This is a genomic window from Actinocorallia populi, assembly GCF_002995495.1.
Taxonomy (GTDB): Bacteria; Actinomycetota; Actinomycetes; order Streptosporangiales; family Streptosporangiaceae; genus Actinocorallia; species Actinocorallia populi.
Window position 1 is genome coordinate 620,168 of record NZ_PVZV01000002.1, and the last position, 680,955, is coordinate 1,301,122.

At 72.2% G+C, this 680,955-nt stretch carries 663 protein-coding genes, 2 tRNA genes, 1 pseudogene and 4 riboswitches; of the genes and pseudogenes, 420 read left to right on the forward strand and 246 right to left on the reverse strand.

What is annotated here, in order from left to right:
* Positions 1-52: 52 nt before the first annotated feature.
* The 6 genes from C2865_RS09850 to C2865_RS09875 all read left to right on the forward strand — a co-directional run bounded on the left by C2865_RS09850 (position 53) and on the right by C2865_RS09875 (position 7,014).
* A complete protein-coding gene (locus C2865_RS09850; protein ID WP_106398050.1) occupies positions 53-1,489 on the forward strand; it encodes an aminobutyraldehyde dehydrogenase in 1,437 nt (478 codons plus the stop codon).
* 81 nt (positions 1,490-1,570) lie between these two features.
* Positions 1,571-2,668, forward strand: a complete 1,098-nt coding sequence (locus C2865_RS09855; RefSeq protein ID WP_106398051.1) for an ABC transporter ATP-binding protein — start codon at positions 1,571-1,573, stop codon at positions 2,666-2,668.
* 4 nt (positions 2,669-2,672) lie between these two features.
* Positions 2,673-3,881 (forward strand): ABC transporter substrate-binding protein, encoded by a 1,209-nt coding sequence (locus tag C2865_RS09860; RefSeq protein ID WP_106398052.1) that lies wholly within the window; start codon positions 2,673-2,675, stop codon positions 3,879-3,881.
* Entirely contained in the window at positions 3,881-4,735 is an 855-nt protein-coding gene (locus tag C2865_RS09865) for an ABC transporter permease (protein WP_232835484.1), read from the forward strand. Before C2865_RS09860 ends, C2865_RS09865 begins: the two co-directional genes overlap by 1 nt.
* Positions 4,732-5,514, forward strand: a complete 783-nt coding sequence (locus C2865_RS09870) for an ABC transporter permease (RefSeq protein ID WP_106398053.1) — start codon at positions 4,732-4,734, stop codon at positions 5,512-5,514. The genes C2865_RS09865 and C2865_RS09870 overlap by 4 nt, the downstream gene beginning before the upstream one ends.
* Positions 5,515-5,604: 90 nt before the next feature.
* Entirely contained in the window at positions 5,605-7,014 is a 1,410-nt protein-coding gene (locus C2865_RS09875; protein ID WP_106398054.1) for an NAD(P)/FAD-dependent oxidoreductase, read from the forward strand.
* A 46-nt stretch (positions 7,015-7,060) separates the two neighbouring features.
* Here the strand turns inward: C2865_RS09875 and C2865_RS09880 are convergent, their stop codons facing one another.
* From C2865_RS09880 to C2865_RS09890, 3 genes are read right to left on the reverse strand one after another with little or no spacing between them, the layout of a single operon-like run.
* A complete protein-coding gene (locus C2865_RS09880) occupies positions 7,061-8,341 on the reverse strand; it encodes a hypothetical protein (RefSeq protein WP_106398055.1) in 1,281 nt (426 codons plus the stop codon).
* Positions 8,341-8,772: a cupredoxin domain-containing protein gene (locus C2865_RS09885; RefSeq protein WP_106398056.1), complete on the reverse strand. Its 432-nt coding sequence runs from the start codon at positions 8,770-8,772 to the stop codon at positions 8,341-8,343. Before C2865_RS09885 ends, C2865_RS09880 begins: the two co-directional genes overlap by 1 nt.
* A 60-nt stretch (positions 8,773-8,832) precedes the next feature.
* Positions 8,833-9,363, reverse strand: coding sequence for a PH domain-containing protein (locus C2865_RS09890; protein WP_332873346.1), 531 nt, complete (start codon positions 9,361-9,363; stop codon positions 8,833-8,835).
* A gap of 108 nt (positions 9,364-9,471) precedes the next feature.
* Between C2865_RS09890 and C2865_RS09895 the strand changes: the two genes are divergently transcribed.
* The 4 genes from C2865_RS09895 to C2865_RS09910 all read left to right on the forward strand — a co-directional run bounded on the left by C2865_RS09895 (position 9,472) and on the right by C2865_RS09910 (position 13,119).
* Positions 9,472-9,924: a winged helix-turn-helix domain-containing protein gene (locus C2865_RS09895; protein WP_106398057.1), complete on the forward strand. Its 453-nt coding sequence runs from the start codon at positions 9,472-9,474 to the stop codon at positions 9,922-9,924.
* A gap of 114 nt (positions 9,925-10,038) precedes the next feature.
* The gene (locus tag C2865_RS09900; RefSeq protein WP_106398058.1) at positions 10,039-12,342 is read left to right on the forward strand and encodes a sensor histidine kinase; all 2,304 of its coding nucleotides are present in this window, start codon (positions 10,039-10,041) and stop codon (positions 12,340-12,342) included.
* On the forward strand, positions 12,339-12,758 hold the full coding sequence (locus C2865_RS09905; RefSeq protein WP_106398059.1) for a roadblock/LC7 domain-containing protein: 420 nt from the start codon (positions 12,339-12,341) through the stop codon (positions 12,756-12,758). The genes C2865_RS09900 and C2865_RS09905 overlap by 4 nt, the downstream gene beginning before the upstream one ends.
* Positions 12,745-13,119: a DUF742 domain-containing protein gene (locus C2865_RS09910; protein ID WP_106398060.1), complete on the forward strand. Its 375-nt coding sequence runs from the start codon at positions 12,745-12,747 to the stop codon at positions 13,117-13,119. The genes C2865_RS09905 and C2865_RS09910 overlap by 14 nt, the downstream gene beginning before the upstream one ends.
* 24 nt (positions 13,120-13,143) lie before the next feature.
* On the opposite strand, the gene C2865_RS09915 is transcribed toward C2865_RS09910, so the two are convergent.
* The gene (locus tag C2865_RS09915) at positions 13,144-14,169 is read right to left on the reverse strand and encodes a polyprenyl synthetase family protein (protein ID WP_198653127.1); all 1,026 of its coding nucleotides are present in this window, start codon (positions 14,167-14,169) and stop codon (positions 13,144-13,146) included.
* Positions 14,170-14,503: 334 nt separating this feature from the next.
* On the opposite strand from C2865_RS09915, the gene C2865_RS09920 reads away from it, so the two are divergent.
* The 7 genes from C2865_RS09920 (at position 14,504) to C2865_RS09945 (ending at position 22,091) form a co-directional block, all read left to right on the forward strand.
* A complete protein-coding gene (locus C2865_RS09920) occupies positions 14,504-15,862 on the forward strand; it encodes a cytochrome P450 (protein ID WP_332873347.1) in 1,359 nt (452 codons plus the stop codon).
* A gap of 24 nt (positions 15,863-15,886) precedes the next feature.
* Positions 15,887-16,723: a terpene synthase family protein gene (locus tag C2865_RS39070; protein WP_157963646.1), complete on the forward strand. Its 837-nt coding sequence runs from the start codon at positions 15,887-15,889 to the stop codon at positions 16,721-16,723.
* Positions 16,720-18,207, forward strand: coding sequence for a prenyltransferase/squalene oxidase repeat-containing protein (locus C2865_RS09925; RefSeq protein WP_198653128.1), 1,488 nt, complete (start codon positions 16,720-16,722; stop codon positions 18,205-18,207). Before C2865_RS39070 ends, C2865_RS09925 begins: the two co-directional genes overlap by 4 nt.
* A gap of 243 nt (positions 18,208-18,450) precedes the next feature.
* Entirely contained in the window at positions 18,451-20,727 is a 2,277-nt protein-coding gene (locus C2865_RS09930) for a nitrate- and nitrite sensing domain-containing protein (protein ID WP_232835485.1), read from the forward strand.
* Positions 20,727-21,134: a roadblock/LC7 domain-containing protein gene (locus tag C2865_RS09935; RefSeq protein WP_198653129.1), complete on the forward strand. Its 408-nt coding sequence runs from the start codon at positions 20,727-20,729 to the stop codon at positions 21,132-21,134. Before C2865_RS09930 ends, C2865_RS09935 begins: the two co-directional genes overlap by 1 nt.
* Entirely contained in the window at positions 21,131-21,520 is a 390-nt protein-coding gene (locus C2865_RS09940) for a DUF742 domain-containing protein (RefSeq protein ID WP_232835486.1), read from the forward strand. Before C2865_RS09935 ends, C2865_RS09940 begins: the two co-directional genes overlap by 4 nt.
* Complete coding sequence (locus tag C2865_RS09945) at positions 21,501-22,091, forward strand: GTP-binding protein (RefSeq protein ID WP_106398065.1); 591 nt, start codon at positions 21,501-21,503, stop codon at positions 22,089-22,091. Before C2865_RS09940 ends, C2865_RS09945 begins: the two co-directional genes overlap by 20 nt.
* Before the next feature lie 6 nt (positions 22,092-22,097).
* Here the strand turns inward: C2865_RS09945 and C2865_RS09950 are convergent, their stop codons facing one another.
* The 7 genes from C2865_RS09950 to C2865_RS09980 all read right to left on the reverse strand — a co-directional run bounded on the left by C2865_RS09950 (position 22,098) and on the right by C2865_RS09980 (position 30,954).
* The gene (locus C2865_RS09950; RefSeq protein WP_232835488.1) at positions 22,098-22,925 is read right to left on the reverse strand and encodes a glutamate ABC transporter substrate-binding protein; all 828 of its coding nucleotides are present in this window, start codon (positions 22,923-22,925) and stop codon (positions 22,098-22,100) included.
* Entirely contained in the window at positions 22,922-24,298 is a 1,377-nt protein-coding gene (locus C2865_RS09955) for a hypothetical protein (RefSeq protein WP_232835489.1), read from the reverse strand. The genes C2865_RS09950 and C2865_RS09955 overlap by 4 nt, the downstream gene beginning before the upstream one ends.
* Positions 24,295-25,515: an FHA domain-containing protein gene (locus C2865_RS40640; protein WP_232835490.1), complete on the reverse strand. Its 1,221-nt coding sequence runs from the start codon at positions 25,513-25,515 to the stop codon at positions 24,295-24,297. The genes C2865_RS09955 and C2865_RS40640 overlap by 4 nt, the downstream gene beginning before the upstream one ends.
* Entirely contained in the window at positions 25,512-26,438 is a 927-nt protein-coding gene (locus C2865_RS09965) for a protein phosphatase 2C domain-containing protein (protein WP_106398066.1), read from the reverse strand. Before C2865_RS09965 ends, C2865_RS40640 begins: the two co-directional genes overlap by 4 nt.
* Positions 26,439-26,468: 30 nt before the next feature.
* Entirely contained in the window at positions 26,469-28,670 is a 2,202-nt protein-coding gene (locus C2865_RS09970; RefSeq protein ID WP_106398067.1) for a serine/threonine-protein kinase, read from the reverse strand.
* Positions 28,671-28,765: 95 nt separating this feature from the next.
* Positions 28,766-29,710 (reverse strand): alpha/beta hydrolase, encoded by a 945-nt coding sequence (locus C2865_RS09975; protein WP_232835491.1) that lies wholly within the window; start codon positions 29,708-29,710, stop codon positions 28,766-28,768.
* Between the two features lie 101 nt (positions 29,711-29,811).
* On the reverse strand, positions 29,812-30,954 hold the full coding sequence (locus tag C2865_RS09980; RefSeq protein ID WP_106398068.1) for a GDSL-type esterase/lipase family protein: 1,143 nt from the start codon (positions 30,952-30,954) through the stop codon (positions 29,812-29,814).
* Positions 30,955-31,067: 113 nt separating this feature from the next.
* Between C2865_RS09980 and C2865_RS09985 the strand changes: the two genes are divergently transcribed.
* Entirely contained in the window at positions 31,068-32,276 is a 1,209-nt protein-coding gene (locus C2865_RS09985; protein WP_106398069.1) for an alpha/beta hydrolase family protein, read from the forward strand.
* Positions 32,277-32,292: 16 nt separating this feature from the next.
* On the opposite strand, the gene C2865_RS09990 is transcribed toward C2865_RS09985, so the two are convergent.
* Positions 32,293-33,594: a cryptochrome/photolyase family protein gene (locus C2865_RS09990; RefSeq protein ID WP_106398070.1), complete on the reverse strand. Its 1,302-nt coding sequence runs from the start codon at positions 33,592-33,594 to the stop codon at positions 32,293-32,295.
* 108 nt (positions 33,595-33,702) lie between these two features.
* Positions 33,703-34,170 carry a hypothetical protein gene (locus C2865_RS09995; RefSeq protein WP_106398071.1) on the reverse strand — a complete coding sequence of 156 codons (468 nt, stop codon included), beginning with the start codon at positions 34,168-34,170 and terminating at the stop codon, positions 33,703-33,705.
* 144 nt (positions 34,171-34,314) lie between these two features.
* On the opposite strand from C2865_RS09995, the gene C2865_RS10000 reads away from it, so the two are divergent.
* Entirely contained in the window at positions 34,315-34,638 is a 324-nt protein-coding gene (locus tag C2865_RS10000) for a putative quinol monooxygenase (protein ID WP_106398072.1), read from the forward strand.
* A gap of 65 nt (positions 34,639-34,703) precedes the next feature.
* The gene (locus C2865_RS10005) at positions 34,704-35,609 is read left to right on the forward strand and encodes an SDR family oxidoreductase (protein WP_106398073.1); all 906 of its coding nucleotides are present in this window, start codon (positions 34,704-34,706) and stop codon (positions 35,607-35,609) included.
* Here the strand turns inward: C2865_RS10005 and C2865_RS10010 are convergent.
* Both C2865_RS10010 and C2865_RS10015 read right to left on the reverse strand, forming a co-directional pair.
* Entirely contained in the window at positions 35,600-36,556 is a 957-nt protein-coding gene (locus C2865_RS10010) for a helix-turn-helix transcriptional regulator (RefSeq protein WP_106398074.1), read from the reverse strand. The genes C2865_RS10005 and C2865_RS10010 overlap by 10 nt on opposite strands.
* Positions 36,557-36,605: 49 nt before the next feature.
* Positions 36,606-37,202, reverse strand: a complete 597-nt coding sequence (locus tag C2865_RS10015) for a hypothetical protein (RefSeq protein ID WP_106398075.1) — start codon at positions 37,200-37,202, stop codon at positions 36,606-36,608.
* A 189-nt stretch (positions 37,203-37,391) separates the two neighbouring features.
* Between C2865_RS10015 and C2865_RS10020 the strand changes: the two genes are divergently transcribed.
* From C2865_RS10020 to C2865_RS10045, 6 genes are all read left to right on the forward strand, one after another.
* Positions 37,392-37,808 carry an SRPBCC family protein gene (locus tag C2865_RS10020; RefSeq protein ID WP_106398076.1) on the forward strand — a complete coding sequence of 139 codons (417 nt, stop codon included), beginning with the start codon at positions 37,392-37,394 and terminating at the stop codon, positions 37,806-37,808.
* A 279-nt stretch (positions 37,809-38,087) separates the two neighbouring features.
* Positions 38,088-38,645 carry a helix-turn-helix domain-containing protein gene (locus C2865_RS10025; RefSeq protein WP_198653130.1) on the forward strand — a complete coding sequence of 186 codons (558 nt, stop codon included), beginning with the start codon at positions 38,088-38,090 and terminating at the stop codon, positions 38,643-38,645.
* Entirely contained in the window at positions 38,642-39,553 is a 912-nt protein-coding gene (locus tag C2865_RS10030; RefSeq protein ID WP_106398077.1) for a M23 family metallopeptidase, read from the forward strand. Before C2865_RS10025 ends, C2865_RS10030 begins: the two co-directional genes overlap by 4 nt.
* A gap of 183 nt (positions 39,554-39,736) precedes the next feature.
* The gene (locus C2865_RS10035; protein ID WP_198653131.1) at positions 39,737-40,276 is read left to right on the forward strand and encodes an ATP-binding protein; all 540 of its coding nucleotides are present in this window, start codon (positions 39,737-39,739) and stop codon (positions 40,274-40,276) included.
* Positions 40,277-40,552: 276 nt separating this feature from the next.
* Entirely contained in the window at positions 40,553-40,843 is a 291-nt protein-coding gene (locus tag C2865_RS10040; RefSeq protein WP_198653133.1) for a hypothetical protein, read from the forward strand.
* A 122-nt stretch (positions 40,844-40,965) separates the two neighbouring features.
* Positions 40,966-41,736 (forward strand): MBL fold metallo-hydrolase, encoded by a 771-nt coding sequence (locus C2865_RS10045; protein WP_106398078.1) that lies wholly within the window; start codon positions 40,966-40,968, stop codon positions 41,734-41,736.
* Positions 41,737-41,917: 181 nt separating this feature from the next.
* Here the strand turns inward: C2865_RS10045 and C2865_RS10050 are convergent, their stop codons facing one another.
* Together C2865_RS10050 and C2865_RS10055 are read right to left on the reverse strand one after the other, a co-directional pair.
* Positions 41,918-42,361: a nuclear transport factor 2 family protein gene (locus C2865_RS10050; protein WP_106398079.1), complete on the reverse strand. Its 444-nt coding sequence runs from the start codon at positions 42,359-42,361 to the stop codon at positions 41,918-41,920.
* A gap of 31 nt (positions 42,362-42,392) precedes the next feature.
* Positions 42,393-43,277, reverse strand: coding sequence for an alpha/beta hydrolase (locus C2865_RS10055; protein WP_106398080.1), 885 nt, complete (start codon positions 43,275-43,277; stop codon positions 42,393-42,395).
* A 114-nt stretch (positions 43,278-43,391) separates the two neighbouring features.
* On the opposite strand from C2865_RS10055, the gene C2865_RS10060 reads away from it, so the two are divergent.
* The gene (locus C2865_RS10060; RefSeq protein WP_198653134.1) at positions 43,392-44,018 is read left to right on the forward strand and encodes a TetR/AcrR family transcriptional regulator; all 627 of its coding nucleotides are present in this window, start codon (positions 43,392-43,394) and stop codon (positions 44,016-44,018) included.
* On the opposite strand, the gene C2865_RS10065 is transcribed toward C2865_RS10060, so the two are convergent.
* The 5 genes from C2865_RS10065 to C2865_RS41810 form a co-directional block, all read right to left on the reverse strand.
* Positions 43,975-44,916, reverse strand: a complete 942-nt coding sequence (locus C2865_RS10065; protein WP_106398082.1) for a DUF6924 domain-containing protein — start codon at positions 44,914-44,916, stop codon at positions 43,975-43,977. The two genes, C2865_RS10060 and C2865_RS10065, sit on opposite strands and share 44 nt — an antisense overlap.
* Before the next feature lie 107 nt (positions 44,917-45,023).
* Entirely contained in the window at positions 45,024-45,425 is a 402-nt protein-coding gene (locus C2865_RS10070) for an NUDIX hydrolase (protein WP_106398083.1), read from the reverse strand.
* 35 nt (positions 45,426-45,460) lie between these two features.
* Positions 45,461-45,658, reverse strand: coding sequence for a DUF397 domain-containing protein (locus tag C2865_RS10075; protein WP_106398084.1), 198 nt, complete (start codon positions 45,656-45,658; stop codon positions 45,461-45,463).
* Positions 45,659-45,674: 16 nt separating this feature from the next.
* Complete coding sequence (locus tag C2865_RS41805; protein WP_408608313.1) at positions 45,675-46,220, reverse strand: DUF5753 domain-containing protein; 546 nt, start codon at positions 46,218-46,220, stop codon at positions 45,675-45,677.
* Positions 46,115-46,546, reverse strand: a complete 432-nt coding sequence (locus C2865_RS41810) for a helix-turn-helix domain-containing protein (RefSeq protein ID WP_106398086.1) — start codon at positions 46,544-46,546, stop codon at positions 46,115-46,117. Before C2865_RS41810 ends, C2865_RS41805 begins: the two co-directional genes overlap by 106 nt.
* 164 nt (positions 46,547-46,710) lie before the next feature.
* Here C2865_RS41810 and C2865_RS10090 point away from each other — a divergent pair, with 164 nt between their 5' ends.
* Entirely contained in the window at positions 46,711-47,130 is a 420-nt protein-coding gene (locus C2865_RS10090; RefSeq protein WP_106398087.1) for an ATP-binding protein, read from the forward strand.
* A 3-nt stretch (positions 47,131-47,133) separates the two neighbouring features.
* Here C2865_RS10090 and C2865_RS10095 read toward each other — a convergent pair whose 3' ends face one another.
* The 3 genes from C2865_RS10095 to C2865_RS10105 form a co-directional block, all read right to left on the reverse strand.
* Positions 47,134-48,624 (reverse strand): CoA-acylating methylmalonate-semialdehyde dehydrogenase, encoded by a 1,491-nt coding sequence (locus C2865_RS10095; protein WP_106398088.1) that lies wholly within the window; start codon positions 48,622-48,624, stop codon positions 47,134-47,136.
* A complete protein-coding gene (locus tag C2865_RS10100; protein WP_106398089.1) occupies positions 48,621-49,907 on the reverse strand; it encodes an aspartate aminotransferase family protein in 1,287 nt (428 codons plus the stop codon). The genes C2865_RS10095 and C2865_RS10100 overlap by 4 nt, the downstream gene beginning before the upstream one ends.
* A 68-nt stretch (positions 49,908-49,975) precedes the next feature.
* Positions 49,976-50,209: a 4a-hydroxytetrahydrobiopterin dehydratase gene (locus C2865_RS10105; RefSeq protein WP_106398090.1), complete on the reverse strand. Its 234-nt coding sequence runs from the start codon at positions 50,207-50,209 to the stop codon at positions 49,976-49,978.
* Positions 50,210-50,296: 87 nt separating this feature from the next.
* Between C2865_RS10105 and C2865_RS10110 the strand changes: the two genes are divergently transcribed.
* Positions 50,297-51,901, forward strand: a complete 1,605-nt coding sequence (locus C2865_RS10110) for a PucR family transcriptional regulator (RefSeq protein ID WP_106398091.1) — start codon at positions 50,297-50,299, stop codon at positions 51,899-51,901.
* Positions 51,902-51,992: 91 nt separating this feature from the next.
* On the opposite strand, the gene C2865_RS10115 is transcribed toward C2865_RS10110, so the two are convergent.
* Positions 51,993-53,312, reverse strand: coding sequence for a CoA transferase (locus C2865_RS10115; RefSeq protein ID WP_106398092.1), 1,320 nt, complete (start codon positions 53,310-53,312; stop codon positions 51,993-51,995).
* Between the two features lie 291 nt (positions 53,313-53,603).
* On the opposite strand from C2865_RS10115, the gene C2865_RS10120 reads away from it, so the two are divergent.
* Both C2865_RS10120 and C2865_RS10125 read left to right on the forward strand, forming a co-directional pair.
* On the forward strand, positions 53,604-53,891 hold the full coding sequence (locus tag C2865_RS10120) for a hypothetical protein (protein ID WP_106398093.1): 288 nt from the start codon (positions 53,604-53,606) through the stop codon (positions 53,889-53,891).
* A 156-nt stretch (positions 53,892-54,047) separates the two neighbouring features.
* On the forward strand, positions 54,048-55,202 hold the full coding sequence (locus C2865_RS10125) for an extracellular solute-binding protein (RefSeq protein ID WP_106398094.1): 1,155 nt from the start codon (positions 54,048-54,050) through the stop codon (positions 55,200-55,202).
* Between the two features lie 196 nt (positions 55,203-55,398).
* On the opposite strand, the gene C2865_RS39320 is transcribed toward C2865_RS10125, so the two are convergent.
* Positions 55,399-55,542, reverse strand: a complete 144-nt coding sequence (locus C2865_RS39320) for a hypothetical protein (protein WP_157963649.1) — start codon at positions 55,540-55,542, stop codon at positions 55,399-55,401.
* 120 nt (positions 55,543-55,662) lie between these two features.
* Entirely contained in the window at positions 55,663-56,994 is a 1,332-nt protein-coding gene (gene gabT, locus C2865_RS10130) for a 4-aminobutyrate--2-oxoglutarate transaminase (protein WP_106398095.1), read from the reverse strand.
* Positions 56,995-57,074: 80 nt separating this feature from the next.
* On the opposite strand from gabT, the gene C2865_RS10135 reads away from it, so the two are divergent.
* Positions 57,075-58,451 carry a PucR family transcriptional regulator gene (locus tag C2865_RS10135; RefSeq protein WP_106398096.1) on the forward strand — a complete coding sequence of 459 codons (1,377 nt, stop codon included), beginning with the start codon at positions 57,075-57,077 and terminating at the stop codon, positions 58,449-58,451.
* A gap of 142 nt (positions 58,452-58,593) precedes the next feature.
* Here the strand turns inward: C2865_RS10135 and C2865_RS10140 are convergent, their stop codons facing one another.
* The 3 genes from C2865_RS10140 to dxr form a co-directional block, all read right to left on the reverse strand.
* Positions 58,594-59,436, reverse strand: a complete 843-nt coding sequence (locus tag C2865_RS10140; RefSeq protein WP_106398668.1) for a GNAT family N-acetyltransferase — start codon at positions 59,434-59,436, stop codon at positions 58,594-58,596.
* 138 nt (positions 59,437-59,574) lie between these two features.
* Positions 59,575-60,750 carry a flavodoxin-dependent (E)-4-hydroxy-3-methylbut-2-enyl-diphosphate synthase gene (gene ispG, locus C2865_RS10145; protein WP_106398097.1) on the reverse strand — a complete coding sequence of 392 codons (1,176 nt, stop codon included), beginning with the start codon at positions 60,748-60,750 and terminating at the stop codon, positions 59,575-59,577.
* A gap of 4 nt (positions 60,751-60,754) precedes the next feature.
* Positions 60,755-61,972: a 1-deoxy-D-xylulose-5-phosphate reductoisomerase gene (dxr, locus tag C2865_RS10150; RefSeq protein WP_106398098.1), complete on the reverse strand. Its 1,218-nt coding sequence runs from the start codon at positions 61,970-61,972 to the stop codon at positions 60,755-60,757.
* Between the two features lie 81 nt (positions 61,973-62,053).
* Between dxr and C2865_RS10155 the strand changes: the two genes are divergently transcribed.
* Positions 62,054-62,962: a trypsin-like serine peptidase gene (locus C2865_RS10155; RefSeq protein ID WP_106398099.1), complete on the forward strand. Its 909-nt coding sequence runs from the start codon at positions 62,054-62,056 to the stop codon at positions 62,960-62,962.
* Here C2865_RS10155 and C2865_RS10160 read toward each other — a convergent pair.
* The 4 genes from C2865_RS10160 to C2865_RS10175 form a co-directional block, all read right to left on the reverse strand.
* Positions 62,959-64,377, reverse strand: coding sequence for an aldehyde dehydrogenase family protein (locus C2865_RS10160; RefSeq protein ID WP_106398100.1), 1,419 nt, complete (start codon positions 64,375-64,377; stop codon positions 62,959-62,961). The genes C2865_RS10155 and C2865_RS10160 overlap by 4 nt on opposite strands.
* Before the next feature lie 100 nt (positions 64,378-64,477).
* Complete coding sequence (locus C2865_RS10165; RefSeq protein ID WP_106398101.1) at positions 64,478-64,999, reverse strand: DUF3995 domain-containing protein; 522 nt, start codon at positions 64,997-64,999, stop codon at positions 64,478-64,480.
* The gene (locus tag C2865_RS10170) at positions 64,986-65,438 is read right to left on the reverse strand and encodes a hypothetical protein (RefSeq protein ID WP_106398102.1); all 453 of its coding nucleotides are present in this window, start codon (positions 65,436-65,438) and stop codon (positions 64,986-64,988) included. Before C2865_RS10170 ends, C2865_RS10165 begins: the two co-directional genes overlap by 14 nt.
* A 337-nt stretch (positions 65,439-65,775) precedes the next feature.
* Positions 65,776-66,390, reverse strand: a complete 615-nt coding sequence (locus C2865_RS10175) for a TetR/AcrR family transcriptional regulator (protein WP_106398103.1) — start codon at positions 66,388-66,390, stop codon at positions 65,776-65,778.
* A gap of 138 nt (positions 66,391-66,528) precedes the next feature.
* Between C2865_RS10175 and C2865_RS10180 the strand changes: the two genes are divergently transcribed.
* Positions 66,529-67,440, forward strand: a complete 912-nt coding sequence (locus C2865_RS10180) for a TIGR03620 family F420-dependent LLM class oxidoreductase (RefSeq protein WP_232835492.1) — start codon at positions 66,529-66,531, stop codon at positions 67,438-67,440.
* Between the two features lie 60 nt (positions 67,441-67,500).
* On the opposite strand, the gene C2865_RS10185 is transcribed toward C2865_RS10180, so the two are convergent.
* Both C2865_RS10185 and C2865_RS10190 read right to left on the reverse strand, forming a co-directional pair.
* Positions 67,501-68,169: an HAD family hydrolase gene (locus C2865_RS10185; protein WP_106398105.1), complete on the reverse strand. Its 669-nt coding sequence runs from the start codon at positions 68,167-68,169 to the stop codon at positions 67,501-67,503.
* Between the two features lie 132 nt (positions 68,170-68,301).
* Entirely contained in the window at positions 68,302-73,758 is a 5,457-nt protein-coding gene (locus tag C2865_RS10190; protein WP_106398106.1) for an ATP-binding protein, read from the reverse strand.
* A gap of 344 nt (positions 73,759-74,102) precedes the next feature.
* Here C2865_RS10190 and C2865_RS10195 point away from each other — a divergent pair, with 344 nt between their 5' ends.
* From C2865_RS10195 to C2865_RS10215, 5 genes are all read left to right on the forward strand, one after another.
* Positions 74,103-74,285, forward strand: coding sequence for a hypothetical protein (locus C2865_RS10195; RefSeq protein WP_106398107.1), 183 nt, complete (start codon positions 74,103-74,105; stop codon positions 74,283-74,285).
* 74 nt (positions 74,286-74,359) lie between these two features.
* Positions 74,360-74,992: a sigma-70 family RNA polymerase sigma factor gene (locus tag C2865_RS10200; protein ID WP_198653141.1), complete on the forward strand. Its 633-nt coding sequence runs from the start codon at positions 74,360-74,362 to the stop codon at positions 74,990-74,992.
* A complete protein-coding gene (locus tag C2865_RS10205) occupies positions 74,976-76,064 on the forward strand; it encodes a hypothetical protein (protein ID WP_106398109.1) in 1,089 nt (362 codons plus the stop codon). The genes C2865_RS10200 and C2865_RS10205 overlap by 17 nt, the downstream gene beginning before the upstream one ends.
* Entirely contained in the window at positions 76,061-77,053 is a 993-nt protein-coding gene (locus C2865_RS10210; RefSeq protein ID WP_106398669.1) for an ABC transporter ATP-binding protein, read from the forward strand. Before C2865_RS10205 ends, C2865_RS10210 begins: the two co-directional genes overlap by 4 nt.
* The gene (locus tag C2865_RS10215; protein WP_106398110.1) at positions 77,050-77,898 is read left to right on the forward strand and encodes an ABC transporter permease subunit; all 849 of its coding nucleotides are present in this window, start codon (positions 77,050-77,052) and stop codon (positions 77,896-77,898) included. Before C2865_RS10210 ends, C2865_RS10215 begins: the two co-directional genes overlap by 4 nt.
* 43 nt (positions 77,899-77,941) lie before the next feature.
* Here the strand turns inward: C2865_RS10215 and C2865_RS10220 are convergent, their stop codons facing one another.
* The 5 genes from C2865_RS10220 to C2865_RS10240 all read right to left on the reverse strand — a co-directional run bounded on the left by C2865_RS10220 (position 77,942) and on the right by C2865_RS10240 (position 81,692).
* Complete coding sequence (locus C2865_RS10220; RefSeq protein WP_106398111.1) at positions 77,942-78,769, reverse strand: SDR family oxidoreductase; 828 nt, start codon at positions 78,767-78,769, stop codon at positions 77,942-77,944.
* A gap of 25 nt (positions 78,770-78,794) precedes the next feature.
* Entirely contained in the window at positions 78,795-79,217 is a 423-nt protein-coding gene (locus C2865_RS10225; protein WP_232835493.1) for a DUF3037 domain-containing protein, read from the reverse strand.
* Positions 79,214-79,960 (reverse strand): HipA family kinase, encoded by a 747-nt coding sequence (locus tag C2865_RS10230; protein WP_106398112.1) that lies wholly within the window; start codon positions 79,958-79,960, stop codon positions 79,214-79,216. Before C2865_RS10230 ends, C2865_RS10225 begins: the two co-directional genes overlap by 4 nt.
* 16 nt (positions 79,961-79,976) lie before the next feature.
* A complete protein-coding gene (locus C2865_RS10235; RefSeq protein WP_106398113.1) occupies positions 79,977-80,429 on the reverse strand; it encodes a hypothetical protein in 453 nt (150 codons plus the stop codon).
* A gap of 231 nt (positions 80,430-80,660) precedes the next feature.
* Positions 80,661-81,692: a hypothetical protein gene (locus tag C2865_RS10240; protein ID WP_106398114.1), complete on the reverse strand. Its 1,032-nt coding sequence runs from the start codon at positions 81,690-81,692 to the stop codon at positions 80,661-80,663.
* A gap of 90 nt (positions 81,693-81,782) precedes the next feature.
* Between C2865_RS10240 and C2865_RS10245 the strand changes: the two genes are divergently transcribed.
* Complete coding sequence (locus C2865_RS10245) at positions 81,783-82,661, forward strand: TIGR03619 family F420-dependent LLM class oxidoreductase (RefSeq protein ID WP_106398115.1); 879 nt, start codon at positions 81,783-81,785, stop codon at positions 82,659-82,661.
* Here the strand turns inward: C2865_RS10245 and C2865_RS10250 are convergent.
* Entirely contained in the window at positions 82,648-83,280 is a 633-nt protein-coding gene (locus C2865_RS10250) for a PaaI family thioesterase (RefSeq protein ID WP_106398116.1), read from the reverse strand. The two genes, C2865_RS10245 and C2865_RS10250, sit on opposite strands and share 14 nt — an antisense overlap.
* Positions 83,281-83,440: 160 nt before the next feature.
* Between C2865_RS10250 and C2865_RS10255 the strand changes: the two genes are divergently transcribed.
* The gene (locus C2865_RS10255; RefSeq protein ID WP_106398117.1) at positions 83,441-83,908 is read left to right on the forward strand and encodes a CBS domain-containing protein; all 468 of its coding nucleotides are present in this window, start codon (positions 83,441-83,443) and stop codon (positions 83,906-83,908) included.
* Between the two features lie 58 nt (positions 83,909-83,966).
* Here the strand turns inward: C2865_RS10255 and C2865_RS10260 are convergent, their stop codons facing one another.
* Positions 83,967-84,542, reverse strand: a complete 576-nt coding sequence (locus C2865_RS10260) for a TetR/AcrR family transcriptional regulator (RefSeq protein ID WP_106398671.1) — start codon at positions 84,540-84,542, stop codon at positions 83,967-83,969.
* Between the two features lie 69 nt (positions 84,543-84,611).
* Between C2865_RS10260 and C2865_RS10265 the strand changes: the two genes are divergently transcribed.
* Positions 84,612-86,009, forward strand: a complete 1,398-nt coding sequence (locus tag C2865_RS10265; RefSeq protein ID WP_198653143.1) for an amidase — start codon at positions 84,612-84,614, stop codon at positions 86,007-86,009.
* Here the strand turns inward: C2865_RS10265 and C2865_RS10270 are convergent.
* Positions 85,945-86,664, reverse strand: a complete 720-nt coding sequence (locus tag C2865_RS10270) for an endonuclease V (protein ID WP_106398118.1) — start codon at positions 86,662-86,664, stop codon at positions 85,945-85,947. The two genes, C2865_RS10265 and C2865_RS10270, sit on opposite strands and share 65 nt — an antisense overlap.
* Positions 86,665-86,751: 87 nt before the next feature.
* Between C2865_RS10270 and C2865_RS10275 the strand changes: the two genes are divergently transcribed.
* On the forward strand, positions 86,752-87,075 hold the full coding sequence (locus C2865_RS10275; protein ID WP_106398119.1) for an SCO4225 family membrane protein: 324 nt from the start codon (positions 86,752-86,754) through the stop codon (positions 87,073-87,075).
* On the opposite strand, the gene C2865_RS10280 is transcribed toward C2865_RS10275, so the two are convergent.
* Positions 87,015-87,776, reverse strand: a complete 762-nt coding sequence (locus C2865_RS10280; protein ID WP_106398120.1) for a glucose 1-dehydrogenase — start codon at positions 87,774-87,776, stop codon at positions 87,015-87,017. The genes C2865_RS10275 and C2865_RS10280 overlap by 61 nt on opposite strands.
* Positions 87,777-88,084: 308 nt before the next feature.
* The gene (locus C2865_RS10285; RefSeq protein ID WP_106398121.1) at positions 88,085-89,254 is read right to left on the reverse strand and encodes a serine hydrolase domain-containing protein; all 1,170 of its coding nucleotides are present in this window, start codon (positions 89,252-89,254) and stop codon (positions 88,085-88,087) included.
* Between the two features lie 275 nt (positions 89,255-89,529).
* On the opposite strand from C2865_RS10285, the gene C2865_RS10290 reads away from it, so the two are divergent.
* The 12 genes from C2865_RS10290 (at position 89,530) to C2865_RS10345 (ending at position 99,954) form a co-directional block, all read left to right on the forward strand.
* Positions 89,530-90,120, forward strand: a complete 591-nt coding sequence (locus tag C2865_RS10290; protein WP_106398122.1) for a hypothetical protein — start codon at positions 89,530-89,532, stop codon at positions 90,118-90,120.
* Between the two features lie 80 nt (positions 90,121-90,200).
* Positions 90,201-90,800: a hypothetical protein gene (locus tag C2865_RS10295; protein ID WP_106398123.1), complete on the forward strand. Its 600-nt coding sequence runs from the start codon at positions 90,201-90,203 to the stop codon at positions 90,798-90,800.
* A 102-nt stretch (positions 90,801-90,902) separates the two neighbouring features.
* On the forward strand, positions 90,903-91,478 hold the full coding sequence (locus C2865_RS10300) for a hypothetical protein (RefSeq protein WP_106398124.1): 576 nt from the start codon (positions 90,903-90,905) through the stop codon (positions 91,476-91,478).
* Between the two features lie 148 nt (positions 91,479-91,626).
* Entirely contained in the window at positions 91,627-92,196 is a 570-nt protein-coding gene (locus tag C2865_RS10305; RefSeq protein ID WP_157963650.1) for a hypothetical protein, read from the forward strand.
* Between the two features lie 21 nt (positions 92,197-92,217).
* Complete coding sequence (locus C2865_RS10310) at positions 92,218-92,511, forward strand: Dabb family protein (protein WP_106398126.1); 294 nt, start codon at positions 92,218-92,220, stop codon at positions 92,509-92,511.
* A gap of 89 nt (positions 92,512-92,600) precedes the next feature.
* Entirely contained in the window at positions 92,601-93,254 is a 654-nt protein-coding gene (locus C2865_RS10315) for a TetR/AcrR family transcriptional regulator (RefSeq protein ID WP_106398127.1), read from the forward strand.
* 446 nt (positions 93,255-93,700) lie between these two features.
* Positions 93,701-94,996, forward strand: a complete 1,296-nt coding sequence (locus C2865_RS10320; RefSeq protein ID WP_106398128.1) for an ABC transporter substrate-binding protein — start codon at positions 93,701-93,703, stop codon at positions 94,994-94,996.
* Positions 94,997-95,059: 63 nt separating this feature from the next.
* Positions 95,060-96,007: a carbohydrate ABC transporter permease gene (locus tag C2865_RS10325; protein WP_106398129.1), complete on the forward strand. Its 948-nt coding sequence runs from the start codon at positions 95,060-95,062 to the stop codon at positions 96,005-96,007.
* On the forward strand, positions 96,004-96,825 hold the full coding sequence (locus C2865_RS10330; protein WP_232835494.1) for a carbohydrate ABC transporter permease: 822 nt from the start codon (positions 96,004-96,006) through the stop codon (positions 96,823-96,825). Before C2865_RS10325 ends, C2865_RS10330 begins: the two co-directional genes overlap by 4 nt.
* Positions 96,822-98,201, forward strand: coding sequence for a GH1 family beta-glucosidase (locus tag C2865_RS10335; RefSeq protein WP_106398130.1), 1,380 nt, complete (start codon positions 96,822-96,824; stop codon positions 98,199-98,201). The genes C2865_RS10330 and C2865_RS10335 overlap by 4 nt, the downstream gene beginning before the upstream one ends.
* Entirely contained in the window at positions 98,198-99,193 is a 996-nt protein-coding gene (locus tag C2865_RS10340; protein WP_106398131.1) for a LacI family DNA-binding transcriptional regulator, read from the forward strand. Before C2865_RS10335 ends, C2865_RS10340 begins: the two co-directional genes overlap by 4 nt.
* 77 nt (positions 99,194-99,270) lie before the next feature.
* Positions 99,271-99,954, forward strand: coding sequence for a helix-turn-helix transcriptional regulator (locus tag C2865_RS10345; RefSeq protein WP_106398132.1), 684 nt, complete (start codon positions 99,271-99,273; stop codon positions 99,952-99,954).
* Here C2865_RS10345 and C2865_RS10350 read toward each other — a convergent pair.
* From C2865_RS10350 to C2865_RS10360, 3 genes are all read right to left on the reverse strand, one after another.
* Entirely contained in the window at positions 99,938-100,327 is a 390-nt protein-coding gene (locus C2865_RS10350; RefSeq protein ID WP_106398133.1) for a VOC family protein, read from the reverse strand. The two genes, C2865_RS10345 and C2865_RS10350, sit on opposite strands and share 17 nt — an antisense overlap.
* 176 nt (positions 100,328-100,503) lie before the next feature.
* Positions 100,504-101,550, reverse strand: coding sequence for a hypothetical protein (locus C2865_RS10355; protein WP_106398134.1), 1,047 nt, complete (start codon positions 101,548-101,550; stop codon positions 100,504-100,506).
* A gap of 77 nt (positions 101,551-101,627) precedes the next feature.
* Positions 101,628-102,158: an NUDIX domain-containing protein gene (locus C2865_RS10360; RefSeq protein WP_232835495.1), complete on the reverse strand. Its 531-nt coding sequence runs from the start codon at positions 102,156-102,158 to the stop codon at positions 101,628-101,630.
* Positions 102,159-102,193: 35 nt separating this feature from the next.
* Between C2865_RS10360 and C2865_RS10365 the strand changes: the two genes are divergently transcribed.
* Entirely contained in the window at positions 102,194-102,874 is a 681-nt protein-coding gene (locus C2865_RS10365; protein WP_106398136.1) for a peptidyl-tRNA hydrolase, read from the forward strand.
* Here C2865_RS10365 and C2865_RS10370 read toward each other — a convergent pair.
* Positions 102,843-103,829: a hypothetical protein gene (locus C2865_RS10370; RefSeq protein WP_106398137.1), complete on the reverse strand. Its 987-nt coding sequence runs from the start codon at positions 103,827-103,829 to the stop codon at positions 102,843-102,845. The genes C2865_RS10365 and C2865_RS10370 overlap by 32 nt on opposite strands.
* Before the next feature lie 184 nt (positions 103,830-104,013).
* Between C2865_RS10370 and C2865_RS10375 the strand changes: the two genes are divergently transcribed.
* The 3 genes from C2865_RS10375 (at position 104,014) to C2865_RS10385 (ending at position 107,128) form a co-directional block, all read left to right on the forward strand.
* On the forward strand, positions 104,014-104,325 hold the full coding sequence (locus tag C2865_RS10375) for a hypothetical protein (protein ID WP_232835496.1): 312 nt from the start codon (positions 104,014-104,016) through the stop codon (positions 104,323-104,325).
* 187 nt (positions 104,326-104,512) lie between these two features.
* Entirely contained in the window at positions 104,513-106,078 is a 1,566-nt protein-coding gene (locus C2865_RS10380; RefSeq protein ID WP_232835497.1) for a hypothetical protein, read from the forward strand.
* 9 nt (positions 106,079-106,087) lie between these two features.
* Positions 106,088-107,128: a TRM11 family SAM-dependent methyltransferase gene (locus tag C2865_RS10385; protein WP_232835498.1), complete on the forward strand. Its 1,041-nt coding sequence runs from the start codon at positions 106,088-106,090 to the stop codon at positions 107,126-107,128.
* A gap of 6 nt (positions 107,129-107,134) precedes the next feature.
* Here C2865_RS10385 and C2865_RS10390 read toward each other — a convergent pair whose 3' ends face one another.
* Together C2865_RS10390 and C2865_RS10395 are read right to left on the reverse strand one after the other, a co-directional pair.
* On the reverse strand, positions 107,135-107,569 hold the full coding sequence (locus tag C2865_RS10390; protein ID WP_106398138.1) for a ferritin-like domain-containing protein: 435 nt from the start codon (positions 107,567-107,569) through the stop codon (positions 107,135-107,137).
* Positions 107,566-108,048: a hypothetical protein gene (locus tag C2865_RS10395; RefSeq protein WP_232835499.1), complete on the reverse strand. Its 483-nt coding sequence runs from the start codon at positions 108,046-108,048 to the stop codon at positions 107,566-107,568. The genes C2865_RS10390 and C2865_RS10395 overlap by 4 nt, the downstream gene beginning before the upstream one ends.
* Before the next feature lie 181 nt (positions 108,049-108,229).
* Between C2865_RS10395 and rimP the strand changes: the two genes are divergently transcribed.
* The 14 genes from rimP to C2865_RS10465 all read left to right on the forward strand — a co-directional run bounded on the left by rimP (position 108,230) and on the right by C2865_RS10465 (position 122,635).
* Positions 108,230-108,751 (forward strand): ribosome maturation factor RimP, encoded by a 522-nt coding sequence (rimP, locus tag C2865_RS10400; protein WP_106398140.1) that lies wholly within the window; start codon positions 108,230-108,232, stop codon positions 108,749-108,751.
* Positions 108,741-109,769, forward strand: a complete 1,029-nt coding sequence (gene nusA, locus C2865_RS10405) for a transcription termination factor NusA (RefSeq protein WP_106398141.1) — start codon at positions 108,741-108,743, stop codon at positions 109,767-109,769. The genes rimP and nusA overlap by 11 nt, the downstream gene beginning before the upstream one ends.
* Positions 109,770-109,803: 34 nt before the next feature.
* Positions 109,804-110,043: a YlxR family protein gene (locus tag C2865_RS10410; protein ID WP_106398142.1), complete on the forward strand. Its 240-nt coding sequence runs from the start codon at positions 109,804-109,806 to the stop codon at positions 110,041-110,043.
* Positions 110,044-110,156: 113 nt separating this feature from the next.
* Positions 110,157-113,183 (forward strand): translation initiation factor IF-2, encoded by a 3,027-nt coding sequence (infB, locus tag C2865_RS10415; protein WP_106398143.1) that lies wholly within the window; start codon positions 110,157-110,159, stop codon positions 113,181-113,183.
* Positions 113,184-113,208: 25 nt separating this feature from the next.
* Positions 113,209-113,550, forward strand: a complete 342-nt coding sequence (locus C2865_RS10420) for a DUF503 domain-containing protein (RefSeq protein WP_269802705.1) — start codon at positions 113,209-113,211, stop codon at positions 113,548-113,550.
* A gap of 2 nt (positions 113,551-113,552) precedes the next feature.
* Positions 113,553-114,014 carry a 30S ribosome-binding factor RbfA gene (gene rbfA, locus C2865_RS10425; protein WP_106398145.1) on the forward strand — a complete coding sequence of 154 codons (462 nt, stop codon included), beginning with the start codon at positions 113,553-113,555 and terminating at the stop codon, positions 114,012-114,014.
* On the forward strand, positions 114,011-114,886 hold the full coding sequence (gene truB, locus C2865_RS10430; protein WP_232835501.1) for a tRNA pseudouridine(55) synthase TruB: 876 nt from the start codon (positions 114,011-114,013) through the stop codon (positions 114,884-114,886). Before rbfA ends, truB begins: the two co-directional genes overlap by 4 nt.
* Before the next feature lie 89 nt (positions 114,887-114,975).
* Positions 114,976-115,641 carry a PAQR family membrane homeostasis protein TrhA gene (trhA, locus tag C2865_RS10435; protein WP_106398147.1) on the forward strand — a complete coding sequence of 222 codons (666 nt, stop codon included), beginning with the start codon at positions 114,976-114,978 and terminating at the stop codon, positions 115,639-115,641.
* Positions 115,642-115,787: 146 nt separating this feature from the next.
* Positions 115,788-116,729, forward strand: a complete 942-nt coding sequence (locus tag C2865_RS10440) for a bifunctional riboflavin kinase/FAD synthetase (protein ID WP_106398148.1) — start codon at positions 115,788-115,790, stop codon at positions 116,727-116,729.
* Positions 116,730-116,897: 168 nt separating this feature from the next.
* The gene (rpsO, locus tag C2865_RS10445) at positions 116,898-117,167 is read left to right on the forward strand and encodes a 30S ribosomal protein S15 (protein ID WP_106398149.1); all 270 of its coding nucleotides are present in this window, start codon (positions 116,898-116,900) and stop codon (positions 117,165-117,167) included.
* Positions 117,168-117,397: 230 nt separating this feature from the next.
* Positions 117,398-119,719 carry a polyribonucleotide nucleotidyltransferase gene (locus tag C2865_RS10450; protein WP_106398677.1) on the forward strand — a complete coding sequence of 774 codons (2,322 nt, stop codon included), beginning with the start codon at positions 117,398-117,400 and terminating at the stop codon, positions 119,717-119,719.
* Positions 119,720-119,819: 100 nt separating this feature from the next.
* Positions 119,820-121,160: a M16 family metallopeptidase gene (locus C2865_RS10455; protein ID WP_106398678.1), complete on the forward strand. Its 1,341-nt coding sequence runs from the start codon at positions 119,820-119,822 to the stop codon at positions 121,158-121,160.
* A gap of 156 nt (positions 121,161-121,316) precedes the next feature.
* A complete protein-coding gene (gene dapB, locus C2865_RS10460; protein WP_106398150.1) occupies positions 121,317-122,057 on the forward strand; it encodes a 4-hydroxy-tetrahydrodipicolinate reductase in 741 nt (246 codons plus the stop codon).
* Entirely contained in the window at positions 122,054-122,635 is a 582-nt protein-coding gene (locus C2865_RS10465) for a transglutaminase-like domain-containing protein (RefSeq protein WP_106398151.1), read from the forward strand. Before dapB ends, C2865_RS10465 begins: the two co-directional genes overlap by 4 nt.
* Before the next feature lie 20 nt (positions 122,636-122,655).
* Here C2865_RS10465 and modA read toward each other — a convergent pair whose 3' ends face one another.
* Positions 122,656-123,381 (reverse strand): molybdate ABC transporter substrate-binding protein, encoded by a 726-nt coding sequence (gene modA / locus C2865_RS10470; RefSeq protein ID WP_232835502.1) that lies wholly within the window; start codon positions 123,379-123,381, stop codon positions 122,656-122,658.
* 76 nt (positions 123,382-123,457) lie between these two features.
* On the opposite strand from modA, the gene C2865_RS10475 reads away from it, so the two are divergent.
* Entirely contained in the window at positions 123,458-124,117 is a 660-nt protein-coding gene (locus C2865_RS10475; RefSeq protein ID WP_106398153.1) for a uracil-DNA glycosylase, read from the forward strand.
* A gap of 42 nt (positions 124,118-124,159) precedes the next feature.
* On the opposite strand, the gene C2865_RS10480 is transcribed toward C2865_RS10475, so the two are convergent.
* The 5 genes from C2865_RS10480 to C2865_RS10500 form a co-directional block, all read right to left on the reverse strand.
* Positions 124,160-125,848 (reverse strand): ribonuclease J, encoded by a 1,689-nt coding sequence (locus tag C2865_RS10480; RefSeq protein ID WP_106398154.1) that lies wholly within the window; start codon positions 125,846-125,848, stop codon positions 124,160-124,162.
* A gap of 19 nt (positions 125,849-125,867) precedes the next feature.
* Positions 125,868-126,785, reverse strand: a complete 918-nt coding sequence (dapA, locus tag C2865_RS10485) for a 4-hydroxy-tetrahydrodipicolinate synthase (protein WP_106398155.1) — start codon at positions 126,783-126,785, stop codon at positions 125,868-125,870.
* Positions 126,786-126,975: 190 nt separating this feature from the next.
* Positions 126,976-127,149 (reverse strand): hypothetical protein, encoded by a 174-nt coding sequence (locus tag C2865_RS10490; protein WP_157963651.1) that lies wholly within the window; start codon positions 127,147-127,149, stop codon positions 126,976-126,978.
* Between the two features lie 157 nt (positions 127,150-127,306).
* Entirely contained in the window at positions 127,307-127,837 is a 531-nt protein-coding gene (locus C2865_RS10495; RefSeq protein WP_106398157.1) for a GNAT family N-acetyltransferase, read from the reverse strand.
* Between the two features lie 19 nt (positions 127,838-127,856).
* A complete protein-coding gene (locus C2865_RS10500; RefSeq protein ID WP_106398158.1) occupies positions 127,857-129,272 on the reverse strand; it encodes an aminotransferase-like domain-containing protein in 1,416 nt (471 codons plus the stop codon).
* Between C2865_RS10500 and C2865_RS10505 the strand changes: the two genes are divergently transcribed.
* From C2865_RS10505 to C2865_RS10555, 11 genes are all read left to right on the forward strand, one after another.
* On the forward strand, positions 129,271-130,197 hold the full coding sequence (locus C2865_RS10505; RefSeq protein ID WP_106398159.1) for a DMT family transporter: 927 nt from the start codon (positions 129,271-129,273) through the stop codon (positions 130,195-130,197). The two genes, C2865_RS10500 and C2865_RS10505, sit on opposite strands and share 2 nt — an antisense overlap.
* Positions 130,198-130,280: 83 nt before the next feature.
* The gene (locus C2865_RS10510) at positions 130,281-131,855 is read left to right on the forward strand and encodes an MFS transporter (RefSeq protein WP_106398160.1); all 1,575 of its coding nucleotides are present in this window, start codon (positions 130,281-130,283) and stop codon (positions 131,853-131,855) included.
* Positions 131,852-132,709, forward strand: coding sequence for a 1,4-dihydroxy-2-naphthoate polyprenyltransferase (locus tag C2865_RS10515; RefSeq protein ID WP_106398161.1), 858 nt, complete (start codon positions 131,852-131,854; stop codon positions 132,707-132,709). The genes C2865_RS10510 and C2865_RS10515 overlap by 4 nt, the downstream gene beginning before the upstream one ends.
* A 59-nt stretch (positions 132,710-132,768) precedes the next feature.
* Positions 132,769-133,461, forward strand: coding sequence for a Crp/Fnr family transcriptional regulator (locus tag C2865_RS10520; protein ID WP_106398162.1), 693 nt, complete (start codon positions 132,769-132,771; stop codon positions 133,459-133,461).
* An 80-nt stretch (positions 133,462-133,541) separates the two neighbouring features.
* Positions 133,542-136,121 (forward strand): FtsK/SpoIIIE family DNA translocase, encoded by a 2,580-nt coding sequence (locus C2865_RS10525; RefSeq protein WP_106398163.1) that lies wholly within the window; start codon positions 133,542-133,544, stop codon positions 136,119-136,121.
* Between the two features lie 81 nt (positions 136,122-136,202).
* Complete coding sequence (locus tag C2865_RS10530; protein ID WP_106398679.1) at positions 136,203-136,982, forward strand: helix-turn-helix domain-containing protein; 780 nt, start codon at positions 136,203-136,205, stop codon at positions 136,980-136,982.
* A 58-nt stretch (positions 136,983-137,040) separates the two neighbouring features.
* Entirely contained in the window at positions 137,041-138,456 is a 1,416-nt protein-coding gene (rimO, locus tag C2865_RS10535; RefSeq protein ID WP_106398164.1) for a 30S ribosomal protein S12 methylthiotransferase RimO, read from the forward strand.
* Entirely contained in the window at positions 138,453-139,010 is a 558-nt protein-coding gene (gene pgsA / locus C2865_RS10540) for a CDP-diacylglycerol--glycerol-3-phosphate 3-phosphatidyltransferase (RefSeq protein ID WP_198653147.1), read from the forward strand. The genes rimO and pgsA overlap by 4 nt, the downstream gene beginning before the upstream one ends.
* A gap of 5 nt (positions 139,011-139,015) precedes the next feature.
* On the forward strand, positions 139,016-140,293 hold the full coding sequence (locus tag C2865_RS10545) for a CinA family nicotinamide mononucleotide deamidase-related protein (protein ID WP_106398165.1): 1,278 nt from the start codon (positions 139,016-139,018) through the stop codon (positions 140,291-140,293).
* 113 nt (positions 140,294-140,406) lie between these two features.
* Positions 140,407-140,775, forward strand: coding sequence for a helix-turn-helix domain-containing protein (locus C2865_RS10550; protein ID WP_106398681.1), 369 nt, complete (start codon positions 140,407-140,409; stop codon positions 140,773-140,775).
* A 112-nt stretch (positions 140,776-140,887) separates the two neighbouring features.
* Positions 140,888-141,352 (forward strand): Dps family protein, encoded by a 465-nt coding sequence (locus C2865_RS10555; protein WP_106398166.1) that lies wholly within the window; start codon positions 140,888-140,890, stop codon positions 141,350-141,352.
* 137 nt (positions 141,353-141,489) lie between these two features.
* Here the strand turns inward: C2865_RS10555 and C2865_RS10560 are convergent, their stop codons facing one another.
* Positions 141,490-141,972, reverse strand: a complete 483-nt coding sequence (locus tag C2865_RS10560; protein ID WP_106398167.1) for an RrF2 family transcriptional regulator — start codon at positions 141,970-141,972, stop codon at positions 141,490-141,492.
* A gap of 196 nt (positions 141,973-142,168) precedes the next feature.
* On the opposite strand from C2865_RS10560, the gene C2865_RS10565 reads away from it, so the two are divergent.
* Entirely contained in the window at positions 142,169-143,359 is a 1,191-nt protein-coding gene (locus C2865_RS10565; protein WP_106398168.1) for an ROK family transcriptional regulator, read from the forward strand.
* A 441-nt stretch (positions 143,360-143,800) separates the two neighbouring features.
* Here C2865_RS10565 and C2865_RS41380 read toward each other — a convergent pair whose 3' ends face one another.
* The 4 genes from C2865_RS41380 to recA form a co-directional block, all read right to left on the reverse strand.
* Positions 143,801-143,932, reverse strand: a complete 132-nt coding sequence (locus C2865_RS41380; RefSeq protein WP_269802706.1) for a hypothetical protein — start codon at positions 143,930-143,932, stop codon at positions 143,801-143,803.
* Between the two features lie 159 nt (positions 143,933-144,091).
* Positions 144,092-149,362: an Lhr family helicase gene (locus C2865_RS40645; protein WP_106398169.1), complete on the reverse strand. Its 5,271-nt coding sequence runs from the start codon at positions 149,360-149,362 to the stop codon at positions 144,092-144,094.
* A 365-nt stretch (positions 149,363-149,727) separates the two neighbouring features.
* The gene (locus tag C2865_RS10575; RefSeq protein ID WP_198653149.1) at positions 149,728-150,309 is read right to left on the reverse strand and encodes a regulatory protein RecX; all 582 of its coding nucleotides are present in this window, start codon (positions 150,307-150,309) and stop codon (positions 149,728-149,730) included.
* A 458-nt stretch (positions 150,310-150,767) separates the two neighbouring features.
* A complete protein-coding gene (recA, locus tag C2865_RS10580) occupies positions 150,768-151,898 on the reverse strand; it encodes a recombinase RecA (protein WP_106398170.1) in 1,131 nt (376 codons plus the stop codon).
* 230 nt (positions 151,899-152,128) lie between these two features.
* Here recA and C2865_RS10585 point away from each other — a divergent pair, with 230 nt between their 5' ends.
* From C2865_RS10585 to C2865_RS10600, 4 genes are all read left to right on the forward strand, one after another.
* Complete coding sequence (locus tag C2865_RS10585; RefSeq protein ID WP_106398171.1) at positions 152,129-152,992, forward strand: ATP-grasp domain-containing protein; 864 nt, start codon at positions 152,129-152,131, stop codon at positions 152,990-152,992.
* 149 nt (positions 152,993-153,141) lie between these two features.
* Positions 153,142-153,435, forward strand: coding sequence for a hypothetical protein (locus tag C2865_RS10590; protein WP_106398172.1), 294 nt, complete (start codon positions 153,142-153,144; stop codon positions 153,433-153,435).
* A 3-nt stretch (positions 153,436-153,438) separates the two neighbouring features.
* Positions 153,439-154,575, forward strand: a complete 1,137-nt coding sequence (locus tag C2865_RS10595) for a glutathionylspermidine synthase family protein (RefSeq protein ID WP_106398173.1) — start codon at positions 153,439-153,441, stop codon at positions 154,573-154,575.
* A gap of 25 nt (positions 154,576-154,600) precedes the next feature.
* Positions 154,601-155,050: a DUF350 domain-containing protein gene (locus C2865_RS10600; protein ID WP_106398174.1), complete on the forward strand. Its 450-nt coding sequence runs from the start codon at positions 154,601-154,603 to the stop codon at positions 155,048-155,050.
* On the opposite strand, the gene C2865_RS10605 is transcribed toward C2865_RS10600, so the two are convergent.
* Positions 155,043-155,237, reverse strand: a complete 195-nt coding sequence (locus C2865_RS10605) for a DUF3046 domain-containing protein (protein WP_106398175.1) — start codon at positions 155,235-155,237, stop codon at positions 155,043-155,045. The two genes, C2865_RS10600 and C2865_RS10605, sit on opposite strands and share 8 nt — an antisense overlap.
* Positions 155,238-155,378: 141 nt before the next feature.
* Between C2865_RS10605 and rny the strand changes: the two genes are divergently transcribed.
* Entirely contained in the window at positions 155,379-156,929 is a 1,551-nt protein-coding gene (rny, locus tag C2865_RS10610) for a ribonuclease Y (RefSeq protein ID WP_106398176.1), read from the forward strand.
* 7 nt (positions 156,930-156,936) lie between these two features.
* Here rny and C2865_RS10615 read toward each other — a convergent pair whose 3' ends face one another.
* The 5 genes from C2865_RS10615 to C2865_RS10635 form a co-directional block, all read right to left on the reverse strand.
* On the reverse strand, positions 156,937-158,919 hold the full coding sequence (locus C2865_RS10615) for a S9 family peptidase (RefSeq protein WP_106398177.1): 1,983 nt from the start codon (positions 158,917-158,919) through the stop codon (positions 156,937-156,939).
* A gap of 71 nt (positions 158,920-158,990) precedes the next feature.
* Positions 158,991-159,860 (reverse strand): amino acid ABC transporter permease, encoded by an 870-nt coding sequence (locus C2865_RS10620; RefSeq protein WP_106398178.1) that lies wholly within the window; start codon positions 159,858-159,860, stop codon positions 158,991-158,993.
* The gene (locus C2865_RS10625) at positions 159,857-160,528 is read right to left on the reverse strand and encodes an amino acid ABC transporter permease (RefSeq protein ID WP_106398179.1); all 672 of its coding nucleotides are present in this window, start codon (positions 160,526-160,528) and stop codon (positions 159,857-159,859) included. Before C2865_RS10625 ends, C2865_RS10620 begins: the two co-directional genes overlap by 4 nt.
* Positions 160,529-160,569: 41 nt before the next feature.
* Positions 160,570-161,424 (reverse strand): glutamate ABC transporter substrate-binding protein, encoded by an 855-nt coding sequence (locus tag C2865_RS10630; RefSeq protein ID WP_106398180.1) that lies wholly within the window; start codon positions 161,422-161,424, stop codon positions 160,570-160,572.
* 27 nt (positions 161,425-161,451) lie between these two features.
* Complete coding sequence (locus C2865_RS10635) at positions 161,452-162,201, reverse strand: amino acid ABC transporter ATP-binding protein (protein WP_106398181.1); 750 nt, start codon at positions 162,199-162,201, stop codon at positions 161,452-161,454.
* Positions 162,202-162,383: 182 nt separating this feature from the next.
* Here C2865_RS10635 and miaB point away from each other — a divergent pair, with 182 nt between their 5' ends.
* Positions 162,384-163,880 carry a tRNA (N6-isopentenyl adenosine(37)-C2)-methylthiotransferase MiaB gene (gene miaB / locus C2865_RS10640; protein WP_106398182.1) on the forward strand — a complete coding sequence of 499 codons (1,497 nt, stop codon included), beginning with the start codon at positions 162,384-162,386 and terminating at the stop codon, positions 163,878-163,880.
* Positions 163,881-163,890: 10 nt separating this feature from the next.
* Positions 163,891-164,559, forward strand: a complete 669-nt coding sequence (locus tag C2865_RS10645) for a class III extradiol dioxygenase subunit B-like domain-containing protein (protein WP_106398183.1) — start codon at positions 163,891-163,893, stop codon at positions 164,557-164,559.
* A 15-nt stretch (positions 164,560-164,574) separates the two neighbouring features.
* Here the strand turns inward: C2865_RS10645 and C2865_RS10650 are convergent, their stop codons facing one another.
* Entirely contained in the window at positions 164,575-164,772 is a 198-nt protein-coding gene (locus C2865_RS10650; protein WP_106398184.1) for an antitoxin, read from the reverse strand.
* A gap of 117 nt (positions 164,773-164,889) precedes the next feature.
* Here C2865_RS10650 and miaA point away from each other — a divergent pair, with 117 nt between their 5' ends.
* The 6 genes from miaA (at position 164,890) to C2865_RS10680 (ending at position 171,753) form a co-directional block, all read left to right on the forward strand.
* On the forward strand, positions 164,890-165,804 hold the full coding sequence (gene miaA, locus C2865_RS10655) for a tRNA (adenosine(37)-N6)-dimethylallyltransferase MiaA (RefSeq protein ID WP_106398683.1): 915 nt from the start codon (positions 164,890-164,892) through the stop codon (positions 165,802-165,804).
* Between the two features lie 52 nt (positions 165,805-165,856).
* Complete coding sequence (locus C2865_RS10660; RefSeq protein ID WP_232835504.1) at positions 165,857-166,612, forward strand: SCO6745 family protein; 756 nt, start codon at positions 165,857-165,859, stop codon at positions 166,610-166,612.
* Between the two features lie 278 nt (positions 166,613-166,890).
* Positions 166,891-167,859, forward strand: a complete 969-nt coding sequence (locus C2865_RS10665; RefSeq protein ID WP_232835505.1) for an ABC transporter permease — start codon at positions 166,891-166,893, stop codon at positions 167,857-167,859.
* Positions 167,856-168,752 (forward strand): ABC transporter permease, encoded by an 897-nt coding sequence (locus C2865_RS10670; RefSeq protein ID WP_106398186.1) that lies wholly within the window; start codon positions 167,856-167,858, stop codon positions 168,750-168,752. Before C2865_RS10665 ends, C2865_RS10670 begins: the two co-directional genes overlap by 4 nt.
* Positions 168,749-170,146, forward strand: coding sequence for an ABC transporter ATP-binding protein (locus C2865_RS10675; protein WP_198653151.1), 1,398 nt, complete (start codon positions 168,749-168,751; stop codon positions 170,144-170,146). Before C2865_RS10670 ends, C2865_RS10675 begins: the two co-directional genes overlap by 4 nt.
* A complete protein-coding gene (locus C2865_RS10680; protein ID WP_106398188.1) occupies positions 170,143-171,753 on the forward strand; it encodes an ABC transporter family substrate-binding protein in 1,611 nt (536 codons plus the stop codon). The genes C2865_RS10675 and C2865_RS10680 overlap by 4 nt, the downstream gene beginning before the upstream one ends.
* On the opposite strand, the gene C2865_RS10685 is transcribed toward C2865_RS10680, so the two are convergent.
* From C2865_RS10685 to aceB, 5 genes are all read right to left on the reverse strand, one after another.
* A complete protein-coding gene (locus C2865_RS10685) occupies positions 171,732-172,364 on the reverse strand; it encodes a hypothetical protein (RefSeq protein ID WP_106398189.1) in 633 nt (210 codons plus the stop codon). The two genes, C2865_RS10680 and C2865_RS10685, sit on opposite strands and share 22 nt — an antisense overlap.
* A gap of 94 nt (positions 172,365-172,458) precedes the next feature.
* Entirely contained in the window at positions 172,459-173,754 is a 1,296-nt protein-coding gene (locus C2865_RS10690; protein ID WP_232835506.1) for a (Fe-S)-binding protein, read from the reverse strand.
* A 1-nt stretch (position 173,755) separates the two neighbouring features.
* Complete coding sequence (locus C2865_RS10695) at positions 173,756-174,874, reverse strand: FAD-binding oxidoreductase (protein WP_106398191.1); 1,119 nt, start codon at positions 174,872-174,874, stop codon at positions 173,756-173,758.
* Entirely contained in the window at positions 174,874-176,298 is a 1,425-nt protein-coding gene (locus tag C2865_RS10700; RefSeq protein ID WP_106398192.1) for an FAD-linked oxidase C-terminal domain-containing protein, read from the reverse strand. The genes C2865_RS10695 and C2865_RS10700 overlap by 1 nt, the downstream gene beginning before the upstream one ends.
* A gap of 19 nt (positions 176,299-176,317) precedes the next feature.
* Positions 176,318-177,913, reverse strand: coding sequence for a malate synthase A (aceB, locus tag C2865_RS10705; RefSeq protein ID WP_106398193.1), 1,596 nt, complete (start codon positions 177,911-177,913; stop codon positions 176,318-176,320).
* A 183-nt stretch (positions 177,914-178,096) separates the two neighbouring features.
* On the opposite strand from aceB, the gene hflX reads away from it, so the two are divergent.
* From hflX to C2865_RS10750, 7 genes are all read left to right on the forward strand, one after another.
* On the forward strand, positions 178,097-179,512 hold the full coding sequence (hflX, locus tag C2865_RS10710; RefSeq protein ID WP_106398194.1) for a GTPase HflX: 1,416 nt from the start codon (positions 178,097-178,099) through the stop codon (positions 179,510-179,512).
* Positions 179,513-179,795: 283 nt separating this feature from the next.
* The gene (hutI, locus tag C2865_RS10715; RefSeq protein WP_106398195.1) at positions 179,796-181,007 is read left to right on the forward strand and encodes an imidazolonepropionase; all 1,212 of its coding nucleotides are present in this window, start codon (positions 179,796-179,798) and stop codon (positions 181,005-181,007) included.
* Positions 181,008-181,262: 255 nt separating this feature from the next.
* A complete protein-coding gene (locus C2865_RS10720; protein ID WP_106398196.1) occupies positions 181,263-182,099 on the forward strand; it encodes a DegV family protein in 837 nt (278 codons plus the stop codon).
* 690 nt (positions 182,100-182,789) lie between these two features.
* Positions 182,790-183,437 (forward strand): ComEA family DNA-binding protein, encoded by a 648-nt coding sequence (locus tag C2865_RS40650; protein WP_232835507.1) that lies wholly within the window; start codon positions 182,790-182,792, stop codon positions 183,435-183,437.
* Between the two features lie 658 nt (positions 183,438-184,095).
* The gene (locus C2865_RS10740; RefSeq protein WP_157963652.1) at positions 184,096-186,273 is read left to right on the forward strand and encodes a ComEC/Rec2 family competence protein; all 2,178 of its coding nucleotides are present in this window, start codon (positions 184,096-184,098) and stop codon (positions 186,271-186,273) included.
* A 106-nt stretch (positions 186,274-186,379) separates the two neighbouring features.
* Positions 186,380-187,327, forward strand: coding sequence for a DNA polymerase III subunit delta (gene holA, locus C2865_RS10745; RefSeq protein ID WP_232835508.1), 948 nt, complete (start codon positions 186,380-186,382; stop codon positions 187,325-187,327).
* Between the two features lie 750 nt (positions 187,328-188,077).
* The gene (locus C2865_RS10750) at positions 188,078-188,455 is read left to right on the forward strand and encodes a hypothetical protein (RefSeq protein ID WP_232835509.1); all 378 of its coding nucleotides are present in this window, start codon (positions 188,078-188,080) and stop codon (positions 188,453-188,455) included.
* Between the two features lie 607 nt (positions 188,456-189,062).
* Here C2865_RS10750 and C2865_RS10755 read toward each other — a convergent pair.
* On the reverse strand, positions 189,063-189,611 hold the full coding sequence (locus C2865_RS10755; protein ID WP_106398201.1) for an RNA 2'-phosphotransferase: 549 nt from the start codon (positions 189,609-189,611) through the stop codon (positions 189,063-189,065).
* A 137-nt stretch (positions 189,612-189,748) separates the two neighbouring features.
* Positions 189,749-190,015, reverse strand: coding sequence for a 30S ribosomal protein S20 (gene rpsT / locus C2865_RS10760; protein ID WP_106398202.1), 267 nt, complete (start codon positions 190,013-190,015; stop codon positions 189,749-189,751).
* Positions 190,016-190,222: 207 nt separating this feature from the next.
* On the opposite strand from rpsT, the gene lepA reads away from it, so the two are divergent.
* The 5 genes from lepA (at position 190,223) to hemW (ending at position 195,095) form a co-directional block, all read left to right on the forward strand.
* Complete coding sequence (lepA, locus tag C2865_RS10765; protein ID WP_408608306.1) at positions 190,223-192,049, forward strand: translation elongation factor 4; 1,827 nt, start codon at positions 190,223-190,225, stop codon at positions 192,047-192,049.
* Between the two features lie 118 nt (positions 192,050-192,167).
* Positions 192,168-192,638 carry a DUF4870 domain-containing protein gene (locus tag C2865_RS10770; protein ID WP_106398204.1) on the forward strand — a complete coding sequence of 157 codons (471 nt, stop codon included), beginning with the start codon at positions 192,168-192,170 and terminating at the stop codon, positions 192,636-192,638.
* 60 nt (positions 192,639-192,698) lie between these two features.
* Positions 192,699-193,016 carry a cupin domain-containing protein gene (locus tag C2865_RS10775; RefSeq protein ID WP_106398205.1) on the forward strand — a complete coding sequence of 106 codons (318 nt, stop codon included), beginning with the start codon at positions 192,699-192,701 and terminating at the stop codon, positions 193,014-193,016.
* A 77-nt stretch (positions 193,017-193,093) separates the two neighbouring features.
* A complete protein-coding gene (locus C2865_RS10780) occupies positions 193,094-193,858 on the forward strand; it encodes a Uma2 family endonuclease (protein WP_157963653.1) in 765 nt (254 codons plus the stop codon).
* A gap of 40 nt (positions 193,859-193,898) precedes the next feature.
* On the forward strand, positions 193,899-195,095 hold the full coding sequence (gene hemW / locus C2865_RS10785; RefSeq protein WP_106398207.1) for a radical SAM family heme chaperone HemW: 1,197 nt from the start codon (positions 193,899-193,901) through the stop codon (positions 195,093-195,095).
* On the opposite strand, the gene C2865_RS10790 is transcribed toward hemW, so the two are convergent.
* Genes C2865_RS10790 through C2865_RS10800 form a run of 3 tightly spaced genes read right to left on the reverse strand, consistent with a single transcriptional unit; the run spans position 195,088 to position 197,076 of the window.
* Positions 195,088-195,501, reverse strand: a complete 414-nt coding sequence (locus C2865_RS10790; RefSeq protein WP_157963654.1) for a DUF4870 domain-containing protein — start codon at positions 195,499-195,501, stop codon at positions 195,088-195,090. The genes hemW and C2865_RS10790 overlap by 8 nt on opposite strands.
* Before the next feature lie 5 nt (positions 195,502-195,506).
* Positions 195,507-196,325, reverse strand: coding sequence for a DUF3097 domain-containing protein (locus C2865_RS10795; RefSeq protein ID WP_106398687.1), 819 nt, complete (start codon positions 196,323-196,325; stop codon positions 195,507-195,509).
* 10 nt (positions 196,326-196,335) lie between these two features.
* Positions 196,336-197,076 carry an MBL fold metallo-hydrolase gene (locus C2865_RS10800; protein ID WP_198653153.1) on the reverse strand — a complete coding sequence of 247 codons (741 nt, stop codon included), beginning with the start codon at positions 197,074-197,076 and terminating at the stop codon, positions 196,336-196,338.
* Between the two features lie 144 nt (positions 197,077-197,220).
* Here C2865_RS10800 and hrcA point away from each other — a divergent pair, with 144 nt between their 5' ends.
* From hrcA to C2865_RS10815, 3 genes are all read left to right on the forward strand, one after another.
* Positions 197,221-198,234, forward strand: a complete 1,014-nt coding sequence (gene hrcA, locus C2865_RS10805) for a heat-inducible transcriptional repressor HrcA (protein ID WP_106398210.1) — start codon at positions 197,221-197,223, stop codon at positions 198,232-198,234.
* Positions 198,228-199,358, forward strand: coding sequence for a molecular chaperone DnaJ (dnaJ, locus tag C2865_RS10810; RefSeq protein WP_106398688.1), 1,131 nt, complete (start codon positions 198,228-198,230; stop codon positions 199,356-199,358). Before hrcA ends, dnaJ begins: the two co-directional genes overlap by 7 nt.
* A gap of 233 nt (positions 199,359-199,591) precedes the next feature.
* Positions 199,592-200,329, forward strand: coding sequence for a 16S rRNA (uracil(1498)-N(3))-methyltransferase (locus C2865_RS10815; RefSeq protein WP_106398211.1), 738 nt, complete (start codon positions 199,592-199,594; stop codon positions 200,327-200,329).
* Between the two features lie 43 nt (positions 200,330-200,372).
* On the opposite strand, the gene C2865_RS10820 is transcribed toward C2865_RS10815, so the two are convergent.
* The gene (locus tag C2865_RS10820) at positions 200,373-201,155 is read right to left on the reverse strand and encodes a hypothetical protein (RefSeq protein ID WP_106398212.1); all 783 of its coding nucleotides are present in this window, start codon (positions 201,153-201,155) and stop codon (positions 200,373-200,375) included.
* Positions 201,152-201,652 (reverse strand): SigE family RNA polymerase sigma factor, encoded by a 501-nt coding sequence (locus C2865_RS10825; protein ID WP_232835571.1) that lies wholly within the window; start codon positions 201,650-201,652, stop codon positions 201,152-201,154. The genes C2865_RS10820 and C2865_RS10825 overlap by 4 nt, the downstream gene beginning before the upstream one ends.
* Before the next feature lie 313 nt (positions 201,653-201,965).
* On the opposite strand from C2865_RS10825, the gene C2865_RS10830 reads away from it, so the two are divergent.
* From C2865_RS10830 to C2865_RS40655, 7 genes are all read left to right on the forward strand, one after another.
* Positions 201,966-202,304, forward strand: coding sequence for a histidine triad nucleotide-binding protein (locus C2865_RS10830; RefSeq protein ID WP_106398214.1), 339 nt, complete (start codon positions 201,966-201,968; stop codon positions 202,302-202,304).
* 100 nt (positions 202,305-202,404) lie between these two features.
* Positions 202,405-203,427 carry a PhoH family protein gene (locus tag C2865_RS10835; RefSeq protein ID WP_106398215.1) on the forward strand — a complete coding sequence of 341 codons (1,023 nt, stop codon included), beginning with the start codon at positions 202,405-202,407 and terminating at the stop codon, positions 203,425-203,427.
* Positions 203,424-203,891, forward strand: coding sequence for an rRNA maturation RNase YbeY (ybeY, locus tag C2865_RS10840; RefSeq protein ID WP_106398216.1), 468 nt, complete (start codon positions 203,424-203,426; stop codon positions 203,889-203,891). Before C2865_RS10835 ends, ybeY begins: the two co-directional genes overlap by 4 nt.
* A 17-nt stretch (positions 203,892-203,908) precedes the next feature.
* On the forward strand, positions 203,909-205,156 hold the full coding sequence (locus C2865_RS10845) for a hemolysin family protein (protein ID WP_106398217.1): 1,248 nt from the start codon (positions 203,909-203,911) through the stop codon (positions 205,154-205,156).
* A gap of 72 nt (positions 205,157-205,228) precedes the next feature.
* On the forward strand, positions 205,229-205,900 hold the full coding sequence (locus tag C2865_RS10850; RefSeq protein WP_106398218.1) for a hypothetical protein: 672 nt from the start codon (positions 205,229-205,231) through the stop codon (positions 205,898-205,900).
* Positions 205,897-206,211 carry a cytidine/deoxycytidylate deaminase family protein gene (locus C2865_RS10855; protein ID WP_106398219.1) on the forward strand — a complete coding sequence of 105 codons (315 nt, stop codon included), beginning with the start codon at positions 205,897-205,899 and terminating at the stop codon, positions 206,209-206,211. Before C2865_RS10850 ends, C2865_RS10855 begins: the two co-directional genes overlap by 4 nt.
* Before the next feature lie 78 nt (positions 206,212-206,289).
* A complete protein-coding gene (locus C2865_RS40655; RefSeq protein ID WP_232835510.1) occupies positions 206,290-207,363 on the forward strand; it encodes a GTPase Era in 1,074 nt (357 codons plus the stop codon).
* Positions 207,364-207,366: 3 nt separating this feature from the next.
* Here the strand turns inward: C2865_RS40655 and C2865_RS10865 are convergent, their stop codons facing one another.
* Both C2865_RS10865 and C2865_RS10870 read right to left on the reverse strand, forming a co-directional pair.
* Positions 207,367-208,839, reverse strand: coding sequence for a glycosyltransferase family 39 protein (locus tag C2865_RS10865; RefSeq protein WP_106398220.1), 1,473 nt, complete (start codon positions 208,837-208,839; stop codon positions 207,367-207,369).
* A gap of 24 nt (positions 208,840-208,863) precedes the next feature.
* Positions 208,864-209,403, reverse strand: coding sequence for a hypothetical protein (locus C2865_RS10870; RefSeq protein WP_157963655.1), 540 nt, complete (start codon positions 209,401-209,403; stop codon positions 208,864-208,866).
* Between the two features lie 154 nt (positions 209,404-209,557).
* On the opposite strand from C2865_RS10870, the gene C2865_RS10875 reads away from it, so the two are divergent.
* From C2865_RS10875 to urtE, 7 genes are all read left to right on the forward strand, one after another.
* Positions 209,558-210,130, forward strand: a complete 573-nt coding sequence (locus tag C2865_RS10875; RefSeq protein ID WP_157963656.1) for a zinc-ribbon domain-containing protein — start codon at positions 209,558-209,560, stop codon at positions 210,128-210,130.
* Positions 210,127-210,822, forward strand: coding sequence for a dimethylarginine dimethylaminohydrolase family protein (locus C2865_RS10880; protein WP_106398223.1), 696 nt, complete (start codon positions 210,127-210,129; stop codon positions 210,820-210,822). Before C2865_RS10875 ends, C2865_RS10880 begins: the two co-directional genes overlap by 4 nt.
* Before the next feature lie 216 nt (positions 210,823-211,038).
* Positions 211,039-212,232: an urea ABC transporter substrate-binding protein gene (urtA, locus tag C2865_RS10885; RefSeq protein ID WP_106398224.1), complete on the forward strand. Its 1,194-nt coding sequence runs from the start codon at positions 211,039-211,041 to the stop codon at positions 212,230-212,232.
* Between the two features lie 79 nt (positions 212,233-212,311).
* Entirely contained in the window at positions 212,312-213,181 is an 870-nt protein-coding gene (urtB, locus tag C2865_RS10890) for an urea ABC transporter permease subunit UrtB (RefSeq protein ID WP_106398225.1), read from the forward strand.
* Positions 213,178-214,299 carry an urea ABC transporter permease subunit UrtC gene (gene urtC / locus C2865_RS10895; protein WP_106398226.1) on the forward strand — a complete coding sequence of 374 codons (1,122 nt, stop codon included), beginning with the start codon at positions 213,178-213,180 and terminating at the stop codon, positions 214,297-214,299. Before urtB ends, urtC begins: the two co-directional genes overlap by 4 nt.
* Complete coding sequence (urtD, locus tag C2865_RS10900) at positions 214,296-215,075, forward strand: urea ABC transporter ATP-binding protein UrtD (protein ID WP_106398227.1); 780 nt, start codon at positions 214,296-214,298, stop codon at positions 215,073-215,075. The genes urtC and urtD overlap by 4 nt, the downstream gene beginning before the upstream one ends.
* The gene (gene urtE, locus C2865_RS10905; RefSeq protein WP_106398228.1) at positions 215,075-215,767 is read left to right on the forward strand and encodes an urea ABC transporter ATP-binding subunit UrtE; all 693 of its coding nucleotides are present in this window, start codon (positions 215,075-215,077) and stop codon (positions 215,765-215,767) included. Before urtD ends, urtE begins: the two co-directional genes overlap by 1 nt.
* 58 nt (positions 215,768-215,825) lie before the next feature.
* Here the strand turns inward: urtE and C2865_RS10910 are convergent, their stop codons facing one another.
* Complete coding sequence (locus C2865_RS10910; RefSeq protein ID WP_106398229.1) at positions 215,826-216,872, reverse strand: alpha/beta hydrolase; 1,047 nt, start codon at positions 216,870-216,872, stop codon at positions 215,826-215,828.
* A 696-nt stretch (positions 216,873-217,568) separates the two neighbouring features.
* On the opposite strand from C2865_RS10910, the gene C2865_RS10915 reads away from it, so the two are divergent.
* The 11 genes from C2865_RS10915 to C2865_RS10965 all read left to right on the forward strand — a co-directional run bounded on the left by C2865_RS10915 (position 217,569) and on the right by C2865_RS10965 (position 234,206).
* Positions 217,569-219,323, forward strand: a complete 1,755-nt coding sequence (locus tag C2865_RS10915; RefSeq protein WP_232835512.1) for a glycosyltransferase family 2 protein — start codon at positions 217,569-217,571, stop codon at positions 219,321-219,323.
* Positions 219,323-220,495, forward strand: a complete 1,173-nt coding sequence (locus C2865_RS10920; RefSeq protein WP_106398230.1) for a glycoside hydrolase family 26 protein — start codon at positions 219,323-219,325, stop codon at positions 220,493-220,495. Before C2865_RS10915 ends, C2865_RS10920 begins: the two co-directional genes overlap by 1 nt.
* Entirely contained in the window at positions 220,485-222,065 is a 1,581-nt protein-coding gene (locus tag C2865_RS10925; RefSeq protein ID WP_106398231.1) for a glycosyltransferase family 39 protein, read from the forward strand. The genes C2865_RS10920 and C2865_RS10925 overlap by 11 nt, the downstream gene beginning before the upstream one ends.
* A 33-nt stretch (positions 222,066-222,098) precedes the next feature.
* Positions 222,099-223,412, forward strand: coding sequence for a glycosyl hydrolase (locus C2865_RS10930; RefSeq protein ID WP_106398232.1), 1,314 nt, complete (start codon positions 222,099-222,101; stop codon positions 223,410-223,412).
* Between the two features lie 25 nt (positions 223,413-223,437).
* On the forward strand, positions 223,438-224,184 hold the full coding sequence (locus tag C2865_RS10935) for a polyprenol monophosphomannose synthase (RefSeq protein WP_106398233.1): 747 nt from the start codon (positions 223,438-223,440) through the stop codon (positions 224,182-224,184).
* A 71-nt stretch (positions 224,185-224,255) separates the two neighbouring features.
* A complete protein-coding gene (locus C2865_RS10940; RefSeq protein WP_157963657.1) occupies positions 224,256-225,263 on the forward strand; it encodes a glycoside hydrolase family 26 protein in 1,008 nt (335 codons plus the stop codon).
* Positions 225,264-225,284: 21 nt separating this feature from the next.
* Positions 225,285-226,409, forward strand: coding sequence for a mannose-6-phosphate isomerase, class I (gene manA / locus C2865_RS10945; RefSeq protein WP_106398235.1), 1,125 nt, complete (start codon positions 225,285-225,287; stop codon positions 226,407-226,409).
* Positions 226,410-226,898: 489 nt separating this feature from the next.
* Positions 226,899-227,390, forward strand: coding sequence for a hypothetical protein (locus C2865_RS10950; protein WP_106398236.1), 492 nt, complete (start codon positions 226,899-226,901; stop codon positions 227,388-227,390).
* Positions 227,391-227,414: 24 nt separating this feature from the next.
* On the forward strand, positions 227,415-229,625 hold the full coding sequence (locus C2865_RS10955) for a galactose oxidase early set domain-containing protein (RefSeq protein ID WP_106398237.1): 2,211 nt from the start codon (positions 227,415-227,417) through the stop codon (positions 229,623-229,625).
* 189 nt (positions 229,626-229,814) lie between these two features.
* Positions 229,815-231,980: a galactose oxidase early set domain-containing protein gene (locus C2865_RS10960; RefSeq protein WP_157963658.1), complete on the forward strand. Its 2,166-nt coding sequence runs from the start codon at positions 229,815-229,817 to the stop codon at positions 231,978-231,980.
* A gap of 57 nt (positions 231,981-232,037) precedes the next feature.
* Entirely contained in the window at positions 232,038-234,206 is a 2,169-nt protein-coding gene (locus tag C2865_RS10965; protein ID WP_157963659.1) for a galactose oxidase early set domain-containing protein, read from the forward strand.
* 4 nt (positions 234,207-234,210) lie between these two features.
* Here C2865_RS10965 and C2865_RS10970 read toward each other — a convergent pair whose 3' ends face one another.
* Positions 234,211-235,146: a GH12 family glycosyl hydrolase domain-containing protein gene (locus C2865_RS10970; protein WP_157963660.1), complete on the reverse strand. Its 936-nt coding sequence runs from the start codon at positions 235,144-235,146 to the stop codon at positions 234,211-234,213.
* A 248-nt stretch (positions 235,147-235,394) separates the two neighbouring features.
* Here C2865_RS10970 and leuA point away from each other — a divergent pair, with 248 nt between their 5' ends.
* On the forward strand, positions 235,395-237,089 hold the full coding sequence (gene leuA / locus C2865_RS10975) for a 2-isopropylmalate synthase (RefSeq protein ID WP_106398241.1): 1,695 nt from the start codon (positions 235,395-235,397) through the stop codon (positions 237,087-237,089).
* Positions 237,090-237,156: 67 nt separating this feature from the next.
* Here the strand turns inward: leuA and C2865_RS10980 are convergent, their stop codons facing one another.
* Both C2865_RS10980 and C2865_RS10985 read right to left on the reverse strand, forming a co-directional pair.
* The gene (locus tag C2865_RS10980) at positions 237,157-238,092 is read right to left on the reverse strand and encodes a decaprenyl-phosphate phosphoribosyltransferase (RefSeq protein ID WP_106398242.1); all 936 of its coding nucleotides are present in this window, start codon (positions 238,090-238,092) and stop codon (positions 237,157-237,159) included.
* A 22-nt stretch (positions 238,093-238,114) separates the two neighbouring features.
* A complete protein-coding gene (locus tag C2865_RS10985) occupies positions 238,115-240,130 on the reverse strand; it encodes a hypothetical protein (RefSeq protein ID WP_106398243.1) in 2,016 nt (671 codons plus the stop codon).
* A 131-nt stretch (positions 240,131-240,261) separates the two neighbouring features.
* Here C2865_RS10985 and C2865_RS10990 point away from each other — a divergent pair, with 131 nt between their 5' ends.
* A complete protein-coding gene (locus C2865_RS10990; protein ID WP_157963661.1) occupies positions 240,262-240,696 on the forward strand; it encodes a GtrA family protein in 435 nt (144 codons plus the stop codon).
* Positions 240,697-240,784: 88 nt separating this feature from the next.
* Here C2865_RS10990 and C2865_RS10995 read toward each other — a convergent pair whose 3' ends face one another.
* The gene (locus tag C2865_RS10995; RefSeq protein WP_106398245.1) at positions 240,785-241,042 is read right to left on the reverse strand and encodes a protealysin inhibitor emfourin; all 258 of its coding nucleotides are present in this window, start codon (positions 241,040-241,042) and stop codon (positions 240,785-240,787) included.
* Complete coding sequence (locus C2865_RS11000; RefSeq protein WP_232835513.1) at positions 241,039-242,076, reverse strand: M4 family metallopeptidase; 1,038 nt, start codon at positions 242,074-242,076, stop codon at positions 241,039-241,041. Before C2865_RS11000 ends, C2865_RS10995 begins: the two co-directional genes overlap by 4 nt.
* A 90-nt stretch (positions 242,077-242,166) precedes the next feature.
* On the opposite strand from C2865_RS11000, the gene recO reads away from it, so the two are divergent.
* The 3 genes from recO (at position 242,167) to C2865_RS11015 (ending at position 244,475) form a co-directional block, all read left to right on the forward strand.
* The gene (gene recO, locus C2865_RS11005) at positions 242,167-242,961 is read left to right on the forward strand and encodes a DNA repair protein RecO (protein WP_198653155.1); all 795 of its coding nucleotides are present in this window, start codon (positions 242,167-242,169) and stop codon (positions 242,959-242,961) included.
* Positions 242,900-243,682 (forward strand): isoprenyl transferase, encoded by a 783-nt coding sequence (locus C2865_RS11010; protein ID WP_232835514.1) that lies wholly within the window; start codon positions 242,900-242,902, stop codon positions 243,680-243,682. The genes recO and C2865_RS11010 overlap by 62 nt, the downstream gene beginning before the upstream one ends.
* A 67-nt stretch (positions 243,683-243,749) precedes the next feature.
* On the forward strand, positions 243,750-244,475 hold the full coding sequence (locus C2865_RS11015; protein ID WP_106398248.1) for a proline-rich domain-containing protein: 726 nt from the start codon (positions 243,750-243,752) through the stop codon (positions 244,473-244,475).
* Between the two features lie 97 nt (positions 244,476-244,572).
* Here C2865_RS11015 and C2865_RS11020 read toward each other — a convergent pair whose 3' ends face one another.
* The gene (locus C2865_RS11020) at positions 244,573-244,998 is read right to left on the reverse strand and encodes an OsmC family protein (RefSeq protein WP_106398249.1); all 426 of its coding nucleotides are present in this window, start codon (positions 244,996-244,998) and stop codon (positions 244,573-244,575) included.
* A 318-nt stretch (positions 244,999-245,316) separates the two neighbouring features.
* Here C2865_RS11020 and C2865_RS11025 point away from each other — a divergent pair, with 318 nt between their 5' ends.
* Entirely contained in the window at positions 245,317-245,943 is a 627-nt protein-coding gene (locus tag C2865_RS11025) for an RlpA-like double-psi beta-barrel domain-containing protein (protein ID WP_106398250.1), read from the forward strand.
* A 112-nt stretch (positions 245,944-246,055) separates the two neighbouring features.
* On the opposite strand, the gene C2865_RS11030 is transcribed toward C2865_RS11025, so the two are convergent.
* Positions 246,056-247,444, reverse strand: a complete 1,389-nt coding sequence (locus tag C2865_RS11030) for a glycine--tRNA ligase (protein WP_106398251.1) — start codon at positions 247,442-247,444, stop codon at positions 246,056-246,058.
* Between the two features lie 250 nt (positions 247,445-247,694).
* Here C2865_RS11030 and C2865_RS11035 point away from each other — a divergent pair, with 250 nt between their 5' ends.
* The 4 genes from C2865_RS11035 to C2865_RS11050 all read left to right on the forward strand — a co-directional run bounded on the left by C2865_RS11035 (position 247,695) and on the right by C2865_RS11050 (position 252,849).
* Positions 247,695-248,291 (forward strand): TetR/AcrR family transcriptional regulator, encoded by a 597-nt coding sequence (locus tag C2865_RS11035; protein ID WP_198653157.1) that lies wholly within the window; start codon positions 247,695-247,697, stop codon positions 248,289-248,291.
* A gap of 244 nt (positions 248,292-248,535) precedes the next feature.
* Positions 248,536-249,348 carry an SDR family NAD(P)-dependent oxidoreductase gene (locus C2865_RS11040; protein ID WP_106398253.1) on the forward strand — a complete coding sequence of 271 codons (813 nt, stop codon included), beginning with the start codon at positions 248,536-248,538 and terminating at the stop codon, positions 249,346-249,348.
* A 14-nt stretch (positions 249,349-249,362) separates the two neighbouring features.
* Positions 249,363-250,580, forward strand: coding sequence for a serine hydrolase domain-containing protein (locus tag C2865_RS11045; protein WP_106398254.1), 1,218 nt, complete (start codon positions 249,363-249,365; stop codon positions 250,578-250,580).
* A 16-nt stretch (positions 250,581-250,596) separates the two neighbouring features.
* The gene (locus C2865_RS11050) at positions 250,597-252,849 is read left to right on the forward strand and encodes a cytochrome P450 (protein WP_106398255.1); all 2,253 of its coding nucleotides are present in this window, start codon (positions 250,597-250,599) and stop codon (positions 252,847-252,849) included.
* A gap of 48 nt (positions 252,850-252,897) precedes the next feature.
* On the opposite strand, the gene C2865_RS11055 is transcribed toward C2865_RS11050, so the two are convergent.
* On the reverse strand, positions 252,898-253,725 hold the full coding sequence (locus C2865_RS11055; protein WP_106398256.1) for a DUF1906 domain-containing protein: 828 nt from the start codon (positions 253,723-253,725) through the stop codon (positions 252,898-252,900).
* Between the two features lie 73 nt (positions 253,726-253,798).
* Complete coding sequence (locus C2865_RS11060) at positions 253,799-254,086, reverse strand: antibiotic biosynthesis monooxygenase family protein (RefSeq protein WP_106398257.1); 288 nt, start codon at positions 254,084-254,086, stop codon at positions 253,799-253,801.
* Between the two features lie 89 nt (positions 254,087-254,175).
* Between C2865_RS11060 and C2865_RS11065 the strand changes: the two genes are divergently transcribed.
* From C2865_RS11065 to C2865_RS11080, 4 genes are read left to right on the forward strand one after another with little or no spacing between them, the layout of a single operon-like run.
* Entirely contained in the window at positions 254,176-255,132 is a 957-nt protein-coding gene (locus tag C2865_RS11065) for a metal ABC transporter substrate-binding protein (protein ID WP_106398258.1), read from the forward strand.
* A gap of 6 nt (positions 255,133-255,138) precedes the next feature.
* Entirely contained in the window at positions 255,139-255,927 is a 789-nt protein-coding gene (locus C2865_RS11070) for a metal ABC transporter ATP-binding protein (RefSeq protein ID WP_106398259.1), read from the forward strand.
* Positions 255,928-255,949: 22 nt separating this feature from the next.
* The gene (locus C2865_RS11075) at positions 255,950-256,813 is read left to right on the forward strand and encodes a metal ABC transporter permease (protein ID WP_106398692.1); all 864 of its coding nucleotides are present in this window, start codon (positions 255,950-255,952) and stop codon (positions 256,811-256,813) included.
* Positions 256,810-257,193, forward strand: a complete 384-nt coding sequence (locus C2865_RS11080) for a Fur family transcriptional regulator (protein ID WP_106398260.1) — start codon at positions 256,810-256,812, stop codon at positions 257,191-257,193. Before C2865_RS11075 ends, C2865_RS11080 begins: the two co-directional genes overlap by 4 nt.
* Before the next feature lie 111 nt (positions 257,194-257,304).
* On the opposite strand, the gene C2865_RS11085 is transcribed toward C2865_RS11080, so the two are convergent.
* The 3 genes from C2865_RS11085 to C2865_RS11095 all read right to left on the reverse strand — a co-directional run bounded on the left by C2865_RS11085 (position 257,305) and on the right by C2865_RS11095 (position 261,030).
* The gene (locus C2865_RS11085) at positions 257,305-257,931 is read right to left on the reverse strand and encodes a hypothetical protein (RefSeq protein WP_106398261.1); all 627 of its coding nucleotides are present in this window, start codon (positions 257,929-257,931) and stop codon (positions 257,305-257,307) included.
* Between the two features lie 370 nt (positions 257,932-258,301).
* Positions 258,302-258,925, reverse strand: a complete 624-nt coding sequence (locus C2865_RS11090; protein WP_106398262.1) for a hypothetical protein — start codon at positions 258,923-258,925, stop codon at positions 258,302-258,304.
* Between the two features lie 206 nt (positions 258,926-259,131).
* Entirely contained in the window at positions 259,132-261,030 is a 1,899-nt protein-coding gene (locus tag C2865_RS11095) for a glycoside hydrolase family 15 protein (protein WP_232835516.1), read from the reverse strand.
* A 216-nt stretch (positions 261,031-261,246) separates the two neighbouring features.
* Between C2865_RS11095 and ppdK the strand changes: the two genes are divergently transcribed.
* From ppdK to C2865_RS11115, 4 genes are all read left to right on the forward strand, one after another.
* Positions 261,247-263,916, forward strand: a complete 2,670-nt coding sequence (gene ppdK / locus C2865_RS11100) for a pyruvate, phosphate dikinase (RefSeq protein ID WP_106398264.1) — start codon at positions 261,247-261,249, stop codon at positions 263,914-263,916.
* Between the two features lie 110 nt (positions 263,917-264,026).
* Positions 264,027-264,719 (forward strand): YdcF family protein, encoded by a 693-nt coding sequence (locus C2865_RS11105; RefSeq protein WP_106398693.1) that lies wholly within the window; start codon positions 264,027-264,029, stop codon positions 264,717-264,719.
* A 40-nt stretch (positions 264,720-264,759) separates the two neighbouring features.
* The gene (locus C2865_RS11110; protein ID WP_106398265.1) at positions 264,760-265,971 is read left to right on the forward strand and encodes a deoxyguanosinetriphosphate triphosphohydrolase; all 1,212 of its coding nucleotides are present in this window, start codon (positions 264,760-264,762) and stop codon (positions 265,969-265,971) included.
* 75 nt (positions 265,972-266,046) lie between these two features.
* Positions 266,047-267,291, forward strand: coding sequence for an NAD(P)/FAD-dependent oxidoreductase (locus C2865_RS11115; protein WP_106398266.1), 1,245 nt, complete (start codon positions 266,047-266,049; stop codon positions 267,289-267,291).
* Here the strand turns inward: C2865_RS11115 and C2865_RS11120 are convergent.
* From C2865_RS11120 to C2865_RS11155, 8 genes are all read right to left on the reverse strand, one after another.
* Positions 267,278-267,988, reverse strand: a complete 711-nt coding sequence (locus C2865_RS11120) for an urease accessory protein UreD (protein WP_106398267.1) — start codon at positions 267,986-267,988, stop codon at positions 267,278-267,280. The two genes, C2865_RS11115 and C2865_RS11120, sit on opposite strands and share 14 nt — an antisense overlap.
* A 60-nt stretch (positions 267,989-268,048) precedes the next feature.
* Entirely contained in the window at positions 268,049-268,708 is a 660-nt protein-coding gene (gene ureG, locus C2865_RS11125; protein ID WP_106398268.1) for an urease accessory protein UreG, read from the reverse strand.
* Between the two features lie 24 nt (positions 268,709-268,732).
* Entirely contained in the window at positions 268,733-269,416 is a 684-nt protein-coding gene (locus tag C2865_RS11130) for an urease accessory protein UreF (protein ID WP_198653159.1), read from the reverse strand.
* Positions 269,416-271,125: an urease subunit alpha gene (locus C2865_RS11135; protein ID WP_106398270.1), complete on the reverse strand. Its 1,710-nt coding sequence runs from the start codon at positions 271,123-271,125 to the stop codon at positions 269,416-269,418. The genes C2865_RS11130 and C2865_RS11135 overlap by 1 nt, the downstream gene beginning before the upstream one ends.
* Complete coding sequence (locus C2865_RS11140; protein WP_106398271.1) at positions 271,118-271,447, reverse strand: urease subunit beta; 330 nt, start codon at positions 271,445-271,447, stop codon at positions 271,118-271,120. Before C2865_RS11140 ends, C2865_RS11135 begins: the two co-directional genes overlap by 8 nt.
* Positions 271,444-271,746, reverse strand: coding sequence for an urease subunit gamma (locus C2865_RS11145; RefSeq protein ID WP_106398272.1), 303 nt, complete (start codon positions 271,744-271,746; stop codon positions 271,444-271,446). The genes C2865_RS11140 and C2865_RS11145 overlap by 4 nt, the downstream gene beginning before the upstream one ends.
* 96 nt (positions 271,747-271,842) lie before the next feature.
* Positions 271,843-272,991: an FAD-dependent monooxygenase gene (locus tag C2865_RS11150; protein WP_106398273.1), complete on the reverse strand. Its 1,149-nt coding sequence runs from the start codon at positions 272,989-272,991 to the stop codon at positions 271,843-271,845.
* Positions 272,979-273,611 carry a TetR/AcrR family transcriptional regulator gene (locus C2865_RS11155; RefSeq protein WP_106398274.1) on the reverse strand — a complete coding sequence of 211 codons (633 nt, stop codon included), beginning with the start codon at positions 273,609-273,611 and terminating at the stop codon, positions 272,979-272,981. Before C2865_RS11155 ends, C2865_RS11150 begins: the two co-directional genes overlap by 13 nt.
* Before the next feature lie 144 nt (positions 273,612-273,755).
* Here C2865_RS11155 and C2865_RS11160 point away from each other — a divergent pair, with 144 nt between their 5' ends.
* The 4 genes from C2865_RS11160 (at position 273,756) to C2865_RS11175 (ending at position 278,318) form a co-directional block, all read left to right on the forward strand.
* Positions 273,756-274,769, forward strand: coding sequence for a phosphatase PAP2 family protein (locus C2865_RS11160; protein WP_106398275.1), 1,014 nt, complete (start codon positions 273,756-273,758; stop codon positions 274,767-274,769).
* A gap of 10 nt (positions 274,770-274,779) precedes the next feature.
* A complete protein-coding gene (dnaG, locus tag C2865_RS11165) occupies positions 274,780-276,627 on the forward strand; it encodes a DNA primase (protein ID WP_106398276.1) in 1,848 nt (615 codons plus the stop codon).
* A 73-nt stretch (positions 276,628-276,700) separates the two neighbouring features.
* The gene (gene rpoD / locus C2865_RS11170) at positions 276,701-277,849 is read left to right on the forward strand and encodes an RNA polymerase sigma factor RpoD (RefSeq protein WP_106398277.1); all 1,149 of its coding nucleotides are present in this window, start codon (positions 276,701-276,703) and stop codon (positions 277,847-277,849) included.
* A gap of 88 nt (positions 277,850-277,937) precedes the next feature.
* Positions 277,938-278,318 (forward strand): YbjQ family protein, encoded by a 381-nt coding sequence (locus C2865_RS11175; RefSeq protein WP_106398278.1) that lies wholly within the window; start codon positions 277,938-277,940, stop codon positions 278,316-278,318.
* Positions 278,319-278,324: 6 nt separating this feature from the next.
* Here C2865_RS11175 and C2865_RS11180 read toward each other — a convergent pair whose 3' ends face one another.
* Positions 278,325-279,578 carry a coiled-coil domain-containing protein gene (locus C2865_RS11180; RefSeq protein ID WP_106398279.1) on the reverse strand — a complete coding sequence of 418 codons (1,254 nt, stop codon included), beginning with the start codon at positions 279,576-279,578 and terminating at the stop codon, positions 278,325-278,327.
* 195 nt (positions 279,579-279,773) lie between these two features.
* On the opposite strand from C2865_RS11180, the gene C2865_RS11185 reads away from it, so the two are divergent.
* From C2865_RS11185 to C2865_RS11210, 7 genes are all read left to right on the forward strand, one after another.
* Positions 279,774-280,349, forward strand: coding sequence for a TerD family protein (locus C2865_RS11185; RefSeq protein WP_106398280.1), 576 nt, complete (start codon positions 279,774-279,776; stop codon positions 280,347-280,349).
* 34 nt (positions 280,350-280,383) lie between these two features.
* Complete coding sequence (locus C2865_RS11190; RefSeq protein ID WP_106398281.1) at positions 280,384-280,962, forward strand: TerD family protein; 579 nt, start codon at positions 280,384-280,386, stop codon at positions 280,960-280,962.
* Positions 280,963-281,026: 64 nt separating this feature from the next.
* A complete protein-coding gene (locus C2865_RS11195; protein WP_106398282.1) occupies positions 281,027-282,136 on the forward strand; it encodes a DUF475 domain-containing protein in 1,110 nt (369 codons plus the stop codon).
* Between the two features lie 221 nt (positions 282,137-282,357).
* The gene (locus tag C2865_RS11200) at positions 282,358-283,533 is read left to right on the forward strand and encodes an HpcH/HpaI aldolase/citrate lyase family protein (protein WP_106398283.1); all 1,176 of its coding nucleotides are present in this window, start codon (positions 282,358-282,360) and stop codon (positions 283,531-283,533) included.
* A complete protein-coding gene (locus C2865_RS39955; protein ID WP_198653166.1) occupies positions 283,530-284,888 on the forward strand; it encodes a phosphoribosyltransferase family protein in 1,359 nt (452 codons plus the stop codon). Before C2865_RS11200 ends, C2865_RS39955 begins: the two co-directional genes overlap by 4 nt.
* A complete protein-coding gene (locus C2865_RS39960; protein ID WP_198653168.1) occupies positions 284,885-285,973 on the forward strand; it encodes a cysteine protease StiP family protein in 1,089 nt (362 codons plus the stop codon). Before C2865_RS39955 ends, C2865_RS39960 begins: the two co-directional genes overlap by 4 nt.
* A complete protein-coding gene (locus C2865_RS11210; RefSeq protein ID WP_106398284.1) occupies positions 285,970-286,818 on the forward strand; it encodes an HAD family hydrolase in 849 nt (282 codons plus the stop codon). The genes C2865_RS39960 and C2865_RS11210 overlap by 4 nt, the downstream gene beginning before the upstream one ends.
* A 7-nt stretch (positions 286,819-286,825) precedes the next feature.
* Here C2865_RS11210 and C2865_RS11215 read toward each other — a convergent pair whose 3' ends face one another.
* Together C2865_RS11215 and C2865_RS11220 are read right to left on the reverse strand one after the other, a co-directional pair.
* Entirely contained in the window at positions 286,826-287,317 is a 492-nt protein-coding gene (locus tag C2865_RS11215; protein ID WP_106398285.1) for a hypothetical protein, read from the reverse strand.
* A 256-nt stretch (positions 287,318-287,573) separates the two neighbouring features.
* A tRNA-Asn gene (locus tag C2865_RS11220) sits at positions 287,574-287,646 on the reverse strand.
* A gap of 132 nt (positions 287,647-287,778) precedes the next feature.
* On the opposite strand from C2865_RS11220, the gene C2865_RS11225 reads away from it, so the two are divergent.
* The 8 genes from C2865_RS11225 (at position 287,779) to C2865_RS11260 (ending at position 294,080) form a co-directional block, all read left to right on the forward strand.
* A complete protein-coding gene (locus tag C2865_RS11225) occupies positions 287,779-288,048 on the forward strand; it encodes a YtxH domain-containing protein (RefSeq protein ID WP_106398286.1) in 270 nt (89 codons plus the stop codon).
* A gap of 44 nt (positions 288,049-288,092) precedes the next feature.
* Positions 288,093-289,424 (forward strand): MGH1-like glycoside hydrolase domain-containing protein, encoded by a 1,332-nt coding sequence (locus C2865_RS11230; protein WP_106398287.1) that lies wholly within the window; start codon positions 288,093-288,095, stop codon positions 289,422-289,424.
* A gap of 31 nt (positions 289,425-289,455) precedes the next feature.
* On the forward strand, positions 289,456-289,794 hold the full coding sequence (locus C2865_RS11235; protein WP_106398288.1) for a GntR family transcriptional regulator: 339 nt from the start codon (positions 289,456-289,458) through the stop codon (positions 289,792-289,794).
* Positions 289,791-290,666 (forward strand): DUF1648 domain-containing protein, encoded by an 876-nt coding sequence (locus C2865_RS11240; RefSeq protein ID WP_106398289.1) that lies wholly within the window; start codon positions 289,791-289,793, stop codon positions 290,664-290,666. The genes C2865_RS11235 and C2865_RS11240 overlap by 4 nt, the downstream gene beginning before the upstream one ends.
* 87 nt (positions 290,667-290,753) lie before the next feature.
* A complete protein-coding gene (locus C2865_RS11245) occupies positions 290,754-291,560 on the forward strand; it encodes an SAM hydrolase/SAM-dependent halogenase family protein (RefSeq protein ID WP_106398290.1) in 807 nt (268 codons plus the stop codon).
* A gap of 65 nt (positions 291,561-291,625) precedes the next feature.
* Complete coding sequence (locus C2865_RS11250; protein WP_198653170.1) at positions 291,626-292,486, forward strand: ABC transporter substrate-binding protein; 861 nt, start codon at positions 291,626-291,628, stop codon at positions 292,484-292,486.
* Complete coding sequence (locus C2865_RS11255; protein ID WP_106398292.1) at positions 292,483-293,346, forward strand: amino acid ABC transporter permease; 864 nt, start codon at positions 292,483-292,485, stop codon at positions 293,344-293,346. Before C2865_RS11250 ends, C2865_RS11255 begins: the two co-directional genes overlap by 4 nt.
* Complete coding sequence (locus C2865_RS11260; RefSeq protein WP_106398293.1) at positions 293,346-294,080, forward strand: amino acid ABC transporter ATP-binding protein; 735 nt, start codon at positions 293,346-293,348, stop codon at positions 294,078-294,080. The genes C2865_RS11255 and C2865_RS11260 overlap by 1 nt, the downstream gene beginning before the upstream one ends.
* Before the next feature lie 3 nt (positions 294,081-294,083).
* Here the strand turns inward: C2865_RS11260 and C2865_RS11265 are convergent, their stop codons facing one another.
* From C2865_RS11265 to C2865_RS11285, 5 genes are all read right to left on the reverse strand, one after another.
* Entirely contained in the window at positions 294,084-295,484 is a 1,401-nt protein-coding gene (locus C2865_RS11265; protein WP_106398294.1) for a WS/DGAT/MGAT family O-acyltransferase, read from the reverse strand.
* Positions 295,485-295,609: 125 nt separating this feature from the next.
* Positions 295,610-297,118 carry an MFS transporter gene (locus C2865_RS11270; RefSeq protein WP_332873350.1) on the reverse strand — a complete coding sequence of 503 codons (1,509 nt, stop codon included), beginning with the start codon at positions 297,116-297,118 and terminating at the stop codon, positions 295,610-295,612.
* Entirely contained in the window at positions 297,115-297,774 is a 660-nt protein-coding gene (locus C2865_RS11275; RefSeq protein WP_106398295.1) for an LppX_LprAFG lipoprotein, read from the reverse strand. Before C2865_RS11275 ends, C2865_RS11270 begins: the two co-directional genes overlap by 4 nt.
* 109 nt (positions 297,775-297,883) lie before the next feature.
* Positions 297,884-298,414 (reverse strand): DUF6968 family protein, encoded by a 531-nt coding sequence (locus tag C2865_RS11280; protein WP_157963662.1) that lies wholly within the window; start codon positions 298,412-298,414, stop codon positions 297,884-297,886.
* 205 nt (positions 298,415-298,619) lie between these two features.
* A tRNA-Ile gene (locus C2865_RS11285) sits at positions 298,620-298,693 on the reverse strand.
* Positions 298,694-298,764: 71 nt separating this feature from the next.
* Here C2865_RS11285 and C2865_RS11290 point away from each other — a divergent pair.
* Together C2865_RS11290 and C2865_RS11295 are read left to right on the forward strand one after the other, a co-directional pair.
* Positions 298,765-299,856: a carboxylate-amine ligase gene (locus C2865_RS11290; protein ID WP_232835517.1), complete on the forward strand. Its 1,092-nt coding sequence runs from the start codon at positions 298,765-298,767 to the stop codon at positions 299,854-299,856.
* A gap of 60 nt (positions 299,857-299,916) precedes the next feature.
* Complete coding sequence (locus C2865_RS11295) at positions 299,917-301,080, forward strand: M20 metallopeptidase family protein (protein ID WP_106398297.1); 1,164 nt, start codon at positions 299,917-299,919, stop codon at positions 301,078-301,080.
* A 128-nt stretch (positions 301,081-301,208) separates the two neighbouring features.
* Here C2865_RS11295 and C2865_RS41385 read toward each other — a convergent pair whose 3' ends face one another.
* Positions 301,209-301,337, reverse strand: a complete 129-nt coding sequence (locus tag C2865_RS41385) for a hypothetical protein (protein ID WP_269802707.1) — start codon at positions 301,335-301,337, stop codon at positions 301,209-301,211.
* A gap of 202 nt (positions 301,338-301,539) precedes the next feature.
* The gene (locus tag C2865_RS11300) at positions 301,540-302,748 is read right to left on the reverse strand and encodes a S8 family serine peptidase (RefSeq protein WP_106398298.1); all 1,209 of its coding nucleotides are present in this window, start codon (positions 302,746-302,748) and stop codon (positions 301,540-301,542) included.
* Positions 302,749-303,171: 423 nt separating this feature from the next.
* Between C2865_RS11300 and C2865_RS11305 the strand changes: the two genes are divergently transcribed.
* Complete coding sequence (locus tag C2865_RS11305) at positions 303,172-304,077, forward strand: helix-turn-helix domain-containing protein (protein WP_106398299.1); 906 nt, start codon at positions 303,172-303,174, stop codon at positions 304,075-304,077.
* A gap of 24 nt (positions 304,078-304,101) precedes the next feature.
* On the opposite strand, the gene C2865_RS11310 is transcribed toward C2865_RS11305, so the two are convergent.
* Positions 304,102-304,869 (reverse strand): neutral zinc metallopeptidase, encoded by a 768-nt coding sequence (locus C2865_RS11310; RefSeq protein WP_106398300.1) that lies wholly within the window; start codon positions 304,867-304,869, stop codon positions 304,102-304,104.
* Positions 304,870-304,966: 97 nt separating this feature from the next.
* Positions 304,967-306,073 (reverse strand): ROK family transcriptional regulator, encoded by a 1,107-nt coding sequence (locus C2865_RS11315; protein WP_106398301.1) that lies wholly within the window; start codon positions 306,071-306,073, stop codon positions 304,967-304,969.
* Between the two features lie 106 nt (positions 306,074-306,179).
* On the opposite strand from C2865_RS11315, the gene xylA reads away from it, so the two are divergent.
* Both xylA and xylB read left to right on the forward strand, forming a co-directional pair.
* Complete coding sequence (xylA, locus tag C2865_RS11320) at positions 306,180-307,325, forward strand: xylose isomerase (protein WP_106398302.1); 1,146 nt, start codon at positions 306,180-306,182, stop codon at positions 307,323-307,325.
* Entirely contained in the window at positions 307,322-308,698 is a 1,377-nt protein-coding gene (gene xylB, locus C2865_RS11325) for a xylulokinase (RefSeq protein ID WP_106398303.1), read from the forward strand. Before xylA ends, xylB begins: the two co-directional genes overlap by 4 nt.
* On the opposite strand, the gene C2865_RS11330 is transcribed toward xylB, so the two are convergent.
* The 4 genes from C2865_RS11330 to C2865_RS11345 are packed head-to-tail and all read right to left on the reverse strand — an operon-like array spanning position 308,650 to position 312,741.
* Entirely contained in the window at positions 308,650-309,984 is a 1,335-nt protein-coding gene (locus C2865_RS11330; RefSeq protein WP_198653171.1) for an adenylosuccinate synthetase, read from the reverse strand. The two genes, xylB and C2865_RS11330, sit on opposite strands and share 49 nt — an antisense overlap.
* Positions 309,981-310,946, reverse strand: a complete 966-nt coding sequence (locus tag C2865_RS11335; protein WP_106398304.1) for a hypothetical protein — start codon at positions 310,944-310,946, stop codon at positions 309,981-309,983. The genes C2865_RS11330 and C2865_RS11335 overlap by 4 nt, the downstream gene beginning before the upstream one ends.
* A gap of 26 nt (positions 310,947-310,972) precedes the next feature.
* On the reverse strand, positions 310,973-311,938 hold the full coding sequence (locus C2865_RS11340) for a serine/threonine-protein kinase (RefSeq protein ID WP_106398305.1): 966 nt from the start codon (positions 311,936-311,938) through the stop codon (positions 310,973-310,975).
* Between the two features lie 8 nt (positions 311,939-311,946).
* Complete coding sequence (locus tag C2865_RS11345) at positions 311,947-312,741, reverse strand: NUDIX hydrolase (protein WP_106398306.1); 795 nt, start codon at positions 312,739-312,741, stop codon at positions 311,947-311,949.
* 138 nt (positions 312,742-312,879) lie between these two features.
* Here C2865_RS11345 and cutA point away from each other — a divergent pair, with 138 nt between their 5' ends.
* A complete protein-coding gene (cutA, locus tag C2865_RS11350; RefSeq protein ID WP_106398307.1) occupies positions 312,880-313,239 on the forward strand; it encodes a divalent-cation tolerance protein CutA in 360 nt (119 codons plus the stop codon).
* Positions 313,240-313,308: 69 nt separating this feature from the next.
* Positions 313,309-314,151 (forward strand): oxygenase MpaB family protein, encoded by an 843-nt coding sequence (locus C2865_RS11355; RefSeq protein ID WP_106398308.1) that lies wholly within the window; start codon positions 313,309-313,311, stop codon positions 314,149-314,151.
* Here the strand turns inward: C2865_RS11355 and C2865_RS11360 are convergent.
* Positions 314,135-314,419, reverse strand: a complete 285-nt coding sequence (locus C2865_RS11360; protein WP_106398309.1) for a metal-sensitive transcriptional regulator — start codon at positions 314,417-314,419, stop codon at positions 314,135-314,137. The two genes, C2865_RS11355 and C2865_RS11360, sit on opposite strands and share 17 nt — an antisense overlap.
* 112 nt (positions 314,420-314,531) lie before the next feature.
* Between C2865_RS11360 and C2865_RS11365 the strand changes: the two genes are divergently transcribed.
* Positions 314,532-314,732: a heavy-metal-associated domain-containing protein gene (locus C2865_RS11365; protein ID WP_106398310.1), complete on the forward strand. Its 201-nt coding sequence runs from the start codon at positions 314,532-314,534 to the stop codon at positions 314,730-314,732.
* An 11-nt stretch (positions 314,733-314,743) separates the two neighbouring features.
* On the opposite strand, the gene C2865_RS11370 is transcribed toward C2865_RS11365, so the two are convergent.
* The 5 genes from C2865_RS11370 to C2865_RS11390 form a co-directional block, all read right to left on the reverse strand.
* Positions 314,744-315,331: a histidine phosphatase family protein gene (locus tag C2865_RS11370; RefSeq protein WP_106398697.1), complete on the reverse strand. Its 588-nt coding sequence runs from the start codon at positions 315,329-315,331 to the stop codon at positions 314,744-314,746.
* A gap of 10 nt (positions 315,332-315,341) precedes the next feature.
* Positions 315,342-316,472, reverse strand: coding sequence for an alanine dehydrogenase (gene ald, locus C2865_RS11375; protein WP_106398311.1), 1,131 nt, complete (start codon positions 316,470-316,472; stop codon positions 315,342-315,344).
* A gap of 166 nt (positions 316,473-316,638) precedes the next feature.
* Positions 316,639-317,766, reverse strand: a complete 1,128-nt coding sequence (locus C2865_RS11380) for a glycerate kinase (protein ID WP_232835518.1) — start codon at positions 317,764-317,766, stop codon at positions 316,639-316,641.
* 146 nt (positions 317,767-317,912) lie between these two features.
* Complete coding sequence (locus C2865_RS11385) at positions 317,913-319,304, reverse strand: NCS2 family permease (RefSeq protein WP_106398313.1); 1,392 nt, start codon at positions 319,302-319,304, stop codon at positions 317,913-317,915.
* Positions 319,305-319,356: 52 nt separating this feature from the next.
* Positions 319,357-319,659, reverse strand: a complete 303-nt coding sequence (locus C2865_RS11390) for a hydroxyisourate hydrolase (RefSeq protein ID WP_106398698.1) — start codon at positions 319,657-319,659, stop codon at positions 319,357-319,359.
* Positions 319,660-319,716: 57 nt separating this feature from the next.
* On the opposite strand from C2865_RS11390, the gene C2865_RS11395 reads away from it, so the two are divergent.
* On the forward strand, positions 319,717-321,243 hold the full coding sequence (locus C2865_RS11395) for a PucR family transcriptional regulator (protein ID WP_106398314.1): 1,527 nt from the start codon (positions 319,717-319,719) through the stop codon (positions 321,241-321,243).
* A gap of 172 nt (positions 321,244-321,415) precedes the next feature.
* Positions 321,416-322,711 (forward strand): helix-turn-helix domain-containing protein, encoded by a 1,296-nt coding sequence (locus C2865_RS11400; protein WP_232835519.1) that lies wholly within the window; start codon positions 321,416-321,418, stop codon positions 322,709-322,711.
* 104 nt (positions 322,712-322,815) lie between these two features.
* Here C2865_RS11400 and C2865_RS11405 read toward each other — a convergent pair whose 3' ends face one another.
* Positions 322,816-323,349, reverse strand: coding sequence for a GtrA family protein (locus C2865_RS11405; RefSeq protein ID WP_106398316.1), 534 nt, complete (start codon positions 323,347-323,349; stop codon positions 322,816-322,818).
* Positions 323,350-323,524: 175 nt separating this feature from the next.
* Between C2865_RS11405 and C2865_RS11410 the strand changes: the two genes are divergently transcribed.
* Together C2865_RS11410 and C2865_RS11415 are read left to right on the forward strand one after the other, a co-directional pair.
* Positions 323,525-324,763 carry a sensor histidine kinase gene (locus C2865_RS11410; protein WP_232835520.1) on the forward strand — a complete coding sequence of 413 codons (1,239 nt, stop codon included), beginning with the start codon at positions 323,525-323,527 and terminating at the stop codon, positions 324,761-324,763.
* On the forward strand, positions 324,760-325,407 hold the full coding sequence (locus C2865_RS11415; protein WP_106398317.1) for a response regulator: 648 nt from the start codon (positions 324,760-324,762) through the stop codon (positions 325,405-325,407). Before C2865_RS11410 ends, C2865_RS11415 begins: the two co-directional genes overlap by 4 nt.
* Here the strand turns inward: C2865_RS11415 and C2865_RS11420 are convergent.
* From C2865_RS11420 to map, 6 genes are all read right to left on the reverse strand, one after another.
* The gene (locus C2865_RS11420; RefSeq protein ID WP_232835521.1) at positions 325,404-327,401 is read right to left on the reverse strand and encodes a bifunctional copper resistance protein CopD/cytochrome c oxidase assembly protein; all 1,998 of its coding nucleotides are present in this window, start codon (positions 327,399-327,401) and stop codon (positions 325,404-325,406) included. The two genes, C2865_RS11415 and C2865_RS11420, sit on opposite strands and share 4 nt — an antisense overlap.
* Positions 327,402-327,409: 8 nt before the next feature.
* Positions 327,410-327,955 (reverse strand): copper resistance CopC family protein, encoded by a 546-nt coding sequence (locus tag C2865_RS11425; RefSeq protein WP_157963663.1) that lies wholly within the window; start codon positions 327,953-327,955, stop codon positions 327,410-327,412.
* 82 nt (positions 327,956-328,037) lie between these two features.
* The gene (locus C2865_RS11430) at positions 328,038-329,276 is read right to left on the reverse strand and encodes a DUF5685 family protein (protein WP_332873360.1); all 1,239 of its coding nucleotides are present in this window, start codon (positions 329,274-329,276) and stop codon (positions 328,038-328,040) included.
* A gap of 78 nt (positions 329,277-329,354) precedes the next feature.
* Positions 329,355-330,407 carry a S1C family serine protease gene (locus tag C2865_RS11435; RefSeq protein WP_106398321.1) on the reverse strand — a complete coding sequence of 351 codons (1,053 nt, stop codon included), beginning with the start codon at positions 330,405-330,407 and terminating at the stop codon, positions 329,355-329,357.
* Between the two features lie 281 nt (positions 330,408-330,688).
* On the reverse strand, positions 330,689-331,408 hold the full coding sequence (locus C2865_RS11440) for a metal-dependent hydrolase (RefSeq protein WP_198653172.1): 720 nt from the start codon (positions 331,406-331,408) through the stop codon (positions 330,689-330,691).
* Positions 331,409-331,547: 139 nt separating this feature from the next.
* Positions 331,548-332,399, reverse strand: a complete 852-nt coding sequence (gene map / locus C2865_RS11445; protein ID WP_106398322.1) for a type I methionyl aminopeptidase — start codon at positions 332,397-332,399, stop codon at positions 331,548-331,550.
* A 56-nt stretch (positions 332,400-332,455) separates the two neighbouring features.
* Between map and C2865_RS39965 the strand changes: the two genes are divergently transcribed.
* Entirely contained in the window at positions 332,456-332,626 is a 171-nt protein-coding gene (locus C2865_RS39965; protein WP_198653173.1) for a hypothetical protein, read from the forward strand.
* Here the strand turns inward: C2865_RS39965 and C2865_RS11450 are convergent.
* The gene (locus C2865_RS11450; protein ID WP_106398323.1) at positions 332,614-333,180 is read right to left on the reverse strand and encodes a hypothetical protein; all 567 of its coding nucleotides are present in this window, start codon (positions 333,178-333,180) and stop codon (positions 332,614-332,616) included. The two genes, C2865_RS39965 and C2865_RS11450, sit on opposite strands and share 13 nt — an antisense overlap.
* A gap of 97 nt (positions 333,181-333,277) precedes the next feature.
* Here C2865_RS11450 and npdG point away from each other — a divergent pair, with 97 nt between their 5' ends.
* On the forward strand, positions 333,278-333,949 hold the full coding sequence (gene npdG, locus C2865_RS11455; RefSeq protein ID WP_106398324.1) for an NADPH-dependent F420 reductase: 672 nt from the start codon (positions 333,278-333,280) through the stop codon (positions 333,947-333,949).
* Positions 333,950-334,023: 74 nt separating this feature from the next.
* Here the strand turns inward: npdG and panB are convergent, their stop codons facing one another.
* Positions 334,024-334,866, reverse strand: coding sequence for a 3-methyl-2-oxobutanoate hydroxymethyltransferase (gene panB, locus C2865_RS11460; RefSeq protein ID WP_106398325.1), 843 nt, complete (start codon positions 334,864-334,866; stop codon positions 334,024-334,026).
* Positions 334,867-335,145: 279 nt separating this feature from the next.
* Here panB and C2865_RS11465 point away from each other — a divergent pair, with 279 nt between their 5' ends.
* The gene (locus tag C2865_RS11465) at positions 335,146-337,269 is read left to right on the forward strand and encodes an ATP-binding SpoIIE family protein phosphatase (RefSeq protein ID WP_232835523.1); all 2,124 of its coding nucleotides are present in this window, start codon (positions 335,146-335,148) and stop codon (positions 337,267-337,269) included.
* A 7-nt stretch (positions 337,270-337,276) separates the two neighbouring features.
* On the opposite strand, the gene C2865_RS11470 is transcribed toward C2865_RS11465, so the two are convergent.
* From C2865_RS11470 to glnA (C2865_RS11480), 3 genes are all read right to left on the reverse strand, one after another.
* Entirely contained in the window at positions 337,277-337,996 is a 720-nt protein-coding gene (locus C2865_RS11470; protein WP_106398327.1) for an RDD family protein, read from the reverse strand.
* A gap of 74 nt (positions 337,997-338,070) precedes the next feature.
* Positions 338,071-339,849, reverse strand: a complete 1,779-nt coding sequence (locus tag C2865_RS11475; protein WP_106398328.1) for an NAD+ synthase — start codon at positions 339,847-339,849, stop codon at positions 338,071-338,073.
* A 77-nt stretch (positions 339,850-339,926) separates the two neighbouring features.
* Positions 339,927-341,288, reverse strand: a complete 1,362-nt coding sequence (glnA, locus tag C2865_RS11480; protein WP_106398329.1) for a type I glutamate--ammonia ligase — start codon at positions 341,286-341,288, stop codon at positions 339,927-339,929.
* 192 nt (positions 341,289-341,480) lie between these two features.
* On the opposite strand from glnA (C2865_RS11480), the gene C2865_RS11485 reads away from it, so the two are divergent.
* From C2865_RS11485 to C2865_RS11495, 3 genes are all read left to right on the forward strand, one after another.
* Positions 341,481-342,218, forward strand: coding sequence for an arginase family protein (locus C2865_RS11485; protein WP_106398330.1), 738 nt, complete (start codon positions 341,481-341,483; stop codon positions 342,216-342,218).
* A 46-nt stretch (positions 342,219-342,264) separates the two neighbouring features.
* Complete coding sequence (locus C2865_RS11490) at positions 342,265-343,293, forward strand: terpene synthase family protein (RefSeq protein WP_106398331.1); 1,029 nt, start codon at positions 342,265-342,267, stop codon at positions 343,291-343,293.
* Positions 343,294-343,367: 74 nt separating this feature from the next.
* Positions 343,368-346,346, forward strand: a complete 2,979-nt coding sequence (locus C2865_RS11495) for a bifunctional [glutamine synthetase] adenylyltransferase/[glutamine synthetase]-adenylyl-L-tyrosine phosphorylase (RefSeq protein ID WP_106398332.1) — start codon at positions 343,368-343,370, stop codon at positions 346,344-346,346.
* Positions 346,347-346,388: 42 nt separating this feature from the next.
* Here C2865_RS11495 and C2865_RS11500 read toward each other — a convergent pair whose 3' ends face one another.
* Positions 346,389-347,612 carry a cytochrome P450 gene (locus C2865_RS11500; protein ID WP_232835524.1) on the reverse strand — a complete coding sequence of 408 codons (1,224 nt, stop codon included), beginning with the start codon at positions 347,610-347,612 and terminating at the stop codon, positions 346,389-346,391.
* A 50-nt stretch (positions 347,613-347,662) separates the two neighbouring features.
* Between C2865_RS11500 and C2865_RS11505 the strand changes: the two genes are divergently transcribed.
* Entirely contained in the window at positions 347,663-348,478 is an 816-nt protein-coding gene (locus C2865_RS11505; RefSeq protein ID WP_106398334.1) for an SAM-dependent methyltransferase, read from the forward strand.
* A 19-nt stretch (positions 348,479-348,497) separates the two neighbouring features.
* On the opposite strand, the gene C2865_RS11510 is transcribed toward C2865_RS11505, so the two are convergent.
* Positions 348,498-349,304 (reverse strand): phosphatase PAP2 family protein, encoded by an 807-nt coding sequence (locus C2865_RS11510; RefSeq protein WP_232835525.1) that lies wholly within the window; start codon positions 349,302-349,304, stop codon positions 348,498-348,500.
* A gap of 212 nt (positions 349,305-349,516) precedes the next feature.
* Between C2865_RS11510 and C2865_RS11515 the strand changes: the two genes are divergently transcribed.
* Positions 349,517-350,248 (forward strand): Type 1 glutamine amidotransferase-like domain-containing protein, encoded by a 732-nt coding sequence (locus C2865_RS11515; RefSeq protein WP_106398335.1) that lies wholly within the window; start codon positions 349,517-349,519, stop codon positions 350,246-350,248.
* 10 nt (positions 350,249-350,258) lie between these two features.
* Positions 350,259-350,927: a lipoyl(octanoyl) transferase LipB gene (gene lipB / locus C2865_RS11520; protein ID WP_106398336.1), complete on the forward strand. Its 669-nt coding sequence runs from the start codon at positions 350,259-350,261 to the stop codon at positions 350,925-350,927.
* Positions 350,928-350,931: 4 nt separating this feature from the next.
* On the opposite strand, the gene C2865_RS11525 is transcribed toward lipB, so the two are convergent.
* Together C2865_RS11525 and C2865_RS11530 are read right to left on the reverse strand one after the other, a co-directional pair.
* Positions 350,932-351,435 (reverse strand): DUF1877 family protein, encoded by a 504-nt coding sequence (locus C2865_RS11525; RefSeq protein ID WP_232835526.1) that lies wholly within the window; start codon positions 351,433-351,435, stop codon positions 350,932-350,934.
* Between the two features lie 129 nt (positions 351,436-351,564).
* The gene (locus C2865_RS11530; protein ID WP_106398338.1) at positions 351,565-351,888 is read right to left on the reverse strand and encodes a YbjQ family protein; all 324 of its coding nucleotides are present in this window, start codon (positions 351,886-351,888) and stop codon (positions 351,565-351,567) included.
* Positions 351,889-351,943: 55 nt separating this feature from the next.
* On the opposite strand from C2865_RS11530, the gene lipA reads away from it, so the two are divergent.
* Positions 351,944-352,876 carry a lipoyl synthase gene (lipA, locus tag C2865_RS11535; RefSeq protein WP_232835527.1) on the forward strand — a complete coding sequence of 311 codons (933 nt, stop codon included), beginning with the start codon at positions 351,944-351,946 and terminating at the stop codon, positions 352,874-352,876.
* A gap of 10 nt (positions 352,877-352,886) precedes the next feature.
* Positions 352,887-353,564 (forward strand): DUF4191 domain-containing protein, encoded by a 678-nt coding sequence (locus C2865_RS11540; protein WP_332873351.1) that lies wholly within the window; start codon positions 352,887-352,889, stop codon positions 353,562-353,564.
* A gap of 58 nt (positions 353,565-353,622) precedes the next feature.
* Here C2865_RS11540 and C2865_RS11545 read toward each other — a convergent pair whose 3' ends face one another.
* Positions 353,623-354,099 carry an RDD family protein gene (locus C2865_RS11545; protein ID WP_106398341.1) on the reverse strand — a complete coding sequence of 159 codons (477 nt, stop codon included), beginning with the start codon at positions 354,097-354,099 and terminating at the stop codon, positions 353,623-353,625.
* Between the two features lie 162 nt (positions 354,100-354,261).
* Here C2865_RS11545 and glnA (C2865_RS11550) point away from each other — a divergent pair, with 162 nt between their 5' ends.
* A complete protein-coding gene (gene glnA / locus C2865_RS11550) occupies positions 354,262-355,686 on the forward strand; it encodes a type I glutamate--ammonia ligase (RefSeq protein WP_106398342.1) in 1,425 nt (474 codons plus the stop codon).
* Between the two features lie 63 nt (positions 355,687-355,749).
* Here the strand turns inward: glnA (C2865_RS11550) and C2865_RS11555 are convergent, their stop codons facing one another.
* The gene (locus tag C2865_RS11555; protein ID WP_157963664.1) at positions 355,750-356,805 is read right to left on the reverse strand and encodes an NHL repeat-containing protein; all 1,056 of its coding nucleotides are present in this window, start codon (positions 356,803-356,805) and stop codon (positions 355,750-355,752) included.
* Between the two features lie 120 nt (positions 356,806-356,925).
* Complete coding sequence (locus tag C2865_RS11560) at positions 356,926-357,522, reverse strand: TetR/AcrR family transcriptional regulator (RefSeq protein ID WP_106398344.1); 597 nt, start codon at positions 357,520-357,522, stop codon at positions 356,926-356,928.
* 105 nt (positions 357,523-357,627) lie between these two features.
* Between C2865_RS11560 and C2865_RS11565 the strand changes: the two genes are divergently transcribed.
* Positions 357,628-359,166: an acyl-CoA synthetase gene (locus C2865_RS11565; protein ID WP_106398345.1), complete on the forward strand. Its 1,539-nt coding sequence runs from the start codon at positions 357,628-357,630 to the stop codon at positions 359,164-359,166.
* 62 nt (positions 359,167-359,228) lie between these two features.
* Here the strand turns inward: C2865_RS11565 and C2865_RS11570 are convergent, their stop codons facing one another.
* The 6 genes from C2865_RS11570 to C2865_RS11595 all read right to left on the reverse strand — a co-directional run bounded on the left by C2865_RS11570 (position 359,229) and on the right by C2865_RS11595 (position 366,417).
* Positions 359,229-360,122 (reverse strand): TIGR01777 family oxidoreductase, encoded by an 894-nt coding sequence (locus C2865_RS11570; RefSeq protein ID WP_106398346.1) that lies wholly within the window; start codon positions 360,120-360,122, stop codon positions 359,229-359,231.
* A gap of 26 nt (positions 360,123-360,148) precedes the next feature.
* On the reverse strand, positions 360,149-361,570 hold the full coding sequence (gene sucB / locus C2865_RS11575) for a 2-oxoglutarate dehydrogenase, E2 component, dihydrolipoamide succinyltransferase (RefSeq protein WP_106398347.1): 1,422 nt from the start codon (positions 361,568-361,570) through the stop codon (positions 360,149-360,151).
* A 36-nt stretch (positions 361,571-361,606) separates the two neighbouring features.
* Positions 361,607-363,001 carry a dihydrolipoyl dehydrogenase gene (gene lpdA / locus C2865_RS11580; RefSeq protein WP_106398348.1) on the reverse strand — a complete coding sequence of 465 codons (1,395 nt, stop codon included), beginning with the start codon at positions 362,999-363,001 and terminating at the stop codon, positions 361,607-361,609.
* Positions 363,002-363,108: 107 nt separating this feature from the next.
* Complete coding sequence (locus tag C2865_RS11585) at positions 363,109-364,578, reverse strand: leucyl aminopeptidase (protein ID WP_106398349.1); 1,470 nt, start codon at positions 364,576-364,578, stop codon at positions 363,109-363,111.
* A 109-nt stretch (positions 364,579-364,687) separates the two neighbouring features.
* The gene (locus tag C2865_RS11590; protein WP_232835529.1) at positions 364,688-365,452 is read right to left on the reverse strand and encodes an adenosylcobinamide-GDP ribazoletransferase; all 765 of its coding nucleotides are present in this window, start codon (positions 365,450-365,452) and stop codon (positions 364,688-364,690) included.
* A 17-nt stretch (positions 365,453-365,469) separates the two neighbouring features.
* On the reverse strand, positions 365,470-366,417 hold the full coding sequence (locus C2865_RS11595) for a bifunctional adenosylcobinamide kinase/adenosylcobinamide-phosphate guanylyltransferase (protein WP_106398703.1): 948 nt from the start codon (positions 366,415-366,417) through the stop codon (positions 365,470-365,472).
* A 99-nt stretch (positions 366,418-366,516) separates the two neighbouring features.
* Here C2865_RS11595 and C2865_RS11600 point away from each other — a divergent pair, with 99 nt between their 5' ends.
* Complete coding sequence (locus tag C2865_RS11600) at positions 366,517-366,738, forward strand: hypothetical protein (RefSeq protein ID WP_106398350.1); 222 nt, start codon at positions 366,517-366,519, stop codon at positions 366,736-366,738.
* A gap of 37 nt (positions 366,739-366,775) precedes the next feature.
* Here C2865_RS11600 and C2865_RS11605 read toward each other — a convergent pair whose 3' ends face one another.
* Together C2865_RS11605 and C2865_RS11610 are read right to left on the reverse strand one after the other, a co-directional pair.
* Positions 366,776-367,777 carry an aldo/keto reductase family protein gene (locus C2865_RS11605; RefSeq protein ID WP_106398351.1) on the reverse strand — a complete coding sequence of 334 codons (1,002 nt, stop codon included), beginning with the start codon at positions 367,775-367,777 and terminating at the stop codon, positions 366,776-366,778.
* Between the two features lie 39 nt (positions 367,778-367,816).
* Positions 367,817-368,413: a DUF3043 domain-containing protein gene (locus tag C2865_RS11610; RefSeq protein WP_232835530.1), complete on the reverse strand. Its 597-nt coding sequence runs from the start codon at positions 368,411-368,413 to the stop codon at positions 367,817-367,819.
* A 136-nt stretch (positions 368,414-368,549) separates the two neighbouring features.
* On the opposite strand from C2865_RS11610, the gene C2865_RS11615 reads away from it, so the two are divergent.
* Positions 368,550-369,350 (forward strand): PspA/IM30 family protein, encoded by an 801-nt coding sequence (locus tag C2865_RS11615; protein WP_198653174.1) that lies wholly within the window; start codon positions 368,550-368,552, stop codon positions 369,348-369,350.
* A 126-nt stretch (positions 369,351-369,476) separates the two neighbouring features.
* On the opposite strand, the gene nadA is transcribed toward C2865_RS11615, so the two are convergent.
* On the reverse strand, positions 369,477-370,628 hold the full coding sequence (nadA, locus tag C2865_RS11620; protein WP_106398353.1) for a quinolinate synthase NadA: 1,152 nt from the start codon (positions 370,626-370,628) through the stop codon (positions 369,477-369,479).
* A 222-nt stretch (positions 370,629-370,850) separates the two neighbouring features.
* On the opposite strand from nadA, the gene erpA reads away from it, so the two are divergent.
* Positions 370,851-371,195: an iron-sulfur cluster insertion protein ErpA gene (erpA, locus tag C2865_RS11625; protein WP_106398354.1), complete on the forward strand. Its 345-nt coding sequence runs from the start codon at positions 370,851-370,853 to the stop codon at positions 371,193-371,195.
* An 86-nt stretch (positions 371,196-371,281) separates the two neighbouring features.
* Complete coding sequence (locus C2865_RS11630) at positions 371,282-372,244, forward strand: carbohydrate kinase family protein (RefSeq protein ID WP_106398355.1); 963 nt, start codon at positions 371,282-371,284, stop codon at positions 372,242-372,244.
* 30 nt (positions 372,245-372,274) lie between these two features.
* Here the strand turns inward: C2865_RS11630 and C2865_RS40660 are convergent, their stop codons facing one another.
* Positions 372,275-372,589 (reverse strand): sulfurtransferase TusA family protein, encoded by a 315-nt coding sequence (locus C2865_RS40660; protein ID WP_106398356.1) that lies wholly within the window; start codon positions 372,587-372,589, stop codon positions 372,275-372,277.
* 32 nt (positions 372,590-372,621) lie between these two features.
* Positions 372,622-373,752 (reverse strand): cysteine desulfurase family protein, encoded by a 1,131-nt coding sequence (locus tag C2865_RS11640; protein ID WP_106398357.1) that lies wholly within the window; start codon positions 373,750-373,752, stop codon positions 372,622-372,624.
* Positions 373,753-373,919: 167 nt separating this feature from the next.
* Between C2865_RS11640 and ctaC the strand changes: the two genes are divergently transcribed.
* The 4 genes from ctaC to C2865_RS11660 all read left to right on the forward strand — a co-directional run bounded on the left by ctaC (position 373,920) and on the right by C2865_RS11660 (position 378,318).
* Positions 373,920-374,726 carry an aa3-type cytochrome oxidase subunit II gene (gene ctaC / locus C2865_RS11645; RefSeq protein WP_198653175.1) on the forward strand — a complete coding sequence of 269 codons (807 nt, stop codon included), beginning with the start codon at positions 373,920-373,922 and terminating at the stop codon, positions 374,724-374,726.
* 77 nt (positions 374,727-374,803) lie between these two features.
* Positions 374,804-376,420 carry an aa3-type cytochrome oxidase subunit I gene (gene ctaD, locus C2865_RS11650; protein ID WP_106398705.1) on the forward strand — a complete coding sequence of 539 codons (1,617 nt, stop codon included), beginning with the start codon at positions 374,804-374,806 and terminating at the stop codon, positions 376,418-376,420.
* Positions 376,421-376,424: 4 nt separating this feature from the next.
* Positions 376,425-376,838, forward strand: a complete 414-nt coding sequence (locus tag C2865_RS11655; RefSeq protein WP_106398358.1) for a cytochrome c oxidase subunit 4 — start codon at positions 376,425-376,427, stop codon at positions 376,836-376,838.
* A 226-nt stretch (positions 376,839-377,064) separates the two neighbouring features.
* Positions 377,065-378,318 (forward strand): L,D-transpeptidase, encoded by a 1,254-nt coding sequence (locus C2865_RS11660; RefSeq protein ID WP_198653183.1) that lies wholly within the window; start codon positions 377,065-377,067, stop codon positions 378,316-378,318.
* Here C2865_RS11660 and trpD read toward each other — a convergent pair.
* Both trpD and C2865_RS11670 read right to left on the reverse strand, forming a co-directional pair.
* On the reverse strand, positions 378,305-379,360 hold the full coding sequence (trpD, locus tag C2865_RS11665) for an anthranilate phosphoribosyltransferase (RefSeq protein WP_106398360.1): 1,056 nt from the start codon (positions 379,358-379,360) through the stop codon (positions 378,305-378,307). The two genes, C2865_RS11660 and trpD, sit on opposite strands and share 14 nt — an antisense overlap.
* 24 nt (positions 379,361-379,384) lie before the next feature.
* On the reverse strand, positions 379,385-379,822 hold the full coding sequence (locus C2865_RS11670; RefSeq protein WP_106398361.1) for a PleD family two-component system response regulator: 438 nt from the start codon (positions 379,820-379,822) through the stop codon (positions 379,385-379,387).
* Between the two features lie 232 nt (positions 379,823-380,054).
* On the opposite strand from C2865_RS11670, the gene ctaE reads away from it, so the two are divergent.
* Genes ctaE through qcrB form a run of 4 tightly spaced genes read left to right on the forward strand, consistent with a single transcriptional unit; the run spans position 380,055 to position 384,267 of the window.
* Positions 380,055-380,690, forward strand: coding sequence for an aa3-type cytochrome oxidase subunit III (gene ctaE, locus C2865_RS11675; RefSeq protein WP_106398362.1), 636 nt, complete (start codon positions 380,055-380,057; stop codon positions 380,688-380,690).
* A gap of 12 nt (positions 380,691-380,702) precedes the next feature.
* Positions 380,703-381,530: a cytochrome bc1 complex diheme cytochrome c subunit gene (qcrC, locus tag C2865_RS11680; protein ID WP_232835531.1), complete on the forward strand. Its 828-nt coding sequence runs from the start codon at positions 380,703-380,705 to the stop codon at positions 381,528-381,530.
* A complete protein-coding gene (gene qcrA / locus C2865_RS11685; protein ID WP_106398364.1) occupies positions 381,527-382,627 on the forward strand; it encodes a cytochrome bc1 complex Rieske iron-sulfur subunit in 1,101 nt (366 codons plus the stop codon). Before qcrC ends, qcrA begins: the two co-directional genes overlap by 4 nt.
* Positions 382,628-382,629: 2 nt before the next feature.
* Positions 382,630-384,267: a cytochrome bc1 complex cytochrome b subunit gene (gene qcrB / locus C2865_RS11690; protein WP_106398365.1), complete on the forward strand. Its 1,638-nt coding sequence runs from the start codon at positions 382,630-382,632 to the stop codon at positions 384,265-384,267.
* A 93-nt stretch (positions 384,268-384,360) separates the two neighbouring features.
* On the opposite strand, the gene C2865_RS11695 is transcribed toward qcrB, so the two are convergent.
* From C2865_RS11695 to C2865_RS11705, 3 genes are read right to left on the reverse strand one after another with little or no spacing between them, the layout of a single operon-like run.
* The gene (locus C2865_RS11695; protein ID WP_106398366.1) at positions 384,361-384,645 is read right to left on the reverse strand and encodes an Lrp/AsnC family transcriptional regulator; all 285 of its coding nucleotides are present in this window, start codon (positions 384,643-384,645) and stop codon (positions 384,361-384,363) included.
* A gap of 42 nt (positions 384,646-384,687) precedes the next feature.
* Positions 384,688-385,440, reverse strand: a complete 753-nt coding sequence (locus C2865_RS11700; RefSeq protein WP_198653278.1) for a rhomboid family intramembrane serine protease — start codon at positions 385,438-385,440, stop codon at positions 384,688-384,690.
* The gene (locus C2865_RS11705) at positions 385,427-387,166 is read right to left on the reverse strand and encodes a DEDD exonuclease domain-containing protein (protein WP_106398707.1); all 1,740 of its coding nucleotides are present in this window, start codon (positions 387,164-387,166) and stop codon (positions 385,427-385,429) included. The genes C2865_RS11700 and C2865_RS11705 overlap by 14 nt, the downstream gene beginning before the upstream one ends.
* A gap of 101 nt (positions 387,167-387,267) precedes the next feature.
* Between C2865_RS11705 and C2865_RS41390 the strand changes: the two genes are divergently transcribed.
* From C2865_RS41390 to C2865_RS11735, 6 genes are all read left to right on the forward strand, one after another.
* Complete coding sequence (locus tag C2865_RS41390) at positions 387,268-388,536, forward strand: NYN domain-containing protein (RefSeq protein WP_269802708.1); 1,269 nt, start codon at positions 387,268-387,270, stop codon at positions 388,534-388,536.
* A gap of 146 nt (positions 388,537-388,682) precedes the next feature.
* Positions 388,683-389,672, forward strand: a complete 990-nt coding sequence (locus C2865_RS11715) for a C40 family peptidase (protein WP_232835532.1) — start codon at positions 388,683-388,685, stop codon at positions 389,670-389,672.
* A 425-nt stretch (positions 389,673-390,097) separates the two neighbouring features.
* Positions 390,098-390,293, forward strand: a riboswitch (cyclic di-AMP (ydaO/yuaA leader).
* Between the two features lie 142 nt (positions 390,294-390,435).
* Positions 390,436-390,858: a C40 family peptidase gene (locus tag C2865_RS11720; RefSeq protein WP_232835533.1), complete on the forward strand. Its 423-nt coding sequence runs from the start codon at positions 390,436-390,438 to the stop codon at positions 390,856-390,858.
* Between the two features lie 73 nt (positions 390,859-390,931).
* Positions 390,932-391,079: riboswitch (cyclic di-AMP (ydaO/yuaA leader) on the forward strand.
* Positions 391,080-391,091: 12 nt separating this feature from the next.
* Complete coding sequence (locus C2865_RS11725; RefSeq protein ID WP_106398369.1) at positions 391,092-391,865, forward strand: CHAP domain-containing protein; 774 nt, start codon at positions 391,092-391,094, stop codon at positions 391,863-391,865.
* 86 nt (positions 391,866-391,951) lie between these two features.
* Positions 391,952-393,166: a gluzincin family metallopeptidase gene (locus C2865_RS11730; RefSeq protein WP_106398370.1), complete on the forward strand. Its 1,215-nt coding sequence runs from the start codon at positions 391,952-391,954 to the stop codon at positions 393,164-393,166.
* A gap of 85 nt (positions 393,167-393,251) precedes the next feature.
* On the forward strand, positions 393,252-394,397 hold the full coding sequence (locus C2865_RS11735; protein WP_106398710.1) for a glycosyltransferase family 4 protein: 1,146 nt from the start codon (positions 393,252-393,254) through the stop codon (positions 394,395-394,397).
* A 70-nt stretch (positions 394,398-394,467) separates the two neighbouring features.
* Here the strand turns inward: C2865_RS11735 and C2865_RS39325 are convergent, their stop codons facing one another.
* Both C2865_RS39325 and C2865_RS11740 read right to left on the reverse strand, forming a co-directional pair.
* Complete coding sequence (locus C2865_RS39325; RefSeq protein WP_157963665.1) at positions 394,468-394,629, reverse strand: hypothetical protein; 162 nt, start codon at positions 394,627-394,629, stop codon at positions 394,468-394,470.
* 135 nt (positions 394,630-394,764) lie between these two features.
* Positions 394,765-396,540 (reverse strand): AMP-dependent synthetase/ligase, encoded by a 1,776-nt coding sequence (locus C2865_RS11740; RefSeq protein WP_106398371.1) that lies wholly within the window; start codon positions 396,538-396,540, stop codon positions 394,765-394,767.
* 153 nt (positions 396,541-396,693) lie between these two features.
* Here C2865_RS11740 and C2865_RS11745 point away from each other — a divergent pair, with 153 nt between their 5' ends.
* The 6 genes from C2865_RS11745 (at position 396,694) to C2865_RS11770 (ending at position 400,689) form a co-directional block, all read left to right on the forward strand.
* Positions 396,694-397,467 carry a metallophosphoesterase family protein gene (locus C2865_RS11745; protein ID WP_106398372.1) on the forward strand — a complete coding sequence of 258 codons (774 nt, stop codon included), beginning with the start codon at positions 396,694-396,696 and terminating at the stop codon, positions 397,465-397,467.
* A 33-nt stretch (positions 397,468-397,500) separates the two neighbouring features.
* Positions 397,501-397,935 carry an SRPBCC family protein gene (locus C2865_RS11750; protein WP_106398373.1) on the forward strand — a complete coding sequence of 145 codons (435 nt, stop codon included), beginning with the start codon at positions 397,501-397,503 and terminating at the stop codon, positions 397,933-397,935.
* A gap of 80 nt (positions 397,936-398,015) precedes the next feature.
* A complete protein-coding gene (locus C2865_RS11755; protein ID WP_106398374.1) occupies positions 398,016-398,387 on the forward strand; it encodes a DUF5304 family protein in 372 nt (123 codons plus the stop codon).
* Positions 398,388-398,437: 50 nt separating this feature from the next.
* Positions 398,438-399,382, forward strand: coding sequence for an ROK family glucokinase (locus C2865_RS11760; RefSeq protein ID WP_106398375.1), 945 nt, complete (start codon positions 398,438-398,440; stop codon positions 399,380-399,382).
* A 64-nt stretch (positions 399,383-399,446) separates the two neighbouring features.
* Complete coding sequence (locus tag C2865_RS11765; RefSeq protein WP_106398711.1) at positions 399,447-400,127, forward strand: endonuclease/exonuclease/phosphatase family protein; 681 nt, start codon at positions 399,447-399,449, stop codon at positions 400,125-400,127.
* A gap of 145 nt (positions 400,128-400,272) precedes the next feature.
* Positions 400,273-400,689, forward strand: coding sequence for a hypothetical protein (locus tag C2865_RS11770; protein WP_106398376.1), 417 nt, complete (start codon positions 400,273-400,275; stop codon positions 400,687-400,689).
* A gap of 27 nt (positions 400,690-400,716) precedes the next feature.
* On the opposite strand, the gene C2865_RS11775 is transcribed toward C2865_RS11770, so the two are convergent.
* Entirely contained in the window at positions 400,717-401,421 is a 705-nt protein-coding gene (locus C2865_RS11775; RefSeq protein ID WP_106398377.1) for a hypothetical protein, read from the reverse strand.
* Positions 401,422-401,593: 172 nt separating this feature from the next.
* Here C2865_RS11775 and C2865_RS11780 point away from each other — a divergent pair, with 172 nt between their 5' ends.
* From C2865_RS11780 to thiI, 8 genes are all read left to right on the forward strand, one after another.
* Positions 401,594-402,313: a lysophospholipid acyltransferase family protein gene (locus C2865_RS11780; protein ID WP_106398378.1), complete on the forward strand. Its 720-nt coding sequence runs from the start codon at positions 401,594-401,596 to the stop codon at positions 402,311-402,313.
* Complete coding sequence (gene macS, locus C2865_RS11785) at positions 402,310-403,428, forward strand: MacS family sensor histidine kinase (RefSeq protein WP_198653187.1); 1,119 nt, start codon at positions 402,310-402,312, stop codon at positions 403,426-403,428. Before C2865_RS11780 ends, macS begins: the two co-directional genes overlap by 4 nt.
* A gap of 78 nt (positions 403,429-403,506) precedes the next feature.
* Positions 403,507-404,157 (forward strand): response regulator, encoded by a 651-nt coding sequence (locus C2865_RS11790; RefSeq protein WP_106398712.1) that lies wholly within the window; start codon positions 403,507-403,509, stop codon positions 404,155-404,157.
* A gap of 84 nt (positions 404,158-404,241) precedes the next feature.
* Positions 404,242-405,126: a TIGR04222 domain-containing membrane protein gene (locus tag C2865_RS39330; protein ID WP_198653189.1), complete on the forward strand. Its 885-nt coding sequence runs from the start codon at positions 404,242-404,244 to the stop codon at positions 405,124-405,126.
* On the forward strand, positions 405,123-405,941 hold the full coding sequence (locus C2865_RS11800; protein WP_106398714.1) for an MbnB/TglH/ChrH family RiPP precursor modification enzyme: 819 nt from the start codon (positions 405,123-405,125) through the stop codon (positions 405,939-405,941). Before C2865_RS39330 ends, C2865_RS11800 begins: the two co-directional genes overlap by 4 nt.
* Positions 405,938-406,498 carry an SCO6045 C-terminal-like domain-containing protein gene (locus C2865_RS11805; RefSeq protein WP_198653191.1) on the forward strand — a complete coding sequence of 187 codons (561 nt, stop codon included), beginning with the start codon at positions 405,938-405,940 and terminating at the stop codon, positions 406,496-406,498. The genes C2865_RS11800 and C2865_RS11805 overlap by 4 nt, the downstream gene beginning before the upstream one ends.
* A 48-nt stretch (positions 406,499-406,546) precedes the next feature.
* Positions 406,547-407,572 carry a 6-phosphofructokinase gene (locus C2865_RS11810; protein ID WP_106398379.1) on the forward strand — a complete coding sequence of 342 codons (1,026 nt, stop codon included), beginning with the start codon at positions 406,547-406,549 and terminating at the stop codon, positions 407,570-407,572.
* 88 nt (positions 407,573-407,660) lie between these two features.
* On the forward strand, positions 407,661-408,872 hold the full coding sequence (gene thiI / locus C2865_RS11815; RefSeq protein ID WP_106398380.1) for a tRNA uracil 4-sulfurtransferase ThiI: 1,212 nt from the start codon (positions 407,661-407,663) through the stop codon (positions 408,870-408,872).
* A gap of 13 nt (positions 408,873-408,885) precedes the next feature.
* Here the strand turns inward: thiI and C2865_RS11820 are convergent, their stop codons facing one another.
* Entirely contained in the window at positions 408,886-409,854 is a 969-nt protein-coding gene (locus tag C2865_RS11820; RefSeq protein ID WP_157963667.1) for a DUF5954 family protein, read from the reverse strand.
* Between the two features lie 186 nt (positions 409,855-410,040).
* Positions 410,041-411,081, reverse strand: coding sequence for a 3-deoxy-7-phosphoheptulonate synthase (aroF, locus tag C2865_RS11825; protein WP_106398382.1), 1,041 nt, complete (start codon positions 411,079-411,081; stop codon positions 410,041-410,043).
* A gap of 275 nt (positions 411,082-411,356) precedes the next feature.
* Here aroF and C2865_RS11830 point away from each other — a divergent pair, with 275 nt between their 5' ends.
* Both C2865_RS11830 and C2865_RS11835 read left to right on the forward strand, forming a co-directional pair.
* A complete protein-coding gene (locus C2865_RS11830) occupies positions 411,357-411,938 on the forward strand; it encodes a sulfite oxidase-like oxidoreductase (RefSeq protein ID WP_106398716.1) in 582 nt (193 codons plus the stop codon).
* Positions 411,939-412,017: 79 nt separating this feature from the next.
* Positions 412,018-412,860, forward strand: a complete 843-nt coding sequence (locus C2865_RS11835) for a LytR/AlgR family response regulator transcription factor (RefSeq protein ID WP_106398383.1) — start codon at positions 412,018-412,020, stop codon at positions 412,858-412,860.
* A gap of 502 nt (positions 412,861-413,362) precedes the next feature.
* Here C2865_RS11835 and C2865_RS11840 read toward each other — a convergent pair.
* The 5 genes from C2865_RS11840 to thiO all read right to left on the reverse strand — a co-directional run bounded on the left by C2865_RS11840 (position 413,363) and on the right by thiO (position 418,508).
* Positions 413,363-414,208, reverse strand: coding sequence for a deoxyribonuclease IV (locus C2865_RS11840; protein ID WP_106398384.1), 846 nt, complete (start codon positions 414,206-414,208; stop codon positions 413,363-413,365).
* A 34-nt stretch (positions 414,209-414,242) separates the two neighbouring features.
* The gene (gene pknB, locus C2865_RS11845; protein WP_106398385.1) at positions 414,243-416,279 is read right to left on the reverse strand and encodes a Stk1 family PASTA domain-containing Ser/Thr kinase; all 2,037 of its coding nucleotides are present in this window, start codon (positions 416,277-416,279) and stop codon (positions 414,243-414,245) included.
* Positions 416,280-416,405: 126 nt separating this feature from the next.
* Positions 416,406-417,206: a thiazole synthase gene (locus C2865_RS11850; RefSeq protein ID WP_269802709.1), complete on the reverse strand. Its 801-nt coding sequence runs from the start codon at positions 417,204-417,206 to the stop codon at positions 416,406-416,408.
* Position 417,207: 1 nt separating this feature from the next.
* A complete protein-coding gene (gene thiS, locus C2865_RS11855; protein ID WP_106398386.1) occupies positions 417,208-417,408 on the reverse strand; it encodes a sulfur carrier protein ThiS in 201 nt (66 codons plus the stop codon).
* Entirely contained in the window at positions 417,405-418,508 is a 1,104-nt protein-coding gene (thiO, locus tag C2865_RS11860; RefSeq protein ID WP_198653201.1) for a glycine oxidase ThiO, read from the reverse strand. The genes thiS and thiO overlap by 4 nt, the downstream gene beginning before the upstream one ends.
* Positions 418,499-418,604, reverse strand: a riboswitch (TPP riboswitch). (Overlaps the previous gene by 10 nt.)
* 116 nt (positions 418,605-418,720) lie before the next feature.
* Between thiO and C2865_RS11865 the strand changes: the two genes are divergently transcribed.
* The 5 genes from C2865_RS11865 (at position 418,721) to C2865_RS11880 (ending at position 422,144) form a co-directional block, all read left to right on the forward strand.
* Positions 418,721-419,902 carry an NAD(P)/FAD-dependent oxidoreductase gene (locus tag C2865_RS11865; RefSeq protein ID WP_106398387.1) on the forward strand — a complete coding sequence of 394 codons (1,182 nt, stop codon included), beginning with the start codon at positions 418,721-418,723 and terminating at the stop codon, positions 419,900-419,902.
* Positions 419,903-419,929: 27 nt separating this feature from the next.
* On the forward strand, positions 419,930-420,307 hold the full coding sequence (locus C2865_RS11870) for an Rv2175c family DNA-binding protein (RefSeq protein ID WP_157963668.1): 378 nt from the start codon (positions 419,930-419,932) through the stop codon (positions 420,305-420,307).
* Positions 420,307-420,969, forward strand: a complete 663-nt coding sequence (gene thiE / locus C2865_RS11875) for a thiamine phosphate synthase (RefSeq protein ID WP_106398388.1) — start codon at positions 420,307-420,309, stop codon at positions 420,967-420,969. Before C2865_RS11870 ends, thiE begins: the two co-directional genes overlap by 1 nt.
* Positions 420,970-420,977: 8 nt before the next feature.
* Positions 420,978-421,124 carry a hypothetical protein gene (locus C2865_RS39335; protein WP_157963669.1) on the forward strand — a complete coding sequence of 49 codons (147 nt, stop codon included), beginning with the start codon at positions 420,978-420,980 and terminating at the stop codon, positions 421,122-421,124.
* Between the two features lie 78 nt (positions 421,125-421,202).
* Positions 421,203-422,144: a serine/threonine-protein kinase gene (locus C2865_RS11880; protein WP_232835534.1), complete on the forward strand. Its 942-nt coding sequence runs from the start codon at positions 421,203-421,205 to the stop codon at positions 422,142-422,144.
* Positions 422,145-422,148: 4 nt separating this feature from the next.
* On the opposite strand, the gene C2865_RS11885 is transcribed toward C2865_RS11880, so the two are convergent.
* Together C2865_RS11885 and C2865_RS11890 are read right to left on the reverse strand one after the other, a co-directional pair.
* On the reverse strand, positions 422,149-422,622 hold the full coding sequence (locus C2865_RS11885; protein ID WP_106398390.1) for a GNAT family N-acetyltransferase: 474 nt from the start codon (positions 422,620-422,622) through the stop codon (positions 422,149-422,151).
* 9 nt (positions 422,623-422,631) lie between these two features.
* Positions 422,632-423,321 carry an alpha/beta fold hydrolase gene (locus C2865_RS11890; protein ID WP_106398391.1) on the reverse strand — a complete coding sequence of 230 codons (690 nt, stop codon included), beginning with the start codon at positions 423,319-423,321 and terminating at the stop codon, positions 422,632-422,634.
* Positions 423,322-423,424: 103 nt separating this feature from the next.
* Here C2865_RS11890 and C2865_RS11895 point away from each other — a divergent pair, with 103 nt between their 5' ends.
* Positions 423,425-424,396, forward strand: a complete 972-nt coding sequence (locus tag C2865_RS11895) for a helix-turn-helix transcriptional regulator (protein ID WP_106398392.1) — start codon at positions 423,425-423,427, stop codon at positions 424,394-424,396.
* On the opposite strand, the gene C2865_RS11900 is transcribed toward C2865_RS11895, so the two are convergent.
* Both C2865_RS11900 and C2865_RS11905 read right to left on the reverse strand, forming a co-directional pair.
* The gene (locus C2865_RS11900; protein ID WP_106398393.1) at positions 424,362-425,249 is read right to left on the reverse strand and encodes a HEAT repeat domain-containing protein; all 888 of its coding nucleotides are present in this window, start codon (positions 425,247-425,249) and stop codon (positions 424,362-424,364) included. The genes C2865_RS11895 and C2865_RS11900 overlap by 35 nt on opposite strands.
* Before the next feature lie 115 nt (positions 425,250-425,364).
* Entirely contained in the window at positions 425,365-426,558 is a 1,194-nt protein-coding gene (locus C2865_RS11905; RefSeq protein ID WP_106398394.1) for a lipid-transfer protein, read from the reverse strand.
* 144 nt (positions 426,559-426,702) lie between these two features.
* Between C2865_RS11905 and C2865_RS11910 the strand changes: the two genes are divergently transcribed.
* Positions 426,703-428,427, forward strand: a complete 1,725-nt coding sequence (locus C2865_RS11910; RefSeq protein WP_106398395.1) for a protein kinase domain-containing protein — start codon at positions 426,703-426,705, stop codon at positions 428,425-428,427.
* A 6-nt stretch (positions 428,428-428,433) separates the two neighbouring features.
* Here C2865_RS11910 and C2865_RS11915 read toward each other — a convergent pair whose 3' ends face one another.
* Positions 428,434-429,486: a polyprenyl synthetase family protein gene (locus tag C2865_RS11915; RefSeq protein ID WP_106398396.1), complete on the reverse strand. Its 1,053-nt coding sequence runs from the start codon at positions 429,484-429,486 to the stop codon at positions 428,434-428,436.
* Between the two features lie 107 nt (positions 429,487-429,593).
* On the opposite strand from C2865_RS11915, the gene metF reads away from it, so the two are divergent.
* The gene (metF, locus tag C2865_RS11920; protein ID WP_106398397.1) at positions 429,594-430,499 is read left to right on the forward strand and encodes a methylenetetrahydrofolate reductase [NAD(P)H]; all 906 of its coding nucleotides are present in this window, start codon (positions 429,594-429,596) and stop codon (positions 430,497-430,499) included.
* A 53-nt stretch (positions 430,500-430,552) separates the two neighbouring features.
* Here the strand turns inward: metF and C2865_RS11925 are convergent, their stop codons facing one another.
* From C2865_RS11925 to C2865_RS11945, 4 genes are all read right to left on the reverse strand, one after another.
* Entirely contained in the window at positions 430,553-431,152 is a 600-nt protein-coding gene (locus C2865_RS11925) for a GNAT family N-acetyltransferase (protein ID WP_232835535.1), read from the reverse strand.
* 369 nt (positions 431,153-431,521) lie between these two features.
* Entirely contained in the window at positions 431,522-432,496 is a 975-nt protein-coding gene (locus tag C2865_RS11935) for a hypothetical protein (RefSeq protein ID WP_106398399.1), read from the reverse strand.
* A gap of 160 nt (positions 432,497-432,656) precedes the next feature.
* Complete coding sequence (locus C2865_RS11940) at positions 432,657-433,004, reverse strand: ArsC/Spx/MgsR family protein (protein WP_106398400.1); 348 nt, start codon at positions 433,002-433,004, stop codon at positions 432,657-432,659.
* Positions 433,005-433,099: 95 nt separating this feature from the next.
* Positions 433,100-433,402, reverse strand: coding sequence for a helix-turn-helix domain-containing protein (locus tag C2865_RS11945; RefSeq protein ID WP_106398401.1), 303 nt, complete (start codon positions 433,400-433,402; stop codon positions 433,100-433,102).
* Positions 433,403-433,670: 268 nt separating this feature from the next.
* Between C2865_RS11945 and C2865_RS11950 the strand changes: the two genes are divergently transcribed.
* From C2865_RS11950 to C2865_RS11960, 3 genes are all read left to right on the forward strand, one after another.
* Complete coding sequence (locus C2865_RS11950; RefSeq protein WP_198653203.1) at positions 433,671-434,483, forward strand: GNAT family N-acetyltransferase; 813 nt, start codon at positions 433,671-433,673, stop codon at positions 434,481-434,483.
* A gap of 247 nt (positions 434,484-434,730) precedes the next feature.
* Positions 434,731-434,982, forward strand: a complete 252-nt coding sequence (locus C2865_RS11955; RefSeq protein ID WP_106398402.1) for a type II toxin-antitoxin system prevent-host-death family antitoxin — start codon at positions 434,731-434,733, stop codon at positions 434,980-434,982.
* Positions 434,979-435,230 carry a type II toxin-antitoxin system RelE family toxin gene (locus C2865_RS11960; RefSeq protein ID WP_106398403.1) on the forward strand — a complete coding sequence of 84 codons (252 nt, stop codon included), beginning with the start codon at positions 434,979-434,981 and terminating at the stop codon, positions 435,228-435,230. The genes C2865_RS11955 and C2865_RS11960 overlap by 4 nt, the downstream gene beginning before the upstream one ends.
* 357 nt (positions 435,231-435,587) lie before the next feature.
* Here C2865_RS11960 and C2865_RS11965 read toward each other — a convergent pair whose 3' ends face one another.
* The 3 genes from C2865_RS11965 to C2865_RS11975 form a co-directional block, all read right to left on the reverse strand.
* On the reverse strand, positions 435,588-436,499 hold the full coding sequence (locus C2865_RS11965; RefSeq protein ID WP_106398404.1) for an NsdA family TPR-like regulatory protein: 912 nt from the start codon (positions 436,497-436,499) through the stop codon (positions 435,588-435,590).
* A 421-nt stretch (positions 436,500-436,920) separates the two neighbouring features.
* The gene (locus C2865_RS11970; RefSeq protein ID WP_106398405.1) at positions 436,921-437,691 is read right to left on the reverse strand and encodes an alpha-ketoglutarate-dependent dioxygenase AlkB; all 771 of its coding nucleotides are present in this window, start codon (positions 437,689-437,691) and stop codon (positions 436,921-436,923) included.
* The gene (locus C2865_RS11975) at positions 437,675-438,988 is read right to left on the reverse strand and encodes a hypothetical protein (protein WP_232835536.1); all 1,314 of its coding nucleotides are present in this window, start codon (positions 438,986-438,988) and stop codon (positions 437,675-437,677) included. Before C2865_RS11975 ends, C2865_RS11970 begins: the two co-directional genes overlap by 17 nt.
* A 117-nt stretch (positions 438,989-439,105) precedes the next feature.
* Between C2865_RS11975 and C2865_RS11980 the strand changes: the two genes are divergently transcribed.
* The gene (locus tag C2865_RS11980) at positions 439,106-439,645 is read left to right on the forward strand and encodes an AAA family ATPase (RefSeq protein WP_106398407.1); all 540 of its coding nucleotides are present in this window, start codon (positions 439,106-439,108) and stop codon (positions 439,643-439,645) included.
* A 112-nt stretch (positions 439,646-439,757) separates the two neighbouring features.
* On the opposite strand, the gene C2865_RS11985 is transcribed toward C2865_RS11980, so the two are convergent.
* Positions 439,758-440,624, reverse strand: coding sequence for an MBL fold metallo-hydrolase (locus C2865_RS11985; protein WP_106398408.1), 867 nt, complete (start codon positions 440,622-440,624; stop codon positions 439,758-439,760).
* A gap of 47 nt (positions 440,625-440,671) precedes the next feature.
* Between C2865_RS11985 and C2865_RS11990 the strand changes: the two genes are divergently transcribed.
* Positions 440,672-441,064, forward strand: a complete 393-nt coding sequence (locus C2865_RS11990; protein ID WP_198653205.1) for a MerR family transcriptional regulator — start codon at positions 440,672-440,674, stop codon at positions 441,062-441,064.
* A gap of 172 nt (positions 441,065-441,236) precedes the next feature.
* On the opposite strand, the gene C2865_RS11995 is transcribed toward C2865_RS11990, so the two are convergent.
* From C2865_RS11995 to C2865_RS12015, 5 genes are all read right to left on the reverse strand, one after another.
* The gene (locus C2865_RS11995) at positions 441,237-441,800 is read right to left on the reverse strand and encodes a histidine phosphatase family protein (protein WP_106398409.1); all 564 of its coding nucleotides are present in this window, start codon (positions 441,798-441,800) and stop codon (positions 441,237-441,239) included.
* Between the two features lie 56 nt (positions 441,801-441,856).
* Complete coding sequence (locus C2865_RS12000; protein WP_232835537.1) at positions 441,857-443,257, reverse strand: PEP/pyruvate-binding domain-containing protein; 1,401 nt, start codon at positions 443,255-443,257, stop codon at positions 441,857-441,859.
* 11 nt (positions 443,258-443,268) lie between these two features.
* The gene (locus C2865_RS12005) at positions 443,269-443,895 is read right to left on the reverse strand and encodes a transcriptional regulator (protein WP_106398411.1); all 627 of its coding nucleotides are present in this window, start codon (positions 443,893-443,895) and stop codon (positions 443,269-443,271) included.
* Between the two features lie 193 nt (positions 443,896-444,088).
* Entirely contained in the window at positions 444,089-444,886 is a 798-nt protein-coding gene (locus C2865_RS12010) for an ABC transporter permease (protein WP_106398412.1), read from the reverse strand.
* Positions 444,883-445,839 (reverse strand): ATP-binding cassette domain-containing protein, encoded by a 957-nt coding sequence (locus C2865_RS12015; RefSeq protein WP_106398413.1) that lies wholly within the window; start codon positions 445,837-445,839, stop codon positions 444,883-444,885. Before C2865_RS12015 ends, C2865_RS12010 begins: the two co-directional genes overlap by 4 nt.
* Before the next feature lie 88 nt (positions 445,840-445,927).
* Between C2865_RS12015 and C2865_RS12020 the strand changes: the two genes are divergently transcribed.
* Positions 445,928-447,025: a TetR/AcrR family transcriptional regulator gene (locus C2865_RS12020; RefSeq protein ID WP_106398414.1), complete on the forward strand. Its 1,098-nt coding sequence runs from the start codon at positions 445,928-445,930 to the stop codon at positions 447,023-447,025.
* Between the two features lie 126 nt (positions 447,026-447,151).
* Positions 447,152-447,628: a phosphotransferase gene (locus tag C2865_RS12025; protein WP_106398415.1), complete on the forward strand. Its 477-nt coding sequence runs from the start codon at positions 447,152-447,154 to the stop codon at positions 447,626-447,628.
* 19 nt (positions 447,629-447,647) lie between these two features.
* On the opposite strand, the gene C2865_RS12030 is transcribed toward C2865_RS12025, so the two are convergent.
* Positions 447,648-448,358 (reverse strand): SDR family oxidoreductase, encoded by a 711-nt coding sequence (locus C2865_RS12030; RefSeq protein WP_106398416.1) that lies wholly within the window; start codon positions 448,356-448,358, stop codon positions 447,648-447,650.
* A 108-nt stretch (positions 448,359-448,466) separates the two neighbouring features.
* Between C2865_RS12030 and C2865_RS12035 the strand changes: the two genes are divergently transcribed.
* Both C2865_RS12035 and C2865_RS12040 read left to right on the forward strand, forming a co-directional pair.
* Positions 448,467-448,856: a MerR family transcriptional regulator gene (locus tag C2865_RS12035; RefSeq protein WP_106398417.1), complete on the forward strand. Its 390-nt coding sequence runs from the start codon at positions 448,467-448,469 to the stop codon at positions 448,854-448,856.
* A gap of 239 nt (positions 448,857-449,095) precedes the next feature.
* Positions 449,096-449,590 (forward strand): DUF3995 domain-containing protein, encoded by a 495-nt coding sequence (locus C2865_RS12040; RefSeq protein ID WP_157963670.1) that lies wholly within the window; start codon positions 449,096-449,098, stop codon positions 449,588-449,590.
* A gap of 430 nt (positions 449,591-450,020) precedes the next feature.
* On the opposite strand, the gene C2865_RS12045 is transcribed toward C2865_RS12040, so the two are convergent.
* Entirely contained in the window at positions 450,021-450,467 is a 447-nt protein-coding gene (locus C2865_RS12045; RefSeq protein ID WP_198653207.1) for a GNAT family N-acetyltransferase, read from the reverse strand.
* Positions 450,468-450,631: 164 nt separating this feature from the next.
* On the reverse strand, positions 450,632-451,873 hold the full coding sequence (locus C2865_RS12050; RefSeq protein ID WP_198653209.1) for an NAD(P)/FAD-dependent oxidoreductase: 1,242 nt from the start codon (positions 451,871-451,873) through the stop codon (positions 450,632-450,634).
* A gap of 240 nt (positions 451,874-452,113) precedes the next feature.
* On the opposite strand from C2865_RS12050, the gene C2865_RS12055 reads away from it, so the two are divergent.
* A complete protein-coding gene (locus C2865_RS12055; RefSeq protein ID WP_106398420.1) occupies positions 452,114-452,743 on the forward strand; it encodes a TetR/AcrR family transcriptional regulator in 630 nt (209 codons plus the stop codon).
* Between the two features lie 61 nt (positions 452,744-452,804).
* Here C2865_RS12055 and C2865_RS12060 read toward each other — a convergent pair whose 3' ends face one another.
* The 5 genes from C2865_RS12060 to C2865_RS12080 all read right to left on the reverse strand — a co-directional run bounded on the left by C2865_RS12060 (position 452,805) and on the right by C2865_RS12080 (position 457,696).
* Positions 452,805-453,131 carry a DMT family transporter gene (locus C2865_RS12060; protein ID WP_106398421.1) on the reverse strand — a complete coding sequence of 109 codons (327 nt, stop codon included), beginning with the start codon at positions 453,129-453,131 and terminating at the stop codon, positions 452,805-452,807.
* A complete protein-coding gene (locus C2865_RS12065) occupies positions 453,128-453,478 on the reverse strand; it encodes a DMT family transporter (RefSeq protein ID WP_106398422.1) in 351 nt (116 codons plus the stop codon). The genes C2865_RS12060 and C2865_RS12065 overlap by 4 nt, the downstream gene beginning before the upstream one ends.
* Positions 453,478-454,023, reverse strand: coding sequence for a TetR/AcrR family transcriptional regulator (locus C2865_RS12070; RefSeq protein ID WP_106398423.1), 546 nt, complete (start codon positions 454,021-454,023; stop codon positions 453,478-453,480). The genes C2865_RS12065 and C2865_RS12070 overlap by 1 nt, the downstream gene beginning before the upstream one ends.
* A 65-nt stretch (positions 454,024-454,088) precedes the next feature.
* Positions 454,089-456,515, reverse strand: coding sequence for a DUF6042 family protein (locus tag C2865_RS12075; RefSeq protein WP_157963671.1), 2,427 nt, complete (start codon positions 456,513-456,515; stop codon positions 454,089-454,091).
* 104 nt (positions 456,516-456,619) lie between these two features.
* Complete coding sequence (locus tag C2865_RS12080; RefSeq protein ID WP_332873352.1) at positions 456,620-457,696, reverse strand: saccharopine dehydrogenase family protein; 1,077 nt, start codon at positions 457,694-457,696, stop codon at positions 456,620-456,622.
* 71 nt (positions 457,697-457,767) lie between these two features.
* Between C2865_RS12080 and C2865_RS12085 the strand changes: the two genes are divergently transcribed.
* The gene (locus C2865_RS12085; RefSeq protein ID WP_106398425.1) at positions 457,768-458,715 is read left to right on the forward strand and encodes a helix-turn-helix domain-containing protein; all 948 of its coding nucleotides are present in this window, start codon (positions 457,768-457,770) and stop codon (positions 458,713-458,715) included.
* Between the two features lie 89 nt (positions 458,716-458,804).
* On the opposite strand, the gene C2865_RS12090 is transcribed toward C2865_RS12085, so the two are convergent.
* Positions 458,805-460,013: an RNA polymerase sigma factor gene (locus C2865_RS12090; protein ID WP_106398426.1), complete on the reverse strand. Its 1,209-nt coding sequence runs from the start codon at positions 460,011-460,013 to the stop codon at positions 458,805-458,807.
* Positions 460,010-460,381, reverse strand: coding sequence for a YciI family protein (locus C2865_RS12095; protein WP_106398427.1), 372 nt, complete (start codon positions 460,379-460,381; stop codon positions 460,010-460,012). Before C2865_RS12095 ends, C2865_RS12090 begins: the two co-directional genes overlap by 4 nt.
* Before the next feature lie 179 nt (positions 460,382-460,560).
* Here C2865_RS12095 and C2865_RS12100 point away from each other — a divergent pair, with 179 nt between their 5' ends.
* A complete protein-coding gene (locus C2865_RS12100; RefSeq protein WP_106398428.1) occupies positions 460,561-462,075 on the forward strand; it encodes an MFS transporter in 1,515 nt (504 codons plus the stop codon).
* A 22-nt stretch (positions 462,076-462,097) separates the two neighbouring features.
* Here the strand turns inward: C2865_RS12100 and C2865_RS12105 are convergent.
* The 3 genes and pseudogenes from C2865_RS12105 to C2865_RS12115 form a co-directional block, all read right to left on the reverse strand.
* Positions 462,098-462,655 (reverse strand): annotated as a pseudogene (locus C2865_RS12105) (DUF998 domain-containing protein); the annotation flags it as partial.
* 142 nt (positions 462,656-462,797) lie between these two features.
* Positions 462,798-463,241 carry a hypothetical protein gene (locus C2865_RS12110; RefSeq protein ID WP_157963672.1) on the reverse strand — a complete coding sequence of 148 codons (444 nt, stop codon included), beginning with the start codon at positions 463,239-463,241 and terminating at the stop codon, positions 462,798-462,800.
* 56 nt (positions 463,242-463,297) lie between these two features.
* Positions 463,298-464,218: a LysR family transcriptional regulator gene (locus tag C2865_RS12115; RefSeq protein ID WP_106398430.1), complete on the reverse strand. Its 921-nt coding sequence runs from the start codon at positions 464,216-464,218 to the stop codon at positions 463,298-463,300.
* Between the two features lie 89 nt (positions 464,219-464,307).
* Here C2865_RS12115 and C2865_RS12120 point away from each other — a divergent pair, with 89 nt between their 5' ends.
* Both C2865_RS12120 and C2865_RS12125 read left to right on the forward strand, forming a co-directional pair.
* Positions 464,308-465,231: a zinc-binding dehydrogenase gene (locus C2865_RS12120; protein WP_106398431.1), complete on the forward strand. Its 924-nt coding sequence runs from the start codon at positions 464,308-464,310 to the stop codon at positions 465,229-465,231.
* The gene (locus C2865_RS12125; RefSeq protein ID WP_106398432.1) at positions 465,228-466,211 is read left to right on the forward strand and encodes an alpha/beta hydrolase family protein; all 984 of its coding nucleotides are present in this window, start codon (positions 465,228-465,230) and stop codon (positions 466,209-466,211) included. The genes C2865_RS12120 and C2865_RS12125 overlap by 4 nt, the downstream gene beginning before the upstream one ends.
* Positions 466,212-466,390: 179 nt before the next feature.
* Here the strand turns inward: C2865_RS12125 and C2865_RS12130 are convergent, their stop codons facing one another.
* Positions 466,391-467,275, reverse strand: a complete 885-nt coding sequence (locus C2865_RS12130; protein ID WP_106398433.1) for an NsdA family TPR-like regulatory protein — start codon at positions 467,273-467,275, stop codon at positions 466,391-466,393.
* Positions 467,276-467,738: 463 nt separating this feature from the next.
* Between C2865_RS12130 and C2865_RS12135 the strand changes: the two genes are divergently transcribed.
* From C2865_RS12135 to C2865_RS12145, 3 genes are all read left to right on the forward strand, one after another.
* Positions 467,739-468,140 carry an ATP-binding protein gene (locus C2865_RS12135; protein ID WP_157963673.1) on the forward strand — a complete coding sequence of 134 codons (402 nt, stop codon included), beginning with the start codon at positions 467,739-467,741 and terminating at the stop codon, positions 468,138-468,140.
* Between the two features lie 380 nt (positions 468,141-468,520).
* Positions 468,521-469,954: a sulfatase family protein gene (locus C2865_RS12140; RefSeq protein WP_198653213.1), complete on the forward strand. Its 1,434-nt coding sequence runs from the start codon at positions 468,521-468,523 to the stop codon at positions 469,952-469,954.
* 142 nt (positions 469,955-470,096) lie between these two features.
* Positions 470,097-470,786, forward strand: a complete 690-nt coding sequence (locus C2865_RS12145; protein ID WP_106398726.1) for a peptidoglycan recognition protein family protein — start codon at positions 470,097-470,099, stop codon at positions 470,784-470,786.
* Between the two features lie 387 nt (positions 470,787-471,173).
* Here the strand turns inward: C2865_RS12145 and C2865_RS12150 are convergent, their stop codons facing one another.
* The gene (locus tag C2865_RS12150; protein ID WP_232835538.1) at positions 471,174-471,638 is read right to left on the reverse strand and encodes a YbaK/EbsC family protein; all 465 of its coding nucleotides are present in this window, start codon (positions 471,636-471,638) and stop codon (positions 471,174-471,176) included.
* A gap of 48 nt (positions 471,639-471,686) precedes the next feature.
* On the opposite strand from C2865_RS12150, the gene C2865_RS12155 reads away from it, so the two are divergent.
* The 3 genes from C2865_RS12155 to C2865_RS12165 all read left to right on the forward strand — a co-directional run bounded on the left by C2865_RS12155 (position 471,687) and on the right by C2865_RS12165 (position 473,350).
* Entirely contained in the window at positions 471,687-471,962 is a 276-nt protein-coding gene (locus C2865_RS12155) for a hypothetical protein (RefSeq protein WP_106398436.1), read from the forward strand.
* 1 nt (position 471,963) lies between these two features.
* Positions 471,964-472,581, forward strand: a complete 618-nt coding sequence (locus tag C2865_RS12160; protein WP_106398437.1) for a lysoplasmalogenase — start codon at positions 471,964-471,966, stop codon at positions 472,579-472,581.
* A 328-nt stretch (positions 472,582-472,909) separates the two neighbouring features.
* Positions 472,910-473,350 carry an SAV_6107 family HEPN domain-containing protein gene (locus tag C2865_RS12165; RefSeq protein WP_106398438.1) on the forward strand — a complete coding sequence of 147 codons (441 nt, stop codon included), beginning with the start codon at positions 472,910-472,912 and terminating at the stop codon, positions 473,348-473,350.
* Between the two features lie 113 nt (positions 473,351-473,463).
* On the opposite strand, the gene C2865_RS12170 is transcribed toward C2865_RS12165, so the two are convergent.
* Complete coding sequence (locus C2865_RS12170) at positions 473,464-474,138, reverse strand: response regulator (RefSeq protein WP_106398439.1); 675 nt, start codon at positions 474,136-474,138, stop codon at positions 473,464-473,466.
* Complete coding sequence (locus tag C2865_RS12175; RefSeq protein ID WP_106398440.1) at positions 474,135-475,247, reverse strand: sensor histidine kinase; 1,113 nt, start codon at positions 475,245-475,247, stop codon at positions 474,135-474,137. Before C2865_RS12175 ends, C2865_RS12170 begins: the two co-directional genes overlap by 4 nt.
* Before the next feature lie 179 nt (positions 475,248-475,426).
* On the opposite strand from C2865_RS12175, the gene C2865_RS12180 reads away from it, so the two are divergent.
* From C2865_RS12180 to C2865_RS12190, 3 genes are all read left to right on the forward strand, one after another.
* Positions 475,427-476,062, forward strand: a complete 636-nt coding sequence (locus C2865_RS12180) for a hypothetical protein (protein ID WP_106398441.1) — start codon at positions 475,427-475,429, stop codon at positions 476,060-476,062.
* A complete protein-coding gene (locus C2865_RS12185) occupies positions 476,055-476,600 on the forward strand; it encodes a hypothetical protein (RefSeq protein WP_232835539.1) in 546 nt (181 codons plus the stop codon). Before C2865_RS12180 ends, C2865_RS12185 begins: the two co-directional genes overlap by 8 nt.
* Before the next feature lie 183 nt (positions 476,601-476,783).
* Entirely contained in the window at positions 476,784-478,199 is a 1,416-nt protein-coding gene (locus C2865_RS12190) for an MFS transporter (protein WP_106398442.1), read from the forward strand.
* Between the two features lie 85 nt (positions 478,200-478,284).
* Here C2865_RS12190 and bldD read toward each other — a convergent pair whose 3' ends face one another.
* Positions 478,285-478,779, reverse strand: coding sequence for a transcriptional regulator BldD (bldD, locus tag C2865_RS12195; protein ID WP_106398443.1), 495 nt, complete (start codon positions 478,777-478,779; stop codon positions 478,285-478,287).
* 364 nt (positions 478,780-479,143) lie between these two features.
* Between bldD and pyrR the strand changes: the two genes are divergently transcribed.
* The 27 genes from pyrR to C2865_RS12335 all read left to right on the forward strand — a co-directional run bounded on the left by pyrR (position 479,144) and on the right by C2865_RS12335 (position 508,747).
* Positions 479,144-479,731 (forward strand): bifunctional pyr operon transcriptional regulator/uracil phosphoribosyltransferase PyrR, encoded by a 588-nt coding sequence (gene pyrR / locus C2865_RS12200; RefSeq protein ID WP_198653215.1) that lies wholly within the window; start codon positions 479,144-479,146, stop codon positions 479,729-479,731.
* A complete protein-coding gene (locus C2865_RS12205) occupies positions 479,728-480,663 on the forward strand; it encodes an aspartate carbamoyltransferase catalytic subunit (RefSeq protein WP_106398445.1) in 936 nt (311 codons plus the stop codon). The genes pyrR and C2865_RS12205 overlap by 4 nt, the downstream gene beginning before the upstream one ends.
* Positions 480,664-480,689: 26 nt before the next feature.
* On the forward strand, positions 480,690-481,994 hold the full coding sequence (locus C2865_RS12210; RefSeq protein WP_106398446.1) for a dihydroorotase: 1,305 nt from the start codon (positions 480,690-480,692) through the stop codon (positions 481,992-481,994).
* The gene (carA, locus tag C2865_RS12215; protein ID WP_106398447.1) at positions 481,991-483,121 is read left to right on the forward strand and encodes a glutamine-hydrolyzing carbamoyl-phosphate synthase small subunit; all 1,131 of its coding nucleotides are present in this window, start codon (positions 481,991-481,993) and stop codon (positions 483,119-483,121) included. The genes C2865_RS12210 and carA overlap by 4 nt, the downstream gene beginning before the upstream one ends.
* Entirely contained in the window at positions 483,121-486,432 is a 3,312-nt protein-coding gene (gene carB, locus C2865_RS12220; protein WP_106398448.1) for a carbamoyl-phosphate synthase large subunit, read from the forward strand. The genes carA and carB overlap by 1 nt, the downstream gene beginning before the upstream one ends.
* A 26-nt stretch (positions 486,433-486,458) precedes the next feature.
* Positions 486,459-487,349, forward strand: coding sequence for an iron-sulfur cluster-binding protein (locus C2865_RS12225; protein WP_106398449.1), 891 nt, complete (start codon positions 486,459-486,461; stop codon positions 487,347-487,349).
* A gap of 43 nt (positions 487,350-487,392) precedes the next feature.
* Positions 487,393-488,388, forward strand: a complete 996-nt coding sequence (locus C2865_RS12230) for a dihydroorotate dehydrogenase (protein WP_106398450.1) — start codon at positions 487,393-487,395, stop codon at positions 488,386-488,388.
* Positions 488,385-489,077: an orotidine-5'-phosphate decarboxylase gene (gene pyrF / locus C2865_RS12235; RefSeq protein ID WP_106398451.1), complete on the forward strand. Its 693-nt coding sequence runs from the start codon at positions 488,385-488,387 to the stop codon at positions 489,075-489,077. The genes C2865_RS12230 and pyrF overlap by 4 nt, the downstream gene beginning before the upstream one ends.
* A 185-nt stretch (positions 489,078-489,262) precedes the next feature.
* A complete protein-coding gene (mihF, locus tag C2865_RS12240) occupies positions 489,263-489,586 on the forward strand; it encodes an integration host factor, actinobacterial type (protein ID WP_106398728.1) in 324 nt (107 codons plus the stop codon).
* A gap of 79 nt (positions 489,587-489,665) precedes the next feature.
* Positions 489,666-490,271: a guanylate kinase gene (gene gmk / locus C2865_RS12245; protein WP_106398452.1), complete on the forward strand. Its 606-nt coding sequence runs from the start codon at positions 489,666-489,668 to the stop codon at positions 490,269-490,271.
* A gap of 28 nt (positions 490,272-490,299) precedes the next feature.
* Positions 490,300-490,572, forward strand: coding sequence for a DNA-directed RNA polymerase subunit omega (gene rpoZ / locus C2865_RS12250; RefSeq protein ID WP_106398453.1), 273 nt, complete (start codon positions 490,300-490,302; stop codon positions 490,570-490,572).
* Between the two features lie 11 nt (positions 490,573-490,583).
* On the forward strand, positions 490,584-491,786 hold the full coding sequence (coaBC, locus tag C2865_RS12255) for a bifunctional phosphopantothenoylcysteine decarboxylase/phosphopantothenate--cysteine ligase CoaBC (protein ID WP_106398454.1): 1,203 nt from the start codon (positions 490,584-490,586) through the stop codon (positions 491,784-491,786).
* A 187-nt stretch (positions 491,787-491,973) separates the two neighbouring features.
* Positions 491,974-493,167 (forward strand): methionine adenosyltransferase, encoded by a 1,194-nt coding sequence (metK, locus tag C2865_RS12260; RefSeq protein ID WP_106398455.1) that lies wholly within the window; start codon positions 491,974-491,976, stop codon positions 493,165-493,167.
* A gap of 296 nt (positions 493,168-493,463) precedes the next feature.
* On the forward strand, positions 493,464-495,797 hold the full coding sequence (locus C2865_RS39340; protein ID WP_157963674.1) for a primosomal protein N': 2,334 nt from the start codon (positions 493,464-493,466) through the stop codon (positions 495,795-495,797).
* A 142-nt stretch (positions 495,798-495,939) separates the two neighbouring features.
* Positions 495,940-497,673, forward strand: a complete 1,734-nt coding sequence (locus C2865_RS12275; protein WP_157963675.1) for a hypothetical protein — start codon at positions 495,940-495,942, stop codon at positions 497,671-497,673.
* A gap of 128 nt (positions 497,674-497,801) precedes the next feature.
* Positions 497,802-498,347 carry a peptide deformylase gene (def, locus tag C2865_RS12280; protein ID WP_106398459.1) on the forward strand — a complete coding sequence of 182 codons (546 nt, stop codon included), beginning with the start codon at positions 497,802-497,804 and terminating at the stop codon, positions 498,345-498,347.
* A gap of 1 nt (position 498,348) precedes the next feature.
* A complete protein-coding gene (gene fmt, locus C2865_RS12285; RefSeq protein ID WP_106398460.1) occupies positions 498,349-499,275 on the forward strand; it encodes a methionyl-tRNA formyltransferase in 927 nt (308 codons plus the stop codon).
* 176 nt (positions 499,276-499,451) lie between these two features.
* Positions 499,452-500,870, forward strand: coding sequence for an RsmB/NOP family class I SAM-dependent RNA methyltransferase (locus C2865_RS12290; RefSeq protein ID WP_106398461.1), 1,419 nt, complete (start codon positions 499,452-499,454; stop codon positions 500,868-500,870).
* A gap of 46 nt (positions 500,871-500,916) precedes the next feature.
* Complete coding sequence (locus tag C2865_RS41395) at positions 500,917-501,873, forward strand: phosphatase PAP2 family protein (RefSeq protein WP_106398462.1); 957 nt, start codon at positions 500,917-500,919, stop codon at positions 501,871-501,873.
* 12 nt (positions 501,874-501,885) lie between these two features.
* Positions 501,886-502,581, forward strand: coding sequence for a ribulose-phosphate 3-epimerase (gene rpe / locus C2865_RS12300; protein ID WP_106398463.1), 696 nt, complete (start codon positions 501,886-501,888; stop codon positions 502,579-502,581).
* A gap of 116 nt (positions 502,582-502,697) precedes the next feature.
* Positions 502,698-502,828, forward strand: a riboswitch (FMN riboswitch).
* Positions 502,829-502,906: 78 nt separating this feature from the next.
* Complete coding sequence (locus tag C2865_RS12305) at positions 502,907-503,500, forward strand: riboflavin synthase (RefSeq protein ID WP_106398464.1); 594 nt, start codon at positions 502,907-502,909, stop codon at positions 503,498-503,500.
* Positions 503,497-504,705: a bifunctional 3,4-dihydroxy-2-butanone-4-phosphate synthase/GTP cyclohydrolase II gene (locus tag C2865_RS12310; protein ID WP_106398465.1), complete on the forward strand. Its 1,209-nt coding sequence runs from the start codon at positions 503,497-503,499 to the stop codon at positions 504,703-504,705. Before C2865_RS12305 ends, C2865_RS12310 begins: the two co-directional genes overlap by 4 nt.
* Complete coding sequence (ribH, locus tag C2865_RS12315) at positions 504,705-505,184, forward strand: 6,7-dimethyl-8-ribityllumazine synthase (RefSeq protein WP_106398466.1); 480 nt, start codon at positions 504,705-504,707, stop codon at positions 505,182-505,184. Before C2865_RS12310 ends, ribH begins: the two co-directional genes overlap by 1 nt.
* Before the next feature lie 222 nt (positions 505,185-505,406).
* Positions 505,407-506,282 (forward strand): ATP phosphoribosyltransferase, encoded by an 876-nt coding sequence (gene hisG / locus C2865_RS12320; protein WP_106398467.1) that lies wholly within the window; start codon positions 505,407-505,409, stop codon positions 506,280-506,282.
* 11 nt (positions 506,283-506,293) lie between these two features.
* Positions 506,294-506,725: a PH domain-containing protein gene (locus C2865_RS12325; protein WP_106398468.1), complete on the forward strand. Its 432-nt coding sequence runs from the start codon at positions 506,294-506,296 to the stop codon at positions 506,723-506,725.
* 60 nt (positions 506,726-506,785) lie between these two features.
* Positions 506,786-508,462 carry a sodium:solute symporter family protein gene (locus tag C2865_RS12330; protein ID WP_106398469.1) on the forward strand — a complete coding sequence of 559 codons (1,677 nt, stop codon included), beginning with the start codon at positions 506,786-506,788 and terminating at the stop codon, positions 508,460-508,462.
* Between the two features lie 9 nt (positions 508,463-508,471).
* A complete protein-coding gene (locus tag C2865_RS12335; RefSeq protein ID WP_106398470.1) occupies positions 508,472-508,747 on the forward strand; it encodes a hypothetical protein in 276 nt (91 codons plus the stop codon).
* A gap of 9 nt (positions 508,748-508,756) precedes the next feature.
* Here the strand turns inward: C2865_RS12335 and C2865_RS12340 are convergent, their stop codons facing one another.
* The 4 genes from C2865_RS12340 to C2865_RS12355 form a co-directional block, all read right to left on the reverse strand.
* On the reverse strand, positions 508,757-509,326 hold the full coding sequence (locus tag C2865_RS12340; RefSeq protein ID WP_106398471.1) for a TetR/AcrR family transcriptional regulator: 570 nt from the start codon (positions 509,324-509,326) through the stop codon (positions 508,757-508,759).
* 5 nt (positions 509,327-509,331) lie between these two features.
* A complete protein-coding gene (locus tag C2865_RS12345) occupies positions 509,332-510,885 on the reverse strand; it encodes an MFS transporter (protein ID WP_106398472.1) in 1,554 nt (517 codons plus the stop codon).
* A 338-nt stretch (positions 510,886-511,223) separates the two neighbouring features.
* The gene (locus C2865_RS12350; protein WP_232835540.1) at positions 511,224-512,315 is read right to left on the reverse strand and encodes a sulfite oxidase; all 1,092 of its coding nucleotides are present in this window, start codon (positions 512,313-512,315) and stop codon (positions 511,224-511,226) included.
* Positions 512,316-512,358: 43 nt separating this feature from the next.
* Entirely contained in the window at positions 512,359-512,760 is a 402-nt protein-coding gene (locus C2865_RS12355; protein ID WP_106398473.1) for an NTP transferase domain-containing protein, read from the reverse strand.
* A 135-nt stretch (positions 512,761-512,895) separates the two neighbouring features.
* On the opposite strand from C2865_RS12355, the gene C2865_RS12360 reads away from it, so the two are divergent.
* Positions 512,896-513,696 carry a polysaccharide deacetylase family protein gene (locus C2865_RS12360; RefSeq protein ID WP_232835541.1) on the forward strand — a complete coding sequence of 267 codons (801 nt, stop codon included), beginning with the start codon at positions 512,896-512,898 and terminating at the stop codon, positions 513,694-513,696.
* A gap of 1 nt (position 513,697) precedes the next feature.
* On the opposite strand, the gene C2865_RS12365 is transcribed toward C2865_RS12360, so the two are convergent.
* Positions 513,698-515,368, reverse strand: coding sequence for a PucR family transcriptional regulator (locus tag C2865_RS12365; protein ID WP_106398474.1), 1,671 nt, complete (start codon positions 515,366-515,368; stop codon positions 513,698-513,700).
* A gap of 121 nt (positions 515,369-515,489) precedes the next feature.
* Here C2865_RS12365 and C2865_RS12370 point away from each other — a divergent pair, with 121 nt between their 5' ends.
* From C2865_RS12370 to C2865_RS12385, 4 genes are all read left to right on the forward strand, one after another.
* Positions 515,490-516,428 carry an oxamate carbamoyltransferase subunit AllH family protein gene (locus tag C2865_RS12370; RefSeq protein ID WP_232835542.1) on the forward strand — a complete coding sequence of 313 codons (939 nt, stop codon included), beginning with the start codon at positions 515,490-515,492 and terminating at the stop codon, positions 516,426-516,428.
* The gene (locus tag C2865_RS12375; RefSeq protein WP_106398475.1) at positions 516,425-516,967 is read left to right on the forward strand and encodes a hypothetical protein; all 543 of its coding nucleotides are present in this window, start codon (positions 516,425-516,427) and stop codon (positions 516,965-516,967) included. The genes C2865_RS12370 and C2865_RS12375 overlap by 4 nt, the downstream gene beginning before the upstream one ends.
* A gap of 80 nt (positions 516,968-517,047) precedes the next feature.
* Positions 517,048-517,950, forward strand: coding sequence for an aldose 1-epimerase family protein (locus C2865_RS12380; protein ID WP_106398476.1), 903 nt, complete (start codon positions 517,048-517,050; stop codon positions 517,948-517,950).
* The gene (locus C2865_RS12385) at positions 517,947-519,116 is read left to right on the forward strand and encodes a DUF6986 family protein (protein WP_106398477.1); all 1,170 of its coding nucleotides are present in this window, start codon (positions 517,947-517,949) and stop codon (positions 519,114-519,116) included. Before C2865_RS12380 ends, C2865_RS12385 begins: the two co-directional genes overlap by 4 nt.
* A gap of 65 nt (positions 519,117-519,181) precedes the next feature.
* Here C2865_RS12385 and C2865_RS12390 read toward each other — a convergent pair whose 3' ends face one another.
* Positions 519,182-519,553 (reverse strand): FKBP-type peptidyl-prolyl cis-trans isomerase, encoded by a 372-nt coding sequence (locus C2865_RS12390; RefSeq protein ID WP_106398478.1) that lies wholly within the window; start codon positions 519,551-519,553, stop codon positions 519,182-519,184.
* A 167-nt stretch (positions 519,554-519,720) separates the two neighbouring features.
* Between C2865_RS12390 and C2865_RS12395 the strand changes: the two genes are divergently transcribed.
* Positions 519,721-520,152 (forward strand): hypothetical protein, encoded by a 432-nt coding sequence (locus tag C2865_RS12395; protein WP_157963676.1) that lies wholly within the window; start codon positions 519,721-519,723, stop codon positions 520,150-520,152.
* A 70-nt stretch (positions 520,153-520,222) separates the two neighbouring features.
* Positions 520,223-520,861, forward strand: a complete 639-nt coding sequence (locus tag C2865_RS12400; protein WP_106398480.1) for a hypothetical protein — start codon at positions 520,223-520,225, stop codon at positions 520,859-520,861.
* A gap of 654 nt (positions 520,862-521,515) precedes the next feature.
* On the opposite strand, the gene C2865_RS12405 is transcribed toward C2865_RS12400, so the two are convergent.
* Both C2865_RS12405 and C2865_RS12410 read right to left on the reverse strand, forming a co-directional pair.
* Entirely contained in the window at positions 521,516-522,340 is an 825-nt protein-coding gene (locus tag C2865_RS12405) for an ABC transporter permease (protein WP_106398481.1), read from the reverse strand.
* Positions 522,340-523,260: an ABC transporter ATP-binding protein gene (locus C2865_RS12410; protein ID WP_106398482.1), complete on the reverse strand. Its 921-nt coding sequence runs from the start codon at positions 523,258-523,260 to the stop codon at positions 522,340-522,342. The genes C2865_RS12405 and C2865_RS12410 overlap by 1 nt, the downstream gene beginning before the upstream one ends.
* A gap of 94 nt (positions 523,261-523,354) precedes the next feature.
* On the opposite strand from C2865_RS12410, the gene C2865_RS12415 reads away from it, so the two are divergent.
* Positions 523,355-523,993: a DsbA family oxidoreductase gene (locus C2865_RS12415; RefSeq protein ID WP_157963677.1), complete on the forward strand. Its 639-nt coding sequence runs from the start codon at positions 523,355-523,357 to the stop codon at positions 523,991-523,993.
* Here C2865_RS12415 and C2865_RS12420 read toward each other — a convergent pair.
* Positions 523,928-524,479: a uridine kinase family protein gene (locus tag C2865_RS12420; RefSeq protein WP_157963678.1), complete on the reverse strand. Its 552-nt coding sequence runs from the start codon at positions 524,477-524,479 to the stop codon at positions 523,928-523,930. The two genes, C2865_RS12415 and C2865_RS12420, sit on opposite strands and share 66 nt — an antisense overlap.
* Before the next feature lie 68 nt (positions 524,480-524,547).
* Here C2865_RS12420 and C2865_RS12425 point away from each other — a divergent pair, with 68 nt between their 5' ends.
* Together C2865_RS12425 and C2865_RS12430 are read left to right on the forward strand one after the other, a co-directional pair.
* Positions 524,548-525,918: an acyl-CoA synthetase gene (locus C2865_RS12425; protein WP_106398485.1), complete on the forward strand. Its 1,371-nt coding sequence runs from the start codon at positions 524,548-524,550 to the stop codon at positions 525,916-525,918.
* 65 nt (positions 525,919-525,983) lie between these two features.
* Positions 525,984-527,429 carry a carboxyl transferase domain-containing protein gene (locus tag C2865_RS12430; protein WP_106398486.1) on the forward strand — a complete coding sequence of 482 codons (1,446 nt, stop codon included), beginning with the start codon at positions 525,984-525,986 and terminating at the stop codon, positions 527,427-527,429.
* A 22-nt stretch (positions 527,430-527,451) separates the two neighbouring features.
* On the opposite strand, the gene C2865_RS12435 is transcribed toward C2865_RS12430, so the two are convergent.
* A complete protein-coding gene (locus C2865_RS12435; RefSeq protein WP_106398487.1) occupies positions 527,452-528,234 on the reverse strand; it encodes a carbon-nitrogen hydrolase family protein in 783 nt (260 codons plus the stop codon).
* 60 nt (positions 528,235-528,294) lie between these two features.
* On the opposite strand from C2865_RS12435, the gene C2865_RS12440 reads away from it, so the two are divergent.
* From C2865_RS12440 to aroQ, 7 genes are all read left to right on the forward strand, one after another.
* Positions 528,295-529,458 (forward strand): pyridoxal phosphate-dependent aminotransferase, encoded by a 1,164-nt coding sequence (locus C2865_RS12440; protein WP_106398488.1) that lies wholly within the window; start codon positions 528,295-528,297, stop codon positions 529,456-529,458.
* A 20-nt stretch (positions 529,459-529,478) separates the two neighbouring features.
* Positions 529,479-530,168 (forward strand): SseB family protein, encoded by a 690-nt coding sequence (locus C2865_RS12445; RefSeq protein ID WP_106398489.1) that lies wholly within the window; start codon positions 529,479-529,481, stop codon positions 530,166-530,168.
* Positions 530,169-530,178: 10 nt separating this feature from the next.
* A complete protein-coding gene (locus C2865_RS12450; RefSeq protein WP_106398490.1) occupies positions 530,179-530,748 on the forward strand; it encodes a prepilin peptidase in 570 nt (189 codons plus the stop codon).
* Positions 530,749-530,820: 72 nt separating this feature from the next.
* Complete coding sequence (aroC, locus tag C2865_RS12455; RefSeq protein WP_106398491.1) at positions 530,821-532,002, forward strand: chorismate synthase; 1,182 nt, start codon at positions 530,821-530,823, stop codon at positions 532,000-532,002.
* Complete coding sequence (locus C2865_RS12460) at positions 531,999-532,505, forward strand: shikimate kinase (RefSeq protein ID WP_232835543.1); 507 nt, start codon at positions 531,999-532,001, stop codon at positions 532,503-532,505. The genes aroC and C2865_RS12460 overlap by 4 nt, the downstream gene beginning before the upstream one ends.
* Positions 532,505-533,584, forward strand: a complete 1,080-nt coding sequence (gene aroB, locus C2865_RS12465; protein ID WP_106398493.1) for a 3-dehydroquinate synthase — start codon at positions 532,505-532,507, stop codon at positions 533,582-533,584. Before C2865_RS12460 ends, aroB begins: the two co-directional genes overlap by 1 nt.
* Before the next feature lie 14 nt (positions 533,585-533,598).
* Complete coding sequence (gene aroQ / locus C2865_RS12470; protein WP_106398732.1) at positions 533,599-534,030, forward strand: type II 3-dehydroquinate dehydratase; 432 nt, start codon at positions 533,599-533,601, stop codon at positions 534,028-534,030.
* Between the two features lie 21 nt (positions 534,031-534,051).
* On the opposite strand, the gene C2865_RS12475 is transcribed toward aroQ, so the two are convergent.
* Together C2865_RS12475 and C2865_RS12480 are read right to left on the reverse strand one after the other, a co-directional pair.
* Entirely contained in the window at positions 534,052-534,906 is an 855-nt protein-coding gene (locus C2865_RS12475; protein WP_106398494.1) for an ABC transporter permease, read from the reverse strand.
* Positions 534,903-535,814, reverse strand: a complete 912-nt coding sequence (locus C2865_RS12480) for an ABC transporter ATP-binding protein (protein ID WP_106398495.1) — start codon at positions 535,812-535,814, stop codon at positions 534,903-534,905. The genes C2865_RS12475 and C2865_RS12480 overlap by 4 nt, the downstream gene beginning before the upstream one ends.
* Positions 535,815-535,938: 124 nt before the next feature.
* Here C2865_RS12480 and C2865_RS12485 point away from each other — a divergent pair, with 124 nt between their 5' ends.
* Together C2865_RS12485 and C2865_RS12490 are read left to right on the forward strand one after the other, a co-directional pair.
* Positions 535,939-537,093: a sensor histidine kinase gene (locus C2865_RS12485; RefSeq protein ID WP_106398496.1), complete on the forward strand. Its 1,155-nt coding sequence runs from the start codon at positions 535,939-535,941 to the stop codon at positions 537,091-537,093.
* Complete coding sequence (locus C2865_RS12490; RefSeq protein WP_106398497.1) at positions 537,090-537,761, forward strand: response regulator; 672 nt, start codon at positions 537,090-537,092, stop codon at positions 537,759-537,761. The genes C2865_RS12485 and C2865_RS12490 overlap by 4 nt, the downstream gene beginning before the upstream one ends.
* Positions 537,762-537,776: 15 nt before the next feature.
* Here the strand turns inward: C2865_RS12490 and C2865_RS12495 are convergent, their stop codons facing one another.
* A complete protein-coding gene (locus tag C2865_RS12495; protein ID WP_232835544.1) occupies positions 537,777-538,349 on the reverse strand; it encodes a TetR/AcrR family transcriptional regulator in 573 nt (190 codons plus the stop codon).
* Positions 538,350-538,466: 117 nt separating this feature from the next.
* On the opposite strand from C2865_RS12495, the gene C2865_RS12500 reads away from it, so the two are divergent.
* The 8 genes from C2865_RS12500 (at position 538,467) to C2865_RS12535 (ending at position 545,124) form a co-directional block, all read left to right on the forward strand.
* Entirely contained in the window at positions 538,467-539,336 is an 870-nt protein-coding gene (locus C2865_RS12500; protein WP_106398499.1) for an aldo/keto reductase, read from the forward strand.
* Positions 539,337-539,365: 29 nt separating this feature from the next.
* Complete coding sequence (locus tag C2865_RS12505; protein WP_106398500.1) at positions 539,366-540,037, forward strand: enoyl-CoA hydratase-related protein; 672 nt, start codon at positions 539,366-539,368, stop codon at positions 540,035-540,037.
* 70 nt (positions 540,038-540,107) lie between these two features.
* Positions 540,108-541,157, forward strand: a complete 1,050-nt coding sequence (locus tag C2865_RS12510) for an LLM class F420-dependent oxidoreductase (RefSeq protein ID WP_106398501.1) — start codon at positions 540,108-540,110, stop codon at positions 541,155-541,157.
* A gap of 270 nt (positions 541,158-541,427) precedes the next feature.
* Positions 541,428-541,988 (forward strand): elongation factor P, encoded by a 561-nt coding sequence (gene efp, locus C2865_RS12515; RefSeq protein ID WP_106398502.1) that lies wholly within the window; start codon positions 541,428-541,430, stop codon positions 541,986-541,988.
* A complete protein-coding gene (gene nusB / locus C2865_RS12520; protein WP_106398503.1) occupies positions 541,988-542,404 on the forward strand; it encodes a transcription antitermination factor NusB in 417 nt (138 codons plus the stop codon). Before efp ends, nusB begins: the two co-directional genes overlap by 1 nt.
* A gap of 127 nt (positions 542,405-542,531) precedes the next feature.
* The gene (locus tag C2865_RS12525; RefSeq protein WP_106398504.1) at positions 542,532-543,272 is read left to right on the forward strand and encodes a class I SAM-dependent methyltransferase; all 741 of its coding nucleotides are present in this window, start codon (positions 542,532-542,534) and stop codon (positions 543,270-543,272) included.
* Entirely contained in the window at positions 543,272-544,576 is a 1,305-nt protein-coding gene (locus C2865_RS12530) for a DNA polymerase IV (protein WP_106398505.1), read from the forward strand. Before C2865_RS12525 ends, C2865_RS12530 begins: the two co-directional genes overlap by 1 nt.
* 137 nt (positions 544,577-544,713) lie before the next feature.
* Positions 544,714-545,124: a DUF3040 domain-containing protein gene (locus C2865_RS12535; RefSeq protein WP_106398733.1), complete on the forward strand. Its 411-nt coding sequence runs from the start codon at positions 544,714-544,716 to the stop codon at positions 545,122-545,124.
* A 97-nt stretch (positions 545,125-545,221) separates the two neighbouring features.
* On the opposite strand, the gene C2865_RS12540 is transcribed toward C2865_RS12535, so the two are convergent.
* Genes C2865_RS12540 through C2865_RS12550 form a run of 3 tightly spaced genes read right to left on the reverse strand, consistent with a single transcriptional unit; the run spans position 545,222 to position 549,774 of the window.
* On the reverse strand, positions 545,222-547,546 hold the full coding sequence (locus C2865_RS12540; protein WP_106398506.1) for a transglutaminase TgpA family protein: 2,325 nt from the start codon (positions 547,544-547,546) through the stop codon (positions 545,222-545,224).
* 18 nt (positions 547,547-547,564) lie between these two features.
* Entirely contained in the window at positions 547,565-548,800 is a 1,236-nt protein-coding gene (locus C2865_RS12545) for a DUF58 domain-containing protein (protein ID WP_232835545.1), read from the reverse strand.
* 2 nt (positions 548,801-548,802) lie between these two features.
* Positions 548,803-549,774 (reverse strand): AAA family ATPase, encoded by a 972-nt coding sequence (locus C2865_RS12550; protein ID WP_232835575.1) that lies wholly within the window; start codon positions 549,772-549,774, stop codon positions 548,803-548,805.
* A 420-nt stretch (positions 549,775-550,194) separates the two neighbouring features.
* On the opposite strand from C2865_RS12550, the gene mraZ reads away from it, so the two are divergent.
* The 18 genes from mraZ (at position 550,195) to C2865_RS12640 (ending at position 570,868) form a co-directional block, all read left to right on the forward strand.
* Entirely contained in the window at positions 550,195-550,626 is a 432-nt protein-coding gene (gene mraZ / locus C2865_RS12555; protein ID WP_106398507.1) for a division/cell wall cluster transcriptional repressor MraZ, read from the forward strand.
* Between the two features lie 183 nt (positions 550,627-550,809).
* Entirely contained in the window at positions 550,810-551,763 is a 954-nt protein-coding gene (rsmH, locus tag C2865_RS12560) for a 16S rRNA (cytosine(1402)-N(4))-methyltransferase RsmH (RefSeq protein WP_106398508.1), read from the forward strand.
* A complete protein-coding gene (locus C2865_RS39970; protein WP_198653217.1) occupies positions 551,760-552,569 on the forward strand; it encodes a cell division protein FtsL in 810 nt (269 codons plus the stop codon). Before rsmH ends, C2865_RS39970 begins: the two co-directional genes overlap by 4 nt.
* A gap of 242 nt (positions 552,570-552,811) precedes the next feature.
* Entirely contained in the window at positions 552,812-554,536 is a 1,725-nt protein-coding gene (locus C2865_RS12570) for a peptidoglycan D,D-transpeptidase FtsI family protein (RefSeq protein ID WP_456297945.1), read from the forward strand.
* A 66-nt stretch (positions 554,537-554,602) separates the two neighbouring features.
* Complete coding sequence (locus C2865_RS12575) at positions 554,603-556,102, forward strand: UDP-N-acetylmuramoyl-L-alanyl-D-glutamate--2,6-diaminopimelate ligase (protein WP_106398510.1); 1,500 nt, start codon at positions 554,603-554,605, stop codon at positions 556,100-556,102.
* Positions 556,099-557,520 carry a UDP-N-acetylmuramoyl-tripeptide--D-alanyl-D-alanine ligase gene (locus C2865_RS12580; RefSeq protein WP_106398511.1) on the forward strand — a complete coding sequence of 474 codons (1,422 nt, stop codon included), beginning with the start codon at positions 556,099-556,101 and terminating at the stop codon, positions 557,518-557,520. The genes C2865_RS12575 and C2865_RS12580 overlap by 4 nt, the downstream gene beginning before the upstream one ends.
* The gene (mraY, locus tag C2865_RS12585) at positions 557,517-558,590 is read left to right on the forward strand and encodes a phospho-N-acetylmuramoyl-pentapeptide-transferase (RefSeq protein ID WP_106398512.1); all 1,074 of its coding nucleotides are present in this window, start codon (positions 557,517-557,519) and stop codon (positions 558,588-558,590) included. Before C2865_RS12580 ends, mraY begins: the two co-directional genes overlap by 4 nt.
* Positions 558,590-560,011, forward strand: a complete 1,422-nt coding sequence (murD, locus tag C2865_RS12590) for a UDP-N-acetylmuramoyl-L-alanine--D-glutamate ligase (protein ID WP_106398513.1) — start codon at positions 558,590-558,592, stop codon at positions 560,009-560,011. Before mraY ends, murD begins: the two co-directional genes overlap by 1 nt.
* Positions 560,008-561,273: a putative lipid II flippase FtsW gene (gene ftsW / locus C2865_RS12595; protein ID WP_106398514.1), complete on the forward strand. Its 1,266-nt coding sequence runs from the start codon at positions 560,008-560,010 to the stop codon at positions 561,271-561,273. The genes murD and ftsW overlap by 4 nt, the downstream gene beginning before the upstream one ends.
* Positions 561,274-561,322: 49 nt before the next feature.
* Positions 561,323-562,423 (forward strand): undecaprenyldiphospho-muramoylpentapeptide beta-N-acetylglucosaminyltransferase, encoded by a 1,101-nt coding sequence (gene murG / locus C2865_RS12600; RefSeq protein ID WP_106398515.1) that lies wholly within the window; start codon positions 561,323-561,325, stop codon positions 562,421-562,423.
* On the forward strand, positions 562,420-563,808 hold the full coding sequence (gene murC / locus C2865_RS12605) for a UDP-N-acetylmuramate--L-alanine ligase (protein ID WP_106398516.1): 1,389 nt from the start codon (positions 562,420-562,422) through the stop codon (positions 563,806-563,808). Before murG ends, murC begins: the two co-directional genes overlap by 4 nt.
* 66 nt (positions 563,809-563,874) lie before the next feature.
* The gene (locus C2865_RS12610) at positions 563,875-564,627 is read left to right on the forward strand and encodes a cell division protein FtsQ/DivIB (protein WP_106398517.1); all 753 of its coding nucleotides are present in this window, start codon (positions 563,875-563,877) and stop codon (positions 564,625-564,627) included.
* Positions 564,628-564,819: 192 nt separating this feature from the next.
* Positions 564,820-566,109 carry a cell division protein FtsZ gene (gene ftsZ / locus C2865_RS12615; RefSeq protein WP_106398518.1) on the forward strand — a complete coding sequence of 430 codons (1,290 nt, stop codon included), beginning with the start codon at positions 564,820-564,822 and terminating at the stop codon, positions 566,107-566,109.
* Between the two features lie 2 nt (positions 566,110-566,111).
* Positions 566,112-566,813, forward strand: coding sequence for a YggS family pyridoxal phosphate-dependent enzyme (locus C2865_RS12620; RefSeq protein ID WP_106398519.1), 702 nt, complete (start codon positions 566,112-566,114; stop codon positions 566,811-566,813).
* A gap of 83 nt (positions 566,814-566,896) precedes the next feature.
* On the forward strand, positions 566,897-567,400 hold the full coding sequence (locus C2865_RS12625; RefSeq protein ID WP_106398520.1) for a cell division protein SepF: 504 nt from the start codon (positions 566,897-566,899) through the stop codon (positions 567,398-567,400).
* A gap of 21 nt (positions 567,401-567,421) precedes the next feature.
* The gene (locus C2865_RS12630; protein ID WP_106398736.1) at positions 567,422-567,727 is read left to right on the forward strand and encodes a YggT family protein; all 306 of its coding nucleotides are present in this window, start codon (positions 567,422-567,424) and stop codon (positions 567,725-567,727) included.
* A gap of 73 nt (positions 567,728-567,800) precedes the next feature.
* Positions 567,801-568,679: a DivIVA domain-containing protein gene (locus C2865_RS12635; protein WP_106398521.1), complete on the forward strand. Its 879-nt coding sequence runs from the start codon at positions 567,801-567,803 to the stop codon at positions 568,677-568,679.
* A 791-nt stretch (positions 568,680-569,470) separates the two neighbouring features.
* Entirely contained in the window at positions 569,471-570,868 is a 1,398-nt protein-coding gene (locus tag C2865_RS12640; RefSeq protein ID WP_106398522.1) for a hypothetical protein, read from the forward strand.
* Positions 570,869-570,952: 84 nt separating this feature from the next.
* On the opposite strand, the gene C2865_RS12645 is transcribed toward C2865_RS12640, so the two are convergent.
* Both C2865_RS12645 and ileS read right to left on the reverse strand, forming a co-directional pair.
* Positions 570,953-571,591, reverse strand: a complete 639-nt coding sequence (locus C2865_RS12645) for a DUF1707 SHOCT-like domain-containing protein (RefSeq protein ID WP_106398523.1) — start codon at positions 571,589-571,591, stop codon at positions 570,953-570,955.
* 129 nt (positions 571,592-571,720) lie between these two features.
* On the reverse strand, positions 571,721-574,876 hold the full coding sequence (gene ileS / locus C2865_RS12650; RefSeq protein ID WP_106398524.1) for an isoleucine--tRNA ligase: 3,156 nt from the start codon (positions 574,874-574,876) through the stop codon (positions 571,721-571,723).
* A gap of 275 nt (positions 574,877-575,151) precedes the next feature.
* Here ileS and C2865_RS12655 point away from each other — a divergent pair, with 275 nt between their 5' ends.
* The 4 genes from C2865_RS12655 to C2865_RS12670 all read left to right on the forward strand — a co-directional run bounded on the left by C2865_RS12655 (position 575,152) and on the right by C2865_RS12670 (position 577,501).
* On the forward strand, positions 575,152-575,424 hold the full coding sequence (locus tag C2865_RS12655; protein ID WP_198653219.1) for a DUF167 domain-containing protein: 273 nt from the start codon (positions 575,152-575,154) through the stop codon (positions 575,422-575,424).
* Between the two features lie 120 nt (positions 575,425-575,544).
* The gene (locus C2865_RS12660; protein ID WP_232835546.1) at positions 575,545-576,003 is read left to right on the forward strand and encodes a TraR/DksA family transcriptional regulator; all 459 of its coding nucleotides are present in this window, start codon (positions 575,545-575,547) and stop codon (positions 576,001-576,003) included.
* Entirely contained in the window at positions 575,976-576,575 is a 600-nt protein-coding gene (gene lspA / locus C2865_RS12665; RefSeq protein ID WP_232835547.1) for a signal peptidase II, read from the forward strand. The genes C2865_RS12660 and lspA overlap by 28 nt, the downstream gene beginning before the upstream one ends.
* Positions 576,572-577,501 (forward strand): RluA family pseudouridine synthase, encoded by a 930-nt coding sequence (locus tag C2865_RS12670; protein ID WP_106398526.1) that lies wholly within the window; start codon positions 576,572-576,574, stop codon positions 577,499-577,501. Before lspA ends, C2865_RS12670 begins: the two co-directional genes overlap by 4 nt.
* An 8-nt stretch (positions 577,502-577,509) precedes the next feature.
* Here C2865_RS12670 and C2865_RS12675 read toward each other — a convergent pair whose 3' ends face one another.
* Entirely contained in the window at positions 577,510-578,028 is a 519-nt protein-coding gene (locus tag C2865_RS12675; RefSeq protein WP_157963679.1) for a DUF1269 domain-containing protein, read from the reverse strand.
* A gap of 109 nt (positions 578,029-578,137) precedes the next feature.
* On the opposite strand from C2865_RS12675, the gene ybaK reads away from it, so the two are divergent.
* Positions 578,138-578,641, forward strand: coding sequence for a Cys-tRNA(Pro) deacylase (gene ybaK, locus C2865_RS12680; RefSeq protein ID WP_106398528.1), 504 nt, complete (start codon positions 578,138-578,140; stop codon positions 578,639-578,641).
* Here ybaK and C2865_RS39345 read toward each other — a convergent pair.
* Positions 578,525-579,121, reverse strand: coding sequence for a hypothetical protein (locus C2865_RS39345; RefSeq protein WP_157963680.1), 597 nt, complete (start codon positions 579,119-579,121; stop codon positions 578,525-578,527). The two genes, ybaK and C2865_RS39345, sit on opposite strands and share 117 nt — an antisense overlap.
* A gap of 113 nt (positions 579,122-579,234) precedes the next feature.
* Here C2865_RS39345 and C2865_RS12685 point away from each other — a divergent pair, with 113 nt between their 5' ends.
* The 11 genes from C2865_RS12685 (at position 579,235) to hisF (ending at position 587,355) form a co-directional block, all read left to right on the forward strand.
* A complete protein-coding gene (locus C2865_RS12685; RefSeq protein ID WP_106398529.1) occupies positions 579,235-579,924 on the forward strand; it encodes a DUF6882 domain-containing protein in 690 nt (229 codons plus the stop codon).
* A 99-nt stretch (positions 579,925-580,023) separates the two neighbouring features.
* Entirely contained in the window at positions 580,024-581,331 is a 1,308-nt protein-coding gene (gene hisD, locus C2865_RS12690) for a histidinol dehydrogenase (protein WP_106398530.1), read from the forward strand.
* Positions 581,328-582,413 carry a histidinol-phosphate transaminase gene (locus C2865_RS12695; RefSeq protein ID WP_106398531.1) on the forward strand — a complete coding sequence of 362 codons (1,086 nt, stop codon included), beginning with the start codon at positions 581,328-581,330 and terminating at the stop codon, positions 582,411-582,413. The genes hisD and C2865_RS12695 overlap by 4 nt, the downstream gene beginning before the upstream one ends.
* Entirely contained in the window at positions 582,410-583,003 is a 594-nt protein-coding gene (gene hisB, locus C2865_RS12700; protein WP_106398532.1) for an imidazoleglycerol-phosphate dehydratase HisB, read from the forward strand. Before C2865_RS12695 ends, hisB begins: the two co-directional genes overlap by 4 nt.
* Positions 583,003-583,233 (forward strand): hypothetical protein, encoded by a 231-nt coding sequence (locus C2865_RS12705; RefSeq protein ID WP_106398533.1) that lies wholly within the window; start codon positions 583,003-583,005, stop codon positions 583,231-583,233. The genes hisB and C2865_RS12705 overlap by 1 nt, the downstream gene beginning before the upstream one ends.
* Positions 583,233-583,859 carry an imidazole glycerol phosphate synthase subunit HisH gene (gene hisH / locus C2865_RS12710; protein WP_106398534.1) on the forward strand — a complete coding sequence of 209 codons (627 nt, stop codon included), beginning with the start codon at positions 583,233-583,235 and terminating at the stop codon, positions 583,857-583,859. Before C2865_RS12705 ends, hisH begins: the two co-directional genes overlap by 1 nt.
* A 288-nt stretch (positions 583,860-584,147) precedes the next feature.
* On the forward strand, positions 584,148-584,468 hold the full coding sequence (locus C2865_RS39350) for a hypothetical protein (RefSeq protein WP_157963681.1): 321 nt from the start codon (positions 584,148-584,150) through the stop codon (positions 584,466-584,468).
* Between the two features lie 83 nt (positions 584,469-584,551).
* Entirely contained in the window at positions 584,552-585,391 is an 840-nt protein-coding gene (locus C2865_RS12720; RefSeq protein WP_106398535.1) for an oxygenase MpaB family protein, read from the forward strand.
* A gap of 97 nt (positions 585,392-585,488) precedes the next feature.
* Positions 585,489-586,208 carry a bifunctional 1-(5-phosphoribosyl)-5-((5-phosphoribosylamino)methylideneamino)imidazole-4-carboxamide isomerase/phosphoribosylanthranilate isomerase PriA gene (gene priA / locus C2865_RS12725; protein ID WP_106398536.1) on the forward strand — a complete coding sequence of 240 codons (720 nt, stop codon included), beginning with the start codon at positions 585,489-585,491 and terminating at the stop codon, positions 586,206-586,208.
* Entirely contained in the window at positions 586,205-586,597 is a 393-nt protein-coding gene (locus C2865_RS12730; protein WP_106398537.1) for a RidA family protein, read from the forward strand. The genes priA and C2865_RS12730 overlap by 4 nt, the downstream gene beginning before the upstream one ends.
* Positions 586,594-587,355 (forward strand): imidazole glycerol phosphate synthase subunit HisF, encoded by a 762-nt coding sequence (gene hisF, locus C2865_RS12735; protein ID WP_106398538.1) that lies wholly within the window; start codon positions 586,594-586,596, stop codon positions 587,353-587,355. The genes C2865_RS12730 and hisF overlap by 4 nt, the downstream gene beginning before the upstream one ends.
* A gap of 81 nt (positions 587,356-587,436) precedes the next feature.
* On the opposite strand, the gene C2865_RS12740 is transcribed toward hisF, so the two are convergent.
* Together C2865_RS12740 and C2865_RS12745 are read right to left on the reverse strand one after the other, a co-directional pair.
* Entirely contained in the window at positions 587,437-587,775 is a 339-nt protein-coding gene (locus tag C2865_RS12740) for a hypothetical protein (RefSeq protein ID WP_106398539.1), read from the reverse strand.
* Between the two features lie 134 nt (positions 587,776-587,909).
* On the reverse strand, positions 587,910-589,151 hold the full coding sequence (locus C2865_RS12745) for a hypothetical protein (protein ID WP_232835548.1): 1,242 nt from the start codon (positions 589,149-589,151) through the stop codon (positions 587,910-587,912).
* 80 nt (positions 589,152-589,231) lie between these two features.
* Here C2865_RS12745 and C2865_RS12750 point away from each other — a divergent pair, with 80 nt between their 5' ends.
* From C2865_RS12750 to C2865_RS12840, 19 genes are all read left to right on the forward strand, one after another.
* Positions 589,232-591,109 carry an ABC transporter ATP-binding protein gene (locus C2865_RS12750; protein WP_198653221.1) on the forward strand — a complete coding sequence of 626 codons (1,878 nt, stop codon included), beginning with the start codon at positions 589,232-589,234 and terminating at the stop codon, positions 591,107-591,109.
* A complete protein-coding gene (locus tag C2865_RS12755; protein ID WP_106398541.1) occupies positions 591,106-592,887 on the forward strand; it encodes an ABC transporter ATP-binding protein in 1,782 nt (593 codons plus the stop codon). Before C2865_RS12750 ends, C2865_RS12755 begins: the two co-directional genes overlap by 4 nt.
* A 412-nt stretch (positions 592,888-593,299) precedes the next feature.
* Positions 593,300-593,506 carry a cold-shock protein gene (locus tag C2865_RS12760; RefSeq protein ID WP_106398542.1) on the forward strand — a complete coding sequence of 69 codons (207 nt, stop codon included), beginning with the start codon at positions 593,300-593,302 and terminating at the stop codon, positions 593,504-593,506.
* Positions 593,507-593,612: 106 nt separating this feature from the next.
* A complete protein-coding gene (gene hisI, locus C2865_RS12765; RefSeq protein WP_106398543.1) occupies positions 593,613-594,014 on the forward strand; it encodes a phosphoribosyl-AMP cyclohydrolase in 402 nt (133 codons plus the stop codon).
* Complete coding sequence (locus tag C2865_RS12770; protein ID WP_106398544.1) at positions 594,011-594,628, forward strand: Trp biosynthesis-associated membrane protein; 618 nt, start codon at positions 594,011-594,013, stop codon at positions 594,626-594,628. The genes hisI and C2865_RS12770 overlap by 4 nt, the downstream gene beginning before the upstream one ends.
* A gap of 160 nt (positions 594,629-594,788) precedes the next feature.
* Complete coding sequence (locus C2865_RS41400; RefSeq protein WP_269802710.1) at positions 594,789-595,316, forward strand: response regulator transcription factor; 528 nt, start codon at positions 594,789-594,791, stop codon at positions 595,314-595,316.
* Between the two features lie 45 nt (positions 595,317-595,361).
* Complete coding sequence (locus tag C2865_RS12780) at positions 595,362-595,787, forward strand: DUF2752 domain-containing protein (protein WP_232835550.1); 426 nt, start codon at positions 595,362-595,364, stop codon at positions 595,785-595,787.
* 79 nt (positions 595,788-595,866) lie between these two features.
* Entirely contained in the window at positions 595,867-596,673 is an 807-nt protein-coding gene (gene trpC / locus C2865_RS12785) for an indole-3-glycerol phosphate synthase TrpC (protein WP_106398547.1), read from the forward strand.
* Positions 596,674-596,772: 99 nt separating this feature from the next.
* The gene (gene trpB, locus C2865_RS12790; protein ID WP_106398548.1) at positions 596,773-597,987 is read left to right on the forward strand and encodes a tryptophan synthase subunit beta; all 1,215 of its coding nucleotides are present in this window, start codon (positions 596,773-596,775) and stop codon (positions 597,985-597,987) included.
* On the forward strand, positions 597,984-598,781 hold the full coding sequence (trpA, locus tag C2865_RS12795; RefSeq protein WP_106398549.1) for a tryptophan synthase subunit alpha: 798 nt from the start codon (positions 597,984-597,986) through the stop codon (positions 598,779-598,781). The genes trpB and trpA overlap by 4 nt, the downstream gene beginning before the upstream one ends.
* Before the next feature lie 159 nt (positions 598,782-598,940).
* A complete protein-coding gene (locus tag C2865_RS12800) occupies positions 598,941-599,489 on the forward strand; it encodes a DoxX family protein (RefSeq protein ID WP_157963682.1) in 549 nt (182 codons plus the stop codon).
* Between the two features lie 28 nt (positions 599,490-599,517).
* Positions 599,518-600,264 (forward strand): DsbA family protein, encoded by a 747-nt coding sequence (locus C2865_RS12805; RefSeq protein ID WP_106398551.1) that lies wholly within the window; start codon positions 599,518-599,520, stop codon positions 600,262-600,264.
* Positions 600,265-600,384: 120 nt separating this feature from the next.
* Entirely contained in the window at positions 600,385-601,839 is a 1,455-nt protein-coding gene (lgt, locus tag C2865_RS12810) for a prolipoprotein diacylglyceryl transferase (protein WP_106398552.1), read from the forward strand.
* The gene (locus C2865_RS12815) at positions 601,836-602,558 is read left to right on the forward strand and encodes a VIT1/CCC1 transporter family protein (RefSeq protein ID WP_232835551.1); all 723 of its coding nucleotides are present in this window, start codon (positions 601,836-601,838) and stop codon (positions 602,556-602,558) included. Before lgt ends, C2865_RS12815 begins: the two co-directional genes overlap by 4 nt.
* 42 nt (positions 602,559-602,600) lie before the next feature.
* Positions 602,601-603,374 (forward strand): hypothetical protein, encoded by a 774-nt coding sequence (locus C2865_RS12820; RefSeq protein ID WP_157963683.1) that lies wholly within the window; start codon positions 602,601-602,603, stop codon positions 603,372-603,374.
* The gene (locus tag C2865_RS12825) at positions 603,371-604,171 is read left to right on the forward strand and encodes a hypothetical protein (protein WP_106398554.1); all 801 of its coding nucleotides are present in this window, start codon (positions 603,371-603,373) and stop codon (positions 604,169-604,171) included. Before C2865_RS12820 ends, C2865_RS12825 begins: the two co-directional genes overlap by 4 nt.
* Positions 604,172-604,515: 344 nt before the next feature.
* Positions 604,516-609,087 (forward strand): glutamate synthase large subunit, encoded by a 4,572-nt coding sequence (gene gltB, locus C2865_RS12830; protein ID WP_106398555.1) that lies wholly within the window; start codon positions 604,516-604,518, stop codon positions 609,085-609,087.
* Between the two features lie 11 nt (positions 609,088-609,098).
* Positions 609,099-610,565, forward strand: coding sequence for a glutamate synthase subunit beta (locus C2865_RS12835; protein WP_106398556.1), 1,467 nt, complete (start codon positions 609,099-609,101; stop codon positions 610,563-610,565).
* Between the two features lie 310 nt (positions 610,566-610,875).
* The gene (locus C2865_RS12840; RefSeq protein WP_106398557.1) at positions 610,876-611,682 is read left to right on the forward strand and encodes a PhzF family phenazine biosynthesis protein; all 807 of its coding nucleotides are present in this window, start codon (positions 610,876-610,878) and stop codon (positions 611,680-611,682) included.
* 18 nt (positions 611,683-611,700) lie between these two features.
* Here C2865_RS12840 and C2865_RS12845 read toward each other — a convergent pair whose 3' ends face one another.
* Positions 611,701-613,182, reverse strand: a complete 1,482-nt coding sequence (locus C2865_RS12845) for an aminopeptidase P family protein (RefSeq protein ID WP_106398558.1) — start codon at positions 613,180-613,182, stop codon at positions 611,701-611,703.
* A 77-nt stretch (positions 613,183-613,259) separates the two neighbouring features.
* Between C2865_RS12845 and C2865_RS12850 the strand changes: the two genes are divergently transcribed.
* The 9 genes from C2865_RS12850 (at position 613,260) to coaE (ending at position 623,637) form a co-directional block, all read left to right on the forward strand.
* The gene (locus C2865_RS12850; RefSeq protein ID WP_106398559.1) at positions 613,260-613,832 is read left to right on the forward strand and encodes a GNAT family N-acetyltransferase; all 573 of its coding nucleotides are present in this window, start codon (positions 613,260-613,262) and stop codon (positions 613,830-613,832) included.
* Positions 613,833-614,080: 248 nt separating this feature from the next.
* Positions 614,081-615,481: an apolipoprotein N-acyltransferase gene (lnt, locus tag C2865_RS12855; RefSeq protein ID WP_157963684.1), complete on the forward strand. Its 1,401-nt coding sequence runs from the start codon at positions 614,081-614,083 to the stop codon at positions 615,479-615,481.
* A gap of 51 nt (positions 615,482-615,532) precedes the next feature.
* Positions 615,533-616,252, forward strand: a complete 720-nt coding sequence (locus tag C2865_RS12860; RefSeq protein WP_106398561.1) for a response regulator transcription factor — start codon at positions 615,533-615,535, stop codon at positions 616,250-616,252.
* Entirely contained in the window at positions 616,249-617,667 is a 1,419-nt protein-coding gene (locus C2865_RS12865) for a sensor histidine kinase (RefSeq protein ID WP_106398562.1), read from the forward strand. Before C2865_RS12860 ends, C2865_RS12865 begins: the two co-directional genes overlap by 4 nt.
* A gap of 93 nt (positions 617,668-617,760) precedes the next feature.
* Positions 617,761-618,885: a polysaccharide deacetylase family protein gene (locus C2865_RS12870; RefSeq protein ID WP_106398563.1), complete on the forward strand. Its 1,125-nt coding sequence runs from the start codon at positions 617,761-617,763 to the stop codon at positions 618,883-618,885.
* 227 nt (positions 618,886-619,112) lie between these two features.
* Positions 619,113-620,579, forward strand: a complete 1,467-nt coding sequence (gene rpsA, locus C2865_RS12875) for a 30S ribosomal protein S1 (protein WP_106398564.1) — start codon at positions 619,113-619,115, stop codon at positions 620,577-620,579.
* A gap of 66 nt (positions 620,580-620,645) precedes the next feature.
* Positions 620,646-622,532 (forward strand): endonuclease/exonuclease/phosphatase family protein, encoded by a 1,887-nt coding sequence (locus C2865_RS12880; protein WP_106398565.1) that lies wholly within the window; start codon positions 620,646-620,648, stop codon positions 622,530-622,532.
* Entirely contained in the window at positions 622,532-622,993 is a 462-nt protein-coding gene (locus tag C2865_RS12885; RefSeq protein ID WP_106398566.1) for a GNAT family N-acetyltransferase, read from the forward strand. The genes C2865_RS12880 and C2865_RS12885 overlap by 1 nt, the downstream gene beginning before the upstream one ends.
* A gap of 41 nt (positions 622,994-623,034) precedes the next feature.
* Positions 623,035-623,637 carry a dephospho-CoA kinase gene (coaE, locus tag C2865_RS12890; protein WP_232835552.1) on the forward strand — a complete coding sequence of 201 codons (603 nt, stop codon included), beginning with the start codon at positions 623,035-623,037 and terminating at the stop codon, positions 623,635-623,637.
* A 32-nt stretch (positions 623,638-623,669) separates the two neighbouring features.
* Here coaE and C2865_RS12895 read toward each other — a convergent pair whose 3' ends face one another.
* Entirely contained in the window at positions 623,670-624,497 is an 828-nt protein-coding gene (locus C2865_RS12895) for a glycerophosphodiester phosphodiesterase (RefSeq protein ID WP_232835553.1), read from the reverse strand.
* 150 nt (positions 624,498-624,647) lie between these two features.
* Positions 624,648-630,308 carry a TIR domain-containing protein gene (locus C2865_RS12900; RefSeq protein ID WP_232835554.1) on the reverse strand — a complete coding sequence of 1,887 codons (5,661 nt, stop codon included), beginning with the start codon at positions 630,306-630,308 and terminating at the stop codon, positions 624,648-624,650.
* A gap of 118 nt (positions 630,309-630,426) precedes the next feature.
* Here C2865_RS12900 and C2865_RS12905 point away from each other — a divergent pair, with 118 nt between their 5' ends.
* A complete protein-coding gene (locus tag C2865_RS12905; protein ID WP_232835555.1) occupies positions 630,427-631,602 on the forward strand; it encodes an ArsB/NhaD family transporter in 1,176 nt (391 codons plus the stop codon).
* On the opposite strand, the gene C2865_RS12910 is transcribed toward C2865_RS12905, so the two are convergent.
* From C2865_RS12910 to C2865_RS12920, 3 genes are read right to left on the reverse strand one after another with little or no spacing between them, the layout of a single operon-like run.
* Positions 631,595-632,410, reverse strand: coding sequence for an inositol monophosphatase family protein (locus C2865_RS12910; RefSeq protein ID WP_106398569.1), 816 nt, complete (start codon positions 632,408-632,410; stop codon positions 631,595-631,597). The two genes, C2865_RS12905 and C2865_RS12910, sit on opposite strands and share 8 nt — an antisense overlap.
* On the reverse strand, positions 632,410-633,054 hold the full coding sequence (locus C2865_RS12915; protein WP_106398570.1) for a hypothetical protein: 645 nt from the start codon (positions 633,052-633,054) through the stop codon (positions 632,410-632,412). Before C2865_RS12915 ends, C2865_RS12910 begins: the two co-directional genes overlap by 1 nt.
* Before the next feature lie 4 nt (positions 633,055-633,058).
* Entirely contained in the window at positions 633,059-634,081 is a 1,023-nt protein-coding gene (locus C2865_RS12920) for a hypothetical protein (protein ID WP_106398571.1), read from the reverse strand.
* A gap of 238 nt (positions 634,082-634,319) precedes the next feature.
* Between C2865_RS12920 and C2865_RS12925 the strand changes: the two genes are divergently transcribed.
* The 3 genes from C2865_RS12925 (at position 634,320) to uvrB (ending at position 638,273) form a co-directional block, all read left to right on the forward strand.
* A complete protein-coding gene (locus C2865_RS12925) occupies positions 634,320-634,994 on the forward strand; it encodes a DUF4352 domain-containing protein (RefSeq protein WP_106398572.1) in 675 nt (224 codons plus the stop codon).
* Between the two features lie 34 nt (positions 634,995-635,028).
* On the forward strand, positions 635,029-636,003 hold the full coding sequence (locus C2865_RS12930; protein ID WP_198653232.1) for a DUF2382 domain-containing protein: 975 nt from the start codon (positions 635,029-635,031) through the stop codon (positions 636,001-636,003).
* Between the two features lie 137 nt (positions 636,004-636,140).
* On the forward strand, positions 636,141-638,273 hold the full coding sequence (gene uvrB / locus C2865_RS12935; RefSeq protein WP_408608311.1) for an excinuclease ABC subunit UvrB: 2,133 nt from the start codon (positions 636,141-636,143) through the stop codon (positions 638,271-638,273).
* A 413-nt stretch (positions 638,274-638,686) separates the two neighbouring features.
* On the opposite strand, the gene C2865_RS12940 is transcribed toward uvrB, so the two are convergent.
* Together C2865_RS12940 and C2865_RS12945 are read right to left on the reverse strand one after the other, a co-directional pair.
* Positions 638,687-639,289, reverse strand: coding sequence for a DUF4126 domain-containing protein (locus tag C2865_RS12940; RefSeq protein ID WP_106398575.1), 603 nt, complete (start codon positions 639,287-639,289; stop codon positions 638,687-638,689).
* A 425-nt stretch (positions 639,290-639,714) separates the two neighbouring features.
* Complete coding sequence (locus tag C2865_RS12945) at positions 639,715-640,287, reverse strand: TetR-like C-terminal domain-containing protein (protein WP_157963685.1); 573 nt, start codon at positions 640,285-640,287, stop codon at positions 639,715-639,717.
* 289 nt (positions 640,288-640,576) lie between these two features.
* On the opposite strand from C2865_RS12945, the gene C2865_RS12950 reads away from it, so the two are divergent.
* A complete protein-coding gene (locus C2865_RS12950) occupies positions 640,577-641,611 on the forward strand; it encodes an SGNH/GDSL hydrolase family protein (RefSeq protein ID WP_106398577.1) in 1,035 nt (344 codons plus the stop codon).
* Between the two features lie 4 nt (positions 641,612-641,615).
* Here C2865_RS12950 and C2865_RS12955 read toward each other — a convergent pair whose 3' ends face one another.
* The 3 genes from C2865_RS12955 to C2865_RS12965 form a co-directional block, all read right to left on the reverse strand.
* The gene (locus C2865_RS12955) at positions 641,616-642,752 is read right to left on the reverse strand and encodes an NAD(P)H-dependent flavin oxidoreductase (protein ID WP_106398578.1); all 1,137 of its coding nucleotides are present in this window, start codon (positions 642,750-642,752) and stop codon (positions 641,616-641,618) included.
* A gap of 107 nt (positions 642,753-642,859) precedes the next feature.
* Positions 642,860-643,228 (reverse strand): Zn-ribbon domain-containing OB-fold protein, encoded by a 369-nt coding sequence (locus C2865_RS12960; protein WP_232835556.1) that lies wholly within the window; start codon positions 643,226-643,228, stop codon positions 642,860-642,862.
* A gap of 5 nt (positions 643,229-643,233) precedes the next feature.
* Positions 643,234-644,412, reverse strand: coding sequence for a thiolase family protein (locus C2865_RS12965; RefSeq protein WP_198653234.1), 1,179 nt, complete (start codon positions 644,410-644,412; stop codon positions 643,234-643,236).
* A gap of 262 nt (positions 644,413-644,674) precedes the next feature.
* Here C2865_RS12965 and C2865_RS12970 point away from each other — a divergent pair, with 262 nt between their 5' ends.
* Positions 644,675-644,878 carry a cold-shock protein gene (locus C2865_RS12970; protein WP_106398580.1) on the forward strand — a complete coding sequence of 68 codons (204 nt, stop codon included), beginning with the start codon at positions 644,675-644,677 and terminating at the stop codon, positions 644,876-644,878.
* Positions 644,879-644,961: 83 nt separating this feature from the next.
* Here the strand turns inward: C2865_RS12970 and C2865_RS12975 are convergent, their stop codons facing one another.
* Both C2865_RS12975 and pip read right to left on the reverse strand, forming a co-directional pair.
* Positions 644,962-646,122 (reverse strand): alkaline phosphatase PhoX, encoded by a 1,161-nt coding sequence (locus tag C2865_RS12975; protein WP_106398581.1) that lies wholly within the window; start codon positions 646,120-646,122, stop codon positions 644,962-644,964.
* 136 nt (positions 646,123-646,258) lie between these two features.
* Positions 646,259-647,221, reverse strand: a complete 963-nt coding sequence (gene pip / locus C2865_RS12980; RefSeq protein WP_106398744.1) for a prolyl aminopeptidase — start codon at positions 647,219-647,221, stop codon at positions 646,259-646,261.
* 140 nt (positions 647,222-647,361) lie between these two features.
* Between pip and C2865_RS12985 the strand changes: the two genes are divergently transcribed.
* The 20 genes from C2865_RS12985 to pheT all read left to right on the forward strand — a co-directional run bounded on the left by C2865_RS12985 (position 647,362) and on the right by pheT (position 667,091).
* Positions 647,362-648,564 carry a coiled-coil domain-containing protein gene (locus C2865_RS12985; protein ID WP_157963686.1) on the forward strand — a complete coding sequence of 401 codons (1,203 nt, stop codon included), beginning with the start codon at positions 647,362-647,364 and terminating at the stop codon, positions 648,562-648,564.
* A 138-nt stretch (positions 648,565-648,702) separates the two neighbouring features.
* A complete protein-coding gene (locus tag C2865_RS12990) occupies positions 648,703-650,352 on the forward strand; it encodes a CTP synthase (RefSeq protein WP_269802711.1) in 1,650 nt (549 codons plus the stop codon).
* Positions 650,353-650,387: 35 nt separating this feature from the next.
* A complete protein-coding gene (locus C2865_RS12995) occupies positions 650,388-651,002 on the forward strand; it encodes an NUDIX domain-containing protein (protein WP_232835557.1) in 615 nt (204 codons plus the stop codon).
* Between the two features lie 12 nt (positions 651,003-651,014).
* Entirely contained in the window at positions 651,015-651,932 is a 918-nt protein-coding gene (xerD, locus tag C2865_RS13000; protein WP_106398583.1) for a site-specific tyrosine recombinase XerD, read from the forward strand.
* A 96-nt stretch (positions 651,933-652,028) separates the two neighbouring features.
* Positions 652,029-652,934 (forward strand): ParA family protein, encoded by a 906-nt coding sequence (locus C2865_RS13005; protein ID WP_106398584.1) that lies wholly within the window; start codon positions 652,029-652,031, stop codon positions 652,932-652,934.
* Positions 652,935-653,028: 94 nt separating this feature from the next.
* The gene (locus tag C2865_RS13010) at positions 653,029-653,889 is read left to right on the forward strand and encodes a segregation and condensation protein A (protein ID WP_106398585.1); all 861 of its coding nucleotides are present in this window, start codon (positions 653,029-653,031) and stop codon (positions 653,887-653,889) included.
* Positions 653,882-654,433, forward strand: coding sequence for an SMC-Scp complex subunit ScpB (scpB, locus tag C2865_RS13015; RefSeq protein ID WP_106398586.1), 552 nt, complete (start codon positions 653,882-653,884; stop codon positions 654,431-654,433). Before C2865_RS13010 ends, scpB begins: the two co-directional genes overlap by 8 nt.
* Positions 654,430-655,182 carry a pseudouridine synthase gene (locus tag C2865_RS13020; RefSeq protein WP_106398587.1) on the forward strand — a complete coding sequence of 251 codons (753 nt, stop codon included), beginning with the start codon at positions 654,430-654,432 and terminating at the stop codon, positions 655,180-655,182. The genes scpB and C2865_RS13020 overlap by 4 nt, the downstream gene beginning before the upstream one ends.
* A gap of 17 nt (positions 655,183-655,199) precedes the next feature.
* Positions 655,200-655,562: a chorismate mutase gene (aroH, locus tag C2865_RS13025; RefSeq protein ID WP_106398588.1), complete on the forward strand. Its 363-nt coding sequence runs from the start codon at positions 655,200-655,202 to the stop codon at positions 655,560-655,562.
* A gap of 29 nt (positions 655,563-655,591) precedes the next feature.
* Positions 655,592-656,698: a prephenate dehydrogenase gene (locus tag C2865_RS13030; protein ID WP_232835558.1), complete on the forward strand. Its 1,107-nt coding sequence runs from the start codon at positions 655,592-655,594 to the stop codon at positions 656,696-656,698.
* A 14-nt stretch (positions 656,699-656,712) separates the two neighbouring features.
* Entirely contained in the window at positions 656,713-657,381 is a 669-nt protein-coding gene (gene cmk / locus C2865_RS13035; RefSeq protein WP_106398589.1) for a (d)CMP kinase, read from the forward strand.
* 42 nt (positions 657,382-657,423) lie between these two features.
* Positions 657,424-658,875: a ribosome biogenesis GTPase Der gene (gene der, locus C2865_RS13040; RefSeq protein WP_106398590.1), complete on the forward strand. Its 1,452-nt coding sequence runs from the start codon at positions 657,424-657,426 to the stop codon at positions 658,873-658,875.
* Positions 658,876-659,233: 358 nt separating this feature from the next.
* Positions 659,234-659,890, forward strand: a complete 657-nt coding sequence (infC, locus tag C2865_RS13045) for a translation initiation factor IF-3 (RefSeq protein WP_269802715.1) — start codon at positions 659,234-659,236, stop codon at positions 659,888-659,890.
* Between the two features lie 128 nt (positions 659,891-660,018).
* A complete protein-coding gene (gene rpmI, locus C2865_RS13050) occupies positions 660,019-660,213 on the forward strand; it encodes a 50S ribosomal protein L35 (protein WP_106398591.1) in 195 nt (64 codons plus the stop codon).
* A 74-nt stretch (positions 660,214-660,287) separates the two neighbouring features.
* Positions 660,288-660,662, forward strand: coding sequence for a 50S ribosomal protein L20 (rplT, locus tag C2865_RS13055; RefSeq protein WP_106398592.1), 375 nt, complete (start codon positions 660,288-660,290; stop codon positions 660,660-660,662).
* Positions 660,663-660,673: 11 nt separating this feature from the next.
* A complete protein-coding gene (locus C2865_RS13060) occupies positions 660,674-661,492 on the forward strand; it encodes a TrmH family RNA methyltransferase (RefSeq protein ID WP_106398593.1) in 819 nt (272 codons plus the stop codon).
* Positions 661,493-661,662: 170 nt separating this feature from the next.
* Positions 661,663-662,094, forward strand: coding sequence for an STAS domain-containing protein (locus C2865_RS13065; RefSeq protein ID WP_157963687.1), 432 nt, complete (start codon positions 661,663-661,665; stop codon positions 662,092-662,094).
* A gap of 116 nt (positions 662,095-662,210) precedes the next feature.
* Positions 662,211-663,302: a sensor histidine kinase gene (locus C2865_RS13070; protein ID WP_106398595.1), complete on the forward strand. Its 1,092-nt coding sequence runs from the start codon at positions 662,211-662,213 to the stop codon at positions 663,300-663,302.
* 229 nt (positions 663,303-663,531) lie between these two features.
* Complete coding sequence (gene pheS / locus C2865_RS13075) at positions 663,532-664,641, forward strand: phenylalanine--tRNA ligase subunit alpha (RefSeq protein ID WP_106398596.1); 1,110 nt, start codon at positions 663,532-663,534, stop codon at positions 664,639-664,641.
* Complete coding sequence (pheT, locus tag C2865_RS13080; RefSeq protein ID WP_106398597.1) at positions 664,641-667,091, forward strand: phenylalanine--tRNA ligase subunit beta; 2,451 nt, start codon at positions 664,641-664,643, stop codon at positions 667,089-667,091. The genes pheS and pheT overlap by 1 nt, the downstream gene beginning before the upstream one ends.
* 76 nt (positions 667,092-667,167) lie before the next feature.
* On the opposite strand, the gene C2865_RS13085 is transcribed toward pheT, so the two are convergent.
* On the reverse strand, positions 667,168-668,340 hold the full coding sequence (locus C2865_RS13085; protein ID WP_106398598.1) for a hypothetical protein: 1,173 nt from the start codon (positions 668,338-668,340) through the stop codon (positions 667,168-667,170).
* Positions 668,327-668,881 (reverse strand): SigE family RNA polymerase sigma factor, encoded by a 555-nt coding sequence (locus tag C2865_RS13090; protein ID WP_232835560.1) that lies wholly within the window; start codon positions 668,879-668,881, stop codon positions 668,327-668,329. Before C2865_RS13090 ends, C2865_RS13085 begins: the two co-directional genes overlap by 14 nt.
* A gap of 130 nt (positions 668,882-669,011) precedes the next feature.
* Here C2865_RS13090 and argC point away from each other — a divergent pair, with 130 nt between their 5' ends.
* The 12 genes from argC to tyrS all read left to right on the forward strand — a co-directional run bounded on the left by argC (position 669,012) and on the right by tyrS (position 680,433).
* Positions 669,012-670,040: an N-acetyl-gamma-glutamyl-phosphate reductase gene (argC, locus tag C2865_RS13095; protein WP_106398600.1), complete on the forward strand. Its 1,029-nt coding sequence runs from the start codon at positions 669,012-669,014 to the stop codon at positions 670,038-670,040.
* 32 nt (positions 670,041-670,072) lie between these two features.
* Positions 670,073-671,227, forward strand: coding sequence for a bifunctional glutamate N-acetyltransferase/amino-acid acetyltransferase ArgJ (gene argJ / locus C2865_RS13100; protein WP_106398601.1), 1,155 nt, complete (start codon positions 670,073-670,075; stop codon positions 671,225-671,227).
* Between the two features lie 14 nt (positions 671,228-671,241).
* Positions 671,242-672,099 (forward strand): acetylglutamate kinase, encoded by an 858-nt coding sequence (gene argB / locus C2865_RS13105; protein WP_106398749.1) that lies wholly within the window; start codon positions 671,242-671,244, stop codon positions 672,097-672,099.
* A complete protein-coding gene (locus tag C2865_RS13110) occupies positions 672,096-673,268 on the forward strand; it encodes an acetylornithine transaminase (RefSeq protein ID WP_106398602.1) in 1,173 nt (390 codons plus the stop codon). Before argB ends, C2865_RS13110 begins: the two co-directional genes overlap by 4 nt.
* Complete coding sequence (gene argF, locus C2865_RS13115; protein WP_106398603.1) at positions 673,265-674,176, forward strand: ornithine carbamoyltransferase; 912 nt, start codon at positions 673,265-673,267, stop codon at positions 674,174-674,176. The genes C2865_RS13110 and argF overlap by 4 nt, the downstream gene beginning before the upstream one ends.
* Before the next feature lie 7 nt (positions 674,177-674,183).
* Complete coding sequence (locus C2865_RS13120; RefSeq protein ID WP_106398604.1) at positions 674,184-674,726, forward strand: arginine repressor; 543 nt, start codon at positions 674,184-674,186, stop codon at positions 674,724-674,726.
* A 33-nt stretch (positions 674,727-674,759) separates the two neighbouring features.
* Positions 674,760-675,962 carry an argininosuccinate synthase gene (locus C2865_RS13125; RefSeq protein WP_106398605.1) on the forward strand — a complete coding sequence of 401 codons (1,203 nt, stop codon included), beginning with the start codon at positions 674,760-674,762 and terminating at the stop codon, positions 675,960-675,962.
* 103 nt (positions 675,963-676,065) lie between these two features.
* A complete protein-coding gene (argH, locus tag C2865_RS13130) occupies positions 676,066-677,478 on the forward strand; it encodes an argininosuccinate lyase (RefSeq protein ID WP_106398606.1) in 1,413 nt (470 codons plus the stop codon).
* A gap of 71 nt (positions 677,479-677,549) precedes the next feature.
* The gene (locus C2865_RS13135) at positions 677,550-677,915 is read left to right on the forward strand and encodes an Mth938-like domain-containing protein (protein ID WP_106398607.1); all 366 of its coding nucleotides are present in this window, start codon (positions 677,550-677,552) and stop codon (positions 677,913-677,915) included.
* Positions 677,916-678,037: 122 nt separating this feature from the next.
* Positions 678,038-678,409, forward strand: a complete 372-nt coding sequence (locus tag C2865_RS13140) for a ClpX C4-type zinc finger protein (protein ID WP_232835561.1) — start codon at positions 678,038-678,040, stop codon at positions 678,407-678,409.
* Positions 678,410-678,412: 3 nt separating this feature from the next.
* Positions 678,413-679,060: a DNA-3-methyladenine glycosylase gene (locus C2865_RS13145; protein WP_106398609.1), complete on the forward strand. Its 648-nt coding sequence runs from the start codon at positions 678,413-678,415 to the stop codon at positions 679,058-679,060.
* 110 nt (positions 679,061-679,170) lie between these two features.
* The gene (gene tyrS / locus C2865_RS13150; RefSeq protein WP_106398610.1) at positions 679,171-680,433 is read left to right on the forward strand and encodes a tyrosine--tRNA ligase; all 1,263 of its coding nucleotides are present in this window, start codon (positions 679,171-679,173) and stop codon (positions 680,431-680,433) included.
* The last annotated feature ends 522 nt before the right edge of the window (positions 680,434-680,955 follow it).

Here is a 680,955-nt window from a genome sequence, read left to right on the forward strand (position 1 = left end):
GGGTTATGCTCTGCAACAGTCAGGTCGACACGGAACACGGCGGAGGTCGAGGATGACCGGCAAGGAACTCTTGCGCAACTTCGTGAACGGGAAGTACGTCGACGCCAGGGACGGAGGGGTCTCCGACGTCGTGGACCCCAGTACCGCAGAGGTCTACGCGCAGGCGCCGGTGTCGGGCGCGGCGGACGTCGAGGCGGCCTGCGCGGCGGCGGCCGAGGCCTTCGAGGGGTGGCGGGACGCCACGCCCAAGGACCGCAGCCTGGCCCTGCTGAGGTTCGCCGACGCGATCGAGGCGCGCGGCGAGGAGCTCGTCGCGGCCGAGTGCCGCAACACCGGCAAGCCGCTGCAGCTCACCAGGGAGGAGGAGCTGCCTCCCATGGTGGACAACATCCGCTTCTTCGCAGGGGCCGCCCGCATCCTGGAGGGCAGGTCCACCGGCGAGTACCTGGCCGACCACACCTCCTCGGTCCGCCGCGAGCCGATCGGGGTCTGCGCCCAGGTCACGCCGTGGAACTACCCGATGATGATGGCGGTGTGGAAGTTCGCCCCCGCGCTGGCGGCGGGCAACACCGTGGTGCTCAAGCCGTCGGACACCACCCCGGTCACCACGCTGATGCTGGCCGAGATCGCCGCGGAGTTCCTGCCGCCCGGCGTGTTCAACGTCGTCACCGGCGACCGCGACACGGGCCGCGCGCTGGTGGAGCACCCGGTCCCGCAGATGGTGTCGATCACCGGCTCGGTGCGGGCGGGCAGGGAGGTCGCAACCTCGGCCGCCCGCGACCTGAAGAAGGTGCACCTGGAGCTAGGCGGCAAGGCGCCGGTGGTGGTGTTCGACGACGCAGACATCGCCGCCGCGGCCGAGGGCATCGCGGGCGCCGGCCTGTTCAACGCGGGCCAGGACTGCACCGCGGCCACCCGCGTCCTGGTGCACGAGCGCATCGCCGCGGACTTCACCGCCGCGCTGGCCGAGGCCGCCGCAGGGCTGAAGACCGCGGGCCCGGACGACCCGGACGCCTACTACGGCCCGGTCAACAACGCGGACCAGCTCGCCCGCGTCCAGGGCTTCCTGGACCGGGTGCCCGGCCACGCCACGGTCGAGACCGGCGGCTCCCGGGTGGGGGAGAAGGGCTACTTCTTCGCCCCGACCGTCATCTCGGGCGTGCGCCAGGACGACGAGCACGTCCAGGAGGAGATCTTCGGCCCGGTCATGACCGTGCAGCCGTTCTCCGACGAGGACCTCGCGGTGCGCTGGGCCAACGGCGTCAAGTACGGTCTTTCGGCGTCGGTCTGGACGAAGGACCACGGCAGGGCGATGCGGATGACCCGGCGGCTGGACTTCGGAGCGGTGTGGGTCAATACCCACATACCCTTTGTGTCCGAAATGCCGCATGGCGGCTTCAAGCACTCGGGATACGGCAAAGACCTGTCGATGTACGGTTTCGAGGATTACACCCGGATCAAGCACGTCATGCACTACCTGGGCGCCTGACGCCCGCAGCTCCACCGGCCCGGTGGGACGGCCCCCGACCGCCCCGCCGGGCTCCGCGCAACCCCCGAAGGACACAAGTCAATGACGGATACCCCCGCCATCGAGCTCGCCGGCGTCGTGAAGGAGTTCACGTCGCACGGCGAGACCGTCCAAGCCGTCAAAGGCGTCGACCTGAGCATCGGCGAAGGGGAGTTCTTCTCCCTTCTAGGGCCCTCCGGGTGCGGCAAGACCACGACCATGCGGATGGTCGCGGGCTTCGACGAACCCACGTCGGGCCGGATCCTCCTGCACGGGCAGGACGTGGTGGGCGTGCCGCCGAACAGGCGGGACGTGAACATGGTGTTCCAGTCCTACGCGCTGTTCCCGCACCTGAGCGTGGCGGAGAACGTCGCCTTCGGGCTCCGGCGCAGGAAGAAGGCCGACAAGCGGGAGATCACCCGCAGGGTCGGGGAGATGCTCGAGGTCGTCGGCCTCACCGGGCGGGAGAGGCGCCGGCCGTCCGAGCTGTCGGGCGGCCAGCAGCAGCGGGTGGCGCTGGCACGGGCACTGGTCAACGACCCCCGCGCCCTGCTGCTGGACGAGCCGCTGGCGGCCCTGGACCTCAAGCTGCGCCAGAGCATGCAGGTCGAGCTCAAGCGCATCCAGCGCGAGGTCGGCATCACCTTCGTGTTCGTCACCCACGACCAGGGCGAGGCACTGACCCTGTCGGACCGGATCGCCGTCATGAACGACGGCCGGGTGGAGCAGCTGGGCACCCCGCGGGAGGTCTACGAGCGGCCCGGCACCCGGTTCGTGGCGGGGTTCATCGGGACCTCCAACCTCCTGTCCGGGGCGGTCACCGAGCGGTCCGGGGAGCACGCGGTCATCGCCCTGGGGCCCGAGGAGCGGATCGTCGTCCCCGCCGGGGCCGCCGCCGGCCGGGAGCTGGAGGTGACGGTCCGGCCGGAGAAGATCGACCTGGGCGTCGAGCGGCCACCGGGACCGGGCAGCGTGCTGCGGGGCACGGTCACCGAGGTGATCTACCTGGGGACGGCCACCAACTACAACGTCCGCACCTCGACCGGTGCGGACGTCGTCGTGTTCGTCCAGAACGCGAACAACGCCAATGACATCGCCGTACGGGGGGACAGCGTGTGGCTGTCGTGGGAACCGCGGCACTCTTACGCGATTGGAGCCTGACCGAATGAAGCACGACCCCCTCCTCGGGCGCGGCCTGACCCACCGCCGCGACTTCCTGCGCCTGATGGGCCTGGGCGGCCTCGGGCTGGCGGCCGCGGCCTGCGGCGTCGGCGGCCAGGGCGGGCAGGAGAACGTCACCGGCTCCGAGGTCGAGGAGTTCTGGGCGGGCAGGTCCGAGACGGGCGAGCTGAGCTGGGCCAGCTGGGTCGGCTACATCGAGGACGACCGGGCCACCCTGGAGAACTTCACCGAGGCCACCGGCATCCGGGTGGAGTACAAGGAGGTCATCAACGAGACCTCGGAGTGGTTCGGGAAGATCAACGAGCCGCTGCGCGCCGGGCAGTCCATCGGCTTCGACCTCATGGTGATGACCAACGGCATCCAGCTGGAGCAGTGCCGCCAGCTGGGCTACCTGGCCCCGCTGGACCACTCCCGGCTGCCGAACTTCGCCGCCCATGTGGGCGAGCCGTTCAAGGACCCCGCCTTCGACCCGGGCAACACCTTTACGGTCCCCTACATGTCGGGCATCACGGGCATCGCGTACAACACCAAGTACGTCAAGGAGCCCATCACCAGCTGGTCCGACCTGCTGAACCCGAAGTACAAGGGCAAGATCGGCATGATGGGCGACAGCCAGGAGCTGGGCAGCGCAGGGCTGTTCCTCATCGGCGTCGACCCGGAGAAGTCCACGCCCGCGGACTGGGAGAAGGCCGCCGCCAAGCTGCGCGAGCAGCGCCCGCTGGTGCGCAAGTACTACTACCAGGACTACATCGAGGCCGTCACCAAGGGCGACGTGTGGGTGACGATGGCCTGGTCCGGCGACGCCTACAGCCTGGCCGGACCCGAGGTCGAGTTCGTGATCCCCGAGGAGGGCGGCACGATCTGGACCGACAACCTGTGCATCCCCAGGACCGCCGAGAACCCGGTGTCCGCGCTGAAGATGATCGACTACCTGTGCGACCCGGCGGTCAACGCGCCGCTGACGGAGTTCATCACCTACATCACGCCCGTCCCCGGCACCAAGGACGTCCTGAGGCGCAAGGCAGACGCCGCCACCGGTGAGGCGAAGGAGGAGCTGGAGGAGTTCCTGAGCAGCCCGCTGGTCTACCCCGGTGAGGCGGACCTGGCCAAGCTGCGCCGCTACCGGACCCTCGACCAGGCGGAGAAGGAGCAGTACCAGAAGATCTTCACGCCGATCGTGCAGGGCTCGTAGTGCGCAGCAGGCTCACCCCCTACCTCATGGTCCTGCCCGGCGGGTTGTGGCTGCTGGCGTTCTTCGCCGTTCCGCTGGTGCTGATGGTGTCGTTCTCCCTGATGACAGGGAACATCATCGAGGGCTTCGAGCAGGTGTTCCGCTGGCAGAACTACACCGAAGGGCTGGAGCTGTACGGCGACAAGTTCGTCCGGTCGCTCTGGTACGGCCTGCTGGCGACCACCGCCTGCCTGCTGCTGGCCTACCCGGCCGCGGCCTGGATCGCGTTCCGCGCGGGCAGCCGCAAGTCGGTGTACCTGCTGCTGTTGCTGCTGCCGTTCTTCGTGTCGTTCATCCTGCGGACGGTGTCCTGGAAGTTCGTGCTCGCCGACAACGGGATCGTGCTCGGCACGCTGAAGGGATGGGGGGTGCTGCCGGACGGCTTCCACGTCCTGGGCACCACCTTCGCGGTGATCGCAGGCCTGACGTACAACTTCCTGCCGTTCATGGTGCTGCCCATCTACGTGGCGCTGGAGCGCCTCGACCCCCGGGTGGTCGAGGCGGCGCAGGACCTCTACGCCTCCCGGACGCAGACGTTCCTGCGGGTGGTCCTGCCGCTGTCGCTGCCGGGGGTGTTCGCCGGGGTGGTCATGACGTTCGTGCCGGTCTCCGCCGACTACGTCAACGCCGACGTGCTGGGCGGCCCGGACAACGTGATGATCGGCAACGTCATCTGGACGGAGTACTTCGTCAACAACGACTACCCGACGGCCTCGGCGCTGTCGTTCACGATGATGGCGATCCTGCTCGCAGGCATCTTCCTGTACGCCAGGGCTCTGGGCACCGAGGACGTGCTCGAGGCGGCGAAGCGATGAGCGCGCGGCGCGGCAGGGGCCTGCAGGTCTACACCTGGATCCTGGTCGGCTGGCTGGTCCTGCCGATCGCGGTGATGATCCTGTTCGGCTTCAACGACACGACCACCAGGCAGAACTTCGTCTGGGAGGGCTTCACGCTCAAGTGGTACGCCCGCCTGTTCGAGAAGCCCGACCTCACCCAGGCGCTGGTCAACTCGCTGTTCATCGCGGTGCTGAGCACCGCCGTCACCACGGTCCTGGGCACGCTGATCGGCCTGGCGCTGGGCCGCTACCGCTTCCGGGGCAAGGGTCTGTCGAACGTCGTGCTGTTCGCCGCGATCTCCTCTCCGGAGCTGGTGATGGGCGCGTCGCTGCTGTCGATGTTCGTCACCCTGAACGTCCCGCGCGGCATCGGGACCGTGGTGGCCGCGCACGTGATGTTCTCCATCGCGTTCGTGGCGGTGACGGTGCGGGCCAGGGCGGCGGGCCTCGATCCGGCCCTGGAGGAGGCGGCCGCCGACCTCGGCGCGACGCGCTGGGAGACCTTCCGCCTGGTCACCCTGCCGATGATCATGCCGGGGGTGCTCGCCGGCGCGCTGCTGGCCTTCGCCCTGTCCATCGACGACTTCGTCATCACCAACTTCACCAGCGGGACCACCGTGACGTTCCCGCTGTGGGTGTGGGGGTCCACCCGCACCGGAACCCCGCCCCAGGTCAACGTGATGGGCACGTTGATCTTCGCCATCGGCGTCCTGATCGCGATCGTCAACGTGGTCGCAGCACGCCGCAGGAAGACCTGACACGTGGCCCTAGTCCCGTCCGGGGAAGGATCCGTCGCAACCGTGGCACGGACCCCGGGCGGGGCCCAGGGGACACAGAAGAAGGAAATAGTGAACGCGCTCAAGGCTCTCGCCGAGGCGGAGCCGACACCGTTCTGGCTGCAAGATCCGGCTCGTCCCGAGCCCTGTCCCTCGCTGGTGGAGACGACCGCCTGCGACCTGGCCGTCATCGGGGGCGGCTACACCGGTCTGTGGACCGCGCTGCTGGCCAAGGAACGCGACCCGGCACTGGACGTGGTGCTGGTCGACGCGGACCTAGCGGGGGAGGCGGCCTCCGGCCGCAACGGCGGCTTCTGCGCCGCCTCCCTCACCCACGGTCTGTGGAACGGGATGGAACGCTGGCCGCGCCAGATCAGGACGCTGGAGCGGCTCGGCAAGGAGAACCTGGCGGGGATCGCCGCCACCGTCGCGCAGTACGGAATCGACTGCGACTTCGAGTTCACCGGCGAGCTGAAGGTCGCCACCGAGCGGTGGCAGCTGCCCGAACTGGCGCGGGAGGGCCGGTACGGCACCGCGTTGGGCCACGACATGCGGCTGCTCGACCGGGACGAGATGCGCGCGGAGGTGGACTCGCCCACCTACCTGGGCGGGCTCTGGGACGTGGAGGGTGCCGCCATGCTCCACCCGGCCCGGCTCGCGTGGGGCCTGCGGGAGGCCTGCGCCGCGCTGGGCGTCCGGATCTACGAGCGCACCCCCGTCACCTCGATGGAGAGCGAGCGCCTGGGGGTCCTCCTGCGGACACCCTACGGTCGCATCAAGGCACGCAAGGTCGCGCTGGGCACCGGGGCCTTCCCGCCGCTTCTTAAGCGGCTCAAGCACTACCTGGTACCCGTCTACGACTACGCCCTCATGACCGAGCCCCTGTCGCAGGCCCAGCTGGACGAACTGGGCTGGCGCAACAGGCAGGGCCTGTCGGACGCGGCCAACCAGTTCCACTACTACCGGCTGACGGCCGACAACCGCATCCTGTGGGGCGGCTACGACGCGATCTACCACTTCCGCAACGGGATCCGCGCGGAGCTGGAGTCCCGCCCGGAGACGTTCGCGCGCCTGTCGAGGCACTTCTTCACCACCTATCCGCAGCTCGAAGGCGTGTCCTTCACCCACAGCTGGGGCGGGGTGATCGACACCTGCAGCAGGTTCTGCGCCTTCTACGGAAAGGCGATGGGCGGCCGGCTCGCCTACGCCGTCGGCTACACCGGGCTGGGCGTGGGCGCCGCCCGGTTCGGCGCCCAGGTCATGCTCGACCACCTGGGGGTGGGGCCGGTGACCCGGGAGCAGGCCGAGCGGCTGCGGCTGGAGATGGTGACCGGCAGGCCGCTGCCTTTCCCGCCCGAGCCGCTGCGCTTCGGGGCGATCCAGCTGACCCGCTGGTCCATCGCACGGGCCGACGCCAACCAGGGCAGGCGCAACCTGTGGTTGCGCACCCTGGACCGGTTCGGGCTGGGTTTCGACAGCTGAGACGGGAGACGGGCGCCGGGCGGGGGCCGCCCGGCGCCGTCCGGTCTCAGGTGGCGAACAGCAGGGCCAAGCCGCCGACGGTGAAGAAGACCATCAGCAGCAGCAGGGGAAGCTGCCCGGTCAGGGCCCGGTTCCTGGGCAGCAGCTCGACGGCGCGGTCGTGCGCGGCGAACACGCCCAGGACGTGCCCGATCACCACGGCTCCGGCCCGGATGACGGCCTGGGCGGTGTCGCCGAGGAGTTCGTAGTCGATCACCCAGTCGCGGGTGCCGAGGTAGTCGGCCTGGGTGACGAACGGGTCGGTCCACAACTTCATCGCCTGCTGGCCGCCGAAGACCAGGAGCGTGAAGTAGTGCGCTACCAGGTACCCGATCGCGATGGGGATCAGCGACGGCGCCAGCGCGCCCGGGGCGTCCGGGCCGATCATCCGGGTGCACAGCCAGTAGGTGAGCGCCACCAGCGCCACCAGCGCGGCCAGCCCCAGCGTGCCCATCAGCACGCGCGGCAGCGGACCCGACTGCACCTGCCCGGCCCACCAGGGGGAGCGGGAGAACCCGTCGTAGGCGGTGGAGCCGAGCATCACGCACACGACCGCGACCAGTCCCGGCGCGGCCTTCAGACCGGCCAGCCCGTCGAACGGGTTGCGCAGCACCAGGCGGCCGTCGGGGCGGCGGCCCAGCGGCGCGAGCCGGCCGATGAGCCCGGAGTAGACCTCGAACGGGTCGCCCTTGTCGAAGAACTCCGCGCCGAAGACCAGCGAGCCGACGGTCATGACGACCGCGTACACCGCGAACCAGGTGAGCAGCGCCCACCCCTCCTCGCGGTCGGGCGGGATGAGCTCCAGCCAGGTGAAGGCGAACAGGCCGACGGCGGCGGGCCAGTAGCCCAGCCAGGGCGGCAGCTGCGCCAGCGGCCTGCCCCCGCTGATCAGGGAGAGGCCCGCGTGCACGGCCCGCAGCGGGTTCAGCAGCTTCCAGACCGGGCCGAACAGCAGCGACAGCGGCACCAGGCCGACCCAGAACAGGACGTAGACCGTCCAGGGGGCGGGGTTGGCCGCGCCCCCCGCGCCGAACAGCGCGGCGGCGGCGGTCAGGACGGCCAGGACCACGCCGGCCAGCCGCAGGACGAACCGGGTGGCCGCCGCGTCGGCGAAGGACTGCAGCCCGGCGGGGACGGGCCGCCCCCTCCCGCCGTCGAAGCGGGAGTCGCGCCACAGCACGCCCACCGCCATGAAGGAGACCAGCACGGCCAGCGCCGCCCCGGCCAGCAGGAACGACAGGGGGATCGGCAGGTCCTGGCGGCCGCCGATCCCGTGGGCGAGGACCATCAGGAGACCTCGAGGTTGAACAGCAGCAGCCCGGAGTCGTGGGTCTCCACCTCGAACCGGCCGCTCTGGTCGGCGGTGAACTCGATCACCGCGGTCTCGCCGGCCTTCAGGTCGGCGGTGTTGTCGTAGCCGTGGACATGGAGTTCGTCGGGCTTGTCACTGGTGACCTCGATGCGGACCCTGTCACCCTTGGTGATCTTGTGGGTGGACGGGCGGGGCGCGACCTTGTTCCCGTTGACGTCCACCTTGATCAGCGTCCCGTCGAAGGCGGGCTCGCTCGGGGTCCCGGGGGCCGCGGCGGTCTCGGACGCCGTCGCCGACGGGGCGGCCGAGGACGGGGCCGACGGGGCGGCCTCCTTCTCCTCGCCGCCGCAGGCTGCGGCGAACAGGGACAACGCGACGACGGGGACGAGGGCGCGGGCGCGGAACACGGGGGACTCCTGAGCTCGGGGGAGGCTGACCCCGGCCAGTCTAGGGACCCCCGGAGGCGGTCAGTCGTCGATGCTCTCGGCGGAGAAGATCGCGGAGGAGACCTCGTAGTAGAGCTGCTCGGGGTAGGGCATGAAGGTCACCTCCCGGAACGCCTGGTCGTCTCCGGCGCTCTCCATGATGAAGGTGCCGTAGTCCAGGATCTCGCCGAGCACGGTGCGCTCCATCTTGATGTCGGTGACCTTGCCGCGCGGGATCATGCCGACGCGGCGGGCGACGAGCCCGCGGATGTACATCAGGCGGAGGTCGGTGACGATGAAGAACTCCACCGTCCAGGTGAGCAGTTTCCACAGCAGCCGGCCCAGTACGAGGAGCCAGGCGATCCAGATGACGGCGGCCGCGGCGCCGCCGCCGAGCCAGCCGGTGAGGGCGCCGGCGACGATGAGGCCGCCGAGCGTCTCGCAGAAGTAGCGCAGCAGCACGGCCGGATGGCGGCGCACCGCGATGACGTTGCCTTCGTTCGCCATGAGGTACTTGCGGAACACGCGGGCCCTGGTTCGTTCCCGGATGACCATCGCCTGGTTGAAGCGCACGCCTTTCAGCATCGCACACGAGCGGCCCGCCGCCCCCGTCCCGCGGCGCCGGGTTCGGCCGCGCATTAAATCTATAAACTCGACCAACTAGGTGGGTAATATGGCGTCATGGATTCCACCACATTCGCCGCCAAGGTCGAGGGCCTCGCCCCGGGCGAGGGGCGGCTGCTCGGCGTCGTCCCCATGGAAGGCACCCGCACCGCGCTGGTCGTCGTCGGTCATCTCGTGGACCTGGACACCGGGAACGGGGCGCCCCCGCTGCCGCTGCCGCCGCACGACGGCGACGGCCTGTCCGTCGACCCGGTGGCCCGCGCCGTGCGGGCGGACGGGCGCGCGGTCCCGCTCACCTACCAGGAGTTCGAACTGCTGGCCCACCTGACGGCCAGTCCTGGCCGGGTCCACTCCAGGGGCCAGCTCCTGCGCGCCGTGTGGGGGCACACCGACGCGGGTTCGCTGCGGACGGTGGATGTGCACATCCACCGGCTTCGGAGCAAGCTGGGAGGATACCGCCAGAGGATCGTCACAGTCCGGCGGTTGGGTTACATGTACACCAAACGTTGACTTCTGCTGACGGGTTTGTTGAGTTTGAGGCAGGTTGACCTGCGATGCGCCTGAAGTGCAACATGAGCTTTCCGAACGACGGGTGACGGCTATAACAGGATTGCGCAGGTTGCCATGGCTCTGCTCAAGCCCCGGATGCGCAGCATCCGGGCCCGGATCGCCCTGCTGCTGATCATCCCGCTGCTCTCGCTCGTGGGCCTGTGGGGTTTCGCGCTCTCCCTCACCTTCCCCGACGCCCGGGGCAAGTTCCGGATCGACACCGCGTACGAGGGTATCGGCCTGTCCGCGGCGTCCCTGATGGGGACACTGCAGTACGAGCGGAAGCTGAGCGCCGTCCACGTCGCGAGCGAGCAGGGCACCGACGGCCAGCTCTACCAGCAGCTCGTCATGGTGCGCGGCGAGGTGGACAAGCACCTGAACTCCTACCGCGAGAAGGCGCTCACCGAGGAGATGCGCGACGCGGTCGGCGAGCGGACCTCGAGGCTCATCGACGACTTCAGCACCCGGCTCGACGGCCTCACCGAGCTGCGCGGGAACGTCGACAACCGGAAGATCGACGCCGCCGCGGTCGCCGCCGCCTACACCCAGTCGATCGGCGCCTCGCTCGGCGTCTTCGAATCGCTGGTCCTGGCCGACGACGTCGAGCTCTACCGCAAGAGCGACGCGCTCATCTCCTACACCTACGCCCGCGAGTTCGTCATGCAGGAGGACACCATGGTCAGCGCCGCCCTCGCGGGCGACGGACGGCTGACCAAGGACCAGTTCCGGACCTTCGCCATCCTCGTGGCCGGGCAGCAGCAGATGACCCGGATGTCGCGGGAGAACCTGGGGGCGGAGGTGGCGCCCCTCATGGCCGAGGTCGTCAACTCCCCCCACTACGCGACCCTCGGCCAGCTGGAGAGGGCGGTCCAGGGGGCGGCCGACGGCGACTCCGGACGGCTGCCCGCCTCGCTCGCGCAGCAGTGGCCGGGCACGGTCGAGCAGCTCCTCAAGCTGTGGGAGACCAACGTCAACAAGGCCGGCGCGATCCTCAAGGGCGACGCCGAGCCGATCGGCGACCGGGTCATCTGGCGGCTGTCCGTCGCGGCCGGCGCCGGGCTCCTGGCGGTCGCCGTGTCCATCGCGCTGTCCGTGACGCTCGTCCGCGGCCTCACCAGGGAGATCGGGCAGCTGCAGAACGCCGCGCGGGAGCTGGCCGAGCAGCGGCTGCCCTGGGTCGTCGGCAGGCTGCGGCGCGGCGAGACCGTCGACGTGGCCAGGGAGGTGCCGCCGCTGGACATCGGCGCCCGCACCACCGAGGTCGCCCGGGTGGCCGACGCGTTCAACCGGGTGCAGAACACCGCCATGCAGACCGCGGTCGGCGAGGCGCACCTGCGCAAGGGCATCAGCCGCGTCTTCCTCAACCTGGCCTGGCGCAGCCAGTCGCTGCTGCACCGGCAGCTGCGCATGCTGGACGCGCTGGAGCGCAAGGCGCCCGACCCCGACACCCTCAACGACCTGTTCCAGCTCGACCACCTCACCACCCGCATGCGGCGGCACGCCGAGGGCCTCATCATCCTGTCGGGCTCCGCGCCCGGCCGCTCCTGGAGCAAGCCGGTGCACATGTCGGACGTGCTGCGCGGCGCGGTCGCCGAGGTCGAGGACTACACGCGGGTCGAGGCGGTGTCGGCCTCCCCGGTGGCGCTCACCGGAGCCGCCGTCACCGACGTCATCCACCTGCTGGCCGAGCTCATCGAGAACGCCACCGCCTACTCCCCGCCGCCCACCGAGGTGCTGGTGCACGGCGAGGTCGTGGGCAACGGGTTCGCCGTGGAGATCGTCGACCGCGGCGTGGGCCTCACCCCGGCGGAGTTCGCCGAGCTCAACGAGCGCCTGGCCAAGGCGCCCGAGTTCGACCTGGCCGACACCGACCGGCTCGGCCTGTTCGTGGTCTCGCGGCTGGCGGCACGGCACGGCATCAAGGTGACGCTGCAGCCGTCGGCGTACGGAGGGGTCAGCGCGGTCGTGGTGATGCCGCACTCGCTGATCGTGCCGGAGTCGGCGATCGGGGACGAGCAGCCCTCGATCGAGGCGCGCCGCCCCACGTCGACGCCGGCGGAATCCGGTCCCTGGCCGGTGCCGCCGCCCTCTCCCGCCGCGCCCCCGAAGCGGTCCCCCGCCCCCGTCCCCACGAGCCTCGCCCCGGCGGGCACGGCGTCGAGCGTCGTCCCGCCGCGCGAGGAAGGCGGGCTGCCCCGGCGCGTCAGGCAGAACAGCCTGGCCCCGCAGCTGCGCCAAGGCCCCTTGTCGGCGCCTCCGGCCGAGCACCCCGAGCCGGACGATCGCGACCCCGAGATCAGCCGTGACCTGTTCAGTTCGCTGCAGGCGGGCTGGCAGCGGGCCCGGAACGAGAACGACGAGGACGGATACGGATCATGAGCAACACCCGTGCGGCAACCGAACTGAGCTGGCTGCTGGACGACCTGGTCAACCGGGTCGGCGAAGTGCGCAAGGCCATCGTCCTGTCCCGGGACGGGCTGGTGATGGGCAGCTCCCAGGCGGTGAGCCGGGAGGAGGGCGACCACCTGGCGGCCCTGGCCTCCGGGCTGCACAGCCTGGCCGGGGGGACCCGGGTGCACTTCGGCGAGGGCGAGGTCCGGCAGACGATCGTCGAGCTGGACACCGGCCTGTTCTTCGTGGCCGCGGCCGGCAGCGGGAGCTGCCTGGCGGTGCTGAGCGAGGCCGGCGCGAACGCGGGACTGGTCGCATACGAGATGTCGATGCTGGTCAAGCGGGTGCGCAGGCTGCTCTCGGCGGCGCCGAGGCAGCCGGGAGCCGGCGATGGGCAGATTTGACGAGCGCTGGGTCGATGACGAGGCGGGACCGATAGTCCGGTCCTACGCGGTGGTCCGGGGCCGTACCCGGCCCCGGGGCATCGCGCTCGATCTGGTGACGCTGCTGTGCGCGACCGGGAGGGAGCCGCCGCACGACAGGCGGCTCTCCCGGGAGGAGTCGCACCTGCTGGCCCTGTGCTGGCAGCCGGCGGCGGTCGCGGACCTGGCGTCGGACCTCGACCTGCCGCTGGGCGTGGTGAAGGTGCTCGCCGGAGAGCTCTGCCATCTGGACCTGCTGGAGGTGCGCAAGCCCGGCCGCCGCATGGTGCAGGCCGACCAGGCGCTCCTCCAGCGGGTCCTGGAGGACCTCAAGGCGCTCTGAGGCCCTCCGTCCCTTTCGGACGCGCTAGACGCGCCGCGCGACCACGTACCGGGCCAGTGCCGCCAGATCGTCGCGGCGGGGCCCGCCGATCTCCTCGATGATCGCCAGCGCCGCCGCCGTCTCCCGCTCGGCCGTCTGCTCGGCGTACGCCCTGCCCCCGGCCCGTTCGATCAGCAGTGCCGCCCTGAGCGCCTCGTCCTCCTTCGCCGGACGCGCCTCCAGCAGCCGCACCAGCTCCTCGTCCCCCGACCGCAGCGCCGCGACGACCGGCAGGCTCTTCTTCCCCCGGCGCAGGTCGTTGTGGACGGCCTTGCCGGTGACCTCGGGCTCGCCCCAGATGCCCAGCAGATCGTCCACCGCCTGGAACGCCAGCCCCAGATGGCGGCCCATCCGGTCCATCCTCTCCGCGCCCTCGCGGTCGCCGCCGCCCAGCAGCCACCCGACCGACGCCGCGCATCCCAGCAGCGACCCGGTCTTGCCGACGGCCATCGCGCGGTACTCCTCCACGGTCACCGCGCCGGGACCGCTCCAGGGCCGGCCCTCGAAATCGGTGTCGGCCGCCTGCCCGTTGACGAGCTCCACCAGCACGGACGTCAGCCGGAGCAACGCGGCGGTGTTGCCGCTTTGGGCGAGGGTGTCCAGAGCCAGGGCCAGCAGCCCGTCCCCGGCCAGGACCGCGGGCCCGATGCCGTAGGCCTTCCACGCGGTCTGCCGGTGCCGACGCAGCTCGTCGCCGTCCATGATGTCGTCGTGCACCAGCGAGAAGGCGTGGACGAACTCCACGGCCGCCGCGCCCGGTGCGGCGTCCTCGGCGCGACCGCCGGCGGAGGCGGCCGCCAGTCCGGCCAGCGCGGGCCGGACGCCCTTGCCCCCGGTGCCCGTCCGGGGGCGGCCGCCGTCCGTCGGCCAGCCGAGGGTGAATCCGGAGATCAGCCGGGGAACGGGATGCAGCCGCTCCACGGCCTCCTGCATGGCCGGACGCATCCACCGCCTCGTCTCGTCCAGCGTCCCCGTGACCCCGTCCGGCGGGGCGAGCGCACTCGGCATCATCGGCAGCCCTTTCCACTACAACAGATCTTCGCGTCAACTCTGGCAAAGAAATACCGCGGGGTAGGCCATTCATGTTTCATTCGCGTAAGCATCCTCCGATGACCGGCCGATCACGGAGGGTTATTTCGAGAAAGGTTTGTCGCAGATAGTTATGCGTTTATTACCCAGCGTATCCATGTGCCATGCGTCACAATGGCTTGTCTGTTGTGTCGGCTTCGTACACTCTTGATCTGTAAAGTGGATCATGGAAGACTTGCAAGTTGTCGGATTTGTCTGATCTGATCCAGGTTCGGGTGTTCCCTGGATGAAACTGGTGAGAAGAGGCGTCGGACCGATGGCCCTGAGTACTCCCGCGAGGTCGGCTGTAAAGGCGCGCAGTCTGCCTATTTACCGAGACATTCCGAGCCTTCTTCGAGACCCGTTGAACTCATTCGCGGAATGGGGCCGCCAGGCGGACGGCGAGATCGTCCGCCTTGACGCAAAGGTCTGCAGGCCGTATCTGATCACCGCGCCGGACCATGTCCAGCACATCCTGCGGGGCAACCAGGCCAACTACGCCCGCGGCGGCATCTTCTACTCTCCGCTGAAGGACCTGTTCGGTGACGGCATCCTCGGCGCGGACGACGGCCAGACCTGGGTCCACAGCCGCCGGATCATGCAGCCGATGTTCACGGCGCGGCACATCAAGCTCATCCAGTCGCGGATCGCGGGCTTCGTCAAAGAGGGGCTGGACGCGCTGGAGGAGCCGGCCCGCACGGGCACCCCGGTGGACGTCGAGGACCTGATGGCCTCCATCGTGACCAAGGCCGTCGTCGGCCTCATCTTCGGCCAGCGGATCGGTCGCGAGCAGGCGGACGAACTGACCGCGGCGACCAACACCCTCATCCCGTCCATGATCCCCCGGGTGGTCACCCCGTTCCTGCCCGAATGGGTCCCCCGGCCCAAGGACCGCGTGTTCGCCGAGGCCATCAGGGTCTTCGACAAGCACATGTACGAGGTGGCGGCGGCCGAGCCGCAGGAGGGCGACGACGACCTGCTCACCCTGTTCCTGGGAGCCCCCGGCCCGGACGGCGGCCCGCCCTCGCCCAAGTGGCTGCGTGACAACTTCTCCGGGGTCTACGGCGCGGCGAGCGAGAGCACGGTCTCGGCGATGGTCTGGCTGATGCCGATCCTGGCCCGGCACCCGGAGGTCTACGCGAAGCTGACCGCCGAGATCGACGAGGTCATCGGGGCCGACGAGATGAGCCCCGAGCACCTTCCCCGCCTGGTCTACACCAAGCAGGTCATCGACGAGCTCCTGCGCTACATGCCGGTGGGCTGGCTGTTCAGCCGGGTCGCGGTGGACGAGGACGTGATCGACGGGGTGCGCATCCCCCGGGGCGCCGACATCCTGATCAGCCCGTTCATCAGCCACCGGAGCGAGAAGTACTGGGACCGGCCCCTGGAGTTCGACCCCGAGCGGTTCGCCCCGGGCGCGCCGGCCCCGAACCGGTACTCCTACTTCCCCTTCGGGGCCGGCGGCCACCTGTGCATCGGCAACCACCTCTTCGCGACGGAGGCGCTGCTGCTGCTGGCGGGGCTGTTCAGCAGGTTCCGCCTGGTGAACGTGACGCCGACCGAACCCACGCGGGTGGTGGGGGCCACCATCAAGCCGCTGGAGAAGGTCGAGATGGTCGTGCGGCCCGCCCGCTGAGCCCGAACGACACGAGGACATGTGGTGAACGACCTGCTCAACGCCCGGAGCTGCGGAGCGGCGGCGGCCGTCGGAGGCCAGTCGCAACGCCGGATGCGCGCCTGGGCGCAGAAGTACCCCGGCCTCTACGACAAGCCGGAGTTCGACCCGGCGCTGTTCGGCACGCTGGCCCAGGCGGCTGCCTTCAGCGGCCCCTGGTACGACGCCGACCAGCTCACCGCGGCCAACAAGACCTGCCTGTGGGCGTTCGGGCTGGACTGGCTCGTGGACTACCAGGCGCAGAGCGAGGAGGAGGTCGGCGCGCTGCTGGCCCGGGTGGCCTCGGTGGCCGACGGGGCGGAGCCGGAGGACGAGCTCACCGCCTTCCTCGCCGAACTCCGCGACGACCTTCCGCCGGATCCCGCCCTGCGCACGATCTGGCGGGAGGAGCTCCAGGACATGCTCGACGGGATGGCGCTGGAGTGGCGCTGGAAGAGCCGCGGGCCGCGCCCCTCCCTCGAGGAGTACCTGGACAACGCCGACAACCTCGGATTCGCCTTCGTCTTCTTCGCGCACTGGATCGCCAACGGCGCGTCCGGTGAGCCCGCGGAGGTCCGCAAGGCCAGCCGGGCCGTCCAGCAGGTGATCCGGCTGCTCAACGATCTGGGCACCTACGAGCGCGACCTGCAGTGGGGCGACCTCAACGCGCTGCTGCTGGGGGTGGACCGGCCGGCCGTCGAGCGGAAGGTCGCCGAGCTGTCCGCGGAGGCGGTGCGGCTGCTGGAGCCGCTCCCGCCGGAGCACGGCGGCTACATGCGCCGGCAGATGGAGTTCTGCAGCGGTTTCTACGGTGTCACCGACTACTGGGGTGTCGAATTTTGATCCGCGATGTCGACCGCCGGGCCCAGGAACTGGTGGACGGGCTGCTCGCCGAGCCCTGGGGCCAGGTCTCGCCGTCGGTATACGAGACCGGGCGGCTGGTGGCCTTCACCCCCTGGCTGGCCGGGCACGCCGAACGGGTCGCCTTCCTGCTGCGCACGCAGCGGCCCGACGGAGGCTGGGGACCGGACGGTGAACCGGGCTACCTCCTGGTGCCCTCGCTCAGCGCGATCGACGCGCTGCTGGCCGAGGGATCGGCCGAGGCGGCGGCCGCCGCCCACCGCGGCCTGGACCGGATGCGCCCGCTGCTGGCCGCGCCGCCGCAGCTCCCGGACACCCCGGCGATCGAACTGATATCGGCCTCGCTGATCCGTTCGATCGACTCCCGTCTGCCCGGGGCGCTGCCGGCGCCCGCGGCGCTCGACGACGGCACCCTGGACCTGGTCATGGCCGCCGCGAAGCAGGGCGGGCCGCTGCCGCAGAAGATGTGGCACGCGCTCGAGATCATCGGTCCCGCCGCGGCCGGGCTGCCCGGGGTCCCGGTGGAGAACATGGGCGGGGTGGGCGCGGCGCCCGCCGCGACCGCCGCCTGGCTGGGCGGGACGGAGCCCCCGCCGTCCGATCCCTCCCGGCGCTTCCTGGAGACCGCCGCCCGCCAGCACGGCGGTCCGGTGGCCTGCGGACTGCCGATCACCGTCTTCGAACGGTCCTGGGTGCTGACCCTGCTGAGCAGGGCGGGGCTGGCCTTCGACCCCCACCCGGAGCTGCTGCTGAGCCTGTCCGCGCCGCTGGGCCCGGACGGCGTGGCCACCGGTCCCGGACTGCCCCCGGACGCCGACACCACCTCCGCGGTCCTCTACGCCCTGACGCTGCTGGGCAGGCGCGTGGCGCCCGACCCGCTCACCGGGTACGAGACGGAGACCAACTTCCGCACGTGGCCCGGTGGCGAGCAGGGGCGTTCGGTGACCACCAACGCCCACGTGCTGGAGGTGTTCGGCCAGCACGCGCGGCTGGAGCCCGGTGCCGGGCACGAGGCCACCGCGGCCAAGGTCGCGGCCTGGCTGCGGGAGGTGCAGCGGGCCGACGGCTCCTGGACGGACCGCTGGCACGCCTCGCCCTACTACGCGACGATGGCGACGGCCCTGGCCCTGGCGGAGTTCGGGGGCGAGGAGTCGGCGGACTCGGTCCGTGCGGCCCTGCGCTGGGTGCGCGACACCCAGCGCCCTGACGGCTCCTGGGGCGTGTGGGGCGGAACCGCGGAGGAGAGCGCCTACGCCCTGCACGTCCTGCTGCTCGCCGGCGATCCGGAGGACGCGGTCGAGCAGGTGCGGGCGGGAGCCGGCTTCCTGGCGGGCGCCGCGGACGACGAGCCGCCGGCGCTCTGGCACGACAAGGACCTGTACCTCCCCGTCGCGATCGTCCGGGCCGCTGTGCTGGCCGCCTCCCACCTCGCTCAGGTGCAGCTCGGCGGCACACTGGTCACTTAGGATTATCCTTATACTCCGGAACGCATTGTTTTTGCGGAGGCTGGGGAGATGTAGGAATCTTGCCGGTATTTTGGTGGGTTGTTCGCTAGGTTGCTATCGTTCTCCCGTCTGTTGACGGCGGTTCTGCCAGAGATGTCCGGAACCGCTTGATACGGCACTGTTAACGGCACGTTGCTAGAGTTCAACGGCCTTCTTGTCTATTGATGCGATGGAGCGGCTGTAATGCGCCTCCGCAATTCCAGTGTGCGGACCAAAATCACGGCCCTGCTGCTCTCGCTGACCGCGTTGTGGGTTTTCGCCGCCTGGGTCACGCTCCGCGAGGGTGTGAACCTCCTATGGGTCAACCAGCTCGACAAGGGGATCGCCCAGCCGGGAGACGTCCTCATCGTCGACCTCCAGAAGGAGCGCCTGCTGTCCATGGTGCTCGCCGGCGACCGGACGCAGGCGAACGCCGACGCCCTGCGCGACCAGCGGACGAGCACCGACCGCAAGAGGGCGGCCTACCTGCGGGACGCCCGTTCGACCATGACGAAGCTGGCCGCGGACGACGCCCTGGAGGAGCTGCTCGCGCAGTCCTTCACGGCGCTCGAGGACCTGGACAAGGCCCGCGCCTGGTTCGACGCCCCCGACGGCAGGTCGCCCGACTGGGCCCGTTCGCTCTACACCGAGGCGATCGGCTCGATGGGCCTGGTGTACGAGGGCCTGGCGACCCTCGACGACGACGACTTCGCCGCCAGGACCCGGACCCTGGTCGAGCTCAACCAGTACAACGAGCTGTTCTCCCAGGAGGACGCGCTGGTCTCCGGAGTGCTGGTCGCAGGGCGCTTCACCAACGCCTCCTACGCCGACTTCCACCGGTTGCTCGGCGTCCAGCGCCACGCGAGGGCCGAAGTGCTCGAGAGGCTCGCCGAGTTCGCCCCGGAAACGGTCGAGAGGCACGAGAAGAGCGAGTCCCTGGCCACGGTGACGGCCCTGGAGGACCGCCTGCTGGCGATGATGGGCAACAACCATCGCAAGCCCATCCAGACGGTCTCCTTCGCCGCTTGGAACAACGCCACCACCGCCTGGCTGGCGGAGTCGCAGGACATCACGTGGGACGCCGGCGACCAGCTCGTCGAGGCCGCCACCCCGATCGCGACGGGAGTCATCATCCGGCTGGCGCTGGCCGGCGGTCTGGGCTTCCTCTCCGTCGTCGCCTCGGTGATCCTGTCCGTCACCACCGCCCGCCACCTGGTGCGGCAGCTGGAACGCTTGAAGGACGCCGCGCACGAGCTGTCGGACGTGCGGCTGCCGAACGTCGTGGAGCGGCTCGGCCACGGCGAGCAGGTGGACGTCGAGGCCGAGGCGCCGCCGCTGGAGTTCGGCGACGACGACATCGGCAAGGTGGGCCAGGCGTTCAACGCGGTGCAGAAGACCGCGATCCGCACCGCGGTCGAGCAGGCCGAGCTGCGGCGCGGCATCCGCGACATCCTGCTGAGCCTCGCGCGGCGCTCCCAGGCGCTGGTGCACCGGCAGCTGACGCTGCTGGACCAGATGGAGCGCCGGGAGATCGACACCGAGGAGCTGGAGGACCTGTTCCGGCTCGACCACCTGGCGACCCGGATGCGGCGCAACGCCGAGAACCTCATCATCCTCTCCGGCGCGACCCCGGCCCGCGGCTGGCGCCGGCCCGTCCCCATGGTCGACGTGGTCCGCTCGGCCGTCGCCGAGGTCGAGGACTACACCCGGGTGACCGTCATGCCGATCGACGAGGTCCACCTCGTCGGCCGTGCCGTCGCCGACATCGCCCACCTCCTGGCGGAGCTGATCGAGAACGCGGTGTCGTTCTCGCCGCCGTACACCTACGCGCAGATCTCCGGCCACATGGTGGCCTCCGGCTACGCCCTGGAGATCGAGGACCGCGGCCTGGGCATGTCGGACGAGAACCTCGCCGCCATCAACAGGAAGATCGCCGACCCGCCGGAGTTCAACCTCTCCAGCTCGGTGCAGCTCGGCCTCTACGTGGTCGGCAAGCTCGCCGAGCGGTACGGCGTGCAGGTGACGCTCAAGCGTTCGCCCTACAAGGGAACGACCGCGGTGGTCATCATCCCGCGGGAACTGCTGGAGGAAGGAGAGTCCGGCGCGCCGTCGCAGCAGTCTCTGACGGTCGTCGGGGCGACCATGCCGGAAGTCACCGACTCGACGGACCCCCGGAGCGGGGAGCGCTTCACGCCCGTCCTGGTCCCGTCACCACCCGAAGAAACGCCGACCGCCCCGGCCTCCGCGCCGCTGCCGGTGCGGGAGAACCCGTCCACGGCCGGACCGGCCTCCGAGGAGACCGAGCTCACGCCCTCGGGCCTGCCGGTCCGCGTTCCCCAGGCCAGCCTCGCCCCGCCGCTGCGGGACGAGCCGGTCGGCGAGGACGAGCCGGCCGGTGAGGATCCCGGCCGTTCGCCCGAGGAGATCCGCAGGATCGTGGGAGCCTTCCAGAGCGGCACCCTGCGCGGCAGGGCAGCCTCCGTCGAGAGTGAGACCGAGTGATGCAGAAGACAGGAGCAGGCGCCGACCTGGCGTGGTTGCTCGATGACCTGGTCAAGCGGGTCAACGAGGCGGAACACGCGATCGTGCTGTCCGCGGACGGTCTGCTGATGGCGCAGTCGCAGGGCATCGGCAGGGACGACGCCGAGCACCTCTCGGCGGTCGCCGCGGGCATCCAGAGCCTCGCCAAGGGCGCGGGCGAGCGGTTCGGCGGCGGCGCCGTCCGCCAGACCATCATCGAGATGCGGTCGGCCTTCCTGCTGGTCACCGTCGCCGGGCAGGGCGCCTGCCTGGCGGTGCTCAGCAGCGAGGACGCCGACGTCGGCCTCATCGCCTACGAGATGGCCATGATGGTCACCAAGCTGGGCCACCATCTCTCCACCCCGGCACGGGTGACGGAGTCGGCGTGACCTACCCGCCTCAGGAACCTGAGAACGAGCGCTGGCTGGACGAGAGCGCCGGCCCGTTGGTCAGGCCGTACGTGATGACGAGCGGCCGGCTCCAGCCGGTCCGCGGCGAGTTCGACCTGATCACCCTGGTGGAGGCGACGGGCCCGGCTCCGTCGGTGGCGATCGGCCTGGGCCCCGAGCACCTGGCGATCATCCGCCTCTGCCAGACGCTGATGTCGGTGGCCGAGATCACCGCGCATCTGGACCTGCCGACCGGCACGGTGCGGGTGCTGCTGGGAGACCTGCTCGACAAGGGCCTCGTCACCGTCCAGGAACCCCAACCGGAGATCGACATGCAGGACCTCAGGATGTACCAGGCGGTGATCGATGGCCTCCGCGCCCTCTAGCGCCGCCGGGACGCGCCGCCGGATGCCCACCGCGATCAAGATCCTGGTGGCGGGCGGGTTCGGCGCGGGCAAGACGACCCTGGTCGGGGCGGTCTCGGAGACCGAGCCGCTGCGCACCGAGGAGGTGCTCACCGACCGGGGGGTGGGCGTCGACGACATCGAGGGCGTGGAGACCAAGCGGACCACCACGGTGGCGATGGACTTCGGCCGGATCACCTTCGGCGACGAGTTCGTCCTCTACCTGTTCGGCACCCCCGGCCAGGAGCGCTTCTGGTTCATGTGGGACGAGGTGGCGCTCGGCGCGCTCGGCGCGGTGGTGCTGGCCGACACCCGGCGGCTGGCCGACTGCTTCCCGGCGATCGACTACTTCGAGCGCCGCGGCACCCCGTTCATCGTGGCGGTCAACTGCTTCGAGGGGGCGCAGCGGTACGAGGCGGACGAGGTCAAGCAGGCGCTGCAGATCGGTCCGGGCATCCCGGTGCTGCTGTGCGACGCCCGCAGGAAGGAGTCCTCCAAGGAGGTGCTCATCACCCTGGTGCAGCACGCCATGAAGATGAGGGCGGCCCGCTAGGGCCGATCAGCCGCAGCCCTCGAACTGCGGGACGGTGGTGGTGGTCTTCAGCCCGGTCGGCCCGAACCACTTGGCGAGCAGCCGCGCCGCCGTCCCGTCCTGGTACATCCGGGTGACGGCGCGGTTGACCGCCTCGCACCCGCTGACGTCGTCCTTGCGCAGGCCGATGCCGTACTTCTCGTCGGTGAACCTGGCGTTGACCATCCGGAAGGCGCCGGGCCGCCGCAGGGCGAAGCCCGCCAGGATCAGGTCGTCGGTGGTGACGGCGTCGAGCCCGCCGTCGAGGAGGAGCTGGACGCACTCGCCGTACGTCGCCGCGTCGACGAGTTCGGCCTCGATGCCCAGCTCCTCCACGACCCGCTTCCAGGAGTTGGAGCCCTCGCTCTTGCACAGTTTGCGGCCCGCCAGGTCCCGCGGGCCGAGGATGTCCCTTTCGCCCCCGCGGACCATGATGTCCTGGTGGGCGACGTAGTAGGGCCCGGCGAAGTTGACCAGGGTCTTGCGCAGCGGGGTGATGGAGTAGCTGGCCACCACCAGGTCGACCTTCCGCCCGATCAGGAACTCCTCGCGCTGCCCGGAGGTGAGCCCGACGAACTCCACGCGCTCGGCGCCGAGACGCTCGGCGACGTAGGAGGCGACGTCCACGTCGAAGCCCAGGAAGGAGCCGTGGGACCGCAACCCGATGCCCGGCTGGTCGTACTTCACCCCGATCCGGAGCACCTTCCTGCCCTCCACCCCCGGGGAGCGGTCGGCGCCGCACGCGACGGCCAGGGACAGCAGGAGGACGGTGGCCAGGAGGAGGGACAGGAGGCGTCCGGGCATGCTGGTGGTCAACGGTACTCCGCGAGTCTGGGCCACACGCCCAGGACGATGAGCGCGGCCAGGACGATCCCCGCCGCGGGCAGGCCCCGGTTCCAGCCGTCGAGGGCGGCGGCGCCGGCCGCGACCTCCCGTTCGAAGTCGGCGTTGCGGTGCGCGACGAGCCGGCTCAGCTCCTGGTCGTAGGCGGTGAAGGTCTCGGTCATCAGGCCGGTGCGCAGGGCGATGGCCTCCCGCTCGTCGCCGCGGCGCACCAGGCCGCGCATCCGCTCGTCCTGCTCCTGGAAGGCCCGGTAGCGGATGAGCACCTCGGACCCCTGCGGGACGCCGCCGAGGAACCCCAGCTCGGGCGGGGCCTCGGCGAGCCGCCGGTAGTAGTCGGCGAGGTTGCCGGACTCCCGGTAGGCGATGGCCTGGGAGGTGTCGAAGTAGACCTGGGCGTAGGTGTCGGCGCGCCGCGGGTCGAGCAGGAAGCGGGTCTGGTCGGCGGCGGCGGTGTTGCTGATCGCGCGGGCGCGGGTGAAGGCGAGGGTGGGGTCGAAGCCCTCCTCCTTGGCCATGCGCAGGTGCGAGGAGGTGCTGCCCAGCACGAGCAGCGCCCAGCCCCCCAGCACCAGCGTGAGCGCGGTGGCCGCGGCCAGCGCCGGGCTGAGCAGGCGCCGGAACCGGTAGGCGAGGTAGACCTGGAGCCCGGCCAGCACCGCCAGCAGCACCAGCGCGGTGACGCCGACGGCGACGCGGGAGCGCAGGACGTGCGAGCGCTCGTCGACGTAGGCGCGCCGCACGACGCTGGCGTTCTCCAGGGTGAGGTTGTAGGCCTTGGGCAGGATGTCCTGGCGCATCAGGTCGGTGGCCCGCCGGTAGACCCCCAGCACGTTCTGCGGCGGCGGCCCGGCCGGATGCCCGGACTGGTCGTTGAGGAGGAGGGCGCGGGAGGCGAGCTGCTCGTACCTGCCGAGGCCGTTCAGCACATCCCGGACGGTGCGGCGGCTCGCCCGGTCCGTCCCGGCGATCTCGTAGGCCTGCAGCAGCGCCCGGTGGGCCTCGCCCCGCCTGGCCCGGTACCGCTCCTGGGCGCGGTCGCGGCCGGCGCCGAGGTCGTGCTCGGCGCCGATGAGCAGCAGCCCGGCGAGCTGGGCGTCCATGTCGCTGAGCGCGAAGTACAGGTGGCCGGTGTGCACCACCTGCGGCCCGGCGTCCTCGCCGACCAGCCGCAGGCCCTGGCGGGCGTCCTCCAGGCCGGTGGAGACCGCCGCGACCAGGGCGATGACGGCCAGCAGCGCCGCGGCGGCCCAGCCGCGCAGGTGGCCGGGCACCGTCCGGGGCAGCGCGGAGCGCCCGGCCGTCCGCCGGAGCGCCCGGAGCGCCCCGGCCACCTTGCTGATCACGACAGGGACTCTCTGCGCAGCTCGAGGGTGGTCCAGGCGCCGACGTGGATGCGGTCGCCCTCGTGGAGCGGGATCTCGGCGCCCACGGCGACCGGGGCGCTGCCGGCGTTCAGCCGGGTGCCGTTGGCCGAGCCGGGGTCGACCAGGCACCAGCGGCCGTCGCGGGAGATCAGGACGGCGTGGGTGCGCGAGACCGCGGGGTCGCGGGTGGGCACGGCCAGGTCGATGTCGGGGACGGTGCCGCGCAGCGTGCTGCGCCGCCCCAGCAGCACGCGGCCGCCGGTGAGGGGGCTGCTGAGCCCCGGCCTGCCCTGCGGGGCCGGCAGCCGGCCCGCGTCGGGTCCGCTCTCGGCCAGGATCCGCCGGTGGTACTCCGGATCGGTGCTGATCACCACGTACCAGCGGGAGCGGAAGTCCTCCGGAGCCGCGGGCCTGGGGCCGGGCACGCCGGTGGCGAAGTCGTGGCCGCAGCCCTCGCAGAAGCGGCCTTCGCCCGGCAGCGCGCACTCGGGGCAGGGCCCGGAGCGCGCGGGGGAGGACGCGGGCACGGGAGGCGGGGCGGGGGCCGCGCCGCGGCGCAGCCGGAAGGTGCAGGTGGTCTCGTCGCCCTCGATGACGCGGCTGAGCATCGTGGCCAGCGGGACGTTGCCCTGGGCGCGGGCGAGCTGGACGGCGCTCTCCAGCTCGGCGGCGGCGGTGCCGGCGTCCCCGGCCTGCTGGGCGGCCAGGCCCGCCTGGATGCGCGCGGCCAGTTCGCTCTGCCCGGTGTAGTGGGCGACGCGGGCGTCGATCCGGGTGCACCGGGTGCGGTCGTCGGTCCACTCGGCGAACACGTCGGCGGCGCCCAGCGCCTCCCCGCCGAGCAGGACCGTGAGCCGTGCCGCGCGCATCCGCTGGCCGACGTCCTGGACGGGCACCCGCAGGCGCAGGTGGTACTCGCGGGTCTCGCGGCGGCCCCAGCGGCCGGTGGAGTGGTCGAAGGAGCGCGGGGCGTCCTCGACGGCGCGCGCGGAGAGGTCCTCCTCGGCCGGCAGGACTTGCTTGAGGGAGCGCAGGACGACCCCGCGCGGCACCGCGACCCGCAGGCGCACGTCCTCGGCGGGCTCGAAGGGGTCGCCCGTCCCGGTGACGGAGATGATCGCGTGGAGGTCCGTCCCGCCGTCGGGCAGGTAGCGGTTCTGGTCCACGGACACGGTGAACGGGGTCCTGATGGTCATAGTTCGAGTCCGTCCCCTTCGACCGGGATGATCGCGACGGTGATGTTGTCGTGGCCGCCGCCCGACAGCGCGGTGCGCACCAGCTCGCGGGCGACCGACAGCGGGGTGCGCCGGCCGCGGCGCCCGGTGAGCGGCCCGGAGACCGGGTCGGCCAGCGGGTCGGCCAGCGCGGCGGCCAGCGCCAGCGGCGAGGCCATGTAGTTCCACAGCCCGTCGGTGCACACCACCAGCACACCGGGGACCTCGGGCGCGTAGACCCGCACGTGCACGTCGATCTCGCGGGCGTCCGCGCCCATCCAGCCGACCAGCATGTGGGCCCTGCGGTCGGCGTAGGCCTCCTCCCGGCTCATCATGCCGTGCGCGATGACGTGCTCGGCCCAGGAGTCGTCCTCGGTGAGCAGCTCGTCACCGGTGGCGCCGATCCAGTAGGCGCGGCTGTCCCCGATCCAGCCGATGGTGATGACGGGGCGGCCGTCCAGCTCGCCGGTGACCGCCGAGACGTAGGTGCAGGCGGGCGCCGAGGAGGGGTCGGCGGCCAGGCCCGCCACGGCCTTGGCGGCGGCCAGCGCGGCGGTGCGGGTGGCGTCGCGCGGGTCGGCGCCGGCCTCCAGCTCCCGGGTCAGGACGGAGATGCCGGTCTCCACCGCGGTGCCGGAGGCCTCCTCGGGCCGGGGGGAGGCCGAGACGCCGTCGGAGAGCACCGCGGCCAGGCCGCCGGGGATCGGGGACAGCGCCATGCCGTCCTGGTTGGTGCTGTGCCGCAGCCCCCGGTCGCTCACCGCGGCGGCGTCGTCGCCCAGGTCGATCTCCCGGTGGTGGACCGTCTCGGCCGCCGGCCGCGCCGCAGGGCTCAGCCGGTGGCCGCAGGCCTCGCAGAACAGGTCGCCGGCGAAGACCGGGGCGGAGCAGGAGGGGCAGGGCATCGGAGTCCGTTCGCTTCGGGGGTTGGAACGTCAGAACAGGGTTCTGGGACGGATGGCGTTGGCCAGGGTGACCAGGGCGTGGCGCTCGCCGGGATCGTCGGCGAGCCGGGCCAGGGTGCGGTAGGCGCGTTCGAGACCGCGGCGGAGCTCCTCCTCGTCGAGCGGGACGCCCAGGACCCGGGCGTCGGACGTACGGCCGGCCAGCACCCAGTCCAGCGCCGAGCGCAGGACCTCGACGGACAGCCGGGCGTGGCGTTCGGCGTCGAGGCCCAGTCGGCTGAGACGTCTGCTGGCATCAATCAGTTCACGTTCAGACAGATCCCCAGGTTCCCGGCCGACGGCGATCGCGTGGACCGCGGCGACGCGGGCGCCGGGGAAGTGGCTGGAGGACGGCGGGACGGAGTCGAGCGCGGCGATGGCGCCGGCCCGGTCCCCGGCCGCCAGGCGCACCCGGGACAGGCCGAAGGCGGCGCTCACGTACGTCTGGTCGGTGCGCCACACGGTCTGGTAGTGGTGCTCGGCGTCGGGCAGGCGGCCGAGCAGCTCGTGGCAGAAGCCGAGGGCGAGCTTGGGCGCGGCCTCGCCGGGGGCGAGGTCGTACAGGTCGTCGAACCGGTGGCGCGCCTCGCGCAGCTCCCCGGCGCCCAGCGCGGACACCGCCCGGTACCACTCGGCCCGCCAGTCCTCGCGTATCCCGGCCAGGACGCGGCGGGCCGCCGCGTGGTCGTCGAGCTCCAGGTGGGCCAGCGCCCGGTGCAGCCGCACGTCGGGGGAGTCGGCGGGGGCGGAGGCCAGCGCGGTGAGCAGGGCGTGCGGGTCGCCGACGGTCAGCGACGCCAGGAACCCGGCCGAGGCGTCCGAGGCGCGGGGCTGCGGGATGGGCAGTGCCAGCAGGGCGTCCCGGGGGGTGAGCCGTTCGGTGGGGACGCGCCGGCCGGGCCCGAACAGCGCCGAGGGCGCGGGGCGCGGCCTGCCGTCCTGCGCGGAGAGCACCTCGCGCAGCACCCCGGTGAGCTGCTCGGCCATCTCCTGGGCGTCCTGGAAGCGGGCGTAGGGGTCGCGGGCGGTGGCGCGGCGCAGGAACCGGTCGTAGGACTCGTGCTCGCGCAGCACCGGGACCTGCTCGCGGGGCGGCAGGCTCGCCACGTACTTGCCGGTGTGGCCGTGGAAGGGGAAGCTGAGCACGGCCAGGGCGCGGCCGACGGTGTACAGGTCGGAGGCGACGGAGGGGCCCATCCCGCCGATCTCGGGCGCCTGGTAGCCGACCGTCCCGTAGATCGCGGACTCGGTGTCGTCCATGCGCCGCACGCCGCCGAGGTCGATGAGCTTGAGCTGCTCCTCGGACTGGATGGCGTTGTCGGGCTTGAAGTCGCAGTACAGCAGGCCCAGGCCGTGCAGGTAGCCCATGGCCCGCAGTACCTCCAGGGCGTAGGCGATGGCCTGGCCGAGCGGCAGGGCGGCGTCCTGGCCGTGCTCGCGCCGGTGCTCGGCCAGGACGTCCTTGAGCGGATGGCCGCCGACGTACTCCATGACGATGTAGCCGTGGTTGCGCAGGGTGCGCGGGTCGGGGTGCTGGACGAAGTTGTAGATCCGCACGATGTTGGGGTGCTCGACCTCGGCCAGGAAGGCCTTCTCGGCGGCGGCGACCGCGCCCGCCTCGGGGTCCTCGCTGTCCAGCAGGCCCTTGAGCACCACCCAGCGGTCGCTGACGTTGCGGTCGCGGGCCAGGTAGATCCAGCCGAGGCCGCCGTGGGTCAGGCAGCCGAGCACCTCGTACTGGCCGCCGACGAGGTCGCCGGGGCGCAGCTTGGGCAGGAAGGAGTAGGCCGAGCCGCAGCGGGAGCAGAAGCCCTCGGGCCGGCCGGGCCGGCCGTCGCGGCCGCGCCCGACCGCCTCGCCGCAGCGGCAGTACCGTTTGCGCTCGGCGACGACCGGGTCGGCCAGCACGGCCTGCGCGGGGTCCTTGTAGGGCACGGGCGGCACCTCGACCAGGCCCGCGCCGAGCAGGCCGCGCCGCGACCTGCCGCCGGACGAGGCGCCGGTGCTGCGGGCGGTGGTGCTCCAGGCGGCGGGGCGCTGGGAGCCGGTGCGCGGGAGGCCGGGGTCGGGGTGGGTGAAGCCGTCGGGCGCCGCCGGAGCCAGCCCGCACTCCAGGCAGTAGCCGTCGGCCACGGTACCGCTGCAACCGGGCCGCGTGCAGTTAAGACGCCCCACCTTGTCCTGGCTCTCCATAATTCGCCCTGAGGCATATAGGTATCAGCCAGTTTGGTGTTGAGGCCACCCCCGGGTGCCGGTTCGTGCCGGATGGGAACGCGGAGAAGCCCTGCTCAGGCCTTCAGTGCCCGGATGATCATGGGCCAGGAGCGGCGCAGGCCGCGCCGGAAGTAAGGCCAGGTGTGGGTGCCCCTGGGGTAGAGGTCGGCGGTGACCGGGATCTTCAGCCGGCGCAGCCTGGCCACCAGTGGCCGTGTCGTGTAGAGGCAGAAGGCCTCGGCCGGATCGGCGGCGTGGGCGGTCTCGGGGTCCAGCGGCCCCTTCACCCCGTTGCGGGCGCAGGAGACGTAGAGCCGCGTGCCGCGGAGCCGGTGCGCCTGGGTGAGCGGGTCGTGCTCCTCCCAGACGTCCCGGTTGAGCTGCGGCTGCCCCCACATGAGGAACTTCTCGGCGCCCGAGCCGGGGATGCCGGTCAGCAGCACCTCGGGGGCGCCGGGCAGCAGGGTGGCGCCGTAGCCGCTGAAGCTGCCGGTGAACGCGAACATGCCGGGGTGCCGGGCGGAGTAGATCAGCGCCCCGTAGCCCCCGGCCGACAATCCCGCGACCGCCTGCCGCCGGGACGCGCCGTACCGGCTCATCAGGATGCCGCGCAGCTCCTCCAGGTGGAAGGTCTCCCACTGCGGGCCGACCATCCAGTCGGTGTAGCCGCCCCCGGAGCCTCCCTCGGGCATGACGACCATCATCCGGTGCGCGGCGCTCATCCGCACGATCTCGGACTCGCGCGTCCAGGCCCGGTAGTCGTCGTTGCCGCCGTGCAGGAGCCACAGGAGCGGCCACCTCCGCCTGCGGTTCCACCCCCTGGGCAGGATGACGCGCGCCTTCATGTTCCGCCGCATCGCGGGCGAGGCGATCGTCAGGTCGCGGACCCGGGGGCCCAGCCTCCGCTCGGCGACGACCCTGGCCGCGGCCCCGGCGGGGGCCGCGGCGAGCAGGACGCCGCCGGCTGCGGCGGAGACCGTCGCTGCCCGCAGGAGATCACGTCGCTGCAGCACCGGCACCACACTCCTCGAGAGGTCTCTCTGGTGGGGACCGGCAGGACCCTAACGCCCTGGGATTCATTGCGAAATGCGAAATTTGTCGAATTTCTGGCGGCGGCTTGTCAGCGGTCGAGCAGGAACGCCTCCAGGTCGACGGCGTGGGCCATGGCGCGGGCACCGGCGTCGTTGGGGTGCAGGCCGTCGCCGCAGTGCAGGTCCGGGTGGAAGCGCGAGGGGTCCCGCGGGTCGCGCACGGCCGCGTCCACGTCCAGGCAGGCGCGGTACTCGGAGGTGGTGCGGATCCAGTCGTTGACGGCCGCGCGGACCCGGTCGCCCTCCCGGCAGTGGTAGCCGGGGAAGGCCGCCCCCGCGTACGGCGGCAGGGTCGCGCCGATCGGCACCACGCCGGCCTCCCGGGCCAGGCGGGCCAGGGTGGTCAGACCCGAGATCAGGTCGTCGGCGCGGCAGAGGGGGCGGCCGGCCGCCGCCGACAGGCCCAGGTCGTTGATCCCCAGGGCGATGATCACGTGGGTGAGTCCGGGCACGGCCAGCACGTCCGGCTGGAAGCGCAGCAGCCCGGCGGGCCCGAACCCGTTGCACAGCAGGCGGTTGCCGCCGATGCCGAGGTTGAGGACGGGCAGGCCGAGGCGGCGGGACAGGTGGTCGGGGTAGCGCTGGTGGGCGTCGGGCGTGGTGCCCGAGCCGTCGGTGAGGGAGTCGCCGAACGCGGCCACGAGCGGCTCGCCGGGGGAGCGTTCCCGGCGGAGGTCCACCCCCTTGATCCAGTGGAGGGAGGTGATCTCCTCGGCGGGCCGGGCCCGCAGGTCGGCGGCGGTGTTCCCGGCGGTGACGTAGCCGGTCTGCAGGGCCTCGGGGTGGTGGGTGGCGGACCCGCCGTCCTCTACTATGTAAAGGCTGACGGCGAGCTCGGCGTCGTCGGGGACGGCGAGTTCGGTGAGGTCGCTGACCACCTCCGTCCCCGCCACGATCTCCACCGTCTTGGAGCCGCCGAAGGTCAGCCTCGCCTGCTCGTCCGCCACCCGGCCGCCGCCCAGGTGGCGGCCCACCCGGGCCTCGCCGACGCGCAGCGGGCCGTCGCCGAACTGGTTGCTCAGCCACACCCGCAGCCGCGGGCCGCCCCGGTGCAGGTGGACGACCTGCCGCACGGTGCGCCCGGCGAAACCGCCGGGCGGTCCGGTGAAGCTCAGACCGCCGTAGGGGCTGACCATCGCGGCCCGGTGCGCGGCCACCCACTGCACGCCCATCGTCGGTGCTCCCTTCTCTCGAGCGGCGTTTCGATCGCCGTCCACGCCTAGCGGATGATTGTTCGGCCGGGGGGTATTTGCTTGGGGGTGTTTCGACCGGGTACGCATGGAATATGCGCCTTTTCGAGGACCGGCTGTTCCAGAGGTTCGCCGACCGCGCGCTGATGACCATGACGGGCGGTGGCGCCGAGTACGGCGAATGCGCCCTCGCCGCCTCCCGGATCACCGAGGGGGACGCCGACAGCTGGCACCGGGAGTGGACGGCCACCGCCGACATGGTCGCCGAATGGGGCGGGCGCAGCGACGAGAAGGGGCATGCCGTCAGCGCGGCCGAGGCCTACCACCGGGCTTCCACCTACTACCGGGTCGCCAACTTCCCGCTCTTCGGGTACCCGGTGGACCTGCGCCTGACCGAGACCTTCCGCAAGGAGTGCGAGGCCTTCGAGCGCATGGCCGCGCTGCGGCGGCTGCGGCCCACCGAGGTCGACTACGAGGGCGTCGAGTTGCACGGATACCTCTGCCTCGCGGCCAAGGACGAGGTCCGCCCCACCGTGATCGCGGTCAATGGTTATGACTCCAATCTCCACGAAATGTACTGGTCCCACGCGATCCCGGCGTTGAAACGCGGATACCACTGCCTGCTGATGGACGGGCCGGGCCAGGGGCGCACCCTCATCGAGCACGGACTGACCCTGCGGCCCGACTGGGAGCACGTGCTGGGGCCGATCATCAAGCGGCTCCTGACCTACCCGGAGGTCGACCCCGAGCGGCTGGCCGTCATGGGCTGGAGCCTCGGCGGCTACTTCGCCGCCCGCGGCGCCGCGGGCGACCCGAGGGTGAAGGCGCTGGTCGTCGACCCCGGCCAGTGGGACCAGCTCGAACTGCTGCGCGAGGCCATGTCCATCCCCGCCGAGCTCAAGGAGGCGCTGCCCGACCTCGACCCGGACGTCCTGGCGCCCTACCTGGAGGAGGCGCTGGCCGACCGGATCCACCACTGGGAGCTGGTCCAGCGCGGCCAGTGGATCCACGGCGCGGGCTCGCCCGCCGAGTACCTGCTGGACCTGGCCCGCTACAACATCTCCGAGGTCGTCGACGACATCGCCTGCCCCACCTTCGTCGCCACCACCGAGTCCGACCTCCTCTCGGCCCGCGCCGGCACCTTCTTCGCCCGGCTCCGCTGCCCCAAGACCCTCAAGGCCTTCACCCGCGCCGAGGGCGCGGCCGGCCACTGCGAGCTGTGGAACCGCTCCCGCTTCACCCAGCAGGCCTTCGACTGGCTCTCCGAGACCCTCCGCCACCCGGTGGAACCCCCTCTCTTCTGACCGGACGCCGCGGGGCTCAGGGGCCGGGGTCCAGCAGGGGCGGCGGGTAGTCCAGGGTGCGGCGCAGCTCCGGCGGGGCCTGCCACGGCCGGTGGACCGCGGCGCCCTCCAGGGCCCGCAGCTCCGGCAGCCAGCGCCGCACGTAGGCGCCGTCGGGGTCGAACCGGGCGGCCTGGCGCAGCGGGCTGAGGGTGCGGGGACGCGGGTCGTTGCCCGTTCCGGCCAGCCGCTGCCAGTTCGCGGCGTTGTTGGGGATGTCGCCGTCGGCCAGCCAGCGGCGGAAGTGCCGGTAGCCGTGCCGCCAGTCGAGGTGCAGGGTGCGGGTGAGGAACGACGCGGTGATCATGCGGGCGCGGTTGTGCATGAAGCCCTCGTGGTGCAGCTGGCGCAGGGCCGCGTCGACGACGGGCACGCCGGTGGCGGCGTTCTCCCAGGCCTGCAGGGCGTGGGGGTCGTCGTGGACGGTGCGGGGGCGGGGCCGGTAGTCGCGCCAGGCGAGGTCGGGGAAGGCGGCGGCGACCTGGTAGTGGAAGTCGCGCCAGGCCAGCTGGCGGGTGAAGGCCTCGTCGTCGGCGGTGCGCTGGAGGACCTCCCTGGGCGAGAGGGTGCCGAAGCGCAGGTGGGCGCTGAGCCGCGAGGTGCCGTCGTGGGCGAGGATGTCGCGTTCGCTCGCGTAGTCGTGCAGCCCGTGGGCGATCCATTCCCGCAGGCGGCGGCGTCCCTGCTCCTCCCCGCCGGGCATCAGGGCGGGGGAGGCGCTCGCGGCGGGCTCGGGGAGGAGGCCGGGGTCGAGTCCTTCGGGGAGCGTGATCCGCGCGGGCGGCGGCAGGACGGGGCGCAGAGGCGCGGCGCTCCAGGCCCGCCAGTAGGGGGTGAAGACCTGGTAGTGGTCACCTTTGGCGGGGGTGAGGCGGCCGGGCGGGACGATGGTGAGGCCGGGCGTGGCGGTGACGTGCAGGGGCAGGCGGCGGAGGGCGTCCAGGCGGCGCCGTGCGTGGGCGGAGTGGTCTTCGGCCAGGTGGAGGGAGCGGGCTCCGGTGCGGGCGGCCAGTTCGGCGACGGCGGCGGCGGGGTCGCCGCGGCGGACGAGGAGGTCGCCTCCCGCGGCGCGCAGGCTGCGGCGCAGGTCGGTCAGGCTGTCGGCGAGGAAGCGCAGCCGGTTGGGCACCGCCATCGGCCCGGCCAGGATCGCCTCGTCGTAGACGAACAGCGGCACGACGTGTTCGGCGCTCTCCTGGGCGGCGTGCAGAGCGGGGTTGTCGTGGACGCGCAGGTCGCGGGTGAACAGCACGATCGCGGTGCCGGCGCCTGCGTTCATGGACTCGTCCCCCTTCCGGTCCGAAACTAGCCGTCCGGTGTCGCAGAGGGCGCCCTTCTGGGCCGTTCCTTGACCGGAGCGCGGGCAGAACCGGAGGCCTGAGGTCGCTCAGCGGGCGTTCTCCGGCGCGGCCGCCGAGGAGCCCTTCAGGCGCCGGTACGCGAACGTGAACCGCAGGATCCCCACGGTGAGGGCGGTCAGGAACGGGGTGAGGGTGAAACCGTTTCCCACCTCGTAGCCGACCCCTTCGCCCCGGACTCCGCTGGTCGCCCACATGAGGCCCCAGGGCAGATCGAACCGCGACGGGACGCCGCCGACCGTCGACAGCACGCCCGCGGCGATCCCGGCCGCGACCTGGACGGCCCCCGTGGCGACCAGCGCCGCCACCGCCCAGGAGGACGCGTTGCGGGCGGAGGGCCGGGAACGCGACCAGCGGAAGAACAGGATCACCGCGAGGGAGGCCAGCGGCCACACGACCGAGTGCCAGCTCCACGGGGAGTCCGTCACCACGGGCAGCCACACGATGGCCAGCGGCAGGAGCACCCACCAGTCGACATCGGCCGCGAAACGCCGCACGCGCTCTCCTCATTGAAAAAGACATTCAGGCCGCAACCTGTCATATCAGGCTTAGGTATCCGGAAGGTTGCGAGAAGCGGTACGGCGCCGTGGAGGCGGCCGGTGCGCCCGTCACCTGCGGTTCCGCGCCCGTAGGCTGTACGTATGATCTTCATCGTCGTGAAATTCCCCGTGAAGCCCGAGCACGCGGACGCCTGGCCGTCGCACGTCGAGGCGTTCACCCGGGCCACCCGCGCGGAGCCCGGCAACCTCTGGTTCGAGTGGTCGCGCAGCGTCGAGGACCCCGACACCTACGTACTGGTCGAGGCGTTCCAGGACGACGCGGGCGCGGCCCACGTGAACTCCGACCACTTCCGCGCGGCCATGGAGACGATGCGCCCCCTCGTCCAGCGGGCGCCCGAGATCGTCAGCACCACGATCGAGGGCGCGGACGGCTGGAGCAGGATGGGCGAGCTCGGCCTCGACTGACCGCCGCGGAATCCCGTCGCGAAAGGCTGACACTCCCTGGCAGGTTTTCCGGTGAGGGTAGAACCATGAGTGAACAGATCATCGCATTGGTGGCGGGAGCCACCCGGGGCGCGGGACGCGGCGTGGCCGTCGCGCTGGGGGAGATCGGCGCGACCGTCTACGTGACCGGCCGGAGCGGCGGCGGCAGGCGGTCGGAGATGGACCGGCCCGAGACGGTCGAGGAGACCGCCGAGCTCGTCACCGCGGCGGGCGGACGCGGCATCCCGGTCGTGGTGGACCATCTGGAACGCGAGCAGGTCCGGGCGCTGGTCGAGCGGATCGACGCCGAACAGGGGCGGCTCGACGTCCTGGTGAACGACATCTGGGGCGGCGAACTGCTGACCGACTGGGACGCCAAGATGTGGGAGCACTCCCTGGACGACGGGATGCGCATCCTGCGGCTGGCGGTCGACACCCACATCATCACCAGCCACTACGCCCTGCCGCTGCTCGTCAGGAACCCCGGCGGGCTGGTGGTGGAGATGACGGACGGGACGACGGAGTACAACACCGGCCACTACCGCATCTCCCTGTTCTACGACCTGGCGAAGGTGTCGGTGAACCGGCTCGGCTTCGCCCAGGGCGAGGAGCTGGCGCCGCTCGGGGCGACCGCGGTGTCGCTGACCCCCGGCTGGCTGCGGTCGGAGCTCATGCTGGATCACTTCGGCGTCACCGAGGAGACCTGGCGCGACGCGCTGGCGAAAGAACCCCACTTCGCCATCTCCGAGACCCCGCTGTTCGTGGGACGCGCGGTGGCCGCGCTCGCGACCGACCCCGAGCGGTCCCGGTGGAACGGGCAGTCGCTGTCCAGCGGGCAGCTCGCACAGGTCTACGGTTTCACCGACGTGGACGGCAGCCGCCCCGACGCGTGGCGGTACATCGTGGAGGTCCAGGACGCGGGCAAGCCCGCGGACGTCACCGGCTACCGCTGATACAGCGCCGCCAGCCGTTCGGCCGAGTCCTTCAGGCGGGCGCGGAGCTCGGGGGGCTCCAGCACCTCGGCCTCCGGTCCGAGCCGGAGCAGCTGGTCGAAGGCGACATCCAGGTTCTCGACGGGCAGGACGGTGACGACCCACCCCTGCCCGTCGGGCTCCCCGGCCGCCGCGCGGGCCCGCTCCACGGCGGGCGGCTCGGCCACGCGGCGCAGCGACCGCATCGCGTCGGGGCCGAGCCGGACGGTGATCTCGTCCCGGAACATGGACGCCACGAACCGTGCCGACGACTCCGCCCACATCCCGGCCAGGTCGAACGACTCGTCCCGCGTGAACACGGCGCCCGTCTCCCGCAGGGAGGTGATCCTGTTCACCCGGTAGGTCCGGAACCGCTCCCGCACGGTCGCCACCAGGTACCAGACGCCGCCTTTGAGAACGAGCCCGTAGGGCCGCACCGTCCTGGCGTTCTCGCGGTAGACGATCTCGATCTCACGGTCCGCCCAGACGGCACGGGCCAGCTCGATGAGCAGCGGCGGCGGCTCGGCATCGGTCCACCAGCCGGGAATGTCCAGATGGAACCTCCGGCTCGTCCGCCCCGGAGCCTCCCGCAGCGGCTCGGGCAGCGCGGCGAGCAGCTTCAACCGCGTCGAGGCCACCACGTCGGCCAGCCCCATCTGGTCGGCCGGCCCGTCCAGTCCCGCCAGGAACAACGCCTCCGCCTCGTCCTTCGTGATCCCCGTCAACCGCGTACGGAACCCGCCGACCAGCCGATACCCACCATGACGCCCCTGGTCGGCATAAACCGGAATCCCCGCCTCGGCCAGCGCCAGCATGTCCCGGTACACCGTCCGCTCGGACACCTCCAGCTCCCCGGCCAGCTCGGCGGCGGTCATCGACCCGCGCGACTGGAGCAGCAACACCACGGAGATCAGACGGGCGGCACGCACACCCCCAACCTAAACCGAGCGCGATGCGCCGCGATCACGCCTCGGACCATCACGAAGGGCCGTGCCTGCGGCTCGGTCGCCGCCGCATCCCGGCGTAGAACAGCGCGGTGGCGGTAACGGCGAGCAGGCCGCAGACGGCTCCCGGGCCGACGACGTCGACACCGTGGTCGTCCGTGGCGGAGATCCACGGATCAAGGGCGCCGAGCGGGTCCTCGAGCAGGACCGCCCGCTGCCCGGCCTCGAACTGGCCGCGGCAGTTCTGCGTGCGGTCCAGGCTCCGGGCCGCGCCTGAGGCGTCGGCGACCCGGCAGGAGAAGTCCGCGCTCTCGGTGCGCGGGATCTCCCGGACCTCGACCACCAGGACCTCGGTCCGCTCGCCGAAGGCCGCGGCGTAGGTCTCGTGCAGGACGGGACCCGAGAAGATCATGAGGCACAGGGCGGCGGTGCCCGCGACGGCCGCGGCTCCCGCCCGGTTCCAGGCGATGCCGGCCACGGTGGCCGCGGTGGCGGTGGCGAGCATCCCGATGAAGAGGCCTCCCGCGTACCAGAGGCACAGGCCGACGACCGCGCCCATCAGGCAGGCCGCCGGGATCAGCACGGCCCACAACAGGGAGCTCGACGTGCGCGGGGGAACGGTGGCCGTCACATGGACCCTCCTTCGGGGGGTGATCTTAGGCGCGAGGCCGCCCGGGAGCGGCCCGCGGGGTGCCGGTGTCACGATCCGGCCAGGTTCGCCTCTCCGGAATATGGTCACGATCCTTGACTATCAAGAATCGTGACTATAGATTGGTCTCAGTCGAACAGCCCCCCGGGGCCCTTCTCAAGGAGAGTCGTCATGGCCGGTGTCAACGGTTTCGAGTACGCCATCACCCGCACCCTGAACGTCCCGGTCGAGCAGGTCTGGAAGGCCTGGACCGTCGCGGAGGACTACGGCAAGTGGGCCAGCGCCGAGGAGGTCGTCATGGACGTGCGCCCCGGCGGCGAGTGGAGCTCGGTGATGGTCATCCCCGGCGGCGTCCGCGTCCCGCTGGGCGGGGGCTACACCGAGGTGGTGGAGGGCGAGCGCCTGGTCATGGGCATGAACGTGCCCGGCCGCGACGAGCCCGTGCTGATGCGCCTGGACCTGGCCGCCGACGGCGAGGGCACCAGGGTGACCCTGTCCCAGACCCTCGACACCGCCGCCGAGCGCGACGATGCCGAGCAGGGCAGCAACATGCTCCTCGACGGCCTGGCCGCCTTCCTCGCCGCCTGAGCGGGCCGTCCTCGGCGCTTCGGTGAAGCCCGTGCCGACCGATGCGCGCGGGTGAGCCCGCATTGTGCAGGTGGCCGCCCTCGTCGGCGGCCACCTGCACGGATGGGGTGCGGGTAGTGAGCCGAGGGGCGGCGGGGAGGCCGGGCGACGCCCGCCGCGAGATTCCGGAGCGCATCCGGACCGATCTGGAGGCGCCGGTTCGCGGCTTCTCGCGGCCTGTCTCGTGATCACGGGTGCGGGGCGCTTGTCAACGATATCGAAATTACGTAATCTCGTACCGTGGCAGAAGAAGAGGGTTGGGACAGCGGTGGCGGGCCGACGGTCGAGGAGCGCCTGAGCGCGGTCGAGGAGGCGCTCGCGGGGCTGCTCGCCGCGCAGAAGCGGCGCGGGCGCGTGAACGTGCCGGAGCCGGGGGCGGAGGGCGCCGTTCCAGCGGACCTCTTCTGGGCCCTGGAAGGGCTGCGCGAGCGCGAGCCCGCCCCGGGCGCGGTGATGATCGTCGGTGATGTGACGCTGCCCGACGGCCGCACGGCCGGTTGGCAGCTCGGCGCGGGCACCGACGACCTCCTCGCCGACGAGTGGGAGGCTCTGGCGGACGTGTTCGCCGCGCTCGGCCATCCGGTGCGGCTGCGTCTGCTGCGGGAGGTGCTGCGCGGGCGCGGCACGGCCCGTGAGCTGGCCGAGCTCGAGGGAATGGGCACGACCGGGCAGGTCTACCACCACCTGCGCCAGCTCGTGACGGCCGGCTGGCTGCGCGTGCGCGACGGCGGCCACCACGAGGTGCCCGCCGAACGGGTGGTGCCGCTGCTGACGGCGATCGTGGGAGGGCGGCGATGAGCGGCGCGGGCCCGGCCAAGGGAAGGAAACGCCGCTGGGTGGCCCGCTGGAGCGACGTGTACATCAAGGTCTTCCTCGCGGGGGTCACGGCGCTCCTGCTGCTGGACCTCCCCGGCTGGTGGTACTGGGTCTTCCTCGGCGTGCTCGCCCTGGCATACGTACGCCCGCCCTGGGACCGCGCACGCGAGCCCGTGACGGTGGCCGCCCCCGTGTCCGGAACATGGCTGGCGCTCAACAGCCCCGGCTCGAAGGTCCCCGCGCACGGCACCCGCGGCTGCGGCCAGACGTACGCCATCGACGTCCTGATCCCGTCGAACGTCACGGCGGCGGGCGGCGACCACCCCAGACCCCGCTTCGGCTGGGGCATACCGGACGCCCCCGAGAGCTTCCCGGCCTTCGGAGCGCCGATCCACGCCGTCGCCGACGGCAGGGTGGTCGCGGCGACCGACCGGCAACGCGACCACCGCGCCCGCAACACCTGGTCCGGCTTCCTGTACATGCTGCTCGAAGGCGTCGTGCGCCAGGCCGGCGGCTGGCGTCTCATCTTCGGCAACCTCGTGGTCCTCGACCACGGCGACGGCGTGTACTCGGCCTACGCCCACCTCCGGCGCGGCTCGCTGCGCGTACGGCCGGGCGACCGCGTCCAGGCCGGGCGGGTACTCGGCGAGGTCGGCAACACCGGCAACACGTCCGAGCCGCACCTGCACTTCCAGCTCATGGACCGCCCCCGCCCGCAGGAGGCCGCAGGCGTCCCCTTCCGCTGGAAGGGCGCCACGGTGCGAGAAGACGCCGTCGCGCCCCGCTACGGCCTCCCGAAACCCGGCGAAGGCGAACCGGGCCTCCCCGCGAACGCCCAGGTCTTCGAGTCACAACCGGACTCACGCCGAACACCCGAGTCCGCGGTGTGAGCTGGCCGGCACGACGGGCCGCCGGTCACCGCTGCGCCACCGCCGTTCCACCTCGCCGAGGGACGGCGTCGGCCGGACCAGCGACCCGGCGAAGCCCGCCGACATCGCCGATGGCGGCCACGGCCGGACACGCCGACCGTGGCCGCCACATGTTCACGAGAGCCGTCTGCCAGGATCTCCAGTGTGGTGAATGTGACGGTCGTCCTGATCTGCGGTCCCGCGGGAGTGGGAAAGTCCTCGACCGCCTACGAGGTGTCGCGGCGGCTCGCACAGGCCGACATCGCACACGCCCTGATCGACACCGACGAACTGGACCGCGTACACCCCTGGCCGCCGCCGGGACTGGGCACCGCCGAGCTCTCCCGGCGCAACCTCCAGGCGTTGTGGACCAATTACGAGGCCCTCGGACACACCCGGCTGATCCTCACCGGAGTCTTCGTCGACCTCTCCGGTCCGCTCGACTGGATCCGCCAGGCCATTCCCAGGGCGAGAATCGTCTTCGTCCGGCTCATGGCCGACGCCTCCACCCTCCAGGCCCGCGTCCACAGACGCGAGATCGGAACGGGAGCGCAGGAACAGTGGCAGCGGACGCTGGCGCAGCTCGACGAGATCGCCGGCAGGACATCCGAGCTCGAAACACTGAGAATCGACACGAGCGGCAGGACCGTCGGCGACATCGCCGCCGAGATCGTCGAACACTGGCACACATACTGGGCTCTTTGAGCGCGCCTGTCACGGATCCGGCTCCAGACCCGTGCCACGAGTGCTGTGTTCGCCTCGGATGTCCTCGCCCGGTGGAGAGCAAGTCTCGGGTAGCTGGGGATGAAGTCTTTCCAGGCCGGGTGTAGGCGGGGTCTATCTGGGCAGATGGCTAGATCATGGACCAGAACACCACAAACGGCATACTGCCCGTTCGCACCGATCTCCCGCCACCACGCCATGGCGGCCCGTACCGCAGGAACCGGCCCGGGGCCGGGGGACGACGAGGGAGGAGAGGCCATGACCGACACGGGACGTGAAGGGCAGGAGCAGGGCAGGCACGAAGAGGGCAGGGGAGCCCAGGGGGAGGAGCGCCAGGGCAAGAGCCGGATCGTCCCGGAGGGCGACCCGGCCGACCGCGGGCCCGGCGCGCACTCGGGCCTGGAGGAGCGGCCCCGCCCCCGCGTGATCCCCGGTACCGGGAGCGCCGCCGAGGGGTACGCCGCCGAGGCTCCCGGCCCGGAGGGCGGCACCCGTCAGGGAGATCCCCTGAAGGGCAGGGAGACGGACGAGGAGGATCCGCCCCGCTAGGGGGAGTCCTCCGCCCCTGTGCCCGCGGCCCGGACCCCGAGGTCCGGGCCTTCCCGTGCCCGGCCCTTCCCCAAGGCGGGCCTTCGGGAGGAGACGCGGACCACGTCTCCTAAGGTTTCCGGATGACCAGTGACCTTCTCCGTCTCACCGTCCTGGGCAGCGCGACCCCCTACGCGAGCGTGGACAACCCCTGTTCCGGCTACCTGGTGTCCGGCGGGGACACCCGCGTGTGGGTGGACGCGGGCAGCGGGACGCTGGCCCGACTGCAACGGCATGTCCGGTTGGACGAGCTGGACGCGATCTGGATCTCGCACCTGCACGCCGATCACAGTGCGGACCTGCTCACCGCCTACTACGCCGCGCTCTACGCCGACATCCGGCTCACCGCGCCGATCCCCCTGTACGGTCCGCCGGGCATCGCCGACCGCCTCGCCCACTTCCTCACCAACACCGCCACCCGCAGCCCGATCGAATCGGCCTTCGCCGTCGGGGAACTCCACGACGGGCACCGGGCGCGGGCGGGCGCGCTCACGCTGACCAGCCGGTCGGTGCGGCACGGCATGCCCGCCTTCGCCCTGCGCGTCGAGACCGAGGACCGGTCGCTGGTGTACTCCGGGGACACGGCTCCCTGCCCCGCGCTGACGGACCTGGCCGACGGATGCGACGTGCTGCTGTGCGAGGCCGAGAGCGACCGGGCCCCGGCCGCGGAGGAGCAGGTCCACCACACTCCGGAGGACGCCGGCGACACCGCCCGCTCAGCCGGGGCGAAACGGCTGATCGTCACCCACGTCGGACCTTTCCTCACCCCCCGGCAGGCGGTGTCCCGTGCCTCGACCCGTTTCGACGGCCCCATCGACTACGCCGCCCCCGGCACCACCTTCCCGGTGGAGTGACGCCCTGCGTCTTCGGAGCCCACGAGGAGGCGTCCCCACGCGGAACGCTCCCGGGCCGTCCGGGCGAGCGGCGTCACCGGAGACGGGACCGGCTCGGCGCGGGGCATGGACGCCGCGGCCGGGGACGGCTCGAACGCGGAGCCGGGAGCGTCCGCGATCGAGCCGGCCGCGTGGAACGGCGTCAGGCGCGGGCGGCGGCGAGGGCGGGGAGGTTCTGGTTGCCGTCGGCCCAGGTGGCGGTCATGACGACGCCGGTGATCCGCCATCCGGCGGCGGTGCGGACGAGGTCGAAGCGGTAGTCGCCGCCGAGCGTCCACAGCGGGGAGCCGTGCGGATCGGCCAGGCGGTGGGTCGCCTGGAAGGCGGCGGTGCAGACGGCGCGGTCGCCGTCGACGTCGACGAGATGGTTGGTGATCAGGTGCTGGGTGGCGTCGAATCCGCCGAGCGCGCCCGACCAGGCGTCGGCGATCTGGCGCGGGGTCAGCACGGCGGGCTCACCGCCGTGGAGGCTGGTGTAGTCGAGGGTGACCTTGTCGGCGAACACGGCCTCGAGGCGGTCCCACTCGCGGTGGTCGGCGTGCCACGCCATGCGCGTGCAGGTCTCGATGATCTCCAGGGCGGACATGGAAGCCCCTTTCGTCGGTGGGAACGGGCGGTCAGAAGGCGGCGGCGAAGTGGGCCGCCACGGTGTCGGCGGCGAAGGTGACCTGGGGCTCCTGGTCGTAGAAGTCGAACTGGTCGCCGTCCGTCCAGACGAAGTCCCGGGGCCCGGCCAGCGCGTCGTGGAAACGGCGGGCTCCGTCGGGGATGGCGGCGTCCTCGCTGTGCACGAGCACGGTCGGGACGGTGATCCGGGGCGCCAGGGCGATGGAGTCGAAGGTCAGCCACTCCTGCCAGGCCATGACGGCGAACCGGTTGGGCCACGCGGGGATGCCGCCGCGGGCGGGATTGAGGTAGAAGTCGACGTCCATGGGCAGGGCGGCGCGCGGGTCGCTGCCGCTGACCATCGGCACGTACTCGACCTCTCCCGTCTCGCGGTACCTGGCGTGTGCCTTCTCCGCGTCGGCGATCTTGGCGGCGACGCCCTCGTCTCCGCCGTAGTTCTCCGCGCAGAGTCTCGCGTCGTGCAGCCAGGGCGCCACCAGCGCCAGGGCGCGGACGCGGGGGTCGTCGGCGGCGTTGGCGCTCATGTACATCGCGGCCGCGCACACCCCCAGCGCTCCGAGCCGAGCACCGTCCACGGACGGGTGCTCCGCCAGGAACGTCACGGCGTCGCGGATGTCGCGGATCTTCAGCTCCGGCGACTCGACGTCCCGGGGCTCGCCGCCGGACTCGCCGAAACCGGTGAAGTCGAACGACAGCGCGGCGTATCCGCGGTCGGCGAGGCGTTCGGCGTACCGGTCGGCCATCAGCTCCTTGACGCTGGTCCAGGTCCCGGCGACCACGATGCCGGGCGCCGGCGCGTCACCGTCGGGCAGGAAGAGATTGCCGGTCAGGGCCGCGTCCGCGCCGGGGAAGGAGACCTTATGCAGAGATGTCACTGTCCATTTCCTCACAACGGGCCGGCCGCGAGGAGGGCGGCCAGAGCAACTGAAATATACAGTTCAGTACATATGTACGCAACGGTACAGTTCATTTCGCCGTATGCTGAAGGCGTGAGTGCGGGACGGGTGCCCACGGGCGAGCGGGCGGAGCGGAAGCGCGCCGCCATCATCGCGGCCGCCCGGCAGGCGTTCCTGCGGGACGGGTTCGAGGCGGGTATGGACGCCATCGCCGCCGAGGCGGGCGTCTCGAAGGTGACCGTCTATAACCACTTCGCACGCAAGGAGGACCTCTTCACGGCCGTGATCGGGGACGCCCTCAGGAGCGCCCTGGGCGAGTCGCTGGCCTACGCCGAGGAGTGCCTGCGGCGCGACGACGACATCCGCGACGTCTTCATCGCGACCGCCCGTGCCTGGGTGCAGGGCATGACCAGGCCGGAGGTCCTCAGGCTGCGCGCGCTCGTCACCTACGAACGGCGCCGCTTCCCCGACCTCGGCCGCGCCTGGCAGGAGAACGGCCCCGGCCACTTCACCCCGATCTTCGCGGAGGCCCTGCAGCGCCGGATCGATCTGGGCGTCCTGAACATCCCGGACATCGACCTGGCGATCATCCAGTTCTACTCGCTGGTCCTCTACCCCCACCTCGTCCACTCCACCTACGGCACCCCCATCGACGAGCAGACCACCGACCGCCTCATCACCGGCGGCGTGGCGATGTTCCTCGACCACTACCGAGCCTGAGGTCCGACGCCTCGGGCGCGCCGCCGGACTCCGCCTCACGGTTCCGGCCCCCGTGGCGCCCTACGCGAGTGCGGACGCCCCGCGTTCCGACCCCCTGGTGCCCGGCGGGAGAACCCGGTTGCGGGCAATGGAACACCGGCCCGGTTGCAGCGGTCCGCCCGTCTTCGCCCGGCCGGTCGAGTCCGCGGGCGGGTCGCCGGTGTACTCCGACGACACGGTGCCCCGACCCGGCTTGGTGCGGGGCATGGACGACCTGGATCTCGACGAGGACGCCGGCCGTGAAGCGCATCGGGCGGCCCGGCTCGTCGCGCAGGTCGAGGCCGAGGAGTTCGTGGCCCCTGGTGGTCAGGGCGCGGGTGTCCGCGATGACCAGCATCTCCGGCGGGAAGCCGCCGGGCAGGCGGCCCATCGGTTCTCGGGAGGTCAGTCCGGAGAACTCCGGATCGTCGATGATCTCGACGTTGGCACTTGATCCGTACCATTCGCGCTGGATGGCCGTCATGAGCGATGCCCAGCCGTCGGGGGCGGTGAAATCGGTGCGGACCAGTTTGATCGATGTGCCGCCGGGGAGCGGTTCGCCCTGGGCCCGTACCTCGACTCGCACGGCTTCCGACCGGCACGCGGCGTATCGCTGCTCGTCCCTCTGCTCGTAGCGGGCGCTCCACTCGCCTGTTTCGAGGGCGAGGGCGCCGACGCTGAACCGCCCGTCGGCGTCGATCGTGCCAGCGGTCCGGTATCCGGGGCCTTCGCCGGCGTCGAACTCGACCCGCACCATCCCGGGCCCGGCCGCGGAGCCTTCGGCCACCACCCGTCCGCTGATCGTCAGGACGTCGCCGCGCCGCGCCGCGCCCGGCGCCGCCGCGAACTCATCGAAACCCGTGGGGACTGCTTCGGCCATGGCGGCACGCTATTCCCCGGGTCCGACAGGACCGCGTCCACCGACCGGCTTCCAGAGGAGTCCGGCGATGAGGCCGCCTCGATGCCGTCGGGATCCGGCGGTACCGGTCAGTGGAGCAGGCCGGCTCGGTGGAGGTGGTCGAAGATGACCTGGTTGACGGGGGAGACGCGGGAGCGGTCGGCGTGGGTGAGCCAGACGACCTCGGCGATCTCGTTGCAGGGTGTGGGGGTTCCGCGGTGGTCTGCGGTGTAGCAGGTCATCCGGACGGTGACGCCGTCGGGGCGGCCGTGGGCCTGGGCCTGGAAGGTGCCCAGGAGGGCGGCGGTGGCGGGGTCGATCGTGACGGCGAGCTCCTCGTCGATCTCCCGGACGAGGGTGTCGAGGTCGCTCTCGCCGGGTTCGCGTTTGCCGCCCGGGAGGTAGTAGGCGTCCTTGCCGTGTGAGCGGGCGCCGAGGACTTTGCCCTGCTCCAGGTGGATCCAAGCGATCTTGTCGACGACGTTGTGCATGCTCGCACTCTATGAGCCGCCCGGGACCGCCGTGCTCAGGGGCCCTGGAGGGCCTGGAGCAGGGAGCGGAAAGCCGTGGGGGACAGGCGGAGCGCGGGACCGTCGGGGTGCTTGGAGTCGCGGACGGCGATGGCGGGCTGGATGGCGGCCAGCTCGACGCAGTTGCTGGTGGGGTCCGAGCCGGAGCGGGAGCTCTTGCGCCAAAGGAGGGCCGGTGGGGCGGGAGAGGGCATGGTCGGTCTCCTCGGCTCAGTAGCTGGATGCCGTCGTCTGGATGAGGTCTCGTGAATCGGCTTCCGGAAGCGCTGCCGAAGCCAGGTGCGTGAATGCCAGGTTATATGCGTTGACGTCGGTTTCATCGTGGATGCAATGGGCTCGGATGAGGTCCACATAGACGAGGCGGACGTCGCCCATCTGAGGGAGGTCGAACATGAGAAAGGAGCTGGCGGTCGCCGCGTGAGCGCCTCTGCTGAAGGGGAGCACCTGAAGCTTGACGTGCTCCAAATCGCAGATGGCGAGCAGCCGGGTGAGCTGAGCGCGCATGGTCTCGTCGTTCCCCACTCTGTTGTGGAGGGCGGCTTCGGACATGAGGGCGTGGACCGGGGTGGGGGCCGGAGGGCAGAGCACCAGTTGCCGGTTCAGCCGGACCTGCACGGCTCTGCGAAAGGCCGCTGTGCCGAGCGGGGGCGTCAACGTCCGGAACAGGGCTTCGATGTAACCACGGGTCTGGAACAGGCCGGGGACGACCATCTGCTCGTAGGTGTAGATCTTTCCGGCGCTGGCTTCGAAGCTGATGGTCTCGAAAGAACTCTGTCCGTCTTTGTATTTCTCCCACCAGCCTGACTCGGCTTCACGGCAGAGCTGAAGAGGCGGGACCGGTGGAGGGGGTCGTCGATGCCGTAGAGCGTCAGAAGGGCCATCAGGTCGCGTTCGGGAAGGTGGACCTGGCCGTTCTCGATGCGGCTCAGGGAGGCGAGGGAGCGTTTCACCTTCCGCGCGGCGGTGGCGATCGTGAGGTTCTGCTCCCTGCGGATGGCGCGGAGCTCCACGCCCAGCCGCCGGGCACGTTCGTTCTGCGGGGTTTCTGCCATCGAGCGCTCCCTGTGATCGCGTGGCTCCATTGTGCTGCCGCCCGTCCAGGGCGGCGGCGGAAATCAGCGGGAGCGGAAATTTCCAGAAGGGATATCCGGCGACGGGTCCGCAGGTGAGGACGGCGGCGCCGTCCCGTCGCCATTCTGGCGGGAGCCGCTCGGGGGGAGCCGAAGCGGGGAAGCCGGGAGGCGTGATGGGGGCGTTGGCCGTGCTGGGGATCGTGGAGTTCGAGGGTGGGGAATGGGCGGTGACGGCGGCTCGGCGGTATGCGCGAGGGCTGCTCGAACAGGAGGGCATCGAGGACTGGGAGGCGTCGCTCGTCGTCACCGAGCTGGCGGCCAATGCCGTCGCGCATGGCGGCGAGGGCGGTTTCGGCCTGGCGGTCTCGGTGGGCGAGGACGTCGTGCGGATCGAGGTGGGCGACTCGGGGCCGGGGCGGGGGCTGCGGGTCAGGGAAGCGGGAGAGGACGACGAGGAGGGGAGAGGCCTGCTGCTCGTCGACGGCCTCTCGCGAAGGTGGGGAGCGGTGTGCCGGGAGACGGGCACGACGGTGTGGGTGGAGCTGGAAAGGAGACCGGCCTCCCCCGCGGCGGCGGAGGAGGCCGGACGGTGACGGTCAGCCGTTGGTCGGGAAGCCCAGGTTCACGCCGCCGTGGGACGGGTCGAGCCAGCGCGAGGTGACCGCCTTGGTGCGGGTGTAGAAGTGCACGCCCTCGATGCCGTGGGCGTGGCTGTCGCCGAAGAGGCTGGCCTTCCAGCCGCCGAAGCTGTAGTACGCCATCGGCACGGGGATCGGCACGTTGATGCCGACCATCCCCACCTCCACCTCGTTCTGGAAGCGGCGGGCGGCGCCGCCGTCGTTGGTGAAGACGGCGGTGCCGTTCCCGTACGGGTTGGCGTCGAGCAGGGCCATGGCCTCGTCGAACGTCCCCACCCGGACGACCGACAGGACGGGGCCGAAGATCTCGTCCCGGTAGCAGTCCATGTCGGGCGTGACATCGTCGATGATCGTGGGGCGCAGCCAGAAGCCGCCACCCGACGGCAGCCCTTCGCGGCCGTCCACGATCAGGGTCGCGCCCTGCTCCACCGACGACGTCAGGTACGAGGCGACCTTGTCGCGGTGCTCGCGGGTCACCAGCGGCCCCATCTCCGAGGCGGGGTCGTCGCCGGGACCCGTCACGAGCCGCGACACCCGCTCCTTGATCTTCTCCAGGAGGGCGTCCGCGACGGGCTCGACGGCGACCAGCACCGAGATGGCCATGCACCGCTCGCCCGCCGAGCCGAACCCGGCGTTGACGGCGGCGTCCGCGGCCAGGTCCAGATCGGCGTCCGGCAGCACCACCATGTGGTTCTTCGCCCCGCCGAGCGCCTGCACGCGCTTCCCGTTGCGCGCGGCCGTCTCGTAGATGTACCGCGCGATCGGAGTGGACCCGACGAACGACACCGCCTTGACGTCCCGGTGCTCCAGCAGCGCGTCCACCGCGACCTTGTCGCCGTGCACGACGTTGAACACCCCGTCCGGCAGCCCCGCCTCGGCCCACAGCTCGGCGATCTTCAGGGAGGCGGACGGGTCCTTCTCCGACGGCTTGAGCACGAACGTGTTCCCGCAGGCGATCGCGACGGGGAACATCCACATCGGCACCATCGCCGGGAAGTTGAACGGCGTGATGCCCGCGACCACGCCCAGCGGCTGGAGGATCGAATACGCGTCCACCTTCGTGGAGACGTTCTCCGAGAAGCCGCCCTTGAGCAGGTGCGGGATGCCGCAGGCGAACTCCACGACCTCCAGCCCCCGCGCCACCTCGCCGGCCGCGTCGGAGACGACCTTCCCGTGCTCGGCCGAGATCAGCCGCGCGATCTCCTGCGCGTCCCGGACGAGCAGCTCCCGGAACCTGAAGAGCACCTGCGCCCGCTTCGACAACGAGGCGTCCCGCCACGCGGGGAACGCCGCCTTCGCTGCCGCGACCGCCTCGTCGACGTCCGCGGTGGAGGCGAAGTCCACCGTCCCCGAGACGGCGCCCGTCGCGGGGTTGTAGATGTCGCCCTGACGCGAAGCCGCGCCCGTCCAGGGCTTGCCGTTGATCCAGTGCGTCACGTGCTCGGTCATGATGCGATCGCTTCCAGGGAGTCGACGAGGATCTGCAGGCCTTCGGCGGCCTCTTCCGAAGTGAGGGTCAGCGGCGGGGCCATGCGCACGACGTTGCCATAGAGCCCGCCCTTGCCGGCCAGGAGCCCCCGACGCCTGGTCTCCTCCATCATGCGGGCGGCCAGCGAAGGAGACGGAGCCCCCGTCTCGGGGTCCACCAGTTCGAGCGCGAACATCAGCCCCTTGCCGCGCACGTCCCCGACGAACGGGAAGCGGGACGCGGCCTCGCGCAGCCCGGAAATGAGGAACGAGCCCTGCGCCGCGGCGTTGGCCTGCAGATCATGCGAGAGCACGTAGTCCAGCGTGGCGTTGGCGGCGGCCATGGAGACCGGGTTGCCGCCGAAGGTCGACAGGCCGACGGCGTGGGGGGCGTCCATGAGGTCGCCGCGCGCGACGACGCCGCCGACGGCGAACCCGTTGCCGAGGCCCTTGGCGAACGTCATCGCGTCGGGTGTCACACCGTGGTTCCGGATGCCGAAGAAGCTCTGCCCGGTGCGTCCCCAACCCGTCTGGACCTCGTCGGAGATGAACAGGATGCCGTGCTCGTCCAGGACCTCCTTGTACGCGGCGAACAGGCCGTCGGGAGCCATGGTGAAGCCGCCGACGCCCTGGATCGGCTCGGCGATCAGGGCGGCGACGTCGCCGCCGGTGGCGGTGGCGAGCGTGTGGCGCAGGTCCTCGACGCAGACCCTGATGTAGTCGGCGTCCGACAGGCCCGCGAACTGCGGGAGGTGCTTGTCGGCGCCGTGCAGGAACACCGTGTTGAACGGGGTCAGCCCGTTGTTCTTCCAGGCGCGGTTGGACGTGACCGCCGTCGCGCCGAACGACTTGCCGTGGTAGCTCTGCCGCATCGCCAGGACCTGGTTGCTGCGCCGCTCGTACGTCGCCAGCAGCAGCGCCGCCTCGTTGGCCTCGGTGCCGGAGTTGGTGAAGAACACCTTGGCGTCCGGGATGCCCGACAGCCGGGCTATCTTCTCCGCCAGTTCGACCTGCCCGCGCAGCAGGTAGACCGTCGAGGTGTGCACGACGCCGGTGGCGAGCTGCCGTTCGACGGCCTCGCGCACCTCGGCCACGTCGTAGCCGATCATGTTGGTGAGGATGCCGGCGAAGAAGTCGAGGTAGGAGTCGCCCGCGCCGTCGAAGACCCGGTTGCCCTTGCCCCCGGTGATCTCGACGGGCTGTTCGTAGTAGAGCGCCATCCACCGCGGCATGACGGCCCGGTGACGGGTGAGAAGTTCCGACATGTACTCACACTTTCCGGGTCGGCGGACGGCGGGACAGGGGCAGAGTGTCGGGGAAGGGCGGCGTCTTCTTACAGACCGTCCACGGCCTCGGCCAGCCGGAAGTCCTTGTCGGTGAGCCCGCCGGAGGTGTGCGTGGACAGGGTCAGGGTGACCTTGTTCCAGCGGATCGCGATGTCCGGGTGGTGGCCCTGCTCCTCGGCGATCTGCGCGACGCGGTTGACGAAGGCCATGGCCCCGGCGAAGTCCGAGAAGACGAACTCCCGGACGAGGGCGTGACCGGTGTTCTCCCATTCCTGTCCCATGCCGGACTGCCTACCCACGGGGACGGGTTTGACAACCTGTTAACATCACTCGCCCAGTCTTTAACACAGTGTCATAGAATGTCGTAGGTGCTGCCTACCTTGGCCGAAGTGCTGGAGCTGGAACCGGTGCGCCGCGGACTGCCCCGCGTGGTGGCCGGCGCCGACCGCCTGGACTCCCCGGTCCGCTGGGTGCACGTCGCGGAGATCTCCGACATCGCCCCGCTGCTGCGCGGCGGGGAGCTGGTGCTGACCACCGGGATCGCCTTCCCCGAGGAGGCGTCCCGGCTGCGCGGGTACGCCGCCGCCCTCGCGGGGGTGGGCGTCAGCGGCCTCATGGTCGAGCTGGGCCGCCGCTACACCGGCGAACTCCCCGGCTCCCTGGTCCGGGCCGCGGAGGGGCTGGGCCTGCCGCTGGTCGTGCTGCGCCGCGAGATCCCCTTCGTGGACGTGACCGAGGCCGTGCACGCCCGCATCCTGGACGCCCAGCTCGCCGAGCTGCGCGCGTCCGAACGGCTGCACGAGATCTTCACCCAGCTCAGCGTGGAGGGCGCCGCCCCCGCCGAGGTGGTGCGCCAGGTCGCCCGGCTCGCCGGGCGTCCCGCCGTCCTGGAGAACCTCGCCCACCAGGTGCTGGCCGCGGACCCGGCGGACGACGAGCCGGCGCGCCTGCTCGGCTCCTGGGAGAGCCGTTCGCGCGCGGTGCGCCCGGACGGGCGGACCGGCTACGACGGGACGTCCGGCTGGCTGGTGACGACGGTCGGCGCCCGGGGCGAGGACTGGGGCCGCCTGATCATCCCGCTGGACGTCCCGCCGACCCCGCGCGAGACCGTCCTGATCGAACGGGCCGCCACGACGCTGGCGCTGGGCCGCCTGCTGGACCGGCACGAGGCCTCGCTGGAGCGCCAGGCCCACGGGACGCTGATCAGCGGCATCCTCGCCGGCGCCCACTCCGACCCGCAGGAGGCCGCGGCGCGCGCCCGCGCCCTGGGCGTGCGACTGTCCGGGCGCAGGCTGCTCGGCGTGGTGGTGCGCGCGTCCGGCGCGCAGGAGCCGTCCGCGGAGCTGGCCGAGGCCGTCGCCGCCGCGGCCCGCGAAGCCGGCCTGTCCGCACTGGTCGGCCTGCTGGACGAGGGCTCCCCGCAGGCGCGGGTGGGGGTGCTGGCCTCGCTGCCGCACCGCGCGGACGTCGAGCGCGCGCTCACCGACATGGCCCGGCGCCTGCGCGCCTCGGCCGGCTCACCCGCCCCCGTGATGGCGGCGGGCTCCGTCGTGGACTCGCTGCGGGACGTGCGCCGCTCCTTCCTGGAGGCCGAGCAGGTCGCCGACGTGGCAGCCCACGGCCGGGACGACCGGCTCTTCCACCGCCTGCCCGACCTGCGGCTGCACGGTCTGCTGCACCTGCTGCGCGACGACGCCCGCCTCCAGACGTTCGTGGAGCGCGAGCTCGGCCCGCTCCTGGAGCACGACGCCCGCAGCGGAGGCGACCTCGTCCGCGTGCTGACGGTCTACCTGGACCGCGGCCGCAACAAGGCGGCGGCCGCCCAGCACGCCCACCTCTCCCGTCCCGCCCTGTACGAGCGGCTGCACCGGATCGAGCGCGTCCTGGGCGTGGACCTGGACGACGCCGAAATGTGCACCTCGCTGCACGTCGCCCTGATGGCCCTGCGTTCGGTACGCCGCGAACACCGCTGAAAACGTGTTTTGAATGGTTTCATTTACCGGGAATGTCAAATTGCAGAGCCCCGGTCTGCCTTTGACGTCAGGTTTTCTCACCGTGAAAACGTCATAGCCAGACAGGCGGGGAAGAACCGTCCAGCGGCGGAGGCGAATCCCACCGGGGGGCCTGCCCGGAGACCCGCCCCGGCGGCAGGACGAAGGTGAGCACCCCGTGCGGGGTGTCGACGGCGGCGATCCTGTCGTCGGGAGGCGGGGTGGCGGCGGCGGGCTCCCGCCGCCCCAGGGAGTCCAGCCAGCGTGCCGTGCCCGCCAGGGACGACCGGGCGTGCCAGGAGCCGCCGGTCGTGGCGCGGTGGACGAGCCCCGCGATCGCGGCGAACGCCGCGAGGTAGCCGGTGGCGTGGTCGAGCGCCTGCGCGGGCAGCGGGACCGGGCGGTCCTCGCCCGCGTACGCCAGGCCCGTGGCCAGCTGCACCAGGCTGTCGAAGCCGCGCCGCTCGTACCAGGGGCTGCCCGGCTCGTACGCCGAGACGTCCACGCTCACCAGCGACGGGTTCAGCTCGCGCAGCCGCTCGGGCCCGAACCCGAGGGCGGCCAGCGCCCCCGGCCGGTAGCCCTGCACCAGGACGTCGGCGGTGGCGACGAGTTCGCGCAGGCAGGCGCGGCCGTGCTCGGTGCGCAGGTCCAGATGGCAGGAACGTTTCCCGAAGCCCATGTCCAGGACCAGGCCGGGCACCTCCGGCACGTGCGCGGCGCCGATCCGCAGCACGTCGGCGCCGTAAGCGGCCAGCATGCGGGTGGCGACGGGGCCGGCGATGACGCGCGTGAGGTCGAGGACCCGCACGCCTTCCAGCGGCCGGGCGGCGGCACCACTCCGCACGACGGGCCCGTCGGAGAGGCGTTCCAGCCCGACCAGCGGCCCGTGCGGGAAGGCGGCCCACTCGTCCCGGGGCCGCAGCGCCGCGGCCGCGCCGCCTTCGGCGAGCACCGACTCCTCGACCTCCAGGGAGGTGCGCTCCAGGCAGGCCGCCGTCACCGCGTCGCGGTCGGGCGCCCCGCCGAGCGCGCGGACCGCCGCGGCGCGGTGGGCGGGGAAGTTGCAGTGCAGCCGCACCCAGCCGTCGCGGGTGCGGTAGTCGCCGGAGAGGTCGGCCCACAACTCCAGCTCGTTGCCGGCGATCTTGAACAGGCGCTCGGAGAGAAAGGCCAGCTCGGCGTGGCCGAGGTCGAGTTCGACGCGGGCGCGCGGCCCGCCCCGCAGCTCCCAGTAGACCGCCGCGGCCCCGCTCGCCGCGCCGATGCTCGCGGCGGCCAGGGTGTCCACCCGGAAGGCGGAGGAAAGAAGACCGGACTTGCCGCGAATCTCCAACGGGACCGGAGGAATTCCCGCCGCCTCGTGCAGCGACAGGACACTCTGCTTCACCACGGTTTCACTCAACATCAACCGCGGCGTCCCGTCGATATGACGTGCGCCACGGCGGGAGGCCCTGCGGGACCGCCGGGGCGGCGGGGGCGCGACAAGAAGATCGCATGGGCGGCGGGCGCGCGGCGCCGCTGACGAATCCCGGTGGAGAACGGTCCCAGGGGAAGGGTTTTGTATCCGTTATTTTCCTGTTACCGGTTTTCGTCGGCATACAAGGAATTGGGAATATTTCTACATGACTTGACCCGAATTGTTTCACTGGACACACTCGGAATGACCCGAAGGGGGTGCGACATGGCGCCGGAAGACCACTCCACCGAGTTGTCCTTCCTCGCCGGCCGCTATCCCCACTGGACCATCTGGTACGGCTCCGCGACCCGCAGCTGGTGGGCGCTGCCCCCCAGGGAGCGCGACATCGGCGACTTCGTCGAGGCGGCCGACCTGCCCAGGCTCATCGCACACATCGAGGAGATCCAATCCGAACCCCCGGCGTACCGGGACCCGTCGAGCATCCTCCGGCTCGGCGCGCCCCCGGTCCGGCGGGTGCCGCTGGCGGCATGGCCGGGTGACCCTGCAAGGTGACCCGCTGTTCCCCGGCCCGGCCCCATCCGCCCGCGGCATGAGACCCCGGAAAGCGAACAGGCGCGACATTCACCCTCCATCACGTTCCTCCGTGAGAATGCCCCGCCAGGCAACCCCCGCCGCTTTCCGGGGTCTTCATCAGTAAGCTGCCCGTTCATGAGGCGACTTCGGGCGATGCTGGCGGTCTGTACAGCCCTGTGCACGGGCCTGGTCCTGTCGGCGTGCAGCACGCAGGAGACGCCCGGCGGCAGCGCCGAACCCCTGCGGACGGCCGGCGCCCCCGAGGGCGCCCTGCACCTGCTGACCCTGCCCGGCTACGCCGAGGAGGGCTTCGAGGACCGGGGCGTGGACTGGGTGGCCCCGTTCGAGGAGCGCTCCGGATGCCAGGTGACGGTCCGCACCGCCGCCACCGCCAAGGAGATCCACGACCGCATGTCCGGCGGCTTCTACGACGGCGCGCTGGTGCCGTCCGAGGCGTTCGGCAGGCTCGTCGACGGCGGGCGGCTCGCCCCGGTGAACACCAGGCTGCTCGACTCCTACAAGTCCCTCGACGCGCGGCTGCGCGACCTGGTCGAGCGCGGGGACCAGACGTACGGGGTGCCGGCCGCCTGGGGCGCGGACCTGCTGCTGTTCGAGACGGGCAAGGCGCAGCCGGCCTCCTGGGGCGCGGTGTTCGATCCGCGGGAGAGCAAGCCGCACCACAAGCGCATCGTCTGGCGGGACAGCCCGCACACCATCGCGTCGGCCGCGCTCTACCTCAAGCACCGCAAGCGCTCGCTGAAGATCCGGGACCCCTACGAGCTGACCGTCGAGCAGCTGGAGGCCGTCGCCGAACTGCTGCGGGAGCAGCGCCCGAACGTGCTGCGGGTGACCGAGGACGCCACCCAGGCGGTCGAGGCGTTCTCCGTCGGCGACGCCGTGGTCGGCATGGGCGGCGCGTACGAGCTGGACGTGCTGGCCCGGGGCGGCAGGCCCATCGCCGTGGCCGCGCCCAAGGAGGGCGTCACCGGCTGGTACACCGCCTGGACGGTCGCCTCCCGCGCCCGCAACCCCAACTGCATGTACCAGTGGCTGAACTGGGTGGGCACCCCCGAGGTGCAGAAGCAGATCGCCGAGTGGCGCGGGGTCGCCCCGGCCGACAGCCGTGCCTGCGGGCTGCTGCGGGCGGGTTTCTGCACCGCCCACCACGTGGGCGACCGCGCCTACATCGACCGGCTGGTGTTCGCCCGCACCCCGGACGCCGGGTGCGAGAAGGACCCCGAATGCGCCGGCTGGTCGGACTGGACCGAGGCCTGGTCCTCGCTCGGCTGATCCATCGGGGCCCGGTGCCGCGGTTCCCGCGCGGTGTGTCCGGACATGACGAAAGCGGGCCCGACCGCCCCCAGTCAGGCCCGCCTCGCGGACGCGTGAGCGGGCGATCGCCCTTGTCGCGTCCTTTCATGGGAGCGGGGTCCCCGGGCCAACCCCCCGAAAGCCCGGGGCCCCGCTGTATCCAGTGAGGTTCTACTCACCACCTCGGAACCGTGAACGGCCCCCGAAGGGAGAACGGCAGGGCGGGTACGCCGACCATGGCGTGCACGAACACCCCTGAGCCGCCCGACATGCGGGCGAGAGCGCCGGCGCCGGGGACCAGTGGGATCTTTCGGCTCATTGCTCACCTCCCAGATGCTCGGTGGACCGTTCCTCGGTTCTCTTCCTTTGTATGCCCTGTTGTCTGAGTAGGGGGAAACGTCGGGCTCAAACCCTGGCAAAGTCGCCGAGCCGCCCTTAACTACTGAAACGCCTCTTCCAGAAGGTCCAGCCCCTCCAGCAACAGGTGTTCAGGAATCACCAGCGGCGGAAGGAAGCGCAGGACGTTGCCGTAGGTGCCCGCGGTGAGCACCAGCAGGCCCCGCTCGTGGCAGGCCCGCGCCAGCGCCGCGGCGGCCCCCGGATCGGGCGTCTTCGTCCCCGGCACGACCAGCTCGATCGCGGTCATCGCGCCGCGCCCCCGCACGTCGCCGATCTGCGGGAGGCGTTCGGCCATCGCCCGCAGCCGGGGCAGCATGACCTCGCCGATCCGCCGGGCCCGCCCGGCGAGGTCCTCGGCCTCCATCGCCTCGAAGACCGCCAGCGCCGCCTCGCAGGCGAGCGGGTTGCCGCCGTAGGTGCCGCCGAGCCCCCCGCCGTGCACCGCGTCCATCAGCTCGGCCCGGCCGGTGACGGCGGCCAGCGGCAGGCCGCCCGCGATGCCCTTGGCGGTGGTGATGAGGTCGGGGACGATCCCCTCGTGCTCGCTGGCGAACAGGTGCCCGGTACGTCCGAAGCCCGTCTGGATCTCGTCGGCGATGAAGACGATGCCGTTGGCCCTGGCGAACGCCTCGATCGCCGGCAGGAAGCCGGGGGACGGCTCGATGAAGCCGCCCTCGCCGAGGATCGGCTCGACCAGGACCGCCGCCACGTTGTGCACGCCGATCTGGGTGGTGATCCGGTCGATCGCCTGCGCGGCGGTGGCCGGGCCGTCCAGCTCGGACCGGAAAGGGTAGGCCATCGGCATCCGGTACACCTCGGGGGCGTACGGGCCGAACCCCTCCTTGTAGGGCATGTTCTTGCTGGTCAGCGTCATCGTCAGCAGCGTGCGCCCGTGGTAGCCGTGGTCGAAGACCACGACGGCGGGGCGGCGGGTGGCGTACCGGGCGATCTTCACCGCGTTCTCGACGGCCTCCGCGCCGGAGTTCACCAGGATCGTGCGCTTCTCGTGGTCGCCGGGCGTCAGCTCGTTCAGCCTCTCGCACACTGCGACGTACGACTCGTAGGGCGTGACCATGAAGCAGGTGTGGGTGAAGGCCGCCACCTGCTCCCGGACCCGGCGCACGACCTCCGGATGGGCGTTGCCCACGCCGGTCACCGCGATGCCGGAGCCGAAGTCGATCAGGCTGTTGCCGTCGGCGTCGAGGATGACCCCGCCGCCCGCCGCGACGGTGTAGACCGGCAGGGTCGAGCCGACCCCGGGGGCCACCGCCGCCTTCCGGCGCTCCTGGAGCTCCCGGGAGCGGGGCCCGGGGATCTCGGTGACGATCTTGCGTTGCTGCGGCAGGGACGGGCCGCCGTTCGAGCTGCTCATACCCCGACGATAGGACGGGCGGCCGCGCCTGAGACGCTGACATCCTGGACAACCCGCGGCTTCCGATTGGACACAGTGTCATGTTCCCGACCCTCGCCTCGGTGGTGGCACTGCCCCGGCTCGGCCTGCGGCCGCGCACGACCGCGGCGCTGGACGTCCCGGTCCGCTGGGTGGCGGTGAGCGAGCTGCCCGACCCCACGCCCTTCCTGGAGGGCGGCGAGCTGGTGCTGACGACCGGCATGCGGCTGGCCGTGCCCGGGGAGTGCGCGCGCTACGTCGCCCGGCTGACGGAGCGCGGGGTGGCCGGGCTGGGCTTCGGGGTGGGGCTCGGCCACGCCGAGGTGCCGCCCGAGCTGGTCGAGGCCGCCGAGGAGCAGGGGCTGCCGCTGCTGGAGGTGCCCCGGCCCACCCCGTTCGTGGCGATCGGCGAGGCGGTCTCCCGGAAGCTGGCCGCCGCCCAGTACGAGGACGTCACCCGCGGCTTCCAGGCCCAGCGGGAACTGGTCAGGGCGGCGCTGCGCGGCTCCGAGGCGCTGGTCTCCCGGCTGGCCAGGGAGCTTCAGGGCTGGGCGCTGCTGCTCGGCCCCGACGGCGAGCCGCGGCACGCGGTGCCCGAGCCGGAGGCGGGGCGGCGGCTGGCGGAGGTCGTCGCCGAGCTGCCCAGGCTGCGGGGCGGCGCGGCCAGCCTGGCGCTGCCCGGCCCGATCGTGGTCCAGCAGATCGGCCTGGGACGGCCCCGCGGCTACCTGGCCGTGGGGGCGGCGCGGCCTCTGACGCCCTACGCGCACACCATCGTGGGCGCCGCGGTCTCCCTGCTCACCCTCGGTTCCGAGGCGCCGCGCGGAGACGCCCGGCTGCGGGCGGCGCTGGGCGGGCTGCTGCTGGGCCGGGAGGTGGCCGAACCGCCGTACCCGCTGCGGGTCCTGCTGTGCGGGGCCGGGGCGGCCCGGGCGCTGGAGAACGACCCGCTGTGGGAACGCTGCCTGGCGGTGCCGCAACCCGACGGCTGCGTGCTGATCGTCTCCGACCCGCTGGTCGACCAGGTCATCGCCCTGGTGGAACCGTACGGGCCGGTGGGCGTGGGGGACCCGGCGCGGCTCGCGGACGTCCCGCGCTCGCTGGCCGAGGCCGAACGGGCCCGCCCGGCCTCGGGGGTCCGCCGGTACGCCGAACTGCCCGTGCGGGGCCTGCTCGGGCTGCTGGACCGGCCGGACGCCGTGGAGATGGCCGAACGGCTGCTCGCCCCGCTGGACGGGACGCTGCGCGACTCGCTGCGGGCCTACCTGGAGGCCGGCGGCCAGGGCGACCCGGCGGCACGCGCCCTGGGCGTGCACCGGCACACCCTGCGCCACCGGACGCGCAAGATCTCCCAGCTCCTCGACCGCGACCTGGAGGACGCCGGAACCCGCGCGGAACTCTGGATCGCCCTGACACTCACCCGGAACGCCCCCTTCTGAGACCCGCCGCCGAACCCGCCCGGCACCCGTCCGCAGGACCACGCCGTCCCCGCAGACCCGCCGCCGGGGCGGCTTCGGGTGGCGCCGGTTCGAAGGGGCGCCGTTTTCGAGGGCCGCCGCCGGGCGGTTCCGGGGGCGCCGGTCAGAACAGGACGCTCATGAACTGGTCGATCTCGGTGAAGCCGACGCGGCGGTAGGCGGCGCGGGCGCGGACGTTGAAGTCGTTGACGTACAGGGAGACGGCTGGCGCGACGTCGCGCAGCGACATCTGGACGACGGAGGCCATGCCGAACTCCGACAGGCCGCGGCCGCGGGCCTCCGGGTGCACCCAGACGCCCTGGATCTGGCAGGCGTGCGGGGTGACCGCGCCGATCTCGGCCTTGAAGAGCACCCGGCCGCCCTCGATGCGGGCGAAGGAGCGGCCCGCCCTGATCAGCTCCGCCACCCGCGCCCGGTACAGCACGCCGCCGTCGCCGGCGTTGGGGGAGACCCCGACCTCCTCGGTGAACATCGCCACGCAGGCGGGGTAGACGACGTCGAAGTCCTCCATGCGGACCCGGCGCACGTACGGGTCGGCGGGGAAGTCGCTCGGCCGGGACGTGGCCATCACCGGCTGCAGCGCCCGGACCGCGCGGGCCGGGCCCCAGTAGGGCTCCAGCAGCCCCCACAGCTCGCGGACGGCGTGCACGGGCCCCACGATGGAGCTGCACCGGCGGCCCTGGACGCGGGCGCGGTCGGCGAAGGCGCGCAGGGCGTCGGGCCCGGCCCGGACCGGGATCAGGTTGGCGCCGGCGTAGCACAGCGACTCCAGGCGGCCGTCCCGCCAGTAGCCCCACATCTGCGCGCCGAGCCTGCCGGGCTCCAGCCCCGCCTGGTGCACGCGGGCGCTGACGAAGACGTTGCTGAGCGGCTCGGCGTCGAGTATCGCCAAGACCTCGTCCCGGTACCGGTCGTCCAGGACCCGTACCGGGAGCGACCCCAGCATGCGCATGGATCCGTCCATCCCCTCGCGATCCCCCGCATGCCCGCCGGTGGCCGCCGACGGGCGCAGCAGGGCCGTCCACTCCCCGACAAGCCTATTGCGAAGCAAGGGCGGACAGGGATGCCAGGGGTGGCCGAGGAGTCAGGGGGCGGTGACGACCTGGACGCCCGGACCGCCGTCGTCGTCGAGGTCGACCTCGACGCCCATCTCCTCGGCGATGCGCAGGGCCTCCTCGATGAGGGTCTCCACGATCTGGTCCTCGGGGACGGTCTTGATGACCTCGCCCTTGACGAAGATCTGGCCCTTGCCGTTGCCGGAGGCCACGCCCAGGTCGGCCTCGCGGGCCTCGCCGGGGCCGTTGACGACGCAGCCCATGACGGCCACCCGCAGCGGGACGGGGAAGCCCTGCAGGCCCGCGGTGACCCGCTCGGCCAGCGTGTAGACGTCCACCTGGGCCCGGCCGCAGGACGGGCAGGAGACGATCTCCAGGCCGCGCTCGCGCAGGCCGAGGGACTCCAGGATCTGGGAGCCGACCTTGATCTCCTCCACCGGCGGGGCCGACAGGGAGACGCGGATGGTGTCGCCGATGCCCTGGGACAGCAGCGCGCCGAAGGCGACCGCCGACTTGATGGTGCCCTGGAAGGCGGGTCCGGCCTCGGTGACGCCCAGGTGCAGCGGGTAGTCGCAGCGGGCGGCCAGCTGCCGGTAGGCCTCGATCATCACGACCGGGTCGTTGTGCTTGACCGAGATCTTGATGTCCTGGAAGCCGTGCTCCTCGAACAGCGAGCACTCCCACAGCGCGGACTCCACCAGCGCCTCGGGCGTGGCCTTGCCGTACTTCTCCAGCAGGCGCTTGTCCAGGGAGCCGGCGTTGACGCCGATGCGGATCGGGACCCCGGCGCCGGCGGCGGCCTTGGCGATCTCGCCGATCTTGTCGTCGAACTTCTTGATGTTGCCCGGGTTGACCCGTACGGCCGCGCAGCCCGCGTCGATGGCGGCGAACACGTACTTGGGCTGGAAGTGGATGTCGGCGATCACCGGGATCGGTGACTTCCTGGCGATCTGCGGCAGCGCGTCCGCGTCGTCCTGCGAGGGGCAGGCGACGCGGACGATCTGGCAGCCCGCGGCCGTCAGCTCCGCGATCTGCTGCAGCGTGGAGTTCACGTCGGAGGTGAGCGTCGTGGTCATGGACTGCACGGACACGGGGGCGTCGCCGCCCACCGGCACGGAGCCCACCATGATCTGACGCGACTTGCGACGGGGGGCGAGCTGGGGAGCCTGGGGACGGATCTTCGGCAGACCGAGTTCGACGCTCATGTTCCTATTGTGTCAGTCGTTGCCGGGTGCTCTCCCGTGCCCACTGATCAGCCGCGAGCACGTCTTCAAGCGTCGGCGTCCGGATTGTCTGGTGTGTCGAGACGACATCGGCCACAGTATCCACAATGGCGGGAAATGTAATGGTGCCGGAGAGGAAAGCTTCAACGCACTCTTCGTTAGCGGCGTTATAAACCGCGGGTGCGGTGCCGCCCCGCTCGCCCACCTCCCGGGCGAGCTGCACGGCCGGGAACGCCTCGTCGTCCAGCGGGAACAGCTCCCACGTGTGCGCCTTCGTCCAGTCGATGCCGTAGTCGGCGCGCTCGACCCGCTCCGGCCAGGTCAGGCCCAGCGCGATCGGCAGCCGCATGTCCGGCGGGCTCGCCTGCGCCAGCGTGGAGCCGTCCACGAACTCCACCATCGAGTGGATCACCGACTGCGGGTGCACCATCACCGCGATGCGGTCGAAGGGGATGTCGAACAGCAGGTGCGCCTCGATGACCTCCAGGCCCTTGTTCACCAGCGTCGCGGAGTTCACCGTGATCACCGGGCCCATGTCCCAGGTCGGGTGGTTCAGCGCGTCCGCGACGGTGACCTCCGCCAGTTCGGCGCGCGAGCGGCCGCGGAACGGGCCGCCGCTGGCCGTCAGCACCAGCCGCCGCACCTCCGCGTGCGTTCCGCCCACCAGGCACTGGGCCAGTGCCGAGTGCTCGGAGTCCACCGGGACGATCTGGCCCGGCTTGGCCTTGGCCTTCACCAGCGGGCCGCCGACGATCAGCGACTCCTTGTTGGCCAGCGCCAGGGTGCGCCCCGCGTCGAGGGCGGCCAGCGTCGAGGCCAGGCCGAGCGCGCCCGTCACGCCGTTCAGCACCACGTCGCAAGGGTGCGCGGCGACCTCGGCCACCGCCTCGGGACCGGCGAGGATCTTGGGGATGCGGAACTCACCCCTGGCGTAGCCGCGCTTGCTCGCCTCGGCGTAGAAGGCGAGCTGGAGGTCCTGCGCGGCGGTCGCCTTGGCGACGGCCACCACGTCCGGCTGGAACTCCAGGGCCTGCTTCGCCAGCAGGTCGACCCGGCCGCCGCCCGCGGCCAGCGCGCGGACGCGGAAGCGCCGCGGGTTGCGGGCGACCATGTCCAGGGCCTGGGTACCGATCGAGCCCGTAGAACCGAGCACGACGATCTCTGTTGCGTCTGTCACCACCGCGGCTTCTGTCACGGCGCCCATTGTGTCCGGGGCACGCCGGGGAGATGCAAGTTCACCAAAAGTAGCCACGACATCACTTCGTGTGATGCAGACTTCTGCACCATGGTCACGGACAGCTGGATCGCACGCCTTCTGGCGGGCCTGGTCGGACTCTCCCCGGTGGCGCTCACCGGGGCGAGCGTCCAGCCTCCCGCGGACATGGTCGTCTTCCGGGACCTGCCCGCCGGGCAGATCCAGCAGCAGCGGGTGCTGCGCTACTGGACGGCCGACCGCAGGGCCTCCGCGCGGCAGGTGCCCGCGCGCGGCCGGGTCGCGCGTGCCCTCCCGGACGCCGCCAGCGCCGGCGCGCTGTGGCCCGGCTCGGCGCTGGGCACCGTCGGGCGGGTGTTCTTCAGCATGGACGGGCAGGACTTCCTGTGCTCGGCGGCCACCGTCCGCAGCAGCAACCGCGACCTCGTCGTCACCTCCGGGCACTGCGCCAAGAACGGCAGCGGCGCGTGGGCCGAGAACTGGGTGTTCGTCCCGGCCTACCAGGACGGCGGAGGCCCGCACGGCGGCTTCACCGCCCGCCGCATGTTCGTCCCCGACCAGTGGTCGACCGGCGCGGACGACGGCTACGACGTCGCGATGGTCGTGCTCGCCCCCTCCGGCGGCAGGCATGTGGCCGACGTCGTGGGGTTCAACGAGATCGCCTTCGGGCGGCCGCGCGGCGAGCAGGTGTTCACCTTCGGCTACCCGTCGTACGACAAGTACGACGGGCGGCGGCTGGCGTACTGCAGCGGCCGCCCGTCCGACGACCCGTACGGCGAGACCAAGGCGCAGGGCCTGCGGTGCGACCTCACCCAGGGCTCCAGCGGAGGCCCCTGGATGAACGGCTTCGACCCCCGCACGGGAACCGGCACGATCGTCTCGGTCAGCAGCTTCAAGTACGCCGACGAGGAACGCGTCATGTACGGCCCCTACTTCGGCGACGCCGTCCGCCGCCTCTACACCCGCGCCGAGAAGGGCTAGAGCGGCAGGCCGGTCAGGACCATCGCCTTCTCGTAGGTGAAGTCGGCCATGGTGCTGGCGACGCCCTCGCGGCCGACGCCGGAGTCCTTCACGCCGCCGTAGGGCATCTGGTCGGCGCGGTAGGAGGGGACGTCCCCGATGATCACGCCGCCGACCTCGAGGTCGCGCTGGGCCTGGAACGCGGTGTCGAGGCTGCGGGTGAAAACGCCCGCCTGCAGGCCGTACCGGGAGCCGTTGACCTTCGCGAAGGCCTCGTCGACGTCGGCGACCCGCTCGACGAACAGGACCGGCCCGAACACCTCCTCGCAGGCGATCTCGGAGTCCGGCGCGACCCCGGTCAGCACCGTGGGCGCGTACGCGGCGCCGTCCCGCGTCCCGCCGGCCAGCACCCTGCCGCCGGACGCAGCGACCCAGCTCTCGACGCGCCGGGCGGCCTCCTCGCTGATCATCGGGCCGACCTGCGTCTCGTCCTTCCACGGGTCGCCCGTGACGAGGCCCTCGACCGCCGCGACCACCTTGGGCAGCAGCGCGTCGTAGGCGTCGCCCACGGCGTAGACGCGCTGCACCGCGATGCAGGACTGCCCCGCCTGGTAGTTGGAGAACAGCGCGATCCGCTGCGCCGCCCAGTCGAGGTCGGCGTCCGGGCAGACGACGGCGGCCGCGTTCCCGCCGAGCTCCAGCACCACGTGCTTGCGCGGCGCGGAGTCCTTGATCGACCACCCGACGGGCCCCGACCCGGTGAAGGAGACGATCGGCAGCCGCTCGTCCCGCACGAGCGCCGACGCCCGCTCGTTCGGCACGGGAAGGACGGAGAACATGCCCTCGGGGAGGCCGGTCTCGGCCAGCAGCTCCCCGAGCACCAGCGCCGACAGCGGCGTGGCGGGCGCCGGCTTCACGACGACCGGCGCCCCCACCGCGATCGCCGGGGCCACCTTGTGCGCCGTCAGGTTCAGCGGGAAGTTGAACGGCGTGATCGCCAGTACCGCCCCGTAGGGCGCCCGGGCGGTGTAGGCCATCCGCCCGGCCCCGCCCGGATCGGTGTCGAGCCGCTGCACCTGCCCGCTCCACCGCCGCGTCTCCTCGGCCGCGAACCGGAACACCGAGACGGCCCGCCCCACCTCGGCCCGAGCCCACAGCAGCGGCTTCCCGTTCTCCCCGGTGATCAGCCGCGCCAGCTCCTCCTTGCGCTCCTCGAGCCGCCGGGACACGTGCGCCAACGCCTCCGCCCGCACGTGCAGAGGCAGCCGGGCCGCCTCCTTCCGCACCGCGTACGCCGCGGCGATCGCCTCTTCGACCTGCTCCTCGGACGGCACGGAGACGACCCCCACCTCCCGCCCGTCATAGGGATGGGTCACGCTCATCTGCTCGCCACCGGTGGTGGCCTTCCCGGCCACCCAGAAAGGAGTCACGTCCATACCCACCACGCTAACCCCGCGGCCCCTCATCGCCCCCTGGACAGTGTGGAAAACCCTCCCGCCACTGTGTCCAGTCCGTTCGCCGAACGTGAAGCGCCGTTCATCGAGACTCCATGGCCGGGTCGCGCCGGCCCAGCCGCCACCCGGTCACCGTCCAGCAGACGCCCCAGACCAGGAAGAACGGCGACCACAGCAGAAGGTCCCAGCGCGCCAGCATGAACGCGAGTCCGGCGTGCCCGGCCGGAGCGTCGCGGGCTCCGGCCAGCAGCAGCGAGTCGCCGATCAGGCCGGTCTCCGGGGTCCCGACCGCCCGGACGATCATGAAGACGCCCAGCGTCCAGGCGATCACGCGCAGCGGCCTGCGGGGCAGGCGCGCGCCCCAGGGACGCACGGCGGCCAGCGCGACGAGGACGCCCGCGGCCGCGGCCCCGGCCAGCAGCCAGTGGCTCGCCACGAACAGGGGATGGCGGTCGAGCAGCATCTCGCGCAGGTGCGGGGGCAGCGGGTCCTTGTCGGCCAGCGCGCCGGCCCCCAGCGCCTGGGCGAGCTTCATCGACCCGTACGCCGCGGCGCACACCGCGGCCCCGTAGGCGCCCGCCCGCGCCCGGTCAGCCCGCGGCACGTCTCGTCGCCACCGCGTAGGACCGGACCGTCTCCAGGAGCAGCCCGATCACCAGGAGGCCGAGGATCCCGTGGTACCACCGCCAGCCCACGCCGATGCCGACGAACCCGTCCACGACCATGATCCCCGCACCGCCTCCGACGGCCGCCAGCATCCCGGCCAGCACGAGCAGCATCAACGTCCTCGGCACCCTGCGCCCCGCCGCCGTGACCGCGGCCAGGACGACGCACGCGCCCAGCACGCCGGACGCGCACGCGAGCCACTGCGCGGCGGCCGCGTCCAGGAAGTAGTTCTCGCTCTCGGCCGCCGACACCGGCGGCCCGCCCGGAAACCCGAGCCGGGCCTGCAGCGCGAAAGCGGCCTTCCCCACGGCATAACCGAGGAACAGAACCGCCAACGCGTATGCGGGCCACCTTCGTTCGCGAACGGAATCGACCATGATGGCGATCGTAGGAATTGTGGGGCACAATTTCCTCCCCACCGGGAGGGAAACGTCTCCGCTGCGGGGAGGAGGCGCCGCTCACCTGCTCAGGTGAGGAGGAGCGCGGCTTACAGAACGAATCCGCTTGTCCAGGAGGCGGAAATTCCGTTTTCCCCCTCCCCGGCGGCCTCCTGGTCACCGGCCAGGACAAGAACGGCAACATCCGCGCCTTCACCACCTCGACTGACCCGCCCGCGCAGAAGCCGGCCCGTTCACCCGGGAACCGCGGGAAAAAAAGAAACCCTCCCTGCGACGGGCAGGGCGTCCTGCGCCTGCCGGGGCGGACGCGGGCGCCTCAGGGCGGGGGTTCCGCCGACGGCTCCCGGTCGGGGCGGGTGCGTACGGCGTCCAGGACGAGGGCGAGCAGCCGGTCGGGCTGGGTGGGATCGGTGTGGTGCTCTCCGGTGGACAGGGCGATGCCGACTGCGAGCCGGATCAGGTCGTCCGCTGAGACGTCCGGGCGTGCCGTGCCCGCCTGCTGGGCACGGGAGAGGACGTTCTCGGCGGCCTCCTGGATGGCTTTGTGGCAGTCGAAGCCCGGGTCGAGGGACGTGGTGAGGAGGGATCCGGTCAGGCCGTGGTCGCCGCGCGCGTGTGCCAGGAACGCGCGGAGCCAGGTGGCGAGTGCTTCGTCGGGGGAAGAGGTGGTGGAGAGGCCGTCGGCCTGGGCGCGCAGTCGGTCGATGCGGTCGGCGAGTACTGCGGCCTGGAGGGCCTGGCGGGTGGGGAAGTGGCGGTAGAGGGTGCCGGGGCCCACGCCGGCGCGGCGGGCGATCTCGTTGAGGGAGGCGTCGGGGCCCTCTTCGGCGAAGGTCTCGCGGGCGGCTGCGAGGAGGCGTTCACGGTTGCGGCGTGCGTCGGCGCGTCGCTGGGGCCCTGGTACCGGGGGTGTCCGGCCGTCGGCTGTCACCTTTCCATCCTCCGGCCAAGGGGGCCGGGTAGCCAAACGGAGAGGTTCTCCGTATTATTCCGGCGGTAAGCGGAGAGGTTCTCCGGAAGTGACGGGAGGCTTGTGATGGCGCGGGAGAAGTCAGGGAAGCCGGGGCGCGTGGGGATCTGGACCTTCGCGTTCGACGGGTGGCCGGCGGCGCGTGTCCGTGAGGCGGCCGCCGAGCTCGAGGAACTGGGCTACGGGGCGATCTGGTTCGGGGAGGCGTTCGGCCGCGACACCGTCGGCCAGGCCTGGCTGCTGCTGGGCGCGACGCGGCGGATCACCGTCGCGGCGGGCATCGCCAACATCGCCTTCCGGAATCCGATCGCGATGGCGACCGCCGAACGGGCGCTGGGCGAGGCGTTCCCCGGCCGCTACCTGCTCGGCCTCGGCGGGCACCGGGTCGACGACCGGCCCATGCAGGTCGACGGCTACGCCGTGCCGGTCATGGGCCGTCCGGTGGCGACCATGCGCGCCTACCTGGACGCCATGGACGCGGTGCCCGCCCACGGGCCCGTTCCCGACCCCGCGCCCCGCCGGGTGCTGGCGGCGCTCGGGCCGAGGATGCTGGAGCTGGCGGCGGAGCGGACGTGGGGCGCCCATCCCTACTTTGTCCCGGTCGAGCACACCGCGCGGGCCAGGCGGATCATGGGTCCCGGGGCCTTCCTCGGCGTGGAGCAGGCGGTCGTCCTGGACGGCGACCCCGACCGGGCGCGCCGGACCGCGCGCGCCCACGTCGCGGGCTACACGGACCTGGCTCCGCACCAGCGCGCCAATCTGGAACGGCTCGGCTTCGGCGAGGACGACTTCTTCGGCGGTCCCGGTGGCGGGCCGAGCGACCGGCTCGTGGACGCCATCGTCGTCCGCGGAGACCTCGAGGCGATCGACGAGCGAGTCCGGGAGCACTTCGATGCGGGCGCCGACCACGTCTGCCTCCAGGCCCTGACCGCAGATCCGGCCGCCTCACCGCTAGCGCAGTGGCGCGAACTGGCTCCGCTGGCCGCCGACCACTCCGGGAAGTCCCGGTGACGGCTCGGGGCGGGTCAGGGCTGTCGATGCCGAACGTTCGCGGCGGCTCCCCGGGCCCGTTCACCGGGTGTTGAGGGCGGTGTCCAGGCGGGCCAGGAGGTCGGCGGGGCCGTCGTAGACGGCGATGGCACCGGCGTCCTTCAGCTCGTCGCGGCCGATGCCGCCGCTGAGGACCGCCAGGCAGGGGACACCGGCCCTCGCGGCGGCCTGGACGTCCCAGACGGTGTCGCCGACGAACAGGGCCTGCTCCGGGGGCACCTCGGCCTTCTCCAGGGCCACCTGGACGAGGTCGGGGGCGGGCTTGGCGTGCTCGACGTCGCCGCTGAAGGTCGAGGCGTCGATGGCGTCGTCGGCGTCCAGGGCCCGCAGGAGGTGGGTGAACTCGGCCTCGTCGGCGGAACTGGCCAGCACCACGCGCAGGCCGCGGCTCTTGCAGGCCCGCAGCAGGTCGGCGGCGCCCTCCAACGGCTGGAGGCGCGACCAGTACGTCGCGTAGAGCGCGGTGTGGGAGGCCTTGATGACGGCGTCCCGGTCCCTGTCGCGGTCACCGGGGAGCAGGGAGTTCACCAGAAGCGACGAGCCCATGCCGATCGAGCGGTGGATCGCCGCCGTCGGCACGTCGTGCCCGGCCTGCCGGAAGGCCTGCCACCACGTCACCGCGTGCAGGTAGTTGCTGTCGACCAGGGTCCCGTCGACATCGAACAGCAGGGCGCGCGGCGTCTCTCTCATTGTGTCGCCCTGCCCCCTGGCCGGTCACCGGACCCACCGGAGAAGGTGAAGAACACGTCGGCCGGGCGGAGCCCGGGAACGGACGAGGCCCGGCGGCACCCCGTAGGGATGCCGCCGGGCCTCGTCGCGGGATCAGCCCAGGCGGGACTCGATGGCCTCGATGATGCGGGGGCGCATCTCCGCGGCACTGATGACGGCGTCGACGGAGCCGACCTCGACGGCGCGGCGGATGTCGTGAATGCCGTCGAACTCCGCGGCCACCTCGCCGATCTTCTCCGCGCGGACCGACGTGCGGAGCTCGTTGAGTTCCGCGAGCAGCGTGGCGCGCTCGGGGCCGGAGGCGGCCGCCAGCCGGGCCTCCAGCTCCCGCACGCGCGGGTCGGAGGCGGTGCGGGCGCCCACGTCACCGGAGAACACCACTGCGGCGGCGGGAGCGCCGCCGAGCACCGAGGCGAACGAGCCCTCCAGCGCCAGCACGGTCATGTTCGGGTTCAGCGCCTTGGAGAACACCACGAACGCGCCGCCGTGGTACCGCGAGATCACGCAGAACACGATGGGGCCGCGGAAGTTCACGATCGCGCGGCCGATCTCGGCGCCGTACTCCAGCTGCAGGCCGCGCATCGACTCCGGCGAGCCGTCGAAGCCCGACAGGTTCGCCAGCACCACCAGCGGCCGGTTGCCGCTGGCCGCGTTGATCGCCCGCGCCGCCTTCTTCGACGAGCGCGGGAACAGCGTGCCCGCGGTGTAGGCGTCCGGGCCGTCGGTGGGCGGGAAGCCGCGCCGCTGCACCGACTTCGACTCGATGCCCAGCAGGCACACCGGGATGCCGCCCAGGTGCACGTCCTGCACCACCGCGGTCTCGGCGTCGGCCATGCCCGCCCAGCGCTCCAGCACCGGGTGGTCCTGGTCGGACAGCGCCCGCATCACGGTCCGGATGTCGAACGGCTTCTTGCGGTCCGGGTTGGCCGCGGCGGAGAAGATCTCGCCGACGGTGGCGAAGTCGCTGCCCTCCACCGCGTGCGGGAAGCCGGAGACGTCGCGGTCGGCGGGGTCGGTGGTCGGAGCCCGGCGCGGCGCCTCCTCGCCCGGCGCGATGTAGGAGTGGGCGTAGTGCGACATCAGCACGTCCCGCGCGGCGGCCAGGTCGGGCGCCCAGTACTGCGCCTGCCCGTTCGGGCCCATCACCCGGTCGTAGCCGCCGATGCCGAAGTTGTCCTCGGCCGACACGCCGCCGGAGAAGTCGAGCGACTGCTTGCCGGTGAGCACCATCGCCGAGTCCGGCGTCATCACCAGGATGCCCTTGGTGTGCATGAGCATCGTCGCCTCGGCGTTCCAGTACGGCTGCGCGCCGACGTTGATGCCCGCGACCACGACGTTGATCTCGCCGCCGTCCTGGGTGAACTCCACGATCCGCTTGAGCGCCGCGGCCACCCAGTCCATGTTCTCGGTGCCCGACTCCATGGAGATGCGGGCGCCGGAGGACAGCGCGTACCACTCCAGCGGCACCCGCATGCGCTCGGCGAGGTCCAGCGCCGCGATCACGCGGCGGCACTCCGGCTCCGACAGCGCGCCGAGCGACTTCGTCGGGTCGCCGAGCAGCACGACCCGGGTGACGCCCTGCGGGTGCAGGGCGGTCGGCGTGGAGACCACGCCCGCGACGATCGCCGCGGAGTTCCTCCCCTTGGGCCGGTCGACCGGCACCAGCGCGTGGGCGTCGTCGAGGTCGTACTCGGTGAAGTCGCCGAGCAGGCCGGTCAGCTCGTACGGGTAGACCGTGTTGCGCCCGGCGGCGCGCAGCACCTTCAGCCGGTAGGCGTCGAGCGGCTCGACCGGCTCGGTCGGCGGCTCGCCGAAGGTCAGCTCGACGCCGCCGGCGGCGTCGAAGGCGATCCGCATGGAGATCTTGTCGAGCTCGCCGGTCCGCGGGTCGCGCTCCCGCGCGATGAACAGGATCTCCTCCACGCCGGCGCCCGCGGTCCGCGGCAGGATGCGCTCGGCGAGCATCTCCAGCTCCGCGCGGGACAGGTCGCTCGGCGGCCAGACGTAGACCACGACGCGGTTGGTGTTGAAGCGCGTCTTGGACGGCCGCCGCGACTGCGCGCGGCGGATCGAGTCGAGGCAGGCGGCGACGGTGTACTCGGCGGTCGGCAGGGACAGCAGCCTGCTGTCCTGCTCGCGCAGCGCGGTCAGGTCCCGCACCTGCGCGAACGCGACGAGGCGGTCGTCCGACGGGTTCTCGCGCGCCACGCCCCGGAAGAGGTAGACCTCCTCGTCCAGCGACGGCAGGCGGGTGAGGTCGAACCCGCGCAGCCGCTCCAGCTGCATCCGCTGCGCGATGTGGGGGTGCAGGCCGCGGATCAGCCGCTCCTCGGCCATGCCGGAGGCCGACGGGCGGAACGTGAAGTGGTGGTGCATCACCGCGCCGTGGCTGCCCGCGACGGTCGCGGTGAGCCTGCGGACCTGCTCGGGCAGCGGGTGGGCGCTGACGACCTCCTGCAGCGCGGACGCCATCGCGTCGAAGTCCTCCGGCTGCCCCTCCCAGGAGAGGTAGATGTCGGCGTCGACGGCGTCCCCGCCGCCCGCCAGCTCCGCGAGGCCGCGCAGCGCGCCGCCCAGCGCCTCGAAGCGCACCGCGGCGGAGACCAGGTGCGAGCCCTCGCGCTCGGCGACCGTGAACGCGCAGCCCGCGGCCTCGCGGGTGCGGACGCCGGTGAGGCCCTTGTTGCCGTAGTAGCGGCGGGTCAGCACCTCCAGCATCACGGCGTTGTCGCGGTCGTGCCGGACGAGCCGCTGGCCGAGCAGCCGCACCAGCGGCTCGGTGCTGCGCACCATCTCGGCGATGCGCTCGGCGCGGTCCGGCGAGTCCGGGTTCGCGTCCAGGTGGCGCAGGTGCCTGCGGACGTCGGCGTAGACGCGGGCGCGGTTGCGGCGCAGCAGCGGCTGGCCGAACCAGGTGAACAGCACCCCGCGCGCGAGGTCGGCGATCGCGGGGAAGCGGACCTGCGTCGCGGCCACCAGCCGCTCCAGCGCGAGACCGGCGGGCTCGTGCAGCAGCGCGTCCGGCGTCGGCTCCTGCAGCCACGCGCGCAGCAGCGCCGTGACGACCGCGGCGTCGGCGGACGCGCGCTGCTGGGCGAGGAAGATCCGGAACACCGCGGCCTCGAGCTCGGGCGAACGCTCCAGGTCGGTGACGCCGTAGTGCCCGAGGGCCTTGGCGAGCCTGGCCTGGAACGCCTCCGGCAGCCCGGCCCGCTCGACGTCGAGGCTCTGCAGGTAGGTGTGGAAGTACTCGCGGGCGCTGTGCAGGTGGCCGCTGGCGCCGTCCTCGTCCGTCGGCCGGTTGCGGCTCAGCTCGGCGAGGTCGGCGAACACCCCGACGAGTTCGAGCTCTCCGGCCAGCGTCCGGTGGCCGTCCTCGGCGGACGCCCGCCGCGCGGCGAGGTAGCCGTCGAGGACCCGGCGCTCGTCGTGCGGGTCGACGTCGAAGCCCAGCAGCAGGCTGCGCAGGTTCTCCCGGCCGCGCGTGGCGCGCTCCGCCGCCGGGACCGTCGCGGGCTCGGCGGGCAGGTCCAGTTCGACGGCCCCGGCGGACGAGGCGGCCTCGGCCTCGTCGCCGTCGGCGAGCGGCTCCAGCCGCAGCAGCGGCGCGCCGGTCTCCACCTGGCTGCCCACGGACACGGCGCATTCCTTCAGCCGCGCCTTGAACGGCGCCCGCAGCACCGTCTCCATCTTCATGCTCTCCAGCACCAGCACCGGCGCGCCCGCCTCGACCTCGGCGCCGACCTCCAGCGGGGTGGCGACGACCAGCGCGGGCGCGGGGGAGCGCACGACGCCGCCCTCGTCGCGGCTGACCCGGTGCGTCACGCCGTCCACCTCGACCAGGTGGACCGGGCCGTGCGTGCCGGTGAGCAGGCGGTACCGGGCGCCGTTGACGGAGATCCGCCCGGTGTGCCGGTCGAAGCGCTCCAGCTCGACGTCGGCGGTGCGCACGTCCTCGCCGGCCTCGACACCGACGCGGAAGCGGTGCGGGCCGACCCGCGCGACGCGCACGCGGTAGCCCGCGCCGCGCAGCTTGAGGTCCAGCGGCCGGCCGCTCTCGTGCTGCACCTGCGGGCGCCCGCCGGACGCGGTGGACAGCAGCCGCTGCCGCTCGGCCTGCTCCTCCTCCTCGTAGGCCTCGATGGCGGCGGCGGCCAGCGCGACGGCGGAGTGCCGGTGCGCGACGAGCCCGCCCTCGTCGCGGACGCGGTCGATCCAGCCGGTGTCGGCGCTGGCGTCGATGACCTCGGGCCGGTCGAGCAGGTCGAGCACGAAGCTCTTGTTCGTGGTGCCGCCCTCGATGACCACGGTGGTCTCGGCCATCGCGCGGCGCAGCCTGGCCAGCGCCTCGTCGCGGTCGCGGCCGTAGGCGATGATCTTCGCGATCATCGAGTCGAAGTCGGCGGGGATCGTGTCGCCCTCGCCGACGCCGGTGTCCACGCGGATGCCGGGGCCCGCGGGCAGGTCCAGCCGGGCGATGCGGCCGGGGGAGGGGGCGAAGTCGCGGTCGGGGTCCTCGGCGTTCAGCCGCGCCTCGACGGCGTGCCCGCGCTCGGCCGGCGGCGCGCCCTCGAGCCGGCCGCCGGACGCCACGTGCAGCTGCGCCTTGACCAGGTCGAACCCGGTGGTCGCCTCGGTGATCGGGTGCTCGACCTGCAGGCGGGTGTTGACCTCCAGGAACGCGAACAGCCGCTCACCCGGGTGGTAGAGGAACTCCACGGTCGCCGCGCCGCGGTAGCCGACCGCGACGGCCAGCCGCTCGGCCGACGTCTTGAGCTCGGCGGTCTGCGCGGCGTCGAGCACCGGCGACGCGGACTCCTCGATGACCTTCTGGTTGCGCCGCTGCACCGAGCAGTCGCGGACGCCGAGCGCCCACGCGGTCTCGCCGTCGGCGATCACCTGGACCTCGACGTGCCGGGCTCCGGTGACCAGGCGCTCCAGGAACACCACGCCGCTGCCGAACGCCCGCGCGGCCTCCTGGCTGGTGCGCTCGTAGGCGTCGGCGAGCTCGGCCTCGTTCGTGACCACGCGGATGCCGCGCCCGCCGCCGCCCGCGGTCGCCTTGAGCATCAGCGGGTAGCCGATGTCGGCGGCCGCCGCGATGGCCGCGTCCAGGGTCTCGACCGCGCCGCGGCTCCACGGCGCGACCGGCACGCCGACCTCCTCGGCGATCAGCTTCGCGCCGATCTTGTCGCCGAGCCTGCGCATGGCCTCCGGGCTCGGCCCGACGAAGGCGACGCCGATCTCCTCGCACAGCTCCGCGAACGCCGGATCCTCGGCGACGAAGCCCCAGCCGACCCACGCGGCGTCGGCGCCGGTCGCGACCAGCGCGCGCTCCAGCGCCTTCAGGTCGAGGTAGGGGCGCGCGGACGCGGGCCCGAGGTCGTAGGCCAGGTCCGCCTCGCGGACGAAGGCTGCCGTGCGGTCGACGTCGGTGTGCAGGGCGACGGTCTCGATCCGTGTCCCGGTCTCCGCGGCAATGTCCCGTACGGCATGGATGAGCCGCATGGCGGCTTCACCACGGTTGACGATGGCAATGCGACTGAACACGCGAACGAGCCCTTCTGCAGACCAACGAGGTACGCCGGGGCACGATCTCCCCGGCAGTGTTCACCTTCCCGCCTCAGGCCCGGCGGCGCCATGTCGGAGACAGCGCACGCTACGCGGCTCCAGTTGTAGAAAACGTCCAAAGCGTCTTTCAGTCGCGTCCGGCCGAGGGCCCGCGGGAACGGGTCGGGGGAGCGCTTCGCGGCGGTGCGTTTGTGGGATTGAGCAGGTCGTTCTCGCCGCCGGGCTCCGGCGCGGGACGCATGCGCGCCCCGGAAGGCGCACGGCGGGCCCGCCTGGTCCGGCCACGGGGCTTTCCCGGTGGAGCAAAGGGATATGTAGGGGATATGAGTGACGGGATGGTCAGAGGGGTGGTGGCGGCGCTCTTCTGGGCGTCGATGGTCTCGCTGTTCGTGGGGATCTTCCGGTGGGAGGAACCGGATGTCCTTGCCTGGTTCATCGGATTCGGCGTGCTGCTCGGGGCGGCCTACGCGGTGCGGTACTGGGGGCGGAGGCAGGGCGGGGGGTAGGGGCCCCGGCCGGAGCGTTCCGGCGGCGGTTGTCACATCCGGGGCTCCGGCGGTGCTCTGAAGGTGTGGAAGATGTGGAGCTCGTAGGACGCGGCGGGACCGCGCCGACAGCCGTCGCGCCGGCGGGGCCGCTCCCCGGCGGCCGCCGCCGTCCGGGCGGGCGAGCCGAACGGAAGGACGCCGTGGCCGTGCCGACTCCTTCAGGCCGAAGGGCCGTCCGGCCCGACCTCGAACAGGTGTTCCGGGCCGCCTACCCGCGGGTCGTCGCGGTCGCGGCCCGGGTGCTCGGGTCCCGGGACGAGGCCGAGGACGTGGCACAGGAGGTGTTCCTGGCGTTCGGGCGCTCCTCGGTGCCGGCGGGGGAGGCGGCGGGATGGTTGTCCGTCGCCGCGGCGCACACCGCGCTGAACCACCTCCGCTCCGGCCGCCGCCGCGCCTTCCGGGAGGAGGCCGCCGACGGCGGCGACCCCGTCTCCCCGGACGTCGCCGACGCGGTCGTCACCCGCGACGAGCGCCGCCTCGTGCGGGCGGCGCTGGCGCGGCTGCCCCGCAGGCAGGCCGTCGCCCTGGTCCTGCGGCACAGCGGCCTGAGCTACGCCGAGGTGGCGGCCGCCCTCGGCCTGTCCCCCGGCAGCGTGGGCACCACCGTGCGACGCGCCGAGTCCGCCCTACGCAAGGAGTTGAACCGTCATGCGTCATCCGACTGACGGCACGCTGCGCCGGCTCCTGGACGAGCCGTCCGGCGTCGCCGACGCCGATCGTGAGCACATCGCGGGGTGCCGGGCGTGCTCGTCCGGGCTGGCGGCGGTCCGGGAGGACGCGGAGGCCGCCGGGGCGGCGCTGCGCTTCGAGGTCGCCGCCGACGTCGAGGAAGGGTGGCGCCGCCTGTCCCGCGAGGTCGGCGCCGGCGAGCCGCTCCGTCCGGCCGCGACCGGACGCGGTCCCCGGTGGCGCGCGGTGCTGCGCCGCCCGGTGGTCGCCGTCGCCGGTGCCGTCGCGCTCCTGACCGGAGTCGGCGCCGCGGCCGCCGCGGACTGGCTGCAGGTCTTCCGCGCCGAGAAGGTCGCCCCGGTCGTGATCAGCCAGGCCGACCTGCTGCGGCTGCCCGACCTGTCCGCCTACGGCGAGGCCGAGGTGAGGAAGGAGGCGAACCGGCGCAGGGTCGCCGGCGCCGACGCCGCGCGGGAGATCACCGGACTGCCCGTCCCCCGGGTGGGCGAACTGCCCCGCGGCGTGACGGGGGAACCGGAGTTCCAGGTCGGCGACCAGGTGAGCGCGACGTTCACCTTCTCGGTGCGCAAGGCGGCGAAGACCGCCGCGGCGGCCGGGCTGCCGCTGCCGCCACCGCCCCCGGGCCTCGACGGCAGCCGGTTCCGGTTGACCGCCGGTCCCGGCCTCGCCGCGGTCTGGACGGAGGCGCGCGGCGTGCCGGCCCTGATGGTGGCCCGCGTGGTCGCGCCCCGCGCCTACTCCTCGGGCGTCCCGTTCGGGACCGCCCGCGACTACCTGCTCTCCCTGCCCGGCCTGCCGGAGTCCGTCGCGTCGCAACTGCGCGGCTTCTCCGGCGACGGGACGACGCTGCCCCTGGTCGTGAAGGCCTGGAAGCAGAAGAGCTCCGCCACCGACGTCAACGGGGTGCCCGCCACGGTGCTCACCACGCGGGACGGCGTGATGGCGGGGGTGCTCTGGGTGGACGGCGGCGTCGTCACCGGGGTGGTCGGCTCGCTGAGCGCCGACGAGGTGCTGTCGGTGGCCCGCGGACTGAGGTGGGAGCGGTGACCGGCCCCGCCTCCCGGCACGTCACCGGCGACGCGGAGCACCACACCGCCGGGCTTGCCCCCTCCCCGGCGGTGTGGTGCTCGGGCCTGCGCAAGAGCTACCGGCGGCGGACCGCGGTCGACGGCGTCTCCCTCACCGTCGGGCGCGGCGAGGTGATGGGCCTGCTCGGCCCCAACGGAGCCGGCAAGACCAGCGTCATCAAGATGCTGCTCGGCCTCGTCCGGCCCGACGCCGGGGAGGTGCTGCTGCTCGGGCGGCCCGCACGCGATCCGCGGTCCCGGGCCCGCGTCGGCTACCTGCCCGAGCTCTTCCGGTACCAGCCGTGGCTCACCGCCGCCGAGGTGCTGGCCCTGCACGTCCGGCTCTCGGGCGCCGAGGTGCCGGAGGGGGAGCGGCGCGAGTGCCTGGCGTCCGTCAGCCTCGCCGACCGCGCAGGCGACCGGGTGGGCGGCTTCTCCAAGGGCATGCAGCAGCGCCTCGGGCTGGCCGTCGCGCTGGTGGCGCGCCCAGAACTGGTCGTCCTCGACGAGCCGACGAGCGCCCTGGACCCGATCGGCCGGGCCGACGTCCGCGACCTGCTGCTGTCCCTCAGGGCCCGCGGGGTCGCCGTCCTGCTCAACTCGCACCTCATCGGCGAGGTCGAGCGGGTCTGCGACCGGGTCGTCATCCTCGACAAGGGCAGGGTCGCGGCGTCCGGCACCCTCCCGGAACTGCTCGGCCGGCGCGAACTGCGGCTGCGGCTCGACGGGGTGGGCGAACGGGCGGAGGCCCGGCTGGCCGCCGCCGGCCGGCTCACCCGCAGCGGCGACACGTTCACCGTCACGCTCCCCCCGGACCATGACACCGGCGACGTTCCGGGCCTCGTGGCGGACCTGGTCGGCCTCGGGGTGCGCGTCCACGCCGTCGAACCCGTGCGGATCAGCCTCGAGGAACGGCTGCTGGACATCCTCCGCACCGGTCCCGCCAGCCCCGTCGAGGAGCGCCCATGACCGTCCGCACCGTCCTCACCGTCGCCGTCCTGACCCTCCAGGAGGCCGCGCGCCGCCGGGTGCTGCGCTCGCTCGCCGTGCTGACGGTCCTGCTGCTCGCGCTCAGCGCCTGGGGGTTCTCCCGGATCGACTCGGAGTTCGGCGGGCTCACCAGCGGGGAGGCGAGGCTGGCGGCCGCCATGGTCCTCAACCTGGTGATGTTCGGCATGAGCCTCATCGCCGCGCTCGGCACGGCGTTCCTCGCCGGACCCACCCTGGCGGGCGAGGCCGAGTCGGGGATCGTGCTGGCGGTCCTGGCCCGCCCGGTCCGCCGCTCGGCGGTGCTGCTGGGCAAGTGGCTGGGCCTGGTGGCCTTCGGCGGCGGCTTCGTGACCGCGGCCGGGCTCGCCCAGTTCCTCATCGTCCGGACCACGTCGGGCTACTGGCCGCCGGAACCGGTGACCGGCCTGGCGCTGCTCGCCGCGCAGACCACGGTGCTGCTCACCCTGGGACTCCTGCTGTCCACCGCCATCTCCCCGATGGCGTCGGGCGTCGTCGCGGTCGGCCTCTTCGGCGCCACCTGGATCGCGGGCGTGGTCGGCGTGGTCGGCGAGGCGCTCGGCAACGGCGGCGTGGCGCGGGTCGGCACCGTCTCCAGGGTGCTGCTGCCGAGCGACGGCCTGTGGCGCGGAGCCATGAACGCCTTCCAGGACCCGACACTGCCCGCGCAGTTCGGCGCCGCGTTCGAGGGCCACCCGTTCCTGAGCGAGTCGATGCCCACCACCGCCTACCTGGCCTGGACCGCCCTGTGGGTCGCCCTCGTCCTCGGCCTGGCGGCGGTCTCCTTCCAGCACCGCGACCTGTGAGCCGGGCGGCGGGCCGGTCCGGCCCGCCGCCCGGACGGTCCGCTCATCCGAGCGAGTTGAGGAACTGCTGGAGGCTGGTGGCGGGGTAGCCGGTGGCGCGCTGGACGGTGGGGCTGACGATGTCCATCTCGCCGGTGGCGATGGCCTCGTAGGACGTGACCCAGCCGGCCACCTCCCAGTCGGGGGCGCCGTAGCGGGCCCGGGAGGCGTAGGCCTCCTCCACCGTCTCGGGGACGTACCCGACGCCCATCATCTCGGCCGTCTGCGCCATGGTGAGGGGCTGCGGGCCCGTCACGTCGTACCGGCGGCCCCGGTGCAGCGCCGCGTGCGGCAGGATCGCGGCGGCGACGGCCGCGACGTCGGTGCGCGCGACCCAGGCGCAGCGGCCGTTCCCGGCCGGGCCGCGGATCGCGCCGTCCTGCACGAGATGGGGCAGCACGTCCTGGTAGAGGCTGGGCCGCAGGAAGGTGAAGTCCAGCCCGGAGGCCTTGACGTACTCCTCGGTGGCCCAGTGGTCGCGCGCGAACGTGAACGTGGCGTGCTCGGCCGCCGACAGGAACGACAGGTACACCAGGTGGCGCACGCCCGCCGCCACCGCGGCGTCCACGGCGGAGCGGTGCTCGGCCACCCGGTCCGCGGACTCCCTGGCCGACACCAGGAGGACGGCGTCCAGCCCGTCGAACGCCTCGCGCATGCCCTCGGTGTCGGCGTATCCCCCGGTGACGGGGGCCACCCGGGCGTCGGGCAGTTCGGGCGCGCGGGAGGCGTCGCGGACGATCAGGCGGGGGGCGTGGCCCTCCTTGACCAGGAGGCGGACCGTCTCCGCGCCCACCGAACCGGTCGCACCGGTGACGCCGATGTTCTTGGTCATGTCTCCTCCTCGTGGGGGGCGGACCTCACGTCCGGACCAGCCTCTCGAAGAGGCGCGTGAGGGTCTCGTCGGGATCGCCGGTGAGGCCGGGATGCACGGGGCCGGCCTGGACGATCGTGCTGCGCGGCGCGGTGAGCCAGCGGAACCGCCGCCCGAGCGATTCTCCACCGGCGTGGTCGTCGCCCGCGCAGTGGGCGGCGATTCCGTTCAGCGCCCGGCGCAGCTGCTCCAGGTTCATTCCCGGTGAGAACGAGCGCAACCTGCTTTCGTCCGCCGAGATGCGAACCCGCAGGTAGTCACGCTTGCGGCAGAAGACGACCACGCCGACATTGAGTGATTCGCCGCGTTCGAGATCGGGGATGAGGCGCAGCAGCGCGTACTCGTAGAGGTCCAGTTCAGGGTGTTCCACAGGTTCTGCCATATAGGGGGAGGGTTCGACCTGGTTCACTGCAGCCAGCTCCTCGGGGCGGCGGCGCGGGCGAGCAGCTGGGTCACGTACGCCTCGCGGACGTCCCGCGCCGAGGCGAAACCCGGCTCGCCCTCGAGCCAGCGCTCGGGCACCAGCGCGGTGATCCCGCGCAGCAGCTCCTCGGTGATGCGGGGCAGCAGCTCGGCCTCGGCGCCCCGGAGGTCCTTGGCGTAGGGCTTGAAGACGTGGTCGTCCACGTCGTAGGGCCGGTGCACCAGCTTGGCGGCGCTGGCCCAGGCGTGGTGGAAGTACAGGCTCGCCCCGTGGTCGATGAGCCAGACGTCCCCGTGCCAGACCAGCATGTTGGGGTTGCGCCAGCTGCGGTCGACGTTGCCGATGAAGGCGTCGAACCACAACACGCGGCTGGCGAAGCCGGCGTCCGGCGTCCAGCCGAGCGGGTCGTAGCCGAGCGAGCCGGGCAGGAAGTCCACGCCCAGGTTCCAGCCGGGGCTGGCGTCGAGGAGGTCCTGCACCTCCTCGTCCGGTTCGTGCCTGGCCATCACCGGATCGAAGTCCAGGACGACCTGGTCGGGGGTGCGGAAGCCGAGCTCCCGCGCCAGGGCGCCGGCGAGGATCTCGGCGACCAGGGCCTTGCGCCCCTGACCGGCTCCGGTGAACTTGGCGACGTAGGTGCCCAGGTCGGCGGCCTCCACCAGGCCGGGCAGGGAGCCGCCTTCACGCAGTGGCAGGACGTACCGGGTGGCTTTGACTACAGGCAACACGCGCCCAGGCTATCCGTCAGGGGTGGTAGACCTGGTAAGCGAGGGTGATCTTTCCCCGCCCGTCGAAGCGCAGCCCCCACTGCGGGTTCATCTTCGGCTTGTCCACGGCCTTGCGCAGTCCCTTCAGACCGGTCTTACGCATGGCGATCCGACCCTGGGAGTCGGTGTGGAAGACGCAGATCGTCGCCTTCTTGGCGAAGGCACGCGTCCGCTTCTTCCCATAGGGCTTGTAGTAGCCGTCGTTGTACTCGGCCTTCTTGTACTTGGCCCAGCGCCCCGCGAGCGCGCCGTACGGCCGCTTCGCCGACACGGGACGCACGCCGCCGGGCTGGACGTCGATGACCTTCTGGAACTTCGGGGCCTTGACCTTCACGGAGCAGATCGTGCCCGCGGCCTCCGCGGGGGCGGACACGACCAGGGGGGCGAGCAGAACGGCCGAGGCGGCCAGAGGGATATGCATCTTCTTCATGGTTATCTACATCCTTTCCGGACCAAACTGTCAGGTCGTTCTCAACTGGTAAGCGAGGATGATCTTCCCCTTTTTGCTGGAGCGCAGACCCCGTTCGCGGCTCGGACGTCCGCGTCCTCGCCGAGCGCAGGGACCGCCGGGGTGCGGACGGGCACCCCGTCCGACGCACGGCCGGACGGGGTGGTTCGGTAAAGATCGTTTTCCCGGTGGCGGGTTCCGCCGGGCGCCCCCTCAGCCCCCGGGGGCGAGGTTGCGCACGATGGACTGCACCGTCACGCCGTTGTGGGTGGTGGTGAACCGGAACGGGGTGACCACGGCCACCTGCTTGAAGCCGATGTAGAACGGCGCCGCCGTCTGGCCTTCGGGGACGGTGACCCGGCCGCCGCCGGCGAGTTCGAGCAGGCCCGGCTGGTCGGACGTCACCTGCAGGGTGAGGCCGCCCTTGGGCGCGGGCAGGTTGATGTCGATGTGCGCCTCCAGCGTCCGGGCCTTGGAGGAGTCGACGAACTCGTCGAAGTGCAGGGTGAACTTCGTCGGCACGTGGACGACCTCGGCCTGGCCGGGGGTGAGGACGATGCCCCGGGCGAGGGTCTGCCCGTACCTGGCGGCGATCTTGATCTCCGTGTCGGCGGCGACGCCCTGGGTCAGGATCGCGAAGTGGGCGGCCTTGCGGCCCGCCGGGATCTTCACCTGGCCCTTGACCTGGGCCTTGGCGTTGCCGCTGGCCAGTGTGACGCGCACGCCCCCGGCGGGGGCCGCCTTGTTCAGCGCGACGGTGCCCCCGGTGGCGGTGCCGCCCTGGACGGCGTAGTCGTCGAGGGCGAGCCGGGTGAGGTAGTGGCGAGGGGTGAGCGTCAGCCTGCGCTTGACGACCTCGCCGCCCAGCCCGGCGGCGACCACGCCGGTGCCGACCCGGGCGATGCGGGCGGTCCTGATGGGGAAGCGCACGAGCTTCTTGCCCGCCGGGACCTTCACCGACTTCGGGACCTTGATGTATCGGGGGCTCTTGGCGGCGAGCCGCACCTTCACGCCGCCCATGGGCGCGGCGGAGGTGAGGGTGACGGTGCCGTGGGCCTTCTTTCCGCCGATCATCTTGCGCTTGGTGAGTTTCAGCCCGGCGAGCTCGGGCGCGGCCCTGAGATGGGCGATGTTCTGGATGGTGGCGGGGGCTCCGTCGATGCGGGTGATCGCGTGACCACCGGCGAGGGCGAGGGAGAGGGCGGCTGCGCCGCCGATGAGGGCTCGTTTGAGCTGGGGGGCCAACGGAAGGGCCTTCCGGACAAAGGGGGGTCGATGGTGCGGCCGTATGATTTCGGCTCGCCGGAACGGCGTCAAGATCGTTGGGAGGGCCTCATGCGGCTGGGGATCACGATGTTCGCCACCGACAGGACGGTGGCGGTGCACGAGCTGGCGGTCGCGGCGGAGGAGCGGGGCTTCTCCTCGCTCTACCTGCCCGAGCACACGCACATCCCGGTGTCGCGCCGGACGCCCGGACCGGCGACCAAGGAGGCGTCGGGGACGGGGGACGGGCGCCTGACGGGGACGTCGGGGGACACGACGCTGCCGGAGGAGTACGCGCGGACGCTGGACCCCCTGGTGGTGCTGGCGGCCGCGGCGGCGGTGACGAGCACGATCACGCTGGGGACGGGCGTCCTTCTGCCGGCCCAGCGCGAGCCGCTGGTGACGGCCAAGGCCGTGGCGTCGCTCCAGCATGTGGCGCGGGGCCGGTTCGCGCTGGGCGTGGGGTTCGGCTGGAACGTGGAGGAGGGCGCCGACCACGGGGTCGTGTGGCCGGAGCGGCGCGAGCGGGCGCGCGAGCACATCCTGGCCATGCGCGCGTTGTGGCGGGACGAGGTGGCCTCGTTCGACGGGGAGCACGTGGCGTTCGAGCCGAGCTGGGCGTGGCCCAAGGCGGAGGTGCCGGTGCTGCTCGGCGGGGCGGGCGGACCGAGGCTCTTCGAGGCGATCGCCGAGTACGGAGACGGCTGGCTGCCGATCGGCGGGGCGGGCATCCGCGAGGCGCGGCCCCGGCTGGAGGCGGCCTGCGAAAAGGCGGGACGGGACCCCTCGACGCTGTCCGTCATCCCGTTCGGCACCCTGCCCACCCACGCCAAACTGGAGTACTACCAAGCCCTGGGCATCGAAGAGGTCGTCCTGCGGGTGCGGGGCGGCACCCGGGACGAGGTGCTGCCCGTCCTGGACTCCTACCGGGAGTTCCTCACAGGGGCATGACGAACATCGCGGTGGCCTCGATCGTGGGCTTGCCGGCGGAGTTGAGGATCCGGCCGGCGGCGTGGGCCCTGCGGCCCTCCACGCGGTCGATCCGCGCCTCGGCGACGAGCGGCTCGCCGAGCATGGTGGGTCGGCGGTAGAGCAGTTCCAGGGAGGCGGTCAGGCCGGGGGTGCCGTTGCTGTCGGCGGCCATGCCGAGCAGCTGGTCCAGGATCATGGCGCTGACGCCGCCGTGGACCATGCCGGGAGGTCCCTCGTAGACGGAGTTGAGGGTGAACTCCGAGCGCACCGAGCCGTCCGGGAGGAACCGCACGTCGCAGGGCGGGGCGATGGGGTTGAGCGCGCCGTTGACGGGTCCGGCCAGCTGCCGCATGATGCCGCCGCCCTCGACGTCGACGACGGGCGGCGCGGTGCGGCGGACCGCGCCGAGCCGGGCGGTCAGCGCCTCCACCTGCGCGGTGACCTCGGCGAGCTCCTCCTCGGGCAGGTCGGTCAGGACGGCCGCCTCGTTCAGCTCCCGCACCCGGGCCGCGAGCCGCGACAGGTACTCGATCCGCCGCTCGCTCACCGGCTCGCGCGGCTGGACGGTGAAGATCGGGTGGGTACGGGTACCCGACATCGGCGCTCCTGGGATCTCCGGTGGTTTTAGAACATCATTCTAAAACCATGCGCCGCTACTTTTCGGACAAGGGTGGGGTTTGGGTGATTTGTGTGTTTTTGTAAAGATTCTCGGGGGTAGTGCTCTCCCTGCGTGTCACGACTGTTCTCGGGGGGAGACCATGACGACGAAGATGCAGGACCACGTCCGCGACCTGATGAGCACGGAGAGCTGCTGCACCATCCCGGCGCACGAGACGCTGGACCGGGCGGCCCAGCTCATGCGCGAGGAGGGGGTCGGCGCACTGCCGATCATCGGCTCGGACCAGCGGTTCGAGGGCATCATCACCGACCGCGACATCGTCGTGAAGTGCATCGCGGCAGGGCACGACCCGTCCCGGGTGACCGCGGGGGACCTCTCCTCCGGGCTGTACTCGGTCTCGCCGGACACCACCGTCCAGGAGGCGCTGGACGTGATGGAGAAGCACCAGGTCAAGCGCCTGCCGGTCATCAAGGACAACCGCATGGTCGGCATGATCAGCGAGGCAGACCTGGCGCGGAACCTGCCCGACGCCCAGCTCGCCGAGTTCGTCCATCGCGTCTACGCGCGGGCGGGCGGCAAGCGCGGGGCCGGCGGCGGGCCCGAATAGGAGCGGCGGCGAGGGCCGCGGGCCGGGTGCCCGCGGCCTTCCGCCTGTCCGGAAGGCCTCAGGCGGGCCGCGCGGCCTCGGCGAGGACGCCGGCGAGGACGGTGCGCAGGGCCTCGGCCGTGCCGGTGGCCGCGGAGTCGCCGGTGGCGAGACGGCGCACGGCCAGGCCGTACAGGAGGGTGACGACCGTGGGGGCGTGGCGTTCGGGCTCGGGGACGCCCAGTGCGGTGAGGATCGACGTCGCCAGGCGGTCGTAGGCGGCCAGGGAGCGCTCGGCCGCGGGCCGCAGCGCGGGGTCGCGGGCCGCCTGCAGGTGGAGTTCGAGGTTGGCTATCTGCTCGGGCTCGTTGGTGAAGGCGACGATGGCGCGCTCGGCCTCGTCGGCGGCCTGCCCGGGGGAGCGGACGTCGTCGGCCAGGGCGAGCGCGGTCCGGGTGATGCGGTCGAGCTCGCGGTCGACGAAGCGGTCGAGGCACTCGCGCAGCAGGTCCGTCTGCGAGCCGAAGTGGTAGGTCAGGGTGCCCAGGGAGACCCCGGCCGCGGCGGCGACGGCGCGGTTGCTGAGACCGCCGACGCCGCGCTCGCCGATGAGCCGCAGGGCGGCGTCGAGGATGCGCTCGCGTGCTTCGTTCATGAGGACCCGTCTTCCCAAGGAGGAGGTCTCCAGCCTATCGTTCGTTCGAACGAACGAGAGAGGGAGACGGTGGGCGGACTCGCGTACAAGGGACTGGCGGAGCAGGCGGAGCTGGCGGCGGCGGGGAAGGTGAGCGCCAAGGAGCTGGTCGAGGCCTCGCTCGCCCGGATCGACGAGGTGGACGGGAGGGTGGGCGCCTTCCGGGTCGTGCGGTACGAGGCGGCCCGCGCCGAGGCGGCCGAGGCCGACCGGCGGCTGGCGGCGGGGGAGCGGCTGCCGCTGCTGGGCGTGCCCGTCGCGGTCAAGGACGACACCGACGTGCGCGGCGAGACGACGCCGTTCGCGGTGCGGGGCGACCACGCGCCGGCGGCGCGGGACGCCGAGCAGGTGCGCAGGCTGCGCGAGGCCGGCGCGATCATCGTCGGCAAGACGCGCACGTGCGAGATCGGCCTGTGGCCGTTCAGCGAGTCGCCCGGCTACGGCGCCGCGCGCAACCCCTGGAAGCTCGGCTTCACCCCCGGCGGCTCGTCCGGCGGCTCGTCCGCGGCGGTCGCGGCGGGCATGGTCCCGGCGGCCGTCGGCTCCGACGGCGCCGGCTCCATCCGCATCCCCGCCGCCTGGACCAACCTCGTCGGCATCAAGCCCCAGCGCGGCCGCGTCTCGGGATACCCGCACACCGACCCGTTCAACGGACTGACGGTCTGGGGCCCGCTGGCCCGCACGGTCGAGGACGCCGCGCTGCTGCTGGACGTCCTCACCGGCAGCCACCCGCAGGACGTCCACCGGCTCGACCCGCCGCGCACCCCGTTCGCCGAGGCGGCCCGGCGGGACCCCGGAAGGCTGCGCGTCGCCGTCTCGTTCAAGACCGCCCTCGGCGTCCCCGGCAGGATCGATCCCGAGATCCGCCGGGCGGTCGAGCGCATGGCGCGGCTGCTCACCGACCTCGGCCACAAGGTGTTCCCCGCCGACCCCGACTACGGGCCCGTCGCGCTCGGCCTCGTCCCGCGCGGCACGTCGGGCGTCGCCGACTGGCTCGATTCCATCCCGGGCGCGCGGCCCGAGGCGCGCACCGAGGTGGAGGCGCGGATCGGCCGGACCGTGGGACGGCGGCTGCTGCCCCTGGCGCGGCGCATGGACCCCTACCTGCGCCGCCGCGCCGGATCCGTCTTCCGGTACGCCGACGTGGTGCTCACCCCGACCACCGCGCAGCATCCGTCGAAGGTCGGCGCGTTCGACGGCGCGGGCTACCAGCGGACGCAGTCGGGCGTCGCCGCGCTGTGCCCGCTGGCCTGGCCGTGGAACGTCCTGGGCTGGCCGGGCATGAGCGTGCCCGCGGGGTTCGGCCGCGACGGCCTGCCGATCGGCGCGCAGCTCCTGGGCCACGACGGCGAGGAGGCCGGGCTCATCTCCCTGGCGGCGCAGCTGCAGGAGGCGGAGCGCTGGCAGGACCGCTTCCCGGCGCTCTGAGCGCCTCGCGCGACAGGCGGTCGGCCTGCCGCGTCGTCTCGGGCAGCCGGTAGGACGGGCTGAGCGCCAGGACGTGGCGGGTCGCCGCCTCGAGGTCGGTGCGGTGGCCCACCGAGACGTAGACGGGCTTGACGCCCGTCTGCGTCCGCACGGTGCGCCCGACGACCTCGCCCTCGTGGACGAGGTCGGTGAAGGCGCCGCGCTCTCGTCCCGGCTCCACGTGCTCACCGACGAGGAACGTCTTGCCGACGCCCATCGCGGGCAGCCCGGTGAGCAGCCCCAGGTGGCAGGCGAGCCCGAACCTGCGGAAGTGGGCGCGCCCGTGGCCGTCGCAGACGAGCAGGTCCGGCACGGTGTCCAGCCTCCGCAGCGCCGACAGCAGGGCCGGCAGCTCCCGGAAGGCGAACAGCCCGGGGACGTAGGGGAAGGACGGCCGCTCGACGGCGACGGCGGTCTCGACGGGCCGCAGCGTCGCGGCGTCCAGGACGACGACCGCCGCGGCCACCCGGTCGTCGGCGTAGGCGACGTCGAGGCCCGCGACGGTGCGGACCGCGGCGGGCCCCGGCTCCTGCCGGACCAGCCCGCGCAGCCGCTCCTGCAGGGCCTGGGCCTCCTGCTCGGAGGAGGGCCAGGGGTGCAGGTCCTTGATGTCCATGGGAGGGAGGGTAACCGAGTACTCGGATCACGAAATCTGAGTACTTTGACGGATGCCGCAGGGGCGCCCGGCTGGTTGCCTCGGACCATGGTCAAGCTCGCCACACCCGCCGCGCTCCTGTACGCGGCGCTGATCCTCGGCCTGGCCCACCGGCTGCACCAGGCGCCCGGCGCGGACCCCGGCCTGGAGGGCATCTGGCTGCTGCTCGCGAGCCTCCCGGCCGGGCTCCTGCCATTGATGCTCCCGCTTCCGGAGAGCCGCGACGTCTTCCTGCTCGCCATGACCTCGGCCGGCCTGTTCCAGGCGCTGCTGGTCTGGCTGGCAGGGAGGGTCTTCGACAGCCCGCTGCTTCAGAAGCCAGGCCCGGTGATCATGCCGCCGTCGACCAGGATCTCGCTGCCCGAGCAGTAGGACGAGTCGTCGCTCGCCAGGAAGACCATCAGACCCGACACCTCGTGCGTCTTGCCCAGCCGCCCCAGCGGCAGCGCCTTCATGAAGGCGTCGGCGCTGTCCGCGCTGCGCTCGACGACCTCGGGGTCCAGGGACATCGCGGTGAAGATCCCGCCCGGGTGGACGCTGTTGACGCGGATGCCGTACGGGCCGAGTTCGCGCGCCGCGGACTTGGTGACGCCGCGGATGCCGAACTTCCCGGCGCTGTAGGCGGAGAACCCGGCGGCCGAGACGAAGCCCTCGGTCGAGCTGACGTTGATGATGGAGCCGCCGCCCGCCGCCTTCATGGCCGGGATGACCGACTTGATGCCCAGCCACTGGCCGGTCAGGTTGACGTTGACGGTGGCCTGGAACTCGGCCACCTCCATGTCCTCGATGTTCTTCACGCGGATGACGCCCGCGTTGTTGACCAGCACGTCCAGCCTGCCGAAGGAGTCCACGGCCAGCCGCACCGCGGCCTGCCAGTCCTCGGGCCGCGTCACGTCCATCCGGACGAACAACGCCTCGCCGTCGAACTCGCCGGCCAGCTTCGCGCCCTCCTCCTCCAGCAGGTCGCCGAAGACGACCCGCGCCCCCTCGGCGACGAACCGCCGGACGTGGGCCTTGCCCATGCCGCGTGCGCCGCCGGTGATGAGGGCGACCTTCCCGTCAAGCTGACCCATGAGCTGCTCCCAGTGACCGTTGGTGGCCGTCGGCCGACCGCCCCTCGGGGGAGGGGCGCGCGAGAGGTGCGCCGGATGTCACCTTCCGGACAGGCATCCGGAGGGCGCGGGCGCGCGTCCTCTCCACTGAACGGGAGGCGTGACCGGCGCGGTTCGCCTCCCCCTCCACGAGGGCCGCGCGGCCGTCGTCCCGCTGGTTTTCGAAGCCGTCCAGCGGGGAGCGGCCGCGCGGCTCGCGTCTTCGGCTCCCGGCGTCCATCGCCGCCCAAACTAACGTGCGCTTGGTTGGTGGGACAAGGGCGCGGGGGTCAGGCCGCGGCCGCGTAGGCCGCCTTGACCAGTTCGTAGGAGCGCCGGTCCCCGGCCATGCCGCCGCCCATCTGGTTGGGGATGAAAGCCACGGCCAGCCCCTTCTCCGGGTCGCCGAGCCCGATGCCGCCGCCCGCCCCCGTGTGGCCGAACGCGGTGCTCCTGCCCGCGGAGGGCGTCATGAACGTCATGGCGGGACGCATGAAGCCGAGCCCGAAGGCGCTCTCCACGAGCAGGACCTTGTCCGCGCCGCGCACCCGTTCCCGGACGCCCTCCGCCAGCGTCTCCTTCCGCAGGATCCGCCCGCCGATCAGCGCGTCGTAGAAGGCGGCCAGGTCGCGGGCGGTGGCGACCATGCCCGCCGCGGGCCAGCCGCCCCGCAGCACGACCGGCTTGTTGTAGGAGGCGGACGGGTTGTGCAGGGCGCGGTTGAGCAGGGACTCCGGATCGAGGTAGGCCTCGGCCAGGCGGGTCAGGAGGTCGGCCCCCGAGTGCTCGCCGGCCTGCGGGTCGGCGGCCCCGGCCGGGGGGCGGCCCGTCGCGGAGAGCCTCGCGGCCCTGGCCATGACCTCCGGCGGGGTGCCGATCCACAGCCCGGGGGTGAACTCGCGCCGGACGAACTCCCCGACCGGCATCCCCGCCGTGCGCCGCACGATCTCCCCGGCCAGCCAGCCGTAGGTGAGCGCGTGGTAGCCGTGCCCGTCGTCCGGCGCCCACTCCGGCGCCTGGCCCGCCAGCAGGCCGGCCATCGCGGCGGGGTCGGCCGCCTCCTCGGCGCTGACCGGCCGGTCGAAGGCGGGCAGCCCCGCCCGGTGGGTGAGCAGGTGCTCGCCGGTGACGCCCTCCTTGCCGTGCGCGCCGAACTCCGGCCACCAGTCGGTCACCGGGCGGTCCAGCGCCACCTCGCCGCGTTCGGCCAGCAGCAGCGCGGCGGCGGCGGTCACGGCCTTGGTGCACGAGAAGGCCAGGCAGGGGGTGTCGTGCTCCCAGGCGCGGCCGGTCCGCGCGTCGGCGATCCCGCCCCACAGGTCGACGACCGGCCGCCCGCCGGCGAACACCGCGACGCTCGCGCCGAGGTTGCGGCCCTGGGCGAACTGCGCCTCGAAGGCCTCGCGGACGCCGCGGAACGCCGGATCGCAGTGCCCCTGCACTACCTGGTCAGATCCCATCATTCCTCCACAAAGCACCAGAAACCCATAGGAAAGATCGGTCACATCATGGCAGCCGCCGGACTCCCGGAGGGCTCCGGGGAGGGGATGGTCCATCAATGATGTGCATGGATGGTAATGGTGGTGCTATTTCCCTTGCATCCGCAATTTTCGTTATTAATGGGAATAGATCCGGGCGGTGACGGCGGGGATACCTTAAAAACAACTGGAGATTCCACCCGGCTCTGCAGCCTTTCCTTGTAATTTGGTCGACCAATCAACCCAGGAGGTCGACAGTGTTCGTCAATTACGCCCGTTTCACGGTGGCCGCGGTCCTGACCGCGGGAGCGGTCGCCGCCCTTCCCGGTTCCGCCGCCGCCGCACCCGGCAGAGGCTCCTGCCTGATGGGGAACTGGACGCTGACCAAGTACGTGATGACCATGAAGGGCAAGGACGTCTCACTCCACACCACCGGCGGCCAGGGCACCCGGCTGCGCGTGGGCAAGAACGGCGCCGTCTACGACTTCAACCGCTCCAAGCCGGCCATCACCAAGGGCACCCGCTCCGGCGAGGAGGTCGGGCTGTGGTCCAGCTACCGGGGCAGGCTGTCGCTGAAGTCGAAGTTCCGGGGCGCGCGCTCGGGCGTGCTGACCACCAGGCCCGGCAGCGCGCGCGGCGACGCCAACGGACTGCTCGGCCAGCTCAAGCCGGAGAAGAAGCTGCTCGCCAAGTACAGCATCGTGGAGACCTACCGCCGCGGGGAATGGGTGGCGCTCATCCCGCACCGCGCGGACTTCCGCTGCAACGGGCGCACCCTGCTGCTGCAGGCCAAGAAGCGCGACTTCTTCGGCACCAGCACGGTGAAGATCGAGTACCGGCGCGCCTGACCGGTCCGGGGCGGCGGCGGCACCCGCCGCCGCCCCGCCCTCTTGTACTTTTGTCGATCATCCCTGCACGGAGGTCGACCTTGTTCGCTGCATCCCCCCGCACGTCGTCCGCCGCTCTGGCACCCGTCGCCCTCGCGGCCGCGCTGGCCGCCGCGGTCCTCGCGCTCCCCGCCTCCGCCTCCGCCGCGGCCAAGCCCTGCCTGCTCGGCAAGTGGAAGCTCACCAAGTACACCCTCGACGCCAAGGGGCCCGGGTTGAGCACCAAGGCCCGGGGCGGCCAGGGCATCGGCCTGACGGTCGCGAAGAAGTCCGTGACCTACGACTTCAACGGTTCCAGGCCGCTCGCCGTCAAGGGCATCTCGGACGGTGAGAAGTACGACATGAAGACGACCTACAGCAAGCGCCTGATGCTGGAGTCCACCCTGAAGGGAGCCAGGAAGGGCTCCCTCGCGCTCAAGCCCAAGAGCGCCAAGGGCGGCGCCAGGGCCGCCATCTCCAGGAACGGCGCCTTCGTCATGAGCTACAGCCTCGTGCAGAACGTGTACCGAGAGGGAAGCTGGGAGCCCGTCGCCCCGCTCCGCAGCTCCTACACGTGCAATGCCAAGACCGTCACGTTCCGGACCACGAGCACGGACGACAGCGGCACCGGCACGATCGTGACGACCTACCGGCGCCGCTGAGATCGGGCGCTCCGCGCGCCCGGCGGGGACAGGACAACGGTCCCGTCCCTGTTCGTTCCGCTTCCTGTACTTTTGTCGATCATTCCGGTATGGAGGTCGACTTTGTTCGCAGTATCCACCCGGGCGGCGCTGGCCGCCGCCCTGGCGGCCGGCGCCGCCCTCGCCCTTCCCGCGGCGGCCTCGGCGGCGCCCGCGAAGCCCTGCGCCGTGGGCAAGTGGAAGCTCGCCCAGTACAAGATGGGCCAGCGGGACGAGGGGTACACGGCCAGCGCCAAGGGCGGTGAGGGCATCCGGCTGACGGTCGCCAAGAAGTCCGTCCGCTACGACTTCAACGGCTCCAAGAGGGTCGTCACCAAGGGCAGCGTCGCGGGCGACGCCTACGACCTGGTGAGCGTCTACCGCGGGACCCTCAAGGCGAAGTCCGTCCTGACGGGCGGCAGGAAGGGCTCCCTGTCCCTCAAGGCGCGGAGCGCCACCGGCGACGCCAAGGTGAGCGACACCAACATGGGGGTTCCGCTGGGCTCCTACAGCCTCGTCAAGAACTACCGCAAGGCCGAGACGGATCCGCTCGTCCCGGTCTACGCCGACTTCACCTGCACCGCCAAGACCCTCAAGCTCACGATGGAGGCCGACGGCGCCGGCACCATCGACGTGGCGCTGGTCTACCGGCGCGTCTGATCCTCCCGGCGGGGGTCGGGCGGGGGCGCGGACGCCGCCACCCGCGCCCCCGCCGGGCGGCACGCTGGAATTCTCCTGAAATCCGATGTTCCTTCACGGATGGCGGATACGTTTGACGATCATCCGCCGCTCCACGGAGGAGGTCGACTTGCCCGCCACCCCGGCCCGCCTGCTGCCGGCCGCCGCGCTGGCCGCGGGAGCCGTTCTGGCCCTGTCCGCCCCGGCCTCGGCCAAGGCCTGCGTCACCGACGACTGGAAACTCACCCGGTACCGGATGGCGGCCGCCGGCCAGGACGTCCGGATCAGCGCCAAGGGGGGCGAGGGCACCCGCCTCTCTATCACGAAGAAGACGCTCTCCTACGATTTCACCAAGGCCCGGGAGGTCGTCGCCGAGGGAAATGACAACGGCGACGAATACACCCTGACCAGCGTCTACAAGAAGAAGCTCCACTTCAAGTCGTCCCTGAAGGGCGGTAGGAAGGGAACCTTGTCGATCAAACGCGGGTCGGCGACCGGCGACGCCACCGTGAAATCCCTTTTCAACACGATCTCGTTGCGCACGGTCAAGCTCGCCAGGCACTACCGCAACGGCAACGTGGACCCGCTCGTCCCCGCCCGCCCCGCCTTCGCCTGCTCGGGCAGGACCCTGAAGCTCACCGCCGTCCTGTCCGACCCCGCGGCCCCCGCCACCGTCACCGCGACCTACCGCCGCATCTGACCCGCGTCCTAGGCTGGATGCATGATCAGACACGTGGTGATGTTCACCTGGAAGCCCGAGGCCACCCAGGAGCAGAAGGCGGCGGTGCCGGCGGGCCTGGCGGAGCTGCCGGACCGGATTCCGCAGATCAGGCGCTACGAGTACGGGGCGGGCATCAATCCGGGGAACCAGGACTTCGTGCTGGTGGCGGACTTCGCCGACCATGACGACTTCGTCACATACCGCGACCACCCCGCGCACCGGGAGTTCATCGACAGGTGCGTCACGCCGATCGCCGCGAGCCTGGCCAGAGTGCAGTACCGGCTGCCCGGTTAATCGTTTGTAACAAGCGCTTGCTCATAATTTGACGAGATGACAACCTGGGTGACTGAGCAAGCGGTTGGGCGGGGGCGCATAATAAAGGGGTGACTACCACGACGAACAGCGGACGGGCCAGGGCCCGCGAGGGCGGCCGACGCCGCGCCAGGGGCGCCTCGGGCCCGGCTTCCGAACGCCGCGACCATCTGGTCAGGCTGGCGGCGGAACTGTTCGCCAAGAAGGGGTTCCAGGCCACCACCGTCCGCGAGATCGCCGACGAGGCCGGAATCCTGTCCGGCAGCCTCTACCACCACTTCGACTCCAAGGAGTCGATCGTGGACGAGATCCTGTCGAACTTCTTCACCGAACTGATGGCCGCCAACCGCGCGGCGATCGAGGAGGACGGCGGCCCCGAGAAGGTGCTCGCCGCCCTGGTGCGCATCGCCTTCGGCACCCTGGAGCCGCACCGCGCGGCCATCACGGTGCTGCAGAACGACTGGAACTACCTCAAGGGCCTCGAGCGCTTCGACTACCTCTTCAAGGCCGAGGAGGACGTCGAGGAGATGTGGGTCACGGCCATCCGGAACGGCCAGACCGCCGGCCTCTTCCGGGCCGACCTGCATCCCCGGCTCACCTACCGGATGATCCGCGACACGATCTGGGTCGCCGTCCGCTGGTTCCACACCGACGGCGGCTTCGACGCCGAGACGCTGACCGACCACTACGTCGGCGTCCTGCTCGACGGCATCCACATCCACTAGGGGCCCGCGCACGCCGACGCGTGCCGGAGCACCCTCCTCGCCGACCGGCCCGGGTACCGTGCCGGTCGGCGAGGCATGCCCGCCGTTCTTTTTCGTCCGGGGTGTCGTGCCCCGGTTTGCCGCGTTCCAACTCCGGCGTTCCGACGCTGCCGGACGGGAGGGGGCGCGATCCCTCCCGCCCGGCAGCGGGTCCGGAGCCGGGAGCCCGGATGGGGGGAGTGCTCCCGGCGGCATGTCAGGAAAGCTAACCCGAAAAACTTTCACACGCAAGCGCTTGCTTGGTCTCTTTTCCGTAGAGCTTTCCGCAGAAGTTCATGTAACGGTTGTGTTTCGGGGGCTTGACGGGCCGGTACGCCCGGGGCTGTGATGCGTGGGAGCGCTCCCACACCCCCCGAGGACTCGACGAAGAGTCCGCTTCTCCCCACCCCGTCCTGGGAGGAACGACCATGAAGTTCACCCGCCGATCCACTGCGATCGCGGCCGTCCTGGCCGGCGTGCTCGCCGCCGGTTCCGCCTGCTCGTCCGACGACTCCGCCGACTCCGGGAAGATCACCCTGACCGTCGACACCTTCGGCAGCTTCGGCTACGAGGAGCTCTTCGAGCAGTACGAGAAGGACAACCCCGGCATCACGATCGAGCACCGCAACGAGAAGGAGCACGAGAAGGTCTACGTGCCCAACCTCCTGAAGTACCTGGAGACCGGCAGCGGCGCCGGCGACGTCGTCGCGCTCGAGGAGGGCGTGCTGACCAACCTGCGCGGCCAGTCCGACAAGTTCGCCGACCTCAACCAGTACGGCGGCGCCGAGCTCAAGGACGACTTCCTGCCGTGGAAGTGGAGCCTCGGCCAGAGCCTGGACGGCAAGTCGCTGATGGCGCTGGGCACCGACGTCGGCGGCCTGGCCATGTGCTACCGCACCGACCTGTTCGAGAAGGCGGGCCTGCCCACCGACCGCGAGGAGGTCGGGCAGCTGTGGCCGACGTGGCAGGCCTACGTCGACACCGGCAAGAAGTTCCAGGAGAAGGTCCCGGACACCAAGTTCGTGGACGGCCTGACCACGCTCTTCAACGCCGTCCTGTCCCAGGAGGCCCCGAAGAACGGCAACGTCACCTACTTCGACGCCTCCGAGAAGTACATCGCGGACACCAACCCGGCGGTGAAGTCGGCGTTCGACTTCGTCGCGGGCCTGGACCAGGACCAGCTGTCGGCGGGCCTGAAGAGCTTCACCCCGCAGTGGCAGACCGGCTTCAAGAAGGACTCCTTCGCCACCATGGCCTGCCCGGCCTGGATGCTCGGCGTGATCAAGGAGAACTCCGGTGACACCTACGACGACAAGTGGGACGTCGCGGCGGTGCCCGGCGGCGGCGGCAACTGGGGCGGCTCGTTCCTGGCCGTGCCCAAGCAGTCCGAGCACCCGAAGGAAGCGGCCGACCTGGCCAAGTTCCTGACCAGCGCCAAGTCGCAGATCACCGCGTTCAAGGCGGTCAACGCGCTGCCGACCTCCCCCGAGGCGCTGGCCGACCCGCAGGTCAAGGACGCCAAGAACGACTACTTCAACGACGCCCCGGTCGGCGAGATCTTCGCCACCACCGCGACGTCGCTGCAGCCGGTCCAGCTCGGCGTGAAGAACGTCGACGTGCGCACCGTGTTCGAGGACATCCTGGTCGCGCTCGGCCAGGACAAGCTCGACGCCGGTGAGGCGTGGCAGAAGGCCATCGAGGACGGCCGGGACAAGGCCGAATAGACGACTCCGCGAGGCGGCGCCGCAGCGGCGGCGCCGCCCCCGCCCTCGAAAGGCTCAAGTCCCATGCTCGACGTGCGCAAGCGCTCCGCCGCTTCTCCCGCGCCGCCGGCCGAGAAGGCGCCCAGGTCCCGGTGGTCGACCTGGTTCGACCTCAAGGCCGTCCCCTACCTGCTGGTCTCCCCGTATTTCATCCTCTTCTCCATCTTCGGCCTGTTCCCGCTGGGCTTCACCGTCTGGGTGTCCCTGCACGACTGGGAGCTGGCCGGCGACCGCAAGTGGATCGGCCTGGAGAACTACACCGAGCTCCTCCAGGACGGCGAGTTCTGGAACTCGGTCCTCAACACGGTCGGCATGTTCGTCCTGGCGACCATCCCGCAGCTCATCCTCGCGCTGATGCTGGCCAACGCCCTCAACAAGCGCATGCGCCTCCGCCTGCTCTACCGGCTGGGCGTCCTCGTCCCGATGGTCACCTCGGTCGTCGCGGTGGCCGTCGTCTTCGGCCAGCTGTTCGCCCGCGACTACGGCTTCGTCAACTGGCTGCTGCGCACCGACGGCCTGGACTGGACGGCCGACAAGTGGAGCTCCTGGACGGCCATCTCCGTCATGGTCGACTGGCGCTGGACCGGCTACAACGCCCTCATCTACCTGGCCGCCATGCAGGCCATCCCGCGCGACCTCTACGAGGCCGCCTCGATCGACGGCGCCTCCGCGCGCCGCCAGTTCTGGCAGATCACCATCCCCATGCTCAAGCCCGCGATCGTCTTCACCACGATCACCTCCACCATCGGCGGCCTGTCGCTGTTCACCGAGCCGGTGATGTTCGCCCAGGGCGACGTCGGAGGCGGCTCGCTCGGCCAGTTCCAGACCGTCGCCATGTACATGTACGAGAGCGCGTTCCGGCACTTCGAGTACGGATACGCCTCGGCGGTCGCCTGGATGCTGTTCATGATGATCCTGCTGGTGTGCTTCTTCAGCTTCGTGTTCACCCGGCGGATCGGGGGCGACAAGTGAAGGCCAACGTGCTCACCCGCGCGACGCTCGTCGTGACGCTGATCCTGTCGGCGTTCCCGATCTACTGGATGTTCGTCGTCGCGACGCGGTCCAACGACGTCGTCGGCATGATCCCGCCGCCGATGCTGCCGGGCGGCAACCTCGGCGCCAACCTGGAGCGGCTGTTCGCCACCGAGGACGCCAACTTCGTCCAGGGCATGATCAACTCCGCGATCGTCGCCACGACCGTGACGCTGTCGGTCGTCATCCTCAGCAGCCTCGCCGGCTTCGCCTTCGCCAAGCTGCGGTTCCGCGGCCGCGACGGGCTGCTGCTGACCGTCCTGATCACCATGATGGTGCCGCTCCAGCAGATGGGCATCATCCCGCTCTACATGATGATGGTGAAGTTCGGCTGGGTCGGCGAGCTCAAGGCCGTCATCATGCCGTTCCTGGTGAACGCCTTCGGGGTGTTCCTGATGCGCCAGTACGCCATCCAGGCGGTGCCCGACGAGCTCATCGAGGCCGCGCGCGTCGACGGATGCTCCACGCTGCGCATCTACTGGAGCGTCGTGCTGCCGGCGATGCGCCCGGCCGTCGCGGTGCTGGCGCTGTTCACCTTCATGCAGACCTGGAACGAGTTCATCTGGCCGATGGCCGTGCTGACGCAGTCCAACCCGACCGTCCAGCTGTCCATCTCCGCGCTGAACAGCGCGTACTTCCAGGACTACACGCTCGTGTTCACCGGAACGGCGCTGGCGACGGTCCCGCTGATCGCCATCTTCGTTCTCTTCGGCCGCCAGATCATCGGCGGCATCATGGAAGGAGCCGTGAAGGCATGACCACTCGGGGGTTTCCGGAGGACTTCACCTGGGGGACCGCCACGTCGGGCTACCAGATCGAGGGCTCCGTCACGGCCGACGGGCGCGGCACGTCCATCTGGGACACCTTCGCCCACACGCCGGGCAGGGTGATGAACGGCGAGCACGGCGACGTCGCCAACGACCACTACAACCGCTACGCCGAGGACGTGGCGCTCATGTCCTCGCTGGGCTACGGCGCCTACCGCTTCTCGATCTCCTGGCCGCGGGTCATGCCCGACGGCGGCGGCGAGGTCAACCAGCGCGGACTGGACTTCTACCGCAGGCTGGCAGACAGCCTCCTCGAGGCGGGCATCACCCCGTACGCCACCCTCTACCACTGGGACCTGCCGCAGAAGCTGCAGGACGCCGGAGGCTGGCCCGCCCGCGACACCGCCTACCGGTTCGCCGACTACGCGGCGGCCGTCCACGAGGCGCTCGGCGACCGCGTCAAGCACTGGTTCACCGTGAACGAGCCGTGGTGCGCGGCCTTCCTCGGCTACGCCTCCGGCGACCACGCGCCGGGCCTGCGCTCGCCGGAGCTGTCGGTCCGCGCCGCCCACCACCTGCTGCTCGCGCACGGCCTGGCCGCGCCCGTCCTGCGCGGCGGCGGCGGGATGGCCGGAGCCGCGCCGAACCTGTACGCGGTCTCGCCGGCGAGCGACGACGAGCTCGACCTGGACGCCGCACGCCGCATCGACGGGCTGCAGAACCGCTTCTTCCTGGACGCGCTGCTGCGCGGCACCTACCCGGCCGACGTCCTGCAGGACCTCGCGCCGTTCGGGTTCGAGGAGGTGATCCAGGCCGGGGACATGGAGCTGATCGGAGGCCCGCTCGACTTCCTCGGCGTCAACTACTACTCCCGCCACACCGTCAGCGCGAACAGCGACGGCGGCATGGTCGCCACGTCCCCGTTCGCCTCGGACTCGCCCTGGCCCGGCGCCTCGCACGTGTCGTTCGTGCACGGCGGGCGCCCCGTGACGGACATGGGCTGGGAGGTCGACCCCGGCGGCCTGCACGAGATCCTCACCTGGGTCGCCAAGGAGTACCCGCCCGTGCCGCTCTACATCACCGAGAACGGCGCGGCGTACGTCGACACCATGGTGGACGGCGAGGTCGACGACCCCGAGCGCATCGCCTACATCGAGGCACACCTGGCCGCCTGCCGCGACGCGATCGCCGACGGCGTGCCGCTGAAGGGCTATTTCGCCTGGTCCCTGATGGACAACTTCGAGTGGGGCTGGGGCTACGGCAAGCGCTTCGGCCTCGTCCACGTCGACTACGAGACCCAGAGGCGCACGCCCAAGAGCAGCGCCCGCTGGTACGGCCGGGTGGCACGGCAAAATGGTCTGCCGTGACTGAACAGCGTCCGACCCTCGAGGCGGTGGCCGCGCGCGCAGGAGTGGGGCGCGGCACCGTCTCCCGGGTCATCAACGGCTCACCCAAGGTCAGCGAGCACTCCCGCGAGGCGGTGCTCAGGGCGATCGAGGAACTGGGGTACGTCCCCAACCCCGCGGCCAGGACGCTGGTGACCAGGCGGACCGACACCGTCGCGCTGGTCGTCTCCGAGTCGGAGGAACGGGTCTGGGGCGAGCCGTTCTTCGCCGGGATCATCCGCGGCATCAGCGCGGGCCTGTCGGAGACCGGCCTGCAGCTGCTGCTGGCGATGGCCCAGACCCCGGCCGAGCACGAGCGGCTGGAGCACTACCTGACCGGCCACCACGTGGACGGGGCGCTGCTGCTGTCGCTGCACGGCGACGACCCGCTGCCCCGGCGGCTGGAGGAGCGCGGCCTGCCGACGGTGACGGCCGGCTCGCCGCTCGGCCGCACCCCGGTGGCCTGCGTGGACGCCGACAACAGGGGCGGCGCGCGGCAGGCCGTCCAGCACCTGGTCGACCGGGGGCGGCGGCGGATCGCGGCGATCGCCGGACCGCAGGACATGCAGGTGGGCGTGGACCGCCTGCGCGGCTACCGCGAGCTCAACCCGGGCCCCGACCTGGTCGCCCCCGGCGACTTCTCCGAGGAGAGCGGCGCGGCCGCCATGCGCGACCTGCTGGAGCGCGACCCGGAGCTCGACGCGGTGTACGCCGCCTCGGACCCGATGGCGATCGGCGCGATGCGCGTCCTGCGCGCGTCGGGCCGCACCGTCCCCGGCGACGTGGCGGTGGTCGGCTTCGACGACTCGCAGATGGCCCGCCACACCGAACCGCCGCTCACCACGGTGCACCAGCCGGTGGAGGAGATGGGCAGGGCGATGGCCGAGCTGCTGGTCGCCCGCATCCAGGGCCGGGAACCGGAGTCCCCGGTGATCATCCTGGACACCCGGCTGGTGGTCCGCGAGTCCAGCTGACCGCGACGGCCGCAGGGGCGCGTTCGGACGGGTGGCCGGTGGTCCGCGAGCCCGGCTGACCGGGGCAGACTGCAGAGGTGTACACCGAACGTGCGGCGCCGGAGGCCCGCGGAACGCTCTGGCGCAACCGGCTGCCGTCGGGCCCCTACCGGGTGCTGCCCGACGGCTGCCTCGACCTGATCTGGACGGGCGGCGAGGTGATCGTCGCCGGACCGGACACCGGCCCCCGGCAGGGAAGCGGGGCGGGGCAGATCTACATCGGGCTGCGGCTGGCCTCCGGTACGGGCCCGAGCGTCCTGGGCGTTCCGGCGCGGGAGTTCACCGACCGGCAGGTCCCCCTGTCGGACGTGTGGGGCGGGGCGCGGGCCCGCGAGCTGGCCGAGCGGCTCGCCGGAGCGAACGCCCCCGGCCGCGTGCTGGCGGACGCGGCCGCCGCGCGGCTGGCCGAAGCGGGACCGGCGGATCCGGTGGTCGGCGCGGCGCTGGCCGGGCTCGACGCGGGGGAGCCGGTGAGTCTGACCGCCGTGCGGGCGGGACTGAGCGAGCGGCAGCTGCACCGGCGCTGCCTGGACGCCTTCGGCTACGGGCTGAAGACCCTGGCCCGCATCCGGCGCATGACCCGGGCGGTCTCCCTGATCGAGGCGGGGACGCCGCAGGCCGAGGCGGCCTTCCGGGCGGGGTACGCCGACCAGGCCCATCTCGCCCGCGAGGTGAAGGCGCTGACCGGCGTCCCGCCCTCGGCGTTCAGGCCGACGGGCTGAACAGGTCGACGGCGTTGCCGTCGGGGTCGTGGAGCACGGCGTAGCGCTGCCCCCAGGGGGCGTCCCACGGCTCCAGGCCCCCGTGTCCGGCGGCGGCCATACGCGCGTACACCGCGTCCACCTCGGCCGGGCCGTCGCACAGGAACGCGAGAGAGACACGGGCCGACCCGCTCGGGGCGGTCCAGTCCGGGTGGAAGCTCCTGATCACGTCCACCCGGTCCCAGGCGAGGCGGAGCCCGCCGGGCAGGGCCGTCTCCACGTGCGGGGCGGCGTCGGCCTCCGCCGGTATGTCCAGGCCCAGGGCACGGTAGAAGGCCAGCGAGGCGGCCATGTCGGCGACCACGAGGCCGATGAGATCGAGTTGCGGCTTCATGCCGCAACGTTAGACCGCCGCAGCCCCGGGGGTCTTGAACGAAACAGACACCGGGAGCCGCGGTTCCGGGCGGGTCACTCCGTCTCGCGACTCAGCGGGGCCTTGCGGCGCGTCAGAGATGATCCGCACCGGCCGGTGAGCGTTCAGGGCGCTGGGCTCAAAGGCCCATCCGGTCCTCACCCGCGCGGCGGGAGCGTGTCACGGGCGGCCTCGGCCGCCTCGTCGAGCCGGTGCCGCAGGCTCGCCAGCAGCTCGTCGCTCTGCGCGGCGAGGCGCTCGATGGCCGGGATCGCCAGCTCGTCCCGCACGGTGTCGGCGAGCAGCTCGTCGTACTCCCGGTCGCGGCCGGCCAGCTCCTCCAGGACGCGGCAGGCGCGGTGGGCGGCGTCGGCCTCCAGCGTGCTGCGGGCGTAGCGCTCCAGCGCCTCGACCCTGCGGGTGACGGCTTCGACCGATATCCGCAGCTTCTCGCGCTGCGTCTCCTGCAGTTCGAGAAGCTCGGACGCGGCGGCCAGGCGCAGCGCTTCGGCGTCGCGGCGCAACCGGGAGTGGCGGGCCAGCACCTGGGCGATCTCCCACTCCTGGCGGGGCAGCTCCACCTCCGCGTCGATGCCCTCCAGCACGCCGTCGCGCACCACCTGGGCGCCGCGCACCTGCTCGACGGCGCGCTGGACGCGCACCAGCAGCGCCGCGGCCTCGGCGTCGAAGTCCTCGGGCACCAGGTAGCGGTCGGCGCGGTCGTCCAGCGCGCGGGCGCGGCGCACGTCGTCCAGCAGCCGCCGCGAACCGAAGGCCGCCACCGCCAGAGGCAGGGCCAGCCAGGGCCAGAAGCCGCCCAGCGGCAGGATCGCCGCGGTGCCCGCGCAGACCGCCGCGGCCGGTGCGATCCGCAGCAGCGGGCCGCGCCGGGCCACCACCGAGTCCAGCTCGGTGCGCAGCGTCGGGTCCGCCACCGGGCGCGGCGTGCCGGGCGCCTCGCCCGTGGCCGCCACCAGCGTCCAGGAGGACGGCACGTGCGTCTCGAACGCGAAGTCACCGGGGGCGATGTCCACCTCCGCCGGGCCCGGGTCCAGCGGCCAGGCGCCCACCGGACGGGCGCCCGCCTCGCCCTGGAACAGCACCCACCAGCCGCCCCGCCCGTCGTCGCAGCGGTACCTGCCGGGAGGCATGTCGATGCCGACGAAGTACGTCCCCGTGCCGGGGATCGTTCGCGTGAGAGTCACAGCCCGCTCCGCTCCGGTCGCGCCACCGGTTCCGACCGTTGGCCTACCCGGTGGGCACGGGGAATATCACGGACGATTCAGAGCTTCTCGCCGGAGAGCAGGAACATGCCGTACGCGGCGATCGTGACGGAGTCGAAGACCCTTCCCGCACGGACCAGCTTCTCGAACTCCCCGCGCGAGAACCAGCGCTGCTCCATCCCCTGCTCGGTGTGCTCGCGGGCCAGCGGACCCCGGGACAGGCCGGTGGCCAGGAAGACGTCGCACTCCTGGCTGGTCAGTCCCGGGGCGATGGCCACCCGCCCCAGCGGCACGAGCGAGGCGGCGCGCAGCCCCGTCTCCTCGGCCAGCTCCGCGCGGGCCAGCTCCTCGCCGGGCGGGCCGTCGCCGGGCCAGGTGCCCTGCACGAACTCCCACGACCGGCGGCGCAGCGGGTACCGGTACTGCTCGATGAGGTGGAAGCCGCCGTCCTCGTACGGGATGACGCAGGCGGCCGTGGGCTTGTCCACCACCGAGTACAGCCCCGGTGAGCCGTCCGGGTGCGTGATCTCGTCCTCCCGCAGGCTCATCCACTGGTTGCGGTAGACCTCCCGCGACGAAACCGGCTGCACCGCGTCCTCCCCGTTCTGGCCTAGCCTTTTCATCCATGATCGAGCATCCGCCCATCGTGCACGACGACCCTGTGGACGAGGCGCCCTGGGCGCTGCAGCTGGCCGTCCGGGTCGAGAAGTCCGAGCCGCCCGCGCACGAGGCGGCCTGCGCGGCCGCGGCCTGCGCCGTCGTGCGGCTGCTGGCCGATCCGCGCTTCGCCGAGGAGGTGCGGCGCTGGGAGGACGGGCGGATCCGCAAGGTCGTGCGGCGGGCCAGGGGAGCGCGCTGGAAGGACGCCCAGGGGCTGCCCGGCGTCACCGTCTCCTGGCGGGGGGCCGAGGCCCGCGCGTTCGCGCCGGGACCGGTGACCGAGGTGCCCGCGGCCGTCGCCAGGCTCCAGGTGGCGGGCACCGATCTGGAGCACGGCGAGATGGCCGCGCCCGAGGGGACGTACGCGGCGGTCGTGCTCAACCCCGAGGCGGGGATGAGCACCGGCAAGGCCGCCGCCCAGTCCGGGCACGCCGCGCACCTGCTCTACCGTTCGCTCGGAGCGGCCGAACGCGAGGCCTGGCTGGAGAACGGCGCGCCGGTGCACCTGGCGGACGTGCCGTGGCGCGAGGCCGTCGCGCGCGCGGCGGTGCGCATCCGCGACGCGGGGTACACCGAGGTCGCGCCCGGCACGATGACCGCGGTGGCCTGGCTGGTCACCGGCCGCCCGGACGCTGCCAGCGGTTGAGCGTGTTGAGCGCGATCTCCTGGGTGCGCGACAGGCCCGCGGGCGGCGGGCCGCCCTGCTGCGGCGCTCCCGCGGGGGCGGGGGCGCCGGGCGCCGCCGGGGGAGCCTGCTGCCCCGGCGCTCCGGGGGCCTGCGCCCGGGTGGCGCGCACCTTGGTGCTGAGCGCGTAGGACAGGAACAGCAGGAAGCCGAAGACCAGCGTGTAGACGGCGTGCTCGGCCAGCGTGAGGAACTCGCCCTTGACGATGTCGAGAACGCACAGCACGGCGAAACCGGCCACCCAGGCCAGCAGGGCGGGCAGGAACCACAGGTCCCGCCTGCGCACGAGCCCCGCCGCGGTGACGGCCAGCAGCAGCGCCTCCGCGCACTTGACGGCGATGAGGACCGGCGTGGCGAGCCCGTCGCCGAAGTAGACGGCGGCCTCCAGCTTGCGGTTGCCGAAGCCCAGCAGGCCGGTGGCGAGGTTGGTCAGCCCGTACAGCACCAGGAAGACGCCGATGGCGTAGTGCTGCCGGTGCCAGGCGCCGCCCGCCGGCGCGGAGGGCGCGGGCGGCGGAGCGTACCCCTGGGGCGGGAAACCCTGCTGCGGGTGGGCCTGCGGCTGCGGGTGGCCCTGCGGGGCCTGGAACGGCTGCTGAGGGGGCTGGGGCGGCTGCTGCGGCGCGGCGGGGACCGGGGCGACGGGGACGTCGCGCTGCTCGCTCCCTGCGGGCGGGTCCTCGCGCTGCGGCATCGGCACGGGCCGTGTGCGGTCCAGCATCGTCTCCTCGCCCCCGGAGGGCGCGGGGTCGCGCACGGTCTGCGCGAAGTCGATGGCGGGCGGACGCTGCTCGGGATAGGCGGCGCCCAGGGGCGGCGTCACGTCGGACCCGTCCTGCCCGCCCTCCGCTCCCTCGGGCGAAGGCTGACCCGGCAGGGCGAAGTCCCGCCGGGTGGTGTACGGGTCCTGCGACATCGTCCATACCTCTCATCGTCGGCTAGCGGAAAATCTATCCCGATTGCCAAGGGACGGCATTGCGATCTAGTCCATAAGGGCAGTCGTCGAACTAGATCCGGTGCTGCCCCTTGCGGGGGCCGGGACGGGCGGGAAGTGTGAATCCCGTCGGGCCACGCGAACCCTGCGAAAGTGAGCAACGGGAATGCCTGACGACACGGGGACGACCGCGCCCCTGCAGTCCATGCAGACGCGGATCGATTATCTGGAACGGCTCGGCGACGAACTCGTCGGGCGCGGTCTGAGGGTGAGGCTGACCATGCCGCTCGGCACGGCGCCCTGCCTGCACGTGATGAATCCGGAAGCGTCGGCTCTGACGGAGAACATCCTCGCGGAGCGCGGTGTGGACGGCTGGTGGTTCTGGTGGTCGTGGGCCGAGCGCATCTCGGCGGCCGACGACGTCTCCACCGCCGCGGACAGGGTCGCGCAAGTACTCGCGGCGAGTCCCGTCACGTGAAGTGAGAGGCGGTGTTCCACGAGCGCGGAACGCGCGGAGTGGTGGAACACCGCGTTTCAACGGCCCTTCTCGGCCCCTCCCCGCCGACCCCTTGCAACCAAGCGATCGCTTGTTAGATTGGCAGCACCGTGCGCGCCCCGTGGGGCGGACGGTGCAGCCGATCGTGTTCGGGGGGAGGGAGGACGGGATGATGAGACCGACCCGGAGGAAGATCTGGACGGGGGGCGTCGCCGCCGTGCTGGCGCTGTGCTCGCCGACCGCCGCGGCGCAGGCCGCGGGACCGGTGCCCGGCGGGCCGGGCGGGGACAAGGTGCCCGCCTACGTGGGCGCTCCGGCGGTGCCCCGCCCCATCGCGGGCGACCCGGTCCCGGCCAACCCCCACATGGCCGCGCCCGGCCACGCGGCCATGCACGCGGACAGCTACGCCTCCGACACCTACCCCTTCCTCGGCCCCCTGGGCCGGGACCCGCAGGTGCTCTCCGACGCCAAGGCCTACGGCCTGCCGGGCCTGTGCTCCACGGTCAACCACGCGAGGAGCACCGGGCTGCTCGTGGCCCAGTGCACCAGGGCGAGCACGTTCACGCTGCGCCTGATCGACCCCGTGACCCTCGAGGACCTGGCCGTCCACGAACTGCCGCCCCGGCCCTCCACCGTCACGGCGGTGACCGGACTGGACTTCGACAAGATCATGTCGGACACCTCCGGAGGCGCGTACTTCTACCTCGACTCCCAGGACCGCGCGGTCCTCGCCGACTCCGCCTTCCACGTCCGCCGCTTCGCGCACGTGAAGAAGAACGGCAGGTGGAGCTTCCAGGTCACCGACGACTGGGACCTCGGCGCGCACGTCCCGCACTCCTGCCCGACCTGGCGCAAGCCCAAGCCGCAGGGGGAGTGCGACCCGATCACCTCGGTGCAGCCCGACTGGAAGGGCCTCATCTGGTGGGTCACCCGCCAGGGCCGCATCGGCACCCTCGACCCGGACACCGGACGGGTCGAGGTGATCAGGCTCGACGGCGAGGAGATCCAGAACTCCTTCGCGGCCAGCCGGGACGGCGTCTCCATCGTCAGCAACCACGCCCTCTACCAGCTCAAGGCCGACGCGCGGGGCCGGCCGGAGATCCTCTGGCGCAGGACCTACGACCGCGGGACCGGCCGCAAGTCCGGCCAGCTCGACCAGGGATCCGGCACCACCCCGACCTTCCTGGACGGCGAGTACGTGGCCATCACCGACAACGCCGAGCCCCGCATGAACGTGCAGGTCCACCGGGCGGACGACGGCGGGCTCGTCTGCAGGGTCCCGGTGTTCGAGGACGGCGCCTCGGCCACCGACAACTCGCTGATCGGCTTCGGGCGCAGCCTCGTGGTGGAGAACAACTCCGGCTACGCCAACTTCCTCAAGCTGCCCGCCGGCGGCTCCTCCGTGGGCGGGATGAGCCGGGTGGACGTCACGGAGGACGGCTGCCGGACGGTCTGGACGAGCAAGGAGCGCAGCCCCTCCACCGTCGCCAAGGCCAGCGTCGCGGCCGGCCTCGTCTACGCCTACACCAAGGAGCCGCGCGAGGACCGCGTCGACGCGTGGTACCTGACGGCGATCGACTTCCACACGGGGCGGACCGTCTACAAGGTCCTGACCGGTACCGGCAAGTACTTCGACAACAACTGGGCGCCGATCAACCTCGGCCCCGACGGGACCGCCTACATCGGCGTGGTCGGCGGGCTCGTGGCCGTCCGGGACGGGAGCCGGACTCCTTAGAATTCTCCGGTGAACACGCAGCGTTTCGGGATCCTCATCCGGCCGTCCGCCAACCGGGTGTACGCCGAGTCGTCGGTCGCCCTCATGGAGGCGGAGCTGGAGGTCCTCGACCGGGCCGTCCTGGGCGGCAGGGTGAGGGACGTGGCGAGCCGGACCATCGGCGGCGTCCCCTACCTGACGTTCTCCGCCGACGACCTGTCCGCGCGCGACGTCGCCTTCCTCTCGAACCTGTCCTCCCTCTACGCGCTGTTCCGCCTGGGGGAGGGCACGGCCCTGCACCCGGTGGAGCTGAGCCCGCTGGACAGGCTCGACGACGACCTGCTCACCATCCAGAAGTACGCGGGGAAGACCAACGAGTACTTCACCAAGCTGCTGCTGAACGTCACCCTGTGGTCCTCGGACTCCGGGCCGCACATGACCGACCGCAGGCTGCGGGTCCTGGACCCCATGTGCGGCCGGGGCACGACCCTCAACCAGGCGATGATGTACGGCTACGACGCCGACGGCGTGGACATCGACGGCAAGGACTTCGATGCCTACGCGGGCTTCCTGCGCACCTGGCTGAAGCGCAAGCGGCTCAAGCACACCGCGGAGACCTCGCCCGTCCGGCGGGACCGCAGGCTCGTGGGCCGCAGGTTCGACGTCTCCTACGGCCTGTCGAAGGAGGAGTACAAGGCCGGCGACAGGCGCAGGCTCGCCGTCATCAACGCCGACACCCTCCGGGCCGCGGACTTCTTCGCCGCGGAGTCCTTCGACGTGATCGTCACCGACGCCCCCTACGGCGTCCAGCACGGCGCCCGCACCCGCGAGGCGCTGACCCGCAGCCCGCTGGAGCTGCTCACCGGCGCCCTGCCGGGCTGGGTGCGGCTGCTGCGGCAGGGAGGGGCCGTCGGCATCTCCTGGAACACCTTCGTCACCGGCAGGGAGGAGGCGGTGAAGGCACTGGCCTCGGCCGGCCTCGAACCCCTCGACGAGGGGCCGTACCTGAAGTTCCGGCACCGCGTCGACCAGGCGATCGTCCGCGACGTGATCGTCGCGCGCAAGCCCTGAGCCGGCTCAGGGGCCCGCGCCGGGGCCGGGGGTGCGCCGCCCCTCCGGCAGGCCGGGGAAGGGGCTGGGCGGGCTGGTGCGCGCCCAGCGCACCCGGCGTGTCATCGCCTCCTGCATGGCGCGGGCGGCGAACTCGCGCAGCGCCGGGTCCGCGGCCCCGGCCAGGCCCAGGTAGGCCTCGAGCAGCGCCTCCTCCAGACCGACCGCGAGCTGGGCGGGAGCGCCGTCGGGCAGCCGGTAGGAGGCCTCGGCGGCCACCGGTTCGCCGTCCCGCCCGCGGATGAGCGAGACGACCCGGTCGCGGCGGGTGCGGTGGGCCTGCCACAGGGCCGTGCTCTGCTGCCGCGCCGTGCCGCTCTGGCGGGCCCCGGCCAGCCCGTAGCCGTAGACCGCCCGGTGCTCGGCGGCCAGGACCGTCTGCAGGAGATCCAGATCGCTCATGCCATCCCCAGCGCGGTGGCGTGGCCCGCCTCGCAGGCGCCGATGCTGGCCAGCAGCTGCGCCAGCCCGGCGGGCGCGGCGGCCATGTCCGCGATCCGGGCGGCGGCCGCGGCCTTCTCGGCGGCGCGCACCGCCGGCACCGCCTCCGCGGCGCTCGACGGCGGGGTGAAGGCGGTGCCCGAGACCGCCGGGGTGGCGGTGGCGCCGCCGGTGCCCGGGACGTAGTGGCGGCGCAGGACCGCCAGATGCTCCCGATGGTCGCGCAAAGCGTCGGTGAACGCGCTGGACAGACCGGAGTAGGCGGTGGTGACCTGCTCGTAGAGGGAGATCAGGCGCTCCTCGTCCGCGATCGCGCCGAGCAGGACGGCCACCTCGGGTCCGGGCGTGAGGTCCCGCGGGGCGGGCTCCGCACAGCCCGCCAGGCAGACGAGCCCGGCCGCACCGCCCAGCACGGCGCGGCGGGAGACGGGGACGGGCAAGCGGACTCCTTCGAAAGATCGCTCTGAAGGCGGCGAACAGCATCCCACACAGGGGGTCGGAGTGCGCGAATACACACCCTGGGGTCGGGCTGTCGATAGTCTTGTCTGGTCAGAGCGTAGGTATAGCGCCCGAAAGAGCCAATAGGGAGGTCCCGTGAGTGCGGCAGCGCGAGATGGAAGCGTGCGGGGGGACCGCCAGAGGGCCTCGCTGGTCGAGCTGCTGACGCCGGTGATCGAGGCGTCCGGCTACGATCTGGAGGACATCGCCGTCTCACAGGCGGGCAGGCGTCGGGTGGTCCGAGTGGTCGTCGACGCCGACGGCGGCGTCGATCTGGACGCCATCGCGGTGATCAGCCGCGCGGTCTCGGCGGCGCTCGACGAGACGGACGTCCTGGGCGGCAGCCCGTATGTGCTCGAGGTCACCTCACCGGGCGTGGACCGCCCGCTCACCCAGCCGCGCCACTGGCGCAGGGCGGTGGGGCGGCTGGTGAAGTTCACCACCGCGGAGGGCGTCGAGGTGCAGGGGCGGGTGCTCGGCGCGGACGAGGAAGAGATCCGGCTGGACGTGGCGGGCGGGGAGCGGGCCTATCCGCTGCCGGCCGCGGGTCCGGGCCGGGTGCAGGTGGAGTTCCGCCGGATCGAGGCAGAGGACCTGCTCCACGACGAAGAGGAAGGTGGGGACGGGGAGCCTCATGGACATTGACATCAACGTTTTGCGTAGCCTCGAACGGGAGAAGGACATCTCCTTCGAGGTCGTGGTCAGGGCGATCGAGGACGCCCTGCTGATCGCCTACCACCGCACCGAGGGCGCCGCGCCGAAGGCCCGGGTGGAGCTGGACAGGGCGAACGGCCATGTGACGGTGTGGGCCACCGAGACCGCCGAGGAGGGCGAGGAGGGCGAGGGCGCCGTCGCCCGCGAGTACGACGACACACCGGAGGACTTCAGCCGGATCGCGGCGACCACCGCCAAGCAGGTCATCCTGCAGAAGCTGCGGGACGCCGAGGACGAGCTGACCTTCGGCGAGTACGCCGGGCGCGAGGGCGACATCGTCGCCGGCGTGATCCAGCAGGGCAAGGACCCGCGCAACGTCCAGGTCGACCTGGGCAGGCTCGAGGCGGTGCTGCCGCCGCAGGAGCAGGTCCCGACCGAGTCCTACGACCACGGCGAGCGGATCAAGGCCTACGTGGTCCAGGTCCGCAAGGGCCACCGCGGCCCGTCGGTGATGCTCAGCCGCACCCACCCGAACCTGGTGCGCAAGCTGTTCGCGCTGGAGGTCCCGGAGATCGCCGACGGCACCGTCGAGATCGCCGCGGTCGCCCGCGAGGCCGGCCACCGCACCAAGATCGCGGTGCGGTCGCGCAAGCCCGGGGTGAACGCCAAGGGCGCCTGCATCGGCCCGCTGGGCAGCCGGGTGCGCAACGTCATGACCGAGTTGCACGGCGAGAAGATCGACATCGTCGACTGGTCGGAGGACCCGGCGGCGTTCGTCGGGAATGCCCTGTCGCCGGCGCGGGTTAACAGTGTCGAGGTCGTCGACGCGGAGCAGCGGGTGGCGCGGGTGATCGTCCCGGACTACCAGCTCTCGCTGGCGATCGGCAAAGAAGGGCAGAACGCCCGCCTCGCCGCTCGCCTCACCGGTTGGCGGATCGACATCCGTCCGGACACCCCCTCGGGGCCGGGGGACGGGACCGCCGACCCCGCCGAGGCTTCGGCGGGGTAGACTGGTGGGTGGTGGCCACTCGGCCCCGCAGCGCATGTGCGTGGGCTGCCGGGTCCGTGCGGCCCGAGCTGACTTGTTGCGCGTCGTGGCGGTGGAGGGCGCGCTCCTCCCCGATCCCGACAAGCGGCTTCCGGGGCGTGGTGCCTGGTTGCACCACGATCTCGGATGTCTGGAGCAGGCGATTCGCCGTCGGGCCTTCTCCCGGGCCTTGCGCTTGGGAGCTATGCCCGATACTTCTGGTCTGCTGCGGTATCTGCGAGGCAGCATCGAATGAGTAAGAGATCTAGTCGGAAGCAGGTCGAGATTGCTATGAGCGCTCGATGAGCAGTACGCGATGACTGGTTAGCGACGGCCCGGAGACACGCCCCGGGCCAGATTGGGAGTGCAGTGGCCAAGGTCCGGGTGTACGAACTCGCCAAGGAGTTCGGTGTCGAGAGCAAGGTCGTCATGGCCAAGCTCCAGGAGATGGGCGAGTTCGTCCGGTCGGCGTCCTCGACCATCGAGGCGCCCGTAGTACGTCGACTCACCGAAGCGTTCGGTAAGTCTCCCGCAGGGGGCCCCAAGGGCGGCCCCCGTCCCGCAGCGCCGCGTCCCGGCCCCCGGCCGGGCCCCGCGGCCCCGAAGCCGGGCCCCGCTCAGGCGGCGGCCCCCAGGCCGGGCCCGCGGCCCGGTCCCGCGGCGCCCAAGCCGGGCCCGCGTCCGCCGGTGCCCGAGGTCCCCGCCGCGGCGGCTCCGCAGGCGCCCCAGGCGCCGCGGCCCCCGCAGGCCCCGCCGGCCCCGCCGGCCGCCCCGCGCCCGCCGGTTCCCCCGGCGCCGCAGCAGGCTCCGCCGACTCCCGGCGCCGGCTCCGGCCCCCGGCCGGGTCCGCGGCCGACCCCGGGTCCCAAGCCCGGTCCGCGTCCGGCCCAGGGCCAGGGCCAGGGCCAGCGTTCCGGTGGCGGCGGTCGTCCGGGCGGTCCGCGTCCGGGCAACAACCCCTTCAGCTCCACCAACACCGGCATGGGCGCGCCCAAGCCCGGCCCGCGTCCCGGCCCTCGTCCGGGACCCGGCGCGCAGGGCGGCGGCGGCGAGCGTCCGGGCGGTCCGCGCCCCTCGGCGCCGCGTCCGGCCGGAGCCCGTCCGGGCCCCGGCGGCGGTGACCGTCCCGGCGGTCCGCGTCCGGCCTCGCCCGGCGGCATGCCGCCGCGTCCCGGCGGCCCGCGTCCCAGCCCGATGAACATGCCCTCCCGTCCCCCGCAGGGCACCGGCCGTCCCGGCGGTCCCGGCGGCGGTGGCGGCGGCCCGCGTCCCGGTGGCGGTGGCGGCGGCGGCCGTCCCGGCGGCGGCGGCGGTGGCGGCGGCTTCGCCCGTCCCGGCGGCGGCGGTGGCCGTCCCGGCGGCGGTGGCGGCTTCGCCCGTCCCGGCGGCGGTGGCCCCGGTGGCGGCGGTGGCGGTCGTCCCGGCGGCTTCGCCGGCCGTCCGGGTCCCGGCGGCCGTGGCCGCGGTGGCACGGCGGGCGCCTTCGGGCGTCCCGGCGGGCGTCCGGCCCGCGGCCGCAAGTCCAAGAAGCAGCGGCGTCAAGAGTTCGACAACATGCAGGCGCCGGCGATCGGCGGCGTCAACGCCCCGCGCGGCAACGGCAAGGTCATCCGGCTCGCCCAGGGCGCGTCGCTGACCGACTTCGCCGAGAAGATCGGCGCCAACCCGGCGTCGCTCGTGGCGATCATGATGCACCTCGGCGAGATGGTGACCGCCACCCAGTCGGTCACCGAGGAGTCGCTGCAGCTGCTCGGCGCGGAGCTGGACTTCAACGTCCAGGTCGTCAGCCCCGAGGACGAGGACCGCGAGCTGCTGGAGTCCTTCGACCTGGAGTTCGGCGAGGACGAGGGCGGCGAGGACCTGCTGGTCGCGCGGCCCCCGGTCGTCACCGTCATGGGTCACGTCGACCACGGTAAGACCAAGCTGCTGGACGCCATCCGCAACGCCAACGTGGTCGCGGGCGAGGCCGGCGGCATCACCCAGCACATCGGCGCCTACCAGGTGACGACGGAGGTCGACGGCGCGGAGCGCAAGATCACCTTCATCGACACCCCCGGTCACGAGGCCTTCTCGGCCATGCGTGCCCGCGGTGCCGACACCACCGACCTGGTGGTGCTGGTCGTGGCCGCCGACGACGGCGTCAAGCCGCAGACCACCGAGGCGATCGACCACGCGACGGCGGCCGGCGTGCCGATCGTCGTGGCGGTCAACAAGATCGACAAGGAGGGTGCGGACCCGACCAAGGTGCGCGCCCAGCTCACCGAGTACGGGCTGGTGGCCGAGGAGTTCGGCGGCCAGACCATGTTCGTCGACGTCTCGGCCAAGCAGGGCCTGAACATCGACGGGCTGCTCGAGGCGATCGTGCTGTCCGCCGACGCCGAGCTCGACCTGCGGGCCAACCCCGACCAGGACGCCCAGGGCGTCGCGATCGAGGCGCACCTGGACAAGGGCCGCGGTCCCGTGGCCACGGTCCTGGTGCAGCGCGGCACGCTGCGGGTCGGCGACTCCATCGTCGCCGGCGGCGCGCACGGCCGCGTGCGGGCCATGCTCGACGAGAACGGCGAGAACGTGCAGGAGGCCGCGCCCTCCCGCCCGGTCCTCGTGCTCGGCCTGACCGCGGTGCCCGGCGCCGGCGACAGCTTCCTGGTCGTCGAGGACGACCGGATGGCGCGCCAGATCGCCGACAAGCGGGCGGCGCGCAAGCGCAACGCCGAGCTGCTCAAGAGCCGTCCCAAGCACTCCCTGGAGGACCTCTTCAAGGAGCTGGAGAAGGGCGAGCGCCAGGAGCTGCTGCTCATCCTCAAGGGCGACGTCTCCGGTTCGGTGGAGGCCCTGGAGGACTCGCTGCTCAAGATCGACGTGGGCGACGAGGTCAACCTGCGGATCATCCGCCGCGGCGTCGGCGCGATCACGCAGAACGACGTCAACCTCGCGGTGGCGTCCGAGGGCGCGGTCATCATCGGCTTCAACGTCCGTCCCGAGCGCAACGCGCAGGAGATGGCGGACCGCGAGGGCGTGGACATCCGCTACTACTCGGTCATCTACCAGGCGATCGAAGAGGTCGAGGCGGCCCTCAAGGGCATGCTCAAGCCCGAGTTCGAAGAGGCGCAGCTGGGCACCGCCCAGGTCCGCGCGGTCTTCAAGGTGCCGAAGATCGGCAACATCGCCGGTTGCATGGTCCAGTCCGGCACGGTCAACCGCAACAGCAAGGCGCGGCTGGTCCGGCAGGGCGTGGTGGTCGCCGACAACCTCACCGTCTCCTCGCTCCGCCGGGAGAAGGACGACGTCACCGAGGTCCGCGAGGGCTTCGAGTGCGGTATCGGCATCGGTTACCAGGACGTGAAGCTGGACGACATCATCGAGACCTTCGAGATGCGCGAGAAGCCGCGCGCCTAGAAGGCAGGCCAAGGGGCGCTCCGGAATGCGATTCCGGGGCGCCCCTGTTTTGAGTACAGGGAGGTGGCCCTTGTTCGTGGGAGCGTTGACCCTTGACCTGATGCTGGGTGACGTGCATTCCCTGAAGGAGAAGCGGGGGGTCGTGCGGCCCATCATCGCGGAGGTGCTCAGACGCTTCCCCGCGGTCGCGGTCGCCGAGACGGGCGGCCACGACCTCTACCGCAGGGCGGAGATCGGCGTCGCCGTGGTCTCCGCGTCCGCGGGAAACTGCCAGGAGGTCCTGGAGAAGTGCGAGCGGCTGGTGGCCGGTCGCCCGGAGATCGAACTGCTGTCGGCACGGCAGCGGATCTATGACGACGAGGAGTAGCCATGGTGGATGCGGCGCGGGCGCGCAAGCTCGCCGACCGGATTCAGCAGATCGTGGCGGAGATGCTGGAGCGGCGGATCAAGGATCCCCGGCTGGGGTTCGTGACGATCACGGACGCCAAGATCACCAACGATCTTCGGGACGCCACCGTGTTCTACACGGTGTACGGCACGGACGAGGAGAGGGCGGGGACCGCCGCGGCGCTGGAGAGCGCCAAGGGCGTCATCCGCTCGGAGGTCGGCCGCAAGACCGGCGTCCGGCACACCCCGTCCCTGGTCTTCGAGCTGGACGGCGTCATGGAGAACGCCCACCACATCGAGGAGCTGCTGGCCAAGGCCAAGGAGCAGGACGCCGAGGTGGCGGCCAAGGCGGTGGGCGCCCGGCACGCCGGTGACGCCAATCCCTACAAGGCCGAGAGCGACGAGGACGAAGAGGACGAAGAGAGCGACGAGGACGAGTCGTGAGTCCGGTGTCCGGTCTGGTGATCGTCGACAAGCCCGCCGGGTGGACGTCCCACGACGTCGTGGCCCGGATGCGCCGCCTGGCGGGCACCCGCAGGGTCGGCCACGCCGGCACCCTCGACCCGATGGCCACCGGGGTGCTGGTGGTCGGGGTGGAGAAGGCGACGCGGCTGCTGGGGCATCTGGCGCTGACCACCAAGGTCTACGACGGCGTGATCCGGCTGGGCGAGACCACCAGCACCGACGACGCCGAGGGGGAGCCCACCGGGGCGACCCCGGCCGGGCACCTGGCGGACGAGCGGGTCGCCGCGGCGGTCGAGGCGTTCACCGGTGAGATCATGCAGGTCCCGCCCCAGGTCAGCGCGATCAAGGTGAACGGGGAGCGTGCCTACAAGCGGGCGCGCCAGGGCGAGGAGGTCGCCCTGAAGGCCAGGCCGGTGACCGTCCACGGCTTCGACGTGCGGGGGGTGCGCCGGTCCGGTGGGGTCGTCGACGTGGACGTCTCGGTGACGTGCTCGTCGGGCACCTACATCCGCTCGCTCGCCCGCGACCTGGGCGAGGCGCTGGGCGTGGGCGGCCACCTGACCGCGCTGCGCCGCACCGCGGTGGGCCCCTACGGGCTGGCGCAGGCGCGCACCCTGGAGCAGCTGGCCGAGGAGTGCACGATCCTGCCCATGGCCGAGGCGGTGTCCGCGGCCTTCCCGCGCCGCGACGTCACCGAGGAGGAGGCGCGTCTGGTGGCCCACGGCGGCCGGTTGCGCGCCCTGGGCATCGGCGGCGGCCCGATCGGGGTGTTCGGCCCGGACGGCACGCTGCTCTCGCTGGTGGAGGAGCAGAAGGGGCAGGCGAGGCCGCTCGCGGTGTTCGTCCCCTGAAGGGGGATCGGGGGTGAATATCATCACGTTCCGGCAGCAACCTACGATACCGTAACCTACGGATACGTAGGTCTTGGTGTGGAGGAAGTATGGTCTCGACGCTGGAACGTGTCATCGAAACGCCCCTGAAGCCGCGCCTGCGCGGTTGGCTGCACCTGGGTGCCTTCCCCGCCGCGCTGATCGGCGGGCTGGTCCTGGTGACCTTCGGGCCGACCCTGCAGGCGCGGGCCGGCGCGGCGGTGTACGCCGTCACCTCGGGGCTGCTGTTCGGGATCTCGGCGACCTACCACCGCAACCAGTTCGGGCCCAAGGGCACCGCGGCGATGCGGCGGTTCGACCACGCGAACATCTTCCTGATCATCGCCGGCACGTACACGCCGTTCGCGCTGCTGGCGCTGGAGGGCGCCGCCCGGACCGTCATCCTCACCGCAGTCTGGGCGGGCGCCCTGGCCGGCGTGGTCTTCAAGACCTGCTGGCTGTCCTCGCCCCGCTGGCTGTCGACCGCCTGCTACATCGGCCTGGGCTGGATGGCGGTGCTGGCGCTGCCCCAGTTCTTCACCGGGGCCGGAGTGCTCGCCACCTCCCTGATCATCGCGGGCGGGGCGCTCTACAGCGCGGGCGGCGTGGTCTACGCCATGAAGCGGCCCGACCCCTCGCCCCGGTGGTTCGGTTTCCACGAGGTGTTCCACGCGTTCACGCTGGCGGCCTACGTGTGCCAGTACATCGCGGTCTCGCTGGTGGTCTACCGCGCCTGAGGGGCGCGGCCCGCTGTGCCTCCTGCTGTTACCGACCAGTAGAGTCAGTGCAACGGGGGGTGCGGCGTGCGCGCTCCCTTCCCGGGCATGGCAGTCTTGTGCAGAACGGGACGATGGACGGGCCCACGGAGTTAGGGAGCGGGCAGGTGCGGCGTTGGTACGGCCTTGATGAGGTGCCCCGGGACTGGGGCAGGTCGGTCGTCACCATCGGGGTGTTCGACGGGGTGCACCGCGGCCACCAGAGGGTCATCGGCCGGGCCGCCGAGCTCGCCGCCGAACTGGGACTCCCCTGCGTGGTGATCACTTTCGACCCGCACCCGGACGAGGTGGTGCGGCCGGGCAGCCACCCGCCGCTGCTGTCGTCGGGCGCGCGCCGGCCCGAACTGCTGGCCGAGGTGGGCGCGGACGCCATCATGGTGCTGCCCTTCACCCTGGAGCTGTCCCGGATGGGCCCGGACGAGTTCGTCCAGTCCGTCCTGGTGGACCGGCTGCACGCCGCCCGGGTGATCGTGGGGGAGGACTTCCGCTTCGGCCACCGCGCCAAGGGCGACGTCGCCCTCCTGCGCGAGCTGGGCGAGAAGTACGACTTCACCGCCGAGGGCGTGCCGCTGGTGGCCGACGGCGACACGATCTCCTCCACCGCGATCCGGGCCAGGCTGGCCGAGGGCGCGGTCGAGGAGGCCGCGCGCCTGCTGGGCCGCCCGCACCGGGTCGAGGGCGTCGTGGTGCGCGGGCACCAGCGCGGCAGGGCGCTGGGCTTCCCCACCGCCAACGTGGAGTCGCTGCCGGGCACGGCCATCCCCGCCGACGGCGTCTACGCGGGCCACCTGGTCTGCGACTCCGAGCGCTACCCCGGCTCCCGCTGGCCCGCCGCGATCTCCGTGGGCACCAACCCCACCTTCGAGGGCGTCACCCGCACGGTCGAGGCCTACGCGCTGGGCCGGGACGACCTCGACCTGTACGGCGAGCACGTCGCCGTCGACTTCGTCGGCAGGATCCGGGGCATGGTCAAGTTCGACTCCATCGACGACCTCATCGCCGAGATGCGGCGCGATGTGGAGCGCGCGCACGAGATGACGCGGGTCTAGAATCGCCGTGATACGGTAAGTAGTCATCGGGATTTTCGTCCCGGTGCGCTGCCCGCTGCTCCCTCATGGTGGCGGGCATGTGCCGGGGTCCGCAGGGATCCGGCACGTTTCACAGAACGCACTCTGCGGCTGCGGCTGCGGGTGTCGAGCATAAATCGAAGGAGTCACGTGTCCCTGGACACCGCCGTCAAGAACCAGATCATCGCCGAGTATGCGACCACTGAGGGTGACACCGGATCCCCGGAAGTCCAGGTCGCGCTGCTGACCCGGCGGATCAACGATCTGACCGAGCACCTCAAGTCGCACAAGCACGACCACCACAGCCGCCGCGGCCTGCTCCTGCTGGTCGGCCGCCGCCGCCGGCTGCTGAAGTACCTGCAGAACAAGGACATCAGCCGCTACCGCCGGCTGATCGAGCGCCTCGGTCTGCGCCGCTAGCCGATGCACGGGGGAGTGATCCATGCCGAGGATCACTCCCCTCGCCGCATCACGGAAAAAATCAAGCCCGCGAACGCCTCCTCAGGCCTTCGAGGGCCGGTCCTCGGTAGTGGCCACCGGATCACGGCGATCCGCGGGCTTCGATCGAAGACCGGCAGGGATCTCGAGCGAGAGATGCGGGAGCGGGGAACTACGGAACCTGGAGGTTTCCCGTGTCCGATGCCATTCGCATCGACGGAGCGCACAGCTCCGAAGCCGTCATCGACAACGGCCCGTTCGGCGTCCGCAAGGTCCGGTTCGAGACCGGCCGCCTCGCCCGCCAGGCCGCCGGATCGGCCGTGGTCTACCTGGACGACGACACCATGATCCTGTCGGCGACCACCGCGTCCAAGCGGCCCAAGGAGAACCTGGACTTCTTCCCGCTGACGGTCGACGTCGAGGAGCGGATGTACGCCGCGGGCCGCATCCCCGGCTCGTTCTTCCGCCGCGAGGGCCGCCCGTCCGAGGACGCGGTCCTGACCTGCCGGCTCATCGACCGTCCGCTGCGCCCGTCCTTCGTCAAGGGCCTGCGCAACGAGATCCAGGTCGTGGTGACGGTCATGTCGCTGAACCCCGACCACCTGTACGACGTGGCGGCCATCAACGCCGCCTCCATGTCCACCCAGCTCGCGGGCCTGCCGTTCTCCGGCCCGATCGGCGGCGTGCGCGTCGCCCTGATCGACGGCCAGTGGGTGGCCTTCCCCACCCACACCGAGCTGGAGCGCGCGACCTTCGACATGGTCGTGGCGGGTCGCACGCTGCCCGACGGCGATGTCGCGATCATGATGGTGGAGGCCGAGTCCACCACCGGCACGCTCGGCCTGGTGGCCGAGGGCGCCGTCGGCCCGACCGAGGAGAGCGTCGCCCAGGGCCTGGACGCCGCCAAGCCGTTCATCAAGGAGCTGTGCCGCGCCCAGTCCGAGCTGGCCCGCGTCGCGGCCAAGGAGACGGCCGACTACCCGGTCTTCCTGGACTACGAGGACGACGCGCTGGAGGCCGTGACCGCCGCGGCCGCCGAGGAGCTGGCCCAGGCGCTGACCATCGCCGGCAAGCAGGAGCGCGAGGAGCGCCTCTCCCAGATCCAGACCGAGACCGCCGACAAGCTCGCCGAGCGGTTCGAGGGCCGGGAGAAGGAGATCCCCGCGGCCCTGCGCGCGCTCACCAAGAAGCTCATCCGCGAGCGGATCACCCGCGACGGGGTGCGCATCGACGGCCGCGGCGTCAAGGACATCCGCCAGCTGTCGGCCGAGGCCCACGTGGTCCCGCGCGTGCACGGCTCGGCGCTGTTCGAGCGCGGCGAGACCCAGATCCTGGGCATCACCACGCTGAACATGCTCCGCATGGAGCAGACGATCGACACGCTCAACCCCGAGCGCACCAAGCGCTACATGCACAACTACAACTTCCCGCCCTACTCGGTCGGTGAGACCGGCCGGGTCGGCTCGCCCAAGCGCCGCGAGATCGGCCACGGCGCGCTGGCCGAGCGGGCGCTGCTGCCGGTGCTGCCCACCCGCGAGGAGTTCCCCTACGCCATCCGCCAGGTGTCGGAGGCGCTGGGCTCCAACGGCTCGACCTCGATGGGCTCGGTCTGCGCGTCCACGATGTCGCTGCTGGACGCGGGCGTGCCGCTGAAGGCGCCGGTCGCGGGCATCGCGATGGGCCTCATCCACGAGGGCGGCGAGTACGTCACCCTCACCGACATCCTCGGCGCCGAGGACGCGTTCGGCGACATGGACTTCAAGGTCGCCGGCACCAAGGAGCTCATCACCGCGCTCCAGCTCGACACCAAGCTCGACGGCATCCCCGCCGAGGTGCTGGCCGCCGCGCTGCGCCAGGCCCGCGGGGCCCGGCTGGCGATCCTGGACGTCATGCAGGACGCCATCGAGGGCGCCGGCGAGATGAGCGAGTACGCGCCGCGGATCATCACCATCAAGGTCCCGGTCGACAAGATCGGCGAGGTCATCGGCCCGAAGGGCAAGATGATCAACTCGATCCAGGCGGACACCGGTGCCGAGATCACGATCGAGGACGACGGCACGATCTACGTCGGCGCCACCAACGGCCCCTCCGCCGAGGCCGCGCGCCAGGCGATCAACTCGATCGCCAACCCGCACATGCCGGAGATCGGCGAGCGCTACCTGGGCACCGTGGTCAAGACCACGACCTTCGGCGCGTTCGTCTCCCTCATGCCGGGCAAGGACGGCCTGCTGCACGTCTCGCAGCTGCGCAAGCTCCACGGCGGGGTGCGGATCGAGAACGTCGAGGACTTCATCAAGGTCGGCGAGAAGATCCAGGTCGAGGTGACCGAGATCGACCAGCGCGGCAAGCTCTCGCTGGTGCCGGTCGAGGTCATCGAGAAGGAGGCCGCCGCCGGCGCCGAGGGCGGCGACGGCGAGGCCCCCGCGGGCGAGGGCGCGCAGGGCGACGACTCGCGCGCCGACCGGCCGCGCCGCACCCGGACCCGGCGCCCGGCCGCCGACCGCGGGGACCGCGGCGGGGACCGCAACTCCTGAGCGTCCGGCCGGCCGGACGCGCCCCGCGAGGGCGCGTCCGGCCGGCCGTCACCTCAGCACGCCGACCGCGACGAGACGTGAAGAGAGAGATCCAGTGACCATGTCGGGAGCGCCCGCGATCGCCGCGGCGGAGCAGGAACCGGGGAGCACCGTGGTGCTCCATCCGGGGATCGACGGAGCGGGGACCGTACGGCGCACCGTGCTGCCGGGCGGGTTGCGGGTGGTCACCGAGACCATGCCGACGGTGCGCTCGGTCGCCTTCGGGATCTGGGCCGGGATCGGCTCGCGGGACGAGGACCTGGCCGACGCGGGCGCCACCCACTACCTGGAGCACCTGCTGTTCAAGGGCACGCCCCGGCGCAGCGCCCTGGACATCTCGGCGGCGATGGACGCCGTGGGCGGCGACCTCAACGCCTTCACGGCCAAGGAGTACACCTGCTACTACGCGCGGGTGCTCGACGCCGACCTGCCGCTGGCGGTGGACGTCGTCTCCGACATGGTCACCTCCTCGCTGATCGAGGAGGCCGACGTGGAGGCCGAGCGCGGGGTCATCCTGGAGGAGATCTCGATGCGGGACGACGACCCGTCCGATCTCATCCACGACGAGTTCGCGATCGCGATGTACGGGGACGCGCCGCTGGGCCGCCCGATCCTGGGCACCGTCGACACCATCAACGCGCTGCGCCGCGACGGCATCGCCCGCTACTACCACGCGCACTACCGCCCGCCGAACCTGGTGGTGGCGGTGGCGGGCAACGTCGACCACCACCGGGTCGTGGAGCTGGTGGGCCGGGCGTTCGAGGGGCATCTGAGCGGTGCGGAGCGCCCCGCCCGGCCGCGGGTCGGCGGGGAACCCACGCCCGCGCTGGGCGGCGGCGCCCGGGTGATCGCCGACGACACCGAGCAGGCCCACCTGGTGCTGGGCGTGCCGGCGCTGGCCCGCCACGACGACCGCCGGTTCGCGCTGGGCGTGTTCAACGCGGCGTTCGGCGGCGGCATGTCCTCCCGGCTGTTCCAGGAGATCCGGGAGAAGCGCGGCCTGGCCTACTCGGTGTACAGCTACACCTCCCAGCACTGCGACACCGGCTCGTTCGGCCTGTACGCGGGCTGCCAGCCCGCCAAGGTCGACGAGGTGCTCGAGATCTGCCGCCAGGAGTTCGCCAAGGCCGCCGCGCGGGGGCTGAGCGCCGAGGAGCTCGAGCGGGGCAAGGGCCAGCTGCGCGGCTCGACCGTGCTGGGCCTGGAGGACACCGGTTCGCGGATGAGCCGGATCGGCAAGAGCGAGCTGGTGTACGACTCGCTGCTGTCGGTGGACGAGGTGCTGGCCAGGATCGACGCGGTGGGCCTGGACGAGGTCAACGCCCTGGCGCGGGAGCTGCTGGAGCAGCGGCCGACGCTGACGGTCATCGGCCCGTTCGAGGGCCGGGAGTTCACCGTCTGAGCGCGCCGCGGGCGCGCGGGGGAACGTGAAGAGGACCGGGTCGGCGCGTGACCCGGTCCTCTTCGTAGTGTGCCCTGTCCAGGGGGGTTGTGTGAAGAAGTCTCACGTTTTTCTTCCGCGATAGGCTTCTCCGGCGTAGACGTCGGGAGGATTGTTGTGATCAAGGTCGGAGTGCTGGGCGGGCGGGGCCGGATGGGCGCGGAGGTCTGCCGGGCCGTCGAGGACGCCGCGGACATGGAGCTCGTCGCCGTGGTCGACCAGGGCGACCCCCTGGACGCGCTGAAGCAGGCGTCGGTCGTGGTGGACTTCACCCACCCGGGGGTGGTGATGGACAACCTCCGCTTCCTCGTCGGGCACGGGATCCACGCCGTCGTCGGCACGAGCGGCTTCGACCCCGAGCGGGTCGGGCGGGTGCGGGCGCTGCAGCGCGAGACCCCGGGCGCCAAGGTGCTGATCGCGCCCAACTTCGGCGTCGGCGCGGTGCTGATGATGCACTTCGCGCAGAAGGCCGCACCGTTCTTCGAGTCCGTCGAGATCGTCGAGCTGCACCACCCGAACAAGGCGGACGCGCCCAGCGGCACCGCCTACCGGACGGCCGAGCTGATCGCGCAGGCCCGGCGAGAGGCCGGGGTGCCGGCCTCCCCTGACGCCACCGTCAGCGAGCTGGACGGGGCGCGCGGCGCGGCCGTCGAGGACGTGCGGATCCACTCGGTGCGCCTGTCCGGGCTCATCGCCCACCAGGAGGTGCTGCTGGGCGGGCACGGCGAGACCTTCACCATCCGGCACGACTCGATGAACCGCGAGTCCTTCATGCCCGGCGTCCTGCTGGGCGTGCGCAAGGTGGCGGACCTGCCCGAGGACCTGGTGCTCGGTCTCGAACCCCTGCTGGGCCTGTGATCTTCGTAGGGGAGCCCTGGGACTTCCTGGGAGCCTCCGAGGCCGTCGACTTCGACCACCCGGCGATCCAGGAGCTCAGCTCCCGCTTCCCCGACGGTGACCTCGCCTACGCGCAGGCGGCGTTCGACTTCGTCCGCGACGAGATCACCCACTCGACGGACGCGAACGACCCGCGCACGCCGTGGCGGGCCTCGGAGGTCCTGGAGCAGGGCACCGGCCTGTGCTACGCCAAGAGCATCCTGTACGTGGCGCTGCTGCGCCTGGCGGGCGTCCGGGCGGGGTTGTGCTACCAGAGGCTGACGGACGGGCAGGGCGGGTTCGTCCTGCACGGGCTGGTCGCCGTCGAGGTGGGCGAGGACCGCTGGGTCCGGCTCGACCCGCGCGGCGACAGGCCGGGCCTGCGCACCTGGTTCTCCGCGGAGGAGGACGTCCTGGCCTACCACGCCGATCCGGAGCAGGGCGAGATCGACTACCCGGAGGTCTACGCGCAGCCCCCCGAGAAGATCCTGAGGGCGCTGCGGGAGGCCGAGGACTGCCAGACCCTGTGCGCGGGCGGGCTGCCCTCCGAGCTGCCCTGAGGGCCGTCCGGGCCGCGGGCTCAGGGCGACTGGAAGCCGTACTTGTTGAACAGGCTGGTGGCCTCGGCGGAGGCCAGCCAGTCCACGAACGCCGTGGCGTCCTCCAGGCGGGGCGACTCGCTGACGGCGGCGGCCGGGTACACGACGCCGACGTTCTGCGCGGCGGGGATGGCCACGCTGCTGGCGGCCGCCCCCGCCGACTTCATGTCGGTGATGTAGACCAGCCCGGCGTCGGCCTGGCCGCTGCGCACCAGGCCCAGCACGGCGCGGGCGCTGCCCTCCTCCGACCGGGGCTTGACGCTCACCCCCGCCCGGCTCAGCACCTCCTGGGAGTAGCGGCCCAGCGGTCCGGTGGAGGGGCCGAAGACCACCTTCATCCGCCGGTCGGCCAGCCGGGCCAGGCCCCGCACGCGCAGCGGGTTGCCGGGGGCGACGGCGATGGTCAGGGAGTTGCGCGCCACGGTCCTGGCGGGCTCCAGGTCCTCGTCGGGGGACCGCAGCGAGGCGGTGTCCGCGGTGATGACCACGTCGCCCTCGTCGAGCTCGCCGGTGAGGATCTGGGAGCCGTCCAGCCGCAACCGGAACCGCAGGTGCGGGTGGGACTGCCGGTAGACGGCGGTGAGGTCGGACATGACCTCGGTGAGCGAGGAGTCCGCCAGGACCCGCAGGGTGACCGGCCCGTCGCCGCCGTTCGCGCAGCCGGCCGCGAGGGGGACGATCAGGAGGGCGGCAGCCAGAACACGCATGATCGACACCATAGCCGGGTCAAGCGGCGTCCATGATTCCGCCGGAAGTGTCGGCGCCGGTCGTTAGGGTGGGCGCATGGATTTGACCGAGCAGCTTCCCCCCGACTGGCGCGCCGCCCTGGACCTCGACCCCCTGGCGACGGCGGCGCTCGGCTCCTTCGTGGCCGAGGAGTACGAGAACCAGACGGTCTACCCGCCCCGGGAGGACCTCTTCGCCGCCTTCCACCGCACGCCGTACGCCGACGCGCGGGTGCTCATCCTCGGGCAGGACCCCTACCACGGTCCGGGGCAGGCGCACGGGATGAGCTTCAGCGTCCGGGAGGGCGTCAAGATCCCGCCGTCGCTGCGCAACATCTACAAGGAGCTCGCCGCGGACCTGGGCGTGACGCCCCCCGCGAGCGGCGATCTGAGCCGCTGGGCCGATCAGGGCGTGCTGCTGCTCAACGCGGTGCTGACGGTGCGGGCGGGCGAGGCGGGCTCGCACGCCAAGAAGGGCTGGGAGCAGTTCACCGACGCGGCGATCCGGGCGCTGAACGCCAAGGAGGAGCGCGTCGTCTTCGTGCTGTGGGGCGCCTACGCCCGCAAGAAGGCGGCGCTGGTCACCGCGCCGCAGCACGTGGTCCACGAGTCGGCGCACCCCAGCCCGCTGAGCGCGCGCTCGTTCTTCGGGACCAGGCCGTTCGGCGCCGTCAACAAGGCGCTGGCCGACGCGGGCCTGCCCGAGATCGACTGGTAGAGGCGTCCGCGCGGCGCCCGGCGGGGCCGGGCGCCGCGGGGTTCAGGCCTCGATGACCACCGGGATGATCATCGGCCGTCGGCGGTAGCTGTCGGCCACCCACTTGCCCAGGGTGCGGCGCATGCGCTGGCGCAGCTGGTGCGGGTCGGCGATGCCGTCGGCGGCGGCCTCGGTGAGCGTGGCGTTGATCCGGCCGATGACCTCGTTGAAGTCCTCGTCGCCGATGCCCGCGCCGCGGGCGTGGATCTCCGGCCCGGCCAGGACCTTGCCCGTGGTGGAGTCGACGACCACGACGACCGAGACGAAGCCCTCCTCGCCCAGGATGCGCCGGTCCTTCAGGGAGGCCTCGGTGATCTCCCCGACGCTGGAGCCGTCCACGTAGACGTACCCGGCGGGGACCGAGCCGGCGATCTGGGCGTGCCCGTCGATGAGGTCGACCACCACGCCGTCCTCGGCGATGACGATGTTCTCGTCGGGGACCCCGGTCAGCGACGCCAGCTTGGCGTGCGCCCTCAGATGCCGCCACTCGCCGTGCACCGGCATGAAGTTCGACGGCTTGGTGAGGTTGAGCAGCATGAGCAGCTCACCGGCCGAGGAGTGGCCCGACACGTGCACCAGGGCGTTGCCCTTGTGCACCACCCGGGCGCCCCAGCGGGTCAGCCCGTTGATCACCCGGTACACCGAGTTCTCGTTGCCGGGGATCAGCGAGGAGGCCAGCATCACCGTGTCCCGCTCGGTGATGCGGATCTGGTGGTGGTCGCGGTTGGCCATCCGCGACAGCGCCGACATCGGCTCGCCCTGGGAGCCGGTGCAGACCAGCACCACCCGCTCCGGCGGCAGCTCGTCCAGGGACCTGGGATCGACCAGCAGGCCGTCCGGCACGTCGAGGTAGCCGAGCTCCTTGGCCACGCCCATGTTGCGCACCATCGAGCGGCCCACGAAGGCGACCTTGCGGCCCGCCTTGACGGCGGCGTCCAGCACCTGCTGCACCCGGTGGATGTGCGAGGCGAAGCACGCCACGATGATCCGCTCCTGGGCGTTGCGGAAGACGTCGTCCACCGCGGCGGAGATGTTGCGCTCGCTGGTGACGAACCCCGGCACCTCGGCGTTGGTGGAGTCCGACATCAGCAGGTCGATGCCCTCGGCGCCCAGCCGGGCGAAGCCCGGCAGGTCGGTCAGCCGGCCGTCCAGCGGGAGCTGGTCCATCTTGAAGTCGCCGGTGTGCACCACCAGCCCCGCGGGCGTGCGGATCGCCACGGCCATCGCGTCCGGGATGGAGTGGTTGACCGCGAGGAACTCGCAGTCGAACGGCCCGAACGAGCGCCGCTCGCCGTCGGAGACCATCTGCAGCACCGGTTTGATCCGGTGCTCCGACAGCTTGGCCTCGATCAGCGCCAGCGTCAGCCGGGAACCGGCCAGCGGGATGTCCCCGCGCTCGCGCAGCAGGTACGGGACCGCGCCGATGTGGTCCTCGTGCCCGTGGGTGAGGATGATCGCCTCGACGTCGTCGAGGCGGTCACGGATGTACTCGAAGTCCGGCAGGATGAGGTCGACGCCGGGTTGCTCCTCCTCGGGGAAGAGCACTCCGCAGTCGACGATCAGCAGCCGTCCCTCGTACTCGAACACGGCCATGTTGCGGCCGATCTCGCCGAGCCCGCCCAGCGCGACGATGCGCAGGCCGCCCGAAGGCAGCGCCGGAGGCGGGCCCAGCTCGGGATGCGGGTGGCTCATAGGGCACCCTCGGTACGAATCACTCAGTGGCCTCCACTTTGATACCCCCCGTGATCAAGTCTTCGCGCAGTTGCGCCGCGAACTCCGGCGTTGCGTCCACCAGCGGGGCTCGCACGGTGCCGCCGGGCCGCCCCAGCAGGTTCAGCGCCGCCTTGGTCGCGATGACCCCCTGGGTCCTGGTCATGATCGCGGTGACGACGGGGAGCAGCCGGCGGTGTACGGCCAGCGCTCCGGTGACGTCACCGGACCTATAGAGGTCAATCATCTCATGGAGGTCGGACCCGGCGACGTGCCCCACCACGCTGACGAACCCGGCGGCGCCCTGGGAGAGCCAGGCGAGGTTGAGCACGTCGTCGCCGGAGTAGAACACCAGGCCGGTGGCGGCCATCACCCGGGAGGCGGCGAACAGGTCGCCCTTGGCGTCCTTGACCGCGACGATCCGGGGGTGTTCGGCCAGGCGCAGCAGGGTGTCGGTCTCGATCGGGATGCCCGCGCGGCCGGGGATGTCGTAGAGCATCACGGGCAGGGCGGTGGCGTCGGCGATCGCCGTCATGTGGCGGTAGACGCCCTCCTGCGGAGGCTTGTTGTAGTAGGGGCAGACGGTCAGCAGACCGTGCGCCCCCGCCCGCTCGGCCATCAGGGCCAGCTCGATGCTGTGCCTGGTGTCGTTGCTGCCGGCGCCGAACACGACGGACGCGCGGTCGCCCACGGCCTCGACGACGGCGCGCAGGACGCGCTCCTTCTCACCGTCGGTGGTGGTGGGGGACTCGCCGGTGGTGCCGTTGATCACCAGGCCGTCGTGGCGCTGCTCGTCCACCAGGTGGGCGGCCAGACGCGCCGCTCCGTCGTAGTCGACGGAGCCGTCGGCGAGCATGGGGGTGACCATCGCGGTGAGCAACCGGCCGAACGGCGCGTCGGATGTAGTGCTGGGTGCCATGCACCGAACCGTACCCGTCCATGGGCATTCCACGGGTGCCGGAGGGCGTGTCCCGCCCCGATCGGGGGCAGGGAGCCGAGACGCCATTCCGATCCGCGCTCGGGGGTACGGGGATCGAAATGGCGTCATTCCGTCATCGCGACCGGCGAATCCCGTGTTACGCGGTTTCTGGGTTTCTTCGCCCGAGCGGTCAGGAGAGGGGCTCGGCCAGCTCGGCCAGCCTGGCCCGCAGCTCCGCCAGATGCGGGGTGCGCACCAGCTCGTTGCCCCGCACGGCCCACCAGTGGCCGGATCCGCCCCGGCCGATGCGCCAGCCGGAGAACTCCGCGTGCAGGTCGGCCAGCGTCCGCCGTGCGTTCTCCATCTTCATTCGTCCTCTCTGCGCACCACAACCGGGGTCCCCTGATGCTCACCGCTTCGGGGGCGGTTCGGCAATCCCCTTCCCACCTGCGGAGACGGGAAAAAGGGAACGTGACAAAGCGGGTGGCCGAACGGAGTGATTCTGCTTACCTCCCGACTTCTCAGACCAGCGAGGTGTGCATGCGGACCATCTCCACCGGCCGTTCCAGCGCCAGGGTGCGCCGCGCGCCGTCGGGCTCCCACCCGGCCGGCTCCAGGAAGGAGCGCAGCGCGGTGTCCTGGCTGAAGACCCAGGTGACGGCCGTGCTGAAGGAGTGCTCGCGCAGCAGGTCGACCACCGCGGCCAGCAGCCGGCTGCCGTGGCCCTCGCGGGCGCGGGCCGGGTCGACGGCCAGGGTGACCAGCTCGGCGTCCGCCGCGGGGTCGAGGTCGGGGTCGGAGGCGGGCGCGAACGCGGCGAACCCGGTGACGAGGCCGTCGGCCACCGCGACCAGGAGCCGGTGGCGGGGGGAGGGCGGGGCGGTGACGGCCTCGGTCCAGCGCTCCCGCCAGGGCTCGGCCGACGCGGTCATCTCGGCCAGCGTCTCCGCGGGCATGAAGGGCCGGTAGGCGGCCTTCCAGGCCAGGACCTGGATCTCGGCCACCGCCGCCGTGTCGCTGAGGGTGGCGTCTCTGACGCCGACATCCGCCATGGGCGGCAACGCTACCCCCTCAGGAGGCGTCCCAGGACGGCAGGGACCGCAGGGCGCGCGCCAGCCTGCGCACCCCCTCGGCGAGGTCCTCGGCGGTCGGCGTGGCGTTGTAGCTCAGGCGCAGGCGCGGCGCGGGCGGCTCGGCCGGGTAGTAGGGCCGCCCGGCGCCGACGGTCACCCCGTGGGCGCGGGCGGCGTCGGCGAGCGCGACGTCGTCGGTGCCGCGGGGGAGCCCGACCCACATGTGCATGCCGCCCCCGGGCAGGGTGTCGGGCACGGCCTCCGGCAGGTGGACGGCCAGGGCCAGCGCCAGGGCGTCCCTGCGGGCGCGCAGCTCGGCGGAGACGGCACGCAGGTGCCGGGGCCAGGCCGGGGAGGTCACCAGCTCCAGCGCGGTCTCCTGGAGCGGCCTGGCCGGGTAGTACGAGTCCACCAGCTGGCAGGCGCGCAGCCGTTCGCCCACGGGCCCCCGCGCGGTGATCCCGGCGATCCGCAGGGACGGGACGGTGGCCTTGGTGAGGGAGGCCAGGTGCACCACGGTGCCGTGCGCGTCGTCGGCCGCCAGCGGGGGCGGCGGGGCGGCCAGGGCGAGGTGCCGGGCGAAGTCGTCCTCGATGACGAAGGCGCCGGCGGCCCGCGCGGCCGCCAGGACCGGGGCGCGGCGTCCGGGGGCCAGCACGGTGCCGGTGGGGTTGTGGAAGGTCGGCTGGCAGTAGAAGGCGCGGGCGCCGGTGCGGGCGAAGGCCTCGGCGAGCAGGTCGGGCCGCACCCCGTGCCGGTCCATGGGCACCGGCACCGGGCGCAGTCCGGCGGCCCGCGCCGCGGTGATCGCGCCCTGGTAGGTGGGGGACTCCACCAGCAGCGGCTCGCCGGGCCGCAGGACGGCGCGCAGCGTGATCGACAGGGCGGCCTGCCCGCCGCCGGCGACCAGCACGTCCGACGGCTCGGCTCCGACCGGCGCGGCGAACCAGGCGCGCAGCTCCGGCAGCCCGGCCAGCGGCGGCGCCTGCCAGGCGTAGGGACGGCGTGCTGCGCGGGCGCTGGCGGCGGCCAGCGCCCGCAGCGGCTGCAGAGCCAGGGGCAGGTAGCCGCCGGACAGCGCTATCGCGTCGGCCGGGGGCGGGGTGAGCAGGGCGGCCAGGGTCTCGGTGCCGCCCGGGCCCTCGCCGAGCGCCACCGACTGCCAGCTGAAGTCCGCGGGGCGGGCGGGGGCGCGGCGCGCGGCGTGCTCGCTGACGAAGGTGCCGCTGCCGGGGCGGGTGACCACCACGCCCTCGGCGGTGAGCAGAGCCAGGGCACGGGAAACGGTGACGGGACTGACGCGGTAGCGCTCGGTCAGCGCCCGGCTGGACGGCAAGCGCTCACCTGGCGAAAGACGCTGGGCATCGGCCCTGAGTCGCTGGGCGAGCAAGGCGATACTGCTATCCTTGTTCATGAGAGATAACGATAGCGCTACTGGAAACCGGCGAATAGCGCTCCTCCTCGCCTTTCTGGGCACCCTGGTGTTCTCCTTCACCCTCCCGGCCACCGTGCTGGCCCTGCGCGGCCTGGACCCGATGCTCATCGGAGTCGGCAGGGCCGCGCTGGCCGCGGTCCCGGCGGCGGGCGCGCTGCTGTGGGCCCGCGCCGCCCCGCCGCGGAACTGGAGGGCGTCGCTGATCGTCGGCCTGGGCGTCGTCGTCGCCTTCCCGGTGCTCTCGACCCTCGCCCTCTCCCACGGCTCGAGCGCCTCGCACTGCGCGGTGGTCATCGGGCTGCTGCCCGCCATGACCGCGATCATGGCGACGCTCCGCGCGGGGGAGCGGCCGTCCCGCGCCTTCTGGACGGCGGCGGGCAGCGGCGCCGCGTGCGTCACGCTGTTCACGCTCGTGCAGGGCGGGGGCGGCCTCACCACCGCCGACCTGCTGCTGCTGGGCGGCCTGGTGCTGTGCGGGCTCGGTTACGCCGAGGGCGGCCGCACGGCCAGGGAGATGCCGGCCTGGCAGGTGATCTGCTGGGCCCTGGTGCTGTACACGCCGCTGACCGTCCCGGTCACGGCCTGGCTGCTGGTCGACACGCAGCCGTCCTGGACCGCGGAGAGCCTCGCCGGGTTCGGGTACGTGTCGTTCTTCTCGATGTTCCTGGGCTTCTTCGCCTGGTACGCGGGCCTGGCCGGGGCCGGGATCGCCCGTGGCGGGCAGGTCCAGCTCGTCCAGCCGCTGCTCACCCTCGGCTGGTCCGCCCTCTTCCTGGGCGAGCACCTGGACGCGGTGACCGGGCTGGCCGCGCTGGCCGTCCTGGGGTGCGTGGCCTGGACCCAGCGGGCCCGCGGGGCGGGGGAACCGGAGCCGGCGCCGCGGGGGGAGCCGGCCCCCGCCTGAGGCAGGGGGGCGTGCCGACGCTGGAAGGAGCGGGTTTAGGCTTGCCGACGGTCCTCCCTCCCCTTTTCGTTCCCAGGATGCCTATGACTGCGCCCGTGACGGCCGACGCCCCGGCGGAACCGGCCGCCGAGCCGGGCCGGAGGCGGTGGCTCGGGCTGGCCGTGGTCAGCCTCGCGGTGTCGTTGATCATCGTGGACGCCACCATCGTCAGCGTCCTGCTGCCCGGCATGGTGGACGAGCTGGGGCTGCGTGCCACCCAGGCGGAGTGGGTCACCTCGATCTACTCGCTGGTGTTCGCGGCCCTGCTGATCTCGTTCGGGCGGCTGGCCGACCGGTTCGGCCGGCGCCGGATGCTCCTGCTGGGCACCGGATTGTTCGTGGTGGCCAGCATGGGCGCCGCCCTGGCCGCCGGGAGCGGCTCGCTGATCGCGGCGAGGGCGCTGCAGGGCGTCGGCGCCGCGATGATCATGCCCGCCACCCTCTCCACGGTCAACGCGCTGTTCCACGGCAGGGACAGGGCCGTGGCCTTCGGCGTCTGGGGCTCCATGATCGGCGGCATGGCCGCGGTCGGCCCGCTGCTGGGCGGCTGGCTGGCCACCTGGCAGGGGTGGCGCTGGGCGTTCCTGATCAACCTGCCACTGGGCGTGCTGCTGATCGCGGGCGCGCGCCGCTACGTCGCGGAGACCAGGGAGCCCGGCGAGGAGCGCGGCGGCCTGGACTGGGCCGGCGGCGCGCTGTCGGCGCTCGGCCTGGGCGCGCTGGTCTTCGCACTGATCGAGGGCCAGGCCTACGGCTGGTGGAGCCCCGCCGGGGACTTCGCAGGCTGGCCGGTCTCGGCGGGCCTGCGCCTGTCCCCGGTGCCGCTGGTGCTCGCCGCCGGAGTGCTGCTGCTGGCCGCCCTGGTGGTGGTGGAGCGCCGCAGGGCCCGCGCAGGCCTGTCGGTGATGCTCGATTTCGGATTGTTCCGCATCGCCAGCTTCCGGCGCGGCAGCCTCGCCGCCTCGCTCATCAGCGTCGGCGAACTGGGCCTGCTGTTCGTGCTGCCGCTGTTCCTGCAGGGCGCGCACGGGGACTCCCCGCTGCAGATCTGCGTGGCGATCCTCCCGCTGGCCCTCGGCTCGTTCCTCTCCGGCGGGCTGGCCTCCCGGCTGTCGCCGCGGATCGGCGCGCACCGGGTCGTGCAGTACGGCATGGCCGCCGAGGTCGCCGCCGTCCTGGCGATCGGCCTGACCGTGCACGCGAGCACGACCGGGTTCGCGCTGGCACCCTGGATGCTCCTGTACGGGCTGGGCCTCGGCCTGACCTCGGCGCAGCTGACCAGCGTGTCCCTGTCGGAGGTGCCGCAGGCCAGCGCGGGCCAGGCGTCCGGCACCCAGTCCACCGCCCGCCAGGTCGGCAGCGCCCTGGGCATCGCGCTGATCGGGACGGTCTTCGCGACCAGTCTCGGCCACGTCATGCGGGAACGTTCCGGGGACGAGGCCGCCGCCCGGGAGCTGCAGCACAGCATCGGATCTGCGGTGGCGGACCTCGACCCGTCCCTGACGGCCGCCGCGGTGGAGAGCCTCGCGGTGGCGACCGGCCGCGCCGCCCTGGTGACCGCCGCTATCCTCGCGGTCGGATTGATCATGACCCTCCGCCTGCGCAAAAGAGAGATATGAAGCTTTGGATCGCCGGGGCGCGGCCCCGGACGCTGCCCGCCGCCGTCGTGCCCGTCGCCGTGGGGACCGGGCTGGCCGTGGGCGAGGGGCACCCGGTCTGGTGGCGGGCGGGGCTGGCGCTGTTCGTGGCGCTGATCCTGCAGGTCGGGGTGAACTACGCCAACGACTACAGCGACGGGGTCAAGGGCACCGACGCCGACCGGGTCGGGCCGATGCGGCTGGTGGGCTCGGGCGCCAAGCAGCCCCGGCAGGTGCTGGCCGCGGCGCTGGCCTGCTTCGCGCTGGCCGGCGCGGCAGGCCTGGTGCTGGCGGCCGCCACCACCTGGTGGCTCCTGCTGATCGGGGCCGCCGCGATCGCCGCGGCCTGGGGCTACACCGGCGGCTCGCGCCCGTACGGCTACCGGGCGCTGGGCGAGCTGTCGGTCTTCGTGTTCTTCGGGCTCGTGGCGGTGCTCGGCACGGTCTACGTCCAGCTCGAGAGGCTGCCCTGGACGGCCTGGGCGGCCGCCGTCCCGGTCGGGCTGCTGGCCTGCGCGATGCTGGTCGTCAACAACATCCGCGACCTGGACACCGACGCGATGACCGGCAAGCGCACCCTGGCGGTGGTGCTGGGCGACGTGCTCTCGCGGGTGCTCTACACCCTGTGCCTGGCGATCCCGTTCACCCTCGTGCTCGGGCTGGCCGTCGGCCGGCCGTGGGCGCTGCTGGCGCTGCTGGCCGCGCCGCTGTCGATCCGCCCGTCCCGGCGGGTGCTGGAAGGCGCGCATGGACCCGGCCTGATCGAGGTGCTGGGGGAGACGGGACGGCTGCAACTGGCCTTCGGCGCGCTGCTGACGGTCGGATTGGCCCTTTAGAAAATTTCAGTTTTGCGGATAATTGGATCCCCGCCGTTCTTTCCCTCGTCTGAAGGAATATGACCCCCGCCTCGAAGGGCCCGCGCGAAACCTTCTGGAGCAGCCTCGACCCCGCCGCCCGTGAGACCCTGGCGCGCGGCGGCCGCAGCCGCCGCTACCGCAAGGGCGACCACCTGTGCCTGCAGGGGGAGCCCCCGGAGCAGGTGCTCATCCTGGAGCGGGGCTGGACCAAGATCTGCGTCGGCGACAGCGAGGGCAGGGAGCGGGTGATCGCCGTACGCGGCCCCGGCGAGCTGCTGGGGGAGACCGGCCTGATCACCGACTCGCCCCGGACGGCCACCGTCACCGCCCTGCACCAGCTGTCCGCCCTGGTGGTGCCGCGCCAGCGGTTCCGCGCCTTCCTCAACGACAACCCCGACGCCTGGCCGAAGGTCTACCAGACCCTCAGCCGCCGGCTGGCCCAGTCCGACGAGCGCATCCTGTCGCTGGGCAGCCACGTGGGGGCCGGTCGCCTCGCGTTGTTCCTGCTGCGGCTGGCCGAGCAGAGCGGCCTGCCCGACCCCGAGGGCGGGATCGCGCTGCCGCCGCTGTCGCAGACCGAGCTGGGCAGCTGCGTGGACGTCTCCCGCGAGACGGTCGCGCGGGCCATGCGCGCCTGGCGGGAGCAGGACCTCATCCGCAACAGCTGGCGGCGGACCGTGCTGCTGGACCCCGAGGGGCTGCGCCGGCACGCGAAGCACTTCATGATCTAGCTGAAACCCTGATATCCCGGACGACACGCCCGTCCGTTTTGTTCTTGGTTGCTCTTGTGCCTCGGGTTACGCTCGACGGCATGGCCTCACGTGCGTCCGGAGGTACCCGGAACTCCTCGCGTGGCGGGGCTTCCAAGCGTCCCTCCAAAGGCTCCGCGCAGCGTCGTCCCGCCCCGAGGAAACCCGCCCCCGCCCGCAGGCGGCCGCCCGCGCGGCGGTCCGGGCCCGATCCGATCAGCACGATGTTCCTGGGGTTCTTCCGGATGTTCGGCGGGCTGTGGATGCTCTTCGCCCGCGGCGTCGGATCGGTGTTCCGCGCCTACGGCGACGGCGCGCGCGACCTGGACGAGGAGCACCGCCGCGACGGTCTCGGCCTGACCCTGCTCGGCGTGGCGATCGTGCTGGCCTCGGTGCTGTGGTGGACGCCGAACGGCTGGTTCACCCGGGCGCTGGAGATGGTGGTGCGCGGCGGGCTCGGCAGGTTCGCCATGGTGCTGCCGATCTGCCTGGTGCTCCTGGCCTGGGGCGTGCTGCGCTACCCCGAGCGCCACGACGACACCGGCCGGATCGCGATCGGCTCCAGTGCGCTGTTCCTGGGCATCGCGGGGATCGTGCACATCGCGCTGGGCACGCCCTCCCCGCGCTCGGAGATGGCCCTGGTGCGGGACGCGGGCGGGGTGCTGGGCTGGCTGGTCTCCGCCCCGCTGGAGATCATCCTCTCGGCGTGGGTGGCGGTGCCGCTGCTGCTGCTCGTGGCGTTCTTCGGGCTGCTCGTGGTGACCAAGACGCCGGTGCACCGCATCCCGGACCGGTGCCAGGAGCTGCTGCACCTGACGATGCTCAAGGAGCGGCCCGAGACCGGCGAGCCCGAGGGGTCCGCCGAAGGCGGCAAGAGCGACAAGGCTGACAAGGGCGACAAGCCGAAGAAGAAAAAGAAGCAGCGCCCCGCCCCGGCCGAACCCGGCGAGGAGGAGTTCTCCGTCGGGGAGCACACCCGGCCCTACGACACCCCGGTGGTCGAGCCCCCCGAGCGCACCCGCGAACTCGCCGACGACCTCTTCGGCGAGCCCGCGCCGCCCGTCCTGGAGGACGCGGAGGCGGCGGCCGCGGCCGCCCCGACCGAACCCGACGTCCCGGCCGTTCCCGACCCCACCCCCGCGCCGCGCCGTGCCGAGCAGCTGCCGCTGGAGTCCGGCGACGGGGTCTACGAGCTGCCCGCCCCCGGGCTGCTGCGGCCCGGCTCGGCCCTCAAACCGCGCACCAAGGCCAACGACACGGTCGTCGACGCGCTCACCGGGGTGCTGGAGCAGTTCGACGTGGACGCCCAGGTGACCGGGTTCACCCGGGGGCCGACGATCACCCGCTACGAGATCGAGCTGGGTCCGGCGGTCAAGGTCGAGAAGGTCATCGCGCTGTCCAAGAACATCTCGTACGCGGTCAAGAGCCAGGATGTGCGGATCATCTCCCCGATCCCGGGCAAGTCCGCGATCGGGGTGGAGATCCCCAACACCGACAAGGACCTGGTGTCGCTGGGGGACGTGCTGCGCTCCCAGGTGGCCCAGACCGACGGGCATCCGATGCTGGTGGGATTGGGCAAGGACGTCGAGGGCCGCACGGTGGTGGCGAACCTGGCGAAGATGCCGCACATCCTCATCGCGGGTGCCACGGGCGCGGGCAAGTCGACGTGCATCAACGGCCTGATCACCTCGATCCTCATGCGGGCCACGCCGGATGAGGTGCGGTTGATCCTGGTCGACCCCAAGCGGGTGGAGCTGTCGTCGTACGCGGGCATCCCGCATCTGATCACGCCGATCATCACCAATCCGAAGAAGGCGGCCGAGGCGCTGGGCTGGGTCGTCGGCGAGATGGACCGCCGTTACGACGATCTGGCGGCGTCGGGGTTCCGGCACATCGACGACTTCAACAAGGCGGTCCGTGCGGGCAAGGTCACCGCTCCGCCGGGCAGCGAGCGCGTCTACACGCCGTATCCGTACCTGCTGGTGATCGTGGACGAGCTGGCCGACCTGATGATGGTCGCCCCGCGCGACGTGGAGGACCACGTCGTGCGGATCACGCAGCTGGCCCGTGCCGCGGGCATCCATCTGGTGCTGGCCACGCAGCGGCCGTCGGTGGACGTCGTCACGGGCCTCATCAAGGCGAACGTGCCCTCGCGGCTGGCGTTCGCGACCTCGTCGCTGGCCGACAGCCGGGTGATCCTCGACCAGCCCGGTGCCGAGAAGCTGGTCGGGCAGGGCGACGCGCTGTTCCTGCCGATGGGCGCCTCCAAGCCGATGCGGCTGCAGAACGCCTACGTCTCCGAGAAGGAGATCGCGGGGATCGTCGACCACTGCAAGACGCAGATGGAGGCGCGGTACACCGAGGAGGTCCAGGGCGAGGCCGCGCCGCGCAAGGAGGTCGACGAGGAGATCGGCGACGACCTCGAACTGCTGATGCAGGCGATCGAACTGGTCGTCTCCACCCAGTTCGGGTCGACCTCGATGCTGCAGCGCAAACTCAGGGTCGGTTTCGCCAAGGCGGGACGTTTGATGGACCTGATGGAGAGCAGGAACATCGTGGGTCCCTCCGAGGGCTCGAAGGCCCGGGACGTCCTGGTCAAGCCGGAAGACCTGCCAGAGGTCCTGGGCGCGCTCAATTCGTGATCAACTCATCGGCGTTGCGTATCGCCGGAGAAGAACCCGTTTTCTAGACTTGGCTCCAACGATATGGCGGCGGAGGCTTTCATGAGCATTGGTGAGACCCTGGCGCAGGCGCGCCGCGAGTCAGGACTCACCACGAAGCAGGTCAGCGAGCGCACCCGCATCCGCGAGACGGTGATCCGACGGATCGAGCAGGACGACTACTCGCTGTGCGGCGGCAACTTCTACGCGCGCGGCCACATCCGCAGCATCGCCAAGATGCTCGGCGTCGACTCCGACCCGTTGATACGCGAGTATGACGAGAATCATGGCGGCGCGCCCGGGGCGCTGGCCGTCGCCACGGCCTTCGAGCCCGAGCAGCCCCTGCGGTTCCGGGAGCGGCGCACCCCGAACTGGAGCGCGGCGATGGCCGGCACGCTCGTCCTGGTGCTGATCTACGGCGTCTTCCAGGTCTTCAGCGGCGAGGACGAGCGCAAGCCCGCCCCGGCGGCGCGCACCCCGGCGATCACGGCCGCGCCCGCCACCGCGACCGCCACGCCCGGCCACGGCGACGCCCACGCCCTGGGCCAGAACCCCCAGCAGCCGCCCGCCCAGGCCATCGGCGCGGACGAGGTCGTGGTGGCGGTCCGCGCCACCGAGCAGAGCTGGGTCAACGTCCGCGACGCCGCGGGCAAGGTGTTGTTCAGCGCGATGGTCCCCAAGGGCCAGCAGCGCGAGTGGCGGGCCGCCAAGCGCATGCGGGTGCTGATCGGCAACGCCGCCGGCGTGGTGCTCACCGTCAACGGCAAGGAGCTCGGGGTGCCCGGCGAGGACGGCCAGGTACTGCGCCTGACGTTCGTTCCGGGCAGCAGCGAGCCGGTCTGAGCCGATCTTCCGGGCGGCCGGGTCCTGGGCTGGGCCCGGCTCCCACTACCGTTAGACCATGCCCGAGTCCCGTACCGTGTCCCTGGTCACTCTCGGTTGCGCGCGCAACGAGACAGACTCAGAAGAGCTCGCCGCCAGGTTGGAGGCGTCCGGCTGGAAGCTGCAGGACGGCTCCGAAGGCGCCGACGTCGTCCTCGTCAACACCTGCGGGTTCATCGAGGCCGCGAAGAAGGACTCGATCGACACCCTGCTCGCCGCGCACGACACCGGCGCCAAGGTGGTGGCCGCCGGGTGCATGGCCGAACGGTACGGCGCCGAGCTGGCCGAGGCCCTGCCCGAGGCGGACTCGGTGCTCGGGTTCGACGACTACGGCCGGATCGGCGAGCGGCTGGACGACGTCCTGGCCGGGCGCGCGCACTCCGCGCACAAGCCCAGGGACCGCCGCACGCTGCTGCCGATCACCCCCGTGGACCGCTCCGCCGGGCACGTCCACGTGCCGGGCCACGGCATCCAGGACCTGCCCGAGGGCCTGGCGCCCGCCTCCGGGCCCCAGGTGCTGCGCAAGCGCCTGGGCGGCGGCCCCGTGGCGCCGCTGAAACTGGCGTCCGGCTGCGACCGGCGCTGCTCCTTCTGCGCGATCCCCGCCTTCCGCGGCTCCTACGTCTCCCGCAGGCCCGAGGACGTGCTGGCCGAGGCCGAGTGGCTGGCCCGGCACGACGTGCGCGAGATCGTCCTGGTCAGCGAGAACTCCACCTCCTACGGCAAGGACCTGGGCGACCTGCGCCTGCTGGAGAAGCTGCTGCCGCAGCTGGCCGAGGTCATGGACGTGGTGCGGGTCAGCTACCTGCAGCCGGCCGAGCTGCGCCCGTCCCTCATCGAGACCATCGCCGGCACCCCCGGTGTCACGCCCTACTTCGACCTGTCCTTCCAGCACGCCAGCGGGCCGGTGCTGCGCCGGATGCGCCGCTTCGGCGACCCGGCGCGCTTCCTCGACCTGCTGGAGCGCATCCGGACGCTGGCCCCCGAGGCGGGCGTGCGCTCGAACTTCATCGTCGGCTTCCCCGGCGAGACCGAGGGGCAGCTGGCCGAGCTCACCGGCTTCCTGGAGGCCGCCCGGCTGGACGCGATCGGCGTCTTCGGCTACTCCGACGAGGACGGCACCGAGGCGGCGGACCTGGACGGCAAGGTCGACCAGGACGAGGTGGACCGGCGGCTGGCCGAGGTCTCCGAGCTGGCCGAGGAGCTCACCGCCCAGCGCGCCGAGGAGCGCGTCGGCACCGCGATGACCGTCCTGGTGGAGCGGGAGCTGGAGCCCGGCCTCTGGGAGGGCCGCGGCTTCCACCAGGCGCCCGAGGTCGACGGCTGCACCCTCGTGCGCGGGGCGGGCCTTGCGGCGGGCGCGCTGGTCGAGGCCGAGATCGTCGAGAGCGAGGGCGTCGACCTGGTCGGCGAGGCGACGGGGCCGGCTCGGTGACAGCCGAGCAGGCACGGCAGGCGTCGAACCTCAACCCCGCCAACGTGCTGACGGTGCTGCGCATCGCGCTCGTCCCGCCCTTCTTCCTCATCCTCGTGCTGGGGGAGGGGGACGGCTGGCGGCTGACGGCGCTGCTGCTGTTCGTGGTGGCGGCCTTCACCGACCTGGCCGACGGGCGGATCGCGCGCAGCCGCGCCGAGGTCACCACCTTCGGCAAGATCGTCGACCCGATCGCCGACAAGCTGCTCACCGGGGCGGCGCTGGTCGGGTTGTCGCTGAACGGCGAGCTCACCTGGTGGGCCACCGTGGTCATCCTGCTGCGGGAGATCCCGGTGACCGTGCACCGGCTGGTGCTGCTGCGCCGCAACGTGGTGGTGGCGGCCGAGCGGCTGGGCAAGTACAAGGCGGCCCTGCAGATGCTGGCGATCTTCGTCTACCTGCTGCCGGTCCGCCTCGACCCGCTCAACGGGATCCTCATGGGCGCCGCGGTGGCGGCGACCATCGTCTCGGGCGCGGAGTACCTGAACGGACGGCGCCGGGCGGCACTAGGCTGAGAGCCGTGCGAGCCGAACTACTGACCGTCGGGGACGAGATCCTCATCGGCGACATCGTCAACGGCAACGCGGCATGGCTGGGCAGGGAGCTGACCGCCGCGGGCGTGGAGGTGGGCCGCAGCACCGTCGTGGGCGACACGCTGGAGGCGATCACCGGCGCCCTCACGGCCGCGCTGGCCGCCGCGGACGTGGTGATCGTCACCGGGGGGCTCGGCCCGACCTCCGACGACCGCACCAGGGACGCCCTGGCCGCCCTGGCCCAAGTGCCGCTGGTGCGCGACGAGACGCTGGCCGGGCTGATCCGCGACCGTGTCGAGCGCAGCGGCCTGCGGCTGCGGCCGATGTCGTTGCGGATGGCCGACGTCCCCGAGGGCGCGACCATGCTGCCCAACCCCGCGGGGACGGCGCCCGGGCTGCGGATGGAGCTGCCGGGCGGGACGGTCTACGCGCTGCCGGGCGTGCCGAGCGAGATGCAGGCGATCATGGCGGTGTCGGTGCTGCCGGAGCTGGCCGACGGCGACGCGGCCCCGGCCGTCCTGACGCTGCGCACGGCCGGGGTCTGGGAGACGGTGCTGGCGACCAGGCTGGCCCCGGTGGAGGCGCTGGAGGAGGTCTCGCTGGCCTTCCTCCCCTCGCCCTCGGAGGTCGCGGTGCGCCTCACCGCGGACACCTCCTCGGCGCTGGACAAGGCGGTGCTCATGGCCAGGGAGCTGCTGGGCACCGTCATGTACGGGACGGGCGAGCAGTCGCTGGCGTCGGTGGTGCACGAGCTGCTGGCGGCGCGCGAGCGCACCGTCGCGGTGGCCGAGAGCCTCACCGGAGGGCTGCTGGGAGCCGAACTGACGTACGTGCCGGGCTCCTCGGAGACCTTCGCGGGCGGGGTGACCGCCTACGAGACACGGTTGAAGCACGAGCTTCTCGGGGTCTCAGCGAGTCTCCTGGAGGAGCGGGGCGCGGTCGACCCGCAAGTCGCCGTCCAGATGGCCGAGGGCGCCAGGGAGCGCCTGGGGGCCTTCTACGGGTTGGGCGTCACCGGGGTGGCCGGACCGGGTTCCCAGGATGGAAAGCCGGTCGGAACTGTACATATCGGCATTTCTGGGCCGGAAGGAAGCAGGTCCTTCACCCCGGTCCTGCCGCTGCCCCCGGACCTCACCCAGGCACGCGCCAATATCCGGCGCATGACCGTTGTACAGGCCTTGGACCTGCTACGACACGAGATTTTGGGGGTTGCAATGGTCCGCCAATGGGAAGAGGATCAAGAAGATCGGGAAGGTTTGACCTGATTGCAGCGTTACGTTCGCAGCGAACACGATTTCCCGGCTCTGCCAAGCCCACGGTGGAGACGGGTACGGTGGGAACAGGTCAGATGGTCCGCACGATGGGGAGGGAGCGAGCGATGGTCCTGCTTCGCCAGCTGCTGGGGGACGTTCTGCGGCAGCTCCGGCTGCGCCAGGGTCGCACCCTCCGTGAGGTGTCCGCCGCGGCCAGGGTGTCGCTGGGATACCTTTCAGAGGTGGAACGAGGGCAGAAGGAAGCGTCTTCCGAGCTGCTCGCGGCGATCTGCAAGGCGCTGGGTGTGCCGTTGTCCCATGTACTACGAGAAGTCTCCGATCTGCTGGCGCTCGCCGAACTGCAGGCCGAGCCGGTCATGGCCGGCGCTCCGCAGCGTGAGCGCATCTCCGAGACCATCCCGGCCTCACCGGTACCCGACTCGCCCGAAGCGATCGCCGGTGACGCCTTCCGGGGGGACATGGTCGCGGCGTGACCCTTTCCACAACCCGTACAGGGTTGGGAGGGGATGAGATGGGTTATCCCATTTGTTACAGAGAAGTGACGCGAGAGCCGCCGAACTGAGATGTGACACGGGAGGATCCGCCATGGCCGTTGTGAAGAGCCCGCTCACCGATGAGGTCCGCACTGTCGTCGGACAGGCCCTGCAGGGCTCCCTGGTCGACCTGATCGATCTGTCCCTGACCGCCAAGCAGGCGCACTGGAACGTGACAGGCCGTACGTTCAAGAGCGTCCACGAGCAGTTGGACGAGCTCACCACCACGGTCCGCGCCGCCTCGGACTCGGTCGCCGAGCGCGCCGTGATGATCGGCGTCAACCCGGACGGCCGGGTGCAGACCGTCGCGCACGAGACCTCGCTGCCGACCCTGGAGCCCGGCTGGCTGCCGGAGGACAAGGTGATCCACGCCATCGTGGACGCCCTGGCCGGCACGATCGCCCGCTTCCGCGAGCGCATCGACGCCGTCGAGGCCGATCAGGTCACCCAGGACCTGCTGATCTCGATCACCGCGCAGCTGGAGGAGCACCACTGGATGTTCTCCGTCCAGCGCTGACTCCTCGGCCAGAGGTCCGCACCGCACCCGGAGAGATCCGGCTTCCGCGCCCCGCACACCGGGGCGCGGCTTTTTCATGTACCGGCCCGTGAAAGGCCCGCCCGCGTCCCGGACGGCGCCGTCCGGGACACCGGGGCTCAGGCGAAGAAGACCGGCTTGGTCCACGCCTTGGGGTCCTCGGTGAGCTGCTGCACCGACTCGGGCAGCTCGCCGCGGGCGATGTGCGAGAGGGTGACCAGCTCCAGGATGGCGCGCTCGCTGGCGCGCAGCGCGATCCAGACCTCCTGCAGGGAGCGGGCCGCGCCGGCGTAGCCGACGTCCTCGGGGCGCTCGCCACGGACGCCCAGCAGCGGGCCGTCGATGGCCCTGATGATGTCGGCGAGCGAGATCTCGTCGGCGGAGCGGGCCAGCCAGTAGCCCCCGTCGGGGCCCCGCTGGCTGCGGATGATCCCCGACCGGCGCAGCTGGCCGAGGATGTTCTCCAGGAACTTCGGTGGGATCTGCTGGGCTTCGGCGAGCTGCACCGCCGTCACCGGGTGCCCCCCCGTGGAAGCCTCGGCGGCGGAGGCGAGCTCGGCGGCCGCACGCAGCGCGTAATCAACCCTGGCAGACAGACGCATGCTGTAAGTATCCCTCTCCCCGGGGACCGCTTTCACCACCACCCCGATAGGACGTCCCGGTTAAGTCGACCCGCTGGCCTTTGTACCGGTCCATGGCCGATCCCGGCCGGAGACCCGGCACTTTTCCCGTGACGCGGATCTCCCGGCGCGGGGAGTGGCCGCCCCGGCGCCCCCGGACCCCCTAGAGTGCCGGAACATGGCGAGACGTCCGGGCACCCCCCGCCTGCTGCGCGAACTCAACGACAAGGCGGCTCTGGAGCTGCTGATCGACGAAGGGCCCCTGACGCGGGCGCAGATCGGGGCGCGCACGGGGCTGTCCAAGGTGACGGCCTCCCAGCTGCTGGCCCGGCTGGAGCAGCGCGGCCTGGTGGAGATGGTCGGCGAGCGGGCCGGAGGGCGCGGGCCCAACGCCGCGGTCTACGGCGTGGTGCCCGCCAGCGCCTACGTCGCCGGGCTCGAGATGGGGCCGCAGGAGGTGATCGCGGGGGTCGCCGACATCACGGGAACGGTCGGCGCGCGGATCACCGTGGCGTTCTCCGAGTCCGACGACCCCGTCGAAGTGATCCGCAAGGCGGTGGCCGGGGCGTGCCGCGCGGCGAAGGCGGCGCGGCTGCGGACCCTGGTGATCGGCACCCCCGGGCTGGTGGACCCCCGCACCGGTGACGTGCGCTTCGCGTTCGACCTCTCCTCGTGGCACGAAGGCGCGGCCGCGCGGCTGAGCCGCGACCTCGACACCCGGGTGGTCATCGAGAACGACGTGAACCTGGTGGCCGTCGCCGAGCACGCCCACGGGGCCGCCCGCGACGCGGGGGACTTCGCCCTCCTGTGGATCGACCGCGGCATCGGGCTGGCCATCATGATCGACGGGCGCCTGCACCGCGGCGTCTCCGGCGGCGCCGGCGAACTCGGCTACCTCCCCGTGCCCGGCGTACCCCTGCCCGGCACCGTCACCGAGTCCCGCGCCCACGGCGCCCCCACCCTGGCGGGAGGCTTCGGCGCCCTGGCCGGCGCCGATGCGCTCGGAGACCTGGCGAGCTCCCACGGCTACGCGGGCCTCCCGCTGGAGGAGGCCGTACGCCGGGCGTCCGCCGACCCCGCCGCGCCCGGCGCCTCGCCCTTCCTGGACGCCCTGGCCGCCCGCCTGGCCCTGGGCGCCGCCGCCGTCACCACCGTCCTGGACCCCGGCCTGATCGTCCTGTCCGGCTCCCTCGGCACCGCCGGCGGCCCCGCCCTGGCCGAACGCGTCGAACGCTCCGTGGCCCGCCTGTGCCCCACCCGCCCCCGCCTCATCCCCGGAGCCCTCACCACCGACCCCGTCCTCCAGGGCGCCCTCCACACCGCCCTCACCCTGACCAGGGAAGAGGTCTTCTCCAGCACCACGGACTGACCCCCGCGGCCGCGAGACCCACGGTCAGCGGACCCGGCAACGCGGGGTCTTGCGCGCAGCCGTCGGCACCGCCGTCCGGCCTCGCCTCCCGGGAAACCATGGCGAGCGGGCCCGGCAACGCGGGTCCTTGCATGCAGCCGTCGGCACCGCGGACGGCCTCGCAGCCCGGGAAACCACGTAGAGCGGACCCGGTAGTGCAGATCTTTGTGTGTGGCAGTCGGCGTCGCGGACGGCCTCGCCGCCTGCGGGGCTTCAGGTTCTGCGGGTGGGGCGGTGAGGGTCTTCGCGTGAGGATGCGGGTTCGCGGATCGACGCCCGCGGTCGCGTGGAAGGTCTGCGGCGCGGGGCGGTCGAAGGTCCTCGTGCGGGGTGGGGACGCGTTCCGGGATGGGTTTCGCGGCCGGAGGCGGTGTGCTCGGGCCCCGGTGTGCGGGGCCCGGCTCAGCTCTCGGAGGCCTCGTCCTTCGTGGCGGGCGAACGGCGGGGATCGGTCTGGGCGCGGTCACGCAGGGTCTGGCTGATCACCAGGCGCTTGCGTCGCTGGGCGATGGCCCAACGGGCGGTCGAGGTCATGGGCGGCTCCCGGTCGACGGGCGGTTCATCAGAACCAACCCCGTGATGGCCTCCACTGTTCCACGTGCCGGCGGGGAACTCATCGCCCGCGAGAACGATCCCGCCGGGACGCCCTCCGCCCTGGGGACGACCACCCTGCGGAGGAGCCGTGCCCCGGCCTCAACGCCGCAGCCGCACCCCCCGGGGCGTCGGGTGGAAACCGGCCTCCTCCAGGAGGCGGCCCAGGGGCGAGCCCGTGACCGGCTCGCCGTCGGCGCGTTCCACGGTGACCTGGTCGAGCACGCCCTCCCGCACGGCGCGCACCAGTGCCCGCGTCCCGGCTCGCCAGCCGTCCTCGTTCCAGGTCAGCAGGGTCCTGCCTCCGCGTTCGGCGTAGAACGTCAGCGCGCCGTCCACCAGGACCACGAACGCCCCCGCCTTCCGACCGGGCCGGTGCCCGCCCCGGCCCTCCGGCCAGCCGAGTGCCGCCCCGTACGGGTTGGCCGGATCCTCCGCGGCCAGCACGACTCCCGCTTCCTCTCCTTCCGGAGAGGCCCGCAGGGAGCGCAGCAGGTCGACGGCCTCGGGCAGCGCGAACTGCGCGGCTCCCAGCCCCGCGACGAAATACCCGCGCCGGCAGTGCCCGCCCTCCTCCTGAGCCCGCAGCACCGGATAGAGCCCGGCGAACCCGCCCGGCACCCGCTCGGCCGCGACGGCCCCGCGGAGGACGATCCCGTACCGCTGCAGAAGCACCTCGCTCAGCGCGTGCGCCCGTCGCGTGGGGTCGTCGTCCGGTGCGGGGACCAGCCACCACCGTCCCGCCGCCGCAGGCGGAACGGTCCGCACGGGCAGGACCGGCCGCCCCCTGCGCACCACCCGGGCCCGGGGCGCCGGACGCCCCGTCCCGGCAGCCGCCCGCACCGGGCCCAACGTGTCATTGGTCACCCGGCCGGCCCACACGAGCTCCCACAACGCTTCCAGGAGCTCCCGGTCCGCCGGTCCGGCGCCGCCCGCCGGCGGGACGGCCGCCACGGGAGCAGGAGCGGCAGATCCCAGGACGGAACGGACGCGTTCGGCGAGGGCGGGGAAGAAGAGGGCGGACCCGTCGGAGAGAACGGACAGGAGTGCCTGGTGGAGGGGGGCACGAGGGCCCGGCGGGAGCTCGGCGGCCGGGGGAATGAGCAGGGACGCGGTGTCGGCGGGATGGAGGGAGACGCGTCCGCCACCGTTGGGAAGGGCGCCGCGACCCACCCAGAGGACCTCGCCGGAGGCGGTCAGCTCGTCCAGAAGGGCGGGCGCATAACCGGGGACGCGGGACGGGAGGATGAGGCTCTCCAGCGCCGAGACCGGCAGGGGGACGCCCTGGAGGCGCTCGACGGCCTCGTAGAGGGCGTCGGAGCCCCCGCGAAGGGCCCCGACCCCCTGCCAGCGGGGAAGGAGCCGGGCGAGCGCCTCCGGCGGGGAGGGCTCGACCTCGGCGCGAAGCCGGGCCAGGGAACGCCGCCGGAGCAGGCGAAGCACCTCAGAATCCACCCATTCCGGACCGGTACGTCCCGGTGTGAACTCGCCCTCGATGACGGACGGAAGCCGCGCCAGGACCTCCCGCACCACGGCGGCGCCCAGCCCGAGCCGGACCGCGGCGTCCGCCGTGGTGAAAGGCCCGTGCGTACGGGCGTACCGGGAGAGGAGGTCCCCCAGGGGATCGTCGCCGCCACCCGTCAGAAAGGGCTCGGGAACCCCCGAAGGCAACGAGACCCCCAGCGCGTCCCGAATCCGGGCGGCGTCCTCGACCGCGGCCCAGCGCTCGACCTCCCCCACCCGAACCCGGATCACCCGCCGCTCGTCCTCCAAAGCCGCCAACCACTCACCGACCGCGGATTCCCCCCGGAAAACCGCACCTCGCGGCAACACCACCCGCGCGCCGCCCGAATCCGCCCCCACCGGGCCGGTGCCCGCCCTGATCGGGCTGGTGTCTGCCCTGATCGGGCTGGTGTCTGCCTCGGTTGGGCTGGTGTCTGCCCCGACCGGGCTGGTGTCTGCCTTGGTTGGGCTGGTGTCCGCCTCGGTTGGGCTGGTGTCTGCCCCGACCGGGCTGGTGTCTGCCTTGGTTGGGCTGGTGTCCGCCTCGGTCGGACTGGCATCCGCCTCGGTCAGGCCGGTGTCCGCCTTGATCGGGCTGTTGTTCGGTCCGTTTTCCGGGGGGTCCGGTCTTCCGGTCGTTGAGGGCGGGACGGGAGGCGTTCGGTCGTGGTCCGTGCTCGACGGGTGTGTCGGCTGTGCGGTGTCCGGGGCCGGTTCGGCCTGGGGGGAGGCCGGGGCGAGGGTGCGGGCCTGGATCTCCGGCCGGGTCAGGGGGCCGAGGGCGCGGAGGAGGTCGGTCAGGGTGTCGGGATCGGTGGCGCGGCGGGAGGGGGTGAGGCGCTGGAGGTCGGCTTCGGTGCGGGCCAGGACGTCGGGGTCCAGGAGCTCGCGCAGGTCGCTGTGGCCGAGGAGCTCGGCGAGGAGGGACGGGTCCAGGGTGAGGGCCTGGGCCCTGCGTTCGGCGAGGGGGGAGTCGCCCTCGTACATGAAGGCAGCGACGTAGCGGAGCAGGAGCGACCGGGCGTAGGGGGAGGCGGTGGGTGTCTCCACCTCGGCGACGTGGACGGCGCCGGTGGACATGTCGCGCATCAGGGAGACGAGGCCGGGCACGTCGAAGACGTCCTGGAGGCACTCGCGGACCGTTTCCAGGACGATCGGGAAGTTCGGGTACTTCGCGGCGACGCTCAGCAGCTGGGAGGCGCGCTGGCGCTGCTGCCACAGCGGCATCCGGCGGCCCGGACGGTGCCGCGGGAGCAGCAGGGAGCGGGCCGCGCACTCGCGGAACCGGGAGGCGAACAGCGCGGACGAGCCGAGCTCGGCGACGACGAGCCGCTCGATCTCCTCCGGGTCGAACACGCACAGCTCCGCCGAGGGCGGGAGGCCGTCGGTGTCGGGAACGCGCAGGACGATCCCGTCGTCGGCGTGCATGGCCTGGGCGTCGAGGCCGAAACGCGCCCGCAGCCGCGCCGCGATCACCAGGGCCCAGGGCGCGTGGACGGGTGCTCCGTAGGGGGAGTGGACGACGAGCCGCCAGTCGCCCAGCTCGTCGCGGAAACGTTCGACGACCAGGGTGCGGTCGTCGGGGACGCGGCCCGTGGCCGCCCGCTGCCCGGCCAGATGGGAGAGCAGGCCGTCCGCGGCGTTCGCGTCGAGCCCGGCCGCCGCCGCGCGCTCCAGCGCCCGCTCGTCGTCGAGCGCGCCGAGCTCGCGGACGAAGGCGCCCAGGGCGCGGCCCAGCTCGGCGGGGCGCCCGGGGGAGTCGCCGTGCCAGAACGGCAGCCTGCCCGCCCGCCCCGCCGCGGGGGAGACCAGCACCCGGTCGGAGGTGATCTCCTCGATCCGCCACGAGCTGGCGCCGAGCACGAACACGTCGCCGACCCGGGACTCGTAGACCATCTCCTCGTCCAGCTCGCCGACCCGCGAGGAGTGCTCCCCGGCCAGGAAGATCCCGAACAGGCCGCGGTCGGGGATCGTCCCGCCGCTGATCACGGCGAGCCGCTGTGCGCCCCGGCGCGCCCGCAACATCCCGTTCCGGCGGTCCCACACCAGCCGGGGCCGCAACTCCCCGAACTCCTCGCCCGGATAGCGGCCCGCCAGCATGTCGAGCGTCGCCTCGTAGAGGGAGCGGGGCAGGTCCGCGAACGGCGCGGCCCGCCGGACCACCCGCTCCAGCTCGTCGACGTGCCACTCGTCCATCGCCGTCATGGCGATGATCTGCTGCGCCAGCACGTCCAGGGGGTTGCGCGGGTACCGCAGCGCCTCGATCAGCCCCGCCCGCATCCGCTCGGCCACCACCGCGGCCTGCACGAGATCGCCCTGGTGCGTGGGGAAGACCACGCCGCGGGACACCGCGCCCACCTGGTGCCCGGCCCGCCCCACCCGCTGCAGCCCGCTCGCCACCGACGGCGGCGACTCCACCTGGACCACCAGGTCGATCGCCCCCATGTCGATCCCCAGCTCCAGGCTGGACGTCGCCACCACCGCCGGCAGCCGCCCCTCCTTGAGCGCCCCCTCGATCTCCGCCCGCTCCTCCTTCGACACCGACCCGTGGTGCGCCCGGACCACCACCCCGCCCTCGCCCGCCCTCGACAGGATCGGCGTCCGGTCCCCGGGCGACCGCCCGGTCTCGGGCCGCTTCTCTCCTGGGGCGGGTCTGTGGTGCGGCCGGGCTGCTTTTCCGTCCTGGGCGGGGCTCGGCGTCTGATTTTCGGGCGGCCGCCTGGTCTCGGGCCGCTTCTCTCCTGGGGCGGGTCTGGGGTGCGCTTGGGCTGCTTTTCCGTCTTGGGCTGGGGCTGGTGTCTGGTCTTGGGAAGGCCGCCCGGTCTCGGGCTGCTTCTCCTCCGATGCGGGCTCGGGCGGGACCCGGAGGGCGGCCCAGTCGGCGGCCAGGTCGGGCGGGAGGGGGCGGGAGGAGCCGGACTGGCCCATGAGGAGGGCGGGGGCGGGGGCGTCGGGGAGGGGGCCGTGGAGGTGTTCGGCGGCGAGTTCGTTGAGGCGGGTGCAGAGGCGTTCGGCGAGGCGGCGGCTGTTGGCGAAGACGAGGGTGGAGCGGTGGGAGGCGATGAGGGCCAGGACGCCCTCCTCGACGTGGGGCCACAGGGAGCGGCGGCGCGGGTCGGGGGTGTCGGGGAGGTCCGCCGCCGGGTCCGGGACGGGGACGGTGACGCGCAGGTCGAAGGTCTTGGCCGCGGGGGGCTGCACGACGGTGACGGGGGAGGCGCCGCCGAGGAACGCGGCGACCTCGTCCAGGGGGCGGACGGTGGCGGACAGGCCGACGCGCCGGGCGGGTGCGGGCAGCAGGGCGTCGAGGCGCTCCAGGGACAGGGCCAGATGGGCGCCGCGTTTGGTGGCGGCGACGGCGTGGACCTCGTCGACGATCACCGTCTCGACGCCGCGGAGCGACTCCCTGGCCCGGGACGTCAGCATGAGGAAGAGCGACTCGGGAGTGGTGATCAGGATGTCGGGCGGCCGGACGGCCAGCCGCCGCCGCTCGGCGGCGGGGGTGTCGCCGGAGCGCACGCCGACCTGGATCTCCGGTTCCGGCAGGCCCAGCCGGCGGGAGGCCGCGCGGATGCCGGCCAAGGGCGCGCGGAGATTGCGCTCGACGTCCACGGCCAGCGCCTTCAGCGGCGAGACGTACAGGACGCGGCAGCGGCGCTCCGGCTCGGCGGGCGGTGCGGCGGCCAGCCTGTCCAGCGACCACAGGAACGCCGCGAGCGTCTTGCCCGAGCCGGTGGGAGCCACCACCAGCGTGTGCTCTCCCCGTGCGATCGCCTGCCACGCGCCCGCCTGAGCGGCCGTCGGCTCTCCGAACGTCCCGCCGAACCACTCCCGCGTCGCCGCTGAGAACTCTTCCATCACCCTTCCCATGGTGCCTCTCCCCACCGACAGAACCTCCACCTGTCCCATGGGGTCGGGCAGCCGGGGCGGATCCGCCCCCGGCGAAGAAGGCATGGTGAAGAGGCCACAGGCTCCGCAGGCCCCGGTAAGCCGAAGGCGCGCGGCGGCACCGCCAACGGGTCGTCGAAGAGATCACCGTGACATCACGGCGTGCTTTTCGCGGCCTGGTAGAGCTCCGCTTGCCGAGGCGGCCACCGTGGCACGGCATGCCGCAGGCTTCGGCGGGCCGGAGGCGCATGCGGGGGGGCCGCCGAAGGCCGGAGGGCATCGTCAACGAGGCGATTGTCGATGAGGCCGCGTCAGCAGGAGTCCGCCGGCGTCCGGGCGGAGGCGGGTCAGTCGTCGGAGAAGTCGGGTTCGTCGGTGTCGGCGGAGGCGTCGGCCAGGACGTCCTTGACGACGCGGTACGCCAGGCCGGGGGAGTAGCCCTTGCGGGCGAGCATGCCGACGAGGCGGCGGACGCGCTTTTCGTGGTCGAGGGAGCGCATCGTGTGGAGCTTGCGGGACACCAGGTCGCGGGCGGCCTCCTCGAGGTCCTCGGGCTGGAGCTCGGCGACCGCTTCCTTGATCGTCTCGTCGGCGACGCCGCGGCGGCGCAGCTCGGCCGAGAGCGCGCGCGGCGCCAGGCCCTTGCCGGTGTGGCGGGAGCGCACCCAGGCCTGCGCGAAGGCCTCGTCGTCGATCAGGCCGACCTCGGTGAAGCGTCCCAGCACCTGCTCGGAGACCTCGTCGGGGATGTCCTTGCGGGCCAGCGCCTCGGCGAGCTGCGCCCGGGTCTTGGGCGAGAGCGCCAGCAGCCGCAGGCAGACCTCCCGTGCTGCGGCCTCGGGGTCGGCGGGCGGCCGCGGGGCGGTACCCTCCCCGCCCTCCCCGGCGCCTTCCGCCCTCCGTGCACGACTACGCGGACGACCGGCCATATGAGTCTCCTCTTCTCCTGCGAACCGCTCGGACACTGCGGAAACTCGAGTACTCCGGAAAACGGCCTCCCCACGGACGGCCACGGCCGCGGGACGGCCAGGCCCACCGGCGGGGCCACGCGGTTCCGGCCGCACGGCGGTCATGATCGCCTCGGCGACGGTCTCCCGCCGGGCGGTGGGGAACACCGGCGGGCCCGCATGCCGAACCAGGGGACCGGGAACAGCCCACCGTTCGGCTCCGCCGAACCGGGAGCGGCTGACCGCGGCCTCTCGGGCCGGGACGGCAGACCACCAGGCTCCGCTGAACCGGTGACGGCCGACGGCTCTCGTTCTCGCCGGGCATGCCTCGCCGTCCGGCTCCGCTGAGCCGGGAGCGGCTGACCGTCCGACCCTCGGGCCGGGGGCGGGCGCGGGGGCGCCCGCCCCGGAGGCGTCGGTCACCGGGCGGTGCCGAGGCCTCAGTCGCCGGGCTTGGGGGCCGAGGCGGTGCGGGTGCGCCGGGCGGCCGGAGCCGGGGCCGCCGCGGCGGCGGCGGGCTCGGCCGCCGAGGGCGGGCCCGCGGGAGCCGCGGCGGGCTCGGCCGGGGCGTCGACGCGGGGGCCGATGCCGAGCTTCTCCTTGATCTTCTTCTCGATCTCGTCGGAGGTCTCGGGGTGGTTGCGCAGGTAGTTGCGCGCGTTCTCCTTGCCCTGGCCGAGCTGGTCGCCCTCGTAGGTGTACCAGGCGCCGGACTTGCGGACGAAGCCGTGCTCGACGCCGAGGTCGATCAGGCCGCCCTCGCGGCTGATGCCGACGCCGTACAGCAGGTCGAAGTCGGCGACCTTGAAGGGCGGGGCCATCTTGTTCTTCACGACCTTGACGCGGACCCGGTTGCCCACGGCCTCGGTGCCGTCCTTGAGGGTCTCGATGCGGCGCACGTCGAGGCGGACGGAGGAGTAGAACTTCAGCGCCCGGCCGCCGGTGGTGGTCTCGGGAGAGCCGAACATGACGCCGACCTTCTCCCGCAGCTGGTTGATGAAGATCGCCGTGGTCTTGGTCTGGTTGATCGCGCCGGTCAGCTTGCGCAGCGCCTGCGACATCAGGCGGGCCTGCAGGCCGACGTGGCTGTCGCCCATGTCGCCCTCGATCTCGGCGCGGGGCACCAGCGCCGCCACCGAGTCGATGACCACCAGGTCGACCGCGCCGGAGCGGATCAGCATGTCGGTGATCTCCAGCGCCTGCTCGCCGGTGTCGGGCTGGGAGACCAGCAGGGCCTTGGTGTCCACGCCGAGCTTCTCGGCGTAGTCGGGGTCGAGCGCGTGCTCGGCGTCGACGAAGGCGGCGATGCCGCCCATCCGCTGGATGCTGGCGACCGCGTGCAGCGCCACGGTCGTCTTACCGGAGGACTCCGGCCCGTAGACCTCCACGACCCGGCCGCGGGGCAACCCGCCGATGCCGAGTGCGATGTCGAGGGAGATGGCCCCGGTGGGGATCACCTCCATGGGCGCGCGCACCTCGTCGCCGAGGCGCATGATCGAGCCCTTGCCGAACTGGCGTTCGATCTGGGCGAGGGCGGTCTCGAGCGCCTTCTCGCGGTCGTTAGCTGCCATGGTCTGCCCCTGTCGGGTCGTCGTGTTCTTTTTCGGATTCGCCATCTCGGGACCGAAGCTACGCGAGCCCACTGACAAAAAAGCGGCCCTCGTGACACCGCCACTCTACCGAACATAAATTCGATCGGGGCCGGGCTCGCCGAGCCGTCCGGAACCGGCGGGGGAATCAGGCTGCGCGGTAAGGACCCGGCGACGTACCCTTGCGCTCAGGCGATCAAGCGGGGGCCGGCATGACCCTGACCGTTCTGTTCTGCGCCGATCCCCTCGACCCTCGGCGCGTGGATCCGCACTTCGCCCGTGAGGCGGAGACCGTCCGGGCCACGGGCGGCGCTCTGGCGCTGCTCGACCACGACCTGCTGCGGCGCGGCGAGGCGGCCGAGGCGGTCCGCCGCGTCCCGCGCGGCGTGGGCGGCCTGTGGTACCGCGGCTGGATGGTGACGGCCGCGGAGTACCACGCGATGGCCAAGGCGCTGGCCGACCGGGGCGGCCACCTCATGACCCCGCCGGACGGCTACCGCCGCGCCCACGAGCTCCCCGGCTGGTACGAGACCTTCGCCGGCGTCACCCCGCCGAGCGTCTGGCTGCCGCTGGTGCCGGGCGAGACGCCCCCGCCGCGGCTGCTGGCCGAGGCGGTGCGGGAGCTGGGCCCGGGTCCCGGGGTGGTCAAGGACTACGTGAAGTCCCGCAAGCACGAGTGGGACGAGGCCTGCTACGTGCCCGACCTGGCCGACGCCGAGCGCCTGCACCGCACCGTCGAGCGCATGGTGGAGCTGCAGGGCGAGTTCCTCGCGGGCGGCGTGGTCGTGCGCCGCTTCGAGGACTACGAGACCGCCGAGGCGCGCGTCTGGTGGATCGACGGCGAGCCCGTCCTCATCGGCCCCCATCCCGACACCCCGGACGCCGACTGCCTGCCCGTCCTCGACCAGATCCGGCCCGCGGTCCGCGCCCTGGGGTGCCGCTTCGTCACCACCGACCTGGCCCGCCTGCGGGACGGCGGGTGGCGGGTGGTCGAGGTGGGGGACGGCCAGGTGAGCGAGCTGCCGGCCGGCGCCGACGTGGGCGACCTCTACTTTCACCTGCCCGATCCCGCCTGAGAGGGAACCGAACGGAGCCCGCGGGGGTCTCAGAGCGGTGTATCGCTGTTCACGGACGGTCGGTACCCCTACAATGCGTGCGCATCGTTTCAACGGAGGGACCCCCCATGCCCCGACGTCGTATGAGTTCCCGAGCGGTCAAGGTAGGCATGCTCGGCACCCTGTCGATGTCCCTCGCCGCCTGCGGCGGCAACTCCTACACCGCGGACTGCGTGGACGGCTACAGCTACAGCGGCGGCCAGTACAAGGCCGTGAGCGACCGAGACTGCGACTCGGGCGGCAACGGCGGACGCTACTTCTGGTACTACGGGGGCACCGCCACCGGCACCGGTTACATCTACAACGGCACCACGCTCAAGCCGCGCAAGGGCGAGATCAAGACGAAGTCGGGGCGCGTGCTGCAGCGCGGCGGGTTCGGCAGCGGTTCCAGCAGCGGCGGCTGACCGGTGCGAAGAGAGAGGTCCCGGCCGCGCGACGGCTGGGCGTCGACGATCGAGTCGCAGGGGCTGGCCTACCACCGCACGGCCCATCCGGAGAACCTGACCCGTCCCTACTGGGACGAGTCCGTGCACTACGTGCTGGAGATGGACGAGGTCCTCCATCTGGAGGAGGTGGTCGAGGAGCTGCACCGCATGTGCCTCCAGGCCGCGGAGCACGTGGTGAGGACGGGGCGCTACGAGGTGCTCGGCATCGACGAGCGCCTGGTCCCGCTGATCGAGGAGTCCTGGCGGCGCCGAGACCCGCACGTGTACGGCCGCTTCGACCTGCGCTACGACGGCCTGGGCCCGGCCAAGCTGCTGGAGTACAACGCCGACACCCCCACGTCCCTGGTGGAGAGCTCCATCATCCAGTGGTACTGGAAGGAGGACGTCTTCCCCGAGGACGACCAGTGGAACTCCATCCACGAGCGCCTGGTCGAGCGCTGGAAGGAGCTGCCGCTGCGGGAGGGCCCCGTCCACTTCGCCTGGACCGAGGCGGACCTGTCGGGCGAGGAGGTCATGACGGTCTCGTACCTGCTGGAGACGGCCGAGCAGGCGGGCCGCGCGTGCGTCCCCGTCACGATGGAGTCCATCGGCTGGGACGGCGAGGACTACCGCGACCTCGAAGGCGAGCAGATCAAGACGCTCTGCAAGCTCTACCCGTGGGAGTGGATCGTCGGCGAGCCGTTCGGCGCCTTCGTCGACGAGGCCGACTGGATCGAGCCGATGTGGAAGATGCTCCTGTCCAACAAGGGGCTGCTGGTCCTGCTCTGGGAGCTCTTCCCCGGCCACCCCAACCTGCTGCCGGCCTACCTGAACACCCCCGGCGACCTGACCTCCCACATCAAGAAGCCCCTGCTGGGCCGTGAGGGCGCGAGCATGTCCATCACCGCGCCCGGCCTCAGCCAGGAGACCGGCGGCCGGTACGGCGCCGAGGGCTTCGTCTTCCAGGAGTTCGTGCCGCTGCCGGAGTTCGACGGCCAGCACCCCGTCCTGGGCGCCTGGATGGTCGCGGACGAGTCCGCGGGCCTGGGCATCCGGGAGACGTCGGGCCTCATCACAGACGACACGTCCTCGTTCATCCCGCACCGGATCCCCCGGTAGAGACATCCCTTCCTAAGGAGCCCCCATGCCTCTCGCTCTCGACAGCGCCTTCGGCGAGGTCCTGGGAGACAACGTCGTCGCCATCCTCGCCTACGCGGGCGTCGGCCTCATCCTGTTCGTGCTCGGCTTCTACGCCGTGGACCTGGCCACCCCGGGCCGCCTGGTGTCGGTGATCCGGCACGACCGCAACCCGAACGCCACGCTGCTGGCCGCGGCGGGCATGGCCGCGGTGGGCGTGATCGTGTCGGCGTCCATCTACGCCACGGACGCCGCGCTGACCGAGGGCCTGATCGCCACCGCCGTCTACGGGGTGGTGGGCATCGTCGCGCAGATCGTGGCGATGATCGTCTTCAACCTGCTCATCGGGCTGAAGATCAAGGACCTGTGCCACGAGGAGCACCTGCAGCCGGGCACCTGGATGCTGGCGGTCACCTACGTGATGATCGGCCTGGTGACCGCGCTGGCCGTCATCTGAGCCGCTCGGGCACGTCGAACGCCGCGCAGACCGCCTTCCAGACGGACCTGGTGTCGGCCCCGTCGGCGAACGCCTGCTCGACGGTGCGGCCGCCGAGCTCGGCGATCACCTGATCCTTGGCGATGCTCTCGGCGTAGCCCTCGCCGAAATGCTGGTTCATCCTGGTCCAGAAAGCCGTCAACCTCACCGGCCCAGTGTGCCAGCCGCCGGGTGGGGCGGGGACACTTTGCTTTACGGATGGCCTTCGTGTGGTACATCCAGATGGCAAAGTCTTTACTTGCTCGTTAATCCCGGGCGGCTGACAGGGCCGTAAGGAGGGGGCTGCGCCATGGTGAGCGTCGTATTGGGGGCGGCGCTGCTCGTCAGCCTGGTCCTGCTGGCCGTGCTGGTGGCGCGCCGCCCCGCGCTCGGGAAGGCGGCCGAGGCCGAGCTGCGGAGCCTGCGCGAGCAGGCGCTGCGCGAGGGCGAGGAGGCCGCCGCGCGGTTGCGCGAGGAGGCGCGCGACCAGGCGGCGGAAGCCCGCGAACAGGTCGAGGAGCAGGCCCGCGCGTTCCGTGAGGAGACGCGGGAGCGGCTGGAGGACCTCGAACGCCGGGCGCGCCGACTCGCCGAGCGGGAGCGGCGGCTGGACCAGGAGGCCGAGCGGCTGGAGGAGCGGCGGTCCGGGCTGGACGAGCGGTCCGCCGCGCTGGACGCCCGCGAGGCCGTCCTGGGCGACGCCGAGCGGGAGCACGGCCGGGCCCTGGAACGGGTGGCGGGGCTGACCGCCGAGCAGGCCAGGGGCGAGCTGGTCGCGCAGATCCGCGACCAGGCCAAGCGCGAGGCGGCGCTGACCGTCCGGGAGCTGGAGAGCCGGGCCCGCGAGGAGGGCGAGGCACGCGCCCGCAAGATCGTCACGATGGCTGTGCAGCGGGTGGCCAGCGAGCAGACGACCGAGTCGGTCGTCTCGGTGCTGCACCTGCCGCACGAGGAGATGAAGGGCCGGATCATCGGCCGCGAGGGCCGCAACATCCGCACCTTCGAGTCGGTCACCGGGGTCAACCTCATCATCGACGACACGCCCGAGGCGGTGCTGCTCAGCTGCTTCGACCCGGTGCGCCGCGAGGTCGCCCGGCTCACCCTGGAGCAGCTCGTCCTGGACGGGCGCATCCACCCGCACCGCATCGAGGAGGTCTACGAGCACAGCCTCGCCGAGGTGGAGACCCTGTGCGTCAGGGCGGGCGAGGACGCGCTGGTGGAGGTGGGCATCACCGAGATGCACCCCGAGCTGATCGCCCTGCTGGGCAGGCTGCGCTACCGCACCTCCTACGGGCAGAACGTGCTCAAGCACCTGGTGGAGTCGGCGCACCTGGCCGGGCTCATGGCCGCCGAGCTCAGGCTCCCGGTGGACATCGCCAAACGCGGAACGCTCCTGCACGACATCGGCAAGGCGCTCACCCACGAGGTGGAGGGCAGCCACGCCCTGGTGGGCGCCGAGGTGGCGCGCCGCCACGGCGAGCACGAGGACGTCGTCCACGCCATCGAGGCCCACCACAACGAGGTCGAAGTACGCACCGTGGAGGCCGTCCTGACCCAGGCCGCCGACGCGATCTCCGGGGGGCGGCCCGGCGCGCGCCGCGAGTCGCTGGAGGCCTACGTCCAGCGCCTCGAGCAGCTGGAGCGCATCGCCAAGGACACCCACGAGGGCGTCGAGAAGGTCTTCGCCATGCAGGCGGGGCGGGAGATCCGGGTCATGGTCAAGCCCGGCGCGGTGGACGACATCCAGGCGCAGGTCATCGCCCGCGACATCGCCAAGCAGGTCGAGGACGAGCTGACCTATCCCGGGCAGATCCGCGTCACGGTGGTCCGGGAGTCCCGGGCCACCGAGTACGCGCGCTGAACCGCGCTCAGACCGCCGGAGGCGCCTCGCCCTCGCTCAGCTTCAGCGCGGGCACGCCCTGCGGGGAGAACCCGAGGGTCTGCCCGTAGAAGGACAGCTCGGCCTCCAGGCAGGCCTGCACGGTCTCGGCCCGCCGGAACCCGTGCGACTCGCCCTGGAAGGTGAGGTAGGCGTGCGGGACCTTGTTGTCGGCCAGCGCCCTGGCGAACCGCTCGGACTGCGCCGGGGGCACCACCGGGTCCTCCAGGCCCTGCAGCAGCAGCACGGGGCAGGAGGTGCGGTCGGCGCGGTGCAGCGGCGACCGCTCCTCGTAGGCGCGCTCGTAGCCGGGGACCGGGCCGATCAGGCCGAACGGGTAACGGGACTCGAAGTCGTGGGTCTCCTTCAGCAGCATCATCGCGTCGCTGACGCCGTAGTAGGACGTGCCCGCCTTGAAGACGTCGCCGGAGGTGACGGCGGCCAGGGCGGTCCACCCGCCGGCGCTGGCCCCGCGGACGGCGAGCCGGTCGGGGTGCGCCCGGCCGGTCCTGACCAGTTCGGCGGCGACCGCGGTGGCGTCCTCGACGTCCACCACGCCCCACTGGCGGCGCAGCCGCTCGCGGTAGGCGCGGCCGTAGCCGGTGGAGCCGCCGTAGTCGACCTCCACGACGCCGATGCCGCGGCTGGTGAAGTAGGCGCGCTCCAGGCTGAACGTGCCCATGGCGCGTCCGGTGGGACCGCCGTGGACGAACACCACGTACGGCGGCAGCTCGTCCTGGGGGCCGAGCGCGGCCGGGTTGGCGGGCTCGAAGACGTAGGCGTGCACCGGCCGTCCGAACTGGCCCTCGAACCGCTCGACGCGCGGCGCGGGCAGGTACGCCTCGTCGGGCGTCCGCTCGAGTTCGCGGCGCAGCACCGCCACCCGGCCCTGGGAGACCTTCACCACGGACGCGGGCAGCGTTGGGGAGGATCCGATGCCCACGAACGTGGAGCCGTCCGCCGACAGGCACATCTGCCAGTCGGTGTAGGGCAGGTCCAGCGGCTCCAGTTCGAGCGTGTCGGGGTCGTACAGGCTGAGCCGCTGCGCGCCCTGGCCGTGCATGACCACGAGCCGCCCGTCGCCCATCAGCGCGTACGGCATGCCGCCCAGCTGCCACAGCGGGCCCGCGAACTCCTCCTCGGCCGGGTAGAGCGCCTGCGGGGACTCCCCGTACAGGCCGACCTGGTAGATGTTCCACCAGCCGGGCCAGTCCGAGGCGACGTACAGGCTGCGGTCGTCGGCCCACAGGGGCGCCAGCACCGACTCGGACATGCCCCCCTTGACCGTGCGGGGGGAGACGACCTTGCCGTCCTGGATCACCCCGACGCGCAGCTCGGTGCCGTCCCACGGCATGCGCGGGTGGTTCCACTGCACCCACGCCAGATGGCCGCCGGACGGCGAGGGCGTCGGGGAGGCGTAGAAGTCGTTGCCGGTGACCAGCTCGTTGATCGCACCCGGGTCGTTGGCCGCCCGCCCGTCCAGGGGGATCCCCACGATGGCGCGCCGCACCCCCGGCGTGCCCGACGCCTCCCCCTCGGCGGCGGGCGCGGCCACATGACCCTCGCAGACGCACCAGACCTCGGAACCGTCCGGGGAGAGCACGAAGTCGGCGTACCGCAGCCCCCCGGGGATCGCCGGCTCGGGCGTCAGCGGGCGGGGGCGCGCGTCGCGCGGCACCAGCAGGTACAGCCGCTGGTCGGCGTAGTTGGTGAAGACGAGCCCGCGCGACGTCGGCAGATAGGACTTGCCGCCGTACTCGTGCACCCGGCTGCGGGCGTTCCAGGGCGAGGGGAGGATCTCGCGCCCGTTGAGAACGACCGTGGTCCGGCCCCCTTCGTCCGGCCGCGTCTCCTGCCACCAGACGTCGTCGCCCTGCGCGGTCGGGAAGCTCAGTCTCAGCCGGTTGCGGGCGACGTCGGCGGCGGAGATGGGGGAAGGCCAGGAACCGTAGGGGGCAACGCGAGCGGTCATACCGGAATCGTCCCGCATGACGAGGCCGATTGGAGCCAAGAACGGACACTTGAGCTCTGAAAGTAACAAGGTCAGGCGCCGAGCGGGGGCACTCCGACGACCGGGTCGGCCTTCATCGGAGTGGCGGCGCTCCGGCGGCTGCGCCGGCCCCGTCCTTCGAGCCAGGTGGCGAACCATCCCAGCACCAGGTTGAGGGCGATGTAGACGGCCGCCACGACGATCGCCGCGGGGATGATGTTGCCGTAGTTGGCCGGGACGACGCGGAAACCCGCGTTCAGCAGGTCCTCGTAGGCGATGATGTAGCCCAGCGCGGTGTCCTTGAGCAGCACGATCATCTGGCTGACGATCGCGGGGAGCATCGCGGTGACGGCCTGCGGCAGCAGGATCAGCCGCATGACGCCGCCCTTGCGCAGGCCCAGCGCGTACGCGGCCTCGGACTGCCCGCGCGCGACCGAGTGGACGCCGGAGCGGAACACCTCGGCCAGGACCGAGCCGTTGTAGAGGGTGAGGCCGATCACCACCGCCCAGAAGGCGGGCATGACGTAGCCGAAGATCGCGAACGCCCCGGCCTGGGCGAAGAAGATCATGATCAGGACGGGGACGGACCGGAAGAACTCCACGATCCCGCCGGACGGGAGCCGCAGCCACCAGTGGTCCGACAGCCGCCCGAGGCCGAAGACCACCCCGAACAGCAGGGCCAGCACCGCCGAGACGGCGGCGGCCGACAGGGTGCCCCACAGGCCCGGCAGGATCAGCCCCGTCCACACCTCGGGGTCCAGGAAGGGCTTCCACAGCTCGGCGTCCCACTGGCCGGCCGCCGAGAAGCGCGCCCAGACGAACCAGGCGGCCAGCAGCGCCGCCAGCAGGCCGACCAGGGTCAGCACGTTGTGGCGCAGCCTGGCCCGCGGGCCGGGCGCGTCGAACAGCACTCCCGTGCTCATCGGCGCACCGCCAGCCGCCGGGCCAGCCAGCCGGTGAGGTAGCCGACCGGAAGGGTGAGGATCATGTAGCCCGCGGCGAACCCGAGGAACACCATGACGACCGTTCCGGCACTTTCGTAGAGCATGTCCTTCATGACGAACGCAGCTTCCGCGTAACCGGCGACGATGACGACGGTGGTGTTCTTGATCAGGGCGATGAGCACGCTGCCCAGCGGGGCGATGACCGCGCGGAAGGCCTGCGGCAGGATCACCATCCGCATCGACTGGGCGAACGTCAGCCCGATGGCGCGGGAGGCCTCGGCCTGGCCCATCGGCACGGTGTTGACGCCCGCGCGCAGCGTCTCGCAGACGAAGGTCGACGTGTAGGCGGTCAGCCCGAGGACGGCCAGCCAGTAGCCGTTGAAGGCAGGGTCCTCGACGTCGAAGTTCAGCTGCAGGGTGTTGCTGATGCCCAGCGCGCAGAACAGCAGCACCAGGGTGAGCGGGGTGTTGCGCAGGATGGTGACGTAGAGCGTCCCCATCCCGCGCAGCACCGGGACCGGCGAGACCCGCAGCGCGACCAGCAGGGTGCCCAGCAACAGGGAGAGCACGGCGCTCATCGCGGCCAGCCTGATCGTCGACCAGAAACCGGCGATGATGGCGTCGAAGTTCTCGATCAGCGCTGACATCGTCCTCTATCCCGCGGTTCTCGTTCCCTGGGCGCCGTACGTCAGGCGCAGCCCTCGAAGGCGGGCGCCTCGGTGGGCAGCTGCAGGCCCTGCGTCTGGCCGAACCACTTCTTCAGCAGCTGGGCGGCGGTGCCGTCCTTGTACATCTCGGCGATGGCGTCGTTGACCGCCTCGCAGCTCGCGGTGTCGCCCTTCTTCATGCCGACGCCGTACTTCTCGTCGGTGAAGGGGGTGCCGAGGATCTTGTAGTCGCTGGGGTTCTGGGCGGCGAAGCCCGCCAGGATCAGGTCGTCGGTGGTCACGGCGTCGAGCGTCCCGCCCTTGAGCTTGGCCACGCACTCGCTGTAGGAGCCGGCCGGGACGAGCTTGGCCTTGATGCCCTGGCCGTCGGGGGCGGGGTCGGTGATGCGCTTGTAGGAGTTGGAGCCGGACGCCTGGCAGATCAGCTTGTCCTTGAGGTCCTCGACCTTGGTGACGGAGCTCTCGTCGCTGCGGACCATGATGTCCTGGTGGGCCACGATGTAGGGGCCGGCGAAGGTCACCTTCTCCTTGCGCTCGTCCAGGATCGAGTAGGTGGCGACGACGAAGTCGACCTGGCCCTGCTGGATGAACGGCTCGCGGTTGGCGGAGATGGTCTCCTTCCAGGTGATGCCGCTCTCGGGGACGCCCAGCTTCTCGGCGATGTAGCGGGCGACGTCGACGTCGAAGCCCTCCATGGTGCCGTCGGGCTTCTTGACACCCAGCCCCGGCTGGTCGATCTTCACGCCGACCGTCAGCTTCTTGTCGTTCTTCGCCTTGTCCACAAGGCTGTCGGAACCACCTGCGTCACCGCCGCAGGCGGTCAGCGCGGTGGAGCCCAGAGCGAGGGCGGCCAGGGCCAGGACGATACGGCGCATGGGGGGTGGATCCTTTCGTGGGTCCTCTTAATGCCTCAGGATCTTGGAGAGGAAGTCACGGGCCCGCTCGGTGCGGGGCTCGGTGAAGAACTCCTCGGGGGTGCTCTCTTCGACGATCTGGCCGTCGGCCATGAAGACCACGCGGCGGGCGGCGCTGCGGGCGAAGCCCATCTCGTGGGTGACGACGATCATGGTCATGCCCTCGCGGGCCAGGTCGGTCATGACCTCCAGCACCTCGGCGACCATCTCGGGGTCCAGCGCGGAGGTGGGCTCGTCGAAGAGCATGAGCTTGGGCCGCATCGCCAGCGCCCGCGCGATGGCGGCGCGCTGCTGCTGGCCGCCCGACAGCTGGGCGGGGTACTTGCCGGCCTGCGAGGCGATGCCGACGCGCTCCAGCAGCGCCATGGCCTCCTGCTCCGCCTGCGCCTTGGGGACCTTGCGCACCTTGACCGGGCCGAGGGTGACGTTCTGCAGGATCGTCTTGTGCGCGAAGAGGTTGAAGGACTGGAAGACCATGCCGACCTCGGAGCGCAGCCGGGCCAGGGCCCTGCCCTCCTGGGGCAGGGGCAGCCCGTCGAGGGTGATCTTCCCGGAGTCGATGGTCTCCAGGCGGTTGATCGTCCGGCAGAGGGTGGACTTGCCGCCCCCCGACGGGCCGATCACCACGACCACCTCGCCGCGGCCCACCGCGAGGTCGATGTCCTTGAGCACGTGCAGATCGCCGAAGTACTTGTTGACGTTCTCCAGCACCACGAGCGGCTCGCCGCTGTACTTCATAACCCAGGACGCTACGTGGCGGATACGGATCACGGGAAGGTATCGCCGATATCTATCTGATCACGGGAATGTCATCGCGCGAGGTCTCGCAATTTTGTAGGGGCTTTCGCGCTTTTTGGTGTTCTGTCACCGGCTCTCGCGGGGCCTGCGGGGCGGGCGCGCACGGGTACGCTGGGAGCGCCATGAACGTCATGAATCCCGCTCCCTCCGCCGAGGCGCCTCGCACCTACGAGATCCGCACGTACGGCTGCCAGATGAACGTCCACGACTCCGAGCGCCTGGCCGGGCTGCTGGAGTCAGCCGGGTACGTCAAGGCGGACGAAGAGCCCGACGTCATCGTCTTCAACACCTGCGCGGTGCGGGAGAACGCCGACAACCGGCTGTACGGCAACCTCGGCCACCTGCGCAGGCAGGCCGAGAACGGCCTGCAGATCGCGGTGGGCGGCTGCCTGGCCCAGAAGGACCGCGACACGATCGTCAAGCGGGCGCCCTGGGTGGACGTGGTGTTCGGCACCCACAACATCGGCGCGCTGCCGGTGCTGCTGGAGCGGGCGCGCGTCCGGCAGGAGGCGCAGGTCGAGATCGAGGAGTCCCTGTCGGTCTTCCCCTCGACGCTGCCGACCCGCCGCGAGTCCCCCTACGCCGCCTGGGTGTCGGTCTCGGTCGGCTGCAACAACACCTGCACGTTCTGCATCGTGCCCTCCCTGCGCGGCAAGGAGAAGGACCGCCGGCCCGGCGAGATCCTCGCCGAGGTCGAGGCGCTGGTCGCCGAAGGCGTGCTCGAGGTGACGCTGCTGGGCCAGAACGTCAACGCCTACGGCTCGGAGTTCGGCGACAAGGCGGCGTTCGCCAAGCTGCTGCGCGCCTGCGGCGGGATCGACGGCCTGGAGCGGGTGCGCTTCACCTCCCCGCACCCCAAGGACTTCACCGACGACGTGATCGCGGCGATGGCCGAGACCCCCAACGTCATGCCCTCGCTGCACATGCCGCTGCAGTCCGGCTCGGACGCGGTGCTGCGCGCGATGCGCCGCTCCTACCGCCAGGAGCGCTACCTGGGCATCATCGAGCGGGTCCGGGCGTCGATCCCGGACGCGGCGATCACCACCGACATCATCGTGGGCTTCCCCGGCGAGACCGAGGAGGACTTCGAGCAGACCCTGCACGTGGTGCGCGAGGCGCGGTTCTCCTCGGCGTTCACCTTCCAGTACTCCAAGCGCCCCGGCACCCCGGCGGCGACCATGGCGGACCAGGTGCCCAAGGAGGTCGTCCAGGCCCGCTACGAGCGGCTGGTCGAGCTGCAGGAGCAGATCTCCTGGGACGAGAACAAGAAGCAGGTCGGCCGCACCCTGGAGCTGCTGGTGGCCGAGGGCGAGGGCAGCAAGGACGGCGCCACGCGGCGCCTGTCCGGGCGCGCCCCCGACAACCGGCTGGTGCACTTCCAGCGCCCCGAGCAGGAGGTGCGCCCCGGCGACCTGGTGACGGTCGAGGTCACCTACGCCGCCCCGCACCACCTGCTGGCCGACGCGCCCGTGCGGTCCGTCCGGCGCACCCGGGCCGGGGACGCCTGGCAGGCCCGCCAGGAGGCGCCGCAGCAGGGCGGCGCGGTCTCGCTGGGCATGCCGAAGATCGGCGCTCCGGCGCCCGCTCCGGCTGCCTCCGGCTGCTCCACCTGCCCGTGAGGGGGCGCGCGTGCTGATCGGCGCCGCGGTGTGCCCGCACCCGCCCCTGCTCGTGCCCGAGCTGGCCGGAGCGGCCGCGGACGAGCTGGCGGGGCTGCGCGAGGCCTGCCGCCGGGCGATCGCGCCGCTGCTGGCGGCGGACGAGCTCGTGGTGGTGGGCGGCGGCCCCGAGACGCGCGCCTTCGGCCCGTCGGCGGCGGGCACGTTCCGCCCCTACGGCCTCGACCTCCAGGTGGGTCCCGGCGAGCCGGTGCTGCCGCTGTCCCTGACGGTGGGGCGCTGGCTGCTGGGCGGGGCGCGGGCCGCACGCTTCCAGGAGGTGGCGTTCGACGCCGCGCCCGCCGACTGCCTGGAGCTGGGCCGCGAGCTGGCACGGGACGACGTGGCGCTGCTGGTCATGGGCGACGGCTCGGCCTGCCGGGACGAGAAGGCCCCCGGCTACCTGGACGAGCGGGCCGGCCCCTACGACCGCGAGGTGGCGCGGGCCCTGGAACACGCCGACGCCGCCGCGCTCGGCCGGCTCGACCCCGTGGCGTCGGGGGAGCTGATGGCGGCCGGGCGGGCGGCGTGGCAGGTCCTGGCCGGCGCGGCGCAGGCCGGGTCCGGCCGGCTGCGCGGCGAGCTGCTGGCCGACGAGGCCCCCTACGGCGTCGGCTACTTCGTGGCGGCCTGGACGTAGCCGGCCGGACGGGCGCTACCTGGGCGGCTGCTGGCCCTGCCGCCGGGCCTGCTGGGCCGCGGCCTCCTTGGCCCGCCGCTGCGCCTCGTCCACCTGGCCCCGGTACTTGTTCCCCGTCCGGCGGTCGATCATGTCGCCCGCCTTGTCGATGGCGGGGCCCGCCTTGTCGCCGTGCTTGCCCAGCAGGTCCATGAACTTCTGGACGATGCTCATCCTCGTTCCCCCGATACTGGTTCGGGCGGCGCCGTCCGTTGGCGTCCGCCGATCTCACCTGTACCTACCCACGAACCTGCCACCACCCCTATCTGCGGAAACCGATAATTCGTGAACGTGATCTCTGTCGTCGGACCCACCGCGGCGGGCAAGTCGGACCTGGCCGTCGATCTGGCGCTGCGCCTGGGCGGTGAGGCGGTCAACACCGACTCCATGCAGCTCTACCGGGGCATGGACATCGGCACCGCCAAGCTGACCGTCGCCGAACGGCGCGGGGTGCCCCACCACCTGCTGGACGTCTGGGACGTCACCGAGCCCGCCAGCGTCGCCGAGTACCAGCGGGCGGCGCACGGGGCGGTCGCGCAGATCCGGTCCAGGGGCCGGGTGCCCGTCCTGGTCGGCGGGTCGGGGCTCTACGTGCGCGCGGCGCTGGACGACCTGGAGTTCCCCGGCACGGACCCGGAGATCAGGGCCCGGCTCGAGGCCGAACTGGCCGAGCGGGGTCCGAGTGAGTTGTTCGCCCGGCTGCGGGAGGCCGACCCGCAGGCGGCACGGGCGATCCTGCCGAGCAACGGGCGGCGGATCGTGCGGGCCCTGGAGGTCATGGAGCTGACCGGGCGGCCCTTCACCGCCAGCCTGCCCCAGCACCGCTACCGGGACCCCGAGACGGTGCAGCTGGGCCTGCTGGTGCCCCGTCCCGAGCTCGACGAGCGCATCGCGCTGCGGGTCGACCGCATGTGGGAGGCGGGGTTCGTCGCGGAGGTCGAGGCGCTGGAGAAGGCCGGCCTGCGCGAGGGCCGCACCGCCTCGGCCGCGCTCGGCTACGCCCAGGTGCTGCGCTTCCTGGCGGGCGAGTGGAGCCAGGAGCAGGCCAGGGAGGAGACGGTCAGGGCGACCCGGCGGTTCGCCCGGCGCCAGGAGTCGTGGTTCCGCCGCGACCCGCGCATCCACTGGCTGCCCTACGACGCGCCCGACCTGCTGGAGCGCGCGCTGGAGCTGTGCGCGGGCGGCACCGGGGTTTCCTCGATCTGACGTTTGTCATAGCCTGCTTTTCGAATCGTATTCGGTTTGGAGAGGAGGGGTCGTGACGCGACCCGCGACGACGGCCTGGAGCGTCAAAGGCCACATCCAGGAGCTCGGCGGAGCGTTCATGTTCTCCCGGGAGGCCAGGGCCTTCGGGGAGGGCACGGGGGTTCCGGGCTTCATCGGCCCGTACATGAAGGGCCGCTGCGGCGTGCTCGGCGACGTCGACGCCGACGTGGTGACCTCGGCGGTGGGCTTCTTCCACCCGCAGGCGGTCCGGGAGGCCTGGGAGTCGGTCGAGATGCCCGCCGCCCAGGCCGCGGAGGGCTACCTGCACGCCTGCCACGAGTTCGGCCGGCGCAAGCTCGCCTCCTTCGACGGGTCCGAGCGGCTGTCCGAGCTGCTGCTGGCCGTCGTGCGCCACGGGGACGCCACCGGAGCGCCCCTGTTCGCCGGATGGCGGGCCATGCCGCTCGCCGACGACGCGCGCGCCCTGGTCATGCAGCTCGTGCACACCCTGCGGGAGTTCCGCGGCGGGCTGCACTTCCTGGCGGTCCGGGCCGCCGGGCTGGCTCCGGTGCAGGCCGTCCTGATCGGCGGTTCGCCCATGTTCGGGGCCCGTGACCAGGCCCTGCTCTACGGGTGGCCGGAGTCGGAGCTGGCCGAGGTCACCGACGAGCAGCGGGACCGCTGGCAGGAGGCCGAGCTGGTCACCGACCGGCTCGCCCAGCAGGCGTTCTCCGTGCTCGACAAGGCCGAGAGCGAGGAGCTCGCGGCACTCATGGCGAAGGCGCACGCGGCGGCGCTCTCCCGGTGAAGGGGCGGGCGTCCGGAGATGTCCCCCGGGGGAGACCCGCCGAAGTCGGGACCGCTGTCCCTTAGCGGCGGGATCTTCGGACCCGTAATTTCTCCTGTGTAAGGGGGTACGCACGCCACCGGGTCGGGAGCCCCGGAACGAGCGGCGGACCAGAAGGGCCGGCGGTCATACTCTTGGCGGGGGACGACCGACCGGCCCTTCGTCTTCCCTTCATCCATACCGGGACGGGCGAACGCACCGAGCCGCATCGCGCATCGTGATATCTCACTTGCTCTCTGTTGTCCGCGACGGGAGCGGTGATGCTCGTCCTGCTCGTCCGCCGCTGCTCGTCCGCACTGGTGCTGGCGGCGCTGGCGGCCAGCCTCGGCTACCTGCTGGCCGGAGCGGCTCTGGACCCGCGCGCCCGGCTGGAGGCGGCGCGGCCCCGGCCCCCGCAGCCGGCGATCGAGGCCGAGCTGACCGCGCTGAACCTCAACGACCGCACCCCGCTGCACGTCCGCTACCTCACCTGGGCCTCCGGAGCGGTGCGCGGCGACTTCGGACGCACCCTGCACGGCACCCCCGTCAGCGACGAACTGCCCCGGAGGCTTGGGACGAGCCTGCTCCTGCTGCTGCCCGGCGCGGTCCTGGGCGCGGCCCTCGGAGTGCTGCTCGGCGCCCTGTCGGTGCTGCATCCGGGGCCGGACAAGGCGCTGACGGTGCTGTCCCACGTCCTGCTGGCCACGCCCGTCTTCGTGCTCGCGGTCCTGCTGCAACTGGGAGCACAGCACGCCAACGCCGCGATGGGCGGCCACTTCTTCCAATGGGTCGGCGAGGGCACGGACCTCACCTCCCGGTTGCGGCACCTGGTCCTGCCGACCGCGACGGTGGCACTGCTCCAGGCGGCCCTCTACAGCCGCTACCAGCGGGCGCTGATGCGCGACGTCCTGGAGGCCGAGCACGTCAGGGCGGCGCGCGCCCGCGGCCTCCGGCGGCACCACGCCCTCCTCAAGCACGGCCTGCGCACCGCTCTCGTGCCCACCAGCACCTTCTTCGCCTACGACCTGGGCCTGCTGCTGCTCGGTGCGGCCTTCGTCGAGCAGGCCTACGGCAGGCACGGGATGGGTGCCTGGCTGCTGGACTCGCTGCGCGAGGCCGACCCCCACCCGGTCGCCGCCTGCGTCGCGGTGGCGGCGCTGCTCGTGCCCACCGCCACCGTCCTGGCCGGGGCCGCACACCGCCTCCTTCTCCCAGGGAGCCGTACATGACGGGCCTCACGCACTCTCTGCAGCCGAGTCCCCGCCGCCTCCGCCGTCTGCTGCGGCCCCGGCCGACCCGCCCTTCGGAGGGCGGGCCGCTGCGGCGGCTGGTCCGCGACAGGGCCGCGTTCTGCGGCGGCGTGCTGCTCGCGGTGCTGGTGTCGCTGGCGCTGGCCGGAGCCCTCGGCAGGGACTGGCGCGCCCTGGACCTGAGCGCCCTGCGCGAACCGCCGTCGGCACGGCACTGGTTCGGCACCACCGGCACCGGCCGCGACATGTTCGCCCTCAGCCTGCGGGGCATGCGCCGCTCGCTGGCGGTCGGCCTGTCCGCCGGACTGCTGGCCACCGCGATCGCCGCCCTCGTGGGCGCCTTCGCCGGCCTGGTCGGCGGGCCGGCCGACCGGCTGCTCATGGGCACCGCAGACCTCCTGCTGGTGCTGCCGGGCGTGCTGCTGGTGGCCGTCCTGGCACCCGAGGGGGCCTCATGGGGCACGGTCGTGCTGCTGCTGGCGGCCTTCCTGTGGCCGTTGACCGCGCGGACCGTGCGGGCCCAGACCCGCGCCCTCGCCGAACGCGAGTTCGTCCTTGCCGCCTTCTATACGGGCGCGTCCCGCCGCCGCGTCGTGCTGCGCCACCTGCTGCCCAACCTGGCGGGGCTGCTGAGCGCGGACGCGGCCGTGAACGTCGGCGTGGCGATCATGGGCGAGAGCGGCCTGGCCTTCCTCGGCTTCGGCGTGCGCCCGCCGGACGTGTCCCTGGGCATCCTCATCGCCGACGGCACCTCCGCGGCCACCGTCTACCCCTGGTTGTTCCTTCCTCCCGCCGTGCTGCTGACCCTGATCGTGCTGGCCGTCAACCTCCTGGGCGACGGCCTGCACCGCGCGATGGACGCCGACCGGTGACCGGCCTGCGGGTGCGCGGCCTGAACGTGGCCTTCGGCGGACGCCGGGTCCTGCGCGGGGTGTCCTTCGACGTGGAGCCGGGCGAGACCGTCGCGCTGACGGGGGCCTCGGGCGCCGGCAAGTCCGCGACGGCCCTGGCGCTCCTGGGCCTGCTGCCCCGCGGCGCCCGCGCCGAAGGCGAGATCAGGCTCCGTGGCCGCCCTCTGACGGGCCTGCGCGAACGCGACTGGTCCCGGATCAGGGGCCGCGACATCGCGATGGTCTTCCAGGACCCCCTGGCCGCGTTGAGTCCCGCGTTCACCGTGGGCGCGCAGGTCACCGAGGCGGTGCGGGCGCACGGGGCCCGCAGGGGCTCCCGGGAGCGCGCAGCGCGGCTCCTGGAGTCCGTCGGGATCCCGCACGGGCGCCACCGCGCCTATCCCGGCGAGCTGTCGGGGGGAATGCGCCAACGCGTCCTCATCGCGATGGCGATGGCCCACCGCCCCGCGGTCCTGGTCGCCGACGAGCCCACGGCCTCCCTCGACCCCCGTACCCGTGACCAGGTCCTCGACCTCCTCCAGGAACTGTGCGCGGAGAACGGGACGGGTCTTCTGCTGATCTCCCACGACCTCGAGGCGGTCCGCCGGAGGGCCACGCGGGTGCTGACCCTGCACGAGGGCCGGCTGACCGGCGCTCCGCCGCTCGGGACGCGACCGCGGCGGAAGGGCGCGTCCCAGGAGGAGGCGCGGGTGCGGGAGGCGGTGCTGACAGTGCGGGGATTGGGGTGCCTGCGAGGCGGAAGCCGGGTGCTGGACGGAGTGGAGCTGGTGGTCGGGGCGGGCGAGATCGTCGGGCTGACGGGTACCTCGGGGGCGGGGAAGACCACGCTGCTGCGGGAGGTGCTGCGGCTGGAGCGGCCGCAGGAGGGCCGGATCGAGGTCTGCGGGCAGGACGTGGCGGGACTGTCGCGGGCGGGCCGACGGGAGTCGAGGCGGCTGGTCCAGCCGGTGTTCCAGGACCCGTGGGCGTCGCTGGACCCGTGCATGACGGTGGGACGGATCGTGGCGGAACCGCTGCGGGTGCACGGGCTGCCGGTGAAGGGCCGGGTGGAGGAGCTGCTGGCGGAGGTGGAACTGCCCGCGGAAATGGCGAGACGGTACCCGCGGGCGCTCTCCGGCGGCCAGCGCCAGCGAGTGGCGATCGCCAGGGCGCTGGCCTGCTCGCCCCGGCTGCTGCTGGCCGACGAGCCGGTGTCGGCGCTGGACGCGCGGGCCAAGGCGGGGATCGCGGCGCTGCTGGCCGGGCTGCGGGAGAGGACGGGGCTGGCCTGCCTGCTGGTCTCCCACGACGAGGACGTGCTGGCGGAGCTGGCCGACCGGATCCTCGTCCTGCGGGACGGACGGGTCCGGCCGTGAGGACGCACGCCTGGAAGGCCGTCCTCGCCGTGTTCCCGCTGGCGGCCGGGGCCTGCGCCGCTCCGCAGCCGCGCATCCCGAGCGGGCCGCCGGCCCTGGCGGACCTGCGCCTGACGCCCCGCGAGCACGTCCGGGACGGGGGAGTGCTGCGCTGGCCGCTGCCGTCGTTCCCGGGGCAGTGGAACTTCAACCAGGTGAACGGGATGGACGGGGTCTCCGAGCTGGTGCTGCGGGGGCTGATGCCGTTCACCATGGTCTCCGACGAGCGGGGCGAGGTGCGCCCGCACCCGGACTACCTGCTGAGCGCGCGGGTCCTGGAGGGACCGGGCCAGGTCGTCCGCTACCGGGTGAACCCGCGGGCCCGCTGGTCCGACGGCAGGCCGCTGGGCTACCGCGACTTCGCAGCGCAGGCCAGGGCCCTGTCGGGACGGGACGGGCGGTTTCGGGCCGCGACCGACACGGGGTACCGGCAGATCGCCTCGGTGCGCAGAGGACGGAGCGACACCGAGGTCCTGGTGGCGTTCCGCGAGCCGTTCGCCGACTGGAAGGCGTTGTTCAGCCCGCTGTACCCGGCGGAGACGAACAGCGATCCGGAGTCGTTCAACGAGGGGTGGCGCGGGCGGATCCCGGTCACTGCGGGGCCGTTCAAGGTGGGCGCGCTGGACGAGGCGGGGCAGACCGTCACGCTGGTGCGGGACCCGGCGTGGTGGGGCGGCCAGGCGAAGCTGGACGAGATCCGCTTCCGCGCGCTGGCTCCCGCGGCGCGGGCGGGCGCCTTCGCCAACCGCGAGCTCGACCTCCTGGAGGCGGGCGACGACCCGGGCGCCTACCGGCGCGGCGCGGCGCTGCCCTGGGCCGAGGTGCGGCGCGCGGCGGGCCCGGACTGGCGCCACCTGACGCTGAACGCGCGGCGCGGCCCGCTGGCCGACCCGTCCGTCCGGCGGGCCCTGCTGCTGGCACTGGACCGCGGGCTGCTGGCCAGGGCCGCGCTGGAGCAGCTCGACAGCCCGGTCGAGACGCTGGGCAGCCACTTCCTGACCCTGGGGCGCTCCGGCTACCGCGACCTGGCGCCCGCGCCCGACCTCGGCTCGGCGCGGGCGCTGCTGGCAGGGGCGGAGCCCGCGCTGGAGTACGTGGTCCCCGCGGGCAACCCCGCCCACCGGGAGGAGGCCGAGCTGGTCCAGGCGATGCTCGCGCGGGCCGGCTTCCGGGTGAGCCTGCGGTCGGTGCCGCAGAACGAGCTGATCAGCGGCCACGTGCTGCGCGGGGACTTCGACCTGGTGTCGTTCTCCTGGCTGGGCACGCCCTTCCCGGTGGCGGACATGGCGTCGGTCTTCGTCCGCGGCGGCGGGCAGAACTTCACCGGGGCGGGCAGCGCGCGGCTGGACGGGCTGCTGGCGCGGGCGGCGCGGGAGCTGGACGCCGAGCGCGGGGCCGTGCTCGTGGGCAGGGCCGACGAGCTGCTGTGGGAGCAGGCGGCGGTGATCCCGCTCTACCAGCGGCCCCAGCTGGTGGTGCTCGACCGCGACCTCGTCAACGTGGGCGCCAGGGGGCTGCGGCACCTGCGGTACGAGGACATCGGGCGTTACGGCAGGGGGAGCGGCTGAGCGATCCGGTTCGTGACGAAGCGGACGTCCCAGATGTAGAGCCTGATGGCGTCGGGCCGGGCGCTCTGCGCGACGGGCTGCTCGGTGCTCACGCGGACGATGAAGGACGCCCCGGCGGGCATGTACTGGTCGACCCCGTCGGGCGAGGGCTGCGCGTCGCCGACGACGCCCACGATCTGCGACTCGGTGGGCGGGTTGCACATGCCCTCGGAGACACCCGCCTGAGGGGCGCACCTGTCGGTGCCCGCGTCGGCCGCGGGCAGGTAGAGCTGGGCGGGCGCCTCGAACGGGGCGGTCCGGCCGCTGTCGTTGGTGACCAGGTACTCGGCGTAGGCGCGGCCGGAGTCCAGGCCGGTCCGGATCGCGCCCATGGAGTAGTCGAAGTCCTCGGTGCTGGTGAACTTCAGCTGCGTCCCGGTCCGGGGGACCTTCGCCGCGGCGGGGACGTCGCGGCCCGCGGCGCCCTCCTCCTCCCCGCCCGGACGGACGAGGAACACCACCACGCCGATGGCGATCACGGCCACGACGGCGGCCAGGATCGCGGGAAGGGCCTTCCCGGAGTTCTTCTTCCTTCTGGACCTGCCGGAGGTCGCGCGGTGCGTGCCTGACAACGGTGTTCCCCAGGGTCGGTGCGGATCGTCGGGGCAGCATATTGGAACAATCGGGGATAAAACACCCCAGGGTGGTGGGAGGGGGCACAGGCCATCAGCGGGAGGGGCCGGGGCCGCCTTCTCCGGACACGCCCAGAACACCCGGGCCCAGGCCGCGCAGCGAGGCGTCGAGGACCTGCGCGGGATGCGCCACCGCCGGCTCGTGACCCCGGCGGCGCAGCGCCGTGGCGATCTGCAGGGTGCAGCCCGGATTGGCCGCCACCAGCAGGCTCGCGCCCGTCGCGGCGACGTTCGCGGCCTTGCGGTCGCCGAGCTCGCCGGCCGCCTCCGGCTGGAACAGGTTGTAGGTGCCGGCCGAACCGCAGCAGACGTCCGGATCGGCGATCTCACGCAGCTCCAGGCCGGGGATGCCCGCCAGCAGGGAGCGCGGCTGCGCCCGCACGCCCTGGCCGTGGGCGAGGTGGCAGGCGTCGTGGTAGGCGGCGGTGAGCTCCAGCGGATGCCGTTCGGCGCGCGGGCCGAGCGCGGCGAGGAACTCGCTGAAGTCCTTCGTCTTGGCGCTGAGCGCCTCGGCACGGCCCGCCCACTCCGGTTCGTCGGCCAGCAGCGCGGCGTAGTCCTTCATCGCCGAACCGCAGCCCGCGGAGTTCACGACGACGGCGTCCGCCGACTCGAAGGCGACGATGGTCGCGCGGGCGAACGCCTTGGCCTCCTCGGCACGCCCCGAGTGCAGGGACAGCGCGCCGCAGCACCCCTGCCCCTTGGGGATGAGGACGTCGCAGCCCTCCAGCGCCAGCACGCGTGCGGTCGCGGAGTTGACCTGCGGGAAGAACTCGCGCTGGACGCAGCCGGTGAGCATGCCGACGGTCGCGCGCCGCCCGCCGCGCGCCGGGACGCGCTCAGGCAGCCGGTAGGCGCGGCCCAGCGGGGGAGTGAGGCGCTCCATCGCCGCCAGGGAGGGGCTGAGCCGCTCCAGGACGGGTCGGAGGAGCCTGCTCAGACCGCTCCCTTGGTAGAGCCGCAGCGGGCCGCGCAGGGCGCGCAGGCGGGCCGGATAGGGGAAGAGTGCGAAGACGGTCTCACGGAGCGCCTGCTCGGCGCGGGTCCGCGGGTGGACGCGCTCGACCTCCTCGCGGGTGGACTCGATGAGCTTGTCGTACTGCACTCCCGACGGGCAGGACGTCACGCAGGCAAGGCAGCCCAGGCACGCGTCGAAGTGCCCGGCCATCTCGGGTGTCAGCGGAGTCCCGTCGTGGTGCTGCTGCATGAGGTGGATACGGCCGCGCGGAGAGTCCATCTCCTCGCCCCACAACACGTACGTGGGGCACGTCGGGAGGCAGAAACCGCAATGGACGCAGTCTCCGAGCAGCTTGCCGAGGTCGTCGCCCACTTCAGATACCTCCGATGAAGCGACCGGGGGAGAGCCGGTGGTCCGGATCGAACTGGTCCTTCACCCTGCGCATGAGCGACAGGGCGGGCGTGGGGCCCCAGAGGTCGAGCGTCTCGTGCAGCTCCAGGGGCGCGTGGCGGACGACGGTGGGCAGGTGCTCGCGCAGCTTGGCGACCACGCGGGGTGCGGCCTCGGCGGAGGTCCCGAGGAACCAGACGCCGGAGCCTGCAGAACCGCGCAGCCACGCGTCCCGGACCGTCAGGAGGCCGGTGAGGTCCGTGGGCTTGCCCTGGACCTCCAGCAGCACGTCGCCGTCGGGGTAGCGGCCCCACCACGCGGGCGGCGCCCCGGCGGCCGTGGCACCCGCGCCGAGCAGCGCCACGGCCTCCTCTGCGCGGGATCGCGCCGCCGTCCCCTCGAACAGCGCGGCCACCGTGCCGTCGCCGTCCACCTCGATCGCGCTGGGGACGAGATGACTGTGCAGAAGCGCGCGTACGCGGCGTGCGGGATCGCGGCCATCCGTCGCGACGTACATCTGCTGCTCGGGGAGAGGATGCAGCCGGAAGGACGCCTTGACGATGAGTCCCAGCGTGCCGAACGAGCCGGTGTAGAGCTTGCCGAGGTCGTACCCGGCGACGTTCTTCACGACCTTGCCGCCGGACTTCACGATGGTGCCGTCCGCGCGGACCACCGTGATGCCGATGAGGAGGTCGCGCGCCGTGCCGTACAGGAGCCGCCGGGGGCCCGCGGCAGCCGTCGCGACCAGGCCGCCGACGGTGGAGGGGAACGGCGAGTCCAGCGCGAGCTGCTGGCCCGTCGTGCGCAGGACGTCCTGGAGAGACCGCACGGGCAGGCCCGCCTCGACCGTCACGACGAGGTCGCCGGCGGCGTGCTCGACCACCCTGTCGAGCTTGCGGGTGTCGATGACGACGTCGCAGGCGCGCGGCGCGGCGCCCCAATGGACGCGGGTGCCGTTGCCGCGCGGGACGACCGTCAGGCCCTCCTCGTGCGCGACCCGCATGACGGCCGCGGCCTCCGCGACCGTCGACGGCTCGACCACGTACCTGGGGCGGACGCCCAGGACGGCGTCCTCGTCGGTGACCGGGCGGGAGTCGAACATCAGAACAGCTCTCCGTCGGGGGAGCCCTTGCGGACGCGCGGGATCTCGCCGCACAGGCGGGGGGTGGGGAAGACCTTGCCGGGGTTGCACAGATTCGGCGGGTCGAACGCGCAGCGGACCATCTGCATGGTGTCGAGGTCGGCCTCGGTGAACATGCGGGGCAGGTACCGCGCCTTGTCCACGCCGACGCCGTGCTCGCCCGTGATGGAGCCGCCGTGCGCGATGCACAGGTCGAGGATCGCGCCCGAGACCAGCTCGGCGCGCTCGCCCGCGCCCTCCTCGGCGTCGTCGAACAGCACGAGCGGGTGGAGGTTGCCGTCCCCGGCGTGGAAGACGTTGGCGACGCGGACGCCCGACTCGCGGGACAGGCGGTCGATGTCGGCCAGGACCTCCGGCAGGGCCGTGCGGGGGATGACGCCGTCCTGGACGATGTAGGCGGGGGAGATGCGGCCGACGGCGGCGAACGCCGACCTGCGGCCCTTCCAGATGAGGGCGCGGTCGGCGTCGTCGCGGGCCACGCGCTGCTCGAACGCGCCCGCCTCCTCGCACAGCAGCCGCACCCGGGCGAACTGCGAGGCGACCTCGGTCTCGGGGCCGTCGAGCTCGACGATGAGCACCGCCGCGGCGTCCGCCGGGTAGCCGCAGGCCACCGCCGCCTCGGCCGCCTCGATCGCCAGGGCGTCCATCATCTCGACCGCGGCCGGGACGATGCCCGCGCCGATGATCGCGCTGACCGCGGCGCCCGCCGTCTCCACCGAGGGGAACGCGGCCAGCAGCGTCTCCACGGCCTGGGGGATCCGGGTGAGCCGTACCGTGATCTTCGTGGTGATGCCGAGGGTGCCCTCGGCGCCGATGAACGCGCCCAGCAGGTCGTAGCCCGGCCCGTCGCCCAGGGTGGTGATCTCGCCCTCGGGGGTGACGATCTCGCAGGCCAGCACGTGGTTGGCGGTGAACCCGTACTTCAGGCAGTGCGCGCCGCCGGAGTTCTCCGCGACGTTCCCGCCGATGGAGCAGATCTGCTGGCTCGACGGGTCGGGCGCGTAGTAGTAGCCGTGCGGGCGCACCGCCTTGCTGACGTCCAGGTTGATGACGCCCGGCTCCACCACGGCCCGCTGGTTGTCCGGGTCGACCTCCAGGATGCGGCGCATCCGCGAGGTGACGACCAGGACGCCGTCGGTACGCGGCAGGGCACCGCCGGACAGGCCGGTGCCGCTGCCGCGCGCGACGTAGGGAACGCCCGCCTCCACGCACTCGCGCACGACGAAGGCGACCTCCTCCGCCGACCCGGGCAGTACCACCAGGCCGGGGGAGGCCCGGTGGTACGTCAGCCCGTCGCACTCGTACGTGCGCAGTCGGACGGGATCATCGATGACGGATTCCGGCCCCAGCCGGTCGCGGAAACGCTCGGCCAGCCTCCGGAGCATCGGCTCTCCCTTCTCGGCACTACGGGAAGCGGACGTAGGCCGGGGTGGTGAGGAACTCGCTGTACTCGTCGGCGAGGGTGACCTCCTTGAAGAGGGCCACCGCCTCGTTGTACCGCTCGGAATTGTAGGCGTCGCCCATCTCCTCCTGGATCTTGGCCAGCTCCTCGTCGAGCAGCGTGCCGACCAGCTCCCGGGTGATGACGGTGCCGTCGGGCAGCTTGACGCCGTTGTAGATCCACTGCCAGACCTGCGAGCGGGAGATCTCGGCGGTCGCCGCGTCCTCCATCAGGTTGTGGATCGCCACCGCGCCCGAGCCGTTCAGCCACGCGGCCAGGTAGCGCAGCGCCACGTCGATGTTGTTGCGCAGGCCCGCCTCGGTGATCTCGCCCGGGGTCTTGTCGACCGACAGCAGGTCGGCGGCCGAGACCCGGACCTCCTCGCGCAGGCGGTCGCGCTGGTTGGGCTTGTCGCCCAGCACGCCGTCGAAGATCTCGCGGCAGACCGGGACCAGGTCGGGGTGGGCGACCCAGGAGCCGTCGAAGCCGTCGCCGGCCTCGCGGGTCTTGTCCGCGCGGACCTTCTCGAACGCGACGCGGTTGACGTCCTCGTCCTTGCGGGACGGGATGAACGCGGCCATGCCGCCGATGGCGTGCGCGCCGCGCTTGTGGCAGGTGCGCACGAGCAGCTCGGTGTAGGCGCGCATGAACGGCGCGGTCATCGTGATGGCGTTGCGCTCGGGCAGGAGGAACTTCTCGCCGCGGGAACGGAACTTCTTGATGACCGAGAACAGGTAGTCCCAGCGGCCGGCGTTCAGGCCCGCGGAGTGGTCGCGCAGCTCGTAGAGGATCTCCTCCATCTCGAACGCGGCCGGGATCGTCTCGATCAGGACGGTGGCGCGGATGGTGCCGCGCGGGATCTCCAGGGCGTCCTGGGCGAAGTTGAAGACGTCGTTCCAGAGGCGTGCCTCCAGGTGCGACTCCATCTTCGGCAGGTAGAAGTACGGGCCCTTGCCCTTGGCCAGCTGGCGGCGGGCGCTGTGGAAGAAGTACATGCCGAAGTCGAACAGCGACCCCGACATCACCTTGCCGTCGACGGTGACGTGCTTCTCGTCCATGTGCCAGCCGCGGGGGCGCACGACGATGGTGGCGAGCTCCTCGTCGGGCTTGAGGGCGTAGGTCTTGCCGCTCTTGGCGTCGGTGAAGTCGATCGTGCGGTCGAGGGCGTCGCGCAGGCTGAGCTGGCCCTCGATCATGTTGTCCCACAGGGGGGTGTTGGCGTCCTCGAGGTCGGCCAGCCACACCTTGGCCCCGGAGTTCAGGGCGTTGATCGTCATCTTCCGGTCGGTGGGGCCGGTGATCTCGACCCGGCGGTCCTCCAGGCCGGGGGCGGGCTCGGCGACACGCCAGGTGTCGTCGGCGCGGACGCCCGCGGTCTCCGGGAGGAAGTCCAGGGTGCCGCCCTGGTCGATCGCCTCCTGGCGCTCGGCGCGCCTGGCCAGCAGCTCCAGGCGGCGCTCGCCGAACTCGCGCTGCAGGGAGCCGACGAACTGCAGGGCCTCGGGGGTGAGGATCTCGTCGAAGCGCTCGTTGGTGGGTCCGGTGACCTCAACGCCCATGATCGGGACCTTCCTTTTTCACCAGGTGAAAACTTACTTCTGAGTAATGAAAAGACTAGCTCTTCCAGGAGGCGTGCTCCAAAGCGGGGGTGGGGAAACCCAGGTGAACTTTCCGGGCCGCGCGTGGCAGGCTGGAAGCGGAAGAACCCGCAGCTGTCCGGTGTTGGTACAGCCAGGAGGAACATGACTGAGTTCGATTCGCGCCCGTTCGACGACCACGAGACCACCGGGGAGTACGACCTCGCCGACCGGCACGCCCTGCGGCGGGTGGGCGGCCTGTCCACCGAGCTGCGGGACATCACCGAGGTCGAGTACCGCGCCCTGCGGCTGGAACGGGTCGTGCTGGTGGGCGTCTGGACCGAGGGCACGCTCGAGCAGGCCGAGAACTCGCTGCGCGAGCTGGCCCTGCTGGCCGAGACGGCCGGCTCCGAGGTGCTCGAGGGCCTGATCCAGCGGCGTGCCAAGGCCGACCCGGCCACCTACATCGGCTCGGGCAAGGCCGAGGAGCTGGCGGACACGGTGCTGGCCACCGGCGCCGACACCGTCATCGCCGACGGCGAGCTCGCGCCCTCGCAGCTGCGCACGCTCGAGGAGATCTGCAAGGTCAAGGTCATCGACCGCACCGCGCTGATCCTCGACATCTTCGCCCAGCACGCCAAGTCCCGCGAGGGCAAGGCCCAGGTCGAGCTGGCCCAGCTGGAGTACCTGCTGCCCCGCCTGCGCGGCTGGGGCGGCAACCTGTCCCGGCAGGTCGGCGGCCGGGCGGCCGGCGGCGTGGGCATCGGCGGCCGCGGCCCCGGTGAGACCAAGATCGAGCTGGACCGGCGGCGCATCCGCACCCGGATGGCCAAGCTGCGCCGCGAGATCGCCGAGATGTCCAAGTCGCGGGTGACCAAGCGCGCCACGCGCCGCGCCCGGCAGGTGCCGTCGGTGGCGATCGCCGGCTACACCAACGCCGGCAAGTCCTCGCTGCTCAACCGGCTGACCGGGGCGGGGGTGCTGGTGGAGAACGCGCTGTTCGCCACCCTGGACCCGACCGTGCGCAAGGCGGCCACGCCCTCGGGCAGGCCGTTCACGCTGACCGACACCGTGGGGTTCGTCCGGCACCTGCCGCACCAGCTCGTCGAGGCGTTCCGCTCCTCCCTGGAGGAGGTCGCCGAGGCCGACCTGATCCTGCACGTGGTGGACGGCTCCGACCCCGAGCCGGAGGCGCAGATCGCCGCGGTCCGCCAGGTGATCGCCGAGGTGGAGGCCGCGGACGTCCCCGAGCTGATCGTGATCAACAAGGCCGACGCGGCCGACCCCATGGTCGTCTCCCGGCTGCGGCGCGCGCACCCGCGCAGCGTCGTGGTCTCGGCGCGCACCGGCGCGGGCCTCACCGAGCTGATGGAGCAGGTCGAGGCGGAGCTGCCGGAGTTCGACCGCCGGGTGCACGTGCTGGTGCCCTACGCGCAGGCGGCGCTGGCCGCCCGCGTGCACGCCGAGGGCGAGGTGCTCAAGACCGAGCACCGCGACGAGGGCACCGAACTCCTCGCCCGGGTGCCGATGGCGCTCGCGGTGGAGCTGGAGGGCTTCGAAGTGGCTCCATCGGGTCACTAAAGGGCTACATGTAGCGCGTTCGGGCCCCGTCGCGGGCCCGTTCGCCCTATGGTCGTGAGGAACTTTCCCGGACCGTGCCACGTTTGTTGTCAAGAGGTTGTATGGCGGGCCTGACGTGCACTACCGTGACGAAACCGATATCTCCGGTCTCGTCGCTCCCGGTGCTCAGCCGAGCACCGGTCGGTAACCCGCCACCCGGCATCCAGTCGGACGGCACGAACGAGAGCAGGTGGCTCTTGACGTCCGGTCGATCCCTCTCAGCGGACGGTTCGGTGACCCAGCCATGACGGTGCGCCTGCTGACGAACATCGGACGGCTCTGGACGGGCACCGATGTCTGCAGCAATGCCGCGATCCTCATCCACAAGGACCGCATCGTGTGGGCCGGACAGGCATCCGACCTCCCCTCCAGCGTGCCGGGCGTCATCGACGACATCGTCGACGTCGACCACGTGGAGAACCTCGGCGGCGGACTCGTCACCCCCGGGCTCATCGACGCCCACTCCCACCCCGTCTACGCCGGCAACCGCTGGGCCGAACTGGCGATGCGCACCAGCGGGGCCAGCCCGCAGGAGATCGCCTCGGCGGGCGGCGGCGTCGGCTCCACCGTCACCGTCACCCGCGGCACCGACCCCTGGACGCTGTGCAACAGCGTGCGCGAGCGGCTGCGCTCGTGGGTGCTGTCGGGCACCACCACCGTCGAGGCCAAGACCGGCTTCCACCTCACCAGGGACGGCGAGCTCGCCGACATCCGCATGCTGCGCTCGCTGGAGAACGAGCCCGCCATGCCGCGCATCCACGCCACCCTCCTGGCCGCCAACGTGCTGCCTCCGGAGTACTTCGGCCGCCGCCGCGACTACGTGGAGGCCGTCCGGCAGTGGACGGCCGACGCCGCCGCGGCCGGCGCCGACAGCGTCGACGTCTACTGCGACGAGGGGCACTTCACCGCCGACGAGGCGCGCATCATGCTCCACACGGGCCGCCAGGTCGGTCTGAAACCGCGCATCCACGCCTGCATGTCCGACCGCAGCGGAGCCGCCCAGGTCGCCGCCGAGACCGGCTGCGCCTCGGCCGACCTGCTCACCGAGGCCTCCGACGAGGACATCAAGGCGCTCGCGCACGCCGGCGTCACCGCCACCGTCTGCCCCGGCAGCGCCCTGCGCGGCGGCCGCAAGCCGCCGGTGCGGGCCATGCTCGACCGCGGCGTCACCGTCGCCCTCGGCACCGACCACAACCCCGGCGAGTGCGGCATCACCTCCATGCCGCTGGTCGTCGGCCTGGCCGTCGCGATGTTCGGCATGAGCGTCACCGAGGCCCTGCGCGCCGCCACCATCGGCGGCGCCGCCGCCCTGCGCGTCTCCGACCGAGGCACCCTCTCCCGCGGCATGTACGCCGACATCGTCCTGTGGGACGCCGACCACGAGGGCGCCTTCGCCTGGGCGTACGGGCTGCGCGCCCTGCGCGTCTGGCGCGGCGGCACCCCCGTCCAGGCCTGAACCCCGCCGCAGGGCCCGTCCATGCGGGTCTTCGTCCCGCCGTTCCCGGGACGTTCGTCATGTCCTGGAGCCGTGTTCGTCCGGGCGTTCCGTTGCGTTCCCACGGGCTCGGCGCGCAGTTCCCGCGGACGTGCGGGCAGGTCCCCGCGAGCACGGCGTCTCATGCTTCGGATTCATTGCGGAGGACCGGAATCGGCAGCGCCTCGGTCACGTTGACGTGACGAGGGGTTAACGCTTTCTGGGTACGGTGCGGGCATGGGTGTTGCGATAGTCACGGATTCTTCCGCTCATCTGCCTCCCGAGCTGATCACGCGGCACGACCTGGAGGTGGTCCCGCTCCAGGTGATCATCGGGGGCGCCGCCTACGACGACGGTTTCGTCACCACGGACGACCTGGCGGAGGCCATGCGCGCATGGCAGCCGGTGTCCACCTCCCGCCCCTCGCCGGAACGTTTCGCCCAGGCCTATAAGGCGGCGGCCGGCACCGGAGCGACCTCCATCGTCTCCGTCCACCTGTCGGGCACGATGTCCGGCAGCCTGGAATGCGCGCACATCGCCGCGGAGGAGGCGTCCGTCCCCGTCCGGGTCGTCGACAGCCGCACCATCGGCATGGCACTCGGCTTCGCCGCCGTCTCCGGCGCGCTGGCCGCCGCGGAGGGCGCCTCGCTGGACGAGGTCGAGGCCGTCACCCGCCGCCGCGCCGAGCAGAGCAGCACGCTCTTCTACGTCGACACCCTGGAGTACCTGCGGCGCGGAGGCCGCATCGGGGCCGCCGCGGGCTTCCTCGGCACGGCTCTGCGCGTCAAGCCGCTGCTCCACCTCTCCGAGGGCCGGATCGCCCCCCTGGAGAAGGTCCGCACCTCCTCACGCGCCCTCTCCCGCATGGAGGAACTCGTCCTGGCCCGCGCCGGTGACGCGGAGGTCGACATCGCCGTGCAGCACGTCGCCGCCGGCGCCCGCGCCGAGAGCATGGCCAACCGCCTCCGCGACAAGATCCCCAACCTGCGCACCCTCCACGTCACCGAGGTCGGCCCCGTCATCGGCGCCCACGTCGGCCCCGGCACGCTCGGTGTGGCGGTAAGTCCTCTCTGAGCCGCTTCGGCGGCGTTCGCGGCTGCGGACGGCCGCTCGTCCTGCGGCTCGGCCGGCCGGTGCCGTGTTCTCACCTGGCCATCCACAGAATCGTGTTCGGTGATTTTCCGGATGCGGAGGGTGTCTAGCGTCGGGGTCATGAGCAGACGTGCCGACACCGGGGAACACCGGTTTCCCGCGCCGAGCCCCTCCGGCGCACACCCGGACGACCCTCCTGCCGCGTTTTTACGAGCGGGTCCGCAACCGCCCAGGTCCTTCCGATCCCGTCCGGAGGAGACGCGTTCCGTCGTCTGGGAGGAAGACGCCGCGTCGCGGAACCTCCCGTCGGAAGGTGCTCCGTGGGGCGACGGTGAGCCGTGGCAGCTTTCGTCAGGGGTTTCTCCATTGAACGCGGAAGGGGAGCGGAGCCTTTCGGGGGAGAGGCCGCCGTGGGACGACGGACGACGCCTGCCCGCTTCGGCGCCGTTCGGCGATGAACGGCGCCGCCTGCTGGAAGAAGGCCTGGGCGGTGGGGAACCGGTGGCCGGACGTCCACCCGTGTCCGGGGAGGTGCGTTCCGCTCACCGAGGCGGGGAGCCCCTGCCACGGCGCCTCTCGCCGGAAGGGGTGCCGTGGGAGGAGGAGCGTCGCCGATCGCCCCTCTCGGCGCGGGGGGCTTCTTCCCTTCGGGCGCGGGGCGGCATCGGGGGCGTGCTGGAGCGCTGGGATCCCGGCATCACCGGAGGACGGGCGCTGGCCGTCGTCGCGGTCCTCGCCGCGTTGGCCTCCGGGGTCCTGCTGTGGGCGAGCCGCCCCGAACCCCAGCCCGTCCCCCTGGCCTCCACGCCACCCGAGCCGGCGTCCGCCACGACCCTGCAGGCACACCCCGTGGCGGCGCCCACCACCACACCGTCGGCAGACCCGCTGGTGGTCCATGTCACCGGCGACGTCCGGACGCCCGGCATCGTGACCCTCCCGGCGGGATCCCGCGTCGCCGACGCGCTCAACGCCGCGGGAGGCCTGCGCAAGAACGGCAAGGTCGGCGCCGTCAACCTGGCCCGCAAGCTCACCGACGGCGAACAGGTCATCGTGGGCTCCGAGGCGCCCGTCCTCCCGCCGGCCCTCTCCGCCCCCGGCGCCTCCGCCCCGGCGGCCCCCACCGCCCCCGTGGACCTCAACACCGCGACCCTCGACCAACTCCAGCAGCTCCCCGGAGTGGGCCCCGTCCTGGCCCAGCGCATCCTCGACCACCGCGCCGAACACGGCTCCTTCCGCACCGTCGACCAGCTCCAGGACGTCACCGGCATAGGCGAACGCCGCTTCGCCGACCTGAAGGACAAAGTCCATGTCACCGGATGACCCGCCGCCCCCGCCCGTCGACCTCCGCCTGGTCGCCCCCGCCCTGGCCGTCTGGTCGGCGGCCTTCCTCCTCCTGCCCGCCCCACCCGTCCTCGCCTACGTGGCAGCCGCCCTCTGCGGACTCCCCGGCCTGCTCCTGCTCATCCGGCCGCCGACCACCCGCCGCTCCCCGGGAGAAGGGACACCGCTCCCACACCACCCCGAGGCCACCCCCGTCCCCGGCACACCGGACAGCGCCCAGAACACGGACACGGAACAGCAGCCCCGCCATACGGCACAGCAGAACCGCCCTTTCCCCCACCTCGCGAACCGCCCGGAAGGAGCACATCACGGCGCCCCGGCGAAAGGAACGGCCCGCACGACGTCCGGTGCTGCGCAGGAACAGCCGCCGCAGCGGCCTGGCTGCGCGAAAGAGCAGAGCACCCGCTCCACCCGCAGTGGTCGTGGTGGGTTGGGGGCGGCGACTTGTGCGTCGTCGGGCGGTGAGCAGGAGCGCTCGGGACGTTGGCTTGGTCGCGTAGGTGAGCGGGGCGTGCGGCTTGTGCGCGGTCGTGGTGGGTCGGGGGCGGTGGATTGCGCGTCGGGTGGTGGGCAGGGGTGTTCGGGGTGTGGGCCGGGGGGAGCGGGTCGGCGGATCGGAGTGCGGGGGAGAGGCGGGGTGGGGCGAGGGCTGGTGGGGGTCGTGCTGGTTCTGGGGGCGGCTTCGGCGGTGGGCACGGGGCTGCGGGTGGAGTCGGTGCGGGGAGGGGCGGTGCGGGCGGCGGCGGAGCGGGGGGCGAGCACGGTGGTGGAGGTCGTGGTGAAGTCCGAGGGGAGGGTGACGGGCAAGGGGGTGGTGGTGGTCGAGGGGCGGGCGGTCTGGGCAGGGGTCGGCGGCGGGGTGCGGGTGCGGACACCGGTGGTGGTGCTGGCGCGGCAGGGGAAGTGGCGGGAGGCGGAGAGCGGGCAGCGGATCCGGACGCGGGGAAGGCTGGCGGTGCCCGAGCGGGGGGAGCTGCTGGGGGCGGTGGTGCTGGCGCGCGGTGACCCCGAGGTGGTCCAAGAGGCCGGGTCCGCCCAGCGCGCGGCGACGCAAGTACGTGACGCGCTGCGAGAGGCGGTGCGGGGTCTGGAACCGGGCGCGCGGGGGGTCGTGCCCGCCATGGTGCTGGGCGACACCGCGGGGATCGACGCGGAGCTGAAAGAGGAGTTCGTACGGGCGGGGCTGGTGCACTGCCTGGTCGTCAGCGGGGCGAACTTCTCGATCCTGGTCGTGGTGGTGCTGTGGACGGGACGCAGGGCGGGGCTGGGCAACCGCGCGGGAGCGGTGCTCGCCGGGGGAGTGGTGCTGGGCTTCGTCCTCGTGGTGGGGATGGAACCCAGCGTGCTGCGCGCGACCGTCATGGGCCTCATCGGGTTGGCGGCCGTCTGCACGGGCCGGGAACGCCAGGGAGTGCCCGCACTGGCGGCGGCGGTCATCGTGCTGGTCCTGGCCGACCCAGGACTGGCCCGCTCCTACGGGTTCGCCCTGTCGGTGACGGCCACCTCAGGGCTGCTGCTCCTGGCCCCCCGCTGGCGGGACCGGCTGGCGGGCGCGGGCCTGTCCCGCCGGCTGGCCGAGGCGACGGCCGTCCCCCTCGCGGCGCAGGCCGCCGTCGGCCCGATCCTGGTCCTGCTGGCGGGCACGGTCAGCCTCGTCGCCGTCCCCGCCAACGTGCTGGCCGCCCCCGCCATCGCCGTCGCGACGGTCTGCGGCTTCCTCACGGCGGCCGTCGCCCCGTTCTTCCCCGACCTCGCGACCCTGACAGTCCGCCCCGCCGGCTGGGCCGCGGGCTGGGTCATCACGGTCGCCCGCGCTTTCGCCGCGGTCCCGCACGGCACGATCCCCTGGCATCAGGGCCTGCTCGGCGCCCTCCTCCTGACCGCCCTCACCGCCGCCCTGGCCGTGGCCGTCCGCAACCGCTCCTTCCGCAGGCTCACCGCCGCGGCCCTCGCCGGTCTGGCGCTGGCCGCCGTCACCTTCCGCTTCACCGCCCCCTCCTGGCCTCCCCGCGACTGGCGTCTCGTCGCCTGCGACGTGGGGCAGGGCGACGCCCTGGTCCTCCACGCGGCCCCCGGCCAGGCCGTCGTCGTCGACGCGGGACCCGACCCCGTTCTGGTCGACCGCTGCCTCTCCCGCCTGTCCGTCCGCGCCGTCCCCCTCCTGTTCATCACCCACCCCCACGCCGACCACCTGGCAGGCCTCCCCGGCATCACCCGGAACCGCACCCTCTCCACCCTCGTCCACACCCCGCTCACTCCCGCCGATCCCCAGCTCCGCGCCCTTCACGCCGCAGGCCTCCGCCCCGCCGCCCGGTTCCCGGCACCCGAGGCGGTCCGGCGATCGGGGAAGGGCCGGGTGCGGGTGACGGGAGCGGCGGCCGGGGAGAGGCTGCGGGCGGGAGAAGTGGAGATCGAGGTGCTGGCGCCGCGGAGCGGGCGGGAGGTACTGGAAGGAGCGGGGGGAACGGAGGTCAACAACGTGAGCCTGGTGCTGGTGGCCCGGTGGGACGGGCTGACCGTGCTGCTGGGAGGCGACCTGGAGGAGGAGGGGCAGCGGGCGTTGCGAGGCCTGGTGCCCCAGGTGGACGTGCTGAAGGTCCCCCACCACGGGAGCGCGCGCCAGGAGCCGGCCTTCCTCACCGAGGGCCGACCGCGGGCGGCCCTGATCTCCGTGGGCCGGGACAACGACTACGGCCACCCCTCGGAGCGGCTCCTGGGAATGCTGCGCGGAATCCGCGTCTACCGAACGGACCGGCACGGAGACATCGCGGTGACCGCCCCGAGCGGCGGACTCGAAATCGTCACCCGCTCCTGAACACGCCCCCGGGCCGCAGGGACGGCGGACGGGGGGAAGGCGGGAGGAAGGTGAAGGCGGGAGGAAGACGGGTGGGGCGGGGGAGCGGGCGTGCCATGCTGGGGGGGTGGATGTGGTGACGTTGGTGGTGGGGGACGAGGAGCTGCTGGCCGAGCGGGCGGTGGCGGAGGTCGTGCAGGAGGCGCGGCGGGGCGACCCCGGCACCGAGGTGGTCGATCTGACACCTTCGACGCTGGAGCCGGGGCGGCTGGTGGAACTGACCTCGCCCTCGTTGTTCGGCGGCGGAAAGGTGCTGGTGCTGCGGGGGGCGCAGGACCTCGGAAAGGACCTGGCCGCCGAGGTCACCGCGTACGTGAAGAACCCGGCGGACGACATCGTGTTCGTCCTGGTGCACGCCGGGGGCGTCAAGGGGAAGGCGCTGCTGGAGGCGTGGACCAAGGCGGGAGCGCGGAAGATCGCCTGCCCGAAGATCACCAAGCCGGGGGAGCGGCTGGACTTCCTGCGCGCGGAGATCCGGCGGCTCGGCGGCACGATCAGCGCGGGCGCCGCCCAGCAGCTCCTGGACGCCGTCGGCAACGACCTGCGGGAGCTGGCGGCGGCCTGCAGCCAGCTGGTCGCCGACACCGGCGGGAAGATCAACGACGCGGCCGTCGCCCGCTACCACCGGGGCAGGGCGGACGTCAGCGGTTTCACCGTCGCGGACCTGGCCGTGGAGGGCAGGCTCGGCGAGGCGCTGGAGCAGCTGCGCTGGGCCCTGGCCACCGGCGTCGCCGCCGTGCTCATCAACAGCGCCCTGGCCCAGGGCATCCGCGGCCTGGCCAAGGTCAGCGGCGCCCGCGGCAAGAGCTTCGCCCTGGCCAAGGAACTCGGCATGCCTCCCTGGAAGATCGAGCGCCTCCAGAAGCAGATCCGCGGCTGGACCCCCGACGGCATCGCCCGCGCCCTCATCGTCGTCGCCGAGACCGACCAGGCCGTCAAGGGCGGCGCCGCCGACGCCTCCTACGCCCTGGAGAAGGCGATCAAGGAGATCGTCGCCGCCCGAACCCCCCGCTGACCGTTCGTCCGTCTCGCCGTCGCGGCATGCCCTGACCCGCCTGCCGCGCCGAACTCCTCAAGGCGAAGACGACCGCGCCGGAGGACCCGCGTTCCACCGACTCCCGCGCCCGGAGAGCCACGGCCCCGAATGCCGCTTCCGCCAGGGGATCCGGGGCGCTCTCACCAACCGTCTGAAGGCCCGCCCGTCACAAGCATCCGGCTCCGGACAGCCTGTTCCCGAATGTTGTTTTCGCCGGGGTTCCGCGGTATCCCGTCAGCTGCTGAAGGCTTGTCCGTCGCGGAGGTCCGGCTTCAGGCGACCTTCCCCGACTGCCGCTTTCGCTCAAAAATCCGCGGTATCGCCACCGGCTGTGTGGAGATCCGTTCGGTGCGGAGGTCCGGCTTCGGGCGGTCTGTTCCCGCACCATCGGAGTGATGGCACGGGGCGTCGGACCGTCCGGGGCCGGCAGGGCGGACCAGGGCGTGCGGGAACTCACTCTGCTCGGGCGGATCCACGGATGTGGTTCGCGCGTCCGAGGGGTGTGGAAGCGGGGCCCGTCCGTCCAGGATCGGTGGGGCAGGCGCGCTGATCACGGCGTCACTCCTGGACGGTGCCGGGGAGCGGTTGGGGGAACGGGTTGCGGGTGGGGGAGTTGGTGGAGAGGGTAGGGGCATGGCAGAGGCGAGACTTGGTGTTGACCTGGGACGTGTGGTGGTAGGGGCCAACCGGAACGCCCAAGGGAGGGTTTTTCTGGATGATCCGCGGCAGATGCCGCTGATCGAGGGGGCGTTCGAGGTGCTGCCCCGGCTGGTGGAACGTTTCGGCGGGCGGGCCTGGGTGATCTCGCGGGTGAGCGAGGAGGGGGAGCCGCTGTCGCTGGCGTGGCTGGAACACCACGATTTCTACGGCAAGACGGGGATCTCGCGGGCGAACGTGCGGTACTGCAGGAAGCGGGAGGACAAGGCGATCCACTGCGCGGAGCTGGGGATCACGCACATGATCGACGACCGGATGGACGTGCACCGGGCGATCCGGGAACTGGTGCCCTACCGGTATTTGTTCGGACCTCAGGAGGAGGAGGCCCCGGACTGGGTGATCCCCACTCCCACCTGGATCGATGTGGAGCGCGCCATCGGTCTGCCCTGACACCTCGCTCGACCGGAGCCGCACAGAGGCTCCCCCGCCGAGGCACGCGTCCGGCTCCACCACCGAGGCCGCAGGGGAGATCGTCGCCCGGTAGCCGGTAGCCGGTAGCCGGTCGTTGGTCGTTGGTCGTTGGTCGTTGGTCGTTGGTCGCTTCGGCCGGTCAGGCGTGCGACGCCGCCTCGAATGCCGCGTCCGCGCCGACCCGCTTCAAATGTCCTGCCGGTACCTCTTCTCTTCGGCTGCCCTGTTCCTGCGGTCGTCGGACATCCTGCTTCCGCGGTCGTCGGCGTTCCGCTCCCGCGGTCGCCGGATGCCCCGCTCCTGCGGTTGCCGGTGTGTTCCGCTCCTGTGGTTGCCGGACGTCCTGCTCTTGCGGTTGCCGGGTGTTCCGCTCCCGCGGTTGCCGGACGTCCTGCTCTTGCGGTTGCCGGGTGTTCCGCTCCTGCGGTTGCCGGGTGTTCCGCTCTTGCGGGGCCGGATGTCCTGCTCTTGCGGTCGCCGGGTGCCCCGCTCCTGTGGTCGTGGGGTGGTCTGTTCGCGAGGCCGGTGGTTCGGGACGTCGTCGATCGGGCTCGGGCGGGTGTCGTCCGTGGTCTCGAAGCGGGGTTCAGGCGGGGAAGGCCAGGTAGGCGGGCGGGACGGCGGGGGCGAGCCAGACGCCGTTCGCGGTGACGCGGAAGGCGTGGCCGGCGGCGGCCATGGCGGCGGCGTCGACGGTGAGGACGACGGGGACGCCGCGGCGGGAGCCGACCTTGCGGGCGGTCTCGAGGTCGGGGGAGAGGTGGACGTCGTGGCGAGTCATGGGGCGCAGGCCCTCACGGCGGATGAGGGGGAGGAAACGGGCGACGGTCCCGTGGTAGAGGACGGGAGGGGGCGCGGTCACCGGGAGGTCCAGGTCGACCTCGACGGTGTGGCCCTGGTTGGCGCGCAGGCGCAGGCCGTCCTCGGAGAAGGCGAAGCGCCGCTTGTCGTTGGTCTCGACGACCTCGTGGAGCTCCTCGAGGGTGAGGGGGAGGCCACGCGCGCGGCAGGCGGCGAGGAGGGCGGCGACGTCGGTCCAGCCGGCGGGGTCGAGGACGATGCCGAGCCGCTCCGGCTCGTGGCGGAGATGCCGGGAGAGGTACCTCGAGACCTTCACCCGTCTTTTCTGGTCCATGGGGCGGATCGTAGGAGGGGCGGCCGGAGAAGGCCAGGAGATAAAAGAAGCCGCGACGTCCATGACGTCGCGGCTTCTTTTCGTTCTCGCGGCGGGCCCTTGCCGGAGGACCGGTGGCGGGCCTGGCGCCGGAAGGACTACTTGCCGAGGGCGGCGGCCTGCTTGGCGATCGCGGACTTGCGGTTCGCGGCCTGGTTCTTGTGGATGACGCCCTTGCTGACGGCCTTGTCCAGCTTGCGGCTGGCGTGACGCAGTGCCTCGTTGGTCTTGTCGGCGTCACCGCCGGCGGCCGCCTCGCGGAACTTGCGGATGGCGGACTTGAGCTCGGTCTTGACCGCCTTGTTGCGCAGGCGCGCCTTCTCGTTCTGCTTGTTCCGCTTGATCTGGGACTTGATGTTCGCCACTGAAGGAAGCCTCAATTGAAGTCAACGTTACGGATGGGGCGCGGAGATCCGGCAGCCGGTCGGATCTGCGGGCACGGAGACACACGCGCCCACACGCAAGGAAGCAGACTACCAAGGACGGGCGCCTACCCCCAACCCGGACCAGAGCATCGACCGGGTCATGGGACCATGGTAGATGGAAGTCCTCCACGTCAACCTAGGATCCGCGTGCCGCCCGTACCGAACCACACCGATCCCGCGGTGATCCGCAACTTCTGCATCATCGCGCACATCGACCACGGCAAGTCCACCCTGGCCGACCGCATGCTGCAGCTGACCGGGGTCGTCGACGACCGCTCCATGCGCGCCCAGTACCTGGACAGGATGGACATCGAGCGCGAGCGCGGCATCACCATCAAGTCTCAGGCCGTCCGCCTGCCCTGGAAAGACCATGTGCTCAACATGATCGACACCCCGGGCCACGTGGACTTCTCCTACGAGGTCTCCCGCTCGCTGGCCGCCTGCGAGGGCGCGATCCTGCTGGTGGACGCCGCCCAGGGCATCGAGGCGCAGACGCTGGCCAACCTGTACATGGCGATGGAGGCCGACCTCCACATCATCCCGGTCCTCAACAAGATCGACCTGCCGGCGGCCCAGCCGGAGAAGGTCGCCGAGGAGATCTCCGGGCTGATCGGCTGCGACCCGTCGGACGTGCTGCGCGTCTCGGGCAAGACGGGCGTGGGCGTGTCCGAGCTGCTCGACAAGATCGTCGCGGAGGTCCCGGCCCCGGTGGGCGACGCGGACGCCCCCGCCCGCGCGCTGATCTTCGACTCGGTCTACGACACCTACCGCGGCGTGGTCACCTACGTCCGGGTCGTCGACGGCCGCATCACGCGCCGCGAGAAGTCCCTCATGATGTCGACGGGCTCGGCCCACGACACCCTCGAGGTCGGGGTGATCTCCCCCGAGCCGATCTCGACCGAGGGCCTGGGCGTCGGCGAGGTGGGCTACCTGATCTCCGGCGTGAAGGACGTGCGCCAGGCCCGGGTCGGCGACACCGTCACCATGGCGTCCCGGCCGTCGCCCGAGGCGCTCGGCGGGTACGACAACCCCAAGCCGATGGTCTACTCGGGCCTCTACCCGATCGACGGCGACGACTACCCGCTGCTGCGCGACGCCCTGGACAAGCTGCGGCTGAACGACGCCGCGCTGGTGTACGAGCCGGAGACGTCGCTGGCGCTGGGCTTCGGCTACCGCTGCGGGTTCCTCGGCCTGCTCCACATGGAGATCGTCCGGGAGCGGCTGGAGCGCGAGTTCAACCTGGCGCTGATCTCCACCGCCCCGAGCGTCATCTACCGGGTGGAGATGGAGAACGGCCAGGAGCACATCGTCACCAACCCCAGCGAGTACCCCGCGGACGGCAAGATCGCCCGGGTGTACGAGCCGGTGGTCCGGGCCACGGTGCTCACCCCGTCGGAGTTCATCGGCACGATCATGGAGCTGTGCCAGGGCCGCCGCGGCGTGCTGCACGGCATGGACTACCTGTCCGAGGACCGGGTGGAGATCAAGTACACCCTGCCCCTGGGCGAGATCATCTTCGACTTCTTCGACCAGCTGAAGTCCCGCACCCGCGGTTACGCCAGCCTCGACTACGAGCCCTCGGGCGAGCAGGAGTCCAAGCTCGTCAAGGTCGACATCCTGCTGCAGGGCGAGTCGGTGGACGCCTTCAGCCAGATCGTGCACGCCGACAAGGCGCGCGAGTACGGCCTGATGATGACCACCAAGCTCAAGGAGCTCATCCCCCGGCAGCAGTACGAGGTGCCGATCCAGGCCGCGATCGGCGCCCGGGTCATCGCCCGCGAGAACATCCGCGCCATCCGCAAGGACGTCCTGGCCAAGTGCTACGGCGGCGACATCTCGCGCAAGCGCAAGCTCCTGGAGAAGCAGAAGGAGGGCAAGAAGAAGATGAAGACCATCGGGCGCGTGGACGTGCCCCAGGAGGCCTTCGTCGCCGCCCTCTCCACCGGCTCCTCCGCCGACAAGCCGAAGAAGTAGCGCCTTAGCCTGCTCGCCCGCGCTCGCGGGCGAGCAGGGCTGGGAACCTTCCGGGTGGGGGCGGCGTCAGAGCGGGGAAGGAGAGCCCCCGCCAGCATGACGAAAGACGAGTCCAGGCATGTCGGACCCCTACGGAAACCCCTACGGCCATCAGCAGCCCTACGGGCAGCAGCCCTATGGACACCAGCCGCCCTACGGGCAGCAGCAGCCGCCCTTCGCCCCGCCGCAGGCCTTCGTGCAGACCGGCCCGCCGGTGGCTCCGGGCGACGAGCGGACCTACGCGATGGCCGCGCACCTCGGGCAGCTGATCCTGGGCGTCTTCGCGCCGCTGCTCACCTACCTGCTCTACAAGGACCGGTCGCAGTACATCCGCTGGCACTCGGCCCAGGGGATCAACTTCGCGATCACCGGCTTCGTCTACATGATGGCGGGGCTGTTCCTGTCCGTGATCACCTTCGGGATCGGCCTCCTGCTGTTCCTGCCGCTGGCGGCCCTGGAGATCATCTTCCTGATCCTGGCCGGGGTGGCGGCGAGCCGCGGCGAGTGGTACCGCTATCCGCAGTGGCTGGCCCTTCCGATGGTGAGCTGAAACACCGGCCAGGGGCGCTCGGGGAGGATTCCGGTCCGCCCGTCCGGGAATCTGTAGATCATGACGGATCTCAGAACACTCGCCGAGCGCCATCTGACCCAGGCGAAGGCTGACAAGAACGGGCGGAGCGCCCACCTGTTCCTGCACGAAGGGCCGCTGCGGCAGACCGTGATCGCGTTGACCGCCGGATCCCGCCTGGACGAGCACAACTCCCCGCACGCCGCGAGCCTTCAGGTGATCTCGGGCCGGATCGTCCTCACCTCCGCGATGGGCGACACCGAGCTGGGCGAGGGCGAGCTGGCGCCGATCCCGCACGAGCGGCACGGCCTGAACGCGCTCACCGACTCGGTCGTGCTGCTCACCACCGTCAAGGGCTGACCTCTGTAATCAGATCGAGTCTTCACGGTGTCATGAAAAGCCGGTGACCGCATGTTCTGTGGTGGAAACTGAGCGTCGTGGGTCACACACTCTTGCACCAGATCCTCGTGGCGGATCTCCTGGCACCGCTGATGATCGCCGAGTACGGCGACATGAGGACCAGAACGTCCGCCGTCGCCAGGCTGGGCGACGGCACCTGGATCCACGCCGACCTCATGGTCTACTGCGAGGCGCAGGACCGCGAGGGGTTCGTGGAGGGCGCCCCGCTCCTGGTCGTGGAGGTGGCCTCGGACGCCTCCCGTGCCCGGGACCTGGGCGCCAAACGGGAGCTGTACGCCGGGCACGGGGTGCCCTGCTACTGGGTCGTCGACCCGACCCCCGACGGGGTGCGCGTGCACGTCCACGCGCTGCGCGAGGGCCGGCTGCTCGAGCAGGCGGCGGTGGGCATGGGCGAGTCGGTGCGGCTCACCGAACCATTCAAGATCGACATCCGGCCGGACCGCCTCTTCAGCGGGCTCCCCCCGTGGCGCGGCCCGGTCGAGGGAGCGTACATGGCGCACGAGAACGGCCCGAACCTGCCGGGACCGCAGGAGGTCTTCGAGATCGACTCCTTCACCCGGCGCTGGCCGACCGGCGCGGAGAAGGTGGAGCTGGAGAACGGCAGCCCCGTCTTCTACGGCCGCTGGGACGAGCGGGACGTGGAGATCGCCCAGCGCACCTACCCGGGCCGGGTGGTCCGGCTGGACCAGAAGCCCGGCACTCCCGGCACGCTACGGGTCCTGCCCGCCGTCTCGGCGAAGCAGACGGCACCGCAGAGGCTCGTGGACTACGACCACGTCTGAGCCGTTCGGGGAGGTCCGCGGCGCCTGTAACACTGGAGGCATGCCGTCGATCCTCCCCGAAGGGGACCCCATGCCCGCCGACGGGCGGCTGCCCGAAGCGTCCCTGGAGGGATTCGGCGACCGCCCCTTCGGGTTCTACGTCCACGTCCCGTTCTGCGTGACGCGGTGCGGCTACTGCGATTTCAACACCTACACGGCCACGGAACTCGGCCCCGGAGCGTCCCGCGACTCCTACGCCGACACGGTGATCTCCGAGATCCGTCTTGCCCGGAGGGTCCTGGGAGAGGCCGAGGCACCCGTCCAGACGGTGTTCGTCGGCGGCGGCACCCCGACCCTGTTGCCGCCGGAGGACCTCGGACGCGTCCTACAGGCGATCCGCGACGAGTTCGGCATCGTCGAAGGCGCCGAGGTGACCACCGAGGCCAACCCGGAGACCGTCACCTCCGCCTCCCTCACGGGCCTTCTGGAAGCCGGATTCACCCGGATCTCCTACGGGATGCAGAGCGCCAAGGACCACGTCCTGAAAGCGCTGGACCGCACGCACACCCCCGCACGGGTCCCGCTGGTGGTCGCCCAGGCCAGGGAAGCCGGATTCCGGCACGTCAACCTCGACCTGATCTACGGTGCCCCGGGCGAGAGCGACGACGACTGGCGCGAGTCCGTCGAGCAGGCGCTGGCCGCGGGTCCCGACCACATCTCCGCCTACGCCCTGATCGTCGAGGAGGGTACGAAGCTCGCCGCCCGGGTCGCCCGCGGCGAGCTCGCCGAGCCCGACGACGACGCCATGGCCGACCGCTACCTCATCGCCGACGAGCTCTTCGAGAAGGCCGGGCTGAGCTGGTACGAACTGTCCAACTGGGCGCTGCCCGGCGGGGAGTGCCGCCACAACCTGCTCTACTGGCAGGGAGCCGACTGGTGGGGCGCCGGACCGGGCGCGCACGCCCATGTCGGCGGCACCCGCTGGTGGAACGTCAAGCACCCCGCCGCCTACGCGCAGCGGCTGGCGCAGGGGATCACCCCCGCGCACGCCCGCGAGGTGCTCGACGACGACACCCGGCGGCTGGAGCGCGTCCTGCTGGAGCTGCGGCTGCGCACCGGCTGCCCGCTGGAGCTGCTGGACGGCCGGGCGGTCCGCGAGCAGGAGGAGCGCGGCCTGCTGGTCCGCCGGGACGGCAGGGCCGTGCTCACCCTGGAGGGCAGGCTGCTCGCGGACGCCGTCGTCCGCGACCTCACTTGATGATCGGCCACACCAGGAGGACGGGCAGCCGGTGCCAGTCGCCCCGGTTGACCTTGGTGGCGCTGAAGACCACCAGGCACATCGCCAGTGTCACCCATCCGGCGCCGATCCACAGGAAGAAGTCGGCCCACTGGTAGAGGAAGACCGAGACACCGAAGACGATCCCGGTGGTGAGGGCGAGGTTGAGCGCCTGGCGGCCGTGGTGGCGGGCGTAGGCCGACCGGTTCTTCTTGCTCAGGTAGACGTACAGCGGCGGGAGCGCCCACAACAGGAACTGGCCGATGTAGGCGGTGAGCGCCCACTGGCGCTCGTCCGGGGTGGTGGGGCCGCCGTGCGAGCCGGCGGCGTACCCGTCCGGGAGGCGGACGGTGGGAGTGGGACGCGGTTGGCGGGGGTGGCGAGGCAAGGCGGTCACTCCTTGGCGGTGACGAAGTCAATCAGTTCTTCGACGCGCCCGAGCAGCTCCGGTTCCAGATCGGCATAAGAACGGACGGCGCCCAGGATTCTCCTCCATGCTGCACCGGTGTCGCCGGGCCAGCCAAGGCGGGCGCAGACCCCTTCCTTCCAGTCGAAGCCCTTGGGGACCTCCGGCCAGGCGCGGATGCCCAGCGCGCGGGGCTTCACCGCCTGCCAGACGTCGATGAAGGGGTGCCCGCACACCAGCACGTGCGGGCTGGTGATCCGCGCGGCGATCCGCGACTCCTTGGAGCCGGGCACGAGGTGGTCGACCAGGACGCCGAGCCTGCGCCCGGGACCCGGCTCGAACTCCTCGACGATCAGCGGCAGCTCGTCGACGCCCTCCAGGTACTCCACGGCCACGCCCTCGACCCGCAGGTCGTGCCCCCAGATCTTCTCGACGAGCTCGGCGTCGTGCACGCCCTCGACGTAGATCCGGCTCTCCAGCGCCACCCGGGCCCGGTGGTCGCGCACGTAGACCGACCCGGACGCGCTGATCGCCGGGCCCGTCCGCCGCGGCCCCGGCCGCACGAGGGTGACGGGCCTGCCGTCGAGCAGGAATCCCGCCACCGCCAGCGGGAAGACCCGGCGCTTGCCGAACCTGTCCTCCAGGGTGACCTCGTCCTTGCCGCAGGCCACGACCGCGCCGCAGAAGCCGCTGTCGGGGTCCTCCACGACCAGGTCGCGTTCGGCCGGGATCTCGGGGATCTGGCCCTTGCGGGGCAGGCGCCAGTTCCCGGCGAGTATGTCTTCGCCATAGTCCTTGCTGCGCACGCCCAAGACCCTAACCCGAGGCGGCCAGCTGGAGGTGCCCGCGACGTACCGCGTGCAGCAGAAGGGTCGGATCGTAGGGCCACGTCCCGTCGGCCAGCGCCTTCAACGGGTCGAGGCCGGCGTCGTAGGTCTCCCGGATGCCGTGCGCGACCGCCGCGACCGCGTCCCGCTGGCGTTCGGCGAACTCCGCGCCGACGGGGGAGCCGTGGCCGGGGACGAGGAGTCCGGGGCCCAGCTCCAGCAGCCGGGTCAGGGTGATCGGCCAGTCCAGGGGGAAGCTGTCGGAGCCGTAGCAGGGCGGCCCCGACTCCTCCACCAGGTCGCCGGCGAAGACCAGGCCGCAGTCGGGCACCCGCACGACCAGGTCGTGGCCGGTGTGGCCGCGGCCGAGGTGGTGCAGCTCCACGACCCGGTCGCCGAGGTCGATCAGCGCGGTGCCGCCGACCAGCCGGGTCGGGGCGGTCACCGGGGTGCCCCCGACCCGGGCCGCCCAGTCGGGGTCGTCCTCGGCCATGGTGCGCCAGGCCTCGTGCTCCAGGTATCCCGGCAGATCGGGATGGCCCCAGAACGGGCCGTCGAAGGCGGCGTTGCCGAAGCAGTGGTCGAAGTGGCCGTGGGTGTTGACGATCGCGAGGGGCTCCTCGCAGCCCAGCTCACGCAGCTGTTCCCGCAGCTCAAGACCCTCGGGGACCGAGGCCCGGGTGTCGATCAGCACCGCGCCCCGGCGTCCGGTGACCACACCCACGTTCACGTCGAATCCGCCGTACCTCCGACGGAAACACCGGTCCGCCAGTTCTTCCCAGGACATGTCCAGACTCTCGCACATCGACTTCGCCCGCCGGGACCGTACACTTGGCACTCATAGACTGGGAGTGCCAAGCAGGAGGTGAGCGCGTTGCTGGACGATCGCAAGCTGGCCATCCTTCGCGCCATCGTCGAGGACTACGTCTCCACCAACGAGCCGGTGGGCTCCAAGGCACTGGCCGAACGCCACGCCCTGGGCGTCTCACCGGCCACTGTGCGCAACGACATGGCCGTCCTGGAGGAGCAGGGGTACATCACCCAGCCCCACACCAGCGCCGGCCGCATCCCCACGGACAAGGGCTACCGGCTGTTCGTCGACAGGCTTTCGACGATCAAGCCGCTGTCGGCGGCGGAGCGCCGGGCCATCGAGACCTTCCTGGGCGGCGCCTACGACCTGGACGAGGTGGTCTCGCGCACGGTCCGGCTGCTGGCGCAGCTGACCAGGCAGGTCGCCGTGGTGCAGTACCCGTCGCTGATCCGCTCCTCGGTCCGGCACATCGAGCTGGTCCCGGTGGCGGCGGGGCGGCTGCTGCTCATCCTGATCACCGACACCGGGCGGGTCGAGCAGCGGCTCGTGGAGACCTCCGGCGAGCTCGCCGAGGACTCCGTGGCGCAGTTGCGGGCGCTGCTGAACGCGTGCCTGGACGGGCGCTCGTTCGGCGAGGTCCCGCTGGCCGTGGCCGACCTGCCCGACCGGGTGCCCGCCGAGGACCGGCCGGTGGCCGTGGCGGTGCTGTCGGTCCTGCTGGAGACCCTGGTCGAACGGAACGAAGAGAAGATCGTCTTCGCGGGCGCGGCCAACCTCGCGCTCGGCGGCTTCTCGCAGGGCCTCCGGGACGTGCTGGAGGCACTGGAAGAACAGGTGGTGCTGATGCGCCTGCTCGGGGAGGCCGGGGACCCGGCTACCCTGACGGTGCGGATCGGCGCCGAGAACCAGCTCGAGGGGCTGCATTCCGCGTCCGTGGTCGCCGCGGGCTACGGCATGGACGGGCAGGCACTGGCCCGGCTCGGGGTTCTCGGACCCACCCGAATGGACTACCCAGGAACGATGGGAGCGGTACGCGCTGTGGCACGTTACGTCGGTCAGATTCTGGCGGGATCGTAGTGCGCGACTACTACGCCACCCTCGGGGTGAGCCGCAACGCCACCCCGGACGAGATCAAGAAGGCATACCGCCGGCTCGCCCGTGAACTCCACCCGGACGTCAATCCCGACGCCGAGAGCCAGGAGAAGTTCAAGGAGGTCACGCAGGCCTACGAGGTGCTGTCGGACCCCAAGAAACGGGAGATGCACGACCTGGGCGCCGACCCGTTCGGCTCCTCGATGGGCGGCGGGGGCGCCGGCTTCGGGGCGGGCTTCCCGTTCAGCGACATCATGGACACCCTCTTCGGGACGGCCAGCGCCCGCGGGCCGCGTTCGCGCGCCCGCCGGGGCCGCAACGCCACCCTGCGGGTCGAGCTGGACCTGGCGGAGACGGCGTTCGGCACCACCCGCGAGCTGACCATCGACACCGCGACGGTCTGCGGGGCCTGCACCGGCTCGGGGGCCGCCGCGGGCAGCCACCCCGACACGTGCGAGATGTGCCACGGCCGGGGCGAGATCCAGCAGGTCCAGCGGAGCTTCCTCGGCCAGGTCATGACGTCCCGGCCGTGCCCCCAGTGCGGCGGCTACGGCAGCGTGATCCGCAACCCCTGCCCGGAGTGCGCGGGCGACGGGCGGGTGCGCACCCAGCGCACGATCAAGGTCAAGATCCCCGCGGGCGTCGAGCACGGCACCCACATCCAGCTCGCCGGCGAGGGCGAGGTCGGCCCCGGCGGGGGCCCGCCCGGCGACCTCTTCCTGGAGATCGTCGAACGCCCCCACGCGATCTTCGAGCGGGAGGGCGACGACCTGCACTGCACCGTGCAGATCCCGATGACCGCGGCCGCCCTGGGCACCTCGGTCGTCATCGAGACCCTCGACGGCCCCGAGGACGTCGACATCCGGCCCGGCACCCAGTCCGGCCAGGTGATCCCCCTGTACGGCAGGGGCGCCCAGCACCTCAACGCCAGCGGCCGGGGCGACCTGATGATCCACGTCAACGTCGAGACCCCGGCCAAGCTCGACCCCGCCCAGGAGGAGCTCCTGCGCGAGCTGGCCCGCCTGCGCGGCGAGGAGCGCCCCCCCGGCAAGTTCGCCCCGGGCCAGCAGGGCTTCTTCTCCCGCCTCCGGGACGCCTTCAACGGCTGAAGAGCCGAGGTCGCCGACGCCTACCACGACGGCTACCACGACCCCTGACAGGGCCGCCCGCTCCCGCGGGCGGCCCTGTTCCGTTTCGGCTCCCGCCGCGCCGCTCGCAGGAGCTGCTGGTGCCGACCGCGACGGACAGCGGGGCAAAAGGCTCCACGGGCTCTCCGAACGGGGTGACCGGGGGTTTTCCCCAGGGGACCGGGCGAAGGAGCGGCGGCTGGGAGGATGGAGGGGTGAGTGCTCCGGTTTTCGTGGTGGACAGAGATGTGCTGGCGGGCGCGGGCGGCAGGGTGGTGCTGGAGGGCGCCGAAGGGCGGCACGCGGCGACGGTGCAGCGGCTCCGGGTGGGGGAGGAGGTCGTGCTCACCGACGGCGAGGGGGGCCGGGGGCTGTGCTCGGTGGTGTCGGCCGGGCGTGACCGGCTGGAGCTGGAGGTGCTCGAGCGCCGGGACGAGCCGCCGCCCTCGCCGCGGATCACGGTGGTGCAGGCGCTGCCCAAGGGGGAGCGGGGGGAGCTGGCCGTGGAGGTGATGACCGAGGCCGGGGTGGACGGGATCGTGCCGTGGTCGGCGAGCCGGTCGATCACGCAGTGGCGGCCCGAGCGGCGGGAGAAGGCGCTCGGGCGGTGGCGCAACGCGGCACGGGAGGCGGCCAAGCAGTCCCGCCGCAGCCGCTTCCCGGTGGTGGCCGACCTGGCCGCCACGGCGCGGGTGGCGGAGCTGCTGGAGCGCGCGGAGCTGGCGCTGGTCCTGCACGAGGAGGCCGCCGAGCCGCTCAGCGCCGTCCCCGTCGAAGGAGTCGGCGAGATCGTGCTGGTGGTGGGGCCCGAGGGCGGCGTCAGCCCCGAGGAGCTGGAGGTCTTCACCCGCGCGGGCGCCCGGCCCGTGCTCCTGGGCCCGACGGTCCTGCGCACCTCCACCGCAGGCGTCGCCGCGGCCTCGGTCCTGATGGCCCGCACCGGCCGCTGGTGACCCCGGGGCCCGGAGGCCGGGCCAGGGGTGCCCTGATCCTCGGTCAGTTCGGCGGCGGGACGGTGGTGCTCGGGGTGGGGAGCGTGGGGAGGCCGCCGGTGGGGCCGGGCGGGACGGCGGGGGAGGCGGGGGCGCTCGAGGGCGTCGGGGTGGGGGACGGGCGGGCGCCGCGGTCGGCGGGCGGGGTGGGCTCGGCGGCGGCCGAGGGGGCTGCGGGCGGCGCGGTGGACGGGGCGGCGGTCCCGGGGCAGTCGGGGGCCGCGGCGCCCTCGGAGAAGGCGGTCGTGGGGGACGGGTCGGGCGTGGCCGTGGCCGGAGGCGTGGGCGGCGCGGTCGAGGCGGTCGGGGTGGCCGAAGGCGGGGCGGACGGCGTGGGGGTGCCGCCGGTGGGGGTGCCGCGGCCGGGGGAGGGCGGTGCGGGAGCCCGGCCGGAAGAGGTGCCGGGCGGGCACTCGGGGGAGGCCGGGACGGCGGGACGGCTGCCGGGAGCCGCTGAGGAGCCGGTGGGTGGGGTCGTGGCCGGGGTGGACGGGGCGGACTTGGGCAGGGGTTCCCCGCCGGTCTCGCGGGGGCTGCCGACCGAGGTGATGCGGTCGATGGCCGCGGGGGAGGCGGTCACGGCCACGGCGGCCATGGTGACCGCGGCGGCGCCCGCCAGCAGCGGGCCCTTCCAGCCGCCGGTGAACCGCGACCACAGGCCCGGGCGGCGCGCCGCGGCGGTGCGCTCCCTGATGCGCTGCAGCCCGTCGGGCGCGGGCACGACCTGTTCGGCCTCCGCGTGCAGGGCCCCGCGGAGGCGGTCGGCGTGGAAGTCGCCGGGGGTCAAGATTGCTGCTCCAGGACGTTGCGGAGCGCGGCCATCCCGCGCGCCGTGTGGCTCTTCACCGCGCCGCGGCTGATGCCCATGGCGTCGGCGATCTGCGCTTCGGACAGGTCGGCGTAGTAACGCAGCACCAGCGCCTCCCGCTGCCGGGTGGGCAGGGTGTGCAAAGCCTTGATCACGGCGGCCCGCTCCAGCTCGATGATGGCGCCGGTCTCGGCGCTCTGCACGTCCGGCAGCCCCTTGGGCGCGTACTTCTCCACCACCGCGCGGTGCCGCAGCACCGAACGGGCGCGGTTGACCACGGACTGGCGCAGGTACGAGAGCGCCTTGTCGGGGTCGCGCAGCCGGCGGAAGGCGCCGTGCATGGCCACGAAGGCGTCCTGCACGACCTCCTCGGCGGTCGCCTGGTCGCGGACGAGCAGCGTCGCCAGCCGGACCAGGGGGCGGTACTGGCTGCCGTACAGCTCCGTCACCGCCCGGTCGGCGTCCCACGCCGCCATCGCGGACGGCGCCACCAGGAGGGTCTCGGTCACGTCGTTGGGACGTGCGCCTTCGTCCTCCGGTTTACCCCACCGCATCTGATCGTCCAGCCCCGGTCACTCCTCCACCCCCCTCCGGGCGGTCGGGGGACCGCCGGGAGCGGGGCGACCCCGTCGCGAAAGAACCGGGCGCAACCCCCTCGCGCCGACGGGCAGGGGGGTTCACGCCGCCAGGCCACCATAACCAGAGCGGGCCCCGCCGCGCGTGCGAGTGCGGCATCGGAGGGCTCCAAGATCTCGATAGCATGCCCCTGAAGACTCGGACGGAGGCGACGTGGACTGTCTGTTCTGCAAGATCATTGCCGGTGAGGTCCCCGCGGAGGTGGTCAGGGAGGGCGAGCGCACGCTGGCCTTCCGCGACATCAACCCGCAGGCCCCGGTGCACGTCCTGGTGGTCCCCAAGGACCACCACGAGAATTTCGCGGCGCTGTCGGCCGATCCGGAGGCGCTGGCGGAGCTGGCGGCCGAGGCGGGGCGGGTGGCCGAGGACGAGGGGGTCGCCGGCACGGGGTACCGGGTGATCTTCAATACCGGCGCGGGCGCCGGCCAGACGGTCTTCCACGTGCACGCCCACGTCCTGGGCGGCCGCGGTCTCAACTGGCCGCCCGGCTGAAAAAGGGGTCGGCGATCATGCACCGCCCTCGGTACCATGGGCCTCAGGGAACAAAGGATCCGCAGATCAGAGGGGCTCAGTGGCCGTTTCAGGCCGGCAGATGACCGAATCACAGAATTCCACCCAGAACGGTGCGCGCTCCCAGATCAAGATCGTGGTGCCCGACGAGCAGTCGATGGTGGCGCTGCTCGGGTCCCGCGACGAGCTGCTGGCCGTGATCGAGCGGGCCTTCAACAGCGACATCCACGTCCGCGGCAACGAGATCACCGTCACCGGCGGCTCCGAGCCGGAACTGGTGGCCAAGCTCTTCGGCGAGATGGTGACCCTGCTGCGCAGGGGCGCGACGCTGACCCCCGAGTCGGTGGAGCGCAGCGTGTCGATGCTGCGGGCCTCCGCCCGGCCCGCGGAGGTCCTCAGCCACGACATCCTCTCCTCCCGCGGCCGCACGATCCGCCCCAAGACCGTCAACCAGAAGCGCTACGTCGACGCGATCGACCAGCACACGGTCGTCTTCGGCATCGGCCCCGCCGGCACCGGCAAGACCTACCTGGCGATGGCCAAGGCCGTGAAGGCGCTGCAGGAGAAGAAGGTCAACCGGATCATCCTCACCCGCCCGGCGGTCGAGGCCGGCGAGCGGCTGGGCTTCCTGCCCGGCACGCTCTACGAGAAGATCGACCCGTACCTGCGCCCGCTGTACGACGCCCTGCACGACATGGTCGACCCGGGCTCGATCCCGCAGCTGATGCAGGCCGGGACGATCGAGGTGGCCCCGCTGGCCTACATGCGCGGCCGGACGCTGAACGACTCCTTCATCATCCTGGACGAGGCGCAGAACACGTCGCCCGAGCAGATGAAGATGTTCCTCACCCGGCTGGGCTTCGCCTCCAAGATCGTGGTCACCGGCGACGTGACGCAGGTGGACCTCCCGTCGGGCTCGCGCAGCGGCCTGGCGGTCGTCCAGGACATCCTGAAGGACGTCGACGACATCTACTTCTGCCGGCTGAGCAGCACCGACGTGGTGCGCCACCGGCTGGTCACCGACATCGTCGACGCCTACGAGCGCTACGACGCCGACCAACCCGCCGACCAGCGCCCCGCGCGGCGCGAACGGGGGCGAAGATGAGCATCGAGGTCCTCAACGAGTCCGGCGCCCCCGCCGACGAGGAGACCCTGGTCCGGGTGGCCCGGCACGTGCTGGACGGCATGCAGATCCACCCGCTGGCGGAGCTGTCGCTGCTGCTGGTGGACGAGGAGGCGATGCGGGAGCTCAACCTCAAGTGGATGGGCGAGGACAAGCCGACGGACGTGCTGGCCTTCCCGATGGACGAGCTGCGCCCCGGCCACCTGTCGGGCGGCTCGGAGGACGGCGAGGCCGATCCGGGCCTGCTGGGCGACGTGGTGCTGTGCCCGGCGGTGGCCGAGCGCCAGGCACGCCAGGCCGGCCACGGCACGCAGGACGAGCTGGAGCTGCTGTGCACCCACGGCATCCTGCACCTGCTGGGCTATGACCACGCCGAGCCGGAAGAGCACGCCGAGATGTTCGGCCTGCAGGCCAGGCTGCTGGAGAGCTGGCGGGAGTCGCGCTGAGCACCACCCAGCTGTGGATGATCGGGACCTCGGTCGCGCTGGTCGTCCTGGCCGGCCTGTTCGCCGGCATGGAGACCGCGCTGACCCGGGTGTCCCGGGTCCGGGTCGCCGAGCTGGACTCCCCCCGCCTGTCGGAGGTGGTGGCCGACCCGGCCCGCTACGTCAACCTGCTCCTGCTGCTGCGCACCTCGTGCGAGCTGGCCGCCACGGTGATCGTGGCGGACCTGTGCATCGGCTGGCTGGACGAGACGTGGCGCGCCTACGTCACCGCCGCGGTGATCATGATCCTGGCCAGCTACATCGTGGTGGGGGTCGGCCCGCGCACCCTGGCCATCCAGCACGCGGGCCGGGTGGCGCTGGTCGGCGCGCTGGTCATGCACCCGCTGGTGCGGGTGCTGGGCCCGCTGCCGCGGGTGCTGATCCTGCTGGGCAACGCCCTGACGCCCGGCAAGGGCTTTCGCGAGGGCCCGTTCGCCACCGAGGCCGAGCTGCGCGACCTGGTCGACCTGGCCGAGCAGCGCAGGCTGATCGAGCCGGACGAGCGGGAGATGATCCACTCGGTGTTCGAGCTGGGCGACACCCTGGTCCGCGAGGTCATGGTGCCGCGCACCGACATCGTGTTCATCGAGCGCGACAAGACCTTGCGCCAGTGCCTGTCGCTGTCGTTGCGCTCGGGGTTCTCCCGCATCCCGGTGACGGGCGAGAACGAGGACGACGTGGTGGGCGTGGCCTACCTCAAGGACGTCGTGCGGCGGCTGCACGAGACCCCGGCGCAGGAGACGGCGCGGGTCGGCGAGCTGATGCGCCCGGCGACGTACGTGCCGGACTCCAAGCCGATCGACGACCTGCTGCGCGAGATGCAGGCACGGCAGATCCACGTGGCGATCGTGATCGACGAGTACGGCGGGACGGCGGGACTGGTCACCATCGAGGACATCCTCGAGGAGATCGTCGGGGAGATCACCGACGAGTACGACAACGAGCTGCCCCGGGTGGAGACGCTGCCCGACGGCGGGCTGCGGGTCACCGCCCGGATGGGCGTGGAGGAGCTCGCCGAGCTGTGCGACGTGGAGATCGACGTCGAGGACGTGGAGACCGTCGGCGGGCTGCTGGCGCACGCGCTGGGCCGGGTGGCGATCGCCGGCTCCACCGCCGAGGTGGCGGGGCTGCGGCTGACGGCCGAGAGCCTGGCAGGGCGGCGCAACCGCATCGGCACCGTCCTGGTCGAGCGGCTGCCGCACCGGGAGTCTTCCGGCGCGGAGTGACGAGCCGCAGGATTGACGCGCCTCCTCCCGGGAACGATCTTCTTCGCCATCGGGAGGATTCGGGGGATTCCCATGAGGCGCATCGTTCGCGGAGCCCTGTTCGCCGCCGCGGCGGCCACGGCCGCCGCAGGGGCCGTGGCCGCCGGGTGCGGGCGGGACGCGCCGGAGAGGGCGGAGTTCCCGGCCGGGCTGGCCGCCGCCGTCCTCACGTCGCAGGACGTGCCGGGAGACCACCTGCCCGCCCAGGCCCAGCCGGCCTTCCGCGGGGTGCTCGCGCACGACCCGCCCTGCCGGAGGCTGCTGGCCCTGGCGGACGGGCACGGCCTGCGCGACGTGCCCCGCAGGGGGACGGCCTTCTACCGGCTCGATCCCGGGGTGACGCTCACCCAGCAGGTCTTCGACGCCGGTTCGAAACGGGCAGGGCTGACGCTGGAGGCGGCCCGCCGGGCGGCGGCCGGATGCACCGTGCTGCGCGCCAAGGTGGGCGGCGTCCAGCTGAACCTCCCCCGGACCCCGCTGAAGGCGCCGGGCCTGCCTCCCGCCGACACCCTGGCGGTGCGCTTCGCCGCGCAGGCCGGCTCCGGCCGCGAGCTGAGCTACGAGCTGATCATGCACCGCAACGGCGACGCGTTCCTGACCGTGGCCCAGCCCGGCGTCGTCGGGCCGGGCGCCCCGAGCGCGGCGGCCGCGGCGGCGGCCCGGGCAGCGGCCAGGCTGCCCGGAGCCTCTAAGCTGAACCCGTGAATCCCGAGGACGACAAGCTCATCAAGCTGGCCCGGTCCTCCCGCGCCCGCAACGGCGCCCCGGAGGGCGCCGCGGTGCGGGACGAGACCGGCCGCACCTACACCGCCACCACGGTGGCGCTGCCCCACCTGGACCTGACCGCGCTGCAGGTCGCCGTCGCGATGGCGGTGGCCAGCGGCGCCGAGGGCCTGGAGGCCGCGGTGGTCGTCACCGCCGGGGAACTGCCGGACATCGCCGCCGTCCGCGACCTGGGCCCCGCGGCCCCGGTCCTGGTGGCGGGCGCCGACGGAGTGGTGCACACCACCCTGTGACGGTCCGGACGCCGGGCCCGCACCGGGGTCCGGCGCACGGCGGTCGGGTCAGGTCCGCGGGTACGGGAGAATCGGAAGGTGACCACGCCAGAGTTCAGATCCGGATTCGCCTGTTTCGTCGGACGGCCCAACGTCGGCAAGTCCACCCTGATGAACGCTCTGGTGGGCACCAAGGTGGCCATCACCAGCAACCGGCCGCAGACCACGCGGCGGGCGATCCGCGGCATCGTGCACCGGCCGTCCGCGCAGCTGGTGATCGTCGACACGCCGGGCCTGCACCGGCCGCGCACCCTGCTGGGGGAGCGGCTGGACAGCCTGGTCCGCGGCACCCTCACCGAGGTCGACGTGATCGGGTTCTGCGTCCCGGCCGACGAGAAGGTCGGCGACGGCGACCGCTACATCGCGCGGGAGCTGGCCCAGGTGAAGGGCACGCCGGTCGTCGCGATCGTCACCAAGGCCGACAAGGTGGGCCCGCAGCAGCTGGCCGAGCAGCTCATGGCCGTGGACGCGCTGGGCGACTGGGCGGACATCGTGCCGGTCTCGGCGGTCGGCGGTCTCGGCGCGCAGACCGGCCAGGGCCGCGGCGGCCAGGCGGGCGGGCCGAGGCGGGGGCAGGCCGAGCAGGGCAGGGGCTCCGGCCGCACCCCGGAGAGGCCGGACCGGCCCGCGGGAGCCGGGCGGGGACCGGCCGAACCGGCACCCGGAGCCGCGGGGACCGGCTCGTACCAGCTCGACGTGGTCGCCGACCTGCTGGTCGGCCACCTTCCCGAGGGCCCGCCGCTGTACCCCGAGGGCGACCTCACCGACGAGCCGGAGCAGATCCTGGTCGCCGAGTTCGTCCGCGAGGCGGCCCTGGAGGGCGTGGAGCAGGAGGTGCCCCACTCCATCGCGGTGGTCGTCGACGAGATGGGCCTGCGGCCCGGCCGCGAGGACCTCACCGACATCTACGCCCATGTGTTCGTCGAGCGGCCCAGCCAGAAGGCGATCCTCATCGGCCGCAAGGGCGCGCGGCTGCGCGAGGTCGGCACCCGCGCCCGCCGGCAGATCGAGGCGATGCTGGGCACCCGCGTCTACCTCAACCTGCAGGTCAGCGTGGCCAAGGACTGGCAGCGCAACCCCAAGCAGCTGCGGCGGCTCGGCTTCTACGACTGAGGCTCAGCCCGCCAGGTCGGACTGCGCCGCCCGCTTGGGCAGCACGTCCACCGGCCCCCCGGCGCTCGGGGCGCGCCGGTAGAGCAGGACCCTGCCCCCCTTGTAGCGCCAGTCGCGGGCCTCCTCGAAGCCCGCCTCCCGCAGGACGCGCCGCTTGGCCCCGGCCGTCCAGTCGGAGCCGGGCAGGAACGGGACGCGGTTGGCCAGCAGCCAGACCCGGTCGGTCCCGGCCAGCGCCTCGGCGTACCCGGCGCGGGAGACCTCCCTGCCCTTGAGGTCGCCGGCGGCGACCGGGGTGGCGCGGCGCATGACGTCGTCCAGGCCCCGGTAGGCCGAGGGGTAGACCGACAGGGCGGGCCGCATGCGCACGTCGGTGAACAGGATGGCGTCGCCGGGCCGCTTGTGCTCGGCGACGATCTCGGCCAGGGCGCGCAGGTCGTCGACCCGCCCGTCCTGGCGGCGCTGGTCCAGGTGGACCGGGACGGTCGCCGCCGCGGCGGCCACGACCAGCGGCACCGCCAGCTTCCAGGAGAGGGTCTCCAGCCCGGCGGCGACGAGCAGCGCGGCGGCCGGGACGCAGTAGAGCAGGTACCGCTGCACGTAGTAGGGGCTGCCCACGAGGGAGACCCCGACCAGCAGCACCGGGGGCAGCACGAGCCAGGGCAGCGCGACCCGCAGCAGGGGCGAGGCGGGCCGGTACCGCCACAGGGCCAGGGCCAGCAGCAGGACGGCGGGGGCCAGCAGGAAGGGGCCCCAGCCCAGCGCCTGGGCCAGCCGCACCATGCCCTTGGCGGTGACCGGCTCGATCCAGCTGACCTGGTAGCGCTGGGTCTGGGCGAAGACCACCAGCGCCAGCAGCGGGACGAGCGCCGCGCCCGCGGCCGCGGCCCAGGCGCGCAGGGCGTCCCGGCGGGCGATCACGTGGGCGGGCAGGAGGAGCAGCGCGAACAGGTGGGTGTAGCCCAGCAGCACCACCGACACCGCGTACCAGGCCCAGCCCCTGCGGTCCTCGGCCCGCACCAGCAGCCAGGTGGCGAGCACGGCCAGCGCGGCGACCATGGCGTACTGCCGCGCCTCCTGGGCGTAGCGGCTGAGGAAGGGGGAGACGGCGACCAGCAGCCCGGCGGTGATCCCGAGCCGGGTGGTGGCGAGCCGCCGCCCGAGCGCGGTGGTGAGCCCGGCCGCCGCGGCGGCGGCCAGCGCCGAGGGCAGCCGCAGGGTGAGCTCGGAGACGCCGAACACCGTGGTGACCGGCCACATGAGCAGGTAGTAGAAGCCGTGGACGGCGTCGATCTCGCCGAGGACCCGCAGCAGCTGGGGCACGGTGCGCCCGGTCAGGTCGGCGGTGACCGCCTCGTCCCGCCAGAAGGAGGGCGCGGTCAGCCCCCAGCAGGCGACGGCGAGGGCCACCAGGGCGGTGAGCGCGGGCGGGCCGAGGCGGGAGCGGAACGCGGAGAGCGTGGGGTTCGTGAGCATGGGGAATCGGGGAAAGGGTAGCCGCTATACCTTTCGCAACAGATGTCCGGCACCGCAGGCCAGCAGCACCACCGAGCCGCCCAGGGCAAGGAACCAGCCGGCGGCCAGCCCGCCCCGGATGTCCAGCACGGCCTGGGCCAGCTGGGCGATGAGGTCGCTCTGCACCTGGTCCTGGTAGGACTGCACCTCCCGGACGAAGAGCAGGCAGGCGGCCGCGCCCAGGACGCCGGGGGCCAGCGCGGCCAGCCCGAGGGGCTTGCGGCCGGTGGCCAGGGCGGCCAGCGCCAGCGCGAGGCCGATCACCCCGGCGGCCAGGGCCAGGTAGCCAGGAGCGCTGCTCGTCTCGGGCAGCTCGTCCATGGCCGTCCAGCTCCGCGACTGGGCGGGGATCAGCAGGAACGCCTTCTGGGAGACCCAGACCCACGGCAGGAAGGGCGCGACGGCCACCGCGGCCGAGGCCAGGAGGCTCACCGCCGCCAGCACGCGGCGGGCCGGGGTGGCGGAAGCAGGGGCGGTGCGCGGATACCCTTGCTCGCCGGAACCCGGCGTGTATGGCGGAGTCATGGGTTGAAGGGTAGAAGGTCGCGTTTGCCCCCGCTAGCGTCTTCTCTCCATACCGTCCCCACGGACCCCGGGAGGTCGGTATGTTGACTTTTCAACCCTTCGGAAGGGGAAGCCGGTGTTTCTGGTCTTCGGTCTGACGGTCTGCTTCCGTACGATGGGCGAGGGCACTTTCCACTGCCCGTCCTGCGGCGGGGACCGCCGGTACCGGCGCCGCCGCGGCAAGCGCTGGGTGACCCTCTTCTTCCTGCCCGTCGTACCCCTCAAGGGTCTCGGCGAAGCGGTCGAATGCCGCTCCTGCCGCACCCGGTTCAACGTCTCGGTGCTGCGCCAGCCCACCGCCGCCGCCATGGCCGCGGCGCTGCCCGCCGCCATGCGCGCCGCCTGCTGCCTGGTGCTGCGGTCCGGCGACCCCGCCGGCGTCCCGGCCAGGATCCGCTCCGTGGACGCCGTGCGCGGCTACGGCGAGGAGGCCTACACCAGCGACGAGCTGGCCGAGGACCTGCAGCTGCCGGAGGCCTTCCACCGCGAGGAGATCGCGCGGGCCGGCGCCCACCTGGCCGTCGAGGCCAAGGAGTGGTTCCTCACCCAGGTGGTCCGGGTGGCCCTGGCCGACGGCCCGCTGAGCGAGGAGGAGCGCCGGGAGCTGCGCCGGGTGGCCGGGTCCCTGGGCATGAGCGCCGCCCACGCGCTGGGCGTGATCCTGGTGGCCGAGGGCGCGACGCGATGAGGACCGCCCTGGTCCGGGAACCCGGACCGAGGCGGGCCCGCGTCCAGCACGGGGCCTATGTCGACGCCCTGGCCGAGGCGGGTTTCGCGATCCGCCGGCTGGAGCCCGCCGGCGACCGCCCCGACACGGTGTTCGTCGAGGACACCGCCGTGGTGTGCGGGGACCGGGCGGTCCTAGCCAGCCCCGGCGAGCCCGGACGCGCCGCCGAGGTGTCCGGCACCGCCGAGGCGCTCGGGGAGCTGGGCCTGGAGGTCCTCACCCTGGACGGCGCGTGCGTCATGGAGGGCGGCGACGTCCTGCAGACGGCCGACGCCCTCTACATGGGGCGGTCAGCCCGCACGGACGACGAGGCGCTGTGCCTGCTGCCGCCGCTGCTGCCCGCCCGCCGCGTGGTCGTGGTCAAGGTGCTGGGCGCCCCGCACCTGCGGTCGGCGATGGCCGTGCTGCCGGACGGCTCGCTGCTGGGCGTCCCCGACCTCATCGACACCTCCGGCCTCCCCGGGCTGCGCGTGGCGCCCGAGCCGTCCGGCGCCGGGATGGTGGCGCTGGGCGGGGACCACCTCCTCCTGGCCGCCAGCGCCCCCCGCACCGCGGCGCTGCTGCGCGCGGACGGCTGGCGCGTCACGGCCGTCGACATCAGCGAGTTCGAGGCCCTCGACGGCACGGTGAACCGCCTCTCCCTCATCGTCTGAGCCGGCCGGCCCCCGCGTTCCGCCCGCCCGCGCCGCCGTCGGGCGCAAGCCGGCGCATGGCGGGTTCACCGTTTGTTCACACGGTGGTACTTCGGTAATGCGCAATTAACACGCGAACGTCTCCCCGGAAATAAGGTTCCCGCATTTTGTTGGACGACCAACGAAGCGGGGACCTTCGCGAGGAGAAGCAAGTTGCGTATTTCCCACTGGCGGAAAATGGCCGTCATGGCCACCGCCGCGGCACTGGTGCTCACCGCCTGCGGTGAGGGCGAGCAGGCCGAAAGCACCGCCGGCGGCGACACCATCAAGGTGGGCATCCTCCACTCGCTGAGCGGCACCATGGCCATCAGCGAGGTCACCGTCAAGAATTCCGAGCTCATGGCGATCGAGGAGATCAACGCCGCGGGAGGGCTGCTCGGCAAGAAGATCGAACCGGTGGTGGAGGACGGCGCCTCGGACTGGCCGACCTTCGCCGAGAAGGCGCGCAAGCTCATCAAGAGGGACGAGGTCGCCACCGTGTTCGGCGGCTGGACCTCGGCCAGCCGCAAGGCCATGCTCCCGGTCTTCGAGGCCGAGAAGGCGCTGCTGTGGTACCCGGTGCAGTACGAGGGGCTGGAGTCCTCGCCCTACATCTACTACACCGGCGCCACCACCAACCAGCAGATCATCCCCGGCCTGGACTACCTGAAGGACCAGGGCAAGAAGAAGATCTTCCTGGTCGGCAGCGACTACGTCTTCCCGCGCACCGCCAACAAGATCATCAAGGCCTACGCCGCGGCCAACGGCATGGAGGTGGTCGGCGAGGAGTACACCCCGCTCGGCCACACCGAGTACGGGACGCTGGTCAACAAGGTCATGTCGGCCGGGCCCGACGCGGTCTTCAACACCCTGAACGGCGACAGCAACGTCGCCTTCTTCAAGCAGTTCAAGGCCGCCGGCGGAACGGCGGAGAAACTGCCTGTCCTCTCGGTGAGCATCGCCGAGGAGGAAGTGGGCGGCATCGGCGTCGAGAACGTCGCGGGCCACCCGGTGGCGTGGAACTACTACCAGACCACCGACACCCCGGAGAACAAGGCCTTCGTCGAGGCGTACAAGGCCAAGTACGGCGCGGACAAGGTGACCTCCGACCCGATGGAGGCCGGTTACAACGCCGTCCACCTGTGGGCGGAGTCGGTGAAGAAGGCAGGGACCACCGAGGTCGAGGCGGTCAAGAAGGCGTCCGCCGGGGTCGAGCTGAAGCTGCCCGAGGGCCTGGTCACCATCGACGGCGAGAACCAGCACGTCCACAAGACCGCCCGGATCGGCGTGATCCAGCCCGACGGCCTGATCAAGGAGGTGTGGAGCTCCGAGGAGCCGATCAAGCCGGACCCCTACCTCAAGTCCTACCCCTGGGCCCAGGGCCTGTCCTGACGCCACCGGCGTCGCGGCCTGCGGCCGCCCCGCGCACGGGCGCGGGGCGGCCCCCCGCACGGCAAAGAAAGGAGGGGAGATGCTCGACCAACTGCCCGTCGGGCTCAGCATCGCGGGCGCGCTGCTGCTCATCGCGCTGGGCCTGACCTTCACCTTCGGCCAGATGGGCGTGATCAACATGGCCCACGGCGAGTTCATCATGGCCGGGGCCTACACCGCCTACCTGCTGCAGGACCTCGCCGCCGGCCAGGCGGTCCTGCTGGCCCTGCCGGTGGCCTTCGGCGTGGCCGGGCTCATGGGCCTGGTCCTGGAACGGCTGGCCATCCGCCGGTTCTACGGACGGCCGCTGGACACCCTGCTGCTCACCTGGGGCGTGAGCCTGGTGCTGCAGCAGCTCGCCCGCGACCTGTTCGGCGCGCCCAACGTCAACGTGACGGCGCCGGGATGGCTCGACGGCCGGCTCGAGCTCGCCGGGATGACCATCCCCTACACCCGCCTGTTCATCATGGCCCTGGCCGTCGCCTGCGTGGCCGCGATCTGGGGCTACATGAACCGCTCCAGGCAGGGCCGCCGGATGCGCGCGGTCATGCAGAACCGGGAGCTGGCCGCCTGCTCGGGGGTGGTCACCGAACGGGTGGACCAGCTCACCTTCTTCATCGGCTCCGGCCTGGCCGGCGTCGCGGGCGTCGCGCTGACCCTCATCGGCCCGATCGGTCCGACGCTGGGCACTAACTACATCGTCGACGCCTTCCTGGTCGTCGTCGCGGGCGGCCTCGGCCGGCTGCGCGGCGCCGTGCTGGCCGCGCTGGCGCTGGGCCTGCTCAACTCCTTCGTGGAGTTCTGGACCGACGCCAGCTTCGCCAAGGTCGTGGTGTTCGCCGCGATCGTGGCCTTCCTGCAGTTCCGTCCGCAGGGCATGTTCGTCCTGCGCTCCCGGGCGCTGACATGAGCGCCCTGACGCGGGGCAGGGCCCTGCTGACCGGAAGGTACCGCGGCCACGTGCTGTTCGCCTCGGTCGCGCTGCTGCTGCTCGCGATCGCCCCGGCCGCCCTCGACCCGTTCCGCCTCGGCCTGCTGGCCAAGTACCTGTGCTTCGCGATAGCCGCGCTGGGCATCGGGCTGGCCTGGGGCCAGGGCGGCATGATGACCCTCGGGCAGGGCGTGTTCTTCGGGCTCGGCGGCTACTCCATGGGCATGTACCTCAAGCTGAACGACGCCGGGGCCGAGGGCCTGCCGGACTTCATGGTCTGGAGCGGCGTCGAGGAGCTGCCCGCGCTGTGGGAGCCGTTCCGCAGCCCGTTCTTCGCGCTGGCCATGGTGGTGGTGCTGCCGGTCGCGGTCGCCTCGGTGCTGGGCCTGCTGGTCTTCCGCCAGCGGGTGCGCGGCGCCTACTTCGCCATCCTCAGCCAGGCGCTGGCCGCCGCGTTCGTGATCTGGCTGGTCGGCCAGCAGGGCCTCACCGGCGGCACCAACGGGCTGACCAACTTCTACGACGTGTTCGGCATGGACCCCGAGGACGAGAGCGCCCAGCGCGCCTTCTACTTCACGGTCGTGGCGGTGCTGGGCGCGCTTTACCTGCTCGCCCGCCAGCTGGTGCGCAGCCGTTTCGGCCGGCTGCTGGTGGCCATCCGGGACGGCGAGGACCGGGTGCGCTTCCTCGGCTACAACCCCGCCACGGTCAAGACGGTCACCTTCGCGGTGTCGGCGGCCATGGCGGGCATCGCCGGGGCGCTGTACGTGCCGGTCGTCGGGATCATCTCGCCCGCGCTGCTGGGCGTGGTGCCCTCGATCGAGCTGCTCGTCGCGGTGGCCATCGGCGGGCGCTTCTCGCTGGCCGGGGCGGTCCTCGGCGGCGTCCTGATGAACTGGGCGCACACCTCCCTGTCGGAGAACTGGCCCGAGGGCTGGACCTACCTGCAGGGCGGGCTGTTCATCCTGGTGATCATGCTGGCGCCCAAGGGCATCGCCGGCCTGGCGCGCCAGGCCGGCGACCTGCTGGCCCGGCGGCGCTCCGCCGGCGCGCCCGCCGCGCCGCCGGCCCCGGTCAAAGAGGAGGTCGCGGTATGAGCGGGCACCCCGAAGGACGGGCGGAGCAGGGGGGCGGCCTGCTGGAGATCAGGGACCTGATGGTCGTCTTCGACGGCTTCAAGGCGATCGACGGGGTGGACCTGACCGTGGGGGAGGGGGAGCTGCGCTTCCTCATCGGCCCCAACGGCGCGGGCAAGACCACGCTGATCGACGTGATCACCGGCCTGACCCGGCCGACGTCGGGGACGGTGACCTTCGCGGGCGCCTCGCTGGCCGGCCGCAAGGAGCACCAGATCGTCCGGCTGGGCATCGGCCGCACGTTCCAGACCTCGGTGGTGTTCGAGGAGCTGTCGGTCCTGGAGAACCTGGACCTGGCCGCCAGCTTCCGCCGCCCCCTGCCGAGCCTGCTGCGCCGCCGCAGGGGCGTCGCCGCCGAGGTGGCGGCCGCGCTGGAGACGATCGGCCTGCAGGACCTGGCGGACCGTCCGGCGGGGATCCTCTCGCACGGCCAGCGCCAGTGGCTGGAGATCGGCATGCTCATCGCCCAGGGGCCCCGGCTGCTCCTGCTGGACGAGCCGGTGGCGGGCATGAGCAAGGACGAGCGGGAGCGCACCGGCGAGCTCCTCACCGAGATCGCCCGGGACCACACCGTGATCGTCATCGAGCACGACATGGAGTTCCTGCGCCGCTACGCCTCGACCGTCACCGTCCTGCACGAGGGCTCGGTCCTGGTGGAGGGCGACGTCGCGGCGGTCCAGGCCGACCCGAGGGTCCAGGAGGTCTACCTGGGCCGCAAGAAGGAGGAGGCCGCCTGATGCTGAAGGTGAGCGGGCTCGAGGCGGCCTACGGCCGCGCCAGGGTGCTCTTCGGCGTGGACCTCGAGGTCGGCGCCGGGCAGCTGATGTGCGTGATGGGCCGCAACGGGGTCGGCAAGACCACCCTGCTGAACACGATCATGGGGGTGCTCGGCGCGGGCGCCGGCACCGTGGAGTTCGAGGGGCGGGACGTCACCCGGCTGAGGACCTACGAGCGGGTCAAGCTGGGCATGGGCTACGTCCCCCAGGGCCACGAGACCTTCCCGCAGCTCACGGTCGCCGAGAACCTCCAGGTCACCCTGGAGGCCTCCGGCCACCGGGACAGGGCGGCGGTGGACGAGGCGCTGGAGGCCTTCCCGCGGCTGGTGCCGCTGCTCAAGCGGCGGGCGGGGTTCCTGTCCGGCGGCCAGCAGCAGCAGCTCGCGATCGCCAGGGCGCTGGTGACGCGGCCGAAGATGCTGATCCTGGACGAGCCGACCGAGGGCATCCAGCCCAACATCGTGCTGGAGATCGAGGAGGCGATCGAGCGCCTGCACGGCACAGGGCTGGCGATCCTCCTGGTGGAGCAGTACCTGGAGCTGGCGCTGCGCCTGGCCGACCGGTTCGTCATCCTCGAGGGCGGGCACGTGGTGCACGCGGGCGAGGCGGGGGACCTGCGCGACGAGAAGGTGAGCCGCATGCTGGCCGTGTGAGCCGCCGGAAGGCGAAGGGGCGGCACCGGCCGGGCCGGTGCCGCCCCTCGCGCGCCGTTCAGTACGCGCGGGCCTTCAGCGACTTCATGATCAGCGGCCAGGCCAGCTTGTACTCGCGGTTCCAGTAGGCCCAGTTGTGCATGCCGTCGCCGTACAGGTGGGCGGTCACCGGGATCTTCATCGCCCGGAGCCGGTCGACCATCGACCGGGAGGTGACGCCGCAGATCTGCTCGCCGACGCCGCCGACCACCTGGTACTGCAGCGCCCCCGCCACGTTGCCCTGCTGCTCGAGCACGTCCGCGAACTTGGCGTCCAGCGGCCCGGCCTTGCCCGTGGTGCCGGAGGAGATGTACAGGCCGGTGCCGCGCAGGTTGCCCGCCAGGTAGTACGGGTCGTGCATCAGCCAGTTGTCGCGGTTGCGGACCGGGTCGCCCCACTTGATCTCGGGGCTGGTCTCGACGCTGGAGGTCATGTCGGCCAGGGCCATCAGCGTGGAGACGCCGGGCTTGGTCATGTGCAGGATGCCGCTGTAGGAGGCCGCGTAGCGGAAGAGGCCGCGGTGGCGCGCGGCGTAGGTGATCGCGCCCTGGCCGCCGGAGGAGATGCCCATGACCGCGCGGGACTTGCCGGCGCGGTAGTTGCGCTCCATCAGCTGGACGACCTCCTGGGTGTGGAAGGTCTCCCACTTGGGCGGGCCGCCCTTGCCGCCGTTGTACCAGTCGGTGAACCCCGCGCTGACGCCGCCTTCGGGCATGACCACGATCACGTCCCACTTGGCCGCGAGGTCGCGGATGTCGGTCATGACGTCCCAGCCCTGGTAGTCGCCCTCGCCTCCGCCGCCGTAGACGTAGAGGGTCGGCCAGGTGCGCCCGGCGTTCTTGCTCCAGCCGCGGGGCAGCAGGATGCGCGCCTTGGGCTGCATGAACGGGATGGACGGGGTGTTGATGGTGATGTCCAGAGTGCGCTCGCGCACCATCTGTTCGCCCACCACCGCGGCGCCGCCGTCTGCGGGGGCGGCGGCGGAGGCCGATCCGGGGCGCAGCACGGTGACCAGGCTGGAGAGGGCGACGGTCGAGATCGCGCCACGTCGGGTGATTGCATGCACGAGGCTGTCCCCTTGGACCTGTCTTTTTGGACACGATGATGGATAGCAGAACCTAGCGGAACATCCGTCTTTGGCGCTACTTGTCTCACTCTGTGTAACTTGGTGAAGCTGTGACCTCTGCCGACTCGCGACAAGTAGTTGACGCGAGTTGACACATCCACTTGTCTTCAACAATGGGACGCGGAAGATCAAACAACGGGGGGAGCAGTTGCTTTTCAATGGTGCGCGGCCATTCCTCTGACAGGGCCGCGGACCCCGTCACCAGGGCGCAGACAGACCCATGACCGTTGGATTCACCACGAGGTCGAAAAGTTCGGAGGTGTTAGAGTGATCGCCGTCACGTACCCCCGGGAGGGGGGTTGACGCACCGTAACGGACCTTCCATCTCTATCCACTTAGAGCCCTATCAATCGCGCCGAAAGTAACTTCTGGGCAACGTGGGTCATATAGGGTCTAGACCGTTTCGTGCGGCGTGTGCCGCTTTTCGTGTTCGTGGAGAGGCGCTCTGTGACCGACATGTCGACATCATCGTCGACCTCGCCGGGTGGGCCGGACTACGAGTGGCTCACTGACGGTGCCCCGCAGGCTGCCCAGCCCCAGGCCGTGACCCGGCAGATGCGTCCGCCTGTACCGCCAGCCGTCCCCCGGCAGGGAAGACCCGTTGCCCCGCCCCCGCCCCAGCCCCAGCCCCAACCGATGGCCGCCCAGCGGCCCGCCCGGCCCCCGGCGCAGCCGCCGGCCGGGATGCGGGTGGGCCAGGCGCCCCGGCCCCGGACCCCGGGTCCCCGGCCGCCGCGCCGCCCCGTGCCTCCGGGCCCCGTGGGCGGCGACACGCTGCGCACCATGGAGGACCTGCCGCCGATGCCGCGGCGGCCCCAGCCGCGCGGCCGCCGGCTCCGGCCGGTCCCCCCGATCCCCGACCCGTCCCCGCTGCTGCCGCAGCCGCCGAACGACGAGGAGAAGTACTCCTACGTCGCCCGGCACCTGTGGGTCATGAACGTCGGTTCGCTGGTCAGCTTCATCTTCCTGGCGATCACCGCGGTCAAGTTCGTCTCGATCAGCGCGCTGTGGCTCGCCGCACCGTTCCTGTTCTTCACGGTGCTCAACTACGTGCTGTCGCTGCGGATCGACCTGTTCAGCAAGAACTTCGACCTCAAGCACCACAAGAAGATCGTCGACAACTGGAAGCCGGACGTCTACCCCAGCGTCGACGTCTTCCTGCCGGTCTGCGGCGAGCCGATCGAGGTGATCCACAACACGTGGACCGCCGTGCGCAGGGTCGTCGAGCACTACCCCGGCAAGGTCGTCCCCTACGTCCTGGACGACGGGGCCAGCCCCGAGCTGGCGGCGATGGCCGCCGACTTCGGGTTCCGCTACGGCTCGCGGCCCAACCAGGGCTGGTACAAGAAGGCCGGCAACCTGCAGTTCGGCTTCCACAGCTCCGACGGCGACTTCATCCTGCTGCTGGACGCCGACTTCGCGCCCCGGCACGACATCCTCGACGAGGTCCTGCCGGTCATGTACGACGAGCCGGACGTCGGCATCGTGCAGACCCCGCAGTTCTTCCGGGTCCTGGACCACCAGACCTGGGTGGAGCGCGGCGCGGGCGCCTCGCAGGAGCTCTTCTACCGTTCGGTCCAGGTGTCGCGGCAGCGCCGCAACGGCTCGATCTGCGTCGGCAGCTGCGCGGTGTACCGCCGCGCCGCCCTGAACGACAACAACGGCACCACGCTCATCGAGCACTCCGAGGACATCCACACCGGCTACGACCTCCAGGTCCTGGGCTGGGGCACCAAGTACGTGCCGATCGCGCTGTCGGCGGGCGTCTGCCCGGACAACCCCGGCGCGTTCCACAACCAGCAGTACCGCTGGTGCATGGGCTCCTTCTCGCTGCTGGGCGCGAAGAAGTTCTGGAAGGCCCCGCTGCCGGTCTCGACGAAGATCTCGTTCTCCGCGGGCATGCTGTACTACCTGCACACCGCGCTGTTCACCTTCGTCGCGCCGATCCTGCCGATCATGATGCTGATCGGCGCCCCGGACCTGATGAACCTCAAGCACATGGTGTGGCTGCTGCCCAGCCTCATCTACGCGACGATCATCTTCCCGGCCTGGCACCGCGCGCCGTTCCGGCTCGAGGCCTGGGCCGTGGGCATGATGCAGGGCTGGGCCCACGTGTTCGCCCTGTGGGACATGGTCCGCGGCCGCGAGATGGGCTGGAAGCCGTCCGGCTCCAGCGGCGTCAAGAAGAACAAGATGCGCCGCGTCATCATCGCCTACGCCGTCTGGAGCGGCGGGTGCTCCATCATCTGGGTCGGCCTGTCCTGCTGGCGCATGGCTACCATGTATCCCCCGGACGTGGCCATGGCACTGAGCACCGCGCTGTTCTACGCGGTCGTGGTGGGCCGGGTGCTCGTGGAGCCCCGTGAATTCCTGAAAGCGGACGAAGACTGATGACTCTCTCTCGCGGCCTGCGGGTCGCCGCTTTCACGCTGGCCGGCGCCCTCGCGCTGGCCGCGTGCGGCGACCCCGCACTGGACCGGGACGCCTACCACGCGGCCGAGAAGGTCGGGGAACTCAAGGCGGTCGACCCGGTCGACATCCGGAAGCTGATCCATCCGGAGAACGAGTACCTCGGCCTCGCCTACGACAACACGATCGACTCGGGCATCGAGCGGATGAACGAGTTCGGCGAGAAGGTCGGCAAGCCGCACAACCTCCTGAAGTACTTCGAGGAGGTCGGCTCGGACTTCAAGGAGAAGGAGAACAAGCGCGTCTGGGAGGCCGGAGCGCTGCCCTTCGCCGACGTCGAGCCGATGGAGGGGACCCTCAAGGACTACATCGACGGCAAGTACGACGACGACATCAGGTCGTACGCCATCGAGGTCAAGGAGTCCAACATCCCGCTGGCCTACTCCTGGGGCCACGAGATGAACGGCTGGTGGTACCCGTGGGGCTTCTGCAGCAGGGGCGGCACGCACATCAACGCGGGCAAGCCCAACGAGAAGCCCAGGGACGAAGAGGACATCGGCATCGCCTGCCAGGGCGAGTCCAAGGAGAACACCGCCGAGGACTTCGCCGCCGCCTGGCGGCACATCCACGACATCTTCACCGAGGTCGGCGCGGGCAACGTGATCTGGGTGTGGAGCCCGAACACGGCCCAGAGCCCGGGCATGCCGGCCATGAAGGACTTCTACCCGGGTGACGAGTACGTCGACTGGATCGGCATCAGCGGCTACATGAACGAGCCGAACCCCCCGACCAAGAAGGACTCCAAGATCTTCCAGAACGTCTTCGGGGATCTTCTGAGAGACCTCAGGAGCTTCACCAAGAAGCCGGTCGTCATCGCTGAGACGGGTTCCACCGCCACCCTGCGCAAGGCGGACGACGTGGTGAACCTCTTCGCCGGGATCCTCTTCGAGAAGAAGACCCTGCCCTTCCTGAGGAAGGGCGACATCGTGGGGTTCGTCTGGTTCGACGTCAAGAAGGAAGAGTTCGGGGAAGTCGTAGATTTCCGGGTCGAGTCACAGCCTGCCGCACTCAAGAAGTACAAGCAGATACTCCAGACCCCGAAGTACGGTAACCACCTCGGCTTTGACCCTAAGCAGCTGATCGATGACAACTGAGACGAGTTTCGACATACGCCCGGACCGGGGCCGTCCCCAGCCGCCGCGGAGGCAGAAGCAGCAGGAGGAGCCCAACAAGTACCGGTCGAACGTCCGCGCGGCCCCCTACCACATCCCCACGGCCCCCCCGATCGCGTGGGCGCCGGGCAACAGCGCGCGCCGCGCCTGGCTGAGCCGGTTCGTCCTGATGGGCCTGCTGCTCCTGCAGGGGCTGCTGTCGTTCCGGCTGACCAACTCCGCCTCCCCGGGCGAGCTGCAGACCCTCCCGGACTTCCGCACCGGTGAGTTCTTCACCGGCTCGGGCCTGTACCCGGCGGTCGCGGACGTCATGTACGGCGCGCTCGGCCTGGGCGGCGTGCGGTTCCTCAGCATGATCTTCATGGTCTGCGCCACCGGGCTGCTGTACTCCTGGAGCACCCGCCTGTTCAACGAGCGGGTGGGCCTGAGCGCCGCGGGCGCCTTCAGCGTCGCCGCGCCGACCCTGGTGCTGGGCGCGCTGGCCACCGAGGACGCATTGTCCCTCCTGCTGCTGGCCGGCGCCGTCTGGCTGGTGGTGCTCAGCCGCAGCGGCCCGCTCTGGCCGGCGATCGCCGCCGGGCCGGTGGCGCTGCTGGCCGTGGTCGTCAAGTACGCGGCGCTGTTCTACCTGCCGTCGGTCCTGCTGCTGGTGGTGCTGGTGTCGTTGCGCCACACCTCGGTCGCGCAGGCGATGGTGCGGGCCGCGTCGCTGGGCGTCGCCTTCCTGATCTCGGCCGTCTACTACATGGTGGCCACCTCGGGCCTGACGACGCCGGAGACGCCGGAGCTGACGGAGCTGTTCCGCGGCTGGTTCAACTGGCTCGGCCTGTTCCTGGCCTTCGGGATCTTCGGCATGGTCATGTACGTGCGCAGGGCCCGCATGGGCGAGGTCCCGAACGGCGCGAGCCCCGACCCCAGCCCGGTGTGGCGCCTGCTGCTGTGCACGGCGTTCCTGCTGCCGGCGCTGCTGTCGCCGCTCCTGCTCATGGCGACCCCGGTCTCCGGCACGTTGTGGCGGCCCGGCCTGGCCTTCGGCGCGCTGCTGGCCGCCGCGATCGTCGGCGTCGGCCTGGTGCGCATGATCGGCGCGCACTTCCGCTTCCCGCAGATCGGCATCATGGCGGCGGTCGCGCTGCTCGCCCTGGGCATGGCCCAGTCGGAGTACGAGTACAAGCTGTGGCCCGACTACGAGAACATCGCCAAGGTGCTGGACGGCGAGGTGGCGGACAAGGGCAGCTACCTGGCCTCCGACCCCCGCACCTTCAGCTTCCACATGGAGAACTACGAGTCGTCCCAGTGGACGGCCATCGCCGACAAACCCATGAACGGCGCCACCGGCCTGGAGGCGGCGCTGCGGAAGGGGACATACGACCTGGTCGTCATCGAGACCCCCACCCGCTCCGACGAGGAGCAGGCGGTGCTCGACCAGCTCGCGAAGGAAGGCCGGTACCGCATGCTGACCGGCGTCCCCTTCCAGCTCGGCTGGGACATCCACACCCACCAGATCTGGATCAAGAATCTGGCGCCCGTGACGTCCAAGCCGGGCCAGTAACTGCTATACCCCCCACCTGGAGCATTCGCTGACATGAAGCCCATCAGACCCCTCATAGCCCTGGCGCTCCCCGCGGTCCTGGCCGCCGGATGCGCGTCGGGCGGCGCCCCCCAGGCCGCCCCCGAGAAGAAGGCCCCGATCGTCATCGACACGGAGGCCAGCGGCCGGGACGTCTACACCGAAGAAGTCCCCCCCGAGCCGATGGCCGTCCAGGCCGAGCCCGCCGGTCCCGAGGCGGAGCCCCCCGCGTCCGAGCCGGTCACCGGCCCGGCGGGCCAGATGGAGGACGACACCACCTCCTCGCGCACCGCCCGCCCCGCCGCCCCGGTCGGCACCAGCGGCGGCAAGGTCGTCTACAACATGAAGCCGCCGAAGAACTTCAAGCGCTACAACGCCCCCGGCGCCTACAACGTCAACAAGCTGATCTACCCCCGGCGGGAGATCTTCGGCGTCTTCACCGACCAGGCGCGCAACCAGATCGCGGACCGCAGGGCGCTGGGCCGCAAGGTCGGCATGCAGCCGAACATGATCAAGAGCTTCTACAACTGGGGCAACGGCTTCGACCCCAACTGGGCGCAGCAGATCTGGGCGCAGGGCGCGATCCCGCAGTACGAGCTCGAGATGACCGACCCCAACGCGGCGACCATCGCCCAGGTGGCGGGGGGCGAGCACGACGAGTTCATCCGCGCCCTGGCCCAGGGCATCCGCCAGGCCAACGTGCCGGTCGTCTTCAGCCCGTGGCACGAGATGAACGGCGACTGGTACGCCTGGGGCTACTGCGGGACGAGGTCCAAGCCGGAGTCCAACGCCTGCCAGGTGAAGAACAAGCCGAGCGACTTCCGGGCCGCCTGGCGCCGCATGCACGACATCTTCAAGGCCGAGGGCGCCACGAACGCCATCTGGCTCTGGCAGACCAACCAGGTCGGCGCCCGGCCGCAGGTGGGCCTGAAGCAGTTCTACCCCGGCAACTCCTACGTGGACTGGCTCGGCACGGTGGGCTACTACTACGGCGAGAAGGGCTGGTACCGCACCTTCAACGAGGTCTTCATGCCGACCATCCGCGCGCTCAAGAAGATCTCCAACAAGCCGATCTTCATTCCCGAGATGGGCATGGACAACTACAACCGTCCCAAGGACATCTACAACTTCCTCTACAACGTGGCGAAGCGTTCGGACGTCATCGGCTTCCTGTGGTTCAGCTACAACAAGCCGACGGAGATAGACTTCCGCATCGACCGGAACGCCGCGTCGACCCGCGCCTTCAAGAAGTACATCCACAAGGCGGCCTTCGGCTTCCACCCCAGGACGCCGCAGAAGATGAAGTACAACGCCAGGACCCACAAGTAACTCTCGCCAGGTGAGGAGGGCAGGCATGAGCGCCCCCGAACCGCTCGGACGCGTGGTCGTGGTGATCCCGACCTACAACGAGCGGCTCAACCTCCCGCTGATCGTGCAGCGGGTCAGGGCGGCGACGCCCGATGCCGACGTGCTGGTCGTCGACGACAACAGCCCGGACGGCACCGGGGACCTGGCCGACTCACTGGCGGCCGAGGACGGGCAGGTGCACGTGCTGCACCGCACGGCCAAGGACGGGCTGGGCGCGGCGTACATCGCCGGGTTCCGCTGGGCCCTGGACCGCGGTTATGACGTCATCGTGGAGATGGACGCCGACGGCTCTCACCGGCCCGAGGAACTGTCCCTGCTCCTGGCGGCGCTGCGTGACGCGGACCTGGCCATCGGTTCGCGGTGGGTGCGCGGCGGCAAGGTGCACAACTGGCCGATGTCCCGCGAGGTGCTCTCTCGCGGCGGCAACACCTACGCCAGGCTCATGCTCGGCATCCCCCTGCACGACGCCACCGCTGGCTATCGTGCGTTCCGCAGCACCGCGCTGGAGAAGATCGGTCTCGACGAGGTCGACTCCCGCGGGTACTGCTTCCAGATCGACATGGCGTTGCGGGCCGTCCGTGCCGGCCTGCACGTCGTGGAGGTCCCGATCAACTTCGTCGAGCGCGAGCTCGGCGTCAGCAAGATGAACGGCAACATCGTGGCCGAGGCGATGTGGCGGGTGACCCGATGGGGCGTCCGCGGCAGGCTCGGCGCGAAGGACCCCCGCTCCTAGGGGCAGCGGCCCCGGATCCCCCCACCAGACCCCCGCCCCCGACCAGCCCACCCGATCGGCCTGGAGGCCTGATGAAGTTCCGGTATCTCGCGGCAACGGCGTTGCCGCTCGCGCTCGTCACCGGGTGCTCGTCGAGTGAGGGCCCGGTGAGCGCCCCCGCCACGACGCCCGCCGCGCAGGCCACGGAAGCGCACCCGCCGGGAAGGACCGGCGGGCAGGACACCGAGACGGCCCGCGCGCCCAAGCGCGACTACCTCGGCATCTATGTCGAGGGCAAGTACAAGAACAAGCCGGGCCCGCAGGCGAACCTCTTCAAGAAGAGGGTGGGGCGCAAGCCGAACATCGCCAAGTTCTTCCACGCCTGGCCCTCGGGCTTCCCGGCGGACTGGGCGAAGGCGGCGTGGAAGGCCGGCGCGCTGCCGCAGCTGGAGATCGAGCCGCACGGCGTCGGCACGATCGAGGCGATCGCCGACGGCGAGAGCGACGACGTCATCCGCACCTACGCCCAGCAGGTCAAGGCCGCCGGGGTCCCGATCTCGATCAGCTTCGCGCACGAGATGAACGGCTACTGGTACGACTGGGGCACCAAGAACACCAAGCCCGCGACGTTCGTGAAGGCGTGGCGCCACATGCACGACCTCTTCGAGGAGGAGGGCGCCACCGACGTCAAGTGGCTGTGGACGCCGAACGTCGTCTACCCGATGCCGAAGGTCAAGCTCAAGCAGTACTACCCGGGCAACGCCTACGTCGACTGGGTGGGCGTGATCGGCTACTACCGCAAGAACCAGAAGACCCCGACCTTCAAGTGGATCTTCGAGCCGACGATCAAGCAGATCAAGAAGTTCTCCAAGAAGCCGATCCTCATCGCCGAGACGGGCGTCCAGACGGGTCCGGGCCGTGACAAGAAGATCACGGAACTGGTCAAGACGGTCGCTAAGCGTAAGGACATCATCGGTCTCATCTGGTTCAACATGGACAAGAGGAAGACCGAGAAGGCGGATTACCGTCTGGAAGCCAACAAGTCGTCGCTGAAGACGTTCCGCTCCCTCGTCACCAAGTACTCTTTCGGTCGCTCCTGACGATCGAGAGAGAATGACCACATGACCGAGCTGCTGCGGCTGGACAACCCGATACGGACCTACGACTGGGGTTCTCGCGACGTCCTGGCGGGGCTGCTCGGCAGGCCGGCGCCCAGCGCCGGTCCGGAGGCCGAACTGTGGATCGGCGCGCACCCCGGCGATCCGTCCCGGATCGCCGGGGAGGGCTCGCTGCTGGAGCGCATCGACCGTGACCCGCTCCGGATGCTCGGTCCCGGAGTCGACCGCCTGCCCTTCCTGCTGAAGGTGCTGGCGGTCGACGCCCCGCTGTCCCTGCAGGTGCACCCGGACGGCGGGCAGGCGGCCGAGGGGTTCGCGCGGGAGGAGTCGTGCGGGCTCCCCGCGGGCGACCCCAAGCGCTGCTACCACGACGACTGGCCGAAGCCGGAGCTCGTCTACGCGGTCACCGACTTCGAGGCGCTGTGCGGGTTCCGCCCGGTCGCGGCGGCGGCCGAGGGGCTGCGCGCGCTGGGCGGCCCCCGGCTGGCCGAGGTGGCGCGGGTGGCGGAGTCCGGCGGCCCGCGCGAGGCGCTGGAGCTGTTGTCGAACTGGCCCGCGCACGACCGCGCCGACCTCGTCGGCGAGGTGCTCGCGGGCGGCGGCTGGATGGAGCTGCTGGCCCGCCGCTATCCCCAGGACCCCGGCGTGGTCACCGCGCTGCTGCTCAACCGGGTCGTGCTGCGGCCCGGCCAGGCGCTGTTCGCCAGGCCCCGCACCATCCACGCCTACCTGCGGGGCACGGGCGTGGAGATCATGGCCAGTTCCGACAACGTGCTGCGCGGCGGCCTGACCCCCAAGCACATCGACCTGCCCGAGCTGCTCACCGTCACCGACTTCACCCCGGGCCTGCCGGAACTGGTCTCCCCGGTGCCGATGGCCGGGGGAGAGGACCTCTACCCGGCGCCGGTCACCCAGTTCCAGCTGACCCGGTTGCGGCCCGCTCCGGCGGTGGAGGCGGCCGAGCCGGGGCCGGGAGCGCTGCTGTGCCTGGAGGGCGAGCTGACGGTGGAGCGCGGCGCGTGCCGCGAGCGGCTGCGCAGCGGCGAGGCGCTCTTCATCCCGCACCAGGGCGGTCCGCTGCGGGTCACCGGGAACGGTCTGGGTTTCCGCGCGGCGGTGCCCTGCTGATCGCCTCAGCGGCCTGACGAGGGATTTGACGAATTCGTGTCCTCGCCGTGATCTGTTGCATTCGGGACACGTTCTACAGCCTGTCGTTGAGCCGCTGGTAACATCCGTTTCATTGATAAATCCGGCACCAGGGTCTTCCCGGGTGCGGCTCTTGCGCCGAACGCCTACGTATCCCACGTAGTGCTCAGGATGGTGACTGGCGTCACATTCTGGGGTCGGATCATAATATTTGCCCGTTCACGACAACCTTGGGCCCACTTCGCGCATCTAAGCGGCGTGGCGCTTTTTGGTTCTGAAGGGCATGGAGCGTCGTTTGGGATCCACGGCAGATCGAAGGGGGTAGCCGGCTGTGTTCTCCGGTGTCGGCGAGCAGCAGGTCAGCGTGCTGACCGGTCCGAAGGTCGAGCCGTGGGCCGGTACATGCCCTTCGTCGTCCGCTAGGCGCGGATGCCGTCCGCTGCCGCCCCGTTCCATGTCGGGTGATGAGTTTTGACACGCAACAAGATCATCGCGTTCGTCGCCGCGGGAGTCCTGGCCGTGGCCGCCATCGTCGGCGGCGTCGTCCTGTTCCGCGGCGGAGGCGATGACGACAAGTCCGCCGACGCCAAGAAGACGGTGAAGGTCGAGGAGGTGCCGGCCGAGAGGCTCCCGGGGGAGACCGAGACCGCCGAACCCGAGCCGCTCGCCCCCGAGGTCGACATGACGACCCCTGCCGCGCAGCCCTCCTCCTCTTCCTCCTCCGCGCCTTCGCCCGGCGTCGACGACGCCACCGACACCCTCGCGGTGCCCGAGAACGTCGACGGATGCGATCACGCCTACGGCGCCACCATATGCGTTCCCTGGTCCTTCCCCTCCGCGGTCGACACGCAGAAGGAGAAGTGCGCCTGGCTCAAGCAGCGCGGCTTCGACCACCTGCCCGTCCCCGGCCGCGACCGGCACGGATTGGACCCGGACAAAAACAAGATGGCTTGCGACAACTGAACGTTTGGTTGGGGGTTTCCACCAATGAAGTTCCAGCGCTCCAAGGCCGCAGCGGTACTGTGCGCCTCCGTTATGGGAGCGACCGTCCTTCCGGGTCTGGCCTCGTCGGCCATGGCCGCGCCGACCGGGAAGGTGCAGAACCCGGGTTTCGAGAAGGCCAAGGGAGGTTTCCCCTCCTGTTGGACCCGTTTCACCACCGGTAACAACGCCGGCACCATCGACCCGGTGAACGACGGCCGCAGCAAGCGCGGCGTCGCGGTGAACGTGACCCAGTACGCCAGCGGTGCCAAGGCCGTGGTGCAGACGGCGGGCTGCGCGCTCAAGGTGCAGCAGGGCCGCCGCTACGACCTCGAGCTGTCCTACAAGAGCACCTCCGGCAAGGTCGCCGTGATGCTCTTCCGGCAGAAGGCCAACGGCAAGTGGGTGAAGTGGAAGTACATGCCCTACCTGCCGGCCTCCAGGAAGTTCCGCCTGGCGGTGGCGCGCACCCCGGCCGTGCCCAAGGGCACCAAGGCCGTGCGGTTCGCCATGGGGCTGGCCGACGTCGGCCGCCTGGTGACCGACAACTACAAGTTCAAGGCGGCCAGCGGCAAGGCCCGCTGCGTGGGTTCGGAGTGCACCAAGGGCCACTGGGTCGTGAACGACTTCGGCAACGGGGGCGTGCGCGCGATCCACAGCGTGATGCTGCACAACGGCAAGGTCCTGCTCATCGCGGGCTCCGGCAACGGCAACAACCGCTTCAACCGCGGTGAGTTCGTGACCTGGCTGTACAACCCGAAGAACAACAAGTTCAAGAGCATCCCGACGCCGTACGACATGTTCTGCGCCGGCCACGTGCAGCTCCCCGACGGCCGGGTGCTCGTCATGAGCGGCACCGAGGAGTACGCGCAGTACAACGCCGCCGGCCAGGAGACGCTGGGCTGGATCGGGTCGAAGAAGTCCTACATCTTCAACCCCAAGACCGAGCAGTACCAGCCGGCCAACGACCTCATCGACGGCCACTGGTACCCGTCGGCGACGGCGCTGGGCAACGGCGACGTCTACTCCGTCGGCGGCTACGCGGCCGAGCGCACCGCGCAGGGCGGCAACAAGATCTCGCTGGTGGCCGAGCGCTTCTCCTGGAGGCAGGGGCGCTGGCTGAACGCCAACGAGGTCGCCCAGCCGAACATCAACTGGGCCACCTACCCGTCGCTGATCCTCACCGGCGGCGGCCAGCTGTTCTACAACGGCAGCAGCGTCTTCGGCCACCCGGTGTACGGCAACGGCGACCTGCGCGGTCCCGGCTTCCTCAACCCCAACACCGGGGCCTGGCGCGCGCTCGGGAACAACGGCGGGCTGCGCAAGCCCAAGTCGCGTGACATGTCGGCCTCCCTGCTGCTGCCCCCGGCGCAGGACCAGCGGGTCATGGTCATCGGCGGCAAGAACTTCTCGGGCGACCCCAACGACCCCGAGGCCGGCCAGAACGCCATCCGCGACACCGACGTCATCGACCTGAAGCGCAAGCTGAAGGCCCGCTTCCAGCCGGGTCCGAACCTCAACCAGGGTCCGGTGAACGTCGGCGGCATGGAGCCCGCCAACCAGCAGTTCGTGCCGCAGCAGGGCAACTCCGGCAAGACGTACGTGTCGGCGGTGATCCTGCCCGACGGCACCGTCTTCGAGACCGGCGGTTCGCAGACCGCGCGCTTCGAGCACGTGCACGAGGCGTCGATCCTCAACCCGCGCAACAAGAAGCCGTCCCAGATGAAGTGGAAGAAGGTCGCGGCCGACCCGGTGTCGCGCACCTACCACAGCACGGCGGTCCTGCTGGACGACGGCCGGGTCCTGACGGCCGGCAGCAACCCCGGCAACCTGGGCGCGGACGGTGACAGCTACTACGACACCCGCATCTCCATCTACTACCCGCCGTACATGTACAAGGACAACGCCGGCCGGCCGAAGATCACCGCGCTGCCCAAGCGGGGCGGCAAGAAGCTGGGCTGGAGCTACGGCTCCAAGCCGGTGATCAAGGCCGACAGCAGGGTGGTCCGAGCCTCCCTGATCCGCCCGGTCGCGGTGACCCACTCCTCCGACCCCAACCAGCGGTCGGTGGACCTGCCGGTCAGGTCGCTGGGCGGCGGCCGGTACCAGCTGGGCGTGACCAAGAACCCCAACATGGCGCCCCCCGGCTGGTACATGCTCAACATCGTGGACGGCTCCGGCATCCCCTCCGCCTCGAAGTGGATTCACCTCGGCTGAAACACGGCAAAACGGTCATTAATTGACCTACTGCGCCATTCATGCATTAAGCATGAATGGCGCTTTTTTTATTCCGCATGCAAGGTCGGAGTCCGGTTCTCTGGCGGTAATGAGTTTTAGCCCGCATGGTTGGGATCAGTAGTTAAACAAGGTCGCTTGCGATGACTGACCGTGTTGGGAGAGTAGGCGATGAAATTCCGACGCTCCAGGACATCCGTCGTGCTGGGCGCGTCCCTGCTGGGGACGGCGATCCTGCCGGGGTCGGCCGACCCGGCCCTGTCCGAACCCGCGGCGCGCGTCCAGAACCCCGGCTTCGAACGGCTCTCCGGCGGGTTCCCCGCGTGCTGGACCCGGCTGGCCGCCGGGGGCGCCAAGGGCCGGGTGCGGGCGGTGGACCGGCGGGGCGGGCGCGCGGTGGAGGTGAAGGTCACCCGGCACGTCCGCGGGGTCCTGGCCGCCGTCCAGAAACCGGACTGCGCCGTCAAGGTGCGACCGGGCGGGCGCTACGACCTGGGACTGTCCTACCGGAGCACCTCGGGAAAGGTCCGGGTCGTGCTGCTGCGCCGGAAGGGCGACCGGTGGGTGCGCTGGCACTCCTTCCCCCTCCTGCCGGGTTCGAAGAAGGACAGGGCGGCGTCCCTGCGCACGCCCGTCGTGCCGGAGGGCATCCGGGAGGTCCGGGTCGGGATCGGCCTGGAGGGCAGGGGGACGCTGGTCACCGACGACCACGGGATGCGGCCGGCCCGGGGGAGGGCCCGCTGCACCGGCCCCGAGTGCGCCAAGGGCCACTGGACCGTGCACGGCTTCGGCGACGGGGGCGTGCGCGCGATCCACAGCGTGCTGCTGCACAGCGGCAAGGTCCTGCTCATCGCCGGTTCCGGCAACAGCTCCAAACGCTTCAAGAAAGGCCGGTTCGTCACGAAGGTCTACGACCCGGGGAACAACACGTTCAAGAGCGTCCCGACGCCGTACGACATGTTCTGCGCCGGCCACGTGCAGCTGCCGGACGGCCGGGTGCTCGTGGTCAGCGGCACCGCCGCGTACGCCAGGAACGAGGAGGGGCGGACGGCCACCGGCTGGACCGGGTCGCGCAAGTCCTACGTCTTCGATCCGCGGACCGAGCGCTACACCAGGGTCAACGACCTGAACGACGGCCACTGGTACCCGTCGGCGACGGCGCTGGCCAACGGCGACGTCTATGCCGCGGGAGGCTACGCGGCGACCCTCACCGAGAACGGCGCCAACCGGGTCTCGACGGTCGCCGAACGCTTCTCGTGGCGGGAGGGCCGCTGGCTGGACGAGGCCGAGATCGCCCAGCCCGGCATCAACTGGGCCACCTACCCGTCCCTGATCCTCGCGGGCAACGGCCATCTCTTCTACAGCGGCACCAGCGTCTTCGGCCACCCGCTGAACGCCGACGGCTCGCTGCGCGGTCCGGGCTTCCTCGATCCGGACACCGGCGGCTGGCTTCCGCTGGCGGACGACGGGGGACTGCGGCAGCCCGAGGCGCGCGACATGTCGGCCAGCCTGCTGCTGCCCCCGGCGCAGGACCAGCGGGTCATGGTCGCCGGCGGCAAGGACTTCTCCGCCACCGGCAAGTACGCGATCCGCCGGACCGACGTCATCGACCTGAAGAAGGGAGCGGACGCCCGGTACGAGGCGGGCCCGGACCTGCCGCGCGGCCGGGTCAACATGGGCGGGGTGAAGGAGGGCATGCAGCGTTTCAGGCCGCAGCCCGCCAAGGCAGGCAAGACGTACGTGTCGGCGGTGATCCTGCCCGACGGCACCGTCCTGGAGACCGGAGGCTCCCAGCGGGTGCGCCTGGAGCACGTCCACGAGGCCTCGATCCTCGACCCCGAGGGCAAGGCGCCCTCCCGCATGAAGTGGAGACCGGTCGCCGCGGACCCGGTGTCGCGGACCTACCACAACACCGCCGTCCTGCTCCCGGACGGCCGGGTGCTGGCCGCGGGCAGCAACCCCGGCAACGCGGGCCCGGACGGCGAGAGCTACTTCGACACCCGCATCTCGATCTACCACCCGCCGTACCTGTACAAGGAGGGCGGCGCGCGGCCGCGGATCACCGCGGTGCCCAAGGGCTGGTCCTACGGCTCCCGACCGGTCATCACCACCGACACCGCGATCACCGGGGCGGCACTGGTGCGTCCGGTCGCGGTGACCCACTCCTCCGACCCCAACCAGCGGCTGGTCCGGCTGCCGGTGAGCCCGCTGGGCGGCGGCAGGTACCGCCTTCAGATGGACAGGCGCCCGGCCATGGCGCCGCCCGGCTGGTACATGCTGTTCGTCACCACGAAGAGCGGCGTTCCCTCACCCGCGCAGTGGGTGCACCTGAATTGAGATCAAACGGTTATCTGGGGTGTCCGACTTGTTTTTCGGATGAGGTATCCATGCCGCATGACGTTTTTGTTCCCCCGTTCCCGGGCGACCGCCGTCCTGTGCGCGTCCGTCGTCGGCGTGACGGTCGTGCCCGGCCTGGCGTCGTCGGCCATGGCCGCGCCGACCGGCAAGGTGCAGAACCCGGGTTTTGAGAAGGTCTCGGGAGGTTTTCCCTCCTGCTGGACCCGTTTCACCACGGGGAAGAACACCGGGACCGTCAAGGTGGTGAACGACGGGAGGGGCGGCAGGCGCGCCGTCTCGGTCAACGTCACCCAGCGGAACAGCGGCTCCAAGGCGGTCGTGCAGACGGCGGGGTGCGCGCTCAAGGTGCAGCCGGGCCGCCGCTACGACCTCGAGCTGTCCTACAAGAGCACCTCCGGCAAGGCCGCGGTGACGCTCTTCCGGCAGAAGGCCAACGGCAAGTGGGTGAAGTGGCATGCCCAGCCGTACCTGCCGGCCTCCAAGAAGTACCGCCTCGCGGTGGCGCGCACCCCGATCGTGCCCAAGGGCACCAAGGCCGTGCGGTTCGCGATGGTCCTGGAGGACGTCGGCACGCTGGTGACCGACAACTACAAGTTCAAGGCGGCCAGCGGCAAGGCCCGCTGCGTGGGCTCGGAGTGCACCAAGGGCCACTGGGTCGTGAACGACTTCGGCAACGGGGGCGTGCGCGCGATCCACAGCGTGATGCTGCACAACGGCAAGGTCCTGCTCATCGCGGGCTCGGGCAACGGTGACAAGCGCTTCGGCCGCGGCGAGTTCCGGACGTGGCTGTACAACCCGAAGAACAACACCTTCAGGAACATCCCGACGCCGTACGACATGTTCTGCGCCGGGCACGTGCAGCTCCCCGACGGCAGGGTGCTGGTGGTCAGCGGCACCGAGGAGTACGCGCAGTACGCCGGGGGCCAGGAGACGATGGGCTGGATCGGGTCGAAGAAGTCCTACATCTTCGATCCCCGGACCAACCGCTACGTCAAGGCCAACGACCTCATCGACGGCCACTGGTACCCGTCGGCGACGGCGCTGGGCAACGGCGACGTCTACTCCGTCGGCGGCTACGCGGCCCAGCGCAACGCGCAGGGCGGGAACCTCATCTCGCCGGTCGCCGAGCGCTACTCCTGGAGGCAGGGGCGCTGGCTGAACGCCAACGAGGTCGCCCAGCCGAACATCAACTGGGCCACCTACCCGTCGCTGGTCCTCGCCCAGGACGGACGCCTGTTCTACAACGGCAGCAGCGTCTTCGGCCACCCGGTGTACGCGAACGGAGACCTGCGCGGTCCCGGCTTCCTCGACCCCGGCACCGGCGCCTGGGGCGCGCTGCCGAACAACGGCGGGCTGCGCAGGCCCGAGGCCCGCGACATGTCGGCGGGCCTGCTGCTGCCCCCGGCGCAGGACCAGCGGGTCATGGTCATCGGCGGCAAGAACTTCACCACCGGCGAGTACGCGCTCCGCTACACCGACGTCATCAACCTCAAGCAGGCGAACCCGCGCTTCCAGGCGGGCCCGAACCTGCCGAACGGCCAGGTCAACGCGGGCCCGGTCCAGGCGCCGCAGTTCGCCCCGCAGCCCGCCCAGGCGGGCAAGACGTACGTGTCGGCGGTCATCCTGGCCGACGGCACCGTCTTCGAGACCGGCGGCTCCCAGATGGCCCGGACGGAGCACGTGCACGAGGCGTCGATCCTCGACCCGAAGAACAAGACGGCGGCCCAGATGAGGTGGAAGCCGGTCGCCGCCGACCCGGTGTCGCGCACCTACCACAACACCGCCGTCCTGCTGGACGACGGCAGGGTCCTGGCCGCGGGCAGCAACCCCGACTACCCCGCCGCCGACGGGGACAGCTACTTCGACACCCGCATCTCGATCTACCACCCGCCGTACCTGTACAAGGAGGGCGGCGCGCGGCCGCGGATCACCGCGGTGCCCAAGGGCTGGTCCTACGGCTCCCGGCCGGTCATCACCACCGACGCGAAGATCACCAGGGCGTCCCTGCTCCGCCCGGTCGCGGTGACCCACTCCTCCGACCCCAACCAGCGCCTGGTCAACGTGCCGGTGAAGGCGCTGGGCGGCGGCAGGTACCGCCTCCAGATGGACAAGCGCCCGAACATGGCGCCCCCCGGCTGGTACATGCTCTCGGTCACCACCGGGTCGGGCGTCCCCTCGCCCGCCCAGTGGGTCCACGTGGGCTGAGGCGCTAGGGCCGGGCGGCGCGCCGCCGCCACCACCAGGCGGCCGCGCCGATCCCGACGAGGACGGGCAGGCCCAGCAGCAGGAAGCGGATCGGCCCGGCGGACTCCTCCTCCTCGCGCGGCGCGGCGGTGGGCGCGGGCTCGGAGGCCGACGGCGCCGGCGCGGCCGGGCCGACGTCCAGGGCGAACTCGTTGGTGCGCAGGCCCGTGCCGTTGCGGGTCACCTCGAAGCCGGCCTGCACCCTGCACAGGTAGGCCTCCCGGCTCTGGAACCCGCGGGCGACGGCGTCGTCGGCGAACGGCTTGAGGGCGAAGTCCTCGATCCGGTTCGTCGACTCGCGCATGTCGTAGATGAGGCCGACCTGGCCGGTGGGCCCGGTGAACCGGTACAGGTCGTAGACCCGGTCGCCCACCGTGACGCCGTCGGCGACCTTCCACTCGGGGGACGGGTCGATGCCCGGGCTGGTCAGCCAGATCATGATCTCCAGGGCCCCGCCGTTGGCGACGATGTGGGGCGTGGTGGAGCGGCAGGCCGCCTGGTCGGGGTGGTACCAGATGTCGTAGGAGGCGTTGTAGTCGCCTTCGGCCGGGGTGATGTCCCAGGTGGTGCGGATGTCCTGCGGCGCGTCCACGCGCAGCGGCAGCCGCTCCTCGGCGATGGACGTGCCGATGTTGGGGTAGGCGCCGGGCGGCGCGCCGTTCTGCAGCGTGCTCCAGTCCAGGGTGCTGCGGCTGACCGTCCAGGAGGTGCCCTCGCCGAAGGTGACGCAGATCTCACCGTGGGAGTTCCACCTGTTGGCCTGGACCGCGTAGCCGCCCTCGACGAATCCGGGCTCGCCGGTGTTGCAGCGCTCCTCGAGCGCCCGCGCCTGCGCGCCCGGCACCGTCACCAGCGACGAGAGCAGCGCGGCTCCGGTCAGTACCCCCAGCAGGCTCTTCAATGCGTCTTTCCTCTCCCCGAAAGCCCCCATAGAAGCACATCTCACCTGCGGAAGACGGGTGGATCACAGCTTCCGCGTTTCGTTAACGCACGAGGAATCTGCTACGTTTCCACCATGCTGTATGGCCTGCTCCTCCTTAGCGGCCGCGACGAGGCCTAAAAGGCCGGCTTCCTCGTCGCGGTGCTGAGTGTCGCCTGTCGGCCGCGAGCCGGACCACTCACACAGGAATCCAGGAGCAGGGGAATCCCATGAACGACCAGAATCCCAGCGGCATGCCCTTCGGCAGGTACCAGCCCTTCCAGCCGGTCAGGCTGAGCGACCGTACCTGGCCCGACAAGGTGATCACCCAGGCGCCGCGCTGGTGCGCGGTGGACCTGCGCGACGGCAACCAGGCCCTGATCGACCCGATGGACGGCCCGCGCAAGCTGAAGATGTTCGAGCTGCTGGTGCGGATGGGCTACAAGGAGATCGAGGTCGGCTTCCCGGCGGCCAGCCAGACCGACTTCGACTTCGTCCGCCAGATCATCGACGAGGGCCGGATCCCCGACGACGTGGTGATCCAGGTGCTGACCCAGGCGCGGCCCGAGCTGATCCAGCGCACCTTCGAGGCGCTGGAGGGGTCGAAGCAGGCGATCGTCCACCTGTACAACTCCACCTCCACGCTGCAGCGCCGGGTGGTCTTCGGCCAGGACAGGGACGGCATCACCGCCATCGCGGTCGAGGGCGCCGAGCTGTGCAGGAAGCTGGCCGCCGAGACCGACACCGAGATCTTCTTCGAGTACTCGCCGGAGTCGTTCACCGGCACCGAGCTGGAGTACGCGGTCGAGGTCTGCAACGCCGTCAACGAGGTGTGGCGGCCCACCCCCGAGCGCAAGGTGATCATCAACCTGCCGGCCACGGTGGAGATGGCGACCCCGAACATCTACGCCGACCAGATCGAGTGGATGAACCGGCACCTGGAGCACCGCGACTCCATCGTCCTGTCGCTGCACCCGCACAACGACCGGGGCACCGCGGTGGCCGCCGCCGAGCTGGGCTACCTGGCCGGCGCCGACCGCATCGAGGGCTGCCTGTTCGGCAACGGCGAGCGCACCGGCAACGTCTGCCTGGTCACCCTGGGCCTGAACCTGTTCACGCAGGGCGTCGACCCGCAGATCGACTTCTCCGACATCGACGAGATCCGCCGCACCGTCGAGTACTGCAACCAGCTGCCGGTGCACGAGCGCCACCCCTACGGCGGCGACCTGGTCTACACCGCCTTCTCCGGCTCCCACCAGGACGCCATCAAGAAGGGCTTCGACCATTTGGAGCGCGACGCCGCCGCGGCGGGCGTGCCGGTCGGGGAGTTCACCTGGCAGGTGCCCTACCTGCCGATCGACCCCAAGGACGTGGGCCGCACCTACGAGGCGGTCATCCGGGTCAACAGCCAGTCCGGCAAGGGCGGCGTGGCCTACATCATGAAGACCGAGCACTCCCTGGACCTGCCGCGCAAGCTGCAGATCGACTTCTCGCGGGTGGTGCAGGAGCGCACCGACGGCGAGGGCGGCGAGGTCACCGCCGAGGAGATGTGGCGGATCTTCGAGCGGGAGTACCTGTCGGGCGGCCCGCGCATCGGGCTGCTGGCCCACCGCACCTCCTCGCGGGTCGACGAGAAGGACCTCATCAACTGCGACGTCCGCGTCGACGGTGAGATCCGGGAGATCCAGGGCATCGGCAACGGGCCGATCAGCGCCTTCGTGGACGCGCTGGCCCCGGTGGGCGTCGAGGTCAAGGTGCTGGACTACCACGAGCACGCGATGAGCTCCGGCGGCGACGCCAAGGCCGCCGCCTACGTCGAGTGCCAGGTCGAGGGAAAGACCCTGTGGGGCGCCGGGGTGGACGCCAACATCGTCACCGCGTCCCTGAAGGCCGTGCTGTCCGCGGTGAACCGCGCCGCGAGGTAGGGCCCGGGACGCGAAGGCCCCCGCAGGCGATGATCTCGCCGTCGGGGGCCTTCGCGCGTCCGGGGCCTCAGCCCAGGAGTGAGATGCCGTAGGAGACGCCCCACAGGGCGCCGAGGGAGAGGATCACCCGGTCGCCCAGCAGGACGTCCTCGGGCGCGCCGCCCTCGCCGCGGTCGACCACCAGCGCGTACCGCAGGACGGCCAGGGTCATCGGCACGATGGAGATCATCCGCCATGCGGCGGTGTCGGGGTCGTCGGACTCCAGCGCCCACAGGCAGTACGACAGGGTCATCAGGGCCGCGGCGCCCTGCCAGACGAAGCGCAGGTAGCTCTCGCTGTACTCGCTGAGCAGCTTGCGGGTGTGCTGGGCCTGGTCGCCCAGCGCGGCCAGTTCGGAGGAGCGCTTGGCGGCGACCACGAACAGCGAGCCGAAGCCGACGGTGATGAGGAACCACTGGGAGGGCGCGACCTGGGTGGCCGCGCCGCCCGCGATGCCGCGCAGCAGGAAGCCGGAGGCCACGACCGCGATGTCCATCACCGCCACGTGCTTGAGGTGCACGCAGTAGAGGACCTGGACCACCGAGTAGACCAGCAGCACCAGCGCGGTCGAGCCGTTCAGCAGGAGCAGCGCCAGCAGGGGCGGCACGAGGGAGAGCCCGATGCCCAGCCCGTAGGCGGCCTTGAGGGGGACGACACCGGCCGCGATCGGGCGGTTGCACTTGACGGGGTGGGCCCGGTCGGCCTTGACGTCCAGGGCGTCGTTGAGGAAGTAGATGCCCGAGGCGGCCATGCTGAAGAGCACGAAGACCAGCAGGGTCCGGCCCGCCACGTCGAGTTCGAAGATACGGCCGCCGGCCACGGGGGCGGCGACCACGAGGACGTTCTTGGCCCACTGTTTGGGGCGCGCGGTGCGCAGCAGCCCCTGCCCGAGGGAGGGGCGGCGGGGGAGCGGGGGAGGGGGGAGCGGCCGGTCGGTCTGTCCTATCAGGGGGAGGTGGCCCACAACGGGATCCTTTTCTGTGGGTTCAGCGCCGGGTATCTGGATTGAGGCGGTACAGCCGGCCAAGGGGGGGCGCGCCGTACCGGGGAGCGATGCCCCCCAGAGGGGTGACAAAGGTGAAGAAGGGGCTGTCGTCGATCTCCTCACGGACGTCGTCCCATACCTGGGAGCGATCGAGCAGGACGTATTCGGCCTTCTGGTCGTGCAGCCGCCCGACGAGATGCGGGATGTCGCGGGGCGGTTCGACGACCACCAGGTTGCGTTCGAGGCGGGGCCCGCGCAGCGGCATGATCAGGCTCTGCACGTTGCCTTCGGCCAGGGCGATGACGCTGCCGTCCGGCAGCTGCTCCAGGGCGCGGAACTCCGTCCACGGCCAGACCCGGGAGAACCGGTCGGGGGCCATGCTCAGCGACAGCAGCCGGTTCAGCGGCGTCCCGCCGTGCTCGGCCACCATCGCCTCGTCCGCGGCCTCCCCGCTGTTGATGGGGACGTACACGTGGCCGAGGACCGCGGCCATGATCGTGCAGGCGGCCAGGGCGAACTGGAGGCCCCCGTCACAGGCGCGGGCGAGACCGCTGCGCGCCCGGCTGAGCCTGCTCATCAGCAGGACGCAGAAGGCCAGCAGGCAGCCGTAGCCGAGCAGCACGTACCGGCCCCACCAGGGAGCGGGGCTGGGACCGAAGGAGACGGCCACGCCCAGCAGGAGCAGCATCCCCGCCCCGGCCCCCAGGCGGTGCCGGAAGAGTTTCAGCCACAGCAGGATGCCCAGCACGGAGAAGGGCAGGACGAAGACGAGCCAGAGCGTGCCCAGGCCGCCCAGCCGGATGTCGTAGATGGGGGTGCTGAAATCGGTGAACGGGCTGCTCCACGAGGCCCACAACTGCTCCGGCAGGGTCATGGCGCGGATCTCGGCGGGGACGTTCGTGCCCATGACGAGCTCCTGGACGGTCCCGCGCCCCTCGAAGCCGATCATCGTGATGGGGTAGAAGGGGTTGTCGTAGTTCAGCCAGGTCCGCAGGTACCAGTAGGCGCCGACGGCCACGACCGGCAGCACCAGGGCGGGGGCCGAGCGCACGAACGGCGCGAACCCCAGGCGGTGGCGCCTGGCCACGTACCCCACGACGACCACGGCGGCCACGCCCACCGCGCCCAGGACCGCCAGGTTGCTGCTCTTGGACCCGGCGGCGGCGCCCAGGGCGGTGCCCAGCACCAGCATCTTGCGGGTCACCACCGGTCCCGGCCGGGCCGACAGGCGGGCCGCGCCGGGCAGCACCGCCAGGACGTACAGGGCGGCCAGGCCGAACGCCGCGCTCTGCACGTCCACGTAGTAGGTGTGGGCCTGGGCGAAGACGGCGGGCGTGAGCAGGAAGGCGAGCCCGGCCAGGACCGCGAAGCCGCGCCGGGCGCCCAGCCGCCGGGCGAGCCCGGCGATCGCGACGGCGGCCAGCGGGTAGCCGGCCAGCAGGAAGGGCACGCCGTAGTCGGCCGACTTGAGGAAGACCATCGGCCAGCCGGCCAGCGACTCCACGCCCATCGGGTAGGTGTCGGACCAGATGATCTCCCTGGAGCGGTCCACCGCTCCGGTCTGCGCCCACTGCGCGGGCGCGACCAGGTGGTACATCAGGCCGTCCCAGTCGGTGGGCGGCAGCCGTACGCCCAGCCAGCCCCGCAGCGCGTAGACGGTGAGCGCGACCAGGCCGAGGACGGCGGCCAGGGGATGGCCGGCCCAGCCGCGCAGGGAGCGGCGGGTCCAGACCTTCAGGCGCCTGCCGAAGACACCGGGATGGCGGCGCAGCTCGACGGAGGCGCACAGCAGGCCCACGCCCGCCAGCACGCCGGCGCCGCAGGCGAGCGGGATCGGCTGGTAGTAGCGCAGCAGCGCGCCGACCACGATGGTCAGCAGCATGATCCCGGCCAGGGCGAAGGTCAGGAAGGTGACCAGGGTCTCGGCCGGGCGGACCGGTCGGGCCCATACGGTGAGACCGAATGCGCCGATCAGGACGAGTGAAGTCGCCGTGACCAGCAGCAATGCCTCCGCCATGCCTCAGATTCCTGTGAGATTTCGGTATACGTCGCGCAATAGTTTGCTATATGGGACAGGAGGGTATCTGATGCGAGCAGGTCCTGAGGTGTATTGCCGGTGTATGAGAGTTTTGCTCTAGCATCGTGCGGGTGCGTCGTTACCGGAAGTTGATCGGTGAGCTGGCCCGATTCGGCAGTGTCGGAGTGTTGTGCGTGGCGGTCAACGTCGCCTTGTACAACCTGCTGCGCTACGGTCTGGAGATCGAGTCACTGACCTCGAATGCCCTGGCCATGATCGTCTCCACCAGTGTGGGTTATGTAGCTAACCGTTACTGGACATTTCGCGAGAGCGACGAGACCGGGATGGCCCGGGAGTACGTTCTTTTCTTCGTTCTCAACGGCGTCGGCTTCGTGATAACCGAGGCCGTGCTGTGGCTGGCCCACCTGATGGGGTTCGACGGCAAGTGGACGTCGAACGGCGCGCTGCTGCTGGGCATCGGCCTGGCGACGATATTCCGCTACTGGGGGTACAAGCGCTGGGTCTTTCGGGAGCGTCACACCGAAGAGCCCGTGAAGGTGGGGTGAACCCGCCGGCCGGGGGCCGGGAGCACGACGTCCCGGGGAGTGCTCCCCGGGACGCGGCAGGCGCCGCCCGGTCCCGGGCGGCCTTCTCTCAACTCCGGAACAGATGGCCGACGAGCTCGCGCAGCGGCTCGGTCAGCTGGGACTCCCCGACGGTCACCGTCCGGCCGTCGAGGTCGATCTCGTAGACGAAGCGGTCGCCGCCCCCGCGCCGCTCGCGCCGGGGCGGGAGCGAGTCCAGGTCGCTCCGGGAGACCAGGGCCTCCAGCGCCGGGTCCTCGGCGGTGTCGGCCTCCGCCCGCCGCTCGACCCCGGCGAACCCGCCCGACCGCACCACGCTCACCCTCATGCGCTGAGGCCTACCCCGGCCCAGGCCGCCCGTACCGCCTGCTGCTCGGTGCTCGCCTCGCCGTAGCGGGCGCCCGCGAGCTTGGCGGTGGCCGCCGCGAAACCGCTGAAGTCCGTGTCGGGATAGATCAGCCCGCTGGTGAGCGTGTCGTACCAGATCTGCCCGGCGCGCTCCCAGGAGCGCCCGCCCAGCCCGACGGCCAGCAGGTGGAACGCCTTGTTGGGGATGCCGGAGTTGATGTGGACGCCCCCGTTGTCCCGGTGGGTGCGCACGTAGTCGTCCATGTGGCCGGGCTGCGGGTCCTTGCCGAGCTCCGGGTCGTCGTAGGCGGTGCCGGGCTCCTTCATGGAGCGCAGTGCCACCCCCCGGACGTCCGGCCCGAACAGTCCCTCGCCGATCAGCCAGTCGGCCTCCTCGGCGCTCTGGCCCAGGTGGAACTGCTTGACCATCGCCCCGACGACGTCGGACACCGACTCGTTGAGCGCGCCGGACTGGCCGTAGTAGGCGAGGTCGGCGGTGTGCTGGGTGACGCCGTGGGCCAGTTCGTGGGCGGTGACGTCCAGCGGCCCGGTGAAGGACAGGAACAGCCGCCCGTCCCCGTCGCCGTAGACCATCTGCTCGCCGTTCCAGAAGGCGTTGTCGTAGGCGACCCCGTAGTGGACGGTGGAGACCATCTCCATCCCGTCGTTGTCGATCGAGTTGTGGTCGTAGACGTCCTCCAGGAAGCGGAACGTCACGCCCAGCCAGTCGTAGGCCTCGTCGGCGGCCGCGTCTCCGGTGGGGCCGTCGCCCTCGCCGCGGACGGTCGTGCCGGGCAGCTCCTCGCGCCGCCCGGCGTCCTTGACCACGCGCCGCGGCTCGTCGCGCCGGCCGTTCCCCGACCGCTGCGCGGGCACCAGCTCCCGCTCCGCGCGGTTGGAGGCGTCCAGGGTGAGCGTGCGGATGGCCCGGGCGCGCGTCCGCGGGTCGGCGGTGCGCTCCACGACCCGCTGGAGCAGGTGCGGAGGAACGATCGTGCATCTCATGGCGCTCATCGTGTCACTCTCGGTATCGGAGTTGTAGTACCTCGGCGCCAGGGTTCTCCGACCGCCGTCGCACGCCGGGGCATGCGGGACAATGGGGGGGTGACGGTCTACCGCGACGAGGGCATCGTGCTGCGCACCCAGAAGCTGGGTGAGGCGGACCGGATCATCACCGTGCTCACCCGGCGCACCGGGAAGATCCGGGCGGTCGCCAAGGGCGTCCGCAAGACCAGGTCGAAGTTCGGCGCCCGGCTGGAGCCGTTCACCCACGTGGACCTGCAGCTGTACGAACGCCGCTCGCTCGACATGATCACCCAGGCCGAGACGCTGCGCCCGTACGGCGAGCCGCTGGTGGCCGACTACCCGCGCTACACCGCGGGGGTGGCCATGCTGGAGGCCGCCGAGAAGCTCGTCGGCGAGGAGCGGGAGCCGTCGTTGCGGCAGTTCCTGCTGCTGGTCGGGGGCCTGCGCACCCTCTGCGAGCGGACCCACGAGCCGCGGCTGGTGCTGGACGCCTTCATGTTGCGCTCGTTGTCGGTGGCGGGCTGGGCGCCCGCGCTGGACGAGTGCGCCCGCTGCGGAGGGCGGGCCGGCATCCGCGGCTTCGCCGTCGCGGCGGGCGGCGCGATCTGCCTGGCCTGCCGGGTGCCGGGCTCGGCCACCCCCGCCCCCGAGACGTTCACGCTGATGCTGGCGCTGCTGCGCGGCGAGTGGGACGTCGCGGACGCCAGCCAGGACCGCAACCGTGTGGAGTGCAGCGGCCTGGTGGCCGCCTACCTGCAGTGGCATCTCGAGCACGGGATCCGCTCACTGCGCCATGTCGAGAGGAGCAAGAGTGAAGTTCCGCCCACCGGAGCCGCACCCCAGCGGGGCCAGGCCGCCGGAACTGCCCCGTGAGCTGATCCCCCGGCACGTCGCCATGGTCATGGACGGCAACGGGCGCTGGGCCAAGGAGCGCGGCCTGCCGCGCACCGAGGGGCACAAGAGGGGGGAGTTCTCGCTCTTCGACGTGATCGAGGGCGCGGTCGAGCTCGGCATCCCCTACCTGTCGGCGTACGCGTTCTCCACCGAGAACTGGCGGCGCTCGCCCGAGGAGGTGCGCTTCCTCATGGGCTTCAACCGTGACGTGATCCGGCGGCGCCGCGACCAGATGCACGAGATGGGCGTCCGCGTGGTGTGGGCGGGCCGCAAGCCGCGGCTGTGGCGCTCGGTGATCAAGGAGCTGGAGGACGCCGAGAAGCTGACCGCCCGCAACGACGTGCTGACCCTGCAGTTCTGCGTCAACTACGGCGGCCGCGCCGAACTGGCGGACGCGATGGCCGGCATCGCGCGGGACGTCAAGGCCGGGAAGGTGAACCCGGAGAAGATCACCGAGAAGACGATCGCCAAGTACCTCTACCAGCCGCAGGTGCCCGACGTCGACCTCTTCCTGCGCCCGTCGGGGGAGCAGCGCACGTCCAACTTCCTGCTGTGGCAGTCGGCCTACGCCGAGATGGTGTTCCAGGACACCCTCTGGCCGGACTTCGACCGCCGCCACCTGTGGCACGCCTGCGAGGTCTACGCCAGCCGCGACCGCCGCTACGGCGGCGCCATCCCCAACCCGGTACCGATCATCTAAGGGAAGAGCCCGGTTTGGCGGGGTACTGAGTGGGAAGTGTCATGAGTCCCTTGTAGGGTGCGGCTTCATGAGCTACCCCCCGCAGTACGGCCCCCAGGGGCAACCGCCCTACCAGCCGGGCCCCCCGCCGGCTCCGGGATACCCTCCGGGCCAGGGATACCCGCCGGCGCAGGGGTACCCGCAGACCCCGCCGCCGTTCCACGGGGCCCCGCCGCAGCAGCCGGGCGGGGTCTTCGCCCCGCCGCCGCCGGCTCCCAGGAAGAACAAGGGGCCGCTGGCCGGGTGCCTCGGCGCGGTCGTGGTGGTGGCGGTCGTCCTGGGCATCAGGGTCGTCGGCAACCTCGCGGAGGAGGGCATCGAGTCGATCGACAGCCCCGACCGGACCACCAACGGCGAGATCGCCGACCCGGGGAACATGGACCCGCTGAAGCTGCAGGTCGGTGACTGCTATCACAACGCGATCTCCAGCGTGGACACCACCGAGACGGTCCGCAGCATCGACGCGATCCCCTGCACCGAGCGCCACAACGCCCAGGTGATCAGCGAGACCACGATGAGCAGCAGCACCTACCCGGTGGCCTCGCAGTTCCTCGACAAGTGCAGCGACCAGGCCAAGCTCTGGGCCGGCCGCTACGACGGGGCCTTCAAGAGGCTGCAGCAGAAAGACCCGGACTTCACGGTGTCGGCGTTCTTCCCGCTGTCCGCGGGATGGAGCAGCACCGGCCCCAACCGGATCACCTGCAGCCTGGTCAGCTCGACCGGTGATCTGGGCCAGAAGCTGCCGACCCTCTGACGCGTTTTGAACGTAAAAGCCGCCTCCGGCCGGAGGCGGCTTTTTTCTTTACCTTTCTGACGACTCCTGTCATGGCGCTGTCATCGAGTGATCTCCGTCAGGCCAGTGAGGCGTCGAGAGTGATCTTCACACCCTTCAGCGCCTGGCTCACCGGGCAGCCCTCCTTGGCGTTGCGGGCGGCCTCGGCGAACTGCTCGGCGCTCATCCCCGGCACCGACCCCTCGACGGTCAGGTGGATGCCGGTGATGCCCTCGCCGGGCTGGAACGTCACGTCGGCGCGGGTGTCCAGGCGGGACGGCGGGCTGCCGGCCTGGGCCAGGCCGTTGGAGAGCGCCATGGAGAAGCAGGTGGAGTGGGCCGCGGCGATGAGCTCCTCGGGGCTGGTGCGCCCGTCGGGGGACTCGGCCCGCGAGGGCCAGGTGACCTCGAACGTGCCCAGCTTCGAGGACTCCAGGGAGACGGTGCCCTGCCCGCCGAAGAGCGGGCCCTCCCAGTGCGCGGCGGCGGTACGGGTAGTTGCCATGACCTGATCTTACGTCGCTTTTCAGTCTTTACCATCGGCTGGATCGCCTATCACGTAAGGGTTACAGGCCTCCTTGCATACCGGCCGTGACCCTCCGTTTGGGGCGTTCTTGACACTTATGGTTAACTGGGGGCAATCCAGGCAACGGGAAGGCAATGCCAGCCTCTTCCCCGCCTCCAAGGAAGCGATTCGAGATCGCTTAGGCACCGCGTCGTCGCCCTGCGAGCACGACCACCTCGAGTGCCGGTCCCGACGGCGTCCCAGCGCGAAGCGCGAAGCCGTGCAGGGGCGTCCTGTCCACCGAGCAAAGGAACCGCGTTGCAGAAGCGTGCCCTCACCCTGTCCCTGGCCGGCGCCACCGCCCTGGCCGCCCTGTCCACCGGCGTCGTCGCCAACTCCGGCGAGATCACCTCGGCGTCCAACACCGTCGCCGCCCCCCGGCAGAGCGCCCCCTCCTCCGCCGCCACCACGCAGGCCGCCACGGCCGAGCGCAAGGCCGACACCGCGCAGGCCGAGGAGACCAAGAAGGAAGCGGCCGAGAAGAAGGCCAAGGCCCTGTACTCCGGCACCACCACCGCGTCCTACTTCTGGGACGACGGCTCGGGCATCAACGGCGACACCGGCGCCCCCGCGGGCGGCAAGCCCATGCAGAAGGGCCTGTTCGCCTCCCCGTCCTGGCCGCTGCACACCAAGGTGAAGGTCACCTACAACGGCCGCTCCGTCACCGGCTTCGTCGGCGACCGCGGTCCGGGTGAGCCCTCCCACCGCGGTGTCATGCTCGACCTCGACACCTACACGTTCCGGTACCTGTACGACGGCAAGAAGCCCAAGACCAAGTACACCGCCGGCGTCCCCGCCGGCCACCTCAAGGGCGTGAAGTACGAGGTCATCGAGTGGGGCAAGGGCGCGGGCAAGAAGGGCGCCCCGCGGCCCTTCGGCAGCTGACCCCGGCTGGCCTCAAAGACCCCCGAGACCAGGGACACATCAGGGACATGGGAGAAGCCCCGGCGAGAGCCGGGGCTTCTCCCATGTCCCGAAGTCGCGGAGGTCCCTCGGGTCAGCAGCCGATGAGCTGGGCGGCGAGGAAGGACTCCACCCGGTCCAGGGCGATGCGCTCCTGCTTCATGCTGTCGCGCTCGCGGACGGTGACCGCCTGGTCCTCCAGGGTGTCGAAGTCGACGGTGATGCAGAACGGGGTGCCGATCTCGTCCTGGCGGCGGTAGCGGCGGCCGATCGCGCCGGCGTCGTCGAACTCCACGTTCCAGTGCCGGCGCAGGGCCGAGGCCAGGTCGCGGGCCTTGGGGGAGAGGTCGGCGTTGCGGGACAGCGGCAGCACCGCGACCTTGACCGGCGCCAGGCGCGGGTCGAGGCGCAGGCTGTAGCGGGTCTCCATCTGGCCCTTGGCGTTGGGCGCCTGGTCCTCGGTGTAGGCGTCCATGAGGAAGGTCAGCATGGCGCGGTCGACACCGGCCGCGGGCTCGATCACGTACGGCGTGTAGCGCTCGCCGGTGGCCTGGTCGAAGAAGTTGAGCTCCTTGCCCGAGGCCTTGGAGTGGGCGTTCAGGTCGAAGTCGGTGCGGTTGGCGATGCCCTCCAGCTCACCCCACTCCGAACCCTGGAAGCCGAACCGGTACTCGATGTCGACGGTCCGCTTGGAGTAGTGGCTGAGCTTGTCCTTGGCGTGCTCGTAGAAGCGCAGGTTCTCCTCGCGGATGCCCAGGTCCCGGTACCAGGCCATGCGGGTGTCGATCCAGTACTGGTGCCACTCCTCGTCGGTGCCCGGCTGGACGAAGAACTCCATCTCCATCTGCTCGAACTCGCGGGTCCGGAAGATGAAGTTGCCGGGCGTGATCTCGTTGCGGAACGACTTGCCGATCTGGCCGATGCCGAACGGGATCTTGCGGCGGGCCGCCTGCTCCACGTTCTTGTAGTTGATGAAGATGCCCTGGGCGGTCTCCGGCCGCAGGTAGGCCAGGCCGGAGGCGTCCTCGATCGGGCCGAGGTAGGTCTTGAGCAGGCCGCTGAACTGCCTGGGCTCGGTGAACGCGCCCTTGGTGCCGCAGTTCACGCACGTGAGGTCGGCCAGGCCGTTCGCCGGCGGGCGGCCGTGCTTCTCCTCGTACGCCTCTTCGAGGTGGTCGGCGCGGTAGCGCTTGTGGCAGTTCTGGCACTCGGTCAGCGGGTCGGTGAAGGTCTCGACGTGGCCGCTGGCCTCCCACACCTCGCGGTTGAGGATGACGCAGGAGTCGAGGCCGACGACGTCCTCCCGGCCCTGGACCATGGCCTTCCACCACTGGCGCTTGACGTTGTTCTTCAGCTCGATGCCCAGCGGGCCGTAGTCCCAGGAGGCGCGCAGTCCGCCGTAGATCTCGCTCGAAGGGAAGACGATGCCTCTCTTCTGGGAGAGCGAGACGATCTTTTCCATCACATCGGAACGGCGGGCCATGAGTATGTCTCCAGCAGGAACCCCGGTAATTGACGCTTGTGAGTCTAGGCCCTGTCCCGAAGTCCGGGGGCCCGGGGAAGCAGACCCTCCAGGCCGTGTGTCGCCGGAGATTGCCGGAGACTGGAGAAGACTTGGGCGACCCCGGGTGTTCGGCCTGTCGCATCTGGTGACATGTGGGCTCTCGCGGGCCCCGATAAGGTGGCCGGACATCGGCTGGAAGGGCCTCCTGGTGTCGGAGAAGACTGCTCCCGTGTCGCGCGCCGAACAGAAGCGGCGCACGCGCGCCGCGCTGATCTATGCCGCGCGCGGGCTGTTCGTCGCGCAGGGCTACCCGGCGACGACGGCGGACGCCATCGCGCGTGCGGCCAAGGTCTCCCGGGCCACGTTCTACCTGCACTTCCGGTCCAAGGCCGAGATCGTCGTCGAGCTCATGCGCGGCGTGGAGCCGGAGATCGTCGGCGCGTACGCGCGGCTGGCCGGCATCGAGCCCGGCCCCGCGGCCGCCGAGGAGTGGCTGCGCGAGCAGGCCGCCATGTGGCGGCGGTACCGCATGGAGTTCATCTCCATGGAGCAGGCGCTCGCGAGCGAGGAGGCCGTCGCGGACGAGTGGTTCGCCCTCTACGACCGGCTGGTCGGCGCGATGGCGGCCGTCGTCGACCGCCTCGTGGCGCAGGGCCTCCCGGCCGAGCGCGCGCGGGCGAGGCTCGTCGCGCTGGTGATGACGGTCGAGCGCTCGTTCTATTTCGGAGTCCTGCGCGACCGTCCGGGCTTCTTCGAGGCGATCGTGCCCGAACTCGCCGACGCCCTCGCCCACGCCCTGCGGGGCGACGTGGACTACCCGGCCTGAGACGCCGGCCCTGCCGCGACCGATCGACTGGACGCCCGTCCAGTGAATTTCCTTGCTTGAGCCGCTGCCGTGCGGCGGTCTTGTCTGCGTTCCCCCAGGTAGAGCACGCTCCCTTGACCTTCGATCTCTCCGTGGCGTGCCCTCTCGTGTCCGTTAAGTGAACTTTCACTAGACACCCGTCAAGCGAATATGAGACGCTGCTTACACCCCGGTGGTCGCGCCGGGGAGGTTGCGAGGAGGAGCGATGAAGTTCGCTGATCACGTCGTTTTCGTCACCGGAGCGGCGTCTGGCATGGGTCTCGCCGTGGCCCGTGCGTTCCACGGGGAAGGCGCCGCCGTGTACGGCGCGGACATCTCCGCCGAGGCGCTGGAGGCCGCGTTCGAGGGCATGGAGCGCGCCGTTCCGCTCGCCTTCGACATCGCCGACAGCGGCGCCGTCGGCGAGGCCTTCGCCCGGGTGGAGGCCGACCACGGCCGGCTGGGCACGCTCGTCAACGCGGCAGGCGTCAACGCCCCGAACCGGGCCGCCCTCGAGGCGCTCAACGAGGAGAACTACAAGGGGTTCCTCGCGATGAAGCAGGGGCGCCGCCACGATCCCGAGTTCATCGAGCACGTCACCGACGACGACTTCGACCGCGTCATGAAGATCAATCTCTACGGCACGTTCTTCACCATGCGGGCCGCCGTACCGCTGCTGAAGAGGAACGGGGGCGGCGCCGTCGTCAACTTCTCCTCGGCCGCGGCGCTGATGGGCGTGGCGATGCCGCCCTACTACCCGGCCTCCAAGGCCGCCGTGCTCGGCCTCACCCGCGAGGGCGCCGTCGAGCTGGCCCCGTTCGGCATCCGCGTCAACGCGCTCGCCCCGGGAGCCATCGACACCCCGCTCTTCCGCCAGAGCGACGACGAGTTCATCGACTTCCTCGTCGGCCTCCAGCCGATCCGCCGCACCGCCACGCCGGAGGAGATCGCCAAGACGGTCCTGTTCCTCGCCGGCGAGGAGGGCTCGTACTACACCGGCCAGACGATCTCGCCCTCGGGCGGGCTCGTGATGCAGTGAGAGGCACGACGACCATGACCCCCGACACCACCGCCGTCCCCGTCGCGCAGGCCGCCGCCCCCGACGTCGTCTCCCGCCCGGACGTCGACCGCTGCGCCCTCGAACGGCTCGCCGCCGAGATCAGGAGGGACATCGCCGCCGGCGCCTACGACGGCGTCCACATGATCCTCGCCCGCGGCGGCGACGTCGTCGCGGACACCGTGCTCGGCTGGCACGAGCGCGCCACCGGCCGCGAGCTCGGGACGGACGCGGTGTTCCGCGTGCTCTCCCTCACCAAGGCGTTCACCAACGCGATGGCGCTGCGCGCGATCGGCGAGGGCAGGCTGGCCCTGTCCACACGCGTCGTGGACCTGATCCCGGAGTTCCTGGGGACCGACCCGTTCCACATGCTCCGCAAGGACCGGATCAGCCTCGTCCACCTGCTCACCCACCGCTCCGGCATGCCGCCGACGCCCAACCCGGGGCTGGGGCCCGAGCGCTTCGGCGTCCTGGCGGACGTGATCCGGGCGCTGTCGGAGGTGGACGTGCTGTTCGAGCCGGGCGAGAACCTCAACTACGCGCCGGCGATCAACCACGCGCTCATGGGCGAGATGGTGCGCCGCGCCTACGGCGCGGCGTCGTTCCGCGACCTGGCCCGCGAGCTGGTCTTCGACCCGCTGGGCATGGACGAGACCTCGTTCGGCCTGCCGGCGGGGCTGCGCGACCGGGCCGTGCCGCTCAAGGCGTACCTGCCCGAAGGCGGTTTCCTGCAGCCCGGCGACATCGAGTGCCTCAACGAGCACATCACCGAGGACGCCGAGATGCCGTGGGTGGGCTCCGTCTCCACCGCCCGCGACGTCCTCACGTTCGCCGAGATGATCCGCCGCCGCGGCCTCCACGACGGGCGGTGGGTGCTGGCTCCGGCGGTCGTCGACCAGGCCACGACCCCGCAGACCGGCGACATGCCGAACGACCTGTACGCCCAGATGGCCGTCGCCCGCGGCTGGGAGATCCCCCGCGGCAACTTCGGGCTCGGGTTCTCGCTGTCCGGCACGGGCACCGCGCCCGGCTTCTTCGGCCCGTTCACGTCGCCGCGCACGCACGGCAACTACGGCGCCGGATCGTCGCTGTTCTGGGTCGACCCGGAACGCGACCTCACCTTCGTGTTCCTGTCCGCCGGAGTGATGGAGGAGAGCGAGAACGTCGCCCGCTTCCAGAAGCTCTCGACCATGGCCGTGGCCGCGGCCCTGTGAGAATCCGGAGTCGACGATGACCGAGACCCCGACGCGCCCGGCGGAGGCCGGCCGCTGCCCCGTCGCGCACGGCTTCGACGCCATGAGCGACGACTACTACCGCGACCCGTCCCTGCACTTCGCCAAGGTGCGCGAGGAGCATCCGGTGTTCTGGTACCCGTGGCTCAACGCGTGGATCGTCACCCGGCGCGAGGACGTGCTGCGCGTGCTGGGGGACTGGAGGGAGTTCTCCTCTTCCGGCAACACCGCGACGATCGAGGTCCCCGAGAAGCACCGCGACGTCGTCCCGCAGGGCCTGATGTCGGAGATGATCGTGGGCACGGATCCCGACCTGCACACGGTCCACCGCAACGCGGCACTGCGCGGGTTCACCAGGGACCGCATGGAGGCGCTGCGCCCGCAGATCGAGGAGCGAGCCCACCGCATCCTCGACAAGATCGAGGACCGGGGCTCCGCCGACCTCATGGAGGAGTACTGCCTCGAGCTGACCACCCAGACCCTGCTGGCCCATCTGGGCCTGGGTTGGGAGCACGACGCCATGATGCGCAGGCTGCGCGGCGACATGGGCCGCGTGCTCTCCTCCGCGCAGGAGCAGATGCCGCAGGAGATCTTCGATGAGGTGTGGGAGCGGTTCGCGGCGTCCTTCGCCCGGCTGCAGGCCGTGGTCGCCGAGCGCCGCGAGAACCCCGGCGACGACTTCATCAGCGACATGGCGACGCAGAAGACCGAGGACGGCGCTTATGTCCTGACCATCCCGCAGGTGGCGCTGCACGTCTGCGAGTTCGCTCTCGCCGGCGCCGACACCACCGCGCAGGCGATGGCGAACGCCGTGCTGTTCCTCGACACCAGGCGCGAGTACATCGAGGAGGCGCTCGAGGACCCGGCGCTGTGGGCGAACGTCTTCGAGGAGACCATCCGCCGCCGCCCGTCGTCGCCCTTCGCCTCCCGCAAGGCGACGCGCGACATGGAGATCTCCGGTGTGAAGATCTCCCGGGGCGACATGATCTGGGTCTCGCTCGCGAGCGCGAACACCGACCCCGCCCACGTCGAGCGTCCTTTCGAGTTCGACATCCACCGCGAGGACCCGGCCGGGCACCTGGCCTTCACCGCGGGCCGGCACACCTGCCTCGGCCAGGAGCTCGCCCGTGTGCAGGGCGCGACCGGGCTGCGGGTGCTCTTCGAGCGGCTGCCCTCCCTGCGCCCCGCCGGCGAGGTCCCGCTCGACTTCGCCAGGATGGCGCTGCTGCCGGTGCGCCTGTCCCTGCCCGTGGTCTGGGACGTCGCCGACGTCGAGCGCCAGAAGAGGCGCGTCAAGCGCGAGATGGACCTCGTGCTGGTCGCCAGGGAGGAGGCCGCCGAAGGCGTCGTCGCGCTGCGCTTCGCCCACCCCGACGGCGACGCCCTGCCGGACTGGGAGCCCGGCGCGCACGTCGACGTCCGCGTGCCGGTGGGCGGCGGCGTCCTGGTGCGGCAGTACTCCCTGTCCTCGTCGCCGTCGCGGCCGGACGAGTGGCGGCTGGGCGTGCTGCGCGAGACCGGCGGGCGCGGCGGCTCGCAGGCGATCCACGACACGTTCGAGGTCGGCGCGCGGGTCCGCCTGGGCTGGCCCCGCAACAACTTCAGGCTCGTGCCCTCCCCGCGGTACGTCTTCGTCGCGGGCGGCATCGGGATCACCCCGATCCTCCCGATGATCGAGAAGGCCGAGGCCGAGGGCGCCGAGTGGGAGCTGCACTACGGCGGCCGCACCCGCGCGTCGATGGCGTTCCTCGACGAGCTGGCGCAGTACGGCGACAGGGTGAGGCCGGTCCCGCAGGACGAGTTCGGCCATCCGGACCTGCCGGGTGTCTTCGCCGAGGTCCGGACCGGCGCGCTCGTCTACGCGTGCGGTCCGGAGCCGCTGCTGCGGGCGGTCGAGGACGCTTTGGCGCACTGGCCGGAGGGCACGCTGCACACCGAGCGGTTCGCGCCCAGAAAGGTGGTGCGCGAGGAGCCGGACGAGGCGTTCCAGGTGGAGTTCGCCCGGTCGGGCGTCCAGGCCGAGGTGCCGGCGGGCAGGTCGATCCTCCAGGTCGCGGAGGAGAACGGCGTCACCGCGCTGTCCTCCTGCAAGGAGGGGACGTGCGGCACCTGCGAGACGCGGATCCTGGCCGGGTCGGCCGACCACCGCGACTCGATCCTCACCCCCGCGGAGCAGGCCGCCGACGGCACGATGATGATCTGCGTGTCGCGCGCGGCCAAGGGCTGCACGCGTCTGGTCCTGGAGGCCTGAGCCGGAGCCCGGGAGCCGTCGCGGCGGCTCCCGGGCGAGCGCGGGGGCTCAGTAGACGGGGCCGTCGACGATGTTGCTGTCGACCTTCATGCGGACCCCGCCGTGCTCCTCGAAGTGGCCTCCGCGGTACTGCTTGATCCGCTGGTGGTCGTACCAGAGGTCGTCGGGCACGTGCCGGTCGCCGTACGGCTCGGGCTCGCCGTCCCAGCGGGCGTACCAGACGGCGTACGGGCGGGTGATCCCCTCGGCCTCCGCCAGGTCGCGGATGCCGCTGGCGGCGCTGCTGTAGACGCCGGGCAGGTAGCCGAGCTCGTCCAGATGGATCGACCAGGCGTCCAGGAAGGCCAGGACCGCGTCGCGGCAGGAGAGGTCGCGGCTGCGGTAGGCCTCCATGTCGTAGTAGATCGGCTGCCCCTCGGGGATGCCGAGCCGCTGCGCGTCCGCCACCGCCCGCTCGGCCTCCTCCAGGCCGCGCTCGAAGGCGTGCCGGCCGGTGAACCGGTGGCGGAAGCGGGTGCAGGGCGCCTGCGGGCCCACGTAGGTGGGGATCAGCCGGTAGCCCATCCGCCGCGTCGACACCACCCATTCGCGGGTCAGGTGCGGCTGGGCGCAGCCGCGGGCGGCGCCGCCGATGTAGATGTTGGCGATCGAGTAGGCGTTCCGCCAGGCCCGCATGGCGCGCAGGGACGGGGCGGCGCAGGTGTCGAAGCCGTGTCCGGAGGCCCAGACCTGCTGGTGGCCGCGCGGCGGTGAGACGGCGCGCTCGGCGGGGTCGGCGGGGTCGGGTCCCGCGGGGAGGGACACCGCGCCGGCCGAGGCGCAGGGCAGGATGATCGCGAGGCTGAGCAGTCCGAGGGCGAGGAAGGCTCGGGGCATCGACGTCCTTTCCGGTGATCGGTGAGGCGTTGATCACCACGCCGGTGCCGGGGCAAACGGCCCATGGAAAGCTTTACCCCGGCTTGACCACTTCGTAGGCGCCCGGCTCGTCGACGGCCAGGGCGGACAGGGGGATGAAAGCCATGCGGACCTCGTAAGCGCCCAGGGCGCGGCGGTAGTAGCCCGCACCGTCCCATTCGGTGACCAGCGCCCAGAGTTCGGGATCGTCGACACAGCGCCCGATCCTCCCGTAACGGAAGCCGGGCGAGGCCTCCAGCGCGGTGAGGACGGGGGCGAGCTCGGCCTGGAACTGCTCGGCAGGGGAGCCTTCGGGGACGCGGTAGCGGGTAATGGCGATCACAGGGCCATCCTGGCAGGTGCGCGTGGTGCGGCCGTCCGGATGATCTCATCGGTTTTGACAATCATTTTCATTTTAGCCATCATCGAAGTATGAAGAGAAGCGTCCTGATTTCTAGTGCTTTGTCCGTAGTGATGCTGGCCACCGCGGCCTGCGGGAACGGCGGCTCCTCCTCCGGTGCGGACGGGAAGACGGAGATCACGGCCTCCTTCTATCCGGTCGCCTGGCTGGCCGAGCGGGTCGGCGGCGCGAACGCCGAGGTCGCCGTGCTCACCAAGCCGGGCACCGAGCCGCACGACCTGGAGCTGTCGCCCCGGCAGGTGGCCGAGATCACCGAGACCGACCTCGCCGTGTACGTCAAGGGCCTCCAGCCCGCCGTGGACGACGCCGTCGCCCAGCACGCCGCAGACCGCTCCCTGGACGTGTCCTCGCTGGTGGAGCTGATCCCCGCCGACGAGCACGCCCACGCCGACGAGCACGCCCACGAGGGGGAGGGCGAGCACGCCGAGGAGGCGCACGAGCACGAGGGCGAGCACGATCCGCACCTGTGGCTCGACCCCTCCCGGATGGCCGCCGCGGCGACCGGTCTCGGCGAGCGGCTGGCCGAGGCCGACCCCGCCCACGCCGCGGACTACCGCGCGAACGCCCAGAAGGTCGCCGGAGAGCTCGGCGCGCTGGACGGGGAGTTCGAGGACGGCCTGGCCCGCTGCGAGCAGAAGACCATCGTGACCTCGCACGCGGCGTTCTCCTACCTGGCCGACCGGTACGGGCTCGAGCAGGTGGCCATCGCCGGGATCGACCCCGACTCCGAGCCCTCGCCCCGGCGCATGGCCGAGCTGAGCGACCGGATCAAGGAGCTCGGCGTCACCACCGTGTTCACCGAGACGCTGGTGAGCCCCCGGCTCGCGCAGACGCTGGCCGACGGGGCGGGCGTGAAGACCGCGGTCCTGGACCCCCTGGAGGGTGTGAAGGAGGGGTCGGGTGATGACTACCTGTCGGTTCAGCGCCGCAACCTGGCGGCACTGAAGGACGCGCTGGTCTGTTCCTGAGTGACAATGGAAACCATGATGGATGCCGTTTTCGAGCTGCAAGACGGGCATGTCAGGCTGGACGGCAGGGAGATCCTGCACGGGATCGACCTGCGGATCTGCCCCGGCGAGGTCGTCGCGCTGATGGGACCCAACGGGTCGGGCAAGTCCACCCTGGTGCGGGCCCTGCTGGGGCTGGTGCCCCTGGCCTCGGGGCGGCGGTCCGTCTTCGGCTCCGCCCGGTTCCGCGACTGGGCCAGGATCGGTTACGTGCCGCAGCGGCTGAGCGTCGGCGGGGGGGTGCCCGCGACGGTCCGGGAGATCGTCTCCTCCGGGCGGATCGCCCGCCAGTCCCGCCTGCGGCCCGCCTCTCGGGCCGACCGCGCCGCCGTCGGGCGGGCCATGGCCGCGCTGGGCGTCGACCACCTGGCCGGGCAGAGCGTCTCGCGGCTGTCGGGCGGCCAGCAGCAGCGGGTGCTCATCGCCCGCGCCCTGGCCGGCGAGCCCGACGTGCTCGTCATGGACGAGCCGCTGGCCGGCGTGGACGCCGAGAACCAGCGGGCGCTGGCCGACACGCTGTCCCTGCTGGTCGGGCAGGGCCACACGATCGTGCTGGTCCTGCACGAGCTCGGGCCGCTCGAGCCGCTGATCACCCACAGCGTGGTGCTGGAGCACGGCAGGATCGTGCACCGGGGCGCGCCGCCCGAGCCCTCGGGCGAGTGCGCCCTGCCCGGCCACGACCACGTCCACCCGCACGCCGAACCCGAGCCCGTCTCGTTGTGGCGGGCCCTGGTGGGCAAGACGGGAAGGCACTGAACCCTTGCTCGCCTACGACTTCATGCAGCGGGCGCTGCTGGCGGCGCTGCTCATCGGCCTGGCCGCCCCGGCCGTCGGCACCTTCATCGTGCAGCGGCGGCTGGCCCTGCTGGGCGACGGCATCGGCCACATCGCGCTGACCGGCGTCGCGCTCGGCCTGGTCACCAGCACCTCGCCGCTGCTGGGCGCGATCGTCGTCTCGGTGCTCGGCGCGATCTGCATCGAGCTGCTGCGCACCCGCGGCCGCACCGGCGGGGACGTGGCGCTGGCGCTGCTGTTCTACGGGGGGCTGGCCGGCGGGGTGCTGGTCACCAACTTCGCGCCCGGCGGCAGCACCTCCAGCCTCCTGTCCTACCTGTTCGGCTCGATCAGCAGCGTCTCCGAGCAGGACCTGCTGGTCATCGCCCTGCTCGTGGCGGCGGTGCTGGGCGTCCTGGTGCTGCTGCGCCGCGAGCTGTTCGTCCTGTGCCAGGACGAGGAGGTCGCGCGGGCCGCGGGGCTGCGGACCGGCCTGCTGAGCATGATGCTGGCCGTCATCGCCGCGCTCACCATCGTGGTGGCGATGCGGGTCGTGGGGCTGCTGCTGGTCAGCGCGCTCATGGTGGTGCCGGTCGCGGCGGCCCAGCAGCTGACCCGGGGCTTTCGGGCGACGGCGTTGCTGGCCATGCTCTTCGGCATGCTCGCCGCGGTCGGCGGCCTGGCCGGGTCGTACCAGTTCAGCGTGGGGGAGGTGAACATCTCCCCGGGGCCCGCGATCGTCATGGTGGCGTTGGCGATCTTCGTCCTGTCCGCCGCCGGCGGGTTCCTGGTCCGGCGCCGCCACGCTCCGTCCCTCGCGGGCCCTGTAATGTCTGGGGGCGGACCCGTGAGTGAGGAGACGTCATGACGACCGCCAGACGCGAGGCGGTACGCCGAGCCCTGGCCTCCGGCGAGGGCTTCCGCAGCGCCCAGGACATCTACGCGGTGCTGCGCGCGGAGGGCTCGAAGATCGGCCTGACCACGGTGTACCGGGCTCTTCAGGCGATGTCGGAGACCGGCGAGGTGGACGTGCTGCGCACCGCCGAGGGCGAGGCGGTCTACCGCGCCTGCACCACCGAGGATCACCACCACCACCTGGTCTGCCGCTCCTGCGGCCGGACCGTCGAGGTGGAGGGCCCGGCGGTGGAGAGGTGGGCGGACGCCGTCGGCGCCGAGCACGGCTTCACCGACATGACCCACACCGTGGAGGTCTTCGGCACCTGCCCCGACTGCGCCGCCCGCTCCTGACCGGAGGCGGGCCGGCGGGCGTCGGCTAGCCTGGAACGCGGCAGGCCTGCTTCCGCCCAGCTCCAATGGGCGGAAGCAGGCCTGCCTCATACCTCGGGACCGCCGGTCGGCCTAGGGGTAGGTGCCGGTGACGTAGAGGGACTCGTCGCTCGCGGTCGTGAGCGCGAAGACGCCCTGGGTGATGGAGGCGCTGCTCGGGCAGAGGAAGATGCCCGAGGTCTTGTTGACCGTGATGCCTGCCATGTTGACCTGGGCCTGGCCGTTGGACGGGACCGGGCGGTTGGCGTTGGACCCGTTGAACCCGTTCGCCACGACGTTGCCGCCGTAGGTGCACTGCACGCCGAAGACGGTCGCCCGCACCGTGAAGCCGTTGAGGGCGACGGTGCCGTCCCTGCCGCCCGCGACGGGCGCGTAGGTGACGCTCCCGGCCCAGGGCATGTTCAGGAAGGTGATGGACGACGCGGTGCCCGAGCAGCCTCCGATGCTGGCCGAGGTGATGCTCAGCGGGTTGCCGTCGGAGTCGATGGTGCCGTTCAGGCTCGCGGAGGTGCAGGTCGTGGTGCCGCCGCCGTTGACCACCAGGTTCTGGATGAGGGTGGCCTTGGCGCTGCCGCTGTAGAGGGTGTTGCCGGCCACCTTGCGGATCTCGGTGGTGCCCGCGTGGGCGGGGGCGCCTACCGCGGTGAGCGCGAGGGCCGCGGCTCCCGTGAGTGCCGCCAGTTGTCGGATACGCGACATTGACATCTCCTTTGTCTGGTTGCAATGCCACCGTGAAGGTAAGCAGACGCCGATGGTGCGTCAATATCCGACTGATTCATGAAATGGCCGCTTTGTGACATGCGTCACCTGGTTGTCATCCCCTGATAAAAACGGCGAGTAAAATACGCGGCCGTCTGAGTGCCGGGGGAAGGCGCGTTCTGTCGCGCTGAGTGGCCGGTTTGTGACATGCAACACTGCTCGGCCTGGTGAAAGGTGCTTCGATGGGCCCGGCGAGGTGGGGTGAAGATCAGTCTCTCGTCTACGCTGAAAACGGCGGGCCCGTCTCCGCCCATGTCGGGTGGGCGGAGACGGGCCCGCGTCTCGGGACCGGTTCACGGCCCCGCGGGGATCAGGGGCCGGCGGTGATCAGGTTGCCGCTGCCGTCGGTCAGCTCCAGGACGCCGGAGACCGAGGCGCTGCCCGGGCAGAAGAAGTTGCTGCCGGAGTTGATCTTGTTCACGGTCACGTTGGTCGCCTTGGCCTGGGCGTGGGTGCTCGAGGCGACGGGGCGGTTCGGGTTGGCGCCGTTGTAGGCGTCGCCGGTCAGGGCACCGCCGTAGATGCAGGTGATGCCGCCGAGGACGTTCACGACCGCCTTCACCCGGAATCCGGCCATGGTGACGGTGCCCTCGCGGTCGCGGATGCCGTCGTTGGTGTAGACGACGTTGCCGCCGGACCACGGCAGGTTCTCCGGGGTGACCGTCGCGCTGACGGAGCCGCTGCAGGCGCCGATGCTCGCCGAGGTGACCGACAGGCCGGTGCCGTCGGTGTTGAGGGTGCCGGACATCGTCCCGCTGGGGCAGCTGGCCGTGGTGGGCGAGCCGAGGAGGGTGACCGTCACGGTCAGCGGCTCCAGGATCGTGGCGCGGAAGGTGGTGCTGCTCACCGTGGTCGCGGACGCCGGAACGGCCAGCGCCATCGCGGCCACCGTCGTGAGGCCGGTGAGAGCGGCGAGGCGTTTGAGGACGGACATGCGAGGTCCCTTCGCTGTGGGGGTGTCACAGCGAAAGTAAGTGGTTACTTTAAAGCCGTCAATATGGACTTGTAAGTAGTGATTTGTCCGGAATGAGACACCCGTAAGGTGTTTTGCATCACATGGTGCCGGACATGAACAAGGGCCATGGCACCGCGCAAACGGTGCCATGGCCCCGGTCGTGCCGGCCCGGCCGGGCCGGCGGATCAGGCGAAGGGGAACAGGCGCTGGCCGCGCTCGATCCCGATGACCTGCATCACGGCGTTGATGAGCGCCAGATGGGTGAAGGCCTGGGGGAAGTTGCCCAGGTGGCGGCCGGTGTGCGCGTCGATCTCCTCGGCGTACAGCTGCAGCTGCGAGGCGTACGACAGCAGCTTGTGGCAGAGGGTCTTGGCGCGTTCGGTCTCGCCGATGGTCACCAGCGCCGACACCAGCCAGAACGAGCAGATCGTGAAGGTCCCCTCCTCCGAGGCGAACCCGTCGTCGGTCTCCTCCGCCCGGTAGCGCAGCACCAGGTCGTCCTCGGTGAGCTCCTCGGCGATCGCCAGGACCGTCTCGCGGACCCGCTTGTCCTCGGCCGGCAGGAACCCCAGGATCGGGATCAGCAGGACCGAGGCGTCCAGGGACTTGGAGCCGTAGTGGGCGGTGAACACGCCACGCTCGTCCACGGCGTTGGCCAGCACGTCGTCGCGGATCTCGTCGGCCGCGGCCTGCCAGCGCTCGGCGCGGGCCGCCTCGTCGGCGCCGCGCAGCCGGGCCAGCCGGGCGCCGCGGTCGGCGGCCACCCAGCAGAAGACCTTGGAGGAGGTGAAGTGCTGGGGAGCGCCGCGGACCTCCCACATGCCGCAGTCCGGCTCGCGCCAGTGCAGCAGCGCCTCCTCGACCTGGGTCACCACGATCTTCCACAGCCGGTCGTCCAGCCTGTCGCGCTTGCGCACGAACAGGTAGATCGAGCTGATGATCGCGCCCCAGACGTCGTGCTGGGCCTGGGTGTAGGCGCCGTTGCCGATCCGGACGGGTTTGGCGTTGTCGTACCCGCTCAGATGGTCCAGCGTGGACTCCGGCAGCTCCGACCTCCCGTCGATCCCGTACATGATCTGGAGCCTGCCGTCGGACTCCTCGGCCACGTCGGTGATGAAGTGGAAGAAGTCGTTGGCCTCCCAGTCGTAGCCGAGGGTGTAGAACGCCCACAGCGTCATCGTGGAGTCGCGGATCCAGGTGTAGCGGTAGTCCCAGTTGCGGTCCCCGCCGGGGGCCTCGGGCAGCGAGGTCGTCGCCGCCGCGGCCACCGCGCCGGTGTTGGCGTAGGTCAGGCCCTTGAGGGTGAGGGCGCTGCGCTGCAGGTAGGAGCGCCACGGGTGGTCGGGGAAGTCGCCCCGGTCCAGCCAGTGCTGCCAGTGGTGGATGGTCCAGCGCAGGCGCTTCTGGGCCTCCTTGAGGTTCTGCGGGGCGCCGTGGGAGCTCCACGACAACGCCACGAACCGGGACTCGCCCTCCTTGAGGAGGGTGCGGGCGGTGGCCAGCGAGCCCTCGAAGCCGACGTTCATGTCGCTGGTCAGGTGCAGGTCGAGGTCGTGCCCCGCCCCGGTGGCCAGCGCCTCGTGGTAGCCCTGCCCGGTGTACTGCCACTGGGCGGGGAGCTTGCCGTAGTCGAACACCGGCATGCAGTCCATGCGCACCTGGACGTTCCCGTTGACGCACTTGACCATCCGCAGCAGGACGTGGTCGGCGTCGTAGTCGGTGGGCGCGCGCCGGTAGGAGCGGGACCGTTCCGTTTCATGGTGCCAGGGCCCCATGAGCAGGGCGTCCGTCACCACCAGCCAGCCGCCCCTGGTCCACCAGGTGGTCTCCATCACCATCGTCCCGGGGATGTAGCGCTGCGCCGCCGGCACCTCGACCCCCGCCGGACCGATCCGGAAGTAGCCGGCGTCACGGTCCAGGATCGAGCCGAAGACGCTCGGCGAGTCCATCGAGGGCAGGCACAGCCACTCCACGTTGCCGTTCGGCGCCATCAGCGCCGTGGTCTCGCAGTCCGACAGGAACCCGAAGTCCGCGATCGGAGAGAACGGTTCACTGCCAGGCCCCAGGGCCCCACGACGTCGCACGGCCTCACCCCCCTCATACCTTGCTTCCCCGGTTTTCACGGGCTAGCACGCTCCAATCCACTGTGAAAAGAACGCAAAGTTATCGGAACAAGACTATTGGAATAGACCACGGAACCCGCCCTGACCAGCGAGTTTGCTCTCTGGTTGAATGGGGCGACGGGGCCTGAACTGGGCAACGGGTACAGTCCACGCCCAAAGGGTGGAAGGGAGCTGGCCGTGCCGAAGTTCGTTTACGACTTCACAGAGGGCAACAAAGACCTCAAAGATCTGCTGGGCGGAAAAGGTGCGAATCTTTCCGAGATGACAAATTTGGGACTTCCGGTACCTCCGGGGTTCACCATCACCACGCAGGCGTGCCGGCACTACCTGACCGAGGGGGCGGTCCCGGCAGGTCTGGCCGAGGAGATCACCGAGCACCTGACCGCGCTCGAGAGCACCATGGGCAAGCGGCTCGGCCAGGCGGACGATCCGCTTCTGGTCAGCGTACGTTCCGGTGCCAAATTCTCCATGCCGGGAATGATGGACACCGTGTTGAACATCGGGCTGAACGACGAGTCCGTGGCGGGCCTCGCCGCGCAGGCCGGCAACGAGCGCTTCGCCTGGGACTCCTACCGGCGCCTGATCCAGATGTTCGGCAAGACCGTCCTCGGCGTGGACGGCGAGCTGTTCGAGGAGGCGCTGGAGGAGCTCAAGCACGCCAAGGGCACCACGGACGACCTGGACCTGGGCGCGGACGACTTCCAGAAGCTGGTCGGCACCTTCAAGGGCATCGTGCGCGAGCGAGCGGGCCGGGAGTTCCCGACCGACCCGCGCGAGCAGATGGACCTGGCGATCAAGGCGGTGTTCGACTCCTGGAACTCCGACCGTGCCGTCCTCTACCGCCGCCAGGAGCGCATCCCCGCCGAGCTGGGCACCGCGGTGAACGTCTGCTCCATGGTCTTCGGCAACCTGGGCATGGACTCGGGCACCGGCGTGGCCTTCACCCGCGACCCCGCCAGCGGCCAGCAGGGCGTCTACGGCGACTACCTGCAGAACGCCCAGGGCGAGGACGTGGTGGCCGGCATCCGCAACACGGTGCCGCTGGCCGACCTCGAGCGGATCAACAAGCCGGTCTACGACCAGCTGCTCGAGATCATGGAGACGCTGGAGAACCACTACCTCGACCTGTGCGACATCGAGTTCACGGTCGAGCGCGGCAAGCTGTGGATGCTGCAGACCCGGGTGGGCAAGCGCACCGCCGCCGCGGCGTTCCGCATCGCCTGCCAGCTGGCCGACCAGGGCCTGATCGACCTCGACGAGGCGATCCACCGGGTCAACGGCGACCAGCTCGCCCAGCTGATGTTCCCGCGCTTCGACGCCGGAGCCGCCAAGACGAAGATCGCCAAGGGCATGAACGCCTCGCCCGGCGCCGCCGTGGGCAGGGCCGTCTTCTCCTCCGAGGCGGCGGTCGAGGCCGCGGCCCGCGGCGAGAGGACCATCCTGGTGCGCCGGGAGACCAACCCCGACGACCTCACCGGCATGATCGCCGCCGAGGGCATCCTCACCTCGCGCGGCGGCAAGACCTCGCACGCGGCCGTCGTGGCCCGCGGCATGGGCAAGACCTGCGTCTGCGGCGCCGAGGACCTCGACGTCGACGTCAAGGCCCGCCGCATGAAGGCGGGGGAGGTGGTCGTCGAGGAGGGCGACGTGATCTCCATCGACGGCACGACCGGCGACGTCTACCTGGGCGAGGTGCCCGTCAGCCCCTCCCCGGTGGTGCGCTACTTCGAGGGCGAGCTCGCCCCCGCCGACGGCGACGAGCTCGTCCAGTCGGTGCACCGGCTGATGACGCACGCCGACACCGCGGCGCGCCTCGCGGTGCGCGCCAACGCCGACACCCCCGAGGACGCCGCGCGGGCACGCCGCTTCGGCGCCACGGGCATCGGCCTGTGCCGCACTGAGCACATGTTCCTCGGCGACCGGCGGCAGCTGGTGGAGGACCTGATCCTGGCCACCTCCGACGCCGGGCGCGAGGCGGCGCTGGAGGCGCTCGCCCCGCTGCAGAAGGAGGACTTCCACGGCATCCTCCAGGCCATGGACGGGCAGCCCGTCACGATCCGGCTGATCGACCCGCCGCTGCACGAGTTCCTCCCGGATCTGACGGAGCTTTCGGTCAAGGTGGCCCTCGCCGGGGCCGACGCGTCCGACAAGGATCGCAGGCTGCTGGAGGCGGTCCACCGCCTTCACGAACAGAACCCTATGCTCGGTCTGCGTGGGGTGAGGCTGGGTCTGGTGATTCCCGGCCTGTTCGCGATGCAGGTTCGGGCCATCGCGGAGGCGGCGGCCCAGCGGCTGTCCGAGGGGGGTGACCCCCGTCCTGAGATCATGATCCCCCTCGTGGGCTCCATTCAGGAACTCGAACACGCCAGGGAAGAGGCCGAAGAGGTGCTCGCGTCGGTGGGCGGCGAGGTGAAGGCGCTGATCGGCACCATGATCGAGCTGCCGCGGGCGGCGCTGACCGCCGGCCAGATCGCCGAGGGCGCGGAGTTCTTCTCCTTCGGCACCAACGACCTCACCCAGACCACGTGGGGCTTCTCCCGCGACGACGTCGAGGCCTCGTTCTTCAGCCGCTACCTGGAGCTGGGCGTCTTCGGCGTCTCCCCGTTCGAGACGCTGGACCGCGAGGGCGTGGGCCGCCTGGTGCGCATCGCCGTCGAGGAGGGCCGCAGGACCCGTCCGGACCTCAAGCTCGGCGTCTGCGGCGAGCACGGCGGCGACCCCGAGTCGGTGCACTTCTTCCACGAGGTGGGCCTGGACTACGTGTCCTGCTCGCCGTTCCGGGTACCCGTGGCCCGGCTGGAGGCGGGCCGAGCGGCGGTGGAGACCGACGGCAGCGACAGCCGCTGATCCGTCCCCGAACGGGATCCGGCCCGGCGCGCGCCACATCGCGCGTCGGGCCGAACCCGCTGATCTCCCGGCTCGTCTGACCTATCGTGAGTGCCACGATGGTGACGGACATGGATGAGCCACAGATCCAGGACGAAAACGGGGACGAGGGGGCAGGGCGCCGGGCGGCCGGGAAACGCGGGCGACGGCTGCCGCGCCCGCTGGTGTGGACCGGGCGGCTGCTGTTCGTGGTGGTCGCGGTGTGCGTGCTCACCCCGCTGGTCGTGGGCTGGCGGGTCTGGTACGAGGCCCGGCAGGACGAGCGCCCGAAGTCGGACGCGATCATCGTGCTGGGCGCCGCGCAGTACGACGGGCGGCCCTCGCCCTACTTCGAGGCGCGGCTGCGGCACGCCTACACGCTCTACCGGGAGGGCGTCGCCCCGAAGATCGTCACGGTGGGCGGCAAGCAGGCGGGCGACCGGGTCACCGAGGCCGCCGCGGGCCGCGACTTCCTGGTCCGGCTGGGGGCGCCGGCGGCGGACGTCGTGGCGGTGGAGACCGGCCGGGACACCCTGCAGAGCATGATCGCGGTCGGCGGGGTCTACCGGGACCGCGGCTGGGGGAGCGGGGTCGTGGTCACCGACCCGTGGCACAGCCTGCGGTCGAACAAGATGGCCGGGGACAACGGGATCGACGCGGTCTCCTCGCCCACCCGCAGCGGCCCCAGCGTGCAGACGCGGGACACCCAGCTCCACTCGATAGTCCGCGAGACGGGCGGGTATCTCTACTACGTGTTGCTCGGCCGCAGCCGACACACCATGTGAAAGTCACGAACGCCTCACCTGGGAGTCCTATCCTCTGGAGATGAACGGCTACTCCTCACAGGACATCGAACGCTGGGCGGACGAGCCGCCCAAGCGGCGTGACCGGACGGCGTTCGAGCGGGACCGCGCCCGGGTGCTGCACAGCGCGGCCCTGCGGCGGCTCTCGTCCAAGACCCAGGTCGGCGACCCCGGCCAGAACGACTTCCAGCGCACCCGGCTGACCCACTCCCTGGAGTGCGGCCAGGTCGGCCGGGAACTGGGCAAGTCCCTGGGCTGCGACCCGGACCTGGTGGAGACCGCCTGCCTGGCGCACGACCTGGGCCACCCCCCGTTCGGGCACAACGGCGAGAAGGCGCTGGACCTCTTCGCCACCGCGTGCGGCGGGTTCGAGGGCAACGCGCAGAGCCTGCGGCTGCTCACCCGCCTGGAGCACAAGTCCTTCGCCGCCGACGGGCGCAGCGTCGGGCTCAACCTCACCCGGGCGGCGCTGGACGCCACCATGAAGTACCCCTGGCGCAAGCGCGACAACCCCGCCAAGTACGGCGTCTACGACGACGACCTCGAGGTGGCGCTGTGGGTCAGGCGGGACGCCCCCGAGGGCCGCGCCTGCTTCGAGGCCCAGGTCATGGACTGGTCGGACGACGTGGCCTACTCCGTGCACGACCTGGAGGACGCCCTGGTCACCGGCACGGTCGACCTGGGCATGCTGGCCGACCCGGCGCTGCGCCGCGACGTGTGCGAGGTGGCGGCCAAGCTGTACGGCCCCGCCGACCTGGCCGAGCTGGAGGAGCGCTTCGAGGTATTGCTGGCCCAGCCGTTCTGGCCGCGGATGATCGACAACACCGCCAGCAGCTACGCGGCGCTGAAGAACCTCACCAGCTGGCTGATCGGCCGGTTCTGCCTGGGCGCCGAGGAGGCCACCAGGGACGCCTACGGGCCGGGCCCGCTGACCCGGTACACCGCCGACCTGATCGTCCCCGGCCAGGTGCGCCAGGAGGTGGCGCTGCTCAAGGCGATCACCGCGCACTACGTGTGGGTCAGCTACGAGCACAACCGGGCCCGCCAGCGCGAGGTGATCGCCGAGCTGGCCGAGGCGATCGCGGCGGGCGCGCCCGGGACGCTGGACCCCCTGTTCCGCTGGGCCTACGCCGACGCCGCCGACGACTCCGCCCGCCTGCGCGTCGTGGTCGACCAGGTCGCCTCCCTCACCGACACCAGCGCCCTGGCCTGGCACTCCCTGCTGGCGGCCTGATCCGGCGGCGATTGGACACCCCGCCCGCCGGGTCATAAGAAGGAGGGAGGAGGCGCACGGACGGGGGAGGTCCTTATGCCCGCGCTCGAATCCCATGTGATCGTCGGCGCCGGCGCGGCCGGCGCGAAGGCCGCGGAGACGCTGCGGGAGGAGGGCTTCACCGGCAGCGTCCTGCTGGTCGGCGAGGAGCCCGGTCCCCCCTACGCGCGGCCGCCGCTGAGCAAGGAGGTGCTGCTGGGCCGGGCGGATCCGGAGTCGGCACGCCTGCACGAGGAGTCCTGGTACCGCGACCGCGACATCACCCTGATGATCGACACGGCCGCCACCGCGCTGGACCGCCGCGAGCACAGGGTGGGCCTGTCCGACGGCAGCCGGCTGCGCTACGACAGGCTGCTGCTGGCCACGGGCTCCTCGCCCCGCAGGACGCGGGTGCCCGGCACGGGCCTGGCCGGCGTGCACACCCTGCGGACCATCGACGACGCCCGCGCCCTGCACGGCCTGCTGAGCCGGGGGGACCGGCGGGTGGTCGTGGTGGGGGCGGGCTGGATCGGCCTCGAGGCCGCCGCCGCGGCCCGCCGGTACGGCAACCGCGTCGCCGTCGTGGAGGCCGAGGCGACCCCGCTGTACGGGACGCTCGGCCCCGAGGCGGGGAGGATCTTCGCCGATCTGCACCGTGGCAAGGGCGTGGAGTGCCTCTTCGAGGACGGCCTGTTCGCGATCAGGGGCGAGGGGGGCGAGGGAGAGGTCGGCCACGTCGTCACCTCGCGCGGCGCCGAGCTGCCCGCGGACCTGGTGGTCCTGGCCGTCGGCGGCGCCCCGCGGGACGGCCTCGCCCGCGCCGCGGGCCTGCGGACCGACGACGGCGTGGTGGTCGACTCGGCGCTGCGCACCGAGGACCCGGACGTGTTCGCCGCCGGGGACGTGGCCCGCTTCTACCACCCGCTGTACCGCCGCCACCTGCGCGTCGAGCACTGGGCCAACGCGATCGACGGCGGGGCGGCCGCCGCGCGCTCGATGCTCGGCCGGGACGTCGTCCACGACCGGCTGCCGTACCGCTTCACCCACCAGTACGAGCAGGCCATGGAGTTCTCCGGCCGTGCCGAGCCCGGCTCCTACGACCGGGTCCTGGTCAGAGGCGACATCTCCGCAGGCTCCTACCTGGTCTTCTGGCTGTCGGCCGGCCGGCTCACCGCGGCCCTGAGCGTCAACACCCCGGGCGCCACCGGCACCCTCCAGTCCCTCATCCGCTCCGGCGTCCCGGTGGACCCGGACGCCCTGACCGAACCGCGCCGCCCCCTGGCCCAGCTCATCCCGAGCTGACCGGCTCCAGCGCCTCCTCGGCGCGCAGCAGCAGCCGCCGCAACGCCGCTGAGTCGGGGGCGGCGGCGTTGGCGAGGGTGCCGCCGGAGGCCAGGGGGAGGAGTGCCAGGCCCGGTTCGGCGCGGGTGACGGAGGGGCCCGTGCGGATGAGGGAGCCGACGGCCTTGGCGGTGCCCAGGACGGCCCGGCTTCGGGAGGCGGGGTCGGCGCGGAGTTCGTGGCGCAGGACGGGGAGGCCCGCTCGGGTGATGTCGACGCGGCCGGTGTGGAGGCCGGGTTCCTCGTCATGGCGGCCCAGGACCAGCTCTTCCCGCCAGCGCAGGGTGCCGGACGGGCCCAGGGCCACGCGGGCGAGGGCGCGGTGGCGGCAGCCGCGGACGGCGACGGTCGGTTCGGGGGCGAAGTCCAGGTGGCCGTCGACCTCGGCGGTGACGGTGTAGGTGGACTCGCCGTCGCCGGGCATCGCCAGGGTCGTCGCCGCGGAGCGGATCGTCAGGCAGGCGCCCTCGGCGACCCGGATGTCCAGGTGGAGGCGGTCACCGCCCAGGGGGCCGGCGGCCGCGCCCACCAGGTAGACCCCGTCGGGGGTCTCGCGCAGGGCCAGGGGGCCGTCGGAGCGCAGGCGGGTGAGGCGGGTGCGGCCGTGCGGGCCGGGCTCTGCCGTGACGGCGGCGTGGGCTGTGTAGCCGCGTCCCATCGGCGCTCTCCTCGGGTGGGAAGCGCGTGCGGCACCGTGGCCGGTGCCGCACGCGGCGGGTCAGTGGTGCAGGAACGCGTGGACGGAGGTGCGGACCCAGTCGGCGATCTTCGGCACGTCCGGCTCCTCGCGGATCGAGCTGAAGATCACCGGGCGCCCCTCGCGCACCTTCGCCGAGTCGCGGTCCATGACGCCCAGGTCCGCGCCGACGAGCGGGGCCAGGTCGGTCTTGTTGATGACGAGCAGGTCGCTGGCGGTGACGCCGGGACCGCCCTTGCGCGGCACCTTGTCGCCGCCGGACACGTCCAGCACGAAGATCTGGAGGTCGACCAGGCCCTGGCTGAACGTCGCGGTGAGGTTGTCGCCGCCGCTCTCCACGATGACCAGCTCCAGGTTCCCGTGCCGCTCCTCCAGGTCCTCCACGGCGTCGAGGTTGGCCGAGATGTCGTCGCGGATCGCGGTGTGCGGGCAGCAGCCGGTGCGCACCGCCATGATCCGCTCGTCGTCGAGCACCGCGTTGCGGCGCAGGAAGTCGGCGTCCTCGGTGGTGTAGATGTCGTTGGTGACGACGGCGAGGTCCAGCTCGTCCTTCAGCACCTTGCACAGGGCGGCCGTCAGCGCGGTCTTGCCGCTGCCGACCGGCCCGCCGATGCCCAGCCGCATCGGCCGTCCGGGCTTCGGCGCGGCGTGGTGCCGGTCCGGACCGTGGTATCCGCCCATCGTTGTGATCTCCCTCTTTCGTGTTCAAGACTCGAACAGCCGCAGGTCGGCCCGCAGGTGCTCCTCCGCCCACAGGTCCAGCGCGGGCGCCGAGACCGCGGGCAGCTCCGCCCAGTCCTTCTCCGCGTGCGCGGCCGCCTCCCGCGCGACCTCGTCCACGTCCCCCGCCAGTTCCGCCAGGGCCCGCTGCACGGCCATCGGGTCGAGGCCGAGCAGCCGCACCGCCGCCGACGCCGGGCCGGTCACCGCGCCGTAGGCCGCGACGGACGCCGCGTCGAGCGGCGCGCACCCGATCGCGTGCGCGGCGGCGCCGAGCACCAGCGGGTGGTGCGGGGCGCGCGGAGCGCCGGCCGGGACGGGCACCCGCAGCCCGTCCAGCACCGGGTGGGGCCAGGTCGCGCGCGCCGCCCGCAGCAGGGACTTGCCCTGCGCGCGGGAGGCCGTGCGCTGCGCGGGCGACGGCGTGCGCGCGTCGGCCTCGGCGTCCAGTCCGGACCAGTCCGCACCGCCGGGGGCGTGCGCGCAGGCGGCGGCGGCCAGCGCGGACGCCACCAGCCCCGCGGTGTGCAGCCTGCCGTGCAGGAAGTCCGCCAGGTCCGCGACCGACGCCACGGCCCCCGCGGTGACGGCGGGCTCCAGGCCGCCCGAGTGGGCATGGCCCCCGGCGGGCAGCCGGGAGTCCGCCAGCATCAGCAGGTGCGCGCGCATCAGAACAGGAAGTACCGCTGGGCCATGGGCAGCCGCTCGGCCGGAGCCGGCTCGATCACCTCGCCGTCGATCCGGACGGTGAAGCTGTCCGGGTCGACCTCGATGCGCGGCAGCGCGTCATTGAGCGGCATGTCGGCCTTGCCGGTCGCGCGCGTGCTCTTCACCGGCACGAGCCGGCGCCGCACGTCGATCTTCGCCGCCAGGCCGTCCTCGATCGCCGCCTCCGACACGAAGTGCACCGACGTCGCCGCGGCGGCGGTCGGGGACGCGCCGAACATGGGGCGCGGCAGCACCGGCTGCGGGGTGGGGATCGAGGCGTTGGCGTCGCCCATCTGGGCCCAGGCGATCATCCCGCCCTTGAGCACGACGCAGGGCCGCACCCCGAAGAAGCGCGGGTCCCACAGCACCAGGTCGGCGAGCTTGCCGGTCTCGACCGAGCCGACCTCGCCGTCCAGGCCGTGCGCGATCGCCGGATTGATCGTGTACTTGGCGACGTAGCGGCGGGCCCGGAGGTTGTCGGCGGGGCCCTCCAGCGCGCCGCGCCGGGCCTTCATGACGTGCGCGGTCTGCCAGGTGCGCAGGACGGTCTCGCCGATGCGGCCCATCGCCTGGGAGTCCGAGCCGATGATCGAGATGGCGCCCAGGTCGTGCAGGACGTCCTCGGCGGCCATCGTCGTCGGCCTGATCCGGGACTCGGCGAACGCCAGGTCCTCGGGCACCGCCGGGCTGAGGTGGTGGCAGACCATCAGCATGTCGAGGTGCTCGTCGAGGGTGTTGACGGTGTGCGGCCGGGTCGGGTTGGTCGACGAGGGCAGCACGTTGGGGTGCGCGGCCACGGTGATGATGTCGGGCGCGTGCCCGCCGCCCGCGCCCTCGGTGTGGTAGGCGTGGATGGAGCGCCCGGCGACCGCGCCGAGCGTCGACTCGACGTACCCGGCCTCGTTGAGGGTGTCGGAGTGCAGCGCGGCCTGCACGCCCGAGGCGTCGCAGACCCGCAGGCAGGCGTCGATCGCCGCGGGTGTGGTGCCCCAGTCCTCGTGCAGTTTGAAGCCGGACGCCCCGGCCTCGAGCTGCTCCCACAGGGCGGCCTCGGAGACGGTGTTGCCCTTGCCGAGCAGCGCGACGTTCACCGGCCAGGCGTCCAGCGACTCCAGCATCCGGTGCAGGTACCAGGCGCCGGTGACGGTGGTGGCCTTGGTGCCCTCGGCCGGGCCGGTGCCGCCGCCGATGAGCGTGGTGACGCCCGCGCCGAGTGCCTCCTCGATGAGCTGCGGGCAGATGAAGTGCACGTGGGAGTCGACCGCCCCCGCGGTGAGGATCTTCCCGTTCCCCGCCAGGATCTCGGTGGACGGCCCGATCACCAGGTCCGGATGCACTCCGTCCATGATGTCGGGGTTGCCGGCCTTGCCGAGGGCGACGATCCGCCCGTCCCGCACCCCGACGTCGGCCTTGACGATCCCCCAGTGGTCGAGGACCACCACACCGGTGATCACCAGGTCCGGCGCGCCCTCGGCGCGGGTGGCGCGGGCCTGCCCCATCGACTCGCGGATCACCTTGCCGCCGCCGAAGACCGCCTCGTCCCCGGCTCCCGCGCCGCGCGCCAGGTCCTCGGTGACCTCGATGAACAGGTCGGTGTCGGCCAGCCGGACGCGGTCCCCGGCCGTCGGCCCGTACAGCGCGGCGTAGCGCCCGCGCGAGATCTCAGCCATCGAGCCCTCCTTCGAGGCGCAGCCCGGGTACGACCCGCGCCCCCGCCAGCCGTACGAGCCCGACGTCCCGCACCATGCCGGGCTCGAACCGCACGGCGGTCCCCGCCGGCACGTCCAGCCGGTACCCCCGCGCCGCCGCCCGGTCGAAGTTCAGTGCCGGGTTGGCCTGCGCGAAGTGGTAGTGCGACCCGACCTGCACGGGCCGGTCCCCGGTGTTCTCGACGGCCAGCGTCAGCCGCTCCCGTCCCGGGTTCAGCTCGACCGCCCCCTCGCCCACGACGATCTGCCCCGGTGCGAACCCGTCCGCGCTCCCCCCGTTCACGGGATCGGCCTGTGGACGGTGACGAGCTTGGTGCCGTCCGGGAACGTGGCCTCGATCTGCACCGAGTCGAGCAGCTCCGGAACGCCCTCCATGACGTCCTCGCGACCCAGCACGCCCCGTCCGGACTCCATGAGCTCCACGACGCTCCGCCCGTCCCGCGCTCCTTCCAGCACGTGCACCGCGATCAGCGCGGTCGCTTCGGGGTGGTTGAGCAGCAGCCCCCGCGCCCGGCGCTCCCGCGCCACCTGCGCGGCCACATGAATGAGCAGGCGTTCCTGCTCGTGAGGAGAGATCAGCACGACGCGACGCTAACCCCACTTACCGCCGATTAATTCGTTTGATTTGCCGATTTAACTGCGAATTAACGGGTGTGGTGAGGGGCGGGGTCCGCGGGTTCAGTCCGGGTCGGCGGCTTCGAAGGGGAGGGCGTCCGCCAGGGTCAGGCCGGGGCGGACGAGGTTCCTCAGGGCGCGGGCGGCGGCGGAGGGAGGGGCGAGGCGCAGGGCGGTGTCGCGGAGCCGGGGGAGGGGGGAGCGGTGCCAGTGGGCGACGCGGCCTATGCGGCGGGAGGCCAGCTGGACGTTGCGGACGCGGGCGTGGCGGGCGCCGCGGTAGCGGTCGGCGGCGCCGTCCGCGCCGGGGCGCAGCGCGAGGGCCAGGGCCACGGCGTCTTCGACGGCCATGGCGGCGCCCTGGCCCTGGTTGGGGGTCATGGCGTGGGCGGCGTCGCCGAGGAGCAGGATCCGGCCACGGCCCCAGAGGGGGCGGTCGAGCTCGGACAGGTCGTGGTGCAGGGGCGGGGCGTCGGCCAGGACGGACAGGAGCGCGCCGGGGACGCCGCCGAAGCCGGCGAAAGCCGCGCGGAAGCCCCGGGGCCAGGAGGGGGCGGGGGCGCGGGGCGGGGCGGCCAGGACGAGGAAGTAGTACGTGCGGCCGCCCGTCAGGGGGACCACGCCGACGCGGGCGCGGCCGCCCCACGCCTCGATCGCGGTGTCTCCGCAGTCGAAGGCGGTGACGCCGCGCCAGCACGTCGTGCCGCTGTAGCGCAGCGGTGCGGGGCCGTAGAGGGCCTCTCGCGTCGCGGAGCGCAGGCCGTCCGCGCCGACGACCACGTCGAAACGCTCGGGGCCCTGTCCCCAGTCCGCGATGGCGCCGTTCTGGCGCTCCTCCACGGTTCGCAGGGGGTGGCCGAGGACGGTCGCGACGTTCGAGGGGAGTGCTCGGACGAGGGCCTGGTGCAGGTCGGCTCGGGCGAAGGAGCGGGTCGGCCCGAAGTCCTCCTCCATCGTCGCCAGGTCGAGGACCGTCAGGGGGGCGCCTGCGGCGGTGCGCACCTCGTTGCGGGCGAGCCGAAGGCCCAGGCCGTCGAGTTCGACGCCGAGAGAGGCCAGGATGCGAAGGGCGTTGGGCGCCAGCACGATGCCCGCGCCGGCCGCCTCGAACCCGGGTGAGCGCTCCACGAGCGTGACCGTGTGCCCGGCTCGTCCCAGTGCGGTCGCGGCGGTGAGGCCGCCGATCCCCGCTCCTGCGATCAGGATGTCCATCGGCTGCGGTCTCCTTCCGCGCCCAGCAGGCGCGTCAACGACGAGCGCAGCGTCCGCAGCTGCGCCGGACGGTCGAGGCGGCCGCTCAGCCCGGCCACGAGCACCCCGAAGTAGAGCGAGAAGAACCCCAGGAACGCCTCCTCGGGGTCGAGGTCGGCGATCTCGCCCGCGGCCCGCCCCTCGGCGAGCCGCCGGACGACCCACTCCTGGAAGGCGCGCAGCCGTTCGGCCGCGGGCCCGCCCGGGGCGTGCTGGAACAGCGACCCGGCCAGGACCTGCCGGGAGAGCTCGGGATCGGCGCCGTAGGCGTCGTACAGCGCCGCGCTCACCTCGACCAGCCGCTCGACCGCTCCGGCCCCTGCGCCGCCGGGGGGCGGGGCGTCCGCGCCGGGGATCACCCCGGCCCGCACGAGCGCCTTCTCGACCGTCTCGTCGACGAGGGTCTCGGCCAGCGCGCCCATGGTCGGGAAGTGCACGAACACCGTCCCCACCGCCACCCCGGCCTCCGCCGCCACGTCCCGCGCGGTCGCGGCGGGAAGGCCCCTGTCCCGGATCACCGTCCGGGCGGCCTCGAGCAGCGCCGTCCGGGTGCGTCGTTTGCTCTCCTCGCGCTTGTTCATATTCACTGAGCATACTCACTGAGCATGTTCAGTCAAACAAGGGCTTCCGGGGTGTTTGTGAGTAGATTGTTACTTTGTGTGACTTGCTGGTTTCGCAGGGGAATATAACGAGCTATGGGACCTTTCCCCACTAACATCGCCCGGATGTGGTTGCGCAGTTCCCTCGGCGGGCTCTCCCGGGTCACCGCCGTCCGGATCGTCGCCGTGCTCGTCCTGTGCGCGGTGGCCATCTCCCGCCATCCGACCTGGCCGCCCGACACGCTGTGGCTGGTGGCCCTGCTGGTGGCGGGGGTCGGGTCGAGGGCGTTCCTGCGGTACCTGGCGCCGTTCCTGGTGCTGTTCCTGCTCTACTTCGTGCTGAGCGGGCTGGCGGACGATCTCAACCCCACCGTCCACTACATGCCGATGGCGCGCTTCGACATGTGGATGACGGGCGGAGAGGAGCTGCCGACGCAGTGGCTGCAGCGCCACATGTGGGACGGGGAGCTGCGCTGGTACGACTTCTACTTCTACCTGCTCTACACCGCGCACTTCGTGATGCCGCTGGTCGTCGCGCTGCTGGTGTGGAAACGGCGGCCGCAGCTGTACTGGGTCTTCGTCGGGGCGATCATGGGCCTGTCCTTCGCGGCCTTCGTCACCTACGTCGCCTTCCCCGCCGCCCCGCCGTGGATGTCGTCGGACTACCAGTACATCCCGCGGATCCACCGGGTCTCCCACGACATCTGGCAGGCCGTGGGGATCGCCGACCCCGACACCCTCTACAGCAGGCTCTCCCCCAACCTCGTCGCCGCCGTGCCGTCCCTGCACGCCTCCTACCCGCTGGTGATCCTGATCTTCCTGGCCAGGACGTTCGGGTGGCGGCGCGTCTGGTGGGCGGCGGTCTACCCCGTCTCCCTGTGGATCGGGATCGTCTACATGGGCGAGCACTACGTCTTCGACATCCTGGCGGGCGTCGTCTACACGCTGGCCTCCTGCGCGCTGGCCTTCTGGACGGCCTCCCTGGTGCGCCGGCGCCGCGAGAGGGCGCGGGCCGAGGAGACGCTGGCCGAGGCCGCCGAGGTGGTGGACGCGCCCCTGGACGCCCCCGGGGAGGCCGTCCCGGCGGACGTGCCCGCCGGGGAGGCGGTCGCGACCGAAGGGGCCGTCGGCGGTCGTTAGACTCGCGAGCATGGCAGGCCGCATCCGACAGGAAGACATCGCGTTGGTGCGGGAGAGGTCGCAGATCGACTCCGTGATCGGCGACCACCTCCAGCTCGTCAGTGCCGGAGGCGGCAACCTCAAGGGGCTGTGCCCCTTCCACGACGAGAAGACCCCCTCGTTCAACGTGACGCCCAGCCGCGGCCTCTACTTCTGCCACGGCTGCGGGGTGGGCGGCGACGTCATCAAGTTCGTCCAGGAGATCGAGCACCTGAGCTTCGCCGAGGCCGTGGAGCGGCTGGCGGCCAAGGCCGGGATCCAGCTGCGGTACGAGGAGGGCGGGTACGTCCCGCGCAAGGAGACCGGGCAGCGGGCGCGGCTGGTCGAGGCGCACCGGGAGGCGGCGGAGTTCTACGCCGCCCAGCTGGGCACGCCGCAGGCCGAACCCGGCCGCAGGTTCCTCATGGAGCGCGGCTTCCGGGCCGCCGACGCGGCGCACTTCGGCATCGGCTACGCCCCCAACGAGTGGGAGGCGCTGGTACGGCACCTGCGCTCCCGCGGCTTCACCGACCGCGAGCTGGTCGAGGGCGGCCTGTGCGTCGAGGGGCGGCGCGGGCCGCGCGACAGGTTCCGGGGCAGGCTGGTCTGGCCCATCCGTGACGTCTCGGGCGACGTGATCGGGTTCGGCGCACGCAAACTGCTCGACTCGGACGACGGCCCCAAGTACCTCAACACCCCCGAGACGCCGATCTACCACAAGAGCTCCGTCCTCTACGGGCTCGACCTGGCCAAGCGGGAGATCGGCCGGGCGAAGAAGGCGGTGATCGTCGAGGGGTACACCGACGTCATGGCCTGCCATCTGGCGGGGGAGACCACCGCCATCGCCACCTGCGGCACCGCCTTCGGCGACGAGCACATCAAGGCGCTGCGCCGGATGCTCATGGACCAGGACGAGGGCCGCGGCGAGGTGATCTTCACCTTCGACGGCGACGCGGCCGGGCAGAAGGCCGCGCTGCGCGCCTTCGCGGCCGACCACAAGTTCGGCGGCCAGACGTTCGTCGCCGTCCAGCCCGACGGGCTCGACCCGTGCGACCTGCGGATCAAGCACGGCGACGCGGCCGTGCGCGACCTGGTGGCCTCCCGGGTGCCGTTGTTCGAGTTCGCCATCCGCAGCCGGATCGAGAGCTTCGACCTCGACCACGTCGAGGGGCAGATGCGGGCGCTCGACGCGGTCGCGCCGATCATCGCGGGCATCAGGGACGCCGGGATCCGCAAGCGGTACGCGGTCAACCTCGACCGGTGGCTCGGGATCATGGACGAGCGGCTGGTGCTGCGCCGTGTCAACGAGCACATGAAGGGCGGCGGCGGCCCCGCGCCCCGGGCGGCCCGCCCCCGGGCCGACCCGAACGACCCGTCCGCCGAGCTCGAGCGCGAGCTGCTGAAGATGGCGCTGCAGCGCCCGGCCTCGCTCGGCCCGGTCTACGACACGCTGCCCGCCGACGCGTTCTCGGCGCCCGAGCACCGGGCCGTGCACGAGGTGATCCTGGCCGGCGGCGGGGTGTCGGGGGCCGGCGCGCCGCTGGAGTGGTCGGCGCGGCTGCGGGAACTGGCGCCGAGCGAGGAGGTCAGGTCGCTGCTGACCCGCTTCGGGGTGGAGTCGCCCAAGGCCGGGGCGGTTTCGGACGACGCTTATTCCCAGGCACTTCTCGCCCGTTTCATGGAACTGCAGCTCACAAGGCGGATCACCGCGCTGAAGTCCAAACTCGGGAGGCTGAATCCGGTCTCCGAGGCTGAGGAGTACAACCGCCTTTTCGGTGACCTGGTGGCACTTGAGCAGCGCAGACGGCATCTCCGGGACCAGGGGGTATCGGAGTTGTGACCGCGCGTCAGTGAATTAGGGCCTGCTATTTCAGTGTGTTCTGAAGCACACTGTCCATGTGGGCCCTTTGGTAATGATGCCGAGCGAGGCACCGTCGGCCGAGCAGATGGCCGACCTCGTCGCACGTGGAAGGGAACGCGGAGGCGTCACCGTCGACGACGTCGCCGCCGCCCTTGACCGTTCTGAACTGCCGGCCGACGCGCTGGAGCGCGTCGCCCGCATCCTCGCCGAGCAGGGGGTGGAGGTCCTCGAGTCGCGCGCCGACGTCGAGGAGGTCCAGCGGGCGGGGGAAGGGGACTCCGGCAGGAGGGCGGCCGCCACCAGCGACCTGGTCCGGATCTATCTGCGCGAGATCGGCCGTGTCCCGCTGCTGACGGCGGAAGACGAAGTAGAACTCGCCAAGTCCATCGAGGCGGGCCTGTTCGCGGAGGAGAAGGTGGCCGGCGCCGCCGTTCTCGCCGTTCCCGAACGGCTCGACCTCCAGCAGCTCGCCCGCGACGGGGCGCGCGCCAAACAGCGCCTGATCGAGGCCAACCTGCGGCTGGTGGTGTCCATCGCCAAACGCTACGTGGGCCGCGGGATGCTCTTCCTGGACCTCATCCAGGAGGGAAATCTCGGGCTGATCCGGGCGGTCGAGAAATTCGACTACACGAAGGGGTACAAGTTCTCCACCTACGCCACCTGGTGGATCCGGCAGGCGATCACCCGTGCGATCGCCGACCAGGCGCGGACCATCCGCATCCCGGTGCACATGGTGGAGACCATCAACAAGCTGATCAGGGTGCAGCGCCAGCTGCACCAGGACCTCGGGCGCGAGCCGCTGCCCGAGGAGATCGGGCTGGAGATGGGGCTGAGCGCCGACCGGGTCGTGGAGATCCAGCGGATCGCCCAGGAGCCGGTGTCGCTGCAGTCGCCGATCGGCGAGGAGGACTCCGACCTCGGCGACTTCATCGAGGACGCCGACGCGGTCGTGCCGATCGAGGCGGCGGCGTTCATCCTGCTCCAGGACCAGCTCGAGGACATCCTGTCCACCCTGTCCGAGCGCGAGCAGCGCATCATCCAGCTGCGCTTCGGGCTGGCCGACGGACACCCCCGGACGCTCGAGGAGGTCGGCCGGGAGTTCGGCGTCACCCGCGAGCGCATCCGCCAGATCGAGTCCAAGACCCTCGCCAAGCTCCGCCACCCGTCCCGCGCGCAGATGTTGCGCGAGTACCTGGACTGACGCGCCTGTCCGCAGTCGGTCCCGTGCCCCGGTCCGCCCCGGCGGGCGTTCGCGCCCACCGGGGCGGAACGTCGTCTACGGTGGCTTCATGCTGATCGTAACTACCGACACCATTCCGGGGTATGAGGTCCGGTACGTCCGTGGCGCAGTGTCCGGAGCGGGGATCGCGCACGGCGGGCTCAGTGGAGCGCGTCGGGAGGCGATCGAACGGCTCAAGGCCGACGCCGAGCGGTACGGCTGCAACGCCGTGCTGGGCATGCGCTTCGCCAACTGCGCGATCGGGGACGGCTCGTTCGAGGTCTACGCCTACGGCACCGCGGTGCTGGTGGAGCAGGCCACGGGGGGCGCCGGCCGCGACCACCAGGTGGCGCAGTCCGCGCCCCCGCCGGTCACCCCGCCGCCCTCCACCCCCGCGGGGGGCATGCCGATGGTCGGCCGGAACCTCACCGTGCAGGTCCCCGGCCGCTGACCCTCCTCAGCGGGAGCGCTCCTCGCGGATGATCTCGACCACGTCGCGGGCGCCGGTGGAGATCGCGCGCAGCTCCCGCAGATAGCCCCAGTAGTCCGGATGCGGCCCCTGGAGCAGGCCAGGGGCCCGTTCCAGGCGCTCGGCCAGCGCGTCCAGGGCCCGGGCGTGCCGGGGATCGGGCCCTCCCGGCGCGGCCACGGCCAGGCGCTGGGCGTCCCGGACGGTGAAGCGGGCCTGCTCCAGCGGCCGGTCCGGGTCGCGTTCGGCCTCCGCCAGCTCCTCCACCCGGCCGGTGACCGCGCGGGCGCGGCGCTCGGCGTCCTTGAGCTCGGTACGGGCCGCGGCCAGGCTCCGGGCGACGTCCCGCCACTCCTGCCCCGCGGCGGCGCGCTCGGTCTCGGCGATCCGCTCGAGCGCGCGCTCGAGCGCCTGGGAGATGGCGTTCGGGGCGCCCTGGAGGTCCTGCCAGCAGGCGGCCGAGTAGCGGCGCCGCAGGACGCTCATCGCCTCGTCGACGCGTTCGCGCCTGCCCGCGGCCATCTGCACCCGCGTCCGCACGCTGGCCAGGTCGTTGCGGGTCTTCTGCACCGCCACGGCCAGGTTCCGGGCCTCCTCGGCCAGCGCCGAGGCGCGGGCCGCCACCTCCTCGGCGCGGGCCGTCGCCCCCTGGAGGCCCAGCCCGCCCAGGCCGGGCGCGGTCAGCTCGGCCAGGAGGGCCTGGAGAGCGGCCAGGTCGGCGGCGACCTCCTCGGTGCGCATCCCCGCGCCCTCCGCCGCCGAGACGGCCTCCTGGGCCGTCTGGAAGGCCTCCCGGGCCGCCCTCAGCCGGGGCGCGAGACGCTCCAGCCCGCCTTCCAGCCGGGCCAGCTCGGAGTCGACCGCCGCGGTGGCGCCGTCCAGCTCGGAGGCGGACCGCTTCAGCGCGGCGGTGGCCGCGGCCAGTGCCGCGCGGGCCACCGCGTAGTCGGCGGACGAGCGGTCCTCGGAGTCCAGGTCGTGGGAGTCGACCGCGGTGATGTAGTCCAAGGCGGCGGTGTTCGCCCCGGCGTCGGCCCGCCCGGCCCGCGGCCGCAGCCGGCCGGCGGCCCCGCGGTCCAGGTCCTCCAGCAGCGACAGCCGCCCGGCGAGGTGCTTCTGCGCCTGGTCCATCTCGTAGAAGGCCTGCGCGGCCTCGGCCTTGGCGGCGAGGGCGGCGGCGCGGGACTCGGCCGCGCGCTGGTCCCCGCGGCCGCGGCGGCGGGAATCACCGGATCGGTACACCGGACCTCCTCCACAACCGTTCTGCCCTGGTTCACAGCCAATCACTTCACGGCGTGCAGGCAAATCTGGCATGACCTTGGGTGATCAGGTGGAACCGATAGCATCGCTCGCACGTCTGTCAGGGCGAATCGTGTCGTGCGGTCCCCCGTGGGGCATGGTTCTCCGAACGATCCCTACACATTTCTGGAGGCAAGGATGCCGGTCAGTCTGAGCAAGGGCGGCAACGTCTCGCTGAGCAAGGAGGCCCCGGGCCTGACGTCCGTGATCGTCGGTCTGGGCTGGGACGTCCGCACGACCACCGGCACGGACTTCGACCTCGACGCCTCGGCCATCGTGGTGGACGCGGCCGGCAAGGTGCTCTCCGACGGCCACTTCGTGTTCTTCAACAACCTCAAGACGCCGGACGGCGCGGTCGAGCACACCGGTGACAACCTCACCGGCGCGGGCGAGGGCGACGACGAGCAGGTCAAGGTCGACCTGGTGGGCCTGCCGCCGAACGCCGAGCGCATCGTCTTCCCCGTCTCGATCTACGACGGCGCCAACCGCGGCCAGAGCTTCGGCCAGGTGCGCAACGCGTTCATCCGCGTGCTGAACGCGGCCGGCGGCACGGAGATCGCCCGGTACGACCTCACCGAGGACGCCTCCACCGAGACCGCCATGATCTTCGGCGAGCTCTACCGGAACGGCGCGGAGTGGAAGTTCCGCGCGGTCGGCCAGGGATACGCCTCGGGCCTGCAGGGCATCGCGCAGGACTTCGGCGTCAGCGTCTGACACCACTGCACACAGCGGACCGAGAGGGAGAGTCATGGGCGTCAGCCTGTCCAAGGGCGGGAACGTCTCACTGAGCAAGGCAGCCCCCAACCTGACCGCGGTCACCGTCGGTCTGGGCTGGGACGTCCGGGTCACCACCGGCTCGGACTTCGACCTCGACGCTTCGGCGCTGCTGCTGGGCGCCGACGGCAAGGTACTCTCTGACCAGCACTTCGTCTTCTTCAACAACCTCACCAGCCCGGACGGGACCGTCGAGCACACCGGCGACAACCTCACCGGTGAGGGGGAGGGCGACGACGAGGCGATCAACGTCGATCTCGCCGGGATGGACCCGCGCGTGGACCGCGTGGTCTTCCCCGTGTCCATCTACGACGCGGTGAACCGCGGTCAGGCCTTCGGCCAGGTGCGCAACGCGTTCATCCGGGTGCTGAACCGGGCCGACGGCTCGGAACTCGCCCGGTACGACCTCACCGAGGACGCCTCCACCGAGACCGCGATGGTCTTCGGCGAGCTCTATCGCTACAACTCGGAGTGGAAGTTCCGGGCCATCGGCCAGGGCTACGCCTCGGGACTGCACGGAATAGCCCAGGATTTCGGGGTCAACGTCGGCTGACGCCCCCTGACGGGGTCCGCCGGCGCGTCCACGCGCCGGCGGACCCGAGGACACTGAAGACATCATGATTTTGCGCACGTTCGGCTGGTCGTTCGCCGTCACCATCGCGGGCCTCGTGGCCGCGTTCTTCTATGGATCGACCCAGGCCTTCCTCCTGGTGGCCGTCCTGGCCGTCCTGGAGATCTCCCTCTCCTTCGACAACGCCGTGGTCAACGCCAAGGTGCTGGAGCGGATGAGCCCGTTCTGGCAGAAGATCTTCCTCACGGTCGGCATCGCGATCGCGGTGTTCGGCATGCGGCTGGTCTTCCCGGTGGTGATCGTCGCGGTCACCGCCAACATGGGACCGATCGAAGCGATCAACATGGCGCTCAACGACAACGAGCGCTACAAGGAGAGCATGGAGTACGCCTACCCCATGATCGCGGGGTTCGGCGGAATGTTCCTGCTGATGCTGTTCCTCGACTGGATCTTCGAGGAGCGCTCGGCGCACTGGCTGCCGTGGCTGGAGCGCCCGCTGGCGCGCATCGGCAAGCTCGACCAGCTCTCCGTGGTGATCGCCGGCGGCACGCTCGCCGCCGCGGCCACCTGGCTGGCCGACGACGCCCACCGCACCAACGTGCTGATCTCGGGTCTGCTGGGCATGGTCGTCTACCTCCTGGTCAACGGGCTGGGCCAGCTGTTCGACAAGACCGACGAGATCGACGAGCAGGTGGACAACCTGTCCGGCGACCAGGTCCAGCGGGGCCCGAGCGGGCTGGTCGTGGCCACCGGCAAGGCGGCGTTCTTCCTCTTCCTCTACCTGGAGGTCCTGGACGCCTCGTTCTCCTTCGACGGCGTGATCGGCGCGTTCGCGATCAGCACCGACCCGGTCATCATCGCGATCGGCCTGGGCATCGGCGCCATGTACATCCGGTCGATCACCGTCTTCCTGGTCCGCCAGGGAACCCTGCAGGAGTACCGCTTCCTGGAGCACGGCGCGCACTGGGCCATCGGCGCGCTGGCGACCTGCATGGTGATCAGCATCGGCCACCACGTGCCGGAGTGGATCACCGGCGGGCTGGGCGCGGGCCTGATCATCGCCGCCCTCATCAGCTCGATCGTCCGCAAGAAGCCGCAGGAGGAGCGGGAAGAGGAGGAGCCCGGAGAGCTGAAGTCGGAGTCCAGCCGGGTCTGACCCGGTCCCTCCTGCGGACGCGCCGGAACGTGCGCGGGCCCCGGCCGGATCCGGCCGGGGCCCTCCCTTTTCCGGACACCTGTTTTTCACGCCGTACCAACAGAGTTTTCGGACGGTTAATAACCGTCTGGGTAGAATTTCGGTTGTCAACCCGCGAAGGCGGAACTGCGACTGTGGTCTCTACGTTGTGCGGCCAGAGCGAACGGAAAGGCAGCCGAGCCGTGCGTCACTTCGATCACATCGACGCCGCGCGCCGCGCGGAACTGTTCCACCGACAGCCCCGCGAGTTCGGCAGGGAGTCGGATCCGGACGTGCTGGCGGTGGCGCTCGGCGCGACCCTATACAGTCCCGCCACCCGCGAGACGCTCGCCGACGATGTCGTCGGGCGCGCCGTGCGGGGGGTGCGCAGCATGGTCCTCTGCCTGGAGGACGCCATCTCCGACGAGGACGTGGCGCGGGCGGAGGACAACCTCGTCGCCCAGTTGCGCCGGATCGATCCGGCGCGGGCGCCGCTATTGTTCGTCCGGGTCCGCGAACCCGACCAGATCACCCGCCTGGTCCGGCGGCTCGGCCCCGTCACCGCCCTGCTCAGCGGGTTCGTCCTGCCCAAGTTCGAGGCGGTCGGCGGCAAACGCTACCTGGACGTGCTGGCCGAGGCCGCCGAGCTGAGCGGCGTGCGGCTGCTGGGCATGCCGGTGATCGAGACCCGCGACGCGCTGCACCGGGAGAGCCGCAGGACAGTCCTGCACGAGATCGCGGTGCTGCTGGCCCAGCACCGGGAGAAGATCCTGGCCGTCCGGCTGGGCGGCACCGACCTGTGCGCCGCCTACGGGCTGCGCCGCCCCCGCGAGCTGACGATCTACGACATCAAGCTGGTGGCCGGGCTGATCTCCGACGTCGTCAACGTCTTCGGCCGCGCCGACGAGACGGGGCACGTGGTCACCGGGCCGGTCTGGGAGTACTTCTCGGCCGGCGAACGCATGTTCAAGCCGCAGCTGAGGTCCTCGCCCTTCGACGAGCAGGACGCCGCCGCGCTGCGCCGCAGGCTGCTCACCGCCGACCTCGACGGGCTGATCCGCGAGGTCACCCTGGACAAGGCCAACGGGCTGACCGGCAAGACCGTGATCCACCCCAGCCACGTGGGCGCCGTGCACGCCCTGTCGGTGGTCACGCACGAGGAGTACAGCGACGCCACCGACATCCTCGGCGTGGCGGGAGGCGGCGCGATGGCCTCCAGCTACGCCAACAAGATGAACGAGGCCAAGCCGCACCGGGCCTGGGCCGAGCGGCTGCTGCGCCGTGCCGAGGTGTTCGGGGTGGCCGCCCCGGACGTCGGTTTCGTGGACCTGCTGGAGGCGACCGTGGGAGCAGAGACGATGAATCCGGTGGGCCGGTGACGGCGCCCTGGCCCGGTGAGTGGGTCACGTCCCGGCTGGGCCTCGCGCTGGCCGACGGGCACTCCGAGGTGGGGCTCACCCTGCCCGGACTGGTCGGGCTGGCCGTCCGCCGCAACCCCCGCCGGGCGCACCTGCTGGTCTCCACCGTCCTGGGCAAGCACGTCCCCACCGATCCGCGCCTGGTCCACGGCAGCGCGCTGCTGCTGGGCAGGCTGGTCGCCGACGCCCTGCAGCCGGGTCCGGCCGGGCCGGGGGAGAAGGCCGGGGCGTTCGCCGAGGCGGCGCTGCGCGGCGAGCCCGGCGCGGCGGCCGGGCTGCGCGACCTCGTGACGGCGCACCGGCGCGTGCTGGGCGCCGTGGTCGTGGGATACGCCGAGACCGCGACGGCGCTGGGCCACGGCGTCGCCGACGGCCTGGGGGAGGCGGTGTACCTGCACTCCACCCGGCGCCCGGTGGCGGAGGTGACGCCCTACGGCGGCTTCGAGGAGGAGCACAGCCACGCCACGAGCCATCTGCTGCTGCCGGTGCCCGCCGGGCTCCTGGAGTCCGACGGGCCGCTGGTGCTGGTGGACGACGAGCTCTCGACCGGCAAGACGGTGCGCAACACGCTGCGGGCGCTGCACGCGGTGAGATCACGGCGGCACTACGTGGTGGCGACGCTGACGGACCTGCGCGACGAGGCCGACCGCGCCGCGATGGCGGGGCTCGAACGGGAGCTCGACGCCCGCGTGGACGTCGTGGCGCTGGTCACAGGCCGGGTCGGGCTGCCCCCGGGCGTCCTGGAGGCGGGGCAGGAGCTCGTCGCCCGGGTCGAGCGGGAGATGGCCCGCGCGGACGCCCCTGAGCGCGTGCCGGGCGGCCTGCGGCGGGTGCCGCTGGGCTGGCCCGCGGGGGTGCCCGACGGCGGCCGCCACGGCTTCCTGCCCGAGCACCGCGCCCAGCTGGAGAAGGAGCTTCCGGGAATGGCCGCCCGCCTGGCGGCGGCGCTGCCCGGCGAGGCCCGCAGGGTGCTCGTCCTGGGCTTCGAGGAACTGATGTACGCCCCGCTGCGGCTCGCCGAAGCCCTCGCCGACCTGCTGGAGGACACCGACGTGCGGTACTCGACGACGACCCGCTCGCCCGTGCTCACCGTCGACGACCCCGCCTACGCCATTCGGAACAGGCTGGTCTTCCCCGCGCACGACGATCCCGCGGACGGGCCGGGGGAGCGCTACGCCTACAACGTCGACCAGGGCTTCGACGCGGTCGTCGTGGTGGTGGACGAGGCCGGGGACACCCCCGCGCTGGAGCACGGCCTGCTGCGCGGGGTGCGGAGGCTGGGCGCCGAGGCGCTGGTGGCGGTGGTGCCGTCGTGAGCGCGCACCCGCTGCGGGGACCGGGTTTCGGCAGCTACCGGCCCGAGGACGTCGCCTGGCTGCTGACCGACCTGTCGGACGTGGAGCTGGAGGCGCCGACCGAGGAGCGCGAGGAGGCGATCCAGTCGGGCGCGGCGCACTACGCCGAGTCCCTGCCGATCGAGTACCAGCCCTCGCCCGAGTACCAGATGCTCTTCCACACCGCGCTGGAGGACTCCGCCGCGCGGATCGCCCAGGCCGTCGCGATGATCACCGAGCGGATCCTGGCGGAGCGCGGCCCGGACGCGGTGCTGGTCTCGCTGGCCCGCGCCGGCACGCCGGTCGGCGTCCTGGCCCGGCGGTGGGCCGCCCACGCCCACGGGCTCGACCTGCCGCACTACGCGGTGAGCATCGTGCGGGGGCGCGGCATCGACGCCGTCGCGATGGACTACCTGGCGCGCCACCACGACCCGCGGAACGTGATGTTCGTCGACGGCTGGACGGGCAAGGGCGCCATCACCCGCGAGCTGTCCGCGGCCGTGGCGGCCCTGCCCGGCGGCTTCTCCCCGGAACTGGCCGTGCTCGCCGACCCGGGGCGGTGCGTGCGGATCCACGGGACGCGCGAGGACTTCCTCATCCCGTCGGCGTGCCTGAACTCCACGGTGTCCGGGCTGATCAGCCGGACGGTCCTCAACCGCGATCTCATCGGCCCGGCGGACTTCCACGGCGCGAAGTTCTACAAGGACCTGGCCTACTCCGACGTCTCCCATCTCTTCCTCGACACGGTGTGCGCGTACTTCCCGTCCGTGGAGGTGCCCGAGAGCCCGTCCGTGGAGGAGCCCGACTGGTCCGGCTGGGAGGCCGTGAGCCGGATCAGCGAGGAGTACGGGATCGGCGACGTGAACCTCGTCAAACCCGGCGTGGGGGAGACCACCAGGGTGCTGTTGCGGCGCGTCCCCTGGCGCGTCCTGGCCCGCGCGGACGCCCGCGACGACCTCGCGCACGTCCGCATGCTGGCCGCGGAGCGCGGCGTGCCCGTGGAGGAAGTGGACGGCGACCTGCCCTACGCGTGCGTGGGGCTCATCAAGCCCAGAGGAGCCTCGTGACCGTCGTGGCCTGTGTGGACCTGGACCGCACGCTCATCTACTCCGCCGGCGCCCTGGCGCTGACGGGGCCCGACGCGGAGCTGCCGCGGCTGCTGTGCGTCGAGCTGTACCAGGCCCGCCCGCTGTCGTTCGTCACCTCGGCCGCCGCGACGAGCCTGGAGCTCCTCGCGCGGACGGCGGTGCTCGTCCCGACCACGACCCGCACGCCCGAGCAGTACGCACGGGTGCGCCTGCCCGGCCCCCCGCCGTCCCACGCGATCTGCGCGAACGGCGGATTCCTGCTCGTCGACGGCGAGGAGGACACCTCCTGGTCGGCGTCCGTGCGCAAGAAGACCGCCGGGTGCGCGCCCGTCGTCGAGGTGCTCGACCACGTGCAGGCCCGCAGCGGAGACTTCACCCTGAGCGTGCGGACGGCCTCGGACATGTTCGTCTACACGGTCGTGGAACGCGACCGCCTGCCCGACGGCTGGGTGGAGGAACTGGCGGCCTGGTGCGCCGCGCGCGGCTGGAAGGTCTCGCTGCAGGGCCGCAAGGTCTACTGCCTGCCCGTCCCGCTCACCAAGTCGGCCGCGGCGGCGGAGATCGCCCACCGGACGGGCGCCTCCCACCTGCTGGCGGCCGGCGACTCCCTGCTGGACGCCGAGCTCATCGAGGCGGCGGACGCCGCGATCCGCCCGGCGCACGGCGAGCTCCACGAGCGGTCCCACACCGGGACGGCCGTCACCGCGGGGCCCGGCGTCCTGGCCGGCGAGGAGATCGTCTCCTGGCTCCTGGCCCGCGCCCTGGCCCCGTCCTTCATCCCCGAGACGGGCGCCTGGCGGGTCCGCCCCGGGCCGCCCGCCTGAGGCCCCGCTAGAGCCCGACCTGCCGCCGCACGGCCTGCAGCAGCTGTTCGGCCTTGGCCCGCACCCCCGGGTCGTCGGAGTCGACGCCGGAGTCGAAGACCATCGCCCACATCAGCTCCTCCCGGGCGGGGGAGGGCCGCTCGTGCGTGGGGCGCCGCCCCACGATCCGCACCCCGCCGTCCCCCAGGTCGAAGTGCCGGCTGACCACCACGGTCGACGTCACCCGCTCCTGCACCACCTCGGGCACCGACCCGGCCTCCACCAGCCGCACCTGGTACTCGGCGTCGTCCCCCCACACGTGCAGCCGGTCCCCTTGCCAGGAGGCCCGCAGCACCCTCTCCCAGGGCACCCGGGTGAACCCCCCGCCCCCGTCCGGCACGTGCAGGGCGTGCCCGGTGGCCACCACCACCGATCCCCCGCGCGTACCCGCGTGCGCGAGCACCTTCTCACCACGCTCCAACCGGAGCAGTTCACGTACGGGACGAGGCAGGCGCGACATGCCCCCAACCTACCGCCAGGTGATCACGCCCACCACGAATTCCCCCAGCCGCCCCCGAACCGGCCTCCAAGCGCCCCTCTCCCGCCCCATCCGCCCCTGGATTCCCGGGCGTCCCCGCCGTGAGATGGGCCACTGCCCGCCGGCCCCCGATCGCCGGGAGCCCGAACCTCCACGAGGAATTCCCGAACACCCCGGAAAACGCCTCAGGCCCTGTTCCCGAAATTCGGGAACAGGGCCTGAGCTGCGTTTTCGTCGGCTCCCGCGATTGGACTCGAACCAATAACCTGCCGGTTAACAGCCGGCTGCTCTGCCAATTGAGCTACGCGGGATCGCTTCCGGCGGGGGCCTCGGTCCCTGCCAGCGCGTCTACATTAGCGCATCTTGGCGGGTGCTCGTGCATCGTTAACGGCTGGGCGGGTACGGGGGGATGGTGGAGACGACTGAAAGGGAGTGATCTCCGGATGAAGCAGTTGATGTTCCTCACCGGTGCGGCCGTCGGGTACGTGCTGGGGTCGCGCGCCGGGCGCGAGCGGTACGAGCAGATCAAGAAGACGGCGCAGGACGTGTGGGCGCACCCGTCGGTGCAGTCGGCCGCGGAGAGCGTGCGCGAGCAGGCGACGATGGCGGCGAGCAGCGGCGCCCAGAAGGCCGGGGCCGTCGCCGGTTCCGCGAAGCAGAAGGTCAACGACCGGCTGCACCGGGACCGGGAAGAGGAAGTGCTGATCACCTGATCGGAAGACTGGTCAGAACACGATCGCGGGGTCAGGCTGGGGTGATGAGCCCGCGACTGACCGGAGACGAGTCCGCGCTCTGGCGGGCGGCCATTCGGGTGCTGGACGCCAACTGGACGGGGACCGCGACGACGCCGTCGCCCGGTCTGTACCCGCACCAGTGGAGCTGGGACTCGGCCTTCACCTGCATCGGGCTGGCCCGGTGCCGTCCCGAGCGGGCCGAACGGGAGCTGGCCGCGCTGCTGGAGGCCCAGTGGGCCGACGGGATGGTCCCGCACATCGTGTTCAACGCCGACCTCGTCCGGAAGGGCTATTTCCCCGGCCCCGAGTTGTGGCTCAGCCGCGACAGGCCGCAGGCCCCCCGGCCGGTCGAGACGTCGGCGATCACGCAGCCTCCGCTGCACGCCTTCACGGCGCTGCGGATGCACGCCGCCGCCTCCGACGGCGCGCGCAGCCGCGACTTCCTGTGCTGGGCCTACCCCCGGCTGGTGGCCCAGCACAGGTACCTCGCCCGCGTCCGCGACGCCGGCGGCGAGGGCCTGGCCGCGATCTGCCACCCCTGGGAGTCGGGGCTGGACAACAGCCCCACCTGGGACCGGCCGCTCGCGGCGGCCCAGCCGCCCCCCACCGCCTACGCGCGCCTTGCCGCCCCGCGCTCCCAGCCCGCGGGCGTCGACCACGAGCGCTACGTCTGGCTCGTCACCGCCTACCGGGACTCCGGGTACGACGAGGGCTACCTGCGGCACGAGCACCCGTTCCTGGTCGAGGACCCGCTGTTCAACACGGTCTACCTGGCCTCCACCCACGCGCTGGCCGAGATCGCCGCGCTGGTGGGCGCCGATCCCGTCCCGCACCGGGAGGACGCCCAACGCATCCACACGGCGCTGATCCGCCGCCTGTGGGACGACGAGCAGCGCTGCTTCCATCCGCTGGACCTCAGGTCGGGCAGGCGGATCAGGATCGCCACGATCGCCTCCCTGGTCCCGCTGCTCGATCCGGAGCTGCCCGCGCCGATGGCGCGCCGGCTGGCCGACCTGCTGCTGTCCGCGCGCTTCGCCGGGGCGGCGGGCTACCCGGTGCCGACCTGCGACCTGCAGGCCTCGGCCTTCGACCGCGCCGCCTACTGGCGCGGCCCCACCTGGGCCAACACCAACTGGTTGTTGTGGGCGGGAGCCCTGCAGCAGGGCTTCGACGCGATCGCCGACCTGCTCTACGGCGGGACGCTCCGTCTGGCCCGCCAGTCGGGGTTCCGGGAGTTCTTCGACCCGTTCGACGGCTCGGGCCGCGGCAGCCACGACTACAGCTGGACGGCCGCGCTGCTGCTGGACCTGATGGCCGCGCGCCGCATGCTCCCCGAGGACGGCCCCGGCGTGTGATGACGCCAATGGTGCTAGTACCATTAGCACCATGTTGCTGAGTCTGGAAGCGGACGACCCGCGCCCCCTGCACGAACAGGTGGCCGGGGCGCTGCGCCGCGCCATCGCGGACGGGAGCGCCCCCGAACGGCTGCCCACCGCCCGCGATCTGGCGGCGGCCTTCCACGTCAACTCCAACACCGTGCTGCGCGCCCTGCGCGAGCTGCGCGACGAGGGGCTGCTGGAGTTCCGGCGCGGCCGCGGCATCCGGGTGATCCCCGGGGCGGGCCGCAGAGGCGAGCTCATCGACCGAATACGAGAACTGATCCGCGACGCCGAGAGGGCGGGGCACACCCGCGCGGACCTGATAGCGATGATCGAGGCGATGTGAAGAGATTTCTGGCGTGGAGCGTTCCGACGGCGCTGGTCCTGGCCCTCCTGCCCGCCGTGTGGTGGGGGCGCCTGCCGGACCCGATGGCCTCGCACTGGAACGCCGCCGGCGAGCCCGACGGCTCCCTGCCCAGGGCGGTGATGCTGGCGCTGCCGTTCGCGGTCTGGCTCGTCGGGGCCGCGGCCGCCCGGCACCATCCGCCGATCGCCGCGGGCACGGGCGTCCTGGCGGTGGTGTTGCAGGGCATGGGCGTCTGGGCGAACCTCGACCGGGCGGACTGGCAGGACGCCCGGTCCCTGGCCTGGTGGACGGCGGCGCTGGCGCTGGTGCTGCCGCTGCTGGCCGGCTGGCTGGCCCTGAGGCTCTCCCCGCGGCGGGACGGCCTGCCCGCCGGTCCGGTCGAGACCCTGGACCTGCCCCCCGGCGAGCACGCGGTGTGGGTCTCGCGCTGCACCAACCCGCTGCTGCTCGCCCTGAGCTCCCTGTCCCTCGTCGTGGGCGCGGCCATGCTGCTGACCGGCGGTCCGGGCGGGGCGGCCGCCCCGGTCCTGCTGGTCATCGGCGTCGCCGGAGCGCTGGTCGGCACCGTCCGGGTGCAGGTGAGCGAGCGCGGCGTGGCCGTCGCCTACGGCCCCTGGTCGTTCCCGGTCTGGCGCAAGGCGCTGCAGGCGATCGCCGCGGCCAGGACCGAGGACCTGAAGCCCATGCAGGTCGGCGGCTGGGGCCTGCGCGGGCTGCCGCCGCGCACCACGCTGATGCTGCGCGGCGGGGAGTGCCTGGTGCTGGAGTACCCCGGCGGCGGCAGGTTCGCCATCAGCGTGGACGACGCCGCGCGGGGCGCGGCGCTCATCAACACCCTGAAGAACCGCTGAAACGACGGTCGCGGAAGGGTTCTGACCAGGGATTTGGTAGCGTTGCCGGATCGATCTCCCCGTCTCCGCCGATCTGAAGGCCCTTCCGTGACACCGCCCCCCGGTACGCATCCCTACCTCAGCATCACCACCGACTTCGGCGCCGCCTACACCGGCATCTGCGCCGGGGTCGTCGCCCGTATCGCGCCGTCCGCCCGCGTGCAGGTGCTCAGCGACGAGGTGGGCAAGTACGCGGTCGTCGAGGGCGCGCTGCTGCTGGAGCAGGCGCTGCCCCACCTGCCGGTCGGGGTCCACCTGGCCGTGGTGGACCCTGGCGTCGGCACCCCCCGGCACCCGATCGCCGTGCGCACCGGGAGGGGGGACTTCCTCGTCGGTCCGGACAACGGGCTGCTCGCCCCCGCCGCCGAGGCCCTCGGGGGAGTGGCCGAGGCGCGGATCCTGGACAACCCGGAGCTGCGGCTGCCCGCCCTCTCCAGCACCTTCCACGGCCGCGACCTCTTCGCCCCCGCCGCCGCCCACCTGGCCAACGGCGTCCCCCTCGGCGAGTTCGGCCCGGCGCTGCGGCCGAGCCCCCTGGAGATCCCGGAACCGGTCCTGGGGGAGGGCGAGCTGGGCGCGACCGTGCTGTACGCCGACGACTTCGGCAGCCTGGTCCTCGGCGCGTCACCGCGGGACCTGGCCGCCGCCTTCGGCCGGCTGGAGTACGGCGCGGAGCTGGAGTTCGCCGGGGTCCGGGTGCGCTGGGCGGCGACGTTCGGCGCGGTCCCCGAGGGCGAGCCCCTGGTGTTCGCCGACTCCTCCGGCCGGCTGGCCCTGGGCGTCAACCTGGGTTCGGCGGCGGCGCGGTTCGGGCTGGCCGCGGGCCGGACCGTGACCCTGCGCGCCATCCGATGAAGTTAGACTTTTTCCCTGTTTCCCCCCTGTTTTACGTGAAAGCAAAAGAAAGGCCGGAGGTCGTCTTGCTGCGCCGTCTCCTCGTCCTGCCCGCCGTGGCCGCCGTCCTGGCCGCCTCGGCCTGCGCTCCGGCGGACAACACCGACACCGAGGCCGCTCCGTCCGCGTCCGCCGCGAACTGCGCCAAGGACAAGCTCCCGGTGAAGACCGCGGGCAAGCTGACCATCGCCACCGACACCCCCGCCTTCGAGCCGTGGTTCAAGGGCGACGACCCGGGCAACGGCGAGGGCTTCGAGGGCGCGGTGGCCTACGCCGTCGCCGAGCGGCTCGGTTTCGCCGAGGATGAGGTCGTCTGGACGAAGGTCGGCTTCGAGCAGTCCTACGCCCCCGGCGACAAGGACTTCGACTTCGACATCAACCAGATCTCCATCACCCCCGAGCGCCAGAAGGCCGTGACCTTCTCCGACGGCTACTACACCGTGGCCCAGGGCGTGGTCACCCTGGGTGACGGGAAGTTCGCCGGGGCCACCACCAAGGAGCAGCTGAAGGACGCCAAGATCGGCGTGCAGGTCGGCACCACCTCGCTGACCGCGGTGCAGGAGCAGCTCCGGCCGGCGACCCAGCCGAGCGTCTTCAACACCCAGATCGACGTGGTCAACGCGCTGAAGAACGGGCAGGTGGACGCCGTCGTCGTCGACCTGCCCACCGCCTTCTACGTGACCGCCGCCCAGATCGAGGGCTCCAAGATCGTCGGTCAGCTCGCCGCCTCCGGCGAGGACGAGCAGTTCGGCCTGCTGCTGGAGAAGGGCAACCCCCTCGTCACCTGCCTGAACCAGGCGATCGGCGAGCTGAAGTCCGGCGGGAAGCTGCAGCAGATCACCGACCAGTGGCTGTCGGACGCGGCCGGGGCCCCCGTCCTGAAGTGAAGTCCTCATCCGAGACGGGCTGGGTCAAGAGCGAACGCCAGCTGGCCAGGGAGGCCCGGCGCCGCCGCAGGGCGGTGACCTCCGGCGTGGTCGCCGGGGTGTCCACCGCGGTGGTGCTGGGCCTGCTGGCGGTCGGGCTGACCGCCTCGCCCGGCTGGCCCAGGGTGCGGGAGACCTTCTTCTCCTGGCCGCACTTCACCGAGGCGTTCCCCGACGTGCTGGCGGGGTTCTGGACGAACGTCAAGATCTTCCTCATCGCCGAGCCGGTCATCCTGGCGGTCGGCCTCGCGGTGGCACTGGTCCGCGGCGTGAAGACCCCGGCGTTCTTCCCGCTGCGGGCGCTGGCCGTGCTCTACACCGACGTCTTCCGCGGCATCCCGACGATCCTGCTGGTCTTCCTGGTCGGGTTCGGCGTCCCCGCGCTCAACCTGCAGGGGGTGCCCGACGACCCGATGGTCCTGGGCGTCTTCGCCCTGATCCTGTCCTACGGCGCCTACGTCGCCGAGGTGTTCCGCTCGGGCATCGACTCGATCCACCCCAGCCAGCGCGCGGCGGCCCGTTCGCTCGGCCTCTCCCAGATGCAGTCGCTGCGCCACGTGGTGCTGCCGCAGGCCGTGCGCCGGGTCGTCCCGCCGCTGCTGAACGACTTCGCGTCCCTGCAGAAGGACACCGCGCTGGTCTCCGTGCTCGGCGTCGTCGAGGCGCTGCGGCAGGCGCAGATCCACTCCTCCAAGACCTTCAACTACACGCCCTACCTCGCGGCCGCCCTGCTGTTCGTGCTGCTGACCGTGCCGATGGCGCGGTTCACCGACTGGCTGGCCGCACGGGCCGAAAGCCGCCGCGCTCCCGGAGGCCGCTGATGCCGCTGCTGCAGATCGAAGGCCTGTGGAAGAGCTACCGGGGCCGTCCCGTCCTGCGCGGGGTGGACCTGGAGGTGGACCCGCACGAGGTGGTCTGCCTCATCGGGGGGTCCGGCTCCGGCAAGTCCACGCTGCTGCGCTGCGTGAACCTCCTGGAGACGGTCGACGACGGGGCGGTCTTCCTGGACGGCCTGGAACTCACCGCCGTGGACGCCGACGAGGACGCCGTCCGCCGGAAGGTCGGCATGGTGTTCCAGCAGTTCAACCTCTTCCCGCACATGACGGTCCTGCAGAACGTCGTCCTGGCCCCCGTCAAGGTGCACGGGAAGGACCGGAGGCAGGCGCGGGCGGAGGCGCTGGAACTGCTGGGCCGCTTCGGGTTGGCCGACAAGGCGGGGGAGTACCCCGACCGGCTGTCGGGCGGCCAGCAGCAGCGGGTGGCGATCGTCCGGGCGCTGGCCGTCCGCCCCCAGGTGCTGCTGCTGGACGAGGTCACCTCGGCGCTCGACCCCGAACTCGTCGGGGAGGTGCTCGACATCGTCCGGGAGCTCAAGGAGCAGGGCATGACGATGATCCTGGCCACCCACGAGATGTCCTTCGCCCGCGACATCGCCGACACCGTGTGCTTCCTGGACGGGGGAGTGCTGCTGGAGCGCGGCTCGCCGGAGCAGGTCTTCACCGATCCGAGGGAGCCGCGCACCCGCGAGTTCCTGGCCAGGACGCAGAGGCGCTGAGCGTCATCTCCCCGCGCGCACCGGCCGCGGCCGCTTGCGGGTGTGGAGCAGTTCGTCGAACCCGGCGCGGATGCCCGCGGCGAACACCTCGATGTCGGGCTGCCCGTCGAAGTCGGCGCTCACCCCGAAGCTCAGCTTGCCGTTGTAGCTGAAGACCGCGGTCCCCACCTGGATGCCGCCGGTCAGCGGCACGTAGGGGAAGAGGTCCTCGATCCGGCGGCCGAGGACGTACAGCGGGAAGCCCGGTCCCGGCACGTTGGTGGTGATCGTCTGCACGACCGGGTTGAACAGGCGGACGGGGATGCGGGCGCCCAGCGCCAGCAGCGCCGGGGCCACGGCCGCGTCGGTGACGCGGGTGAGCTTGGCGCCGACGGTCTCCTGGCCGGTGGCCTTGAGGTCCTCGGTCTGCTCGCGGATCAGCAGGTAGCGCTCGAGCGGGTCGGCCACGCCGACCGGCAGGTTGACGAAGATGGCCGACACCCGGTTGTTGAGCGCCCCCCGCTCCTCCTCGGTGCGCACCGACACCGGCACCCCCGAGCGCACGACCATGTCGGAGGTGAGCACGCCCCGGCCGGCCAGCTGGTCGCGAAAGCCCCGGGTGACCGAGGCCAGCACGACGTCGTTGACGGTGCCGCCGTACCTCTTGCGGATCTTCTGCGCGTCGTCCAGCGGGACGCTCACCCACGGCCAGCGCCGGTGCGGCCCGATCGGCCCGTTGAGCACGCTGGCGGACCTGCGGGTGAACCGGGACGCCTGGCGCGCGACGCCGCCCGCGTAGTCGAGCAGGCGCGGGGCGCGGGGCAGCGAGGCGGCCAGCCGCGGCAACGACCCCACCAGCCGCAGGGGCTGCAGCGTGTTGTCGACCAGGGCCTCGCCGAGCAGCCGCAGCCGGGACGGGCCGTGGCGCGGCACCCACTCCGCGGCGGGCGGCACGGCCTGCGGGGCGTCGGGGTCGAGGTCGAACATCGAGGCGATGAGGTCCATGCCCGCCACGCCGTCGACCATGCAGTGGTGGACCTTGCCGATGAGCGCCCACCGGCCGCCCTCCAGGCCCTCGACCAGCCACAGCTCCCACAGGGGCTTGTGGGGGTCCAGGCGCTGGGCGATGATCCGGCCCGCGAGGTTGCGCAGCTGGTCGGTGCCGCCCGGCGCGGGGACGGCGGTGTGGCGCACGTGGTAGAGGATCTGGAAGTGCGGGTCGTCCACCCAGACGGGACGGCCCAGATGCAGGGGGACGGAGCGGACCCGCTGCCGGTAGCGCTCCACGGCGGGCAGCTTGGCGGCGACGAGCCTGACGAGGTCGCCGTAGGCGGGTGCGGGCCCCTCCAGGATGATCGCGGCGGCCACGTGCAGTGGCGTGTTCTCGTCCTCGATCAGGTAGAAGCTGGCGTCCAGCCCGCTCATCCGTTGCACGATGGTCTTTCCCTCCTTGGCCGTAGGACGGGTAAGGAACGTAGCGAGACAGCTACATACGGCCAGGACTAGAAGTAATCACCCACCGTAGGACCCTGACAACGGAATGGCAGGAATCAGACAGCGAGCTCCTTGGCCGGATGCGGCAGGTCGCAAGGGGGTCTCCGGACGCCCGCGGCCACCACCGCGCCGAGCAGGCAGAGGATCGAGGTGATCAGGAAGATCTCGCGGTACTCGGTGTGCAGTGCCTCTTTCAGCCCCACCTGGTACACCTCGAACTCGGCCTTGAAATTCGGATTCCCGAAAGGCAGCGGGACCGTCAACCCGGCCGTCAATGACTGCAAACGGTGGAAACCGTAAGCCGACAGGGCAGAGATACCCAACAGCATCCCCATCATGCGGGCGACCACGACGGCGGCCGAGGCCACCCCGTGCTGCCCGGCGGGCACCAGCCGCAGGATCGCCGAGGAGACCGGGGCGATCGCCAGGCCCAGCCCGGCGCCGGCCAGCACCAGGTCCACGTCCATGCGCGGCAGCGGCCCGTAGGAGGCGGACGTCGGGTCCAGCGGCCATCCGGAGACCAGCAGGTACCCCAGGGCGGCCAGCGCCATTCCGGCCACCAGCGGCCACCGCTCGCCGTACCGGTGGGCGACGAACCCGCCGAGGACGGCGGCGAGCGCCAGCGCGACGAGGAACCGCGACAGCAGGAACGCGCCCTCGGACGGGGTGCGCTCCAGCAGGGTCGTGGCGATCAGCTGGACGTCCACCAGGGTGACCATCAGCGCCGCCCCCGACAGCAGGCTGACCGCCAGGACGGCGAACACGGGGCTCTTGCGCACCCCGCTCAGGTCCAGCAGCCGCGCGCTCGTCCGCGACTCCCACCACCCGAACAGGACGAGCAGCACCACGCCCGCCGCGATCATCTGCGCCCCGCCGGGCGGCAGCACGCCGTTCTCCGGCTCCTCGTTGTAGGTGCCGAGGACCAGCAGCCCGAGCCCGCCGGCCAGCAGCAGCCCGCCCGGTACGTCCACCCGGCCCGGCCGCGCGGCGCCCCGGCCGGACGGGACGGCGAAGTGGACCGCGGCCATGGCCGCGAGCACCAGCGGCACGTTCACCCAGAAGATCCCGCGCCAGCCGATCAGCGCGGCCAGCCCCGCCCCGTACAGCGGGCCGAGGACGCTGCCCAGCTCCTGCACGGCGCCCACCACGCCGAGCACGACCGGGCGGTCGCGCTCGGCCCACAGGTCGCTCGCCAGCGCCATCGTGATCGGCAGCAGCGCGCCGCCCGCCACGCCCTGCACGACCCGTCCGGCCACCAGCAGCGGGAACTGGTCGGCGAACGCCGTGACGGCCGAGCCGATCGCGAACGCCAGCAGGCAGGCGTGCAGCACCGCGCGGCGGCCGAAGCGGTCCGACAGCTGGCCCAGCAGCGGCATCGCCGCCACGTAGCCGAGCAGGAACCCGGTGATGATGGGGGTGATGCGCTCGGGACGGTTGGCGGGGACGCCGAGGTCCTTGGCCATCTCGGTGAGCACGGTGACGATGACGTAGGCGTCGAGCGAGGCCAGCAGGACGATGGCCCCGCCGGCCCCGATCGCCAGGCTGCGGCGGCTGCGCACGGTCACTGCTTCGGCGCCTCGATCGCCGGATTCGCGTTGAAGTCGGCGAGGGTCAGGGTCGCCGACCCGCCTTCCAGGTTCATCAGGACCTTGGTGAGCCGCTTGTCGTCCTCGTTGATCCACACCGTGCCCTGGAGCGTCTGGGCGGTCTTGACGCCGAGCCCGGCGACGGCGGTGCCGGGCAGGGAGGCCGCGATCCGGACGGTGCCGTCCTCGCGCGCCTCGGTCTTCGCACCGGTGGCCTGGGAGAGCATGAGCGGGATGCCGCGCTCGGGGTCGAGGATGGCGGACGGGTCGAGAATGCTGGTGATCATGGACTTGCCGGTCTTCTGGTAACCGCCCGCGAGGTTGAAGTACAGGTCGGGGCCCACCAGGACGAACTTGGCCTCGATCGTCAGCCCCATCTGCACGGCGGTCACGTCGCCCTGCGCGTCGCCGTTGCGCAGCAGCTCCCCGTTCATCGCCTTGACCGGCAGCCCCGCGGGCTCGCCCTCCGTGGTCAGGGCGAACCCGACGCTGGTGACGTCCTTCATGGCCGCGGCGGACTCCCGCAGCAGGGCCTGGCCGTCGGGGAGCGGGCCGCCGGAGTCCTCCTCCGAGGAGCAGCCGGACATCAGCGCGACGGTGAGCAGCGCCGCCAGGAGGGTGCGAAGTCGGGACATGGCGGTGAGCCTAGCCAGTTCGGCGCAGGAGTGGACAGACCTCGCACGCCGACTTCTCGTTCGGCCTCCAGGGGGACGACGGGAGCGGCGCGTCCCCCCACGGGGTGATTCAGGGGCCCTGCACGACGGGGCGGGTGCGCAGCCCCTCGGGCAGCCGGCGGCCCGCCCGGAAGAGCTCGATGCCCAGCAGCTCGCCCGAGCGGGCGAAGTCCAGGACGGCGGCGAGCTCGCCGTGCCGGTCGCCGACCTCGATCTGCTCGACCGCCTCCTGCGCCTGGTCGAAGACCCCGGCCAGCGCGATGTAGGCGCTGTCGGAGGAGGCCTCGTGCAGCACCCGGATGCGCTGGAAGGGGGAGGGGAACCCCAGGTCCGGCTCACCCCACAGGCGCAGCAGGTGGCTGCGCTCCGAACCGGTCAGCACCCCCCAGACCACCCCGTGGACCAGCTGGAGCGCCTGGACGGAGTCCTCTCCGGCGACCTGGTACCGGCCGTCCCACTCGCCCAGGCCCTCGATCTCGTAGGGGCAGATCCACTCGCCCTGCCCCTCCGGGTCGCGGTAGGGCTGGCCGATGGAGATCACCACGTCCCGGATCCCGTCCCCGTCGTCGTCGTGCAACTGAAGCACCCGCCGTGCGATCACGTTCACAGGGTCGATCTACCGCGTTGTCCCCAGCGGGAAACGACGGGGATGCCGACCAGTGCAGAGGAATACCCGCAGCCGACCCGGGCTCGATCCGCGCTTGGTGACCGACCCGCCACGGGAGGGCGGATCCGGCGCCCCGGCGCAGGCTCCGGCAGGGCTGAAACCCGGTCGAATCGGGTAGGCAGGCAGGTGGGAGAGAGAGTGGGGCGGGTGGGGCTCGAACCCACGACCGGCGGATTATGAGTCCGCTGCTCTGACCGGCTGAGCTACCGCCCCTGGTCTCGTACGGGGCCGGCGGGGAGAGGCCGGGGACCCGATAAGAGAGTGTAGAGCGTGACGGGGGGACGGTGAACACTTCGCGGGAACTGCTGGTCGGGGTGGAGGAGGAATTCCACATCGTCGCGCTGGACAGCGGCCGGTTGACGTCCGCCTCCCCGGCGCTGCTCGAGGCGCTGCCCGGAGACAGGTACAGCGCCGAGCTCCAGGAGGCCACGATCGAGGCGCACAGCGCTCCCTGGGCGCGGCTGGAGGATCTCGCCGAGGACCTGACGGCCACCCGGAAGGCGCTCATCGGCACGGCCGGGGAGCAGGGCCTGGGCGTGCTGGCCTCGGGCACGGCGCCGCTGTTCGACCTGGCGGACCCCGTCGTCCCGCCGCTGCCGCGCTTCCGGCGCATGCACGACCTCTACCGGCGCCTGGCCGGGGAGCAGCTGATCTGCGGGGCCCAGGTGCACGTGGACGTGCCGGACCGCGATCTGGCGGCGCGGGTGCTGCAGCGGCTGGCGCCGTGGCTGCCGGTCTTCCTCGCGCTCAGCGCCGGCTCGCCGTTCTGGCGCGAGGCCGACACCGGCTACGCCAGCTACCGCTCCGTGTTGTGGCAGCGCTGGCCGACCGCGGGGCCGCCGGGGCCCTTCGCCGGCGCCGCCGAGTACGAGGCGCTGGTGGCCGAGCTGGTGGAGCAGGGGACGATCCTCGATCCGGGCATGGTCTACTTCGACGTCCGCCCGTCCTGCCACCTGCCCACGCTGGAGCTGCGGATCTGCGACGCCTGCCCGCGGGTGGACGACGTCGTGCTGCTGGCCGGGCTGTTTCGCGCCCTGGTCCGGCGGGAGTGCGCGGAGGAGGGCGGCTTCCGGCCGGTGCGCGGGGAGCTGCTGCGCTCGGCGACCTGGCGCGCCGCCAGGTCCGGGCTCGGCGGGACGCTGATCGATCCGGCCACGGGCCGTCCGGAGCCCGCGGGCGAGGTCGTCCGGGGGCTGCTGGCGGGGCTGCGGCCGTTCCTGGAGGAGGCGGGGGACTGGGAGCTGGTCTCCGGGCTCGCCGAGGCCCTGCTGGGCAGGGGCGACTGCGCGACCCGGCAGCGCGCCGTCTACGCCCGTTCGGGTTCGTTGCGCGAGGTCGTGGCGGTGCTGCTCGCCGAGACCGGAGGCACCGGCTGAGGGCCGCCAGAGAGCCCAAGAAGGGGTGAAAGTACCTCTAAGGTGCAGTAAAAAGGGCGCATGCCCTCCGAGCCGGACGACATCCTTGCCCGTAAACTCCGCGCGGCCGTCGCCGACGAGATCCCCGCGGCCGTCGAACTGCGGCACCGGCTGCACGCCGACCCCCGCGTCTCCGGCCGGGAGGAGGACACCGCCCGCATGGTCGTGGCGGCCCTGGACGCCGGGCAGGGCGAGCGCGTGGCCGGTACCGGCCGCCTGCTGCGCGTCGGCGGGGCGGGGCCGGGCGTGGTGCTGCGCGCCGAACTCGACGCCCTGCCGCTGACCGAGCGGACCGGCGTGCCCTGGAGCTCGACCGGCGCGGCCATGCACGCCTGCGGCCACGACGTGCACCTCGCCGCGCTCGTCGCCGTCTGCCGCGCCGCCGCCCGGATCGGCGTGGACGTGCCGATGCTCGCCCTGCTGCAGCCCCGCGAGGAGACCCACCCGTCCGGGGCCGAGGACGTGGTGCGCTCGGGCGTCCTGGAGGGCGCCCTGGCGGTGGTCGGCGCGCACGTCCAGCCGCGGCTGCCCGACGGGCACGTCAGCGCCGTCCCCGGACCGGTCAACGCGGCCGCCGACGAGTTCGAGATCACGGTCACCGGGGTGGGCGGCCACGCCGGCTACCCGCACCTGACCCGCGACCCCGTCCTGGCCGTGTGCCAGGTCGTGGTGGCCCTCCAGCACCTGGCGTCCCGGCGGTTCGACCCCGTGCTCGGCGCGTCCTGCACCGTGGGGCACATCAGCGGCGGCAGCGCCCCCAACGTCGTCCCCGACACCGCGGTCGCGCGCGGCACCGTCCGGGTCATGCGGGACGAGGACCGCGCCGAGGCGACCCGGATCATCACCGAGACCGCCGCGCACACCGCCGCGGCCTTCGGCTGCGCCGCCGAGACCCGCATCCACCCCCTGGAACCGGTCCTGCGCAACGACCCGGGCCTCGCCGAGCGCGCCACCGGGGTGCTCAACGGCTTCGGCATCCCGGTCGACCGGGCCTTCCGCTCCTACGGCGCCGACGACTTCTCGCACTACTGCCACCGCACCCGCGGCCTCATGCTCTTCGTCGGCACCGGCACCGACCCGTCGGCGCCCGGCCTGCACCACCCGTCCTTCCTCCCGGCGGACGAGGTCGTCGCCCGGGTGGCCGACGCCCTGGTGGCCGGCTACACCGCGGCCGCCGCGTCCTGATCCCCGCCGCCCGTCCGCGGCGGGCCGGGCGGGCGCACCCGCGGGGACGCCGCGGGGCGGCCGGAAAAGAGCGATCCCCGGGCCTCCTTCGCGGGAGGGCCGGGGACCACCGTCGGCACGGGGCCGTGTCAGATCTGGGTGCGCCGCGGGTTGGCGGTGTTGACCGGCCAGTTGGCGAGGGCGGCGGCCACTTCGTCGTCGGCGGCGACGGGCGTCTCGATCTCCTCGTTCACGGAGGCGGGCGACTGGTCGGTCACGGCTGCTTCTTCCCTTCGCTCTGCGGCGGTCCCGGCGGGAGGCTCGGGTCCGGTCTGGAGACGGATGATGTTACCAGTCAAGGATATCCATCCCCTCGCACGTCAGAGAGCAGGCAAATCGGCCGTCAAGGGCCCATTTACTGTCATATGCCTGAAAACTTGGACTTGTCTAGACCCAACGGGCGGAACGCTCGGCTCCAGGTCAGAAACCCCGCACGTTGAGCAGGGGTTCCTTGACCCCGTCGGGATCGTCGCCGGCGTTCCAGTCGGTGCCCCCGGCGGTGATCAGGGCGTTCCGGACGGCCGACGGGGTGGCCGAGGGGTGGGCGGCCTTGTAGAGGGCGGCGGCCCCCGCGACGTGCGGCGCGGCCATGGAGGTGCCCGAGCTGACCTGGTAGCCGCCCTTGATCCAGGTGGAGCGGATGCACAGGCCGGGTGCGATGAGATCGACGTCGCGGCCGTGGTTGGAGAAGTTCGCCAGGGTGTCGTCGTCGTCGGCGACGCAGGTGGACGCGGCCTTGCCGCCGGGCTCGCCGTCGAAGTCCGCCAGCGCGCTGACGGTGATCACCTCGTCGTAGGCGGCGGGCACCCGCTTGGCGGAGTCGACGGAGGAGTTGCCCGCGGCCACCGCGTAGGTGACGCCGGCGGCCACCGAGGCGCACACCGCCTGGTGCAGGGCGTCGCGGTTGGTGTTGCCGCAGTCGCCGTCGTCGGTGCCGGTGGCGCCGAGGCTCAGGTTGGCGACCTCGATCTCGTCGGCGTTGGCGGTGACGTGGTCGACGCCGCAGATGATCGACGAGAAGGAGCCGTTGCCGGAGTCGTCGAGCACCCGGACGGACCACAGCCGCACGCCCGGCGCCACGCCCACCACGCCCTGCCTGTTGTCGAGGGCGCCGATCGTGCCCGCCACATGGGTGCCGTGGCCGTTGCCGTCGGCGGCCCCCACCCCGCCGGCGCAGTTCTTCGCGCCGGGGGCGTGCACGTTGAGGTCGGGGTGGTCGGCCTGGATCCCGGTGTCGACCACGGCGACGTCGACGTCGACGCGCTCGTCCACGGAGTCGAGGTCGGCGGTGGGGCTGGCCGGGGTGCCGACGCGGGCGATGCCGGTGGAGACGACCTGCGCCTCCAGCCGGACGCGCTGGTCGGTCTGGACGAACATCACCCGCGGGTCGTCGGAGATCTGCCGGGCCGCGGCGGCCGTCATGGAGGCCGCGTATCCGTGCAGGGCGTGGTTGTAGGTGTGCAGGAGTTTCGTCGAGTGCTTCCCGGAATGCTCCTGGGCGATCGAGACGGCGTCGGCGCCCTTCTTCAGCACCACGATGTACCCGTCGGGGTCGTCGGCCAGGACGGCGGGCATGGTGAGAGCGGTGAGAGCGACCGCCATGAGAGAGGCCGGGAACATGCGACGCATGGGGGGCATTCCTTCGGGATCGCGTCCTGCATCGGAACTTGACTCGTTGATGATAAGCCGTCACGTCGATTGTTCGGAGCATTTCGACGCCGTCGGTGAATTCATGTCGCACAACGAACCGGTCATTCCGTGAATATTCACGAAAGGGGAAAAATGCTTTCCGGTGACATGCGGTAACTGATCATGACAAGGCGGGTGATTTTCTGGGATCTCGCGTGAATTTCCGGCGGAGCAGGGGCGCGCCGCCCCGGTCCCCGACCGGGCGGCGGGAAAGGCGCCCGGCGGTCCCGCCCCGTGCGGGGCCGGTCGCAGGCCGTGACCGCGTCGGTATCGATGCGCCATCATTGGGCCCCCCTCGCTGGATCCGCGCTCTGGAACGCCCCATCATGGAGACACACCTGATGGAGACGAAGGGGCGGCACGATGACGACTGACCTCGCGAGCGCGGCCGCGGGCACGGCCGCGCTCGCCGGCGAGTGGCGGGCCGGCCCCACCGCGCCCCGGATGATCCTCGGCGCCCAGCTGCGCCGGCTCCGGGAGGCGCGGAGCATCACCCGGGAGGCCGCGGCCGACGTCATCCGCGGCTCCGAGTCGAAGATCAGCCGGATGGAGCTGGGCCGCCACAAGTTCAAGCCCCGCGACCTCGAGGACCTCCTGGAGCTGTACGGGGTCGTCGAGGAGGCCGATCGCGCCGTCCTGCTGGAGCTGGGCCGCCAGTCCGGCCTGCCCGGCTGGTGGCAGCCCTACAGCGACCTGGTCCCGTTGTGGTTCGAGCCCTGCCTCGGCCTGGAGCAGGCCGCCAGCGTCATCCGCGGCTACGAGATCCGCGCGGTCCACGACCTGCTGCAGACCCCCGACTACGCCAGGGCCGAGCTGGCCCGCCGCCACCAGGGCGAGACCCGGGAGCGCCTGGCCCGGCGGCTGGAGCTGCGCCTGCACCGCCAGGAGGTGCTGACCCGTCCGGGCGGCGCGCGCCTGTGGGTGGTCCTGGACGAGGCCGCGCTGCGCCGTCCGGCGGGCGGCAGGGCGCTGATGCGCGCCCAGTTCGACCACCTGGTCGAGCTGTCCTCCCGCCCGAACGTGCGGATCCAGATCCTGCCGTTCTCCCACGGCGTGCACGCCGCCAGCGGCACCCCGATCACCCTCCTGCGGCTGCCCGCGGGCGACCTCCCCGACGTGGTCTTCCTGGAGCGCCACAACGACGGCACCTACCCCGACCGCGCCGTCGACGTCCTGCGCTACCGCCAGCTCGTCGACGAGATCGGCACGTACGCCCTGCGCCCCGAGCAGACCCCGCAGTTCCTGGACCGCGTCCTGCGCGACCTGTGATCCGCGGCGGCCGCGTCCGGGGCGTCAGTCCTGGGCGAGGCAGCCGCGGACGCCCTCGGTGCGGCCCTGGCCGAAGGCGGTGACGCGCTGGATGGCGTCGCCGTGGGCGGTCGGGTCGGTCCACGCGTAGTCGTCGCCGAAGGCCGACAGCGCGGTGCCGATCTCGGTGGTGTCGCCCTCCTCCCACTCCAGGACGCCGTCGTTCTTGGCGCCCCACAGGACCGCGCCGGCCAGGCAGTCGGCCTGGAGCTCGTTGGCCTCGGCGACCAGGTTCACCTGGAGCCGGTTCTGGACGGCGTGCGCCCACTCGTGCGCGATGACCAGGTAGATCCAGGCGTCGCCCTGGGCGTAGCCCTCGCGCATCAGCTGGAAGTCCCAGGCGATGTAGTCCTCGGGGATGCAGTAGTAGGCGTTGAACGCCTCGGCGAGCTGACCGCCGCAGGAGGGGCGGTGGGGGTCGTCGGCCTGGTAGGCGCCCACGACGCGCGGCGGGGTGTAGGAGCCGGTGAAGAACTCCGACCAGTGGGTGCTCCAGTAGGTGTCGATGACCTGGACGGCGTCGCCGATCTCCTTGGTGACGTCGGCGTCGGAGAAGTGCGCGCCGGGAGCGGGCGGGGCGGTCTGCACGGGGGCGGGGGGCGGGTCTCCGGCGTTGGGCGCCCCGGTGTTGGGGCCGGGCTTCATGGTGGGCGCGTTCGTGAGCGGGGTCCCGACGTCGCCCACCTGGAACCCGCAGCCCGCGGTGGTGGCCACGACGGCGGCCAGCGCGAGGGGGAGGAGGCGTTTGAACATGTCTTGCTCCGGGGGGTCAGGGCGGGGGACCATCCACGACTTCTGACTCCACAAAGGGGAAAACGGTTCGCTTTTCGGGCACGGATCTCGGAGATCGTCACAGGTGGGCGGCCGGGTCGCTCAGGACCCGGCGCAGCGCGCGGCCCGCGGCGCCCAGCACCGCGGCGTCCGGGCCGGTCGCGGAGGGGGCGAGCGCGGGGGGCGCGGGGCGCAGCGCGCCGAGCCGTCCGGCCAGGACGGCCGCGACGTGCGGGGCGAGCCAGGGGAAGAGCGGCACGTAGCAGCCGCCGAGCACGATCGTGCCGGGGTCGAGGAGGTTCACCGCCGAGGCCAGGGCCAGGCCCAGGGCGCGCCCGGCCCGCCCGCACGCCGCCGCGGCCTCCGGATCGCCCGCGGCCAGGGCGCCGGGGGAGGGCAGGACGTCCTGCCCCGCGTACACCTCCAGGCAGCCCCGGCTCCCGCACCGGCAGGCAGGCCCGCCGTCGGCGACGACCACGTGGCCCAGCTCGCCCGCCAGGCCCGACGCGCCGCGCAGGAGCCCGCCGTCGCGGACGATGCCCGCGCCGATGCCGGTCTCGCCGGAGACGTAGAGGAAGTCCCGGGGCGCGCCGCCGAACTCCAGCTCGCCCAGGGCCGCGAGGTTGGCCTCGTTCTCCACCGCCAGGGGGCGGCCGGACGGGAGGGCCGCGACGTCGACGTTCCGCCAGCCGAGATGGGGCGCGTGGTGGATCAGCCCGTCCCCGACCGTCCCGGGCACGGCCAGGACCGTCCCGGCGATCCGCAGGGACGGCACCTCGGCCAGCGCCTCGCCGGCCAGGCGGTCCAGCGCGGCCAGCACCCGGCCGGGGTCGCCGGAGCGGTTGTCGGTGCGGACGGTGCGCCGCGCCCGGACGGCGCGGGTCAGGTCGACCACGCAGGCCGTCAGGGAGCCGACGTTGACCTCCAGGCCGAGCGCGGCGACCCGTTCGCCGCTCAGCCGCACCTCGGTGCCGGGCCTGCCGCGCTCCCCGCCGCGGACGGCCGGCGCCTCGGCGACCAGCCCGGCGGCGAGCAGGTCGGCGACCAGGCTGGAGACCGTGGTCTTGGTCAGCCCGGTGAGCTCGGCCAGCGCGGCGCGGGTCAGCGGGCCGCTCCCGGCGACCTCGCCCAGGACCAGGCCGAGGTTGCGGGCGCGCATCGCCCCGTGGCGTACCGGTTGGTTCACGGTCTTGACGATGCCATCTCCCTGTGGTCGTATTTAGTTCATATTATGGATTAAATCAGGACGGCGCCACCGGCGTACCGGCCGCGGCTCGAGAGGGACCCCAGAGATGAACGCCTACACCCCCAAGCCCGAAGACCGCTTCACCTTCGGCCTGTGGACCGTCGGCTGGCAGGCGCGCGACCCCTTCGGCGACGCGACCCGGCCCCCGCTGGACCCGGCCGAGGCCCTGCACCGCCTCGCCGAGCTGGGCGCCTACGGCGTCACCTTCCACGACGACGACCTGCTGGCCGTCGAGTCCGACCGCGGCAAGGCGGTCGAGAACTTCAAGCGCGCCCTGGCCGAGACCGGCCTCAAGGTGCCGATGGCGACCACGAACCTGTTCACCCACCCCGTCTTCAAGGACGGCGCGTTCACCAGCAACGACCGCGACATCCGCCGGTACGCGCTGCGCAAGGTCATCCGCAACATCGACCTCGCCGTGGAGCTGGGCGCGACCACCTACGTGTGCTGGGGCGGCCGCGAGGGCGCCGAGTCCGTCGCCGCCAAGGACGTCCGGGTCGCGCTCGACCGCTACAAGGAGGGCCTGGACCTCCTGACCTCCTACGTCGTCGAGCAGGGCTACGACCTGCGGTTCGCGCTGGAGCCCAAGCCGAACGAGCCGCGCGGCGACATCCTCCTGCCGACCATCGGCCACGCGCTGGCGTTCATCAACGAGCTGGAGCGCCCCGAGCTCGTCGGCGTCAACCCCGAGGTCGGCCACGAGCAGATGGCGGGCCTGAACTTCACCCACGGCATCGCCCAGGCGCTGTGGCAGGGCAAGCTCTTCCACATCGACCTCAACGGCCAGCACGGGCCCCGCTACGACCAGGACCTGATCTTCGGGCACGGCGACCTCAAGGACGCCTTCTTCCTCGTCGACCTGCTGGAGTCCGGCGGCTACGACGGCCCCCGCCACTTCGACTACAAGCCGCTGCGCACCGACATGGACGTGTGGCCGTCCGCCGCCGCCAACATGCGCACCTACCTGATCCTCAAGGAGAAGGCCGCCGCGTTCCGCGCCGACCCCGAGGTCGTCGAGGCGCTGGCCGCCTCCCGCGCGCCCGAACTGGCCCTGCCGGCGCTCGCCGCGGACGAGAGCATCGCCGACCTGCTGGCCGAGGAGTTCGACCCGGACGCCGCCGCCCTGCGCGACAGCGCCTACACCCGGGTCAACCAGCTCGCCCTCGAGCACCTCATGGGAGTGCGGGGATGACCCTCGTCGCCGGGGTGGACTCCTCCACCCAGAGCTGCAAGGTGGTGGTGCGGGACGCGGCGACCGGCGCGCTCGTCCGCGAGGGCGCCGCCCCGCACCCGCCCGGCACCGAGGTCGCCCCCGCGGCCTGGCGGGACGCCTTCGAGCGGGCCGCCGAGGCGGCGGGCGGGCTGGCGGACGTCGCCGCCCTGGCCATCGCCGCCCAGCAGCACGGCATGGTCTGCCTGGACGAGCGCGGCGAGGTCGTCCGCGACGCGCTGCTGTGGAACGACACCCGCTCGGCCGGGGCCGCCGCCGGCCTGGTGGCCGAGCGGGGCCCCCGCTGGTGGGCCGAGGCCGTCGGCAGCGTGCCCGTCGCGTCCTTCACCGTCTCCAAGCTGCGCTGGCTGGCCGAGCACGAGCCGGACGCCGCCCGCCGCACCGCCGCGGTCTGCCTGCCCCACGACTGGCTGACGGGCCGTCTCACGGGCGGCCTGACCACCGACCGGGGCGACGCGTCGGGCACCGGCTACTGGTCGCCCGTCACCGGCGAGTACCGCCACGACATCCTGCGGGACGCCTTCGGCGCGGTCCCGGAGCTGCCGCGGGTGCTCGGCCCGCGGGAACGGGCGGGGGAGTGGAACGGGCTGCCCGTCGCCCCCGGCACCGGCGACAACATGGCCGCCATGCTCGGCGTGGGCGGCCGCCCTGGCGACGTCGTCGTCTCGATCGGCACGTCCGGAACGGCCTTCGCCGTCGCGGAGGCGCCCAGCGCCGACGCCTCGGGCAAGGTCGCAGGCTTCGCCGACGCCACCGGCCGCTACCTCCCCCTGGTCTGCACCCTCAACGCCGCCCGCGTCCTGGACGCCGCCGCGGAACTTCTCGGAGTGGGTCTGGACCGGCTCTCCGAACTCGCCCTGAGCGCCCCTCCGGGCTCCGACGGGCTGGTGTTCCTGCCGTACCTGGAAGGAGAACGCACCCCCAACCTCCCTGAGGCCACCGGTTCCCTGCACGGTCTGCGCCTGGCCACCTCCACGCCCGCCCACCTGGCACGCGCCGCCGTCGAGGGCCTCCTGTGCCACCTGGCCGACGCCGTCGACGCCCTCGGGCTCGAGCCGGAACGCGTCCTCCTCATCGGGGGCGGCGCCCGCTCCGAGGCGGTCCGCCGCATCGCCCCGTCCGTCTTCGGCCGCCCCGTCCTCGTCCCCGAACCGGGCGAGTACGTCGCCACGGGCGCCGCCCGCCAGGCCGCCTGGCTTCTCGCGGACACCCCCGAGCCCCCGGAGTGGACGTCGGCGAAGGAGGAACGGTACGAAGCCGAACCCGCTCCCCACGTTCGGGAGCGCTACTCGGAGGTCAGCACACCGCTCCTGCGGGCAGAGACCGAGGCCTGAGACCGGTCGAAGACAGTTGTCAGCGGCCCCTTCTTGTCGGCGGAAGTCGACCCGTAGGACTCCAGCAGGATCGGTGTGCGCAGCGCCCGGCCGATGTCGGCCGGGCCGGTCACCCACCCGTCGTAGACGGGACGCATTCCCGTCAGGCGTCGGGTGAGCTGCTCCTGGGCGTCCAGGTCCCGCGCGTGGACGGGAATCCGCTCCAAGGTGTCGTAGGAGCCGCACATGCGTACCGGCGGGGCGTCCAGGTGGGTGACGGCCAGGCCGTCCACACCGCCCGCCGCCTCCAGCGCGTAGCGGATCGCGACGGCGTCGAAGTGGCCGACGCGGAAGGATCCCTGCCACGTGCCGTGGGCGTTGTGCGGTTCGGGGAGGTCGAGTCCGGAGTCCTCGGTGACGAAAGGACCGGGACCGTGCCGGGTGAGGTACTTGCGGACGACGCCCAGGCGGAGCGCGTCCGAGCCTTCCAGGAGTTCCACGGCGTTGGCGAACGTGGTGGTGGACCAGGTCGTGTACGGGTGGAAGCCGTGCCACTCGTCCAGCAGGACGCCCTGGGCGCCTTCGAAGACGGCGGGAGCGTCCCGAAGGAGACCCCGCAGGAAGTCCTCGCGCACGATCTGGACGGCTGAGCCGAAGGCCAGGAACGCTTCGGCGCAGTCGTCGACCGGCGGTACGTCCAGGGTGGGAAAGAGGGAGAGCGCCCAGTCGCGGACCTGGCGCAGGAGCCTGCGCAGCCGTGCGGGGGAGTGGCAGTCGCCCGCACGGGGCGCCTCGGGGTGTTCGAGCGCGTAGGAGGCGGTCTCTCCGATGCCCATCCCGCACGAGCCGTGGCGGCCGTCGCCGCGTGCCAACTCGCGTGCGCGGTTGACGGCACGGTGGTACGGGGTCGTCAGCAGGGCAGAGGCGTCCACCGTCAGCCGGTCGAGGGCGTCCGGCACGCCGAGGGAACGCAGGTGCGCGGCCTCGGCGGCCAGGGCCAGGGGATCGACCAGCATGAAGCGCGACAGGTGGGTCCGGACGCCCGGGGTGAACGTGCCGGACCCGAACTGCGCGAACGTGTGGTGACGGCCGTCGGTCGTCACCACGTTGTGCGCGGCCTGGGCTCCGCCGTTGAACCGCACGACCGTCCGGGCGGACCCCTGAGCGCACAGGCGGTCCACGACGGTGCCCTTGCCGGAGTCGCCGAAGCCCAGATCGACGACGATGCAATGCCGGGGGACGTCCCCCGAACCCCCGCGAGGGCTCGACCGATCCTCGCTCCGCTGCGGTCGTTCGAGCCCTGTCACAGCCGGGTGGTGCCGCGCGGCAGGTCGTCCGACAGGTCCAGCGGGGTGCTCGCCTTGGCCAGGGAGCCGCGCCGCAGCGGCGCCAGGGCGCGGGAGACGACCTCGCCGGCGTTCGAACCGACCTCTTCCAGGTGCTCCAGGCCCTCGTCCAGATCGATCGCGTCCTCGGCGAGGCCGATGGTCAGGGCGATGGTCTCGCAGACGGCGTCGAGGTCGTCCAGGCGGATGACGTTCTGGCCCAGGAGGCCGCGCCAGAACTCCAGCAGCTTCGGGTCCTCGGCGTGGAACGTCCCGGTGGGGATGAAGTAGTAGACGTCGAAGCGCTCCTTCAGCTCCGCCACGAGGTCGGCGATGGGGATGTCCCGCTCCAGGTCGTCACCGATGATCTTCTTCACCTCGGCCTTCTTGACCTTGGAGTAGGCGAGCTCGTCGCCCATGAGGAAGAGGTATCCGCGCTTGCCGCGCTTCTCCCAGCAGTCCATCGAGGTGTGCCGGGCCATGAAGTACATCGCCAGCTCGTAGGACTCGGTCATCTGGCCGCCGCCACCGCCCTCCAGCAGGATGCGGCCCAGGTCGTCGTCCATGCGGTTGTCGGACTCGAACTGCCCGACCTGCAGCGGGGCGCGGTCGCAGGTGGCGTCGCCGATCGCGCCGAACAGGATGTGCGGGTCGGTGACGTAGCCCTTGCGCAGGATCAGGCCGAGCAGCTCGGGCAGCTTGGTCTGCAGGGCGCGCGGGACGTTGCGCATCGAGCCGGTGACGTCGAACAGCACCGCGATCGCCAGCGACTCGGGGTGCTCGTCGTTGTCGCGGCTCTCCCGGACGGTCACGCCGTGCGGGTCGAGGGCGGGGTGGACGTGCCGGGCGCCGCTGTCGGAGTGGGCGAAGGCGCTCGCTCCGGTGGCCCTGCGGTAGTTCGCCGCGGCGGCGTAGACGTCGGTGGACCAGGTGCCGCTTCCCATGGGGTTCTCCTTGTGTCGCGAGGGGTTCAGAGCTTGAAAGGGCGGAAGGTGCGTGGCCCGTACAGGCGCTCCAGGAGCTCGTCCAGCTCCGTGAGGAGACGCCAGGCGTTCGAGGGGCGCTTCTTCTGCGCGGAGAGAGTGCAGCCGCGCGCGAAGTTCCGCAGCGGGTCCGGGATCTTCGGGCCCATCAGGTAGGTCATGCAGCGGGTGGCCAGGAACAGGTCGGTGGCGGGGGAGGCGGGTTCGCGTCCCGGCACCTCCGGCGGATACCAGGACGCCCTGCCGCTCACCAGCGCCGGCACCCGTCCGCCGGAATCGACGGTGGCGGGCACCGAGTAGCACCAGTCGACCAGTACGAGGCCGTGCTGCTCCGGGTGGATCATCACGTGTTCGGGCAGTACCGCGCCGTGCAGGACGCCCGCCCGGTGGGCGAAGCCGAGTGCGACGAGCAGCCTGCGCCACATCCAGGCGGCGTCCCGCGGATCCACTCCGTCCGGCCGGGCATCGTGCACTTCGGCGAGCGTGTGGAAGCCCTCCAGCCGGACGAGGATGTGGCCGCTGCGACCTTCGTAGCGCAGGCTTTCCACGAGTTCCGGTACGTACGGCAGGAACCGGGGATCTCCGTTCGCGCGCAGCTGCCGCAACGCGACGGCCTCGCGTTCGAGCAGGTCGTTGTCGGCCGCGTTCCGGGGGAGCTTGAGGACGGCGGGGCCGCCGTCGAGGGTGACCTCGAACAGGTCGGCCAGATCGCCTCTGGCCAGCTTCGGCCCCACCTCGTAGACGTGCTTCTTGGTGGTGATGGTCGTGCTCTCCCCGCGGCCGTACGCGCGCCACTTGGCGGTCAGCCGGGTGAAGGCCGCGCCGTCCATCCCGGTGTCCGGGTGCAGGAGGCGGGCCATCCGGTGGTAGACCCGCACGGCCTCGGCCGGGTCCGGGCCGAAGATCTCCGTGGCGGGACGGTCGAGCAGCGCCAGCACGGCGTCCCTGTTCATCCGAGCTCCTATCGCAGGTCGTCCTCGCTGCTGGGCCGCAGCAGCGCAGGGTGCAGCAGGCGGGCGTCGCCGGCGCGGTAGAGCCGGGCGCGAGGGCCGCCGCGCCGCCCGCCGGTCGGGGTGGTGTCGCCGGTGCCCTCGACGAAACCGGGGACCGACAGCACCTTGCGGTGGAAGTTGCCGGCGTGCAGCGGCTCGCCCCAGACCGACTCGTAGACCGCGCGCAGCTCCGGGATGGTGAAGGCCTCTCCGAGGAAGGCGGTGGCCAGCGGGGTGTATTCGAGCTTGGCGCGGGCCCGCTCCAGCCCGTCGGCGAGGATCCGGGAGTGGTCGAAGGCGAGTTTCCGGGTGGTCCCGGGAGCCTGGGAGGCGGCCGCGGTCAGCCGGAGGGACTCCACCGGCACCCAGGAGGCGTCGGCCGCGTCGCTGCCGGCGTGCGGGTCGGGCATTTCGGGTCCGAACGCCAGGTACGCCACCGAGATCACGCGCATGCGGGGGTCGCGCCCCGGCCTTCCGTAGGTGCCGAGCTGCTCGAGGTGGACGCGGCCCAGCGCCCGGACGGTGAGCCCGGTCTCTTCGGCGAGCTCCCGGGCGGCGGCCTCCTGGAGGTCCTCCTCGCCCTCGACGGCGCGCACGAACCCGCCGGGCAGCGCCCACTGCCCGGTGAAGGGCGGCGCGGCCCGCCGGATCAGCAGGACGTGCAGCACGCCGTCGCGGATGGTGAGGGCCACGACGTCCACCGTCACCGCGATCGGGTCGTAGCCGCGCGGATCGTACTCCGCGAGGAACTCCTCTTCGGTCATCCGGCCACCTGCTCTTCCCCGTCCGTTCACCGACTGGACGTTCTCAAACTGAGTAATACTCGATATGAGAACAACATAACCCGGGCCGAGGAGGATGTCCAGCGGCTACGATCATCTGTGGCGGGGAAGGAGCCCTTGATGGCGCAGGCTTACGTGCAGGTGACCACCACGACCGACGAGCGGGCCGAGGCGGCCGAGCTGGCCGCCGTGGCGGTGTCCGAGAGGCTGGCGGCGTGCGCGCAGGTGCTCGGGCCGATCTCCAGCACCTACTGGTGGGAGGACGAGATCGAGACCGCCGAGGAGTGGATGGTGCTGTTCAAGACGACGGCCGACCGCTTCGAGGAGCTGGCCGGTCTGATCAACGAGCAGCACTCCTACGAGACTCCGGAGATCATCGCGACTCCGGTGGTGGCCGGCAGTGCCGACTACCTCGGCTGGGTGAGCGAGCAGACCGCCGAACCGGCGATCGAAGAGGACGAACTGGAGATTTTGGACTAACACCCGTTTGGTGTCGCCGCGGCGCGGCGACATATCGGACCAGGGGGCGCCGCTGACCGAGGAGTCGCCATGGACCATGACGCCGCGCGGGATCACGGGCTGTTCGGGCCCGGAACGGTGACCTGGCGGATCATGGGCGAGCCCGTGCTCATGATCGGCGGGTTCCGGGCGCTGCTGCTGCAGGCGCTGCATCCGCACTCGATGTGGGGGACGGCGCAGAACTCCGCGCTGATGGACTCCGAGGCCGCCTGGGCGAGGCTGGGGCGCACGATCGAGTTCGTGAGCGTGCGCACCTGGGGGAGCTCGCAGGAGGTCGAACGCGTCGGCCGCCGGGTGCGCAGGCTGCATTCCAGACTGAGCGGGATCGACCAGCGGACGGGCGAGGTCTTCCCGGTGGACGACCCCGAGAACCTGCTGTGGGTGCACCTGGGCGAGGTCGACTCCTACCTGGACGTCGCGCGCCGCGCCGGCGTCGGGCTGACCCCGGCCGACTGCGACCGCTTCGTGGACGAGCAGCGCCGCTCCGCCGAGGTCGTCGGGCTCGACCCGGCGGACGTGCCGGGCTCGGTCGAGGAGATGGCCGACTACTACCGGGCGATGCGGCCGCACCTGTACGCCTGCCACGAGGCGAAGGAGGGCCTGCGGCGCCTGCTGAACCCGCCGGTGCCCATGCCCTACGCGGCGGCGCTGAAACCGATCGCGCCGCCGCTGGCCGCGCTGGTGGTCACGACGCTGCCGCGCTGGGCGCGGCGGATGTACGGGCTGCCGGGCCTGCCGACGTCCGACCTGGCCGCGACCACGGTGCTCAGGGCGCTGCACCGCACGACCCGGCTGGTGCCGGCCTCGCTGCGCTACCCGCCGGAGGCCCGGCGCGCCCGCGAGCAGACCGAGGCGCTCAGCCGCGCCGCATGAGCCTGCCGACGGCGGCCATCAGCTCCTCGGACATCTCCGCGCTCTTGCCCTCCTGCGCGCTCTTGGTGACGCAGTGCCGGACGTGGCCGTCCAGCAGGCCGAGGGCGACCTTGTCCAGGGCGGCCTGGATCGCGCTGATCTGGGTGAGCACGTCGATGCAGTAGCGGTCCTCCTCGACCATGCGCTCGATGCCGCGCACCTGGCCCTCGATCCGGCGCAGCCGTGTCTGCAGTTGGTCCTTGGTCGCGGTGTAGCCGCGGGTGGTCATGGCGGGCCTCACAATCGCCGGGCGGGGTGGTGACCAGAGTACCAACCCCCAGGGGGTATGATCTGTTCCTGTCGACATACCCCTACGGGGTATCCCTATCAGGAGGAGTACCGTGTCCGAGCGCACTTACACCGTCCAGGGTATGACCTGCGGCCACTGCAAGGCCTCCGTCACCGAGGAGATCGGCGAACTCTCCGGCGTCACCGGCGTGGACGTGGACCTCCAGAGCGGCAGGGTCGTCGTCAGCGGCGAGGGCTTCACCGACGACGAGATCCGCAAGGCCGTCGAGGAGGCCGGCTACCAGGTCGTCTGAACCGCGCGGCGCTACGCGCCGGGCGGGACGTTCCAGGAGGTGAAGACCTCGCGGCCGTGCTCGAAGCCCAGCGTGCAGGTGGTGCCCGTCCGCAGGGCGAACAGCCTGCCGTGGTCGGCGGGCAGCCCCAGCCAGCGGGCCGCCAGGACGCGCAGCACGTGCCCGTGGGCCACCAGCGCCACGTCGCCGTGCTCCAGGTGGGGGCGGGCCGCGGCGATCACCCGGTCGCAGCGCCCGCCCACCGCCTGGACGCTCTCGCCCGGCGTCCTGCCGGGGACGATCTCGTGCGTCCAGACCGACCAGCCGGGCGTCTCCTCGCGGATCTCGGCGGTGGTGCGGCCCTCGTACCCGCCGTAGTCCCACTCCCACAGGTCCTCCAGCGGCTCGGCGTCACCGAGGCCGACCAGCCGGGCGGTGGCGCGGGCGCGCAGCGCGGGGGAGCAGAAGGCGCGGACGACGTGGCGCGCGGCCACCCGGGCGGCCAGGGCCGCGGCCTCCTCCTCCCCGCGCGGCGTGAGCGGGAGGTCGGTCCGGCCGGTGTGCTTGCGCACCCGGCTCCACTCGGTCTCCCCGTGGCGCAGGATCAGCAGTTCCCCCATGGGGGACACGTTACGGGACGGCGGGCCCGTCCAGAAGATCCGCGACCGGGGTGAAGGGCAGCCCGTGCGCGCGGGCGACCCCGGCGTGGGCGAGCCGCCCGGCGTGCGTGTTCAGGCCGCGCGCCAGTGCCGGGTCCGCGCGCAGCGCCTCCGCCCATCCCCTGTCCGCCAGGGCCAGCGCGTAGGGCAGCGTGACGTTGGACAGCGCGTACGTCGAGGTGCGGGGGACCGAGCCCGGGATGTTGGCGACGCAGTAGAAGAGCGACTCGTGCACCCGGTACGTCGGGTCGGTGTGGGTGGTGGGGCGGGAGTCCTCGAAGCAGCCGCCCTGGTCGATGGAGACGTCCACCAGCACCGAACCCGGCGGCATCCGGCCGACCAGCTCGTGGGAGACCACGGTCGGCGCCTTGGCGCCGGGGACGAGCACCGCGCCGATCACCAGGTCCGAACGGACGGCCTGCCGCTCCACCGCGTAGGCGCTGGAGGCCAGGGTCCGGATCCGAGCCCCGTACCGGGACTCGATCAGGCGGAGCCGCTCGACGTCCACGTCCACGACGGTCACCAGGGCGCCCATCCCGGCGGCGATCCGCGCCGCGTTCAGGCCGGCGACCCCGCCGCCCAGCACCAGCACCTCGGCCGGGGGCACCCCGGGGACGCCGCCGAGCAGCACCCCGCGCCCCCCGTTGAAGCTCAGCAGGTGGTGCGCTCCGGCCTGCGCGGCCAGCCGCCCCGCCACCTCCGACATCGGTGCCAGCAGCGGCAGCGCCCCGCCGGGCGTCTGCACCGTCTCATAGGCGATCGCGGTGACACCGGCCTCCAGCAGCGCGCCGGTGCACACGCGGGAGGCGGCCAGGTGCAGGCAGGTGAAGAGCACCTGGCCCCGGCGCATCCGGTGGTACTCCGCGGCCACCGGCTCCTTGACCTTGAGGACCAGCTCGCCCTCGGCCCAGACCTCGTCGGCGGAGTCCAGCAGCTTCGCGCCCGCCCGCGCGTACTCGTCGTCGGGCAGGGACGAGCCCGCGCCCGCGCCGCGCTCGACGAACACCTCGTGGCCCGCCCGGGAGAGCTCGTGCACCCCGGCGGGGGGAAGGGCCACCCGGCCCTCGTCGGCCTTGACCTCGCGTGGAATGCCGATCTTCACCGCATCGCCTCCCGGGAGCACCGGACGCCGCCCCGTCCCCTCGGGGCCCGGCACGGCCCGTGCCGCCGCCGGCCGCACCGTGTACGGCTCCGCGCGGCTTCGGCGACACCGTGTCAACCGGAGCCGGCCGGCCGGCCGCGCCTGGGGTGAGGGTTCCCGTTCCCGCTCACAACCACTCCTCGGCGATGGCGAAGGTGAGCCGCTCCAGCAGCGGGCCCGCGGCGCTGATGCAGCGTTCCACGTCGGGCTCCAGATCGGTGAGCGGGTAGGCGGCGCTGATCCTGGCCCGGCGCAGCTGCTCGCCGGTGAGCGACCTGCGGCCGCAGACGGCCACCACCGGGACGCCCGCCCGGGCGGCGGCGCGGGCCACGCCCACCGGGGCCTTGCCGCGCAGGGTCTGGGCGTCCAACGAGCCCTCCCCGGTGATCACCAGCCGGGCTCCGGCCAGCCGCCCGGTGAAGCCGAGCAGGTCCAGCAGGTAGGCGATGCCCGGTTCGACACGGGCGCCGAGGAGGGCCAGTGCGGCGAAGCCGACACCGCCGGCCGCGCCCGCGCCGGGGCGGTCCCTGGCGGGCCGGCGCGAGGCGGCCTCGACCAGGTCGGCCCAGCGGCGCAGCCCGGCCTCCAGCGTCTTCACGCCCTCCCGGTCGGCGCCCTTCTGCGGCCCGTAGACGGCGGCGGCGCCCTCCCGGCCCAGCAGCGGGTTGTCGACGTCGGAGGCGACGACGATCTCCACGTTGCCCAGGTCGTTGAACCCGCGCAGGTCCAGCGTGTGCAGCCGGCGCAGCGCCGCCCCGCCGGGCGGCAGCCGGTTGCCGCCCGCGTCCAGCAGCCGGGCGCCCAGCGCCTGGACGAGCCCGGCGCCGCCGTCGGTGCAGGCGCTGCCGCCCAGGCCCAGCACGATCCGGCGGGCCCCGCCCCGGGCGGCGGCCAGCAGGAGCAGGCCCGCGCCGAGGCTGGAGGCGGTCAGCGGCTGGAGCCGCCCGCCCGGCAGCAGGTGCAGCCCGGAGGCCTCGGCCAGCTCCACCACGGCGGTGTCGCCGCGGACGGCGTAGCAGGCCTCGACCGGCTCTCCCGTCGGGCCCGCGACCCGGGCCGTGCGGCGTTCGAACCCGGCGGCGACGGCGGCCTCGACCGTGCCGTCGCCGCCGTCCGCGACGGGCAGCGTCACCAGCGGGACGCCCGGCCGGTGCCGGGCCAGCCCGGCCGCCAGGCTGGCGGCCGCCTCGGAGGCGCTGAGCGAGCCTTTGAACTTGTCCGGGGAGATGAGGACGTGCCCGGTGGGTGAGGCCACCACATGCCTTTCTGGCCGTGATTCGCAGGGGATGGCACCCATTCAAACCCACCCGGGCGCGCCCGCAGGTGAGAGTGGCCCAGCCGATATGTAAACGGCTACCCGGGGCCACTTGCCGAGGCCCCGGGCAGCCGTTCCCACCCGGTTCAGAGGCCGAGCAGCCGCTGCAGGGGGTCGAGCGCGAAGAAGACGGCGAAGACCGCGGTGATGACCCACAGCAGCCAGCCGGCGCGGCGGCCCAGCGCGGTGCGCACCACGGTGTAGGCGATGACGCCGGCGCCGATGCCGGTGGTGATCGAGTAGGTGAAGGGCATCATCACGATGGTGACGAAGGCGGGGACGAGCATCTCGGGGTCGGACCAGTCGATCTTCGCCACCTGGGCCATCATCATCGCGCCGACGATCACCAGCGCGGGCGCCGCGGCCTGGGCGGGGACCACCGAGGCCAGCGGGGTGAAGAACAGCGTGAGCGCGAACAGGCCGCCGGTGACCAGGTTGGCCAGGCCGGTGCGGGCGCCCTCGCCGATGCCGGCGGCGGACTCGACGAAGACGGTGTTGGCCGAGGAGCTGGTGAGCCCGCCCAGCGCGGCGGAGACGCCGTCGACGGTGAGGATGCGGCCCAGGCCCGGCACCTGGCCCTTCTCGTCGGCGGTGCCGGCCTCCTCGCTGAGGCCCACGATGGTGCCCATGGCGTCGAAGAAGCCCGAAAGCACCAGGGTGAACAGGACGACCAGCGCGGTCACGACGCCCGCCTGGGCGAAGCCGCCGAAGATGTCGACCTGCCCGAACAGCGACAGGTCGGGCACGGCCAGCAGCTGGTCGGGCAGGTGCGGCACCACCAGGCCCCACTGCGCGTCGGGGATGTCGGCCACGGAGTTGATCACCACGGCCAGGACGGCGCCCGCCACGATGCTGATGAGGATGGCGCCGGGGACCCGGCGCGCGTGCAGCACGAACATCAGCAGCAGGGTCACGACGAAGACCACGATGGGCCAGCCGCGCAGCAGCCCGCCCTGCCCGAGGGTGAGCACGGTGCCCTCGCCGGAGCTGACGAACCCGGCGTCGACCAGGCCGATGAGGGCGATGAAGGCGCCGATGCCCGCGGTGATGGCGTACTTGAGCGCCAGCGGGATGGAATCCATGATCATCTGCCGTACGCCGGTGACGGCGAGCAGCACGATGATCACGCCCTCCAGCACCACCAGGCCCATCGCCTGCGCCCAGGTCATCTGGGGCGCGGCCTGGTAGGCCACCACGGCGTTGATGCCCAGGCCCGAGGCGACCGCCATGGGGACGTTGCCGACCAGGCCCATGAGGACGGTGGCGATCGCCGCCGACAGCGCGGTCATCGCGGTGAGCTGCGGGATGGACAGCTGGGCCCCGGTGACGTCGGCCGACCCGCCGAGAATGATCGGATTCAACAGCAGGATGTAGGCCATCGCCACGAAGGTGGTGATGCCGCCGCGGAATTCGCGGCCCACGGTGGTCCGCCGTTCCGCCAGGGCGAAACGCCGCTCCAGCACCGAGTTCCCCGCCATTACGGTCCTTTCATAAGTCCGTTGACCGATTTCCGTAATCGGTCCACGGAGATTATGGCGTGACCAGGCAGGCCGAGTACCCGGCGGGGGTGACCTGGAGTTCGACGCGGTCACCGGGGGTGAACTCAAAGATGATCTGAATTTCCGGAAATTTCGTAGTGAAGTACTGACCGATGGCCGCGCGCGCCCGGTAGAGCCCGGCCTCGGCCACCGCGAACGCGAGCTCCCCCGCGCCGCCGGTCACCCCCTCGTCCACCGCCTGCCAGGTGTTCCCGTCGTAGCGGTCGAGGCGGACGGGCAGTTCGGCGGCCGGGCGGCCGCGCACGGAATCGACGACGCGCAGGGTGAGACTCATGTCCCCATCCTGCCGGATTCGGATGATCCTCCAAACCTCCGCCACTAGCCTGGGAGGGTGAAACTCCGGGATCTTCTGGGCATGGGCGAGCTGGGGCTGCGGCTGCTGTCCGGCGAGCACGCGCTGGACCGGCCCATCCGGTGGGTCTACCTGACCGAGCTGGCGGAGACCGGCCGCTACCTGTCGGGCAACGAGCTGGTGCTCACCGGGCTGATCGGGCCGCAGCTGCGCGAGCGCCCCGAGGCGCTGGTCGACGAGCTGGTCGACGCCGGGGCCACCGCGCTGGGCGTGGGGCTCTCGGTGCAGGACGAGGTGCCCGAACGGGTCAGGGAGGCGTGCGAGCGCGCCGGCCTCCCGCTGGTCGAGGTGCCGCGGGAGGCGTCGTTCGGCACCATCAGCGAGGTGGTCACCCGCCGGCTCACCGCCGAGCGGGCGGCGGGGCTGGCCACCGTGCTGGGCCGGCACCGCAGGCTGATCTCCTCGGTGGCCGAGGGCACCGGGCTGGCCCGGATCTTCGAGCTCACCCGGGCCGAGCTGGGCCGGGCGTGCTGGGTGGTCTCGCCGACCGGGCGGGTGGTCGTGGGACCCGGGCGCGAGCTGCCCGACGCCGCGCGGCTGGCCGCCGAGTACCTGTCGGCCGACCGGCTGCCGCACGTGGTGGAGCTGCCCGGCGGCGCCTCCTTCACGCTGCTGCCGGTCAACAGCCGGGCCGCGCACCGGGTGGCCGGGTGGTTCCTGGTCTGCGAGGGCGCGCTGGTCGACGTGCCGGAGGAGAGCCGCGAGTCGGCCTACGAGCTGGCCGCGCTCACCGCGCTGGAGCGGGCGCGCCTGGCCGAGGGGCACCGGGTGGAGCGGCGGCTGCTGAACGCGCTGCTGGACCCGGCCGTGGCCGAGCCGAGCGAGGTCGCGGCCCGGATGCGCGCCTGCGGCCTGGACCCCGAGCGCCGGTTCGTCGCGGTGGCCTGCGCGTTCGGCGAGCCGGGCGACGCCGAACCGGGCGATGCCGTGGCGGTGCTGCGCGAGCTGATGCCCGAGGCCGCGGCGGTGACCGCGCTGGCGGACGAGGCGGTGACCGTCGTCACCGACGAGGACCCCGGCCTGGTCGAGCGGCTGCGCGCGGCGGTGGCGCTGCTGGAGACCGCGCTGGCGCGCGAGCGGCTGACCGTCGGCGTCAGCGGCCCGGCGCCCGGCCCCGCGCTGCTGCGCGGCGCGGTGGAGGAGGCCCGGCACACCCGGCGGCTGGCGGCGGCCCGCCGCGCCGGGCGGGCCCACGTGGTGACCAGCGACGAGATCCACTCCCACGCGCTGCTGCTGGCGACCGTGCCGGACGGGGTGCGGCGCTCGTTCCGGGACCGGCTGCTGGGGCCGCTGCAGGAGTACGACGCCGAGCACCACTCCGACCTCGTGCGGACGCTGGCGGCGTTCCTCGACAACTCCGGCTCCTGGAGCCGGTGCGCCGGGCGGCTGCACCTCCATGTCAACACGTTGCGCTACCGCATCCGGCGGATCGAGGAGCTGACCGGCCGTGACCTGTCGACTTTGGAGGACAGAGTGGACTTTTTCCTAGCACTGCGCGCGATGTGATGCTTCTCTCGGCCAGAATCAACAACAATGCACACGTGGCCCTGCTCCCGCGGGCGGAGCGGCGTGGGCGGCAGGCGCGGATGCCGGGATCCCGAAAGTTCCCAGTATCACCATAAATGTAATGACTCTGTGCAAGCGGGGCATGACTCCAAGTTAAAAGGAGCGGGTGTCAGTGAGTCAAGAGACTCTGGGAGACCGGATCAGAGACCTCCGTATCAAACTGGGCATAAGCCAGGCCCAGCTGGCCTTCCCCGAGCTCTCCGACAGCTATATCTCCCTGATCGAGAGCGACAAGCGGGTGCCCGCCCCCAGCGTGATCGACCTGCTCGCGCGCAAGCTCAACTGCTCGCCCACCTACCTGGTCAGCGGCGTCAGCGAGGACATCGTCGACGAGCTGCGCGTCACCCTGGAGTATGCCGAGATCGCGCTGCAGAACGGCGCGGCGGCCGAGGCCCGCGACCGCTTCGCCGAGGTCCTCGCCCACTCCGACGCCCTGGCCCTGCCCGAGATGCTGCGCCAGGCCCGGTGGGGCCACGCGCTGGCGCTGGAGGCCGCGGGCGAGCTGGAGGAGGCCATCGCCGCGCTGCGGGAGATCGCCGCGGGCTCGTCCCTGGAGTACGACCGCGACCACTGGACCCGCACCCACGTCGCGCTCAGCCGCTGCCTGCGCGAACGCGGCGACACCAGCGCGGGCGTCCAGGTCGCCGAGGACGCGCTGCGCCGCCTGTCGGTGGCCGGAGGCGAGTACACCGACGCCGCCGTCCACCTGGGCGCCACCCTGCTGGGCTGCTGCATCGAGCGCGGCGACCTCGTGCGGGCCGGGCAGCTCGCCGACGACCTGGTGGTGCGGGCCGAGCGGATCGGCACCGTGCAGGCCAGGATCGCCGCCTACTGGGAGGCCGCGTACGTGGCCGAGATGCGCGGCGAGTACGAGCGGGGCGTCTCCCTGGCCGAACGCGCGCTGAGCCTGCTGGGCGAGGACGAGGACCCGCGCAACCTGTCCCGGCTGAAGCTGGCCTACGCCTCGCTGCTGCTGCGCGCCCGCCCGTCCGAGGCGGCCCGCGGCAGGGAGATCCTGCTCAAGGCGCGCAAGGAGATCGAGGGCAACGCCGCGGGCGAGGTGGACACCGCCTGGTGCCTGACCGAGCTGGCCCGCGCCGAGACGCTCCTGGGCCGCCCGGCCGAGGCCGTCGAGCTGGCACAGCAGGCGCTGGACCTGCTGGGCGGCGCGCCGCGGCGCACCTCGGCCTGGGCGCTGACGGTGCTGGGCGAGGCGTACGTGCGGCTGGGCCGCCGGAACGAGGCGCTGGAGGTGCTGACCAGGGCCGCCACCCACCTGGAGGAGATGGAGTCGACCCGCGACGCGGCCCAGGCCTGGTTCGACCTGGCCGAGCTGATGGGCGAGACCGGCGAGGAGACCCACCGGCGCGACGCCTACCGCCGGGCGCTGGCCTGCGTCGGCCTCTAGGCGCCGGCTCCTCCTTCGGGAGGAGGGGATCATCCTGGAGACGGACGGGCCCCGGCCGCATGCGGCCGGGGCCCTTTCGCGTCCGGGGCGGTGGGCGGAGCCGGTCAGGCCGCCAGGACCACCGTGTTGCGGCCGTCGCGGCGCCCGCGGTCCGTCCGGCCGAAGACGACGAGCCGCAGCACCAGGAAGCGGCAGGTGCCGGCGACGCCCGAGGCGACGAGGTAGACGCCCTGCTCGAGCAGGGCGGCCGGGTCGGTGTCGAGGTGGTGCAGGGCCAGCATGGCCCCGGTGGTGACCAGGTAGGCGCCGAGCGCGGTGAGCGCCGACTCGCCGTGCATGCGCCAGCCGCGCCGGTCGCTCTTGAAGGAGACGCGGCCGTGCAGCTCGTTGACCAGGAGGGTGCCCAGGGCTGTCACCAGCGCGTTGGCCAGGACCAGGCTCATGGTGGCGTCCAGCAGGATGAGCGCCCAGCTGGAGAGCAGGGTGACGCCGCCGCCGCACAGGACGAAGCGGATGAAGGACGAGACAGGGCCCGGGGTCCGGTCACCGCGCGGCACGTCCCGGCGCGCGCCGGGCGTCCGCGGGTGGTCCGCGGGCTCGCAGGGCCGCAGCCCCGTCTGATCTTCCTGACCGCTCATGTTCGCACGCTATCGTCAGTCACTGACACTTTTAACCTCCCGATCACCTTAGCCCGGGTGGTGCTTTATTTATAGAACCGTGTCCTGTCTCCTCCGTCACTCCCGCGCTGGGGGGATATGTGGACGGGACCTGGGGTGGAGGCCCCCGGGTCCGGTCGGCTGAGAGAATGAGGGCATGCCCGGATCCCCGCTCCGCCCCCTGTACTCCGGGGTGACGTGGCGGCGCTGGGCGTTCATGATCCTCGGCGGGATGGTCTCCTTCCCCTACCTGTTCATGGCGATGGTCGTGGGCGGCACGGTGGACGAGGCAGGCGGGTCGGCCCTGCTGCCGATGGGGACGTTCTTCGCCGTGCTGGCGGCCGGGTTGTTCGTGACCGGCCTGATGCCGGTGGTCCGCCGCCTGGAGTGCTCCATCTCCCTGGAGATGCTGGGCGCGCCGGAGCAGCCCGGCCAGGACACCCGCTGGCCGGCCAGGCTGCGCGCCGCCGTCTGGTTCACCGTCCACGTGGCCGTCGGCGGTGCGGTCGGCGCCCTCAGCGTGCTCGTCCCCCTCCTGTGCGGCTGGGTCTTCACCCGGCCCTTCGCCGCACGGGCCCCCAGCGGCCCGAAGTCCGAGATCCCGCAGATGTCCGGGGTCCCGCAGGGCTGGGAGGGCATGTGGGTGATCCCGCTGGGAATCGTGCCGCTGCTGGTCCTGGTCTACGGGATGGCCCTCCTGGGCAGCCTGGCCGTCAAGGGGGCGGCCTGGGCGCTGGGACCCTCACCCGAGGAGCGGATCGCCGCGGCCGAGCGGCGGGCCGACGCGCAGGCCGAGCGCACCCGCCTCGCCCGCGAGCTGCACGACTCGGTCGGGCACGCGCTCAGCATCGTCACCGTGCAGTCCGCCGCGGCCGCCCGCGTGCTGGAACGGGACACGGAGTTCGCCCGGCAGGCGCTCCAGGCGATCGAGGAGAGCGCGCGGACCGCGCTGGAGGACCTCGACCACGTCCTCGGCCTCCTGCGCGAGGAGGAGGGCGGCGGCAAGCGCACCCCCCAGCGGACCCTGCACGACCTGGAGGACCTGCTGGGCAAGACCGGCCTGGAGATCGACCTGCGCCGCACGGGGGACCTGGACCGGCTGCCCGCGGCGGTCTCCCGGGAGGCCTACCGCATCGTCCAGGAGGGGCTGACCAACGTGGCCAAGCACGCCGGACGCGTGCCGGTCGAACTGCGGCTGGCCATCGGCCCGTGCGGGCTCGACCTGGAACTGAGCAACCCGATGGGCGCGCGCACCCACGGCGGAGGCACCGGAGGCCGGGGGCTGGCGGGGCTGGGCGAGCGCGTCCACGTCCTGCGCGGCACGCTGAGCGCCGAAGCCGACCGGGACCGCTGGCGGCTGCGCGCCTCCATCCCGATCCCGAAGGGGAGTACATGATCTCGGTGCTGATCGTCGACGACGAGCGGCTGATCCGTGCGGGGCTGCGGGCCATCGTGGCCGCCGAACCGGACCTGGAGGTGGTCGGCGAGGCCGCCGACGGGGCGGAGGCGCTGGTCGAGGCGCTGCGCCTGCGGCCCCAGGTGGTGCTCATGGACGTGCGGATGCCGAGGGTCGACGGCATCCAGGCCACCCGCGACCTCCTGGCGAAGGTCCCGGACCCGCCCCGGATCCTGGTGGTCACCACCTTCGAGAACGACGACTACGTCTACGACGCCCTGCGGGCCGGGGCGAACGGCTTCCTGCTCAAGCGCTCCCGGCCCGAGGAGATCCTGCAGGCCGTCCGGATGGTGGTGCAGGGGGACATCCTGCTCTTCCCCGCGGCGATCAGGGCGCTGGCCGCCGAGCACGCCCAGCCCGCCCCCGAGCGGGCCGGCTGGCACGACCGGCTGACCGAGCGCGAGGCCGAGGTGCTGCGCCTGATGGCCTCCGGCCTGTCCAACTCCGAGATCGCCGGGTCCCTGGTCGTCAGCCCGCAGACCGTCAAGACGCACGTGGGCAACCTGCTGGCCAAGCTGGGCGCCAGGGACCGCACCCAGGCGGTGATCTTCGCCTACGAGAGCGGCTTCATCCAGCCGCGCTAGCCGGCGTCGGTCGGCGCGGGCCTGGCGGGGGAGTCGGCAGGGTCGGAGTCGCCGAGCTGGGAGAGCATCGCGTTGTAGCGGGCGAGCTCGGCGTCCTCGTCGCGGTCGGCCTTGCGGTCGGAGCGGCGGGAGAGCCGCTGGTCGGAGACGGCCCACTGGACGACGATCGCGATGAGCACGATGAAGGTGGGGATCTCGCCGAACCCCCAGGCGATGGCGCCGCCCGTCTGCAGGTCGTGCACGGGCGTGACGCCCCACGGCGGCTGGACGGCCTCGTACCACTCGGCGGCCAGCGGCTTGCCCATGTTCATCAGCGCGATGCCGAAGAACGCGTGGAACGGCATGGTGACGAACAGCAGCAGCAGCCGCCCCACATGGGGGACCTTGTGCGGGGAGGGGTCCACGCCGATGATCACCCAGTAGAAGAGGTAGCCGCTGAGCACGAAGTGCATCATCATGCCGATGTGCCCGAGGTGGTTGCGCATCATCCACTCGAACGCGGGGCTGAAGTACAGCGCGTAGGTGCTGCCGATGAAGATCAGCCCGGCGGTCACCGGGTGCGCCAGGACCTTGGTGAACCGGCTGCCCAGGAAGGCGGTCAGCCACTCGCGCGGACCCCGGTCGCCGCGCACCTCGGCGGGTTTGAGGGCGCGCAGCGCCAGGGTCGTCGGCGCGCCCAGCACCAGGAAGATCGGAGTGAGCATGGCGAGCGTCATGTGCTGGGCCATGTGCACGCTGAACAGGACCGGGGCGTAGGTGGCGACGCCGGTGAGGGTGACGGCGACGATCGACAGGAGGCCGGTGAACCAGGCGACGACGCGGCCCCACGGCCAGGCGTCGCCGCGGCGGCGCAGCCGCAGCACCCCGGCCAGGTAAACGCCGCCCAGCACCAGCACCAGCACCACGAAGAAGAGGTCGAACCGCCACAGCGAGGCGAGCCTGGCCACGGTGACCGGCGCCGGCATCTCGTAGCCGATCAGCGCCTCCACCGTGCTCACCGAGCCGGTCGCCGTCGGCGGGGGCGCGGTCTGGGCGAGCGCGACCGCCACGCCCATGGTCGCGCCCATGATCGCGGTCTCGACGACGGCGAGCCGGGTGAACGCCAGCGGCCTGCCCGCGGCGATGGCCGGGATCGTGTGCTCCCGGTGCCGCCAGCCGAACCAGCCGAGGACGGCGATCAGCACGATCTTCGCCAGGATGATCCGGCCGTAGTCGGTGGTGAACAGCTGCAGCGGGTCGGGCAGCCGGGAGACGGTGTTGGCCAGCCCGGACAGGCCCGTCACGACCAGGCACCAGACGGCCAGCCTGCTGAACCGGCCGACGGCGGTGTCCAGCAGCCTGCCCTTGCTGAGCGCGTGCCAGACCAGGACGGCCAGACCGCCCACCCAGGGCACCACGGCCAGCAGGTGCAGGGCGAGCCCGACGATCGCGACCGAGTGGTTGGGGGAGGAGGCCGAGTGGCCGGTCAGCGCGGGCGGCAGCAGCGCCACCAGGGACAGCGCCAGCAGGCCCAGGCCGGCGGCCGGGGTGGAGACGGTGCGCGACAGCAGCGCCACCATCACCGACATCAGGATGACCATCAGCAGCGCGGTGCCCTCGGGGATCTGCCCGGCGTAGCTGGACAGCTCGTGGCCGCGCAGCAGCCCGGTGACCGGCAGGCCGAGGATCTCCGCGACGGTCAGCACCAGGACGGAGCCCGCGGCGGCGGCCCAGGCGGCCGCGCACCAGGAGGCCGCCCGCAGGTAGCGCTGGGCGGCCGAGGTGAGCCCGTCCTTGATCAGGGGGAGCAGCACGATCGCCATGAGCAGGCAGCCCACGGTCAGCGCCGAGGCGATCTCCATCGTGGTGCGGGCCACCGGAAGGCCCCACCGCACCAGGGTCCCGGCGTCGCTGATGCCGGGGATCACCCGTTCGGCGATCGCGCCGCCGGCGTAGAGCGCGGCGATCAGGCCCGCGACGGTCGCGGCGACCGCGAGCGCCGCGGCCTTGGCCACCTGGCGTATCACCGGCGCCGTCGCATCGTGAACAGCAGTCCGAGGCCCGCTCCGGCGGCCAGTCCGGCGCCGACCATGATCCAGCGGGTGGCGCCGCCCTCGGCCTCGGCGGGCTCGGCGGGAGCGCTCTGCGCGGGGGCCGGGGCGCTACCGGCCTCGGTGGGCTCGGTGCCGCCCTCGGCGGGCGGGCCGGTGACGGTGAAGGACAGCACTCCGGTGACCGGGTGCCCGTCGGCGGAGATCACCCGGTACCCGATCGTGTACTTCCCGTTCGGCAGGGTGCCCTTGATCCGCTGGACGGCCTTCGCGCCGTCCAGCCGGGCGGCGCCCCGCTGCACCTCGGCCTCGGAGTTCTCCGGCCGGACGATGATCCGGGCCGAGCGCACGTTCTCGTTGAAGGTCAGCGTCACCTGGGACGGGGCGGCGACCTCGGCCCCGTCGGCCGGGTCGCTGCCGGTGAGCGCGGTGTGCGCGGAGGCGGGGGCGGCGAAGAGCAGCAGCAGCAGCGCGGCCAGCGCGGTGAGCGGGCCGAGGCGGCGAACAGGAAGGTTCATGATCTTCTCGGGTCGGGGCTGGAGACCCTTCCACCTTATTGACCCTTCGGCGCGGTCGGCGCCCGCCCGCCCCGAAGGGGGGTCAGCAGTCGCAACTGCAGTTGCAGTCGCAGCAGCCGCCGTCCCCGCAGCAGCTGCAGCAGTCCCCGCAGCCACCGCAGCAGTCCCCGCAGCCGCTGCAGTCATCGCAGCGGCTGCAGACGCACCGGTCGGTGCAGGACGCGTCGTGGTACTCGCTCCACTCCGGCCGCCACAGGCCGCAGGTGCAGCCGACCGCCGCACCGGCCAGGCACAGCTCCGGCCCGCCCGGACGCCTCTTGGGCGGCCGGTGGCCGGGAGGCACCTGCCCGGGCGGCGGGTAGTGCCCCGGAGGGTACTGCCCCGGCGGGGGGTACTGGCCCACGACCGGCAGGACGGGAAGACCGCCGCGGGCGGCGGCCGCGGGCTCGTCGAAGACCGCGTACGGGTGGCCCTGGAACGTCCGGTCCACGGCCTTGCGGGTCTCCCGCTCCAGCAGGGCCTTCACCAGCGAGCGGTTCTCGAACTCGGCGTCGGCCAGGGCCAGGCGCAGCCCGTGCAGGGACGCGTCGCACAGCCGCCGCGCCTCGCGCAGCGGGGTGTCGGTGGCCGTCAGGGGGTTGAAGACCCCGGCGGAGTGGTCGGCGGGGAGGTCCTCCACGGCGTCGAGCAGGTGGGCGAGCCTGCCGAAGAAGCGGCCGGCCTCGGCCAGGGGCTCGGCGTTGCCCGGACGGCCCGCCAGCACCGCGGTGTGCGCGAAGGCCGCCGCGACGGCGGTCTCGGTCGGTTCCAGCAGCTCCAGCAGGGTTCGGCCGGGGGTGCCTTCCAGGACGGTCTGGCGGGCCACGGCGTCGCGCAGCACGGCCGCCTCGAAGCCGAGGCCCGCGCCGGCGGCGCCGCCCGCGGCGTCCCAGCGGTCGGCCATCCGGGCGGCGGCCGCGGCGACCGGCCTGCGGGCGTAGGGGCCGTCCCCGTCGGCGATGTGGTCGCGGGTCTTGCCCGCCGCCAGCAGCAGGGAGACCGCGGCGGCCAGCCGCGCTCCCTCGGCCCGCGCGGCCACCACGTCGGCGCCCTTGAAGCCGCGCAGCGCGCACGCGCCGGCCCTGCGGCGCGGGGACGCGGCGGCGGACTGCGCCTCGGTGAGCACCGAGACCAGCAGGCCGTCGTAGTTGGTCACCAGCCGGGCGCGGTGCCCGTGCTCATCGCGCAGGGTGAGGCACAACCCGCACAGGTGGGCCATCCAGTCCTTGAACAGCGTCGTGCACATACCGTGCCGGCAGGGTCGTACCACCCCGAACATCATGTTCCCTTCGCAGGCGATCAGCGCATTATTCACTGACGTCCCTGCTTGTGCGGGTGTTCGGGGTTTTTGTGCGAAAAATCAATCTCCAGGTAGTTCGCCCAGTTTCACCTGGACGGTCTGCTCCCGGCCGTCCCGCCGCACCTTCACCGGCACGGTCTGGCCCACCTTCAGGTCGGCCAGCACCTCGGCGAGCGCGGTGGTGGTCGGGGTCGCCCGCCCGGCGATCTCCACGATGACGTCGCCCTCGCGCAGGCCCGCCTCGGCGGCGGCGCCGCCCTCGCCCACCGAGACGATCGCGACGCCGCCGGGCTCCCCGGTGGCGTTGTCGAAGGTCTGGGCGATCGTGACGTTCAGCGCGGCCCGCCCGGTGTTGGTGACCCGTCCGGAGGAGATCAGCTGGGGCACGATGGTGCGCACGGTGTCGCCGGGGATGGCGAAGCCGATGCCGGCCGCCAGGTCGCCCGAACCGGTGCCCGCGGCCAGGGTGGGGATGCCGACGACCTCGCCGTCCAGCGTGACCAGCGCGCCCCCGCTGTTGCCGGGGTTGATGGCCGCGCTGGTCTGCACCGCGTCGGAGATGGTCGCGCCGGGGAAGGCGCCCTGCCGCTGGGAGGTCACCGTCCGGCCGGTCGCCGAGATGATGCCGTTGGTGACGCTGCCCGACAGGCCCAGCGGGCTGCCCATGGCCAGGACGATCTGCCCGACCTTCAGCCCGGTGGAGTCGCCGAACCTCGCCGGGCGCAGGTTCGCGCCCTCCACCTTCACCACGGCCAGGTCCCCGGCCTCGAAGGCGCCGACCAGCCGGGCGCGCTGCGGGCTGCCACCGCTGGAGGGCACCACCTCCAGGCTGCGCGCCCCCGCCACCACGTGCGCGTTGGTGACGATGTGCCCCTCGCCGTCGTAGACGACGCCCGACCCCTCGCCCTGGTCGGTGTTGATCTGGACGACGGACGGCAGCACGGAGGCCACGATGCGGACGTAGGCGTCCTCCAGCCCCGTCAGGGCGGAGGTGTCCCCGGCGGGCGGGGCGGTGGTCCCGGCCGTCGTGGCGCGCTGGTCGCCGCCGCCTCCCGAGCATCCGGCCAGCAGCACGGCGGCCAGGACCGCCGCACAGAACTCTCGTCTCCCCACGAGACGTTCCCTTCCCCGCCCGCGGCGCCTTAGACGGCTCCCGCGCGCCGACGGGGAGGAGAGACTTCCCTTCCCGCGGGGAATCGGCGCGCCGGAGACACAGACTCGCCCAGGTCAGGCGGCGTACGCTCGAATCGACGCAGCGCAGTACAAGGGAAGGAAGGGTGAGGAAATGCATACCCTGCCGGGGTGCGGCCAGTGCAGCTGCTCCGACGAGGCCCAGAAGGTGGACGTCTCCCTCCACACGGTGACGCTCAAGGACTGACGCGGCGGCCGGGGGCTCAGACCCCGTTCTCCAGCCAGTTCGCGACCTCGTCGCCCACCGCGGTGCGAACGGCCAGGATCACCACCCCCAGGGTGAGGACCGGAGTGATCACCCACTTCTCCATCCTGCCGTTCGTCCGCGGGACCAACGGCACGGCCAGCCGCCAGGGCGCGGGCCACAGCACGGGGCAGCCGCGCGGCGTGCAGCAGTCGCCCGCCAGGTGCATCAGGCAGCCCAGCGCGACGGCGTAGCCCGCCCACAGCATGTCGAGGTCGTGCATCCAGAAGACCAGCGCCGCCGCGGCCAGCGCGTTGAGCACGCCGGTGTAGGCGTCGTTGGCGCCGATCCGGATGCCCAGGCCGCGCAGCCCGAGCCCCACCAGCAGGAAGAGCAGCGCCCACCAGACCGGCTCCTGGTGGGCGGCCAGCCAGTGGGCCCCGTACCCGGCGCCCAGCGCGAACAGGATCGAGTGGGTGGCCTGCCGGTGCCCGCCGGAGACCTTGCCGACGGCCCGGCACAGCACCTTCGTCAGGACGCCGAAGGTGTTGGCGATGGTGCCGTCGTGGTGGTCGATGTCGGGCAGCATCGCCGCCCCGGCGCACACCACCGTCCCCGCGGCGATCTGCCCGGCGGACAGCTGCACCGCGTGGCCCTGCATCAGCTCGGCGCTCTGCAGCAGCGGCACGGCGGCCAGCCAGGCCGCCGCGCCCGACAGCGCGTGTGTGGGACCCATCATGCGGCACGCACCTCGAAGTTCAGCACGGGCGGATTATCGCCCGCCGGTCCGGCCGTGACCATGCCCGCCGCGCCGTTTGTCATGGATTGCCCGCCTGATGGCCAGGCCGGCGCCCCCGCCGGGACAGGAGGGTGTGCCCTCAGGGCAAGGTGAGGATCTCGGCGCCCGACTCGGTGACCAGGAGCGTGTGCTCGAACTGGGCGGTGCGCCTGCGGTCCTTGGTGACCACGGTCCAGCCGTCGTCCCACATGTCGTAGTCGTGGGTGCCCAGGGTGAGCATCGGCTCGATGGTGAAGGTCATGCCCGCCTCCATGACCGTGGTGGCGTGCGGGTCGTCGTAGTGCGGGATGATCAGCCCGGAGTGGAACGTGGTGCCGATGCCGTGGCCGGTGAAGTCGCGCACCACCCCGTAGCCGAACCGGCGGGCGTAGGCCTCGATCACCCGGCCGACGACGTTGACGGCGCGGCCGGGGCGCACCGCCTTGATGCCGCGCATCATGGCCTCGCGGGTGCGCTCCACCAGCAGGCGGGACTCCTCGTTCACGTCGCCGACGAGGAACGTGGCGTCGGTGTCGCCGTGGACGCCGCCGATGAAGGCGGTGATGTCGACGTTGACGATGTCGCCGTCACGCAGGACGGTGTCATCGGGGATGCCGTGGCAGATCACCTCGTTGATCGAGGTGCACAGCGACTTGGGGAAGCCGCGGTACCCCAGGGTGGAGGGGTAGGCGCCGTGGTCGAGGAGGAACTCGTGGCCGATCCGGTCGAGCTCGTCGGTGGTGATCCCCGGGCGGACGGCGCGGCCGACCTCGGCCAGGGCCTGCCCGGCGATCCGGCCGGCCACCCGCATGGCCTCGATGATCTCGGGCGTCTTGACGTCGGGCTCACCGGTCTTGGGGGACTTCTTCCCGACGTACTCGGGCCGCTCGATGTTCGAGGGGACCTTGCGCGGAGGCGAGACCTTGCCGGGCGTGAGATACGTCGTCGTCATGGGAAGAGAGTTTAGATGCCCGAATCAGGGCAGGAATTCGGACAGGAGGGCTGATCATGGCTGATGAGGGACACTGGTTTTTCTGCCTGCGGCACATGCGGGTGGAGGAGGGGCCCGGCTGCCCCGACGGCGTTCGCATGGGTCCCTACGACAGCGAGGAGGAGGCCAGGTTCGCCCTGACCACCGCGCAGGAGCGCAACGAGCAGTGGGACGCTCAGGACACCTGAGGGCCGCTGACGGCGTCCAGCAGCCGCGCGAGCCGCTCGCGCAGCCCCCGCCGGGGGCTCTCCTCCGCCGCCGAGGCGCTCACCAGGTGCTGCGCCTGGTCGAAGGTGACCAGGCCGCCGGACCGCACGGTCAGCGTCTCGTGCGCCAGGCCCGTCAGCTCCCGGTCCCCGCCGTCCATGGTGAGGATCACCGCGCCCGAGCGCCGCGCGTCGTCGACCCGCTCCAGCAGCGGGTCGGGCGCGCTTTCGGGCGCGACCACGAACAACGCCTCGCCGCGCCGCGCGTCGGCCAGCCGCTCCAGGCCGACCGCCAGGTGCGCCGGCGCCCCAGGCGGGGGGTTCCAGCGCACCAGGGTCGGCTTCAGCCGGGGGACGAAGCGGCTCTCCTCGTCCAGATGGGCGGCCAGATGCCAGGGCTCCTCCCGCGGGGTGCCCAGCAGCAGCAGGTCCTCGCGCGCCGAGGAGCGCAGGGCGCGGGCGAACCTGCGGGTGTCGGCCATCAGCTCGGTGGAGGACAGGAGCTCGCGCAGCAGTGTCACTTGACCGGCGTCCATCGCTCCATCCTGACGCAAACGGCGCGGAGCCGCCCGCGGATCGCCACGGGCGGGGCCGATGGAACCGGGTTCCGGCCCACCTGGCAGGATCGGCCCCATGAGTGATCTCCCTGACGTGAGCGGCCTGACCATCGGCATCCTGGGCGGCACCGGTGACCAGGGCAAGGGCCTGGCGCGCCGGTTCGCCCTCGCCGGGCACCAGGTGATCATCGGCTCCCGCGCGGCCGACCGCGCCCAGGAGGCGGCGGACGAGCTCGGCGGCGCCGACAAGGGGCTGCGCGGCCTGGACAACGCCGCCTGCGCCACCGAGTCCGACATCGTGATCATCGCGGTGCCCTGGGGCGGGCACCAGGCGACCCTCCAGGCGCTGAGGTCCGAGCTGGCCGGGAAGATCGTGGTGGACTGCGTGAACCCGATGGGCTTCGACAAGAAGGGCGCCTACGCGCTGCCGGTCGAGGAGGGCAGCGCCGCCCAGCAGGCCGAGGCCATCCTCACCGAGAGCCGGGTCGTGGCCGCCTTCCACCACGTGTCGGCCGTGCTGCTGCTGGACCCGCAGGTCGACACGATCGACCTGGACGTGCTGGTGCTGGGCGACGACCGCGAGGCGACCGACCTCGTGCAGGCGCTGGCCGCCCAGATCTCCGGCGTCCGCGGCGTCTACGGCGGACGGCTGCGCAACGCCCACCAGGTGGAGGCGTTCACCGCCAACCTCATCTCGATCAACCGCCGCTACAAGGCCCACGCGGGCATCCGCCTCACCGACGTGTGACCTCCCCGCAGGCGGAAACGGCCCCCGGCGAGCGCCGGGGGCCGTTCCGTTTCTCCTCCAGGGGCGGGAGGGGGTCAGTGGTAGGAGTGCTCCGCCGCCGGGAAGGCCCCGCCGACGACCTCCTCGGCGTACTCGCGGGCGGCCTGGGAGAGCAGGTCGCCGACCGCGGCGTACTTCTTCACGAACTTGGCGGTGTGCGGGACCAGCCCGGCCATGTCCTGCCAGACCAGCACCTGGGCGTCGGTCCCCGCTCCGGCGCCGATGCCGATGGTCGGGATCGACAGGGAGGCGGTGACCCGCGCGGCCAGGTCCTCGGGCACGCACTCGAGCACCACGGCGAAGGCGCCCGCGGCCTCCAGCGCCTTGGCGTCCTGCAGCAGCTGCTCGCCGGCCTCGCCGCGGCCCTGGACCCGGTAGCCGCCGAAGACGTTGACCGACTGCGGGGTCAGCCCGAGGTGGCCCATGACCGGGATGCCGGCCGCGACCATGGCCTCGGCCTGCGGCAGGACGCGGCGGCCGCCCTCCAGCTTGACCGCGTGCGCCCCGGTCTCCTTCAGGAAGCGGGTGGCGGTGGTCAGGCCCTGCTCCACCGAGGCCTGGTAGGAGCCGAACGGCAGGTCGGCGACGACCAGAGCGCGCTTGGAGCCGCGCACGACGGCGGCGGTGAGGGGGATGAGGTCGTCGACCGTCACCGGGACGGTGGAGTCGTACCCGTAGACGACCATGGCGGCGGAGTCGCCGACGAGCAGCACGGGGATGCCCGCCTCGTCGAAGATCCGCGCGGTGAGCGCGTCGTAGGCGGTGAGCATCGGCCACTTCTCGCCGCGCGCCTTGGCCGCGGCGATGTCGCGTACGGTGATCCGCCGGGTTCCCTGGCCGCCATAGAGCATGGTCGACCGGTCCTGCGTTGTGGACATGCTTGATCTACCTCCAGTCTCGAGGCGCCCCTTCGGCGTACCCGGACGGGATCGATGATCCCACCATCTCAACGGCAGGGGAAGAGGCCCCATTCCCCACTTTTTGTCCGAAAGTGAAGTAGATCTCACCAGGCGGGACCACTCCGGGGAACCGGCTCCGCAACACCCCGAACACGCCCGCGACGGGCGGTCTTGACCGACTAACCACGCACGAAACGCTCCGGTGCTCCATACTTGGCCCCAGGACTTGGAAGGCGGACGGCGGCGGGAGCGGCACACGTGAGAACCGCGATGGCGCGAAGGGCCACGGCGTCCCTTCCGGATTCGGCGTCCAGGACCCTCGTCCTCGGCATCGACGCCGGCGGCGTGATCGTCCAGTCGGGGCGGAACGCGGCGGCGGTGCTGGCCACCGAGCCCGGCGAGCTGCTGGGCACCCCGCTGGCCGCGCTGATCGAGGAGGGCGCCGAGCAGCTCGAGGGCGTCCTGCGGGCGGTCGCCGAGGGGCAGGAGCGCACCGCCGTCTGGCGGATGCGCGGGCCCGGCGAGGCGGTGGTGACCCTCCAGCCGATGGTCGGCGGGGGAGACCTCGCCGCGCTGGTGCACGTCCGGGTCGCGCTGCCCTCGGCCGAGCGCTTCCAGGACCCGGTGCAGGTGCGCCGCGCCCTCTTCGACGACCCGCTCACCCGCTTCGGCGCCAACCTCGACCTCGACCAGTGCGCCCGCGAGCTGGCCGACGTGGTGGTCCCGCACTACTGCAACGTCGCGGCCATCGTGGTTCTGGAGAGCCTGGTCGCCGCCGACGAGTCGCCCGGCGAGGCCGGCGGCTCGGCGGTGCTGCGCCGCATCGCGCTGGCCACCGACAGCCACGACCTGGACTGGGCCTCGACGTTCCCCACCGGCGAGGTGCTGGTCTACCCGCCCGACACCCCCTACCGGGAGTGCCTGGACCGGCGGGAGGCGGTGCACCTGAAGCAGATCACCACCGAGCGGGCCGCCGAGATCGCCGCCTCCTGGCGCCGCGCCCCGGTCGGGGAGCTGCTGGACGACGTCTCGATGGTGATGCTGCCGCTGATCGCCCAGGACTCCCTGCTCGGGATGATGATCTGCACCAGGACCGCGGGCTTCCGCCGGTTCGACGCCTACGACGTCGAGATCGGCATGGAGTTCGCCTCCCGCGCCGCCATCGTCATCGACAACGCCCGCCGGTTCAGCCGGGAGCGCGCCACCGCCCTCACCCTGCAGCGCAGCCTGCTGCCCAACCGGCTGTCGCACCCGTCCTCGGTCGAGGTGCGCCACCGCTACCTGCCCGGCAGCAAGCTGGTCGAGGTCGGCGGCGACTGGTACGAGTCGATCGCGCTGCCCGGCGGCCGGGTCGCGCTGATCGTCGGCGACGTGGCGGGCCACGGCGTCAAGGCCGCGGTCACCATGGGCAGGCTGCGCACCGCGCTGCACACGCTGGCCAACCTCGACTACCCGCCGGCCGACGCCCTGCACATCCTGCACGAGCTGATGACCGAGCTGGGCGAGCAGGAGCCGCACTTCGCCACCTGCGTCTACGGGGTGTACGACGCCACCACCGGGCTGCTGGAGATCGCCTCGGCCGGGCACCTGCCGCCGCTGCTGCTGCGCGCCGACGGCACCACCGAGTACCTCGACCTGCCCGACGCCCCGCCGCTGGGCGTGGTCGGCGGCAACCCCATCGAGAGCCGGGAGTACGCCGTCGAGGACGGCAGCATGTTCGTCATCTACACCGACGGCCTCGTCGAGAGCCGGGGCCGCGACATCGACGACGGCCTGGCCCGGCTGCGCGGCATCTTCGACGCCTCCGCGCTGCAGCGCCCGATGGAGGACCTGGCCAAGGCCTGCCTGGCGGGCGTCTACGACGACCACCACCGCGACGACATCGCGCTGCTCATCGCCCGGCTGCGGCAACTGCCGTCCGGCACCCACGAGTCCTGGACGCTGCCCAACGACCCGGCCGCGGTGCGCCGCGCCCGCGGCCTGGTGCGCGCCCAGCTGGAGGAGTGGGGCCTGGCGGAGCTGTCCTACACCGCCGAGCTCCTGGCGTCCGAGCTGGTCACCAACGCGGTGCGCTACTCGCCCGGCGCGCTGGAGCTGCGGCTGCTGCGCGAGCGCACCCTGGTCATCGAGGTGATGGACCGCTCGGCCGCGCTGCCGCGGCTGCGCCGCGCCGCCGACGACGACGAGGGCGGCCGCGGCCTGCTGGTGGTCAGCGAGTTCGCCCGCCGCTGGGGCACCCGCCGCACAGCCCTGGGCAAGGTCGTCTGGTGCGACCTGCCGATCCCCGGCACCGACCCCGACGGCACGGCCTTCACCGAGGAGTGGCCCGGCCAGAACCACCACACCGACGAGTTCCCCCTGCCCCGGCTGCCCCGCGACTGAGCGAGACTCAGGGCCGCCGGTCGTTCAGCACGACGGTGCCGGCCATCTTGTCGTGCCAGGCCTGGCGCCTGGGCTGGTCCCACAGCGGTGAGAAGTCGTTCAGCAGGCTGATCAGGCCGATCAACGGCAGCATGCCCACGAAGGTGAAGCCCGCCGGGTAGAGGGCCGCGCGGGCGAAGGCCTTCCCTCCGGCCAACGGGAGGTGGGGGGCGTCGGCGGACGCCACCCGCAGGTGCATGAGGCGCTTGCCCAGGGTCCGCGACCACAGCGCGTGCTGGACGCCGTCGTAGAGGAAGTAGCCGCCGAAGACGATCAGGAAAAAGGCCGCGACGACCAGGTGCACCATGGCCTCCTGCGTGGCGGGATCCTGCCTCCGGAAGGCCAGCACGATCGGGACGACCAGGCATACGGACAGGGAGACGGAGGCGGCGATGTCGATGGTCCTGGCCAGGAACCGCTTGCCGAGATGGGCCACGGCGAAGTATCCCGGCGGCGCGTCCGGCGGCCCCCAGGGCGGTTCGGCGTAGCGGTGCAGGTCGTACGGACCGTACGGGCCGGCGGCCGGGCGGTGAACGGCCGGGCGGTGGGCGGGCGGGGAGTACCTCTCGGGAGAGGGGTATCGGCCGGGCTGCCCGTACGGGTCGTCCGGGGGGAGGAAGGTCGGCTGGAGCTGACCGGCAGGGGACTGCCCTGCGGGGTCGCCCTGCCATTCGGGCGGGGTGGTCAAGGGGGGTTCCGTCCGTTCGGAGGGTGGTGCGGCCTGATCGTACTCAGGCCGCATCCTCCGGAACAGACAGGCGGTCAGTGCTTTTCGCGCCAGCGGGACGTGATGGGCAGGCGGCGGTCGCGGCCGAAGTTCTTGGCGGTGATCTTCGGGCCCGGCGGGTACTGGCGCCGCTTGTACTCGGCGCGGTCGACCAGCAGGATGACGCGCTCGACCAGGGCCGGGTCGTGGCCGGCCGCGACCAGCTCGTCGTGGCCCAGGTCGCGTTCGACGTAGTCGTCCAGCAGGCGGTCGAGCTGGTCGTAGGGCGGCAGGGAGTCGGTGTCGCGCTGGTCGGGGCGCAGCTCGGCCGACGGCTCCTTGTCGATGATCGCCACCGGGATCGGCTCGGGGCCGAGCGCGGCCAGGAACGGGCCGGGCCCGGCCTGGGTGTTGCGCCAGCGCGACACCTCCCACACCAGGGTCTTGGTGAGGTCCTTGATGGGGGCGAAGCCGCCGGCGCTGTCGCCGTAGAGGGTGGAGTACCCGACGGCGAGCTCGCTCTTGTTGCCGGTGGTCAGCACCAGGTGGCCGTGCTGGTTGGACAGGCCCATCAGGATGTTGCCGCGGACGCGGGCCTGGAGGTTCTCGGCGGCCAGGCCGGTCAGCTCCAGCTCCCGCTCGTAGGAGTCGACCAGGTCGCGGATCGGCACCGTGCGGGCGTTCAGGCCCTGGCGCTTGACCAGCTCCTCGGAGTCGGTCACCGAGTGGCCGCTGGAGTAGCGCGAGGGCATGAGCACCACGTGGACCTTCTCGGGGCCCAGCGCGTCGGCGGCGATGGTCGCCACCAGCGCCGAGTCGATGCCGCCGGACAGGCCGAGGATCACCGAGCCGAAGCCGTTCTTGCGCACGTAGTCGCGCACGCCGGTGACCAGGGCGCCGTAGATCTCGGCGGCGTCCGCGAGCGGCTCGGCGAGCGGCGCTGCCTCGGCGGGGCCGTCCCGGCGGGGCCCGTCGGAGACGAGGCGGCGCTCGACGGTGATCACGGTGCCGTCCCCGGCGTCCAGCGGGAAGGAGCCCTCGCCGCGGGCGGGGTCGGCCTCGGGCAGGTCGAGGTCGGCGATCAGGAGGTCCTCGGCGAACTGCGGCGCGCGGGCCAGCAGCTCCCCGGACGCGTCGACGATCAGGGAGTCGCCCTCGAAGACCAGCTCGTCCTGGCCGCCGACCATGTTGACGTAGGCCAGCGTGCAGCCGGCCTCGCGGGCGCGCCGGGCGCACAGCTCCAGCCGCTGGTCGTCCTTGCTGCGCTCGTAGGGCGAGCCGTTGATCACCAGCAGCAGCCCGGCGCGGGCCTTGGCGGTGGCGCTGACGGGCCCGCCGTCCTGCCAGAGGTCCTCGCAGATGGCCGAGGCGACGTCCACCCCGGCGATCCGCACGACCGGCAGCCGGTCGCCCGGCACGAAGTAGCGGAACTCGTCGAAGACCCCGTAGTTGGGCAGGTGGTGCTTGGCCGAGCGCAGCAGCACCTCGCCGCGGTGCAGCCAGGCCAGCGAGTTCTCGGGAGCGCCCGCGGGCTGCCCCGCGGCCGCGGCCTCCCGGCGGTCGAGGTAGCCGACGACCACCGGCAGCCCGCCCAGCCCCTCGGCGGCGAGCCGCGCGGCCAGGTCGGTCAGGGCGGCGCGGGAGGCGGCGACGAACGAGCCGCGCAGCGCCAGGTCCTCCACCGGGTAGCCGGTCAGCACCATCTCGGGGAAGGCCGCCAGATCGGCGCCCGCCGCCAGCGCGCGCCGCGCGCCTTCGACGACGAGCCCGGCGTTCCCTGCGAGATCGCCGACGGTGGGATTGACCTGGGCGAGAGCGATGCGTAGACGGGCCATGCGAACAGCCTAGATCAGAGCCCGCGGATCGATCCGGGCGAGGAGAGTGGCCTGGACCACTCTCCGTCGCCTCAGGATCAGAGCACCTCGATGTAGCGCTTGCGCTCGTATTCGGTCACCTGGCGGCGGTAGTCCTCCCACTCCGCGCGCTTGTTGCGCAGGAAGAAGTCGAACACGTGCTCGCCCAGGACGTCCGCGAGCAGCTCCGAGCGCTCCATGGTGCGGATCGCCTCGTCCAGCGACTGCGGCAGCGGCTGGATGCCCAGCACCCGGCGCTCGGCCGGGGTCAGCGCCCACACGTCGTCCTCGGCGCCCGGCGGCAGCTCGTAGCCCTCCTCGATGCCCTTCAGGCCGGCGCCCAGGACGGCCGCGAAGGCCAGGTAGGGGTTGCAGGCGCTGTCCAGCGACCGGAACTCGATACGGGTGGAGTGGCCCTTGGTCGGCTTGTACATGGGCACGCGGATCAACGCCGAGCGGTTGTTGTGGCCCCAGCAGACGTACGACGGGGCCTCGCCGCCCTGCCCGGCGTCGTAGCCGGGGCCGCCCCACAGGCGCTTGTAGGAGTTGACCCACTGGTTGCAGACGGCGGTGATCTCCGGCGCGTGCCGCAGCAGGCCCGCGATGAAGGCGCGGCCGGTCTTGGAGAGCTGGTACTCCGCGCCCGGCTCGTAGAACGCGTTGCGGTCGCCCTCGAACAGGGACATGTGGGTGTGCATGCCCGAGCCGGGGTACTCGGTGAACGGCTTGGGCATGAACGAGGCCCACACGCCCTGCTCCAGCGCGACCTCCTTCATGACCAGGCGGAAGGTCATGATGTTGTCGGCCGTGGTCAGCGCGTCGGCGTACCGCAGGTCGATCTCCTGCTGGCCGGGGGCGCCCTCGTGGTGGCTGTACTCCACCGAGATGCCCATCGACTCCAGCATGGTGATCGCGTTGCGGCGGAAGTCGTGCGCCGTGGAGTGCGGCGTGTGGTCGAAGTAGCCGGCCTGGTCGACGGGCTCGGGCGCCGCGCCGTCCTGGGGCAGGCCCTTGAACAGGAAGAACTCCACCTCGGGGTGGGTGTAGAAGGTGAACCCGAGGTCGGCGGCCTTGCCCAGGGTGCGCTTGAGCACGTACCGGGGGTCGGCGAAGGAGGGGGTGCCGTCCGGCATCAGGATGTCGCAGAACATGCGGGCGACACCGGGCGCCTCGGCCCGCCACGGCAGGACCTGGAAGGTGGAGGGGTCCGGCTTGGCCAGCATGTCGGCCTCATGGACCCGGGCGAAGCCCTGGATCGAGGAGCCGTCGAACCCGATGCCCTCGGCGAAGGCGCCCTCCAGTTCGGCGGGGGCGACCGCCACGGACTTCAGGAAGCCCAGGACATCGGTGAACCAGAGCCTGATGAACCGGATGTCCCGCTCTTCGAGGGTCCGGAGCACGAACTCCTGCTGACGGTCCAATGCCATTCTCCTTACGAGCCGGTGAACCGGGGTCTTGGCTGCTCAGCGCCGCCACACCGGGCCTTGCTCCCAGTCTGCACCGCGGGTGTTTCCCCGGCGTTACAAACCTACCCGCCGGGTGCGATCCGCGTAGTGGCCCGTCCAGGGTCGAAGTCCTCGAACGATCCCACAGTTCCGGGATACCTTCATCCAGTGAGCGTTATCTGTGTGCCCTATCACCTCGACGAGCGGCTGCCGGACTTCGAGGCGCCGGTCGAGGCCGACGAGACCATCACGCTGCTGCTCCCCGAGGGCGGGCACTGGCGGCGGATGGCGGTGCTCTACGACACGGTGGCCGACTCGGTGGCGAAACTGGTGGGGGAGGGGGACCGGCCGGTCGTCGTCTCCGGCGACTGCACCACCTCCCTGGCCGTCGTGGCGGGTCTGCAGCGCGCGGGGGTCAGCCCCTCCATCGTCTGGTTCGACGCCCACGGGGACGTGCACACCCCGCAGAGCACCACCTCCGGTTATCTGGGGGGCATGCCGCTGCGGCTGCTGGTGGGCGCCAACCCCGAGGTGATCGCCGACCTGCTCGGCCTGGTGCCGGTGCCCGAGCGGCAGGTCACCCTGGTGGACGCGCGCGACCTGGACCCGCCGGAGGCCGAGTACCTCGCCGCCGCCGAGATCACCCGCTGCCAGGTGGCCGACGTGGACGAGCCGGTCCTGCCGGACGGGCCGATCTACCTGCACGTGGACTTCGACGTGGTCGACGCCGACGAGCTGCCCGGCCTGCTGTACCCCGCGCCGGGAGGGCCCTCCCTCAAGAAGGTGGGCAAGGCGATCCGCCGGGTGCTGGACACCGGCCGGGTCGTGGCGGTGGGCGGCGCCTGCACCTGGGTGCCGGGCCACGGCGCCGCCGCCCGGGTGGAACCCATCATGACCGGACTTTGACCCGCAGGACCCGGGGGCCGCGGCGGCGCTCACCTAACGTGAGCGCATGCTGACCTCCGAGCTGCTGCTGCCGCTGACCTGGCGGGTCCCCTCCCTCGCCGAGCCCTGCGCGGTCCACCGGGACCTGTGGACGATCGGGGAGGAGACCGCCTCCTGGGCCAGGTCCCGGGGGCTGGTGGTCGGCGACGCCGACACCTCGCGGCTGGGCCGCGGCCGGTTCGAGCGATTGGCCTGCCGGGTCTTCCCGGACGTCCCGGCCGAGCGGGCCGCCCTGTTCTCGCGGTGGCTGCTGTGGTTGTTCGCCTTCGACGACCTGCGCGACGAGACCCCGTTCGGCTGCTCGGCGACCGAGGTGGACGCCCTGTACGAGGAGATGGCGCGGGCGGTGCGCCGGGGGACGCCCCGCGCCGGGGCGGGCCCGCTGGAGATCGCGCTGGCCGAGCTGTGGCGGGAGTCGTCGCGGGAGATGGGCGGGGACTGGCGCCGCCGGTTCCGCATCCACCTGGGCTGGCACCGCCAGGGCTGCGCGGACGAGGCGGTGGGCCGCCGCACCAGGACGCCGCCCTGCCTGGCGGACTACCCGCGGCTGCGCCGCCGCACCAACGGCCCGTTCATGCTGGACCTGGCCGAGCCGGTCCTGGGCGTGGAGATCCCCGACGCGGTGGTGCGCACCCGCTCCTGGCAGCGCCTCTTCGACGGCGTCAACGACGTGACCGCCTGGTGCAACGACGTCGCCTCCTACCCGCACGAGAGCGGCCTGGGCAACTCCTTCAACTACGTCGCCCTGGCGGTGCGGGAGCTGGAGTTGGAACCGCTGGCGGCGATCGCCTGGGTCGGCGAGCGCATCGAGGGCGGGCTGGCGCGGATGGCCGAGGCGGCCGAAAGGCTCGTCGAGGAGGCGGCCTGGCGGGAACTGGCCGAGGAGGACCGGGAGCGGGCGGGCCGGGTGGTCCGCGCGCTCCTGTCGGTGCCCCGCGCCCAGCTGGACTGGCTGGTGGAGAGCGGGCGCTACAGTCCCATGCCCGACACGTCGGCGCCTTCACCGCGCCGCCGCGTCGGCGTAGCTTTGAGGTGAGGTCTGTAACGTTCCGGAGACCTTGCCCACCTTGATCCATTCCCAGTGGTCCCTGGACGGTTAGTTTGACAGGTGTGAGTGAACGCCGTACCTCCCTCACCGCAAGGCTCGCGAGGCTGGGTTTCAGCGACGCGTCCGCGGCTGAGAGGGCCCTCTCCACTTCCCCTGTTCCACTCGACGATCCGCTGCTCGACGCCCTGGGCGGGACCGCGGATCCCGACCTGGCCCTGAGCGGACTCCTCCGGCTGGTCGAGGCCGATTCCGCTTTCCCCCGCCGGATGGCGGACGACCCCCTCTTCGCCGGCAGGCTCCTGGCCGTCCTGGGCGTCAGCACGGCCCTGGGCGACCACCTGGCGCGCCACCCCGGGCAGTGGAACGTTCTCACCGGACCGCCCGAAAGGCCTGCTCCAGGGCTGCTGCGCGCCGAACTGCTCGCCGCGGTGGGCGCCGACCCCGCCGACACGCTGCCCGTGGGACTGCCCGACGCGCTGGACGCGCTGCGGACCGCCTACCGGGGCAGGCTGCTGAACCTGGCCGGCCGCGACCTCACCGGCGAGGCGGACGTGCGGGAGGTGGCCGAGGAACTGGCCGTCCTGGCCGACGCCGCGCTGGAGGCGGGGCTGGCCGTCGCCCGCGCCCAGGTCCCCGAGCACGTGCTGTGCCGCCTGGCCGTCATCGGCATGGGCAAGTCCGGCGGGCGCGAGCTCAACTACGTCTCCGACGTGGACGTCATCTTCGTCGCGGAGCCCGCCGAGGGCGCCGAGGACAGGGAGGAGGAGGCGCTGCGCGCGGCCACCAGGCTGGCCTCGGCGATGATGCGGGCGTGTTCGGCCGTCACCCCCGAGGGCTCCCTGTGGGAGGTCGACCCCAACCTCCGCCCGGAGGGCAAGTCGGGCCCGCTGGTGCGCACCCTGGCCAGCCACCGCGCCTACTACGAGCGCTGGGCCAAGACCTGGGAGTTCCAGGCGCTGCTCAAGGCGCGCCCGGTGGCAGGCGACCCGGAGCTGGGGCGGGCCTACCTCGACGCCCTGTCCCCGATGGTGTGGAAGGCCGCGGCGGGGGAGGACTTCGTCGCGGACGTGCAGGCGATGCGCCGCAGGGTCGAGGAGCACCTGAGGGAGCGGCACGGCGAGGTCGAGCGGCAGCTCAAGCTCGGTCCGGGCGGACTGCGCGACGTGGAGTTCGCCGTGCAGCTCCTGCAGATGGTCCACGGCCGGACGGACGCCCAGCTGCACAGCCCCAACACCCTGGACGCCCTGGCCGCGCTGTCGGAGGGCGGGTACGTGGGGCGGGACGACGCCGCCGCGCTGGAGGAGGCGTACCGCTTCCTGCGCCGCACCGAGCACCTCATCCAGCTGCACCACCTGCGCCGCACCCACCTGGTGCCCGCCGACGAGGCGGGGCTGCGCCGGCTGGGCCGGGCGCTGGGGCTGACGGGAGACCCCGCCGAGCGGTTCACCGAGTTGTGGCGCAGGCACGCGCGGGGCGTGCGGCGCATCCACGAGAAGCTCTTCTACCGGCCGCTGCTGCGGGCGGTGGCCAACCTGCCGGGCGAGGAGGCCAGGCTCACCCCGGAGGCGGCGCGGGCCCGGCTGCTGGCGCTGGGCTACAACGACCCGGCCGGGGCGCTGCGCCACATCGAGGCGCTCACCCGCGGAGTGTCGCGGCGGGCGGCGATCCAGCGCACGCTGCTGCCGGTGATGCTCGGCTGGTTCGCCGACGCGCCCGATCCGGACGCGGGGCTGCTGGGATTCCGCCGGGTCAGCGACGCGCTCGGCGCCACTCCCTGGTACCTGCGGCTGCTGCGCGACGACGTGACGGTGGCCGAGCGGATGGCGCGGCTGCTGGCCTCCAGCGCCTACGTCACCGACCTGCTGCTGCGCGCCCCCGACGCGGTGAAGATCCTGGGCGACGACGCCGAGCTCGCCCCCCGCCCCGTGGCGGACCTGCGCGCCGAGATGCTGGCGGTGGTGGGCAGGCACGGCGACCGGGAGAAGGCCGAGCACGCCGTCGCGGCGGTCCGGGCCATCCGGCGGCGGGAGCTGTTCCGCGTCTCGGCCGCAGACCTGCTGGACCTGGCCGACGTGCGGACGGTCAGCGAGGCGCTCAGCGACATCACCGCCGTCACCCTGGAGGCGGCGCTCACCGCGGCCGTCAACAAGGTCGAGACCGAGCGGGGGGAGCCGCTCCCGGCCCGGCTGGCGATCGTGGCGATGGGCCGGTTCGGCGGGCGCGAGATGAACTACGGCAGCGACGCCGACGTCATGTTCGTCTACGAGCCGGTGGAGGGCGCCGAGGACCGCCAGGCGCACCGGGCGGCGCACGCCGTCGTGGAGGAGCTGCGCAGGCTGCTGGCGCTGCCGGCGCCCGAGCCGCCGCTGGGCATCGACCCCAACCTCCGCCCGGAGGGCAAGTCGGGTCCGCTGGTGCGCAGCCTGTCGTCCTACGCCGCCTACTACCGGCGCTGGTCGTCGCCGTGGGAGAGCCAGGCGCTGCTGCGCGCCGACCCCGTCATCGGGGACGCGGGGCTGTGCGCGCGGTTCGCCCAGGTCATCAACCCGATCCGCTGGCCCGAGGGCGGCGTCGGCGAGCAGGAAGTGCAGGACATCCGCCGGCTCAAGGCGCGGATGGAGGCCGAGCGGCTGCCGCGCGGCGTCGACCGCAGGCTGCACCTGAAGCTCGGCCCAGGCGGCCTGTCGGACGTGGAGTGGGTGGCGCAGCTGCTGCAGCTGCGCCACGCGTTCGAGGTGCCCGAACTGCGCACCACCCGCACGCTCGCCGCGCTGGAGGCGGCGGTGGACTACTCGCTGCTGCGGGCCGAGGACGCCCGGACGCTGGTGGCCGCCTGGTGCCTGGCCACCCAGATCCGCGACGCGGTGATGCTGGTGCGCGGCCGGGCGTCGGACCTGCTGCCGACCGACCACCACCGGGAGCGCACGGCGGTCAGCGGGCTGCTGGGCTACTCCGGCAGCGGCGACCTGCTGGAGGACTGGCGCAGGCACGCCCGGCACGCCCGCGAGGTCACCGAGCGCGTCTTCTACGGGACGCGGTGAGCCGACCCGGGCACGGTCTCGAGCCGTGCCCGGGGACGGCCGTCAGCGGCGGGCGGTCACCTTGGTGGGCAGCGAGAGGAAGCCGCGGTTGATGGAGGTGTGCACCCGCTCGGCGGCGGCCTCGTCGATCTCGTAGTCGGCGACGACCGCCGTCAGCTCCTTCAGGGCCAGCCGGGCCTCCAGCCGGGCCAGGTTCGCGCCCAGGCAGTGGTGGCGGCCGTTGCCGAAGGTGAGGTGCTGGCGGGCTTCGCGGTCGAGGTCGAACCGGTCGGGGTCGGAGAAGGCCCGCGGGTCGCGGTTGGCCGCGCCGCTCAGCAGCAGGACCTTGGCGCCGGCGGGGATCGTCACCCCGTGGAGTTCGACGTCCTCGGTGGTGGTGCGGGGCGACGACTGGGAGACCGCGTCGTAGCGCAGGGTCTCCTCGATCCAGTCCTCGATCCGGCCGGCGAAGGCGCGCTGGCGCTCGGCGGGGTGCTTCCACGCGGCGTGCCAGGCGTTGCCCAGCAGCAGCATCGTGGTCTCGCTGCCCGCGCCGATCAGGAGGATCAGGATCCCGATGATCTCCTCGGGGGTGAGCCGGTCCTCGTTCTCGGCGGCCTGGAGCAGCCCCGACAGCAGGTCGTCCTGGGGCCGCTCGGCGCGTTCGGCGGTCAGCTGCGCGTAGTAGCCGATCAGCGCGCCCATGGCGTCGGTCGAGCCCTCGTGCATCTGGCCGTCGCCCTCCTCCGGGGCGTGCATGATGGCGAAGCCGAGGTCGCGGACCTTCGCGCGGTCGGACTCGGGCACGCCGACCAGCTCGGAGATGACGTCGATGGGGAACTTCTGGGCGAAGTCGATCAGGTCGAACTCGTCGCCCTCCAGCAGCGGCTCCAGGTGGGAGCGGGCGATCTCCAGCAGCCGCGGTTCGAGGGCGGCGATGCGGCGGGGGGTGAACGCCTTGTTGACCAGCCCGCGCATCCGGGTGTGCTTCGGCGGGTCCATGGCGATGAAGGAGAAGAACTGCTCGGCCTGGGGGCCCCAGAAGGGCTCCTCGATCCGGATCCCGTTCCTGCTGGAGAAGCGCCGGTCGTCGCGGAACGCCGCCAGGACGTCGGCGTGCCGGGACAGCGCCCAGAACCCGTCCTTCTCGTTGTGGTAGACGGGCGCCTCTTCCCGCAGCCGCGCGTAGAACGGGTACGGGTCCTCGTGGACCGTGAAGTCGAACGGGCTGTAACGCAGCTCCATCGCCGCACCTTTCACGTTGTTTATGGCCACCAAGACGATCATGTCGTGAAAATTTCGGGATGTCAGGGATTCGTGGGGCACAATGAGGTTCCGTGAGCGCTGAACGTGTCCCACGGGGAATCGACCCGACCAGGGCGCACCCCGCGCGCCGGTACAACTACTGGCTCGGCGGCAAGGACAACTTCGCCGTGGACCGGGAGTCGGCCGAGATCCTCGCGTCGGCCTTCCCCACCATCAGGCTCTCCGCGCTGGAGAACCGCAGGTTCCTGCAGCGGGCGGTGCGCTACCTGGCCGCCGAGGCGGGGATCAGGCAGTTCCTCGACATCGGCGCGGGGCTTCCGTCCGCGGGCAACGTGCACGAGATCGCCCAGGGCGTCGCCCCGGAGTCACGGGTGGTCTACGTCGACAACGACCCGATCGTGCTGGTGCACGCCCGCGCGCTGCTGAACAGCTCTCCCGAGGGCGCGACCGCGTACGTGGACGCGGACCTGCGCGAGCCCGAGAAGATCCTGGGCGCCCCCGAACTCGCCGAGACGCTGGACCTGTCGCGGCCGACGGCGCTGATCCTGGTCGCGACCATGCACTTCATCACCGAAGAAGAGGACGCCTACGGGCTGCTGGGCAGGCTGCGCGAGGTCCTCGCCCCCGGCAGCCACATCGTCATGACGCACGCGACCCTCGACTACCTCTCCCCGGAGCGGGGGGCCGAGGTCACCGAGGCCGACAAGAAGAGCGGCGTGACCTTCCAGATGCGGACCACCCGGGAGTTCGCCCGGTTCTTCGAGGGGCTCGACCTCGTCGAACCGGGGATCACCTCCGTCGTCGACTGGCGTCCCGACGTTCCGCCCGAGCAGCGGCCCGCGGTCGAGGACGTCTCGATGCTCTGCGCCGTGGCCCGGGTGCCCTGAGGCGTCGCCCCCGCGACCGTCACACCGGGGCCCGGCCGCCCCGCCGCCTGAGGTGGACCAGCCAGGAGGCGCCGGTCGCCAGCAGGATCACCGCGGCGCCGGCCACCGCGTCCAGGACGTAGTGGTTGGCCGTCGCCATGATGACCAGCACGGTCACCACCGGGTAGAGCACGCCCAGCGTCCGCACCCACCAGGCCCGGCCCAGCAGCGCCAGCGCGATGCCGCACCACAGCGCCCAGCCCGCGTGCATCGACGGCATCGCGGCGTACTGGTTGGACATCGCCGTCGAGGCGCCGGAGGAGTACAGGCCGGGGGTGTCGAAGAAGACGACCGGGTCGACGAAGCCGTGCTCGGGCAGGAACCGCGGCGGCGCCAGCGGGAAGAGCCAGAAGCCGATCAGCGCCAGCCCGGTGGCGGCCATGATGCCGGTGCGCAGCCACGCGTAGTGCAGGGGGCGGCTGCGGTAGAGCCAGGCGACGACGCCGATCGTCACCACGAAGTGGGCGCTGAGGTAGAAGAGGTTGGCGGCCGTGGCCAGCCACTGGTGTTCCAGCAGCATCCGGTTGAGGCCCAGCTCCACGTCCAGGCCCGCGGCCCGCTCCCAGTCCAGGATCCGCAGGGCGTTGCGGAACGCCGCTTGGGGACCGTCGGGGTCGTCGAGGATGACCCGGGTGGCCATGTAGGCGGCGTAGAAGAAGGCGATCAGCAGGAGCTCGCGCCACACGGGCGGCGTGCGGACCGCCGGGATCACCGGCCGGACGTCCGCGCCGCCGCCCGTGACCGGGACTCCCTGGAGTTTGGGGGGAGGTGGGGCGATCTGGAGCATGGATTAACTTTGGCGGAATTTAAGCTTTTTGAGATCACCATGCTGGATGGTCTTCGCCTCAGACTTTCGGCGTAGTCCACCCTCACCCCCGGGTCGGGGACGGCTCAGGGACGCGCGCCGAACGATCCACAGAATCGGGGAAAACGCCAACCGCGGCTGTGCGTGGTCGTACGGTGACTCTGCAAGGTCCTCACCGATCCCAAGGAGTGCATGTGAGCACCGACGGACAGCCGCACATCCTCGCCATCGGCGGCGGGAGCTTCCTGCCCAACGCCAGGTACGGGCTCGAGCCCAGCCCGCTGCTGCGCTACGCCTTCGACCTCACCGGGCAGGACCGCCCCCGCGTCTGCTTCCTGGCCACCGCCACCGGCGACCCGGCCGAGCGGCTGGCGCTGGCCTACGACGCCTTCAACCGGATGGACGCCGAGGTCAGCCATCTCGCGCTGTTCCCCATGCCCAACCTCGAGGACGTGCGCGGCCACCTGCTCGCCCAGGACCTCGTCTACGTCTTCGGCGGCAGCGTGGTGAACCTGCTGGCGCTGTGGCGGGCGCACGGCCTGGCCGAGGTCTTCGAGGAGGTCTGGCGGGCGGGCGTGGTGCTGGCCGGGCAGAGCGCCGGCGCGTTGTGCTGGCACTCCGGCGGCAACACCGACTCCTTCGGGCCCGAGCTGCGCCCGCTGCGGGACGGCCTCGGCCTGCTGCCCTACTCCTGCGGCGTGCACTACGACAGCGACCCGCAGCGGCGCCCGCTGCTGCAGGCCTCGGTCGGCTCGGGCGAGCTGCCCGACGGCTACGCCGCCGACGAGGGGGTCGGCCTGCACTACGTGGGCACCGAGTTCGTCCAGGCGGTGTCGTACCGGCCGCACGCGCGGGCGTGGCGGATCGAGGGCGACGGCTCGGGCGGGGCGAAGGAGACGCCCATCGAGCCGCGCCAGCTCAAGTAGGCTCTGCAGTGTGATTTTCGTGCATGCGGGCTTCGGTGACCAGGCGGTTCCCTACGAGGAGGGGTGGGCCCTGCAGCGGCGCACCCACGAGCGCCGGGTCGCCGGCGAGATCGACGACACGGTGATCCTGCTGGAGCACGAGCCGGTCTACACCGCGGGCAAGCGCACCGAGCCGCTGGACCGTCCGATGGGCGACCCGGGGGCCCCGGTGATCGACGTCGACCGCGGCGGGAAGATCACCTGGCACGGCCCGGGGCAGCTGACGTTCTACCCGATCGTGCGGCTTGCCGACCCGATCGACGTGGTGGCGTTCGTGCGGCTGCTCGAGGAGGCCATGATCGGGGTCATGGCGGACTTCGGCCTGACCGGGGTGCGGGTCGAGGGGCGCAGCGGCGTCTGGCTGGTCGACGGGGTGAACCCGGACCGCAAGCTGGTCTCCGTCGGGCTGCGGGTCTCCCAGGGGGTGACCATGCACGGGGTGCAGATCAACTGCGACTGCGACCTGGGCTGGTTCGACAAGATCGTGCCCTGCGGCCTCAAGGACACCTCCTCCACCTCGCTCACCCGCGAGCTGGGCCGCCCGGTGGGGGTCCGCGAGGTGCTCCCGCTGGTGGAGAAGCACCTCGCGGCGCGGCTGGGCGCGACCGAGACGGCGCACCGCACGCTCGCGCAGCCGTAGGGCCTCACCCCATCGTCTTGAAGATCGTCTCTCCGTGGGCGGCGGCGTCGGAGAAGAACCGGCCCAGGGTGTGGTAGCTCGGTTTGAACAGGTTGTCCCGGGCGGCGTCGGTCCAGCTCGACACGCCCTGGACGTCCGCCATCGCCATCGCGGCGAGGTCGAAGCGGCGCGAGGGGAAGGGCGTGTGGGCCAGGTGGTCGGCGGCGATCTTCACCCGCTCCTGGGAGAGGAAGATGACGTCGAACCCCAGCGCGTCGGCGCCGTCCTCGGTGAGCAGGCGGCCGCCGCACACGATGTCGGCTTCGGGGGAGCGTCCCTCCCAGGGGTCCCCGGTGATCAGGTAGTGCAGCCCCTGCCAGTTACCGGCCAGGTCGAGCACCCTTCCGGGGTGGGCCTTGCGCCAGTCGGGGGAACCGAACACCTGCCGCGCCACCTGGCCCGGGTCGGCACCGCCCTCCACCGGCAGCCTCAGATAGGTCATGGCCAGCGCCACGGCTGTTCCTCTCATTTGTTCATGTGCGACTCGTTTGGCAACAGCGAGTCACCCTAGAGAGATCGCTTCGCGCGCGGGAGCCAAAACCGGGAATCGGCCTGCATGGACCACCCGATTGTTATACAGACTGTACTTTTCTATCCCTCAGTCCACCTTCTGGACACGTACCGCGGTGCCGTACGCGCAGATCTCCGTCCCCACATCGCGCAGGTCATGGGACTCGTAGCGGACGGCCAGGACGGCGTCCGCGCCCGCCTCCTCGGCGGCCCTGACCAGCCGCCTGCGCGCCTGCAGGCGGAAGTCGTGCAGCTCCTTGGCCATACCGCGGGGTTCGCCCCCCAGCAGCGTCTTGAGGCCCGCCTCGATGCTCGACGCGCCGCTGCGGACCATGACCGTGAGCCCGAACACATCGCCGATCACCTCGGTCACCCGGTATCCGGGCAGGTCGTTCATGGTAGAGACGATCATGGGGGGTGCCTCCGCTGCGGATGAAGAACGCCGATCTGGGACGTACCCTAGCCATGTGAGTGCTGTAGCCCCAGAGGGGCGGAAGCTGCTGCGGCTGGAAGTGCGCAACGCCGAAGTCCCCATCGAACGCAAACCGTCGTGGATCAAGACCAAGCTCAAGATGGGCCCCCAGTACCGGGAGCTCACCGAGCTGGTCAAGGGCGAGGGCCTGCACACCGTCTGCCAGGAAGCCGGCTGCCCCAACATCTTCGAATGCTGGGAGGACCGCGAGGCCACCTTCCTCATCGGCGGCGACCAGTGCACCCGGCGCTGCGACTTCTGCCAGATCGACACCGGCAGGCCCGCCGAGTACGACACCGGCGAGCCCGCCCGGGTGGCCGACTCCGTGGCGACCATGGGCCTGAAGTACGCCACCGTCACCGGTGTGGCCCGCGACGACCTGCCCGACCAGGGCGCCTGGCTGTACGCCGAGACCGTGCGGCAGATCCACGAGCGGGTCCCCGGCTGCGGCGTCGAGCTGCTGGCCCCGGACTTCAACGGGCGGCCCGACCTGCTCGGCCAGGTCTTCGACGCCGCGCCCGAGGTGTTCGCGCACAACCTGGAGACGGTGCCGCGGATCTTCAAGCGCATCCGCCCGGCGTTCCGCTACGAGCGCTCCCTGGACGTGATCACCCAGGCCCGCCGGGCCGGCCTCGTCACCAAGTCCAACCTCATCCTGGGCATGGGCGAGATCCGCGAGGAGATCTCCCAGGCGCTGACCGACCTGCACGAGGCCGGCTGCGAGCTGATCACCATCACCCAGTACCTGCGCCCCACCCCGCGCCACCACCCCGTGGAGCGCTGGGTCAAGCCGCAGGAGTTCGTCGAGCTCCAGGAGGAGGCCGGCGAGATCGGCTTCGCCGGAGTCATGTCCGGACCGCTGGTGCGCTCCAGCTACCGCGCGGGCCGGCTGTACCGCCAGGCGGTCGAGGCGCGCGCCGATCACTAGAATGAGCGACATGGCAGAGAACGACAAGCCCGGGCGCTTCCGGCAGATCCGCATGGTGGCCCAGATGGTCCACCGGTCCAACCCGAAGGCGCTCCCGATCGTCTTCGCCTCGGCGCTGGGCACGCTGGCGCTGTTCGTGGTCCTCGGCTTCTTCATCAGCAGCCTGTGGTTCATGATCCCGCTGGGGATCATGGCGGCGATCATCGTGGGCATGGTGGTCTTCGGGCAGCTGGCCCAGAAGACCCAGTACAAGCTGATGGAGGGCCAGATCGGCGCCGCCTTCGGCGTGCTCGACACCATGCGGGGCAACTGGGTGGTGACCCCGGCGGTGGCGGGCAACCGCAACATGGACGTGGTGCACCGGGTGGTCGGCCGGCCCGGCATCATCCTGGTCTCCGAGGGCCCCTCCTCCCGGGTGGCGGGACTGCTCGGCGCGGAGAAGAAGAAGATCTCGCGGCTCGCCGCCTCGGTGCCGATCTACGACTTCCAGGTGGGCGACGAGGAGGGCCAGATCCCGCTCTCCAAGCTGCAGGGCAAGGTGATGAAGCTGCCCCGCAACCTCAACAAGGCCCAGCTCAACGACCTGAACGACCGGATGCGCGCGCTGCCGGCCAAGCCCGGCATGCCCGGCGGCCCGATGCCGCGCAACGTGCGGATGCCCAAGGCCCCCCGGCCCCGCTCCCGCTGACGGCACGGCCGTGAGGAAGCCCGCGGAGACCCCTCCGCGGGCTTTCGCGTCGCCGGGGTCAGCGGCTCTCGATGACGATCGTGTCGGCGGCCCGGTCGTGCAGGCCGCGGTGGTCGCGGTCCCACAGCAGGGCGGGCACCACCAGGAGCAGCAGCACCATGCGGGCCAGCGACCACACCGGGCCGACCGGCCGGCCGTCGAGCCGCACCACGTGCAGCCCCGCGACGGCCTTGCCCAGCGTGGTGCCGGTGAAGCCCACCAGCACCCAGGCCTGCAGGCCGAAGATCAGCAGGGTCGTCAGGTTCTTGGCCTGGTCCGACCAGTCGAAGGCGTTGGCCAGGCCGCCGGAGATCAGCGTGCACAGGAACCAGTCGACCAGCAGCGCCACCAGCCGCCGCGCGTAGCTGCCGGCGGAGCCGCGGCCCGTGCGGGGCAGCCCGAGCTGCTCTCCCGGATACCCCAGGTCGGCTCCCGCCGCCCGCGCCCCGCTCAACCACGTCCCGGTCCAGCGGGCTTTGTTCTCGTTACCGCTCACCCCTCAAACGTACCGGCAGTGGCCAGAGGGGTTGCCGCGCCCCGCGTCCGGCAAGGTAGGACTTAGGCCGGACCCGGTTACCGCCCCGCAACACATCGGAAACGAGCCGGATACGGCCGCGACCTAGAGTCGATGATCGTTGGAAACGCCCAGGGAGGCCGGATGTTCAACAGCGCCGAGGAAGTCCTGTCCTATATCCGTGACGAAGGTGTGGAGTTCGTCGACGTCCGCTTCGTCGACCTGCCCGGCACCGTGCAGCACTTCACCTTTCCCGCCTCGAACTTCGGCGAGAACGTCTTCAGCGACGGGCTGATGTTCGACGGCTCCTCGATCCGCGGCTTCCAGGAGATCCACGAGTCGGACATGCTGCTGCTGCCCGACCCGACCACCGCGGTCGTGGACCCGTTCCGCCAGCACAAGACGCTGAACCTGACCTTCTTCGTCCACGACCCGCTGACCGGCGAGCCCTACAGCCGCGACCCGCGCAACATCGCCAAGAAGGCGCAGGACTACCTGATCGGCACGGGCATCGCCGACACCGCCTTCTTCGGTCCCGAGGCGGAGTTCTACATCTTCGACGACGTCCGGTTCAAGACCGCCGCCAACGAGGGCTTCTACTTCCTGGACTCGATCGAGGGAGCCTGGAACACCGGGCGCAAGGAGGAGGGCGGCAACCTCGGCGCCAAGCCCCCCTACAAGGGCGGCTACTTCCCGGTGCCCCCGATGGACCACTACACCGACCTGCGCTCGGAGATGTCCAAGCAGCTCATGCAGGTGGGCATCGAGGTCGAGATGCAGCACCACGAGGTGGGCACCGCGGGCCAGTCCGAGATCGACATCCGGTTCTCGACGCTGCTGCACTCGGCCGACCAGCTGATGCTCTACAAGTACGTGGTGAAGAACGTGGCCCGCGAGCACGGCAAGGCCGTCACGTTCATGCCCAAGCCGATCTTCGGCGACAACGGCTCGGGCATGCACTGCCACCAGTCGTTGTGGAAGGACGGCAGCCCGCTGTTCTACGACGAGGTCGGCTACGCGGGCCTGTCGGACACGGCGCGCTTCTACATCGGCGGCCTGCTCAAGCACGCCCCGGCCCTGCTGGCCTTCACCAACCCGACGGTCAACAGCTACCACCGCCTGGTCCCCGGCTACGAGGCCCCGGTGAACCTGGTCTACAGCCAGCGCAACCGCAGCGCCTGCATCCGCATCCCGATCACCGGCACCAACCCCAAGGCCAAGCGCATCGAGTTCCGCGTCCCGGACCCGTCGTGCAACCCCTACCTGGCCTTCGCCGCGATGCTCATGGCCGGCCTCGACGGCATCAAGAACAAGATCGAGCCGATCGAGCCCGTCGACAAGGACCTCTACGAGCTCCCGCCCGAGGAGGCCCGCAACATCCCGCAGGTCCCCGGCTCCCTGGAGGCCGTCCTGCAGGCCCTCGAGGCCGACCACGCCTTCCTCCTCGAAGGCGGCGTCTTCACCGAGGACCTCATCGACACCTGGATCGCCTACAAGCGCGAGAACGAACTCGACCCCATCCGCCTCCGCCCCCACCCGCACGAGTTCGAGCTGTACTTCGACGTCTGATCGGGGCGGAAGGAGCGGGACGGGCCCAGGCCCGTCCCGCTCCTTCGGTTTCGGGGCGGCGGGTCAGGAGGTCGTGGTGGCGACGGCCGGGTTCTTCTCGCCGTGGCCGACGACCCAGATCTTGCCGGAGGTGGCGGTGATGCCGCGGATCTTGAGGTGGGAGTGCGCGGGCAGCGGGTTCCAGGTGGTGGCCCAGGCGGATCCGTCGAGCCAGGAGACCGTGGCGGTGGGGTTGGACAGCGCGGGGGCGTAGTACCGCGTCAGCCAGGGGGTGCCGGCGGGGGACAGGGCGGCCTTGTCGGCGTAGGGGGCGGCCAGGTCGGCGGGCCCGACCGGGGCCCAGGCGGAGCCGTCCCAGCGGGCGTAGCGCTTCTGGTCGGTGTAGGCCAGCAGGTAGCCGGGCGCCAGCGGGTAGAGCTCGGTGAGGGAGGCGACCCCGTCGGGGAGGGGGAGCTCCTGCCAGGTCCCTCCTGCCCAGCGGGCGGCCACGAGGCGGTCGTTCTCCACCGCCTCGATCCAGGTTCCTCCGGTGGGGTGGGAGACGATGTTCCGGACGGAGGAGAACCGGGAGTCGGCGGTCCACTGCCCGTCGGCGTAGGTGTGGAGCTTTTCGGTGGAGGATTCGATCACGAACGTGGCATCGGACGCGACGGCGATGTCATGGACCGCGACGCCTTCGGGCAGGAGGACCCGGGTCCAGGCCGAGCCGTCCCAGCGGGCCAGGTAGGGGGCCAGGTCGGTTCCCAGCCTGGTGTAGGAGATGCCGCGTACCCAGACGTTCTCGGGGCCGCCGGCCGCCAGCTGCTCCATGCTCCCGTAGACCGGTCCGGGCAGGTCGAAGCTCTTCCACTTGCCCGCGGAGTAACGCTGCACGACGGGCTTGGCGTTCACGAGCGGGAAGCTGAGAAAGGCGTCTCCGACCGACACCGCCCCCTGGTATCCGGCGGTCCAGACGTCCTCGCCGACGGCGGCGGTGTCCAGCAGGCCGCTGCGCGACCAGGTGAAGGCGGGCTTCTCCTCGGTCCAGGTGACCTCCGCCGGTTCCTCGGCGGAAGCGGGGGCGGCGGTCGACAGCAGGCCCAGCAGGGCGGCTCCCATCGCGATTCTCAATTTGATCATGCGGGCATCATCGCCTCGGGCCGCGGTGGTTCTCTTCTCACGGGAGTGCCGAAACGCCGACCCGTTTTCTCCTGCCTCTGGACAGGCGGCCTCGCTTTGTAGTTCCGGCGGCGGGGGTGGTCAGGGGCCGGTCTGGAGGATGGGGGCGAGGTGGTGGCGGGCGAAGTCGGCGGCGTTGGCGGGGTCGCGGAGGTCGACGACGGCGCTGGGGGAGAGGCAGTAGGAGACGACGGTGCGGGCCAGGACGTCGGCGGAGACCTCCATGGCGGGGTGGTGGACCCCGGCGTCGCGCATGAGTTCCAGGTAGTAGGCGCGGAGAAGGACGATGAGGGGCTCGCCGCGGGTGGTGAAGGCGGGGAGGAAGGGGCCCGGGTCGGAGAGCAGGAGGGGCTTCAGGCGGCCGTGGCGGGCGTAGTCGAAGATGAAGACGAAGGCCGCGGCGATCTTGTCGGGGAGGGTCTTCTCGGCGCGGGCGACGACGCGGCCGCGGGCGTACAGGTCGCGGGCCTCCTCGATGAGGACGGCGGTCACCAGGTCCTGCTTGCCGGGGTAGCGGCGGTGGACGGTGACGCGGGAGACGCCGGCGCGGCGGGCTATCTCCTCCAGTTTGGCCCGGCGGATGCCCTTGTCCAGGAACTCCTCGAGGGCGGCGCGCAGGATCCGGGCCGTCGTCGGGTGGTGCTCGGGAGACTCCTCCCGGGTGATCTCGTCCAGCATCTGCGCTCCTTCACCGAATCAAATTCGGTTTTCCTCTTCCCCTGGCGCCAGGGGGTGTAACACAATGCGGAAAACGTAACATCGCTTCAACGTCGAGGTAGCGCTATGGATCTTGGGACGATGGCCGGGCGGTTCCCGGACAAGCCGGCCGTGATCATGTCGGGCTCCGGCCGGACCGTCACGTACCGGGAGCTCGACGAGGCGTCCAACCGCCTCGCCCGGGTCTTCCACGAAGCGGGGCTCCGTCCCGGAGAGCACATCGCGTTCATGCTCGAGAACCGGTGGGAGTTCTTCGCCGTGGCCTGGGCCGCGCAGCGCTCCGGCCTCTACTACACGGCCATCAGCACCCGGCTCACCGCCGACGAGGCCGGCTACATCGTCGGCAACTGCGAGGCCAGGGCGTTCGTCACCGCCGCCTCCCTGGCCGGCGTCGCCGGGCAGATCACCGAGGGCAACGAGCGCCTCGTCCTCAGGCTCATGCTGGACGGCGCCACCGCGGGCTTCACCTCCTACGAGGACACCGTGGCCGCCGCCTCGGCGGCCCCGCTGGACGAGCAGGTCGAGGGCATGGACATGCTCTACTCCTCGGGCACCACCGGGCGGCCCAAGGGCATCAAGCCGGTCATCGACTTCCAGCCGTTCGGCACCCCGGGCGTGCTGTTCCACCTCATCCAGTTCCTCTTCGCGCCCGACGAGCACTCCGTCTACCTCTCGCCCGCCCCGCTCTACCACGCGGCGCCGCTGCGCTACACGATGACGTTCCAGCGCTTCGGCGCCACCGTCGTCGTCATGGAGAAGTTCGACCCGGAGAAGGCGCTGTCGCTCATCCAGGAGCACGGGGTGACCCACAGCCAGTGGGTGCCGACGATGTTCATCCGGCTGCTCAAGCTCCCCGAGGAGGTCCGCGCCTCCTACGACGTCTCCAGCCTGAAGTTCGCCGTCCACGCCGCGGCGCCCTGCCCGATCCCGGTCAAGCGGCAGATGATCGAGTGGTGGGGCCCGGTCGTCCACGAGTACTACGCCGGCACCGAGGGCAACTGCTTCATGTACGTCAACAGCGAGGACTGGCTGGCGCACCCGGGCACCGTCGGCAGGCCCGTGCTCGGCGAGATCCACGTGCTGGACGAGGCGGGCGAGGAACTGCCCGTCGGCGAGACCGGCGTCCTGTACTTCGACAAGGGCCCGCAGTTCGTCTACCACGGCGACCCCGAGAAGACCGAGTCCTCGCGCGACCCCAAGGGCCGCGGCTGGACCACCCTCGGCGACATCGGCCACGTCGACGCCGACGGGTTCCTCTACCTCACCGACCGCCAGTCCCACATGATCATCAGCGGCGGAGTCAACATCTACCCCCAGGAGGCCGAGAACCTCCTGGCGGTGCACCCCAAGGTCGCCGATGTCGCGGTCTTCGGCATCCCCGACCCGGAGATGGGCGAGCAGGTCAAGGCCGTCGTCCAGCCGATGTCGATGGACGACGCGGGCGAGGAGCTGGCCGCCGAGCTCATCGCCCACTGCCGCGACAACCTCGCCCACTACAAGTGCCCGAAGAGCATCGACTTCCGCGACGAGCTGCCCCGCCACCCCACGGGCAAGCTGCTCAAGCGCGTCCTGCGCGACGAGTACGCCGGGCAGGCGGGTTCCTGACCATGTGACGGTGTCCTCCCCCCGGCACCCCGCCCCCGGCCCTCCCCGGCCGGGGGCGGCGCTCATCTCCCCAGGACGGCCCGCAGCGCCGCGGGCAGGTCCGGGTCGGCGAAGGCGAACCCGGACTCCAGGAGCCGGGCGGGCAGGACCCGCTGGCTGATCAGGGGCCCCTCGGCGGCGAACCCGCGCAGGACGAGCTTCAGCAGGGGAGCGGGGACGGGCAGGACCGCTGGACGGCGCAGGACGCGGGCCAGCTCCCGGGTGTAGCCGGCGTTGGTGACCGGGGAGGGAGCGGTGAGGTTCACCGGCCCGGACAGGTCGGAGGCGATGAGGTGGCCCAGGGCGGCGACCTCGTCCCGCAGGGTGATCCAGCTCATCCACTGGCGGCCGTCGCCGAGCCTGCCGCCCGCGCCCGCCCGGAACAGCGGCAGCGTCTTACCGAGGATCCCGCCGCGGCGGGACAGGACGATGCCGGTGCGGGGATGGACCACCCGGATCCCGGCGGCGGCGGCCGGGGCGGCGGCGGCCTCCCAGTCGGCCACCAGGTCCGCCAGGAAGCCGGTGCCCCTGGGCGCCGACTCGGTGGCCTCGGCCGCTCCGGTGTCGCCGTAGAAGCCGATCGCGGAGCCGCTGACGAGGACGGGCGGCGGCGAGTCCAGCCCGGCCAGGGCTTCGGCCAGCAGCCGCGTGCCCCCGATGCGGCTGTCGCGGATCTCGCGCCTGTAGGACTCCGTCCAGGGCCGGTCGCCGATACCGGCGCCCGCCAGGTGCACGACCGCGTCCGCGCCCTCCAGCGCCGTACGGTCGACCTCGCCCGCGGCGGGATCCCAGAAGGCCTCGTCGGGGTGCGCGGGCGCGCGGCGCACCAGCCGCAGAACGTCGAAGCCCTCGCCGCGCAGACGCGCGGCGAGGGCTTCACCGATCAGACCTGAGGCACCCGAGATGATCGCTCGCATGCCGTCAGCCTACGGGGAGGCCTTGCTCAGAGGCCGAGCTCGGACTCGAAGTGGCCTTCCTCGAGACGGTGCTTGACCGTGGTGAGGAAGCGGGCGGCGTCGGCGCCGTCCACCAGCCGGTGGTCGTAGGTCAGGGACAGGTAGACCATGGACCGGATGGCGATGACCTCGCCCAGGGCCGGGTCGTTGACGACGACGGGGCGCTTGACGACCGAACCGGTGCCCAGGATGGCGACCTGGGGCTGGTTGATGATCGGCGTGTCGAACAGCGCGCCGCGGCTGCCGGTGTTGGTGACGGTGAAGGTGCCGCCGCCCAGCTCGTCGGGGCTGACGTTGCCGGTGCGGGTGCGCTCGGCGAGGTCGGAGATCTTGCGGGCGAGCCCGGCGAGGTTGAGCTCGCCGGCGTCCTTGATCACCGGCACGGACAGGCCGCGCTCGGCGTCCACCGCGATGCCCAGGTGCTCGACCTCGTGGTAGACGATCTCGTTGTTCTCGGTGTCGAGGACCGCGTTGACGACCGGGTGCACCTTCAGCGCCTCGACGGCGGCGAGGGCGAAGAACGGCAGGAACGACAACTTGACGCCCTCGCGGGCCTGGAAGTCGGCCTTGGCGCGGTCGCGCAACCGGGCGATCTTGGTGATGTCGGCCTCGACGACCGTGGTGAGCTGGGCGGAGGTCTGCAGGGACTCCATCATGCGCCGGGCGATGGTCTGGCGCATGCGGCTCATCTTCTCGGTGGTGCCGCGCTTGGCCGCGGCCGCGGCCGGCACCGGGGCGGGCGCGGCCGGAGCCGCCGGAGCCGCAGGCGCCTGCACGGGCGCGGCGGCCGGAGCGGGAGCCGCGGCGGCCTTGGCCTTGGCGGCGTCCTGGACGTCCTGCTTGCGGATGCGGCCACCGACACCGGTGCCCTTCACCGCGGACAGGTCGACGCCCAGCTCGGCGGCCATCTTGCGGACCAGCGGCGTCACGTAGGCGCCCTCGGCCTCGGCCGGAGCGGTCTGCGGGGCGGCGGCCGGAGCCGGCGCCTGAGCCTGCGGCTGGGGAGCCGCGGGCGCGGGTGCGGGCGGCGGGGTCGGCGCCGCCGCGGGTGCGGCCGGCGGCCAGGACGACGGGGCCGGGGCGGCGGCCTGCGGCGCGGGCGCCTGCGGCTCGGGCTCGGGTTCCGGCTCGGGGGCGGCCGGGGCCGGGGCGGCCGGGGCCGGAGCCTCGTCCGCGCCGGAGATGACCGCCAGCTCGGCGCCCACCTCGACGGTCTCGTCCTCGGCGACGGTGATGCTGCTCAGGATGCCCGCGGCGGGAGAGGGGATCTCGGTGTCGACCTTGTCGGTCGACACCTCGAGGAGCGGCTCGTCGACCTCGACGTGCTCACCCTCCTTCTTCAGCCAGCGGGTGACGGTGCCCTCGGTGACGCTCTCTCCGAGCTGGGGCATGGTGACGGAGACCGGCATGGTTCTCAGCGACTCCTCTTCGTGGGCTGTCTGTCGTCAGCCGTGGACGTGCAAGGGCTTGCCGGCGAGGGCGAGTGCTGCCTCGCCGACCGCCTCGGACTGGGTGGGGTGCGCGTGGATGAGCTGCGCCACCTCGGCCGGCAGGGCCTCCCAGTTGTAGAGCAGCTGGCCTTCGGTGACCAGCTCGCCGACCCGCGCGCCCACCATGTGGACGCCGAGGATCGGACCGTCTTTCTCGGCGATCATCTTGACCTCGCCCTGGGTGCCCAGGATCTTGCTCTTGGGGTTGCCCGCGAGGTCGTAGGTGATCTCGTTGATCTCCAGGCCGAGTTCGCGCGCCTTGGCGGAGGTGATGCCCACGGAGGCGACCTCGGGGTTGGAGTAGGTGATGCGGGGGACCCCGTCGTAGTCGATGGGGGTGGGGTTGAGCCCCGCCACCTTCTCGGCGACCAGGATGCCCTCGGCGAAGCCGACGTGGGCCAGCTGCAGGGTCGGGATCAGGTCGCCCACCGCGGAGACGGTCGGCACGGAGGTGGTGCAGTACTCGTCGACGGTCACGAAGCCGCGCTCGGTGCGCACCCCGTTCTCCTCGAAGCCCAGGCCCTGGGAGACCGGGCCGCGGCCGACGGCCACCAGCAGCAGCTCGGCGTCGATGGTCTTGCCGTTCTCCAGGGAGACCGACACGCCCGCGTCGGTGGTCTTCACACCGGAGAAGCGGGCGCCGAGCTCGAACTTGATGCCGCGCTTGCGGAAGGCGCGCTCCAGGCGCTTGGAGGAGGACTCCTCCTCCAGCGGCAGCAGGTGCGGCAGCCCCTCGACGATGGTCACCTCGGCGCCGAAGGAGCGCCAGACGGAGGCGAACTCGACGCCGATGACGCCGCCGCCCAGGATGACCGCGGAGGCCGGGACGTGGTCGAGCTCCAGGGCGTGGTCGCTGGAGATGACCTTGTCGCCGTCGATCTCCAGGCCGGGCAGCGAGCGGGGGGCCGAGCCGGTGGCCAGCACCACGTGGTCGCCCTCGTAGACGTCGTCGCCGACGGCCACGGCGGTCGGGGAGACCAGCCGTCCCGCGCCGTTGACGATCTCGATGCCCTTGGACTTGATCAGGCCGGTGAGGCCCTTGACCGTGGTGGAGACGATCTTGTTCTTGTATGCCTGCACCCCGGGCACGTCGATGCCCTCGAAGCTGGCCTTGATGCCGTAGGAGGAGGCCTCCTTGATCTCGTCGGCCACCTCCGCCGCGTGCAGCAGGGCCTTGGTCGGGATGCAGCCCCGGTTCAGGCAGGTGCCCCCGAGGTCGGGGTCCTTCTCGATCAGGACGACGCGCATGCCCAGTTCCGACGCGCGCAGCGCGCAGGCGTAGCCGCCGCTCCCGCCGCCGAGCACGACGAGGTCGTACGGGCCCTTGTTCGTCACCGGACGCTCCTTCATGTGGATACTCGTTTCTCCGGCCCCGGTAGGCACCCGGAGAAATGCCAGGTAGGGCCATCTTTTCATTTGTACTGAGCGGTAAGAGCCGCATACGGCTTTGACTCAGGTCACAGGAGCCCGTCGGCGACGTCCTCGGCGATCTGCACCAGCGCGCGGGTCGCGGCACCGGTGCCGCCCTTGGGGGTGTAGCCGTAGGGCTCGCCCTTGTTGTAGGCGGGGCCGGCGATGTCCAGGTGCGCCCAGCGCACGCCGTCGGGCACGAACTCCTTGAGGAAGACGCCCGCGGCGAGCATGCCGCCCCACCGCTCGCCGCTGATGTTGGCGAGGTCGGCGACCTGGGAGTCGAAGCCCTTGCGCAGCTCCTCGGGCAGCGGCATGCCCCAGGCGTTCTCGCCGGAGCGCTCCGCGGCCTGGACGACCTTCTCGCGCACCTCGTCGGAGTTGGCCATGACGGCGGTCGTGCGCACGCCCAGGGCGACCAGCGCGGCGCCGGTCAGCGTGGCGACGTCGACGAGCAGGTCGGGGGAGTCCTGGGCGGAGCGCACGATGGCGTCGGCCATGACGAGCCGGCCCTCGGCGTCGGTGTTGAGGACCTCGACGGTCTTGCCGCCGTAGATGGTGATGACGTCGGAGGGCCGCTGCGCGGTGCCCGACGGCATGTTCTCGGCGATGGCCAGGTAGCCGACCACGTTGACCTTCGGCTTGAGCGCGGCGACGGCCTGCAGCGCGCCGAGCACGGCCGCCGCGCCGCCCATGTCGGACTTCATCCAGTCCATGCCCTCGGCGGGCTTGATCGAGATGCCGCCGGTGTCGAAGGTGATGCCCTTGCCGACGAAGACCACGGTCTTGTCGGCCTGCGGGTGGCGGTAGCCCAGGCGGACCAGCCGCGGCGGGTTCACCGAGCCCTGGCCGACGCCGACGAGGCCGCCGTAGCCGCCGTCCACCAGCGCCTTCTCGTCGAGGACCTCCAGGTCGAGGCCGTGCTCGCGGGCGACGTTCTCGGCCACGCCGGCCAGGTCCTCGGGCGTGAGGTGGGAGGGCGGGGTGTTGACCAGGTCGCGCGCCAGGCGGACCGCGCCGGTGACCGCCTCGGCCCGCTCGGCCAGGGTGGTGGCGTCCAGGTCGGTGACGAGCACGAGCTCGCCCACCGGTTCGGGCTGCGCGTCGGTGCGGTAGCGGCCGAAGGAGTAGTTGCCCAGCAGCGCGCCGGTGGCCACGGCGGAGGCGCGCTCGGGGGTGTCGGCGGGCAGCGCGAGCGCGACGCGGGCGGTGCCGGCCAGGGCGCGCACGGCGGCTCCGGCGGCCCGGCGCAGCGCCTCGGGCCCGGGGTCCTCGCCCAGCCCGGCGGCCACGATCACCTTGGCCGGCAGCGCGCCGAGGGTCGGGAGCTTGACCACCTCACCGGCCTTGCCGGTGGCGCCGACGGCCTTGAGCGCCTCGGCCAGGCGCCCGTCCAGCGCGCCGTCCACGCCCTGCGAGCCGGCGGCCGGGACGGCCTCGGGGCCCACGCCTATGACGAGGGCGTCCACGTCGAGGGAGGCGGGATCGGTCTGGCTGATACTGAGATTCGTCGTCACGCCTCTCGACCTTACTCGCCCCCGGAACCTGTTTCCCCCGTTTCGATCGAGCCTTGCCCCGATCGGGGAGGGTGCGAGAACCCGGAAAATCGTTGGGATTTGTCGGTCTTTACCCCAGGGTGGCGACGACCAGGACCACGGTTCCGGCGAGCTCCGCCAGGGCGCCCAGCACGTCCCCGGTGACCCCGCCGAACCGCCGGACCAGGTGGCGGCGCAGCAGCGCGGCGGCGCCCAGCGCGACGGGCACCGCGGCGGCGAGGACCAGGGACTCCGCGGCCGGGCCCGCCCGCCACGCGGCGGTCCCGGCGGCGGCCAGGAGCAGCGCCCCGGTCCAGGCCGCCGGAACGCGCGCCGGCACCGTCCCGGCGACCAGCGCGCCCAGCCCGTCCGGCCGGGCCGCGGGCACGCCGGGGGAGCAGGCCCACACCAGCGCCAGCCGCCCGGTCGCCCCGGCCAGGACCAGCGCCGCCGCCGGATGCCCGGCCGAGGCGACCGCGGCGACCTGCGCCAGCAGGGTGAACACGAGTGTCACAACGCCGAACGGCCCGATGTCGGAGCGCTTCATCACCGCCAGGGCCTCGGCGGCGGGCCTGCCGCTGCCCAGGCCGTCGGCGACGTCGGCGAGCCCGTCCAGGTGCAGCGCGCGGGTGAGCACCGCGCCCAGCCCCACCGCGAGCACCGCGGCCAGGAGGGCGCCCGCCCCGGCCCGCTCCAGCAGGACGAACGCCAGCGCCTGGCAGCCCCCGAGCACCGCGCCGACCAGCGGGGCCCAGGCCATGGCCGCGCCGAACGTCCGGCGGTCGGCCTCGACGAAGCCGACGGGAAGGACGCTGAGCAGGCCGAAGGACAACCGCAGGGAGGGGGGAAGGGGCACGGGCAGCGAGGCTACCGTCAGGGCCACAGCGGCAGGGGGCGGCCCGCCACCACGAGCGCGGCGTCCTCGGACTCGGCGGCCAGCCGCTGGTTCAGCTCGCCGAGCAGGTCGCGGAACAGCCGCCCCGCCCGGTTCTCCGGCACGAGCGAGAGCCCCACCTCGTCGGAGACCGCCACCACGACGGCCCGCGTGCCGCGCCACGCCGCCACGGCCTCGGCCAGGAGGGGGCGGACGGCGTCGGCGTCCTCCCAGGCGCCCGTGCGGTCCATGACGGCGGCCAGCCAGGTGCCCAGGCCGTCCACCAGCACCGCGCCGGTCGCCTCGCGCAGCACCCCGGCGAGCGCGTCGGACTCCACCGTCCGCCACCAGGACGGCCTGCGCGTCCGGTGCGCGCCCACCCGCGCCGCCCACTCGGGGTCGGAACCGTCCGGGCGGGGCCCGGTGGCCAGATAGGTCACCTCGGGGTGGGCGGCCAGCCTCAGTTCGGCCTCGGCGGACTTGCCCGAACGCGAGCCGCCGAGCAGCAGCGTCCGGTGCGGCCCGGCGACGGGCGCCCGCCAGAACCCCAGCCGCCGCCGCAGTTCGGCCGCGTCCCGCACCCGGTGGTCGACGTGGACGGCGTGGATCCGGGTGTGCTCGGCCACCGCCCCCGACCGCCGCAGCACCGCCAGCTGCTCGGGGCGCTCCAGCAGGTCCAGCAGGACGGCGTCGTAGACGGCCCCGGCAGCCGGTTCCGGACACGCCGCGCGGTGGCCGTAGAGCAGCCGCCCTCCCGCGTCCGTCCGCACGTCCAGACCGCCGGGGACGGCGACCGATTCCCACTGGTCCAGCGGCCGCCCGTCGACCAGGACGCGCAGCGGAGCGCGGCTCTCCCCCCGCCGGCGCAACGGCGAGCAGGAGGCGCAGGAGCAGCCGGGGGCGGGCCAGCCCAGCGCGGAGGCGTCGCCCTCGATCTCGATTCGCATGGCGCAGCGCACTATACGGCGCCGAACACGTGGCATGATCCCAGTGGGACACATCCCCGGAGCGGTAGCGGGCACGAAGTCGAGGGGGTCTGGCGGGACATGGCGTGGACGTGGCGTTACGAGAAGGCGGACGGGACGGAGATCCCGGCGAGCGTTCTGCCCGCGCCCTTTGATCAGCCCGATTACCAGACCACCCAGTCCGACGCCGAGAGCTGGCTGGGCGAGAACTGGCGCCTGCTGGCCGATGCGGGCGTCGCCCGGGTGCGCCTGCTGGACGACGACCGCGTCGTGTACGGCCCGATGCCGCTCTCCCTGGACTGAGCGCCGGTCCCCGAGGGGGACGACCTGCTCCCGTTCGTTACGGGCGGGTGGCGGGCGACTGCGTGTGCGCGGGGTCGCGGACGACCGCGTCGCCCAGCACCTCGTCGACGCGCGCGAGCAGCTCCTTCTCCAGCCGCACCCCGCTGGCCTTCACGTTGTCGCGGATCTGCTCGGGGCGGGACGCGCCGATGATCGCCGCGGACACGTTCGGGTTCTGCAGCACCCAGGCCACCGCGAGCTGCGCCATGCTCAGCCCGGCCTCCTGCGCGATCGGCCGCAGGCCCTGCACGCGGTCGAGGATCTCGTCGCGCATCCAGGTCTTGACGAAGTCCGCGCCGCTCTTGTCGTCGGTGGCGCGCGAGCCGGGCGGCGGCGCCTGGCCCGGCAGGTACTTGCCGGTCAGCACGCCCTGCGCGATCGGCGACCAGACGATCTGCCCGATGCCCTCGCGCTCGCACAGCGGCACGACCTCGGCCTCGATCACCCGGTGCAGCATCGAGTACTGCGGCTGGCTGGAGATGATGCGGTCGAAGCCGCGCTCCTCGGCGATCTTCAACGCGGCGGCGATCTCCTCGGCCCGCCACTCCGAGACCCCGATGTACAGCGCCTTGCCCTGGCGCACGACGTCCTCGAACGCCCGCATGGTCTCCTCGAGCGGGGTCTCGTGGTCGAAGCGGTGGGCCTGGTAGAGGTCGACGTAGTCGGTGCCGAGCCGGCTCAGCGAGCCGTTGATCGACTCCATGATGTGCTTGCGCGACAGGCCGCGGTCGTTGGGCCCGGGGCCGGTCGGCCAGTAGACCTTGGTGAAGATCTCCAGGGACTCCCGGCGCTGCCCCTTCAACGCGCGCCCCAGGACGGTCTCGGCGCGGGTGCCGGCGTAGACGTCGGCGGTGTCGAAGGTGGTGATGCCCTCGTCGAGCGCGGCGTGCACGCAGGCGACCGCGGTGTCCTCCTCGACCTGGGATCCGTGGGTGATCCAGTTCCCGTAGGCGATCTCAGAGATTTTCAGGCCGCTGCGGCCCAGGTATCGGAATTCCATGATCCCGATCCTAGGCTCGCGCGGGGCCGGGTCGCCTCGTCAGATCTTGTCCTTGTCCCCGGGCCCGTAGCGCGGGGTGGGGATGCGCAGGCGGCGCATCTGCAGGGAGCGGGTCGCGGCGTACAGGCCGACGCCCTTGAGCTGCTCGTTCGGGAAGCGCGCGGCGGCCAGCTTCTTGATCTTCTGGGAGATCAGCAGGCTCTCGGTGAGGACCACGAACAGCAGCACCGGCGGGATGATCACGAACAGCAGCTGGGTCAGCGGGGTCTGCACGAAGCTCACCAGCACGACGACGAACATGATCAGCATGAGGTGGGAGCCGAAGGTCCGCCGCGAGTCGACGTAGTCGCGGGCGAACTCGCGCACCGGGCCCTGGTCCCGCTTGGGCAGGTAGCGGGTGTCGCCCTTGGCCATGCCCTCGCGCACCTTGGCCCGCTGCTGGGCCTGGCGGGCGCGGACCTGCCGGTAGGCCTCCTTGCGGTCCTTGGGCGCGGTCACCAGCCGGTTGCGGCGGACCTTCTCGGCCTCGCTGCGTTTGGGAGTGGGACGGCCCTTGCCTCCTTCCTTGAGGGGCCGCGCCTCGGCGGTCTCGGCGGAGGAGGAGGTGTCTGAGGAGTCGCTGCCACGTCGGAACACGGAAGAAGGATATTTGATGGCGATACCGGCAAGGAACCTCATGGTCGGGCCGTGCGTCAACAACGTAGGGTGATAAGAGCCCATCCGTGGCTGGCTCGGGTTTAGCGACCCCGTATCGAAGGGACGTCCGCGCGCGATGAGCGTGATGAAGCGAATGTCGATGATCTTCAAGTCCAAGGCCAACAATGCGCTGGACCGTCTCGAGGATCCGCGGGAGACCCTGGACTACTCCTACCAGCGCCAGCTTGAGATGCTGCAGAAGGTGCGGCGGGGCGTGGCCGACGTGGCCACCTCGCGCAAGCGCCTCGAACTGCAGATCACGAGGTTGGAGAAGGAGCACAACAAGCTCACCGACCAGGGGCGCCAGGCGTTGCAGGTGGGCCGGGAGGACCTGGCCAGGGCAGCGCTGGAGCGCCGCGCCGGCCTCGACTCCCAGTTGACGGACCTGCGCGCGCAGTACGGGCAGCTGCAGGGCGAGGAGGAGAAGCTCACGCTGGCGGCGCAGCGGCTGCAGGCCAAGGTGGACGCCTTCCGCACCCGCAAGGAGACGATCAAGGCGACCTACACCGCGGCCGAGGCGCAGACCCGCATCAGCGAGGCGTTCAGCGGCATCTCCGAGGAGATGGGCGACGTGGGCCTGGCGATCCAGCGCGCCGAGGACAGGACCGCGCAGCTGCAGGCCAGGGCCGGGGCGATCGACGAGCTGCTGGAGTCCGGCGCGCTGGAGGACTACTCCGGTCCGCGCGACGACATCCAGGCCGAGCTCAACCGGATGAACGCCACCACCGGGGTGGAGCTGGAGCTGGAGCGGCTCAAGGCCGAGCTCGGCCAGGGCGGCGAGGCGCCCAAGCCGCTGGACGCCGGCCCCGCCCAGCCCCAGCAGCAGCCCGCCCCGCAGCCCCAGCAGCAGAAGCAGTGGCCCGAACAGGGAAGCTGATCCCGCCGCCCGTTCCCTTCGCGGGCCTCCGGGAGCGTGTCCTCCCCGGCGCGCCGAGCCACCGGAAACCGTTGCGATTCGGGCCCTAAGGCCCGAATCGCCGCCGCGACGGGGTCGCGGCCGCCGTCACGGCAGGGCCAGCATCCGGTCCAGGGCGGCCTTGGCGTGGCGGGTGGTCTCGGGGTCGACCGTGATCTGGTTGGGGACCTCGCCGCGGACGAGGGACTCCAGGGCCCAGACCAGGTGGGGCAGGTCGATGCGGTTCATGGTGGAGCAGAAGCAGACCGTCTTGTCGAGGAACATGACGTTCTTGTCCGGGTGCGCGGCGGCCAGCCGCTTGACCAGGTTGAGCTCGGTGCCGATCGCCCAGGAGCTGCCGGGCTCGGCGGCGTCCAGGGTCTTGATGATGTACTCGGTGGAGCCGATGAGGTCGGCGGCGGTGACGACCTCGTGCCGGCACTCGGGGTGGACCAGCACGTTGACGCCGGGCACCCGCGCGCGCACGTCCTCCACCGACGCGAGGCTGAAGCGGCCGTGCACGGAGCAGTGGCCCTTCCACAGGATCATCTTGGCGTTGCGCAGCTGCTCGTCGGTGAGCCCGCCGCCCGGCCGGTGCGGGTTGTAGACCACGCAGTCCTCCAGGGACAACCCCAGCTCCAGGACCGCGGTGTTGCGGCCGAGGTGCTGGTCGGGCAGGAAGAGGACCTGCTCGCCCTGCTCGAAGGCCCACTCCAGGGCCCGCTTGGCGTTGGAGGAGGTGCACACCACGCCGCCGCGGCGGCCCACGAACGCCTTGATGTCGGCCGAGGAGTTCATGTAGGTGACGGGGACGACCCGGTCGGCGATCCCGAGGTCGGCCAGGGTGTCCCAGCAGTCCTCGACCTGGTCGAAGGTGGCCATGTCGGCCATCGAGCAGCCCGCGGCCAGGTCCGGCAGGACGACCCGCTGGTCGTCGCCGGTGAGGATGTCGGCGGACTCGGCCATGAAGTGCACGCCGCAGAAGACGATGTAGGGGGCCTGCGGCCGGGCGGCGGCGTCGCGGGCCAGTTTGAAGGAGTCGCCGGTGACGTCGGCGAACTGGATCACCTCGTCGCGCTGGTAGTGGTGGCCCAGCACGAAGACCTTGTCGCCGAGGGCGGCCTTGGCCGCCGCGGCCCTGGCCACCAGCTGCGGGTCGGAGGCGGGGGGCAGCTCGCCGGGGCACTGCACGCCCCGTTCGCTGTGGGGGTCCGCGTCCTGCCCGAGGAACAGCAGGGGGAGATCGGTTGTGGTCGCCACGGGGGCTCCTTCCCGCGCACGGGGACTGGCTGGGGGTACTTATCGTCGGAGTGACGATTCCCATGTAACCACATACCGGACACATCACGCGTAGTCGGGGTCGGTGCCCGGGGGGTCCTGTGGCACCATGAGAAAAACCCCGCCGGCAGGGGAAGAACCACGTCGGCAGGTACGTTGTGACTGTTGGCAATTCCTCGGCCCCGCTACTGGGAGTACATAGATATGACGGAGACCAGCACTCAGCAGGGGATCATCCTCACCGACGCCGCCGCGCAGAAGGTCAAGGCCCTGCTGGAGCAGGAAGGCCGCGACGACCTGGCGCTGCGCGTGGCGGTGCAGCCGGGCGGCTGCTCCGGGCTGATCTACCAGCTGTTCTTCGACGAGCGGCAGCTCGACGGCGACATCACCTACGACTTCGACGGCGTCACCGTGGTGACCGACCGCATGAGCGGCCCCTACCTGGGCGGGGCCACCGTCGACTTCGTCGACACGATCGAGAAGCAGGGCTTCACGATCGACAACCCCAACGCCACGGGTTCGTGCGCCTGCGGCGACAGCTTCTCCTAGGGGCTTCTCAGCTCCCCGAGGGCCTGACAGAGTAATCTGATCAGGCCCTTTTTCCGTTCACCCCTGCATGAAGGAGAGCCACCACCGTGCGCATCGCCGTGACAGGCTCCATCGCGACCGACCACCTGATGACCTTCCCCGGAAGGTTCTCCGACCAGCTGCTGCCCGACCAGCTCCAGCAGGTCTCGCTCTCCTTCCTGGTGGACGAGCTGGAGATCCGGCGCGGCGGCATCGCGGCGAACATCTCCTTCGGCCTCGGCTGCCTGGGCCTGAGCCCGCTGCTGGTCGGCGCGGTCGGCACCGACTTCGCCGACTACCGCGCCTGGCTGGAGCGCCACGGGGTGGACTGCTCCGGCGTGCACATCTCCGAACTGCGGCACACCGCCCGGTTCATGTGCACCACCGACGCCGACCACAACCAGATGGCCTCCTTCTACGCGGGGGCGATGAGCGAGGCCCGCAACATCGAGCTGGCCCCGCTCGGCGAGATCGACCTGGTGGTCGTCAGCCCCAACGACCCCGAGGCGATGGTCCGCCACACCGAGGAGTGCCGCGCCCGCGGCGTGGCGTTCGCGGCCGACCCCTCCCAGCAGCTCGCCCGCATGGACGGCGCGGAGGTGCGCAGCCTCATCGGCGGCGCCGCCTACCTGTTCACCAACGAGTACGAGAAGGCGCTCTGCGAGCAGAAGTCCGGCTGGTCGGACGCCGAGATCCTCGACCAGGTCGAGATCCGGGTCACCACCCTGGGCCCCAAGGGCGTGGTGATCGACCGCAAGGGCGAGCCCGGCCTGCACGTCCCGGCCGCGCCCGAGGTCCGCAAGGTCGAGCCGACCGGGGTGGGCGACGCCTTCCGCGCCGGCTTCCTGGCCGCGGTCGCCTGGGGCCTGGACCTGGAGCGCGCCGCCCAGCTGGGCAACCTCGTCGCCGCGCACGCGCTGGAGACCGCCGGCGGCCAGGAGTACCGGCTGGAGCGCGAGACCCTGCTGACCCGCATGGGCCAGGCCTACGGTTCCGCGGCCGCCGACGAGGTCGCCGCCCACCTCAGGTAGCAGGGGTCTCTTCAGTAATCACGGGTCTCTTCAGTAATCACGGCGGACGTGGAAGGCCCACCCCCCCTGGGGGAGGGCCTCCTCGCGCACGAACGTCTGCGACTTCATCCGGCACCAGGCGGGGATGTCGGTGCGGGCCGCGACGTCGTCGGCCTGGACCGCGATGACCTGGCCGAGCGGCACGTCGCGGATGCGTTCGGCCAGCATGATGATCGGAATGGGGCACTTGCGGCCCAGCGCGTCCAGGACCAGGGCGGCCGGGGGACCGGCCGGCACGGGCGGGGGCGCGGGCGGGGCCGGCGGCGCGGGGGGCTGCCTGCGGGTGCCGCGGCGGCGGAAGCCCATGGATCACGCTTCCCTTCTCGGCGTGGCGGGCGTCAGGTGACGCCCGCGCTCTTGCGCAACCGGGTCACCGCGTCGGGCAGGACGGCGAGGAACCGGTCGACGTCCGCGGTGGTCGCGCCACGGGGCAGCGATACCCGGACGTTGCCATGGGTGATCACTCCCATGGCCTCCAGCACATGGCTCGGTCGAAGCGTATCGGCCGTGCACGAACTACCGGACGAAACCTCGAAACCCAGCCGGTCCAGTTCGGTGATGATGGCCTCTCCTTCCACATAGAGGAAGGAAAAGGTCACCAGGTGGGGGAGTCTTCGCACCGGATCGCCCACGATCTGCACGTCGGCCACCAGTTCGGGCAGCCGGGTGCGGATGCGGTCGACCAGCTCCCGCAGCCGGGGCGCGTCGGCGGCGAACTCGGCGGAGTGGGCCTCCAGCGCCGCGGCCGTGGCCAGGGCGGCCGGCACGTTCGGGAAACCGGGCACCCGCCCGCCCTCCCGCTCGTCGGAGGGCAGCGGGGACCGCCAGCGGGTGCCCTTCCTGATCACCAGCAGGCCGGTGCCGGGCGGGCCGCCGAACTTGTGGGCGCTGGCGGCCAGCAGGGACCAGCCGCCGGGGAGCGGCACCCGTCCCGCGGACTGGGCGGCGTCGACGAACAAAGGCACCCCGGCCGCGCGGCACGCCTCGGCGGCCTCCTCGACCGGCTGCACCGTGCCCACCTCGTGGTTGGCCGACTGCAGGCAGGCCAGCGCGGTGCCGGGGCGCAGCGCGGCGGCGAACTCCGCCGGGTCGACCCGGCCGTGGCGGTCCACCGGCACGGTGGTGACCGTCCCGCCCTCCCGTTCGTGCAGTTCCGCGGCGTGCAGGACGCTGGAGTGCTCCACCGCGCCCACCACCAGATGGCGCCCCACCCGGCGGCGGGCGGCCAGCGCGCCCAGCACCGCCAGGTGCACGGCCTGGGTGCCCGACGCGGTGAAGCTCAGCTCGTCCGGCCTGACCCCCAGGGAGGCCGCGGTCCGGGCCCTCGCCTCATCCAGTAGCATTCTGGCCCGTCGTCCGGAGCCGTACAGGCGCGCCGGGTCCGCCCATCCCGTCTCGAACGCCGCCAGCAGCGCGGATCGGGCCGCCGGGTGTAGCGGTTCGGTAGAGGCAGCGTCGAAGTAAGGCACAGTACGACATTAACGGGGGTCCCGAGGGGGACTCCCAGGACACCCGCGCTAATGTGTCCACCAAACGAGGATCTATTTGAATGCAGCCGCCCGGGGATGGCCCCGGGCTTCATCTGTGGGGAAGGCAATCCGTGAGTCCGACCCGCTCTAGGGAGCGGCGTACGCCAGTGCGTGGCCGCCGAGCGCTGAGAAGCGCGACCGCGCTGGCTTTGCTGGCGATGGCCGCCACCGCCTGCGACGCTGAAGAGCTGAAGCGCCTTGGGTATCCCGACCCCGCCAGCGAGCAGGGCGAACGCATGCTCTCGCTCTGGCAGGGCTCGTGGATCGCGGCGATCGTGATCGGCGTGATCGTGTGGGGCCTGATCATCTGGGCGGTGCTGTTCCACCGCAAGCGCAAGGGCACCGAAGGCCTTCCGCTGCAGGTGCGCTACAACCTCCCGGTCGAGATGCTCTACACCGCCGTGCCGTTCGTCATCATCGGCGTGCTGTTCTTCTACACCGCCCGTGACGAGGCGTACGTCACGAAGCTGAGCGACAAGCCGGACGTCACGGTCGACGTGATCGGCTACCAGTGGAGCTGGCAGTTCGACTACCTCGGCGACGCCTTCAAGAAGGCGGACGGCTCCCCCATCAGCATCGTCGGCACCCCGACGTCGCCCGACGCCCCGGGCGGCACCGCCCAGGGTGAGAAGCCGGTCCTGGTCGTCCCCGTGGACAAGTCCATCCGCTTCAACCTCAAGTCGGACAACGTCATCCACTCCTTCTGGGTTCCCGCCTTCATCTACAAGAAGGACGTCGTTCCCGGATACGTGAACAAGTTCGAGCTGCGACCGACGAAGATCGGCACGTACGAAGGCCGCTGCGCCGAATTCTGCGGCGTCGACCACAGCCGGATGCTCTTCCAGGTGAAGGTCGTCTCGCAGGCCGAGTTCAACGACTTCGTGGCGCAGCAGAAGTCCGGAGGCGCGCAGTGACCGCGATCTCAGAGAGCCCCGCGCTCACCCCCGCGGCGGGCCCCCGCACCAGCAAGGGCCGGCTGATCGTCAACTGGATGACGTCGACCGACCACAAGGTCATCGGCTACATGTACCTCATCACCTCCTTCGCGTTCTTCCTCATCGGAGGCGTGATGGCGTTGGTGATCCGGACCGAGCTGTTCAAGCCCGGCATGCAGGTGGTCAGCAACGAGCAGTTCAACCAGCTGTTCACCATGCACGGCACGGTGATGCTGCTGATGTTCGCGACCCCGCTGTTCGCGGGCTTCGCCAACGTGATCATGCCGCTGCAGATCGGCTCGCCCGACGTGGCGTTCCCGCGCATGAACATGCTGGCGTTCTGGTTCTTCCTGTTCGGCAGCCTGATCGTGCTCGCCGCGTTCCTCACCCCCGACGGCGCCGCCAGCTTCGGCTGGTTCGCCTACACCCCGCTGTCGGACTCCGTCCGCACGCCGGGCTTCGGCGGCGACCTGTGGGTGATCGGCCTGTCCCTGTCGGGTCTGGGCACGATCCTGGGCGCGGTCAACTTCATCACCACGATCCTGTGCATGCGCGCACCGGGCATGACGATGTTCCGGATGTCGATCTTCACCTGGAACATCCTGCTGACCTCGATCCTGGTCCTGCTGGCCTTCCCGGTCCTGGCCGCGGCGCTGCTGGCGCTGTTCGCCGACCGCAAGTTCGGCGCGCACGTGTTCGACTCCGCCCACGGCGGCGCGATCCTCTGGCAGCACCTGTTCTGGTTCTTCGGCCACCCGGAGGTCTACATCATCGCGCTGCCGTTCTTCGGCATCGTGACCGAGATCCTCCCGGTGTTCAGCCGCAAGCCGGTCTTCGGCTACATCGGCCTGGTCGGCGCGACCATCGCGATCGCCGGCCTGTCGATCACCGTGTGGGCGCACCACATGTTCGTGACGGGGCAGGTACTCCTACCCTTCTTCTCGTTCATGACGTTCCTGATCGCGGTTCCAACGGGTGTGAAGTTCTTCAACTGGATCGGCACGATCTGGCGAGGGCACCTCACCTTCGAGAGCCCGATGCTCTTCTCGCTGGGCTTCATGGTCACCTTCCTCTTCGGCGGCCTGACCGGCGTCATCCTGGCCTCGCCTCCGATGGACTTCCAGCTGTCGGACTCCTACTTCGTGGTGGCGCACTTCCACTACGTGGTCTTCGGCACGGTCGTCTTCGCGATGTTCGCGGGCTTCTACTTCTGGTGGCCCAAGTTCACCGGCAAGATGCTCAACGACACCTGGGGCAAGATCCACTTCTGGGTCCTGTTCATCGGCTTCCACGGCACCTTCCTGGTGCAGCACTGGCTGGGCGCCGAGGGCATGCCCCGCCGCTACGCCGACTACGCCGCGGAGTTCACCGGCCTGAACGAGCTGTCCACGGTCTTCTCGTTCCTGCTGGGCGCCTCGATGCTGCCGTTCTTCTACAACCTGTACATCACGTGGAAGAAGGGCAAGAAGGTCACGGTCGACGACCCGTGGGGCTACGGCGGCTCCCTGGAGTGGGCGACGTCCTGCCCGCCGCCGCGGCACAACTTCAACTCGATCCCGCGGATCCGCTCCGAGCGTCCGGCCTTCGACCTGCACCACGCCGCCGAGGCGCACCGTGCGGCGGAGATGATCGGCAGCGGCGTCGCGACGAAGACGAAGAAGCTGGAGGGCTGACCCCATGCGCATCCAGGCTTACATGTTCTACGGTTGCGGGATCTTCTTCCTGATCACCGACATCGTCTACTGGATCTTCTCCGGTGACTGGACGGGCACCACCGCCCTGGCGATGTCCGTCGGCCTCGCCTTCATGATCGCCTTCTACATCCACTTCACGGTCAACCGGCTGGAGAAGCTCAAGGGCGGCGAGCTGCCCGAGGACGACAAGCTGGGCGAGATCTCCGAGCTCGCCGGCAAGGTGGGCGAGTTCAGCCCGCACAGCTGGTGGCCGCTGTTCGTGGCCCTGTCGGCCGCGGGCATCTGCCTGGGCCTGGTGTTCGGCTGGTGGCTGGTGCTGCTGTCCGTCACCTGCATCATCATGGCCGTGATCGGCTTCGTCTTCGAGTACTACCGCGGTCAGTACGTGGAGGCGTGAGCCGGAACGCCTGACGATTCACCGAAGGCCGGTGTGCTCCCGAGCGGGAGCGCACCGGCCTTCGGCATAATCGCATTCTGTTATGGGATGCTCACCGGGTGAGGTTTCCCCTGCCGGTCCGCGCGGGTAGCCAAGAGCACAGAAGCGGTGTTCGTCCGCTTCTCGGTGATCTTCGGGGGCCATGGGGCCTTCGGGAGTCCGGAACGGGATGACAACAGGAGGTTCGGTGCCGGTCTACCGCGCTGTGACGAGGGCGGGAGCCGCGGGTCTGCTCCTCGCCCCGCTCTTGGTCGGCTGCTCGCAGGAGGAACAGCTCCCTCCGCGGGCCGGGGTCGTGATCTCGCCGGTGAACACCGCGGTGAAGCCCGACACCCCCATCGTCGTGCGGGCCAGGGAGGGAACGCTCCAGAACGTCAGCGTCCAGGACGCCCAGGGCGCCGCCGTCGAGGGGGTCCTGGCCGACGACGCCTCCACCTGGACGTCCCGCTACCCCCTGGCGCCCGGCGGCAGGTACCGCGTGAAGGCCGCGGTGCTGGGCACCGACGGCCAGATGCAGACGGGGGACGGGTCCTTCACCACCACCCGGCCCCGGCAGACCGTGGAGGGCACGGTGCTGTTCCCCGAGCCCAGGGAGACCGTCGGGGTCGGCATGGCGATCAAGATCGGCTTCGACCGCGAGGTCACCGACAAGGAGGCGGTGGAGCGGGCGCTGGAGGTGCGCAGCTCCAAGCCGGTCGAGGGCGCCTGGCGCTGGTTCGACGACCGGAACGTCATCTTCCGCCCCAAGGAGTACTGGCCCGCCTACACCAAGGTCCGGGTGCTCGGCCACCTGACCGGGGTGCCGATCGCCGGCGGGCACTACGGCGCCAAGAACGTCGACCTGGAGTTCAACGTCGGCGAGCGCATCGAGAGCTTCGGCGACGCCCGCAAGTACAGGGTCGTGGTCAAGCGCAACGGCAAGACGGTGCGCACGATGCCCGCCAGCATGGGCAAGGGCGGGGTGCGCAAGTACACCACCACGAGCGGCGTTCACCTGACCATGGAGAAGGAGTACATGACCGTCATGACGTCACCCGGTATCGGACCGGGCCAGCCCGGCTACTACCGGCAGAACGTCAACTGGACGGTCCGGATCTCCAGCAGCGGCGAGTACCTGCACAGCGCGCCCTGGTCGGTGGGCTCCCAGGGCCGCGCCAACGTCAGCCACGGCTGCATCAACCTCTCCCCGGCCGACGGGAAGTGGTTCCACAACATCAGCCACCGCGGCGACCCGATGACGGTCACCGGCACGGACCGCGAACTCGAGCCGGAGAACGGCTGGGGCTACTGGCAGCTGAACTGGAAGCAGTGGCTCGAGGGCAGCAAGGCCCAGGGCTTCACCACCGGCACGCTGGCGGGCTCGGCGCAGCCGGCGGGAGCCAGGGAGGCGGCGGGCTCCCCAGGCGTCCAGGAGGGACGTCAGGAGCTCAGGAGTCCCTGAGCCGCTGCGAGACCTCCACCCAGCGCTCCAGCAGGGAACGGGCCGCGCCCGAGTCGATGGACTCGCCGGCCCGTTCGTAGGCGCCCTTGAGCGCCGGCACGAGGCCGTCGGCCGACGGGGCGCCCTCGGCGGCGACCAGGGCGGCGGCGGCGTTCAGCCGCACCATGTCCCGCACGGGGCCGCTCTCGCCGTCCAGGACCCGGCGCACCACCCCGGCGTTGTACTGCGCGTCCGCGCCGCGCAGCTCCTCCAGCGTGGATCTGGGGACGCCCAGCTCCGCCGGGTCGAAGACCGTCTCCTCCACCCCGCCGTCCCGCACGCACCACACCGCCGACGGGCCGGTGGTGCTCAGCTCGTCCAGGCCGTCCTCGCCGCGGAAGACCAGCGCCGAGCAGCCGCGGTCGGCGAAGACGCCGGCGACGACCGGCGCCATGCTGGGGTGGAACACCCCGACGGCCATCGCGCGCGGCCGGGCCGGGTTGGTCAGCGGGCCGAGGAAGTTGAAGAAGGTGGGCGTGCCCAGCTCCTTGCGCACCCCGCCGGCGTAGCGCATCGCGGGGTGGTAGAGCGGGGCGAAGAGGAAGGCGATCCCGGCCTCGGCCAGCACCCGTGAGGTCTTCTCCGGCGGCAGGTCGATCACCACGCCCAGCGCCTCGAGCACGTCGGCGGTGCCGCAGGCCGAGGAGGCGGCGCGGTTGCCGTGCTTGGCGATGCGGACGCCGGCCCCGGCGGCCACGATGGCGGCCATCGTGGAGAAGTTGACGGTGTGGTGACGGTCACCCCCGGTGCCCACCAGGTCGACGACACCCTCCACGGGCGGTTCCAGCGGGGTGCCGGCGGCCAGCATGCCCGCGGCGATGCCCGAGATCTCGCCGACCGTCTCGCCCTTGGCGCGCAGCGCGATGGCGAAGCCCGCCATCTGGGCGTCGGTGGCCTCGCCCGCCATGATCCGGCTCATCGCCCACTGCGCCTCCTCGGCGGTCAGCGTCCGCCCGTCGAGCAGGGCGTTGAGCAGGAAGGGCCAGGTCGTACGGGCAGCCACGGGAGACCTCTCTTCAGGTCGTGTCTAAAGGACGGGCAGTCGGTCTTCGAGCCGCTTGCGCAGCAGGGAGGCCGCGGCCTTGGCGGCGGCCATCGGGTCCAGCGGCTGGACGAGCACGGCGTCGGCGCGCGACCAGGTGGCCAGCCAGCCGTCGTCCTGGCGGGCGATGAGCGCCAGCATCGGGGGGCAGTCGTAGACCTCGTCCTTGGCCTGGCGGCACACGCCGAGCCCGCCGGCGGGCTGCGCCTCGGCGTCCAGCACGACCAGGTCGAAGCCGCCCTCGTCCAGCAGGCGCACCACCGCCGGCTGGGTGGCGCACTCCACGTACTCCACAGGGGGCAGGTCCGCCGCGGGGCGGCGGCCGATGGCCAGCCGGAGCTGCTCGCGGACACTGGCGTCGTCGCCGTAGACGAGGACCTTCAGCGGGGGGGCCGGGGTTTCGGCGGGCTGGGTGGCGCTCATGCCCGAGAGGCTACCGCTTCCGCACGGGTCGACCAAGGTGCCCGGCCGCGGGACGGCGGGGCGGGCGGGCAGGTGCCCGGAACGTTATTACGGATCGTGATAAATCCGATACACAGGGTGTGGTAGGCCTACCTGGCGGAACGTAGGGGAAGGCGGTGAAGTTCCAATCGTGACCCAAGAATCGGTCTCTAACAGGGGGGTCTGTGCGGGGTCCCGGCCGGGTGGCGTAATAATGCTGCCCGTGGCAACTGCATCCGCGACTAATACAACACTGCTTGGCGAGCGGGAGAATCGTCCCAACCTCGTCAATGTGGGGACGATCGTCTGGTTGTCGTCCGAGCTCATGTTCTTCGCGGCGTTGTTCGCGATGTACTTCACCATCCGGTCGGTGACCCTGGGCGCCGGCGGGGAATGGCCCCAGACCGAGTTGAACCTGCCGTTCGCGCTGTTCAACACGGTCGTCCTCGTCATCTCCTCGGTGACGTGCCAGATGGGCGTGTTCGCCGTCGAGAAGCACGGTCTGCCCGACGACGTGCGTCGTCGGAAGATGCGCTTCTGGTTCGCGATCTCCTTCGTCCTGGGCCTCTACTTCGTGATCGGTCAGCTCATCGAGTACCGGGAGCTGATCCACCACGGGACGACCCTCGCGTCGGACGCCTACGGGTCGGTCTTCTACCTGACCACCGGCTTCCACGGCATGCACGTGACCGGAGGCCTGATCGCGTTCCTGCTGGTTCTGGGACGCACGTACGCCGCGAAGCGCTGGACACATGAGCAGGCGACGAGTGCGATCGTCGTTTCGTACTACTGGCACTTCGTGGACGTGGTCTGGATCGGCCTGTTCGCGACCATCTACCTGATCAGATAACGGGGACCATCCGTGACTAGGTTCACCGCATGGCGCCGTCGCTCGTGGGCCGGCTACGCAGTCATGCTCGCCGCCCTCATGGCGATCGGCGTCATCTACGCCGGCTTCTCGCCCGCGACCGACCGGGCAGAGGCCGACGGCACGCAGGCCCAAGCGCAGGACCTGGCCAAGGGCCGGGAACTGTACAACCAGAACTGCGCCAGCTGCCACGGTCTCAACGCCGAGGGCACCAAGAGCGAGGGGGGCAACCAGCTCGCCCCCAGCCTGATCGGCGTCGGAGCGGCCTCGGTCGACTTCCAGATCACCACCGGCCGCATGCCGGCGATGACCTACGGCGCCCAGGTGCCGCGCAAGGACGTCGTGGCCCCGTTCGACGACTCCGAGAACGTCGAGGCCGTCGCCGCCTACATCCAGTCGCTGGGCGGCGGACCGGGCGTGCCCGTGGTCCCCGAGGGCGGCGACGTGGCGCTGGGCGGCAAGCTCTGGCGCACCAACTGCGCGCAGTGCCACAACTTCACCGGCCAGGGCGGCGCCCTGACCGGCGGCAAGTACGCGCCGAACCTGCATGACACCACGCCGGTCCAGATCTACGAGGCCATGCTCACCGGCCCGCAGGCCATGCCGGTCTTCAACGACACCACGCTGACCCCGCACGACAAGGCCTCGATCATCGCCTTCATCGAGACCGTGCGCGCCGAGCCCAACCCCGGCGGCAACGGCCTGGGCCGGATCGGCCCGGTCTCCGAGGGCCTGGTCGCCTGGCTGGTGGGCATCGGCCTGCTCGTCCTCTGCGCGATGTGGATCACCGCCAAGAAGCCGAAGAAGCTGAAGAAGTCATGAGCGACGAAACCAACGAGACCACGGGCGCGGGGCCCGAGCGCGTCATCGGCACGCCGCCCCCCGTGAAGTCCGGCGCCCTGCTGGCGTCCGGCGGAGGCGACACCGAGGAGTACAAGCCGGGCGCCGAGCTCGACGAGCGCAAGGCCAAGAAGGACGAGCGGATCGTCGCCCTGTTCTTCCTGCTGGCCTTCGCCGCGAGCGTCGGCTTCATGGTCTACTTCATCGGCTGGAGCGGCCGCAACGGCGGCATGCACGGCCTGGAGCGGACCAGGGAGAGCAACTTCTGGCTCGGCGGCCTGATGGCGCTCTCCTTCCTGGCGATGGGCGTCGGCGTCACCCTGTGGATGCGCCGGCTGATGACCAGCGTCCCGATCGAGCAGGCCCGCTACGACATGGCCACCGACGAGGAGACCCGCTCCTCGCTCGCCGCGGACATCAAGCAGGGCGCGCTGGACAGCGGCCTGGGCAAGCGGCCGCTGCTGCGCCGCACCCTGCTGCTGGCCGCCGCCCCGCTGGGCCTGGCCCCGCTGTTCCTGCTGCGCGACCTCGGTCCGCTGCCGGAGAAGCGGCTGCGCCACACCTACTGGGCCAAGGCCGTGGCCAAGGCCAAGGAGGCCGGCAAGCCCGGCGTGCGGCTCATCGTCGACAGCGGTCCCGAGGCCTCGGCCCCGCTGAAGGCCGCCGACTTCAACACGCCCGGCGGCATGATCACGGTGCTGCCCGAGGGCATCTACGACCTGGGGCACGACGCCCTGACCCAGATCGCCAAGGCGTCGACCATCCTGATCAACATCGAGCCCGACAAGATCAAGCCGGTCAAGGGCCAGGAGAACTGGACGGTCAACGGGATCATCGCGTACTCCAAGATCTGCACGCACGTCGGCTGCCCCGCGGCCCTGTACGAGCAGACCACGCACCACATCCTGTGCCCGTGCCACCAGTCGACCTTCGACGCCACCGACGGCGCCAAGGTCATCTTCGGCCCGGCGGCACGGCCGCTGCCGCAGCTGCCGCTCGCCGTGGACGAAGAGGGCTACCTGATCGCGACCGGAGACTTCCCCGAGCCCATCGGGCCGAGTTACTGGGAGCGTGGGTGACCATGGCTGACACATCACTGCCCAAGTCGGTCTCCGGACCGCTGAACCACATCGACGACCGGCTGGGTTCGTCGAACTTCCTCAAGCGCAACATCAAGAAGGTCTTCCCCGACCACTGGTCGTTCCTGCTGGGCGAGATCGCGCTCTACTCGTTCGTCATCCTGCTGCTGACCGGTGTCTTCCTCACGCTCTGGTTCAAGCCGAGCATGCTGGAAGTGCACTACCACGGCTCCTACGGGCCGCTGGAAGGCGTGATGATGTCCGAGGCCTACGCCTCGTCCCTGGACATCACCTTCGACGTCCGCGGCGGCCTGCTCATGCGGCAGATGCACCACTGGGCGGCGCTGCTGTTCATCGCCTCCCTGATGGCGCACATGCTCCGGGTGTTCTTCACCGGCGCCTACCGCAAGCCGCGTGAGTTCAACTGGTTCATCGGCCTGGGCCTGTTCACGCTGGCCCTGCTCGAGGGCCTGTTCGGCTACTCGCTGCCGGACGACCTGCTGTCGGGCGCCGGTCTGCGCATCACGCAGGGCGTGCTGGAGTCCATCCCGGTGGTGGGCACCTACGGGTACATGTTCCTGTTCGGCGGGGAGTTCCCCGGCCAGGACATCATCCCCAGGATGTTCACCCTGCACATCCTGCTGATCCCGGGCATCATCCTGGCGCTGGTCACCGCGCACATGATGATCATGTGGCACCAGAAGCACACCCAGATGCCGGGCACCGGCGGCACCGAGCAGAAGGTGACGGGCTACCCGTTCTACCCGGTCTTCCTGGCCAAGAGCGGCGCCTACTTCCTGTTCACCTTCGCGGTGATCGCCCTGCTGGGCGCCTTCGCCCAGATCAACCCGATCTGGCTGTACGGCCCGTACGACCCGTCGGCGATCTCGTCCGGTTCCCAGCCGGACTTCTACATGGGCTTCCTCGAGGGGTCGCTGCGGATCATGCCGCCGTGGGAGATCGTGCTCTTCGGCCACACGCTCAGCCTCAGCGTGCTCATCCCGGCGCTGGTGCCGCTCGGCATCGTCATGACGGGCGCGGCGGTCTGGCCGGCGCTGGAGCGCTGGGTCACCGGCGACCACCGCAACCACCACGTCAACGACCGCCCGCGCAACGCGCCGACGCGCACCGCGGTCGGCATGATGGCGGTCACCTTCTACGGCCTGCTCTGGCTGGCCGGCGGAAACGACATCATCTCCGAGCGGTTCCACGTGTCGCTGTACGCGACGACCTGGTTCTTCCGGATCGCCATCTTCGTCGGCCCGATCCTGGCGTTCATGATCACCAAGCGGATCTGCCTGGGCCTCCAGCGCAGCGACGCCGCGACCATGGCGCACGGCTACGAGGCGGGCATCATCACGATGAGCCCCGAGGGCAAGTTCGAGGAGGTCCACAAGACCCCCTCGGCCGCCGAGATCGCGAAGATCACCTCCAAGGAGGAGCCGCGCCCGCCGCTGCCGGCGGTGGACGCCAACGGGGTGCCGGCCAAGGGCTCCAAGGGCCCGATGGGCCACCTGCGCACCCGCCTCAACATGTGGTGGAACGCCGACACGATCCCGATCGAGGGAGACGGCAGGCCGCACGAGCACCACGAGCAGGAGCTCGTCGAGGACGAGTCCCGCAAGGAGCTCACCCGCTGAGCAACGGTTGCCACACGACCGAATGAGAAGGAGCCCGCCACCGGCAAGGTGGCGGGCTCCTTCTCGTCCGTCCGCCGGGGGGCGGGGCGGCGGCTACTCCTCGGGCAGGCCGAGGGAGAACATCGCGTCCAGGTCGTGCCGCGAGTAGGTGCGGAAGGCGATGTGGGTGTCGGTGTGCACCACGCCGGGGACCTTGCTGATCCGGCCGGGGATGACCTCGGCGAGCTCGTCGTGGTGGCGGACCCGCACCATGGCCAGGAGGTCGTGGTCGCCGGTGATGGAGTAGACCTCGCTGATGCCCTCCAGCTTCACGACCTGCTCGGCGACCTCGTTGACCTGGTCCACTTCGGTCTGGATGAGCACGATGGCGGTTATCAAGGCGGGATCCTCCTCTTGCGGCGTCTTCGCGGTCCTTCGAGCCTAACGGCGGCCGGGGAGGGCGGCGGCGCGGCGGGCGGCGCGGGGGGAGCGGGCCAGCAGGCCCAGCAGGGCCCCGGCGACGAAGCCGTAGATGTGGGCGACGTAGGCGACGCCGTCGCTCTCGCCGAGGCTGAGCCACTGCAGCACGAAGAACTGGCCGAGCAGCACCCAGGCGGGCAGCCGGAAGGGCACGAGGCCGGAGACCAGGGCGATGGTGCGCGAGCGCGGGTACATCGCCAGGTGGGAGCCCAGGACGCCCGCCACGGCGCCGGAAGCGCCGACGAGGGGCACCGTGGAGTCGGGGTAGGTGATGGCGAAGCCGTAGGCGGCGGCCAGGCCGCAGCCCAGGTAGAAGAGCAGGAAGCGCAGCCTGCCCAGCCTGTCCTCGGTGGCCTGCCCGAAGACGAACAGGTAGATCATGTTGCCGAGCAGGTGCAGCCAGCCGCCGTGCAGGAACATCGAGCTGAAGGCGGACAGGAAGGGGTTCTTGTCGGGCGTCTGGTCGCCGGAGAGCTCGCAGACGGCGGCCACCGCCCCGGGAATGGGGATCGGCTCGTTGTCGGTCAGCTCCTGCGGGATGGCGCCGTACTCGCGGACGAAGACCGCCTGGTCGCACACCTGCTCGCGCTGGCTCGCGTAGTCGTTGCCGAAGGTCGCCATCGGCGTCAGCAGGAAGAACAGGAAGTTCAGCGCGATGAGCGCGTAGGTGACGAGCGGGGCCCGCCGGGTCGGCTGGTTGTCATACAGGGGCATCGCCACGACGGCCAGCGTAGGGCTTCGGCTCCTGATAAGCACCCTCTATCCACTCCCGCAGGCCCTCCGCGCCGCCCGCGGGGCAGCTCCACGTCCCGTCCACCAGCACCAGCCGGACGCCGGGGGAGTCCATCCAGCGCAGCAGGCACTCCATCTCGGCGGGGGAGGCGGCGTGGCGGCGTCCGGGCTCGGGCAGGACCGTCTGCGCGGCGGCCGTGCAGGCCTCGACGTAGGGCCCGTAGGCGGTGGCGTGGGCGGGGATGACGCTCGCGCCGGCGAGCCTGCCGTACCGCACGACGGCCAGCTCCCAGCCGCCGTCGAAGCCGGGCCGGGCCACCACCAGCTGGGCCAGGGCGGCCAGGGCGTCCAGCCGCTGGGCGCGGCCCGCGGCCCGCAGGAAGGCGGCGAGCCGGTCGCGCTGGACGGCGGCCTCCTCGTAGCGCAGCTCGGCGGAGAGCCGTTCGATCCTGGTCCGCACCGCCTCCACGACGGGCTCCGCGTTCTCGGACATCATCGTGCGGGCCGCCCGGACGTGCCGCGCGTACCCCTCGGTGTCCTCGCGCCCCTCGCAGGGGGCGCCGCACCGGCCGAGCTCGACCAGGGCGCAGGAGTACGCCTTGCCCTCGGCGACGCGGCGGGGGGTGAGCGGCTGGTCGCAGTGGCGCAGCACGGTGGCCTCGCGCAGCGCCTCGCGCGCCTCCTCGGCGGCCGGCCTGGACGCGAAGGGACCGATGTAGGCGCAGCCGTCGTCGCGGCATTCGCGCACCACCGACAGCCGGGGGAAGGCCTCGTCGGTGAGCTTCAGCCACAGGGCGCGCTCGGGGAACTTGGAGCGCCGGTTGTAGCGGGGCTTGTGCTCGGCGATGAGCCGCAGCTCGCGGATCTCGGCCTCCAGGCCGGTGGCGCAGGGGATGGTGCGCACCCGCTCGGCGATGCCGACCATCTCGCGGACGCGCTTGCGGGTCTCCCCGGCGGTGAAGTACGAGCGGACCCGGGTGCGCAGGTCGCCGCTCTTGCCGATGTAGAGGATGTCGCCCCGGCCGTCCTCGAAGAAGTAGACGCCGGGCCCGGACGGCACCCCGTCGGCCAGGTGGCGCTTGGCCTGCTGCTGGGGGGTGGGGGCGCGGGCGAAGCCCTTGGCCTCCTCCAGGGAGGTGACGCCGTAGGAGCCGAGCCGCTCGAGCAGTCCGTACAGCACGTCCACGGTGGCGCGGGCGTCGGCCAGCGCGCGGTGGTTGGGCCTGACCGCGGTGCCGAAGAACCGGGCGAGCGTCTCGAGCTTGCGGTTGGGCACCTCCTCCCGGGTGAGGACGCGCCGGGCGAGGTCGACGGTGTCCAGCACGGGGAAGGCCGGCCAGGGGTGGTTCAGCCGGGCGCAGGCCGCCTTGAGGAAGCCGGTGTCGAAGGGCGCGTTGTGGGCGACCAGGACGCACCCGCGGGCGAACTCCAGGAAGGTGGGGACGACCTCGGCGACCGGGGGCGCGCCGGCCACCATCGCCTGGGTGATCCCGGTGAGGACGGTGATGTGGGGCGGGATCGCCAGCCCGCAGTCGACCAGGGTGCCCAGCTCGCCGATGATCTCGCCGCCGCGGACCTTGACCGCGCCGATCTCGGTGATGCCGCACGAGGCGGGCGACCCGCCGGTGGTCTCCAGGTCGACCACGACGAAGGTCACCTCGCTGAGGGGGGTGCCGAGATCGTCGAGGCTGCCTTGAACGGAACGCATGGTCGGCACCGTAGGCGCTCCGTGTGACAAAATCTGTACACACGGAAGGGAGCAGAGCGATCACCTCGGACGAAAGCCTCAGCCGGCCGCTTCCCGAAGCGGTGCGCCAGCATGTGGTCGAGGCGGCGGCGGAGGTGCTCGGCTCGCTTCCCGCGGACGAGGTCCCGGTGCCCCTGCGGCAGGTGGCGAAGTTCCGCCCGCAGAGCCGCGCCCGGCAGGGCGCCGTGCCGATCGCCGCGCAGCTGGAGCGCAATCCCGACTTCCGGGCCAGGGTGACGATGCCCCTGCGCGAGGAGCAGCCGGAGCTGGTGGCCGCGCTGGAGGCGGGCCAGCCGCCCCCGGCCGCCGATCCGGTGCGGCTGGCCGCGCTGGCCTACCTGCTGCGGCCCCGGGGCTGGACGTCCTATGTGGAGACGGCGCGCGCCGAGCTGGAGCGCTCGCGGGAGGCCTCCCGCGAGGCCGAGACGGCCCGCACGGTGGCCGAGCTGAAGGAGCAGCTGGCGGCGGCCCAGGCGACCCGCGGCGGGGAGCTGGACCGGCTGCGCGGCGACCTCAAGGAGGCCAGGGGCGAGATCGCCGACCTGCGGCGCAAGATCCACGAGGAGCGGCGGCAGGCGAGGGCGGCCGTCGATCGGCTGGCGGAGCTGGAGCGGGCCAGGACGGCCGAGCACCAGGAGCACCTGAGCGCGCTGGGCGGCCTGGAGAAGGAGAACAGGGCGCTGCGCGGCCGGCTGCTGTCGGCCGAGACGGCGCTGGAGGCGGGCCGCAAGGCCGCGCGGGAGGGCCGCAGCCTGGCCGACATCCGGCTCCGGCTGCTGCTCGACACGCTGGTGGACGCCGCGCAGGGGGTGCGCAGGGAGCTGAACCTCCCGGCGGTGATCGCCAGGCCCGCCGACCACGTGAGCGGCGCGGAGGCGGTGGCCGGCGCCCCGCCCGGCCGCTCCCTGTCGGAGAACGACCCCCAGCAGTTCTCCGAGCTGCTCACGCTCCCGCAGGTGCACCTCATCGTCGACGGCTACAACGTCACCAAGACCGGCTACGGCGAGCTGCCGCTGGCCGACCAGCGCGCCCGGCTGGTGAACGGACTGGGCGGCCTGTACTCCCAGACCCAGGCGGAGATCACCGTCGTGTTCGACGGGGCCTCGCTGGACGGTCCGGTGGCGGTGCAGGCGCCGCGCGGGGTGCGGGTGCTCTTCAGCCGGCCCGGCCAGATCGCGGACGAGCTGATCGCCGAGCTGGTGCGCGCCGAGCCGCCGGGCCGGCCGTTCGTGGTGGTCTCCTCCGACCAGGAGGTGGCGGCGTCGGCGCGGCGCGCGGGCGGCAGGACGGCGACCGCGGGGCTGCTGCTCAAGCGCCTGGGCCGCTTCTGAACGGCGTATCGACGCGTTCTGTATGCGAAACACACGAGATTAACGAAAAACGCCGTATTTACTGGGGTTTCGGTTGAGGAAGACCCCTGCCTTCACTAAGGTCAACGCCTGACAAGAGAACTCCTGAGAAGGGTCGTCCGCCAACCGTGGCCAGTGCCCGCCCCCACCTCCGCCGCATGGCCGTCTGCCTGGCCCTCGCCGTCTCCTGGGGTGTCCCCGGGACCGCGCTGGCGGTGCCCGCAGAGCCCACCAGGGCCGAGGCGCAGAAGAAGCTCGAGAAGCTCGACCAGCAGGTCGAGCAGCTGGTCGACAGGTTCAACAAGGTCAACGGCGAACTCAAGATCGCCAAGCGGAAGCTGGACTCGGCCAAGAAGGCCGCGACCCGGGAGACCACCGCCTACGAGAACGCCCGGCGGGGCGTGGTGCAGATGGCCGCCGACGCCTACAAGACCGGCGACGTGAGCGACATCTCGGCGCTGCTGTCCTCGGGCGACCCGCAGTCCGTGCTGGACCAGGTCTCGATCTTCTCGCACGTCTCGCAGAGCCGCGGCGACAAGATCAAGGAGTTCCTCTACGCCGCCCAGCGCATGGAGCGCGAGAAGGGCCACGCCCAGGAGGCCTTCGACAAGGTCGACGCCAAGGCCAAGGACCTCAGGCAGCAGAAGAACGTCATCGAGAAGGCGATCACCAAGCAGCGGGCCCTGGTGCGGCGCCTCGGCGGGGAGTCCTCCCCCACCACGGCCCCCCAGGGCGGCGACTACAAGGGCCCGGCCACCGGCTCGGCCAAGACCGCCCTGGAGTACGCCTACAAGCAGCTCGGCAAGCCCTATATCTACGGCGGCGCGGGTCCCGCGGGCTTCGACTGCTCCGGGCTGACCATGCGCGCCTGGGGCGCGGCGGGGGTCTCCCTGCCGCACAACGCCGCCGCGCAGTACTCCTTGACCTCCGCCAAGCGGGTCTCCTACGACAACCTGCAGCCGGGCGACCTGATCTTCTTCAGCGGCCTGGGCCACGTCGGCATGTACGTGGGCGGCGGCAACATGATCCACGCGCCGCGCACCGGCCGGAACGTGGAGATCGTGAGCGTCACGAGCGGCTACTACCGCGACCGTTTCGTGGGCGGCGGCCGCCCGTAGGCGGGGCCGCGCGGGGGTGCGCGGGGGTCTCGAGACCCCCGCGAAACCCTCCTGTAACACGGGTCTGACGCAGGTCAGGAGCCTGTCACCGTGGGTGAGACCTGTGTCACCTCGGCTGTAAACCCCGCTTCACCTGGTCTTTCCTTACTTTGCGGGGCATTTGCCTTTCGTGGTTTCTTTGATACCTTCGATGAAGAGCGACGTTATCCGAACGTTGCGAACCGGTGGCGTCCACCAGGCGTCATCATGTGTGATCTTGGCCGACCAACTGATCCGAGAGCCGGTGTCGTAGCAGACACCCGAGCCGCGCAGTGAAGCGTAGGACAGCGATTCTTCGAGTCGGCATCACAAGTCCATCCGCGTCCTTCCGGTCGAATGCCGGGGCCCACGGCGCCCCGCCCGGGGCCCCATCGCGCCCCTTCGCCGAGGAGGCAACGCCGAGTCCGCGTGTCAACGCGGAGCCGGGGACCCAATCCGAGCGCACCCCACACCACCCCCAAAGGGTGTGAGCCATGCGCCCGGCGGGGTGAATCGGCCGGCTGCGGCAAGCAGCCGTCCGTAGGACGAACCTTCCTGTCCGAACCCGTCAGCTAACCCGGTAGGCGTCAGGAAGAAGGAGATTCCCCTGTCTCGCAATCTTGGCATCCGCCTGTCCTCTGTACGACGTACGCAGCTGGCCACCGGCCTGCTCGCGGCGGCCGCGGTCCTGACCCCCGCGGTGGCGGCGCCGGCCCCCGCGGAAGCGGCGGTCAGCGTGGCGTCGGTGCAGAAGACCAAGAAGGTCAAGAAGAAGAAGTCCTGGTCCCAGCGCCAGCAGGTGGCGCAGAAGGCCCTGAAGTGGGCGAAGAGGAAGAAAGGCAGCCCGTACGTGTACGGTGCGGCCGGCCCGAACTCCTTCGACTGCTCCGGGCTGGTGGGCTACGCCTACCGCAAGGCGGGCGTGAAGCTGCCGCGCACCACCGGGGCCATCTACAGCGGTGTCGGCAACAAGGTCAAGTGGAAGGACCTCGCCCCTGGCGACCTGGTGTTCTTCTACGGAGCCCGCAGCCACGTCGGCATCGTCTCCAAGGTGAAGGGCGACCGGATCCACATGATCCACTCGCCGCGCACCGGTGACCATGTCCGGCAGGTACTCCTCGACAGGTACCGCAAGCAGAACTTCAACGGGGCCGTCCGGCCCTACTAGGCGGCACGAACGCCGCCCACGGCAGGAACATCCGACAGAAGCAAGTACGCGGGACTGGTCCTCCTCCAGGGGGACCGTCCTCCCGCCGAGTCCGCATCACGCGGAGCCGGGGAACCAATCGCCGGTCGACATCGACCGGCCGGGGTGAATCGACGAACGTCGTAGGGCTATTCCAGGCCCGAACCCGTCAGCTAACCCGGTAGGCGGCATGGAAACAGGAGTTGAGCAGCAGCATGAACGGTCGTCACCGCAAGAACTTCTCCCTGACCGCCAAGATCGCGGGCGGTCTGCTCGCCGGAAGCACCCTCGCCACCACCTTTGCGGTGGCCGCCGACGCCAACACCCTCCCCGCCGACAGCGCGGTCGCCGGCAAGTCCGCCACCGTGAACGCGGCGGCCCTGCACACCGGCCTGGTCCTGGACGGCCTGACCACCGCCAAGAAGGACACCGCCCGCGAGCAGGAGCAGCGCGGCGAGGTCCGCGCCGACCTCGACGCGGACGTTGAGAAGCAGGTCGGCAAGGGCGCGAGCGCCGACGACTTCATCAAGAAGGCCAAGACCCAGCTGGGCATCCGCGAGGACGGCTCGGGCAAGACCAAGTTCCAGGAGTGGTACGCCAAGACCGAGCGCGCCGCCGAGACCGTCGAGCGCGACGGCGGCAGCCGCAACGCCTATCTGAACGCCGCCTGGTGCAACATGTTCGTCTCCTGGGTCGCCGAGGAGACCGGCATGGAGGAGACCGTCGGCCAGGACGCCTGGACCATCGCGCACGCGAAGTGGTTCAAGGAGCAGGACCGCTGGGGCACCACCCCGAAGAAGGGCGCCATCGTCTTCTTCAACTGGCAGGGTGAGAAGGACCTGGACAGCATCGTGCACGTGGGCATCGTGACCGACGTGGACGGCGACACCGTCAAGACCATCGAGGGCAACACCGGCAACGCGGTGCTGGAGCGCGACCGCAAGCCCTCCCAGATCGTGGGCTACGGCTACCCCGAGTACGCGGGCTGATCCACCGGTCCGAGCGACCCCCGCTCCCCGAACCCTCCGAGGGCCCCGGTGCGCCGGCTTCCCGTGCGGTCATAGGATCGCACCCCATGGAAGCCGACGCGCCGGGGCCCTTCGCCCTTTCCGCACACGCGGTGTGCGGGCGGCGGGGGTTCCTGCTGGCCGGGACGGCCGGGCTGCTCGGGCTGGCGGGCTGCCGGTCCGAGCCGCCGCGCGGACCCGCGCGGCCTGCCGCCGGGCCGGGGCGCGCGGCGGTGGACGCCCTGCTCGAAGCCCGTTCCCGCGCGGTGCTGGAACGCGACGCCGAGGGGTTCCTGGCCACGGTCCACCCCGACGAGCCGGGTTTCCGCGCCCGCCAGGAGGAGCTGTTCACCGCGCTGTCCCGGCTGCCGTTCGGGTCCTGGCGCGAGAGCGTCGAGCGCCTCGAGGGCACACTGGCGACACTGCGCCTGGCCTACCGCTACCGGGACTTCGACACCGGCGACGTGGTGCTCACCACCTACCTGGAGCTGGGCAGGGCGGGCGGCGGCTGGCTGGTCACCGGGGACGGCGGGGACCGCGAGGACGCCCCCGAGTCCTGGACGGACCCCGACGTCAGGGCCGTCCGGGGCGAGTCCTGCCTGGTGGTGGGCCGGGGTCCGCTGGAGCAGGTGGCCGACCGGCTCGACCGCTGCGTCCCCGCGGTCACCGCCGTGGTCGGCTCCGGCTGGGCCCGCCGCGCCGTGGCGCTGCTGCCCGGCGACGCCGACCGCGCCGAGGAGCTGGCGGGGGGCCGCTCGTTCGAGGGCATCGCCGCGGCGGCCACCGCCACCCGCAACGCCGACGGGAGCCCCGGCCAGGCCAGGATCCTCGTCTCCCCCGAGGGGTGGCCCCGGCTCAACCCGCTGGGGCGCCGGGTGGTGCTCACCCACGAGCTGACCCATGTGGCGATGGAGAGCGCCGGAGACGAGCGCACCCCGATGTGGCTGGTGGAGGGCTTCGCCGACCATGTCGCCTATCGCGCCACCGGCACCCCGCCCGCGGTGGCCGCCCGGGAGCTGGCCGAGGAGGTCGCGCGGGGCGAGCTGCCCGACGGACTACCGTCCCGCGAGGACTTCGCGACCGGCGCCCCACGGCTCAGCCAGGCCTACCAGGAGGCCTGGATGGCCTGCCGGATGGTCGCCGGGCGCTACGGTGAGGACAGGCTGCTGCGGCTCTACCGCGAGGCGGGGCGCAGGTCCGAGCGGGACGCCCTGCGCGACGTCCTGGGCGTCGAGGACCTGACCGGCGCCTGGCGCGAGTACCTGCGCGGTGAGCTGGGATGATCCCCCGGAGCCCGGCCGTCCACGACTGGAGAAAGGAAGCGGCGTTCTCCTCCCCCCGGAGGGTCGCACCATGCCGCGAAGCACGATGAAGACCCTGATCCTGACCAATGACTTCCCGCCGCGGGCCGGAGGGATCCAGCAGTTCGTGCACAACCTCGCGCTGCGCCGCCCGGAGGGCTCGGTGGTGGTGTACGCGCCGGCCTGGAAGGGCGCCGCGGCCTTCGACGCCGTGCAGCCGTTCGAGGTCGTGCGGCACCCGACCTCGCTGATGCTCCCGGTGCCGTCCGTGGCGCGGCGGGCCGCGCAGATCGTCCGCTCCCACGGGTGCGACTCGGTGCTGTTCGGCGCCTCGGCCCCGCTGGGGCTGCTGGCCCCCGGCCTGCGCAGGCAGGGCGTGGAGCGGATGGTGGGCATCACCCACGGGCACGAGGCGGCCTGGGCGCAGCTGCCCGTCGCGCGCGGGCTGCTGCGCCGCATCGGCGACGGCCTGGACGTGCTCACCTACCTCGGCGAGTACACCCGCTCCCGGATGGCGGCGGTGTTGTCGCCGGACGCGGCGGGGCGGATGGAGCGGCTGGCGCCGGGCGTCGACGAGCGGCTCTTCCGCCGGGGCGCGGGCGGCGCGGAGATCCGGCGCAGGCACGGCCTGGAGGGCAGGCCGGTGGCGGTGTGCGTCTCCCGGCTGGTGCCGCGCAAGGGGCAGGACAACCTGATCCGCGCCTGGCCCCGGGTGCTGGAGGAGGTGCCGGACGCGGCGCTGCTGCTGGTCGGGGGAGGCCCCTACCGCGCGGAGCTGGAGGGTCTGGCGGACGCGATGGGCGTGCGCTCCTCGGTGGTGTTCACCGGTTCGGTGCCGTGGGAGGAGCTGCCCGCGCACTACGACGCGGGCGACGTGTTCACGATGCCCTGCCGGACGCGGCGGCGCGGCCTGGACGTCGAGGGCCTGGGGATCGTCTACCTGGAGGCCTCGGCCACCGGGCTGCCGGTGGTGGCGGGCGACTCGGGGGGAGCCCCGGACGCCGTGCTGCCCGGGGAGACCGGGGTCGTGGTGCCGGGGAGGTCGGTGGCGGCGGTGGCGGCGGAGGTCGCCGGGCTGCTGGCCGATCCGGCCAGGGCGGGGGAGCTGGGCGCCAAGGGGCGCTCCTGGGTGGAGCGGGAGTGGACCTGGGAGCGGCAGGCCGCGCGGCTGGACGCCCTGCTGCGCCCGCAGACCCGAAGCGCCGGAGGCTGAGTGCCTCCGGCGCTCCGCCGGTCTCCTCCGGCCGGGCCCGGACTCGGCGGTCCCGTTCGGCGGCCTTCGCTCAGCGGCCCTTGCCGCGGCGCAGGGGAAGGGACTTCTTGGCCGCCTCGTGCCTGCCGGTCCTGACCGGCGGCTGCGGCTGGCGCTTGATCTTGTTCTTCACGGAGCGGCGCTTCTCGGCCTGCGCGCCTTCTTCGATCTTGTTGCGTGAGAGCCGGGCCATCGCGGTGTCGACCTCCCTTGTCCGAGGAACGGGGTGTCCGGAGCGCGTTGCTCCGGATGGCCCCAGTCTTACCTCTGGCAAATCAGGACAGAACTCCGAAAAGGTAGATCGTGTGTCATGGCCCGGCAGGGCGGCTCAGCCGTAGATGTCCTCGATCTGCGCCGCGAAGTCCCGCACCACCAGGTGGCGCTTGACCTTCAGCGACGGGGTGAGGTACCCGTTCTCCACGGTGAAGTCGTCCGGCAGGATGCGGAACTCGCGGATCTGCTCGGCCCGCGAGACCGACAGGTTGGCCCCGTCGACCGCCTTGGCGATCTCCTCCTTGACCTTCGGGTGCTCGCGCAGCTTCTCGAACGGCACGCCGCCCAGCCCGTTGACCTCCTGCCAGGGGCCGGCCGCCTCGGCGTCCAGGGTGACCAGCGCCGCGACGAACTTGCGCCCGTCGCCGACCACCAGGCACTGGCTGACCAGCGGGTGCGCCCGCACCCGGTCCTCCAGCGGGGCCGGCGCGACGTTCTTGCCGCCCGCGGTGACCAGGATCTCCTTCTTGCGCCCGGTGATGGCCAGGAACCCGTCGGCGTCCAGGGAGCCCAGGTCGCCGGTGCGGAACCAGCCGTCCTCCAGCGCCTCCTTGCTCGCGGCCTCGTTGTTCCAGTAGCCGCGCAGCACGCCCACGCCCTTGATGAGGACCTCGCCGTCCTCGGCGATGCGCACCGAGGTGCCCGGAAGCGGGCGGCCGACCGTGCCGATGCGCATGTGGCGCGGGGTGTTCACGGTGGCGGGGGCGGTGGTCTCGGTCAGCCCGTAGCCCTCCAGGATGGTGATGCCCACCCCGCGGAAGAAGTGGCCGAGCCGGTCGCCCAGGGCCGCGCCGCCGGAGACCGCGTGGGTGACGTTGCCGCCCACGGCGTCGCGCAGCTTGCCGTAGACCAGCTTGTCGAAGACCGCGTGCTTGAGCTTCAGGCCCAGCGCCGGGCCGCCGGAGTCCAGCGCCCTGCTGTAGGCGATCGCGGTGTCCGCGGCCTTGGCGAAGATCTTGCCCTTGCCGCCGGCGATGGCCTTCTGCTCGGCGCCGTTGTAGACCTTCTCGAAGACCCGGGGCACGGCCAGCAGGAAGGACGGCCGGAACGAGCCGAGGTCCTCCAGCAGGTTCTTGATGTCGGGGCTGTGGCCCAGCACCACGCCGGACTCGATGACCAGCACCTGGATCAGCCGGGCGAAGACGTGGGCCAGCGGCAGGAACAGCAGGGTGGAGCCGCCGGTGGCGCCCAGGATCGCGTCGAGCTCGCCGACCTTGCCGTTGCGGCACAGCTCGGTGAAGTTGGCGTGGGTCAGCTCGCAGCCCTTGGGCCGGCCGGTGGTGCCGGAGGTGTAGATCAGCGTGGCCAGGTCGCTTCCGCGCCGGGACGTGCGCCGCTCCTCCAGCTGCTCGTCGGTCACGGTCTCGCCTGCGGCGGCGAGCTCGGCCAGGCCGCCCTCGTCGATCACCCAGGCCCGCTCGGCCCCGGCCTCCCGGGCGGACGCGGCGTGCGCGGCGGTCTCGGTGAAGATCCCCACGGCGCCGGAGTCGGAGAGGATCCAGGAGATCTGCTCCACCGAGGAGGTCTCGTAGATCGGGACGGTGACCGCCCCCGCGGTCCAGATCGCGTAGTCCGCCACCGTCCACTCGTAGCGGGTGCGAGACAGCAGGCCCAGCCGGTCGCCGGGCTGCACGCCCAGCGCGATCAGGCCCTTGGCCAGGCGTACCACCTCGTCCCTGAAGGCGCCGATGGAGACGGGATCCCAGCCGGACGCACCGGGCTTGCGGAAGGCGATCTGGCCGGGGTTGCGCGCGGCGCGTTCGAAGACCGTGTCGGTCGTCGTCGCGGAGTCGGGCACTTCCACCAGGGCGGGAACGGTGAACTCGCGCACTGACTTGGTCCTTCACATGTGCGGGACGTGGGGCTGATCGACGGTACCGCGATTTTGCTACCGGTGGGTAGGGCCAGTGTGAACGACCCTCTCCACCAGGCAAAACACCGTCAAAGGATATCTCCCCCGGGAGCCCGCGGTTATGTTGGAACCATGCGGATCCATGTGGTGAGTGACGTCCACGGCAGGGCGGACGCGCTCGCCCGGGCCGGGGAGGGCGCCGACGCGCTGATCTGCCTGGGCGACCTGATCCTCTTCATCGACTACGAGGACCACGGGCAGGGGCTCTTCGCCGAGCTCTTCGGCAGGGAGGCCGCCGACCGCTACGTGGCGCTGCGCGCCGGACGGCACTACGAGGAGTCCCGGCGCTTCTCCCAGGAGATGTGGGCCACCCTGGAGGGCGACACCTGGCCGCACATCGAGGCCGCGGTCCGCCGCCAGTACGCCGAGCTGTTCGCCGCGATGCCCGTCCCGGCCTACCTGACGTACGGCAACGTCGACGTGCCCGCGCTGTGGCCGGAGTACGCGCGTGAGGGGCACACCGTCCTGGACGGCCAGACCGCGGAGATCGGCGGGCTGCGCTTCGGGTTTATCGGTGGGGGCCTGCGCACCCGCTACCGCACCCCTTATGAGATCGACGACGACGAGTACGCCGCCAAGGTCGACGCCGTGGGCGAGGTGGACGTGCTGTGCTGCCACATCCCTCCCGCAGTGCCCGAACTGCTCTACGACACCGTCGCCCGCCGGTTCGAGCGCGGCAGCGAGGCGCTGCTGCAGGCGATCGAGAAGACGCAGCCGCGGTACGCGCTGTTCGGGCACGTCCACCAGCCGCTGGCGCGCCGGATGCGGATCGGCCGCACCGAGTGCGTGAACGTGGGGCACTTCCGCTCCTCGGGCACGCCCTATGTCCTGCGGCTGGAAGAGTAGTCTCCGGCTGTAGGACCACACGAAGGGGACGCGATGGCCGACCGGACCAGCTCCAGCATCACCATCAAGGCGGACAAGGCGGCGATCATGGAGGTCATCGCCGACTACCCGTCCTATCCCGACTGGGCGGACGGGATCAAGTCCGCGCAGGTGCTGAGCGCCCACCCCGACGGGCGCCCCGAGCTGGTGCGGATGACGCTGGCGTCCGGTCCGATCAGCGACACCTACACCGTGCGCTGCCACTGGTCGGGGGACGACGAGCTGCGCTGGGACCTGGCCGAGGCCGGCGCGGTGGTGAGCGGCATGAACGGCAGCTACACCCTGACCGGGGTCGGCGGGGGCACCGAGGTCGTCTACGAGCTGGCCGTGGACGTCAAGATCCCGATGATCGGCATGTTCAGGCGCAAAGCGGAGAAAATTATCATTGACGCTGCGTTGAAGGGGTTGAAACGCCAGGTCGAGAAATGACCGGCGGGCTAGACCGATACCTGCCGGTAACCGGGCGGACACGATACGGTTACCGGCCGACCATGAGGTGAGTGGAACGAATGACCGATCAGCCTGGCCACGCGCTCGACGAGGCGTTCAAGCTCCTCGATGCGGTCCGCCGGCGGATGTCCGACGACCGCGGCCGGGGCGACGTGTGGAGCGAGGCGGTCCGCGAGGAGCGTCCCGCCGGCGTCTGCCCGCACGGGTGCCCGGTCTGCCGGACGATGGAGGCCGCCAAGGCCTCCGGTCCCGATGTCCTCGGCCACGTGGTCGACGCAGGCCAGTCCCTTTTCGCCGCCTTCCAGGACGTCCTCGCCGGGTACGAACGCTCCCGCGAGACGCGCCCCGGGGACGGGACGGGACGGGCGGACCGGGAGCCCCGAGGAGGGGGCTCCGGGACCGGCGGGGAAGACCCGCTGGACATCGGCTGACCGTACGACCCGGGTGCGAGGACCGCCCGGCTGGAAGGGGAGGGGCGGCGATGTCGCTGACCATCGGTGTGGACGTGGGGGGGACCAAGGTCGCCGCCGGGGTGGTCGACGAGCAGGGGCGGATCCTGGAGAAGCTGCGCAGGCCCACGCCCTCCACCGACCCGGAGGAGACCGCGGGGGCCATCGCCGACCTGGTCGGCCGGCTCAAGGCCGAGCACCGCGACGTGGTCGCGGTCGGCCTGGGCGCGGCGGGCTTCGTGGACGAGAGCCGCTCGGTCGTGCTGTTCGCTCCCAACCTCGCCTGGCGGGACGAGCCGATCAAGGACAAGGTCGAGCAGCGGGTGGGCCTGCCCGTGGTGGTGGAGAACGACGCCAACGCCATGGCCTGGGGCGAGGCGCGGTTCGGCGCGGGCCGCGGCGAGCGGTACCTGGTCTGCATCACGCTGGGCACCGGGATCGGCGGGGGCATCATCGTCGACGGCCGGCTCTACCGGGGCCGCTACGGCATCGGCGCGGAGTTCGGGCACATCCGGGTGGTCCCGGACGGGCGGCGCTGCGGCTGCGGCAACCGCGGCTGCTGGGAGCAGTACGCCTCGGGCAACGCGCTCGCCCACGAGGCGCGCGACCTGGCCCGGGTGAACCCGGGCTGGGCGGCCCGCATGATCGAGCTCAGCGGCGGCTCGCCCGAGGTGATCACCGGTCTGGCGGTGTCCCAGGCCGCGCGCGAGGGGGACCCGGCGGCGCTGGAGTGCTTCCAGTCGGTGGCCGAGTGGACCGGCCAGGGCATGGCCGACCTCGCCGCCACCCTGGACCCCGGCGCGTTCATCATCGGCGGCGGCCTGTCGGCGGTGGCCGACCTGCTGCTGGAGCCGATCAAGAAGGCGTTCGCCAACGCGGTGACCGGGCACGGCCACCGCAGGCTCGCCGACGTGCGCGTCGCCGAGCTCGGTCCGGACGCGGGCATCGTCGGTGCGGCCGACCTCGCCCGGCAGTGAGCCGGTCCCGCGCGGCACGCGGTCCCATGATCCGTCCGTCTCGGACGGCGGCGGGCCGGAGGGTGTGCGGGTCGCGGTCCTGAGCTACAACCTGAGGTCGTTGCGGGACGATCCGGAGGCGGTGGCCCGGGTGGTGCGCGCCTGCGCCCCCGACGTGCTGTGCCTGCAGGAGGTGCCCCGCTTCGGCCGCTGGCGGGCGCGGCGCGACGCGCTGGCGGCCGCGTGCGGGATGGCGGTGCTGGCGAGCCGCAGGCGGGCGGGGCTCGCGGTGCTCGGCGGCCCGCGGGTGCGGCTGCTGTCGGCCGAGTACCGGCTGCTGTCGTGGTCGCCGCCGCTGCACCGCAGGGCGCTGGCCCTGGCCCGGGTCCGGGTGGACGGCCGGCCGCTGGCCGTGGCCTCCACCCATCTGGACCTGGCGCCCGGCGCGCGGTTGCGGCACGGGATGGAGATCCTCCGGCTGCTGGCCGCCTGCCCCGAGCCGGTCGTGCTGGCCGGGGACGTCAACGAGACCTCCGGCGGTTCCACCTGGCGGCTGCTGGCCGGCGGGTTCCAGGACGCGTACGCGGTCGCGCCCGAAGGCGGCGCGCCGACCTTTCCCGCGCGGGCGCCCCGGCGCCGGATCGACGCGGTGTTCGCCGACCGGTCGCTGCGCGTCCTGGGCTGCGGCGTGCCCCCCGACCCGGCGGGCGACTTTCCGCAGGCCACGGACCACTGTCCGGTGCTGGCCAGGATCGTGCTGCCCTGACCCTCACCCGGGGGACCGCTCCCGGTCACCGTGGGTGCTGGAGATCTCACTGTGGATATTCAGCACAAGAGCGTGTGTTCCCCTGATTTGCCGGGCAGGTGCCGCTAAAGTCCGAAACTTAGGTAAAGGCGGAGAGGGCAGACCCGTGAAGATCCTGATCAACCTGGGCCGCGGCGCGTCCGTCACGGTGGCGCCGGGCAGGCGGCAGTCGCTGGTGTTCGACAAGGAATGGAACGACCCGGACAAGGTTCACAAGGACGGCGCCCACGCCGACTGGCTGCCCAAGGAGTCGGCCTACCACCTGGCCACCCTGACCGTCATCGCCGACGGCCAGGCCGACGGCGAGAAGCTCAAGCTCACCATCACCGAGTACGAGCGGGACAAGGACACCCGGACCAAGGACGCGCTGGGCGAGGACAAGGTCGGCAACGGCACCCGCGTGGAGTACACCCTCTCGGGGCTGGTCTGGATGGACGAGAAGCGGCGCTACCGCGCCGAGGTGGAGAACTTCGGCACCGTGCCGGTGACCGTCGAGAAGGCCTACCTCAAAGTGGCGCGGTGAAGCGGTTCCCTGCCGTGCCGCGCGGGCTCAGATGACCGCGCCGTCGTCGTCGCCGTCCCTGGGCTCGTCGCCCATGCGCAGCACCAGGATGACGAAGCCGCCGATGAAGGCGGCCACCGCCAGGAACGCGGCCCAGCCCGGCGCGGACCAGCGGAAGACCACCGTGGCCAGGATGTAGAGCGGCCCGCCGACCAGGCACAGCCAGGCGAGCCTGCTGGCCGGGTCGCCGGTCGGCAGCGGCGGGGGAGGCGGCGGCTCGTAGTGCCCCTCCTCGTCCGGCTCGGGGAAGTCCCCGTCCTCCTTGACCGGACCCACCGGGCCCTCGGAGTAGTAGACGACACGGGCGGTCGGCAGCCGGCCGGAGCCGTCCTGCAGGTCGTCGCCGGCGTCGGCGGGGCCGAGGTTCTCCTCGTCGGGCCACGACACGTCGGTGGGCGTCTCGCCGAAACCGGCCACGATCTCCGCGAAGATCGCGTCCTCGTCGCGTTCGGGGGGCGGCGCCACCCGGTCCCGCAGCACGCTGACGTGCAGCAGCCGTTCGGCCTCGCCCTTGTGCTCGGCGTCGACGTGCACATGGTCCAGGACGTCGGGACCATCACCGCCCCCCGGCAGCGCGTACGCGGCGATGCCCGCCTCGCGCAGCACGGTGAGCAGTCGGTCGGCGAGTTCGGGGACCAGGTCGATCAGGGGCGCGTAGGCGTCCGCTGACAGCCCGTTCTCGCGGCGGTTCACTTCCCTCAACCCCTCAGGACTCCGGCGACCATCATGCGTTGAGCCTACGGTGCGAATCGTCCCACGGGGGGCAAGGGGGCGCGATCGTTCCGTCTGACCGATCCCGTGCGAAGATGTCTCCCACTTTCATCGTCGGGTACGGGTCAAAGGTCACGGAGAAGAGGCGGTCACGATGTTCTGGTGGGTGGTCAAGGCGATCGTGGGGCCGCTCCTGGTGCTGATCTGGCGGCCGAAGAACGACGGCATGGAGAACGTGCCGGAGGAGGGCCCGGTCATCCTGGCCAGCAACCACCTCTCGTTCGCCGACCACTTCTTCGGCCCCTGGCCGCTGCGCCGCAGGATCGTCTTCCTCGGCAAGCGCGACTACTTCACCGGCAAGGGCGTCAAGGGCGCGCTCAGCCGGATGTTCTTCAGCGGCGTCGGGGTGATCCCGATCGACCGCACCGGCGGCAAGGCCAGCGAGGAGGCCCTGGCCACCGGGCTGCGCGTGCTGCGCGAGGGCAAGCTGCTGGGCATCTACCCCGAGGGCACCCGGGTGCCGGACAACCGGCTGTTCAAGGGCAAGACCGGGGTGGCGCGGCTGGCCCTGCAGGGCAGGGTGCCGGTGATCCCGATGGCGATGATGCACACCTTCGAGCTGATGCCCGCGGGCTCGCGGCCGCGCGTCCGCGGCCTGCCCGGACGGCCCGGCGTGCGCTTCGGCGAGCCGATGGACTTCTCGCAGTACTACGGCCGGGAGGACGACCGCGAGGTGCTCCGCCTGATCACCGACAAGATCATGATGGCGATCAGGGAGCTGTCCGGCCAGGAGTACGTCGACCGCTACGCCGCCGAGGTCAAGGCCGAGCTCGCCGGCAAGGCGGTCGTGCGCAGGGACGACGACGAGGAGTGAACGTCGAGGCTGCCCTCTGGCGGGCCCTGGCGGTCTTCCGGATCGTCGCCTGCCTCTACGCGGCGGTCCTGATCGCCTCCAACCACCAGTCCTACCTGCATCCGGCGGGCGGCTGGATCGTGCTGGCCGTCATGGTGGCGTGGACGGCCTTCACCGTCCGGGCCTACGCCGGGGGCGGGGCGGGGCCGGTCCTGGCCGGTCTCGACCTCGTCGTGTCCACGGGGTGCCTGCTGGCCACCGGGCTGGTGGAGACCGCGCAGCACCTGGCCGACGGGCGGCCCAACCTGACGGCCAGCTGGGTGGCGATCCCGGTCCTGGTGTGGGCGCTGCTCGGCGGCGTGCGCTGGGGTGCCGCGGCGGCGCTGCTCGTGGGCATCCCCGACATGCTGCTGCGCTGGCTGTACGGCGGGGAGTTCCAGCAGACCACCCTCAACGGCCTGGTGCTGCTGCTGATGGGCGGGGTGGTGGTCGGCTACCTGGGCAGGCTGGCCCGCTACAGCCAGGAGCGCCTGGCGCGCGCGGTGGCGCTGGAGACCGCGACCAGGGAGCGCGAACGGCTCGCCCGCGACCTGCACGACTCGGTGCTGCAGGTGCTGGCGCTGGTGCGGCGGCGGGGGACGGAGCTGGGCGGCGAGGCCGCCGAGCTGGGCAGGCTGGCGGGGGAGCAGGAGGTGGCGCTGCGCGCGCTGATCTCCCGCCCGGCGGGCGAGGAGGAGCCCGGCGGCGAGCGCGACCTGCGCGACCTGCTGGACCGCTACGCCTCGTCCTCGGTGCAGGTCTCCGCCCCGGCGACACCGGTGCGCCTGCCCGGCCACGCCGCGGCCGAGCTGGCGGCGGCGGTGGGCGCCGCCCTCGACAACGTCTCCCGCCACTGCGGTCCGGACGCGCGGGCGTGGGTCCTGGTGGAGGACGACGGGGAGACGGTGACGGTCAGCGTCCGCGACGACGGGCCCGGCATCCCCGAAGGGCGGATGGAGGCCGCGGCGAAGGGCGGCCGCATGGGCCTGGCCCGGTCGATCAAGGGCCGTGTCCGCGACCTGGGCGGCACCGTCGAGATCTTCTCCTCGCCCGGCGCCGGCACCGAGCTGGAGCTGATCGTCCCCCGTCCGCGCTGACGCGGGCGGGGTGCATGATGGGCGGTGCGGGACGAGAGGGCCCGCGCGTACGGGCCGGAGCCCGGTGAGGAGAGGACGATGACGGGGATCCGGGTGATGGTGGTCGACGACCATCCGATGTGGCGCGAGGCCGTGGCGCGCGACCTGGCCGAGGCCGGGTACGAGGTGGTGGCCACGGCGGGCGAGGGGCGCAAGGCGGTGCGGATCGCCGCGGCGGCCCGGCCGCAGGTGGCGGTCGTGGACCTGCAGCTGCCCGACATCAGCGGGGTGCAGGTCGCCCGCTCGCTGGTGGCCGCCGACCCGTCGGTGCGGGTGCTGGTGCTGTCGGCCAGCGGGGAGCAGGCCGACGTCCTGGAGGCGGTGAAGGCGGGCGCCACCGGCTACCTGCTCAAGTCAGCGGCCCGCGAGGAGTTCCTGGACGCCGTGGCGCGCACCGCGCAGGGCGACGCGGTCTTCACCCCCGGCCTGGCCGGGCTGGTGCTGGGCGAGTACCGCAGGCTCGCCGCCGCGCCGGCCCCCGAGCCCGACGCCCCGCGCCTGACCGACCGCGAGACCGAGATCCTGCGCCTGGTCGCCAAGGGCCTGACCTACAAGCAGATCGCCGAGCGCCTCGTCCTCTCCCACCGCACGGTCCAGAACCACGTGCAGAACACCCTGGGCAAACTCCAGCTCCACAACCGGGTGGAGCTGGTGCGTTATGCGATCGAGAAGGGTCTCGACGGCGAATAGTCCCCTCCGCCGGAACCCGGCCGCCTCCTCCTGCATCTATCTGGTCGAGACCGGGCGATGCCCGGGAGAACGAGGGAGAGTCAGATGACGGACTCGACGACCACGTGGGGAATCAACGGGCCTGCCTTCCTTGGAGTGTTCGCCCTGGTGGCCGCGGCGGCATGGCTGCTGGGACTGGCGATGCGCCGCCGGCTGCGGGCGGGCCGGGCCCCCTCCCGCGAACTGCACCCCTACGAACTGGCCTACCTGCAGGGCGGCGCCCGGCTGGTCGTCGCGTCCGTCCTGGCGGCGCTGCGGATGTCCGGGTCGGTCACCGCGCGGCCGGGCGGCTCCCTGCGGGCCGAGGGCACCCCGGTGGCGGCGCGCTCCCCGCTGGACCAGGCGGTCCTGAAGGCGGCGGGCCGGGCCGTGCGGACCGGGGAGCTGGCCGACCACTCCCTCCTGCGGCCGCGCCTGGACGAGCTGCGCGACGGCCTGCGCGCCGAGGGGCTGCTGCTCGGCCCCGAGGACCGGCGGGTCGTGCGGATCTCCGCGCTGCCGCTGCTGTTCGTACTGCTGGTGGGCCTGGCGCGGATGGCGGCGGGCCTGCAGAACGGGAAGCCGGTCGGCTACCTGATCGCGCTGCTCGTGGTCGCCGCGGCAGTGCTGGCGTTCATGCTGTACGTCCCCGAGAAGACCCGGGCCGTGGACGGCGTGCTGCTCGAGGCCCGGACCCGCCACCCGGAGCTGCAGCCGACCGCCTCCCCCGACTGGCGGTCCCACGGCCCCGAGGCGGCGGCGCTGGGCGTGGCGCTGTTCGGCGTCGGCGCGCTGGTGGCCATGGACCCCCAGTTCGCCGAGGAGGCCGAGATCCAGCAGCGCCTCGGCCAGACCGGCTCCGGCGGCGGTGACGGCGGAGGCGGTGGCGACGGCGGGGACGGCGGCGGCGGGGGAGGCGGCTGCGGCGGTTGCGGGGGATGCGGCGGATGACCTCTCCCGGGGTGGGGCTCGGCTGGCGGCCCCCGCTCGCGCGGTTCGCCGCGGACCTGCCGGGACTGGCCGGCTCCGGCTTCGCCGAGGTGATCGCCGAGACCCTGCACCGCCCCGATCCCGCGCTGCTGGAGCTGCGCGACCGGGGCGCGCGGATCGTCCCGCACGGCGTGCGGCTGTCACTGGGCGGCGCCGCTCCGGTCGAGCCCGAACGGGTCGCCCATCTGGCGCACTGCGCCGAGCTGCTGGGCGCGCCGCTGGTCAGCGAGCACGTGGCGTTCGTGCGTGCCGGAGGCCTGGAGGCGGGGCACCTGCTGCCGGTGCCCCGCAGCCGCGCGGCGCTGGACGCGCTGACCCGCAACATCCGCCTCACCCGCGCGGAGCTGGACGTGCCGCTGGCCGTCGAGCCGATCGCGGCGCTCTTCGACTGGCCCGACGACGAGTACACCGAGGGCGACTTCCTCACCGAGCTGCTCGACCGGACCGGCGCGCTGCTCCTGCTGGACGTGGCCAACGTCTACGCCAACGCGCGCAACAGGGGGCGGGACCCGGTGAAGGAGCTGGAGTCCTTCCCGCTCGACCGCGTCGCCTACTGCCATGTGGCGGGCGGCGGCGAACACGACGGGTACTACCACGACACCCACACCCACGCGCTGCCCGAGGAGGTGCTCGCGCTGGTCGGCGAGGCCGGGCGGCGCACCACCGCCGGCCTGGGATACCTGCTGGAGCGCGACGGCAACTACCCGCCCGCCGCCGCACTGCGGGCCGAACTGGACGCGATCGCCGACGCGGCCGGGCTGGCGCGGATCACATGACCGGCCCGAAGGAACCCGGCCCGGCGGAATCCGGTCTGGCGGAGTCCGGCCCAGAGGAGTCCGGTCCGGAGAAGTTCGGTCCAGGGGAGCTCGGCTCGGAGGAGTCCGGCCCGACGGAGTCCGGCTTGGAGGAGCCAGGGCTGGCGGAGCTCGCCCGGCGGCAGGAGGAGCTGGTCCGCGCCCTGGTGGCCGGGGCGCGGCTGCCCGAGGGTTTCGACGCGGCGCGGGTCGGCGCGGCCGCCCGCGCGCTGCGCAACAAGAGGTTCGGGGAGGTCGTGCGCGTCTGGCCGTCGCTGCTGCCCTACCGCACGGAGTTCTGCGCGTGGGCCGAAGGCAGGCCCACGAGGGGCGCCGAGCGGGACGGCTGGGAGTTCGCCCGCGCGCACCGCTCGCTGCTGGACGACGGCGCGGCGACCGACCTGGCCGTCCTGGAGGCGCGATGGCGCCATGCAGACGAGCCGCGGAGGCGCCGGGGGCCGGTGGTGCGCCGGGCGCCGGGAGGGCTCGTCCTGGGGCTGTGGGGCCGGGTGCGGGTACTCCGAGTACGGAGTGGTTAGGTCGGATGGGAGCCCTCGGGCGGGCTCACGGACCGTGAAGGGGGCTGCATGCGCATCGGGGTGCTCACCGGGGGAGGCGACTGCCCGGGACTCAACGCGGCGATCCGGGCGGCGGTGTTCCGGGGGGTGAAGGAGCACGGCGACGAGTTCACGGGCTTTCGCGACGGCTGGCGCGGCCCCCTCGAACGCGACGCCTTCCCTTTGGACGCGGCGGCCGTCGGGGACATCCTTCCGCTCGGCGGCACGATCCTCGGCTCCTCCCGCACCAACCCGCTGAAGGAGGACGACGGGGTCGCCCGCATCCGCCGGAACCTGGCGGACCTGGGACTGGACGCCCTGATCGCGATCGGCGGCGAGGACACCCTGGGCGTGGCGAACGCCCTGCACGAGGCGGGCGTGCCGGTCGTGGGCGTGCCCAAGACCATCGACAACGACCTCAGCGGCACCGACCAGACCTTCGGCTTCGACACGGCCGTCTCCATCGCCACCGAGGCCGCCGACCGGCTGCGCACCACCGCCGAGAGCCACCACAGGGCGGTGGTCGTGGAGGTGATGGGCAGGCACGCCGGGTGGATCGCGCTGCACACCGGCCTGGCCGCGGGCGCCGACGCCGTCCTGGTGCCGGAGAAGCCGTTCGACATGGCGGAGGTCACCTCCCACGTCGAGGCGCGGTTCCGGGCGTCGCGCGCGGCGGTCCTCGTCGTCTCCGAGGGCGCCCGCCCCGCCGAGGGCTCGCTGGAGCTGCAGACGGGCGAGCGCGACGCCTTCGGGCACGTGCGGCTCGGCGGCGTCGGGGAGCGGCTCGCCGGGGAGCTGGAGCGGCGCACCGGCCGCGAGGCGCGCTCGGTCGTCCTGGGCCACCTCCAGCGCGGCGGGACGCCCACCGCGTTCGACCGGGTGCTGGCCACCCGGTTCGGGCTGCACGCCGCCGACGCCGTCCGCGCCGGGGCCTACGGCACCATGGTGGCGCTGCGCGGGACGGAGATCACACGGGTGCCCCTGGCGGAGGCGGTCGGCACCCTCAAGACCGTGCCGCCCGAGCGGTACGCCGAGGCCGAGGTCTTCTCCGGTTGAGGACGATCTCCGATAACCGGTCGAAGTGCTCTCCGGAATGGGCGACACTGAAAGACGGTTCCCGCAACGTCTGACGGAGGTCTGAATCATGCCCCTGGCGCCCGCCGCCGGTGAGCCGTGTGTGCTGCTGAAGCTCGGCGAGATCGTCCTGAAGGGCAAGAACCGCCATCAGTTCGAGCAGCGGCTGCAGAGCAACATCCGCAAGGCGCTCGCCTCCACGGGGGTCGGCGTCGACCTCTGGCAGCGCTCCGGTGTGATCATCATCCGGGCCGGCAGCGGCCTGGCCGAGGACGTCGAGAAGGTCGCCAAGCGGCTGGAGGACGTCATGGGCATCGTCATCGTGCACCGCACGCGGCGGGTGCCCAAGGACGTCGAGTCGATGACCGCGGCCGCGCTGGAGGCGGTGGCCCAGCACCCGATGACGGCCCGCGGCGGCAGCTTCGCGGTGCGCCCGCGCCGCCGCGACAAGCGCTTCCCGATCACCTCCTCGCAGATCGGGATCTCGGTCGGCTCGGCCATCAACGTCAAGTTCGGTCTGCCGGTCGACCTGAAGAACCCCGACATCACCGTCTCCATCGAGGTCGACCGCGACGAGGTGTTCGTCTACACCGACGGCGCGCCCGGCCAGGGCGGGCTGCCGGTGGGCTCCAGCGGGCGCGGTCTGGTGCTGATGTCCGGTGGTATCGACTCCCCGGTCGCCGCCTACCGGATGATGCGCCGCGGCCTGCGGGTGGACTACCTGCACTTCTCCGGCATGCCCTTCACCGGCCCCGAGTCGATCTACAAGGCGTACGCGCTGGTGCGCGAGCTCGACAAGTTCCAGGGCGACTCGCGGCTGTACGTGGTGCCGTTCGGCAAGGCGCAGCAGCAGATCAAGTCCGCGGGCGAGGACCGGCTGGCGATCGTCGCCCAGCGGCGGCTGATGCTCAAGACCGCCGAGATCGTGGCCGAGCGGCGCCGCGCCGGCGCGCTCATCACCGGTGACGCCCTGGGCCAGGTGGCCAGCCAGACCCTGGTCAACATGACGGCGCTGGACGACGCGGTGGACCTGCCGATCCTGCGCCCGCTGGTCGGCATGGACAAGATCGAGATCATGGACCAGGCGCGCCGCAACGCCACCCTGGCCATCTCCGAGCTGCCCGACGAGGACTGCTGCTCGATGCTGGCCCCGCGCCGGCCCGAGACCGCGGCGCGCATCGCCGACCTGCGGCAGATCGAGAAGCGGCTGGACGCCGAGGAGCTGGCCGAGCAGCTGGCCGACTCGGTGCAGGAGCACCGCCCGGTCTACGGCACGGACTGACCGCCGCGCCGGCTCAGTCCTCGATGACCCCTTCGGCGCGGAGCCGCAGGGCGAGCACCTCGACGGGCGGGTCGGGGTCGAAGTCCGACGGGCGGGGCGGCTCGGGGCCGTCCTCGCCGAACCGGGCGGCCTTCTCCACGCGGATGATGCGGAAGCGCCGCCCGCACACCTCCAGCGCGTCCAGCCTGCCGGCGAGCAGGCGGGCCGCCGCCCGGTCGTAGGCGGTGCGGGTGGGCTCGTCCACGCGTTCCACCACGGGGGCGACCTGCTGGAGGTACTCGGCGAGGGCCTCGCGGGCCCGCTGCGGGGTGGGGCAGGCGGCGGTCGACGACCGCCACCCGTCGTGCAGGTACTCGGCGACGGAGAAGGCCGGGAGCATGGGGATGGGCACCGGGTGCGAGCGCGCCGCCCGCCGGGCGTCTGACCTGGCCTGCTCGTTCGGCGCCCCGGGCTGCTCGACGGCCTCGGCGAAGCGCACGGCGAGCTCGGCGCACTCGGCCTCCGGGTGGCCCGCCCGGCCGGAGGGGCCGAGCGTCTCGTACCGCGGGGCCGGGGCGGTGCGCGGGTCGGGGTCGGTGGGGCGCGGCGGTTCGGGTTCGCCGCTGAGGTTCAGCCGCAGGATCTGCTCCACGCGGATGATCCGGAACCGGCGGCCCGCCACGACGAGCTCGTCGTAGCGCTCCCAGTCCAGCACGCGGGCCGCGGCCAGGTAGGGCTCGGGCTCGGCGGCCGCGCGCGCCTCCAGCCGCAGGTGGCCGGCCAGGTCGTCGCGGGAGCACTGGGGGGTGGCCTCCCCCAGGGTGATCACGCGCCAGTCCCCGCCGAGTTCCTCGGCGACCCCGAACATGGGACCGGCCAGGACGGTCAGCGGGTACTCCCGCCGGGCCCGCCGGGCGTCGTGCGCGACGAGCGCCCGCACCGGGTCATCGGTGGTGGTCAGCTCGTGTAGCCCTTGTTCCAGAGCCTCGTCCTCATGGGGCATGCCCCACATGGTCCCCTGCCCCTACCGTACTTTCGCCGATTCGCGCCGGATCGCCGATACGGTTCCGCTTTCCGGACGGCCTCGGAGGAAAATCCTCAACCCGGGATAAAGATCCTTATACTCTGACGGCCGGGCGCGCGGAGATCCGCACGCCCGGCCGCCGGGCCACCTCAGGCCGTGGCCGCCTCAGGCCGGGACGGCCGCGGCGGGGACGGTGAGCGAGCGGCCCACCACCGGGGGCAGCGCGCGCACCAGCTCGGCCAGCTCGGCGAGGTCCTCCCGGACCAGCGCCTGGGGGCCGTCGCACAGCGCGGTCTCGGGGTGCGGGTGCACGTCGATGATGACGCCGTCGGCGCCGATCGCGATGGCCGCGCGGGTGAGCGGGAGCACCAGGTCGCGGTGGCCGCCGGAGTGGGACGGGTCCACGATCACCGGCAGGTGCGACAACCGCTGGGCCACCGGGACCGCGGAGATGTCCAGGGTGTTGCGGGTGGCCTTCTCGAAGGTGCGGATGCCGCGCTCGCACAGGACGACGTCGAGGTTGCCGCGCTGGGCGACGTACTCGGCCGACATCAGCCACTCCTCGATGGTCCCGCTCATGCCGCGCTTGATCATGACGGGCTTGCCGGCCTCGCCGACCGCCTGCAGCAGCGCGAAGTTCTGGGTGTTGCGGGTGCCGATCTGCAGCATGTCGGCGTACCGGGCGACCAGTTCCACGTCGCGCGCGTCCACCACCTCGGTCACGACCGGCATGCCGGTCTCGGCCCGCACGTCCGCCAGGATGCGCAGCCCCTCCTCGCCCAGGCCCTGGAAGGCGTACGGGGAGGTGCGGGGCTTGAAGGCGCCGCCGCGCAGCAGGGTGGCGCCGGCCGACTGCGCCATGCGGGCGGCCTCGAGGGTCTGCTCGGGGGTCTCCACCGCGCAGGGGCCGGCGATCAGGGTCATGGCGCCGGGGCCGATCGGCACGCCGCCGACGTGCACGGTCGAGCGCTCCGCGTGGTGCTCGCGGCTCACCAGCTTGTAGGGGGCGCTGATCCGCACCACCTCGACGACGCCGCGCTGGCCGCCGAGGTTGAGCGCCTCGAAGCGCTCGGCGTCGCCGACCAGGCCGACGATGGTGCGGTTGACCCCGCGGCTGACGAAGGCCTCGCCGCCCGCCGACTCGACGAGCGAGACGACGTTGTCGAGGTCGGACTCGGTGGCTTCGGCGGTCATGACGACGACCATGCTGGTCTCCTTGGAAGAGGCTGGGAAGGGCGGAAGAGGTTCGAGGACGCGAAAGAGCCCCGGGCCGAAGAGGCGGCCCGGGGCTCTGGTGTGAAGCAGGTCAGCGCAGCGTGCGGCTGACGATCACCCGTCCGGGCTCGCCATACCAAAAGAAGTAAACGACGCTGCGCATGAGGACCAGGGTAAGGCATCCTCGCGCCGTCCCCGCACACCGGGGTGGAACGCGGGGGCTGGAATCCGGCCCGGGTCCGAAGGATGGCAGGATGGGCGGGAACATGACCCCTCCACAGAAACCCTTGCCGCCGGGGCAGTACGTGCCCCGGGGATTCCCGGTGCTGCACTACGGGCCCGTGCCGCGCTTCCGCCCGGAGCGGTGGGACTTCCGGGTCTTCGGACCCACCGCCGGGGGAGCGGAGGCCCGCTGGGACTGGGACGAGTTCCAGAAGCTCCCGCGCGCCCAGGTGGTCGCCGACTTCCACTGCGTCACCAAGTTCACGATCCCGGACAACCTCTGGGAGGGCGTGACGGGCCGCGCGCTGCTGGAGCTGGCGCCCCCCCACCCCGACGTCACCCACGTCATGCTCTGGGCCGAGTACGGCTACAGCGCCAACATCAGGCTGAGCGACCTGGCCGACGAGGGGACGCTGTTCGCCACCCACCACAACGGCGAGCCGCTCACCGCCGACCACGGATTCCCCGTCCGGGCGGTCGTCTCGCACCTGTACGGCTGGAAGAGCGTGAAGTGGGCGAGAGGCATCGAGTACCTCGTCGGCGACCGCCGCGGCTTCTGGGAGGAGCGCGGCTACCACAACACCGCCGATCCGTGGCTGGAGCAGCGCTACTCCTACCAGGAGTGACGGGCGGCGCGGGCGGGCGCGGCATAGTCACCTGGTGAAAGTGATTGCGTGCACAGCGTGAGCGCGGGAGGGTCCTCCCATGCTTCGTGTCCTCGCGGTCGATGACGAACCGCCCGCCCTCGACGAACTGATCCGCCTGCTGCGCGCCGACCCCCGGATCGACCGGGTGGCCGGGGCCTGCGACCCGGCGGAGGCGCTGCGCGGGCTGAGCCGCGTGCTGGCCGGCGGAGACCGGCTGGACGCGGTGTTCCTCGACGTGCGCATGCCCGGCCTGGACGGCTTCGACTTCACCCGGCTGCTGGCGGGGTTCGCCGAGCCGCCCGTCGTGGTCTTCGTGACCGCCCACGCGGACGGCGCCGTCGCCGCCTTCGACCTCGGCGCGGTGGACTACCTCCTGAAACCGGTGCGGCCCGAGCGGCTGGCCGAGGCGGTCCGCCGGGTGGAGCGGGCGGTGCGGCGCGGCGGGGACGAGGCCGCGCCGGACGAGGTGATCCCGGTGGAGCTCGGCGGCCGCACCCGCATGGTCAGCCGCTCGGCGGTCACCCACGTGGAGGCGCACGGCGACTACGTCCGCCTGCACACGGTCGGCGAGGGCGCGGGCTACCTGGTCCGCATCCCGCTGACCGTGCTGGCGCGGCGGTGGGAGGGCGCGGGGTTCATCCGCATCCACCGCAGCACGCTGGTGTCGTCCGCGCACATCGAGGAGCTGCTCTTCGACGAGGGCCGTGCCTCGGTGCGGGTGGGCGGAGCGGTGCTGGCGGTGAGCCGCAGGCACACCCGCCGGGTCAGGGACCTGCTCGTGCGCGGTTTCAAGTCCGACCGGAACGCCGGTCCCGCCGCCGACCGGACCGGCCCCGACCGTTCGTCGCGCATGATCGGCCGTTCACCCGACCCTCACGCTACGTACATCGACGGCTACTGACCGTTGGTCGCGGGAGGGTCGCCGGAGTCTGCCCCCGGAGCGCCCGCCTGCCTATTGTTCTCTTCAGCAAGGCGATTCTGGAGGTCCTCCTCAGGACCGGGGTTCACGCCCCGGGACAGGAGGGTCACAGCCGCCGGATCCCGTACCGGGGGGGTGGGATCCGACGGTGATGGCTCAGGCGCCGAGCGGACAGTCGGGGGGTTGTCCGTCTCGGCGCCTGGGCGTTTTCGGGCCTTCTCGGGACTCACCGCTCATCCCGAGAAGGTCCTCTTTCGTCCCGGCCCCGATCGCTCCAAGCCTCGCGATCGCTCAGGCTTCACGATCGCTCCAAGCCCCGCGATCGTCCCGGCCCCGCGAACGCTCCAAGCCCCGCGATCGTCCTGGCCCCGCGATCGCCCAGGCTTCACGAACGCCCTGGCGCTGCGAACGCTCCAGGCTTCGCGATCGCTTCGGCCTCGCGATCGCACCGGCTTCGTGAATGCCGCCGGTTCGCGAAGGGCGGTCAGCCCCGCAGCCGCTTCAGCGTGTCGATGTCGGTCTTGTGGGGCTCGGCGGAACGGCCCGGGGTCTCGATGATCAGGGGGACTCCCGCCACGGCCGGGTGGGCCATCAGGTCGGCGAACGGCTGCTCGCCGATGTGCCCGGCGCCGATGTTCTCGTGCCGGTCCTTGCGGGAGCCGCACACGTCCTTGGAGTCGTTGGCGTGGATCAGCTGCAGCCTGCCGGCGCCGACGGTCTCGACCAGCGCGTCGAGGGTGCGGGTGACGCCCCCCTCCGCGGTCAGGTCGTGCCCGGCGGCGAAGGCGTGGCAGGTGTCCAGGCAGACGCCGAGCTTGGGGTGGTGGTCCAGCGCCTCGAAGTAGGGGCCGAGCTGGTCGACGGTGGCGCACAGCATCGCGCCCTGCCCGGCCATCGGCTCCAGCAGCAGGCTCGGCGCGTTCTCGGGCAGAGCCCTCAGCAGCGGCAGCACCCGCTCGTGGATCTGCGCCATCGCCGCCTCCACCGGCTGGGTCACCGCGGAACCGGTGTGCACCACCACCCCCTTGGCGCCGATCGCGGTGCCGCGCTCCAGCGCGTGCGCCACCGACTCCAGCGACTTCTCCAGGGTGTCGGCGTTGGGGGAGCCGAAGTTCACCAGGTAGGAGGCGTGCACGTAGACGGGCAGCACCGACTCCCGCAGCAGGGCGTCCTCCGCGGGCCTGCCCGCGGTCAGCGCCCACCCGCGGGGGTTGCTGACGAAGACCTGGACGGCCTCGGCACCGATCTCCGCCGCGTACTTCAGGCCTCCGGTGCCCAACCCCCCGGCCACCGGCACATGCGCCCCGATGGGGCTCTTCTGTGTGGTCATGATGGGGCCAGGGTAACGGGCGCGGCCGACAACGTCAGTCGTAGACGGTGACCGTCGAGCCCGGGGGGACGCGCTGGCCGCCGCCGGGCTGCTGGTCGATGACCCGGCCGCTGTTCACGCGGTGCTGCACGTCGACCTGGAGGCCGCGCTCCTGCAGCTTCTTGACGGCGTCGTCGACCGCACGCCCCAGGACCAGGGGGACCTTGACGTTGCCCTTGTCGTCCGGGCCGTCGTCGCAGAACGGGTTGATGGCCGAAAGGAAGCAGTCCTCCTTCTTGTTGACGCCCAGGGTGACGGCGTCGCCCGGCTTGAGCAGGGTGCCCGGCGCCGGGTTCTGCCACAGGATGGCGCCGTTCTCCTTGGCCGGGTCGGTCTGCGTCTGCTCGTAGATCGGCAGGTCGCCGTTCAGCTGGCCCTTGAGCGTCTCGAGCTGGGCGTACGCCTCTTCCTTCGACTTGCCGGACAGGTTCGGCATGGCCAGGCCGCTGCTGATGAGCAGCACGACCGGCTCGTCCCTGGCGTGCTCGGTGCCGGCCTTGGGGTTGGTGCCCAGGGCCATGCCCTCGGCGGCGGCGCCGGGCTTCTTCTCCTCGGTGAGCGTCACGAAGTCCTTGAGCGTGGCGCGCGCCTGCTCGGCGGTCTGCCCCGTCACGTCCGGGATCTTGCGGGGCGTGAGGCCCTGGGAGAGCACCAGGGTGACGGTCTCGCCGGGGTCGACCTTGCTGCCCACCCCGGGGCTGACCTCGGCGACGGTGCCCTTGCGCGCCGTCTCGGAGTACTCCTTCTCGTCGGCGATCGCGTAGGTGATGCCCTCGGCCCGCAGCGCCTCCACGGCGTCGGCCTGGCTCAGCCCGATGACCTTCGGCACGTGGTCGTACTTGCCCGACACCTGGTACCAGGTCGCCCAGCCGATCACCATGGACGCGATGACGCCCAGGGTCACCAGCACGAACTTGCCGGTGATGAAGTGCAGGATCCGGTCGAACAGCATGACCTGTTCGCGAGGAGGCTCGTCGGGGACCATGGCGCGCGGCATGACAGTGGTATGCCCACCGGGATGCCCACCGGTGTGCCCGCCGGGCGGCAGCGTGGGGTGCACGCTCGGCAGCACGCTGGTGCGGCCGTCCGGCGCGACGTCCGGCAGCGAGCCGCCGGGGCCGGGCAGGCCCGGCACCCCCAGCACGGAGGTGGCGTTGTCGGGGGAGGGCGGGGCCGCGGGGGCGGCGGGGAGCTCCAGGGAGGCGTCGGTCAGCAGCGCGTGGAAGTGGTCGGCGTCGGCCGGGCGGCCCGCCGGGTCCTTGCTGGTCGCCGAGATCACCAGCGCGTCGATCCGCGGCGGGATACCGGGCACCAGCTGGGACGGCAGCGGGATCTGCTCGTTGACGTGCCGCCAGGCCACCTGGAGCGGGGTCTCGCCGACGTGCGGCTGGCGGCCGGTGAGCAGCTCGAACAGCAGGATGCCCGCCGCGTACACGTCGGTACGGGTGTCGGACCGGCCGGTGACCACCTGCTCGGGCGCCATGTAGGCGACCGTGCCGATGATCATGCCGGTCTTGGTCTGCTTGCTGTCGGTCTCGGCGCGGGCCAGGCCGAAGTCGGCCACCTTGACCTGCCCGTCGACGCTCAGCAGCACGTTCTCGGGCTTGATGTCGCGGTGGATGAGGCCGGCCCGGTGCGCGGCGCCCAGCGCGGCCAGGACCGGCGCCATGATCTCCAGCGCGTCGCCGGCCGGCAGCCTGCCCCGCTCGTCCAGGAGGTCGCGCAGGGTGCGGCCGGGCAGGTACTCCATGGTCAGGTAGGTGTGCGCGCCGTGGGTGCCCTGGTCGTACACCGCCACCACGTTCGGGTGGGACAGCGCCGCCGCGGACTTGGCCTCGCCCATGAACCTGCGGACGAACTCGTCGTCCTGCGCCAGGTGGGGGTGCATCACCTTGAGCGCGATCACGCGGTTCAGCTTGAGGTCGTGGCCCACGTAGACGGTGGCCATGCCACCGCGTGCGACCTTGGCGTCGACGCGGTAGCGCTCGTCGAGTACCTGCCCGACGAGAGGGTCTACAGCTGTCGCGTCCACCCGGGCAGTCTACGGGCGAAACGGACTACTCCCCATCGCTCTGAGGGACTACCTCGCGGCCGTTCCGCAACCGTGACAGTCGTGCGGAACGGCCGCCCAGGGCCCTGGCGGGGGCGACCCGGCAGGTCAGGATCCGGCGGTGGCCAGACCCTCGAAAGGCGAGGACGCCCGGGCCAGCCGCCGCACGGGGATGCGCCCCGCCAGCCGCGCCGCGCGGCCCGCCTCGACGGCGCGGCGCATCGCGCCGGCCATCAGCGCCGGGCGCTGCGCGCGGGTGACGGCGGTGGCCAGCAGGACCGCGTCGCAGCCCAGTTCCATCGCCAGGGCCGCGTCGCTGGCCGTGCCGATCCCGGCGTCCAGGATCACCGGCACGCCCGCCCGCTCGACGATCAGCTCGATGTTGTGCGGGTTGCGGATGCCCATGCCCGAGCCGATGGGCGAGCCGAGCGGCATCACCGCCGCGCAGCCGGCCTGCTCCAGCCGCCGGGCCAGCACCGGGTCGTCGCTGGTGTAGGGCAGCACCGTGAACCCCTCGGCCACCAGGCGCTCGGCGGCGTCCAGCAGCTCGACCGGGTCGGGCAGCAGGGTGTGCTCGTCGGCGATGACCTCCAGCTTCACCCAGGAGGTGCCCAGCGCCTCGCGGGCCAGCCGGGCGGTGAGGACCGCCTCGCCGGAGGTGAAGCAGCCCGCGGTGTTGGGCAGCACCCCGATGCCGTGCCGGTCCAGCACCTCCAGCACCGACCCCTTCATCGCGGGGTCGATGCGGCGCATGGCCACCGTGGTCAGCTCGGTGCCGGAGGCCAGCAGCGCCTCCTCCAGCACGTGCAGGCTGGGCGCGCCCCCGGTGCCCATGACCAGCCGGGAGCCGAACTCGCGGCCCGCGATCACCAGCGGGTCGGCCGTGTCGGTCATGTTGGTCATGTCCATCTCAGCCTCCCTGGACCGCGGTGAGGATCTCCACCCGGTCGGCGTTCCTGACGGGGGTCGCGGCCCAGTCCGCGCGCGGCACCACCTCGTCGTTCACCGCCACCGCGACGCCGCGTCCGGCCGCGGTGAAGCGCGTCACGGCCGTCTCGACGGTCGCGTCCTCGGGCAGGTCCTGTTCCTGGCCGTTGATCGTCACTCTCATCTGCTGTCTCCGGTGGGGGCGAATCGGGCGGCGCCGAACGGTCGGATCGCCTCGGGCGGCTCCTTGCCCTCCAGCAGGTCCGCGACGGCGTCGGCGGTCAGGGGGGTGAGCAGGATGCCGTTGCGGAAGTGGCCGGTGGCCGCCAGCAGGCCGTCGGGGCCCGCGAAGCCGAGGATCGGGGAGTTGTCGGGGGAGCCGGGCCGGAAGGAGGCGCTGACCTCCTTGAACTCCAGCTCGGTGACGCCGGGGAAGAGCGTGCGGGCGTCGCGCAGCAGCTCCCACAGGCCGCCCGCGGTGACCCGGGAGTCGAAGCCCAGCTCCTCCTGGGTGGCGCCGACGACCAGCTCGCCGTCCGGGCGCGGCACCAGGTACATCGAGAAGCCGCGCACCAGGCCGCGGGTGGCGCGGGTGAGGAAGGGATAGGGGCTGTGCAGCCGCAGGATCTGGCCCTTCACCGGGCGGACGGGCAGGTCCGCCAGCTCCGCCGACCAGCTCCCGGCCGCCACGACGACGCGTTCGGCGGCCAGGACGTCCCCGTCCTCCAGCCGCACGCCGCGCACCGCGCCGCCCTCGACGACGATCTCGCGGACCCGCCGCCGCACGATCGGGACGTCCTCGCAGGCGGCGAGCAGGGCCCGCACCACCCGCCTGGGGTCGACGGAGCCGTCGTCGGGGGCGAGGATGCCGCCCCGCACGGACGGCGCGAGCATCGGCTCCAGCCTGCGGCACTCCCGTCCGGTGAGCAGCTCGGTGCGCAGCCCCAGCGACTCCTGGAAGCGGTGCTGGTCGGTGAGGAAGGCCAGGTCGTCGGTGTCGTAGGCGACCGAGAGGTTGCCCTCCTTGCGGTAGCCGATGTCGATCCCGGTGCGTTCGGCGAGCTCCGCGGCGAACTCCGGGTAGCGGTCGCGGGAGTCCAGGCCGAGGCGGAGCTGCTGCTCCTCGCCGTACTGCAGCTCTCCGACGGGTGTCAGCATCCCGGCGGCCACGTGGCTGGCGCCGCCTCCGGGCTCGGGGTCCACCAGGGTGACCGGCAGTCCGCGCTGGGACGCCCGCCAGGCGATGCCGAGGCCGATGGCCCCCGCGCCGATGACCACGATCAAGTGTCGCTCCCTTCGCCGGCATGACCCGGATCAGGTTCTGGCGGTCGGGAGACGCGCTCCCCTCTCAGCCCGTACCGGGCTCCCGCGCTTCTTACGGGGCCAGCGTATGCCCTGAGCAGTGCTGATCGGATATCAGGGCATCCTGCGCCTGGGCGGGACCGGAGTGGAAGTTAGGGTGTCCTGCCAGGAGAACCGGCATCTCGGAGGACCGAATGGAACGCGTGATCGTGGTCGGGGGCGGCCTGGCCGGCGTGCGCGCCGTGGAAGCGCTGCGGGCCAAGGGCTTCGGCGGGCGGCTCACCCTGGTCGGCGCGGAGCCGCACCGCCCCTACGACCGTCCGCCGCTGTCGAAGGCCGTCCTGGCCGGGGAGCGCGACGACACCACGGTCGACGCGTCCTGGGACACGCTCGACTGCGAGCTGCTGCTGGGGCACCGCGCGACCGGGCTGCGCGTGCAGGACCGCGTCCTGGAGACCACCGCGGGCGAGCTGCCGTACGACGGCCTGGTGATCGCCACCGGCGCGGAGACCGTCCGGCTGCCGGGTCCGGGCCGCCAGCACGTGATCCGCACCATCGACGACGCGCTGGAGCTGCGCTCGCTGCTGGTCCCCGGCGCCCGCGTGGTGATCGTCGGCGCGGGCTGGATCGGCGCGGAGGCCGCCACGACGGCGGCGAAGCTGGGCTGCGAGGTGACCGTGCTGGAGGCCGCGCCCGCGCCGCTGGCCGTCGCGCTCGGGCCCGAGCTGGGCGCGCTGACCGTCCCCTGGTACGCCGAGGCGGGCGTCTCGCTGCGCTGCGGGGTCAAGGTCTCCTCGATCGAGGAGGGCGGGGTCGCGCTGGTGGACGGCGAGTTCCTGCCGGCCGACGCGGTGGTCGTCGGCATCGGCGTGCGGCCCTCGCTGGACTGGGTGAGCGGCCTGGAGACGGCGAACGGCGTGGTGGTGGACGCCTCGCTGCGCACCTCCCGGCCGGAGATCGTCGCGGTCGGCGACTGCGCGGCCTGGTGGTCCCACCGCTACGGCAGGCGGCTGCGGGTGGAGCACTGGGACGCGGCGCTCAACGCCCCGGAGGTGGCGGCGGCCACGCTGCTGGGCCAGGAGGCCGTCTACGACGACCCGCCGTACTTCTGGTCCGAGCAGTTCGGCCGGATGGTGCAGTACGCCGGGTACCACCAGGAGGCCGAGCGGATGGTCTTCCGGGGCGATCCGGAGAACGACAGGTCCTGGGCCGTGTTCTGGCTCACCGGCGACCTGCTGCAGGCCGTCCTGACGGTGGCCTCGCCGCGCGACTTCATGCAGTCGCGAAGGCTGCTGGCCGCGGGCGCCCCGGTGGACGCGGAGCGGCTCACAGACCCCTCGGTACCCGTGCGGAACGCGGTTCTGGCTGTTTCGTAGTCCCCGCGAGATGGTAGACACGGAAACGTGACGAAGACGCACGTTGACATCGATCCGGAACTTGATGCCCTGGTGGGCGAATGGCTCACTCTGACCCGAGCGGCCCAGGAGGCGGGACTCCCGGCGGGCAGGGTGAAGCAGTGGGTCAAGGAGGGCAAGCTGCTGGCCGCCTACCGGCAGGAGGGGGGCGGCCCGCAGGTCCCGGCCGCCTTCCTGGACCAGGGGCAGGTGGTCAAGGGACTGCCCGGCACCCTGACCCTGCTGTCGGACGCGGGGTATGACGTCACCGCCGCGCTGCGCTGGCTGTTCACCGCCGACGACACCCTGCCCGGCACCCCGATCCAGGCGCTCCGCGAGAACCGGGGCACCGAGATCCGCCGCAGGGCCCAGGCGCTGGCCTTCTGATGTCCCTGCTGACGACCGACCGGGCGGTGGCCCTGCGCCGCCGCCTGGACGCCGCCCGCCTCTACCTGTGCACCGACTCCCGGTCCGCCCGCGGCGATCTCCCCGAGTTCCTCGACGCCGTCCTGGCCGGCGGGGTGGACATCGTCCAGCTCCGGGAGAAGGGCATGGAGGCGCGGCACGAGATCGAGACGCTGGGGGTGTTCCGCGAGGCCTGCGACCGGCACGGCGCGCTGCTGGCGGTCAACGACCGCGCCGACGTGGCGTTCGCGGTGAAGGCCGACGTGCTGCACCTGGGCCAGGACGACCTGCCGGTGGAGGTGGCCCGGCACATCGTCGGCGAGGACATCCTCGTCGGCCGCTCCACCCACTCGGTGGAGCAGGCGGCCGCGGCCGCCGTGGAGCCGGGCGTGGACTACTTCGTGGTGGGCCCGGTGTGGCCCACGGCCACCAAGCCCGGCCGTCCGGCGGCGGGCCTGGAGCCGGTCTCCTCGGCGGTGGGCGCCACCCGGCCCTGGTTCGCCATCGGCGGGATCGACGCGGGCAACCTCGACCAGGTGCTGGCCGCCGGCGCCACCAGGGCGGTGGTGGTCCGGGCGCTGACCGAGGCGCCCGACCCGGGCCGGGCCGCGCGGGAGCTGGCCGACCGTCTGCGCGGGCGATAATGGGAGGCATGGACTCCAAGCCACCGGGCGCCCGGCCGCCGGAGCGCCCCCTGCTGCCCGACCGCACGTCCGACGAGCAGGACTCGGGCTGGGACTGGCGGGAGGACGCCGGCAACGACGACAGGCTGAGTGAGGACGTGCCTCCGCACTGGTGATCCCGAACGCCTGAGAGACAGGGCGGAATGCTGATATGTATGCATTCCGCCCTATCCCTCAGGCCGGAGTGTGCGCAGGTGCAGACCAAACAGGTACAGAACAGGCCCGACACGCCCCTGCGCCCCGGCGACCCCAGCCGCGTGGGCGGCTACGTGCTGACCGGGCGGCTCGGCGAGGGCGGCCAGGGCGTGGTCTACCTGGCCCGCGACCGCGAGGGCGCGGTGGTGACGATCAAGCTCATCAAGGGCGGCGCCGCCGCGGGGACCAGGGCGCGCTCGCGCTTCACCAAGGAGGCGGCCGCCGCGCGCCGGGTGCAGGCCCCGCAGGTCGCCCGCATCCTGGACGCCCGCGTCACCGGGGACCGCCCCTTCATCGTCAGCGAGTACGTGCGCGGCCGCACCCTCCAGGAGGCCGTGGCCGCCGACGGGCCGCTGCGCGGGGCCGAGCTGCACAAGACGGCGCTGCGCACCGCCGCCGCGCTCACCGCGATCCACAAGGCCGAGATCGTGCACCGGGACTTCAAGCCCGGCAACGTGATGCTCGGGCCGCGCGGCGCCAAGGTGATCGACTTCGGGGTGGCCCGGATGCTGGACGGCGACACCCCGATGACCTCCCACCCCGTGGGCACCCCCGCCTACATGTCCCCCGAGCAGATCGAGGACCTGCCGGTGGGGCCCAAGTCCGACGTCTTCTCCTGGGGCGCGACCATGGTCTACGCCGCCACCGGGCGCCCGCCCTTCGGCGGCGGCACCAACGCCGCGGTCATGCGCCGCATCACCGACCGGGAACCGGACCTGGGCGCGCTGCGCGGCAGCCTGCGCGGCCTGGTCGCCCGCTGCCTGGACAAGGAGCCCGCCGCCCGGCCGACCGCGGCGGAGGTCGCCCGGTTCCTGCGGGCGGAGGCCGCGCCCCCGGTCCGCAAGGCGGCGAAGGTGCCGCGCTACCGGTCGAGCATGATGATCGCGCTGGGCGCGGTGATGACGCTCGGCTTCGTCCTGGGGCTGATGATCAGCGGCTGAGGCCTCAGCGCCGGTGCGTCAGCGCCGTCAGGGTGGCGGTGCTGCCGTCGGGGGCCAGGTGGATGGCCGGCCGGTCGTCGGAGGGGGCGAACCCCTCCTGGGTGTAGAACGTCAGCACCGGCTCGTCCGTCGAGCGCACGTGCAGCCAGACCTGCTGGGCGGAGTGCCTGGCGTAGGCGCGGTCCAGCAGGGCCCGCAGGAGCATGCGGGCCAGCCCGTCGCCCCGCCACTCGTGGGACAGGGCGACGCGCCGCAGCTCTATCCGGGGGGAGCCGACCCCGCCCAGGATCGCGAACCCCACGGTCTGGTTGCGGATCTCCGCGACGAGGTGCTCCTGCGCGGGGTCCTCGAAGACCTGCTCGTGCCAGGCGCGCCCGGTCTCGCCGCTCCAGGTGACGCTGCGCAGGGTGTCCCGGTGCTCGTCGAGCGCCGCCACCCGGGCGAGTTCGGATCTGTTCGTCGGCCTGATAGTGAACACACTTCAGATTTAGCACATGGCGGCGAGTCGCGCAGGCTCGGTGATCATCGGCCAGTGCCCGGTGGGCAGCTCCAGGAAGGTCCACTCCGGGCCCGCCAGCTCCGCGAACACCGGCGCGGTGCCGATCATGGACCGGACGGCGGCGAGCGGGATCGTGCAGCAGATCATCGTCTTGGGCAGCGCGGGCCGCTCCTCGGGGCGGACGAGGGGCTGCGTCGCCGCGCCGAACGGCTCGGGGGTGGCGTGCGCGAGGACGTGCGCGCGCTGCTCGCCGGTGAACCCGGCGTCCGCGAAGTCCGGCACCGGGATGGTGAAGCCGTCGCCCACCGCCGCCCGGACCGCGGCCTGCTCCTCCGGCTCCTGGAAGTCGATCTGCGCCATGCCCGACGGGAGCGGCGCGGTGTCGACGTACACGACGCGGGCCAGCCGCTCGGGGATGCGGTCGGCCACCGCGGTGACCGGCAGCGACGCGCCGCTGTGGCCGACGAGCACGACGCCGCTCCGGTCGCCGATGACGTCCAGGATGTCCTGGGCGTGGGTGTCCACGCCGACCTCGGGGGAGGCCTCCGACGCGCGCTCGGCCAGGCCGGTGAGCGTGACCGGCAGGACCTCGTGGCCCTGCCCGCGCAGCTCCGCCGCGACCGCGTCCCACGCCCACGCGCCGAGCCAGAAACCGGGGACCAGAACGTAAGTCGCCATCTTTTACAACCTCTTCCTTGGTTTTCGCCGCCCTGCCTTCAGGCGCTGAACCGAAGGTAAGGTCATTACCGGACAGAACCTGTCCGGAAAAGAGGTGTGTTCCGTGTCACATCCCACGACCCGGGTGCTGACCATGCTGGAACTGCTCCAGGCGCACCACCGGATGGGCGGGGCCGACCTGGCCGAGCGGCTCGGCGTGGACGAGCGGACCGTCCGGCGGTACGCGCGTCGGCTCGACGAACTGGGCATCCCGGTCATCGCCGAACGCGGCAGGTACGGCGGCTACCGGCTGATGCCCGGCTTCAAGCTGCCGCCGCTGATGCTGAACGACGACGAGGCGACGGCGACGGTGCTCGGCCTGCTGGCCGCGCGGCGGCTCGGCCTGGCGGCGACGGCGGCGGAGGCCGCGCTCGCCAAGGTGAGCCGGGTGCTCCCCACCGCGCTGGGCGAGCGGGTGGAGGCGCTGCGCGAGACCCTCGGGTTCACGCTCGCCGAACGGCAGGCGGTCACCCCGGACGCGGACAAGGTGCTCGGCCTGGCCGCGGCCGTACGGGGGCGGCGGCGCGTGATGCTGCGGTACCGCTCGCACCAGGGCGCGGAGACGGAACGCGAACTTGACGCCTACGGGATCGTGTTCCATTCCGGCCGCTGGTACGTGACGGGGCACGACCACCGCTCGGCCGAGACGCGCACCTTCCGGGTGGACAGGGTCCTCGCGGTGACCCCCGGGACGGCCACCTACGAGATCCCCTCGGACGCCGACCCCGTCCAGCACGTCACGCGGTCACTGGCGAACGTGCCCTACACGCATCAGGTCGAAGTGGTCCTGCACGCGCCTCTGGAAGAGCTGAGGAGACGTATCCCGCCGTCGATGGGCCAGTTGTCCGCGGTCGAGGGGGGAACGCTCCTACAGACCCGTGCGGACTCCCTGGACGGCATGGCGGTCATGCTGGCAGGGCTCGGAGGCCGTTTCACCGTCCGGGAGCCCCGGGAACTGGAGGACGCCGTACGGAGGCTGGCGGCGACCCTGCTGGAGAGCGTCACCACCACAACCAGCCCAGCCAGTCCCGCTTGAAGTTCCGCCGGACCCTCTCGAGGGTCTCGGTGCGCTTCTCCGGCTCCCGGGCCGCCCAGCCCTGCTCGTGGAGCCTCTTCAGCTCCTTGCGCAGGACGCGTTTCACCTTCCTGGAGTCACTCCACGTCCCGACCCTCCCGACCTTCGCGACGAACTCCTCCTCCGGGTCGGGGCCGCGCAGGATCTCCAGCATCCGACCGAGCGCGGCCTGGTCGCCGAGGGAGACCAGCCGGGACAGCGCGCTCCCGCAGACCGCCGGATCGGGGGAGTCCAGCAGGCGCGGCAGCAGGGCGTCGATCTGCGGCTGCGGGTCGAAGGACCACACCAGCCTCTCGGCGGCCTCGAGCCGCACCTGGCGCGCCGGATGCTCCAGCAGGTCCGTCAGCACGGCGATGACGCGCTCGCGGGTGACGGGGTTGAAACCGCGCCACATGTGCATGTGGGCCAGCGAGTACAGGATGCCCGCCGCCGCCTCGGGGACCTGGTTCCGCAGGATCCACAGGTACTCCTCCAGCACCCGCTCGCCCAGCCGGGCGTCGTCGATGGAATCGAGTACCGCCACCGCGCCGACGACCACCCCCGGGTGGGGATGGCGGAGGAAGACGATGACCTCGTCGGCGGCCTCGAACACCGCGAAGAACTCGTAGGTGTCGAGCAGGACCTCCAGGACGGCCGGGTCGTGCCGCCACCGGGGGAACAACGCGCGCAGGAACGGCTCGAGCGCGGGATCGTCCTCGTTGCTCAGGGCGTCGATCGCGGCCATGGCCTGCCGCGGGTCATCGCTCCGGCAGGCGGTCAGGACCTCCTGGAAATGCGGGTTCCGCGTTTTCAGGGGAAGTTTCTGGGCGTCCACACGTCACCTTCGTCTCGGGTCCGGTGGCGGGGGACGTCCCGTATGACGCGTACCGCGCGACGGAGGTTCCCGCGCGGCCCGGGGGAGAGAGTCCGGGCCGCGCGGGAAGACGGGGTCAGCGGACGGGCCGCTTGTAGACCGCGACGGCGCAGGCGCTGCCGAGGCCGATGTTGTGCTGCAGGGCGACCTGCGCGCCCTCGACCTGGCGGGCGTCGGCCTTGCCGCGCAGCTGCCAGGTCAGCTCGGCGCACTGGGCGATGCCGGTCGCGCCCAGCGGGTGGCCCTTGGAGATGAGGCCGCCGGAGGGGTTGACGACCCACTTGCCGCCGTAGGTGGTGGCCTGGGCGTCGATGAGCTTGTGCGCCTCGCCGATCCCGGCCATGCCCAGCGCCTCGTAGGTGATGAGCTCGTTGGCGCTGAAGCAGTCGTGCAGCTCGATGACGTCGACGTCGTCGATGGAGACCTCGGCCTCGTCCATGGCCTTCTTCGCCGCCCGCTGGGAGCAGCCGAAGCCGACCACGTTGATGGAGGACTTGTCCTCGAAGCTGTCGGGGGTGTCGGTGGAGATGTACTGGCCGGCGATCTCGATCGCCCGGTCCCACAGGTCGTGCTCGTCGACGAACCGCTCGCTCGCCACGATCGCGGCGGCGGCGCCGTCGGAGGTGGGGGAGCACTGCAGCTTGGTCAGCGGCTCGAAGATCATCGGAGCGTTCTGGATCTGCTCCAGGGTGTACTCGTCCTGGAACTGGGCGTAGGGGTTGTTGGTGGAGTGCTTGTGGTTCTTCCACCCGATCCACGCGAAGTGCTCGAGCTTGGAGCCGTACTTCTCCATGTGCTCGCGGCCGGCGTTGCCGAACATCTGCGGCATCGGCGCCGCGGCCTCCCAGCCGCCGCGGCCCTCGACCATCGCCCGCAGGTGGTGGTCGATGATGGTGACCTTGGAGTTCTCCATGCCCGCGCCCAGCGAGCCCTTCTGCATCTTCTCCATGCCCAGGGCGAGCGTGCAGTCGGCCAGGCCGCCGCGGATCGCGTTGCGCGCCAGGAACAGCGCGGACGAGCCCGTCGCGCAGGCGTTGGCGACCGTCATCACCGGGATGCCGGTCATCCCCGTCTCGTACAGGGCGCGCTGGCCCATCGAGCCGTACATCGAACCGGCGTAGGCCTGCTCGACCTTGTCGTAGGCGATCCCCGCGTCCGCCAGGGCCTTGCCCACGGCCTCCTTGGCCATGTCCGGGTACTCCCAGTCCCGGGAACCCGGCTTCTCGAACTTGGTCATCCCGACCCCGACCACGAACACCCGACCGGCCATGCGCTCACTCCTCGATTGCGGTCACCCGATCCCGAAACGGACTCGGCCACCGAGCATAGGGTTATAAGGAAGCACTTGCTTGGTCGGGGTCCCGGCGGCCGGGACTACCGGCGGCGCCCGCCCGCGCCATAATCTGGCACGACCATGGAACTCCCCCGGCGGCTCGGCCCGTACCGACCGCTGGAGCATCTCGGCTCCGGCGGGATGGGCGAGGTGTACCTGGCCCGCGCCCCCGACGGCACGCTCCTGGCGGTCAAGACGATCCGCGCCGACCTGCTGGACCGCCCCGCCCTGCGCGTCCGGATGCGCCGCGAGGCCGAGGCCCTCGCCCGGGTGCGCGGCGACCACCTGGCCGAACTCGTCGGCCACGACCTGGACGCCGACCCGCCGTATCTGGCCACCCGCTACGTCCAGGGCCGCTCGCTGAAGGACGTCGTCGCCGACGAGGGCCCGCTGCCGCCCGCCACGCTCTGGCGGCTCGCCGACGGCCTCGCCCGCGCCCTGGCGAGCGTGCACCGCGCCGGGTACCTGCACCGCGACCTGAAACCCGCCAACGTCATGCTGGACGACGGCTCACCCGTCGTCATCGACTTCGGCATCAGCCACGCCCTCGACGAGACCCGCCTCACCCGCCACGGCCGCGCCAGCGGCACACCCGCCTACATGGCGCCCGAACTCGTCGCGGAAGGACGCGCCGGGCCCGCGGGGGACGTCTACTCGTGGGCCGCGACGGTCACCCACGCCGCCACCGGCCGCGACGCCCAGTGGTCGGCCCTGCCGCCCGCGGCCCTCGCCCGCGTCCTTTTCTCCGCCGAGGACGTCTCCCAGGAGCTGCGCGACCTCCTGGACGCCGCCTTCGCCCCCGACCCCGCCGACCGGCCCACGGCCGAAGACCTGCTGTCCCGCCTCGCGCCCCTCGCACCCGCGCGCGGTGCGGACCTGCACCTGGACCACCCGCACGACCCCGGCGCGACCTCGGTGACCCTCACCCTCCCGGGCCCCCGCCGCGTCACCCTCGAGCTTCCTCCCGGCACGGAACCGGGTGCGACCCTCTGCTTTCCGCACCAAGGACGTTCAGGACGCAACGGAGGGGAACCGGGGAGTCTCTATCTGCGCTTGGTCTCGCCGAAGAGTTCTCTGCATGAGGTAACCGAATCTGCCTCTGTGCGTTCGGAGAAGCGGCGATCCAAGCATATATTTTTGTTGATCCCGGTTTTGTTTGCTTTTGGGGCGTCCGTTTTCTTTTCTCAGATTTATTCTGCGACTGATGCCGAGAAGGAGGAAGGGGCGGAGAAGGCGCCTTCGGTTACCGTAAGGCCGTCGGTTCTGTATGCGCGCGTTCCGAAGAGCTGTCAGCTCTTGGATCTGGCCAGCGTGCAGGGCCTCGTGCCAGGGGCTAAAATTCCGGTTCCGAGTAGAGAAACCGCCCGATTGAGTTCCTGTGACATATACGCAGGGGGGCGAGGGCTGCATATCCGCTTGTCTGCTGTTGGGGTGGAGCCTTATGCGGGAGCGCTTGAAGAGGCTGAACGCATCTTCCAACTGGGCTTGGACGACGTTGAAGAGAGCCCCTACTCGCAGGTGGTATCTAGAGACCTTGGCCTGGGTGACCGATCATTCTCTTATATGAGTAGAGAAGGGCCGACCCCTTCTGGAGCGAATCCAGATTCTGCTGGTAGCGACTATGAGATTATGGGGATAGAAGCGCTCGTTGGAAACGTTGGCGTGAAAGTGATTCTTTATAAGGAATCGAAAGGGCATGTTATGGCCGCAAGCCAAGAAATGCTGCGAGAGCGCCTTAGGGGATTGGCCGGTGAGGTTGTCGCTGACTTTCCGGGCCAGGCAGTAGAGGTGACCCGTGTTCCTTGACTGAACTCAGACGCGGCGGGCAGTGGCGGCGACGGTGAGGTCGGTGAGAGCAACGCGAGCCTCGTCGGTGATCTGAACCTCGCCGAGGGCCTTGTACGCCTCAGAAGCGAAGTCCTCGATGAGGGATTCGCAGCTTTCCAGCGCCTTGGTCTCCACGAGGATCGCGCGCAGCCTCTCCACCCCTTCGAGGTCGAGCGCGGGGTCACCGAGGTGCTCGTCGAGGACTTCACGCTGAGTTGCGTCGGCCTCCTGGTAGGCCAGGGCGATCAGCGCGGTGCGCTTGCCCTCGCGGAGGTCGTCACCGGCGGGCTTGCCCGTCTCAGCCGGGTCGCCGAAGACACCGAGGACGTCGTCGCGGAGCTGGAAGGCCGCGCCCAGGGGCAGGCCGTAGGCGGACAGCGCGTCGAGGTGCTCCTGGGAGGCCCCGGCCATGGCCGCGCCCAGGTGGAGCGGACGCTCGATCGTGTACTTGGCGCTCTTGTACTTGACCACCCGCAGGGCGGACTCGACGTCGCCGGTGCCGCGCGCCTGCTCGAGCATGTCGAGGTACTGGCCGCACATGACCTCGGAGCGCATGATGTCGTAGATCGGGCGCCCGGCGCTCAGCGCCTCCTGGGGGAGGCCGCTGCTGTCGAACATCTCGCCGCACCAGGACAGGGCGAGGTCGCCGAGCAGGATCGCGGCGCCGGTGCCGAAGGCCTCGGCTCCGCCGGGCCAGCCCTCACTGCGGTGCATGGCCTCGAACTTGCGGTGGGCCGCCGGCTGGCCGCGCCGGGTGTCGCTGCCGTCCATGACGTCGTCGTGGATCAGGGCGCTGGCCTGGAGGAGCTCCAGGGAGGCGGCGGCCGTCAGGGCCTCCGGGCGGTCCGCGCCGCCCGCTCCGCGCCAGCCCCAGTAGCAGAAGGCCGGACGCAGGCGCTTCCCACCGGACAACAGGGAGTCCAGGGCCCCGAGCAGGGGAGCGAGGTCCTCGGTGATCGCGAGCAGAACGGGACGCTGCCGATCAACGAAGGCGTAAAGGGCCTCATCGACCTCTTTGCGGACACGGCTCGAAGTCATGCGCGCCAGCCTAATGGCGAACGATCGATTTCTGTACCTTTGGGTGTTCTGTTGTTTCTCTGCTCCCGGCCATCTCATGTCGCGCACGGGGTCGGTAATGTTCTCCCATGACCTCCGCGCGCCCCTCCATCCGTGAGCTCCTCGCCACGGGCGAGAAGTCCTTCTCTTTCGAGTTTCTCCCACCGAAGACGGAGCAGGGAGCGATCAACCTGTGGCGGAGCATCCGTGAGCTGGAGGCGCTCCGGCCCACGTTCGTCTCGGTGACCTACGGGGCCGGAGGGTCGACCCGCGACACCACGGTGGAGATCGTGGAGCGGGTCGTGACCGACACCACGCTCACCCCTGTGGCGCATTTCACAGCGGTGGACCACTCGGTCGCCGAGATCCGCCAGCTGATCGGCCGGTTCGCCTCTGTGGGCGTGACCAACCTCCTGGCTCTGAGGGGAGACCCGCCCGGCAACCCCATGGGCGAGTGGGTCCGCCATCCCGAAGGCCTGGAGTACGCCGAGGAACTGGTGCGGATGATCAGGGCCTGCGGCGACTTCTGCGTGGGTGTCGCGGCCTTCCCCTACAAGCACCCGCGTTCCCCTGACATCGAGACCGACACCCGTCGCTTCGTGGAGAAGTGCAGGGCCGGTGCCGACTACGCGATCACCCAGATGTTCTTCAAGGCCGAGGACTACTTCCGGCTGAGGGACCGGGTGGCGGCGCAGGGCTGTGACATCCCGATCCTGCCGGGGATCATGCCCGTGACCAAGCTCAGCACGATCGAACGCTCCGAGCAGCTCTCCGGTGCGCCCTTCCCGCCCGAGTTGGCCGAGCGGTTCCACGCCGTGGCGGACGACCCGGAGGCGCTGCGACAGCTGGGAATCGAGCACTGCGCGGAACTCTGCCAGGAGTTGCTGGACGCCGACGCACCCGGCATCCACTTCATCACGATGAACCGTTCGACCGCGACGCGTGAGGTCTTCGGCCTGCTGGGCGCGAAGGCCGCGTCAGCCGCCGGTTTCTAGGGCCACCACCACCGGAGCCGGAGGCCGCTGAACGAAGGACTTGGGGAGGCTCTTCACTGCGGCTTGGAGCTTTCGGTGAGCGGAACTCTGACGAGGGGGAGCGGAGCGCCCATCACCGCGTAGGGCGGGCCGCCGCCGGGGAACTCGAAAGAACTGAGCAGATCGGCGAATCCGACGGACCGGTAGAGCCGGTGAGCCGGGGTCTCCGGCCTCCGGTCCAGCGTGGAGAGCACGACCGTGCTCTCGGGGCGGCCCTCGCACAGGGTGTCCAGAAGCCTCCGGCCCAGTCCCATGCCCTGGTAGTCGGGGTGGACGTGAAGTTCGGCCACTTCGTAGGAATCGCCGAGCCAATGCTCGGCGTAATCACGGCCGTTTCTGGCGTACAGCTCGGATGTGACGACGTCGTGCCACCACTGCCCGGCCGAGCCGTGGAACCCGTAGATGAAGCCGACGACCGTACTGCCCAGGGCACGGCGGCGCTCCACGACGAAGGCCCGGAAACCGGGATGGTTCGCGTGCCGCTGCATGATCGCCTGACGTCCGGGGAGCTGGCTCCTCGGCGGGTTCATCGCGGCGATGTACACCTCGATCAGGGCGGTGAGCATGCGCCGGAAGGTCTTGACATCGATCTCACGAAGAGCGGGCTCTCTCACCCACCCCAGACTAAGCCCGGACGCTCGCCTGCGGTCAACCGGTTGGCAAGCTTCGTTCGGTAGCGGTGAGTTTTTCGTATATGCCCCAGAGGATCGCGTCAGATGCTTTCCGTATGTCCTTCTGCCCCTTGAGCAAGCCGTCATTCCATGTACGAGCCTCTGGGCCAAGCCAAGCGTCTGTCGCGTTGAAGGTTCGCACCGCAGGATTGAACGCATCCCGCATCTGATCGATGCTTTCGTAGGCAGCGCTGTAGCGCTGGAACAGCTCGCGGTAGGCCGGGTTGGGAACGCTCCCCGGTGGTGCCGTGGCCGGGGTGTAAGGCGGGGGAACGCTCCCCGGGGGCGGGGGAGCGGCAGGCATGCCCATGGTCAGCTCACTTTCGCCGCGGTGGTGAGTTTCGCGGGGCCGGCGACCGTCACGACGTCGTCCAGGCGGGGCGCCAGCGGGGTGGACTGGAGCACCTGGAGCACCTCGGCGCGGTTGCCGAGCTTGTCGGCCTCGCCCAGGAGCGCCGCCACCCACTGGGAGTCCATGTGGAACTGGTTGTTCGCCGTGGCGATGGACTGGGTGATCGCGTCCAGTCTCGCCTTGTCGCCCTCGGCGGCGTCGATCAGTTTGGCGACGCCCTCCGGCCCGAGCCGCTCGTAGTAGGCGGCCGTGTACTCCGGGTCCTTCGCGTGCGCGGTGAGGTTCTTCCAGACCCCGGTCGTGACCGGGGTGCCGCCCTGGAACGCGGTGCTGGTGGCGTACGCGTCGGTGACGGCGACCTTCACCGCCTCGCCGGTACTGGCGAAGCCGCCCAGATCGGAGCCGCTGCCGGGAGGAACGGCCGGTTCCGCCGGAACGTCGTTCTCGACAGGTTTGATGACGGGCTGGTCCTCCTGCCCCGCCCCGCCGTCGCCGCTGCCCACGGGCGTCGCCTGCGGGGGCCTGTCGTCGTTCTCCCCGGCGGGGGCGGCGGGCGCGGGATTGACGGTGTTCCCCGGCGTCTGCCCGTTGGCCTCGGTGAAGGCGTTGGTGTCGTTCTCGTCCGGGGCGGTAGGCCTGGTGTCGCGCCCCAGTTCGGGGGACGGCGGAGCGTTGACGTCCGGTTCCTCCCGTTGCGCCAGTGCGAGGCTCCGCCGCCGCGTCAGCATGCCGAGCTGGTCGGTGACCCACTGCTGGACGGCCCGCGCCTGCTGGTACCCGGCGGCCGACACCCCCGCCGGCGCCGGATTGGCGCGCAGCCACTGCTCGATGTCCCCGGCGGCCCGCTGGAGCTGCTGGACGACCTGCCCCAGCGCGGCCGGATCGATCCCGCGAAAGTTCGGGTCGCGGCTGGCCGGACCTGACCGCATGCTCATCGGCACTCCCCGTTCCCGGATACCTCTCGTGATTTTTGTGTATCACAGGTCTTCCGGATACGTCTGCCATGTGCAGACGGAGAGTGAGATTTCCAGAAAAAGGAAAAGGCCGGAAGCGCCGCGCCGGTTCACCCGGCGGAACGCCCCGGCCCTCTCGGACTCAGGAAAGCGCCTGCTCGATGGACTGCTCGTCCCGCGCCACGTACGCCCGCCCGTCGTCGGTGATGACGATCGGCCGCTGGATGAGCGAAGGATGCGTGGCCAGCGTCTCCACCCACAACTTCCGGTCCCGTTCGGCGTCCCGCAGCTTCAGCTCCTTGGCGAGCGGGTCGTCGATCCGCGTGATGTCCCAGGGCTCGAGCCCCAGTTTGCCGAGCACATTCTCGATCTCCGCCGCGGTCGGCGTGTCCTCCAGATACCGCCGCTCCCGGACCTCCCGTCCCGCGTGGGCGAGTGCCTCCCGCGCCGCCCGACTTTTGGAACATTTCGGGTTGTGCCAGATCTCCATACTTCGACTCTAACTCTGCCCCCTCCCGTCCACGGCGGGCACGGGTGGACCCGGGCCTTCGCCCACCGCCCGGAACGGCCGCGCCGGAATCCGGCTCAGGCGATCTTGAGGTGCCGGCCGTCTATCTCGATGGCGATGTCCAAGGCGCCGCCCAGCGCTTCGGCGTAGGACGCCAGGGTCGACACCCGGACCACGTCCAGAGTCCCTGTTTCGATGGCCGACACCCGCCGCTGGCTCACGCCCATGCGTTCGGCCACTTCGCGCTGCGTCAATCCGAGGCGCTTGCGGATTTCACCCAGCCGCAGTCCGACCAGCCGCCGGGCCGCCCGCCGTTCGATCTCCTCGATCTCGCCGGGCTCGTCGAAGATCTCCGCAAGCGCGGAGTCGTCCGGCTTCATCTCGCCTCCTGCTGCTCCTGCTCCTGCTCCTGTAGCCATGCGCGGTACCGCTCGGCCGCGATGGCCACCAGTTCTGTAGAGAACTTCTCACTGCTGACACCGCGCTTGTCACCGCAGGCCGGCAACTCGCTTCAAGAGGAACGCTGCCGGAACGGCGGCCGTCAGACGCCGGGCGGTGGGCGAGCCGGCCCGGACGGTCGTCCACGGGCAGGCGGGCGGTAGGAAATCAGAGTGCGGTCCGCGAGCGGGCATGGTGCGATGAACCACTATGAACGAAGTGGAACACCCCGGCGGCGACGCGGACCTGCTGGCCGGAATGGAACGCAACCTCGCCGAGCACGCCTGCCACCTGCACCGCAAGAGGGAGGGCGCGACCGTCACGGAGACGGAGGACCTCCTGATCGCCGACAGCGGGCTGGACGACGACACCTTCAACATCGTCGCGGCGGCGCGTCTCACCGCGGAGACCGCACCGGCCCGGATCGCGGAGACCATCCGGACCCTGGCCGCCACCCGGCGGCCTTTCTCCTGGTGGGTGGGGCCCGCCTCCACACCGGCGGATCTCGCCGCGCTCCTGGAGGACGCCGGTCTCCAGGCGTCCGAGACCGAGCAAGGCATGTCGATGCACCTGTCCGCGCCCCCGGAGGTACCGCGCATCGAGGGCCTGGAAATCCGCCCCGTCACGACCCTCCGACAACTCGCCGACTACGCGACCGTCCTGGCCGCGCTCTGGGACCCGCCCGCCGCCACCGTGCGCCGCTTCTTCGCCGACGCCGCCGAGCGGGCCCTGGCCCCCGACTGCGCCGCCCGCTACCTGGTCGGCCACGTCGACGGCCGCCCGGTCTGCTCCGCCGAGGTCTTCCTCCACGGCGGAGTCGCCGGGATCTACAACATCGCGACCATGGCGGCCGACCGCCGTCGCGGGTACGGCGGCGCCATGACCCTGGCGGCCATGCGCACCGCGTACGACGAGGGCCACCGCACCCTGGTCCTGCAGGCCTCCCCGGACGGCGAACCCGTCTACCGCCGCCTCGGTTTCCGGACCTGCGGCGTGTTCACGGAGTACGCCATCCGACGGTGAGACCGCCGCCCGCGCCTTCCCCGCCCTTGCGGCACGCCTCCTCGAAGCGGTGGCCCAGCCCCGTCGGACAGGGGCAGGGGAGCACGGATCGCCCACCGGCTCCGACGCACCTCTGCCGCTTCGGCCCCGAGGGAGTCTCCGGTCGTGGGCTTGACCGTACTTCCTTGAGTCTGACGATCAGATCGGCTCATGCGGCGGCATGCCCTGAGGCTTGCCGCCGACTGTACACAAGTGTAATGTATTGTGCATGAGTGAAACCTTGTCGATCACGGAGGCCCGCGGCAGGCTCGGCCAGCTCGCCCGGCAGGCCTCCGCGCGCCGCGACCGGATCTTCCTGACCGAGCACGGCGAGCGCGTCGCCGCGATCGTGGCGGTGAGCGAGCTGGAGGACCTGGAGGACGCGCTCGCTCTGGCCCAGCACGAGTTGCGTGTGGCCACCGGAGCCGAGCAGTACGTCAGTCATGAGGAAGCCCTGCGTCTGGCGGGGTTCACCGAGTGATCTACGCGATCATCTGGACGCTCTCCGCCGCGCGGACCTTGCGGGACTTCCGCGAGCGGGATCCGGAGGGGGCGGGCGAGCTGCGGGCGGCGATCGAGACGCTGGCCGCCGATCCCCGCCCTGACGACTCCTCCCCCTACGGGCCCGCCTATCGGCGGTTGCGCGTGGGCCGGTATCGCGTCATGTACCGGATCGAGGAGAAGGAGATCAGCGTCATCGTGCTCAACCTCGCACGCTCCACGCCCTGACCGAAGCCGGCGTCGCCGGCAGGGAGAACGACGCCGGCGACTCGAGCAGCGGCGCAGCGACCTCCGCTTCGGGCCCGGGGGCGACTTCTTTATGATCATCCTTTTCGTGGGGTCTCGAACGCCGCCGTGCCGAGACCGTTGACGTCCTCGTACGCCATCGGACGGTGAGACCGCCGCCCGCGCCTTCCCCGCCCTCGCGGCACGCCTCCTCGAAGCGGTCGGCCGGAGGGCCGGTTCGCGAGGGATCGCGGCCTGGAGGTCAGGCCGTTGCGCGGGTACGGCTGCCCGCAGGACGAGCGGCTTGCGGTGGTCGAGTGCGTATCGCGGCGGGCGGGGCGGCCCGGACTCCGGGTTCGGTCATGCCAGCAGGGTGCGGAGTCGTTCGCGCATGTCCTTGACCTCCGGTACGTCGCGCCACGGGGTCGAGAGGGTCATGATCTCGGTGAGGTAGCCGTCCAGGCGGGCCGAGGAGACCAGCGGGGCGACGCGGGTCAGGGTGGTCGCGAGTTCGGCGGCGAGCAGTGGTTCGGACGCCTGGAAGGCGGCCTGCACCTGGCGGGCGAGGAGATTGGCTCCGAGCCAGGGGGACGCGGGAAGGACGATCTTCACGGCCTCGTGAAGCGTGGCCTGCGCTGCCTTTGCATCACCTTGCTCGTAGAGGGCGACGCCCACGTTCCCGGTCAGGTTCGCACGGTCGAAGTCGGATAGATCGGTTCCGATTTCCCGTGCCCTGCCGAGGGACATGGCGGAATGCCGCTTCTCTCCGAGCAGTCCGAGAGCCCGGCCGAGAGACATGGAGGCGCGTGCTTCGCAGGCCGGAGAGATGCCGGGGACCGTCAGGGCCTGCCGGGCGTACCACTCCCCGCGTCGGCCGTCGCCCTGGTAGGAGTGGAACATCGCGAGCTCGTTGAGCGCGCTGACCTGCTTGTCGCGGTCCTGGCCCGCCCGGGCGAACGCCACGGCGAGCTTTCCGGCCTCCTGGGCCTGGGGGAGGCGGCGGGCGTCGTACTGGATGAGTGAGACCTTCCGGGCCAGTTCGGACGCCGCGCTGCAAAGCCGGGTGTCCTTGCCGGCCGCGACGGCGTGCTGCAGGCGGCGGAGATGCCGGGCCGCGTCCTGGAACCCGGTACGGCCGCCTGATCCGTAGAGGGATTTGTGGGCCCTGCCGGCGAGCAGTTCCACATAGTCCGGGTCGCGGTAGGGGTTGCCGTCGGCGCTGGGGATGAGGGTCACGGTCGCCACATTGGTGAGGAACGCGCGTCGTTTCATTTCGGCCTCATCGATTTTGCGTCGTATGACCACCTCGTAGCCTACCCGCGCGAGCAGTCGGGAAAGTCGGTTGAATCCGATATCTTGTTTCCCTCCCGCCACTGTGGACACCCACGCCTGTGTATGCCCCCAGGATTCGCCCAGCTGGGCCTGCGTCCATCCGCGCTCCCGCATGATCGCCTTGGTGGCTTCGGGCAGTTCTCGAAATTCCACGGGGGTCAGGCTAAGTGATGGTCGGATGTCTGTCGGCATCGTGTATAGGGCATTCATATATCGGCCCGCCCGCCGTTGGTTTTCGCCTTCTAGGTCGCTCTTTTCGTGTAATTCGTCGAGATCGATGGGATTATTGGCCGATGGTTGAGGGACGTCGCCTACCACGAAGACGCCTCAAGGACGACGGTCTGCCCGTGGACGACCGAGGTCAGACGGGCGGCATCAGATCGCTGTCGCTGACGGTGTACGTCAGCGGGGGGTAGACGAAGTCCGTTTCGCTGTTCTCGCGGCGCCGTAGCCGGTAGAACTCGTGCCTCTGCTCATCGTCGGCGGACGTGAGGCGCGCGCCCTGCGGGAGGTACGCATGTCCGTCGCGAAACCGAATGAGGGTCTTCGACGTTCGAAAGGTCACGCCCAGCCATGGGTTGTCCGGCGTCTGGACGGTCCTGTCCAGCACGATCCTGTGTCTGAGCCGCCGATTCGACGCGACGGAGAACGCGACGACACCGTTGTGGGCGAGGGGGATCTCGAAGCTCTCGCCGTCGGACCCCTTCGATTCGAAGATCAGCTTTCTCGTCGGGCCCGCTCCGGGGTCCCGGTAGCAGGAGAAGACGGCGATGAACGACCCGTCGGCCAGGTCGAGGGCCTGGTCGGAATGGCCGCCCATGGTTTTGTAGGCGCTCGTGTAGCTCTCGATGAGCGCGTTGTCGAAGCCGACCGGAAGCGCCGCACGTTCCTGGATCCGCTGCGCCAGCCGTTCGTGCACCGCCCGGAAACGCTGCGCCGGGTCGCCGTATCGAGTGGTGGTGCGTACGAGAGGCACACCGCCCGTCTCGTCGACCTTGGTGAGCACGGCGCCGCGCCGGCCTTTTCCCACGTCTTCCCAGCGAACCGACGCGGACAGCTCAGCGAAGAGGTCCTCCTCGGTCGGCAGCGCGAACGAGAGGATCCCGTCCGAGAACCTAGTCCCGGGGGGCAACGTAGTCTCCCGTGTTCATGCTGAAGACGAACTCCTCGCCGTAATCGATGAAGGACGAGGTCCTGTTCTCCTCGGCGTACAGCCTGCGCAGCTCGTCCATGCCCGCCGGTGTCGGCGGCTCCAGCTTCACCAAGTCCTCGTGCACTTTGAGGAACGTGTGGCCGTTCTTGTGGACGGCTTCGGCGTTCGAACAGCGCACCACGTATCCCAGACGGATCGGGAGCGACTCGGCGTCCAGCGTCGAGGGCCGGATTTCGTGCGTGTACAGGCGGTTGGTGGACAGCGGCATGAAGAACACGGAGCCGGGATAGAGGGTCAGGGTGAACTGCGGGGGGAGCGCGGCCCCGTCGCGTTCCCCGGCCGGTTCCTTGAGGCGGAAGTGGAGTCTGGTCAGCCCGCTGGCACTCTTCACGCCGTGGTCGAAGGCGTCTTCGGCCAGGGGCTGCAGTTTGTCGAGCCGGTCATAGAAGGTGCAGAAGGCCATGATGCCGTTGACGGGCATGTCCTTGGTCTTGTCGGCATGGGCCGAGATCTTGGCCTTGGACTGCTTGCGCCCGGCCGTGGCAGGGGTGTTGTGGTAGATCTGGGCGAGGACGTGGTTGAGCGGCGCCTGGTTCCGGAAGACGGTGGCGGCCTCGCGGTTCAGCGCCTCGACGATGCGCGTGTCGGTCGGGCGGAAACTCTCGGTCGGCCCCGAGAGATTCGTGGAGCACCGGAGCAGGCGGAAATGCAGTTCGTCGCCGTTCCGTGTGACGGGCGTCAGATAGATTCCGCTGCGATGGGCTGTTCCAGGCTTGGTGGACTCTGTCAGGGACTGGAAAGTGTGCTCCGCGCGGATCTGCCTGAACTGATCGGTGCCGAGGCCGAAAAAGCGGCGGTAGTACACGCCGACACCGTGTACGCGGATGGGAACCCGGCCGAGGTCGACAAGGGGCCAAGGTACGTCGCCGTCCTCGTGGTAACCGTGAGACAACTCCCGGACGACGAACACCCGGGCCGCCGCGTGCAGTCGGAGGCCGCTGATCCCGGATACGTCGCCGCACAGGTAGACGGTCTTCTGCGCGAGGTCGGGCGCACCGGAAGCAAGGTCCTCCGGTGTGATCACGGATCCGAAGAAGTCCCTGATCAAGTCATCGCCCTGCAACGCCGAAGGCGCGACCAGGATGTGGTCGGCATCCTCGATACGGGCTTCCGCCGACTCCGCCGCGTCCATCGAGCCGTACCTGCCATTCGCACGCCGGGGCACGAACCCGCAGAGCTGATCAGACGGCCTGCCGGTTCGTTCGACCCGTTCCATGAACTTCCGGACGGTAGGGGATGGAAGGTTAGCATCCGCGCCCGTCGCGCGCCGGTCGGCGCGTACCGGCGAACGCAGGTCTCCTGGCCCTTGCTCCGAGGACGATAGCCTCGCGGCATGCGAGGCAGCGTCATCGTTGTGTCCGGGCCGCCGGGAGCGGGCAAGTCCACCACCGCCCGCGCGCTGGCCGGCATGTTCGGCAAGGCCGTGCACCTGCACACCGACGACTTCTGGCACTACATCGTGACCGGGGCGATCCAGCCTTACCTGCCTGAGTCCGACGAGCAGAACCAGACCGTGGTCCGCGCGATCGTGAATGCGGCCTACACGTACGCCGAAGGCGGATACACGGTGGTGGTCGACGGGATCGTGGGGCCGTGGATGCTCGGCCACTACAGGAAGGGCCTCCAGGAGCACCCCGGTTCGCCGCTTCACTACCTGGTGCTTCGGCCCGGCCGTCAGGAGACCCTGAGCCGTGCGCAGGCGCGCACCGGTCCGGACGCGCTGGTCGACGAGGAGCCGATCCTGCTGCTCTGGGACCAGTTCGCGAACCTGGACGACCTGGAGGGCCATGTGATCGACACCAGCCGCCACTCACCCGCTGACACGCTTCAGGCCGTGGCGGACGCAGTGGCGAGCGGAGACTTCCTGTTGTAGGCCGGGCGAGCCTCAGGACGTCCCCCTTCCTGGACGAAGGCCGTTTCGACGCCTCTCGGAGCGGAGTCCGTCGGTTCCCGTGCGCTGGGCCGCACGGCTCGAGAGGGCATCCTCACCGTGCGACCCGGCGACCGCGTGTCAGGAGACCGGAACCGGGTTCGCATAACCCGCCGATCTTCGGGTCCCGGTAGCGGGCGAGTTCCCAGGGGTCGTGGGCGCTGAAGAGCGAGACCTGGTCGCCGTGCCGGCGGACGAGCTCGCGCAGCCGGGCCTGGGTGCCGAGCCTGAGGTCGTGGTGGGTCTCCGAGCCGGTCTGCACGAGGTCCAGGAGCGGGTGAGGGTGCGGGTCGTCGTCGAGTTCCCGGTGGTAGTAGTAGGCGTCGCCGCAGTGCAGGAGCCAGCGGTCGCCGTCGTGCACGGCGACTCCGGTGTGGCCGGCGGTGTGGCCTCCGAGCGGGACGAGGCGGAACTGCGGGCCGAGCCCCTCGGGCTGCAGGGAGGTGAAACCGAACCAGTCCTCGCCGGAGCCGGTGGTGTAGGCCGCCCAGTCCGGGCCGTGCGCCCAGTGCGCCGGGCGGTAGCGGAAGCTGGGCGCCTGGCCGGTGGCCGCCTCCAATTCGGCGGCCAGGACGTGGACGCGGGCGGTGGGGAAGTCGGGCAGGCCGCCGCAGTGGTCGACGTCGAGGTGGGTCACGATGACGTGGCGCACGTCGCCGGGGGAGTAGCCCAGCTCGGCGATCTGGCGTACGGCGGTCTCCCGCTCGTCCAGCACGGGCTGGGCCATCTGGACCCAGTCGGCGCCGAGGGTGGCGTCGGGGTCGCGCACGTCGGCCAGGCCGAGGCCGGTTTCGATGAGGACAAGCCCCGCGGAGTCGGTCTCGACCAGCAGGCAGTGGTTGACGGCGTGCGCGGGAGCAGGGCCCTGGTAGGTGGCTTCGATCTGCCGGACGGACCCGCAGTTGAGGTGGTGGATCTGCATGGCGGCTAGCCTGTTACTTGAACCGCGGTTCAAGTCAAGGAGGAGTGGTGGGCGAGAAGCTGCTGGACATCTCCGAGGTGGCCGAGCGGTCCGGACTGGCCGCGTCGGCGCTGCGGTTCTACGAGAGGCGTGGCCTGATCTCCCCGGCTGGACGCAACGGGCTGCGCCGGACCTACCGGCCCGACGTCCTCGACCGCCTCGCGCTCATCTCCTGCGCCCGGGGCGCGGGGTTCACCATCGCCGAGATCTCCGGATTCCTGCGGGCGACCCCCGGCGACGTGGAACTGCGCGCCCGGATGGCGGACAAGGCCAGGGGACTGGAGGAGGACATCGCCCGGCTCGTTCGCATGCGTGACAGCCTCCACCACGCTTCGACCTGCACACACGAACCCCTCGTGGAGTGCCCCGACTTCAAACGCACCATCCAGGAGCCCAGGTAGCGGCGACCACCTCGAAGGGCGCTCGTCCGGCACGGCCCGCCGCACCGCGCTGTGCTCTTGAGACGGCCCTCATCCTTCGTACCGGCCGGTCCCAGGGCCGATACGCGAGCCATGTCCAGGGTTCCGTAACCGCGGTTCGACCGGTCGCCGGGCCGCTGGAGATCGCCGCTTCTCACGGTCGTGCGCCGGCCGGGAAGCCCGTCCAGCGCAGCTCGGGCGGTAGGTGGCCCATGTCGTTGTAGAGCAGGAGCGTCGGTGGCACGCCGTCGCGGTACTCGATGGTCGTCAACGCCGCGTTCCCGCAGTCCAGGCCGAGCCACCGCTCCGGCGGCGCGTCGAGGGCGTGCCGGACCAGCCACGCCACCTGACAGGCGTGGGTGACCAGGATTTCGTGGGTCTCGGTTGCGGCGGGGCACGCGAACCTGCCGGTCAGGGCATCGGCGTGCCCTCGTGTCTCCGTGTCGTGCCCGTCGAAGGATCCCGCCCGCGCGGGCGGCGGGTACGGCACGTGTTCCACCAGTTCGGCCGCCTCTCGCACGGCCACGTCCGGAAAGCACGCGCCCACGATCTGTGCCGACTCCACGGCTCGGGGGAGGGGCGAATGCCACACCGCGTCGATCGGCAGAGCGGCCAACCGCCGCCCGATCAGCTCCGACTGCCTCCTGCCGACGTTGGTCAGCGCGCCGAACGGGTCCGCCGCTCCGTGCCTGACCAGATGCACATGCCGGGTGGCCATCACCTGCCTCCTTCCTGTGATTCCACGACGGCCGGCTTCAGTCTCCGCGAACGCGCTTACGCCGTGGGGCCTGCGGGTCCGGTGGTCGTGCCGGTCACGGATTCGGACCAGGAGAGGAAGCGCTGGAGGTGGGTGCCGGCGGGGGAGAGGAGGACTCGGGGGGTGCCTGCGGCGACGTCACCGCTGGTTCCGTCGATGGTGAGGACGGTGTCGGGGGTGAGAAGACGGTCGGCGATCGTCGCTGAGCCGTTCGCGGCGTCGAAGGCCAGGCCGCCGACGCCGACGACCGCGGGTTTGCCCATGGAGCGGGCGACGACGGCGGCGTGGCTGGCCGGACCGCCACGTGCGGTGACGATCCCGGTGGCGACGGCGAGGCCGCGCATGTCGTCGGGGGAGGTCTCCGGGCGCACCAGGATGACCGGAACACCTGCCGCTGCCATGCGTGCTGCCTCGTCCGAGCTGGTCACGACCCGCCCGGACGCGACGCCGGGGCACGCGCCGATCCCTCTGGCGAGGATTTCGGCCTCCGCCGAGTCCAGGCGCGGCGTGCGGGCGTGCTGGAGATGCCGCGGCGACACCCTCAGCAGTGCCTCACGTCGTTCGATGACCCCTTCGTCGACGAGTTCGACGGCCAGGCGGACGGCCGCCGCTCCGCCGAACCGGCCCGGCCGGACCTGGAGGAACCACAGTTCCCCGGCTTCGTAGGTGAACTCGACGTAGCAGGCATCGCGGTAGTGCCGTTCGATCCGGCGCAGCGCGTCGCACAGTTCCGCCCACACGGCGGGTTCCCGTTCGGCGAGTTCGTGCAGCGGCCGGGTCGTCGCTCCGCCGGAGACGACGTCCGTTCCCTGGCGTTCGAACAGGACCTCGCCGAACGGCACGTTCTCCCCGGTGTTGGGATCGCGGCTGAACGCGACGCCGCTGCCGCTGCGCGCGTCCTTGTTCCCGAACACCATCGCCTGCACGATCACAGCCGTGCCGAGGTCCTCCGGGATGTCGTTCAACACGCGGTACGTCCGTGCGCGCGGCGCGTTCCACGACGCGAACACCGCCTCGACGGCGCGTTCGAGCGGGCGGAGGCGCGAATCCGCGGCGGCAGAGCGTTCGCCGGGCGCGGCCTCGGGAGCCTCAGGGGCTTCGGGGGTGAGGCCGAGGTTGAGGATCGTGGTGAGCATGCCGGGCATCGACACGGGCGCGCCGGAGCGGACCGAGACCGCCAAAGGCCTTTCCCGTGCGCCGAAGACACGGCCGGTGCGGTGTTCGAGGTCGGTGACGGCCGTCGCGAACTCGTCGCGGAGGTCTTCGGGGAGCCGTCCCTCCCGCAGGAAGACGTGGCACGCCTGCGCGGTGACGACGAAGCCGTCCGGCACCCGCAGCCCGAGGCGGTGCAGAAGGACGAGGCCGAGCGCCTTGCCGCCCAGGTCCTCGGCGGTCTCCTCGACGCGCGAGGAGATCACGCGGATCCACCTCATCGGCTCTTCCCGAGGGTGAGGAGAAGGTCTTCGTGCCACTCGGCCCATACCGTGTGATACGACGTGGTGCTGTCGGTCACGTACTCCAGCGCGCCCGAGGCGGCGCGGTCGAGTGCTTCGGCGAGCCTGACGCGGTAGCGGGCGAAGCGGGGCAGGACCGCGGACAGTTCGGCGCAGACGGCCGCGGCGCGCCGGTCGAGGTCGGCGAACCGGTCGAGGACGCGCGCGTCGTAGGCCGTGTCGCCGTGGTCGTTGGCGGTCATGACGCCGTCGACGGCGCGGAGCTGCCAGGCCGTGCAGAGGTCGAGGAGCTCCGGATTGAGCACGAGGAACCTGTCGAAGGCCGCCTCCACGGACGCGCGGGCCCCGGCCGCCGTGAGCTCGTCGGCGATCAGCCGGGCGTGTTCGGCGCGCCCGGCGTCGGTGAGCCGCCAGCAGGGCGGGTCGTCGGACACCCGGGCGGTGAGCCCGTCCACCGTGTGGTCGATGAGGACGAAGTCAAGCCGGGTCGCGTCCAGGCCGGTCACCGCGCGGAGGCGCGCGAGCCCGCACGCGCCCGCGCAGCGCAACGCGTGCAGGACCAGCAGGCGTGGGTCCGTCTGACGGGTCGGTGTTCGGTTCATGTGCGGTTTCCTTCGGGGCTCGGTGGGACGAAGCTTCTGGGCGCCGCCTGTTCGGAGACGCTGAGGACCGTCGCGATCGTGCGCGTTCTGGACGAAGTGCGCCGACGTCGTCCAGTGCGCGGGCGGTCTCGGACGGGTTCCCCGCGACGACATGGGAGATCAGCTGATCGAGGGACGGCCGGGCCGGGTGCCGTCATTCCTGACGCCCGTAGGCGCGGACCGCCAGCGGGCAGAAGACGGCGAACAGCAGGCCCGACCACAGAAGGGCGAGGCCGGTGCTCCCGCCGTCGGGCGTCCCGTTGAGCAGCGCGCGGCAGGCGTCCATGACATGGGTGACGGGGTTGACGTCGGCCCAGGCCCTCAGCCATCCGGGCAGGGTGTCGGTCGGCGCGGCGAGGCTGCTGCCGAGTTGCAGCGGCAGGAAGGCGAGGAAGCCGAACGCCAGCACGGCCTCGGCGCTCTTGACGAGCACGCCGAGGTAGACGGTGACCCAGCTGAGGCAGAACCCGAACAGGACGGCGAGCCCGGCCGCCCCCACCGCGGCGAGTGCTCCTCCCTGCGGGCGGAAGCCGAGAAGCACTCCGAGAACGAACAGGACGGCCACGGCTATCGCGTACCGGAGGATGTCGGCCAGCACGGAGCCCAGCAGCGGCGCCGTCCGGCTGATCGGCAGGCTGCGGAACCTGTCGGTGACGCCGTTCTTCAGGTCGAGGTTGATCGCAGCCCCGGTGGAGATCATCCCGGCGAGTCCCGCGCCCATGACGAGGATTCCGGGGAAGAGGTACCGGAGGTACTCGGCGGTGGAGCCCGCGACGGGACGGCCGAACAGGTACAGGAACAGGACCATGAACAGCGCGGGAGTGATGACGCCGTTCACGATCGGGCCCGGGTTGCGGGCGGACTTGGCGAGGCTGCGCCGGGCGAGGATGCCGCTGTGCCGGAGGACGGCGAACCGCCGGGGACGGGCCGCGCGGGGGAGGGTCGTGGTCATGCCGCCTCCTCGGCGTCACGGGTGGGGGCTCCGGTCAGGGAGAGGAAGACCTCGTCGAGGCTGGGAAGGCGGAACGCGAACTCGCCGACGGCGACGCCGTGCTCCCGGAGGAGGGCGGCGATCTCGAAGAACGCGGTGTCCCCGGTGACGGGCGCGACGAGCTCGTGGCGGCGGGTCCGGTCGGGCTCGCGTCCCGTGACCCGGGCGAGGATCGCCGCCGCGCGGTCGAGGTCGCCGGTGTCGGCGGGGCGCAGGACGACCGTGTGGCCGCCGACCCGGTGCTTGAGGTCGGCGGGCGTGCCGGAGGCGATCACCCGTCCGTGGTCGAGGACGGCGATCTCGTCGGCGAGGGCGTCGGCCTCCTCGAGGTACTGCGTGGTGAGCAGGACCGTGACGCCGTCCCGGGTGAGCTTGCGGATGGTCTGCCAGAGCTCGTCGCGTCTGGCGGGGTCGAGGCCGACCGACGGCTCGTCGAGGAAGATCACCTCGGGTTCGCCGACGAGGGCGGCGGCGAGGTCGAGGCGGCGGCGCATCCCGCCCGAGTAGGTGGCGGCGGGCCGGTCCGCCGCCTCCTCCAGCCCGAACCGGGACAGCAGTTCGCCGGCCCGCCGGGCGGCGCCGTGGCGGCCGAGGTCGAGCAGCCCGCCGATCATGACGAGGTTGGACCGGCCGGAGAGCTCGTCGTCCACGCTCGTGTGCTGCCCGGACAGGGCGATGCGCCTGCGCACCTCGGCCCGGTCGCGCCGGACGTCGAGCCCGGCGACGCGCGCCGTGCCCGCGTCGGGGCGCAGGAGGGTGGCCAGGACGCGGACGAGGGTGGTCTTGCCCGCGCCGTTCGGGCCGAGCAGCCCGAGGACCCGCCCGCGGGCGACGGACAGGCTCACCCCGTCCAGCGCCGCCGTCCGGCCGAAGCTCCTGCTCAGCGCGTCGACCTCCAGTCCGTGGTCGGTCATGTTCAACTCCGATGTTCACTGTTTTCAGATGACGCCAACATCTGGATGTTGTTTGTATCATGGCACGGGCGGAGCGGAAGGAGAACCGATGGCGAGGCTGACCCGTGCCGAACAGCAGGAGCGGACCCGCGCGGCGGTGCTGGTCGCGGCCCGGCACGAGTTCGCCGAGCACGGCTACGCCGACGCCAAGGTCGACCGGATCGCCGAACGGGCCGACCTGACCAGGGGCGCGGTCTACTCCAACTTCACCGGCAAGCGCGCGCTCTACCTCGCGGTGCTCGCCGACGCCGCCGAACAGGCCCGCGACTCGGCCCGCGCCCCCGAACGCTCGCCCGGCTCCGTCGCCGCGGCGCTCGGCGCGTTCGCCCGGGTCTGGCTCGAACGGCTGCCGCTCGTGGACGACACCCCCGGCAAAGGACACCTCCGGCTGCGCTCGCTGACCGGCGTCCTCGACACCGCCCCGGCCCGCACCGCACTGGCCGAACTCGTCAGATTCGAGGCGCTCCTGCTCGCGCTGGCGCTCGAACCGCGCCGCGCGCCCCGCGCACGGACCGTCCGGCTGGCGGGCCTCGCGCAGACCCTCCTGCACGGCGCCGCCCACCTCGCGGAGAACGCGCCCGGAGTAGGCGACCCGTTCGACCTGGCCCGCGCCGCCGAACACCTCGCCGACATCACCCTCACCGAAAGCACAGAGCCGGCGCACCTGCCCTTCATCGACCCCGCCCGGCCCGCAGCGGACCGGTGGACGCCACCGCGCGGACTCCACGACGAGATCACCGGCCGCCCCGTCGACCTCGGAGACGACGGCCTGGTCGTCGTCCTGGGCGCCGGACGCCTCTCCGCAGCCCAGGAAGCAGTGCGCTCGGCCCGCCCCGGAGACCCGGTGACGTTCGTCCTCGTGACGGACGACCCCGCCGAAACCGGAAGGCTGACCAGACTCCGCATCGCCGACCTCGTCGGCTGCCTGCGCCGGGTATTCGCCGCCGAAGACCTCCCATGGCCACGCGTCGTGGTGGACGACGGTGCCCAGGTCCCCGCCGCCCTCGGCCTACCGACAGCCGACGACCGCACCGAGACCGCCATTTGCATCCGCGCCGGCCTGATAGTGGCCCGCGCCTCCGGCCGAGGCTCCGGCCACGCCGTCGCAAACCACGACGACCAACCCCACCCGACCCCCTCCCCCTGACCCCCACCCGCCTCCGACGGGTTTTATGCACAACGCGTGGCGTGTGCCGGTGAGGGCCTCCTCGGCTTGGACGGCCGCGGGGAAAATGCGGTTGGTCGCCGTGGCCGGAGAGCCTAGGTTCGCCGTATGGGTCATGACTACGACCGCGTCACCGACCTCGGTCGCCCCAACCCCACGCGGCGCCACGGTGCGGTGGTCACCCATCCGGCGCAGCCGTGGACGTCCACCGTGCACGCGTTCCTGCGGCACCTGGAGGCCGAGGGGTTCCAGGCCGCGCCGCGCGTGGTCGGGGCGGGCTTCGACGGGTCGGGCGATGAGACGCTGACCTGGCTGGAAGGGACGGTCCACGCCACGTCCGTGTGGCCCGACGCGGAGCGGAGCATGCACGAGGTCGGCGCGCTGCTGCACCGGATCCACCGAGCCGCCCGCAGCTTCGCCCCGCCGCCGGACGCGGTGTGGATGCCTGCGGTCGTGCGGGCCTTACGACGCGATACGGCGGGAGCTCCACCACAACGGCGGCCTTGGGGTGTTTGCACCAGGGGTTCGGTCGTTCTCGTCGCCGTGCACGGATTCGGCGGTGGGTGTTGTGGCCGTTCGTGCTGAGGGGGCCATGGGGGAGTTGTCAGGCGGTGGGCTTCACCTCGGTGTAGAACAGGCTCGGGTCGGCTGCCAGGGAGGCCTTGACGTGGGCGCTCCAGTCGTCGGCGAGCACTTCGAACGCGCCTGCTTCGATGCCGTCGAGTCCGGTGCGGGCGGCGTGGGCGGGGTCGATCTTCTCGCCGTCGTAGTGGGCGGCGATGTCGGTGTCGGCGGCTCCCAGGTGCAGGCCGGTGACGAGGGTTCCCTGGTCGGCGAGTTCGAGGCGGATGCCGTTGGTCAGGCTCCACTCGGCGGCCTTCGCCGCGCTGTAGGAGTTGGTCCCGTTGTAGGAGAACCAGGACAGCGCGGACAGGACGTTGAGGATCGCTCCGCCGCCGTTGGCGGCCAGGACGGGGGCGAAGGCGCGGACGACGTCGAGGGTGCCGTAGTAGTGCGTGTCCATCTCGAGGCGGATGGAGTCGAGGTCGCCGGTGACCAGGTTCGTGAGGGTGGAGATGCCGGCGTTGTTGACCAGGAGGGTGACGTCCTGGGCCGCTGCGGCCGCGGCCTCCACCGACGCCGGGTCGGTGATGTCGAGCCGCAGCACCTCCACGCCCGGGATGTCGACGCTCTCGGGGCGGCGTGCGGTCGCGTAGACCTTGGCGGCTCCCCGCTGCAGCAGCTGCTCGGCGAAGTGGCGGCCGATGCCGCGGTTCGCGCCGGTCACCAGTGCGGTCGATCCGGAGATGTTCATGTTCTGTCCTTTCACGGGCGGTGACGTGCGGCTTGTCGCTCGCACACTGCTACGCTAAAACCTGACGTTGACGTGAGATGCAAGTCGAAGCGGAAAGAATCTTGTGCCATGCGTATCGGAGAGCTCGCCAAACGCTCGGGCGTGAGTGTTCGCGCCCTGCGCTACTACGAGGAGCAGCGGCTCCTGGAGTCGTCGCGGACGTCCGGAGGGCAGCGCGACTACCCGGAGGAGGCGGTGGATCGGGTGCGGTTCATCCAGCAGCTCTACGCCGCCGGACTGCCGAGCAAGACGATCGTCGGGTTTCTGCCGTGTGTGACCACGGGACGGGCGACGCAGCAGATGTTCGACAAGCTCCTGGCCGAACGTGACCGCATCGCCGCCCACATCGACGAAATGGTCCAGGCCAAGACGAAGCTCGACCGGGTGATCGAAGAGGTCATCGCCGCCGGAGTGGTCGCCGAAGATCCGACCGCGGCGGCGGTCCCGACCGGCGGATGACCCCGCGTCCCCACCGAGCCGTCGTCGAGATCGGCCGAAGAGACGCACCTGGCTCTCGCGCCTTTCCGCACGTTTTCGAGGCTTCGAAGCAGCCGTCGGCGTCCATGGGGGCTGTCGATTTCAGGAGCCCTTTGCGCGGCGGGTATTTCATGCCGCCGTACCTGCGGCATTCCTGTTGATCTTGAAGTGCTCGCCGGTCTCCTCGCATACTCGGGTATTGATCGCGTTCGGAGGTTCTGGTGAGCGGGGTTTCACGACGGCTGGCACGGGCCGCGTACTGGACTTGTGCGTGGACGTTCGGGTACGCGGTCCTCAAGGCGTACTGGGCGGCGGGAGGGAAGGCGCTTCGCACGACGTTGGGTTTCCCGGAGCACGTGTGGCGTTCGACGGGGTTCGCGGTCGTGAACGGGGCCACGGTCGCCGTGGCTCTGGTCGGGTCGGTCGTGGCGCTGGGGTTCGTCCGTCCGTGGGGCAGGAGGGCACCCTGGTGGGCGCTGTCGGTTCCCGCCTGGGCGGCCTCGGGCGTGCTGCTGCTGTACAGCGTCCCGAAACTGGTTCTCAACGTTCTGGGATCCGTCGGACTGCTGTCGGCGACTGGGGGCATGAGCGCGCAGGAGGTCCAGCGCGTGAGCAGATGGCACCTGGTGCTGTGGACCCCCTTCTTTCTGGTCTGGGGGCTGCTGTGGGGTGCGACGGCCTGGTTCGCGTGCAAAGAACGACGGTCCGCCCGGTGAGCGGTAGAGGGATTCCTTCCCTCTTCGCCGCCCGTGATCGAGAGGGTTCCAGGTGAGTCACCCCCCGCGGGATTCGCATGTCCACGAGCACGTCTTCGGAAGGCGGGCTCGGTCCATACCCGGCGTCGGCTCCGCCGCCCTCGCGCTGATCTCGGGTGTCCTTCTTGCCGTGCTGTGGTGCTTCCTGGCCTTGCCCGGCATCGTCACCTCCGCGCTCGCGACGGTGTTCCGGCGGACCAATCCGGAGCTGACCGCGAAACTGATCACGGCGAGTTGGGTCGTCCACAGTTTCGCCGTCGTCGGTGGTCTTTGTGTTTTTTCTTTCTTCGGTATGGCTCAGGGGCAGATCGTCGGGTTCCTCTTCTTCGTTCTCGCAGATGAGGGAGGGCGTAGCGCCCGGCGGCACACGCCCGAGGTTCGGTTCGGGCGGCTAGGAGGGCGGTCGGGCCAGGTATGCCGTTTTGGCGTCGGGGGAGAATCCGCAGGACCGGTAGAAGGCGTGGACGCCCGGTCTGCGGGAGCCCGTCATCAGCATCGCCTTGTAGCATCCCGCGTCCCATGCGGCGCGCAGCGTGCGGGACATGATCTGCTTGCCCAGGCCCGTGCCCCGCAGGGCCTCGTCGACGACGACGTTCTCGATCACCGCGTACGGCGATGCGGATCTGGTGAGGTTCGGGATCACGTTCAGGTACGCCGTGGCCGCGATGGCGCCGTCGGCTTCGAGGACGAACAGGTGCAGGCCCGGCGACTCCAGGATCCGCGTGTACGCGGTCGCGTCGGACCCGTCACTCAGGATCGGATCATTCGGTTGCAACTGCCGGTAGAGCCGTAGAACTTCTTCGAAGTCGTCGGGCCCGGCCTCGCGGAACACGATCATGTCCGCAGGCTACCGAGCCGCCATGTCCTGCTTCGCGTGGCGACCGGCGTGAGCGCCCGTGAGCGCTTCCCCTCGTCGTACATCTCCTGCATCCGTCGGGGGTGACGGGCACCTGCTCGTTCCCCATGGTTTCTCCGGTTCTCTCGATCGCGGGGTGGACGGGTTCAGCGCCGGGCGGCGAGCCATCCGGCGGTGGTCCAGCCCGGTTCGGCCCAGCGGGCCTGGAACACCTCGTGGGGGATGGTGTCCCGCCACCGCCCGTGGACGGCCAGCTCGGCGGTCAGCCGCCCGATCTCGTCGGCGGCCATGGCACCGCGCTCGCCCTCGACGGCGATGACCGCCGTCTCGTCGACCCGGTCGATGTAGGGGCGTTCGGTCGGGGTGGCGGAGACCATGCAGGGCCGGGTCCGCGCGGGGCCGAACTCCCGGCCGGGCAGCAGGTCGTGCAGGACGGCGAGCGCCTCGTCGACGTCCTCCCGCCGGCCGCCGGTGCGGACCCAGGCGGCGATCTCCTCCGCGGTGTCCAGCGGGTTGGCCAGCAGGCTCCCGCCGGCCAGCTTCACGTACCACCTGCCGTCGGGGTAGGGCCGCGGGGACATGACGATGCCGCCGAAGAGCGAACGCCCGTCGCGGTACTTGAGGTACATGACGGCGGGCATGTCGACCGCGTCCGGCCCGTCCACCTCGACGAGGACGACGGTCGCCCCGAAGCTCGGCATCAGCAGCGGACGGGGCAGCAGGCCGGTGGCGTTGCTGGCGGCGCCGGTGGCCAGGACGACTTGCCCGGCCCGCCACGAGGCGCCCGAAGCGGCCGTCACCAGGACGCCGCCGTCCGTCTTCCCGGTGCGGACGACCTCGTCGCGCACCAGCACGGCCCCGGCCGCGGTGGCCGCGGCGAGTTCGGCCTCCACCAGGCGTCGGGGGTTGAGGATGAAGGCGTCGCGCTGGACCAGTGCCACATGCCCCGGTTCGAAGCTGAGGGCGGGGTAGGCGGCGCACAGCGCGTCCTCGTCCAGCTCGTCGACCTCGACGCCCAGGTCGCGGGCGTTCCGGGCCAGGAGGTCCCGGTCGAACCAGTCCGAGGAGGAGCCGCCGGGCGTCTCCCGCGGCATGACCGACAACGAGTGGGTCGGGACGGTGAACTCGACGCCGGTGCGCTCGCGCAGTTCCGGGAACCGGCGGATCGAGCGCATCGCGAGCATGGAGGTCATGAGGGGGACCTCCAGCACGTGGGCGAGGCGGCCCTCGTCGTAGTGGCCGGCCCAGACCCCGCGGTGGTCGGCGAACCCGGCGGGCTCGGCGGGCCCGACCACCAGGGTCGAGTGCCCGCCGTCGGCGAGGTGGCGGGCCGTGGCCGAGCCGATCGGCCCGGCCCCCACCACGATGACGTCGTACCGGTCCTGCACGGTCGTTCTCCTCGTTCGGTGACACGGGATGCGACCGGGGACACGGTGTCCTCGGCCGTTGCGGGATCATCGCATCTCGAACGGCTAAAGTATCCATGGTGTGTTGTTAAGAGTTGGTGTCATTGGCCTGGGAAGTGGCCGCGACTCTCGTCGGCGGACGCCGTTCCGGCCCTAAACTGGCGGGACCCGGCAGGCGCGGAGCCCGGCCCGGCCGCCCGGAGACGGAGGAGGCGAGGCGGGGTGAGCGCGTCGAGGCCGAAGGACCGGCGCCCTCCGGACGAGGCGCGGGCCGACCCGGCTCCCGCCCGTGTCCGCACCAGGAGCGGCGGTCGCAGCGAACGGGTGCGCCGCGCCGTGGGCGAAGCAGTCCTGGCGTTCCTGGCGGAGGGGAAGGTCGCCTTCACCACGGTCGAGGTCGCCGAACGGGCCGGGGTCAGCCGCCGCACCCTCTACCGCTGGTGGCCGGAGCACGACGACCTCCTCGTCGAGGCGCTCTCCCTGCACGTCCGCAAGGTCGAACCCCCCGACACCGGCTCCTGGGAGTCCGACGTGCGCGCCTTCGCGCATCTGGTGGCCGCGTTCGCCGCCGACCCCGTCGACCTGGCGATGTCGGGCATCATGGCCGGCCGCCGCCACCCGGACTTCAACGCCCTGGTCATCGACCAGTACCGGCCCGTCCTCGACGCCTGGCGGCAGATGGTCGCCCGCGCCGTGGCCCGCGGCGAGGCCGGTGACGCCCACGCCCCCGGAACGGTCGTGACCATGCTGGTCTCCCCCCTGTTCCTGGGGCCCCTGATGCTGGGCCGCCCCTCCAGCGAGGACGAGATCGACAGGATGGTCGACCTCGTCCTCGCCGCCACCCGCCCCTGATCGCTCGGGCGAGGCGGGCCGGCGCCCTTGTGGTCGGCTTCGTCGCGCGGACGCCCCAGGGTCAGTGGGAGGCGCCGAGTTCGATGAGCAGGACGCCGGCGATGATGATGCCGATGCCGAGGCTCATGACCTTGGTGAGGGGCTCGCCGAACAGGGCGCGCGAGGCCAGGGCGGTGAGGGCGACGCCGGAGGCCGCCCAGACGCCGTAGGCGACGCCGAGGGCCATGCCGCCGCTGAGGGCGAGAGTGAGGAAGGCGAAGGCGGCGAGGTAGCCGGCGGCGACGACCAGGAACCAGGCCCTGCGGGCGCCGGGCTGGGAGGCCGTGCGCAGGGACAGGGTGGCGGTGACCTCGGTGAGGATCGCTCCGAGCAGGAACAGCCAGGTCACGCGCGCTCTCCTTCCTCGGGACGGGGGGCGTGCTGGGAGCCGAGTTCGACGCACAGGACCCCGGCGATGACCAGGACGATGCCCAGGCCCATGGTGACGGTGAGCGGGTCGCCGAAGATGGCGGTGGCCAGGACCGCGGTGAGGGCGACGCCGGACGCGGCCCAGACGCCGTAGGCGACGCCGATGCCCAGACCCGCGCGCAGCCCCGAGCTCAGTGACGCGAACGCGCCGAGGTAGCCGATGGCGACCACGACGTACCAGGCGGGGGCGTCCAAGGCGGCTCGCAGCGACAGCGTGGCGGCCACCTCGAGGAGGATCGCCGCCAGCAGCGGCAGCCATTTCTTCATCAGGGGGTCTCGTCTTTCAGAAGTCGGTCGGCGACCGCGAGGATCTGCGCGCGGTCGCTTTCGGGAACGGGGAAGACCCCGGTGGCCGCGGCCGTCCAGTAGCCGTCGGCCATGAGCCGGGCGGCCGTCAGCCTCCCGCGCTCCTCCTCGGGCAGGTCGTCGGGAAGCAGGAACCAGGGGGCCAGATGGCGGGCCCACGCCTCGGCGAGGGCATCGCGGTACAGGGCGTCGGCGCAGATCGCGAAGTCCGCGCGGTCGAACCGCTCGGACAGGGCGACCTGCACGTAGGCGCGGATCCGCCGGCGCGGCGAAGCCTCCTCCAACGGCAGCCCCAGCCGGTCGAGCATCAGCCGCTCCCACCGCTCCGCGACGTACTCCACCACTCCCACCATCAGTGCTTCCTTGGTGGCGAAGTGGTACATCAACCCCGGCTTGGTCACCCCGGCCTGCCGCGCGGCGGCGTCCAGGGTGATCGTCGCGCCGCCCTCGGCGCGCAGCACCTCCAGCGCACCCTCCAGGATGCGCTGCCTTGTGTTCACTCCCATGCCGGTTACTTTGCCTTCCGGAAGGTAAAGTAACGCGCGTTCCGCCTGCCGGGATCACGGCCCTTTCAGAACACCGGCTGGACGAAGAGCGGGATGTCGTCCTGCCTCCCATAGACCGGGAGGCGCTCGAGCCGCCCGGTCTGCACGTCCAGCCGGTAGGACGGCCGCGGCGCTCCCGAGAGGTCGGTGCTCGGGATCAGGAGGTGCCGGGTGTCCTCCCAGACCATGTCGGGTCCGCCGAAGTACCTGGGGTCGCAGTCGGGTGGCAGCCGCACGATCCGCGGGTTCCGTCCCAGGTCGTGGACGTCGAAGAACGTCAGGGCATGCGGGTCGCGGCGCATCGTGTACAGCAGCCGCCCGCCCGGAGCGAGCCTGGCCGACGGGTCGATCGGCAACCGGCGCGTGGTGCCGTCGGCCGCGATGAGCAGCCTCCCGTCCTTGCGGGCGGCCAGGGCCGTGCCGGTGACCGGATCGACCCACTGCAGCAGGACGTCGAGTTGTTCGGGCGCCTGTCCCGGCCGCCACCGCCATGTCTGCGGATAAGGCCGCTTGGTGGCCGAGGAGCGGTTGACGTAGACCTGCCCCGCGAAAATTCCAATCGCCTCAGGCCGGCGGTCGTTCTCCAGCCCCGGCATCGTCTGGGTGCTTCCATCCGCGAGGTCGACCAGCCGGACCTCGTCGTCTTGGGTGCTGATCGCCATGTTGCGGCCGTCGCAGCTGCGCTGCAGCGTCCGGATCCCGCCGCCGAGTCCGCAGACCGTGCCGTCCTGCTGGACGAGCCGGGCCTGCCACCAGTCCTCGAAGTCATTTTTGTCGAACGCCGCCAGGACGATGCCGTACGGTGTCTCGAGCGCGATGTCGGGTCCGTCCCGCAGGAAGCTGCCTTTCGGGGTGAGATCGCGGCGAACGGTCCGGCCGAGGGTCTGCGGTTCGCCTCCCCGCCAGACGATCACTCGGCCGTCGCATCGGAACAATCCGGCCTTGGGCGGGTCGGCCGAGCCGAACTCCTCGGCCCCTGCCTCGGGGTACTCCCGTCTGGGTGTCTTCCACTGCTCTTCGGAGTCTTGCCGCTCGAAGAACTCCTTGGCTTCGGCGAGCCGGTCCTCCCATCCTCCTTCCGGGTCGGAATCCTCATGTTCGGCCCAATCCGGGATGGGTGGGAGCGTTGCGTCGTCGGCGGGCCACTCGTGCCAGGCCTGCTGGGCGTCCAGCGCCTGCAGGAGCTCGGCGTCTTCGTCATCGAACGGGTCGTGTTCGTCCGCGTCGTCGCCACGGCGGTACCTGCGGTCCTCGCGGTCCTTACGGCGGCTGCGTGCGGTGAGGGTGATCGGGTCGTCCGGGCCTGTTCGCATCGTGGTGAATTCTTCTTCCCGGACATGGGGAAGGACGGAATGGAAGTCCTCGATGCTGATCAGAAGACGTTCGGCGAATTCTGCTGCGGTTCCGGTGATGGCGTGTCCCGGACTCCACGCGGCGAGGGCGTGGACGTCCCCGGCCAGGCTCAGGTGGCCGACGTGGTGGCGGCGTTTGGCGTACTTGGCGCGCTTCTTGGGGGACAGGCCCAGGATGTCTCCCGCCGTCGGGGGAGTAGCGGCGACGCGATACCCCTCCGCGTCTGCGTGCAGCAGTCCGGCGGCGACGAGCAGCGTGAAGGACTCGCGCAGGTTCGCGGGCAGCGGCACACCGAGACGTTCGGACAGCCTGCGCCATTTGTTCTTCTTCTTGGCGGTGCGGCCTGTTGCTTCGCGCCACTCATGCCTGTTCTTCCGGTCGAGGTCCGCGTGGCCGGTGGGCAGTGGTTCGGGCACCGTCCACAGATCGGCTTCCAGCCAGCCCTCCTCCAGTTCCCTGTGCCGAGGCCAGGGAAAGGAGACGTACCGGACGGCCGCGCGCTCCAGACTGATCGGGGCGTCGGTGCCGGCCGCTTCCATCCGCACCATCTGGTACAGCCACCAGACGCGTCCGGGAAGCACTTTCCGCCAGTCAGCGGGCACGAGGACGATCGCAGACGCGCTCCTGGCGAGCCATCGCGGCGGCTCGACCGGCCCGGACGTCCGCCAGAACCGCAGACACCACCGATTCCACTCGTCCTCACGCCGCAACAACACTCGGACCCGGTACGTCCCGAACCCGTCCAGTTCGAATTTCAGGTCGTCGGGCCCGTACAAGGCGATGGAGCCGGTCCGGCTCACATAAGGAGTCTCGACCGCTTCGCACCAGGGCTCGTCTTCGATAGCAGGCACTGCGGTGTGCAGTTCGAGCCGCACCGCGGTACGACGCCACGAGCCTGCACCCTGCAACCATCCCTCACCGGCCCGGGCGATCGTTCCAGTGAGCCCCCGCCCGTCGGAGTACCCGGCGTATCGGCCGAGGAACTCGTCTCCGGCATCGTCCGGAGCCCGGGCACCCGACCGGTGTTCGACGTCACCGACTGACAGCATCGACCAGTCGCTCCAGGACATGTCGCCGTCGACCCCTCGCAGCAAAGTCATGCGCGCAAGCTAGCAACACCGGCGGACAGTGACCCGGGTCCGTAACGTCCGTTGTGTTCCGCGAGCGTTCGCCGCGGTGAGCCCGCCGACCTCGCGGTCCGGATCTAGCCGGGGGTCGTGCGTGTGGCGGGCGGGGTGTGCAGGGAGAGGTGCGGGGACAGGGCGCGGAGGAAGTCGGGGGCGTCGAAGGCCGCGCCTGCGGAGGCGACGCCGGTGGTCCTGGCGCGGCCGGTGAGGATGCGGTCGACGGCCTCCACCGCCAGCGGGGCGCTGATGGCGTAGATGTCCTGGCCGGTGGCGACCAGGCGGCGCTCCGCGTCGCCGGAGCGGACGAGGACGTCGACGACGAAGGTCTGCGCGGAGCGGCCGTGCTCGTCGACGGGGGTCGGGGCGGAGGCGTCGGGGGCGGACAGGTCCGCGGCGGCCTTGGCGGCCATGTAGGTGCGCACTTCCGGGACGGCCAGGTGGCTGGGGACGGTGACGACGTCGGCCATGGTGAACTCCCCGATGACCTTCTGGGGGCCGAGCGGGGCCGGGAAGTCCCACTCGAGGGTCGGCAGGGCGTCGTCGTGGTACTCCAGCCGTCCGCCGGTGTAGCGGACGCGGCGGCCGCCGCGCCGCTGTCCCGAGACCGCGCCCGAGGCGAGGGTCCCGGAAGTGGGGTGCCAGCTGCTCAGGCCGTAGGCGATGTGCACCTCGTCCGCCGCCGTCCAGTCGTTCATCGCGGCGGTGGCCAGCAGGTCGCCGAGGCCGCCGTAGAAGGCCATCGCCGGGACCACGACGGTGCCCGCGGCGCGGGCGCGTTCGGCGAAGTGCGCGAACGTGTCGAGGTTCGCCTCGATCTCGGCCGCCACGTCGACGTACGGGATGCCGGCGCGCAGTGCCGCCTCGATCAGCGGCGCGGCGGTCGTGGCGAAGGGCCCGGCGCAGTTGATCACGGCTGCCGCGCCGTCCAGCGCGCGGTCGAGCGACGCGGGGTCGTCCACCGACGCCTGCCGCACCTCGTCCCCCGGCTGGGCCTGCGCCAGCAGCCTTTCCCGGTCGCGGCCGAGGAGCAGCGGGACGTGTCCGCGCCCGCGCAGCTCCGCGACCACGAACCGCCCGGTGTGCCCGTACGCGCCGAACACCGCCACGCCACGACCCGATTCCATGCCCGCTCCCGTGTACTCGAAGTGCTTCACGGGGATGATCCTGTCTTTTCCGGCCGTCGGCGCCCAGTGTCCGGAACGACATGACCCGTACAATTTCCGACATGGGCTCTTTCCCGCGTTCCGTCGCGATCGCCGCCACCGACGGGATGCTGCACTTCGAACTGGCACTGGCCTGCGAGGTCTTCGGCTCCGCCCCGGCCGCCCTGCCGGGCCCCTGGTACGACGTCAGCGTGTGCGGCACGCGCGCCGTCCGGGTCGACCGGTTCCTGCTGGAGCCGGACGGCGGCCTCGACCGGCTGGCGGACGCCGACACCGTGATCGTCCCCGCCCTGGCGGACGTCGACGAGGACCCGCCGGCCGACCTGGTCGAGGCGGTGCGCGCGGCCCACGAGTCGGGCGCGCGGGTGGTCTCCCTGTGCACGGGCGTGTTCGTGCTCGCCGCCGCCGGCCTGCTGGACGGGCTGCGCGCGACCACGCACTGGGCCCACACCGGGGAGCTGGCCGCGCGCCACCCCCTGGTGGAGGTCGACCCGGACGTGCTCTACGTCGACAACGGCAGCGTGCTCACCTCCGCGGGCAAGGCCGCGGCGATGGACCTGTGCCTGCACCTGGTCCGCCGCGACCACGGCTCGGCGGTCGCCAACGTGGTCGCCCGCCGCCTGGTCGTGCCGCCCCACCGGGAGGGCGGCCAGGCCCAGTTCGTCACCACGCCGGTGCCCGCCCGCGACGGCCACCCGCTGGCCGAACTGCTCCCCTGGGCGATGCGGCGGCTGGACCAGCCGCTCACCGTGGAGGACCTGGCCCGCCGGGCGAGCATGAGCTCGCGCCACCTGGCCCGCCACTTCCGCTCGGTGACCGGCACCACCCCGCTGCAGTGGCTGCAGGCGCAGCGGATCCGCCGCGCGCAGGAACTGCTGGAGACCACGGACGAGAGCGTCGAGGCCATCGCCTCGGCCGCGGGCATGGGCACGGCCACGACACTGCGCCGCCACTTCCACCGCACGGTCGGCGTACCGCCGGACACCTACCGCCGGACGTTCCGGACGTAGGGGCACGCCCGTCGCTCAACGGCCCCGCGTCCGGTGCGGTGGGCGACCGCTCGAGGGCGGCTTCCCCGCGGCGCGGGGCGAAGCGGCGCCTACGCCCGTACCCGGCCGGCCCGGAACTCCAGGTAGCGCTGCTCGGCGAGGCTGGCGGTGGCCTTCGCGGCGCGCCGGTAGAGCTCGTACGCTCCGGCCGTGTCGCCGGTCTTCTCCAGCAGGTGCGCGCGTACGGACAGCAGCCGGTGGTGCCCGGCCATCCGCTCGTCGCCGTCCAAGGCCGACAGCAGGGCCAGCCCGGCCGCCGGGCCCTCGACCTCGGCGAGCGCGATCGCCCGGTTGAGGGTGACCATCGGGTTGGGCGCGATCCGCTCCAGGATCAGGTAGAGGGCGTGCACCTGCGGCCAGTTGGTCTCCTCGGCCTTGGCCGCGTCGGCGTGCGTGGCGGCGATGGCGGCCTGCAGCCGGTACGGCCCCAGCGACGGGCGGGCCAGCGACGACCTGACCAGCGCGGCGCCCTCGTCGAGCAGCTCGCGGTCCCACCTCGTACGGTCCTGCTCGTCCAGCGGCACCAGGTCGCCGGCCGGCGTCGTCCGCGCCTCGCGGCGGGCGTGGGTCAGCAGCATCAGCGCGAGCAGCCCGGTCACCTCGCCGTCCTCGGGCAGCTGCGCGTGCACCGTCCGGGTCAGCCTGATCGCCTCGTGTGCGAGCTCGGCGCGGTGCAGTTCGCTGCCCGAGGAGGCGGTGTAGCCCTCGTTGAAGATCAGGTAGAGCACGTGCAGGACGACCCGGAGCCGTTCCTCGCGCTCGGCGCCGTCCGGCATGGCGAACGAGCTGCCCGCTGCCCGGATGCGCTGCTTGGCCCGGCTGATCCTGGCCGCCATCGTGCCCTCCGGCACCAGGAACGCGCGGGCGATCTCGGCGGTGGTCAGGCCGCCGACCGCCCGCAGCGTCAACGCGGTCTGGGAGGCCGGGGTCAGCGTCGGATGGCAGCACAGGAACAGCAGGACGAGCGTGTCGTCGGTGTCCGGCACCTCGGGCGCCGGCTCGGCGGCCGTCGCCGACTCCCGGCGGCGGCGCGCGTGGTCGCTGCGCACCTGGTCGATGAGCCGCCGGGACGCGACGGCGACCAGCCAGCCGTGCGGGTTGGCGGGCACGCCCTCGGCGGGCCACTGCACGGCGGCGGCGAGGACGGCCTCCTGCACGGCGTCCTCGCACTCCTCGAACCGGCCGTGCCGCCGTACCAGCATGCCGAGGACCCGCGGCGTGAGCTCACGCAGCAGGTCCTCGATGTCCGAAGCCGTCATGCCTCCAATTGTCCGTCGGCGAACATCACCTGCCGCACCTCGATCCCCAGGCCCTCGATCGCGGCGTCGGGAATCCGCGCCGCCAGCTCGATCGCCCGCTCCCTGTTCTCGCAGTCGATCAGGTAGAAGCCGCCCAGGTACTCCTTGGACTCCAGGAACGGGCCGTCGGTCACCACCGGCTGGCCGTTGCGCACCGACACCACGGCGGCCTGCGACGGGTCGGCCAGCGCCTGCGTGGTGATCAGCTCGCCGGACTCCTTCAGCGCCTGGATGAACGCGCCGTGGCCCTCGCCGATCGCCGCCTTCTCCTCGTCGGTCAGCGCGTCCAGCACGGCCGGGTTGATGTGCATGCCGATCAGGAACTGCATCTCGTACTCCTCGTGATCCGAGGGCCCTGGCCGGGCCCTTCGACCGGTCTGTCGGAACCGCCGCCGCCGTCTTGACATCCTCCGCCGGAACTTTCGCACGAACGTTTCCGGCACCGGTGTCAAGAAGCCCCCGTCCGCTCCGACCGACCGGCGGAACCGAGAGAAAGAGAGCTTCGGATATGCGCATCGACCGGGCATGGCTGGGCGCGGCCCTCCTCATGCTGCCGACCTTCCTCGTCGCGATGGACACGACGGCGCTGCTCCTGGCGCTCCCGCGGCTGAGCGCCGACCTGGGCGCCACCGGCGTGCAGCAGTTGTGGATCAGCGACGGGTACGGATTCCTGGTGGCCGGCATGGTCATCACGATGGGCACGCTCGCCGACCGGATCGGCCACCGGCGGCTGCTGGTCGCCGGTGCGGCGGCGTTCGCGGTGCTGTCGGCGGTGGCCGCCTTCGCGGCGGACCCGCTGACGCTGATCGTCGCGCGTGCGCTGCTGGGCGTCGCGGGCGCGACCCTGGCACCGGCCACCCTCGCCCTGATCACCGGCATGTTCCGCGACGAGCGGCGGCGCGGGAAGGCCATCGCGATCTGGGCGGCCTGCCAGTTCACCGGCGGCGCGCTCGGGCCCGTCCTCGCCGGATTCCTGCTCCAGCACTTCTGGTGGGGATCGATCTTCCTGGCGGCGGTACCGGCGATGGTGCTGCTGGTGCTCGCCGGGCCCGTCCTGCTGCCGGAGTTCCGCGGCGACCGGGCCGGACGGCTGGACCCGGTCAGCGTCGGTTCGTCGCTGGCGGCGGTGCTCCTGATGGTGTACGGGGTCAAGCAACTGGCCATCGAGGACGCGCGGGCCGTCCCGGCGGCGGTCCTCGTCGTCGGCGCGGCCATCGGAGTGCTTTTCGTACGGCGGCAACTGCGGCTGGAGACGCCGCTGCTGGACCTGCGGCTGCTGCGCAACCGCCCGTTCACGGCCGTGATCGTCGCGCTGGTCTTCGCCGGCATCGCCATGGCCGGGACGGGCCTGCTGGTGACCCAGTACCTGCAGGACGTGCTGGGCTTCTCGCCGTTCGCGTCGGCGATGCTGTTCGCGCCCATGGGCCTGGGCGTGGCGGCCGGCACCATGACCGCGCCGGCGCTGGCCCGGCGGACGGAGCCGGCGCTCGCGATCGCGGGCGGGCTGGCGGTGTCGGCGCTGGGCGGCCTGCTGCTGGCGGCCGCCGACGGCGAGCACGCCCTGCCGCTGGTGATGACCGGCATCACCGTACTGGCGCTGGGCACCGGACCGCTGTTCGCGCTGGGCACCGGACTGGTCGTCGGATCCGTGCCGCCGGAACGCGCCGGTTCGGCGGCGTCGATGTCGGAGACCGGCAACTACCTCGGCGGCTCGCTCGGCTTCGCGCTGCTCGGCGCGGCGGCCGCCGCGGTCTACCGCAGCCGGACGGACGGCACGTCCGACTCCCTGGCCGGCGCGGTCGCCGCCGCCCGGCACCTCCCCGCCGACCAGAGCGCGGAACTGCTGCACACCGCGAGAGCGGCGTTCACCACCGCCCTGCACGCCACCGGCGTCATGGCCGCGGCCATCTTCGCCGGACTGGCCGTACTGGTCCTGGCCATGCGCCCGGCGACCCGCCCCGCGCTCCCCGACCACGCAGCAGTTGAAGACCGATCCAGGTCAGCCAGCCCAGGCCGACGGTGACCGCACCGCGCTGCAGCAGGCCGCCATAGGCGACCAGCGTCTCCACGCCCGCCATCGCGGAGACGGCGGCGCGCCACGGCGAGCCCGCGCGGAGGAAACGGCGCGTGAAGACGAAGAAGGCCGCGGTCAGCCCGGCGAAACCGGCGAGTGAGAACGCGTCGTGCAGGGCGCCCAGTGTCGTGTAGTCGACGCGGGCGGGCGTGCTCGGAGGGTAGCCGCTGATCGGGTCGGCACGGAAGAGGCCCGCGCCCAGCAGGCCCACGCCCCACACGCCGACGAGCAGGGGACCGAAGACCGGGCCGCCGACCGGTTTCGGCGTCCGTCGTATCCCGGCGGCGAACGCGACCGTCAGGAGCCCGGTCACGAGGAAGGCGGTCGTCTGCGTCCAGCCGTGCTCGCCCAGGGCCAGCGAGCTGACCGGGTGGCGGAGGGCGCTGTAGTCGGCGCGAGTGGCGCCTTCGATGAGGTAGGCGACGGTGAACAGCGGTCCGGCCAGGACCCCGCACATGAGCAGGAGCCGGCGCGTGTCGAGGTGTCCCATGGCTGTCAACCTATGTTGACATGGAGTGTGTGTCAACATAGGTTGACAGCCGCCGGAGGCGGTCACCGGACACGGGAGAAACGGCGCCCGCGCGGAAAGAGTCACGCCCCGTGCGTCCCACCGGATCCCGGCGAAGGCGGACGCGTTCGCCGGGCGGGCATGCCCGGTGCGGGTGCGGGGATCAGGAGCGGAGGGGTTCGATGGCGCGGATGTAGTCGGCGAGCCGGACGCCGACCTCGAAGACCAGGTCGGGGCCGGTGTCGGCGGGGTCGGGCCAGGTCTCCGAGAGGCGGCGCCAGGACCTGTGGCCCAGGAAGTCGCCCGCCACGGGGTCGTCGCCGAGCTCGGCGCGCCATTGCGGCTCGCGGGCCCGCAGCCTGGCCAGGACCGCGTCGTTCTCCTCGGCCTTGCCGTACTCGGCGTGGAACCCGACCTCGAGTGCGAAGCCCTCGGCGCCGGGGACGCCGTCCGGGCGGATCAACTGGGCCTCGTAATGCTCCCGCACCGCCTCGCCGAACCAGACCTTGATCCCGTTGTGCCGCACCCGGATCCGAGGCTCGCCGAGAGCCCGCGGAACCGCGCCCCGCACCACATCGCGCACCTGATCGAAGAACTCACCGTCCACGGGCCCCAGTGTGCACGACCGCACCGACATTCCCGGCCCTCCGGCGGCCGTTCGGGTCAGAACGGGTCGCCGGGGTGGGGGAGCCAGTCGCGGGACGGGTCGTACTCGAGCCACCGGCTTCGGCGGGCCTCGGCGGCACAGGAGGCGATGAGGGGGTCGAGGCCGGGGTGCGCCGCTTCGGAGCGCCACAGCAGCGACCAGGCGTAGAGCGGCGTGGGGCGGACCAGGGGTATCGAGCGCAGTCCCGCGGACCGGGGGAGCGGCAGGTCGGCGGGGAGCAGTGTGAAACGGCGGGTGTCCGCGGTGAGCTCGGCGAGGAAGTGGGCGAGCCCGAGGTTGGCGCCCTCGGCCCTGCCGGAGATGCCGAAACCGTCCGCGAAGCGGTGCAGGAAGTCGAGGCGGTCCAGCGCCGCGGGCGCCCACAGGATCCCGTCGCGCAACTGCTCCGGCCGCAACTCCGCCGCGGCGGCCAGCGGGTGGTCCCGGCTCAGCACGGCGTCGACGGGTTCGAGGCGGACGAGCCGGTGCGTGAGCCCGTCCGGCAGCGGTGGATGGACCCGGCCGAAACCGGCGTCGATGTCGCCGTGCAGGATCGCCGCCGCGACCGCGGGCAGGTCGCGTCCGTGCCCCGGCTCCAGCGCGGGCCCGGCGACCTTCGCGAGCGTGCGCATGGGCGCGAACAGATGCCCCCAGACGTCCACCCGCAGCGGACGGTCCCGGCGCGCCACCGCGGCCGTCGCCGCGTCGCCCGCGGCCAGGGCGAGGCGGGCCGGTCCGAGGAACCGCCGGCCGTCCTCGGTCGGCCGGACGCCCTGACCGCCGCGCTCCAGCAGGCGCACGCCGAGCAGCGACTCCAGCCGGGCGATCCGCTTGGAGAGCGCCTGCTGGGACAGGGCCAGCCGCTCGGCGGCACGGCCGAAGTGCAGTTCCTCGGCGGCGAGGACGAAGGCGCGCACCTGCCCGAGGTCGAGATCCACGCTCCTCACCATAAGCGACAACCATCGGTTGTCGGATCTTCCGGACGGCTGTTGGACCGCGGAACACCCGGTGGGATTGCCTGTGCCGCATGCGAAGACTGATCCCCACGGGGGACCCCGCGCGCCCGGTGGAGCCCGCCGACGCGCCCCAGCCGGTTCCGGAATCCGGCGAGGCCCTGGTGAAGGTCGAGGCGTTCTCGCCGAACCGGGGCGAGACCTTCCTCCTCGAGCGGCCGCGGCCTGGTTTCCTCCCCGGCAAGGACGTGTCCGGCCTGGTCGTGCGGGCGGCCGCCGACGGATCCGGTCCCGGTGCGGGCACCCGCGTGGTCGGGCATCTGCCGCACAGCGGATGGGCGGAGTACGCCGCCGTCCCGACCGGTGCGCTGGCGCCCCTCCCCGACAGCGTCGGCAACGTGCAGGCGGCGGCCCTGCCCCTGGCCGGGATCACCGCGCTGCGGCTCCTCCGGACGACCGGAGCCTTGGCCGGCAGACGGATACTGCTGACCGGTGCCTCAGGCGGCGTCGGCCACTACTTCACCGAACTCGCCGCCGCGGCCGGGGCCGAAGTGACGGCGGTGACGGCCACACCGGAACGCGGCACGCGGCTCACCGAACTGGGCGCGGCTGCCGTAGTGCACGAGGTGGAACAGGCGGAAGGGCCGTTCGACGTCGTCCTGGAGTCCACGGGCGGGTCTCGGCTGGCGGCGGCCACCGCGAAGGCGCGCCCCGGCGGCCTGGTCGTCTGGTTCGGCCAGGCGAGCCGCACACCGGCGACTCTCGACTTCTTCGAACTGCTGAGCGGGCCGGAACGCGTCACGATCCAGCACTTCCACTACGCGGGCGAACCTTACGGCGCGGACCTGGCGACCCTCGTACGCCTGGTGTCGGATGGCCGGCTGCATCCGGAGATCGGACGGGTCGCCGACTGGGCCGAGACCGCGAACGTCCTGACCGACCTGCGGGAGCGCCGAATCCGCGGCAACGCGGTCCTCACGACGGGAGCAGGCCGATGAACGGGGGAGCCGAGTTCGCAGCCTCCCAATGGACGCGGGCCACCGGCATAGGACTCGATCCGCACGAGTACCAGCGCGTCACCGGCGCCCTGGAATCCGTCGACGAATGGGGACCCGCCTGTGTCGAAGCGGCGCGCGGCCACCTCGCCCGCGCGGCAGACGCCTGGTCCTCGGTGTCGGAAGGCGAACACCTGATGGCGGCGGCCCGGTGGTTCCACGCGGCCACGCTGGCTCCTTACGCCGAGGCGGGACAGGCCGCGAAAGAAGCGGATTCCGCTTTCGGGCGAGCACTGGCGCTGCTGGAACCGGATTCCCAGCGCGTCGAAGGAGAGGAGTTCACAGGCTGGCTGCGCGGCCCCGCCGACGCCCCGGCCACGGTGGTCATCGTCCCCGGCATGGACTCGGCCAAAGAGGAATTCCTCGACGTGGCGTCGGCTCTGCTGGCACGCGGACTGGCGGTGTTCGCGATGGACGGCCCCGGGCAGGACTCCTTGGCCGCCACGACGACCGTCCGGGCCGACTACCACCGGGTCGTAGGCCGCGTCCTGGACGCGCTCAACGTGAACCGCGCGGGAGTCGTCGGCCTCAGTCTCGGCGGCTACTACGCGGCGGAGACCGCCGCCCTGGAGCCGCGCGTGGCAGCGGCCGCCACCGTCAGCGGGCCCTTCCGCCTGACCTGGAGCGAGCTGCCCGAGCCCGTGCGGGACATCCTCATCCGGCGCGCAGGCGGTGCCGAGGCCGCCCGCGCCTTCACCCGCCGTGTCGACCTCTCCGCCCTGGCCCCGCGCATCACCGTGCCGCTCCTCGTCGTCGACGGCGGCCGAGACGACATCCCCGGCGTCGAGAACGGGGAACGACTCGCCGCAACGGCCCCGCACGGCGCATACCTGAACATCCCGCACGGCGACCACCTCCTCGGCAACGCCCGCCCCGACTGGCTGCCCCGCCTGGCCGACTGGATGACCCGCGCCCTCACCTGACCGCCTCCCGCACCGTCCGCGTTCCGTGCCGTCCGTGTCTCGGGTTGACCGCGTCCTGCCCAGTCCGTGTCCCGCGCTGTTCGTGTCTCGGGTTGACCGCGTCTCGCACCGTCCGTGTCTCGGGTGGATCGTGTCCCGTGCTGACCGCGTCACGTACCGACGGGCGCGGTCGGGTGCGGTCACGTCAGGAGGGCGCGTATCTGCTCGCGGGTGTCCTTGACCTCCGGTACGTCGCGCCACGGGGTCGAGAGGGTCATGACCTCGGTGAGGTAGCCGTCCAGGCGGGCTGAGGAGACCAGCGGGGCGACGCGGGTCAGGGTGGTCGTGAGCTCGGCGGCGAGCAGTGGTTCGGACGCCTGGAAGGCGGCCTGCACCTGGCGGGCCAGGTAGTTGGCGCCGAGCAGGGGCGACAGGGGGGAGATGCGTTCCACCGCCTCGTGGAGCGCGTCGTGCGCGGCTTTCCACGAGCCCTGGTCGTAGAGGGCGACGCCCACGCCTCCGATGAGGTCCGCGTACTGGAAGTCGGTGAGGTCGGTTCCGACCTCTCGTGCTCTGTCCAGGGACATCGCCGAGTGGCGTTTTTCTCCGAGGAGTCCGAGGGCTCTGCCGAGCTGAAGGGAGGCCCGCGCCTCCCAGGCCGGAGAGATCTCCGGGAGGGCCAGGGCCTGCCGGGCGTACCACTCTCCGCGTCGGCCGTCGCCCTGGTAGGCGTAGAACATCGCGAGCTCGTTGAGCGCGCCGACCCGGGCGTCGTGGTCCTGGCCCGCCCGGGCGAACGCCACGGCGAGCTTTCCGGCCTCCTGGGCCTGGGGGAGGCGGCGGGCGTCGTACTGGACCAGGGAGACCTGCCGGGCGAGTGCGGACGCCGACCCGAGCAGCCGGGTGTCCCTGCTTCCCGCGACGGCGTTCTGGACCCGGCGCAGATGCCGGGAGGCATTCTGGAAACCGGTGAGGCCGCCTGATTCGTAAAGGGATCTGTTGACTTTTTCGGCGATGGCGCCCACATAATCCGGGTCGCGGTAGGGGTTGCCGTCGGCGCTGGGAATGAGGGTCACGGTCGCCATGCCGGTAAGGAATGCGCGTCGTTTCACTTCGGCCTCATCGATTTTGCGTCGTATGACCACTTCATAGCCTACCCGCGCGAGTAGCCGGGAAAGTCGGTTGAATCCGACATCTTGTTTCCCGCCCGCCACCAGGGACACCCAGGCCTGGGTGCGCCCCCAGGACTCGCCGAGCCGGGCCTGCGTCCAGCCGCGCTCGTGCATGATCGCCCGGGTCGCCTCGGGCAGTTCTCGAAACTCCACGGGCCGAGGCTAAGGGATGGTCAGATATCTTTCAGCATCGCGTATAAGCCATTCTCATGCCCGCCTGGTCACCCATGGTGGAGGCCTTCAGGATCGTCCCGCTCACGTCTTCCGCAAGGGCAACGAGAACGGGGTAACAATGTCGCAAGAAACCACGGACAACGCAAAAGCGGCACCGGCCGGACTCCGGCGGAGCGCCGCGGGCCTCGAATTGAACCTCACCATGCGGCCCGCCCCCGACGTCCCGGCCGCCGTCCGGTCCCTGCTGCGCCCGCGGCTCGCGTCATGGCGCGTCGCCGCGGACCTCGCCGAGGACATCCTGCTCTCGGCGGTCGAACTCGTGAGCAACGCCTGCGACGCCGCCCCCGCCGCCGAGGTCGTGTTCCGCGCCCGGCTCGACCCGGGCACCCGAACGGTGTGGATCGGCGCCTGGGACACGTGCCGGGGGCTGCCGGCCGCGCGGCGCCCCGAACTCGCCCTCGAGGACATCGACGCGCTCCCCGACGACCACACGTTCGGCGGCTGGGGCCTGCCCCTGGTCGCCGCCCTCGCGGCGGACTGCGGAGTGACCCGCACCCCCGGCGGCAAATGGGTGTACGCCCTCTTCCTGGCGAGTCCGCGATGACGCTCCGCCCGCCGGCGGCCCGGACCTGACCCGGCGGGCCCTCGTCCGCGGCCGAGGGCGGCGGCCCGGCCGGAAGCGGTCCGCCGTCCGGCCGCCTCTTCCCGCCTGCTCCGGCCGGCACCCGGGTGCTCCGCGGGCTCCCGTGGGCAGGGATGGGAGCGGAAGGGCCCGGCTCCGGTCGTCGATGCCGTATGCCGGGGAACGTCCGGATCGCGCTGACCGCGCACTGCGGGCAGGTCTGCCCGGCACGGGCTATTTACATAATCTATACCTGAAAAGTGGAATTACCCTCTGGTCGTTTCTTCGCCTTTGGAGCATTCTGTACGCGCGGCCCTGCGCTGAGAGCTCGCGCGGCGGAAGAAAGAGGTGACCTTTTGGGCATGGAGATGCGGCTGGGCAGGCGCGGATTCCTCGCGGGGGCGACCGCCGTCGCGGCGGTCGGCGCGGGCTGCATGCCCGGGGCCCGGCAGGTCGGGGAGGTGCGGGCAGAGGTGCGGCCCGCCCTCGAAGTGCACAGGGCGCAGCGGGCGCGGAGGCGGCCGAACGTGCTGGTGATCGTCACCGACGACCATCCCAAGCACGCGGCGTGGGCGCTGCGCAGGACGCGCAGGTGGCTGGCCGGCGGGGGCGTGGAGTTCACGAACGCGCACGTGACCACACCGCTGTGCACCCCGTCGAGGGCCTCCATCTTCTCGGGCCGCTACGCCCACAACCACGGGGTCCGCGACAACCACCAGAAGCTGAGGCTCGACCAGAGCACCACGTTCCAGCGGCACCTCAGGGACGCGGGCTACCGCAACGGCATGTTCGGCAAGTACCTCAACGAGTGGCGGATCGCCAGCCCGCCGGAGCACTTCGAGGACTACGCGCTGCTCAGCCCCGTCGGCTACGTCGACGGCCGGTTCAACCACAACGGGCGGATCGCGGTGCTCCCCGGCCACACGACGCACCGGATCCGCGACTTCGCGCGCGACTTCATCCGGCGGGGCGCGACCGACCCGAGGCCCTGGTTCGCCTACGTGGCCCCGTACGCCTCCCACGCACCCTTCACCCCGGAGGAGCGCTACGCGGACGCGCGCGTGCCCGCCTGGGCGGGCCGCCCCTCCGTCAACGAGACCGACAAGAGCGACAAGCCTCCTTACCTGCGCGACGCCCGGGTCTCCCGCGCTCGCGGCCGGACCATCCGCCGCGAGCAGATGCGCACGCTCCTGTCGGTCGACGACGCCGTGCAGGCGCTCCGCGACGAACTGGTGGCCACCGGGCAGCTCGAGGACACCCTCGTGATCTTCATCGGTGACAACGGCTTCCTCTGGGCCGACCACGGCTGGGCCCGGAAGTCGGTGCCCTACCGCCCGGCCATCGAGGTGCCGTTCTTCCTGTCCTGGCCCGCGGGCGGCCTCGCCTCCGGGACCAGGGACCGCCGGCTCGTCGCCAACATCGACATCTCGGCGACCGTGCTGGACGCCGCCGGGATCCGGCCCCCCACCCCCCAGGACGGCCGGTCGCTCCTGCGCAGGGGGGCGCGCGACCACCTGCTCGTGGAGTTCTGGAAACGCGGAGTAGACCCCCGCGGCCCCCACTCGTGGGCGTCCTACGTGACCAAGGCCGAGCAGTACACCGAGTACTACGACCTCGCCACCGACAGGTCCGGCACCCCCGTCGGCAGCGGAAAGGTCCTCTTCCGCGAGTACTACGACCTCGTCAAGGACCCGTACCAACTCGTCAACAAGCTGCACGGCGCCTCCCGCGCCCAGGAGAAGAACTGGGGCGTCCCCGCCATGTCCGCCCGCCTCAACGCCTCCCGCACCGTCTGACGGTCTCCACGGGTACGCGATGATCATGCCGGTTTGGACGCCCGGTCGCCGGCGCAGGAACACCATGGCGCGGTTTCGCGCCGAGGACCAGGCCGTGCGCGGGGGCCCGCGGCGGAACGCCGGTGACGAGGAGGCGCGTCCCATGGAGATCATTTCCCGCGGCCGGTGGGGCGCGGCCCCGCCCAGGGCCAGGACCCTCACCACCTGGCCGAAGCGCACCGAGTTCGTCGTCCACTACTCCGAGGGCCCGACCACGCAGACCCCGAAGTCCATCCAGTCCTTCCACATGACGGATCCGCCCGAGGGCCGCGGCTGGGACGACATCGGCTACAACTTCCTGGTCGGCAGGGACGGCGAGGTCTACGAGGGCCGGGGATGGCTCGTCGTCGGCGCCCACGCCAAGGACCACAACGTCAGCGGCATCGGGGTCTGCTTCATCGGCGACGAGGGCGACGCCACCGACGAGGCGAAGACCTCGATCCGGGACATGTACGACCTGGCGTGCCAGAAGGCCGACCGGACGCTCCACCTCAGGGGCCACGGGCAGCTCGCCTCCACCACCTGCCCGGGCGCGCAGCTGCTCGCCTGGGTGGAGGCCGGCGCGCCCCGGCCGGGCGCACCGCTGCCGGGCCGCGTCCTGAAGCTCACGCAACCGCCGATGCACGGCGAGGACGTCGTGCGGGTGCAGCACGCGGTGGGCGTGGAGCCGGACAGCCGGTACGGGCCGGAGACGGCCGCCGCGGTGAAGGCGTTCCAGAGCGCGCACGGCCTCACCGCCGACGGCATCGTCGGCCGCAAGACCTGGGCGGCCATCATGCACGCCCCTTCCTGACACCCCCTCCTCCGGCCGCCCCGGACCCGCACACCCCATCACCGGCGGCGAAAGGCCGCGCGCTCCCGTGACCGGGCGTGCGGAGGTCGGGCTGGCGTGGTCCGGGTCGGTTCGCAGAAATGGGTGGGCCGTGCGCTGCTGTGACCCGGGCGTGCGGAGGTCGGGCTGGTGTGGTGCGGGTCGGTTCGCAGAAGCGGGTGGCCGTGTGCTCCCGTGGCCGGGCGTGCGGAGCCCCGGTCGACGCCGTTCGGGTCGGCCCGCGGGGAAGGGGCCGTGTGCTGCCGTGGCGCGGAGTCCGGGCAGACGCCGTTCGTAGTGGTGCGCAGGGGGCGGGAAGGCCCGCCGGGCCGGAGCCCGGCCCGGCGGGCGATGCGCTGCCGGGCGGGATCAGGCGACGTCGGTGGCGGTGCCCGCGGTGAGGCTGAGGAGTTCGCCGTAGGTGGTGGGGAAGACGGTGTGGGGGTGGCCGCCCGCCGCCCAGACGACGGGGTGCCGGGCGAGCCAGGTGTCGACGAGGGTGCGCAGCGGGGCGGGGTGGCCGACGGGGGCGACGCCGCCGATGGGCTGGCCGGTGGCCGCGCGGACGAACTCGGGGGTGGCGCGCCTGACCTTGGCGGCCCCGGCGACCGAGGCGATGTGCTTCACGTCCACGCGGTGGGCGCCGCTGGTCAGGACGAGCAGGGGGGAGCCGTCGGCGTCGAAGACGAGGCTGTTGGCGATGGCGCCCACCTCGCAGCCGAGGAGGTCGGCGGCGGCCTGGGCGGTGGGGGCGGGCTCGGCGAGCTCCACGATCCGGCCCGCGGCGCCCGCGGAGGCCAGGACGGCGGCGACCCGTTCGACGTTGGGATGCACGGGGGCAAGCCTATCGACGCGCCGAAGGACGACCCCTAACATCCGGCCATGAGTGATCTGTCCGACGCCGTCCTGTCGGCCCTCCCGCATCGGTGCTGCTCCCGGCGCTCGAGGCGGTGCCGTCCCGGGACGTTCGCCCCCGAGGCGGAACGGGTCGTCTACGGGCTGACGAAGAACGTCGACACGTTGAACCCGCTGCGCGTCGTCTTCCACGAGTACGCGTCGATCGCGCGGAACGTCATGTCGGCGACCGACTGGTGCGGACGGCTCGGATACGTGTTCGCCGGACCCGGCTGGCGGCCCTCCGCGAAGGACGGTGAATGAGATGGCGCGCATCCTGTTCCTCGTATTGGGCGCCGCGCACCTCCTGGCGCTCGCCTTCGAGATCCCTGTCGCGGCTTTCACGACGAAGGCGCTGCTGATGCCGGTGCTCGCCTGGTGGCTGCACCGGCAGGGCGGGGCGCGGCTCATGGTCGCGGGCCTGCTGCTGTCGACCGGGGGAGACGTGGCACTGGAATTCGACGGGTTCTTCATCGTCGGGATGGTGTTCTTCGCGGCGGCACATGTTTGCTACGTCACGTTCTTCGCGCGTTCTTTCGCGGCGGCCGGGCGCCGACGGTGGATGATCGTCGGCGTTTATGCCGTCCTGTGGGCGGTGCTCGTCGTTCTTCTGTGGCCCGGACTCGGCGACTTGCAGATTCCGGTGGCGGTGTACTCGCTTCTGCTGACGGCGACCGCCGTGGTCTCGGCCGCACACGGGCTGAGGACGGGTGTCGGCGGCGCGTTGTTCCTGGTCTCGGACTCGCTCATCGCCTTCCGCATCGCCGATATGGAACTCCCCATGCACGGATTGGCGGTGATGCTGACGTATATGGCGGCGCAGTATCTGCTCGCCTCAGGTTCTCTCGCGCGCTCCGGAGGACGCTCTCCCGTGCCCGCGTGACCAGTTTTGTCAGACCCGTGTGTTCTCCTCGGAAGTACCTGGTCGACCTGGGGTTCGGGTGGTTCTCGAACACGCTGATCGAACGTATTGACGATGGATGAGCGGTCAGGTTTACTGGGGGCATGTCGAACCGATGTTCGACATGGTGTGGGACTCGCGGCCCGCACTGGAGCACGGGTGGACCGGAGGCGGCGCACCGCCGGTCCGCACCGGCCCGGGCCGGGGGGAGGGGAAGCCCCTCGCCCGGGCCGGACGCTCCGGCGTGCGGACGCGAGTGATCGTCCCAGGTGAGGCCGGTCGGCCACGCCTGGCGAAAGGAGGCCACGCAATGACCGTGCACCCCATGCCCCCCGGCCGCCCGTCCCCCCGGACGGTCTCGACGGCCCAGTACAAGCTGCGTCTGGCCCGTCAGCACCTGGCGGACGCGGCCGAGTCCACCCACTCCAACATCCGCTACTCCCGGGCCCACGTGGCCGCGCTCCACGCCGCCGCCGCCGTCCTGGCCGCCAGGGAGACCGCGGCCCCCGCCCGCCGCGGCCGCCCCCGCACCGCCTGGGAGCGCCTGGCCGCGGCCGAGCCCATCCTCGCCGAATGGGCCGTCTTCTTCGCCGCCGGCGCCGACAAGCGCGCCGCCGCCGAGGCGGGCCTCCCCGCCGCCACCACCTTCGCCGAGGCCGACACCCTCCTGCACGACGCCAACCTCTTCGTCACCCTGGTGGAGGACACCCTCGGCATCCCCACCCAGCAGTCCCTCCCCATGACCGGCTGACGGCCCCCGGCCGACCGGCGGGGCCTCGGGCGGCTCGCGGGTCAGGGCGGCGCCGTGGTCTCCACACTGCGCGACACCCGCCGATCGCCGCACCGAGGACGGTGCGGCCGGGTCTACTCCCGCGCGATCGGACCGGCCAGGCCGTTCTCCCAGGCCCAGGCGGCGATGCCCACACGGTTGCGGGCCTTCAGCTTCGCCTGGACGTTCGCGACGTGGGTCTTGGCGGTGCCCGCCGAGATGAAGAGCCGCCCGCCGATCTCGGCGTTGGTGAGGCCCTCGGCGACCAGGCGGGCGACCTCCCGCTCCCGGACGGTGAGGGATGCGGGGCCGGGAGACGCCGCCGGCGCGGGGACGAGGGCCTGGAGCAGGCGGACGGTGATCTGGGGGCTGATGAGGACGTCCCCGGCCATCGCCGCTCTGACGCCCTCGATCAGCAGCCCGGGGCCCGAGCGCTTGAGCAGGAACCCGCAGGCGCCGTCGCGCAGTGCCGTGCGCACGTAGTCGTCGTGGTCGAAGGTGGTGACGACGAGGACGCGCACCGGGTCGGGCACGTCGGGGCCGGCGAGGCGGCGGGTGAGTTCGAGTCCGTCCAGGCCCGGCATGCGGATGTCGGCGAGGACCACGTCCGGGCTCAGGGTGCGGGCGAGGCGGACGGCGGTGAGGCCGTCCGCGGCTTCGCCGACCACGGTCATGTCCGGCTGGGAGCCGAGGATCAGGCGGAAGCCGCTGCGGACGTCGTCCTGGTCGTCGGCGATGAGGATGCGGGTCGGACCGGGGGCCTTCGTCATGGTGTCTCCTCCAGGAGCGCGGCCGGCAGAACGGCGGTGAGCCGCCAGCCGCCGTCGCCGTACGGCCCCGCCGAGAGGGTTCCGCCGAGTGACCTGGCGTGCTCGGCCAGGGCGGGGAGGCCGAGGCCGCCCCGGGAGGCGCGGCGGCGGGGCGGGACGGGTCGGGTGCCGCGCTCGTTGGTGACCCGGATTTCCACGGTGGTGGCCGTGGGGATGAGCGCGACGGTGGCGCGGGGGGCGTCGGGGGAGTGCCGCCGGATGTTGGTCAGCGCCTCGACGATGATGCGGTACGCGGCCGCGCCCGCTTCGCGGGAGAGCGCCTCCGCGGCCCGGGGAGGCATGTCCAGACGCACCTCGGTGGTTCCCGCGGAGGTGAAGTCCGCCACCAGGGACGGCAGCCGGGACAAGCCGGGGAGCGGCTCGGCGGCGTGGGCCTCCGGGCCGTGCAGCATCCGCACGGTCCGGTCCATCGAGGCCAGGGCGTTCAGGCCCGCCTTTTCGATGCGTTCCAGGGCGAGCATCGCCTGGGAGGGGTCGGTGGCGGCCACGAAGCGGGCCGCCTGGGCCTGGACGACGATCCCGCTGATGTCATGGGCGACGAAGTCGTGCAGGTCGCGCGACAGCTGCAGCCGCTGGGCGCTGCGGGCCTCGGCCACGGCATGGCGGCGACGGCGCTCCTGGCGGCGGGGGTAGGCGCCCGCGGCCACCGCGGCGGCCACGGGAAGCAGCCAGAAGGCGACGATGCCGATGCCTTCCAGGACGGACTCGCCCGTCACCAGCGGAAGGGGCCAGAGGACCACCGCGAGGGCGGTCGTCGGGAGGGCCGGCCTGAGCGCGCGCAGCGGCGACCAGCGGGTGACCGCGGCCAGGAGGAGCAGGAGGACGAAGGCCTCCGCCAGCTTCCAGACGGCGTGGACACCGGCCGCCGGCAGGGTGAAGCTGGTGACCAGGGAGAGCACCGCGCAGACCGTGGCCGGGAGGGCGAGGCGGCCGAGCCGTTGACGGACCTCGGCACGGGGGCGGGCGACGGCCCACACCAGTGCGCCCGCGGCCGCGAGCGTCGGCAGAGCGCCGAGCGCGCCGACGGCCGGGCCGTTCGATTCCCACATGCCGATCAGCGTAAGGGCGGCGATCCGGCGGGGCTCTCCGCCGAACGGCAGAGGCGCGCCGGGCGGCGGCGCGAACTTTGTGCCGATCGGCGGATGGGATCGCAGGGGGTGCCGGGACGAAGCTTGAACCGTTCCGCCGAACACGGCGAATGCCCCCTTCCCCCACACGGGAGTTCATCATGCGCAACATCACGATCGGTGCCACGGCCGTCGCCGTCCTCGCCGGGCTGGTCACCGCCGGACCGGCTCCGGCGACCCCGGCCGAGTCCGCGTCCACCTGGAAGAAACCGGCGAAGACCGCGAGCGTCCACGGGCAGGCGCGCATCTCCTACATCGAGTCGGCCGACGACGACATCCGCTTCACCGTCCACGCCGAGCAGACGCCGTTCACCCGGCCGGTGCTCCCCGACGCCCCGGTGGGGCTCTCCACCGACGCCCGGGGCACGCTGGAGTTCTCCCACACTCCCCGGGGCGGTGAGGCGGGGTGGGCGGAGGCCGAGGTGGACTGCCTGGTGACCAGCGGGCGGACGGCGACCCTGACCGCGATCGTGACGAGGTCGAACATCGAGAAGGCCGGAGCCAGGCTGGGCATCAGCGTCCAGCAGGGCGGCAGGGGCGAGCCGGACCGGCTCGGCTTCTCCTGGGGCGTGGTGAACGTCGACCCCGGCCACGTCGACGAGAACGGCCACCCCGTGCGGCCGCAGGCCGGCACGTGCATGGCCCCCGCACCGTTCACGACGGTGGTCGAGGGCGGCTTCAAGGTGGTCCACGCCGAGATCACGAAGACTCCCGAGGCGGCGACCCGCCGTGACTGACCTCCTGACGCGAGAGGCTCCCGCGCCGGCCGCCCCGCAGGTCTCCCGTTCCGTCCGCCTGGCGGCGCACGCCGCCGCACTGACCCTGGTGCCGTCCGGACTGTGGCGTATCGCCGTCGCCCTGGGCTGGGACTCCGGATTCACCGATGAGGTCCTCGGCCCGGAGAACTTCCCCGGCGAAGGAACCCCCTACCTGATCGGACTCAGCCTGCTCGCCGAGGCGCTCGGGCTGCTCACCCTGGGCCTGGTCCACAGGTGGGGCGAGGAGGTCCCCCGGTGGGCACCGTTCCTGGGCGGCCGAAGGATTCCCGTACCGGCCGTGGTGATCCCCGCGTTCCTCGGCGCGGCCTTCGTCACCCTCATCACATTCACCGGTGCCTTCAGCTGGAACGATGCGGACAACATGGGCGCGGCCGGTTCCCCCGACGGCATCCGCTACTGGCTGATGACCGCCTGCTACATGCCGCTGCTGGCCTGGGGCCCGCTGCTCGCGGTGGTCACGGCGGCCTACTACCGCCGTCGGCGCCGGGGCCGCTGAGCCCGTACGCCTCCGCCTCGCCCGCGTCACCGGCCACGGGCGGCGGAGGGCGGAGGTTCCCGGCACCTCGCGTTCCTCCGGACCGCCGGTGACCACGGGGCCCGGCGTGAGGACGCCCCTTCACGCCGGGCGGGCCCCGCCGCCGCCGGGGAGCGGTGGGGGCTATGGCAGTCTGATCCGGCTATGGGGTCATTTGGGGCGGGTGGGCGGTCGGTGGTGCCGCTGCTGGCGTTCCTGGGGGTGATGGCGTACTCGCTGCCGATGGCCGTGATGACGCCGGCGTTGCCCGCTCTGCAGGCGGAGATGGGGACGAGCGCGGCGGGGGCCGCGTGGAGCGTCACGGGGATGGTGCTGAGCGCCTCGGTGGCCACGCCGGTCGCGGGACGGCTGGGCGACCTCCTGGGGGCGCGCAGGGTGCTGCTGTGGGTGCTGGCGGTCGGGATCGCGGGGCAGGTCGTGTCGGCGCTGGCGAACGGCCTGCCGGTGCTGCTGGCGGGGCGGGTGCTGGCGGGGGTCGGCAGCGGGGTGTTCCCGCTGGCCTACACGATCATCCGGAAGGGCCACCCGGCGGAGCGGGCGGCGTCGGCCATCGGGCTGATGTCGGCGATGCTCGGGCTCGGCGGGGTGGTGTCATGGGTGATCGCGGGGCCGGTGATCGACCACCTCGGGTGGCGGTGGCTGGTCTGGGTGCCCGCGGTCATCCTGCTGCCTGGAACGTTCCTGGCGCGGCGGGCGCTGCCCCCGGTCCCGGGGGAGCCGGGGAAGGGCGTCGACTGGTGGGGGGCGCTGCTCTTCGGCGGCTGGCTCACCGCCGCCCTCACCGCCCTGACCCAGGGCTCCTCGTGGGGCTGGACGTCCGCTCCCGTGCTGGGCCTGCTGGCGGGCGCGGCCGCGGGCGCCGCGGTCTGGGCGTACGTCGAGGCCACGGTGCCCGACCCGCTGCTGGACCTGAGGCTGATGCGCCTGCGCGGCGTCTGGACGGCCAACCTCGGCTCGCTGCTGGCGGGCTTCTGCCTGATGGCGTCGGGCGTGCTCTTCCCCCTGCTGATCCAGATGCCGGAGAAGGACGGTTTCGGGTTCGGCGGCACCGCCACCGACACCGCGATGGTCGCGCTGCCCGCGAGCGTCGCGATGACGCTCATGGGCCTGGTCAACGGCAGGCTCGACCGGCGGTTCGGCGCCCGCGCCGTCCTGGCGGCGGGCGCGGCGCTCACCGCGGCCGGCTACGGGGTCCTGGTCCTGTGGCACGCCGAGCTGTGGCAGCTCCTGCTCACCAACGTGCTGCGCGGCGCCGGCCTCGGCATGGCGTACGCGGCGGTGGCCACCCTCGTCGTGTCGGCCGTCCCGGTCTCCCAGACGGGCGTGGCGACCGGCGTCAACACCCTGCTGCGCACGGTAGGCGCGGGCCTGGGCACCCAGCTGACGGCGATCCTCGTGGCCGCCTACGCCCTCGCCCGGCCCGGTTTCGTGCTGGCCTTCGCCGTCTGCGGCGCCCTGGCGCTGGCCATCCTGGCCGTCGCGCTCCTGGCGCCCCGCCGCCCCGCGGTCCCGGACGAGCCGCGGGCGGAGCAGCCCGACGGCCCGCCCGCGGCCTTCTGAGCGGCGGCCCGCCGCGAAGCCGAAGGCCCGGCCCCCGCGGACGGGGACCGGGCCTTCGGCGAACCCGGGTGGAACCGGGAGCGGCTCAGAAGCTCTCGACGGCGCGGCGCGCCTCCGGGTCGAGCACGCCCCAGTTGATCAGTTCCTCGGTCAGCTCGGCCGGGGACTTGTCGTAGATCACTGCCAGCGACCTCAGGTCCTCCTGCCGGATCGACAGGACCTTCCCGTTGTAGTCGCCACGCTGGGACTGGATCGTCGCTGCGTACCGGGCGAGGGGACCGGCCTTGTCCTTCGGAAGCTGGGCGAGGCGCTCCAGATCGATGACGAGCTTCGGCGTCGGGCCCAGGGGGCTCGGCGCGGCGCCGCCGGGGAGCAACTCGTTGACGGGCACGCCGTAGAACTCGGCGAGCTCGTTCAGCTTCTGAACGGTGACGGCGCGGTCGCCCCGCTCGTACGAACCAACGACGACGGCCTTCCAGCGGCCGCGGGACTTCTCCTCCACGCCGTGCAGGGACAGGCCCTGCTGGGTGCGGATGGCGCGAAGTCTCGCGCCCAGAGCCTTCGCGTATTCAGACGGCATCTTTGCGGCCCCCCAGGCTCATTTTCTCGACGGACGTTGTCACAGGGCGGACCGGGGTTCCGATGAGATCGGATGACCACCCTGAGTATGGTTACGGACAGTGACGGTAAAACGGAGACGGCCAAAGGTCAAGCTGTTCGGAAAAATCAGGTCGAACCTGTCACCGCAGGCTGACCCTCCGCAGGGTGAACGGACCCGCCCCCAAGGGCGTTCCCGCCCGTCCCGGGGCCGGGTGTGAGCCCTCTCACCTGCTCTTATGAACCCGGCGGGTACGCGCGGAACCGGGTAAGGGGGCTGATACCGTAAAGAAGGCATCACGTCCTTTAAGGCCCGTCCCGTGAGGCGGGAAAGGAGGTTGACGGCGGTGAGCGCTGCCCGAAATCAGGAGCAACCGCAGTACAAGGCGGTTCTGGAGGCCCCGGAGATCCGCCGGGCCCTGACCCGGATCGCGCACGAGATCCTCGAACGCACCAAGGGCGGCTCGGACGTCGTCCTGCTGGGCGTGCAGACGCGGGGCGTGAACCTCGCCCGCATGCTGTGCCGCCGCCTCGAGGAGGTGGAGGGGCTGAAGATCCCCTGCGGATCGCTCGACGTGACGATGTACCGTGACGATCTGCGCATGAAGCCGGCCCGCGCGATCGGCCGCACCGAGCTCCCCGGCGACGGCATCGACGACAAGGTCGTGGTCCTCGTCGACGACGTGCTCTTCTCCGGCCGCACCATCCGCGCGGCCCTGGACGCCCTCAACGACCTCGGCAGGCCCCGCGCCGTCCAGCTCGCGGTCCTGGTCGACCGGGGCCACCGCGAGCTGCCGATCCGCGCCGACTACGTCGGCAAGAACCTCCCCACCTCGCTGAAGGAGACCGTCAAGGTCCTGCTCGGCGACGTGGACGGACGCGACGCGGTCCTGCTGGGCCCCAAGACGGACCCCAAGGGGGATGACGGCAAGTGAAACGCCACCTGATCTCCGCGGCCGACCTGTCCAGGGACGACGCGCTGCTGGTCCTCGACACCGCCGAGGAGCTGGCCCGCGTCTCCAGCCGCTCGGTCAAGAAGCTGCCGACGCTGCGCGGCCGGACCGTGGTCAACCTCTTCTTCGAGGACTCCACCCGCACCCGCATCTCCTTCGAGGCCGCCGCCAAGCGCCTGTCCGCGGACGTGATCAACTTCTCCGCCAAGGGCTCCAGCGTCTCCAAGGGCGAGTCCCTCAAGGACACCGCCCTGACCCTGGAGGCGATGGGCGCCGACGGCGTCGTCATCCGGCACGGCGCGTCCGGCGCGCCCTACCGGCTGGCCGACTGGGTCAACGGCAACGTGGTCAACGCCGGCGACGGCACCCACGAGCACCCCACCCAGGCCCTGCTGGACGCCTTCACCATGCGCCGCCACCTGGGCGACCTGGACGGGCGCAGGATCACCATCGTGGGCGACGTGCTGCACAGCCGGGTGGCGCGCTCCAACGTGCTGCTGCTGTCCACGCTGGGCGCCCAGGTCACCCTGGTGGCCCCGCCGACGCTGCTGCCGGTCTCGGTGGGCACCTGGCCCTGCGAGGTCTCCTACGACCTGGACGGCACCCTGCCCAAGAGCGACGCGGTCATGATGCTGCGCGTCCAGCGCGAGCGCATGAACGCCGCCTACTTCCCCACGGTCCGCGAGTACAGCCGCCGCTACGGCCTGTCGGCCGACCGGTACGCGCACCTGCCCGAACACGCCATCGTCATGCACCCCGGCCCGATGAACCGGGGTGTGGAGATCGCCGCCGAGGTGGCCGACTCCACCCGGTCCACCATCGTCGAGCAGGTCGGCAACGGCGTCAGCGTGCGCATGGCCGTCCTGTACCTGCTGCTGGGCGGATCAGAGCCCGCGATCGGGGCCGGCGAGTGAGCAGCGAGCGAGAAGCAGAGGACCCAGTGAGCACCTTTCTCATCAAGAACGCCCGGATCCTGGGCGGCGAGCCCCGCGACATCCTGGTGCGCGACGGCCGGATCGCCGAGGTCGGCACCGGCCTGGCGGCCGAGGGCGCGCAGACCGTGGAGGCCGCCGGGCTGATCGCCCTGCCGGGCCTGGTGGACCTGCACACCCACCTGCGCGAGCCGGGCCGCGAGGACAACGAGACGGTCCTCACCGGCACCCAGGCCGCCGCCAAGGGCGGGTTCACCGCGGTCCACGCCATGGCCAACACCGATCCCGTCGCCGACACCGCCGGCGTCGTCGAGCAGGTCTGGCGGCTGGGCCGCGAGCACGGCTACTGCGACGTGCACCCGGTCGGCGCGGTCACCGAGGGCATCGCCGGCAAGAGGCTCGCCGAGCTCGGCGCGATGGCCGACTCCGCGGCGAACGTGCGGGTCTTCTCTGACGACGGCCACTGCGTCTCCGACGCGGTGATCATGCGCCGGGCGCTGGAGTACGTGAAGGCCTTCGACGGCGTCGTGGCCCAGCACGCCCAGGAGCCCCGCCTCACCGAGGGCGCCCAGATGAACGAGGGCGAGGTCTCCGACCGGCTCGGCCTGCGCGGCTGGCCCGCCGTGGCCGAGGAGGCGATCATCGCCCGCGACTGCCTGCTCGCCGGGCATGTGGGGTCGCGCCTGCACGTCTGCCATGTCTCGACGGCCGGGTCGGTCGAGCTGATCCGCTGGGCCAAGGGCAAGGGCTGGAACGTCACGGCCGAGGTGACCCCGCACCACCTCTTCCTCACCGACGCCTGCTGCGAGCGCTCCCCGGCCGGGCGCTCCTACGACCCCCTCTACAAGGTCAACCCGCCGCTGCGCACCCGGGCCGACGTGGACGCCGTCCGCGCGGGCCTGGCCGACGGCACCATCGACTGCGTCGCCACCGACCACGCCCCCCACGCCGTGGAGGACAAGGAGACCGAGTGGGCCGACGCCGCGATGGGCATGATCGGCCTGGAGACGGCGCTGCCGGTCGTGCAGGCCGCCATGGTCGACACCGGCCTGCTGGACTGGGCCCAGGTCGCCGACCGCATGTCCGCCCGGCCCGCGGAGATCGGGCGGCTCGAGGGCCAGGGCCGCCCGCTGGAGCCGGGGTCCCCGGCCAACATCACCCTCTACGACCCCGAGTACCGGGCGCAGGTCGACGCGTCGTCCTTCGCCTCCAAGAGCCGGAACACCCCTTACGCCGGCCTAGAACTGCCAGGTCGGGTGGTCGCCACGTTCCTGCGGGGCCGCCCCACCGTGCTGGAAGGAAAACTCGTATGACCCAGGCCATACTCGTCCTGGAAGACGGCCGCGTGTTCCGCGGCGAGTCGTTCGGCGCGGAAGGCGAGACCTTCGGTGAGGTGGTCTTCAACACCGGGATGACCGGTTACCAGGAGACGCTCACCGACCCGTCCTACCACCGCCAGATCGTCGCGATGACCGCGCCGCACATCGGCAACACCGGTGTCAACGACCTCGACCCCGAGTCCGGGCGCGTCCAGGTCGCCGGCTACGTGGTGCGCCAGCCCGCCCGGGTGGCCTCCAACTGGCGCGCGCAGCGCTCCCTGGACCAGGAGCTGAAGAACCACGGCGTGGTCGGCATCGCGATGCCCGGCACCCGCGCCCTGACCCGCCACCTGCGCGACCGCGGCGCGATGCGCGCCGGCATCTCCTCGGTGGAGGCCGACCCGCGCGCCCTGCTGTCGCGGGTGCTGGTCAGCCCCGGCATGGCCGGCTCGGACCTGGCCGCCGAGGTGGCGACCAAGGAGCCCTACACCGTCCCCGCCCGCGGCGAGACCCGCTTCCGGGTCGCCGCGGTCGACCTGGGCATCAAGGCGATGACGCCCTACCGGATGGCCGAGCGCGGCTGCGAGGTGACGGTCCTGCCCGCCACCGCGACCGCCGAGCAGATCCTGGCGCTGAACCCCGACGGGGTGTTCTTCTCCAACGGCCCCGGCGACCCCGCCACGGCCGACGGCCCCGTCGCGGCGATGCGCGGCGTCCTGGCGTCGGGCAAGCCGACCTTCGGCATCTGCTTCGGCAACCAGATCTTCGGCCGGGCCCTGGGCCTGGGCACCTACAAGCTGCGGTTCGGCCACCGCGGTGTGAACCAGCCGGTGCAGGACCGCCGCACCGGCCGCGTCGAGATCTCCGCGCACAACCACGGGTTCGCCGTGGAGGCGCCCCTGGACGGACCGTTCGAGACGCCCTTCGGGCGCGCAGAGGTCTCGCACGTCAACCTCAACGACGGCTGCGTCGAGGGCCTGCGGCTGCTGGACCGCCCGGCCTTCTCCGTCCAGTACCACCCCGAGGCCGCGGCCGGACCGCATGATTCGACCATGCTGTTCGACCAGTTCTGCGCCCTCATGCAGCACCACCGTTCGACCGACCCTGGGGAAGGTGCCTGATGCCCGGGCGCGAGGATCTGAAGTCCGTACTCATCATCGGCTCCGGGCCGATCGTCATCGGCCAGGCCTGCGAGTTCGACTACTCCGGCACCCAGGCCTGCCGGGTGCTCAAGGCCGAGGGCCTGCGGGTCATCCTGGTCAACAGCAACCCGGCGACCATCATGACCGACCCGGAGTTCGCCGACGCCACCTACGTCGAGCCGATCAATCGCGAGACCGTCGAGAAGATCATCGCCAAGGAGCGGCCCGACGCGCTCCTGCCCACCCTGGGCGGGCAGACCGCGCTCAACTGCGCCGTCGCCCTGCACGAGGCGGGCGTGCTCGAGCGCTACGGCGTCGAGCTGATCGGCGCGAACTTCGACGCCATCCAGCGCGGCGAGAACCGCGAGATCTTCAAGGGCATCGTCGAGGAGATCGGCGCGGAGGTCGCCCGCAGCGTCATCTGCCACACCATGGACGAGGTGCTGGCCGCCACCGAGCAGCTCGGCTACCCGGTCGTGGTCCGGCCGTCCTTCACCATGGGCGGCCTCGGCTCCGGCTTCGCCCACGACGAGGCGGAGCTGCGCCAGATCGCCGGCGCGGGCCTGGCCGCCTCCCCGACCAGCGAGGTGCTCCTGGAGGAGTCCATCCTCGGCTGGAAGGAGTACGAGCTGGAGCTGATGCGCGACCGCAACGACAACGTCGTGGTCGTCTGCTCCATCGAGAACCTCGACCCGATGGGCGTGCACACCGGCGACTCCATCACCGTCGCCCCGGCGATGACGCTCACCGACCGCGAGTACCAGCACATGCGGGACGTGGCGATCGCCGTCATCCGCAAGGTCGGCGTGGACACCGGCGGCTGCAACATCCAGTTCGCGGTGCACCCGTCCACCGGGCGCATGATCGTCATCGAGATGAACCCGCGGGTCTCCCGCTCCTCGGCGCTGGCCTCCAAGGCGACCGGCTTCCCGATCGCCAAGATCGCGGCCAAGCTGGCGATCGGCTACACCCTGGACGAGATCCCCAACGACATCACCAAGGTCACCCCGGCGTCGTTCGAGCCGACCCTCGACTACGTCGTGGTCAAGGTGCCGCGGTTCGCGTTCGAGAAGTTCCCCGGCGCCGACCCCCGCCTGACCACCCACATGAAGTCCGTGGGCGAGGCCATGGCCATCGGCCGGTCCTTCCCCGAGGCGCTGCAGAAGGCGCTGCGCTCCCTTGAGCAGAAGGGCACCTCCTTCTCCTGGGACACCGCCCCGCCGCCGCTGGAGGAGCTGCTCGAGCGCATCCGCGTCCCGCACGACGGGCGGCTGCACGAGGTCCAGCAGGCGCTGCTGGCGGGCGCGGGCATCGAGCAGGTCTACGCGATCACCGGCATCGACCCGTGGTTCCTCGACCAGATCGTCGCGATCAACGAGGTCGCCGCCGACATCCGCCTGTCGGACGACGCGCTGACCGCCGACAAGCTGCTGGCCGCCAAGCGGCACGGCTTCTCCGACGCCCAGATCGGCCAGCTGCGCAGCCTGTCGGAGGAGGTCGTCCGGGAGGTCCGCCACGCCCTGGGCGTGCGGCCGGTCTACCTGACGGTCGACACCTGCGCCGCGGAGTTCGCCGCCCAGACCCCGTACCTGTACTCCTCCTACGACGAGGAGACCGAGGTCCCGGTCGGCTCCAGGCCCAAGGTCCTCATCCTCGGCTCGGGGCCTAATCGCATCGGCCAGGGCGTGGAGTTCGACTACTCCTGCGTCCACGCCTCCTTCACGCTGTCCGAGGCCGGCTACGAGACCGTCATGGTCAACTGCAACCCCGAGACGGTCTCCACCGACTACGACACCTCCGACCGGCTGTACTTCGAGCCGCTCACCCTGGAGGACGTGCTGGAGGTCGTGTACGCCGAGCAGCGCACCGGCGTGGTCGCGGGCGTGATCGTCCAGCTCGGCGGGCAGACCCCGCTGGGCCTGGCGCAGCGGCTCAAGGACGCGGGCGTGCCGATCGTGGGCACCAGCCCCGAGAGCATCCACCTGGCCGAGGACCGCGGCGCGTTCGGCCACGTGCTGGCCCGCGCGGAGCTGCCCGCGCCCAAGCACGGCACCGCCACCTCCGCCGAGGAGGCCGTGGCGATCGCCAACGAGATCGGCTACCCGGTGCTGGTCCGCCCCTCCTACGTGCTGGGCGGGCGCGGCATGGAGATCGTCTACGACGACGCCGGGCTGGTCGCCTACATGTCCACCGCCACCGAGGTCAGCCACGACCGGCCGGTGCTGGTCGACCGCTTCCTCGACGAGGCCATCGAGATCGACGTGGACGCCCTCTTCGACGGCACCGAGCTCTACCTCGGCGGCGTCATGGAGCACATCGAGGAGGCCGGCATCCACTCCGGCGACTCGGCGTGCGCGCTGCCGCCGATCACGCTGGGCCGCGAGGACATCAAGCGCATCCGCGAGTCGACGCTGCGCCTGGCGCGGGGCATCGGCGTGCGGGGCCTGATGAACGTGCAGTACGCGCTGTCCGCGGGCGTCCTGTACGTGCTGGAGGCCAACCCGCGCGCCTCGCGCACCGTCCCGTTCGTGTCCAAGGCCACGGCCGTGCCGCTGGCCAAGGCCGCCGCGCGGGTCATGATGGGCGCCACGATCGCGCAGCTGCGCGCCGAGGGCCTGCTGCCGGCCGCCGGCGACGGCGGGACGCTGCCGCTGGACGCGCCGATCGCGGTCAAGGAGGCGGTGCTGCCCTTCAACCGGTTCCGCAACGCCCAGGGCCAGGGCGTCGACACCGTCCTGGGCCCGGAGATGCGCTCCACCGGCGAGGTCATGGGCATCGACGAGGTCTTCGGCACCGCCTACGCCAAGTCGCAGGCGGCCGCCTACGGCTCGCTTCCGATCAAGGGAAGGGTGTTCGTCTCGGTGGCCAACCGCGACAAGCGCCACATGATCTTCCCGGTGAAGCGCCTGGCCGACCTGGGCTTCGAGATCCTGGCCACCTCGGGCACCGCCGAGGTGCTGCGCCGCAACGGCGTTCATGCCAAGGTGGTCCGCAAGCACAGCGACGGCCCCGGCCCCGACGGCGAACCGACCGTCGTGCGGCGCGTCCTCGACGGCGAAGTGGACCTCATCGTCAATACTCCGTTCGGTGGCCCCGGACAGCCCGGGCCACGGCTGGACGGCTACGAGATCCGCACCGCCGCGGTGGTGCGCGGCGTGCCCTGCGTCACCACGGTGCAGGGGCTCGCGGCGGCCGTCCAGGGGATCGAGGCCGTGTCCCGGGGCGACATCGGGGTGCGCTCGCTCCAGGAGCACGCCCGGCGCCTGCGCGGCGAGCGGGCAGCCCGGTAGGCAAGACGACAGAGAGGTAGGCCGCCATCTCCGCCGAGGGACCAGTCCAGTCACCCGGCACCGTGCTCACGGTCCGGCAGGTGGCGGCCTATCACGCGATGACCCTGGTGGCCCCCGCGGTCGCCGAGCGGTTCCGCCCCGGCCAGTTCCTGGCCGTCGCGGTGGGCGGGGAGCACACCTCGCTCCTGGCCCGCCGCTGCTTCCCGATCTACGAGGTGAAGTCCGACTACGGCGGCACCGTGGAGTTCGTCTTCGAGGCGGGCGACCCGGGCGGCGAGTGGCTGGCCGGGCGCCGCTCCCGGGACTCCCTCGACGTCCTGGGGCCGCTGGGCAGGCCGTTCCCGCTGCCCCGCGACCCGGCGTCCTGCCTGCTGGTGGGCGGCGCGCACGGTTCGTCCGGGCTGTTCTCGCTGGCCGACGCGCTGCGCAGGCGCGACTGCCAGGTGCACTTCGTGCTCGGCGCGCCGCGCGCCCACGAGGTCTTCGGCGCCCGCAGCGCCCAGCGCATCGGGGAGAGCGCCACCGTGGTGACCCGCGACGGCTCGCTGGGCGTGGCGGGCACCATCCCGGACGTGCTGCCGCGCGTCATCGAGGAGACGTCCGCCGACGTGGTCTACGCCGCGGGGCCCACCGCGCTGCTGGGCTCGGTCGCCTCGGTCTCCGCGGCGCTGGGCATCCCCTGCCAGGTGAGCGTGGGGGAGTGGCTGGCCGACACGGCCGCCTGCGGGATCGGCACCTGCCTGTCGTGCGTGCTGCCGGTGATCGGCGACGACGGGCACACCCGCATGGCGCGCGCGTGCACGGAGGGGCCCGTGCTGCGCGGAGAGCGCGTGCGCTGGTCGGACCTGGGCACCATCCCGCTGGACGCCCTGGGCGGCCCCCGCGCCCCGCAGACGCCGCTGGAGCCGGCGCCGTGACCCTGTCCCAGGCCCGCCGGGCCGCCCGCGCGCGCGACGGAGGATCGTCTTGGACCTGAGTACCCGGATCGGCGCCGTCACCCTGCCCAACCCGGTGCTGTCCGCCTCCGGGTGCGGGGGCACCGGCAGGGAGCTGGCGCAGTTCACCGATCTGGCACGGCTCGGGGCCTTCATCACCTGCTCGGTGATGCTGCAGCCGCGGGCGGGCCGGCCGACACCGCGCATCGCCGAGACGCCCAGCGGGGTGCTGAACGCCATGGGCCTGCCGGGGCCGGGCGTCGACGCCTTCCTCGCCAGGGAGCTGCCGTGGCTTTCCGGACAGGACGTCAGGGTGGTCGTCTCGGTCGGCGGCAACACCCTGGGCGAGTTCGGGGAGGTGGCGCGGCGGCTGGCGGAGTCACCGCAGGCGTCGGCCGTCGCCGCGGTCGAGGTGAACGTGGCCTGCCCCAATGCCGAGGACCGGGGGCGCATGTTCGCGGCCTCCCCCTCCGCCGCGGCGGAGGTGGTGCGGGTCGTGCGCGGTGCAATTCATCGGGATACCCCGGTATTGACGAAGCTTTCGCCAGACGTAACCGATATCGCCACAATTGCCCTTGCCTGTGCGGATGCGGGTACGACGGGCCTCTCCCTCATCAACACCATGTCCGGTCTGGCCATTGACCCGCACACATTGCGTCCCGCCCTCACCGGGGTTTCGGGCGGCCTTTCCGGACCGGCCCTGCGGCCCGTCGCGCTGCGCTGCGTCTATCAGGTGCACGCCGCCCTGCCGGAAATACCGATCGTCGGCGGCGGGGGCGTGGCCACCGGGCGCGACGCCCTGGAGTTCGTCGTGGCGGGCGCCAGCGCCGTCTCCGTGGGCACGACCCTCCTGCACGACCCCTCGGCCCCCCAGCGGATCACCAGGGAGCTGGAGGAGGCCCTCACCGCCCACGGCATCACCCGGCTGGCCGACGCCGTCGGGCTGGCGCACCGCGCCACCGCCGCGCTGCCCCCGCAGATCGTGCGCGGCCCCCAGGAACCGATCAAGGAGCTGAGATGACCCCCGCACCCGTCGCGATCGCGCTGGACACCGACGACCTGGCCGTCGCCGCACGGTGGGCCGGGCAGGTGAGCCCGCACGTCAGCACCCTCAAGGTGGGCCTGGAGCTCTACCTGCGGTACGGGTCCGAGGTCGTGTCGCGGGTGCGCGCCGCGGGCGGCGAGAGCATCTTCCTCGACCTGAAGCTGCACGACATCCCCGCCACCGTGGGGGCGGCCGCCGCGGCCGTGGCCGGGCTCGCCCCGCACTACCTGACGGTGCACGCCTCCGGCGGCGCCGACATGGTCAAGGCCGCGGTCGCCGCCGCGCCCGAGACGAAGATCACGGCGGTCACCGTGCTCACCTCGCTGGGCGAGGGCGACCTGGCGGCCGTCGGCCTGGCCGGGCCCGCCCGGGACGCCGCGCGCAGGCTCGCCGCGCTGGCCGTGGGCGCGGGGGCGCGCGCCCTGGTCTGCTCGGCCCACGAGGTCGCCGCGATCCGCGCGGAGGTCGGCCCCGGCATCGACCTCGTCACCCCCGGAGTCCGGCCGCGCGGGGCCGCCGGGGACGACCAGACGCGCGTCGCGACCCCCCGGGAGGCCCTCGCCGCGGGCGCCGACCTGCTCGTGGTCGGACGGCCCGTCACCCGTGCCGCGGACCCCGCGGCGGCCGCCGCGGAGCTCGCCGCGAGCCTGCGCGGGCAGGGCTGAAGAAAGACCAGGCAGCCGGGGCGGGGAGCCTCCGTGATCAACGGAGCGTGACGACTCGATTGCTGATAGAGAATTTCGTGAATTTCTGGCGGGATAAACTGCCGATCACGTTGCTTTATCGGGGGGTAAGTCGCTAGTTTCCGGGGCGTCCGACTCCGTCGAGTGGAAAACGCGAGGTGACCGGCGTGGCTCTTCCGCCCCTAACCCCCGAACAGCGTGCCGCGGCCCTGGAAAAGGCCGCTCTGGCCCGCCGTGAGCGCGCTGAGGTCAAGAACAAGCTCAAGCACGGGGGAATCTCCCTCTCCGAGGTTCTCAAAGCGGGACAGACCGATGACATCGTCGGGAAGATGAAGGTCTCGGCCCTGTTGGAATCGCTTCCCGGCGTGGGCAAGGTTCGCGCCAAGCAGATCATGGAGCGTCTGGGTATCGCCGAGTCCCGCCGGGTGCGGGGCCTGGGCGCCAACCAGCGCGCCTCCCTGGAGCGCGAGTTCGGCGGCGGCCTCAAGTAGCGGGCCGCCCCATCCCGCCGGGTCGGGCCGCCAGGTCCTGACCCGGCAGGGTGTTCCACCGTGATAAACCTGAACCGCGATGGACACCACTGAATCCGCGGCCTCCTCCGCGGCCCCCGAGACCCCGCCGGGCCCGTCCCGCCGGCTCACGGTCCTGTCCGGACCCTCCGGCGTCGGCAAGAGCACCGTCGTGGCACGGCTCCGCGAGCACCACCCCCAGGTGTGGCTCTCGGTCTCGGTGACGACGCGCAGGCCCCGGCCGGGCGAGACGGACGGGGTGCAGTACCACTTCACCGACGACGCCGGCTTCGACCGCCTGGTCGCCTCCGGCGAGCTGCTGGAATGGGCGGAGTTCGCGGGCAACCGCTACGGGACGCCGCGCCGCCCCGTCGAGGAGCGGCTGGCCGCCGGGGTGCCCACGCTGCTGGAGATCGACCTGCAGGGCGCCCGCCAGGTGCGCGAGACCATGCCCGAGGCGCTGCTGGTCTTCCTCGCCCCGCCCAGCTGGGACGAGCTGGTGCGCCGCCTCACCGGCCGCGGCACCGAGCCGCCGGACGTGATCGAGCGCCGGCTGGAGGCGGCCCGCGTCGAGCTGGCCGCCGAGAAGGAGTTCGACCTCACCCTCGTCAACCATTCCGTGCAGGGCGTCTGCGACGAGCTGCTAGGCTTGATGGCTGACCATTGAGCACTCGGAACCCATTGAGCACTTGAGCATGCGGAAAGGCGTCAGAGTGGCAGCCAACAGCGAAGGCATCACCAACCCGTCGATCGACGAACTCCTGGAGGTCGTCGACACCAAGTACGGCCTGGTGAGCATCGCGGCCAAGCGGGCCCGGCAGATCAACGCCTACTACGCCCAGCTCGGCGAGGGCCTGCTGGAGTACGTCGGGCCGCTGGTGGAGACCCAGGTCCAGGAGAAGCCCCTGTCCATCGCGCTGCGCGAGGTGCGCGAGGGTCTCCTGCACACCGAGCCCACCGAGGGCTGAGCACTCCCGCCGTGGCCGAGCAGGACAAGCCGCGAGTCGTCCTGGGCGTCGGCGCCGGGATCGCCTCGTACAAGGTGTGCGAGCTGCTGCGGCGGCTCACCGAGTCCGGGCACTCCGTCAAGGTCGTGCCCACCGCGGACGCGCTGCGCTTCGTCGGCGAGCCGACCTGGGCCGCGCTGTCCGGCCAGCCCGTGGCCACCTCCGTCTGGGACGGCGTCGCCGACGTGCCGCACGTGCGCATCGGCCAGCAGGCCGACCTCGTGTTCGTCGCGCCGGCCACGGCCGACCTCCTGGCCAGGGCCGCGCACGGCCTGGCCGACGACCTGCTGACCAACACCCTGCTCACCGCGCGGTGCCCGGTGGTGTTCGCCCCCGCCATGCACACCGAGATGTGGGAGCACCCGGCGACCCGGGCCAACGTGGCGACGCTGCGCGAGCGCGGCGACATCGTCGTCGAGCCCGCCTCCGGGCGGCTGACCGGCAAGGACACCGGGCGCGGGCGGCTGCCCGATGCCGCGGAGCTGTTCGAGGTGGCGCTGCGCGTCCTGGCCGGAGCCCCGCGGGACCTCGCGGGACGGCACGTCGTCGTCTCGGCCGGGGGCACCCGCGAGCCCATCGACCCGGTGCGCTTCATCGGCAACCGCTCGTCCGGGCTGCAGGGGTACGCCCTGGCCAAGGTCGCCGCGGCCCGGGGGGCCGAGGTCACGCTCGTGGCGGCCAACACCGCGCTGCCCGACCCGGCGGGCGTGCGCGTCGAGCGCGTCGGCTCCGCGCTGGAGATGCGCGCCGCCGTCCTGGCCGCCGCCGCCTCGGCCGACGCGGTGGTGATGGCCGCGGCCGTCGCCGACTTCCGGCCCGTGACATCGGCCACGTCGAAGATCAAGAAGAAGGACGAGACGGACGTCCCGCGGATCGAGCTGGTGCAGAACCCCGACATCCTCGCCGAGCTCGTCGGGCGCCGCGCGCCCGGCCAGGTGATCGCGGGCTTCGCCGCCGAGACCGACGACGTCCTGGCGCACGGGCGGGCCAAGCTCGCGCGCAAGGGCTGCGACCTGCTCGTGGTCAACCAGGTGGGGGAGGACCTCACCTTCGGCGCCCCCGACAACGCCGGGGTGGTGCTGTCGGCCTCCGGGAGCGAGCGGGAGATCCCGCGCGGCACCAAGGAGGCGCTCGCCGCCGTCGTCTGGGACGAGATCGCGGCCCTGCTCGGCTGAGGGACGCCCGCGCGGCGGCGGCCGACCCCCGCTCCGCCGCGGTCGTCCGTCGCCCGGCCATGCCGATCCCGCGCCGTGTGACTAGACTGCCCTTCGGTCCGGGCCGGCCTTGCCGTGACGGTCCGCCCGGAGCACCGCCAACCATCTGCTACTGGTGAGTCAGCAGCCGCTGCAAGGAGTTCACGTAGTGTCCCGTCGCCTCTTCACCTCTGAATCGGTCACCGAGGGCCACCCGGACAAGATCGCGGACCAGATCAGTGACGCGATCCTCGATTCCATGCTCAAGGACGACCCGAAGAGCCGGGTCGCCGTCGAGACCATGATCACCACCGGTCAGGTGCACGTGGCCGGCGAGGTCACCACCGAGACCTACGTGGACATCCCCGGTGTCATCCGCGAGAAGATCCTCGAGATCGGCTACGACTCCTCGGCCAAGGGCTTCGACGGCCACTCCTGCGGCGTGTCGGTCTCCATCGGCGCCCAGTCGCCCGACATCGCCCAGGGCGTCGACGACGCCTACGAGTCGCGCGAGGAGCAGGCCGGCGACGACCTCGACCGCCAGGGCGCCGGCGACCAGGGCCTGATGTTCGGCTACGCCACCAACGAGACCGCGCAGCTCATGCCGCTGCCGATCACCATCGCGCACCGCCTCGCCCAGCGGCTGTCGCAGGTGCGCAAGGAGGGCCAGGTCGCCTACCTGCGCCCGGACGGCAAGACCCAGGTCACCATCGAGTACGACGGCGCCAGGGCCGTCCGCCTCGACACCGTCGTGGTCTCCTCCCAGCACGCCCCCGACATCTCCCTCAAGGAGCTGCTGACCCCCGACATCAAGGAGCTCGTGGTCGACCCGGTGCTCGCCGAGTTCGAGCTCGACACCGACGGCTACCGGCTGCTGGTCAACCCGACCGGCCGCTTCGAGATCGGCGGTCCGATGGGCGACGCCGGCCTGACCGGCCGCAAGATCATCGTCGACACCTACGGCGGTTACGCCCGCCACGGCGGCGGCGCCTTCTCCGGCAAGGACCCGTCCAAGGTCGACCGCTCCGCCGCCTACGCCATGCGCTGGGTCGCCAAGAACATCGTCGCCGCCGGCCTCGCCGACCGCGCCGAGGTCCAGGTCGCCTACGCCATCGGCAAGGCCCAGCCCGTCGGCGTCTTCGTCGAGGGCTTCGGCACCGAGAAGGTCGCCATCGAGAAGCTCCAGCAGGCCGTCCTGGAGGTCTTCGACCTCCGCCCTGCGGCCATCGTCCGCGACCTCGACCTCCTGCGCCCGATCTACTCCCAGACCGCCGCCTACGGCCACTTCGGCCGCGAGCTGCCCGACTTCTCCTGGGAGCGCACCGACCGCGCCGACGCCCTCCGCGCCGCCGCCGGCCTGTAACCCCCGCCCCGACGGCCCGCCCCTTCGGGAGCGGGCCGTCGCCGCGTACAGGCGGCCGCCGCCCGGCATGACCGTGCCTCCTGAGGGATGCCCGTCACCGCGCGCGGGCGGACGCCGGAGACGCGCGGGCGGACGCCGGAGATGAGCAGCCCCTTCGGACGCGGCCGTCGCCGTGTGCGGGGTCCGGTCGTTGCGCGGTCGGGGCGGCCGCCCGGGGCCTGCGTGGTCGGGTGCCGGCGGTCCACAGGGAGGCGCGGCGGGCTCGGGGGACGGCCGACGGGTGATAGGTGTGTGGGGTGAGTGAGGACGGCTTGATCCCGGGGCTGGAGGTCGTTCCGGGAGTGCCGGAGAAGGCGCGTGCCGGCGGGGCCGGGCGGGGGCCGGCGCGGCGCAAGGGGGTGCCGGACGCGGCGGCCGAGCTGCCCGTCGCGCGGGTGGCCGTCGACATCCCGCTGGCGCATCTGGACCGGCCGTTCGACTACCTGGTGCCCGCGCGGCTGGACGCCGAGGCGGTGCCGGGCTGCCGCGTGCGGGTGCGGTTCGCGGGGCAGCTCGTGGACGGCTACCTGCTGGAGCGGGTCGCCGGGAGCGAGCACGGGGGGCGGCTGCTGTTCCTGGAGCGGGTGACCTCGCCGGAGGCCGTCCTGACCCCCGAGACCGCCGCTCTCGCCCGCGAGCTCGCCGACCGCTACGCCGGCACCCTCTCCGACGTCCTGCGCCTGGCGATCCCGCCCCGCCACGCCCGCGCGGAGAAGCGGCCGTCCGTCCCCGGCCCGTCCTGCGTCCCCGCCCCGGCCGACCCCGGCCCCTGGGCCGACTACCCCGCGGGCCCGTCCTTCCTGGCGGCCCTCGCCGAGGGCCGCTCCCCCCGCGCCGTCTGGACGGCCCTCCCCGGCCCCGACTGGCCCGCCGCCGTCGCCCGCGCCGCCCGCGCCGCCCTCGCCTCCGGCCGCGGCACCCTCATCGTCGTCGCCGACGGCCGCGAAGCCGCCCGCATCGAAACCGCCCTCGCCCGGGAGCTCACCCACCCCCCCGCCCCGGACCCCGGCACGGGGGAGCCGGTTTCCACTCCGGAGGAGCCGGACGCCGTCTCGGGCTCGGGTACGGCCGTCCCTGCGGACCCAGGCGCAAAGGAGCCGGTTCCCGTTTCGGGAGAGCCGGGTGCTACCTCGGGTTCCGGTGTGGCCGCCTCTGCGAACACCGTTTCGGGGGAGACGGGTGCCGCCTCGGGCTCGGGCATGGATGGTGCGGCGGCTGTTCGGGCCTCCGGGGCGGCTGCCTCGGCCACCGGTGCGGAGGAGCCGGTTCCTGCCTCGGAGGTGGGGGCCGCCTGGGTGGTGTTGACGGCGGAGGTCGGGCCGGAGAAGCGGTACCGGGAGTGGCTGCGGGTGCTGCGGGGGGAGGCGCGGGTCGTGGTGGGGACGCGGGCCGCGGTGTTCGCGCCGGTGCGGGAGCTCGGGCTCGTGGTGCTGTGGGACGACGGGGACGACGTGCACGCCGAGCCGCACGCGCCTTACGCGCACGCGCGGGAGGTGCTGGCGCTGCGGGCGCACAGGGCTGGGGCCGCGGTGCTGTTCGGGGGGATCAGCCGGACGGCCGACACGACGCGGCTCGTCGCCGAGGGGTGGGCGCACGGGCTGGTGGCGGCGCGGGAGACGGTGCGGCAGTGGATGCCGCGCATCCGGCCCGCGGGGGACGACGCGGAGCTGGCCCGGGACGAGGCGGCGCGGACGGCGCGGCTGCCCGCGCTGGCGTTCCGCACCGCGCGGGAGGCGCTCGCCGACGGGCCCGTGCTGGTGCAGGTGCCCCGGCGCGGCTACCTGCCCGCGCTGGCCTGCCGCCGGTGCCGGGAGCCCGCCCGGTGCACGGCGTGCGCGGGGCCGCTGGCGCTGGCGTCCTCGCACTCCGTCCCGAACTGCCTGTGGTGCGGCAGGCTCGCGGGCGACTGGAGGTGCGCGACCTGCGGCGACGTCCAGGTCCGCGCGATCGTCGTCGGCGCCGGACGGACGGCCGAGGAGCTGGGCCGCGCCTTCCCCGGCGTGACCGTGCGCACCTCGGGACGGGACGGCGTCCTGCCGTCCGTCGGAGGCAGGCCCGAACTCGTCGTCTCCACCCCGGGGGCCGAGCCGGTCGCCGAGGAGGGCTACGCCGCAGCCCTCCTGCTCGACGGCTGGGCGCTGCTGGGCCGGGCCGACCTGCGCGCCAACGAGGAGGCGCTGCGCCGCTGGCTGAACGCCGCCGCCCTCGTCCGCCCGCACGGCCGCGTCGTCCTCGTCGCCGACTCCGCCCTGCCCGTCGTGCAGGCCGCCGTCCGCTGGGACCCCGTCACCTTCGCCGAGCGCGAACTCGCCGAGCGCGCCGAGCTGCGTTTCCCTCCGACGGTCCGCATGGCCTCCCTCACTGGCACGCCCGAGGCGCTCCGCGACTTCCTGTCCCTCCCCCTCCCCCCGGAGGCCGAGGTCCTCGGCCCCGTCCCGCTCCCCGACGGCCGCGAGCGCGCCCTCCTCCGCGTCCCCTTCCCGGCGGCCCCGGCCCTCTCCAGGGCGTTGAAGGCCGCACAGGGCGTCCGCAGCGCCCGCAGGTCCTCCGATCCCGTCCGCGTCGAGATCGACCCCCTCGAACTCCTCTGACCGCCGCCCGCCCGAAGGCGGCGGCGCCCTCCGGAACGGCCGGGTGACGGATCCGGGAACGGAGGGCGGCGGGGGAGGTTCCGGGAGAGCGGTCCTCGCGTTCTGGCGCGAGGGACGGCGGGGAGGGGCATAGGGTACGACGGTGGCTGAGAAGTGGGTGGAGACGACGGTCGAAGGGTTCGAGGCGTGGGCCGCCACGCGGGGAGGCGCCGACCTGCACGGGGCGCGGATCCTGGTGGAGCTGGCCGACCTGAACCGGACCGCTGAGCTGGACGGGGAACTGCTGCGGGAGATCCTGCTGGAGGACTTCCCCGAGAACGTGGTGGCCGGGCCCGACGACGGGCCGGCCGTGCTGGGCGCCGCGCGCGACCTGGTGGCCTACCTCGCCGAGGGCGGCGAGCTGGACGGGGCGCGGGTGCGCGAGCTGGAGGGCGTGCTCGACACCGTCGGGCCCGAGTTCACCGAGGCGCTGGAGGCGTCGGCCGAGAACGACGGGAACGCCGCCGAGCTGTTCCTGCGGATGATGGCCGCCGACGGGGTGGACCCCGACGACGAGGCGGCCGTCGAGGCATGGGCGCGCGAGTTCGAGGCGCTCTCCGACGAGGAGAAGCTCGAGCGCACCATGCGGCAGTTCGCCGCCGACAACGTGGTGCCGCCCGTCCGGCTGGCGCCCCGCGCCGAGCTGGCCGCCGCCGCCCGCGCGTCCGCGCTGCTCACCGGCGCGCTCGAGCTGGCCTCCTGGGCGGACGGGCGCGCGCTGGAGGAGGACCGGCTCACCGAGGACGACGTGAAGGCCGCCGCGGCGGCCCTCGGCCTGCCCGGCGAGGACGGCGAGCACCCGGATCTGGAGCGCCTCTGGGACGCCGCGCGGCACGCCGACCTCATCGAGGTCGACGGCGGCCGCGCCCGCGGCGCGCAGGCGCCGGAGACCGGCGAGGACGAGGCCGTGCTGGCCCTGTGGGTCGCGCTGTTCGACGGCGTCGTCACCCGCGAGTTCCCCGAGGACGCCGCGCTCAGCCCGCTGGAGGTCTGCCAGGGCGAGCTGCCCAGCGTGCTGCTGCACCTGTACGAGCACGGCACGGCGGCCCCGTTCGGCGAGCTGGTCAGCGGGCTGGTCGAGCACGTGCAGGACAGCTACGAGATCGCCGACGCCCCGACCCTCGCCCAGGGCCTGCCGCAGGCGCTGCGCCTGGAGCTGGACGGCCTGGCCCGCTGGGGCGCGCTGACCCCGGACGGCGAGGGCGAGACCGCCCTCACCCCGCTGGGCGTCCACGCGGTCCGGGAGCTGCTGCTGGCCGACGGCTACACCGCCCCGCTCATCGGCGACCTCGCCGAGGGCTCGGCGGAGGAGCTGGTGGGCGGCCTGGTGCACCACCGCGAGGACACCGCGGAGCAGGAGATCGGCCTGTGGCTGGCGGCGCGCTCGGCGGCCGAGGCCGCCGACGGCCTGCTGGAGCTGATGCGCGAGGGCCTGCCGGCCCAGCGCAACATCGCGGCCGTCGTGCTGCAGCAGGTCGGCCAGGACGCCGAGCCGCTGATCCGCGCCGCCCTGGGGGCCCGCGAGACCCGCCCGTACGCGGCGATCTGGCTGAACACCCACGGCGACGAGGAGACCGCCCCGTCCGAGGACGACCTCCAGTGGATGTTCGTCGACACCCTCGCCGGGATGATCGAGGCGGTCGGCCCGCACGACGCCGTCCAGGTCGCGCTGGCCGACAGCGAGGTCGACGCCGACCTCACCGCGCTGATCGAGAACGTCTGGCGGCTGGACCACCCGCACGTCGGGGAGGTCCTGGAGGCCGTCGGCGAGCACCACCACGACAAGGAGCTGGCCAAGCTCGCCCGCAAGGCCGCCTTCAAGGCCCGTTCCAAGTAGCCTCCGCGCCGGAGCACGGCCCGTCCCCGCCGAGCGGGGGCGGGCCGCTCCCGCGCAGGGCCGGAGCGGCCCGGTGACGCTCGTAGACTGGGCTTGATCCGGAGAACCTTCTGCCTGAGGAGATGGCTTTGGCGGTCAAGCCGATACGTTTGTTCGGTGACCCGGTGCTGCGGACGCCTGCGGAGCCCGTCAAGGACTTCGACAAGGAGCTGCGGCAGCTGGTCAAGGACCTCACCGACACCATGATCGACGCGCCGGGCGCGGGGCTGGCCGCGCCGCAGCTGGGCGTGGGCCTGCGGGTGTTCACCTACTACGTGGACGACCGGCTCGGGCACCTGGTGAACCCGTCCCTGGACCTCAGCGAGGAGCAGCAGGACGGCGAGGAGGGCTGCCTGTCCCTGCCGGGCCTGTCGTTCCCGACGCCGCGCGCCTACCGGGCGGTGGCCAGGGGCTTCAACATGCACGGCGAGCCGGTCACGGTGGAGGGCACCGAGCTGCTGGCGCGCTGCGTCCAGCACGAGACCGACCACCTCGACGGCATCTTGTTCATCGACCGGATGGACCCCGAGCAGCGCAAGCTCGCGATGCGGGCGGTGCGGGAGGCCGAGTGGTTCGGCGAGCCCGCGCCGGTGGTCAGGGACTCGCCGCACCGCACGTTCGGGCGGGCGATCTGAGATGAGACTGGTCTTCGCCGGAACGCCCGAGACGGCGGTGCCGTCGCTGCAGGCGCTGCTGGACTCCCACCACGAGGTCGCCGCCGTCGTCACCCGCCCGGACGCCCCCGCGGGGCGCGGCCGGCGCCTGGTGGCCGGCCCGGTCGCCGAGCTGGCCGAGGCCCACGGCGTCGAGGTGCTCAAGCCCGCCAAGGCCGACGACCCGGCCTTCCTGGAGCGGCTGGCGGAGCTGGCGCCCGACTGCTGCCCGGTCGTCGCCTACGGCGCGATCCTGCGCAAGGCGGCCCTGGACATCCCGCGGCTGGGCTGGGTCAACCTGCACTTCTCGCTGCTGCCGGCCTGGCGCGGCGCCGCCCCCGTCCAGCGGGCCGTGCTCGCCGGGGACGAGATCACCGGCGCGATGACCTTCCTCATCGAGGAGGGCCTGGACACCGGACCGGTCTTCGGCCACCTCACCGAGCCGATCCGCCCCGACGACACCAGCGGCGCCCTGCTGGAGCGCCTCGCGCACGCGGGCGCCCGGCTGCTGCGCGACACCATGGACGGTCTGGAGGCCGGCGCCCTGAGCCCCGTCCCCCAGCCGGAGGAGGGCGTCTCCCACGCGGCCAAGCTCACCCCCGAGGACGCCCGCGTCGACTGGACGGCGCCCGCGATGCGGGTCGACCGCCTCTGCCGCGCCTGCACCCCGGCCCCGGGCCCCTGGACGACGTTCCGCGGCGAACGCCTCAAGCTCGGCCCCGTCCGCCTGGCCGTCGGCGCGGGCCCGCTGGCCCCCGGCGAGCTGAAGACCACCAAGACCGAGGTCCTCGCCGGGACCGCCACCCATCCGGTGGCCCTGGGCGAGGTCCAGCCCCCCGGCAAGAAGCGCATGCGCGCCGTGGACTGGGCGCGCGGCCTCCGCCTCACCCCGGAGGACCGTCTCCAGTGACCTCCGGCCCTCCCGCCCGGCAGGCCTCGAGGCCTGCCCGGCGGGGGCGCGCCGCCCGGCGGGCAGGGCGGGGAGGGTGCGAAGCGGTGAAGAAGACGAACGAATGCTTGAGCGGTGGGGCGGCCGGGAGCCGTCCGGCGCGGGTTCAGGCGGTCTTGTACTGAGAGGAAGAGGGAATGCCTGAGCAGCGGCGGCGGAGCACGCACCGGAACCGGGGCCACGACAACCGGAGGCCGGCGCGGCAGGCCCAGCGCAGGACGCCCGGCGACGCGGTGCGCAAGGCCGCCTACGACGTGCTGCGGGCGGTGGAGACGCGGGACGCGTACGCCAACCTCCTGCTGCCCAGGGTGCTGCGCGAGCGCGGGCTGTCCGGACGCGACGCGGCGCTGGCGACGGAGCTGACGTACGGGACGCTGCGGGGACGCGGGACGTACGACGCGATCCTCGACCTGTGCAGCGACCGGCCGGTGGCGCAGATCGACGCGCCGCTGCGGGACCTGCTGCGCCTGGGCGTGCACCAGCTGATGCGGACGCGGATCCCGGCGCACGCGGCGGTCTCCACCACGGTCGACCTCGTGCGGTCGGTGGCGGGGCCGGGGCAGGCGAAGTTCGCCAACGCGGTGCTGCGGCGGGTGACGAGCCGGGACCTGCCGAGCTGGCTGGTGATCATCGCGCCCGAGGACGAGCTGGGCCGCCTGTCGGTCACCTACAGCCACCCCAAGTGGGTGGTCTCCGCGCTGCGCGACGCCGTGGGCGGGGACGAGATCGAGGAGCTCCTGGCCGCCGACAACGAGCGTCCCGGCGTCACCCTGGTGGCACGTCCGGGCCGTGCCTCGGTCGAGGAGCTCTACGAGCTGGGCGCGGGCCCCGCCGCGTACTCCCCGTACGCCGCCTACCTGCCCGAGGGCGATCCCGGCGAGCTCGCCGCCGTCCGCGAGGGCCGGGCCGGGGTGCAGGACGAGGGCAGCCAGCTGGTGGCGCTGGCGCTGGCCGCGGTCCCCGTCGAGGGCGCCGACGCGCGCTGGCTGGACCTGTGCGCGGGCCCGGGGGGCAAGGCCGCGCTGCTGTCGGGCCTGGCCGGGCAGCGGGACGCACGCCTGGTGGCCTGCGACGTGCAGCCGCACCGCGCCGAGCTGGTGCGCAAGGTGGTCTCGCCCGGCACGGCCGTGCTCGTCGCCGACGGCACCCGCCCCGCCTGGGAGCCCGGAAGCTTCGACCGGGTGCTGGTGGACGTCCCGTGCACCGGCCTGGGCGCGCTGCGGCGCCGCCCGGAGGCCCGGTGGCGGCGGTCTCCGCAGAACGTCGCCGAGCTGGGCCCGCTCCAGCGCGAGCTGCTGCGCACCGCCCTGGACTCCGTCCGCCCCGGAGGCGTCGTGGCGTATGTCACGTGCTCCCCGCACCTGGCGGAGACGAGGGTGGTCGTCGACGACGTGCTGCGCTCCCGCCAGGACGTCCAGCGGCTGGACTCCGTGGACGTCCTGTCGCAGGTGGCGCCGCGCCTGTCCGGTCTGGGCGCCGGCCCGTACGCCCAGTTCTGGCCGCACCGCCACGGCACCGACGCGATGTTCCTGGCCCTGCTGCGCCGCACCTCCTGAGCCGGGGGGCGTCCGGAGCACCGCCCGGCCGATGCGATCATGAGTGATGGACCAGATACTCTCGGCGATCGGAAGTGCGGGGTTCTACGTCCCGTTCCTGCTCGTCCTCTCCTGGTGCGTCAGCCCCCTCATGGGCGTGCGGGGCCTGGTGATGCTGATGATCAGCGGGACGCTGAACGAGCTCGTCAAGTTGTGGACGGCCGAGCCCCGGCCGTACTGGACCGATCCGTCGATCGACCCCGGCGCCTCCGTGGAGTCGTTCGGCATGCCCTCGGGCCACGCGCAGAACGCCGTCGTGGTGTGGGGCGTGCTGGCCTGGACGCTGGGGCGCCGCGCGGCCTGGACGGCGGCGGCCCTGCTGGCGCTGGGCATCGGCTGGTCGCGCTACTCGCTGGGCGTGCACTCCCCGGGCCAGATCCTGGCCGGCTGGGCGATCGGCCTGGCGCTGCTGGCCGGGGCGATGGCCTGGGAGCGGCGGCTGGGCCGCTGGTGGCGCGCGCAGACCCGGGCCGTGCGGCTGATCACCGCGGTCACGCCGCCGCTGATCCTGCTGGCGGCGACGTTCCTGGCGGCCCGCGGCCTGGCCGACGACGCCTTCCCGCGGACGTGGACCGAGGCCGTCCTGCGGGAGGGGGGAAGCGAGCTGCGGATCTCCTCCGACAACGCCGCCACGGGCGCCGGCTTCCTGGCGGGCTGCCTGCTGGGCCTGGTCCCGCGGGCGGGCCTGCCGCCGCTGGCGCCGGCGGCCGGACCGGGCCGCGCCGTCCTGCGCCTCCTGATCGGCGCGGGCCCGCTCGCCGTGCTCGGGGGCGCCCACCTGGCCCTGGTGAATTTCGGCACACCCTACGCACCCGCCCTCTTCGCCCTGGCCGCGGCGGCGGGCCTGTGGGCGGTCCTGGGCGCTCCGGCGGTCTTCCGCCGGGCGGAGCCGGCCATGGGGGAGGACAAGGCGCACCGGCGTCTCCCCCGTCCGGGTGAACGCTCCGATCTGCCCGAACCCTAGACTCGGGGCATCATGGGAACACAGATCTCTCCGAGCATCCTCTCCGCCGACTTCGCCCACCTGGCGCGTGACATCGAGGCCGTCTCCGACGCCGCCGACTGGGTGCACGTCGACGTGATGGACAACCACTTCGTCCCCAACCTCACCCTGGGGCTGCCGATCGTCGAGTCGATCCTGAAGCACAGCCGCATCCCGGTCGACTGCCACCTCATGATCGCCGATCCCGACCGCTGGGCGCCGGCCTACGCCGAGGCCGGCGCGGGCAGCGTCACCATCCACGCCGAGGCCGCCAAGGCCCCGGTGCGCACGCTGCGGATGATCCGCGCGGCGGGCGCCCGCGCCTCGCTGGCGCTGAACCCGGCGACCCCGGTCGAGTCGTATGAGGACATCCTCGGCGAGCTCGACATGCTGCTGCTGATGACGGTCGAGCCCGGCTTCGGCGGCCAGAAGTTCCTGGACGTGGTGCTGCCCAAGATCCGCCGCGCCCGCGAGATGATCAAGGGCCGCGACCTCGACCTGTGGCTGCAGGTCGACGGCGGCGTCTCCGCCGAGACGATCGAGCGCGCCGCCGAGGCCGGCGCCGACGTCTTCGTGGCCGGCAGCGCCGTCTACGGCGCCGACGACCCGGACAAGGCGGTGCGCGAGCTGCGCGCCCTGGCCGACAAGACCGTCCGCCCCGAGCGCCCGATCGGCTTCGGCAGGGGCTGAGGGTGAGACCCCGGCTTTTCGCCGGAACAGTCGACATGGCAAACTTGTTGCAGAGTCATGAGACTCGCAACATGAAGTAGGGTCATCGCCAACTGGGCGGTGGCCCGGTAGTCACACAGCGTGCTCCGGGGTCGGTGAAATTCCGAGCCGGCGGTGAAAGTCCGCGACCCGGCCGAAGCCATCGGCCGGTTGAGCCGGTGAAATTCCGGTACCGACGGTGACAGTCCGGATGGGAGGCAGCGCGCGAGCCCCACCCTGCCCGTATGGGCGGAGTGCGGTTTTCCTCACCCCCGGAGCTCCCCGCCAGAACAGGGAGGACAGGGGAGTGTTCACCGGAATCGTCGAAGAACTCGGCGAGATCATCGGTAAGACGGACGGGCCGGAGTCGGCCGTCCTGCGGATCAGGGGCCCGCTGGTGGTCTCGGACGCCGCGCACGGCTCGTCCATCGCGGTCAACGGCGTCTGCCTGACCGTCGTGGACCTCAAGGACGACACGTTCACCGCGGACGTGATGCGCGAGACGCTGGAGCGCAGCTCGCTCGGCGCCCTGGAGCCCGGTTCCCGGGTCAACCTGGAGCGGCCGGTGCGCCTGCAGGACAGGCTCGGCGGCCACCTCGTCCAGGGCCACGTGGACGGGGTCGGCGTCATCGTCGAACGCGTCCCGTCGGACAAGTGGGAGATCGTGCGGATCTCCCTGCCCGAGACGCTCGGCCGCTACGTGGTGGAGAAGGGCTCGATCACGGTCGACGGCGTCAGCCTCACCGTGGTGGAGGCCGCCGCGGACTCCTTCACCATCAGCCTCATCCCCACCACCCTCGAGCTGACCACGCTGGGCCGCAAGGGCCCGGGCGAGCCGGTCAACCTCGAGGTGGACGTCGTCGCCAAGTACGTCGAGCGCATGATCGGAGCGCGGCAGTGAGCGTTTTCAGCACCATCGAAGAGGCGATCGCCGACATCGCCGCGGGCCGTCCCGTCGTCGTGGTCGACGACGAGAACCGCGAGAACGAGGGAGACCTCGTCTTCGCGGCCGAGCACGCCACCCCCGAGCTGATGGCCTTCACCGTCCGCTACACCTCCGGCTACATCTGCGCCCCCCTCACCGAGTCCGACTGCCTCCGGCTGCAGCTGCCGCCCATGCACCACACCAACCAGGACGTGCGCGGCACCGCCTACACCGTCAGCGTGGACGCCAGCGAGGGAGTGAGCACCGGCATCTCGGCCGCCGACCGCGCCCACACCATCCGGCTGCTGGCCGACCCGGCCACCGTGCCGTCCGACCTGCGCCGCCCCGGCCACGTGGTGCCGCTGCGCGCCCGCGAGGGCGGCGTGCTGGTGCGCCGCGGCCACACCGAGGCCACCATCGACCTGGCCAGGCTGGCCGGCTGCCGCCCCGCCGGGGTGCTGTGCGAGATCGTCAACGACGACGGCACCATGGCCCGGCTGCCCCAGCTGGAGGTCTTCGCCAAGGAGCACGACCTCAAGCTGGTCTCCATCGAGCAGCTGGTGGCCTACCGCAAGCGCACCGAGCGCCTGGTCTCCCGCGACGCCGAGACCGTCATCCCCAACCGGTTCGGCCAGTGGCGCGCGTTCGGCTACACCAGCTCCGTCGACGGCGGCGAGCACATCGCGCTGGTCTACGGCGACCTGGGCGACGGCGCGGACGTCCTGGTGCGGGTGCACTCCGAGTGCCTCACCGGCGACGTGCTGCACTCCGACCGCTGCGACTGCGGCGCCCAGCTGGACGCGGCCATGGCCGAGATCGTGCTGGCGGGCCGGGGCGTGGTGGTCTACCTGCGCGGCCAGGAGGGCCGCGGCATCGGCCTGATCGCCAAGCTCAAGGCCTACGCGCTGCAGGACGGCGGCGCCGACACCGTGGACGCCAACGTCGAGCTCGGCCACCCGGTGGACGCCCGCGACTACACCAACGCCGCCCACATCCTGGCCGACCTGGGCGTGGAGTCGGTGCGCCTGCTGACCAACAACCCGGCCAAGGTGGAGGCGCTGACCGCCTTCGGCGTCGAGCTGACGGGCCGGGCCGCGATGCCGGTGCACGTCACCGAGCACAACCGCCGGTACCTGACGGTCAAGCGCGACCGGCTCGGACACCAGATCGAGGGGCTGTGATGAGCGGAGAAGGACGTCCCCAGGACGGCACCGTCGAGGCCGGCGGCCTCACGATCGGGATCGTCGCGGCCCGCTGGCACGGCCCGATCACCGACCGGCTGCTGGCCCGCGCGGTCGAGGCGGCCAAGGCCTGCGGCGCCCAGCCGACGGCCGTGCGGGTGGCCGGCGCGCTGGAGCTGCCGGTCGTGGCCCAGCAGCTGGCCCGCACCCACCACGCGGTGGTGGCGCTGGGCTGCGTGGTCAGGGGTGAGACCGCTCACTTCGACTACGTCTGCGACTCGGTGACCGCGGGCCTGACCAGGATCGCCCTGGACGAGGCGACCCCCGTCGGCAACGGGGTGCTGACCTGCGAGAACCTGAAGCAGGCCGAGGACCGCGCGGGACTGCCCGGCAGCGCCGAGGACAAGGGCTGGGAATCGGTGGTGGCGGCGCTGGACGCCGCTTTGACCCTCCGTGAACTGCGACGGAGCGAGGTCTGACCACCGGGCGCGGTAGAGTGGCGTGCCCGCAACACGGCGGGCACGTCATACGCGTTCAGCGAGGCAGGGAGGCGATGGTGACCGCGCTCGACACGGTGATCGACCTGCGAGGACCGCGTCACGGGATCCATGCCGGGCATGACGGGGAGCATCGACGCTCCTGACCGTCCACCCGAGAAGTCCCGATAGCGCCGCCACCGGCCATCACTGAAAGGCATCACCGTGCTCTCGCTCGTGCTTCCCAAGGGCTCGCTGGAAAAGGCGACCTTCGAGCTGTTCAACGCCGCCGACCTGACGATCCGGCGCGCCAGCGACCGCGACTACCGCGCGTCCATCGAGGACCCGCGCATCGACAAGGTCCGGGTGCTGCGCCCGCAGGAGATCCCGACCTACCTCGAGCAGGGCCTGTTCGACCTGGGCGTCACCGGCCGCGACTGGATCTCCGAGACCGACTCCGACGTGGTGTCCCTCGGCGAGCTGAAGTACTCCAAGGCCACCTCCAACCCGGTGCGCGTCATCATGGCGGTGCCCCAGGACGCCCCCTGGCAGAAGGTCTCCGACCTGCCGGACGGGGTGCGCATCTCCACCGAGTTCCCCGCGCTGACCGACCGCTTCCTGGCCCGGCACGGCGTCAAGGCCAAGGTCGTGCCGTCCTACGGCGCCACCGAGGCCAAGGTCCCCGACATCGTGGACGTGATCGTCGACCTTACCGAGACAGGCTCGTCGCTGCGCAAGAACGGCCTGCGCATCCTGGACACCCTGCTGGTCAGCTACACCGAGCTGGTCGCCAACCGCGAGGCCTACGAGGACCCCGCCAAGCGCGCCGCGATGGAGGACATCGCGCTGCTGCTGCAGGGCGTCATCCGGGCCCGCGGCAACGTGCTGATCAAGCTGAACGTGCCGCAGGGCCAGCTGCAGGACGTGCTGAACGTGGTGCCCTCGCTGGCGTCCCCGACGGTCACCCCGCTGGCCGGCGGCGAGATGTTCGCGGTCGAGAGCGTGGTGGCCAAGACCGGCATCAACGAGCTCATCCCCAACGTCAAGGCCGCGGGCGGCCGCGACATCCTCGAGATCCCGATCTCGAAGATCATCGACTAGCGGGGCGGACGATGACCGGCAGGACCTGGCGGCCCCGGCGCACCCGGGTGACGGCCTTCGCGATGGCGGCCATGATCATGGCGCTCATGCTCTGGCTCGCCTTCATGATCGCGGACACCTTCAAGCTGGTCGACAGGATCGGCATCGTCCTGTTCGGCGCACTCGTGGCGGCCATCCTCGCGATGGTCGCCCGGTCGCGCGTCACCGCGGACGAGCACGGCCTGACCGTGGTCAACCCGCTGCGCACCCACCGCTACGCCTGGGCCGAGGTGGTGGGCCTGTCCTACGAGCCGGGCGCGCCCTGGCCCTACCTGGACCTGGCCGACGGCACCTCCAAGGGCGTCGTCGGCATCCAGGGATCGGAGAAGGCGGCGGCCTGGTCGGCCATCGCGGAGATCCGCGAGCTGATCGCCCAGCGCGGTGAGGCCCAAGAACCTCACTGATCGGGGCAAAATCAGCGCCCGCACGCGCTGATCCGCCGCCGCGGCGGGAATGCCAGGCGCGTGATCCTTCCCGCCGCGCCGGGCGACGACCTCAGGCTCGACGTCACCGCCCTGGACTACCTGATTCTCGCGATCTACTTCGCGACCGTGCTCGGGATCGGCTTCGCCGCGCGGCTGACGATCCGCTCCAGCGTCGACTTCTTCCTGTCCGGGCGCTCGCTGCCGGCCTGGATCACGGGCCTGGCGTTCCTGTCGGCCAACCTGGGCGCCACCGAGATCCTCGGGATGGCGGCCAACGGCGCCCAGTACGGCCTGATGACCACGCACTACTACTGGATCGGCGCGGTCCCGGCGATGGTCTTCCTCGGCATCGTGATGATGCCGTTCTACTACCGCTCGGGCGTGCACAGCGTGCCGGAGTTCCTGCGCCGCCGGTTCAACTCCGAGACCCAGCTGCTCAACGCGGTGACCTTCGCGATCGCGCAGATCCTCATCGCCGGCATCAACCTGTACGCGCTGGCGCTGGTGATGCGGGCGCTGGTGGGCTGGCCGCTGCCGGTCTCGGTGGTGGTCGCGGCGGTGTTCGTGCTGGCCTACATCACGCTGGGCGGCCTGTCCTCGGCGATCTACAACGAGGTGCTGCAGTTCTTCGTGATCGTCGCGGGGCTGGTCCCGCTGGTCGTGCTCGCGCTGATCAAGGTCGGCGGGCCCGGCGGGCTGGCCGAGCGGATCAGGGCCTCGCCGCTGGGCGAGCCGGGCCTGCACACCTGGGCCGACACCGGCTCGGAGAACAACCCGATGCAGGCCACCTGGCTCGGCATCCTGCTGGGGCTGGGCTTCGTGCTGTCGTTCGGCTACTGGACCACCAACTTCGCCGAGGTCCAGCGCGGGCTTTCGGCCAAGAACAACACCGCGGCACGGCTCACCCCGATCGTCGCGGCCTTCCCGAAGATCGTCATCCCGGTGCTCACGGTCGTGCCCGGCATGGTCGCGCTGGTGGTGTTCCCCGCGCTGCGCCAGCCCGGCGCCGACTACAACAACGCGATCCCGATGCTCATGGGCGACCTGCTGCCGAGCGGGGTGCTGGGCGTGGCGCTCACCGGCCTGCTCGCCTCGTTCATGGCCGGCATGGCGGCGAACGTGTCCGGCTTCAACACGGTGTTCACCTACGACATCTGGAGGGGCCACCTGCGCAAGGGCCGCCCCGACGCCTACTACGTGACGACCGGCCGGTGGATGACGGTCGTGGCCGTGGTCGGCGGCATCATGACGGCGTTCATCGCCGCCCAGTACAGCAACATCATGGCCTACATGCAGCAGCTGTTCTCGTTCTTCAACGCGCCGCTGTTCGCCACCTTCATCGTCGGCCTCGTCTGGCGGAGGATGACGCCCTGGGCGGGCTTCTGGGGGCTGCTGCTGGGCACGCTGGCCGGCGTCACGTCCTACCTGCTGTACCTGCTCGGACCGCTGGAGGAGGCCTACGGCACGGAGCTCAACGCCAGTTTCTGGGGCGCGGGCATCGCGTTCACGGTGGACGTGGTGGTCTCCGTCGCGGTCAGCCTGGCGACGAGGGGGACCGCCAAGTCCGACGAGGAGCTGAGGGGCCTGGTGCGGGGCCTGCCCAGCGACCGGCCCGACGACTTCCACGCCGGCGACGAGAAGTGGTACCGCTCGCCCGTCAAGCTCGGCCTGGGCGCGCTGGCACTGTCCCTGGCCTGCTACATCCCCTTCTGGTAGGAGACCGCGATGCAACGCCTGCTCACCGGCCTGCTGGCCAGCCTGCTCGACATCCGCGTCGTCATCGGCGGCCTCTTCTCGATATACGGCGTGATCCTGACGATCACCGGCCTCGTCGACAGCCCGGCCGCGCGCGCCAAGGCCGAGGGCGTGGACGTCAACCTGTGGGTGGGCCTGGCCATGCTCGCGTTCGGCCTGTGCTTCCTCTTCTGGAGCATGCGCAACCCCAGGCACCAGGTCCACGAGGCCGAGGAGCCCGACGAGGACCTGCCCCCGCAGGGCTGAACGCGGGGGCTACCGACCGGTCTTCAGCAGCGCCCTGCCGAGGACCGCCCGGACGTGTTCCGGGTCGGCCTCGCGGTCGTCGAGGAGGATCGAGGTGCACAGCCCGTCGCAGAGCGCGATGAAGGCCTCGACGGCGTCGGGGTCGTCCGTCTGCGTCCTGGCGAGCTCGGCGACGTTGTCGCGCCAGCCCTGCGCCGCGGGGCGCAGGGCGGGGCGGCGGGCCGCCAGGGTCGACAACTCGCGTTCGGCGAGCGCGCGCTCACGGCCCGGCCCCCCGGACTCGGCGATGAGCCGGGCGAGTCCGCCGAGAGGGTCGTCCGAGGTGTCGATGAGCCGGCGGATACGGCGGGTGTAGGTGTCGGTGATGCTGGTCAGGGCGGCGACCAGCAGGTCGTCGAGCGTGGCGAAGTAGTAGAGGGTCAGGCTGGTGGTGATCCCCGCCTCCTTGGCGACGGTCCGGTGGGTCACCCCGGCGGCGCCGTCGCGGCGGACGATCGTGAGCGTGGCCTCGATGATCTGGGCGCGGCGGCGTTGGCCGCGCAGCCTGCGGCCGTCGGCCGTGCCCTGCTCATCCGCCATCGTCCTCACCGATCGTCGACGCTCCCGCAGGTCGAGGCTACCGGCTCCGGCCCGGGGGCGGCGTCACCGATCGGGCGGATGTGGCGCAGCATCCTGAAGCAGGCGACCGACGCTCCGGCGATCGCGACGCCCGCGGCGATCGCGGCGGTGTTGAGCCCGCCGGTGAACGCGTCCTGCGCCTGCCGGAGAGCCCCGGCCGGCAGCCGGTCCGCCACGGACACCGCCCCGGAGAGGCTGTCGCCGTAGGGCTCGGCCACGGACCGGGGCAGGCCGGGCAGGGCCTGGACCGCCTCGCGGTAGATCGCCGTGGTGAGGCTTCCCAGGACCACGATCCCGACCGCGACCCCGAGCTCCTGCACGGTCTCCGAGAGCGCGGCGGCCGACCCGGACCTCTCCGGCGGCGCCGCGCCCACGACGAGGTCGGTCCCCAGCGCGGCGATGACACCGAGGCCGAGGTACAGGAACGCGAACCCGGTGACCACGCTCAGCCTGCCGCCGGTCCCGGCCAGGGCGAGGAAGGCGTATCCGACGAGGGACAGCGCGAGGGCGGAGGCCATGACGGTCCCCGGCGGGACGCGAGAGGCGATCAGGGGGGCGCCGACGCCCCCGATCAGCATGGCCAGTGCCGGCGGCCCCATCCACAGGCCGGCCGCGACGGGCGAGAGGCCCGCGACGAGCTGCAGGTGCTGGGTGACCAGGAACATCATCCCGCCGAAACCGACAAGGCCGATCAGCAGGACCCCCAGCGCGGCGGAGAAGGCCCGGTCGGCGAAGAGCCTGATGTCCAGCAGCGGCTCCTTCAGGCGCAGCTGGCGGCGGACGAACGCGACGGCCGAGCCGCCGCCGAGCAGGACGGCGGCCGATGCCGGGACGTCGACGCCGTGCGCGGCGACATGCTTGATCGCATAGATGATCGGGAGCATCGCCGCCAGGGACAGGCCGACGCTCCACAGGTCGAGCCGGCCGGCACCGGTCCGGAACTCCGGCAGCAGCACCGGCGCGGCGGCCAGCACGAGCACGCTGACGGGCACCGCGACCAGGAAGGCCGCGCCCCACCAGAAACCGTCGACCAGGGCCCCGCCCACGACCGGTCCGGCCGCCATCCCGAGCGCGAACATCGTGGCCCACGCGCCGATCGCCGACGCCCGCTGCCGGGCGTCGGTGAACATGTTGCCGATCAGGGACAACGTGGAGGGCATCAGCGTCGCTCCGGCCGCGCCCAGCAGCGCCCGCGCCAAGATCAGCCACAGGGCGCTGGTGGCGAACGCCGCGAGGACCGACGCGGCGCCGAACGCGGCCATGCCGATCATCAGCAGGCGCCGGCGCCCGATCCGGTCGCCCAGCGTCCCCATGGCGATCAGCAGCCCCGCGATGAGGAACCCGTAGACGTCCATGATCCACAACGTCTCCGTCGCGGTCGGGTGCAGGTCCGCGGCCAGGCTCGGAACGACGAGGTACAGCACCGTCACGTCGAGTCCCAGGAGCATGGTCGGCAACGCGAGCACCGCGAAGCCCGCCCACTCCCGCATCCCGGCCCGTGACGACGATCGCGTTTCCATCCCGCTCCCCGATCTAGTTGAACGAACGTACTAGTTGTACCATCGTTCAACATGATGGGTGAAGGGGAGGCGGGCCGCGGCGCACGGGAACGCACCTCCCGACGCGGAGGGGAAGGGCGATGACGAGGCGCGGGGACGGCGAACGGACCGCACGGCGGATCGTCGGCGGTGGCGAGGTGCGGGGACGGCGAACGACCGCACGGCGGAGTGCCGGCGGTGGCGTTCGGTACAGCGGCAGGGCCGGGTGCCACCGGCGCGGCGCGGCAGAGGGCTCCTCCACGCCCGCGGTTCGCCGGCGGGGCGGCCGGCCGCGATCGCGGTACGGGCGTCGGCTGCGGCTAGACGACCGTGACCGGGTGGCGGACGACGGCGCCGAAGACGTAGCCCTTGGTGTTGTAGGGGGCGCCCAGGGACTGGGTCACGCCCGTCTCGTCGGTGGCGCGGGCCATGAGCTCGACGCGGCCGCGCCGCTCGGGGCGCCAGGGGAACTCCCACTGGGCCCAGGTGTGCCGGTGGCGGGGGCCGACCATGCGGGCGGGGAGCCACCGGCCGCCGCCGTCGGTGCTCACCTCGACCGAGCGGATCGCGCCGTTGCCCGACCAGGAGCGGCCCGTCAGGAGGTACTCGTGCTCCAGGCAGACCCGGGCGCCGGGGGAGAGCTCGAAGGCGCTCTTGACCGGCACGGTGGTCAGCGGGGCGCTGCCCTCGGGCGGGTGGCCGAGCCCGAACAGCCGGTAGAAGTCGGTGTCCCAGGGGGAGTGCAGCGGGCCGGTGGAGACCTCGACGTCGCCGAGCCATTTGATCGAGGCCACGCCCACCCAGTCGGGCACGACCAGGCGCGCCGGGTGGCCGTGCTCGGGGCGCAGCGGGTGGCCGTTCATCTCGTAGGCGACCAGCACGTCCTTCATCGCCTTGGAGACCGGCAGCGGCCTGCGGACGGGACCGTAGTCCACCCCGTGCCTGACGTAGGGGCGGTCGAGGCCGCGGGGCAGCAGGTCGACGGCGTCCGCGCGGATCCCGGCCCGCTCCAGCACCACCGCCAGCGGGACGCCCGTCCAGTGGGCGACGCCGATCGCGCCCAGGCCCCAGGGGGTGCCCTCCACGCGCTGGTTCTGCTGGATGGTGTAGAGGCTGCGGCCGTTGCCGGCGCACTCGATGAACGCGGTCATCGAGCGCCGGGGCAGCGCGCGCAGGTCCTCGAGGTCGAACTCCACGGGACCGCCGCGCAGGCCGTCGCCGTGCAGCCGCAGCGACCAGGTGCGGGGGTCGATCCGGGGCACCCCGCTGTGGCTGCGGACGAAGAACCGCTCGGCGGGCGTGTGGTGGCCGGAGCCCCGCAGGGACTCCCAGCACATCTCGACGTCACCGCCCGGGTCCCGCCGGACGGTGTCGTGGACCTGCTGTTCGCGGAAAGAGTCTTCACGCAGCACGGTTCCAGGATGCCCTATGAATTCCTACTAAGTCAATCGGTAATCAAGACATGTGCTCCGCGCGCCCGGCGTGCAGGGCGAGGAAGGCCAGGCCGGCGGGGCGGTCGAGGTCGGCGGGCGGGCGCGCGCCGGCCGCGATCACCTGCCTGACGGCGCCCGGCGTGAGGTCCGGCGCCCCGGTGCGGGCCAGGACGGCGCGGTCGGTGCGCGGGGGCAGCGCGGCCAGGCCCGTCCGGACGCTCGAGCCGGGGCCGTCCCGCCAGCGCGGGTCGGACACGACCAGGCCGCCCAGCAGCTCGATCGGCACCTGCCCGGTGACCACCACGATCGGGCCGCAACCGCCCTCGCGCAGCGCCCTGACGTCCCGGTCGACCCTGCGCTCGCCGTCGACGGGGGCCACGGCGCCCTCGTCCACGGCCAGCAGTACCGCCGCGATCCTCATCATTCCCCGACGATAACGGGCCGGGGCGGCCGGTGGTGGGATTCCCCGGCGGCCGTGGCGCGCCGGATTCGCCAGCGATCACCAGGGTGTGCGAGATTGTTCGCCATGCGCGGTGGTTTCCCCCTCCTCTCCAGTGCGGTGGCGGCTGTCCTTGCGGTGGCCGCCGGAGTCTGGCCCACGGTACGGGCCCAGGCGGTCGGCGGTCCCGACGTCGAGGAGATGCGGGCGCGGTACCGCGCGGCGTTCGCCGACCAGGCGTGGCCCAGGCCCGCCGCGGGCTCCTGGACGGCGCCGCAGCCGTCCGCCGACGGGCTGCCGCCGGTCATCAGCCGGATCGAGACCCAGGAGAAGGTCGTCTTCCTGACGATCGACGACGGCTACGAGTACGACGCGGAGTTCGTCGAGATCGTGCGCAAGGAGAAGGTCCCCATCATGACCTTCCTGACCTCGGTCTACATCCCGCAGCACGGGCCGTACTTCTGGGCGCTGAAGAACGCGGGCTCGCGCATGGAGAACCACAGCGTCAACCACAAGAACCTCGCGCTGCTCGGGCCCGAGGGCCAGCGCCAGGAGATCTGCGCCGCCTCGGACGCGATCGAGGGCCAGTACGGCCGCCGCCCGACCGTCTTCCGCCCGCCGTTCGGCAGCTACAACCCCACGACGCTGCAGGTGGTCAAGGAATGCGGCATGAAGTCGGTGCTGCTGTGGTCGGCGGAGTTCTACAACGGCACGACCTCCCCGCAGGGCGTGCGTGACGCGTTCGTGCGCGGGGACGGCGGCCAGGGCTTCAAGCCCGGCGACATCATCCTCATGCACTACCGCAAGGGGCTCGCCGGGCAGATGCGCACGATCCTCGGCTGGATCCGCGAGCAGGGCTTCAAGCCCGCCGCGGTCGAGAACTACCTGCCGCAGTCCCTGGGCGGCGACGCGCCGGGCTGAGTCATATCCCGCGCATGCGCAGCACCCGCAGGGCGAGGTTGAGGTTCAGCTGCAGGTGCGGGTCCTCGGTGAAGGGGCCGACCAGCCGCTCCAGCTTGCCGATGCGGTAGCGCAGCGTGTTGTAGTGGAAGTGCAGCCTGCGCGCCGTCTCGGCGACGTTCAGGTTGGTCTCCAGCAGCACCTGCAGCGTGCGGCGCAGGTCGGCCGCCTCCGGGTCGGTGTCGTCGGCGAGCTCGCCCAGCGTCTCGCGGACGAAGGCGTGCAGCTCGGCGGCGTCCTCGACCAGGCTGAGCAGCCGGTAGACGCCCAGCGCGTCGAAGTGCGCGGTCTCGCCGGGGCCGTGCATCTGCCTGCCGACCCGCACCGCCTTGACCGCCTGGTCGTAGGCGCGGGGCAGCGCGTCGGGCGTCTCGGCAGGGCGGCTGACGCCGGTGGAGAACACCAGTGACTCCGCCGCGGAGACCTCGCGGACCAGCCCGCCGACCAGGTCCGGCAGGTCGCCGATCGCGGGCAGGCCGATGACGGCGACGGCCTCGTGGGCGAAGGCGGCGACCGCGGCAGACCGGTCCCTGCGCCGCACCGCCGCCTCCCAGGCCGCGGCGAGCCGCTCCTGCGCCAGCTTGGCGGTGCCGTCGTCGGCGTCCTCCGAGCGGCCGGCGTCCAGGTCCAGCGCGGCGACGACCACCGCCACCGGCCGGTCGAGGTCCCAGCCGAAACCCGCGCAGTGCGCCACGACCCGGTCGCGGTCCCCGGCGCGCCCGGCGAGCACGTCGCGCAGGAAGTCGGCGCGGTACTTGCTCTCCACCGCCGCGACGGCCTGCTGCTTGGTGATGACCAGCGCCGCGACCGTGGCGGCGCGCTCCAGGATGCCGACCTCGGTGTCGCTGAGGTCGCCGCCGGGAAAGTGCGCGGCGATGAGCCCGTGGCCGAAGCCGCCCGCGGCGACCGGCACCACGACCCGGTCGCCGTGCAGGCCCGGCGCGGGCCGCCCGTCCAGCCAGTCCTCCAGCGCGCGCAGCACCTCCGGGTCGCCCGCCCGCGCCAGGACGCGCTGGTCGCCGTCGAGGGTGAGGACCGCGCCGCCCAGCAGCGCCGCGAGCTCCTCGGTCACCTCGCGCAGCCCGCCGCCGCACAGGACGATCTGGACCAGCGCCCGGTGCACCTCCTCGGTGCGGGCCAGGATCGCCGCCTGCCGGTTGAGGATGTCGGTGAGCACCTGGTTGAGGATGTCGTCGAAGCCGACGTGCTCGGGCAGTTGGATGAGGGGGAAGCCGAGCCGGTCGGCGCGGGCGAGCATCTCGGCGGGCAGCTCGTCGAGGTAGGCGCCGGGTTTGACGGCCAGCGCCGCGACGCCGCGCTCGTTCAGCCCGGTCACCAGGTGGCCGAGCGCGGCGGGGCGGTTGCGCAGCGGGTAGCCGGTGGTCAGCAGCAGCTCGTTGGGCTTGACCCAGGCCAGGACGTCGGGCACCTCCATCACGTTGAGGCGCTGCACCACCCGGTCGAGCCCGGAGGCGCCGGCGACGAGCTCGGCGTCGGCGAGGGTGGAGACGCCGAGGACCTCGCCCACGGGCAGGCCGTAGGTGAGGGTGCCGGTGCTGGCCAGGCGGAGCCGGGGCGGGAGGGCGTGTTTCTCGCCGGTACGCCGGGTCCAGAGGTCGGTTCGGTTGTCCATCGCGCGATAACCCTCACAAGAAAGACGAAGAACGGCAAGTATCCTTGGCAACTTTCTCCATACGGCGATCTTGGTCATACGGTTAACGTCCGTGCAAATCCGAAAAAACGGAGGGGACCCGGTGATCGAACGGAGCGAGAGCTCTCTCAGGGGGCCCCAGCCGGTCGCGCCGGATCACGGGCCCGAACCGTTCCGCGCCCCGGTGCCCGGAGCGGCCGGGCTGGCGGTGCGCGAGGCGCTGGAGCGCCCCCGCAGGCAGGCAAGGGTGATCGCGGTCTTCCCCGCGGCCGCCTACCTGCGGCTCAACGGTGGCGCGGAGCCCCGCGTCGTCGCGCTGGTGGGGCCGGACGGCGTGCGCCCCGCCAACTCCATCGTGGTGCCCGGGACCGGGCGGCAGCCCTTCCACGGGGTGCGCGAGGGCGACACCGGCTGGATCGGCGACGGGCACGCCGAGGCGGGCGGCCTGCGCGTCAGGGTGCGGCGCTGGTGGGACCCCCGCCCGGTGCTCGGCCCGCTGTCCGAGGCCAGGCTGCGGCACGGGGCGATGCTGCTGGAGGCGGCGCTGGACCCGCGCGCCTGCGGGCTGTCCGGCCACCCCGGCCCCGCCGCGCTGGCCGACGGCTGCGCGGCGGGCGACCTGGCGCGGGCGGTGCAGGCGGCCGAACGCATCGTCGGGCTCGGGCCCGGCCTCACCCCCAGCGGCGACGACGTGATCTCGGGCCTGCTGCTGTCGCTGCGGCTGCTGGGCGAGGTGACGGCAGGCGGCTCGCGCTCGGTGTGGCTGGCCGACTGGCTCGGCGCCGCGGTCACCACCGACGCCGACACCCGCACGACCTCGCTGTCGGCGTCCCTGCTGCACTGCGCGGCGGCGGGCCAGCCCAGCGGCGAGGCGGCGGCGGTGCTGCGCGGCCTGGCCGGACGCGAGGCGCTCGCCCCGGCCGTACGCCGGCTGGTGTCCTCCAGCCGCTACTCCGGAGCCGACATGGCCTGGGGGATGCTCGCGGGCTGCCGGGCGGTGCTGGCGCTGGGCCGCGCCCCCTCCCGGCTGGCCTCTGCGTGAACGAGCCGGTCCCGGTCGCCGGGCCGCACGCCTTCCGCGAGGCGGTCGCGGCGCTGCGGCGGGGCCGCGACGTGCTGCTGCCCGGTGAGGACCTCACCCTCGCCGAGGAGATCGCGCTCAAGGACGAGGCGGCCGGCCGCGGCCGGCTGGTGCTGGGCCCGTGCGCCGCGCCGGGCGGCCTGCCCCCCGGCCGGTTCGGCGTGGTGGCGGTCGGCGCGGCGGCGACCGGGCGGGTGCTGGGCCTGCTGGCCCGCGCCGGGGAGGGCGGGCGGGTGCTGCCGGTGGGCGCCCGCGACCTGTCGTCCGCGGTGTGCGGGCGCTCCACCCTCCAGGCGCTGGTCGCCCTGGACGAGGACCCGCGCGTGCAGACCGTGGTGATCGCCGCCGAGCCCCCGCCGCCGGAGGTCTCCGCGCTGCTGCGGGAGGCGGCGCGCCGGCTGGCGACCCCCGTGGTCTCCGCGGCGCCCGGCGAGGCGTGGTCGGTGCCGGTCCTGCCGGGGCGCCCCGCCGCGGAGGAGGGCGCCGCGGAGGAGGGATAGGGGATTGTCCACGAGGCGGGCAGGGAACTGTGTCAGCCCTCAGGGATCTTGGCCGTGAGGCGGTCCGCGACAATGGCGGCATGACGCTCACCGGCATCCAGCACACCATCACCGACGGGCCTTACCAGGCGGTCGTCACCGAGCAGGGCGCGACGCTGCGCTCCCTCACCCTCGACGGGCGGCCCCTCGTCCTGGAGCACGACCCCGACGACGTGGTCCCCGCGGCCCTCGGCCAGATCCTCGCGCCCTGGCCCAACCGGATCGACCGCGGTGTCTACGTCTTCGAGGGCGTCGAGCAGCGTACGCCCGTGACCGAGCCCGAACGCGACTGCGCGATCCACGGCCTGGTGCGCTGGGAGTCCTGGCGGCCCGCCGAGCAGGGGCGCTCCAGCGTGACCCTGCGCCACCGGCTGCTCGGCCGCCCCGGCTACCCCTACCTGCTCGACCTGAGCGTCACCTACGCCGTGCACGCCGAACGGGGGCTGACCGCCACGCTCTCGGCGACCAACTCCGGCACCCGCAACGCCCCCTACGGGCAGAGCGCCCACCCCTACCTCACCGTGGGGCTGCCGCTGGACGAGTGCACCGTCACGTTCGGCGCCACCCACTACCAGCCCGTCAACGACCGGCTCATCCCCTCCGGCGCGCCCGTCCCCGTCGCCGGCACCCGCTACGACCTGACCGCGGGCGGGCGCTTCGGCGACCGCCGCATCGACACCGCCTTCACCGGGCTGCCCCACGCCGACGGCCGGGTGTGGGTCGGGCTCAGCGGCGGCGGCCGCACCGTCGGGCTGTGGGCCGATGAGAACCATCCGTGGCTCCAGCTCTACACCGCGGACGACCTTCCCGGCGAAACCATGCGGACCGGACTGGCCGCCGAGCCAATGACCTGTCCGCCCAACGCATTCAACACCGGTGTCGACCTCATCACCCTCAAACCGGGTGACACATTCTCCGGATCTTGGGGGATCATTTCCCTGTGAACCTCAGCCTGTCGAAGACCGACGACCTGGCCGAGCGGGCGAACGCCCTGGCCGCCGACCTCGCCAGCCAGTTCCCCGGCTCCAGCGGGGGCCGCCAACCCGTCCACACCGTGTTCGTCCCGGCCGACCAGTTCTCCCGCACCACCGCGGCGGACTGGGGGGAGCGAGCGCTGCGCCTGCTCAACAAGCACACGCCGGGGGACGGCTCCTTCGGCACCACCTTCGACCTCGACCCGTCGCTGGCCGGGGCGATCCGCTCGCGGGTCGCCGCCAAGCTCGCCCGCGAGCCGATCGAGGACCTGCGCGTCGACTTCGCCGACGGGTACGGCACGCGCGGCGACGACGAGGAGGACGCCCACGTCGCGCAGGTCGTCGAGGCCGTCGCCACCTCCTACAACGCCCAGCAGCTCCCGCACTTCTGGGGCGTGCGCGTCAAGTCGTTCTCCGGCGGCGGGCACGAGCGGGCGATGCGCACCCTCGACGGCTTCCTCACCTCGCTGCGCGACCGGCTCGGCCGGCTGCCCGGCGGCTTCACCATCACCCTGCCCGACGTGATGGCCGCCGAGCAGGTCGCGGTGTTCACCGAGTACCTCGACCGGCTGGAGGCGGCGCTCGGGCTGCCGAACGGGGTGCTGCACTTCGAGATCCAGGTCGACCTGCCCGAGGCGCTGGCCGACCACCGCGGCGGCCTGGGCGTCCGGCGCATCCTCACCGCCGGCCAGGGCAGGATCGGCACCGTGCACTTCGGCGCGGCCTCCTACACCGCGGCGCTGGGGCTGCCGCACGAGGAGCAGCGCCTGGACCACCCGGTCTGCGACTTCGCCCGGCACATCCTGCAGACGTCCGTCTCCGGCCGCGGCATCCGCCTGGCGGACGGCCCGTCGCACCTCGTCCCCCGCGACGAGGGCAGCGACGAGATCACCGCCTGCTGGCAGGCGCACGCCGCGGGCGTCCGGCACTCCCTGGCCCACGGCTTCTACCAGAGCTGGGACCTGCACCCCGCCCACCTGACGGCCCGCTACGCCGCCCTGTTCGACTTCCACCTCACCGGGGTGGAGGCCACCGTCGGCAAGGTCAAGGCCGCCCCCGCCGCCCCGCCGCACCTGCTGGAGCGGCTGCGCCGCGGCATCGCCTGCGGCGCCCTGGACGAGTCGGTCCTGGGCTGAGCCCGGCCGAAAACGGAAAGAAGGGGGCCCGCCGACCGGCGGGCCCCCTTCCCACGGACGTCTCCCTACACGGCGAGCAGGTCCACGACGAAGATCAGGGTCTCGTTCGGCTTGATCGAGGGTCCCGCGCCGCGCTGCCCGTAGCCCAGGTGCGGCGGGATGACGAGCTTGCGCCGCCCGCCGACCTTCATGCCGGCGACCCCCATGTCCCAGCCCTTGATGACCCGGCCGCCGCCGAGCGGGAAGGAGAACGGCTCGCCCCGGTTCCAGGAGGAGTCGAACTCATCGCCGGTGGAGTACGCCACGCCCACGTAGTGCACCGTCACCTGCTGCCCGCGGACCGCCTCCTCGCCGTCCCCGACCACCAGATCGGTGATCTCGAGGTTCGCGGGCGGCGGCCCCTCCGGAAAGTCGATCTCAGGGCGTTCAAGCGCCATGTCTTCAGGCTCCTTAGAAATCTTGCGGACCCGTCCGAGATTACTAGGGCCGCAGGCGGACCGGCGGACAGATCGAGGCCGAGTTCCGGCGTGGGCTTTGCCGATGGTGGCAAGAATTTTAGTGACTCTATGTATTTCACCGATTGCGCATGGCAAGATCTGGGCTCATGCAGACGGCCACTTCCAAGCCGGGGCCACCGGATGTGCCCGGTGCCTCTGCTGGTGGTGCGCGGGATGCGAACAAGGCTCCGGCGTGGCGGTGGGACGGTCCCGTCTCGGTGATCCGCCTGCCGCTGACGGTCGACGAGCAGTCCGCGGCGCGTCTGGAGTCGTTGTTCTCCGCGATGTTCCATCTCAAGCGAGCGGTGCAGCGCGATGCCCGCTCCCGGACGGAGGCGTTCTGGGCGGGCAGGCGCCGCCGGGAAGCGGACGAGGCGGCCTGGCGACGGGAAGTGGGTCTGACGCGCCCGGCGCTGGAGCGGGCGGCATATCGGCATCTGGACGCCTCCGGCTGGTTGCGCCACCACGCGTCGAAGGCGCTGGCGTTGCACCAGGCCGATGAGGTGTGGGCGGGGGTGGAACGGCACCTGTTTTTTTGATGCTTCCGGGAAGCGTGCCGGGCGTCCCCGGACAGGTTCGTGGTGGGAGTACGACGGTCCGCTGACGGTGGTGTTCACCGGCGGCCCCGACAGCCGACGCGGGGAGATCGTGCTGCCGGTACGGCTACCCCAAGGAGCCGGACGGTGGGAGTGGCTGTGCCACTTCCTGAACCGACCTGAGCTGTGGCACAAGATCGACCTGGTGCGCAGGTCCCACCCCTCGATGCCGGGCGGGTGGGTGTACGAGGCGCATCTGATGGTCCTGGACGGCGGATACACCTCCCCGGACACCCGCGAGCGCAGACGGCAGGCCGCCGCACTGGAGCGGGCCGGCAGGGTGGACGTCAACGTGGGCAATCTGTCCATCGTCTCCCTGCCCGTCACCCTGCAACCGGCTGATGGGCCCGTGCTGGCCGAGCAGATCGTCCTCACCGACCTGGAGCATGCCGCCGCGGAGCGCCAATGGCACACTATCCGCAGGCGGGCCCGGGCGCTGGAGCGCTCACGGCGAGCCGCGAACAAAGCGCGGTACGAGCTCTCGCGCCGCCAGCGCAGACGACAGCAGCGCAGGCAGGCCGCCGGACTGCCCGAACGACATGTCGATCTGCCCAAGGGGCCGCGGCTGGCCAATGCGGCAGGCCGTCCCCTGGTCTCGTATCGCAGGGACCGGCTCACCGGTGCCTACCGGGCGCACCCGCACCCGCGCTGAACAGGCTGGACGCACCGAAGCCAAACATGCTCGTGCCCGGAAGGCGGCCGAGCGGCTCACCGCCGCCCACGGGGTGCGGCTGACCGTCGAAGACGGGCCGGTCAGCTCCTGGTTCCGGCTGTGGGGACGGGCGTGCGCAGTGTTCACTCCCGGCATGCTGAGGGCGGCGCTGGCCGCCGAATGCGCCGCGTCCGGAGGTCGGCTGGGGCGGGCGGCCACGGTCACCACCGCCCTGTCCCAGTACTGCCTGTGCGGCCAGAGAACACCAAAACCCTTGGGGCAGCGGATGCACCACTGCCCCGCCTGCGGACTGGATGCCGACCGCGACCTGGTCTCGGCCGCGCTGGGTGCGTTCGTGGTCTGGACCGCTCCAGCCGACCCGCGCACGGCTTCAGTCGACTTTGATGCTTCCCGGCACGCGTTGGGCGTGTTCGGGCTCGGGCTGCAAGGAGCCCTGGCCGAGTCAACCGCCACCCGCCCCCGACCGACCCCAACGGGCGGCAGGGAGCGAGGCGGCAGCCGCCCCCGTGCAGGGGCGGCCTCTGCTCGGCCGCATCCGGAATGCCAGAAGCGCCGACCCCGACCGGGGGCCTCCAGGGGTCCCACCGGACAGACGTTACCGGGCACCGGACTGTTTCGATTTCGAAACAGGCCTTAGGCGTCCTGCCTCAGGAAGCGCAGATGGGCGGGGATGAGGACGGCGGCGAGGTAGCAGCAGAAGACGAGGAGGCCGGCCGGCGGGGACAGGTAGGCGTCGTTGGGGGTGACGACGGTGATGGCGGAGCCGGCCTGGGTGGGGATGAGGCGGCGGACCGCCATGCCCCCTTCGCCGGGCAGGAAGGCCGCGACGAGGGGGAGGACGAACATGACGCCGACGATGAGGGTGAGGGCGGCGGCGGTGCGGCGGAGCAGGACGCCGACGCCGAAGGCGAGCAGGGTGACCAGGGTGAGGTAGAGGCCGCAGCCGGAGACGGCGCGCAGGACTCCCTCCTCGCCCAGGGAGACGTCCAGGCCGCGGGCGGCGAAGAAGGCCTGGCCGAGCAGGAAGCTGGCGAACGCCGAGACCTGGGCCGCGGTGAAGGCGACCGCGCACAGCACGAGCGCCTTGGCGGCCAGGAAGCGGGTGCGGTCGGGCACGGCGGTGAGCGAGGCGCGGATCGTGCCGGTGGCGTACTCGGAGGTCACCGTCAGGACGCCCAGCGCCGCCAGGACGAGCAGGCCGGCGTTGGTGCCGAACATCGCGTAGGAGGTGGGGTCGAACAGCGCCCTGTCGCGTTCGGGGAGTTCGTCCCAGCTCGTGGCGACCGCCAGGGACAGCAGGCCGCTGAGGCCGATGGAGACGGCGACGGCGGCCAGGACCGTCCAGTACGTGGAGCGGACCGACCTCAGTTTGACCCACTCCGAGGCCACCATGTGGCGGAAGGCGGGGCGGCGGCGGGGCAGGGCCTTGGCGGGCGCCGTCGCCGGTGCGGTCCGCATCACGCGGCCTCCAGCGGGACGTCCGCCCGGTACTCGACGCTCTGGCCGGTCAGCCGCAGGAACGCCTCCTCCAGGGAGGCGCGGACCGGGCTCAGCTCGTGCAGCGCCACGCCGGCCCGCGCCGCCAGCTCGCCCACCGCGGCGGCGGACGCGCCGCGCACCCGGAAGGCGCCGTCGCCCTCGCCCTCGACCCGCAGGCCGCGCCGGACCAGCAGCGGGCAGAGCACGTCCGGACGCGGGGTGCGCACCCGCAGGCCGAGCTCGGAGTGGGTCTCGATGAACTGCCGCATCCCGGTGTCGGCCAGGATGCGCCCCCTGCCGATGACCAGGAGGTGTTCGGCGGTCAGCGCCATCTCCGACATGAGGTGGCTGGAGACGAAGACCGTCCTGCCCTCGGCGGCCAGGGCACGCATGAGGGTGCGGATCCACCGCACGCCCTCGGGGTCGAGCCCGTTGACCGGCTCGTCGAAGACGAGCACGGCGGGGTCGCCCAGCAGGGCCGCGGCGATGCCCAGCCGCTGGCCCATGCCCAGGGAGAAGCCGCGGCACGGGCGGTCGGCGACGGCGGCGAGGCCGACCAGCTCCAGCACCTCGCCGACCCGGGCCGCGGGGATGGCGTTGGCCTCGGCCAGGCAGCGCAGGTGGTCGCGGGCGCTGCGCCCGCCGTGCACGGCCTTGGCGTCGAGCAGCGCGCCGACCCGGCGCAGCGGCGCGCGCAGGTCGCGGTAGCGCCTCCCGTCGATCAGCGCGGTGCCCCCGGTGGGCCGGTCCAGGCCGAGGATCAGCCGCATCGTGGTGCTCTTGCCCGCGCCGTTGGGGCCGAGGAAGCCGGTGACGACCCCCGGCCGCACCGTGAAGTCCAGCCGGTCGACCGCCGTCCTGTCCCCGTACCGCTTGCTCAGTCCGCGCGCTTCGATCACGTCATCGGGTCTACCAGCGGCCGCGGACGGGCCGCCGGGGGAGCGGGGAAAGCGGACCGGGAATTTACCCGCCTGTCCGGCAGTTGTCTCCTCCGTGAAGATCGACATCTTTTCCGACATCGTCTGTCCCTGGTGCTACCTCGGCCAGGCCCGCATGCGGACCGCGCTGGAGGGCCACGACGGCGGGGTGGAGGTGGGCTGGCGCCCCTTCCAGCTCGACCCGTCGGCGCCGGTGCGCGACGGCGGCCCGGCCGACGAGTGGCTGGTGGAGAAGTTCGGCGGTGCGGACAAGGTCGCCTCGGCCCACGCGCAGATGCGCGCGCTGACGGCGGCCGAGGGGCTGCCGTACGAGCCGGAGCGCACGCGGCGCGTCAACAGCATCCCGGCGCACCGGGTGGTGTGGCTGGCCGGGGCGTCCGGCGAGCCCGGCCTGCAGGACGCGGTGGTCTCCCGGCTCTTCCGCGCCCACCACGCCGAGGGCCTGGACGTGTCGGAGGAGGAGACGCTCGCCGCGCTGGCCGCCGAGGCGGGACTGCCCGGCGGGCGGGTGCGCGAGATGTTCGCCTCCAACGAGGGCATGCCCGAGATCGGGGCCTCGCTGGAGGAGGCCAGGGCGCTGGGGATCAGCGGGGTGCCGTTCTTCCTCTTCGAGGGCCAGTGGGCGGTCTCAGGAGCCCAGCCCGTCGAGGTCCTGTCCGCCGCGCTGGACGAGGTCGCGGGCAGGATCGGCTGAGACCCCGGCGGGATCGGCGGAGTCGACGATCAGGTCGGCGCGGTCCCGGGTGCCGTCCAGGGTGAAGTGCGCCGCCTCCCGGAGCGACCACTCCTCCCAGGCGGCCGTCCCTTCCGCGCCGTCCCGCCCGGCGGCGCGGCGGCGGCGCACCTCGTAGGGGGCGTCCACCCAGATCCGGAGGTCGGCGGGCCCGCCCCGCCAGGCCGCGCCCACCCCTTCGAGGACCAGCAGCGGCGACGGGCGCAGGACGCGCGGCGGCCCGTACGTCCCGGCACGCCAGTCGTACGGCCGGTAGACGGCGGGCTCCCCCCGGCGCAGCGACTCCAGCAGCGGCCTGACGCGCGGCCACCAGGCCAGCACCGGGCCGTCCCAGGGAACCGGGAACTCGTCGGTGCCCAGCAGCGGGGCGTCCAGGGCGACGGCGAGCCGCGCGGCGTACGTCGACTTGCCCGCCGCGCTGGGCCCGTCCACCGCCACCACTCGCACCCCTCGATTCTCTCCCGTGTCCGGAACGGGCGATACTTCTGGTCCGGAGGGCACGAAGGAGTGAGGGCATGACACTGCTGGGCGGACCGGAGGGACGACCCCTGCGCGTCGCGGGGGAGGAGATCTCCAGGGAGGCGCTGATCTCCCGCGCCGCGGCCGTCGCCGGACACATCTACGGCGCCCGCGCGGTGGCCGTGAACGCCACCGCGACGCTCGACACCGTGATCGCGGTGGTCGCCGGGCTGCTGTGCGGGGTGCCCGTGGTCCCCGTGCCGCCGGACTCGGGCCCGGCCGAGCGCGACCACATCCTCGGGGACTCCGGCGCCGAGATGCTCGTCGGCGAGGGCGAGTCCGGGCTCCCCGCCGTCCCGGTCCCCGGCGGCGCCTCGGCGTACTCGGCGTCCTTCCCCGAGCCGCCGGGCGACGCGACCGCATTGATCCTCTACACCAGCGGCACGACCGGCGCCCCCAAGGGCGTGATGATCTCCCGTGACGCGATCGCCGCCGACCTGGACGCGCTCGCCGAGGCTTGGGGCTGGACGGCCGAGGACACCCTCGTGCACGGCCTGCCGCTCTTCCACGTCCACGGCCTCGTGCTGGGCGTGCTGGGCGCGCTGCGCACCGGCTCGGCCCTCGTGCACACCGGGCGCCCGACTCCCGAGGCGTACGCGGCGGCCGGAGGCACCCTGTACTTCGGCGTCCCCACGGTCTGGTCGCGCATGGTGGAGTCCGGCGCGGCGAGGGAGCTGCGCGGCGCGCGCCTGCTCGTCTCCGGCAGCGCGGGGCTGCCCGCCCCCGTCTTCGAGGCGCTGGAGGCGATGTCGGGGCACCGCGCCGTCGAGCGGTACGGCATGACCGAGACGCTCATCACCGTCAGCGCCCGCCACGACGGGGAGCGCCGCCCCGGCCAGGTCGGCCTGCCGCTGCACGGGGTGCGGACCCGGCTCGTCGCCGAGGACGGCGGCCCCGTCCCGCACGACGGGGAGAGCCCCGGCGAGCTGCTCGTGCGCACCCCGACGGTCTTCAACGGCTACCTGAACCGGCCCGAGGCCACCGCCGAGGCGCTGCGCGACGGCTGGTTCCGCACCGGGGACATCGCGACGATCGGCCCCGACGGCTGGCACCGGATCGTCGGCCGCGCCTCCACCGACCTGATCAAGAGCGGCGGCTACCGCATCGGCGCGGGCGAGATCGAGGCGGCGCTGCTGTCGCACCCCGCCGTCCGGGAGGCCGCCGTGATCGGCACTCCGCACCCGGACCTGGGCGAGCAGGTGACGGCGTTCGTCGTGGCCGCCGAGGCGGTCACCGAACGGGAGCTGATCGACTTCGTGGCCGGCGGGCTGTCGGTCCACAAGCGTCCGCGCACCGTCCGCCTCGTCGACGCGCTGCCGCGCAACGCGCTCGGCAAGGTCCAGAAGAAGCTGCTCCCGCGGCCCTGACCGGCCCGGCGGACCCGGCAGACCCGGCGGACCGGACGAACGGGCCGGATGGTTGAATCGGGCGTGTGGAAGATCGCGGAACCGCGCGTCGGCTCATCGACCTGACGCTCGACCCGGGCAGCTGGCGCTCCTGGGACACCCCGCCCCGGCAGCCGCCCGGCTACGAGGACGAGCTGGCCGCCGCCCGCGAACGTTCGGGCGCCGACGAGGCGGTCCTCACCGGCGAGGGACTGCTGGAGGGGCGGCGCGTCGCGCTGGTCGTCAGCGAGTTCGGCTTCCTGGCCGGGTCGATCGGCGCGGCCACCGCAGACCGGATCGTCGCCGCGGTCGAGCGCGCCACCCGCGAGGGGCTGCCGCTGCTGGCCGCGCCGTCCTCCGGCGGCACCCGCATGCAGGAGGGGACCTTCGCGTTCGTGCAGATGGCGCGGATCACCGCCGCCGTCATGGCCCACCGCAAGTCCCGCCTGCCCTACCTGGTCTACCTGCGCCATCCCACCACCGGCGGCGTCCTGGCCTCCTGGGGGTCGCTGGGCCACGTGACGGCCGCCGAGCCCGGCGCGCTCATCGGCTTCCTCGGGCCCCGCGTCTACGAGGGCCTGTACGGCGAGAAGTTCCCCCAGGGCGTGCAGCGGGCCGAGAACCTCGCCGCGCGCGGCCTGGTGGACGCCGTCGTCCCGCCCGGCGACCTGCGCGCGGTCGCCGCGCGGGCGCTGAACGTCCTGATGCCGCCCCGCACGCCGTTCCCGCCCCTGTACCGCTACGCCCGGCCCATGGGGGAGCCGCCGGGGGCGTGGGAGTCGGTCCTGCACACCCGCGGGGACGGCCGGACGGGAGTGCGGGAGCTGCTGGCCGAGGCCGCCGACGTCAGCCTCCTGTCGGGCACCGGCGCGGGCGAGAACGACCCGGGGCTGCTGCTGGCCCTGGCCCGTTTCGGCGCCGCCCGCTGCGTGGTCGTGGCGCAGGACCGGCACAGCCAGCGCACCGGCCACCCCATCGGACCCGCCGGGCTGCGCGTCGCGCGGCGCGGCATGCGCCTGGCCGCCGAGCTGGGCCTGCCGCTGGTCACCGTGGTCGACACGCCCGGCGCCGTACTGTCGGCCGACGCCGAGAACGGCGGCCTGGCCGGGGAGATCGCCCGCTGCCTGGCCGACCTCGTCACCCTGGAGACCGCGACCGTCTGCCTGCTGCTGGGCGAGGGCGCGGGCGGCGCGGCGCTGGCCCTGCTGCCCGCCGACCGGGTGCTGTGCGCCGAGCACGCCTGGTTGTCCCCGCTGCCGCCCGAGGGCGCGTCCGTCATCGTGCACCGCACGCCGGACCGGGCCGCCGAGCTCGCCGAGTCCCAGGGCGTGCGCGCCGCCGACCTGCTGGACCGCGGCATCGTCGACTGGATCGTCTCCGAGCAGCCCTTCGCCCTGGCCGCAGAGCTGGAGACGGCCGTGCTGGCCGCCTGCGCCCTGCCCGAGGGCGACCGCGCGTCCGCGCGCACCGCCCGCTTCGCCCGTACCGGCTGACCCGGCCGACCCGGCCGCCCGGCTAGAGGCGGCGGTGCTCCAGGGACGGCAGGACGCGGCGGACCTCGCCGGTCAGCGTCAGGTCCACCGGGAGCACCCGGACGGCGGGGAAGGGGCCCAGGTCGGCGGTGACGGCGCCCATCGGGTCGACCAGCATGCTGCGGCCCACCCCGGTGCGCCCGCCGCGCGGCGGGTCGTCGCGGTCGGGGGCCTTGCCCACGGCGGCCGTCCAGATCGTGTTCTCGATCGCGCGGGCGCGGACCAGGGTCGTCCAGTGCTCCTCCTTGAAGACGCCCTGCGCCCAGGCCGCGGTCACCACCAGCAGGTGCGCGCCCTGGTCGACCAGGGCGCGGGCCAGTTCGGGGAAGCGCACGTCGTAGCAGGTGATCAGGCCGAGCCGGACGCCGCCGACCTCCACGACCGCCGGCTCGCCGCCCGGCGCGATCGTGCGCGACTCGGCGAACGCGAACGCGTCGAACAGGTGGATCTTCCGGTAGGAGCCGGCCAGGGCGCCCGAGGAGTCGACCACCACGGTGGTGTTGAAGGCGCGCCCGTCGGGGGAGGTCTCGAAGACCCCGGCGACCAGCGCGGTGCCGTGCTCGCGCGCCGCCTCGCGCAGCGCGGTGACGAACGGGCCGTCCAGCGGTTCGGCCGCCTCGCGCGGGTCGTTGCCGAACCGGACCATCACGGCTTCGGGGAAGACGGCCAGGTCGGCGCCCTCCGCCCGCGCCAGCGCCTCGCGAACCGCGGCCAGGTTGGCCTCCGGCTCGTCCCCGACCTCGATCTGACACAACGCGATCCGCATGAGGCCAGTCTGCCCTCCTCGTCGCGGGGCCCGGAAGGGGCAGCCGATTAGGGTGATCCCGTGAGAGATCCACTGGTGGAGCGGATGCGGGGCTTCGGGACGACGATCTTCGCGGAGATGTCCGCGCTGGCCGTCGCGACCGGGGCGATCAACCTGGGACAGGGCTTCCCCGACGAGGACGGGCCCGCGGGCGTGCTGGAACGCGCCGTCGAGGCGATCCGGGACGGGGGCAACCAGTACCCGCCGGGCATCGGCGTCCCCGAGCTGCGGCAGGCCGTGGCGGCCCAGCGCCTCGCCCGCTACGGCCAGGCCTACGACCCCGACACCGAGGTCCTCGTCACGGTGGGCGCCACCGAGGCGATCGCCTCGGCAGTCCTCGCGCTCACCGAGCCCGGCGACGAGGTGATCGCCTTCGAGCCGTTCTACGACTCCTACGCCGCGACGGTCGCGCTGGCGGGGGCGCGGATCGTCCCCGTCACCCTGCGTCCGGAGGCGGGCCGCTTCACCTTCGACCCCGCCGAGCTGCGCGCGGCCGTGACGCCCCGGACGAAGATCGTTCTCGTCAACTCCCCGCACAACCCCTGCGGGACGGTCTTCACCGAGGCGGAGCTGCGCACCGTCGCGGCGGTCTGCGTCGAGCACGGCCTGACGGCGGTCACCGACGAGGTGTACGAATATCTGACCTTCGACGACGCCGTCCACCTGCCGCTGGCGTCCTTCCCGGGGATGCGGGAGCGCACCGTGACGATCTCCTCGGCGGGCAAGACGTTCTCCGTCACCGGGTGGAAGACCGGCTGGGTCTGCGCGCCCGAGCCGTACATCCGGGCCGTCAGGACGGTCAAGCAGTTCCTCACCTATGTGGGAGCCGCCCCCTGGCAGCTCGCCGTCGCCCACGGCCTGCGGCACGAGCTCGATCAGGTGGAGGGGCTGCGCAGGTCGCTGCAGGCCAAACGCGACCGGCTCTCCGCCGGGCTGGAGTCGGCCGGCTTCACCGTCCACCGGCCCCAGGGCACCTACTTCGTGCAGGCCGACGTGAGCCCGCTGGGCCGCCGGGACGGCGAGGAGCTCGCCCGCGCCCTGCCCGGCCTGGCGGGCGTCGTCTGCATCCCCACCCAGGTGTTCTACGCCGACCCCGCGCGAGGCCGACGGTATGTCCGTTTCGCCTTCTGCAAGCGGGACGAGATCATCGACGAGGCGGTGGAGCGGCTGCGGCACGGCCTGTGAATGGTTATACCCTTCGACACGTGGCTGGACCGTCTCTCATCAAACCCCAGTTCCCCGACGACGACGGGAGCGCCGACCCGGGCCTGGTCGCCGCGCTCACCGCCTACGCCGCCGGGCAGGGCGGCGAGCACGCCGTGCTCGACGCGCTCTCCCGCAGCAGGATCCTGGTCCCCATCGTGGCGCTCCTGACCACCGAGGAGACCGTCGACGGGCTGCGCCGGGAGAAGGAGAGCGAGATGGCGCTGCCGACCATCACGGGCGCGGACGGGCGGCGCGGCGTGCTCGGCTTCACCTCGCTCAAGACCCTCCAGCTGTGGCGCGCGGACGCCCGGCCGGTGCCGGTCCGCGCCGTCGACGCCTGCCGGACCGCGCTGGACGAGAAGGCCGAGGCGCTCGTCCTGGACGTCGCGGGCCCGGTCCCGTTCGCGGTCGACGGGGTGCGCCTGCACCTGATGGCCGAGGGGCGCCCGGTGCCGCCGCCGCACCAGGACCCCGAGGTGCTCGCCGCGATCGAGGCCGCGTTCGGCATGGAGGCCGGGATCACCGGGGTCAGGGTCGGCCCCGGCGACGGCGCCGAACTGTCCGTGCGCTTCAGCGTGGACCCCGGCATGGACGAGCAGGCCGCCGTACGAAGGGTCGGCGACCGGCTCGCCGACGTGCTGCGCGGCAGGATCGTGGGAGGCGTCGAACTGGCGGTCGCCCGCCGGTAGGGTCACCGGGGTGACCCCGACCACCCCCCGGGACCCCTGGTTCGACCCCGTCCGGCGGCGGCCCGCGCCGGTCGCCCTGGTCGCGCTCGCCGTCCTGGCGCTGCTGGCCTGGCGGCTGGGACCGCGCCCCGACCTCGCCGCGTTCGCCGTCCTGGGCCTGGCCGGCACGTGCCTGGCCTTCATCGACGCCGAACTGCTGCGCCTGCCCGACCCGCTGACCCTCCCGCTCCTGCCGGTCCTGCTCGCCCTGCTGGGCCTGGCGGCCGCGACGGGGCAGGACGGCTCCCTCACCGGCGCGCTGTACGGGATGGGGGCGCTTCTGCTGGTCTACGGGGTGCTGTGGTTCATCGCCCCCTCACAGATCGGCCTGGGCGACGTGAAGCTGGCGCCGTCGCTCGGCCTGGCGCTGGGCTGGCTGGGGGCGGAGGCGTTCGTCACCGGGGTCGTGGCGATCCACGTGCTCGGCGGGCTGTGGGGCGCGGCGCTGCTGGCCACCCGGCGCGCCGGGCGCGGCTCGTCCTTCCCGTTCGGGCCGTTCATGCTGGCCGGGACGCTGGCCGCGGTGCTGCTGCACGGCTGAGCGCGCCGCGCCGCGTCTCATCTTTCGGACACGCGGTCCGTCCGGTGGCGGCGAGGTGAAAGAATTGCGGGCATGTTGCGCTGGTTGACCGCGGGTGAGTCGCACGGCCCCGCCCTTGTCGCGATCGTGGAGGGCATGCCCGCCGGAGTGCGGGTGACCTCGGCCGACATCGCCGAGGGGCTGCGCCGCCGCCGGCTGGGCCACGGCCGCGGGGCCCGGATGAAGTTCGAGCAGGACAAGGTCACGATCGTCGGGGGGATCCGGCACGGGTCGACCCTCGGCGGGCCGGTCGCGATCGAGGTCGGCAACTCCGAGTGGCCCAAGTGGGAGACGGTCATGGCCGCCGACCCGGTGGACCCGGAGGTGCTGGCCGCCCAGGCGCGCAACGCGCCCCTGTCGCGCCCCCGGCCCGGCCACGCCGACCTCTCGGGCATCCAGAAGTACGGCTTCGACGACGCCCGGCCGGTGCTGGAGCGCGCCAGCGCCCGCGAGACCGCGGCCCGCGTCGCGCTCGGCGAGGTCGCCAGGGCGTTCCTGCGCCAGGCGCTGGGCGTCGAGGTGCTCAGCCACGTGGTGGAGCTCGGCGAGGTCGCCGTGCCCGAGGACGCCCCGCTGCCGGGCCCCGAGGACCTCGCGGCGATCGACGCCACCCCGGCGCGCTGCTTCCACGCCGCCACGGACGCGGCGATGGTCGCGCACGTCGACGACCTGAAGAAGGCCGGCGACACCCTCGGCGGCGTGGTCGAGGTGCTGGCCTACGGGCTGCCGCCGGGCCTGGGCAGCTACGTGCACTGGGACCGGCGCCTGGACTCCCGCCTCGCCGGCATCCTCATGGGCATCCAGGCGATCAAGGGCGTCGCGGTCGGCGACGGGTTCGAGACCGCGCGCCGCCCCGGCACCCGCGCCCACGACGAGATCGAGAACACCCCCGAGGGCGTGCGGCGGCGCACCAACCGCGCCGGCGGCATCGAGGGCGGCATGACCAACGGCGAGGTCCTGCGGGTCCGCGCCGCGATGAAGCCGATCTCCACCGTGCCGCGCCAGCTCGACACCGTCGACGTGCTGACCGGGGAGGCCGCCAAGGCGATCAACCAGCGCAGCGACGTCACCGCGGTGCCCGCCGCGGGCGTGGTGGCCGAGGCGATGGTCGCGCTGGTGCTGGCCGACGCCGTCCTGGAGAAGTTCGGCGGCGACAACGTCGAGGAGACCGCCCGCAACGCGCGCGCCTACCTGCAGTCCCTGGTGGTCAAGTGAGCCCCCGCGCGGTGCTCGTCGGGCCGCCCGGCAGCGGCAAGACCACCATCGGCACGGCCCTGGCCGAGGCGCTCGGCGTGGAGTTCCGCGACACCGACGCCGACGTCGAGGCCAAGGCGGGCAAGCCGATCAGCGAGATCTTCATCGACGACGGCGAGCAGTACTTCCGCGCCCTGGAGCGCGAGGCGGTGCGCGAGGCGCTGGCCGGACACGACGGCGTCCTGGCCCTGGGCGGCGGCGCGGTCCTGGCCGCCGAGACGCAGGAGCTGCTGGCCGGCCACACCGTGGTCTACCTCGAGGTCTCGTTGAGCGAGGCGGTCAAGCGCGTCGGGCTGAACTCCGCGCGCCCCCTGCTGGTGCTCAACCCCCGCTCCCAGCTGCGCAGGCTGCTGGAGGAGCGGCTGCCGATCTACCGTCGGCTGGCGAAGATCACCGCCGACACCACCGAGCGTTCCGAGGAGGAGGTCGTCGCCGAGCTGGCGGCGGCCCTGAAGGAGTCCTGATGAGCGAGGTCAGCCGGATCACCGTCGGCGGCGACGAGCCCTACGACGTGGTGATCGGCACCGGGATCCTCGGCGAGCTGCCCGCGCTGGTGGGCGAGCGCGCCCGCACCGTCGCGGTGGTCTACTCGGCGAACCTGCCGCAGATCGCCCGGCCCGTCGCCGGCGCGCTCGAGCAGGCCGGGTACCTGACGCACCTGGTGCCGGTGCCCGACGGCGAGGCGGCCAAGGACGTCACGACGCTGGCCGGGCTGTGGTCGTCCTTCGCGGAGCTGGGCGTCACCCGCTCGGACGCCGTCGTCGGCGTCGGCGGCGGGGCGACCACCGACCTCGCCGGGTTCGCCGCCGCCTCCTGGCTGCGCGGCGTGCGCTGCGTGCTGGTGCCGACCACGCTGCTGGCGATGGTCGACGCGGCCGTCGGCGGCAAGACCGGCATCAACATCGCCGAGGGCAAGAACCTCGTCGGCGCCTTCGCCCCGCCCGCCGGGGTGCTGTGCGACCTGGCGACGCTGATGACGGTCCCGCGCGAGGACTACATCTCCGGCCTCGCCGAGACGATCAAGGCGGGGTTCATCCGGGACCCGCGCATCCTCGAGCTCGTCGAGGCCGACCCCGAGGGCGCGGCGCGCCCCGACGGGCCGCACACCCGCGAGCTGGTCGAACGCGCGGTCCAGGTCAAGGCCGACGTCGTCGGCGCCGACCTGAAGGAGTCGGGCCTGCGCGAGATCCTCAACTACGGCCACACCCTCGCCCACGCCATCGAGAAGAGCGAGGACTACCGCTTCCGGCACGGCCACGCGGTCGCGATCGGCTGCGTCTTCGCCGCCGAGCTCGCCCGCCTGGACGGCCGCATCGACGACAAGCTGGTGGAGCGCCACCGCGCGGTCTTCTCCTCGGTCGGCCTGCCGACGTCCTACCGCCTTGAGGCCTGGGACGAGCTGCGCGCCACCATGAACGTCGACAAGAAGACCCGCGGCGCCACCCTGCGCTTCGTCGTCCTGGACGACCTGGCCTCCTGCGGCCGCCTCGCCGGCCCCTCGGAGGAGCTGCTGCGCGCCGCCTACGCCGAGGTGGCGCGGTGAACCCGGAGGAACCGGTGAAGAAGGTCCTGGTCCTCAACGGCCCCAACCTGCGCCGCCTGGGCACCCGCGAGCCGGAGATCTACGGCGCCGACACCTTCGACGACCTGGCGGAGCTCTGCCGCGCGACCGGCCGGGAGCTGGGCCTGGACGTCGAGGTCCGCCAGACGAACGACGAGGCCGAGCTGGTCGGCTGGGTGCACCGCGCCGCCGACGAGCGCACCCCGATCGTGCTCAACCCGGCGGCCTTCACCCACTACTCCTACGCCCTGCACGACGCCCTCGCCCAGCGCACCGCCCCGCTGATCGAGGTGCACATCTCCAACCCGGCGGCCCGCGAGGAGTTCCGCCACACCTCGGTCGTGGCGTCCGTGGCCACCGGCACCATCGCCGGTTTCGGCCTGCGCTCCTACGTCCTGGCCCTGCGGGCCCTGGCCGAGCTGCTCTGACCGGCGCCCGCCCGGCGCCCCTCAGACGTCCCGCCGGCGGACGGCCGCCACCGCGACCGCCACCGCGACCAGCGCCCAGGCCCCGAAGACGATCCAGGCCTCGGTGACCGTCACCGGGTACCTGCTCACCCAGCGGACCGGCCCTTCGGGCTGCAGGCTCCGCGCGGGATTCTCCACCAGGGCCGTCCAGGCGCTGACGGGCATCGCGTTGCCGATCTCCTTGACCCAGCGGTACGTCTCGCCCTCGAAGAGCCGGGGGAGCAGCAGGAGCACGCCGACGATCGCGACGACGGTGCCGGCGGCGTTCCGGACGAGGGCGCCCAGCGCCATGCCGACCAGGGCGGCGACCGGGGCCAGGAGCGCGGACCCCGCGACGGCGCGGAACGCGCCGGGCGCGGTGACCGGCAGCCCGATCCGCACCGAGTCGTAGATCGCCTGCGTCACGCCGAACGAGGCGGTGGCGACGACCGCGCCGTAGGCGAGCATGACCGCCGCCACCACGACGACCTTGGCGGCGACCACCGAACGGCGGGCCGGAACCGCCGCGAACGTCGTACGGATCATTCCGCCGGCGTACTCGCCGAAGATCGTGGCGGCGCCCACGACGGCGGCGACGACCATGAGGATCTGGAACGCCTCGGGGACGAACGCGGCGTGCAGGGGGTCGATCGCCGTGCGCTGGTCCGGGTTCGCGCTGCGCTCGATGAGGTGGACGTTGGACCGGGCGGAGTTCACGCAGATCCCGATGGGCACCAGCGCTCCGGCCGCGAGGACGGCGTAGGACGAGCGGAGCGACCGCATCTTGATCCACTCGGCGGCCAGCAGGTCGCCGAACCGGGCGCGGGGTTCGGCCGCCGCCGGTGTCGTCGTGCTCATCGGGATTCCCCTGTCCGGTATTCGGCGCTGTCGGCGGTGAGCTCCATGAAGGCCTGTTCCAGCGACGAGCTCCGGGCGGTGACCTCGTGCAGCAGGACGCGCCGCTCGAAGGCGAGCTCGCTGACACGGTCCGCGCCGAGCCCGGTCACCGTGTACGACCCGTCGTCCTCCCGCTCCATCACGCCGCCCTCGGCGGCCACGACGGCCGCCAGCGCGGCGGGATCGGACGTCCGGACGGCCACGCTCCGCCGGGTACCGCGGGCCGCGAACTCGGCCAGGGACTCGGAGGCGATCAGCTCGCCGCGGCCGATGACGACCAGCCGGTCGGCGGTGTGCTCCATCTCGGACATCAGGTGGCTGGAGACGAACACGGTGCGGCCCTCGGCGGCCAGCCGGCGCAACAGCCCGCGCACCCACAGCACGCCCTCGGGGTCCAGCCCGTTCAGCGGCTCGTCGAACAGCAGCACCGGCGGGTCGCCGAGCAGCGCGGCGGCGATCCCGAGCCGCTGCTTCATCCCCAGCGAGAACCCGCCGACACGGCGCCGCGCCGCACTCGCCAGGCCCACCTCCTCCAGCACCTCGCTCACCCGGCGACGCGGGACGGCGTTGCTCCGGGCCAGCGCCGACAGGTGCGCCAGCGCGCTGCGCCCGCCTTGGACGTCGCCCGCGTCGAGCAGCGCGCCGACATGGCGCAGCCCGCGCGGCCGTTCCCGGAACGGACGGCCGCCGATGGTCACACTTCCCCGGGTGGGTTCGTTCAGGCCGAGGGCCATGCGCAACGTGGTGGTCTTGCCCGCGCCGTTCGGGCCGAGGAAGCCGGTGACGACCCCGGGACGTACGGTGAAACTCAGCGCGTTCACGGCCGTGGTGCGGCCGTGGCGCTTGGTCAGCTCCCTGGCTTCGATCATGTGGCCAACGGTGCAGGAGGCGGCGCCCGCGCCGCATCGGGCCGTCGTCCAGTCCTGCGTTGGACCGTGGGCGTAAGCCCGCGGTCCGATGCGCCCGACGGACCCGCCGTCCTACGATCGCGGCATGAACGCCTCGTCGCTCAGGCGCCTGCCGCCCGGAACGTGGACGGCCCTGGCCTGGTCGGCCGCCATGGCCTATGAAACGGCCATCAGTGTCAGGCTTCCGGGCGAGGTGCCGCGTTTTCGTCCCGAAGGGCTCGGCCACCTGTCGTCCGGTGACGCGCCGTTCGTCGTGGCGGCCACCGTCCTGGTGCTGGGCGGCGCTCTCCTGCTGGGCCGTCGGCCGCTGCCCGCCCTGGCGCTGTTCCTGGCCGGGTCCGTGTTCACGGCGATGGCGCTGAACTCGACCGAGATCACGTTCCCGCAGTTCCTGGCCGCCGGCATCGCCCTCGGCCGCATCGCGGCCACCCGTTCCCGCCGGACCTCGATCATCGCGGTGGCGATGGCGCTCGCCGTCCTGGTCGGCCACTCCGCCATCCGGTTGATGCTCGGCTTCCCCATCGGCACCTCGACGCAGTCGAGCGTCGCGCTGAGCGCCGTCATCGCCTGGCTGGCGGGAGGCTGGATCCGGCAGAGCCGAGACCACGCCCGGATGGCGCACGTCCAGGCGGTCACGGCCGAACGGCTCCGGATCGCCCGCGAGCTGCACGACTCGGTGGCGCACAGCATCGGCGTCATCGCCATCCAGGCAGGCGCGGCCAAGATGGTCATCGACACCCGGCCCGCCGCGGCCCGCGAGGCACTGGGCACGATCGAGCACGCGAGCCGGGAGACCCTCGCGGGCCTGCGGCGGATGCTCGGCGCGCTCCGCCAGGCCGATACGGTGCCGGATTCCCCGGCGCCCGGCCTGGCCGACCTCGAACGCCTCGCCGTGACGACGGAGGCCGCCGGCGTCCGCGTCGACGTGCGCCGACGGGGGCGGCGCGACCCGCTGCCCGCCGAGATCGACCTGTCGGCGTTCCGCATCGTGCAGGAGGCGGTGACCAACGTGGTGCGCCATGCCGGCGCCCGCAGCTGCCGGGTCTCCATCGAGCAGCGGGACGACGAGCTGGCCATCGAGGTGGTGGACTCCGGCCGGGGCGGCACCGGGCTCGGCGGAGGCCACGGCATCGTCGGGATGCGCGAGCGCGTCGGCCTCCTGCACGGCGACTTCACCGCGGGTCCGCGTCCCGAGGGCGGGTTCCGCGTCGCGGCCCGGCTGCCGGTGAGGTCGCGTTGACGATACGGGTCGTCCTGGTCGACGACCAGCCGCTGGTGCGGGCGGGCCTGCGCATGGTCATCGCCGAGGACCCCGGCCTCCGGGTCGCCGGCGAGACGGGAACGGGGGGCGAGGCCGTCCGGCTCGCCCGTGAGCTGCGTCCCGACGTGGTGGTCATGGACATCCGCATGCCCGGCATGGACGGCATCGAGGCCACCCGGATCATCACGGCCGACCCCGGGAGCCCGCGCGTGGTCGTCCTGACCACGTTCGACGACGACGACAACGTCTACGGCGCCCTCCGCTCCGGCGCGTCCGGCTTCCTGGTCAAGGACATGGCGCTGCCGGAGATCCTCACGGCGATCCGGGTGATCGCCGCCGGCGACGGCCTGATCGCGCCGGGCGTCACGCGCCGTCTGATCGAGCGGTTCGCCCGGAGCCCCGGGCCGCCCCCGGTCCTGCGGCACCGGACGACGAAGGCCGTCACCGACCGGGAGCGCGAGGTGCTGACCCTGGTCGGCACCGGGCTGACCAACCACGAGATCGCGGACCGGCTCGTGATCAGCGTCTCCACCGTCAAGGCGTACGTGACACGGCTGCTCGCCAAGCTGGACGCACGCGACCGCGTCCACCTGGTCATCCTCGCCTACGAGAGGGGACTGGTGTCCCCGACCCGCGGTGGTGCGTGAGGCGGGGCTCAGGGCTCAGTCCGTGGTCCTCAGGGCGTTGTCCACGACGGCTTCGAGTTCGACGGCGACCTGGTCGAGGGCGGAGGCGTCGCGGGCGGCGCGGCACAGGATGGTGGCGCCCTCGACGGAGGAGACGATGAGGGTGGACAGGCTCGCGGCGCGTTCGGCGGAGCAGCCGCCCGCCACCAGTCCGGCGGCCAGCGCCTCCTTCCAGCGGCGGAAGGCGTGGGCGGCGGCCTGGGCGAGCTGCGGGGCCTCCTCGTGGGACTCGACGGTGACCGCCGCGATCGGGCAGCCCGCCTGGAAGTCGCTCTTGATCAGGACGCGGCGCCACCAGCCGATGAAGGCGTGCACCGCGGCGACGGCGTCCCCCTCCTGGATGGCCGACTCGGTGCCCGCCGCGACGAAGTCCCCCGCGTAGCGCATGGCCTCGACGGCGAGCTGCACCTTGCCGCCGGGGAAATGGTGGTAGATCGAGCCGCGCGGGGCGCCGCTGTGCGCGATCACGTCCCGGAAGCCCGTCCCGCTGTAGCCGCGCTCCCGGAAGAGGTACGCGGCACTGCGCACCATGCGCTCTTTCGCACTCACCCGTCTATTATGACGTACATCATAAACGGTGCGGCGTGGAAGGCGATGTCCGGCGGTCTCCCCTCACCGGGGTAGGGGCAAGATGAGGTTCGACGTCCTCCAGGAAAAGGAACCGTGATGACCACCGCCCTCTCCCGCCCCGCCGACGCCTCGGGGACCTTCCCGATCGGCGGCGACCTGACCGTCAACCGGCTCGGCTACGGCGCCATGCAGCTGACCGGCAAAGGCGTCTGGGGCGAGCCGCAGGACCCCGACGAGGCGGTCCGGGTCCTGCGCCGCGCCGTCGAGCTCGGCGTGAACTTCATCGACACCGCCGACTCCTACGGGCCGTTCGTCAGCGAGCGGCTGATCAGGCGGGCGCTGCACCCCTACGCCGACGGCCTCGTCATCGCCACCAAGGGCGGGCTCACCCGCTCGGGGCCGGACGACTGGCGGCCCGTCGGCCGGCCCGAGTACCTGCGCCAGCAGACCGAGCTGAGCCTGCGCCACCTGGGAGTGGAGCGCATCGACCTCTACCAGCTGCACCGCATCGACGCCCAGGTGCCGCTCGCCGACCAGCTCGGCGAGCTGGTGAAGCTGCAGGAGGAGGGCAAGATCCGGCACATCGGCCTGTCGGAGGTGACGGTCGCCCAGCTGGAGGAGGCGCGCGGGATCGCCGAGATCGTCTCGGTCCAGAACCTCTACAACCTCGCCCGCCGGGACGCCGAGGACGTCCTGGAGTACTGCGAGCGGGAGGGGATCGCCTTCATCCCCTGGTTCCCCATCGCCACCGGCCGGCTCGCCCGGCCCGGCGGGCCGCTGGACGCCTTCTCCCGCGAGCACGGGGCGACGCCGTCCCAGCTGGCCCTGGCCTGGCTGCTGCGCCGCTCCCCGGTCATGCTCCCCATCCCGGGCACCTCCAGGGTCGCCCACCTGGAGGAGAACACCGAGGCGGCCCGCATCACCCTCACCGACGCCGAGTACGCGGCGCTCACCGCCGCCGTCTGAGTTTCCCGCACGACCTTCGGAGAGAAAAGATGATCAAGATCGAGAACGCCGGTTCCGGTGTCTTCGTCTTCCGCTTCCAGAACGGCGAGAACCGGTTCACCCCCGAGTTCCTCGAGGGGGTGAACAAGGCGCTGGACGAGGTGGAGGGCGAGGCCGGGGCGGTGGTCACCACCGGCGAGGGCAAGTACTACTCCAACGGCCTCGACCTGGACTGGCTGAGCGCCAACGGGGAGAAGAGCAACTGGTACATAGGGGAGATCCACGCCCTGTACGCGCGGTTCCTCAAGCAGAACATCCCGTCCGTCGCGGCCGTCAACGGCCACGCCTTCGCCGGCGGGGGCATGCTCGCCCTCAGCCACGACTTCGCCGTGATGCGCCGGGACCGCGGCTGGTTCTGCCTGCCGGAAGTGGACATCAACATCCCGTTCACCCCGGGGATGGCCGCGCTGGTGCAGGCCAAGCTCTCCACCGCGGCCGCGCACGACGCCATGCTGACCGGCCGCCGCTACACCGCGCCCGAGGCGCTGGAGGCGGGCATCGTGCACCGGACGGCGCCCGAGGAGGAGGTGGTGCGCACGGCGATCGAGCTGGCCGCGGCCCTGGCGGGCAAGGACGGCCGGACGTTCGGCGCGATCCGCCGCACCATGTACCGGCCCGCCATCCAGGTGCTCTCCGGCGAGTCGGCACTCCCGGTACCGTAGTGAATCTGACGATTGGCATACTGAGTCTGATTCGGTACGTCTGACCCACTGACATCGAGGAGCGCAAGCCATGCGGATCGGAATGCCCCTCGGCTACGCCGGCGGCTTCAAGGAGAGCGTCGCCGAGCTGGTCGAGTACGAGAAGGCCGGGCTGGACATCGTCTACGTCGCCGAGGCCTACAGCTTCGACGGCGTGAGCCAGATGGGCTACATCGCGGCCAGGACCGAGCGGGTGGAGATCGCCGCCGGGATCCTCAACATCTACTCCCGCACGCCCACCCTGATGGCGATGACCGCCGCGGGCCTGGACTACGTCTCCGACGGCCGCTTCACCCTGGGCCTCGGCGCGTCCGGCCCGCAGGTGATCGAGGGCTTCCACGGCGTGCCCTACCACGCGCCGCTGGGCCGCACCCGCGAGGTCATCGAGATCTGCCGCAAGGTGTGGAAGCGCGAGGCGCCGCTGGAGCACCACGGCAAGTACTACGAGCTGCCGCTGGACCCGGCCAAGGGCACCGGCCTCGGCAAGGCCCTGAAGATCATCAACCACCCGGTGCGCCCCGACATCCCGATCCAGGTCGCCGCGATCGGCGAGAAGAACGTCGAGCTGACCGCCGAGATCGCCGACGGCTGGCAGCCGATCTTCTTCCTGCCGGAGAAGGCCGGGGACGTGTGGGGCGACGCCCTGGCCAGGGGCGAGGCCAGGCGCGACCCGTCCCTGGGCACCCTGGACATCGTCGCCCAGGCCCCGCTGGCCATCGGCGACGACGTCGAGGGCTACCTCGACTTCGGCCGCCCCATGGCCGCCCTGTACATCGGCGGCATGGGCGCCAAGGGCAAGAACTTCTACAACTCCCTCTGCCGCCGCTACGGGTGGGAGAAGGAGGCCGAAGAGATCCAGGACCTCTACCTGGCCGGCAAGAAGAACGAGGCTGCCGAGAAGGTCCCCGCCGAGCTCGTGCGCAACATGTCCCTCATCGGCCCCGAGTCCTGGGTCAAGGAGCGCCTTGCGGCCTTCAAGGAGGCGGGCGTCACCACCTTGAACATCACCCCCATCGCCGCCGACCACAAGTCCAAGCTCAAGCTCATCGAGCGCATCAAGGAGCTCGCGGCGGACGTCTGATCCCCGTGTCCGGGCCCCGCGGCCGTCCTCGGGCGGCCGCGGGGCCCCGCGCTTCGCCGGGCCCGCGACGGCCGCTCCCCGCGGGGAGCGGCCGTCACGATCGGCCCCGGATCTCCGCCGTGCCGGAGTGGGGGTCGGCGACCCAGTAAAATGGCGGATCGAGTTCCCCTCGAACGCGGGGTCAGGGCGGACGGCCCGGAGCTCCTTCAGACCATCAAGCCAGGGACCGCCCACATCGTGGGCGGGGACCGCGACGGAAAGACGATTCGAGTGGCGACGACGAACGATCTTAAGAACGGCATGGTACTCAAGCTCGACAACGGCGAGCTGTGGTCGGTCGTGGAGTTCCAGCACGTCAAGCCGGGCAAGGGCCCCGCCTTCGTCCGCACCAAGATCAAGCACGTCAAGTCCGGCAAGATCGTCGACAAGACCTTCAACGCGGGCACCAAGGTGGAGACCGCCACCGTCGACAAGCGCGACATGCAGTTCTCCTACAAGGACGGCGAAGACTACGTCTTCATGGACACCCAGTCCTACGAGATGCTGAACGTCCCGCCGGCGGTCCTGGGCAAGGCCGCCGACTTCCTGCTGGACAACGGCCAGGCGATGCTGGCGATGCACGAGGGCCAGGTGCTCTACGTCGAGCTGCCGGTGACCGTCGAGATCGTCGTCAAGCACACCGACCCGGGCCTGCAGGGCGACCGCTCCACCGGCGGCACCAAGCCCGCCACCCTGGAGACGGGCGCGGAGATCAAGGTGCCGCTGTTCATCACCACCGGCGAGAAGATCAAGGTCGACACCCGGACCGGCGACTACCTCGGCCGCGCCTGATGGCCGCACGCACCAAGGCCCGCCGCTACGCCTTCGAGATCCTCTTCGAGGCGCAGCAGCGGGGCATCTCCCCCGGTGAGGTGCTGCTGCACCGCGGCAAGCCCAAGGGTGAGGAACTCGCCGAGCACGGCCACGCCGTCCGGCTGATCGAGGGGGTGGACCGGCACCGCGAGCGCATCGACGAGCTGCTGGCCACCTACGCGGTCGGCTGGACGCTGGACCGCATGCCGGCGGTGGATCTGACGGTGCTGCGCATCGGCGCCTTCGAGCTGCTGTGGGCCGACGACGTCCCCGACGGGGTCGCCCTCAGCGAGGCCGTGGGGCTGGCCACCGACTTCTCCACGGAGGAGTCGCCGAAGTTCGTCAACGGCCTGCTCTCCCGGTTGCAGGACCTCAAGCCCAGCCTGACGCTGTGACGGGCGAGGCCCGTCCCCGCGGGGGCGGGCCTCGCGTGCCGTGCCCCCCGCCCGCGGCCGTGCCCTTCCGGGAACACGGTCCCGTCTTTCCGGACGGCCTGTCGTCCGGTCTGGCTAGGCTGGGGGCATGACCGTGGACGAGGGAGTGCGCAGTCAGGGCGGCAGGACCGCCGGGCAGGGCGGCCGCGCCGCCGTGCGGGAGCTCCTGGCTCCGCTGCTGGAGGCCGGGCCGCTGGACGTGGTCGACGTCGGCGGGGGCACCGGCCATCTGGCCGTCCCGCTGGCCGCTCTCGGCCACCGGGTGACGGTCGTGGACCCCAGTCCCGACGCGCTGGCCACCCTGGAGCGCCGGGCCGCCGAGGCGGGGGTGCGGGTGCGCGCCCTGCAGGGCGAGGCCGCCGGGCTCCAGGACGTCGTCGGCGCGCGGTCCGCCGATCTCGTGTTGTGCCACAGCGTGCTGCAGTACGTCGAGGACCTCGGCGCCGCCGTGGGCGCGCTCGTCGCGGCGCTGCGGCCCGGGGGAGGCCTGAGCCTGCTGGTGCCCGGGGCGCTGGCGGCCGTGGTGCAGCGGGCCGTGGCCGGCCACTTCGAGGAGGCCCGCGAGCTGCTCGCCGCGGCCCCCGCGGGCGGTGACGGGCCGCGCCGGTTCACTCCCGAGTCCCTGCTGGAGCTGGCCGCCGGGGCGGGGCTGGCCGAGCCCGAGGTGCACGGGGTGCGGATCTTCGCCGATCTGGTGCCCGGCGGCCACGCCGAGGCCGACCCGCACGCCGCCGAGTCCCTGCGCGCCCTGGAGGCCGCCGCGGCCGTCCATCCGGTGCTGCGCTCGCTGGCGGCCCGGCTGCACCTGTTCGCGCGGCGCCCGGCCTGATGTCGCGCAAGCAGCAGCTGGACCGCCCCGGCCCCCAGCCGGGCCCGCCCGCCGACGACACCGGATGCCCGATCCTGCACGTGGACATGGACGCGTTCTTCGTGTCCGTGGAGCTGCTGGAGCGCCCCGAGCTGCGGGGCAGGCCGGTCCTGGTCGGCGGTCTGGGCGGCCGGGGCGTGGTCGCCGCGGCCTCCTACGAGGCGCGCCGGTTCGGGGTGCACTCGGCGATGCCGATGAGCCGGGCGCTGCGGGCGTGCCCGCACGCGGTGGTGCTGGAGCCGGCCCACGGCAAGTACTCGGCCGCCTCCCGCCGGGTCATGGAGATCTTCCGCTCGTTCACCCCGCTGGTGGAGCCGCTCGCCCTGGACGAGGCGTTCCTGGACGTGGCGGGCGCGCGCGGGCTGTTCGGCCGCCCTGCCGAGATCGCCGCCGCGATCCGGCGGCGCGTGGCGGGCGAGCTGGGCCTGACCTGCTCGGTGGGGGTGGCGCCCACGAAGTTCCTGGCCAAGCTGGCCTCCACCCGCTGCAAGCCCGACGGCCTGCTCGTGGTGCCCGCGCAGGGCGTCCTGGAGTTCCTGCACCCGCTGCCGGTGGCCGCGCTGTGGGGGGTGGGCGAGCGCACGGAGGAGCGGCTGAGGAGGCTGGGGCTGCGCACGGTGGGGGAGCTGGCCCGCATCCCCTCCGAGACGCTCAGGCGCCATCTGGGCGCCGCCCAGGGCACTCACCTGCACGAGCTGGCCTGGGGCCGCGACCCGCGCCAGGTGCGCCCCGACGGCCCCGACAAGAGCGTGGGCGCCGAGGAGACCTTCGAGGTCGACGTCGCCGAGCCCGAGAGGGTGCACCGGGAGCTGCTCGGGCTGGCCGAGAAGGTGGGCGCCCGGCTACGGGCAGGGGGGAACCGGGGACGCACCGTGAGCATCAAACTCAGGGAGCCGGACTTCTCGACGATCACCCGGTCCCGAACCCTTCCCGAAGCGACGGATGTCTCACGTGTGATCTACATCACAGCGCGCGAGCTCTACGAGGCCTCGGGACTGGAGCGGGTACCACTGCGGTTGATAGGCGTCAGGGTCGAGAATCTGGCCGGCGCCGGCCCGGAGACCCGGCAGCTGGCTCTGGACGAACCGGAGCACGGCTGGCGGGAGGCCGAGCAGGCGATCGACGAGGCTGCGCGCAGGTTCGGCCGGGGGGCGATCCGCCCCGCGGCCCTGATCCGGCCACCGAGCGCCCCGCGCGGGGACGGGCGGGACTCCGGTGGCCAGGGAGGCGGTGGAACACCGATGAGAAGGACCGCGGATGAATAGCTTGTGGTCTCACCGCGACGGTTTTCTTCACTCAGGTCGTCCGGACTCGTATTCTGGGCATATCACCGTTAGCCAGGTCCCCGTCCGGCTAAGGAGCACCAGGCACCTGATCCACGGGGCAGTCGTTGGGAGGCACCGTGCCGCTCTCTGAGCACGAGCAACGTCTGCTCGAGCAGATCGAGCGCGAACTGTACGCGGAAGACCCGAAGTTCGCGCATGCCGTTCGCACCACCAATCCGCAGAGCCACTACAAGCGCCAGGTCATCAAGGCCGCCCTCGGGCTGGTGGTGGGCATCGCGGTGCTCATGGCGGGCCTGGTGGTCAGCCAGGGCACCCTCAGCGTCGCGATCAGCGTGGCCGGGTTCCTGCTCATGCTCGCCAGCGGCGTGTGGGCCCTGTCCAGCTGGAAGCGCATGACCGGAATCGGCGGCGAGTACGAGACCGGCGGCACGCCCGGCGGCCGCGCACCGCGCGGCGGACGGCAGCAGTCCGGCTTCATGAACCGGCTCGAGGAGCGGTGGCGCCGCAGGACCGAAGAAGGATCCTGACGCCCCGCCTCCACGGCGTGTGAAGGGGGCCGCATCCCGTCGGGGGTGCGGCCCCCTTCACCGTGTCCGCGGCAGGACGGGCGCGGATGCGGCCGGATCAGTCGCCTCCGCCGCGCCGCGACCGCGCCAGGCCCTTCAGCCGGGCGGCGGCGCGGCGCAGGACGTCCAGGGACGAGGGCGGGAACAGCCGGGCCCGCCAGCGGGCGGGCGGGGAGGAGGAGGCGGCCAGCGCCGAGCGCACCGTCGCGGTGTCGGCGCGCAGGCTCGCGGCGGTGGCCCGCTGGGGATGGCCGGGCGGGGCGTAGCGCGACAGCTCGCTGGCCAGGGTGATCCGGGCCAGGGGCTCGGCCACCTCGGTGCCCAGCGCGGGCCCCAGCCGGCGCAGCACTCCGCGCGGCGACTCCGCCGGATGCCAGCCCAGCCCGTGGTCGAGGGTGTCGGCCCGCAGCTGGGACCAGGCCGCGGTGGCGGCCGCCGCGGGATCGCCGGCCCCCGCCCAGCGCCGCCGCCGGGCGGCCTCCCGCACCAGGCGGGGCGCCGCGACCAGGAGCGCCGCCGCCAGCCCGCCGAGGATCCAGCCGACGGGCAGGGGGGACCCCCCGTCCGAGGCGGCCTCGGTCTTCTGGTCCTGCGCGGCCTGCGGCTGCCCCTCGGCCCCGGGCGTGGGCCCGGGGGCGGGCGCGGTGGTGGGCGTCGAGGGGGCGGTGGGACGGGCGTCCTCCGGCTCCTTCCGGCGGGACTCCTGGCGGGTGTAGTCGGGGATGCCCACCGAGGCGGGCGCGCCCGTCCCCGAGGGCGTGGGCTCGAACCGCACCCAGCCGGCGCCCTCGAAGTACAGCTCCGGCCAGGCGTGGGCGTCCCGCTGGCGGACGAGGTGGCTCCCGTCGGCCTGGCGCGTGCCGGGCGCGTACCCGACGACCACGCGGGAGGGGATGCCCAGCTCCCGGGTCATCAGCGCCATCGTCGCGGCGAACTGCTCGCAGTAGCCCTCGCGGTCGCGCAGGAAGGCCATCAGGTCCGACATCCGGCTCGGCGGCGCGGGCTCCAGCGAGTAGGTGAACTCCCGGTGGAACCAGCGCTGCAGCAGCACCGCCCGGTCGAACGGCGTGGCGCCCTTGGCGGTGACCTTCCAGGTCAGCTCGGACAGCTCCTCGGGCAGCCCGTCCGGCAGCCGGGTGTACTCCGGGGGCATGGCGTGGAACCCGGACTCGCGCAGCTGCCCGGTGGTGGGCAGGGCGCGGCGGCTGTCCACCGAGTACGTCATGCCGTCGGCGTCGTCGCCGGTGGAGAAGACCATCAGGGACTGGCGGTCGGCCCGCCAGTCGTCGCCCTCGATCCGCACCCGGCGCGGCGCGTAGGGCAGCGCCAGGAACTTCATGTCCCTGACCTTGTCGCCGACCGTGATCTCGGTGGCGCCGTCCTCGGTCGCGGCCGCCGACAGGCCGGGCACGGCGGGCAGCTCCCGGTCCTCCCGGATGAGCGGAGCCGACCCGGCGACCAGGGGGGAGTAGGTCCAGCGGTTGCCGTCGAACCGGTCGAGCGCGTAGATGCGCAGGTAGTCGGGGTCGCCGGAGGTGGTCCGGTAGCGCAGGACCTCCTCGTTGCTCAGCCGGGTGAGCTTGCGCTTGAGGTCGACCAGGGGGTCGGCGGTGGTGATGGTGGTCGAGCCGCCGCCGTCCCGCTCGCCCAGCCCGAACAACCCGGAGGTGCCCGGCAGCAGGGCGGGCACCGCGACGGACGCCGCGATCGCGGCGAGGCCGACCCGCCTGCCCGCCGAACCCGTCGGCCGCGCGCCGGGCGCCTCCTGGTCGGGGCGCGGGGTGAACACCGGGCGGCCCCAGCCCGTCACCCTGGTGCGCGCGTCGGCGACCAGCAGGGCCAGGTATCCGGCGGAGCCCGCCGCGAACGTCAGCCAGTGCACGCTCTCGGACCGCACCGCGGCCGGGACGCTGTACATGGCCAGCAGCGGCAGCCCGGCGGGCGCGGCCCGGTGCAGCCGGACGGCCAGCAGGTCCACGGTCACCGCGACCAGCCCGACGCCCAGGACGGCCAGCAGCCGCACCCCGTCGCCGACCGGCAGCGGCGCCGCGTAGGTCTCGGCGGTGTTCCAGCCCCCGCGCAGCACGTCGGCGAGCACCGACAGGGAGCCGGGGGTGGGGATCAGCCACAGGAGGGCCGAGGAGCCCGCGTACAGCGCCGTCACGTACAGCAGCAGGACGGCGGGGCCGGCCAGCAGGTCGAGCGCCGGGGCCAGCCGCAGCCGCCGGGAGACCATCGCGGTCACCGTCACCACCACGACGGCGCCCGTGACGGGGGCGATCCAGCTGCGGTCCTGGAAGAGCGGGTAGAGGCTGGTGGCGCCCAGGAGCGTCGCCAGGGCCGCGAGCGCGCTCAGCCCCGGCCTGACACCCGGCTCGTTCATGCGGACCGCTCCTTGCCGTTACTCATCCGGTGCTCCCTGCACGCCCGCCCAGGCGGCGGGCAGTTCGGTGACCGAGGACAGGACCAGCACCCGCCAGCCGGCGCGGCGCAGGAAGCCGGCGGCGTCGTAGGGCGCCCCCGGCTGGCCCAGCAGCACCGCGACGCCGATCGCGGTGCCGCGCCGGGCGGAGGCGACCGCCCCGGCCTCCTCGGAGGTCAGCCGCCCGAAGACCCCGACGATCAGCGCCTCGCCGTCGCGCCCCCCGGAGCCGCGCACCGCGGCGAGTCCCGGCAGCAGGGCCGTGCCGTCGCCCTGCCCGATGACGGCGAGCACGTCCAGCAGCTCCCCGCCCGCGGCGGGTCCCGAACCGGCGGGGAGGTCGGCGCCGCGGCCCGCGTCGGTGACCAGGCGCAGCGGCAGCCCCTCGCGGGCCAGGTGGGCGCCCACCGAGGCGGCGACCGACACCGCCTGCTCGAAGGAGGAGCCCGGACCCTCCCCGGTGTGCGCGCCGCGCCGGGTGTCCAGCAGCAGGACGGCGCGGCTCTGCCACTGCTGCTCCTCGCGCCGGACCATCAGCTCGCCGTAGCGGGCGGTGGAGCGCCAGTGGACCCGGCGCGGGTCGTCGCCGCGCCGGTACTCCCGCGGCACCACGTCGTCCTCGCCCGCGGCGGACAGGGCGCGGGCGAGGTTCTGCCCCTCGCCGTGCCAGGCGCCGGGGACGCGCCCGGGCGGCAGCTCGACGGTGAGCGGGGTGACGGTCAGGGTGTCGGTGAGGCTGAAGGAGCGGGCCAGCTCCACCAGGCCGAACGGGTCGGCCAGCCGGACGGTCAGCGGCCCGATCTTGAACCGGCCCCGCACGTCCGAGCGCAGCCGGTAGCTCAGCTCCCGGGAGCCCAGCGGCTCGATCCGGTCGAGCACGAACCTGGCGCGGCCGCCCAGGGTGTAGGGCACCCGGTCCTCCACCAGCAGCAGCCCCGTCGGCAGCCGCGAGACGTTCTCCAGCCGCAGGTCCGCCCTGGCCTCGTGGCCGACGGGCAGCCGGGAGGGCCCGAGCCGCCGCGCGCAGGCCAGCCGGTAGCGGGTGCGCGAGACGGCGAACACCGCGAACAGCGGCAGGACCAGCACCAGCATCCCGGCCCGCAGCAGGTCCTGCTCGCCGAGCAGGAACGCGCACACCACCGCGGTCAGCCCGGCCGCCATGAACGACCGCCCCCGGGTGGTGAGCGCGTCCAGCGCCACCTTCACCAGCCGCACGGTCAGCCCCGTACGGGCAGCCGGGCCACCAGCTCGCTCACGATCTGCTCCGGGCGCCGCCGTTCGACCTGGGCCTCGGCGGTGGTCAGCAGCCGGTGCGCCAGCACCGGGACGGCCAGCGCCTGCAGGTCGTCGGGGAGCACGTACTCGCGCTCCTCCAGCGCCGCGCGGGCCCGCGCGGCGCGCACCAGCTGCAGGGTGGCCCGCGGGGAGGCGCCCAGGCGCAGCTCCGGGTGGGCGCGGGTGGCGTTGACCAGGTCGACGGCGTACTGCTTGACCGCGGGGGAGGTGTGCACGGCGCGCACCTCCTCGATGAGCGAGCGCACGTCCGCGACGGTCGCGGCGGGCGTGATGGCGTCCAGAGGGGAGGTGCGGCTGTGGCTGTCGAGCATGTCCAGCTCGGCGTTGGGGCTGGGGTAGCCCATGGAGATCCGCGCGGTGAACCGGTCGCGCTGTGCCTCGGGCAGCGGGTACGTGCCCTCCATCTCGACCGGGTTCTGGGTGGCGATCACCATGAACGGGCGCTCCAGCGGGTAGGTGGTGCCGTCCACCGTCACCTGGCGCTCCTCCATGCACTCCAGCAGCGCCGACTGGGTCTTGGGGGAGGCGCGGTTGATCTCGTCGCCGATGAGGAGGTTGGCGAAGACCGGTCCGGGCACGAACTCGAACGCCCGCCGGTCCTGCTGGTAGACGCCGACGCCGGTGATGTCGCTGGGCAGCAGGTCGGGGGTGAACTGCACCCGGCGCACCGTGCCGTCGATGGCGCGGGCGAGCGTCTTGGCGAGCATGGTCTTGCCCACGCCCGGCACGTCCTCGATGAGGAGGTGCCCCTCGGCGAGCATGACGATCAGCGCCAGCCGCACCGCCTCGGACTTGCCCTCGATGACGGACTCGACGGTCGCCCGGATCTTTCCCGCCCTGCCCGCGACCCCGCCGAAGCCGCGTCCGACGCCGGCCTCGCCCTGCACACCCACTGCCACGAAGTCTCCGCCCTGAGTCCGCCCTTGTTCCAGGGCCAAATGTATTGCTCTTCACGCGCTGATGCGGTTGGAGCATTATCCGTGGTTCGTCGCTCTTCTCGACAATAAGCAGCCGGATAACCTTCCCGGCGTTACCGACAGTACGCCGCTAAGTGCGTCATCGGTCATGTTTCGGACATCCCACAGTCATCCCCCGGATGCGCCCGCCGCTCGCGTCCCGGGGCCCCGCCGCCGCCCCACTCCGCCCCACCCATGCTGAGCAGGCAATTTCACATCTCCATGTCTCCAGGAACACAGGTTTTCACAGTTGACGGTGGGGAAGAGTGGAGTACAGTGGGGCGCTGTGGGGGAAGGGTCTCCACATGCATTCTCGAGCTGTTGACGGGCGTCCAATGGCGCGAGGGGGTGGCTCCTGTGTTCCTCGGAACACACCCACTTCGCCTCGACGACAAAGGACGACTGTTCCTGCCGGCCAAGTACCGCGAGGAGCTGTCTGGGGGACTGGTGATCACGAAGGGCCAGGAACGCTGCCTGTACGTCTTCCCCATGGCGGAGTTCGAGCGCATCACCGAGGCGCTGGCCACGGCACCCGTCACCGCCAGGTCCGTCCGCGCCTACAGCCGGGTCTTCTTCGCCAGCGCCTCCGACGAGGTCCCCGACAAGAGCGGCCGCATCACGGTCCCGGCGGCGCTGCGCGCCTACGCCGGACTGGAGCGCGACTGCGCGGTCATCGGGGCCAACTCCCGCCTTGAGATCTGGGACGCGCCCTCCTGGGAGGCCTATCTGGCCCAGGAGGAGGAGTCCTTCTCCGACCTGTCGGAGGAGGTGCTGCCCGGAATTCTCTAGTACGACCCCGCAGGGCCCACGCCCGGCCAGGTCTCCACCCGCTCTCTCCGCCAGCTGGCGCAGCTTCCCCGGCGCCAGGTGGCCCTTCCTCAGGGCAGCGGTTGGGGACCTGGCCGGACGAGCCCGCGGGTCGCATGTCCGATCGACCGCGAGCGGTCGGCTGCAGTGGGGGTAGACAAAACCATGAATGAGTCCGGACACGTTCCGGTCCTGCTCGACCGCGTACTGTCGACGCTGGGTCCCGCCGTGGGCAAACCGGGGGCCCTGTACGTCGACGGCACGCTCGGCATGGGCGGCCACGCCGCCGCCATGCTCGAGGCCTACCCCGAGATCCGCCTGCTCGGCCTCGACCGCGACCCCGTGGCGCTGGAGCGCGCGGGCGCGCGCCTGGCGCCCTTCGGCGACCGGGCGACGCTGGTGCACGCGGTCTACGACGAGCTCCCCGGGGTGCTGGCGAGGCTGGGCCTGGACCGCGTCGACGCGGTCCTGTTCGACCTGGGCGTCTCCTCGCCCCAGCTGGACGAACCCGAGCGCGGGTTCGCCTATTCCTATGACGCTCCGCTGGACATGCGCATGGACCAGACCAGGGGCATGACCGCCGCGGACGTGGTGAACACCTATCCGCCGGCGGACCTGGCGCGGATCCTGCGCGAGTACGGGGAGGAGCGCTTCGCCCAGCGCGTCGCCTCGGCGATCGCGCGCGAGCGGGCCAAGGAGCCGTTCACCGGCACCCTCCGGCTGGCCGAGCTGGTGCGCACGGCCATCCCGGCGGCCACCCGCCGGAGCGGCGGCAACCCCGCCAAGCGCACCTTCCAGGCGTTGCGCATCGAGGTCAACAGCGAGCTGAAGGTCTGGGAGCGGGCGCTGCCCGCGGCCCTGGACGCGCTCGCGGTGGGCGGCCGGGTCGCCGTGCTGTCCTACCACTCCCTGGAGGACAGGATCACCAAGCGGGTCCTGGCCGAGCGCACCACCGACCACACCCCGGCGGGGCTTCCGGTGTCGCTGCCGGAGTTCGAGCCGAGGTTCCGCCTGCTCACCCGGGGGAGCGAGCAGGCTTCCGAAGAGGAGATCAGCAGCAATCCGCGAGCGGCATCCGTCCGGTTCCGCGCGGCGGAACGGGTTCGGGAGGACACATGACGACGATCGAGCGCAAGACCGTCGCACGACCCCGGCGGCGGTCCGCCGGGCCCGGCCCCCAGAGCGACACCCGGCCGGACCGCGGGAAGGGCGGCGGGAAGGAACCGCCGGAGGAGCCCCCGGTCAAGGCCAAGGAGCCGAAGACCAAGGCGAAGGAACCGAAGGTGAGGCGACCACGGGCCGGCCGTAGGGCCGGGCCCGCCGAGCCGCGCGCGAGCAGGACGAAAGAGCGCACGCCGAAGACGCGTACGCCCGAAAAGCGCACGCTGAAGCCGGGCAGGGCGCGGCCGGCGGCCGAACCCGCCGAGCGGGGGCAGGCTCAGAAGCGGCCCCGGCCCAGGCCGCAGCCGTCCTCGGGACGTCCTCGTGCACCGTTCGTGTTGCTCATCCTCTGCCTGTTGGGAGGGGCGCTGGTCGGTCTGCTGGTGCTCAACACCGTGCTGGCCCGTGACGCCTATACCTTGAGCGCGCTGGAGGACAGCGAGCACCGGCTCACCCAGCAGAAGCAGACGCTGATCGAGGAGATCGCACGGGAGGAGGCGCCGCTCAGGCTGGAACTCAAGGCTCGTAATCAAGGGATGGTACAGCCCAGGGAGCTCGCTTTCGTCGATCCCGATAACGGTCGGGTAACCGGTGGGAAGAAGCGGCCGGTCCCGTCGGCCGCCGCCGCTGCCGCCGCCGCGACCGGGATCATCGGGGTGCCGGGCGCGATCGTCCCCGGCGACGGCATCCCCGGCTGGACCGGTGCCGCCGACGCCGCACGGCCCGAGCAGCCCGAGCAGACCAGGCCCGAGAGGACCCCGTGACCGACCGACCGCGCACCCCCGGCGGTGCGCAGCCACCGGGCCGCCGCGGCCCGCGCGGCCCGGTGCCGCCGTCGCGCGGGACCCAGGCGGGCCGCCGCTCCGGCTCGGGCACCCTGCCCCCCCGGCCCGCGTCCCGGCGCACGGCGGCGCCGCGCGCCGGGACGCGGGCCGGGGGGGAGCGGTCCGCCGGCCCCGCCGCCCCGCCGCGCCGCCCGCCCCGCCGTCCCGCGCCGCGCACGTCGATGCGGTTGAAGGACCCGATGCGCCGGCTCAACGCCGCGCTGCTGGTGATCGCCTTCGTGCTGTCCCTGTTCGCGGGCCGCCTGGTGCAGCTGCAGGGCATCAACTCCGAGAAGTACGCCCAGGCCGCCATGGACCAGCGGCTGCAGCGGATCGACCTGCCCGCCGTGCGGGGCGGCATCACCGACGCCGACGGCAACCCGCTGGCGCTCACCCAGGACGCCCGCGGCATCTTCGTCGACCCGACCCGCGTGGAGCCGGAGAAGAAGACCGAGGTCGCGGCACGGCTCGCCTCCATGCTCGGACTGGACGTCGGCTTCGTGCTGAAGAGCCTGGAGAAGAAGGGCACCGAGTACGTGCCGCTCGCCCACCGGGTGCCGCCCGAGCGGGCCGAGCTCGTGTTGTCGCTGGGCTACCGGGGCGTGGGCACCGTGCCGGAGTCGCGCCGCTCCTACCCGGCCGACGGGGTCGCCGCGAACGTCATCGGCTTCGTCAACCAGGACGGCGACGGCGGCGGCGGGCTGGAGTACTCCCACGACAAGCTGCTCAAGGGCGAGTCCGGCTGGCAGCGGGTGGAGATCAGCCCCGACGGCCAGCACATCCCGATGGGCGAGGGCCAGATCAAGGAGCCGGTGCCCGGCAAGGGCCTGCGGCTGACGCTGAGCCAGGACGTCCAGTGGAAGGCCGAGGAGGCGATCGCCGCCGCGGTCCGCAAGCACAAGGCCGAGTCCGGCACCGTGGTGGTGCTCACCCCGGACGGCAAGGTCGTGGCGATGGCCTCCTACCCGAGCTTCGACCCCAACGAGTACTCCAAGGCCAGCGCGTCCGAGCGCAGCAACCGCGTGGTGGGGGAGGCGTTCGAGCCCGGCAGCACCGGCAAGGTCATCACCGCCGCCGCGCTGCTGGAGGAGGGCCTGGTCACCCCGGAGACGCCCTTCAACGTCCCGGACCACATCTGGAAGTACAGGACCAGGTTCGAGGACTCCCACCCCCACAAGACCTGGAAGGGCCTCACGTTCGGCGGCATCCTCGCCAAGTCGAGCAACGTCGGCACCATCCTGGCCTCGGAGAACCTCACCGACGAGAAGCTGTACTCCTACATGACGGCGTTCGGTTTCGGCACGAGCACGGGCGTGGGCCTGCCGGGGGAGACGCCCGGCCTGTTCAGCACGCCGGACAAGTGGAGCGGCACCGACCGGTACCCGATCTCCTACGGGCAGACCATCTCGGTGAACGCCCTGCAGATGGCCAGCGTCTACGCGACCATCGCCAACGGCGGCGTCCGGGTCACCCCCACGCTGATCTCCGGCACCCTGGACGGTGAGGGGAACTTCACACCCGCCGAGGCGCCCAAGAGCCGCCGGGTCATCAGCGAGGACACCGCGCACCAGCTGATCCGCATGCTGGAGGGGGCGACGACCGACGAGGGCACCGCCCCGGCGTCGCGCATCCCCGGCTACCGGGTGGCGGGCAAGACCGGCACCGCCGACCGCTACGTGGAGTCCAAGGGCCGCTACGACGGGTACACCGCGTCCTTCGTGGGAATGGCTCCGGCCGACGATCCCCAGCTCATTGTCCAGGTCGTGCTGCAGGACCCCAGGAAGGGATACTACGGTGGCGAGGTGGCCGCGCCGGTCTTCAAGGAAGTGATGGAGTTCGCCCTGAAGACCCGCAAGGTGGCCCCCACGGGGACGGCGGCGCCGACCCTGAAGATGTTCGTCGACTGACGGAGGCCCAACCGAGGTCTCCGCGCCGGCGTCAGACAGAGCATGTCCGTACGAGAGAGCCAGTAGATGCGTCCTTCGAGCAACCCCGCTCGGCCGCTGTCGGGCCTCGCAGAGCGGCTCGGGGTGTCCGGGCCGTTCGAAGGCGAGGTCTCCGGGATCACCCACGATTCCCGGCAGGTCGGGCCGGGTGATCTGTACGCCGCGCTTCCGGGCGCGCGCTTCCACGGGGCGCAGTTCGCCGCGCAGGCCGCCGAGGCCGGGGCGGCCGCCATCCTGACCGACGCCCAGGGCCGCGAGGCGGCCGAGGAGACGGGCCTGCCCGTCCTGGTCGTCGAGGCCGTCCGCCCGGTGCTGGGCGAGGCCGCCGCCTACGTCTACGGCGACCCGGCGGGGCAGCTCCTGCTGCTGGGCGTCACCGGCACCAGCGGCAAGACGACCACCGCCTACATCCTCGAGGCGGGTCTGGCCGGCGCGGGACTGCCCACCGGGGTGATCGGCACGGTGGAGACCCGCCTGGCGGGAGAGCGCCTGCCGTCCGCGCTGACCACCCCCGAGTCCACCGACCTGCACGCGACCTTCGCCACCGCCCTCGAACGCGGGGTGGAGGCGATCGCGATGGAGGTCTCCAGCCACGCGCTGGAGCAGAACAGGGTCGGCGGCGCGGTCTTCGACGTGGCGCTGTTCACCAACCTGTCGCAGGACCACCTCGACTACCACCCGACGATGGACGACTACTTCGCCGCCAAGGCGAAGCTGTTCACCCCCGCGTACAGCAGGATCGGCGTCATCAACACCGACGACCCCCACGGGCGCAGGCTCACCGGGATCGCCGGCGTGCCCTTCACCACGTTCTCGCCGGGCGGGGACCGGGGCGCCGACTGGCGGGCCGAGGAGGTCAGGCTGGGCCCGGAGGGCAGCTCGTTCCGGATCGTGGGCCCCGGCGGCATCGAGGCGGTCGCGCAGGTGCGGCTGGCCGGGCCGTTCAACGTCGCCAACGCACTCGGCGCGATCGTCGCCCTGGTCGAGGCCGGCATCCCGCTGCAGCGCGCGGTCGAGGGCGTCGGCCGGATGCCGGGCGTGCCCGGCCGGATGGAGCGCGTGGACGAGGGCCAGGAGTTCGTCGCGCTCGTCGACTACGCGCACAAGCCGGGCGCGGTCGAGGCGGTGCTCACCACGCTGCGCCCGGTCACCGAGGGCGAGCTGGTCGTCGTGCTGGGCTGCGGCGGCGACCGCGACAGGGGCAAGCGCCCGCTCATGGGCGAGGCCGCGGCTCGGCTGGCCGATCTGGCGGTCTTCACCGACGACAACCCGCGCTCGGAGGACTCCCTGGCGATCCTGACCGCGATGCTGGAGGGCGCCCTGCGGGTGCCCACGGCCGAGCGCGCCCACATCGTGGTGGAGCCCGACCGCGCGGCGGCGATCGCGCTGGCCGTCGCCCGCTCGGGCCGCGGCGACGTCCTGGTGGTCGCGGGCAAGGGCCACGAGCGCGGCCAGTACACCGCGGGTCAGGTGACCCCGTTCGACGACCGAGAGGTCCTCGCCAAGGCCATCCGGGAGTGCCGGTGATCGAGCTTTCCCTGTCCGAGATCGCCGCGCTGACCGGGGGGGCGCTGCACGGCGCCGACGCCCGGGTGAGCGGCCCCGTCGTCATCGACTCCCGCCTGGCCGGGCCCGGCGCGCTGTTCGTCGCGCTGCCCGGCGAGCGGGTGGACGGCCACGACTTCGCCGCGGCCGCGGCGGCGGGCGGCGCGGCGGGCGTGCTGGGCGCGCGCCCGCTGCCGGGCGTCCCCGTCGTCGTGGCGGGCCCGAGCCGGGACGCCCACGAGGTCGACGACGTCGTGGGCGCCCTGGGCCGGCTGGCCCGGGGTGTGCTGGAGCGGCTGCCGCGGACCACCGTGATCGGGATCACCGGTTCCTCCGGCAAGACCTCCACCAAGGACCTCATCGGCCACGTCCTGGCCGAGGCCGGTCCCACCATCGCGCCGGAGGGCTCGCTCAACAACGAGATCGGCCATCCGCTGACCGTCCTGCGGGCCGACGAGGGCACCCGCTTCCTGGTGCTGGAGAAGAGCGCGCGTGGGGTCGGTCACATCGCGTACCTGACGCGGATCGCCCCGCCGCACATCGGCGTGGTGCTCAACGTCGGCACCGCGCACCTGGGCGAGTTCGGCGGCCGCGAGGCCGTCGCGCGGGCCAAGGGCGAGCTGGTCGAGGCGCTGGAGCCCGCCGGGACGGCGGTGCTGAACGCCGACGACCCGCTGGTGCGCGCCATGGCCGAGCGCACGGCCGCGCGCGTGGTGCTGTTCGGGCGCTCCCCGGACGCCGAGGTCAGGGCCGAGGAGGAGACCTTCGACGCCGACGGCCGCGCCCGGTTCACCCTGGCGGGCCCCGGGGGCCGCGCACGGGTGGAGCTGCGGCTGCACGGCGCGCACGCCGTCTCCAACGCGCTGGCCGCCGCCGCGGTGGCACTGCGGGCCGGGATGCGGCTGGAGGACGTCGCCGCGGCGCTGTCACGGGCCGTGCCGGTCAGCCGCTGGCGGATGGAGGTCGACCACAGGGCGGACGGCCTGACGGTCGTCAACGACGCCTACAACGCCAATCCCGAGTCGATGCGCGCCGCGCTCGACGCCCTGTCCGCGATGTCCCGAGGGCGGCGGACCTATGCCGTGCTCGGTCACATGGCCGAGTTGGGGCCCTCTTCCGTTGCGGAACACGAGAAGATCGGACAACATGCCGCGCGGAGCGGTGTCACCGGTCTCATCGCGGTCGGCCCGGCCGCGGCGCCCTTGCTGAAGGGCGCCGAGCAGGTGGGGACATGGAACGGAGAGTGCGTACAGGTGGACGATGTCGGTACGGCGGTGGCCGTGCTGGGCGACCGGCTCGGGCCGGGGGACGTGGTGCTCGTGAAGGGCTCGCGCGTCGCCGGACTGGAGCGGGTGGCCAGGGCACTGCTGACGGACGCCCCCGCGGAGGCTGAGGCGTGACCAACGTAATCCTGGCGAGCGGGATCGCACTGATCATCGGCCTGCTCGGCACCCCCCTGTGGATTCGGCTGGTGGTGCGCCTCGGCTACGGCCAGATGATCCGCGAGGACGGCGTCAGCACCCACCAGAGCAAGCGCGGCACCCCCACCATGGGCGGCACCGTGATCGTCATCGGTTCGCTGGTGGGCTACGCCGCGGCGCACCTGATCACCTGGACGATCCCGACGGTCTCCGGCGGGCTGGTGCTGTTCCTGATGACGGGCCTGGGCGTCGTCGGCTTCGTCGACGACTACATCAAGGTCTTCAAGCAGCGCAGCCTCGGCCTGCGCAGCCGCGCCAAGGCCACCGGCATCGTCATCGTCGGCGTCGTCTTCGCGGTGGCCTGCCTGCAGTTCCCCAACGCGATGCAGGTGACCCCGGCGGACACCCACTTCTCGTTCCTGCGCGACTTCGGGCCCAACATCGGCCCGTACCTGTTCGTGCTGTGGGCGCTGATCCTCATCCAGGGCGTCTCCAACGGCGTGAACCTCACCGACGGCCTGGACGGCCTGGCCTCGGGCACCGTGGGCCTGATCCTGGCCGCCTACGTGATCATCGGCAACTGGCAGTTCCGGCAGAGCTGCGCGCAGGTGATGGTCCCGAACTGCTACGCGGTGCGCGACCCGCTGGACCTCGCGGTGGTCGCCGCCGCGGTGCTGGGCGCCTGCTTCGGCTTCCTGTGGTGGAACGCCCCGCCCGCCAAGATCTTCATGGGCGACACCGGCTCGCTGGCCCTGGGCGGCGTGCTGGTCGGCCTGGCCATCACCACCCGCACCCAGATCCTGCTGGCCATCCTCGGCGGCATGATCGTGCTGATCACCATGTCGGTGATCCTGCAGGTGGGCTGGTTCAAGATCAGCGGTAAACTGTTCGACCAGCCCAGACGCCTGTTCAAGATGGCTCCGCTGCAGCACCACTTCGAACTGTCGGGCTGGGCCGAGACCACGATCGTGGTGCGGTTCTGGCTCATCTGCGGGCTGTGCGTCGCCTCCGGCGTCGGCCTGTTCTACCTGGAGTGGGTGCCCAAGTAATGGGGTTCGAGGACGTTCGCATCACGGTGGCCGGGCTGGGCGTGTCCGGCCGGGCCGCCGCGCGGGTGCTGGCCGGACGCGGCGCGGTCGTCACCGCGGTGGACGCCCGGACCGAGGGCGTCGAGGGCGTCGACGAGCTGCGGGCCGCGGGCGTGGCGGTCCGCCTCGGCGACGGCGAGAGCCTCCCCGAGGGCACCGAGCTGGTCGTCACCTCCCCGGGCTGGAAGCCGTCCACGCCGCTGCTGGCGGCGGCCGCCGCCCGGAACGTGGAGGTCATCGGCGAGGTGGAGCTGGCCTGGCGGCTGCGCCCGGCCGAGGGCGCCGCGCCCTGGCTGGCGCTGACCGGCACCAACGGCAAGACCACCGCGGTCCGGATGCTCACCGCCATCCTGCGGGCCGCCGGGCACGACGCGGTGGCCGTCGGCAACGTGGGCGAGCCCATCGTGGAGGCGGTGCTGGCCGGGCACGACGTGCTGGCCGTCGAGCTGTCCAGCTACCAGCTGCACTGGTCCTCCACCCTGGCGCCGTACGCCGCGGCGGTCCTCAACGTCGCGCCCGACCACCTGGACTGGCACGGCTCCCTGGACGCGTACGCCGCGGCCAAGGGCAAGATCTACGGGCCGGGCACGGTCCGCGTCTGCAACGCCGACGACGAGACGGCGGCCGCGCTGGCCGGGCCGGACGCCCACGGGTTCACCCTGCGCATGCCGGCCCCCGGCCAGTTCGGCGTGGTCGAGGACCTCCTGGTCGACCGCGCCACCGTCGCCGACCCGGCGCGGTCGGCCGAGGAGCTGGCCGAGCTGAAGGACGTCGTCCCGTTCGCCCCGCACAACGTGGCCAACGCCCTGGCCGCCGCCGCCCTGGCCCGCGCCTTCGGCGTGCCCTGCGCAGCGGTCCGCGAGGGGCTGCGGGCCTTCCGGCCCGACCCGCACCGGATCGCGTTCGTGGCGTCCGCCGGCGGGGCGGACTACGTGGACGACTCCAAGGCCACCAACCCGCACGCCGCCGCCGCCTCCCTGGCCGCCTACGAGCGCGTCGTGTGGATCGCGGGCGGGCTGCTCAAGGGCGCCGACGTCGACGACCTCGTCGCCGCGGCCGCGCCCCGGCTGCGCGGCGCCGTCCTGCTCGGCGCCGACCGGGAGCGGATCGCCGAGGCGCTGCGGCGACACGCGCCGGACGTCCCCGTGGTCGAGGTCGCCGAGACCGACACTGGTGCGATGGATCTCGTGGTGCAACAGGCGGCCCGGCTGGCACGGCCGGGCGACACCGTGCTGCTGGCCCCCGCGGCGGCCTCCATGGACATGTTCGCCGACTACAAGGCGCGCGGTGACGCGTTCGCCGCCGCGGTGGAGCGGCTGGTCTCCGCCGCGGCCCCCGATCCCGCCGGGCCCCCGGCGAGTGGGGAGAAGCCGGACCCGTGACGGCCGCCTCGACCGGCGGAGCCGAGCCGGAACGCGCCAGGACGGGCCTGCGGGTCCAGACGGCCAACGTGCTCAGCCTGCTGGACCGCCCGCTCACCTCCTACTACCTGGTCATCGGCTGCACCCTGCTGCTGCTGGCCCTGGGCCTGACGATGGTGCTGTCGGCGTCCTCGGTGACCCAGCTCAAGAGCACCGGCTCGGCGTTCACGCTGCTGCAGAAGCAGGCGACCTGGGTGGCGCTGGGCCTGCCCCTGATGGCGATCACCGCGATGCTGCCGGTGCGCACCTTCCGGGTGCTGGCCTATCCGATCATGCTGCTGGCCATCCTCGGCCTCGCCCTGGTGCTCGTGCCGGGCCTGGGCCAGAGCGCGGGCGGGGCGACCCGCTGGCTGAGCTTCGGCGGCGGCCTGCAGCTGCAGCCGTCCGAACCGGCCAAGCTCGGCCTGGTGCTGTGGGGCGCGGACCTGCTGGCCCGCAAGGAGAAGCTGCGGATGCTGACGGACTGGAAGCAGCTGCTCATCCCGCTGCTGCCCGGCACCGGCCTCATCGTCCTGCTGGTCATGCTCGGCGACGACCTGGGCACCACCCTGGTCGTCTTCGTCATCTTCCTGGCGCTGCTGTGGGTGATCGGCGCGCCGATGCGGCTGTTCATCGGGGTCCTGGGCCTGGTGCTGCTGCTCGCGTCCATCCTCATCGTGGTCGAGCCCTACCGGATGAAGCGGCTCACCGGCTTCATCGACCCCACCGGCGACCCGCTGGGCGCCAACTACCAGAGCAACCAGGGCCTGTACATGCTGGGCTCGGGCGGCTGGTTCGGCGAGGGCCTGGGCGAGGGCAGGGCCAAGTGGCAGTACCTGCCGCACGGCGACACCGACTTCATCTTCGCGGTCCTGGGCGAGGAGCTCGGCCTGGTCGGCACCCTCATCGTGATCAGCCTGTTCGGGCTGCTGGCCTACGCCGGGCTGCGGGTCGCCCGGCGGGTGCGCGACCCGTTCATGCGGCTGGCCGCCACCGGCATCACCATCTGGGTCGTGGTCCAGGCGATCGTGAACATCGGCGCGGTCATCCGCGTCCTACCGATCACCGGCATCCCGCTGCCGCTGGTCTCCTACGGGGGATCGGCGCTGATCCCCACGCTGATCGCGCTGGGCGTCCTGCTGGCGTTCGCCAAGCGGGAACCGGGCGCCCGCCAGGCGCTGGCCGCGCGTGGCCCCGGACCGCTCGCGCGCGTCCTAAGCTGGCTGGGTCTGGGACCCAGATGAACCCCCCCGTACCGGGATCCGAGAATCTCCGCAGAAAGGTTGTCGTGTCATGAGGGTTGTCCTCGCCGGCGGCGGCACAGCCGGGCACATCGAGCCGGCGCTCGCCCTCGCCGACGCGTTGCGGCGCATGGACCCGTCCGTGCAGATCACCTGCCTGGGCACCGAGCGCGGGCTGGAGACCACCCTGGTCCCGCAGCGCGGCTACGAGCTCGCGCTCATCCCCCCGGTCCCGCTGCCGCGCACGCTCACCCCCCGGCTGCTGGCCGTGCCGGGCCGGCTGAACGGCGCGATCAACACCGCTGCGGGCGTCCTGGACCGGGTCGGCGCCGACGTCCTGGTCGGCTTCGGCGGGTACGTGGCCACCCCGGCCTACCTGGCCGCGCGCCGCAGGCACGTCCCGATCATCGTGCACGAGGCCAACCCCAAGCCGGGCCTGGCCAACAAGCTCGGCGCGCGCTTCACCGAGAACGTCGCGGTCTCCCACCACGAGTCGCCGCTGCCGCACGCCAGGTTCATCGGGATCCCGATCCGCCAGCAGATCGCCCAGCTCGACCGGCTGGCCATCGGCGACAAGGCCCGCAGCTACTTCGGGCTCGACGCCGACCTGCCGACCCTGCTGGTCTTCGGCGGCTCCCAGGGCGCCCGCTCCCTCAACCGGGCGGCGGTGGCCGCGGCCCCGGCGTTCCGCTCCGCCGGGGTGCAGGTGCTGCACATCGTCGGCAAGAAGAACACCGAGGAGGCGCCTCCGGGGCGTCCGGGCGAGCCGCAGTACGTCACGATCCCCTACTGCGACCGGATGGACCTCGCCTACGCCGCGGCGGACCTGGCCATGTGCCGGGCGGGCGCGATGACCTGCGCCGAGCTGTCGGCGGTGGGCCTGCCCGCGGCGTACGTGCCGCTGCCGATCGGCAACGGGGAGCAGGCGCTGAACGCCCGCCCGATCGTGGACGCGGGCGGCGGCCTCATGGTCGACGACGGGGCGCTGACCCCCGAGTGGATCGTGCACAACGTGATACCGATCCTGCGCGACGCCGACTCCGTCGCCCGCATGTCCGAGGCCGCCGCGCGCATGGGCCACCGGGACGCGGACGTCAAGCTCGCGCAGCTGGTCTTCGAGGTCGTCCGGGCCAGGAGAGGGGGAGGGCAGTGAGCCTCGTCAGCCCTGTGGACGTCGTTCCCGCCGACCGGCTGGGCAGGGTGCACTTCATCGCGATCGGCGGCGCCGGCATGTCCGGCATCGCGCGGATCATGCTGGGCCGCGGCATGACGGTCTCCGGCAGCGACGCCCGGGACTCGGAACTGCTGGAGCAGCTCGCCGGGATGGGCGCGAAGGTCTTCGTCGGCCACGACGCCGCGCACCTGGGCGACGCCGACACCGTGGTGGTCTCCACCGCGATCCGCCAGGACAACCCCGAGCTGGCCGCCGCGCGGGAGCGGGGGCTGCGGATCCTGCACCGTGCCGCCGCGCTGGCCTCCCTCATGGCGGGGCGGCGGGCGGTGGCCGTCGCGGGCACCCACGGCAAGACCACGACCACCTCGATGCTCACGGTCGCGCTGCAGCACGCGGGCCTCGACCCGTCCTACTGCATCGGCGGCCAGCTGGTCACCACGGGGCTGGGCGCCGCGGAGGGCACCGGCGACGTGTTCGCCGCCGAGGCCGACGAGAGCGACGGCTCGTTCCTCATGTACTCCCCGCGGGTCGCGGTCATCACCAACATCGAGGCCGACCACCTGGACAACTACGGGGGGTTCGAGGAGGTCAAGGCGAACTTCGCCCGGTTCATCGAGCGCATCGAGCCCGGTGGGGTGCTGGTCGCCGGGATCGACGACCCGGTGGTGCGGGAACTGGCGGCGGGGGCGCCGCGGGTGCTGGGCTACGGCGAGGCCGAGGACGCCGACGTGCGGGTCACGGCCTTCACCCCGCGCGGCCTCGGCTCGACGTTCGAGCTGTCCGGGGCGGGCACCGTGGAGCTGGCCGTCCCCGGGCGGCACAACGCGCTCAACGCGGCGGCCGTCGTGGCGGTCGCGCGGGCGCTGGGCGCCGACGAGGCCCGGGTGGTCAAGGGGCTCGCCGCCTTCGGCGGGGCGCGCCGCCGGCTGGAGCTGAAGGGCGAGGCGGGCGGCGTTCAGGTCTTCGACAGCTACGCCCACCACCCGACCGAGCTGACCGCCGACCTGTCGGCGACCCGCGACTACGTCAGGGAGAGCGGCGCCTCCCGGATCGTGGTGGTCTTTCAGCCCCACCTGTACAGCCGCACCCGGTTCTTCGCCGCGGAGTTCGGCGCGGCGCTGGGCGCCGCCGACGTCGCGGTGGTCCTGGACGTCTACGGCGCACGCGAGGACCCCGAGCCCGGCGTGACCGGGCGGCTGATCGCCGACGCGGTGCCGGACGGCCCCCAGGTGCACTACCTGCCGGACTTCGCCACCGCCGCCGAGCGGGTCGCCGAGCTCGCCGGGCCCGGCGACGTCGTGATCACCGCCGGCGCGGGCGACGTCACCACGCTCGGTCCGCGCATCCTGTCCCTGCTCTCCTGACCCGCGTCCCGGTCCGCCGGGCGTGTCAAGGTCCGGCGGGGCGGGGGAGAGGACATCATCGGCACCATGGCCACCACACAGTCGCCGCCGTCCGGGGGAGGTCCCGACTCCGAGCCCGGTGAGGTCCCCGGACGCCCCCGGCGCGCGCGCTGGAAGGCGCTGTTCGTCGCGCTGCTCATCACGGCGCTGCTGGGCACCGCGGTCTGGGTGGTGCTCGGCTCCAAACTGCTGGTGGTGCGCGAGGTGGCGGTGCGCGGGACCTCCCTGCTGGAGCGCGACCGGCTGCTGGAGACCGCGCAGGTGCCGCTGGGCACGCCGATGGCGCGGCTGGACGCGGAGGCGATCGAGCGCCGGGTGCGGGGGGTCCGCGAGGTGGAGTCGGTCTCGGTGACGCGCAGCTGGCCCACCACCCTGGTCATCGCCGTGCGGGAGCGCACGCCGATCGCGACGGTCGAGCAGAACGGGCTGTTCCAGCACGTCGACCGTTTCGGTGTGACAGTTCTCACCTCGCCCGCAAGGCCCTCCCACCTGCCGCTTCTCGTGGTGGCCGCGCCGGGCGCGGGCGACCCTTCCACCCGGGAGGGGCTGGCGGTGCTGCGGGAACTGCCCCGGCGCTGGAAGTCGAAATTGGTGACAATTGAGGCGCTGAGCGCCCACTCGGTGGTCCTGCGGCTGGAAAGCGGTCTCAACGTGGTCTGGGGCGCGGCCGGACGCGCCGACGAGAAGCACCGGCTGCTGACGGCATTGCTGGCGACCAAGGCGGGCCGGGCCGCGCGCACCATTGATGTCAGCGCTCCGGAAGTGGTCACTACCAGATGATCGGCAATTACCGCGAATCAGGGTGAGTCAGCGTCACTGCGACACGCCGATTCCCTTCGGCCTTCGTTAGTTGACCCTGATGGGGGGCAGCCCTACTGTCCTACGAAGTCCTCAGGTTGACATAACTGTAAGCCTCAACTTGAGGGTCAAGGTTTATCGGGAACAGACAGGCTAGCGGAAAGGCCCCTCCTCGTGGCAGCACCGCAGAACTACCTAGCGGTCATCAAAGTCGTCGGTATCGGCGGCGGCGGTGTCAATGCCGTCAACCGGATGATCGAAGAGGGGCTCAAAGGCGTCGAGTTCATCGCGATCAATACGGACGCGCAGGCGCTCCTGATGAGTGACGCCGACGTCAAGCTCGACGTCGGCCGCGAACTCACCAGGGGACTGGGCGCCGGAGCCAACCCCGAGGTCGGCCGCAAGGCCGCCGAGGACCACCGCGAGGAGATCGAGGAGGTCCTCAAGGGGGCCGACATGGTCTTCGTCACCGCGGGCGAGGGCGGCGGCACCGGCACCGGCGGCGCCCCGGTCGTGGCGAACATCGCGCGGACCCTGGGCGCGCTGACCATCGGCGTGGTCACCCGCCCCTTCAGCTTCGAGGGCAAGCGCCGGGCGATGCAGGCCGAGGCCGGCATCGAGACCCTGCGCGACGAGGTCGACACCCTCATCGTCATCCCCAACGACCGGCTGCTGTCGATCTCCGACCGGCAGGTCAGCGTGCTGGACGCCTTCAAGGCGGCCGACCAGGTGCTGCTCTCCGGTGTGCAGGGCATCACCGACCTCATCACCACCCCGGGCCTGATCAACCTGGACTTCGCCGACGTCAAGTCGGTCATGTCCGGTGCGGGCTCGGCGCTCATGGGCATCGGCTCGGCGCGCGGCGACGACCGCTCCGTCGCGGCGGCGGAGATGGCCATCTCCAGCCCGCTGCTGGAGGCCAGCATCGACGGCGCCCACGGGGTGCTGCTGTCGATCTCCGGCGGGTCCGACCTCGGCCTGTTCGAGATCAACGAGGCGGCGCAGCTGGTGTCCAACGCCGCCGCCATGGACGCCAACATCATCTTCGGCGCGGTCATCGACGACGCGCTCGGCGACGAGGTGCGGGTGACGGTCATCGCCGCGGGCTTCGACGAGCTCCAGCCGGCGGTCTCGGAACCGGAGGAGGAGCGGCTGCCACCGCCGCCGTCCCGGCCCACGGTGACCGAGGCGGCGGCCAAACCGGTGGCGGCGCCACCGCCGCCGCCCGAGCCCAGGGTCCCCGAACCCGCGCCCGAACCCGTCGAGGCGGCCGCCGAGGCCGGGCCCGCCGAGCCCGCCGCCCAGGAGGAGCCGGAGCAGGCGCACCCTAAGGTGCCGCGGCCGGGAGCAGAACCGCCCGCGGTGACTCGTTTCGACCGGTTCACCGGAGGAGAGCCCACCCGGCGGCGCCCCGTCGTCTTCGATGACGACGACCCCCTCGACGTCCCCGACTTCCTGAAGTAACGGTGACGCGCGAAGAGGAGCTCGCGGCCAACCTGCGGGATGTCCGCGAGCGTGTCGCGCTCGCCTGCCGGCAGGCCGGGCGGGACCCCGGCGAGGTCACCCTGGTCGCGGTCACCAAGACGTTCCCCGCCTCCGACGTCCGGCTGCTGTCGGGCCTCGGCGTCACCGACGTGGGGGAGAACCGCGACCAGGAGGCCGCCCCCAAGGCGGCCGCCTGCGGTGATCTCCCCCTCGTCTGGCATTTCGTCGGCGCGCTGCAGACCAACAAGGTCGCCTCGGTCGTGCGGTACGCGAAGTTCGTGCACTCGGTGGACCGGCCGCGCCTGGTCGAGGCGATCTCCCGGGAGGCCGTGAAACAGGGTCGGGAAGTGACCTGTTTGGTACAGGTTTCGCTAGATCCGCCCGGTTCGTCGGGGCGGAGCGGGGTAGAACCTGAAGATCTCTTGGCACTGGCCGACCGGATAACCACCGCCCCCGGGCTGCGTCTCGGTGGCATCATGGCGGTCGCGCCGCTGGGCGCCGATCCGGCTCCGGCGTTCGAACGGCTGGCCGGATACGCCGAGAAGGTGAGAACCGTCCACTCGGACGCCGGGATCATCTCGGCGGGCATGAGCGGCGACCTGAAGGAGGCGATCGCCTGTGGCGCGACACACGTGCGGATCGGTACGGCGTTGCTCGGAGGTAGGCGGGCAATCGTCGGGTAATGTCCGCGAGTAAGTAGCGGACGTCACCCGCGAGTCGGGTTGAACGGGACATCCTGGACGGGATTTCGGATCGGAGGGGCCCAGTGGCCAGCGCGATGCGCAAGATGGCGGTCTACCTCGGCCTCGTCGAGGACGACCGCTACGACGACTACGACGTCTACGACGAAGAATACGACGAGTCGGAGACGGACAACACGTCCCAGCAGCCACATCGTCGTGGCCGGGCCGAGGAGGACCACCAGCCCACCCAGATCGCCACGGGCCCGCCCGTGCCGGCACAGGAGCGGCGGGAGCCCGCTGTATCTGATTTGGCGCGTATAACTACTCTTCATCCTAGGACGTACAACGAAGCGCGTACCATCGGGGAACACTTCCGTGAGGGAACCCCGGTGATCATGAATCTGACGGAGATGGTCGACAGCGACGCCAAACGGCTCGTCGATTTCGCGGCAGGTCTCGTGTTCGGGCTCCACGGGAGCATCGAGCGTGTTACGAACAGAGTGTTCTTGCTCTCCCCCGCCAATGTCGAGGTGACCGCCGAAGACAAGGCGCGGATGGCAGAACGCGGATTCTTCAACCAAAGCTGATAGCCACATGCGAGAGTGTCCGTGACAGTCGTTGGAGCCATCCTGACGGTGGTGCTGTATCTGTTCCTGCTGATCCTGATCGGCAGGCTGATCCTGGACTACCTCAAGATGTATGCGGAGAGCACGTCGAGGCAGCCCTGGCGGCCCAAGGGGATCGTTCTGGTGTTCGCAGAACCCATCTGGACGGTCACAGAGCCCATCCTCGTTCGCCTGAGACGTATCTTCAAACCGTTGCGATTGGGTAACGTGAGTCTCGATCTGAGCTTCATGGTGCTCTTCCTGATCGTCCTGATCCTCATCCGGGTGGTCGGGGGGTTGACAGCATGATCGTCTTCGTCCGGGAGCTTTGATCGGATACCGTCCTGCAGGGACAGACTCCAAGCGCGCCAAGGAGACCACCATGCCGCTGACACCCGCGGATGTGCGGAACAAGCAGTTCAGCACGACCCGGCTTAGGCCGGGATACGACGAGGAAGAGGTCGACGCCTTTCTCGACGAGGTCGAGGCCGAGCTCGACCGCCTGATCCAGGAGAACGAGGAGCTGCGGGCCAAGCTGGCCGAGTGCCTCCGCGGCAAGGTCCCCGCCATGGCCGCCCCCATCGTGGAGCCCAAGCAGGATCTGGCGCCCCCGATGCCCGAGCCCGTGCGGCACGAGCCCGTCCAGCAGCCCGAGCCGATCGGCATGGGCCTGGCGCACGAGGAGCGCATCCAGCAGCGGCCCAGCACCGAGGACAACATGGACACCGCGGCCCGGGTCCTGGCCCTGGCCCAGCAGACCGCCGACCAGGCGATCGCCGACGCCCGCCGCGAGGCGGACGAGACCCTGGGCCGCGCCCGCCGCGAGGCCGAGGACATCCTGGGCAAGGCGCGCCGCCAGGCCGACCAGATCGTCTCCGAGGCGCGTTCGCGCGCCGAGCAGCTCGACCGCGACGCCCAGGAGCGCCACCGCCAGGTGATGGGCTCCCTGGTGACCCAGCGCGAGGAGCTGGAGCGCAAGGTCGACGACCTGCGCGCCTTCGAGCGCGAGTACCGCAGCAGGCTCAAGGCCTACCTGGAGGGCCAGCTGCGCGAGATCGAGGTCGGCGCCGTCGAGACGGGCTTCTCCAGCCCGACGATCACCGGTCCCCAGCCGGTTCCGGTGGCCGCCCACACCGCCGGCCAGCCCGCCCAGGTCTCCACCGGCCCCACCCCGTTCCCGCCCCCGGCCGAGCCCGCCCAGCACGGTGGCACCGGAGCCTTCCACGCCGCCGTCGAGGCACCGCCGCACGACCGCCGCTGACCCGAAGGCAACCGGACGAGCGTACCCGCGCAGGATGCCGCCCTTTGGCGGATCCCGCAGTGCGCCGCCGGCCGGACGTTCTGCAGCGGATCGCGCAACGCGCACCAGTGCGCGCCCGGCAACGGGCGGCATGCCCTCAGGCGTACTTCCCCCGTCGGCCGTACGGCACGCCTCAGCACGTGTCCAGTCACGAAGAGCACGCCCTCGGGCGTGCGTTCTGCTGTGGGTCGTGTGATGCGCGCCGGTACGTGTTCGGCCGCGCGCCGCAAGGCGCACGCCCTACCTCGGTCCGTGCGACGCCCGGCAACGGGCGGCAGGCACGTCCCCCCCTCGGTCGCCTGACGGGTCTCAGCGCGCGCCCGGTCTCGGATGGCGCACCTTCGTGTGCGTTCCGCCGTGGGTCGCCTGACGCGCTTCGGCGTGTGCCCGGTCTTGGACGGCACGCCTTCGGGCGTGCGTTCTGCTGTGGGTCGCCTGACGCACCTCAGCGCGCCCGGCCTTGAACGGCGCGACTTCGGGGTGCGTTCCGCTGCGGGTGGTGTGATGTGCCTCAGTGCGCGTCCGGTCTCGGATGGCGCACCTTCGTGTGCGTTCCGCCGTGGGTCGCCTGACGCGGCTCAGCGCGTGTCCGGTCGCGGGTGGCGCGCCGGTGGGCGCGCGTTCTGGCGTGGACACGGGTTTCCCGCCTGACGTGCCGACGGGCCCGCAGGCGATAGGGTGCTGACTCCGCCGTAACCTCGCCGGGCTGCGGGGAGCGGTCGAAACGCCGGGTACCGGGAGAGGGAGTCCTTGTGATCATCCTGAGTGGCCTGCTGGTCATCGTGGCGATCGCCCTGCTGGTGGCGGGCATCATCACGGAGGAGCAGGGGGTGCTGGGCCTGAACGGCCTGCAGCTGATCTACGTCTCGATCGCTGTCAGCATCGTCTCGTTCCTCTGCCTGGCCATCGGGGTGCTCATCCGGCGCAAGGAGCTGTTCGGGACGGGTCCGTCCCGTCCGGCCGTCCCCAAGTCCCGGCCCGCGGGCCGGGCGGCGAGGCGGGCCGCCGCCAGGGCCGAGGAGGCCGCCGCGGTCCCCGAGCCCGAAGACGGCCTGCCGCAGGCCTTCCCGACGCCGGCCGCGCAGGTGCCGGACGACGCGCTCGTCCACGTCGTGCCCGGCCGCAAGCGCTACCACCTCGACACCTGCCGGCAGCTCGCCGGACGGCAGGTCGAGGAGCTCACCTACGTCGAGGCCCAGGAGGAGGGGTTCAGCCCCTGCACCGCCTGCCTGCCCGACACCGCGTTGGCGGCGCGCGCCACCGCGGTCGCGGCGGGCGACGCGGACGCCGACCCCGAGGACGGCCTGAGCACCGAGCCCCGGATCGGCGTCGAGGAGCCCCGCGGCGAGGGCGGCGGGCGCTTCGAGCCGACCCGGTCCTTCGAGGCCCCCGCCTCCCCGACCTCCTCCTACGAGATCCCCTCCTACGAGTCCTACGAGGCGGCCTCCTACCAGGCGGTCCCCTCCTACGAGCCCGACGCCGGCCTCCCGCCGGAGGGGTCCGGCGCCCACCCGACGGCCGGCGCCCCCGAGTGGTCGCCCGACCCCTCCGGCCCCCCGGCGGCCGACACGGTCACCGACTGGGACCCCAAGGCGCTGACGGCCGAGCCGATCGACCCGCTCGACCCCGCCTACCCGGTGCCCGACGCCCCCTACACCGGCCCGTCCCCGCTGGAGCCCCGCCAGAGCGGCGACTCCTGGTCGTCCCCGGCCGCCGACCCCTTCCGCGCCGAGTCCGGCGACGCCGCCCCCGAGCAGGGCGACCCGCTGCCGGAGGCTCCGTCCGCCACCTCCACGCTGTCGGACTCCGTGCTGTCCGAGCCGGTCCGGCCCGCCGCGGAGCACGCCCCGGCGGAGCCCGAGCGGGCCGAGCCCGCGGCGGCCCCGGCTCCCCAGGCCGGCGCTCCGGCCGAGGAGTCCCTCACCGGCGGCCCGGTCGTCCCCGGTTCCCGCGAGTCCGAGGAGGGCCCCGGCGCCCCCGTCGTGCGCATCCTCAGCGGCACCAAGCGCTACCACCGCCCCGACTGCGCCCTCATCGAGGACATCGGCGAGGAGGACGAGGACCTGGAGACCCTTTCGCGCGCCACCGCCGAAGAACGCGGCTGCACCCCCTGCCTGGTCTGCCAGCCCGACCGGGAGCCGGCGGTCTGACCCGCCTGGACGAGAAGAAGCCCGTGCCTTGGAGGCACGGGCTTCTTCTCGTCGTAGGGCACCCGTCCGCGCGGACGGGGAGGGTCAGCCGGAGTAGCCCGACCGGCGGGCGGCCCGGCGGGCGGCGCGCTGCTCGCGGCGCTGCTCGCGGGTGAGCTTGCGTTTGACGGTGACCCCGCCGAGGAGGACGTGGCCGGTGAGGCGGATGACGGGGGCCTGCGGGTCGAGCGTCTCCTCCTCGGGGGTGTCGACGCCCCCGAGGACCGCCGTGATCCCGTTCTCGACGCGGACGCCCGGAGGGACGGTGATGTCGACGCCGCCGAAGGCGCAGCTGACGTCGACCACGACCTCGCGCTGGGTGAGGACGGCGGTGCGGAAGTCCAGTTCGACACCGCCGAAGTAGCAGTTCACCGTGGTCAGGGGATCGACGAGCCAGCGGCCCTTGCGCTCGGCGGCGCTGAAGAGGCAGTGGATGGTGTCGGAGCCGCGCACCGGCGGGGGGAGGGCGGCGGACTCCTTGGTCAGGGAGACCCGCGGCCGGGGCAGGTCGCTGGTGAGCGGTTCGAGCTCGGCGTAGGTCTTGGCGGCGTAGAGGTGGTCCAAGCGCTCGGAGTGTTCCTCAGGGGTCAGCCGGCCCTCGGAGAGCGCCTCTCCGAGGACCTCCGCCACTCTGTCGCGGTCGGCGTCCGAGGCTCTCAGCTGGGGGATGTTCTCTAGCTCCACGCTTCCACTATGACAAAGGCACAGGTCTTCTTCCATCCGGGACGACCCGGAGAAGACCCTGAGAAAACCCCTGAGTCCCGGTACGCCGGGCGGGCCCCCACCCCGGTGCGGGCCCGCCCGGCGCCGACGTCAGGCCTTCTTCAGCACGAAGGACAGACCCAGGTCGGCCTCATGGTGGGTGGGCTCGGCGCCGCCCTGCGACTCGGTGAAGGAGGCGGCGAGGACCTCGGCGCCGACCTCCGCGCCGTGCTCGCGCAGCGCCTCGGCCATCTCCGGGTCGGCGGCCGACCAGGCCAGGGAGATGCGGTCGGTGACGTCCAGGCCGGACTGCTTGCGCGCGTCCTGGATCATCCGGACGGCCTCGCGGGCCAGGCCCGCCCGGCGCAGCTCCGGCGTGATCTCCAGGTCGAGCGCGAGGGTCTCGCCCGCGGCGGACTCCACCGCCCAGCCGGACCGGGGCCGCTCGGTGACGATCACGTCGTCGGGCCCGAGGCCGACCGCGCCGACCTCGGCGACCTCGACGCCGAACGAGCCGGCCGAGCGCAGCCCGGCGACGAGCGCGGCGGCGTCCGCGGCGGTGACGGCCCTGGCCACCAGGGGCGTCTGCTTGCCGAAGCGCTTGCCCAGCTCGCGGAAGTTGGGCTTGACCTCGTACTCGACCAGGTCGCCGCCGATGGACGACAGCTCCTCGAAGGAGCCGACGTTCAGCTCCTCGGCGATCTGGGCGCGCAGCTGCTCGGGCAGGGTGGCCCAGCCGGGCGCGCCGACCAGGGCGCGGCCCAGCGGCTGGCGGATGCGCACGGCCGAGGAGGTGCGCGCGGCGCGGCCCAGGTCGACCAGCCGCCGCACCAGCGCCATCTGCGCGGTCAGCCCGGCGTCCAGCAGCGAGGGGTCGACCTCGGGCCAGGTCGCCAGGTGCACCGACTCGGGGGAGCCCTCGGACCGGATCACGTCCCAGACGTGGTCGGTGACGAACGGCACCAGCGGGGCCATGAGCCGGGTCAGCGTCTCCAGGCACTGGTACAGGGTCGCGAACGCCGAGGCGTTCTCCGGCGTGGTCGGGCCCTCCCAGAACCGGCGGCGGGACCGGCGCACGTACCAGTTGGACAGGTCGTCGACGAACTCGCCGAGGCGGCGTCCGGCGGCCTGGGTGTCGAAGACCTCCATGGCCTCGGTGACCTCGGCGACCGTGCGGTGCAGCTCGGCCAGCGCCCAGCGGTCCAGCAGCGGGCGGTCGGCGGGCGCGGGCGCCTCGCCGAGCCGCTCGGGCGTCCAGGCGTTGCCCTGCGCCGCGGCGGCGTTGGCGTACAGGATGAAGAAGGAGGCGGTGTTCCAGTAGGTCAGCAGGACCTTGCGGACGATCTCCTCCAGCACCCCGTGGCCGACGCGCCGCGCCGCCCACGGCGAGCCGGAGCAGGCCATGAACCAGCGCAGGGCGTCGGCGCCGTGCTGGTCCATCAGCGGCATCGGCTTCAGCACGTTGCCCAGGTGCTTGGACATCTTGCGGCCGTCCTCGGCCAGGATCAGCCCGAGGCAGAGCACGTTCTCGTAGGAGGACCTGTCGAACACCAGGGTGCCGACGGCCATCAGGGAGTAGAACCAGCCGCGGGTCTGGTCGGTGGCCTCGCAGATGAACTGCGCCGGGTAGGCCTTCTCGAACTCCTCCTGGTTGTGGTAGGGCGTGCCGTGCTGGGCGAACGGCATGGAGCCCGAGTCGTACCAGGCGTCGATGACGTCGGGCACGCGGGTGGCGGTCTTGGCGCAGACCGGGCAGGGGAAGGTCACGTCGTCGACGAACGGCCGGTGCGGGTCGAGCCCGGAGTGGTCCTCACCGGCCAGCTCCGACAGCTCCTTGAGCGAGCCGACGCAGGTGACGTGCTCGTCCTCGCACAACCACAGCGGCAGCGGGGTGCCCCAGTAGCGGGAGCGCGACAGCGACCAGTCGACGTTGTTGCGCAGCCACTCGCCGAACCGGCCCTCCTTGATCGTCTCGGGGAACCAGTTGGTTCCCTCGTTCTCGCGGAGCAGCTTGTCCTTGATCGCGGTGGTGCGGATGTACCAGGAGGGCAGCGCGTAGTACAGCAGCGCCGAGTGGCAGCGCCAGCAGTGCGGGTAGCTGTGCTCGAAGTGCGCGCCGCGGAAGAGCAGGCCGCGCTCGCGCAGGTCGGCGGTCAGGGCCTCGTCTGCCTCCTTGAACAGCACGCCGCCGACCATCGGGACGTCCTGGAGGAAGCGGCCGTCCGGGCCGATCGGGTTGACGACCGGCAGCCCGTAGCGCTTGCAGGTCTGCAGGTCGTCGGCGCCGAAGGCGGGCGCCTGGTGGACCAGGCCGGTGCCGTCCTCGACGGTGACGTACTCGGCGAGCAGCACGAAGTGCGCGCCGGGCACCTCGACCAGCTCGAACGGGCGGCTGTAGGGGGTGTGCTCCAGCTCGGAGCCGGGGAAGGACTCGCGGGCGGTCCAGCCCTCGCCCAGCGCGCTCTCCATCAGCGGCTCGGCGACGATGACCGGCTTCTCGCCGTCCTTCTCGGCGACGACGTAGGTGACGCCGGGGTGGACGGCCACCGCGGTGTTGGACACCAGCGTCCAGGGGGTGGTGGTCCAGATGAGCAGGTCGGCGCCCTCGAAGCGGCCGGACGTGACCGGCATGCGCACGTACACCGACGGGCTGGTGACCGTCTCGTAGCCGCCGGGCTGGCCCAGCTCGTGGTCGGACAGGCCGGTGCCGCAGCGCGGGCAGTACGGGGTGATGCGGTGGTCGCGGAAGAGGAGGTCCTTCTCCCAGATGACCTTCAGCGACCACCAGACGGACTCGATGTAGGAGGGGTCCATGGTGCGGTAGGCCTGCTGGAGGTCGACCCAGTAGCCCATGCGCTCGGTGAGCTCCTCGAAGGCGTCGGTGTGGCGCATGACCGACGCGCGGCACCGCTCGTTGAACTCGGCGATGCCGTAGGCCTCGATCTGCGGCTTGCCCGACAGGCCGAGCTCCTTCTCCACGGCCACCTCGACGGGCAGCCCGTGGCAGTCCCAGCCGGCCTTGCGGGGCACGTGGTAGCCCTGCATGGTCTTGAACCGGGGGAAGACGTCCTTGAAGACGCGGGCCTCGACGTGGTGCACGCCGGGCATGCCGTTGGCGGTGGGGGGTCCTTCGTAGAAGACCCAGCGGGGGCCGTCGGCGTTGCGCTCGAGCGACCGCTGGAAGATCTTCTCGTCCTGCCAGCGGCGCAGGAGGTCACGTTCGAGGGCCGGCAGATCGACCTGCGCGGGAAGGGGACGGAAGGACACGGCGGCGAGACCTCCAAGACGACGGGACCGGTCTTGAAGGGACGATCCGGCGCGCGGACCGCGGTACCACCCTTCTTGGCCGCCCGTGGTGGGGACGGCCCGCTTCGTTGTCGTCTCGGCTGCCGGTTCTACTGGGCGCGGGGGCCGTTCTTCCGGCGGCTCCGAGGTGATGGCCTCATCACTGCCTTGCCGTGGACTGCCCCGATTGTACGGGGCGCGCGGGCGGGTGTTCGACGGGAATTCCGGTCAGAAGTGCGTCATGGGAGGGTGAAGGAATGGCGATCAGGGTGGCGATCCGGGTGGGGCCGGGGGCGAGCAGGACGAAGGTCGGCGGGAGCCGCGGTGACGCGCTGGTCGTCAGGGTCGCCGCCCGCGCGGTGGAGGGCAGGGCCACGGAGGCGGCGCTGGAGGCGGTCGCAGAGGCCCTGGGGGTGCGGCGGCGCGACGTGCGGCTGCTCTCGGGCGCCACGAGCCGGGACAAGCTGATCGAGGTTGACGGAGATGTGACTCTGCTCACACTCAAGCTCGATCGACTGCGTGGTTCGTGACGCTGGGGTGTGGGGCATATGCGGGTGGTGACCAGACGGCGTTGTTTGCCGCACCCCGGAGGGAGACCTATGCTGCCCGCACTGCCAGTCGAGAACAAGATCAGCGCTAGGGGGACCGACATGGCCGGCACCGCAAGCGTGGCCCAGCAGGCCCAGCAGGCCCAGGAGGCCAAGGCGGCCAGGAAGGCAGGGGAGCTCCCGGTCCGCGAGGGAGAGGAACGCTGGACGGCCGAGGAGCTGTCGGCGGTGCGGACCAGGCTGACCGCCGAGATAGAGGAGCTCGCCGCGGAGATCGACGCCGCGCGCACCCAGGCCGCCGAGGGCACCGACCTCGGCGAGGGCGCGGGCGACGACCAGGCCGACGCGGGCGCCAAGACCTACGAGCGCGAGCACGAGCTGGCGCTGACCAACAACTCCCGTGATCTGCTGCGCCAGAACGAGCGCGCGATCGCGCGAATAGAGGCGGGCACCTATGGTGTCTGTGAGGAATGCGGCAAGGCCATCGGCAAGGCACGACTCCAGGCCTTCCCGCGTGCCACGCTGTGTGTGAAGTGCAAACAACGCGAGGAACGACGCTGAGCGAGATCCAGAACGAGTCGGACGGAGCCGGGGCCGTCTCCGAACAGGAGACGGGGCCCCGGCCCCGTCGTGTCGCCCTCCTGGCCGCGGTGGCCGCGGTGGCGCTGCTGGCCGACCAGGTCACCAAGATCCTGGTGGTGGCGCGGCTGGAGGGGCAACGCCCGATCGAGCTGCTGGGCGGGCTGACCACGCTGCGGGTCACCCGCAACAGCGGCGCCGCCTTCTCCATCGGCACCGGCATGACGTGGGTGTTCACCATCATCGCCATCGGAGTGGTGATCGCCATCGTGCGCACCGCCCGCGACCTGCGCAGCACGCCCTGGGCGATCAGCCTCGGCCTGCTGCTCGGCGGGGCGCTGGGCAACCTGGCCGACCGCATCCTCCGGGCGCCCGGCGGGTTCCAGGGCCATGTGGTCGACTGGATCGAGTGGCCCAACTGGCCGGTGTTCAACCTGGCCGACTCCGCCATCGTCTGCGGCGGCGTCCTGGCCGTCGTCCTGGCCGCGCGCGGCCGGCAGCTCGACGGCACCACGGACACCGGCGCGAAGGCCGAAGGGGAGGACTCCGCGTGAGCGACCACCGCAGCCTCTTCGTCCCCGAGGGCCTGGAGGGCGAACGGGCGGACGCCGCGCTGGCCCGCCTCTTCGGGTTGTCCCGCACCCGCGCCGCCGAGGTGATCGCCGCCGGGGACGTCCTGCTGGACGGGCGGCCCGCCGCGAAGTCCGACAGGGTCACCGCCGGCGCCTGGCTCGAGGTGGTCCTCCCGCCGCCGCCCGCCGCGCCCGTCGCGGTGCCCGAGGCGGTCCCGGGCATGACGATCCTCTACGAGGACGACCACATCATCGTGGTGAACAAGCCCGTGGGCGTCGCGGCCCACCCCACCACCGGCTGGACCGGGCCCACGGTCATCGGCGGCCTGCTGGGCGCCGGGCACACCGTGGCCACCAGCGGCGCGGCCGAGCGCCAGGGCATCGTGCACCGGCTGGACGCCAACACCACCGGCTGCATGGTGGTGGCCAAGAGCGAGCTGGCCTACTCCCGGCTGAAGAACGCCTTCCGGGAACGGGAGGTCACCAAGCGCTACCACGCCCTGGTCCAGGGCCACCCCGACCCGTTCCGCGGCACGGTCGACGCCCCCATCGACCGGCACCCCTCGGGCAGCGGCAGGTTCGCGGTGGTCGCGGGCGGCCGCCCCTCGGTCACCCACTACGACACGATCGAGGCGTTCCGGGCGGCGTCGCTGCTGGACATCACCCTGGAGACCGGCCGCACCCACCAGATCCGGGTGCACATGTCGGCGCTGCGCCACCCGTGCGTGGGGGACATGCTCTACGGCGCCGACCCGACCCTGGCGGCCCGCCTGGGCGTCACCCGGCAGTGGCTGCACGCCGTCCGCCTGGGCTTCATGCACCCGTCGACCGACGAGTACGTCGAGTTCACCAGCCCCTACCCCGAGGACCTGAGCAAGGCCCTGGACATCGTGGCCGCCGAGTCCTGAGCCCCGGCTCAGTCCTCGATCTCGCCCAGGCTCACCCGGACGGCGTGGATCGCGGCGTCGTACAGATCCGACTCCACGAACCGCGCCCCGGGGAACCGGGTGAGCTCGTTCTGCAGGTCGGCCAGCGACAGCCGGCTGATCAGCAGCGCCAGCGCCGTGCGGCCCGGCGGAACCGCCTCCCGCAGTCCGGCGATCTTGTCGTCCTTGATCCCGGTGTCGATGAGCTTTCCCAGCAGCGCACCGCCGCCGGCACCGGCGGCGCCGCCGACGAGCCCGCCGATCGGCCCGCCCAGCAGGGTGCCCAGCAGCAGCCCCCACATGCCCGCGCCCAGCGCGCCGCGGCCGGGGGTGAAGTCCTGGGTCTCCCGTACGGTCGAGCTCCCGTCGGCGTCCCGCTCGATGAACACCGCGTCGTGCAGGCGCAGCTGCCCGTTCTTCTGCATCCGCAGCGCGGTGAGCATGAACTCGCTCGCCTTCAGCGGATCGTCGAAACCGATCACCAGGAGTTTCTGCGGCGCTTCCGTCATGCCATCCCCCCTTCCCCGCCGCCCTTCCCGCGGAACCTCGGCGTCCTGTGACCTTCCCCCGCGGGGGCTAAGGTCGGTGTCGTCGACGGACCGAGGGAGGACGGGGCGCATGGCGAAGACGGTGAAGGGCGCGGGCAGGGCCGGAGGCACCCCGGCCACCGTCGCGGCGGGGAAGGCCGGGATCGCCTTCACGCTTCACCCGTACGAGGTGGATCCCGCCGCGGAGTCCTACGGCGAGGCCGCCGCGGCGGCGCTGGGCGTCCCGCCGGAGCGGCTCTTCAAGACGCTGCTGGCCGAGGTGGACGGGAAGCTGACCGTCGGGGTGGTGCCGGTGTCGGGGCGGCTGGACCTCAAGGCGCTCGCCGCGGCCGCGGGCGGCAAGCGCGCCCAGATGGCCGCGCCCGCCGACGCCGAGCGGGCCACCGGGTACGTGGTGGGCGGGATCAGCCCGCTGGGGCAGCGCAGGCGGCTGCCCACGGTGGTGGACGCGAGCGTCTCAGACTTCCCGACGGTCTACGTCTCCGCCGGGCGGCGCGGGCTGCAGATCGAACTCGCCCCGGCCGACCTGCTGCGGCTCACCGGCGCCCGGACCGCCGTGATAGGCGGGGCGTAGCCGCCCGGCGGCGTCCAGCGCCTCCAGCATGCCGAAGACGATCACCGAGACCAGCGGCTGGAGCGTCACCACGGCCGTCGCGCCCAGGTCCAGCGGGCCGAGCACCCGGGTGCCGTCCGCGGCGGTCGCCAGGGCGTGCTCGAAGCCGTCCAGGCCGAACCGGTGGCCCAGCCACCAGGCGAGCAGGGAGCCGAGCAGGCCGCCGGTGCACAGGCCGAGCACGAGCGGGACCTCGCCGGCGCGCCCGGCCCGCCAGTAGGCCACGGCGCCCGCCAGCAGCCCCAGCACCACGCAGATCAGGGCCAGCTTGCCGTCGGCGCTGATGAGCACCTCGGACTCGGAGTCGGCCGGGTAGGCGCGCCCGCGGACGACCACGTACTCGGGCCGTTCGGCGAGCCGGGACCACAGCAGCCCCGCGGGGAGGCCAAGCAGGGCGAGCACGCCGGTGGCGGCCCCCCAGACCCATACCTGCCGCCTCACAACCCACGCTCCTGTACGCCTGCGGAAAGCCGATCTCTCGCAGCGTAACGCGGCGGAACGGGTGCCTTGGTGAAGGGAGCGCAAAGTCGGCGGCCCCGGGTAGTGTTCCGGTCATGTCAGGATTCAGCTCGGCGTTCGAACGCCTGGGTGCCGCGCTGTCCGCCATCGCCCTGCAGCGGCAGGAGACGCTGGCGGGATACCTGCCCCGCGCCGACTGGAGCGCCGACCTCGGGGCCCGCACCTACACCAGCGGCGGGGTCACCGTCCGGGTGGGGCTGCTGGGCAGCTACGCGGCGGACGAGCGCACCTGGCTGTGGGGCTGGGCCAACCGGCAGTTCGGACCCGACCATCCCGCGGTCGTGCCGACCCTGGCGGTGCGGGAGCTGGGCGAGCGGCTGGCCATCCCCGAGTTCACCACCCCCGAGCTCGACCTGTCCTGGTACCGGGGGCCCGCCGCGCACGGCGGCGAGCCGATCGCGCTGGTCGCGTCCGGGGCGCTGGCGGGGTCCGGCTACATCGGCGCCGGCTACGACGGGGGCTCGGCCTACCTCCAGGTCGACGACCCGCAGGTGCCCGAGGCCGCCTTCGACCCGATCCCGGTGCCCGCGCTGCTGATGAGCGCGGTGGCGCTCTTCCCGCGCGACCCCCGGCTGACCCTGACCCGCCTCCTGTCCCACCACCGGGTGCCCTTCCGCCAGACAGGGGCGGTGACCGAGGCGCGGCTGCCCGGCGGCGGCACCGCCCGGGCGATCTTCGACGAGCACGGCAGGCTCAAGAACTGGGAGGCGAGCCTGCGGGTGTAGAGGATCCGCGGGTGAAGTGTCAGGGATCGTCGCAAAGGCCGTCCCGGCCCCCGAAACTCGATTGCGGCGCCGGGCCCGGCCTTCCGTAGACTGAGCTGCGTGATTTCCCGAATCGACCTGCGCGGCTCCCTGCCGGAAGACCTGCGCTCCGTGATGCCCCGAGCCGACTTCGACGTCGAGGCCGCCCTGGAGAAGGTGCGGCCGATCTGTGAGGACGTGCGGCATCACGGCGTCGCGGCGGTGCTGCGCTACACGCGGGACTTCGACGGCGTCGAGCTGACCACCACGCGGGTGCCCGTCCAGGCGATCCACGACGCCCTGGAGAGCCTCGACCCGGCGGTGCGCGCCGCGCTGGAGGAGGCGATCCGGCGCACCCGGATCGTGCACCGGGCCCAGCGCCGCACCGACGTCACCACCCGGGTGGTGCCCGGCGGCACCGTCACCGAGCGGTGGGTGCCGGTCGAGAGGGTCGGCCTGTACGTGCCGGGCGGCAAGGCCGTCTACCCCTCCAGCGTGGTCATGAACGTGGTCCCCGCCCAGGAGGCCGGGGTGCGCTCGCTGGCCGTCACCTCGCCCGCCCAGAAGGAGTTCGGCGGGCTGCCGCACCCGTCCATCCTGGCCGCCTGCGCGCTGCTGGGCGTGGACGAGGTCTACGCCGCGGGCGGGGCCCAGAGCCTGGCGATGTTCGCCTACGGCACCCAGGAGTGCCCGCGGGTCGACCTGATCACCGGCCCCGGCTCGATCTGGGTGGCCGCCGCCAAGCGGTACCTGCGCGGCGTCGTCGGCATCGACGCCGAGGCCGGCCCCACCGAGATCGCGATCCTGGCGGACGCCACCGCCAACCCCGCCTACGTCGCCGCCGACCTGATCAGCCAGGCCGAGCACGACACCATCGCCGCGTCCGTGCTGGTCACCGACTCCCCGGACCTCGCCGAGGCGGTCATCGCCGAACTGGCCGGGCAGGTCGCGCGCACCAAGCACCGCGAGCGGGTCACCGAGGCGCTGGCGGGCCGCCAGTCGGCGGTCATCCTCGTCTCGTCGCTGGACGACGGGCTGGCCGTGGTCGACGCCTACGCCGCCGAGCACCTGGAGATCCACACCGCGGACGCCGCCGCCGTCGCCGCCCGGGTGCGCAACGCCGGCGCGGTCTTCGTGGGCGACCACTCCCCGGTCTCCCTGGGCGACTACCTCGCCGGCTCCAACCACGTGCTGCCGACCGGCGGCTGCGCCTGCCACTCCTCCGGCCTGTCGGTGCAGTCGTTCCTGCGCGGCATCCATGTGGTCGACTACGACCGCGCCGCCCTGGCCGAGGCCACGGCCATGGTCGTGGCGCTCGCCGAGTCCGAGGACCTGCCCGCGCACGGCGCCGCCCTCAAGGCCCGCTTCGGCTGGGAGATCCCCTCATGACCTCGCTCGAAGACCTGCCGCTGCGCGACGACCTGCGCGGCGACAAGCCCTACGGGGCGCCGCAGCTGGACGTCCCGGTCCAGCTCAACACCAACGAGAACCCCTACGGCCCGTCGCCGGAGCTGGTGCGGGCCCTGGGCGAGTCGGTCGCCGCGGCCGCGGGCGAGCTCAACCGCTACCCCGACCGCGACGCCACGGCGCTGCGCGCCGACCTGGCGGCGTACCTGAACGCCGAGTCCGGGACGCGCCTGGACGCCTCCCGGGTGTGGGCGGCCAACGGCTCCAACGAGATCATCCTGCAGATCCTGCAGGCCTTCGGCGGCCCGGGGCGCAGCGCCCTGGGCTTCGAGCCGTCCTACTCGATGCACCCGACCATCACCAAGGTGGCCAACACCCGCTGGATCAACGCCTTCCGGTCCGAGGACTTCGGCCTGGAGGCCGACCGGGCCATCGCCGCGATCACCGAGCACCGGCCCGACGTGGTGTTCCTCACCTCGCCCAACAACCCGACCGGCACCGCGCTGGACCACGGGGCGATCAAGGCGGTGCTGGACGTCGCGCCCGGCATGGTGGTGGTCGACGAGGCCTACGGGGAGTTCCGGCGGGCGGGCACGCCCTCGGCGCTGGAACTGCTGCCCGGCAACCCGCGGCTGATCGTCACCCGTACGATGTCCAAGGCGTTCGCCCTCGCCGGCGCGCGCCTGGGCTACCTGGCGGCCGACCCGGCGGTGCTGGAGGCGCTGCTGCTGGTCCGGATGCCCTACCACCTGTCGACGGTCACCCAGGCGGTCGCGCGCACCGCGCTGTCCTTCTCCGGTGAGCTGCTCGGCTACGTCGACGCGCTGCGCCGGGAGCGCGACGCCACGGTCGGGTGGCTGCGCGACGAGGGGTTCAGGGTCGCCGACTCCGACGCGAACTTCGTGCTGTTCGGGGAGTTCTCCGACCGGGACGCCGTGTGGCGGCGGATGCTCGACCACGGCGTGCTCATCCGGGTGGTGGGCCCCCCGTCCTGGCTGCGGGTTACGGTGGGGACGCCGCAGGAGATGGCAGCTTTCCGCAATGCTTTGAAGGAGTCAGTGTGAGCCGTGTCGGCCGCGTGGAGCGGGGCACCAAGGAGACCAAGGTCCTCGTCGAGATCGACCTGGACGGCACGGGCAGGGTCGAGGTGTCGACCGGTGTCGGCTTCTTCGACCACATGCTGGACCAGCTGGGCAAGCACGGCTCGTTCGACCTGACCGTCCGGACCGACGGCGACCTGCACATCGACAGCCACCACACCATCGAGGACACCTCGATCGCGCTGGGCCAGGCGTTCAAGCAGGCGCTGGGCGACAAGCGCGGCATCCGCCGGTTCGCCGACGCCTCGATCCCGCTGGACGAGTCCCTCGCCCAGGTGACGGTCGACCTGTCCGGCCGCCCGTACCTGGTGCACTCCGAGCCCGCGGGCATGGCCCCGATGATCGGCTCGGAGTACGACACCACGATGACCCGGCACATCTTCGAGTCGTTCGTGGCCAACGCCGAGGTCGCCCTGCACGTCCACGTCCCCTACGGGCGCAACGCCCACCACATCGTCGAGGCGCAGTTCAAGGCGCTGGCGCGGGCGCTGCGCTACGCCTCCGAGCTCGACCCCCGGGTGCACGGGATCCCCTCCACCAAGGGCGCCCTGTGATGCTCGGCGTGCTCCCGCCGGTGGGGCCGGTGCTGCTGGCGGCCGAGGAGAAGGGCGGGATCGAGCTGTTCGGCCTGACCTTCACGCCGTTCGCGCTGTTCATGTTCGCGCTCACCCTGTTCTTCCTGACCGGGGTGTACAGCTTCCTCAGGCAGGGGCTGAAGGGCGCGGCGGTCGTGGTGGGGGTGCTGGCCGTGCTGGCGTTCGTCGCGGGTCTGGGGAGGATGTAGTGAAGAAGGTCGTCGTCCTGGACTACGGTTCGGGCAATCTCAGGTCGGCCGAGCGCGCCGTCGCCCGCGCGGGCGCGGACGTCGCGGTCACCTCCGACTTCGACGAGGCGCTGAACGCCGACGGGCTCGTCGTCCCCGGCGTCGGCGCCTTCGCCGCCTGCATGCAGGGCCTGCAGTCGGTCAAGGGCGAGCGGATCATCGGCCGCCGCCTGGCCGGGGGGCGTCCCGTCCTGGGCATCTGCGTCGGCATGCAGATCCTCTTCGGCAAGGGCGTCGAGCACGGCATCACCACCGAGGGCTGCGGCGAGTGGCCCGGCACCGTCGAGCGCCTGGACGCGCCCGTCCTGCCGCACATGGGCTGGAACACCGTCGAGGCACCCGAGGAGTCGGTCCTCTTCGCCGGTCTCGACGCCGAGACCCGCTTCTACTTCGTGCACTCCTACGGCGTGCGCACCTGGGAGCTGGTGGACAGCGCCCTCCAGCCGCCCCTGGTCACCTGGGCCGAGCACGGCGACCGCTTCGTGGCGGCCGTCGAGAACGGCCCCCTCAGCGCCACCCAGTTCCACCCCGAGAAGTCCGGCGACGCAGGCGCCCAGCTCCTGAGGAACTGGCTCGGCACCCTGTGATCCGGGGCGCGCCCCGTCCCGCCTCCGCGACGCCCGTCCCTCGCCAAGAGGGACGGGCGTCGCGCCGTCCAAGGCGTGGAAGGGGGCGGCGAGCCGGATGGGCCGGGCCGGATCGGCCTGGACGGCCTGCTCCAGCAGGGGCCGTCTCAGCGGAGGGCCGCCTCCAGGGCGTGAGAGGCGGGAGGCGACCTCGTCGGGCGGCGCGTCGGTAGGCGGCCCGCGGGCCTGGAGTGAGGTACTCGCGTCCGGTGCGTCGGGAGTGCGCGTGCGGGGCTGGATACTCGGACGGTGAGCAAGGAGCGGGCTCGGCGGCGGGCCGAGCGGGAGGCCGAGGCGGTCCGGCAGGCCGAGGCGCAGCGGGTCAGGGCGGCGCGGGCGGCACGGTGGCGGGCGCGGTGGGGGGCGGTGCGGAAGCGGTTGCCGAAGGCGGCGCCCGGTCCTGCCGCGCGCAGGAGGCGCAGGCGGGGAGCGGCCGCCGCGGCGGTGTTCGCGGGGATCCAGGGAGCGGCCTGGTTGCTCGGATTGTCGCTGATGGCACGGTTCGGGGTGCTGGTGGTCTGCGCGCTGGTGTTCCCAATCGGGGTCTTCGTGCTCTTCGACCGGCGCTGACGGCGCAACACTGAGACAGTCTTTTCTCTTTGTCTCAACTCCGGTACTGTGCAAGTGAGCACTTGCTTGGGTGGAGGTCGCACGTGGACGGATCCGGTTCGTTGTTGCGGAGGTACGCGGGGGATTTCAGGGCCCTCATCCCCGGGAGCAGCGCGGGGCTGATGCAGCTGCTGTATCCCCCCTTGGGCGCGGGGGTCGCCGACCACTCGGACTTCTTCTCCGATCCGTTCGGGCGGATCTACCGGTCGGTCCCGCAGATCTGGGCAACGATCTTCGAGTCGGACGCCGCCGCGCGGGCGCGGGGCGTCCGTGACCTCCACGCGGGGATGAAGGGCGTCGAACGGGGCAGGCGCTACCACGCGCTGGAGCCCGAGACGTTCTGGTGGGCGCACGCCACCTTCACCTGGGAGATCTTCCGGTCGGTGGAGCTGTTCCACCCGCAGGCCCTCTCGGCCGACGAGGAGGAGCGCCTCTACGCCGAGACGGTCCAGTGGTACGAGCGGTACGGGATGAGCATGAAGCCCGTCCCGCAGGACTACGCCGCGTTCCGCACGAAGTTCCACCGCATCTGCGCCGAGGAGCTGGACCACAACCCCGCCGCGGACCGGGCGCTGGACATCGCGCTGCACGGGCGGGGCGTCTCGGTGCTGCCGGACGCGCCCGCGCTGATCGGCAGGGCCGCGTCCCTGATGGCCGAGCCCTCCGCCAGGTCGTCCGCCCTCGGCTGCCTGCCGGAGATCGTCCGGGAGCGCTTCGGCATCCCCTGGAGCGCCACGGACAGGCTCGTCTTCGCGGTGCGGTGCCAGGCGATCTGCCGGGGATGGGAGGCGGTGCCCGACCGGGTGAACCGGACGGCGCTGCGGACCCTGCTGCGCTACGTCGGCAGCACCACCCGGGACCGGCGCTACCGGCCGGCCGCCTGACGGGCCGGTGTGATCCGGGACACGACCGGCGGGTAACCGCGAGTGCGGGGATGTCGTGTTTCCGCCGGTCAGAACCCGGCCGGTAGGGTGGTGGGCCATGACCCTGACGCTGCTTCCCGCCGTTGACGTCGCCGATGGCCAGGCCGTGCGCCTGGTGCAGGGCGAGGCCGGCTCCGAGACCTCCTACGGCGACCCCCTCGACGCCGCGCTGGCCTGGCAGAGCGCCGGCGCCGAGTGGATCCACCTGGTCGACCTGGACGCCGCCTTCGGCCGCGGCTCCAACCGTGAACTGCTGCGCGAGATGACCGGCCGGCTGGACGTCAAGGTCGAGCTGTCCGGCGGTATCCGCGACGACGACTCCCTGCGCGCCGCCCTGGACACCGGCTGCGCCCGGGTGAACATCGGCACCGCCGCGCTGGAGAACCCCGAGTGGTGCCGCAAGATCATCGCCGAGTTCGGCGACCGCATCGCCGTCGGCCTGGACGTGCGGGGCACCACCCTGGCCGCCCGCGGCTGGACCCAGGAGGGCGGCGACCTCTGGGAGGTGCTCGCCCGCCTGGAGGAGGACGGCTGCCCGCGCTACGTGGTCACCGACGTCACCAAGGACGGCACCCTGCGCGGCCCGAACGTCGAGCTGCTGCGCGAGGTCTGCCGCCGCACCGACAAGCCGGTCGTCGCCTCCGGCGGCGTCTCCTCCCTGGCGGACCTGCGGGCCCTGGCGGCCCTGGTGCCCGAGGGCGTCGAGGGCGCGATCGTCGGCAAGGCGCTGTACGCCCAGGCCTTCACCCTGCAAGAGGCCCTGGAGACCGTTCGATGATCGAACGGATTTCGTCCGGCGGCCCCTGGGAGGAGACGTTCGGCTACTCCCGCGCGGTGCTGGCGGGCGACATGGCCTTCGTCGCCGGCTGCACCTCGGTCGTCGACGGCGAGGTCGTCCACGTGGGCGACGCCTACGAACAGGCCCGCACCGCCTTCCAGATCGCGCTGTGGTCGCTGGAGCGCCTGGGCCTGTCGCCCAAGGACGTGGTGCGGACGCGCATGTACGTGACGGGCGCCGAGCACGTGGAGGCCGTGGGGCGCGCCCACGGCTCCCTGTTCGGCGACGTCAGGCCCGCCTCCAGCCTCCTGCTGGTGGCCGGCCTGATCGACCCGCGCATGCTGGTCGAGGTCGAGGTCGACGCCTACGCGGGAGAAGTGATCGCATGACCGTGGCCATCCGAGTGATCCCCTGCCTGGACGTCGACGCGGGCCGGGTCGTCAAGGGTGTCAACTTCCAGAACCTGCGCGACGCGGGCGACCCGGTCGAGCTGGCCCGCCGCTACGACGCCGAGGGCGCCGACGAGCTGACCTTCCTGGACATCACCGCCTCGTCCGGGGACCGCTCGACCACCTACGACGTGGTGCGGCGCACCGCCGAGCAGGTCTTCATCCCGCTGACCGTGGGCGGCGGCGTCCGCAGCGTCGAGGACGTCGACAGACTGCTGCGGGCCGGCGCCGACAAGGTGTCGATCAACACCGCGGCGATCGCCCGTCCGGAGTTCCTGCGCGAGGCCGCCCACCGGTACGGCTCGCAGTGCATCGTGTTGTCGGTGGACGCGCGGCGCGGCGGGGACACCCCGTCGGGGTTCGAGGTGACCACCCACGGCGGGCGCAAGGGCACCGGCATCGACGCGATCACGTGGTCGCGCGAGGCCGAGGAGCTCGGGGTGGGGGAGATCCTGCTCAACTCCATGGACGCCGACGGCACCAAGAACGGCTTCGACCTGGAGATGCTGGCCCGGGTCCGCGAGGTGGTCTCCGTGCCGGTGATCGCCAGCGGCGGCGCGGGCGCGCTGGAGCACTTCGCCCCGGCGGTGGCCGCGGGCGCGGACGCGGTGCTGGCCGCCTCGGTCTTCCACTTCGGGGACCTGAAGATCTCCGAGGTCAAGGGCGCGATCAGGGAAGCCGGGCACCCGGTGCGCTGAGGCGTGCCCGGGGCGGGGGCGGCGGTGAGGCCGCCGCCCGGCCGCCGGCCGCCGCGGTCGCGCGGCGGCCCTCCCGGCGGGTCATCCGCCGACGTTCGTCGTGATCTCGATGATGACCTGCTCCTGGGTGATGGACTGCACCCGGACGTCGAACTCCCCGGAGGACTGCTCGCTGTCCAGCGGGACGGTGAGCTCCTGGCCGCCGATCTTCAGGGTGGCGCTGGTGTCGGTGGCGGAGACGAACTCGGCGTTGACGCCCAGGACCTCGGCCTTGGCGTTGACGCCGCGGTCGAAGGTCACGGTGCACTTGCCCGCGGCGATGTCGCAGTCGGCGTTCTCGCTGCTGCACGCCGAGGTCGCGGCCAGGGCCAGCGCGAGCAGGGGGGTGGCGAGGAGAAGGCGGGTCTTCGAGGAGATCATGGGAGCAGTCTAGGGGCGGGAAGGCGGCCCGGACATCGCCCTGCGGGACCACTTCGGGCCTCCCCAGGGGAGGAGGAGGCGCCTCCCGGCCGACACCTGACGACGATTTCCGGGGGTTCTCCGCGCCCCGGGCGTCAGGGCTCCGTCCGGTCCACGGCTGCCGAGACCACGCCCGGCTCCTCCGCGGCGCAGGCGGCCAGCCGGCGCAGCCGCAGCCGGTTGTCCTCGGTGAGCGGCGCGGTGGAGGCCCCGATGCGGCGGGCGTCGTCCTCACAGTCCCACAGCGCCTCGGTGGCGTAGACCTCGGCGGTGTGCGGGGCGGTGCGCAGCAGCGCGGTGAGCAGCCGGGGCCGCAGGTAGGCGTACTCGGTGGCCGACCAGGCCTCCTTCAGCAGCGGGACGGCGGCGCCCGCGCGCAGCCTGCCCAGCCCCTCCACCGGACTGGCCGCCGCGCCCCAGCTCCCGGCCGACAACGCCTCCGACAGGTCGCCCAGCAGGATCGGCACGTCCCTGGCGGTGCCGTGTCTGGCCAGTATGTCGATGCCGACCTCGGCGCAGCCGGGCACGCCGCCCGCCCAGGCCCTCGCCCTGGGCAGCGCCTCGGCGCCGTACTCGCGCAGCGCCCGGCAGATGACGCCGCGCCAGCGGCTGGGGCGCTCGGGCAGGATCTCCTCGGCCAGGTCGAGCAGCGCGGGGCTGCGGCGGCGGCCCAGCTCCAGGATGGCCTCGACGGAGGCGTCGGAGCGCTGGTGGACCAGCGCGGCCAGCTCGACGTCCGAGCCGGTGGGGCGGTGCTGCTCCCGGGGGTGCGGGGGCGGGCTGGAACGGCGTGCCCGCACCGCGTCGGCGATCACGGTGTGCTCCGAGGCCCACTGCCGGATGACCGGGTTGCCGGGATCGTCGACGAGCCAGTGCAGGTCGTCCTCGTCGCAGCGGGCGGCGGCGACCGGTCCCAGGCCGTGCACGAGCGCCGGATCGCCCAGGGAGACCAGGGCGTCCAGCGCCTCGAACCACTGCGCGCCCTCCTGGGCGTAGCGCCGCAGCGGGGTGGCGGCCTCGCGCCTGCTCAGCCGCACGAGGTCGGCCAGGACGTCGATGGCCAGGGAGACGCGCCAGTCGTCGCCCGAGGTCTCGTCCTCGGGTGCGAACAGGTGTTCCACGACCGGATGGACCGGCAGCTCCAGGTCCACGAGCAACCGGGCGTAGTAGAGGCTGCGCGACTCGATCTGGCGGTCCCAGCGTGGATCCCTGCGGATGCAGTCATAGACGAACTCGCCTGAGCCCCGGATCTCGGCGGCGCGCCGCGCGGCCCGACCGAGGCCGCGTTGAAGCTGTCCATGCAGCGTGGTGACGGGGTGAATTACGTTGGCATCCACCCAGCCAGCATGCGCAGGCGAGGACGGCGGGGGCAAGTGCCTTTTGATACGGGAATAACTGGCGGCCCCCGATGGTAGGCATGGGGGTCGATGTCGTTCACAGTGGGAGATATTTCGTGCCGGAGCGGGTCGATCCCCAAATCCTGCGCGCGGGGTTGCGCGTGCTCGGCGTGGCCATCCGCGCCGAACCCTTCGTGTTCACCCTCTCGGTGCTCGCCAGCGCCCTGTACGGGGGCACGACGGTGGCCAGCGCCTGGGTGCTGGGATGGGTGACCCAGGAGACCATCCTTCCCGCGTTCGAGCGGGGCGACACCACCGCGGGCGCGCTGGCCGCCGCGGCGGCCGCGGTCGTCGGGGTGGCGGTGCTCAAGGCCGTGGGCGTGGCCGGGCGGCGGTTCTGGGCCGGGCTCATGCAGTACCGGATGCAGGCCGCCTACCGGCGCGAGGTGACCCGCAGGTACCTGGAGCTGCCGCTGGCCTGGCACCAGCGGCACCCCACCGGCCAGCTGCTGTCCAACGCGGGCGCCGACGTCGAGGCGGTGTGGGCGCCCATCGCGCCGATGCCGATGGCGGTCGGGGTGGTCTTCATGCTGGTGACCGCGGCCGTGGCGATCCTGCTGGTCGACCTGCCGCTGGCGCTGATCGGCTTCCTGATCTTCCCCGCCGTCGCCGTGCTCAACTACGTCTACCAGCGGCGCCTGGGGCCCAAGGCGGCCCGGGCCCAGCAGCTGCGGGCCCAGGTCAGCGAGGTCGCCCACGAGAGCTTCGAGGGCGGCCTGGTGGTCAAGACCCTCGGCCGGGAGGACGCCGAGACCGAGCGGTTCGCCACGCAGGCCCGCCTGCTGCGCGACACCAACATCGAGGTCGGGAAGATCCGCGGGCTGTTCGACCCGGTGATGGAGACGCTGCCCCGGCTGGGCGTGCTGGCCGTGCTGCTGGTCGGCGCGGTCCGGCTGGACGCCGGGGCGATCGACTACGGCGAGCTGGTCCAGGTCAGCTACCTGTTCACCCTGCTGGCCTGGCCGATCCGGGCGCTGGGCTGGGTGCTGGCCGAGCTGCCGCGCAGCGTCGTCGGCTGGGAGCGGGTGCGCGCCGTCCTGGACGCCGAGGGCTCGCTGCCGTACGGCGAAGCCGCGCTGGGCACCGCCGGGGCGGCCGGGCTCGAGGTCAAGGACGTGCGGTACGGCTACGGCGAGGACGCCGGGCAGGGCGCCGCGGTGCTGGACGGGGTGGACTTCACCGTCGCCCCCGGCCGCACCGTGGCGATCGTGGGCTCCACCGGCTCGGGCAAGTCCACCCTGGCCGCGCTGCTCGTCCGGCTGGTCGACCCCGGCGCGGGCGCCGTCCTGGTCGACGGCGTGGACGTGCGGGAGCTGGCGCCCGGCCAGGTGGCCGGCGCGGTCTCCCTGGTGCCCCAGGAGACGTTCCTGTTCGACGACACGGTGCGCGGCAACCTGCTGCTGGGCCGCGACGTGCCCGACGAGGAGCTGTGGGCGGCGCTGCGCCTGGCCCAGGCCGACGGCTTCGTCTCCGGGCTGCCCGACGGCCTGGACACCCGGATCGGCGAGCGCGGCGCCACCCTGTCCGGCGGCCAGCGCCAGCGCCTGGCGCTGGCGCGCGCCCTGGCCCGCCGCCCCCGCCTCCTGGTCCTGGACGACGCCACCTCCAGCGTCGACCCGCGGGTCGAGGCCCGCATCCTGCGCGGCCTGCGCGACACCCGCTCCAGCGTGGTGGTGATCGCCTACCGCAAGGCCACCATCGCCCTGGCCGACGAGGTCGTGCACCTCGACCGGGGCCGTGTCGCCGGCCGGGGCGCCCACGCCGATCTGCTGGAGCGTTCCCCCGGCTACCGCGACCTCGTCAACGCCTACGAGCAGGCCGAGCAGGAGCAGCAGGCGGAACAGGCGGAGAAGGCGGAGAAGGCCGGGCAGGCAGCGGACGAGGACGTGACGGCATGACGATGTTGAACGAGGCGGTACTGCACGAGGGCGCCCTGGCCACGGCGCGGCGCGGGCTGCGGATGACGCCGGAGTTCCGGCGCGGGCTGGCGCTCACGCTGGCGCTGGCGGTGGCGGCCACCGCGGGCCGGGTGGTGATCCCGGTCGCGGTGCAGCAGGTGATCGACCACGGCCTGGGCGCGCCGGGCGGCCCCGACCTGGGCTACGTCCGCAACGCGGTGGCCGTGTGCGTGGTGGCCGTCCTGCTCACCGGCGTCGCCGCCTACCTGATGAACGTGCGGCTCTACCGCAGCACCGAGACGGGGCTGGCGTCCCTGCGGGTGCGGGCCTTCCGGCACGTGCACGACCTGTCGATGCTCACCCAGAGCAGCGAGCGGCGCGGGGCGCTGGTCTCCAGGGTCACCGCCGACGTCGACCAGATCAGCCAGTTCATGCAGTGGGGCGGGCTGATGCTGCTGGTCTCCACCGCCGAGGTGGTGGTGGTGACCGGCCTGATGGCCGTCTACTCCTGGCAGCTGACCCTGCTGGTGTGGGCGTCGTTCATCCCGCTGGCGGTGGGGCTGCGCTTCTTCCAGCGGAGGATCTCCCGGGCGTACCTGGTGGTGCGCGAGCGCATGGGCGACCTGCTGTCGGTGGTGGGCGAGGCCGTGGTCGGCGCCTCGGTGATCAAGGCGTACGCGGCCGAGGCCCGGACCGCCGAGCGGGTGGACAGGGCGGTCGAGCAGAGCAAGCGGGCGCAGACCAGGGCGCAGGCGCTGGTGGCGATGACGTTCCCGCTGAGCGAGGTCGTCGCGGCCGTCGCCACCGCGGCCGTGGTCGTCTGCGGGGTGCTGCTGGGCGTGGGCGGCACGCTCAGCGCCGGCGAGCTGGTGGCGTTCATGTTCCTGGTCACCCTGTTCGTGAGCCCGATGCAGACCGCCACCGAGATCCTCAACGAGGCGCAGAACGCGGTGGCGGGCTGGCGCCGGGTGCTGGGGGTGCTGGACACCGAGCCGGACGTCGCCGACCCGGGGGAGTCCGGGCGGACGCTGGAGCGCGGCCCGGTCGCGGTGGACTTCGAGGGCGTCGTCTTCGGCTACCCGTCGGGCCCGACGGTGCTGCACGGCGTGGACGCGCGGATCGAGCCCCGCGCCCGCGTCGCGGTGGTGGGGGAGACCGGCTCGGGCAAGACGACGTTCGCCAAGCTGCTCACCCGGCTGATGGACCCGGTCTCGGGCACCGTGCGGATCAACGGGGTGCCGCTGCGCGAGATCGCCTTCTCCTCGCTGCGCGAGCGCGTCGTGATCGTCCCGCAGGACGGCTTCCTCTTCGACGCCACGCTGGCGGAGAACATCCGCTACGGGCGCCTCGGGGCCACCGACGAGGAGATCGCGGCGGCGCTGGGGGAGCTGGGCCTGGGCGACTGGCTGGAGGGCCTGCCCAAGGGCCTGGACACCCCGGTCGGGCAGCGCGGCGAGTCGCTGTCGGCGGGCGAGCGCCAGCTGGTCGCGCTGGCCCGCGCCTACCTGGCCGACCCGGACCTGCTGGTGCTGGACGAGGCGACCTCCGCGGTCGACCCGGCCACCGAGGTGCGGCTGCAGCGGGCGCTCGACGGGGTCACCCGGGGCCGCACCGCCGTCTCGATCGCGCACCGGCTGTCCACGGCCCAGGCCGCCGACGAGGTGCTGGTGTTCGACCGGGGCCGGATCGTGCAGCGCGGCCCGCACGCCGAGCTCGTGGCGGTGCCGGGCGTGTACGCCGATCTGCACGCCTCCTGGACGGCTCAGCGGGGAATGTGACCTGCCGCCGATGCCGTCCCGTGAACATCCTGATGCGGACCTGAGGCCGTGCCGTGAGCGCCGTGTGACCGGGGGTGCTTCCCGCAGGGGGGCGGACGATCGATTCGACTGGTGTCCGTCCGGATACGCTGCGGATTTATGGTCTTGTCCCCGATGTCGGTGGTGGGGGTGAAATCCCTTACTAAGCAGGGGTTTTCACCCTCGCGGATCTTGGTCGGGCGGTGCTATTCTCCCCTCGGCGGTTGCAGTCGTGGTTCGTTCAAGTGTTTACCGGTGGTAAAGCGCCCGCGCGGACGATGACAGCGGGCGTTTTGGCTTTCCCGGGGACGGTACCCGGGGGCGAAGGCTCCCCGTGTAGGCCGTGGTGGGGCCACGAGGTGTGGCGCCGTGTTTTGCCGCAAGGAGAAAGACCATGCCCCAGCAGGGCACCGTGAAGTGGTTCAACGCCGAGAAGGGCTACGGCTTCATCGCCGTGGACGGCGGAGGACCCGACGTCTTCGTCCACTACTCGGCGATCCAGAGCTCCGGCTACCGCAGCCTGGACGAGGCGCAGCGCGTCGAGTTCGAGGTGACCCAGGGCACCCGGGGGCCGCAGGCCGACCAGGTCCGCCCCCTGTAAGTACCCCCTCGTCCGGATACATCCTGACAAGCCCGCCCCGCCGCCGCGGGGCGGGCTTGTCACATGTGCAGGTCCCGGTGCGGTCCGGCGGCTTGGAGGCGGCAGAATGGAGGGCATGTCAGCGCAAGGGCCCGCGGCCCCGAACTCCACAGCACTCGACCCGAAGATCGCCGCCCGCCTGAAGCGGAACGAGGAGGGCCTCGTCCCCGCGATCGTCCAGCAGCACGACACCCGCGAGGTGCTCATGATGGGCTGGATGGACGACGAGGCGCTGCACCGCACCCTCACCACCGGCCGCTGCACGTTCTGGTCGCGCAGCCGCAAGGAGTACTGGGTCAAGGGCGAGACCTCCGGGCACTCCCAGTGGGTGAAGTCCGCCGCCCTCGACTGCGACGGCGACGCCCTGCTGGTCCAGGTCGACCAGGTCGGCGCGGCCTGCCACACCGGCGACCGCACCTGCTGGGACGCCGACGACCTCGGGGCCCTGGTGGGGAGCCGCTCGGAATGACCGCGCCCGCGCGGGAGGCCGGCCCGAGACCCGCCTCCCGCGGCCGGGAGGCGCTCCTGGCCGCGGGGGTCTGCGCGGCGGGCGCCTCCCTGGTCGTCTACGCCTCCGGCCGCACCTGGGCGACGGTCGACCCGGCCGCACAGGGCGCCGAGAACCTCCAGGTGGCAGGAGAGGCCCTCACCGCCACCGGGGCGCTCGGCTGGGCGTCCCTGGCCGCCCTGGCGGCTCTGGCGGCCACCCGCGGCCGCGCCAGGATCGCCGTGGGAACGGTGCTGGCCCTTCTGGGCGCGGCCGTCTGCGTGCTGTCCCTGACCGCCGCCGACGCCTCCTCGGTCGCGAAGGCCGCCGCGGACGTCTCCGCGCTCTTCAACGCCGCCGACCCCCACACCGTCACGACGACGGCATGGCCGGCGTGGTCGGCCGCCGGCGGTGTGCTGACCGTCCTGGCGGGCCTGCTCACCGCCGTCCGGGGCCGCCACTGGCCCGGCATGTCGGCGCGCTACGACCGCGGGGCCAAGGCCGGCGGACGGGCGCGGGCCGACGACCCCGCCGCCCTGTGGAAGTCCCTGGACCGCGGCGAGGACCCCACCGCCGCCGACCCCGAGGAGCACTGAGATCGGCACCCCCGAGTCCGGCGGCACCGTCCTCGTCGTCGAGCACGACCCCGATGTCGCCGCCCTCCAGCGGCTCTACCTGACCCGCGAGGGCTACCACGTCGTCGTCGAGCCGGACCGCACCCGCGTCCTGGCCGCGCTCGCCGAGACGCGTCCCGACGTGGTCGTCCTGGACCTCTCCGAACTCCCCCCGCCGCTGACCGCCACCGACCTGCAGCGCCGCGTCACCGACGCCGCCAAGCCCGCGCCCGTCATCAGCGTCGTCCCGCCCGGCCCCACCGCCGCCGCCCCGCCCGGACGCGCCCCCGCCAAGAACCACACCATCCCCCGGCCCTTCGGCCCGCGCACCCTGCTGGCCGCCATCGCCGACGCCCTGCGGGCCCGCGCCGACGACACCGCCGCCGACGTCCTGCACGCCGGCGGGCTCACCCTGGACCCCCAGACCCGCACCGTGCACATCGGCGGCGCCCCCACCCCCCTGACCGCCACCGAGTTCGACCTCCTCGCCCACCTCCTGCGCCACCCCGGCCGGGTCTTCACCCGCGAGCAGCTCCTGGCCTCCTCCTGGCCCGCGGGCGCCAACGCGGGGGTGCGCACGGTGGACGTCCACATAGCCCAGCTGCGCGGGAAACTGGGGCCCGCCAGCCCCATCCGCACGGTCCGCGGCGTCGGCTACGTGGCGGGCTGATCCCCTTCCCGGGTTCCGCGGGGGCCCGAGGGGTAGTTTTGGTGCGTGACAGCTGTGTCGGGACGGGCCGAGGGGCGGTGGCGGCGGATGGCCGCGCCGCTGGGAGTGCTGGCCGCGGGCGCCGCTGGAGCGGCCTTCGTGGGGATGGTCAGCCCGTACGAGGCCGGGCACTACCCGGTGTGCCCCTTCCTGGCGGTGACGGGGCTGTCCTGCCCGGGGTGCGGCGGATTGCGGATGACGTACGAGCTGGCCCACGGGCGGCTCGCGGAGGCGTTCTCGAAGAACGCGCTGGTTTTTCTGCTGCTGCCGGTCGGGGGATACCTGTGGGGACTGTGGACGGTGGCGTCCTGGCGGGGCGTACCGGTGCGGACCAGGCTCGGAAGCAGGGTGGCGATCGTTGCGCTGACCGGGTCGATCTTGGTTTTCTGGGTGCTCAGGAACCTGCCGCAGGGGCGGGTGCTGGCCCCGTAGAGTGTGGGGCTCGTGCCCGCCGGGAGCGGCGGGCGGCTACCATCGGGTACGGACAGGGCACCGTGATGAGGGGACAACCGTGAGCGTTCTCGACGAGATCATCGACGGAGTACTCGCGGATCTCGCGGAACGGCAGAAGACCGTTTCGCTGGAGGACCTCAAGGAGCGGGCCGCCTCGGCCGCGCCGCCGCGGGACGCGCTGCGCGCGCTGGGCTCCGACGGGGTCTCGGTGATCGCCGAGGTCAAGCGCAGCAGCCCCTCCAAGGGCGCGCTGGCCGCGATCGCCGACCCGGCAGCGCTCGCCCGCGACTACGAGGCGGGCGGCGCGAAGGTCATCAGCGTGCTGACCGAGGGCCGCCGGTTCGGCGGCAGCCTGGAGGACCTGGCGGCCGTCCGTGCCAACGTCGACATCTGCGTGCTGCGCAAGGACTTCATCGTCACCGCCTACCAGCTGTGGGAGGCGCGCGCCCACGGGGCCGACCTCGCGCTGCTCATCGTGGCGGCGCTGGAGCAGGAGGCCCTGGTCTCGCTGATCGAGCGTGCCGAGTCGATCGGGCTGACCCCGCTGGTGGAGGTGCACACCGAGGAGGAGGTGGCGCGGGCCGTCGCCGCCGGGGCCAAGGTGATCGGCGTCAACGCCCGCAACCTCAAGACCCTCGAGGTCGAACGCGGCACCTTCGCGCGGCTCGCGCCGCTGATCCCCGACGGGGTGATCAAGATCGCCGAATCCGGGGTACGGGGACCGCACGACCTCCTGGCCTACGCCACCGCCGGCGCGGACGCCGTGCTGGTCGGGGAGAGCCTCGTCACCGGCAGGAACCCGCGCACCGCGGTCGCCGACCTGGTCGCGGCCGGGACGCACCCGGCGCTGCGCCAGGGCAAATAAGATCGGGGCATGACCCGCACCGGACGCGCACCGCGCGAACGATGGCGCAGGGGTCGGCGTTCCGGCTGAACATCCCCTACACCATCGACAGGAAGACCCATGACCATCGAAAGTGCCCTGCCTGACGCGGCGGGGCGGTTCGGGCGCTTCGGCGGGCGGTTCGCCCCCGAGGCCCTGATGGCGGCTCTCGACCAGCTCGAGACCGAGTACGACAAGGCACGGCAGGACCCGGGATTCCAGGCGGAGTTCCAGGACCTGCTGACCAACTACGCGGGCCGGCCGAGCCTGCTGACCGAGGCGAAGCGCTTCGCCGAGCACGCGGGCGGCGCCCGCATCCTGCTCAAGCGCGAGGACCTCAACCACACCGGCTCGCACAAGATCAACAACGTGCTGGGCCAGGCGCTGATGACCCGGCGCATGGGCAAGCGGCGGGTGATCGCCGAGACCGGCGCCGGCCAGCACGGCGTGGCCACCGCCACCGCCGCGGCCCTGCTCGGCCTGGAGTGCACCGTCTACATGGGCGAGGTCGACACCCAGCGCCAGGCGCTGAACGTCGCCCGCATGCGCATGCTCGGCGCCGAGGTCGTGCCGGTCAAGAACGGCAGCCGCACCCTCAAGGACGCCGTCAACGAGGCGTTCCGCGACTGGGTCTCCACCGTCGAGCACACCCACTACGTCATCGGCACCGTGATGGGCCCGCACCCGTTCCCGATGATGGTCCGCGACTTCGTGCGCGTCATGGGCGTCGAGGCCCGGCAGCAGGCGCTCGACCTGCTCGGCCGCCTGCCCGACGCGGTCGTGGCCTGCGTGGGCGGCGGCTCCAACGCCATCGGCATCTTCCACGAGTTCATCCCGGACGAGGGCGTGCGGCTGTACGGCTTCGAGGCCGCGGGCGAGGGCGTGGAGACCGACCGGCACGCCGCGACCATCACCAAGGGCTCCGTCGGCGTCATCCACGGCATGCGCACCTACCTCCTGCAGGACGAGGAGGGCCAGACCGTGGAGTCCCACTCGATCTCCGCGGGCCTGGACTACCCGGGCGTCGGCCCCGAGCACTCGTGGCTGAACGACACCGGCCGCGCCACCTACCGCGCGATCACCGACGCCGAGGCCATGGAGGCCTTCGCGCTGCTGTGCCGCACCGAGGGCATCATCCCGGCGATCGAGTCCTCGCACGCCCTGGCCGGCGCGCTCAAGGTCGGCCGGGAGCTCGGCCCGGACGCGGCCATCGTCGTCAGCCTCTCGGGCCGCGGCGACAAGGACATGCACACCGCGGCCGCCTACTTCGGCCTGATGCCGGAGGAGGGCAAGTGAGCGTCTCCATCGCCTTCGAGAAGGCCGCCGCCGAGAACCGCGCGGCCCTGGTCGGCTACCTGCCGGCCGGCTTCCCGTCCGTCGACGGCGCCGTCGAGGCCGCCAAGGCCATGGTCGCCGGCGGCTGCGACGTCATCGAGATCGGCCTGCCCTACACCGACCCGCTGATGGACGGCCCCACCATCCAGGACGCGGTGCACCGCTCGCTGACCGGCGGGGCCCGCCTGGCGGACGTCTTCCGCACGGTCGAGGCCGTGGCCTCCACCGGCGCGCAGACCCTGGTCATGACCTACTGGAACCCGGTCGACCGCTACGGCGTCGAGCGGTTCGCCGCCGAGCTGAAGAACGCCGGCGGGGCGGGCCTGATCACCCCGGACCTCACCCCCGAGGAAGGGCGGGAGTGGCTGGAGACGGCCGACTCCCTCGATCTCGACAAGGTGTTCCTGGTCGCGCTGAGCTCCACCGAGGAGCGCATCGAGAAGATCACCTCGGTCTGCCGGGGCTTCGTCTACGCCGCCTCCCTCATGGGGGTCACCGGCGCCCGCAGCGCCATCGACACCGGCGCGGCCGGGCTGGTGGCCCGCACCAAGGCGCACACCGACCTGCCCGTCGGGCTGGGCCTGGGCGTCAGCACCGGCGCGCAGGCGGCCGAGGTCGCCGGGTTCGCCGACGGCGTCATCGTCGGCTCCGCCTTCATCAAGCGGCTCCTGGACGCGCCCTCGCAGGCCGCCGGGCTCAAGGCCGTGCACGAGCTCGCCGCCGAACTGGCCGAAGGCGTGCGCGCCGGCCGGTGAAAGCCGCGGACGCCGGTGACCGGAATCGTTCCGGTCACCGGCGTTCTTGCCGCTATCCTCGACGTTCGGTGTCCGCCGCATCACCGAAGGCGACTGACGGCGGCCTTACGGGCCCCGGCCTAGTCTGCTCCGGGCGAAGACGAGAATCGGGTGAGGACCATGGCGGTCGAAGCGCACGAGACCTCCGGACACGAAGAGCACGAAGAGTTCGAAGAGCACGAGGAACACGAGGAGCGGGGGCTCGCCTCCCGCGCCTGGATCCAGTGGACGACGTCGGCCGCCCGCGTGGCGCTGGCCGGCGTGCTGTTCTGGGCGGGCTGGGTGAAGTTCACCGAGCCCCCCGCGCTGCAGCGCCAGGCCGTGGAGGCCTACGAACTGCTGCCCGAGGGGCTGGCGGGGGCGGTCGGCTACGGCCTGCCGGTCCTGGAGATGGTGCTGGCGCTGCTGCTGCTGGCGGGCTTCGTCACCCGCTTCAGCGCCGTGATCTCCGCCCTGCTGATGGCCGTTTTCATCGCGGGCATAGCCTCGGTGTGGGCCCGCGGCCTGAACATCGACTGCGGCTGCTTCGGTGGCGGCGGGGCCGTCGCGGAGGGGGAGACGAAGTACCCGCAGGAGATCATGCGGGACCTCGGCTATCTCGCGCTGGCCGTCTGGATCGCGGTGTTCCCCCCGGGACGGCTGTCGGTGGACCGCCGCCTGGGGCTGTAGACGAGTGACGGGTTCGAAAGGGGAACCGATGGGCAAGGCCACGCGGGACAGGTCCGCGCGGGAGAGACTGGCCGAGCAGCGCAGGATCGAGGCGCAGCGGGACAGGCGCAAGCGCATGCTCACCGCGATCGGCGGCGCGCTGGTGCTGATCGTGGCCGTGGTCGGCCTGGTGATCCTGGTGAACTCCGGCAAGGACAAGAGCGAGGAGTACGCCGGGGCGATCGCGCCCACCACCCGCGAGGCCGACGGCTCGATCGTCATGGCCAAGGCGGGGGTGACCGCCCCGGTCCTGGAGATCTACGAGGACTTCCAGTGCCCGGCCTGCAAGAACCTCGAGGACACCAGCGGTGACACGATCAAGCGGCTGGCCGCCGAGGGCAAGGTCAAGGTCGTCTTCCGGCCGTTCCGGTTGTTCAGCCAGGATCCGCTGAAGTCCAACTCCGAGCGGGCCGCCAACGCCGCGCTGTGCGCCCCCGCCGACAAGTGGGTGCCCTTCCACGACAGGATCTTCGCCAACCAGCCCCGGGAGGGCTCGGTCGGCTTCGAGAACGACGACCTGATCGACTGGGCGGGCGAGGCCGGGATCACCGGCGCGGAGTTCGAGAGCTGCGTCAAGGACGGCCAGAAGAACGCACAGGTGACCGCGATGACCGAGTACGCGCTGAACACCGCGCAGGTCGAGTCCACCCCCACCGTCAAGCTCGACGGCGAGAACATCACCGACGCGGCCTTCTCTCCGGGCGACCTGGAGAAGGCGGTCGCCGCCGCGAAGTAATCCCGCGGCAGCGCCCCGGTAAGGGGAAGTTCACGGCGAGCCGGTCACCTTCTCGGAGGTGACCGGCTCGTTGTCCTCGATGGCACGAGAAGGGCCTCGAACGCGGTAACGTCAGCGGTCATGCACCTCGCCTCGATTCCCAGCCCCTCGCAGGGCGTCTGGCAGCTCGGGCCCTTCCCGCTGCGGGCCTACGCGCTGATGATCATTATCGGTGTCGTCGTCGCGGTCTGGCTGGGGGAGAAGCGCTGGACCGCCAAGGGCGGCCGCCCCGGCACCGTGGTCGACGTGGCCGTGTGGGCCGTGCCGTTCGGCCTGGTCGGCGGCCGGCTCTACCACGTGATCACCGACCACCAGATGTACTTCGGCGACGGGCGCGACCCGCTCGACGCCCTGAAGGTGTGGAACGGCGGGCTCGGCATCTGGGGCGCGGTGGCGCTCGGCGCGGTCGGCGCCTGGATCGGCTGCCGCCGCATGAACGTGCGGCTGGCCCCGTTCGCCGACGCCGTCGCCCCCGGCATCGCGCTCGCCCAGGCGATCGGCCGCTGGGGCAACTGGTGGAACCAGGAGCTGTACGGCAAGCCGACGGACCTGCCGTGGGCGGTGGAGATCGACTTCGCGCACCGGCCGAAGGACGAGTTCGGGGCGGTGCTGCCCCAGTACGAGACGGTCGGCACCTACCACCCGACGTTCCTGTACGAGTCGTTGTGGTGCCTGGCCCTGGCGATCGTCGTCATCTGGGCCGGCGGCCGCTTCAACCTCAACCACGGCCGCTCGTTCGCGCTGTACGTCGCCGGCTACACGCTGGGCCGCGGCTGGATCGAGGCGCTGCGGATCGACCCCGCGCACGAGTTCTTCGGCCTGCGCCTCAACGACTACACCGCGATCGTCCTCTTCCTCGCCGCCGCGGCCTACCTCTACCTCAACCGCGGCAAGGCCCAGGTGCCGGAGCCGCTCACCCTGCGCCCCGTGCCCGAGGACGGCGCCGCCGAGCCCGCGGACGGCGGGAAGGAACCGGTCCCGGCGGCCGCCGTGCCGCTCACCGAGGACGCGGACGAGGCGAAGCCCGCCGTGCCCGCGGAACCGGAGACCGAGACCGTGCGGGAGCCCGCCCCGGCGGAGAAGGCCCCCGAGCCCGTGCTGGAGGCCGAGCCGGTGGCGGAGGCCGAGCCGGTGGTGGAGCCTGCGCCCGTGTTGGAGGCTGAGCCGGTGGCGGAGGCCGAGCCGGTGGTGGAGCCTGAGCCGGTGGTCGAGGCTGAGCCGGTGGCGGAAGCCGAGTCCGCGGTGGAGCCCGAGTCCGTGGCGGAGGCCGAGCCGGTGGCGGAGCCCGAGTCCGCGGTGGAGCCCGAGTCCGTGGCGGAGGCCGAGCCGGTGGCGGAGCCCGAGTCCGCGGTGAAGCCTGAGCCCGTGGTGGCGGAGGTTCCCGTCGCGGAGGAGGCCGGGGGCTCCCGGGCGGAGGACGGGGCCGCGGCGCCCGACGAGGACGAGGACGCGCGGGTGCGGGACGAGGACGTGCCCGAGCCCGCCGAGCCCGGTGACGGCGAGACGGCGGTGAAGACGGCCAAGGGCGAGGCGTGAGTCCGTCCGACCTGGGCCGCGGGCGGCCGCCCGAACGCCACCATCACCGGGACGTGCAGGGCGGCTGGCTGCGGCCCGCGGTGTTCGGGGTGATGGACGGGCTGGTCTCCAACTTCGCCCTGATCGCGGGCCTGGCCGGCGGCCAGGCGCCCCGCCAGGTGATCGTTCTGGCGGGGCTGGCCGGCCTGGCCTCGGGCGCGTTCTCGATGGGCGTCGGCGAGTACGTCTCGGTGGCCTCCCAGTCGGAGCTGGCCGAGGCCGAGATCGAGGTGGAGCGCCGGGAGCTGGAGACCCATCCGGCCGCCGAGCGGGCCGAGCTGGCCGCGCGGTACGAGGAGCGCGGCCTCAGCCCGGAACTGGCCGCCGAGGTCGCCGCCGCCCTGCACCGCGACCCCGCGGAGGCGCTGGAGGTGCACGCCCGCGAGGAGCTGGGCGTGGTGCCGGGCGAGCTGCCCTCGCCGTGGCTGGCGGCCTTCTCCTCGTTCGCGTCCTTCAGCATCGGCGCGATCCTGCCGGTGCTGCCCTACCTGCTGGGCACCGTGGAGCTGTGGCCCGCCGCGCTGGTCGCGGCCCTGGGGCTGTTCTCGGCCGGGATGCTGGTCTCCAAGGTCACCGCCCGCTCGTGGTGGTTCAGCGGCCTGCGCCAGCTGTCGTTCGGGGCGGCGGCCGCCCTCCTCACCTACGGCATAGGCGTCCTGATCGGGGTCAGCGGGCTATAGGCTCACCCGCGACGGATTCGCATGGAGGAGACGGCAGGCGGCATGAGTTCACAGGCCCGGTCCCGCAACAAGCCCAAAGGCGCGGGCGAGGACGGCTTCTGGCCGGAGAACGAGGCGGAGCCGCCCAAGGGCAGGATCCTGGTCGGCGCGCTGCTGGCGCTGCTGCTGATCGTCGGCGGCGCGGTGTGGTACGTGGTCCAGAAGGACGACGGCGAGGTCGAGGTCCCGCCGGGCAGCCACCTGCCGGACGTGTACGTGCCGCAGACCCCCAGCCAGGAGAGCGCGGCGCTGGGGCAGCGCTCCGCGGACATCCGCGCCTTCACCGAGGGCGAGGTGTTCGGCGAGGCCAAGGAGGTCTCCTACCGCGAGTACGCCTTCACCCTGGTCAAGAGCGAGGTCTCCGCCAACTGCGTGCGGGGCGCCTGGGGCGACCTCCTCCTGCAGACGCTGCGGCGCGGGGAGTGCAGCCAGATGGCCAGGGGCGCCTACCTGTCCAAGGACAAGAAGTACGCGGGCGTGTTCGCCGCGATCAACATGGTGGACGCCAAGAGCGCCCAGCAGGTGCTCAACAGCCTCGACCCGTCGCTGCAGGGCGGTTTCGTCCGGCCGCTGCCCATCCCGGGCGTGCAGGACTTCGGCAGCGGCTTCACCGCCGCCTACTCCCAGGCCATCGGCCACTACGTGATCATGAGCTGGGTGGGGCTGGCCGACGGCGCGCAGCCCCAGGCCATGAACGAGCTGATCGACAGCAGCCTGGCGGTCCAGAAGCCCGAGGACTTCGCCTGGGGCAGGCTGGTCCAGCTCGATCCGCAATGACGGGCCCGCAGGAGGGGCGGCCGGAAGCGCCCCGTCAGCAGCCGAAGCGGCCTCCCGGCGCCCAGGGCCGCAAGAAGAAGGACCGGTCGCAGGTGTTCTTCGCCGCGGCAGGGGTGGGCGGCGTCCTGGTGGTGGTGCTCATCCTGGTGCTGGCGGTGATGTGGCCCAAGGAGAAGACCGAACGGCGGCAGGCCGAGGCGAAGGTCCCCATGAGCCGTCCCGTCGTGACGGGGCTGGCGCCCGACAGCTACTCCTCCTCGCCGTCGACCGAGGTGTTCGCGGAGATCGCCACCCGGGAGGAGGACTCCGCGCCGCTGTCGGCCGAGGAGATGTTCCCCAAGAAGGACACGCTGAAGGACGAGGTGTCCGGCGCCGAGCCCGCGCTGCGCCTGTCGGTGCTGGACGACGACTGCGGCAAGGCGGTCTGGGGCCGGGGCCTGGGCGAGGTCCTGCAGGACGGGGGCTGCACCCAGGCGGTGCGGGGCCTGTACACCGACGAGAAGAAGGGCTTCCGGGTCCTCGTCGCGGTGTACAACCTGGGGGACGAGGACGCGGCGGACCGCGCGGTCGAGGCGTTCGGCGCCGGCTCAGGAGGTTTCGTAAAACTTCCGGATAAGTCTCCGAAAGGGTTCGGTGAAGGGTTCAGCCTCGCCCGGGGTCTGGCGATGGGCCACTACGCGCTGATCACGTGGGCCGACCGCGCCGACGGAAAGGGGGAGGGCACCAGCGGCCCCCTGCTGTCACTGGTGGTGACGGCGGCCAAGGCGGAGGGGATCTACGCACGTGCCGCGGGGTGAACCTGCCGAAACCTGGGTGAACGGTGAGGTTGATCACCCGTTAACAGACAGGTCTAGACCTGGCGGGTCTGGTTTGTCCCGCTATCATGGGGTAAGCATACGGAACGGTCTCGGTCGTGTTCGCTGATCGAGGCCGGGGAACGGCGTGCCCAGGAGCTGATCGATGATGACAGCTACCGGCCGGCTCGGCAGAGGATCATGAAATCCATGAAAATTTCGTCAACCCGGTCAGTCGGGCACGTTCCGGACAGTGATGTAACCTCTAGGTAATACTTCGCAGCAGGGCCAACGCCGTCCCGAACTGCACTGGTCAGTTGACAGTGAGTGAACGAACGGGAGGGTTGATGGCGGCTGCTGCCCTCACACCTGGTCAGCCTGAAGCGCAGGGTCTCTACGACCCGGCCAACGAGCACGACGCCTGCGGCGTCGGCATGGTGGCCGATCTGCACGGGCGCAAGAGCCACGGGATCGTGGAACACGCCCTGACCGTCCTGCGCAACCTCGACCACCGCGGCGCGGTCGGCGCGGAGCCCGACGACGGCGACGGCGTGGGCATCCTCACGCAGATCCCCGACGCGTTCTTCCGCGAGGTCGTGGACTTCCCGCTGCCCGAGGCCGGCGCCTACGCCGCGGGCCTGGCGTTCCTGCCGGCGGAGGAGGCCGAACGCGCCGCCGCGGTCGCGCACGTCCACGCCGTCATGGCCGAGGAGGGCCTGACCGTCCTGGGCTGGCGCGAGCCGCCGACCGACCCGGACTTCTGCGGCCCGGCCGCCCGCCGGGTGATGCCGCACTTCGGGCAGCTCTTCGTGGGCGCGGCCGAGGACGGCCCGTTCGCCGGGGCCACCGGCATCGAGCTGGACCGCGTGGTGTTCTGCGCCCGCGAGCGCATCGAGCAGGACGTACGGGTGTACTTCCCGAGCCTGTCCAGCCGCACGATCGTCTACAAGGGCATGCTGACGACCCCGCAGCTCGAGCCCTTCTACCCCGACCTGTCGGACCGCCGCTACGACACCGCGATCGCGCTGGTGCACTCGCGGTTCTCCACCAACACCTTCCCGGCCTGGGAGCTGGCCCACCCGTACCGCTACCTCGCCCACAACGGCGAGATCAACACGGTCAAGGGCAACCGGAACTGGATGCGCGCCCGCGAGGCGCTGCTCGCCTCCGACGTGCTGCCCGGCGACATCTCCCGGATCTTCCCGGTCATCGACATCGAGGCCTCCGACACCGCGTCCTTCGACGAGGCGCTGGAGCTGCTGCACCTGGGCGGCCGCTCGCTGCCGCACGCGGTGCTGATGATGATCCCCGAGGCGTGGGAGAACCACACCGAGATGGACCCGGCCCGCCGGGCCTTCTACGAGTTCCACTCCACCCTGATGGAGGCCTGGGACGGCCCCGCGTCGGTCTCGTTCACCGACGGCACCGTCGTCGGCGCGGTCCTGGACCGCAACGGCCTGCGCCCCGGCCGCTACTGGGTGACCGACGACGGCCTGGTCGTGCTCTCCTCGGAGTCCGGCGTGCTGGACATCGAGCCGTCGAAGGTGGTCCGCAAGGGCCGCCTCCAGCCCGGCAAGATCTTCGTGGTCGACACCGAGGCCGGCCGGATCGTCGAGGACGACGAGGTCAAGGCCTCCCTCGCCGCCGAGCAGCCCTACCAGCAGTGGCTGGACGAGGGCCTGGTGCGCTTCGAGGAGCTGCCGCGCCGCGAGCGCGAGATCCCCACGCACGAGACGCTGGTCAAGCGCCAGCAGACCTTCGGCTACACCAACGAGGAGCTGCGCGTCATCCTGGCCCCCATGGCCAGGACCGGCGCCGAGCCGATCGGCTCCATGGGCACCGACACGCCCGTCGCCGCCCTGTCGGAGAAGCCGCGCCTGCTGTTCGACTACTTCAAGCAGCTGTTCGCGCAGGTCACCAACCCGCCGCTGGACGCCATCCGCGAAGAGATGATCACTTCGCTGCAGTCCACCCTCGGCCCCGAAGGCAACCTGCTGGCGCCGGGCCCGGACTCCTGCAAGCGGCTGGTGCTGCCCACCCCGATCCTGGACAACGACGAGCTGGCCAAGATCATCCACATCAACGACGAGGGATCCCTGCCGCACCTGCAGGCCCACGTCGTGCACGGCCTGTACAAGGTCGCCGGAGGCGGCGCCGCGCTGCGCGCCCGCCTGGACGAGATCTGCTCGGAGGTGTCGCGCTCCATCGCGGCCGGCGCGCGCGTCATCGTGCTGTCCGACCGCGGCGCCGACTCCTCGCTGGCGGCGATCCCCTCGCTGCTGCTCACCGGCGCGGTGCACCACCACCTGATCCGGGAGAAGACCCGCACCCAGGTCGGCCTGGTCATCGAGACCGGCGAGGCCCGCGAGTGCCACCACATGGCGCTGCTCGTCGGCTACGGCGCCTCGGCCGTCAACCCGTACCTGGCGCTGGAGACCGTGCAGGACCTGGCCCGCCGCGGCGAGCTGCCCGCGCTGGGCGAGGACCTGGAGGCCGCCGCGGACAAGGCGGTGCACAACGCGGTCAAGGCGTACGGCAAGGGCATCCTGAAGGTCATGTCCAAGATCGGCGTCTCGACCGTCGCGTCCTACACCGGCGCGCAGATCTTCGAGTCCATCGGCCTGGGCGCCGAGGTGATCGACTACGCGTTCACCGGCACCGTCTCCAAGCTCGGCGGCAACGGCTTCGACGTGATCGCCGACGAGGTCGCCAGGCGGCACGCCCGCGCCTACCCGGCCGGCGGCAACGAGACCCCGCACCGCACCCTCGAGGTCGGCGGCGAGTACCAGTGGCGCCGCGAGGGCGAGCCGCACCTGTTCGACCCGCAGACGGTCTTCAAGCTGCAGCACGCCACGCGGACGCGGCGCTACGAGATCTTCAAGGAGTACACCTCGCTGGTGGACGACCAGTCCGCCAGGCTGATGACCCTGCGCGGGCTGTTCTCCTTCAAGCCGGGCCGCCCCTCGATCCCGGTCGAGGAGGTCGAGCCGGTCAGCGAGATCGTCAAGCGGTTCTCCACCGGTGCGATGTCCTACGGCTCCATCTCCGCCGAGGCGCACGAGACCCTCGCGATCGCCATGAACCGGCTGGGCGCCAAGTCCAACACCGGTGAGGGCGGCGAGGACCCGGCGCGGTTCACCCCCGACGCCAACGGCGACTCCCGCCGCTCGGCGATCAAGCAGGTCGCGTCCGGCCGGTTCGGCGTCACCGCCGAGTACCTGACCAACGCCGACGACATCCAGATCAAGATGGCCCAGGGCGCCAAGCCCGGCGAGGGCGGGCAGCTGCCCGGCCACAAGGTCTACCCGTGGGTGGCCAAGACCCGGCACTCCACGCCGGGCGTCGGCCTCATCTCGCCGCCGCCGCACCACGACATCTACTCGATCGAGGACCTCGCCCAGCTCATCCACGACCTGAAGAACGCCAACCCCCGGGCCCGCGTGCACGTGAAGCTCGTCTCGGAGGTCGGCGTCGGCACGGTCGCGGCGGGCGTGTCCAAGGCGCACGCCGACGTCGTCCTGATCTCCGGGCACGACGGCGGCACCGGCGCCTCCCCGCTCACCTCGCTCAAGCACGCCGGCTCCCCCTGGGAGCTGGGCCTGGCCGAGACCCAGCAGACCCTGCTGCTCAACGGCCTGCGCGACCGGATCGTGGTGCAGACCGACGGCCAGATGAAGACCGGCCGCGACGTGGTCATCGCCGCCCTGCTGGGCGCCGAGGAGTACGGCTTCGCGACCGCGCCGCTGATCGTCTCCGGCTGCGTCATGATGCGGGTCTGCCACCTGGACACCTGCCCGGTGGGCGTGGCCACCCAGAACCCGGTGCTGCGCGAGCGCTTCTCGGGCAAGCCCGAGTTCGTGGTGAACTTCTTCGAGTTCATCGCCCAGGAGGTGCGCGAGCTCCTGGCCGAGCTGGGCTTCCGCAGCCTCGACGAGGCCATCGGCCAGGTCGAGGTGCTGGAGACCCGCGCGGCGGTCGAGCACTGGAAGGCCGCCGGCCTGGACCTGACGCCGGTCTTCCACAAGCCCGAGCTGCCCGAGGGCGCCGCGCTGCGCTGCACGACCGCCCAGGACCACGGCCTGGAGAAGGCGCTGGACAACACGCTGATCCAGCTCGCCGAGGGCGCGATCGCGTTCGGCGACAAGGTGAAGCTGGAACTGCCGATCCGCAACGTCAACCGGACCGTCGGCACCATGCTCGGCCACGAGCTGACCAAGAAGTGGGGCGGCGAGGGCCTGCCCGACGACACCATCGACGTCACCTTCACCGGCTCGGCCGGCAACTCCTTCGGCGCCTTCGTGCCCCGGGGCATCACCCTGCGCCTGGTCGGCGACTCCAACGACTACCTGGGCAAGGGCCTGTCCGGCGGCCGGATCAGCGTGCGGCCCGACCCGACGGCGACGTTCGCCGCCGAGGAGCAGATCATCGCGGGCAACGTGCTGCTGTACGGCGCGACGTCCGGCGAGGTCTTCCTGCGCGGCCTGGTGGGCGAGCGCTTCTGCGTCCGCAACTCCGGCGCCACCGCGGTCGTGGAGGGCGTGGGCGACCACGCGCTGGAGTACATGACCGGCGGCCGCGTCGTCATCCTCGGCCGGACCGGCCGCAACGTGGCGGCGGGCATGTCCGGCGGCATCGCCTACGTGCTCGACCTCAACGCGCAGCGGGTCAACCCCGAGATGGTGGAGGTCGAGACGCTCACCGGCGACGACCGCGCGTTCGTGCGCGGCCTGGTGGCCAGGCACGCCGAGGAGACCGGCTCCACGGTCGCCGCGAAGCTGCTCTCCGAGTGGGATTCGGCGGTGGAGCGCTTCAGCAAGATCATGCCGCGTGACTACAAGCGGGTGCTGGCGGCCATGGCCGCTGCCGAAGCCGAAGGACGCGACGTCGACGAGGCCGTCATGGCCGCGGCTCAGGGATAGGAGGTACCTCGATGGCTGACCCGAAGGGGTTTTTGAAGGTCACGCGGCGTGAGCTGCCGGCCCGGCGTCCGGTGGACGTGCGGATCCGTGACTGGAAGGAGGTCTACGAGGACTTCCAGAAGCCGGTCCTGGAGCGCCAGGCCAGCCGGTGCATGGACTGCGGCATCCCGTTCTGCCACCAGGGCTGCCCGCTGGGCAACCTCATCCCCGAGTGGAACGACCTGGTCTACAAGCAGGACTGGCACGGCGGCATCGAGCGCCTGCACGCCACCAACAACTTCCCGGAGTTCACCGGCAAGCTGTGCCCGGCGCCGTGCGAGACCGCCTGCGTCCTGGGCATCAACCAGGACCCGGTGACGATCAAGCGGGTCGAGGCCGAGCTGATCGACCGCGCCTGGCAGGAGGGCTGGGTCAAGCCGCAGCCCCCGGCCGTCAAGACCGGCAAGAAGGTCGCGGTCGTCGGTTCCGGGCCCGCGGGCCTGGCCGCCGCCCAGCAGCTCACCCGCGCCGGCCACGACGTGGTCGTCTACGAGCGCGCGGAGGTCGCGGGCGGCCTGCTGCGCCGCGGCATCCCCGAGTTCAAGATGGAGAAGCGGCACGTCGAGCGGCGGCTGGACCAGATGCGCGCCGAGGGCACGGTCTTCAAGACCGGCGTCAACGTCGGCGTGGACGTCACGGCCGAGGAGCTGCGCGCCGGGTACGACGCGGTCGTCCTGGCGGGCGGCGCCACCGCGTGGCGCGACCTGAACGTGCCCGGGCGCGAGCTCAAGGGCGTCTACCAGGCGATGGAGTACCTGCCGGTCGCCAACCAGGTCGCCGAGGGCGTGCTGGCCGAGCCGACCATCACCGCCGAGGGCAAGCACGTCGTGGTCATCGGCGGCGGCGACACCGGCGCCGACTGCATCGGCACCGCGCTGCGCCAGGGGGCGGCCTCGGTCACCCAGCTGGAGATCATGCCGCGGCCGCCGGAGGCCCGGCCGGGCCACCAGCCCTGGCCGACCTACCCGATGCTGTTCAAGGTCGAGAGCGCCCACGAGGAGCTGGACGCCGCCGGAGGCCCCCGGGTCTACGCGGTGAACACCCTGGGCTTCGTCGGCGACGAGAACGGCGACGTCAAGGCGCTGCGCCTGGTGGACGTCGAGGGCCCCGAGACCGGCTTCAAGCCGATCGAGGGCACCGAGCGGGAGATCCCGGCCGAGCTGGTCACCCTGTCCATGGGCTTCCTCGGCCCGCAGAAGGAGGGGCTGCTCGAGCAGCTCGGCGTCGAGCTGGACGGCCGCGGCAACGTGGTCCGCGACCTGGACTACCGCTCCTCCGTCGACGGCGTCTACGTGGCCGGCGACATGGGCCGCGGCCAGTCCCTGATCGTCTGGGCGATCGCCGAGGGCCGTGCGGCCGCCTCCCGCGTGGACCGGGACCTGCAGGGCGAGACCGCCCTGCCCTACCCGATCCCCCCGACCGCCCGCCCCATCGCCTGATCACACGCAGTCCCGCACGACACCAGGGCGCGTCCCCTCTCGGGGACGCGCCCCGGCGCGTTCTCCACGGCGGCTCGCGTACCCGGGCGGTTCGCAGGGCGGCGTGCCCTGGCGCGTTCTCCACGGCGATTCGTGTGTTCGGGCGGTTTCTAGGATGGCGTGCCTCAGCGTGTTGTGCGGTGGAGAGCGTGCTCTGGCGGTCCGCGGACGGCGCGTCCTGATGTGCTTTCGGTGACCGGTCGCGGGCGGCGGGTGCCGGAGGGCGGCAGGGTGTCGTGCTGTGGCGGGCTTCCCGGCTTAGGGTGGTGACATGCGGATCTTCGTCGTGGACGCCTTCACCGACCAGCCGTTCCGCGGCAACCCCGCCGGGGTGTGCCTGCTGGAGGGGCCCGCGGTGGCTCCGTCAGAGAGCTGGATGCAGCGCGTGGCCGCCGAGATGCGGCACTCGGAGACGGCTTTCGTCCGCCCGCTGGAGACGGGCGGCTTCGAGCTGCGCTGGTTCACGCCCGCCGTGGAGGTGCGGTTGTGCGGCCACGCGACGCTCGCCACCGCGCACGTCCTGTTCACCGAGGGCATCGTGGCCGGGGACGAGGCGGCCGAGTTCCACACCAGGAGCGGCCTGCTCACCGTGCGGAGCACCGGGCGGGGCCTGGAGCTGGACTTCCCCGCCGTGCCCGCCGCCCGGATGGCGGAGCCCCCCGCGGGCCTGGCCGCCGGCCTGGGCGTCGAACCCGAATGGGTGGCGCACAACGCCCAGAACGACGTCCTGGCGGTCGTCCCCGACGCCGCGACGGTGCGCCGCCTCAACCCCGACCTCGCCCTCCTGGCCACGATCGACGCCCGCGGCGTCTGCGTGACGGCGCCGGCCGAGGACACCGCCACCGAGGACTTCGTCTCCCGCTTCTTCGCCCCCGCCGTGGGCATCGACGAGGACCCGGTGACGGGCTCCGCCCACTGCATGCTCGCCCCCTACTGGGCCGAGCGCCTGGACAGGACGGCCCTCACGGGCCGCCAGCTGTCCGAGCGCGAGGGGCTCGTGGGGGTCGCCGTCCGCGGCGACAGGGTCCTGCTGACCGGCCAGGCCGTCACCGTCCTCAGGGGCGACCTCCTGGTCTGAAGGGCGGCCCCGCGCGGGTCAGCCCGTGAGGCCGGCCATCCAGGTCTCGATCTCGTCGGCCCGCCGGGGGAGGGAGGCCGACAGGTTGACGGCGCCGTCCTCGGTGACCAGGAGGTCGTCCTCGATGCGGACGCCGATGCCGCGCAGCTCCTCGGGGAGGGTGAGGTCGTCGGGCTGGAGGTAGAGGCCCGGCTCGACGGTGAGGACCTGGCCGGCCTCCAGGACGCCGTCCAGATAGGTCTCCGCGCGGGCCTTGGCGCAGTCGTGCACGTCCATGCCGAGCATGTGGCCCGAGCTGCACAGGGTGTAGCGGCGGTACAGGCCGGACTCGGGGTCCAGGGCCGCCTCGGCGCCGCCGGGGAGCAGGCCCCAGTCGTCCAGGCCCTCGGCGATCACGCGCATCGCGGCCTGGTGGAAGTCGCGGAACCGCGCGCCGGGCCTCACCGCGGCGATCCCGGCCTCCTGGGCGGCGTACACCAGGTCGTAGACGCGCCGCTGGGCGTCGGTGAACCGGCCGCCGACGGGCAGGGTGCGGGTGATGTCGGCGGTGTAGAAGGAGTCGACCTCGACGCCGGCGTCCAGCAGCAGGAGGCTGCCCTCGGGGACCGGCCCGTCGTTGCGGATCCAGTGCAGCACGCAGGCGTGCGCCCCCGCGGCGGCGATCGTCTCGTAGCCGGGGCCGTTGCCCTCCAGGCGGGCGCGGCGGTTGAAGACGCCCTCGACCCAGCGCTCCCCGCGGGCCAGCCGCGAGGCGTACGGCAGTTCGGCGACCACGTCGGTGAACCCGGTGATGGTGTGGCCGACCGCGGCGGCGAGCTGGGCGGCCTCCCACTCGTCCTTGACCAGGCGCAGCTCGGCCAGCGCCGCGTGCAGCTCCCGGTCGGCGCCGTCGTCGGCGTGCGGGCCGACCATCGCGTCGACGGCCGGGTCGACGTCGCGCACCACCCGGGTGGGCACCCCGCCGCCCAGCCGCGACTGAAGGGTCTCCAGATCGGCGGCGGCCAGCCCGAAGGCGTCCTCGGTCTCGGCGAGGGTGCGGCGGCGGCCCACCCACAGCTCGCCGTGCCTGCGGTCCCGGTAGAACTGCGCGCCCAGGGCGCTGCCGTCGCGGGGAGAGCGCGGGTGGGTGAACAGGACCGCCTCGTGGCCGGACGGCGTCGGCTCCAGCACCAGCACCGCCTCGGGCACCGCCTCGGTGGCGGTCTCGCCCGTCAGGTGCGCGAACGCCGTGTGCGGCCGGAACGCGTAGTCGCAGTCGTTGCTGCGCACCTTCAGCCCGCCCGCGGGCACCACGAGCCGCTCGCCGGGGAACCGGGCGGACACCGCGGCCCGGCGCTTGGCGGCGTAGACGGCGGCCGGAAGCGGCGGCGGGGAGACGTTCGTGTCGGCCCAGCCGTGCTTGAAGAACTCGGCGAGCGCCGGAGGAATGGGGAGATCGTGACTACCAGTGACGAAACGGTCGTCGCCGCCGTCACGGGAAGCGCCGCTGGAGGGTGTCATCGACCCATTCTAGCTGCGGAGACCAGGTGCGGACCGGCCCTGCCGCCGCGGCCGGGAAACCCCTAGGATCGCCTCCCATGGAGACCCGGCAGACCGAGGTGACCACCTGGTACCTGGAGCAGACCTCCCCCGAGCGGCTGGTCCCGGCCAGGCCCGCGCCGGTGGAGGTGGTGCGGGCCGAGGTGCCCAGCCCCGAACTCAGCCGCTACCTCTACCTGGCGGTCGGCGGCGACCACCTGTGGACGGACCGGCTGCCCTGGTCCCACCGGGACTGGGCCGAGTGGCTGGCGCGCCCCGGGGTCGAGACCTGGCTGGCCTGGGACCGCGGCACCCCCGCCGGCTACGCCGAACTGCACCCCGCCGGCGGCGCGGGCGAGGTCGAGCTGGTCTGCTTCGGGCTGCTGCCCGCCTTCGCCGGCCGGGGCATCGGCGGCCACCTGCTCACCGCGGCCGCCGCCCGCGCCTGGGACCTGGCCGACCGCTGGGACCTGCCCCCCACCCGGCGCGTCTGGCTGCACACCTGCTCCCTGGACGGCCCCGCCGCCCTGCCCAACTACCTCAAGCGGGGCTTCGACGTCTACGACACCCGCACCGCCGTCGAGACGGTCTGGGCCCGCCCCCTCGGCCCCTGGCCCGGCGCCCACGACTGACCCGCCCTCCGGGCCCCGAAACGGCGGCGGCCGACCCCGCCCGGCCGTGCGGGCGGCGCCCCGGGCCCGGAGGCGCGGCCGGACCTCGCTTCGCCGTGTCCGTGCGGGAGGCGCCCCGGGTACGAGGCGGGGTCGGGTCCCGCTCGGCGGTGCCCGTGCGGGAGGGGCCCCGGGCCCTGAGGCGCGGCCGGACCGGTGGCCGTCGCGGGGCACTTGCCCGATGGCGGCCGTGCGCATTGACTGGACGGGTGATCTGGTCCCTGCTGGCGGGCGCGCTGCCGGTGCTGGCCTTTCCCCGGCCGGACCTGGGGTGGCTGGCGTGGGCGGCACTGGTGCCGGGACTGCTGCTGCTCCGCGCGGCGCCGTCCTCGCGGCAGGCGCTGCGCCGGGGCTGGTGCTTCGGCACCGGGTACCTGCTGGCCGCGCTCTCCTGGACGGCCCCCAGCATCGGCCCCGGCCTCCTGGCGGTGGCCGCCGTCTTCGGCGCGCCCTGGGCCCTGTGGGGCGCGGCCGCCCGTGCCTGCCGGGGATGGGAGGCCCTGCTCGTCCTGCCCGCCGGGTGGGTGGCCGCCGAGTACCTGCGCTCCTGGCACGGGTTCGGCGGCCCGTGGGCGCTGTACGGGACGAGCCAGTGGCGCTCTCCGGAGGTGCTGGCTCTGGCGTCCGTCGGCGGGGTGTGGCTGGTGTCGTTCGCCCTCGTCCTGGTCAACACGGCACTGGCCCTGGCGTTGTCCCGGTTCGACCGCAGGGTCCTGCTCGTCCTGCCGGCCGTCGCGCTCGCCCTCCCCGCGGCCTGGTGGGCGGGCGGCGGGGGCGAGCAGGGACGGGAGTGGCGGGCGGCGCTCGTCCAGCCCGGCGTGGTCGACGACCCCGCCGAGCGGTTCGCGGCGGGGGAGCGGATCACCGCCGGGATCACCGGGGCCGACCTGGTCGTGTGGGGCGAGAGCAGCGTGGGCACCGACCTGAGCCGGGCTCCCGGGCTGCGCGGGCGGCTGGCGCCCCTGGGCACCCTGCTGGTCAACGAGGACGCCCGCGACGCGCGGGGCCGGATCTCCAAGTCCTCGGTGCTGCTCGTCGACGGCGTCGAGCGCGGCAGGTACGTCAAGACCCGGCTGGTGCCCTTCGGGGAGTACATCCCGCTGCGCCCCGCCTTCGGCTGGCTGACGAAGATCAGCAGAGCCGCCTCCGAGGACCGCGTACCCGGTACCGGCAGCGCCGTCCTGGACGTGCGGGGCATGCCGGTCGCCCCCGTCATCTGCTTCGAGTCCGCCTTCCCCGACCTGGGCAGGGCAGCGGTGGACGGCGGCGCGCGGGTGATCGTCATCCAGTCCTCCACCTCCACCTTCCAGGAGAGCTGGGCGCCGCCCCAGCACGCCGCCCTGGCCGCGGTGCGCGCCGCCGAGACGGGCCGCCCGGTGGTCCAGGCGGCGCTCACCGGCGTCTCCGCCGCCTTCGACTCCCGGGGGCGGCGCCTGGCATGGCTCGACACCGACCGGCGGGGAGCGGCCACCGCGGCCCTCCGGCCGCCCGGCGCCGGGACGCGGACGCTCTACACCAGGCTCGGCGACGCGGTGCCGCTGCTGTGCCTGCTCCTGGTGGCGGGCCTGGGCGTGAGGCCGGTGGCTGAGAAGTCCATGAGAGCCCGCTGAGAAGGTCCTCCGCACGGCCACGGCGGTGTGCGCGCTGGTTACCGTGGGGACATGAGCGAACCCGAAGAGGCACGCGCCCACATCCTGGTCGTCGACGACGAGCCCGCGGTGCGCCAGGCGCTCTCCAGCAGCCTGGTCTTCGAGGGGTACCGGGTCGGCGAGGCCTCCGACGGGGTCGAGGCGCTGGAGCGGGCCGAGAAACTGCGGCCCGACCTGATCGTGCTGGACGTGCTGATGCCGCGCATGGACGGGCTGACCGCCTGCCGCAGGCTGCGCACCCAGGGGGAGAGGGTGCCGGTGCTCATGCTCACCGCCCGCGACATGGTCGGCGACCGGGTCACCGGCCTGGACGCCGGGGCCGACGACTACCTCGTCAAGCCGTTCGAGCTGGACGAGCTGCTGGCCCGCATCCGCGCCCTGCTGCGCCGCAGCGCCTACTCCGCCGGGGCGGGGCCGCGGGAACCGGAGGAGGTCCTGGAGTTCGCCGGGCTGCGCATGAACACCCTCACCCGCGAGGTCACCCGCGACGGACGCCCCCTGGAGCTGACCCGCACCGAGTACATGCTGCTCGAGATGTTCCTGCACCACCCGCGCCAGGTCCTCACCCGCGAGCAGATCCTGGAGACCGTCTGGGGCTTCGACTTCGAACCGGCGTCCAACTCCCTGGACGTGTACGTGATGTACCTGCGCCGCAAGACCGAGCTCGGCGGCCTCCCCCGGCTGGTCCACACCGTGCGGGGCGTCGGGTACGCGCTGCGCGCCGCCTCATGAGACGCCTCACCCTGCGCGGGAGGCTGGCGCTGCTGATCGCCGCGGCCGTCGCCGTCGCCGTGGCCGTCTGCGCGACGGCCAGCTGGTTCCTGGTCCGCCAGGAGCTGTACTCGGAACTGGACCGCCAGCTGAGCGGCAGGGTGCCCGGGGGGCCCTTCCTGGAGAACGTCACCTACAACGCGCTGACCAACTGCACCTCGGAGCCGACCGCGGGGAGCAGGCGCCGGTCGGAGCGGCCGCCGCCCCGGGAGGAGCTGCAGCAGGTGGTCCGGCGGGACGGGACCCGCTGCACCATCCCCGACCAGGGTGTCATGCCGGTCACCCCGACCGACGAGGCGGTGGCGGGCGGCGGCCTGCGGGAGGTCCTCTACACCGGCACCGGCACCGACTACACGGGGCGGGAGATCGACGTGCGGATCTACACCGTCTCGTTCTCGGTCCGGGGCACCGGCGAGCGGGGCGCGCTGATGACGGCGCTGCCGCTGGAGCGGGTCACCGAGCCCCTGAACGGCCTGGCGATCACGCTGGCGCTCGTCTCCCTGCTGGGCGTGGGGGTCTCGGCCGCGGCGGGGCTGCTCACCGCCCGCGCCTCGCTGCGGCCGGTCGACCGGCTGGCCGAGGCCGTCGAGGAGGTCGCCAGGACCGAGGACCTGTCGGTGCGCATCCCCGAGCGGGGCGCCGACGAGATCACCCGCCTCAGCCGCTCCTTCAACGCCATGACCGCCGCGCTGGAGGCCTCGCGGGAGCGCCAGCGCGCCCTCATCGCCGACGCCGGGCACGAGCTGCGCACCCCCCTGACCAGCATGAAGACCAACATCGACCTGCTGATCAGAAGCGAGGAGAGCGGCCGGGAGCTGCCCCCCGAGACCAAGAGCGGCATGCTGGCCAGCCTGCGCGCCCAGATGCGCGAGCTGACCACCCTCGTCGGCGACCTGCTGCAGCTGGGCAGCCCCGCGGCCCAGACCCGCCAGAACGAGGAGGTGGCCTTCCACGAGGTGGTGGGCCACGCGGTGGAGCGGGCGCGGCTGCGCGGCCCCGGTCTGAACGTGACGGCCCGGCTGGAGCCCTGGTACGTCCAGGGCCACCCCGACGCCCTGGAGCGGGCCGTGGTCAACCTCTGCGACAACGCGGTGAAGTTCAGCCCGCCCGGCGGGACCGTCGAGGTCGTGCTGGAGAAGGGCGAGCTGACCGTCCGGGACGAGGGCCCCGGCATCCCCGAGGAGGACCTGACGCACGTCTTCGAGCGCTTCTGGCGCTCGCCCTCGGCCCGCAGCCTGCCCGGCTCGGGACTGGGCCTGTCGATCGTCGCCCAGGTCGTCCAGGAGGCGGGCGGGACGGTGTGGCTGGAGAACGCCCCGGGCGGCGGGACGGCCGCCCGGCTCACCCTGCCGGGCGGATCGTCCGGAACGCGTTGACCCGGAAGGTGGGACACACGATGATCTCCGGGGTACGGGACGGTCAGAGGAACCGGCTCTAGGCTGTTGCTCCCGTCTCTCGCAGGAGATCCAGTGCCCACACTTCACAAGTTCGCCGTCCTGGTCATCGGCGCCGCGCTGCTGTTCGGTCTTCTGCTGCCGCCCGACGACGACGGCGACCGGACGACCGTCGTCAAGCCGGCCGTCCAGGGCACCGAGGCCGTGCCGGCGGCCGTCTCGGGCGGGCCGACCGCCTCGGCGTCGCCCGGCGGCACGCCGTCCGCGGCGCCCTCCACGCCGCCGCCGCCCCCGCAGCCCGCCGGCGCGCAGGCCGCGCAGGTCAAGGCCAACGAGCTCGGCCAGGTTCCGGTGATCATGTACCACCGCATCCTGGCCAAGGGCGGCTCGGAGATCGACCGCACCCCCGGCGAGCTGCGCGCCGAGCTCGAGCGGCTGGCCAAGGGCAACTACGTGCCGGTCACCGCCGCCGAGTTCGTGCAGGGCCGCATCGACATCCCGGCCGGCGCCCACCCGGTGGTGCTCACCTTCGACGACGGCAACCCCACCCAGTTCGCGCTCGACGCCGCGGGCAACCCGGCGCCCGACACGGCCGTGGCGATCCTGATGGAGATGCACGCCAAGTACCCCGCGTTCCGCCCGGTGGCGACGTTCTTCGTCAACAAGGACCCGTTCCAGCTCGGCGAGGAGGCCAACGCCGGCGTCTCCTGGCTGGTCCAGCGCGGCTTCGAGATCGCCAACCACACCTACACCCACCCCAACCTGGCGGGCATGCCCACGGCCAAGGTGGAGTCGGAGATCGCCAAGGCCGAGGAGGTCGTGAAGAAGGTCTCCGGCTCGCCCTCGGTCACCTTCGCCTATCCGTTCGGCAACACCCCGCGGACCAGGGCCAAGGACAACGCCTTCGTCTCCAAGGGCGACACCTGGCAGTTCCAGGGCGTCTTCCTGGCCGGCTGGAACCCCTCGGTGTCGGTCTTCTCCAAGGAGTTCGACAACACCAAGATCTCCCGCATCCGCTCCGAGGACAAGGTCAAGAAGGACGGATGCGACAAGTTCTGCTCCACCGCGTGGTTGGAAACACTGGACAAAAATCCTGACAACAGGTACACATCTGATGGTGATCCCGCGGCGGTGACGGCCCCGTCGGGATCCATCTCCCAGCTGGCCCCGCAGTACGCCGACAGGGCCCGGGTCTACTAGGTTCCGGGGGGTCTCGGCTCGTCCCGATTGACCTGGGGCCCCCTCATCTCATATGCTGATCGCTGCGCTGTGGGCCTGCGGTGCCTCGGACGGAGCAGGCGCACGCTCGATCTGGTCGACATCGGTCTTTCCGGGAGCTCAGGCTTCCTCTCCGGTCTTGGCAGGGACGAAATCGGCCCTCGCGCTTCGCAGACCGACTCATGTCCGTATCCGGAGCCAGCCCACACATGACGAGCAGCACCGAAGCCACCTCGACCACCCCGCAGGTAGCGGTCAACGACATCGGCTCGGCGGAGGACTTCCTCGCCGCGATCGATCTGACCATCAAATACTTCAATGACGGCGACATCGTCGAAGGCGTCGTCGTCAAGGTCGACCGAGACGAGGTCTTGCTCGACATCGGTTACAAGACCGAGGGCGTCATCCCGTCCCGCGAACTCTCGATCAAGCACGACGTCGACCCCAACGAGGTCGTCTCCGTCGGTGACGAGGTCGAGGCCCTGGTCCTCCAGAAGGAGGACAAGGAGGGTCGCCTGATCCTGTCCAAGAAGCGCGCGCAGTACGAGCGCGCCTGGGGCACGATCGAGAAGATCAAGGACGAGGACGGGATCGTCACCGGTACGGTCATCGAGGTCGTCAAGGGTGGTCTCATCCTCGACATCGGCCTCCGCGGCTTCCTCCCGGCCTCCCTGGTGGAGATGCGCCGGGTCCGCGACCTGCAGCCGTATGTCGGCAAGGAGCTCGAAGCCAAGATCATCGAGCTGGACAAGAACCGCAACAACGTGGTCCTGTCCCGCCGCGCCTGGCTCGAGCAGACCCAGTCCGAGGTCCGCCAGACGTTCCTCAACACCCTGCAGAAGGGCCAGGTCCGCAAGGGCGTCGTGTCCTCGATCGTCAACTTCGGTGCCTTCGTGGACCTGGGCGGCGTCGACGGTCTGGTCCACGTCTCCGAGCTGTCCTGGAAGCACATCGACCACCCCTCCGAGGTCGTCGAGGTCGGCCAGGAGGTCACGGTCGAGGTCCTGGACGTCGACATGGAGCGCGAGCGCGTCTCCCTGTCGCTCAAGGCGACCCAGGAAGACCCGTGGCAGCAGTTCGCCCGCACCCACCAGATCGGCCAGGTCGTGCCGGGCCGCGTCACCAAGCTGGTGCCGTTCGGCGCGTTCGTCCGGGTCGAGGAGGGCATCGAGGGCCTGGTGCACATCTCCGAGCTGGCCGAGCGCCACGTGGAGATCCCCGAGCAGGTCGTCCAGGTGGGCGACGAGATCTTCGTCAAGATCATCGACATCGACCTCGACCGCCGTCGCATCAGCCTCTCGCTGAAGCAGGCGAACGAGGGCGCCATGGAGATCACCGACGAGGAGTTCGACCCCACCCTCTACGGCATGCCGGCCGAGTACGACGCCGAGGGCAACTACAAGTACCCCGAGGGCTTCGACCCGGAGACGGGCGAGTGGCTCGAGGGCTACGACGCCCAGCGCGAGACCTGGGAGCGGCAGTACGCCGAGGCCCGCCAGCGCTTCGACGCCCACCGCAAGCAGATCGACGAGGCCCGCAAGGCCGACGCCGAGGCCGCGGGCGGCGAAGGCGGTCAGACGACCTACACCGGCGGCTCCGAGGAGCCGACGGGTGGCGCCCTGGCCACCGACGAGGCGCTCGCCGCGCTGCGCGAGAAGCTCTCGGGCGGTCAGTGAGCGATGACCGGCCCGCTTCCGTTCATGCGGGGGTGAGCCGGTCCCCTCAGCCGATACCATCTTCGGGTGGTCACGACTGACAAAGGCACCTACAGCGAGGGCCCTGCCGGACCGCCGGCGGGGCCCTCACTGGTCCCCGGGGGCGCCGCGCGGCTGACACTCATCGGCGTCACCGTCGCCCTGCTCGCCCAAACCCTCCGCTACTCCCTCCCCGTCTTCGTGGAGCTGTCCGTCGGAACGGCGCTGGCGGTGGCGCTGCCGGTGGCGCTCGTGCCGTTCCTGGCGCCGGTGCTGCGGCCACTGCTGGGACCCCGGGTGCTGACCGCCCTGGGCATCGGCGGGCTGCTGCTGTCCCGGCTGGTGGCCCAGGGGCTGGGGCCGGTGCTGGACCTGGCCGTGGTGGCCACGGCGCTGGGCCTGCTGGCGCTGCCCGCGCTGTACGAGAGCGCCCGCGGCCTGTCGGGCGTGGGCTTCGCCATCGCCGCGACCGCCGGCCTCGCGGTCGACACCAGCCTGCGCATGCTCTTCGGCACCTGGGACGCGGCATGGCAGAGCGGGCCCGCGGCCTGGGCCGTCTGCCTGGTCCTGGTCGGGGTGGGCGTCGCCGCGCTGGTGCGCGAGCTGTCCTCGGGCGTGGTCCCGCCGCCGGGCATCTCCTGGCGCGACGCCATGGGCGCCGCCGCCCTGGGGCCCTTCCTGGCCCTGCAGGTGCTGGTGCTCTCCAGCCCCGCGTTCGTCGCCTCCTCCGGCTGGCTGTCGCTGACCATGGCGCACCTGGCGGTGCTGGCCGGGCAGGCGCTCGCGCTGGCGTTCCTCGCCTCGGGCCTGGCGGTCCGCGCGGTGCCCGGCGGGGTGTGCGTGCTGGGCGGCACCGTGCTGGGCCTGTGCGCCGGCGCCGTGGCCGGGACCTACGCGCTGGAGGGCAGGATCGTCATCTTCGCGATCGTGCCCGCCCAGGTGCTGGCCGCCTGGCTGCTGGCCGTGGCCTGCCGCGCGCCGCTGCGCCGGGCCGGGGACGGCGGACCGATCTGGCGGGTGGACGTCGGCGCGGCCCTCGGCGGGTTCGCGCTGCTGGCGATCCTCGTCCCGTACACGCTGAACCCGGCGCATCCGCTGCCGTTCCCCAACAACGCGCTCAGCGCCTGCGCGGGCATCCTCATCGGGCTGCTGGCCTCGATCGCGGCCTCCCGGGGCGGCCCGCTGCCCGCCCGCGCCCCGCAGCGGGCGGTGGCCGCGCTCGGCGCGTGCCTGGTGCTGGCCGTCCCGACCGCGGTGTTCGCGATGTCGGGCGGCGAGGCGCGGTCCGACACCGGCGAGACGCGGCTGCGGGTGGTCTCCTACAACATCCGCCAGGCGATGCACGACGGCAAGCTCGACCCCGAGCGCGTCGCCGTGGAGATCGAGGCGCAGAAGGCCAACGTGGTGGCGCTGCAGGACGTGGGCCGGGGCGCGACCGCCTCGGGCACCGCGGACCTGGGCGTGTGGTTGTCGCGGCGGCTCGACATGGCGCTGGTGTGGGGTCCGGCGGCCGACTCGCAGTACGGCAACGCGATCCTCACCTCCTTGAAGGTCGAGTCCTCCGGCGGGGGCAGGGTCTTCAGCGGCGAGCAGATCCGCGGCTACCTCTGGGCGCGGCTCAGGACCGGCGACGGCACCGTGGACGTGTGGACGACCCGGCTGGCTCCCGGCGAGGAGAAGGCCGCCCACCGGCGGGCCGAGCTGTCGGAGCTGGTGCGGGCCTGGAGCCGCGCCCCCCGGACGATCGTCGCCGGGGACATGGGCGTCGCGCTGGACGGCGCCGGCCTGGAGCCGTTGAACGGCACCGGCCTGCGCCGGGCCGCCGGGGCCCTGGACTCCGGTTCGCAGGGCGTGTTCTGCACCGACGACCTGGTGTTCTCCAAGGCGGTCAGCCCGCGGGACGGCATGGTCGCCGTCACCGCCGAGGCGGGTTGATGATCGGCCGGGCCGAGGCGCGGGACGCGGGGGAGATCCTCACCCTGCAGCGGGCCGCCTACGTGAGCGAGGCCCAGCTGTACGGCGATCCGTTCCTGGCCCCGCTGGTGGAGCCGCCCGAGCAGGTGCGCGCGCTGTTCGACGACCCCTCCACCGTGGTGCTGAAGGCGGTGGAGGGCACCCGCGTCGTCGGCGCGGTCCGGGCCCGGATCCAGGAGGAGACCTGCCTGGTCGGCCGCCTGGTGGTCGCCCCCGACCTGCAGGGCAGGGGCCTGGGGAGCGCCCTGATGAAGGCGGTCGAGGCCGAGGTCGCCGGCCGCGCCAGGGCCCTGCTGCTGTTCACCGGCCACCTCTCGCAGGCCAACCTGCGCCTGTACCGCCGGCTGGGCTACGCCGAGTTCCGCCGCGAGCGGGTCTCGGACCACCTGGTCCTGGTGCACCTGCGCAAGCCTCTCGGCTAGGGTGCGCAGGGACGCGCGACGAGATCAGGGAGGCCGGGATCGTGAGCAGGCTGCGGGTGGGGCTGACCGGGGGCATCGGGTCGGGCAAGAGCGAGGTCTCGCGGCGGCTGGCGGCGGCGGGAGCGGTGCTCATCGACTCCGACGCGCTGGCCCGGGAGGTCGTGGAGCCCGGCACCGAGGGGCTGGCGCGGATCGTCGAGGAGTTCGGGGCCGACATCCTGACCGCGGAGGGCACGCTGAACCGCGAGAAGCTCGGTTCGATCGTCTTCTCCGACCCCGAGAAGCTCGCCAGGCTGAACGCGATCACCCATCCGCTGATCGGGGCGCGCAGCGCCGAGCTCCAGGACGCGGCGCCCGAGGACGCGGTGCTGCTCTTCGACGTCCCGCTGCTGGCCGAGAACGCGCTCAAGCCGCTGTACGACCTGGTGGTCGTGGTGGACGCCCCGGTGGAGACCCAGCTGGCGCGGCTCACCGATCTGCGCGGCATGAGCGAGCAGGAGGCGCGCAAGCGCATCGCCGCCCAGGCCACCCGGGAGCAGCGGCTGGCCATCGCCGACCGGGTGATCGACAACTCCGGCACGCTGGCCGGGCTCGCCGCGCAGGTCGAGGAGTTGTGGGAGGACCTGCAGAAGCAGCGCTCCTGAGCGGTCCCGGCTCCGCGCTCGACCCTCCGTGCTCAACTCTCCTGGCGCAGTTCCCGCAGCAGGTCGGGCCGGTCGGTGGTGATGCCGTCCACGCCGTACCGCAGGAGGCGCAGCATGGTCTCCTCGTCGTTGACGGTGTAGGCGTAGATGTCCAGCCAGCGCTGGTGGGCGTCCCTGACGTACTCGGCGGTGACGGTCCCCTTGGCGGGGTGGACGGCCTCGGCGTACCAGCGGACCCCGAGCAGCTCGAAGGAGTCGGGGCGGCCGAGGACCGTTCCCCGGACGGCGGGCAGCGCGTCGTTGACGGCCCTGACGTAACGCCAGGAGAAGCTCTGCACGGTGAGCCGCTCGTAGCTCGTCCAGTAGGAGTCGTCCTTCACCTGGGAGACGAACCGCCTGGTGACGCCCGGGTACTCCTCGGGGTTCTTCAGCTCCACCAGCGCCTTGAGCCGGGCGGCCTTGACGACGCGCAGCGTCTCGGCGAGCGTGGGCACCCGCTCGCCCCGGTACCGGCGCCCGAACCACGACCCGGCGTCCAGGCTCTTGATCTGCTTGAGCGTCAGGTCGCTCACCCGCCACGGCTTGAGCCGGGGAAAACGCCGCTCCACGTCGGTGGTGCGGGCGAGGGTGCGGTCGTGGACGACGACCAGGTGCCCGTCCCTGGTCTGCCGGACGTCCAGCTCGATGAGGTCGGCGCCCATCCGCCCGGCCAGCCGGAACGCCGCCAGGGTGTTCTCCGGGGCGTGGGCCGAGGCGCCGCGGTGCGCGATGATCTCCACATGGGCCCAGGCCCTGCGTTCGCGGTCGGCCGCGGCCGGACCGGCGAGGACGAGCGGGGCGCAGACGGCGAGTGCGGTCAACGGGAACAAGGCGCGAGGCCGCGGCATGCGGATGGTCCTCCCCTGAGGGTCATGACCCCTCCACCGTGCGCCCGCACGGTGAAGCCGGCGTGGGCGGGCGGTGACCACCGTAGGGCAATCCGGTGAAGGGCCGCCAGCACGCCGGGCGGGTCAGCCGGAGAAATCCCCGTTCAGGGGCTCCTCCAGGGGGATCCGCCGGATCGAGGGGAGGTGCTCGTCGAGCTCGCCGGGCTCGAACCGGCACAATCCCGCCGCCCACCAGAACTGCCCGGCGACGTCGCCCGCGTACTTGTAGCGCCCGTCGGGGGTGACGGCCGCCCAGCCCTCCGCCAGGCCCAGCAGGGTGCAGTGCCGTGCGGCGCCCTCGTCGCCCGTCCGCCACAGGATGACCGAGCCGTCGTCGCCGCCCCCGGCCAGCAGCCGCCCGTCGGGGGAGAAGTCGATCGACCAGATCCGCCGGGTGTGCCCGCGCAGGGTCTGCACGAGCCGTCCGGTGCCGGTCTCCCACAACCGGATCACGGTGTCGTCGCCCGCGGTGGCCAGCAGGCGCCCGTCGGGGGAGAAGGCGGTGCTCCACAACCGCCCGGAGTGCCCCTGCAGCAGGTGGAGGGCGGTGGCGGAGGACGGGTCCCAGATCCGGGCGGTGCCGTCGTTGCTCGCGCTGGCCAGCAGGGTGCCCGTGCGGTCGAACCGGACCTTGTAGACGCGGTCGCCGTGGCCCGCGAGGGTGGAGACCAGCGCGCCGGTGCCGGGGTCCCAGATCCGCACCAGCCGGTCGTCGCAGCCGGTGGCGATGAGGGAGCCGTCGGGGGAGAAGTCGATGCAGCGCACCCGGCCGCGGTGGTCGGCGAGGTTGACGACCTGCCGGCCGGTCGTGTGGTACCACAACCGCACGCTGTCGTCGTCGTTGGCGGTCGCCAGGATCGTGCCGTCGGGACTGAACGCCTGCGCCCACACGTGGTCGGTCTCGACCGACAGCTCCCGTTCGAAGGCGCCTCCGGCGGCCTGCCACAGGTGGACGCCGCCGTCGTTGGTGGCGGTGCCCAGCCTGCCTCCGACCGGGCTGAACGTCGCGGAGGTGAGCCGGTCGGAGACGCCTGCGAGCTCGTGGACGCGCACGCCGGTGGCCGGATCCCAGATCCGCACCACCCCGTCGTTGCCCGCGGTGGCCAGCATCGTCCCGTCCGGGCTGAACTGCACGGAGGTGATGCGCCTGCCGTGGCCGCGCAGGGTGTGCCTGCAGACGCCGGTGGCGGTGTCCCACAGGCGTGCCGTCCCGTCGTTGCTGACGGTCGTCACCTGGGCACCGTCCGGACGGAAGACCGGCGGCCAGACCGCGCCCCGGTGGCCCGGCAGGGAGTGCAGCAGCCGGCCGAAGTCCGGGCCGGGCTCGCCGCCCGCGCGTTCCAGGTTCCACAGCCGCACGGCGCCGTCGCTGTCGGAGGTGACCACGCGGCTGCCCCCGGGGTCGAAGGCGGCGCGGTAGATCGCGCCGGTGTGGCCGGCGAGCGACCGGGGCGCGTACCGCCCGGTGAGGTCCCACACCCGGACGGAGCCCTCGGTGTCGCCGGAGACCAGCAGCCCGTCCCGCGCGTCCAGCGCGTAGACCCGGCCGGTGTGGCCGGTCAGCTCGCGCAGCAGCGCGCCGGAGGGCGGGTCCCACACCCGGATCCGGCCGAGTTCGTCGCCGGTGATGAGCAGACCGTCCGCGGAGAAGATCAGCCGGAAGACGGCGCCCTCGCCCTCCATGGTGTGCAGGAGCCCGCCGTCGCCGGACCACACGCGGACCGTCCCGGCGGCGTCGCCGGTGACGACGAACCGGCCGTCCGGGCTGAAGGCGCAGGTGTAGACGGGCGCGGCGTGCCCGGGGAGGGAGGCGTGCGGCTCCATCGAGGCGGTGCGCCAGATGCGGACGGTCCCGGTGGCGTCCCCCGCCGCGACGAGGGCGCCCCCGGCGTCGGCGACGACCGGCCACACCCCGTCGGGATGGACGTCGACGGCGTGCCGCTGCCGTCCCGTGGCGGTGTCCCACAACCGGAGCGTGCCGTCGGCGGCTCCGGTGACCAGGAGGTCCTCCCCGGCGTACAGGACGGCGTAGGCGCGGTCGCGGTGCCCCTGCAGGGTGCGCAGCGGCAGCCCGGTGCGCGAGTCGCACAGCAGGACGGCTCCGTCCTCGCCGCCGAGCGCGACGGTGGCGCCGTCCGGGCTGTAGGCGGCGGGGGAGGGCAGCCTGCTGGACTGGAAGTGGAAGCCGTAGGGGACGCCGATAGCCGAGGGGGAGAACTGCGCCTCGACGTCGCTGCCGGGCACCAGCGCCGCGCCGCGCAGCTCTGCCCGGCGGGTCGCGGCGCCCGCGGTCTCGATCACGGCGGCGCGGGTCCAGCGGCTGCCGCCCAGCACCGCGTCGCGCAGGTCGGCGCGCACCAGCCGGGCGCGGGAGAGGTCGGCCCCGGTCAGGTCGGCACCGGCCAGCCGCGCCTCGTCCAGCCGCGCCCCGCACAACCGGGCGCCGCGCAGCACCGCCCGGCTGAGGTCGGCGCCCACCAGCTGGACGTCGGTGAGGTCGGCCCCGGTCAGGTCCACCTCGCTGAGGTCGCGGTAGGACAGGTCCTCGCCCCGCAGCCGGGCGCCGCGCAGGTCGGTGCGCGCCGGGGTGCGCAGCCTGGTGGTGATCTTGATGGCGTTGGCGCGGCGCACGTCGCCCGCCTCGGCGTCCCGCAGGACCCGCGCCGTCCACGCCTGGCAGACGCGGCTGCCCGCCAGGTCGCACAGGAAGTCGACGGTCAGCTGGGACAGCGGCCTGCGGGCCAGCGCGGCGGGTTCCACCCCGCCGGAGAGCTCGTCGGCGATGTGCCGGGCCACCAGCCACTCGGCCACCGAGCCGTGGATGAACCCGAACAGGCCCTCGTCCGTGCGCATCAGGAGGCTTCCGGCGCCGACGGCGTGCGCCGTCTGGCCCTGCGACATGCCGGCCGTGCCGTCGGCCAGGTCGGTGAGGGCAGCGGCGACCTCGGTCAGGTCGTCCACCCGCAGGTAGGTCTCGCCGGTCTCCCACAGGCGCAGCGCCAGGATCCGCGCCGCCCGCCACAGCTCGTCCAGGGACAGCCCGGCGGGGGCGCCGGGGACGCCGCGCACCCGCTCCTCCTCGTGCCGCAGCCAGGAGGCGAGGATCTCCTGGTAGAGGTCGGCGGGGCTGATGGCGTGCCGGGCCAGGGCGACCGCGTGCAGGCGCTCCTCGGGCAGGTCGGCGATGAAACCGAGCATGCGCGGGTTCTGCGCCAGGCCGAGCAGGTCCTCCACGCCGCGCAGCATCGCCATGCGCCGGTCGGCGGCGGCCGCGTTCCCGTACCGGTTGACGAGGAAGGCACGGATCTGCGCGGGGGTGAAGTCGGCGATGCCGAGCACCCGCCGGCCCGGCAGCGTCCCGACCCGCTCGCCGAGCACGGTGAACACCTGGGCGTGGGACTTGAAGTGCTGGGTCCGCGACGCCACCACGATCTTGGCCTTGCCCTCGGCCGCGGCCAGCAGGGCCTCCAGGTGGTCGGCCGCCCGCTCGTAGGTGACCCGGGTGACCAGTTCGTCGAAGCCGTCGAAGAGCAGGACGATGCGGCCCTGGCGCAGCATGTAGTGGAAGGCGCGCAGGTCGATGAGGTCCTCGCCGTGCGCGGCCAGGTGCGCGGCGACCAGCGCGTCCACCGAGTGCGCCTTGTCGAGCCTGCGGAGCTCGATGAGGATCGGGATGAGGTGGGGGAGCTCGCCGGGGATGCGCCGGGCCAGCTCCCGCAGCGCGAAGGTCTTGCCGCGGCCGAAGTCGCCGAGCAGCAGCACGAACCTGCCGTGGTCGGCGGCGAGCAGGTCGAGCATGGCGCCGGTGAGGTCGTCCCGCACGGCCGCGGAGTCGCCGTCCAGTTCCCGGTACCGCTGCGGCACGTACAGGTCGGGCGGGTAGAGCCGGTCGCCGGCCAGCCGGAGGGCCTGCCCGGTCACGTACGACGACAGGTCCAGCAATCCCTGGAACTCCGTCAGGCTGCGCAGCCGCACCCCGCGCCGCAGCGCGTCCTCCCGCAGCGACCGGGGCGGCGGCGGGCCGAGGAACACCAGTTCCGAGCCGTGCGCGTCGCCCCCGGCGTGCACCTGCCGCAGGAAGGCCGCCACCTCCGCCTCGCCGACCTCCCCGACGTGCGCGCCGATCCGGAACTGCCGGACGAAGCCGTCCTCCAGCCGGGAGACCAGGAGGTGCGGCGGCTCGGCCGCCACCGGCCTGGTCCTGGCCCCGGGGAAGCGGGTCTCGCAGGCCTCGGTGATCTGCTCGAGCAGCAGGGTGAGCGGGTCGGCGGGGCGGCCGTCGGGCGCCTCGCGCGGCGCCGGGACGGCGGGGGCGGGCGGTTCGGGGTGGAAGATCCCGGCGCGGTCGACGCGTTCGGGCCCGGCTCCGGGCCGCAGCAGGGTCAGCCCGCCGGAGTCCACGGTCAGCACCTGGTGGCGGCCCGGCGCGAGGGCGGGCAGGCACAGGGTGCCCGACGCGGTCTCCCCGCGCTCGCCCTGCCGGCCGTGCAGCACCAGGTCGAGGCCGGGCGCGACGAGCCGGTCCAGCAGGTCGGCGTCCCGCAGCCGGTCGGGGTCGCCCTCCAGCGGGCTGTGGTGCACCACCCCCAGCCGCAGCCAGCCGGGGCCGAAGGCACGCAGCCGCTCGGCGAACCAGGCGGCCTGGGAGGGGCCGATCATCCCGTACCGGTCGTCGTCGCGGTGGCTGAGCGCCATCGTGGTGTTGAGCCCGGCGACGACCACCCGCAGCTCGGGCACCGGGAAGAGGGTCCAGGGCTGGGCGCTGTCGAACACCGCGTGGTCCACGCCCCGGTACAGCTCGGAGAACAGGGAGCCGAAGTGCCGCCACTTGGGCCAGTAGGGCGGTTCGGGCTCCTCGTCGTCGGCCTCGCAGGAGTTGAAGTAGGCGCGGCAGGCCGCCTTGGTGACGTCGCGCGCACCGGGCACCAGCACGACCCGGTGCGGTTCCAGGCTCAGCAGGGTGCGCAGCCCGGTGAGGAAGTCGGCGGCCGCGGCGCACTCGCGGCGGCTGCCGGACTCGGTGAGGTCGCCGCTGACCACCAGCAGGTCGGGCCGCACGTTCAGCTCGGTGAGCTCGGCCCAGATCCGCGCCTGCAGGCTCGCGGCGTCGAACGGCTCGTCGGCCAGCGACCACCCGAACCTCGGGCCGGCCAGGTGCAGGATCGAGACCTCCTGCCGGCGCGGCTCCCCGCCGGAGGCCTCGGGCGGGTAGGCCGGCTGGACGGCCGGGGCGCGCCGCGCCTGCCGCCCGCCGCCCGGCGCTGGTGCGGGGACGGGCGGCGCGGCCGGCGGGAACGGGGAGGGCGGCCGGTCCTCGGGCTTGGCCCGCCCGGCGAGGGCCTCGCGCACCCGGGTGAGCAGCAGGTCCCGCGCGGCGTCCTCGTCGGTGACGCCGACGAGGTCGACGTAGGTGATGGTCGCCAGGAGCCCTTCGAGCTCGCAGTCCTCCAGCCGGACGGTCACGAGCTTGGCCGACGGGTCGTCGGGGCTGGCGCGCAGCGCGGCCTGCCACTCCATCCGGCCGTAGCGGGAGCGCATGTAGTTGCGCGACAGGACGGCGATGACGACCGCCGCCTCGCTGACCCCCCGGTCCATGAAGTCGATGAAGTTGGTGCCGGGGACGAAGTCCCAGGCCTGCAGCATCGTCCGGTAGCCCGCGGCCTCCAGCTCCCAGGCGATCCACGACGCCCAGCGTTCGTCGGCGGGCGAGTACGAAACGAAAATCTCAGTCTGCGGCCCCGTCACGCCGTCAAGTATCCAGAACCCTCCCCGCGAAGCACAGTCCCGTGACACAGGGGGCGCGTCCGGACGGCGCGGCGCCGCGCGCGGAAACATGGGCGTGCGTGTGTGGGATCATGCCCCGGTGAGCCGAGTGTCGACCTTGGACCTGATCCGGTTCGGCCTGCTCCTGCTGGGCGTGCTCTGCGTGCTCACCGGGGTTCTTCCGGCCGAGGCCGCGGGGGAGAGCCTGCGCCGGATAGCCCCGCTGCTGCTCTTCCTCGTCAGCGTGATCATCCTGGTGGAGCTGACGAAGGAGGCGGGCGTCTTCGACGTCATCGCCGACCGGCTGGCCACCTTCGGCCGGGGCAGCTACGCGGCGCTGTTCCTGCTGTGCACGGCGTTCGCCTCGCTGACGACCGCCTTCCTCAACCTCGACACGACCGCGGTCCTGCTGACGCCCGTCATGCTCGCGCTGGCGATCCGGACGGGCATCCGGGCGCTGCCCCTGGCGATGACCACCGTGTGGCTGGCCAACACCGCGAGCCTGCTGCTGCCGGTGTCGAACCTGACGAACCTGCTGGCCGCCGACCGCGTCGCGCTCACCCCCTGGGAGTTCGCCGCGCGCATGTGGCTGCCGCAGCTGGTGGCGATCGCGGTGACGATGGCGCTGCTGTGGGCGTTCTACTGGCGGCGCGGCGCGCGCGGAGCCGACAGGTACGAGCCGCCCGTTCCGCTGAGGATCGGCGACACCGTGCTGTTCACCGCCACCTCCTGCGCCTGCCTCCTCTTCATCGTCCTGGTGATGGCCGGGGTGCACGTGGAGTACGCCGCGACGGCCGCCGCCGTCATCGCCCTGGCCGCCTTCGCGCTGCGCAGCCCCCGGTCCCTGCGGCCCTCGCTGGTCCCGTGGCAGCTGCTGGTCTTCGTCACAGGCCTGTTCCTCGTCATCCCCGCGCTGGTCCTGCACGGCCTGGACACGGTGATGACCGCGCTGATCGGCACCGACGACGGAGCGGGCGGGGCGTTCCGCGCGGCGCTGACCGGCGCGGCGCTGTCCAACCTCATCAACAACCTGCCCGCCTACACCGCGGGCGAGGCCGTCGTCCCGGTGGAGAACGGCGACCAGCTGCTGGCGCTGCTGGCGGGCACGAACGTCGGGCCGCTGATCACGCCCTGGGCGTCGCTGGCGACGCTGCTGTGGTTCGAGTGGTGCAGGCGCCACGACCTGCGCGTCCCGCTGCGGAGGTTCATGCTGCACGGCACCGCGCTGGCGGCGCTGGCGCTGCCCGCGGTCGTGGCGGCGCTGCTGGTCAGCTGAGCGGCGGCAGCTCCAGGGCGGACGCCTCGGCCAGCAGCGCCACCAGCGGGGCGACGCGCCCGGGGCGGGCGGCGATGAAGCTGTACTCGGTGTGCTCCATCGACAACTCGAACGGGCCGCCGTCCAGCGCGGTGAGGACGGCTCCGGCCTCGGTGGCGATGAGGGCCCCCGCGGGCAGGTCCACCGCGCCGGTCCGGTAGCCGATCACCGCGTCGATGACGCCGCGCGCCAGCATGATCCAGGTGAGCTGGGGCGACCACAACTGCAGCAGCCGCCGCGACCGGGCGCCCAGCACGTGCTTGTAGGCCAGGGCCGTCGGGTCGGTGCGCCCGACCGGGTAGCCCTGGACGTAGGAGACGATCGGCGCCGAACCCGGGCGGTCCGGCTCGGTCGCCAGCGGCACGTCGCCGGGGCCGCGCGGCCCGTCGCCGCGGACCGCCGACCAGGTCAGGCGGGTGACCGGGTCGTGCACCACCCCCAGCACGGGCGCGCCGTCCAGGCACAGGGCGATGCCCACCGAGTAGGCGGGCAGGCCGATGGCGAGGTTGTGCGTGCCGTCCAGCGGGTCCACCACCCACAGGGCGTCGCCGTCGCCGCTGCGGCCGGACTCCTCGGCCAGCACGGCGTGGTCGGGGAAGGCGTCCCGCAGCCGGCCCAGGATGATCCCCTCGGCCCGGTGGTCGAGATCGGTGACCAGGTCGTCGTGACCCTTGGCCTGGACGGAGAAGCGCGCCCCCGGCGCCAGCACCGCGCCCGCCTCCTCCGCGGCGGCCACCGCCACCGACCTGGCCCGCGTGAGATCGATCATCAGTCCTCCTGGAGCAGTTCGGCGGCGCGGCGGGCCAGGCGGGCGGTGCGCCCCGCGCCCTGCCGGCGGCGCCGCACCCGGTGGCCGCCCAGCCCGAGCGGGCCCAGGGACAGGTCGCGCAGGCCGGGGTGTTCGGCGCCCAGCGCCACCGTCGCCGCCTCTCCGGCGACCACGGTCCGGTGGAAGACCCCGGCGGGCAGAGTGTAGACGTCGCCCCGCGTGTAGGTGCCGCCGTCGACGGGGGACACGCGGACGGTGCGCGGGGTGGCGCGCAGCTCGTCGACGCCGTCGCGGCTGAGCACCTCGAAGACCCGCATCCCGGTTCCCTCCTCGGGTTCGCCGAGCTCGCCCAGTTCGTTGCCCAGGCGGCCGTAGAGCAGCAGGCTGAGCAGGCTCCAGCTGTGGCAGTGCCAGGCGGAGGTGGTGGAGGCGGGCGGCGGCAGCTCCGGCGACCACAGGTGGAGGCAGACGCCGGTGCGGCCGCTGCGCTCGACCGGCAGGCACAGGAAGCCCAGCGGGTGCAGCACGCCCGCCACGTCGAGGGAGCCGGAGGCGACCCGGCTCAGCGTCCGCGCGGCCCAGCCGGCCACCTCCCGTGAGCCGGAGCCCTCCCGCAGCCGCCGGTGCAGCTCCCCGTAGCGCATCGTCTCATCCAGCCCGCGGCCCTTCGGGCAGCGCGTACGGGTCGACGGGCCGCAGGGCGCGGCGGGCGATGTCGGCGACGTCCCGGTCGGAGAACGAGCGGGGCAGGGCGAGGTCAAGCGCCTGGAACAGGCGGCGGATCTCCTCGACCGTCGGCTCGTCCGACAGCCGGGCGGCGCGCGCCTGCTCGATCGGCACCCGGCGGGCCTGGTCCAGGCTGTTGAGCAGTTCGGTGTAGCACCAGTCGTAGTAGAACTTGCCCTTGTCGACGCGCAGCGCGGGCGCGGTGGGGTCCTCCCGGGTGATGACCACGCAGGAGGAGGACAGGTCCCAGCGGAAGGTGGTCATCGTGCGGGACAGCCCGATGTCGATGTCCAGGAGCCGGTAGCGGTCGCGGTGGTAGCAGGCGGCGAGGATGGTGGCGTAGGACTCCTTGCGGGTGCGCTCCAGGGTCCAGGCCTCCTGCCCGCCCCCGGCGGGGGCGCCGGCCCTGCGAAAGCGCGCGTAGGCGTCGCAGACGTCCTCGTCCGACGGGTCGATGATCTCCAGCCGGAAGAGCAGGGCGCGCCGTTCGCGCTTGGCGTCGGCGACGCAGCCGGGCAGGGTGACCGCGCGGATGTAGGTGCCCGTCCCGCCCTTGAAGATCCACCGGTCGGTGCCCAGGCGCGCCTCGGCCAGCACGGGGCCGACCTCGTCGCCGCTGATCGCCCGCACGGCCGAGGACTCGTCGAGCGAGTGCCGGGTGAGCCGGATCAGCCGCTCGAAGCCGTCGAGGCGCTCCAGGCGCGCGGGCAGCGACTCCAGGGCGCGCAGGGAGCCGCGGACCTCGTCCTCGACCGGGTCGCGCCGGTAGCGGTCGCGCAGGATGCTCGCGGCCAGCAGGCCCAGGACGAGCAGGGTGGCGCTGGCGACCTTGTTCAGGTCGGGATCGTCGCTGAGCCCGAAGACCGCCACGACCACCGCGATGACCAGCGCGATCGCGGCGTCGGCGTTCCGCAGGAGCCAGAGAGCGAAGCGTGCCAAGGTCATCCCCGTACCTGTCGGCGGTGAGGTCATGGTAAACCGCGCCGAACCGGGTGGCCAGGGCCGCCGCGGGGCGGGTCGGGGAAAAGGACGGGCGGCGACGCGCCGGTCAGTGGAAAGTCCTGTATTTCCAGCTTTTAAGAATTCACCAAGAAATGGGCATATGACGCGCTGCGCTCTTTCTGTCAGGGAATGACCGGACTTAGCGTGTCGATGAGTGGAGATCCGATGAAGGAGCGGTGACGTGGCCGAGAAGGGTTCCTGGAACGAGGGGGGTGGCACCGGGCGCGAGCCCGGCCAGGACCGCGCCGCGTCCGAGGAGGCGTCCGGGTCCACCGCGGAGGGGGGCCCGCCCAGGCGGGGGTTCAACCCCGCCTGGCTGCTGGTCCCGGCCGCCGGGCTGCTGCTGGGCGGCCTGGGGATCGCCGGCATGAACCGCGACCAGGGGGTCGGGAGCAAGCCGACCGTGACCGTCACCGGACCGCCCGCCACCGTGGTGCGGCCCGTCGCCCCGGTCGGGACCTCCACCACCGCCCCGGGCTGCGACCTGGACTTCCGCGGCACCGAACTGCATCCCCCGGTCTCGCGGCTCCCGGAGGGGAGCACGGGCCGGTACCAGCAGGCGCCGTCCGGACGGGCCTTCGTCGTGGTCGACACGACGCTGACGAACTCGGGGACGGAGGACTGCTACGCGACACCCGGTTACCAGCGCGTCCACACCTCCGGGAACACCTACTACACGGGGAACGGGGAGGCCGGCGCCCTGCTGCCGGGCGGGAACGCGGTGAAACAGGCGATCCCCGCCGGAAGGAGCGTCAAAGGCGCCTATGTCTTCCAGGTCCCGGCCGGCTCCGCGGTGAGTTCGGTAAGGCTGCGCAGCAATGGGAGCGAGCAGTGGACCATTGTCAATGCGGGCTGACCGGGTCGATCACGCAATCTCTGGAGAAAACGTCATGAGCACACCCATGGACATCAAGAAACTGCTCGGCGCCCGCATGACCGGACCCGACGGCGAGGAACTGGGCACCATCGAGCAGATCTTCTTCGACGACGTGACGGGCGCCCAGGAATGGGCGAGGGTGCGGACGGGAGGGCTGCTGGGCGGCAAGGACCGCTTCGTCCCGCTCGTCGGCAGCACGCTGTCCGGCAAGGACCTGACCGTCCCCTACGACAAGACCAAGGTGAAGGACTCGCCGGACCTCACCGTGGACCGGCACATCACCCCCGAGCAGGAGTCGCAGCTGCGCGCCCACTACGGGATGGAGCCCGGGACGGGGACGCGCACGACGACCACCACCCCCTCCAGCGGGACGGGCCGCACCAGCGCCGCCGCGGCGGCGGCCGCCGCGGGCACGGCCGGCACGGCAGGCGTCGCCGGGGAGCGGCGGGAGTCCGCCGGGGCGGCCGGGGTGACGTCCGGGGCCGCGGGCGCGGCGGGCCTGGGGCGCGAGCGGACGCCGGAGGCCGGGCGGCCGGGGCACCCGCAGGAACTGGCGCTGACCCGCTGCGAGGAGCGCATCTCCTTCCAGACCGAGGAGATCGAGATGGGCCGCGTGCGGCTGCACAAGTACGTGGACGTCGTTCCGGTGGAGGAGCGGGTCCGGCTCATGCACGAGGAGTTCGAACTGGAGCGGCTCCCCGCCACGGAGGGGATCGCCGACATCGGCGAGGACTCCGTCGAGGTCGTCCTGCGCGGGCAGGAGGCGTTCGCGGTCAAGGAGATCCACGCGGTGGAGCGGGTCCGCCTGAACGTCAAGCAGGTGCCCGAGGAGCGGGTGATCAGGGACGAGGTCCGCCGCGAGCGGATCGAGGTCGAGCGCCTGGAGACCACGGGCCCCGGCATGAGCACGGGCACGGGCACGGGCACGCGGCCGGGCGTGGACCGCAGTGACGAGCCCCCCGGACCCGGCCGGGGAAGGAAGCGGTGATCCTGCGCGTTCTGGGGACCGGCGGCCCTTGGGGGCCGCCGGTCCCGGCGTCTTCGGCCGCGCCCCTCGGGGGTCCGGGAGCCGCGCCCCGGACGGACGGGACGGGTTTGTCGGTGCCGGGCCGTACGGTGGGGGTGATGGCAGTCAGGGGAGGGCACGTGCGCCAGGAACTCGACCTTCAGCGGATCGAAAAGCCGTTCGAGGTCGTCACGGAGATGACGCCCGCGGGTGACCAGCCCGCGGCGATCGCGGCGCTGTCCGAGCGGATCCGGCGCGGCGACAAGGACTCGGTCCTGCTGGGCGCCACCGGTACCGGCAAGACGGCCACCGTCGCGTGGCTGATCGAGCAGGTGCAGCGGCCGACTCTGGTCATGCTGCCGAACAAGACGATCGCCGCGCAGTTCGCCAACGAGCTGCGCGAGATGCTGCCGAACAACGCGGTGGAGTACTTCGTCTCCTACTACGACTACTACCAGCCGGAGGCGTACGTCCCCCAGACCGACACCTACATCGAGAAGGACTCCTCGATCAACTCCGAGGTCGAGCGGCTGCGGCACTCGGCGACCTCGTCCCTGGTGACCCGGCGGGACGTCGTGGTGGTGGCGTCGGTCTCCTGCATCTACGGCCTCGGCACGCCCGAGGAGTACGTCCGGCAGATGATCAAGCTCGAGACCGGCATGGAGATCGACCGCGACCTCCTGCTGCGCCGCCTGGTGGACATCCAGTACGCCCGCAACGACCTGGCGTTCACCCGGGGCACCTTCCGGGTGCGCGGCGACACCATCGAGGTGATCCCGCAGTACCAGGAGCTGGCCGTGCGGATCGAGATGTTCGGCGACGAGATCGACAAGCTCTCCACCCTGCACCCGCTCACCGGCGAGGTGCTCTCCGAGCACGAGGCGCTGCACATCCTGCCCGCCACCCACTACGGCGTGGGCGAGGAGCTCATGGCACGGGCGACGGCCGGGATCGAGGCCGAGCTGGCCGAGCGGCTGGCGGAGCTGGAGGGCCAGGGCAGGCTGCTGGAGGCGCAGCGGCTGCGCATGCGCACCACCTACGACCTGGAGATGATGCGCCAGATCGGCACCTGCTCGGGCATCGAGAACTACTCGCGGCACATGGACGGCCGGGAGGCGGGCTCGGCCCCGCACACCCTGCTGGACTTCTTCCCCGACGACTTCCTGCTGGTGCTCGACGAGTCGCACCAGACGGTCCCGCAGATCGGCGCGATGTACGAGGGCGACGCCTCCCGCAAGCGCCAGCTGGTCGACCACGGCTTCCGGCTGCCGTCCGCGCTGGACAACCGGCCGCTGAAGTGGGAGGAGTTCCTCCAGCGCATCGGCCAGACGGTCTACCTGTCGGCCACGCCCGGCCCGTACGAGCTCGGCCGGGTGCAGGGCGACGTGGTCGAGCAGGTGATCCGGCCGACCGGCCTGGTCGACCCCGAGATCGTCGTCAAGCCCACCAAGGGCCAGATCGACGACCTCGTCCACGAGATCCGGCTGCGCACCGAGCGCGCCGAGCGCGTCCTGGTGACCACCCTGACCAAGAAGATGGCCGAGGACCTCACCGACTACCTGCTGGAGCTGGGCATCCGGGTGCGCTACCTGCACAGCGAGGTCGACACCCTGCGCCGCATCGAGCTGCTGCGCGAGCTGCGCCAGGGCGAGTTCGACGTGCTGGTCGGCATCAACCTGCTGCGCGAGGGCCTGGACCTGCCGGAGGTCTCCCTGGTGGCGATCCTGGACGCCGACAAGGAGGGGTTCCTGCGCTCGGAGACCTCCCTGATCCAGACCATCGGCCGCGCCGCCCGCAACGTCTCGGGCCAGGTGCACATGTACGCCGACAAGATCACCCCGTCGATGGAGCGGGCGATCGGCGAGACCGACCGCCGCCGCGCCAAGCAGCAGGCCTACAACGCCGAGCACGGCATCGAGCCCCGCGCCCTGCGCAAGAAGATCGCCGACATCCTCGACTCCATCGTCCGCGAGGACGAGGACACCGAGACCTACCTCGGCGGCTCCGGCCGGTCCCAGTCCCGCGGCAAGGCCCCCGTCCCCGGCTTCGGCAGCCGCGCCGTCGGCGGCCACACCGCCGACCTGGTCACCGACCGCCCCCGCGAAGAGCTGGAGGACCTCGTCCTGTCCCTCACCGAGCAGATGCACCAGGCCGCCAAGGACCTCCAGTTCGAGCTCGCCGCCCGCCTCCGCGACGAGATCAAGGAACTCAAGCGCGAACTCCGCGACCTCAAGGAGGCCGGCATCGGCTGACCCGCCGCCCGCACGGCCCGTCCCGTGACCGGGACGCCCGTCCCATGACCGGGACCCGTCCAGCGGCGCGGGCCGTCGACCCGGCGCGCGGGTCCGCCGATCCACCGGATCGGCGGCCGGGTCCGTGGCGGCACCGCCGTCGCGCCTGCGGGAGACCGCCGTGCCCGGTACTCGGGCCCGTTGCCGGTACCGGCCGGGCCGTACCGGCGGGGGTCCGCCGGTACGGACGCGCAGGTCCGCCGATCCACCGGATCGGCGGCTGGGCGGCGGCGCCGTGCCTGCGGGAGACCGCCGTGCCCGGTATCCAGGCCCGTTGCCGGTACCGGCCGGGCGGCACCGGCGCGGGTCCGTCGGCCCGGACGCGCGGGCCGCCGCTCCACGGGGTGGTGCCGCCGTCGGCGCGCGGCCCCGGGTCAGCCGGGGGCGGGAGCCCGCTTGCGGCGGCGGGCGCGGCGCAGCAGGCGGAAGGCGGTGTACAGGAGGGCCGGGAGCAGCAGGAGGACCAGGGCGGGGGCCAGGACGGCGAGGAGGCTGAGGCCGAGGGAGAGGCCGTCCTCGGCGGTGCTGAGCACGGGGGCGGCCGTGCCGGCGGTGCCGGTGTTGGCGATCGGGCGCACCACGGTCTTGAGCACGTGCACGGCCAGCGCCATGAGGACGCCCGGCACCCAGCTCAGCCACGTGTGCTCCTGGAGCGGGGCCAGGCCGGTGCCGAGCCCGGCGTCGAGGTCGGCCGCCGCGGCCGTGGCGGCCGCCGCCGCGCCGCCCGCCGCGGGGCGCACCAGCGTCATGACGGCGTCGTTGACCGAGTCGACCAGCGGCACCTTGTCCAGCACCATCTCGGCGGCCAGCAGCACCGAGAGCCCCGCCAGCACCCAGCCGTTCCCCATCCAGGAGAACTCCGCGGGCAGGACCACCAGCCCGGTGTACCGGCCCAGCAGCCCGACCACCAGGATCGGGATGTAGGCGTTGAGCCCGGCCGCTCCGGCCAGCCCCAGGCCCGTCAGGAAAGCGAACATGATCCTCCCGTGCCCGGCCGTTCGGCGGGGTTCGCGGCGCGCTCCACGTCCCCCATCGGACGGTCCGCGGCCCGGGAAGGTTCACCGCCCCGGCGGATTCACCGCCCCGGACGCTCCGGCGCCTTGACCGGAGCCTCGCCCCGTGCGGACTCTACGGCCGGGCGGAGGCCTCGCCCGCGCGACTTTCCGGCCGGATGGGCGCCTCGCCCGTGCGGATTTTTCGGTTGGGTGGAGGTCTCGCCTCGGGCAGGCCCTACGGCCGGTGGAGGCCTTGCCTCGTGCGGGCTCTACGGCCGGGTGGAGGTCTTGCCCGTGCGGGCTTTCCGGCCGGGCGGAGTTCTTGCCCCGTGCGGGCCTCCGGTGGCCCTGGAAGGGGGCGGGGTCGACTGCTCCCGGGAGGGGGCGGGAGCGAGTGGCGGCCGGGCTCAGCGGAGGAGCAGGAGGGGCAGGAGGACGGTGTCCAGGAGGCGGTCGGCCAGGGAGGGCTCGGGGGCCGGGTCGCGGAGCATGGTGCGGTAGCTCAGCAGGGCCGGGACGAGGGAGAAGACGAGGCGGGGGTCGGCGTCGGGGCGCAGTTCCCCGCGCAGGACGGCGCGGCCGAAGATGTGCCGGACGCACTCGACGCGCGGGTAGAGGAAGCGCTGCCGGAAGGCCCTGTCCAGGGCGGGGGAGGCCGGCAGCCGGGCCGTCGTGCGCACCAGGAGCTCGCCGTGCTCGGAGTACTCGCGCGCCAGGTGCACCACGAGCGGGCGCAGTTCGGCGCGCAGGCCGCCCAGGTCGCCCGGGTCCTCGGGCGGCGGGAGCAGAGCGGCGAGGGCCTCCACCAGCAGCTCGTCGAGGAGCGGCCAGCGGCGGCGCAGCGCCGCGCAGTCGACGTCCGCTAGCGCGGCGACCTCCTCGTGGGTGGGCCTGCGGTCGGAGATGTCGTGGAACACACCGAGGGCGGCGGCGTGGATCTCGTCGAGCCGCCGTGAGAGATCGCTCTCCGTGAGGGTCACTACACCGCCTTCAGGGGGACGGGCGCGGGCACGCGTGTTCTCTGTCACCGTGCGGTGGCCCACAGTGTTACAGGGGCATGCCCCCGGTGTCAGGAAGTTCCACCGAAATATCGAGGATTTATCGCTCAGGAGGAGAATTTTTCTCCCTACATCACCTCCTGTGATGAAAAACAGCTGTCGTGAGGGGTGGTGGGAGATGTACCGCCGGATACCTGATGGTCGGTATCTGGAAGCGGGGGCCCTCCTTTAAGGTCGGAAGGAAGCCGGATGACGCCTGCGGGGGGTGGGCATGAGGACCTGGGCCCGAGGGGGAGCGCGCGGGCTGCTCGCCCTGGCTCTGCTCGCCGTGGTGCTCGTCGGCCTGGGCGTGCCGCTCCTCTCCGAGCAGGCGCGCTGCCGGATGTTCGGCATCGGCTGCGCAGGCCCCTCCGGGCCGCCCCCTCTGCCGGCCGCCGCCGTTCCGGGCAGGCGGCCGCTCACCCCGCTGGAGGTCGCCTCCCAGGGCGCGTACGTGGCGCTGGGGGACTCCTTCTCCTCGGGAGAGGGCGCCTACGCCCTCCCGGACGACCTGTCGCCCGAGAACCGCTGCCACCGGACGTCCCGCAGCTACGTGCACGCCGTCTCCAGAACGTTCGAGTTCGCCGGAGGGACCAGGTTCTTCGCCTGCGCGGGCGCCCGCACCGAGCACTTCTTCTCCGCCAGGGCGGGCGAGCCGCCCCAGGTGGAGCACGCCGACGCGGGCACCAGCCTGATCACCCTCAGCATCGGCGGCAACGACCTGGGCTTCACCAAGGTCCTCGCGGGCTGCATCCTCAGCCTCCCCTGGTCGGGAGCCTGCCAGGAGCAGGACGCCGGGCTGGAGACCCGCAAGCCCGTCCTCCGCGGGGAGCTGACCCGGATCGTGGGGAGCCTGCGGGAGCGCTCGCCCCGCGCCCGCATCATCCTGCTCGGCTATCCCCGGCTGTTCGGCGAGCGGGAGGGCTCCGCGCTGGACAACCTCGGCGTCGCCGACCAGCGCTGGCTGAACGCCAAGGGCAAGGAGCTGAACGACCTGGTCCACGAGGTCGCCCGGACCGCGGACCGGGAGCTGGCGCAGGGCGGCGCACCCGGCTCGGTGGAGTTCATCGACGTCTACAGCGCCTTCACCGGCCACGAGGTGGGCACGGGCGCCCCCTACGTGAACGGCCTGGACGTCGATCTCAGCGCCTTCAAGGCGGAGTTCCACAGCTACCACCCGAACGCCGCGGGCTACACGGCCCTGGCCGAACTGGTGACCCGGCAGGTGAGGCAGGGGCCGGGCCGCCAGATCAACCAGTGGCACTAGGGCCTCAGTCCCCGGCGGACGACAGGGCCGAGAGCCGCTCCACGGAGTCGGCGTACTCCTCGATCATGTCGTAGACGACCTGCCTGGCGGGCTTGATGCTGTTCATCATGCCCACGCACTGGCCGACGAAGTAGTTGACCAGCTGCTGCGCGCCCTCGTTGCCGGTCTCGGCGTGCTTGGCCAGGTGCCGCATGGCCGCCTCGGCGACGATCATCTGCAGCGGCATGGGCAGCGAGCCGGGCGAGTCGGGGCCCTCCCACTCCCGCGTCCACGCCGACACCAGCTGCCGGGCGGGCTTGCCGGTGCGCGAGCGCGAGCGGATCGTGTCGCGGGCGGTGGCCTGGAGCATCTTCTGCTTGACCGTCTGCGGGGTCTCGGCCTCCTCGGTGGTCAGCCACACCGAGCCGGTCCACACCCCGGACGCGCCCAGCGCCAGTGCCGCGGCGATCTGCCGGCCGGAGGCGATGCCGCCGGCGGCCAGCACCGGGATCGGGGCGACCGCGTCGACGACCTGCGGCGTCAGCACCATGGTGGAGATCTCGCCGGTGTGCCCGCCGGCCTCGCCGCCCTGGGCGACGATGATGTCCACCCCGGCGGCCACCTGGCGCCGCGCGTGCTCGACGGTGCCCACCAGCGCCGCCACCGGCACCCCGGCGGCCTTGGCCTTGTCCACCATGAGCGGCGGGGGCGTGCCCAGCGCGCTGGCGATGAGCCTGATCGGGTGGGCCAGCGAGACGTCGATCAGCTCCGTGGCACCGGCCCCGGTGACGCCCCGCGCGCCGCTCCGCGCGGCCCTGGCGGCGTTCTCGCCGGCGAGGTCCGGCACCGGGACGCCGTACTTCTCGAACAGGCGGACGAGGAACTCCCAGTGCTGCGCGGGTATCGCCGCGATCGGGTCGCCGCCCTCGCGCGCCGAGGAGTCGATCTTGGCGGGCACCAGGACGTCCACGCCGTAGGGGCGGCCGCCGACCTCGCGGTCGATCCAGGCGAGCTCCTCCTCCAGGCGCTCGGGGGTGTAGGCGACGGCGCCCAGGACGCCGAGCCCCCCGGCGTTGGTGACGGCCGCGACCACGTCACGGCAGTGGCTGAACGCGAACAGCGGGAACTCGATCCCGAGCAGGTCACAGACGTCGGTCTTCATATCCGCGACAATACCGAATCTCATTCGGTTCGGTGGCCCGCGCCCCCGGAGAAACCGAGCGCCCCCGTACCGCGCGAGGCGGGGACGGGGGCGCTCCACGGCGGGTCTCAGGCCGGGACGAACTCCAGCAGCGGCTCGCCCTCCTCCTGGGGGGTGAACCGCGCCCTGAGCGCCAGCCCCTCGGCGGGCGCGTCCACGCCCGCCAGGGCGGCGTGCAGCCACGGCCCCTCGGCGAGCTCCACCAGCCCGATGGGGGAGGCGGGGCCGCCTCCGCGGCCGTGCACCGCCGCCCAGCTCACCAGCGTGCCCGTGCCCTCGGCCGCCGCCCACTCCAGCCGCTGCGCGCCGCAGCCGGCGCAGCCCGTGGCGTCCGGCGCGTACCACCTGCCGCACTCGCCGCACCTGCGGACGACCAGCTCGCCCCGCAGGGCCCCGTCGAAGAACGCGTCGGTGCGTCCGTCCCGCCTGATGGCCATCGTGTTCACCGTCCTGCTCGCGCGCCCGCACCCGGCCGGGTGGGGCTGAGGATGAGGGTGCTGTGGTGGTCGAGGATGCCGCCGTTGCCGCTGACGAGGACCACCTCGTTGCGCTCGGCCTGGCGTTCGCCGCCCTGGCCGCGCGCCTGGACGACCGCCTCGGAGACCGGGGTCATGCCCCACATGTAGTAGCCCGACAGCTGGCCGCCGCCGGTGTTGGTCGGCAGCCGCCCGCCCGGGCCCAGCGCCCCGGAGGCGGCCAGCGCCCCGCCCTCGCCCTTGGCGCAGAACCCGTAGTCCTCCAGGGTCAGCAGGGTGGTGATGGTGTAGCAGTCGTAGATCTGGCACTGGTCGACGTCCGAGACGGTGATCCCCGCCATCTTCATCGCGGTCGGGCCGGAGACCGCCGCGCCGGTGGTCAGCCCGAACCCGCTGCCCCGCTCCATGGCGTGCCCCGGGTGGCCCTGGCCCCAGCCCAGGACGTGCACCGGGGGCTGGGCGAGGTCGGCCGCGCGGTCGGCGCGGGTGACGACCACCGCGACGGCCCCGTTGGAGACCAGGCAGCAGTCCAGCAGGTGCAGCGGCTCCACGACCCAGCGCGAGTTCTGGTGGTCCTCGATCGTGATCGGGTCGCGCATCTGGGCCAGCGGGTTCATGGTCGCCCACTGCCGGGTGGAGACGGCGATCGCGCCCAGCTGCTCGCTGGTGGTGCCGTAGCGCGCCATGTGCCGCCGGGCGGCCAGCGCGTAGTAGGCGTTGACGCTGCGGAAGCCCTGCGAGGCCGTCATCCCGCCGTAGCCGTAGTACTCGCGGGCCGACCGGTCGTAGGCGGCCCCCGAGGACTGCTCGGGCTTCAGCGGCGCGTCGGCGAAGACGCAGGCGACCGTGTCGGCCGCCCCGCTCTGGACGAGCATCGCCGCGTGGGCGACCATCGCGCCCGCGGTGGCGCCGAAGGCGTGCATCAGGCTGAGCACGCGCAGGTCGCGCAGTCCCAGCGTCTGGGCGAGCTCGATGCCGGGGGAGCCGCCCAGGCCGTGGCTGACCAGCAGTCCGTCCAGATCCTTCAGTTCCAGGCCCGCATCGGTCACGGCCAGCCGGACCGCGTCCGCGGCCAGCCGGCGCGGACTGCGTCCGTACACCTTGCCCAGCTCGGTCATCCCGAGACCGGCGATCGCCGCTCCCACCCGATACCTCCCGATTGTGCGTTGCCCGCAGCATACCGAATGGCATTCGGTAAAGAAGGGCCGGGATTGATCGTTCCCAGATGGACACCGGGAGTCCTCAGTGTGCTACCTTGAGCAGTGGTCGTAGCTGTTCTTTCGCTGATCGAGTGTTCGATTGCCTGCGGAGGTCACTTCCGCGGGCTTTCTTCATTTACGGGGGGACTCTCGCGGCGGCCGCGGGTTCGCGAAGTGTGGGCCCGGAGTTACAACCCAGGAGTGCAGTATGGCGCAGGGCACCGTCAAGTGGTTCAACGGTGAGAAGGGCTTCGGCTTCATCTCTCAGGATGAGGGCGGCCCGGACGTCTTCGTCCACTTCAGTGCCATCCAGGGCAGCGGTTACCGCAACCTGGAGGAGGCCCAGCGGGTGGAGTTCGACATCACCCAGGGTCCGAAGGGCCCGCAGGCGGAGAACGTCCGCGGGATCTGATCCACGCAAACGTGCGAGGGGCCCTCTCAGCCGTGAGGCTGAGAGGGCCTCGTCGTTTTCCTGCTCTTCGCCCGCGGCCGGGCTCAGGTGCGGAACGGGCCCGTCACGCAGTAGGTGATGCCGCCGGTGGAGGATCCCGACGTCCCGCGCTGTGAGGAGAAGTACAGCCGGTTCCCCGCCGGGTTGAACGCCGGCCCGCACAGCTCCGAGGAGCTCTGGCCCGTCACCCGCAGGAACGGCGCCACCTTGTCGTCGGGCGTGATGACGTTGATCTCCATGTTCCCGCCGTCCTCGGCGACGTACAGGTCGCCGTAGGAGGAGCCGGTGATGTTGTCCACCCCGGTCAGCGGCGCCGATCCGCCCGTGACGAGGCTGTCGTCGTAGGCCAGCTCGAAGGTGTCGTCGCCGAGGTTGAACTGCCAGACCCGGTTGTCGCCCTTGGTGGTGATCCAGACCGTGTCGTTGGCGTACCAGCAGCCCTCGCCGCCGTTGAAGGACTTGGAGCCCGGCACCTGGCTGCGGGTGGCCGTCGGCGAGCCGTCCGGGTCCGGCACGTTCGCCCAGCTGAACGAGCCGGACGTGCCCGAGCCCGCCACCAGCACCTGCAGGGTGCCCGCCGACAGGTTCCCCCAGGTGGTCGGGACGAAGCGGTAGAAGCGCCCGTTGCTCTCGTCCTCCGTCAGGTAGACCACCTTGCGGACGGGGTCGGCCGCGGCCGCCTCGTGCTTGAACCGGCCCATCGCCGGCCGGGCCACGGCCGCGCCGCCGAAGGGGTACGTCTCCCAGACCCGGCCCAGGCTGACCTCCTCGCAGGACAACCAGGTGTTCCACGGCGTCTTGCCGCCCGCGCAGTTGTTGTCGGTCCCGCCGAGGATGCGCGACGCCGAGACCGGCGTCCCGGCGGAGTTGAAGCGGATCATGGAGGCGCCGCCGCCGGAGGAGCCGGCCGCCTCGGAGTTGGACACGTAGATCCAGCCGCTCCCGTCGGCGAAGCAGGCTCCGCCGTCGGGGGCGCGGTGCCAGACGTAGGACGTGCCGGCCACCGCCTGGCCGGTCCGGGCGACGACCTGGCTGGTGAAGCCGGCCGGCAGCCGGATGCCGTTGGCGTCGGCCGCCAGCAGCGCCCCGTAGGGGCCGGCGCCGATCTGCGCGGGGGCGGCGAGCGCCCCGCGCATCAGCGAGCCGGAGAAGGCGGCGGTTCCGGCGGCGAGCACGCTGGCGCGCATGAAGGTGCGACGTTCCATCTTCGGGGGTCTCCCTGAAGGAAGGTGATGGGACGTCTCAGTTGTCGCCGTTCCGGAGGTACGCCGCGATTCCGTGAGTTCAACGTGCGGTGATGTTCCGGTGACCGCCTGGGGGGTTAAAAACCTGGCAAAACACTCAAAGAGTGGCGAACGTGTCGGTCGCGATGATCAGGCGGTGCAGGATCCCCGGCTCGTCGAAGGCGTGCCCGGCGTCGTCCACGATGTGGAACTCCGCCTCGGGCCAGGCCTTGTGCAGGTCCCACGCGGTGGCCATGGGCGTGCACACGTCGTACCGGCCCTGGACGATCACCGCGGGGATGTGCCGGATCCGGTCGATGTTCTCCAGCAGCCACTCGTCGGAGGCGAAGAACCCGGCGTTCCTGAAGTAGTGGTTCTCGATCCGCGCGAAGGCCAGTGCGTACTCCGGCTGGGCGAAGTGGCCGACCAGCTCCGGGTCGGGGCGCAGGCTGACCGTCCCGCCCTCCCAGGTGGACCAGGCGCGCGCGGCGGGCAGGTGGACGGCCGGGTCCGGGTCCTCGAGCCGGACGGCGAACGCCTCGATGAGGTTCTCCCGCTCCTCCTCGGGGATCGGCTCCAGGTAGCGCTCCCACAGGTCGGGGAAGAGCAGGGACGCCCCGTACTCGTAGAACCAGAACAGCTCGAACGGGCGGAGCATGAAGATCCCGCGCAGCACCAGCTCGCTCACCCGCTCCGGGTGGGTCACCGCGTAGGCCAGGGACAGGGTGCTGCCCCAGGAGCCCCCGAAGACCTGCCAGCGCCCGATCCCCAGGTGCTCGCGCAGCAGCTCCAGGTCGGCCACCAGGTGCCAGGTGGTGTTGTGCTCCAGGGAGACCGACGGGTCGGCGGCGTGCGGCAGGCTGCGGCCGCAGTTGCGCTGGTCGAGCAGGACGATCCGGTAGCGCGCGGGGTCGAACTGCCGGCGGTGGTCGGGGACGCAGCCCCCGCCCGGCCCGCCATGTACCATCACCACAGGCTTGCCTTGTGGATTGCCGCACACCTCCCAGTAAATCCGGTTACCGTCCCCGACCTCGAGCAGGCCTGAGTCGTACGGTTCGATCGGCGGGTACAGACTGCGCAGCTCCATGTTCTGACATTCTGTCAGCTGGAGGAGCACAGGGAGACGGTGCCCGTCTTGCGGGACGGGGGAGACTTTCCCCCACGTCGGCAATAGAGTTTCCTCAATGACGTCGTGATGAACCCCCTGATGGAGTCTTTACCGTGAGTGACCTCAGCGGATCAGGCGGCCAGCGCACCGCACAGCCCGGTGGCTTGTCATGGTCGCCTTCGCCGGCGCAGTCGCCCCGTGAACTCCTGAACCACGGCCCGCAGCCGCTCGCCGCGCCGTCCGGAGCCCAGCAGGGTGAGGAACAGCACACCCTGCCCGGCTGGGACCTCGTCGACAAGCTCAAGCAGATGGCCGAGCTGCTCGGCGAGGCGCTGTCGATGGGGGAGCGGCGCATCACCGACGTGCAGGCCGAGGCCGCCAACCAGCTCGCCGCCGTCCAGGCCGAGAAGGAGAAGTCCCAGCGGGACGCGGCCACCGCCTGGAGCGAGGTGCAGCGCACCCGCACCCGGGCCGAGCAGGCCGAGCGCCGGGTCGGCGAGACCGAGGCGGCGATGCGCCAGCTGGTCACCCAGCACGACAACGTGCAGGCGGCCAGGGACGAGGCGCTGCGCTCCCTGGAGGAGACCTCCAACGCCCGGCGCGCCGCCGAGGAGCGCATCTCCGAGCTGACCCGCGCGGTGGAGACCGTCCGCACCGAGCTGGCCTCGGTGCGCGCGGCGCTCGGCGACGCCGAGAACACCGCCCAGGCCCTCCAGGTGGCCGCGGGCAACGCCGCCAAGGAGGCCGACGAGGCCCGCCGCCAGGCCGCCGACGCCACCCGCCAGGCCGCGGACGCCAACCGCCAGGCCGAGGAGGCCCGCCGCCGGAGCGAGGTGGCCGAGGCCGAGCGGCAGAGCGCCGTGGAGACCGCTCAGCAGGCCGTGGAACAGTCCAAGGCCGCCGAGGCGGCCCGGGAGGCCGCCGCCCAGGACAAGGCCCGTGCCGAGTCCGAGGCGACGCTGGCGCGCTCGCGCACCGAGCAGCTCACCCGGGAGCGGGACGGCGCGATGGCGGCGGTCCGCCAGATCGCCACCGAGCGGGACGCCGCCCTGGAGAAGATCAAGGAGCGGGACGCCTGGGTGGACCAGCTCGCCGAGGCCGTCACCGAGCAGCGCGCCCAGCTCGGCGCCCTGTCGCAGGAGCGCGACGCCGCCCGCAACGCCGCCGACCAGGCGCGCAGCCTGATCGACGAGCTCACCCGCCAGCTGCGGATCATCATGCCGTCCTCGCCGCTGCACAACCACGCCGCGCTGAGCGAGGCGGGCGTGACGGGGGCGACCATGACCGACTCCAGCCGCAACGGCTACCCGGGCTGAACCGGGAGAAGGCCCGGTGAACGCCGGGTGATCGGTTCGCGGCGAACGGATACTGAGCTGCTGTTATCCTGGTACCCCGTGGACAGGGCGGCTTGCTCAAGCGGCCCGCCGCCGCACGACGACCACGGGAGACAGCCCTTGCGCATCGCAGATTCCGGCAAAACGCGCGCCACCAAGCACCTCTTCGTCACCGGGGGTGTCGCCTCCAGCCTGGGCAAGGGCCTCACCGCCTCCAGCCTCGGACGCCTGCTGACACTGCGCGGGTTGCGGGTCACCATGCAGAAGCTGGACCCGTACCTCAACGTGGACCCCGGCACGATGAACCCGTTCCAGCACGGTGAGGTCTTCGTCACCGACGACGGCGCCGAGACCGACCTCGACATCGGCCACTACGAGCGCTTCCTCGACACCGAGCTGCACGGCAGCGCCAACGTGACCACCGGCCAGGTGTACTCCAACGTGATCGCCAAGGAGCGGCGCGGGGAGTACCTCGGCGACACCGTCCAGGTGATCCCGCACATCACCAACGAGATCAAGGACCGCATCCGCGGCATGGCCGGCCCGGACATCGACGTGGTGATCACCGAGGTCGGCGGCACCGTCGGCGACATCGAGTCGCTGCCGTTCCTGGAGGCGGTCCGCCAGATCCGGCACGAGATCGGCCGCGACAACGTGTTCTACCTGCACGTGTCGCTGCTGCCCTACATCGGCCCGTCCGGCGAGCTGAAGACCAAGCCGACCCAGCACTCGGTGGCCGCGCTGCGCAACATCGGCATCCAGCCGGACGCGATCGTGCTGCGCAGCGACCGCCCGGTGTCCGACAGCATCAAGAACAAGATCAGCCTCATGTGCGACGTGGACGCCGAGGCCGTGGTCTCGGCCGTCGACGCCGCCTCGATCTACGACATCCCCAAGGTGCTGCACTCCGAGGGCCTGGACGCCTACGTGGTGCGCCGCCTGGACCTGCCGTTCCGCGACGTGGACTGGGGGGTGTGGGACGACCTGCTGCGCCGCGTCCACGAGCCCGCCCACGAGGTCGAGATCGCCCTGGTGGGCAAGTACATCGACCTGCCCGACGCCTACCTGTCGGTCACCGAGGCGCTGCGCCACGGCGGTTTCGCCAACGACGCCAAGGTCAAGATCCGCTGGGTGAAGTCCGACGACTGCCAGACGCCCGAGGGCGCCCGCGCCCACCTGGCCGGCGTCGACGGCGTGCTGATCCCCGGCGGCTTCGGGGTGCGCGGCATCGAGGGCAAGCTCGGCGCGATCCGCCACGCCCGCGAGAACGCGGTGCCCGTCCTGGGCCTGTGCCTGGGCCTGCAGTGCATGGTCATCGAGGTGGCCCGCGACCTCGCCGGGATCGCCGACGCCGACAGCACCGAGTTCGACGAGAAGACCGACCACCCGGTGATCTCGACCATGGCCGACCAGCTCGACGTGCTCTCCGGCGAGCGCGACCTGGGCGGCACCATGCGCCTGGGCCTGTACCCGGCCGACCTGGCCGAGGGCTCCCTGGTGCGCGAGATGTACGGCGCCGCACGGGCCGTGGAGCGCCACCGCCACCGCTTCGAGGTCAACAACGCCTACCGCGCCGACCTGGAGAAGGCCGGCCTGGTGTTCAGCGGCCTGTCCCCGGACGGCCGGCTGGTGGAGTACATCGAGCTGCCCCGCGAGACGCACCCGTTCTTCGTCGCCACCCAGGCGCATCCGGAGTTCCGCTCCCGGCCCACCCGCGCCCACCCGCTCTTCGCGGGCCTGGTCGCCGCGGCCCTGGCGAACCGGAAGTGACGGGCGCCCCGACGGCGCCCGAGGGGGGTCCGGAGGTGCGGGACGTCGCGGAGCGGTGGCGGGTCACCGGCTCGGCCGAGCTCTTCCGGGGGAGGATCATCAACGTCCGCGAGGACGAGGTGCTCATGCCGAACGGCGACGGCATGGAGGCCGTCCGCCGCGAGTACGTGGAGCACCTCGGCGCGGTCGGCACGATCGCCCTGGACGACGAGGGCCGGGTCCTGCTGCTGCGCCAGTACCGCCACCCGGTCGGCCACCTGCTGTGGGAGGTCCCCGCGGGGCTGCGGGACGTGGCGGGCGAGCCGCTGTGGCGCACCGCCGAGCGCGAGCTGCTGGAGGAGGCCGGATACCGGGCCGCCACCTGGCACACGCTGCTGGACACCTTCCAGACCCCCGGCATGAGCGACGAGCGGGTGCGGGTGTTCCTCGCCCGCGACCTCGAGCGGGTGCCCGACGAGGAGATCGACTTCGTCCGGGTGCACGAGGAGGCCGACATGCCGGTGGTGTGGGTGCCGCTGGAGGAGGCGGTGGCCAAGGTGCTGGCCGGGCGGATCCACAACGCCCTGGCCGTCTCGGCGATCCTGGCGCTGCACGCGGCGCGGGCCCGGGGATTCGGGGACCTGCGCGACAAAGAGGCCGCCGAAGCCTAGGCTCGGCCCGTCATGAGCACACTCGAAACCGCGGTCGGCGCCTATCTGGGGCACCTCGCGGTCGAGCGCGGGCTGGCCGCGAACACGCTCAGCTCCTACCGGCGGGACCTGCGCCGCTACCGGGAGCATCTGGAGGCCAGGGGCGTCCTGGACCTGGCCGCCGTCGGCGAACGGGACGTGCAGGGGTTCCTGGCCTCCCTCAGGGAGGGCGGCGACGGGCGCTCCCCGCTGTCGGCGGGCTCGGCGGCCCGCGCGGTGGTGGCCGTCCGCGGCCTGCACCGGTTCGCGCTCCGGGAGGGGCTGGTCGCCGCCGACCCCTCCCGCGAGGTGCGCCCGCCCGCCGCGCCGCGCCGGCTGCCCAAGGCGATCTCCCTGGGGGACGTGGAACGGCTGCTGGACGCGGCGGGGGACGGCTCGGCACGGGGTCTGCGCGACCGGGCGCTGCTGGAGCTGCTGTACGGCTCGGGCGCGCGGATCTCCGAGGCGGTCGGCCTCGACCTGGACGACGTCGAGCTGGACGAGGGGTTCGTCCGGGTCTCCGGCAAGGGGAGCAAGGTGCGGATCGTCCCGATCGGCGGCTACGCGGGGCGGGCGCTGGAGGCCTACCTCGTGCGGGCCCGCCCCCTGCTGGCCGGGGCGGGGAAGGGCACGCCCGCACTGTTCCTCAACGCGCGGGGCGGCCGGCTGTCCCGCCAGGGCGCCTGGATGGTGCTGGGCGCCGCGGCCGAACGCGCCGGGCTGACGGACGTCTCCCCGCACACTCTGCGACATTCCTTCGCGACCCACCTCCTGGAGCGGGGCGCGGACGTTAGAGTGGTGCAGGAACTCCTCGGGCACGCCTCGGTCACGACGACACAGGTCTACACGCTTGTGACGGTCCGGCTACTGCGTGAGGTGTACGCCACAGCGCACCCCCGCGCACGTGCGTGAACACGCGCCAGGGCCGTGTGTCGTGTTGCCGTTGCGTCCAGTCCCGCTTAGAGTCCCCGCATCGACGGTATCTCCTCGCCGTCGGGGAGGATCAACATGCCTGACGCAGGCGCGGAAAGCGTGCTCTCAGCAGCGATCGCCACCGAGCCCGGAGGCGCGCTGGGTCCGACAAGACGTCCAGTCCCCACGTTTCCCGACCCGGAACCCCTCGCCGAACACGGTCCGGCGCGGATCGTCGCCATCTGCAACCAGAAGGGCGGCGTGGGCAAGACCACGACCACCATCAACCTGGGCGCCGCGCTGGCCGAGCAGGGCCGCCGGGTGCTGCTGGTGGACTTCGACCCGCAGGGCGCCCTGTCGGTCGGCCTCGGCCAGGGAGACCCCCGCCAGCTGGACGTCACCGTCCACAACATGCTGCTCGAGGCCGACACCGACTGGGAGGACATCCTCCTGGAGACGTCGGTGGAGGGCATGCACCTGCTGCCCAGCAACATCGACCTCTCCGGCGCGGAGGTCCAGCTGGTGCACGAGGTCGGCCGCGAGTACATCCTCTCGGGCGAGCTCAAGGCCGCGGTCGAGCACTACGACTACATCCTCATCGACTGCCAGCCGTCCCTGGGCCTGCTGACGATCAACGCGCTCGCCGCCGCGCAGGGCGTCGTCGTGCCCCTGGAGTGCGAGTACTTCGCCATGCGCGGCGTCGCCCTGCTGATGGAGACCATCGAGAAGGTCCAGCAGCGCATCAACCCCTCGCTGGAGATCGACGGCTTCCTGGGCACCATGTACGACTCGCGGACCCTGCACACCCGCGAGGTGCTCCAGCGCATCGTCCAGGCCTTCGGCGACCAGGTCTTCCACACCGTGATCAACCGCACGGTGCGCTTCCCCGACGCCACCGTCATGGGCGAGCCGATCACCACCTTCGACCCCTCCTCCATGGGCGCCAACCACTACCGCGAGCTGGCCAAGGAAGTCATCCAGCGCTGGAAGGAACTCGGCTGAGGCGGGTTCCGGCCCGGAGCCGCCCCTCGTGCCCGCGGGGAGGGAACGGCCGTTCCCCGCTTCGCCGCGGCCGTCCGTCCCTTAGGCTTCCGACGTGGCGGAACAGCAGGTGCGAGAAGAACAGGCCCAGGGCTTCCAGGTGCACCTGGACGTCTTCTCGGGGCCGTTCGACCTGCTGCTCGGACTGATCGCCAAGCACAAGCTGGACATCACCGAGGTGTCCCTGCACCGGGTCACCGACGAGTTCATCGCCTACATCCGCTCGCACGGGCCCGAATGGGACCTCGACCAGGCCAGCCACTTCCTGCTGGTGGCCGCCACGCTGCTGGACCTCAAGGCGGCGCGGCTGCTGCCGTCCGGGGAGGTCGACGACGAGGAGGACCTGGCGCTGCTGGAGGCGCGGGACCTGCTGTTCGCCCGCCTGCTGCAGTACCGGGCCTACAAGGAGGTCAGCACCTTCTTCGCCGGGCTCATGGCCGTCGAGGCCAGGCGCTTCCCCCGGACGGTGCCCATGGAGCCGCGGTTCGCCAACCTGCTGCCCGAGGTGCTGCTGGGCCTGGGGCCCGAGGAGTTCGCCCGGCTGGCCGCCCGGGTCTTCCAGCCCAGGCCCGCCCCGCCCGGCGTCTCGGTGGGTCATATGTACACGCCGCAGGCCAGTGTGGAGGAACAGGGCGCTATCCTCGTGGAGAGGCTGCGCAAGCTCAGGAAGGCCACCTTCCGCGCGCTGACCTCCGACTGCGCGGGCGTCCACGAGATCGTCGCCCGGTTCCTGGCGCTGCTGACCCTCTACCGCGAGCGGGCGGTGTCGTTCGACCAGATCGAACCCCTGGGCGAGCTGCACGTCGGGTGGACGGGCAGCGAGGAGGGCGAGATCGAACTGGCGGACGAGTTCGCCGGGGCCCCGCGGCCCGAGCAGGAGACACGGACGAGGGGACGGGAGGACCGTGATGGGTGAGGAACCGTCGCTGAAGGCGTCCCTCGAAGCCGTCCTGCTGGTGGTCGACGAGCCGATCACCGAGATCGTCCTGGCCCAGCTGCTGGAGGAGCCCGTCGTCCGCGTCACCGCGGCGCTGCAGGAGCTGGCCGCCGAGTACCGCGCCCAGGGCCGCGGCTTCGAGCTGCGCCGTGTCGCCGGGGGCTGGCGCTACTACACCAGCGAGGCCTGCGCGCCCGTGGTCGAGCGCTTCGTCACCGAGGGCCAGCAGAGCCGGCTCACCCAGGCCGCGCTGGAGACCCTCGCCGTGGTGGCCTACCGGCAGCCGGTGAGCCGCGCCCGGGTCTCGGCGGTCCGCGGCGTCAACAGCGACGGGGTGATGCGCACCCTGACCCTGCGCGGCCTGATCGAGGAGGCGGGCCGGGACACCGAGTCCCAGGCCACCCTCTACCGCACCACCGCCTACTTCCTGGAGCGCCTGGGGCTGGACTCCCTGGAGGAGCTGCCCGAACTGGCGCCCTACCTGCCCGACGAGATCAACGACATCGAGGACGTCTCCGCATGAGCACCACCACCGGTCAGCAGGACGAGCAGGGCGTCCGCCTGCAGAAGGTCCTGGCCGACGCCGGGATCGGCTCCCGCCGCGCCTGCGAGCAGATCATCTCCGCGGGCCGCGTGACGGTGAACGGCCGGGTGGTCAGCTGGTTCGGCGAGCGGGTCGACCCGCGGCGCGACGAGATCCAGGTCGACGGGCGCGCCATCGCGACCTGGCACGAACTGCGCTACTACGCGGTCAACAAGCCGGTCGGGGTGGAGAGCACGATGGCGCCCGGCAAGGGCACCCGCACCCTGATCGACTTCGTCGAGGACCTCACCGAGCGGATCTACCACGTGGGCCGGCTCGACACCGACACCGAGGGCCTCCTGCTGCTGACCAACGACGGCGAGCTGGCGCACCGGCTGATGCACCCCTCGTTCGGCGTCCCCAAGACCTACCTGGCGGACGTGCCGGGGCCCATCCCGCGCGACCTGGGGCGGCGGCTGCGGGGCGGCGTCGACCTGGAGGACGGCATCGTCAAGGTCGACGGCTTCAAGCTGCTCGAGCAGTCGGGCAGGCGCGCGCTGGTCGAGGTCACCCTGCACGAGGGCCGCAAGCACATCGTCCGGCGGCTGCTGGCCAAGGCGGGCTTCCCGGTGCGGAAGCTGGCCCGTACGGGTTTCGGACCGATCGCCCTCGGCAGGCTCAAGCCGGGCGGGGTGCGCGCGCTGACCGAGAAGGAAGTCGCGGCGCTGTACAAAGCCGTGGGCTTGTGAGATCAGGAGGAGAGACAGTGGCTGTACGTGCCCTGCGGGGGGCCATCCAGGTGGATTCCGACGACCGGGAGCAGGTCCTGGAGGCGACCGCCGAGCTCGTCGCCGAGGTGATGGCCCGCAACGAGCTGTCCACCGACGACGTGATCAGCGTGCTGTTCACCGCGACCCCGGACATCACCGCCGAGTTCCCCGCCCTGGCCGCCCGCAAACTCGGCTTCACCGACGTGCCGCTGATGTGCGCCAGCGAGCTGGACGTCCCGCACGCGCTGCCCCGGGTGATCCGGCTCATGGCCCACATCGAGACCGACCGGCCGCGCTCGCAGATGCAGCACGTCTACCTGCGCGGCGCCACCGTGCTGCGCCTCGACATCGCCCAGTGACGCCTCATGAATCCCGGTAGGGTCCTCCCGTGACGGAAATCCCACGCGTCGCAGTGGTCGGCACCGGCCTCATCGGCACCTCCGTGGCGCTCGCCCTGCGCGAGCGCGGCACCGAGGTCCTGCTGAGCGACCGCGATCCGGCCGTCCTGGCCCTGGCGGTGGAGCTGGGGGCCGGCGCCGTGCTCCCCGACGAGCCGGTCGAGCCGGTGGACGTGGCGGTCCTCGCCGTCCCCCCGGCGGCGGTGGGCCGCACCCTGCTGGAGGCGCAGAAGCGCGGCCTGGCCCGCGTCTACACCGACGTGGCCAGCGTGAAGGTCCGGCCCGTCCTGGACGCCGTGGAACTCGGCTGCGACCTGCGCGGCTACGTCCCCGGGCATCCGCTGGCGGGCCGTGAGCGGTCCGGCCCCGCCGCCGCCCGCGCCGACCTCTTCCTGGGCCGCCCCTGGGCGCTGTGCCCCACCGAGGCGGCCTCGGCCGAGGCGGTCGGGGCCGTGGAGGCCCTGGTGCGGGCCTGCGGCGCCGAACTGCACCACATCGACCCGATCGAGCACGACCAGGCCGTCGCCCTGGTCTCCCACGGCCCGCACGTGGTGGCCGCCGCCGTGGCCGCCCGGCTGGCGGAGGCCCCGCCCGCGGCGCTGGACCTCGCGGGCCAGGGCGTGCGCGACGTCACCCGGATCGCGGCCAGCGATCCCGCCCTGTGGCTGGACATCCTCACCGCGAACGCCGCGCCGGTCGCCGAGGTGCTCGACGCGGTCGCCGGCGACCTCGCCCTGGCCGCCGCGATGTTGCGGGCCACCTCCTCGGCCGGCCCCGACGTCGCCGAAGTGATCATGCAGAAGGTCGGCGACCTGCTGGCCAGGGGCAACACCGGGCGCGCCCGGATCCCCGGCAAGCACGGCGGCCGCCCCTCGCGGTACGCGCACGTGCAGGTGGTCATCTCCGACCGGCCCGGCGAGCTCGCCCGGATCTTCGAGGCGGCCGGCCACGCCGGGGTCAACATCGAGGACGTCTCGATCGAGCACTCGCCGGGCCTGCCGGTGGGTGTGGCGGAACTCTCGGTACAGCCCGAGACCGCCGAGACCCTCGCCGCCGCGCTGCGCGACCGCGGCTGGTCCGTGCCCGTTCTCCCCTGAAAGTCGAAGAAGACATGACACTGATCATCGCCATGGACGGCCCGTCCGGGTCCGGCAAGTCGAGCGCGGCCAAGGGAGTGGCCCGCCGTCTCGGGTACCGTTATCTGGACACCGGCGCCATGTACCGGGCCATCACCTGGTGGATGCTGGAACAGGGCGTCGACGTCGAGGACGCGGCGGCGGTCGCGGCCCGTACGGGCGAGGTGCGCATCGAGATGAGCACCGACCCGGACGCTCCCGGGATCTCGGTGGACGGCCGGGACGTCTCCGGGCCGATCCGCGGCCAGGCGGTCACGGGCGCGGTCAGCGCGGTCAGCAGGGTCCCCGAGGTCCGGGCGTTCCTGGTGGCGGCGCAGCGTGAGATCATGGCCGACGGGGGGATCGTGGCCGAGGGCCGCGACATCGGCACCGTGGTCGCACCGGACGCGCCCGTCAAGGTCTTCCTCACCGCCAGCGAGGAGGCCAGGGCCCTGCGCCGCGCCAGGGAGATCGCCGACCCGGCCGTCTCGGTCGAGGCCACCCTGGCCGACCAGGCCCGGCGGGACCGGCTGGACTCCACCCGCACCGCCTCCCCCCTGACCAAGGCCGACGACGCCGTGGAGATCGACTCGACCGAGCTGGGGCTCGACGAGGTGGTCGACGCGGTCGTACGGCTCGTGAAAGAGCGCGCCGCCACCGGTTGACACGTCCTCCGGTGCCGGCGGGACGCACCGAATGGACACATCATGAACCAGCGCGAAGAGTTCGCCGCGGAAGAAGAGTTCGAGACCTTCGACCCGGACGAGTTCGACCCGGCGGAGTACGAGTTCCACGACGAGGAGGCCGAGGCCGCCGAGCCGGCGAGGCTGCCGGTGGTGGCGGTCGTCGGCCGCCCCAACGTGGGCAAGTCCACCCTGGTCAACCGGATCATCGGCCGCCGCGAGGCGGTGGTCGAGGACGTGCCGGGTGTGACCCGCGACCGGGTCTCCTACCCCGCCTCCTGGAACGGCCGCGAGTTCACCCTCGTGGACACCGGCGGCTGGCTGCCCGACTCCAGCGGCCTGGCCGCCTCCATCGCCGAGCAGGCCAGGCTCGCGGTCGAGCTCGCCGACGTCGTGCTCTTCGTGGTGGACGCCACCATCGGCGCCACCGACCTCGACGAGGCCGTCGTGGAGATCCTGCGCCGCTCCAAGAAGCCGGTCGTGCTGGCCGCCAACAAGGCCGACGACACCCGTGCCGAGATGGAGGCCGCCGCGCTGTGGAGCCTGGGCATCGGCGAGCCGATGCCCGTCTCGGCGCTGCACGGCCGCTCCAGCGGCGACCTCCTGGACCGGGTCCTGGAGACCCTGCCCGAGCCCGCCCCGCGCGAGCGGCTCGGCGAGGCGCCCGGCGGCCCGCGCCGGGTGGCCCTCATGGGCCGCCCCAACGTCGGCAAGTCGAGCCTGCTCAACAAGCTGGCGCGGGAGAACCGCGCCGTCGTCGACTCGGTGGCCGGCACCACCCGCGACCCCGTCGACGAGCTGATCGAACTCGGCGGCCGGACCTGGCGCTTCATCGACACGGCCGGGATCCGCAAGCGCCACCGCGAGAACCAGGGCGCCGACTTCTACGCCATCCTGCGCACCCAGTCGGCGCTGGAGCGCTCGGAGGTCGCCGTCGTGCTCGTCGACGCCGGCGAGCCCCTGGCCGAGCAGGACCTGCGCATCGTCAACAACGTGATCGAGGCCGGCCGTGCCCTCGTCCTGGCCTACAACAAGTGGGACCTGGTCGACGAGGAGCGCCGCTACTACCTCGACCGCGAGATCGAACGCCAGCTCGTCGGCGCCCGCTGGGCGCCCCGCGTCAACATCTCCGCCCGCACGGGCCGCCACGTCGAGAAGCTCGTCCCGGCCATCGACACCGCCCTGGAGAGCTGGGGCCACCGCGTCCCCACCGGCAAGCTCAACCAGTTCTTCACCGACCTGGTCTCCTCCCACCCCCACCCCATCCGCGGCGGCAAGCAGCCCCGCGTCCTGTTCGCCACCCAGGCGGGCACCCGCCCCCCGCGGTTCGTCCTGTTCACCAGCGGCTTCCTCGAGCCCGGCTACCGCCGCTTCATCGAGCGCCGCATCCGCGAGGAGTTCGGCTTCGAGGGCAGCCCCATCTCGGTGACCATGAAGATCCGCGAGAAGCGCAAGGACCGCGGCAAGCGTCGCTAGGCGGCGTCCACGATGGCAGAAGGTGAGCGGTGTGTTCTCAACGCTTACCGAGAGCTGCTAAGCTAAGTAGCTGACCGGCCTGGGGCGTATGTAAGCCCCGGGCGCGCAAGTGGAGCCTGCTCCCACCTGATTCGGCCTTCGGGCCGATGGGTCCCGGTCCAGCGCCGTTCGGGCGTTGAACAGCCCTTTGCAGGGGATACCTTGGTAGGTGTACCCGCAGGGGCTGACCGGTGGTGGCCTCGCATGCGCGTCGTGCGGGGCTTTCTTCGTCTGGGAGTCCGGGGTACGACAGGTTCAAGGACATGAAAGGCCCCAGGGAGGTCCCATCAGCGCCGAAACGCGTTTCACCGAACCGCGCATCAACGACCGCATTCGCGTGCCGGAAGTCCGGCTCGTCGGGCCCAACGGCGAGCAGGTGGGCATCGTCCCCATCGCCAAGGCGCTCGATCTTGCCCGTGAGTCCGACCTCGACCTGGTCGAAGTCGCGCCCACCGCGCGGCCTCCCGTGGCCAAGCTCATGGACTACGGCAAGTTCAAGTACGAGTCCGCGATGAAGGCGCGTGAGGCGCGGCGCAACCAGGCGCACACGATCATCAAGGAGATCAAGCTCCGCCCGAAGATCGACCCGCACGACTACGAGACCAAGAAGGGTCACGTGGTGCGGTTCCTCAAGGGCGGGGACAAGGTCAAGGTGACGATCATGTTCCGTGGTCGCGAGCAGTCCCGGCCGGAGCTCGGCTTCCGGCTGCTGCAGCGCCTCGCCCAGGACGTCAGCGAGCTCGGGTTCGTGGAGTCGAACGCCAAGCAGGACGGCCGGAACATGATCATGGTGATCGGGCCGCACAAGAAGAAGGCCGAGGCCAAGGCCGAGCAGGCCGAGGCGCGGGCCCAGCGCAACGCCGCGCGCGGTGAGCGCCCCGCCGAGGACGAGGCCGGACTCGAGGCCGAGGCCGAGGTCGAGGAGGCCGCGCCCGTCGACGAGGCCCCGCCGGCCGAGGAGCCCCGCTCCGAGTGAGACCCGCCTGACCGGGTCCCCCTCACGCGGGGACCCGGTTTCAGGATGTACGCACCTGTGCTGGCCCAGGCGTGCATTCCCCCGCACGCCCGGTCAGCCACGCCCAGATATCGAAGGAGACGGCCGCCATGCCGAAGACCAAGACCCACAGTGGCGCCAAGAAGCGCTTCAAGCTGACCGGCTCCGGCAAGGTGGTGCGCCGCCGCGCGAACAAGAACCACCTGCTCGAGCACAAGCCGACCAAGCGCACCCGCCGCCTGGACGGCAACGCGGTGGTCTCCGCCGCCGACACCCCCATGATCAAGAAGCTGCTGCGCAAGTAGTAGCCGTCCGACCGACAAGTACGACCGGCCGGCGGTCGAGAAGCACCCCGGCCCCCACGAAGGAGTTGTGAGACGTGGCACGCGTGAAGAGGGCGGTCAACGCCGCCAAGAAGCGCCGGGTCGTTCTGGAGCGTTCGAGCGGCTACCGCGGCCAGCGGTCCCGCCTGTACCGCAAGGCCAAGGAGCAGCAGCTCCACTCGATGACCTACGCCTTCCGGGACCGCAAGGACCGCAAGGGCCAGTTCCGCCGGCTGTGGATCCAGCGCATCAACGCCGCGGTCCGCCTCAACGGCATGACCTACAACCGGTTCATCCAGGGCCTCAAGGCCGCCGAGGTCGAGGTCGACCGGCGCATGCTGGCCGAGCTCGCGGTGAACGACGCCGCCGCCTTCGCGGCGCTGGTCGAGGTCGCCAAGAAGGCCCTCCCGGCCGAGTCGGCCAAGGCCTGAGGACGCGGCAGATGGCGAGCCTCGAGCTGACCAGTATCCGCTCCCCGCGGGTGAAGTCCGCTCGCAGGCTCGCCAAAAGGTCCTTCCGGCAGCAGGACCGGCGGTTCCTCGCCGAGGGTCCGCAGGCGGTCCGGGAGGCACTGGCCCTCGAAGGGGGGCTGGTGGAGCTGTACGCGACGGCCGAGGCCGCGCAGCGGCACGCCGAGCTGATCGCCGCGGCCGAGCGGGCCGGGGTCCCGGTGCTGCGGGTGAGCGGCGAGGTGATGGCCGAACTGGCCCAGACCGTGACGCCCCAGGGGCTGCTGGCGGTCTGCGCCTTCCTCGACGTCCCCCTGGACGGCGCCCTGCGCGGCGCCCCCCGGCTGGTGACGGTCCTGTCCCACGTACGCGACCCAGGCAACGCCGGGACGGTGCTGCGCGCCTCCGACGCCGCCGGCGCCGACGCGGTGGTCTTCACCGACGCGTCCGTGGACCCCTACAACGGCAAATGCGTCCGTGCCTCGGCCGGCAGCCTCTTCCACCTCCCGGTGGTGACCGGCCCCCGCTACGACACGCTGATCCCCGCGCTCCGGGAGGCGGGCCTGACCGTGCTGGCCGCGGACGGGTCGGGGAGCCGCACCCTGGACGACGCGGCCGACGACGGCTCGCTGAGCCGCCCGACGGCCTGGGTGTTCGGCAACGAGGCCTGGGGCCTGCCCGAAGAGGTGCGGGCACTGGCCGACGACGTGATCCGCGTACCCATCCACGGCAAGGCCGAGAGCCTTAATCTGGCGACCGCGGCGGCCGTGTGCCTGTACGCTTCGGCGCGCGCGCAGCGAACGGTCAGATAAGTCCTGACCGCGCGGTCAAGTCGGCGGGGTTGCCGCTTTTCTCTGGCCGTTTAAGGACATCGGGCTTGCGCTGTCCTTATCCCTGCGGCTGCCAAGATGACCATGAGGCCCGTCCTCGCCGCCGTCCGGCGGCGGACGGGCGTGCCATGTCACCCGAGGAAAGGGAGTTCATGCTCCGCCGATCGAGGTCCGAGCCGATGCGCACCGGCCCGATCCGCTGCCCGGAGGCGGCGGACGAGCGTGACCTGCGCGTCGAGCTGGCGGCCCTGCACGGCGACACCGCCGTGGTGACGGTGGCCGGGGAGATCGACCTCCGGTCCGCGCTGACGCTCCGGGACCATCTGCTCGCGGTCACCGAAGCGGGTTTCGAGTCGATCGTCATCGACTTCGAACAGGTCCTCTTCTGCGACGCCTCAGGGCTCAACGCGCTGGTCGCGCTGGCCAACCGGGTACGGGCGCGCGGGGGAGGCGTGTGGCTGGCGGGGGTGCGCCCTCCGCAGCGCCGGCTCTTCCAGATCACCGGTCTCGACCGCCGTTTCCCGCTCTGCGAGCGGGTCGAGGACGCGGTCGCGCAGGCGGGTCCGCACCCGCTCGGACGTTAGCCTCGCCCGGCTCCGCAGGGATACCGTCAATCCCTTTCGCGTAAGGGGTTTCGCGCTCCCCAGACCCCCCTGCCTGACGCTAGGCTCTGTGTCATCGGGCCGTTGGGAGGGGGCCAATGGGCGCGGAAGGGCAGGGAGCGGAGCCGGGCACGCTGGTGCCCGAACCGCGCAGCGCGCCCTCCTACGGCGACGAGCTGCCCGACGGGCTGCTCGTCGCCGACGCCGCGGGCCGGGTGGTCTCCTTCAACCGGATGGCCGAGCGCCTCACCGGCCTGCGCCGCGCCCAGGTCCTGGACCGCGCCGCCTGGGACGTCCTGCCCCTGCACGACGCCGGCGGGCGCGACTGGTGGAAGTGCACGGACCCGTACGGCGGCCTGCGCATCCGCACCCGCCACCCCGAGCGGAGCCTCTTCCTGGCGGGCGGCCGCGAGGTGCTGGTGACCGCCTCCTACCTGCGCGACTCCCGGCACCGCGTCCGGCGCTTCCACGTGTCGCTGCGCGACGCCGAGGCGCGCGCCCGCCAGGAGCGCGACCGCGCCGACCTCGTCTCCACCGTCGCCCACGAGCTGCGCTCGCCGCTGACCAGCGTGAAGGGCTTCACCGCCACGCTGCTGGCCCGGTGGCACCGCTTCAACGACGACCAGAAGCTCGTCATGCTGGAGACGGTCAACGCCGACGCCGACCGCGTCACCCGCCTGATCACCGAGCTGCTGGACGTCTCCCGCATCGAGGCGGGCCGGCTGGAGATGCGCCGCCAGCCGGTCGACCTGGCCGGCCAGGCCCGCGCGGCGATCGCGGGCAGGGTGGCGGCGGGCGACCCGGAGGACAGGTTCCGCCTGGACGTGCGCGGCCCGCTGCCGGAGTTGTGGCTGGACCCGGACAAGATCGCGCAGATTCTCGGTAACTTGGTAGAAAACGCCGTGCGTCACGGCGCTGGTACTGTCACGATCGTGGTGGAGCCGGACACCGGGAGGGAGGGAGCCGTCGTGTCGGTACGCGACGAGGGCGAGGGCATCCCCCCCGAGGCCGCCCACCGCGTCTTCCGCCAGTTCTGGCGGGGCAACCGCCGCCGGGGCACCGGTCTCGGCCTCTACATCGTGAAGGGCCTCGTGGAGGCCCACGGCGGAACGATCATCGTGCAGCGCGCCCCCGGGGGCGGCGCCGAGTTCCGATTTACCGTGCCCGCCGGAACCCCGTCTCACGCCTGAGACGCCCGGCGGGCCGACCCAGACGGTATTTTCTTCCAGACGCCACCCCTGACAGTGCTTTCCACACAACTCCGTGGAACGAGCAACCGTCGCGGTCCGGGCGTCCCCGTCTGGACTGAGGATCCTGATCGCCGCCAGGCGATGAAGATCTGAAGGAAGACGGGGACTTCGGGGCCCGGATCGCCCGCCACGCCGGAGGCGGGGCCATTAACAGGAGTCTTGATCACTTATGTCTGCACCCAACAAGTCGTACGACCCCGTCGAGGTCGCGGCGCTGGCGCCGGAGGCGCTGGAGAGGCATCGCGAGGAGGCCCTGAAAGCGATCGGGGCGGCCTCGTCGCTGGAGGAGCTCAAGGAGGTGCGGCTCGCGCACGCGGGGGACAGGTCCCCGCTGGCGCTGGCCAACCGGGAGATCGGCGCGCTGCCGCCGCACGCCAAGGCCGACGCCGGCAAGCGGGTAGGTTCCGCGCGCGGCGCCGTCGGCCAGGCGCTGAAGGCCCGCCAGGAGGAGCTGGAGGCCGAGCGCGACGAGCGGGTCCTGGTCGAGGAGACCGTGGACGTCACGCTGCCGTGGGACCGGGCGCTGCCCGGGGCGCGGCACCCGCTGACCACGATGGCCGAGCGCATGGCCGACGTGTTCGTCTCGATGGGCTTCGAGATCGCCGAGGGCCCCGAGATCGAGGCCGAGTGGTTCAACTTCGACGCGCTGAACTTCCCGCCGGACCACCCGGCGCGCGCCATGCAGGACACCTTCTTCGTCGAGTCCGAGGACTCCGGGATGGTCCTGCGCACCCACACCTCGCCGGTGCAGGTGCGGGCGCTGCTGTCGCGCGAGCTGCCGGTGTACGTGGTCGCCCCCGGCAGGACGTTCCGCACCGACGAGCTGGACGCCACCCACAGCCCGGTCTTCCACCAGCTGGAGGGCCTGGCGGTGGACGAGGGCCTGACGATGGCCGACCTGAAGGGCGCGATCGCCGCGTTCGTGAACGGCCTGTTCGGCGACCCGCTGCCGGTCCGGCTGCGCCCGTCGTTCTTCCCGTTCACCGAGCCGTCCGCCGAGGTGGACATGCAGTGCTTCGTCTGCCACGGCGAGTCCGTCGGCAACGCCGACGCGCCCTGCCGCACCTGCTCGTCGGAGGGCTGGATCGAGATCGGCGGCTGCGGCATGGTCAACCCGCGGGTGCTGCGGGCGGCCGGGGTGGACACCGAGCGCTACAGCGGCTGGGCCTTCGGCCTGGGCGTCGAGCGGACCCTGATGTTCCGGCACGGGGTCGAGGACATGCATGACATGGTCGAGGGCGATGTGCGTTTCGCCCTCCCGTTCGGGATGGAGATCTGATGCGGGCCCCGCTTTCGTGGCTGCGTGAGTACGCGGCGCTGCCCGCCGATGTGACCGGCCGCGAGCTCGCCGCCGCGCTGATCGCGGCGGGCCTGGAGGTCGAGACGGTCGAGACCGCCGACATCACCGGGCCGATCGTCACCGGCCGGGTCCTGGCGATCGAGGAGCTCACCGAGTTCAAGAAGCCGATCCGCTGGTGCCAGGTCGACGTCGGCAACGCCGAGCCGCAGAACCTCATCTGCGGCGCGCGCAACTTCGCTGTCGGCGACGTGGTGGTCGTGGTGCTGCCGGGCGCGGTGCTGCCGGGCGGTTTCGCCGTCGGCGCCCGCAAGACCTACGGCAGGCTGTCGGAGGGCATGATCTGCTCGCTGCGCGAGCTGGGCATCGGCGACGACCACGACGGCATCCTCATCCTGCCCGAGGACACCGAGGTCGGCCTGGACGCTGTCGAGCTGCTGGATCTGCGCGACGACGTGCTGGACATCGCCGTCACCCCCGACCGCGGCTACTGCCTGTCGATCAGGGGCGTGGCGCGGGAGGCCGCGATCGCCTACGGCGTGGAGTTCCGCGACCCGGCGGACGTCGAGCTCGCCGACGAGGGGCCCTCCTACCCGGCCGCGGTCGCCGACCCGGCCGCCTGCGACCGCCTCGTGCTGCGCAGGGTGAGCGGTTTCGACCCCGCCGCGCCGTCGCCGCTGTGGATGCGCACCCGCCTGCACCGGGCGGGGATGCGCCCGGTCTCGCTGGCCGTCGACATCACCAACTACCTGATGCTCGAGCTCGGCCAGCCGCTGCACGCCTTCGACGCCGCCAAGCTCACCGGGACGGTCACCGTCCGGCGGGCGGCGGCGGGCGAGAGCCTGGAGACGCTCGACCACGTCAAGCGCACCCTCGACGCCGAGGACCTGCTGATCACCGACGAGTCGGGCCCCCTGTCCATCGCCGGCGCCATGGGCGGCCTGCACAGCGAGATCGGCGACGCCAGCACCGAGGTGGTGATCGAGGCCGCGCACTTCGACCCGGTCGCCATCGCCCGCACGGTCCGCCGCCACAGGCTGCACAGCGAGGCGTCCTACCGCTTCGAGCGGGGCGTGGACCGGGAGCTGCCGCTGCGCGCGTCGCTGCGGGCGGTGCGGATGCTGGCCGAGCTGGGCGGCGCCGAGGTCGTGCCGGGCGCCACGGTCGTGGACTCCCCGGTCGAGCCGGCGACGATCACCATCCCGGTGTCGCACCCGTCGCGGGTCGCGGGCGTGTCCTACTCCCGCGAGACCGTCGTGCGGCGGCTGGAGCAGGTCGGCTGCACCGTGACCGGGGACGAGGAGATCACGGTGACGCCCGCCTCGTGGCGGCCCGACCTCACCGACCCCAACGACCTGGCCGAGGAGGTCATCCGCCTCGAGGGCTACGACGCGATCCCCGAGCGGGCGCCGCGCCCGTCGGCGGGCCGTGGCCTGACGCCGCGCCAGCGGCTGCTCCGCCGGGTCGGCAGGGTCCTGGCCGCCACCGGGTACACCGAGACGCTCAGCTACCCGTTCGTCTCGGAGAAGGACTGGGACGGCCTCCAGCTGCCCGCCGACGACGCCCGGCGCCGCGCGCTGCGCCTGGCCAACCCGCTGTCGGAGGACGAGCCGCTGCTGCGCACCACGCTGCTGCCCGGCCTGTTCCGCACCGCGGCCCGCAACCTCGGGCGGGGCCAGGCCGACCTGGCGTTGTTCGAGACGGGCCTGGTCTTCCGGCCCGAGGAGGGCACGGGCAGGGTCCCGGTCTACCCGGTGGACCGGGCGCCGACCGCCGACCAGCTCGCCGCGATCGACGCCGCCCTGCCCCGCCAGCCGCGGCGCGTGGCGGTGCTGGTGGCCGGCGAGGCCGAGCGCTCCGGCTGGTGGGGCGGGGGCCGCGCGGGCGGCTGGCAGGACGCGATCCAGGCCGCCCGGGTGATCGCCGCGCAGGCCGGGGCCGACCTGCGGGTCGTCGCGGACCGGCACGCCCCCTGGCACCCCGGCCGCTGCGCCGCCCTGTACGCGGGCGACGTCCTGGTCGGCCACGCGGGGGAGCTGCACCCGCGGGTGCTGAAGGCCTACGGGCTGCCGCCGCGCACCGCCGCGCTGGAACTGGAGCTGGACCGGCTCGACGCCGAGTACGCCCCGGTCGCGCCGCACGTGTCCACCTACCCGGTGGCGACGCAGGACGTGGCGCTGGTCGTGGCGGACTCCGTGCCGGCCGCCGAGGTCGAGGCGGCGCTGCGGGAGGGCGCGGGCGGGCTGCTGGAGTCGCTGCGGCTGTTCGACGTCTACACCGGCGACCAGGTGGGCGAGGGCCGCAAGTCCCTGGCCTACGCGCTGCGGTTCCGCGCCGCGGACCGGACGCTGAAGGCCGAGGAGGCCACCGCGGCCCGCGACGCGGCCGTGGCTCGGGCCGCCGAGCTGACCGGCGCGTCCCTGCGGGGCTGATCCGGCCGCACGAGGACGGAACGGCCCGCACGCCTGACCAGGCGTGCGGGCCGTTCCGCGTTCGGTTCCGTGGATCTCAGGGGGTGCTGGTCAGCCGGTAGGCCTCGCCCTCGCGGGTGAGCAGCCACTCGCCCTTGGCGTAGGCCTCGCCGTCGCGCACCCGCGCCTGCCCGCTCCCGGTCTCGTAGACCAGGGCCCGGTCGGCGTCACGGTTCTGGGCGGTGTAGACGACCAGTCCGTCCCCGGCGGTCAGGGCCGCCTTCTCCCCGCGGGGGAGCGGCTCGGGCACCTCGCGGGCCTGCCACGTCTCGGTGTCGTAGACGGTGAGGGTGCGCCCGGAGGCCACGGAGAAGGTGCCGGAGCCCGCCGCGTAGAGCGCGTCGGGGGACAGGTGCCCGCGCGGCAGCTCGCGGGTCTGGCGGGCGCCGGTCTCGACCTGCACGCGCTGGACCTCGCCGGTGGGCCTGCCCCGGCCGTCGGTGCTCAGGACGTAGGCGTGGGGGTAGGCGAAGCCCGCGGCGTACCCGCTGGCCAGGCGCTCGGGTTCGGCGTCGCAGCCGTGCGCGGCCCAGACGGTGCCGTCGGCCTTGTCCGTCCAGACGGCCACGTCGCGGTCGGCGTGGAAGGCGGCGCCGCCGCGCCGGGCGATCCCCCCGGCGCCGAGCCGGACGGGCTCGCCCTCGCCGGAGCGGCACATCAGCTGGTAGCCGCCGCCCTCGCGCTGGGCCCAGATCGTCATGTTCCGGCTGCCCGAGGCCCCGTACATGCCCTCGGGCTCGGCGACCGGGGCGGGGACGGTGAGCAGGCCGCTCACGTCGGCCCGCCACAACACGCCGTCGCTGCGCCCCCGCGGGCCCACGCCGGTGCCCAGGACCGCCCCGTCGGAGGTGATCCCGAAGGCGTTGAGGACCTTGCCGCTGGGCAGGTCGCGGGGGAGGCCGCCGGCCGCGCCGGGCCGGGGCGAGGAGGGCAGGGCCGAGCCGGACCGCCGGTCGGCGGGTTCGGAGGCGGCCAGCACCGACGGGTCGGTGGGGGAGGGGTCGCCAGAGTCCAGGAGGGGAGGGGCGACCACCGCGACGGCGGCGGCCAGCGACAGGCCGGCCGCGGACTGCGTGATCCGGCGCCGCCTGCGCCGCGCCTTCACCTGGTGGCCGACCCGGGCGAGGAGGGCGGGAGGCGCCTCGGCGGAGGGCGCCGCGTCGTCGAGAGCGCGCAGCCTTCCGGCGACGAGCCGCTCAAGATCTTCCACGTCGGTCCTCCATCAGTGCCTGCTCGGCTTCCTGGGGCAGCATGCTGGCGCGGAGCTTGGCCAGCGCCCGGGAGGCCTGGCTCTTCACCGTTCCGCGGGAGCATCCCAGCACCCGCGCCGTCTCTTCCTCACTCAGTTGTTCGAAGTAGCGCAGGACGAGCACCGCGCGCATCCGCGGCGGCAGGGCGGCCAGCGCCGCGTCCAGCCCGTCCATCTCGTGGACCCGGTCGATCTCCGGGTCGTCGGCCGCGTGCTCGGGAACGCCCTCGACCAGATGCTCCAGCCGGGGCCTGCGCCAGCGGTTGGCCATGATGCGCGCCATGGTGGTGCGCACATAGCCCTCCGGGTCGTCCTTGCGCCGCACCCGTCCCCAGGCCACACCCGTGCGGGTGAGCGCCTCCTGGACGAGGTCCTCGGCGTCGTGCTGGTTGCCGGTGAGGACGTACGCGTAACGGAAGAGCGCCGGGAACCTGTTGGCCACGAAGTCCTCGAACTGGCCGCCGCCGCCCCGCATCACGTCGTCCCTCCCCTCCAAAGACACCCGCCGGGACCGGAAGGTTGCATGGGTCGTCCGAATCCTCCCATGCTCGTGCGGCGCGGGGTTCGGAGATCGAACTTGAATACTCATCCGATTGGATGCATACTTTTTCTTAGTCAAGCTGAGGAGTGTCATGGGTTACCGGGTTGCGGTGGCGGGAGCGAGCGGTTACGCGGGCGGGGAACTGCTGCGCATCCTGGCCGGTCACCCGGGTTTCGAGATCGGCACGCTGACGGCGGGGAGCAACGCCGGAGCCGCTCTCGGCACCCTTCAGCCCCACCTCCGCTCGCTGTCCGGCCGCGTCCTGGCCGAGACTACCCCGCAGACCCTCGAGGGTCATGACGTGGTGTTCCTCGCGCTGCCGCACGGCGCGTCGGGCCCGCTCGCCGCCGAACTGGGCGAGGACGTGCTGGTCGTGGACTGCGGCGCCGACTTCCGGCTCGACGACCCCGCCGACTGGGAGCACTTCTACGGCAGCCCGCACGCCGGCACCTGGCCTTATGGGCTGCCGGAGCTGCCCGGCCAGCGGGAGGCGCTGGCCGGTGCCAGGCGCATCGCGGTGCCCGGCTGCTACCCGACGGTCTCGACGCTGGCGCTCGTCCCGGCCTTCGCCGCCGGGCTCGCCGAGCCCGACGTGGTCGTCGTCGCCGCCTCCGGCACCTCGGGGGCGGGCAGGACGCCCAAGGTCAACCTGCTGGGCAGCGAGGTCATGGGCGCGGTCTCGGCCTACGGCGTCGGCGGCGTGCACCGGCACACCCCGGAGATCGTCCAGAACCTGACGGCCGTCGCGGGCGAGCCCGTCACCGTCTCCTTCACCCCCCTCCTCGCCCCCATGAGCCGCGGCATCCTGGCCACCTGCACCGTCAGGGCCAGGCCCGGCACCACCTACGCCGCCCTGCGGGAGGCCTACCTCGCCGCCTACGACGCCGAGCCCTTCGTGGACGTGCTGCCCGAGGGCATGTGGCCGTCCACGGCGATGACGCTCGGCGCCAACACCGCGCTGATGCAGGTCGCCCTGGACGAACGCGCCGGGCGCATCGTGATCACGGCCGCCATCGACAACCTCACCAAGGGCACCGCGGGAGGGGCGGTCCAGTCGGCCAACCTGGCCCTCGGCATGCCCGAGGACCTGGGTCTGGGCACCCTCGCCGTCGCACCCTGAAACCTCCCGTCGCGAAGAGAAGAAGAGGGCACATGAGCGTCACAGCACCACTGGGCTTCCGGGCCTCCGGCATAGCAGCGGGCATCAAGGACAACGGCAACCGAGACCTGGCACTGGTCGTCAACGACGGACCCTCGCGCGCCGCCGCCGCGGTGTTCACCGCCAACCGCGTGAAGGCGGCCCCGGTGCTGTGGAGCGAGCAGGTCGTCTCCGGCGGCCGGGTGCACGCGGTCGTCCTCAACTCCGGCGGCGCCAACGCCTGCACCGGATCCCCCGGCTTCCAGGACACCCACGCCACCGCCGAGAAGGTCGCCGCCGTCCTGGGGGACTCCGCCGGCGAGGTCGCGGTGTGCTCCACCGGCCTGATCGGCATCCGCCTGCCGATGGACGAACTGCTGTCCGGAGTGGAGACGGCCGCGGCCGAGCTCACCCGCGACGGCGGCATGGCCGCCGCCGACGCCATCCGCACCACCGACTCCGTCGCCAAGATCGCCTTCCGCCGCGGCGAGGGCGGCTACATGATCGGCGGCATGGCCAAGGGCGCGGGCATGCTCGCCCCCTCCCTGGCGACCATGCTGGTGGTGCTGACCACCGACGCCGACCTGCCCGCCGAGGCGCTCGACCGGTCGCTGCGCGCCGCGACCGCGCAGTCGTTCGACCGGCTCGACGCCGACGGCTGCATGTCCACCAACGACACCGTCCTGCTCATGGCCAGCGGCGCCACCGGCACCGTTCCCGGCGAGGAGGCCTTCACCGCCCTGCTCACCGAGGTCTGCCTCGACCTGACCCGCCAGCTCCTGGTGGACGCCGAAGGCGCCTCCAAGGCGATCGCGATCGAGGTCGTCGGCGCCGACAGCGTCGCCGACGCCGTCACCGTCGGCAAGTCCATCGCCCGCAACAACCTGCTCAAGTGCGCCATCACCGGCGAGGACCCCAACTGGGGCAGGGTCCTGTCGGCGGTCGGCACCACCGACGCGGTGTTCGAGCCCGACCGGCTCAACGTGGCGATCAACGGCGTCTGGGTGTGCCGCGGCGGCTCGGTCGGCGAGGACCGCTCCAAGGTCGACCTGCGGCCCCGCGACGTGTCCATCACCGTGGACCTGTCGGCGGGCAGGCACTCCGCGACGGTCTGGACGACCGACCTGACCGTGGAGTACGTCCGGGAGAACTCGGAGTACAGCTCGTGAACCGGCGCAGCGCGATGGACAAGGCGGCGGTGCTCATCGAGGCGCTGCCCTGGCTCGAGCGGTTCCACGACGCGATCGTCGTGGTCAAGTACGGCGGCAACGCCATGACCGAGGACACGCTGCGCGAGTCCTTCGCCAACGACATCGTCTTCCTGCGGCTGGCCGGGCTGCGCCCGGTGGTCGTGCACGGCGGCGGGCCGCAGATCAACGCGGCGCTGGAGCGGTTCGGCATCGAGTCGCACTTCACCGCGGGGCTGCGGGTCACCACGCCCGAGGCGATGGACGTGGTGCGCATGGTGCTCACCGGGCAGGTCAACCGCGAGGTCGTCGGGCTGCTCAACGCCCACGGCCCGTACGCGGTCGGCATGTCGGGCGAGGACGCCCACCTGTTCACCGCGCAGAAGCTGCACGCGATCGTGGACGGCGAGCCGGTCGACATCGGCCAGGTCGGCGAGATCGTCAAGGTCGACGCCGGAGCGGTGCAGAGCCTGATCTCCGACGGGCGCATCCCGGTGATCTCGAGCGTGGCCCGCGGTGAGAACGGCGAGATCTACAACGTCAACGCCGACACCGCGGCCGCCGCGCTCGCCTCGGAGCTGGGCGCCGCCAAGCTGATCGTCCTCACCGACGTGGAGGGCCTGTACGCCGACTGGCCCGACAGCGACGAGGTGATCCACCAGCTGACCGCGGCCGAGCTGGAGGAGCTCATGCCGACGCTCTCGTCGGGCATGGTGCCCAAGATGGGCGCCTGCCTGCACGCGGTCAGCAACGGCGTGCCGCAGGCGCACGTGCTGGACGGGCGGGTGCCGCACTCGCTGCTGCTGGAGGTCTTCACGGACGAAGGGATCGGGACGATGGTGGTGCCGTCATGAGCTGGCAGGACGACTTCAAGACGGCCTTCATGCCCAACCGGCCCCTGCCGCCGCTGATGCTCTCCCACGGCCGGGGCAGCACCGTCTGGGACGTGGACGGCAACGCCTACCTCGACATGTTCGCCGGGATCGCGGTCTCGGCCCTCGGCCACGCCCACCCGGCGCTGGTGGAGGCGGTGAGCGGGCAGATGGCCAAGATCGCGCACGTGTCCCCGCTGCTGACCACCGGGCCCGAGGTGCGGCTGGCCACGCGGCTGCTGGAGCTGCTGGACCTGCCCGGCAAGGTCTACTTCTGCAACTCCGGCACCGAGGCCAACGAGGCCGCCTTCAAGATGGTCCGCAAGCACGCGGGCGCCGGCAAGTACCTGGTGGCCACCGAGAACGGCTTCCACGGCCGGACGATGGGCGCGCTGGCCCTCACCGGCAAGAAGGCCATCCGCGAGCCCTTCGAGCCCTACGGCGCGGACGTGCGCTTCGTGCCCTACGGCGACGCCGGGGCCCTGCGGGAGGCCGTGACGGACGGCTGCGCCGCGGTCTTCCTGGAGCCCGCCCAGGGCGAGGCGGGCGTCGTGCCCGCCCCCGACGGCTACCTGAGCGCCGCCCGCGAGATCTGCGACGCCACCGGCGCGCTGCTCGTCCTGGACGAGATCCAGAGCGGCGTCGGCCGGACCGGCACCTGGTTCGCCCACCAGCACGAGGGCGTGCGGCCCGACATCATCACCCTGGCCAAGGGCCTGGGCGGCGGCGTCCCGATCGGCGCGTGCGTCGGCATCGGCGCGGCCGCCGACCTCTTCGCCCTCGGCGACCACGGCTGCACCTTCGGCGGCAACCCCCTGTCGGCGTCCGCGGCCCTGGCCGTCCTGGACACCATCGAGCGCGACGGGCTGATGGCGCACGCCGTCAAGATCGGCGAGCAGTTGTCAGCCGGCGTCGAGGCGCTGGACCACCGGCTGCTCGCCGGCGTGCGCGGCCGCGGCCTGTGGCTGGCGATCGTGCTGGCCGAGCCGGTCTCCGCCGCCTTCCGCGACGCCGCGCAGCGGGCCGGGTTCCTGGTCAACAACGTCCAGCCCGACGCGATCCGGCTCGCCCCCGCCCTGACCATGACCTCCGAGGAGGCCCAGCGCTTCCTCGACGCCCTGCCCGCGATCCTCGACGAGGTGGCCCCATGACCCGCCATTTCCTGCGCGACGACGACCTGACCACGGCCGAGCAGGCCGAGGTGCTGGCCCTGGCCGCCCGGATGAAGGCCGACCGCTACGGCGCCAAGCCGCTGGCGGGCCCGAAGTCGGTGGCGGTGCTCTTCGACAAGCACTCCACCCGCACCCGGGTGTCGTTCACCGCGGGGATCGCCGAGCTCGGCGGCAACCCGCTGGTGCTCGACGCCGGGTCCAGCCAGCTCGGCCGCGGCGAGAGCATCGCCGACACCGCCCGGGTGCTGGAGCGGGTCTGCGCGGCGATCGTCTGGCGCACCTTCGGCCAGGAGCGCATCGAGGAGATGGCCCGCAACTCCTCGGTCCCGGTGGTCAACGCGCTCACCGACGAGTTCCACCCCTGCCAGATCCTCGCCGATCTCCAGACGATCCAGGAGGCGAAGGGTAAACTGGACGGGGTCACGCTCGCCTACTTCGGCGACGGGGCCAACAACATGGCGCACTCCTACCTGCTCGGCGGCACGACCGCCGGGATGCACGTGCGGATCGCCGCTCCCGAGGGGCACCTGCCGGACCGCGGCGTGTGGCACCGGGCCGAGGAGATCGCCAAGACCACCGGCGGCTCGGTCGAGGTGACGACCGACGCCCGGCAGGCGGCCGCGGGCGCGGACGTCCTGGCCACCGACACCTGGGTCTCGATGGGTCAGGAGGGCGTGGACCCCTCGGTCTACGTCCCGTACGCCCTCACCGAGGACCTGGTGGCGCTGGCCAAGCCGGACGTCTCCGTCCTGCACTGCCTGCCCGCCTACCGGGACAAGGAGATCGCCGCCTCCGTGCTGGACGGCCCGCACAGCCTGGTGTGGGACGAGGCGGAGAACCGGCTGCACGCCCAGAAGGCACTGCTCACCTGGCTGCTGGAGAGATAAGAGAACCGTGACGACCCCGATGACCAAGGCCGCCCGGCAGGCGCGGGTGCTGGAACTGCTGTCCCGGCACAACGTGCACTCGCAGGGCGAACTGGCCCGCCTGCTGCGGCAGGAGGGCATGGAGGTCACCCAGGCGACGCTGTCGCGCGATCTGGTGGAGATCGGGGCGGTCCGCCTGCGGGCCGACGACGGCAGCCTGATCTACGCGGTGCCCGGGGAGGGCGGCGAACGGATCAAGCTGGCCCGCACCGGCAGCACCGAGACCTTCGACTCCCGGCTGGCGCGGCTGGCCCAGGAGCTGCTGGTCTCGGCCGAGGCGTCCGCCAACCTGGTGATCGTGCGCACGCCCGCCGGCGCCGCGCAGTACCTCGCCTCGGCCATCGACCACGCCGAGTGGCCGCAGATCCTCGGCACCGTCGCGGGAGACGACTCCATCCTGGTCATCTCCCGCGACCCGCTCGGCGGGGAGGAGCTCGCGGCGCGGCTGCTGCGGCTCACCGAGCGACGAAGTCAGGGGTCCCCGGGCCCCGAGACCCACCCCTTGACCTGATCTACTCCGAGAACGAGAAAAGGACGAAGACATATGACTGAGCGCGTCGTACTGGCGTACTCCGGGGGCCTGGACACTTCGGTCGCCATCCCCTTCCTGGCCGAGAAGATGGGCGCCGAGGTCATCGCCGTGGCCCTGGACTGCGGTCAGGGCGGCGAGGACATGGAGCAGATCCGCCAGCGGGCACTGGACTGCGGTGCGGTCGAGTCCGTCGTCGAGGACGCCAAGGAGGAGTTCGCCCGGGACTTCTGCTTCCCGGCGATCCGGGCCAACGCCCTCTACATGGACCGCTACCCGCTGGTCTCGGCGCTGTCCCGGCCGCTGATCGTCAAGCACCTCGCCGCCGCCGCGGCCCGGTTCAACGGCACCTACGTCGCGCACGGCTGCACCGGCAAGGGCAACGACCAGGTCCGGTTCGAGGCCGGCCTCATGGCGCTCAACCCCGACCTCAAGTGCGTCGCCCCGGCCCGCGACTACGCCTGGACCCGCGACAAGGCCATCGCCTTCGCCCAGGAGAAGGGCCTGCCGATCGAGGTCTCGGAGAAGAACCCGTACTCCATCGACCAGAACCTGTGGGGCCGCGCCGTGGAGACCGGCTTCCTGGAGGACATCTGGAACGCGCCGATCGAGGACCTCTACGCCTACACCGCCGACCCGGCGACCCCGCGTGAGGCCGACGAGCTGATCATCACCTTCGAGAACGGCGTGCCCACCGCGATCGACGGCCGCCCGCTCACCCCGTTCCAGATCATCGACGAGCTCAACAAGCGGGCGGGCGCCCAGGGCGTCGGCCGGCTCGACATGGTCGAGGACCGCCTCGTGGGCATCAAGTCCCGCGAGGTCTACGAGGCGCCGGCCGCCATCGCGCTGCTCGCCGCCCACCAGGAGCTGGAGAACGTCACCGTCGAGCGCGACCTCGCCCGGTTCAAGCGCTCGGTCGACCAGCGCTGGGGCGAGCTCGTCTACGACGGCCTGTGGTTCTCCCCGCTGAAGACGGCGCTGGAGTCCTTCATCGCCGAGGCGCAGCAGCACGTGAACGGCGACGTGCGGCTGACCCTGCACGGCGGGCGCGCCGTGGTGACCGGCCGGCGCAGCGGCTCCTCGCTGTACGACTACGATCTGGCGACGTACGACACCGGCGACACCTTCGACCAGAGCCTGGCCAAGGGCTTCGTCGACCTGTGGAGCCTGCCGAGCAAGATCGCTTCGGTGCGGGACCGCCGTACCGGCGCCTGAGATTCTCGGCGCGGCCCCGGGGCGCCGCCCCGGGGCGGTACAACTGTTTTCGACGCGGGCCGCACGGTCCGCTGCCACTGACTTATCGGAGATTGGGATCACTGTGAGCAAGGCACCGACCCGGTTGTGGGGCGGACGGTTCGAAGGCGGGCCGTCGGACGCGCTGGCACGCCTGTCCGTGAGCGTCCAGTTCGACTGGCGGCTCGCGCCGTACGACCTGATGGGGTCGCGCGCCCACGCCCGCGTGCTCAACCGCGCGGGCCTGCTGGACGACGACGAGCTCACCCGCATGCTGGGGGCCATCGACGACCTGGAGCAGGCCTGCGCGTCCGGCGAGTTCCGGCCCACCGTGGCCGACGAGGACGTGCACACCGCGCTGGAGCGCGGCCTGCTGGAGCGCCTGGGCTCCCTGGGCGGCAAGCTGCGCGCCGGCCGCTCCCGCAACGACCAGGTCGCCACCGACCTGCGCCTGTACCTGCGCGACCACGTCCGCCGGATCGTCTCCCGGCTGGTGGAGCTGCAGACCTCCCTGATCGGCCAGGCCGAGGCCAACATGGGCGTCGCCTGCCCCGGCATGACCCACCTGCAGCACGCCCAGCCCGTGCTCTTCTCCCACCAGCTGCTCGCGCACGTCCACGCGATCAGCCGCGACATCGAGCGCTTCCAGGACTGGGACAAGCGCGCCGCGATCTCCCCGCTGGGCTCGGGCGCCCTGGCCGGCTCCTCCCTGCCGCTGGACCCGCAGGCCGTCGCCGAGGAGCTCGGCTTCACCGCCGCCGCGGCCAACTCCATGGACGCCGTCAGCGACCGCGACTTCGTCGCCGAGTTCCTCTTCGCCGCCGCGCTGGCGGGCGTGCACCTCTCGCGCATCGGCGAGGAGGTCTGCCTGTGGGCCTCCCAGGAGTTCCGCTGGATCGAGATGGACGACACCTACGCCACCGGGTCGTCGATCATGCCGCAGAAGAAGAACCCCGATGTGGCCGAGCTGGCCCGCGGCAAGGCCGGCCGGATCATCGGCTCCCTGGTGGGCCTGCTCACCACCCTCAAGGGCCTGCCGTTGACCTACAACCGCGACCTCCAGGAGGACAAGGAGGGCGCCTTCGACGCCGTCGAGACCCTCCTGCTGGTGCTGCCCGCGATGTCCGGCCTGATCGCCACCATGCGCGTCAACACCGAGCGCCTGGAGGAGCTGGCGCCCCAGGGCTTCGCCCTCGCCACCGACCTGGCCGAACTGCTGGTCCGCCGCGGCGTGGTCTTCCGCGACGCCCACGAGGTCGTCGGCCACCTGGTCGTGTGGTGCCAGGTCAACGACAAGGACTTCGGCGACCTCACCGACGCCGAGCTCGCCAAGGTCTCCCCGCACCTCACCCCGGACGTCCGCGAGGTCCTCAACGTCCCCGGCGCCATCGCCTCCCGCAAGGCCTACGGCGGCACCGCCCCCGAACGCGTCCAGGAGCAGATCGAGAACCTGCGCGCCTCCGCCGACGCCGCGGCCTCCTGGGCCTCGGAGTCCTGACCACCCCCGTGCGGGCCGGATCCCCAGGATCCGGCCCGCACGCATTCCCCTCGGCCACCGGGAGACCGCCCGTGCAACCCTCCCCCCGCATCACCCATGTCTCATGGGGCTGGATCGACGTCGAGGGTCTCGGCTCCGGCAAGGACTGGAAGCTCTTTCCCGGCGGAGGCCGCACCTGGGACTGGGACGAGCACGGCACCAGGCACGAGCCGGGCGTCCGCGCCGGGGAGGTCCGCGAGCTCCTGGACCACGGCGCCACCGTCGTGGTACTGAGCCGGGGCATGGACCTGCGCCTGCAGACGATGCCCGAGACCCTCCGGCTCCTGGAGGAGTCCGGCGTCGAAGTCCACCTCGCCGAAACGAGGCAGGCCGTCTCCCTGTACAACGCGCTCGCGGAGATCCATCCGGTCGCGGGCCTGTTCCACTCCACCTGCTGATCACGGTGTGCGGGCGGTGACGTCCACGGCCGGGATCGCGGCCCGTTTCGGGAGGCCGTTTGTCAGGGCTTCCCTGACGTCCTACTCTCTTGTCAGGTGGAGCCTGACGGATGGAGGGCGTGGTGGAGACACTGGACGCGTTGGAGGAACCCGCGCGGTGCTCGTTCTGCGACCGGGAGGAGTCCCGGGTGCGCAAGCTGGTCTCCGGGCCGGGAGTGCGGATCTGCGACCAGTGCGTCGACCTGGCGGGCAAGATCGTCGACGAGTACCGGGGGGAGCCCGCGCCGCCCCGCTTTCCGGGCTGGGAGACGCTGACGGACGAGCAGATGCTCGACCGGATCCCGCGGATCTCGGCGGTCGTCGACCAGGTCGAGGCCGAGCTGCGGCTGTGGGTGCGGGAACTGCGCCGGCGCGGGGTGACCTGGGCGCGGATCGGCGCGGCCCTGGGCACCACCCGCCAGTCGGCCTGGGAACGGTTCTCCGGGGAGGAATGAGAAGTGACCGAGAGCACGACGCGCACGCCCCTGGACCGGGGGTTCTTCGACCGGCCCGTGCCGGAGGTCGCGACCGGCCTGCTCGGACGGGTGCTGAGCCGTACCACGCCGGAGGGGACGGTGGCCGTCCGGCTGACCGAGGTGGAGGCCTACGCGGGCGAACTCGATCCGGCCTCCCACTGCTACCGGGGCAGGACGGCGCGGAACGCGGTCATGTTCGGCGAGCCGGGCCACGCCTACGTGTACTTCACGTACGGGATGCACTTCTGCGTGAACCTCGTCTGCGGTCCCGACGGCACCGCCTCGGCGGTCCTGCTGCGCGCCGGACAGATCATCGAGGGGGTCGAGCTGGCCCGCGCCCGGCGGAACGGCTCCCCCGACCGCGACCTCGCCCGCGGCCCCGCGCGGCTGTGCCAGGCCCTGGGGATCGCCCGTGAGCTCAACGGCGCGGACGTCTGCGTCCCCGGCGAGTTGATGATCTACGAGGGCGCCCCGGTTCCCGGCGAACTCGTCCGCAGCGGCCCGCGCACCGGTGTCTCGTCGGCGCACGACACGCCGTGGCGCTTCTGGGTGGAAGGCGACCCGAGCGTCTCCCCCTACCGCAGGCACATCCCCCGGAACCGGCGCAAGCCCCCGGCTCCCGGGGTCTGACGCACGCCTCCGGGCAGGCGCTCCGGTCCGGCCGGGATTATCGATTACCGCTGGAAGCGTCACTTGAGGCAACCTTGGGGCGTCATCCGTTTTCGAGAAGTGGGACGACCGTGACCGACATCGTGGACGAACTGCAGTGGCGTGGCCTGCTGGCCCAGACCACCGACGAGGAGACGCTGCGCGCGGCCCTCTCGGCGGGGCCCGTCACGTATTACTGCGGGTTCGACCCGACGGCGCCCAGCCTCCACGTCGGCAACCTCGTCCAGCTGCTGACCATGCGGCGCATCCAGGACGCCGGGCACAGGCCCCTGGCGCTGGTGGGCGGCGCGACCGGCCTGATCGGCGACCCGAGCGGGCGTTCCAGCGAACGCCAGCTCAACTCCACCGAGGTCGTCGCCGGCTGGGTCGAGCGCATCCGGGCGCAGGTGTCGCGCTTCCTGTCCGCCGAGGGCGAGAACGCCGTCCAGATCGTCAACAACCTCGACTGGACCGGCCCCATGTCGGTGATCGACTTCCTGCGGGACGTCGGCAAGCACTTCCCGGTCAACAAGATGCTCGCCCGCGAGGTCGTGGCGTCCCGGCTGGAGAGCGGGCTGTCGTACACGGAGTTCTCCTACCAGCTCCTGCAGAGCATGGACTTCCTGGAGCTGCACCGCCGCCACGGCTGCGTCCTGCAGAGCGGCGGCAGCGACCAGTGGGGCAACCTCACCGCGGGCGCCGACCTCATCCGCAGGGTCACCGGAAACCATGTGCACGCCATCTCGACGCCGCTGCTCACCAAGCCCGACGGCACCAAGTACGGCAAGACCGCCGGCGGGGCGATCTGGCTCGACCCCGAGCTGACGTCCCCGTACGCGTTCTTCCAGTACTGGGTGAACGTCGAGGACGGCGAGATCGGCAAGCTCCTGCGCACCTTCAGCTTCCGGAGCCGCGAGGAGATCGAGGATCTGGAGAAGCGGTCGGCGGACAGCCCCGCCGCGCGCATCGGCCAGCGTGCCCTCGCCACGGAGCTGACGACCCTCGTCCACGGCGCGGACGAGACGGAGAAGGTGATCGCGGCCTCGGCCGCGCTGTTCGGGCAGGGCGGACTCGACTCCCTCGACGAACGCACCCTCGCCGCGGCCCTGGCCGAGGCGCCGCAGGGCACCGTCCCTGCCGGGGAACTGCCGCCCGTGGTGGACCTCCTGGTGGAGGTCGGACTGTGCAAGAGCAAGTCCGAGGCGCGCAGGACGATCGCCCAGGGCGGCGCCTACCTCAACAACACCAAGGTGGAGGCCGAGGACGCCGCCCCCGCCGCCGGCGACCTGCTGCACGGCCGCTTCCTCGTGCTGCGCCGCGGCAAGCGCAACCTCGGAAGCATCGTCGTCGGCTGACGAACCGCTGCTGAGCTGCGAAAAGTCCCCTTCGGAGGGTTCTCCGAAGGGGACTTTTCGTATGGAGAGCAAAAAATCGGGAGATCCAGGTCACAAAAGGTTTGGTGCGGGTGAAGAGGGGCATCAATCCCCGTACAGAGAGACCGCCTGAACACGGGGTTCGCGCTCCAGAAGCGCTGATTTGACGTTGCCTCCCGGCGGTCGTAATGTTCTACCTACCCCACGGGGGAGCGGGACGCGGAAGCGGCCGGCCCCGGGGAACCCCCACCGGCTCGGCAGAGTCAATCGGATTCGGTGCGAAGCACTGAATCGGAACTGCTAAGTTAGAGGGGTCGCAGAGAGGGAAACGCCAAAAGGCGCGAAACGAACTGTAGAATCCAATCAAAAGGGAATTGTCCCGGAAGAGCGGATTTGACAGGCAGAAAGAGCCTGATAAGTTAAACGAGTTGCTCCGGAGGAAGCCCGCGAGGGTGGACGAAAGAGCGAGTCCGTTTCTTGAGAACTCAACAGCGTGCTAAAAGT

Bases quoted from the DNA above. Each gene is read 5' to 3' on its own strand.
- C2865_RS09850 (WP_106398050.1), top strand. From the start codon at position 53: ATGACCGGCAAGGAACTCTTGCGCAACTTCGTGAACGGGAAGTACGTC.
- C2865_RS09855 (WP_106398051.1), top strand. From the start codon at position 1,571: ATGACGGATACCCCCGCCATCGAGCTCGCCGGCGTCGTGAAGGAGTTC.
- C2865_RS09860 (WP_106398052.1), top strand. From the start codon at position 2,673: ATGAAGCACGACCCCCTCCTCGGGCGCGGCCTGACCCACCGCCGCGAC.
- C2865_RS09870 (WP_106398053.1), top strand. From the start codon at position 4,732: ATGAGCGCGCGGCGCGGCAGGGGCCTGCAGGTCTACACCTGGATCCTG.
- C2865_RS09880 (WP_106398055.1), bottom strand. From the start codon at position 8,341: ATGGTCCTCGCCCACGGGATCGGCGGCCGCCAGGACCTGCCGATCCCC.
- C2865_RS09895 (WP_106398057.1), top strand. From the start codon at position 9,472: ATGGATTCCACCACATTCGCCGCCAAGGTCGAGGGCCTCGCCCCGGGC.
- C2865_RS09900 (WP_106398058.1), top strand. From the start codon at position 10,039: ATGGCTCTGCTCAAGCCCCGGATGCGCAGCATCCGGGCCCGGATCGCC.
- C2865_RS09905 (WP_106398059.1), top strand. From the start codon at position 12,339: ATGAGCAACACCCGTGCGGCAACCGAACTGAGCTGGCTGCTGGACGAC.
- C2865_RS09910 (WP_106398060.1), top strand. From the start codon at position 12,745: ATGGGCAGATTTGACGAGCGCTGGGTCGATGACGAGGCGGGACCGATA.
- C2865_RS09915 (WP_198653127.1), bottom strand. From the start codon at position 14,169: ATGATGCCGAGTGCGCTCGCCCCGCCGGACGGGGTCACGGGGACGCTG.
- C2865_RS09920 (WP_332873347.1), top strand. From the start codon at position 14,504: ATGGCCCTGAGTACTCCCGCGAGGTCGGCTGTAAAGGCGCGCAGTCTG.
- C2865_RS09935 (WP_198653129.1), top strand. From the start codon at position 20,727: ATGCAGAAGACAGGAGCAGGCGCCGACCTGGCGTGGTTGCTCGATGAC.
- C2865_RS09945 (WP_106398065.1), top strand. From the start codon at position 21,501: ATGGCCTCCGCGCCCTCTAGCGCCGCCGGGACGCGCCGCCGGATGCCC.
- C2865_RS40640 (WP_232835490.1), bottom strand. From the start codon at position 25,515: ATGACCATCAGGACCCCGTTCACCGTGTCCGTGGACCAGAACCGCTAC.
- C2865_RS09965 (WP_106398066.1), bottom strand. From the start codon at position 26,438: ATGCCCTGCCCCTCCTGCTCCGCCCCGGTCTTCGCCGGCGACCTGTTC.
- C2865_RS09970 (WP_106398067.1), bottom strand. From the start codon at position 28,670: ATGGAGAGCCAGGACAAGGTGGGGCGTCTTAACTGCACGCGGCCCGGT.
- C2865_RS09980 (WP_106398068.1), bottom strand. From the start codon at position 30,954: ATGGGCGTGCAGTGGGTGGCCGCGCACCGGGCCGCGATGGTCAGCCCC.
- C2865_RS09985 (WP_106398069.1), top strand. From the start codon at position 31,068: ATGCGCCTTTTCGAGGACCGGCTGTTCCAGAGGTTCGCCGACCGCGCG.
- C2865_RS09990 (WP_106398070.1), bottom strand. From the start codon at position 33,594: ATGAACGCAGGCGCCGGCACCGCGATCGTGCTGTTCACCCGCGACCTG.
- C2865_RS10000 (WP_106398072.1), top strand. From the start codon at position 34,315: ATGATCTTCATCGTCGTGAAATTCCCCGTGAAGCCCGAGCACGCGGAC.
- C2865_RS10005 (WP_106398073.1), top strand. From the start codon at position 34,704: ATGAGTGAACAGATCATCGCATTGGTGGCGGGAGCCACCCGGGGCGCG.
- C2865_RS10020 (WP_106398076.1), top strand. From the start codon at position 37,392: ATGGCCGGTGTCAACGGTTTCGAGTACGCCATCACCCGCACCCTGAAC.
- C2865_RS10030 (WP_106398077.1), top strand. From the start codon at position 38,642: ATGAGCGGCGCGGGCCCGGCCAAGGGAAGGAAACGCCGCTGGGTGGCC.
- C2865_RS10040 (WP_198653133.1), top strand. From the start codon at position 40,553: ATGACCGACACGGGACGTGAAGGGCAGGAGCAGGGCAGGCACGAAGAG.
- C2865_RS10045 (WP_106398078.1), top strand. From the start codon at position 40,966: ATGACCAGTGACCTTCTCCGTCTCACCGTCCTGGGCAGCGCGACCCCC.
- C2865_RS10050 (WP_106398079.1), bottom strand. From the start codon at position 42,361: ATGTCCGCCCTGGAGATCATCGAGACCTGCACGCGCATGGCGTGGCAC.
- C2865_RS10065 (WP_106398082.1), bottom strand. From the start codon at position 44,916: ATGGCCGAAGCAGTCCCCACGGGTTTCGATGAGTTCGCGGCGGCGCCG.
- C2865_RS10070 (WP_106398083.1), bottom strand. From the start codon at position 45,425: ATGCACAACGTCGTCGACAAGATCGCTTGGATCCACCTGGAGCAGGGC.
- C2865_RS10075 (WP_106398084.1), bottom strand. From the start codon at position 45,658: ATGCCCTCTCCCGCCCCACCGGCCCTCCTTTGGCGCAAGAGCTCCCGC.
- C2865_RS41810 (WP_106398086.1), bottom strand. From the start codon at position 46,546: ATGGAGCCACGCGATCACAGGGAGCGCTCGATGGCAGAAACCCCGCAG.
- C2865_RS10090 (WP_106398087.1), top strand. From the start codon at position 46,711: ATGGGGGCGTTGGCCGTGCTGGGGATCGTGGAGTTCGAGGGTGGGGAA.
- C2865_RS10095 (WP_106398088.1), bottom strand. From the start codon at position 48,624: ATGACCGAGCACGTGACGCACTGGATCAACGGCAAGCCCTGGACGGGC.
- C2865_RS10100 (WP_106398089.1), bottom strand. From the start codon at position 49,907: ATGTCGGAACTTCTCACCCGTCACCGGGCCGTCATGCCGCGGTGGATG.
- C2865_RS10105 (WP_106398090.1), bottom strand. From the start codon at position 50,209: ATGGGACAGGAATGGGAGAACACCGGTCACGCCCTCGTCCGGGAGTTC.
- C2865_RS10120 (WP_106398093.1), top strand. From the start codon at position 53,604: ATGGCGCCGGAAGACCACTCCACCGAGTTGTCCTTCCTCGCCGGCCGC.
- C2865_RS10125 (WP_106398094.1), top strand. From the start codon at position 54,048: ATGAGGCGACTTCGGGCGATGCTGGCGGTCTGTACAGCCCTGTGCACG.
- C2865_RS39320 (WP_157963649.1), bottom strand. From the start codon at position 55,542: ATGAGCCGAAAGATCCCACTGGTCCCCGGCGCCGGCGCTCTCGCCCGC.
- gabT (WP_106398095.1), bottom strand. From the start codon at position 56,994: ATGAGCAGCTCGAACGGCGGCCCGTCCCTGCCGCAGCAACGCAAGATC.
- C2865_RS10135 (WP_106398096.1), top strand. From the start codon at position 57,075: ATGTTCCCGACCCTCGCCTCGGTGGTGGCACTGCCCCGGCTCGGCCTG.
- C2865_RS10140 (WP_106398668.1), bottom strand. From the start codon at position 59,436: ATGCTGGGGTCGCTCCCGGTACGGGTCCTGGACGACCGGTACCGGGAC.
- ispG (WP_106398097.1), bottom strand. From the start codon at position 60,750: ATGAGCGTCGAACTCGGTCTGCCGAAGATCCGTCCCCAGGCTCCCCAG.
- dxr (WP_106398098.1), bottom strand. From the start codon at position 61,972: ATGGGCGCCGTGACAGAAGCCGCGGTGGTGACAGACGCAACAGAGATC.
- C2865_RS10155 (WP_106398099.1), top strand. From the start codon at position 62,054: ATGGTCACGGACAGCTGGATCGCACGCCTTCTGGCGGGCCTGGTCGGA.
- C2865_RS10160 (WP_106398100.1), bottom strand. From the start codon at position 64,377: ATGGACGTGACTCCTTTCTGGGTGGCCGGGAAGGCCACCACCGGTGGC.
- C2865_RS10170 (WP_106398102.1), bottom strand. From the start codon at position 65,438: ATGGTCGATTCCGTTCGCGAACGAAGGTGGCCCGCATACGCGTTGGCG.
- C2865_RS10185 (WP_106398105.1), bottom strand. From the start codon at position 68,169: ATGAGAGAGACGCCGCGCGCCCTGCTGTTCGATGTCGACGGGACCCTG.
- C2865_RS10195 (WP_106398107.1), top strand. From the start codon at position 74,103: ATGAGTGACGGGATGGTCAGAGGGGTGGTGGCGGCGCTCTTCTGGGCG.
- C2865_RS10205 (WP_106398109.1), top strand. From the start codon at position 74,976: ATGCGTCATCCGACTGACGGCACGCTGCGCCGGCTCCTGGACGAGCCG.
- C2865_RS10215 (WP_106398110.1), top strand. From the start codon at position 77,050: ATGACCGTCCGCACCGTCCTCACCGTCGCCGTCCTGACCCTCCAGGAG.
- C2865_RS10220 (WP_106398111.1), bottom strand. From the start codon at position 78,769: ATGACCAAGAACATCGGCGTCACCGGTGCGACCGGTTCGGTGGGCGCG.
- C2865_RS10235 (WP_106398113.1), bottom strand. From the start codon at position 80,429: ATGAAGAAGATGCATATCCCTCTGGCCGCCTCGGCCGTTCTGCTCGCC.
- C2865_RS10245 (WP_106398115.1), top strand. From the start codon at position 81,783: ATGCGGCTGGGGATCACGATGTTCGCCACCGACAGGACGGTGGCGGTG.
- C2865_RS10250 (WP_106398116.1), bottom strand. From the start codon at position 83,280: ATGTCGGGTACCCGTACCCACCCGATCTTCACCGTCCAGCCGCGCGAG.
- C2865_RS10255 (WP_106398117.1), top strand. From the start codon at position 83,441: ATGACGACGAAGATGCAGGACCACGTCCGCGACCTGATGAGCACGGAG.
- C2865_RS10260 (WP_106398671.1), bottom strand. From the start codon at position 84,542: ATGAACGAAGCACGCGAGCGCATCCTCGACGCCGCCCTGCGGCTCATC.
- C2865_RS10270 (WP_106398118.1), bottom strand. From the start codon at position 86,664: ATGGACATCAAGGACCTGCACCCCTGGCCCTCCTCCGAGCAGGAGGCC.
- C2865_RS10275 (WP_106398119.1), top strand. From the start codon at position 86,752: ATGGTCAAGCTCGCCACACCCGCCGCGCTCCTGTACGCGGCGCTGATC.
- C2865_RS10280 (WP_106398120.1), bottom strand. From the start codon at position 87,776: ATGGGTCAGCTTGACGGGAAGGTCGCCCTCATCACCGGCGGCGCACGC.
- C2865_RS10285 (WP_106398121.1), bottom strand. From the start codon at position 89,254: ATGGGATCTGACCAGGTAGTGCAGGGGCACTGCGATCCGGCGTTCCGC.
- C2865_RS10310 (WP_106398126.1), top strand. From the start codon at position 92,218: ATGATCAGACACGTGGTGATGTTCACCTGGAAGCCCGAGGCCACCCAG.
- C2865_RS10320 (WP_106398128.1), top strand. From the start codon at position 93,701: ATGAAGTTCACCCGCCGATCCACTGCGATCGCGGCCGTCCTGGCCGGC.
- C2865_RS10325 (WP_106398129.1), top strand. From the start codon at position 95,060: ATGCTCGACGTGCGCAAGCGCTCCGCCGCTTCTCCCGCGCCGCCGGCC.
- C2865_RS10335 (WP_106398130.1), top strand. From the start codon at position 96,822: ATGACCACTCGGGGGTTTCCGGAGGACTTCACCTGGGGGACCGCCACG.
- C2865_RS10350 (WP_106398133.1), bottom strand. From the start codon at position 100,327: ATGAAGCCGCAACTCGATCTCATCGGCCTCGTGGTCGCCGACATGGCC.
- C2865_RS10365 (WP_106398136.1), top strand. From the start codon at position 102,194: ATGATCGAGCATCCGCCCATCGTGCACGACGACCCTGTGGACGAGGCG.
- C2865_RS10370 (WP_106398137.1), bottom strand. From the start codon at position 103,829: ATGTCGCAGGACCCGTACACCACCCGGCGGGACTTCGCCCTGCCGGGT.
- C2865_RS10375 (WP_232835496.1), top strand. From the start codon at position 104,014: ATGCCTGACGACACGGGGACGACCGCGCCCCTGCAGTCCATGCAGACG.
- C2865_RS10380 (WP_232835497.1), top strand. From the start codon at position 104,513: ATGATGAGACCGACCCGGAGGAAGATCTGGACGGGGGGCGTCGCCGCC.
- C2865_RS10390 (WP_106398138.1), bottom strand. From the start codon at position 107,569: ATGAGCGATCTGGATCTCCTGCAGACGGTCCTGGCCGCCGAGCACCGG.
- nusA (WP_106398141.1), top strand. From the start codon at position 108,741: ATGGACATTGACATCAACGTTTTGCGTAGCCTCGAACGGGAGAAGGAC.
- C2865_RS10410 (WP_106398142.1), top strand. From the start codon at position 109,804: ATGTGCGTGGGCTGCCGGGTCCGTGCGGCCCGAGCTGACTTGTTGCGC.
- C2865_RS10420 (WP_269802705.1), top strand. From the start codon at position 113,209: ATGCGATTCCGGGGCGCCCCTGTTTTGAGTACAGGGAGGTGGCCCTTG.
- rbfA (WP_106398145.1), top strand. From the start codon at position 113,553: ATGGTGGATGCGGCGCGGGCGCGCAAGCTCGCCGACCGGATTCAGCAG.
- trhA (WP_106398147.1), top strand. From the start codon at position 114,976: ATGGTCTCGACGCTGGAACGTGTCATCGAAACGCCCCTGAAGCCGCGC.
- C2865_RS10455 (WP_106398678.1), top strand. From the start codon at position 119,820: ATGTCGGGAGCGCCCGCGATCGCCGCGGCGGAGCAGGAACCGGGGAGC.
- modA (WP_232835502.1), bottom strand. From the start codon at position 123,381: ATGCGTGTTCTGGCTGCCGCCCTCCTGATCGTCCCCCTCGCGGCCGGC.
- C2865_RS10475 (WP_106398153.1), top strand. From the start codon at position 123,458: ATGGATTTGACCGAGCAGCTTCCCCCCGACTGGCGCGCCGCCCTGGAC.
- C2865_RS10480 (WP_106398154.1), bottom strand. From the start codon at position 125,848: ATGAGCCACCCGCATCCCGAGCTGGGCCCGCCTCCGGCGCTGCCTTCG.
- dapA (WP_106398155.1), bottom strand. From the start codon at position 126,785: ATGGCACCCAGCACTACATCCGACGCGCCGTTCGGCCGGTTGCTCACC.
- C2865_RS10490 (WP_157963651.1), bottom strand. From the start codon at position 127,149: ATGGAGAACGCACGGCGGACGCTGGCCGACCTGCACGCGGAGTTCTCC.
- C2865_RS10495 (WP_106398157.1), bottom strand. From the start codon at position 127,837: ATGGCGGATGTCGGCGTCAGAGACGCCACCCTCAGCGACACGGCGGCG.
- C2865_RS10505 (WP_106398159.1), top strand. From the start codon at position 129,271: ATGAGAGATAACGATAGCGCTACTGGAAACCGGCGAATAGCGCTCCTC.
- C2865_RS10500 (WP_106398158.1), bottom strand. From the start codon at position 129,272: ATGAACAAGGATAGCAGTATCGCCTTGCTCGCCCAGCGACTCAGGGCC.
- C2865_RS10510 (WP_106398160.1), top strand. From the start codon at position 130,281: ATGACTGCGCCCGTGACGGCCGACGCCCCGGCGGAACCGGCCGCCGAG.
- C2865_RS10515 (WP_106398161.1), top strand. From the start codon at position 131,852: ATGAAGCTTTGGATCGCCGGGGCGCGGCCCCGGACGCTGCCCGCCGCC.
- C2865_RS10520 (WP_106398162.1), top strand. From the start codon at position 132,769: ATGACCCCCGCCTCGAAGGGCCCGCGCGAAACCTTCTGGAGCAGCCTC.
- C2865_RS10525 (WP_106398163.1), top strand. From the start codon at position 133,542: ATGGCCTCACGTGCGTCCGGAGGTACCCGGAACTCCTCGCGTGGCGGG.
- C2865_RS10530 (WP_106398679.1), top strand. From the start codon at position 136,203: ATGAGCATTGGTGAGACCCTGGCGCAGGCGCGCCGCGAGTCAGGACTC.
- rimO (WP_106398164.1), top strand. From the start codon at position 137,041: ATGCCCGAGTCCCGTACCGTGTCCCTGGTCACTCTCGGTTGCGCGCGC.
- C2865_RS10550 (WP_106398681.1), top strand. From the start codon at position 140,407: ATGGTCCTGCTTCGCCAGCTGCTGGGGGACGTTCTGCGGCAGCTCCGG.
- C2865_RS10555 (WP_106398166.1), top strand. From the start codon at position 140,888: ATGGCCGTTGTGAAGAGCCCGCTCACCGATGAGGTCCGCACTGTCGTC.
- C2865_RS10560 (WP_106398167.1), bottom strand. From the start codon at position 141,972: ATGCGTCTGTCTGCCAGGGTTGATTACGCGCTGCGTGCGGCCGCCGAG.
- C2865_RS10565 (WP_106398168.1), top strand. From the start codon at position 142,169: ATGGCGAGACGTCCGGGCACCCCCCGCCTGCTGCGCGAACTCAACGAC.
- C2865_RS41380 (WP_269802706.1), bottom strand. From the start codon at position 143,932: ATGACCTCGACCGCCCGTTGGGCCATCGCCCAGCGACGCAAGCGCCTG.
- C2865_RS40645 (WP_106398169.1), bottom strand. From the start codon at position 149,362: ATGGGAAGGGTGATGGAAGAGTTCTCAGCGGCGACGCGGGAGTGGTTC.
- C2865_RS10575 (WP_198653149.1), bottom strand. From the start codon at position 150,309: ATGGCCGGTCGTCCGCGTAGTCGTGCACGGAGGGCGGAAGGCGCCGGG.
- recA (WP_106398170.1), bottom strand. From the start codon at position 151,898: ATGGCAGCTAACGACCGCGAGAAGGCGCTCGAGACCGCCCTCGCCCAG.
- C2865_RS10585 (WP_106398171.1), top strand. From the start codon at position 152,129: ATGACCCTGACCGTTCTGTTCTGCGCCGATCCCCTCGACCCTCGGCGC.
- C2865_RS10590 (WP_106398172.1), top strand. From the start codon at position 153,142: ATGCTCGGCACCCTGTCGATGTCCCTCGCCGCCTGCGGCGGCAACTCC.
- C2865_RS10600 (WP_106398174.1), top strand. From the start codon at position 154,601: ATGCCTCTCGCTCTCGACAGCGCCTTCGGCGAGGTCCTGGGAGACAAC.
- rny (WP_106398176.1), top strand. From the start codon at position 155,379: ATGGTGAGCGTCGTATTGGGGGCGGCGCTGCTCGTCAGCCTGGTCCTG.
- C2865_RS10615 (WP_106398177.1), bottom strand. From the start codon at position 158,919: ATGACCGCTCGCGTTGCCCCCTACGGTTCCTGGCCTTCCCCCATCTCC.
- C2865_RS10620 (WP_106398178.1), bottom strand. From the start codon at position 159,860: ATGAGCACGGGAGTGCTGTTCGACGCGCCCGGCCCGCGGGCCAGGCTG.
- C2865_RS10625 (WP_106398179.1), bottom strand. From the start codon at position 160,528: ATGTCAGCGCTGATCGAGAACTTCGACGCCATCATCGCCGGTTTCTGG.
- C2865_RS10630 (WP_106398180.1), bottom strand. From the start codon at position 161,424: ATGCGCCGTATCGTCCTGGCCCTGGCCGCCCTCGCTCTGGGCTCCACC.
- C2865_RS10635 (WP_106398181.1), bottom strand. From the start codon at position 162,201: ATGAAGTACAGCGGCGAGCCGCTCGTGGTGCTGGAGAACGTCAACAAG.
- miaB (WP_106398182.1), top strand. From the start codon at position 162,384: ATGAACGTCATGAATCCCGCTCCCTCCGCCGAGGCGCCTCGCACCTAC.
- C2865_RS10650 (WP_106398184.1), bottom strand. From the start codon at position 164,772: ATGAGCATCGTCCAGAAGTTCATGGACCTGCTGGGCAAGCACGGCGAC.
- C2865_RS10670 (WP_106398186.1), top strand. From the start codon at position 167,856: ATGACGGGCCTCACGCACTCTCTGCAGCCGAGTCCCCGCCGCCTCCGC.
- C2865_RS10695 (WP_106398191.1), bottom strand. From the start codon at position 174,874: ATGTTCGACTCCCGCCCGGTCACCGACGAGGACGCCGTCCTGGGCGTC.
- C2865_RS10700 (WP_106398192.1), bottom strand. From the start codon at position 176,298: ATGCTCCGGAGGCTGGCCGAGCGTTTCCGCGACCGGCTGGGGCCGGAA.
- aceB (WP_106398193.1), bottom strand. From the start codon at position 177,913: ATGGGCGTTGAGGTCACCGGACCCACCAACGAGCGCTTCGACGAGATC.
- hflX (WP_106398194.1), top strand. From the start codon at position 178,097: ATGACTGAGTTCGATTCGCGCCCGTTCGACGACCACGAGACCACCGGG.
- hutI (WP_106398195.1), top strand. From the start codon at position 179,796: ATGACGGTGCGCCTGCTGACGAACATCGGACGGCTCTGGACGGGCACC.
- C2865_RS10720 (WP_106398196.1), top strand. From the start codon at position 181,263: ATGGGTGTTGCGATAGTCACGGATTCTTCCGCTCATCTGCCTCCCGAG.
- C2865_RS10750 (WP_232835509.1), top strand. From the start codon at position 188,078: ATGCCGCTGATCGAGGGGGCGTTCGAGGTGCTGCCCCGGCTGGTGGAA.
- C2865_RS10755 (WP_106398201.1), bottom strand. From the start codon at position 189,611: ATGGACCAGAAAAGACGGGTGAAGGTCTCGAGGTACCTCTCCCGGCAT.
- C2865_RS10770 (WP_106398204.1), top strand. From the start codon at position 192,168: ATGTCGGACCCCTACGGAAACCCCTACGGCCATCAGCAGCCCTACGGG.
- C2865_RS10775 (WP_106398205.1), top strand. From the start codon at position 192,699: ATGACGGATCTCAGAACACTCGCCGAGCGCCATCTGACCCAGGCGAAG.
- hemW (WP_106398207.1), top strand. From the start codon at position 193,899: ATGCCGTCGATCCTCCCCGAAGGGGACCCCATGCCCGCCGACGGGCGG.
- C2865_RS10825 (WP_232835571.1), bottom strand. From the start codon at position 201,652: ATGGCGGCGTGGGACGCCGACCGGGCGGTGACGGAGCTGTACGGCAGC.
- C2865_RS10835 (WP_106398215.1), top strand. From the start codon at position 202,405: ATGACCGAATCACAGAATTCCACCCAGAACGGTGCGCGCTCCCAGATC.
- ybeY (WP_106398216.1), top strand. From the start codon at position 203,424: ATGAGCATCGAGGTCCTCAACGAGTCCGGCGCCCCCGCCGACGAGGAG.
- C2865_RS10845 (WP_106398217.1), top strand. From the start codon at position 203,909: ATGATCGGGACCTCGGTCGCGCTGGTCGTCCTGGCCGGCCTGTTCGCC.
- C2865_RS10850 (WP_106398218.1), top strand. From the start codon at position 205,229: ATGAGGCGCATCGTTCGCGGAGCCCTGTTCGCCGCCGCGGCGGCCACG.
- C2865_RS10865 (WP_106398220.1), bottom strand. From the start codon at position 208,839: ATGCTCACGAACCCCACGCTCTCCGCGTTCCGCTCCCGCCTCGGCCCG.
- C2865_RS10870 (WP_157963655.1), bottom strand. From the start codon at position 209,403: ATGACTCCGCCATACACGCCGGGTTCCGGCGAGCAAGGGTATCCGCGC.
- C2865_RS10875 (WP_157963656.1), top strand. From the start codon at position 209,558: ATGGGCGAGGGCACTTTCCACTGCCCGTCCTGCGGCGGGGACCGCCGG.
- C2865_RS10880 (WP_106398223.1), top strand. From the start codon at position 210,127: ATGAGGACCGCCCTGGTCCGGGAACCCGGACCGAGGCGGGCCCGCGTC.
- urtA (WP_106398224.1), top strand. From the start codon at position 211,039: ATGGCCGTCATGGCCACCGCCGCGGCACTGGTGCTCACCGCCTGCGGT.
- urtB (WP_106398225.1), top strand. From the start codon at position 212,312: ATGCTCGACCAACTGCCCGTCGGGCTCAGCATCGCGGGCGCGCTGCTG.
- urtC (WP_106398226.1), top strand. From the start codon at position 213,178: ATGAGCGCCCTGACGCGGGGCAGGGCCCTGCTGACCGGAAGGTACCGC.
- urtD (WP_106398227.1), top strand. From the start codon at position 214,296: ATGAGCGGGCACCCCGAAGGACGGGCGGAGCAGGGGGGCGGCCTGCTG.
- urtE (WP_106398228.1), top strand. From the start codon at position 215,075: ATGCTGAAGGTGAGCGGGCTCGAGGCGGCCTACGGCCGCGCCAGGGTG.
- C2865_RS10915 (WP_232835512.1), top strand. From the start codon at position 217,569: ATGGCCGCCCAGCGGCCCGCCCGGCCCCCGGCGCAGCCGCCGGCCGGG.
- C2865_RS10920 (WP_106398230.1), top strand. From the start codon at position 219,323: ATGACTCTCTCTCGCGGCCTGCGGGTCGCCGCTTTCACGCTGGCCGGC.
- C2865_RS10925 (WP_106398231.1), top strand. From the start codon at position 220,485: ATGACAACTGAGACGAGTTTCGACATACGCCCGGACCGGGGCCGTCCC.
- C2865_RS10930 (WP_106398232.1), top strand. From the start codon at position 222,099: ATGAAGCCCATCAGACCCCTCATAGCCCTGGCGCTCCCCGCGGTCCTG.
- C2865_RS10935 (WP_106398233.1), top strand. From the start codon at position 223,438: ATGAGCGCCCCCGAACCGCTCGGACGCGTGGTCGTGGTGATCCCGACC.
- C2865_RS10940 (WP_157963657.1), top strand. From the start codon at position 224,256: ATGAAGTTCCGGTATCTCGCGGCAACGGCGTTGCCGCTCGCGCTCGTC.
- manA (WP_106398235.1), top strand. From the start codon at position 225,285: ATGACCGAGCTGCTGCGGCTGGACAACCCGATACGGACCTACGACTGG.
- C2865_RS10955 (WP_106398237.1), top strand. From the start codon at position 227,415: ATGAAGTTCCAGCGCTCCAAGGCCGCAGCGGTACTGTGCGCCTCCGTT.
- C2865_RS10960 (WP_157963658.1), top strand. From the start codon at position 229,815: ATGAAATTCCGACGCTCCAGGACATCCGTCGTGCTGGGCGCGTCCCTG.
- C2865_RS10965 (WP_157963659.1), top strand. From the start codon at position 232,038: ATGACGTTTTTGTTCCCCCGTTCCCGGGCGACCGCCGTCCTGTGCGCG.
- leuA (WP_106398241.1), top strand. From the start codon at position 235,395: ATGAACGACCAGAATCCCAGCGGCATGCCCTTCGGCAGGTACCAGCCC.
- C2865_RS10985 (WP_106398243.1), bottom strand. From the start codon at position 240,130: ATGGCGGAGGCATTGCTGCTGGTCACGGCGACTTCACTCGTCCTGATC.
- C2865_RS10995 (WP_106398245.1), bottom strand. From the start codon at position 241,042: ATGAGGGTGAGCGTGGTGCGGTCGGGCGGGTTCGCCGGGGTCGAGCGG.
- C2865_RS11000 (WP_232835513.1), bottom strand. From the start codon at position 242,076: ATGAGCGCCATGAGATGCACGATCGTTCCTCCGCACCTGCTCCAGCGG.
- C2865_RS11015 (WP_106398248.1), top strand. From the start codon at position 243,750: ATGAGCTACCCCCCGCAGTACGGCCCCCAGGGGCAACCGCCCTACCAG.
- C2865_RS11020 (WP_106398249.1), bottom strand. From the start codon at position 244,998: ATGGCAACTACCCGTACCGCCGCCGCGCACTGGGAGGGCCCGCTCTTC.
- C2865_RS11030 (WP_106398251.1), bottom strand. From the start codon at position 247,444: ATGGCCCGCCGTTCCGATGTGATGGAAAAGATCGTCTCGCTCTCCCAG.
- C2865_RS11040 (WP_106398253.1), top strand. From the start codon at position 248,536: ATGAAGTTCGCTGATCACGTCGTTTTCGTCACCGGAGCGGCGTCTGGC.
- C2865_RS11045 (WP_106398254.1), top strand. From the start codon at position 249,363: ATGACCCCCGACACCACCGCCGTCCCCGTCGCGCAGGCCGCCGCCCCC.
- C2865_RS11050 (WP_106398255.1), top strand. From the start codon at position 250,597: ATGACCGAGACCCCGACGCGCCCGGCGGAGGCCGGCCGCTGCCCCGTC.
- C2865_RS11055 (WP_106398256.1), bottom strand. From the start codon at position 253,725: ATGCCCCGAGCCTTCCTCGCCCTCGGACTGCTCAGCCTCGCGATCATC.
- C2865_RS11065 (WP_106398258.1), top strand. From the start codon at position 254,176: ATGAAGAGAAGCGTCCTGATTTCTAGTGCTTTGTCCGTAGTGATGCTG.
- C2865_RS11070 (WP_106398259.1), top strand. From the start codon at position 255,139: ATGGAAACCATGATGGATGCCGTTTTCGAGCTGCAAGACGGGCATGTC.
- C2865_RS11075 (WP_106398692.1), top strand. From the start codon at position 255,950: ATGCAGCGGGCGCTGCTGGCGGCGCTGCTCATCGGCCTGGCCGCCCCG.
- C2865_RS11080 (WP_106398260.1), top strand. From the start codon at position 256,810: ATGACGACCGCCAGACGCGAGGCGGTACGCCGAGCCCTGGCCTCCGGC.
- C2865_RS11085 (WP_106398261.1), bottom strand. From the start codon at position 257,931: ATGTCGCGTATCCGACAACTGGCGGCACTCACGGGAGCCGCGGCCCTC.
- C2865_RS11090 (WP_106398262.1), bottom strand. From the start codon at position 258,925: ATGTCCGTCCTCAAACGCCTCGCCGCTCTCACCGGCCTCACGACGGTG.
- C2865_RS11105 (WP_106398693.1), top strand. From the start codon at position 264,027: ATGGATGAGCCACAGATCCAGGACGAAAACGGGGACGAGGGGGCAGGG.
- C2865_RS11110 (WP_106398265.1), top strand. From the start codon at position 264,760: ATGAACGGCTACTCCTCACAGGACATCGAACGCTGGGCGGACGAGCCG.
- C2865_RS11115 (WP_106398266.1), top strand. From the start codon at position 266,047: ATGCCCGCGCTCGAATCCCATGTGATCGTCGGCGCCGGCGCGGCCGGC.
- C2865_RS11120 (WP_106398267.1), bottom strand. From the start codon at position 267,988: ATGGGACGCGGCTACACAGCCCACGCCGCCGTCACGGCAGAGCCCGGC.
- ureG (WP_106398268.1), bottom strand. From the start codon at position 268,708: ATGGGCGGATACCACGGTCCGGACCGGCACCACGCCGCGCCGAAGCCC.
- C2865_RS11130 (WP_198653159.1), bottom strand. From the start codon at position 269,416: ATGCGCGCGCACCTGCTGATGCTGGCGGACTCCCGGCTGCCCGCCGGG.
- C2865_RS11135 (WP_106398270.1), bottom strand. From the start codon at position 271,125: ATGGCTGAGATCTCGCGCGGGCGCTACGCCGCGCTGTACGGGCCGACG.
- C2865_RS11150 (WP_106398273.1), bottom strand. From the start codon at position 272,991: ATGGACATCCTGATCGCAGGAGCGGGGATCGGCGGCCTCACCGCCGCG.
- C2865_RS11155 (WP_106398274.1), bottom strand. From the start codon at position 273,611: ATGAACAAGCGCGAGGAGAGCAAACGACGCACCCGGACGGCGCTGCTC.
- C2865_RS11160 (WP_106398275.1), top strand. From the start codon at position 273,756: ATGTGGTTGCGCAGTTCCCTCGGCGGGCTCTCCCGGGTCACCGCCGTC.
- dnaG (WP_106398276.1), top strand. From the start codon at position 274,780: ATGGCAGGCCGCATCCGACAGGAAGACATCGCGTTGGTGCGGGAGAGG.
- rpoD (WP_106398277.1), top strand. From the start codon at position 276,701: ATGATGCCGAGCGAGGCACCGTCGGCCGAGCAGATGGCCGACCTCGTC.
- C2865_RS11175 (WP_106398278.1), top strand. From the start codon at position 277,938: ATGCTGATCGTAACTACCGACACCATTCCGGGGTATGAGGTCCGGTAC.
- C2865_RS11185 (WP_106398280.1), top strand. From the start codon at position 279,774: ATGCCGGTCAGTCTGAGCAAGGGCGGCAACGTCTCGCTGAGCAAGGAG.
- C2865_RS11190 (WP_106398281.1), top strand. From the start codon at position 280,384: ATGGGCGTCAGCCTGTCCAAGGGCGGGAACGTCTCACTGAGCAAGGCA.
- C2865_RS11195 (WP_106398282.1), top strand. From the start codon at position 281,027: ATGATTTTGCGCACGTTCGGCTGGTCGTTCGCCGTCACCATCGCGGGC.
- C2865_RS11215 (WP_106398285.1), bottom strand. From the start codon at position 287,317: ATGTCGCGCCTGCCTCGTCCCGTACGTGAACTGCTCCGGTTGGAGCGT.
- C2865_RS11225 (WP_106398286.1), top strand. From the start codon at position 287,779: ATGAAGCAGTTGATGTTCCTCACCGGTGCGGCCGTCGGGTACGTGCTG.
- C2865_RS11230 (WP_106398287.1), top strand. From the start codon at position 288,093: ATGAGCCCGCGACTGACCGGAGACGAGTCCGCGCTCTGGCGGGCGGCC.
- C2865_RS11235 (WP_106398288.1), top strand. From the start codon at position 289,456: ATGTTGCTGAGTCTGGAAGCGGACGACCCGCGCCCCCTGCACGAACAG.
- C2865_RS11260 (WP_106398293.1), top strand. From the start codon at position 293,346: ATGCCGCTGCTGCAGATCGAAGGCCTGTGGAAGAGCTACCGGGGCCGT.
- C2865_RS11265 (WP_106398294.1), bottom strand. From the start codon at position 295,484: ATGAGCGGGCTGGACGCCAGCTTCTACCTGATCGAGGACGAGAACACG.
- C2865_RS11275 (WP_106398295.1), bottom strand. From the start codon at position 297,774: ATGTCCCGACTTCGCACCCTCCTGGCGGCGCTGCTCACCGTCGCGCTG.
- C2865_RS11295 (WP_106398297.1), top strand. From the start codon at position 299,917: ATGCCCTCCGAGCCGGACGACATCCTTGCCCGTAAACTCCGCGCGGCC.
- C2865_RS11300 (WP_106398298.1), bottom strand. From the start codon at position 302,748: ATGCGTCGCATGTTCCCGGCCTCTCTCATGGCGGTCGCTCTCACCGCT.
- C2865_RS11305 (WP_106398299.1), top strand. From the start codon at position 303,172: ATGACGACTGACCTCGCGAGCGCGGCCGCGGGCACGGCCGCGCTCGCC.
- C2865_RS11310 (WP_106398300.1), bottom strand. From the start codon at position 304,869: ATGTTCAAACGCCTCCTCCCCCTCGCGCTGGCCGCCGTCGTGGCCACC.
- xylA (WP_106398302.1), top strand. From the start codon at position 306,180: ATGAACGCCTACACCCCCAAGCCCGAAGACCGCTTCACCTTCGGCCTG.
- xylB (WP_106398303.1), top strand. From the start codon at position 307,322: ATGACCCTCGTCGCCGGGGTGGACTCCTCCACCCAGAGCTGCAAGGTG.
- C2865_RS11335 (WP_106398304.1), bottom strand. From the start codon at position 310,946: ATGGGAAGCGGCACCTGGTCCACCGACGTCTACGCCGCCGCGGCGAAC.
- C2865_RS11340 (WP_106398305.1), bottom strand. From the start codon at position 311,938: ATGAACAGGGACGCCGTGCTGGCGCTGCTCGACCGTCCCGCCACGGAG.
- C2865_RS11345 (WP_106398306.1), bottom strand. From the start codon at position 312,741: ATGACCGAAGAGGAGTTCCTCGCGGAGTACGATCCGCGCGGCTACGAC.
- cutA (WP_106398307.1), top strand. From the start codon at position 312,880: ATGGCGCAGGCTTACGTGCAGGTGACCACCACGACCGACGAGCGGGCC.
- C2865_RS11355 (WP_106398308.1), top strand. From the start codon at position 313,309: ATGGACCATGACGCCGCGCGGGATCACGGGCTGTTCGGGCCCGGAACG.
- C2865_RS11360 (WP_106398309.1), bottom strand. From the start codon at position 314,419: ATGACCACCCGCGGCTACACCGCGACCAAGGACCAACTGCAGACACGG.
- C2865_RS11370 (WP_106398697.1), bottom strand. From the start codon at position 315,331: ATGGGGGAACTGCTGATCCTGCGCCACGGGGAGACCGAGTGGAGCCGG.
- C2865_RS11385 (WP_106398313.1), bottom strand. From the start codon at position 319,304: ATGGCGGGGAACTCGGTGCTGGAGCGGCGTTTCGCCCTGGCGGAACGG.
- C2865_RS11390 (WP_106398698.1), bottom strand. From the start codon at position 319,659: ATGAGTCTCACCCTGCGCGTCGTCGATTCCGTGCGCGGCCGCCCGGCC.
- C2865_RS11405 (WP_106398316.1), bottom strand. From the start codon at position 323,349: ATGAGCGGTCAGGAAGATCAGACGGGGCTGCGGCCCTGCGAGCCCGCG.
- C2865_RS11410 (WP_232835520.1), top strand. From the start codon at position 323,525: ATGCCCGGATCCCCGCTCCGCCCCCTGTACTCCGGGGTGACGTGGCGG.
- C2865_RS11415 (WP_106398317.1), top strand. From the start codon at position 324,760: ATGATCTCGGTGCTGATCGTCGACGACGAGCGGCTGATCCGTGCGGGG.
- C2865_RS11425 (WP_157963663.1), bottom strand. From the start codon at position 327,955: ATGAACCTTCCTGTTCGCCGCCTCGGCCCGCTCACCGCGCTGGCCGCG.
- C2865_RS11430 (WP_332873360.1), bottom strand. From the start codon at position 329,276: ATGATGTTCGGGGTGGTACGACCCTGCCGGCACGGTATGTGCACGACG.
- C2865_RS11440 (WP_198653172.1), bottom strand. From the start codon at position 331,408: ATGATGGGTCCCACACACGCGCTGTCGGGCGCGGCGGCCTGGCTGGCC.
- map (WP_106398322.1), bottom strand. From the start codon at position 332,399: ATGACGACGACGTATCTCACGCCCGGCAAGGTCTCGCCTCCGCGCAAG.
- C2865_RS39965 (WP_198653173.1), top strand. From the start codon at position 332,456: ATGGCTGATGAGGGACACTGGTTTTTCTGCCTGCGGCACATGCGGGTG.
- C2865_RS11450 (WP_106398323.1), bottom strand. From the start codon at position 333,180: ATGGACGCCGGTCAAGTGACACTGCTGCGCGAGCTCCTGTCCTCCACC.
- npdG (WP_106398324.1), top strand. From the start codon at position 333,278: ATGAGTGATCTCCCTGACGTGAGCGGCCTGACCATCGGCATCCTGGGC.
- panB (WP_106398325.1), bottom strand. From the start codon at position 334,866: ATGTCCACAACGCAGGACCGGTCGACCATGCTCTATGGCGGCCAGGGA.
- C2865_RS11475 (WP_106398328.1), bottom strand. From the start codon at position 339,849: ATGGCCCGTCTACGCATCGCTCTCGCCCAGGTCAATCCCACCGTCGGC.
- C2865_RS11490 (WP_106398331.1), top strand. From the start codon at position 342,265: ATGCTGACCTCCGAGCTGCTGCTGCCGCTGACCTGGCGGGTCCCCTCC.
- C2865_RS11500 (WP_232835524.1), bottom strand. From the start codon at position 347,612: ATGATCGTCTTGGTGGCCATAAACAACGTGAAAGGTGCGGCGATGGAG.
- C2865_RS11510 (WP_232835525.1), bottom strand. From the start codon at position 349,304: ATGCTCCAGATCGCCCCACCTCCCCCCAAACTCCAGGGAGTCCCGGTC.
- C2865_RS11525 (WP_232835526.1), bottom strand. From the start codon at position 351,435: ATGAGAGGAACAGCCGTGGCGCTGGCCATGACCTATCTGAGGCTGCCG.
- C2865_RS11530 (WP_106398338.1), bottom strand. From the start codon at position 351,888: ATGATCGTCTCTACCATGAACGACCTGCCCGGATACCGGGTGACCGAG.
- C2865_RS11540 (WP_332873351.1), top strand. From the start codon at position 352,887: ATGGCAGAGAACGACAAGCCCGGGCGCTTCCGGCAGATCCGCATGGTG.
- glnA (WP_106398342.1), top strand. From the start codon at position 354,262: ATGTTCAACAGCGCCGAGGAAGTCCTGTCCTATATCCGTGACGAAGGT.
- C2865_RS11555 (WP_157963664.1), bottom strand. From the start codon at position 356,805: ATGATCAAATTGAGAATCGCGATGGGAGCCGCCCTGCTGGGCCTGCTG.
- C2865_RS11560 (WP_106398344.1), bottom strand. From the start codon at position 357,522: ATGCTGGACGAGATCACCCGGGAGGAGTCTCCCGAGCACCACCCGACG.
- C2865_RS11565 (WP_106398345.1), top strand. From the start codon at position 357,628: ATGGATCTTGGGACGATGGCCGGGCGGTTCCCGGACAAGCCGGCCGTG.
- C2865_RS11570 (WP_106398346.1), bottom strand. From the start codon at position 360,122: ATGCGAGCGATCATCTCGGGTGCCTCAGGTCTGATCGGTGAAGCCCTC.
- sucB (WP_106398347.1), bottom strand. From the start codon at position 361,570: ATGCCGGTCTCCGTCACCATGCCCCAGCTCGGAGAGAGCGTCACCGAG.
- lpdA (WP_106398348.1), bottom strand. From the start codon at position 363,001: ATGAAGGAGCGTCCGGTGACGAACAAGGGCCCGTACGACCTCGTCGTG.
- C2865_RS11595 (WP_106398703.1), bottom strand. From the start codon at position 366,417: ATGCGAATCGAGATCGAGGGCGACGCCTCCGCGCTGGGCTGGCCCGCC.
- C2865_RS11600 (WP_106398350.1), top strand. From the start codon at position 366,517: ATGGCGTGGACGTGGCGTTACGAGAAGGCGGACGGGACGGAGATCCCG.
- C2865_RS11605 (WP_106398351.1), bottom strand. From the start codon at position 367,777: ATGGAATTCCGATACCTGGGCCGCAGCGGCCTGAAAATCTCTGAGATC.
- C2865_RS11615 (WP_198653174.1), top strand. From the start codon at position 368,550: ATGAGCGTGATGAAGCGAATGTCGATGATCTTCAAGTCCAAGGCCAAC.
- erpA (WP_106398354.1), top strand. From the start codon at position 370,851: ATGACGGAGACCAGCACTCAGCAGGGGATCATCCTCACCGACGCCGCC.
- C2865_RS40660 (WP_106398356.1), bottom strand. From the start codon at position 372,589: ATGGGCTTCCGCCGCCGCGGCACCCGCAGGCAGCCCCCCGCGCCGCCG.
- ctaD (WP_106398705.1), top strand. From the start codon at position 374,804: ATGACGTCGACCGACCACAAGGTCATCGGCTACATGTACCTCATCACC.
- C2865_RS11655 (WP_106398358.1), top strand. From the start codon at position 376,425: ATGCGCATCCAGGCTTACATGTTCTACGGTTGCGGGATCTTCTTCCTG.
- C2865_RS11670 (WP_106398361.1), bottom strand. From the start codon at position 379,822: ATGAGCGCCACCCAGCCCGCCGAAACCCCGGCCCCCCCGCTGAAGGTC.
- ctaE (WP_106398362.1), top strand. From the start codon at position 380,055: ATGCTGCCCGTGGCAACTGCATCCGCGACTAATACAACACTGCTTGGC.
- qcrA (WP_106398364.1), top strand. From the start codon at position 381,527: ATGAGCGACGAAACCAACGAGACCACGGGCGCGGGGCCCGAGCGCGTC.
- qcrB (WP_106398365.1), top strand. From the start codon at position 382,630: ATGGCTGACACATCACTGCCCAAGTCGGTCTCCGGACCGCTGAACCAC.
- C2865_RS11700 (WP_198653278.1), bottom strand. From the start codon at position 385,440: ATGCCCCTGTATGACAACCAGCCGACCCGGCGGGCCCCGCTCGTCACC.
- C2865_RS11705 (WP_106398707.1), bottom strand. From the start codon at position 387,166: ATGCGTTCCGTTCAAGGCAGCCTCGACGATCTCGGCACCCCCCTCAGC.
- C2865_RS11725 (WP_106398369.1), top strand. From the start codon at position 391,092: ATGAACGGTCGTCACCGCAAGAACTTCTCCCTGACCGCCAAGATCGCG.
- C2865_RS11730 (WP_106398370.1), top strand. From the start codon at position 391,952: ATGGAAGCCGACGCGCCGGGGCCCTTCGCCCTTTCCGCACACGCGGTG.
- C2865_RS11735 (WP_106398710.1), top strand. From the start codon at position 393,252: ATGAAGACCCTGATCCTGACCAATGACTTCCCGCCGCGGGCCGGAGGG.
- C2865_RS39325 (WP_157963665.1), bottom strand. From the start codon at position 394,629: ATGGCCCGGCTCTCACGCAACAAGATCGAAGAAGGCGCGCAGGCCGAG.
- C2865_RS11745 (WP_106398372.1), top strand. From the start codon at position 396,694: ATGCGGATCCATGTGGTGAGTGACGTCCACGGCAGGGCGGACGCGCTC.
- C2865_RS11750 (WP_106398373.1), top strand. From the start codon at position 397,501: ATGGCCGACCGGACCAGCTCCAGCATCACCATCAAGGCGGACAAGGCG.
- C2865_RS11755 (WP_106398374.1), top strand. From the start codon at position 398,016: ATGACCGATCAGCCTGGCCACGCGCTCGACGAGGCGTTCAAGCTCCTC.
- C2865_RS11760 (WP_106398375.1), top strand. From the start codon at position 398,438: ATGTCGCTGACCATCGGTGTGGACGTGGGGGGGACCAAGGTCGCCGCC.
- C2865_RS11780 (WP_106398378.1), top strand. From the start codon at position 401,594: ATGTTCTGGTGGGTGGTCAAGGCGATCGTGGGGCCGCTCCTGGTGCTG.
- C2865_RS11790 (WP_106398712.1), top strand. From the start codon at position 403,507: ATGACGGGGATCCGGGTGATGGTGGTCGACGACCATCCGATGTGGCGC.
- C2865_RS39330 (WP_198653189.1), top strand. From the start codon at position 404,242: ATGACGGACTCGACGACCACGTGGGGAATCAACGGGCCTGCCTTCCTT.
- C2865_RS11800 (WP_106398714.1), top strand. From the start codon at position 405,123: ATGACCTCTCCCGGGGTGGGGCTCGGCTGGCGGCCCCCGCTCGCGCGG.
- C2865_RS11805 (WP_198653191.1), top strand. From the start codon at position 405,938: ATGACCGGCCCGAAGGAACCCGGCCCGGCGGAATCCGGTCTGGCGGAG.
- C2865_RS11810 (WP_106398379.1), top strand. From the start codon at position 406,547: ATGCGCATCGGGGTGCTCACCGGGGGAGGCGACTGCCCGGGACTCAAC.
- thiI (WP_106398380.1), top strand. From the start codon at position 407,661: ATGCCCCTGGCGCCCGCCGCCGGTGAGCCGTGTGTGCTGCTGAAGCTC.
- C2865_RS11820 (WP_157963667.1), bottom strand. From the start codon at position 409,854: ATGCCCCATGAGGACGAGGCTCTGGAACAAGGGCTACACGAGCTGACC.
- aroF (WP_106398382.1), bottom strand. From the start codon at position 411,081: ATGGTCGTCGTCATGACCGCCGAAGCCACCGAGTCCGACCTCGACAAC.
- C2865_RS11830 (WP_106398716.1), top strand. From the start codon at position 411,357: ATGACCCCTCCACAGAAACCCTTGCCGCCGGGGCAGTACGTGCCCCGG.
- C2865_RS11835 (WP_106398383.1), top strand. From the start codon at position 412,018: ATGCTTCGTGTCCTCGCGGTCGATGACGAACCGCCCGCCCTCGACGAA.
- C2865_RS11840 (WP_106398384.1), bottom strand. From the start codon at position 414,208: ATGACCACACAGAAGAGCCCCATCGGGGCGCATGTGCCGGTGGCCGGG.
- C2865_RS11850 (WP_269802709.1), bottom strand. From the start codon at position 417,206: ATGGACATGACCAACATGACCGACACGGCCGACCCGCTGGTGATCGCG.
- thiS (WP_106398386.1), bottom strand. From the start codon at position 417,408: ATGAGAGTGACGATCAACGGCCAGGAACAGGACCTGCCCGAGGACGCG.
- C2865_RS11865 (WP_106398387.1), top strand. From the start codon at position 418,721: ATGGAACGCGTGATCGTGGTCGGGGGCGGCCTGGCCGGCGTGCGCGCC.
- thiE (WP_106398388.1), top strand. From the start codon at position 420,307: ATGTCCCTGCTGACGACCGACCGGGCGGTGGCCCTGCGCCGCCGCCTG.
- C2865_RS39335 (WP_157963669.1), top strand. From the start codon at position 420,978: ATGGACTCCAAGCCACCGGGCGCCCGGCCGCCGGAGCGCCCCCTGCTG.
- C2865_RS11890 (WP_106398391.1), bottom strand. From the start codon at position 423,321: ATGGCGACTTACGTTCTGGTCCCCGGTTTCTGGCTCGGCGCGTGGGCG.
- C2865_RS11905 (WP_106398394.1), bottom strand. From the start codon at position 426,558: ATGGCCGGTCGGGTGTTCGTGGTCGGGGTCGGGATGACCAAGTTCGAG.
- C2865_RS11910 (WP_106398395.1), top strand. From the start codon at position 426,703: ATGGAACTCCCCCGGCGGCTCGGCCCGTACCGACCGCTGGAGCATCTC.
- C2865_RS11915 (WP_106398396.1), bottom strand. From the start codon at position 429,486: ATGACTTCGAGCCGTGTCCGCAAAGAGGTCGATGAGGCCCTTTACGCC.
- metF (WP_106398397.1), top strand. From the start codon at position 429,594: ATGACCTCCGCGCGCCCCTCCATCCGTGAGCTCCTCGCCACGGGCGAG.
- C2865_RS11935 (WP_106398399.1), bottom strand. From the start codon at position 432,496: ATGAGCATGCGGTCAGGTCCGGCCAGCCGCGACCCGAACTTTCGCGGG.
- C2865_RS11940 (WP_106398400.1), bottom strand. From the start codon at position 433,004: ATGGAGATCTGGCACAACCCGAAATGTTCCAAAAGTCGGGCGGCGCGG.
- C2865_RS11945 (WP_106398401.1), bottom strand. From the start codon at position 433,402: ATGAAGCCGGACGACTCCGCGCTTGCGGAGATCTTCGACGAGCCCGGC.
- C2865_RS11950 (WP_198653203.1), top strand. From the start codon at position 433,671: ATGAACGAAGTGGAACACCCCGGCGGCGACGCGGACCTGCTGGCCGGA.
- C2865_RS11955 (WP_106398402.1), top strand. From the start codon at position 434,731: ATGAGTGAAACCTTGTCGATCACGGAGGCCCGCGGCAGGCTCGGCCAG.
- C2865_RS11965 (WP_106398404.1), bottom strand. From the start codon at position 436,499: ATGAAACGACGCGCGTTCCTCACCAATGTGGCGACCGTGACCCTCATC.
- C2865_RS11975 (WP_232835536.1), bottom strand. From the start codon at position 438,988: ATGGAACGGGTCGAACGAACCGGCAGGCCGTCTGATCAGCTCTGCGGG.
- C2865_RS11980 (WP_106398407.1), top strand. From the start codon at position 439,106: ATGCGAGGCAGCGTCATCGTTGTGTCCGGGCCGCCGGGAGCGGGCAAG.
- C2865_RS11985 (WP_106398408.1), bottom strand. From the start codon at position 440,624: ATGCAGATCCACCACCTCAACTGCGGGTCCGTCCGGCAGATCGAAGCC.
- C2865_RS11995 (WP_106398409.1), bottom strand. From the start codon at position 441,800: ATGGCCACCCGGCATGTGCATCTGGTCAGGCACGGAGCGGCGGACCCG.
- C2865_RS12005 (WP_106398411.1), bottom strand. From the start codon at position 443,895: ATGAACCGAACACCGACCCGTCAGACGGACCCACGCCTGCTGGTCCTG.
- C2865_RS12010 (WP_106398412.1), bottom strand. From the start codon at position 444,886: ATGACCACGACCCTCCCCCGCGCGGCCCGTCCCCGGCGGTTCGCCGTC.
- C2865_RS12015 (WP_106398413.1), bottom strand. From the start codon at position 445,839: ATGACCGACCACGGACTGGAGGTCGACGCGCTGAGCAGGAGCTTCGGC.
- C2865_RS12020 (WP_106398414.1), top strand. From the start codon at position 445,928: ATGGCGAGGCTGACCCGTGCCGAACAGCAGGAGCGGACCCGCGCGGCG.
- C2865_RS12025 (WP_106398415.1), top strand. From the start codon at position 447,152: ATGGGTCATGACTACGACCGCGTCACCGACCTCGGTCGCCCCAACCCC.
- C2865_RS12030 (WP_106398416.1), bottom strand. From the start codon at position 448,358: ATGAACATCTCCGGATCGACCGCACTGGTGACCGGCGCGAACCGCGGC.
- C2865_RS12035 (WP_106398417.1), top strand. From the start codon at position 448,467: ATGCGTATCGGAGAGCTCGCCAAACGCTCGGGCGTGAGTGTTCGCGCC.
- C2865_RS12045 (WP_198653207.1), bottom strand. From the start codon at position 450,467: ATGATCGTGTTCCGCGAGGCCGGGCCCGACGACTTCGAAGAAGTTCTA.
- C2865_RS12065 (WP_106398422.1), bottom strand. From the start codon at position 453,478: ATGAAGAAATGGCTGCCGCTGCTGGCGGCGATCCTCCTCGAGGTGGCC.
- C2865_RS12070 (WP_106398423.1), bottom strand. From the start codon at position 454,023: ATGGGAGTGAACACAAGGCAGCGCATCCTGGAGGGTGCGCTGGAGGTG.
- C2865_RS12075 (WP_157963671.1), bottom strand. From the start codon at position 456,515: ATGACTTTGCTGCGAGGGGTCGACGGCGACATGTCCTGGAGCGACTGG.
- C2865_RS12085 (WP_106398425.1), top strand. From the start codon at position 457,768: ATGGGCTCTTTCCCGCGTTCCGTCGCGATCGCCGCCACCGACGGGATG.
- C2865_RS12090 (WP_106398426.1), bottom strand. From the start codon at position 460,013: ATGACGGCTTCGGACATCGAGGACCTGCTGCGTGAGCTCACGCCGCGG.
- C2865_RS12095 (WP_106398427.1), bottom strand. From the start codon at position 460,381: ATGCAGTTCCTGATCGGCATGCACATCAACCCGGCCGTGCTGGACGCG.
- C2865_RS12100 (WP_106398428.1), top strand. From the start codon at position 460,561: ATGCGCATCGACCGGGCATGGCTGGGCGCGGCCCTCCTCATGCTGCCG.
- C2865_RS12120 (WP_106398431.1), top strand. From the start codon at position 464,308: ATGCGAAGACTGATCCCCACGGGGGACCCCGCGCGCCCGGTGGAGCCC.
- C2865_RS12125 (WP_106398432.1), top strand. From the start codon at position 465,228: ATGAACGGGGGAGCCGAGTTCGCAGCCTCCCAATGGACGCGGGCCACC.
- C2865_RS12130 (WP_106398433.1), bottom strand. From the start codon at position 467,275: ATGGCGACCGTGACCCTCATTCCCAGCGCCGACGGCAACCCCTACCGC.
- C2865_RS12135 (WP_157963673.1), top strand. From the start codon at position 467,739: ATGCGGCCCGCCCCCGACGTCCCGGCCGCCGTCCGGTCCCTGCTGCGC.
- C2865_RS12140 (WP_198653213.1), top strand. From the start codon at position 468,521: ATGGAGATGCGGCTGGGCAGGCGCGGATTCCTCGCGGGGGCGACCGCC.
- C2865_RS12145 (WP_106398726.1), top strand. From the start codon at position 470,097: ATGGAGATCATTTCCCGCGGCCGGTGGGGCGCGGCCCCGCCCAGGGCC.
- C2865_RS12155 (WP_106398436.1), top strand. From the start codon at position 471,687: ATGAGTGATCTGTCCGACGCCGTCCTGTCGGCCCTCCCGCATCGGTGC.
- C2865_RS12160 (WP_106398437.1), top strand. From the start codon at position 471,964: ATGGCGCGCATCCTGTTCCTCGTATTGGGCGCCGCGCACCTCCTGGCG.
- C2865_RS12165 (WP_106398438.1), top strand. From the start codon at position 472,910: ATGACCGTGCACCCCATGCCCCCCGGCCGCCCGTCCCCCCGGACGGTC.
- C2865_RS12170 (WP_106398439.1), bottom strand. From the start codon at position 474,138: ATGACGAAGGCCCCCGGTCCGACCCGCATCCTCATCGCCGACGACCAG.
- C2865_RS12175 (WP_106398440.1), bottom strand. From the start codon at position 475,247: ATGTGGGAATCGAACGGCCCGGCCGTCGGCGCGCTCGGCGCTCTGCCG.
- C2865_RS12180 (WP_106398441.1), top strand. From the start codon at position 475,427: ATGCGCAACATCACGATCGGTGCCACGGCCGTCGCCGTCCTCGCCGGG.
- C2865_RS12190 (WP_106398442.1), top strand. From the start codon at position 476,784: ATGGGGTCATTTGGGGCGGGTGGGCGGTCGGTGGTGCCGCTGCTGGCG.
- bldD (WP_106398443.1), bottom strand. From the start codon at position 478,779: ATGCCGTCTGAATACGCGAAGGCTCTGGGCGCGAGACTTCGCGCCATC.
- carA (WP_106398447.1), top strand. From the start codon at position 481,991: ATGACCCAGGCCATACTCGTCCTGGAAGACGGCCGCGTGTTCCGCGGC.
- carB (WP_106398448.1), top strand. From the start codon at position 483,121: ATGCCCGGGCGCGAGGATCTGAAGTCCGTACTCATCATCGGCTCCGGG.
- pyrF (WP_106398451.1), top strand. From the start codon at position 488,385: ATGACCCCCGCACCCGTCGCGATCGCGCTGGACACCGACGACCTGGCC.
- gmk (WP_106398452.1), top strand. From the start codon at position 489,666: ATGGACACCACTGAATCCGCGGCCTCCTCCGCGGCCCCCGAGACCCCG.
- rpoZ (WP_106398453.1), top strand. From the start codon at position 490,300: ATGCGGAAAGGCGTCAGAGTGGCAGCCAACAGCGAAGGCATCACCAAC.
- fmt (WP_106398460.1), top strand. From the start codon at position 498,349: ATGAGACTGGTCTTCGCCGGAACGCCCGAGACGGCGGTGCCGTCGCTG.
- C2865_RS12290 (WP_106398461.1), top strand. From the start codon at position 499,452: ATGCCTGAGCAGCGGCGGCGGAGCACGCACCGGAACCGGGGCCACGAC.
- C2865_RS41395 (WP_106398462.1), top strand. From the start codon at position 500,917: ATGGACCAGATACTCTCGGCGATCGGAAGTGCGGGGTTCTACGTCCCG.
- rpe (WP_106398463.1), top strand. From the start codon at position 501,886: ATGGGAACACAGATCTCTCCGAGCATCCTCTCCGCCGACTTCGCCCAC.
- ribH (WP_106398466.1), top strand. From the start codon at position 504,705: ATGAGCGGAGAAGGACGTCCCCAGGACGGCACCGTCGAGGCCGGCGGC.
- C2865_RS12325 (WP_106398468.1), top strand. From the start codon at position 506,294: ATGACCGGCAGGACCTGGCGGCCCCGGCGCACCCGGGTGACGGCCTTC.
- C2865_RS12335 (WP_106398470.1), top strand. From the start codon at position 508,472: ATGCAACGCCTGCTCACCGGCCTGCTGGCCAGCCTGCTCGACATCCGC.
- C2865_RS12340 (WP_106398471.1), bottom strand. From the start codon at position 509,326: ATGGCGGATGAGCAGGGCACGGCCGACGGCCGCAGGCTGCGCGGCCAA.
- C2865_RS12345 (WP_106398472.1), bottom strand. From the start codon at position 510,885: ATGGAAACGCGATCGTCGTCACGGGCCGGGATGCGGGAGTGGGCGGGC.
- C2865_RS12355 (WP_106398473.1), bottom strand. From the start codon at position 512,760: ATGATGAGGATCGCGGCGGTACTGCTGGCCGTGGACGAGGGCGCCGTG.
- C2865_RS12365 (WP_106398474.1), bottom strand. From the start codon at position 515,368: ATGGACAACCGAACCGACCTCTGGACCCGGCGTACCGGCGAGAAACAC.
- C2865_RS12380 (WP_106398476.1), top strand. From the start codon at position 517,048: ATGACGCTCACCGGCATCCAGCACACCATCACCGACGGGCCTTACCAG.
- C2865_RS12390 (WP_106398478.1), bottom strand. From the start codon at position 519,553: ATGGCGCTTGAACGCCCTGAGATCGACTTTCCGGAGGGGCCGCCGCCC.
- C2865_RS12395 (WP_157963676.1), top strand. From the start codon at position 519,721: ATGCAGACGGCCACTTCCAAGCCGGGGCCACCGGATGTGCCCGGTGCC.
- C2865_RS12405 (WP_106398481.1), bottom strand. From the start codon at position 522,340: ATGCGGACCGCACCGGCGACGGCGCCCGCCAAGGCCCTGCCCCGCCGC.
- C2865_RS12425 (WP_106398485.1), top strand. From the start codon at position 524,548: ATGACACTGCTGGGCGGACCGGAGGGACGACCCCTGCGCGTCGCGGGG.
- C2865_RS12435 (WP_106398487.1), bottom strand. From the start codon at position 528,234: ATGCGGATCGCGTTGTGTCAGATCGAGGTCGGGGACGAGCCGGAGGCC.
- aroC (WP_106398491.1), top strand. From the start codon at position 530,821: ATGTTGCGCTGGTTGACCGCGGGTGAGTCGCACGGCCCCGCCCTTGTC.
- aroB (WP_106398493.1), top strand. From the start codon at position 532,505: ATGAGCGAGGTCAGCCGGATCACCGTCGGCGGCGACGAGCCCTACGAC.
- C2865_RS12475 (WP_106398494.1), bottom strand. From the start codon at position 534,906: ATGAGCACGACGACACCGGCGGCGGCCGAACCCCGCGCCCGGTTCGGC.
- C2865_RS12480 (WP_106398495.1), bottom strand. From the start codon at position 535,814: ATGATCGAAGCCAGGGAGCTGACCAAGCGCCACGGCCGCACCACGGCC.
- C2865_RS12485 (WP_106398496.1), top strand. From the start codon at position 535,939: ATGAACGCCTCGTCGCTCAGGCGCCTGCCGCCCGGAACGTGGACGGCC.
- C2865_RS12500 (WP_106398499.1), top strand. From the start codon at position 538,467: ATGACCACCGCCCTCTCCCGCCCCGCCGACGCCTCGGGGACCTTCCCG.
- C2865_RS12505 (WP_106398500.1), top strand. From the start codon at position 539,366: ATGATCAAGATCGAGAACGCCGGTTCCGGTGTCTTCGTCTTCCGCTTC.
- C2865_RS12510 (WP_106398501.1), top strand. From the start codon at position 540,108: ATGCGGATCGGAATGCCCCTCGGCTACGCCGGCGGCTTCAAGGAGAGC.
- nusB (WP_106398503.1), top strand. From the start codon at position 541,988: ATGGCCGCACGCACCAAGGCCCGCCGCTACGCCTTCGAGATCCTCTTC.
- C2865_RS12525 (WP_106398504.1), top strand. From the start codon at position 542,532: ATGACCGTGGACGAGGGAGTGCGCAGTCAGGGCGGCAGGACCGCCGGG.
- C2865_RS12530 (WP_106398505.1), top strand. From the start codon at position 543,272: ATGTCGCGCAAGCAGCAGCTGGACCGCCCCGGCCCCCAGCCGGGCCCG.
- C2865_RS12540 (WP_106398506.1), bottom strand. From the start codon at position 547,546: ATGAACGAGCCGGGTGTCAGGCCGGGGCTGAGCGCGCTCGCGGCCCTG.
- rsmH (WP_106398508.1), top strand. From the start codon at position 550,810: ATGAATGAGTCCGGACACGTTCCGGTCCTGCTCGACCGCGTACTGTCG.
- C2865_RS39970 (WP_198653217.1), top strand. From the start codon at position 551,760: ATGACGACGATCGAGCGCAAGACCGTCGCACGACCCCGGCGGCGGTCC.
- C2865_RS12570 (WP_456297945.1), top strand. From the start codon at position 552,812: ATGCGGTTGAAGGACCCGATGCGCCGGCTCAACGCCGCGCTGCTGGTG.
- C2865_RS12575 (WP_106398510.1), top strand. From the start codon at position 554,603: ATGCGTCCTTCGAGCAACCCCGCTCGGCCGCTGTCGGGCCTCGCAGAG.
- murD (WP_106398513.1), top strand. From the start codon at position 558,590: ATGGGGTTCGAGGACGTTCGCATCACGGTGGCCGGGCTGGGCGTGTCC.
- murG (WP_106398515.1), top strand. From the start codon at position 561,323: ATGAGGGTTGTCCTCGCCGGCGGCGGCACAGCCGGGCACATCGAGCCG.
- C2865_RS12610 (WP_106398517.1), top strand. From the start codon at position 563,875: ATGGCCACCACACAGTCGCCGCCGTCCGGGGGAGGTCCCGACTCCGAG.
- C2865_RS12635 (WP_106398521.1), top strand. From the start codon at position 567,801: ATGCCGCTGACACCCGCGGATGTGCGGAACAAGCAGTTCAGCACGACC.
- C2865_RS12655 (WP_198653219.1), top strand. From the start codon at position 575,152: ATGGCGATCAGGGTGGCGATCCGGGTGGGGCCGGGGGCGAGCAGGACG.
- C2865_RS12660 (WP_232835546.1), top strand. From the start codon at position 575,545: ATGGCCGGCACCGCAAGCGTGGCCCAGCAGGCCCAGCAGGCCCAGGAG.
- C2865_RS12675 (WP_157963679.1), bottom strand. From the start codon at position 578,028: ATGACGGAAGCGCCGCAGAAACTCCTGGTGATCGGTTTCGACGATCCG.
- ybaK (WP_106398528.1), top strand. From the start codon at position 578,138: ATGGCGAAGACGGTGAAGGGCGCGGGCAGGGCCGGAGGCACCCCGGCC.
- C2865_RS12685 (WP_106398529.1), top strand. From the start codon at position 579,235: ATGTCAGGATTCAGCTCGGCGTTCGAACGCCTGGGTGCCGCGCTGTCC.
- C2865_RS12695 (WP_106398531.1), top strand. From the start codon at position 581,328: ATGACCTCGCTCGAAGACCTGCCGCTGCGCGACGACCTGCGCGGCGAC.
- C2865_RS12705 (WP_106398533.1), top strand. From the start codon at position 583,003: ATGCTCGGCGTGCTCCCGCCGGTGGGGCCGGTGCTGCTGGCGGCCGAG.
- priA (WP_106398536.1), top strand. From the start codon at position 585,489: ATGACCCTGACGCTGCTTCCCGCCGTTGACGTCGCCGATGGCCAGGCC.
- C2865_RS12730 (WP_106398537.1), top strand. From the start codon at position 586,205: ATGATCGAACGGATTTCGTCCGGCGGCCCCTGGGAGGAGACGTTCGGC.
- hisF (WP_106398538.1), top strand. From the start codon at position 586,594: ATGACCGTGGCCATCCGAGTGATCCCCTGCCTGGACGTCGACGCGGGC.
- C2865_RS12740 (WP_106398539.1), bottom strand. From the start codon at position 587,775: ATGATCTCCTCGAAGACCCGCCTTCTCCTCGCCACCCCCCTGCTCGCG.
- C2865_RS12750 (WP_198653221.1), top strand. From the start codon at position 589,232: ATGGGGGTCGATGTCGTTCACAGTGGGAGATATTTCGTGCCGGAGCGG.
- C2865_RS12755 (WP_106398541.1), top strand. From the start codon at position 591,106: ATGACGATGTTGAACGAGGCGGTACTGCACGAGGGCGCCCTGGCCACG.
- C2865_RS12760 (WP_106398542.1), top strand. From the start codon at position 593,300: ATGCCCCAGCAGGGCACCGTGAAGTGGTTCAACGCCGAGAAGGGCTAC.
- hisI (WP_106398543.1), top strand. From the start codon at position 593,613: ATGGAGGGCATGTCAGCGCAAGGGCCCGCGGCCCCGAACTCCACAGCA.
- C2865_RS12770 (WP_106398544.1), top strand. From the start codon at position 594,011: ATGACCGCGCCCGCGCGGGAGGCCGGCCCGAGACCCGCCTCCCGCGGC.
- trpB (WP_106398548.1), top strand. From the start codon at position 596,773: ATGACCATCGAAAGTGCCCTGCCTGACGCGGCGGGGCGGTTCGGGCGC.
- C2865_RS12800 (WP_157963682.1), top strand. From the start codon at position 598,941: ATGGCGGTCGAAGCGCACGAGACCTCCGGACACGAAGAGCACGAAGAG.
- C2865_RS12805 (WP_106398551.1), top strand. From the start codon at position 599,518: ATGGGCAAGGCCACGCGGGACAGGTCCGCGCGGGAGAGACTGGCCGAG.
- lgt (WP_106398552.1), top strand. From the start codon at position 600,385: ATGCACCTCGCCTCGATTCCCAGCCCCTCGCAGGGCGTCTGGCAGCTC.
- C2865_RS12820 (WP_157963683.1), top strand. From the start codon at position 602,601: ATGAGTTCACAGGCCCGGTCCCGCAACAAGCCCAAAGGCGCGGGCGAG.
- C2865_RS12825 (WP_106398554.1), top strand. From the start codon at position 603,371: ATGACGGGCCCGCAGGAGGGGCGGCCGGAAGCGCCCCGTCAGCAGCCG.
- gltB (WP_106398555.1), top strand. From the start codon at position 604,516: ATGGCGGCTGCTGCCCTCACACCTGGTCAGCCTGAAGCGCAGGGTCTC.
- C2865_RS12835 (WP_106398556.1), top strand. From the start codon at position 609,099: ATGGCTGACCCGAAGGGGTTTTTGAAGGTCACGCGGCGTGAGCTGCCG.
- C2865_RS12840 (WP_106398557.1), top strand. From the start codon at position 610,876: ATGCGGATCTTCGTCGTGGACGCCTTCACCGACCAGCCGTTCCGCGGC.
- C2865_RS12845 (WP_106398558.1), bottom strand. From the start codon at position 613,182: ATGACACCCTCCAGCGGCGCTTCCCGTGACGGCGGCGACGACCGTTTC.
- C2865_RS12850 (WP_106398559.1), top strand. From the start codon at position 613,260: ATGGAGACCCGGCAGACCGAGGTGACCACCTGGTACCTGGAGCAGACC.
- C2865_RS12860 (WP_106398561.1), top strand. From the start codon at position 615,533: ATGAGCGAACCCGAAGAGGCACGCGCCCACATCCTGGTCGTCGACGAC.
- C2865_RS12865 (WP_106398562.1), top strand. From the start codon at position 616,249: ATGAGACGCCTCACCCTGCGCGGGAGGCTGGCGCTGCTGATCGCCGCG.
- rpsA (WP_106398564.1), top strand. From the start codon at position 619,113: ATGACGAGCAGCACCGAAGCCACCTCGACCACCCCGCAGGTAGCGGTC.
- C2865_RS12885 (WP_106398566.1), top strand. From the start codon at position 622,532: ATGATCGGCCGGGCCGAGGCGCGGGACGCGGGGGAGATCCTCACCCTG.
- C2865_RS12910 (WP_106398569.1), bottom strand. From the start codon at position 632,410: ATGATCGATCTCACGCGGGCCAGGTCGGTGGCGGTGGCCGCCGCGGAG.
- C2865_RS12915 (WP_106398570.1), bottom strand. From the start codon at position 633,054: ATGCGCTACGGGGAGCTGCACCGGCGGCTGCGGGAGGGCTCCGGCTCA.
- C2865_RS12920 (WP_106398571.1), bottom strand. From the start codon at position 634,081: ATGACCTTGGCACGCTTCGCTCTCTGGCTCCTGCGGAACGCCGACGCC.
- C2865_RS12930 (WP_198653232.1), top strand. From the start codon at position 635,029: ATGAGCACACCCATGGACATCAAGAAACTGCTCGGCGCCCGCATGACC.
- uvrB (WP_408608311.1), top strand. From the start codon at position 636,141: ATGGCAGTCAGGGGAGGGCACGTGCGCCAGGAACTCGACCTTCAGCGG.
- C2865_RS12940 (WP_106398575.1), bottom strand. From the start codon at position 639,289: ATGTTCGCTTTCCTGACGGGCCTGGGGCTGGCCGGAGCGGCCGGGCTC.
- C2865_RS12950 (WP_106398577.1), top strand. From the start codon at position 640,577: ATGAGGACCTGGGCCCGAGGGGGAGCGCGCGGGCTGCTCGCCCTGGCT.
- C2865_RS12955 (WP_106398578.1), bottom strand. From the start codon at position 642,752: ATGAAGACCGACGTCTGTGACCTGCTCGGGATCGAGTTCCCGCTGTTC.
- C2865_RS12960 (WP_232835556.1), bottom strand. From the start codon at position 643,228: ATGGCCATCAGGCGGGACGGACGCACCGACGCGTTCTTCGACGGGGCC.
- C2865_RS12970 (WP_106398580.1), top strand. From the start codon at position 644,675: ATGGCGCAGGGCACCGTCAAGTGGTTCAACGGTGAGAAGGGCTTCGGC.
- C2865_RS12975 (WP_106398581.1), bottom strand. From the start codon at position 646,122: ATGGAACGTCGCACCTTCATGCGCGCCAGCGTGCTCGCCGCCGGAACC.
- xerD (WP_106398583.1), top strand. From the start codon at position 651,015: ATGAGCACACTCGAAACCGCGGTCGGCGCCTATCTGGGGCACCTCGCG.
- C2865_RS13005 (WP_106398584.1), top strand. From the start codon at position 652,029: ATGCCTGACGCAGGCGCGGAAAGCGTGCTCTCAGCAGCGATCGCCACC.
- scpB (WP_106398586.1), top strand. From the start codon at position 653,882: ATGGGTGAGGAACCGTCGCTGAAGGCGTCCCTCGAAGCCGTCCTGCTG.
- C2865_RS13020 (WP_106398587.1), top strand. From the start codon at position 654,430: ATGAGCACCACCACCGGTCAGCAGGACGAGCAGGGCGTCCGCCTGCAG.
- cmk (WP_106398589.1), top strand. From the start codon at position 656,713: ATGACACTGATCATCGCCATGGACGGCCCGTCCGGGTCCGGCAAGTCG.
- der (WP_106398590.1), top strand. From the start codon at position 657,424: ATGAACCAGCGCGAAGAGTTCGCCGCGGAAGAAGAGTTCGAGACCTTC.
- rpmI (WP_106398591.1), top strand. From the start codon at position 660,019: ATGCCGAAGACCAAGACCCACAGTGGCGCCAAGAAGCGCTTCAAGCTG.
- C2865_RS13060 (WP_106398593.1), top strand. From the start codon at position 660,674: ATGGCGAGCCTCGAGCTGACCAGTATCCGCTCCCCGCGGGTGAAGTCC.
- C2865_RS13065 (WP_157963687.1), top strand. From the start codon at position 661,663: ATGCTCCGCCGATCGAGGTCCGAGCCGATGCGCACCGGCCCGATCCGC.
- C2865_RS13070 (WP_106398595.1), top strand. From the start codon at position 662,211: ATGGGCGCGGAAGGGCAGGGAGCGGAGCCGGGCACGCTGGTGCCCGAA.
- pheS (WP_106398596.1), top strand. From the start codon at position 663,532: ATGTCTGCACCCAACAAGTCGTACGACCCCGTCGAGGTCGCGGCGCTG.
- pheT (WP_106398597.1), top strand. From the start codon at position 664,641: ATGCGGGCCCCGCTTTCGTGGCTGCGTGAGTACGCGGCGCTGCCCGCC.
- argC (WP_106398600.1), top strand. From the start codon at position 669,012: ATGGGTTACCGGGTTGCGGTGGCGGGAGCGAGCGGTTACGCGGGCGGG.
- argJ (WP_106398601.1), top strand. From the start codon at position 670,073: ATGAGCGTCACAGCACCACTGGGCTTCCGGGCCTCCGGCATAGCAGCG.
- argB (WP_106398749.1), top strand. From the start codon at position 671,242: ATGGACAAGGCGGCGGTGCTCATCGAGGCGCTGCCCTGGCTCGAGCGG.
- C2865_RS13110 (WP_106398602.1), top strand. From the start codon at position 672,096: ATGAGCTGGCAGGACGACTTCAAGACGGCCTTCATGCCCAACCGGCCC.
- argF (WP_106398603.1), top strand. From the start codon at position 673,265: ATGACCCGCCATTTCCTGCGCGACGACGACCTGACCACGGCCGAGCAG.
- C2865_RS13125 (WP_106398605.1), top strand. From the start codon at position 674,760: ATGACTGAGCGCGTCGTACTGGCGTACTCCGGGGGCCTGGACACTTCG.